Origin of the sequence: Faecalicatena sp. Marseille-Q4148 (assembly GCA_018228665.1) — a bacterium.
In the GTDB taxonomy this organism is placed as follows: domain Bacteria; phylum Bacillota; class Clostridia; order Lachnospirales; family Lachnospiraceae; genus UBA9414.
Genome location: CP073692.1, coordinates 1,602,402 through 2,525,147, shown reverse-complemented (window position 1 = coordinate 2,525,147; position 922,746 = coordinate 1,602,402). Strand labels below are relative to the sequence as shown.

The following is a 922,746-nucleotide window of genomic DNA, read 5'->3' as shown; positions in this document are numbered from 1 at the left end:
TGCTTCCGTATTTCGTATATAAAAAATCAGCCCCACAGTTTGTTTCTACTGCGGAGCTGACTTCTGGATTCCATTCTGCGCCAACAAAAGGCGTAAAACCTTTCAAGACGCTCAGGTATTTATTTAACTCTATATCATTGTATTTTACAGATAAGCCCATATTTTATTTATCGCCCTCCAACATCTTTTTAATTGTCTTGCCCTTTGCCAACTCGGCTTGCACCGGAATTGCCATTGTCCTAGCCATTTTTGTCTTATCTATCATTGTTGTTACTTCAATCGGACGCTGTGCAAGTTTGGCCAGTTTTAGGATTGCGGATTTCATTTCTGCATCATAAACTTTGTTGTTATTTCCTGTCGTTGCGGTATACATTCCGGCATAAACCGGCTTTGCAGAAGTAATTCCGGATACGCTAGATGCCATTCCAGAAACTAATTCTTCGATAGTTTTCCCTATTTGCTTTTTCGGCATATTTTTTTCAAAACCAACACCCACACCGAGAGCCATGTTCTTTCCAACTTCGTCACGCATTCTTCTGGAAGGGGATTTAATTCCGAGCCATCCTTTAACTGTAGAAACCGCATCTTTAGCGGCAGATACGGCGGCATCTACTAAATCAGAAGCTGCGCTTTTAATTCCAGATACGATCCCTTGTATAATATTCCAGCCAATACTTCCCCAGTCTTTATCCAAAAACGCCTCGCCCAAATCAGCAATAATTCCGGGGATCTGTCTAAGCAAATTCGGAACTTCTTTAATAATTCCGGCAATCAATTGTCCGATTATCTCAATTCCTTTTTGTAATATCTCCGGCAGATTGCTTCCGATTTCAGCCGCGAAATCAATCACAGCTTTCCCGGCCTGCGTAATCAATTCTGGCGTTTTCTGTATAATTCCATGTAGCAATTCCAAAATCATTTTTACGCCAGAGTCCAAAACAGTCGGGAGTGACGATAAGATTCCTCCTACAAAACTTGTTATAGCAGACGCTCCACGGGAAACTAACTGCGGTAAATTTTGTAAAATTCCAAGCGCAACCGCTGTCACTATTTCGAATCCTTTTGTCAGTAAAATTGGAATTCCAGTCGAAAGACCTTCCAAGAACCGATTCAGCATTTCCATGCCACTGGATATAAGCAATGGGGCGTTTTCTTCTATTCCAGCAAATAAACCATTCACAATGTTTCCTGCTGCTTGTAGCATGCCAGAAACACCGTTTTCTTCGAATCCTTTCGTCAATTGCTCGATAGCGCTAATAGCTGCCGGTAACAGAGATTCAGTCATTCCGTCAGATATTGGCTTAACAATTTCTCCAAGCAACTGCTGTGCATTATCTTTAAGCGTAGAAATTAGACCATTAAACGTCTGACTTTGCTTTTCCATACTTTGGAAATATTTCCCGCCCTCGGAAGTTGCGCGCTCCATCGATGCCGTAATTTCATCTACAGAAATTGTTCCCTTGCTGATTCTATCATACAAGGATGCCATTGACTCTCCGGTGCTTTCGGAAATTTCTTGCAGAGGGTTAAATCCAGCTTCGATCATCTGTTTGACATCCTGCAAAGATACTTTGCCTGCAGAAGACATCTGCCCGTAAGCTGTGGCGATTCTGGACATTTTTTCTGCTGATCCTTGCGAAATATCTCCAAGCATCATCATCTTGTCCATAGCTTCATCCGCGCTAAAGCCGTAATTCATCAAAAGCTGTGTTGTGTCTGCTAAATCCGGAAGTTCAAAAGGCGTTTCTGCTCCGACTTTCTTTAATTTTTCAATTACCTCTGCCGCTTTTTCGGCAGATCCTGTCATTACTTCAAAAGACGTCTGATAGGTTTCTATCGAGGCGTTATACTTTGTTCCGGCAACAATGCCGGCTCCTATTGCTGCCGTCACAGCGCCTACTGCCGCAATTGCCGCCGTAGAGCCGCCTTTGATTATTCCGCCAAGTTTCGATGTGCCTTTGTTAAAACCTGTTTCGTCTATTTCTGTGCTAAATTTTAATGAGCCATCATAGCCCATGCTACCACTCCTTTCGAGTAGCGCAGGCTCATAGGCTCATTTAAGCGCTTTATTTCTTAATCTCTATTTCTTTCTTACAAGTCCTGCATTTTACATAAATTCCATGACTTTCTGCCGTATTATCCGCGATCGCAAGTTTGCATCCGCAGAATGGGCATTTTATCCATTCTCTTCTCAATATTGGATTTTTACACTTCATTTCTTCTCCTTTTAAGCAAACGCATCACCTATTTCAAAATCAGAAAGCATCGCCTCAGGAAGCATAATTGATCGTTGTATTCTGCGTATTCTATCTCTTTCGCCTTTATCTTTTATACTACCAACGTCTATTGCACGATATTTTATGCGCTGCTTTATTTCGCTTTCTTCCGACAAATTGTCGAATAACATCCGAAAGCGCCACCAATGCATATGTGCTCTTTTTAGGTCGATTCCATATTCCCTTAAAAACGCTGCATAAATACATGGAAAGTCATAAGTAAATGAAAAAAGAGGTTTCTCGCGCGTGCTTTCCATTTCCTGCTCTGACTGTATTCCAACTTCTTCTATATCTTTCAGTAGCACAAACCCCTCCAAAGCTCTTATAGCTTCTAAGTCTAGATATACATTATCCAAAAAATACTTGGAAATAAACAGTGCTTTTTCTTGCAGTGTTACTTCCGTGTCTTTTAACATGTCAAAAAGCCTAATGTATTCAACAAAGTCTGTTATAATCTTTTTTTTCTCTCCGTGGACAAAAACAGCATCCGGAAAATCTTCGTAGAATAGATTCATTATCTACGACTCCTTCTTTGCTTTCTATTTGGACGATATTTATTTGCAATCGTGTTGTAACGATTTCTTTCTTTGTTATTCATTTCGTATAACAAATCGGCTGCCTGTATTCTTAAATCAAGACTTTTTTTCTCACCAAACATTTTTTTGCTTGTCCCGATTCCAAATACAGAATCAAAGAAGGTGTCTAGTATTTCGCATTGGCATCTTATAATCGCGCTTGTTTTACCTACTTTCGGCACTGTTTCGGAATCTTTCAGTAATTTCTGGTAACAATTCTCGAATTTCTCCAAAAAATCCGCATCAGTAAAATCTATTTCCGTCTCAAAGTCATTAAATTTCCATTGGCTCATCGGCTCATCTCCTTTTCCTTCTATTCTCCATCATAGGCGCCTTTTGTATAAGTTGCCTTTTTGAAATCCCCTTCTGCAAATGTTACATATCCAACCTCGATATCAGATACCGCTTTAAAAGACCCGCTATAGGTCAGCGCGTCCGTTCCGTCTCCGTCCGTGTCCGGAATTACTGCAAAAGTGCGTTTTTCTGCATGGTACTTTTCTCCGGTAGAAGACTTTTTGAACAAGTCAACTGTAACAATGTCCACATGCGTGTCATTTCCAAGCAGCTCTCCATCATGGATTTTCGCGATTTTCTCATGCACCGAATTGTTGGAATAACGGTCAAACGAATATTCCTTTGCTGGAGCATATCCAACTACGTCCGATGTTTCGGTATCCCTATCGACATACTGTCTGGAATACTCTTTCGGGTTCTTCGCATTTGTAATTGCTGTGAATCCTGTCATTCTTTCGAACGATGCCGGTCCTGCTGATGAAGCCGTGTCCATATATGCTACTCTCTGCGAACGTTTTACTAATACTTCTTTTGCTTCTGCCATATTATACCTCCTGTCTATAAATCAAGCGGCACTCAATACGATATCTGGCTTTTTCTTCGTCCACATCGTACAAGTAACCGCTGTTTAATGTTTCTACTTTAATCGGGATTTTATTTTCTCCCAAAATTGGCAGCACCCCTGCCATGTCCTGTGTTTCCAACCATTCCTCAAATTCTTGGTAAAATCCGCTGTTCTCAATGTTGATTCTGGCGTCCTGGTCATACTCTTCGCGGCTGGTAAACGCAAACTGGAATTGCTTCTTTGCCCCTCCGTCCGTATATCTTTGCAATACCGGATCACATGGAAGAGGGTCAATGGAATATTCCATTCCTGCGCCCAGATAATCTACATTCACTCGCCAATCCGATAGAAACGGGCAAGTAAGAATATAATCGCGGACACTGTTAATGAGATTTGACATATCTCGCAGCTCCTTTCAAAATAGAATCTTTATGTCGGTTTTTCATCCGCTCAAACCAATATGATTTTTCTCTGTGTTCATAATACTGTCGGCGGGCATAAGGCGCAATCTGATTGATTTCCCCGGACCCGATTACCGTTCCAAGTGTGGCAGATTTTACTAACACACCGGTTCTTCTCGGTGTCTCCGGCGCCATTCTCCGGATACATTCCGAATCAACAAATTCTTGAGCGTTTGCAAAGCCCCTTTCCATATCCGGCGCAAAAGAAGGATTCCATTCAAGTTTCGCACTCACTTTTCCACCTTTGGATGTTTGCGTATAAATAACGCCTCTGGGAGTCCCAATTTTAAATTGCTTCTTTCCTTTTCCCATTACACAGCCACCACCTTAATGTGCGGATTTCCGCCGTAAGCATTGTAATTTGCAGCCGTAACCTTAGCAAAGCAGTACCCGTCCAAGTCCTTCACGCTCTTGATTTCTGCAAGATGCTGTCCTCTTACAATGTAATCATCTTTCTTCACGGCAACGCTGATATCTGGTATACGGATTGTCGTCACATCCGCTTGCTTCAGTCCGTCCGTAGTAACATTGGATTTCTCAGCCGTATGCCACCATGCCGGAGTTATGCAAGGTCTTTCCCATGTATCGCATTTCCGGTCGGAGTCATATTTTCTGCCGTATATCGTAATATCGGTATTAACAATCATCGCACACCCCCGCATACATAAGTCCTGTGCCGGAAAGATACACGGACGCAATTTTATAGAGTATCGCATCCGTGGTCTCCGACTTGTCGTATGTGACCGAATAGCCGTCTGTATTCTCCGATACCTTACCGGCATTTTTTTCAAGAGAATACAGTGCTTCTGCCATTTCGCATAACGCAAACTGTGCATTTTCCGGCCATTCCGCATCCGAAAGACGATTGAATGTAAACTGCTGCAATCTGGCGGCTGCTTTTAGTCCCAGTGTTTTCCACTGCTCCTCCGCAATAATATTTCCGCCGTAGCGATTAAGATAAAACAGATACTCTACATTCAATGTAATCGCCTCCCGCTACTCTACTGTGTGGACATAGATACCGTCTTTCTTATTATCGTAAGCTTCTACGATACCAACAGTTCTGTATCCAAATTTCCAAGCATCTGCGTCCTGATTCTGGTCTGGCGTGATAATTTTGGAAACCGTATGCTTCTGATACTGGATAGCCGCCTGCTTATCTACAATCATAAAGTTGATTGCTTTTCCGGAAGAATTCTTTGCATATCCGCCTGCGCCGCCTGCTGTTAAATCAATTTTAGAATAAAATCTTCCTTCCGGAATTTTCTTAATTCCTGCAAAACCTTCAATAGCTTTCTTAGATGCTGTTGTATCCAAGTCCTCAATCATTCCGTAAAGAGTCGGGTTAATAAACAGATAACACGTTGCAAGGTTCGCCTCTGCGTTCTCGATCTTGCTTCTTGCTGTTCTAAGGGCTGCTAAAGCTGCTTTTCCGTTTTCAAGAGCTGCTGCCACTGTTGTCACACCGGGAATAGATGCATAACCCGCAAGTCTGTAAGCATCCAACTCAGGTACTACCTTTGTACGAAGGAATTCTCCAGATAAACGCCCAAACGCCACGCCTGCTGTTTCGATATTGTCCACAGCATCAATAGCGAACATACGTCCGCGGTCATAGCCGCATTTCTTTGTTTCGTATTCCAATGTTACATCTCCCGCGACATAGCCTGTCTGCTTATTGTAATTCGCAAGACCCTGCATAGTCATTTTCGGAATCAGAATCTCGTTTGCGTTCGCACCCTCTTTTACAAGTTCATTCGGTCCGTCCAAAACTGCTGTAAGGGATGCTAGTTTATAAACCTCATCAAGCATCGTAGAATATGCTTTTCTTAATGCAATCGTATTTGCCATATCTTTCTACCTCATTCTTTCAAAATTATTTATTAGTTGCTGCCGGAAGCCCCATAGCTGCTCTGATCGCGGAAAGATTGTCTCCTCCGATATCAGTTCCGCCTCCTGTCGCTCCGACTGCGTTTTTAAATGGCTCGTCAGAACCAAATAAATAAGCATCAGATTCCTTTACGGTTTCCAATGCTTTTTTAATGTCCTCAGACTGGTTTTTAGATTCTTTCAGGGCTTCCATATCAAGCATAGCCATCACTGCTTTTTCGTTTCTTCCGCCGGCTGTCTTGATTGCTTCTTTGATTGTGTCGGAAAAGATACGATCTGCTTCTTTTGCAGCATACTCAGCGTCTTTGTCCTTCAACTGCTGATTAAGCTTGTCAATTTCTCCCTGCATAGCTGCCGGGTCTACGTCTTTAAACTTTTCCAAAGATTCTGTTGCTGTCGCAAGCTGCCCTTTGTAATTGTCGCGTTCTCCCTCGGCTTTAGTGGTTTTCGCCTTTTCAGCGGCAATGTCCTTCCCATTTTCAGCCATGATTTTATCAATAACATCCTGTTCCAATCCAAGACCTTTTAAAAATTCTGTTTTCATGCTTCATTCTCCTTTCGCATTAGGTTATTTAAGGCGTGTAACCATCCGCCACGAATCGACTGTTTAAGGTCTAATCAACCGACCAAACTGCACAAAAATAAGACGCTTCACCCTGCGTCTCAATGGGAGATAATTGGATCACCGCCTTTCTACAGATAACCGCTTACCATCAAAGCAAATCGTGTCTCCGATTTTCGCTGTCTGGTCATTTATCCTCACCCCTTTCAATGTCTCTGCTCCGTCACGGATGACACGCAGAAATTTTACTGTCTTGTAGTTTATACGGTCTATCAGCCATTTTGGTGCCAACACATCCGCATCTTTTGTCACTATATATTTATCCATTATTTTCTAAACCTCGGCGCTATTCTTCCTCGCATATCGTAATAGATACGTTCTCTTTCTTGCACAAGTCCCATTCGCTTGCAGAATCTTGTGTACTCTCCAAGCTGCCCCTGATACTTTATTCTGGCAAGCATTACATCGTCTTTGTCAGCTCCTCCCTGCTTCAAAAGTACTACTTTTTCACGCTGCGCCCTCATAGCAGTTTCCATTTTTCTCTGTTGCTGTTTGGCTTCGTATAAGGTGTATTCCTTGCCATTAAAAGTCTTAGGCGTGTTTTCCTTGCGGTTCTGCTCTGCGAGCCATTCATCTGTCCAGTTGCGCTCGGAAATGCCTTTTACAAAGGGATAATATTCATGGTAGCAGTTCCAACCAAGCAATCCGGGACCGGTACCAAGCCCACACACCGTAACCAGTTCTTTCTTGCTCCAAACTTTTCCCTGCCATACCGCATGAGAAGGACGCGCCCCGGGATGCCACGCAACCTCAAAATGCTCCGTTCCAAGCTTCTCTGCGTTCATATCGGAGATTTTCCCGGTAAGCTGTGAAACGCCCGTCATAACTGCTCTTCTTGCTGCCACATCCACTCTGTTATGCCAACCAGACGCATAATCAATTGTACGGAGTCCGCTGTTCGTCAATTGCGTGACTACTTTTCGAATCATGGTATTGTAATCAAATGTACCGTAAACCACACCCATAATCGCTTGATCGAGATATTTTTGGTAGACATCTGCCAATGGCGTCATTACAAGCTTGCCGTTCCCGTAATCCACATAAAATCCCATCGACTGTGTAATATTACGGAGTTCTTCATTGCTCTGTTGGATAAGCCCGTCTGTAAGCTGCTGCAATTCCTTATTTTCTTCGTAGGGAATGAATTCAGCGTTTACTTGCTCGTAGATATCTTTGTTCCGGACATATTCCGATTCAATTACCTTATCGTATAGTTCAAATACTTCCGGATAAGACAGATTCAAGGTTTTCTTTATCATTTTTTCGATGTCTTCCGAAGAATACCCGATAATCTTAAGCCTGTTAATCTGCCAGTCTGCTGTGCTTGTAATCTTGCCGGCTTTTTTAATCCGCCGCACAATGTCTTCCAGAATCATCAGTTCTAAATCAAGGTAATGCTTCTCAATTTGGCTTGACAGTTGCTTTTTGTAATCCTCTCTCAATCAACCCACCTACTCCATCACTTGGTTTTGCTCCGGCAGCATCTTCTTTGCTGTTGCTTCATCCTCGTTGTACCATTTCATCCGGTATTCGAGATGCGACATCACGCCCATGCTCACATCCTGTCTGTCCTGCTGCCGTTCTGCCTCCTCATCCGTCAGAATGGAATCGTTAAACTTGCAGGAGAATTCATAACCCGAATTTAACATGCTGTTGTAAAACGCAAGTCCGGCAACAAAGTCTTCCAGGCAATCGTATAGATTATTCTGGATTGCTGTTACTCTGTTGTATTTCCGGTTCTTGGATGCTTTAATCTCTGTGGCTGTCTTCGCTACTTCCTGCACATCTGATAGGTCTCCGTAAGCAAGCCCGACAGAAAATTCAATTTCTCGTTTGTACTCTTCCAATCCGCGTTTAAAAGCTTCGTCCCGCATTTCCGGCGAATATTCCTTAAGAAGTTCTTGGTCTTTTCCAGCTTCCAAGTTCAATCCACGGTAAAGGCGATTTCTTAGTTTTGCCATTCCAGTTCTTCCGGTAGACTTATCCTGTTTCAGTGCCCTATTGTCCACATGGATAGCGCGCTCTCCTGATTCATATTCCCAATCAAGGCGCGCGCCCTGAACATCCGCTTTTCGAATCAAATCCACCGCGGAATCATACACCGACACGCCACAAGAAGAGCCGTCCACCTTGTTTTTAATCGGATTCCGATAATACCCGAAGTCCATTCGGCTCATACCGGGATAAGTAATCGGACCCGGCTCAATATTCGCCCATTCTTCCACAGCTTCTAAGCTGCACGGAAGACCAATGTCATTTGCTGTTTGCGAATGGAAACACCGATTTTCTATCGTCAGATTCCCATTTACAAAATAATGGCGCTCAAACCGGATGAAATAATCTGCATCCCCAACCCTTTTTACAGTCAGAAATGCGATATCATTCGGCTTTCCATCATCCCCAAAGCTAATAGGGATAATTTTATCCGCAGAAACAAATTCGGCAGCAGCTCCGCCAAGCGGTTTCAACACAAAAGAACCAAGTGCAAGTCCTTCCTGCAGATTTTCATTCAGACTTGCAATATTTTTCTGATATATCTTATCCAGACGCTCATTGCTTACACCGGTTTCCATTTCCACCAATGCGCAGTCTGCAAATTCTCTACAGATCCCTTCTTCAATGCCGAGAGAAACAATGCTATCCGTAATCCAGTCAGCCTGTCCATTCAACATTTGCTTCCATTGGTTTATCGCATTGATCATGTTGTCAGAAAGTGCAATGTCTTTGCCGACAATCTGCCTTAATGTTGTATGTCCAAACATCTGCATTAATCCTTTCCAAAATCTTTTAAATCCATCAAACATTTTCCACCTCTTCAATCAGGTATTTCATATCGCGTTCGATTGTATACTCAAACGCATCCAAACTGTCGATGTCTGTGCTGCCATCGTCCAGACGTTCATCTTTCCCGATAACTTCTTTGTTCCAAACCGCATCTGAAAGAGCTGTCCGTAAAGATTCGCAATCTTCCGTAATAAAAAACCGCCCTGCCCCCATGAGCTTGACGGTACATCTGATTCTGTCATTTATCGGTCTTTTCTTCGCCGGTCGAACGCTAATCCACGGAAACTCCTTTTCTACAGCATTCCGAATAGAATTTCCCAACACGGTTTCCGCATTATCCCAGAACACCGATTCCACGTTGCAGTATTCTACGTAATTTCCACGCTTCACGCAGACAGCATAATCTTCTATCACTTCGCGAATGAATTCACAGAACAGCTCATTTAACCGGTTGCTATCGATGTCCTCATTCTCATCCTTTGCCATGATTCTGCAGGATTTTAAGGCAATCACGTCAGCATAATTATCTGTGTATCCTCTCGCCACAAAGGAGTGCCCTGACTGATTTCCGCCAAAGTCCAAACCAATTTCGATGGATGTTATGTCTTCTTTCCGAAACTGCCTGCACTCCGAATCCGTCAACTCATCCACAACTTCGCAACAAAACTTCTCCGGTTTGTCTGCGAACCGTTTGTAGATTGACCCGTCCGCCCTCTTCCACAATCCAAGAATAAGGCGATCGTAGTAGATTGTGCCCTCGTATTCTTTGCATAGCTGTTTTACATACTCTTCCGGAAGAAACGGGTTATCGAATATCGTATAATGTTGCAAGTAAATATCCAAGTCTTTGTTATCTATAAACTCTTTTAGCCAGTGCGTTGGATGCTCCGGGTTGCAAGCTCCGTCAAAACAGGAATACGACTTGTCCAGACGGGATTTTAACATCTGGAAAACTTCTTTGTTCCATTTTGCTATTTCATCCCCATAACAATACTTTATGGAAGATCCCTGAATCTTAGCAACCTGACTGACTTTCTCTGCGCCCAGACAATAGACCTCTTCGCCAAACAGATACGCTGTGTTTCGATTGTTTATCGTCCCTACGCGTTTTTCTGTATATATTTCTCGGAGTGGTTGCAATACATTTCGCTCGATTGTGTCTCTTGATACCCCGAGAATAACAGTAAGACCAGGTTTCCCCAATCTCTCAATAATCCTAAGTGGAATAACAGCTGCAGTATCTACAAAGGACTTTCCGGAACGAACTGCACCGGACTTAATGTTCCATCTGTGAGTAGCTTTTTCGGTATATTCAATTTGTTTATCACTTAGTTTTATCACGTTGCTTCATTCCTTCGATATACTGTTTTACCATATCGTTATCCTCCATTGTATTATCCAGGTGTTCCTGTTTATCTCTCCAAGCATGCGGCTTTCTGTTTTTCAACCAGAAGATCTGTGCTGTTGTGTCCGGAGGGATTCTCTTCTTAGTTACCGTTTTCTCCGTAAGTTCTCCGAATTCATACTTTTCTTTCACTTCATCGTACTCATATCCAAGAGCCCTTTTAAGCAGAGCATTCTCCACTTGCCTGTCAACAACTTCTTTCCCCTTTTTTAAGGACTCCGAAACCTCCGGATACTTGTTTTTCCAATCATACAAAGTCGATGCGGCGATTCCAATATTATCAGCTATCTGCTCATCCGTTAGCCCATCTCTTGCCCACCCTTCTATCAATATCAATCCTTCTTGAGTGATCCATTTCTCATACTTAGCCATTTGCATCGCTCCATTGCTCAAAGCATTTTTTGTAAAATTCAAACAGCTCTGAATCCTTTTCGAAACTGAATTGTTCTATTTTGGGGTTGGTATTAAGATTGCTAGAGGTTTCCAGAACATATTTCCCTGCTTCTGTGTCAAACAGAATGATTTTCGAGTGATTGTTTACCGTACAATATTGGAATCCGTTGTCATTGCATACTTTTTCAAAATTCTCGTAATATCCGTATCTCTTCACTGAATCACTGTCGTTTTTCATAAGTGTTCCAACTGCAAAACAGCAATTCTCTATTGCTCCTTTTTTATGTAACGCGTCTATGATCTGCAATTCCTTTTTGCCTATCCGGAAAGAAGAGGCGTATAGATTATGAATTTTTGTCAGCTCCGCAATCAGCATGATAAAGCTTATCGTAGAGAAACCACCGTCAGATACAAATTTATACACGCAGTCTTCCGGTAGTTCCGGCATTACTTCTTTCAGTTCCATTTTGGCTCTGAGTATATTAAACTTTTTCCGCTTCTGCCTTAATTTCATTCCGCCTTTCTCCTTTCTGTTTTTTGCGTAATATCTAAACGTAAAAGAGCACCAAACAGTCTCACTGCCGGTGCTCCTTCGCAAATATTTACAAGGATGGGAAATAACTTGTACTGAGCTACTTATCTAGTTGCTCTAGAATAATTATAGCATATATAAAAGTTTAATGTGTTTAATCTTTTGCGATTCTGGAAATTATTTGTGATATCCGTCCTTTTGAATAATCAAGCTTCTCTGCAACTTCCGCTTGATTCATTCCTTCCAAATACACCATTTCCATAATCTGTTTTTCTATTCCATCCGGTAAGGCTTCTATAAATTCCCTTACCTCTGTAATTTCCTGTGTTAAGAGAGCCTGACGCTTTTCTTTCTTCCGAATCTTGTTCTTTATTGCATCGGATTCTTTAGGCTCTTTCATTCTTACCGTTACATGTTGTTCTATGTACGGAAAGTCTTTGCCGGATCCAGTGACTTTCCCCGATATTTCCGGAACATTTTCTAAACGCTCGTTTAAGTTATTTATCTGCTCCGCAACTAAATCCAGCTCTTTTACATTTGCTTTGTATCTATCGAGTTTCGCCTTGTCCAAGATTACCACCTCCATACTTCCCCTTGATATATCCTAATACATCGACAATCTCATACGGCTCCCTCTTAAATGCCTCTCTTGCCGCCTCAGTCGTTTCCAAATTTTCCAGTTCCCCTGTTCTTCTCTGGTCTCTTAGCTTTCTCTCCTTATGTGTCTCTCTCATGGCGTTCCCTCCATTTGCGCTTGTACTGGTAATCGTCTATCAGGACATGGATTGCATATCTTGTTGCCAGCACCATAAAAATCATTGTAATTTCTATCATTTTTTCTCCTTTTCTGTAAGGTTTTTCGGTTTCTGTTGTCTAATATATAGAGGAGCTTATTTTGAGGTTGGAGCGATGGCACTTAAGACCACGCTCCGCTGTCCTCTTTACTCTACCCTTGTAAATCTACTCATAATATGTTCTGCTACCGGTTCTTGTTTTGGATGATATGCTTCCGGAAGCGGCTGCCATGCTACAACATTACGCTTATTTGTATACCACTCTTCTCCCTCTTGTCTTCTCGTCCACCATGCATTTTCTTGATTATTATACACGCCTAAACACACTTCTCCGTCTTCGAGAGTCACTAATTGCATATCATAACGCAGCTTGTTATTTTCTTTCGGCAATCTCTCTTCTACCGGAATCCAACCGTCATTTAATCCAGCAATAACACCCTCTACCGTGGATAACGCACTAAAATAGCCTGTTCTATAATCTTGATTCTGATTATTTTGCTTTCGCTTTAGTTCCTTAATCTCTTGCAAAATCTTTTCTAACACATTCATCTTTTCTTTCCTCCATCAACTCTTTATACGGTACCTTTCTATAGTCATTCACTTTGATTCCAAGAGCCACATACCCTTTTGTTAAACCAATAAACTTATCATCCAAAATATATGTAATTTCTGCAAATATCGTTCTTCCAGAATATTTTATGTTGTCCCACTCTCTCAGGAAGATATTATCACCAACTTTAAAATCCCTATCATTCTTGCGAATTTCAAATGGCTTACTTCCATTCAAAACCGCATCAAAATACTTGGGATATATTTTAAGCTCATGCAAGCGTTTTTCTCTCATCACTCCGCCTCCAACAAATCTGGATTATCGAAAATGTTACCGATTACTTCCAGCCTATCTTTCCAGTGGTATGTCGGCGAATATTCCACCTTATCCGTCCAATGTATTAAGAATGATGTATTTTTCAAATCATATTCAATAAATCCGACAGATGGCTCGCTTACAACATGCAAATCGGTTCTTCTTACAATATCATTCTCCCAAATCTTCTCGCCGTTCTTATCAGTAAGTCCTGTGAACTGGCAGAGTGTACTTGAATCACATGGATAGGCTTTATAATCATCAACTACGATTAATATAATATTTTTAGATGTTGTGTGTTGCACATCTCCTTCCACCCACCATTGCTCTTTTGGTAAGTCTCTCCAATCTATTCTCTTTGCTTTAAAAATGATTTCTCTATTCATCTTTTACCTCCGCCTAATCCTTGAATAAATATTTAACCACAATATGCCCTAACCACATCACAGTCCCGAGCACCATAAGCTTCCCGCACTCAGCATAGCTACCAACTACCTCACAATAAGTTTTCACGCACATAGCGTATATTACAATCGTCATTCTTCTGTCCTCTTATTCTTCAAACATTTTCCGGGGAAGAATTTTATCGCACTCTATACATCTACGTCTTTCCCCTGAATAAACTGTAACATCCTCTGTTGAGCCTATTGGTGTATCGTCATAATCGAAACATAATCCCCTACGAACTGTTTCCATCATGTAGTATCCGCTAACAGAGCCACAAAACGGGCATTTCTTTAGTTCTTTCATCATTCTACCTCCGCAAAGTCAAACAAAAATTCTTTTACTGTTTGTCCTGTGTACTTATATGCTCTATCATCTACATAAATCTGTGCTGGCAACTTCGTTCTAGTGATTCCGACATAATCTAAATCATCGAAAAACAATGTATTTGGTTCAATAACTTCTGCCTTTAATGTGAATTCTTGTTCGTCCCACCATTCTTTTATCTGTTTTGGTTCTCTTGTTGATAAAATAAATACGGGTATCTTCATTGTATTTAAAAGTAATATCAAATCTAAGATTTCAGGGTTGTACTCATCATAAATACTCCCATCCTGCCAACCTTCAGAATATTTGTGTATTACTCCGTCAAAATCAAATGCCACTGCATGACCTTTTTTTATATTCAATTTCATTCTTCCACTCTCCTATTCTTCCGGCCAAACAAGTCTCTGTCCGCAATCTACATTTGGACATCTGGCAGGACTCCACTCTTTAACTTCCACTTTTTTTGGGCAGCTGTTTTTCCAGCGCTTCGATTGCCAGATCAAGCGCTTTATTTATGTCTCCGACACCTTCCGGTAAAATAACTTCTACTTCGATAATTCCATCAATAAGCTCAATCGCTTCTCTAACTTTCTTTTCGTCCATCTTCTATTTCAGCCCTTTCTGCACGTTCTTCAGATGCTCTACAATAACGCTTTCGCTTACTCTGCAATCATTCAGATATCTATATCCCTCTTCTAGCAAGTATAATCTTGTTTCTCTCGACTCCGGATTTCCCGTTTTATATCGACACATCCATTCTTTCCACACATTATATTCGCAAATTACAATGCTGCTGCCATCCGGAAGATTGTAACGATAGTATGTTTCATTCTTCTCCGGTACTTCAAACCAGATTGGCCATTCATGGAAGCCTTTCAGGAACTCTTTTCTCTTGTCATTGTTTGTAAGTACCGGAAAATCCGGTTTCGATTGTTCTGTCTGCGTTTTCCTATCTTCCCGGTTTTCATATTCTGCCAGTTTTTTCATTGCGTCTCTCAATAATGTTTTCTCTTTTATAACTGCTACTCCGCAGTGATATTCTGTGTATCTCATAAGTTCCTCCTACATTTTCTTTTCTAAAAACTTCGCTGCGTCTGCGAATCCATTTTCTTTCAACTCATCAAGAATCCTGTCAAAATTCGCCATCTTATATTTCTCATTTCCTTTGTCATGCGACTCTTGGCATACCGCGATTCTTTCCACGTCAAGCCCCAGTCCGTACTTAGCATTTAAGTGCACCGCATAATCTTCTAGCGTTACATAATGTTCCCCAATCCAATCAAGATCGAGTGTTTTTTGCGTTTTATTCAAAAACTCTTTCCGGAACTTTTGAAGTCTCTGCTTTCCAAAACCAAATTCATCCGCCAGAGTCATTCCAGTAACGCAAGTCATTGTTGCGTATAGATTCGCAGACAACTGCTTCCAGAATTCATCAATCTGCTTGTCTGTATAGGCTAACGGCGCTTTCAAGACACCGCGCCTTTTTATTTCTTTCTCCAGGTAAGCGAGATCATGCTCTTTCACAATATTCGCAGCATATAGCATCCCTTGTATTCTCGCTTCGTACTCTTTATCTCTTTTTGCCATCTTCTGTCCCCGGTTCTTTCACGATTTTCATGTTTTCCAGTTGGCTCTTGCTGCATTTACGCTTTACTGCATCGCATGCAGCCGTCCATTTCGTTTCAAATCCGGGCGGAGCAGATGCAATTTTCTTATCTGGACATTTAATTGCTCTAAATCCCATGTTTTTACCTCCCAAACGGCATTACCGCCGTATCTTCCGTTTCTTTTTCTTGCTACCGACAAAAATCGGCTTATTTTTCTTCTTCATCGTCATTCCCCCAGTAGTTGCCGCTCTAAATTGTCCATGTCATAGCTCCGGCTTGGGAAATTATTAAAACGATCACGTTTGGCGGTCACTTCCTGCCTTGTCTGATCACTTCTCCCAGATCTTTCCCATGTACGGACAGCGGCTTTCCAGTCCTTCATTCGATTTTTCCCAATCATCCAACCTTTCGAGTCGTAAAAATTAATAAATGTTTGTGGGGCTACGCAATTACCACGCTCTTCGCAGTAAGCGCGCACCTCTTCTTCTGTCGGCGGTGTAAACCGCCTTTTATTTTTAACATTAACATTATCATTTACATTTACATTTACATTATCATTAGGTTCGGCTTTGGTTATCTCTTGGTTATTACTTGGTTTCTGTTTGGTTATCGTTTGGTTATCGGATATAACACTTTCGGTTACGTCTTGGTTATCGTTTGGTTCTTGTTTGGTTTTAGGTCTACCACCTTTATTCCCATTCCGATACCTCTTGTTATTCGCATCAATCTGAGGTTTACATAATGTAAAAATTGCTTTCGTTATTCCGCTTACTTCCGGCTCTTCTTCATACAATCCGTATTTCATAATTGCCGATACCGTCTTTTTAAACTCTTCTTCCGGCAACTCCTCGATCGCTTCCCAAAAACTCCGATAGAACACCATACTGTCTCTCATTGTTCCACCTCTATTTCCACTTCGATTCTTGGATTTTCCGAATCCACGGCGAACCTGTCAGAAAATCCTGTAATTTCTTTCCACCCGTCATTTTTCAAGACTTTGGCTTCCACAAGCGCATCCTGAATGACTTTCCGGCCGAAAGAACTAATATTATCTAAATCTCTACGTCTGTTTTTCTCGAACCACGTATACCTCATATACACCGGCTTTTGAATTCTTAATCTGCCCAATTGCTCATATATAGCGCACAGCACCTTTTCTTCATTACGATGCTTCACGGTGCTGCCTTTGTATTGGTTCGTTCTGCACGCAGCTATGTAATCGTTTAAATTATCAAGTCTGCCATGTATTACCAGCTTGTACACCACAATACTCCTTTCTCCTCCCACCGGAGTGGGAGGTTGAAACAATGGCTCACGGTAACGTGTGATATATTAAAAATCCTTAGATCATAAGGCTATAAATAGTTTTTATGGAATTCGCAAATAAAATCTTCGCGAGTTCCGATATGTTCTTCGTAATAGAGCTGGCACATTTTTTTCAATTCCAGATCTATTTTCCCGTTCGGGTTCTGATGTACGCTATCTTTTCCGTTCTGGTGTAAGTCCCACCGCAGCGGTGCGATAAATCCATACTTTTCACATAACATTCGCTCTCCGTGCGTATTATGGAAAATATGATGGCGTTCTACTGCAAAGCTTCCGGTATACATACATCTATCCATATCATCGGTAAAAATGCTTTTTAGACGTTTAGCCAATATCAACACCATACTTTTCTCTCAGAATCCGCTTTTCGTCCGGAGATGCAATCTCTGCATCAGTCATGCCGGCGTCTTTACATTCTCCTACAAGACCGTCAATCAACCGCGCCATTTCTTCGCTGTTGTAAGTGTGGGAACCTCTCAAAAGCTTATATGTACGATACATAACGCCGTCTACTCCCTCACGCACCTGAGAAGTCGGCTGCAGATGATAATCCATTGCATTATTTACTTGCTTTTCCGCCTGTTCCGTATCTGGTATGGTAGCAAAAGCGCATTTCCCCTCGAAGATCACCGGCTGTCCATATAAACGCAGCATGTGATTGTGCATCTCCTGATTCGACGTATGCAGAAGTTTTGCGAGCTTTGTGCAGAGTACCCAGTAGTATGCATTTGCGTCCAAGCTTCTCTGGCGCCGGTATTTCTTTATTTCAAGGCTCAATTTCTCTGAGTCTTTCAACTCCTCATATGTCTCTTTAACGTCATCATTTGACTCAAACAGTAATAGCGGACGACCTGTCGAATAGTCAATAATCGGTTCCCTCAATTTGCCTGTTAACTTCATTAATCATCACCGTATTTCTTTTTGAAGCTGGACAAAATCTGCCCGGCCTGGATGGCTGTTAGCGTTTTATCATCAAGGTTGTTTGATGCATACAGCGCAAGAATGTCTATTTTGTGCTTCTCGCAGATTTCCCTGATTGTATTTTTCTGCGCCGCTGTCGCTGCCTCTTGCTTTTGCTCTTTCTGAAATTCATCCGTATCAGCATCTTTCGTATCATCAAGAAGCAGAAGTCCATTTAAAGCATATTTACGCGCATATGACGATGCCGTACCGGTAATCTGACTCTCATCCATGCCTTTTTTTGTTTCCGCCTCTCTTGCATAAGCTGTTGCAGCAATCGTATGATCCGTCTCTGTGTCTAAGATTGTTGCTGTTGCCTTGACATAATATCGTTCGCCCACAAGCATCATTTCGTCCTGAAGCAGGAAAGCAACCTTGTACTTTTCTTCATACGGCTTCACTGCTTCCAAGATTCCCTCTGCATTTCTGTACATGTAGCCGCCAAAAGAATTCTTCAAATTTTTCGGCGCCTTAATCTGCTGCTGAATGCAGGATAATTTTTCTATCAAACTACTCATCTTCCGATTCTCCCTCTTCGTACATATCTTTCAAACAGTTCTCGCACCAAGCATGTCCCATGAAGTCCTCTATGCATTCCTTCTCGTTAAAAATGGGTTCCCCGCATTTCCAACATATTCCAAGAACTTCGGATTCATCCGGTGGAGTGGTTTTCCATTCATCATAATATGGTATTGTTTCCATCGTTCTCTCCGATCTTGTCCACCGCTTTCTTTAACAGCTCTTCCAAAGCTTCAATTGCTTTATCGGCATCAGCATCACTTTCTACAAATATGTCGATGTCATACTTACCCTCCGGGGAGAAACCGTTATTCTTTGCAGTAACCCATATTGGATATCCATAATTGGAAATCCCGAGAGAAACATACGGATATCCATTTTCTCCTTGCCCTCGTTCGGCTATCTCTAAAACCAATGTTAAAATCTTATGTAGCTTTTCTCTATTTACCATCTGTTTCCTCCTCGGAAAATCTGATTTCCATTAAATCCGCAATCAGCAAATATTCTTTCGCCTTTTTACTGTCTCCGTGTGTTTCTTTTACTTTTTCTCTAAATTCCTTTAAGTTTCCGCAAAAGCATCCACATTTCACACCAACCTCACCATTTTCAGCTTTGTAAAATGTAGTAGTACGATATTCCGAACCAAAACCATGTACAGTAGCATAATCCGCATTGCCGGACACCCGAGCATTGCCGAACACCTGAGCATCGCCGGACACCTGAGCATCGCCGAACACCTGAGCATTGCCGAACACCTGAGCATCGCCGAACACCTGAGCATTGCCGAACACCTGAGCATAGCCGGACACCCAAGCATCGCCGAACACCTGAGCATCGCCGGACACCCAAGCATTGCCGGACACCCAAGCATTGCCGAACACCCAAGCATTGCCGGACACCCAAGCATTGCCGAACACCTGAGCATCGCCGGACACCCAAGCATTGCCGGACACCCAAGCATTGCCGAACACCTGAGCATCGCCGGACACCTGAGCATCGCCGGACACCCAAGCATTGCCGAACACCCAAGCATTGTCGGACTGGTTTAAATTTCCCTCTTTTTCTACATATCCGCCTAACTCTCCCTCTTTTACATCTCCAAAAGAGATCAGGGCTTTAATTCTAAATAGTTTTTTTCCAAACACTGTAATAAATTCACTTGTTAATTCAAATTTTCTCATTTGACTTTCTCTCCACTTTCTTTTAAAATAAAATTGACTTTTTTCTAGGGCGCTTAGGCTTGCCGGCCATTTTAAGCGCTCTTTCTTTTTGCCGGTCTGGCACGTGGCCGGATATCGATTAACTGGATCTCTTTCTTTTGCTTTTCCTCGACCTTAATTTCTCGCATCCCATTTACCTCCCGCATTATTACTTTCACTTCATCTGTTTCCACAACGGCAATAATCTCATCGCCGATTTTCGCTATTCCTTTTTTCATAAAGCTCTTCCCACCTCTCCTTAACCTCTTCCAATGGTATATGCAGCTCTTCTGCTGCCTTGTAGAGATTTACTGTGTAATGCAATCTGCTACAACCTTTGTTTTTAATTGCATCCCCAAACTTAAACCTTCCTCTTTGGATTCCTATCCGCAATTCCTGCGGAGGGATGTTTAAAATGCGGGAGGCCTCTTGTGCTCTAACTGTTGTTTTCACAATTATCAGCTCCTGTCTTTTCTGCTTTCTCTTTTTCAGAAACCATTCTTTCTGCAGAACCTAACAAATAACCTTTGTCGAATTCTGACATCTTCGGAAGAGCTTCTGAGATAGATTCAATAATTTTTTTCTCTTTTTCTGACATTAAATAACACCTCTTTGCTTTTCTTTTATATTCTTAACTTGGTTTAATTATATATTAACTCATTTAACTTGTCAACACTTTTAACTTAACTTAGTTAAATATTTTTCTTGATTTATTTGCTTCATTATGATATAGTTAAATTAGGAAAGAGGTGATTACATGGAAACCATTAGAGAACGTATTCTTTTTTTATTAGAAGAGAAAGAGATAACAAAAACTGAATTTGCCAGCAAACTAAACATTACGCAAGCATACGTCTCTAAAATTACAAATAAAGGTGCGATCCCAAGTGATAGACTTATAGAGGATATTTGCGAAAAATTTAATGTAAATGAAGAATGGCTTCGAACCGGCAAAGGAGAAAAGTTCGTTGCATTGAATAGAACACAACAGATTGCGAAACTCACGACTGACTTATTTAAGGGAGAAAAGGATTCTTTTAAAGAAAGGCTGCTCTTTGCATTATCCAAGTTGGATGAGAGCGACTGGAAAGTTCTTGAACGAATTGCGAATGATTTGATAAAGGAAAAGGACTAGGTTTCCCTAATCCTTAAGCCTTTTAATAATTTCAATGATGAGAAGAAGTATTTCTTCATCTTCTGTCTCATTAAGCAATTTAATAATGGTTTGTTTGTACTCTTCGCAGTTCATTGTGTACCCTCCTCTGTTTTGGAACGCACGTTCGAAATTCCTTGATTAAATCTTACAACATTCGTGTGAGAATTTCAATACGTTTCCCGAACATTTGTTCTGTTTTATTTTACCATTTCTGGTTATCTACTAATTAGACAGATGAGTTTTTGAAAACTTACACAAAACAGAGGAATCGTCCCAGATATGGGACACTTATAAAAAATCGGACTCTATCAGATCGGATATCCGGATTTTCAGACCTTTAGCTAACTGCTCAAGAGTGTCTGCGGTCGGAGATACATCTCCATTCGTAATCCGGCTGATTGTCGATTTGGATAGTCCGGTAAGTATAGACACTTGCCGGACAGATAGATTTTTATTGTACATGATTTTACCTAACAGAATACGCATGTACTTATTTTAAATAGCCACGGTACCGGAAATCTACCGGGAAAAACTGGAAATGAAATTAATATATCCGCTTCGGCGTTTATATATAGTATGGTTTTTGTTTAGAAAAGGAGAAAAAGAAATGAAAAAGAAAATTGTAACTTTATTATTAGCAGGAGTTCTTGCTGTATCAGCGGTTGCTTGTGGGGGTTCTGACACCGAGCCAAAAGCAGAGCAGAAAACAGAACAGAAAGAAGAAGTAAAAAAGGAAGAAGCAAAAGAAGACTCCGAAGAAGCTCCGGCAGAAGAAGCTGACGATGGAGTTATTAACTTTACAACAGATGCTTTTAATGTAACTTATACTCGTCACGAATTCGGAACGGATTTCGAAGGAAATAAAGCTCTTCTGTTTTATTACAACTTCACAAATACGGGCGAAGAAAACGCCACAGCAAGTGTAACCGCCAATGTGCAGTGCTTCCAGGATGGCTCCGAGTGCGAAATGGCTGTAATGGCAGAAATGAATGATGCTATGAATAATTACGCTCTGAATGAGGTGCAGCCTGGCGGAACTGTGGAAGTGTGTCAGACTTATAAGTTAAAGAGTGATTCGGAAATTACAATCGAAGCCTCTGATATGTTCTCTTTCGATAATAAAAAAGATGTCCAGAAAATTGCCGTGCAATAGCACTAACCTCTTAAAATATTTATAAGAGAGGATGAGAGAAAATGGGATTTCGTTTTAGAAAGAGCTTCAAAATCGCTCCTGGCGTGAAGTTCAATCTAAACAAAAACAGCCATAGTTTTACTTTTGGCGGAAAAGGAATGCACTACACAGTGAATTCCAAAGGAAAAAGAACAAAAAGTTTTGGAATTCCCGGAACTGGTCTGTATTACACAGAAACAGAAGGTGGAAATACCAAAGGGAAAGAGAAAGGTAATGAGCCAATGGGCAGAAAAGCATCGAAAGATAACAGTGGTGGATGTCTTGGATTCGTTGTCGCAATTGTATTACTCGCTCTTGCGTTAGTTGTGTACTCCCTTTTGTGGATACCAGCGATACCACTTTTAGTATACTTTTTTATGTCAAAGAAGTATAGGACAAACAGGATTAGAAATGTTTCGATATGTTCCGTAGTTTTAGCAACATCTCTATTAGTGTTTGCTTGGCTTGGAAATTCTCCGGAATTAGAGTCCATATCTGCGGAATGGGAAAAAGAAAAATTTAACATCGGCGATGTCGTGGAGGTAGAAATAGACGCTAACCCGTCGGACGCAGAAATAGAAAATTTGGAATTGTCTGAAAATGACATTGCAACGCTTGAATACAAAGACGGGAAAACCACTATCACATTCACGGATGCCGGAAAAGCATCGCTATACTTTACAGCAAATGAAGAAATCAAAAGTGATGCAGCAGACATAACTGTCGTAGATCCAGAGGAAGAAGCCCGTTTGAAGGCAGAGGAAGAAGAACGAATCAGACAAGAGGAAGAAGCAAAAGCCGCCGAAGAAGAACGCATTAGGCAAGAACGGGCTGCCGCAGAAGCTGCAGAGCAAGAACGCTTAGCACAGGAACAAGCAGCTCAAGAACAGGCTGCCCAAGAGCAAGCTGCAATAGCCCAGCAAAATGCCGAAGATCCTATTGTATATATAACAAATACAGGGTCAAAATATCATAATGCTGGTTGCCGAACATTAAAATCCAAAATTGAAAAACGCTTATCGGAAGTTCGGGGTATTTATGGACCATGCGGAATTTGCCATCCACCACAATAATTAATTAAATAAAAACCGCCCCTGCGCCAACAGGAACGGTTGCACGGTGCAAATGCACCACATATCCGAAGATATGCACATTGTCTTGACAAGCATATTGTATCATCTTCGGAACAGCCGCACAATACCAAACTGTTGTTTGTGTTTTGGCTGTTATTTTTATACCCAAAAATAGAAAGGAAGATGAATTATGGCTAAAAAACAGAAGCATCCAAACTTGCCAAATGGTTTTGGCAGCATCCGGCGCCTATCCGGGAACCGTACAAACCCTTACGCTGTACATCCTCCGGTTACGGAATATACAGACCTCGGAAAACCAATTACTCCAAAGGCGCTCTGCTATGTGAATGACTGGTATGTAGGATTCGCAGTATTGACCGCATATAAAGCAGGCACTTACAAACCAGGAATGGAAAAAGAACTTGCCGTTATGCGAGCTATGGACGGAACGGATATGAACAGCTTTACGCAGCGGATTCTGGCTGATCTGAACCGGATGAAGCCTGCGCCGGATGAGCACGAAAAGACATTCGCAGAATTGTATGAGGAATTTTATAAATGGAAATTTGAGGGGAAGAAGGAATATAGTGATTCATCTAAGTATTCTTCCGCTGCCTCTTTCAAAAATTGTAATGCCGTGCACAACAAAGCGCTTTCCAAAATTAAATATGAGGATCTGCAGAGAATAGTAGATGCAAGCACATTAAAACACTCAAGTTTGGAGCTGATTGTTACGTTATGCAAGCAAATGTTCCGTTATGCCCTTGCACAAGGATACATCGACAGGAATCCCACAGAGCTGCTGCGCATTAATGTCGCAGATGACGATATACATGGTGTCCCGTTTTCTCAAAAAGATTTAGAACGCCTTTGGGATCATCGAGAGGACGATATTGCACAAATATTACTGATTCTATGTTTTTCTGGATATCGTATCGGAGAGTTAAAGGTAATTACAACCAATTTAAAAAGCCGAAGCTTCCAGGGCGGTTTAAAGACAAGGACTAGCAAAGAGCGTGTTGTTCCGATACATTCTCTTATTCTTCCGATCGTAGAGGAGCGCATAGAAAAATACCAATGCCTAATGCCATACTCTTATGCGACATTCCAGAGATATCTACCGGATTATCTCTCTTCTATAAACGTTGGAGAGCATACTTCTCACGACTGCCGGCACACGTTCTCTACCCTGTGCGAAAAATACGGTGTAAGGGAGAATGACCGAAAGCGGATGCTCGGACACAAATTTGAAGACATTACAAACGGAGTGTATGGACATCGATCTCTGGAAGACCTCCGGAAAGAGATCGAAAAAATTTGTCTAAAACGTGTTGCAAATAAAGTGCAAAAAATATCGTAAATGCGACTAAAATTAATTACAATACGTCACTCAAAAAACCGTGTTTTATCGCATAAAATCAATGTTTTTCCGCATTTTACAATGTTTTCAAAGAAACCGCCATTTTAAGATTGATTTAAGATTCGATAGAATGTGTTTCTTTACTTAATTTTTGTAGGACAGTTGTCTTTATCTTTGCATTTCTTAAGTCTTTGTTAATAAATTTTCGTTTTCTTTTAGAAACTCAACATACTTTAGACATATTTTTAACGTATACTAAGAGTCAGATAGATGAGGAAGACTCAACTATCTCCCCCTCATAAAGTAATCACTTGGTGGAATAAACCATAACAAGTGACACTTTACTCTCATTCCTTTAGATAACTATAAAACCAACGAAACCCGTTAGCCGGAAGGTTAGCGGGTTTTCGCTGTTTCTGTATTTACAACCGTTTTCAGAAGTCTTTCTGTGTTATAATAGACAGTATATTGAATAAGATTTGAGAGGACACAGGAAATGAGAGATGTTCAAAATAAAAAGAATATTTATCGGATATGTTTTATTAGTTTTATCATCATCAACATTGGACTTATTTGGTTCTATATTAAATTCGAGACTCAGTACCAACCAAGAATGCGTGGGATTGAATTTCTGATCCCATATTTGTGGTTCAGCATGGCAATGTTGGGCGCAGTTGTGATATTTTACTATCATTTGAAATTTCAGAAAACACGATGTTGGACGGAAGAGGGATGTTGATAAGCTTTGTACAGAAACTAAAAGACATGGGCTTTTCCTGTTCGATGGATGATTTTGGAAGCGGATATTCTTCCCTCAATATGTTAAAAAGTATTCCGATTTCGACGATTAAGCTGGACGGAAAAACGTTTGCAGAGCAGGAAAAAGAACGGGGAAAAATCGTCAGCAAAGGAATTATCCGAATTGCCCGGGAATTAAATATTGAAGTTGTGGCAGAAGGTGTAGAAACAAGAGAATATGTAGATTTTCTGAAAGAGCAGAAGTGTGATATGATTTAAGGATATTATTTTGGAAAGCCAATGCCTGTAGAAGCATTTGAAAAACTAATGAGTTAATTTTTTTAAGTTTGCCAGAATAAAGATGTAAATAAGGCACTACTGATAGTTAGTTTATATGTTCTTATGAGGATTTGACCCGAATTTGACCGAGAACATCTTGGAATGTTTACGCATTTTACAAAGCTGTATATTTACAACGTGCTTAATGGGTGGTATATTATAGATATAAACAAGGCACTACTGATAGTTGGTTAGTCCAAATAGATTAATTACTCAAAAGAGTAACCGCAACCTTTTGGCTGAGGGGCGGTTACTTTTTTGATTGATTTATATACGCAATTAAAATCGTTACAACAATACTAAGTATCATTAGTACGATGGAGAGCATTTCAAAATCACTCATAAGTCAAGCCCTCCTTTCCCAGATTTCCCGCAAGCAGGATTTCTATGTAATCAGAGGGTTCAGGTCTACGCTGCCGCTTCGGTCGTTGCTAAACGAGTGCCGCTGGCACTCAGCAACCCCTGTTGAAGGACTAACCGCCTACCATTCTCATGTAGTGCCTTGTCTTATTTTATCAAAGGAACTGTCTTGTGGCAATATGTTTTTAGATAAGTATGTTCTTGTAAAATGCCATAAAGTATTATGAAAGTGAGAGTACAAAATTCGTAGGAAAAGTTGCAAAACTTAACAAATATTCCTTTAGAAAAATTTGACCGAAAAGCAATTCCGATAGACGTAGAAACAGCGAAAACCCGCTAACCTTCCGGCTAACGGGTTTCGTTGGTTTTATAGTTATCTAAAGGAATGAGAGTAAAGTGTCACTTGTTATGGTTTATTCCACCAAGTGATTACTTTATGAGGGGGGTGATAAATGAGTGTTCCTCATCTATCTGACTCTTAGTATACGTGAAAAATGTGTCCAAAGTATGTTAATATTCTAAAAGAAAACGAAAATTTATTAACAAAGACTTAAGAAATTACAAATCCATACAAAATATCTTTTTCCGCATCTATATGATATTCTGCTTCTACATCACTTCCCCAACTATCAATCCCTCCTACACCGCGAACAGCGCCGCAGATAGAAAGTACCGTTCTTCTTGCCGGAGGCAGTTCTTCTTGATGCGTTGCATTTTCCAACTCTTCTGCCGTATACGGAAGACAGGAAAAAGCAAATGGTTTTCCACTTGACCGGAATGTAAGTCCGGTTTTTTCCACATTTGTGGAAGAGTTATCCAAAACATTTGTGCGGTATACTGTGACAGATTCTGTTTGCATATGCATTCCGCAATCCTGCGGAACCAGATACGGTGTAACCGGAAGCCCTTTGACTTCGTAACTTCCCTGAACTCCTCCTGCCATTCTATCCGGGTACGTTTCTCCTGAAAGTCCTTCATACATATAACCGGATGCTTTTGTCGGCATAATAAAACGGATACCAAACACCGGAAGCTCCGGTAACCCTTTTTTTCCATGATAATGAACCTGAACAGCTATTCTTCCATCCGCTGTTACCGTATAAGATACTTCTACTGCTGTACTTGGAACTGTAATCGTCTTATAAGTAAAGATAATTTCTGCAGTGTCAGCAAAAGTTGGAACGTTATAGCAGTTGTTATCCGGCGCAAGCAGCTTTTCAATCTGCTGACCGTCTATCAGAACCTTAATATCAACACATTTCTGAAAAATGTCTGCACTCATCCACATCCCTGATTTTAACGGAAATCCATTCCCGCGGTCATTATCTGTCGTTGCTCTCCAAAATGTAGGCTGCGGAATACGATACAGCCACTCTTTTCCATATTTTCTCAGCGACTCCAGACCGCCCTTCTGATACGAAAAAATATAATGAAATGCTTCTCCATGGATTCCGAGTGTCACATCTCCAAATATAATTTTCATCTTATTTGTGTAATCCATAGTAATATTTTACCTCCTGCATTGCCGGTTTCTCTACGCGATTTGCAAATATCAGTCCATTTCCGGAAAATTCATAGTCAGATGGCCGGTCGTCAAAATCTCCGCCGTAGCGCAGCACTTCTTTTCCTGTTACTTCATCTTCTACATAAATCGCCTGGTCAATGTAGTCCCATATAAACCCGCCCTGATATTCTTTGTATTGATCAATCAAATCGATATAAGATTTCATTCCTCCGAGCGAATTTCCCATATCATGCATATATTCACACAGAATAAACGGTTTTGACGGGTTATCTTCCAGGTATTCCCGGATTGCGTCCGGTTTGGCGTACATCCGGCTCTCCATATCTGAAATACAGTCGCGATAAACAGGATTATGAACTACGCCTTCATAATGTACAAGACGATCCGGATCTGTTTTTTTGTAAAAGGCATTCATTTCCTTCAGTACGTCTCCTGCATATGACTCATTTCCAAGTGACCAAAATAAAATAGAAACATGGTTTTTCAATACTTCAAACTGTGTCTTGGCGCGGTCTAAAACGGCATTTTTCCAACAGGAAACACTTCCCGGCACATTCCAGGACGGCTCTATTGCATCCATTTTCTGCCAGGAACCGTGACTTTCAAGATTTGTTTCTGCCATTACATAGACTCCCGCCGCATCACATCTATAATACCAGCTCATCCGATCCGGATAGTGACAAGTCCTCACTGCATTGATATTATTATTTTTTATACACGCAATATCGAATATTTCGTCTTCATCAGAAATGCATCTTCCACTTTTCGCATTCCACTCATGGCGATTTACTCCATTTAAAATCAAACGTTCTCCATTTAGTTTCATGATCCCATCTTCAAGAACGATTTTACAAAATCCAATTGGATATGGCACTACTTCGATTGGTTCTCCGTCTTCAATATATAACCGGAGTTCCAATGTATATAAATCAGGATGCCGGTGATTCCAGAGTTTCACTTCCTCCGGTATCAAAAAGCGCTGATGCATTGAGAATGCTGCCGGTACATTATAAGATAACATAACTCGTTTTCCATCCAGAAGCCGAATATTTACATACGCCTGCGCTATCATCTTCTCTGCAGCCTGCTCTTCGTTCTCCGCACAGGAAAGTTTCAGGTCAATGTCCAATGAAGCTTCTTCGTTCTCTTTTCCACTGCTTTCCGGGCAGCGCGGATGTACCCACAGATCTTCTACATGTAATTTGGGCAGTCCATATAGATTCACATCGCGAAAAATCCCAAAAAATCTAAAGAAATCCTGATCTTCCAGAAAGGCAGCTGTACTGCGTTTATGTACTTCTGCTGCAAGTACGTTTCCTTCATCTTTTATGTAAGGTGTGATATCAAATTCTGATACAGTAAAACTGTCCTCCGCATATCCGACAAATTGTCCATTGACCCAAACATAGATTGCCTGTTCTGCACCTTCAAAGCTTAATATAATCCTTTTCCCGCGCAAAGACTGATTCAGATCAAACGTACGCACATAAGATCCGACAGGATTGTAAGACGCTTCGCTGAACATTCCTTCCCCTGTCTCGCCGCATGTTCCTGCCGGTCTGCGGTATTCATGTCCTTCCCACGGGTACATTGTGTTAATATAGTGAATCTTATCGTATCCGGCCATTTCAATATGCTGCGGAACCTGAATCTGTCCAAACTCTGACAAGTCATATCCTTGCTCATAAAATGCGCTTGGACGTTCTTTCGCATTTACGGAATAATGAAATTTCCAGATTCCATTTAAAGACTGTCGAAGTGTTTCTTCTTTCTTCTGATATGTTTGTTCATTTTCAAAAAATCGATGATCGCTGTGTGCATCAAGTCTATTTACCCGAAATACTTCCGGTTGATCCAGCCATCTGATATCTGCCTGCATAATAATCCTCCTGAATAGTTATTCTTTTACAGCACCTGCAGTCACACCTGCAAGAATATATCTTGGGAAAAATATATAGCTGCATTGTATGATACTCCACATCATACCCGGAGACAATATTTGTAAACAAAAAAATCGCTCAGCAACAAATATTCTGGGCGATTTTCTCACGGGCAATCTCTTTCGGCCCGTTAGAGGAAAGTTATGAAAAAGAAAGTTTATTTAATAATGTGCCTGTCTGTTCAGGCTTTTGTAAAGTTCTTTATCTTTTGTTCTTTACAATTAATACTATAATGAAAAAATGTGATATAACTGTGTTCACAAAGTAAAAAGATTATGAACAGATTTTTAACAGCCATTCCCCGATATCTTCATAGACCTGCTGCCGATCCGTCTCATTCAAAATCTCATGCCGGTCACCGGGATATAGCTTGAGCGAAACATCTTTTATCCCCACACGCTTGTACTGTCGATATACTTTATCCACACCTTTCCCAAAGTTACCAACAGGATCATCTGCTCCTGCCACAAAAAGAATTGGGAGCTTCTTCGGTATCTTTTCTACATTCTGTTTTTTGGTAAGCTGCAGCATTCCGGTAAACATATGGTAATAGGCATTCACAGTAAATAAAAAGGTACACCACGGATCTTTCCGATACCGGTCTACAATTTCTGTATCTTTCGTAAGCCAGTCTACTTCTGTTCTTGCCGGACGGAATTTTCTGTTATATCCTCCAAAAGCAAGATTATTCACAAGGCGGCTTCTGTAGCGATCTCCTTTTACCGCTGCAATCGCACGGCAGAGCAGCCGCCCCATCTGAAGTTCGAAAGCTCCGTGATACCCTGTTCCCATAATAATCACACCGGACAATCCGCTTCCGTGCATTTGAATGTACTGTCTTGTCAGGAACGATCCCATACTATGTCCAAGCAAAAAATACGGAATATCCGGGTAAATCTCTTTCGTCCTCTGGCGCAGTTTATGAATATCTCCAACTACATATTCATTTCCTTTTTCTTTATGAAAATATCCGTGTCCTCCTTCTCCTGACACAGACCTTCCATGTCCCAGATGATCCTGACCGACAACATAAAATCCTTTCTCACACAAATACTCTGCAAATTCATCATATCGTCCAATATATTCTACCATCCCATGACTGATCTGAAGCACCGCCTTTGGCTTCTGTGTAGGAATCCACTCAATGGCATGGATTGAAGTCACTCCATCACTGGATGGATAAAAAAATTCTGATTTCATATTACTATCTGTCTTCCATTCTTATATATTCTCGATGTGGTGCAAGTGATTTGTAAGCCGGACGAATAATCTTATCTACATTCTTCAGTTCTTCTAACCGGTGAGCACTCCACCCAACAATACGGGCTGCTGCAAAAATCGGTGTATACAATTCTTTCGGAAGGTTCAGCATACGATACACAAGCCCGCTGTAAAAATCAATATTGGCATTTACACCTTTATAAATCTTTCGTTTCTCTCCGATAATCTTCGGCGCAAGACGTTCTACTTTCTGGTAAAGAGCATATTCCTTTTCGTATCCTTTTTCTTTTGCAAGCTGTCCAACAAAGGATTTGAAAATATCTGCTCTCGGATCGGAAATAGAATAGACAGCGTGCCCCATTCCATAAATCAATCCCTTCCGGTCGAAAGCTTTTTTATCAAGTAACGCTTCCAGATACGCACAAATCTGTTCTTCATCTTCCCAATCTGTCAAATGTTCCTTCATATCTTCAAACATCGACGTAACCTTAATATTCGCACCTCCATGCTTCGGTCCTTTTAGAGATGCCATCGCTGCCGCAAAAGTCGAGTAGGTATCTGTACCTGACGAAGTTACTACATGCGTAGTAAAAGTTGAGTTATTACCGCCGCCATGATCCATATGAAGCACAAGCGCCATGTCGAGAATCTCTGCTTCTAATGTCGTATATTTCTTATCCTCTCTAAGCATCATCAAAATGTTCTCCGCCATAGAGAGCTTTTTCGATGGAGCGTAAATAAACAGATCGTTGCCCTGCCGGTAATTATATGCATGATAACTGTAAACCATCAGCATCGGAAACTGACTGATCAGATTCAGACATTGACGCAGTACATTCTCTGTATCGGTTTCATCTGCCTTCGGATCATAGGAATAAAGGTTCAAAATCGATCTGGAAATACTTACCATCATGTCTTTGCTTGGAGCCTTCATAATAATGTCCCGCACAAAGTTAGATGGAAGCGTTCTTCTGTCAACGAGAGTCTGCTGAAATTCTTTCAATTGTTCTCTGTTCGGCAGTTCGCCAAACAACAGTAAATATGCAATCTCTTCAAAGCCGGGGTGATTCTCTTTTCGAAATCCTGCCACGAGATCACGAATACTATAACCACGATAATAGAGATTTCCTTCACACGGAACTTCTTCTCCATCCACAATCTTCTTTGCCCGAACATCTGATACATTCGTAAGTCCTGCAAGAACACCTTTACCATTCAGGTCACGCAGTCCTCGCTTGACGTCGTACTTTGTGTAAAGCTCCCGTTCAATTGCATTGCTCGTATTGCACAATTCTGCATATTTCCGGATCTCCGGTGTTATATCAAATAAAATATCCTGTGTTTCTGGCATATGCTTCTCCCCTTTCTTCTAATCAAGTAAACCATCAAAGTCAGAAAATTCTGACTTCTCTGCTGCTAAGTTACTTTATTATACTAAATTGAAGTTCATAATACAAGAAAACACAGGATTAAATATTTGTTACAAATCTAAAAATTTTATTATTTTACACTATCTATGCGGTTTGTCTGTGACTCTGAGAACGCCTTCCAATTTCATTTTTTCACCCGGAATCGGTTCAAAACTGTCTGTTTTATGAATCCGGTTTCCGTACATGCAGATTTCTTCAATGTTCTGAGCGGAAACAAGACGATCATCAAAACAATAGAAATCATTGTCGCGGATCTCAAGATATTTATGATATCTCACACCATCCTCATATTTTTTGGCGCTTGGGGACACCTGGATCGGCGCCTCGCCCCAGTCAGGTACATAGGCGCAATCAATAAAGCGGTTTTTCTCAAGAAGAATTGATTTCGTTGCACCGGATTCAAACCAGTAATTTGAATCCCCCTCGATTAAAATTGCTGCCCCTGCCGAGCGGAACGTATTATCCCGCACAATTACTTCTCCTGCACTTGTGAGCAGCAATCCTCTTGCCCGGTTATTCTGGAATGTACATCCTTCCACAAGAACATCCGGAGCATAATCTTTGTTCTCCACAACAAAGCCTTCCTGCAAACCTTTTACCGGTTTTGCAAATCTCATGTACTGATAATCTCGGTTCAGCATTTTATGTTCTGCAAGCACTTCCGCTGATACATCCAGCATTGTTTCATTGTTGATCACACCAAACGTCTCACCGGATTTTCCAAGCGGCACTCCTTTTTGCATTCCTTCCACAAGTTCTACAAGAACTTCGCTATCGCTAAGCACCTTGTGGATACGTCCGTAAATACCGTGAATATTTACAGGATCATCCAGCTGATTTTCAAGGAAACAGTCTTTGATCAAAATCTGTCCTTTACAGTAAATACAATGGAATCCATCTGCTGTTATAGTGAAAACACGTTTTTTTACCGGATGAATCCTGATATCAAACCGTTCCATCGTAAGATTTTCATCAAATTGTGCAATCACAGCCATTCCGGTACAATGATAAAGCATAATATCTCTTAACACCGTATTTTTACTATATGTCACATAAAATGCCGGATGCGTCCGGGCGTGATGCCGCAGGATCAAATGATTTCCAACTTTTGAAGTTTTCAGAAATTCTCTGTCGCCCATCAGCGTAACTTCCACAAGTCCTTCTGAAAGTTCTTTAAATACCGCGCCGTAAGACCATGAATATGGACGATTAAAGCTAATGTCATGTCCCATGTACACCGGTGCCATGCGCTCTGCATCCATTTCCAGACATCCATGAGTCATCTCGCAGAAGAAATTCTCTCCCCGGAAAAATAACCTTCCGTGAAGAATCTCGTACGGATATTCTTCTTTATTGATTTCCATTACCATGCGCTTTGGTTCTAATTCCCGGATGACTGCCTCCGAATATCCCGGTCGCTGAAAATCAATCGTAATTCCTTCAACAGTCACATTTTCACATGAATGAATATAGAACGGAAGAATGTCTGTATGGAATCTAAATTCCGTCTTATTTCCACGCAATGTCAAATTGCGGCAGCCTGTCAAATCAAAGGCAATCTTCTTGATCGTATCTTCATCGTGATTTGAAATATATAATAGTTTCTCTTCTGCATAATCCGGATAAAAGTGATATACGCCTTCTTCAAAGAGAATTTCTGTCTCTTCTTCGCAGGCGCGGCATTCATCCAGAAGCTTTCTTAACTTCAATGTATTCTCCCGGAAATCTCCCGGGAGAATCTGAAATTCCTTTACCTGAATCTGTCTCATTTTAAATTATACTCCTGTCCGGAACTTCCACTAACCTTTTACACTTCCAAGCACAAGTCCCTTTGTAAAATATTTCTGCAGGAACGGATAGATCAGCATAACCGGAATCGCTCCGAGGAATAACTGCGCTGCACGTCCTGTTCTGGCATTCATCTGCACAAGAAGACGCTGAATATCTCCGCCTGCTCCTTCCTGCATAAGAATCTGCTCAAAATTCTGAAGTAATGTCTGCAAATATGTCTGCAATGGATAGTTATCCGGGTTGTTCATGTAGATCATTCCACTGAACCAGTCGTTCCAATGGGAAACGATGCAGAACAAACCAACTGTTGCCAGCGCCGGTTTTAATACCGGAAGGATTACTTTGATTAATATCTGGAACGGCGTCGCACCGTCGATTGCTGCTGCTTCTTCCATCTCTTCCGGAAGGCCTCTCATGAAATTCATAAGAATAATCATGTTATATACCGGAAGCGCTCCCGGTAAGATCAGTGACCAGATTGTATCCTTTAAACCAAGCTTTGTAACAACTAAGTAAGTTGGAATCATACCACCGCTGATTAACATTGTCAACACAAAAAATGCCATATAAATATTTCTTCCGGATACTTTTTTACTTGTTTTTGACAGCGGATATGCTGTAATGACCATTAATACAAGATTTAGTCCGACACCAAGCACAACTCGTTCTACAGAGATCAGTAATGATCTCACAAATTTGCCTCCCTGCAGCGCATATTCATAGGCTGACAGTGTGAAATCTACCGGCCACAGACCTACTTTTCCGGCATTTACCGCCGCGCTTCCACTGAAGGATACTGCAAGCAGGTGAACGAACGGAAGCACACATGTCAGGGAAACGAGAACTAAAAATGTAATATTAACTACATTAAAAATAATACTTCCTTTTGTCTTATACTCTTTCATGTCCTTCCCCTTCCTAGAAAATACGATATCCTGCAACTTTATCTGCAAGAACATAAGAAGTAACAACCATTACACAAGATACTGCTGATTTGAACAGACCGATTGCCGCACCTACCGAATACTGTGCCTGCTGAATACCAAGACGGTAAACATATGTATCAATAATATCTCCTGTCTCATATACGATCGGAGAATACAGGTTAAAGATCTGGTCGAAGCCTGCATTTAATACACTTCCAAGAGCAAGCACTGTCATCAGGATGATTGTCGGCATCAGCATCGGAAGCGTAATATATTTGATTCTCTGCCATCTCGTAGCGCCATCTAAGATCGCTGACTCGTAAAGTCCCGGGTCGATGCTTGTAAGCGCTGCCAGATAAACAACTGTTCCGAAACCGAAGCCCTTCCAGATATCCGTAATGATCATCGTCCACGGGAATACCTTCGGACTTCCAAGGAAATTAATAGCGGGCAGACCAATCGATACAAGAAGCTGATTGATCGCTCCGTCCTTTGCCAGAAGATCCATGAGCACACCTGCCATAATAACCCATGATAAGAAGTTCGGGATATAAACTAATGTCTGGAACGTTCTTCTTAATTTATTGGAAATCACTTCATTTAACAGAAGTGCAACGAATACCGGTACGATAATTCCACCAATCAATTTGAAGAACGCGATATAAAATGTATTCCATATCGTACGCAGAAATGCCGGCTGACTAAATAAATATTTAAAATTGTCCAGTCCTACCCATGGGGAAGAAAAGCCCATACCAGGGTTATATTTTTGAAATGCAATGATCAAACCATACAGCGGAATATAGCTGAAAATAAAAACCAAAATCACTCCCGGAAGAAGCATGAGATGATATTGCCATTGTTTTTTTAACTTTGAACGCATATTGTCGTCTCCTTCTCAAATAAAAGATGTCCCTTGCTAAGCTGCTCCTTAGTAGGGACATCCTCTCTCAAATATTATTTACACAATTCGTTTACTTCTTCTGTAGCTTTTTCTCCACCTGCAGTTTTCCAGTTTTCTACAAGTGTATCAAAGTATTCAATCGGTTCTTCACCTACAATAATCTTTGTAAATCCTTCTTTTAAGATATCATCTAGTGTACTTCCGGAATTCAGAAGCGTTTCTACCTGCTGTCCCCAGTAAGCATCTTTAATGTAGCGCTCCTCATCGATCACTTCTTTAGAAATACGGTATGCTGATTTCGGACTTCCCTGCTGCATATAATCACCTAGTGCTGCCGGATTTTTGTTTTCAATCCAGTCTACACAGTTGTTATATTTAACAGCATCTTTACCAAGCTCTGCCGGATCTACTTCTTCACCATTCTGGTATTTTTCCAGATAATCTGTTACTTTTTCAAACTGAATGTAGTCTGTCATCGGATTAACTACACGTAATGCATATGGAATAGTTAAATATGCATTATCAAAGAAGCTGTTAATAAATTCCGGATCTTCTTTTCCCTGAGATTCATCCATCATGTATGCATAGAAGTTTAACAGTTTTACTGCTGCTTCCGGATTCTGACAGTCTTTGCTTACTACAACATAACCATAGTTAGAATATGTAATGTTAGATTTTACTTCTTCACCCGTTGCTGTCGGGATTGCATATGCATCCATAACGGCTTCCGGTCCCTGATTAGAGACCACGTCCGGTCCCGGATTGTATCCAACCCACTGTGCGTAAGGCATAATGCCTACTTCACCGTTAATGACTCCCTGGAACATCTTGTCCATATCTGTTGTTGTGAATTCTGCATTCAGAAGTCCATCTTTATACCACTGTGCATATGTTGTCAGAACATCCTTCATCTGCGGCTGAACAGAACCATATTCCAGGTTTCCATCTTCGCCTTCTACCCAGATACCCGGATGTGCTCCCCATGCCGGCGCCATTACAAACATACAGTCAAGATTCTGGTCTTCTGTGAAAGCATATTTGCTTCCCTGTGCCATGAATTTCTTTCCGAGTTCTTCCATATCTTTTACTGTTTTGATATCTTTCAGTCCTGCCTGATTTCCCCAGTCCTGACGAACCCACACCTGGTTTGGCTGGTCGATAATTCCATAGGAAAGCTGTGGAATACCATATAATTTTCCGTCTCTTTTACCTGTCTCAAAAGTATCACTCTCAGATTCCATATATCCTTTTAATGCATCAGAAGCGTATTTGTCAAAGCTCTCTGTCATATCCCAGATTAAGTCTGCCTCGATCAACTGCTGAAACTGCTGATCATTTACACAAAATACATCCGGAAGATTTCCGTCCGCGATTGTCAGGTTCAATTTTGTTGAATAATCATTAGATACCCAGTCATTTGTTACTTCAATGTTCAGTCTTTCTTTGTAAGCACGGTACCACGGGTTGTCATCGTAGCTGTCGCCTTCCTGCCACTGAATACCGGCATTTTCCGGAAGTACAGTAGAGATTTTCACTGTCTCACTGTATTTTTCAAGCGGTCCTTCCGGAGCCTCTACCTTTTTCTGTGTTTCTCCTTTTTTGTTTGCGCTCTTATCTTCTCCTTTTGTCATACAGCCAGTCATACCGAATGCCATGCAGCCTGCCAGAAGAAATGCCAGCGCCTGTTTTCTCTTTTTCATACACTTTACTCCTTTCCCACGAGTCGCCTTTCTTTTTCTAATGCCTATTCTAAAAAAATATTTAGCAAATATATAGCAAATATTTTTACATTTTTTCAATTTTTTATCTTCTTTTTACAATCATGTCAATTTTTTATAAGTATTGCAAGATATTATAACTAAAGAACTTTGCGTTACATTTTCCGGCATGATATACTTTTTCCGTAGATTATACAAAACTCAGGAGACAGCTATGAAAAATCCAAATTCTTTATTAAAAAAAGTTATCATATTATTTATTATTGTCTTGATTCCTCTCACTTCTTTTAGTGCATGGTATCTTCATTCTCAGAATGTAAAGCAGAAAGAGCATCAGTTAAGTGGAATTAAAACAACAAATGACACTTATATCGGGCACCTTGACACAGATCTGAAACAAATTTACATTGCTAATCTGAACATTTTGGAACAGGATATTCTCCGCGATCTATCCGTAATGTATAATTTATTTTCTCCATATGAAAAATCTATGTGGATCAATCTGCTCCGGGATCAGCTCTCCAACATTGCTTCTACAAATCCACTATTGAAGTCAACGCACGCCTATTTATTTGATCATAATCTTGTATTAAATTCTGCCGGCTATAAATTCGGAAGCTATCAGACCCTTTCCGAAAAAGAAAACACGTTCTATCACAATATGACTTCTAACCAGGGACTAATCCAATACTATATTAACCCTGAAACCGGGAAATATGAGCTGTCTGTATTTCTGGCGCCTCCGACCTCTTCCCGCCCATATGCAGTCAGTATGGTTATTTCCCAACAGGAATTAAAAAAATATATGGATGATAATATCTCCTTTCCGGGAGAGCTGTATTTCTTCCGGCTGGAAAATGGATTTTCCCTTTCAAATATTCCGAATACGAATACGTTGGAAACACGCAATTTTGTATTCCGACATGAATTTACCAAAAAAGCTGCATACGAAGAAGTCACTTTGGACGGTACACCTTATGTTGCTTTTGCAAGTACCACCAGCTATTCAGGAGGAACCTACATTCGTTTAATTCCAACTGCAGCGCTTATGCCGACAATCCAATACAGCTACTTCCTGATGTTTGCGCTTTTTGTATTGATTATTACTGCATGTCTGATCTTTTTTGCCGGAATTTACCGCATGGTTCACCGCCCTCTCATTAAACTGACAGAAGCCTTTGATCAAGTGGAGCAGGGGAACTTTCATGTAAGGATCTCACCTGCCGAGAGCAACGATTTCGCTTATCTTTTTAATGCGTTTAATGATATGGCGGAAAAACTGGAACAGTTAATTGAAAAAGATTATAATCAGAAACTTCTTTTACAAAAAGCAGAAATGAAACAGCTTCAGGCTCAGATCAATCCTCATTTTCTTTATAACAGCTTCTTCATGCTCCAACGAATGATCCGATTTGATCCGGATGTTGCCCAGGAAGTCGCAAGCGCGCTGGCCTCCTGTTTCCGCTATATCACAAAAAACAGCATGGATAATGTAACCCTCCGGGAAGAATATGAAAATGTAACTAATTATTCTTATATTCAGGGACTTCGTTTTGAAGGGCGTATTCGTATTGAGCTGGAACCACTTCCGGAACAATTTCATAAGATTCCGGTACCAAAATTGGTTCTTCAGCCAATTCTTGAAAATGCTTTCAAATATGGTTTGACGAACAAACTGGCGGACGGATATATTCATATGAGTTTTCTGACAGATACAGAGCATCTCACAATCCGCATCGAAGATAATGGAGATGAACTTACTGATGAGACACTAAAATATCTGACACAACAGCTGACAGCTACAGCCATTTCCTCTTCCGGAATCGAAATGTCCGGTATTTTAAACATTCAGCGAAGACTAAATATCTTCTCAAATTATAAAGATTCCCTCAAAGTCCGCCGTTCAGATCTTGGAGGACTCTGTGTAGAAATCACATTGCGGACAAACATATAAATTACATCATCTTTAAAGGAGAAGTGACATGAATATACTCATTGTTGATGACGAACGCTATATTGTAAATTACTTATTATCTCTTGTAGAAGAAAATATCAAAGAGGAAGTTTATATCGAAAAAGCTTACTCTGCACCGGAGGCTCTGAATATACTTTCTGCAACAAAAATCGATCTCATTTTGCTGGATATTCACATGCCGGGATGCACCGGTCTTGAACTGGCAAAAAAAGTGAAATCCAGCTGGCCGCGCTGTCATATTATTTTTTTGACAGCCTATGATAATTTTGAATATGTATATCAGGCAAACCATTTTGCCTCGACCTCTTACCTTCTAAAAACAGAATCAGACGAGACGATCCTCACTGAGATTCAAAAACATATCGATCTCATCAACCAGGAATCACAGACCGCCGTCCTGATTAATGACGCCAGGAACAAAGACCGGCTGCTGACACATCTGCTCCAGCAAAACATCCTGATGGAGCTTGTATCCGGCCACGATCTGACTCACATGAAAAACGAACTCCAGCTGACCGGATCAGATTTCCAACTGGACCTTTCTAAGCCGGTCTATATGGGATATATGTCTGTTCATCTTCGAACAATTGACGAATATCAGTCAAATCTGTCTTCTCTGATCCTGGCTTATCTTGGCCCGATCGAAAAGCTGTTAAACGGTTCTTTCTGTTCTTCCGTACTGAATCTGAAACATGGACGTATGCTTCTTTTCTTTCAGCCTAATGACGATTTCCGCAATGCTGTTCAAAGTGAACTGGCATTTTTAAAAGGCTTTGCAGAAGACCTTATGAATTACAGCGTAACTGTACTTCACTGGAACCTAAATCTTGTTCTCTATCCGGATGCTGTAAAATGGAATCAAGTGTCTAATACCTATTATCAGCTGATCCAGCATCCGGAAATCCAAAACCTGAAAACCAACTGGCCTTCTTCTTCGGTCACAGTATACACAAAAAAAGAAGCCTCCAATCTTCTTCCAAAAACTTCTCCGGATGCAAAAGGACAAACAGAACGCCAGCTGCAGGCGCTTTCTTTCTCCTTATACCAGAACACTCCTGCAGAATACTATAAAGCACTTGACCAGCTTGCCAAAGAATGCTGCACCCTGAAAAGTATGCATTCTCTCGATGCAATACACATTTATCTATGCATTTCCACAGCGCTGATCTCGCATATCAGTCTATATCATCTGCAGGAAAAACTGGCAGCCCGGATTGCCGTATATCCGCTCTATCATCTTGCCGAATTTACAACATGGGAGGAAGCCTTTCGCTATCTCAAAGAATTTTCAAAACATATGTTTGATCTGCTTTCTGCAAATGCGAGCGATAAAAGCGAAACTGTCATTCGAAAGATTAAAGACTATATTAAAGAACATCTTTCCGAGTCCATTTCACTTTCATCTTTATCCGCTATTGTAAACTATAATGAAACATATATTTCCAGATTGTTTAAACAGAGTACCGGCGTAAAACTTTCGGAATATATTTACCAGGAACGGATTGCAAAAGCCAAATATCTGCTCTCCACAAGCAGCGATTCCATGCAGGCAATTGCCGCAGCGATCGGTTTCGACAGTCCACAGTATTTCTCCCTTGTCTTCAAGAAATCTGTTGGAATTACCCCTAGTGAATACCAGCGTATTCATTATCATGAATCTATGACAGAACTTCCTGCAAATGAATAAACATATCTGCATAAGACAGATTATATAATAAAAACAGCAGTATTCCTATCGACAGAACACTCTGTCCGGAAAACTGCTGTTTTTTCTCTCTTGTAATGCGATGTTTCTTTCGATTCTATCGCATTATATTATTTTCTCATTTCACTCATAAAATTACTTAATGCCGCAAATTCTTCCAGCGTCAGCGCCTCTCCGCGCACAGATGGCCCTTTCCCCAGCTTCTCAACTGCGGAGATGATCTCCTCTTTCCCAAAAGAAATCTCCGGGGAATTCACAAGTCCATTTACGAGAGTCTTTCTTCGCTGATTAAATGATGCGCGAATGATGCGGAACATCAAGTGTTCATCTTCTACCTGTACCGGCGGCTCCTCATAGCGCTCCAGTCTGATAACCGCAGATCCAACCTTCGGCCGCGGCATGAAACAATTCGGCGGAACATTTGCCACAATATATGGTCTCGCATAATACTGTACCGCCAGAGAAAGCGCTCCGTAATCCTTTGTTCCCGGTCCCACCTGCATACGGTCTGCCACCTCTTTCTGCACCATGACCGTAATACTCTTTACCGGCACATGACTCTCAAATAAGCCCATAATGATCGGTGTTGTAATATAGTATGGAAGATTCGCCACAACTTTAATCGGTCTGCCGTCATTCTCCTCCTGTGCAAGCTTTGCAATATCCACTTTCAGCACATCTTCATTAATAACAGAAACATTATCATATTCCTGCAATGTATCTGCAAGAATCGGAATCAGCGACTTGTCGATCTCAACAGCCGTTACCTTTCTGGCTGCATTGGCGAGATACTGCGTCATCGTACCGATTCCCGGTCCGATCTCCAACACATAATCATCTTTTGTAATCTCTGCCGCCCTTATGATCTTATCCAGCACATGCGTATCGATCAGAAAATTCTGACCAAACTTCTTTTGAAATGAAAAATTATATTTCTGCAGCACTGCAATTGTATTTTGTGGATTACCCAATGTTGGTTCTGGCATATATAAACTGAACTCCTTTTCTCTTTAAATTCCAAATAATTCCCGGGCATTTTTTTCTGTCTGGGCTACTACTTCATCATAACTGATTTCTTTGATTCTTGCAATCTCTTCCGCCACATATGTAAGGTTGATGGAAGAATTTCGTCTGCCCCGATTCGGCTCCGGTGCAAGATACGGACAGTCGGTTTCCAGAAGAATCCGCTCCAACGGAATTCGCCGAACTGTCTCTTTGAGCTTCCTGCCATTCTTAAACGTGACAACGCCCCCAACGCCAATATAATATCCCATCTTTACATATTCCTCCGCCTGTTCCGGAGAATAAGAAAAACAATGAATGACACCCCTAAGACCTGCTGCGTGTTCCTTCATAATCCGCATCGTATCTTCCGCGGCCTCCCGACTGTGAACAGAGAATGGAAGCTGAAGCTCTCTCGCAAGTTCAAGCTGTCGGATAAACCATTTCTCCTGTATCTCTTTCTCTTCTTTGTTCCAATAATAATCAAGTCCAATTTCTCCGACTGCTACAACTTTCTCGTTCCGGCACTGCTCTTTCAGCCAGGCAAATGTCTCTTCATTCAGATCACCGACCTCATCCGGATGTACTCCAAGCGCAGCATACATAAATGGATATTTTTGCGCCAATGCAAGTGTTGTCTCGCAGGAACGAAGTGTCGCCCCAATATTAACAATCGTTCCCACTCCATGTTCTTTCATTGTATTTAATAATTGTTCTCTATCTTCATCAAACTGCTCATCATCATAATGTGCATGACTGTCAAATATCATTCTTCTAATCCGCCTTTCCGCGAAAGACACCAATGCGTCATAAAACACTTTGGCAAGCTTTCGCTTTTTACAAAAACTACCTTGTATTATAGGAGAAAACATACTATAATTCAATATAGAATCATCTCGAAAAGAGACCACGCTACGGAATTTTACTGCAAGCGCGGAAAAGATAGTGGAGGAATAGAATATGAAAGTATATGACACAGTAAACAAAACAGAATTAGAACTGGATGAAAAAGGATTGATCGATATCATGGTTGCCGGACGCCAGGTTGACTTAATCTTAAATGAAAAGAAATCTGACGCTGACGGATATATGAGCTGGGATATTGAGCACTGGTCATCTATTGATCCGAAACGTTTCATCCGTTGCTACTCTTTAGAAGGACGTGTCCTCGGAGAATCTACAGGACATAACATCTATGATCTGTACAACGAATTCAAACCGGAAGAAGCAAAAGAAGTACAGTTAAGCTAGTTTATACAAAAATGTTGAAATGGATTTTAACCCGTAATCCATTTCAACATTTTTTTATTTCGGATAAAACCTCCTCTAAATATAGAAAAGCTGACAATATCTGCATGAGCATTTACCGCAGAAATCATCAGCCTTTATAAGTATTTATCATACAATTTGTGTAACGATTCTCTACCCCCGATATTTTGTTCTATATCCGTGATTTTCCTCCGGTCTCAAATCATTTGGAAACATTGTATCTGAATAAATATCCTCGGTTTGCCAAACAGATTATTTCGATTTTATTATAACGTAATTCTTTCGATTTCCCTGCGTTCCGGCATTGCCAGAAGCGCACCTTTTTTTGTTGTGACAAGCGCTGCCGCTGCGTTTGCAAATACTAAAAGTTCTCCCAATTGTTCTTCTGTCAGATTATAAAAATCATGCTCTAATATATAATTCAGCGCACTCCCGCCAAATGTATCTCCTGCGCCTGTTGTTTCGATCGTTTTCACAGAAAAACCACTGCGCTCTACTCGCATCCCTTTGTAATACGCACGACTTCCCTCTTTTCCCATTGTCAGCAAAATCAATGGAATCTGATATTTTTCTTGAAGGTATTTAATTCCTTCATCGTAATCTTCTTTTCCGGATACAAATTGTATCTCATTATCTGATATTTTTAAAATATCGCATTGAGAAAATCCATACTCCATCTGCTCTTTTGCCAGTTCTAATGAACTCCATAACGGCTCTCGTAAATTGGGATCAAATGAAATTAGTGCCCCACTCTGCTTTGCTGACTTCACAGCTTTCTTTGTTGCTGCTCTAACCTCATCCTGTGTCATAGACAATGTCCCAAAATGGAAGATTTTCGCCTGTGAAAGGAACTCCTCATCAATTTCGTCTTCTGTCAACATCATATCCGCTCCCGGATTACGGTAAAAAGAAAATTCCCGATCTCCATCTTCCAGTGTATGAACAAATGCAAGTGTTGTATTTACTTCATCGTCTGTAAAAAGATTTGATGTATCAATCCCGACTTCATTTAATGTCTTACGAAGCAGTGTACCAAATTGATCGTTTCCCACTTTGCCTATAAATGCTGTTTTCTTTCCCAACTTGTTTAACATTGCAAGCACATTGCATGGAGCTCCGCCTGGATTTGCTTCAAAAATCTGATTTCCCTGACTGCTAACCCCATTTTCTGTAAAATCAATCAGTAATTCTCCCAATGCTACTACATCCATTTGATTTCCTCCATTTTAAAGTATAATATCATATTTTTCTACATTAATCGTGGTAATACCATCACAGAAAAATTCAATCTCATCTGCTTCCTGTGGCGTACAAATTGCAGTTGTTACAACCTGTTCTCCCTCATTAATGAATAACTCTATCGACTGTCTGTCCATGATAAACCGGAGTTTTAGGTTTTCTCCTTCTTCCGGCAGCTTCCACGTTCTCTGACATACTACGTCTTTTGTCACACCACAATAAGTACGATCCACCTCCATAATTCCTTGTTTCCTATTATATGTATAGGTTGTCGTATATTCTTTATTGTGAGCCAATTCTATGCCAAAACAATCAAATTCGCCTGCTTTAATCTCTACGGTAAGGTCTAATATTCTTCCCTTTATCCCTTCAAGTTGAACTCTGCCGGAAATTTTTTGATTTTCAATATTGCACTCATTCTTACGATAATTTTTCAATTCAGCCACCGGAGATTGCAATAATATACCATTTCTATATCGTAATTCTCTCGGTAATGTCATCATTCCCTGCCATATTTGATCATCTGGTATCATATTTGCATCCCAGGATTTCATCCATGCGATTAAAACACGTCTCCCATCCGGAAGTTCTGTTGTCTGCGGTGCATAAAAATCTAATCCATAATCTAATAACTTTGCTTCTTCCTTTTGAAATTCATGTGTATTTTCATTATATTTACCTGAAAAATATACGGAATTATGACCATTGTGAAATTTATATTTTTCCGCTTTCATATTTTGTGGCGAACAAATCAAAAAATAGAAATCATCTAATTCGAAGAAATCAGGGCATTCCCACATTGTTCCTATTTTTCCGGTGGTGTTTTCTGCTAATACCGTTTCAAATTTCCAGTTTTCCAGATCATCACTTGAAAAAAGAACCACTTGTCCCTTTTCGTCTTTATTTTTATTTCCTACGACTAAATAATAAGTATCTCCCTTTTTCCACACTTTCGGATCGCGAAAATCAATGCGGTTACATCCATCTGGCAACATATTACCTGTAATTACCGGATTATGCTCACATTTATTATAAGTTATTCCATCTCCATAGGCAATACACTGATTCTGTCGTTCTTCCGTTGTACCATCCGGCATGTTCTGTCTACTTACTCCGGTATAAACAAGTACATGCTTTCCGTCTTTTTCAATTGCACTTCCCGAAAAGCAGCCCATTCTGTCATATTCTTGATCCGGCGCCATGGCTGCCGGCATCATTTCCCAAGATATCATATCTTCTGAAACGCTGTGTCCCCAATGCATAGGTCCCCAGTCTCGTGTATAAGGGTGATACTGATAAAACAGGTGTATCTTTCCCTGATAAAAAGAAAATCCATTCGGATCATTCATCCATCCAATCGGCGGTGTCACATGAAATAAAGGTTTTTCACCCTCTGGAATTCTTTTTTGCGCTTCTCTTTCATATTCCCGGGCTTTCTTTAATTCATCTTTCATAGTTTACTCCTTTTCTGTTAAATCTTCATTTGCTAAAGACGCTTGATACTGATCAAAATATTTTTGTTTTATTGCCAGATAATCAGACAGACCATACTGTTCCATTTTCTTTAAATAGCTATCCCATTCTTCTTCAATGTTTCCGTTCAAAATCCAGTCTGCTTTTTTCTGCTCCGCATATTTTTTTATATCTGTATCATACTGTGACACTTTATTTGTATCGTCAATGCTCATAAATACATTTGGATACACATATTTACTATGCATATCTTTTAGATATGTTTCATGCATATTATCTAAACGCCATTTTGCATCTGCCGGTTGTGTCACATATACATCATAATATTCATTTAATATTGCCAGCGGACCATTTACCGATTGAGCTTCTCTTACTTCTACCGGTGATTCTCCTCCAAGATCCATATGTTTCAACATTTTTTCTCCGGTTTCTGTTGTTGTCATTTCAAAAATGTTAAAAGAATCTTTTTCCCCATAGGTTCCCCAGTTATTCTGTGGAGATTGGAGCGGAGCATACATCTGGTCAATCCAGGCGGCTGCTAATGCCGTATTTTTACAACTTGTTGTCAAAACACATCTTCCTCGATCAAATCCACTCGTTTCACTATTGTTTTGCCGTGTTACATTGACTAGACCATCCGGTCCTGCCAATGCCGGAAGCATCACATAATCTTCATAATTATCAATGTTTGAAATATCCCATGTAAAACAAAGTCCATAGCGATGACTTTTTCCTTTCGCTACATAAGTAGACCACTCCTGTGTGAAAGCTTCTGGATCTACCAATTTTTGCTCCACAAGCCCATGCAGCCATTTAATCCCTTCTTTATATCCTTCCTGTACAGTCGTATATATTACTTTTCCTTCATCAGTCACAGCAAAATGGTCTCCCGTATCTCCATACCCTTCACCAAATCCGTTGATTAAAATTCCAGGATCCTGATCCCCATTATTAATGATAAAGGACATTGGGATTACCTTTCCCTCGATAGCAAATTCTTCCTCTAGCTCTTCTGCATGATCTCTGAATGAAATCAACACTTCTTCCAACTCTTCTGTTGATTTCGGTATTTCCAATCCTAAATAATCCAACCATTTTTTATTAATATACGGAATATTGCCAATTGCCTGAATGGCTTCCTTTCCTTCCCCTAACTGTTCAATCCATGGGAAAGAATAGATATGCCCGTCAGGAGCCGTACACATGGTTCGATACTCTGGATATTTTTCAAAAACCTTCTGCAAATTAGGCATGTATTTATCAATTAATTTCTCAACAGGTATAATAATTCCCTGTTTCGCATAACGTAATAAGTCATAGTCATTCATTCCCGCATTAAATAACCCATCCGGAAGATTTCCAAATTGTGCAAGCGCAAGATTCTTTTTATCTGCAAACTGATCTGCAACAAAACATGTCCAATCAATATGTACATTTGTCTGTTTTTCTAATCTTTTAAAAATAGCTCTTTCATTTGGTTCCTGCGTAGATGTTGCCGGTGCGTTTGTAATGAATGACAACTCTGCTTTTTCTTTCAAAGGAAATGAAACTTCTTCAATTGGAGTATCTGGATCAATTTCAGCTTCCATTCTTTCTCTTTTTCCACATCCTGCTGCTGAAATCATCAACATCAAAGAAAGACCTAGTGCAACTATTGACTTTATTCTTTTCTTCATTTTCAATTCCTCCTATTACCCTTTCACTGAACCAACCATAATTCCCTGATCAAAATATTTTTGGAAAAATGGGTACATAATCAATAGTGGAAGGCTGGATACTACAATCGTTGCATATTTCAGAAGTTCTGCAACTTTTGCCATTTCTGCTGTACTTTGAATATCAGCAATCATACCAGGCTGCGGTGTATTCTGAACTAAAATAGATCGCAATACTAACTGCAGCGGCTGCAAATCAGCATCATTCAAATAGATCATAGCGTCAAAATAACTATTCCACATTCCGACAAAAGACCATAATGCTAATACCGCAAGAATCGGCTTACATACCGGCAGCATAATTTTAAAGAAATGCTGTATTTCATTTGAACCGTCAATTGCTGAAGCTTCCCGTAATTCTTTTGGAATAGATTGATAGTACGTTCTTGCTAAAATCATATTCCATACATTAAATGCACCCGGAAGCAAAATTGCCCAAATTGTATTAACCATATGCAGCTGATTTACCAAAATAAATGTTGGAATCAATCCGCCTCCAAAGAACATTGTAATCAAAAAAAGTGCGTTGAAAAATTTTCTTCCTACAAATTCTTTTTTTGACATTGGATAAGCTGCCAGCATTGTCACAAAAACCGAAATCACTGTAAATGCTACTGAGTAAAAGAAAGAATTTAAAAATCCTCTCCATATCATTTCATTTTCCAACACTCTTTGATATGCATTCAATGTCCAGTTTTTAAAATTCAGACTGATTCCCTGACTATTCAATACGTTTGGATCCATAAAAGAAGCTACAACAACATATACAAGCGGAACGATTACTGCAAGGACAAAGATTCCAAGTATAAGATATCCAAATCCCAGAAGCAATTTATCAGATGTTCCAAGCTTCATTTTTCTTTTCGTTTCCATTCTGAGACCTCCTATAATCCTTCTCCATCATTCAATTTTTTTACAATCCAGTTTACCGCAATCAATAAAATTACATTGATAATAGAATTAAACAATCCAACTGCTGTTGAATATCCATAATCTCCATTTAAAAGTCCGATTCGATATACATATGTAGAAAGAATTTCTGATGCAGGCAAGTTCATATCTGTCTGTAAAGCAAACGCCTTTTCAAATCCGATGCTCATAATATTTCCTGCCTGCAAAATAAATTGAATTACAATAATATTTTTAATCGCCGGAAGTTCGACATAGCGAATCTGCTGAAAAATATTTGCACCATCTACAATTGCCGCTTCTTCTAAATCTTTGCTCGCATTCGATAATGCCGCGGTATACATAATAGATGACCAGCCAGCCGTCTGCCAGATGCTGCTCGCAATGTAGATTGTTCGAAAAGATTCCGGCATTGTCATCCAGTTAGCTTCAATTCCTAATATTCCATTGATCGGACCGACAGGGGAAAGAAACATACGGACCATTCCACATAAAACAATTACGGAGATAAAATTCGGAGCATAGATTAATAATTGAATTTTCTTTCTTATTCCGGCTCTGCGAATACGATTTAATAGCAGTGCAAGAATAATCGGTACCGGAAATCCCCACAACAATCCATAAACACTTAGTTTCAAAGTATTCAATAGATAATTCATAAAATCCGGAGATGATAAAAATCTTCTAAAGTACTCTAATCCTACCCACTTACTGCCGAAAACTCCATCTATGACATTATAATCTTCAAATGCAATCAATACCCCACTCATAGGAATGTATTTGAAAATAATTGTCAAAAGAAGTGCCGGCATCAAAAAAAACAGATATAGCTGCCAATTTTTCTTTACATAGCTTAATTTCTGTGCAAACGTTTGCTTTTTAGAAACAGCTTTCTTTTTTGTAACTGCTCTCATTTCAATTCTTCCTCCATTTTCTCATTTCTAAGCCGATTAAGTAACTGGTAAAGTAACCGGTTACTTTCTGACTTAATAGTACACAATAATATTAAGAATGTCAATATTAATTCCAATATTCCCACTAAAAAAATAACCGGTTACATAACCAGTTATTTTTACATTGCTTTTTCCTTTTCTTCTTGATATACTAAAAGGAGTTTATAGTACAGGAGTTTTAAATTATGGGTAAAAAGAATGTAACATTTGCAGATATTGCAAAATATACTAATTTTTCAAAAACCACAATATCACGATATTTTAATCAGCCTGACTCTCTAACCCTGGAGAATCAGGAAAAAATTGCAAAAGCATTAGAAGAACTGGGTTATCAAGAAAATAAACTTGCAAAAGTATTAGCAAATGGAAAAAGTGAATTTATTGGAATCATTATACCTAATCTGTATCTTCACTATTATTCTGAAATGTTAAATCAAATTTTATCCAGCTATTCAGATTATCATTATAAATTTCTTGTTTTTGTAAGCAGCGATAAAAAAGAATTAGAACAGCAATATTTAGATGAACTGATGGCATATAAAATCGAAGGGCTCATTATATTAAGCCATACCTTCTCTTCAAAAGAACTTGCTTCTTATCATATTCCAATAGTTGCAATTGAGCGGGAAGCAGAACACATCTGCAGTGTAAATACGGACAATTATATGGGGGCTGTGCAGGCAACTAATCTTTTGATACGAAATCAATGCGATATCCTCATCCATGTAAATGTTCCTGTCCCTGAGCAGATCCCCTCTTATAATCGTATCAGGGGCTTTGAAGATACTTGTAAAGAATACAATATTCCGTATCATTTAATGCTTCAAGATCTTGGTTATAATTATGAAACAACTTATAATGCAATCCAAAAAGTATTTGAACAGATTGATAGCTCTTATCCCGATAAGAAAAAAGGCGTATTCCTTGCGAATGACACTTATGCCAATATTTTTCTAAATCTAATTTTCCAAAAATACGGAAAACTGCCAGAAGATTATCAAATTGTTGGATTCGATAACTCTCCAATTGCCAACGAAGCAATCATCCCAATTACAACCATCGGTCAGCAAATTGATAAAATCGCAAAATCTGCTTTAGAACTTTTAGTTCTTCAAATGAATGAAATGAAAAAAAGAAAACCGACACCATTAAAAGAACCTATTCACAGACAAATTACGCCTGTCCTAATTCGTCGTGAAACAACTGATGACTAAATTCGACCGAGAGGTTCGTATTTTAATGAAGCAAGACCACCGACTTTGGTATCCTACTTGAGGATATCATATCACTTAGCCGGTGGTCTGTTTTGTGTGAATATACTTTTCCTTTATTTCGTTATTTCGATTTTATATCATTTGGTTTTCGTAGTCTTGAAGTTCATGAAATATATTATCTATGAACACCAAATTTTCTTCGATTCTATAAAGCATAAAATATCGATGTCTTAAAAAATTAATTCTATGATAACCTAAGGCTCTAAGTCTTTGGTTCTCACATAAAGACAAACTTCCTGCAACATTTTTCAAACAATTTAATGTATCTTGAAAATCGTCAAGAACATTTCTGGCTGCTTGTTCATTCTTCTTTTCAAACAGAAGATATTGAATAAATCTATCTAAGTCTTCTTCTGCATCTGATGTAACAACAACCTTATAATCCATATTTTCCCCTCAGTTCTGAAACAACTGCTTCCGCTGATTTGTAATTTCCCTTTGCCGCTGACTCTCTGGATTTCTCCAGTTTTTCTAAAATGTCCTTTTCCGTCATAGGACTATATGGACTTCGTACGATTCTTTTAATTTCAAATGGAAAACCATTATTTGCCACAGCTTGTGTTAAAAACATTCTAATCGCCGTAGTTGTATCTGTTCCAAGATCTTTAAAAAGCTGATCAGATTTCGTTTTTAGCTCATCATCGACGCGAATTTGTATTGTACTTGACATATTTCACACCTCCATTTTTCTTTATTATAATGCCTGATCATTTCTAATTCAATACATTTATAATGATTGATAGTGCAAATTCACTGTAAGCTAAAGCGCTCCGCCCTTGGCTTAATCGTTATTCACTTTTTAATTTACGTAGATAGAAGATTTTCCTGGATTATATTTTCTAATGTCTCCGCTGAATGTTGCAGCGCTTCTTCCTCCCAGCTGTTCAAACTGATCGGAACTGTTCCTTCTATACCATCTTTTCCGACAATTGCAGGCATACTGAGAGCAATACCTGAAATCTCGTGATTGTTGTGTTGTATGCTCGATACCGGCAAAATCGTTTTTTCATCACGCACGATTGCCTCACAGATTCTTCGCACAGACATGGCAATGCCATAATCCACCTCCCCAAAATAAAAAGCACCATCTGATCAGCTCATTCTGGCACAATCGTCCGGTGCTTCTTCTCCTATATTATCTGCATAAATCTATAAAATATATGTGTGTTCATTCACAAACATTTCGGATACTGCCGATGCTAACACCAGACTTGATATGAGCAGGCTTCCTGCTGTCAAACATGCAGCAACACTTCTCTTTCTATTGCATTTCCAAAGCCGCCTTATGATCTGCAAATCGTATCACACCATCATATCTAGCCTGCAGCTCTGGGAAGATTCGATGTGAGATTGCAATCACAGTCATATCTTCCAGTCCTAAAATATTTTCTTCAATCTGATGTGCCATCTCCGAATTAAGCGCAGATGTTGCCTCATCGAGAATAAGAAGGGACGGTCTGCGGATCAGCGCCCTGGCCAGACAGATTCTCTGGCGTTCTCCTCCGGAAATATTCTTTCCATTTTCTTCAATCATAAACTCCAATGCTTCTTCATGGCTCTTTACAAATTCTTCCAGACCACAGAGCTCTATTACCCGATCAATTTCTGCTCCAGTATATTCTTTGTATAAAGTAATGTTATTTAAAAGCGTATCGTGATAAACAAAACTATCCTGGCTGACAACTGACAGACACTGATACCAACTGTCTTTATCTATCTGCCGGAAATCATTGCCGTCCACACTCACTTTTCCATCATAATCCGCATACATATTCAAAAGTATTTTCAACAAAGAAGACTTCCCGCTTCCGCTCTCCCCGACAAGCAGATATTTTTGATTTTTTTGAAAACTTACACGAACCTGATCAAGAATCGTCCGCTCATTCTTCGCCAAAGATACCCCGTCCAGACAGATATCTGCTGTAAATTGTGAAAGTTCCTTTGCCTCAGAAATTTCTGTATGTGCCTGCAATTTTTCACTTACCTGCTGATAGAGCGCCTCTGCCGTTCTCATTTCTGCCAGACACGGTCCAATACGATGCAATGGATTTACAACATTGTTCATAAGCTGTGTTACGTATTGTACCTGTCCAAGTGTAATTAAATCTTTTAAAACAAGTAACACTCCAAGAAACATATTTCCAAAGAAAATAGCAATACTTGCTGTACCACTGCTGATGACTGCAGCGTCACCGCTGATCTCTGCATCAAACGTCTTTGCCCCAGTCTCCTCGTTCATCTTCTGGAATTTCTTCTCTTCTTTTTTGCGGATTCCAAATAAGGTGCTCACTTCAAATCCATTCATCAATTCCTTGATCAGTGCCACCATTTTACCATTGATCTCCGAAGCCTCCAACCTCGTCTTTTCTAACCGCTTTTTCCAAAGATTGCTGACAAATATCGGCAGATAGACACTTAAAACAATCGCTATGACAAACGTATAGTGGACTGTCAGAATCGCTCCTAACGAAGCAGCTCCTACGATTACATCCTGAATTACCGACAACAGCGAGCCGATATAATCTTCTTCAATTGTTTTGACATCTACTGTAAAATGAGAAATATAGGTAGACGCTTCCTGCATATCATAATCGCAGAGCTGTTTCTTCTGGATATCTGCAAACCACTGATTTTTGATAGAGATACTGCATTTTACTACAAACTTTTCCTTGCAAAAATATAAAAATGTATAAGTCAGAAGAAATGTTGGCAAATACAATACAAATGTAATAAATGCTTTCTGAAACAACTGCATAGACATCTGGGTTGCTGAATCCAGCACCAACTGCATCACATAGGCTTTCATCAGTTCGCTTGCCGTGTAAGCGCATGTGGCAATCACTACCAGTGCAAGCCACCCTTTATGTTTCCATACAATTTGTTTTACTTTTCTGTCTTGTTCCATATTCAGTCTGCCCCCTGTAGTATGATAATAAAAAACGGAAAAGAGCCGAGAATTTTAAAGATTCCTCAGCCTTTTCTTTTTAGTCTATGAACCACAATTATTTCCAATGCAAATAGTTGGGTGGTCTATTTTTCTTTAGGTACATTTTATTCGTCCCCTTCCTTTGTTCTTTTTTATGTTGTCCTTTGCTATGTCTTTATCCTAACAGACAGATTAAAAAAATACCATGACGTTTCAATAGAAATTTTTTCTATCAAAACGTCATGGTTTCCGTTGTACTATTTTGTTATAATCACTTTAGTAACTGTTTATTAATAGAAGCAAAAGCATACACTGTCAGGAGGATAAATCTCATGAAAAAGAAATCAATAATTACTTTATTAACATTAACACTGAGTTTACTGTTTTGCATCACGCCACTTTCTAGTTCTCTGTCTGCAATGCCTCCCGTAACTGATCCCGGCAATGCAGGGCTTGGAAAAATTCTTTTTTAGAAAGATAACTCAACACCTCTTCATATCTATTTTTCATTTTATATAATTTTAGCAAATCTAATCCACATAAATATAGCTCCAAGCATTTCTTTTGATTTATTTCTTCCATTGCGGATGCCATTGTAATGAGGGAACGTCCTAGCGGATTCCCTCTTCCCGCCTCTATTGATACTTGTTTTTTTTCTCTGCAAAATTCAATAGCAATTCTTTTTTCTCCTTGTTCTTCCATTCCCATCGCAAGATTCTCTGTAGCTAATTCCCATTCCAGTATATGAAATACAGCGTGTAATCTACTATTTTCAAGCCCTTTTTTCTGTAGTTCCCATATCCTATTTGCTTTTTCTCTTTCTCCATTTTCATAATAAATTACAGCTATCACATTCACAATACTATGTTCTTCAATCGTCAATTCGTGTTTAAATACATCCCCTTTTTCGATATCCAATGTCAGCCTTAATTGTTTTTCCAATTCCTCTAAACATTCTTTTGGTGTCCATTTCTTTTGTGCATATAGAATCTTCACTCTCTCCACACAAAGGAACTGATTATTTTGAAGTTTACTGCGATCCAACCGTGCTTCTATTTTATCTAATATTTTCCCTGCTGTTTCACATTCTGAATAATCCAGTGCAGAACAGAATTCTCTCATTAACCTCAACACTTCATAATCATTTGTCGTGATCAGCGGATTTACCTGCTTCCTTTCCCGCTTCATCTTCTCCAAAAGTGCCTTCACTTTCTTTTCTCTCGGGCGCCGTTTCCCACTCTCTATCCGCGCCAGCGTTTCCGGCGCACAGATTCCGTCGCTTAACTCTTCCTGCGATATTCCCATTGCCTTACGCTCTTTTCGTATCAGCTCTGATTCCAGCTGGAATCTTCTTGTTGTATGCTCAAACAAACGAAAGCCGGAAAAATCCATTCCATATTTTTCTTCCACTTTTAAAAGACTTTCCCGTTCCCTTAGAAGCGTCTGAATCATTTTTTCGTCTCCGTTTATTTCTTTTAGAAGCACGGCATACTGTTCCAATATCTCCGGCATATAAAGTAAATATCCTTCTGAACGGAGAAGTGATAATGCTTCTTTTGTCAACAATTCCAAAAAATTGTGTTCTTTTTCCCGGTCACATCCCATTCCAAATAGTAATGCTGCATATGGAAACCATTTTGCTTTTTCCGCATCATCTGTCTGTTCTAAATTTCTGTAGGACAAAATAGCCTTTAATTCGTTGATACTTCTCTTCTGACATGTACCCAAACATACTTCCCATCGGAACAGCAGCAGTTTTAATTCTTCCGCGCTCAGCAGCATCCTGCTCTCAACTGCTCCCTCCGGCGGCATTGTCTCGCAAATAGCAGCCTCCAAAAGTTCCAGTACCTTCTCTTCTTTTCCTTTACTCAGCCACACAATCTGTGCCCGCTCCTTTAGAACAAACTGTCGGTGCAGCGGACTTTCTGATGAGTGTTTTTCCTCAAATTGCTTTAACCTTTTCCACGCTTCTTTCCATCTGCCATAGCACAGTTCCCGCTGGATCAAAAAACGTTCTTCGTAGATTTCATATACCTCCAGCGGAAGCAGAAATTCAAAACGGTCGACTGATTTTCCTAATCTTCCAAACAGTCTGTCAAACAGAAAATGATCCGGCATTAACTGATCCGATTCTATTTTCCCTATTTCTGCCAACGAACAAAGTCCCTTCCCTAACTGTTCCAATGTCGCATCCGCCTCTTTTCTCAGGCGGTATAATAATTCTCCGCTTCCGTTTCCCATCTCGTCACCTGTATATCTATTCTCCCTATTCCTTTCTTAGATCTTAGTAAAATGATAACGCATTTTTCTGCTTCTGTACAGTCTGTTGATATCCGCAACTACATAATTGGTTTGACTTCACAAAAAGGGCACTCCTTGAAAGATTTTCTCTCTCAAAAAGTGCCCTCAATAGTTCGCTTTATTATCAACTATAAAACGCTTTTACTCTCTTAGTACAACTTCGCTCCTGCCGGAATCTTGTCATCCAGAATCAGAACATTCAGTCCTTCTCTTCCTTCTACAAGGTGTGTAGCGGAGATGATCATACCGCAGGAATCAATTCCCATCATCTTACGCGGTGGAGCTGCAATACATTAGAATACTTCATATTTGCAATCCGCTTATTTCCAAAGATATCATTCACACTTGCCTTGCCCACTTAATCGTTATTCACTTTTTAAGCAATATATAAATCTTCAATAATAGCCGCATGGATTTTGGATTCACTGAGTCCAAAATCTTTAAGAACACTTGTACTATATATTATCCTTCAACCCATAACACTGGTACAACATATCTGTCATTTTCTGCTTATCTGTTCCTCTTATACCCAAGGACTTTAAATCCACTGTTTCATCAGCTATTTCAGATAAGAACTTTTTCATATCCTCTGCTATTTCCGGACTGAGAACTTGCCTTGTATTGGCTGTGATTAACTGTGCTAATCGGAACACATCGTTTTTATGTTTCTTTATATTTTTTCTATCAACCTGCTCTCCATTCAGCTTGCGTTCCTTTAAATCCAACCATGCTTTCGCCTTAAATGGTATCAGACAAGTCGGACTTAATACCGGAATGCCATCAACTATCATTTGTCCGGTTTTTAGCAATTCATAATACGCTTCATTTAAAAGGATTGCCGACAAACTGGAGATTTCATCATCTATCGGAAGCGGTATGAGAACTGCATCATCTTCCAATATAATAAAATCCGGATTTCTGGAAAATATCTCTATCATATATGGATATTCTTTACTTTTCGGAGATGTGAAACGATAAAACTGTGCATTTCCTTAAATTTTGTAAATCCGCTGACCATTACTCCTGCAACCTTCTTTCCTGCAATTCATCTACTGCTTCTTCAATTCTTTCATCGTTTGTATCTCCAAAAGATAAAACAATGGAAATATCATCAGCACTGTTATCCTCTGAAAATTGTTTCGGGCTGTATGCCCATAATTCAAGTCTTACCTGCTTATCCGGGTCTATCAATTCATCGGTTAGCAAGGTTTTATCATAATCTTTCTCACTAATTGCATAGGTAGCAACTCGGCTTGGATTTAACATTGTTTTTTCAGAAAGTGCCGTTTCCCCTGCAAAGACCATATTTTCCGTAACTTGCGTCTTATCTATATATCCTGCTTTGCGGACAGGAGTCGTCAAATATACTTTTGCTTTTTCAAATAATTCATCTCGCTTATATTTTGACTCAATAAACTTGTTGACACCGTCTTTTGCTACCAAAAACAAATCCGTCGTTTCCAACTGCTTTACTGCTCTGGTCAAGGTCATTGCTGTAAATGGAAGCACTTTTCCGGCTTCTGAAATATACAATCGTTTTTTCTTACTATACAGATAAAACAAAAACAACTGCTGCGTGGAATAAACAAACTTACCCCTTAATTTTTGGGGGGCTTTCTCATCAGAAAGCATTGTTCCGATGAAAGGAAGAAAGACCTGCTTATCAGTAATAAACGGTATATTATTTTCTATAAGGCTTTTTCTTCGATAATTTGATACCGTTGCAAGTTCAAATACAACTGGTACATTATCAATCTGCTGTATTTTTGTAATTTGCTTTTTCAGTGCCGGAAGTGTTGCAAGCTCTTCTGTCGGAATAAGCATTATGCAACGTTTGTTTCCAATATATGCTGTTTGAAAATCATAACTTCCAGCGATATAAACAGGTAAAGAATCCTGATGTTTCCATGCTTCACATTTTATAGAAATCCCGAATACGCTTGTAAGCATATTTCTCATTCTCCTTTTAACTCAATTTATTTCATTTTAACTTAACCAATGTTAAAAGTCAATTTTTTGAGTTATTTTGAATTTATATTTTCCTTTTCCGTGACCGGATACCGATTCAATAATATCTGTCTGCACCAAATTGGAAGCACCTAAACCTTTCAGCTCAAGAAGTTCCATAACTGCACTTCTTCCAAATACTTCATCAAAACCAAACTTCTCTAAAAGTCTATGAATATGAACTGTCGTTTTTACTGAGAAATCGCTGCCCTTTTCGGAAAGTACACTTTCAATATCCACTTTTTTATCTTGAATGTCCACTTTTCCATTCTCAATATCCACTTTTGTATCCCCAATGTCCACTTTTTTTATTTAAACATTCAAAAACCAATAATTAACTCTTCATCCGAAATTGTTTTTAATTCTCTTTTTTCTCTTTTCTGTAATGTATCAGCAAAGTAATATAAATCAAATCAAACACACAGCAAAATAATCCACAAATAAGCACAACTGGATTAAAAGTAATAATTCCCATCAAAATAGTCGGTGCAAGTGTCCCGATCCACTTAGCAAATGCCAAGATCAATGATGTTCCTTCCATACTGTTTCGCTTCAAAAACAAACCGATAAACAAAACAGACATTAAAAGATTTTGTAGAAACGCAGAATATTGGGCTGCCATTACAAAACCAAATTCCTGAATAAACACGAACTGCAATGCCATGCTACATACAAGGACAAGTAAACTATACGGAACAAAAAAGCAACTTTTAACCTGTTTTGCCCATTCTTTTCTACCGTATTTAAAATATGTATAAAGTATTACACAATCAAAAATAACCCAAAAAATATTGACAATCGTCTGTGCTAATAGCATTCCTCCCATTTCTCCGTGTGCACCAAGAAAAATATCCGAATAAGTATAAGTTATTTCCCAGGTTATGTTCAATGCTAAAGCCCAAAATGGCATAGCATAAGTTTTCTCTTTAAGTCCCAGACGAATACACTCTTCATATACAATAATCCATCCTATACCAGACAATAACGTTAAAAATAATTCCATGATAAGCGCCTCCTTGACACGTGTCAGTATTATAGGTATAGTAAAGAAAAACAGACTACTCGTCAATACTATTTCAATAAGACATACAGATATCCATTTCTGTCAGTCTTTTATGGAGACTTATTATATGTATCACGGAACGAATCCATCTGCACTGAGATCTAGGGCTTGTATCACAGAAGCGTTGCTCACACTCCTCAAAAAGGAAAGATATACAGATATAACAATAAAAAATATCTGCCGGGAAGCAGATTTGTCGAGGCAAACTTTTTATCAGATTTTCGAGTCGAAAGATGAAGTAATAGAATATCTGTTTAGCGATTTATTTTCAGAATTTGAGGAACAATGTAATTATTTTCTCGATATGACTCTCTCGAAATTATGTTGCTCCTTTTTTGAATTTTTTCAAGAACATGAAAATTTTATTTCGATTCTGATAGATAACAATATGGCTTATTTATTAGAACAGGAATTTGAACACTATTTACCCAAAATCGAATTATTTAAAAAAATCAATGACACTGAAGCATATCCTGACTACTCTGTATGCTATATGGCAGGTGCACTATCACAAATATTAATTCATTGGTATAAAAACGGTATGAATATTCCTGTTGAAGTCATAGGTAATATGACTGAAAATATGGCTTCTGGGAAAATATTTACACTTACAACAAGAGAGGAGGACTCTGACAATGTTTAATTATGAAACAGTTCAATCATTCAATGATTTAGAATTAATCGTTTATAAATACATATTAAGCCATAAAAATGAAATCAAATACATGACAATTCGCGAATTAGCGGATGCTGTGCATGTATCTACTTCAACCATTGTTCGCTTTTGCAAAAAAAATGGCTGTGATGGATATTCAGAATTTAAGGCACAGCTTAAAATTTTTCTAAAAGAAGAAAAGGTTCATAGTAATGTAAAACTTAACGATGATGGCATTGATGAAATCATGCGTTTTTTCCATATGGTGACTTCCACCGAGTATGAACAGCTCATTCAAAAAACCGCTGAAGCAATTGCCAACGCAAAGCAGTTAATATTCATTGGAATCGGTACTTCCGGAATATTAGGCAAATATGGTGCCCGCTATTTTTCTAATCTCGGAAAATTCAGTCAATATATCGAAGACCCTTATTACCCAATTGGACATGACATGGAGTCCGCACTTGTAATTGCCCTGTCAGAATCCGGTGAAACTGAACAGATTATTAAGCAAGCAGAGCGATTTCGTCATCATAATTGCAAACTACTGAGTATTACGAATAAAGAATCTTGTACATTAGCTAAAATGTCCGATTTTCATTTAACATACTATATCAGCAGACGGCTTGTACAAAATGAATATAATATCACGACTCAGGTACCTGTAATATATTTATTGGAAACGCTTGGAAGACGAATCTACTAAGATACACCCTGTTTCTCTCATGAAACAAATTTCTATCGTGTGTACATATTCCAGAAAGCTCCAAATCTATGGTTTTTTTTTACATATACGATATAATCAGAATCAGATAGCAACCGGTGCTAAAAAGCGAAAGGAGCAATTATTATGGCGATAGATTATCGAATTACCGCAAAAGAACTTGTAAAAGAATTAGGCGGCGACGCAAACATTACTAAAGTTACTCATTGTGCAACAAGACTTCGTTTTATTTTAAAAGATGAATCAATAGTAGACTCTTCCAAAGTAACTAAAATTCCAGGGGTGATTACTACGGTACAGGCTGGTGGACAATATCAGGTTGTCATCGGAAATCATGTGAAAGATGCCTTCAATTTTGTTATGGAACTGATTACTGTAGATGAAACAAAAGCTGATACTCCACAGCCAAAAACAGGGCTGTTTAATCGCATCATTGATATTATTTCCAGCATTTTTGCACCATTTTTATATACTCTTGCTGCATGTGGTATTTTGCAAGGTATTCTTGGTATTTTTGTGGCACTTAATATGATCGATACTACTGGTGGTACTTATCAGGTTTTAAACTTTATTTCATGGACTGCCTTTACCTTTTTACCGGTACTGATTTCCATTACAGCATCAAAAAAATTTAATGTAAATACATTTGTTGCCGTAGTAATCGCATGTGCCTTAGTATGTCCCGATTACATGAATATGGTATCTGCCGGAGATCCTGTTTATTTTCTAGGAATGCGAATCCAATTGTTAAGTTATACCTCTTCTGTAATTCCAATTATTCTCGCAATTTGGATTGCTTCCTACGTACAGAAATTTTTTGATAAATATCTTCCAATCGTAGTGAGAAATCTGTTCTCTCCTATGCTCACAATCACAATCATGGTGCCTCTGACACTTCTTGCATTTGGTCCTGTCGGAAATACCATTGGCGGTGCAATTGGTGACATATACAATTATTTATATAATCTGAGCCCTATTATCGCTGGTCTGATTGTTGGAGGACTTTGGGAAGTACTTGTGATCTTCGGTGTTCATTGGGGAATCACTCCGGTAACAGTAGGAAATTACGCTTCTCTCGGATATGATACTTTTACCGGGCTTCAGGCATCCGCTGTCTTTTCACAGGCTGGTGCAGCTCTCGGTGTATTCTTAAAAACAAAAGACAAAGATATGAAAGGTGTTTCCCTTTCTGCCGCCATTACTGGATTATTCGGCATCACGGAACCGGCCATTTACGGTGTCAACCTTCGTTTAAAGAAACCGATGATTTGCGGTTGTATTGCAGGTGCTATCGGTGGTGCTGTTGGCGGTGCTTTCCATGCAGTATCCTGGGGATATAATATGCCCGGAATCGCAACAATACCAGCTTACTTTAAAACAGGACATATGTCACAGTTTATTGGTTTTCTTATTTCAATTGCTGTTTCTTTTGTACTTGGTATTCTTCTTACATGTTTGACTAAATTTGAAAATGCGGATACAAAAGAAGTAAAAAATGAATCAACTGAAAATCCGAAAGTAACAGAAGTATGTACACCTGACCTTAATCTCGAAATTGCATGTCCAGTAAAAGGAACTGTTATTCCTGTAACAGAAGTAAAGGATGAAGCTTTCGCATCCCGGGGAATGGGTGATGGAATCGGAATCATCCCTCAGGATGGAAATATTTATGCCCCATTTGACGGAACTATTGAAGCTGTCTTTCCTACTGGTCATGCCATAGGACTTTCCTCAAACGGTGTCTCTCTGCTAATCCATATCGGAATTGATACAGTCAAGTTAAATGGAGAAGGTTTTCATCTTATGGTAAATCAAGACGATTGTGTAAAAAAAGGAGATTTACTTGTTTCCTTCAATCAGAAATTACTTGAAGAAAAAGGCTATGATTCAACTGTCATCTGTATTGTTACAGAAATGGATGAACAAGCTCACTTGAATATTGAATCTCATTGTGAGAAAAATGCGATGGAACAGGTTATGGTTGTTAAAAACAGTCAGGAGGAATAATTATGGATTATCAATTACCAGATACATTTCTTTGGGGTGGAGCTGTAGCAGCTCATCAAGTAGAAGGCGGATGGAATGAAGGCGGAAAAGGAATCAGTATCGTAGATGTATTGACTGCAGGTTCTCATGGTGTAGACCGCATTATTACAGACGGAATTCAGGATGGATACTATTATCCAAATCATGATGCTGTTGATTTCTATCATACATATAAAGAAGACATCAAATTATTTGCAGAGATGGGCTTTAAATGTTTTCGTACCTCCATTGCCTGGACACGGATCTTTCCAAAAGGAGATGAGGAGACTCCGAATGAAGAGGGACTTCAATTTTACGATGACTTATTTGACGAGTTATTAAAATATGGAATCCAACCTGTTGTAACACTATCTCATTTTGAAATGCCTTATTATCTTGTCAAAAAGTACGGCGGCTGGAGAAATCGAAAACTCATTGATTTTTTTGTAAAATATGCACTTACAGTTATGGAGCGTTACAAACATAAAGTCAAATACTGGATGACATTTAATGAAATCAATAACCAGAAAAATTATAAATATCCTTTATTTGGTTATACTTGTTCCGGCGTAATTTTTACAGAAGATGAAAATCCAGAGGAATGTATGTATCAAGTTGTTCATCATGAACTAATTGCCAGTGCAATAATCGTAAAAGAAGGTCATAAAATAAATCCTGATTTCCAGATTGGCTGTATGATTGCTTGTGTACCTCTCTATCCTTATTCCTGTCATCCCGAAGATATGATGTATTCTGCATTAGCTATGCATGATCGTTATCTGTTTGGTGATGTACATGTAAGAGGCGAATATCCCTCTTATATTTTGAAAGAGTGGGAACGCAAAGGCTTTTCCATTAAACAGGAAAAAGATGACGCAGAAATATTACGTAAGGGAAAAGTCGATTTTGTTGGATTAAGCTATTATATGACGAATGCAGTAAAAGCAAACAATGTCGTAGAAGGAAACGGATTAGACGGATTCCCGGGCAGCGTTAGCAACCCTTATGTGCAGAAAAGCGACTGGGGATGGCAGATTGATCCAATTGGTCTGAGATATGCACTGAATCTTCTCTATGAAAGATATCAAAAACCTCTTTTTATCGTAGAAAACGGTTTCGGAGCTATTGATCATATAGATTCTGATGGAAATATCAACGATGACTATAGAATTGCCTATCTAAAAGCCCATATCGAAGAAATGAAAAAAGCAGTTGTTTTAGATGGCGTTGATCTTATGGGTTATACACCTTGGGGATGTATTGATTGTGTTTCTTTTACAACTGGTGAGATGGAAAAAAGATATGGTATGATTTACGTTGATCGAGATAATCAAGGAAATGGAACTTTAGAAAGGAAACGAAAAAAATCATTTTATTGGTATAAAAAAGTCATTGCCAGCAATGGAGAAGAACTTTGATCTCCATATTGGAAAATAGAAATCTAAACACGAAGGTTTGACCTTTTATCCTATTATTGCTTATTATTATATGAAAAAAAGCACTGTAATCTCACTTCTAAGTGAATCAGTGCTTTTTTTCATATTGTCATTAAGCTAGTAATTTGTAATAAAAAATCAACTAACTACAAGTTCTTCTTTAATCTTATTCATAGCTTCCATGAGTAAGTGCCCTCAACAATCCATATTGTTGGAGTAGTTTTACTTTCTTAATACAGTTTCGCTCCTGCCGGAATCTTGTCATCCAGAATCAGAACATTCAGTCCTTCTCTTCCTTCTACAAGGTGTGTAGCGGAGATGATCATACCGCAGGAATCAATTCCCATCATCTTACGTGGTGGAAGGTTTGTGATTGCAAGTAATGTCTTTCCAACTAACTCTTCCGGCTCATAGTAATCGTGAATACCGCTTAAAATCACACGGTCTGTGCCTGAACCATCGTCGAGAAGGAACTTCAGAAGTTTCTTACTCTTCGGAACTGCTTCACATTCTTTTACTTTTACAGCACGGAAATCTGATTTGCTGAATGTATCGAAATCAACCATATCTTCAAATAATGGTTCTACTTCTACATTAGAGAAATCAATCTCTACTTTCGCCGGAGCTGCCTCTTCTGCAGCTGCTGCTTTTGTTTCTTCTGCCTTTACAGCTGTCTCTGCTGAAGCTTTCTGTGCAGCGTTGTTTGCTTCGTTTTTCGCAGCGCCCTGTGACTTCATTGTTGGGAAGAGCAATACATCTCTGATTGCTGCGCTGTCTGTCAGAAGCATACACATTCTATCAATACCGAATCCGATACCTCCTGTTGGCGGCATACCGATCTCAAGCGCATTCATGAAATCTTCATCTGTTGTATTCGCTTCATCGTCTCCCTGAGCCAGTAATTCTTCCTGTGCTTTGAAACGTGCTCTCTGGTCGATTGGGTCATTTAACTCTGAATAAGCATTTGCCATTTCCCAACCATTCATAAAGAATTCGAAACGCTCTGTATATTCCGGATTCTCCGGTTTTTTCTTTGTAAGCGGAGAAATCTCAATCGGATGATCTGTTACAAATGTCGGCTGAATCAGATGTTCTTCTGCAAATTCTTCAAAGAACAGAGCAAGAATATCACCTTTTTTGTGACGCTCTTCATATTCAACATGATGTTCTTTTGCAAGTGCTCTTGCCTCTTTCAATGTGTGAACTTCATTCCAGTCAACACCTGCATATTTCTTAACCGCATCTACCATTGTGATTCTTTCAAATGGTTTGCCAAGATCCATCTCAATACCATTATATGTGATCTTTGTTGTGCCAAGAACTTCCTGTGCTACATAGCGGTACAGATTCTCTGTCAGATCCATCATACCGTTATAATCTGTATATGCCTGGTATAATTCCATCAATGTAAATTCCGGATTATGTCTTGTATCAAGGCCTTCATTACGGAATACACGTCCGATCTCGTAAACTCGTTCCATTCCGCCAACGATCAGTCTCTTTAAATAAAGTTCAAGAGAAATGCGAAGCTTCAGATCTTCATTCAGCGCATTGAAATGTGTCTCAAACGGTCTTGCCGCAGCGCCGCCTGCATTTGCCACAAGCATCGGTGTCTCAACTTCCATGAATCCCTGTCCGTCCAGATATTTTCTGATTGCGCTTAAAATCTTAGAACGTTTGATAAATGTCTCTTTTACATCCGGATTCATGATCAGATCCACATATCTCTGACGATAGCGAATATCTGTATTAGTCAGCCCGTGGAATTTCTCAGGAAGAATCTGAAGGCTCTTAGATAATAAAGTCACCTCTGTAGCATGAATGGAAATCTCTCCCATCTTTGTGCGGAACACTTCGCCTTTGATACCGATAATATCTCCGATATCCATCTTCTTGAAGTCTTTATAAACATCTTCTCCCACATTATCTCTTGCAACATAAGACTGAATATTACCCTGTAAGTCCTGTACATTACAGAAAGAAGCTTTTCCCATAACACGTTTAGACATCATACGTCCTGCAATAGATACAACCTTACCTTCCATCTCATCAAAATGATCTTTGATCTCTGTGCTGTGGTGTGTCACATCGTATTTTGTAATTACAAATGGATCTTTGCCGCTGTTCTGTAATTCTGTAAGTTTCTCACGGCGCACCTTTCTTAACTGGTTTAAATCCGGTTCCTGTACGTTCTTCTGTTCTCCCACGTTTTTCACTCCTTCGCTTGCTTTACGCTGTTCTTTCAATTCTTAACACTTTGTATTCCATTACGCCTGCCTGTGTCTCCACTGTTACAGTATCTCCGACAACATGGCCAAGAAGCGCTTTTCCTACCGGCGATTCATTGGAAATCTTTCCCTGAAGGCTGTTCGCCTCTGTAGATCCAACGATTTTAAATTCCAATTCTTCTTCAAATTCACAATCGTATACATGAACTGTGCATCCGATGTTAATCTTTTCAAGATCAACTTCATCTTCTACAACAACTTCTGCATTCTTTAAGATTTTTTCAAGTTCTTCGATACGGGCTTCGATATCTCTCTGTTCATCTTTCGCTGCATCATACTCTGCATTCTCAGATAAATCTCCCTGCTCTCTTGCTTCTTTAATCTTTCCTGCTACTTCTTTTCTCTTGACAACTTTTAAGTTCTCCAGTTCATCTTCCAATTTCTTTAATCCTGTGTAAGTAAGCAGTGTTTTCTTTTCTTCCATAATTGATTCTTCCTCCTACCATGCTACCTGTCTATCTTTGATTGCTTCTATAAATAAGCATGTTTATGATCATTTTTATACCGGAGTACATTTTATAAAAAAAGTTGGACTCCCGCAGTCTTGGTATTATACCGCATCACATTACTGTTGTCAAGCGATTCAAACAGTCTTTTCCGGCGGCTGTTCAAAATATATTTTTTTACACACCACTTTCCTGATTTCTCTCCGGATATCTGTCAGGAATCCTCTCTGTCAGCAGTCTTTCTAATTCTTCATAGCTTTCTGTCTGATTGATCTCATTTCGCAGTTTCGCTGCATTTGGAAGACCTGTCGTATACCACGCAACATGTTTTCTCATCTCCAGAATTCCGAGATGATCTCCCTTCTCTTCCATCTGCATACGCGCATGCCGAAGCATCATATTCCGTATCTCTCCTGCAGTCGGGCGTTTAGGAATCACTCCCGTTTCTTCATACTGCACAAGTTCACGGAAAATCCACGGATTCCCCTGCACTCCACGGCCAACCATGATGCCGTCACACCCCGTCTGACGCCGCATTTCTTCTGCTTTCTGAGGCGATGTAACATCTCCGTTCCCAATCACCGGAATACTCACTGCTTCTTTTACTTTGCGGATAATATCCCAATCAGCCTGACCGGAATAATACTGCTCTCTTGTTCTTCCGTGAACTGCCACAGCCGCTCCTCCGGATGCCTCAACAATCTTAGCAATTTCTACCGCATTAATATGCTCGTCATCAAATCCCTTCCGAATTTTAACCGTAACCGGTTTCCGAATTGCTTTTACTGTCTTTGTTACAATTTCTTCCACTAACTTTGGCTGAAGCATAAGCGCAGAGCCTTCTCCATTCTTAACAATCTTCGGCACCGGACATCCCATATTAATATCCAATATGGAAAATGGAAGTTCCTCCAAACGTTTTGCCACCTCACTGATCGTATCCGGCTCTGAACCAAATAACTGCAGTGATACCGGCATCTCATCCGGATGGATTTTCAAAAGTGCATATGTATTGCGGTTCTCATACTGTACCGCTTTGGCGCTGACCATTTCCATACAGAGCAGTCCTGCTCCCTGTTCTTTACAGAGCAAGCGGAATGGCAGGTCTGTTACCCCTGCCATTGGCGCCAGTATATATGAATTTTCCAGTGTTACATTTCCTATTGTTAGTTGTCTCATCAAATTCCTATTCCTTTACATTCTATTCATCCAGCTCCGGAATGTCCTCTCCCAAAAAGAAAATCCGATAATACATCTGCAGTCCTTCCAGAAGTTCACGTTTTGTCCGCTGCAATTCTTTAATCTTCAACCGACTTCCGATCTCATCAAACATTGGATCAAATTCTTCGCTTGTCACCTCAAAGCACAGTTCTCCATCCTCTTCAAATACAAGTGTCAGAATTCCTCCCACATCTTCTGTGTAAAGCACACACATAATTTTCAATTCATTCTGTATCTGCTCCGGAAGTCTGTCAAAATCCGGGTTCAGATAATATTTCTGCTCATAAGCATTCGCTCCGCAAAGCACCACTTTCTCATCATACATGGATCATATTCCCTTTCCGCTTTTTTAATTTATCTTCAACAGATTTTTATTTTCTACAATGTTGCCGCCATAACAGCTTTAATCGTATGCATACGGTTCTCTGCCTCATCAAATACAAGTGAATAATCCGCTTCAAACACTTCATCTGTCACTTCCATCTCTGTCAGGCCAAACTTTGCCCCGATTTCACGTCCGATTTGTGTGTCCAGATCGTGGAATGCCGGAAGGCAATGTAAGAAAACAGCTCCCTCTCCCGCATTTTTCATAATATCTGCTGTCACTTTATACGGTGTCAGATCATTGATTCGCTCTTTCCATACGCGATCCGGTTCTCCCATAGATACCCATACATCCGTGGCAATGACATTCGCTCCTTTTGTGCCTTCCCACACATCGTCTGTCAACGTAATACTTCCGCCACTTTCAGCCGCGTACGCTTCACATTCTTTTACAAGCTCTTCATTTGGAAAATATTTCTTCGGCGCACATGCTACAAAGTGCATTCCCATTTTACTGCATGCAATCATAAGCGAATTCCCCATATTATAGCGGGCGTCTCCAAGATATGCGAACTTAATTCCTTCCAATGTTCCAAAATGTTCCCGGATTGTCAGAAGATCTGCCAGCATCTGTGTCGGATGATATTCATTTGTCAGACCGTTCCACACTGGGATTCCTGCATATTTTGCAAGCTCTTCCACAATCTCCTGTCCATATCCCCGATATTCAATTCCGTCATACATCCTTCCAAGAACGCGGGCTGTATCCTTAATGCTCTCTTTCTTACCAATCTGAGAAACCGTCGGATCCAGATAAGTACTTCCCATTCCCAGATCACTGGCTGCAATCTCAAAAGAACATCTTGTTCTTGTACTTGTTTTTTCAAAGATTAATGCAACATTCTTTCCCCGGAAATAATCTACCGGAATACCATTATGTTTCTTCTCTTTCAAATCTGCTGCCAGATCCAGCAAATAAATAATCTCTTCTTTTGTAAAATCTTTCAGTGTCAGGAAATTTCTTCCTTTCAGACAGATATCATTCTGTCTGCCTGCAACCTGCTCTACAAATTCCGGAAACTCCTGCTTCTCTCTCTCCTGCATATATGCTTTTTTTACCAACTCTAACAACTCCTCTACTGTATACACTGCATACTTCGGAATCCGCAGAAGCTTTGCACTTGCTTCCAGCATTCCCATATACAATTCCTGATCTCCCCATCCGAACGGCAATTTTAAGATAAAAGCAATCTCCCGCTTCTTAGCTTCCGTCATATGATGGAGTTTTTCCTTATAATAACATTCATTTTCTGATTGTTCAATATAGTAAATCTTTCCCTGAAGTCCATACAACATCCTCAGTGTATCGTAATAACCGATTTTCAAATTCTGGCGGCTTCTTTGCTTCTCAAATTCAATGATGCTTCCAAGACGTACTCTCGGTGCGACTTCATGTACAAGAGCATCCTCCGGAAGTTTTATCTTCGGTTCCCTTCCCGGTCCGTAAATACGCACTTCAATAATATTATGGTATCCTCTGTCGATCAATGAGCCAAGAGGCACATTATTAATTACCCCTCCGTCAATGTATTTCTTACCGTGAAGCTTTTCATTCTTAAACCCAAGAAGATACGCACTTGCCAGAAGAAAATCTTCCAACTGCCCCTCCGGAATATCGCGAATACTCAGATCCAGCTCTTTCATATCTGTCAGTGAAAATGTCAGCAGACAAAATTCCATCCCGGATTCTCTAATTTTCTTTTCATCGACAATATCATGAATCAGATGCTTCAGCGGAGTAATATCTACTCCGCCTTCTTTCAGTGTCTTTTTCATTTCCGAAATAAATTCCGCAAAATTGATCTCTCCGTCAAACAATCTCTGCATCCATTCGTCATCCACGTCCATTACCTGAGAGAAACGGATTTCCTTCCAGACATTTTCTGCCAGTTCAAGGTCTCCCATACAGACCATAGCTCCATTCAGCGCTCCTACCGATGTTCCTGCGACAGCACAAATCTTTACTCCCGCTTCCCGCAGCGCTTTCCATGCACCAATCTGATACGCTCCTCTTGCACCGCCGCCGTCAAATACAAGCCCATATTCTTTCGTAAGATCAATCACTGGTTTCATATATAATCTCCTCCTCGAACTGCTTCGATATAATTACAGAAAGAAGAGCACACCTTCGGCATGTTCTTCCCTCTCATCTTCCTAATTAGTCTTCTTCTCTTGCAATCTCTGCGATGGACTGTACAAGTCCTGCAATGCCCTGAATCTCGGACGGAATGATAATCTTCGTTGCCTTTCCGTCTGCCGCCTTTGCAAATGCCTCCAGGCTCTTCATCGTCAATACAGCTTCATCTGCTCCTGCTTCTTTCAGGAAACGGATACCGTCTGCATTCGCCTGCTGCACTTTCAAGATTGCTTCCGCCTCACCTTCTGCTTCCTTAATCATCTTCTCTTTCTCAGCTTCAGCTCTTAAAATAGCAGCCTGTTTCTCAGCCTCAGCGTCCAGAATCGCAGATTCCTTATGTCCCTCTGCCACAAGGATGGTAGACTTCTTCTCACCTTCCGCACGGAGAATCGCTTCTCTTCGTTCACGCTCTGCTTTCATCTGTTTCTCCATCGCGTCACGGATTGCAGACGGCGGAATAATATTCTTCAGCTCAACACGGTTTACCTTAATGCCCCACGGATCTGTTGCAACATCCAGTGATGCCCGCATCTTCGTGTTGATCGTCTCTCTCGAAGTCAGTGTCTGATCCAGTTCCAGATCACCGATAATATTACGAAGTGTCGTTGCCGTCAGATTCTCAATCGCCATAATCGGATTCGCAACTCCATAGCAGAACAGCTTCGGATCTGTAATCTGATAAAATACAACCGTATCGATCTGCATTGTAACATTATCTTTCGTAATAACCGGCTGCGGTGGAAAATCAACGACCTGTTCCTTCAGGTCTACTTTTCGTGCCACTCGTTCCAGAATCGGAATTTTAAAATGAACTCCCACATTCCATGTCGCCTGATAAGCACCCAGTCTCTCTATAACCAGAGCCTGCGCCTGCTGAACGATCTTCACACAGGAAACAAGCAGCAGCACAATTAACACTAAAAACATAATTCCAATTATTTTCATAAAGATACCCATATACTACCTCACTTTCTCTTTGACAACCAATTTTACACCCTCTACTCTTAGAACTTCTACAGCAGCTCCCTCTGAAATGATCTTATCATCTGTCTCTGTTTTTGCAGACCATTCCATTCCGTTCAATTCTACTCTTCCCTTTGCATAGAGTGAATTAATGGCTTCTGTCACTATCCCTTCCTGACCAACAACGCTATCCACATTCGTCTTTGTCCTATCGCCGTTAAAGTGCTTCAACGCGATCGGTCTCGTCAGTACAAGAAGTATGATCGATACTGCAAAAAAGAGGATTACCTGACCGACCAGTCCCACTCCAAAAAATGATGCAAGACACGCCACAAGAGCTCCGCCGGCAAACCAGATCGTTGTAAGTCCGAGAGTCACAATCTCAATTATTAACAATACAATAATAAGCGCCAGCCAAATCATCGGATTCATATGCATCCTCCTCTCCCTTGAATCTTTTCTTCATCTTACTATATTCTCAATAAACTTACAACAGTGTTTAAAAATTTAAGAATTCTGTAAAATCATTTCTTTTTTATAATAATTTTTAATATTCTCTGCACATATGTCTTCGACAGAAAAGTCTTCGGCAATCCCGAATAACCATATATATCATCGAGAATATCAGAAAACCTGCAATACCGCCAAGCGCATTATTAAAAATGTCATCAAGCTCAAATAAGCCTCTCGTCGTATAATACTGCATCCCCTCAATAAACACTGTAAATGCAAGATCGCAGAGAAAAAACACTGCGAAATTCCTTGCCCACCTAAACAAGATTGGAACTAATATGCCAAACGGAACAAGCATCACAATATTACATACATCCTCTACAATCCTAATCTTACTTCCAGTCTCAAAATATGCACGGTAAGACCAGAAAAGATCCAGATTCGCCCGATGCACTCCGGTTGGTGTCCGATTATAGAGCGTTACTCCTGCTACACATCCCATATAAACACCAAGAAGCATACAGACACAGATTCCCTGAAAACTCAAATACTTCCATTGCGTAATTGTATATATCAATAAAAAGAAAATCGCGGATGCAATCATGATCAGACATACTTTCGTCCAGTCAAATTGAAACATCCGCGCCAGATAATTTTTATAATCTCCTGCTGTGATAAAATCCAAATCAGATACTCCCTTTCTGTTTATCAGCTCTGCTCTCCGGCAGACATTTCATTTCCCGAAGATAGTCTCCCCATTTCCCCAGAAATTAACCCTAATTATAAAGTAGGAGTATCGTTTTGACAAATTATTTTTTTCTTAAGTTTAATGGAACCAGTGTCCCCCGATCTGTATTCCGTAGTTACCGTATCCAAAATACAATGCATCGCCAACCGGGTTTATCCCCGCAAGCGCATCTGCCGCCGCCTGTCGGCAGCTCTCTGTTGTCTTTCCGCTTGCCAGTACCCGATCAAGTTTCCCGGTAATCGCCGGTCCAAACTGTCCGCTATCATAAATAACATCTGTAATAGAGTTTGGAAATGTTCCGCTGGCTACCCGGTTTAAAACGACTGCACCTACAGCAATCTGGCCTTCATACGGTTCTCCGCCTGCCTCACAATAGATCAGCGCTGCCAGAAGTTCTTTCTCACTTTCTGCCACTGCTGCCGCCTTTGCAGCCGCTGCCTCTTCTGCCGCTTTTCTAGCTGCTTCCTCTGCTTCCAGACGTGCCTTTTCTGCAGCAGCTTTTTCTGCCTCAAGCCTCGCCTTTTCTTTCGCTACTCTTTCTGCCTCCAGGCGTGCTTCCTCTGCCCGCTTTTCTTCCTGCAAATGTTCGCTCGTTTCCGTCGCCCACACCTCAAATGAAAGCGCTTCCAACGGACTCTCCTGCTGCAATACTCTTTTCTCCTGAGTTTCTGCCGCTGCTCCGGAGAATCCTGCCAGAACAAGACTAAATGCCACCGCTGCTCCACAGGAAATTATTTTTACTTTTTCAAATTTCATTTTGATATCCTCCAATATGTTCTGAAACAAATTTCGAATTATTAATAAGATTATACACACTTATTTTAATTTTATTACATTTATTACAAATTTGTTACATTTTATTGCCCGGATATCTTAACACTATTTTATTTCTTTGTCAAATCTCTTCTTCGCTGCCGGCAAGCCTCATACATTAGGACAGACGCCGCCACAGCGGCATTAAGAGACTCTACCTTTCCATACATTGGTATTTTTATTTTCTTTTCTGCGGCCTGTGCTACCTCTTCACGCAGTCCATTTCCTTCATTTCCGATAAGAAATGCCGCCGCCTCACAGAAATCTTCCTCATCATAAAAATGCTGTCCTTCCAAATGAGCCGCATAAGTTACAATTCCGCATTTTTTTAATTCCGCCAATACAGCCGGAAGATCTTCTACATATACGAAAGGCATCCGATAAATTGCTCCCATTGTTGAGCGGATTACTTTCGGGTTATACATATCCACACAATCTTTGCTGAGAATAATTCCTGTCGCACCGGCTCCCTCTGCAGTTCGCATAATCGTCCCAAGATTTCCCGGATCCTGAAGATTATCAAGCACCATCAAAAGCGGAGTCTTTTCCTGTTTCAAAATATCTTCCAATGTTGTCTCGCTTCTCTTCACAAGATAAAGAGCTCCCTGGGGCGTCTGCGTGTCTGAGACATGACGAAATACCTGGTCGGACAAGATTTCCACCGGAACTCCGGCAAGATCCAGTTCATCCTTTCTCTTCTCATAAAAACTTTCTGACAGATACAACTTCTCCAAACGCTCTTTTGGTGTTTCCTTGAGCATCCGTATCCCCTCTGCCAGAAATATCCCTCTCTCTTCTCTGGCTTTTGCCTTCTTCTGCAGCTGAATCAACTGTTTCACTTGTGCATTTCCTGTACTTGTTATCATATTTTCAAATCTCCCTAACTCTCACGGAATTTTTCTAATACCTCCTCCGCACCTACCATAATTAATTCACAATCTTTCGGCAGCGGCTTACAAGGATCAACCGTAATACTGACTGTACGCCCAATCCGGTAACCAATTACATTGACGCCGTATTTTTCCCGGATTTTTAATTCTACAAGACTCTTTCCAATCCACCCATCAGGAATAGCCAGCTCTACCATGCTGTATTCATCCGAAAGATTAATCCAGTCACGAACCTTCGTAGAAACAAGACGTCTCGCCACTCGGATTCCCATTTCCTTCTCCGGAAATATTACTGCATCCGCACCAACTTTTTTCAAAATATTTTCATGCAGACGGCTATTGACTTTTGCCAGTACATAAGGAACACCAATCTCCTTTAAAATGATTGTTGCAAGAATGCTCGCCTCAAGCTGCTCCGCTGCCGCAATCACAGCGCCATCCAGATTCCTTGCTCCGAGAGAGCGAAGCGTTTCTTCCTCCTCAATATCAGCACACATCGCATAGCTGACTTTATCTGCAATTGCCTCGACTTTCTCTTCTGATTTATCTACTACAATTACATTACATCCCATTTCCTCCAGTGTCAGCGCGACACTGACTCCAAAACTTCCAAGTCCTAATACAAGATATTCTCTCATAGCATAACTCCTCTCTGCTGTCTGTCCTCATTTACCGTTTCAAAAACATTTCTCTAGCCTACCATAATCCGCCGTTCCGGAAGCTTTCTCGCTTTCTTTCCGATATCCTGACGTGATACAAAGGCAAGCACTACTGTTACCGGTCCAAGTCTTCCAATATACATCAAAAACATAATAACGCATTTGCTAAAATCAGAAAGCATCGGCGTAATCCCTGTACTCAGTCCGACTGTACCAATCGCAGACGTTGTTTCATAAATCACATCTCCAAGAGCCATTGCCGGCTCTGCTGCTGCCACAAGAATAGTACCGCCCAGAAGCGCAAGCACCGCCACCATCACAATTGATGCTCCTGTACGGACATTTTCGGCAGCAATCTTTCGTCCGAAGCACTCCGTATCTTTTCCTCCCCGCAGTACGGCAACACAGGAAAAGAGAAGCATCCCGGCAGTTGTTGTTTTAATACCGCCCGCTGTTCCTCCCGGAGAGCCTCCGATGAACATCAAAATACAGGAAAATAAAATCGTTGCATCACGAAGCCCACCCTGTGCAACTGTCGCAAATCCGGCTGTTCTAGTAGACACCGCATGAAAAAAAGATGCCAGCAGCTTATCTCCGTTTGACATTGCGCCAATGGTATCCGCATTGGAATACTCAAGACAAAAAATTCCGATTCCTCCTGCTGCAATAAGAATTCCGGTAATCACGAGTGTCATTTTCGTCTGCAGAGACATTTGCCTGAAAATCCTTCCCGGCGTTCTCTGATATGTCTCCCGGATCTTCAGCACATGAAGGATATCACTCCAGACAGTAAATCCCAATCCTCCGCTGATAATCAGCGCCATTGTAACAAGATTGATAACGGGATCCGTCACATATCCAGCCAGGCTGCTGTCTCCAAGAATATCAATTCCCGCATTACAAAACGCCGAGATCGAATGAAAGATGGAATACCAGATTCCTTTCCCAATTCCATATAGCGGAACAAAGCGAATTGCATAGCCAATTGCTCCCATCGCCTCTACTACCAAAGTAACTTTCAATACCCAACGAATCAGACGCACCATTCCTGAAAGTGTATCCATATTATAAGTTTGCTGTATATAAATGCGCTGACGCAATGTAATCCGTTTCCCAAGCAGCATAAAAAACACCGTCATACATACAATAATTCCAAGACCGCCTACCTGAATTAAAATCAGCAGAATCACTTTTCCAAATAATGTAAACTGAGCTGCCGGAACAATCGTTACAAGCCCTGTCACACATACCGCTGATACGGATGTGAAAAAAGCATCAATAAATGCAATCGGTTGCTGATTGCTGACCGGAAGCCATAGCAAAACTGCCCCTGCCAGGATAATTCCTAAAAATCCAGATACAAGCAACTGCATCGTAGAAATATGAGATTGTCTTAATTTTTTATAATGAAATTTCATTGCATGTCCTCTATTCTGCACTTTTATTTACAATAATAATACCAACACTTACCATAATTAATGCAATTACTGTCTGCCAGGATAAAATATTTTCCCCAAGAAATAATGCTGAAAGCGCTACTCCAAATACCGGTATCGAAAATCCATAAATCGTTACTTTGCCGACAGAATTATATTTTAAAAGCAGACTCCATATACTGAATGCAACTGTAGATAACAACGCCATATATCCAAGCAACAATGACGATTTCCATGTAAATCCGGTTACACTTCCGCCGGATACCATACCGGAGATCACAAGAATCGCTCCCCCGATCAAAAGCTGATATGCTGTAATCGTTACCGGAGATTCTCTGTCAGAAATCATTTTCAACGTGACAGAACTGATTCCATAACATAACGCACTCATAAAAATCATTCCTTCTCCAAGAAGATGAAAACCATCTCCCCACGCTCCCGGTGACAGATTAATCACAATCACACCTGCAAATCCGATCGCACAGCCAACAGCCTTTTTCCATGTAATCTTTTCAGTCCGAATCAACACTGCTGCCGCAATAATGGAAATAAACGCATTTGACGCATTGATAACAGATCCCTTTGCTCCTGTTGTATTCGCCAATCCAACGTAAAAGAAAAAATATTGCAACGCAGTCTGAAGAACCCCCTGTGCCGCAACATATTTTACGGAAGTACGTTTTACCGTCAATAATTTTCTCTCCATTACACTTCCTATTACAAATGTAAATATCCCCGCCAGAAAAAATCTATATCCTGCAAATAGAATCTGACTTCCTACATCCTGAATATGCAGCAACTCATATCCGATTTTCACGCATGGGAATGCACTTCCCCACAGCGCACAACATAACAATGCCAAAAGGCATACCGTCATTGGTTTTTGTAATTTTTCTTCCATAATTTCTCTCCCTGTTCTTCCTTTGACTCATTAGTATAGCACTTTTCTATGTGTGAAGATAGTAGTAATTTGCACATAAAAAAACCAACAGTTTTACAGGCATTTTAGCCTATTTTACTGTTGGTTTTTCCTATCCTAATCTCATTTCAAAATTCTCTATTATATTTTTTCATAATGATAAATTGCTTTATTATACCTTGAATCGATATCCTACACCCCAGATTGTTTCAATATATTGCGGATTGGAGGTGTCAAATTCAATTTTCTCTCGAATCTTCTTGATATGAACTGTTACTGTCGCAATATCTCCGATAGATTCCATATCCCAGATTTCGCTGAACAGTTCGTCTTTCTTGTACACATGGTTTGGGTGACTTGCAAGAAATGCCAGCAGATCGAATTCTTTTGTGGTAAATGTCTTCTCTTCACCATTCACCCATACTCTTCTTGCTGTTGTATCAATCTTAAGCCCACGGATTTCAATGATTTTATTTTCCTGAGCATTACTTCCAATCAACCGTTCATAACGGGCTAAATGTGCTTTCACACGCGCTACAAGCTCACTCGGACTGAATGGTTTTGTCATATAGTCATCTGCTCCAAGCCCAAGTCCACGAATCTTATCAATATCATCTTTCTTGGCTGATACCATAATGATTGGAGTATTCTTCTTATTTCGAATCTCTTTACAGATTTCAAATCCATCCACACCCGGAAGCATCAAGTCAAGAATGAACAGATCATAGTCTTTATTTAACGCCTGATGTAATCCTGCGCTTCCGTCATTCATCACTTCAACTTCAAAACCGCTCAACTCCAGATAGTCTTTCTCCAGCTCTGCAATTGCTTCTTCATCTTCAATTATTAATATCCTACTCATTTGCAGGTACCTCCTGATATTTTCTTATTACGAAGTACATTGTCGTTCCGGTTCCTTCCTTACTTGTCGCCCAGATCTTTCCACCGTGCTCTTCCACGATCTTCTTCACAATCGACAGTCCGATTCCGCTGCCGCCTTTTGACGAATTCCGTGATGCATCCGTTCGGTAAAAACGATCAAAAATATTCGGAAGTTCCTTTGCTCCGATGCCTTTTCCATTATCTTCAAGCTCAACCTGAATAAAATCTCCCACGTCTTTGATCCTCAGATTGATAATTGCCTGTTCTTTATCCATATATTTCAATGAATTTGAAATAATGTTATTGATTACTCGCTTTAACTGCTCTGCATCTGCAATAATCTTAACACTGCTGTCCACATAATTAAAATAAGTAAAACCAACTCCCTTTGCACTCAGTTCTAATTGAAGATCCTCGGCACAGTCATCAAAATAATCTGCCACAAGGAGTGTTGCAAAATTATATGGGATTCGATTCGTATCAATCTTTGAATACAATGTCAGCTCATTAATCAGCCGTTCCATTTCTGTTGCTTTATTGTAGATTGTCCGAACATATTTATTCATCTTTTCAGGCGTATCAGCAACTCCGTCAATAATTCCTTCTGCATAACCTTTGATTGCTGTAATCGGAGTTTTCAGATCATGAGAAATATTACTGATCAGTTCTTTATTCTCCTGATCAAATTTCAGCTTCTCTTCCGCATTATCCTGAAGCCTTTTTCTCATTTCTTCAAAGTTCTGGCACAAACTTCCAAGCTCATCATCTGTCTCCGGTTCCAATTCAAAATCCAGATTACCTTCTTTGATATTATTTGCAGCATCCTGCATCTTTGCAATCGGCTGTGAAATTCCCCGGTAGATCCATATAATCATCAGTGACGCCGTCAGCACAAGTGTAAGAATCACTGCCAGCAGAACATCAATCAGGAATTCCTTTACTTCCGGCATAACTTCTCCCACATCCGTCACAATAAAGGCGCTGCCCTTAGATCCGTCACTGTATTTAAAGTCTACCTGCTTTAATAATACCGGAAGCTCCCCTCCAAGATAAACCCCATTTTCAGAACCTGATGTATCTGAATTGTACGCCGGAAGTTCTGCTATTACTCTTGTGGTTCCTTCCAGTTCTTCTCCAAGAAATACAATTGTATCTGCCTTTCTTACAAGAAGATATGAATTTTTCTTTAAAAGCTGTCTGTTAAATGTTTCCAGATATGTGGCGTCTTCAAGTTGTGTCGGTTTACACCTTGCTACGTCTGTCAGTTCATGATAAGAGGCTTCTGTCAGCCTGTTAAATATCTGAGTTGGATTAGAAAATGTCTCGTAGGTTGTCCCTGTAATTCCATATGTTTTCTCAATTGCTTTAATCTGATACTGTCCAAATCCTACAATTGCCAGTGATGTCAAAAAAACCGGAAGTGTGATGACTGTAATAAATGCTATGATCAGCCTCATTTTCAGCTTCATACATCTACATCCTTTCACTTTGTTTTTCTTTCTTATCATACCATAAGTCTGCCGGCAATTCACGAAAGCACACATAAACATTTATAAATTTTTTGTAAAAAAACGGAAATACTGCTGCTGCAATATCTCCGCTTAATTGTTCTGCTATTTTTCTTTTTATAAATAACTCTTCAGTGTTTCCACTTTATCTAATTTCTCCCACGGAAGATCCAGATCGTTGCGTCCGAAATGTCCATAAGCTGCTGTTTGTTTGTAGATCGGACGGCGCAGATCTAACATTTTGATAATTCCTGCCGGACGAAGGTCAAAGTTCTCTCTGACAATCTCAACTAATTTAGATTCTGCAATCTTACCTGTACCAAAGGTATCGATCATAATTGATGTCGGATGTGCAACACCAATCGCATAAGAAAGCTGAATCTCACATTTCTTTGCAATACCTGCTGCTACGATGTTTTTCGCAACATAACGTGCTGCGTAAGCTGCTGAACGGTCTACCTTTGTACAGTCTTTTCCTGAGAAAGCGCCGCCGCCGTGACGAGCTGTTCCACCGTAAGTATCAACAATAATCTTACGTCCTGTCAGTCCACTGTCTCCGTGAGGTCCGCCAATTACGAAACGTCCTGTCGGATTAATGAAGAATTTTGTCTTCTCATCAATCATCTCTGCCGGAAGGATCGGTTCAAATACATGTTTTTTAATATCGGCATGGATCTGTTCCTGTGTAATGTCCGGATCGTGCTGTGTAGAAAGTACAACAGCATCCAGACGGCACGGAACACCCTCTTCATCATATTCTACTGTGACCTGTGATTTTCCATCCGGTCTCAAATACGGAAGTGTACCGTTCTTTCTTACTTCTGTCAGTCTTCTTGATAACTTATGTGCAAGAGAGATCGGGTATGGCATATATTCCTCTGTCTCGTCACATGCATAACCAAACATCATTCCCTGATCTCCGGCTCCGATTGCATCCAGCTCTTCATCTGTCATTGTATGCTCTTTTGCTTCCAGAGCTTTATCTACGCCAAGCGCGATATCTTCTGACTGCTCATCGATCATTGTGATCACACCGCAGTTATCTGCATCAAATCCGAATTTTCCTCGTGTATATCCGATTTCACGCACTGTTTCACGCACGATTTTCTGGATATCTACGTAAGCATTTGTTGTAATCTCTCCCATGACCATAACCATACCTGTTGTTGTGGCTGTCTCACATGCAACACGGCTCATTGGATCCTGTTCCATTAACGCATCCAGGATCGCATCTGAGATTGCGTCACACATTTTATCCGGATGTCCTTCTGTTACTGATTCTGATGTAAATAATCTTCTTTCCATCTTAAAGTCCTTTCTTAACTATCATACATTGAAAAAACAGCCCGAATAATCGGACTGTTTCTCTATCTTAAACAATCCTCTTATTGTTCGATCACTCGCTCAGGCTGGCACCTTCCTCAATATTTGAGGGGTTGCCGTGGCTTCACAGATCCTTTGTATCTCCACCACTCTGAATAAAAGGCTATTTCTTCTCTTTTCATTTGCTGCACGATATACATTATACCGTTTTTCCGGAAATGTCAAGCAATTTTTTCGCTTTCCTCCGGTGTTATTCCAATACTTTTCTCTTAGCTGACTTTCAGCTTAAATTTCTTAATATCTTTCTCTGTCTCTACTTTCTCAATCAAACCGCCAAGACGTCTGAGCTTCTCTTCAAAGCACTCATATCCTCTCTGGATATAAACGATATCGTCCACGATCGTAATTCCATCTGCCACAAGTCCGGCAATACAAAGCGCTGCACCGGCTCTCAGGTCCGGAGCGCTCACTCTCGCACCAGAGAATCTCTCCACGCCTTCTATCGTTGCAGAATTCCCCTCTACTTTAGAAACGCCGCCCATACGAGCCAGCTCATCCAAATATTTGAAACGATTTTCAAAAATACTCTCTGTAATCGTACTTGTCCCTTCTGACAGAGATAACAGTACTCCCATCTGCGGCTGCATATCTGTCGGGAAGCCCGGATATGGAAGTGTCTTTACCTGTGTATGTCCCAGACGCTTCTTCGCCACAACTCTTACTGCATCATCAAATTCTTCTACTTCGCATCCAATCTCTACAAGCTTCGCTGTCGTTGCCTCAAGATGCTTTGGAATCACATTCATTACCGTTACATCTCCGCGGGTAGCTGCTGCTGCAAACATAAATGTGCCGGCTTCGATCTGATCCGGAATAATAGAGTAAGATGTTTTATTTAACTTGGAAACCCCTTTGATACGAATTACATCTGTTCCTGCTCCCTTAATGTTAGCGCCCATGCTGTTCAGGAAATTGGCAACATCTACAACATGTGGTTCTTTTGCAACATTCTCCAGAATGGTATTCCCCTCTGCCATCGCTGCTGCCATCATGACATTAATCGTCGCTCCAACACTGACAACATCAAAATACAGATGGGTTCCCTTCAGTCTCTCTGCCTCTGCAAGAATTGAACCATGCTCAATCTCAACCTCTGCCCCAAGAGCGCGAAATCCTTTCAGATGCTGATCGATCGGACGGCTTCCGATATTGCATCCGCCCGGCAATGCAACTTCTGCTCTTTTGTATTTTCCTAACAAAGCACCCAACAGATAGTAAGATGCACGAATCTTCTTGATATAGTCATATTCAATCGCAAGATCACTGATCGTGCTTCCATTAATCTTGACAGTATGTCTGTCAATTCTCTGTACAGTTGCTCCAATTCCACTGATTGCCTCAAGCAATACATTAATATCATTCACATCCGGAAGGTTATCGATTGTTACTGTCTCATCCGTCATGATCGCTGCCGCGAGAATTGCAAGCGCTGCATTCTTTGCACCGGCAATCTCAACTTCGCCAACGAGCGGATTACCACCTTTAATTATATACTGTTCCATATCGCACCTCGATTATCGATTTCTATTTACAGATCCAATTTATTTTTCTAAAAATCTTATTTCCAAAAATAAAAAAGAAAGCCTCTAAAAGCTTATAATCTTTACTATTATAGCATAAAATACGGATTTGTAAAATATTTTTTATTTTCCAACGTTTCGCAGACCGCTGAGCGTTCGATTCTATTTACTTATTGTGTCAAAAGACGCTTTCAAGTATACGATGATGTTTCTGTTTTTCATCTGTACTTCTCCCCGGTTTCGCACATGTTCTGCTTTTATTTTATCACAGCGTATTTCTTCCGTAAAGTTGATATTTTCTACAAAAACGCTATGTTTTCCTTTATTTTCCATTAATTATTTAATTTATTTCAAAAATTCAAACAATATCTAATAAAATTTTCTCCGGCAGTGTCTTTTATCGCACCGTCTTTTATATAATTCCTGAAAAAGAAGTACCTGAACCAGCTCCCGCACTAACTGTTCTCTCTCTCTTGCTCCCCCATAATACTGCATCTGAAGTTCTGCTTCTTCTTTTCTATCACTGGTTTGCATTACCTGATTATAAATCCTGCTGCACATCATGCGGAGCTGAAGCTGATCCGGATATTCATCATAGATCATACTTCCTTCATATTCCATCCGTTCACATTCCGCCTCCACATGAGGGAGGATCTTCTTTGCCAGATCCGGATACATACTTTTCATGTACTCAAAATCTCTTCGATCGATTTTTTCATCATCATATGCAAGGGGCATTGGATAAGTCATATAATATGGTAGACGATATTCCATGTTCTGCACTCCATTTCAGTTTAATATAGTTTACCATATGAAAAATTCTCTAAAATGTGAAAAAAGCTGCCGCTCACAATCTGTATTGCAAGCAACAGCTTTCTTTACTTCTATTTAATTGTTATTCAGATTCCAGGTCTCTATGCCTTTTCACTGTAATGATGAGCCTCTTCCAGCATCATATCTTTTACTTTCATCAACCGGATCTGAGAGCTTCGCTCATTCTCATCCAGTTTCATTGTAATGTATTTGATATTTTCCTGTGCCTCCGGAATGATTACATGCTCAAGCGCATTTACACGCCGTCTTGTTTTCTCAATCTCAGATGCCATGAGCTGGCAGGCTTTCTCTACCTCTGCAAGTCTTAACATATCCGGCAGAATATCCGCAAGTGACTTCACCGCTCCGTCAAGATCGCTGGATGTAAATGCAAAACCATATGAATAGATATCATTTGCATCTGCAGTTCTTGTGTGGTATTCCATAACCGGAATATCAACACTCATAACGTTTTTATCACTTACTTCCAGATTTACTTCCTGTTTCGGTATCATGAGCGCAGTATTCAGCGTTGCCGCTGACATACCTGCCTTAGCGATTACAAAGTTCTTATTGGCAGAAAGAATCCCGGCTTCTACTTTTTTGCGAAGCTCCATATTCTCACGAACGAGATCAAGGAACTGCCGCATCAGTTCGTCACGTTTATCCTTCAGAAGCTTATGACCTCTTGTAGCTGTGACTAATTTCTTTTTTAATCTTGTCAACTCCATTCGAGTTGGAGTTACCTGGGTAGATGCCAACGATCGTCACCTTCTTTCTAAGTTTCCTTACGGATTATTTTCCGTAATACATATCCAGGAACTTATCATCGATACGTTTCAGCTCACTTCTCGGCAGGATAGAAAGCAATTTCCATCCGATTTCTAGTGTTTCCTCAATCGGACGATCTGTGAAATAACCCTGAGATACATATTCTTTCTCGAATTCGTCTGCAAACTTAGCATAGATCAGGTCGATTTCTGTAAGAGCAGCTTCACCGAGGATTACCATTAATTCCTTCGCTTCTTTACCACGCGCATATGCTGCGAACAGCTGGTTCATTGTATTGGCATGATCCGCACGAGTTTTTCCTTCTCCGATACCTTTATCTTTCAGACGTGACAGAGACGGAAGAACGTCGATCGGCGGCTGAATACCTTTGCGGTAAAGATCACGGCTCAGGATTACCTGTCCCTCTGTAATATATCCTGTTAAGTCAGGGATTGGGTGTGTTTTATCATCTTCAGGCATTGTAAGAATCGGGATCATTGTGATACTTCCCTTCTTACCAACCTGACGGCCTGCACGTTCATACATTGTAGCAAGGTCTGTATACATATATCCCGGATATCCACGACGTCCCGGAACTTCTTTACGAGCTGCTGATACCTCACGGAGTGCATCTGCGTAGTTTGTGATATCTGTCAGGATAACAAGTACATGCATATCTTTTTCAAATGCAAGGTATTCTGCTGCTGTTAATGCCATCTTCGGTGTAGCGATACGCTCTACCGCAGGGTCATTTGCCAGGTTCATAAAGAGAACTGTTCTGTCAATCGCACCTGTTTCTTTAAAGCTTTCTACGAAGAAGTTAGATTCCTCGAATGTAATACCCATAGCAGCAAATACAACGGCGAACGGTTCGTCTGTTCCGCGTACTTTTGCCTGTCTTGCAATCTGAGCTGCCAGGTTAGCATGCGGAAGACCGGAAGCTGAGAAGATTGGAAGTTTCTGTCCACGAACAAGTGTGTTCAGACCATCAATTGCTGATACACCTGTCTGAATGAACTCTTCCGGATAGCTTCTTGCAGCCGGATTCATCGGAAGACCGTTTACGTCCATTCTTGCTTCCGGAAGAATCTCCGGACCATCATCGATCGGACGTCCCAGACCATCGAATACACGGCCAAGCATATCTGCTGATACACCAAGCTCCATGCTTCGTCCGAGGAAACGTACTTTACTGTCGGAAAGGTTGATACCTGTTGAGTTCTCAAATAACTGAACAAGTGCATCACTTCCGTTAATTTCAAGAACACGGCAACGACGTGTTTCGCCGTTGGACAGCTCAATCTCACCTAATTCATCAAATGCTACATCTTCTACGCCGCGTACCAGCATCAGAGGACCGGCAACTTCCTGTATGGTTCTATATTCTTTCGGCATTTAGAAGTCCTCCTTTCCAAGTGTGTTGGCGATTTCTTTGTGAAGCTCTTCGCTCACTTTCTTATATTCTTCTTCAATCTGATCTTCATGTGTATATTTGTAACGTCCGATACGTTCACGAACTGCCAGGTTGATCAGATCATTTAATGCTGCACCATTCTTCAATGCCTCTACTGCATTGTCATAGTATGCAAGCACAAGTTTCATCATCAGGTACTGTTTTCTCAGAGATGTATAAGTATCAATCTCATGGAAAGAGTTCTGGTGCAGGAAGTCCTCACGGATAGAGCGTGATGCTTCCATCTTCAGACGGTCTGTCGGTGAAAGTGCATCCATACCTACCATCTTAACGATTTCTTCCAGTTCTGCTTCTTCCTGAAGAAGACTCATCATTCTCTGACGGTCTGCCATCCAGTCATCTGCAACTTCCTTATCGAACCATTTACCCATATCATCTACATACAGAGAGTAACTTGTCAGCCAGTTGATTGCCGGGAAGTGACGTTTGTAAGCAAGTGCGGAATCCAGTCCCCAGAACACTTTTACAATACGAAGTGTTGCCTGAGATACCGGCTCAGAAATATCTCCACCAGGAGGAGATACTGCACCGATTACAGAAAGTGCACCTTCTCTTGCATCTTTACCGAGAGATACTACATGACCTGCTCTCTCGTAGAACTGTGCCAGACGAGAACCGAGGTAAGCCGGATAACCTTCTTCACCTGGCATCTCTTCCAGACGTCCTGACATCTCACGAAGCGCCTCTGCCCAACGTGATGTAGAGTCTGCCATAAGAGCTACTGAATATCCCATGTCACGGAAATATTCTGCAATTGTAATACCTGTATAGATAGATGCCTCACGGGCAGCAACAGGCATATCTGATGTGTTCGCGATCAGAACTGTTCTCTGCATCAGAGACTGACCTGTTTTCGGGTCTTTCAGTTCCGGGAACTCATTCAGAACGTCTGTCATTTCGTTTCCACGTTCTCCACATCCAATGTATACAACGATATCTGCTTCAGCCCATTTTGCAAGCTGATGCTGAATAACTGTTTTACCACTTCCGAATGGTCCAGGTACAGCTGCAACACCACCCTTAGCAATCGGGAAGAATGTATCAACAACTCGCTGTCCTGTTACAAGCGGCTGACGCGGCGGAAGCTTCTTCTGGTACGGACGTCCTTTACGAACCGGCCATTTCTGTACCATTGTAAGTTCTTTGTCTCCGTCTGCTGTCTCAAGTACTGCAATAACTTCATCTACAGTAAATGTACCCGCTTTGATTTCTTTTACTTTACCTTTCATAGAAGGAGGTACCATGATCTTCTGCTGTACAACGATTGTCTCCTGTACAGTACCAAGAACGTCTCCGCCTTCTACCTCATCGCCAACTTTTGCAACCGGAACGAATTCCCATTTTTTATCTCTTTTCAGAGAAGGAACTTCGACACCGCGCTTCAGGCTGTTTCCACCGGATACCTTCATGATATCATCAAGCGGACGCTGAATTCCGTCATAAATACTTGTGATCAGACCAGGTCCTAATTCTACTGACATAGGTTCGCCGATGGATTCTACCGGTTCTCCTGGTTTTAATCCTGATGTTTCCTCATAAACCTGTACTGAGGCCTCATCTCCATGAATTTCAATGATCTCACCGATCAGACGCTGATTACTTACACGCACAACGTCATACATATTAGCGTCACGCATTCCTTTGGCGATAACCAGCGGTCCTGCAACTTTTTTAATCGTTCCCTTACTCATTTGGACTAATCACCCACTTTCCTATTCATCACCAAATAGAATATCTGAACCAACTGCCTGCTCGACGAATTTCTTAACTGCGTCAACACCTGCACCTGTATTTCCTGATACACCCGGAATCTGAATAATTGCCGGAAGTTTCTCAAGACGATATTTATCTATTTCGTGTTCCAACACAGCTGCCAGAGCTTCTGTAATATAGATTACAGCGTATCCTCCTTTAGCAAGCTGCGTTAACTGTTCTGCTGCCTTCTCCGGGTCCGTAACCGGATATGTGTCAAGACCCAGTGTGGCAAAGCCGTAAATACTGTCATAATCGCCAATTACTGCAATCTTATACATACATTTCCCTTATCCTTTCCCGGATAGACTTCTCCGGAAGCCCATTGAGCTTACCGGAAAGAATAATTCTCACCGTTTTAATTTCATTTTCTCTTGCGATTACATATGCAACAAGAGGACCGATTGAAAATGGATTCCGAATCTGAGGCTTAATCGTCTCAATGATCCGGTTATCACACCAGCACTCAAATGCTGACGGAGATTCCTTCAGTGCTTCGGCTCCCTGTGCATACACAGTTCCGCCTAAATATTCCTGAATTGCTTCCATTCCATTCAGCGCCGCATGGGCAAGATGATCGACACTTAATGTGCCGCACTCTGCCATAGCCTTTTTCATAAATTCCAAAGATTTTGCGGTCTTCTGCGAACGAACTGCAATCTTAATATCTGCAACGGCCACTGTAGACTCTGCATATTCTCTGATCAGATCATCTTCGGCCTTCATACCGGCTGCATAAATAGCATCCAGTGCAGCTTTATCAATCATGATATCGCATAACTGTCCGTCTCTTGTATGCAGAAGTGTGTCATAAGCCTCTCTCGCTGCCTGTGCCATGAATTCCGGAAGTCTGTGAAATTCTTTGCTCTTTACAATATCCAGCATCTCTTCGCCGGAAATTGCTGTATCCTGTACAAAGATATCCAGATGTTCCAAACCGCTGACTGCTGCTTTTACTGCTGCCTTCAGGTTCTGGAACAGATCCGGATATGACAGTACGTCAAAGACTGACATATCGTCTGCCAACTCTTTCATCAGTTCCCATGTTTTTTCACGCTCGCGTGTCAGTATCGCCTCTGCCTCCATTGGAGTATCTGCATCTCCCCAGCCTTTCTCAGACAAAAACTGCAGACACTGCTGTTCTGTCTTACATGTGAGAAGCTGCTCAATCACAGACTTTGAAAATAATGACACTTCCTTCGCTCTGATTCGCGCAACCGCATAGGTGTATTCCTGTTTTGCCATAAGCCAAATCCTCCTTTCGCGGAATGCGCTTTATAAAAATAATATTTTCTGAACTTTGTCCTGTAATTCATCTTTCTGAGAATCAAACAGCGCTCTGAATGTGCAGTTTTCTTCGATGCCTCCATATACAAGTACAAAACCGCCTTCTATCTGTCTGCTCTCTTTTGAAAGGGCAAGTGTTCCGCCTTTTGCGGCGGCAATTTTCTGGATCTCTTCTGCGAATCCATCCGGCATTCTTTCAAGGTCTTTTGCTGAGAAAATAACCTCTCCGTTTTCTGCCAGCGCAAATTTATTCAGCATTGCTTTGATTGTTTCAAAATACTCTGCGTCAGATTTCTGACAGAAAGTTACATATGCCTTGTCGAGGACAGCAGCGATCATTTCCTGCTTCGTCTCCAGAATTTTTGTTCTTCTGGAAAGATCTGCGGAAGATTTTACTCTGTCTTCGTAATTCTTTACGTCAGCTGCAGCCTTTGCTGCAATCTTCTCAGTTTCCTTAGCTGATTCTTCTCTTGCTTTCTGCAGGATTTCTTCTGCTTCCTGCTTTGCATTCTGAATCTTTTCGCCTGCGGAGTTGTTCGCCTCTTCCAGAATCTGGTTTACAATTTTATCTAATCCAGCCATCCTTGAACTCTCCTTCTTTGATTTCTATATTTACATTCTTGATTCCGCTGCAAATTAAACCGGAATAGCACTTACTGCTAAGATAGAGATCAGAAGAGCAAGGATTGCGTATGTCTCAACCATTGCCGGGAACAGCATAGCTTTACCAAACTGTTCTGGTTTCTTTGCTACGATACCGATAGATGCTGCTGCTGTTTTTCCCTGATATTTTCCAGAGATAAGACCTACAATACCGATCGGAAGACATGCTGCAAGGATCAAAAGACCTGTTTTTGGATCGATTGATGCCGGTGTTCCGCCTAACAGACCAATCTTAGATAATGTGATGAATCCAACAAGCAGACCGTAGATACCCTGTGTACCAGGAAGCAGCTGCATGATAAGTACTTTTGCGAACTTACTTGGGTCTTCTGTTACAACTCCTGATGCAGCCTGACCTGCGATACCAACACCGATTGATGATCCTGCACCTGCTAAAAATACAGCTACTGCTGCTCCTAATAAAGCATAAACTAATCCTAATTCACTCATGATATTATTCCTCCTTAATATCAACATATTTTGTTTCTTGTTTAAATGGATTAAACGGGCGTCCGCCGCCTTCGTAAAATTTACCGAAGAACTCTACGAACTGTAAACGGTTCGTGTGCACATATGCACCTAATAAGTTGATTGCCATATTCAGTGTATGACCAACAACAAATACAACAAGGAATCCGATCATTCCGATGATTCCACTTCCAAACATACTTCCCATCTGGTTTACTACAGAAGCGATAACTCCTGTTGCAAGTCCTAATGCAAGTAAACGAGAATAAGAAAGCACATCACTCAGCCAACCTGTAATATTGTACAGATCATAAGCGCCAAGTGCGATACGAAGTCCAAAATTCTTATTGCTTCTTCCTGACATCAGTACGATACCGGCTGCACCAACAATAGCCAGTACTTTCGAGAGCATTGCGATTGCCGGCGGGAATACGATATTCATCTGAGTCATTGATACGAAAATCTGGCTTGGAAGCAGCATTAAGATCAGACCGATCAGCAGCATATACCAAAGAACAACATCACAGATAAAATCCATGTATTTTTTCTCTTTGATACACAGATAACCTTTGATTCCAAGTCCTGTAAAGAGGTGGATCACACCAAATGCCAGAGAGTAGATCAAAAGCTTCATTGGGTCTTTTAATGGTTCAAACCATAGGGGTGGTACGGTTACTTCATGACCGAAGAATACACGAGAGACAACAGATACTACGTCTCCGAATATACCTCCGAACATTAATCCCCAGAATAATGTGGAGAGTCCACAATATTTAAACATACGAATGGTTTTCTGCATTCCCTCACTCATTCTCGGGAATTTCTTTAATACAACTGCACATGCGATAAAAACAATAATTCCATATGCTGCATCAGAAAGCATAAGTCCAAAGAAGAAAATATAGAAGATCGACATAATTGCTGACGGATCTATCTCTCCCTTCTTCGGAAGTCCGTAAGATTCCAGAACGCCTTCTACAGATCCTGCAATCTTATTGTTCTCCAGGAGAACCGGCGCTTCCTCTTCATCCGGAATATCTTCGACATCAATTACAATATCATATTTCGATTCCAGTTTCTTACGAAGCGTATCCACTTTCTTTTGCGGAATATAACCGCTGATAAAGAATGTATCTCTTGACTGCGGAAGCTGTCCGAGTACTTCATATTTCTGAGCACGGACTCTGAAATAATCTGAGATTAATTTCAGATCATCTCTGGCAACTGCCATTTCTCTGATCTGATTTTCAATCTGTTCATTCTCTTCTGCGATTTTTGCTGCACTTTCTTGTAATTCCTGCTTAAATTCACGCGGAATTTTTCGGATATTCTGAGCTGGTCTTGAAAAACCGATGCTTCGAAGAGCTTTTTCAAACTCTTTCACATCTTTCTTCAGGCAAACTGCCGCAATACATGTCTGATCGCTGTCGGATGAAATTACCTGAATATCCATCGCTTCCAGTCCCGGCTGAGCCTCAGCTATCTTTGTGTAGATATCATCAAGCGTTACCTGACTGTTAATACTTCCAATCAATACTGCAGCATCTTTTGTTCCCTGAATATCCATCGGAACATCCAGGTCAAGCCACGGAGTCAGCGCTTCAATCTGGTTCTCCACCTTCACGATTGCTGCCTTGTTCTCTGCAAGCTTTTTCTTCAGACCAAGTATCTCATTGGCTGTATGGATAATCTCGTCTTTTCGTTCTGCCGTCTCATCATAAACTGATTTATCAATGAGAGCTTTGCCTTCCAGTGAAGAAAACATTGACGTCTTCTCCGGTGCAAATTCCTGCAGAACTTCAAGTGCATTGTCTGCCAATATCGCATTCTTATCAAATGTCTGACGGGATTCTACCGTATCCATCTTCCGAAGAGAATGTTCCTCTTCTTCCGGAAAAGATACATTTACTTCCAATGCCCCAAAAGCCTGAAGTTCTTCCAATATTGCTTTTCGCTTTTTCTTCAATGCACAGATACTAAATCTCTGCATTTGCAATACTGCCATTACCAACTCCTCCTTTCTCTATTTTTTTAGTTTGAAACTGCATTTTCAGGATTGTATTTATTTTAGTACAAAATTTGTAGCTAAAAAAATACAGCGGTTAATAAAGATTTGAAATCACCATCTCAATGGCTTTATTCTCTTTTTCCGCTGCCCTCTGCTTTAACGCTGCAATTTCTTTTTCTGTTTCGGAATCAAAAATCTTCATCTCACTCTCAGCTTTGGCTTTTGCTGCCTCAAGCGCTTCTGCTGCGTGTTCACGAGCTTTTTTTGCTTCCTCTTCCTTTAGAGTTTTTGCATCCTGATTTGCCTGCTCTCTTAAGGAAATCACTTTTTCATCGGCCTCTTTAAGAATAGTTTCGGCCTTATTCTCGGCATCTTTGACTGCCTTGATTGTTTCCTGTAACACACAATCACCACCCTTCGTATTAACTAATAGTATCATACCGTTTTAATTTTATCAATCAATTTTAGTAATTTTCCACAATTTTAATATTTGACTTTTTTATTTAACAAATCCTTTAGACTGGAATGTTCCTACCACTCCAGTCTATGCAAATGTCCCTCCAGATTCATTCCTGCAAAACCATTCTGACGAAGCGCCTCATAAAGAACGACAGCAACTGAGTTGCCAAGATTCAGCGAACGTATCTCTCCAAGCATTGGAATCCTAATACAGTTTTCTTTATGCTGTACAAGAATCTCTTCCGGTATACCTGCACTTTCTTTTCCGAACATAATATAACAGTCTGGCTCAAAATTCACTTCTGTATACACATGAACTGCTTTTGTTGTTGCCATATACATTTTTTCCTTTGCTGCCGGGTTCTTTTCCAGAAAATCTTCATAGTCAATGTAAGTTGTCACATCAAGATCATCCCAATAGTCCATTCCCGCACGCTTAATCGCTTTTTCATTTAATCGGAATCCTAACGGTTCGATCAAGTGAAGTCTTGTCCCGGTAGCCACACAAGTTCTTCCGATATTTCCCGTATTAGCCGGAATTTCCGGCTCAAATAAAACAATATTAATCATGATTTTTCTCCCTGCGTAATTTTATAATAAAACGTTCCAGTCTGGAAATTGCTTCCTTTAAGTCTTCCAGAGAATATGCGTAAGAAATTCTAAGGAACCCTTCTCCGCAATCGCCAAATGCTGTGCCCGGAACAACTGCGACTTTCTCTTCTTCCAAAAATTTCAGCGCAAATTCTTCTGATGTCATGCCAAATTCTTTGATACACGGAAATACATAAAATGCTCCGAACGGTTCAAAACACGGCAGCTCCATACGCTCAAATTCATACATCAGAAACCGTCTTCTCTGATTATAGGCTTCACGCATTTCTTCTACTTCCTTCTGACAGTGACGCAGTCCTTCGATTGCCGCATATTGACTATTCGTAGGCGCGCACATAATTGCAAATTGATGGATTTTGATCATCTGCTCAATAATCTCTTTTGGCCCGCAGGAATATCCAAGACGCCAGCCTGTCATGGCAAATCCTTTCGAAAATCCATTGATCAGAATGGTTCTCTCCTTCATTCCCGGAAGCGACGCAATAGATACATGTCTATTCCCATAAGTAAGTTCCGAATAGATTTCATCAGAAATGACATAAAGATCATATTTTTCCACGAGCGCTGCAATTGGGCGGAGATCTTCTTCCGTCATGACAGAACCTGTCGGATTATTCGGAAATGGAAGTACAAGGATCTTTGTCTTTGGCGTAATATATGCCTCCAGCTCTTTCGCAGTTAATTTAAACTGATTTTCATTTTTCAGCGGAATTGTTACCGGAACACCGCCTGCCAGTTCAGTACATGGCAGATAAGAAACATAACTTGGCTGAGGAATCAGCACTTCGTCTCCCGGATCTAACATTGCGCGGAGAGCAATATCAATTCCCTCGCTTCCTCCGACCGTTACAACAACTTCATTAGCCGGATTATATTCTACATTCACTGTGCGTTTGAGATATTTCACAATTTCTTCTTTCAGTTCTTTAAGTCCTGCGTTGGATGTGTAAAATGTGCGCCCTCTTTCCAGAGAGTAAATTCCTTCTTCCCGAATTCGCCACGGAGTATCAAAATCCGGCTCTCCAACGCCAAGGGAGATCGCATCTTCCATTTCACTTACAATATCGAAAAATTTACGAATACCGGACGGTTTTATTTCTGTTACAACTTTTGATAATGGATTTCTCATTACAGACTCACCGGTATCCTTTCTTCTTTCTCTTTTACATTCATAATTGTTCCGTGATCTTTGTATTTTTTCAAGATAAAATGTGTCGCTGTGGAAATCACTTCATCAATCGGAGAGAGCTTATCAGAAACAAACTGTGATATTTCCATTAAAGTTCTTCCCTCAATCGTAACAAGAAGGTCGTATGCCCCGGAAATCAGATACACAGAATTTACTTCCGGATAATTATAAATGCGCTCCGCAATCCGCTCAAATCCTCTGTTGCGCTGCGGCGTTACCCGCACCTCGATCAGCGCAGTAACAGAATCTGTTCCGGCTTTTTCCCAATTGATCAGTGTATGATAACCGCAAATAATATTTTCCTTCTCCATCTTAGCGATCTCATTTACAACTGTTACTTCGTTTGTTCCTAGCAGAACTGCCAGTTCACTTGGATCAACTTTACTGTTCTTCTCCATGTATTTTAAAATCTGTGTTCTCATATCCATTTCGCATTCCTCCTGTCTATGCTTCTTTCTCATCTGCAAACAGCTTCATAAGCTCATCTGCTGCCGGACGATCCAGATAGCTGACTTCTTCGCCTCGCATTAAAATTCTGTCATTGCCGTCTGTGAATCTTCCGATTACTGCTGCCGGAATATGCGCCCTGCGAAGTTCCTCCACAAGTCCCGCACCATCTTCTGCCGCAATCAGCAGACATCCCGCAGATGTTAGTTCATAAGGGTTCAAATGGCAGAATTCGCATATTTCTACAGTCTCCTGCCGGATCGGAAGTTCCCGCATCTCCACGCACATACCAAGTCCCGCAGAATCCGCCATCTCCCATAGTGCACCAAGTACCCCTTCTTCTGTGATTGTATGCATTGCTGATGCTTTGTACTTTCTTGCGATTTCAGCTTCTTTTTGTACAAACAGATGCTTCTTCCAAAGTTCTGTCTGTTTCAAAAATGCCGGAACAAATCGCTCTTCCAGTTCTTCTTTTCGTTCTTCTAACGCCCGCAGCGTTCCTTCCATCCCGATCCACTTTGTCAGCACCAGCTCCTGACCTGCTTTCGTGTCAAAAACCCGACACATTTCTTCCTCTTTCACAAGCCCTGCCGCTGTAACGCTTACAATCGTTGTAGAGATAACCGGACAGATTTCCACTTTCACATCCGCAATCTGGAATCCCTGCTCTTCTGCCGCCTGCTCCATCTCAGCTACCATTGCTTTTAGCCTTGATTCATATGCATAGGCTGTCAGCATGATCCTTGCACTCACTCCGACCACGGATGCCCCATGCGCTGCCAGATCATTTGCCACCGCCGCTATCGCATAGACTCCCAAATCTTTCTGGTTTCCATATCTTGCTGCCTCCGCGAGAAGTATTGATTCCCCTTCTTCCGGTTTCAGCCCCCAGCATGTCTCTTCCACCGTCATCTCCGGGAAAATTTCCCGACGTTTTGATTTCAACTGTTTTAACACAGATCTCTTTCTTACTGTCTGTGTCACTTTTCCTAGTTTCATCTTCGTCCCCCTTATATGGTCTGTCAATTACATCAAATACGGAATAATCATTGTCAATACCATTGCCACAATTACAATTAATGTAATAACAGCAATCATCTTACGCGTTTTTTTATTAAAAAAGTTCATGGATTTTTCACCTCCGATTACTTATTTGCCATTTTATACTGTTTGCCGTCATTTTGCAAGAAATAACATGCCGCCTGATGGTCGAGCGGATTGCGATCCTGATAATCAAAAAGTACATAAACCGGCTCTTCTTTTCCACAAATATTTTCAGAAGCTCTGGTAAATTTCTCCACATGAGTCATTTTTCTCATCTGACGCTTATCATACCCTGCATATCCTCTCAGACAAACCGGTTCTTTTGCCTCTCTGTCATAGAATTCTTGAAGCCATTCTTTCGTCACAAGTGATTCTCCTGCAAAATCCGGACGAGTCTTTGCATTTTCTCTCAAATATAGATCAAATGTCAGCAGTTCTTTGTAGAAGTCTTCCTTGTCAGGACAGATCTGTTTCACAAAGTCCAGTAGGATCTCATATCTTGTCACTCTTGAATGACTCATCTGATGAAGCCTATGTTGTTCATAAAATACTGCCAGTGATTCATACATCTGAAACGCAGAAGAAAATTCTTTCTCCAAAGCTTTCAATGTATATTGGAACTGTCCGCTGTTATAATAGACTTCCACCATCTCCTCTATCCCTTTTAGTTTAAGTACGTCTGCATACGGCAACCACTTTGTATACAGCACTTCATATGGCGGCTCATTTTTATACACAAGTCCATACTTGTCTTTTGCTTCTTCCATATGAGAGCCTTTCAGTACCTTCAAAAACCCAAGCTGCAGCTGCTCCGGTTGGAGTGCATACACATCATCAAAGGATTTTCCAAAACTTTCATAATCCTCAAACGGAAGTCCTGCAATCAGGTCAAGATGCTGGTGTACATTTTTGTTTTCATTTAACTCCCGCACAATTCTTGCAACTTCTTCAAACTTCATCGTCCGGCGGATTTCCCGGATCGTTTCCGGATTCGTAGACTGCACTCCTATCTCAAGCTGAATCAACCCCGGACGCATTGATCTGATCAATGCAATTTCTTCTTCATTCAGAAGATCTGCTGAAATTTCAAAATGAAAATTCGTCACACCATTATCATGTTCCTTAATATAAGACCACACTGCCATTGAATGTTCATGGCGGCAGTTAAACGTCCGATCTACGAATTTTACTTGCGGCACTTTCGCATCCAGAAAGAATTGCAGCTCTTTCCTAACAAGATCCAGATTCCGGAAACGAAGACATTTATCTACAGAAGACAGACAGTAGCTGCACCGAAACGGACAGCCCCGGCTCGATTCATAATAGATAATCTTATTTTCAAATAATGTCATATCTTCATATACAAAAGGCACTTCACTCAGATCCATGATCTCCCGCCATTCATTCTCTACGATCACACCGTCTGTCCGGCGAAATGTGATTCCGGTAATATCTCCCAGATCATCCTGTGTTTTTTCCTTGCAGTGATAGCAGTTCAGCAATTCAAGAAATGTTTTTTCTCCCTCACCTTTCATAACGCCCGTCAGCTCCGGCAGTCGTTCCAATACGTTCCGGCTGTCATAAGACACTTCCGGACCGCCTGCCCACAGAATCGTCTCCGGCAAAATTTTGTGAATTTCTTTTATAAGTTCTTCTACATACCGCAGATTCCATATATAACAGGAAAAACACAGCATATCCGGCTGTCGCTTATAAAGATCCATTAGGATATCGTCTGTCTGCTGGTTGATCGTATATTCCGCAATCTCTATTTCTGATGCAAATGTCTTCGCATATGCTTTCAGACTGTACACAGCAAGATTGGAATGTATATATTTGGCATTCACTGCTGCTAACACTATCTTCATATCATATCTCCTCCCGAAGTATTTTCTATATAGAAAAAAAGCACCCATACCGGATGCCGATTCAAAACTCTTTTCTCTTTACGTGCGTTACACTTCGAACAGTCTCCCCCGAACGTTACTCTGGCAGTAAACTCAGCCCAGGCACCCTCACAACACCCGAAAGCATCTGCTTAGTGCTGCTTCGTTCCCGACCTGACACGGTTCACAGAGTCTCGCCGCGTGAGACCCAGACATCAACGCCACTTACCAGAGGCAGCTTCGCAAAAGAAAGCCCTCCGTGTAACATCACCCCCACTATAGCGGATTGTAGGTACAAGGTACCGCTAACACCCCGGCTGCACGTTCTATTAGTATATCGTATTTCTGTAGATATATCAATCATTTTTCTCAATTTTCTCACATTTTTTCTCTTCATTTTTCGCCGCTTTTTTCTTTTCCCGCAGCTCTTTAAAAAAATCTTTCATCATCTGACTGCATTCCTCTTCCAACACCCCTGTCACAAGCTCTGCCTGATGATTAAACTGAGGTACGTCAAGAAGATTCAAAATAGAACCTGCACATCCCGCTTTCGGATTCATGCATCCAACTACTACTTTCGGAATCCGCGCCTGAATAATCGCTCCGGAACACATCTGACATGGCTCCAACGTCACATACATTGTACAGCCTTCCAGTCTCCAATCATCCAGCTTTCGGCTTGCTTTGCGTATTGCAAGCAGTTCTGCGTGTGCCAGTGTATTCTTATCAATCGTTCTGCGGTTATATCCTCTCGCAATCACTCTGCCTTCATATACGATTACGCAGCCAATCGGCACTTCTCCAATGGCATAAGCTTTTCTTGCCTGACGTATTGCTTCTTTCATAAATCGTTCATCATCTGTAAGTTTCTTCATCATCTATTCCCCTTCCAGTTCCCTGCACCAATATCCAAAATCATTTTCTCTGTCACATTCCTGCGGCGACAGTATAATACTATCCTCCGGAATGCGGCAAAACTTTGAAAACCCGAACGAACGAGCCGCTGCCTCTTCTCTTCGATGGTAGATGCCCGGCACGCCAAGATACCGTTTTCCCTCATCTGTAATCAGCAAAAGATGTCGATAATTATAATAACCATGAAGCAAAAAACTATTATTCGCAAGATACCAGTTCTTTTGAGGCAGTTTTTTCATATCCTCTCGCATAATTTTACAATATCTCTGCTCCTGTCTGTTCTCATTGCTTTCTTCCGACTGCTCTTCTGCAACGGCTTCCGGCTCTTCTTTTTCTTCCTCTTCGACACCAGTTCCCGGCTCTTCTTTTTCTTCCTCTTCGGCGCCAGTTCCCGGCTCTTCTTTTTCTTCCTCTTCGGCATCCATTCCCGGTTCTTTCTCTATAACTCCTTCTTCGGCACAGGCCTCTAATATTTCCGACACCTCTGCTTCCACCGATTCCTCCGAAGCCATATCTTTTCCCATACTGGGACGCTCCTCTCTCGGAACTGCAGGCTCCATCTGATCTAACGGAAGTACACCCTCATCCCACACCGCAGCATATGTACCCTGTCCGTTTGTCTCAAGCATGATTCCTCTCAGCTCTTCCAAATCTGCATATGGCTCAATTTCTTCCCTGTCATAGACAAGACGGCAGCTCAAGATTGACTGCACATGTTCCAACTGTCCCATCAAAATCCCGCGGCATCTCTTTCCTTCCATATAAACAAGATACACTCTGATATCTGCATTATTCAGAAATGTTCCTCTCCCATGTATTTGCAGCGTTCCTCCTTCTTCTCCCTGATCCACCTTTACAAATCCAACATTCCGAACCCTTTGCTCGTCCTTATATTCATAAAGATATCGAATAAAACTTTCCATACTCCTTACCTTCCCATCATTTCTTTTTATTAGTTTATTCCGGGAAATAAGGAAAAAGAACTAAGAGACCATTGCATTCATCTCCTGATACAGACGTTTCGCATAACTATCCGTCATTCCACAAATATAATCCGTCACAAGAAGCAGTCTAAGATACAGCCTCTCTTCCTCTGACTTGCCCTTTGCATGACAATGATAAGCATTTCTGTAATTCTCAGAAATAAAAGATACAAGCCGCTTCTCAATAGAGTTTAATTTCCAGTCAGTATCATAATAAATAATCGCTCCCACAAACTTATCCATCAGAAAATGTACTATCACCGATTCTGTCACTTCCATTCTATAGATTGTATTCGTGTCGAACACTTTTTTATATGCCAGATTTCCAAGAAGTTCCATAAGTTCTTCTCCGGCTGTTCCTTCAAAGAGATCTGTCTTTTTCTCTCCGGCCATAATCTTATTATAATTTTGTGTAAAGCCTTCCGTAGCACACTGTATCAGATAAGACTGTGCCCGTACAAGCCAGTTTTTGACCGCATACTCTGCCGGATCTTGCAAGTTCTTTTCTTCTGCTCTGCGGTAAAGCCGCTCTAATGTCCCTAACGCATCAAATCCGGTCTGCATCTGCATGTTCCCCAACTCCTGTTTCAATATTTCATAAGAAACAAAACCTTTTACAAATGCATCTTCAATATCAGCTGTCTTATATGCCAGATCATCTGCCGCTTCTAAAATATAGGTAAGTGGATGCCTGCACTTCCCGGCTCCGGTTTCCTTTGTAATCTCCTCAAACAGCTCTTTCTCTGCATAATAATATCCTATTTTCTTATCTTTCAGATGATCCGAAAGCGGATTAACCTCTAATGATGATACCGGATATTTAATAATCGTATTCAAAAGCCCATATGTCAGATTCATTCCATATTCATCGACAAGAAAATGAAGCTTACTCACAAGCCTCAGTGCCTGTGCATTCCCTTCAAAGTGATAAAAATCCTGCTGCATCTGCTCTGTCAGTACCTCTGTGATTGGTCGCCCATAGAATGTCATCTGCGGCAAATGCTCTTCAAACCATTCTCGGATCGTTATTTCTCCAAAATGTCCAAACGGAGGATTGCCTATATCATGGATCAGGCCGGCGCACTGCACAATATTACACAGGTCTTCTTTCATCTGCGCCGTAAATGTTTCATCACATTTTTGACTTAATATATATTCACCGATATTCTGCCCCAATGATTTGGCAAGAGAAGATACTTCTAACGAATGTGTCAGGCGCGTCCTTATAAAATCGCTTTTATCCAGCGGAAACACCTGCGTCTTATCCTGAAGCCGTCTAAAGGACGCACTCCCGATAATCCTGTGGTAATCTTTCTCAAATTCGCTCCGAAGATCAGAATGATTTCTCTGTCCGGCAGTCTCCCGGCATCGTTTTTCTGACAGTAACCTTTTCCATTCCATACAGTTCCTCCCATTGACTTTTATACAAATCCTCTATGTTAAGAAAGGATGTCTCAAACCTTCATTTGAGACATCCTTTATCGCTTCTTGTAAATACTCCGGATTAATCCAAATAGATCGGCGGCTCATAATCCTTTCCAAGCATTGCTTTCTTGCGTTCCTGATAGCCAAGAAATGCCCATTCTGTCATATCTGTCCATTTATGATCTGCACGGTCATACACTTGTACATAACCGATTCTCTTTGGATGCATACGAACACTGTTCGTCTCATACTCTCTTCCTGTATAAGGATTAATCTCGCCTTTTACTTCTTCTTTTGGTTCCGGTTTTCTTTCTTCTACTGCTTCTTGTGCCGGAATCTGCGCTTCTTCCTGAACATCTGACACCTGTTCTTCTTCACGCTCTTCTGTATGTGCTTTATTATATCCACGCAGCAGCGGCTTCTTAATATATTCCTTAAAGACATTCGTTACAGCCTTTTTCTTTGCATAAGATTCTTCCTCACTTACCTTATGCTCTGTCTCATCTGCCTCCGCCTTATCTTCCGTCACGTCTTCCTGCGCTGCTGTATCTGCTTCTTGTGTGATTTCCTCTAAAGCTTCTTCCCCTTCAGATGTTACTTCTTCTGTGTCACTATCTTCTACAGACGCTTCTTCCTCTTCTTCAGATACAGATTCTTCCAAAACTTCTTCCTGAACATCTTCGCTTTCCATCTGCTCTGCAGATTCTTCTGCAAAGTTTTCTTCTGTTTCTTCCAGATTCTCAGCTTCTGCCTCTTCCAGTTCATCCTGTTCTTCCTGTTCTTTCACCGCCTCGCCAAAATCCGCAAGCTCGCCGATTGTCACATCCCTGACCGGACTGTAGATTAGTTCCTCATGGTGATTTGCTCCTGCCACAATGAATCTCTGCACAGGTCCTTCCGGATGCTTCTTCTCTTCCGGATGTGTTGCCTCAACTGCATGCTCTGCCTCCTGCGCTGCCCTCTCTGCGTCATCATCATCCAGAATACTCAAATGAAACGGACACTCCAAAATCTCAGCAATCATACGCATATCCTGCTCCTGGAAGTTATCTCTTCCAAGCCGCTGTGTCAGGTTCTGTCTCGACATCTTCTTCCCGGTACGTTCTTCTATCGTCTCTGCCAATTCTTTAATCGTCATTCCCTTACGGCTCAAAACAATCTTTACCTGTTCACCAAATGTCAAATCCAACATGTTTCTTCCTCCTCCGTACTATCATATATCCATTATCCGAAACGTAATTATTTCTACATAAACCGATTATTTTCTTCTATTATTTTAGCAAATACAATATCATTCGTCAACGCAATCGCTGTCAAATTCCTGACCGATTTCTTCCGGATCTGACAATATTTTCCGCAGAATCTCTAATAGGTTTTTCCTAAATATTCCTCCAATGTAAGACCTGATTCTTTTATCTTCTGCGCCATCTCTCTCCCCACATATCGATAATGCCACGGTTCATAGATAATGCCTGTCAGAGATTGTTTCTCCGGTGGATATCGCAAAATGAACCCATATTCATAACAGTGTTCCTGAAGCCACTGTGCTTCCATAGTCTCTGCCTGCTTTGCATCAAGCTCCGCATACTGGTTTGAAACAATGTCAACTGCAAGTCCAATCCCATGTTCACTCGTACCCGGAAGCGCTACCTCCTGTGTCGTCCTCTGGTAAGCATCCCAGAAACTGCTGCCCTGACTTATCCAACTATTGACTGTATCATTAAAAACCTGAATCTGCTTTTCCACAGACCGATAGGCTGAACAGATCTGAGGCTGACATCCGTCTGCTCTTGCCGCCGCAAGCATGGCATTCAGATCCTCTGCAATCCTCGCATCAACGCTATAACCATTCTCCACCTCTGCAAGCTCCGGCACATATCCTTCCTGCATCGGATTCTCCGCATTCACAAGCGTCATATTCCACGGAATTCCATCCTCGAACTCTTTCATGCGCTCTGCAAGCGCTGCATCTTCTACCGCACCGCTTTCTTCCAACTGCTGATTCACTTCCTGAAGCTGTTCCTGAATTCGGTAAAGCTTCTTCTCTGCTGCTTTGATATCAGCATCCGCCTTTCGTTCTGCAAGTCCTTCTCCTAACAAATAGCCGGACAGTATTCCTGCCGCAATTCCTGCAATGACAATTGCAGTATTCAGTATCATTTTCCGTCTCTGTGCAGGCCGCATACGTTTGTAAGCACGATGCACACGTTTTCCAAGTACTCCTAACTTTATTTTTTGTTTTTCCATATTTTCCCGCTTTCTTTTGTCTACAATATCTCTATATGAAGTTCCGGCGCAAAATCATCTGCATCTGCACACACCGCAATCTTCGCTTCAACTCCCTCTACCTCATATTCCCGATAAAAAAATGGTTCCGGAAATTCATCCGGACGACCAAGCAGCCTTGCCCCTGTTTCCTCAAGGCCAATCTCAAACTCACTTGGAGAAAGCGCTGTCCCAAGTCTTGTTGCTTTCATAAAACTCTCTTTCAACACCCAGAACCGATAAAACAACTCTCTCTTCTCTTCTTCCCCTGCACAGTTTTCAATCAGATGAAATTCTGTTTCTGTATAGAAACGTGCTGCTACTTTTCTTCGATATTCCTTTACAACCTCAATGTCACAGCCCAATTTCGTTGCTCGTCTCTCATCATCTTCCATAGAACAGATTGCATACGCTCCCGAATGGGACAGATTATACAGCGCCTTTCCTGTCGGATCATATCGTCTGCGCATACGTTCCAAGAGAACCCCTGCTCCAACACTCTGCCAGCGCCCCTGTTCTCTGGCAAGTCTGTCCGCCTTTTTCTTTCGCTCCGGCGGCAGTTCTTGATAACATTCCTGATATTTTATCTCTGATTTCAGCACAGATACATCTGCCAGCCATGTTCTGATCATCGTTACCTTCCATCCTTTACCGCTTTGCATTGCGCCTTTATTGTATCATATCATCAAATCACTTGCAACGCACCGCATTTTCTATATAACAAAAGCACCGTCCCCGATGTACATTCATCAAAAACAGTGCTTCAAGTGCACCATCAGGGACTCGAACCCTGGACAAATAGATTAAGAGTCTACTGCTCTACCAACTGAGCTAATGGTGCAAATTGTATTCAGTTCTTAACACAAGTGATATTATATACCATAGAATTTGGAAAAGCAAGAACTTTTTTATTTTTTCTTAAATTTCTTCTCACTTTTTCATAGTTTTGTCATTTTTCTTTCACACGTTATCTTTCCTATCGAAATTCCTCTTCTTCCTACAGAAAATACTTGTCGAACAATCAAAAATCTTCTATTATAAAAGAGTTAAACACAAACTCTGAAACAACATTTATTAGAAAACCACAAGGAGTATAGTTATTATGAGACTTCGTAATATTCCGCGTGCGGATGAAGTAATTTTGAATCATCCAATCGCAATAAAAAATGAAACTGCCAACCGTGGAACATGGTCTTCTGTTTTCCAGAACAATCATCCGATCCACATCGAAATCGGCATGGGAAAAGGACAATTTATTCTTACACTCGCAAAACAGAATCCCGAAATCAACTACATCGGAATTGAGCGCTATTCCAGTGTGTTGCTGCGCGCACTCGAGAAATATGATTCTGAAGAATTCTGTCATCTGACCAACATTCGTTTCATTTGTATGGATGCCGGGGATATTCAGGATGTATTTTCCCCGGAAGAAATCGGACGCATTTATCTGAACTTTTCTGATCCATGGCCAAAAGCACGCCATGCCAAACGCCGTCTGACTTCCGTTAATTTTCTTACAAAATATGCCCCGGTTCTAAACAAAGATGGCATTCTGGAATTCAAAACAGATAATCGTCCACTCTTTGACTTCTCGCTTGAACAGATTCCCGAAGCAGGATGGACATTACTCGGCCACACCTTTGACCTTCATAACGATCCTACCATGAATGAAGGAAATGTCATGACAGAATACGAGGCCAAATTCTCTGCCCTTGGCAATCCAATTCACAAATTAATTGCAAAACCTTAAGAAATAAATCTGCCGCAGTCGCATATCTTATTATCAAGAACGACCACGGCAGATTTTTATGTATCATAATCATTTTCGTTTCCGCTTTTGCAGATTCCTATATGACAAACCAAAATGGAATCGTTGTCTCTGCCAGCTTCAGCGCTCTTTCAACGAGGCAGCCGATGCGCTGGCACACCTTTGCTGTCGAAACAAAAAATAACAGTAAAGCAAACTTATTAGCCCATACGCTTTCTAAAATTCAAATACGGCAACTCCATACGGCGGCAGAGAATACGCAAAAGAATATGGTCTTCCATCACATTCTTTCTTCTTTGCCTTATACACAAGCGGTCTCTCTGCTCCGCTTCCGCCGTACTTCTTATCATCACTGTTAAGAATCAATTTGTATTGTTTTCCTCGCGGAACACCTACGCGATAGTCTTCGCGTGCCATTGGAGTAAAATTGCATACGAACAAAAGATTTTTCTTATTATCCTTAGAATGTCTGATGAAACTGAAAATACTTCTGTCCTTATCATCTGCATTTACCCATTCAAATCCTTCCGGAACTGTATCAAGTTCATATAGTGCTTTGTTCTTATGATACAGACGGAACAGATCCTTCGTGAAATTCTGCAGATATTGATGGTTCTCCTCGCTCAGCAGATACCAGTCCAGTTCCCGCTCCTCACTCCATTCGCGAAGCTGAGCAAAATCCTGTCCCATAAACAAAAGCTTTTTGCCCGGATGTCCAATCATAAATGCATACCCTACTTTTAGGTTTGCAAACTTATCAAATCCAAGTCCCGGCATCTTATTCAGCATGGAGCATTTCAAATGCACTACTTCGTCATGGGATAACACAAGAATATATTTCTCACTGTATGCATAGCTTGAGGCAAACGTCATCTGATAATGACAGCCCTTCCTGAAATACGGGTCCAGCTTCATATATTCTGTAAAATCATGCATCCATCCCATATTCCACTTCATACTAAATCCTAATCCGTCATCTTCCGGTTTCCCGGTTACCTTCGGCCAGGCTGTTGATTCTTCCGCGATCATCATAGCTCCCGGATTACGTCCAAGTACGCAGGAATTTAGATGTTTGAAGAACTCAATCGCCTCTAAATTCTCATTACCGCCATACTTGTTCGGTACCCATTGCCCGCTCTGTTTTCCATAATCAAGATAAAGCATAGATGCAACGGCATCTACCCGCAAACCATCTACATGAAAATATTCAAGCCAAAACAATGCATTGGCAATCAAAAAGTTCTTTACTTCATTCTTACTGTAATCGAATATCTTTGTTCCCCAGTCCGGATGTTCTCCCTTCTTCGGATCTGCATATTCAAATGTCGGTGTTCCGTCAAAGTTTGCAAGTCCATGTGCATCTCTTGGGAAATGTGCCGGAACCCAGTCAAGAATCACTCCGATTTTGTTCTTATGAAGATAATTAATCATATATGCAAAATCTTCCGGTGTTCCGTAGCGCGCAGTCGGCGCATAATAGCCTGTTACCTGATATCCCCAGGAACCGTCAAACGGATGCTCTGCAATCCCAATCAGCTCAATGTGAGTATAGCCCATCTCTTTCACATACTCTGTAATCTCACGGGCAAACTGTCTGTAATTATAGAATCCCTCATCTTCCGCTCCCGGTCTTCTCCGCCAGGAACCGATATGTACTTCATAGATGGAAACTGGAGTCTCATCCTGGTTCCATGTCTTACGATTCTCCATCCATGTATTATCAGTCCATTTTAAATTGGAAATATCCGTTACACGAGATGCTGTTCCCGGACGCATCTCCGCATAATTGGCAAATGGATCTGCTTTAAACAACAAATCCCCATTCTGCGTCTCAATGCAATATTTATACAACATTCCCTCTTCTACTCCGGGAATAAAAAGCGTATAAATTCCAAGTGGTTCCTCCCTTGTCATAATGTCTGCTGTCGTATCCCAGTCATTAAAATCTCCCACAACAGAAACGCGTTTTGCATGCGGCGCCCATACTGCAAAATAAACACCAGTCTTTCTTCCGCTCTTTACCTTATGGGCTCCCATTTTCTTATAAATCTCATAATGTGTTCCCTGACCAAACAAATATTGATCAAGTTCCCCAATTTCAAATGCTTTTTTCTTTATCTGTTTTGCCATACTCTCCACTCTCCCTGGATTTCTCTAATATACATATTATACTTTACCCCAACATAAAAAGAAAGAGGTTTGACAAATGATTTTCTCATTTTACAAACCTCTCTTCTTTGCTTCAGCCGGATATTTTTTGATATTTTACAATTTAAAATCGTCTTCCTTCAAAATAATTCTATCAGATTCATCCGTTCCTTTTTTGAACACTCTCTTTACAAGATGTTTTACATTTGCTTTTTGAGAATGAGCAATCGCAGCATCCATTACCTCTTTTACTTCCGCAACTGTTACCGCATGGTCTTCTTTCTGCATCATATCGATCTTACTGTACAGCGCCAGAATACCCATCTCATCAATTCGGTATCCATTCTCTTTTGCGTATGTCTGTCCAAATGTTACAAGCTCATCATTAATAAATACCGGAAGTTCCAATCTTGATGTAAATTTCTTTTTAAATGCCGGATTTGCATTCATCAATTTATCAAGTGGTTTCCTCTGTTCCTCAAGAACAAAAAGAAGTTCACCCGTCTGTTCTTCCATCAGTTCATTTAATTCACGAACCGTTCTGGAATTCATTCTTCCCGCACGTTCAATAATCAGCGCGCCTCCATGCAACTTATCAACTACATCGGAAACATCTTTTTTATTCAATGCCTCTCCTGTTACAATAGCAACTTTGCCATGTTTAATTTTTCTTGCCTTCTGAATCGCTTTGACAACATCTACTGCAAGAACGGTCTTACCGGTTCCCTTACGGCCGACAATAACAATATTTCCTGTGCGTGATGTTCCGAATCTCTTCTTACATCTCTTATCAGCCTCAAGCACATCTACAATCTGCTCACTCATGCCGCGCACCGGAACGAAATAAGAGAATAACTTCTTCTGCTCTTCTGTCAGACCGGCTTTCAGCCCAATCTCACTCTGCGCTTCAAGGTCATAGCGTCCCTGCACAACAAATCCTGTATCAAGAACAACACCACCCGGAGAACGTTTGATCATACTTTGCGTATCTTCAATTTCTTCGATCTCCTCAATCGGCTCTTCCTCTTCTTCAATCTCTTCTTCTAACTCCTCATATTCCTCTTCTGGATACTCATCAAAGTCAGTTTCTTCTTCGTAATCTTCCTCCTCTTCGAAGTCCGATTCTTCTTCGTAATCTTCCTCCTCTTCGAAGTCCGATTCTTCTTCGTAATCTTCCTCCTCTTCAAAGTCCAGGTCTTCCTCGTCTTCATCAAAGTCTAACTCTTCTTCATACTCATCATCTTCGTCTTCAGAATCTTCTTCGTAATCTTCGAAATCATCCTCATCATCTTCATCTGGCTCTTCCATTGGAGTTGGATTCTCTATAAAATCATCCTCTTCATCTTCCGGGAAATCAGTTTCTGCTTCGTCCTCAAAAAAGTCATCTTCTACTTCATAATCCGCATCAAATTCATCTTCTTCAAGGTCTTCCTCGTCTTCTTCTAATTCAGACAGTTCAAAGTCTTCTTCGTCTTCTTCTAATTCTGACAACTCAAGCTCTTCCCCATTTTCTTCTAATTCAGACAGTTCAAGATCTTCCTCGCCTTCTTCCCATTCAGACAATTCAAGGTCTTCCTCGCCTTCTTCCCATTCTGACAATTCAAAGTCTTCTTCGTCTTCTTCCATCAGGTCAAGTTCTTCATCACTTTCAAGAAAATCTTCATCTATTTCATAAGGCTCATCTGCATCATCGAATTCTTCTTCATCAGCAATTTCATCGAGATCTTCCTCTTCATCTAACACAAAAAGTGTTTCAACAAGATCTGCCTTATTTTCGAGCTCAGGTTCTTCTTCCGGTTCCTCTAATAAATCATCAATTTCTTCCGATGTAAGTTCCTCTGTTGCCTCTTCCTCTGGCATCTCAAACATCAAATCATCTTTTTCTGATTCTTTTCCTTCCAACTCATCCAAAAGCTTTTGGATATCTGCGGAAAGAATCTGCACTGTGTCCTGACCTACTTTCTTTTGCTTTTCTTCTTTATATCTTTCCTTCTCAGCTTCAATTGTTCTTGCTGCTTCTCTCTGTTGTGCTTCCCAGTTCTGCAAAATCTCTTCAATCTTCATTGTTCCCGTTTTTTGAGATAGATTTGATTTTCTTCTATTTGGTTCTTCAATTCCTGCTTTTTTATTAGCAACTTCAACTCCTGATACAAATGCATTCGCAATCGTATCTCCCGTAACACCTTTTTTTTCAGGTTCCTCTGCAAATTTAGATCCTGCTGCTTTAATAAATGCTTCCTGTGTTCCCATACGTCTCACCTCTGAAGAAGAACGTTTTACATGATTTTCCTTCACATCTTCTTCATTACCTTCATTTACTGACTTCTTACCTGACTTGTGAACTTTTTCAGAAATCACTTCCCGTTGTTCTTCTGCCGGCTCTGTTTCTGCAACCTCACTGTCAATATCTTTTTCTGTCTTTTCTGACTGCAGCTTTGCTTCCGGAGGAAGTTCCCTGCGAATCGTTGCAATCTTTCCAAAACGAGAATTCTTTTCTTCACTTCTCTGACGATATTTTTCCTGCTGTGCCGGTGTCAGTGGTTTATAGCGCATCTTAAGTTCCATCGCCTGATAGACATACTTTCCTTCGCTAAACCACAGGATTAGATCATCACATTCCTCCAGACACTCCGCTGTCATTCCGGCTTCATGGTATAATTTAGCAAGTTCAAATGCCCATTTCTCAACATATTCTGATTTTTTGAAATTTACCAGAGCTTCTATCTGCTGCGACAGCGGCGCTTTCTGTGCTCTTAAAATTTTATATTTCAAGATAAACTGATTCGGATCCTTTGGCGCAAGCTGAACAAACTCTTCGTAGCAATCTGTTGCTTCATTAATATCATTCATCTTTAATGCAAGAATTCCTAAACGGTATATAATCTTTCTGCTTCCCGGAGATCTGTCATATGCAACAAACAGCACATCTCTGCTCTTTTGATATTCTCCATTATTTTCATATATTTCGCTGACAGAGCAAAGCATAGATGCATTCTTTACTCTTCGCCAGTCTATCGTATCAGCTATTTCCATTGCTTTCTTGTATGCTTTCTTATCCATATAAGACAGCATCTGTTCTGTTTTTACCCGATATTCGTATTTATCCACTGATTTCACCTCTACAAATCATCTGTTTTTATTCTTATAAAAATTCATCCAATATGAGAATATAATTATAGTAAGTTTACCACAGGGGAATATCAATGTCAAAAAATAACGGTTATAATTTTTAAAATTATAACCGTTATTGTAATATTCAATTAATATTTTTTTAATATTTATCGGAGGAATCGATCGATTCCTGTTCCTGCTACCTTTTATATTTTATTCGAATAATAAGTCAAAGTTATGATTTTCATATTCTTCACTATCACTTATATATTAGGCATCTTTCTCCGTTATTGTATCTATATCGTTTCTGATTGACATCCTACTTGGATATTATTTCTATAACCTCTTTAAAGATGCGAATATACTTATGCTAGTCTTAGTTAATGTTTCTTTACACATCGTCTAAGTTATTCTTTGATTTATTGTGGTATTGTCTTTTCAATATGTTTGTAAATACTTATCTGAGAATCTTTTTTAATCCAATAATTTCTCTCCGAATTAGCTGATTATTCTACTTTGATTTGGATTATAATCTATGGTAAAGGCTTTCACTACAGGAACTTGTATTTACCATACCACTCACATATTGAATTGTCTGCTCTACATCCAATGGTCAAAGCCTCCTTCCGTTATATTCCAATCAAATCTACTTTTCTTTTTCTTACTTGAAAACTATTCTATTTCCTTTTCAGATTTATCATTCTTCCTCTTTTTTAAATTCTTTCCTGTTACTTCCTTTCTCGTCAGAAATAACTTTGAATTTTGTTCCCGGAAGCGATTCTTCTTACTTGAAAATTGAATTGTTTCCGTTTCGGAAATTATTGAATTAGTTTTCTTTGATTAGGTTGACTTTATAATACCATCCGGTTTCTATTTTGTCAATACTATTTTGAAATATTTTTAATTTTATTTGTTATATTATTTATTTTATCTTTATTTTCTGTTAATTCACTATGGAAGAAGTATATCGTCAACCTTTTTATAAGTCGGTATCTGGTAAGATTCGATTACATTTCCCCCAACAATATACAAACGTTCTCCCGAATAGAGTCCCTTAGCATCCATCCACGATGTATTGTTGATCTCTTCCTCCATAGCTTTTTCAAATCCGGCTTCCGGATGATAGTTAAATACATAGTATTTTTCATTCTCACCATATGCCGGGAATCCAATCATGTTCTTCTCCTCATCAATGAGTACCGCTTTATAGTCATAAAGTGCAGCGCTTCCATGCACATTTTCCAGAACTGTCTTATGGACTTCTTTCACATCTGTCGGATCTGAAATATCGAACATAGAAATCTTCACTCCATTTGTTGTGACACCGGATTCATCCACATCCATTCCGATACCAAGTAATAATCCTTCTCCATACGGATGCAGATACTCTGAAAATCCAGGAATCTTTAGACTTCCAATCAGTTTCGGATTCATTGGATCGGATAAATCTGCCGAAAATAACGGATCTACTTCCTTAAACGTTACGAAATACGCCGTATCCTCCATAAATCTTGCTGAATAAATTCTCTCTCCCGGAGCAATTCCTTCAATACTTCCAACGATCTTCAAATTCTGATCCAACACATAAAGCGCATTACTTTCTTCTGCTTCTACCTCTTTCTCTTCTTCCAATTCACGAAGAAGCGGTTCTACACGACTTACCTGATCATCTTTCATTACAACCATGCGAAGATATCCGTTATATTCGTCAATTGAAAACGAATCTTCTAATCTTCCGTCCACATTAGCAGCTGCCTTACCGTCAAGCTTTCCATCTTCATAAGAAATCTTTCTAATACATGTGGAAATTGCTCCTTCTTCGTCCCGAGACGTCTCACAAAGATAAATATGATCTGAACTTACATATGTCATTCCTCCATTATGGAAAATCCCCTTGCTGTCTACAATATTATTCGGTTCTTCCAGATTAATTGAGGATGCAACATAATACATATTCCCGCTCTCTTCCAACGGCAGCAAGATTTTATTTGGTTCAATAAGTTTTTCCTCTACTTCCGGAACATATAACTCCGGCTCATTTTTCTTGCAATCCGCTGATGCATAGAAATTACTGAACACATATAAATATCCGTCAGAAATTCGCGAGCTGTCATAACTTCCGGACTGTGTGACGCGTCCGATCTCTTTTATATTTTCCCGATCCTGAATATCATAAGTCAAAACACATGTCTTTTCCTGATAAACAGAATCCTCTGCTTCTTCCTGTATGACTCCAAGCACGATCAGCTGTTTTCCCTGTACATAAAGTTCTGCTCCCTGCATCCCTTTCTCAAGATCAATCGTTGCTACTGATTTCATCTCTTCCTCACGAATATCAACAATATTGATCTGTGCCAGTGTATCTTTCAGAATATACAGAAATTCTCCGTCCGTCTTTACAATGTCGCCTTCAGCAATCCCTTCTGTCCTTACATTCGTATCAGAATATCCCTGACCTTTCGGTGCTGCGTCTGTATTCTCGGCAATTGCTATCCCATCCTCTCTCCGCGCACCAGAATAAAGGCTCGTATCATACGCAAAAGATTCATTTACTTTTTCCATTTGTTCTGCATTCGCCTGAATATAGTTATAGACTTTATCATAATTCTCCGCGCATAAAATAGACGTCTTGGATTCTCTTCTTCCACTGTCAAGCCCCGGAACATAATCTGACACAAGCCCCGCTGTCCGATCTACTTTCAGCGCCGATGCCGCTGCTCCGATCACTGCCAGAAATACAGCCGCTGCCGCTGCCCTTGTATATGCTTGTTTCCAATGAAATGCTTTCTTTGATTTCTTTTGTTCCAATTGATGATCCCGCAGCATCTTTTCAACATTCTCAGGCTTAAGAGATTCCGGTACTTCTGTATCCTGTGTCATATAATCCAAATTCTCTACAATCTTCTTCTCGTTATTATCCATACTTCAAACCTCCTTTAAAACTTCAGCTTCTTGGAAAGCTTGTCAAGCGCCCGACTTCTCTTAGAGCGTACTGTGTTAGAATTAATTCCAAGCATTTGTCCAAGTTCCAAACTCGTATATCCTCCAAATACAGTTAACCCCACAATCTCTCTCTCTTCCTCTGATAACTCCTGAAATGCATTCTTCACATCATATGCCTGTGCATAATCCGGATGCTCTGACTCTTCCGGCCGCTCTTCAATCGGTCTTTCTACCTTCTGACGCAATTTTTTATTACAAATATTCACAAGAATCTTAAAAATCCATGCATGAAATGCCTTCTCATTTCTTAATTGCGGAAGATTCTCATATGCCGCAATTACCGTTTCACTCACCGCATCTTCCGCATCCTGCTTATGTCCCATTGTATACAGCGCAAACCGGTATAAATCTATATAAATCTGCTCATATAATTCTGCAAAAGCCTCTGTACTGCCTTTCTTTGCTCGCTTAACAAGAAATAGATTCGTCTCTTGATCAGTTTCATACATAAAAATCCCCCTTTCATTACTCTGTCATACATATAGAGTAACAAAAAGGGGACAATGTTGCACAAAATATTAAAATTTTTATATTTTATTTATCCGCGGTAATAATTAATCAGGCATCCCTTTCGGATAATCTCTCGTTCATTATCTGTCAGATCTCCCAGTGCCAGCTGAATTTCTTTCAGTTCTGTACCAACCACATAAGCTTTTACCGATACTTCTTTTTCTTCAATAGCTCTGCGGATTTCCGGCACATAAATATAATCTCCGTTCCGGAATGATAGCGCAGTATCTTTTTCTTCTGTAAGGAATGGAAGCATTCCCCAGTTGATCAGATTGGACCGATAGCGCTTTGTTGCGTATTCATTTGCAATATTCGCCCATCCTCCAAGCACCTTCTGGCAGGAAGCCGCCTGCTCACGGGCTGATCCATCTCCCGGTTTTACCGCAAAAATTGTACTTCCAATTCCAAGATTTCCCTCTCCTGCCTCCGGAAATTTTTCCTTAACCTTAGCCATTACCGGCTTTAATTCTTCTAATACTTCCAACGGACAGCTTCCTGCTTCAATCGCTTTTTGCGCTGCCTGCACTGTTTTTGCGCGTCCAACATATTCCGGATCTTTTCTGGACAGAGCAAATTCTGCCAGTCCAAGCGGATTTGAACGATAAGAAGACGTCTCTCCGGATGGAATCAACTCATCTGTTGTTGTAACCGGATCATGTATCTCAGATACTACTTTTAACAGAAGATTCTCCGGAAGCTCCGACATTTCCGGCCAGTCTTTAATATTAGGTCCGAATTTAATCTCCACAGATGGATCTGCTTTTCCATGACTGTCAAATACTCTGTTTGCATAAATTGTTTTATCAAAATAGTATTTGCGCTGTCTGTATTCTATATCAAAATCTGTTGCCGGTGTCAAATAGCCCTGATTTGCGGCAGTTGCTGCAATAGATCTTGCATCCATAAGTGCAACTGAAGCTATCTGACCATTCTGAAGTTTAGATCCCTCCCGATTCGGGAAATTTCTTGTAGAATGACGAACACTGAATGCACCATTGGCAGGGGTATCTCCCGCTCCGAAACAAGGACCGCAAAATGCTGTTTTTAATACAGCTCCTGCTGCCATCAATTCTGCCGCCGCACCATTTTTAACTAATTCCATATAAATTGGCATGCTTGCAGGATACACACTAAATGTAAATTCATCACAGCCGATATTTCTGCCGCGGACAATATCTGCCGCTGCACAAATATTCTCAAAACCGCCTCCGGCACATCCCGCAATAATTCCCTGCTCCACATATAGTTTTCCATTGCGGATTTTATCCTGAAGCGAATACTCTACTGCCCCTTCAAGGCTCACAAGCGCATTTTTCTCTACTTCATGGAGAATATCGTCCAGATTTCGATTCAGCTCTTCAATCGTATATGTATTGCTTGGATGGAACGGCATTGCAATCATCGGTCGGATACTTCCAAGATCTACATAGACAGCTCCGTTATAGTAAGCAATTTTCCCAGGTTCCAACTGCCGATAGTCTTCCGTTCTTCCATGAATGTCATAAAATTCCCGGATAACATCATCTGTTTTCCAAATAGAAGACAGACAAGTTGTCTCCGTTGTCATAACATCTATTCCGATTCGGAAATCTGCGCTCAGCTTTTCCACCCCAGGGCCGACAAACTCCATTACTTTATTATTGACATAACCATTTTTAAATGTCGCTCCAATAATTGCTAACGCAACATCCTGTGGACCAACACCTTTGATCGGCTCACCATCCAGATATACAGCAATCACTTCCGGGCGTTTGATATCATATGTTTTATTTAAAAGCTGTTTTACAAGCTCCGGCCCGCCTTCTCCCATCGCCATCGTACCGAGTGCTCCGTATCTCGTATGGCTGTCCGAGCCGAGAATCATTTTCCCGCCTCCTGCGAGCATCTCTCTGGCAAACTGATGAATAACCGCCTGATGCGGCGGCACGTAGACACCACCGTATTTCTTCGCACATGTCAGTCCAAACATATGATCATCTTCGTTAATGGTACCGCCTACCGCACAGAGACTGTTATGACAATTTGTCAACACATACGGCATTGGAAAACGCTCAAGTCCGGATGCTCTCGCTGTCTGGATAATTCCGACAAAAGTAATATCATGAGATGTCAGTTTATCAAACCGAATCTGGAGACGTTCCATATTCCCGGACAGATTGTGTGCTTCCAAAATCTGATAAGCAATTGTTTCTTTTTCCGCCTCGCTCTGTGATACAGATTTTCCTGTTCGTTGTTTTAATACCGCTTCGATATCCGGTCTGTCTTCAAGTAACTCTGTTCCATTTACTAAATATACACCGTTTTTATATGAATTGACCATGCAAACAACCTCCTGTCTTATCTATTTTCTGATTCTTTTCATTTTAGCACAGCAAATTATCAAAGACAAGTCATTCTTGTTGTCGCACACAGCTTATTATTCTCTCTGTTTTAAGAATTTCAAATGCTCAGAAACCATCATCGCAATCTTAAATGTCAGCGCATCATCAAACGTCCTTACGTCAAGCCCTGTCATTTTCTGTATTTTTTCCAATCGATATACTAGAGTATTTCGGTGCAGATATAACTGTCTTGCTGTCTCTGAAATATTTAGATTATTTTCAAAAAACTTATTGACTGCTGCGATCGTTTCTTCATCAAACTGATCTACACATTTACCTTCAAATACTTCCTGAAGATACATTTCACAAAGCGATACCGGAAGCTGATAGATCAAGCGTCCAATTCCAAGCTCATTATAGGCAAGAACACTTCTCTCTGCATAGAAAATCCTTCCAACATCCAGCGCCATTCCTGCTTCTTTGTATGACTTAGAAACATCTTTCAATTCATTCACAATAGTACCATATGCAACACGCACATTTACCATCGCTTCTGTTTCCATCATATCTACAATCGTCTTTGCAATTTTCAAAAGAGCCTCATATCCTTCTGATTCTTCAAGCGCCTTAATCAAAATCATACTTCCTTCGCTGACTGCTGTCACGAAATCTTTCGTATCTCCGGCATAGATTCCCCGAAGCATTTCCATGACCATTGCATCATCTGATGTCTTTGGTTCAATTAAAAAGACCGCTCTTTTTGTATCACTCTCTACATGAAGCCGCTTTGCCTGATTGTAAATATCCGCAAGCAGAAGATTATCTAAAAGCAGATTTTGAATAAATCTGTTCTTATCCAAATGTTCCTTGTATGCCTGCTGCAGATTTTCAAGCTGACTTACCGCCATCTCTCCTACTAACTGACAATCTCCCGTATACTCTTTCAAAGCCAAAATCTGTACCGGAATCCCTTCGTCCGATACAACGAAATAAACGTTTTTATTTACTGACTTCATTGTCAGCCATGCAACATCTTCAATAACTTCCTGTACTTCCCGGTTCATTACAGCTGTTGTATTTTCAACCCCCGCAATGCATTTTCCCTCCATATTCCAGACAGAACACTGTGCACCTGAAATTCTTTCAATATCTTTAATAATTTTATGCAATACTTGATTTGATAACAATGATTTCCTTCCTCCGTACACGAAAGACGGAGCTTATCGCTCCGTCTCCCATTTTCTATTGTATATTAAAGTCTCTTTAATAACTCTTCGCGTTCTTTTTCAAATCCAGGTTTTCCAAGAAGCGCAAACATATTTTTCTTATAGCTCTCTACGCCCGGCTGATTAAATGGATTCACACCTGAAATATATCCGCTGACACCACATGCAAATTCAAAGAAATAGAAAAGCTGTCCAAGATAAAATTCATTTTGTTCCGGAACATTTACCATAAGATTTGGAACGGATCCGTCTGTATGCGCAAGAATTGTACCATTCATTGCACTCTTATTGACAAAATCAATGCTCTTTCCTGCCAGATAATTCAATCCGTCTAAATCTTCTTTTTCTTCCTGAATATACAACTCTTCCTGTGATTTCTCCACATTCACAACGGTCTCAAACATAATACGGGAACCATCCTGAATAAACTGTCCCATAGAATGAAGGTCTGTTGTCAGATCCACTGCTGCCGGGAAAATACCTTTCTGATCTTTTCCTTCGCTTTCTCCATAGAGCTGTTTCCACCATTCACTTACATAATGAAGACTCGGTTCATAATTCGCCAAAACTTCTACTGACTTTCCTTTGCGGTGTAAAATATTGCGGATTGCTGCATATTTCAGCGCATCATTTTCTTCAAATGGTTTTTCCAACGCAAGTTCTCTTCCTGATGCGGCTCCTTCCATTAATTTCTCAATATCAGCTCCACTAACCGCGATCGGAAGCAGCCCTACTGCTGTCAGCACAGAAAAACGTCCTCCGACATCATCCGGTACAACAAAGCTTTCGTATCCTTCCTCTGTTGCAAGCCCTTTCAATGCTCCACGCGCTTTATCCGTTGTCGCATAAATTCTTTTTGAAGCTTCTGCCTTTCCATACTTCTTCTCTAACATCTCTTTAAAAATACGGAATGCAATCGCCGGCTCTGTTGTTGTTCCTGATTTGGAAATAATATTCACAGAGAAATCACGATCTCCGATTACATCGATTAAATGTTTGATATATGTACTGCTAATACTATTACCTACAAAATAAATCTCCGGTGTCTTGCGAATCTCTTTTGAAACCATATTATAAAAATTGTGTCTCAAAAATTCAATAGCAGCTCGTGCACCAAGATAAGAACCGCCAATTCCAATGACAACCAGCACTTCTGAATCCTGTTTGATCTTCTCAGCTGCTGCCTGAATTCTTGCAAATTCCTCTTTATCATAATCAACCGGCAGGTCAATCCATCCAAGAAAATCATTGCCCGCTCCCTCTCTTGACAGAAGCAGTTTCTTTGCCTCCTCTGCTAATGCTTTCATACTATCTACTTCATGTTCGCCGATAAATGTATTCGCTTTTGCATAATCAAATGTTACTTTTGCCATAGATCTACACTCCTTTTTATCTCTGATCCGGATATCCTATCCTCTGAAGAAATACAATATCACAGTAAGAAGTTGTAAAAACCCTTACTGTGATATATTTTAGCAAACCCTTATTCGTTTCGCAAGGCAGACATCTGAATTTATGTACGCTGCGCTAAAAATTCTTCCAAAATCTCCCGAATCATTGCCTCTCTCGGTACTGCATCAGCCTCTGCTTCGATCCGCTCCTTCTCTTCTGTCAGAACTCTGTCCGATGTTTCCATCTGTAAATTCATTTCTGCAGTTGTTTTTGCAAGTGCTTCCTGTATCTGTACTGCCTCCGGAGATATCTCCTCTTTGCTGCTCTCTTCTTTTGTATCTGCCATGGGCTCGCAAAGAAAGATTTCTCCATTCTTCTGTATTTCTTCACTCACAAGTTGCTCCCGCTCACAAGAAGATCTCAGCGCTGTCTCTTTTTGATATAGCTTCTCATATCGATGTGCACAAACATTTTCCAGATAATCTATCATATATGTTTTAGAAGATTTTAACAGATATTTCTCATCAGTTGTAATATGCAAAAGAAACAAAAGCATCATCAGCACTGCACCGCTTCCTGCATATCGATAAATTGCTTCTCCCATGCCATACACATAATAATGCATCCACGCACCGAGCGCACCGAGCAATGCACTCATCCACATTGTCTGCTTTTGCATCTGCTGCCATGTATGCAGACGAAGCCCTAAAATTCGATATTCAAAAACGTACTTGTCTACAAACGCCCCAACATTCTGTACCTTGTCACTGACCATACAGGCATGTTCGTATTTTGCTCTCATTAGTTTCATCAGCTTATGTGTACTCTTATTCATGTTTCCAGATGCACGCACAAGTCTCTTCAGTGCAAATTGAGAAACCAGTTTACTGCAAACGCCTATTGCAGCCACAACTCCCATTACATAGAACATTACATTATAATCTACCATTGTTCTTAACATTGTAATTGTTCCCTCCTTCTTTTCTTCTCTGTGTTTCACTGTGCACACATTATATCGCAAAAAAGAAGGAAAGGGAGTCCAAATCGTTCGCCACATTTCTACATTCCGCCAACTGATTTCTGTCGCATCTTATCAAATGATACTCTTTATCCTAGCCGAGTTTTTTCAGAAGACATTTCACAAGCCTTACAGAATGGATAATTGCCTTCGCTTCAAACTCCGGATAATCTACTTCTGCACTATTGTCGGCTTTATCCGAAATTGCACGAATTATGACACACGAAACTTTATTCAAGTATGCCGCATGTCCAATCGCAGCTCCTTCCATCTCTGTACACTTCGCCCCAAAGAGTGACACAAGTCTTTCTTTGACTGCATTATCAGATATAAACTGATCTCCACTGACAATCCGTCCAGTATATGTATGGATATCCGGATTTGCCTCTGTATTCGCTTCGACTGCTTTTTCTATAAGCTCTTTATCTGCTGGAAAGGAAAATACATCCATGTTTGGCACCTGTCCTACCGGATCTCCAAAAGTTGATGCATCCACATCATGCTGAACCATATCCGTGGAAATAACAATATCGCCGATATCAATTGCTGCATCTAATGAACCTGCAATACCTGTATTAATCAGCTTATCCACATGAAATTTATCTACTAAAACCTGTGCACAAATTGCAGCATTTACTTTTCCAATGCCGCTCTTCACAATTACAACATTCTGACCACATAGATTTCCCTTATGGAAAATCATAGATGCATATTCTGTTTTTTCTTCTACATTCATATCAGAGATCAGAGTCTCTACTTCATCCTGCATTGCTCCAATAATTCCTATCATAACTTAGAATCTCCTTTTTATCTATCTCATAATTACTGCTATTATACAGACTCTCTAAGTCTTTTACAAGCAATAATATCCGTATAAAGACAATCTCAATTATTGCAGACATTTATAGAAATTTCACATAATTGTAGCAATCCTAAAATGTCTTTGATATAATATCCTAGCAAATAAATCAGTAAATAATGGAGGATTTTATCATGGAACATATTATGGAGTACACACCAAAAGGTGTCTGCTCACGGCAGATTCTTTTTGAAATCGAAGATGATATCATTAAGTCAGTTAAATTTGTTGGCGGATGCCCGGGAAATACAGTAGGCGTTGCATCTCTTATTCAGGGAATGAATGTACATGAAGCAATTTCCCGTTTAGAAGGAATTCGCTGCGGAACAAAATCAACTTCCTGTCCGGATCAGCTTGCTACAGCTTTAAAACTTGCATTAGAACAACAAGATAATAAGTAAACAAATTGACAAACAAGACATGTCTTATAGATGTGCATATATTTGTATATATTTTATGAAAAGATACCTGTCCGTTACAAATCTAATTGTTTCGGAGAGGTGTTTTTTATTATCAGACACGAAACCTTTTATATACTTTTACTGCATTTAAAAGTTCCGCAAAGTATGGAAACTGTTTCTTTATTTCTTGTGATTCTTTTACCGAAATGCTATACTAAAGCTGATCTATAGAAGAAAAGAAATGATTTTTTAGGGGCTTTGCCCGCCGCTTTCATCTTTGCTCATTAAGAGCTGTATGGTTTGTTGTTTACATATTATTGTTTTTTGGTATTTGGTATTGTATGTTATGAAAGCGGCGGGCAGAGCCCCTTGTTGCAAAAATCATATTGTTGACGGGTTACTTGAATAACTTAATTGATGTGTGATAAATAATCTTGTTGATAGTTACTGAATTAGCAATTAATTAAATGTACAGACCTTCCGTCCAGGAACTGCTACTGTCAGTATGTGCTGTATGGATGCTCTTTACTCTATAAAAATATCCGATTGGTACTGTTAATGTTTTACTAGCTGTTACTGTGTAGGTGTTCGTTTTTGACGCGGAAAAATAATCCTGCTGTACCCAGGCATTTCCTATTAAACGCTCTACTCGAACTCCGACAGAAATTTTCGGTACATTCATTTCCGCAATAGTAACACCTTTGGCATAAATTTTTCCAGTTCCTGTTTTGTTAATACTGGAAGTTCCCATCTGCAAATAGACACCATACGGAACTTGTTCCGTATATCCTTCAGAATACGTTTCTTTTTGTGTATTCTCATTCGCTGATGCTATCACTGGAATTGATCCCATGCTACTAACAGTTAACATCAAAGCCATAAATTGAAGTATTCTTTTTTTCATTTTGATTGCCTCCTTTATATATTAGACAATCCATTTACAAAAACCTTACACATTTTTATAAAAAAATTAAATTTTTTATTATTTTTTCCATTTCTTTTTTCTCAATCTGCCCTGCCACGCAGTACCATGTATCATTATACACAAATTCTGCCATATACTTTTTTTCTATCCCGCCTTTTATTACATACTCTGAAATCTTTATGTTAATTTCATTGGTTGGAATATAAAATTGAGATATCATCTCATCTTCAATATCTGCCGAAAGTTTACCTTCTGTATAATGTTTTTTTATAAAATAAGAAACTGTTTTATCTCCTGTTCTATAATATAAATAGGCATCTTGTGATGTTTCATCTAACACACTCTCCTCAAACACCATCCCCTCCGGCAGATATCCCAGTCTTACCGGATCAAATCCCAATTCATCTTTAATCTGCTGATATGCCTGCTCTTCTGCATCCATGCTATCCATTCCAGACTCTTTTTTTTCCTCTTCTGTTACACCATTAATTGTAATACGATTTCTCTCTCCAAACATCTCCCGCGCAATTTTCAACGCCTGTTTTGGTCCTCCGACACTGGCAATAGTAAAGCCAGAGGTCACTGCTATTACAATTCCGATTCCCGCAGCCGCTGATACAATATTTTTCTTCCAACTGCCAGATTTGGTACATCTGTTTTTCTTTCGCTGAGATTCTTTTGAGGAAGCCTCTATCTTTCGCTGCCTTTGGAGTTCTTTTCCAAGCTTCAACGCTTCTCTGTCTTCTTCGGATAACTGCGCATAAAGCTGTTCCTGAAGTTCTCTCTGTTTTTCATATTCCTCAATTCGCTTTTCCAGCCGTTCTTTCATTTCCGGTGTCGGGTTCAGCACAGAATGATTAGACATCCCTGTCTGTTCAGAATGTTCGGAAGGATTTTTTATTCTATTCTCACTTGATTTATTGCATAATTCTTTCTTTTCATCCATACATCAGCCTCTTTCTTTCTGATTATCTTGCACTTTTTTTTAAATCTGTTAAGATAATCGTAGAAAATATTAGGAGGGGAACTTTATGAAACGCATCATATTAACCGGCGGTGGTACTGCCGGACATGTTACACCGAATATTGCCCTGCTTCCTCGTTTGAAGGAACTCAATTACGATATCCATTACATCGGTTCCTACAATGGAATCGAAAAAGAACTAATCGAACAATTCGGAATACCTTATCACGGAATTTCTTCCGGAAAGCTTCGCCGCTACTTCAGCATGAAGAATTTTTCTGATCCATTCCGCGTATTAAAAGGATTCAGCGAAGCTAATAAATTAATTAAAACACTAAAACCAGATGTCATATTCTCTAAAGGAGGATTCGTATCTGTTCCTGTTGTTATGGCTGGAAAGCGAAGACACGTTCCTACAATTATTCATGAATCTGATATGACACCGGGTCTCGCTAACAAACTTTCTATTCCTTCCGCAACGAAAGTATGCTGCAATTTTCCGGAGACCCTTGAACACCTCCCGAAAGAAAAAGCAGTTCTGACCGGTTCCCCGATCCGTCAGGAACTTCTTCACGGAAATAAAATCGCAGCCCTTGATTTTTGTCATCTGACTGCGGATAAACCTGTGATTCTTATTATCGGAGGAAGCCTCGGCTCTGTTGCAGTCAACAATGCAGTCCGCGCCGTCCTTCCGGAACTTTTAAAAGATTTTCATGTTGTGCATCTTTGCGGAAAAGGAAAAATTGATGATTCTTTAAAAAATCTTCCTGGATATGTCCAGTTTGAATACATTAAGGAAGAACTCAAAGATTTGTTTGCGCTTGCAGATATTGTTATTTCCCGCGCCGGTGCCAATGCAATCTGTGAACTTCTGGCATTGCATAAACCTACCCTTTTAATTCCGCTTTCTGCAAATGCAAGCCGCGGAGACCAGATTTTGAATGCCCGTTCCTTCGAACGGCAAGGCTTCAGCCTTGTACTGGAAGAAGAGAATTTAACAAATACCTCTCTTCTGGATACTATTCACAAGCTATATGACAATCGGGAGTCCTATATCAGTGCAATGAGAAAATCTTCTCAGCAGGATTCCATTGATACAATCATTCATTTGATTGAACAGGCTGCAAAATAGTTCTTCAAAAAACTATTTCATTCTTTATGGGACTGTTGCAAAATAGAACTTATCTACAGACAATTTCTTCGGAGCTTTCCGACACTTGCCTTGTATTTAAAATCTTTTTGCAACAGTTCGTTTTATATCTTTGTGATCTCTGTGTATTTACTGCCATATTGCTTTTTTAGCTTTGCCTTGGTTCTTGACATCATTGTATAAAGCGCATTCTCTGACATATGAAGCCGATGTGCAGTTTCTTTTCGTGTTTCCTTCTTCTGATACAAAGCCTTAAGCGCTTCGTATGCGTTCTTATGTTCATGCTTTGCCTCTTCAAAAATCTGATTGCATAATTCTTCCGCTTCCCTTTGACAAAACTGACGGATATATGCATCTTCTGTACTTGAATATCCGTTTATCATTTCATCCTCCTCTATCTGGAGCTGATCAAAATCTATATAGTCCAATTCATGTTTCAGCTTCTTCACTAAGTTAAAGGAGACATTTTTTGTTACTTTAATCAACCAGCTTTTTTCAAATTCAACATCATTTTCACGAAGATAAACATAATATTTATACATGACTTCCTGCACGACATCTTGTGCCAGATGTTCATCTTTCAAAATATCAGCGGCTATATTTAAAATCACTTTAGCATAATCATCATAAATTTTATTCCAAAATTCATTTTGTAATTCTTGTTTATTCATACCCTCATCCCTATGGATCTCATTCTCAGGTTCTTATCCTTTGTATTGATTATGCTATATCGTCTCGTGAAATTTTGTTAATATCTCTTCTTTATCCTCATCTGTCAGTTTACCCATATTCCAACCCAGTCCTACCTGATCGTCTTTATAACGCGGGATCAGATGCAGATGGAAATGATGAACTGTCTGACCGGCTGCTTCTCCATTATTCTGGACAAGATTATAACCATCGCATCCAAGCGCCTTTGTCATTCTTGTAATCATCTTTTTTGCAAGTACAAGCACTTTTGATGCAGTCTCGTCATCCAGCTCATATAAATTATCATAATGTTCTTTTGGAAGAATCAGTGCATGTCCTTTTGATGCCGGTCCGAGATCAAGAATTACCCGGAAATCATTATCCTCATATAATGTTGCAGTCGGGATTTCACCATTCGCCAATTTACAAAAAATACAATCATCTTTTTTCATTTTTCAACACCTCATTTGCTATTATAACTTACTATTCTTGCGGAATTTGTCACAATTTGTTTCTTGATTTTATTTGTATAATTATTTACCCAGTGCTAGACTTGTCATATAGAAAGGTGGGATAAATATGATAACAAATACTTTTTTAAATACGATGGATGACAACTCATTTTCTTTAAGTCAGATGACTCACGAACTGCGAAATCCTCTGACAATCATCTACAGCACACTGCAGCTTATCGAACAGCAGCACCCGGAAGTGGCATCTTATACTCACTGGGACTCTTTATTCGATGATGTAGAATTTATGATAGAACTTCTTACGAGACTATCCGCTTACGGACACGGTGCCGCACCTTCATTTGAAACAATACATACAACACCATTCCTTCAGCACACTGCTCTTTCTTTTGCAGCATCAATCTCTTCTTCAGATATTGAATTCACATCTTATATTGCGCCGGAACTACCAGACCTGGTGGGTGATCCGACCTTACTGAAAGAAGTTTTGATTAATCTGCTAAAAAATGCTTCTGAGGCCATCGATCCGGAACATAAAGGCGATATCACCGGCTCTATTCACCTCAAAGCATTCATGCGCTGCGGAAAACTCCATATTACCATTTCCGATTCAGGATGTGGCATTGCCCCTGAACAGATTGACCGCATTTTTGATCCCTTTGTCAGTTTCAAAAAAGGCGGCTCCGGAATCGGACTTGCAATTGTAAAACGAATCGTCAATTCGCATATGGGTACACTAGATCTGACTTCCAATATCGGATACGGAACTACCTTTTCGGTAATTCTTCCGGTAAAAAAATATGGAACTGATAAATCCACATATAAGACCTCCGATATGAGCCATAACATCAATCCCGGCAGTTGTAAACCCATAATAAGATGTAACTAAAATCATGACAAGGATTCCTTTCCAGGTCAGACTTCCGATCCTGCCTCCATTGCGTATTGCAATATAAAGGAGAGCGCCTACCATACCGAAAATGGCTCCGGATGCACCGGCAGAAACTGCATAATCAGCGGTTTGTATCTCACTCAGCATAGAGAACAGATTGCCGCCGATTCCACTAAGCATGTAAATACACAAAAATCTTAGTTTTCCTGTTTCAAACTCAACTTGAGAACCAAGAACAAAAAGCATAAACATGTTATTTACCAGATGATGAAATCCAAAATGCAGAAACATACTTGTAATAATTCTATAGTACTGCCCGCTCTCAAAAAGAGGAACGTACATAGCCCCTGCTTTCAGCATCCATGCGCCGTTTTCGGTATTTCCAATACATTCCAGTACAAGAAATACAGCGATATTAATTGCTGCAATCCCTATCGTCATCCATGCCTTTTTCCCTGTTGTCATGCCGGCTTCCTTTCTAATGTTTACCAATTTTAGTACTTGAGTCTATTATAGTATAGTTTAAATTTCACTACAATCCTTATTTTCTCAATTTTTCCAGAGTTTTTAATAAGTTTCAGTATCTCGAAGCCGCTTTCTTCCAAATAGTCCCGTCAATTTACCAAAAGGTGTTTTTGCTTCTCTGAGTATTCCGATTCCCATTCCTTCTTCCTCAATAATATCTTCATATCTAAAAATTTCTTCTGCTTCACTTTCTTCCTTTTCCTGCTCCCCCATCATCCGATATGCCTGTTCTAACGCTCTATCCATACAATAGTTTTCCGCCGTTGTAATTCTATGTAATTCATAGGCGAGACAAATTCCTGTCTTGTCTTCACAATCTACCTGACGGATTAAGTACTCGGAAAACTCACGAAACGCCTGATGAAGATTCCCTGTATGAAGCGGATAATAGCAGAATAAAAATCTGTGCTTTTCATAAAAGATAAATTCCGGTTCCAATATGATTCTATCCGGATCAAGCATAAATGCCTCCAAACATTTTATCGTTTCTGTCAGCTGTATTATAAGACTGCAAATCTCATCAAACTGTATTCCTGTTTTCTCATAAAGAGCGCGAATAGATATCTTTCCACTGATATCATACTTATACTGTGTTTTTGTCCCTACTCCCTGTACTATGATCGGCAAAATTCCTTCCGGTCGATTTTCCTCAAGCATATAAACCTGATAATCTTTCTCTCTGATTCCTGCCACTTCCAAAATCAACTGTGTTCGATTTAATTCTCTTCTGTAAGATATATCCATAGTCTACTCCCCCACTTCTCTAAAATGTCTAACTCTGCGAACTTCCCGTTCCGGAATAGTGATATTCATAACCGCATCTGCCCGAATGCGCATTCGTCTTTTATATGCAGCTGCATTTACCGCTACCTTTTCCTCTTCACATACAATTTCTACCGTTGCTGCAGAAAAATAAATCATTTTCCCACGAATCCGCTCCTGCAAATGTCCAGCCAGCTCTTCTGTCTCCGGAGGCGTTAAAAGCCTCATTCTCTCACTGGCAATGCTTGCTGTTTCAATCACTGCACTTTGCAGAATGTGTTTATCGTGAAAGAAAAAAGAAAGGTACACCGCGCTGACAATTACCAGAAAAACTACAGGAAATATTGCTGCTGTTTCGACCGTAAAGCTTGCTCTCAAATTATATTTATCACACATTTCTATATCTGTTCTATATTTCAAATCAAGATCACCCCTAAACATCCCACTGCAAGAAACGGAACAAACGCAAGACGCTTTTTCTTATCCCAGTGCAGAAATGACATACCAAATATTGCTGCACATGCCATACCAAATAAAGCAATCATACAAATATATACTGTTTTCCACAAACCAAATACCACCCCAAGAATCAATACAATCCATCCATCTCCGTATCCAACACCTTCTCTCGTCATACAACTAAGAATGAGAAATAATACTCCAGGAATCGTTCCGGATATGAAAACCGGAAATGATATATTGCCACCGACTCTTGCAATCACTGCCAGAACGGTAAGCGCTCCCAAAAGTAATTTGGGAAGACGATGCTGTTTCCAATCAAGCATGCCAAGCCCGATCATTAATATTACAGCAATTGTTTCAACAGACCGCGCTCCTATCGTGAACATTTTGAGCACGCCCCCTTTCCTCTGACTTCACTTTTTTCTACCGCATATACTGTTCTCTGAAGTTTACTGCACGCTGCTGAAGTATGATAACGGTCTCCTGTGTCCGTAATATAATAATGGCCGGTATGAGCTGCATTTCCACAAGAATGACACGGATAGTATTTTCCCCCGCTGCTATTTCGAAGTTCTTCTACACTATTTGCCGAAACCTGCCGTACGGATGGTTCCAGATAAGTACAATGCGGATTCTTATGGTACACAATCCCTGTTTCTGCCACATAGACAATTTCCGTCGGCAGTATTCCTTCAAGTCCTCCGCCCTGATATCCTGTCCATGCTTTTACCCGTATTTTTTCTTCACAGCGAACAGGCGGAATCCTCATAACCGGAATCGGCAGACGTACTTCATACACTGCTTTTAGATAAACAATTCCATCTGCCATAGAATACCAGGAACCATGACAATCAATTCCTGACGCACCGCCGCTGATTAGACTATTGTCCAGCCGTTCCCTTCCTGCGCTTTCTCTTACCCCCTCTTCGACTTTTGAAGTAATAACTGCCGGTATCCCATAGACCTGCTCTGCTGCTTCTTTTCCTGCTGAACGCAAGCCTTCCTTTACCGATACCTGCAGCGTCATTATTTCAATAAGATACAGCAGACATACAAGCGCCAGAAAGAAAAATGGTACAATTAATGCCGTTTCAAGCGTGATGCTTCCCGGCAAAGAGGCAAATATAGATGCCTTTTTCACAGATTTGTGGGAAGATTTCCTCTTAGTCAGAGATATGTCGGCGTCTTTCTCCTTTCTTAATATTATTTTATTTTGTTTGCGTAAATATATGGATGAAAAAGGCATCCATATTCACCTCCTTACCGATACTCATAACATGTTTTAAACTGATAGCTGATCCCTCGCCGAAATGTACATGTTGTACGCATCTCTATTTTATTTACAGATTTGTCTGCCCGAAAATAATCCATTCCTTCCTGCTTCCTCAGATTTATTTCCAACATATCAATCGCGCGCATCCTCATTGTTTCTTTTGCTGTTACTGCGTAAAACATCCGCAAGTAATCTTCGTATCTGATTCCGCTCTCATCTTTCGTTTCTTCCTGTGTCTGCTCATCCGGAATCAGAATTTCTGAAAATTCTGTCCTCCAACTGCTGTCTGTCTTCCAGAAAACACACTTCTCTCCCGCCATTAATATCCGAAGATCTGCAACTGTTTCTCTGTAAGACCACACAAGCAGCAAGGCATGTTTTAATACCTCTGTCAACTCCGGCATGAGAATTACTGCACTAAGTGCTGCCGCCCATGTCTGTGCTTTCGCGCACCGCTGCGCATCTGACAGAAGAAAACCATAATTTAATGCAAGACGAATTCCCTGTATTTTCCTTAATACTCTGGTAAGATTTTCCCCATCCTCATCTGTTCCTTCCAGAATATACTCCATCTCATACGCCAATCCCTTTCCGCAGTCTTCTCTTTCTGTAACTCCATTATTATAATGACGAAGCATATATTCTCCGAATAAAATATCTGATACCGTTTCATTTCCCAGAACCTGATTTGAAAATTCTCCTCTTCCGCTTAACAGTCTCCGCCCAGTTGGCAGCTCAGACAGGTTTACTCGTTTTTCGGAGATTTGTTTTGACTTTGGAAGAATCTTCTTCAGAAAATCATCATTTCTCATTCGGATAACATCTGTAAACGGGTTTTCTTCAGACGGCAGTGCCTCTTCTACTTCTTCCAATGCCTGATCCAATTCTTCCTCTCTGTCGGTATACTGCTCTTCCTGTTCTTTCCACAACTCTTCCATCTTCGGAATCTGTTCCAAAATACCATGACCAATCTCTGTTTCCATCCAACGGACTGCCTGCTCATAAAACGCCTGTCCGTTATGATCCGTCATCATTTGAATCTTTTCAATTTCATGCTCTGCTTCCATTCCGGCATAATAATTAAGACGGTCACATATTTTTTTCTCTTCATAGGTATCGCTTTCATAACTTCCATCTAATGAGAAAATATGATACAACTCAAATAATTTACTGTGATATTCAGCAAATACCGAATCCATTGCAAGACTGACATCCGCTCTTTTCTCACTCTTCATCCCCTGCAGCGATGCACTCTCTAAAATTCCACCGATAAATGAAAGAAATATAACAAATAGTAAGCTGAGAAACACTGTCATTTCTGCATGTACACTGCCGGATAAACTTTTAAATTCCTGAGCTTTCATTAACGATTTTTTGAAAAATAGAATTCACAATACTTGTCAGCTGTGATTTAAAGATTAGCACAAGACCGATCAGTACCACCAAAATCAACAATACTTCTACAACACCAATCCCACTGTCTTCCTTCAAATTTTCAATGCTTTGTTTCCATCTGATCCATAACATATTCATACACATTCTCCCTTCATTTCAAAAATTTCCCCACATTCCTAGACGCTCATGGAGAAAAATGCCGGCACTACAACTATCAGCAGTACCACTCCAAGCATTAGAAACATTGGCATCAAAAGCTTCGTTCCTGCTTCCTCTCCCTGTTGTTTTGCCTGTCGTTTTCGATCTGCAAATGCAATCGCAGCCTCCGTTCTCAACAACATTCCCATCCCTTTCGCACCTTTTTTCAGATTCTGAGACAGCATTGCGCCAAATTTCATATAAGCTGCAGTTTTGCAGCGCATTCCAAATCTTTCGTAACACTCTTCTTCCGGAATCCCACTTTGCATTTCCCGAAGTGTACAACGCATTTGCCGTATTAATTCTCTATCACTTTGTTCCGAGCTTTCTACAATCATCTTCCACGCCGCTCTCACTGTCATTCCGGCGCCTGTCAGCAGCGTAAACTGATGTAACAACTCCGGATAATCAAGTATCAGCTGTTCTTCCCTCCCCTTTCTCTGTTTTTCTTCCTCCTGGCGTGTCAGCAGTAAAGAAATTGCTGCCGCAATTACTCCAATTCCCAGTACAGGAGCAGACCGCCCTTCTGCCTTCTTCACCCATCTAACCTTTCTTCCCTCTACTTCCTCGGGAAGTTCCAAATATCTTTCGCTTTTTTGATCTCTTCCCGCATCTTCAGCTGCTTTTTTTGCCTTTTTGGCAAATACACTCAGCTTTTCTTTCGGGTATACTGTAACTGTTTTTTCATAAACGGCTTCCTTCTCCTGGCATTTCATATAACCTGTAATCCATACTTGCGTTCCTGTTTCTTCCGGCGAAAGAATATTTCCCTGAAGATCAATTACATCATATCTGCTGAATTCCCAACGGACAGCAATTTCCATCCCCGGCACTTTTGTCGGCAGGACAAGCGGTTTTCTAATTTCTTTTTCGGAATGATTTTCACCAAGAATCACTTGATCCAACGCATCTCTTGCCTTCGGCCACAACTCTTCCAGCTCCTTTTCCGTATATGTCTGAGGTTGTATTTCTATGACAACCTTTTCCCGCTCTCCACCTGCCTCTACATATAACTCCTCTGTTTTCTTTGCACCGCCATAACCATTTCGTTCAATTTTTCCACCATTACTCAAATCTGCCGCTTTTTTATCCACAAAATATAGCCCGACTGCAAGTACTGCTGTGCATAAAAGAATCAATCCTGCCCGGAGGACCTCTTTCCTTCCGATCCAGCGTTCTTTCTGTTGTTCTCTCTGCTTTCGTATATATATTTTTTCTCCCTCCTTCAAAATTCTTTCTAAACTTCAATCTCAATAATCCGCTTTCCCCACAGAAATGCTGACACATATACTGCCAGACACACTGTCATGAATATCATTCCAAAGGCTGTCCCATACAACATTTCCATGAATTGCGGAAAGCACAGTTTCATGTACGCAATCATCCCCGCCGGAATCCCGGACATGACATAAAATTCCATTTTCTTCGCTGCATAAACTACTTCAATTTCTTTCTTCACCTCCATCCGCTCACATAGCTGGCGAATCGCATTCTGCAAAACCTCCACAAGATCTCCTCCATTTCTTCTTGCCAGTACCATTACTGTAGTAAATGCTCTTACATCTTCATGACCGGTCCTCTTCGCCAATCCTTCCAACACCTGCTCTGCCGGAACATTCATTTCTAACTGTCTTCTCATATATTGGAGTTCTCTGTTTATACGACATTGGGATGAATACAATTTATCCAGATCTTTCTGTGCCTGAAGCAGTGCATTTTCCACAGAATATCCAAGTTTTAATGCGTTTGCTACTGACTGCATCATATCTTTTAACTGTATTCCAAACTCTCTCTTTCGTTTTTTCTCTAATTCTTTGCGATAATATACCAAATAGATTACTGTCAACGGCAGGAACAAAAATGCTCCGATTCCGCTTCCGTAACAAAGATATCCGGCTGCTCCTGTAAGTGCTGTTCCCTGCACGATACCTTTTAACACTTCTCTTTTACGAATATCCTGCTGCCAGTAATTTTTCTCTCTGCGTAAGCGCACCGCATTTCACCAACTTTCCACAAATCTTGCCTGAGCTGACAGATTCTTCCACAAATTCATACAACTTATTCACACGAATCCCCTCCTCCGCACAATCAAGTACTTCAACAATCTCCGCCACTTTTCTGCTCTTATCCCTGAATCGGCTCAGATGCACTATGATATCCACGCCGGAGGCAATCTTTCTCTGGATTGCCAGAAGCGGAATGTTGAGTCCGGTCAAAATCATTGTCTCAAGCCGCATCAACATATCCTGTGGACTGTTGGCATGCCCGGTACTCATAGATCCCGGATGCCCTGATGACATTGCTTCAATCATAGAAAATGCTTCAAATTGGCGCACTTCCCCAACTAAGATCCTGTCTGGTCGCATCCGAAGGGCTGATTTAAACAAATCCTGAATCGTAATCTCTCCAATGCCTTCTACATTGGCGTTGCGCGCCTCCAGACGCACAAGATTTCGGATTCCCTGTATCTTAAGCTCTGCGTTATCTTCAATTGTAATAACTCGCTCATCTTCTGGAATAAACTCTGACAATGCATTTAGAAATGTGGTTTTCCCGCTTCCGGTTCCTCCACTAATAAAGATGTTATACTTTGATTTAACAAGAAGTTTTAAGAATTCTGCTGTTTCTTCATCAAGAGCGCCCCAACACACAAGCTGCTGCATGGTTACTGCCTCTTTTGGAAATTTTCTTATTGTAACAATCGGTCCATTCAAAGCGGTAGGACTTAATACGACATTTACTCTGGAGCCATCCGGCAGCCTGGCATCCACAATAGGCGATGCTTCATTGACAATCCGGTTCGCTCCGGCTACAATCTGCTGAATGACATCCTCCAATTTCTTTTTCGAATAGAAATGTCTCTCTGCCTCATAAAGCTGTCCGTGTTTTTCCACAAAAATCTTCTCTGTACCGTTAATCATAATCTCTGTTACTTCTTCATCTTCCAGAAACTCCTGGATGATATCCAATTTCCGAAAGGTATTAAACAATTCTTTTCCGATAGACGCCTTTTCTTTCAGTGGAATAAATTCCCGGCTGGAATGCAATTCTAATATCTCACGGATCATTTCTGCCAGCGTATCATCTTCCACTTCTTTCGACAGATCTATCTCACTCAAAATCTCTTCCTGGATTTCTTCTATCCATACATTTCTTTTCCTCTGTTCCACGCTTCTCCTTCCTTGCCGGTTTTATTCTTCCGCAAACCGGATTCGTTCCAACAGATGCGCTTTTCCCATCTGCCGCATATTCGTCTGAAACTGTAATATCCGTTCTTCTTCCTCTTCATCTGATGCATTTTGCATATAAATTTCCTCACAAAGTTCCAACATCGGAAGAAGCCCCTGCACACATTCCGCAAGATCAAGAAGAATTACTTCAAACTTACTTTCAGAGCAGATTTGTCCAAGCAGCATCTCCCACTCTTCCCAGGATACCATTTTCAAATCTTCTCCATTTTCCATTGGCAGTACCACTGACATTCCGTCTATATGACGACATATCGTCCCTGCCCGAATCCCTGTCCTTTGATCGCCTTGCCGAATGTAATAAATAAGTTCCGATAGCCCTCTGTAGTTTTCTCCTTCCTGATACCATCCTGAATAAGGCTGAAAATTAAGATAAAGCACTTCTTTTTTTCTGGCAATCTCTTTTCCAAGCGCCAAAGCCATTCTCGTCTGTGCCGTACTCTGCACCGGAGAATAGAAACCGATTATACGTCGTTCTTTACTGACAAGCCGAAATAATGATGCCTCCTGCCGTTCAAGACACTTTTCCAGAATTTCCTGCAAAATATCTTCCGCCGGCTGATACTTCCTGACGGCTGTTTCTCTGTCCGCAAGATTGCATCCCCCTTCCCCAACTAGAACAAAGCAGTGATCACAGGCAATCTTCTCTCGCTCTCTTACAGGAAATGTCTCGCCGATCAACAAGATATAGATTCTCCGTCTTTTCAAAAACTCCACTGCCTCTTCTACAGAAGAAAGCCACCGAACTTGCACATAGAATTCTGCATGTGCCTGCACCCGCTCCATAAAACGGATTCCATACTCCCGTTCGCTGTCGCAGATTACAAAATTTTTCTCCTCCAAGCATGTCCTCCTTTCTTTTTTGTATTCGCGTAATCTGGAAATTCTTACTGAAACATAAAGACTTAAAAATAGATAAATGAACTTAGATAAAATAGATAAATAAGAATTTTAGAAATTACTTGTAGGCATATTATAGCACAAGAAAATTTCTTGTCCATAATCTTTTCACAGTTTCTTCAACTTTGTGAAAGTCTCACAAAATTTGATAGAACAAAATCGCATAAAGGAGCGCAACCCCAGGAATTCCAAGGATTGCGGATGTCAAAAGCGACACCGGATTCATACCGACCGCAACCGGAATCTGCTGAGATTCCAAATATAAATTTAATCCATAAATCACTGCCATACCCACAATTGCCCGCACTATGAAATGTACTGCTATCGAAAACCCTCGTCTCTCTGACATAATTTTGCCACCTGTTTCTTTCTTGATTTATGTATATGTGAAGTATTGGTATTTTATACACATTTTGGCACATACTACAGTTACAAATACCTACAGAAAGGAGCTGTCATGGGAATTTTTCATAAAAAGCAGACAATTCCGCCAGATCAGAAGCTTCTCTTTGATGAAATCAATAAAGCAAAAACGCAAATGGAACTGGCACACATTAATTTTCAATCTGCCCTTGATCCCGATCTTATCGACTACTATATTTACGAGGGAAATGCCGCCTGGAAACGATATTGCTTTCTGCTGCGACAGGCCCGGCTGCAATAATGAAAATCTCCCGAAATGGAGAAAATGTCTTTCTAGTACAGACATTTCCCCACTTGGGAGATTTTTTAATAAACTTATACCTGAATCTTAATTTCTCTTCCGCTGCGTTCATAAGCACGAATCTTTACGCCTGCCGCACGCATCATTCGCTTGGAACCGATGACTGACGGTGTATCGGCATATTTATCACAGTCATAAATTACTTCTTTGATTCCGCTCTGAATAATCGCTTTCGCACATTCATTACACGGAAACAGCGATACATACAGCTTAGATCCTGCCAGACTTCCTCCGGTATAATTCAGAATTGCATTCAATTCGCTGTGTGTCGTGTACAGATATTTTGTTTGAAGCGGATCTTCCCCTTCTCTGTCCCACGGAAATTCATCATCCGAGCACCCCATAGGAAATCCGTTATAACCAACTGATAAAATACGATTCTCCTGACTTACAATACAGCATCCCACCTGAGTATTCGGATCTTTTGAACGCATACTGGACATCTTCGCAATTCCCATGAAATACTCGTCCCAGGAAATATAGTCGCTACGTTTTGGCATTTCTGCCACCTCCATTATTTTGTTCCGAAAATACGGTCTCCTGCATCTCCAAGTCCCGGCACAATATAGCCGTGATCATTTAATTTCTCATCCAGCGCTCCAATATAAATGTCCACGTCAGGATGACATTCCTGCATCTTTTTCACACCTTCCGGAGCGGCAATAATACACATAAAATGAATATTTCTCACACCTTTATCCTTCAGCATCTGAATGGCAGCAACGCTTGAGCCCCCTGTGGCAAGCATCGGATCTACTACAAATACTTCTCTCTCCTGACAATCTGCCGGAAGTTTACAATAATATTCCACCGGTTCTAATGTCTCCGGATCTCTGTAAAGTCCAATATGTCCAATTTTAGCTGCCGGAATCATAGAAAGCATCCCGTCCACCATTCCGAGTCCTGCTCTTAAAATCGGTACAACCGCCAGTTTCTTTCCGGATAATTCTTTTACAACCGTCTTGCAGATCGGCGTCTCAATCTCAACGTCCTGAAGCTTCAGATCTCTTGTTGCTTCATAGCACATAAGCATCGCAATTTCACTGATAATTGCACGAAATTCATTCGTTCCGACATTTTTTCTCCTGATCACTCCGATTTTATGCTGAATCAGCGGATGATCCATCACTTGTACTTTTGACATATGCTTCTCCTCTATTCTTTGACCGTTGTCCGGTCTTTCATATCGTTTCTAGTCTTCAATCTGTGAGATTCGTCTTACATGCCGTTCATCATTTGAAAACTCTGTATTTAAAAATGTATCAACGATCTTAACTGCAAGACCAGGTCCAATTACACGTCCGCCCATTGCCAGTACATTTGCATTATTATGCTCTCTCGTTGCCTGCGCTGAAAAGCAATCGGAACAAAGTGCGCAGCGCACTCCTTTGATCTTATTCGCTGCAATAGAAATACCGATTCCTGTTCCGCAGATCAGGATTCCTTTCTCGCATACGCCCTCTGCAACAGCATGTCCTACAAGCTTTCCGTATTCCGGATAATCTACAGATTCTCCATGACATCCAAAGTTCTTATACTCCAGATTATTTGCTTCCAGATATTTGATGACCTCCTGCATCAATTCATATCCACCGTGGTCACATCCAAGTGCTATCATTTTTCTTCTGCCTCCTTATTTAACTTTTCTGCAAGTTTTCCGATCAGATCTGCAAGTTCCTCAAAAGTCTCTCCATAACTTGCAAGGGGCTGTCCGTAAGGTGATATAACATCCCCTTCTCCGCCGGTAAATTCTTTTAATGTATAAATATTCTCACATTTTTCACATTCTGCAAGAATCTTATTTTTTAATTCTTCACTCATTGTCAAAACAAGTGTCTCATCTGTCAGTACCTCTGCATCAAATGCTTCTGCCTGATGATTCTCAAGCGTCAGCTGCTTGCTCTTCATAATCGCTTCCGCTTTCTGATTGGCAGGTTCCGGAAAAAGCACTACCAAGCCTCTGGAACTGATCTCATACTCCTGTTTCAGCGGCTGTGACCGCAAAAGTTCTGCAGCCATTGGTCCACGACTGTTATCGCTGTCACTGACAAAGATAATTTTCCGGAATTTCTGAAGCTTTACAATCTCTGAAGCGGGAATGATCTGATGCCCTGCTGCCTTCATCAGACGATTCATTACTGCTGTTCCTATTCCGTCTGCCTCAAATGCCTCACTGTAGATATACTCCACTTCTTCCTCATCAAATTCTCTGAGAATCCGATACAGGTTCTTTGCTACTGTTGCTTCATTTTCCCGTGTTCCTATCGATTTCACAATTCCATAAGTATAATCTTTCTGTGTCTCATTGGACGCAATAATCCCAACGCCTTTCCCCAGCCGGATCTTGTCGTAAGTAAGCTGCCGGATTGCTTTCACAACATCCGGAATCTCACCTTCCACAATCGTAAGCCTTGCTTTCGGCGCATAGTGGCGATACTTCATTCCCGGCGCCTTCGGTGCCTCCTTACTCTGATCTGAAAGAAGCGTCTGATCAACAGCAACTTCGCCAATCACTTCTTCCAGCATTTCCTTCGTCACAGCTCCCGGACGCAGAATCATCGGCGGAACAACCGTCATATCTACAATTGTAGATTCCACACCAATCTGTACGCTGCCGCCATCAAGAATCATATCAATCTTACCGCTCAGATCATCCGCTACATGAGATGCCTCTGTCGGGCTGGGCCGTCCTGATGTATTTGCACTTGGCGCTGACACATATCCTCCTGCTGCACGAATCAGAGCCCTCGCCGTATCGTTCGCCGGCATCCTCACTGCAACTGTATCGAGACCTCCTGTCGTTCCATACGGCACAATCTCACTCTTCTCAAAGATCATCGTCAGCGGTCCCGGCCAGAAACGCTTCGCCAGACTGTGAGCCGCCGGCGGGATTTCTTTTACGATCTCATCCAGCGCTTCAATATCTGCAATATGAATAATTAAAGGATTATCAGACGGGCGTCCTTTCGCCTCATATGTTTTCCTTGCGGCCTCCTCATCTAAGGCATTCGCTCCGAGACCATAAACAGTCTCTGTCGGAAACGCCACAAGCCCTCCATCCTCTAATATCTCCCCAGCCTGTCGGATTGCTTCTTTCTCTAATTCATTTGTACCTGTTTTCTTAATAATTGTTTCCATAGTCCCCATTATAGCGAATTTCTTAACGCTTGACAAGGGAAATACACTGCTCTATTCCCTCTGCAATCGCTTTCGCAGCCTCATTCTGGTACTCTTCTCCCGAGAGTTTTTCTGCCTCTTCACGATTGCTTAAAAACCCACACTCTACGATGATCGTTGGCACTTCCGTCTTCTTTAGGAGATAATACGTTTCGTTTGCTTTTGCCTCCCGATGGTTTGTTTCATCCAAAGCTTTGAGCGCCGCTTGCATCTGTTTTGCCAGTTCCTCCCCTTTTTTTGAGTGTTTATAATAGAATACCTGCGCCCCTTTTATAGATTCTTCTGTATAACTATTTTGATGAATACTGACCGCAAGTGTCGGTCGTATCTCATTAATCATTCTGACTCGCTCTTTCATATCTTCAATCTTCTTCTGTTTTGATCCTTCCGGAGCAAGCAATCTATCTTCTGTCCGCACCATTTTGCAGGAAATGTTTTTCTCTTTTAAGAGTTTTTCAAGTTTTTTCGCAATTTCAAGATTAATATCTTTCTCCAGCGCCTGATTGATCCCAACCTTACCCGGATCCGTTCCCCCGTGCCCTGCATCGATGATTACATCAACGGAGTCTATTTTTCCGGATGCCTCCTGAGCAATCATCCTGCTTAAACGTCTGCTGAAGATTAACGCTCCAATCATGAGAAGAAGTACGAATGTCAGTTCCAGTTTTCGCTTCATTTCTGCTTCCTTCACAGCTTTTGTTTACATATATATGATAAATAACACACGTTCATTCCCTCAATGCTATTCTGAAATAACAGCAAAGCTGCCAGACAAACACGTTTCTCTGACAGCTTTTATTTATAACCCGCTTTATTAATAATTTTCCACTCTATTATTTTCATTTTTATACTTTCATCATATATCCGCTTTCCACGGAATCCATTAATTTTTGCAGCGCCAATTCTAATTCGTCATGGAATACCTCCATGGCTTCCTGATAAATCTGTTTTTTAATCTCACATGTTACTGCGCTGCACTGATTTCTCTTTGTTGTCTTCTTATACTCCATCTGTAGCCGAAAATACAGACTTCTCAATAAATTCGAATTCTGCGTATTAGCTGTATCCAGGTATTTATCCAGCAGTTCCTGATTTCCTTTTGTCAGCGCGGTCTCAAAAGCATGACGAATCGCTCGTTCCACTCTGGAGGCAGTTGTATTATTCTTTTTAGCAATGTCCATATAAAGAGAGCATATCTTTCCGTCTGGATAATAAGGATCTGTATCAAACAGCTCCACCGCATCACAAATATAAGTCAGTCCTTTCACGCTTGCCGGAATCCCCATTCGCAATAGTATATCCATTGTCGTTTCTCTCATTACTCTACTTCCTTTCTCTTTTTCAAAACAACACTACCATACTGCACCCATTATATGTCCCTATGCAACTTTTGTCAATGTTTTTTGTTTACAACGTAGCACTTATTTGTTGACAACGTATAACTTTTAGATTACTATATACTAGAACTGTTACAGTCATTTTGAATTATATTGTATTTTTAAGTTGATATATCATTTTCTGTAAGAAAGGGTAATTTATCATGAATAAACGAATCAAAGAAATACGGCAAAATGCCGGTATGACACAGCGGGAATTTGCTGACAGAATCGGTGTCTCAAGAAATACAATCGCAGCATACGAAACTGACGCCCGTGTTCCTATTGACGCCATTATTGTTTCGATATGCCGCGAATTTAACGTAAACGAAGACTGGCTTCGCACCGGTCTCGGAAATATGTACGCAGAAGTCAACCCTGATATCCAACTTTCCAAAGCGCTTGGCTCCCTTTTGAGAGAAGAAGCCGGTTCTTTTAAAAAACAGCTTATCCTGTCCCTTCTTGAATTAAATCAAAAAGAATGGGACACTCTTGAAAAGCTTATCACTTCTGTTACTAAAAAATACAATTTATAAACTCTTATTACAGTCTACGGTATAACAGGGATATTGTCAACAATTTATAACAAACTTCTTGTAACTATAATTGATTTTACAAGTTTTTTATAGTATATTTATTTTATAGCATGTAGGTAAAAATGTATAAGGGAGGATTTCTTATGGGAATCGGTGAAAGAATCCGTCAGCGTCGGATGGAATTAAATATATCTCGCAATCAGCTCGCCAATATGGTTCATGTTACACCTTCTGCCATCGCAAATTATGAAAACAGTGTCAGCTATCCAAAACCAGATATTTTTATTGCATTAGCTATCGCACTTGATGTAGATGCCAATTATCTCTTTCGCGATCTGCTGCTTGGAAGCTTTGGTACAAACGGCCGCTGTCTCGAATTAACAAATGAGGAAAAGATTGCAATCACAAAATATCACGAGCTCCCTCCTGCCGGCAAGCATCTTGTCCAAATGGTAATCGACGAAGAACATACCCGCGCCCAGAAAGAAGGCTGGGTAGAATTTCCATGTATGTTTCCGGGCCTTCGCAAGAAAAATTCCGGATTTTTACTTTCAGATTTCCCCCGTGTGATTCGTATTAAACAAAAACATGTCGTGCCTGGTATGGATTTTTGTTTTCAGATACAATTGGATCGATATGCACCTGTATTTAAGAAATATGATATTCTTGCTCTCTCCCGCACACCGGCAGCACACAATGAGATGGGTATTTTTTGCCTGAATGGAATTTATTATATTCGTATGCTTTATCAAACGGAACATACTCGCATTTTATGTTCTCTTAATGTCATTGATTCGGACATTTATGTAACAGAAGAAGATTCCTTTGAATGCATTGGCAAGATTATCGATCATATTTACGGCGATTATGAAATACAGGGCGATACTCCGTCCTCATTCAACTAATTCGTTCTCCTTATCCGATTAAAAATTTTCTCTGCCATTGACTTAAACAAAAAATACTCCCTTCCAGACATTCTCTTTGCTAATCATACTGATCATCTCACAGTTTTGTCCGGAAAGGAGTATTTCCAATTTCTTGAATTTTAATTTACATATTTCAATATTAATTCCCAAATATCCGGAGTTTCATATCCGATTCTCCAGGCGCCGGTTCCCGCCAGTTGATATTCCTTCATCAATTTCAGCTTCTCTTCAAGCGATGCTGCATCTTCAAGCCATATCTTGTATTTCTTTCCATCTGCACCATCCCACTCGGCATAATTCTGTCTCGTAGCTTCATCCCACACAGCTGTAACTCCAGCCGCTGCTACTCTCGCCTGTGCATCTGACATTCCAAGCGTCTCACATTCGATTGCCATCGGATATTTCGCCGCCTCTGTGTCTTTCTGTTCCGCCAGTTCTTCTTCGGTTTTCGGACGTTCAGACCACAATCTTGTATAGAACGGAACGGCATTGATTACTTTCTCCGCCGGAACTTCTTTCAGCGTATTCTCAATTCCTTCCTTCACAAAATCATAGGAAGCTACCGAACCGCTTTCGTAAGAATTGCTTTGATGTTCGTCATATCCCATAATGACCACATAATCAGCAAAAATTCCCTGTTCTTTCCTGTGGTACTGGGCATTATATCCCTGAGGCACATAATTATCTACAGATAATACAAGATTATTCTTTCGGCACTTCACAGATAATTCCCTGATAAACTGAATAAAATGGAATCCGCTTTCTTCTGTATAAATATGCTCAAAATCCACATTAATTCCGTCTACACCGGTCTGAATTGCCGCAGCTATTAACTGATTTGTCAGGTTCTCACGTCTTGAAGTGTAGCTTAGCATCTCTTGAATCTCTTCTGCTGTCGTAAGACCGCCAAACCCATGGTCAAAATCATTAACCATCGCCCACACTTCAATTCCGGACTGATGTGCATAATTCACATATTCCGGACTCGCGATAGAAATCAGATTCCCCATCGTATCCTGCACAGAAAACCATGTCGGAACAAGCGTTGTAAGACCTTTTGTATTCGCGATTGTCTCAAGCACACCGGAATTAGCGCTCTGGTTCGTTACCATATTCCATGCCATATTAATCGTACGGTCTCTTTTGATACTCGTAAACTGCGGTTCTTCAAAAGCACGCGATAACTTCTTTACCTGCTCTTTCTTCAGGCAATTTCCTTTCACATAACCGATATATCCATCATTGGTACGGACTTTTTTCCAATCGCCTTCATTCTCAATAAATGTAACCTTATCCTTCTTACTGAGTTCCGTTAGTACCGGACTTTTCACACCGCCGCGTACGCGAACCTGCGTATCTTTCCGGACAACTGCTTCCTTAATTTCTCCAAATCCTGCTGTAATGACAACACGGTTCGGATTTTGAAACATCTCATAATCAAAATTCGTATACTTTTGTACAAAGTCAAGAGCAATATATGCAGTAGGTCCTTCTGTTTTCAAGATCACATATTCTTCAGCATTCACTGCTGTTCCTACTGTATACTCACTGCTTCCGACTCCCACAGAAACAACATCTGTCGGCAACGTATAAAGTAAAATATTCTCATTCGCATCCCAGTAGAATCGCTCATTCACATAATCTCTGACGGCAGTATACTCAATATACGGTCTGCCATCATAAAGCATTCCCTGCGCTTTCAGATTCTCTGTTCCAACAATGACAGCAAGCTGGTTTTCCTGATTGATTCCATAATATTCTTTCTTATCTGCTTTCTCCTTCGATGGGCCATATCTCAACCAAAATAAAGCTGTTCCAAGGGCTATCACAATCAGGAATAATAATACTCCTACTCGGATGATTGCATTTCGTCTGCGTCTTCTGCGTGAATTCTTTCTCTTTCTTCCTGTATTTGAAGCTCTGCCGGAATTCACTCTTCTCGCATGTTCATTATTCCTCACATCCATCTGCGTCCTGTCTTCCATCCGGCGTCGCGGTCTGACTTCCTGCGAATTTCTCTCGGATGATCGGCGTCTTTCAGGATGATTCTCTGTTCTTCTTTGTTCGTCCATTTAATCCCTCCTGTCAGACCTTATTATAACAATATTTTACTTATTCGTCATTAACTATTTCGACAATTTCTCCTCCTAAAAACAGACAAAGCATCCTCGGGGCATTGAGTTCGATTCTTCTACAATGTGTAAAAGCAAAGTTCACTGATATGTCCGTCGTTATCAAGGATATAATCTCTCATATAGCTCTTTTCTTCCTTTACCATATGGGCTGTTGTAATCTGCATCGGGCTTGCCGGTTTTCCATCCATCATAATCGGAATCCCATATTTCTCATACAGTGACAGTTCTTTAAACAGCTCCTGATATTTGTCCTGATCCACCCCCATAGTATGATCCTTTCTAAAATGATAACGGCTGCCGCTGTAACAGACATTCTCCATAAGGCTTGTGATATATTATTACATGATATGTCTGTTTGCTTATCCGAAGATAGTACTGAATCAAATTAATAAGTAACGTTCTGTTCTAATTACTTTAAGTATTTTCTCTTGATGATTAATTGCCGGAAATGGCATTGAAATAAAACAGATTAAAAATAATAGACAAAATTTCTTTCAGATTCGTTAATGATATGTGAGTTCTAAGTATATCCTCCTTTCTCTGTAGACACAGCCGTAGAATATACTATCTTCTTGTGGAAATTATACGAATTTCTTTCCTCTTTTGCAAGCCTTTTTATCTTTTTTTTCATTAAAATTCCATATATATAACTTTCTGCCGTTTTTCTTTACATTTTTTTATTTTTTGTTTATACTATTAAAAAGTAAGAATATCTTATTGATAGAAGGAAGTGATGCTATGAAAATTGAAAAAATAAACGACAACCAGATACGTTGTACGTTGACTCGAGCAGATCTCGATGACCGCCACCTGAAACTCAGTGAATTGGCATACGGATCTGAAAAAGCAAAATCACTTTTCCAGGATATGATGCAGCAGGCATCCTCTGAATTTGGATTCGAGGCAGATGACATGCCTCTGATGATCGAGGCAATTCCTTCGGCAGATTCCATTGTACTGATAATTACGAAAGTAGAGGACCCAGAAGAACTGGATACCCGGTTCTCTAAGTTTGCTCCTTCTCCGTCTGATACAACAGATGCCAAGAAGCAGGCTGTCCTTGAAAAACTCGAAGGTGCAGAACAGCTCCTTGATATACTAGATAAAGTAAAGAATGCAGTTGCCAAAGTTCCTGAGACACCACCGGCGCCAAAGCCGTCTGTAAGGCTGTTCTCCTTCGGCAATCTTGACAGTGTCATCGAAGCATCCCATTTACTTGCACCGATGTACTATGGAGCCAGTACTTTGTACAAAGATCATAAAAGTGAACTATATCTGCTTGCAGTCACCAAGTCAGATCTCTCTGACACTGATTTCAACCGGATCTGCAACATGCTGACAGAATACGGATCTTTAGAGAAAGCATCCTCTGCATCTCTTGCTTATCTGGAAGAACATTGTGAACTGATCGTATCTGGTATGGCTGTTCAGACATTAGCGGCCATTTAGCAAAAAAAAGAAGCTGTCCCAAAATCTGCGACAGCTTCTTTTTTATATTCTTATCCGACTAAGCATTTGCCTCTAAAAATGCATTGATCTTCTCTTCTAATAACACTGGATCAATACCATGAACCATAGCTGCTTCTTCCAGTGATTCCATCTGAGCAGATGGGCATCCAAGACAGTGCATTCCGATCTCCATAAGGATTGGAGCTACTTCCGGATTCATTCTCAGTAATTCACCGATTGTAATCTCTTTAGAAATTCTAGCTGCCATTTCAACTTCCTCCTTTTCTATTACATAATCCATATTATAATACGGCTTCTATAAATTATCAACTGCGACCAAAAAATTTATTCTTTTACCTTTTTAATTGTCTATACATTTTAATTGAAAATTTTGTCATATTTTGACATCTCAAATGTCAATATCTTTTTCCTTTTTTTTCGACAAAATTCTATTTTTATTATATCTAAACAAAACATCCGTTCTTTTTCTCCCCTAAATAATCCACAAAATCCACATCAAACAGTGTGGATAATGTGGATAAGTAATGTGGATTATAGCTTTTTCCACTATTTTCGGTTTTTTCTATGTGGATAATACGGAAAACCTGTTTTGACAATTTTCTTTCTTTTTTCCTAAAATTTATGCACTTTGTACATTGCTCCTTTACAGTTTTCGACATTTTCTTATTTCCACGCATCTGACAATTTCACAAAAAAAAGAACATCTTGTCGAAGATGCTCTTTCCTTTTCCCTATCATTCGACGTTGTCTACACCAGTCGCCGAATTGTGATAATGTTCGTGTAGGTTGCTGACGAAATTCCAATACCATGTGTTTCATCAATTGCATTAACAATTTGACCATCGCCTATATAAATTCCGACATGTCCTTCATAACAAAATACATCTCCCGGAATCGCCTGTTCAAAGGAAACTTCCACGCCGGCACTTCTCATCTGACTCGATGTTCTTGGCATACTAATTCCAAAATTCGCATACACCGCCTGTACAAAACCTGAACAGTCCGCTCCATTTGTCAAGCTTGTTCCACCCCACACATAAGGATTACCAATAAACTGACAGGCAAAATCAACAACTGCCTGACCTGCAGGTAACTGAGACTGTATCGCTGCTTCCCGGGCGGCTGCTTCTGCTGCCTGAGCTTCTGCAATGGCTGCTGCTTCCGCTTCCCGTGACTGTGCATAGGCAAATACAGTCTCTTCCGGTTTCGCAACCGCTTCTCCCCTTGCAGCCGCTTCACCTATCAGTTCCTCTGCCTTTGCCTGTGCATCATTTCCTGTTAGAAGGAATTCTGACTTCACATATCCTGTCACTCCGCCTGATTCTACCGGAATCCACTCTCCCACAGCTCCCTGGACATGGACAGCACAATCCGGATAAAGTTTACCAACCCATTCACTTTCTTTTGTGGCTTCACTTCTTATATAAAGAAAACTTCCTTCATCTACATTCGTAAAGCCCATATCTAAATACTCACCCTCTTCGGTTGGTGTGACATATTCTTCTGTTTCTATCACTTGACCGGAAGAATCACCGTCATTCAATATCATTGCTGATCCTGTTTTCGGCTCAGCAAGCTTCTCTTCTGTATCTGCCGCAAATGCCTGCTTACCGGTCCAGAATACCGTTCCTGTAAGCGCCGCTGCAAGCAGTCCATACTTCAGTGATTTTGAATACATAAATCTCCCTCCATTATGCATTTTAAAATTGTTACATAAATGTTACATTTGTTACGTTTTATATTCTAACATATAAACTCCGTTTGTCAACGTTTTTATAAGGATTTTCTATCGACATATTATGGATGATTTGTCATTTTTTATACATAAAACATATAAATTATTACAAATTGTTACATTTTGCATGATTGTATTGACTTCTGTACATGAATAAACTAAAATACAATAAAAGTAATCATTACTATTATTAAAGCTAGAAAGGAGGACATTGTATGGCTGCATTAAAATACAGCAGGCAGCGCGAATCGATCAAAGAATTTCTAAATTCTACGAAAGAACATCCAACTGCAGATATGGTATATACGCATGTTCGAAAAGATTTTCCGAACATCAGTCTTGGAACTGTCTATCGCAATCTGAATCTGCTTGCCGATATCGGTGAGGCTACAAAAATCACAACCTCCGATGGTGGTGACCGCTTTGACGGAAGGACTGAACCACATTACCACTTCTACTGTTCCGAATGTAACCGATTGTTTGATCTTGATATCGATACAATGGATCACATCAATGAACTTGCAGAGAAAAACTTTGACGGAAAAATCGAAAAGCATAATATTGTTTTCTATGGTAAATGCGGCGAATGCCTGAAGCATGCGGCTGAGCAGACAATCGAAAACCAAAACGAAAAATTATCCAAAAAGTCTTGACATTACAGTAAGAATATGGTAAATTAATATCAGTAACAATTACTATTATCAATTCAAAACAAAAATATTTTTTAATAAAGAAAAGGAGAATGATCACAATGAAAAAATGGGTTTGTACAGTATGCGGTTATGTTTATGAAGGAGAAAATGCACCAGCTGAATGTCCACAGTGCCACGTTCCGGCAGAGAAATTCCAGGAAATGGCTGGCGAAAGAACTTGGGCAGCAGAGCATGTTGTTGGAGTAGCTCAGGGCGTAAGCGAAGATATCATCGCTGATTTAAGAGCTAACTTCGAAGGTGAATGTTCAGAAGTTGGTATGTACCTTGCAATGGCTAGAGTAGCTCACAGAGAAGGATATCCGGAAATCGGACTTTACTGGGAAAAAGCTGCTTACGAAGAAGCAGAGCATGCTGCAAAATTCGCTGAATTATTAGGTGAAGTTGTAACAGACAGCACAAAGAAAAACCTTGAGATGAGAGTTGAAGCTGAGAATGGCGCTACAGCAGGTAAATTTGACCTTGCTAAACGTGCTAAAGCTGCTAACCTTGATGCAATCCATGATACAGTTCATGAGATGGCTAGAGACGAAGCTCGTCACGGAAAAGCATTCGAAGGTCTGTTAAAGAGATACTTCGGCTAATCAGAAGTCTTAATATCTAATAAGTAATTCAAAGGGATGCCAGATCAAATGATGATTGATTCGGCATCCCTCTTCTTTACTTCATTAAAAATAAAATTATTTCAAAGATTCACTATGCATTTCTGTGAACAGTTCCTCTTGTGACAAGAATTCCTGTTTTAATCAAAACCGGTCTAAGCGCATTGTACATAAATCCAACTAAAATTACAGAAACAACTGCATTGACAAATGTTGTTGCAGTACTCCATTTCGCCAGAACGCTTGCCATCTCCTGCGGCTGTCCCAGGATATATTGTTTATAGAGATATCCTACAAGCGGATCTGCCACAACATTGAATCCAAGTCCTGCGACTGACGCGATCACACTCCACTTAAATACATATTTTTTATCTGTACTCTCATTGATATGGGCAATTTGATGTGCCACAAATCCTGTAATCAATCCGATACATAATTTCAATACAAATGTCTTTGGCGCTCCTACGATATAGATTGGATCCATAAGATCGGCAATCGTCATACCGATGGCTCCTGCCATACCTCCATACCATCCGCCGAGGAAAAGCGCTCCTAATACGCAAAATGCATTTCCAATATGAAGAGACGTTGCATCTGCTCCGCCCGGCATCGGAATTTTAATCTGTAAAAATGTAAAAGATACATAACATAATGCTGCCATCAGTGCTGTCTGTGCCAGCTTCATAATTTTTCCATTTGTGTTTTTCATAGATGACTTCCTCCTTTTTCTGTACACCTATGCTAACACAATACTGGCTTTCTTAAAATATCCAATTTTTTCATTTTAAACCATGCCAGTTTTCCACTCCTGACAATAGCCAGACGCCTCCTGCAAATAATACTTTGAAATTCAAAAAAATAAGAATCCGGGGTTGATTTTTTCGAAAAAAGAGTATAATATATACCATATCGCATAACGTAGTTTTGAAAACTACTTGTTGTTTATTGGAGGTAATGTTATGACTTTAGATAAGATTAAAGATCCCGGAAGTGCTATTACTCATTTTATTGCTATGGTTGCCGCAATTATTGGCGCATTTCCATTATTATTTAAGGCGGCGCACAATCCTGACCATACAGCTGTTTTTGCACTTACCGTATATATTATCAGCCTGATTCTTCTCTATGCTGCAAGTACGACTTATCATACATTCAATATTTCTGAAAAAGTAAATACTGCTCTGAAAAAATGGGATCACATGATGATCTTTGTATTGATTGCCGGAAGCTACACACCAGTCTGTCTTCTTGTACTCGACAAGCACACCGGCGTTATCCTGCTGACGCTCGTCTGGGCCATTGCCACAGTCGGAATCATTCTCAAGGCGTTCTGGGTATTCTGTCCGAAATGGGTATCTTCTCTTCTCTATATCGGAATGGGATGGACCTGCATCCTCGCTTACAGTCAGATTGTCGATGCGCTCAGTCCTGCTGCATTTGGATGGCTTCTGGCAGGCGGTATCATTTACACAGTCGGCGGCATTATTTACGCATTGAAACTGCCAATCTTCAATAACCGTCACAAGAATTTCGGAAGTCACGAGATCTTTCATCTTTTTGTTATGGCTGGAAGTTTCTGCCACTTTATTTTAATGTATGTATATATTTTATAAGATACTCTCTCTGAGATGATTCACAAGCGTTCATAGCCCGGAATTTATCCTCCGGGCTATGCTTATGCTATCATCTATTATAATTAGCAGCTCTGACTATTATCTTAATTCATAAATCAGCTCTGTAATTCCATTGTAATGATTTACTTTCATCAAACGCAGTTTGTTCTCCTCATCCTTTTCTCCAAACAGCCGTATTCCTTTCCCGATTAATGTCGGCATAATTGAAATATGATAACGGTCAATTAACTCTGCCTCCCTCAGTTGTCGGACAAGCTCTGCTCCGCCGCAGATCCAGATATTTTTTCCTTCTTTCTCCTGTAACTCTTTTATAAGCTGTACCGGATCTTCTTCCGTAAAATAGATTTGTTCCGCAAATGGTAATGTTTCTGTATTCTTCCTGTGGGTAAAAACATAAGTATTCAGTCCCTCATACACCCACTCTTCCGGAGATAGCTCTGTTACGATCTGATGATAGGTATTCCACCCCATAAATACAGTGTCAATGTCTTTGATAAACTCAGAGTAAGTATCTACATTCTCTTCATCTGCTCCCTGTCCCTGCAGCCAGCTAACGCTGCCGTTCTTATCTGCAATATAGCCGTCCAGACTCATTGCAATAAATAAAATAACTTTTCTCATATCGTTCCATCCTTTCCTTTCTGTCTGCCTTTCTGAAACTACTTGACTATTTCCGTCAATCAATTTTTCTTTCTGTCTGCGGCTGTATTGTTTGATCTCATATTCCCGCCGCATCGCCTCTTCTTTTGTCTCAAACATCTCATAATAGACAAGTGTAACCGGTCTCCTTGTCTTTGTGTATTTGGCGCCTTTTCCGCTGTTGTGGGCGTCAATTCTTCTGTCCAGATCATTTGTCCAACCTGTATAAAATGTTCCGTCACTGCACTCTACAATATATGTGTAATTCATTCTCTTCCTCCTGAACAGATTTCCCCGCGTCAGTTATTAGTTACTGTCATAATGTAACTTCCACTTTTCACTATCTGTCACAGGATTTATTATATCACAACTGCATAAAGAAAAACCGGCCTCCTTCACCAGATTTGAAATCTGCTTTTTAGAGACCGGCTTTCTGCCGCTTTTTCCCTTATAGTTTCTATTATTTTTTCCTGTTATGCTTCCAGATAATCAAGCGGATCTACGGCTGCACCATCTTTCAGCACCTGAAAATACAGATTACATCCTTCTACTGTATAGTACCGGCTCGGCTGCTGCACATAACCGATCATCTCTCCCGCCTCTACAAGGCTGCCTTCCTGAAACTGCAAGTCTTTGAGCTGTCCGTACACAAGTTCATATCCGCTTCCAATATCCAGTGTCATCGTCAGCCCGGTATCGGCCTTTTCTTCAATGGATTTTACGATTCCGCGTGCCGATGCGACTACCTGACTTCCCGCATCCCCGGCAATGATCATTGCCGGATTATACTTATACTGATCCAGCGTTGCAAAATAAACCGTCTGATCCATACTGTAATTCATAATCACATTTCCATCTACCGGCCAGAGCATTTCTGTTGCTTCCGAATATGACAGCTGTGCAGCTGTTCCGGACGTACTTTTTGTATTCTCCGTCTGAACATCCGGCTCTTCCTTTACAGCATTATTTTCTGCCGCATGATCCTGTGCTGTCTCTTCTGTACTATCATTTTCCAACGAAGTATCTTCGGCACCTTTCTTTTCCCCTGCATTTTCCTGCTGCTGTTCCTGAATGACATTTGTTGTATTCGTTGTCTTTGATTCCTCTACTCTTGCAAGCTCCTGTTCAAGCTTCGCCTGAGATTTTGCCATTTCGTCTGCAACTGAATTCTTATAATTCTTAAATGTATATGTGCCGACCATTGCCACTGCCGCCACGAAACAGATTACAAGACCTACAGATGCGCCCTTTTTTCCTTTTGTAGGAGTTTCATTGCTGTTATTATTCATTATTCATCACCTCTAGCTATAGCTTTGCCAGAAAGTGATTTGCTTATTCTCTCCCGCTTCTCATTTCTTTTACAAAATTTCCGCCACTTCCCGAATCACTGTATCTGCAAAAAAATATGCCAATATCTCCTCATGCGTCTTTCCTTCTTTCGCCATTTCATTTGCCATATTCTGGCTTAATCCAATTCCGTGGCCATTGCCCTGCGTTGTTACCCGGATTTTATCCTCATATTCCTGAAGAGCGAAACATGCGGAAGCAAGTCCCTTTTCCTGGCGGAATTCTTCTCCGGTCATCGTCTTCTCTCCTTCTCTGATCTGCAATACATATCCGGCGCTGTCTGTAGAAAGCACTTCATAGTCTCCTTTTTCAATCAGCATCGTCTGCGTCTGATCTATTGCTTCCACATCTTTTGGACATTCCCGAATCTGCAGATATGGATATCCTTCGCCGCCAAACACTTCGTTTCCTGATCTTGTCCTTCCATTGCTGAGCTGATGAAACGGCGTTGTGATCAGAACATCTCTGTAAGTAAGCACCTGGCCCTCTGTTGCCTGCCACACATCCCTAAGCGCTGCCCGATATTCTTCATATTTTACTCTGCCCCACTGTTTCCTCATCTCTTTCTCTTCAAAATATTTGTCAGTAAAAATACTTGACTTTCCTTCCTCCGTAATCTGTTTATACATTCTGGTACGAAGCATGACCGCCTGAGCTTCCAGCGCCTCTTTCTCATATGTTACCGGAATTTCCCTGGCAAGAATCCCTATCGCATATTCTTCCACCGGAATTTCTCTTGATTTTCCATCTACTTCTACAAACAGATAGTCCTCTCCCACCTCTGCTCCGGTCAATACTGCCGGACCGTTGATAAATACTGTAACAATATACGGAAGGAGAATAATTGCCACTACCGTAGAAAAAAGTTGACCGTATCTATGATGTCTTCGCTGTCTCATAAAAAAATCCTCCATACAATACTATATGGAGGATTTCATTCATATATGCTGTTTACTCATATTTTCTACTGTAATAAAAGATGCAGACCGCTTCATAGCCAGGTACAAAAAGTCCTGCAACGGCATGGAATAACGCCATGCTGTCTTCTGTCGCTCCCTGATAAATTCTTCGGTTTACAAACACTTTCAGCGCATGCTGCGCTACCATAATTCCCAGAGAAACTGCTGTGCCTGCGATTCCAAAGACGATAACAAATACCGGCAGTATTGCTGACAGAATAAAACTGCCTGCAACAAAATTCTCCAGCATTGCAAATACTACAGCGACAATTACGAACAGTACAAGAGCTGCTGCAAGCAGATTTCCTGCAATCGGAAGAAGAAGCATCCAGATTCCCGGTCTTTTCAGTTTCTTTCTTCCTATTTCAATTTCTCCCGCAAGTTCTCCCTGATAGTATGTTCTCACAAATGGAATCCATGCAGCCCATGCATTTTCCATACCTTTTTTCTCTGCAATTTTATACAGTCCATAGCTTTTCAGGACATACGCTCCTACAGCAACAATCAGTACGCCCATGAGACATACAAGATAGATCATCACAAAGCTTTTAAGCATATGCTCTCCCAAATCACCGTATCCATAGCTGTAACTATACATTTTCTACCTCTTCTTCTGTAACAGTTACCTGGTCGAGATGCCAAATTTCATCTACATATTCCTGGATTGTTCTGTCAGATGTAAATTTACCGCAGCATGCTGTCTGCAGGATTGCCATTTTAGCCCATCTGTCTTTATCCCGGTATGCTTCCTCAACTTTTGTCTGTGCCTCTGCATAAGAACGGAAATCTTTTAAGATGAAATATCTGTCTGCAGGATCAAATCCCTGTCTGTTCAGAAGCGAATTGTAAAGCTCTCTGTACAGCTCTGGATTTCCGCAGGAGTAAGTTCCATCTACAAGCTGATCTACAACACGTTTGATTTCCCAGTCATTATTATAAATTGCTCTTGGATCATATCCGCCGTGATTTTCAAAATGAATCACTTCATCTGAACTTAATCCGAAAATAAATGCATTTTCTTTTCCGACTTCTTCTACAATCTCTACATTGGCTCCGTCCATTGTTCCAATCGTCGGCGCACCATTCAGCATAAACTTCATATTGCCTGTACCGGATGCCTCTTTTGATGCCGTAGAAATCTGCTCACTCACATCCGCTGCTGCAAAGATCCATTCTGCGTTAGATACACGATAATCTTCGATAAATACTACTTTCAGCTTTCCATTGATGCTTCTGTCATTGTTAATCACATCTCCTACAGAGTTGATCAGCTTAATAATCTGTTTTGCTCTTGTGTAGCCTGCTGATGCCTTTGCTCCAAAAATAAATGTTCTTGGATAGAAGGACAGCTCCGGATGCTCTTTAATCTTATTATACAGATACATCACATGCAAAATGTTCAGTAACTGACGTTTATATTCATGGAGACGTTTTACCTGCACATCAAAAATAGAATTTGGATCAATCTCTACACCATTATGTTCTTTAATATATTTTGCAAGACGCACTTTATTCTGGTATTTGATATCCATAAATTCTTTTCTTGCCTTTGCATCATCTGCAAGCGGTTTCAGCTTCTTCATCTGTGCAAGATCTGTAATCCATCCATCTCCGATCTGTTCTGTTACCCAGTCTGCCAGAAGCGGATTTCCGTGAAGAAGGAAACGTCTCTGTGTAATACCGTTTGTCTTATTATTGAACTTCTCCGGCATCATCTCATAGAAGTCTCTCAGTTCCTGATGTTTTAAAATTTCTGTATGAAGTCTTGCAACACCATTTACAGAGAATCCTGCAACAATTGCAAGATGAGCCATTCTTACCTGACCATCATAAAGAATTGCCATCTTTTTGACTTTCTCTTCATTTCCCGGATACATTGCCCGCACCTTCATAACGAATCTGCGGTCAATTTCCTGAACAATCTGGTATACACGCGGAAGAAGACGCTGGAAGAGATCGATTGGCCATTTTTCCAGTGCTTCTGCCATAATCGTATGGTTCGTATATGCACATGTCCGCGTTGTAATATCCCATGCTTCTTCCCAGAGCAGGTTTTCATCATCAAGAAGAATTCGCATTAACTCTGCTACTGCCACTGTCGGATGTGTGTCATTCATCTGGATCACAACCTTATTCGGCAGCTCGCTCAGATCACTGTGTGTCTGTTTGAAGCGTTCCACAATTGTCTGAAGACTGGCAGATACAAAGAAATACTGCTGTTTCAGACGAAGTTCTTTTCCTGCGTAATGATTATCGTTCGGATACAGTACCTCAGTAATCGTTTTTGCAAGGTTTTCCTGCTCGATTGCCTTATGATAATTTCCACGGTCAAATTCATCTAACTGGAAATCTGTGATCGCTTTCGCATCCCAGATCCGGAGTGTATTTACTACATGGTTGCCGTATCCAACAATCGGCATATCATAAGGAATCGCCATAACAGATGAATAGTTTGTCTGAATAAAATGATTTCGTCCGGTCTTTTCATCCCAGGTTACCTGAATATCTCCTCCAAAACGTACTTCCTTTGCATACTCATCCCGACGAATTTCAAATGGGTTTCCATTCTTCAACCAGTCATCCGGTTTCTCTACCTGGAAGCCGTCTTTGATCTTCTGTTTAAACATACCATAATGGTAACGGATTCCGCATCCATATGCCGGATAGCCAAGAGTTGTCAAGGAGTCGAGGAAACATGCTGCAAGACGTCCAAGACCTCCATTTCCAAGAGCTGCGTCCGGTTCCTGATCTTCAATGATATTCAGATCGATTCCCATTTCATCAAGCGCTTCCTTCACTTCTTTGTATGCACAAAGGTTGATCAGATTATTTCCAAGCGCACGTCCCATCAGGAACTCCATTGACATATAGTAGACAGTCTTTGGCTCTTCATTTTTATAAGTCTTCTGTGTTGCAAGCCAATCATCAATAATTACTTCTTTGACAGCATAGGAGACAGCCTGAAACAGCTGCTCCTGTGTTGCCTCCTCTACTTCTTTTCGAAATAATGTCTTGACATTGTGAGTTACTTCTTTCTGAAATGCTTTTTTGTCAAACCTTCCTCTTAATTCAGAACTATAATACATATTGCCTTACCCTCTTCTTTTCTGGATTCTATCGTTCAACTCCAAGTGTTACCTTCTCACCGTTGATACTCCATTCTTTGACATATCCTGCCGGAGTTTGTTTTTTCACCTCTGTTGCTAAAACTTCGCTGCCGATTTCTTCCTTATGGGCTTCAAAAACTGCTTCTGCTTTCTCACTTCCTTCGTATGTGACTTTAATCTTATCAGTCACTTCAAAGTCTGCCTCTTTTCTCATTGTCTGGATCTTGCTGATAATCTCTCTTACAAAACCTTCTTCCAAAAGTTCCGGTGTCAGATTTGTATCAAGTACAACGGTTACTCCATAATCACTTTCAGATACATAACCTTCTGTCTGAGCCATATCAATGAGCAGATCCTCACGAAGAAGCACTACCTCTTCTCCATTCACATTTAATTTTAACTGCTCTGTTGCATTTACTTCATCCATAGCTGCATTGCCATCTAAAGATGTGAGCGCAGCTTTGATACCGCCAAGCAGCTTACCGTATTTCGGTCCGACTGTCTTGAGCTGCGGTTTAAATGTATAGGAAGTAAAGTTTCTTACATCATCTGTAAATTCTACTTCTTTGACATTCAATTCTTCTGCAACAATTTCTTTATAGAATTCCGGAAGTTCTTTCTCTGCCTTCACAAACATCTTGCCGATCGGCTGACGGTTCTTGATATTTGCTGCATTTCTGCATGCACGTCCCATTACAACGATATCAAGCACTTCTTTCATATTCTCTTCCAGCTCTTTATCAATATATGCTTCATTTGCCACCGGATAATCACAAAGGTGAATACTTTCCGGAGCATTTGCATCGATTCCTCTTACGAGGTTCTGATAAATATCTTCTGTCATAAACGGAATCATCGGAGCAGCCACTTTCGATACTGTTACAAGCGCTGTATACAATGTCATGTATGCATTGATCTTATCCTGCTCCATTCCTTTTGCCCAGAAACGCTCGCGGCTTCTTCTGACATACCAGTTACTCATATCATCTACAAAATCCTGAAGTGCTCTTGCACTTTCCGGAATTCTGTAATTAGCCAGATTATCGTCAACTGTCTTGATGAGTGAGTTCAATTTGGACAGAAGCCATTTATCCATAACCGGAAGCTTATCATACTCTAATGTATATTTTGTTGCGTCAAATCCATCAATATTCGCATACAGTACAAAGAATGCGTAAGTATTCCAAAGTGTTCCCATAAACTTGCGCTGTCCTTCTACAACTGCCTTTCCGTGGAAACGGTTCGGAAGCCATGGCGCACTATTTACATAGAAATACCAACGAATTGCATCTGCTCCGTATGTCTCAAGTGCGTCAAACGGGTCAACTGCATTTCCTTTGGATTTACTCATCTTCTGTCCATTCTCATCCTGAACATGGCCAAGTACGATAACATTTTTATACGGCGCTTTATTGAAAATCAGTGTTGAGATTGCTAACAGTGAGTAGAACCATCCACGAGTCTGGTCTACCGCCTCAGAAATAAAGTTCGCCGGGAACTGCTGTTCAAATACTTCTTTATTCTCAAATGGGTAGTGATGCTGTGCAAATGGCATTGCTCCACTGTCAAACCAGCAGTCAATTACTTCCGGAACACGATGCATCTCTTTGCCACAGTGCGGACATTTGATTGTCACTTTATCAATAAATGGACGGTGCAGCTCGATATCATCCGGACAATTATCTGACATAGATTTTAACTCTTCAATACTTCCGATCGCATGCTGATGTCCACACTCACATTCCCAGATATTTAATGGAGTTCCCCAGTAACGGTTACGGCTGATACCCCAATCCTGAACATTCTCAAGCCAGTCGCCGAAACGTCCTTTACCGATACTCTCCGGAATCCAATTGATCGTATTGTTATTGCGGATCAGGTCATCTTTCACTTCTGTCATCTTAATGAACCATGACTCACGGGCATAGTAGATCAACGGTGTATCACATCTCCAGCAATGTGGGTAGCTATGCTCAAAATTCGGCGCTGAGAACAAAAGTCCTCTCTTTTCAAGGTCTTCTAATACCATTGGATCTGCTTTCTTACAGAATGTTCCTTCCCACGGTGTTTCTTTTGTCATCTCACCTTTCTCATCAACTAACTGTAAGAACGGAAGATCATATCTTCTTCCTACCTGAGAGTCATCTTCACCAAATGCCGGTGCAATGTGAACAACTCCGGTACCGTCTGTCAATGTAACATAATCTGCACATGTCACATAGTATGCTTTCTTCTTCAGTTCAACAAACGGGAATAACGGCTCATATTCTTTATATTCCAGATCTTTTCCTTTGTAAGTTTCAAGAATCTCTTTGTCTCCCTCTAAAACAGTTTCAACAAGAGCTTCTGCCATATAATATGTGTATCCATCATTCTTTACTTTTACATAAGTTTCTTCCGGATTCACACAGAGCGCCACGTTAGACGGCAATGTCCACGGTGTTGTTGTCCATGCAAGGAAATAAGCGTCTTCGCCAACAACTTTAAATCTTACGATAGCAGAACGTTCTTTCACATCCTTATATCCCTGTGCAACTTCGTGACTGGAAAGCGGTGTTCCGCAGCGCGGGCAATATGGAACAATCTTATAGCCTTTGTAGAGAAGTCCTTTCTCCCAGATCTGTTTTAATGCCCACCATTCAGATTCGATAAAATTATTATCATAAGTAACGTATGGATTCTCCATATCAGCCCAGTATCCGACTGTCTTTGAGAAATCTTCCCACATTCCTTTATACTTCCATACACTGTCTTTACAATGACCGATAAACGGTTCCAGACCGTATTCCTCAATCTGTTCTTTCCCGTCCAGTCCAAGAAGCTTCTCAACTTCCAGCTCAACCGGGAGTCCATGCGTATCCCATCCTGCCTTACGCGGAACCATATAGCCTTTCATAGTACGGTATCGCGGAATCATATCTTTGATAACTCGTGTCAGCACATGACCGATGTGCGGCTTTCCATTCGCTGTCGGAGGACCATCATAAAATGTATACGTCTCTCCTTCTTTGCGATGTTCCATACTCTTTTTGAAAATATCATTTTCTTCCCAAAACTTTTCTGTTTTCTTCTCACGCTCTACGAAATTCAAATTTGTAGATACTTTCTGATACATGATCTTTCTTCCTTTCCTGAATTTTCTTTCATGTCTTCTTTATTTAGGCACCTTCTGCAGTGCGCTTTTGCCTTGCGGAGGATATATCTCCGTAAAACAAAAAGCAGATTCCATCCCTGTAAAAGGACGAAATCTGCTGTTACTACATCATAAGCATATCGTTATACCACCTGTTACTGCATACTAACATATGCGCTCTTGTTAACGGTAGAATCCCGGCAGCGCTTAATCATTCCGAATCTTCTTCGTCCTTTTCAGCGTGCAGCTCAGAAGTGATCTTCGTATCTGCTTACTCGCACCGGTCTTGCACCCTCTCCGGCTCGCTTTGCCTTTCAAACAGATCTTACTGTCTTCTTCAATGCCTTTGTTATTTACACAATTCCTTTATATTATAGAAAAAAATCTGCGAATATGTCAAGAGTAAAGAGTGATTTTATTTAACCTTTACGATTTCTCGTATAATGATTTTGATTTGCAGAATGACTATGATCGTAGCGGCTGCGATACTGTTCATTTCTGTAATTCAAATCCGTTCTGCGTTTGATATCATTTCTTCCTGCTCTTCCTTCATAATTCGTTGGATAGCTCTGGCGGTTTCGCTGACGGTTTTGCTGATGCTTTTGTCTTTCTGCACTTCTTCGTCTTTCCTCAGCTTCCATTTCCCGCTGTTTCGCACGCTTTCTCTTCAGATTCCGGCGACGGCGTTTTTCCTTCTCACGACGAACATAAATATAAAGGATGATTCCGGCAATCAGAATGACTGCTCCGATTCCAATCAAAATCTTTGCCCAGAGCGGAAGTCCTTCTTCTTTTTTTTCTTCTTTGGATTTCTCTGCTTTTCCATCAGCTTCTTCTGTTTTCTTCTCCTGCTTCAGAAGATATCCTTCCGAAAAAGCCAGTGTCGCTTTTCCAATCGGAACATCTCCATAAGTGTAAGTAACTTCTGCTTCTTTTTTATTATCTTCTGCCGGAGAAACTGTCTTCTCTATCTTCTCCATCAGTTCATCTGTCGAAGCAGTTTTCGGAAGAATCACATATGCATCCTCCGGAATTTTGGAAAAATCTTTCGAAGTCTCTACATTTTTTAATAATACCTTTTGGAAATTATTAAATGCATATTCAAATAACGCCTGTGTATCCGTGTATGCAACGCCTCCTCTTGTGCGAAGCACCACACAGACAAGCTGCATCCCATTCTTCTCTGCATAAGATACAAGAGTTGTTCTGGCCTGATCTGTATATCCTGTCTTTCCACTTGTGCAGGCATCATAATAATACTGATTTCCTTCATAGATCATCTTATGATTCTGCTGAAATGTACGCTGTTCTCCCACTAAGTTTGTCGGCGGAATCGTATACTGCTGTGTCTTAATCACATTGCGAAACGCTTCATATTTATATGCCTCTGCACTAATCATTGCCATATCCTTTGCAGAAACATAGTGATTCGGATCATGAAGTCCATTTGCATTCATAAAATGAGTATTTTTACAACCAAGCTCCTGAGCTCTTGTTGTCATTTTCTCAATAAATCCAGTGTAACCGATCCCCAATTTATTTCCGATATTCTCAGCAATGGCATAAGAAACTTCATTGGCAGACGCCAGAAGCATTCCATACATCGCATCATTTAGCGAAATTTCTTCTCCTGCCTGCATCCCAATATGAGCATCTCCATATTCAAGAAAATTAATACAGTCTTCTGAAAATGTAACGCGATCTGCATTTAGATCTCCGTTCTCTAACGCCAGAAGCGCTGTCATAATTTTTGTGATACTTGCCGGATACTCTTTCTTATCCACCTGTTTCCCATAGAGAATCGCTCCGCTGTTTATATCCATCACAATAGCGCTGTCTGCCGTCACATCCGGTCCCTGCGGCCAATTTTCAAGACTATTTGTCTCCGGCTTAATTGAGAGCTGAACCGCCATTTGCTTCTCAATATCTTCTTCTGTCATCGGCATCGCTGACGATTCAATCGTTACCGGATCAATTTTATATCCTGCATTCGGATCTGCTGCCTGTCCCTCTGTATTTTGTGCTGTCGGATCTTCCGGCGGCTGCCCAGACTCATTCTGCGTATCCGTTGCCGATGCTGTGATTCCGCTGCCGGACAGAATCATAGCTCCTGCCAGAAATGCTGCAATTAATTTATTCCCCAATTTCATTATTTTCCTCCAAAGATATCCACATAAGCACGCAGTTATCCCCAAAAATATCTCGCACTTATCGGCATTTACAAAAAAGTTCCATTTGATATGATAGCTTATTGACAAGAAAAAAACAATATCAATTGCAAAAGCATTCGCAGAAAAATAAAAATTTTAATAGAAAAAGTTGATGCTCAATGACTACTCTGTCATTGAAGCATCAACTCACTACTGTTTATCTACTACAAATTTGTTTAAAAACTGTTTTGCTCGTTCTGTTTTAGGTCTTTCAAAAAAATCTTCTGGATAACCTTCCTCAATAATTTTTCCGTCCTCTAAAAAAATTACCCAATCTGCAATATTTTTTGCAAAATTCATCTCATGAGTAGCAATAATCATCGTTGTACGTTCTTTCGCCAATTTGTACAAAAGATTCAAAACCTCACCTACTAATTCCGGATCAAGCGATGAAGTTGGTTCATCAATCAACATTACTTTCGGATTGACAGCCATTGCTCGTCCTATTCCAATTCTCTGTTGCTGCCCACCTGATAATTGTGCCGGATAATATTCTGCTTTTTCTAAAAGTCCTATTGATTCCAAAATCTCTGTCGCTTTTTCTTTTGCTAATAATTTTGACATCCCCTGAACTGAAACCATTGGCTCCATAATATTTTCCAGAGCAGTCTTATTCTTAAACAAATTATAATTTTGGAATACCATTGCCGTTTGCTCTCTTAAACGGTAAATATCATCCTTTTTAGCACTTTTCACATCAAGCAAGACATCGTCGATTGTAATCATCCCCTCTGCTGGCTTTTCAAGATAATTAATACAGCGCAGCAATGTGGATTTTCCCGTTCCGGAAGGTCCTATAACAGCAAGAACTTTTCCTGTATCAAGCTGAAATGATATGCCATCCAATACTTGTAACTCGCCAAAATTCTTTTTTAAATTTTCTACTTTAATCATTAACTTCTTCCTTATGAATAAATGCGATTTAGTCTCTTTTCAAAATACTGCTGAAAAGCCGAAAGTACTGATATAATAATCCAATATATAAGCATTGCAGCCGCATAGCCTTCTAAAAATCGATAAGTTCTGGATGTTTCCATGCTAACAACTGCCATCATATCTTTATAACCTATCATAAATCCAATAGCTGTAGACTTAAAAAGATTTATAAAATTATTAGATAATCCTGGTACTGCAATTCTTACAGCTTGCGGCAAAATAATTTTTCTAATGACTGCCATTGGCCTTAAACCAATTGATAATCCGGCTTCATACTGTCCTTTATCAACAGAATTTAACGCAGCTCTTATATCTTCTGACATAAATGCACAATAGTTACAGCTAAGTGCTATTATAACTGCTGTAAATGGTGACATACTTCTGATTGTATCACTAAATTGTGCAAAACCATAATAAAACAAAAATAGCTGCCCAATAAATGGTGTTCCTCTAAAAAAGGAAACATATACTGAACTGATAAAGTATAACCCTTTTATCTTATATTGTCTTATAATTGCCAGTACTAGCCCAAAGACTAAGGATAGCAAAAGCGAAAACAATGCAACTTTTACTGTTTCGGGAAGTAAATGCAATATTTTAGGAATCATTTTCCAAAAATAATCTATTCTAAAAATGTCCATTTATACCCCTCTAACTTTTAAAACATTATTCCATTGGATCAAATCCAAACCATTTAACAGCTGTTTCTTTCATAAAGCCTTCGTCACTTAAGTCTTTTAATACTTTATTTACATCATCTCGAAGAGCTTTTCCTTCTTCTGTCTTAGCAAAAGGATAGCCTGCATTTTCTGTATAAACCGGTTCGCCTACTCCTTTAATTTTCAAACCAGATTCTTTTTTTACTGTTTCAATATGTAATGAAGACATTAAAGTTGCATCCAATCTTCCAACCGCCACATCTGCCGGAACTGTTGCACTGTCTTCATAATTTACATATTCGATCTTTCCTTCCGGATCCAGTTCATCAAAATACGAATAAGCAATATCATCACTCAGAAGACCTAATTTTTTTCCAAATAAATCTTCTACCTCATTAATAGAATTATTATCTTCCGCAACCACAATTCTATATGGAACATAGAAATACACATCACTAAAATAATATTTTTCTTCTCGTTCTTCTGTAATACCAATTTGATCTGCCACAGTATCTACTCGTCCAGATTCTAACAATTCAATAACGCCTGGAAATCCTGCTGTTTCCCACTTTATTTCTCTCCCGAGACGTTTTCCGATTTCTTCCCATACTTCAATTTCAAATCCTTGAAGTTCTCCGGTTTCTTCGTTTGTTTCAGAAAAGAATGCATGTTGCCCAGTTGTTGAAATCACAATCGGATCATTTTCCTTTGATTCTTCTGCTACAGTTTTTTGATTAACATCATTTTCTGTCTTGTTTTCAGCCTTTCCACACCCTGCAAACATTGATACTGTTAACATTGCTGCTAACATCATTGCTACTCTTTTTTTCATGTTTTCTTCCTCCATTTAACTTTCCTTTTCTAATTTCAAATTATATATATAGGCAAGTCAAATGTAAAATTAGAAATAACCATGTCATAATCAGTTTATCTTATGTATTTATATCTGTAATATAATAATTATGTATTCTTTATTTTTATCATATAATTATTATGTGTTTCTGTGCAATCTTTACATAACGTATAGAACAATATTCCTTCTTTTGTTGGAATTAATTGGTTTCTCCCCCTTATCAATAAGAGTACACCCAATTCTTTTTCAATAGCTTTTATTTGCTGGCTCATAGCACATTGCGTTATATTATTTTTTATTGCAGCTTTCGTAATACTTTCCTGCTGCATTACATCAATAAAATATTTCATCTTTTTTAAAGTCATAACAACTTACCTGATTCTTTTAATATTACTTTTATGAAATGATTTACAATTAGATCTGTATTATCTTTTAAGTGGAGAATTCCCAATGTACACACAAAATGTATATCGCTAATTAACACTTTTTTAAATTCTTCATGATTATAATCCTCAAATGATTCTGCTGCAAACGTAACTCCTTGATTACTTCGTACTTGCATTTTTATTGCTTCGAAAGAATTTGAAAACTTAATATCTATCTTATACTTTGACTTTGTTTTTAGCTGTTTCCCTTTTTTATGGCAACTAGGTACCATATCAATTAAAGGAACAATTAACGTCTGTTGTTCCAAATCTTCTAATTTAATTTTTTCCTTTACAGATAACGGATTCTCTTTAGACATTAATACCATCTGCTTTTCCCGAAATAAAATATTCCATTCTGTTCCCGGAATATTTTCAAGCTCACAAGCCGCGCCAAATACAACATCTATTTCTTGATTCAATAATTTATTGCATAGTGATGCATAATTTCCTTCAACAAATTCCAGATTCACATCTGAATTCTTTTTGCAATAACAACTTACTAAATTGGAAAATTTGTCTTCCATTGCTCCGGAAAATCCTATCACTATTTTTTTCTTTTGAGGTTCCGGCATAGAAATATCTTTTAATTCTTTCAAAAAATTCTTATATTTTTCCAAAATACATACGCATTCCTCATAAAAAATTTCCCCTTGTAAAGTCGATTCTATTTTGCCATGCTCGCGAATAAATAAGATTACCCCTATTTCTTTTTCAATGGAAGCAATTTGCTGTGTAATTGCACTTTGATGTACAAAATTAATGTTTGCAGCTTTTGTAAAACTTTTAAGCTCAAACACATCTTTAAAATACTTCATCTTTAATAAATCCATATTCCAATACTACCTTTACTTTTAGACTATAGTATAAAAATAGTATAACAAAACCTAGCACTTTTATATAATTGTTATTTTAAATATGTTTATTGATTTTCTCTATATACAAAAGCCTCTTTTTATAAAAAATTGCAAAGGCAGGTGAAACTCACATGAGTCTACCTGCCCTCTATTTGGAACTATCTTATTAACTCCCAGCTTCTCAAGCTTCTTTCATTCCTTCAGATTCCATCTCCAAACACTACTTTTTCAAGCTCTCCACAAGCTTCTGTGCTAATTCATCCAGCATTTCTTCCTGATTATCTTTCAGTGCAGATTTGATCGTTACTTTCTCCTCCAGCACTTCAACATTCTTAAGTCCTGCGATCAGTTCTGCCATCTGTTTTCCGGATGCAGGCGCCCAGGAACCATTTTCAATCAAAGCTACCGTACGATTCTGAACATTATGCGCTTTCAAATCGTGAAGCAATGTTTCCATTGGTGTAAAAATTCCATTATTATATGTTGCAGCTGCAAATACAATATGACTGTATTTAAATGTATCTGCAAGCACATAAGAAATATCTGTCTTAGAAATATCACATACTTTAATATGTTTGATTCCCTGATCTGCAAGCTTACCCGCAAGAACTTCTGCTGCATTTTCAGTATTGCCATAGACAGAACCATACACAATTAAAACTGAATTTTCTTCGGCTGTGTAAGTACTCCACATCTGATATTTCTCAACAAATTTTTCTATATTTTCTCTCCAGATCAGGCCATGCAGCGGACAGATCATCTTAATTTCCAGAGCGGATGCCTTCTTTAATAATGCCTGTACCTGCATACCATATTTGCCGACAATATTCGTATAATATCTTCTTGCCTCATCTATCTGTTCACAGCAAAATTCTGTCTCATCCGCAAATACATTACCGCTTAGAGCGCCAAAGGAGCCAAATGCATCTGCAGAGAAGAGGATTCCTTCTGTCACATCATATGTTACCATTACTTCCGGCCAGTGTACCATCGGCGCCATCACGAATTTCAGTTCGTGCTTTCCTGTAGAAAATGTATCGCCTTCTTTTACAATATATGCTCTGGAATCTACTTCGAAATCATAAAACTGTTTTACCATTCCGATTGTTTTGGCATTTCCGATAATCTGAAGTTTTGGATAGCGCAGGATTAATTCTTCAATAACTGCACAGTGATCCGGCTCCATATGATTAACTATTACATAATCAAGGGCGCGTTCTCCCAGTACACCTTTTATATTTTCCAGGAACTGTCTGCTGACAGAATGATCTACCGTATCAAGAAGTACTGTTTTTTCATCTACATAAAGATATGAATTATAAGAAACTCCATCTCTCAACGGATACACATTTTCAAATAATGCAAGTCTTCTGTCACTTGCCCCTACCCAGTATAAATCCTCTGCTATCTTTCTTACATTTTTCATTTTCTATGTTCCTTCCTATTTTTCTGTCTTAACACGTTGCCCCGCCTACAAGATGAAGTTTCGCTCCGATAATTTCATCTTTGCGTGCGAATATATCATCGCTCAAAAGCTGTGCTTCCACATTTTCAAATCCAAGTCTCTCAATCGTATCAGAAAATCTCTCTCCCGTCTCTCCCTGTTCACGGAAAAGCAGAATTGCTTTCTCAATCACATCAAGCGCCTGTTCTTTCTCTGTAAATACAACTGACAGCGGTTTTCCATGTGCAAATCTCTTGCCCCATCTTCCGCCGATATAGATTCTGTAACCGTATGTACCGTCCTCAATCGCTTTGAACGGACATTTTCCAACACAGAGACCACAGTTATTACACTCATTTTCATCAATACGAAGCACTCCGTCTACAACTTTTGCCGCTTTCACTTTACATGTATTTTCAATCTGGCATACTTTACAGCCACGGCACTTCTCTGCTTCAAACGCCGGAATTCTCTGACCGATAATTCCAATATCATTCAAATTCGGTTTTACACAGTTATTCGGGCATCCGCCTACTGCGATTTTGAACTTATGCGGAAGTTTTACATTTGCATAACCGTGGAAGAATCTCTCATGTATCTCTTCTGACAACGCAAATGTATCGATCAGTCCATATTGACATGTTGTTCCTTTACATGATACGACCGGGCGCACCTTTGATCCGGTTCCTCCGGTTTCCAGACCAGCCTCTGCCACAAATGCTCTGAGATCCTCAATCTTATCAAACGGAACGCCCTGAATCTCCACTGTCAGACGGGATGTCATCGCAATTTCTCCGCTTCCGAACTGCTCCGCTGCTTCCATAATACATCTTACTTCATCTGCTGTAATCTTTCCATTTCTTGTAATAATACGGGCATTAAATTTGTTCGTACCTTTATTATGCAGGAATCCCCACGCTTTTACTCTTGTAATATCTTCCTGACTTACTGTAACTTCTTCCTGCACTTTAACAGTATTGACAAATAAACCGCCCTCAAGCACTTTCGTATTCGTATATCCGTAATATTTCAAACGGTTCTGAAGCAGATATCCACGTTTTCCTTTTGCACAGACAAGAAGTAATTTCTCATCTTTCTCAAGACCGTCAATTGGTCCGTCCACGGCAGTTACATCCACATACGGCGCTCCTGAAATAGACGGCTGCAAAGACGCATCCACGATTTTATATTCTTTTGCAGCGCCTTTGGCAAACTCTGCCGGAGTCATACTCTCAAGTGCTCCATCCAGTTTATTTACCAGAATATTGACTGCTGTCACAAATGGATGGATCGCTGTGGAAAATGGCGGTGCATACGCCAGATCCATATTCTGAAGCTGTGAAAGCTCCGCTCCCATTGTAAGTGCAACCACTCCAATATCTGTAACTTTATCCACTGCGCCCTGGCCAAGTACCTGAACACCCAGAAGTCTGCGGCTTGTCCGATCTGCAATTAATTTAATAATAAAGGAACCTGCACCCGGATAGTAGTGCGCTTTATCATCTACAACACAAGTCACTGTCTCTGTATCATATCCCTCTGCCTTCGCAGCTTCCTCGCTTAACCCGGTTCTTCCTCCGTTCAATTCCGGAAGACGAATGACTGCTGTTCCAAGTACACCCGAATAAGAAACTGATTTTCCTGCAATGCCTTCTGCCAGTGTACGCCCTTCCATATTTGCAGAAGAACCCATTGGGGACCACGCTGTTTTGCCTGTCATACGATTCTTTACGCATGCACAGTCGCCTGCTGCATATACATCCGGAACATTCGTCCGCAGCATCTCATCTACCACAATGGTTCCATTTGGCATCAATTCTACACCGCTGTCTTTCAAGAAGGCGGTATTTGGCCGAATTCCGAGAGACATGACTACCATATCTGCTTTCAGCTCACCCTGATCTGTCTTCACACCTTCAGCCTTTGTCTGTCCAAGAATTGCTTCGAGTTTCGTATTCAGAAGTACTTTGATCCCTTTCTTCTCCAAATGGCGTTTCGCATAATCTGCCAGTTCACGGTCAAATCCCGGCATAATCTGATCAGCCATATCAATTACTGTCACAGACAATCCCTGTGCCATCAGATTCTCTGCAATCTCAAGTCCGATAAATCCGCCCCCTGCAACAACTGCACGTTTCGCTCCGGAAGAAATCATATATTCCTTTGTCTCAATAGCATCATCCGGTGTCCGCATTGTAAACACTCCCGGAAGATCTGCGCCTGATACTCTCGGAACAATCGCGGATGCTCCGGAAGCGATGATACATCTATCAAAAGAATAGCTTTCCTCTGCTCCTGTGCGCTGATTTTTCACAATAGCTTCTTTTGTATCCGGATGTAATGCAGTGACTTCTCGTTCCGTCAGCACTTTCACTCCTGTCAGCGCTGCAAATTTTGCCGGTGTATTTACAATAAGCTGTTCCTTGTCCGGAATCACATCCCCCACATAATAAGGCAGACCGCAGCCTGCATAAGAAATATCCCTGCCTTTTGTCACGATCGTTACTTCTGCAGAACGGTCTTCTCTTTTTAATTTTGCCGCAGCTTTTGTTCCTGCTGCAACACCGCCAATGACCAATACTTTCATAAATATACACCTGTTCCTTTCCGAAATTTTCACTATCACTCTACTTCTATTATACGCAATCCAGAGAAAATGCCAAGAAAAAACGAACAGCAGATTGTATTTTTCTACATACCGGCAAGAATCACACTTGCTGCAAGTCCGGCAAATGTGGCAGCAAGTCCTCCGGCAAGAGTATATCTCGTCTTTTTGACACCGGCTGTCATAAAATAAATAGACATTGTATAAAAAATCGTTTCTGTACACGCCATAGAAATGGATGCAATCATACCGATATAGGAATCTGTTCCATATTGTTTAAACACATCCAGCAGAAGCCCCGATGCTGCTGAAGAGGAGAACATCTTTACTACCGTAAGCGGAACAAGTTCTCCCGGAAACCCGACTTTGCTGCTGACACGTCCGATGCAGACTGCAATAAAATCAAGAAATCCGGATGCCCGCAAGATTCCAACAGCTACCATCAGACCAATCAAAGTTGGCATAATCTTCACAACTGTCAAAAATCCATTTCTTGCTCCTTTAATAAATTCCTGATACACATTGACCTGTTCCAGAAGTCCATACACCACAATAGACAGAATAATAAAAGGAACAATATAGTCTGAACAATACATTAACACGCTCATAAGAAAACTCCGCACCATTCTTTTTACAGAATATGCGGAGTTTTCTTTAATATGTTCCAAATATTATGCTTCACTTCTCGGTTTAATTTTTCTTGCCAGATACACAAATGGAGTATCAATAAGACTTGTTACAAGATAAATCACATAGCTTGAACCAAGTACAGACAGAAGCGTTTTTCCGTCATACACTCCCCAGAAGGCTCCGAGCGTAAATAACACGGTATTTAAAAGCTGTGAGATCATTGTAGATCCATTGTTGCGCAGCCACAGAAAACGGCTGTGATCGTGATATTTCCTATCTGTTAATTCCCACCATTTATGATACAGCCATACATCAAATTTCTGACAGATTGCATACACGGCAAAACTTACAAGCATCAGACGCGGTGTATTGGAAAAAATCGCCTGAATGCTCGGCATCGCCCAGTCCCCTTGTGCCGGTGTATATAGCAGCCATAACTGCGAGATCAAAATAAACATCATAGATGTCATAATCCCTATATTCACTGCGCGATTTGCTTTTTCTTTTCCTCCAATCTCGCTAATGATATCTGTTACGAGAAATGTAGATGCAAACATAACATTTCCCAACGTCTGTTCCATACCAAACGCTCTGATCAAAATCAATACTTCGATATTAGCAGCAATCGTTGCAAGTACCGTCCAGCAGTATAGCCCGGTAATTCCCATTAGATAGTAAAATAATAATGTTCCTCCAAACAAAAGTATTACAGAAATACATAACAGCATTTCATTAGACATGTTTTTCTCCTCCTACTCCAAAATCTGTATTTTCCATTAAAATATCTACCCGCTCATTTTCAATATAATCCGGATAGATCCGCTCCCGGAATACTTTGATTACATCCGGATCAGGTTTTATCGAAGTTGTATTCTCCACCATAATATTGAGACAGATCCGTTCAAAGTGTGCCAGTCCTGTTTCAATATCATATCGCATAGATGCCTCTGTCTGTCCGCTCAGTCCAAACAGAAAACATGCTTCATCAAAATATTGTGCAATCACTTCCGGATCATTTTCCGGAAGCCCCTTTTTCATCACGTCTTGACGCATATGCTGATCAAATGTTTCAATTCCCGTTTTGATCTTTACAATCATTCCCTGATCAGCAAATCTCTTCCGAAAATCTGCCGCTTCTCTTCGGTGAATCCAGTGACATTCAAAATGAATTTCTCCGATTTCTTTTTCTTTGCAGACAGCAATAATCTTTTCAATAGTTCTTTCATCCAGATCACAAAAGCTTCCGGAATTAATTACTTCCAGCTTATGGTACAGACCTGTTACTTTATTGAGCTCCTGCTCATTCATCCGGAAATTCGCTTCCTCATCCGGAGAAGCATCAAAATGATAGTCACAAAATGCACAGCGTTTCCACTTACAGCCGCTTCCACGCAGCATCACAATCTCCCGCTTATTTTTCTCCCGAATCACACTGTATCGTTCCGGTTCAAACTTCTCTTCCATGCGTTCTTCCTCCTTCTTTCGCTGATCTCCTGTATTTCTCTATAATTTTTCACTATCTTTCCATAGAAAAAATCCCTCAGACGTGATTCTCCGCGCGCGTGACACGGCTAACGGATAATTTTCTATGAAATAAAAAAGTGTCTCCGACACTTCAACTCCCCTTCCCCTCACTCTTGAGGGGTTAGGGGTTTCTTTTTTTCTCATTTTCCCTCATAATAGTCTTATGAATGTTTTACAAAAAATTTTTAAAGACCATTTTGAGGAAATGATTTATATTCAACATCCTCGTGACTCCGTCATCGAAAATGTAGAAAAAATGATTCATTGTGGCGATCCTTCTTTTGGCGGTGCCATGTATGCCTGCCCTTCCTGCGGAAATTTCAAATATGTTCCTTTCCGCTGTCATTCTAGGTTTTGTCCTACCTGCGGCAACATGTATTCCATCGACAGAACTACTTCTATGTCTTTTAAGATCATCAATGTCCAGCATCGCCACTGTGTGTTTACCATTGCTCGAGAACTACGTCCTCTATTTTTAAATGACCGTTCTCTTTTAAACTGCCTTTTCTCTGCTGTCAACAGTGTTGTCACTCGCATGTTCCATAAAGATAACAAAACCGAACTCTTTACTCCTGGCTTTATCTGTGTTCTTCATACCTTTGGCAGAGATTTAAAGTGGAATCCCCATATCCATTGTCTCATTTCCGAAGGCGGCGTTGGGAATTCTCTTCATTGGCGTCACAAAAAACACTTCAATTATAGGCTTTTGCGCGATTCATTCCAAACGGCTCTTTTGAACGAGTTACATTCTAAGCTCGGTGACTCCTTTAAAAAACTTAAGGCTTCTATCTACACCGAACATAAAAATGGTTTTTATGTTCGAGCTATGCCCAATAAATGCAACCCCTCTCATGTGATTAAGTACATTGGCCGTTATCTTGGCAGACCAGTCATTGCAACTTCTCGTATTGATTCTTACGACGGTGAATTTGTTACTTTTCACTATAATCGTCATGAAGACGAAAAACTGGTCACTGAAACTCTCCCTGTTCTTGATTTCATGGCACGACTTACTCAGCATATCCCTGAAAAACATTTCAAGATGATTCGTTATTACGGCATATATGCCAGACATCGTAAATCTGACCAATCTCTTCACAGAGCAATCTCCAGGGAAAAGCACAAAATATTTCTTTCCTTTAATCGGTGGCGAGATTCTATCCTTCATACTTTTGGTTATGATCCTCTAAAATGCCCTTCTTGTGGTACAACTATGCTTTTCCTTGAGTTATATTTCAACCATGAACCTGTTCCTTTGCATGAATTATATGAAAGAGTGATGCGTAAGCACCGATGCCGTTCTCCTGCCTCTCCTTCTTCTCTTCCACAGTCTCCTGTTACATGGTACAATCAACGTATCTAATATGGAAATGGAGGCTATCACTATGAAACGAATCACTGAGGCAGAACTTGCAAAGGAACTTCGGGAACAGTATATTAAAAATCCTCCAGAAGGCATGACTTCTGACGAAGTCCGCGACATGAGCGATGATGATCTTTTGGATATGGATTATTTCTTACACGAATTTGATGATCTGGATGATGACGATTTCGGCGAAGAAGGTTTTTATATCTTCTAAACTCAAACCGTCTATTTCCTTTGCCCGCCTTTGTGCGGGCTATTTTCATTCAAAAGTTCGACGAAAGTCGAACTTTCCTATAAAGTAAAAAAGACGCCTTTTTTCGAAAGCGCCATCATACCACAACAAAATAAAAGTACGCCCGGGCGTACTTCAATTTGCAATCCCTAGTTTTATTTATAGACAGGATGGTCACGAACTGTCTTATTGAATTATCCTTATCAAAAAAGCATGTGTTTTCCACAACACTCGTTTTATTATAACGTATTTTCCACAATATGCAAGTATTTTTTCCACATCTACTGATACTTATTTCTTCTTCCAATCCATCATTTTACAAAATAATATGCCTGTCGCCGTACTCACAGCCGTTGCCACAATTCCTGCTCCAATAATTCCTGCCGGATTCACACTGCCGTACTGGCTTCGATAAGCTATGACATTTACCGGAATCAGCTGCAGCGATGAAATATTAATAATCAGGAAATTGCACATCGCATTGCTTGCCACTGCTGCAGAACCTCCATATCTTTTGCAGGACTGTTTGTTCAATTCCCGAAGCTCCTCCATCGCTCTAAGCCCCGCCGGAGTTGCTGCCCATCCAAGTCCCAGAACATTTGCAATCATATTTACTGCCATATGTTTCTGTGCCGGATGATTATCCGGTACTTCCGGAAACAGAAACCGGAGTATCGGCTTCATCCTTGCTGACAATCCTTTTATGATTCCTGCACTTTCTGCAATCTTCATAAGTCCCACCCACAAAGACATAACTCCCATCATCGTAATGCATAAGCTTACCGCCTCTCTGGATGAGTCCAGCGCCGCATTTGTAATATCCGCCATCCTGCCATTAAATGCTCCATAAATCACACCAATAAAAATCATACCGCCCCAAAGCCAATTCAGCATAGAAAAAACCGCCCGCCATATTGTTTTCTCCAAACTATATGACGAACGGTTTTCATTTATAACTTAATTTTCTTTTGCTCCAACCGTGCATACACACTTCTGCGAAGCAGACTGTAAATAACAGAAGTAATCGGAATAAATACGAGCATTCCCACAATTCCCATTAAACTGCTTCCAAGTGTAACTGCTACAAGCACCCACATGGACGGAAGTCCGACTGAATTTCCAACTACATGCGGATAGATCAGATTCCCTTCAATCTGCTGCAGAACAAGGAATAATACGATAAATGCCAATGCCTTTACCGGACTGACCATCACGATCAGAAACACTCCGACTGCACAGCCGATAAATGCTCCAAAGATCGGAACAAGCGCTGTTACCGCAATCAGCATACCTACAAGCAGTGCATATGGAAACTTTAAAAGTCCCATTGTTACAAAAAACATCGTTCCAAGAATAACGGCTTCCATACACTGACCGGTTAAGAAGCTGGAAAATGTTTTGTAAGTCAATGAACAAACATCCAAAATCTTCTCTACCTGCTCTGTCTTTAGATATGCATACATTACTTTCCGAATCTGTACTGCTAATTTCTTTTTCTGAAGAAGAATATAACATGCAAATACAAACGCAATGAAGAATGTTGCCATACCGCTTACAATTCCCTTTGCTGCCTGATAAGTGCTTCCAAGCACACTTCCTGCACCATGACGGAAAAAGTCGATAATCGTTGTTAGAATATTATCCCAGTTCAGCTGCTTCCAATCTAACTGAAGTCCATTCAGCTCTCCCAGAATCTGCGGGTTATTTTCAAATAACGTTGCAATATCTGCCATAATCTTTGGGATAAATACTTCTATATTGCGCTTTAGTGTTACAAATGTCTTACCAAGCTGAGGCACAACGACAAAGATCACAACTGCTAAAATACTGATTACCAAAAAGATTGTAATGACAAGACTGACTGTATTTTCCAGTTTATCCCGCAGTTTCTTTCCTTTTTCAGTCTGAAAATATTTATTCTTTTCAAACAAATTCTTCTGAATAAAATTCATCGGTACATTCAGAATAAATGCAATCGCACCTCCGAGAATAAACGGCGATATAATTCCCCACACAAATCCAAGAATATCTAATACAACTTCATATTTCCACAATCCAATCAGCAATAACAGCGTAAAGACAATCAGACTTCGTATCTGCTTAATATTTTCCTTAGAAAAATTCATTCACTATTTCCTTCCTTTGATGATCCATTTCAGAAGCTGAACGATTGGAAGTACAAGCACTGCAAGACCGCATACCATACCGTATTCTGTCCAGCTAAGTGTTACTACATCAAATACATTCTTCAGCCCTGGAATTAATAATACACCTGAAATTAGGATAAGTCCAATTAAAAATGCACCGATTAAATAAATATTGTTCCAGAATGCTTTCTTAAAGATAACAGGTTTATCTGATTTACAGTTAAATCCATGTACAAGTCTTGCTGTACACAATGTACCGAATGCCATTGTTGCTCCAAGATCTGCACCTCCTCTTGATAAACCGATTAAGAATGCAATACTTGTCAGGAATCCTACAACAAATCCTTCTGTTCCAATCTTTGCAAGGAAATCTTTTGTTAAGATAGATTCATTATGCGGACGAGGTTTCTCTTCCATAACTGTCTCAACATGCGGCTCAAGTCCAAGTGCAATCGCCGGGAGACTGTCTGTCAGAAGGTTAATAAATAACAAATGGACTGCTTTAAATGGTACCGGAAGGTTTGCAACAGAAGCAAATAATACTGTCAGGATCGCACCAAAGTTACCTGATAACAGGAACTGAATAGCGCTCTTAATATTTTTGTAAATATTTCTTCCGTTTTCTACTGCTTTTACAATTGTCGCGAAGTTATCATCTGTCAGGATCATAGAAGATGCATCTTTTGCAACCTCACTTCCTGTAATACCCATAGCAACTCCGATATCTGCCTGCTTCAGAGCCGGCGCGTCATTTACACCGTCTCCTGTCATAGCAACAATATTTCCTTTTTCCTGCCATGCTTTTACGATACGGATCTTATGCTCCGGTGAAACTCTCGCATATACAGAAATACCTTCTACAAAATCTTTCAGTTCTTCATCTGACATCGGATCGATCACAGCGCCTTCGCATGCCTCAGATTCATTTTCCAGAATACCGATTCTCTTTGCAATCGCTGCTGCCGTAACTTTATGGTCACCTGTAATCATGATCGGGCGGATTCCTGCCTTCTTACATTCTGCAACAGCCGCCATAGATTCCACACGCGGCGGGTCCATCATTGCTGTCAGACCTACAAATGTATAATCATATTCATCATTAACAGAAACACCATTCTTCACAAGCTCTTCAGACACTTCTTTGTATGCAAAAGCAAGTACACGAAGTCCTGATCTTGAAAATGCCTGGTTCTGTTCTTCAATTGCTTTCTTATCTTCTTCTGTAATCTCACGAATACCGTCTTTCTCAATAATTCTGTTTGTTCTGTCAAGAAGTACGTCTACGGCTCCCTTCGTGATCATATAGAATGTATTGCCGCTTTCTGAGTTCGGATGAACTGTAGACATCAATTTTCTGTCACTGTCAAACGGAACTTCAGCAACTCTTGAATTTTCTCCTCTGAGAACAAGTGCATCCACACCGTATTTATTTCCAAGAGCAACAAGCGCTGTTTCTGTAGGATCTCCGATTTCTTCTCCATCAATTACTGTGGCATCATTACATAAAATACTGTAATTCATAAGGCGTTTTGTCAGATCATCTTTCATATCGATTGCATCTGCCTCAACAACACTTCCATTTACATAGTATTTCTCAACAGTCATCTTATTCTGTGTCAGAGTACCTGTTTTATCAGAACAGATAATAGACACACTTCCAAGTCCTTCCACTGCCTGCAGCTTACGAATAATCGCATGTTCCTTCGCCATCTTCTGTGTACCGAAAGAAAGTACGATTGTAACGATAGAACTGAGCGCTTCCGGAATTGCTGCTACTGCAAGTGCAACTGCAAATAAGAAAGAATCTCCGATTGGATTACCGCGAAGTACGTTCATTCCAAATAATAATCCGCAGAATACAAGAATCGCGATAGAAAGTTTCTTACCGAAATCATCAAGGCTTACCTGAAGCGGTGTTTTCTTCTCTGCCGCTGTCTCAAGAAGACCTGCGATCTTTCCTACCTCTGTATTCATACCTGTTTCTGTTACAATAAAAGATCCACGACCATATGTGACAAAACTTCCTGAAAATACCATATTCACTCTGTCACCTAACGGTACTTCGCTTGTAAGCACACTGTCATCTTTTTCTACCGGTAAACTTTCTCCAGTCAGCGCACTCTCGTCAATCTTTAAACTTGCATTTACAAGAATACGTCCATCTGCCGGTACATAATCTCCGGCTTCCAGCATTACTTCATCACCTACAGTAACTTCTGATGCCGGAACTTTAATTGCTGTGCCGTCTCTTACTACTTTTGCTTCAGGCGCTGACAGCTTCTTCAGGCTCTGCAGTGACTGTTCTGCTTTCACGGTCTGAACCGTACCAAGAATCGCATTCATTGTAATTACGATCAGAATTACAATTGCACTCTCAAAATCTCCTAAGAATCCGGAAACGATTGCTGCAATAATCAAAATAATAACGAGAAAATCTTTGTACTGTTCCAGGAAAATCTGGAAAACGCTTTTCTTCTTTCCTTCCTGAAGTTCGTTCTTGCCGTATTTTTCCTGATGCTGCTTCGCTTCCTGTGATGTCAGCGGATTACTGTGTCCATTTAATGTTTTCCGCACATCGTCGACATTTTTTTGATACCATTCCTGCATATCCATGTCCTCCATTTCTTTTTTAGTATTGACTGCCATTACAGTTTTTACGCTTTAGTGCAAGGTCTTTTTCCCGGCAGTTCAGAATCTGCATCACTTCTTCTGATCTTACCTTATAAAAAAAGACCTTTATTGCACTAAAACAGTACAATAAAAGTCTCACTATTTCATTACGATACGGATGATCTATTCATCGTATTGACGACATCGCAAACATTCCACAAATCTTCCGGAATGTTAGTTACTCCCTTTTATCTACACAGTAATATACCTTTTCTCTTTTCGTTTGTCAAGAACATTCTAACCAATTTTGTTTCATATCGAAACATTGTTTTCGCCATTTTATATAAAATCTATAAACAAAGCTGCTGCTTTACAATCTATTATTGCAAAACAACAGCTTCTGTATCTTTCTCACAAATCAGATTAGTTTGTGATTGTCATCTCTGTTTCTTTGTCAAATACATGGATCTTATCTGCGTCAAATGCAAACTTCACTGTATCGCCAGGTCTTGCTGGTGTTCTTGGCTCAACGCGAGCTGTCATGTTAGCTCCTTCGTAATCGAAGTATAAGTTTGCTTCTGCACCTAACATCTCGTATACACGGATTGTAGCTTCGATACATGTATCCGGAGATTTAGCAATGAAATCAGCCTCATCATGTACGTCTTCCGGACGAATACCAAGTACAACTGTCTTTCCTTCGTATCCACCTTCGATTAATTTCTTACCTTTTGCATCTGGAAGTGCAATGTTTGCAGCTCCAACCTGAAGACTTACTTTACCGCCATTTACTTTACATGTAGCATCTAAGAAGTTCATCTGTGGTGATCCGATGAATCCGGCTACGAATAAGTTACATGGTGTATCATATAATGCTTTAGGTGTATCTACCTGCTGAACAATACCAGCGCTCATAACTACGATTCTTGTACCAAGTGTCATAGCCTCTACCTGGTCATGTGTTACATAGATGATTGTTGTACCTAATCTCTGATGTAATTTAGAAATCTCGATACGCATCTGACCTCTTAACTTAGCATCAAGGTTAGAAAGCGGCTCATCCATAAGGAATACTTTCGGGCTACGAACGATAGCACGTCCCATAGCAACACGCTGTCTCTGTCCACCTGATAAAGCTTTTGGTTTACGATCTAATAATGGTTCCAGGTCAAGGATTCTTGCTGCTTCATGAACCATTTTATCAATCTCATCTTTCGGAACTTTTCTTAATTTAAGACCGAAAGCCATGTTGTCATATACTGTCATATGAGGATACAGAGCGTAGTTCTGGAATACCATCGCGATATCTCTGTCTTTTGGTTCTACATCGTTAACTACTTTATCTCCGATCTTTAATTCACCGGATGTAATTTCTTCCAGACCAGCGATCATACGAAGTGTAGTTGATTTACCACATCCTGATGGTCCTACGAAGATGATGAATTCTTTATCTTCAATCTCAAGGTTGAAGTCTTTAACAGCTTCAAATCCGTTCGGATATGTCTTGTTAATGTGTTTTAATGATAAACTTGCCATTTCAGTGTTTCCTCCTAAAAATCTTTTTCCATAATTATTAATACAATCATTCACGCATATCTTTTCTCGTTGTTCTTAGTATATAGAATATTGCAAAAATACGCTATACTCTACTTGCACAAACTTTTTTTTCAATTCTGTACAAGATGCCAAAGAACATTTTTTGTCTGATAAATTTACATTACTTGGCTTGTTGTTTTTTATTTGTATTTCTCACCACTTTATGATAGAATCCGTATATAGTTGTACAAGATTTATTTATTCTATCTATAAAGGAGGTTTTCTTCATGAAAAAAATCGTTTTATTTTCAAGTTCACATTGACCGGGATGTCCACCAGTGAAAGAGGCTCTTTCCGAAGCAGGCATTAACTTTGTTACTGTCGATATTTCTTCCGGTATGCTTCCATTGAAGCAATTTCTTGCATATCGTGATACAAGACCTGAGTTTGATGCTATCAAAGAAAACAATCGTGTCGGTCTTCCTTGTATCGTTGTCAATAAAGGCGAGCAGATTCTGTTCGGTCTTCCGGAAAATCTTGACGATTTAAGATAATTCAAAGAAAATGAAAAACGTCTGTAGAATCCAGGCATATAAACCTGATTTTACAGACGTTCTTTTTTGTATTTTCCTAATATGTTCCTGATACTTATTTAATATTTTTACATTCAAAACAGACATTTACTTCTTTTTATCCGCAAATGCCTCTTCATGTTTCTTAAAAAACTCATAATATGCCCGCACATTTTCAAGCTCACTCCACCGTTTTACATCAACGATTTCTTCATCCAGATCATAGATTTTTGCTCCCCGCATCGAAAGAAGAAACGGAGAATGTGTTGCAATTATGAATTGACATCCAAAGAATCTCACAGAATCTTCTAAAAAACGTAAAAGCTCCTGCTGTTTTGCCGGTGACAGACTATTTTCCGGCTCATCCAGCAAATAAAGTCCATTTTCTTTAATCTTTTCTGAAAAATAAAGAAACGCACTTTCCCCATTGGAGTGTTCTCTTACATTGTCTGACAACGTTTTTCTGATATATTTTGACTGTGTACTGCTTCTTGCCGCATTTACTTTCTTTAACTGCTCGTAATCATCCAAAGACTTCATCTGAAAATGGTTATATTTTGCCTGCAGATACTCTTCAAATAATTCTTCACGTTTTCTGTCTATGCCTTCGTTAATGCTGCGAAGATTCAGCATAAAGTCAAATACATCGTCACTTGTAATGATTGCACTGTCTTTTGGAACCCGCCGCTCTAACTTCATGCCGCACATCTGAATATAATCTTCAAAAAAACCAGAACGATTGTACAAAGAATCTCTATGCAGTCCCAGCTTTTCTCCGATCACATTAAGCGCCGTTGTCTTTCCGGAGCCATTTCCACCATACAGAATTGTCATCGGTTCGAAATCAATTCTGCGAAATTGATGTTTTGATAAAATCTGAAATGGATAATATGTGTCATAGCAAGTCTTCTTCTGGCGAAAAATAAAATCATACTCTTGCTCAATATCAGGAAATTCAAAGCATGACAAATACAACATGCCTTTTCCTCCTAAAAAAGCGTGCTATTAACCAATATGCTATAAATGATTAACACATTCCGCCTACCATAATATCGATAATCTCTTCGTTTGTCTCTTTCATACCTTCTTTTCCGAGACGTCCTACATTGCGGATTGTTTCATCAGCTCCTTTTGTTACAATTCCGTCGCCCGCATAGAACTGCTGTCCGCGGATGTACATATTATATCCAAGAATTCCGGCATCAACTGCAGATGCAATCTTTGCTGCGCAGGAAGCTTTCGCTCCGTCACATACAATTCCTGATGTAATCGCAAGTGCATTTACCACTGTATGAGTCACTTCTTCAAATCCGCCTCCGCACAGATAGGCAATTCCTGTTCCGGCTGCTGCCCCTGCACATACAGCGCCACAATACGCACTCAGACGGCCAATTCCTGTCTTCTGGTGAATTGCCACAAGATTAGACAGCACCAAAGCACGATAAAGCTGCTCTTCACTTGCTTTTAATTCTTTTGCATATTCAATGACCGGAAGAGAACATGTCATTCCCTGATTTCCACTGCCGGAGTTGATAATAACCGGAAGTTCGCATCCATTCATTCTCGCATCAGATCCTGCCGCTGCCTTTGCTTTCGCTCTTGTACGGATATTATTTCCTTCCATATCAAGAAGAACGCTTCCGATATTAGCTCCATAGTTACCCCGAAGTCCTTCTTCTGAAATTGCTGTATTATACTCAATCTGCCGTCCGATCACTTCTTTAATATCTTCAATTTCCACAGAATTTACAAAATCCCAGATTCCTTCCATATTAAGAAGTGAACGGTCTGCCAACCCTTCCTCATTCTCGCCTTTTACCGGAATTTCAAGCAGTTTTTCTCCGTCTTTCTCGATCAGAACAATATTTGTGTGATAGTTAGCGATTCTAACTTTCGCATAGGAATCCCCATTATATACTGTTACGATAATTTCAAATGTCAGCCCGTTATCAACATGTTTTACCTGAATCGGTACTTCTTCCAGAAACTGTTTCATTGTTGCAATCTCATCTGCTGTCACAACAGAAATGACTTCCAGCTCTTTTTCCGCTTTTCCTGCTACAATCCCCGCTGTCGCTGCTGCCGGAATTCCTTTTAAGCCGTCAGTATTCGGCACGATTACTGATTTGACATTCTTAATAATACTTCCGCTTACTTCAAGCAGTACTTTTTCCGGCATCGCACCAAGTACTTCCCGCGCTTTTGCTGACGCATACGCCAATGCGATCGGTTCTGTACATCCCATCGCCGGAATCAGTTCTTCTTTCAAAATCTGGACGTAGGTACCATATCTCTTATCTGTCTTTTCCATTCGTTCTTGTTCCTCCTCTGATATTATCACTGGTATTATCTACATTCTATTCTAAAGGATTTTTTCTCTTGAAGCAAACGATATTTACAAGCGCATTTATTTTTGGTAAAATTGACTGAAAACATATGTCTTTTTTAGACGAAGGAGACTTTAAATGAAAGCAAATCGTACAATAAAAGATACTGTCTACCAAAATATCATGAACAGTATCATTTCTTCTGAATATAAGCCAAATGATATCATTACAGAACGGGAGCTGATTGAAAAATACGGCTGCAGCAAGTCCCCGGTCCGGGATGCCCTAATTGCACTTTGCAATGAGAAAGTTCTCATCAGCCATCCTCGTTATGGATATGAAGTAGTCCGCCTTACCGGAGATGACATTCGCAATATTCTGGAATTTCGTTTCGCTCTGGAAGGCTTCTTATTAGAGAAGAGTTTTTCCTCTATTACCTCAGATGATCTGAATGAGCTTCGCCGGCTTGATGAACTCTGCGAACAGACATTGAAAGAAAGTATGTGGACACACTGGGAAGCAAATACCCAATTCCATTTGAAGCTTGCTTCTTTTTCACATAATACCTACGCACTGGAACAGCTTTCAGCTGCCATGACAAGATTAAAACGCGCCTACGCCCAATTCTACTGGGAGAATTGGACAACCGCTACTCCTCATAACGATGTCCGTTTCCACGAAAATATCATTCAGGAGCTGGAACACGGCAATATTCAAAAATGTATTTCTTATCTGAAAGATGATTTGAATGACTTTGGATTTTAGTTTTGAATCACTCTAACAAATTTTCTACAATTACTTACAAAAGCGGCAGTTTTGAAATTCCCTTCAAAACTGCCGCAATATTTTAACTCTAAATCCTTCTAAACTATTCTATAAAAGCTGCTGATACACGTCTCTTTTACTGATTCCCCGATCTTTCGCTACACACTTCATTGCTTCTTTTCTTGACATTCCCTGCTGTTCATAATGTGCCATATGTTCTTCCAGGGAAATTTCTTCCCACTTCATCTGCTGCTCTTTTTTAATTTCTTCTCTGCTGCGCCCTTCTATTACAAGAACACATTCCCCTTTCGGTTCATTTTCTTCGTAATAGTCGATTGCCTCTCCCAGCGTCGTGCGAAATGCCGTCTCATGTTTCTTCGTAAGTTCCCGGCACACGGCAATCTTTCGTTCTTCCCCTAATGTCTCTGACAGTTCATGCAGTGTTTTGACAAGTCTGTGTGGCGCTTCATAAAGAATCAGTGTCCGCGTGTCATTCACCAGTTCCTTCAGAACTTCCTGCCGCTCTTTCTTATCTGTTGGAAGAAATGCTTCAAAAGCAAATCTTCTTGTCGCAAGCCCTGAGATAGTAAGCGCCGTTATACATGCAGCGGCTCCCGGCAGAGAGGTTACCGTAACCCCTGCCTCACAGCACATTTTCACAAGTTCCTCTCCCGGATCGGAAATCCCCGGCGTTCCGGCATCAGTAATCAGTGCAATATTCTGTCCTTCCAGAAGCTTCTCAACGAGCTTTCTTCCTTTTTCTATCTTATTATATTCATGATAACTCGTCATAGGAGTTTTTATTTCGAAATGATTTAATAGCTTAATACTATTTCTTGTATCTTCTGCTGCAATTAAGTCAACTTCTTTCAGCGTGCGTATAACCCGAAAGGTCATATCTTCCAGATTTCCAATGGGCGTCGCACACAAGTACAAAGTTCCTGCCATACTATTTCCCCTTGTTCTTCTATCTGCTCTTCTATCTTTATTTCGGCTGATACAATTCCAGCACTTCCTGCGTATAACTTCCGTCTTTCTCATAGACAATCAGCGGCTTCTCCACCGTCATCCGGGAATTACCTCCGCGAACGCCTTCGATCAGCACCATATTCGGTTCCTTATCTACATACGGATATACAAGCCGCATACGCTTCGGTTCAATCTTATATGCCACCATTTTTGACAGAATTTCTGCCAGCCTAAATGGTCTGTGCACCATATAAAAACGTCCTTTAAACGGGAGCAACTTTGCACTTTCCCGCAAAATATCATCCAGCGTACATAATGTCTCATGGCGCGCGATCGTCATGGCATCCGTTTCATTTTTCAACCCATGCTGTCCAATCATATAGGGCGGATTTGTCACAACAACATCAAAAGAGACATGCCCGAATATGGCGGATGCCTCTTTGATATCTCCTGTTATAATCTCAATCTTTTCTTCCAGATGATTGTGCAGGACGCTCCTTCTCGCCATATCTGCACTCTCTTCCTGGATCTCAAGTCCGGTAAAATGTTTTCCTTTTGTCTTTGCTTCCAGAAGAATCGGAAGAATTCCTGTTCCTGTGCCGAGATCAAGCACCCGATCCTGGGACTTTACTCTCACAAAACTTGACAAAAGTGAACTGTCCATTCCAAAACAAAATTTCCCCGGATGCTGAATGATCTCATATCCTTTGATCTGAAGATCATCCAGACGTTCTCCTTGTTTCAGATTAGTTGTCATTTAATTTTGACGCTCCTTCATTCTTCTCTAAAGCAGCCAGCTCTTTCATCTCTTCTTTCGAAAGCTTCACTTCTTTCTTTCGATGTCTCGGACGGAATTTCAGCTCGCTTACTTTATATTCCCGAATCTCTTTCTCGTCATTTTCCAGTGTCACTACGACTTTCACAAGCTGACGAAGAACACTCAGAGACTGTACCTCGCCTTTCAGTCCTTCTACTGTTGTTACAGTATCTCCGATTGACGGCAGACGACTGTTCAGATATTCATATGTCTCTTCTTCGTTTGTCAGACAGCACATCAGACGTCCGCATACTCCTGAAATCTTTGTCGGATTCAGTGACAGATTCTGTTCTTTTGCCATCTTGATAGATACCGGCGCAAATTCTGACAAATATGTGTGGCAGCAAAGCGGTCGTCCGCAGATTCCGATTCCGCCCCGGATCTTCGTTTCATCTCTGACTCCGATCTGTCTCAGCTCAATTCTTGTGCGGAACACACTTGCCAGATCCTTTACCAGCTCACGGAAATCAATTCTTCCGTCTGCTGTAAAATAAAACAATACTTTATTATTATCAAATGTATACTCTGCATCGATCAGCTTCATCTCAAGCCCATGCTTGCGAATCTTCTCAAGGCAGATCTTAAAAGCTTCTTTTTCTTTCTCCCGGTTCTTTACTTCAATCCTCTTATCTTCTTCTGTCGCGATCCGGATCACTGATTTGAGAGGCTGTGTGATCATATCATCTTCCACATCTTTCGGACCTGTTACAACATTGCCGAATTCTACTCCTCTTGCTGTCTCTACAATGACCTGATCTCCCGTCTTTACCGGAAACTTTCCCGGTGCGAAGAAATATATTTTTCCCGCAGTCCGGAATCTGACTCCTATAATTGTGGTCATTCTTTAATTCTCCTTTATCGTCAATAATAACAATTCCATAACAAGATCAAAGTTTACATTGGCTTTCAATCTTGTCTTTGCAGTCTCAATTGCAGAAAGAATTGCTTCCAGCCCTTCATAAGAACTTCTCTTTACCTGTTCCTTAATTACGCCGAGCTGATCTGAGAAAATAACTCCATTCACATCTTTCGTTGCTTTATAAAGCAGTTCATCCCGATACCATACTGTAAACAGATCCAAAAGATCTGTGATCTCCAGCTTATATTCTCCGAGCTTCTTCACAGCCTGAACTACTTCATCAAGTTCCATATCTCTGATATACTTCAAAAGCTGAACCGTTTCTTCTTTGATCTCGTTAAAATGTTCAGAAGATGCCAGCATGATCGCTCTTCCCATATTGCCCTGCGCGAAAGATGCACAGATATTTGCCTGATAATCCGGAATCTCCAATTGTTCCATAAGATATTTCTTCACAAGCTTATCTTTGATATTTCTCAGTTTCAGCATAACGCAGCGTGACCGGATCGTTGGCAGAAGCGTCTCTGCATTCTCTGTCAGCAAAAAGATCACTGCATATGCCGGCGGCTCTTCAATTGTCTTCAGAAGTGCATTCTGCGCCTGTACTGTCATAAGATCCGCATTTGGGACAATGTAAATCTTATACGGATCACTGTATGGCTTGATCTGAATGTCTGCATTAATCTGTTCACGAATATCATCTACGCTGATCGTATTCGGCTTCTCATGTGTCACACGAATGACATCCGGATTGTTATCACTCATAATCTGCCGGCATGACTGACATTCGTAGCAAGGCTCCAGGCCTTCTTTGTTCTGACACTGAAGTGTTATTGCGAATAAATTCGCCAGCAGTTTCTTACCTGAACCGCGTTCTCCGTTCAAAATATATGCATGAGAAACTTTGTCTTCTTTTACTGCTGTCTGAATATAATCAATAATCTCTTTATGACCAACGATTTTTTTAAATCCATTATTTACCATATTGATTCCTCTTTTCCAAAACCGTATATAAAATCACATAGAACGCAATTTTCATATCAATTACATCATAACATATTTTTTTGTGAATATATAGAATTATTTCCTGATTTCCAGATCAACCGCTTCCCGGATCATTCCCTGGATTGTATCAATCGGCTGCAGTTTGCCGTCTTTCATACAGGAAATTACCTTCACCTGAGGATTTTCTTTCGCAATTTCCAGATAAATCTGTCTCGCATCTGTGAGAAGATTTTTAGAACTTTCATATACATCTGCCTGCTCGCCAACATAATCCCGATGCCCTTTTTCTTTTACATTGCTCTTGCTGGCATCCAGATTCACGTCAAGAAACAGATAAAGATCTACAGCCGGAAGTCCGAATTCTCCCTGCTCCAGCGCAAAAATCCAGTCAACAAACTCTTTCCGGTAGCTCCCAAATCCTCTCGCGCACTGATAAACCGCATTGGAAAGTGTATAGCGGTTGAAGATTACATAATCATACTGGCTAAGATCAACCTTCCTGAGACTATTCCAGCGATCCGCCGCATACCACAAGCTCATCGAATACACATCCACTTCTGCTGCATTTACCGCATCTTTTCCCGAAAGCATCCGTCCGATTTCTTTTCCAAAGAAACTGTCATATTGCGGAAAATCAATCAAAAATACACTTTTCCCGCTCTGTTTCAAATATTCTTCCAATAATGTTGTCTGAACCGTCTTTCCGGAACCGTCAAGCCCCTCAAGACAGATGATTTTTGTCTTCTTATTCATTGTTTCTCTCTCCTGTTACTTTTAACATTCCTTCTGTCATAGATCCTTCAACCGAGAAGCCCATTTCCCGATAATGCATAAGCCAGTCAATGATTGCCCGATTTATCCTCTCTCCCGGCGCAAGAAGCGGAATTCCCGGTGGATAAAGATATGCATATTCCGCCGAGATCCAACCCTCACAGTCTTCCCACGGTCTTATCTCAAAATCTATTTCCGGAAGGCGTTCTATCTCTGCGCTTGTCATACATACATCCGCTTCCGGGAACCGTTCTTCTGTAAACACTGTATCAAAGTTCTGTTCTTTCAGTTCTTCATCAATAGAAAACAGCGCTTCCACAAGACGTTTCATTCCCTCTTCGCTGTCACATACTGTCGTCATGGCAAGTACATAACTTTCTGCTTTCATTTCCATCTGAAGATGATATTTTTCCAGAAGAATGTGGTACAATTCTCCGCTTGTCATATTGCAGTTCAATGTCGAGATGATAATCTTTGACAGATCAAACTGCTCCGTTTTTATTACCTTCAAATGCTTTAAACCCGAAAGTCTCTCCCACGCCGCAAGAAGCATGCTTTCATATTCACAAAACCATTTTTCTCCTTCTGTCTGGAGAAAATCCATGCACGCATCTATGGATGCCATCAAAACATAGGACGGACTGCTGCTCTGCAGCATGTGCAGATATTTTCGTACCCGCCCCCGATTTATACGTTCTCCATTAATATGAAGAATTGCCGTCTGTGTCATAGACGGCAATGTTTTATGAAGACTATGAATTACAATATCCGCTCCACATATATTCGAATTCTCCGGGAATATTGTTCCAAATCCGAAATGAGCTCCATGTGCCTCATCAACGATCAGCGGGATTTCATATCTATGAACGATTTCCCCAATAGCACGCACATCTGAAACTACTCCGTCATAAGTTGGAGATACAATCATAACTGCCCGTATTCCCTCATGTTCCCGGAGCGCTCTTTCAATCTCTTCTGCTGAAATCTCTCCATTCAAATGCATCTCGGTAAGAAATTCCGGATAAATATACACCGGCTGCAGTTCATTCATTTCAATGGCATGGTAGACGGATTTATGACAATTGCGCGCCACAAGAATCTTATCTCCCCGCTTCGTTGTTCCGAGAATTGCACTTAATATTCCAACGGTACTTCCATTGACAAGAAAATGGCTCTCCTCTGCATGATAAATTTCTGCTGCTCTTTCCTGTGCCTCTTTTAAAATTCCTTCTGCATGATGTAAGTCATCAAATCCGTCAATTTCCGTAATATCTAGCCCATACGGCAATGGATATGGCAGCTTCCCGTTTCTCTTATGCCCCGGCATATGAAACGGATAACTGTCTCCGACAGAATATTCTGCCAGTTTTTCATCTAATCTCTTCATCATCTTTCTTCTCAATCTTCGTTACGCTACTTCTGGCTACTTCTCAATCTTACAATGATAAACGCTGTCTATAACTTCATTCAGCGCATTCTCATCCTCTGTCATCATTCTTGCACTGATAATATAGCAGTGGTCCTCAAATCCAACGCCGCCTGATACCGCATATTTGTATTCACTTTCTCCGGTATAGTGATAAACCGCATGAAAGGTATCCGCACCATTTTCAGATGCATTTTCAAAGCTTACCACTTCCCCCTCCATACTCGGAGAAGTTCCCTTCAAATAACTGACATACTCTTCCGGACTGTGATAAATACTTGACTGCACGGTTTCTACTCCGTCCATTCTGACAATTGAGATCAAACCTTCATCAGAAATAAACGTGGCGCTCCCCTCTGCATCGGACTCGCATTGCCATGATTCATTCGGCAGCGTAATGGAGATTCTTCCGTCTGCTGAAGTATAGGTAAGCCCCTCTATCGTTCCTGTAATCTCCACATTATCTTTGCCGTCTACGATATTCTGCTGTTCTTTTTCCGGCTCTTCCGCCTGGATCGGTTCCGGCGGCTTTGGTTCTTTCTCTTTCTGACAGCCGGTCAAAATACTTGCTGAAAAGAACAATGCGATTGCAATTCTCCGGAACTCTCTCCTGCTTTGCTTCATATCTTCATCCTCTTTCTGCTTTTACTTATGACCCTTTAGAATCTCTCCCAGCTTTCTGCTGAAAATGTCTGCCATGTCTGTATACATATGTCCTTCGTAATCATTAAAGCTATTTACAGACCTGTCAAATCCTTCTATTTCAATTTCATTAAAATTATAATATGAAATGTCTCTTTCTTCCATATACTTTGCAACAAAATCATAGGCATTTTCATATTCTTTTTCATATTTTGCTAAAGTCTCCTGCGGGATCGGTGTTGTCACAACAATCAGTTCCATCCCTTCTTCTTCGCAAAGCTTACGAATCTTTTCGAAATATTTGACGGACTCTTCATTTACCTTATCGTCATCCCACACTTCAAATTCATAGTCAAGCGGCGGTCTTCCTGTTCTCTGCAGATTTAACGCTCCATTCGGTCCATAAACAGATTCTGCATTACTGTAAAGAGTATCTTCATAATTTTTATAAGCATCGCTTGTCCTTAATTTCAGATTCGCTATAACATTTTTATAACCCTGACGGTATACATACCACGGAAAAAGTGTAGCACGGAAATCAATATCCAGCATTTTATCCCGGAAATATTCCAATTTTACAAGCGATGGTTCTATCTCTTCATAGACAGTCGCATAGTCCGGCCCCAGCGAACATTCTGTGATCCAGTAGCCCGGGTCCAACTCATAGATTACTTTCTCCGGCTTCTGGTAACGAAGCATTTCTTTTAAAATATAATACGAATCAATCGTCCATTGACCTCCAATGCACATATTCACATTTTTCTTTCCGGTCACTTCATCAAGTACTGCCGGATGAAATGCTGCCTTTCCATGAGACGTTCCCACATATACATTGTCATACTGTTTTGTCCGAAGATTGTGCATATCATTTCGGAACAGGTTTAATGGCCGCAGCGCCATCAAAAGACATTCATTTGCAATCAGAAACAGGAGCAAAAATATTACCGGCGGTATCCACTTTTTAAAATTGCGCATAAATAAATCCTCCTGTAGAATCCGGCGGCTGTCCGAGCATAGCCGATGACATAAGAAGCGCCATATAAGCAATCCATCGAATTACCCACGGACGTGCTGCCAATGCATTTCTGATCTGTATTCCTCTCTCCTGTAACAGACTGACAACAAACACTGCCAGACAGGAAATCACAAGAATTCCAAGCGCCAGAATCGTATATTTTACTCCCGCATTCCCGGTTCCTACCTGAATCTCAAGGAGCTGTTTCGGCGCAAAATTCGTCACAGCATTTTTCATCATCTGAAGCGCCTGCGGAATCGTATCTGCCCGGTCAAAAAACCAGCTAATATTCACAAGCAAAAAGGTTCTTACAATCTGAAATACTTTCCATCCATTGCTCTTATCATTGATATGCAGACGTTTCTTCCATGACCGGTAATTCTGAACCATCAGGCCGCTGAATCCAATGATCAGACCATTGTACAAACCATACACAATGAATTTCCATGCAGCGCCATGCCAGATTCCGACTACAAGGAAAACAACAATATTTGCCAGACAGATCGGCAGCGCTCTCCCGTATGTCTTTCCAAATATTTTCTTAGCGGATTTTCCAAGTTTTCCCATCCATTTTGACAGAGACAGCGGATAGAAAATATAATCTTTCATCCATGTTCCAAGCGTAATATGCCAACGATGCCAAAAGTCTGTAATCGATACTGCGAAATACGGACGTTTAAAGTTCTCATCCAGCTCGATTCCAAATAGCTGGGCAATTCCGATTACAATATCCATTCCTCCCGAAAAATCTCCATAAAGCTGTGCCGAATAGGCAAGCACGCCAAAGATTGCAATTCCGGTATAGGTCGTATATTCATCAAATGCAGCATTTACAAAAATCGCAGCTGTATCTGCCACTACGAGTTTCTTAAAATATCCCCACAGAATTCTCTGCACACCGCGCTCTATCCGCACACGGTCAAAGGAATGTGATTCATAAAGCTGATGTGCCAGACGGTCAAATCTTCCAATCGGTCCCTGAAGAATCTGCGGAAAAAATGATACAAAAAGTGCAAATCGCAGCGGATTGCGCTCCGGCTCACACCGTTTCCAATACACATCCATAAGATATCCCGCCGACTGAAATGTGTAGAAAGAAAGTCCGATCGGCAGAATCAGGTTCCGGAAGCTCAGTTCCAGATGAAATAGATAATCCAGATTCTCAATAAAGAAATTCGTATATTTTAAAATCGCCAGTAATCCAAAATCAAGAACAAGCGCCAGAATCAATACCTGTTTCTTGCGGCGCTTTTTCGTTTGCTTATCAAGCGAATCTCTTTCCTCCACTGCATGAAGCGCAAGTCCTGCTCCATATGTTACCATCGTCACATAGATGAGAAAGAGAGTCATTTTCCATCCGGAAGAAAGATAGTAGAGATAGCTGAATAACAACAGCCATCCCCACTGCCACTTCTTCGGAATCAAATAATATCCTGCTGCCGCAAAGAAAATGAACAGCAGGAATTTCATTGATATAAAAGACATTCCTTCCCCCTTTTATTCTTCCTGAAGTCTCTGCACCATTGCCCAAAGCGCCTCTGCGGAATTAAAATTCTCCGGAATAATCTCTGCCGGTGTCACTGAAATATCAAATGCATCTTCTAATTCCCCTACAATTGATAAAATCGCGAAAGAATCCAACAAACCATCATCAATCAATGTTGTACATTCGTTATAATCCACATCCGGCGCGATCTCTTCTAAAATTTCAATTAACTGTTCCATTTTCTTTTCTCCTGTCTTTTTCTTAATATTTTATACATAAACAATTTCATCATACATGAGTTTTTACCGCAATGCAACGGATTCAGAAATTCTTAAGGTTATGCTTCCGTCATTCAGCATATCTGATGCGATTTCCGGACGCAATACCTTCACTCCTTCTTTCTTCTCATAGGTAAGTATCTGCGGAAGATTCCTGCTTAAAAACAGATAGATTCCTTCTGTCACAGAATAAGCTCCTACCCGTTCAAATACAAGAAGATCTCCCACCCTTCCATTGATAAGCGGAAGCTGCTTCACAATCACATCATTGACGGTACAGAGAGAGCCGCAGATATTCCATTCTTCTGCTGCATCACTCTCTTTAATCTCATTTTCTGCCGGAATATGCTGATAATGCGGAAGCTTCATTGCCATCATCTGTCCAAAATAAGATAAATGATGAATTCCTCCATCCACAATTGCATAACGCTGTTCTTTATTGATCTTCTGATCCACGATCCGCGTCAGATAATAACCGCAATACGCTGCAATATAGCGCCCCATTTCCAGTGTAATATGTCCCCGGAAATGCAGTCCTTCCAAAAGTGCTGCAAATGCTTTCAGCAGTTCCTGATCATCCACTTCCGGATCTCCGGCGAAATACGGCACATAAAATCCCGGTCCGTATTCCAATTCTTTCGCCTGATAACCATACGCTTCTTCTAACCTCTGTATAAATTCGTCCAGATGAACAAGCTCTTTTTCTATTTTTGACAGTTTCTTCTTCTGCGTACCGGAATAATACTGCAGACCGCAAAACTCTATATGAGGATATTGGTTTCTGCTGTCAATTATTTTACAAATTTCTTCCTCATCTACCCCAAACTGGTTGCCGCTTGTTACCCGGATCAACGCCGGAAGAACAATTCCTTTCTCCTTTGCCAGACGCTCCAACAATTCCAAATGTGACCTTGATTCTATCGTATATGTTGCTTTATTCCCGCAACTTTCTATTGTGTGACGTACATCTTCCTCTGCTTTGTAGACTCCTGACAATACAATCTTCTCCGGTGAAACTCCGGCCCGCTCGCAGATATGAAATTCCCCCGGCGAACATACTTCATATTTGCTGATCCCAAGCTCCCTGCACTGCACCAAGAATGGATTCGCCTTCATGGCAAAGCAGATTTGCGCCCGCCCAAGGATTCCTTCCATCATCCGGATTCTTTCACGCAGCATGTCCAGATCAAACACATATGCCGGCGTCTCATAGCGCTCGCTGATCTGTTTCAGTACTTCTCTATCCATATTATTCCTCCAAACTGTTCTCATACTTCTCTCTTAACTGCTTCCGGTCAATCTTTCCATTCTTTGTAACCGGAAGTGTCTCAAGCTGCACAAATACATTCGGTATCATAAAGCCCGGAAGCGTCTTTCCCAGTGCACGGATAATCTGCTTCTTATCAATCTCCCCTTCATAGAACGCAATAATCTTATGCTCCTCTTCATCATAGATGCAGCAATTTCTCACAATCTCATCAATCTTCTCCAGACCAAGCTCAATCTCTCCAAGTTCAATCCGATGTCCCATATGTTTAATCTGAAAATCCTTCCGGGAGGCAAAGTACAGGTTCCCGTCCGCACCGTAATAAGCCAGATCTCCCGTCCGGTAAATCCGTTCCAGATAACATCTGTTCAGCGGATTCTGGACAAATGCCTTCGCCGTCTGCTCTGAATTATTATAATATCCAAGTGCCAGTGCTGTTCCGGCTACACAAAGCTCTCCCTTTACCCCTTCGTCAGTTACAAGATGATCCTCTTCATCAAGGAGAAATACTTTCTCATTCGGAAATGCCCGTCCGATCGGAAGCACCTCTCCCGGGGCAAATTCCCGGTCAACTACATAGTAGGTGCAGTTGCATGTAATCTCTGTCGGACCATAGACATTGACATACATTGCATCCGGCAGCGCCTCTCTCCAGAGATTCAGATGCTTCACCGGCATAACTTCACCGCTGAAAATCACTTTCTTTACCTTCGTCGGTATCTTATATTCAAAGCCTTTCAGCGTTGTAATGATGCAGAGGGCGGATACCGCCCAGATTAATGTAGTAACTTCCCGCTCTACAAGAAAATCAAGCAGCTTCACCGGGAAAGAAAAATATTGTTTCGGAATAATCTGCATCGTAGCGCCCGTTTTCAAAGTCGAATAAATATCCTTCACAGATACATCAAAGTCAAAAGGCGCCTGATTGCCAATCACATCTTCTGACGTAATCTGAAATAACTGTGTAAATTCCTCTATAAAATCAATTACTGAGCGGTGACATACTACAACACCTTTCGGAATACCGGTAGAACCGGATGTAAAATTAGCATACAGCGGATCAGTATCCATACTGCCTGATCGTATGCTGCGAAGTATCTCCTCCTGCGGCTCAACTTCCAATGCATCCTCCAGATCAACAACATCCCCGGTAAATGCAAGCTTCTCCAACTGTTTATGATAAGAAGCTGATGTTAGTATCAGATCCGCTTCCAGAGTAACCAGAATCTGCCTGAGTCTTTCTGCCGGAAGTTTCGGATCCAGCAGAACATAAAAACAGCCCGCATGTACAACTCCCATAAATGCTGTCACTGCGGCAACACCCTTCTCCATAAATACCGGAATCGGACTTCTTCTCTTCGTTTGCTGTGCCAGACAAGTTCCAACCACTCTTGCTCTCTCCAGCAGTTCCCGATATGTACATTTATCTTTATCATCTGCAAATGCTATTTTATCCGGATAACATTCTGCAGAATGTTCCAGATAATCCAATATATTTCGAATCATTATATACCTCCTGCGTTTTGTCTCATTATACCTTAACCGAATAAATATCTCAACGTGAATCCCATGACAAAACTCTTACATTTTAAAGACATTTTTTTCAATATATTTTCTTTCGGTACATATTCATTTCTTCTATAAATATATGTATTTTTTCTATCGCTCTTTCCACCCATATCGAGTATAATAGACTTATCATAAAAAAGTGAGGTATCATATCATGAGAAAATTAGAAGCACCTACTTTTGAACTTAAATTATTAAGTTCCCTTGCGAAAGTATTTGCAGATGAAGAACCAAAATATCAGACAGAATGTCTCGTAATGACTTCTTTAAAGAACGAGACGATTTCTTTCCAGGCAGCTATTAAAAATGTCGGATTTATGAAACAAAATCTAACATTAAAGGTCATTTCCCCGATTGAAAACATGATTCATGCAAGAAGTGTTGAATACGTTCCGGTCGGACGCTCTGACTGCGGAATCCTTGATGACAATTATCTGAAGACAGGTTCCGGAATGTATCCGGATCTTCTCCGTGAATTAAAAGATAATACAGTTGTTGCATATCCGAACAAATGGCGCAGCGTCTGGTTCGATGTGATTGTTTCTGAAGATGCCGCTGCCGGAACATATCCAATCGAACTTCAGTTTATCAATAGCGAAAATGAAGTCGTATGCAGCGCTTCTACAAAAGTAACAATCATTGACGCCGTTCTTCCGGAACAGGATCTGATCCATACAGAATGGTTCCACGCTGACTGTCTTGCTGACTACTATCATGTAGATGCATTTTCTGAAGAACACTGGCAGATCATCGAGAACTTCCTTGCGGAATACGTTTCCCGCGGATGCAACATGCTCCTGACACCAATGTTCACACCGCCTCTTGATATCGCAGTTGGAGGAGAACGTACAACAGTTCAGCTTGTTCAGATCACAGTAGAGAACGGCGAATATCATTTCAACTTTGATCGTCTGAAACGCTGGGTTGACCTCGGCCAGAAATACGGCATCAAATATTTTGAAATGTCTCATCTGTTCTCACAGTGGGGCGCAAACTACGCACCAAGAATCGTTGCCACAGTAGACGGCAAAGAAGAAAATATCTTCGGATGGCATACACCTGCAGTCGGCGAATACACGAATTTCCTTCATGTATATCTCCCGGCATTAAAAGAGAAATTAGTAGAATGGGGCATTGCAGATATTACATACTTCCATATTTCCGATGAACCTGGCGCACACTTTGAGACATTCAAAGCTGCCAAAGACTCTCTCGGAGATCTGCTTGAAGGCTATCATACATTTGATGCATTATCCACTTATGATTTCTATGAAAATGGACTTGTTGACCGTCCGATTCCTGGAAATAACGAAATCGAACCATTCATCGAACACAATGTACCTCACCTGTGGACATACTACTGCGTTGGACAGTTCTATGAAGTAAGTAACCGCTTCATGTCCATGCCATCAGCAAGAAACCGTATCTACGGCGCACAGTTATTCAAATTTGATATCGAAGGAATCCTTCACTGGGGCTATAATTTCTACAACACACAGTTCTCCAAAGAACATATCAATCCATACGAAATTACAGATGCAGGCTATGCATTCCCATCAGGAGACTCCTTCCTCGTATATCCGGGCGCTGACAGACATCCGGAAGAATCCATCCGTATGATGGTTCACGATGAAGCATTAAATGACGTAAGAGCATTCAAGCTTCTTGCATCTCTGACAAGCAAAGAACATGTCGTAGAATTAATGGAAGAAGATCTTGCCGATCCTCTGACATTTAAAGTATATCCAAAATCAGACATGTATCTCATCTCACTGAGAAATAAAGTCAATCGTGAGATTGCAAAATACAGCAAATAAATTCTTTTCAGAACTATAAAACCAGGGCAGTTTTCAGGCACATATCAAATGTGCAGCCTGAAAACTGCCCTGACTGGTTATTTACTATTCATTCTCTATCTCCACTGTCCAGATTAGTCCGTTATCATTCCTTCTGAAATCAAATACCGTCTCTTCTGCTGTGCCATCCACAAGAACGGTTGCCTTAACTCTTTCTGATTTTTCTGTCTTCTCCACAACCTCTAATTCTCGCAGTTCAATGTTCTGATTCCTGCTCAAATAGTAATATAAAACGCCGTTGTTCCGAGATGATTCAAGACCTTTCTCATCATAATATTCTCCAATATAACCTTTCCACTTTTCAAATGCTTCTTCTGCTGCCTGATTCGCCGCTTCCTTCTGCTCTTCTGTCACTTCTTCCGCTGTAAGACCAATTGGATACGTCATCGTTTCCTCATTATATAATTCCTCATTCGGGCAGACAGTCATAAGTTCAAGCGTTTTCTTGGCTCCCTCGCTGATTTCAAAATCTTCTGTCTCGGAATTCTCAGGCTCTTTCTTTGTGTCATCTGCCTCTTGTGCAGCTGAACCATTGTCGCCCTTCGGCGCTTCATTTTGCTTCTTTGAACCGCATCCGCTAAATACAAAAGCAGTCATTATAATACATACTAAAAATAAATATTGAATTTTCTTTCTTTTCTTCATATTAAGCACCTCTTTTCAGATAATTAGTGGTTATGTTCAGTATAGATAAGTTTATAAATTTATTCAATAGAATCTTTCTTACATTTACTTAACAATTATTACATTCAAAAAAAAGCATTTCGCATTGATCATCTACTGCAATTTCTTTTGAAAATGATGAATACGTTCTCACATCTGTAAAACCAATTTCCTTCAAGTATTGTTCCATTTCTCCAAACTTATAAAGATGTATCTGGAAATCCATTTCTTCCCTCGCTAATAATTTCGATCCATCATATAATTCATAAATTCCCGGCATAAACTGTGTCTGACTTTTCTCATCATAGAAATTTCTGCTTTTTAAGATTAAGTCATATCCTTCTTTTGTTTTCACTTCTGCCGATACTTCATAATCACTATCATCTTCGCATTTATTTTCTATCGTATCTACTGAAAAGACTAACTTACCGCCAGTTTTTAACATTCCCCTCAGCTTCGCTAAAATTTGTTTGCACAACTCTATATCTGTAAACAATGCAACAGAGCTGGCACAGATAAAAATATAATCAAATTTCTCTTCTATGTCACATTTCAATATATCCGCCTGAATTACCTTAGCATCGGGCGCCTTTTCTCTCAGTTTCCTTAACATTTCCTCTGATAAATCTATCCCGCTGATATCAAATCCTTTTTCATAAAATGGAAGGAAAAATCTGCCGCTGCCGCATAACGCCTCCAGAATTTTCATATCTTTTTCCGCATAAGAAAGATAAAACTCCAGTTCATCCTTTGGTGGTTCCTTATGTAAAATCTCATACATTTCTGTACACAGACTTCCATAGTAATTTTGTTTTAATTGCTCCATATGCATAACCTCGCTCTATATTATTTCTATCGGAATCATTTTTTTCTCCGGATATAAGCTAAGTGTCATCCAATATTCTTTTTCATACACTTTTTCCCACTCCGATTTTCTAAAATTCTGCTGCACCATTAAATATGGGTAACAAAATTCTTTTTCTTCTCCTGCTGATAACTGAATGCTCCATCCTTCATCATCTTCAGATAAATACGACAGAAATTCACGATCAGCAACATTAGACCAGCCTCGCGACTCTGCCGATAGCTGAAGCGGACTTACCTCTGTTGCTTCTGTTCCACTATTTCGAACAGAAAATCTGATCCACAACAGACGAATATCTGTTGTAAAGAAAGCTTCTTCCGGTACTTTTCCTGAATCCCTGATTTCCTGCTCTTCCATGAAATACCCATCCTGTACTTTCACTTCTATATTTTTACCTAACACCTCTGCGGTTACCCATTCATTATTGTTATATACAATTTCTTTTGTTTGCGGAAACTCTTTATTCGCTCTCTTTACCAGAATCCCCCATATTCCAAACAATACTATAATAACAATAATTCCGGTCATTATCCTCTTCTTCATAGAATTACCTCTTATATCAATTTTCCATTTTTTAGATTAAAAATTTCATCTGCAAGATATAATAATTCCTCTGAATCATGACAAGATAATATAATTAACTTACCCTCCTCTTTAAGCTCTAAAATCATATCTTTTAAAATCTCAATGCTTTCCTCATCTAAACCATTCATCGGCTCATCCAGAATAATTAATTCCGGCATTTCCATAATCGCCGCTATAATTCCCAATTTCTGCTTCATTCCAAGTGAATATTTTCTATAAGCTTTTTTATCTGCCGGATCTAAATGAAATCTTTCCATCAATTCTTTTATATATTCTTCTTTTACCTGTCTCTTGATTGACGCAATTAGTTTTAGATTCTGCAAACCTGAGTAGGACGATATAAATCCTGGATTTTCAATCAAAATTCCTGCGCTTTCCGGAAATGAAATATCTGTTCCCATTAGCTTTTCATCAATTTTTATACTTCCCTCCGTCGGATGAATCAAACCGCAGATTGCACGCATCAGCATTGATTTACCTGAACCATTTTTTCCCTGAAATCCATAGATTTTTCCTGATTCCATTTGAAGTGAAATATCATCCAACACTACAGTTCCATCAATCCTTTTTGTAAAATGCTGAATATCAATATGCATCTAAAAATCCCCCTTCTTCTTCAGAAAATCCTTTTTCTTTAAAACTGCATTTCCAATCAAAATTCCGACTACACTCATAAAAATACTAAAGGAAATTCCAATCATTGTGTTTACGCCCTTTATTGTAAAACTCTGATTCCTAAGTGCCATTAAATAATTCCCCGGTATCAATTCCTGCTGTAAATATACCGAAACAATTAATACGCTAATTCCTGCTAACATTCCTAACAGAGAATTACTTAAAAAAGATATTAAAACCTGCCAGATATTTATCATATATATTGTACAGATTGGAAGAACTCCAAATACTAATATTCCTGTCTTGATAGTTCCTTCATTTATTAACCCCATATCAATCGTTGTAAATACAGGTTTCAATGATCCCATTTTCCAGGAAAAAAGGAAAATCACAACATACAGTACACTAAAATACAGGCAAATATGCTCAAACATCCAAATACACTTTGACAGCCACCAGATTTTCGTGCTTCGCACTCTAACCATATTCTGTATGCCCATTCCGTTCACATATGATTTTGGATAAATCATCCCACTAAATAAAAGGAGCGTATAAAACAAAAACCATTCTCCCGGAATTTTAAAAATGGTATTTTCCGTAATTTCTAAAAATGGAACCCCTTCCATAAACCGATACAGATAATCCAAAAAAGTAAAACATACGTGCGTTTCCTGTCCGTAAGATTTATAATTATAAAATTGAGTACAGACGAATATTGCCAATATAAACGGTACTATATAATATTTTCTCACTTGAAGAAATCCGCACCGCACGTCAAATGCAACTGCCTGTCTCAATGCTTTTCCGATTTTACATGAATTCTTTCTTTTCAATAACTTTTTCTCCTGCCTTATAAAGAATCACTGTCAATATACATGCCGCTCCTGCCTCCGCTAATATGGATATCGTTCCTGCTGCAAAACGATACTGTACCGTGAATAAATTAAAAAATACCGGCAGTTTTGGGAATACCCATTCGATCACTAAAACGATCGCATATCCTATCCACATTGTCCATATCCCCATTTCTTTCCACGATAATATCCGAAATATTAATGAAATGAAAAACATTTTCCAAAGCATTAACAGGAAAAATGCAGCGCCGATAAATGCCGGAGAACTTTCGCATATTTGATTTACTTTACTGAAAAACAAACTATACATGGAATCCCAATTCCAAAGTTCCGGTGTGGATAGAATACACGCCGCCGCTGCCGTTATAAATTCAATGCAGACAAAGCCAACACTTCTGATGAACAATCTTCTGACTTGTCTTTTCCACAAATTTTTACGACTAATATGAACGATAATATAATTGCTGCTATATATCTTTTCTTCATCTGCAAATAATAAAAACCATGACAGCGGCACAGAGACTAAACCAAAAGTCCATGGAGAATTCAAAATAGCCATTCCATCCATTGCACAATACGCCAATCCAAATCGGTCAAAAACTCTTAATTGCAGATTCAGAAACAATAAATTAGATATGTACAATAAGATTGTCAAGATAATTATTTTCAAATGTCGAATTTCCATACCGTCTTTCCTCTTTTAATATAAATCTGTCTTTTTTCCTGTTTGAAAAAATATATAACCGCTTACTCCTCCCAATACGATCAAATATCCTATCAACAACATCCATGAAGGACACCCTATTGCCGGAAGCAGGAAATATACCGGAGAATATTTCACAGCATCCGGATGTCCCGTCATCATACATACCGAATAAATGAAAATATTCAAAAGAAACGGAAATAATAGCGCTACTATTTTTTTATCCGAGAACCATGTCAACATCAGAGAAAGACATGCCATCATTCCCCCGAAAACAAACTCCAGCACAAAGAAAATCAACAAATACATATACGGATGTGTTTCATAAATTCCATACCATAATACGGATGCATTTACCAATTTCCCGGCAATTTCCTGAGGCACTAAACTTTGCAGCATTGTCATACAAATCATCAAATTTAATATCAATGGAACAACTATCACAATACCGCCCATCAAAAAAGTTACAAGATATTTTGAAATTAAAAAATCACTCCGGCAGCATCGTGTAAATACCTGTTTAAAATAACCATCTTTTATTTCATCATAAAATCCTGCACTACATGGAAGAACAGCCAAAATCGGGAAAATCAAAAAATATAAAAAGCCTTCAATATTATAGGTATTGCCGCCAATCCAATGTGAAAAAACTGTTTCCGGATAAATAAAAGAATTTATCCATACTTCATCAGCCTGATTCCAATATCCTACAACTCCAACAAGATTATGTATAATATGAATAATAGAAATACTCAAACCAATTATCAGACTGATCCAAAAACCTCTGCTATGCACAGCTCTCTTTAACTCAATATTTACCAATCTTTGTATCATGCCACTATCTCCATTATTTTAAATCTGCTTTTATAAATCTTACACCTTCCGCATATCTTGGATCAAAACATCCATCCATGCTATATCTGATATATAAATCAAATCCTGTGAGAACATCATCCTTTTCTATAAAGACAAGATTATATTGCTTCTTTTCGCCAGATTGAAAAATCACTCTGGCATAACTTTTATTTCTTTCATAAGCATCTTTACTTGTTTTATAGCCAAGCAGCTCACCCAAACTTCTACTCTCATAATCAATATCATCTTTCTCATCCGTCAGCAAAATATATGTAAAGCTATTTATGTACAATTCCTGCTCTGTATCTGATATATTTGTAATTTCAACCGGACACACAAGATACGAATATTCATTCAAAATTTCATTATTTTCGCCAAATTCCACCGGCAGTACATGAGAAAAATCATTTTTTGCATAATATGCTGCATCTGAATCAATAGGACCTTTTGTCGCATAAATATCCTGTACTTGAACTTCAAATGGTTCAATTGTAAATGTCTCTCCTATCTCGGATATAATATCACTGTACGGCATAACTTCTCCATCTATAGTAACCGGAATATTAACATTTGTTTCATCTTTTTCTTTTGACACAACTTTATTTTCATTATTTTTACTTTCCGGCTGCCATAAAACTTTTTGCAGTACCATAATAAGAACGACTGAACACATCAGAACAGCTATTCCGATAATAATCCCATTCCATACTTTTTTCTTCAAATGATTTCCTCCTTAATAAGCATCAGGTAAGGCTATAAATTGTGACCTTACCTGATACTTGAACTTAATTCAATCTCTGTGTCGCTAGTTGTATTTGCATCACTTTCACTACCGATTCTTCATCAATTTTAGAGTATTCTTCTTCTTCAAATCCGAGAATAATTTCATCACCAACCTTTAAATCTTTGATTGAAATTGTTTCAACATCTCCTGTTTCATAATTACAATATAAAATTCTATATGCTTCTATAGCTTCTGTACAATCAATATATTTTTTACTCTTTTGAGCTTCGCCCATATACTCAATCTCGATCTGGCTGTTTTCTAAATCAATTTCAATAATTTCCGCATCAATTCCTAGATATACTATCTCTTCTTTTTTGCAACCGATCAGACTTCCTACAGTGAGCATAAACAATAAGCATATAATAAATTTTTTTAGGTATGTTTTATTCTCTAACATTTCGTTTCTTTTTAACATTATACATTACTATCTTCCGAATAAGACTGATATGTTGGTTCGAATCCCGTACAGTTATTATATTTAGTTTCTCTAATTACCCCGTCCCAATTCGAACGCAAGGTTTCTATAACCGTAATATTATGCTTATGATACCCTGTTTTATAATAAAATGTTCTTGTATTAAAAGCTGAACTGTCCGGACCACTAAGACGAATCGTAATACGAGTACTATAATTTCCTGTAGCTCCTAAAGAAAAACTACCTTGTAAGGCTCTATTAACAGTTGCCTGACTTCCAACTGGAATGTTTATTCCTGCTTTAGCACTAACAGACACAGATTTTTCAACAGAATATTCATGGGACTCTCCTCTTGCTACACTTCTAACAAAATATGGTCCTGACATATTTACAAATGATTGTGTAATTCCATAGTCAACAACCGACCACTCTTTCCATTCTCGATAATCATATGTTGAAACTGCATCTTCACTTTGTTTTTTCCTAATACTTCCTAACAAAGTATGTGTTTTTCCATCATATTCGTATTTAACCGGATTTGAATAATGAACATATTCATATTCTAATCCATCCTCTCCAATAAATTCTATAACTTTACTATTTTTATTATCAAAATTTGCTTCTGCTACTAAAACATTAGAACTCATAAAAATCATCATACAAATTACCAATAAATGGGATACTAATTTTTTCATATAATTACCTCCTTACGCTCTCATTTTAATTCCGGAATTGTTTGATTTACATTTATTGTAGCCTACAATTCTTATCACCAAAAGCAAATCCCCTGTCAAAAACCGCAATTTTTCTTTTCTCAACTACATCAACCCTGCTTTTTACGCAAATATCCTTTGACAAAACGCAATTTTCTATGTACTTTGTTGATTTTACGCTATTTTTCAAGCTACTATATCTTTATCAATTATTTTCTAGGAGGTTTTCTTTATGAAATCAAAAACAAAACTATTTCTTGCATCACTTTTAACTTTTGCTATCATGAATAGCAATCTCTCAGCAACAGCATTTGCATCTGACACAAATTTCCAGTCACAGTCAGAAACAAGTGCTCTTTCTACTGTAGCCGAATATGACTTAACCTGCAGCGAAACACAAACCTTTACTGTATTAGATGCCAATGGCGAAGTATATTCTGTTACCTTTGAACCACTGACACCTGTATCCCGCATTGCATCCGGATCTTATCGTATTACTAAGACAAAACCCAATGCATGGACTGCTTCTATGGTTATAACGATTTCCAACAATGCCATCACAAAAGCAGGTTCTCCATCTGTCTCTTATCCAGGTACTAAAATTATCTCACAGACTGCTACACGTAACTCAGGTACAACTGCCACACTACGATTTAGATATTCTTTAAACTCACAATCTTATTCTGATGGTTTCAAAGCCGTTCTTTCTGGTTCTAAAATCACTGCCTACTTTTTATAATTTTTCTATTGTCGTAGTACCTTCTGTACCAAATACTGCCAGAAAAGAAAATACGAAATAGATACTAACTCCCAAGCAGATTACTGCTGCAATCTTTAACAAAAACTGTATTTTCTTATTTTCACATTTGTAAAAGATCAGCACATATGCATCGAACAGAACGCCAAAATACATGAAATAACATGTCGTAACCATCATGATCAGATAGAGAATCATCTCTACAACTTCATGTTTGAGATCAAATAGCTTATCACAGAATCTGCTTGTCTGCGGAGCAGATTCTGTATTATCTTTTTTCGCTTCCAGACCACATAATTCTTCTATCGAAACATGGTACTCATTTGCCAGCATCATAATTGTGCTGACTGAAGGCATTGCTTTATTATTTTCCCAAGCCGATACAGTCTGACGTGTTACATTCATTTTTTTAGCTAATTCTTCCTGACTCATGGAATGATTTTTCCGATATTCCTTTAAACGATCTCCTAATTGCATAACTACATCCTCAAATAAAGTATTGGGACTACAATATTATTTATGGACAACCCCAGACCAATAAGAGCCATTCCTTTCAATAGCCAATACATCTTTCTCTCCAGATTTTTCTTCGGGTAAATAAATAACATTCCAAAGTTATAAATGCAGCCAAACCAACAGATGACAGGTGGAGTAACGGTAAGCATACTAAAGAACATTCCGACAAGAGCTATCTCTTTTTCATACTGTTCCCAAAAAGTCTGCTGCCTTTCATTAACCGTTTCTTTCTCTTTCCCGGTGCTTTTCCCGCAAAAATCACTTTCTAAAAGTTCATCCACTGTCATACCGTATAATTCTGCCATTCTTCTAACCATTTCCAGATCCGGTTCACTCCCGCCGTTTTCCCAGTTAGACAGTCTCTGACGGCTGATTCCAAGCTCTTCTGCCGCTTCCTCCAGTTTCATATTACATTTTATTCTGCTTTTTTTTAATAAGTCTCCCAGTCTCATGTTTAAATACCTCAAATGAAATTCTATGTCTATTATAGCTTAAGTTTTATGCATATTCAACAAAACCACTGTAACTACTTTCCGCTATACTAATAATATTCATAAATATAAAAAGGATGAGCATCCTCTCTCTGATACCCATCCACTCTTAAATTACTTATAATATTTCTCACATGTATCTCGAAACTGTTCAAATAAATCATAGTATGTATTTACAATATCATGAAATTTCTCTGCGGCAAATGTTCCATCATAATCATGCGCTAGTTGATTTCGATCTTTTAACATCTGCAGCCAGCAGTCATTATCAATAATACCATTCACAAATGCCTGCTGCATAACCTGTCTCGGAGAACCCATCGCAAAATCCAGTATTTCCATTTGTTTTACTAGAATATCTTTCATAACTTTCCAAGCTATATCAAAGGTAAAATTAAAATTTAATACAGTTGCTGCTAATACAAAATCTGCACTCGGATCGGCATTCTTACTCTTTTCCAAGTTTTTCATACTTTTGCAAAATGTATTATACCGATTAATATATTTGCTTTCCATATTTTTTAATATCCTCCAATAAAAATTCATTTCTCCTTCCACTGTCGGCAGACTTTAATATCTACAGTATAGGTCAATCTGTCTCGGATATCAATATCTATCGGAGCCATTTATTTAATTCCGCTTAGAGCCAGTCCTTTAATAAATTGTTTCTGGAAAATCAGGAAAATAATGATCATCGGCACCATAATCATTGTTCCTACTGCCATGATTGCTGCAAGATCTTCTCCTCGCTGACTTGAAAAATATACAAGTCCCAGCGGCAGTGTCATTTTTTCTTTATCATTCAGCATAATCAATGGATTCAAATAATCATTCCAGTGCGCCATCGCTGTAAAGATTCCGATTGAACCGATTGCCGGCCGGATCATCGGTAAAATCACATGCCAGTATATTTTCATCGGCCCCGCCCCGTCAATCTTGGCAGCTTCGCAAATACTATTTGGAATGTCTTCAATAAACTGCTTCGCCAGATAAATAGAAAACGCACTGACCATCGAAGGAATAATAAGCGCCCATTGACTGTTCAGAAGTCCTAATTTCATATTCATCAGATAACGTGGAATCATTGTTACCTGTGAAGGTACCATCATTGTTGCCAGTAGCAGCATAAATAACGGTTTTTTCAGCTTAAACTCATATTTTGCAAATACATAGCCAAGCAATGTACTTGTAATGATTACGATCATTGTTACAACAGCTGTAATCATAACACTGTTGAAAAACCATGTTCCGATCGGAGCTTTCTCAAGCGCTGTCTCGTATCCTTCTATCGTCCATTCTGTAGGAAAGAACTGCGTTTTGTTCATATGGATTTCTGCATTTGATTTAAAGGAAGTACAAAACATCCATACAATCGGATACATCATCACAGCAGAAAACGCGACCAGAAATAAAATAATTATCATATGATACGCTTTAAATTTCTTATGTTCCATTATTCATAACTCCAATCTGCCCGCATCATCCTGTTCTGGATCATAGCAACCACAAAGATCATCAAAAATAATGCCGTTGCAACTGCCGATGCATAGCCCATATCAAATTGCGTGAAACTGATTCGATAGATGTAATTTGTCAGTACCATTGCACTGTCCTTCTGCCCGCCATCCGGAACAAATACTTTGAACTGGGCAAACATTTGAAAATAGTTTGCCATCGTCATAATTGCCACGAAAGCAAATGTTCTTCCGATTAGTGGAAGCCGGATAGAAATAAAACGTCTTACAGGACCTGCTCCGTCAATTGCCGCTGCCTCATCGAATTCCTTTGGAACACTCTCAAGACCTGCCGTAAAAAGTACCACATTATATCCAATATCTGCCCATAGTGTAAATACAATCACGATCAGAAACATTTGCCATGTTGTCAACCCCCAGTTCTTTGGTGTTCCCCCCAGGTATTTAATAATTTCATTCAAAAGTCCGCCTCTTGTACCAACGATACCATATTTCCAGATGAGCGCAGTTCCTACCATCGGAGCAATACATGGAATAAATAAAATTGTCCGGAAAAATGTCTTAATTCCTTTTGACGGCAATACCGAAATAATCTGTGCAAGAAACAATGTAATCACAATATTTCCAAGAACTGCCACGATACAAAACACAAGTGTATTTATGACTGCCTTATAAAAGACTTCATCCTGAAACATACGCTTATAATTTTCCAAACCAAGAAACGGCTGGGTGCTGTTTACAGGATTATATTCAAAAAATGATATCCCAAGTCCATAAAATAATGGAAAGACTGAAAATATAAACAGCAGCAAAAATCCGGGAACGAGAATCGCTGCCACAAACTTATTATTTTTCATCTCTTCCTCCTTTCTATCAACCGCCTTTAAAACCTATTGATGATTTATTGATATTCCATAATATCATATCATCCTGCAGTTAATCAACCTTCTAAAAAAGGCAGGGAAGTTTATCCCCTGCCCTCTCATTTTTCAATTATTCCATAGAATATCCAATCTGACATTCTTCCGAAATAGATTTTGATACATCTGCCAGAGCTTTCTCAATATCTCTGTTTTCAGACTGACATAAGTCAATGAACATTTCATTAAATCTTGTTCTCATATCTGATGTGTTGTAAGGTCCCATCCACTGTCCGTCCGGTAAGATTTCCAGTAAAAATTCAACCTGTGGAAGTTCTTCTTTATATTTTTCATTTTCTAATAAAGATTTTCTTGGCGGAAGCTGTGCACATGCAATATTATGCTCTACAAGGTTTTCTGGTTCACTGAAGAATTTTACAAATTCCCATGCACCCTCCTTGTGTTCTCCTACTTCCGGTACGATGATTCCCCAACCTGTTTCAGATGCAAATCCCATCTTATCTCCGTACATTGGAACCTGTGCATATTCAAAATCTTCACCGTATGTCAGGTCATAGCTCTCTAATCCATCAGAAATCGCCCAGGAACCAACAGATGCCATATAACCGATTCCCTGGTACACATCGTTATAGCAGTAATCTCCATTTGTTAAATGTTCCAGATCACATTCTCCGTTATCGACCATGCTCAAGATCTCTTCCATTGCTTTAATACCTTCCGGTGTTGCAAAGTTTACAGAATTATCTTCATTCAAATACTGTCCGCCCTGCTGAAGGATCATTGCCAGATAGTTACAGAATAAAGAGTCTCCATCAAGCATTTCAAAGCCTTTTACTTCTACAAGATCGCCGTTAGAAACAGATACCTCCTGTGAAACTTTTCTTAATTCTTCCCATGTTGTCGGATAAGAAATTCCTTTTTCTTCAAACATTTTTTTATTTACGATCATTCCGCCGTACTCAAGGTTATATTCCATCGGAACGCCATAGTATTTTCCATCTTTCTTATAAATACCAAGAGTTGGATCCATGTAATCAGATTCTAATTCAGAAACAAGATCTTCCGGAACTTCAGAAAGAGCATCTGTCTTAATAAAATCAGGCGCCATTCCGCCCCATACAGCCAGGATGTCAGCTCCGTCTTTTGCAGAAGTCAGTGAAGTCTGAATCTTTTCGTTGTAAGCGCTGAACGGATAGTCTGTTACTTTTACCTCATACTTATCCTGGGATTTATTGAATTTTTCTGCCATTTTCTTATAGGAAACAGTCCAGGCGTCATTCTGATGACACCAGAAATTCAGAACAACCTTCTCTCCGGAAGCATTATCCTTTTTTGCATTACTGTCAGTATTTTTATCGCTGCTGCCGCATCCGGCTGCCATACCGGCTGTCATTGCCATTACGAGCATAACTGATAAAATTCTCTTTTTCATAATTATATCTCTCCTTTTCGTATACTTTCCTTCGTTAGATATTTTATCAATCATACATAGATGCGTCTAATTGAATTATTTTATAAATGCATTTATTTATTTGTTTTTTCTATAAATAAAGTTTTATATCGGTTTGTATTGAAATACTCCAACTCCCATTCCGATATCTTCCGGGTGTTCCATGAGCCATCCTTTAAATGATCTCTGCAAACTTGTTGTCTCTGGATAAGATTGTCTATCTTCTGATATGTCACCAAAGATCCTTTCCTCTGCCTGACGGAAAGGATATACAATATCATACACTTCAAAACGATTTTGAAAATCAATGATATTACTTTCTTCTCCAAGTAAATGTTTCAGTACCGGAGACAGCAGCCAGGATTCACAGACATATACATTTTCTCCTGTAAATCCTCGATCTTTAAAAAATACTTCTGCTTTTTCAAATGCTTCCTGGCATGCATCTTTTGATAACTTACCATCTTCGGGGATATGTACGTTCAATACCTTCATCCCCTGTGGATAAGTATTGTTTTCTATTTTGATTTCTTTTTCCAGTTCAATCGGTTCAAACTGAAGTCTTCCAAGCCGGAATAATTTACCGCGAAGTGAGAGACTGATCCAGCCAGCTTCCCGAAGTCCCGGACAGCCATTTTTCTTTTCATAAGCATTTGCCCAGATTGCAATGTCTCTCATGTTTAACATATACACTTCTTCAGAAATACCTTCCTCGCAAAACCATTTCCATGCCTCTGCCGCAAAATGAACATACAGATACAATACCGTCTGTTCAAAATTCTCTGTTTCTTTTCCTTTTTCGAAAAATGCCTTCAAGTCTGTATCAAATAATTCTTTCCATTCCTGATATACTTTTTCCGGCATTTTAAAATTTTTTACAAATTGTACTGCACATTCGCTTAATCCGATCTTCTCCATTAATCTATCAATTTCCATGATAAGCCCTCTCTTTCCTAATTTATCTCATCATATAATTTTTCTATGGAATCTGTCAATTCCAAACGAGTACAAAAAAAGAACCTCGAAACTGAGATTCTTTTCGTAAAGCCGATGATCGGACTCGAACCGATAACCTGCTGATTACAAATCAGCTGCTCTGCCAATTGAGCCACATCGGCATATCATAATAACTAATTATCATATTTAGATATTAAAAAAGAGGGCCAACTAAGACTCTCTTTTTTAATGAAGCATCGGGGATTCGAACCCCGGACAACTTGATTAAAAGTCAAGTGCTCTACCGACTGAGCTAATGCTCCATATGCCCAGAGCCGGAATCGAACCAGCGACACAAGGATTTTCAGTCCTTTGCTCTACCGACTGAGCTATCTGGGCGTAACTTATTAAAATAATAAGTTGAGTTGCGGGAGCAGGATTTGAACCTACGACCTTCGGGTTATGAGCCCGACGAGCTACCAGACTGCTCCATCCCGCGATAATTTTTAATGGATGGTGGTGGATTCGAACCACCGAAAGCGTTGCTAACAGATTTACAGTCTGCCCCCTTTGGCCACTCGGGAAACCATCCATAAAGCCGATGATCGGACTCGAACCGATAACCTGCTGATTACAAATCAGCTGCTCTGCCAATTGAGCCACATCGGCATGACTATGTTATAATAACACATCACACACAATTTTGCAAGTGTTTTTTTTACACTTTCGTGTAAATGACTCCTACGGGAATCGAACCCGTGTTACCGCCGTGAAAGGGCGATGTCTTAACCGCTTGACCAAGGAGCCTCATCTTTCTGGGGCTTTCCGCCCTTAACTCCCCCTGTTGGACTCGAACCAACGACAACTCGGTTAACAGCCGAGTGCTCTACCGACTGAGCTAAGGAGGAATATTAGATGGTATGTCCGCTCAACTAAACTCGCTTACGCTCATTAAGGTTCGCGAACCACCTCGCACTAAGCTCATGCTTCCTTACCGGTCGCATTCACTAAGTTGCTTTCGGTGTACCTTCAAAACCACATACAAGAAATCTCATCCTCCGTTCACTTTCCTATCCTTTACCTCACTTGGTTATGCCCTCGACCGATTAGTAACAGTCAGCTACATGTGTTACCACACTTCCACCTCTGTCCTATCTACCTCGTCGTCTTCAAGGGGTCTTACAACTTTACGTTGGGATATCTCATCTTGAGGGGGGCTTCACGCTTAGATGCCTTCAGCGTTTATCCCGTCCCGGCTTGGCTACTCTGCTATGCATTTGGTAATACAACAGATACACCAGCGGCCAGTCCACCCCGGTCCTCTCGTACTAAGGGCAGCTCCTCTCAAATATCCTACGCCCACGCCGGATAGGGACCGAACTGTCTCACGACGTTCTGAACCCAGCTCGCGTACCGCTTTAATGGGCGAACAGCCCAACCCTTGGGACCTACTTCAGCCCCAGGATGCGATGAGCCGACATCGAGGTGCCAAACCACTCCGTCGATGTGAACTCTTGGGAGTGATAAGCCTGTTATCCCCAGGGTAGCTTTTATCCGTTGAGCGATGGCAATCCCACTTTATACCACCGGATCACTAAGTCCTACTTTCGTACCTGCTCCACCCGTCGGTGTCACAGTCAAGCTCCCTTCTGCCTTTGCACTCTTCGAATGGTTTCCAACCATTCTGAGGGAACCTTTGAGCGCCTCCGATACCCTTTCGGAGGCGACCGCCCCAGTCAAACTCCCCACCTGACATTGTCCCCCAGCCGGGTCACGGCTGCTGGTTAGAAATCCAGTACTGCAAGGGTGGTATCCCAACAGCGACTCCATGGCAACTGGCGTTACCATTTCTCCGTCTCCCACCTATCCTGTACATGCAATACCGAATCCCAGTATCAAGCTGGAGTAAAGCTCCATGGGGTCTTTCCGTCCTGGCGCAGGTAACCAGCATCTTCACTGGTATTTCAATTTCACCGGGTGCATTGTTGAGACAGTGCCCAAATCATTACGCCTTTCGTGCGGGTCGGAACTTACCCGACAAGGAATTTCGCTACCTTAGGACCGTTATAGTTACGGCCGCCGTTTACTGGGGCTTAAGTTCAAAGCTTCGCTTGCGCTAACCTCTCCCCTTAACCTTCCAGCACCGGGCAGGCGTCAGCCCATATACTTCACCTTTCGGTTTCGCATAGACCTGTGTTTTTGCTAAACAGTTGCTTGGGCCAATTCTCTGCGGCCACTTTTACATGGCACTCCTTCTCCCGAAGTTACGGAGTCATTTTGCCGAGTTCCTTAACAATGCTTCTCCCGTCGGCCTTAGGATTCTCTCCTCATCCACCTGTGTCGGTTTACGGTACGGGTACAGTACAAACAATAGCGGCTTTTCTTGACGCATGGCTCACATACTTCGTTACTTATGTTTCACTCCGCATCACGTCTTCGGCTTATCACACGGATTTTCCTATGTGACACCTACCCCGCTTGCGCCGGTCTTTCCATTCCCGGCTTATGCTCTCCACACGTGTCCCCACAGTTCTGTCATACTGCAGTACAGGAATTTCAACCTGTTGTCCATCGACTACGGCTTTCGCCCTCGCCTTAGGTCCCGACTTACCCAGAGCAGATCAGCTTTACTCTGGAAACCTTAGATATTCGGCCTGGAGGATTCCCACCTCCATCTCGCTACTCATTCCGGCATTCTCTCTTCTTAACGCTCCACAGCTCCTTCCGGTACTGCTTCGCCGCCCTAAGAATGCTCCTCTACCAATCCTTACAGGATTCCTGAGCTTCGGTAGTGTGTTTCAGCCCCGGACATTTTCGGCGCAGGACCTCTCGACCAGTGAGCTATTACGCACTCTTTTAATGTATGGCTGCTTCTAAGCCAACATCCTGGTTGTCTTTGAAATCCCACATCCTTTTCCACTTAACACACATTTTGGGACCTTAGCTGCAGGTCTGGGCTCTTTCCCTTTCGACTACCCAACTTATCTCGTGTAGTCTGACTCCCGATAAGCATCACTACGGCATTCGGAGTTTGATATTCTTCGGTAAGCTTTGACGCCCCCTAGGAAATTCAGTGCTCTACCTCCGTGTGACTCTATCGAGGCTAGCCCTAAAGCTATTTCGAGGAGAACCAGCTATCTCCGGGTTCGATTGGAATTTCTCCCCTATCCACACCTCATCCCCACCCTTTTCAACGGATGTGGGTTCGGTCCTCCATTGCCTTTTACGGCAACTTCAACCTGGACATGGATAGATCACCCGGTTTCGGGTCTACTCCGGCTGACTTGGCGCCCTATTCAGACTTGGTTTCCCTTCGGCTCCGGACCTAAAGTCCTTAACCTCGCCAGCCGACGTAACTCGCCGGACCGTTCTACAAAAAGTACGCGGTTCCACTTTATTATGGTTCCACAGCTTGTAAACACAGGGTTTCAGGTTCTCTTTCACTCCCCTCCCGGGGTCCTTTTCACCTTTCCTTCACAGTACTATGCGCTATCGGTCACTAAGTAGTATTTAGCCTTACGGGGTGGTCCCCGCTCCTTCCCACAAGGTTTCTCGTGTCTCGTGGTACTCTGGATCCCGCTCGCTCTCTTCTATTTTCAGGTACGGGGCTTTCACCCTCTCTGGCTGGCTTTCCCAAAACCATTCTCCTAATATACGAGTCACTTGTTGCGGTCCTAACCCCCGGATGCACGCATCCGGGTTTGGGCTCTTTCCATTTCGCTCGCCGCTACTTTGGAAATCGATGTTTCTTTCTCTTCCTCCGGCTACTTAGATGTTTCAGTTCACCGGGTTCCCCTCCATACGTTATGGATTGGCGTATGGATACTTGAGGGCTTCTCAAGTAGGTTTCCCCATTCGGATATCTCCGGATCGTTGGATATTTGCTCCTCCCCGAAGCTTTTCGCAGCTTATCACGTCCTTCATCGGCTCTTAGTGCCAAGGCATCCACCCTGCGCTCTTTCTAGCATAACCAACTTGCCTTCATCCACGGGAATGGACGTTAGCTACACATGCATAGCGTTGCATGCGTTGGTAATTAGGTTTGATTCATTTGAATCAGTGTTTCGAATAATTATTATCTAATAACAATTACCTCGGATGTCTTGATATTTTCATCAATTTATTTCTTATATGCGGTTTTCAAGGTACATTGACTGTTTTATCAGTCATCAGAAATCTGAACTTTTTCAGAACCCTGATCACTGGTAAAACCAGCTATCCTAAACAACACTTCCCTGTTGGTTGGGTTAGCTCGAACCTCCCCAGGTTCTTGCCAGTATCTATATGAAAGCTTCCCCTCCGGAATTTTGTCATCCCTTCCTTTGGTTTATCTTTTTTTATAATCTGGCGGCCACCTACTCTCCCACACCGTCTCCAGTGCAGTACCATCGGCCGCTTAGGTCTTAACCATCGTGTTCGGGATGGGAACGGGTGTCTCCCCTAAGCGCATCGCCACCAGAAGCATTGAGTACTTAGCGAGGTCTTCTCGAGCTTAGTACGAAAGCTGTTCTTCGCACTCCGTGTGAAGAACTTCTTCTTTCACTCCTTCTCCGAAGACTCCCTTAATAACTCAACAATAGACAACAGCTCTTACTTCTTCTTCCTTAGAAAGGAGGTGATCCAGCCGCACCTTCCGATACGGCTACCTTGTTACGACTTCACCCCAGTTATCCGTCCCGCCTTCGGCAGCTCCTCCCCTAAGGTTAGGTCACTGACTTCGGGCGTTACTGACTCCCATGGTGTGACGGGCGGTGTGTACAAGACCCGGGAACGTATTCACCGCGACATGCTGATTCGCGATTACTAGCGATTCCAGCTTCATGTAGTCGAGTTGCAGACTACAATCCGAACTGAGACGTTATTTCTGAGATTTGCTCCAGGTCACCCTTTCGCTTCCCTTTGTTTACGCCATTGTAGCACGTGTGTAGCCCTGCTCATAAGGGGCATGATGATTTGACGTCATCCCCACCTTCCTCCAGGTTATCCCTGGCAGTCTCTCCAGAGTGCCCGGCCTTACCGCTGGCTACTGAAGATAGGGGTTGCGCTCGTTGCGGGACTTAACCCAACATCTCACGACACGAGCTGACGACAACCATGCACCACCTGTCTCCTCTGTCCCGTAGGAAAGGCAACATTACTTGCCGGTCAGAGGGATGTCAAGAGCAGGTAAGGTTCTTCGCGTTGCTTCGAATTAAACCACATGCTCCACCGCTTGTGCGGGTCCCCGTCAATTCCTTTGAGTTTCATTCTTGCGAACGTACTCCCCAGGTGGACTACTTATTGCGTTAGCTGCGGCACCGAACAGCTTTGCTGCCCGACACCTAGTAGTCATCGTTTACGGCGTGGACTACCAGGGTATCTAATCCTGTTTGCTCCCCACGCTTTCGAGCCTCAACGTCAGTTACCGTCCAGTAAGCCGCCTTCGCCACTGGTGTTCCTCCTAATATCTACGCATTTCACCGCTACACTAGGAATTCCGCTTACCTCTCCGGCACTCTAGAAGCACAGTTTCCAATGCAGTCCCGTGGTTGAGCCTCGGGTTTTCACATCAGACTTGCACTTCCGTCTACGCTCCCTTTACACCCAGTAAATCCGGATAACGCTTGCCCCCTACGTATTACCGCGGCTGCTGGCACGTAGTTAGCCGGGGCTTCTTACTCAGGTACCGTCATTTTCTTCCCTGCTGATAGAAGTTTACATACCGAAATACTTCATCCTTCACGCGGCGTCGCTGCATCAGGGTTTCCCCCATTGTGCAATATTCCCCACTGCTGCCTCCCGTAGGAGTTTGGGCCGTGTCTCAGTCCCAATGTGGCCGGTCGCCCTCTCAGGTCGGCTACTGATCGTTGGCTTGGTAGGCCGTTACCCCACCAACTACCTAATCAGACGCGGGTCCATCTCATACCACCGGAGTTTTTCACACCGTACCATGCGGTACTGTGCGCTTATGCGGTATTAGCAGTCATTTCTAACTGTTATCCCCCTGTATGAGGCAGGTTACCCACGCGTTACTCACCCGTCCGCCGCTCAGTCACAATCACTTCAATCCGAAGAAATCCATAAAAGCGCTTCGCTCGACTTGCATGTGTTAAGCACGCCGCCAGCGTTCATCCTGAGCCAGGATCAAACTCTCGTTAAAAGTGTTTGTTCTTGGCGAATCAACTGCTAGCTAATTCATCCATAATTACTGTTTTTAGGTCGTTAGACTTTTGTGTCCAACTCGTTCTGAAATCTCTTTAAAGAAATTTTCAGGGTTGTTGTCTATTGTTTAGTTATCAAGGTTCTCTGTCGTTTGACAACTTATCTAGTTTATCATAACTGATTTGCTTTGTCAAGAACTTTTTTATTTTATTTTTTCAAGTCCTTGTTGTCTTTGCGACAGCTCATTTAGATTATCACATCTGTTTTGCTTTGTCAAGAAGTTTTTTCAAGTTTTTTCAAACTTTTTTCATTCTTCTTTTTTGAAAAAAGAGCGGAGAAAGAGGGATTTGAACCCTCGCACGGCGCGAACCGTCTACACCCTTAGCAGGGGCGCCTCTTCAGCCACTTGAGTATTTCTCCTGAATTCTTATTTCCATATTTAACTGTGCATCACAGTGCAAAATGTATTATACTAAACACATATGAATATGTCAATGATTTTTTTATATTTTTTTGCTTTTTATCACAAAAAACAAGATATGGTGTTTACAGAATATCTTTCTACCATATCTTGCCTTATTATTTCTCTATTTATTTTATGTGAGCATTGATTGTATCTTGAATTTGATTTTTTACCATTTCTGCAATTTCCGGTGTTTTCATATTTTTATATTCATCATATTCTATTGCCGGAAGAAAATGTACCTGCACTGTTACAGGTGCAGTACTGTTTGTGTCAAATGGTTTGTAAGCATCTATCAGCGCCACCGGTATAATTGGGCATTTTGCTTTGGTTGCTGCCTTGAAACTTCCGCCTTTAAATTCATTTACCTTATTTCCTTCTTTTGAGCGTGTTCCTTCTGCGAAGATTAGATAGTTTCTTCCTCCCTGCACTTCTTTCGTTACATCCATAATTACCTGCATTGATTGTCTCAGATCGTCTCTGTCAATCAAAAATGCCCTCATACAGGCAAATACCTGTTTTAAAAATGGTACGTTTCCCACTTCTTTTTTTGCTACAACAGAAAATGGTTTCGGACAGGATGCAACAATGGCCAAAACATCATACATTCCCTGATGATTCGGAAAAAACATAAATCCTGATTGTTTCGGGATATTTTCTTCACCGTATGTTTCTATTGTTACATTTCCACCGATATTCGCTCGTTTTGTAATAAACCGCAGCATTTTATAATGCTGTTCTTCTGTATACTTCTGTACATGGGATGCATGATAGCATAGTTTTACCCACATAAACGGTACCAGTATAATATTGCGAAGTACCATGATTAAAATTCTTTTCATTGCCCGCTATATCCCTTCTGTTCTTTTATTTTTCTGTCTGATATTCTAAAATGGCTGTTTCATAAAGATTATTACCTTCACAATCTACTACAACAATTGCCGGAAGATTCTCTACTTCCAGACGACGGATTGCTTCTGTGCCAAGATCGTCATAGGCAACCACTTCTGCCTTTTTAATACATTTAGACAAAAGCGCTCCTGCTCCGCCCACTGCTGCAAAATATACGGAAGTATTGCGGACAACTGCATCAATCACTTCTTTTGTACGTTTTCCTTTTCCAATCATTCCTGCAAGTCCCATATCAAGAAGCTTCGGTGTATACTTGTCCATACGGCTCGCTGTTGTCGGTCCTGCAGAGCCAATTGGACGTCCTTCTCGCGCCGGAGATGGGCCCATGTAATAGATCATCTGTCCAGTCAGATCTACCGGAAGCTCTTCTCCTGCTTCGATCGTCTCAATCATTCTCTTATGAGCTGCATCTCTTGCCGAATAAATCGTACCGCTTAAATATACATAATCTCCTGCTTTCAGACTCTTTACATCTTCTTTTGTAATCGGAACTCGTATCTGTCTGTCCATCTTTCTTTCCTCCTATATCACTTCTACCACATGTCGGTTTACATGACAGCAGATATTTACTGCCACCGGAAGTCCTGCTATATGTGTCGGATAAGTATTGATATTCACTGCAAGCGCTGTCGTTCTTCCACCCAGACCTCCAGGTCCGATTCCCAATCCGTTAATTCTTCTCAAAAGTTCTTCTTCCATCTCTTTTACATATGGAATTTCTGAATGTGTTCCCGCTTCTCTCGTTAATGCCTGTTTTGCCATAAGAGCACATTTCTCAAATGTACCGCCGATTCCAACTCCGACTACCATAGGAGGACATGCATTTGGTCCTGCATCCCGCACAGCTGTTAGAATCGCATCCTTCACACCTTCTATTCCATCTGCTGGCTTCAGCATAAAAATACGGCTCATATTTTCGCTGCCGAATCCTTTCGGTGCAACTGTAATTTTTACCTGATCCCCTGCCACAATTCTGCAGTGAATAACTGCCGGCGTATTATCATTTGTATTTTCTCTGATGAGCGGATCTTTTACAACTGATTTTCTCAAATATCCTTCTGTATAGCCCCGGCGTACCCCTTCATTTACCGCATCTTCCAGAAGTCCACCCTCCAGATGTACTTCCTGTCCGATTTCAAGAAATACAACTGCCATTCCTGTATCCTGACAGATTGGAATCATATCTTCTGCTGCGATTTTCAGGTTCTCCTGAAGTTGTCCAAGAATCTTCTTTCCGAGTGGAGATTCTTCATTCGCCTCTGCCTGTTTCATAATTCTGTCCATATCTTCTGAAAGAAAATGATTGGCTCTGATACACATTTCTCTGACGCGCTCTGTGATTTCACTTACCTGTATGTTTCGCACCTCTCTATACCTTCCCTTCTGCAGCAATTGCTGCTCTCGTACTAGGTCTTATTATATTACAGAATGATTGTGGCGACAAGTAGTGCAGCAATGAACTTCTTTCTCTAAAAATGCTCTTTTCACATAGATTCCCTCAATCTCTTTCTAACCGTCACAATCATTGTCATAAAACATGCCGTTCCTCCTACAAAATTGGATATTGGTTCTGCCAGGAACACACCCATCACACCAAGTCCGCCAATATACGGAAGCAGCAATGTCAGCGGCACAACGATAATTACTTTTCTAAAAATAGAAAAAAATACTGCATGTCTGGAAAATCCAAGAGCGACAAAGGTTGACTGCCCTGCAAACTGCAGAGCCATCATAAAAATTCCAAAAAAATATACTTTCATCGCCGGGACTCCGGCTTCAAGCAAAGCCCGTTCACTGCTGAACATCTTTATAAAAAATTCCGGGAAAAAGTCCACCAGACCCCATGCTCCAAGTGTAATCACAATACATACGACTGACATAAAACGGATTGCTTCTTTTACACGATCATATTTTCCTGCACCGTAGTTGAATCCTATAACCGGCTGCGCTCCATTTGTAATTCCGGTTACCGGCAAATGTGTAATTTCTCTCACAGAGTTTAATACGGTCATAACACCAACATAAATATCTCCGCCGAACCCGGCCAGAACCGCATTACAAACAATCTGTACGATTCCATTTGTTACCGCCATCACAAAACCGGATGTTCCAAGTCCTACTATCTCTTTCAGAAGCTTTGGCTGTACTTTCATTCTTCGGCGTTCCAGTCGGATCAGTACCTTTGAGCCTGTAAGAAAATGAATTACCCATACTGCAGACATGGCCTGTGAGATCACTGTTGCCAGCGCAGCGCCTTTTACCCCCATATGAAATCCAAAGATAAAGATCGGATCTAAAACAATATTGGCAACTGCACCAATCAGAACAGAAAGCATCCCTGTCTTTCCAAATCCCTGTGCATTGATAAAGCTGTTCATACCAAGACTCAGCATCACAAAACCTGTTCCTAACAAGTAGATACTAATATAATCATTTGCATACGGAAATGTGGCGTCACTGGCTCCGAATAAATATAATAGCGGGCGTTTCAGAAGAAATCCGGATGCCATAAGCGCTGCTGCCGAAAGAATCAGCATGGAACAGGTTGTCCCCATAATATTTCCGGCACGTTCTTCCTCATTTCCTCCTCTTGCGATAGAAAATAACGGCGCGCCTCCCATTCCGAATAGATTGGCAAATGCAATCATAATGGTGATCATCGGCAGCGTCAGTCCGATTCCCGTAAGCGCCTGCGATGACGCATTCGGAATGTGTCCGATGTAGATTCGGTCTACAATGTTATACATAAGATTGATTAACTGGGCCAATGTCATTGGAATTGCAAGATTTAAAATATTTCTGGATACTTTTCCTGTTCCGAAATCATGTTTCTGTTCCATTCTATCACCTGATTCTCTGTTTTATTTTGCCTTTATTCTGAACAATCTTGAAAAGTAATCTCCCTGCTGTTCTCTTAAAATATCATGAAGCCCGGAAGAAAAATCTGATACGCTTAATCCCACATTCAATAATTCATCTCCGTAATGAAGGTGTTCTTCTGTCTTTTCTCCAAAACTTCCATATTCCGTAATTTCATATCTCTGATCCGGAAGAAGTCCTTCCAGCTGAATCCTCTGAAAATTTCCCTGCGGCGGCTGCAGTACACGGAAATATGCAACAAGCGCTTCTTTCCGGTCTTTTGAAACAACCATCCATGCAGAAGAACTGTCATTCGATGAAAGCTGTTCAAATGGGCTTTTTAGGCGGTAGAACCATCCTTTCTGAATCAGTTCCCGATATTCTTTCATAAATGCTACCTGGCGTTTCATTTCTTCCAGTTCTTCTTCCGGAAGTTTTGTAATATCAAGCTCATAACCAAATGTTCCAAAATATGCCACATTTGCTCTTGTATCCAACGGGGTGTCCCTAAAAACCTGATGATTTGGCGATGCAGATACATGGCTTCCGATACTGCTTAACGGATATACCATTGATGTTCCGTACTGAATCTTAATACGCTCTACTGCATCCGTATCATCTGATGCCCATGCCTGAGGTGCATAGTAAAGCATCCCCGGATCAAATCTGGCTCCTCCGCTGGAACAGGATTCAAATAAAATGTGCGGAAACTCCTGAATCAATCTTTCATACAGCTCGTATACACCGAGAATATATTTATGCCGCACCTTTCCCTGATAAATACTGTCATTGCCATTGGAAAATACTTCCGAAAAAGAACGGTTCATATCCCATTTTACATAAGATACCGGAGCTGATCCGAGAATTTCTCTCATCTGCTGATGAATATAATCTATGACTTCTTTTTTTGAAAAATCAAGTACATACTGATTTCTGCAATGACAATAATTTCTTCTCAGATCTACAAGGAGCCAGTCCGGATGTGCCCGGAACAAATCACTGTCCTTATTTGTCATCTCAGGCTCAAACCACAGACCAAATTTCATTCCCATTGCCTCAATCTTCTCTGCCAGTCCTTTAATTCCTCCCGGAAGCTTTTCTTTATTAACATACCAGTCGCCGAGAGAACAGGTATCTGTATTTCTTTTTCCAAACCATCCGTCATCTAACACAAACAGCTCAATCCCGATTTTCTTCGCCTGACTTGCCAGCTGCAAAATCTTTTCTTCATCAAACTGAAAATAAGTGGCTTCCCAGTTATTAATAAGAATCGGCCGCACCCGGTCTCTCCACTGACCTCTTGCCAGTCTTGTACGATACAGCTCATGAAATGTCTGACTCATCCCATTTAATCCACTTCCGGAATATACCATAACAAGCTCCGGTGTCTGGAAACATTCTCCTTCTTCTAATTTCCAGCGAAATTCATTCGGATGAATTCCAAGTACAACTCTTGTTACGTTAAAATTATCAACTTCTGCCTGTGCCAGAAAATCGCCGCTATATACAAGGCTAAATCCGATAGCTTCGCCTGCACGTTCCGTTGTCTCTCGTCGTTTCAATGCCAAAAACGGATTAAACTGATGACTGCTTCCGCCTCTCATGCTGTAGATGCCCTGTGTTCCATAATTCAGCTCTCTCGTCTGAACATGCCGTTCTCTTGACCATGCCCCGGCAAGTTCAATCATTTCATATTCTTTGTCCGGAAGATCAAGACAGCCGCTCATTGCATTTAAAATTGTAATTCCTTCCTGATTATCGCATACGAATTTTACATGTTTTGTGATAACCGGATATGCTTCAAAAATGGTATATGACAGAATGATTTTTGTTTTAAGCAGCTTATCTTCCAGTACCACTTCAAGTGTCGCTGCTTCTGAATCCGTTTCTGTATACACAGCCGGCAATCCTTCTAACTTCTTCTTGCCCGCAAAAATCACATGCTCTTTATACTGAAAATCAACAGTTCTGCTCCCATTTTTCTGTTCCAGCTCAAATGCCGGATATCTCATATCTCCTGAACCATACGCCGGATATTCCTGTTTTAAATGTTCCAGTGAAAATCTGTAATTTCCTTCAAAACAATTCGGAGTCATGTCTCTTCCTGCATATTCAATTAAATACCCAAAATCATCGCAATCTGTAATTTTCTTACCGTAATAAATATGACCTAGCTGTCCATTTTTCATTACTTTAAAAATATAACTGATACTCTGATTGTACAAATGAAATTCTTTTGACTGTTCATGAAAGATAATTGGCATAATATTTCCTCCTCAGGATATTTCTGTAATTATTATTTATTATAACAGATTTTTTCGAACTGAAAAAAGCCTTCTGAAAAATTCTGCATGAATTTTTCAGAAGACTTTTGATTACAGAAAATTATTTTATCTCTTATTCTTCTGTTTCTTGTTCCTCTTCAGACTGTTCTTCTGTTTCTCTTACTTTTGCGATACTTGCTACCTTGTCATCACCTGACAGATTGATCAGTTTGACACCGGATGTAATTCGTCCAAGAACAGATATGCCGCTGCATTCCATACGGATAATAATTCCCTCTGTATTAATGATCATGATCTCATTGTCCTGATCTACTGCTTTTACGCCTACGACATTTCCTGTCTTTTCAGTAATCTTATAGCATTTTACGCCTTTGCCGCCTCGATTTTGTTTTGTAAATTCTTCCAGTTTTGTGAGTTTACCCATACCTTTTTCAGATACGATTAAAAGATAATCTCCCTGTATATCAAGCTGCATTCCAACGATTTCATCCCGATCGCCGAGATTCATACCGCGAACCCCCATTGAAGTCCTTCCGGTCGGTCTTACGTCGCTTTCATTAAAGCGGATACACTGTCCGTATTTTGTCACAAGAATAATATCCCGCTCATTATCTGTTGCCTTTACTTCGATCAATTCATCATCTTCTCTGAGGGTAATTGCTGCCAGTCCGGTCTTTCTTACATTTGCATAATCCTGAATCGGAGTTTTCTTTACAAGACCTTTCTTTGTAGCCATAAACAGATAATGTCCTTCTTCGTATTCCTCAATCGGAATGACAGCAGTGATTTTCTCACCCGGCATCATCTGCAGCAGGTTAATGATTGCTGTTCCTCTTGCCGTTCTGCTTGCCTCCGGAATCTCATAACCTTTCATGCGGTACACCCGTCCTGTATTCGTAAAGAACATAAGATAATGATGTGTAGAAGTCATAAACAGTTCTTCTACATAATCTTCGTCCAGTGTCTGCATTCCTTTAATGCCCTTACCTCCCCGGTTCTGGCTCTTGAATGCATCTACAGACATTCTCTTAATATATCCTAATTTTGTCATTGTGATAACAACATTCTGTTCCGGAATCAGATCCTCCATGGAAATATCAAACTCATCAAAACCAATCGATGTTCTTCTGTCATCACCATATTTATCACGGATTACAATAATTTCTTCCTTGATTACTCCAAGAAGCAGTTTTCTGTCTGCAAGAATCGCTTTTAACTCGCCGATTCGTTTCATCAGTTCCGCATACTCTGCTTCCAGTTTTTCCCGCTCCAGACCTGTCAGCGTACGCAGACGCATTTCCACAATCGCCTGTGCCTGTGCCTCAGACAGTTCAAAACGTTTAATCAATTCTGCCTTTGCAATCTGTACTGTTTTGGAACCGCGGATAATTGTGATTACTTCATCAATATTATCAAGTGCGATCAACAAGCCCTGTAAAATATGAGCCCGCTCTTCTGCACGATTTAATTCATATTTCGTTCTTCTTGTGACAACCTCTTCCTGATGCTTCAGATAGAGATTCAGCATATCGAGAATATTAAGCACCTTTGGTTCATTTCCAACAAGCGCCAGCATAATTACACCAAAGGTATCCTGCATCTGCGTATGCTTATATAACTGATTCAGAATTACATTTGCATTGACATCTCTTCTAAGCTCAATACAGATACGCATACCTTCACGGTTCGACTGATCACTCAGATCTGTAATTCCATCGATTTTCTTGTCACGCACAAGCTCTGCTATTTTTTCAATCAGGCGTGCTTTATTTACCATATACGGCAATTCTGTGACAACAATACGGCTCTTGCCATTTTGCATCGGTTCAATGTCTGTTACTGCACGCACACGAATCTTACCTCTTCCGGTACGATAAGCTTCCTCGATTCCTCTTGTTCCAAGAATCGTTGCTCCTGTCGGAAAATCAGGTCCTTTAATAATCTTTAGTATATCTTCAATTGTCGTTGTTCCATTATCATCAATCTGATCATCAATAATCTTCACCACTGCATCGATCACTTCTCGAAGATTGTGCGGCGGAATATTCGTCGCCATACCAACTGCAATTCCGGATGTTCCATTGACAAGAAGATTTGGAAATCTTGCCGGAAGCACGGTTGGCTCTTTTTCTGTCTCATCAAAGTTTGGAGCAAAATCTACAGTATTTTTATTAATATCTGCTGTCAGCTCCATAGAAATCTTACTGAGTCTTGCCTCTGTATATCGCATGGCAGCAGCTCCGTCTCCATCGACAGAACCAAAGTTTCCGTGTCCGTCTACAAGGGGATATCTTGTAGACCACTCCTGAGCCATATTTACGAGTGCACCATAGATCGAGCTGTCTCCATGCGGATGATATTTACCCATTGTATCACCGACAATACGCGCACATTTACGATGCGGTTTGTCCGGACCGTTATTCAGTTCGATCATTGAATACAAAATTCTTCTCTGTACCGGTTTCAGACCGTCCCTTACATCCGGAAGCGCCCGGGATGCAATAACACTCATGGCGTAATCAATATACGATTTCTCCATTGTCTTTTGCAGGTCTACTTCGTGGACTTTATCAAAAATGTTGTCTTCCATGTCTTACTCTCCTTCTCATCCACAGATTAAATATCAAGATTTTCTACAAATCTTGCATTTTCTTCAATAAATTCACGTCTTGGCTCTACCTTATCTCCCATTAATGTGGTAAATGTCAGGTCAAGTTCAGAAGATGTTTCATCATCCATTACAACACGTTTCAAGATTCGATGCTGCGGATCCATCGTTGTATCCCAAAGCTGTTCTGCATCCATTTCTCCAAGACCTTTATAACGCTGAATCTTATTATTCTGATCACGTCCAACTTCTGAAAGAATCTTATCCAGTTCTGCATCACTGTATGCATACCAGACTTTTTTATTCTTCTCAAGCTTATATAACGGCGGCTGTGCAAGATATACATATCCCTGTCTGATCAGCTCCGGCATAAAACGATACAAAAATGTTAATAGCAATGTGCTAATATGTGCTCCATCGACATCGGCATCTGTCATAATGATAATCTTGTGATATCGAAGCTTTGAAATATCAAAATCATCATGAATTCCTGTACCAAACGCAGTAATCATTGCTTTAATTTCAGCATTGGCATATATTTTATCCAGTCTTGCTTTTTCTACATTCAGAATTTTTCCGCGAAGCGGCAGGATTGCCTGAGTCGCACGGTCGCGGGCTGTCTTTGCAGAACCGCCGGCAGAATCTCCCTCTACGATATAAATCTCACAATTTGCCGGATTCTTATCCGAACAGTCTGCAAGTTTTCCCGGAAGAGACATGCCTTCCAGTGCAGATTTTCTTCTTGTCAGATCTCTCGCTTTCCTTGCGGCTTCCCTTGCACGCTGTGCCATAACAGATTTTTCAACAATCATTTTTCCGACAGACGGATTCTGTTCAAGGAAAATTTCCAACTGTGATGCAACAACGCTCATAACAGCTCCGCGCGCTTCGCTGTTTCCAAGCTTTTGTTTCGTCTGCCCTTCAAACTGAGGATCTTCAATCTTAACACTGACAATCGCAGTTAAACCTTCTCTGATATCTTCTCCTGATAAATCCGGTTCATTATCTTTTAATAATTTATTTTTTCTTGCATAATCATTAAATGTCTTTGTCAGCGCAGTACGGAAGCCTGCAATATGAGTTCCGCCTTCCGGTGTTGTGATATTATTAACGAATCCATATGTATTTTCTGTAAAGGAATCATTATGCTGCAGAGCAACTTCCACCGCAACGCCGTCTTTCAGACCTTCGCAATAAATAATTGTCTCGTATAACGGTGTCTTGCTTTTATTCAGATATGCAACAAATTCCTTAATACCGCCTTCATAGTGGAATGTATGCTCTCTTACTTCTTCTCCTCTGTAATCGTGCAGAACAATTCTAAGGCCTTTCGTTAAAAATGCAGTTTCCCTGAGCCGCTGCTTCAAAATATCGTAATCATATACGGTTTCTTCAAAGATCTCTCCGTCCGGAAGAAATGTTACTTTTGTTCCGGTCTTTTCCATATCACATTCGCCGATCACTTCCAGTTTCTTGACTACTTTGCCACGTTCATAACGCTGCATATAAACTTTGCCGCCGCTGCAGATTTCTACTTCTAACCACACAGACAGCGCATTTACAACAGAGGCGCCTACACCATGCAGACCTCCGGATACTTTGTATCCTCCACCGCCGAATTTACCTCCTGCATGCAGAACAGTAAATACAACCTCTACTGCCGGAAGCCCTGTTTTGTGATTGATTCCAACCGGAATTCCACGCCCATTATCAATAACTGTAATAGAATTGTCCTGATTGATCGCCACATCTATCGTATCACAATAGCCTGCCAGCGCCTCATCAACTGCATTATCTACGATTTCGTACACGAGATGATGAAGTCCTCTCGATGACGTACTTCCTATGTACATTCCAGGTCTTTTTCTTACCGCTTCCAGTCCTTCTAATATCTGGATCTGGTCGGCGCCGTATTCTGTACTTACTGTACTACCCATTTTAATTCCTCCTAATTTTCTCCAGTGACTTCACCATCTTTTACGTGAAACACTTTATTCATTGAAAATCTGTGATTAACAAATTCATCCAGACCGGTACAAGTCACAAGTGTCTGCACCCCCTGAATACTATCCAACAGATAATTCTGCCTATGTTTGTCAAGCTCAGATAATACATCATCAAGCAAAAGAACAGGTGTATCATGAAGCACCTGTTTCACAAGTTCAATTTCTGATAATTTTAATGACAATGCTGCCGTTCTCTGCTGTCCCTGTGATCCAAACTTGCGTATATCAAGATCATCTGCAAGAAAACAGATGTCATCCCGATGCGGTCCTGTTGAAGTACTCCTCATCCGGATATCCCTTTCCCTGTTCTTTCTGACAGCTTCTTCCAGAGACAGACTGCCGCAGCCAGGTTCATAAGAAAGAACCAGATTTTCCCGTTCTCCGGTAAGTTTTTGATGAATTGTTCCGACAATCTCATTTACTTCCCGCACAAACTTCCGTCTCCGCTCCATAATCCGTTCGCCATAATCAATCAGCTGCATATCCCATACTTCCAGCGTATCATATAGATCTCTTCTGTCAGGAATCTCTTTCAGCAGCTTATTTCGCTGATTTACGATTCGATTATAACTGGACAGATCACTTAAATATATCTTATCGAGCAGAGACAGCTCCATATCCATGAATCTTCGCCGTTCTGCCGGTCCATTTTTAATAATATTCAGATCTTCCGGTGAAAAAAAGACAAGATGAATCATTCCGAACAGCTCACTTGCCTTGCGAATCGGAATTTTATCAATGGCAATTCCCTTTGGGCTGTTCTTCTTTAAATGTACATCTATCTGGTAAGGAACTCCGTCCTTTTCTACCAGAATTTCAATATGAGATTCCTCTTTTCCAAACTGAATCATATCTCTGTCTTTTGTACCTCTGTGGGATTTTGTTGTCCCACAGAGATAGACTGCTTCAAGAATATTGGTTTTTCCCTGGGCATTATCACCATAAAAGATATTTGTTGCATGATTAAAATCAAGTTTCAACAAATGATAATTTCGGAAATTTTTTAACTTTAATGATTTCAGAATCATATGTCTACCAACTATCTGATAATTTTTACTTCTTCATTCTCAAAGAAAATGATGTCTCCCTCATGCAGCTTTTTCCCGCGGCGGGTTTCTACTTCACCATTTACTTTTACTTCTCCGTTCTGGATCACGATTTTCGCATCTACTCCGGATTCTACAAGACCGGCCAGTTTCATTGCCTGACCAAGTTTAATAAACTCATCTCTAATTGTAATTTCCTGCATCTTTTTCCTCTCCGACTATACTCCGGCATTAAAGTTGACCGGTAAAATCAAATAAATATAAGTTTCATTTTCATCTTTGATGAAGCAAGGTGCTTTTGGATTCATCAAAAACAAATTCACTTCTTCATCATCAATCACACGAAGTGCATCGATCAAAAATTTAGGATTAAATCCAATCAGCAGATCTTTTCCTTCTTTTTCAATCATAATTTCTTCATCCATCGAACCAATTTGAGACTGAATCTTCAGCTGCATTGTTTCATCACCAATATTGATGATGATTGGTTTCTTATCTCCTTCTTTTACCAATAATGTTGCACGGTCAATACAGTTTAACAGTTCTTTTTTATTGATTTTTACTTTTGTTTCGTAATCATTAGACAACATTTGGTCGATGCGGAAATATTCTCCTTCGATGAGTCGGGAAACAACAACCGTATTATCAAATTCAAACACAATATGATTCTTTGTAAAATATAAGTTGACATCATTTTCCGTTTCACCGGATAAAATCTTACTCACTTCGATTAGAGTTTTGCCCGGAACAACAACTTTTGTATCCGGATAGCTTTCTTTCAATGCGATTTTGCGAATCGCAATACGATGTCCGTCCAGGGAAACAACTTTTAGCTGATTATCATGGATTTCAAATAATTCTCCAGTCATCAATTTATTACTATCATTGTCTGCAATAGAAAAAATTGTCTGGCGGATCACTTCTTTTAAAGTAAATTGAGATAAAGTGACTGCCTGTTCTTTCTCAATATAAGGTAAATAGGAAAATTCATCTCCCGGTTTGCCGGAAATGTTGAATTTAGCTTTTTCGCAAGTAATCAATGTCTGTAAATTAGAATTTGTTTCAATTGTAATAGTATTATCCGGTAATTTTCTTACAATATCAGAAAAAATTCGTGCATCAATTGCAATTAAACCTTTCTCGAAGATATCTCCTTCAATAATTGTTTCAATTCCAAGTTCCATATCATTAGCTGTTAATTTAATGATGTCTGTTGTTGCATCAATTAAGATACATTCGAGGATCGGCATTGTTGTTTTAGAAGGTACTGCTTTGGAAACAATGCTGACACCTTTTACCAGATTTGATTTGGTGCAAACGATTTTCATGTGAATAACTCCTTTCTGGGTGTGCGAATATATAAATATATAAAAGTTGTCCGCAGTAACCGCCGTAGGGGGTGTTGATATGTGGATAACCCTCGTGAGCCGTGTAAATACGCAACTTTTTCGGTCTAAAAACTCTGTGGAAAAGAAAATGATGACATGTGAACGCCCTTTGGATAAAAAAATCCGAAAAAAAGGCCTTCAAGGTGTATCAACAGTCTGTTCACAGCTTGTCCACAAGATATGCTCAAAGTTATCCCCATATGGTGTGAATAACTTTAGGATAACTTGAAGTATATTTAAACAGGATTAATTTTCTTTTTAATAATATTAACAGTGTTACTTAATGTTTCGTCTGTCTTTAAATCAGCCGCAATCTTGTCTACGCCGTGGCTGATTGTTGAGTGGTCGCGGCCGCCCAGGATAATCCCGATGGATTTTAGCGGCGTATCGGTAATTGTGCGGATCAGATACATGGCAATCTGTCTTGGAATTGCGATGTCAGCGCTTCTCTTGCCGCTCTTTAAGTCAGCGATTGAAATATCAAAGTGTTCAGAAATTACATCCAGGATAGATTCCGGTGTAATCTGACGGTTCTCATCCGGTGAAATAATGTCTTTTAAAGCTTCGGCAGCCAGATTAATGTCAATAATAATGCTGCGGCCACCGGTCTGATTCAGCTTATAAAGTGCGATCAGTTTATTTAAAGAGCCTTCCAGTTCACGGATGTTTGATTTCACGTTAGATGCAATGTATTGTAGTACGTCATTAGGAATATGATATTTCTCAAGACCGTCAATTTCGATTTTTTTCTGTAAAATCGCCATTCTTGTCTCATAATCCGGTGATGAAATGTCAGCGATCAGGCCCCACTCAAAGCGTGTACGGAGTCTGGCTTCTAATGTTTCAATATCTTTCGGTGGTTTATCACTGGAGATAATGATCTGTTTGCCGGATACATGAAGATGATTAAACGTATGGAAGAATTCCTCCTGTGTACTTTCTTTTCCTATAATAAACTGGACGTCGTCAATTAAGAGAACATCATTTGTACGATATTTTTCACGAAAAGCGGCCATGGCAGATTCATTGCCGGTACGTCCGCTCTTGATGGCGTCGATCAGCTCATTCGTAAATGTTTCACTTGTAACATAAAGCACTTTTTTAGACGGATCATGTTCCAGAATAAAGTGCGCAATGGAATGCATCAAGTGAGTTTTGCCAAGTCCAACACCTCCATATAAAAAGAGAGGGTTATATACAGCACCCGGAGATTCGGCCACAGCAAGGGAAGCCGCATGCGCAAAATTGTTGTTGCCTCCGACTACGAATGTGTCAAATGTGTACTTAGGGTTAAGGTTTGCCTTCTCACTAAGATATTTGGAACGTTTTTTCTGTTCCGTTGTTTCTTTGATTTCTTTTTTCATCTCATCAAGTTCCGAGTAATCATTTTCGGAAATAAATTTGATGTCAAACTCTGTACCGGTTACTTCTGCAATGCAGACTCGAAGCGGGAGCAGGTACTTATTCTTAATATGCTCGACGCTTGCCTTTAAATTGACTGACAAAAATACTGTATTATCGATAACGTCATACACTTTTAGTGGGAGAATCCACGTTTCATATGAAATATTTGATAAACAGTATTCAAAACGCAGCTTTTGTATTATTTCTGTCCATTTTTCTTCTACTATGTTCATCATCCAAACTCCTACATATACTTATACATACTTGATTATATTCTACATCAAAAAAGATGTTAAGGCAATCAAAAATAAATGTGGATAACTTTTTGAACATCTTAAAGTACCGATTTTAAGCCATTCTTTGTTAAAAAAAAGATAATATCCAAAGTCTTTCCATATACTTTCCACTAATTATCCCCCAAAAAAAGCAAAGTTATCAACATTTTGTGGATAACATGTGGATAAGGGGATAATATATGGATAACTCTGGGGAAAAGAAAAAAGTGATAGAAAACAAAAGAAAATGTAAGGATTATCTTGACTTTCAGCCGGTTTCAGACTATAATTATGAGCGATGTCTAAAAGAATATATTTATCTTAAATGACAATAATCGTATATAATTTGCAGCAAGTATATTATATAAAGTACTTGAATTCAGTAAGGAGGTGGATATCAATGAAAATGACATTCCAACCAAAAAAGAGATCCAGAGCTAAAGTTCATGGTTTCAGAGCAAGAATGAGCACAGCTGGCGGAAGAAAAGTATTAGCAGCCAGAAGAGCAAAAGGAAGAAAACAGTTATCAGCATAGGCCGCATATATGTGGCCTTTTCTTCTATATATAAAGAAGAAAAGGAGAACTTTGAATGAAATTTTCCGAATCACTGAAAAAAAATCACGATTTTCAGTATGTATATAAAAAAGGAAAGTCTTTTGCAAACAAATATTTGATTATGTATCAGATGGAGAATCACCTGGGAAAGAACCGGGTGGGAATCTCTGTCAGTAAAAAAGTAGGCAATAGTATTGTCAGACATCGTGTTACACGTCTGATCAGAGAAAGCTACAGACTACAAGAAGGCAGATTCCAATGTGGATTAGATATTATTATTATAGCAAGAGCAGGCGCGAAAGGCAGAACATATCAGGAAATAGAGAGCGCATTACTCCACTTGGGAAAACTTCATAATATTATAGATGATATAAATGGAGATATCAGCAGTGAAAAAAATATTAATCGGAATGATTAAATTTTATCAGAAATATTTATCGGGATTAAAAAGATCGGCCTGTTGCATCTACACACCGACATGTTCTCAGTATGGCATAGAAGCGATTGAGAAATATGGTGCATTCAAAGGCGGTCTTTTGACGTTATGGAGGATTTTGCGCTGTAATCCATTTTCAAAAGGAGGGTATGATCCTGTACCTTAAAAAAAGGTAAAGATGGAGGAGAAAAAATGTCAGGAGTTTTATTAACACAGTCAAATTCATTTATTATTGGACCGATCGCTTGGCTGCTCGGAAAATTAATGAATGGTATTTTTGTTGTGCTTGATACAATCGGTATTCAGAATATCGGTTTATGTATCATTCTTTTTACAATTGTTATTTACACATTGATGCTTCCGCTGACGATCAAACAGCAGAAATTCTCAAAAATGTCAGCAGTCATGAATCCGGAGCTTCAGAAGATTTCAAAGAAATATAAAGGAAAGAAAGATCAGGAATCTATGCTGAAGCAGCAGGAAGAGATGCAGGCGCTTTACATGAAATACGGTGTTTCACCGACAAGCGGTTGCTCCACAATGCTTATTCAGTTTCCGTTGATCATGGGACTTTTCGCAGTAATTCAGAACATTCCGGCGTACGTAAACGGAATTAAAGCAGCATATATGCCGCTTGTAAATAGTATTTTAAGTTCTGATTCTGCATTAAAAGCAATTGAGAAGATCGGAAGCAAAGCGCCGATCAATATCAGTCCGGAACGTTTTGATTATACAAAAGCGAATACGATCGTAGATGTTCTGTATAAATTCCAGAGTGAATCCTGGGCAGAACTTGCAGACAAGATTCCAAGTATGGCAGATTTAATTACAGATACACAGAGCAGTCTGATCCATTTGAACAGTTTCCTCGGCATCAATATTGCCGAGACACCAATGACTCTGTTCATGGATGCAATTAAGACAGGTGCGATTCTTTCTATCATTCTTGCAGTTGCAATTCCGTTAATTTCCGGATTTACACAGTGGCTGAACATGAAGCTGATGCCGCAGCAGGAGACAGATCCGGATAACCCGGTTGCTTCTTCTATGAAGATGATGAACCTGACAATGCCGATTTTCTCAATGGTAATGTGTTTCACATTCCCGTCAGGTATTGGTTTATACTGGATTGCCAGTGCAGTTGTAAGATCTGTGCAGCAGGTGGCTGTAAATAGATATATGGATAAGAAATCTATCGAGTCCATGATTGAAGAGAACCAGAAAAAAGCTGCGAAGAAACGTGAGAAACAGGGCGTTGCGGCTTCTACATTAAATGAGATGGCTCAGAAGAATGTTCGCAATATTGCAGAGCCGAAGACAGCGCAGATGTCAACAAAAGAGCGTGATGAGAAGCTTCAGCAGGCTGCAGAGAAAAATAAGAATGCAAAACAGGGAAGTCTTGCAGCGAAAGCAAATATGGTTAGAGAATTTAACGAGAGCAATAAAAATAAGTAAATGATAATAGTGACTGGATGGGGGCACGAATTATGAAAGAAATCACAGTATCAGCGAGAACGCTTAGTGATGCGATTACAGAAGCTTTGATTGAGCTGGAAATCACAAGCGATATGTTAGAATATGATGTTATTGAAAAGGGAAGTGAAGGTTTCTTTGGAATCGGCCGTAAGCAGGCTGTAATCAAAGCCCGCAAAAAGGTAGTGGAACCTCCGAAAGAAGAAATTAAAAAAGAAGAGCCGGCAAAGGAAAAACCGAAAAAAGAGTTCAAGAAAGAACCAAAAAAAGAATCTCGCAAAGAACATAAAGAGCATAAAGAACAAAAAGAGTTCAAAAAGGATGCTGCAAGAGAACTTCACCGGGAAGTAAAAGAAACAGTTGCTCCGGTTAAGGAAGAGGAAAAAGAACCTGTGAAGCTTGCTGAGATTTCAGAAGAAACAAAGACAGCCTGTGTGGATTTCTTAAAAGGTGTATTTGAGACAATGAACCTGGAAGTTGAGATTGGAACAGAGATTGATGAGGAAGGCGCTCTTGCAATCGAGCTGAAAGGAAAACACATGGGAATCCTGATCGGTAAGAGAGGACAGACACTGGACGCACTTCAGTATCTGACAAACCGTGTTGCTAACAAAAATCAGGAAGGATTTGTACGCGTTAAATTAGATACAGAAAATTACCGTAAGAGAAGAAAAGAAACATTAGAAAATCTTGCAAAAAATATTGCATCAAAAGTAAAACGTACAAGAAAACCGGTTTCTCTTGAACCAATGAATCCGTATGAGAGAAGAATCATTCACTCAGCGCTGCAGGCAGATCGCTATGTATCTACTCACAGCGAAGGAGAGGAACCATACAGAAGAGTTGTAGTAACTCCGAATCGTAAGTAATTTAAGGAAGAAGACAGTAGGGTATCATACTTTACTGTCTTTTTTATATGAAGGCAAGGTGTGGTTTGATGGTTGTTCTTGTACAGCCGATAAAAATATAATATAATAAATTTGCGTTCTTGAAGAAAAAAGGAAAGGGAAGGCTATGTTAAAAAAAGATACGATTGCTGCGATCGCAACAGCAATGTCAAATTCCGGCATTGGAATTGTGCGGATCAGCGGCGAAGATGCATTAGATATTATTACAAAAATATATAGAAGTAAATCCGGAAAATGTCTGGCTGATCAGAAAAGCCATACAATCCACTATGGATATATTGCAGACGGCGAAGAATTTATTGATGAAGTGCTTGTGATGCTGATGAAAGGGCCACACAGTTATACGGGTGAAGATACGGTAGAAATTGACTGTCATGGAGGAGTTTTTGTTGTTAAGAGAATCCTTGAAACTGTGATTAAGTATGGTGCAAGACCGGCAGAGCCGGGAGAGTTTACAAAAAGAGCATTCTTAAACGGACGAATTGATCTGTCTCAGGCAGAAGCAGTTATTGATGTCATTGAAGCTCAGAATGAGTACGCACTAAAGAGTTCTGTCAGTCAGCTGAAAGGTTCTGTTCATGAAAAGATTGGAGAAGTCCGCGCGGAAATCCTGTATCATACAGCATTCATTGAAACTGCGCTGGATGATCCGGAACATATTGATGTAGATGGCTATGGAGAAACACTTCGGGGAGTTGTGGAGAAGCTTCTTGAAGAGCTTCAGAAGCTGATAGATTCTGCGGATAACGGCCGTATTATGAAGGAAGGAATCCGTACGGTTATTGTCGGTAAGCCAAATGCAGGAAAATCCTCTCTGTTAAATGTACTTGTAGGAGAAGAACGGGCTATTGTAACAGATATTGAAGGAACAACAAGAGATATTCTTGAAGAACATATTAACCTTCACGGAGTAAGCCTGAATATTATCGATACAGCAGGGATTCGCGATACAAAAGATGTTGTGGAAAAGATCGGGGTTGACCGCGCTAAATCACAGATGAATGACGCGGATCTTATCATCTATGTAGTAGATGTTTCCCGGCCGCTTGATGAAAATGACAGTGAGATCATGCAGATGATCGCGGACAAGCAGGCAATTGTGTTGTTAAATAAAACAGATTTGGAATCAGTTGTAACGGAAGAAGAGCTGAAGAATCAGCTTCAAAAACCGATGATCCAAATCTCTGCAAAGGAAGAAACCGGAATCAGAGAGCTTGAACAGGTTCTGAAAGAGATGTTCTTCCAGGGAGATATTTCTTTTAATAATGAAGTTTATATTACAAATGTCCGGCATAAGACAGCGCTTCTGGATGCTCGGGAAAGTCTGAAAAAAGTACTTCAAAGTATAGAAAATCAGATGCCGGAAGATTTTTATTCCATTGATCTGATGGATGCTTATGAGGCGCTTGGAAGTATTACCGGAGAAACGATAGGAGAAGATTTGGTTAATGAAATATTCAGTAAATTCTGTATGGGAAAATAAAGATCCATATGATGTTGTAGTAATTGGCGCAGGACATGCAGGTTGTGAGGCGGCATTGGCATCTGCAAGGCTTGGTCTGCGCACGATTGTATTTACCGTCAGCGTAGAAAGTATTGCGTTAATGCCGTGTAATCCGAATATCGGCGGAAGTTCAAAAGGTCATCTTGTAAAGGAAGTAGATGCTCTGGGCGGTGAAATGGGAAAAGTCATCGACCGGACATTTATCCAGTCCAAAATGTTGAACAAATCCAAGGGCCCGGCGGTACATTCACTGCGCGCACAGGCAGATAAGGCAGAATATACAAAGGAGATGCGGCTTGTACTGGAAAATCAGGAAAACCTGGAAGTAAAACAGGCAGAAGTAGTAGATATTCTGACAGAAGATGGGAAAATAACAGGAGTACAGACATATTCCGGATGTATATACCGCTGTAAGGCTGTAATTCTCTGTACAGGGACATATTTGAAAGCAAGGTGTATTTATGGTGATGTCAGCAGTGAAACAGGTCCTAACGGGCTTCAGGCGGCTAATTACCTGACAGAGGCATTAAAGCGGCTTGGAATTACCATGTACCGCTTTAAAACAGGTACACCTGCAAGAATTGACCGAAGGTCAGTTGATTTTAGTAAGATGGAAGAACAGTTTGGAGATGAGCGGGTCGTTCCGTTTTCATTTACAACAAACCGGGAAGATGTACAGATTGACCAGGTATCATGCTGGCTTACTTATACAAATGAAAAGACACATGAAATCATTCGGAACAATCTGGATCGTTCGCCGTTATTCTCAGGTATGATCGAAGGAACCGGGCCACGGTATTGTCCGTCTATAGAGGACAAAGTGGTAAAATTTTCCGATAAAGACAGACATCAGGTATTTATTGAGCCGGAAGGACTGTATACAAATGAGATGTATGTGGGAGGAATGTCCAGTTCTCTTCCGGAAGATGTACAGTATGAGATGTACCGCAGCGTGGCAGGACTTGAACATGTGAAGATTGTGAGAAATGCCTATGCAATCGAATACGATTGTATCGATGCAAGACAGTTGGATGCCACATTGGAATTCAAAGATATCAGCGGACTTTACAGTGCCGGACAATTCAATGGAAGTTCCGGATATGAAGAAGCAGCGGCTCAGGGGATTGTTGCCGGAATTAACGCAGCTTTAAAGATTCTCGGCCGTGAACAGATTGTCATTGACCGTTCACAGGGATATATTGGCGTATTGATCGATGATCTTGTAACAAAAGAAAGCCATGAGCCATATCGAATGATGACATCCAGAGCAGAATACAGACTTCTTCTTCGACAGGATAATGCGGATCAGCGGCTGACGAAGATTGGTTATGAAGTCGGACTGATTTCTGAAGAGAGATATCAACATCTTTTGGAGAAAGAACAGCAGATTTGTGGAGAAGTAGAGCGTTTGGAGCATGCGCATGTGGGTAACTCTGAACCTGTGCAGAAACTTCTGGCGCAGTATGGAAGTACACCTCTTACGTCAGGAACTTCTCTGGCAGAATTGATTCGCCGCCCGGAATTGTCGTATGAAGCGATAGAACCAATCGATAGTACACGTCCGGGAAAATTCAGCGAAGAAGTAGAAGAACAGGTAAATATAAATATTAAGTATGACGGTTATATCCGGCGTCAGGCGAAACAGGTAGAACAGTTTAAAAAACTGGAGAAAAAGAAAATACCGGAAAATATTAATTATGATGATGTAAAAAGTTTGAGAATTGAAGCAGTACAGAAGTTAAAGGCATTCCGACCGCGATCTATCGGACAGGCATCCCGGATTTCCGGTGTTTCTCCGGCGGATATCTCAGTGCTTCTTGTTTATCTTGGAGGGAAATAAAATGAGTCAGTTATTTGATGAAAAGCTTCAGGAGCTTAATCTTGTATTGACAAAACAGCAGAAGCAGCAGTTTGATAAGTTTTATGAACTGTTGGTAGAATGGAATAAAGTGATGAATCTGACGGGAATTACAGAGTATGAAGAAGTAAATGAAAAGCATTTCATAGACAGTCTTGCTGTTGTAAAAGCCATAGATTTAAGTAAAGTAAATACAGTCATCGATATTGGAACAGGAGCCGGATTTCCTGGAATCCCGTTGAAAATTGCATTTCCTCACTTAAAGATTACATTACTTGATTCTTTGAATAAGCGAATCAAGTTTCTTGATGAAGTAATCCGGGAATTAGGGCTGCAGGATATTAAAACAATTCATGGCCGGGCAGAAGATTTTGCAAAACAGAAAGAATACCGTGAGCAATATGATCTTTGTGTATCCAGGGCAGTTGCGAATTTAGCAACACTCAGTGAATATTGCATTCCATACACAAAAGTTGGGGGACAGTTTATTTCTTATAAATCAGGTGAAATTCAGGAAGAAATTGATGCATCCAGAAAAGCCGTATCGATTCTTGGCGGAACGGTAGCAGATGTTGTAAAATTTCAGCTTCCGGGAAGTGATATTGGAAGATCATTTGTAGCTATAAAAAAAGAAAAGGCTACAGCAAAAAAATATCCTAGAAAAGCAGGGCTTCCGGCAAAAGAACCGCTAAAATAATTCATAAAGGAATTCATAAAGAAAAAGATAATCAGAAAGCGAAGTCAGCTGTTAGAGATGCAGCATGGCTTCGCTTTTTGATTTTATTCAGAATTTTGTTCAGAGAATCTATCATAGAATTTCTGACAGTGCTATTTTTCTGATAGTGTATACTCTTTGTAAATATCACCGGTTTCAAGAGATTTCCAGAGAAAATGTCCATCTTCCAATGTCATATAGCTTGGAATACTGTTCTCTTTTGGGAGAGAAGCAGAGCCTGGATTCATATAAATACAGTGCTCGGTAGCTTCCAAAGCAGGTACATGGGTATGACCGTGAAGGAGAATATCGTTTGGTCCGATTTTTGGCAAGTCTGTCAGGTTATAAAGATGACCATGTGTGATAAAAATCATAGTACCCTGCTCACATAAAAGTGCGTAATCTGCCAGTACCGGGAAATCTAAAACCATTTGATCTACCTCGGCTTCACAATTTCCGCGGACACAAAAAATATTATCTTTCATAGAATTCAGCATTTCTGTAACTGATTTCGGGTTATATTCCTTTGGAAGATCATTTCGCGGACCGTGATAAAGAATATCACCAAGTAAAATAATCTTATCGGCAGCTTCCTTTTCAAATTGTTCTAATATTTTGCGGCAATAATAAGCAGAACCGTGGATGTCTGATGCAATTAAATATTTCATGTTATAATCTCCTGTGATTTCAATAAATTAGTATGTGTGTTTTAATAAATTGTATTCGTTAAGAAAATCCATATTTATTCATATATAAGTTATATTACATTATGCGCTGTATCATTTGTATTAGAGCTATCATTTGTATTAGCTGCATTATCTGTGATATTAGAGGCACTGTCTGCAGCGCTGTTTGAAATATCGTCTGCGATACTATCGATAGCATCATCAAAAAAGATAGCAATTTGTTCTAAAACTTCCAGTGGAACTTCCAGATGTGGAAGACCTTTCGCTTTATCGATATCAACAGATTCAATAGAAGGTACAAGGTGTTTGTACTGTTCAGCAACAGTTTTATTATCTGGTGTACCGATACCGGATAAAATAAAGATACTATTATTAAGTTCTTTTAATGCGGTAGTAATATTAGCCTTAGTATAATTACCGCGTAAGCTTGCATACAAATATTTTCCATGACAGCTGTCAAGATGAGCAGTTTCATAGTACGTTTTTAAATAGGAATCTTCTGCTTTACTTGGACTATAGAAATAATCCATAAAGAAATCAGACTCAATTTCACGACGAGAAACAAGGATATTGTACAGTAATGTACCCAAAATAGGAACAGAAATAAGGAATTTCTGTATTTTTGCTTTTTTTGTCGGAACTTGCGATAACTCCTGAAGTGAAAGTGGATTGATCATTATAATTCGATCAATAATAGAATCATCATTTCTGCAAGCCATTGTCACAAAGGAAGAAGATTCTCCGGAAGAGATAATATCTGTTTTTTCTCCGATGACATTTTTAATAAAATCAGTAATTAATTGGACATATAAAAAATTAGTATAAGTTACATCGGGTTTATCAGAGCGTCCGCAGCCAAGTAGGTCAATTGTATAAACAGTATATTTCTTTGCAAGCTGATTTTCAATGCGATGCCACTCATATCCAGAGGAAGACGGATTTAAGTCATGAATAAGAAGAAGTGGTTTTCCGTTTCCTTTCTTTGTGTAAAAAATATTTCCAAATTTCCATTCATAGGTTCTGCCATCAGTAGTCTTCAAGAGATTGTCTACAGTGGCAAGAAAGTATGTAAGTTTGTTCATTGTATAGATGAAAAATGAAGCCGCAGCAGCGGCAGCAGCACAAGTAGTTAGTTTTTTCTTCCAGTTCATATATACACCTGCTTTCTTTATCGGTCAATTAAAGTATTTCATAGTTCTTATTATACTACAGTCCTTTGCTCAAGAAAAGTAAAAAGAAGGAAGAAAATATTTTGAGAATGTTTCACGTGAAACATTGGAAAAAGTGTGATAAAATCCCATCTTTGACAGTTAGAAAAAGAAAAAATCGCTGTATCCCTCATGTTTACTGGGGTATAGCGATTTTTGTCGTTGTTTCGAAATATAGTAATTTATTCCTTCCCTTTACTTTTTTTCTGAATATTTCTCATCTTACTTTTTGTTATGAACTGATAATCTGTTCGGAAACCGCAGACGTCATGAAGATCATCCGTAATTCTTTCTCGTTTGTATAAAGGAATAAATCCCTGTTCCTGTATTTCAGCGAAATTCATTTCTTTTAGAACATCTAATAATTCTTCACATGTATATTTAGTATCCAGTTTTTTCTCAAGGAAACGGTATATGGTCAATGCAAGAAAACAGATTAGAAAATGTGCTTTGATCCGGTTTTCATCCTGTAAATAGACAGGTCTTGCAGAAAAATCTGTTTTCATAATCCGGAAACATTCTTCTATCTGCCATCTTCCTTCACTTACTTTTAAAATATCACTAACTTCGTCATCTAAAAGATCTGTGCATACTGCGTAAAAGCCATCATACTGGGCTTCTTCAGAAATCTTGGTTTCATCTAGATAATGATTTACATCAGCAGCTTCCCCTTCTTCTGTTACAGCGATCGTTCCGATGAAACGTGCTGGGTCATTTGGATTTTTTCGGTTCTTTTTTGTGTTCCCTGAATCCAGCATCTTTTGTGCCCGTTCAATCTGTTTGTCTCGAATAGATTTTTGATAAAGGGCATATTTAGGAGAATAGGTAATGATCAGGCGTTGATGCAGCTTCTTTGTGGTGTAGGGCTCGTCTTTATAATAAAGTCCTTTATCATCTTCTGGTAGTTTTGTGATATCAACAGGGGTTCCATCTGATACTCTTTTAAACCCCTGTAAATTTAATGCCCATTCTTTTTCTTCTTTCTTCAGCTTTTTGATGGACTGGGTTACGATATAAGACCGTTCCCCCATGTGGTTGTATTCCCGGATTGATTCAGAGCCAAGCCCGGCATCGCTGCAATAAATAAATTTCTGACAACCAAAATTTCCAAGAACTTTCTTTTCTAACGGTTTGAGAGAGGTTTGCTCATTTGCATTTCCCGGAAAAAGAGAAAAAGCAAGGGGAATCCCATCTCCATCCATAAACAATCCCATTTGGATGATCGGGTTTGGCCTGTGTTCTTTACTTTTCCCGTATTTTTTATTTCCATCTTCTTGTTCAATTTCAAAGTAATAATTCGAGCAGTCATAATAAAGGATCTTATCATTTCTTTTTCCAAGGAAGTGGGAGTTTTTATAAACTTCAGACTGAATAAGATCACATTCCGCACCAAGTACATCCAATGCCCGGTAGACATCATGAAGTTCATAGGATGGTTTTTCTAAGAATTCAGATGCAACTTTGTAAGAAGAACGTTTGCTGCAAGGTTCTAAGATTCTTGCATAAATCAGATCCGAGAGGATCGCATTGATATCATACTTGAATTTATATTTCTGTTTCAGTTTCCGGCAGATTTTATTCATTTGTAGTTGATAATAAATGGATTGGAGAAACAGATAGCCACCACGGAAGAAGACCTGCTTGTCATAATCTAATTGTCTATCCGCATGGAATGGTATCAATACTGTCTGTGCTTCTTTTTCTTTTTTATATTTTTCAGTTTCTATTTTCACTTCATTTTTTGCCCATGCAACGACATCATCTCTTGTAGGACCATGTTCAGGCAAAAGTTGTTCTAAGGTTCCCAGCTTGCGGACGATAGCTGAAGTAGTGCTGCCATTTGCTTTTGTATAAGATTTACAGATATAAAAGGACTCTGCATTTTTTGATTTTGTTATATGAAGATTCATCTGTCATCCCTCCTATCCCTTATTATATCATACAATAACATAAAATAACAGCTATAAAAACAGAAAATTTGACATAAAAAAAGCAGGTTTTATGCGACCTGTGAGAACTTTTTTTAATATTCAACTGTCAAACTCCCGTTCATATATACACCTGCTTTCTTTATCGGTCAATTAAAGTATTTCATAGTTCTTATTATACTACAGTCCTTTGTTCAAGAAAAGTAAAAAGAAAGAAGAAAATATTTTGAAAATGTTTCACGTGAAACATTGGAAAAAGTGTGATAAAATATTTAGTAATTTCTAAAGAAAAAGAATTATGTGCCAAAAGTATGACATCGAAAGGAGAAACCGGTATGCAACATAAAGGAACAATTAGAATGGAAACAGAACGATTAGTTTTAAGGCCGCTGGAAATCGAAGATGCAGAAAATATGTTTCAAAACTGGTCAAATGATCCGGAAGTTACAAAATTTTTGACTTGGCCAGCAAATAAAGAAATAAAAATGGCGGAAGATATATTAAAAATATGGAAAAGTCAATATGAAAAATCTGATTTTTATCAATGGGGAATTGTGCCAAAATCCTTTGGAGAAGTTATAGGTACCATATCTGTAGTAGAATTAGATGAAAGAGTAGAAAAAGTACAAATAGGATATTGCATAGGAAGAAAATGGTGGGGTCAGGGATATACAACTGAAGCATTTGCAGCAATCATTTCATTCTTATTTGAAGAAGTAGGTGTAAATAGAATAGAAACCATGTATGATCTTAGAAATCCGGGCTCAGGTAAAGTAATGAAAAAGTGTGGTCTTCAATACGAAGGAACATTACGACAGGCCGGATGGAGTAATAGTGGAATTGGAGATATGGCAATGTATAGTATCCTCGCATCTGAATACTTTCAAAAACATAGCGATGCCAAAATATAACGATTTACATGTTTCACGTGAAACATATGAATCGTTTTATAAAAAGCAGTATTTATAAACGAAAGTCAAATAAAATCTTTATGAAACATAAAGAAAAAGTAAATAAAAAATGTTTCACGTGAAACATTTTATGGAATCTAAAGAAAAAAGATGCTATAATCATATAGTAACACACTTACAGCGAAAGTAGGTATGAAAGAAACAGGAGTATAGATATAGAAAGGTGACATCGTATGGGAAGAATAATAGCCGTTGCAAATCAGAAGGGCGGCGTAGGAAAAACAACTACATCCATCAATTTGTCTTCATGCCTTGCAGCAAAAGGAAAAAAGGTCTTAGCGATTGACATGGACCCGCAGGGTAACATGACAAGTGGACTCGGAATAGATAAAGATGGTGTAGAAAAGACAGTTTATGATCTGATCATTGGACAGGCAACAATCGAGGAAGTACTCTGCAAAGAAGCATTAGAAAATTTGGATGTTCTTCCAACTAATATAGATTTATCGGGAGCAGAAATTGAATTGATCGGAGTGGAGAATAAAGAGTTTATTATTCGCGATGAGGTAAATAAGATTAGAGATAATTATGATTTTGTAATTATTGACTGTCCACCGTCACTGAGTATGTTGACGATCAATGCGATGACAACCGCAGATACCGTTCTCGTACCTATTCAGTGTGAATATTATGCATTGGAAGGATTAAGCCAATTAATTCATACAATCGAACTTGTTAGAGAAAGATTGAATCCACTATTGGAAATGGAAGGCGTTGTATTTACTATGTATGATGCAAGAACAAATCTTTCACTACAAGTAGTGGAAAATGTGAAAGACAATCTTCAACAGAGGATTTACAAGACAATTATTCCTAGAAATATCCGTCTTGCAGAAGCACCAAGTCACGGACTTCCAATCAATATATATGATCCGAAATCTACAGGAGCAGAGAGCTATATGCTTTTGGCAGACGAAGTGATTGCAAGAGAGGAGGAAGAATAATCATGGCAGTAAAAAGAGGCGGTTTGGGAAAGGGATTAGATAGTTTGATTCCGGATCACAAACATGATAAACTTCCGGAAAAAGCTGTGCAATTGGAAAAAACTCCGGCAAAGAAGAAAGATTTTGAAATCCGCGAAAGCGGCGAACAGATGGTGAAGATTACGAAGGTTGAACCGAACCGTGAACAGCCGAGAAGAAATTTCGAAGAAGATTCACTTTTGGAACTTGCAGATTCTATTAAGCAAATTGGAGTTTTGCAGCCGCTTATTGTACAGAAGAAAAATGATTACTATGAAATCATTGCAGGAGAAAGAAGATGGAGAGCTGCAAAGATAGCTGGTCTGAAAGAAGTTCCGGTAATTGTAAAGGAATTTACCGATCAAGAAGTCGTAGAGATTGCATTGATTGAGAATATCCAAAGAGAAAATTTGAATCCCATTGAAGAAGCTATGGCTTTCAAAAAATTGCTTACAGAATTTCATTTAAAGCAGGATGAAGTAGCCGAAAGAGTTTCTAAGAGCAGAACAGCAGTAACAAACTCCATGCGTCTTCTGAAATTAAATGAAAAAGTTCAACAGATGATTGTCGATGACATGATTACAACCGGACATGCCAGAGCTTTGCTGGCAATTGAAGATCAGGAACAGCAATATGTACTTGCAAACAAGATTTTTGATGAGAAATTAAGTGTTCGTGAAACGGAAAAACTCATTAAATCTTTGAAAACTCCAAAAAAAGAGAAAGCAAAAAGAGAAGTTGAAAATGATTTCATTTATCGTGATTTAGAAGAAAAAATGAAATCTGTAATGGGAACGAAAGTACACGTTAATCAGAAACGTAACGGAAAAGGAAAAATTGAAATAGAATATTATTCACAAGACGATCTCGAACGTATATTCGAGATGGTAATGGGGATGAAATAGAGAACAATCAGGAAAGAACAGTTAGATAAAAGGGAGTATGGTATATGGAAAGCAGGATGTTAGAAAGCATCGGATTTGATCCGGGGTATCTGTTTCTTGCAATGTTCATTGTGATTGTTTTGTTGTTTTTCTTTACAGTCAGTGTGAATATGAAATATAACCGGTTAAAAAACAGCTATAACAGGTTTATGAAAGGAAAAGATGGAAAAACTTTGGAAGAAGAGATGAACCAGAAATTCCTCGAATTAGATCAGATGGCGGAAAAAACCGGGACTATCGAGAATGAATTAAAAGAAATTAGTCAACATTTGAAAGAACATTACCAGAAAGTAGGTATTGTGCGGTATAATGCATTTGAGGGGATGGAGCATAAATTAAGTTTTGCGCTGACATTGTTAGATGGAGATGACAATGGTTTCATTTTAAATGTCATGCACACCCAGGAAAGATGCTATACTTATATGAAAGAAGTAATTAAAGGCCAGAGTTATATAGAATTGTGTGAAGAAGAGGAAGAATCCCTGGACAGAGCAATTTTTCAGGAAGCCTATGGCCTAGATTTTAAAGAATGAGATATAAAGGAGAAAAAACATGTTAGACATTAAATTTTTAAGAAGTAATCCAGACGTAGTAAAACAGAACATTAAAAATAAATTTCAGGATGAGAAACTTCCGTTGGTAGATGAAGTAATCGAATTAGATGTAGAAAACAGAAATATTAAGCAGGAAGTAGAAGCTCTGCGGGCAAATAAGAACAAAATTTCTAAAATGATTGGTGCTTGCATGGCACAGGGAAAGAAAGAAGAAGCAGAAGGATATAAGAAACAGGTTGCTGAAGAGGCAGGAAGAATCGAAGAACTGTCTGCAAGAGAAAAAGAAGTAGAAGATCGTATTTTGCAGATTATGATGGTAATTCCGAACATTATTGATCCTTCTGTTCCGATTGGAAAAGATGATAGTGAAAATGTGGAAATTGAAAAATTCGGAGAACCGGTTGTTCCTGATTTTGAGATTCCATATCACGCAGATATTATGAAAAGCTTCGACGGAATTGACCTTGATGCTGCCGGACGTGTGGCAGGAAATGGATTTTATTATCTGAAAGGCGATATCGCAAGACTTCATTCTGCAGTAATCTCTTATGCAAGAGATTTCATGATTGACAGAGGATTTACTTACTATATTCCGCCATACATGATTCGCAGCAGCGTTGTAACAGGTGTTATGAGCTTTGCAGAGATGGATGCAATGATGTATAAAATTGAGGGTGAAGATCTGTATCTGATCGGAACAAGTGAACATTCTATGATTGGTAAATTTATCGATCAGATGTTGGATGAGAGCGAACTTCCACAGACATTAACAAGTTATTCTCCATGTTTCCGAAAAGAAAAAGGTGCACATGGAATTGAGGAACGTGGAGTATATCGTATTCATCAGTTTGAAAAACAGGAAATGGTAGTTGTATGTAAACCGGAAGAAAGTAAAAAATGGTATGACATTATGTGGAAGAACACGGTAGATTTCTTCCGTACATTGGATATTCCGGTTCGTACATTAGAATGCTGTTCAGGAGATCTGGCAGACTTAAAAGTAAAATCTTGTGACGTAGAAGCATGGTCTCCAAGACAGAAAAAATACTTTGAAGTAGGAAGCTGTTCAAACCTCGGAGATGCACAGGCAAGACGTCTGAAAATCCGTGTGAATGGTGAAAACGGTAAATACTTCGCACATACACTTAATAATACAGTAGTAGCACCGCCAAGAATGCTGATTGCATTTTTAGAGAACAATCTGCAGGCAGACGGCTCTGTGAAGATTCCGGAGGCATTACAGCCATACATGGGAGGAAAGACAGAACTTCAGCCTGTGACACGCTAGGAAGAGGATTTGATGCATCAATATTTAAAAGCAATTGGATTTTCAAATATTACAACCCGTCGGCAGGAGAGAGAGCTTCTGGAGGAAACAGAAGAAGATTTTTCAAGTCATACGTTGGCAGAGCTGACAAAAGATTGTGATTTTTGCGAGTTTGTAAGAGAGTACGGAATTGGAATCGGAGTGAAGTCCTGCGGAGAAATAAATGACTGGGATGAATTTGAACGAGAATACTACTTTCCGTATTTTGAAGGAAGTGGAATTACCTCCTACGCCGATGTAGTTGTAGAGAAAAAAATAGATCAAGAGGCTTATCTTGGCGTCTGTGAGGACGCCAGGGTAGGCGTCAGCATAATATTTCAGTTACAAAATAATGTGGAATATATGAAGGAATATCAGCTTCAGACACTGGGAACAAGGTCAACAAGTGTTACGCTTGCGGGACTCGCTAACCGGGGGAAAATACTGCTTCCGATCGTGAAGAATGAAGCAGTCCAACAGGCACAGCAGGAAGAGGCTCATAATCGTATGATGCTGCTCAGCGCTGCGAGACAGGGAGATTCTCAAGCATTGGAAAGTCTGACGCTTGATGATATCGATACATATTCAAAAGTATCACAGAGAATCGGAAAAGAAGACGTTTTAAGTATTGTTGCAACCTACTTTATGCCTTATGGACTGGAATGTACGTTGTATTCGATTCTTGGAGAAATACTGGATATGCAGATGGTTGTGAATGACAAAACAAATGAGACGCTGTATATTCTTACATTGAATGTCAATGACCTGCATTTTGATGTCTGTGTCCCGATGGCAGAGTTGTCAGGAGAACCGGAGATTGGAAGGCGGTTTAAAGGTGAAATATTGCTTCAGGGACGGATCAATTTTCAGTAAAAGTCCTTGTCTTTTGAAGCCAGGTATAGTATAATTTTCGGTGGAAACTTAGGTTTAGCCGGAAATTATAGTATGTCTCGTTAGTTAAATGGATATAACAGGGTCCTCCTAAGACTCAGTTATAGGTTCGATTCCTATACGGGACGGTAGCCAAAAGCGTTCGATAATTTGTAAAAATGCAAATTGTGGGGCGCTTTTTTGGGCTCTATGTCAAGTTTTGGGGTGGGATTCTTAGGAATCCCGCCCCGTTACTGCGTTTGGAGCCTTTTTTACATTTTTAAGTTCTATACTTATATTAGGGCATGAAAAATAAACCTTCGTGCCAGTCTTGTTTATAAGGTTCTATTTAGTTTGTACTATGTAAGATTCTGGTACGGAAACGTTCAAAGTTTCGAATTCCATAAGAGGTTCGCTTTAGTACCTTGATCTTATTATTAAAACCTTCTGTCGTCCCATTTGTGATTCCGTATTTAAAAGCATCTAATATTTCTTTTGACCAGCGGCGGTATGTGTCAGCACATTTTTCAAATTCCTTTAATCCGGAAGATTCTGCAATTTTTATCCAATCATAGAAGTCTTTTCGTTGCCGAGAATATTTAGTGTCCTGACAGAGATCATAAAACTTTTCCTTCAACCAATGTGCCAATCGCAGATCATCATTATACAGAAGCATCAGGTCACACGCTTTTTTGTTTTCTTCTTTTAGTTTCTGATACCTGGTCAGGAGAAGCTTATGGCTACGTTTATAATATTTGTGCATGGTAACGGTCATGGTTTTCTGCAGACGTTTGCGGACATTTTCCATAGCCCAAGTGACCTGTCGAATGAAATGATATTTATCAATACATACTTTTGCATTCGGGAAAAAAGTATGGGCAATATCAACGTAGGGCTGCCACATATCACAGATGAAATACTTTACTCTGAGCCGCTGAGCACGATCGATTTCCCGAAAATAGGAAGTAAGATGAGACTGTGTACGGTCAGGAAGAATATCCATAATGGAATGATCCTTTGGGTTTACAAGAATGCATTGATACTTACCTGTGGGGGCATTTTCTTTGAATTCATCGATAGAAACAGATTCTTTTAAAGACGGACAGGAATAGTGGATACTGTCGAGTATTCTGCAGACGGTTGTGACAGAAACATTGGATGTTTTGCTACAGATTTTAAACTAACAGTTTCATGCAGAAGCTCCGCTATTTTCCATGTAAGCCGTTTTGTCCGATGCAGATATCTGGGAAGGAATTCATAGGCCTCATAGAATTTCTTTCCGCAAGAACATACATAACGCCGTTTATGAAGGAAAAGATAGCAGTTCTTTAACTGAAAAGGTAAATCTTTGATAGTCTGCCAACGATAATCGTGAATTTTAGATGTAGAGTTCCCGCAGACCGGACAAATATGTAGTTTGGGTTTGGTGTCCAGAAAGAATTTCACATACTTATCTGCATGAACTATTTTTGTGATAATAATATCTTCTAAATCAAGTAAATCTTTGATATAATTAGGGAGCATTTATTTGCACCTCCGAGTGGTTTGTTTGCTAGACTGGCACTTGGAGGTTTTTTATTATCCTTATTATAAAATAAAAATGTATGAGCTTATTGCTGTGAGGATGATTTTCAGCTAATACAATGGAATAATTGTTAGCTGACAACTAATAAAAAACGAGATGCTCGTTTGGAACTGATTTGAAAGAGAATCGGATCCAAACGGGCTTTTTTATTGGATCCAGAAGGAGGAAAAGATTATTGAAATTGAGATTGAAAGACTCCGTTCTTTTAAAGATTATCCTTTTCAGGTGAAAGATGATAAGGAGATGCATCTACTAAAGGAAAGTATTGAGAAGTATGGAATATTAAAACCATTAATTGTAAGACCTGTTCCGGATGGTGTTTATGAAATTACAGCGGGATACAGGAGAAGACATGCAGCAGAACTTCTTGGTTATATACGGGTGATGAGTGAAGATGAATCCATTTTTAGTATGGTGGATTCCAATCTTCATAGAGAAAAAATCAGTTTCAGTGAAAAAGCGTTTGCTTACAAAATGAAGAATGATGTGCTGAAAAAAGATCAAAAAGGGAAAAAGGTTAAGTTGACCACAAAACGCAAAAAAGGAGAACTGTGGAGATTATCAGTGCGGAATGTGATGAGAGTGTAAAGCCGATATAACGCTATATTTCTCTAACGTGGCTGATATCAGAATTTTTACAAAGACTGGATGATGAATTGATTTCATTTAATCCGGCAGTAGAAATATCAGTTTTAGAGAAAGAGGAGCAAAAACAATTGTTGGAGGCTATGGATTATGCTCAGGCTATACCCTCATTATCTCAGGCACAAAGAATAAAAAAATTAAGTAAAGAAAAAACTAACATTGGAAAAGATGCAGGAAATCATGAGTGAGGTTAAAAAAGGTGAGATCACACGAGTTGCATTTACCAATGAACAGCTTTATAAATACTTTCCAAGCAGATACACGCCAGTCATGATGAAGCGGGAAATCATTGCCTTATTAAAAATTTGGTAAGAGGAAAATTGGATAAACTAAAGGAGGAAAGTGTGATCTATTCCTCATAGGTACTCTGAGACAGAAAACAGGATACTTTCCAGCATATCACATGAATAAAGAACAATGGATCAGTATTCTTTTAGATGGAAGTGTGGAAGAAGATGAGATAAAAATCTGATTTCTATGAGTTATAGATTAACAAAGAAGAAGTTTGTGTAGAGAAAAATAGTTAGTATCATCTTGAAGTGACTAATCAGATAGGAAAAGTAACCACATGCATATAATAATGGAAAATGGATATAATATCCTAATAATATCTAAATTAGAACATTTTTATTGTTTTAATATCTATAAAATGATATGATGTGGGTAGGAGGTGAGAAGTGATGAAATTATTGCATGTAAAAGCGAACCACTTCAAAAATTGTTCAGATGAATTTGAAATTGATCTTGTGGCAAGATCAAAAAAAACATTAGAAGATAAAGAGTACGAGCTGCAAGAAATTGCTGACGAATTGTATACGTATAACACGATGGCATTTGTTGGAAAGAATGCTTCTGGAAAAACCACAGCAGTTGAATTATTAGATGCGTGCTTCTCTATTCTTGGTGATTTCCGCCTGGAAGCAAAGCCATACAGTTTTGAAAACGTGGAACTTTTGATGGACTTTTATTATGATGGATATATTTACCGTTACGAGACAGTTCTTAGGAATAGCGATTCTATTGGAAGTAAGGCTATTTTTACGAATCAAAGAATCCGTAGAAAGAAATATTACAAGAGCAACATAAAAGGAATTTATACTGAGGAAGGATTTTCTGATGTAAATGCACCAGGTGAACTTCCAGAAGATACTTCCAGTATATTTTTTGTGTTGAAGAAGAAAGCAACAAGAGCAATTTATTTTGATAGTTTTGGAAATGGTGCAGATACGTATCGTTTGCTTTTTGCCACACTGAAAGATTATCATATTTCAACGGATATATTAAGCAAAGTAATTTCTATTTTTGATGAAAATATTTCAGATTTAAAAAAACTGGATGACCATAATTATAAAATGGTTTTCTGCGGACAGGAAAGAACTCTTTCAGACAAAGAGCTTTTGTATCAATTATCCAGTGGTACTACAAAGGGAATGCTTTTATATATCCTGGTTGTTGCATCTTTGCAGAATGGCTTTGATCTCATTGTAGATGAAGTGGAAAATCATTTTCATAAAACATTAGTGGAAAATATGATTAGCCTTTATAAAGATAAGTCTGTAAATAAGCACAAAGCGACATTGATCTTTACTACTCACTATTGCGAATTACTGGATTTGTTCAATCGTCAGGATAATATTTTTATTTCCAGAGCTAATGAAAAAGTATATCTTACCAATATGTATAGCGGATATGACATCAGGCCAGAATTATTAAAAAGCAGGCAGTTTTATAATAATGTTTTTCAAACAGCTGTCAACTATGAAGAATTGATGTGTTTGAAGAAAGAATTGAAGAAATGAAGCTGCTTATTATGTGTGAAGGACCGAATGAACGGGAAATCATAAATATCCTTTTGAAAAATGACTGCCTGAATTTTACAGAGGATGATTTACTTGGATTGACGCCTTATCATGCAAGACAAATTAAGTCTTCTGCCCAAGTGCGGACAGAATTAAATATTTATTCAGGTGAAGTAAAAATTTACCGCATTGGAGATAAACAAAGTGATGCAATGAAGATCCCACCGGAATATAAGCATAAAGTTGTTAGTGTAGAAAAATATTGTACAAAACCAGAATTAGAGATGCTCTTTATTATAGCCGAGCAACTGACAAGTGCTTATGAAAAAGTAAAATCAAGCATGAAACCCAAAGATTTTGCAAAGGCAAATATCAAATGTGGAAAGAAAAAATATGATAACAGTACATCGTTCTATACGGATTATTTTGGAAATAATCCAGAATTGCTGGTACGATGCATCAAAGAGTATAAAAAATATAATGGCTCCCATAACAAGGATGAACATTATCTGGCAGAATTATTAAAATAATAAACAACAGAAATAATTTACGAGAGATCTTTCGGACAGTGTCTGGAAAATAAAAATCGAGCCTGTCCATAAAGGAGAGGCTCGACAATACAAAACCAAACTGGAACTTAATGGTTTCTGAATTTATAACCAAATATAAAATAAATCACATATTCACACCAAAGAACTTTATGAAAAAATAGCCCCTAGTTATTTGATTTCCAATTCTCTTTAATTATTCTATAACAAGGTATCATGATCAGAAGGATCGGCATCAGCCAAAATAAAAACCAACCGCCATTGTCATATGATTCAGAAAGATATATTCCCAACATAACTTCCAATGTGGCAAAAGAAATATAAATGCTGTTTGAAATCTTATTTTCGTTCATATTTTGCACCCTCCTATTTATTGATATACTGGATTTATAATGGTTGTTTTATACTCAAATAATAAATTATATTTCATATATGGTCAATATATTTTGGGGTATTAAAATTAGATTTAGACGAGGAGGGTTGACGCTACTTTCTAAAGAATAATTATTATAGATTGAATTGCGATCAACAAAATTTTTTTTCGTCAACTTGCCCAGATTTGTAGATTTCTTTGCGGCATCCGGAATTGACACCACCTATTCGTTCTTATATATGTTATACTATTTGAGTTAATATATATGAGTTAATATTAGAGTATACAATGGAAGGGATAGATATATGGGAAGGATTTTAATATTAGAAGATGAATTAAGTATTAGAAGAAGTATAGAAATTTCTCTTCAAAAGGAAGGGTATGAAGTTAAGACGGCAGGAAGTATATCGGAGGCAGAGCGTATCATGGGAGCATTTACTCCGGAAATGCTGCTTTGTGATATTAATCTTCCGGACGGCAGCGGACTTGACTATATAAAGAGCATTAGAAATAAAACAAATGCACATTTCATAATGCTTACTGCACTGGATCAGGAAACGGATATGGTAATGGGATATGAAGCGGGCGCAGACGATTATATAGCAAAACCTTTTAGCTTATCAGTCCTTATTATGAAAATAAATGCATACTTTAGAAAAGAAAGTGCCAGTGAAAACAAGATTATAAAAGCAGGCAATGTAAAAGTTGAGAAAACTGCAATGAAGGTTTATGTAAATGACGTCGAAGTTTCATTATCAAAGAATGAATGGAAACTCCTTTTGATGTTTATTGAAAATCCAAACATTATTTTATCTAAGGAACAGATACTTGAAAAAATCTTTGATATCGATAGTGACTTTGTAGATGAAAACACGGTTGCTGTGAATATTACAAGATTAAGAAAGAAGCTTAGTTCAGGAGATGACGGGAAGAATCTGATTAAAAATGTAAGAGGACTTGGGTATGTCTGGAATGTCAAAAATTAGAAAGTTCAAATGGTACATGATCCCTTTGATAGCATTGATACTGTTGAATGCTGCAGTGATTACAAAAGAATATTTTTCATATAAAGACGAGACTTTGAGGCTTGGAAGTATACTTGCCGAAAAACAGCAAAGTGAAATGACTTTAGAAGAAGCAGAAACTGTTTTGGAAAAATACGGATACATAAAAGATAATGCAAGCAGTACATATAGAGAATTTATAAAATCAACGATATTTATGCTTGTTTCATCTTCTGTAGTATATCTTGTTATTGCAGTAAGTTTAAAAAGACAGGAAAAAGAAATTGAAAATAAATATAATTATGTCATTGAGGATATTGAGCGCACACTTAATGCTTTAAAAGACGGAAGCTATAATCCTTCTGAATCAGAGTTTAGAAATCTTGCCGGATCAGAGTGTCATTTAAGTATTGCACGACTTGAGACTTTAATCGATAGTTTATACAGCAGTATTTCTGTTGTGAAAGAAAAAGCTGAAAATGACAAAAGAGAAACGAAGGATGTGGTTACCGATATCTCACATCAGCTAAAGACTCCGCTTGCAGCAATAAAATCAACTTATGAATTAATGGAAAATGGAAAACTTTCATCAGATGAAAGAAAAGAATTGGAAACTCTTATGGGATTTCAAATTGCAGCATTGGAAAAACTAATTCTTTCTCTTGTCAATATTTCGAGACTTGAAAGCGGAATGATAGATATCAAGCTTACGGAAGGGAATTTGTTTGATTCGGTTTTAGAAGCAGTAAACAGTATCTGGTTAAAAGCAGATGAAAAGAATATTTCAATAGATTTTGATGACTGCGGAGAAGATAAGCTGCCAACTATAATGTGCGATAAAAAATGGCTTTCAGAAGCCTTTGTTAATATTCTTGATAATGCAATAAAATATTCTGACGAAAATATGAATATTTCAATTCACATTATGAAGCTAAATGCAATGGTAAGAATTGAATTTAAAGATCAGGGATCAGGAATTTCCGATGAAGAAAAGCACAGTATATTTAAGCGTTTTTATCGTGGGAATAACAGCAGCTCAGTCGAAGGCAGTGGTGTAGGGCTTTATCTTGCAAGGCGTATTATATCAGAGCATAATGGGACAATTATGGTAAAAGATAATGTGGTTGATGGAAAAAAGAAGGGCAGTATATTCGTTGTTCATCTCCCAATCATTCAGTGAAGTCTTACAAATCTGTAAGACTTTATTTTTATTCTGAAAGAAAACGGTAATGCTTTTGCTGTAATATGAACAGTAAAGAGGAGGTAATCAATATGGATACAATTTTAAGGACAGAAAACCTGTGTAAATATTATGGTGAAGGAGATAACCAGGTAAAGGCAGTTCAGAATACGGAAATAGAAATTAAAAGAGGCGAATTTGTTGCAATCATAGGAAAGTCAGGCTCCGGTAAGAGTACGCTGTTACATCTTTTAGGAGGTCTTGATTATCCTACATGCGGCAAAGTATTCATAAAGGGGCAAGATATTTTCAAGATGTCTGAAGATGAACTGGCAGTGTTTAGAAGACAGAAGATTGGTTTTGTTTTTCAGGCATTTAATCTGGTATCATCTATTAATGTGTATGAAAATGTGGTTTTGCCGCTTGGATTAGATGGAAAAGAACCAAATGAAAAGTATGTCAATGATATTTTAAAAACTTTGGGAATAGAAGAAAAGGTAAATAATCTTCCATCCACCTTATCAGGAGGACAGCAGCAAAGAGTTGCCATTGCAAGAGCTCTGGCTTCAAAGCCTGATATTGTGTTAGCTGATGAGCCGACGGGAAATCTGGATACTAAGACAGGAGAAGAAGTTATTTCGATGCTGAAGTTGTCTGCGGAAAAATATGGTCAGACGCTTGTGATTATTACGCATAATGAAGAAATTGCCCAGCTGGCAGACAGAATCCTTGTCATTGAGGACGGAAAGGTGGCTGAGCTAAAATGAAGATTTTGGGAAAGATAGCGATAAGCAATAACAAAGAAAATAAGACAAGAAGCCTTCTTATCATGGCGGCAATTGCACTTACAACGATGCTGATTACTGCTATAGGAACATTTGGCTATGGCGGTATAAAAGGCAATATTGAAAATGCAGAAAATCTATATGGAAACTATATTGGTGCATTTGCCGGCATGAATAATGATCAGATCAATGAAATGGGAAAAAGAGGGGAGTTTGATGAAATTGGTCTGATGGCATCTATCGGTGAATCTGACACAAAAGGACATTCTAAGTTAGTATGGGCAGATGAAAATGCGCTGCTTATGACAAACGCATACACGATGATTAGAGATGGAAAGATGCCGGAAGATGAAAATGAAATTGCAGCGTCAAAAGTATTTTTTGAACAACTGGGATATAACAATATAGAAGTTGGAGATAAAGTAACTGTTCCTGTAAGGCGAAATGGAACGGAAGCTTTTCAAAATCATGAATTTGTAATTTCCGGCATAATGAAAGATGGCGTCGGGAACGAAAGTCAGCAATCATCGACAGTTCTTGTTTCAAAGAAATGTTATGATAGTAGAGTTTCTGACGGAGAAGAAAGATATACAGCATATTTCACTTTTAATGAAAGCATAAAAGGCGATTATGATGAGATAAAGGCACTGATTAAAGATCTTGCAGATAAGCTTGGGGTAGATGAAAAAGCAATATCAGAGAATGGAAATCTCATTGTAACAAAATATTCACCAACTGCAGAAGTTTTGATTCCATGTGTTTTTATCTGTCTGATTGTAGTCATTTTTGCAGCAGTTGTTATTTACAACATATTCCAAATCGGAATTGCACGAAAAATACAGGAGTATGGAAAAATCAAAGCAATTGGTGCAACAAAGAAGCAGATGAAAAAAATAATTGTAACAGAAGGAATGCTTCTTTCAATATTTGCAATACCAATTGGTCTTGTAGTTGGGTATTTTGCAACATCACTTTTATTTAACACTGCAATGGATTTTGCCAGAGATAGTAATGAATATTTGGCGATTAAAGATGTTTCTTTATTTTCTCTGCCTGTTATTATAATTTCAGCGCTGATATCACTTATTACCGTAAGACTTGCGTTAATCAGAGCGGTCAAAACGGTTACAACAATTACGCCTGTCAGTGCGTTTTCATACGAAGAGTCTACAGTAAGCAAAAAAGGTTACAGAAAAGGTCATAAGGCATTAAGTATAATGGGACTGATTAAATCAGATCTTGCTACTAATAAAAAGAGAAATGTTATAACCATATTTGTTATGGGACTTTCATGTATCTTGTTTGTTATAATATCAAGTCTTACAAGCAGTATTGATCCGGGATATGATGCCAGAAACAATGTGGAGTATGGCGATTATCAGATAGAGCTAAACTATGATAATTCAGATCAGGTTTACACAGAAAACAATCTTGATGAGATTATAAAGCGCAATCCGATTACAGATAAAGTAATAGAAGCGTTTGAAGCAATCGACGGTGTAGAAAAAACACAGACAAGAAGATATCTTACTTTTACTGAAAATGGAGTAAAACGAGATGTTGCAATATTCGATCGAGAAAGCTTTGAAAATGAACTTGAAAAATCAGGAGTAGTCGGAGATTTTACTTATGATTCCGTCAGCAAAGCCAATGGATATGTATATACATTTTCTCATTTTATGAAAGAATCAGGACAAAAAATCGGAGATAAACTTGATGTAACATTAAATAGTGATGAATCAAGTGCTAAGTATAGTGGAGAAGCTATGGGTTCTTTCGGAAGTGTATCGGCAGATTATGTTATAACAGAAGATACTGCTAAAAAGCTTGGATTATACGATAAGAGCTATGCATATCTTTGGATTTGGTGTGATGATGACGCGAAAACAGCTGTTGAGGGTAAAATAGAGCAGCTTTATGAAAATGATGAACATGTTTACTGGGAGAGTTATGATGAAGTATACGAGCTTGCCGAAAAACAGACGCTTCTTGTTAAGGTGATGGCATACACGTTTCTTGGATTGATTGGAACAATATGTTTCCTTAATATGGCAAATACGATGATTATGAATGTAATCACACGAAAAAAAGAGTTCGGTATACTTCAGGCGGTTGGAATGAGTAACAGGCAGCTAGGGAAAATGCTTCAGCTTGAGGGTATCTTCTTCACCGTAGGTTCAATTTTAATCTCTTTGATTATAGGACTTCCGGCAGGATATGGGGCATTTTTATACTCAAAGGAAGAAGGATTCTTTGGGATCAGCACATATCACTTCCCGATAACTGAAGTTTTGATTATGATTTTAGTACTATTAATTATGCAGATGATATTGTCCTTTATATTAAGTAAAAATGTGAAGAAGGAATCAATTATTGACAGAATAAGATATTAAACAGTTGACAGCGCCTATTCGCTCTCCTAAGCGTGGGGACGGAAGTTCCAATCCTCTTGGCGATGAACCTTGCGGAATGATTAGCAGAAATTGCAAAAAGGATGAGAAAAATAAATCAGGATTTTATTAGAGCTTTTGAAGAGGTATAATTATGTTAGGAAAACCGAAATATAAAAGAAATGACAAAGTAAGTTTTGAAATCAATGGTATTGTTAAGCAAGGGTATGTATATGTTGTAGATGCCTATGGAACTTTTTTTCAGAAGGACGAACCATCCTATGATGTAATGGTGGAGGAAGACAATTGTTTATATAAGCATATTCCAGAGCCACAGGTTCAGGATAATGTTTAACGCATGTGAAGAAATTATAACGATTGGGCTGAGGCATCTCAGCTAGAAAAAAGAAAACAAATGTAATTCAGCAATTAGTCAGAACATGCACAATATGAAAGATATAGCAAACAAAAAGCCCAGTAAAGAGTGCAAAGTATCGCCAATGGCGGAAGGCTCTTGACAGGGCTTTTATGCGCCTTATTCGTAAAGCTTTGAATACATTTCATTTAGTTTTTTTACACCATTTGCTATCTCATCTTTCAATTGGTCATATATTTCATAATCAACTGTATCCATTTTTTCTTTATGCTTGATCTGACCATTTTTATCAAGGCTATATTCTCTGATCTGTGGAGAAGTATCATTTATCGTGTGATTTCCTTTGGAAAGATAAAGTGTTATAAAATCATTTGTTTTCCGAATGGTAACATCTAAATTGTCTTTCAAACCAGGATTCTTTTCAAGAAGTGTGGCTATTATAAATTTTTCGCTATCACTCATTTTTTGATTCAATTCCCATATATCCGGCCGGTCAAATATATAGACTTCATATTTAAAATCAGAATCTGTTAAGTAATAGTTATTTCCTTCCTTTTCAAATCCCATTTCTTCTAACGTATCTTCATATGTCCGGATGAGATGATTCTGTCGTCCTTTTTGAATTCCGATATAGGATGAAATTAAAAGGACTATCGCTAATACAATGGTTGTTCCAATTTTAAATATTTTTAGATGCCGCACTTTTTTATCAATTTCTTGTACTAGAGAAAAATTATCCTTGAGCATAGAATCTAGTGAAATTCCTGATTCGTTACTAATCTGGACTAATGTTTGCAAATCCGGATAATTTTTTTCTTTTTCCCAATTTGAAATAGTTTGCCTCGTCACATGATAATGTTGTGCAAACTCTTCTTGAGACATTTTTTTCGCTTCTCGTAATTTTAAAATCGTTTCTCCTATCTTCATTATATCGACCTCCTTTTGTTAATTCTATTTTACTGTTTCATGTTATAAAGTCTAGCAAACTTTATTTACAACCGCCTTTTTTAGATGCAAATTATTTTTACGTCGTACCAGATTATAGAATTACATAATTATAATAAGGTTTTACTTAGAAAGAGAATGAACTATAATATAGATAATATCAATAAATAAAAGGTTTACTTGCCTTTTTCTATAACACAGCAGAAATTTTTAGCACTATAATAGGTCATAGTATTTGAAATGAAAGGAAGTAAACATAATGAATGTAATCGGGTACATACAACAAGGAGATTTTTCTGGTGGTCAAAGACAGAGAATTGGAATTGCGAGAGCATTGGCGCTAGAACCAGAGTTTCTTTTGTGTGATGAACCAATTTCGGCACTAGATGTTTCTATACAGGTGCAGATTATGAATTTGCTGATAAGACTGCAAAAGGAGAATTGTTCGAAGGCTGCGCTTTTGCTCTAAGATGTCCTTATGTGAAGAAAGAATGTCAAGAGCAAAAGCCAAAACTTCAGGAAGTAGGATGTGGACATTGGTCTGCATGTCATCGAATAAAGAGCGTTCTTTAAAAGTTTTGTCCGTTTTTTATTATTATTTTTTGACACCATACAAATGATTTTTTCCATTTTTGCTAGTATATAATAGGATGAATATTCGTTGCTCACATTGCACCACGAAATAAGTAGTATAAAAATAAGGAACTGTGCACAAGCTGATTTAAAATTAGAGCACAGTTCCTTATTAAATTTTTTAAAGAATTTTAAAATCTGGCTGAAACAATAATATCATTCAAAAGTAATTTCGTATCGCCGTTAGGAATAATTGTCTGATCTTCTCGCTTAATCATTATGATAAGAAAATGTTTATCTTTTGGAATATCTTTAATCAGTTTTCCATTCCACTTATGACTTTTTGAAATAATAGATTCCTGTAAGGTCAGATTGCTTCTGTCCGTGAATTCCGGTGCAGCAAATACAACTAGATCACCGGCGCGCAGTAAGGTGTTTCCGGAGGGAAGAATGGTTGTTTGTTCTCTTAATAGTAGTACTGCCAACAGTTCTCTGGGAAGTGAAAGGTCTTTTATTGTTTTTCCGGAAAAAGGATGCGTATCTGTAACATGAATTTTGATAAAATTCACATCAGAGTCTTCCTGGTAATCATTAAAAGTTTTAAAAATATTTGTATTTGAATCAATCATATTTAACTTTTTTGCAACAAAAGGAAGGAGCGTGCCTTGGAATGACAAGGATAAAAGTACAATTACAAACACAAGATTAAATATGTTGAAAGGAAGAGGAATATCTGCCAATACAATGTAGATTGCAAATACAATGGAAGCAACTCCTCGGAGTCCGGCGAAAGATACGATGCCAATTTGTGCTAAAGATGATTTAAAAGGTGTAAGAATCATAAAAACAGAAAATGGTCTTCCGATAAATGTGAGAAAAAGTGTTATGGAAAACGCCGGAAAAAATACTAGAGGGAGTTGTGATGGAGTTACAAGAAGCCCTAGTAAAAAGAAGATTATCATTTGTGCAATTTCTGTTAAAACATCAAAAAAGTGAACGAGAGATCTTTTCTCTGGAAGATAATGATTGCCCAGTATAATACCGGAAAAATAAACACTTAAATATCCGTTTCCACCAAGAATTGTAGGCAGAGCGTAAGAAATAAGTGCAATTGAAAATAGAAAAATAGTCCGTCCAGCAGAAGAAAAAGCGGCATATTTGGCCAGTATGAAGGATGCTGTCCAACCAAGGAAAAGGCCGCCGATAATTCCAATAGAAATCTGTAGAAACAGAGTTGAGGGGATGGATATATTTTTCCCTGTCATAATGGCACACAAGAGAATTGTCAGCATATAGGAGACAGGGTCATTAGATCCTGACTCTAATTCAAGCAATGAGTCCGTATGATATTTTAGTGCAAGATTTTCAGAGCGCAGTACATTGAATACAGATGCCGCATCTGTGGAAGAAATCACAGCTCCGATTAAAAAACTTTCAATCCAATGTACACCGAATAGGAAATGAACAAATAGGCCGACTAATCCGGCTGTCATAAGTACGCCAAGCGAAGAAAGAAGAAAAGCGCGAGAGGCTACGGGCTTTGCAGCGTGCAGATTTGTTCCAAAACCGCCATAAAACATGATGAAAACAAGGCAGGAAGAACAAATATATTCGGATAGCTCATAATTATCAAAAGGAATCCGTATAATTCCGTCAATTCCAAAGAGCATGCCAAGAATAAGAAAAATAATTAGGGAAGGAACTGGTATTTTTTCAGAAAAGCGTTTCATAAAGAGACAAACGGCGATTACGATACCAGTAAATAGTAAATAGTGAGTCATAGAAATCTCCTTAAATATAGTAATAGCATTCTAAAATGAAAGAATAGATTTATGATAACATAGTGCTGCAAAACATTCAATCATTGTAAAAAATGACAAAAAAGTTATATAATATATAAATAACTTTGGAGCAGAACAATTTGAAAAGGATTGTATAGGTTATTGTGAATGAGTAATGTATAAAGCCCAATTTTTTGAGAGGTGGATTGAGATTATGATTTTATTTTTTACAGGAACTGGAAACAGTCGATATATTGCGGAAAAAATTGCGAAAAAAACTTGTGATGACATGATATGTATCAATGATCGAATAAAACAAAATGATGCCAGTTCCATTAGGGGTTCAGGAGATTTGATTATAGTGACACCTACCTATGCCTGGAGAATACCTAATTTGGTTAAAGAATGGCTTTTGCAAACGTCATTTATCGATGTAGAACGCGTATGGTTTGTAATGAATTGTGGAGATTCTATTGGAAAAGCAGGTCGATACAACAGGGAACTGTGCATGAAAAAAGATTGGAAGTATATGGGGACAGTGCAGATTATTATGCCTGAGAATTACATTGCCATGTTTCCGGTGCCGGATGAAAAAGAGGCAGAAAAGATCATAGCAGCGGCAGATGTTACAATCGAAGAAGCAATTAGCTGTATCCAGTTGGCGAAGATGTTTCCAGAGCGAAAGAATCATTTATGGGACGGGCTTTTAAGCGGATTAGTGAATCAATTATTTTATCCATTATTTGTAAAAGCCACACCGTTTTATGCGAAGGATTCCTGTATCGGATGCGGAAAATGTGCGTCCTTATGTCCGTTAAACAATATTCGGCTGGAAAAAGGTAAGCCTGTTTGGGGAAACGAATGTACACACTGTATGGCGTGTATTTGTTGCTGTCCAGAGGAGGCAATTGAATATGGGAAGAAGAGTGAAGGAAAAGTACGCTATCATTGCAAGTAAAGATGCTATAAAAGTCAATATATTCTTATAGAAAGAGCAAAAAGGAGAAAACGAAGATGGTAAAACCAATTATGAAAGATATAATACTGATTTAAGTAACATAGAAAATATAGGAGTGATGGATAATGGCATCTCGGATTACTAAGTGATAGAGATGCAATCGTACAGAAAAAAATTGGAGAATGCACAAGCTATCTATCGTTAATTAGTCTGTTTTCTTCTCCCCATACGCAAAGTTTATCCAGTACCTGCACGAGAGATTTGCCTCTTTCTGTAAGAGAATATTCAACTTTAGGAGGTATCTGAGGATATTCTTTGCGTATAATTAAATTATCTGCTTCCAACTCTTTTAGATTTACACTTAATGTCTTATCCGAAACAGTTTTCAAATAGCGTTTCAGCTCATTAAATCTTACTACTTCAAATTCCATTAAGCAGTACAGGATTACCGGTTTATGTTTTCCTGAAATGAGAGACAGGGTATAGTAAAATCCTGTTTCTTTAAAATTTGCATGTTCAATATAGTTTTTTATCATAACGCTTTCCTCCAAGATAGTATCTTACTTAAATATCAGTACTTGCTCTTTCTATGTTGTTGCTTATAATTATATTTAACGGAACTAAGTTGTCAATATTTTAGTAGAAAAGAGGTCTTGTTATGCGAAAAAAATTAGATATCACTGAGGGTATTTTCCCAATGCCGGTATTGATGGTTGCTACTTATAATGAAGATGGAAACGTAAATGTTATGAATGCCGCATGGGGAATGATGCAGGAGCGGGGAACGGTAGCGCTTAACTTAACTGAAACTCATAAGACAGTAAAAAACATTAAAAAAAGAGGCGCATTTACTGTAAGCATTGCGGATGCTGAGCATGTAGTTGAGGCAGACTATTTTGGTGTTGCATCTGGCAACAAAATTATGAACAAACTAGAGAAAGCAGGGCTTACTGCTAGCAAAGCAGAAACAGTAGACGCTCCGGTTATCAATGAGTTCCCACTTTGCCTGGAATGTGAATATATCGAATATCAGAATAATGAGTATGGCTGTGGTGTTATCGGAAAAGTGGTAAATGTTACTGCGGATGAAAGCGTTATGCCTAATGGGAAGCTTGATATGTCCTTAGTAAATGCGATTGCCTTTGATCCATATACGCACGGATATTATAAAGTAACTGAGCGTGTAGGCGAAGCCTTCAAAGATGGAATGAAGCTGAATTAGAAATAATATTGCATTTACCTTTTTTATAAAATCGCATATAATAAATCCTATGGAAGAAAATAAACAATTTTACTAAAAAGGAAGTGTGCGAGCAAATGAAATATTTTGGGAAATTTATTCGCGGAAAAATGTTTGAATATCTTTTTGGCATATTTTCTGTACTGTCGATTTTTTATGTATCAGATCGTATGGGAAAAATGCTAAAGAGCGTTTTTGCTTATGATTTTACTTTGGAAATTTTTCTTGTTTTGGCAGTACTTTTAGGATATATGTTTTTATATCTGAAGTGTGGAAAAGAGAAAAAAGTTACAAGAAATTTCTATGAAATATGCAGCATAATTGTTTGTTTTTTATTATATCTTGTATTAGCTCTGTGGGTTTATGATATTGCAGATGTGTTGTTCCGGATTCCGGAGGATAAATGGTATATAATTCCGATGATAAGTTCGATGATTCTTACTTGCTACGGATTTGTACATGCAAAAAAAATATATTTAAAAGAATACAAGCTTTCAATCGAGCACTGTACAGAAAAGGAAACGATAGTTCTTTTAAGTGATATTCATGTTGGAACCTTTGTGAATTTGAAGCAATTAGAGAAAATGGTATCTATGGTAAATCGTATACACGCAGATAAGATTATAATTGCAGGAGATATGTTTGATGTAGAAGCTTTTGAGTATTGTGATAAAGCTAAAATAGCGGAAGTTCTTAGAAAACTGAGACCGAAAGGAAAAATTTATGCTGTATTGGGAAATCATGATCCAGGTTCATGTTCTGCAGTAATGCAAAATTTTTATCAAAAGGCGGAGATTGATTTATTGATAGACGAAGTTGAAACGGCAGATTCCTGTATTATTATTGGAAGAGATGACGTGACAACAAATCCGGACAGAAAATCATTAAAAGATATTATTTCAGGAGTAGAAAAAGAGGAATTTGACAAGAAAAAACTGAAAATTGTTATTGATCATAATCCACTGGGAATAAAAGAAGCAGTAGAAAACCATATGGATTTGGTTTTATGTGGTCATACCCATAAAGGACAGTTTTTTCCGGCAAATATATTTACCAGACTTGCATATGGAAAACAAGGATATTATGGATATTTTAAAGAGAATGATACACAAAGTATAGTCTCTTCTGGAGTGGGATTTTTTCAAATGCCTATGCGGATTGGAAGTAATAGTGAAATTGTGATTCTTAATATAAACAAATAGTAGATAAGAATTGTTGTTGAAATATAAAAAATAGAGCTCGTATCAGAATTTATAATTTTTGATATGAGCTCTATTGAATTTGTTGCCACATTATGTAATGAAATTAATCTTAATCCTCTTTTAAAAACGCATCCATATTTTGAATTGTTTTCTCTGTTAATCGCTCAATTGCCTGATAAGATCCGCCAGAATATCCGCCGAAACAGCTTACATGTTCATAGTCTCTCAGACTTTGATCGCCTAATGCCATATTGCTGTCGCAATAATAATAATTGTCTCCATGAGATAACCATTGTTTTAGTGCATTCAGATCACTGGCTGGTGTGAGACCGGTATTAAAAAGAATTTTATGGTTTCCCAGTTTTTCAAATTCAGGTTCATTTAAGAGTGTGACAAATTTATTGAGACATGTGCAGATGCAGTAATTCTTTTCTAAAAGAGCGTCTAATGGCATATAAGAAATTCCCATTTCTTCTATCTCCGGCTTTCTGCTTCGACTGTAGTAGGTAAGATCTGCACCAAAAAAATGCAAGGCTTTTGCTACAGTTTTTCCGGTCGCACCCATGCCGATGATTCCAACAGGAAAACCGGTAAGTTCGAAGGAACGTTCATCCCAGCGTTTACCATGAAATCCGTGTAAAAGTGAGGATAATTCTGCCACAACATATTCGCCTACGCCGTTATCGCCATAATCATTTACACCCTTTACAATGATATTATGCTTTCTTGCACAACGGATATCGACACTTGCACTATTCTCATCATACAGACTGCAGCACATTCCGATATAACGCAGCTTCGGACAATGCTCGATGATATTTGCCGTAATCTGGGTTGTAAGATTTACTAAAATTGCATCTGCATCTTTTGCACGCCGGATAACTTCTTCTTCTGTTTCCGGTATATCTTCATAGTGAACATATTCAAGAGCTCGCTTTGCGATTTCTTCATTTGCATGAGGTACAAGGTTTAGCTGTTCAACAGCGACTAATTTTTGAAACATAATAACGCCTCCGTGATGATTTTAATTATTTGGGAAAGAAGTCAATTGTTTCTGCAATTCCCTGATTTTACGAAAGTCTTCCTGGATTAGGGGCAGCTTTGCCGGATCCCGAAGTACAGCGGATGGATGATAAACAGCAGTCAGCCAGGTGTTTTTTCGTTCAAGAAACATACCGTGTTCTTTTGTAATCCGATAATCCGGCCGTATGATTCGCTGTGCTGCAATTCTTCCAAGACATACAATAATCTTTGGGCGAAGAAGTGCAGTTTCATACTTTAGATATGGGATGCAGGCTTCCTGTTCTTCCGGATAAGGATCTCTGTTTCCGGGCGGATGGCATTTCACAATGTTTGTGAGGTAGATTTCTTCGCGTTTCATTCCAATTTCATCTAATAATCGATCAAATAATTCGCCTGATTTTCCGGTAAAGGGAACACCGTCCCGGTCTTCATTGTAGCCTGGGGCTTCTGCAATGAAAAGAATTTCTCCATGCAGGCTGCCTTTTCCCATGACAGAACGGGTACGAGTCTGACAAAGCGGGCATCTGTGACAATGATCCACGAACTCTTTTAATTCTTCATAGGTGTACATTTTGAGTCACTTCCATTTCTCATAGAAAATCCGTATTTTCTTTTATTGTATCAAAAAAAATCTTTCTGTAAAGATAATTTAAGGAGAAGATAAAACTTTTAAAAAACTAAAATTTGCAGACAAAAAACTGAAAATGTATGAAATACAGATGAAATCAGTGTTTTGTCTGTATTTTTTTAATCATTTTTCAGATATGGTGTTGGCATCGGATAAGAGAAGAGAAAGAAGGTGATCAGGTGAAAGTCTTGAAAAAGGTAAAGATCGTATATAGTATTGTATCTTTTATGCTGCTTCTGTATGGAATTTTTTTAATGATATATCCAAAGATTGGAATACAGTGGATATATAAGATTGGAGGAATATTATTTATCAGCATCGGTATCGCTAAAGTAATTGGATATTTTTCAAAAGATTTACTGCAGTTGGCGTTTCAGCATGATCTGGCGATGGGAATTGTATCGATTGTAATAGGGATTTTGATGCTTATGTGGACAAAAGATATGATACGGATTCTCACAATCTGTCTTGGATTATTTATGCTAATGGAAGCATTACTGAAGATTCAGACAGCAATTGATGCACGGCAAATAGGAATGAAGAGTTGGTGGCTTATACTTATCATTGGACTTATAACGGCAGTGATCGGCGGTTTACTGGCAGCAGCGCCGCTGCGTGGGACAAGATTAATTATCAGAGTAATCGGATTAACGATTTTGGCATATGGGGTTATGAATTTGTATGTAGTACAGAATACGGTTAACACATTTCGAAGAGATTATACAATTGAAATTTACGGAAAAGAAAATGAGCAGCACAGAAAAGAAAAATAAGAAGGAGACTTTGGTATGGGATTTACAAATGAGTTGAAAAGAGCAACATTGAAAAAAGCGTTTGATTATTTAGAAAAAGATCCAGAAAAAAATGTTCACAAATTAATGGATTTGGTAGATAAATTTGCGGGGGAGGGACCTAACAGCTTTCCGACGCAAAGAGCCGCATTTCGCAATGTATTAGCAGATCCTGAGAACAATATGTATCAATTAATTATGAGTATATTCAAAGATATTGATAAAGAAGTAATGAAAGCGACGTTGGAAAATTTCTTCTTTAACGCCAATATTGTCGGTTGGCCGAAACAGGAGGAAAGCAGAAAGAAATACGGATGTAATATACCGTGGGCGATTCTTCTTGATTCAACTTCTGCATGCAATCTTCACTGTACGGGATGCTGGGCTGTTGAATATGGAAATAAGCTGAATCTGACGATAGAAGATATTGATTCTGTTATCATGCAGGGAAAAGAGCTTGGCATTTATATGTATATTTACACAGGAGGAGAGCCGCTTGTAAGAAAAAAAGACCTAATTACCTTATGCAGAAAACACCATGACTGTCAGTTTTTGAGTTTTACAAATGCAACATTGATTGATGAGGAATTTGCAAATGAAATGCTTCGGGTTAAGAACTTTATTCCGGCTATCAGTGTTGAGGGATTCGAATCAGCGACGGATGGAAGAAGAGGAAATGGAACTTACCGGAAAGTGGTAAAAGCAATGGAGCTGTTAAAGGAAAAACGTCTTCCATTTGGAATTTCATGCTGTTATACAAGTCAGAATTTAGATTCTATCAGTTCATTCGAATTTGTGGATTAAATGATAAAATGGGGAGCAAAATTTGTATGGTATTTTCACTATATGCCGGTAGGAAACGATGCAGTACCGGAACTTCTGCCGAATCCGGAGCAGAGAGAATTTATGTATCACAGAATTCGTGAGATTAGAAGAACAAAACCGATTTTTGCGATGGATTTTCAGAATGATGGGGAATATGTTGGCGGTTGTATTGCCGGCGGAAGAAGGTATCTTCATATCAATGCCAATGGCGATGTAGACCCTTGTGTATTTGTACATTATTCCGATTCGAATATCCGGGAAAAGTCATTATTAGAATGTCTGCAGTCACCTGTTTTTATGGCGTATCATGATGGACAACCGTTTAATGAAAATCATTTGCGTCCATGTCCGATGTTGGAAAATCCGGAAAAACTAAGGGAAATGATTCATCGTACCGGAGCAGTTTCTACCGACCTTCAGTCGCCGGAAAGTGTAGATCATTTGTGTGATAAATGTGTTGAGTATGCAGACAACTGGGCGCCGACGGCAGAAAGATTGTGGAAATATAATTAGAAAAATTGTCTCTTTGCTTAAACTGATATGCTATAATCAAAATGGAAATAAAAAAGAATAAAAAATATGAATGGATATTAGTCTGTCAGTCGTATTATAAGTGAAGCAGGAAAAATACTACTTCTAACAAAAGAAAGGAGAGTTTATGAAAACTTTTTATATAAATGGAACCATTTTAACAATGGAAGAAAATAATTTGTATGCAGAAGCGGTCTGCACAGAAAATGGTATCATACAGGCGGTGGGAACGAAAGAAGAATTGCTGAAACTTCGGAGTGAAGGGGACCGTATCATTGATCTGGAAGGGAAAACAATGTTACCGGGACTAATTGACGGCCATTCTCATTTTGCCGGAACGGCAAACGCAATGACGCAGTGTGATCTGTCGCTTTGTAATAGTTTTGCAGATATTATCCGAGAGATGAAGAATTTTAAGGAAAAGCGAAAATTATCTGATGATGCGTGGATCGTTGGATGCAATTATGATCATAATTTTCTTGCAGAAGGAAAGCATCCGGATCGGTTTATTTTGGATCAGATCAGTGATACCAATCCGGTGCTGCTGATCCATGCATCTTCTCATATGGGGGTTACAAACAGCAAAGGTCTGGAACTTCAGGAAATCGATGAGACAGCAGAGGACCGGGCAGACGGGCGTTACGGAAGAGTGGAAGGAACAAGCACTCTGAATGGATATATGGAGGAGAAAGTATTTCTGGAATTTCAGTCAAAACTGCCGATGACATCAGTGGAAGAGCTGATGAATCTTTTCCGGGAGGCTCAGAAATTGTATGCCAGCTATGGAATTACAACAGTACAGGATGGAATGGTAGCCCGCCCGCTTTTTCAACTGTTGAAAACTGCATCGGATATGGGGATTCTTAAGCTGGATATCGTCGGTTATGTGGATATTATGACGGCAGCAGAGTTACCGGATGAAATGCCGGAGTACGATAGAAAATATCATAAACATTTGAAACTTGGCGGATATAAGATTTTTCTGGACGGTTCTCCACAGGGAAAAACAGCGTGGATGCTGGAACCGTACGTTGGCGAAGAATCTTACTGTGGTTATCCGATCCACAGTGATGAAGTGCTGGAATCTTACATTCGGACTGCACTTGAGAAAAAGCAGCAGCTTCTGGCACACTGTAACGGAGACGCCGCAGCAGAGCAGTATATTACCGGATTTGAAAAGGTGCTTGCGTCAGAGAAGAGTCAGGATACTTACCGGGCGGTAATGGTACATGCCCAGCTTGTGAGAAGAGAGCAGCTTCAGCGCATGGCGAAACTGGGAATGATGCCGAGTTTCTTTGTGGCACATACTTACTATTGGGGCGATATCCATTTAAAGAACTTTGGGATAGAGCGGGGCAGCAGGATTTCACCGGCAAAGGATGCTGTTGATTGCGGTATGAAATTTACTTTTCATCAGGATAGCCCGGTTGTTCCACCGGATATGATGAGAACGGTTTCCTGTGCAGTGAACCGGATTTCAAGAACCGGACAAGATATCGGGAAAGAACAGAGAATTTCGGTGCTGGAGGCGCTGAAGGCAGTTACAAGTTATGGCGCTTACCAATACCACGAAGAAGATAGAAAGGGAACAATCTCTGTCGGAAAACTTGCTGACTTTGCAGTGCTTGATAAAAATCCTCTGGAAGTAGATCCGGAAATGCTGGCGGAAGTTCAGGTAATGATGACAGTGAAAGAAGATCAGATGATTTATGAAAGAGGTAAATGCCATGAATAATCGCAGTAAAGGAATCACGCTCGCAGTGATTACTGCGGTAATGTGGGGGATTATGGGAGTATTTGTGCGCGATCTGTCACAGTATCATTTTTCAACGATTGAGATCTCTTTCTTTCGGTGCGTTCTTGCAGGGGCAGCGTATTTTTTGTTTTTGCTTGTTACAAAGCCGTCGGCGCTTAAAATTGATGTGAGAGGTCTTGTCATTTGTATTTTATATGGGGCAGTTGCCTATAGTATTAGTTTTGTCAGCTATAGTGTGGCAGTATCCCGAATTCCTGTTGGGGTGGCAACGGTACTGATGTTTATGAGTCCGATATGGGTGGCAATTCTTGGAAGAGTAATGTTTCGGGAGAAACTTGAGAAAAGTAAAATGGTTACGATCGGCATTTGCCTAATCGGGGCAGTGCTTGTAGCGAACCTGATCGGAGCAGGGAATCTGAAGCTGGACGCCATTGGTCTTTTGGCAGGCGTGATCAATGGGATCGGAGTAGCGCTTCAGATTCTGCTTCCAAAGTTTTTTGCGAAAAATTATGAGAGAGACACGCTTCTTGTGTATGGGTTTCTCGGAGGTGCATTTGTACTTGCATTTGGAATGAAACCACAGGCAGCCATTGCACACCTGACACAGACACCGGTGCTAAATCTCATTGTGGATTTGTTTGGCATCGGAATTCTTTGTACGATGGTGGCAAATGTTGCCTGTGTGAAATCAACTCAGTATGTAGAGGCTACCACGACAAGTATTTTGTCCGCACTGGAAGTTGTAGTAGGGACTTTGGTAGGATTTATTGTCTTTCGTGAGTATATGACAGGACTGCAGATATTAGGTGCAGTCATCATTGTCGCGGGAGCCATTGGATCTGAGATCTACCGGCCGAGAAAACGGCAGCAATATGAAATACCGGAGTCACTTTGAAATCCTTCTTTTCCGTTGCCGGCGCTGAAAACAGGAACCGGCTGCTGATCCTGACGGGATACATAGAGAGAATAGCCGTCTGGAACACGAAGCAGCACCGGACCTCCGTTATTAGAGAAGATAGTGGCTTCCTGTAATTGTCCCTCTTCCCAGCACATAGAAATGCGCAGATTACCACGGGCAGCGAGTCCGCTGACCTGACCGCATTTCCATGCATCCGGCAGTGCCGGAAGAAGATCGATACAGTCAAGGTGGCTTTGGAGAAGCATTTCTGCGACTCCCGCAGTTAGGGCAAAGTTGCCGTCAATCTGAAATGGAGGATGCGTATCCCAAAGATTCGTCATAATTCCCGTTTTCAGCAGATCAGTAATAAGTTTGTGGGCGCGGTTTCCGTCATGGAGCCGCGCCCATGTGTTAATGCGCTGTCCCATTCCCCAGCCGGTGCTTTCGTCTGTCCGGCAGTTCATGGAAATTGCTGCGGCCTCCAGAAATTCCGGGGTGTCTAAAGAAATCAGAGTTCCCGGATAAACGCCAAGCAAATGCGAAATATGCCGGTGTTCAAATCCTTGTCCAAGAGTATTTACAAGTGTTTCTTCATACCATTCTTTAATCTGTCCATCAGAACCAATCTCAATCGGACCTTTTAACCGTTTCATATGATCTTCCCAGACGGCTGTAAGTGTATCGTCAGTCTTGAGGATGCGGGCTGCCCGGATTACATTGTGGTAGAGCTGCCAGATCAGTGTATGTTCATAAGTATTTCCGGCAGTGCGAGGCCCATGTTCCGGAGAAAAAGATGGGGCAGAGATCAAGTGTCCGTCAGGATCTTTTACAAGAAGCTGGTCATAGAGAATGGCCTCTTCTTTCATCATTGGATAAATGTATTTTCGAAGATATTCGATATCGTTTGTGTATTCATAATATTCCCAACAATTCTGTAAGAGCCACGGCACAACAGCCGGAGACCAGCCCCAGTCAAAGATCCAGCCGGGACAAGTCCAGCCGTAAGGCGTATTTTGGGTATGAGCCATGAAACCATTTTCCGGGTGTGCTTCTGTACTTGCAATTCCGGAATAAATGGCGGCAGTTACCCTGCCCGGAGCCCGCAGAGAATCGGTGTATCGGATGAGCGGCTTTCCACACTCAGCCAGATTTGTATTATAAACAGGCCAGTAATTCATCTGCAGATTTACATTCAAGTGATAATCCGCATGCCAGATAGAATTATTTGCACCGGCCCAGATTCCCTGTAAGTTAGAAGGCAAGGTTTCACGGTAAGGATCATCAGGAGGCGTTTCTCTTGAGGAGGCAATCGTCAGATAGCGCCCGTATTGGAAAAGGAGTGTTTCCAGATAACGCTGTGCATCGTCAGAAGCCGTATGCTGACGGTAAGTTTCCAGTAATGTATCTGTTGAGAGTTCCCATGCTTTTTCCCCCTGCGCTGTGCATATTTCATTGCAGGATGTGGATTGTTTCTCTAAATTCAGCCGGACTCTGTGGAAAAGATTAGAGTAATCAGTAACATGTCTTAGTTTAAGCTCTTCATAGGAATCATGCTGTACAAAGGCAGCAGCGCGGCTCACATAAGAGAGAATACGCGCTTCAAGCCAGGCAGAAGTTTCTCCCGTACGGTAAACAGGATAGTCGTTCTTATAATCTGTTCCAATAGAAGTAATCAGAAATACAGACTTTGCCCGTTTGACTGATACATATTCCGGCAGTGACAGATATTCTCCTTCCTCGGTCAGGATCTGGGTGTGAGAACAGAATTTTAAGTCATTATCATCTAATGTTCCGTTAATGGAAATACATCCATTTTCTACAGAGGTTTTCCAGTGGCGCTGATAGGCAATCGGAGCAATCGGACAGCAGGAATCACCAGGAGTATTGTCAGGAATTACAGAAACGTTCACATCCAGTCCGTCAGGATGATCGGAGGATAGTTTTGTGACAAGTACGTTATCCGGGTAACTGATAAAGCTTTCTCTTGTATAGTGAACTCCGTCGCAGTCAAAGGATACGCTGCAAAGGGCAGTGTCCAGATCAAGAGATCGTGTATAATTCGTTACATGAGAAGGATCAGGCTGCGAAAAATCCAGATACATATTGGCATAGCTTAGAAAAAAACCATATCCGCAAGCCCCTTCTTCATCAAAAAGCCCAGTGAGTTCATCACAGAGTTTGCGGGCTTTATCAACCTTTCCGGAAAGAAAAAGGTTTTGAATTTCATGGAGTGTTTCGCCATTTCGCCCTTTTTCAGGAAGATTTCCGCCCTGATACTCCGGTCTTCGTCTGGATGGTCCGCCGGACCAGAGAGATTTTTCATTTAGCTGGATTCGTTCGCGCATAATGCCGCCGAAAATACTTGCGCCAATTCCGCCATTGCCAAGAGGAAGAGACCACTTTTCCCATCCTTCATAGCTGTCGGGAGCTTCTGTGTGATAGATTAGTTTTAAAGGTTTGCTATTGTAGTGTTCCATGGCAGTTCCTTTCGCGTAAAATAGATTTTTTTAGTAGTATATCAGATGCGCAGTCATTTTGGCAGTAAAAAAATCGGTGGATTGTGTAGTAAAAAAGCCGATAGATTGACAGCGGAAGTGTCAGCCGATATGATATATATTAGGTAAGAACGACGAGAGAAAAACGGGAGGAACCCCATGCTGACAAAAAGACAACAAATGATTGTAACGCTTATGAATAAGCAGAGAGACTGGATTGTAGGAAAAGATCTTGCAAGACTTTTGAATGTCTCGGACCGCACGATTCGAAATGATATTGCATCAATTAATGAATTTTACAGGGAAACGGTAATTGAATCGAATCTTCGAAAAGGATATCGAATTCAGGAAAGCAAAGTGAAAGGAACGATTGAGGACAGAAAAGAAACACTTCCGGAAACAGGAGAGGAGCGCAGGAGGTATCTTCTCAAAATGTTGTTGGAAAGCAGTCAGGTAAATTTCTATGAATTGTCAGAACAGATGTGTATTTCAGAATTTTCTCTTGAAAATGATGTGAACAAAATCCGCAGATTGCTGGAAAATTATCCGGAGTTAAAGATTGTTCGCCAAAATAATATGCTGCAGCTTGTTGGGGAAGAACGAGAGAAAAGACATCTTTATGAAGAATTGATTTTGTTTCATATGAGCGGCAATTTGCTGAATTTGAATAAGATAGCAGAAAATTTTAAAAAGTTTGATCTCTTAAAAGTAAAGGAAGTTCTGAAAGAGATTTTGGAAGAGGCTCACTATGAAATCAGTGATAGAAGAATACCCTCTTTATTGATTCATATCGGAATCATTTTGGAAAGAAATTTTTCGTATCATTTTTTAGAGAAGGAAGGCAGAGAGGAAGAAGTGAAAAACCTTCCGGAATATGAAATTTCCAGAAGATTTTTTGATAAACTCAGCCGGAGATTGACTCTGAATATTGTGGAAACGGAAGTTTCGGATTTTGCAGTGTATTTGAAGCAGGGAAATAAGAAAAATTATTTTGAAAAAGAACAGATGGAAGAATTTGTTTCTGATTTGGTAGAACATATCATCATTGAAATTAAGGAACATTTTGACATTGATTTTAGTGAAGATAAAGAATTCAGGCTTGGATTGGAGCTGCATATGGTATCACTTTTGAAGAGGCATTATGAACATGTGAAGATTGATAATACATGTCTGGAAGAAGTGAAGAGAAAATACCCATTGATATTTGAGATGGGTGTGTGGGTATGCAAGATTATGGAAGATTATCTGCAGATCACTATCAGCGAAAATGAGATTTCTTTCATTGCGCTTCATATTGGCTCTGCATATGAACGGGCGAATTTAAGGAGAAAGTACAGAGGTATTCTGATCTGTCCTCATAATAGGACAGTAAAAGAGCTTTGTGTACAGAAGATTATGAATCGGTTTGATGACCGGATTGAAATAATCGACTGTATGAGCTATTTTGAAGAATCTGCCATACTTGAAAAAAGACCGGATTTTATTCTTGCGACACAGTCGGTAGTACATTCGCTCGATATTATAACAGCCGAAATATCTATGTTTTTTGACTATAAGGATGAAGCTGTTGTATTCCAGACTTTAAATCGGATGGATCAGATCCGATATAAAAATAATTTTCAGTTTTTTATTTTAAATCTTATCAGAAAGGATTTCTTTACCGTCGATATGACGGAAGAACAGCCGGAAGAAATTATATCTGTTATGTGTGACCGTCTGTATGCCCGCGGATATGTAAAAAAAGATTTTAAAGAGGGAGTTTTAAAAAGAGAAAGTCTTTCTCCGACTTCGTTTTTTCATGGATTCGCCATTCCGCATAATATGTCTCATAAGGCGACAATACATTCGGCAATCAGTACCGCAATTTTAAAGCGCCCTGTCAAATGGGGGAACTATGAAGTGAGGTTTGTCTTTTTGCTTGCAATCACAGAAGAAAATCGAAATTTCTTAAAGATCTTTTTTGACTGGCTTGACGATGTCGTTTCTGATTCTGAAAAATTTGCCAGACTTGTGGAGGTGCAGGATTATCAGAGTTTTGTAGATACATTATTGTAAATATATCCTTTTCCTAAATTGCAGCGTATTTCCTAATACTAGGAAGAAGAAGTGGAAGATAATAAATGAATATGAGTTATACTTTAAGAAAGAGTTAAAAAGCGGAAGAGAGGAGGATGGAAAATGGAAGGACTGGAACTTATTTGTTTTCAGATTATTTCTTTTGCAGGAGAGGCAAAAAGCGCGTATATGGGAGCAATCCATACAGCAAAGGCAGGGAACTATGAAGAAGCAGAGAAGATGATCAAAGAAGGAAGCAATGTATTTCTGCAGGCACATAAAGCACATGCAGATCTAATCCAGAAGGAAGCTGCCGGAGATATGACAGAGACACCGAATTTACTGCTGATTCATGCAGAAGACCAGTTAATGGCAGCAGAGACATGTAAGATTCTGGCAGTAGAATTGATTGATACTTATAAACGCATTTCCATTTTAGAAGCAAAAGAAGCGTAAAAGAGAGGAAAATGATATGAAGAAAGTATATTTATTTTGTAGTGCAGGAATGTCAACAAGTATGTTAGCTGCTAAGATGCAGGAAGTTGCTGATTCACATGAATTGGATATGGAAGTTGCAGCATTTCCACATGAGCAGCTCGGAGAGATTATTGCATCAAAACATCCGGATTGCATTTTACTTGGACCGCAGGTGAAATATCTGTATGACCAGACAGTAAAAGAATATGAAAAGACAGGAATTCCGATTGCTGTAATTGATTCCGGAGATTACGGAATGATGAATGGTGAGAAGGTTCTGAAATCTGCAATTAAAATGATGCGGGCGGCAGGAAAGTAAGAGAGTAAACGAGAGGAAAAGGATATATACTTATGAAGAAATTCACGGAATTTTTGGAGAAATATTTATCTCCGCTGGGGGCGAAACTGGGGAATCAGAGACATCTGCAGGCGTTATCTAACGGTATGATGATGACATTACCGCTGCTTGTTATCGGTTCTATTTTTATGATTTTAAATAACCCGCCGATCAATCTGGAAACAGTGGATATGAACACGACAAATATGTTTATCCGCTTTTTGATCAATTGGAAAGAATGGGCAGTTGAAAACAGCGAATGGATTTTGGCACCATATAATATGACGTTTGGAATGTTGGGCTTAATGACTGCATTTTCTGTTGCATATTGTCTGGCAAAGAGCTATAAAATGAACGCAGCAGTAAATGGTATTATGTCAATGTCAGTATTCTTACTTGTGTGTTCAAAAGTTGTTCAGGTTCCGGTTGGAGACGATGCAACTATTTCAGCAATCACATCACAGTATCTGACAAGCGATGGATTATTTATTGCTTTAATCCTGAGTTTTGTATGTGTAGAAATTAACCGTATGGTAGATAAGCTTGGAATTAAAGTGAAGTTCCCGTCATCTGTGCCAAGTATGGTCGGAACATTTGTAAACTCATTACTTCCGCTTTTAGTAAATATTATTATTGTATATGGTGTAAACCTCATATTAATTGCTGTTATTGGAAAATCTATTCCGGAAGCAATTATGGGACTGCTGACACCGGCAATTGATGTAGGAAATAACATCTGGGTATACGCCGGAATTATTATGTTCTCAAATATTTTGTGGTTTTTCGGAATCAATGGAACATCAGTTGTATTCTCAATTGTATTCATGATCGGTATTGCCGGAACAGGTGCAAATGCTGCGCTTGTAGCAGACGGACTGGCACCGACAAACCCAATGAACCTTCAGTTATTCCGCTATGCAATGCTCGGAGGTGCAGGAGGAACTCTTGGATTGATCATACTGATGTGGAAATCCAAATCTGCGAAGTTAAAATCACTTGCAAGAATTTCTATCGTGCCGGGAATTTGTTCTATTAATGAGCCGATCACTTTTGGTGTGCCGATGACATATAATCCGGTTCTTGCAATTCCATATATCCTGACACCATCTATCTGTGTTGTATTGGGATATTATGCACAGGTACTTGGATTTATTACACCGGGATATATTGCAGATCCATCCTTTATTCCGTTCTTTATTCAGGGATGGATGTCAGGAATGGATTTCAGAAATGTTATCTTTATGTTCTTATGTATCGCATTAAGTGTACTGTTCTATTACCCATTCTTTAAGGTATATGAGAAACAGGCAATTGAAAAAGAATTAAAAGAAGCTGAAGAGGAGGAAGATTTCGAATGGTAAAAAAGACAATGTATGATCCATGGCAGTCAATCACAACACGCAATGGCTATTACTGCGATGAAGTAATTTCAGCGCTGCAGAAAAGCATCAGACGGGCAAATGAAGAAGATGCCTGCAAATTTGCGTACGAATTATATATTTCATCTCCGGAGTTGGAAGAAAAGATGTGGAGACGTCTTCTGACAATTTCTGTAGAAGATATTGGAATGGGAAATCCGATGGCAGCAGTTGTAGTAAACAGCTTGTTCCAGATGAGAAAAGAATTTGATTATGCTGACGGAGACCGCCCGATTTATTTCATCCACGCGATTCGCTATCTTGTTCAGTCACAGAAAGACAGATCCAGCGATCTGTTAAAGAACATTTGTATGAAAGGATTTGCAATGGGAGAACTTCCGGAAATCCCGGATGTAGCACTGGACAAACATACACGCCGCGGACAGGAAATGGGAAGAGATTCCTTCCACTTCCTCCACGAGGCAAGTAAAGTATTCCCGCAGGCAGAAATCGATAACGATTATAAAGAGCGGTATGAAGAAATGCTGAAACGTTATGATCCGGAAAATGTGTCACCGACAACATTTAAGTTCAACGGCTGGCAGTTCTAAACAAACAGGCGCCAATCCCGTATGGGATCGGCGCCTGTTTTCATACATTCATTGAGTTTATCCTTCAATGGCAATTTGTTTGTGCTCTTCAACTACTTTTTTATTTTTTTTCGGAACGGACAGCTTCAAAATACCATTCTCATATCTGGCTTTAATCTCTTCCTGACCAATGCCTTCACCGACATAAAAGCTTCTGCTCATAGCACCGGCATAGCGTTCCTGACGGATATAGTTGCCTTTCTTATCCTGCTCGTCTTTATTCAGTCCCTTCGAAGCAGAGACAGTTAAATAACCGTTATCAAGCTTGGCAGATATCTCATCCTTCTTAAATCCCGGAAGATCGATATCAAGTTCATAGGAATCTTCTGTCTCGCGGACATCTGTTTTCATCATGTTTTTTGCATGTTTGCCATAGAGAGGATCTTTCTTATCCCAGAAGTTATCAAATGGGAAATCCATCCAGTCATCAAATAAGTTTTCTCCAAAAATACTAGGCATCATCATCATAAGTCATATCTCCTTCCTTTGTTATAGTTGTAATATAACACATATTATTAGCAAAGTAAAGAGGTGAGTGCTAATTTTCTGTGAAAAAACTGTGAACATAGGGATTTATTATGAAAAACAGCATGCTTATATACATTATTAAGTGGAAATACTGTCTGTATCGCAGCCAAAGTGTTTCTGTTTTTTTCTCCAATATATGATGAACAGAACAGCAGTAATTCCCCAGGAAACAGGATAGCTGAGCGTGATTGTCTCAATTGTTGGAGAGAGCGGTACAAGTATAAATACCCAGAGTGAACGGAAAATACATACACCACAGCAAGTCATAATAGCCGGAATGATAACGTCACCGATACCACGAAGTGCGCCGGAATAAATTTCAATAAATACAAATAATGCGTATGCCGGAGCCATATAGGTTAAAATACGGATACCGATCTGGATGACAGCCGGATCACTTGTAAACAGATGGAAGAGGTATTTGCCGGCTGTGAGGAAAAAGACGCTCATGATAACTGCGGCAGCCAGTGTAATTTTGATACAGATGGAAACGCTCTTTTTGACGCGTGTATATTTGCCGGCGCCATAATTCTGACCAACAAAAGTAGTTGCGGCGATACCGAATGCAGAAATGACCATCCAGTAGAAAGCATCCATTTTACCAAATGCAGTCCAGGCTGCAACGGTATCGGTACCGAGTGCATTTAACGCAGTCTGGATAATAATATTTGAGACACTGTACATAACGGACTGCAGTCCGGCAGGAATACCGATATGTAAAATGTTTTCCAGTGATTGTTTATAAAATGTAATACGCCGGAGATGAAGCCGGTAAATGTCTGTTGTCCGCATTAGAGCCAATATTATGAGGATTGCACTGACAGCCTGTGAAAGTACCGTGGCGATAGCCGCTCCTGCAATTCCCATATGAAATACGAGGACAAACAGAAGATCAAGACCGATATTTAAAAAGCAGCAGACAATCAGATAGTAAAGCGGTCGCCTGGAATCTCCGACAGAGCGAAGGATGCTGGAACCGATATTGTAGATAAATACAAAAAGAATTCCGAGAAAGAAGATACGCAAATAAGTAACGGAATCCTGCATCATATCTTTTGGCGTATTCATCCAGCGCAGAAATACCGGAGCAGCGGCATATCCGATAACGGTAATGACAATGCTGCCGAAAATGCAAAATGCCATTGCGGTATGGAGTGCATGGGAAAGGGGTTCTTCCTTTCGTGCACCGTAGTGTTGGGCAATGATGACAGTTGCTCCCGAAGAGACTCCAACGAAAAATCCGATGATCAGGTTACTGATCTGGTTTGCGGAGCCGCCGACTGCGGCCAGAGCTTCTTTGCCGACAAAGCGTCCTACAATGATAGCATCTGCGGTATTGTAGAGCTGTTGAAAAAAGGTTCCCAACATGATCGGGAAGAAAAAAATGAGAAGCTGTTTCCAGATGACTCCTTCTGTAATTGCATTTGCAGGAGCTGATGTCGTTTGTTTTTGTTCTTCCATAAAAAACCTCCTGAGAATCTGAATAACGGTTATCGTTGTCTGCATTTTGAAAATTTTAAAAGAGATGTGCTGAGAAATTTCTTTAAGAAATTTGCAAAAACTTTAGAAAATTTTTAGTAGCAATTTTCAGGACATTAGTATATAATGAAAGCGTCTTGAGATACTGCTAGTTGTGCAGACATATAGCAGATATATCATAGCATAATTTGTATAAGGAAGGAATAGGTGACAACTATGAAAAAATATGTTTGTGAACCATGTGGATATGTATATGATCCGGAAATCGGCGATCCGGACGGCGGAATCGCTCCGGGAACAGCTTTTGAGGATATTCCGGAAGATTGGGTTTGCCCGATCTGTGGAATGGGAAAAGAAGTATTCGTTGTAGAAGAATAAGTATAACGGAAGAATCATAATGCAATAATCATAATGCAATAATAAAAAACAGCTCGGGCGGTGAGTCCGAGCTGTTTTTTTAATACGTCAAATGGTGCAGGACCGGTTTCCAGAATGGTTTTATGAAAATCTTTCTGGGAGAAGTTTTCCCCGTCTTTCTGGATACAGTCACGTTTGAGTTCAAGAAATTCGAGATAACCGATATAGTACCGCAAATAATTTCCTGGATCAGAAAGAATCAGTTCGTAAATATCCTGCACAACATTGTCATTGGAAATCCCGTAGTTTCGGAAGAAGTTACAGGCATCTTTCAGTGTCCAGCCGTCATAGTGGATACCCATATCTGCAAGGGCGTAAAGCCCGAGGACAGCGGATTTATTTTTTTGCAGCAGCGAAGCCTGTGTTTTGGAGATGGGAGCCATATAGAAGGACATCATTTCTGTGTACGTTGCCCATCCTTCGGTGTAGCCGCCGAAATTGATGATACTGCGCACCGGATCAGGATTGGATGCAGCAAAATACGTTGTCTGATACAAATGTCCCGGGTATCCTTCATGGGCGAGCGTCGTATATAGTTCCATTCCCTGCATTGTCTGTTTGCGGTTGATATAAATGACATTGTCATCGCTGTTGTCAATGGCCGGAATCAGATAAAAGGCAGGGCTTAAGTAGGATTCAAGAGATTCCGGAACATATTTGATCGTATGATGTACATCCGGACCTTCCGGGAAAGCGGTATTACATTGTGTCTGCAGATCATTCATAATGGCAGCGGGATCGGAAAGGGCTTCTTCAATCGCGGCGGAAGTGATATCAGAGGATGCTGCTGTTGTACTTTCTTTTGAAAATGATTCCGCAGTTTTCTGAAGATCGGAAATGTCCTGTGTAATCTGCTTTTTTGTAAGTGTCTGGAGTTCTTTAATGGATCTGGAGGAACCGGTGTTGTGGGCAACAAGCGCTTCATAGTAAGCTTTCCCTTCCGGGAAAAAGCAAAGACCTTTGTTATTTATTCCGGTTTCTTTTAACGCAGAGATGGCATCTGCAAAATTTTGAAATGCCGGAAGAACGTAAGTATCTACCTGGAGTTTATTTTTACTAAGATAGCTTTCTTTCTCCGCATTAGAAACGTCGGGCAGATGACTCAGCCGTTCCTGAAAGGTTGTATAGAGATAATTTTCGTCGCCCATCTCCAGAAAGGAGCGGCACTGGGCAATCACATCTTCTGCAACGGCATGAGACATGAAAAGTCCTGCATCGGATTTGGCCTTCTCGAATTCAGAGAGCGACTGCAAATATTCCGGCGTTTTAGAGAGAAGTTCCAGATAGATCTCCACATCTTTTGTATTACTAAATTGATATTCACAGAGAAGAACAGGAAGCTGTGCCTGAATCCCGGTAGTCGGGTTGACCGGTTCCTGGTAAAGGAGATATGGTGCGAGGGCATTATTGGTCTGAAAGTATTTTTGGAGAATATCATAAGTCAGCTGATTTTCTTTATCTAGCGCAGTGGGATGAAACTGTTCCAATGCGTGCAGAAGATTCTCAGAAGCGGCCATTGCCCCGGCGGTATTGGAAGAAAAGGAACCGTATGTAACAGGAGGATTTTTAATGCCGTAAATCTGAGGCTGCTGCAGTGTATAGTGAAGCGTAAGGGTATCTGATGAGACTTCCTGACAGAACAGCGTGTGTGTGAATTTGCGAAAGGCAGAATTTTCATCCTGAACGGTGGAAGTATTTTGACATCCGGCGGCAAAAAAGGATAAAAATGAGCAGAGAAGGAAGAGAGCAGCTCGTTTATACGAGAGAATTTTGTGCATAAGAACTCCAAGTGATTTTTTGTACAGTATATATAGAAAATGACAAAAATATGACAATATCTATTGGGGAAATTGACTAAAAAATAACGTACTAACAAAATGCGGCATTTTGCTTGCAATAAAGTTTTTATGTGATATAATCACAAATACATATGCGTGTACAGGAATAAATACAATCCATCAGGAGGGGTGTAATGAAGACAGGATATTTAATTCTCGCAGGTGGTAAGAGCAGTCGGATGGGCAGACAGAAATCCTCCCTGAAAATAAATGGAATGACATTTTTGGAGCATCTTGCAGAGGAGCTTAGCGGATACGGAGAAGTGCTTGTCTCTGTGGATCGATTCGACAGACATAAAGAGATTTTAATTCCGATGATTGAAGATCTGTATCCGGATCATGGTCCTATGGGAGGCATTTACAGTGCATTTGCAGCAGGGAATTTTGACCGGCTTTTGACGGTTCCATGTGATGTTCCGCTTTTTTCCGGAGAGCTGGCGGAAAAACTGTGCGAATTGTCCGATGAAGATGTGGATGCTGTTATTATACGGACGAAGGACGGACGCATTCATCCTCTTTGCGGGATGTATCAGAGCAGCTGTCTGCCGGTGTTTCGGGAATGTCTGGAGAAGAGAGAACTGCGGATGATGCAGGCGCTTGAGAAGCTGAATGTGATTTTTGCAGAAGCAGGCGAGGACTCGTGGCAGCTTCAGAACATTAATACACCGGAAGAATATAGGCTCCTTGTGGAAACGTATTCGAATACATAGAAATCTGAGTAGTAAATACCAGAGTATACAGACATCAATGAGAAAAGGCAGAGGAATGAGAGATGAAGATTGAGACAATTACAGAGGCTGCAGATTTACTTTGCAGTATGACAGAAGCTGTTTCTTCAGAAATGTGTGAGCTTTCGGAGGCTTACGGAAGGATACTTGCAGAAGATGTGGATGCTGTTTTGGCTGTACCGTATTTTCGAAGAAGTGCGTATGACGGATATGCGCTTCGTTCGGAAGATACGATAGGAGCATCAGAAGATGCACCGGTTGTTCTAAAAGTAACGGAAGCGCTTGCGGCAGGAGATATTCCACAGTATGAGATCGGGAGAGGACATGCGGCCCGCATTATGACAGGAGCGGCAGTGCCGGAGGGAGCAGACGCTGTTGTTATGCATGAACGTACAATATTTACAGAGGAAGAAGTGAGATTGACTGCTCCGGTAAAGCCTGGGAATATTGTGCAGATCGGAGAAGACGTGCATAGTGGCGTACGGCTTTTGAATCGGGGAAAATGTCTGGGATCATCGGACATTGCACTGTTGGCAGGCCAGGGAATCTGCAAAGTGAAAGTTTATCGGAAGCCGGTGGCAGCCATTGTGAGTACCGGAAGCGAACTTTTAAGTCCGCAGCAGTCACCGGAATATGGAAAGATTTATGATACAAATCCGTATCTGCTTGGAGGATATTTGAGAAAGTATGGAGTTATGCCGGTTCATTCCGGTATTGTTTCAGACGATCCAAAGAAGCTCAGCGAAGTGATTGAGAAAGCACTTTTACATAGTGACATAGTTATTACAACAGGAGGAGTATCTGCCGGGGATTATGACTATCTGCCGGAGGTGATCGAGAACATTGGCGGCGAGCTGCTGTTTCACAGAATCCGGCTGAAACCGGGAGGAGCGATGCTGGCAGCCAGAAAAGACGGAAAGCTGCTTCTCAGCCTGTCAGGGAATCCGGGAGCAGCGGCCACCGGCCTTCTATGTGTAGGACTTCCGTGTATAAAGAAATTATGCGGACGATCAAAGACTGATTTCCGAAGAGCAAAGGCGCGGCTCACAGAAACATTTGGGAAATCTTGTCCGGTTATGAGAGTGCTGAAAGGCAAATCATCCTATCAGGATGGAATGCTGTATTTTACTCCGCTTGAGAATCAGCGAAATGGTTCTGTTTCATCGATGGATGACTGCGATCTTCTGGCAATGGTGCCGGAGGGAGCAGGGCCGTTGGAGAAGGGAACAATGTTAGAAGTCTGTTTCATTTAAACATACAGCGGCGGCGAAAGCAAAGACAGCTGCTGGATATAGAGGAAATAGATGAAAGGAAGGAGAGGGTATTATGAATACACCAAAAGAAATCGCGAATAATTATATCGCAATAGGGAAAGGAAAAGTAAATATGCCGGTTGCCAGGATGTTTGTGCTTGGTATTCTTGCCGGAATGTTTATTGCAGTGGGAGGAATTGCCTCTGCAACTGCGGGAGCGGCTCTTCCGGGGGCAGCAGGAAAGATCATCGGAGCATGTCTTTTCCCGGGAGGTCTGACAATGGTATTGCTTGCAGGAAGTGAGCTCTTTACAGGGAATTGTCTTCTTGTAATTCCGCTATTGAAAAAAGAAATCACAATTGCAGGAATGTTAAAGAACTGGATTGTCGTATATCTTGGAAATTTTGCAGGAAGTATGCTGATTGCGGCGATATGTGTATTTGGTCATCAGACAGATACTTTTAATGTAGGTTCTGCCCTGATCAGTACAGCTGTGGCAAAGACATCCATTTCGTTCGGCGATGCGGTACTCAAAGGAATTGCATGTAATTTCCTTGTATGTATTGCAGTGTGGATCTCATTTGCGGCAAAACAGGTTTCTTCTAAGATTATCGGATTGTTTTTCCCGATTGCAATGTTTGTATTATGTGGATTTGAACATAGTGTTGCAAACATGTTCTATATTTCAGCAGGGCTTTTTGCAAAGGGAAATGAAAACTATATGCTCATGGCAGAAGCCGCACAGGTTGATGTATCCGGTCTGACATGGGGGTCAATGTTTACAGCCAATCTTTTACCGGTAACAATCGGAAATATTATCGGTGGAGCGATACTCGTAGGCGTGGCATATTGGTTTGTATATTTAAAAGATGATTAATGAAAAGGATCATAAATCAGTAACTAAAAATAATATTCTATCAAAGAATAAGAGAGAAGGGAATTTATGGGCAAATTATATCTTTCTGATCCGTCAGGTTATGACGCAAAAATGAATGAAATTGCACGGCATTTTTCTCATAAGGTTGAGGTATATCCTCCGGGAAGCTGTCCGATCACACTGCAGATTTCTATGCTGCGGACAGCTGCAAATGAGACTTGCGGAAAATGTGTACCGTGCAGGGATGGGCTCCCTCTTGTAGCACGTCTGATGCAGAAAGTATTGGATGGATGCGCTACAGAAAAGACGTTGGCAAATATTAAAATGATGGCGACAATGATCCGGGATTCAGCAGACTGTGCCATTGGTTGGAATGCTGCTGATGAAGTATTAAAAGGGCTTGAACTTTTTGCAGATGAGTACAAGAGCCATATCGAGAATCAGAGATGTCTTGATTGTGTTGGACAGAAAATTCCATGTGTGTCACTTTGTCCGGCACACGTAGATATTCCGGGTTACATAGCACTTGTAGGTAATGAAGATTATGCAGGAGCAATTAACCTGATCCGCCGGGACAATCCATTCCCAACGGCATGTGCAATGGTATGTGAGCATCCGTGTGAAGAGCGCTGCAGACGTAAGATGCTGGAATCTCCGATCAATATCCGTGCATTGAAAAAATATGCTGTTGATATGATGCCGGCAGATACAGTGAAGACACCGGCTCCGAATCCGTCAACAGGAAAGTCAATTGGTATTATCGGGGGAGGTCCAAGCGGATTAACAGCAGCCTATTTTCTGGCATTAATGGGACATAAGGCTGTTGTGTATGAGTCACATGATAAGCTTGGCGGAATGCTCCGCTATGGAATCCCGAATTACCGTTTCCCGAAAGACCGTCTTGATGAAGACATTCGTGCTATCCTTGGCGCAGGAGATATTGAAGTAGTATACAATACAACTGTCGGCAAAGATATTTCTATCGAAGAAGTACAGAAGAAGCATGATGCAATGTATGTTGCGATCGGTGCGCAGACCGGAAAGACACTGAATATTCCGGGAGCAGATGCGAAAAATGTTGTGTCTGCGGTAGAAATTCTCGATGAGATCGGCAATGGACATCTTCCGGATTACACTGGAAAGAAAGTTCTCGTCATCGGTGGAGGTAATGTTGCTATGGACTGTGCGAGAAGTGCAGTCAGATGTAATGCAGAAGAAGTTTCGATTGTATACAGAAGACGTCAGAAAGATATGACAGCTTTGGAATCAGAAGTAGAATCAGCTGTTATGGAAGGAATTGCTCTTGTAACATTGCAGTCACCGGTAGAGATTAAGAAAGATGCAGATGGAAATTGTGTATCACTTGTTACACAGCCTCAGATGATCAGTGCATATAGAGGAGATCGTCCGGCTCCGAAAGATGCAGATAAACCGCAGCAGGAATTCCCGGCAGATGTGATTATGATTGCAGTAGGACAGGATATTGTGTCTGCACCGTTTGAAGAATTCGGTATGCCGGCTAAGAGAAATGTATTTCAGGCAGGACTTGATACAGAAGTAAAAGAACTTCCGGGAGTATTTACAGGAGGAGACTGTGCAACAGGTCCGTCTACGGTTATCCGTGCAATCGCAGCAGGAAAAGTTGCAGCGCATAATATTGATGAATATCTTGGCTATCATCATACTTTACTGTGTGAAGCAGTTGTTCCGGAACCGAAGGAAAATATGAGGACATTTATGGGACGTACTGAGATTGGCGAGCGTCCGGCATTTATCCGAAAGAAAGACTTTGAGCATGTGGAAGAACTTCTGACACATGAAGAGGCAATGCAGGAGGCAAGCCGCTGTCTCAGATGTGACCATTATGGATGCGGAGCAATGGAAGGGGGCAGAGATTTATGATTAATGTAACGATAAACGGCATGGAGATTCAGGCAAAAGAAGGCCAGACAATCCTGAAGGCAGCCAGAGAAAATGGAATTCATATTCCGACACTCTGCTTTCTGGAAGGGATTAATGAGATTGGATCCTGCCGAATCTGTGTAGTAGAGATAGAAGGTCGTGCAGGTCTGGCAACAGCCTGTAATACAGTAGTCAGAGAGGGAATGAAGATTCAGACAGACAGTGAAGCAGTTATTGAAGCGCGCAAGAATACACTTCACCTTCTTATGGCAGAACATAAGACAAATTGTTTCAAATGTATCAAAAATGGTGCGTGCGAGCTTCAGGCTCTGGCGAGAGAGTACGGAATTGATGTTCCGAACTTTAAAGCATCCCACGGAGATGTGCAGCATGAACCGTGTGCAGAGAACCCGTTTCTTTCTTATGATCCGGGACTTTGTATCCAGTGTCAGCGCTGTATCAGCACTTGTGCAAAAGCAACCGGAAGACATGCGCTTTCACTTGAAAAAAATGGAGCCAGAGTATATGTAAAAGCTCCGTTTGGCGAAGGCTGGAAGGAATCGCTTTGCGAATCTTGCGGTAACTGTGCACAGGCATGTCCGACAGGTGCGCTTGTTATTAAGAGAAGAAAAGACTACCGCGACTGGGAAGTGAAGAAAGTCCGTACAACTTGCCCACATTGTGCAACCGGATGTCAGATGGATCTGATTGTTAAGAATGGCAAGATTGTTGATGTTCAGGGGGCAGATGGACCGTCCAATCACGGATTGCTCTGTGTGAAAGGAAGAAGCGGATCATTTGACTTTGTTGACTGTGAAGACAGAATCCGTTATCCATTAATTAAGAATAAAGAGACAGGCGAGTTTGAGAGAGCAACTTGGGATGAGGCACTTGATCTTGTTGCATCTAAATTTACTGAAATTAAAAAACAATACGGAGGTGAGGCACTGGCCGGATTTGCATGCTCACGTTCTACAAATGAAGATATTTATATGCTTCAGAAGATGGTAAGAACAGCATTTGAGAGCAACAATACCGATAACTGTGCCCGCGTTTGACATGCTCCGACTGTTGCCGGTTTGGCAACCACATTAGGCTCCGGAGCCATGACAAACACTATTTATGATATTACTCATGAATCGGATGCGATTATGCTTGTCGGATCTAATCCGGAACATGCGCATCCGGTACTTGGAATGCAGGTGCGCCAGGCAGTACAGCGCGGCGCGAAGCTGATCGTTGTAGATCCGCGTGATATTGATCTTTGTAAAGACGCAGATATTCATCTGAAATTAAAACCAGGTACAAATGTTGCATTTGCAAATGGTATGATGCACATTTTTATTGAAGAGGATCTTGTAGATCACAAATTCATTGAAGAGCGCACAGAGAATTTCGAAGCAATGAAAGAATTAGTGAAGGATTATACACCTGAAAAGGTAGCAGAAATCTGTGGAATCGATGCCGATGCACTTCGCGAAGCAGCGCGCATTTACGCTACTGCAAATCGCGCGCCGATCATGTACTGTCTTGGTGTAACAGAACATCATACAGGTACAGAAGGCGTTATGTCATTATCAAATATGGCTATGATGGTCGGTAAGATTGGAAAACCTGGATGCGGTGTAAATCCAATTCGAGGACAGAATAACGTGCAGGGAGCATGTGATATGGGAGCATCTCCGAATCAGTTCTCCGGATATCAGAATATTGATAAGCCTGGTGTTCTTGAGAAATTTGAAGAGGCATGGGGAACGAAGCTGAATCCGAATATCGGAACAAAAGCAACAGACTGTTTCCCGAAAATGCTGACAGGAGAAGTGAAAGGTTTGTTTATCTTTGGAGAAGATCCGGTCCGTACAGATCCAAATACGCACCATGTGATCAAAGCGCTGAGTTCGCTGGATTTCTTTGTTGTAGATGAATTATTTATGACTGAGACTGCAAAACTTGCAGATGTAATTCTTCCTGGACGTTCCTATGCTGAGAAAGAAGGAACATTTACGAATACAGAGCGCCGTGTACAGCGCGTCAGAAAAGCTGTTGAGATTGCCGGTGATACAAAACCGGATACATGGATCTTTACAGAAATTATGAGACGAATGGGGTATCCACAGCCACATCTGACACCGGCAGAGATTATGGATGAGATTTCTTCTGTGACACCGTCATTTGGCGGAATCAGTCATGCAAGACTGGACAGCGAAGAAGTAGCAGGACAGGGATTACAGTGGCCATGTCCATCGAAAGAACATCCTGGAACACCGATCATGCATGTCGGTAAGTTTGCGCGGGGACTTGGCTATTTCCGTCCGGCAGCATATACGCCTTCCATGGAACTTCCGGATGAAGAATATCCTCTGGTTATGATGACAGGACGTATCTTATATCATTATAATGCATGTGCAATGACGGATAAGACAGCAGGAATCAATGAAATTGCAGGTGAATCATTTATCGAGATTAATACAGAGGATGCTGAAAAACTTGGTATTGAGAATGGGGAAATGGTTCAGATTTCTTCTCGCCGCGGAACAATTCAGGCGAAAGCAGATGTATCAGATAAGACGAATCCGGGTGAATGCTGGATGCCGTTCCATTATATTGAGGGCGGTGCAAACTGGCTGACAAGTGATGCGCTTGATTCTATTTCAAGTACGCCGGAATATAAAGTTTGTACAGTAAAAGTGGAGAAGATTACAGAATAAACAGTAGATTTTTGCAAATAGCAGAGATTTCGTATGAAAAAATGCAGACGCGGCCGCGGTGGCTGTGTCTGCATTTTGGTGATGAAGAGAGAATATGGGATGGAGAAAAATTTAAAAAGGGAAAAAGAACATACAACAGAATATGTGCTGCAAAAGGCAGTATGCTTCCGGGCAGGAGAATTTTCTAAGGAAGAAAAATACATTGTTCCGGAAGAAAAATATGATCTATATCTGAATGGAGAAATGATACATACATTTTTCTGCTCACCATGGTATCTGGAAGATCTTGCGTATGGATTTTTGTATTTAGAAGGTTATATTCTGAAATCAGAACAAATAAAGGAAATCTGTGTTAAGCAGCAGGAACACAGAATCGAAGTTGTAGCAGATAAAGAGTGTGATATGCGCAGGCAGGATGCGAAAGAAACGGGGAAAAAAGCGGAAGAAAAGAAGATTTCTTCGAAAGAGATCATGTCGCTTGCAGCTGCGCTTGATGAGCGTTCACATCGGTTTCGTCTTACCGGCGGAGTCCACAGCGCGGCACTTGCGAAAGATGGGGAAATCCTTTTGATGCGTGAGGATGTCGGCCGTCACAATGCGGTGGAGAAGCTGCTTGGTGCATGTGTCAGGGAACAGATTGACACAGCAGATAAGACGATTGTTTTTAGTGGGCGTGTGGCAGCAGAGATCCTTGAAAAAGCAGCAGCCATTGGCGCACCAACACTGATTGCCGTGTCGGCTCCGACGAGCAGAGCTGTTGAGCTGGCAGAAGAGAAAGGAATCCTTCTTGTTGGATTTGCGAGAGGGGAATCGTTTAATGTATATACGTTTCCGGAGAGGCTTGCAGAAGTTATTCCTGTCTTTCGGAGTTAAGTTAAAAAAGTAGTGCTAAGCCACGGATTAAAACCTATGGCTTAGCATTTTATTTATGTCTTCGTTTCCAAGGAAATAAGAGGTAAGAGGCAATCCTGTCTTGGAAGATAACTCCTTAATGAAAGAGGAACTTCTGGCTAGGTTTATATATTTTCGGTCAGAGATTTTGGCAACTCTAAAATCATGTATAAAATCAAAAATCTCTTCCGTTCCATATTCGTCTTTTAATACATGTATCTGTAAAAGCCTTGTTAATAACACGGCAAGATAACAGATGAGGAAGTGCCCTGTGATGGTTTCTTGTTTCTGCATATAAGCTGGTCTGGCATCAAGCTGAGATTTCATGATACGGAAGGATTCCTCGATCCGCCAGAGGTTGTGGTATGAAGCGTAGATTTCAGAAGCGCTCATATGGATTTCAGAAGTTATAATCATGTTATATCCTGCCAGTTTCTTTGCGTTTTCTATTGCCTTTTCATTTATCTCGACCTTGACTTTTCCAGCCGTTTTTGTCCCTTTCTTATCAGTAGAAATAAAGGTAACATACTTGGAACTGTCTCCGTATTCCGATTTCTTTGCTTCACATGCCCTGAGATTTTTTGCTTTTTCTACCTGTCGGTTAATTTCATATTTTTGTTTTTCGGCAAGCTTCGGGTTAAATGTCACAATACGCTTTTCTGTAAGCTTCAGCGTTTTCCGGTGTCCGGCGTTATCCGTATAGGAATAAGAAAAATCATCCACACACTCTTTGATACGGTAAAGGACTTCGCCTTTTTTAGTTTTAACATCTACATAATCATTTTCAAGAAGTACCCATGTTTTTTCTGTTTCGGGAAGCGTTTTTACAGATTTTGAGAAAATATATCCGTCTCCTGCTTTCAGGGCATGAAGGATGTTGTTGAAGCAGTTCAGTCCTTTATCTGCCACTTGGATCGTCCTGCCGGATATGTGGCTTCGCTGCTTTAATTCATCTATGATTTCCCGTATTACAGGTTTTTCGCTTTCATTTCCCGGATACATCTTCATGCCGATTGGGATCTGGTTTGCATCAAGAAGAAGTCCCATACCAACAATCGGTTCCTTTTTATTTTCTTTTGAAGGACCTTTTAATCTGAAATGATCCTCTTTATCAATCTCGAAATAGAAGTTCGTGCAGTCGAAATAGGAGTGAGAAGTATCAAATGGATATTTCAAAGCTACTTGATGGTTGAAAATCTCAATCACCTTTTCGTATTCAGAACCAATGTATTCAAGGCCGGAATAAATCTGGTCGAGGGAGAAAGCATGTGTTCCAAACAGTTTGGGAATCACCTCCCAATACGTTTTCAGCTTTGAACAGGGATGCACCACTCTTGCATAAATAAGATCTGACATCATATCAAAAATATTGAATCGGAAATGTGTTGCTGTCTGCATAAGATCAATATATTTTTTACATCCCAGAGAATCGTTGAGATTCTTTAAAGGGAAGTAGCCAAGGAGTTTTTCCGGAGATTCTTCTGATATCTTCCGTTCTTTTTCAGTCTGTTTTTTCTTTTTATATTCCTGATTGAGTTTTTGTACCTCTTCACCGAAAACAGCAATCGGATCTTCAATGCCGTTTGCCTGAAGTTCGTGGACATAGCCAATCGGTTTATAAGAACGATGTGCGCCACCTTTACGCTCCGGATCGTAATAGCTTTCATAGATTTGAAGATAAATCCCTTTTTTGTTTTTTGTTTTCTTTAAAAAATACGCCATAAAATCACCCTCTTATATTATAACACTATAGCACTATATATTCAATTATCAAAAAAGTTTTTTGTCAAGTTTTTAAAAAACAAAAAAAGCCAGCATTTATGCTGACTGTGGCTGTTCCAAAACGGAATAAACTCCCAAATATTATAGTGCTAACTCCCAAAGACGGGAAGAGAAAGGAATCCTTCTTGTTGGATTTGCGAGAGGGGAATCGTTTAATGTATATACGTTTCCGGAGAGGCTTGCAGAAGTTATTTGAGTGTGTTATAGTAAAAATACAAAAATGGGAAACCTCAAGCGGCTTACCCGATTACTAAAAACTGTTATGTGAAACAGCCGTCATTAGTGTGAGTAATGGCGGCTACTTTCTTTTATCCTTGAAAATCTCATAACAAAGACCTACAAGAGCAACAATGAATACGAATAACTGAATTAAATCAGAATATGTAACATACACTTGCATCACCCTCCTTTCTTTCGTCTGGAGGGGTATCCCTCCGAAAAGAGGGGAAGCCGCCTGGCTTAGGTTTCCCTTGGCGGGATTATAGCATACTTTTAGGAGGCTATCAATTGACGATTATTACAATCAGGGCAACCGCATAAAAAATATCCATTTAGAGAAATATTTCCCTAGATGGATATTTTTAAATAGTTTCTACAATGTTCTCAAAAATTAATTCTTGCACATATTCTAAATGGCATGTATATAACATACTCATCTTCTTATAGGTCATTTTTTTCTTTTTATCAAATCGTTTATCCAACTTCATGAGGTTATAACAGATTTTTCTAATCAGAGATAGGTTTTGCATCGCTTTTTCTTCCTTAATTTTGCAGGCATCTTCACGGAAATGGACATCTAGAACCCAGTGAAGACTGTTTTCAATTTCCCAATGTCCCCTTACAATTTGTGACATCTCTTTCGATGTCATTTCTTGATCCAGAATATAGTACCTAGTTTCAAAACTTCTTTTTCCATCCATTTCTCGAATGCTTTCTACTTTACCAATTGTTTTCAGGTTCTTCCATTTTTCTTTTCCTGTAAGATAGTCAATATCTGAGGAAATCCAATATTTTCGCTTTTCAATTCGACCATGATTTTTTTCGATTGTCTCATAAGTATTGAGTTTTTCTGGTTCTTCTTTTTCTGCATAAGAAAAATAGTCTCTTATTTCTTCGTACAAGACTGCCTGATTCGTTTTTACCGCAAGACAATAATGCCCTTTTTGATCTATGATTTGTTTTGCAATCTGTTTTTGGCATCCTATCGCATCAATCGTTATCACACAATCGGTAATATCCAGTTCTTTCAACAGCTTTGGGATCTCCTTGATTTCATTGGTCTTTTCCCCTACTTTCAGCTGACCGATGGAAAGTCCATAATTTTTTAAATATGCCGAAATAATATACGGGATATGTCCGCCTTTTACCGCCGCTGCACGGACAGCTTTCCCATCAATGGCTATATGCTGTGGCTTCGCTTCTTTATTTTCTTGAATTGTTGCCAACACATCTCGGATCCATTGATAAAACATCTCCATAAACTTCTCTGGCTCTATAATGGCAAACACGCGAAGTAAAGTATCCGCAGAAGGAGCACCATATTTCAAGTCCAACATCTTAGAAAAATAGGATTCTTGAAGTTTCATAAAAAATGCCATATTTTCTGCATCCGTATAACCACATAAAATGGCATAAATACTCATAACTATAATATCTGCGAGATTGTGACGCAATCCCCGAGTATCTCTTCTGTCTACTAAATCTAAAAAATACTGTTTCATTTCTAACATAAAAATCACCACTTTTCTTTTAGTATACAAGAAAAGTGATGATTTTTGTACTAATTATTTTTATGCGGTTGCCCTGTTATTACAATATTTCCTCATTGACAATGAAGCTTTATATATGTTACGATTTACTATACATGAACAATGCAAACGCAATGACGAAGAGAGTAGATTGTGGGAAGTTTTACAGAGAGATTCCGGTAGCTGAGAGGAATGAATGGAACACAGTTGAAGATGGCTTCCAAGCGGCGCAGATGAACGACAGCAGTGTGGATAATCTGCGATGGGTACCGCCCTTTACAGCGGGAAGTGCTGGCAGGCACTTACAGAGGTCTTTGCCGTGAGGCAGGGATGAACAGAAGTGGTAACGCGAATCATCGCCTTCTGTCTGAGTATTTTGAAGATACTTGGACAGAAGGCTTTTTTATTACATAGGAATTTTTTTCGTAATCCAATGTAATAAAAATATTCAAAGAGAAGGAGTAATGAAAATGGCAGAGAAATTTTATATGACAACTGCAATCGCCTACACATCAGGCAAACCACATATCGGAAACACATATGAGTTTGTTCTTGCAGATGCAATTGCAAGATACAAAAGAAGCAAAGGATATGACGTGTTTTTCCAGACAGGAACAGATGAGCACGGTCAGAAGATCGAATTAAAGGCAGAAGAAGCCGGTGTGACACCGAAGGAATTTGTAGATGGAGTTGCTGCACAGGTAAAAGAGATTGCAGATCTTATGAATACTTCTTATGACAAATTTATCCGTACAACAGATGAGTACCATGAAAAACAGGTACAGAAGATTTTTAAGAAATTATACGATCAGGGAGATATTTATAAAGGACATTATGAAGGAATGTACTGTACACCGTGTGAATCTTTCTTCACAGAATCCCAGCTGGTAGACGGCAAATGTCCTGACTGCGGACGTCCGTGCGTTCCGGCGAAAGAAGAAGCATATTTCTTTAAAATGAGTAAGTATGCAGACAGACTGATCGAGCATATTAATACACATCCGGAATTTATTCAGCCGGAATCACGTAAGAACGAGATGATGAATAACTTCTTGCTTCCGGGGCTTCAGGATCTTTGTGTATCAAGAACATCTTTTAAATGGGGAATCCCGGTAGATTTTGATCCGAAGCATGTTGTATATGTATGGCTGGATGCGCTGACAAACTACATTACAGGAATCGGTTATGACTGCGATGGCGAAAGTACAGAACAGTTTAAGAAAGATTGGCCGGCAGATCTGCATTTGATCGGGAAAGACATTATCCGTTTCCATACAATTTACTGGCCGATTTTCCTGATGGCGCTCGACCTGCCGCTACCGAAACAGATTTTTGGACATCCGTGGCTGCTTCAGGGCGATGGAAAGATGAGTAAATCAAAAGGAAATGTAATCTATGCAGATGAGCTTGTGAAATTATTCGGCGTGGATGCAGTACGCTACTTTGTACTTCACGAAATGCCGTTTGATAATGACGGTGTGATTTCATGGGAACTGATGGTAGAACGTCTGAATTCAGATCTTGCCAATACACTTGGAAACCTTGTGAACCGTACAATTTCTATGACAAATAAATACTTTGGCGGAAGTGTTGCAGATAAAGGTGCAGCAGAAGCGGTAGATGCAGAATTGAAAGCAGTTGTAGAGGCGGCTTCCGGAAAAGTAGATGAGAAGATGGATAAGCTTCGTGTTGCAGATGCGATCACAGAGATTTTCAATGTATTTAAGCGCTGCAATAAATATATTGACGAAACAATGCCATGGGCGCTTGCAAAAGAAGAAGAGAAGAAAGACCGTCTTGAGACAGTACTTTATAATCTGATTGTAAGCATTTCCGAGGGAGCCAAACTTCTTTCATCATTTATGCCGGAAACAGCAGAGAAAATTCTTGCACAGTTAAACGGCGGAAATGTTGTTGAAAAACCGGAAATCTTATTTGCACGCCGTGATCTTGCAGAAGTCATGGAAGAAGTTGCAAAACTTCATCCGGCAGAAGAAAAAGAAGAAGAGAAAGCGGAAGATGAAAATGTAATCGACCTTGAGCCAAAGGCAGAGATTACCTTTGATGATTTTGAAAAACTTCAGTTCCAGGTAGGTGAGATCATTGCATGCGAGGAAGTAAAAAAGAGTAAAAAATTACTCTGCTCACAGGTAAAGATCGGAAGCCAGGTACGTCAGATTGTATCCGGAATTAAGGCACATTATTCAGCAGAAGAAATGGTTGGCAAAAAAGTTATGGTTGTTACAAACCTGAAACCTGCAAAACTGGCCGGAATCCTGTCAGAAGGTATGATTCTCTGTGCAGAAGATGCAGAAGGAAATCTGTCACTGATGGTTCCGGAGAAAGAAATGCCGGCAGGAGCTGAGATCTGCTAAATGACTTGATATTATATATTATGTCAAGACATGAACTAATTAAAAAATCCATGATGAAATAAATCAGGTAAAACAAAAGCAATAAGAGAGGCACATTTTCGGGAGAGCCGGAAATGTGCCTTTTGCAACTCAATATACATTTAACATTTGTGTTTCACATCTTTATACTTCACATGCATTTGAAGCACTTACAATGCGTTCCCACATATTGCAGGAAAGTAATGGGATGAGAGATAAAAGACACTATGAACGAGATTTAGGACAGAATAGAATAAGCTTCTTGTTAAACTGCTGATTTTGTTGTAAAAATAAAATAACTAATTGTAAAATTTATATAAAAGGAGATTGGATAAGATGGAAACGAAAAAGATGAAGAAGAGGGTAGTAGCTATTATTGCTACAGCAACTGCATGTATAATGATGGCGGGATGTACGCCGAAAGAAGAAAAAATTGAAGTGAATACCTCGACTTCTCCGTATGAAGATATGGTGGATTATTTTGAGCAGGAAGGATTCATTTCGGAGGACTGCGAACCGGTTGATATCAATGAAACAACAGGATATCTCACAGACAATACGAACGGGGAGTTTACTGAGACGAAAGTGGCGGATAAAGCATATGATTATGAGGGACTCTGGCTGTTCTGGTGGGATCAGGAAAACAAGACAGACTTATATGGAAACTATGAGTCTATGGCTGCTAACCAGGGAACGATAGTCCTTGCCGGAGGCGCCGCGGTTCTTGAGACGGAAGCGGCAAACGGAGCTTACGCGATTGCATTTTCAGAGGACTATGAAAAGAAACAGGACGCGGTCAAAGCGTTCGAAACGCTGAAAAACGAATAGCAGCTTCAATATAACTGTGGAAGTACAAAAGCAGATGCTCTGAAATTAAGAAAAGGCAGGGAAACAATATGGAACGGGTTTTTGGAAAAGACAGGGGCAGCATGGGAAGCTTTTTTCGCATGCTGCAGAAGGCAAGACTTCCTTATCTATGGATTCTTGCATATATTGCCATTACAGCTCTTCTTACCAACGTAGGAATCAGCGTAACGGAATACACGGCCGAACTGTTTGCCGGAAATGTGAATTTTGGCACCGTGGTTCTTCCGTTTTTGGCTTTTACATTACTATCCCAGCTGATCAGTTCGGTCAGTAAGATTATGAGTAACTTGTGTGTTGCGCGAATTGACCGTAATATCAGGAAAATGATCTGGAGTAAGACCGTCAGGCTGCCACTTCGATATTACGAAAAAAATAATCCCAAAGAAATGATTTCCCGTATTACAACGGATATCACGGCGATCAGTCAGTTAATCATGCAAGTATTTGTTGTGATTCTCACTTCCGCGTACACGCTGGTCATTACGCTTAGAAAAATCGGATCCTACGACCAGAAGCTGATGATTGCTCTGATCGTGGTACTTCCGCTGAATTTAGTCATTGCATTCGTCATGGGAAAGATGAAGTTCGGAGTGCTTGATCTGGTAAATCAAAAAAATGCAGAGCTAACACAGACAATTGCAGAAAAAACTAACAATCTTCTTCTAATCAAATCTTACGGAAAAGAAGAAAAGGAGTTTCAGACAGGGCAGGAGAAGATGAAAGGGCTCTATAAAAGTTCAATTCTGAATGCGTGGCTTGGATTCTCCACTCCGATGTATGCGTTGGTGGGCGCTATGCAGTTTATTGTGATTGTGATGGTAGGTCGAAACTTTTATTCATCTGGCGCATTGACGCTTACCCAATGGATTGCCTATTATGGATTTGCGGTAAACATCGTTAATCAGCTCAGCGCGTATTGTGTATATTGGACAACTTTTAAGGGGTCTCAGGGAGCAACTAGAAGAGTAGCCCAGATTATGGAAGAAATGGAAGAAGATGTAGAAGCCGGCGAGAATGTGGAACGGCTCAGCGGAGATATTGAATTAAAAGAGGTTGATTTTTCCTATGAGGAGAAACCGATATTCGATAAACTCAATCTGAAGATACCAGCAGGGCGTGTGACGGCGCTTATCGGACCGTCAGGAAGCGGAAAGACGACGCTTCTGAATCTGGTGGAGCGTATGTATCCGGTTTCGGGAGGTAAGATTTTATTTGGGGGCGAAGATACCGCACGGTATTCGCTCAAGAGCTTCCGAAGCGAAATCTCATATGTAACACAGGAAAGTACATTGTTTGCAGGAACGATACGCGACAATATCCTGTTCGGAATTAAGAGAGAAGTCACGGATGAAGAACTGGAAAAAGCATGTACGGACGCGGAAATCATGGATTTTATCAGGGAACAGCCGGAGGGATTCCTGGCGGATGTAGGCGAGCAGGGAGAGAAGCTTTCCGGCGGACAGAAACAGCGGATTGCTTTTGCGAGGGCGCTTCTAAAACAATCGGATTATCTGTTTATGGATGAGGCGACCGCGGCTATGGACATCCGGGGAAAAGATCAGGTATGGAAGAGTGTGAAACGGCATATGGAAGGTAAAACCGTGCTTATGGTTGCCCACGACAGACAGACCGTACAGAAAGCAGATTATATCATAGTAATGCATAACGGAAAGATTATCTGTCAGGGAGAACCGGCGGAAGTATATGCCGAGAATACATATTACCGAGAATTAATAGGAAGTGAGGGACAGGGCAGATGAAAAACAACAAACATGTGATATCATTTTTTCTGAGCTTTTACAGAAGGCTTTCAATTCCCTGGTGGCTCTACCTGATCGCATTCGGAAGCGGCGTGGTTTATGCCGAGGTCGGAATGAGAGTATCGAAGTATCTGGTCCGTGTGAACAAGGGGGAACTATATAATTCTGTTATTTTAGGCTATGTCTTTTTTACGCTCTTTAATGCATTGCTGGGATTTTTGAGACCGCTTGTGGAGGAGTATGCCAATCAAAAAGTGATCCTGCGGGTAAGGTTTTCGATGTGGAGGAAGATCCTGCATCTTCCGATGGATCAGTTCGAAAAGGGACAGCCGTCTTCGCTGGTGTCGGCCGTTACGAACGACGTAACTCAGGCGACTCTGGTGATCAGTGGAATATTCTCAGGAGCTGCGTCGCTGTTCGGATTTATCCGCGCCTGTATGATCTTGTATCAATACAATTCGCCTCTCGCAGCATACCTTTTGCTCTGCATACCGGTTGCGGTGGCAATGTTTATCATCGTCGGCAAGCTGCAGTTTACCATAATGAAAAAGCGCTATACAGCGTTGAATGAAATGACCACCTTTTTCTCCGAACACCTGTCGGCCGGGAAATATGTAAAAGCGCAGGTAATGGAAGAGAAAGAGCTGGAAAGCGGATATGCGGCAATTGATTCACGGTATAAGGCAGATATATACTATGCTTTCATGGAGCAGATTCAGGTTCTGACCAATTCCTTATACTCCCTTCTTACGACTGTCGTAATGGCAGTGGGCGGTTCCAGATTGATTAACGCCGGGAAAATGGAAGCGACAGGGATTAATATGTTCAGCACCTATATGACGCAGGTAAATCTCTATATGGCGGAGCTTTTGACGGTGTGGCAGAACGTGATGGGTTCGAAAGGCGCACTTGTCCATGTCGGGGATATTCTTGATATGGAAGAGGAGCATACGGAAAAAGGCAATTCCTGGACAGAATCCGAGAACAGAGATATTGTGTTCAAAAACGTGAACTTTGGATATGGGAGTGAAAAAGAAATCCTTCATGACTTTTCCGTTTGCATTCCGGGAGGAAAGACGACGACGGTGATCGGAGATAACGGTTCCGGAAAATCTACGGTCATGAAATTGCTACAGGGATTCTACCAGCCTGATTCGGGAGAAATATGGGTTGGAGGAAACAAGATATGCGAAACGAGTCCCCAGGAATGTCATAAAAAATTTGGCTATGTACTTCAGAACAATCCGCTGATGTCAGGTACGATCCGAGATAACATTCTGTATGGCACAGAAGGAGAAACGCCGGAGGAAGAGATGAAAAAAGCGGCAGGAGAAGCCAGAGCGGATTCTTTTATAGATGCGCTTCCCAACGGATATGATACGACTCTTGGAGAGGCGGGGAACCGTTTGTCAAGCGGTCAGAAACAGAGGATTGCCATTGCCAGGGCATTGATTGCGAAGCCGGATTATCTGATACTCGACGAGGCGGGGGCGAATCTGGACCATGACACATATATGAAGATCTATCATGGTATCAGGAAGAAGATGGAAGGCAATACAATTGTTTTCATCGCCCATGATATGCGCGAGATTGCAGAAGCAGACTATCTGGTCGTTATGCATCACGGACGTCTTGAAGCCTGCGGAACCCATGAAGAAGTATTTGCCGTAAGCAGGACTTATCAGGAATATCTGCAGTCCGCTGAGGCATCTTAAAAGAAAGAAGGAATGATTATGAAGAAATTTACGATTGTGTCTTCCCTGCTTTTCGTGTTACTTTTTTGTGGGATGGTGGGATATGTGGCGTCTTCCGAAGACTTTACGCCTCCAAAGGAGGAGGAAGAAGCAGTCGTGCCGGAAGAAGAAGACAGGGAAGCGCCTGTCTGGAATACGACAGTAGATGAACTCGTCTCATTTCTGGAGGAGAAGGGGCTGATCCATGCAGACAGTAAAGTGACGCTCAGTGCGGAAGGTCTGTGTACGCTTGCTCTAAAGTATGACGGAGCCGAAATATACTGGTGGGATCTGGAGAATCTGGCCCCGGAATCTGATGAGTATCAGGCATATGAGAGTCTCAGGACAAAAGGAGAGATTGATTTATATGGCTCCGGTATGATTATCATGCCGAAGAAAAACGGTCCTTATGCACTTTTATTAACCTATTATGAAGGCGATGTGCAGGCGTTAGAAAAAGCGTTTGGAGAATTTGGTCAGGAGAATTGATTGATGAAAATGAAGCTTGTTTTGGTAGAAAAAGACGAAACTTTGCGTACACAGCTGGAAGAATTGCTGGCATTTTATAATTTATTTGATATTGTGAAAACCTTTGACGGAATCAATGAAGCCAATAAATATATCTGTCTGAACGAGGTGGACGCGGTATTTATCAACATCAGAACAGGGAATCCAAGATACAGCGGGGACGGCTCCTTTCTGGCATACAATCTGTCCCAGATAAAGCCGGATGTTTTTGTGGCGCTGTATTCGGAAGAAAAGTTAGAGGCGGGGATGGTATTTGACTGCTGCTGCGATGAATACTTTCGGCTTCCGTTTGATAACCGTGTGCTTCAGCGGGTGGTTAAGCGGCTGCAGTATTTGTTTGAGCTGCTCCAATACAAACGGTTATCTGTGAACCGTTCTATGATGATCAAGACGCGAAACGGATATCAGCTTGTGGATATTGATAAGGTTCTCTTTATCGAACGGATGGACCGAAAGAACAAGATGGTGATGGTGGACGGAAAAGAGATGATTCTTTCCGGATATTCCATGAATGAATTGGAACAGATTCTGGAAGGGTATAATTTTTACCGGTGCTATCAGTCTTTTATCGTGAATCTTTCCAGAGTATCTTATGTCCGGGCAGATAACGAAGCGAAAAATTTTGCTCTGATTTTCGAAGGATATGCGGGGGAAGTTATGGTGAGCCGCGATAAATATACGGAAGTACTGCAGCTTCTGAAAAATAAATATGCGAAGCTTACGCTTTAGGAGGAGAAAGATGAAGTCAAAAGTTTTATCGTTTGCCGAATATGATCAGGTGGATATCAGTATGTACAAGAAAGTATTCAAGCTTGATGAGAAGGCGTACAAGAAAGAAATAGATTTTATAAAGAACAAGAACAGCACATGGGAAGAAGTGGAGGAAGTTACGGCCGGAGTGCTTATTGTATGCGATATGGAATCGGCAAATCCGTTTTTTAGCAGAAAGAATCTGGAAATTATGGTAGGACAGGGGTTCTTTCACAAGAATCTGGAAGAGATGTGCATCGGGCTGAAAAAAGGAACGGTCAGCGTGCTAGATGTTAGTGGGGAGAAAGTGATCGTAACAGTTCGTTCCATTCAGCAAAAAAAGATTCCTGTGATCACGGACGAGATGATAGAAGCTCTTGAAATTGAAGGAGTGAGCAATGTAAAACAATATGAGGATTATCTGATTTGTGAGCAGAAAAAAAAGATTGCGGAGAACGAGGCATACGAAGTCGTCCAATATGTGATGGACAAAGTATTTGAGGCAAGTACGTTCGATCTTAAGAAGGCTGACTGGAAAGAAATGACAGATCATGAAATTAAGAGATTGAAGGCAATCTCCAGAGAACAGGGGTTGAATCTGGAAACCATGACGCCAGAGGACTTTGAAGGGAAGATGCCGTTCTCAAGCTATTATGAATTATTCGCAAGCGTGCAGAACGATTCATGGAACAGGCTTTGCGGATATCTTTTGGGGAGAAAATACGCAGAAAAAGACGGCGTCGGATATACGATGGAGCAATACCGTGATGATATGGAAGAGTACGTGAAATTCTGGCATGAAACGAAAGAAAATGCAGAAAAAATCAATACTTATGAATATTCGGAAATTATGTTTTATGTAAATTATTATTCGAAGAAAGTAAAAGAATACGTAATAGAAAATTTTTTTAAGGAGAAAGAGTAGATGGCAATTCAATATGCAGATAATGAGAGTTTTAAAGAGCAGATTAAGGAAGGATTCGTGATCGTGGATTTCTTTTCCACAACATGCGTACCGTGTAAAGCTTTTTCACGTATTTTGGAAGAGTTAGACGCGGAGCTTCCGTTTATCAACATCGTAAAAGTGAACACTACAGATTATCCGAAGCTTGGCAAAGAGAATCGCATTTTTGCGGTTCCAACTGTTCGATTCTACAAAGACGGTGAAAAAAAGTTTGAGAACGTAGGCGTGATGGAAGTTGAGGAAATAAAAGAGAAGATCACAGAATTCATGTATTAAGAGGGAATGGATATGGAAACCGGGGAAAAAATCTATGGATTTGAAGTTAAAGAAAAGAAGTATGTGCGTGAGGTCGAAGGAGATATTATTCAGATGGAGCACCTGTCAACCGGAGCGCAGGTCGTCGTTATAGACAATCAGGACGTTAAAAAGAGCTTTCTGGTTGGATTTCGGACCATACCAAAGGACAGCACGGGAGTTTTCCATATTCTGGAGCATTCTGTGCTGAATGGTTCCCGCAGATATCCGGATAAAACTATGTTCGTCAATCTGATGAAACATTCCATGGCAGAATTCGTAAATGCAATTACATATCCGGATCATACGGTATATCCCTTTTGCACAGAGAATGAGAAGGATTTTATGAATCTGATGGACGTTTATCTAAACGCGGTATTTTGTCCGAATGTTCTTACGGATAAAGAGATCTTTGAACAGGAGGGCTGGCATTTTCAGTGTGAAGACGGAAAAGCTCCGGAGATTAACGGCGTTGTTTATAATGAGATGAAGGGTGTTTTCTCATCCCTGGACAGCATATTAGAGGATGAAATGTCTAAGGCAATGTTTCCGGAAACGGCCTATCGTTTTGTATCCGGAGGATTTCCGGATACGATTCCCGCGCTATCTTATGAGGAATTTCTGGAATATTACAGGACGTTTTATAATGCTTCCAACTGCTGTATTGTTCTATATGGGAGAATGAATACGGAACAAATATTGGAGTATATTGACAAAGTTTATCTGGGAAAAATGAAACGCTTAGAACCTGCGAAGCCGGTTATGCTGCAGAAACCCGTAAAGGGAATCCGAAATAAGCTGTATGATAAGGAGAAGTTCGGCAATCAGGGTGTGTTTGCGTCATGCACATATAGTCTGGGTGATTTTGACAACCGGGAACGTATGAATGCAGTCTATATCCTTATGCAGGCGATTATGGGGGAAGACGAGGCGCCGATGAAGAAAGGGCTTATTCAGAGCCTGGGAATCCCGGAGATTCAGTATTTTATCATGGATGGTATCAGACAGCCCTATCTTGCCGTTAAAATAAAGAATACAGACAAAGAAACTGCCGGCCGGTTGAAAACGGTTATCACAGAACAGGCGGACAGACTTTGCAGAGAAGGAATCGGAGAAGAGGTATTGGTTTCGGCGATCAACCGTCTGGAATTTTGGATGAGGGAAAAAGGCGGGAGCCAGCCGGAGGGAATTGAATATGTACTGGATATTGCCGGCGGATGGGCGCAGGGAACCAGACCTTGCGAGATGATAGAATTTGAAGAAACATATAGGAAGATGAGAACCCTTGTAAAGGAAGGATATTTTGAATCACTTCTGAGGGAAATCCTCCTGGAAAATGATTATGAGGCAGAGGTTTCCCTGGAACCTCTTGAAAGGGCCGAAGAGAAAGGGCAGGAAGAAGAGACAGAAGACCTGCCGGGTCTGTCTGCGGATGATCTGCTTCATAAAAAGGAGGAGCCGCTCACAAGGGCAGAGGAAGAATCCGGTATTACATATTTGAAACAAGAGATCCCTTCAAAAGGAGTGGTATATCAAAGTTACTATTTTGATATCAGTGATCTGGAGCCGGAGAAAGTTCCTTATGCAAAGCTGTTTTCCGAACTTCTGGGCAGTCTTCCTACGAGAACGCACAGCCTGGAAGAATTAGTGATTGAGAAGAATATGTGGCTTGGAAATATAAGGGCTTATCTGGAAGCGTACACCAATGCAGATGATATCCGGCATGTCAGGCTTAAATTTGCGATGGATATCAGCTGTCTGGAACAGAATCTTATGAGAGCGGTAAAACTGGGGGAAGAGCTGCTGTATGATACCATTCTGGAGCATCCGGAGATTATTCTGAAAAGGATCAGGCAGAGCCGGATGGAACTGGAAAGGGGATTTGTTACCAGTGGGAACAGCTATGCGTCCGGACGCGCGGCCGCACACTATATGCCGGAAGGAGCGGCAAGGGAACGCTATAACGGAATTTACTATTATCAGTTCTTAGGAAAGCTTCTGAAGAACTTTGACGCAGACCATGGGCAGATGATCCGGGAACTTAAGGAAATTCAGAAGAAGATTTGCCGTAAGTCCAATCTGGTGATAAGTTTTACAGGTACAGAGAAAGCTTACGCCGATTTCCGCCAGTTGATCGCGGATTCTGGGTTCTGCAGCAGTATAAGGGAAAGGGAACCTAGATGGTATCAGGACAAATTGCTTCCTGGAAAATCGGAGGCATTTATCATTCCGTCGGAGGTATCTTATGTTGCGCTTGGAGGAATCGGGGAATATACCGGTGAGGATTATCTTCTTGGCAGAATGGTAAGCTTTGATTACTTGTGGGCAAAGATCCGTGCTGAAGGAGGGGCTTACGGCTGTCAGATGTCTGTACTCCCAAATCAAAGCTGGACTATGAGTTCCTATCGAGATCCGAACGTAAAAAGGACGATAGAATCCTTCCGCAACACTGCAAGGTGGTTAAAAGATCTTGAACTAGGGGAACAGGAGCTTCTGAATTATAAGATTGGTGCTGTTGCCGGATATGACCGAACTCCCAAAACATATGTACAGACAAAACGAATGGATTCTTGGTATCTGCGGCAGGAAGAACCGCGGGTTAGGGAAAAAGTTAGAGAAAGGTTGCTAAAGGCGCAGAAAGAAGATCTGAAAAACAGGCATCAGGTAATGGAAAGCTTTACTGAAGAGGGAGTTGTTTGCGTACTTGGAAACCGAGTGAAGATCGAAGAGGCGGCCAGTCAATTCGACAATGTAATAGTACTGATGGAGTAAATGTAAGGAGTTGGAAGCAGGAATTGTCGGATATTATATATATCTAAATGAACAGTAGGGGGGAAGGAATTGTGGCAGAAGAAATAAAAGAAACAAATAAGAAGATTATAGAGATGATGACAAAATGAAAAAGAACACCAACGAAAAATTAATGAATTTATTGGGTGTTGTAACCGGGAATGCAATATTAGCGCTTGCTGTAGTTGCTTTTATTGTTCCGGCAGGGATTCCGATGGGAGGGGCAACCGGCTTAGGAATTGCAGGAAATCATTTTTGGGGAATTCGGACTTCAATTATTGTCCTTAGTCTGAACAGTATATTGCTTATCATAGCATGGTTTATTCTGGGAAAAGAATTCGTAAAGAAAACTTTATTGAGTACATTTATCTATCCATTATTTCTTGAAATGTTACAGAAAATTCCAGGAATCACAAAAATGACAGACAATATACTATTGTCTGCTGTTTTTGGAGGACTTCTTGTAGGCGTTAGTATGGGCCTTGTAGTAAGAGTAGGAGGATCAACGGGTGGAACAGATATTATTGCCATGATAGCAAACAAAAAAACGTCTCTTTCAGTCGGTGTTACGGTGTATATAGTAGATTTTTTAGTTTTGGGTTTACAGGCTTCTTTCTCGGATATGGAGCAAATACTTTATGGAATTATACTGACTCTTCTAGCAACGGTTGTGATTGATAAAGTTGTTCCAAATGGAAAGGTCTCTATGCAGGTAATGATTATTTCAAGAGAGTATAAAAAGATTCAGGAAAAAATATTGCAGGACATAGAAGCAGGAGTAACACTCTTTCACATACAGACGGGATATAGCGGTGAAGAACAGAAAGGGGTTATGTGTGTGATTCCAAGACAAAAATTATTTGATTTGAAAGAGATGATATGTGAAACAGATCCATTTGCATTTCTTACCATTAATCAGATTAATGAGGTAAATGGTCAAGGATTTACCAAAGAACGTATTACATATGAAGAATTCAAAAAGAAAATAATATAGGTTATTTTTTTTTGCACCTGTCAAGATTTCTATTTTAAACCAATTTTAGGACTCTTGTATCAAGATTTAATATTGGGATTTCATTGAAGTTGACGGTAAAGGAATGCGGGTAAAGGAATGCGGGTAAAGGAATGCGCAGCAATCCCTCTTGACAATCCCCCCTCTCTTCCTTTACAATAACCATTATCTAAATATATTTTGGACATGGAAGAGGATTAGTACATACCGGGAATGGCACAGAGAGAAGATGAGTGGTGAGACATCTTTCCAGGAAACGTATGGAACCTGCCTTGGAGTCTCTGCATGAAAATGCAGCGTAGCGGCCGGCGATAACGGCTGGAAAGAGAATTGTCAGATGATTGGAAGACAAAAGATCAGATGACAGTTAATCAGGGTGGTACCGCCGAAGTTTTCGGTCCCTTTTAGGGATTTGAGCTTCGGCGTTTTTGTTGCACATGAAAAAATCTTATTAAGAAATAGAAGTGAAAAGGAGAATGAGACAATGGCAAAGGAAAAGAAATTTGTTGAATCGATCACATCAAGAGATGTGGATTTTGCTCAGTGGTATACAGATGTTGTCCGCGAAGCAAAGCTTTGTAATTATTCAAGTGTAAAGGGGTGCCTGATCTATGAGCCAAACGGCTATGCAATCTGGGAGAATATCCAGAAAGATCTGGATGCCCGTTTTAAAGCAACAGGTGTGGAGAATGTTTACATGCCGCTTCTGATTCCGGAGAGCCTTCTTCAGAAAGAAAAAGATCATATTGAAGGATTTGCACCGGAAGTTGCATGGGTAACACATGGAGGAATGGAGCCGCTTCAGGAAAGAATGTGTATCCGTCCGACATCTGAGACATTATTCTGCGATTACTGGAGCAGAACCGTACAGTCTTACCGTGATCTTCCGAAGGTTTGGAATCAGTGGTGTTCTGTTCTTCGCTGGGAGAAGACAACAAGACCGTTCTTACGTTCCAGAGAGTTTTTATGGCAGGAAGGACATACGATCCACGCGACTTATGAAGAAGCAGAACAGAGAACGCTGACAATGCTTCAGGTATACAGAGATTTTGTAGAGCAGGATTTAGCAATTCCGCTTCTTGTCGGAAGAAAGACAGACAGTGAGAAATTTGCCGGAGCAGAAGATACTTATACGATCGAGGCAATGATGCATGACGGTAAGGCGCTTCAGTCAGGTACAAGCCATTTCTTCGGAAGCGGCTTTGCAGATGCATTTGAGATTCAGTATCTTGATAAAGATAATCAGTTAAAGAGTGTTTACGAGACATCCTGGGGTGTATCTACACGTATCATCGGTGCAATTATTATGGTGCACGGAGATGACAGCGGCCTTGTGCTTCCGCCAAGAATCGCTCCGACTCAGGTGCGCGTAATTCCGATCGCACAGCACAAAGAAGGTGTACTTGATAAAGCCAACGAGCTGCTTCAGGCGCTGAAAGCTTCCGGATATCGTGCAGAGATTGATGATTCTGAGAAGAGCCCGGGATGGAAGTTCAGTGAGCAGGAAATGCTTGGTATTCCGGCTCGTATTGAGATTGGACCGAAAGACATTGAGAATAATCAGGCAGTTGTTGTACGCCGTGACACAAGAGAGAAAATTGTTGTTTCTCTTGATGAACTCACAGTGAAACTCGGTGAGATTCTTGAGACAATGCAGAAAGATATGTATGACAGAGCGAAAGCATATCGTGATGAGCGTGTTTATACAGCTGCAAATATGGATGAGATGAAAGAAATTGCTGCAAATAAACCAGGATTTATTAAGGCAATGTGGTGCGGCTGTGAAGAATGTGAAAAACAGATTAAAGAACTGACCGGCGGAGTGACATCAAGATGTATTCCGGAAGAGCAGGAACAGATTTCTGACGTCTGCGTATGCTGTGGAAAACCGGCAAGAAGTATGGTTTACTGGGGCAAGGCATATTAGAAACGAGGGGGAAGTCGTTCATGAGAATGAATTTACCGCCGAACGTTAATCGAATTATTCATACACTTCAAGAGAATGGATTTGAGGCGTACGCAGTCGGGGGCTGCGTACGCGATTCTATTTTGGGAAGAGTTCCGGGAGACTGGGATATTACCACGTCTGCCTCTCCCCAGGAGATTAAAAGTCTGTTTTCACATACGGTAGATACGGGGATTGAGCATGGCACTGTTACCGTCCTGATGGACAGAGAAGGGTTTGAGGTGACAACCTACCGGGTAGACGGCGATTATGAAGACTGCCGCCACCCGAAGAGTGTGCAGTTTACAAGAAATCTGAGGGAAGATCTGCTGCGTCGGGATTTTACGATTAATGCAATGGCGTACAATGATGAAGATGGGCTGGTAGACATTTTTGGCGGAATGGAAGATCTTGAGAAGGGAATGATCCGCTGTGTCGGCTGTGCCAGAGAGCGGTTCGGAGAAGACGCACTGCGTATTATGCGGGCGGTGCGTTTTGCGGCGCAGCTTGGATTTGAAATCGAGAAAGAGACAAAAGAAGCAATCAGAGCACTTGCAGGCAATCTGCGTCAGATTAGTGCGGAGAGAATCCAGACAGAATTAGTGAAGCTAATGACATCGCCGCATCCGGAATTGATCCGGGAGGCATATGAGCTTGGGATTACGGCAGTGATCCTTCCGGAATTTGATCGTCTGATGGATACCACGCAGGAAACACCGCATCATTTTTGTAATGTGGGAGAGCATACAATCCATGTAATCTGTGCTGTGAGAAATGACAGGATACTCCGTCTGGCAGCGCTGTTTCACGATTTTGGAAAACCGGATATGAAAAGTATTGATGCAGAAGGTGTGGCGCATTTTACAGGACATGGGAAACGTAGCGAGGAAATGACGAGGGTTATTTTGAAACGGCTGAAATTCGACAACTATACGCTGCGAAATGTATGCAAGCTTGTTTTATATCACGATTATCATTATAAGACGAAGGCGACTCCGGAAAATGTGCGCAGGAGTATGGCAATCATCGGAGAAGAACTTTTTCCTTATTACATCGAACTGCGAAGAGCAGATATGATGGGGCAAAGTGAATACCGAAGGGCAGAGAAGATGGAAAATCTTGCTCTGGTAGAACAGTATTATCATGAGACGTTGGAGAAGGGAGACTGTGTGTCGCTGAAAACGCTTGCAGTGACTGGGAAAGATTTAATAGAAGCCGGAATCCAACAGGGAAAAGCCGTTGGAGAGACGTTAGAGAAGCTTCTTGATGCAGTCCTTTCGGATCCGGGGAAAAACACAAAGGACGAACTGCTGAAACTGATCTAAGAGGCAGGCGCGGACTGTTCTTGTGGTTGAGTCATACTTATCGGGACGAATTCATACATTAGAGGGAACGAAGTAAGAATTCTGGAGGTAAGTATGAAAGAGTATGAATTAGAAGTTTTGGAACAATATGATATAGAAGTGAAGAATATAAAGCGGGGGCGGAACAGCTTTCTGCTCGATACAGACCGTGGGCTCTGCATAGTGCAGAACACGGGAATGTCTGAGAGGCGGGCGGAGAGTATGGACCGCCTCTGTCTGCATTTGCGGGCGGGTGGATGCCGATTAGTGGATAATCCGATCGCCAATAAAGAAGGAGCATTTGTTTCGAAGCTGGAAGACGGAACGGTTTATCTTGTAAAGAAATGGTTTGCAGGCAGGGAATGCAATGTACAGAAAGAGTATGAGATTACAGAGGCAGTAAAAAATCTGGCATTTTTGCATAATGTGCTTGCAGAACCGACAGACAATCTTCAGGGCGACGTACCGGTTGGTACGAAACCGGAGGAGGAACTTCAAAGATACAACCAGAAACTTCGCAAGATCAGAGGTTTTATACGGAAACGCCCGGCAAAGAATGAATTTGAGTTATTGTTTTTGAGCTGCTTTGAAGAAATGTATGCATTTGCGAAAGAAGTCACAGGGAAGGCAGAGGAGTGCCGGAAGCTTTATGAGGAAAGTAAAAGGAAGCGGACGCTTGTGCACGGAGACTATAATTATCATAACCTGATTATGACTTCAGAGGGGATCGCTACTGTGAATTTTGATGATTTTAGAATTGATATTCAGGCGGGAGATCTTTACTATTTCATGCGTAAGATTATGGAAAAGAATCATTGGGACAGACATCTGGGAGAGCAGATCATCCGCTCTTATACGAGGATCCATCCGCTTTCCGGGGAAGAAATGGAATACCTGGCGCTGCGTCTTGCGTATCCGGAGAAATTTTTTAAAGCAGCCAATACATATTATCAGTCAAATAAAGCAAGGATTCCACAGAAAAGTGTCGAGAAACTGGTACTTTCTGTCCAGGAAACAAAGGAGAAAAAGCAGTTTTTAGGGGACATATTTTCTTTTCATTTATAGGTAAGTGGTGTATAATAAAACTATCTTTAGACATTTACCTAACGGTAAGAGAAAGCGAGAATTCGCATAAGAAAGGAATCCAGGAGGTTGATTACAATGGACTATCAGAAAAAATATCAGGAATGGCTTGAGAATCCATATTTTGATGCAGAGACAAAAGCGGAATTACAGGCGATTTCCGAAGATGATAAAGAGATTAAGGAGCGCTTCTATAAGGAGCTGGAATTCGGAACGGCAGGACTTCGGGGAATTATAGGGGCAGGAACAAACCGGATGAATATCTATACGGTCCGCAAGGCAACACAGGGATTGGCGAACTATATTATCAAGAAGGGCGCACAGGAACAGGGAGTAGCGATTGCTTACGATTCACGTCGGATGTCTCCTGAATTTGCAGATGAGGCAGCTCTCTGTCTTGCGGCAAATGGAATCAGAGCATATGTATTTGAATCACTTCGTCCGACACCGGAGTTATCTTATGCAGTGCGCAAACTTGGATGTATTGCCGGAATTAATATTACAGCGAGCCATAACCCGCCGGAATACAATGGATATAAAGTATACTGGGAAGATGGAGCACAGATTACACCGCCGCATGATAAAGGAATCATGGATGAGGTGAATGCAATCGAGCGCCATGATGAATGTAAGACAGTAAGCCTTGGAGAAGCAAAGGAAAAGAATCTGTATATTGTGATCGGCTCTGAAATTGACGATGCATATATCGCCGAGCTGAAGAAGCAGGTACTTCATCAGGATGCCATTGACAAGATGAAGAGCGAACTGAAGATTGTTTACAGTCCGCTTCACGGAACCGGTAATATTCCGGCAAGACGTGTTTTGAAAGAACTTGGTTTTGAGCATGTTTATGTAGTAAAAGAACAGGAACTTCCGGACGGTAATTTCCCGACAGTCTCTTATCCGAATCCAGAGGCAAAAGAAGCATTTGAACTCGGACTAAAACTTGCAAAAGAAGTAGATGCAGACCTTGTACTTGCAACAGATCCGGATGCAGATCGTCTTGGCGTTTATGTAAAAGATACAGTATCAGGAGAGTATAAAGTACTTACCGGTAATATGTCCGGTTGTCTGCTGGCAGATTATGAGATCACACAGAGAAAAGCATTAAAAGGACTTCCGGAAGACGGATATCTGATTAAGACAATTGTTACATCGAATATGGCTGATGCCATTGCAAAAGAAAATGGCATCGGATTGATTGAAGTTCTGACAGGATTCAAATATATCGGACAGCAGATTCTTGGCTTTGAGACAAGCGGAAAAGGCGAGTATGTATTTGGATTTGAAGAGAGCTATGGATGTCTGATCGGAACACATGCAAGAGATAAAGATGCGATTGTTGCAACAATGGCTCTCTGCGAGGCGGCTGCTTACTATAAGACACAGGGCAAGACGCTATGGGATGCTATGATCGATGCCTATGAGAAGTACGGATATTACAAAGACGATATCCAGTCTATCACTTTAAAAGGAATTGAAGGACTTGCCAAGATTCAGGAGATTCTTGAAACACTTAGAAAAGAACCGCCAAAAGCATTTGGTGCATATAAAGTAGAAAAAGTGAGAGACTATCAGGCAGATACAATTACGGATCTTGCAACAGGTAAGACAGCGCCGACGGGACTGCCGAACTCAAATGTGCTTTATTATGAGTTAAATGATGCGGCATGGGTATGTGTAAGACCATCCGGAACAGAGCCAAAAGTAAAATTCTACTATGGTGTGAAAGGCTCTTCTCTGGCAGATGCAGACAGCAAATCCGAAGAGTTAGGAAAGACGATTCTCGAAATGATTCAGGAAATGCTGTAAATCATCGAAAAAAGCCGGAAAATGTGCAGATACAGGCGAATTTTCTTGACAAAGTGAAAAACGCGTGGTTATACTGAGAGAGATATTAACACGCTGGTACTTCAGCCAATCGGGGCTGTTTATCATATCCAGAGTTCTATAACAAGAGGAGGAAGAATTTTCATGAATAAAACAGAACTTATTGCAGCAATCGCTGAGAATGCAGAATTATCAAAAAAAGATTCTGAAAAAGCTTTAAAAGCATTTGTAGATGTAATCGCAGAAGAATTAAAAAAAGGTGAAAAAGTACAGCTTGTAGGTTTTGGTACATTTGAAGTCAGCGAGAGAGCTGCAAGAGAAGGAAGAAATCCGCAGACAGGAAGCACAATGGTAATTCCGGCTTCTAAGTCACCGAAGTTTAAACCAGGTAAAGCATTCAAGGATGCAATCCAGTAAGATTCGAGAATAGATTGAATACAAATGGCATTATAAGGCAGCTTATAATGCCATTTTTTAGGAGAAAGAAAGATGAGATTAGACAAATTTTTAAAAGTATCCAGACTGATCAAGCGCCGGACAGTGGCAAATGAAGCGTGTGATGCCGGAAGAGTGCTTGTGAATGGAACGGTAGCGAAGGCTTCTGTAAAAGTGAAACCGGGCGATGTGATTGAGATCCAGTTTGGAACAAAGACGGTAAAGGCAGAGGTGCTGCAGATTCAGGAAACAACGAAGAAAGATGAGGCGAAAGACCTCTTCCGCTATCTGTAGAGAGTTTCTGGCATAAATGCGGACGACCTTTCATACAATTAGGAAAGAAGAACATGTTGTGTGGAGGGAGTGTATAATTTATGGAAGAAAGACAGATTCAGAAAGCACACAAACTAGTTGTCAATAATAGAAAAACAAGTACAGTAACAGGGGTGTTGGATGTGCTTTCCTTTGACTTGAATGAGATCCTTCTTGAAACAGAGCAGGGGATGCTGATGGTAAAAGGAAGTGATCTGCATGTGAACCGCCTGAGCCTGGAAAAAGGAGAAGTTGATCTGTCCGGGACGATTGACAGTATCGCGTATTCAGAAATTCATGCAGTGGGCAAGCAGGGTGAGAATTTGTTTGCCAAGCTGTTCCGATAGCCTATGATCTTAGGAATTGAACGAGAGGCAGCGATTTTTGCAGATGCGCTTCTTACCGGTTTTTTTATTTGGGGCGTTTATACATCTCTTCGCATTTTCCGAAGAATTGTGAAGCACAAAATGGCAGTTGTTGCGGCAGAAGATCTTATATATTGGTTTTGGACAGCATTATTTTTATTTCGGGAAATGTATCTTACCTGTGACGGCAGTATTCGGTGGTATTTTGTGCTTGGCGTATGTCTTGGAGGAGCAGCCGGGTATGGAATACTGACATGGATCGGGAAAATATGTCGGATTCTGAAGGGTTGTTTTTCCGGAAAAAGGGGAAAACCACTTGAACATTCCCGGAAAAGACGTTAATATAAACATGATAACGGATAACCTGATAGAGAAAGTAAGGGAGAATGCAATGGCAGGCATTAAGCAGAAGAGCCGCGCGAGAAAGCAGAGAAAGCGTATTTTGCATCATAAACAGAGTATATTGATGATTAGTGGAGTCATGCTCTTTCTCGTAGTTGTGGTAGTAGTTGGAAATATGTCCTTGAAAGCGAAGAACGCCGCATATCAGGAGCAGCAGGAAGAGCTGCAGAGTCAGATTGATGAAGCGAAAGAACGTGCGGATGAGATTGACGATCTGGAAGAATATGTAGGATCCGATTCATATACGGAAGAAGTTGCCCGTGAGAAATTGGGACTTGTGTATCCGGATGAGATTATATTAGAGCCAGAGAACTAAAATAAATATGATTAATAAATTTTACGAAAGATAACTTCCGGAGACAGAGGTCTCCGGAAGTTTCTTTTGTTTATGAGGAGGACTGAATATGAGAGACACGAAAGAGCAGATGACGGTGATGGAAAACCCATATGTAGAGCAGATTGAGAAATTTGCCGCATCACTTCAGAAGCTGTCCGGCATATTTCTGAGTCTGGAAGGGACGAAAGAAACATTTGCACCGGAAGAAGTGGAACAGATGCTCGACCAGGTACATAGAAAGGTGTGCGCATCCTGTGCAGAGTACGAGATTTGTATGAAAGAACGGCAGACAGAGATGCGGCAGTTTATTTACGATCTTCTTCTGACAATTGAGAATTACGGTGCAGATTTGAATATTGAAATGAAGCGGAAACTTGAGAAGCGGTGCTGTGCTTCAGAGCAGCTGCTGGAAGAATTGCTGGAAGCCTTTGGAAGTGCAAAACAGGAGCTACTTTGGAATAATCGGATTGTGCAGAACCGGCAGGGCTGTGCAAAGCAAATGAATTTGTTTACAGAAGTGGTAAGACAGGCGGCGAAGGAGATTGGAGCCAGTATCTTTCGGGATGAGCATCTTGAGAAAAAACTGCGGAATCGTTTCCGGAAAAGCGGTATACGTCTTCTTCAAAGCCTGTTTTTTGTAACGGAAAACGGGCGATACGAAATCCATGTTACGATCAAGGCGATGAAGCATCAGTGTATTACAACAAAAGAGGTAGCAAGGATTGTGTCTTCCTGTACAGGAAAACATCTGATTCTTCAGGCAGATGAACGTCCGATCCTGCCGGAAGAATATTGCACGGTTGTATGTATGGAAAGCGCTTCTTTTTATTCGCTGCGGGGTGTTGCCAAGATCGGAAAGGGATGCGATAAGATTTCCGGAGATAATTTTCTTATGATGGAACTGCCGGGAGGAAAGGAAGGAGCGGCAATCTCAGACGGAATGGGATCGGGAGAGAAGGCATTTCGGGAGAGCGCCCGTGTGGTAGAACTTCTGGAGGAACTTCTGGAAGCCGGATATCCGCATAAAATGGCGCTTCAGCTCATGAATACAGCGTTTGTAGCGGGGCGGGAGGAAATCTGTTTTTCTACAATTGATATGAGCATCTTTGATATGTATTCCGGTGTGTGTGAATTTGTAAAAGTCGGAGCTTCTACGACATTTGTAAAATGCGGAAGAGAAGTGGAACGGATTACCTCAACAAGTCTTCCGCTTGGTGTTGTGCAGAATCTGGAATTTGATACGGTAACAAGGCAGCTTGAGAGCGGGGATGTAGTAGTAATGGTAACAGACGGAGTTATGGATGCGCTTCCGGTAGGTGAGCAGGAACTTGTGCTGGAAACGATTATCAAAGGAACAGAGATTCAGAACCCAACGGAGATGGCAGAACATATTCTTGAACAGGTGTTGAATTTTACCGGAGAGAAACCGCTTGACGACATGACGGTACTCGTAATCGGAATCTGGAATGCTTAGAATTTGAAATGTGAGAATTCGGAATAGGAGAATGTGTAAGAAAATGTGCCAGAAAGCGGGAAGCTTGACTTTGAGCGGAAAATTCATTATATTTGTACTGGAATCTAATAATGATAATAGAGCAGGAATTACTGCATAGATGACAGGACCAAAGTTATGATAGAAAAAATCAGAGCATATGTGAAGAAATATCATATGCTGGAACAATCAGATATTGTAATTGCAGGCATATCAGGGGGAGCAGACTCGGTATGCCTTCTTTTCGTATTAATGGATCTGCAAAAAGAGATTGGGTTTCAAATCCGCACAGTGCATGTGCATCATGGGCTGCGTGGGGAAGCGGCAGATGCGGACGCAGCTTTTGTGAAGAAACTGACAGAACAATACAAAATCCCCTGTACAATTTATTACTATGATGTGGAATTAGAAGCGAAAAAACGGAAACAATCTACAGAAGAGGCTGGGAGAGAAGTACGCCGGGAAGCGTTTCAAAAAGAACGGGATCTATATGGCGGAACGAAAATTGCGCTGGCTCACCACAGTGATGACAATGCAGAAACATTTCTCATGAATCTTATCAGAGGGAGCCGGCTGCAGGGACTTGGCGGAATGCGTCCGGTGTCCGACAGCATGATCCGGCCGCTTTTGTGTGTCGGAAGAAAAGAAATTGAAATGTACCTGGAAGAGAGACAGATATCCTACTGTACAGATGCAACTAATTTTGAAAATATTTACACAAGAAATAAACTTCGCAATTGTGTGATACCGTATTTGGAAGAGGAAATAAATCCGGCAGCAGTAGCGCATATAAATCAGACAATGGAACAGCTTCGGCAAATCAGTGATTATATGAATACTCAGGTGGAGAAAGCCTTTGATGACTATGTGAAAATAGAGGGAGAGGAAGTAATGATCCGCATAGCGGCAAAGTCAGCGCTCGCGGAAGTCATTTTTCATATGCTCTGCCACCGTGTCATTGCGGAAGCGGCGGGGAGTGAGAAAAATATCGGTCAAAAGCATGTAGAGCTGTTGAGTTCTATGTGGGATCAGCAAAAGGGAAGTAAACTGTCTTTGCCGTATCGGCTGACAGCCGTGCATGAAGAAGCGTGCATTTGCATTAAGAAAATGGAAGAAAAGAATCAGCGGGAACGAAAAGGAGAAACAGACAGCAAAGAGGCTTCGTATCCGATTGTTCCGGGAATGCAGCTAAGAGTAGAAAATAGCGTTATTACTGCAAAATTAATAGAAAAATCTTCCTCAGATGCTATAAATGTGCCAGATAATATATATACGAAATGGTTTGATTATGATATAATAAAAGATACTGTAATAGTCAGAAAACGGCGTCCCGGAGATTATATTATGATTGATAAGTCCGGGAAAAAGCAGAAATTGAAATCTTATTTTATTAATGAAAAGATTCCAAAAGAAGAGAGAGACCGGATCTGGCTTGTTGCACAGGGAAGTCATGTGCTGTGGATAGCAGGGCATCGCAGGGGATGCGCGGCATATGTCTTAGAAGAAACAGAAAGAATTTTAGAAATCACGATACATGGAGGAGAAAAAGATGTCAGAAACAATTAGAGAACTTATTTCAGAAGCTGCACTTGATGCGAGAATCAGAGAGCTGGGCAAACAGATTAGTGAAGATTATGCAGGAAAGCAGGTACATCTGATCTGTGTTTTAAAAGGCGGAGTATTTTTTATGTGTGAACTTGCTAAGAGAATCACTGTTCCGGTTTCAATGGATTTTATGAGTGTGGGAAGCTACGGAGATGGAACAACATCAAGCGGTGTCGTAAAGATTGCAAAAGATCTTGACGAAAGTCTGGAGGGAAAGGATGTTCTTGTTGTGGAAGACATTATTGACTCCGGAAGAACATTATCTTATCTGCTTGAGATCCTTGCTAAGAGAGGACCAAAGAGCATGAAACTCTGCACATTGCTTGACAAACCGGATCGCCGTGTCAGAGAAGTGAAGGTAGACTATACAGGATTTGTGATTCCGGATGAGTTTATCGTAGGATATGGTCTGGATTATGCACAGAAGTACAGAAATCTGCCGTATATCGGTATTGTTGAAGGAATTGAATAGGAAGGAGCAGCAAATTGGACAGTAATAAGAACAGAGGATTTGGGGGTGCGACCTTTATTTTGTTCCTGGTGACGCTGTTTGCAGTGTTCTGGTTTACAAATCAGGCGCAGAACCGGGATCGGGAATTTACTTATCGTGAATATCAGGAGGCGCTTGAAAGTGGATCTATTCAGCGCGCAGTAATTAATCAGGACCGTTCTATCCCAACGGGACAGATCGTCTTTACGTTGGATGACGGAGAGACAAAGACATTGAACGTGTCTAATGTCAACGAAGTGCAGGAGCAGCTGGAAGAAGAAAAGATTGATTTTATCGTCACGAGTGTTCCGGAAGAAAGCTGGATTACGACAGTACTTCTTCCGATGGGAATCTCCATCGTAGCAGTGCTTGTTGTATTTCTGCTGATGAATCGGCAGGCAGGAGGCGGTGCGAACGCGAAGGCAATGAATTTCGGGAAGAGCCGCGCCAAGATGAGCACAGATAAAGATAAGAAAGTTAATTTTGATAAAGTTGCAGGGTTGAAAGAAGAGAAAGAAGAGCTGGAGGAGATTGTTGATTTCCTGAAGGATCCAACAAAGTACACACAGCTCGGAGCAAGAATTCCGAAAGGAGTACTTCTTGTAGGACCTCCGGGAACCGGTAAGACATTGCTTGCGAAAGCAGTTGCCGGAGAAGCGGGTGTTCCGTTCTTTAGTATTTCAGGATCTGACTTTGTAGAGATGTTTGTCGGTGTTGGAGCTTCCCGTGTCCGGGATTTGTTTGAAGATGCGAAGAAAAATGCTCCATGTATCGTGTTCATTGATGAGATTGACGCAGTTGCAAGACGGCGCGGCACCGGAATGGGCGGCGGCCATGACGAACGGGAACAGACATTGAACCAGATGCTTGTTGAGATGGACGGTTTCGGAGTCAATGAAGGCATTATCGTAATGGCGGCAACGAACCGTGTCGATATCCTCGATCCGGCGATTCTTCGTCCGGGAAGATTTGACAGAAAAGTTGTTGTAGGACGTCCGGATGTACTGGGACGTGAGGAGATTCTGAAAGTGCATGCGAAGGGGAAACCGCTTGGAGATGATGTGGATCTGAAGCAGATCGCACAGACAACAGCAGGATTTACCGGTGCAGATCTTGAGAACCTTCTCAATGAAGCGGCAATCTATGCGGCGAAGGACAGCCGTCCGTATATTACACAGGCAGACATTCGCCATTCTTTCGTGAAAGTAGGAATCGGAGCAGAGAAGAAGAGCCGTGTGATTTCTGACAAAGAAAAGAGAATTACAGCTTACCATGAGGCAGGCCACGCGATTCTGTTCCATGTGCTTCCGGATGTGGGACCGGTTTACAGTGTTTCCATTATTCCGACCGGAGCAGGGGCAGCGGGATATACGATGCCGCTTCCGGAGCAGGATGAAATGTTTCTGACGAAAGGCAAAATGCTGCAGGATATTACAGTATCATTAGGCGGCCGTATTGCCGAGGAGAAGATTTTCGGCGATATTACAACGGGAGCTTCACAGGACATTAAACAGGCAACAGCGACAGCGAGAGCAATGGTAACGAAATACGGTATGTCCGAGCGACTTGGAACGATCAACTACGATGATGACAGTGACGAGGTATTTATCGGTCGGGATCTGGCACATGCGGCACGCAGTTATGGAGAGCGGATCGCAGGGGAAATCGATGCGGAAGTGAAAAATATCATTGACGGATGCTACCGTCATGCAGAACAGCTTCTGGACGAGTATATGCCGGTACTTCACTCTTGTGCAGCGCTTTTGATGGAGAAAGAAAAGATTACGAGAGAAGAATTTGAGGCATTATTTGAAACTCCGGACAGAGCAGAGGGATAGCGTATGAATAAAGAGGCACTTTACAGCGACGGAACCGGCAATTATATAAACCCGGCAGAGCCACAGGCGGATGAGATAGTAACCATCCGCTTTCGTACTGCTAAGAATGATGCGGATGAAGTGTGGCTTGTGACAGAAAAGAGCAGATATCTGATGCATAAGGAAGTAAGCCGGGGGCTTTTTGATTACTATACCGTCAATTATCAGCTTGGAAAAGACCAATTCCGATACTGTTTCGAGATTAAAAGCGGCAGTGAGCATATCTACTATCAGCAATGCGGTCCGTCAGAAAAGGTGATTGATGATTATTATTTTATGATAGCGCCCGGATTTTCCACACCGGAATGGGCAAAGGGCGCTGTCATGTATCAGATCTATGTAGATCGTTTTTGTAATGGGAATCCGGATAATGATGTAGAAACCGGCGAATATATGTATCTGGGAGACAAGAGCATCCGGGTAACAGACTGGTATCAGTATCCTGCCAGCATGGATGTAAGAGAATTTTACGGAGGCGATCTGCAGGGAGTGATGAAGAAGCTGGACTATCTTCAGGAACTGGGTGTAGACGTTATTTATTTCAATCCGATTTTTGTGTCACCTTCCAACCATAAATATGATACACAGGATTATGACTATGTAGATCCGCATATTGCCGTTATTAAAAATGATGGCGGGAATCTGCTGCAGGGTTGGGAAGGAAATAATTGTTCTGCCGGGAAGTATCGTCTAAGGACAACGGATAAGGAAAATCTGGAAGCCAGCAACGAATATCTTGCAGAGCTGATCCGGGAAGTCCATAAAAGAGGAATGAAAATTATTCTGGATGGAGTCTTTAATCACTGTGGCTCTTTTAACAAATGGATGGATCGGGAATATATTTATCATAATGTAGAAGGTTATGAACCAGGTGCATACATTTCTTCCAAAAGTCCATACAGAAATTATTTTAATTTTTACAGCAGAGAATCTGAAAACTGGCCGGACAATGACAATTATGAAGGCTGGTGGGGCCACAACACACTTCCGAAATTAAACTATGAACAGTCGCAGGAACTGGAAGATTATATTATCAATGTCGGAAGAAAATGGGTGTCTGAACCGTTTTGTGCGGATGGCTGGCGCCTTGATGTGGCGGCAGATCTCGGCAAAACCAATGATTATAACCATGAATTTTGGAAAAAGTTCCGAAAAGCAGTGAAAGAGGCGAATCCGGAAGCGATTATTCTGGCGGAACATTACGGAGATCCACAGGAATGGCTTCAGGGAGATGAGTGGGACACTGTTATGAACTATGATGCGTTTATGGAACCGGTAACATGGTTCCTTACCGGAATGGAGAAACACAGTGATGAATTCCGTCAGGATCTTTTGAATAATTCAGATAACTTTGTCAATGTGATGAAACATCATATGAGCAGTATGATGATGCCGTCCCTGATGGTGGCGATGAATCAGCTTTCCAATCACGATCATTCAAGATTTCTGACAAGAACGAATCACTGGGTAGGACGTGTACAGAATCTCGGACCGGAGGCTGCAAATAAAAATATCAATCCGGCAGTTATGCGGGAAGCAGTTGTTATGCAGATGACCTGGATCGGAGCGCCGACACTTTATTATGGAGATGAAGCCGGGCTTTGCGGCTTTACAGATCCGGATAATCGAAGAACATATCCGTGGGGACGGGAAGATAAGCTCATGCTGGACTTCCACAGGGAAATGATCAGAATCCACAAGAATTATCCGGCCCTTACCAGCGGCTCTCTGCAAATATTGACATGGAATGAACATATTTTGTCATTTTCTAGATTTTTAGAGAACGAACAGATTATAATAGTTGTCAATAACAGCAAAAAACTTCAAGAAGTGACAATTCCTGTCTGGAGAGCAGAAGTTCCGGAAAAAGGGAAAATGTACCGCTTGATGTATACTTATGACAGAGGCTATACTACAGAGTATGAGGAATATCTTGTGGAAGACGGAGAAGTTGTACTGATTATGGGAAGATATTCGGCTGCTGTACTGAAGACGAAGCAGCAGATAGAAGAAACGTTTGCTATTGGAGAAGATTTATAGAGAATAAAATGAAAATGAATAAATACATTGATATGCATTGCCACATTTTACCGGGAGTTGATGACGGTGCAAAAAATCTAAAAGATACGGAACAAATGTTAAAAATCGCTTATCAAGAAGGAATACGCGCAATTGTTGCGACGCCCCATCACCATGACCGCCGTGGAAAAGCGTCAATACAGCAATTGAATTGCCAGCTTCAGAAAGTGAAAGAACTGATTCAAGAGATGAATATGAATATGAAGATTTACCCTGGCATGGAAGTATTTTTCGTTCAGGAGATTCTGGAAGAGCTTGATCAGGGTACAATTGCAACGATTGGAAAATCAAGTTATATTCTAATTGAATTTTCAACGGAGGCTCCGTTTTCTTATATTCAAAGAGCGGTCCAGGAAGTTCAGATGAAAGGTTACCGTGTGATTATAGCTCATGTGGAGCGCTATTTATGTCTTACAAAAAATATTGATAAGGTTCGTTCTCTTGTAGAAATGGGAGCTTATATTCAGGTAAATGCATCTAGTATTATTGGTGGATTTACGATAAAACATTTTATTAAATCTATAATGAAAGAACATCTTGTACATTTGGTAGGCACAGATGCACATGATCCGGAGTATCGACCTCCGGCCATAAAAAAAGCTGCAGTATATGTTGAAAGAAAGCATGGACATGATTATATGGAGCAGATTTTCTGGAGGAATGGTGTTGCAGTTCTTAGAAATAAAAAAATATAAACTCAGATGATAAAAGAAACAAATATACAGTTAAGAAAGAAGGGTATTTATGGGAAAACACATTGTAGGAAAGTTAATCTGTGTTATTCAGTTAATTTGCAGTTTGACATTGTTTGGTGTACTCTGGACAAGTGGAATGATTCCAATGAAATATCTTGCAGTGATGGGAGTGGTACTTTTTCTCCTGCTGGCAGTTTCATTTGGGCTGCAGTTTGTAAAAAATAAAGCATACATTGGTGGAATTGTTATTAGTATTATTGTGTGTATTTCAACAGTATTTGCACTTTTCTGGCTGCTAAAGACAGACAATGCTATGAGAAAAGTTGGCGGTGCAACATATAAGACAGATAATATGATTGTTGTTGTGAAAAAAGAAGATGCAGCAGTTGAATTGAAAGATGCTGGAAATTATCGTTTTGGAAAGCAGATAGTTTCAGATAGAGATAATACTGATTTGATGATTCAGAAAATCAATGATACTGTGGGAAGAGAGATTAATGTAACAGACTATGCAACTGTTCAGGAGTTAGGACAAGCACTTTTAAATGGTGAAGTGGAAGCAGCTATTTATAATCAGGCATTTGAAGGTATTTTGGATGAGCTGATCGAAGGATATTCGGATCAGGTAAAAATTCTCTATCAGTATGGAATTGATACTAAAATTGAAGGAGAGTCATCGGATCAGATAAAAAATCAGGATACATTCAGCTTGTATATCAGTGGTATTGATGTGTCTGGGCCAATCACTATGACAAGCCGAAGCGATGTTAATATTATTGTAACTGTAAATACAAAAACAAAACAGATATTATTAACAACAACTCCTCGTGATTATTATGTTCCGATTCCGGATATTTCAGGAGAACAAAGGGATAAATTGACACATGCCGGAATTTATGGTGTAGATGCATCCATGTCTACATTAGAGTCTATTTATGGAATTGATATCAGTTATTATGCAAAAGTAAACTTTACATCATTAATTAAGATTGTTGATATTCTCGGAGGAGTGGATGTCAATTCAGAGTATGCATTCAGTGCAGGAGGGTATACGTTTAATGAAGGATTAAATCATTTAAACGGAGCAGCAGCGCTGGCATTTTCAAGAGAGCGTCACAGCTTTGCAGCAGGGGATAATCAGAGAGGAAGAAATCAGGAGGCTGTTTTGACAGCGATGCTTAGAAAGGCAATGTCTCCGGCTATTTTAAAAAATGCAAATCAACTTCTGACAGAAGTCAGCGACAGCGTAGAGACCAATATGACATCAGAAGAAATGGCAGAGTTAATTCAAATGCAGTTAAATGACGGTGCAGAGTGGAATATTGTATCAGCGAATGCAATTGGACAGGGAGGCAAAGAAGCTTGTTTTTCATCAGGCTCACAGTTATTATATGTAATGTGGCCAGATGAGGCATCAGTGGCATCTATTAAGCAGAAAATGCAGCAAGTAATTAATGGAGAAGTTCTTACGGAATAGTTTAAAGGACTGGAAGAAAACAGAGGGAGATAAAGTGGAAAAAGCAGTAGATTACAAAAGCAAAAAAGCAAGAGTGTTTTTGCTGATGATATATGATGTGATAGCAATTCAAGCATCTTGCATTCTTGCATTGCTGGCAAGATTTGATTTTTCTTATAAAATGATCGATGTGCAATATATTGAAGGATATGAGCATTATGCATTAATTAATACAATAGCGGCAATTATCATTTTTTCATTTTTTAAGCTATATGACAGTTTGTGGAGCTTTGCGAGTGTAAATGAAGAAGTGAATATTGTGATGGCCTGTATTGTAGCTGGTGCGGTACAGATTATTGGAATGTATTTTATGAGAATTGAGATGCCGCGAAGCTACTATCCAATTAACACAGTTCTTCTGATGGTGTTTATTACAGCTGGCCGGTTTTTCTATCGATTTGTAAGAACATGGCAGCAGAGATTAAAGGTTGAGGATGTTGGAAAACCAGTTCGTACAATGGTTATTGGTGCTGGTGAAGCAGGAGCTGCACTTGTGCGAGAACTGAAAGGGAGTCGTTATCTGAATCGTGAGATTCCATGTATCATTGATGACACACCGCATAAGAAAGGGACATATCTTCTTGGAATTCCGATCATTGGAGGACGTGAATATATTCATGAAGCAGTGGGAAAATATGGTATTGAAGAGATTATTCTTGCAATTCCATCAATGACAAACAGACAGAAACGAGAAATTCTTGAAATATGCAAGGACTGCAAGTGCCGTGTATCTGTTCTTCCGGGAACATACGAACTTGTAAAAGGAGAAGTTACAGTTTCACAGTTAAGAAAAGTAGATATCAATGATCTTCTTGGAAGAGATCCGGTCAAAACAGACCTCGAGATTGTTATGAAATATGTCAAAGGAAAAGTTGTTCTTATAACCGGGGGCGGCGGATCTATCGGAAGTGAGCTTTGCCGTCAGGTCGCTGACTACGGTGCGAAACAGCTGATCATATTTGATATTTATGAGAATAATGCGTATGACATTCAGTTGGAACTGAGAAAAACACATCCGGAACTGGATCTGGTTGTGCTTATTGGCTCTGTGAGAAATACGCATCGTGTGGAAGAGATTTTCAGAGATTATCGTCCGCAGATTGTATATCATGCGGCAGCGCATAAACATGTGCCGCTTATGGAGGACAGTCCAAACGAAGCAATTAAGAATAATGTATTCGGTACATATAATGTGGCAAAATGTGCAGAAGAGTATCATACCGATAAGTTTATCCTGATCTCTACAGATAAAGCGGTAAATCCAACAAATATTATGGGAGCATCAAAACGTCTCTGTGAAATGGTAATCCAGAGTTTTGCGAGAGAGTCAAGACATACACAATTCGCAGCAGTACGCTTCGGGAACGTACTTGGAAGTAACGGAAGTGTGATTCCGATTTTCCGAAAACAGATTGAAGAAGGCGGTCCGGTAACGGTAACACATCCAAATATCATCCGCTTCTTTATGACAATCCCGGAGGCAGTATCGCTTGTACTTCAGGCGGGCGCTTATGCGAAAGACGGTGAGATCTTTGTTCTGGATATGGGTGAGCCAGTGAAGATTGCTGATCTTGCGGCAAATATGATCAAGCTTTCCGGTCTGCAGCCGGATGTGGATATTGAGATCAAATACACAGGTCTCCGTCCGGGAGAGAAACTGTATGAAGAACTTCTTATGAATGAAGAAGGACTGCAGAAGACAGAAAATGAACTCATCTATGTCGGTAAGCCGATTGATTTCGATGAAGAGAAATTCTTTGATGAATTGAAGGAACTGAAAGACCACGCTTATGAAGATAAAGGAGATATCCGTGAGCATGTGGCGAGACTGGTTCCGACATATCATTACGAAAAAACTGAAAAATAAATACAATATAATGAAAGATCAACCAGCCAAAGCGCGGGTTGGTCTTTTTTTCTCAAAAATTTATATATCTCTTGACATTTCTGTGTGTATCGGATATAGTAAAACCATAAAGATTAAACAATTACTTAATTGTTGAAGCGAAGAAGTATGGGAGAAAAAGGAGAAGATACCATGAAAAAAACTTACAAAATTGAAGTAGACTGTGCAAACTGTGCAAATCTGATGGAGGCAGCTACAAAGAAGACAGCCGGAGTTGCTGATGCGACAGTGAATTTTATGACACAGAAAATGATCGTTGAGTTCGAAGAAGGTGCAGAACCGAAAGCAGTTATGAAGGAAGTTCTGAAAGCCTGCAAAAAAGTTGAGTCTGATTGCGAAATTGAATTTTAAGAGAAAAGATAAGGATGCACCCCGAATGTAACTTGCAAACGGGGTGCAAAAATATGATAAAAATAAGAGGAATCCGATAAATAAATTTCAGAGGAATATGAGATAAAAGGAGGGTATGCCGTTATGAATAAGAAACAGAAAAAGATGCTGACCCGCATTATCATAGCGAGTGTTATGGTAATTCTGCTGAATATCGTTCCGGTAAGGGGGCTGCTTCAGCTGTTGTTGTATTTGGCAGCATATCTGGTAATTGGATATGATATTTTAAGAAAAGCCGGAAAGGGCATCGTAAACCGGAGAGTATTTGATGAGAATTTCCTTATGGCAATTGCTACTGTTGGTGCATTTGTACTGGCAATTTATTCAGGCAGCGGAGATTATAACGAGGCGATTGCTGTTATGCTGTTCTACCAGGTTGGGGAGTTATTCCAGAGTTATGCTGTAGGAAAGAGCCGCAAGAATATCAGTGCGCTAATGGATATCCGACCGGATTACGCTAATGTAGAGAGAGATGGGAAACTTGAGCAGGTAGATCCGGATGAAGTTATGGTGGACAGCGTAATTATTGTTCAGCCGGGTGAGAAAGTTCCGATTGACGGTATTGTATTAGAAGGCGCTTCCAGCTTAAATACGAGCGCGCTGACGGGAGAAAGTCTTCCAAGAGACGTGAAGTCAGGCGATGAAATTATTAGCGGATGCATTAATATGACAGGTGTGCTGAAAGTACGTACGACAAGAGAATTCGGGGAATCTACCGTTTCCAAGATTCTGGAGCTTGTTGAGAATTCCAGCTCCCGCAAGTCAAAATCCGAGAATTTTATTTCCAAATTTGCAAGAGTATATACACCGGCGGTCTGCTATGGAGCCCTTGCGCTGGCAGTCATCCCGCCTTTGGTACAGATGCTTTTCCTCGGCGGACCTGCTCATTGGAGCGATTGGATTTACCGTGCCCTTACGTTCCTTGTTATTAGCTGCCCTTGCGCCCTTGTCATCAGTATTCCGCTAAGCTTTTTCGCAGGAATCGGCGGTGCCAGCAAGGAAGGCGTTCTGATTAAAGGATCGAACTATATGGAGACATTGTCCCAGGCTGACTGCGTTGTATTTGATAAGACAGGAACACTAACACAGGGAGTATTTGAAGTAAGTGGTATCCACCACAATAAGCTGGAGGACGAGAAACTGTTGGAATATGCGGCACTGGCGGAATGTGCTTCCTCGCATCCGATCAGTAAGAGTATTCAGCGGGCTTACGGCAAAGAAATTGACAGAAATCGCGTAACAGACGTCAGCGAAGTAAGCGGACATGGCATTATTGCAAAGGTAGACGGCAATGAAGTAGCGGCAGGAAATGGTAAATTAATGGATCAGCTTGGCATTGCTTATAAAGACTGCCATAAGGTCGGAACAATTATCCATATGGCGATCAATGGAGAATATGCAGGCCACATTGTAATTTCGGATGTGATAAAACCACACGCCAAAGAAGCGCTGGCAGAATTGAAAAAAGCCGGTGTGAAGAAGACCATTATGCTGACCGGAGATGCAAAACGGGTGGCAGAAGAAGTCGCAGGAAGTCTTGGAATTGATGAAGTATACAGCGAACTGCTTCCGGGAGATAAAGTAACAAAGGTAGAAGAGCTTCTGGCTGCGAAATCCGGCAAGGAGAAACTGGCATTTGTCGGAGACGGCATCAATGATGCGCCGGTTTTGACACGGGCAGATATTGGAATTGCCATGGGAGCTATGGGATCGGATGCAGCCATTGAGGCGGCAGATGTTGTTTTAATGGACGATGATCCGATGAAGATCGCAAAAGCGATTAAAATTTCCCGCAAATGTCTTGGTATTGTATACCAGAACATTATATTTGCTCTTGTAATTAAATTTGGATGTCTTGGTCTTGGAGCTATCGGTATTGCAAATATGTGGTTTGCGATCTTTGCAGATGTCGGTGTTATGGTCATTGCAGTTTTAAATGCAATTCGCGCTTTAAGGGTGCATTCTCTGTAAAAGTATGTTATAATAATTGAGCAAAAAATCTGTTCGATGAAGATGTGGAGATTTGTCGACAGGAAGAGAAAGAAAAATGAACGTAAAATGAAGGTAATAGAAGACGCAGCGGTGTGAATGCCGTTGCTGTCTTTTAGTTCATAAGTTAGACAGAACTAATGAGGAGAGTGATATAATGAATTTAAGCGAATTGCAGATTGGCAGTACGGCAACGATACTGTCTGTTGGCGGCGAAGGGGCGTTACGCCAACACTTTCTTGATATGGGGTTGATCCAGGGAACGGAAGTTACGGTGATCAAGTATGCGCCTATGGGAGATCCGATTGAGCTGCGGATCCATGGCTATGAGCTGACAATCCGTCTGGACGATGCGAAGAACATTGAGATCAGTGCAGCACATGAACCAAAGAAAGGAAGTGTACAGCCGCGGCAGACAAAGGCAGCGCGGCAGGAAACGCACCATCCGGGATATGGAGAAGGAGGAAAATTCCACAACCGGAAGGAAGAACAGCCGCTTCCGGAGAATGAGACACTGACATTTGCACTTGTGGGCAATCAGAACTGCGGAAAGACAACGCTGTTCAACCAGCTGACAGGATCGAAACAGCATGTAGGAAATTTTCCGGGCGTTACCGTAGACAGAAAAGACGGAGTGATTAGAGGCTATGACAATACGTTAATTACCGATCTGCCGGGAATTTACTCCATGTCGCCATACAGCAGTGAAGAAATTGTGACGAGAGAATTCGTAATCCGGGAGAAGCCGAAAGGAATCATCAATATTGTAGATGCAACGAATATCGAGAGAAATCTTTATCTGACGATGCAGCTTCTGGAGCTTGGAATTCCGATGGTAGTGGCGCTGAATATGATGGATGAGCTTTTAATCAATGACGGATCTGTACTTGTCAATGAAATGGAAGAAGCTCTCGGAGTTCCGGTAATTCCTATTTCAGCGGCAAAAGGCGAAGGAATTGAGGAGTTGGTGCGCCATGCAGTCCATGTTGCCAAATATCAGGAGCGGCCGCAGGAAATTGATTTCTGTAAGAAAGATGAAGGACTTCACCGGGGAATCCATGCGGTCATGCATTTGATTGAAGATCATACACAACAGGCAGAGATTCCGATTCGGTTTGTGGCGAGCAAAATGATGGAGGGCGATGATCAGCTCGCAGAACAGTTAAAGCTTACAGAAAACGAAAAACGGCTTTTGGAAGATATTGCGAAGCAGACAGAAGAGGAGACCGGTATGGATCGCTCGGCGGCAGTGGCTCAGATGCGTTTTGACTATATCGAAATGGTATGCAGTAAGACGGTTATTAAACCAAAAGAAAGCAGAGAACGTATTCGAAGCCGCAGGATTGACCGGCTTCTTACAGGCAAATATACAGGAATTCCGGCATTTGTGGCAATTATGGGACTCGTATTCTGGCTGACCTTTAATGTTATTGGAGCATTTTTGCAGGGACTGCTTGAGAGCGGAATTGAATCTTTAACAGTGCTGGCAGATCAGGCAATGGCGGCTGCAAATGTCAGTTCAGTGATTCGTTCCCTTGTGATTGACGGTATTTTTAATGGGGTTGGCGGCGTGTTAAGCTTCCTGCCGATTATTGTGACACTGTTTTTCTTCCTGTCTCTGTTAGAAGACAGCGGGTATATGGCAAGAGTTGCCTTTATCATGGATAAGCTTCTTCGGAAACTCGGTCTTTCCGGACGAAGCATTGTGCCGATGCTCATTGGATTTGGATGTACGGTGCCGGGAGTTATGGCAAGCCGTACACTGCCTTCTGAGCGTGACCGCAAGATGACGATTCTTCTGACGCCATTTATGAGCTGTACGGCAAAGCTTCCGATCTATGCATTTTTCACGGCAGCATTTTTCCCGAAACACGGTGCGCTTGTGATGATCGGGCTGTATGTATTTGGAATTGTAATGGGAATTTTGATGGCATTGATCTTTAAGAAAACAGCATTTAAAGGAGAAGCAGTACCGTTTGTTATGGAGCTTCCGAACTATCGTATGCCGGGAGCGAAGAATGTGCTTCATCTGCTTTGGGATAAGGCGAAGGATTTCCTTCAGAGAGCTTTTACGGTAATCTTTCTTGCCACAATCGTAATCTGGTTCCTTCAGAACTTTGATACAGGACTTAATATGGTTTCCGATTCCCATGATAGTATGCTGGCTCTTGCAGCAGGCGTTCTTGCGCCGGTATTTATTCCGGTTGGCTTTGGAGACTGGAGAATTGTGACAGCGCTCATCTCAGGGGTCATGGCGAAAGAGAGTGTCGTATCTTCTCTTACCGTGTTATTCGGCAGCACAGCCGCTTTGCAGAGCTCTCTTACACTTGCGGGTGCAGGAGCGCTGCTTGTGTTCTGCCTGCTTTATACGCCTTGTGTGGCAGCAATTGCATCAGTGAAACGAGAACTCGGTGGGAAATGGGCTGTCGCTATGGCGGCAGGACAGTGTGTGATTGCATGGATTGCATCCTTTGTGATCTATCATATTGCATTGCTGTTCTAATGAGTTCCGATGCAGGAAATCTCCATCATCTGTTCAATCATCCGGTGAAGTGACTGCGCTTTCTCAGACTGGCTGGCGCGGTAGTAAGTTTCTTTGCCTTCGCGTCTGGATTCAATGAGGCCGCTCGTACGCAAGAGGCGCAGATGATGGGCGACTGCCGGACTGCTCATCTCCATCATGGCAGAAATGTTGATGACACATTCTTCGCAGTGGCATAAGATCCAGAAGATCCGCACGCGGGTTGGATCGCTTAGCTGCTTGAAGACGGAAGCGACCGTCTGGAAATCATTGATATCCGGGATATGTGTGAGAAGTTCGTCCATAGACTCTCCGTGATGATGAGGTAATGTATTGTGTTCCATAATAGTTCCTCCTTATTTTATCTAGTGTAACATAGATTGTTCATTTTAGAAATGAAAATATATAACAGAAAAGTAATTTAGACTTGTAGCGGAAATCGTTTTTGCTTATAATGTTATCCAACTGATGAATTGTATGCAGACAATTTGTGCAAAGATGAACGGAAAAGAAAGCGAGGATATACAATGCGGGAAAAAATGAAAGGCATGAGTTTAAAAGAAAAACTGGATTATCTTTGGACTTATTACAAAATATGGCTTCTTGTACCGGTATTTGCAGGCGTAATTCTGCATGTGGCTTATTCTGCTTATGCAGCCAGCCGTGAAAACGTGCTTGTTAATGCAGTAGTAGTCGGTGCCGGACAAAGTGATACGGCTTCGTTTGAAGCGGCACTGAAAAAATACATGGGGAAAAACGGCAAATACGATAAAGTCGTGATTCAGACTAATTTTTCGGCGGAAGAACAGTCGGCAGACACAATGCTGGCGCTCAGTACTCTGATTGGAGCAGGTGCTGTAGATATTTTTATTTGTCCGGAAAAAGTATATGAACATTTTAGCAAGCAGAATGCATTTGGAGACATGGAAAAGATGCTGCAGGATCTGGGTGCGACAAAAGTGAGGCTGAGTAAGAAAAAAGATGCCGTGATTGTCAGTGATTCTGTATTGTTACAGAAGGAGTTGGGGGCAGTGTATGAAGAGGCATATATTTCTGTGATGCAGCACACGAAACATGAAGAAGGGAAAAAAGCATTTCTGCAATATATTTTAAACAAGCAGTAACGATACTGCAGCGGCAATGTCTGTCAGAAGCAGAGATTGTCTAATATGTTATTTATCAGTCATAGTATCTGGAATGACGAAGTCCAGACGCTATGACTGATTTTTTTGTTTAAAATGCCGAAGGTTTGACATATTTGCATGTAAATTAGTCATTTTTCCATTTGATAATTATATCTGTTCAATATAATTTTAATTAAAGAATACAGATCAATTTTTCGAAGCCTCCGACTTATATTTGCGGTACTCAGAAGGGGAATATCCGGTAGCACTCCGGAAAATTTTGGAAAATGCCAGAGGATCTTCATAGCCAACCGTGCGAGAAATATCTTTAACGAAAATATCGGTAGAAGCAAGATAATACTTTGCTTTTTCAATACGATAATTTTGAAGATACTTTTTGGGTGACATTTTTAATTCTTTATTAAACAGATGAAATAAATAAGAACGGGTAATTCCGATATAGTCTGCAATATCCTGGATATGTATGTTTTGCTGATAATTCAGTTCAATGTATTTGAGGGCATGCTCAAAGTAAGTACTCGGAAGATAATCATGATGTGATTTGATCTCCTGAGAATATCGACTTGTGGAAGTTAAGAGTGCAAAAAAAGAAAAAAGATAACTGGCGCGGTAGAGTTCATTTGTAATAGTCAGCTGAGTTGTTTCCAACATTTTTTCAATTAGTGCAAGATACTCTTCCGGTTTGGCAATACAGTCACGAATGTAAGGCGAAGCAGTAAATCCAGCCTGTTTTGCAAAGAGAGAGGATTTATTTCCCTGAAAACTGATAAATGCATAAGTCCACGGATTCTTATTGTCAGAGTAATAACGGGATACAACATTCGGAGGAATCAGAAAGATCTGTCCGCGTTCCAAATGATAAATATTGTGGTCAATTTCAAAATAGCCTTTTCCATCAAGTACAATATGCAGATGGTACTGAGGACGTTTTTTCGGCCCCCATGAGTAGTTGGGAGGGCAGTGCTGGATTCCACATCGTGTCAGATAAAGATCATTTGTCTGATGGTCGATATTGTCAAGGCACTGGAAATCAGCAGTGTTGTAGAATTTATTTATTTTCATTTGGGAAACACTCCTATCGTATTCTGAAATAAAGAATTCATCATAGTTACTATTAGAATAAAAGGAAGCATGAGAAAAGTCAAGTATAGGGAGAATATAAGATTATGCCAATTATATTTCATGAACAAACAAAAGAATTTCACCTTTATAACGCTGAGATCAGTTACATTATCAAAATTATGAGAAATGGGCAGCCGGGACATGTTTACTACGGCAGACGCTTAAATGACAGAGAAGATTTTGGATATCTGATTGAATACGCCAGAAGAGATATGGCGCCGTATCCGTTTGATGGGGAAAGTAAATTTTCACTTGAGCATCTTCGCCAGGAATATCCAACATATGGTTCCGGCGATACAAGATATCCGGCGTTTGAGCTGGAGAGAGAAGATGGAAGCCGGGCTGTTGATTTTAAATATGTAAGCCACAATATTTTCAAAGGTAAGAAGAATTTGGAAGGGCTTCCGGCAACTTATGTAGAAAATGAGACAGAGGCAGATACGCTTGAACTTGTACTTGAAGATAAACTGCTTCACACACAGATTATTTTATCCTACACAATTTATAATGAGATGCCGGTTATCACAAGAAATGCAAAATTTGTCTGCAGACATCCGGAAGGGATTACACTTCTGAACTGTATGAGCGGCTGCCTTGATCTTCCGGATAAGGAGTATGAGATGACAGAGCTGGCAGGCTCCTGGATTCGTGAAAGACATGTACATACAAGAGAACTGGAGTATGGAATACAGGGGATTTATAGTATGCGGGGATGCAGCAGCCATCAGTTTAACCCGTTTATCATGTTAAAGAGAAAACATGCAGATGAATTTAGTGGAGAGGCAATGGGATTCAGCCTTGTGTACAGCGGTGATTTCCTTGCACAGGTAGAAGTAGATACATATGACGTAACAAGAGTCATTATGGGAATTCATCCAAATGAGTTCCGCTGGGAATTAAAAGACGGTGAAGCATTCCAGACACCTGAAATAGTTATGGTTTACTCTGATCAGGGAAGCAACAAGATGAGTCAGACATTCCATAAATTATACCGGACAAGACTTGCAAGAGGAATGTGGAGGGATAAAGAACGCCCAATCCTGATCAACAACTGGGAAGCAACTTATTTTGATTTCAATGAAGATAAGATTGTACGGCTTGCAAGTCAGGCAAAAGAACTTGGAATTGAACTCTTTGTTCTTGATGACGGATGGTTTGGAAAGAGAAATACAGATAACTGTTCCCTCGGAGACTGGTATCCGAACTTTGAGAAACTTCCGGATGGAATTACAGGACTTGCAAAGAAAGTTGAAGAAATGGGAATGAAATTCGGACTCTGGTTTGAACCGGAGATGACGAATAAAGACAGCGATTTATTCCGTGCGCATCCGGAATGGCTGCTCGCAGACCTCAGAAGAGATTACTGTCACAGCAGAAACCAGTATGTGCTTGATTTCTCAAAACAGGAAGTCGTTGACTATATTTATAAACAGATGCACAAGATTCTGAGAGAAGCTCCGGTTTCTTATGTGAAATGGGATATGAATCGTGCATTTTCAGAAGTATTTTCAAACGGAAATGATAGGGCTTATCAGGGAAAAGTAAGACATAAATATATTCTCGGCGTTTACAGCCTTTACGAGAGACTCACTCAGGAATTTCCGCATATTTTATTTGAATCCTGTGCCAGCGGCGGAGCGAGATTCGATCCTGGCATGATGTATTACGCACCGCAGGCATGGACATCAGACAATACAGATGCGGTAGATCGAATCAAGATTCAGTACGGAACATCACTCGCTTATCCGCTAAGCAGTATGGGAAGCCATGTTTCTGCATCTCCGAATCATCAGGTGCGAAGAGCGACATCACTTGATATGAGAGCAAATGTAGCATACTTCGGAACATTCGGATATGAGCTTGATATTACAAAGCTTCCGGAAGAAGAGCTGGAAGAGATGAAGAAGCAGATTGCATTTATGAAGGAGAACAGAGGGCTGATTCAGAAAGGCACATTCTACCGCCTGCAGAGTCCGTTTGAGAATAATTCTTCGGCATGGATGGTTGTTTCCGAAGACAAGTCAGAAGCGCTCGTTGCATATTTCAGAATCGCTCAGCCGGCAAATGGAAAGTTTGAGCGGATATATCTGAAAGGACTTGATATTTCAGGAGTATATGAAGTGAAAGAACATTCCGGAGCAAACATGAATTATGGAATGTTTGGCGGAGATGAGCTGATGTATGCCGGTATGAGTGTATCAGACAGCGCAGCAGGTCTTGCCGGAGTTGCCTGGGAGATTCAGGGAGACAACTTCTCGCGTCTGTTCCAACTAAAAAAATGTGACAGATAGAAGGAAGCTTTCGCAATATAAATGAGGATTATGCAGAAATCCTGCGTAAGAATAAAAAAGGAAACAAAAATAAGAGAAAAGGAGGAAGATGTCTGAACATACAGATATCGAAAGGGAAAGTGAAGAAAAAACAAGTTATGAACGCACTTGTAGCAACTGTCCTGGCAGCTTCTATGCTTGCGGGATGTGGCAGTGGAGCAGCCAAAGAAGAAGTGAAAAAAGAAAGCACATTCAAAGGCAGTGGAGAAGTAAACCGTTTCGGCTGGGAGAAACCGGAGGAGACACTGAAAATCAATGTGTTAGATGCCAGTGGTTACTACGCACCGCTGGAGGCCCAGAAAGTGGGAGAAGAAAATAGTATTAAATATCTGAAAGACGAATTCAATGTTGAGGTTAATGTAGAGCATGTGTCCGGCGATGGGAATGAAGCACTGAATCTTGCTCTCGCTTCAGGAGATTATCCGGATGTAATTACTTATGTTCCATTTTCTATGGTTGAGAAATTCACAAAAATGGGTAAAGCCGTTGAACTGACTCCATATATGGATACCGTAGGAAAAGATGTAAAAAAGAGTATGGGAGACCATTATAATCTGTTCCTGGATGAAAATAAAAAATTATTCTATGTGCCAACGCTTATGGGCGCCATTGAAGAACTTCCTGACCGCTGCGCACACATCCGTTACGATGAGTGGAAAGCAATCGGATCGCCGGAGATTAAGACACCGGAGGATTACTATAATGCACTAAACGCTATCCTTGAGAAATTCCCAAAAACTCCAAGCGGAGAAGACAGATATGCATTATCGTTCTATTCTGATTCCGGACATTATACAGATCCTGCCATGCTAAGTGGTTTCTGGGGATTAAAATCCGGTTACAAAATTGATGACAATGGCGAATTCACGCATTGGGCATTTACGGATGAAGGAAAAGAAATGACAAAATATTTCAACCAGTACCATTTGGACGGAACACTGGATCCGGACTCTTTTGCAAACAACTATGAGCAGTGGCAGACAAAATTCTCTAATGAGAGGGTTGTCGGATGTGTTGGCGAATGGTGGATTACCTATCAGTCAGGACATGAAATCTGGCAGGCAGACGATCCGAATACTCCGGAAGACAAACGTTTTGTTCAGATCGGTTTCAAAGATGAAGAGGCAGAAACAGCAAATTTAAGCGGTAAAAACTTCCTTGGATCTTACTGCACGATTATTACAGACAAAGCAAAAGATCCGGAAGCAATCATGCGGTTTATCAACTTCCAGGCAACCGATATGGGAAATGCTTTAACCGGATGGGGACTTCCAAACGGAACACCGATTGGCGATACAGGAAAAGAAATCAAATTCTGGAATATTGATGAAGAAGGAAACTGGGAAGTAGATCCAGAAGCAAAAGAACAAATCCTTGCAGAAAAATGGTCCTACGACAATGCATACTACGAAGAAGGAATGCCGTGGCTCTTTGTAAATCAGTCAAGATGGGAAGACGGAGAACATGATTTCTGGCCAAATCAGATGTGGTATGAAGACAACCAGTGGAAGAGTATGATGATTGAGAATTTGGACGGAACAATTTATGACTCTTCTGCATTGACACTTCGTGTAAAAACAGATGAACAAAAGATAGCGGAACAGGCTGTTGCAGATGCATGGAAGGCAAATTGGGGAAATGCGGTTATGGCAAATAATGAAAAAGAATTTGAGACAGCATGGAAACAGCTTCAAGATGCATTAACAACTGCCGGAATCGATACGCTGGAAACAGCATTAAGTGAGAACTATCAGAAAAATATGGAGAAAATGGAAGCTAAATAAGCTTCCTTTTCTTACAAATTTGAATTCAGGAGGCCTGATATGAAAGAGAAAATCAGACACGGAATAAAAGTGTTTAATAAACAAAGACAGCTTTGGCTCCTTTGCATTCCGATCATTATCTGGGTAATTATTTTTGCCTATGTACCAATGTATGGCTTGCTAATGGCCTTTGTAGATTATATACCGGGTATGTCAATTGCGGATTGTCAATTTGTTGGATTGAAGTATTTTAAAGACTTTGTTATGAGTCCTACCTTTCTTCAGCTGCTTCGAAATACATTGGCAATGAGTATACTGGGGCTGACGATTGGATTTGCAGCGCCGATTGTTTTTGCAATTTGTGTAAATGAGGTTAAAAACAAAAAATTTAAAACAGTAGTTCAGACAACATCTTACCTTCCGCACTTTATCTCATGGGTTGTTGCAGGAAGTATGATTTTTATGATGCTGTCTAATGAAGGGGTTATTAATGATATATTGATGCGGATCGGACTGATAGATTCGCCGATTCCATTTTTGACAGAAGGAAAATATTACTGGGTAATGTACACGCTTGTGAACATGTGGAAAGGAATAGGCTGGTCGGCAATCATCTATATTTCTGCAATGTCAGGAATTGATGAGTCTCTGATCGAGGCCGGTGCGGTTGATGGAATGACTCGGGCAGGAGTTATCAAACATGTTGTACTTCCGACAATTCTTCCAACAATCGTTGTACTTTGGATCATGGGTGTAGGAGGTATTTTAAATGCAGGATTTGAACAGCATCTTGTACTTGGAAATGCAGCTACACAGGCATATTGGGATGTTATCGATACATATTCCTATCGATATGGTATTCAGCTCGGATATTACTCGGTAGGTACAGCAGTCGGATTGATGAAATCAGTAATCGGTGTCATTCTTGTATGGGCATCCAACTGGTTCTGTCGAAAGAAACTGGACACATCAATTTTCTAGGAGGTAGCAATATGAGTCGTCCTTTTTATATAAAACAAACACGGGCCGGAAAGATTTTTGATGTTTTGAATGTCATTTTCCTTACTTTATTTGTTATTATTGTTGTATATCCATTCATTAATGTACTTGCAATTTCATTAAATGAAGGATCTGATGCCGTTAAAGGCGGAATTTATTTATGGCCAAGAGAATTTACTTTGGATAATTATAAATATGTTTTAAATAACTCTGATATTTACAGAAGTACATTTGTTTCGATTTTAAGAACAGTTATTGGAACTGTAACGGCAGTTCTTGGCAACGCACTGCTTGGGTATATTGTAAGCTGTCAGAACTTTGCAGGACGGAAGTTCATGCGAATCTTATTTCTGATTACAATGTATTTTGGCGGCGGACTGATTCCTTCGTACCTGTTAATGACAAAGTTGGGATTGATTGATACATTAACAGTGTACTGGCTTCCGAGCATTTTCAGTGCCTACTATATGCTGCTGTGTGCTTCTTACATCCAAAACATTCCGGAGGCGCTCTTTGAAGCAGCCAGAGTAGATGGCGCCAGCGAGTTAAGAATTTTCACACAGTTTGTATTACCGTTAAGTAAACCAATGCTTGCCTGCATTGCTATTTATACCGGTGTCAGTCATTGGAATTCATGGTTTGATGTTAATCTTTACAGTAAGAGCGGAACATGGGATACACTGCAGATTATTTTATACAGAATGTTAAATCAGGCAAGTGCACTGAAGGACATGACAGATTCCACGATGCTGGCAGAGGCGATGAGAGGAATTCAGCCGCTGACAGTCAGAGCCGCTATTACAATCGTTGTTGTATTGCCGATTATTGTTATTTATCCGTTCTTTTCAAAATACTTTACGAGTGGTATGACACTTGGGGCGGTAAAACAATAATAACTGCTGCGCTTATAAAGAGCTGTATCCGTATAGAATGACAGCCGCAAAAAGGACTTCTTAACAGAAGTCCTTTTCTTCTAAAATCAAAAGGATAGAGGAGGATTCGAAAGTGAAAGGAAAAATTACTTTCTATTCATCAAATGAAGAACTGAACAAAGGATTTGAATGGGCAAAAAAACAAGCGCTTTTATATAGTCATGAGGGTGACCTTGTGGGAGACTGGTATGAGGCAGCGCTCCCAGGAAGGATGTCTTTCTGCATCCGTGATGTTGCGCATCATGCGACAGGGGCGGAGATGCTGGGACTTAGATCTCATACAAAAAATATGCTAAGACGGTTTGTGCAGAACATTGCAGTAAGCAGACAGTACTGTACATTCTGGGAGATTGACAAGGATTATCGTCCATGTCCGGTAGATTATGCGAGCGATGAAGATTTCTGGTATAATCTTCCGGCGAACTTTGAACTGTTAGACGTCTGCTATAGAATGTATTGCCTGACAGGAGATACCGACTATATTAAAGATGAAGATTTTGTACGGTTCTATGACTGGACAATTTATAAATATGCTGAGTTTTGGGATAAAGACGGTGACTTCCTTCTGGAGCGTAAATACAAAAACTCCCGTCTTGGAATCCCGTCATACTGCGAAGATGACCGCTTTGAAAATGCAGAAGCCCTTGTAGATATGCTTGCGATTGAGATCCGCGGTTATCGTTCTGCAGCGGCGATCTATTGTCTCAGAGGAGAGCTTGGTTCTGTGCGGATTTGTGAAGAGAGAGCAGAAGCGCTTGAGAAAATGCTGGAAAATGAATGGTGGGATGAGGAGGAAGGTACATTCTATCTTATAAAAGAAGATGGCGGTTCACTCGCCCATAGCCCGGAAATGGGACACGGACTCTCACTTTTATATTATAATGTGATTGAAGATGCGAAAAAGAGAAAAGCACATACAGAACTTCTTCACAGATATAGCCTTGAGAACAGAAAAGCCGTGAATGTGGAGAGTATGTCACACTATCCAGAACTATTCTTCCGTCAGCACCAGAATGAGAAAGCATACTACTGGCTGAAAGAGCTTATCAATCCTTCTCTTGCAAGAAGAGAGTACCCGGAAGTGTCTTATGCAGTCATTGGTGCTTATGTGTGTGGTGTGGCAGGTGTTTATGTAGATGCGCCTGCAAAACAGGTTATGATTACACCTGCAAAGAATGAAGAACTTACATGGTTTGAAATCAAGAACTGCCCGATGCTTGACGCAGAGGTCGATATCTCTTTCAAAGAGGATCACATTATTTTTACAAATCGGACAAAGACGCTGCTTTGTGTAAATGGCAGGCAGATACTGCCGGATGAAACTATTACAGTTGAAATTTAGATGCAAATAATTTAAGTGAAAATCAGGAGGAAAATACTATGCCGAAAATGTGCGGAATCAAAAAGACAGAACAGGTGCAGTTGAATGTTGAGACAGTAGAAAAAGAAGCCGGAGTTGTGATTTACAAATGCAGCTTTGCTGTTGAAGAAAATGCAGTAAAAGAAGCTCAGGAAAATGGTTATACAGAACTTACATGGATTTTCCCATATCTGGACTGTGCAGGTGTATGGCATCCGAACTGTGGAGCAGATCGTTCAATTAATGCAGACTGGGATGCATATTTCAGAAGTATGACAGCAAGTTCTGCTCCAATCATGACGCTGTTTAGTGAGGACGGAAGAAACAGATACACAGTAGGATTGTCAGAAACAAAAGAAATTATTGAATTTCGAGCAGGAATCCATGAGGAAGATGGAACAGTACTCCTGCAGATAAAAGTTCCGAATGCTTACATTTCAAGAACAGGAACATATGAGCTTGAGATTCTGCTGGATCAAAGAGATATTCCGTTCTATGAGTCTATCGCAGCAGTATCAAAGTGGTGGGAGACAGATTGTGGTATCATACCGATTGATCCGGCGGAAGCGACAAGAGAACCGGTATATTCTACATGGTACTCTTATCATCAGAATTTGACAGACAAAGAGATTGAAAAAGAATGTCAGCTTGCTTCAGAAATCGGATTTAAGACAGTGATTCTGGATGATGGATGGCAAACGGATGACAATAATAGAGGTTATGCATTCTGCGGCGACTGGGAAGTTTCTAAAAACAGATTTCCGGATTTCAGGGAACATGTTGAGAAAGTACACAATATGGGTATGAAATATATGATCTGGTACAGTGTGCCATTTCTCGGATGCAAGGCAGAAAAGTGGGATGAATTCAAAGATAAAATTCTGTTCTATGCAGATTCTATGGAAGCAGGAGTACTCGATCCGAGATATCCGGAAGTAAGGCAGTACCTTGTTGATACCTATGTAAGAGGAATGAAAGAATGGGGACTTGATGGATTTAAGCTTGACTTTATCGATCAGATTATAGCAAGAAAAGATACACCGGAATACAATGATAAAATGGATATTTGCGGTGTCCAGGATGCGCTTGATCAGCTAATGCTTCAGATTTATGCTGCAATTTCTAAAGAATTGCCGGAGGTCATGGTAGAGTTCCGTCAGCGCTATATCGGGCCTAATATGAGAAGATATGGGAACATGTTTCGGGTAACAGACTGCCCGAATTCAGCGATTAGAAATAGAGTCGGTATTGTAGATCTTCGTATGCTTTCCGGTTCTACAACAGTTCACTCAGATCCGCTGATGTGGCATCCGCAAGAAACTCCGGAACTGGCAGCTCTGCAGATTATTTCCAGCATTTTTGCGACAGTACAGATTTCAGTCAAACTTGAAGAAACTACAGAGAAAATGAAGAAAATGCTGAAATTCTGGGTGGATTTTATGCGGGAACATAAAGATTTGCTTCAGAAGACGCAAATCCGTCCGGAGGAACCGCATAACCTTTATCCGGTTGTCTGGGTAATTGGCAATAAACAGGCGATTGGAGCCGTTTATACAATGAACCGTGTGATCGCGCTTCCGGAAGAAGCTAAGAGCTACATCGTTTTAAATGGTACTAAGGCAACAAGAATCCTTCTGGAATCAGAAGTGAATGGAACATATGAGATTGTTGTGAAAGATTATAAAGGAACAGTAACGGAGACGAAAATAGTTGAGGGAAGCCTTGATGTAATTGCAGTTTATGTTCCGGTTTCAGGACAGATTTACATTACAAGAAAATAAAAACCAGAAAAGGAAAGAACGGCAGCGGTCCTGGAACCGGCTGCCGTTTTGAGGAAATTAGGAATTTATTTCTGTAAAATATGGATGGCGAAACCACCATATTCTCCATTCAGATAGATATTTTTTAATTTGCCCGCTTCTGTGTAAGCTGCTGTATCCATCTGAAAAGAAAAGCCTTTCTCTTTCAGTTCTTCTACAGCTGCCTCCAGATCATCGGTTTGCATAGCAATGTGTCCATTGCTTCCGAGAAACGGAGCTTTCATACATTCGAAGTACGGTCCGCCGAATTCGGATTTCTGTCCGTGGCGAGGCTCAAGATTAAACATCATGCTGAGCAGTTCAGCAAGTTTCAGCGCTTCGTCAGCATTTGGTGTGTTAATGCCAACGTGCACAAGTTCAAAATTATTTTTCATAATGAATCAACTCCTATACATTCAATGCGATCCGATACTATACCGGGAAGATCAGCAGTGATCCGGCTGTTAAAGCAAGCAGACGAATGAAGTACTGCGGGATCGTAAACTTCCAGAATTCTTTGATATTGTAATCACCAACGCCCATTACCATCGCAGGCATACCGTCGATTGGAAGGAAGTGTCCGCACCATCCGGAAATAACGATTGCACAGGCAGCGGCTGTTGGATCAAATCCAAGATTTACACAAGTTGCGATTGCAAGCGGTGCAAATACATAGACAGTACCGATTGTAGAACCGGTCATTGTTGCAAGTACGCTTGTCAGGATGCAGAATGCGAAGATCATGATGAATGGATTGATGTTTCCACCAAGCATTTCAGCTACTTTTGATCCGACAAGGTCTGTAAGACCTGTACTTCCGAGCGCGTCTGCAACACCGATAACACCGGCAGACATCAGGATGATCGGAGCGCTGATCGCATCGCGGATCTCTTTGAAATCCATAACGCCTGCAACGAGGATAGCGCCTACGGAAAGACCGGCGATCGCATAACCTGCATCACCGATTTTGCTCTGAAGCAGCATACCGATAACAGCTACAACGAATGCAATGTAAGTAACATTTTCTTTCCATTTTGGAAGCTTTGTCTCAAGAACGCCCTGAGCTTTTGCTTCTTCTGTTGCTGCGGCGATCGGATGATCTGGCAGGTATTTGTACTGAATTACACAGTTTAATAAGAAGCCGAGAGAAAGAATCAGGTTCACGATAGCAAATTTTGCAACCGGGATATTTGCAGTGATACCGGCGCTTCCAAGTACTGCGATTACGATACCGTACTGTAAAGCAGTGTTAAATGGAATCAGCGGATGGTTAGCAGCAAATCCGGCAGTCATGATGATCTTTGACGGCGGAAGTTTCTGGCTGTATGGCAGAGTAGAGAGTAAGCCGATGGTCATTACATAGTATGCTGTGGATCCTGTACCGAATAAGCTGCATCCAAGCATAACAACGAGGATCATAAGCATGTAGGCTTTGAAGCCTCCCCGGTTCGCCATGTTAAACATGGTCTCTTTGAATTTTACAATAAAGCTTGTTTTCTGAAGCGCTGCAATGATTGCCATGAATTCAGCCAACATAATGATTGTTGAGTTAGAGAATCCGGCAAATGCAGACTTGATATCAGCAATACCGAAAATAACAAGCAGTAAACATGCCAGAAGTGGCGGTGCGCCGAATGGCAGCTTATCCTGCATGATCAAAATGATCATGAGAACGGTAATTGCGATAGCAATAATCATTTGTGTTGTCATATAGTTCTCCTCCATTCTTTAGATGATACCGTGTACAAAGTCTGCCACTTTGCACAAAACATATCTTCTTAACTTGGGTTTAGTATACAAGATGACAGAAATAGCAACAAGAAAATAAGCAGGCAGATGTGTTATAATTAGAAACACATAGAGGAAAATTATAAAATTTGCATAAAAATATGTTGAAAAATGAAACATTTACCGTCAAAAGGTTGATAAGTGTTTCGAAATAGAACATATGGTAAAAAATAATGCCGGCCTGTGGGAGTGAAGCCCCAGCAGGTCGGCATTTGTGCTGCATTTTCTTTTTATTTTTTCTGTCCGTTTGTCATGCGGATCGCATAATCGATGGCATTGACAAGACTTAATTCATTGCTTGTACCTTTGCCGGCAAGAGCGAAGCCGGTGCCGTGGTCAACGCTTGTACGGATGATCGGAAGGCCGAGTGTGACATTGACGCCTTCTACCGCTTTCCATGTCTGGAGTTCGCGGTCATAAACGAAGCCCACTGTCTTCAGCGGGATATGTCCCTGATCGTGGTACATGCAGACAACGATATCGTACCATCCGCCAAGTGCCTCTGAGAAGACGCTGTCCGGCGGAATCGGTCCGACGGCATTAATGCCCTGCGCTTTCGCTGCTTCGATGGCAGGCTTGATCTCTTCGATTTCTTCTGTGCCGAAGAGACCATTTTCACCGCAGTGCGGATTTAACCCGGCAACTGCTACTTTCGGATTCTGGATGCCCATATCTTTGCATGCCTTATCTGCGATCCGGATGACATCAAGCACACGGTCTTTCTTTACGCGGTCGCAAGCCTCACGGAGGGAAACATGTGTGGAGACATGGACAACGCGCAAATCATGATGAGCCAGCATCATTGTATATTTCTTTGTGCCGGTATAAGTTGCGTAGATTTCTGTATGGCCGTCAAAATGTGTGTGGCCGTCAGAGTTTTCGCCGTGATAAAACTCAAGGGCTTTATTCATTGCTTCTTTATTCAGGGCATTTGTACAGGTTGCGTCTACTTCGCCGTTCATTGCAAGCTCAATGACTTTGCGGACACACTGGAAAGCAGCATTTCCGCCTTCTACGCTTACCTGACCGATTGGAAATGCTTCCGCATCCGGAATTAATTCCATGTGAAGAACATCGATTGTGCCGGGAGTGAAGAGCGCGTCGCTTACTTTCTCGCAGCGATGGATTGTAATATCCGTCCGGTTGACAAATCGTGCGGCCTGCTCGATCATTTTCATATCTCCGACAACGATCGGGCGGCAGCGGTCATAAATATCTGTATGTGCAAGTGCCTTGACGGTGATCTCAGGGCCGTTTCCGGCCGGATCTCCCATAGTAATCCCAATGATTGGTTTAACACTCATTGTAGTGTGCTCCCTTCTTTATGCAATTAGTGCATTCCTTTTGCTTCGTTTTCTTTCAGAACTTTCTTGATTGCTTCAATACCTTCTTCCGGAACCTGGTTAAATGGCGCGCGGCATGGTCCTACATTGTAGCCGAGAAGGCGTGTTGCTGTCTTAACGATTGTGTTTGGATTGCCGTATTTGAAGCATGCGCGGAAGCTCTGGATGCTTTCGTTGGCAGCTTTTGCTTCTTCAATCTTACCTTCCATAAACAGGTTGTAGATAGAAGCCATTGTATGTGGGTAAACGTTAGCGCAGCCTGCAATACCGCCGGTACCGCCTGCCAGCAGTGTCCAGATGATGAGCTGGTCATTTCCGGATAATGTGTAGAACTTACCGTTTTCTTTTTTATTTCCGGCATCAATGTATCCGAGGATGTTTGTAAAGTTTCCGCTGGAATCTTTTGCGCCGATAATGTTTTCAATCTGAGCCAGACGGGCTACTGTTGCAGGGGCAAGCGCGTTTCCTGTACGGGCCGGGATGTTATAAAGAACGATCGGCATATCAACAGCCTCTGCGACTGTTTTGTAATGTACATAGAGCTCTTCCTGACTTGCAGCGGCAAAGCTTGGTGTAATAATAGAAAGGACGTCAGCTCCGGCAGCCTGTGCCATTTTGCTCTGTTCGATTGTTTCTTTTGTAGAAATGCATCCGGTACCGGCATAAACCGGAACACGTCCGTTACACTGCTCGATGACTGTTTCAAGTACGAGCTGTTTTTCCTTTGCATTTAAAATATAACCTTCGCCGTTTGTTCCGAATGGGAAGAGGGCGTGAACGCCGCCTTCGATCATACGGTCAACCTGGTTGCGGAGTTCTGCGACATTAATAGATTCGTCATCATTCATTGGAGTCAGGATTGGCGGGATAATTCCTTTTAATTCGATGTTTTTCATGGTAAAATGTCCTCCTTTGTGGAAAATATTTATGATTGCATTTATGTTTTTATAAAATCTGTTTGTAAAGCTCTCTTGCATCGTCTGCTGTTAAGGTGCGAGGATTATTTACGAGAAGTCTCTGTACCTGCATTCCGGATTCCACAAGTGTTTCCAGATCGCTTTCCGGTACGCCGAATTCTTTCAGACTTGTCGGAATGTCCAGATGTTTTACGATCTCTTCCAGACGATTGATGATCCATGCGGATTTTTCGGCTGCAGTTTTGCATATCTTTACTTCATCGTGGCAGCAGCGGTCATATGCAATTGCAAAACGTTCCTGACAGGCAGGTTCGTTGAAGCGCATGACCGGAGCCAGAAGGATGGCATTGGAAACGCCGTGGGCAATGTGATATTTGCCGCCAAGCGGATAGCTGAGTGCATGAACAGCAGTTGTACCGCTTGCGGTAATGGCAAGGCCGCCGTAGTAAGCTGCAATCTGCATCCGGTTTTTCTCCTGCATTGCCTCCGGATCATCGCAGGCTTTCTCAATATTGTTCAGGATCAGATCCAGTCCTTCCAGAGCGTACAGGTCGCTGAATGGATTTGCTTTATTGCTTGTGAAACATTCGATGCAGTGGGCAAGGGCGTCTACTCCTGTTGCAGCCGCGATGCTTCTTGGAAGATTCTTGATCATGCGTGCATCAAGGATGACATAATCCGGAATCATGTTCTCATTTACAATACCGACTTTCAGTTCCTTCTCCGGTACGGCAACAATGGCATTCGGAGTTACTTCCGCTCCGGTTCCGGCTGTTGTCGGGATCAGAATGGCAGGTACGCATTTCTTAGCGCGTCCCGGATCGTCCAGAAGCTCTTTGACGCCGTACTCATCTGTTACAAGTACGCTGGCAAGCTTTGCTGCGTCCATAACGCTTCCGCCGCCGCAGGCAATGATTATATCTGCGCCGCTTTCTTTGAACTGGTCAACAAGCTTTTGTACAGCCATGTAGCTTGGTTCTGCCGGAAGATCGTCAAGTACATAGTAATCGGCTCCGGAAGCTTTCACTGCTTCTTCCGGAAGTGTGAACAGTCCGGCTGCTTCGATCCCTTTGTCAGTAAAGATTGCCACATGTTTAGAGCCGCGGGATTTCAGGATCGCTGTAATATTGTCCATAGCATTTTCTCCGCCGTAAACAGCGTGCGGCATCTTCAGGTTATATGTTGTCAGCATAATTTCAAACACTCCTTTTTATGAAAAATGAATTTCTAATGGCTCTGCGCGGCTGTCGGGTTGTAAAGTCCTACACGTTCGCGTTTCTCGCCGAGTACGTCTTCCTCACGGAAGCACATATATTTTACACCGAGACGTGTGCGTGCGGCATAAGCAAGGTGGATCATGCCGTCGCGTGTCTGCATAATGTAAGGATATTCATACTGTTTATTGTTTGTTTTATTTTCTTCTCCGATAAATCCTTCTCCGCGCTCCATCCAGCGAATGATCGGGAAGGTAAGTCCGCCGTCTTCGGAAAGGGCTACGGCAACCGGGCAGCGAAGTCCCGGCCATGCAGCTTTGCCAGGCTGCGGATCCGGTGTACAGGTTGGATTATAGGCAATGGCAATCCGTCCGCTCTGAAGCTTGATGGCGCTGATGCTTGAGTTATTATTCGGAAGCGGTGTCGGCTTTGGAACGCTCCATGTATCGCCGTAATCAAAGGATTCGCTTCTGTGGATGCGGTATGCTTCACGGTTTCTCATAAATGCCACAAGATGTCCCGGTTCAAGTTCTACCACATTGGCGTGCACATGTCCGTTGCTCTCTGGCATCATGACCATGCGCCATGTTTTGCCGCCGTCATCGGAGATACGGAAGGCGCTTGGATCGCCGGAGAGTCCGTCTTCAGAATCGGTACAGATCCAGTTGGAGAAGATCCAGCGTCCATTAGAAAGAATCTGGATCGGCTGGCGGCAGAAAGTACCTTCTTCCGGGAACATTGTTTCATATTCGCCCCAGGTGCGTCCGCCGTCGGTACTTTTCTGACAGCGCACAACAGAAGTAAACTGCATATTGTCTTTGCCTTCCTGGCGGTCAAGCTGAGCAGTGTACATAGCCCACACAGCATCGTCAGGTCCGTAAAACAGTGACGGGTTCTGTTCGCTTCTTGTCGGATCACCGGAAATGTCAACCGGAGGAAGCCATTTATCAGTTCCGTTTGGCAGAAGAGAGCAGATGATATGAATGTCTGCGCTTCCTTCATAAGTACCTGCAAACCAGCAGCAGAGCAGATCGCCGTTTGGCAGTTCTGCCATTGCCGGCGCGTGGGCAGTCGGATATCCGCCTGTTGGAAGAAGCGCTTCGTATGTGCCCATTTCTTCATTTTCGTAAATTTGTCCGTCCCAGGTCAATCCTGGCAGTTTTTTGTATGTCATTAGTTTCCTCCTATTCTGTCGGCAAGTGTGATCAGAAGATCTTCCTGACCGAAACCGCCTGATTTTGTGATGACATGGCGTGTGCAGCCGTGGTAAGTAAACTGTGCGAGTACAACGCCTTTGGCAAGCTCGCAGATTGGTTCAAGTTCGCTGACGCCAATGCAGTTCATGCACTGCAGGAGCGTATCTCCGCCGGTCAGCAGCAGCGTGCCGAGAGACGGGCTTGTGAAAATCTCTCCGACAAGTGCTCCGAGACTTCCGGCAATCCGGACACGGACTGTTTCCAGATCCATATCGTGAGCAGCCGCGTAATCGGCAGTCAGCTGATTTCCGCCCGGATCGTTTGTTTCGATAATACAGTGAGGATTCTTCTTCAGCATAGATTCAATCTGTTTCAAATGTTCTGTGCCGTCAGAGCTTTTCCAGTAACCGGATGTGAGTTTTTGCTCCGGCGTCAGGCGAAGTCTGGAGAATCCGGCCTGTTCTGCTGTGTCTAGCTGTGCGAGTGTGATTGGATTGACGCTTCCGCATACGACAAGAAGGCGTTCGTCCAGCTTCGGAAAGGTGCGTTTCGTATCCGGAGTAATATTCAGAAGTTCCGGAAGAGATGCGCCGAAACCGGCACAGCCTGCCATAATCTGAAGTGTGTTTTGCCGGAACAGAGCTTTTCCCGTGGCAGTCAGTTCTTTGCTATGTTCCGCATCGAAGACGAGAATCCCATCTGTCTGGGGAACCGGATCAGTCTCATTTAACGCCGGGAAACTGTGTGCCGGACAGTCGGTCTGTTCTGCAATCAGCTCTGTGATAACGGAATGTCTTACCGGTTCAAATGGATCGATACCAAAAGGACTTTCTGTTACAGGAACACCGTCGATATAATGGACGCCGTTCTTTGTAATACGATTCAACTGTGGAAATGCCGGAAGGAACGGAAGCTGTCTGCATCCGCTTGCATCCAGAAGCGCGGCAAGCTCAGCTCCGATATTTCCGCGCAGTGCAGAATCTGTTTTCTTATAAATATAGTGGATATCTGTCTTCAGACAGCGTTTTGTCAGTTGATATACAATGTCATATGCTTTGTCAGCCGGCAAATGTCTTGTTTCTGTATCGATGACAAGCACTTCTGCGTTCTGAGAAGCAAAATCAATTTCCGTATCTACGACAACCTGGGTTCGGATTCCGCGGGCAGCGAACTGTACTCCGGTATCAAGTGCGCCGGTAAAATCGTCCGCGATAATCAAAAGAAGGCTCATGGTCTTCCCCCTCCTCTCTTTCGTTACTGTTATTATGACGAATTTTAGGAAACTTCGCACGGAAAAAACAGAAGAAAGATGTTCCAATTTAGAACGAATTTGAAAAAATACTGAAATAATGATGAAAATGTTTTAAAATGAAACGCATAAAACGTGCAATTTGTATAATCATCTGATATAATGGTAACAAAACGAAACGGAGGGATTGATTTTGGTCAACACACATACACGAATTCTTGGAATTGCACCTTATGAAGGAATGCGTACGGTTATGGAACGTACTGCAGAAGCGTATCCGAACGTACAGCTTGATGTTTATACAGGAGATCTTGAGGTAGGAGCAGCCATTGTGCAGCATGTTCCGATGAACTCTTATGACTGTATTATTTCCAGAGGAGGAACTGCAACGATGATACGGCAGATGACAGAGCTTCCGGTTGTAGAGATTCCGCTTTCCGTCTATGATGTGCTAAGTGCGATGAAGCTTGCTGAGAACTATTCCAGGCGTTATGCCATTGTCGGGTTCTCAAGCATTACAGAGCCGGCGCATACGCTCTGTGATCTTCTGGATTATCACTTGACGATCCTTACGGTAGAACATGCCGATGAAGTTCCGGAACTTCTGAAGCATCTGAAACAGGAAGGCTACCACATGGTTGTCTGCGATATGGTAACCCACAGAATTGCGCGTCAGATGGGGATGGATGCATTTCTCATTACATCGGGTGTGGAAAGTATGCATGCTGCCTTTGACCAGGCGATCAATATCAGTCAGTGGTTTGGGCGGGTACGGCAGGAAAATATGTTTCTTAGAAGTATCACAAAAGATCAGAATGGGCGTGTTGTCGTACTTCAGCAAGACGGAAGGATTTTTTACAGCAGTCCGACAGAACCGTCTGCCGGTCTGGTAGAGACTTTGAAATCCCATCTGCGGGAAGTGCCGTCAAACAGTTCACTGAAATTTTACTATACCGAGCGGGATCAGCTATACCGGATTACGGGACAGACATTGCTAATGGATGAGAAGCGTTACTGCCTGTTTTACTGTGTTCCTTCCAGGATTTCCATGCACTCCAGCTGGGGGAAGGGTATCCGGTCTATGAATAAAGGAGAATGTGAATACTTATTTACAACAAGCTTTTACAATACAAGCGGCGCCATGGGGACGATGGATGAAGAAATCTTAAAACTGGCGGAAGTGCGCCAGCCGGTTATGATCCGGGGCGAGGCGGGAACCGGCAAAGAACAGATTGCATGGTTTCTTTATCTGCACAGTTCACGAGTCAACAAACCATTTGTTCTTGTGAATTGTGAACTGGTCAATGAAAAGGGATGGGATTTTCTCTTATGGCACGATAATTCGCCGTTAAATGCTACAGGCAACACAATCTATTTTCAGAATTTCGAGATGCTGGAAGAGGAAACAGCAAAGGAGCTGCTTTCCGTGATCCATGAGACCGGGCTTGCCAGAAGGGTAAGACTGATCTTCTCTTATGTCTGTCCGGACGGCGAGCCGGAGCCGGAGCGTATGAGAAAATTTCAGTCAAAGCTTGGGTGTCTGATGCTGAATCTGCCGTCACTTCGCAGTCGGGCGGATGAGATTTCTTCCCTTGCCAGCGTCTATCTCAGCAGTCTGACAGTAGAGTTGGGAAAACAGATATCCGGATTTGAACCGCGGGCGATCGAAATGCTGCGCCGTTATGACTGGCCAAATAACTATACACAATTTAAGTACATTCTCCGCACCCTTGCAACAACAGCAACTTCCAGTTATATTAGAAGTAATGCGGTTGCAGAACTTCTTGCGAAAGAGCGTCCGGTAAAAAAGAATTTCATACCCAATAAGCCGTCTGCCAATACAGAAGTGACGTTGGAGGAAATCATTCATGACGTGGTAGAGCAGTCTGTAGCGGCGCACGGCGGAAACCGTGCAGCGGCAGCGCGCCAGCTTGGGATCAGCAGGACAACGCTGTGGCGCTATCTTAGTAAAAACGAAGATAAAGGAGAAGCGTAATGATAGAATACAGAGTCATAAAAGAAGAGGAACTTACAAAAGAATTATTTAAAGATTTTATCCGGCATCAGGTTGTAAATGACTGTTGGCGCCGGGAGGAAGGAAAGTGGGTAATAAAGCCGGATCCGTTTATTGATGACTGGACACCGCAAGAGTACGAATTTCTTGTTACCTGCTTAAAGAATACCATTCGAACAGGAGGATTTGTGTACGGAGCATTTTCAGATGGAAAGCTAAAAGGCTTCACATCTGTGGAGGCAGAAATCTTCGGCGGAGAACACAGATATGCAGATCTAACCTGCATCCATGTATCAGAAGATATGCGCGGAACGGGGATCGGCCGGGAGTTATTTCAGGCAGACCGGCAATGGGCAAAGGAGCATGGAGCAAAGAAGCTTTATGTTTCAGCTCATTCCGCTGTGGAAACCCAGGCATTTTATAAGAAAATGGGATGTGCAGAGGCAAAAGAATACCGTCAGGAACATGTGGAGCAGGAGCCATATGACTGCCAGCTGGAATGTGAAGTATAAAGAATAGCTGTAAAGAACGGCCACATTCAACATTGTAACCTTTCTCTGAGTATGGTACAATTTACATAATAGAATTTTAGCCGGAGAAGCGTCGGTTAGAAGAATACTGGGATAAGAGTAAGGCGGTATGAAAATGCAGGAAAGAAAAAGTAAGAAAACACAAAGAGTGATTGCAGTTGTTTTTTTTATAGTGCTGATACTTGTATTGATCAACATATATTTTGTGAATTTTGAGAGAAACGTTCAAAAGGAAGAGCAGAATAATGCCGTCGTTTCCCTGTCAGGATTAGCGAATCAGGGAGCGGAGATTGTTGAGACGAAAATCAATCTTTCCATGAGCTTTCTGAGAAATCTTGCAGAGACATTAAAAGATACGAAAGATATTCAGCAGGAAGAGAATTTTGAATATTTGCGGAAAGTTCTGAAAGACGAGAATCTGGATATCCTGCGGTTTGGAATTGCACTGCCGGACGGGAATGCGATCACTACAGCAGGAAAGACATTGAATGTAGGAGAGCGCGAATACTTCCGTGAGTGCATGAAAGGTCATGAGATCATTACCGGCTCTATGAAATCTAAAATTATAGATGAGGAGATTATTTTTCTTGCAGTTCCGATATATGGAGAGAAGGACACGGTAAGAGGTGTTCTTTACGGGGTGATCGAGTGCGATTCGTTCCAGGTATATGACAACGTGGAGATGGGCGGCATAAAAAGCGAGATGTACATCATCGACGGAGAGGGTAATTATGTGACCAACTACGGAAAGGCGTTAGCTGATAAGGAAGAAACGAATTTCTTTGAAGAGATTGAGGATTTGGAAACATCGGTAGACATAGAAAAGATACAGGACAAGCTTATGGCCAGGAGCCCAATGTATCTGGAACTTCAAAGAAAATCCGGAAGAGAGTACGTCTATATTACACCGATCAATATCAATGGATGGTCTGCTGTCACAGTGGTAAATGAAGAAACAATTGAGGGAAGGGTTCATTATCTGGCAGATTCCGTATCGCTTTTGACGTTCCAGGTAGTGCTTACACTGACGCTGTTTGTGATAGTGATCTACTATATGATCTGGTCGGAGAAGAAGAAAGTGGAACAGATGAATCAGGAACTTCAGATACGGGATAATATTTTCCAGGTGGCAGTATCTGAGTTGGAGAGTCAGGTATTTCTCTACGATGCTCAGAAGGATGAGATGAGATTTCTAAGTAATAACAGCTATGAGAAGCTTCAGCTTCCTCAGACGATTCAGAATGTTTCAAAAGAAATGCTGAAGTATTTCAGTGAGACAAATCAAAAGACCATGGCGCGGGCAATCGCGGAAATGTTTGATGACCTGGAAAACGGACGGGAAGAATCGAAGAAACGGATTATTCTGGTGCGGGGAGAACAGACGTATTATTATGGAATCAAGATTATTCATTTTTATAACGCCAGCGGCGAACCGGTTCGTTCTATCGGAATGATATATGATATTTCAGAGAATTATGAAAAAGAGCTGATGTTAAAGCGGGAAAAGAAGATGCGAAGCTTTTTCATGTCAGATGTGATCGGCGTATATGAGATCAATGTAACGCTTGACCGTGTACTCGGACAGACAGAGGAGGCGCATAATTCGAATATGACCTATACAAGAATTCTGAAAGAATTTGCCGAAAAGTGTGTTGCCGAAGAGTTCCGCGAGGAAATCTGTGAGAAATGTTCCGTAGACAGTCTCAGAATACGGTTTCTCTCAGGAGAGAATAATTTCATCCGGGAATACAAATATTTGCGGGATGACGGAACGACTTTCTGGGTGGCATGTGAGACGCATCTGGAGAGAGACGCTCAGAGCGGCAATCTGATTGCATTTGTTACGGTAAGGGATATTGATGATAAGAAGCGGAAAGAATTGTATCTGGAAGAGCGGGCGGTTGTAGATCCTCTGACGAAGGTCTATAATCGAAGCGCCGGAAGACAATATATTATGAAGGCATTAGCAGAAATGCGTCCGGGAGAGACAAGCGTGTTTATGCTGCTTGATCTGGATCATTTCAAACAGCTGAACGATACGCTTGGCCATATGTGCGGAGATGAAGCACTGAAAGATGTGGCAGAGATTTTGAAGAGTCATTTTCGAAGGTATGATATTGTATGCCGTCTGGGCGGCGATGAATTCGTTGTATTTATCCAGCGAATACCGTTGGAGGTTCTTGACAGAGTACTTACAAGCCTTCTCAAGAAAATGGAACTTGTCTATGAACGGGAAGGAGTCAAAGTCGCTATTACCATTTCAGCAGGCATAGCGCTCGTACCGGAGCACGGAAGTACTCTTGAGGAATTGTACGAGAAAGCAGACCGGGCGCTGTATCAGGTAAAGAATACGACAAGAAATGCATATAAGATATACGAAAAATAAAAATATGTATGGAAACAAGCTGTTGAGATAATTTGATAATTGCCGTCGGTAGAACGCAGAGGATGACTCTTCGTTTCGTCTGGCGCAATGGTCTGGATGCGGACTTTTGGAATATCATCTTGTAGAGTTATTAGCTTCATGGTAATCTATTATTCAGAAAGAAGATAAGAAGGAGAGGCCTGGATATATGCAAGCGGAATTTACAGTATCTACACTTAGAATCTGTGTTGATGCGATTAAAACATTAGACAGCGATATAAAGGGCAGTATCTGTGGAATTGCAGTGAAAGATGAGATGGCGTTTAATGGAAGTTCAGAGCTTTTTATCTTGATTGACAGAATACTTGATAGGATTGGAAGACCTCAGCCGTCCCGCCAGACAAGAAGTTTTCGGGAATCTGGAGAAAACGAGATCACAGCATATCACAGTATTTCGGAGATATATCATACACCGGAAGAAATCAGGAAGTATTTCGGCAGTGTGATGACGAGAGATGTGACATTTATTTCTAGGCTTAGAAGTTCCTGGCAGGGAATTATGTGGGATGAACTGGGAAATATGATTGGAGAATTTGAGAGTGATCTTGAATTTATTAGCCTTTTGTATGACCGTGGTGTGACCGGCGGAGAGTATAATGACCTATAAGCGTAAGGTCATGCTGTCGGAAAAAAGGTCAGAAGGAGGAAGCCAGATGTCAGTACCACATAAAAAGTGCAGTAACAAAGGCGAAACATTCGTTATTAGTGTCAAATGCAGGCAGAATCATACGTGGCAGGGGACTGTAAAGTGGATTGAAGGGCAGAAAGAAATTCCATTTCGGAGCGTCTTTGAATTAATCAAATTGATAGATTCCGCGATCGAACTGGAAGAAAAGGAAGCAGAATGGTAGACATTGCAGAGTCAGAAATGATCTGCAATGTTTTTCTATATTAATCGCAGATTTGATATACGGTGACAGGTTCACAGCAGACAAATATCTGTATAAAAAGTAGATTGTGTAAGTATACAGATTTTACTTGTGAAACATATAGAAAAGATATATGATATTAGTGTATTTACTACATATTTTAAGAGAATGCAGATAAAATTTGAGGGAAGAGCAGGTATTATGGAGAAAGCTAGCGTAAGAGAGTATCCGGAACTGAATGTTAGAATGTTCGGGAATTTTCAGATGATGAATAAAGATGGGGTACTGACTGCGGAGAATATACATTCCGAGATGCTGACCAGACTGCTGACTTATATGATATGCCATAGGGATAAGAGCCAGACAGTGCAGGAGCTTATTGATATGCTTTGGCCGGAGAATGAAAGTGATAATCCGATGGGGAAACTTAAGAATCTGATGTACAGACTTCGGAACCTTTTGAAGAAAACGTGGGGAGATTATGATTTTATTATAACCGGTCGGGGAATATATCAGTGGAATCCACAGATTAGAATGAAAGTAGATATAGAAGAATTCGAAGCGTGCTACAGCAGTCTTGCGGGTGAAAACAGTGTTGAAGAGCATCGTGAGAAGGGAGAAAAAGCAGTTGAGTTGTACAGCGGCGAATTTCTTCCGGAATTATCGGCAGAATATTGGGTGATATCGATGTCTACGTATTATAGTACATTGTATTTGGCAACAGTTAAGAAGTTGGCGGCGCTCATGGAACAGGAACAAAGATATGCTGATCTTGAGCATTTGTGCCGAAAAGAGCTTAGGGTTGAGCCGTTAGATGAGGACGTGCATTGCTATCTTCTCAGAGCGCTGATTGCGGAGAATAAGCACCAGGCAGCGGCTGAGCATTATGAGAAGACAGTTAAGTATTTCTATGATATGTTAGGGGTACGTCCATCGGGAGAGATGCAGGCGATTTATGAGGAGATGCAGAAGCGTCAGCATGAGCATGAGAGTAATATTGAAATTATCCATGAAGAACTAAAGGAAAAAGAGCATCCGACAGGTGCGTTTTTGTGTGAATATGGAGTCTTTCGGAAGATTTATGCACTTGAGTCAAGGTCAAGCAACCGAATGGGGATTTCTATTCATCTTGCATTAATGAGTATGTATCTTGATCTGAAGTACTTTAGAAATAAAGATGACTACCAGAGACAGTTAAGTGAAGGGATGGGCATTCTGGAGAAGACGTTACTCGGAGATCTTAGGAATAGTGATGTTATATGTCGTTACAGTGCGAATCAGTTTCTGCTCATGCTTCCGGCATGCCAGTATGAGGACGCCAAGATGGTGGTTAATCGGCTGAAGGATAGATTCTATCAATCAGGTAAGACAAAGAGAGTAGTTCTGCAGTACAGTATTGATGAGATCAGCGTAGGATAATTAGAAAAATAAATAATGAATAATGAAAGAGAGGCATCTTCCATAAATTCCACTGGAAATTTATGGAAGATGTTTTTTTGTTTCTGTTGAAAAAATAAAGAAATTTTTAAAGAATTCAAATTTGTGACTGGTGTGTGACTTGTTGAATTTATACTAAGAACATAATATGTGAGAATAGAGATTTTTTATGATTCCATAGATTAAAATGACTAAAAAGGTGGATGGAGGAGAGATACCATGAAAAGTGATAAAAAAAGAAATCGCTTAAGTATCTATTTTTATGGGTACAGTTTAGTATCTATTTTTACATTTATGTTGACAGTATCTGGTTGTGCCGGGAAAGGAAAAGAACAGGAGAAGGTATATCAGGAAACGGGGATGTTTGAGTGGGCAGAGGAAGCTGTTCGTGAACCAGAGGAAGCGCTTCACCTTGCCGAGAAGCTAGAAATTACCAGGTGGTATCAGGAAACAGATGGTACAACAGAAGCAGAGTCGACAAGAGAATTTGTAAAAGTCTTACATAACAACAATATAGAAGTGTATGCGCTCCTTGGTGCTGTAGAATGGGGATATGAAGAGAATGGAGCAACACTGCTGGCACATCTAGAGAAAATTGTTCAGTATAATATGCAGTCTTCAGAAAAAGAAAGGTTTGACGGAGTTATGTTGGATATAGAACCGTATATATCGGATTATTGGAAGGAAAATCCAGAAGAGTATATGGACAGATATATAAGTTGTATGAAAAAAGGATATAAATTCGCTCAAAAAAATCATCTCCGCACAGCGATTTGTATACCACGGCATTACGATGATCAAGGATTGACTGCAGGACTTGAAGAACTGATAAAAGAGACCTGTGATGAAGTGGCAGTTATGAATTATAGTTGCGGTAACGAAATTGAGGCAATTAAAACAGAGGCTGTGCTTTCTGAAAAATACGGAAAGGAGTTGCATTGCATACTGGAGTTTCAGGAGGTAGGAAAGCATGGTCTTACAGAAAAAGAAACTTATCGGAATAAAGGAATCGATAATGCAAAAGAGACTTGGGAGGAACTTCAAAAGGAATATGAAAATATAAATGTGATAAGAGATTATCACTGGAGCAGTCCCGTAAGAGAAATGTTGGAGGAAAAGGATGCAGATTAAAAAGGTATTTCGTCAGGAAAAAAAATTTCTGATAAGCGGTGAACAGTATTATCGCTTTAGTCATCAATTTGCCGAATTATTCAAAGAAGATTCTCATAACGGTATCGACGGATACATGGTACGTTCTCTGTATTTCGATACATTGGGAAATAAAGATTTTGAAGAAAAATTGGCGGGCGTTGAGTGCCGTAGGAAGATGCGGCTGCGGATTTACAATTTCCAAGATATGACAGCACTCTTGGAGATGAAGCAAAAACAGGGAAGCAATCAGTTGAAGCGTTCCTTGACTATTTCCAGAGAACATGCGGAAGAATTAATGAAGGAACATTATGAAGTACTCCTTGAATATGATGAGCCCTTTGCAAAAGAATGTTACGGAGTGCTTAAGATGAATTGTTATATGCCGAAAGTCATTGTTGAATATAAGAGACGGGCATTTGTTTTCAAGGAAAATGACACAAGGATTACTTTTGACAGCAATATATCAGCGTCAAAAGTAACCGGACGATTTTGGGAAGAACATGCGGGCTGTTTTCCGGTTATGCATCCGGGGTGTGTAGTAATGGAAGTGAAATATAACAATTTTCTGCTGTCTTATATAAAAAATATTTTGCGGATCAGTAATAAAAGTGAGATGGCAGTCAGTAAATACGCACTTGCCCGTCAGGCGGTTTTTAGATTTTAAGGAGGAGAGATTTAAATGAACAGTTTTTTGAATGAATTAATTCAACAGGTAGAAGTTTTAAGTATTACAGAAATTGTAACTCAAGTTCTTGTTGCGGCAGCGCTTGGGTTTGTGATTTATCTTTCATACTATATGTCACATACAGGTACAGTATACAGTCGGAAGTTTAATACAAGTCTCGTTGTACTTGCTGTTTTGACAACAGTGGTTATGACTGCGATCGGTAATAACGTGGCATTATCACTTGGTATGGTCGGTGCGTTGTCAATTGTCCGTTTTAGGACGGCTATCAAGGATTCGAGGGATACGGTATACATTTTTTGGACAGTAGTAGTCGGTCTTACATGTGGAGTTGGAGATTACATAACAGCGGGAATTGGAAGTGCAATTGTGTTTCTGATACTTCTCATTCTTGGCAGAATTAAGAATGAAAGTCGTATGCTTTTGATTGTGCGGGGAGCGAGAAGTACGGATAAAAGAATTATGTCTGTTGTCAGTGAATATTTTTCGCGGAGAATTGATTTGCGAGTTGAAAATACGACGGAACAGACGATAGAACTGATTTATGAGATTCCGCTGAAAATATTTGAGAAAGCAAGCAACCGTGCGGAGAGTATTGCGGACTGCCTGTATGAGATTGAACATGTGGAATATGTGAATGTGGTTGCTCAGGATGATGATATTAGCAATTAATGATTTTATTGTGTAATTCTTGAAATAGTCAAAGGAGGAATATTTTGAAAAACAAATATCGGGTACTGATTATAGCGGCGCTTACAGTAATCGGTACGTTTTTGGCTCAGACAGAACTGGGAGGAAAGGAATACAGGACACATCAGCATATCGAATATCCATCAGTAGAAGATACAATCCCGAATGCGCAGGAAGCGATAAATACGGAGCAAATATCAGAATCTCAGTATAACAGCGAGGCAGTAGACACAGAAAAATTGAAAACACATTTGCCCCTGGTGAAAATAGAAACTGGTGAGGAAATTCCCGGAGTACCATATTATGAAGAAGGATATTCACATAGAAAGTATACGACTACGTCAGAAGGAGAAAGTGAACTTATCGCAACAATGCAGATTATTGACAATCAGGACACATATAATACCGTCAATGACAATCCGGCAGTCAGTACAAATATAAGCATAAGAGTCCGGGGAAATACTTCGAGATGGTTTGATAAAAAATCTTATGCGATTACGACAGTGGATGGAAAGGGTACTGAACAGGATAGGAGGATAATGGGCATGGAGGCGGCGCATGACTGGGCGCTCCACGGCCCGTTTTTAGATAAGACTCTGATGCGTAATTATATGGCTATGAATTTTTCCGGTGAGCTTATGGATTTTGCACCGGATGTTAGGTTCTGTGAGGTGATTCTGAATGGGGCGTATCAGGGTGTTTATGTAATGATGGAAACTATCAGTAGAGGTGAGGGAAGAATAGATATAGAGCGCCCCAACTTAACGAAAAATGTTACAGGATACATTGTAGAAATTGATAATGCTACAAGCCTTCCGGTATCTGCATTGAATAATTTTACAAAATATGCATCTGTACTTAGAAAGGATTCATTTTTTGATCTTGTCTATCCGGGAGAAGAGCAGATTACACCTGCAATAAAGGACTACATTGAAAAAGATCTCAGTAAATTTGAAAAAGCGTTATATTCTTATGATTATGATACGCTTGCTTACGGATTTGATAATTATGTCGATATTGAAGAATTTGCTGATTATTTTATTATTGCAGAAGTATTTCTTCAGCATGATACGGGGAATCTGTCTACTTATTTTTATAAAGACGTAAATGGAAAAATCAAACCATGCCTGTGGGATTTTAACAATGATCTCAATAATATAAGTACGGACAATGAAGATGACTTTTATATACGACAGTTTGTTTCTGTACAGGCACCATGGTTCTGGATGATGATAAAAGATGAGAACTATATCAATCTGATCATCAACAGATATAGGGAATTCCGGCAGGGAATATTAAGCAATGAAAATGTTCTGCAGTATATAGAGGATGTAACAGAATATCTTGGAGAAGGTGTAGACCGGAATTATGCTGTATGGGGATATAGCTTTCATTCGGAGAATCTTGACAGCCGAAACAAGCTTCATCCAGATGAAAGAAATCCGGAAAGCTACGAAGAGGCTGTGGGTCAGATGACAGATAAACTGATCGGGCGGTTGGAGTGGCTGGATGAGAATATTGAAGTCTTAAAACAATACTGCCATGAATCTGCCGTTAAAAAATTCAACCACTGATCAGTTTTAAACGGAAAAAGACAGCGGCTCATGAAAGATTACAGGAGATACATATGAAAAAGTTTATTATAGCATGTACAGCAGTCATTATAACGGTGGCCTGCTGGATGTTTGTTTCTGACAGGATAGGGAGTTCCTTTAGTTTTAACATGAATAAAGAGGTGGAAACGTTTACAACAGTTTCAGAGAAGGAGATTCTTGTGGATACTGGGAATGGAATGGAGCCGTTTGAAATACGCGGTGTTAATATAGGAGTGGGAATTCCAGGTCATTTTGCCACAGATTATGCCATTGATAAGGAAACTTATCTTAGATGGTTTCAGATGATTAAGGATATGGGAGCTAACTGTGTAAGGGTGTACACCCTGTTGCAGGACGATTTTTATGATGCTGTCTGGGAATTTAACCATGATAATCCCGATCCACTTTATGTTATTCACGGAGTATGGATCGATGATTATATTCTTTATTCACACAGAGATGCCTACAGCAAGGATTTTCTTAATGAATTTCTGAAGGATTGCAGGATTCTGGTGGATATGATACATGGAAATAAGAGCTTTTCATTAGGAGAAGATCTTGGAAGCGGGAGTTACACAAAAGATATTTCTCCGTGGGTACTGGGATATATCCTCGGTGTAGAGTGGGAAGATACGACAGTTGCTTTTACGGATCATATGCAGGAGGAGAAGGATTCATACCAGGGAAAATATATGCGCACAACAGAAGAAGCAACGCCTTTTGAAGCAATGCTTGCGCAGGTGGGGGATAAACTTATAGAATATGAAACAGAAAAATATTCGAGTCAGCGTCTGATTGCTTTTTCTAACTGGCCAACAACAGATCCGCTTGAGTGGGATCAGCTTGTAGAATGGTATTTTAGAAAATTTGAACAGGTGGATGTAGAGCATATAAAAACGACAGATGAGTTCCTAGCCGGACAGTTTGCATCTTACCATATTTATCCGTATTTTCCGGATTATCTCGGATTCATGGATGTTTTGGGTATGGAGATTGAAAGCAGAGAAGAATTTACAGATGAAGATGGAACCTTTAACTCATACAGGGCATATCTGACTGAAATAAATGCACATCATACCATGCCGGTTATTATCTCGGAATATGGAGTTCCTTCTTCGAGAGGAAGAGCACAGTCGGATCGAAATACAGGGCGTTCACAAGGTGGGATGAGCGAGAAGGAACAAGGAGAAGCACTGTTACAGTGCTATCAGGATATCATGGCATCGGGGTGCGCTGGATCTGTAGTGTTTACCTGGCAGGATGAATGGTTCAAGCGAACGTGGAACACGATGGCTTATACAGATTTGACAAAGACGTGCTACTGGAGCGATTATCAGACGAATGAACAGTATTTTGGTATTCTATCTTTTGATCCGGGTGAAGTAGAAAGTGTCTGTTATGTTGACGGGGATGTTTCGGAATGGGAAGAAACAGATATAGTGATGGAGACGGATACAATGTCGCTTAGCTGTAAGTATGATGAAAAATATGTTTATTTCAAAGTTCACAAGGACGATTTTCACTTTGGAAATGAAACACTTTATATTCCGATTGACACGACACCGAAATCAGGCAGCAGAACATGTGACAGCATAGCACCGGTATTTGAACGGGAGGCAGATTTTGTACTGATTATTTCGGGGCGAGAGGACACCAAAATTCTTGTACAGGAAAGATATGAAGCGCTGAGAGCAATGTATTCTCAGAGGGTTTATGGTGAAGACGCATATTTAAATGTTCCTAAGAAAGACACTGGGAAATTTGTTCCGATACATCTGATGCTGCAGATTGCGAATGATCCAAGCTTCGAAATCACCCCGGAAGGATTCGAAAGTGCAGAGACTTTTGATACAGGAACACTTACGTATGGAAACGGAAATCCGGATTCAGCGGATTTCAACTCATTGTCTGATTTTATTGTAAATGGGGATGAAATTGAAATCAGATTACCTTGGTCTTTGTTGAACTTCTATAATCCTTCGGAGATGATGATTCATGATGATTACTATGAAAATTATGGAATAGAAGGAATGGAAATTTCAGAGATGTATGCCGGCATAGGAGCAGATGCAAATATCCATCTTCCTATTAAGATGGGAACGGTTGAATTGGAAGGATGGGGCACAAATCCCACGTGGCACGAACGGTTAAAACAAGGATATTATGATCTACAGGAATTGTGGAAGGATAAGGATTAAATCCTAAAGGGTGGTTAATATATGAAAGGGCGATAGTTTTCATGGTATTTCAGGTAAATTTATTAATTTATTTATATATGGCCATATGTATATGTCTTTTGTTGTTTAATATGGTTTATTTCGCCAGAGACTTTTTTAAGAGAAAAAGAGATCCTGAAATGGTGAGAAAGTATATGAACAAACTGTGTGAAGTGTTGGAAATATCAGGCGTCGAAAAGATATCCGAAAAAGAAGAAAAGTTCTGGATCAGAAAATTGGGCAGATGTTCTGAACTTATTTTATTCCAACAGGCAGTAGAAGAACTGGAAGCGAAGGGCGAACAGGAAAAAATAGAAAAATGGATCGGAAATAACAGAGATTTGTTCTATAAGCTCAGCAGCGTTTATATGAAAAAAAGAGGTATGGAGAAAGCGTTTATGGCATACATCATAGAGCAGCACCATCTGTGCAGTCCAGGAGCAAGAGATCCGTTTGCACTTCAGATGGAATGGCTTGTATTGGATCATTCTATTTACTGCCGAGAGAATGCACTCTATGCCTTATATGCTGGTGGACAGCCTGTACACGTGATAAAAGCATATCACATTTTGACAAGAATGCGGATAGAACACAGCTCAAAAATGGTAACAGACGGACTGCTTTCTTTTCAAGGGGACAGAGAATTGCTGGCTGAAGAATTATGGAAAAACTGGACTCATTTTGCAACCTATTACAAAATATGTTTTGTAAACTTTTTCCGGATGATATCAGGAAACTTTACCGAACGACTCCTTACTGTTCTTGAAGATGAGAAAAATGACAGAGAACTTCGGTTTGCAGCAATTCGTTATTTTCGAAAGTATAGGTATGACAAGGCGAGGGAATATCTGTGCTGTCTGGTTGAGGACTGGCGTGAATCAGATTGGGAATATGCTGCGCTCAGTGCACTGACCCTTGAATCATATCCCGGGGAGAGGACTATCGAGGCATTGAAAAAAGGATGCGAAAGCCGAAGTTGGTATATTCGTTATAATAGCGCTCAATCCCTCGGAAAATTAATTGATTACGAACGAAAAGAAGAATTCATACAGACAGAAAAGGATGTATATGCAAAAGAAATGATGGAATATAAATTTATAGGAATGGAGGAAAGTACAGATGATGGATGCGATTAAACTGTTTTTGTTTTTTGTTGATGTTTTCTTTGTTATCTATTTGATTGGTTACAGCACCTTCCTTTTTCTATCAGTTGTTGTAGGAGCATCGGAGCTTTATGAGAAACGAATGGACGAAAAGATGAAAGGGACGCTCCGTCATGATTTTTACATTCCCATCAGTATAATTGTTCCAGCACACAACGAAGAAATGACAGTTGTAGATACGGTTTTTTCACTTCTGGAGCAAGATTATAAACTTTATGAAATCATCGTTGTAGATGATGGATCGACAGATCGAACAGTAGACTATCTGGTGGATGCTTTCCACATGAAAAAAATAAAAAGGCCGATTAGAAGAAGAGTTCACTGCAAGAAGGAGCTGGCGATCTATGAAACAGTCTATAATGGGATTTCCATTACTTTGGTCCAAAAAGAAAATGGAGGTAAGGCGGACAGTCTGAATATGGGGATTAATATATCAAATTACCCTTATTTTATCTGTATGGATGCAGATTCGATGCTGCAGCGTAATTCTCTTTATGAAATAGCAAAACCAATACTGGAAGATGACAGAGTAGTAGCCAGTGGCGGTCAGATTGCGGTATCTAACGGTATCCGATTAGTAAAAGGTGAAGTAAGTGATTATAGTATGCCTAAAAAGCTGATTGTAGCAATGCAGGTGCTTGAATATGAGCGTTCTTTTCTTGCTTCCAGAATCTTTATGAACCGTTATAACGGAAACCTGATTATATCAGGGGCATTTGGAATATTTAAAAAGGAGACAGTTCTTCTTGCAGGTGGATATGACTCTACCACAATGGGAGAGGATATGGAACTTGTTGTGAAACTTCATGTTTTTTGCAGATCAAATCATATTGATTATTCTATACAGTATGCGCCAGATGCAATCTGCTGGAGTCAGGTACCGGGGAACCTCAAAGATTTGATGAAACAAAGAAGACGATGGCATATCGGACTTTTTGAAAGTCTGACAAAATACAAAAATGCGGTGGGGAAAAAAGAGTACGGACTTTTAGGGGCGGTTTCGTTTCTATATTTCTGGATTTATGAGCTGCTTTCGCCGTATATTGAAGTCTTTGGAATACTGACGATTATCCTTTCGTATGCAGTAAATCTAATTAATGAGCCTTTTATGATATTGTTCTTTCTAGTATATGCAGCATTTGGGTGCATTCTTACGCTTATATCATTTTTCACCCGTCTGTATATGAAAAAAATGCGCATATCATGGAAGGATGTGCTGAAAGCTATATTTTTAAGTGGATTTGAGCTGATAGGACTGCGATTTATTCTTATGATTGTGAGGATGAATGCACTGATCGGGTATCGGAAATATAGAGATACATGGGGAACTCTTAAAAGGAAGAAGCATGAGAGAGAATAGTACGATACCTGGCGGAGGAAGTTGTATGAAAAAGGGAAATGAAGGATGCGATATGAACAGGAAATACGAGAAATTTAAACTGGTAGGAGGAACTCTTCTCGCATTTTTTATTTTGGTGGCGGTAAGCGGGATTGCTTTCCTTCAGAACCGTTATGCTGATGAAAATATACTTGAAGATGAACTGCTAGAAATTCAGGGAGATGAAAAATTTCATTATGTAAAAACGGGGATAACATATTGGCAGTATAAGGATACAGAAGGAGAACCATCGATTGATAGCGGCGGAAAACGCTGGAACGAAGTCGGCTATCAGACTGAAGGCTGGAAAGAGGCCAAAGGAAGTTTCGGAAGCTATTATGGAGAACTAAACGATCGTGTGGGAAAATATCCCTCGAATCTGCTGAACTATTATTCTGCTAAAAAGAAAGCCTTACCGGTCTATTATTTTAGGACAGAATTTGAGGTGGAAGATGCCGGAGAGCTATTTCAACTTTTCGGGGAAATACAGTTTGATGATTCTGTAATCATATATCTAAATGGAACAGAAATATACAAAGATAATGAACCGACAGAAGGATATGAGCCAGGAACCGGGTATGGAGCAGAAAAGGGAGTGGAAACATCCTGGAACCGGGTTTTTACCGTAGAAAATACTGCTGTACTAAAAGACGGAACAAACTGCATTGCAGTTGAGGTTCATCAGATGCATGAGGACAGTTCCGATGTTTATTTTGATTTTAAGGAGTTTAAAGGAACGCCGGAGTGGAATGGGATAGAAACTCTCGAGGCCAACGGTCTTATCCTGCAGCCTGGTGATACAAACAGCCAAATGTTAGTTAATTGGTTTGCGCCTCAAAAGGGAGGCTATAATGTGCAATATTGTAGAAAAGCAGAGGATTTTCTCAATTATACAGAGTTGGAAATGGAACGAGTTGAGATAGAAGGGCAGTATTGCTATAAGGCAAGATTATCGAATCTTCGAGCCGGTGAGACTTACAGCTATAGATTATGTGACAGAAAAACCGGCGCACGTTCAGAAGTTTTTGAGTTTACGACTGCAAAACAGGGAGAAGGAGTAAATTTTTTATTTGCCGGAGATCCTCAGATTGGCGCCGGAGAAAGTGCACAGCAGGATGGAGAAGCGTGGAAGAGGACGCTGGAGGTAGGAAAGCAGATTTTGCCGAAAGCAGAATTTCTGATATCGGCAGGCGACCAATGTGACAGTTCGAAAACGGATATAGCAATAGAAGAATACTATGAATTCAGAAGTCCGGATGAACTGAAACATATTCCGGTAGCGGTGAACAAAGGGAATCATGACACCGTAAAAGAGATTTATGAAGAGCAGTTTATGCCGCCGGGTGTACAGAATGATGCGAATTACTATTTTGCTCGTGATGGAGTTCTGTTTTTCGCATTGAATTCAAACAGCAGAAGTTACGCAACTCAGATAGAATATTTAAAAAAGGCGATTCAAAATACAAATCCGGAATGGATTGTTGTCACGATGCATTATTCTATGTTCAGCGCAGGACCGCATTCAGATGAGGAAAAAATACTGAATCTTCGAAAAGCGTATAGCAAAGCATTTTCTGAATTGAATGTAGATCTTGTACTGTCCGGTCATGATCATCTGTATGCGAGAACATATTTAATGGAAGGAATGAAGTCTACCGGAAATGCGTCTGGACTAAAAAATCGAGGAGAAACACTATATCTGTCCGGGACATCTTCTACCGGAAGCAAGTTTTATGAGGAAGAGAGTGGGGAAAAAGATTATATTGCCTTTTATGACGGTGAAACAGAGAAAACACCTCTGATTTCGGCTGTTACAATACAGGACAAGACACTTACAATAAAAACAGTGCGTACCACGGATATGAGTGTTTTTGATGAAATTACTATTAGAAAATAATCTTCTAATCGAGAAGTTAAAAAAGTGATTTGAGCCAGTGCGGTCTTTTGCTTTTGGTATTTGTGTTTTACTTATGTAACTGCTAAAATAAAAGAAAAAATCTCGTTTATATGTTTGGTGTTCTCAGTATTATGGCAACGCTGGCAGTGTTTGGGCTGTTTATATTTTCTTCGAATAAAATTCATGAGATGGTACTGGATAAAGAGATGGAGCAGAATGAACTTGTGACTTCTTATATTACGAGTATATTGAATTCTGAGATGGAGGATTGCCTTGAGATTTTGCATACAAGTGAAGAATTTTTGAGTACATACAAGAAAGATCGGCAAGAGGAAGTAACAGATAGTCTCCGAAAGATAAAAGAAGGAACTGTATTTGAATATTATGACATTATGGATTTTGTTCTTGAAGGAGAGGATACCGGCAGTCAGCCGGGATGGGTGATGCTGGCAGTGCCGTTACATCATCAGGGAACGGTTTTCAGTGATCTGTACGAAAAGGCGGATCTGGCGTTGTATAAAGTGAAACGTCAAGGACGAAACGGTTATAAAATTTGGAATGAGTAAGAATAAGAAATCAGGCGTGGGGATACAAAGGAAGAAAGAAAAATGCAGAAGAAAAAACATAATTTATTTACAATTGGAATTATAACAGCTGCATGCATACTGCTTGGGTGTTTTGCAGGTAATATGATGATGTTTCACGAGATGGTTGAGCGCATGGCAGCCCAGTATATTTCAGAGAAGAACCAGCAGTTGGCACAGGAGATTTTTACGAATCAGATAAAGCCATATATACTGTTGGACATTGCTATTGTCGGTGGGGTAGTACTTCTGATCAGTGCTTTGATTTTCCGGTATATGAAGGAGAACAAAAAAAGAGAAAAGGCGCTTTATATAGATGGACTGACCGGATCTTATAATCGAGAAGGTTTCCAAAGAGAAAGCTTGAAGATTTTTGAGACATCAGATACGCAGTCTTATATGGTCGTTTATATGAATGTAGTAGATTTTCGATATATTAACGAAAGCTGGGGAGAAGAAGATGGAAACCGGACCCTTCGTTTTATTGCAAAAATGCTTTCAACAGAACTGCGTGAGGGCGAAGTGCTTTGCCGAAGCGGTATGGATCATTTCTTTTTGTTAATGAATGAGAAAGAAGAAGGAGAGATTGCATCTAGAATCAACGATACGATTAATCAGATGAACTGCGTGATTAACCAGAAATTTCAGGGATTTAATCTGGAATTTACAATTGGAGCATGTGAATTCAGAAAAGAGAAAAAAATCAGTGGTCTCATGAATAAGGCAATCTATGCAAGTGAAGCAACAGAAGAGAAAAATAAATGTACGGTGTATGAAGGAAAAATCGAAGAACAATTTAAGCGGGAACAGTGGCTGAACAATGTTTTTGAGGAAGCGCTTCGCAATAAAGAATTTCAAGTTTATCTACAGCCAAAAATCCATTTGAATTCCGAAAAATGTTGTGAAGCAGAAGCGCTTGTTCGATGGAAGAATCCTAAAGTAGGGTTTATTTATCCATCAGAATTTATTCCTTTGTTTGAACAGAATGGAAAGATTGCAGAGCTTGATCTTTATATGTTTGAAGAAGTATGCAGACTTCTTCATCACTGGCACAGCATAGGGAATGATATGGAAATTTCGGTAAATCTCTCGCGGTTTCATTTGCGCAATTCCGGAACAGATATTTGCAATGAATATCTGGAAATTAAAAATAAATATGAGATTCCGGATGGAATGATCGAAATTGAGCTGACAGAGACAATGCTTTTGGAAGATAATCAGTTTGCCTTTGTAAAGAAGATTTTAGATACGTTCCGGAAGAACGGGGTGAAAGTGGCATTGGATGATTTCGGGTTTGCCTATTCTTCTCTGATTGTTTTAAAAGACTTCGATGCGGATGATCTTAAGCTTGACCGTGCTTTCTTTGTGAATGAAAATGAAAAATCGCAGAAGATTGTTGAGAATATGATCTGCCTTGCGCATGATCTTGGCATGAATGTTGTGGCAGAGGGAATCGAGAGAGAGAATCAGGTTGAGAGTTTGCGTAAGGTTGGCTGTGACATGATCCAGGGATATGTATATTCGAAACCACTTCCGGTGGATGAGTTTGAAGTATGGAGGAACGCCTATGCAAAATAGCAGTATCAAAAAAACATTGCCTCGCCTGACAAGGCTGATGATGGTGATTTTGATCGTGCTAATCCTTCCGGCTAATATTTATCTGCAGCTATTGCTGCAGCATAGAAGCCAACAAGAAAGTTCAAGGGAAGTTTTTAGTCAGCTTGCGCAAGTAATCGAAACGAATGAAGAAACACTTGAAAAGACAAAAGAAGATTTTTCGACAAAATGTATTCGGTCGGCTGAGATGGCTGCGTATTTTGTAGAGCATTTTCCGGAGGCAATTACAGATCTTGCGCACGTGCAGGAGCTGGCAAAGAAGCTGGATGTGGATGAGATTCACTTCCTTACCGGTGATGGAAGAATTTATGCAGGTACGCATCCGGAATATTACAATTATACATTCGACTCCGGAAAACAGATGGAATTCTTCAAGCCAATGCTCTCTGACCATTCACTGAAGCTTTGTCAGGAAATTCAGCCGAACACCGCTGAGGGAAAAGAGATGCAGTATGCAGCTGTGTGGACAAATGACGGAAAAACCATTGTTCAGATTGGAATGGAACCGAGGAGAGTGCTGGAAGAAATCGAAGAAAAGAGTCTTGAGAACGTGTTATCCACATTTCCAACAGATTTCCGTGGATATCTTCACATTCTTGATAAAGAAACGGGGATTATTATTGCATCCACATCAGAGAAATTGCTTGGAACAGATATCAGCGCTATGATGGAAGATTTCAAAACAATCCGGGTGGGAAAAACAGAGCATTACAAATGGAATGGTCTAAAGTACTGTGTCTATTCAGAAACATATGAAGACTATCTTCTTGTCCGCTCCTATTTATCCCTGTATCCGTTTCAGCTTTCTATTACTTCGACAGTCATTGTACTTTTGTATATTGTTGTGGCAACAGTGGCTGTTATTGGTATTATTGGGTGGTATGTAAATAAGAAGCTGGCAGGAAACTTGAATTTTATTGTGAATGATCTAAAGAAGATAGAAGAAGGGAATCTGGAAAATATTACGATTCAGACAGGAGTTCAGGAATTCGATGAGCTGATCCGCTATTTGAATCAGATGCTGAAAAGCATTCGGCTGAATTGGAACAAGTTATCTTATGTCATCGATAAAGGTCGGATTCCGCTTGGGATTTTTGAAGAAAATGTATTTTATAAAAAGCAGTTTATAAATGAACGGATGCTGGAACTGCTCGGAATTGAAAAGGAGAGTCAGACGGAATCTTCACAGCTGGCTAAAACTGTTCGGGAACGTTTAGAGCAGAGTCAGCAGAATTGTCTGAATGCTGAAGAAAATATTTATGAATATAACCGGGGCGACAGGAGGCTGCAGCTTCGCATTGAAGTTGCAGAAGATGAGCAGAGTATCACGTACTATGTGACGGACGTATCCCAATGGTGGGAAGAATTGCATGAACTTCGAAAGAAGAGTAATTGTGACAGTCTCACCGGACTTTATAACCGGCGCGGGTTCCACGACTGTATGGAACAGCTTTTTAAAGAACCGGATAAAATCGGAGCAGCAGTTATGATTATGTTGGATGCAGATGGTCTGAAACAGATAAATGATTTCTATGGTCATCAGAGCGGAGATAAATACCTTCAGTGTATTGGAGCAATGTTGGGAGAGATTGACAATCGTCATGGAATCAGCGCAAGGTTTGGCGGAGATGAATTTGCAGCCTTTTTGTATGGCTTTCATTCTGAAGAAGAGATTCAGAAAAAGGTGGAAGAATTCAAGCAGCAAAGAGGAAAGAAGCTTGATCTGGAGAAGGACATACCAGATATTACGCTGGAATTTTCGATGGGATATGTCTATTGTCATAGAAATGACGTCAATTATCACGAATTAATGTACATTGCGGATGAACGGATGTATAAAGAAAAAAATGAAAGAAAGGGCAGAGCGTAACGGAGGAAGAACGATGGAAAATATGACAGAGTGGTTCAAAGAGGCAAAATATGGAATGATGATTCACTGGGGGTTATATTCTTTGCTGGCGGGAGAGTACCGGGGAGAATATTCAAGCAACTATGCAGAGTGGATTCAGTCGAGATTTCAGATTCCGAATAAAGAATATGAGAAACTGGCAGAGGTATTCCATCCGATATATTTTGACGCGGATCAGATCGTAACGCTTGCAAAAGAGTGCGGGATGACATATCTTGTTGTGACAACAAAACATCACGATGGATTTGCCATGTACCACTCGAAAGCGGATAAATACAATATATGTGATGCGACACCGTTTGGCCGCGATGTGATCCGGGAACTGGCAGATGCATGTCGGCGAGAAGGTCTGAAGTTTGGAATCTATTACTCTCAGGATCTGGACTGGCACGAAGAACATGGGGGTGGCTATCTGTCCAATGATGAAGAAACTGCCGGAACAACGTGGGATAACAGTTGGGATTTCCCGGATGTCATTGACGAAGAGACAAAGAACGTAAAGAAAGATTACAGTATCTGCTTTGAGAAGAAAATCCTTCCGCAGGTAAGAGAGATTATGAGTGAGTACGGAGAAATATGTACTGCGTGGTTTGATGTTCCGATGACATTGACATTGGAGCAGAGCCGTAAGCTCTACAATACGGTAAAAGAATTACAGCCGAACTGTCTCATCAATTCCCGGATTGGAAACGGAATGTATGACTACGTCTCTCTTGGAGATAACGAGATCCCGGAGAAGCTTCCGGAGGCAACAAAAGATCCGCAGGAGATAGCGAAACTGTCAGAAACAATCGACTACAACGCGGTGGATGGTTTCAAGCCTTCTCCGAACGGGCTTTATGAAACTGCGGCTACGATGAACCACTCCTGGGGATATTCGGCTCACGATCAGGACTGGAAATCAGCGGAGACAATCTATCAATATAAGAAACATCTGAATAATATGGGGATTAACTACTTATTGAATGTGGGACTAGACCCACTTGGACGGATTCCGGCAGCAGCAGAGAAAGTCCTGCGGGAAGTAAAGCGGATGGAAAGAGCGTAAGGCAAGTGAGAGTGGAAAGATTAGTTATAAGTAATATCTATAAACAAAAAGTAAAGATATAAGAAATCATTATAAAGCATTATAAAAATGCATAGCGAACTTTAAAAAAGATGAATGAAATTGAACGAATTTTGACAAATTATGACATTTTATAAAAAGCACTTGCGGAAAATGGCGAAAATTAATATACTAGAAGAGAAATTAGGAACATAGTACAAGTTATTTGTTAGAAATACCAAGAGAAGTGGAGTGAAGCGTATGAATGAAAAGAAGATCGTAATGAGTGGATTTGCAATTGGCCTGATGATGCTGGCAGCAGCGTTTACTCTGCTTTTTACGCATGTGGATGCGAGCTGGTGGGAATTACGGACATCTGCGATTAATCCGGTACATACTGTCATTGCAACGGCGATCATGGCAGTGCTGGGCGCAGCCGTATATATTGTACGAAATAAAAGAAAATGATTTGACTTAAGAAAAAGACTGACTAAAAAAAGAGACAGTCTTTTTTCGCGTGACGAGATATGAATGAGAGGAAGAAGGAAACTATGGAACAAATGACGAAAAAATGGAAATTAAAGTGGATCTACAAATCGTTATTACTATGTCTGGCAGATATATTAATTGTGATGGGATCTTATTTTATGGCGCTGTTTATGCGATTTGATTTTCAGATTGCGATGATACCGGAAGAGTATCTTGCAGGCTACTTCTGGTCAATGCCATTCTGGATTGTATCTACTATTGTGATCTATTATATTTATAAGCTATATCATAGTATATGGGCATTTGTCAGTATTGCAGAAGTGAAGCGTATAGTCATGGCTGATCTGGTATTGATTCCGGTTTATATCTTCGGGGCAGTCTTTATGGAGCTTCATATGCCAAAGTCCTATTATTTTATGGGATATATTATAAGCTGCGTATGCTGTGCAGGCGTACGTTTCTCTTATCGGTATATCCGGTTTTATCTCCGATCACTGCAAGGAGAAACAAAGGAAGAAGGAAAAGAACGAGATCGTATTATGGTTATCGGTGCAGGAACAGTGGGTCAGACTTTAATCCGGGAAATTCGGAAAGCAGATTCTGTTTATGCGAAGGTAGTCTGTGCCATTGATGATAATCCGGAGAAAAAGGGACGAATTCTGGAAGGAATTCCGATTGTGGGTAACCGATATGATATTGTAGATATGGTTAAGAAATATGATGTAAATCGTATCATCTACGCCATTCCGTCAACAACGGGACAGAATCGAAAAGATATCCTGAACCTGTGCAAAGAAGCGGGATGCCGGATGCAGACTGTTCCAAGCGTGAGTCAGATTGTCAACGAGGAAGTCAGCATGACGAAGCTCCGGGAAGTGGAAATCTCAGACTTATTAGGAAGAAAACAGATTCTTGTCAATATGGATGAGATTACAGAATATATTAGAGGAAAGGTTGTTCTCGTCACCGGAGGAGGCGGAAGTATCGGTTCCGAACTATGTCGTCAGGTAGCAGCAAGAGAGCCGAAACAACTTATTATTCTGGATATTTATGAAAATAATGCTTATGATATCCAGATGGAACTTCGGAAGAAATATCCACAGTTAAATCTGGAAGTGATCATTGCGTCTGTCAGAGATAGCCGTAAGATGTTCAAAGTATTCAAAACATATCATCCGGATATTGTATACCATGCAGCAGCACATAAGCATGTTCCGCTTATGGAAGACAGTCCGTGTGAGTCTATTAAAAATAATGCGATCGGAACGTATAAGACTGCATTTGCAGCCATTGCACATGGAACAAAGAAATTCGTATTAATCAGTACAGATAAAGCGGTTAATCCAACAAATATTATGGGGGCAAGCAAGCGTCTTTGCGAAATGATTATTCAGGCTTTTGACAGTAAGGTAAAAGAAGGAAAAGCAGATGAAATTCCGCAGATATTTACTCATGCCATTCAAAAAGAATTAAAAAACATGAATTTGGAAGCGAATTTAAGAAACGCAAGGACAGAGTTCGTGGCAGTGCGCTTCGGAAATGTACTCGGAAGTAATGGATCTGTCATTCCGTTATTCAAAAAGCAGATTGAAGCAGGAGGCCCTGTAACGGTAACTGATCCAGAGATTATCCGTTATTTTATGACAATTCCTGAGGCGGTCAGTCTTGTCATGCAGGCAGGAACATATGCACGTGGAGGAGAAATCTTCGTCCTGGATATGGGGGAACCGGTGAAGATTGATACACTGGCAAGAAACCTGATTCGTCTGTCAGGCTATCGCCCGGATGAAGATATTAAGATCGAATATACAGGTCTTCGCCCAGGAGAGAAGCTTTATGAAGAGAAGCTGATGGCAGAAGAAGGACTAAAACGAACAGAAAATGAATTGATTCATATCGGTATGCCGATTCCATTTGATATTAACGAGTTCTTAGCGGATCTGGATGAACTGACGGATAAAGCATATGCAAATGTAGGAGATATTAGAGAATTGGTAGAAAAGATGGTATCAACATATCATCCGGCAGAGGATTAAAAAAGAGGAAAAAGTTCTATGAAGATAGATAAAAGTAAACTCAAAAAAATAGTTGTGTGTGTCGCAACAGCGATTGGAACAGCTTTTGTGGGATTAATACTATTGGCAAAAATTAAAAGAAAATCATCTACTTATGAAACAGAGCAAAAAGAAAAAAATCCAATGGAAGGGAAACAGGTTGTTTTTGTTCAAAATGATGATGATAAAGAAAATGCAGATGGTGTAAGAGGTCACCTTGAAGCAGTTGGAGGTTCTCAACGTAAACAAGGAATTTATGATAAATATGTAAAACGCATGATTGACATTATGTTATCATTTGGCGGTTTGATTGTATTATCTCCGGTATTCGCAGTGATTGCTCTTGCGATTGTCATTGAAGATCCGGGTCCAGTGTTGTTCTCGCAAAAGAGAATAGGAAAAAACAAGCAGTTTTTTAAGCTACATAAATTCCGTTCTATGAAAGTATCAACACCGAGAGATGTCCCAACACATATGTTAGAGAATCCAGACCAGTACATTACAAAGGTTGGAAAGTTTATTCGTGCACATAGTTTGGACGAATTGCCACAGATTTGGGATATCTTTGTAGGAAATATGAGTGTGATTGGACCACGTCCAGCATTATGGAATCAAGATGTATTAATAGCGGAACGAGACAAATATGGTGCGAATGATGTGAAGCCAGGATTAACAGGATGGGCGCAGATTAATGGACGCGATGAACTGGAGATTCCGGTAAAAGCGAAATTAGATGGAGAATATGTAGAAAAGGAAAGCCTTTTATTTGATGTAAAGTGTTTCTTAGGGACTGTTGGAAAAGTTGCAAAAGATGATAGTGTAGTCGAAGGCGGAACTGGAGAGATGGCAAAAGTTGGCCGGCAGTATATGAACGGAAAAACAGATAAAGAAATAATAGGAAATATTGGATTTGGCGAGGCAGTAATTGTAAACAGAGATAAAAAAATAAGAGTTTTAATTACTGGAGCAAATTCATATATTGGAGATTCTTTTTGCTCATATGCATCAACAAAATATCCTAAGATTGAAATTGATACATTGGATATGATTGATGGTTCATGGAGAGAGAAAAAATTTTCTGAATATGATATTGTTTATCATGTGGCTGGTATCGCTCATGCAGATGTTGGAAATGTAGATGAGTCAACAAAAGCAAAATATTATGAAATAAATACCGATTTGGCAGTTGAAGTTTGTAAGAAGGCAAAAATAGATGGTGTGAAAGAATTCATTTTTATGTCTTCTATGATTGTTTATGGAGACTCTGTGCCTTATGGGAAACATAAAGTTGTAGGGGAACACACAGTTCCTGTTGCTGCTAATTTTTATGGTGATTCGAAACTCCAAGCTGATGTTGCGGTCAGAAATTTAGCAGATGACAAATTTAAGGTGATTGTCCTGCGTCCTCCAATGATTTATGGAAAAAATAGCAAAGGAAATTATCCGGTTTTGGCAAAATTAGCAAAAAAAATGCCAGTGTTTCCAGATGTGGACAATGAAAGATCGATGCTACATATTGATAATTTGTGCGAATTCTTATGCCAAATTATGTTGATTGAAAACGTAAATCAAAATGCAACAGTTTTGATTCCGCAAAATGCAGAGTGGACAAAGACAAGTGAAATGGTAAAAGAAATTGCTAGAACTAGTGGTAAAAAGATCAGACTAATTCGTGTAATGAAGATGATTGTTATTGTTGGAAGTAAAGTTCCAGGGAAAATAGGAGAGCTAGTGAACAAAGCATTTGGAAATTCTGTATATGAACATAATATGAGTAGATATGATGGAATAGAATATCAACAGGTGTCATTGGCAGAATCTATTGCTCGTACGGAAGGAAGCAGAGGGTTTTCAGATAAAGAGGAGCCCATAGAAAAGTGTCATGATAAACCAAGAGCACTGATGTTGGCATCAGTGGCATCGATGATAGACCAGTTTAATATGGAGAATATTCGTATTTTATTAAGACTTGGTTATGAGGTTGATGTTATTGCTAATTTTGAAAAACCTGGTAATATTAGTAGAAAAAAATCTATTGAGTTAAAAAAAATATTACAGAACAGTGGTATTGGTGTGTATAATGTTGAAATTCCTAGATCAATAAGCTGCATAAAAGATATTTTGATTTCTTATAAGAAAATTCAAAATATTTGTTTTGAAAAAAAATATGATATGATTCATTGTCATTCCCCTATAGGAGGCGTATTGGCGCGTTTGGCAGCCAAAAAGATTAGAGGGGATGGTTGTAAGGTTATATATACGGCTCATGGATTTCACTTTTATGAGGGTGGAAGTAAGAAAAGTTGGATGGTATTTTATCCAATTGAAAAGATATGTTCCCACTTTACAGATGTACTTATTACAATTAATGAAGAAGATTATAAAATAGCAGAAAGAAAATTTAAGGCAGGAAAAGTTGTGAAAATACCAGGGGTGGGAATTAATACAGAGAAATTTAAGAAGTTTATGGGTGTTAACGAGATTATTGAAAAACGAAAAGAGATTGGGGTTTCCAAAGATGCAATTATGATTCTTTCTGTTGGAGAATTGAATACTAATAAAAATCATCAGTTGATAATAAGAGCTATAGCAGGCTTAGATAATAAAAAAATTCATTACGTAATTGTAGGTGTTGGATCCAAGAGAGGTGAGTTAGAAAAATTGGCAGAGGAATTGGAGGTAAACAATAGAGTTCATTTTTTGGGGTATAGGAAAGATATAGTAGAACTTAATAATTGTGCAGATTTATTTGCATTTCCGTCTATTCGAGAGGGACTAGGAATGGCTTCATTAGAAGCATTATCTTGTGAAGTTCCAGTGGTTGGTATGAATACAAGAGGTATAAAAGAGTATGTTATAGAAGGCGTAACAGGTTATTTATTTGAAAATGATGTTAACGATTGTAAAAGAGCAATAGTTCTTGCGATAAAGATGTTGAAAAATAAAGACTTAGTTGGTAAAAAATGTAGAGAAATATCATTAAAATATTCGATAGATAAAACTAATGGAATTATGCTTGAGGTGTATCGAAAAATTATCAATAATAGTAAGTAGAAGAAAGATATAAGAGTTTTATGATAATTATTAATAGAAGCGCAAGAAAACGGTGGTACTTTAAATCAAAAAATAGAAGAGAGAAAGAGAAACTTGTTAGGAATATAAGAGAGGTTTTATGGAGAAAATAGCTGTAGTCAATAGAACAAATTTAAAAAATTATGGTTCCGTTTTACAATGCTATGCGTTATGCGAGGCTATTAAAAAAATGGGATATGAGTCAGAAATAATATGGGAACAAGGAAATGTAGCAAAAAATTATGACTTTCGACCGCAAAAGATTTTTCTGACAGCAATGAAAATGATATTTCATCCATCGCTGATTGCAGGTGTTGTGAAAAGTATGAAAGAAGTGAAAACAAAGTCGCTTACTGAAGTTACAGTTAAAAAATTTGATGCTTTTGTAGAAAATCATATTACACAAAAACTTTATTCGAATAAAGAGCTTTCTCAAATAGCAAAAAGGGATGAATATTCAAAATTTGTATGTGGAAGTGATCAAGTGTGGTGTTCTACAACAATGTATGTTGATCCTTTGATGTATCTAAGATTTGCGCCAAAGGACAAAAGAATTGCATATGCACCTAGTATTGGAAGGAACTATATTCCGAATTATAATCGTGCAAAAATGAAAAAATATATTTCTGAAATTCCGTACGTATCTATTAGAGAAGATGATGGACAGCGTTTAGTAAAAGAGTTGACGGGGAGAGAAGTTCCGGTAGTTTTAGATCCAACGCTTCTCTTGGGGAAAAAAGTATGGAAAGAGCTTGCATATTCTGACATAAAAACAAAAGGAAAATATGTGGTGCTGTATTTCCTTGATGAAGCTTCTGAAGGGAATCAAAAAAGAATTGTAGAATTTTTAAATCAACAAGGTTTAGATAGTTATTCTATAGGTGTGAAAATGTCGTATGTTGAGAAATATGCAAGTGTGAATAGCTCAGATTGTGGTCCTAATGACTTCCTTAATTTGATTCAAAATGCAGAGGTTGTTATTACGGATTCTTATCATGGAATGTTGTTTTCTATGATTTTTGAACGAGATTTTTGGGCAATAAAAAGAGAGTACCAACAGTATGATCAGTCTTCTAGGCAAATAACGATTTTAAAACGTTTAGGTTTAGAAGAAAGATATGTGAACGATTGTAGTAACATTACAAAAGAAAACATAAATTATGTTTGGGTAAACAAGATATTACAGAAAATGCGTGAAGCATCTATAGACTATTTGAGAACTGCATTGGAAGGTTAAATAAAAGAGGTAGGTATGTCACAAGAAGTAAGAGTGGAAGTTCTTATGTCCGTAATGCATCAAGACGGATTTGATATTGCATATAAAACAAGTATAGATAGTGATGTGTTAATTATTAATCAGTGCGATAAAGAGGATTATCAAGAGATAGTTGTAAATGGACATCTTTGGAGAATGATCTCTACAACTGAAAGAGGTCTTTCAAAAAGTAGAAATATGGCATTGAAAAATGCGAAAGGTGATATATGTTTATTTTGCGATGATGATGAACTAATGGCAAAAGAATACACAGATATTCTTATAAATGCATTTTCAGAGTTGACGGATGCGACAGGAATAGTTTTCAATTTAAATAGAATTAATAATAAGATTAAAAAATCCTATTATCAAATTACGGAGGTGAAAGAAGCTCCCTTGCATAGGGCATATGGCTCCCCAATGTTAGCTATAAAAACAAAGGCAATAAAAGATACTAATATTAATTTTAATGAAAAGTTTGGTTCTGGCACTCAGTGGGGAGGAGGCGAAGATTCGCTCTTTGAGCATGATGTCAGAAAAAAAGGAATGAAAATTTATGAATATCCTGCGGAAATTGCAACAGTAGATTATAGTAACGAATCTAAATGGTTTCATGGTTATACCGCACATTATTTCTACAATTTGGGTGGATATCAACAATATTTATATAAAAATAATTTTGTATTGAAATTTTTGTGGAGAATTTATAACTGTTATAAACTTAGAAAAGAAAAAGAATTAAGTTCGATGCAGAAATTGTATTGGATGTGTCAAGGTGGAAAGGGAATAAAAAAAGATGTCACGTATACAGAATTTTTGGCTAGACAAAAGAAATAGTAATGGTGATTGTGTTTCACAATGTTGTGGGTGTAGTGCTTGTGCTAATAAATGTCCGAAAAATGCAATTACTATGAGATATGATCAAGAAGGATTTCTTTATCCGACTATTGATGATAAATTATGTATAGAATGTGGTTTATGTGTTAAGATATGCCCAATTAAGAGTAGAGAAAATCTAGAAAATCCGTATATGAAAACATATGCAGGTTACTCTTTAGATGCGAAGATTATGTATAACAGTACATCGGGAGGGTTTATAACAGCCCTTTCATTAAAAATAATTGATAACGAAGGAATAATTGCTGGTGTTCGCTACAAAACAGATTATATAAAGACAGAGTATTTCCTAGCAGAAAATAAAGAAGATGTGTTTTCATGTTCTAGTTCAAAGTATGTGCAGAGTGAAAAAAATATAGTCTATCAAAAGGTAGAATCACAATTAAAAAGGGGAAAACAGGTACTATTTGTGGGATGTCCTTGTGATGTTTATGCAATGCAACAATATTTAGGAAAATCATATAGTACACTTTTGACGTGTGAGCTGGTATGTATGGGAGTATCTTCCTATAAAATTGCTGAGGCATATAAAGAGTATGTAGAAAAGAAATATAAAGCTAAATTATGTAAAATAAACGCACGTAGTAAAAGAAAAGGTTGGTTTGTACCTCATTTAGAAGAAGAATATGGTGATGGACGCATAGAGTGTAATACTTTATATGGAACTTTTTTAGGATATGGTATGCAAGTATATAATAGACCGTCCTGTTTTCAATGTAAGTTTAGAGGAACAAAAGGTGTAGCTGATATACGAGTTGGGGATTTTTGGGGAATTAAAGAAACAGACCCATATTGGAATGAAAAAGGTGTATCTTGTATTTTGGTACGTACAGAAAAAGGAAAAGAAGCATTAGCGTTTCTTGAAAAAAGCGAGTTTTTATTGTATGAAACAGATTATGAAACGGCTACATTAAGTAACATGAGTTCGCATAGTAATAAGTCTTACAAATATGTAAAGAAAAGAGAAAAGTTTAAAAGAGTTTTTGAAAGAAGAGGCTTGATAGATGCTTGTGTTGCAACTGGAACAATTAGTTTTTGGACAAAACACATTATTCCGGATCAATACCATAATGTGATAAAAAAATTTTATCATGCTTTCAAAGATAAAAGGTAAAAATTTTGGAGGCAAGTATATGAAAATACTGTTGTTGTTAAGTGAAAGCTGGAATGATGTAACAGCACCTAATAATAATATGACCAATTGGTTCAAAGGATTTTCAGATGTTGAAATATGGACAATTTCCGGATCTTCTCAAATGCCGAATAATCAATGTAGCAACCATTATTTTCTGATTGGTGAAAATGATATGATAAAAAGTTTGCTTACAAAAGAAAGAGCCGGAAAATATTATCAGTTGGTAAAAGGAAAGACTTTAGAAAAAGAAACTAAAAGATGCGATATAAGTGATAATAAAAAAATCAAGAAGAGATTTGCAGGAGAGCCAGCAAGACTCTTACGAGATTTTGTTTGGAGATATGGAAAGTATGATTTAGAAAATATGAAAAAATTTATTCAGGAATTTAATCCAGACATTATCTTTTCTCAACGCCGAGGTTCGGTTAAAATGTGTAGGTTAGAAAACACAGTTACGCAATTTACGAACGCACCTATTGTAGCCTACACAGGTGATGATGAATATTCTTTACATCAAATGTCATTTTCTCCGTTTTTTTGGATAAGAAGATTTTGGACTCGAAAATGGTTGAAGAAAATGATTCCACAGTATAAATTATTTTATAGTCAATCAGAAAGGCAGATGGAAGAATTCCAAAAAGAATTTGGTGTTAATACAAAGTTTTTGGTGAAATGTGGTGTATTTGATGTGGAGAAAATCCATAAATATGTTCATAATCCGATTCAAGTTGTATATGCTGGGAAATTATATTGCAACAGATGGAAAACGTTAAAACTATTAGCAGATGCAATAGGTAAAGTGAATGCAGAATACGATAAGACACAGATTCAGTTAAACATATATACTGCTGATGATGTAACAAGTATTCAAAACAAATATTTAAATGATGGTATCCATTCTATTATTCATGGAAGAGTTTCGCCAGAGCTTCTTCCCAAAATATATGAAAAATCTGATATCGTTTTACATATAGAAAGCTTTGATAAAAAAAATAGGTTACTAACGCAAGATTCTTTTTCCACAAAAGTTATGGATTGCCTGTCGAGCGGATGTGCTGTAATGGCAATCTGTTGGGAAGGTCATGCTGCTTTTCAGTATTTGAAAAAGGCGGATGCTGCGATAATAGCAAGTTCTGAAGAGGAAATATATTTAAACATAAAAAAGATAGTTTGTAACAATGAAATAATATGCGAATATGCAAACAAAGCATATATTTGTGGAAAGAATAATCATCAAAAAAAGGATGTTCAAAAAATGTTGTTTGATGATTTTAATAAGGTGATTGAAGAATGTTAATTTACTTACTTTTACTAGTAACGATTTTAGTGTTAAATGTGTTTAGAAAGAATGGAAACATAAGTAATAGATTTTATTGCATAGTTATATGTAGTTTATTTATTTGTATCACAGGTCTTCGTCATAATACAGTTGGTTCAGATACAACAGGTTATTATTTGGCATTTTATAGATTATCTGGAAGTTCTTTGGCTGAAATCATTTCACTTGAAAAGCGTGATTTTGGTTTTTATATTTTCGAGTGGTTAGTGGATAATATATTTCACAATTTTGTTGCAGTAACTTTAATTGCAGCATGTGTATTTTATATTCCAATCACAATTTTGATATATAAATATTCTGATGATTATGGAATGAGTTATTTAGTATTGATGGCATTTATGTTTTTTCAATTTTCAATGACGGGTATTAGACAGACGATGGCATTGGGATTTGCTGTAATGTTTGTGTTAGAACTATTGAAGAAAGAAAAAAAAATATGGAAGCTGTTAATATATGGAATAATAGGAATTACGTTGCATCGTTCATGTCTCATGATATTACCTATGCTTTTTATACCTTTCTTTAAGAAAAGTCGCTTTATTGCAAAGATTTGTTTTGTACTGTTACCAATCATTTTTGCTTTTCGAGGGAATTTGACTAGTAGAGCTACATCAGTATTTGAAGCGATAGGGTTTGAACTTGAAACGTATTCGGGGAGTTCTGGAGGGATTACTACATTAGTGGTATATTTTTTATTATTTGCTTGGGGATTATTTTTTACATACAAAAATGAAAAAGAAAATGAATTATTAACTGCAATGTTATCAATCATGGGAATGTCTACAATTTTGCAGATTTTTGTATCTGTAAATAGTGTTTTTTTCCGTATTGTATGGTACTATTCGATTTTCTTGACGATTTATATCCCTAGAATGCTAACATCGTCAAGAGTTGATAGAAAAAGCTATCTGTTGTTAAAATTAACAATATATGCGGGATTATTGTACATGTATTTGGGAATAACAATTGGTTCGGCATATGTTATACCATATAGTTTTTTTTGGCAAGGAGTATAAGAAATGAAGGTTGTACAAATAAATGCAATATATGGTGAGAAAAGTACGGGAATAATCGTACGTGATCTTGATTTATTGTTACAAAAGAATAAGGAAGAATCAATTGTTGTATATAAAGATGGAAATGATAATATAGAAAATGGAATTAAAGTAGGTAATATCATAGATTGGAAAATGCATGCTTTTCGAACTCGGATCGATGGCAAACAAAGTTATTCTTCTAAGGTTTCGACAAGAATTCTTATAGAAAAATTAGATAAGGCAAATCCAGATATTATACATTTGCATAATATACATAGTAATTTTTTGAACCTTTCATTATTGGTTGATTTTGCAAAGAAAAATGAAATTACAATCTTATTGACTTTACATGATTGCTGGTATTTTACAGGAAAATGTTATCACTTTGCGGATATCGGATGTGAAAAATGGAAACAAGTGTGTAAGCAATGTCCAAAGAGATATATGGACATTCCAAGTAGGTATAAAGATTCTTCGCAGCGGGTATTCCGAGATCGATGTGATCTTTTTGATTATGATCAACTATATGTTGTTGGATGTAGCTATTGGATAACAGATTTGGCACGACAATCGCCAATATTAAGAAAAGCTCAATTTAAGACAATTTATAATGGAGTGGATACAGAGATTTTCTGCCCTGCAGAACATAAAGAAATAAATAAAGATTTCTTTACGATTGTTACGATGGCAAACAAGTGGTTTGAGGTGGAAAATGCGGAAGTACGCAATAAAGTACTAGAATTTATAGGAAATTCAGGAAAATTATTGATAATTGGATGTACATTAGAGAATCAACAAAAATATATTGAGGACAGTAGAGTAAAGACGGTTGGCTATATTAAAGATAGGAAAACTTTAGCAAATTATTATGCTCAAGCTGATGTGTTTTTAAATCTTACTCATATAGATAATTTACCGACAGTAAATATGGAGGCACTTAGTTGTGGAACTCCGGTAGTTACATATGATTCTGGTGGTAGCGGAGAATTGGTCGAAGAAGGAGAGACTGGATATAGAGTAAAAGTGGATGATGTAGATCAAGTAATCAGATCATTGGACAAAGTGAAACAAGGTAATATTTTACGGAAAAACTGCAGAGATTATGCGGTAAAAAATTTTGATAAGAATAAAAATTATCAGAAATATATGAATTTATACTATGAAATAGTGAAGGATTTGGGGGAAAACACACATGAATCAAACATATAAATATACAATTAATTCTAAGCATAAGCTTTTAGATTTGCATATAAAGGAAACATTCCAATATAGAGATTTGATTATGCTATTTGTGAAAAGAGATTTTACGGCATTATATAAACAGACTATTTTAGGACCGTTATGGGCTATCATTCAACCATTGCTCACCACAGTAGTTTTTACGATTGTTTTTGGTAATTTGGCAGGACTTACTACGGCAGATATCGAAGGAGATTTTATTATTCCGGGATTTTTATTTTATATGGCAGGTAATATTTGTTGGAGTTATTTTTCAACAACTTTGACGGCAACATCAAATACTTTTTTGAGTAATCAGGCGACTATGGGAAAGGTGTATTATCCGAGGTTAGTGTCACCAATTGCAACATCAATTTCAAATCTAATTTCATTTGGAATTCAATTTGTAATGTTTTTAATTTTTTGGTGTTTTTATATTATTAAAGGCGGTACAAGTATTCAGATTACACCAATGATAGCGTTAGTTCCGTTGACAGTTGTTCAAATGTTAATACTTTCTGTAGGCGTTGGAATTATTATTTCCTCTGTTACTACAAAGTATCGAGATTTGGCGATGCTAGTTGGATTTGGACTTCAGTTGTGGCAGTATGGTTCGCCAATAGCATACGGTCTTGGTCTGATTCCAGAAAAAGTAATGTTTTTGTACATGTTAAACCCGGTAACTCCAATAGTTACAACATTCCGCTATGCAATGTTTGGATTTGGATATTTTAATCTTGTATATTATGTTATGAGTTGGATTATTAGTTTAGTACTATTCTTTATTGGTTTAATTTTATTTAGTAGAATTGAGCGTACATTTATGGATACAATTTAAAATGCATCTAAGAGAATTAGTAGGAAGGAGAATAATTTGTTATTTATACAAAAGATAATAAATTATAGATATTAAATATGGAAGAATTGATGTTGAAGATTAATAATGTCTCAAAGATATATAAATTGGGGCAGATAGGTGGAACAACATTCCGTGATGAGTTGCAACGTTTTGGGGCAAAATTATTGAAAAAGGATGATCCCACTAAAAAAATTGGTTCAAAAGAATATAATAAAGGTGATACATTTATGGCGTTAAATGGTGTTTCTTTTGAAGTTAAAAAGGGAGAAAGAGTTGGAATAATTGGTCATAATGGTGCGGGAAAATCTACGCTACTAAAGTTAATATCTCGTGTAACAGCTCCGAGTTCAGGTGAAATTTGCATGAATGGTAGAATTGCATCTATGTTGGAAGTAGGAACAGGGTTTCATCCGGAATTGACAGGGCGTGAAAATGTTTATATGAATGGCGCCATTTTAGGCATGACAAAAGCGGAAATAGATAAGAAGATGGAGGATATCATTGAATTTTCAGAGTGTAGAAAATTTATTGATACTCCTGTAAAAAGATATTCTTCAGGAATGTATGTAAAACTGGCGTTTTCTGTCGCTGCACACCTTGATTCAGAAATTTTGATTATGGATGAAGTATTGGCTGTTGGAGATATGGCTTTTCAGACAAAATGTTTGGATAAAATGAGTGATGTTTCTAAGAAGGATGGAAGAACAATCTTGTATGTTAGTCATAATATGAATACAATTCGTCAATTATGTGATCGATGTGTAGTTTTAGATCATGGAAAAGTTATATTTGATGGAGAGGTTGAAGAAGCAATTGCAATTTATTCTCATGTAGGGGATTTGGAAAAGTTTTCAGAGAAGAGTCTGATTGATACAGAGCGTTATTGTGAAGTACAAAACGATAGAATTGCAAGTTTTATGAAAGTTAATCTTTTGGGAGAAACTGGAAATGAATATCGCTATGGCGATAATATGAAGTTAAAGTTAACTATTAGTGCAAAAAAGGAAATTCAATCAGCAAGTGTTAGATTTACATTTTGGAGTAAAAGAGGCTATTCAGTAGCATCTAGTTTTTGCGTGGATTTTGATTGTATTCCAGAAGGAGAGAGTAGTTATATGTTCGATGTGCCGATAAGTCAACTAGTAAGCAATATTTATGATGTTGGTTTGGTATTGCTTGAAAAGAGCGAATTTGGTTCAAGTTCAGAGATAGATGTAATTTTGGCGGCTTTTACAATCAGGATTCTGGAAAATTATGATTTTTATTGGAATCCTAATGAATGGGGACATGTACGTATGCAAGATACTTTATATGAGGGAGAATATTAAATGGATAAGGTTAGTATTATTGTTCCAGTATATAATGCATCGAAAACTATAAAGAGATGCTTGAATAGTATAATTCATCAAACATATTCTAATATAGAAATCGTGTTAGTAAATGATGGATCTAGTGATGATAGTCTTTTTATATGTGAAAAAGTTTCTCAAAATGATAAGCGAGTAAAAATAATTAATCAGAAGAATTCAGGAGTTTCAACTGCAAGAAATAAAGGTATGGAAAATTCAACAGGTGAGTGGTTGATGTTTGTGGATTCTGATGATTGGATTGAGTCTAATACGGTATACAGCATGTTGGAATTAATGAAAAATCAAGAAGCTTCATACGGGGTGTATTCATTTTTAGCTAAGTATCCTACAATGACCCAAAAACTTTGCATTGATGATTCGTGCTATACACCGACTGATTTACTATCTAGATTTCAATCAGTAAAAAATATAGAAGCCATTGTATGTTCGGTTTGCAACAAAATATACCCGAGATCAATTATTATGGATAATAATATTAGATTTAGTAAGGAAATTAAATTTGGTGAAGATTTTATCTTTAATTCTCAAATACTTCCATATACAAAAAAAATAGTTACATCTTCAGAGTTATTCTATCATTATGATTGCACAATTGAGGATAGCGGCGTAAAAAAGCTATATCGAGAGTGGGAACTCTATATACTAGCAATAAATGCTGCGGTGAGAGAACTGCTGAACATACTTCAATTAGATCCTCGTTCGGCCGATAGATTTCAGCAATATTTTGTGTCGAATCAGTGGAAATATGCTTTGGAAGTTTGCATTAATAATTCATGTTTAATTAGTGAAAAAGCAGATATGTTGTATAATTGGTTAAAGGCAATGCCAGAAGATATGTGGCAATGGGAATCCCTTCAACACAGTGAATTAGGAGTTTTTATACAAGGAAAGAAAAATGAATTGTCACGTGCGGAAATTTATAAAAAGATGCGACGAGTGATTGGAAAGAAAAAGAAAGAAGATTTTATTATTCGATTGAAACAGTCAGTAAGGAGAATGTTAGTAAAATGAAAATTACAGTATTTACACCTACGTATAATAGGGGATATTGTTTGACAAGATTGTTTGAATCACTTGTAAAACAGACATATCAAAATTTTGAGTGGGTTATTGTGGATGATGGATCTACAGATAATACAAAAGATTTAGTAGAATCTTTTCAAGAAAAAAGTGTTTTTTTCCCGATTATTTATAAAAAAACAGAAAATGGTGGTAAGCATCGAGCAATTAATCGTGGGATGGAGTTGGTAAATGGTGAAATGATTTTGTTAATGGATTCAGATGACTGGTTGCGTAAGGATGCTTTGGAATGTGTTGTAAAGATTGATGAAAGTATTTCAGAAGATTCTAAGTATAAATATGCAGGAATACAAGGTTTATGTGTGCATCCAGATGGAGAAGTAGTTGGGAAAACTTTTGATGGCAGCTATGTAGATTGTACTGCAATAGAATGTAGAAACTATAACATATATGGAGATAAAGCTGAAATATACTATACAAATGTACTTAAGAAATATCCGTTTCCAGAAATAGAAGGAGAAAAATTTGTAACAGAGAGACTTGTGTGGAATAAAATTGCGAAAGATGGATATTTGATTCGATATTTTAATGAGGGAATATATTTTTGTGAATACTTGGAAGATGGATTGTCACATGGTGGGAATTTACTTTATGCTGAAAACCCGAAGCAATGGGCAATGGCAATTCGGCAGGATTATGATTTTGGTGTTATGAATGCATATAATACGTCAATTCAAGTCTATATTTATTATCTCTATGAAAAGGGAACTATAACTGTGCGGCATATGGCTGATAATTTGGGAATGTCGGTTTTTGTACTATATGGATCGATTGTATTGCAAAAAATAATGGATACAATGAGATATATTTTACATAAGAAGAATACGATATCTAGAACTACAAAAATAGATATGGGGAAGAATAGTTGAGAGGGAAGGAGAAAAATAGATGAGTATCCCTAAGAAGATTCATTACTGCTGGTTTGGAAATGCTGAAAAGCCAGAATCTGTAAATAAATGTATTGCTTCATGGAAAAAACATATGCCTGATTATGAAATAATAGAGTGGAATGAGAGTAATATAGATTTTTCTAGAAATCGATTTGCACGAGAAGCGTATGAGAGCAAAAAATGGGCGTTTGTCTCAGATTATGTGCGTTTGTTAGTGCTTGTAAAAGTTGGTGGAATATATTTTGATACAGATGTTGAAATTTTGAAAGCATTTGATGATTTACTAGGATATAAGGCTGTTGCAGGATTTGAGGAAGAAAAATATGTAATGACAGCAGTAATGGCATCAGAACCTGACCACCCACTTTTTAAACAATGGTTAAACCAATATGATGAAATGAATTTTATTTTAAATGAAAATCAGGTTAATATAACAACGAATGTTCATTATTTTTCGGAAATTCTTTTAAAAAATGGATTGAATCCAAATGGAATGCGACAAAATGTAGAAGGGATTGAAATTTTTCCGTGTGAGTATTTTTCGCCAAAGAATTATTATACAGAAAAAATTCATAAGACATCTAACACCTATGCGATTCATCATTTTCAAAGATCTTGGTGCGAAGCTGAATCATCGTTGAGAAAATTCTTAAGAATGCATCCGCGCATACAGTATTTATATTATTTACCGAATAGGTTAGGTAAAAAGATTTTAGGGAATCGGTATGATGATTTAAAAAGGAGATTGAAAAGATGAATTTTATCAAGAAGTTTGGACATAAAATTATAAGGATTATAAAAGGACCCACACCTACAGATGAGCAGATTGCAGAAAGAATAATCGAGAAAATTCGTAATGGAGGTGGAAGTGTAGGACATAATGTGCATATTATTGCTTCGAGCATAGATATGGGGGAACCATATTTATTAAAAATTGGTAATAATGTAACTATAACAGGGGTCAAAATATTAACTCATGATGCGAGTTTATATAAGACCGTGGGATATTCAAAGGCTGGAAAGGTACATATTGGTAATGATGTATTTGTTGGTTGGGGAAGTATTATTTTACCAAACACAACGATTGGAAATAAGGTAGTTATTGGTGCCGGTGCTGTTGTTGCCAAAGATATCCCAGACAATTCTGTTGTTGTAGGAAATCCGTGTCAAATTCTTTGCACATATGATGAATATGTAAATAAGACGAAAGATTTAATGAAAGAATATCCGGTGATAGACTTACTTCCAGATGAGTTAATGAATGATGAAGAAAGTAAAGCAAAGATTGTGAAAAAAGGATTTGGATATATATTATAGAAAGAAGTTAGTCGATGAAGAAAATAGCAATTATATTGGATGAAATGTCAATAGGAGGAATTCCAAAAGCTTGTGTAGATTTTGCTAATCAATTGAAAGAATATTGTGAAGTTGTAATATTGATGAAGAATACAGAGGGTGAGTTGATAAAGGAATTATCAGATGAGGTTTCCGTGAAAATTGTTCAAACACCAAGTTTTAAAAAGACGATTAAAAAATTAATACAGAATCATAAGTATTTTGTTTTGATAAGATATATTCTTCAGTACTTTTGCTGGACAAGATTGAGTAATCGCTGGGTAAAAGTAAATAATTTGACAGCAAAAAACTATGGAATCTATGAAGATGATGAATATGATTGTGCAATAGCTTATCACGGGATGAGTATATCTCAGCTATTGATGACTTTATATGGAGTAGAAGCAAAGAAAAAAATTGCTTGGATTCATGGAGAGCATCCATTTGAAGGAATAAACAAACAAGATATCAATGCTGTATATAATAAATTTGATAAGATTTATTGTGTATCGCCATCTGTTTGTAATAGGTTCTTGGAGGATTTTACAGGATTAGATGAAAAAGTAGACTCATACAAAAACTTGCTGAATGTAGAAAAAATAAGAAAATTATCTAGGGAAAAAATAGAAGAAGCAGTCAATGATACATATGTTAAGATTGTTACTGTTGGACGTGTAAGTCAAGAAAAAGGACAAGAAATGATACCAGAAATCGTTGCCAAATTAAAAGGTAAAGGTATAGAAGTACGCTGGTATATTGTCGGTAATGGAAGTGACTTAGAAAGAATAAGAAAGCTAAGCGAGGAATGGAATGTTTCTGAATCAGTAAAATTTTTGGGAGCAAAAACAAATCCATATCCATATATGAAGATGTGTGATATATATGTACAGCCATCTTATACAGAGGGGTACTGTTTAACTGTTTGTGAGGCTTCAATTTTAGGAAAACCAATTGTTTTAACGGAAATCGCTGCAGCAGAAATATTAGAAAATAATAAGACTGCAATTGTAGTTAAACCATGTGCAGATGATTTAGCAAATGGCATTGAAAAACTGATTAAAGAACCATTGTTAAAACGAAAAATAGAAGAAAATTTATCGAGGATAGATTTATCAAATAGTAAAGAAATAAATAAACTTCTGGAATTTATTTAATATAAAAACAGAAAAGGTGGTGTGTAGTAATTTGAAAAAAATATTGTTTTGCTTACAAACAATGGTATGTGGAGGAGTGGAAAAAGAATTAATTACTATATTGAATCGATTCAATCCGCAAGAATATGATTTGGCGGTACTGCTTTTTTATACACAAGACAAGGAAATGGAAAAAAAGCTCCCCAATTATGTCGAATTTATTAATTTACAGTTAGATAAAAAGTATTATTGTGGTAATTTAAAAAATGTAATTGCAGAGAGAATGAAAAAAGGCGAGATGATAGAAGCGGCTAAAATAATAACGAGTCGAATAGTAAAAGGAATATCCGTTCCTGTAAACATTTCTTTAGACAAAATTAATATACTAGGAGAAAAATATGATTATGCGGTTTGTTATCATATGCATTCTCCTCTTGTCTTGAAATATGTTGCGGAAAAAGTGCAGGCAAAAAGAAAATATGCATGGATCCACAACGACTTTATAACAACGGGTTTCCCGATTGCTCAATATGATGCTTGGTTACAAAATTATAATGCATTTTTTGGTGTTTCAGAACAAATTACATCTGAATTTCGCAATATATGTTCTAATTGCAGTAATAGGGCATTTACGCTTCCTAATATTGTAGATGAAAAGGAGATTCTGTTGAAAGCAGAGGATTTTTCATCATTGGATAGAGGATTTGAAACAGATAAAAATTTTAGAATTGTGACAGTAGGACGATTTGTTGAACAAAAAGGATTTGACCTTGCTATTAAGGCGACGTCAATATTAAAAAAACAAGGACTTAAATTTACTTGGTACGCTATTGGATATGGGAAAGATGAAACGTTGATGAAATCATTGATAGATGAGAATGATGTTAGTGATTGTTTTATTATTCTTGGAAGAAAAGAAAATCCTTATCCATACATAAAAATGTCAGATATTTATGTACAACCCTCTAGACATGAGGGATATGCTATTACGATTGAAGAAGCAAAGGTGCTTAAAAAAGTGATAGTGTGTACTAATTTTTCGGGAGCATCTGAGCAATTGATTAATAAGGAGACAGGAATAATAGTAGATGCATTTTCGGCAGAAAGAATTGCAGAAGCAATAAGTCCATTTATTTTAAACAGTAATTATAAAAATAATTTTCAATGTAAAATAAATAACACTGCGTATAAAGATAATTGGGATGCGATACAGGAGGTGTTTACTTAGTGTGTGGTGAAAAACCTTTGATTAGTATTATTGTTCCAGTATATAATGTTGAGCAATATTTACCTAAATGTATTGAAAGTTTATTACGTCAAACATATACTAATTTAGAAATTATATTGTCAGATGATGGGAGTACAGATAAATCGCCTGATATTTGTGATGAATATGCAGCGAAAGATTCTAGGATAAAAGTTATTCATAAAAAAAATGGTGGTCTCTCTGATGCTAGAAATGCTGGTTTAAACTGTTTGACGGGAACATATGTTGCATTTGTAGATAGTGATGACTATTTGGAGTTAGATGCTATTGAGACGTTAGTCATGGTTGCAATTGATTATTCCGCTTCGATTGTTCATATGAAAAGTTATATCGTTTCTTCTAACTATAAAATATTAGTGAATCAGTCTTCAGGAACGAGAAAAGTTTCTATTTGCACTTCCGAAGAATATATTCAAGGAATGTGTGAAAAAAGAAAGTCAGAATCTGTTTGTGACAAATTGTTTAAAGCTGAATTATTTAATGAAAGAAGATTTGAAAAAGGAAGACTTAACGAAGATTTCTTTTTTTTATCCAAGATATTTTTTCTTGATTTGAAAATAGCGGAAATAGATTATTCTGGATACAATTATTATCAAAGGACAGGGAGTATTACAAATTCTGGTTATGGACAATCATTAGTTGATTCGGTTAAAAATGCGTATGAATTAAAAGAATTGGCACACGTTAATGTTCCTAAGTTAGAAAAATATTTTGCTAGATTAACACTCTTTCAAGCGAGAACTCTTTTTATTGTAATTCCATGGAAAAATGTAAAAGAAAATATGAATGATTATATGGACTCTTTATATTATCTTAGAAAAAGTCTTCCATTTGTAAAAGAAGTACATTTAACAAAGAAAGATAAGCTAATTGTCTTGGCAATTGATAAGAGCCCTAAATTAGTGATATGGTTACTTGGAAAAATTTGGAAAAGAAAGAGAGGGTAATGTTAAGTTATGGGGAAGGAGATAACTTTTTCCAAAAAAGATACGCTAAGATTAAAGGGAATTGCTATATGTATGATGTTATTTCATCACTTATTTGGTTTTCCAGATCGTATCCCATATAAAATGATAGATATTTCATTCATAGGGGGGGATTTGTCCTATTTTTTGGCATCCTTTTCAAAATTGTGTGTGATGATTTATGTATTCTTAGGAGGTTATGGTAATTATTATACGTTTTACCATTGTACAAATATAAGTGAAACGAGTCGCTGCCTCGTAGATAAAATAAAAAAATTGTATTTGAATTATTGGAAAGTTTTTTTGATTTTTATTCCTTTACTTTACATATTAAAATATTATGTCGTTGATATTGGAGTATTTATAAAAGGATTTATAGGTATATCACATATGTATAACAATGAGTGGTGGTTCTTTTTTCCTTATGTCCTTGTTCTTTGTTTTTATGCAGTTGGTTTTAAAATTTTTTTTATTAGAAAAGGTTTTTGGATAGAATTTGTGATGCTGTTTGTTTTGGGAGGGTGTTGGGAAAAGGTAGGGTTAATATTGGAGAGTTCGGTAAGTTCTACTATTATTTTAGTAATAATTTCTGGATTGAATTTTCTGCCAGCTTTTTTATGTGGATCCTTTTTTGCAAAATATAATTTCCTTTCAAAAATAAAAAACATGTTAAGAAGGTGCAAGTTATTTTGTCTAAGCACAGTAATGGGAGTGTTTGTGTTAATGTGGATTAGATATAATTTCGGTGATGGATATGATTGGATTATGGCAGCAGTGTTTGTAATCTTAATATTACCGATTACACTAATGAAAGAAAGCAATTTAATAAATAAGATATTAGTAAAATTAGGTAGTCAGAGTATGTCGATGTGGCTGATACATACATTTTTTTGTTATCAATTCTTTCAAAATGAGATTTATTTCACGAGGATACCTATAGTGATATTTTTTGTGTTGCTTATTGTTTCTTATGCATCATCTGTAGTTATAGGAAAGCTGTGGAGAGAGTTAAATAAACCAGTAGAAAAAATTAGAATGAAAGTAAGGGAGATCAATTAAGTGTAGATATTGTATATTTGAAACGATTGGTAGTATATCTTATGAAATATTTTTGATGTATTGATGCTTTTGAAAGGAAATTCAAGAAGTATATAATAGTGTTAATTCTAAATATTGTAGGATTAGTTAGTTTAGGACAAGCTAATAGGGGTTGAAAATTTATTGTAAAAAATAAAGGAAGAAAAGTAAAATGAGTATATTTAAAGACAAAACACTTTTAATCACTGGTGGTACAGGTTCCTTCGGTAATGCAGTTTTAAATCGGTTTCTTGATACAGATATTAAGGAAATTCGTGTTTTCTCTAGAGACGAGAAGAAACAGGATGATATGCGCCATGAGTATCAGGCGAAATATCCTGAAGTAAGTAATAAAATTAAATTCTACATAGGTGATGTGCGTGATATTCAGTCTGTGAAGAATGCGATGCATGGAGTGGACTATATTTTCCATGCAGCAGCGCTGAAACAGGTTCCATCTTGTGAATTTTTCCCGATTGAAGCGGTGAAGACGAACATTCTTGGAACAGAAAATGTTTTAACAGCAGCAGTTGAAGCAGGAGTGAAGAAGATTATCTGCTTATCTACAGATAAGGCAGCTTATCCAGTTAATGCCATGGGTACAAGTAAGGCAATGATGGAAAAAGTCATTGTAGCAAAATCAAGAACAGTTTCACCAGAGCGGACAAGCATCTGCTGTACGAGATATGGTAACGTATTGTGTTCCAGAGGCTCTGTGATTCCGCTATGGATTGAACAGATAAAAGCAGGCAATCCGATTACAATTACCGAACCATCTATGACTCGATTTGTCATGAGTTTGGAAGAAGCGGTAGAACTTGTCGTATTTGCGTTTCAGAATGCAGAATCTGGAGATATTATGGTACAGAAAGCTCCAGCTTGTACCATTGAAGTATTGGCGCAAGCAGTGAAAGAGTTATTTCATTCAGAGAATGAGATTAAAGTAATTGGTATTCGCCATGGAGAGAAAATGTATGAAACACTTCTCACGAATGAAGAATGTGCCAATGCCATTGACATGGGGAACTTCTATCGCGTACCTTGTGATAAGAGAGATTTGAATTATGATAAGTACTTCAAAGCTGGGGATGTAGAGCGGAATAAATTGACAGAATTTAATTCTAGCAATACAGATTTATGGAATGTAGAGCAGGTGAAAGAAAAATTACTTTCTTTGCCTTATGTACGTAAAGAATTAGAATTATGGAGAAAAGAATGCGATTAATTATTTTAGGTGCTGGTGGGCATGGACAAGTAGTGGCAGATATTGCAAGGCAGACGAGAAGATATGACCAGATATATTTTCTGGATGATCACGCTGAGAAAGCTGATGTGATTGGAAAATGTGCTGATTATCTCCGATTCAAAGATACAGATACAGAGATGTATCCTGCCTTTGGAAATAATGAAGTACGGATAGAATGGGAAAATCGACTTTTGAAAGCAGGGATTCTTCTTGCAAAAATCATTCATCCTCTTGCTTATGTCAGCCCGCTTGCTGAGATTACAGATGGCTGTGTGGTTATGCCCTATGCAATTGTTAATACAGGAACGAGAGTAAAGAAAGCTTGTATTATAAATATAGGGGCAATGGTAGATCATGATTGTATTTTAGAGGAAGGATGTCATTTAGCTCCAGGTGCAATTGTAAAAGGAATAAATCATTTGCGGAAGGAACGAAGGTAGATTCTGGAGAAGTAATACCGTTACAGTTTTATAAAAAACAGAAGTAAAAAGAATTTAGATTTGTGAAACTATTGCATCAAGAATACTATCAAGTATAAATTTAGCGAAAGTGGAGGAGGTATGTGAAGTGCGAGATAATGGTATGGAAAAGAAATTTTGCATAGGAATCTCTTTAGAAATGGAGATTATTGAGTATGAAAAACTGATTGAACAATTTTTTCCATATATTAGTACATTCTATTTTTCGCCGCCTCTAGGCGATAGGTACCATACAAGAACTAAAATAGCAGAACAATTTCATGATTTGCAATTGACTAGCCGATTTTATAATATTATTAATTTGATAAGAAACAAAGGTTTTAAGTTGGATTGTGTTTTGAATAGACCGACAATGAGATTAGAAGAGGTGCAATCGGCATTAAAATATCTTAAATGCTATATGGAAGTTGACCAAATCACATGTTTACAGGAGCAAGCTGATTATGTACGCGAACAGTTTCCAGACAAAGAAATTATTTATAGTTATAATAATGATTTAAATATAGATAAAATAGGTAAAATATCAAAATTGTTTGATACAGTTGTTGTTGGAAAGTATTTTTTGCGCTCGCCCCAGTTGTTAAAAAAAATATATGAACAAGGATTTGAAATTAAGCTTTTAGTTAATAATGGTTGCTCTTATAATTGTGGCGGATGTAAAAGTGGATCCTTGCAATGTGATGAAACTGTAATCAGAAATTTAGAAAAAGAAAATATCAATTATTTATATGCGCTTCAAAGCTTCTATCCACATGAGCTACATAATTTGTTAGAATGTATTGATATTCCAATAAAAAGTATTAAAATTTCTAATAGAACAAGTGGATACCAATATTTAAAAAATTGCCTGCAAAGTTACGTGGAAAACAGAGATGTTGATGAATATGTGATTAATAATTATCGTAATTATAGATTATGGTGCAGATTAGGAGAATTGAGTCATCATTTCCAAGAACTTAATAATGAAGAAATTAACAAATACAAGAGGGAAATAAATGTATTTAATATGTGAAGAAGGGAAAGAACCATTAAGCAAAAAGAATCTATGGTACGATGGCGGAACAGCTAAACTATATTTGCAAGACAAATTATTATATAAAATATACGAAAAAGAAGAACCCCATAGAAGAGAAATTTTAGATATTTTGATTCAGAACGATACACTAAGGGAAATAGGAGTTTTACCGAAAAAGAAAATAAAAACGACATCCGGAAAATACGGGATGATTATGAATTATATTAACGAGTCTATGACTTTGAGAGAATTTTTGAAAGATAGAGAAGTTTCATTAGACGATTTAATGTCTATTCTTATTATTCTTAGTGATAATTTGAAATTGATTAATAAAGAAGGAATTCATTTTTCTGATCTTCATCATAATAACATATTGATAAAAAAAGATGGCTATCCGTTATTTATAGACTTTGATGATGCAGTGGTGGATCCTTATAACTCACATCACATATGCAGAATTTCTTATGAGTTGCATGATGTAAAAGAAAAAGGTTTTGAGTATGAAGGAGTTTTAATTCAGAAAGGCAATTTGGATAGGGAATGTTTGTTTATAATCTTTTTAGACTATTTAATGAATGATTATGTAGAAAGATATTCATATAAAAAATATAAAGATATGATGAATATACTTATGGAATATTTGCCGGGAGATTTTATTGACGCTATTAGACAATTGAAAACAAAGGGGATGGAAATTATTCCATTTCCATATTTTATAGGAGATTTTTTAAAAGATTCAGGAGTTAGAAAAAAGTGTAATATACTAAAAGGGGACTGGTTTTATGAAAACAATAATTTTAAGAGTGTCAAATGAATGTAATTTACGATGCAGTTATTGTTATGATTCTCAAAACCATAATAATAGTTTAAAACAGCTAAGAGAAAATGCTACTGCTTCTTTTAGAGAAAATATGGAACAATTGATTGCTGATATCAATTTATTGACAAAAAATATTGCGCATCCGACAATTATTTTTCATGGTGGGGAACCGCTGCTGGTTCACCCGAAGGTTCTGGACAAATTTTGTAAAGAACTTGAAAGGTTTCGTTTTCATATACAAACAAATGGTACTTTGATAGATGATGAAACAATACAATTATTTAAAAAATATTGTTTCCGCGTTGGCGTTAGCCTAGATGGCGCTAATGAATTTCAAAATAAAGAAAGGATATTTTTAAATGGAAAGCCTTCTTTTAATACAGTGCTTAGGAAAATTCATTTACTGCAAAATGAAAACATAAAGTTTGGAGTGATCATGTCAATTAATAGGAATCATATTAATACAGCAAAAGAGCTATATGATTTTTTGGCAAAGGAGAAGCTTCAATGTAATATAAGACCAGTTTTTGCGAAAGATTCCAAAACGGTAAATGTATTGTCTGCGAAAGAGTTTGTGCAGTTTTGGTGTGAATTATTTGATATATGGCTGAGCGATGAAGAAAAAAGGGTTGACTCGTGGCAGATTCAAGAGTTTGTTCAGGAAATATGTAAGCTAAAAATACCTGATTATAGAGTGAAAAGTTGCGAATGTTCGCCAAATTGTTTTGAAAATTTTGTTTCACTTGACGTAAGAGGGAATTTATACGCCTGTAATCGCTTATATGGTATACCACAATTTTATTATGGGAACATACGGACTACAGAGATAGGAAATATTAATAGAAAAATTAAAGACATAACAGATACGAGAAAGAAAGCAATTGAGAAAAAATGTGGTCAATGCAATTTTTATACGAACTGTTATGGAGGATGTCCGGCAGAAGCGTATGATATGTATGGAAGTCTTGAAGAAATTAGCCAGTTTTGTATGATTCGGCAGGCAATTTACGAACATGTAAAAAACAGGATACTATAATGTTAATTCAAATATAAGTTTTGTGGGAATAAAAAATGAACATGTACGAAGAGTATGAAAGAGAATTAAAAAGTCATATCGTTTTTGCATATAATCATTTAAATATGGGTGAAAAGTCTTTTCTGGGATATGAATTTGTGAATAAAATGGAAGATATTTTTTCAGAATTACATGAATATGATCATATGATATTAGCGCTCAACTCAAAAGGGGGGAATCTTGCAGCTGCCGCGAAATTGGTTCAACTATTAAGATTACATTATAAGTCATATGATATTATTGTATGTACTAGATGTAGTTCTGCGGCCACATTTGTGGCAATGGGAGCGAGAAGATTAATATGTACGCGAAATGCAATAGTGACTCCCGCAGAACCACAGCTAGAATGGAATGACAAGAGAATATCAATAACCGTTATAAGAAACTTGTTAGAGCAGAAAAACAGTGTAGAACATCTTATGAAAAATATTGACTGGGAGGTACTTGCAAATTATTTTGCCTCAAGGAACTATTTTAAAGAATTATGTTTGAAATATTTAGAGGGAGAAAGAGCGAGGCGAGTTATTGATTATATGTTAAATCATGTTAGTTCCCATCAGTATCCGATTACTAAAAATGAATTGGAGAGTATTGGTCTTGTTGTAGAAATTTTAGAAAAAGGAAAGCTTTTTAATTTTATAAAAGAGAAAGATAAATTTTTAAATAAAAAATTAAAAGGTGTTAATACTCCTTTAAAAAAAGAGCAGTGCATGCATGTCATTATGTCAAGTAAAAGAATAGAAGAATATGTAAAATTATATGAAGCTGAAAGAAATCAATATAAAAAAGTTTTTGAAGGATTTTTAGAAGAGGAAAAAAGTTAGCTTTATATTTATGCTGGGATCTTGGTGCGGTACAATTAAGATTATAAATCCGATTGTATAAAGCTATTATAAGTTTAAGATTATTGGAAAATCGGTAGTTTTGACTGACTCTCATTTTCAAAAGGCGTGATTTTTGCAAGTAGCACAAGAACTGTTATAAATTATTTAATATATGGAGGAAGTGGTTATATGGCAAAAGAAAATTCAAGAGTAAAAGAAATTATTGAACATATGAAGAAAAAGAGTTTAGATGAATACATTGATGCATATAACGATAGTCATTGGGATTCTTATAATGATTCATATTATCATGATGAATATCATGATACATATCAAGATTATGGAGATAATTCATATTACCATGATGAATATCATGACGGTTTTGCGCAGTAACATTGAGAAAAGATATTTATAATGGATTTAAATGATAGATTGTTCAATATCTTGGGAATGTTTAAACCGGCGCTATAGTAAGAGAGTCAGTCAAAAATATTAATTTGGCTTATAATACTATTTGACAAGATAATGCTTCTGAAGGTCGGAAGAGACTAAACAGAAAGACTAATAGAGAACTTTAAAAATGAAAAGAAAAAATAAATATCTGGAGTTAATTGGAGTACTATGGAAAATTAAAGATACATTAGCAAAAGGAGTGAACAAAAGATGAAAAGTTTATTAATTCTTGGTGCAGGCGGTTTCGGCCAGATGGTGAAGGAGACGGCCTTAGCACTTGGCTATGAGAACGTAGTATTTTTAGACGATGCAGCGAAAGCAGAGGATGTCATCGGAATGTGCTGTGACTATGTGTTAAAACATTCCGAATATCCGGCTGCGGTAGCTGCCTTTGGCAACAATAAGACTCGTTTGTTCTGGACAGAGAAGCTGTTGGAAGAAGGATATGAAGTGCCGGTGATCATACATCCGTCAGCTATCGTAAGTCTTAGTGCAGTGTTCGAACCGGGTTGTTTCATTATGCAGAGAGCCGTTGTGAATACGAATACAAGGATCGAGAAGGCTGTTTTGATCAACAGTGGAGCTGTTGTAGACCATGATTCCGTTGTCGAGAAAGGGGCTCATGTCGGGCTTGGAAGTGTGGTAAAGGCCCATTGCACCATTAAGGAAGGTCATAAGGTGGAAGCAGGAGAAGTGATTTTCTCTACGAGGAGGAAGATTGAGGGAGCAGATAGCAGAAGTCTGGAAGATGCGGTATATGCCTTTGGCTTTGGAACGAACTGCAGCTATGTGAAGCCGTTTGGCGAAGGACATATTAATGAGACATATGCAGTATATATGCCGGAGCAGGATGGTCAGGACGTACCGCGCTACGTGCTTCAGCGAATTAATACAAATGTGTTTAAGAACCCGGATCAGGTCATGGACAATATTTTTGGAGTAACGGAGTATTTGAGAAATGTCATCCGTCAGGACGGTGGAGACTTAGATCGGGAGACTTTATCCTATATTAAGACGAAAGACGGAGAAAGCTATTTTGAAGATGATAATGGACAGCCATGGCGCTGCCTTCATTATGTTCCGAATTCCGTATGCTATCAGCAGGTGGAACGGCCAGAACAGTTCTATCAGTCAGCTCTCAGTTTTGGGCATTTTCTGAAGCAGTTGGGTGATTATCCGGCAGAAAGTCTCTATGAGACCATTCCGCAGTTCCATGATACAGTGAAACGGTTCCGGGATTTTGACGATGCCCAGAGAAAAGATGTGAAGAATAGGGCACGTCATTGCCGTCCGGAAATTGAGTTTGTATTAAAACGTGAAAATGACTGCGGTGTGCTCATGCAGCAGCTGGGAGAAGGATTGCTTCCGCTTCGGGTAACTCACAATGATACGAAACTGAACAATATTCTTTTCGATGCGGATACAGGAAAAGGCTTGTGCATTATTGATCTGGATACAATCATGCCGGGACTTGCAGCCAATGATTTTGGAGATTCCATCCGGTTTGGTGCGTCAACTGCAGAGGAAGATGAGAAAGATCTGGAGAAAGTACATTTTGATATCAATCTTTATGAAATGTATGTTAAGGGGTATCTTGAGACAGCCAAGGACGTTCTGACTCCGGAAGAGATTGCAAGCCTTCCATGGGGAGCAAGACTGATGACATTAGAATGTGGTATGCGGTTCCTGGCAGACTTCCTTCAGGGAGATGTGTATTTTAAGACGGCATATCCGGAACACAATCTCGTTCGTGCCAGAACTCAGTTCCGCCTTGTGGAAGAGATGGAAGAGCAATTTGACGAGATGAACCGCATTTTGAAGACATATCTATAGGAGATAGTTACCAATTATTACATTTGCCTTGCGAACGGGGAAAAAGTATGATAGTTTAAATGATGTGAAAATAGGGGAACTATGTGATAAGAAAGAAGAAATCAGGAGGGTAATTGTGAATCGTATCGTTATTAATAATAAATTAGAGAGAAGCACGCGTATCCGTGAAGCATATCGTACTCTGCGAACGAATATCGAGTTTACAGGGATTGAGAACCGGGTTATTGCGGTGACAAGCTGTCTGCCTGGAGACGGGAAGACAACTGTATCCTTTCAGATGGCAAAGACGTTTGTTGATGCAGGGTATAAGACTTTACTTGTCGATGCAGATATGAGAAAGTCTGTCCTTGCTAATCGCTTGGATGCCACGGGGATGGAACAGGGATTAAGCCATTTCCTTTCCGGATATGCCGGAGTGCAGGAGATTGTCTATTCCACAGACATCCACAATCTATATATGATTCCGACAGGAGTATTTCCGGTGAATCCGACAGAACTGCTTGGGAATAATCGCTTCGAAACACTGATTGCGGCGGTACGAAACACGTTTGAGTACATCATTATTGATACACCGCCGATTGGCAGCGTTGTAGATGCAGCTGTCATTGCTAAGCACTGTGATGGCTCCATTCTTGTCCTTGCAGAAGATAAGGCATCCAGAATGGAAGCCCGCCGGGCCGTGGAGCAGATGCGGACAGCGAATCCGAACATTCTTGGGGTGGTGCTGAATAAAGTAGAGATTGGACGTGGTTCTTATTATGCAAAGAACTATAAGAACTATTATCAGAAGAACTACTATGAGGATGAAAAGAGGAAGAAATAGGTGGGTACAGGAAAGATGATGAATGAAGAGAATAGAAGAGAGATGGACGGCGGCGAGATCGATCTGCTTGCCTTAATGTACGCCCTGTTAAAGAAATGGTGGTTACTATTGATAGGATTTGTTGCTGGAGGAGCAGTGGCTTTTGTTGTAACCTGGCAGCTGATTACACCGACCTATCAGTCCAGCGCAACCCTCTATATGGTGTCTTCCACGGTAACAATTAGTTCTATGGCGGACTTACAGCTGGGAAGCGCGCTGGCAGAGGATTTTGGAAAGATTGTGACGAGTAAGACCGTTGTGGACAGAGCGGCGGAGCGATTAAAGCGAGAGAACGGAAAGAGCTTTACGAGAGGGCAGATTATGGGGATGCTGTCAGTTTCTAATACGGCGACACGTATGTTGACGCTGACAACCGTGGCAGAAGATCCGGAAGATGCCTGCGATGTGGCTAATGCGGTGGCAGAAGAATCGGTAACAAGAATTTCGGAGATTACAAAGACAGATCCGCCGTCTATCGTGGAAAAGGCAGAAGTGTCAACAGCGCCGAGTGGACCGAATACAAAGAAGAATACCATGCTTGGATGTCTTCTTGGTTTTGTGCTTGTAGCAGGGTTAATCACAGTGAAACATCTTATGAATGACAATATCCGTACAGAAGAGGATATTGAGCGCGCACTTGGATTGAAGACACTTGTTGTGATTCCGATGGAGAAGGCTTCACGCAGACAGCGGACAGAGAGTGGTTCGAATGAATAAAAGTAAAATACTTTTTTGGTTCTGCCTGCTTCTCGTTGTAGGCGGTTTTGCAGTAGGAGGCAGCTATCTCCTGAAGCAGAAGGACAATCAGAACATTTACGAGAAGGTTCGGGAAGAGAAGAAAGAGATTCCCAAAAAAGAGCCGACCGAGGAGCCGGAAGCAGTTCCGGAGCCGGTGGAGATTCCGGTGAACTTTCAGGAACTGCAGGCAATGAATCCCGATATTTATGCCTGGATTGAAATTCCGGGAACAGAAGTGAACTACCCAATTGTCCAGAGCGCCAATGACCGGGAATACTATCTGGATCATACCATTGAAGGAGCAGAGGGACTTCCGGGCTCCATTTACACAGAGAATCTGAATACGACGACATTTCAAGATAAGAATACCGTTGTGTATGGACATAATATGCGGGACAAGTCCATGTTTGGCGGCTTGAAGTATTATGCTGACAGCGCTTACATGGAAGAACATAAGCAGATTTATATTTATACACCGGAGCATATTTATACATATGAAGTGTTTGGTGCAGTGACTTACGATGACAGACATTTGCTGCTTTCCTATGATTTCAACAATACAGAGGATTATCAGACATTTCTTGATTCCCTCTCTCAAATGCGGAATATGAATACTTATATTAATAAAGAGCGCCCAGTGACGATCGAGGACAGAATCTTAACATTGTCTACTTGCACGGGCAATGAACAACAGAGGTTTCTTGTGGAGGCAGTACTGATCGATGAAAAATAATAAGATAGTTAAAATCATTTTTGCAGGGATCTGTGTGGCAGTATTGTTAATCGCAGGATATTGGCTGTGGACCACATTGGATCAGAAGAAGACAGAGGAAACTTCGGTTCCGGCACAGGATCTGAGCAATACAGTTTTGTATCAGGGCAAAGAATATGAATATAATTCTGATCTGAAAAATATTCTTTTCGTAGGAATTGATAAGACAGATATGCTGACAGAACAGGAGACGCCGGGAACGGCGGGACAGGCAGACTGTATTCTCTTGGTATCTATGGATCGTACTTCTAAAACTGCGAAAGTAATCCAAGTTTCCAGAGATACGATGACGGACGTAGATCTCTACGATGTGTCGGGGAATTATTCCAAAACAATCCGCAAGCAGATCGCAACCCAGTATGCCTACGCCAATGGCGGCAAGAGCAGTAACTGGGCTATGAAGAAAGCAGTATCAAGGCTGTTTTACGAGCTCCCGATTGATGGAACTGTTGCCATGAACATGGAAGGAATTCGGGCTGTTACGGATGCCGTAGGCGGTGTTACGCTGACGATTCCGGAAGATTATACTGTGATTGATCCGGCATTTACAGCGGGAGCAACGGTAACGCTGAATGGTGAGCAGGCGGAAAAATATATCAGATACCGCAACACAGATGAGACAGGCAGCAATAATGACCGCATGAAGCGTCAGACACAGTTCGTGCCGGAGCTTTTGAAAGCTGTAAGAGCCATAGCGGGAGAGAATGGAAACTATTACGAGACATTTTCCAGCATATTAGAGCCTTATATGGTTTTGGACATGTCGGCAAAAGACGTAAATGAACTGGCAGAATATGGACTGGCATCTGAGGACATCTACACAGTACCGGGAGAAGTTCAGGCCGGGGCAGAACACGATGAGTTTATTGTAAATGACGATGAACTGTATGAGATGGTAATAAATATGTTTTATCGGCCGGTGGAAACTGCTGACAGATAGACATGTATTTATTATATTTAAATGAGTAAGTAAGAAAGGAGGAACTTATCATGAGGAAAAAACTGATAGCTTTGGTAAGCGCAGTTGTGCTTGCAGCAGCAACAGTGACAACAGCATTTGCAGCGCCAAGCGTAACCGTATCAGGAGTTGTTTCAGGGATTCAGTCCGCAACAGACAAGAGTGGCAACGAAGTTGCTATTAAAGTTGAGAATGTTTCTGAGACAAACTTTACAGCTGAGGAAACAGCAGCCGTAGAGGAAATCAAGAATATCGACAAAGTAAAAGAAGTGATGGAAGTTGCAGGTGTGACATTTGAAGAAGGCATGCAGGTAGTTGACATTAAGAATGTTATCGCACCAGAAGGAACCGAGTTCCCTGTGACAATTACTTTTAAAGTTGCAGGCGTAACAGCAAATTCAAGAGTAGCAGTGCTCCACTTTGACACAGCAAAAGGAGCTTGGGAAGTAGTAGAGAGTAAAGCGGGAGAGGGAACGATCACAGCAACCTTTACTTCACTTTCTCCGGTAGCATTTGTTGTTGATAAAGATGCAGCAGCAAACGGCGCAACTTCTCCTCAGACAGGTGAGCCAATCACACTGGCGCTGGCAGGTCTTGCAATCTGCGCAGGAGCAGTAGGAATGGGCGTAACTGCTAAGAGAAGAAAATAAAACTAAATAATCAGAAGAAAAACTCCAGAGCCGATGGTTCTGGAGTTTTTTGTTGACTTATGGTAAGAGGTGGCATATAATGTCATAAAGAAGAATTTGAGATAACTGATTTTTGAAAATGAAGATCAAGGTATACGAGAATGATAATGAAGTCTTATAAAAGAATAGATCGATTAATTTCATAGAAGGGCAGCATATAGGATTTCCAGATTCGGGAGTCCTTTTTGTTGTTGGCAAAAACATTTGAGATGAGAGGGAAAGCGGAGAATGAAGGTATATGAGAGAGTTGTAAAGCCGTGTATTGATTTTGTTTTGGCGCTCTGCGGTTTAATTATATTAGCGCCGGTATTTCTAATAGTATCTATTTTAATCTATGTAACCGATCCGGGACCGGTATTTTTTTCACAGAAGCGTGTGGGAAAGAACAAGAAATTGTTTATGATACATAAGTTCCGTTCCATGAAGATGAGTACGCCGAAGGATATGCCGACACATCTTCTTGAGAATCCGGAACAGTATATTACAGCGGTCGGGAAAATCTTAAGGAAGACAAGTTTGGATGAACTTCCGCAAATATGGGATATTCTGCTTGGCAAGATGAGTATTGTAGGACCGCGTCCTGCTCTGTGGAATCAGTATGATTTAATCGAAGAGAGAGATAAATATGGCGCCAACGATGTGAGACCGGGCTTGACTGGATGGGCGCAGATTAATGGCCGTGATGAGTTGGAGATTGAAGAAAAGGCAAGACTGGATGGGGAATATGTGAGAAAGCTTTCTTTCTTGTTTGATCTGAAATGCTTTGTGCTTACATTTTTCTCAGTGTTGAAATCAGACGGTGTCATAGAGGGCGGAACCGGCAAACTAAATAAAAAGGAATAATTTGAAGAAGTATGAAGAAGAAAATATTGATTACTGGAAAAGGAAGCTACATCGGAAGTAATTTCCGTGCATACCTGGAACAAGATCAAGAACATTATATTATAGATGAACTAGATATGCAGAATGATGGTTGGCATGCGTATGATTTCTCTGGATACGATGTTGTATATCATGTTGCGGGATTGGCGCATTCTACGCCAAAGGAAAGTGAGCGTGAGTTGTATTATCGTGTCAATACAGATCTAACTCACGAAGTTGCGAAGAAGGCGAAGCAGTCTGGAGTAAAGCAATTTATTTTTATGAGTTCCATCATTGTATATGGCAGTGGAGAGATTGGACAGGACAGAATTATTACAAAGAATACGCCATTAACACCGGATAATTTTTATGGAGACAGTAAGAAGCAGGCTGAACAAAAGATTGCGCCATTGGCAGATGAACAGTTTAAAGTAGTGATCCTAAGACCGCCGATGGTGTACGGAAGAGATTCAAAGGGGAATTATCCAATGTTAGCAAAGTTTGCCAAAAAGACGCCGGTATTTCCCAATATTAAGAATGAGCGAAGTATGTTGTATTTGGGGAATCTGTTGGAGTTTGTCAAATTAATGATTGACAATGAAGAGTCGGGGATTTTTCTGCCGCAGAACAAAGAATACGTATGTACCAGTCAGTTAGTACATACAATTGCAAAGCTCTATCAACATAAGATTATGTTTACAAAGCTGTTCAACCCGTTGATTATGTTGTGCGGGAAAAATACTTATGTTAATAAAGTATTTGGCAATTTTACGATTGATAAGGAATTGTCCGCTTATAGAGAAGATTATAATAAGTATTCTTTTGAAGAATCCATTAGACTTACTGAAAGGATAAGGGAATGAAAAAAGCGTTAGTATTTGCTTCGGTCGCATCAATGATTCAGCAATTTAATATGAATAATATTAGATTGCTGCAAGAGTTGGGATATCAGGTAGACGTTGCATGTAACTTTAAGTTCGGAAGCTCCATATCTGATGAGAAGATTCGGGAGCTTAAGAAGACATTGGAGGAACTGCATGTTGGTTATTACCATATACCGGTTCCAAGAAAAATACAAGATGTAAAAGGAATTATGAAGTCATACCGTATGTCATTGAAGTTAATGAATGAGCAGAAGTATGACTTAATTCATTGTCATTCTCCGATTGGCGGAATCATTTGCCGGATGGCGAACAGACGGAGCTCCAATTATCAACATTGTAAAATGATCTACACAGCTCACGGATTCCATTTCTTTAAGGGGAATCATCCGCTGAAGAATCTGATATTTGGAACGGTAGAGCGATTGGGTGCACATTTTACAGATGTATTGCTCACAATTAATCTCGAAGATTATGAAGCAGCGAAGAAGTTTCGATTAAAGAAACAAGGATGCATAAAATATGTACCGGGGATTGGAATGGATTTAAAGAGTATCCAGGAGATCGAACCGAAACGAGAGCAGTTATGTAACGAATTAGGACTGAGCGCTGATACGAGACTGATAGTCTCTGTGGGTGAGTTAAATAAAAATAAAAATCACGCTGTTGTTGTAGAAGCTTTAAGTTGGCTCCCGGAGAACTTCCATTATCTTATTTGTGGGCAGGGCGATCTGCGGGAAGAATTGTCAGTATTGGCTGATAGTTTGCAATGTGGGGACAGGCTGCATCTGTTAAATTACCGGAGAGATGTGATCTCGATTGTAAAATCATGCGACTATTTCGTATTTCCTTCTAAAAGAGAAGGATTATCTGTTGCTCTGATGGAAGCATTGGTATGTAATGCAACTTGTCTTGCCTCTCGCATCAGAGGAAATACAGATTTAATCTATGATAGAGAAAATGGATTTTTGTTTGATGCAGATGAGCGTGCGGCACAGGAAATCTATGACCTCATTCAGGAAATTGAAAGAAAGGGAGTATGTTTTGATGAAGAGGTTCAGAACAAAGTACTCGATAAGATAGACAGAAGAAATATCGAAAAGGATATGAGAGAGATTTATACGTCTGAAGGCGAAGGGAAGATGTGAAGGTGAAAAAAAAGGTATCGATCTATTTGCGGAACTGTAAGATTCATCCTTCCGGATATTATAGGATTTACCAATATTTCCGGGAGATGGATTCTGTGGCCATGAAGTACAGAGAACTGGTTCCGGATTCTGTATACAGAAATTATTTTTTTAATTATAATCTATTAAACAAATTTATCTATAGTATTGTAATTGTTTTCAAAAGTATATTTGATCTATTATGTGACGTGTTTATTTATAAACCGGATATTGTGATTATAAATCGGGAGATTTGTCCGAAATTTCAAACGAAAATCCATTACCTCCTTGAGAAAAAATTACTGAAAAAGGCATATGTGATCTGGGATATCGATGACGCGATTTTACTCAATGGAGAAATTAGCAAAAGCGAGTGGGAATTATTGGAAAATGAGTCGAATAAAATATCACTTTTGAGTGAATATTTGAAGAACATGTTATCAGAGGATAACTGGTCAAAAGTAGATTATATTCCAACGACAGACGGAGATTACATAAAGAAAGAGTTTCGGAAGCCAGATATGCGAAAAGAGGTTTATGAGAAGGAAATACGAATCATATGGCTTGCTACGGTAACGAATATTCCATACTTGGAGAAGTGTATTCCGTATTTAGAAAAGGTGGCGCAAGTATTAGAAGAGCAGTATAACAAAAGGTTGGTACTCACCTGTGTCTGTAATAAAGAAGTGAACGTTCAGACAAAATATCTGGTGCTCAGAAATGTAACGTGGGAGCGGGAGAAAGCATTGGATATCATGCATGAAAGTCACATTGGAATTATGCCGCTGGAGGATAATGAGTTCACTCGCGGAAAAGGCGGTTTTAAGCTGATCCAGTATATGTCTGCATCCATTCCTGTCGTGGCATCGAATGTTGGGTTTAATAAAGAAGTTGTGAAAGATCACTTTGGTTTTTTAGTGACAGGTGAAGAAGAGTGGAGCCATGCAATCATAAAGTTGGCAACAGATTATAAGTATTGGGAATCCTGTTCTCAAAATGCAAAAAAGGAATGGGATCAGAAGTATTCTTATGATCAGATCAAAACATATTGGAGCAATAATGTAAAGTAGTAGTTCAGGACAGAAAGAAGTCATAAATGAAGTTGAAAGATAAGATGAAAAAAGTTGTTTGTTGGATAGGGAAGGCGATTGCTGCAGGCATTGGCGCGCTTATAGTACTGTCACTGTTTTGTCTCGTATATTCGTATGACGGAGTACACATCACAAATCAGACAGGTGCAACGGATTATACGTGGGAAAAGAATCAATTAAAATCAAATATGAAAGAAGGATTTGCCTGGTTTACAATGGATTCTTATGGATTTAATAATCAGGAAGAGAATGCTTATCATGAGCCGGATGTTTTGTTGATGGGAAGTTCAAATATGGAGGGTGCTCAGGTAAAGGCAAGCGAAAATGCAGGGGCTTTGTTGAACCAGATGCTGCCAGAATATAAGACTTATAATATCGGTATGTCTGGCCATACACTTTATCGCTGCGTGGATAATCTGGAGAAGGCATTAAAAACTCATTCTCCACAAAAGTGTGTTGTCCTTGTAACTGACAGTGTGGATTTATCCATAGAAGAGATGCAGAAAGTTATAGATAAAGAAGCAGAACCGATTCCATCTTATGACAGTGGACTGATGTATCATTTGCAAAAGATTCCAGCAGTGAAAGTCATTTATAAACAAATATCGGACTGGATTTATATGCAGGGAGGAAGTTCCTCTCAGGAGAGTTCTGATAATGATGACAGTGAAAAAGAGAATACAGATGCATACACTGCTGTGCTAAAAGAATTTTTGAATCAGGCGTCTAAGCTAGTAAAGGAGCAGGAAATTCCTCTAATCATCGTATATCAGCCGCCGCAGATGATAGAGGAAGACGGCAGCATTGCCTATACCCATTCAGAGGAAAAATTAGAACTATTTCAAAAGGAATGTGCTGCACAAGGGATTTCTTTTCATGATATGACAGATGATTTTACAAAACTTTACGAAGAAGAACACCTTGTTGCTCATGGATTTAGCAATACACAGGCTGCAGGTGGACATTTGAATAAGTATGGACACAAATTAATTTCTGAAGCAATTGTATCTGAAATTCAAAAGTTGGAGGCTGAATAATGGCATTTATAAGTATCCGATATCTTTTATTTTTTATAGCAATCTTTATTTTTAACTGGGGTTATGTAAGCAGTTGTCGCAAATTGAAGAAGTCATCTTACAAAACATATAGCGTAATCCTCTTAGTTGAGAGCTATATGTTTATTCTTGTATCCGATTGGAAAACGGCAATTGTATTATTTCTTCAGACGATCATTGTTTATTTTGCAGCAAAGGCAATGAAGAAATATAAAAATAACAAGCAAGTGTGCGTAAAGTTTTTTGCAGTGGGGATTATTTTCTCTGTAGGACAGCTGATTGTTTATAAGTACTGTGACTTTTTTGTGCATACGGTGTTTCCTTCTGACAGGCGCATCATTCCATTTATTCCGCTTGGCATATCTTTCTTTACGTTTTCAGCTGTTGGTTATCTGATTGACTTATACCGCAATAAATATGAACCCATGGAAAATTTTGCTGATCTGGCGTTGTATCTGGCTTTTTTCCCTAAGTTTGTATCAGGTCCGATTGTTAGGGCAAATAAGTTCCTCGAGCAGGTAAAACATGGATATACTTCTGTCAATTTGCAGAATCTTCAGATTGGAATTCAATATGTCGTGATGGGAATGTTCAAAAAAATGGTGCTGGCAGATCACTTGGCAGTGTTTGTGGATGAAGTGTTTCATGTTCCGACAGCATTTCATTCGGCAACCTGCGTGTGGGCAGTCATTAGCTATTCTTTGCAGATCTATTTTGATTTTTCCGGATACTCAGATATGGCGATCGGTTTTTCAAAAATGCTCGGAATTCATATCGATAAGAACTTTGATTTGCCGTATATTTCCCGTAATATAACAGAATTTTGGAAAAGATGGCATATAAGTTTATCTTCCTGGCTTCAGGATTATCTCTACATTTCTATGGGAGGAAGCCGCAGAGGGAAGGTCCGTAGATACTTAAACCTGATTACAACGATGCTGATAGGCGGATTATGGCATGGCGCTTCCTGGAATTTTATTATCTGGGGCGGTATTCATGGGGCAGCCCTGGTTGTTCACAAAGAATTTATGAATGTGAGAAGCCGGATTGCTTCTGAAAAAACAGAGCAAAAGAACCGGAAAGGATACTGGTCAATCGTGCTAACTTATATTTTTGTCTGTATTACATGGATATTTTTTAGAGCAAATACATTCTCACAGGCAATTGAAATATTGGTAAGAACAGTTACGTTCCAGGATGGAGTACAGCAAATATATTCTTGGACATTTTTGGCGATTGCATTTGCATGCTGGGAAATTATCTATTCGATAATCAAAAACAAACGCGATGTAAAGGGGCGCCTGGAATTGTCATATCCAATGTTTGATCTGAATAAGGTCACAGGATTATTTTTCTTTTTCTTATTTGTAGGAATCACGATGATACTCGGATATGTAGGTCAGGTTGCGTTTATTTATGGCAAGTTTTAATATTACGGTAGATTAAGAGAGAGGTTGAAATGTATACATATATATTGATTTTATGTTTTGCAATATTTTTATTTGTACAACAAAATAATAAAAAACATGAAGGTTTGAATTATGTGCTATTGCTTGTAGAGGCAATCTTTTTGATCTTTTCCGTAAATAATTCTGATTATTCTAACTATTTGTTGATTTACAATGGGGAAATGGGTTCAGAAATCGGGATTCGGTTTGTATCTTCTATCCTGCGTGGGATTGGATTAGAAAGTTACACATACTTTCTAGTTCTTGTTATGGCTCTGATTGCATTTGTCTTTTGGAAGTGGGGAAAACTAATCCCGTATATCAATCATGTATTGTTCCTCTATGCGCTCATGATTATGTATTATGACTGTATCCAGATTAGAAATACAATTGCCACCTTTCTGATTCTGTACGGACTTTATCTGAGTCTGTATGATAAAAAAGTGGAAATGATTATCGTATGTATGATTGCGGTGCTTTTTCATAGTTTTTCTGCACTTTTTGCCCTTATGCTCCTGTATGTTGTATTTGTGAGACAAAAGGACAATTATGAGATCTCAAAATTTGAAATCGGCTTGCATGCATTCGGTGGAATTTTTATTATTGTGTTCGGGAGGAAGATATTATTATTTCTGGCAGCCCAGGGACCGTTTTTTCACAGAATCTACGGATACTTATCAGCAGATAACGGGTATGATTCACTAATTATCTGGGCAGGTTCCACTGTGTTTCTTATGGTACTGCTTTGGTATTTCGGCGTAAGAAATGTTTTGTCTGTCGATAATCTCTCTGTTCCCGAGATAAATAAAAAAGCGGTAAATTATTTATACCGCTATACATTATTCAGTGTAAGCTGTTCAGGATTTTTATTGTTTTTAAACGAATTCAACAGAACCTATCGTTTGTTTAATATGATGCTGTTTATGGTATTTGCACTGGTAGAAGATGAGATGTCCTGGAAGAATAAGCGGATATTGTTTGTTCTGTTTACACTCATAAATATCGCTTTTATGATGGTTGCTTTGTCAAGAGGTGTTGATCTTGATACCTTTTTTGTTAAATGGTAGAGAAGTTTTAGAAAGGAAGGTGGATGGAAATGGGAAATGAGCCTTTAATCTCCGTAATCGTTCCAATATATAATGTGGAAAAATATTTGGAAACATGTATCGAAAGTATTCAAAAACAATCATATAAAAATCTGGAAATCATTTTAGTCAATGATGGTTCACCGGATGATTCGCCGGAAATTTGTGAAAAGTATAGAAAAATAGATTCAAGAATCATCGTAATACACAAAAAAAATGGTGGCTTGTCGTCTGCACGCAACGCAGGACTGAAAATAGCAAAAGGGGAAATCATCGTCTGTGTAGATTCGGATGACTGGATTCATGAAGATATGATCCAGACAATGTTTGATAATCTGGTAAAATATGATGCGGATATGTCTGTCTGCAATTTTGAGATCAAGGAAGAAAATGGACCGGAAAGTACGAAAAAGTTTTCAGGAAAAACAGAAGTCTTAAATAGAGAACAGGCGATGCAGTATGCAATCCTGCCGGAAAAATATTATGGATTTGCGTGGAATAAAATGTACCGCAAAACCATTTTGAAAGATATGCTGTATGATGAGACGATTCGAAAAGGAGAAGATTCTCCGTTTACATGTGAGTATATTTCAAAATGTGACAAAGTTGTTTATCAGGATATTCCGCTGTATTATTATCGACAGGATTCTGTCAGCATTACAAGGAGCAAATTTAATACGGGAAAAATGACGGTGCTGGATGCTTATTCAGGGATTGTCACATTGCTTGAGAAAAATCACTTCACTTCGGAAACGATTGATTTACAGAAAGTTCAATATGCAAATCAGATGCTCTCTGTTCTGATCAATATTATGAATACAGATCGGAGGCAGTATCACAATGAAGTTGTAAAGATCAGAAAAATGATGAAAGAATACAGGAGTCTGTATATAGCCTCAGATCACATTGACAGGCTGCATAAAATTGTTTTTGTGTGTGGTGTGTGGAGTGAGTGGCTCCTTGCACTGTTTACGAAAATGAGAAAAAATATGAAAGGTTAGAGGAAAAGTTATGATACCAAAGACAATTCATTATTGTTGGTTTGGCGAAAAGAAATTGCCGAAACTGGCAGAAAAGTGTATCAAAAGCTGGAAAAAATATTGTCCGGATTATGAAATAAAACTGTGGAATGAGAGTAATTTTGATTTAAACATGAATCAATATGTCCGTGAGGCGTATGAGGCAAAGAAATGGGCATTTATCACAGATTATGCCAGATTGTATATCGTCTATCACTATGGAGGCATTTATCTTGACACAGATGTGGAACTGATAAAACCTTTGGATGATTTGTTAGAGAATGAAGCATTCTTTGGTATTGAAGCAACACCAAATAAATGTATTGCAACGGGAATCGGTTTTGGAGCTGAAAAAGAGAATCCGATGGTAAAAGAAATCCTGGATCAGTATTCGGACCTTAAGTTTAAACTGGGGGATGGTCAGTATGATATGACACCATGTCCGGATAGAAATACGCTTGTATTCAAAAAATACGGTTACGATTCTCAGGATAGATGTCAGGTTATCAATGGAGCACAGATACTGTCAAGCGAATACCTTTGCCCGAAAGATTTTAAAACAGGGAAATTGCATATCACGGATCAGACAGTATCGATCCATCATTATGATGGGAGCTGGCAACCGCTCTCAACAAAAATAAAATGTTCAGTTGCAAGATTAATTGGTTGGCAAAAATAGAAAAAGGGGTGTTGTGTAGTGAATTTAAGAAGAGCTGCAAAAACTGCTTTCGTCTATTTTGCAGGGAATGTATTATCCAAATTAGTTATTTTTATTTTATTTCCACTATATACCGTTTATATCGATCCGGTGCAGTATGGAAACTATGATTTGGCATGTTCTATCATAAACTTAATTGCACCGATCGCATTTGTCCAGATATGGGATGCGGTCTTTCGCTTTTCCTTTGATTCTGAAAAAACAAAAGACAAATATGCTTTAATTTCGAATACATTCGTTGTGAGTATCATAGGAGTGGGGGTATACATTATATTAATGACGGCTGTAAATGCATTTATGAAATTTGACTATTATCCATATGTAGCAGTCTATGGATTAGCGTTTGCCTTCCAATATGTATATGCGTATTCTGCCCGTGTATTTTTAAACAATACGTTATATGTTTTTTCAGGGGTATTAAATACGATTGTATCGGTTGTATTAAATGTCATTTTAATCGTAAACTTCCATTGGGATGTAAAATCGCTGTATGTATCTGCGATTATAGGAATTCTGCTCCAGATACTTGTGATTGAATGGAAACTAAAGCTCATTAAAAACTTTAGTATAAAAGATATTAACTTTAAAGTGGTAGAGCGGATGGTAAAATTCTCGATTCCGTTATGTATTGCAACCGTATCCTACTGGCTTTTGAGTGGTTACTCCCGTATCATTCTCGACAAATATGTCGGAGGAGTTGAAGTGGGATTATACGCTGTCGCCAACAGACTGGCAAGTATCGTAACTGTTGTGATGTCTATTTTCCAGTTTGCATGGAACGAGGCGGCATACCTGATGGCCCAGGATGAGGAACGAAAAAAAGTATACAAGTCGTTTGTCGATATCCTGCTAAAAACAATGTGTTGGATTATTGCAATGCTGATTATTTTTATCAGAATTGTATTTCCGTTCTATATCGGACCGGAGTATCAGGATGCAGTCTGGATCATTCCGGCAACTATCATCGGAGTTTCAGCTAATGCGGTGGCCGCATTTATCAGTACACTTTTTATGACAGAAAAGCAGACATCGTTTATTATGACGAGTACAGTGATTGCATCCGTTTTTAACGTAGTGTTTGCCATTTTCAGTGCAAAAAGATTTGGAATTCAGGGCGTTGTAGTTACATTAATGATTTCTTTTGTCATATTACTTGTTTTAAGAATATGGTCTATGGTAAAACTACAGGGAATTAAACTAGGAATAGACTTTCTGTACGCACTGACTGCATTAATTATCAGTGTAATCTTATTTTATTTGATATCAAATACTGTATTCCTGATCGGTATTTTATTCGTCTTAATCGTACTTGCGCTATTTGATATCAGAGAGGTAATTAGTTTGTGCATAAATAAATGGAGAAAAGAAAAATAATGAATGAAATAAGAAAATTAAACATATCAGATTTGATGATAAGAATATTAAAGCAGTGGAAAAAGATCATTATGTTTGTTCTTGTGTTCGGACTTCTTATGGGAGCTGTTGCTACAGTCAGTTTCTTGAAAGCGCGCAATAATAACAGTGTGCCAGAGACTGATGCTGAAACAAAAAAGATAAGTTACTCAGCTCATGATCAAAAAATATATGACAGGCAAGAAGAAGCATTAGAGCGAAATAAAGAGTTCTACAATATGTATAAAGATTATCTGGAAAATTCTATTAAAATGCAGGTTAATCCGGATCATGTATTTGAGGGAAAAGTAGAATGTCTGTTGAGCGGAATTGACCAGAAAGAAGTTTTGCGTGTAAAAAATGCATGTGAAGAAATTGTAAAACAGACAGATTTTTGTGATAAAGTAAGAGAAAAGTTAAATACAGATATTGAAGACGATTATATTCGTGAAATAGTGTCATTATCCTTTAATATGTATGAAGAGGCATCAGGGCTATTAGAGTTCACGGTTATTCATTTTGATGAGGATTCATGTCAGTCAATCATTGACATCTTGAAAACTGAACTTCAAAATATTCAATTAGAAAACAGCCTGTGTGAGATCATGGGGGCTTCTGTTGTTGAAACAAATAAATTTGCACTTGCAACAGAGCAAGATACATATTATGGATTAAAATGGAATTACTATGATAAGCTAAAGCAAGTTGAAGCGGACAGAGAGAATTTAAAAATGTCTTACCAAACCGCACCTATAGAAATTAACACACAAAACAGCCAGTTTAATATACTCTATGTTGTATTTGGACTCATTGGTGGAGGCATATTAGGAATCATATATTTTGGAATAAAATATTTATTCAGCGATCGCATTCATGCAAAAGAAGACATTGGCGGGCTGCAGGAAGTACCTGTTGTAACAATCACAGATGAAAATAAAGCATTCAAATGTTTTGTTGACCGGTGGATTGATAAATTAGAGAAAAAGACGGGAAACATTCCGACAACCTCAGCAGAAATGGCGCTACTTCCAGTAATTATGTCAGCAATCAAAAAAAATATCACAGGTGTTTGTCTGACCGGAACATTATTCAGTGCAGAACATACTGGTGGAAACATCGAAATGATTCAGAAAGTGAAAGACCTATTTGCTAAATACAATCTGGAAGTTATCATGCTAAACAGTATCTTAGGTGATGCAGATTCCATGAAAAAATCAGCAGACATCGCTAATGTCATTTTGTATGAAGTATGTGAAAAATCCAGTCATAAAAAATTATGTGAAGAGGTTTCCAAGTTGCAGCAGTGCGGCATCGAAATTCAGGCAATTATTTTAGAAAAATAGAAGAATTTTCACTTTGCAAAAAAAACTTGACGTACCTCCATTCGCCATGCTATACTAGACAGGCGAATGGAAGTAGGTCTTTTTTTTATGCCTAAAAATGGGCAGTCTCGCAAGCTGCCATGTAACACGAAACATGAAATTAAACATGAAGCGAGGTGGAAGTTGTGCGCACAAGAATCACATTGGAATGTACAGAATGTAAACAGCGTAACTACAATATGATGAAGGATAAGAAAGCACATCCTGAACGTATGGAAACAAAGAAATATTGTAAGTTCTGTAAATCACACACAATGCACAAAGAAACAAAGTAGTTGTCTGAGGTGAATGTTATGGGCGAAAAAACAAAAAACAATGCTCCGAAGACAAGCTGGTTCAAGGGCTTGAAGGCAGAGTTTAAGAAAATTGTTTGGCCAGACAAGAAAACACTTGGAAAGCAGACGGCTGCAGTTGTTTTTGTTTCCGTAGTACTTGGAGCAGTTATCACAATAGTGGATATCATTGCACAGTACGGAATTGATTTATTAGTAAAATAAGAAACTGATAAACAAGGGCAATTATGAAAGGTGATTTTATGTCAGAGGCAAAATGGTATGTAGTTCATACTTATTCAGGGTATGAAAACAAAGTAAAAGCCAACATTGATAAGACAATTGAGAACCGTCATCTTGAGGATCAGATCCTTGAGGTACGAGTACCGATGCAGGACGTTGTCGAGATGCGCGGAGGCACTCAGAAAGCGGTTCAGAAGAAAATGTTTCCTGGATATGTCCTGATTCATATGATTATGAATGATGATACCTGGTATGTCGTAAGAAATACAAGAGGTGTGACAGGTTTCGTTGGACCTGGATCGAAACCGGTACCGCTTACAGATGCTGAGATGATGAATCTTGGAATCCAGAAAGAGGATATCGTAGTAGATTTCGCGGAAGGCGATGCAGTTACAGTAACAGGCGGTGCCTGGGAAGGTACAGTCGGAGTAATTCAGAGCATGAATGTTCCGAAACAGAGCCTGACAATCAATGTTGAGTTATTTGGTCGCGAAACACCGGTAGAAATCAGTTTCGCAGAAGTCAAGAAGATGTAACAGTAAGTGGGAGGGAACATCCCCGCAATTACCACAAGGAGGTACAATAAAATGGCAAAAAAAGTAACAGGTTATATTAAATTACAGATCCCTGCTGGAAAGGCAACTCCAGCTCCGCCGGTTGGTCCAGCTCTTGGACAGCACGGTGTAAACATCGTTGAATTTACAAAACAGTTCAACGCAAGAACAGCAGATCAGGGAGATTTAATTATCCCGGTTGTAATTACAGTATATAATGACAGAAGTTTCAGCTTCATAACAAAGACACCGCCGGCAGCAGTTCTTATTAAGAAAGCTTGTAACATCAAATCTGGTTCAGGCGTTCCGAACAAGAATAAAGTTGCTACAATTACAAAAGCTCAGTTACAGGAAATCGCTGAGTTAAAAATGCCAGACTTAAACGCTGCATCTGTAGAAGCTGCTATGAGCATGGTAGCAGGAACATGCAGAAGTATGGGTGTCAAAGTAGAAGAGTAATCGCAGACACTTTGTTTGAACAGTAGACGTGGGAGGGGCTCTCCCGATAATACCACTAGGAGGTTATTAAGATGAAACGAGGAAAAAAATATATCGAAGCTGCTAAATTAATCGAAAGAGGAAATCTTTACGATAAAGAAGAAGCAGTTGCATTAGTGAAAAAATCAGCAGTAGCTAAATTTGATGAAACAATCGAAGCTCATATCAGAACAGGTTGTGACGGACGTCACGCTGACCAGCAGATCCGTGGTGCTGTAGTTCTTCCACACGGAACAGGTAAAAAAGTTCGTATCTTAGTATTTGCTAAAGATGCTAAAGCTGAAGAAGCAAAAGCAGCAGGAGCAGATTACGTAGGAGCAGAAGACCTGATCCCGAGAATCCAGAACGAAGGATGGTTCGATTATGATGTAGTTGTAGCTACACCAGATATGATGGGTGTTGTTGGACGTCTTGGACGTGTACTTGGACCGAAAGGGTTAATGCCAAACCCGAAAGCTGGTACAGTAACAATGGACGTTACAAAAGCGATCAACGATATCAAAGCTGGTAAGATTGAGTACAGATTAGATAAAACAAACATTATCCATGTGCCGATTGGAAAAGCTTCCTTCACAGAAGAACAGTTAGCGGACAACTTCCAGACGCTTATCGATGCTCTTATGAAAGCTAAACCGGCAGCTGTAAAAGGTCAGTATTTAAGAAGTGTAACACTTACTTCTACAATGGGACCTGGTGTAAAAATCAACCCGGCTAAATTAGCTTAATAAAAGTATATAAAGAAATTACCGACCCTGCCCTAGACATAGTATATGTTTTTGGTGGGGTCAGAATATATTGGTTAATTTATTATCGAAAGGATTGATATGAGTAGATATGCCAATTGCCCAGTATGACTGCAGTAGGGAAAACTAAAATTACTTCTTGAAATGTGCAAAAATAGTACGAAAAGCGGCACAATATGTACTTGGGCAAGATTGACAAAGGATATATAGGGTGATAGTATTAAGGTACTAACAATGGGAGGGGAATGCCATCTATCCTTATAATTATTATAGTAAGTTACTAGTAATAAATGGACTTGTAAGGGTGAATGCATAAATAAAAAGGGTAGAGTACATTATCTGACTATTGCGAATATTATTAAAAATGTATTGTTTAGGAGGAAAGAACAATGTACAGGAAAAAGTTAATGCGTGCATGCCTGGCTGGAATTATGGCTGCTACAGTTGTCACACAGAGCGTTCCAGTGTATGCGGCAGAGCCAAATCAGGCAAAGCAGGAAGCAACAGACAAAGCAGCCAATGTAAAAGTTGGAGTTGAGTTTGTTAATGAAAATGGAATAGTTGTAAAAGGTCAGTGGCTGTATTTCACAGAAGGAACTCATAGTTATAGTGAATTAGAGAGCCACGTACCGGATGGATATGAGATCAGCCAGACAGGTGATTGGTATGCAGAAGAAGGTGGAAAAGTTTCTGTCAATATCGTGAAAAAAGAAGAAGAGCCAGAGAAACCAGCAGCTAATGTAAAAGTTGGAGTTGAGTTTGTTAATGAAAATGGAATAGTTGTTAAAGGTGAGTGGCTGTATTTCACAGAAGGAACTCACAGCTATAGCGAATTAGAGAGCCACGTGCCGGATGGATATAAGATTAGCCAGACAGGTGATTGGTATGCAGAAGAAGGTGGAAAAGTTTCTGTCAATATCGTGAAAAAAGAAGAAGAGCCAGAGAAACCAGCAGCTAATGTAAAAGTTGGAGTTGAGTTTGTTAATGAAAATGGAATAGTTGTTAAAGGTGAGTGGCTGTATTTCACAGAAGGAACTCACAGCTATAGCGAATTAGAGAGCCACGTGCCGGATGGATATAAGATTAGCCAGACAGGTGATTGGTATGCAGAAGAAGGTGGAAAAGTTTCTGTCAATATCGTGAAAAAAGAAGAAGAGCCAGAGAAACCAGCAGCTAATGTAAAAGTTGGAGTTGAGTTTGTTAATGAAAATGGAATAGTTGTTAAAGGCGAGTGGCTGTATTTCACAGAAGGAACTCACAGCTATAGCGAATTAGAGAGCCACGTGCCGGATGGATATAAGATTAGCCAGACAGGTGATTGGTATGCAGAAGAAGGTGGAAAAGTTTCTGTCAATATCGTAAAAAAAGAAGAGGTTATAAAAGAAACAGTTCTTAATGTTACTTTTGTGACAAAAGATGGAGAAGAAGTTGGATCTGAAGTTGTAAGATCTACAGTACAAGGTTCTTCTAATGATAACTGGACATTTATGCTCGGAACAGACTTTTATCTTCCAGATAGCTATAAATTAGCTGAAGGTGAGGCAACACAGTTTGAAGTTCCGTTCGGAGCTACTTCTGCAGCTACAATTGTTGTGGAAAAAATTGTTAATGTAAAAACAGTATATGTATCCTACATCGATGAAGAAACAAAAATGCCACTTGAAAATGGAATTGAAGAGATCAAATTAGCAGCAGATGCAAACTCATTCAACACAAGCATCTTAAAGAACGTACCGGCAGGATACGAAGTATGTGTAACAGGAGATGTTACATTTGAAGGCGACACAGTAAATGTAGAAGTACGTAAAGCTGAAAAAACAGTATATGTATCCTACATCGATGAAGAAACAAAAATGCCGCTTGAAAATGGAATTGAAGAGATCAAATTAGCAGCAGATGCAAACTCATTCAACACAAGCATCTTAAAGAACGTACCGGCAGGATACGAAGTATGTGTAACAGGGGATGTTACATTTGAAGGCGACACAGTAAATGTAGAAGTACGTAAAGCTGAAAAAACAGTATATGTATCCTACATCGATGAAGAAACAAAAATGCCGCTTGAGAATGGAATCGAAGAGATCAAATTAGCAGCAGATGCAAACTCATTCAACACAAGCATCTTAAAGAACGTACCGGCAGGATACGAAGTATGTGTAACAGGAGATGTTGCATTTGAAGGCGACACAGTAAATGTAGAAGTACGTAAAGCTGAAAAAACAGTATATGTATCCTACATCGATGAAGAAACAAAGATGCCGCTTGAAAATGGAATTGAAGAGATCAAATTAGCAGCAGATGCAAACTCATTCAACACAAGCATCTTAAAGAACGTACCGGCAGGATACGAAGTATGTGTAACAGGAGATGTTGCATTTGAAGGCGACACAATAAATGTAGAAGTACGTAAAGTTGCAAAAACAGTATATGTATCCTACATCGATGAAGAAACAAAGATGCCGCTTGAAAATGGAATTGAAGAGATCAAATTAGCAGCAGATGCAAACTCATTCAACACAAGCATCTTAAAGAACGTACCGGCAGGATACGAAGTATGTGTAACAGGGGATGTTACATTTGAAGGCGACACAGTAAATGTAGAAGTACGTAAAGCTGAAAAAACAGTATATGTATCTTACATCGATGAAGAAACAAAGATGCCGCTTGAGAATGGAATCGAAGAGATTAAATTAGCAGCAGATGCAAACTCATTCAACACAAGCATCTTAAAGAACGTACCGGCAGGATACGAAGTATGTGTAACAGGAGATGTTGCATTTGAAGGCGACACAATAAATGTAGAAGTACGTAAAGTTGCAAAAACAGTATATGTGTCATACATTGATGCAGATACAAAAATGCCGCTTGAGAATGCAATTGAAACATTGAAATTAGAGGCAGGAGCGACATATTTCAATGCAAGTGTATTAAAAGCAATTCCAGAAGGATATGAACTTGTAACAACAGGTGATGTATTTGTTGGAAATAATGATACAGTAAATGTAGAAGTACGCAAAGCTGAAAAGACAGTATATGTATCATACATTGATGCAGATACAAAAATGCCGCTTGAAAATGCAATTGAAACAATTAAATTAGCAGCAAATGTAACATATTTTAATACAAATATGTTAAAAGCAATTCCAGAAGGATATACACTTGCAGTAGCAGGTGATGTATTTGTTGGAAATAATGATACAGTAAATGTAGAAGTACGCAAAGCTGAAAAGACAGTATATGTATCATACATTGATGAAGAAACAAAGATGCCATTTGAAAATGGAATCGAAGAGATCAAAGTACCGGCAGATGCAAACTCATTCAACACAAGCATCTTAAAGAACGTACCGACAGGATACGAACTCTGTGTAGTAGGAGATGTTACATTTGAGGGAGATTCATTAAACGTAGAAGTACGTAAAGCTGAAAAAACAGTATACGTATCATACATTGATGAAGAAACAAAGATGCCATTTGAAAATGGAATCGAAGAGATCAAATTAGCAGCAGATGCAAACTCATTCAACACAAGCATCTTAAAGAACGTACCGGCAGGATACGAACTCTGTGTAGTAGGAGATGTTACATTTGAGGGAGATTCATTAAACGTAGAAGTACGTAAAGCTGAAAAGACAGTATACGTATCATACATTGATGAAGAAACAAAGATGCCATTTGAAAATGGAATTGAAGAGATCAAAGTACCGGCAGATGCAAATTCATTCAACACAAGCATCTTAAAGAACGTACCGGCAGGATACGAACTCTGTGTAGTAGGAGATATTGCATTTGAGGGAGATTCATTAAATGTAGAAGTACGTAAAGTAGTTAACTTCGAATATGTAAAAGTAACATATGTAGATGCAGACAACGGTGAATTCGTAGTAGGATATGGAACAGCTAAAGTTGAAAAAGGAGCAGCATACTTCAACACATCTACTTTGACAGATGTACCTTATGGATATGAAATTGCAGAAGCTGGAGATATGGTTATCGCTAATGGTGAAGCAACAGTTAAAGTTCGTAAGATTGATAATGTACAGGAAGTTACAATTACATATGTGCATAAAACAACAGGAGATGTAGTTGGATATGGCAAGCTGAATGCATACAAAGATGAAACATATTTCAATACATCAAGATTGACAGATATCCCAGAAGGATATGTACTTGCAGATGTTGGTGATATGCCGATTGAAAATGGAGCAGCAACAGTATATGTATATGCAGCAACAGATATGGAAGAACTTCAGCCATCTACACCAGTAGAGCCATCCAAACCGGTAGAACCATCTAAACCGGAAAATCCGGACAAGAATGAAGAAACTACAACTGATGATAACAAGAAAGATGATAAAAAAGATGACAAGAAAACATCTGCTAAGACAGGCGATGAGACGAATCCAATCGCAGCAGTTTTACCAGCAGGTATCAGTCTTGCAGCAATTCTTGCACTGTTAAAGAAACGTAAATAGTTTTTTGCAGGATTTGTAAAATAGTCTTTTGTAAAAAATCAGAATATTGCCAAAAATGCTTAGCGTTTTTGGCAATATTTTTTGGATAAAACTTCTTTTTATACGAGTGCGTTGGGTGAAAGGGAAAAATTATGAAAAAAATTATAGGTTATTTAATGTTGATGTGTTTAATAATGACCGTGCTGATAGGTTGCGGAAAGCAAAAAGAAGAACAAAAGAAAGAGACAGAAAAGTATATAGGTACAGTGGCAGGAAATTTAGAAGTATTAAAGGAACCCTTAGCAGAAGAAGATGTTAGTAATGTAGAAAAAGGAATTCGTGATTGGATTTCAGCTTTTTTGGCAGTAAACAGTGATACAGGAAATCGAGAATTAAAGGATGATGCTCTATATAACAGTATAGTTGATGAACATCAAAGGGAAAAATTAGAAGAAAAAAGAACAGAATTTTATAAAGATAGCACAGTAGTGATTGAAGAAATTAGGGTAGAAGTAGGAGACACTAAAAAAGCTATATATGATAAAAGAGAAGTGGGGATTGTGGAATGCATAGCCGAAGTGAACGGGAAAAAAAATGATAATAAATTTAATGAAAAATATGTAATAGAATTTGTTGTAGATTATATAGGCGATATAGTGTCTGTGTATGAAATAGAAAGTATTACCTGGTAAAATAGTTATGTTTGGAAAATTAGTTTTATATGAAATATTATAGAAAATGCCGTTCAATCATTCGATATAGTGGTTGTACGGTATTTTGTGTTAAAATAAAGGTTCTATGTCAATAGTTGGGGTGCTTGATGAGTATTCCAATGCAATAGGTTCTTCCGCAATTATCCGTTTTTACCTTTTTATATTATTGGAAATATAGTATAATTAACATATCAAAAGATATGAGGAGGCAGTCAGATGTCAGGTTCACACAATACATTATGTATAAATAGTTTTTATCCTGAAACTGAATTAAATATAACGGAGATCAGGGAATATGAAAAACAGATATTAATACGAATGAAATCAATTTCAAAGAATTGTAGGTGCCCGAAATGTGGCTGTATAACAGATAAATATCATGGAACGTATATTCGTAAAGTACAGGATCTCCCTATTTTAGGGAAGATGACTCAACTTGAAATTTGTTCTCATGAATATGAATGTATGAACGATGGCTGTGAAGCAACAACGTTTGCTGAAACATTTGATGGTTTTCTTAATGCTTATAGTCGTATGACAGAACGATGTGCTGATTTTATCTGTACATTAGCAATGGAATCCAGCTGTGAAGGCTGCGCCCGTATTTGTAAGGCACTTGGCATTAAAATTAGTGGGGATACTGTTATAAGACTGCTTTTAAGAAGGTATGAATCTCTTCCCGGACCAGAGGTGGGTGATGTAATTGGCGTGGATGATTTTGCATATAAAAAACGACATACATATGGAACTATTATTGTAAATGAAGAAAATCATGAACCAATTGCGCTGTTGGATGGAAGAAATGGAGATGCACTAAGAAATTGGCTTAAGAATAGTAAACATATAAAAGTAGTCACTCGTGACCGGGCGAGTGCATATGCAAAAGTAATATCGGAAGACTTACCCGATGTTATGCAGGTGGCAGACCGGTTTCATTTACATCAGAATTTATTGGAGACAATCAAAAAGGCGCTAAATCATGTACTTCCGGCAACAGTAAGTATTCCTCATGTTGAGCAGTCCACAGTTATAGAAGAACCGTGTAAAAAAAATCGAATCTATTGTGGATAACTCTTCTATTTTTTCAGAAAAACGGTATAAAATGGTCTGTCAAATACAGAAATTTTTAAGTGAAGGCTGTAGCTATCGTGAGATAGCAAAACGGATGGGGGTAGGACGAAATACGATTGCAAAATATCGTGAAGGAGATCCGAAAGAACTAAGTATGTACGGAATCCGGCAGAGTAAATTGGATATATTTTATGATTTCATTATTCAATGTTTGGATTCCGGGTGGAGTAAAAGTAAAACAATAAAAGAAATTTATGCAAAAGGATATACAGGTTCAAAGAGTAATGCCTTTGACTATTTGTGTAAGATAGAACAAAAAGAAAACAAATATTTTGAAGTGCAACCATATATCCGAACAATGACAGAAGGATTAAAATACAGAACAACTTGTTTATAGAAAAATATTGCAAAAGCGAGATTAAAGCAATAAAGAGTTTTGCTGAAGGATTAAAAAGAGACATAGATGCGGTTGAAAATGCGGTAGCCTATGACTATAGTAATGGTTTTGTAGAAGGGACAAATAGTCGGTTAAAAATGATAAAACGAACAATGTATGGACGCTGTAGAAAACGTTTACTAGAGGCAAAACTTAGATATGCGTGGAAATTCAGAAACGGATAATTACGGAAGAACCACGGAGCCCGGATTATTCACAGACAGAGGGAGATGGAAAATAGAAAATCAGACAACACCTACAGAAGATTTGATTGAGGAGTGATGAAACAATGTGGAAATTAGTTAAGGACTTACTGCTGGTATTCAATGCTGGCGGTGTGAAAGATGTGCTGTTAGAGCTGTTCAATAAGATTATCGGTGTGCAAAAATCTTGAGTTTCCGCAAACTGTAATTAAAACATGAATATGTCTGTCCAGAGTACCAATCTGCCAATCTTTTGAAAATTTCAGAATGGCAGTTATGTGATTAGAGGTACTTTAATAAGCCCCGCCGGAACCGGACTTTGGGAAGACCTATTCCTTTATATCCATATGGCACGATATCTATTCAAACAGCAAGCTCAAGGCAGAGTTGAAGGTATGCAGGACGCTTTGATCTGAACCATAGCCTGATGCCTTCTTTTGCATAGGACAGTATGCCAGAGATGCCTTTTGCCGGCCGGTAATAGAAGAAAGATATTTTTTCTTTTATTGGATTTGCTGTCGTTATAATAGCAACTTTAAGGGTATTTGTTTCAGGTTTCATGGAAATGTGAGCCAGAAAAGCCATGCATAAAGTGATATAAAAATTCAGGGCATTGATTGCTTTCAGCTTGCGTACCCGGAAATTTTCGAATCGAAACACCTGTTTTTTACAACGAAAATATTCCTCAATACGCCATCTGGAAAAATAAAGCTTTGCAACTTTTATCACATCATCTTTCGATTTGATCTCTTTGTTTGTTGCAAGCATCATAGGATGATCCGTGATCCCATAAACAAGGACTAAATAAATGTCTTTTCTGGATGCGGTTATCTGTACTTTCACATGGGAAAGATAAGCTTCATGTGCCTTTCCTTTATAGTACAGAGGAAGTTTTACTTTGCCCTTCCTGCGGTTACGCAGTTCAGTGGCAAATACCCACTTATTATGGTACAGGAGCTTGCGCTTTGCAGTCAGACGGATGACATAATCCTGATTCATGGAATCCAGTTTGAGAAACATCTTGTTATCATCATAGCCACGATTCATGACAAAGGTTGCTTTTCCAAAGAGTGCAGTTGCCCGTTCCATGGCTGAAAAAGTAATATTATTAATGGAAGTGAAATTTTTTTCAGTTGAAGAATGGAACTCGGAAAAAGACTGACCGGCTGATTGCTGTTAGTAAGAACCGTAGCTTCTGTTATATGATATCCTTTTTGATAAACCTTTTTTGTAGCTGTACTTTCAGAACCATCCCGTACCTAGCCAAGAGATTCAAATTTATGTCCATCCGGTTTTACAATGTTACTACCGTCGATATGAATGACAGGGTGAGCGGGACACCATTTTTTTAAGCAGGCTAAGTAGGTATTCAATGCGTCTTTTGGTGTGCCTTTTGACAAATGTCTGGAAAGACGGTCAACACTGTTGATCTTTTTAGATGGCTCATGTAGCTGGTCAACAATGTCTGTAAGCAGACAACCGTTGGAAGCAAGAATGCCATAATTCATGTCAGCTATAAATTTTCTATCGGGTTTGGGAAGCTTTCTGGAAATTTTATTGGAAAAATTTAGAATTTCCCGTTTCATTTGGTATGTTTTTGATGTAAAATTGACCATAAGGAATCCTCCTCTTTTTTGTTTAGTACGATTTTTTGTGGTGATTAAATTTTACATCAAAAAGGAATTTGACAACTTCCTCTATCTCTGATAGAATGAAAATAGAAAAAGGCACTACCGATAAGCGGTTAGTCCAAAGATGTATGTATACTTTTTAAAAAGTAACCGTTTCCTTGGCCGGGGCGGTTACTTTTTTGTATGATCTATGTATGCAATCAAAATCGATACTACGATACCAAGTATCATCAGTACGATAGAGAGCAGTTCAAAATCAGTCATAAAGTTTGCCCTCCTTTCCCAGATTTCCCATAAAGGATTTCTATGTAATCAGAGGATCCAGTCCCTCTGTTGAAGGACTAACCGCCTACCGTTTTCAAGTAGTGCCCACAATCATTTTACCAGAGTTGTTTTGTTTTGACAAGATATAGCCTTTCTTGACAGCGATGAGGAATAAAATATTTTATTTTTATCTTATTCTTCACCATTTACGCATTTTATTGTTTATTCACATTTCTCTAAAATTTTTAAAAGTTATCCACCTCACTTAGGTCTGCTTCTCCTATTTCAAAAAATGTAGAATATTATTTAGTTATTTTCTTGAGTTTCCGCAAAATGTAATTTCAAAATGAATAGAATCTCCTAAAGTGTCAATCTGCCGATTCTTGAAATTTTAAGAAAGGTAGTTCCGTGAATAGAGGCACTTTAATAAGCCCCGTTAGAACATACAGGATTTGCTGCCTTTATGAGGGAAACCTTAAGGGCATTGGTTACTGATTCCATTGAAGTCATTGCAAGAAATGCCATGCATAAGGTGATATAAAAATTAAGCGCGTTGATTGCCTTCAGCTTACGCACACGAAAGTTCTCGAACTGGAACATCTGCTTTTTACAGCGGAAATATTCTTCGATTTTACAGCGGGAAAAGTAAGTTCTTGCCACCCGGATTACATCGTCTTTCGATTTGATTTCTTTATTAGTAACAAGCATCATCGGATGTTCGATAATGCCGTAAACAAGCACAAGATAAATGTCCTTTCTGGATGCAGTAATCTGTACTTTGACATGTGAAAGGTAGGCTTCATGGTCTTTGCCCTTGTAAAAAACATTTGTTTTCACCTTGCCTTTCCTGCGATTACGAAGTTCTGTAGCCTCTGTCCATGATAAAAGTGGCTTTGTCAAAGAGAGATTTTCCCTGTTCAATTGCTTGGAAAGTAATTGTATTTGCAGATTTATAATCTTTTTCATGAGACGAATGTATTTTAGAAAAAATACTAACAGGATGATCGCCGGAAGTAAGAATGCAAGCCTCGGTTACATGATACCCTTTTTTATAAACGCTTTTAGAGGATGTACTTTCTGAACCATCGCGGACAATTCCAAGTGATTCAAATTTATAGCCATCTGGCTTAACAACATCACTATCATCAATGTAAATGATAGGTTCAGAAGAACTCCATTTTTTAACTTGTTGTAGGTAAGCGGAAGTAGCAGATGCAGACACACCTTTTTCAAGGTGTCTAGATAAACGATCAACAACGTTTTAGTCTAAAAAGTATAGTACTCAACTTTTTATACCAGAAAGAAGTTAGACTATGAATTCTCAAAAATCTTTTAGGAGCATTTAGTTGGCCACGCACAAAGGAAGAGACTATGGAGATTGCTCTAAAGCAGTTCCAAATGTTAATGCACAGGCTTTCCGTTGTTGCAAAACATCCAATAAAAGAACTGAAGGATCCACTCAAAATTATGTAGCATTGTGCAATTCGTAGAAAACAAATTTTCTTTTTTTATAAAGTGTAATTTTTAGATTATTTTAGTGCATTATATGTAATTGACAAACAATATTTAAAGTGATAGCATTAATAGTAGCAACAATAGAAGTGCGTTATCTGCTATTGAAAAATATTTCAAAATGTGGGAGGAAATAACGATGTATAGGAAAAAATTAATGCGTGCTTGTTTAGCAGGAATTATGGCTGCTACAGTAGTAGGGTCAAGTGTACCAGCATATGCGGCAGAACCAGAGGGAGCAGCACAGGAAGAAACTGTGCAGGAGGAAAGAACCGTATATGTAAGCTTTGCAACAGAAGATGGTGTTAAGGTAAGTGATGATGTATTACCGATTCAAGTAAGCGGAACAACATTCCATACAAGTAAGCTTACGAAACTGCCGGCAGGCTATGAACTGTGCAGCGTAGGCGATGTATACGTGGGAGAAGCAGATGCAGTAACGGTTACAGTAAGAAAGAAGGCAGCTGAGGAAAGAACGGTATATGTAAGCTTTGCAACAGAAGATGGTGTTAAGGTAAGTGATGATGTATTACCGATTCAAGTAAGCGGAACAACATTCCATACAGATAAGCTTACGAAATTGCCGGCAGGCTATGAACTGTGCAGCGTAGGCGATGTATATGTAGGCGAAGCAGATGCAGTAACAGTTACGGTAAGAGAGAAAGCTGTTGAAGAAAGAACAGTATACGTTAAATTTGAGACAGAAGATGGAAAGCTGCTTGATGATGTGCTGCCGATTAAAGTAAGCGGAACAACATTCCATACAAGTAAGCTTACGAAACTGCCGGCAGGCTATGAACTGTGCAGCGTAGGCGATGTATATGTAGGCGAAGCAGATGCAGTAACGGTTACGGTAAGAGAGAAAGCTGTTGAAGAAAGAACAGTATACGTTAAATTTGAGACAGAAGATGGAAAGCTGCTTGATGATGTGCTGCCGATTAAGGTAAGCGGAACAACATTCCATACAGATAAGCTTATGAAATTGCCGGCAGGCTATGAACTGTGCAGCGTAGGCGATGTATATGTGGGAGAAGCAGATGCAGTAACAGTTACTGTAAGAAAAGTCGAGACAGTTAAGGCAACTGTTTTAAGAGTTGTTTATCGAGATGAGGCAACACAGGAAGTTGTTGGTGAAGAAACTTTAACAGGTGGACGCCAGAATGAAGAAGGAAATTATATTTTTAATGCCGATATTGACTTTAATATTCCGGCAGGCTATGAAGTAGCTGTAAATTATGGTGATATTGAAGTTGCAGAAGGTACAGCATCATCAATGGAATGTCTTGTAAAGAAAGCATCTGAATTCGAATATGCAAAAGTAACATATGTAGATGCAGATGGTGGTTTTGTAGTAGGTTATGGAACAGCTAAAGTAGAAAAAGGAGCAACATACTTCAATACATCTATCTTAAATGATCTTCCATATGGTTATGAACTTGCAACACTCGGTGACGTATCAATTGTTGATGGAGTAGCAGAAGTAGGAGTAAGAAAAGTCAAAGAAGAAGCACCAGAATATGTAAAAGTAACATATGTAGATGCTGATAATGGTGAATATGTAGTAGGTTATGGAACAGCTAAGGTAGAAAAAGGAGCAACATACTTCAATACATCTATCTTAACAGATGTACCTTACGGATATGAGATTGCAGAAGTTGGTGATATGCCAATTGCTAATGGTGAAGCAATTGTTAAGGTTCGTAAGATTGATAATGTACAGGAAGTAACAATCACATATGTACATAAAACAACAGGTGCTGTAGTTGGTTATGGTAAACTGAATGCATATAAGAATGAAACATATTTCAATACATCTAGATTAACAGATATTCCAGAGGGATATGTACTTGCAGATGTTGGTGATATGCCGATTGAAAATGGGGCAGCAACAGTATATGTATATGCAGCAACAGATATGGAAGAAATTCAGCCATCTACACCGGTAGAACCATCTAAGCCAGTAGAGCCATCCAAACCGGCAAATCCGGACAAGAACGAAGGAACTACAACTGACGATAAGAAGAAAGACGATAAAAAAGATGACAAGAAAACATCTGCTAAGACAGGCGATGAGACGAATCCGATCGCAGCAGTTTTACCGGCAGGTATCAGTCTTGCAGCAATTCTTGCACTGTTAAAGAAACGTAAATAGTTTACCGTAGGATTTACAGTGTAGTCTTTTGTGAAAAATCAGAATATTGCCAAAAATGCTTAGCATTTTTGGCAATATTTTTTTGAAACAAGCGAAAGGATAAGAGATTGGAATGAAAAAAGGCAGAACACTATTGATCATAATGATTTGTTTGATAGGAATATTGATTGGTGGATGTGGTAAAGAGAAAAAGAAAGAAGAAAAGAAGCCATTAACAATTTATGAGCAGTTGACGATAAAAGATACACCTCTTTCTGATGATGACTCAAATGTAATTGAAAATGGTATAAACAACTGGGTAAAAGGTTTTCTTGCAGTTAATAGTACCGAAGAAGATAAAGAGTTAGCTGATAAGATACTCTATCAGAGCGTAACAAATGAAGCGCAGAAGGAAGCGCTAAAAAGCGATAGGGATGCTTTTTATAGTAGTGGAGTAATAGTTGTAGATGAGGCTACTACTGTATTAACAGATACAAAACAGGCAGAATATGAGAAAGAAAATGTGGGTGTTGTATCCTGTGAAACAACGATCAGAGGCACGGTAAGCGGTACAGCATTTGAAAAGAAATATACGATGCAGATGGTTGTAAAACGAGATGAAAATGAAACTGTAACCGTATATGAAATTAATGATATTGCCTGGGAGTAATTGTTGGAAGAATATTTCTTCTAAAAACTATTCGTTTTATTGACAAAACAAAAAAATAAGAGTAAACTAAAACAGTAATAATTACTGATTTGTTAAAAGTTTGTTAAAGCAGTATATTACTAATTTGGAATCTGCTTAAGGGGCAGAAGAAAGGAAGTTTACGATGTTAAAGAATAAAGTTGCAATTGTTACAGGGGGAACTCGTGGAATCGGTTTTGCTGTTGTGAAGAAATTTGTTGAGAATGGAGCTGCCGTTTCTGTATGGGGATCTCGTCAGGAGACAGTCGATAAAGCACTGGCACAGCTGAAGGAGTTATATCCGGATGCAAAGGTGAGCGGCAAATGTCCGAATCTGAAAGATGCTGCACAGGTTGCGGAGACGATGGCTCAGGTAAAGGAAGAATTTGGTGCAGTTGATATTCTTGTGAATAATGCGGGAATTTCTCAGAGCACACCGCTTTACAATTATACAGCGGAAGAGTTCCAGAAGATTGTTGATTTGAATATTACATCTGTATTTAACTGTGCACAGGCAGCAGCAAAGATTATGAAAGAGCAGGGCGGCGGTGTTATTTTAAATACAAGTTCCATGGTAAGTCTTTATGGTCAGCCTTCAGGATGCGGCTATCCGGCATCTAAGTTTGCGGTAAATGGTATGACAAAATCTCTTGCAAGAGAGCTGGGCCGTGATAATATCCGTGTCAATGCAGTTGCGCCGGGAGTTACAAAGACAGATATGGTTGCAGCGCTTCCGGATGAAATGATTAAGCCTCTGATTGCAACAATTCCTCTTGGAAGAGTTGGAGAACCGGAAGATGTTGCAAATGCATTCCTGTTCCTTGCAAGTGATATGGCAAGCTATGTAACAGGTGAGATCTTATCCGTAGACGGAGCTGCAAGAAGCTAATTGCCGGTATATATTTTCGGACACTGTTTCGAAAAATTATTTATAAGAGAGATTTTATAAGAAAGATTTTGAAAGTGTCGTCTGATCACTCATGTGGTGGTTGGACGGCACTTTTGGCAGTTATTGGGGCGAAAACTGCTTTTGCAACTGCCGGTTGACGCATTTCCATGTGAAAATGGTAGTCTGCAACTGTTAAATCTGCTATGCTAAAGATGCTTAAGCGAGAGAAAATGACTTAAGGAGGAATGAAGATGATTTTAGCGGATAAGATTATGGATTTGAGAAAGAGAAATGGATGGTCACAGGAAGAACTGGCAAATCAGCTTGGAGTGTCCCGACAGGCGGTGTCTAAATGGGAAAGCGCAGCATCGGTGCCGGATTTGAATAAGATTATTAAGATGAGTGAAGTGTTTGATGTCAGCACGGATTATTTATTGAAAGATGCCATTGAAAGGATAGAATTGAACGATGAGATAGGAGATCTGCCGGAGTCGAAAATCTATTCGTATGCAGAAGAACCGATAAGAAGTATTTCTATGGAAGAGGCGAACTGCTATTTGGAAATGGTGCAAATGACTGCCGGGAAAATTGCGTTTGGTGTTCTGCTTTGTATTTTGTCTCCGGTGCTTCTTATTTTGCTTGGAGGCTTGTCGGATGCAGAAGGCGGTTATATGATTTCAGAAGCGACTGCGGCGGGAGTTGGAATGACTGTTTTGTTGTTGCTTGTAGCATCAGCGGTAGCGATTTTTGTTTTCTACGGAAGACAGTTGGAAGCATATGAATTTCTTGAAAAAGAAGTGATTGAACTGGAGTACGGTGTAAGTGGAATGGTAGAAAAGCAGAAGTCAAAATATGAAGGAACACATGGACGCCGGCTTGTACTTGGTGTTGTGCTGTGTATTTTAAGCGCGATTCCCCTCATGGTACTTGGAGCGATTGATGAAGAGGGAATGGCTGCAGTTATAGGGTTTGATTTCTGTATTGTGCTAGTAGCTGTGGGAGTATTTATGATTGTACGGACTTGTATTTTGTATGGAAGTTTTCAGCGTCTGCTTGAAGAAGGAGATTATACGCGGGCAAAGAAGTTAGAAAATAAGAGAAATGATATTCTTAACACGATTTACTGGTGCACGGTGACAGCGATTTATCTCGGATGGAGTTTCTTGACGATGGACTGGGAACGGACATGGATTATCTGGCCGGTAGCAGGAGTATTTTACGGAGTTGTGATTGCTCTTGGAAGAATCTTTCGCGGGAAATAGAGTCGCAGAAAATAGAGGATTGTGATTTGTGGTAGCTAAAATCAAAGATTATATCTCTGAAATTGTATAGTAATTTGTTTTCAGATATGTTAAAAATAATATAGAACGAGTAATATGTTACTGTATCAGAAACAAAGACAAGGAGGAGAATCCTATGAGCAAGGTAGTTACCATGGCGATCGCGGGACTTGGAAACCGCGGGAATGATATTTATGCACACTATCAGCTTGTGGCTCCGGAGGAAGTGAAGGTTACTGCTGTTGCAGATCCTATTGCGGCGAAGAGAGAAGAGGCGCAGCGTACGTATGGCATAGCGCCGGAAAACTGTTTTGAGAGTGCAGAAGAAATGTTGGCGCAGCCGCAGCTTGCAGACATTTGCGTAATTGCGACGCAGGATAAACAGCATGTAGCTCAGGCGGTAAAAGCGATTGAGCAGGGCTATCATGTTATCTGTGAGAAGCCGATTTCGCCGTCACTTCAGGAGTGCCTGCATTTGCAGAAGACAGCTCATGAACATAAGAAGATGGTTGCAGTCGGACATGTGCTGCGCTATACGCCGTTTTACAGCAGAATAAAAGAACTGCTTGATTCTGGAGTGATTGGAAATGTTGTGACGATTCAGGCAATGGAAAATGTAACATACTGGCATCAGGCTCACAGCTATGTGCGTGGAAATTGGAGAAAAAGTGAGGAGACAAGCCCAATGATCATGGCGAAGAGCTGTCATGATCTTGATATGTTTGCATGGCTGCTGGGAAAAAAATGCAAACGTGTATCTTCTTATGGCGATCTGTATCTTTTTAAACCGGAGAATGCACCTGAGGGAGCGGCAAAACGCTGTATGGACGGCTGTAAGGTAAAAGAACAGTGCCCGTATGATGCGGAGAAGATTTATATTACAAATCCGGAAACGGGTATCCGAGGACTGCAGGCTGATCCGGAGCGTGATAAGTGGCCGGTCTGTATTTTGTCGCCAAATGATCTGAGTGAGGAAGCCATTTACCAGGCGATTCAAGAGGGACCATATGGAAGGTGTGTATATGCCTGCGACAATGATGTTGTGGATCATCAAGTCGTGAACATGGAATTTGAAGATCATGTGACAGTTTCATTTACAATGACTGCATTTACAAGCAAGGGTGGCCGTACAATTAAAATCTGCGGAACACTTGGGGATATTATCGGGGATTTGAGTACCAACGAGATTACGGTAACTCCTTATGGGAAAGAACCTCAAATGATCTGTGCGACAGAAGGAGACATGAGCGGACATGCAGGCGGGGATAACCGGTTGATTCATGATTTCGTCAGTGCAGTGCAGGAAGAAATGAGCGAGAGCAGTCTGAGAACAGGAATTGATGCTTCGATTGAGAGTCATGTGATAGCGATCGCAGCAGAATATTCCAGATGCCATGGCGGAGAAAGTGTGGATCTTGAGAATTTTGTTCAGAACTGTGAAGAGTAATATTTTATTATAATAATAAAGAGTCAGGAGAAATTAGAAATGAAGAATTTGAATGTAGGTATTGTTGGACTGGGAGTGAGAGGCTATTGGTTAATGAAGGATGTTATTCTGCTGATGCCGGGAGTAAAAGTAACTGCTGTCTGTGACGTTTATGAAGACAGAAATGAAAGAGCTGCCAAGCTGACAGAAGAAGTTTGCGGACATGTACCGGCAACTGAGACAGATTACAAAAAACTGATCGCAAGAGATGACGTGGATGTAGTAGTAGTTTCCTGCGCATGGGAAAGTCATATTAAAGTTGCCATTGATGCTATGAAAGCCGGAAAACCTGTCGGAATGGAAGTTGGTGGTTCTTACAGCGTAAAAGAATGCTGGGATCTTGTTGATACATATGAGGCAACACAGACACCGTTTATGTTCTTAGAAAATTGCTGCTATGGACGCCGTGAATTGATGGCTCTGAATATGGTAAAACAGGGATTATTCGGTGATATCGTTCATTGCCGCGGAGGATATATGCATGACCTGCGTGAAGAAGTCAGCGAAGGTGAGAAGAACCGTCACTACCGTCTGAGAAACTATATTCACCGTAACTGTGAAAACTATCCGACACATGAATTAGGACCGATTGCGAGAATTCTTAATATTAATCATGGAAACCGTATGCTTACTCTGACATCTATGGCGTCAAGATCTGCAGGTATCCAGGAATACATCAAAGATCGCATGAGTGATGATGAGAAATTAATGAATACAAGATTCGCACAGGGCGATGTTGTAAATACAATGATCAAATGTGCGGGCGGAGAAACAATCCTTCTTACACTGAATACATCTCTTCCGCGTTTCTACAGCAGAGATTTCACAGTTTGCGGAACAAAGGGAATGTATGAAGAAGAAAATGATACCGTATTTGTAGATAAGAAATATACTGCAGAAGAAGAATGGGATTTCAAAGCCAACTGGGGAAATGCAAAAGACTATGAAAAAGATTATGAGCATCCAATCTGGCAGAAGTTTTTGAACGATGGAGTTCAGGGCGGACATGGCGGAATGGACTGGCTTGTATTTGAAGCGTTTTTTGAAAGCATCCGCAATGGAGAACCGTGTCCAATTGATGTATATGATGCTGCATCATGGATGTGTATTTCTGCACTGTCAGAGGAATCTATTGCAATGGGCGGACATCCGGTAGCAATTCCGGATTTCACAAACGGAGAGTGGATTAGAAGATAAGAGGAAATTGACTTCTACTATCTGGAAGTTTATAATATTCTCAGTGATTTTATTTGAGCAAAGTGAGGTAATTGCAATGAATCAGGAGAGATTAGCGAAAGTATATGAATCGATGAAGGCAGAGGGCGTCGGACAGTTTCTTGTGACAGATCCAATGGCAGTATATTATCTGACAGGCGCGATGCTAAATTGCGGCGAACGAATGATGGTTCTTCTTTTAGCAGAGGGAAAAGAACCAAAGCTTATCATTGGTAAATTATTTCCGCAGGACGAAGAAACTCTTGGAACAAAAGTAATCTATTTTGAAGATACGGATGATTATGTAGGAATGCTGGCTAGTGAAATGTCAGAAGATGGAGTTATCGGTGTAGATAAAGTATGGCCGGCACGTTTCCTTCTGGCGCTTATGGATAAGATGCCATCTGCAAAGTTTGTGAATGCATCTTATATCATTGATCATATCCGTCAGATTAAGACTGCTGACGAGCAGGAGAAGATGCGGGCTGCGTCTGCGTGCAATGATAAGAGCATGGGTGAATTGATTCCTCTTGTTGTAAAAGGTATGACAGAGAAAGAAATGGGAGAAGAACTCCTGAAGATTTATCTGAAGAACGGCGCTCAGGGACATTCGTTTGATCCGATTGTAGCCTATGGAGATAATGCTGCTGATCCGCACCATGAGCCGAATGACTCAAAAGGGGTGTACGGGAACGCTGTTGTGTTGGATATTGGATGCATGAAAGATGGATATTGCGCGGATATGACAAGAACTGTGTTTATCGGAAAAGCTTCTGATAAGGCAAAAGAAATTTACGAAGTGGTAAAAGAAGCAAACCGCAGAGGGATTGAGGCGGCGAAACCGGGAGCGCGTTTCTGCGATGTAGACCGTGCAGCCAGAGACTATATTGAAGAGCAGGGTTACGGCGCATACTTTACACATCGCACAGGACATAATATCGGTATGGAAGTACATGAGTATGGGGATGTATCTTTTACGAATGAAAATGTACTGAAACCGGGTATGTGTTTCTCTGTAGAACCGGGAATTTATATTCCGGGAGTTGCAGGAGTTCGTATCGAAGACTTAGTATTGATTACCGAGGATGGATGCGAAGTATTGAATCATTATACAAAAGACTTGATTGAAGTAGAAGTATAGAAAAGTAATATAATGAATTTGAAAGATGAGAGCATTACGAAATGATCGGAAACGATTATAGAGGAATGCTCTTATTTTATACATTTTTCCAATTTGTTGGAAATCCCATTTTGGAAAATAGTACTTGCGGAGTAAGATGCGGGCAATTTTTGAAAGCAGAAAGGATTAATTGGTTAAGTTCTTTTTTGAATTGTTTAAAATCTTTGGTGTCAATTAGATAACGTAAGGCAATTACTACTGCAAATAAGTCTTTTTTACCAATTGAGTATTGTCCGTTTTTCTGTGGTAATTTTAATTCTTTGTGTAAGGGCATATCAGGGATTGCTTCATTTATCTGAAAAGAATAAAGACATTCATTATGAGCGCATATATTTCGACAGTTTGCGAGAATACGAATGAGCTGATGTAGTTGACTTTCTGATATATTAGAAAAATTAAGACTTATTTTACTGCGAATATCAGAAGTAGTATATTGATACATTTTAGAAATTTGACCGAATGTAAGTGCGTTGACAGTTATCCATAAAGGTACATTGTCATATGTTTTTGCATAATGGATAATATAGCGGTAGTGGCTGGGTAAAGAAATGGTTTTTACCAAAGTTGTGATTAGATGATTTATTTGGTTTAAATTTTTTGGGGTACAATTATAATTTTTAACAGATAAATATGCGGATTGTTGTGTGCCGTGTTTTTCACAAAAATAGTAGGCTAGCATAGATTTTAAATATTGTTCGACATGTAATATATATTTTAGAAAAAGGATTCTCAATTCTTCATCAAAGTAATAAAAAGCTGTAATCTCTTCAAAAGTGACACCGTGCAAATATTTTCCGGATGGTTTGTGTGTAAATATATCTTTATAATTATCAACTAATGAGAAATAACTCAATTTTTGCAGTATACTTTTTGTAGTTTCAAGGTCGGAAATAATAAGCTGTTTTTCGTTTATGAGTTTTTGAATTTGTTCATCATATGTGAAAAAAATTGTATTTTCTATGTTGGGAAACCTCCTTTGTTTATTAAAAAAGTGGAGCCCACGCATGGAACTCCACCGGCTGCGGGCATCGCAAGTTTCCGCAGCGCAACCACTAAAATCAATATATCATTAAAGTAAAAAGTTGTCAAACAAATTTTTGAGGCAGGTTATATATTGACCTGTCTATTTTTTTACACAGATTTTAAGTTTTCTACATTGGAATTTGATGTTCGTACGGTAGAATGCATTTTCGAAAGGAGAGTTAAGGATGAAGGAGAAAAGACTGCAGAAACTCAGATATACGGGAAATGTATTTCTGTTTGTAATGCCTGCATTGATTCCGCTGGTCGTATTTTGGATATATCCAATCTGTCGTTCGATTATGATCAGCTTTACGAACTGGGACTATATGAGCCCACAGTATGATTTTGTGTTTCTTGATAATTTTAAGATGTTGTTTCAGGACAGCCGGTTCTATGAGGCGGTAATCAATACGCTTGTATTTACGATCGGAACACTTGTACCAACACTTGTAGGAGGGCTTTTGTTAGCGCTCTTGTTGAGGAAGAATTTCCGTGGAAGTGGATTTTATAAGTTTATTTTATTTTCCCCGTGGATTACACCAACAGTAGCAGTATCTATTGTGTGGACGTGGATCTTTGAACCGGGAAGCGGTATGGCGAATGCGGTGTTAAATTTCTTCCACCTGCCGGGGCTTCCGTGGATTCAGAGTTCAGATACAGCGATGCTTGCGGTAATTCTTGTGACCGTATGGAAAAGTATTGGATATTCGATGATTTTTTATTTATCAGCATTAGAAAAGGTTCCGACAGAATTGTATGAGGCATGCGGTATGGACGGAGGACATCGGTGGCATCAGTTCCGGGATATTACAATTCCGTGCATTTCGCCGACAACATTTTTCTTAATGATTATTACGATGATTAATTCTCTGCAAGCTTATGATCAGATCCAGATTCTGACGCAGGGAGGACCATCGGGAAGTACAAGAACCCTTCTTTATATGTATTATCAGCTTGGATTTGAAGAATTTGATATGGGACAGGCAACAGCGGTAGCAGTTGTGATGATTTTGATTACAGCAGGATTGTCTGCGATACAGTTTGTTGCATCCAAGAAGTGGGTTCATTATTAGTTGTAAAAAGAGTTTATTTGGAAAGGAAAGAAAATTATGGAAAGTCAGAAAATTGCACTGACACCGAATCGTCTTCCGAAGGAAAAGTCAGGGCATCTGGCTGTGAAGACAAAAGTATTTCGAGGGATCAGCTTCGCAGGCAAAACGATTGTTCTAGCAGCAGTTAGTATTTTTACGGTATTCCCGTTTATATGGATGATACTCAGTGCATTAAAAACAAAAGCAGAGATTATGGATGTGACAGCATTTTTTCCGTCAGATCCCCAGTGGGAAAATTTTGTAAATGTGTTTACGGAATCTCCGCTTATCAGATATATCGGCAACAGTTTGTTTGTCTCAGCAGTAACGCTGCTGATCCAGATTGTAACAGGAGCAATGATTGCATATGCGATTGTATTTCTGGAATTTAAAGGGAAGCATCTTCTCTTTACGATTATTATGGGGACTTACATGCTGCCAAGCGCAGCCACATATGTTCCGTCGTATATTATTTTGGCAAATATGGGACTGCTGAATACATATACGGGGCTGATTATTTCTAATGCGGTCAGCATTTTCGGAATTTTTCTTCTAAGGCAGGCTTTTATGCAAGTGCCAAAAGGGCTTGTAGAAGCGGCGAGAATTGACGGCGCCTCTCACTGGCAGATTTTGTGGAGAATTATTACGCCGATGACAAAGTCTTCGTTTATTACCTTTGGGCTGATGAATTTTATCGCATGTTATAACAATTATATGTGGCCGTCATTAATTACCGATGATCCGGAAATGAGTCTGGTATCTCAGGGACTTCGTCGTTTCTTTATTGAAGGCGGCGCTTATGGAACAAACTGGCCGCTGGTAATGGCAGGAAGCGCATTGATTATTGTTCCGCTCCTTGTATTATTTGGATTTACGCAGAAATGGTTTATCAATGGAATCGGCGGCGATACGGGAATGAAAGGCTAATATCAAAAAAGTAATTAAGAAAGTAAATTTAATAGAAAATTTGGAGGAAATGAATCATGAAACAGAAAAGAGTGATTGCACTTTGTATGGCAGCTGTTCTGGCAGCAGGAGTATTTACGGGATGTGGAAAGAAAACGGCAAATGCAGAAGAAGTTCAGAAAACAGAGGACGGAAAAGTACAGATTGATTTCTGGTATTCTGGCGGAAAGACAGCAGTAAATGTACTTGGCGATATGATAGAAGAATTTAATGATTCACAAGATACTTATGAGATTGTTGGTACGACACAGGCGGATTACACAGAGACGTATGAGAAGCTTCAGGCAGGAATTGCAGGGAAAAATGCTCCGGATATGGCATTGCTTGATGTGGATAAATCACGGAATCTCTACAAGAAAGATTTGCTGGCTGATCTGAATGAGTTTATAGAAAAAGATGACAGCTTTGAAGAAGATGATTATATTCCGGTATTCTTTGATCAGGGAAAATATGATGATGATATGTTTGCAATGCCTGCATACGGAACAACACAGGTAATGTACTATAATAAAGCGGCATTTGAAGAGGCAGGAATTAAAGCAGAAGATATTAAGACATGGCAGGATCTTGAGAAGGCAGCGAAAACCATGTCAAAAGGTGAAGCATTTTATGGATGGGAGCCAATGTGGGGGTCAGGAAATCTTGTAGATGCGGCTTTAAGTAACGGAGCGAAAATCCTGAGTGATGACGGAAAGAAGGTTTTAATCAATTCTGATGAATGGGTTGAAGTCTGGGAAAGCTTCCGCAAATGGATTCATGAAGATAAAACAATGAGAATTCACTCCGGCGGTCAGGGATGGGAATACTGGTATAAGACAATTGATGATGTGCTTCAAAATAAAGCAGGCGGATACACAGGTTCTTCAGGAGACCAGGCTGATCTTGATTTTAACATTGTAGCAGCGATGGAACAGCCGGGATGGGGCGAAAATGAATCTGCACCAACAGCAGACGCGCTTCAGTATGTTATGCTTGACAGTGCTTCTGATGAAGCAAAACAGGGTGTATATGAATTTATGAAATTCTTTACCACTCCGGAAAATCAGGCGAAGTGGTCAATGAATACAGGTTATGTTGCAGTGCGTGAATCCACGCAGGAAGTTCCGGAGTTTGCAGATTATGCAGAAGGCAACCCACAGATCCTTGTGCCGCTGCAGCAGGCAATGCATGGATCTATTCTTCCGGAAGACCCAACAGGAGGTAAGATTTTTGATGCGCTGACGATTGCGGCTGATAAAGTGGAAATTGAAGGGATTTCAGCGAAAGAAGCTCTTGAAGAGGCGGCTGCTACAGCTCAGAAGGCACTGGATAGTGTTGCGAAATAGTGTTTGGATGTACGAGGAGATTGTAACATGAAGAAAGAATTCATATTTCAAATTAGTAAATCTACCGCAGTACGAAGCGAGGAATCCGTAAGGATTCCTTTTGCTACGAGTCAGATGTTACTGCGTGTCAGATTAGAAAAGGAATATTCCGGCATGGGATATCTTGTTGTGTATGATCCGGAAGGAAGGGTAAGACTTTGGCATCTTCTTGGGCATGGAGAGCGGGAATTACTGATTGGTTCGGGAGGAAAAGATACATCTGTAGGAGGAGTGCCGGGATCAATCGAAGCTGGAAACTGGAAAATAGAATTATTTTTGTTTACAGAGTACATTGCACAGTTTCTTGGAGAAGCGGTGGTAAATTTTGTGATTGAGCTAGAGACTTTTGATGATGAAACTGCTGAGGAAGACGGCAAAATGCCATTTCAGGTTTCAGATGTAATTGGAGAGCAGGAGTGGATTTCGAAGACATCAGGAAGAAAGCAAATGCTTCCGGTGCTGGATCATTATGATTGGAAGCGTGAAGTCTGTCGGGAAACGATGTGGTATAAAGGAGACTTTCATACACACACAACACTTTCTGATGGGAAAGAAACAACAGCATCTGCAATGGAGAAGGCGAAACTGACAGAACTGGATTTTTATGTTCCGACAGAACATAATGCGATTCATACCGGCTGGGTGGATACGTCACTCTTGATTTTGCCGGGAATTGAAATTACGACAGAACAGGGGCACTGTAATTTCTTTGGTATCGACCGGATGCCTAAAGTGCTTCCACAATTACTGGAACATGTGGGAGATGAAAGTTCTGAGCAATTCATGTATGAAGCAATTGCGGAGGCAAAAGAAAGAAATTGGATTGTCAGCGTGAATCATCCATTTCTTCATATCTGGAAATGGAAACACGGCGGTCTTGCGCTGCAGGATATGGACTGCCTTGAGGTGATCAATGATCCTACTTATCCGTATGCGAAAGAAGCAAATGAACAGGCGGTGGCATTTCTTGACCTGCTTTGGGAAGACGGATGGAACATATGGGGAGTGGGAGGAAGTGATTCCCACAATCTTTTAGAAGAGCGCTATGACGGTGCAGAACTTCCATCCATTGCCGGAGATCCGGGAACATTTGTGTTTTGTGAAGGATTGTCTGCCAAAGAACTGATGAAACGGGTGCGCTGTGGAAATATGTATGTAAGCCGTTTCTGTATGGGAGCGTTTGAGATTTTCTGCAATGGAAACTGTTATTTGCCGGGAGATGAGCTGCAGTTTGAAGAAGATACGGTTTCGGTTGAGTATCATATTCGTGTGTATGCCACAACGGAACGTATTTGTCTATATATGATTCGGGATGGAAGACGTGAACTGCTTAGACAGACAGAAGAAGCAGATGGCAACGTGACAGCGGAAGCAAAAGCAGAATTCAGGCAGGGAGAATGGTCTTATATGCGTGCGGAAGTAAGAAATGAGGCAGGAGAACTGCTGGCTTATGTAAATCCGGTGTATCATGGAAGGAAAACTCATGAATGTATGACTTTTGCTGAGGCAGTGAAAAAATTTGAGGGAAGATAAAGAATGAAGATTAAAGGGATTTTATTTGATAAAGATGGAACACTGATTGATTTCTTTTCGTTATGGCTGACGGCTGCAGAGCGTGCAATTCCAGAGTTTCTTGCGGAGCAGGAATTACCGCATGATGAGGAAACAATCAGCTATGTGATGGAGGCTATTGGTGTTTGTGATGGGAAAGTAGATCCATGTGGAGCATTAGCATATAAATCTTACAGAGAAATTGCAGCAGATATCCGTGCTGTGTTTGCGCGTATGGGAGTCTTGATTGAACACTCAGATTCAGAACTTGGAAAGCGTCTGGAAAAGATTTTTCAGAGAATTGTTACTGAGAAAAATCAGGAATATATACCTCTGGGAAACCTGAAAGAGTTATTTCAGGAACTGAAAGAGAAGAAGATTTACATCGGTCTTGCAACAGCGGATACCTATGAATCGGCGAAGACATGCATGAAGCGCCTTGGAGTATTAGAATATCTTGATTATCTCGGAGCAGATAATGGAATCGTAAGACCGAAACCGGCCCCGGATATGTTGGAACAATTTGCAGAGCGTTTTGCAATTACACCGAAAGAAGTTGCGATCGTCGGAGATACGGCAAATGATATCCGATTTGCTAAGCAATGCGAGGCAGTATCGATTGGTGTATTAAGCGGCGTAAGCGGAAAGAAGGAGCTGCGAGGTGCAGATTATGTGATTGATTCGGTTGAATACTTGCTGCCGCTGCTTGAGGAGGAGATGAAATGTCAGAAATTGTATTAGAACATGTAGGTAAAGTATATGATAATCATGTTCAGGTTGTAAAAGATTTTAATTTAACAATACCGGATAAAGAGTTCATTATTTTTGTAGGGCCTTCCGGATGCGGGAAATCGACCACGTTAAGAATGATTGCCGGTCTGGAAGAAATCACAGAAGGAAATCTTTATGTGGATGGCGAATTAATGAATGATGTGCCGTCTTATGAACGGAATATGGCCATGGTATTTCAAAACTATGCGCTGTATCCGCATATGACCGTCTATGATAATATTGGCTATAGTTTGAAATTAGCGGGCCTGCCGAAAAAAGAGATTGATGAGAAAGTACGCGAGGCGGCGCAGGTACTTGGACTGGAGAGTGTGTTGAAACGAAAACCGGGACAGTTGTCAGGTGGGCAGAAGCAAAGAGTTGCAATCGGAAGAACGATTGTGCGTCATCCAAAAGTATTTTTAATGGATGAACCGCTGTCAAATTTGGATGCTAAGCTTCGGGCGGAAATGAGAGTTGAGATTAAACGGCTTCATAAAGAATTGGATACGACATTTATTTATGTAACCCATGATCAGGTTGAAGCAATGACATTGGGGACAAAGATTGTTGTATTAAAAGACGGAGTGATTCAGCAGGTAGGTACACCATCAGAACTTTATGAGCATCCAGTGAATCGGTTTGTGGCAGGATTTATCGGGACACCGCAAATGAACTTTATAGAAGGAATCTGTATGGAAGAGGAAGATGGAGTGTGGTTATATTTTGACGCTCAGAAAATAAAAATGGATCCGCGGGACGCATTCCGCCTTCAGGCAGGTAATTATATAGGACGAAAAGTCATTATGGGAATACGTCCGGAAGATTTATATGTGGATCGTGAGCACGAAGAGTGTTTTGCCTCTTCTGTCATTGAAGAAACGGTAGAAGTGGTAGAATTGCTCGGTGCAGAGTCGCTTCTCTATTTCGAACATGGTGAATTCCATCTTACGGCAAAGATTTCCGCTTCTATTGAAGTGAAAAGAGGAGATGTGGTAAAGATCGCTATGGATCCTGAGAAAATGCATTTCTTCGATTCCCAAAATGAAGATACAATCATGTGATTTTATAGAAATTAGAGTAAATATAAAGCGATATTTTTGGTGAAAAATACAGAAAATTTGGCAAATAGAAAAAGTCAATAATTGGATTATAATATATTAAATATAGCAATTGGACGTTCTGACAAACATTTAATATAATATGAGCGTAACAAATACATGGGCATAAAGCCTATATTATAAGGAGGAACGTCATGAAAAAGAAACTGGTAAGTTTATTGCTTTGTACAGTGATGGCTGTATCAGCTTTGGCAGGATGCGGAAAAGCAGACCCAGAGGAAGAAGCGAAATCAAAAGCAGCAGCTCAGGGTGAGACAACTGCATCTTCAGAGGGAACAAAAGGAACAGATGGAATTTTTACTTATGCAATCGGTGGTGATACAGGAAATACATTGAATCCACTGACAGCAGATGACCGTTTTGGTCTGATGACATGTCATCTGTTATACTCACCGGCGTATTATATCTATCCGGATGGAAAGGTAGAATACATTTTAGCAGAAAGTATGGAGGCATCTGAGGATGGCCTGACATACACAATGAAGCTGAAACCGGATTTGAAATGGAGTGATGGCGAACCATTAACTGCGGATGATGTGAAATATACTTACGATACACAGAATGAAAACAGCCAGAATATGTATATTGAAGGAAAACCGATTGAAGTAACAAAAGTGGATGATCTCACATTGGAATTTAAACTTCCGGCAGTTTGTGCAAGTGCATTTGAAATTATGTCTTCTGAGGCAAGCATTCTTCCGAAACATATTTTTGAAGGAAAGAATACATTTGATATTAATATGCTTGAAGAAGAAGTTGTAGGAGCTGGTCCGTATGTATTAGAAGAATATAAGACAGGACAGTACTTAAAGTTTAAAAAGAATCCGAATTATGCAGGCGGAGAAGCTAATATTGATACAGTTGTTTACAGAGTTATTGAGAAAGATGATACAGCAACACTCGCTCTTCAGAATGGAGAAGTTGATGCATGGATCGCACTTCCGGATCTTCTGGACCCGTTTGCAGACAATGAGAATTTTAATATCACAAACTACAGTGAAGGTCGTGTAGCTTATATGCGTCTTAACCCGGTTGCGGAGAGCATGAAAGATAAGAGCTACAGAGAAGGTGTGTTAAGAGCATTGGATCGTGAAGAGATCATGCTTGCAGCATACAGCGATAAAGAGTTCTTTGAACTTGGATACTCTTTCCTTCCATATAACAACGCTTACTACACAGATGATGTTGAAAAATGGGATCAGGATGTGGAAAAAGCAAAAGAATTGACAGCCAATGGTGCAAAAGCTCTTAAACTCTGCTTCGTAGAGGAAGATTCCATCCAGCAGAGAATGGCGCTGACAGTTCAGGCACAGTTAAAAGAAGTAGGTATTCAGGTTGAACTTTGCGGAATGAACCAGGCTGCATATATGAAAGCTGCTTATGACCGTACAAATACAGATTACGATATCTTCTTTGGCGGATATGTTATGGGAGTTGATCCAGACATGTACTCTATGCTGTTTGTATCTACAAAAGATGATATGATCAACTATACAAGTCCTGAGATTGATGAGTTGTTTGCAAAAGGAAATGCCACATTAGATGAGGCAGAAAGAAAAGAAATCTACACAGAAGTACAGAAAAAGGTTTCTGAAGAAGCTATTTTCTATCCATTTGGAACAAACTTAAGAACACTTGTTACATCTGCTCGTGTAGAAGGTGTTGAAGATGCCGGACTTGTTCCGATCTATACATTCGGAGATATGGCGAAGCTGAAATTAAAATAGAGGCAGACAGTAGAAGGGAAGCACAAAGTGGCCTCCCTTCTATTTATGATTAAGAGTAGCTGACAGGAAAGCGCAGGCGCTTCTGTCAGGAAAAGGAGAAGAACATGTTAAAATACATTGGAAAACGAATTCTGCAGGCGATACCGTTATTGCTCCTGATTACCGTGATCTGTTTTACATTGATCAATCTGGCACCGTATGATGCGATTGATTCCATCACAACACCGGATATGACGCAGGCAGAAATAGAGGCAAAAAAGGAAGCCTATGGATTAAATGACCCGATGATCGTTCAGTATGGACGTTGGCTTGGGAACATTATGCAGGGAGATTTTGGTTATTCTCTGTTATCTCATACAAGTATTAAATATGACTTAAAAATCCGTATTCCGGCAACGATCCAGCTTGTGCTGCCGGCATATTTAACAGCATATTTTCTGGCAATTGTGCTTGGACTGGTTGCAGGAAGTCATAAAAATAAATGGCAGGATAAAGTGATTGACGGACTTTGTTCTGTGGGAATTTCTATGCCGACGTTTTGGTTTGCAATGATTCTTATGTATTTCCTGGGCTATAAATTTAAAATTTTCCCGATTATGGGGATGCATACCATTGGTTTGGAACATTCTATTGCAGACTATTTCAGACATTTTGCAATGCCATACATTGTGCTGACGATTGGTTTCCTTCCGGATCTGACAAGATATGTAAGGGGTTCTACAATTGGACAGCTGAAAGAAGATTATGTCATTGTACAGCAGGCATTTGGTGCTAAAAAAGCAGAGATCCTTTTGAAACATGTAGGAAAAAATGTACTGATTCCGCTAATTACGAAACTTGGAATGGCGCTTCCGATGCTTGTGACAGGGGCAGTAATCACAGAAACAATCTTTTCTTGGCCGGGAATCGGACCTTATTTCGTGAAGGCAATTCAGGCAATGGATTATCCGATTGTTATGAGTGTGCTTGTGCTTTCAGGAACATTGGTCATTCTTGGAAATTTACTGTCAGATATTTTATATTGTCTGGTAGATCCGAGAATTAAATCGATGAAATAGGTGGGAGAAGAGTATGAAGAAAAATAGAAGACTGGAAAATGTCAAATATGAATTTAAAAATAATAAACAGGCTATTTTCGCAGCGATATATCTTGTGGTGATCATTCTTGTTAGTATTTTTGTAGTGTTTATCAATATTGATCCGGACGCTATAGATGTAGTGCATAAACTTCAGCCGCCGTCATCAGAACATTGGTTTGGAACAGATGAAATGGGACGCGATTATCTGATGCGTGTACTGTACGGCGGAAGAGTTTCTCTTGTAGTAGGAGTACTTGCAATGCTGACATCCATTCTCATAGGGATTGCAGTTGGGATGTCAGCCGGATATTTTGGAGGCATAGTAGATAATATCCTTATGAGAATTGTTGATGTATTTTCATCTATTCCGTGGATCATTATGGTTACTGTAGTAGGACTGTTGTTTAAACGGGGAATTGTTTCTATCATTATTGTAATTGGTCTGTTCAGCTGGATGGAGATTGCGAGACTTGTGCGTTCAGAGGTACTTTCAGCGAAGGAGAGAGAGTATGTACAATATTCTAAATTTATTGGGGTAAATGCAGTTGAAATTATGGTCAAACATGTGCTTCCTTCTGTCTTTCCTACAATTATTACAGCAGCGACAGCAGCAATCGCAAGTGCGATCATGGTAGAAAGCTCATTGAGCTTCCTGGGACTTGGTGTTGCAGCTCCAATGTCAAGTTGGGGAAGTCTCCTGCAGAGTTCTCAGCAGTATCTTCAAAAGGCGCCATATATGGCGATTCTTCCAGGTGTGCTGATCATTTTGACAGTATATTCTTTCAATAAGCTTGGAGATGTGCTAAGAGTATTTGTAGAACCGAAGATAACGGCAGGTGAGAAAAATGAGTAAAAATGTATTAGAAATCAATAATTTAAAAACGGTTTTTAAGAGCAGAGGACAGGAAGTGCAGGCAGTCCGCGGCGTGAGTTTTTCTGTAGGAGAAGGAGAGATTGTCGGCTTAGTAGGAGAATCCGGAAGCGGGAAATCTGTTACAATGAAAGCAGTGCTTGGCATTCTGCCGGAGAATGCTGAAATTTCCAGTGACAGTCTGATGTTAAATGGAGTGGACCTCTCAAAGTTGAGTGAAGATGAATACCGTAAAATGAGAGGGAAGGATATGACAATGATCTTCCAGGATCCAATGACTGCGCTGAATCCGCTTGTGAAAGTTGGCAAACAGCTGGAAGAAGTCATTCTTAGACATAGTAATTGCAGTAAGGCTGAGGCAAAGAAAAAAGCAGTAGAAATGCTGGATAAGGTTGGAATCCCAACTCCGGAACAGCGCGTAAAACAGTATCCGCATGAGTTCTCAGGCGGTATGAGACAGAGGGTGCTGATCGCTATGGCGCTGGCATGTGAGCCGAAACTCCTGATTGCCGATGAGCCTACTACAGCGCTGGATGTAACGATTCAGGCACAGATTCTTGATCTGCTAAAAGAACTGGAAGGAGAGTATCATACCTCTATCGTTTTGATTACACATGATATGGGCGTTGTGGCAACGGTTTGCAGTAAGATTGCGATTATGTATGGAGGGCTGATTATGGAGGCAGGAACGGCAGAAGAGATATTCTATGATCCAAAACATCCATATACAAAAGCGCTGCTTCGTGCAATTCCGTCACTTGATCTGAAAGAGGGAGAGCGGCTGCAGTCAATTGATGGATTGCCTCCGTCACTTGTAAATCCGCCAAAGGGATGCCCGTTTGCGGAGCGATGTGAATTTGCAACCGAAAGATGCCGGACAGCCATGCCGGAATACAAACAATTCAGTGAAACACACCGTGCAATGTGTTTCCTGAACGGACAGGAATAGGAGGACGGACGATGAATCAGGAAATTTTGATATCAGCAGAAGATTTAAAAAAATACTTTCCTGTCAAAAAGCTGCTTGGAGGAAAGACGCAGTATGTAAAGGCGGTAGACGGTGTTAACCTTGATATTTATAAAGGAGAAACATTTGGTCTTGTTGGTGAATCCGGTTGTGGTAAATCTACGCTTGGACGAACATTGATCCGCATGTATGATGTTACCGGAGGAAAGCTTAGCTATAAAGGAAAAGATATTACAAATGCAAAACCGTCTGAAATGAAGGAATTTCAGAACAAGATGCAGATTATTTTTCAGGATCCGTATTCTGCACTGAATCCATTCTGGAATGTAGAAGAAATTTTAAATGAACCTTTGAAACAGATTGGAATGCCGGAAGCAGAACGAAAAGAACGAATGGAATATTTGTTGAATAAAGTAGGAATGAAGACAGATGATCTGATTAAATTTCCGTATGAATTTTCCGGCGGGCAACGCCAGAGGATTGGAATTGCGAGAGCATTGACCGTGAATCCGGAATTCATTATGTGTGATGAACCGATTGCAGCGCTTGATGTTTCTATTCAGGCACAGGTTGTAAATATGCTGGAAGATCTCCAAAACGAATTTGGGCTGACATATCTGTTTGCGGCACATGATTTGTCTATGGTACGCTATATTAGTACACGTATTGGTGTCATGTATCTTGGAAATCTTGTGGAAGTGACAACAAGTAATGAGCTTTATGACAATCCGCTTCATCCGTATACACAGGCATTGCTGTCAGCAATTCCGGTAGCAGATCCACGAAAAGCGAAGAAAAGAGAGCGGATTAAATTAAAAGGTGAGCTGCCAAGTCCGATGAATGTTCCGGAAGGTTGCCATTTTTCACCGCGCTGTCCGTATGCGACAGATCAATGCCGGGAAGTGTGTCCAAAACTGCGTGAAATTGAAAAAGGTCATTTTGTTGCCTGTCATCTGGCGGAGAAAATTTCATAGATAATAAATGGATGTTTAGCCATGTAGCGAATTGAGCTATATGGCTAAATTTATCCGAAAATATTGAGAAAAAAAGTGATTTTCCCCACTTGACAGTTTGGGAAAACCATACTACAATAAGAAAAGCGTGCACAGGAATGTTGCGTCATTTTTGTGTGCGAAGCAAAATTAGATTTTGCCAGGCAACCAACAGAAGAACCATAGGAGGTGAAAAGAATGCCAACATTTAACCAGTTAGTAAGAAAAGGACGTCAGACAGCAGTTAAGAAATCTACAGCTCCGGCACTTCAGAAAGGATACAACTCTCTGAAGAAGAAATCAACTGACACATCATCACCACAGAAGAGAGGTGTATGTACAGCAGTTAAGACAGCTACACCTAAGAAGCCTAACTCAGCTCTTAGAAAGATCGCCAGAGTTCGTCTGTCTAACGGAATCGAAGTAACAAGTTACATCCCGGGTGAAGGACACAACCTTCAGGAACATAGCGTTGTTCTTATCCGTGGTGGAAGGGTTAAAGACTTACCAGGTACAAGATACCACATCGTTCGTGGAACACTTGACACAGCAGGTGTTGCTAAGAGAAGACAGGCTCGTTCCAAATACGGTGCTAAGAGACCGAAAGACGCTAAGAAATAGAAAATCACTGATTTTCGGTAACAAATTAAGACAGAATCGTATCACAAACAGAACTATGATTCCTGTAGGTTGCGGGTTGACGCCTGCCGTAAGGCTGGCGGGATAGATAAAGTCCCGCACGAACACATTATCATTAGAAAGACACATGTGAGTACCGATGAATTAATCAGATCGCATTTCCGGATGGGAAATAGCGGAATAATGTTTAAGGAGGGAAGAACCGTGCCACGTAAAGGACATACTCAGAAAAGAGACGTATTAGCAGATCCGTTATACAACAACAAAGTGGTTACAAAGCTTATCAATAACATCATGTTAGACGGTAAGAAGGGCGTAGCTCAGAAAATCGTATACGGTGCATTTGAAAGAGTAGAAGCAAAAGCTGATAAGCCAGCTATCGAAGTATTTGAAGAGGCTATGAACAATATCATGCCAGTTCTTGAAGTAAAGGCAAGACGTATTGGTGGTGCTACTTATCAGGTACCGATCGAAGTACGCGCTGACAGAAGACAGGCTTTAGCTCTTCGTTGGATTACATTGTATTCTCGCAAAAGAGGCGAAAAGACAATGGAAGAAAGATTAGCAAACGAAATCCTGGATGCAGCTAACAACACAGGTGCATCTGTAAAGAAAAAAGAAGACATGCACAAAATGGCAGAAGCAAACAAAGCATTTGCTCATTACCGTTTCTAAATTTTGTGTTACAGAATTCCCGGCTGCGTGCAGCCGTGGAATTACTCTATATCAGAGGGAAATACTCATATAGAGACGTATCGATTATAGGAGGAAAAAACCTTGGCTGGAAGAGAATATCCATTAGAGAGAACCAGAAATATCGGTATTATGGCTCATATTGATGCTGGTAAAACAACAACAACAGAGCGTATTCTTTACTATACCGGTGTTAACCATAAAATCGGTGACACTCATGAAGGTACTGCAACTATGGACTGGATGGAGCAGGAGCAGGAAAGAGGTATCACAATTACTTCTGCCGCTACTACATGTCACTGGACACTTCAGGAAAACTGCAAGCCAAAAGCTGGTGCATTAGAACACCGTATCAATATCATTGATACTCCAGGTCACGTTGACTTCACAGTAGAAGTTGAGCGTTCCCTTCGTGTACTTGATGGTGCTGTAGGTGTATTCTGTGCTAAAGGTGGTGTAGAACCGCAGTCAGAAAACGTATGGCGTCAGGCTGACACATACAATGTACCTCGTATGGCATTCATTAACAAGATGGACATCCTGGGTGCTGACTTCTACAACGCAGTAGAACAGATCAAAACAAGATTAGGAAAGAATGCAATCTGCATTCAGCTTCCAATCGGTAAAGAAGATTCTTTCCAGGGAATTATCGACTTATTTGAAATGAAAGCTTACATCTACAATGATGATAAGGGCGATGACATTTCTATCGTTGATATTCCGGAAGATATGAAAGAAGATGCTGAATTATATCGTACAGAATTAGTAGAGAAAATCTGCGAATTAGACGACGATTTAATGATGGAATATCTGGAAGGTGAAGAACCTTCAGTAGATGCTCTGAAAGCAGCTTTAAGAAAAGGAACATGTACATGTGCATGTGTTCCGGTATGCTGTGGTACAGCTTACAGAAACAAAGGTGTTCAGAAACTTCTGGATGCTGTAATCGAATTTATGCCATCTCCGTTAGACATCCCGCCGATCACAGGTATTGATGAAGACGGAAATGAAGTTGAAAGAAAATCTTCTGATGAAGAGCCTTTCGCAGCTCTTGCATTCAAGATTATGACAGACCCATTCGTAGGTAAGCTGGCATACTTCAGAGTATACTCTGGTACATTGAACTCAGGTTCTTATGTATTAAATGCAACAAAAGGCAAAAAAGAGCGTGTTGGACGTATCCTTCAGATGCATGCTAACAAGAGACAGGAACTTGACAAAGTTTACTCAGGAGATATCGCTGCAGCGATCGGATTCAAATTCACTTCAACAGGTGATACAATCTGTGACGAGCAGCATCCGGTAATCTTAGAGTCTATGGAATTCCCGGAACCAGTTATTGAGCTGGCTATCGAGCCTAAGACAAAAGCTTCTCAGGGCAAACTTGGTGAATCTCTTGCAAAACTTGCAGAAGAAGACCCGACATTCCGTGCTCATACAGATCAGGAAACTGGTCAGACAATCATCGCTGGTATGGGTGAGCTTCACCTTGAAGTTATCGTTGACCGTCTGCTTCGTGAATTCAAAGTAGAGGCTAACGTAGGTGCTCCTCAGGTTGCTTACAAAGAAGCAATCACAAAACCAGTTGATATTGACAGCAAATACGCTAAACAGTCAGGTGGACGTGGACAGTACGGACACTGTAAAGTTAAATTCGAGCCAATGGATGCAAACGGTGAGGAAACTTACAAGTTTGAATCTACAGTTGTTGGTGGAGCTATTCCGAAAGAATACATCCCGGCAGTTGGAGAAGGTATCGAAGAAGCTATGAAAGCTGGTATCCTTGGCGGATTCCCGGTTGTTGGTGTACACGCTAACGTATATGATGGTTCTTACCATGAAGTCGACTCTTCTGAAATGGCATTCCACATTGCAGGTTCTCTTGCATTCAAAGATGCTATGAAGAAAGCAGATCCGGTACTTCTTGAGCCAATCATGAAAGTAGAAGTAACAATGCCTGAAGAATACATGGGAGATGTTATCGGTGATATCAACTCTCGTCGTGGACGTATCGAAGGTATGGATGATTTAGGCGGCGGAAAGATCGTTCGTGGTTTTGTACCGCTTTCTGAAATGTTCGGTTACTCAACAGACTTACGTTCCAGAACACAGGGACGTGGTAACTACTCAATGTTCTTCGAGAAATATGAGCCGGTTCCGAAGTCTGTTCAGGAAAAAGTGTTATCTAATAAGAACGCTTAATAAATTATAATCAACAGGGATTAGCATTTGCGCCGGTCAGCGTAGGCTGACCGAAATCCCTTGATCAGCCTCATTTGCAGGTCTGAATATACAAAATTCAAGAAAACTCTTGAAAAAGTGTATAAGATGAAATATAATCAGAATTAGCTGATTAAATTCAAAAATGTAATTATTATCTGCTCATAAGCAGGTATATTAAGGAGGATTATTCAAAATGGCAAAGGCTAAATTTGAAAGAAGCAAACCACATTGTAACATTGGTACAATCGGACACGTTGACCACGGTAAAACAACTTTAACAGCTGCTATCACAAAAACTCTTGCTGCAAGAGTAGAAGGTAACGCTGCTGTAGATTTCGAAAACATCGATAAAGCTCCGGAAGAAAGAGAACGTGGTATCACAATTTCTACTTCTCACGTTGAGTACGAGACAGAGAACCGTCACTACGCTCACGTTGACTGCCCAGGTCATGCTGACTACGTTAAAAACATGATCACAGGTGCTGCTCAGATGGATGGTGCTATCCTTGTTGTAGCTGCTACTGATGGTGTTATGGCTCAGACAAGAGAGCACATCCTGCTTTCTCGTCAGGTAGGTGTACCTTACATCGTTGTATTCATGAACAAATGTGACATGGTAGACGACGAAGAGTTACTTGAATTAGTAGAGATGGAAATCCGTGAATTATTAGACGAGTATGAATTCCCAGGAGATGATACTCCAATCATCCAGGGATCAGCTCTGAAAGCTCTTGAAGATCCTAACAGCGAATGGGGCGACAAGATCATGGAACTTATGGCAGCTGTTGACAGCTACATTCCAGATCCGGAACGTGCAACAGACAAACCATTCCTTATGCCAGTAGAGGACGTATTCTCTATCACAGGACGTGGTACAGTTGCTACAGGTAGAGTAGAGCGTGGTACACTTCATGTATCTGACGAAGTTGAAATCGTTGGTATCAAAGAAGATACTCGTAAAGTAGTTGTAACAGGTATCGAGATGTTCCGTAAACTTCTTGATGAAGCTCAGGCTGGTGACAACATTGGTGCACTTCTTCGTGGTGTTCAGAGAACAGAAATCGAAAGAGGACAGGTTCTTGTTAAACCAGGCAGTGTAACATGCCACCACAAATTTACAGCTCAGGTTTACGTTTTAACAAAAGATGAAGGTGGACGTCATACACCATTCTTCAACAACTACCGTCCACAGTTCTACTTCAGAACAACAGACGTTACAGGTGTTTGCGAATTACCAGAAGGTATCGAAATGTGCATGCCTGGTGATAACGTAGAAATGACAGTTGAACTGATCCACCCAGTAGCTATGGAGCAGGGTCTTCGTTTCGCTATCCGTGAAGGCGGACGTACAGTAGGATCAGGAAAAGTTGCTACAATCATCGAGTAATACAATCTGAATATAGATTTGTTATCGCAAGATAACGTTGTGTCCAAACGTAAGATACCCGTAGAACTTCGGTTCTACGGGTTTTTCTGTTGCTTAAAAAAGTTAAATAAGTCGGAAAAGAATAACGAATGATAAAGAAAAGCGGTTGCCGGGAGAGTATCCTGACAACCGTTTGTGATAACAGAATGATAACAAAATTTCTAATTTTTACTGATTTGATAACAGATTATGTGCCGTTATACACATGCAAAATAAAAGAATGTGGATTATTAAGTTAGATCATATGTTTTAATCTCATTTCCTTCGGTTCCCTTTTTGATTACAGTATGGCATCCTATCGTGGTTCCCATAGCACGCAATTTCCATTCTTCCTGGGTAGCGTTCAGTTTATCCAGTTCTTCCTGTCTTTTATTTTCATCTTCAATAGCTAATATTTCAGCTTTTTCCTTTTCATAGACATTTTTAAACTGGCACCATTTCTTAAAGAAATCCTGCATTGTAGGATTATCAAATGTCATTGCAATCTTCTGATTTGACGTCTCTGAGAGAGAAAGATTTACAGAGTCATCGATTGCAAACAGGATGGAGAGTACATCTCCAACTGTCTCAATATTGAAATCAAGAAAAACACTGACATTTAATCCCAGTGCAGTTGCAATCTTTTCTAACTGATCCGGCTTTGGATTCCTGATTCCCAGTTCATATTTTCTTATCGTACCAACATTAATGCCGGACAGCTCGGCTAATTGTATCTGACTGTATCCTCTGAATTCCCGGAATGCCCGGATTTTTTTACCTACCATTATGGCTGCCTCCTTAATTATATTTGTGCTTCTATTCTAGCACAAAAGTGAATGATGCGAAAGAGGTTGTTTTTTCAGAGCTGATTATAAAACACTTTGGAATATAAAAATTAAATTCGCAAAAGGTTATTGACAAAGCCACAAAAGTGAATTATGATAGAAAATACCAAAAGAGTCACAAAAGTGACTGGAAAGGAGGACGCTATGAGAACTAATTATATGATGACTGTTGATGATGTCATGGAAGAATTAGGCGTGAAACGCAGTAAGGCATATTCTATTCTGAAACAACTCAATGATGAATTGGAAAAGGAAGGATATGTAGCAGTTCGTGGAAAGATTCCACGTCCCTATTGGGAAACAAAATTTTATGGATGCTCTCAGAGAGCAATGTGAAGGAGGGGTTAGAATGTCAGCTTACAAGGACACAAAACAGGGAACCTGGTATGTGAGCTTCCGTTATATTGACTGGACAGGAAAGAAAACACAGAAGCTGAAAAGAGGGTTCAAGACAAAGAAAGAAGCATTGAATTATGAAAAGGAATTCATGAGAAAGACTGCAGCGGATATGAAAATGGAGATGGGAAGTTTCATCGAAGTTTATTTTGAAGACAAGAGAAAAGAACTGAAAGAAAATTCAATCCGGAATAAGCAGCACATGATGAACAAGCACATTGTTCCGTATTTTGGAACAAGAAAAATGAATGAGATCACACCGGCAGATGTTATCCAGTGGCAGAATACCATTCAGGAAAAAGGTTACAGCAAGACTTATGAACGCATGATTCAGAACCAGTTGAATGCATTATTCAATCATGCACAGAAAATTTACAATCTGAAGGAAAATCCATGTAAGAAAGTAAAGCGTATGGGAAAATCGGACGCAGACAAGCTGGAATTCTGGACGAAAGAAGAATATGAACGTTTTATTACGGTGATTGATCCGGAAAGTGAGGATTATCTGATATTTGAAATTTTGTTCTGGACCGGTATAAGAGAAGGGGAACTTCTGGCACTGAGTCTTTCGGACTTTGATATGAGTGGGAACAGGCTGCATATCAACAAGACTTATAACCGGATTCAGAAGCGAGATGTGATCGATACTCCCAAAACGGAAAATTCAGTCCGCACCATTGACATTCCTAATTTTCTGAAAGAAGAAGTTCAGGAATATGTGAAGAAACGCTATGGATTTCCAGAAAACCAGAGATTATTTCCAATCGTGGCAAGAACACTGCAGAAACGACTCAAGAGATATGAAAAGCAGAGCGGTGTGAAGCAAATCAGAGTGCATGATATCCGGCACCCGTATGTCAAGCCCACGACAAAAAAATTTATAACTTTTTTTGAAGTTTTTCGGGCAGCTTCATAGCTGCCCATAGCTGTTTCAAATGGGTGTTCACGGTTATACCTCCTTTTCGGATTCCTTAGTTTCTAAGAAATCCTGTGTTGCATATTCAATCTCAATCCGATCTCCTGGAAAGACGTAAACTTTGTTGATAAGCCGGTCAATCAGAGCTTTTGTTAGCATGTTGGCGTTTCCGACTTCCTGCACAATTTCCTGTTGTTTCAGCTTAATCTCATAATCACTTTTTATCTGCTTTGTCTGTGCAGTGATGATAGCATGAACATTTTTGGCTTGTACCAGTTCCGTGTCATAAACTGCTTTTCGTGTTCGATAGGTTTCCAAATCAATCTCTCCGAGTGCATACTGCTCATAAAGATGCCGCTTGCTGTCTTGAATAGAACGGAGTTTTTCTTCATGTTCGGCCTGCTGGACTGTCTGCAAATCCAATTTATCCTTATTGCTATCAATTCCCAATGTCGGACACATTTGAGCCCGAATTGTTTCAAATACAACCTGCTCTAGATCAGCCATCTTTATGCGCACACCATGACAAGGAAGCGTTTCAGCCACCTCGGAATGACGGCAATAAAACCACGCACCATTTCGTAGAGACATTGCATGATCGCAGCATCCACAGAACACCTTACCACGGAGCAGATAATCACGCGGCTTTTTATTTGACAGAGAGAAACGCTTAATTGAAGCATTGGCTTTCTCAAATAGATCCACACTTACAATAGCCGGATGATGGTTCGGTATTTTGAACCACTCACTTTCATCCTTTAACTGTGTATGTCGGCTGCCAATCTCTTTTACCTTTCTCTTGCCAATTACATAGGTACCGATATATCTTTGATCTTCTAAAATACGCAGGACCGTTGATGTACTCCAAACGCCGTTTGTTCGGGAAACATTGTAATAGTCCTTGCCTTTAAGTTTGCGATATTCCCCAGGGGTGGGGATATTCATGGCATACAGTTTTCTTGTGATCTCGGCTGCGGTGTTGCCTTCAGACGCCCATTGAAATATCATCTGCACATTCGGGGCAACATCCTCGTCCGGTTCCATACGTCCGTCTGCACTCTTGCGATAGCCGTAAGGACAGATGACACTCTGATATTCCCCACGACGCATCTTTGCGTATTTTGCACTTTTGGTTTTCATGGACATATCCCGGCTATAACACTCGCTAATAAGATACTTGAAAGCAATATCAATCCCTCCGGTATCACCTTTGAAATTAGCCGTGTCAAAATCATCACTGACGGAAATAAAACGGGTGTGGTAAAGAGGAAATACCCGCTCAATAAAATAGCCGGTTTCAATGCTGTTACGTCCAAATCGGGAAAGGTCTTTTACAATAATACAGTTGATCTTTCCGGCCTGAACCATTGTTAAAAGTTCCTGTACCGCCGGACGCTCAAAGTTTGTCCCTGTATGACCGTTGTCAATAAATTCCAAAATCTCACTGTTATCCCATTCCGGCAGAGACATAGCTTTTTCACGAAGAATCAGTTTTTGATTTGGTATACTCAAACTTTCGGTTTTGAAATCTTCCACAGAAAGACGGATATAAAGGGCAATCACATAGTTGCGCACGGTTCCACCGCCTTTCCCTGAAATTCATTTTTGAAACGGAAGGTTACATGAATATTCCGCTCGTGGTCGATCTCAATTCGTTCAATGAGCCGTTCGATCAGTTCTGCAGTCAGCACATGATCCTGTGCCAGTGTTTTTGCATCCTTTTCCATTGCACGGTATCGGGCAAGCTGGTTGTCCAGAGAGTCCATAGATTTTTCAAATACTTCAATCTCACCAGACAGAGCATTGATAGCATATTCATAATCCGCCTTCAATTCAAAGTATTCATCATTTGTCAAAATACCCTGCACAAAATTTTCATATAGACCACGGATCAGCCGGCGTGTTTTTTCAATTTCCTGCCGTTTGGCCGACATCTGAATTTTCAGCTTATCTTTTTCCTGTTTTTGTCTTGCCTCCAACTGAAAGAGTGGCAGCGACATTCCCAGCGCAACTGTCAGCTCTTTTTCAAGAATAGCCGTAACAGTAGAAATCAGTTCCTTTTCCTGCATCGTTGCGCCTTTGCAGCTATCTTTTTCTACCCGGCTGTTTGTAAGGCAGTGGAACCAATAAGTATCGGGGCCTTTCCGGCGCTCGGCACGTTGCCGGTGAAGGCTTCTGCCACAATCAGCACAGAACACTTTGCCTTTGAAAATGTTTGGCGTGTAGGGGCGTTTTGGAGTTGCTTTGCTTTCTTCACAGATCTGTTTTCTGTATTCCTGAACTGCATTAAACAATTCATAGCTAATGATCGGTTCATGGGTGCATTTGGCAATAATCAGATTATCTTCTCCAGCCTTGACCTGCTGATGATCTACAATCTTTGTTTTTCCTTGCACCAGATCGCCTGTATAGACTTCGCTTTCTAAAATTTTCATCACTGTACGGGTCTGCCATTTGCCGCTTCCGATCAGGCCCGGACTGGTAATCTCGCCAGTGGCCTTTTTATAATGGCTCGGTGCCGGAATCCCCATCTCATTTAGATTGCGGACAATCCGGTTCAGAGACACATGCTCATGTGCCCATTCAAAAATCTGTTTTACCACAGGGGCAGTATTTTCATCAATCAGAAGTTTATGGCAATTATCAGGGTCTTTCCTGTAACCGTAAGGTGCCCGTGCACCAATATAGTCGCCATCTTTCATAGCCTGCCGCGCTTGTGCTTTGATTTTTCGTCCAATGTCCAGAGCATAGGCTTCATTGATCATATTTTTCAAAGGCAGCATGATACCGCCATGAAGATTTCCGGAATCCGCTGTATCAAACTGATCCGTAACAGCAATGAAGCGAACATTATGTGCATGAAAATACTGTTCGATATAATAACCTGTGTCAATAGAATTTCGCCCTAATCGGGAAAGATCCTTAACAATCACACAGTTAATGTGGCCTGCTTCAATATCAGATAGCATTTGCTGAAATCCAGGGCGGTGAAAATTTGTCCCTGTCGCTCCGTTGTCAATATAGGTATCATACACAACGAAGTCCGGTTTATCTGAAAGAAAGTCATTCAGTACCAGCTTTTGATTTTCTACTGAGCAGCCCCGCTTTTTGTTATCCTCCACAGAAAGACGGATATACAGAGCCACATGTACATATAAAGATGGTGCCGGCATAGGCGCTGCCGTCTGTTTTCTGCTTTTTCTTGCCATTTAGCCCACCATCCTTTCTTCATTTTTTGTAGCAATCTGTTCCGCCAAAGAGATTGCTTTCTGATATTCATCCTGGTAATTAAATTCAATATGCAGTTCATCTTTACCCATTACCCGTATGCTTCGGATAAGCTGCATGACTGCCCGGCGGTCAATATCCTCCATAGTAGAAAATTTCATAAAATGGTTGATCCAACGGTTTCGTTCGCTTCGGTTTTCCAATACATCTGTAAGTTTATCGTTCCATTCAGCGATTGCCTTTTGGAACAGTTCAATATCTGCATTGTATTTTCGCTTATAAGAGAGAAATTCTTCCTTTGTCAGAATTCCACTCACCAGATTTTCATAGAGTTTTGCCTTAAAGCCCTCGGTCTGTGCCACACGCTTTTCATTTACTCTGATCTGTGCGGCATATTCCTGCGCCAATTCCCGGTTGATCCGTTCCTGACTGATACTGGACAGCAGGGCATCCAGAGAAGCAACATTTTCAATATGTCCTTTCAAACTGTCCTGCACACATTCAATCAGATCCGACTCTTTCAGCATGACCGACGATGTGCAGCCATTCTTTTTGCCGGTCGGGCAGTAATAATAGTGATACTCTTTATCTTTATAGCGGTTCGTCTTGCGGGTCATACGGCAGCCACAACAGCCGCAGATCAAAATACCGGAAAACAGGTAAACCTTATCCGATTTGGGAGAAGTCCTTGTGTCAATCCTGCGGAGCCGTTGCACCAGATCAAAATCGTGCTTTTGTATGATCGCTTCATGGGTTCCCTCCACACGAATCCATTCCGAAGAAGGTTTGTCCTCACGCTCTTTTAATTTGAAATGGGGCGTTGTCTGTTTGCCCTGGACCAGTGTTCCGGTGTAAGTTTCATCCTGCAAAATGCGGATGATTGTAGTTGCAGACCATTTGCAATCCTTTCGGTCTGTATAGCCACCTTTTGCATGAGGCATTCCGTGATTGCGCTTATACGCTAAAGGCGAAAGAATTCCTAATCGGTTCAGTTCATCCGCTATATGGGAAGCGCTGAATCCCTCCAGCCGTTTTCTGAAAATATCCCTCACAACATTAGCAGCATATTCGTCTACTTCCAGGCTCTTGTGTTTATCTCCGACTTTCACATAACCATAAATGGTAAAAGCACCTACAAAATCCCCGCTGCGCCGTTTTACTTCCAGGGCGCTCCGTGTCTTAACAGAAATATCCCGACAGTAAGCCTCATTCATAATGTTTTTGACAGAAACCGTGAGATCATCGGCAGCGTCATTTTCCGTGTCCACATTATCGTTAATTGCGATAAAACGCACTCCATAGGCTGGAAATACCCTGCGCATATAACGGCCTGTTTCTATGTACTCACGACCTAAGCGGGAGAGGTCTTTGACAATCACGCAGTTAGCTTCGCCTTGTTCGATCATCCGCATCATTTCCTGAAATGCCGGGCGATCAAACAAAACACCACTATAACCATCGTCAATTTTTTCTGCCACAACCTCAATTTCCGGGTGTCGGGCTATGTAGTCATCGATCAGGCGCCGCTGGTTAGCAACGCTGTCACTTTCTACTGTTTTATCATCCGTATAAGAAAGACGGATGTACTTAATCGCTTTGTAAACCTGCATAAAAAAACACTCCTTTCGTTGCACAGAAAAATCCCCGCAATTCAAGAAGTGTGGTTAGTCCATATTCAATTCCTTTTCCGATTCTTATTCTACCATGCTTTTACGGAAAAGTCAGCCCCTTTCTTAAAATTGCAGCTATCGCAAAATACCCTTGATACATTCTTCCAGGGTAGCACCTTCAGCAGAAAAACTGGCTTGTACAGTAAAACGTCCACACTTAAAATGGTATGGATTTTTGATTTGCTGAACAAATTCTGCAATCCGTTCATCACGGGAAAGTTCTTTGTTGACAGAGACATCCCGAATGTCTACCAGCGTACCCACTTCACTGACAATGGTGTTCAATTCCATAGTATCAACTCCCTTCTGAAAACTGTGTTATCAAAACCATATGAATAGGTCGGATCTATGGTTATTACACACATAAATCCGGCCCATTATATCTGATTTCGATTTTACTGCCGTATTTGCCACGCACCCCGGCAAGTCCTTCTGTTATAAGGACGGGGCTGTTACAGGCTGCGGGTAGCGTCACCGCATCATAGTCCCACATACGCCGCCGCTTTGCCAGAGCAAGCAAACGCTGCAGGAACTCTCCCCAAGTCTTTAGGAAGCTGTGAAGAAGTACCATTATGATCTGTGTCGTTATCGCGTCCGGCTTGCCATAGCCGGTTTCGTAGGTTGCGTTTATCGCTCGGACAGCCTGGATTCATCACCTCCTTAGGTCGCCTATCACCGCGCCGCCCCATCTGCCGCTCGGAACACAGAATGAAGTACCTGTAACAGCGTATATTCGGTTGTCAAGGAACAAGCAAGGGGCATGGCAGACAAATTGATATTACAGTTGGGGTGGGGGGACGTATATGCTTCCTTACCACACCCGTCCGGCTTGTCCCGCCGAATATGTCCCTCTATTATTCAGTACATTTTTCAGTCAAAAAAGGGCGGGGCAAGCTAAATTTTTTCAAAATATTTTTTTAACTGGTGCAAACCACGGTTAATGCTCTTGCGAACAGAAGAAGCATCTGTTCCTTCAGCTCTTGCAATGTCCGCTTTACTCATGCCAAGAAAAAAGTGTGCATAGATTCGTTGGCGCTGCTTTACCGGAAGTTTGGAAAGACCTTTATAAATCAACTCCGTCATTTGACGCTGTTCCCAAATTTCTGCCGGGTTAAGAGGTTTTTGCAATATCTCACGCTCAATACCTTCGTCTCGATCCAGAGAGTAAAATGCTTTATAGCGGTATGTACGAATCCGATAGGCTTCTTCCAGCAACATATATTCCCGAAGCAACAAAGCAACTTCATCCGGCACCTCAACGATCATGTCCTGTGTATAATACGGGTAATAATCCCGAAGATTGATTTTCTTCATAGTAATTTCCTCCAATTTCGATGTTTGAGTTGATGGCAAAAATCGAAATCAGAGGGTGGGCTGCGGCAGCGATAAGGTCTAAGTCTCTTTCTGATTAAAAAAAGGGTACAAAAAAGCGCGCCCGTACAAAGAACAGGCGCGCCAAAGCAACAGTATGAAATTTTTCCGGGAGGTTGACAGCGAAAATGCTCAAACTTTGTCGAAACCAAAAACGCCGCAATCCATACGAGCTGGACTACGACGTATAGGTGACTGAATGTAAAGCAGTTTATCTGCAGATCTGTGTTGCATAGACGCATAGGCATTTCCTCCCATCAAGGAGGAACCTGAATTGGCTGCTTGATACCTCCTTGGGAGAAAATTATATCGGTTATGTTTCCTTTATCAGTCCGCAGATATTCGCTTTTTACTCTTTATATTCGCAATTTTCTACATATTCTGCTCTTAGAATATATGCTGCAAAAAGCAAGCCCACAAGGGGAAACAACACCTTGTGGGCTCATGTTATAGATGTTCAAATTTATAGCCGATCCCGGCGACACTCTCAATGTAGTTTGGAAGATCCGGTTCAAAACGCAATTTCTTACGCAACTTACTTATATGATTATGAATCGCTTTTCTCGAATAGAAATCACAATCCTCTTTCCAAACCAAATCGGTAATCAGTTCGTAAGTAAAAACACGTTTGGGATTGGCAATGAGCAATGCCAGTATATCAAACTCCTTACTTGTCAAGTTGATAATCCGTTCCCTAACCCTGACAGTGCGGTGTTCCAGACATAGATAAAGCTCGCCTTCTTGTATTTCTGTAAGAGGATTCTTCTCTGCTGCGGAGAAAGTGTGACAGGAATTGAATACCGTTCCATGACAGACTCCTTGTTCCAAAATATATTGCATTAGAGCATTCTTTTGTTCCTCGTTAAGAAGCAGAAATAACTTTTCGCCAATCTGTTTGCCGGATTCTTCTATATCAAAAACAGCTAATGTCCCATCACATCACCTCCACAAAAGCATTTTACAAAAAATATATCATTTATCTCATTTCCGGCCGAAGAATAACCCGTTTGAATAAGAACATTGTTGCACCAAAATAAGTCAAGTAGATTGCACAGAATAGCAGGATCGTCACCAGACCATAAAGAGGTACAAGTCCCTGCTGCAAAATTGCCTCTCCGAAAAAGAACTGTGCCCCTGCTATCAGCAAAACCGTCAGCAAAAGAGGGAATAGTAGTGGGATCAAAAAGACTGTGGACAGTTCCCTGCGGATCAGGGAAGCCTGCCTGCGGCCCGGTACACCCAAACGGTCAATGACTGCATAATTCTTCTGGTTTTTGTCTATGGCAGAAAGCTGCTCAAATGCAAGAACCGAGCAGGATAGAATAATAAAAATAATGCTTAAATACAATCCACAGAATGAAATAGCTGTAAATCCAGTCAGCGAATTGGCAACGCCCCATGCCTTTACTGTAACACCCATCGTTACTTTTTCCGGGAGCTGTTGACCGGACTGCAATTCCGGCTGCCATTTCCCACTGTTCAGGAATTGCTTCAAGTCGCTTTTCAATTCCGGGTATCCGCCATCTTCCAGTTTCATCGCCAGACGGATTTTTTCTCCGACTAATTGTGAAGCTGCTTCATCCGGCAGAACAAGTACATATCCCTTCGTTCCGGCCATTTGATACTGCTCCATCGGCTCCGTCAGGATTGGTGTCTCTGCAATAGTCAAGGTTCGACCATTTAATGTGATCTCCGGCTGCTGCTTCAAGCCCTGCCGGATTCCGTCCATATAGTTCCATGTATCACAATGAACCAAAAATTCGTTGTTGCCCATGACAACAGGAGAAAGCCCCAGGATTTCACGCAGATGGTTATAGTCGGACAAGGACAAGGCTTCAATCGGTTTTTCAGGAACCGCATACAGATAATAGCTCACAGAATCCTCGACTCCACAATGCTCCTTTGTAAAGGAAACGATGGAATCCATGTTGGATTTTTCCAAAGGTGCATCAATCGCCACGCCTGCATCATAGGGATAATAGGCTTTCATGTTGGCTTTGTAGCCTGCTCCCATTGTAAGTCCCACAAACATGGTTGCCAGGGATATGGTTAAAAGAATCGCCACCACAGCCATTGTCCGGCCAGCAGAATGGATGCGCCGCCCAATCTGCCCCAGGAAGAACAGATTTTCTTCTTTGTACTTATGGCGCAGATTTTGTTTTGCAAATCGGTGCAGCAAAAGCGGAATCTGGCGATGCAGCTCGTAAACACCCACCAGAATGAGCAGGCAGGCTCCGCCAAGGTACAAAAATGCTTCATTGGTTTGTGTCTGAAGCATTCGCCCAAGCAAAATCACGCCTGCAACCATTGCGGCTATTGAAAGCAATACTACCAAAAGACTATGGCGGAATGATTTGAAACGGTATTCTTCATTCTTGCGGTTATCATACAGCAAATCGATTACTTTCTGATGCCGGATAATCTTTGCTGCTCGGAGCATCCCAAAACCATACATCAAGGCAAAAAACAAAAATGTTACTGCCCATGCCTGGAGAGAAAAGGAAACCTGATAGGTATGCGGCACCTCAAAGATATTTTTTACCACCTGATTCAGCAAACCGGAAAGTCCTGTACCAACCAAAGAACCAAGCAGAAAAGCTCCTGTGCCGATGATGCTGTTTTCAGCAAGGAACAAATTTCGTACTGTCTTTGCTTCCATGCCAATCAGTTCGTAGGTTGCAAATTCCTTTTTCCGTCGTCCCAGCATAAAACGGATCGCATAACCGATCACAAACGAGGACATAAAAGCAACCAGAGCTGACATAAGCAGAATTCCAGTAGTCAGCATCGACATATTTTCTGCCATAGCAAGAACATCTGATGAGAAGCCCAATGCCAAAAATGAGTACATCAATGCCGCAGTCAAGGTAAGTGTCACAAAGTAAATGATATAATCCCGCAGGCTTCTGCGGATATTACGGAGTGCCAATTTAGCGTACATCACTCACGCCCCCTCCCATCATGGTGAGGACATCCAGAATTTTTTCAAAGAAAGTCCTGCGTGAATCGCTGCCTTTGAAAATTTCTGTAAAGATTGCCCCATCCCTCAAAAAGAGAATACGATTGGCATAGCTTGCCGAGAAAGCGTCGTGTGTCACCATCAGAATCGTGGCTCCGAGATCTTCGTTGATACTCTGGATTGTCGAAAGCAGCATCTGGGACGAGTGACTATCTAACGCGCCAGTGGGTTCGTCCGCCAAAATCAGCTTAGGCTGGTTGATAATGGCTCTGGCACAGGCGCACCGCTGCTTCTGACCACCGGACACCTGATAGGGGTATTTGTCCAGAATATCCGTGATATTCAGCTTTCCGGTCATTTCCCGCACCCGCCCATCGATCTCGCCTGCTGGAACCTTGTTGATGGTCAGCGCCAGGGCGATGTTTTCCGAAATGGTCAGCGTGTCTAGCAGGTTAAAATCCTGGAACACAAAGCCAAGATTTTCCCGGCGAAACCGGGCAATCTGTTTTTCATTGATTTCCGTCACATCGGTTCCATCCAGATAGATATGTCCCGCACTGACGGTATCAATGGTAGAAATGCAGTTGAGCAGGGTGGTCTTGCCGGAGCCGGATGCGCCCATGATCCCTACAAATTCCCCCTCCCGAACGGAAAAGCTGATGTCCTGAATTGCTTTTGTAACATTCCCGCCATTTCCGTAATATTTTTGGATATGATCCAGTTTCAAAATTTCTTTCATTGTTATCACCTCTGATCTCTATTGTAGAATAAGAGCGGCTTCGTTTGTATCAAGTTTTCTTACAAAGTTCTAACAAAAATGTAAGAAGTGCAGAACAGTTCTCAGCTCTGCACTTCATGAATCAGACAGTTGATGTGAAAAGAAAGTGAAATAGCTGTGCCATGTTCCGACGACTCCGCCGTAATGCCAATGCCCAGCTTTTCACAGAGCCGTTTGCACAGATACAGACCAATTCCTGTGGATTGCTGAATCAGACGACCATTCTGACCGGTAAATCCCTTTTCAAAAATACGGGGCAGATCGGACGCAGCAATCCCGATTCCATTGTCCTCCACGACAAGAACAACCTGATCCTGCCGTCTATGAGTAGAAATGCGGAGAACCGGCTGTTCCGTACGATACTTGACCGCATTGGCAATCAGTTGGTTCAGAATAAAGCGCACCCACTTTTCATCTGAATAAACCGTGTCCTGCATTTCCTCCACTTCCAGGCGCATACCACTTTGGAGCAGCAGATATTTGTTATCTGCAATCGCCCCATGCACCACTTGGGACAGCGCCATTTCCCGTACAGAATAATCTTTCTCTGTATGTTCGCTGCGGGCGTAATAAAGAGCCTGTTCGGTAAAGCGGTTGGTCTTTTCCAGCTCCAGCAGAAGTTCTTTTGTCCAGTCCATCCGATGATTTTCACATAGGAGTTTCATGGCAGTAATGGGCGTTTTGATTTCGTGAATCCATTGTTCAATGTATTCCTTGTACTCCAGGCGTTCCCGCTCGATCTCTCCAATCTGCTCCAACATGGATTTTCCGGCCATTTTCAAAAGCTGATAGTAAACCTGATCCTCGGCCTGTTCCGGCAGCTCCATCACTTCGGAAATGAGGTATCTTTCGGAAAGCTGCTCCGCCATATCCAGAAGTTTTTTCATCTGCCGTTTCCGTTTCCAGTAAGCAAGGACAAGTCCAGCCAGCAAAATCAATGCCCATACAATCAGGATCAATACTACTGCGGAAACCGAATTGCCACACACCAGCAGAAATACAGTGAGTGCAGCCATACAAACAAGGTTCGTCAGCAGAAATGGCAGCCTGTTTTTCCAATATCGTCTGCTGTTCATATCGTGTACCCCTGTCGGTGCTTTGTCTTGATAAAATCCGTCAGACCAATGCCCGCCAGTTTTTCCCGGATGCGGTTGATATTGACGCTCAAAGCATTGTCATCCACATATAACTGATTGTCCCACAAATACTCAATCATATCTCCACGAGAACAGATTTTTCCTCCGTTCTTGAAAAGGTAATAGAGAATTTTCAATTCGTTCTTGGTAAGCTCTACGCTCTGTCCATGATAGTCCAGACTGCTGGATTCCAGACGCAGCACCGCATCTCCATAGACCATCTGTTCCCGTTGCTGTGTGGGATAGGCTTTTTTCAGCAGAGAAGCGATTTTCGCAAGCAGGATCGCTGTGTTATAGGGCTTCGTGATAAAAGCGTCTCCGCCCAGCATAATGCTATTCAGCTCGTCCATATCCGTGTTGCAGCTTGTCACAAAGATGATTGGCACTTCGGAAAATGTGCGAATCTCGGTGCAGAGAGAAAAGCCACTGGTCCCCGGTAGCTTGATGTCCAGTATAATCAAGTGTGGCTGCTCAGCTTTGATCTGATCGATCACATCGGAAAAATCCTCCGGAGCCACCGTTTTATAGCCGTTGCTTTGCAGCAGCGTTTTCAATTCATTCCGTATCAACGGATCATCTTCTATTATCAATATTTTTTCTTTCATATCAGCCTCCGTAAAAAAAATACGATATGCAGTTGCTCATTCTCCCATTGACATTCGAATAAGTCAAGTATATATGTTAAAGCAAACTACCCTTTAACCCTTTTTTGAAAACCAGTACAGCTCTTTCGGTTCCCCAAAAAGACATCGTAACAAGTCGATAGCTTTCCTTTTCCATTTCTTCTATTTTTGCATTGATTTTCTCTATTACATTTTCCACGGTAATTCCTTCTACTAATTCTGTCCGATACATCATGTTTTTACCTCCATAAGCACTCAATTCAAAACCAATTCGCTTTTTCTGCTTTGAATTGAGGGGTATCGCCTTCCTGGTATGGATTATAGGTATTGCGATTACACCCAAATTCTTTTAATGCCTTTATTTTATTGTCCTCTGTCCATTCAACCAAAGAAATGCCGTCAAATTCCTCTATACTTCCATTGTTCATTTCATTTTTGAAATACCACTCTACAATCGTTTGATCTCCCTTATGAAAAAATTGCTTGATTTCCCAAATAACTACCTTGCCACGGGTATTCCATTCCTGAAACCAATGCTTTACTGTTTTTCGGTTGTTATACTGGGGACTCCAGCTTTCTGTATAGATCACATCTTCTGTAAAAATATCATCAATGCCCATATCCTGCTGATTGAGCCACATATCAAACCATAATCGGATCGTTTTTTCTCGTTCATTCATGATATAAATACCTCACCATTCTTTTGTCTTACCTTCGCGTTTGTTCTGCATCACCTGGGTTTGATATACGAGAACAGGAATCAGAGAAACCAGGGCAAGCACACCAAAAACTACCGAGCGATTTACAACCGCAAATATTGCAAACATGAGCAGTATCAGCAACCACGGATTACGCAGATTTCTGTAATAGTTTTCCTTGTCCTCATAAGAAGTATGAAGTTCAAACGGCTTACCGTCATTATCTTTTTCTACGATCAACAGTTCCCGATTAAAGGTGGTGGCATTTGTTGCTATGCGTCCGCCTTTTTCAGCCCATGGCCGTAGGCGTACTTTACCAACAGAGTAGTTCAAGTTGATGTTTTTATAAAATACTTTGTAACCCATCCCCTCTAAAAACTCATGATAATCGGACGCGTTGGCTTTCGATTTTTGCGCGATAAACTCCACGCAGTATTTTACCTGATCCGGTTTACACGCCTCAAATTCATACAACATTTTTTCCGCCCGAATCAGACGATAGCCCTTTTCAGACATTTTATTCAGCCAATGTTCCTGGGCAGTCAACAAACCGCCAAAGAAACGATAACACTTTTTGCTCATACTGCACCTCCAATAATTCCATTGGCCACTCCTACAAGTTCATTGAGCCTTATCAGTTCCTTTTCTGCAATTTCTTTTCCTTGTGTTGTAATGAGATATTCTTTTTTCCGTCCCGCACTATCTCCAAAAGGCGCAATCCAGCCTTTTTCCTGCAACGAGTTCAACGCACCATATAAAGTACCTGCCCCCAGCGTGAGCCGCCCTTTTGTACTATCTTCAATAAATTGCATGACAGCATATCCATGTTTCGGGGTATAAAGGGAGAGCAAAATAAAGAATGTCACCTCTGTGAGCGCACCACCTTTCGCATTGTCCCGCATAACACCTGCCTCCTTATTACGGTTACTGTAATAAATATATCACTAACCGTAATAGAAGTCAATAACGATCCAAAACATAACAGAACTCCAAGCTTTATGATATAACGACTTGCTACCTCCAGTATAAAAAATGTTTCAGAATTGTCCTAAATGTAAAATCAGCACCGGAAAGGAAATACTAACTCCACTCTCCGGTGCTGCTATTTATAAATTACTCTGGCATATTTTTCTTTTCATCTTGCTTCTTATCCCGATATTTCCGTATGAGTTTATTACGGATAGGAACGCCAACACCAATCAAAAGCACAACTGCCAAAATTGTGAAATCCATACAATCACCTCACATTTCTTTCTTCTTCATAATCCGAATGGACAAGATGATAGAAACCGCATACATCGCGACAATAGAAAAAAACACAATCAAAACAGGAAGTATCGGAGAAGATTCAACGCTTGAAATAATTGAGTTCCCGATAGCTGGCATTTTCGAGAGAAGAAGTAAAGTCACCAAAAAACCGGCCACTGGAATATACATAAATACCCGTCCTTTGATTGAGCCGTACTTGTAATATCCTGGAATCTGGAACACGGTATAGAGTGCAAATAAGAATACTCCTGCAATAGCGGCAGTCACAATGTCAAATACGCCAACTGTTTCACCCAGCACTTTCAAGACAAGCGGCTGTGCAATCAAAGAAATAATCAGGGAAAGAAGTCCCATGGCAAGGACGAAAACATAGCGTCCGATCACAAGCTCGCTTTTACGAACAGGTAAAATACCAAACAGCCGATCCATGCTGTTTTTCTCTGTGATGGAAAAGGTATATCCTGTCGTCATGGCAATAAAGCACATGGCAAATGATACCCCTGTCAGTAAAGAACGATTGATTGCGGCAAACACAATCGGCAGAAGCAGGGTAAAGCAAATTGTCTTAAAATATGGTTTTACCAATGCAATATCTAATTTTGTGGATTTCAAAATATTACTCATAATCGTCACCTTTCTTGCTTGTAAACACTACAATTTCATCAATGGTGGCAGGCTCAATAGTCAGGTTGGAGAAACCGTTAATATCTTCGGTTTTCATCAGTGCCTCAAATCCCGTAGGGAATGTACGAATACCAGCCGCCTTATTTTTCAGATCATCGGACAGTTCCTCAATTCCACCTTTTACAATGCGGAACATATCCACAAAATCATCTTTGCTGCCAGTATAGAATAACTCGCCATAACTGATGTAGGTAATATAATCAGCCGCACGCTCCAAATCGCCTGTGATATGGGTGGAGAACAAAACGCTATGCTCGCCATCTTCAATATACTCTGAAAGAATTTTCAAAAGTTCGTCTCTGGAAACCGGATCAAGTCCGCTGGTCGGCTCGTCGAGGATCAGCAGTTTGGCATCGTATGAAAACGCACAGGCAAGCATTAACTTCATCTGCATACCTTTGGAAAGTTCTTTTACCTTTTTGGTTGGTACAATGTGAAATTTCCGTAACATATCCGCAAATTTCTGGCTGTCCCAATTTGGATAAAATACCGAAATGGATTTTTCAACCTGCGACACTTTCCAATCATCACTGAAATAATTTGTATCGAAAACAACGCCAAGCTCTGATTTTACTTTTTGTTCTTCTGCGATATTATCCAGCCCCATCACTTTGACTGTGCCGCCGGTGCGCTTGAGCATATTCAAAATCAGTTTGATTGTCGTGGTTTTGCCTGAACCATTCGGGCCGATCAAGCCCATAATATATCCCTTTGGCAAAGTAAAGCTGATATTGTGAAGCTGGAAAAAATCAAAAGATTTTGAAAGGTTCGTTACCTCTAAATAATTAGTCATCTGTTTTTACCTCCGTTAAAATGTCCAAAAGGCGATGTAATTCCTCTGTGGATAGATTTGCCATTCTTGCAGCTTTTATTGCTTCGGTGAGATTGTTTTCTACTTTGCAAATGAGCTGCTCCTTAATCAGTTCTGAACCAGAACCCATTACGAAACATCCGCGCCCCTGCACATTTTTAACAAAACCCTCTTGCTCTAATTCTGTGTATGCCTTTGTCACTGTTAAGACGCTGATCTTTAAATCTTTGGCAAGTGTTCTAAGGGAGGGCAAAGTTTCTTCGGCTTGAAGCTCGCCGGATAAAATAGCCGCCTTGATCTGCTGCTTAATCTGCTCGTATATGGGGACGCCAGATACATTTGAAATAATCAGTTTCATTGCTGCATCCTCCGTGTGTTTTAACTGTTATGCTGTTGTGTATAACAGTATAACACACAGAGTTTCAAAAAGCAATATAGTTTAAGAAAAGTTCATAATAGCAAAAATTGGTCGGGACAATAAATTTACTGTCCTGACCAATTTCTCATAAAAAAGCGTCTATCCTGTCCACTACAAAGACATAAAGACATATTTTTATATGTATAATGATTTCATTCCACAAAGAACAGAACCCGCCGGATCAGCTCCGGGATATTCACCGGGGCGGTGATATAGTCGTTCACGCCCTCATGCCGGTATTCATATTCCGTGGCAAGGTCGTTGCTCTCGGTGAGGATAAAGAACGGCAGAAGCCGGACAGGGGGATTCTTCATTTGGAACATCCCCGCCACCCGCCGCAGCGTATGAAACAGCTCCATTGCTGTGCCGTCCGGCAGTTCCAGATCGCACAGGACCAGTTCAATTTCCTTATCCTCAAAAATCCGGCGCTTGGCCTCCCCAATCGAGGAAACCAGAATCAGGTCAAAGCCCTTTTGCAGCATAGCCGCCCGCAGCACTCCGGCACTGGTATCTTCCGCATGGACAAAGAGCAGCTTGTGAAAAGTCGGGGCCTTTTCGCCGGACAACTGCCGGTAGGCGTATTCCACCAGCTTATCTTGCAGCAGCGGACCTTTCATTTTGTCCATGCACAGCGTCGCGCCCCGGCGCATGGCCTCCTGTTCGTAGTCGTCTTTGTCATGGCAGGACACCAGAATAAAAGGCAGCTTCTTATCTGTGATCCGCACCTCGTCCAGAAAGTCCATGCCGGAACCATCCGGCAGGTCGAGATCACAGCAGACCACCAGCGGCATTTCCTCTTGAATGGCAGCTCGCGCTTCTTTCAGCGTACAAGCCGTTTTCACCGGGTAGCCCCGGTGCTGTAAGTATTTTTGCAGACACCATGTATAGGTGTCGCTGTCGTCGATCAGCAGTATCTTTTTCATGTGTCCTCACCCCCAATATTGATTTACCACAAGCATAAACTACAAATGTTACACAAATGTCCGAGGTACCTTTGATTTCGACAAAAAAACAGGCTGAATTGTTACAACGCTCGGACATTTCAAAAATTTTTTGAGAAATGGCGGAAAAAGCGGGGCAGCACACGCCGCCCCGCCAATCCCATACGGTTATTCCATCGCCCGCATTTGTTCAATCAGAGATTGTTTTTTCTGTCTGCGGATTGTCCATACAGACAAGATCAGCTCCATTCCGAACAATACCAGAATGAACAGTCCCATTTCCAAAACCGGGAATTTGTAAGGCACTACATTTCCGGCAAAAGAACCTACACTCATTTTTCTGCAAGCAAAGATGGAAGCCGGAAGCCCAACGATCAGTGTCGCCAATGTTGCAAAGAGCGCATAGCACAGCCCCTCGCAGATGTTCATTTTGTATAGCTGCCTTTGGGTCAGACCAATGGAACGCAGAATACTGTTTTCCTGCTTTCGGGCCATCTGATTAGAGAGTGTCGTATTGATAAGGTTGATAACGCCAAAGAGGAATACCAGCCATGAAAGTATCTCCATACTGCCAAACGCAAAAGAGTTTATCATTTTTTCATACTCAATTATAGTATCAATATCATCTAATGCAATATCAGTATGAGCGACTACAATATTTTTCAATTCAGCCCCCACATAGTCCGTTTTTTTCGGGTCATTCACAATGCTCCATGAAAAATCAAAAGAAGTGATTTCTGGGCACAGTTCGTGGAACAATGCTTCTGGTGCAAAAAGGATCGCTCCATCGAGGTGCATTTTTCCATGTCCTGTATATACCTTGCTTGAATTATACACTCCCGATATGGTAACAGAAACAGGCGGTTGTCCATCTCCAAAATAAAAGTCAACTGTCGAACCAACCCCCATATCTTCATAGTGATTTAGTATAGTATATTCAAGTACAATGCTGTGGGAATCTTTTGGCATCGTTCCCTCCGTCAAAGCCGCTTCAACTGCCGCATAATTCTGGTCGTTCAGCATATCACACATACCAGAGGTTTGATTAATGTTGGTCTTAACGGTTGCATGGAGAGATTGCCTGCTTGGAATTATATCTGTAACGCCATCAATAGATAAGATTTCCTGCTTTAATTCCTTATTCAGCGGATTTCCCGCTGCCATAACTTCTTGTTCTGGCAATTTTGAATCCAAATAAATCTTATAGTCGCCATCCGGGAAAAATCGTCTTGCAAGTGCCTCTGGGGAGCGCAGCAAAACAATGGAGGATACCACAAGCAGGATAATTCCGCCCAAACTCAATGAGGCTACAATAGCAACGGTCTTTTTTCGGTCGCGCTTAAAATTTGCAATTCCCATTGAAACAGGATTGAGCTTGATGTTCTTTTTACGGCTGCGGATATTCTTTTGCGCTGGGGTAAAACGGACGGCTTCAATCGGGGAAATCCCTGCCGCAATTTTTACCGGCTTACGGATGGAAACAGATACCATGATCCAACTGCTTATGAGTGTCAAAATAACCATTGCCACATAGGAAACAGCGTTAAAACCCTTAGGAAACAGGAGAAAACCGCCACATACGCCCAACACTGTACCAATCAAAATTCCGATACTGCCGAGTTTGCGCCCCTCCCGCTTTACAATCCGCTTGATTTGCTTTGGCGTTGCACCAATCGTCCGAAGCTGCCCGTAGCTTTGGATTTTGTCATTGATGGAGATACGGAAGATACTCTGGATCACAATATAGCCGCCGTTCAGAACAATAACAATCACACCAACAATCGGTAAAAAATCAAAGGATTTAGAAGCATAAGCAAAATATTTGCTGTTCATTTTGGGCATAGAAAGCTGATATTCCTCCGCAATCTCCCTGCAATAAGAGGTCATCAGTTCTTCGTCCAACTGGACGCTGTTTTTGAAATGGGCATAGGCGCGATACCCAGCGGGGTTAAACCCTGCCCATCCCACCAAAGCAGCTTTAGAGATAATGATAGCGCAGGTATTCGCTTCTTTTTCATTTACGCTGTCCATAATGCCGGTAACGACATAATCACCATGAAAACTCTCTGTATCTAAGGTCACAGTGTCCCCGATCTTGGCATTGTTTCCATAGGTGGAGAGAAAGTATTCGCTTACGACAACTTCATTTGATTTTTGGGGCAGCTTCCCCTCCAATAGCTTCATTTGGTCGCGCCCAATCTCCATCATTTCTGCGTCATTATATACATAAGAGGCATGATAGCCCTGTTCTGAAAGCTCCTCACCCAGCATATAGTAGCCGCCTACGCGCTCAAACTCCGGCACTCCTTTCAGGGTTTCAATGTCGTTTTCCTCCACGCCCAGCCAGACCGCCTCATAAGTATCGAGAACCTGATTGCGTTGCATTTGTGTCAGGGAAGTAGACACAATTCCCGTAAAGCAGATCAGAAATGCCGCCAGCGCAACGGCAATCACTACCATCAGATTCCGGCGCTTCTCGCTTTTCAAACTTTTATTTGCCAGCTTCTTTGTAATGGCGCTGGTATCATTCTCAAAAGGCCATGTCATAGCCTGCCACCTCCTTACTCTACAATCTTTCCGTCCTCAATGCGGACAATCCGATCTGCAAGACGGGCTATGTCGTCATTGTGGGTAATCATCACAACAGTTTGCCGGAACTCTGCGCTGGTGCGCTTGATAAGACCCAGCACCTCGGCACTGGTCTTGCTGTCAAGATTGCCGGTCGGCTCGTCGGCCAGCACAATAGCCGGTTTGGTAATCAGGGCGCGGGCGATAGCCACACGCTGCTGCTGTCCGCCGGAAAGATTGTTCGGCATATTTTTCAGTTTATCTTCCAGCCCCAGCAGGTGAACGATCTCGTCCAAAAACTTCTGATCCACCGTGTCCCCGTCCAGCTCCACCGGCAGGACAATGTTCTCATACACATTCAAGATGGGAACAAGGTTATAGTTCTGGAAGATAAAGCCGATGTTGCGGCGGCGGAAGATGGTGAGCTGTTCGTCGTTCATTTTCGACAGCTCTTTGTCCCGGACAATGACATTGCCAGAAGTAGGGGTGTCCAGCCCGCCCATCATGTGAAGCAGGGTGGACTTGCCGCTGCCGGAGGTTCCCACAACGGCCACAAATTCACCGTCATTTACGGAGAAGTTCACACCGTCAAGGGCGCGGGTGATATTCGGCTCTGTGCCGTAATACTTTTTCAGGTCGATAGTCTGCAAAATGCTCATAAAATTCAATCCTTTCTTTGTTTGTTGTAAATGCGGAACGCTGCTGTGCCGGTGGCCGCCAACTGTACCAGAATCAGCACAGCGAACAGTCCGAAGCTCTCATAGTAAAACAGTTCATCCCAAAATAGGAGAACATCACAGAGGGCAGTCAAGGCAACCGTCCAGCGGATGTGCCGGGCCAGCCATTGCCGGAACACCAGCACAAGGGCAACGGGCGGGACGATCAGCAGCGCCAGATTCAAAATCAAGGTCGGGGTCAGTTCCATTGTGTCGCCTCCTCACTTTTGTTGATAAGGTCATTGTAAACCCCAAATGTCCGCGAAATGTTACAGCGGCCAAAAAATTTCATTGAAAATCAGGGTGAAATGTTACAATGCTCGGACATTTCAATTCTTTAGAAAATAGGGGAATGCTCACCCATACATCCCCCATAAAAAATTATCCTCGTGAATCTACAATGTCATATCCAACGGCTTTCCAAACTTCAAAGTCACCGATATGATCGTCGAGGACGGGATCATTCTCCCAAAGTTCTCCGGTATATACTTGGTATCTTGGATATGCAGTGATTTTTACCCGATATGCGTAGGTCTGTTCCCATGCTATCGTGCGTTCTATTGTACCTTCTACTTCAAACCCCAGTTGTCCTGTTAGAACTTGTGCATCCACTCCTGCGTTTGCTTCGACTTTGGAGCGTAGTGTGGTACTTTCAGAAATCATAACTTTTCCAGCAGGAAAGATGTTCTGATAAATTATATCTCCATAATCAGTTTTCGGAGACTTGTTCAACCCTTTTACAAAGTATTCATTTTTTCCAACTTCGTAAGGGGAAACCTCTTGTGTTGCTTCCTCGTCAAGAAAAGTGATCTGATGAATAGCGGTAATATTCTCATTATATTCTTGCCCCTGACTTTCCAGATAGGCTTTGATTTCTGCCGGATTTGTGATGTCGTTTACAGTGTAATCGGTAAATGTAACCTGATGAACAGCCATAATATCGGCAGTGTATTCACCGCCTTGCTGTTCAATGTAGCTTTGAACTTCAACGGGGTCGGTAATATCTGTAATGGTATATCCTCCGTTAATAGCGTTCTCCTTGTTTTCTTGTGTCAGTACTTCATTGTGGTTCTCTGCTGCTTGACAAGCCGTACATGGTATCAATAGCGTCACAGCAGCCATAAATAAAATTGCCATCGTTTTTTTCATGGTCTTTGCCTCCTGTTTTGGGTGATAGCATAATGGTAAACCATAAATGTCCGCGAAATGTTACAGCGGCCAAAAAATTTCATTGAAAATCGGGGTGAAATGTTACAACGCTCGGACATTTCAAAAAAATTTACGGCGGGCAGCCGGAAATGGCCGTCCGCCGCGTTTTATTTTGTAGGCAGCATAATAGAAAATTTCGAACCCTTGCCCGGCTCCGAAACCACTTTGATATAGCCGCCCTGCCGGGTTACGATCTCGCGGGCCAGATACAGGCCAATGCCCACGCCCTGCTGTTCGTGTACTTCTTCCTCACGATAGAAGCGCCGGAAGATGGCAGCCTGATTGCTTTCGGAAATGCCCTTGCCGGTGTCGGTCACTTTGATCTCCACATACATTTCCCACAGCACCACCGACACAGCGATTTTCCCGCCCGCCGAGGTGTACTTCACCGCATTGTCCAGCAGGTTAAAGAGGGCTTCGGATGTCCACTTGCTGTCATGGGAAACGGTCAAATCCTCCGGGCAGTCCACGGACACGGCAATTTCCTTTTTCTCCGCTGCATACACGATCCCACTCATGGCCTGCGCCACAGTATCAAATAGGCGGCCCAGCTTCTTATCCAACTGGATCACGCCTGTTTCCAGCCGGGAGGTTTTCACAAGGGCCTGAAAGAGAAAGTCCAGCTTATCCGTCTGGCTGCGGATTCCCCGGATAAAGTCGGTGCGCTCCGCCTCGGTCATAGACTTTTCCAGCAGGGTGTCCGTCGCCATTTTCAGATTGCTTACCGGCGTTTTCACCTGATGGGAAATATCCGATACAAGGGTCTGTAACTCCTGCCGTTCCTCGTCCACCCGGCGGCGGTTCTCCTGCATGATCTGATAAAGCCTTGCCAGCCGATGTCCAATTCTGGCAAGCTGGGTTTCGCTGTCCTCTGGGCGCTGGGGCGCTTCATTCCCGGCGATCATGTGGTCTAAGGTCTGGCACAGGTCAGCGGTAAACTGCGACAGCCGCTTTCCAAACGCCTGCGTCAGTACAAAAATCCCCACAAGGGCGCACAGCAACAGCGCCCCGCCAGTCAGCAGCACCGCCGTCTGTTTTGTCACAAGAAACAGGGCTATGGTGATCCCGGACATGGAGAGGACAAGCCCTATTGCCACCCGGCCAAACAGCCGCTTTACCGAGAGGTTCTTAACCTTCATTTTGCCTCGCCTCCCGTCCATTGATAGCCCATACCGTAAACGGTCTTGATGTAGGGCGCGCCGCCATCAGATTCGATCTTGCTGCGAATCCGGCTGATGGAGGTTGTCAGGGTGTGTTCGTCCACAAACCTCTCGTCTATATCCCACAGCTTTTCCAAAAGCTGCCCACGGGTCAGCACTTGCCGGGGATTTTTGCGGAACAGGTTCAGCATTTTATACTCCATCGGGGATAGGGTCAGTGGCTTGCCGTTTAAGGAGGCCGTCTGCTCCGAGAAGTCCAGAAACAGCCGCCCGTCGTCGTAAATGTCCTTGGCCGGTTTGTGGTGTTCCAGCATGGCGAACATGGCTTTGATTTTTCGCTGCAAGGCCCCGATCACAAAGGGCTTTGTGATGTAATCCACCGCCCCCACCTCATAGCCCCGTATCTGGTCGCTCTCCTGATTGTTGGCGGTCAGGAAAATTACAATAGTGTCCGGGTGCTGGGGCTTTATCCGCTTGCACAGCTCAAAACCGTTGCCGTCTGGCAGGTTGATGTCCAGCAGCACTAAATCAAATTCCCGCTGGCGGATGGCGTCGGCTGCGGTTCTGGCATTTAGGGCAGAAGTCACGCCGTAGCCGTCTGCGGTCAGGTTATAGTCTAACATCTTATTCAAAAAACTGTCGTCCTCGACAATTAAAATCTGCTTCATATCCTCACTTCCTTTGCTTTTTGCAGATAGTATAACAGGCAAATGTCCGCGAAATGTTACAGCGGACAAAAAATTTTATTTTTTTGCATTTCTCTGTTATAGCAGTTCAAAATAATAACTCTATTATAGGCAGTTATCAAAGGTTTATCAATGCGGCAACTGTAAACAGATCCTCTGCCAAAGACTCTTAAAACTACTGGCAAGCAATGCAATCTTACGTAAGATTGCGTATTTAGCAGAAATCCCGTTCCGGAATTCCTGCTAAATGCTTGTTGGTGACATATCCCCAAACCCCTGAGATCATTGCCGGTGGCAATGGCTGCGCGTTCCGTTGGAACGCTGAAAACGAAAAGCAGACAAACCTTATTGACGGGATTTTTCTGTGCTGCGCTGCGGTTGTGGCGGGGAAGAAATCTCCAATAGATATTCCACATTAGCCCGAACATTATGAAGTTCTTTCATATCATTTTTGGCCTGCTTATAGGCAGAATAGGCTTTCCGTTTTTGTTCCAGAAGATTGGTGTATTCCTCCCGGAGAGATTTGACAGAGGGGAGCTTTTTGATTCCCAACTCGTCAAAATGATTCTTTGCCGCCTGGTGCAGCAGAATTTCAGACTCATGTGCTGTTCGGTATTTTTTGCTGTACCCGGCTTTGCGATATTCTACATAGACAGCCCGCGTTTTTGCATAGTTTACGATCTGCTTTTGCAGCTCAGCATTGGCGTTCATTCTTGACTCTAAATCTTTAATTTGAACGGATAAGGTATTGAAATTAGTGGTAGCGGCGTTGGCTTTTTCCAGAAGATCCTCATAACCCATATCGCCATGTTCTTTTAAGTAGAGCACTGCCTGAGAAAGCTGTTTTAAGTTGAACACTTTTGCCCAACGCTCATAACCGGGACCTTTGCCGGAACGGATCGCAGCTTCAATATCAACCAGCAATCCAACTTTGGAAACCGGTTTTTTTGAAGAAGCATGGCGGGATTTTACTGCCCGTGTACCGGCAATCCGTTCTTTGATGGCCTGTTCTGTATAATCGCCTTTGAGCGTATCGCATCGGGTATAATTTTCCTGTCCCGGAACTCGGAACCGAAGATGTTTTCTTTCACGGTTAACTTCAATCCCGGCAGCCTCCAGCTTCTTTAGAAGTTCCTCAAAATCTTTTGGCTTTTCCTCTAATGCAGCATCAATAGCAATGCGTATCTGCTCCTGAAAGGAAGGCTGCTTTTTATTTCCCAGCCATGTGCCATAATGCTCCCGGCTGGGTTTTGGATTTTCAACAATCGAAAGTCCATGCTCCAAACACAGCTTGTCATTCATTCGCCGGATTGCCCAGGTAGAGCCCCAGAAGTTGCGAAATTTTTTCTGACAGTCCAGTGTAGTAGAGTTGATAATGATGTGATTATGGACATGGTGCTTATCTACATGGGTACAGACGACAAAGGCATGGTTTCCTTTTGTGAGTTTTAGCGCCAGCTCCCTGCCGATCTGATTGGCTTCTTCCGGCGTAACTTCGCCGGGCTTAAATGCCTGACGGAGATGGTAGGCGATCACATCATCCGCACCCTGATTTCTGCCGGTTAGATTTGCATACTGTCGTTTGGACAGAAGGAACTCTGCATCAGCAAGCCGGGTATCACACTCATAGCCATAAATGAATTTTCCAAAATCGGTTTTCTGCGGATTTTCTACATAATCAATAATATCTGCAATCGCAGTAGAGATGTCCCGACCTTTTCCTACATGCAGAGGCATCAGTCTTGTGGTCGCTATTTTCGTCACCCCCTTAACTTAATTTCAATCAGAGAAGTTATAATTGCAGAAAAAGAGCGGGGCTTCCTATGCGCCCCGCCAAATCTACTTAATCAAATATAAAATCCTTTAAGGCACTGTTTGCCCCGCCAATGATCCCTACCAGCCATGCAGCCGCCAGAGGCAGACCGTATGGACTGATAAGAAAGGCGATCATAAGCCATGCAAGACCCGGCAAAAATCCTGCGGCAAAGAACAGCACCAATGCTGCCAGAAAGATGATTCCGGAAAGAATCCCAAGTACCGCACCGGAAAGGACCACCAAAAATTTACATACCAGATAAAGAATCCCCGTAACCAGCATAAAGGGAAGTGCCAGTAATTTACCTATCAAACGCATACGCTTTGCCTCCTTTCAGAAGGGCATCTGCCCTTATAAAAATTTTACCGTGACGGAAAATAGAAAGCAACGGCTTTCCGGCTGTTTATGAAATGTTTGCAAATCCCCGGATCAGTTTGTCCATGCCATCCCAAAGGCTGTCCAGACGGGTGCGGATGTCCTCTATATCTGCGGCATAAATACTGCCGGTCTCATTGGCCCGTCTGGTATATTGGTTTAAGTTATTGGAACAAATGCGGAGAAGTCGGATCATTTCCTGAATGTCTCCCATATCAAGGTGAATGATGTAACCGTCTACGGCCATCTTTCGCAGATATGCCGACAGGTTGGTAATGCCAAGTTCCGCCATGCGTTCTTTTACCAGTTCGGCCTCCGCTTCGGACATGACAAATTCGACGCGAACAGATTTTTTGTTATGCCCGCCCTTCATCGTTCTAACCCTCTTTTATAAGATGAGACCTCCTGCGTCGAAACCGCCGTCTTTGCTTTTTTGAGTTTTTCCCGCAGGGTGGTCTTTTCCAGCTTATCAAGATATTCCTCCAGATTTCCGGCTGTCGCATGATAGCTGCGTTTGAGGCGTTCCCGTTTTAGGATCATCATCAGCTCCGGCTCATTTTCCGGCAGATAAGTCATTGTTTTAGGGACTCCATGCTCTGGCATAAGCCGGTTCATAAGCTGTCTCCGTTCCTGATAGGGAATCGTGATAACATTTCCATCCTCAAATGCAACGGCTACATTTCCGATTGGACAGGTCAGCTTTTTCATCCGTTCCACATGTTCTCTATAATTTAGCGGATAGAGATCGCCAAATATTTTTCCGTCCCTGACTTCTTTCAAAGAGATGGCATAAGCCAAAACGGGATCATTTGTCTGTTCCTGGTAAAACCGCCACACTTTATTTTCATGGCTTCCATCCAGATAAACTTCCCGTTCGCGCAGGGTATAGGTTCCGCAGGGGCGTGACATCCAAAGAAGCTGTTTATCCTCTGAACGGTCTGACACAGCCAGTTTTGAGATCAGTTCTTTATCCAGGTCAAAGTCATCTTTATAATGTTGGGTATGAAGATCTACGATACGGGAAAGAGCACCCAGAAGATCTACATCCTCAAATCTTACCCCGGCCATCAGAGTTCCCTTTCCGGCACAGGAGGGATCATCTGCCTTGCTTCATGCTCCGGTTTGTCTGCTTTCAAACGGTCCATCAAAGACGGCTTTGCTTCCGGCACCAACTCCCGGATTTCTTCATCCGTCTGTCCGTCTGTCAGATCCGGGCGCACAGGAGGTTCGTTGTTCAGCCTGCCATCCAGCATATTGTAGTTGCCGGTCTGGCCTTCCTCATAAAGTTCCGCATTGCGAAGATAACTTTCCGGCGCCTGAAACGGCTGTCCGGCAAACAGGATTTCTCTTTGGGTGGTAAACTGTGCAAGGATCCCATTTTGCAGTCTTGCAAATTCTTCATACTGGCGCAGGGTAAGCCCTCGTTCCAGCATTTCCGCCTGGGTATGCGCCCAGCCTTCTCCATAAAGAAAATAATACATGTCGGGTTGATCACAGACAAAGCACAGGGACCCGTCCTGATTGTCATAGTAAGATGGCTGCATATCCTGATAATGGCAGCGTTCCTCACGCCCCAAATATACACGGTTGTCTGCACCCAGCATAGCGACCATGCCTGCGTAATTACTATGAACCGCAGAGCGGATTTCTACCAGCGGATCTGTTTGAGAAGGAATCTGTCTGCCCGGAATCTCATTTTGTTTTTCCGCTGCATCATTTCTTGGTGTCACTTCTTCATGGCTGCGTGCATCCAGCTCCGGTTGAGATGTTCCTTTCCGAACAGCACCGGGTTCCGGTTCTTTTTCTTTCACATAGTATCGGACATTTGCCGTCGTATGCTCGTTGGCTTCCTTTGCATAGTTTTCAGCATCGGCTTTGCTATCAAATTCCAACGGTTTTCCATTTTCCTTGCACCAGCTTTGTGCTGGTCCGAAAATAGAAGTGCTGCTTCGTACCGCCCATACACCATAGGTCAGTTTCTTTTCCATTCCGCATCCCTCCTTATCGTTCCTGCTGTTTGGAAGTTTGTTGCTTTTTTACCGGGTCTACCAGTTTTGTTGCTTTTAGCTGCTGGCGGAGAGAATTCTTATGCTCCGGTTCGGAATCTGTGATGTTGACATATTCGCCAATGATACAGAGCGCTTCTCCATAACTGCCGGAAGCAAATACCCGATCAGACATTTCTTTTGCCTGTTCTTTCAGACCATGCTCCCGCAAAGTACGAGAAGCAATACCCAGCAGATTAAAAATGTTCCCATCTGCTCCGATCAGTGGACAATCCGGTTTATCTGCCAACGCTCCCGGTGTTTCTATAAATCCGCCTAAATAATTCGGCACAAAGTCCGACAGCCATGTGCCACCATAGACTTCATGGGTCTGTAAACGCCACAGGGCAAGTTTTCCTATATCCAGTTTCACATCATCAAACGGGTAAAGCAAACAGGTCAGTTCGCCGTGCTGAAAAGTGGCCACATTCTCAAACTGACTGCCATCTTTCAATATGCCTGCATTTGTCAGCATTTCATTGATCCCATCCACCCATTCTGTCAGATCCCCGCCACAGCCCTGTAAAATCAGTCCTTCCTTATCGGTCATACGACGAAGATCCTCTGCGGTAATCGTGTTGATATTCAAAAAATCGCCTCCTATCGTTTTTGTTAAAATATATGTTTTGTCCGCAACTTAACCTCATTTCAAAGCACCGGAGTATTCTTATATAGCTCCCTTAAAAACAGGTGCAAAAAACCCTTAAAAATCAAGGACTTTTAAGGCTAAATTGCGGACATATCATGGTTGGTTTTGCCGCTTCCTACGTTTGCGTTCCCGCTCGGATTTCCGTCTTGCATAGATCCGGCAGGCATCAGAACAATATGCCTGGCTAGTTGTAGGAAGATACGCCTTTCCACACACAGGGCATATTTTCTGTCTCATGGAGGTGTCCTCGCCGGTAATGGTTGATTCCAGTGCTGCATCCACCGGCAGCACCGCTTTTTCAAAGTACCTGCAATAAGCGCCGGTCCACCATTTATTCAGCATATAGCAAGAGCTGTCCAAAGGAAGGCAGATCTTATCCTGAGAGTCATAGTTGGCGCACAGCTCTGTAACCAGCTTTCGGATCGCAGCCCGTTCCGAGCGGTTCAATTCTCTCTCTGCCATAACGCCTACCTTTCCGGGGCACTGCTTTGCCGGCCACTGGAAATTCCAGTTGTGTCAGTAACATTCCTGGGCTGTGAAAGGGCATCGGCGATAGAGTTCCGCTTTTTCTGTTTCGGTTCATGGTAAATAAAAAGTTCGTTTTTTCCAGGCACATACAATAAGCCATTTTCTTCGCACCGGAAAACATCACATTCTTTGTCGGTTGAGATGGCATAAAACCCCTTGTAGTCATAGGGCACCTTTTGCCGCTCCTGATAGGTACACATCCCTAAGTTGGGGTCACTTGCCAACCGTTTCGATATGGCGAAAAAGTCGCCTTCTTTTTTGTGAAATTTTCGTATGGGCGTGAAGTGATAACCGCCATATTCAAAGGTTTTTCGATCACTCATTTACGCCTGCCTTTCTTTACGGGAAATTCCAACTTGAAATTCACATATTTACCGCCGGTATCATCCAGGATCACTTCCGCATCATAGGTCTTTCCTGTTTTTTCACTGTAAAGCCCGGACATAGAAATACGGCCCTCTTTCAAAAGAGCCGCTGCCACAGACTTTGTGATGGACTTTTTCTTGCTGGAAAAGAAACGGTTATCTTTCCAAAGAGCAAAAGAACATTCCCTGTTGTCGCAGAAAAAACCTTTCTTTCCTTCATATACCGGGGCTCCGCAGCGAGGACATACCCCCACGGCTTCATGTGTAGTTCCTCTGGAAGAAGGGAACAGATCCACAAAACGTTCCTCCGGGGCAGTATGTTCTTTTACCAGCGTCCGGCTCATATCTGCAATCTGATCCATAAAAGACGTTGCCGACAGTTCGCCATGTTCCACTTGTTTCAGCATGGATTCCCATTCTGCAGTTAAAATGGGAGATTTGATATTGTCCGGCAGGACTGCGATCAGGTTCCTTCCTTTTTCCGTCGGAATGAGCTGCTTTTTCTTTCTCTGTACAAATCCGGCGGAAACCAGCTTTTCCAGTGTTGCCGCACGGGTAGCCGGAGTACCCAATCCTTTACGCTCGGCATCTTCCGGCATATCTTCCGCACCGGCGGTCTCCATAGCGGATAGCAGGGTGTCCTCCGTATAGTGTTTCGGCGGTGAAGTTTTCCCTTCACGGAGACTTGCTGATACAGTTTCAAAAGTCTGTCCTTCCTTCAGCACAGGGAGAGCGGCATCTTCATTTTCTCTGTGTTCCGTTTCACTCTGCCTGATACTCATACGGTGAATCCGTTCCACCTCTTTCCAGCCGGACTGTAAGATGGTCTTTCCTTTTGCCGTAAAAGTATATCCCTGGCAGTCCAATATAGCGGTGACCGCTTCAAACCGGTTTGCCTGCGTTGTGGCACAAAGCAGTCTGACGGCAAGCAGGGTAAGCACATCCCGCTCCCCGGAAGGAAGCTCTGACAGGTCTGTCCGTGCAATCTCCACAGTTGGGATGATGGCATGGTGGTCGGTCACTTTGCTGTCGTCTGTTACCCGGTCAATGTCCGGCTCTCCGGCGCAGCCTTTTCCAAAGGGCATATTGTCACGTAGCCATAGGATCAGGGAAGCGGCGGTTGCCTGCATGTCCTTCGTCAAATACTGGCTGTCCGTTCTCGGATAGGTTGCCAGCTTCTTTTCATAGAGAGATTGCACATAATCAAGGGTCTGTTGAGCCGTATAGCCATAAATACGGTTACATTCCCTTTGCAGAGTTGTAAGGTCATAAAGGCGGGGAGGCTGTATGGTTTTTACCTGCTTTTCCACAGAACGCACAAAAGCGGAGTTGTGGTCACAGTCCATACGGATTTTTTCAGCCTCGGATCGTTCCGTCATTTTTTCGCCGGAAGCAGTAAAACCTCCGCAGGTGATTTCCGGCACATAAAAAGGCTTACTGATGAAGGATTCAATATCCGACTCACGCTGTACCAAAAGTGCCAGCGTCGGTGACATAACACGGCCGACATTTAGTGTGACACCATACAGGATAGAAAAAAGCCGGGTGGCATTGATCCCGATCAGCCAGTCGGCTCCTGCCCGGCATACTGCCGCATCATAGAGCTTATCGTAATCACTGCCGGGACGGAGATGGTCAAAACCCTCACGGATTGCCGCATCCTCCATACTGGAAATCCAAAGGCGTTCCATAGGCTTATTGCATCCGGCATATTCATAGACCAGACGGAAGATCAGCTCTCCTTCACGCCCGGCATCCGTAGCGCATACTACGGAATCAACCCGTTTGTCCTTCATCAGCCGGCACAAAAGAGCAAGCTGCGTTTTCTTATCCTTTGGAACTTCATATTTCCAGTTTTCCGGTAGGATCGGAAGGTCCTCATACCGCCATTTGGCATACTGTTCTTTGTAAGCCTCCGGCTGTGCCAGTTCCAAAAGATGTCCCACGCACCAGCTCACCAGATAGCCGGAACCTTCGAGATAACCGTCTTTTCTTTCCGTTGCGCCTAATACTGCTGCCAGTGACATAGCAACAGAGGGCTTTTCTGCAATCACAAGTTTCATATTTTTGTAACCTCCATTTCTTACAAACTTACTTCACTGCGGTTAGGCTGCTTCGGTATTGCGTGATCTGCCTGCTGAAGCTGTGCTTTTTTATCCGAGAGCCGTCCTAAAACGCTTTTTTCCTGTCCACGCTGCAGCAGCTTTGTCTCACGGTCATAATACTGGACCTTATCCGAAAGGCGGTCCTCCGGGGCTACCTGGGTAGCATTGACCTCCCGTACCATAGCTTCCAATTCGGAAAGCTGCATGGAACCATTATCCGGCAAAATCAGCAGCTCATGGATCGATGACGGAAGAACATAAAAATTGGTGCCGAGCAATTCAGCGACTTTTTCCAGAACGCCTTCCTGTGCTGACACAGACGCACCGTTTAATTTTTCCTGATTTGTCAGGATATAAATGGGTACAAAACCTATATCCAGCGGTTCTTCCCGGTTAAAGAGGTTTTCAGGTTTTACAGAGAAGATACTTTCTGCCATGACTTCTTCCATGTCATAAAGGCAGACAGGACTTCTGGCACTTGCTGCCTGCATGGCATCTTTATGAAGCTGTTCTTTTGTGATACCCCACATCTGCATCATGCTTTCGGTAACAGCAACAGAAGCAGTTCCTTCCTCATCTGCCGCAACCTGAATTCTGTAATAAGCCGCCAGCTCCCCGCAGGAAGTATAAGGCTTTCCTTTCAGATATTCCTGATTTGTTTCTGGATCGCACATCTGTACCGCCAACATAGGACGGACTGCCTCATAGTTTTCCAGTATAGAAATGTCCAACGGAACCCGGTTGTAATTTTCCAACTGGATCTGTGCAATCTGTTTCATGGCAGTATCTAAAGGCATCCCACGTTCCACCTGCTCGGCGAGTGCTTCCAAATAGATTGTTGGTGCAGCCCGTTCTCCGGGAGAAAGGATCGTCAGTCCGGTCAGCATCCGGTCGTTGCTTTTTGTTACTTCATTGACGGAAATTACTGCGTTCTGGTATTCCATAGGCAGGTATTCCTTGATATGGCTTTTTACATATTCTACAAAATTCTGATTCAATCGTTGTCCTCCTTTTTGTCCGTCAGATTTATTCGGACAGATTTGCGCTTTGTTTGGTTTTTGAATATTCCGTGTTCTTTTTTGCGACCTGCATAAGACACATCAGCATAACACCGGAAGCCATTCCTCCGGCAAAGGTAAGAAAATGTGAAATCAGGTTCCACATAAGCATTCCTCCTAAAAATGGGTAAAGAAAAACGCCCACTTCAAAGTGGGCGCATCAACAGGTAGCTATTTTATTTTTGGCTTCAAATGGTCCGGCAGGACGATCTCTCCAACCGGGATTTCCCGCAGTTCCTTTTTCATCCGGTGGGTGAAGCGGATCGTCTTTGCCGTACCGCCGGTTTCCCGTCCGTCATAGACAGCGATCACTCGGTCGGAGTGCTCCACCATATAGCGGTTTCTGTGGGAGTAGACGCTTGGGAGATATTTTTCCTGTATGACAACAACATCCGCACAAGCCTCCAGCAGTTCACGGGTTCTTGTTTTCTTATTCAGGCTGTCCAGACGTTTGCGGTAAGGGATCACTGCGATCAGCTCCAGCGCCGGATTAGTCTGCTTTCTTTCCAACACCAGCTCTGCAAAATACTGATCCACGCCATCTGCAAAGCCACTCATAAAACAGGTGAATCCATCTGTAACGGCAGCATCGATCTCATGTTCCAAAGCGGCTTTTATTTTGTTGATCTCATTCTGCGGTAGATCCCTGTATCCGGTAACACAGCAAGTCTTTCCTTTCATCGGTCATCCCTCCATCTGATAGGTAAAATTCTTCACTTTTCATATAGTAATAGATTTCATTTAGCAAGTCAACGATAATACCCCTTTTCCCTTTGCGGATAATAAGGAGGTGTAAGGTACAATCTATTACAGAATGGGAGGTGAAGGTGATGTATGAAGATTTTGTCCCGGAACGATTAGCGAGGCTGCGGACACAAAAAGGAGTTTCCGCACGCGATATGTCTTTATCGTTAGGTCAGGCAAACAACTACATCAATAATATTGAGAATAAAAAGTCACTTCCCGCTATGCAGTCTTTTTTCTACATCTGCGAATATCTGGGTGTGACTCCGCAGGAATTCTTTGATGAAGGAAATACCTACCCGGAAACCTTGAAGGAATTCATTGCAGAGGCAAGACAGCTTGATCCTCAATCCATGCAATATATCCTCGGTATTATGAAAGAACTCAATAGCAGAAAGTAAGCGGTCACGGTAATGGCCGCTTTTTTCGCGACTTTCTTTATTATATTTTATAATGTTCTCGAAATGTCCGCTCCCTATACCGATAAGTATTCAAAAACTGTTCCCCAAACAGCCTTTTTCTATTCGCCGGTACTGCCAAAGCTGCCGGTTCCTCGCTCTGTTCCCAGATCTGTTACAAAATCCGCAATAACGATTGGCGTGATCACAAGCTGCCCGATACGGGCTCCCTTAAAAAGAGACTGCGCCTGATTGCTTACATTGCTGATGATTGCATGGATCTCTCCACGGTAACCGGAATCCACAGGCGGCAGTTCACAGACCAGACCTTTTACCGCCATGCTGGTACGGGGAAAGATATATCCCGCATATCCATCCGGTATTTCCAGTCCAAAACCAAGAGGAATTTTGGCGATTTCTCCGGGCTGTAAGGTACAGTCATAGGGCAGATAAACATCCGCTCCGGCATCATTGCCATGCGGACGGTAAGGACGCTGGTGCTCCGATACGCCAAAGTCGATCAGTTTTATTTTCATCGGCAGCCTCCTTCCCAAAGAGCAGGATAATCTTTTTCTAAAATATCCTCTGGCGTCATATCTGCCTGCAGTTTTCGCCCGCAGGTCATTTTCCCTTCCAGACATCGATCCATCTGACAGAAAGATCCGGTCAGTGACGGGGCAAACAAGGCAGGGCTTAGGTCATAAAGTTCTTTCCAGACCTTTAACAGCACGATCCTTGTTTCATCTGTATTTCTCCGACATACCCGCTGGCTGATGATATGTTTCCACTGATAAGGGGTAGCGCTGATGAGCAGCACATTCCGCAATCCCTGGGGCGTGGCATATCCGGCCGCATCGTGCCCGCTTCCGGCAGTGCACAGGGCTTCATAACATTTCATGCTTTCATGACAGCTTTTTAAGTACAGCTCCTGTACCACAGCCGGAGCCGTCATAATAGAATACGGGACAGCGAAATCCGCTTGTCCCGTATAGTTGCTGTACTGCAGCGATGCACTCATAAATTTTACTTCGTTCTGGTGGCGGGTGATCTGCGCCAGAAAACGCCTGCTGGCGCCGACAATGGCTACCGTGATCACCGCAAATTTCTGAATGGTAGGATGGGGAAGCGCCCCCATAGCTGCTACTGTCTGAACGCTGAATGATTTTTCGTAGAGCTCCATCAGGTCGTTCATTGAGGCAATCTTATGTCCCTGCTGAGTAAGCCTTGCCGCAAAGACCATGTTTTTTTCTGCTTCCGCTACCGCCTGGCAGTTCAAAATTTTTACTTCAATCTGTTTAATTGGTATGTCCCTCCTTTACAATCGCTTTCAGTAAGAACAGATAGTTCAGACTGTCTGTAATCTTTTCATTCCATGTGTCCATCGGGTAAACCGCTTCCTCGTCAAAGCACATATCGTACAGAGAAACAATATGCTTTGCCAGCATACCGGCAAGGGCACGCTGGGGCGTTGTATGCTGTAAAGCTGCCGCTGCCTTAAATGCTCCCAGCCGGTCCGGGTCATCCCCGGTGTATTCTTTGGTTTTTCGCTTCAAGGTATCAGCACAGAGCCGTACCTGTTCGTCAAAAACGGCATTGACTTCATTTTGTGTGATAATGATCACCTCTTTCCTTAAAATGGCATAGAAAAAACGAGGGCTGTATCAAGTCCTCGTTTCTCTCAAATTCTGATTACTCCAAAATACGGTAATGGGTATTTTTTCCTTTGCCTTCCTGCACGATTTGTTTTCTTTCTATCATCCGCCTTAATAGTCGTCCACATGCTGTCTGGCTGATTTCCAGTTCCTTTTCTATATCTTTTCTTGTGAAAGTGCCTTGCCGCTTTGCCAGATTGATTACTGCTTCTTCCGCTAAGTGTTGTTCGGGTTTATTTGCAGTCTGCTTTTCCTGATCGGCATTAACATTCAGATTTGGAAGAATGATCTTAAAAGCATTGTCGGAAATCTCAATCTTAGGCTCCTTTCCGGTTCCCGAATAGGCTTCATTCATCTTCAGTATTCCGGTTCCGTATGCTTCAATCAATTCCAATCGGTAAAAGACATTTGCCAGTTTCATGTTTCGGCATACGGAAATGCCCATCAAAACATCGTTTAATGTCACACCGCTTACAAGTCCTCCAATCGAAGTAAATTCAAGCCGATCTTCGTATAGACTGATAAAAGTGCTTGCCCGGAAAGAATATTCACGATGCACAAGCAGATTCAGAAGTGCTTCTCTGACCGCAGTTTCCGGGTAATCTCTCTGATCGATCCGGTATAACTTTTGAAAAGTGGAATGTGTCTGATTTCGGAAATCAATATAATCATAAACTTCATCCATCTGCTGGAACAAAGAACCGGAAAATTCTTTTCGATCCTTAAACTGATTTTGTGTTGTTCCCTCAAAGGCAGCTACCCTAATTGTGTGCACACACTGATCGGACAACAAAAGTCCAAGATTTGTATAAACTCCGTCATGGGTCATAATTCCCAATGTTTTCATCTGGGCTTCCCCAAATAATACATTTCTTTTGGAAAATTCTTTCTTGGCTGCCTCAAAAGTTAAATTCTGTTCCAGAGACCGCATCTCCTCAAAATGGTCGCCGTCTGTCTCCTTGATCATACGGCGGATTGCAGTATTGGTAGCCGGTACAGACGAATATCCCTGACGAACAAACACACCTTCTGGACGCAATCCTTTTTTTGCAACATAATAAGGCCGTTCTGTTCCCTGCTGAATATTAACAGCAACAATCTGTTTCCCATCTTCATTCAATGTTTCATAATGCAGGAACATTGTAAGATCCGGTTTGATAGCATCCCGGACCATGTTGCTAATCTGCAAGGCAGTTCCATCCGGGTCCTCTACGCCAATTATGGTTCCATCATCCTGAACCCCGATATACAGTTTTCCGCCTTCACAATTTGCAAATGCAATTATTTCCTTCTTTATGTCGTCTACTACGATCGACTTCAATTCCACAGTTTCGCTTTCCTGAAAAATCATCTCATCGCCTCCTGTAAATATTCTAACCATTCTAACCATTCTTGTCAACCGTTGGTTAGAATGGTGGTTAGAAAAATGAAAAGTAGAATAGAAACTGAAAGAACGATGGATTGATACGATCTGTGTTAACTGTCTTTCAAGCTGATTCAAAGGACTTCGGGATATAATCTAACCAAATTTTCTGTTCAGTGGTTAGAAAGAAATAATTTTGTCCCGAATATTGTGTATTATTCGGGACATTTTAAGCACTCGGCAGGTAGATCCAGTCGTGCATCAGGCACACGCTGGGTTCGTCCTCCCTGGGAACCAGACGGTAAGTACATTCTCCATATACCGTGCGTTTGTCCTCGATCTCCATACCATAGGCTTTATAAAAGCGGTATTCCAGATTGGAGATGATACAGCGAAGGGTTTGCAGAGCCTCCCTCTGAGCTGATACGATTAGGTCACGGTCAATGCTGCGTTTCAAAAACAGAAGCGATTTGTAAAGCTGCACCTCTGTACGATAAGGGCGGCAGTCTTTCGTTTCCAGCCATCCGCAAAAAGCTACCGGTCCGCTCTGGATCACACTGCGGTCCGGGTGATAATACTCGTAACAGTCCAGGTTTGCCGTATTCAGAAGATACAGCATTTCCCTGACCTCATTTTCCGGCATATCGTAGAACCGCAAAAGCGAACGGTAAAGATGGACATAGCCGGGAATAGAAATAATGGTGTTTATCATAAAATCCTCCTTGTAAACAGCAGGTGCGAAAGATTCCTCCCGCACCTGCACCAAAAGATAATTTTCAAGGCAATCCTTACTTGCCGTCTTTATCGTCAAAATCGTCCTCGGAAAGATATTCTGGCTCTCCGTATGCTTCTTCCGGGTCAAAACCTTCCCCGTAACCATCATCTTCAAATTCCTCATCATCTTCGGCCTGCTGTTTTGGACGCACGATTTTCACATAATATCCGATACCACTGACTGCAAGCAGAGCTACAATGATAAAGATAATTGCACCGGTACTGCCGTTATCTTTCTTTGGTTTTTCTGGTTCTTCCGTTTTATCTGCTTCCACCGGTTTTTCCTTTCCAGTACATCCTGTCAGCTTGTTTTTGCAGACCGGACAGTTTGTATTGACATTCCCGGCCTCACATTTCTCCGTACAGACACAGGTTTCCTCTTTAGGAATCCCACTCATGCTGCCGTTGTCCTTTTCAGCCAACACCATCAGATCAGATTCCGTGACCCCATTTAGGAAATAGACATTGTTGCTGTCACGCTTTCCGTCAATCACCAGATAAAATATATTTCCTGCATCTGTCGTAATGGTATAAAACTGCTTTTCGCCATCCTTGCCATTGATATTGTCCTGCACCGTTCCGGTGCCTTCAGGGGTAAATGCTCCATCCTGGATTCCAGAGGTATTTTCATCAGAATTCGGTTCTTTGTAATACGGATTATCCAGTTTTACCGGTTCCGAACAATTTCCGGCAAAGTCTCTTGCATATATACTGACCTGCTTTTCCGGCCCCGCATAATCTTTCAGCGGAACAGACGCTTTTCCGTCAGACAGGGAAGCAATCGGTTTCTCATTGACAAATACCGCCTCTACGCCGGAAATATCATCGCTGCTTTCAATGTTTAAGGTGTCACCTTTAAGAGAAGCTGTAAGCGTTGGCGGCGTGGTATCTTCCGCACCTCCGGCATAGGCAGTTATGGGTAAAAAAATGGCACTTACCATCAGCGTAAGTGCCATAACCAAAGAAAGTTTTTTAAGCCTCATGCACATCCTCCTTCTCCTGCGGTAAAACAGTTTCCGAAGGGGCTGCCTGCTGTGATTTCAAAAAATCCGCAAGCTGCTGGGGTGTCAATTTGAAACTGCGCGCCACCGCCACATAATCGGTATTTTCCAGCTCCGTTTTTTGTTCCTCCAGCTTATGGAGCTTTGCCTGCATTTCCGCAATCTTTGTTTTGGTCTTTTCAATTTCCTTTTCCAGTTTTTCAATTTTAGGATTCAATTTATTACCTCCAATCTGTTAAGGCAGACGCCCAAATGTATAAAAGTGCTGCTGCCAGTAGCTTGTATTGATGTTGGCATAAGAGATCGGGTCTCCGCAGTGGATCATCATTCCATTTCCTACATAGATCCCTACATGGCTTGCGCCGCTGGTATTGTAGGTCCCCTGGAAGAAGATCAGGTCGCCCGGTTTTGCATCTGCGCTTGATACCGGCGTACATACACCTAAAAGACCGTCCGCAGTCAGCCTTCCGAAATTCCAGCCGACGCCGCAGTTGTTGATCACCCAGGACACATAGCCGGAACAGTCAAAGGAAGTGGAAGGGCTTGCGCCTCCCCATACATACGGATAGCCAAGATATTTTTCCGCCTCGGCCATCATTGCGGCAAACTGTTCATCCGCAAGGGCTTCCGGTGGAATGTCATAATCAAAGTAGTTTCCTGTGCCGCCTGAACCAACTTCCGGCAGGTGCCGTTCGCTGGTATCGCCGGTATCGGCAAAATACAGGGGATTCAAATACTGACCGTCAACCAGGACCTCTAAATGCAGGTGGGGACCGGTGGAATTTCCGGTATTTCCAACCTTTGCGATCACATCCCCGGCTTTGACCTCCTGCCCGGCAGAAACAAGGATCTGGGAACAGTGCCCGTATTTGGTCGTCAGGGTATGTCCTTCGTATGCCTCGCCTTCAATAGCGACACACAAGCCATAACCGCCGGCATTTCCCGCAAGGGTGACTGTTCCGTCATGCCCGGCAAGGATCTCTGTGCCCTCCGGCATCCCGATGTCCACACCGGTGTGATAGTTCTTTTCCCCGCTGATGGGATGTACCCGGTAGCCGTAGTAGCTGGTCACATAAGGAAGCCAGTTGGTGCCAAAGACATTTTTGACATACTGGCGGTTTCCTTTTGTCTGCAGCAGGATCTCGCAGATCTCTTTCTGGTCTGCGTTCATCCGGGAAACGACCAGGTTTTCCAGAGGTGTGACTGTGAGCTTGACATTTAAGATGCGCCATTCATAAGGCACTTCCTCCTGGGTTTCTTCCCCGGTTTCCGGGTCAACGGAAGTTTCTGTGCGGTAACGGATTTCAGTTTCTTCTGAAAAGGACAGGGTATATTGTTCCTGGAAAAGCTGCCGCAGCACGCTTTCCACTTCATCGTAAGTAAATCCCTGATAAGCAGAAGTCAGATACCCCATCAGCACATACGGGTCATGCTCGATCGCACCCAGGTTATACCGGTATTCGTCATAGCCGGGGCGGTCTGATTCCACCCGGTCTATTTCCATTTGCAGATCTGTTTCCCACTCGGTATAGGTAAGCTCCGCCTGATTGATGTCCTGATCGTCTGCAAGATAGGTAGAAGCAGCCAGACTTCCCAGACCACCGGTTCCGATATTGGAGAATGTAGAAAACAGGGACATGATCAGGAAAATTACCAAAAGGAGGAGCAGGAGGACAAGGCAGATTACAGGGTGCCGTTTGACCGTATGGACAATACCGGCGCTGACCCTCTCTGTTGCGACTGCGGCATTTTTTGCCTGTTTCCCGGCTTCACGGGCAGCCTTGGCATACTGCCTTTTCAGTTTTTGTTTCTGCCACATCCGGGCAATCGCATGTTTTTTTAGCTCCGGGTGGTCGCTAAGAGCCTGCCGGTAAGCAAGTCTTGCGTTTGCCTTTGCTGATTTTTGTTGTAATTTCGCTGCCTTTCGGTAGGGGGCAGTTTTATGCCGGTGATATGCCGTGCGAAGCCCCGCCTCGCCCACAAGTTCAAAGCGGTGGGCTGCCTTGATCCCCACATTTTCATCCTCTGCCTCATAAATCTTTTTATGAGCGTAACCAATAGCAGTATTGGCGCCCGCCTTGACCGGACGCAGGGGTACAGGTCCTTTTACATGGGCCTTTTGGGATTTAACCTCCTTTTCAAATTTTAAGTGTTTTTTGGCTTTTCCGGTCTCCGGGTCGGAAACCGTCTCCATGCGCAGTTTCTTCCGGGCCGGCAGACGATTTTGTGCCTGCTCTGCTTTTTGTGCAGTCCGTTCCGCCTTCCGTCTTGCATGGGTGAGCTTTTTATCCTTTGTCTCCGGCGGCAGTTCATCCGCAGTAAATTCCAGCTTGGATGTTTTCGGCGGTTCGCTATCCACACCCTTTTCCTTTTGTGCTGCCTGTTCCTCCGCCTGTGCCGCTTCCTGAAAACGCTGCTGATATTTGTTCCCATGCTGATGTGTCCGGTAACGATGTTCCTGACCGGATCTGTCTGTGCCGCTCGGTGGGGCTGATCCTTCGGAAGAAGGTGCATATTGTCCGGTATCATGGTCTGTCACATCCTCTGTTACAAGAGAACGCCTGGAAACCTCGTGCCGGAAATTGCTTAGTCCGTTGTCCTGTGTCGGGGACTCTGTTCCGGCAGCATCCGGTATCTCAAAGCGATCCGAAAAAACATCCCCAACGGCTGCATAAGCCTCGCCCTGTTCCAGCAAGGACACCGGTGTTTCCGGTGATAGCTGGGAAAATTCCGTCTGTACAGGGATGTCCTGCCTGTGTGTCTTGCCGTTGACAGAAGAAGGGGTGTCCCGTGCCCTGCGCAGGTCAAAATCCTGTTCGGTCTGCCTGGCTGCCGGTTGATCTTTCCCGTGGGAATCACGCACCGGCATCCGGGTATCTTTGCGCTTCCTTTGAAATTCCCTGTCGTGTGCCATTGTTCTCACCTCCGATCCATTTTAATTTTTGCCTCACGCTTTGGTCCCCGCTACTTCATCCGGTCTTGTGGTAAGCACGCTGTACAAAAGTGTGTCCTTCGGGAAATGGTCCACAAAGGGGATGATCACATTTCCAAAGAACAAAAGTCCCTCGCCGGGACCGGAATGGGTCACATAGGAAAGCTGGTGCGGGGAGATCCCCAACTGCTTTGCCAAAATCTGACGGTCTCCCTGGGCCTGGTTGAGCATATAGATAAAGTCCGAGTTCTATAGTGATAGGTAAGCCTCTGATATCATCTCGGGCTTTTCCCCCACTCCACACCGTGCATGCGACTTTCACCGCACACGGCGTTCCATCGGTTAGTATTTTTCATTGTCTAAACAATCAACCTTTGAATAGAATAAAAACTGTAGTAGTTGAAATAAGATTAAATAGGTTGCATGGAAGCCAACTCACGAAGGTGGTTAACCTTTATAAGCTGTTTGATATCTAGCTGTAGTAAATCCATATATTTGTAAATAGTTTCCGCTTTTGAAGCATGAATGAGTTTATGTACGGAATTCTTTATGAGAATAAGATTCTCATAGGCATCCGTACCGCCTAAATGTCGGGGTAACTTATGATGGCAATGAATTTCCCCAACAGAGGAGAATTCAACACCTGTTATAGCACATTTTCCCCATTGGGCTGAGAAGAGAGATATTCGATTGTCTGCGTATTCCGCACTATTGGAATAGGCTGGTTGACGCATGAGAGCCAACATCATAGGGATGTTGATTCTCAGACAGTTGTGAATACCTTCTCGTCCTTCGGGAGTGTAATAATTCCAGCTCTTCTTACGGAAAAGTGGGTTTTTGTGCTGTGTGTATCCTATTGGATACACGGGCTCATTCGTACCAGCGACATATCGCATCATTTTGGATTTACCAAAACGGGCTTTTTCAAACTCCGTAAGCTCTCGCCCTGTTTTCACAAGACGGTTGCCTGTGCGAGTGCTAAGCCTGTTTGTCAGCAAGGTCATGACTGTGCGGTTTAGGGAAGCACAATCATGATTAACATGTGTGGCGATACAGTAATAATTCTGCATGCCAGTAACCATACTGTTATAGAGTCTGATTTCCCCCTGTTCGCCATATATTTTGCGAGGGTGAACGATTCTCTTTGCCTGTTCTTTAAGCTTCTCCCTTTTGTGCTCGAGATTTTTATCTGCGATATGAGATATAACCACGAGTTTGTTGCCTTTTCTGTGAACTTTCATTTTGAATCCGAGAAAATCAGAGTAATGATTTCTTACATTGACAATCCTCGTTTTCTTTTCAGAAATTTCCAGTTTGAGCCTTTCTTTCAGCCACAGAGTGACTGCACATTTGGTGCGTTCAGCGGAGTCCTTTGTCCTACAAAAGATTCGAAAATCATCTGCATAGCGAACAATGAACATTTCCTTCAGGTTAGATTTCTTAGCCTGTCGAAAGCCGTTTTCAGGTCTAGCATTCCGTTTGCAAATCGGACACCATTGCCATTGACTTTCTACCCAGTGGTCTAATTCGTTAAGCACGATATTAGCCAGAAGTGGCGATATAATACCTCCCTGTGGGGTTCCTTTGTCGGGTGTGATAAAAGTCCCATCTTCCAGTTTGATTGGTGCTTTGAGAATTCGTCTTATGACAAATATCAGTTGCTTGTCATGAATACCCATAGCCCATATCTGTCGTATCAGCTTGGCATGATTCACGTTATCAAAGAACCCTTTTATATCGAATTCAATGACATAGTGAAGATTGGCATGTTGAAGTAGCTGATAACTTCTTGCTATAGCGTTCTCAACCGAATGGTTCGGTCTGAATCCATAGCTGTTTTTGCTGAACTTAGCCTCACAAACAGGTTCCAATACCTGTTTGATACATTGTTGAACAAGTCTATCCCATATACACGGAATCCCTAAGGGTCTCATTTTACTTGGGTCGTATGGTTTTGGTATCTCCTTACGCCTTACAGGTTTTGGGCGATACCCATGTTCACTTCCATTAATAATAAATCTAACTTTTTCAACAACCTCATCGGGGGAACATCTTCCAATGTCCTCGATTGTGAGATTGTCTGTGCCACTTGTTTTACTTCCCGTATTTTTCTTGATATTTCTGTACGCTAGAAGAATGTTTTCCCGTTGAAGAATGACAGACATTAAATCTGTAAAAACTTCTCCGTTCAAACTTGCCTGGTATAGATTATCAATCGTATTCTGCATTCCGTAATACTCATTGTGACGCAGATTATCCTCACAGAGCAGTTGCTTTTTCTTTTTCATGGTCATAAGGCATCACTCTCCTTTCTTGGGAAAGTGTCCCTTTTTGTCATACTCGTAATCCTTATAAGATTGAATGACAACAATTGTTTCTAACCGACTAAAGCCCATTCCTCGAGCCCGCCTTTTTCGTAGGGCTGTCGTAGGTTCGAGCTTCGCTTTTCAGCACAGATTAGGCGGCTTATATGATTCGTCCGCAGATTGCTTATGAGCAACTCTGTACCTTTCCACGTTCCGATAATTCTATCTGTGCATATATCCTTAGGTGTTCGCTATAGTCCTGTCAGCTTGATTGTGCCTGTAACACAATACGGAGTTTCATATTTTCGATTCTTACTACACCGCACTGACCCACAATTAAGTGTCCATACATTTCTATATGGTAAACATCTAGACCCGTACATTCGCGGTTTTCGTCAGTCCGTCGTGGACATTCTCACCATAGATATTTTATAGACTCCCGACGTGTCATCTGCATACAGTACCTCTACCGCACTTTCGACAGCTGTATTTCTACACTGTTTCGGCAGACTTCCGCCGACTTTATCGAGCTCCAGACCCCAACCATTACAGTCGGAGCCGGTCGAAGTATCAGAGAAGGCATTTCAAGGCGTTACCCCATCATTCTACCTTTCGAATTATCAGTTGTTACTTACCTCGTAAGAAGGTAAGTCCGACGATTTTAGCATCGCATGGCCATAAGTCCATGAAGTTTTACCCTCATAGAGCGATGTTTGTGCGTCAACGTGTCGCACCAAAGATGTTCTCAATCTCCGGGCTTGCCAGAAAATCCTTTACGTTCTGCGTTAAAGCACTCGGAACGCACCCTTTTTTTCGCAGCATTTTCCAGATCGCCACACAATAGCTTGCCGTCAGACGGTCACGGAGCAGCACATGAAATTCGTCGAAGTAACACCATGTGGCGATACCGCGGAGGAAATTCATGGACACCTGCGAGTTTACCAAGTCCTGCATAATGAGCATGGCAATCGTCCGAAGCCCGGCCCCCAGCTTTTTTAAGTCAAGGCATACCAGACGGCGGTTTAAGTCCACGTTGGTTTCATGGTTGAACACGTTAAGGGAGCCCGACACATAAATTTCAAGGGCAGTTGCCAGCCGCACCGCCTCGCCCTCCGGCTGGGAACAGAGCAGGTCATATAGCGTTTGGAGGGTCGGCATTTTGCTTGTTTCCGGGTTTTGCAAGTGTTCCCGGTACATCTGGCGTACACAGCGGTCAATGACGGTCCGCTCCACCGGCTGCAAGCCATCCTTGCCGCCGACGATCAGCTCCATCAGCGACAGGATAAAGTCGGCTTTCAGCGCCATCGGGTTTTCCTCGTCAAAGCTCAGGTCAATGTCCATCGGGTTGATGTGGTGGGGGCTGTCCGGGGCGATCTCGATGACCTGTCCGCCCAGCCGCTTGATAAGGGGCGAGTATTCGCCCATCGGGTCCACCACAATGATCCGGTCACGGGTGGCAAGGAACACGTTCACAAGCTCTCGCTTTGCGGCAAAGGATTTGCCGGAGCCCGGCACGCCGAGGAACAGGCCGTTGGGGTTTTTGAGCTTTTTCCGGTTTGCCATGATGACGTTATGGGAAAGTGCGTTGAGCCCGTAATAGACGGCTTCGCCATCCATGCGGAGCTCCTGCGTCATAAAGGGAACGAAAATGGCCGTGGAGCTGGTCGTCATGCCGCGCTTGATCTCAATGCCGTTATGGCCCAGCGGAAGGCTGGAAAGAAAACCGTCCTCCTGCTGGAAGTCCAGCCGCTTCAAGGTGCAGTTGTATTTCTGGACGATACCGGACACCGTGAACAGGTCGTTGTCCAGCTCCCGGCGGGTCGGGGCCATGTTTACCACAAGGAAGGTCAGAAGGAACATTCTTTCATTCCGGCTCTGTAAATCTTCCAGAAGGGTCTTTGCGTCGTTGCTGTACGTTACAAGGTCGGGCGGAAGTATGTCCATGTCGTACCCTGACCGGGCTGCCTTCTTTTGTTCCTCCACCTTCATCTTGTCAATGTCGGAGACTTTGGCCTTGATGGATTTTACGGCGGCAGCCTGATCGACAGTCTGGATATGGAGGGTGATGGTCATTTCCGCATCCATTTCCAAAAGCTCCGCCAGCAGCTTGTCCGAGAGCTCCGAGGCCAAAATCTGCAAGTAGGAGGCAGCGCCCCAAGTCGTCCCCATCCGGAACAGTCGGCTGAAACGAAAATCGAAACTGTCCGGGGCGATAAAGTCTTTGGTGGAAAGCCCGGTTTTGGGGATCATATCCCATGAAAACCGGAAGGGGGAGCCGCTGCCGGGGTGGAGCTGCCCGTGAAGAAGCTCCAGCCGTTCCAGCCCCGAAAGGGAGCGGCACTTGACGCCCAGCTTTTTGAAGTTCCCGCAAATGTCCGCCTCTACACGTTCCAGCCTTGCCCTGGCGGTGGGAAGGTCGTCCACGTTCACGCCGAAGGTCAGGAGCTTTGTGCGGACAATGCCGTTGTTGCTTTTGGCAATCTGGTTTTCCAGCATTTCCACATACTCATACCGGACGCTGTTATAATCATCATCCTGCATGGGGATGTTCACGCTGTACCGGCTGCCCGGGCGGCTTCGGTGGTTGAGGAAGGAAAGCTGGAACGGAAGGCTGCTGTCAAAGTAGTTGAGGCAGGCGCTCCACCCGTCAAAGATGGCCGCCTGATCTTCGGACTGTGCGAGCTGGTAGTTGATGTCCTCGTATTCAATGGTTTTGGTGTAATAGCGGTCCGCTACCCGGCACACCCCGTCCCGGTACATTTCCCGGTAAGGGAGGGTCTGCTGGGCGGTGGTGGGAATGTTCTTTCCTTTCGTGAACAGGCCGGTAAGGCCCTGCTTTTCAGGCTTTCTGCCTGCGGGCTTTCCGGCCCTTCTGCTGTTTCGCAATCGGCTGCGCCTCCTTTCTGGCGCTAAGCAGCGCATAGAAGTTTTCGGTTTTGTAAGGCCGCACACGGGGATAGAGGAACCGGGTGCGGATGATGTTTTTCAGCACTTTTTCCAGCGGCAGACCGTCTCGTTCATACATAGCCAGAAAGAAGAACGGGAGCATGAGGCCGATCATCAGGAACATGGCGGCACTGTTCCCGATACTGCCACGGGAAAACAGGTAAGCCGGGAGGCCCACCGCCGCCGCGCTGGAAAAACAAACAAGCTGGCGCTTCGTTAGGTTGAAGGCCAGCTTTGTCTTGATTTTGGAAAGGTCTTTTGGTACTGGCACATAGGCCATTTTGGTACACCTCCTTTACTGCTTCGGGCCAGCATGGCCCGAGGTTATCTTGCGGCCTCTTTGGCCGGGGCTGTGCTGCGGGCAGCTTCGGCGGCCTCTCGTCCGCTCTGCCTTGCCCGCCAGTATTCGGGGTGATACTGCCGGATGGACTGATTGAGTTTTTCTTCAAACTGTCCTTTGTCCTTAATGCGGTCAGGGATTTTCCACAGCTTTTTGTCCAGCAGCTCCCGGAGCACTACGCTTTCCTGTGCGTCCTCCTCATAGCAAATATAGCCCTTGTCCTTGAAGCCGCATTTTTTGGCCGCTGGGGAGAGGACGGCGGCTACCTCGTTTGCCACCATCGTTCCGCCGTGGCTGGCGGTAGATACCAGAAACACCCCTGGACAGAGGGTTTCACAGCTCTGCACCTCGCCCCACGGGGAACTTTTCGGCGCATGGAACATTCCGCCCGTCCGGTTCCGGTCCGCCTGCATGAGCGCCGCATTTTCCAATATGGCGCGAAGTTCCGGGGAAAAATAGGCATATTCCCGCAGGACCCGGGCGGCGTCCCCACCACAGGCGTTCATCAACAGGGTATAGGCATCGCTGTCCGCTTTGGTACAGCGGCCCAGCAGTTTTCCGTCGTAATAGCAGGCCGCGTCATAGCCCGTCCGTTTGCGTGGCATGGTTTCCGCCTCCTTTCTGCTTCGGGCCAGCATGGCCCGAGGTCAACGCTCTGCGCTGCGGCTGGGCTTTTCCTTCGGAGGCCGTTCTGCCTTTGCCTGTTCGGCAGCCGCTTTTCCGGCTTTGAGCTGGTCGCTGATGGATGCACGCCCCACAGAGCCACGCTCCGCCATCTGTTCCAGCTTTGCCTCATAGGCTTGCAGAACAGCGGTGTTGAGCTGTTCCCGGAACTCCTTTGTGACAGGGTAGGCCATATCCCGGTAGCCGCCTTTGCCGTCTGGCTGGCTGGGCATCCCAAGAAAGAGCCCCTTGCTGCCCTGTACGATTTTCAGATTTTCCACCACAAAGCAGTCATTGAATTTCACGCTGGCAAAGCCCATGAGGTTTTTCACAGGTTCGATGACCCGCACGCTTACATCCAGCTTTATAGGGGCGGCTGGTGTTCCGCCCGCTGTTTTTTCCTGCATGGATTTCTCCTTTCCGCTTCGGGTCGTCATGGCCCGAAGTCTCTTAATGGCAGCCGAAGATGGATTTTGCAAGACTGCCTGTTTTGAATAAGGTAAAACACAGCAGCACCGTATATCCCACGCAGCCCCAGATCGCCCCGATGGGGTCGCCGTCGGTGGCGATACTCTGGATCAGCACCGCATAGATGGCGACACAGACTAAGATCAACAGACCTTGAAAGCCCACCGCAAAGAGGGAGCGGAAATAGTTCTGCCCCATGTGTCCGGTTTCTCTGTTGGGGACTGTGGCAAACGGGATAGGCGCTAAACTTGTGAGTAGTAGGGTAAGAACCCGGCGCCTTGCCATATTGCTATGGCAGGTTTCCGAGAACTCCCCTCCGAACCGGACTTACACCTCTCGATGTATCCGGCTCTCCAGATGTCAGTCTAACTTCCCTGCGTGTAACTTATCGTGACAGTCAATGCAGAGTGCCATTGTCTTGCGCTTACGCCCAATCATGGCGATTTCCCATTGTTTTCTGCCACTTAAATCTTTGAGTTTTCGTATATGGTGTATTTCAAGCGGCACATTCTCTGCGCCACACCACTCACACCTGTTTGCTTGCAATCTTTTTATAAGGCTATTACGCCCGTAATTCTCAAAAATTCTTGCTACTATATCAGGATTTCCGCTTTCTACTTTAGTGTCCCGGCGGAACCCATTATTGTAAAACAGTACCTTTCCGACCTTGCCGTTTTTCTTCGGATATTCCACAACAAAATCTTTTCCTTGACGGTACTTGCGGATAATTCTGCTGATTCGTGTCCGATATTTTCCAGCAAAGGTTTTGAGCATACTGTATCTCATTACATAGTAGAAGTTGTTGAGTACAGACACGTTGTTTGCAAGTCGGTAGTAGTTATACAATCCACGGATTTCTGCGTTGTATTGGTTTAGGATTTCCAAATCGTCCAAGTGCAACAGGCGAGTGCGCCGGACAGGTTCCCAAACCTCTTTGTTTCCATTTTGTTTGTCGTATTTAATCTTGAGGGCATTGTAGGAGAACAGTCGTTTTACCCACTTATCATGGGGAACATAAAGTAAGACTTTTCCATTGTTTACCCGTCTGGTAGCCCCGGTTTTGGTCTTTTTGTTGTGTTCGCCTTTGGCGATTGTGACCTCATATCCCAAGAACTTCGCAGCGTCGTGTCCATGAGTAATCAATGTCTTTTCCTCGGACATTTCCAGATGGAGTTTGTCCCGGATAAAGCAGCCTACATCTTGTTTAATCTGTTCTGCGTCCTCTTTGCTGCCGATAACTCCGATTAAGAAATCATCGGCGTATCGGATATAGCAAAGCCGTTTATAGCTATCGTCCATCTGATCGCTATACGGTATAGATTTCAGACTACGCCGCAGTTCCCGGATTTCTGCAATTAAGCCCTCTTTTTCTTCCACGCTCATTTTAGAGATATTTCTTTTAAGCCTTTGTTCTTTCCCCCGGCAGACATCCAACTTCTTCTTGAACGTAGGATTGATTTTACGGCGGTTTCCGCAGTTGAATTTCTCTGCATACTCTGCCATATAACTATCCAGTTCGTTCATGTAGATGTTTGCAAGGATGGGGCTGATGATGGAGCCTTGCGGAGTGCCGGAATAAGTATTGTGATAATTCCAATCCTCCATATATCCGGCTTTCAAGAACTTCCAGAGCAGACCGATGAAATGTTCGTCTGCAATCCGCTTTCGCAAAATAGCAATCAACACATGATGGTCTACGTTGTCAAAACAGCCCTTTATATCTCCCTCAACGAACCACTTTGTCCCCGTAAAATATTTCTGCACATATTTGAGTGCCGTATGACAGCTTCTGTTTATACGGAAACCGTGGGAATAATCGCTAAAGGTTGGCTCATAAATACTCTCTAAGATGAGCCGCACCACCTCCTGTATCAGTTTATCGTCGAATGACGGTATCCCCAGAGGACGCATTTTCCCATTGGATTTCGGGATATACGTTCTCCTTGCCGGGTTAGGCTGATAACTAAAATCCCGCATCTTTTCAATGAGGGCGTTTATCCTTGCCATTCCCATTCCGTCAATGGTTTTGCCGTCTGTTCCGGCTGTCATGTTGCCTGGTTTCGCCTGTATCCGCTGATATGCCAGCAGATAGAATTGTGGATTGTACAGGTTGCGGTATAACCGCTCGTACTTGTAACTCTTGTTACACGCCTTGGATTTTAGGCTTTTCAACACATTTTCAGGACTTCTCATAATGCCTCACGCACCTTTCCTTTTTATGAATTGGTTGACATCCTGCCTCCCTTCGCCATGTAGACGGCTTTCCCGCCCTCGGACTACTACGGAGGCTCCGTTGCCATGCCGGATATTCAGCGTCATCTTTCTTGGGTTTTTACCCCTTGAAATTTATCGCCTTGCGGCATTACGCATAGCCGGATAGTTCCGGCGTTCCGGTCTAGGCAATCTCCAGTTAGACACTTTGGGAAAAGCGTATTGTGATGTCGGTAGTGGGTTTTCGTCCTTTTCCGCTTACTGCGGCTGGCTGTCATAAGTATCGTGCGGTCTGTGTTTACCTGTCACATTCCGCTATGACATACGGCGAATACAACCATCCTGCGCCGCCGGGTCGAGTATCCCGCCTCGGACTGCCCTTAAAGCAGTTTAGCCTTGCTCCTCATTCACAATGTTGCGTCTTGCCGCTCAGTCGTGGGTAGATGGTTTTCCCAACTTGCGATTTTTCCGATACGCTATTGTCCCCCTTGTGGTTTCCTTCCGGGGTAAATCGGATGACGCTAAAGTGACGCTTTTCACGTCTTTGATACTTTTCTTTACCGGCTTGCTAAAGCCGGGTTCCCAAAATGCCCGCACACCGCCTTTGGATGAAAAGCGGTGCTTCTGGACGCGCAATAAATTTCAATCATACGGCCATATACGATGACGAAAATCACGATGTTTAAGGCAATCATGGTAAGCTGGATCAGGAAGGACTGGAGCCAGAGTCCGAACAGAGGGCCTAACTCCATCGCCTCAAGCTCTGTCCGCAGACTGTCCAGCACATCCGGCGTGATTTCTGTCCCGTTCTGGATAATGCCCGCTGACTGCTGGATCACATGCTGGCTCACATCAAAGACCGCCAGCACGATATTGAAGGTATTCGTCAGGATCATCACAGCCACAAAGGTTTTGAACACCCACTTAAAAAACATCCATGTGTCAACTTCATGGAGGTTGTTGCGTTCTATGAGCATCTGTATCAGTTCATAGGTCATAACAAAAGTGAGGATGACCCCGGCGATTGGCAGAATGGCAGTTTCGGAGATCTGTCGTATCATGGAAAAGACCCCGGCGTTCCAGTCCGCCGGGGTCGTGCCTACCTGTGTGGCGATTTCGCCAACGCTCTGATTGACGTTATCGAAAAGGCCGTCCAGATTCCCCATGATACCATCGACGAGCAGACCTTTCAGCCATTCAACGATTGCGTCGATGATAAAGTCCATATATCAGCTCCTTTTCTGGAAAAAGGGACAACGGGTGACATTTAGCTGAACAGCCCGGACAGCAGAGGGATAAGCTGAAGGCCGATCAGAACGACACCGCCGCCCGCCATGAGCTGCTTAATGCCCTGGCTTTTTGCCGCAGGGTTATCCGACCCGTAACCTTCCAGAAGGTTGATGACGCCCCATACCGCCAGACCGGCGCCAAGAGCCATGACCAGAATTTTAAGAATGTCGATTGCCTGATTGAAAAATTCCATATACGTTCCTCCATTTTGTTTGTTTGATGGTTTTGGGTACAAAAAAAGCCGCCCACATCGGCGGCGCTTCGGGTCATCATGGCCCGAAGTTACACGAACTCGTCGCTGTCCAGATCATCGAAGTTCAACAGGTCAGCTTCTTCGTCTGTGTCGGAGCCGTCCACTTCGTACACCGTGTATTCGTCCTCCGGCTTTAGTCTCAATGGCCGGTGGCGGAACAGGCTTTCCAAGCGGAAGGCGTTTTTCTTTTTATCAAATTCGGCTGTGTACTTGTAATTCGGGTGCTTTTTCAAGTCATACTTCGGAGACAGGAAGGGCGGGAGTCCCCTAAGCTGCAAGATACATTTATCCCCGGGCATGGTGGTGATCTCGCTGGTGGTCATCAGCTCCCGGCCAAGCCGCTGCATATTCTGGCTGTAACTTTCAGACTGTCCACGGCTTCGGCCCTCGGTCTGCATAGAGATGGTGGCCTTGCCCAGCCAGTTTTCCGAAATATCCTTTAGGGTGGAAGCCTCCCGGCCTCCGAGGAATACGATACTGTCCATGTTGCCCATGATGGTTTCGGAATGGTCTTTGTACAATGCCTTGCACTGGCTCATAGCCTGATAAAAGAGCGTCAGGCTGATCTCACGGGAGCGGATGACGGCCACGATCTTTTCCAGCCCCGGCACCTGTCCGGTGTTGGCAGCCTCGTCCCACAGCACCCGCACATGGTAGGGCAGACGCCCGCCATAGGTGTTGTCAGCCCGTTCACACAGAAGGTTGAACATCTGCGAAAAAGCAAGGGCAACCAAAAAGTTGTAGGTGGTGTCCGTGTCGCTGATAAGGAAGAACAGCGCCGATTTTTCATCCCCCAGCTTATCAAGCTCCAGCTCGTCATAGGACATGATCTCCCGGAGTTGGGGAATATCAAAGGGAGCCAGTCTTGCACCGCAGGAAATCAAAATGCTTTTGGCTGTCTTGCCGCTGGCCAGCTTGTATTTCTTATACTGCCTCACGGCGAAGTGCTGGGGGCTGCGGCGTTCCAGCCCGTCAAACATATAGTCCACCGCATTTTTGAAGGTTTCGTCATCCTCCCGGACTTCCATGCTGTTTATCATTTCCACCAGCGTATTCATGTTGCGTTCTTCCTCCGGCCCCTCAAAGACGATGTAGGCCACAAGGGCGCAGTACAAGAGGGTTTCGGCTTTGGTCCAGAACTCGTCGCCCTCCTTGCCGTCGCCTTTGGTGTTGGCGATCAGAGCGGTAACGAATTTCAAAACATCGCTTTCCGTCTTGATATAGGCCAGCGGATTATAGTGCATGGATTTTGAAAAGTCGATACTGTTGAACACCCGCACCCTGTATTTCTCCCGTTGCAGAAACCGCCCGCACTGGTCGAGGGTGCCGCCCTTCGGGTCTACCACCACATACGAGGAATGGGCTTGAAGGAGCTGCGGAGTCAGCCAGAACCTTGTCTTGCCCGAACCGGACGAGCCGATGACGCAGGCGTTTAGGTTCCGGGCATTGGCGGGGATCTTCGGACGGGTGTTCATGGTAAGGAACTCCGTCCCGGTCAGAATGACATTGTTCTGAAATTTAGGGTCAACAAACGGCTTTATATCCTCCTTTGTTCCAAAGCGGGCGGTGCCGTACTCCGCATCCCGCCGGAATTTTTTCGCCTGCCTGATCTTTGACTGTATCAGCAGATACATCCCAGCCGCACCGGCAAGGCCCACCAGCAGGTCAATACCTCCCAGCCCCGGCCAGTAGGTTTCAAAGGCTTTGGGGAAGGTGTCGAGCATCCCCATGAGCTTTGTCCCGAAGTCTGTGCCGGGGGCGATCCGGTAGGCCGTCCCGATTTTGGAGAAGAACCAGAACACAAAGAGGTACGGCAGGTTTGGGAGCACATATTCTCTGATCTTGTCACTCAACGTCCGTCCTTCACCGCCTCTCTGGTCCGCTGCTTTTCCTTTGCCTGTGTCCTGATCTGCTCCGTGAATTTCCGAAGCTGACCGAGGATGGAAGCCTTGTCCTGCTCTTTGTTCAGCACCTTTGCGCTGTACTTCTGGAAGGCCGCCGTGATGGCGTCCGCCTGATTGGCTTTGAAGAACAGCAGGTAATGACCGGGGCTCACTTTATGGAAAGCGTAGTCCACATGGAACTCCTTCGCGATCCGGTCAAAATCCTTTGGAGCTCCCACATAGGGCATGGCACTTTTGCCGCCATAGTGGTTCATCAGCTTTTTCACGCTCTGGCGTCCCTGCGGGGTCAGCGCCTTCTGGTGGTGCTTTTGCAGCGCCCGAACCACCTTGCCAAGAGCGGCAGCCAGCACTTTTCCTGTGAGCTTCGTTGTCCTGATCGAAAGGGCAACCGTTTTTTGGTTTACTTCTTCCTGCATAAAACCTCCTTTCCGTCGGGGTTCCCGCTATCCGGGAGGCCCCCGTACAATCTCGGGGAACAGAAAACCTCGGGCCAATGTGGCCCGAGGCTTACCGCTCGGCATCTCTGCCGGACGGAGCTTTCTTTTCCGGCTCCGTCTGGACTTTTTTGCCCTGTTCCCGCATGGTCTGCAAGATAGAAGGCTTCTTTTGAAGCTGGGAGGGCTTTTCGCCGGACAGCGGCTTGATACATTCCAAACGGTCAGCCGCCCGGATGGCGTTGTCCGTGAGCTGCCTCTGCCATGCGCCCACGCTGGGAGCCCAGCGAAAGCCGCTGCTTTTCAGCTCGGCCCGGGTGTCAGCGTCAGGCTTTCCATCAAAGAACACCTGCAAGCGGTTGTCCTCCCGGTTCATTTCCACACGGCCCCCGTCGAACTCCCAGCCGGAAAATTCCTGCTGTGCCTGTTTGGAAAGCTGTTCGATACGGGCCTTTACCCGGCGGATCTCCGCATTGTTGTTGGTTAGCTGGTAACTTTCAAAGGGCCTCGGGTCGCTTCGCCAACTTGACGCCATGCTTGCTTTCAGCTTTTCGATCTGGTCCGGCGACAGCAGCGCACAGCCGTCCAGCTTGCCATGCTTGCGGTAATAGGCGTTGACCTCCTTCATAATGAGCTGGGAGCGTTCCAGCCCGTCCAGCTTCTTCTGGAGCTTTTCAATCGCTGCCGGGTCATCGGCGCTGATCCCGCCCATGCCGGTGCTGCGTATCTTATCCAGCAGCCCTTGAATATGCCGCCATTCCTCCATGTTGCTGTCCCGCGCCCGGTTCTGTTTTTCCTTCTTTCCCACCGGGAAATTGGAAGGCCCGGCGATCAGCACAGAGGGAACCCTCGCGTCAATGGCAAAGCCCTGGTTCATGTTTTCGGCCAGCTTGCGGGCGTAGGTGTCTAACAGATGGTCGATCTTCTCATGGTACATGGGGTCCACCCGGGATTTCTGCTTTTCCGCTATGGCGGCGGCCTTGTCCACCATTGCCCGGTATTCCGCCGTTGCGCTCCCTTCCTTGTAGTCGGAAAAGCTGTTCATTTCTTTTGCCCGGCGGGCGGCTCCTTCATTGATAGGGTAATAGTTGATGGTATGCACCTCCTTTATGCTTCGGGCCATGCTGGCCCGAAGTCTTACCGTTCTTCATGGGAAGGTCCCGCCTTGTCCTTTTTCGGAGCGGGTGGGGCTTCTTGAAACCGTTTGAGTGTAGCGAGAATGGAGTGGACAGGCTCGGCCTTTTCAGGATAGGCAAATATCCGGTGTTCCGGCGGAATGTCCTGCGGCCCGTGGTAATACTCCTTGAAGCCCTCCGGGACTGCCGACACATACCCACCGGGAGCGAATACGCCGCCCTCGTTGATACGCACATCCCGCCCGTATGCCTCATAATCGAAGTAGTTCTGAATGTGCTCCGGTATGTCGATAGTCCCAAGCTCGTCGGCGTAAAGACGGCCCAGCCCTTCATCATCGGAAATATCCGGGTAAAAGCGGTAAAGGTCAAGGTTCTGCGTCAGGTTTATCAAATCCTTCACGCTCCTTGTGTGGTTTCCCAAGACAAGAGCGGCTTCAAAGGTTTCCAGTCCGCCCTTATCCCGTACTTCCAGCAGGGCGTGGCCCAGCTCGTTCAGCTCGTCGATGTTCTCACATTCGTAGAGATAATCGTAGAGCCCCAGCACATCACTGTCAAAGCTGGTAAAGAACACTTCGCTGTACCGTTTCCCGTCTATCCCGATTTTGGCAAGGGCGGCCTGCAACTCCTGTGTCGTCATGGGGAAATGTACCGTTGTCCCTACCTCAATCCCCATTAAGGGGTATAGGGCTGTATTGGTTATATAGGCTTCAAACATGGGCTCATTCCTCCTTTCCGGCCCGGTCAGCCAGCACCTCATAAATCCCGGCCATAATGTAATCGGCGCAAGGGAGGGCAATCGCGTTTCCCAGTGCCTTGTAGCGTTGCAGAGGCCGGATCTCCACGCCGTCCGCCCCGTACTTTGTCCAGCCCTCTGGCAGCCCCATCAGCCGTTCGCTTTCCGTTTCCGTCAGAAAACGGATACAGCCGCCCTTCGGGTCGCCCTCATACCAGAAGGCAAAGGGCGTTACATCACTGGCTAAAAGAGTGGGAAAAGGGTCAGTTGGTAATCCGAAGCTGTTTCGGAAGGCCGTTTCTTCCTGCCTTTTTGCCGCTCCCCGCATACGGAAGCACTGAAAGGGGTGGATGACTGGTATCTGCCGCCCTGTTTCAAAAGAAGCTGTTCGATCTCCTTCGGCGGCGGCCCGCCCGCCCTCTCCGCAAGGCGGAGGAAGTGGGAGCATTGGACGGGGCTTAAATAGTATGTCTGCGGCACGTCTGCCTCCAAAATCCGCCACGACGAAAATCCGCTGCCTTCGTGCCAGCCTTCGGGAGCCTGCCCAATACTGGGCGTCCATGAGCCGCCAGCACACATCAGGCGTTCCCCCTCGCACCATTCCGGCGTTTCCCCATCTTCCCGAAGGAGGCATTGGAACTTCGGTGTCCGAGAAGGCGGATAGGACGGCTCTAAAGTCCATCCGGTCATTTGTAGAAAACGCTCCCATGACGTTTTCCCAAACAGCGATAGCTGGATATAGGTTATCAGTAGCATCCCTCATTTCCTGTATGATACGAAACGCCTGATAGAACAGGCTTGATTTTGCCCCGGCAAGGCCGGAGCGGTTGCCAATCAGAGAAAGGTTCTGACAGGGGGAACCGAAGGTAATTATATGGACAGGTGGGATTTTCCCGCCGTCCACCTTCGTAATATCCCCCAAATGCACCATGTCGGGAAAGTGCCTTTTGGTTATGGAGATGGGCGCTTTTTCAATCTCGCTGGCCCATACCGGACGGATACCACACCGGGAAGCAGCCAGAGGGAACACGCCGATCCCGTCGAAAAGGCTTCCCAGCTTAATGTCCGGCATGGCCCGGGGTGCCGTGTCCCTTCACGGCAAGCACCCCTTCCAGTGTGGTCGCCGCAATGCCCAGCCGCCCGGCAACCGCAATATCATTTTTTACATCCTCGTCCACAGCGCTGCCGCAGACGATCAGGGTGTGGGAGCGCCGCAGCATATCCCGGCGCATATCAATCCCGGCCTTATGTTCCTCGGGAACGCTGTCATTCAAAAACAGCGGCAGGTACAAGAGCGGGCAGATCGGGGAAAAGCCCGCCTCATAAGCAAGGCGGCAGTAGTGGGCCGCCAGCTCCATATCAACATCCGGCTCGCCGCTCCATGCGGCGGTCAGGTACGCTAAAGGTCGTTTCATTGGTTGAGCCTCCATTTCTGTTTTGGTTTAGGGAAAAGCAAGGTATCGCCCAACCCCTCCGCCCCTTCCCCCGGGAAGGGGAACGGCTCTGGAGAATTTATATCCCCGTCGCTTGACCGGGAAAAAGCATAACCGGGAGAAATCCGTCAAGGGTGCCTCTGGCACCGCCTACGGCGGCGCTGCCCTTGACTGATTTTCCCGGCTATGCTACGGAATAACTGGCGACGGGGAATAATTTATATCTCCAGAGCTTCGGGGCGCGGGGCAGAGCCCCGCAATCCTCGGGCCATGCTGACCCGAAGTTTGGGCTTACTTTTCCTGTTCGTTTTTCTTCTCCGGCTTTTCGTGTTCCTTCTGCTGTCCCTTCCAGTCGTCCAGCAGCTTGATGATCTGATCCTTCATTTCCCTCGGCGTAGTTTCCTTGCCGAAATACTTGCTCAGTTCCGCACCTGTCAAAATCACTTTGTCTACCTCCTTTTTGTCCTCCATCATAATGCCGTCAATCACATCCCCGTTGAGCAGCTTCTTTTCGTCCAGCTCCCGCATACGCTTTGCCTGTGCCTGTGAAGGCGAGGACTGCTGGCTGTCAATGGCGACGGCGATATAGTTCTGGTTCTTCTTGCCGATATAGGAAAGCTCCACCGCCGTAGTAAAGCCCAGCTTTTTTTCATCCATCAGCTTCATCAGGTCGGGAACCAGCTCATTGAGCCGGATATACCGCTGCACCTGCTTGACCGCCATCTTATTGCGCTCGGCTACAATTTCGTTGGAGCGTTTTCCTGCGTCCTTCGGGTCAATCTGGCCCGAAGTGCGGGAGCCCTGATGCTTGATGGCCTCAAGCTGCATTTTCAAGGCTTTGGCCCGCTCACTGGGGAGGATTTCTTCACGCTGGTTGAGATTGTCCTCGACCATCTGCGTGATGGCTTCATCGTCCGTCAGATTGCGAACAATACAGGGCATATCCGCATATCCGGCAAGCTCGCTGGCCTTCTGGCGGCGGTGGCCGGACACGATCTCATAGCCGCCATCCTCACGGGGACGGACGATAGCAGGCTGGGTAACGCCCTTGTCCTTGACGCTGGACACCATAGCCCGCATTTCTTCATCGTCCCGGACTTCAAAGGGATGGTTCTTGAAGGCGTGGAGCTCGTTCAGCTTGATATAGACGATCTGCTCCTTGCCCCGGCGTGGTGCATCCTTCGGCTTCTCGGGTTCCTTCGGAGCGGAAGCGGCCTGTACCGTTGGAGTTCCTTTTTTCTCCGGTTCCTTTTTGACCGCCTTTTCCGGTTTCTGTGCGGGGGCTTTAGGCTTTGGGGCTGCGGCCTTGTCCTTATCTGCTTTCGGGGGACGGCCCCGGCGCTTCGGCTGTTCCGGCTCTTTGGGTTTTTCCTCCGCTTTTTTCGGAGCCTCCGGCTGCTTTTCCGGTTTCTCCGCTTTTGCTGGGTCAGGCTTTTCCCCGCCGGGAGCTGCCGCCCGTGCCTCGGCTTTCTTTTCCTTCATAATTTCAGCGAAGTTATAGACAGAAACCTGTGGGTTCTTTACCTCTGGTTCCGTCTTTTTTTCCGGCTCCGGGGAAACGGAAACCTTCTCCGGCTCTTTTGGGGGAGTGGGCGGTGTTTCCTTGCCCGGCCCGCTATCCGTTACCGGCTGTTCCGGCGTTTTTGTGGTTTTATCATCTGCCATAAGCATTTACCTCCTGTTTTTTGGCATGAAAAAAGGGGCTCAACTTTTCAGTCAAGCCCCCGTGGGAAATTCCTCCTTTCTCCGCCATGATACAAAAATACCGCCCGTAGTCTCGTTTGGGCGGTACTTTGTGTAAGATTGGCAGTCCATTATTAAGTTTTTTATTATGTTCCCTTTGTACACCGTTGCAAACAATGTAAACGAGACTTTGTAAAAAGAATGGAAAAGTTAACTTTTAAAATCTTTTGAGCTGTGTTTACAAATTCCGTTTACAGACAGGAGAGGAGAAGAAACTGATGAAACAGGGAAGATTAGGATATAACAGCAGCAATGAAAGATATGGATTATTGTCATCGGACTTATGGATTGATACAGGATTTCACTGTGGAGAAGGTCTGGAAGTATTAGTGGATGACAAGTGGGTCAGACCAGAATGGAGATGAACCTGGCAAGGGAATGGTATCTGGTGGGGACACCGTATTGTGGAAATCTGGAATATGTGCAGGCAAGGATACCGGAGTAAATAGCCCCGCAGGGCGCAAGGGTACTTTTGATGGACGGTACGGCTGTCGAAAGTGCTTTTGCATTACTTTTGACAAAAGCAACAAAACCGCCGTATCCGGCGAAAGTTTCTTAAATATCGCCATGTCTGGCGTAAATAAAAATTATGTGCCATATCTGGCACTCAAACAGAGAAGAGGTGAGAAAGTTTATGATGAAACGAACAATCAGTGGCATGATCGGAGTCGGTTCATTGGCTCATAACAGACGGGATTTTGTAGCAGAAAATGTAGACCCGGACAGAGTACAACTGAATATTTGTTACCAGAATGAAAATCTGAAAGAAGTTTATAAAGAACTGTTTGATGATGCTGTGGAGAGATACAATGTTGGAAAAAGAAAAGACCGGCAGATCGCAAATTATTATGAAAAAATCCGACAGGGCAAACAGGAGAAGCTGTTCCATGAAGTGATATTCCTATTCCAGATTGGTAATCGTGAGGATATGGCAGTGGGAACGTCAGAAGGAAATCTGGCTGTAAAGGTACTGGACAAATATGTGAAAGACTTCCAGAAACGGAATCCGACACTTCGGGTATTTAGCTGCTATCTGCATCAGAACGAAGCTACTCCGCATCTGCATATTGACTTTGTTCCTTATGTGACCAACTGGAAGGGAAAAGGAATGGATACCAGAGTTTCACTGAAACAGGCATTGAAAAGTCTTGGATTTCAAGGTGGAAATAAGCATGATACAGAACTGAATCAGTGGATAAATCATGAAAAAGAAGTGCTGGCGGAAATCGCAAAGCAGCATGGAATTGAATGGGAACAGAAAGGCACACATGAAGAGCATCTGGATGTTTACAATTTCAAGAAAAAAGAACGTAAAAAGGAAGTGCAGAAACTGGAACAGGAAAAAGAAAATCTGACAGCGGAGAATGAAGGATTGACTTCTCAGATTGGAGAAGCAAGGGCAGATATTAAGCTACTGGAAGAAGAAAAAATTCAGTTCCAGAAAGATAAAGAGACAGCAGAAAAACGTGCGGAGAAAGCAGAAACGGAATTGAAAAAACTGGAGGACAGAAGAGCATTCCTGCAACCAGTGATGGATAATGTCAGTAAGGAAATAAAAGAATATGGAATGATCAAAACATTTTTGCCGGAAGCTACAGCATTGGAACGTGCGGTAACTTACCGGGATAAGAAAATAAAACCATTGTTCATCGAAATGAAAAATAAGATTGGTGCGATGGCTGCTCAGGTGAAAGAACTCACAAGAGAAAGAGATAGTTGGAAAAGTAAGTTTCAGAAGAAAAAGCAAGAGCATGAGAACACAAAAAAGGAACTGGCAGAAGTTCAGAAAGATTATCAGAAATTGTCCGGTGAGAAAGAAATACTGCAGGGACTCGCAGACAGATATAACCGACTTTTACGCATACTTGGAAAAGATATGGTAGAACGACTGGTGCAGGACGATATCCGAATGCAGGCGGAACTTGAAGCGAAAAAACAGAAAGAGCAAATGCCGAAAAAAATAAGTGATCGCATACCGTGGGCGAAAGAACGAAGTGAAGAACACAATGCACAAATTAAGAAGAATAAAACAAAGTACAGAGGAATGGAGTTGTAAGAATATGAAGAAACAAATTTATGATGAAAAGAACGGACTGAGCTACACATTGCATGGAGATTATTATCTGCCGGATTTGGAAATCAATGAAGAAAAACCTACATATGGAAAATATGGAATAATGCGAAAGCAGTTTCTGAAGGAACACAGGAGTGCCAGGTATCAGTATCTGGTATTGACTGGTAAACTGACGGAACATCTGAATCAGGTTGATAAGGAAGTGAGAGAAGAAGTTGAGATACTGATGGAACAGATGGCTGAACAGTGGGGTGTGACGGAGGGATTGAAGATGCAGGATCAGATGGAATGGGTGAGGAGGATGAATAACATCAAGAATGTTGCGGAAGAAATGGTGTTATTGGAAATGTTTTATGTATAAATAATACATGTAAGAGAAAATCAAATATGGTAAAGGCACGTTGATTAAAAAACGTGTCTTTTTTCTGTTTGTAGGGAATTGAATAGTGGCTGTTAGTTTGATACAATAAAATGGATTATACGGTATTGAAGGTGAGAAAATTATGCCGACGAAAGAACCACGTTTTCATGGTGAAGTTACAGAAAAAAGCCATAAGAATATGAGTAAGATACGTGGAAAAGATACAAGTATAGAGGTTGTGCTGAGAAAAGCACTATGGCATAGAGGATTTCGTTATCGGAAAAATTATAAGGAATTACCAGAAAGGCCGGATATTGTGCTGACGAAGTATCGTATTGCAATTTTTTGTGATAGTGAGTTTTTTCATGGAAAAGATTGGGAAATACTGAAGCCAAGATTAGAAAAAGGGAAAAATCCAGATTATTGGGTTAAAAAAATAGAGCGGAATATCCAAAGAGATGAAGAGAAGGATCAGCAATTAAATTTTATGGGGTGGACCGTGATACATTTCTGGGGAAAAGATATTCTGAAAGATACAGAACAGTGCGTTAGAATGATAGAAGAGACAATATTTGACCAGAAATTGGAAGAAGTAGACGATGAAGAGGAAATGTAATGATGAATTATTTGGAAGAATACGATGAAACGGATCCTATTTCAATTGAAACATATGCAAAAAGGTTGATTGGAAAAACATTTGCGGATGTGTGCAAGCAGGATGATATCACTAAAGCTATGGTTGTCAGGGAGGCAACAAATTATGAGGTAAAGCACGAGAATAAGAAGCGAAAAGGTGGTTTGGGAGAACTGATAGAAGAGAGATTCTTTCACTATCAGACGAATAATGACGCATGTCCGGATTTTGATAAAGCAGGTGTAGAATTAAAAGTAACACCGTATAAACAAAATAAGAATGGAACACTGGTAGCCAAGGAAAGGTTGATATTGACCATGATTGACTATTTTTCAGTTGTTGATGAAACGTTTGAAGATAGTCATATGTGGCAAAAGGCCCGATTGATTTTATTGGTGTATTATTTGTATCAACAAGAGATAAAGAACCGGTTAGATTATCGTATTGGATATGTGAAGCTGTTTGCACCACTGGAGCAAGATATAAAAATCATAGCACATGATTTTGAGGTTATTGTTGAGAAAATCAGAAATGGAAAAGCTCATGAATTATCTGAAGGGGATACTCTGTATCTGGGAGCGGCACCAAAGGCAGCAACGTCAAAGGATCGAAGAAAGCAGCCATTTAGTGATGAAGTAGCAAAACCACGGGCGTTTGCATTTAAAAATTCATACATGACATATGTTTTAAATAATTATATTATTCCAGGAAAGAATACATATGAGCCAATCATTAAAGAAAATGCAGAAGATTCTTTTGAAGATTATGTTGTGCGAAAAATAGATGCTTATTATGATTGGTCAGTTACTGATTTATGTGATACATTTCATATTGAGTATCAGAAAAAGCCGAAAAGCCTGGAAGCAATGTTGGCATATCGGATGTTAGGAATAAAGGGAAATCATGCGGAAGAATTTGAAAAAGCAAATGTTGTAGTTAAAACCATACGTATTGAGAAAAACAACAAAATAAAGGAAAATATGTCATTCCCAACTTTTAAATTTAAAGAGTTGGTTAAGGAAGATTGGGATGACTCCACATTTGGAAACTATTTGCGTGAAACAAGATTCCTTTTTGTTGTATATAAGTATGATCAACAGGGAGACCTTCGGCTGAAAGGATGTCAGTTTTGGAATATTCCTTATAATGATTTGGAAGGTAATGTAAAATCAGTGTGGGAAAAGACACAAAAAGTACTCCGTGATGGTCTTCAGATAGAAAAGAAAAACGGAAAGAATTATAATAATTTTCCAAAAGCATCAGAAAATCCGGTATGCCATGTAAGACCTCATGGAAAAGATGCTAAAGATACTGATGAACTTCCAGATGGAAGAATGTTCACGAAACAGTGTTTTTGGTTAAATAATAGTTATGTTTTGTCACAGTTAGATAAAAAATTGATAGAGGAGTAATTTATGGCAGGAAAAAAAACGATTGCATATCCAATAGAGTTGAAATTTGTCACTCGAACTCCATACTTTTTTAATGGGGCAAAAGACAAATATGATTTACATAAAGATGAGATAGATAATATCTTACATTTGCTTGAGGGAGAATATCAGGTAGGATATGTAAAAAGAAAACGTAAGTTTCCTCATGGTATAAATGCAAATTCGTTAAATGAAGCAATCAGAGCTAAATTAAAATTGATACCGGGAATTGAAGGGGAAACGAATGTTGTTTTTGGAAGCTTTTTACCGCCGGTATCTGGAAAAGGAGAATTTGATTTTTCACGATATGATAAATTAACAAATTTTTATCGTTTTTGGAATTACTGTTATGGTATAAATGCAGCTAGAAATGGACAAGAAATATTTGATCAATATATTAGGTCTCCAAAAACAAAACAAGATTGGGAAATGTTTATTGAGGTTCAACATCCGAAAAAATATGAAGAAGAATTAGAAATGCCATCAGATATATTTAATATTATTGGCGAAATCCAATTTGGAAATTGGGCAATGGTATATAAAGATATGTTTAGACTGGTTTCTGCAATAAATAAGCAAGCAGAAATCGGTTTGTACATTTATATTGTTGCGGCTGATAATTTGAAAAAATTAATGAGTGACGGTGTTGTTAGCTTAAATGATGCTTATAGGCGGTTTAAAGAAAATATTGAAAATCATAATATTACAAAGCCAGTTATGATAGTACCATTGGATTTAGATTTCAATGTAAATGAATATGATTTTTCAAGTGCTGAGGCAGGATACGAGCATGTATGTGAACAGATTCGAAAGTTAGAAGATAAAATCTCGAAGAATAAAATTAAATTAAAACAACTTAAAGGTATGCAAAAAGAAACGAAAAGTGAAGTGGAAAAAACAAAAAAGAATATTTTAAAAATTAAAAATGAAAACAAAAAATGTGAGGATGAATTATTAAAGTTGAAAAATTTATATCGGAATCAAGAAGAAATAGAGGAAGAATAAAAAAGGATCTTTACAATATGTTAAAAATGATATAATATATATAAGAACGATCGTTCGAATAAGAGAAGAAGAGGTAAGAAAAGTGAAGAAAACAGTTTGCGAATTGTTTGCCGGAGTAGGTGGCTTTAGATGTGGACTTAATAATATAAGAACAGCGGAAGATTATGGTAAAGAAGAAAAATGGGATACAGTTTGGTTTAGTCAGTGGGAGCCGGCAGAGAAAAGTACACAGTACGCACATGACTGTTATGTATATCGATTTGGAACAAGATTAGATAAAAATGGTGAAGATACTACGAACTACAATATTGAAGATGTGGATAAAACAACACTTCCAGACTTCAATTTGTTGGTCGGAGGATTTCCGTGTCAGGATTATTCAGTAGCATCGTCGTTGGCTACGTCTAAAGGACTTGAAGGGAAAAAAGGAATTCTGTGGTGGTCGATACGTGAAACATTGGAAGCAAAGAAACCACCATTTGTATTATTAGAAAATGTAGACAGATTATTGAAATCCCCAGCTAAACAAAGAGGTAGAGATTTTGGTGTGATTCTTGCATGTTTTAGAGATGAAGGTTATACCGTAGAATGGCGAGTGATTAACGCTGCGGAATATGGATATCAGCAGAGAAGACGCCGAACATTTATTTTTGCTTATAAAAATGATACAAAATATGCGGATAGAATTTTGAAAGAAATTCAGTATACTGAGAAATTGGAAGAAGATAAAAAAATAGAATGTATGGAAAAGGCAGTTCTGGAAGATGGATTTTTCGCAAAAACATTTTCTGTAAATAGAGCGGAAAATGCTAAGATGAAAGTTAAGGAATTTCCAGCAGAAGTGGGAGAAGTATCAGATACATTTCAATGTGTATTTGAAAATTCTGGAATAATGAAGGAAGGAGTAATCTATACAATAAAAACTGTACCGAATTATCATGGAAAACAAATAACATTAGGAGATGTTATGGAGACTGGAGAAGTCGAAGAGCAGTACTTCATTCCAGAAGAAAAATTATATTATACAGATTCGTCTGTGACACATAGTGATGAAACAGAGCAACGTCTTCCAAAAGAAGATAGGCAGACTTGGCAGTATCTGAAAGGTGCAAAAAAATTGTTGCGTACAAGTTCTACTGGTCATGAATATGTATTCTCTGAGGGTGCAATTTCTATGATTGATCAAGAGGACAAACCAGCACGTACAATGCTCACATCAGAAGGTGGATTTAGTAGAACTACGCATATTGTGAAAGACAAGATGACTGGAAGAGTAAGATTGCTTACAGCTACAGAAGCAGAACGTATTCAGGGATTCCCTACTGATCATACGAAATATTGCCTGGTTAATAATGAAACAGTGGAAATGCCACTAAGAAAACGTAGATTTATGATGGGAAATGCGTTGGTGGTTAATTTGGTTGAGGATATGGAGAAGACGTTGGATCAGATATTTGAGAATGAATAACATTGCTAGTGATAGGAGAAGGTTGAATTATGGCATTTGAGGCAAAAGATGAAACGGTTGGAGAATTATTAAATAAAGTTGTTTTTTCGGTTCCAAGAAATCAGAGAAGATATGTATGGGAGAAGGATAATTGGGATGAGCTGTTAGAGGATATACTTTTCTCATGCAGGTCTGGAAAAAAAGCACATTTTTTAGGGAGCATTGTTTTAAAGGATGAAGGCAAAAAAGAAGGTATAGCTAGATATACTATTATTGACGGACAACAAAGGATAACAACAATTACGTTAATATTGATAGCAATAATGAAATTATTTGTTGAGAGAAAAATGCAGGACGAATTTTTGGGAACCATTGATTATGTGATGACCACGAACAACAGAAACCAAAAAATGCCGATATTAACTTCGGATTATCATTTGTCTTTAGAAAAAATTACAAATAGAATAGTAGAGCTTAACAGCAATGAAAATATAACAATAGATGCATTAGTGAATTCATGCATATTATCACCAGCTAAAGATAAGAAAATTGGAGAAGCGATTAAATTTTTCTATAAATCAATTCATGATGAATTAGAAAAAGAAAAAGATAATGCGAATGAAAAACTTTTAGAAATAAGAGACGCAATTATTGAAATGGTTTTGGTTAGTATTATTTCGTCAACAGAAGAAGATTCTTACACTATTTTTGAAATATTGAATGCGAGAGGACAAGAACTGGAACAGTATGAGTTGTTAAAGAATTATATAATGAGATATATTGAACCAGTAGAAAATAGAGATTCCGCAAAAGAAAAATGGGAAGAGATGGAACGAGAGTTAGGCGCGTACATAAAGAAATTTATAAATCAGTATGTGTGGCATAAATATGGCATTATTGATGGAATGTCAACATATCGCATAATACAGAAAAAAACTAAGGGAACAAATGTCAATAATCTGTTGGATGACATATTAGTAAAGGCAAAGTATTATTGTAAGTTTATAAAACCAACAATAGGGGATGATGGGAATTGTCTAGATTATGAATTTAGAATATATTCTTTCTTTAAAAGCAAGAGACAAGAGCAATTCAGACCATTGTTATTAAGCTTGTTACATCAAAGGGAATTAGGAAAATTAAGTGAATCTTTGTATAAACAGACTTTGGAATATTTATATAATTTCTTTGTATGCTATACTATTATTGGAAAGGAAAAATCTAATAATTTGCGTGATACAATAATTGAATATGCTTGTACACTTGAAAGTGACTACTCAGATGAAAAGTTATTAGAGTTTGGTGGAATATTGAAGAAAAAAATACCAAGCTATGAATGGTTTGAAATGTCGTTTAACAATTTGGGCTGGTCCAATCATACAGAAATTTTTAGAAATTCCAAAGATAAGGAAAGAGTAAAGTTAACATTGGAAATCATAGAGAAATTTGTCTCGCAAAGATTTGGTATTACTGAATTTACAATAGAACATATTTTGCCGGATTCACAAGGAGAGGCTAACGCTCATATAGGTAATATGATACCACTAGAAAGCAGATTAAATGGATTATGTAAAGACAAAAAGTTGGAAGAAAAATATGATTTGTACGAGCAATCGAATTTTAGTACAGCAAGAGGGATAAAACAGCGTTATGCTGGAAAAGAATTTAATCCTTCGCAAAGAACAAAATATTTGGCGAAATTAGTTTATAATAATATATTGGAATTAGAACAAATAGGTAATCAGGGCAAAAAGAAAAAACAGTGATAACACCATGATAACAAAATCTTCAAAAACCACACGGACACAGCGAAAAATTCGCATTTTTTGGCACAAAATGAACGAAAAATAACCATTTAGCCTCTGCAACACGCCATTCTGATATCGTGAAGGCGGACGTACAGTAGGATCAGGAAAAGTTGCTACAATCATTGAGTAATTATAATCTGTAATCAGAATATTAACTCAAATATAAGGGGCTGTCGGTTAATACCGATTTTTAGGCTCTAAATCTCAAAATACGAATCTCCTTTAGAAATCAGTGTTTTTCGCACCTGATCTTCTATGAGAGATTCGTATTTTGTCTTTTTCGTATGTATTTTTGGGCACAAAAACCCCTCAACCTGCATATTTAAACGTACACATTTTCTAAGCAACTGTTTCTTCGATTTTTTTCTCAAATTTTTGGATTTTTTCATGAAGAAAACGATGGTATTTATTTATATTTCTTCCAATCGCATACAGCATGAATTCTTTATATACTTTTTCGGATGTCCGGTAATTGAATCGGCGGAAACTGTCATTTTCTTTAATGTCTCCAAAATGTCCCTCTGTCTGGATGGAACGAATCTGACGATTTAAGATCCCTTTCTCACTCTGGATGTTTTTATGGGATTCTTCTTTCAAAGATTCCCATTGTTCGTTGATCTTCATCACTTTATTTTTCTCTCTATCTTTTTCGGCATCATATTTATAGAGACATTTTGCTTTATGTTCACAACCACTGCAGTCTGCACATCCATACACTTCAAAGGTTTGTGTATAACCAGTCTGTGCTTTTGTTTCTGTTCGGATATGATGCAATTCTCTTCCGTCATGGCAAATATAATACAACTCATCTTCAAATATCTGCGTTTTCATGTTGTAATACTTTCCGATTTCTTCTGTATACGCACGTGTTTTCCGTTTTTCATGATCCTGCAGCTTGATATAGCTGGAGATTTTATGTTCTTTTAAGTACAGTAGGTTTCTTTCGCTGCAATACCCGCTATCTGCTGTCACTTCCTCAAGAATATCCCCAAATGCTTTTTGATGTTTTTCCAAAACCGGAATCAACGCATTATAATCTGTCCGATCATTGCTGACATAAGTCTGGACAATGAAATAATTCTCTACTGCAATCTGAACATTATATGCCGCTTTTAATTGCCCGTTCAGCATATGATCCTCTTTCATCCGCATAAAAGTAGCTTCCAGATCTGTTTTGGAATAACTGTTTCTGTCTGTTCCCATGATCTCAAAACACTCTTTATATCCCATAAGACGTTCACCACAGGCTTCCAATTCTTCGTAAAGCTGCTGGATTTCCGATTTTCTTTTTCCTTTTCCATAAACAAATGTAATCTGTTCCTGTTCTGCTATCTGTATCAGATTTTTTTGGAGCTTCAGTATCTCCAACGGAGAACAATTGTCAATCTCTATGATTGTATTATTGGATAACTTTTTATGTTTTGTCAGTTTTCTTTTTCGGTTCTTTTCAATGACATCCCGTACTTTCTCCATTCCTTCGATCACGAATATATGTGCATGGGGAATGTCATATTTGATGCCATACTCATTTTCATCAATCAAAACGTTATACTTTTGATACAATAAATCAATAGTATCCAGTAGTCCTGCAAGATGATAATTGATTGTTCCTCTCCAGACAAACGTATAACGGTTCGCATTGGCTTCTATTTTTGTACCGTCAATAAAAAGATTTTTTAGTGTGATGAATCCTTCTTTTTGCAGGCGACGAAGAAACTGATAATTCAGCTCATCCAGTACATCAGCGGTCAGTTTCTTATTCTTGAAGTCATAAAAAGCATCCCGTTTCGGCTTCTGACCTTTCGTAAGCCAGATAAAGGCGAGATCTCTTTCACATAATTCTACAATACGGTCAACAGCTCTTATCCCACGCATGTTTGCGTAAGTAACTACAGCATACATCATGATTGGGTTGTACCCGGTTCTTCCCTTATCAGAACAATTGGCTAATAAGCCAGAAAAATCTAACTCCTCCATCACTTTTTTCAGGGTATAGACTGGATCGTCGTCTGGTAAACACAATTCGAAGAAACTGAAGTTAATTTTCTGTTGCCCTAATTCAAAAAAATCGTTATAATAGTCTTTGTTTAGCATAGTTCCATTATAACATGGAACGGAGAAAATGATGGTTGTCGTTAGCCATCTTTTTCTCTTTTTATGGAAAAGTTTCAGGGGCAGGTTTGACTCATACAAGTCAAATCTGCCCCTGTTTGGAACTATCATTTCCCGACAGCCCCTTTATTCTTATTTTTGTTTTTGGTGATTTCTCCATTCTCTTGGGGAGACACCGTATATTGTTTTGAAGGCACGAGAAAAGTGCAGCTGATTCTCGTAGCCAACAGCAGAGCCGATTTCTGCGATAGAAAGTGATGTCAGCTTTAGCAATTCGGCAGCTTTTAACATTCTGTAATGCATCAAAAATTCCTGAGGAGAACGTCCGATGGATTTCTTAAATATTTTCCCAAAATAACTTCGATTAATTCCGCAGACAGAAGCGATCTCTTCGATGGAAATATCGTTTTGAAAATTCTGCTCAATATAGTGGATAGCTTCTTTAATGTAATAGTCGCTCATTTTGCTTGAAGAAATAGATTCGGTCCGTTTCGAGGACTGGATTAAATAATCAAGAAAGAGATATAAATGTCCGATCAAATGGAAAGGAGATTCCTCTGTATGATGTGTGATGTAGAGCATTTCTTTCATCATTTCTTCCCGCAGATCTTTTGAGTGAGAGCGATAAACAGGACTATCCGGGGAAAGAGCGGTTACTTGAAGCATTTCTTTTACTTTCAGACCATCAAATTCAATCCAGACATATTCCCAGGGAAGTTTTTCATCAGCATAGTAAGTTGTGATCTGTCCTGGAAAAATGAGAAAGCCCTGTCCGCTTTTGATGGAATACGTCTGGGTAATCCCTTTTGTATCATCGGCCATCAGTGTTCCGGTTCCGGAAATAATATAGTGGAAAAGATAGTGGTTTCTGGCCACGGGACCAAAGGAATGACCGGGGTCACACTGTTCATATCCATACTGATACATACCAAGATCAATAAAATTTTCATGGGGAAAAATATGAAAAAATATATTGCTCATAATGGCTCCTTTCAGCAAATATACCTTAATGCGTCTTTAATTGCTATTATAACATAAAAAGTTGTATTGTGGTATAAAACAAGAAAAATACTGCTATTTTCTGATAGCATAAAGGTATGTTACTATTAGTTTGATGAAAACGGAAGAAAAAACAATACGAAAGGAGCTTGTGATATGTCAAAAAGAAAGGTTGTCGGAAGGTTCTCTCTGATCATGGGAGCTGTGCTTGGAATGGCATGTCTTGTAGGATGTGAAGAGAAAACTTCAAGTGATCAGACAGAAGTCGAGATGGTGTGTTATAAACAGGAAGCGGTAGAAGCGTTTGAAAAAATTGAAGAACAATTTAATGAAACGCATGAAGATATCCATCTGACGATTTCTTCTCCGAATGAGGCAATGACGATTTTGAAAACAAGATTTATCCGGGAAGATTACCCGGACATTATCGGAATCGGAGGGGATATTAATTATTCCAATTTTTTGGATGCGGATCTATTTCTTGATATTTCAGAGTTGGAAGAACTAGACAAGGTAAAAGAGTCCTATCTTGAAATGGATAAAGAACTGGAGTTTGCTCCGAGGGAAGGCGTTTATGCACTTCCATATGCGGCAAATGCGGCTGGAATCCTCTATAACAAAGAGATGTTTCGGGAACATGGTTGGGAAATTCCGGAAACATGGGAAGAATTTACTGAGTTGTGTGATCAGATTCAAAGCAGTGGGATACAGCCGCTGTATTTCGGTTTTAAAGATGTGTGGACGTGTCTGGCACCGTGGAACGCTCTGGCGGTTGGTCTTGCCGATTCGGATACTTGCAGCCAGGTAAATCAAGGTGAGACAACATTTGCAATGGCTTATCGGGAAACAGCTGAGAAAATAAAAAAACTTCTCGCATATGCAGAACCGAATCCGTATGCCTATAGCTATAATGATGCCTGCACTGCATTTGCCAGGGGGGAATCTGCTATGTATCCGATCGGAAGCTATGCAATTCCTCAGATCCGGTCAGTGAATCCCGAGATGGAGATTGATTCATTTGTGTTTCCGGCAAATTCTTCAGTGGAGGAAAATGTATTGAATTCAGGAATCGACCTTCAGTTTTGTGTTATGAAAAATACAGAACAGAAGGAGGCAGTCTATGAAGTGCTTCGTTTTCTGTATGAAGATGAAGTGATTCAGATCTATTTGGAAGATCAGGGCGGTATTGCCTGTAAAGAAGGTGCATTTACGATTCCGAATGAACTGGAGGGAATGAGGGATTATATTGAGAATGATAAAATGGCAGATTTTCAAGACCATCACTATCCGAGTGAGATGAGTGTGGATGCGATGATCCAGACGTATCTGCTGGATGAAAGTGAGGATGCGACAGATAAATTTCTGGAACGGTTTGATACGGAATGGAAACGCTATAACAGAGATTTGATCCGCAAAGTACAGGAGTATCAAAAAGAGATGGAGGATGCGCAATGAAAAAGAAAATGAGTAACCGGGATAAGACATTTCTGGCAATTGTGATACCGGTAGTGCTATTGTTCTTTATGTTCAATACGCTGCCGATGCTAAAAGGAGTTGTTTATAGTTTTACGAATTATAAAGGCTATGGTTCCTATGAATATGTAGGACTGCGGAATTATATCGACTTGTTTACGGATGCAAGAGTAGGCAAAAGCTATTTGTTTACATTTAAATATGCGCTGGTGGGAACGGTTTTTGTAAATGCGCTGAGTTTGATTATGGCTCTGGGACTGAATAGTCAAATTCGTTTTAAAAGTGCGCTTCGCGGTATTTATTTTGTACCGAATATTCTTGGAGGACTTGTGATCGGATATATTTTCAGTTTTATTTTTACATATATCCTTCCGACAGTCGGAGATGCGTTTCAGATCGGATTTCTGCAGGATAGTATTCTTGCAAGTGAAAAGTATGCATGGATCGGTGTGCTGATCGTTGGAGTGTGGCAGGCAGTTGCGATGAATACGATTATTTATATTTCTGGTCTGCAAACAGTTCCGTCGGATGTTTATGAGGCAAGCATGTTGGATGGCGCTGGAAAATGGAAAGAATTCTGGAAGGTGACATTTCCTCTTGTAATGCCGTTTGTGACAATCAATCTTGTATTGAGTACGAAGAATTTTTTGATGGTATTTGATCAGATTATGTCTTTGACAAAGGGAGGACCGGCACAGAGCACCGAATCTATTTCTTATCTAATTTATAAAAATGGTATGGATGGAGGTCAGTTTGGATTCCAAAGTGCAAATGCGGTACTGTTTTTTGTTGTCATCGTGGCGATTTCTATTTTTCAGATGACGGTCATGGGGAAAAAGGAGGAACAGTTATAATGCAAAAAAAGAAAAAAACAAATTGGATGTTAACGATTGTATTGCTGCTTGGAACAGTAACGGTGTTCTTCCCTCTTTATATGGCAATTATGATTGCATTTAAACAGCCGAGCGAAATGACGAATGATGTGGCCGGGGCACTGGCGTTTCCGGAAAGATGGAGTTTAGAAAATTTTCGTCAGGCGATGGAAGTAACAGATTTTTGGCATTCTCTCGGAAATAGTTTACTGATTACGATTGCGACAATCGTGTTGGCAATTCTGATCCATTCGCTTGCCGGCTATGTGATTGGAAGAGGAATGGCAAAAAAGAAAAGTTTCCGGGTAATTTATTTGTATATTGTAAGTGGAATGTTTGTTCCGTTCTCTATTTTGATGATGCCGCTTGTGAAACAGACATCGCAGATGGGACTTGGAAATCGTGCAGGAGTAATTCTTTTGTATCTCGTATTTTATATGCCGATGAATGTATTGCTCTATACAGGGTATTTGAAAAATATACCGGAGGCTCTGGAAGAGGCGGCAGATATTGATGGAGCGAGCGCCTGGAAAACATACTGGCAGATTATTTTTCCGATGATGATGCCGATGCACGCAACAGTTGCAATCCTGACAGCTCTCGGTACATGGAATGATGTGATGACGCCGCTTGTTATTATGGCGGGAACGGGGCAGAATACACTTCCGCTGGCACAGTTGAATTTCCAGACACAGTTTGGAACAAATTATAATCTGGCATTTGCATCATATATTCTGGCGTTGATTCCGATTCTGATCTTTTATGTAATTTGCCAGAAACAGATTTTAAATGGTGTGGCAAACGGCGCAGTGAAAGGATAGAGATAAGATGAAGCTTGAAAATAAAATTATGTTAATTACATATGCGGACAGCATGGGAAAGAACTTGAAAGAACTGCATCAGGCGTTGAATACCTACTACAAAGATGCGGTGGGAGGAGTTCACATTCTGCCATTTTTTCCATCTTCGGCCGATCGGGGATTTGCACCGATGCGGTATGATGTGGTGGATGAATCGTTTGGAACTTATGAGGAGATTGAGGCAATCGGGAAAGCATATTATCTGATGTTTGATTTTATGGTAAATCATATCTCAGCGTCATCAGAGTATTTCAGGGATTTTGTGAAAAGAAAAGATGCATCTCCTTATCGGGATTTTTTTATCCGGTATGAAGATTTCTGGACAAACGGAGCTCCGACAAAAGAACAGTTGGATAAGATTTATAAAAGAAAACCGAGAGCGCCATATCTGGAGGTGGAATTTCAGGATGGGACAAGAGAGAAGATATGGTGTACGTTCTGCGAAGAACAGATTGATCTGGATGTGAGAAAAGAGGCTGTGAAGGCATTTATCAAAGAAACACTGGAAGATATGTGTCAGAAAGGAGCAGCGATGATTCGTCTGGATGCATTTGCCTATGCGGTCAAAAAAGAGGATACGAACTGCTTTTTTGTGGAACCTGATATCTGGGAACTGCTTCATGCAATTGAGAAAATTGTCCAAAAGCATGACGTGGAAATTCTGCCGGAAATTCACGAGCACTATACAATACCGATGAAAATTGCAAGGCAGGGGTTCTGGATCTATGATTTTGCGCTGCCGGTACTGACGCTTCATGGACTTTACAATCATACAGGAGTTTATTTGAAACGATGGTTGGAAATGTGTCCGATGAAACAGTTTACGACTTTGGATACCCATGATGGAATCGGAATTGTGGACGTGAAGGATCTGCTTCCGGATGAGGCGGTTGAGACGGTAAAAGAACAAATGTATCGTCAGGGGGCGAATGTAAAGAAAATCTATAGCTCGGAAGCGTACAATAATCTGGATGTGTATCAAGTGAATACAACATATTATTCGGCGCTTGGTAACAGGGATGATGCTTACCTGCTGGCGAGAGCAATTCAGTTTTTTGCACCGGGAATTCCACAAGTGTATTATGTGGGGCTTCTTGCCGGAGAAAATGATCTGGAATTGATGGAGAAGACAAAAAATGGACGGGACATTAACCGTCACTATTATACGCTTGAGGAGATTGGGAAAGAACAGAGCCGTCCGGTTGTGCAGAAATTGAAAGCGCTTATGGAACTTCGGAATACAGACCCGGCATTTCATCTGGAGGGGGAAATTCAGGTAGAAACGGCAGGAGAGCAGCTTGTGATTACGAGAACTTATAAGGAAAATCGGATCAGACTGTCGGCGGATCTAGGATCATATGGGTTTGTGATTACCAGATACGGAGAGTGTTATGAAAATGGAAAGGAAATGACAGTATGGCAATAACAGTAAATGAGCATGTGTTTTCTCTGGAAACAGAAAATACACTTTATCAAATGAAGGCGGATGTATTCGGGGTGCTGAAACACTTGTGGTATGGGAAAAAGACAGAAGAGTGTATGGAATATCTTCTGGATTATCCGGATGTGGGATTCGCAGGAAATATTTATGAAGCAGAACATGACAGAACGTACTCACTGAATACGATGCCTCTTGAGTATGCGGGGGGCGGAACGGGAGATTTTCGGGTACCGGCTGTGACAGTTGTACATAAGGATGGAAGCCAGGCGTTGGACTTGCGATTTCAGAGGTATTCTATCCGGAAAGGAAAATATAGTATTCCGGGACTTCCGGCGGTGTATGCAGAAGAGTCAGAATCAGAAACACTGGAAATTTATCTGAAGGATACAGCGTCCGAGACAGAAGTGGTGCTTCTCTATGGTGTGCTAGAAAAAGAAGATGTGATTACGAGAAGTGTGTTTGTCAGAAATAAGGGGAATACTCCGATAGTGCTTGAACGTGTGCACAGTCTTTGTATGGATATCCCATATGGAGATTGGGAGTGGATACATTTTCAGGGAAGACATACGATGGAGCGTCAGACAGAACGGCTTCCTGTGTTCTATGGTATTCAGGAGAGCAGCAGTACGAGAGGGACTTCAAGTCATCAACAGAATCCAGCAGTGCTGCTCTGTGAGAAAAACTGCACGGAAACAGTGGGTGAATGTATGGGGGCGCTGCTGATGTACAGCGGTGGATTCCAGACGCAGATTGAGAAAGATCAACTTGGACAGACAAGAATGGTAATGGGGATCCATCCGGATACATTTTCGTGGATGCTAGAACCAGGACAGGAATTTCGAGCGCCGGAAGTGATTCTGTCCTATTCAGAACATGGAATGGCAAAGTTATCGCAGCAGTTTCATCATGTAATCCGTCATCATGTATGCAGAGGAAGTTATCAGTTGTCAAAGCGCCCAGTGTTAATCAATAACTGGGAAGCGACGTATTTTGATTTTGATGAAAAAGCAATAGAGCAGATCGCAAAGCAGGCATCGGAGCTTGGTATTGATATGATGGTGCTGGACGACGGATGGTTTGGAAAACGGGATACTGATATATCCGGACTTGGGGATTGGAAGGTAAATGAGAAGAAGCTAAAAGGCGGCCTGGGAGCGCTTGTGAAGAAGATCAATGCAATGGGAATGAAATTCGGGCTATGGTTTGAACCGGAAATGATTTCGGAAGACAGCGATCTTTACCGCACTCACCCAGACTGGGCTATTCGCATTCCAGGAAGAAATCCGATGCGCAGCAGATACCAGCTTGTACTTGATATGGCAAACCCGGATGTGGTGGAATATCTGTATGAGTCTATTAGCAGTATTTTGAGAGAGAACCGGATTGAATATGTGAAATGGGATATGAACCGCAGTATTTCTGACTGGTATACGTCTGTCCTTCCGGCAGAACGTCAGAAAGAGATGCCGCACAGATATGTGCTTGGGGTTTATGAACTTCTGGAACGTCTGACAAGTGAATTTCCAAATGTACTGTTTGAGGGCTGCAGCGGAGGCGGAGGAAGATTTGATGCCGGAATGTTATATTATTGCCCTCAGATCTGGTGCAGTGACAATACAGATGCACATGACAGAACATTTATCCAGTATGGAACAAGTTTCTTTTATCCGGCATCTGCAGTCGGTTCTCACGTATCGGCAGTGCCGAATCATCAGACAGGGCGGATCACGTCTCTTGATACAAGGGGGACAGTGGCAATGGCGGGCAGTTTTGGTTATGAACTTGATCTGAATACGTTGAGTCAAGAGGAAAAGAAGAAGGTTGCAGAGCAGACAGCAAATTATAAGAAATACCAGGACTTGATTTATCAAGGGCGCTATTACCGGCTGAGCAATCCGTATCAGGACGAACTGGCGGCGTGGGCATTTGTCTCGGAAGATCAGTGTAAAGTTCTTGTGCAGGGGGTAGTATTTCGAGCAAAGTCCAATGTCCTTCGACATCGGATCACGCTTCAGGGACTGGATGAGAACGCAAGTTATCAGTTTGTGAAAGGCGGGACAAAGGAGAAAGCTATCAGTGGAAAAGCGCTTCTGGCAGGAGGTCTTCTTCTTCCTGCTGTGAAAGGCGATGATGCAGCGTTTGAATATTATCTGGAGAAAATATAATACTGAGTGGTGATGCAGAGACTGCGGTTGTTCTTTCTTTTTTGGCTGTTATGCGATATACTCGAAGAAAACAGAAATGTAATCGAGGCGGTGAAACGGAATTGAAAGAGATAGAAATGACGGAAACGTATACATTTCAAAGTCCGATAGGATATTTGACAATAGCGACAGAAAAAGACAGCGTAAGCAAAGTACATCTGGAGCAGAGAAACGGCGTGATAAGTGTCAATCAGAAGATCTCACACTTACAGCATTCGGATCTTTTGTATGAGATATACTGTCAGCTGCGAGAATATTTTGAAGGGCGTCGCCGGGAGTTTCAGCTTCCTATCCGGGAAGGAGGAACCGATTTTCAAAAGCAGGTTTGGGCTGCGCTTAGGGAAATTCCTTACGGAGAGACAAGAAGTTATCAGGAGATAGCAATGGCAATCGGAAATCCGAAGGCGGTGCGGGCAGTTGGACAGGCAAACAATCGGAATCCACTTCTGATAGTAACTCCATGTCATAGAGTGATCCATAAGAATGGAGATATTTCAGGTTTTGCCTGCGGAGTTGAGGTAAAGAAATATCTTTTGGAGCTGGAAAGAAGATATCAATGATAACGGACAGCATGGGGATGTGCTTATGTATATGAACAGTATGTGGATAGTATAGGGAGAGAGTGTGGATGAAGAAGACAATGAAAGGGTGCGTTGTGGATAAATGCATCCGACTTACATCCGTTTTCACAATTTTTGAGGCAATCTACCAGGAAGATTATTATTTTGGCGGGGAAACTCATGATTTTTGGGAGTTTGTCTGTGTGCTGGATGGTGTACTCGGTGTGACGGCAGGAGAAGATGTATTTCTGTTAGAACGAGGACAGGCGGTACTTCACAAGCCGATGGAATTTCACCGGTTATGGGCAGAGCGGAAAACACGCCCCCATATTGCTGTGATTTCCTTTGCAGCAGATGTGATGCCGGATATGAAAGAAAGACGTTTTGCGCTGAAGGAAGAAGAATTGGATACTCTGAGCAGATTAATGCAGGCGCGGGATGATGTTTTTGAAGTGGAACAGGGGTTGATGATTCATAAGATCAAAGCGGGAGCAGAGATAGAAGCGCATCGTTATGTGGCACAGTTTGAAATGCTTCTTCTGAAAGCGCTGCAGGAGAATACATCGACAGTGCTGCCTTATGTTTCCTCGGGAGCAGAAAATTACCGAAAGATTGTCCAGGTATTAGAAGAACATTTGGAAGAGCGGCTGACGCTGGGGAAAGTGGCGGAACTTTGTCAGATGAGTGAGGCTGCGGTAAAGAAGACATTTTCCAGATATGCAGGAATCGGTTTGATGACATACTTTAATCAAATTAAAATCCGGAGAGCGATCCGCTTGCTGGAAGAAGGGAAGAGTGTGAGCCAGACAGCTCAGATGCTTGGATTTGCAGATCAGAATTATTTCAGTACGGTGTTTAAGCGGGTAACCGGGAGTGCTCCGACGAAATATCTGAAATAGAGATGGATGACAGGAGGAGTTTTAAGCAGCCCCTGTCTGAGAGAAATTTTTCAGAGAAAATTTCGGGTAAATAAAAAAGATGTAAAGAAAAAAGAAAAAATTCCTTGACAAGCGAATAACATTATGTTAGTCTATTTTAGAAAGCTGCCGAAGACAGTAGGTGCCGTAAGGCATAAGGTGATGACGCCTACCGAGGAAGATTTGAATTCGATTTATGAGAATTTACAGAACTTCCAGGTCCGAGGGCGTGGAAGTTCTTTTTTTGGCAGTGCAAAATCTATAAGGAGGTGCACTAATCATGGCAAAAGTTGAGTTAAAACAGCCAGTAGTAGCAGCAATTGCAGAAGACATCAAAGATGCTGCATCTGTTGTGTTAGTTGACTACCGTGGACTTACTGTAACAGAAGATACAGCTCTTCGTAAACAGTTAAGAGAAGCTGGTGTGATCTACAAAGTTTGCAAAAACACAATGATGAGAAGAGCTTTTGAAGGAACAGAGTTCGCTGGATTAGACGAGTTCTTAAACGGACCGAGCGCTATTGCAATTTCTAAAGATGATGCAACAGCTCCGGCAAGAATCCTTTGCAAGTTCGCAAAAGATGCGAAAGCATTAGAGTTAAAAGCAGGTGTGGTTGAAGGAGAAGTTTACGATGTAAACGGTTTAACAGAGTTATCCAAGATTCCTTCAAGAGACGAGCTTATTTCCAAATTACTTGGAAGCTTACAGTCACCAGTTACAAATCTTGCTCGTGTTCTTAATCAGATCGCTGAAAAAGGCGGAGCAGAGAATTGTGAAGCAGCACCGGCAGAAGCTCCTGCAGCTGAATAATTACAAAATGTAATCAATTTAAAAAGAACCCTAAAATTAACGGAGGTAAATAAAATGGCAAAATTAACAACAGCTGAATTTATTGAAGCTATCAAAGAATTATCTGTATTAGAATTAAACGAATTAGTAAAAGCATGTGAAGAAGAATTTGGTGTATCTGCAGCAGCAGGTGTAGTAGTTGCAGCAGCAGGCGGAGAAGCTGCAGCAGCAGAAGAAAAAGATGAGTTCACAGTTGAATTAACAGCAGCTGGTGCTTCTAAAGTTAAAGTAATCAAAGTTGTTCGTGAAATCACAGGACTTGGATTAAAAGAAGCTAAAGAAGTAGTTGACGGAGCTCCAAAAGCAATCAAAGAAGGCGTTTCTAAAGCAGAAGCTGAAGAAATCAAAGCTAAATTAGAAGCAGAAGGTGCAGAAGTTACATTAAAATAATCTAACCTTTAGATTTATAAAGCAGGTTCCAAATGGGACCTGCTTTTCTTTTCAAAGTGGTGCAGGGGCTATAAGGAAGCCCGGCTCAAGAAATTTCTATTATTATTTTGGAAGAAAATGATGTCAGAATCCTATCATAAGCCATATAGAATCCTGTTGGATCATACATATCGGAATATCTCGGAATTTATTTCAAAAATATTTTAAAAATGTGAAAATATATATTGACAGTCTTGACAGATTTGTGCTATATTATAAGTTGCATTATTGTGGAAAATCATGCCATAAATTTGCGATTAAACAGGTAGTACAAATCCTTTTTTGATGGAAAAACCCGATAAACAGGGCGTTTACATCAAGGGAGAGGAAAAATATATAAGGAGTGAAACGTCAATGGAGAAAAACAGAATTCGTCCCATCAATAGTGGAAAAAGCATGCGAATGAGCTATTCCCGACAAAAAGAAGTATTACAGATGCCGAATTTAATTGAAGTCCAGAAAGATTCTTATAAATGGTTTCTGGATTATGGATTGAAAGAAGTATTTGAAGATATTTCACCAATTGCCGACTACAGCGGTCATTTAAGTTTGGAATTTGTAGATTTTACATTCTGTGAAGAAGATGCAAAGTACACGATCGAAGAATGTAAAGAGCGCGACGCTACTTACGCAGCACCTCTGAAGGTGAAAGTAAGACTCTATAATAAGGAAACAGACGAAATTAATGAACATGAGATTTTTATGGGAGACCTGCCGATCATGACAAAGACAGGTACATTCGTAATCAATGGAGCTGAGCGTGTTATCGTCAGCCAGCTGGTTCGTTCTCCTGGTATTTACTATGCGATTTCTCATGATAAGATTGGTAAAAAATTATATTCTTCCACAGTTATTCCGAACCGTGGTGCATGGCTTGAATATGAGACAGACTCTAATGACGTTTTCTATGTACGTGTTGACAGAACAAGAAAGGTGCCGGTTACAGTTCTGATCCGTGCACTTGGAATCGGCACTAATGCTGAGATTCTGGAATTATTCGGCGAAGAACCGAAGATTCTGGCAAGCTTTGGAAAGGATACTGCTGAGAATTACCAGGAAGGTCTTCTGGAATTATATAAGAAGATCCGTCCGGGCGAGCCGCTTGCAGTAGACAGTGCAGAAAGTCTGATCACAAGTATGTTCTTTGACGCAAGACGTTATGATCTTGCGAAAGTAGGACGTTATAAATTCAATAAAAAACTGCTTCTTAGAAACCGTATTACCGGACATGTTCTTGCAGATGATGTAGTGAGCCCTCTGACAGGAGAAGTAATTGCTGAAAAGGGTGAAGAAGTCACAAAGGAAAAGGCAGATGCGATTCAGAACGCAGCTGTTCCGTTTGTCTGGATTGAAGGCGAAGAGCGCAATATCAAAGTGCTGTCTAATATGGCGGTAGAGCTTGATAAGATTGTAGATATCGATCCGGCAGAAGTGGGAGTGGCAGAGCTTGTTTACTATCCGGTACTTGCACAGCTTCTTGAAGAGACAGCAGGCGATATCGACGAGTTAAAAGAAGCAATTCATAAGAATATGCATGAACTTGTTCCGAAGCACATTACAAAGGAAGATATTCTTGCTTCTATTAACTACAATATGCATCTGGAATATGGTTTGGGCAATGACGATGATATCGACCACTTAGGAAACAGACGTATCCGTGCGGTTGGAGAACTTCTTCAGAACCAGTACAGAATCGGTCTTTCAAGACTGGAAAGAGTTGTTCGTGAGCGAATGACAACACAGGATCTGGAAGGAATTTCTCCACAGTCTCTGATCAACATTAAACCGGTTACAGCAGCCGTGAAAGAATTCTTCGGTTCTTCTCAGCTGTCACAGTTCATGGATCAGAACAACCCGCTTGGTGAGCTGACACATAAGAGACGTCTTTCCGCACTTGGACCGGGAGGTCTTTCAAGAGATCGTGCCGGATTCGAGGTTCGAGACGTTCACTATTCTCACTATGGAAGAATGTGTCCGATTGAGACACCTGAAGGTCCGAACATCGGTCTTATCAACTCCCTTGCTACTTATGCGAGAATTAACGAGTATGGTTTTGTTGAAGCGCCATACAGAAAGATTGATAAAACAGATCCGAAGAATCCGCGTGTCACAGAAGAAGTTGTTTATATGACAGCAGATGAAGAGGATAATTACCATGTAGCACAGGCGAATGAGCCGCTGGACGAAGAAGGACATTTTATCCGTAAGAATGTTTCCGGTCGTTACAGAGAAGAGACACAGGAGTATGAACGTACAATGTTCGATTACATGGACGTGTCTCCGAAGATGGTATTCTCTGTTGCTACAGCCCTGATTCCATTCCTTGAAAATGATGATGCGAACCGTGCGCTCATGGGATCAAACATGCAGCGTCAGGCAGTGCCGCTTCTGACAACAGAAGCTCCGGTAGTCGGAACAGGTATGGAAGCAAAGGCAGCAGTTGACTCAGGCGTATGTGTTGTTGCGGAAGAGGCCGGAGTTGTAGAGCGTTCTTGCTCGAATGCGATCACGATTCGTCACGATGACGGAACAAAGAAAGTATACAAGCTGACAAAATTCATGCGAAGCAACCAGAGCAACTGCTACAATCAGAGACCGATCGTATTCAAAGGCGAACGGGTAGAGGCAGGACAGGTAATTGCCGACGGTCCTTCTACATCGAATGGAGAGCTTGCGCTTGGTAAGAACCCATTGATCGGTTTCATGACATGGGAAGGTTATAACTACGAGGATGCGGTTCTCTTGAGTGAGAGACTTGTTCAGGATGATGTTTATACATCTGTTCATATCGAAGAATATGAAGCAGAAGCCCGTGATACAAAGCTCGGACCGGAAGAAATCACAAGAGATATTCCGGGTGTGGGCGATGATGCGCTGAAAGATCTGGATGACAGAGGTATCATCCGTATCGGTGCAGAGGTGCGCGCAGGAGACATTCTTGTTGGTAAAGTAACTCCGAAGGGAGAGACAGAGCTGACAGCAGAAGAGAGACTGCTTCGTGCAATCTTCGGCGAGAAAGCCCGCGAAGTAAGAGATACTTCTCTGAAAGTACCGCATGGAGAATACGGAATTGTTGTGGATGCGAAAGTATTTACAAGAGAGAATGGAGATGAACTGTCTCCGGGAGTAAATCAGGCAGTCCGCATTTACATTGCACAGAAGAGAAAGATCTCTGTTGGAGATAAAATGGCCGGCCGTCACGGTAACAAGGGTGTTGTTTCCCGTGTACTTCCGGTAGAAGATATGCCGTTCCTTCCGAACGGACGTCCGCTGGACATCGTGTTGAACCCACTTGGTGTGCCTTCACGTATGAACATCGGACAGGTGCTTGAGATCCACTTAAGTCTTGCATCAAAAGCACTTGGATTTAATATTGCAACACCGGTATTCGATGGTGCAAACGAAATTGATATTATGGATACACTTGATCTGGCAAATGACTATGTAAACCTTGAATGGGATGAATTCAAGAACAAACATGGCGAAGAATTATTGCCGGAGGTACTTGATTATCTGTATGAGAACAGAGAACACAGAAAACTGTGGAAAGGCGTACCGCTGTCACGCGATGGTAAAGTTCGTTTAAGAGACGGACGTACCGGAGAATATTTTGACAGTCCGGTAACAATTGGACACATGCATTACCTGAAGCTTCATCACCTGGTAGATGATAAGATCCATGCACGTTCTACAGGTCCTTACTCATTAGTTACACAGCAGCCGCTCGGTGGTAAAGCACAGTTCGGTGGACAGCGTTTCGGTGAGATGGAGGTTTGGGCACTTGAGGCTTATGGTGCATCTTACACATTACAGGAAATCCTGACTGTAAAATCTGACGATGTTGTCGGACGTGTGAAGACTTATGAGGCGATCATCAAAGGTGATAATATCCCTGAGCCGGGTATTCCGGAATCCTTCAAGGTATTGCTGAAAGAGCTTCAGTCTCTCGGACTGGATGTTCGTGTTCTCAGAGAGGACAATACAGAGGTCGAGATCATGGAGGCGTCAGATTACGGCGAGACAGATCTGCGTTCAATCATTGAGGGAGATAAAGGCTTCCGCAAAGAAGAGCAGTACGGAGAACACGGATTCAGTCAGCAGGAATTCGATGGAGAAGAGCTTGTTGATGTAGAAGAAGATTTCCCGGAAGATTTTGACGAAGCTGACGATTTTGATGATATTCTCGACGAAGAATAGAAGGGAGTGCCAATATGACAGCAACAAATAATGAAACATATCAGCCAATGACATTTGATGCGATCAAAATCGGACTGGCATCACCTGAGAAGATTCTGGAATGGTCAAGAGGCGAGGTTACAAAACCTGAGACGATCAACTACAGAACACTGAAGCCAGAGCGTGACGGTCTGTTCTGCGAAAGAATTTTCGGGCCGAACAAAGACTGGGAATGTCACTGTGGTAAATATAAAAAAATCCGCTACAAAGGCGTTGTCTGCGACCGTTGTGGCGTTGAAGTAACAAAAGCAAGTGTACGTCGTGAGCGCATGGGCCATATCGCCCTTGCTGCTCCGGTGTCACACATCTGGTATTTCAAGGGAATTCCAAGCCGTATGGGACTGATTCTTGATCTGTCTCCAAGAACACTTGAAAAAGTGCTCTACTTTGCTTCTTATATTGTACTTGATAAGGGAGAAACAAGCCTTCAGTACAAACAGGTATTATCTGAACAGGAGTACCAGGAAGCAAGAGAGACATGGGGAAGCGCTTTCCGTGTCGGAATGGGTGCAGAGGCCATTCAGGAACTCTTACAGGCAATTGACCTTGAAAAAGAATATGAAGAATTACAGGCAGGACTGAAAGGCGCTACCGGACAGAAACGTGCAAGAATCGTAAAACGTCTGGAAGTAGTTGAGGCGTTCCGCGAATCAGGCAATAAGCCGGAGTGGATGATCATGAATGTGATTCCGGTTATCCCGCCGGATCTTCGTCCAATGGTTCAGTTAGACGGAGGACGTTTCGCAACATCTGACCTGAATGATTTATATAGAAGAATCATCAACCGTAACAACCGTCTGAGAAGACTTCTTGAACTCGGCGCTCCGGATATTATTGTCCGCAACGAGAAGAGAATGCTTCAGGAGGCTGTTGATGCGCTGATTGATAATGGCCGCCGCGGCCGTCCGGTAACAGGACCTGGAAACAGAGCTTTGAAATCACTTTCTGATATGCTGAAAGGTAAATCAGGACGTTTCCGTCAGAACCTTCTCGGTAAACGTGTTGACTATTCAGGACGTTCTGTTATCGTTGTAGGACCGGAACTGAAGATTTATCAGTGTGGTCTTCCGAAAGAAATGGCAATTGAGCTGTTTAAGCCGTTTGTTATGAAAGAACTTGTGGCAAATGGTACAGCACATAATATTAAGAATGCAAAGAAAATGGTAGAGCGTCTGCAGCCGGAAGTTTGGGATGTCTTAGAAGACGTTATTAAAGAGCATCCGGTTATGCTAAACCGTGCTCCTACACTGCACAGACTTGGTATTCAGGCATTTGAGCCGATCCTTGTAGAAGGTAAGGCAATCAAACTACATCCGCTTGTTTGTACAGCGTTCAACGCCGACTTCGACGGTGACCAGATGGCTGTTCATCTTCCGTTATCTGTAGAAGCACAGGCAGAGTGCCGTTTCCTTCTGCTCTCTCCGAACAACCTTTTGAAACCTTCTGATGGTGGTCCGGTAGCCGTTCCTTCACAGGATATGGTACTTGGTATTTACTATCTGACACAGGAAAGACCTGGTGCAGAAGGTGAAGGCAAGTTCTTTAAGAGCGTGAATGAAGCAATTCTTGCTTATGAAAACGGTATCATCAAATTGCATTCCAGAATTAAAGTTCGTATGACAAAGACACTTCCGGACGGAGAGACAAAGACAGGAACCATTGAGTCTACACTTGGACGTCTTCTGTTCAATGAGATCATTCCGCAGGATCTTGGATTTGTCGACAGAACAATCGAAGGAAACGAGCTTCTTCCGGAAATTGATTTCCTTGTTGGTAAGAAACAGTTGAAGAAGATTCTTGAGAAAGTTATCAATACGCATGGTGCAACAGCAACTGCAGAAGTATTGGATAATGTAAAGGCGATCGGATACAAATATTCTACGAGAGCTGCTATGACGGTATCTATTTCCGATATGACAGTGCCGCCGCAGAAACCGCAGATGATCCAGGAAGCACAGGATACCGTAGACCGTATCACAAAGAACTTCAAACGTGGTCTTATTACAGAAGAAGAACGTTATAAAGAAGTTGTTGAGACATGGAAGGCAACTGACGAGGCGCTGACAGAAGCCCTGCTCTCCGGTCTTGATAAATACAATAATATTTACATGATGGCTGACTCCGGAGCCCGTGGTTCTGACAAACAGATCAAACAGCTTGCAGGTATGCGTGGTTTGATGGCTGATACAACAGGACGTACGATCGAGCTCCCTATCAAGTCTAACTTCCGTGAAGGACTTGACGTATTGGAGTACTTCATGTCTGCCCACGGTGCTCGTAAAGGTCTTTCCGATACAGCGCTTCGTACAGCCGACTCTGGTTACCTGACAAGACGTCTTGTTGACGTATCTCAGGAATTGATCGTGCGTGAAGTGGACTGTGCAGGAGAAGGCGAAGAGATTCCGGGAATGTATGTACATGCATTTATGGACGGAAATGAAGAGATCGAAAGCCTTCAGGAACGTATTACAGGACGTTATTCCTGTGAGACAATTAAAGATAAAGATGGCAATGTCATCGTAAAAGCAAACCATATGATCACACCAAAACGTGCAGAAGCCGTTATGAAATATGGTGTAGATGAGAATGGCGAACACCTGACAAAAGTAAAGATCCGTACAATCTTAAGCTGTAAGAGCCGTGTCGGAATCTGTGCAAAATGTTATGGTGCCAACATGGCAACAGGTGAGCCGGTACAGGTAGGTGAGGCTGTCGGAATTATCGCGGCACAGTCTATCGGTGAGCCGGGTACACAGCTGACCATGCGTACATTCCATACAGGTGGTGTAGCCGGTGATGATATCACACAGGGTCTTCCTCGTGTCGAAGAGCTTTTCGAGGCAAGAAAACCGAAAGGTCTTGCAATCATCACAGAATTTGGCGGTGTAGCTACAATTAATGATACAAAGAAGAAACGTGAGATCATCGTTGAAAATAAAGAAACAGGCGAGACAAAGGCATACCTGATCCCATACGGTTCCCGTATTAAGATTCAGGACGGCGCTGTTCTGGAAGCCGGTGATGAGCTGACAGAAGGTAGTGTAAACCCACACGATATCTTAAGAATTAAAGGCTTAAGAGCGGCTCAGGATTACATGATCCAGGAAGTTCAGAGAGTATACCGTCTCCAGGGTGTAGAAATCAATGATAAGCATATCGAAGTCATTGTACGCCAGATGCTGAAGAAGATCCGTATCGAAGAAAACGGAGATTCTGAATTCCTTCCGGGAACAATGGTTGATATTCTTGATTTTGAAGCAGTGAACAAAGAGCTGGTTGCAGACGGAAAAGAACCGGCAACAGGCGAGCAGGTAATGCTTGGTATCACAAAAGCTTCTTTGGCAACAAATTCATTCTTATCAGCTGCTTCTTTCCAGGAGACAACAAAAGTTCTGACAGAAGCTGCTATCAAAGGAAAAGTCGATCCGCTGATCGGTCTGAAAGAAAACGTTCTGATCGGTAAGCTGATCCCAGCCGGAACAGGTATGAGAAAATACCGTGACGTTAAGCTTGATACAGGCATGGAAGAAGAAGCAGAAGCCTTCGAAGAAGGCGAGGAAGCTGCAGCAGCTGTAGAAGAAACAGTGGAATTTGGAGATGGATTTTCTGATGAGTTTGTACCGGTGGAAACAGTAGAAGAAACTGCTGTGGAAGCGGAAGCGATTGCTTCAGAAAATGAGGAATTATAAGATCACTGCAATGGTGATGAATTAATTGAATTAAGGAAATAAATGATGGGTGCAGTCCGAAAGGGCTGTGCCCATTTTGTATATAATTTTGAGAAAATTTCATGCAGTTTGTCTCAGGGAAATCCATGTACTTTTCCATTTCTATGTGATAAACTTGACAGTAGCGAAGTAAAGTTTTAGCAGATGATTCGAATGATTATCTCAAAAATCAGCCAGAAGGAGGCAGGGAAATGAGTATTTGTGTTCGGAAGTTTGAGGAAGAGGATTTAGATCAGATGATCAGAATCTGGAATGATATTGTGGAAGAAGGAATTGCATTTCCGCAGGAAGAAGAATTGACAAGAGAAACCGGACTGGAATTTTTTAAGAGTCAGACATATACCGGGGTGGCAGAAGAGAAAGAGACCGGAAGAATTTACGGATTATATATTCTGCATCCAAATAATGTTGGAAGATGCGGACATATCTGCAATGCGAGCTATGCGGTAGACAAGGAGAGCAGAGGAAAACACATCGGTGAAATGCTTGTCCGGGATTGTATGGCGCAGGGGAAGATTTATGGATACAGAGTATTGCAGTTTAATGCAGTTGTTCGTACGAACGGCGCTGCAAGACATTTATATGAGAAGATTGGATTTGAGCAGCTTGGCGTGATTAAAGGCGGTTTTCGAATGAAAGACGGTCACTATGAAGATATTTGTCCATATTATATTACATTATAGAAGATGACAGGGAGGAAAGAGCCATGGAAGAAAAGCAAGTGGAAATAAAGAAGCAGGAAGAGAGAGGGAGACTTGCATTTCATGTAATGCAGAAACTGAGTTTTGTCCGGGAAAGCTGTACACCGGCAGAGTTAGAAGCAGTTCAGCTAATCTGCAGTGAAATCCGTAAAATCGGAATCGTACCGGAAGTAGAAGAATTTATGATGGATCATGCAGTGATTCACCAGGCATCACTTAAATTTGGCGGTAAAACCTATGAGGCAGGAGGATACATGATGTCCGGTTCCACACCGGAATCCGGAATCTGGGCGCCGTTTCATTATGCTCAGGATGCAGAAGAAGCAGATCTGATGGATGCGAAAGGAAAGATTGTTCTCCTGAACCGGAGACTGACACCGGAAGTATATGAAAGATTGATTCGGGCAGAAGTAAAAGGCTTTATTACATTTACCGGGACAATTATTGATGACCGCAGCAAAACAGATCTTCCGGACTGCGAACTCTATGACTGGGCAAGGAAATTCGGAGTCATTCCGGGAATCAATCTTCGGGCAGAAGATGCGCTGGCGCTTGTGAAAGAAAATCCGAAAGAAGTTGTACTGAAGCTTACACAGGAAGAAGGACAGTGGCCGGCTCATAACATTATTGCAGAAGTGCCTGGAACAGAAGAAAACGGGGAAACAATCGTGCTTGGCGGACATTATGATTCGGCGCAGTTTAGTCCGGGAGTGTACGACAATGGAGCCGGCTCGGCAATCTTGATTGAACTTTTGAAATATTTTAAGGAACATCCGGCAAAACGAAATCTGAAATTTATCTGGTTTTCAGCTGAAGAGAGAGGACTTGTGGGAAGCAAGGCATTTGTGAAAGCTCATGAAGAGGAACTGAAACAGATTCGCTTTATGATCAATGTAGATCTGGCAGCGCCGCTTCTGGGAGCAGATAAGGCGTGTGTTATGGCAGACCAGAGCCTTTGCCATATGATTGATTATCTTGCAAAGGAAGTAGGTTTTCCAATCACAGTAAGACAGTCCATTTACTCAAGCGATTCGATTCCGTTTACGGATGCCGGAATCCCGGCAGTAAATTTCTTCCGCGTAGGAATCGAGGGAGGCGTTAAGATCCATCACCGAAATGATGATCTGAATCAGGTAGGATTTGATAATCTTTCCCGCACAACAGCATTTATTCTGCTGTTCTGCCAGCGGATGTTAAATTCAGCAGTATTTCCGGTACCTGAGAAGATTCCGGAGAAGATCGTCGAAGATATCGACGTTTATTTAAAACGAAAGACAAAAGAGGAAGCATAATGAAGTCATTAGTAATTGCGGAGAAACCATCTGTCGGCCGGGATATTGCCCGGGTACTTGGATGTAAAAAGCAGATTCAGGGAGCGATTGAAGGGGAGAAATATATTGTCACATGGGGACTTGGACATCTTGTGACGCTGGCAGATCCGGAGGAATATGAAACAGGCTGGAAAGAATGGAAGATGGATTATCTTCCGATGATGCCAAAAGAATGGAAATTAGTAGTGATTCGCCAGACAGGGAAGCAATACCAGTTTGTGAAGGCACAGCTTTTTCGAAAAGATGTGTCTCAGATCATTATTGCGACAGATGCAGGACGGGAAGGAGAGCTTGTGGCGCGGTGGATCCTTGAGAAAGCCCATGTGTCAAAACCGATCCGGCGATTATGGATTTCTTCTGTAACAGACAAAGCAATCCGGGACGGATTTGCTAATTTGAAGGATGGAAAAGATTACGAGAATCTTTATCATGCGGCATCTGCCCGGGCAAAAGCTGACTGGCTCGTGGGAATGAATGGAACGAGAGCACTGACTTGTAAGTATAATGCCCAACTCTCCTGTGGCCGCGTACAGACGCCGACACTTGCCATGATTGCAAAGAGAGAAGAGGAAATCAAGGATTTCAAACCGCAGAGTTATTATGGTATGAAGGCGGTATCAAAAGGAATTATGTTCCAGTGGCAGGATGAGCGGTCGGGAAGCGGACGCACGTTTGATAAAACACGGGTAGAACAGATGAAGAAAAGGCTGGAGGGAGAAAGTCTTGTCATAACAAAAGTGGAGCGGACAGCAAAAAAGACGTATGCGCCGGGGCTTTATGACTTGACAGAACTTCAGAGAGACGCTAACAAGCGTTTTGGGTTCTCGGCAAAGGAAACACTGAATATTATGCAGAGGCTGTATGAGAAACACAAAGTGTTGACTTATCCGAGAACGGACTCCAGATATTTAAGTTCCGATGTTGTCGGAACACTGAAAGAACGTTTAAAAGCGTGCAGTGTCGGACCATACCGGAAAGTGGCGGGACCGCTGATCAACCGGGAGATACGGGCGGACAAGCGTTTCGTGAATGATGCTAAAGTAAGCGACCATCATGCAATTATACCGACAGAACAGTTTGTACAGTTGGAGCATATGACGAGTGATGAGAGAAAAATCTATGATCTTGTTGTAAGGAGATTTGCGGCAGTGCTTCTGCCGGCAGCAGAATATGAGCAGACAGTGCTGAAAGCTGAAGCTGCCGGTGAAACATTTGTGGCAAAGGGTAAGACGATGAAGAAATCCGGCTGGCTGGCTGCGTATGAAGAGGAATGGGAGCAGGAAGAGGAAACAGATGATCTGAGAGATCAAATACTTCCGAATGTAGAAACCGGAGATCAGATTCCGGTACTGCGCTACGAAATTGCAGAAGGAAAGACGAAGCCGCCGGCGCCGTTTAATGAGGCAACCCTTCTTTCCGCTATGGAAAATCCGGTAAAATATATGACAACGAAAGACGCAAAGGCGGCAAAGACACTGGGAGAAACCGGAGGACTTGGAACGGTGGCAACCCGCGCGGATATTATTGAGAAGCTGTTTAACAGTTTTCTGATGGAGAAGCGGGGCAAAGATATTTTTATTACATCGAAGGCAAAACAGTTACTGGAACTCGTACCGGAGGGATTAAAACAGCCGGAGCTGACTGCAGACTGGGAGATGAAACTTTCTAAGATCGCGAAAGGTCAGATGAAAGCAAGTACATTTATGCGGGAAATTGATGCGTATACGCAGGAAATCGTAGAAGAGATCAAGCTGGGGAAAGGTACATTTCGCCATGATAATGTAACGAATAAGAAATGTCCGCAGTGTGGGAAACCGATGTTGGCTGTAAATGGAAAAAACAGCAGGATGTTAGTCTGTCAGGATAGAGAGTGCGGTTATCGGGAGACTGTGGCACGCACGACAAATGCAAGATGCCCGAAATGCCATAAACGAATGGAACTTTATGGAAAAGGCGATGCTCAGACATTTATTTGTGCATGCGGCTATAAGGAGAAACTGTCTGCATTTGAGGCGAGACGGGCGAAGGAAGGAAAAGGCGTCAGCAAGAGAGACGTACAGAAATATCTAAACCAACAGAAGAAAGAGGCGGCGGAGCCGATCAATAATGCATTTGCAGCAGCGCTTGCAAACTTAAATCTGCCGGAGAAATAAAAATACATGATACGGAGGCATAAAGAAATGAACCACAGATTTGAAGTAAAAGATAAATTGTATCTGGATGGAGAACCTTTTCAGATTATTTCAGGAGCAATCCATTATTATCGCGTTGTGCCGGAATATTGGCGTGACCGTCTGGAAAAATTAAAAGCGATGGGCTGTAATACTGTGGAAACGTATGTGGCCTGGAATGTACATGAACCAAGAGAGAACGAATTCTGCTTTGAGGGAATAGCAGATCTTGGAAGATTTATCAGGACAGCCGGGGAGCTTGGACTGTGGGTCATTGTGAGACCGTCACCGTATATTTGTGCAGAGTGGGAGTTTGGCGGTTTTCCATCCTGGCTTTTGACAAAGCCGGGAATTCGCCTGCGCACAGACAACCCGGTGTACATGGATTGTGTTGCAAGCTATTATAAAGAGCTGTTCAAAATATTGACGCCGCTTCAATGCACAAAGGGTGGCCCGATTATTCTTATGCAGGTTGAAAATGAATATGGCTCCTACGGAACAGATAAAGAATATCTGAAACATCTGGCATCTCTTATGCGGGAAAACGGTGCAGAAGTTCCATTTTTTACTGCGGATGGACCGCGAAAAGAGATGATGGATAAGGGAACGATGGAAGGCGTATGGGCAACAGCTAATTTTGGCTCGAATACAAAAGACAGATTTCAGTTTCTGAAAGAATATATCGGTGATCAGCCACTTATGTGTATGGAGTTTTGGGCAGGATGGTTTGATCACTGGGGCGGAGAAACACATATGACATCGGATCTGGAACAGAATGTAAAAGATCTGGATGAGATGCTGCAGCAGGGAAATGTTAATTTCTATATGTTCCACGGAGGCACAAATTTTGGATTTATGAATGGTTCCAATTATGCCTCATGTCTGACACCGGATACGACATCTTACGATTATGATGCGGTACTGTCAGAAGATGGACGCATGACAGAGAAATATTTCCGTTTCCGTGATGTGATCAGTAAATATACAGAGATTCCGGAAGTAGAGTTTACAACAAAGATTAAACGAAAAGCTTATGGAAACGTACAGGCAGATAAGAAAGTGAGTCTTTTTTCTGTCCTTGATGATCTTTCAACACCGGTACATAGTCAGTGGACACAGTCCATGGAAGAAGTGGGACAAGACTATGGATTTATCCTTTACCGGACAAAACTTGGCACACAGAAAGATTTCAGTGAATTTAAAATCATGGGCGGAGGTGACCGGGCAAATATCTTTGCAGATGAGAAGCAGGTAGAAATCCGATATGACAAAGAACTGGAGAAAAATGAAGAACTTCATCTGGAGCGGGAAGGCGCACAGTTTGATATTTTGATGGAGAATCTTGGCCGCGTCAATTACGGGCAGCAGATTGAAGATCAGAAGAAAGGGATTACGAAAGGCGTCTGGTTTAACTGGGCATTCCAGAATGGATGGGATATTTACCCGCTTCCTCTGAATAATATTGAGAAAGTGGATTTCTCAAAGGAATATAAAGAAGGTCCGGCATTTTATCATTTTGAATTAACAGTTGACGAGCCAGCGGATACGTTTCTGGAGCTTCCGGGATTTGGGCATGGTTGTGTATTTATCAATGGAAAAAATCTGGGACGTTTTTGGGAGATCGGACCACAGAAACGGCTGTATATTCCGGCGCCGCTTCTTCGAGAAGGAAAGAATGAGATCATCGTATTTGAAACAGATGGAAAAGCCGGTGACGGTATCCGGTTTGAGGAAGAACCGTTGCTGTCATGATTGACAGAACTGAAACAACGGAAGAAAGGGACTACTTATAAATATTCATAAAAAAGCTTTCGGCAGAACCATATGAGATTCTGCCGGAGGCTTTTTATTCGTATTCTTCTAAAAGTTCTTCAAGAACTTCTTCCACGGTGGCGGTAGTAGCTGTGGCAAAACGGTCAACGCCGGGAGCACAGGTCTTCATGGCATAGCTTGAGCCGGCAGTAAGAAGCATTTCCACATCGTTATATTCATCTCCGAATGCCATACATTCCCGTTTCTTCACATGAAGCTGATCCATTAGGCTCTGTAATGCCAGACCTTTGTTGGCGTTTGGTGCGATGAAATCAAACCAGAGATTACCGGAGGTAACTACATTAATCCGCTCTTTGAAGAGTTCACGAAAATGACTGTCATAGCGGGAACTGCCCTGAAAGTCACAGACAGCGATCTTTAGAAATGGATCTGTGACAGAAGAGAAGTCATCCACCGGAGTGATGTCATATTTTACTTCTTCGCGCAGATAGCGAAGAAATTCAGGATTTTTATGTTCTACATAAGTAGTTCTCTCGCAGGCGAGAGCGATTTCCAATTCAGGTATTTTTTTGATTTCTTTAATAATTTCAAGTCCGAGAGAATGATCGATTTCGCCTTGATAGAAAATTTTTCCTTCGTGAGTACAGAGAGAACCGTTTTCTGCAATGTAAGAAATCTCATTCTGGATCGGACCAAAGAGGCGGCGAAGATTCTGATACTGGCGTCCGCTGGCAGCAACGAAATGAACTCCGCAGTCTTTCAGACGCAAGATCAGATCAGTAAATCCTTCCGGGAGCTCCTGAGCTCCGTTTCTCAGAACAGTGCCGTCCATATCGCTGGCAATTAATTTTATCATGTTAAAGTATCCTCCATTTTAATATTCCATTATTCTGTATGAGCAAGATCGGTTAAAAATAGTATCAGCGGATATGCTGGGCAAGATTTTCGTCATCAAAATCAAAGACACAGCGTTCAAATGCATTGATGACGTGGGTTTCTTCAAATTTGTCATAGCGCATATGCTGACGGCCGTAGCTTAAATGAACATGTCCGTGCAAAAAGAAGCGCGGCTGGTATTTTTGCATCAGTTTATTAAAAATCCGGAATCCCTGATGCGGGAGATCCCGACCGTCATTGAGCTGATAGGCCGGAGCGTGAGTGAGAAGAATGTCAAAGCCCCGGCGCCGCTTGAGTTTCCACCAGAGTTTTCTTACCCGCGCGGACATTTCCCGGTCCGTATATTGGTATTTTCCAGGACAATAGCGCATAGAACCGCCAAGTCCGAGGATTCGAATTCCGTTGTGTACATAAATATCATCATCTATGCAGATACAGCCTTCCGGCGGAACCGTGTCGTAGATGGAATCATGGTTTCCGTGGACGTACAGAACAGGCGCATGAGTAAATGTGGCGAGAAATGACAAGTATCGCGGATCAAGATCCCCGGCTGAGAGTATCAGGTCAATTCCCTCCAGCTTGCTCTTATCGAAGAAATCCCAGAGATACCGGGATTCTTCGTCTGCAATAGCTAGTATTTTCATTTGCTGTGTTACTCCTTTGATGTTGTAGTGCCGATGCCCTGAGATAAGATGACAGGTTTGGCATGATCGACCAGCTCATCCGGTTTTGGAATATGTCCAATGACATTTTCTGCCAGCCAGTCCATTGTAATGATCTCCTCAGGAGAGAGAACAGCAGATTCATCCTTCTGCACAATTCCGGTCTGGGAGTATAGTACACCGCGGAATGGTGTGAATTCTCCCTTGCAGATTGTCTCTTTGAGAAGTTCAACAAGGCGGTTTGTGCCAAGTGGAAGATGCTGAGAGCAGATAATCTCAATTACATCCGAAGACATTCCCCACCAATAATTCACAGCCCCGGTAGCTGTTTTGCTTTCATCGTTTTTCCAGGAGCCGTTTAAAATGGTATCGATCATTTTCTCATAAAATTTTCCCCAATGCCATACCGGAATTGCCAGATTGGTAATGTGTTCCTCCTGCATTTTGAAGAGACCGAAATAGCGGGAAGCCTGACCCGGAATAATCATGTCCTGTCCGAGGATACAGGAGATTCCTTCTTCTTCAAACTCATCAATAGGATGCGAGTCTTTGAGGGTAGACCATTTCAAATGTACTTTAGCCCGTGGGTTAATCATCTTGGCTCCCAATGCAAAGGCATTAATATTTGCAACCATACCATAGATCGGGTAATCGGCGATATAGCCGAGGTCATTGGATTCTGAAACCGCACCGGCAATGGCGCCCATGAGGAATTTGGCCTCGTACATGCGGGCATAGTAGGTGCGGATGTACTGATGAGAGGCATTGAGCGAGCAGTTCAGGATCTTGACATTAGGATGATCGATGGCTGCTTTAATACTTGGAAGCAAAAGCGGAGGGGAAGTAGTGAAAATGATATCATTTCCCTGGGCGATCGCATCCTGAAGCAGTACGTCAATGTTGTCCGGAGTAGCATTATTGTAGGCGAACGTCTCAATCTGTTCTGCAAATGTATCATCCAGATGCATGCGGCCTAATTCATGGGAATAGGTCCAGGCAGAGGTTTCAGAAGATTTTTCATGGATAAATGCTACCCGCAATGTAGATTTTGTTCCCGGGAGAAGAAGTTTTAAAAGATTTGTTTTCTCCTCGGTCGGATTCATGCGAAGCTGAAGCGGCTGATTGCTGGCAAACGCTTCCAACTGTTCCTGACGATTCTTGATCAGACGCTTGAGAGAAGAAGTAGGCATATTGTATACCTCTTCATAGCCATAGAGTTCGATGAAAGATAAAAATGCATCGCCAATGGTCAATTCACCGAGGTCATCGGTATCGTAAAGCGCTGTAAAGCGGGACAAGATAGAGCTGAATTTCAAACGATCTTCAGTTGTCCAGCGTTCGTCCGGCATTTTTCCGACGAGACGCTGTAATTTTGCAAAACTTTTTTCTTTTGTAAACCAGATATAGTTAATTTCTGACAGTTCATAAAAATCAAGAAATTCAAAATAAATCTTGTTTTCTTTTTCTTCTGTTCGCTGCGGAATGAGACGGATTACTTGCCCTACAATGGAAACTGCACCGAAGTACTTCAAAACGCTGACACGCTTATTGCCTTCCTGGACATAGAATTTGTTCATATATTCGTAAGCCTTGATCGGGTCCCGAATCCCTTCCTGAATGTGGGATTCACAGAGGGAGATCCATTTAATAGCAAATTCAGATCTTTCTTCAAGTACCGGCATGAAATTTGCAGCAAATGCATTGCGGCGATCACTTGATTTCGTACCTACGATCCGGTCAGTAGGAATCTGTACGATACCGAGGGGAACTTCTGAGGCAATATCTCCGCGTTTGATGATATCGTCTAAAGATGGGAGGTAAGGATTCTCTCCCTTGAGTGTGCGGAGATTCATTTCCCGTTTGCCCATTTTGGCAGCCTTTTGGTAATCATTTAATGACATGCGATTCTCTCCTTTTTTATTGTGTAAATGCCGCCGGAAAAAGCAGGCATTCTGACTTCTTTCGCTTAAAATGTTTTCATAGAAATAGTTTCCTTCCATATTCATAATACTTGCAGAAGGAGCAAAGTGCAAGAGGAAAACTGACTGAATTATTTTAGGAAAACTGCACGGGTTCTGGCGTTTGGCATATAGTAAAATGAAGAAGCATATAAGGGGCCTGAAAGTATGGCTTATACGGTAATGATCGATGCCGGACATGGAGGTTGTAGATAACGCAAGTGATGAAAACAACGAAAATACAAGGAGAAAGGCAACTGTTGTACCTATTAAAATAGAATATTAGGTAATTGCGAAACTCACGAAGTTTGTTTGCAATCTTGAACAAGAAAAGGGATGAATTCATGCTCTGCACGAGTTCTGGAATAAAATGTGGGTAAGCGGACAGTTTAGGCGCACTTTAATAAGCCTTAGGCTTTATAGAGTTGGTAAGTCCTATGCTATGAGAGGTTTTAAACTTCGAATGTATTCGTGATGTTTGATTTTATCTGCAAGAACGACACTGATGAGTTGTGTAATACCTGCAAGAATTAAATCCACATACAAAGTCCTCTCATTCTGGGTTCGGCGTCCTGCAAGACAAAGATTATCCTTGATGTGATTGATGTTTCTTTCCACAACAGTCCTGATTTTGTAGGTATTATCCCATTCTTCGGTTCCGCGAATCGTTCCGGGATAAGCACGCAGATTCTTTTCAGGATAGATATAAACCATACGACCACCTCTTGATGTGGTACAGGGAGTTTTGCAACAGCATTGCCGATAGGATTTTCTGGTAGATTTATCGTAAGCCCACTTCATTTTGGGACAGACAAACTTGAATCTGGTAATACCGTTTCTTAGTTTAGAAGTGCATTCGTACTTCATAGAAAGCGAAGGGTCATGAGGACAGCAGGGGATACCATCTTCATTGATGGTATAGTCTGGATGTTCAAGTCCGGATCTTGCATTCAGTGGAATATAAGCTTTGGCGAAATGTTTGTCATTACCAAAAGTGTTACCAGTAAGAAGGCTCTTATAGAGCTGTGTGGTATCGAAAGCTGCATCTCCAAGGAAAGTTTTCGGATTAATCAGTGGATGTTTGGAAAAGAAGTCTTTGAGTGTCGGAATCAAAAGCTTTGAATCATGAACACTTTTATCCTCATCAGGGGAGTCGGATTTCTTTTCGATAATAATATCAGGATGTGCATACATAAAGTCTTTATTATAAAAAGAGATATGACGAATAATTCCCAGCCCATTGGTAACAATGCCAAATTTGAAAACATAGCAAAAATGGCCATTGATATAAAGTTGTTTGATTTCAGGGTTAGCAGAAGCATGGGAAGGCATGGAACCATAAGCAGCTTTGTAGGGGTCGTAAGATTTATCAAATCCCTGAGTTTTTGCATAAGCTTTAAGCTGTTTGATAATTCTGTTAGCATACTTTGGATTATTTTCTGTAACGAATGCTTCAATACCGGAAGAATCAAAGATAGTCATATCCGCTTTTGCAGAGTCAATTGCCTGACAGATAGGCTCAGTAACATCAACAAGTTTATCGAAAACAAGCTGCAGGTCACCTAAAAAGTCCTGTTTGAAGCGGGTTATTTTGGAAGCGTCTGGGACTTTGGTAAAACCACAAAATTCACGAAGAGGTTTTGAGTAAGTGAGAAAAGTCAAAAGAAGTTGATCCGTAGGGATGGAGAAAATACGTTGGATGATCAAAGCCCACAAAAAAGCTTGTAAAGGGTATTTACGGGTTCGTCCCGTTGATGCATAAAAATGATTTCTGAAAGAAATCGGAATAAACTCATCCAAATCGATATGAGTTTCCAATAGAGAAAGAAATGCAGGTTTGTCATTTTCAAATTTATCTTGGCAATCCGAAAAAATATCTGCCAAAGAAAGCTGTTTATATGGTATCATAGGTATTAGAATAACTCCTTTCTTGGATTGCGGATTTTAGTTTTTGGCAACTCTATTATACCATATCCAGTGAGGAGTTATTTGCTTTTGAGCAACAAAAAATGCCGTATTTATGCGGCTTGCGGCGTTTCGCAAACGCCTAAAAATAGAATATGTGTGAGAGGATAAGCCTTTCAATAATGTAGACGTTCAGAAATGAGCGTCTATTTTTATACCCAAAATGAAAGGAGCATTAGATTTATGAAAAAGATGTTAAAACGATTGTGTACGGGCTTTTTAGCTCTTGCAACTGTCGTTACTGCTTTACCGACTACACCCGTTCATGCAGAAAGCAAGCAATACTGGACGGAAAGTGCAGAGCGTGTCGGTATCATTGAAAAAGTAATGAATGACGGTTCTATCGGTTCGACATTCAATGAGGGCTATATGAAAGTCGAGGGCGAAACTGCCTATTGTATTGACATCAATACAGATTTTAAGAACGGCTACAAGACCAGAGCTGACGCAAGCTCACGCATGAGTGCCGACCAGATTTCAGATGTGGCGTTATCCTTAGAGTATGTCAAACAGTATGGCGAAGCTCACAAGGAACTGAACTACAAGCAAGTCTATCTGTTGGAACAATGTGTTGTCTGGCAGAGATTGAGCGTACATCTTGGCTGGCAATGTGATAACGTGCGAGCTTCTTATGATGAAATTCCAAAGGCAACGCAGGACGAAGTTTTTGCTGGTGCGAAAGCCTTTGTCAAAGAAAATAAAGGACGCTATGAATGTGGCGGTTATATCTACTCTGGCGAGGGGCAGGAATTGGGACAATTCTGGGCGAAACTGAATGTTGGAAATGCAAAACTGCAAAAGACTTCCAGTAATGCCAGCATTACAGACGGTAACGGGAATTACTCTGTCGCTGGTGCAACCTATGGTGTCTTTGCTGATAAGGACTGCACGAAACAGCTTGCCACCCTTACGACTGATGAAAACGGCAATACTGATATTGCAGAGGTAAAGGCTGGCACAGTTTATATCAAGGAATTATCCGCACCAGCAGGATATAAAGTAGATAAAACTGTATATTCCTTAAAGGTTGAAGCTGGAAAAACAGCGACTTTGAAAGTATCAGATGCACCGAAAGTAACGGACACTTTGATTGAGCTTTTCAAGATTGATATGGAAACACAGAAAGACAATCCGCAAGGGAACGCTTCTTTAGCAGGTGCGGAATTTACATGGAAGTATTATGCAGGCTTCTATACTAAAGACAATCTTCCTGCCGAAGCTACTCGTACATGGGTTACAAAGACAATCGCTGAAACTGACAGCGACGGGACACCTCATTACATCACAAAATTAGCGGACGCATACAAGGTATCTGGCGACAGCTTCTATATGCAGGACGGCAAAGCGGTTCTTCCACTTGGAACGCTAACCATTGAAGAAACAAAAGCTCCAAACGGCTACTTGTTAGACGGTGCATATATGCAGGCTGGCGATAAGACCGAACAGATTAAGGGCTTATATGTAACACAGATTACCGAGGACGGCGACCTTGCCGTATTATCTGGAAATAACCAGTTTTCCGTATCTGACAAAGTTATCCGTGGCGGTGTCAAAATTCAGAAACGAGATTTAGAAACGGGCGATACAAAGCCACAAGGAAGTGCAACCTTGAAAGATACTGCTTTTGACATCATTTCCTTAAATGATAATTCTGTTTTGGTTGAGGGCAAGTTATACAAGAAAAATGAAGTGGTAAAGACAATTCGTACAGATATTGAGGGTGTCGCTTCTACTTCTTCTGACCTCTTACCTTATGGAAAATTCCGTATCGTTGAGAGTGAAGCTCCCGACGGTTACTTAACTGACGGTGCAAAGCCGATTGATTTTGCAATCACAGAAAACGGAAAAATCGTGGACTTAACCGACGAAGCACATTCTATCTACAATCAGATTAAGCGTGGAGATATTGAGGGCGTAAAAATCGGAGCAGGCACACACAAGCGTCTTGCTGGTGTTCCCTTTAGGATCACAAGCAAGACGACGGGCGAAAATCATGTAGTGGTAACTGATGATAACGGGCAATTCTCCACTTCTTCTGACTGGGCTTCACATAAGCACAATACCAACGCAGGCAAGACCAGCGAGGACGGTGTATGGTTTGGAACTTCTGAACCAGACGACAGCAAGGGTGCGTTGCCTTATGATACCTACATCATTGAAGAAATGCGTTGTGATAGTAACAAAGGCTTTGAACTTATCCCACCTTTTGAAATCGTGGTATCAAGAAATAATCTTGTGGTCGATTTAGGGACTTTGACTGATGAATACGAAAAAGAAATCTCTATTCATACCACAGCGACCAGCAAAGACGGCGAAAAGACTATCCTTGCAGGAAAAGAGGTTACAATCGTTGATACGGTCAAATTAGACGGACTTACAAAAGGCACAAAGTATCAGCTCAAAGGCTGGCAGATGTTAAAGGAAGAAAATGCCGAGCTTATCATTGACGGGAAACGTGTAGAAAACGATTATACCTTTGTCGCTGATGATGAAGAAATGAAAGTGGAAATTTCCTATACATTCAATGCGTCTGCTTTAGGTGGCAAGAACCTTGTTACCTTTGAAGAATTGTATGATTTCAGCAATCCAGACGAACCTGTGAAAGTTGCGGAACATAAAGACATTGAGGACGACGGGCAGACGGTACTTATCACAGAGCGTATCATCAAGATACATACGACTGCTACGGATAAGGACGGCAACAAAGAGCTTGAAGCAGGAAAAGAGGTAACAATCATTGATACTGTAACCTTAGAGGGCTTAGAAGTCGGTACACAGTACAAACTTGTGGGCTGGCAGATGTTGAAAGAAGAAAATGCAGAGCTTCTTATCAATGGAAAACGTGTGGAAAGTGATTACACTTTTACTGCTGACAGCGAAACTATGAAAGTGGAAGTTGCCTTTACCTTTGATGCTACTTCTCTTGACGGCAAACAGCTTGTAACTTTTGAGGAATTATACGATTTAAGCAATCCAGACGAACCGAAGAAAGTTACCGAGCATAAGGATATTGAGGATAAGGGACAGACGATTACCTTTAAGGAAAAGCCAGAAGAACCAGAGAAACCCGAAACACCACCGACACCAGAAAAGCCTAACAGACCTAGCGACAGTCCCAAAACGGGCGACAGTACAAATGTAATGGCATTTGTCGTGATGTTGCTTGCGTCTGCTGGTGGAATGGCTGGAACATATCTTTACAAACGCCGTAAAATGAAGAAATCATAAGGCGGTAACGGTATGATGAAAGAAAAATCACGCTCTCCGCCGAAGCTGTCAAACGGCAGACTTTTGCTTATTCTGGCTTGTCTGCCAACAACCTGCAAGAACACAGATAGTCAAGGGTGCGTAAGCATTGATTTTACCCTTTACTATCTGGGGGATTGCTGGTACTTCCCAAACCGCCAGAATAAGAAATCACAATCAAAAAACTTATCAAAAATAGAAAGAAACGAGGTAAAACAATATGGAAATGAAATATGTCGTGCCAGATATGGCACAGTCTTTTGGAACTCTTGAATTTGCAGGCGAAAGCGAGCCAGTCTTTGAAAGAGATAAAAATAACCGTAGGGTCTTAGCCAGACGAAGCTATAACCTTTATTCTGACGTACAGAAAGGCGAAAATGTTGTCGTGGAAATTCCTGTGCAGGCTGGCGAAAAGCATTTCAAGTATGAACAGAAAGTAAAACTTGTCAATCCGAAGTTATACGGCAGAGGTTATGCAATCGGGGATATGGGACATACCGATTATGTGTTAGTTGCTGATGATATTGTAGCAGTTGAAGAAAAGTAAAGGAGTGAAGAATTTATGAGATTATCAAACGGTTTTGTTATTGACAAAGAGAAAACATTTGGAGAATTAAAATTTACAGCGGTGCGTGATGTGTTCTTGCAGAATGAGGACGGGACACCGAGTACCCAGCTTAAAAAGCGTATCTATGATTTGAAGTGCAGTCTGCATGGTGGAATTATCCCCGTGTCTGTACCGCCAGAAGTACCGTTAAGGGAATTTCCGTACAATGCAGTCGTGGAGCTTGTCAATCCAGTAGCTGATACGGTATCACGAAAAACCTATATGGGTGCAGATGTGGACTGGTATGTAAAGGCAGAGGATATTGTGTTGAAGAACAAAGGCAACCAAAACGCAGGCAGTCCACAGAACTCTACACCGCAAGGACAGTCGAAAAAATAAATCTAGGTCATAGATTTTATTCTGAAGTTACAGTATAATGAGCCAAAAGAGCCGTATTTAAGCTATGTAAAATAATTTTGACAAGGAAAAAAGGCTTTGTCGAAGATATTGGATAGACATTTGAGGGGTAATATATGACAATGACACCGAAAGGAGCAATCGGAATATGGAAATAGGTAAGAAACTTAAAAATGCACGAGTACAGTCTGGAATGACACAAGAAAATGTTGCAGAAAAAATCAATGTATCAAGGCAGACAATTTCAAACTGGGAAAATGAAAAATCTTACCCAGACATTATAAGTGTAATAGAGTTGAGCAATCTATATTCTATAAGTCTTGACGTATTGCTAAAGGGTGATGAAAAAATGATTGAACATTTAGAAGAAAGTACAAATGTTGTAAAAAGCAACAAAAAAATGATATGGGCGATTATTGTAAATATCATTGTCGTAGCATTGCTGATAACATTAAATATGTTTATACCCGATAACCGTTATTTCTTAGTTGGAATATTTTGTCTTATGGTTATCACTTCATCAGCATTACTTTACCAGATAATCAAAAAATTTTAAGGAGGATATTTTATTATGAGTTTGAACATAGTTTTAGCGGTAATTTGTGGAGCAGTAGCACTTGTAGGAACGTTTTGTGTTGTATTTCAGATTTATCACATGACTGTTATAGATGCAACAGCCAGAGGGTTAAAGCACCCTAAATTTTGGGGAGTATTTACGATGAGTGGGAATAATTCAAGTGGTTTGCTTATGTATTTAATTGGAAGAAGAAAATACCCTATTGTAAATATGAGTGAAAGCAACTCAAAAGAATTAGAAAAACGTAAAAAAACAGCAGGTGTTGGATTGTTATTTTTAGCTATTGGCGTAATTGGCATTATATGTGCAACCTTACTATAACTAAGAAATAACGATTTATGATTATATTTTTGCAACATTTACAAAGCAGTTAATCTTAGGATTGACTGCTTTTTTCATACCCAGAAAGGAGTGATTGATTTATGCAAAAGATTTGGAATAAAGGACACCGTATCAGAGCCAGCGACAAACACCTTGTCTACCACTTTTCCATAGGAACGCTTCTGTTTGTATTCGTGGCGGTTCTCCTGCTACTGAATATGAAACAGCTCATGCGTACCGATTGGGAAAATTTCAGCTTGTTAGAGAACGGCTTGACGCTCTCCCCTTACAACTTCATAACCATACTGATAGCGACTGGTGTTTGTGCATTAGTCGCTTTTCTGTATTACCGCTTCTGTTACGACAGTTTCAAGAAGCTCCTGCACCGTCAAAAGCTGGCACGAATGATACTGGAAAACAAGTGGTATGAAGCGGACACCGTACAAGACAGTGGTTTTTTTACTGACCTGCAAAGCAGATCAAGGGAAAAAATCGTCTGGTTTCCAAAGATTTATTATCAAATGGAAAAAGGACTGCTTCATATCCGTTGTGAAATCACGCTGGGGAAATATCAAGACCAGCTTTTACGGTTAGAGGATAAATTGGAAAGTGGCTTGTATTGTGAGCTGACCGACAAGACCCTGCATGACGGCTATATCGAATATACCCTGCTTTATGATATGATAGCGAACCGTATTACCATTGATGAAGTACGGGCAGAGAATGGCTGTCTTAGACTGATGAAAAATCTTGTCTGGGAATATGACGCACTCCCCCACGCTCTGATTGCTGGTGGGACTGGTGGCGGTAAAACCTATTTTCTGCTGACGCTCATTGAAGCCTTACTGCATACCAACGCTGTCCTTTACATCTTAGACCCGAAGAACGCTGACCTTGCGGACTTGGGAACAGTTATGGGAAATGTGTATCACACCAAAGAAGAAATGATAGACTGTGTCAATGCCTTTTATGAGGGCATGGTACAGCGAAGTGAGGAAATGAAGCAACACCCGAACTATAAGACGGGCGAAAACTATGCCTATCTGGGACTGCCACCCTGCTTTCTTATCTTTGATGAATATGTAGCATTTTTTGAAATGCTGGGGACGAAAGAAAGTGTGAGCTTACTTAGCCAGTTAAAGAAAATCGTTATGTTAGGGCGACAAGCAGGTTATTTCCTTATCGTAGCCTGCCAGCGTCCAGACGCAAAATATTTCTCGGACGGTATCAGAGATAACTTCAATTTCCGTGTGGGACTTGGGCGTATCAGCGAATTAGGTTACGGTATGCTGTTTGGTTCAGATGTAAAAAAGCAGTTTTTCCAGAAGCGTATCAAGGGGCGTGGCTATTGTGATGTGGGAACAAGCGTGATAAGCGAATTTTACACGCCTTTAGTCCCAAAAGGACATGATTTTCTACAAGAAATCGGCAGACTGGAAGAAAAAAGGACTGCAAGCAATGAAAGCTGACAATCCTACTTCAATTTCAATATGTCGTTTGGGGAACATTCCAGAAAATCACAGAGCTTTGCAAGGATTGTGAGGTCAATTCTGGAAACTTTGTTCTTGCAATAGTTATTAAGCTGTGTCCGCTGTAATTTACATGCTTCACAGACTTTGTTTTTACTGATATTCTTCTCTTTCAAAAGATTTTCTAAATCAATATATACCTGCATACGCTGTACCTCGTCTTTTCTTTGAATTATAAGATACAACTGTATTGATAAATAAGATGTATTACCGTAGACTGTATTATAATACACCCTATAAGAAAGGACAGTAACAGTATGTGCAAAAAGAGAAAAATAATAACAATCACGGTACTTTTTGTGCTGGCATTGGCGGTTTCCTATCTGCAATGGGGACGTGAGATTGATGTAGCAGGAAGTATGAGAACTTCATCAGAAAACTTCCATGAAGAACACGTTACCTTTACGCTCAACCGTCTTATCATAACAGACAAAGAAAAGTGTGCAGAGGAAATCATCAAAAAATGCAGGGAGAATGATTTTACTTCTATCCTGTTCAGCTATGATGTGGCAAAGCCAAACGCTTTATATGGTACGGTGTACCGTTCCCGTTTTTCCATGAAAGGACAAAAGCCTTTGTTTCACTTCCGATATACGCAGACAGCGGACACGCTCGGTTCATACAACATTGTTGATGATCCAGAAGCGTTCACGCTGGTAATCGAATAACGCAAGGCAGGACGGGACGGCGACGTGCGAAGCGAAAGGCGACGGCACGGACTAGCCGTTGCTGGTGTGGCGTAAGCCACGCCAGCAGGTAAAACCCCTCGGTATCTAACAGAGGGGTACGTTTGCAAATAGACAATAGACAAAAACATAGGAAACATAAGGCTTCTGGCATGATTTCCTAGCAAAATTCAGTTGTGAAGTCGTCTAAAAAAACTTCACACTTTACAGATTGGGGGTATGGTTCTGAATGAAGAACAATGGATAAAAGAATTACGGGAGAAACGGATTGCTTACGGTATCTCACAAGGCAGGCTGGCGGTGGCTTCTGGTATCACAAGGGAATATCTCAATAAGATAGAAAGCGGAAAAATGAAGCCGTCAAAGGAACTTCTGGAAACTCTGCATAAGGAACTGGCAAGGTTCAATCCAGAAGCACCGCTTACCATGCTGTTTGACTATGTGAAAATTCGTTTTCCCACGCTGGATATACAGCACATCATCAAAGACATATTAAAACTGAATATCAACTATATGCTCCATGAAGATTACGGACATTACAGTTATACGGAGCATTATTCTTTAGGGGACATCTTTATCTATACGTCGGCTGACGAAGAAAAAGGTGTCCTTTTAGAGTTAAAGGGGCGTGGTTGCCGACAGTTTGAAAGTTACCTGCTGGCACAACAAAGAAGCTGGTATGACTTTCTCATGGACGCACTTATAGACGGGGGCGTGATGAAGCGTATCGACCTTGCTATCAACGACCATACGGGTATTTTGGATATTCCAGAGCTTGCGGAAAAATGCAGGAAACGGGAATATATTGGAAAGTCCAGAAGCTACAAGTTTTATCAGTCGGGCGAGCTTATCAAGCACAGAGAGGACGACAGAGAATATATGGGACGTACCCTTTATCTTGGTTCGCTGAAATCAGATGTGTATTTCTGTATCTACGAAAAGGACTATGAGCAGTACGTCAAGTTAGGGACACCTCTGGAAGAAGCCGACATTATCAACCGTTTTGAGATACGGCTTCGCAATGAACGTGCTTATTATGCAGTACGAGATTTGCTAACCTATTATGACGCAGAGCAGACCGCCTTTTCTATCATCAACCAGTATGTGCGGTTTGTTGATGAAGAACCAGACAAGCGAAAAAATGACTGGAAACTCAATGACCGCTGGGCGTGGTTTATCGGCGATAACAGACAGAGCTTGAAGCTGACGACAAAGCCAGAACCTTATACCTTAGACCGTACATTGCGTTGGGTACAAAGGCAGGTAGCACCGACCTTGAAAATGCTGAAAAAGATTGATAAAGGAAACGGTACAGACTACATGGAAACTATCGAACAGCAGGCAAAGCTCACAGAAAAGCATGAAATGATAATCAAACAGCAGACGACCCCTGCAAAAGATTTGATAGAAAGTTAGGAGTGATAAAAAATGTGGGAATTAGTAAAAGACTTCCTGCTGGTATCTATGGGAATGGGTATCGGCGTAGTCTTGATGTGTATTTTGAATGTCGGCAAAGAAGCTGACTGTGAAATGAAACAATTAAAAGAAAGTGAGGACAATTAAATGAATTTCGGACAAAATTTATATCAATGGTTTTTATCAAACGCACAGAGCTTAGTGCTTATGGCGATCGTGGTTATCGGTATCTACTTAGGTTTCAAGCGTGAGTTTTCCAAACTTATCGGCTTCTTGGTAGTTGCCTTAATTGCTGTCGGCTTGGTATTCAATGCTGGTGGTGTGAAAGATGTACTGTTAGAGCTGTTCAATAAGATTATCGGTGCGTAAAATTTTATTGTGGTGCTGATATGAGAATGGTATAATGTGGATATATAAAATTCTGATTTATGGGGGCGTTATTTTGAAGAAAGCAATGATATATGTTCATGGTAAAGGTGGAAGTTATCTTGAAACTGAACAGTTCAAAAATATTTGTTTAGATTTTGATGTTTTTGGAGTAGATTATAATGACTATTTCCCGTGGATTGTAAAAAATAAAATTATGGAAGTCTACGATAAAATATCTGAAAAATATGACTACATATATGTACTTGCTAATAGTATCGGAGCTTATTTTACAATGCACACATTACAGAATTTCAAGATTGAAAAAGCATTATTCATATCGCCTATACTTGATATGGAACAACTTATAGTAGATATGATGAGCTGGGCGAATGTGTCTGAAAAGGAACTTTCTGAAAGAAAAGAAATACCAACTGATTTTGGAGAAACATTATCGTGGGAATATCTATGTTTTGTTCGGGCAAACCCGATAAATTGGAAAACGCCTACTGAAATTTTGTATGCTGAACATGATAATCTTACATCACGTCAAACGGTAAATAAATTTATTGATAGACATTGTGCAAATCTTACCGTTATGAATGACGGAGAACATTGGTTTCATACTGACGAACAGATTTTATTTAGAGATAATTGGCTAAGAAAAGTTATACAATAGAATTTAGATTTTATATCCACACACAAAGCAGTTAGTCTTAGGATTGACTGCTTTTTTCTTACCTAAATTTCAGATTGGAGTGATGAAATGAGCGATATTTTTAAGGATATGCAGGCAAAAGTCGGCTGTGAATACATTTCCGACCTGCCCTCTTACAAGCGTAAGGTGTGGCATGAAATGAAACGACTGAACCCTGCCGATTATGAAGAAAGACAGTTAGAAGATTTTTCTAAATATGTGTTTGGTATGTCGTACCAGACCATACAAGATGTGATGAAACAACAGAAAGGGCGTGAGGAACAATGCAGGAAACAAGGGTGCTGGTGGAAACGAAAGGAACAACTGGCGAAGAAACAATATCATACTGGTTTGACCTGCCGATAGATGTTGCAGAGTTTGAAGAAAAGTTAGGTATCGGTGCAGAAAGTGGGGATTACCGTATTATCGAAAAGGTACTGCCCTTTGCTGATGAAGTCCACGAACATACAAGCATGTACCAGCTCAACGAATTAGATTTTATGTATCGCCAGCTTTCAAGCGATATGCAGGAAGAATACGTATCACTACTTACGGTGTTTGAGAATTTAGAAGCACTTTATATTTGCAGGAACGTGATTACGGTTTATCCCGACTGCAAAAGCATGATAGATGTTGCAAGGCAAAAGCTGATGAATGACCCGACGTTCAAACATTTATCCGAGGACTGTCAAGCCTACTATTTTGACTTTGAAGCCTATGCTTCTCACTTGCAGGAACACGGGAAATTTTTAGTAACAGAACACGGTATCTTTGAATTGCCAGAGTAGGAAATGAGGTGGTGCTTATGATTGATGATATGGCGGTTTATATTGCTAATCTTGGCAAATACAACGAGGGCTATTTAGTCGGTGCTTGGTTCACATTTCCTATTGACGAGGAAGATGTAAAAGAAAAAATCGGCTTGAATGAACAGTACGAGGAATACGCAATCCATGATACCGACAACTTCCCGATTGCGATTGGCGAGTATGTTTCCATTGAAGAACTCAATGAGATGTATGAAATGATAGAGGAACTTCCCGACTATATCGTAGAATGTCTGGACGAATTTATCAGCCACTATGGGACGCTGGAAGAAGTCGTGGAACACAAGGACGATATTTATTATTATCCCGACTGTGAAACCATGACAGACGTTGCCTACTACTACATAGACGAATTGCAGGCACTTGGCGACATTCCACCCAGCTTACAGAACTACATTGACTATGAAGCCTACGGGCGAGATTTGGATATGGGCGGTTACTTTATTGAAACAAGCCGAGGTATGTGCGAGATACCATATTAACGCTGGAAGATCAGCGACAAGCATTGTTGCTACTGACAGCGTATTTCTCTTTTAAGGGACAGTCTGAAACATGGCTGTCCTTTTCTATTTTGAAAGGAGCTGAAAGAACTTGAAAAAGATTAAATCTTATACGGGTATCTGGAACGTGGAAAAAGTCTTGTATGCAATCAATGACTTTAACTTACCCTTTCCCGTTACTTTTACACAGATTACATGGTTTGTGATTACGGAATTTATCATCATTCTGTTTGGGGATATTCCCCCACTTTCCATGATTGAGGGAGCATTTCTCAAATACTTCGGTATTCCCGTTGCTCTCACTTGGTTCATGTCGCAGAAAACCTTTGACGGAAAGAAGCCGTACAGCTTTTTGAAATCACAGATAACCTATGCCCTGCGACCGAAAATCACTTATGCAGGAAAAGCCGTAAAACTGCATAAGCAGACCTTGAATGAAACAATCACGGCAGTAAGGAGTGTGAACTATGTTCCCGATAAAATATATTGACAATAACCTTGTCTGGAACAAGGACAATGAGGTGTTCGCTTACTATGAGCTGATACCGTACAACTATTCTTTTCTATCCGCAGAGCAGAAATTTATCGTGCATGACAGCTTTCGCCAGCTTATCGCACAGTCCCGTGAGGGTAAAATTCATGCGTTGCAGATTGCCACAGAAAGCTCAATCCGCAGTATGCAGGAGCAGTCAAAGAAACTGGTAACGGGAAAATTAAAGGAAGTTGCCTATCAGAAAATAGACGAACAGACCGAAGCGTTAGTATCTATGATTGGGGACAATCAAGTGGACTACCGCTTTTTTCTTGGCTTTAAGCTCATGGTTACGGAAGAACAGCTCAATCTGAAGAACATCAAAAAATCGGCGTGGCTGACGTTCACGGAATTTCTCCATGAAGTGAACCACACGCTGATGAATGACTTTGTTTCCATGCCGAATGATGAAATCAACCGTTACATGAAAATGGAAAAGTTACTGGAAAATAAAATCTCCCGTCGCTTTAAGGTGCGTCGCTTGGAAATCAATGATTTTGGGTATCTCATGGAACATCTTTACGGCAGGGACGGTATTGCTTATGAAGATTATGAGTACCAGCTACCAAAGAAGAAATTGCAGAAAGAAACGCTGATAAAATACTACGACCTTATCCGTCCGACAAGGTGTGTGATTGAGGAAAACCAGCGGTATTTACGCTTGGAGCATGAGGACAAGGAAAGTTATGTGTCCTATTTTACCGTCAATGCGATTGTCGGCGAGCTGGATTTTCCGTCGTCTGAAATCTTCTATTTCCAGCAACAGCAATTCACATTCCCCGTTGATACTTCTATGAATGTAGAAATCGTGGAAAATCGAAAAGCATTAACGACCGTCCGCAACAAGAAAAAGGAATTGAAAGACCTTGACAATCACGCCTATCAAGCTGGAAGTGAAACCAGCTCAAATGTGGTGGACGCTTTAGACAGCGTGGACGAGCTGGAAACAGACTTAGACCAGAGCAAAGAAAGTATGTATAAGTTAAGCTACGTGATACGGGTGTCTGCACCCGATCTTGACGAGCTGAAACGCCGTTGTGATGAAGTCAAGGACTTTTACGACGACCTCAATGTAAAGCTGGTGCGTCCTGCTGGGGATATGCTGGGGCTTCATTCTGAATTTCTTCCAGCCAGCAAGCGATATGTCAATGACTACGTGCAGTATGTAAAATCAGATTTTTTAGCTGGGCTTGGCTTTGGAGCGACACAGCAGTTAGGAGAAAGCACGGGTATCTATATGGGCTATTCCGTTGATACGGGAAGAAATGTGTACCTGCAACCGTCCCTTGCCAGTCAAGGTATAAAAGGTACAATTACCAACGCTTTAGCTTCTGCTTTTGTCGGTTCGCTTGGCGGTGGTAAATCGTTCTGCAACAATCTTCTTGTGTACTACTCTGTTCTCTTTGGGGGACAAGCGGTTATCTTAGACCCTAAAAGTGAGCGTGGCAACTGGAAAGAAACGCTTCCAGAGATAGCCCATGAAATCAATATCGTAAACCTTACCAGCGACAAGGACAATTCAGGACTTCTTGACCCATTCGTGATTATGAAAGACAAAGAGGACGGAGCGACGCTGGCAAAAGAAATTTTAACATTCTTAACGGGTATCTCTACCCGTGACGGAGATAAATTTCCTGTGCTTATTAGTGCAATCAGCAATGTATCTGAAAGCGAACACCGAGGGCTGTTAAATGTTATCACAGAATTACGGAAAGAAAATACGCCGATTGCGAACCATATTGCAAATCATATTGCCAGTTTTACGAACTATGATTTTGCACATTTATTGTTTTCAGACGGGACAGTAAAAAATACAATCAGCCTAGATAATCAGCTCAATATCATTCAAGTAGCGGACTTAGTATTGCCAGATAAAGACACCACTTTTAATGAATACACAACCATTGAATTATTATCGGTGTCTATGCTGATTGTGATTAGTACCTTTGCACTCGACTTCATTCACAGCGACAGAAGCATTTTTAAGATTGTAGACCTTGATGAAGCGTGGGCGTTCTTAAATGTGGCACAAGGCGAAACCTTATCAAATAAGCTGGTGCGTGCTGGGCGAGCTATGCAGGCAGGCGTTTATTTCGTTACACAATCCTCTGGCGACGTGTCAAAGGAAAGTCTGAAAAACAACATCGGCTTAAAATTCGCTTTCCGTTCTACTGACATCAACGAGATAAAACAGACCTTAGAATTTTTCGGTATCGACAAGGACGACGAGAACAACCAGAAACGCTTGCGTGATTTGGAGAACGGACAATGCTTATTGCAGGACTTATACGGACGTGTCGGTGTGGTGCAGATACACCCCGTCTTTGAAGAACTGCTACACGCCTTTGATACCAGACCGCCCGTACAGAGAAATGAGGTGGAGTGATGAAAGAAAGGATAAAAGGTGCGTTCACAAAAAAGAAGATTTTCCACTTTCTCAAAATGGCTCTGTTCGTGGTGGCACTCTCCCTTATCCTGCTTTCACTTCTGGGGACGGTGGCTCATGCGACGGGGCTTGTGGACGATACCATAAACGCAGAAAATCTATATTCAAAATATCCCCTTTCCAACTACCAGCTTGATTTTTATGTGGATAATAGCTGGTCGTGGCTTCCGTGGAACTGGCTGGACGGGATTGGAAAATCGGTGCAGTACGGGCTTTACTGCATTACCAACTTTGTCTGGACTATCAGTTTATATTTAAGCAATGCCACGGGGTATGTGGTGCAGGAAGCCTATAAGCTGGACTTCATCAACGATATGGCAGACAGTATCGGAAAGAGCATACAGACCCTTGCAGGCGTAACACAGAACGGTTTTTCCAGCTCTGGCTTCTATGTTGGTTTCCTGCTTCTCATTATCTTGGTGGTGGGACTTTATGTTGCCTATACGGGACTGATAAAACGGGAAACCAGCAAGGCACTTCACGCCGTTATCAACTTTGTAGTGGTGTTCGTACTGTCCGCTTCGTTTATCGCCTATGCTCCCGATTACATCAAGAAGATAAATGAATTTTCATCAGACATCAGTACCGCTTCACTTGATTTGGGAACAAAAATCATGCTCCCCAACTCTGATAGCGAGGGCAAGGACAGCGTAGACTTGATACGGGACAGCTTATTTTCTATTCAAGTGGAACAGCCGTGGCTACTTCTGCAATTTGGCAACAGCAACGCAGAGGAAATTGGGACAGACCGTGTGGACGCATTGGTATCTGCAAGCCCAGAGGACGAGGACGGGAAAACCAGAGAAGAAGTCGTGAAAACAGAAATCGAGGATAACGACAACAACAATCTGACGATACCGCAGGTCGTGAACCGTTTAGGCATGGTGTTCTTCCTCTTGTTCTTCAACTTAGGTATCACGATATTTGTATTCTTGCTTACGGGCATGATGTTGTTTAGCCAAATACTTTTTATTATCTTTGCAATGTTTTTACCTATCAGCTTTTTACTCTCCATGATACCGAGCTATGAAAGCATGGCAAAGCAGGCAATCGTAAGGGTATTTAATACCATAATGACACGGGCAGGAATAACGCTCATTGTAACGGTGGCGTTCAGCATTTCCAGTATGTTTTATAACATTTCCACGGACTATCCGTTTTTCATGGTGGCGTTCTTACAGATAGTATGTTTCGCAGGTATCTATATGAAGCTGGGCGATTTAATGAGTATGTTCTCTTTGAACGCTAATGACAGTCAAAGCATGGGACGAAGAATTTTCCGCAGACCGTATCTATTTATGCGACATAGGGCTAGGCGTATGGAACACCGTATTGCAAGGGCGGTAAGTGCTGGCGGTATTTCGGGCGGTGTGGCTGGTGCGGTGGCTGGAAGTGCCGTTGCTAATAAACGAGCGGAAAGAAAAAATACAGCTTCAAAAGAAAATCGAGGCAATACCACTTCCAGCATGGGACAACGTGCAGGTTCAAAGGTGGGTGCTGTCTTAGATACGAAAAATAAAGTGAAAGACAAGGCAAACGCTGTCAAAGAGAATATCAAGGATATGCCGACACAGACCGCTTATGCGGTGTATTCCGCAAAGGAAAAGGCAAAGTCCAGCGTGTCCGACTTTAAGCGTGGCATGGTGCAGGAACAGCAGTCCAGACAAACGGGACGCTTGGAAAGGCAAGAACAGCATAGGCAGAATATCGCTGACAAGCGTATGGAGCTTCAAAAGGCACAAGAAGCAAGGCAGGTACAGCGAAAGGCTGACGGATCAGCGACAACGGGAGCTACCCGTCCCCATGAGCGACCAGCCACAGCTTCAACCATTTCAAAGCCGAGTGCGGAAAAAATGCAGGAAGTCAAACGTCCTGCCACAGCGACCACTTCAAAAGCAAGTGAGCCAGTCAAGACGAATGTTGTAAAAGAGCGTCCGTTATCTTCTGGTGCTTCTGATAGAAAAGCAACCCAGCCTACACAGATAGTACATAGGCAGAATGTAGAAAAAGTGGTATCGCAGGAAACACGCCAGAATTACACAAAAGACCGCAGGACAAAGGTTCAGCAGACCCAGAGCGTCCAGAAGAACCAGCAGACCACAGAGAAAAGCCGTAACCTTGTAACGAAGAAAGGACAGAAGAAAAAATGAAACTGAAACATATCGCTATCATTGGCAGTCTGTTTCCTATCCTCTTTTCTCTGGTGCTTTTCTTTGGAGTGTTGATTAGTGCGGACAGCGACGACGAGAACAGCAACTTTTCTTCTGGTATTACGGGTATGAACTTATCCGCAGAAGTCTTGAAACATCAGCCTATGGTAGAAAAATACGCCAGAGAATACGGCATTTCCGAGTATGTCAATGTGCTACTTGCTATCATTCAAGTAGAAAGTGGCGGTACGGCAGAAGATGTTATGCAGAGTTCGGAAAGTCTTGGTTTACCGCCTAACTCTTTAGATACGGAAAGTTCAATCAAGCAGGGGTGTAAGTATTTTGCGTCCCTGCTTTCTTCCTGCAAAAATCAAGGTATCGACGATTTGAATATAGCGATACAGTCCTATAACTATGGCGGTGGCTATGTAGGATATGTGGCAGGAAAAGGAAAGAAACACACCTTTAACCTTGCAGAGAGCTTCGCTCGTGAGAAGTCGGGTGGAAAGAAAGTAACCTACACCAACCCGATAGCCGTTGCGAAGAACGGGGGCTGGCGGTATGGCTATGGAAATATGTTCTACGTCGAATTAGTCAATCAATATCTGACCGTGGCACACTTTGATAATGCGACGGCACAAGCGATTATGAATGAAGCGTTGAAATATCAAGGCTGGAAATATGTGTATGGTGGCAGTAACCCGAACACTTCCTTTGATTGTAGCGGACTTGTGCAATGGTGTTATGGAAAAGCTGGTATCTCTTTACCGAGAACGGCACAAGCACAGTATGACGCTACCCAACATCTTCCACTCTCGCAGGCAAAGGCTGGGGACTTGGTGTTTTTCCATTCTACCTATAACGCTGGTTCGTATGTAACCCACGTCGGAATTTATGTAGGAAATAACCAGATGTACCATGCAGGCGACCCGATAGGATATGCAGACCTAAGTAGTAGTTACTGGCAACAGCACTTAATCGGTGCAGGACGAGTAAAACAATAGAAAGGACTTGAAAAATATGTTTAAGAAAAATAAGAAACAGACAAAAACTATCAAAGAACCAAAAGAAAAAAAGGTGCGTACTGTCAAGGTAGGCACACATCAGAAAACCGTGATTGCGTTGTGGGTGGTGCTTATCGCAAGCGTGAGCTTTGGGGTGTATAAGAATTTTACCGCTATCGACCAGCACACGACCCATGAAAAAGAAATCATTGAGCTTCGCTTGCAGGACACTAACGGGATAGAAAATTTCGTGAAGAATTTTGCGAAGTCCTATTACACATGGAGTAACAGCAAAGAAGCTATCGAAGCAAGGACGCAGGCAATCAGCGGTTATCTGACAAAGGAATTACAGGACTTGAATGTTGATACAATCAGAACGGATATACCGACCAGCTCCACAGTTACAGATGTGATTGTATGGAGTATTGAACAGTCGGGAACGGACACTTTTTCTGCTACCTACGAAGTAGATCAGCAGATAAAAGAGGGAGAACAGACAAACAATGTGAAAGCAACCTATACCGTAAAAGTCCATGTGGACGCTGACGGGGATATGGTAATCGTTCAGAACCCTACCCTTGCACCAGCAATCGAAAAGTCCGACTATGAGCCAAAGACACCAGAAGCAGACGCAAGTGTAGACGCTGATACCGTAAACGACGCTACCGCATTTCTGGAAACATTCTTTAAGCTCTACCCAACAGCCACAGAAAAAGAGCTTGCCTACTATGTAGCTGGAAATGTGATTGAACCTATCGGCAGGGACTACCTTTATTCTGAATTGGTAAACCCTATCTTTACAAAGGACGGGGATAATGTGAAAGTCAAGGTTGCCGTGAAATTCCTTGATAATCAGACAAAGGCTACGCAGGTATCACAGTATGAGCTTGTGTTACATAAAGATGGTAACTGGAAGATTGTAGGATAATAAAATATATTGACAAAGAACTTCAAAATGTGGTATATTTCTCTTGCAAAGATAGAAATATACCACATAAGGAGTGAATGTTATGACAGTAAGAAAATTTTTGTATGGTGCAACTGGTTTCCTTTCGTTAATAGGTGTTATCGGTGTTATGAGTAATGAAAAGAATTTTTTGCCGTTTTTTGTATTTGCAATAAACTTTGAGTATTGGTTTATGAAACAAGATGAAATGCTAGATGAATATATGAATAAATCAGCGTCCCGTGGTTTCTATTGTGGAATGGTTACCACAGCCTGCATTACCTTATATTCTTTTTTGGTAAAACAAAGTTCTGGAAATGAAGCATTTACTAATGGATTGGCTCTAGGGTGGGCGATTTCGGTAATTGTTTATTCTATATCAACCGCATACTTTGGAATTAAAGAAAAATGGGGAATATGTAATGATTAAAAACCGTATTAAAGAATTTAGAGCAAGATATGATATGAAACAAGACGACTTAGCGAAAGCAGTCGGTGTTCGACGAGAAACCATTGGTAATCTTGAAAAAGGACGATACAATCCCTCTCTCGTATTAGCTTGGAATATTGCAAAGACATTCCATGTAACGATAGAAGAAGTTTTTACAGTAATAGACGATTAAATTTAGGAGTGATACCATGTTAGGACTAAAAAACGTGATATTAAAAAAGCATTGAAAGTTGGTTCAAAAGCTGGCGGTGTATCATTGGCGGATGTTCGAGCAAATATTGAAGCGACGATTGATGAAGCTATGAATAGTACAGACCCAGAGGTGCAAGCAAATTTTAAAAAGTATTTTGGGAATAAACGTCCTACACCAGAGGAATACATTTATATAATTACAAAGAAAACACGGGTTTAGAGAATGAATAAGAGGTGTTATTGTGGAAAATCAAATATGGGTATTATGTCCTATTTGCAATAACAAGACACGAACAAAAATATTGGAAGATACGGAACTGATAAATTTTCCTTTGTTCTGTCCGAAATGCAAAACGGAAACTTTAATCAATATAAAGAATGGGAAAGTGACTATTATCAAAGAGCCAGACGCTAAGACGCAGAGCCGATAATTTGTAGGTTATTATGACTTATAGATTGTCGGCTCTTATTTGTTACCTGCGGAGCAGATCAGCAAATAAGAGTGTTAAAGCTACATAAGAAGAAAACAAGAAGTTGATTACTTCTTGTTCTCTCTACTGTTTAAGATACCGTCAATCGTACCTTGAATGATTTTTAATTCGCTATCACTCAATAAATCAAGAGAGGTTTCTATTTGACGACGAGCTGTACTTTTTGCTACTTTCTCCGTTGGATAGAAATATTCATCAACTGATATATTGAACATGGTAACTAAATCATGGAATAATTGAAAACTTGGGTGTGAACCAACATTTTCAATATCTGCGATATGACGTTCTCCATAGAATACCTTATCGCCTAAATCATTACGAGAAAGTCCCGCTTTCTCACGGGCTTCTCTGATTGCCAGCCCTAGCGGTCTGAAATCAAAAGTATGTGTTTCTTTTGTTTTCCTCATTTTAAATCACCTAGCATGAGTTTATACTTCATGCTGTATATTTAGAATGTGTTAAAATTGCATATAGTATGCAGTAATAATTCAAAAGCTGTTATCGTGTGCGGTAAATAAAAAAAACCGTTCCTAGATAATATACTTTTGTGCGTCTTGAAAAATAACGGGACGGTTTTGGATATAACCAGAACTGTCCTTTTTTTCTTAGGGGTAAATAAGGTATAGCTCTGGTTAAAGGGGGCTATACCATGATTGCATACGGAAGAACGCTTTGCCGTTCTCAACTGGATAAATATTTCAGTCCACTATTACAATCATTATACCCTTTATATGAGTTAAAATTTCATATCAATAGAATTTATAAAACAGTCCGTTTGTGTAATTACACATTATCGGGCTGTTTTTGTTTTGTTAAAAAGTTTTTTCAACTTTTTTCGGTTTCAACTTAGCAAATCACACCTGCCGTTCCCTATATGGTGCGGAAAGAGGGATAACCACTTTTCACGTCGTAACGGAAAGGGGGTGAGATTGATGAAACCGTCTGACTTCCAGAAAACAGTTCAATGCCGTTTTGAAAGTTGTTTGAAGAAAGTTGTCCGACATGTTGTTAAGGACTATCAGAAGAAATTAAAGCGACGACAAAAGGAAGAAACACTTTTTTGTGAACTTCCAGAAATCGTTGTAGAAAATCTGGCTGTCTGGGACGACTACGATACGGACTATACGATTTTCAATGTATGTGGTAGTGATATTCGTATTTGTGATGATGAACTGGCAGAAGCCTTGAAGCATTTGTCTGAGCGTAATCGAGAAAATTTGCTGATGTATTATTTCTTGGAAATGAGCGATACCGAGATTGCAAAAAGACAAAATATTTCAAGAAGTGGTGTTTTTCAAAACCGACACAATTCACTAGAGCTTATGAAAAAAATACTAAAGGAGAAATGATAGCAAATGAAACACACAATGAAGAAGCCGTCCTACTACTTGCTTTCGCAGGCAATGGACGGGGACGAAAAAGCGATTGAAAAAATACTGGCATTTTATGACCCGTACATATCAAAGTGCTGTCTGCGTCCACTCTATGATGAATACGGCAATGTCTATATTGTTGTAGATATGGAGTTAAAAGGACTTATCCGAGAAGCACTTATCAAAATGATTTTAGGGTTTGATATTGCCTTAGAAATCGAAGAAGAATAACAAGCGGTAACCGCAGAGCATGATTTGTTCAATCCCCTCTTTCCTGCTCTGCACCTGCTTTTACATGAAAGCAACACGTTTTCGCCACAGCTCTTTGACAACTGAATAAAGCAGACAGATACGTTTGTGAGATAGCGAGCCACGGGGACTGTACGCCACGACCTTTTCAAAAGAAAGCGAGCGACCCACGCAGTGATCCGAGAGCGACTGTTGGAAAAGTCGTTTTGCCACGACCTATCCTTACAGGATAATGATACGTCCGCATGGTGCGGTTCTGCCCACAGGAATGGGAATAGTTGAGATACTAATGGAGCTTTCCAAAGCCGTCTGTCTGCTTCTGTAACATTGTGAAAAATACGCATATTGGATAAGCCTATGTGCGTATGTTGAGAATAGATAGCTGACTAAGGGGGCTGATAACTTGGCTAAAAAAGAACCTGCACAATATATCGTAGAACGGGAATTTTTAGGTAAATTTTCCGTAGAGGAATTGCTTGTCCGTATCGTGAAATCTCATGTAAAAAAAGGACTATCAAGAGGGTAAAACCCTTGAAAACAATGGAAAGAAGCCGTACTTTATGGTATAATATTATCATAGGTACGGCAGTTGAATAGGTGGAAAAATGATTTATCAAAAAGGTTCAAACTTATTTAACGTAGCTATTTATATCAGATTATCACGAGAGGACGGAGATAAGGAAGAAAGCGATAGTGTAGGAAATCAGAGAAAACTTTTAACAGAATATGTGAATAAGCATGATGACTTTATCTTATATGATGTTTATATTGATGACGGTTTTACGGGAACGAATTTTAATAGACCAGACTTTCATAGAATGATTGCTGACATTGAAGATAACAAGGTAAATTGTGTTGTTGTAAAAGACCTTTCCCGTTTTGGACGAGATTACATTGATACGGGGCGATATTTGGAAAGAATATTTCCAGAGCTTAATGTTCGTTTTATTTCTGTAACAGATAATATTGATAGTATGAAGCAGGCATACGATATGTTACTTCCTATTAAAAATATATTCAACGAACAGTATGCCAGAGATATTTCTAATAAAATTCAAGCGACTGTAAAATCAAAGCAGAAAGCAGGAGAATTTATCGGAGCTTTTACAAGTTATGGTTATAAGAAATCTCCTGCAAATAAAAATAAACTTGTGATTGATGAATATGCGTCCGAAGTTGTAAAAAGAGTATTTACTATGTATGCACAAGGAATAGGAAAACAAAGCATTGCCAAAATACTAAATGCAGAGGGTATCCTTTGTCCGTCGGAATATAAAAAGCTCAACGGCGAAAATTACAAAAATTGCAACCGTTTAGAGAAAACTTCTTATTGGACGTATTCCACGATTAAAGTGATGTTACAAAATGAGCTTTATATTGGAAATATGGTACAAGGAAAGAAACATCAACGTATGAGAAGCAAACAGCGTCCAGTTGAGAAAGAAAACTGGATAAGGGTTGAAAATACACATGAACCGATTATAGACCGTCAACTGTGGGATAAGGTACAAAAACTGCTGACGAAAAAACATAGGGATATTGATTTAGAAACAAATAAAAATATCTTTGCAGGTTTTATCAAGTGTGGCGATTGTGGTCGGGCAATGATGAAAAATTTCTGGCGACGTGCTGACGGAAGTAAGTCCTATTCATTCTATTGTGGAACTTACAAAAGAAGTGGAAAAGATTATTGCACTCCGCACACGCTCCCGTTTCAAGTATTGAATGATATTGTGCTGGGAGATTTAAAGCAGATTATCCGCAATGTAGAGAACTTGCAGGAACTTGTAAAATCACAATCTTTCACAGCAACAAAAATCAGAAAATCAACAGACATAGAACTGACAAAGTTAAAAGCAGAGCTTGAAAGAGTGAAGAAGTTGAAAAAGTCAATTTATGAAGATTACAAAGACGAACTGATTTCTAAAGAAGAATTTCTTTCTTATCGAGAGGACTATCAACAAAAAGAAACGCTTTACTCCAAACAGATTGAAACGCTGGAAGAAAAGAAAAAGGAAAGTGTAACAGAAGATGTTTTTGAAACACCGTGGTTAAGGCGGTTGTTGGAACTGAAAGACATTGAAGAATTAGACAGAGATATTATTGTGGAAATGATAGACCAGATAACAGTTTATGAAAACCGCAAACTTAAAATCTCATACAACTTCGGAAATGAGCTGGAACATTTATTTTCAAGCGTTTACTGTGAGGACTTGGAGAAAAAGGCTATCTAATCTCAATACATTTCTAACTCCCCATATATACTGGGGAATACATATCACAATTTGCGTAAACTACAATCAGCACACGGGGGAAAAGATCCGGGAGCTGTTTACCAGGAGAGAAGAGAAAAAGATGATACACTAAAGCTTGCTATGGCGGTGGGACAGATCCTGCAGGAGAATGGAATCCGCGTGGAGTACACAAGAACAACGGATGTGTATGAAACTCCATATGAAAAGGCGATGGAAGCCAATAATGCCGGAGTAGATTTCTTCGTATCGATCCATCGCAATTCTTATCCGCAGGCGAATGCAGTTTCCGGTGTGGAAGTGCTTGTTTATGATAAGAGCGGTTTAAAAAATGAGATGGCAGAGGAAATTGCAGACCAGTTGGAGACTGTCGGATATGTAAATCTGGGAGTGAAAGAACGCCCGAATCTCGTAGTTCTTCGCAGAACGAAGATGCCGGCAATTCTCGTGGAAGCAGGATTTATCAATTCAGATACAGATAATAAACTGTTTGACCAGAATTTTGACGCAACTGCAAGAGCGATTGCAGACGGAATTCTTGATGTACTTCAGGAAGATACCGGTGAAGGCGAAGAGAAAATTTATCGTGTACAGACAGGCGCCTTCCGAAATCCGGATAATGCTAACCGGATGCTGAATGAGTTATTGGAAGAAGGATATTCGGCAGCTATTTATGAGCGGGATGGACTTTTTCTCGTTCAGGCAGGGAATGAATCCAGCCTTGCAGATGCAGCGGCATTGGAGCGGCGTTTGAAACGGGATGGGTATGCGACTGTTCTTGTAACCAAATAAGATGAAAAAGAATGATTCAAAGGAGTATCTGGCAGGGATAGGTCTTGCATATCTTATGAAAGGTTACTATAATAAAGCGTAGGGAGAATGGAATTATAAAGTGTGTTTTAATTGCCACAGTTCTTGTGGCAATTTTTAAATTTGCCCAGAGGAACTGAGCGCCCAGAGAAAATGAAAACCTGAGGGGGAGGAAGCTATGGACAGAAGAAAAAGAGGTCCGGGCAGTACGGTAGTTTGGAAATATATTTTTGCCGGATGTATTATTATTTATACTGCATTTGTGTTTGTATACATGAGCGGCAGTGACAGACCGTTCAAAGAAGTAAAACAGGCGGTGGAGAAAAAAATCGATACAGAGCACATGAAGGATGTGAGCAGTCAGGGACTGAAAAGATATTACGGCTTGAATGGCGCGGATTACGATGGAGTAATGATGTATGTTTCCACATCAAGTATGTCAGCGGAAGAAGTGTTAGTTGTGAAAGCGAAAAACACAGAACAGGCAAGAGAACTTGAGGATGCGATTGAAAAACGAATCGAAGAACGGAAAAATGTCTTTGAGGGTTATGCGCCTGAACAGGTAAAGATGCTGAAAGAAGCGCAGAAAAGTGTCCGGGGAACTTATGTATTTCTTGCAATATCGCCGGACAGCAATAGTTATCGGGAAGCATTTACAAAAGCACTTTAGGAGGGAAGGAAAATGCTGTTTAGCAGTATTACATTTATTTTTATATTTCTTCCGGCTACAATTGCGCTGAATCTGATTGTTCCGGAACGTTTCCGCAATGTGATTCTTCTGTTTGCGAGTCTGTTCTTCTATGCATGGGGAGAACCGGTTTATGTTATTTTGATGATCTTATCGATCTTTCTGAATTATTTTTGCGGAAAAGAAATTTTTGAAAATCTTGGAGAAAAGGCAAGGGCGAAACGAAGCCTGATCTGGGCTTTGGCAGCGAATTTACTGCTGCTTGGATTTTTTAAATACTGCGGTTTCTTTGTTGAGATTGTAAACGCGGTGCTTCCGGTTCATATTTCTTACCGGGAATTAGGATTGCCGATTGGAATTTCCTTTTATACCTTTCAGGCAATCTCTTATCTGATTGATGTATATCGGGGAGAAGTAAAGCCGCAGAAAAATATTTTGAACTTTGCGCTTTATATCTCAATGTTTCCACAGCTGATCGCAGGTCCTATTGTTCGTTATATTGATATTGAAGAGCAGCTGCGGCATCGCAAGATGTCTCCGGCGAAATTCGGTGCAGGCGTCAGATTCTTTATTATCGGGTTGAGCAAAAAGGTGATTCTCGCGAATGGAATGGGAAAGATCTTTGAAGAAATCTACGGAGCATTTTCAGGAGGGACTTCCTTATATCTTCTGACAGCATGGATCGGAGCGGCAGCTTATGCGCTTCAGATTTATTTTGATTTCAGCGGTTATTCAGATATGGCGATCGGTCTTGGCAAAATGTTCGGTTTTGAATTGAAGAAGAATTTTGATTATCCTTATACAGCAAATTCTATTACGGATTTCTGGCGCAGATGGCATATCTCTCTCAGCACATGGTTCCGGGAATATGTATACATTCCGCTTGGAGGCAACCGGGTGCCGAAGGAAAGACATATTTTTAATCTGCTTGTTGTCTGGACACTGACCGGCTTCTGGCATGGAGCAGCGTGGAATTTTATGTTCTGGGGATTTTACTATGGAATCTTTTTGATTTTGGAAAAATATATTTGGGGAAAATGGATAGAGAAAATGCCGGGGACAATACGTCATCTGTATGCACTTGTGGTTGTACTTGTGGGCTGGGTATTTTTCTTTAGTACAGGACTTCAGGAAGCATTCCGTTATCTGGGAATGATGATCGGGATTGGAACGAAAGGATTTGCCGGGGCAGTAACTGTGTTTACGCTGACATCTCACTGGCTTTTGTGGATTGCAGGAATTCTTGGCTCAACGAAGATTCCAATCAGGCTGCTGAATCATTTTGGATATGAGACATCTTCCAAATGGATTACGGATGGGATCTATCTGTTTCTGTTTTTGGTATCGATATCATGTCTGATCACCGATTCATTTAATCCATTTTTGTATTTTAGATTTTAAGGAGGGACGGATGCTGTGGGAAGAGAAAAACGAAAGCAGCAGAGAAGGAAAGCAGATATCATGCTAGGTTGTCTGTTTCTTGCCTGCATCTTGCTATTCCTGGTTGTGAATGTATTTGTAAAGGATAAGGCAGTTTCTGAAGAAGAAAATCGATCGCTGACACAGAAACCAAAGCTGACAGCGGAAAGTGTTTTGAATGGAAGCTACATGAAACAATTTGAGTCATGGCAGTCTGACCAGTTTGCCGGAAGAAATCTGTGGCGAAAAATGAATGTGTCTCTGAAGCAGTTTGGCGGAAGCCGTCTGGAAAATGGAGTTTTCCATGGGAAAAAGGGACAGCTGATGGAGGAACTTGTCGTGCCGGATGCGAAGCTTTTGAAGGAAAATATTAAGGCAGTCAATGAATTTGTCAAGAGCAGAAGCGAGATACGAACTTCATTTCTTCTTGTACCGGATGCATCTGAAATCCTGCAGGATGCGTTGCCGGCATTTGCGGAAAAGAAAGATCAGACGAAAATGTTTGAAAAGGTGAAAACGCAATTGGCAGACGAGGTACAGTGGATTGATGGAGTTACTCCGCTGAACAAGGCAAAAGATAAGAAAATTTATTATCAGACAGATCACCATTGGACGAGCCTGGGGGCGTATAAGACATTTCTGGCAGCGGCAGAAACATTAGAGATTGACACAAAGGCAGCAGGCGGTTATGATAAATATCCGGTTACGACAAAGTTTAATGGAGTGCTGGCTAGTACAAGTGGTTTTGAACAAAAAGAAATGGAAGAAATAGAAATCTATATTCCGAAAGAAAATAATGTTGATGTAATTGTAAATTATGTGGAAGAACAGAAACGGCGCACATCTTTATATGATTCTTCTAAATTAAAGACGAAGGATAAGTATGGCGTATTCCTGGGAGGCAATGCGTCTCTGATTGATATTAAGACGACAGCAGCGAGTGATAAGACGCTATTATTGCTAAAAGATTCTTTCGCAAATAGTTTTGTTCCGTTTCTGGCGCCGTATTATAAGGAGATTGTTATGGTAGATCCGCGCTATTATGCAGGAACAATGAGCGAGATACTGGAAACTTATCCGATTACAGACGCTTTGTTTTTATATAGTGGAAATACATTTTTTCAGGATAATAATCTGCAAGGGTTTCTGAGAGAAGAATAGAAGATAGAAAGAAGAAAAGAGGTTATGGCATGGACGGTCGAATGGAATTTCGTGAAAAACTTTCCGGTGTTCTGGCAGCTGCTTTTGAGCAGGGGATGCGGATCACAATGGACGAAGTAGAGAAATATTTTGAAGAAGATCATTTATCAGAGGAGCAGATTGAATTGGTATGTGATTATCTGCTCTCCCAGAAAGTTGTTGTCAGTGGCTATGAGAAAAAAGGCGGAACAGTCACTGCGGCAGGAGAAGAAGCGGTATTTACAGAAGAAGAAAAAGAGTATCTGCGTGAATATGAGAGAGATCTTGCAGCATTGCGAAGGGCAGAGAAAGAAGAATTGCCGGAATTATTTGCCCGGGCGGCGAAGAAAGAGGAAGCAGCAAAACAGCGTTTGACGGAGAGTTATCTTCCGGTTGTTGTGGAGATTGCCAAGACACAGAGACACCCGGAAATTTTTCTGGGAGATATTATCCAGGAGGGAAATTTAAGTCTGATTACGGCAATTGAGATGTTAGATACTGCAGATCATGGAGATGAATTTCTGCGAAGAGAGATACTGCAGGGAATTCAGGCGCTTCAGGAAACATTGGAGGAAGAAAAGAAGCGTGATCACCGGATGGTGGAAAAGGTCAGCGAGTTGGACGAGTCTATTACGAAACTGACAGAAGAGATGGGGCGGAAGATTACGATCGATGAATTATCAATGTTTATGGATCTTCCGGTAGACGAAATCGTATCAGTTATGCAGCTGGCAGGAGAAGATGTAGAAGTCGGAGAGGTAGATCCGGATGAAATCTTCCATGTAGCGGGAAAAGACGAGATGAAAGAGACGGATCAGACAGTGGAAGAAGACAGCCGCAAGAATGCACAGAAGATGCTTGAAAATTATGCTGAGAAGCTGACGGATGGGTTTGACGATATGGAATATCGGCCGGGAGAGTAAAAAGGTTTGTAAAAGAGAAATAAGCAACAAAAAAGTAAAAGGGCAGCCGCAAATTAACTAAGGTTAATGGAAAGCGGTGCCCTTTTGTTTACTCATCTAAAAGATCAAGGTCAAGACTCTTTTTCTTCTTTTTCTCGTAGTAATCTTCCGGAAGATAGAGATGTACTTTCTCTACCCGGTTCTTGTCTAACTTTTCTACAACAAGACGGATGCCGTCTGCAGTCATAATCTCGTCATTGAGTTCCGGGAGGCGGTCAAGATGTTCAATGATGAAGCCGCCGAGAGAGTCATAATCTTCGGAAGAAAATTCCAGTTCAAGCTGATCATTAAGATCATCGAGGTTCATGGAACCTTCAATAATATATTCCTGTTTGTTGATTTCCTTGATGAATTCTTCTTCGTTCTCATCGTATTCATCGTGAATCTCGCCGACAATCTCCTCAAGAATATCCTCCAGGGTAATCAGACCGGCAGTCTCGCCATATTCATCAAGAACAATAGCGATATTGAAAGAAGCATCACGCATCTCAACAAGCAGTTCAGAAATATTTTTATATTCATAGGTGAAATATGCTTCACGTAAAATATCTTTCACATGGAAATCCTTCTTGTTGTCGTACAGCAAGAGGTCTTTCATATTGATCGTACCGATGACATTATCGGTCGTCTCTTCAAAAATAGGAAGACGTGTAAACTTGTCTTCACGGAAAATTTCGATCAGTTCTTCATAGGAACTGTTTACATCGGCAAATGTCATGTGTACACGAGGTACCATTACATCTTTAGCTTTTGCATCGCCAAGATCGAATACATTATAGATCATTTCCTTTTCTTCAGATTCAATGATTCCGTCTTCGTGGCTGACATCCACGATTGTACGCAGCTCGTTCTCTGTCATTGCGTCATTCTTAGCGCTTGTGTCAATGCGCAGAATAAACATCACGCATTTGGAAAGGCTATTGACAACAAAAATAACCGGAGTCGCAATCTTCATTAAGAAAAGAACGATTGGAGCATAAGCAAGAGCAAGCTTTTCCGGATGAACGGTTGCGGCAGTTTTCGGAGTAATCTCCCCGAACAGAAGAATCAGCAGCGTAATGATACCGGTCGCAATGGCAACGGCAGAGCCGCCGAAGTTATAAGCGATCATCGTGGAAATAGAGGATGCGGAAAGGTTCACGATGTTATTGCCAATTAAAATAGCGCTTAACATCTTTCCGGAATCTTCCGTAACTTTCAGCAGTGTGAGAGCACGCTTATTTCCCTCTTCAATCAACGTACGGATGCGAATCTTGTTAATAGTTACAAGGCAGGTCTCTGCAGATGAAAAAAATGCAGACAGACCAAGCAAGATGATTAGAACAATAATCTGTATGACGACACTCGAGTCCAATGATCTGTTCACTCCTTTTTTTATTATATTTTCGTATACCTATAAATATAGCGTATTTACTACTTTTTTGCAATAGAAATGCGAGAGAGAAACATTGAATTTGGAGGGAGATTGTTGTATGATAAAGACGATTCAATTTAAGAACAAAAAAGAAAATAGGAGACGAACTATGAATTTTGATATATATAAAGAGTTGAAAGAAGCAGCAGGGAAGTCGGACGTTCTGACACAGGAAATGCTTTCCGGGCATACAACCTTTCGTGTTGGCGGTCCGGCGGATTATTTTGTGACAGTAAAAGATGCACAGGCAGTCCAAAATGTGATTGCGTTATGCATATCGAAGCAGATTCCGTACTATATTCTAGGGAATGGAAGTAATATTCTTGCCGGAGATGGAGGGTATCGCGGAGTGATCATCCAGTTCGGGAAAGAAATGAGTGAAATTGAAGTATTGGAGGATGGAACAATCCGGGCGCAGGCAGGAGCACTGCTTTCTAAGATTGCGAATGCAGCATATGAGAGGGCTTTAGGCGGGTTTGAATTTGCAGCAGGAATTCCGGGCACGATTGGAGGCGCTATGGTTATGAATGCAGGAGCTTATGGCGGAGAGATGAAAGATGTTGTGACTTCCGTTAAAGTGCTGACAAAAGAGAATGAAATCCGTGTTCTTACAAATAAAGAGATGGAGTTTGGTTATCGAACAAGTGCTGTGGCAAAGAATGGATATATTGTTCTTGAGGTAGAACTCAAGCTTCAAGAGGCTTCTCAGGAAGAGATTAAAGAGAAGATGGATGATTTGAAGAATCGAAGAATAACGAAACAGCCATTGGAATTTCCGAGTGCAGGAAGTACATTTAAACGTCCTGAAGGAAATTTTGCAGGAAAACTGATCGAGGAGGCTGGGCTGAGAGGATTTGGAGTCGGTGGAGCTCAGGTGTCTGAGAAACATTGCGGTTTCGTAATCAATCGTGGAAAAGCTACTGCAAAAGATGTGACAGAGCTTATGAATGAAGTGATCAAAAGAGTAAAGGAGAACTCCGGTATTGAACTTGAACCGGAGGTAAAACGGTTAGGAGAATTCTAAAGATGGAAATTATGATTGTCACAGGAATGTCCGGGGCTGGTAAAAGTACAGCGCTGAAGATGTTGGAAGATGTGGGATACTTTTGTATTGATAATCTTCCGGTGGATCTGATGCCAAAGCTTCAGGAACTTTTGATGATTCCGGGAACAAAGGTAAATAAAGTAGCGCTGGGAGTTGATATTCGAAGCGGGGAGAAACTGGAGTCACTGGAAGAGATATTGGATCATTATAAGGAAGAAAATGTTTCTTACAAAATATTATTTCTGGATGCCGAAGATGAAATATTAATCAAACGCTATAAAGAAACGAGGAGAAGCCATCCACTGGCATCGGGAGAACGGATCGATAAGGGAATCTTCAGAGAAAGAGGACGCATTCGTTTTCTGAAAGAGCGGGCAGATTATATTGTGGATACAAGCCATATGCTCACAAAAGAGCTGCAGCAGGAATTGAAAAGAGTCATTGTGCTCGATAAAGATTATAAAAATCTTTACATGACAATTCTCTCTTTTGGGTTTAAATATGGTATTCCAAATGATGCAGATCTTGTATTTGATGTCAGGTTTCTTCCGAATCCATATTATGATCTTGAACTTAGACCAAAAACCGGGAATGAAAAAGAAATTCAGGATTATGTTATGCAGGGGGGACTGGCAGAAGAATTCCTTGACCGCTTGACGGATCTTATGAAGTTTTTGATTCCGAACTATATTAATGAAGGAAAACATAATCTCGTTATTGGAATTGGATGTACAGGAGGAAAACATCGTTCAGTTACGATTGTGAATGCCCTGTATGAGAGACTAAAACAGTTGGATGAATATGGGGTGAAAGCGGAACATCGCGACATTCGAAAGGATTCGGCGGTGAAATAAAAGGAGGACGCATGTCATTTTCAGGGAAAGTGAAAGAAGAGCTGTCGCAGCAGTTACCGACGGCAAGACATTGCCAGATTGCAGAACTGGCAGCGATTTTAAGCTTTTGCGGCAGTGTCATAATTGACAGCAGAGAGCAGTTTTCCATTAAAATTCATACGGAAAATATAGCTGTTGCAAGAAAGTGCTTTACATTAATCGAAAAAACCTTTAATATAGAGACTGAAAACGCGATTCGCAGAAACCAGGCAAGAGGGAGTACGATTTATTCCGTTGCTGTGAAAAGCCATACAGATGCAGTCAGAATTCTTCAGGCAGTGAAGCTTCTTGACAGAGAAGGGGAAGTGTTTGAGGAGATGTCAGTTGTAAAGAATATCGTTGTCCAGCAGATGTGCTGCAGACGGGCATTTCTTAGAGGGGCATTTCTGGCAGCAGGTTCCATGAGCGATCCTGAAAAATCATATCATTTTGAAATTGTATGTGCTTCGGAAGCGAGAGCAGTACAGCTTCAGACGATGATGGACAGCTTTGGGGTGGATGCGAAGATTGTTTTGCGTAAGAAGACATATGTTGTATATTTGAAAGAGGGTTCTCAAATTGTTGACATGCTGAATGTGATGGAAGCGCATGTAGCATTAATGGATCTTGAAAATGTTCGCATCTTGAAAGAGATGCGAAATTCAGTCAATCGGATCGTCAATTGTGAAACAGCAAATATTCATAAGACAGTTTCGGCAGCGGTAAAACAGCTCGAGGATATTAAGTATATCCAGGATACGATCGGATTAGATGTTCTGACAGAGGGGCTGAAAGAAATGGCTCTTGTCAGGCTGGAACATCCGGAAGCTACGTTGAAAGAGCTTGGACAGCTGCTTTCATCACCTGTTGGAAAATCAGGGGTGAATCATAGACTGAGGAAGCTGAGTGAGATTGCTGACAGAGCAAGAGAGAACAAGGAGGAAGTATTATGATTAAAAAACCAATCACTATTAAACTGGATGACGGTTTGGACGCAAGACCAATTGCTTTGCTTGTGCAGGAGGCAAGTCAGTATACAAGCCAGGTATATATAGAGATTGATAACAAAAAGATTAATGCAAAGAGCATTATGGGAATGATGAGTCTGAAACTTGCCGGAGGAGAAAAACTGATGGTTGTAACAGACGGTGTGGATGAAGGCGAGGCAGCTCAGGGAATTGAGGCGTTTTTCGCAAACAGATAAGAATTTCGCAGTGAAAGGCGTGTACAGATTCGTGTACATGCCTTTTTAGCCAATGTAATACGAGAAGGAGGCGGCATAAATGAAAAAAATGATTTTTATTTATAATCCGAATGCTGGGAAAGGTGCTTTGAAATCCGGACTTTCGGATATTCTTGACATTTTTGTGAAGGCAGATTACGAAATCGTAATTTATCCGACACAGAGATATAAAGATGCATATCAAAAGGTAAAGCATTTGCCGGATGGTTACGATCTCGTTGTGTGCAGTGGAGGAGACGGCACGCTTGACGAGGTTGTGACGGGAATGATGAAGCGGAAAGAGCGGATACCGATCGGCTATATTCCAACAGGAACGACAAATGATTTTGCAAACAGCCTCCATATTCCTAAGAACCGTCTGGAGGCAGCAGACACAGCAGTAAACGGCAAGCTATTTCAATGTGATGTGGGAAGATTTAATAAAGGAATTTTTGTATACATTGCAGCCTTTGGATTATTTACGGACGTAGCTTATCAGACAAAGCAGGAAGTGAAAAATGTGCTTGGACATCTGGCTTATGTGCTGGAGGGAGCAAAGAGAATTTTTAATATTCCTTCTTATAAAATAAAGGTAACATATGATGAGGGTGTAATCGAAGACAAATTTATTTTTGGAATGGTTACAAACTCTAAATCTGTCGGGGGCTTCCGGGGAATGGTCGGAAAAGAAGTGGTATTTGATGATGGGAAATTTGAAGTAACATTAATTAAGATGCCGAAAAACCCATTGGAATTGAATGAGATTATTGCCGCGCTTCTTGTCGAGCAGGTAAATACAAACCATATGTACACGTTCCGTACAGGCGCTATTCGATTTGAGTCAGAAGAGGAAATTCCGTGGACGCTTGACGGTGAATTTGGAGGAGAGCATGATCAAGTGGAAATTGAAAATCTTCAGCAGCAGCTTCAGATTATGGTTCCGGCAGAAGAATTGTCGGTGCTGACAGCCAATCCGGATCTGGTATGCATTTCAGACGAAGAGATTTAGGACAGTTTAAATAGTTCCAGAGAAGAAATAGTGGGAACCTGTATTTTTTTGTAAAAAAGGAATCTTGACAGCCACAATAAAAGCTGTATAATGATAGTAACAGAACCCACCACGCCTCTGATTTTTATGCGCAACCCGGTGGGACTTTTTCATTTATGGGGTGTCTTATGTATCAATATCCAAAACAAATATTAACAATAGCACAGCAGGTACAATCATATATTGATGCAGGAATGGCAATTACTTCTCGTGCGGATGTAGAAAAGGTATTAAAGTCAGTTGGGTTTTATCGTTTGCGTGGATACTCTTTCCACCTATATGATAATGCTACAAAGAAGTATGTTCCAGGAATCAAGTTTGAAGATATTTTAAAGTTGTATCAGTTTGATCAGGAATTATCTGCTTTGATTTTTTCAATGATTTCTAAGATTGAGGTGGCTTTAAGAGTACGATTAGTAGAATCGTTACTTATACACGGAGAACCACTTGTTTTGCAGGATTCATCGATTTTTAAAGAGAAAAAACTATATTGGCAGAATATGTCTACAGTAGCGTCAGAAATTGCTCGCTCTAATGATGTGTTTATCAAACACAATTTTGATAATCATGATGGAGAGGTGCCTGCATGGGCAGCTGTTGAAGTTATTTCATTTGGTACGTTATCGAAGATAATTAAGAATTTGAAAACGGGTACAGGGAGTTCGTATTCTATATTGGCGGCTAATTACCAATATAAATCGAAAAAAGGAAATTTAGTAAATCCATCGCAGAAAATGCTTGCTTCATGGATACAGGGTGTTTCAGTATTGCGTAATATGTGTGCTCATAATTCCAGAATTTACAATCGCACAATACATACGACACCAGAAATTCTGGATGCAGATAAAGTTACACCACCGCCGGCACATAACGGTTTGTATCAAATCCTACTGGCGATGAAGTATCTGCGTTCATCCGATGAAGAGTGGACAGTATTTGTAGATGCTTTCGATAAGCTGATTCAAAATAATATTGGTGTAGTCAGCCTTACAGCAATGAATCTTCCAACGGATTGGAAAGCACATTTAAGTGTATAAATGCAGCAGAACTGCATAAAATAGTAAAACAGACCTAACCAAGCATTTTGCTCAAACCGGTTAGGCTTTTGGCGGAGTGTTACGATAAGCACTTCGCCATTTTTACTGGTTTTGATGGAATTACGCTGAAAAGCTAAGCGGCAGTCAGTGAAGGATTTGCTGTGGGCTCCGCTTTTTTCGAAAGAGATGTGATGTTTCACTTCTTTGGAAATGGTTGTACAATCCTTATTTAAGAATCTGCCGATAGCTTTAAAGCTTTCTCCTTCGTTCAATTTCGTTTCAATAATAATTCGAGAATCAAGAGTTAAATATTTTTTAAATTTTTCAAAAAATATAAAAAAATGCTTGCATTTCATTCAAAAGTGTTATATACTAAGCAAGTAATCAATCAGGCCCCTTGGTCAAGCGGTCAAGACGCGACCCTCTCACGGTCGAATCAGGAGTTCGATTCTCCTAGGGGTCATTACGCAAAGAACAGTAGCAATTACTGTTCTTTTTTTGTGTTGTTTGACGAAAGCTGCCTGCTTGCATTTTCTACGTCAATGCGCTATAATGAAATGCATCAAAATGTTGAATTTTAGAAATCGGAGGGAAAGATTATGTTAGTTTCAGCAAAAGAAATGCTTGATAAAGCAAAAGCAGGTCATTATGCAGTTGGTCAGTTCAACATCAACAACCTGGAGTGGACAAAGGCAATCCTTTTGACAGCTCAGGAATGTAATTCTCCAGTCATTCTTGGTGTATCAGAGGGTGCAGGAAAATATATGACAGGCTTTAAGACAGTTGCAGATATGGTGAAAGCTATGATCGATGAGCTGAATATCACAGTACCTGTAGCACTTCATCTGGATCACGGTACATATGAAGGATGCTATAAATGTATTAAAGCAGGATTTTCATCTATCATGTTTGATGGTTCTCATTACCCGATTGAAGAGAACGTTGCAAAGACAAGAGAGCTTGTAGCAGTGTCTCATGCACTTGGACTTTCTATCGAAGCGGAAGTTGGTTCTATCGGTGGTGAAGAAGACGGAGTTGTGGGAGCAGGAGAATGTGCAGATCCGAACGAATGTAAGATGATCGCTGATCTCGGTGTAGACATGCTTGCAGCAGGAATTGGAAATATCCATGGAAAATATCCGGCAAACTGGCAGGGATTAAGTTTTGAGACTCTGGATGCAATCCAGCAGCTTACAGGAACTATGCCGCTTGTTCTTCACGGTGGAACAGGTATTCCGGCAGAGATGATCAAGAAAGCGATCGATCTTGGCGTTTCTAAAATCAACGTTAACACAGAGTGTCAGCTGGCTTTCGCAGAAGCTACACGTGAATATGTAGAAGCAGGTAAAGATCAGCAGGGCAAAGGCTATGATCCGCGTAAATTATTAGCACCTGGGTTCGAAGCAATTAAAGCAACTGTAAAAGAAAAAATGGAATTATTCGGTTCCATTGACAGAGCTTAGTTTCAACTAGAGAAGAATAATAAGGCATTCCAGTAATTGGAATGCCTTTGCAATTTCAAAAGCAACGATATAGTGAATAGCGAGAGGATGAAATGATGGGAGAATTCATGAATGTAGCGGCGATTTTTGGAGAGAATGTATTTAACGATACAGTGATGCAGGAACGTCTGCCTAAGAAAGTCTATAAAGATCTGAAAAAAACGATCGAAGAGGGAAAAGAACTTGACCTGGAAACTGCGGATGTAATCGCACATGAGATGAAAGAATGGGCGATTGAAAAAGGCGCAACACATTATACACATTGGTTTCAGCCGCTGACAGGAGTGACAGCGGAGAAACATGATTCATTTATTTCGGCGCCGATGGCTAACGGGAAAGTTCTAATGAGCTTTTCCGGAAAAGAACTGATCAAGGGAGAACCGGATGCATCTTCTTTTCCGTCAGGAGGACTGCGTGCCACATTTGAAGCGAGAGGCTACACGGCATGGGACTGCACGTCGCCGGCATTTGTGAAGAAAGATGAAGCGGGATGCATCCTCTATATTCCGACAGCATTTTGCTCTTATACAGGCGAGGCGCTTGATCAGAAGACGCCGCTTTTGAGATCAATGGAGGCGATTAATACACAGGGGCTCCGTTTCCTGCGTTTGTTCGGCAACACAACAGCTAAGAGAGTTAAGGCATCTGTCGGTGCCGAACAGGAATATTTTCTCGTAGATCGGGAGAAATATCTTCAGAGAAAAGATTTAATCTTTACAGGACGGACGCTGTTTGGAGCGATGCCGCCTAAAGGACAGGAGCTGGATGATCATTACTTTGGAAGTTTGAGAAACCGTATCGCTGCATTCATGAAGACGACGAATGAAGAGTTGTGGAAGCTTGGAGTAACTGCTAAGACGCAGCATAATGAGGCAGCACCTGCACAGCATGAACTTGCACCGATCTATATGGAATGCAATGTAGCAGTTGACCACAATCAGCTGATTATGGAAACACTCAAAAAAGTTGCTTCCAGACAGGGACTGCATTGTCTTCTCCATGAGAAACCATTTGCCGGAGTGAACGGTTCCGGAAAGCATGATAACTGGTCGCTAATCACAGATGACGGAAAGAATTTATTTGATCCGGGAAAGACACCGCATGAAAATATTCAGTTTCTTTTGCTGATGATGTGTATGCTGCGGGCAGTTGATAAACATGCGGCGCTTCTTCGGGAATCTGCGGCAGATCCGGGGAATGAAGAGCGTCTTGGGGCAGCAGAAGCTCCGCCGGCAATTATTTCTATTTTCCTCGGAGAACAGCTTGAGGATGTGCTGGAGCAGCTTGTAAGTACAGGAACAGCAACTCACAGTATTAAAGGAAGCGTTCTGGAGACAGGTGTACGCACACTTCCGGACTTTACAAAAGATGCGACAGACAGGAACCGTACGTCACCATTTGCTTTTACCGGAAATAAATGGGAGTTCCGTATGGTCGGTTCAAGAGATTCTGTCGGAGGACCGAATGTTGTACTGAATACAATTGTTGCGGATGCACTTTGTGATGCGTGCGATGAACTGGAGAAAGCAGAAGATTTTGAACAGGCAGTTCATGATCTGATTAAGCGCTATGCAACAGAACATCAGAGGATTGTATTTAGCGGCAACGGATATTCACAGGAATGGGTGGAGGAGGCGAAACGCCGCGGTCTTCCGAATCTTCCGTCTATGGTAGATGCAATCCCGGCACTTGTGTCAGAGGAATCCGTTCGTGTTTTTGAGAAATTTGGTGTATTTCGACGGGCAGAGTTGGAATCCCGCATGGAGATCAAGTACGAAGCTTATGCGAAAGTTATTAATATAGAAGCGAAAACGATGATCGATATTGCGAGAAAGCAGATTCTTCCGGCAGTAATGAACTATACGAAGACAGTAGCTGAGACCGTTGTTGCCGTTCGGGGTGCAGGAGCAGAACCACTTGTGCAGATGGAAGTTCTGACAGAGACGAATAATCTTCTCAAAGAGGTAAAAGATGCGCTTGTACATCTGGAAGAAGTGACGGAAGAGGCCGGAAAAAGAGCGGAAGGCTGTGAACAGGCACATTACTATCATGATGAGGTTGTTCCGGCTATGAAAGCATTGCGTGAGCCGGTGGATCATCTGGAAATGATTGTTTCCAAAGATATGTGGCCGATGCCGTCATACAGTGATCTTCTGTTTGAAGTGTAAGATGAAATAGAAAAAGAGACGTAAGGAATCTGTATTTTTCTTAAAGAAAAGTTCATAAATCTTATAAAAACTTAAGACTCCTCAGACTTGGAATTGCAGTGGAAATATGCTATTCTTTGTCTGAGGAGTTTTCATAAAAAGGATAAAGGAGAGGAATGAATGACGCGCAGTGAATTTTTAGAAAAGCTGAAAGAAGCATTGGCTGACGGAATGGATAGTTATACAATCCAGGGGCATTTGAATTATTATAGAGATTATATTCAGGAAGAAGTACAGAAGGGACGCAGTGAGGAAGAAGTTTTGAGTGAGCTTGGAGATCCGTGGGTTATTGCCAGGTCACTTTTGGAAGCGCCTGGACAGGGAAGTGCAGGAGAAAGTTATAGCGACGCACAGGTATATCATGATGATCGAAAGGAAGACAGCGGTTATTATGGGGGCAAACATAAGGTATATCGGTTGAATTCTTTCTGGGGAAAACTAGCGGTAATTCTTGTGGTGGTAGGAATTATTTTTCTCATATTCTCGATTGTATCAGGTATTATTACTTTGCTTGCACCGGTAGTAGTTCCGGTAATCATAATTGTATTACTGATTAATTTCTTTAAAAATAGGAGATGAAAGCAAGAATAATATTGCTAAAGAAAATATAGAGATATGTATAAAGTAAAAGACCGATGGGGGAGCCATCGGTCTTTTGAGGGGAGTATAAATAATTAATAAGGGGTTGTAGAAAGAATACTTCCTACAGTTAGTAGTATAATATAATGGGTTGAAAAAAGCAAGAAAAAAATTTAAAAATCTCAAAATCTTCCTTTTTGATTCTATGTATAAAAAATAGTTTCTTCTGAGATAATAAGGGTGTAATAAAAAAACAGGAGGAATTATATTATGGCAAAGAATAAAAACACAAACACATTTTCAGATGAGATGAACAAGAATAAAGCTGTTAGCAATACGGGCAGCAATGCGAAGAATCGAACAGAAGGCCGTGCAAAGAATCGCTCAGCCAGTTCAGCTTCCAGCAGCTGTCATAGAGGCGGAGAGAGCAATTATGCAGGAACAAATTCTTCAGGCAAAAATGCATCAGGAAAAAACAGATCTGAAAACGAGTATAACGGATATTAAAAAACGGAATAGGACAATTTGGGAATAAGAAAGGCTGTGTACCGATGGGAAAGCGAAAGCACCACCGGGGCACAGTCTTTTTTTGAATGTTATTTATGGTGTTGAGAACGACCGACGGAGATTTTTTGGCAGCATCATGTTGACAGTGTTTCTAAATCACATTAATATAGAAGTTATCAGATAACAGAGGAGAAAAACAGATGAATATGATAGAATTGATCGCACCGTGTCATTTTGGACTGGAATCAGTTTTGAAAAGAGAAGTTCTTGATCTTGGCTATGAAATTGCCAGCGTGGAAGATGGCAGGGTGACATTTTACGGAGATATGGAAGCGCTTGTGCGAGCGAATATTTTTCTGAGAACGGCAGAGAGAGTGCTTTTAAAAGCAGGCTCGTTTAAAGCAAGCAGTTTTGAAGAATTATTTGATAAGACGAAGGCACTTCCGTGGGAACAGTGGATTCCGGCAGACGGGAAGTTTTGGGTGGCAAAAGCATCTTCAATTAAAAGTAAGCTTTTCAGTCCATCAGATATCCAGTCTATTATGAAGAAGGCAATTGTGAAGCGTCTCCAAGAGAAATATCACATTGAATGGTTTCAGGAGACAGGAGCAGAATATCCGATCAGAGTATTTCTGATGAAAGACATTGTGACGATTGGAATTGATACATCGGGAAGTTCTCTGCATAAGAGAGGATATCGCGAAACTGCCGGAAAAGCACCTATTTCGGAGACGCTGGCAGCAGCGCTTATTATGCTGACTCCGTGGAAGAAAGACAGGATTCTTGTGGATCCATTTTGCGGAAGCGGAACATTTCCGATTGAGGCGGCAATGATGGCAGCGAATATTGCACCTGGTATGAATCGCTCTTTTACAGCAGAGAAGTGGAATAATCTGATTCCGAAGAAGCTCTGGTATGAAGCAATAAATGAAGCGAATGATCTTGTGGATGATTCTGTGGAAGTGGATATTCAGGGATATGATATTGATAGAGATATGGTTCGGATCGCGAGACATAATGCAAGAGAGGCAGGGGTAGATCATCTGATCCATTTCCAGGAGCGGGCGGTGAAAGATTTGAGCCACCCGAAAAAATATGGATTTCTTATTACGAATCCTCCGTATGGAGAACGACTGGAAGAAAAAGAAGCGCTTCCGGACATTTACCGTGCGTTGGGAGATGCCTACCGGCAATTAGACAGCTGGTCTGCATATCTGATTACGTCTTATGAAGATACAGAAAAATATATGGGAAGAAAAGCGGACAAGAATCGCAAAATATATAATGGAATGCTGAAGACTTATTACTATCAGTTCTTGGGACCAAAACCACCGAGACCGAAGAAATAAAGGAGTATACAGATGGAAAAACGAATCATTTTTGCAACAGGGAACCAAAATAAAATGAAAGAAATTAAGATGATTCTTTCAGATTTTGGAATGGAAATCTTATCTATGAAAGAAGCCGGAATCGATGTGGATGTAGAAGAAAATGGGACAACATTTGAAGAAAATGCATTGATTAAAGCGCGAGCGATTGCAGAGCACCTCCCTTCAGATATTATTCTGGCGGATGACTCTGGGTTGGAAATAGATTATTTGAATAAAGAGCCGGGAATCTATTCTGCGCGTTATGCAGGAAAAGATACTTCTTATGATATTAAGAATCAGATGCTGATCGATCGTTTGGAGGGAGTTCCGGATGAGAAAAGGACAGCCAGATTTGTGTGTGCGATTGCGGCAGTATTTCCGGACGGAACAGAAGAAGTAGTCTGTGAGGCTATGGAAGGCCGGATTGGATACAAGATTGCAGGAGCGAACGGATTTGGATATGATCCGATCTTTTATCTTCCGGAGTTCGGAATGACTTCTGCGGAGATTACACCGGAGCAGAAGAATGAAGTGAGTCATCGGGGAAAAGCGCTGCGGTCAATGCGAAAAGTAATGGAGAAGAAATATGAAAATACTTGTAATCAGTGATACGCATGGCAGACATGGGAATTTTGATAAAATGCTGAAAATAGAAGGTCAGCCGGATCTGTTAATTCATCTCGGAGATGTGGAAGAGGGCGAAGATTACATTCGGGCAGTGATGGAGTGTCCGGTCTATATGGTAGCCGGTAATAATGATTTCTGGACAGATTTGCCAAGAGAAGCAGAAGTACGCATTGCAGGTCAGAAAGTAATGCTGACACACGGTCATACTTATTATGTTTCGATGGGAACAGACCGACTGGCGCTTGCAGCATCGGCGGGAGGAGCGCAGGCAGTGTTTTATGGTCATACCCACCGACCGATCGTGGAATGGAACAGTGGGATTTTAGTGGTAAATCCAGGAAGTTTAAGTTATCCGCGTCAAAGTGACAGAAGACCGAGTTACATTGTGATTGAGGCGGAAATGGATGGAATGCTTCGACCGGAAATACGCTATCTGTAGAACGGACAGAATGGTCAAAGTAATGCTGGAATATGCACAGATAAGTTAGCATGAGAATCTGGCTTATCTGTGCTAAAAATGCAGGAAAAAATAAAAAACAAAAAAAATAAAAAAATTGAAAAAAAGTGTTGACTTTTGAATTTAGTTCATATATAATAACACTTGCGTCAGGGAGAGATGCAAAAACAATAAAACATCGGGGTGTGGCTCAGCTTGGCTAGAGCGCCTGGTTTGGGACCAGGAGGTCGCAGGTTCGAATCCTGTCACCCCGATTCATGCGGGTGTAGTTCAATGGTAGAACACTAGCCTTCCAAGCTAGATACGTGGGTTCGATTCCCATCACCCGCTTTCTTAAAGCCAAGTATAGCCTTTAAGATATGTGTTCGTAGCTCAGCTGGATAGAGCAACGGCCTTCTAAGCCGTGGGTCGGGGGTTCGAATCCCTTCGAGCACGTTATGGTGGGTATAGCGCAGTTGGTTAGCGCGCCAGATTGTGGCTCTGGAGGCCCAGGGTTCGAATCCCTGTATCCACCCTTTAGTGTAGACCTTGTTAGACGAACTGTTTCGTTGACAAGGTATTTCTATGTAATGGGCTATCGCCAAGCGGTAAGGCACAGGACTTTGACTCCTGCATTCGTTGGTTCGAATCCAACTAGCCCAGTTAGTCTGGGGAGAAGACAAAGGTGCCAGGCGAATTACAATATAGTTATGGAGCATTAGCTCAGTCGGTAGAGCACTTGACTTTTAATCAAGTTGTCCGGGGTTCGAATCCCCGATGCTTCATTGTGCGGATGTGGCGGAACTGGCAGACGCGCTAGACTTAGGATCTAGTGGGAGACCGTGCAGGTTCGATTCCTGTCATCCGCATGTTTCAAGGCTACAGCTTATGAGTAATCAAAAGTTGTAGCTTTTTTCTATGCAGAATTTTATTTTACGATATGATTATGGCAAATATAAGCCTTAGAATACCGGAAATTAAAATAGCTGAGAACAATCGTCTCAGCTAAGAAAGAAAAAGTAATGAAAAAGAAATGATATATGTTAAAAAGCATTTTGCTTTGTTTGATTATTACTATACTGTCGAAATGTGATGAAAATGTGACAGCCTTATAAAGAAAAAGTGAAAATGCTTATATCATTCTTAAAATTCTTTTCCTTTTATCACTTTTAAGGAACAAAGTCCGGAAATAATAAGTAGAACGATGGAAAAAATGCCTCCCGCAAGAACAATCTGCGAAGTACTGACAGCAGAAAAATTCTTTAGAAAATGCAATACTTTGTCTGCGATGGAGGAAGTTATCTTTGTAAGAAGGATGCATACGACAAAGATAACACCCATCACTCCGAAGAGAAAGAGACGCGCTTTTTCTGCTCCGTATTTCAAGTGCAGCGGAAGTGTAAGTGAAAGAAATAAAATAACCATATACAGAAAAATAAAAGTGGTAAGGAACCATTCAGCAGTATCCAATTCCGGAACACGGGATTTCTGATAGATGGTAATCAAAACTGAGGAGATCAGCCACGGAATTCCGCTTATTAATAAAGAAAACAAATATTTTTCCAATACATAACCTGCTCTGGTAAACGGCAGTGTGAATAAAAATGCGTTGCCGTTATCAAATTCATCATAAGAAATACTGCTGATAGAGAACATACCGAAAACTAATGTGATATAACTGATAACAAACATTGGGTTTTTGGATGTGACAGCAAGCATAATGGAAATAGCGGTAATCAGAAGAAAGAAATTTCTGCGATTCCAACATAATATAATATCTTTATAGAGTAATCCTTTCATTATTTTTCACCTCGAATCATTGTTGTAATAATATTATCAATGCTCCCACGCTCTATTGTGACTGCAGGATAATTTTCCGCATAAAATGCTTTTTCATTTGTAAGACAGCTGTAGCCGAAAGGCTCTTTCAACGTGCGCAGCAGATATTGTTTATCCAGTGTGCGGAATTGTTCCTCGCTGACTTTCAGAACGCCATACTGGTCAAAGAGACAATCTGTTTCTTCGTGAAGTACGATACTGCCGTTGTGGATCATATAAATTTCGTCACAAAGTGTTTCAAGATCAGTAGAAATATGAGAGCTGATTAAAATAGAGCGTCCATCTGTCTCCATATATTCCCGCAGAAGATCAAGAATTTCATCCCGGGCAATCGTATCCAGTCCGGAAGTTGGCTCATCGAGAATAAGAAATTGAGCATTGTGGGAAAGTGCCAGCAATACTTTCAGTTTGGCTTTCATTCCTGTAGAAAATTCTTTAATCATTTTGTTAAGCGGAAGATGAAAACGTTCACATTGTGACAGGAAATATTCTTTCTCGAAAGCCGGATACATGTGCTGATTGATTTTCATAATATTTTTTACAGTCAGATATCCACTAAATCCGGAATCAGAAAGAACAACGCCGAGCTTCTGCTTATCAAGAGAAGAAAGAGAGGCAATATCTTGATCAAAAAGCCGTATTTCTCCGCTGTCTATAGAAATTAAGTTCAGAATTGCTTTGAACATTGTACTTTTTCCGGCGCCATTTTGTCCGATCAGACCGGTAATACATCCGGCTGGAACAGTTAAAGAACAATTCAAATGAAATCCTCCGTAGTGTTTTTGTACATTTTTTAGTGTTAACATTGCTATGATTCCTCCAGAATAAGATGAAATAAATCAGTTAAATCTTGGTTACTCATTCCGCAGCTTCTGCCCTTTTGAATGGCCAGTTCCAGGTCAGCCTCTACATCTTTTTTTAACTCTTCCTGCATCAGTCCCTGATTTGTGCAGGCGACAAAGCTTCCTTTTCCGTGCACGGTAATGATAAAGCCTTCCTGCTCCAGCGCATCATATGCTTTCTTAACGGTTAGCGCGCTGATCTTCAAGTCTTTTGCGAGAGAGCGGACAGAGGGGAGAGTGTCATTTTCCTGTAATTCACCTTGCAGGATACGAGCTTTGATCTGATCGAGAATCTGTTCGTAAATAGGCTGCATAGATGAATTGTTGATAATAATTGCTAGTTTCATAAATGCTCCTCCTTTGTTTGTAAACAGTATATAACAGTATAAAACAGTTGTCAACTGTTATATACTGTTTGTTTTGAATTTTTGTAATTTTGCAGAATTGTTGCAGTAAGGGACATATGATATGATGAAAAAACAGTACAAACTGTTTCTGCTGCAGGCCTGTTTTCCCGGTCTGTCATATCGAATTGACTATTCCAAGTATCATGTATGGCATTTTTCCTTTTAAAATATTCCATAAAGTATTGAGCATATCCTGCATATTATGGTTAGTTCCCTTAGGTAAGAAATATATGTACTGGCAAACAGAAAGGGGGGAGCAGTTATTTTTCAAAATTTTGATATAAACTATATTAAAACAGTGCTGTCAGGATACGATAAAAAACTTCAGGAGATTGAGGAAAGACTTCTGGAGCTGAACCATATGCAGTGCGATACAGACGATATGATTCGTTCTTTGTCTGTGAAAGCAGATGATTTTACGGGAACATCGGTACGGATGCACGATGTATCATCGCTTTTGCTGCGCCGCAGACAGCTAATGGAAGAACAGAAAAAGGAAATCCAATGTGAAATGTGGCGGCTTATGGAAGAGGAGGAAACGATACGAAGAATATGGGCGTGTTATCGAGGTCTGGAAGGAGAAGAATTTCAGATTGTGCGTGCGTTGTATGCAGAGCGGCAGCTATATTCAGCAGTTGAGCAGGAGAGCGGAATGTCTCATGGAACATTTGAGAAAAAGCGTGCAGCAGCTATCAGAAAAATTCAATCACTGTATCACAGTGAGCTTGATAATCTGGCAATCATTACAAAGAAATATAAAACGGATCATCAAAATACTTACAAAAAAGTACAGGCAGTATAATTGAGAATGACGTAAGTTGACGTAATGTGACGTAGTATCTATGGCATGTCTGTGTTATGATAAACTTGTTAAAACATATCGAGAAGCCAATAAATAAAATGATCTGGAAGTGCAGGAGAAAAAGAGTTCACAGTTGTGGACTCTTTTTCATATCTCCGGATATTCGATAGCTGTTTTTTTAGGAGTTTTTTAGGAAAACTTGTGCAGGAGAAGAGGAAGGACTGATTGGAAGTATGGGGATACTGATTTCAGAGTTCGGAGCCGGATAGAAAGGAGGCGGGTTAGATATAAGCGTCAGATATGTTTGACAAGTAAGAGATGAGAAAGGAGATACGAATGAAAAGGTTTATATCTATGCTGCTGTTTTTTGCGTTGCTGTTCGGAGTAATTGTTATACCGGATCGCGCAGAAGCGATGGAGCAGGCAAAGGAAGAACGGGAAGCAGCTGCTGTAATTGAGAAGCCGCCGGAATCTGTAAAAAGTGAAGATAGAGTTGAAACAGAGCAGACGGATGTAGATGAAGAACAACAGAAGAAGGGCAAGGATGTGCAGGAAAACAAAGAGTGGTATAGGATTCTTCCTTCCGATGAAGTAGAAGTGCGCGAAGTGCCGGGAGAAGAACCGGATACAGATATAACAAGGGAAGCTTCGGTAGTGCTGGCGTTGAATTCAGGAAGTTCTGCTTCTGTAAAATCAGTTGAAGAAGTTGTGCTTCAAGTGGGTGAGCGGGTTTCTTATGGAAGCTGGAGTACAAATTATTTCTATATTAATGGTCAATTGGCATATTGTCTTGAGCCGCGTAAAGGGACTCCTTCCAGTGGTAATTATATTGCAGACGTACTGCAGAATGATCATCTTACAAAAGGAATGTATTATTTGATGGGAGGACCTGGCTTTACACCGGAGATTCGAGAGGCATTTTTTTCATCAGCGGCAGGTTTCAGTGAGAAGCAGATATATGCATTTTGCCATGCAATTTTATCATTTATTTACAGTGGATATAATCTGAATTCTGATGCATTTATTGGTTTGAATAAAGAAGAGAGGGATGGTATTTCGACAATCAGTTATCAGATCAGAGATATGCTTCCGGCTCCGCCGGAGGGAAAAGTCAGCATACAGCCGCCTCATCAGAATGCAAAATGGAATGAAGAAAGTAAAAGTCAATGGACGGATGTTTATCAAGTAGAGGGAGATGCAAGAAATCTTCTGAAGTTTACTTTGCCAGCAGGAGTGCGCCTGCATAATCTTATTACCGGAGCGGTAATGCAGTCTGCGGCGACTGTAAAAGGAGGAGATCAATTTCGTCTGGAAGCAGAACCGGGTGTCAGTGGACACTGGACGTCAGGAAAAATCAAGGGGAGTATTCAGGAAACATATATGTCATTTCTTATTCGGCCACCGGGAGACGATCAGGCAGTCGGAGGACTTGCTTATCACCGAGAACCGGAACTTACAACAGAATTCAGTGTGGAGTGGATGAGCCAGGGAAAGATTCGTATCCATAAGGTATCCGGGGAAGATGGAAGGGTGCTTGCCGGAGCAGAGTTTGGAATTTATGCAAGAGATCGTATAGAGAAGAACGGAGTTGTTCTTGCCGATGCCGGACAATTAGTGGCGAAGCTGACTACAGATGAGGCCGGAATGGGAGAGTCACCGTATCTTCCGTCAGAAGCATACTATCTTGTAAAGGAGCTAAAAGCACCGGATGGGTATGGAATCACAGAGGATCTGAAGAAAGGATGTGAAGTGTATCTTGGCAATCAATCAGAGATAATGGAGAACGGTGTACCGGTTGTGGTGTTAAATATTAAAAATGATTTGAAGCGCTGTGATCTGACGATAAAAAAGGTTATTCGATGTTCTGATATTGTGTGGGCGAATGGAAATCCGACTTTTTTATTTCGGGTATCGGGTGTTGATCTGGAAGGGAGAGAACATACTTATGTACGCTCTGTAGAATTTACAAAAGCTTATGTAGAACAAAATATAGAATGGACAGGAAATGTTTCTATGGAAGCCGTATTTGAAGATATTCCATGCGGAAGACAGTACTCTGTTTCAGAAGTGGAAACCAATCGTTATGTATTACAAAATGTGACATCTGCAGATAAAAATGTTGTCATTCAGAGGAATACAGAAAGTAGGTATGGAATTGTACCGGAACAGATATTTACAGTTACAGCAGATCTTTTGCAGAAGCCAAAGGGAAGCAGCGTGACTTTCTTCAATAAGAAAATACGTTGGGATGACTGGTCGCATAATAGCATCGTCATTAATCCTGTTAAGATTGAGAAATAAAGGAAGAATCTATGTTAAAAGTGTTGAAATCTATATTCGATATTATGGCAGCAGTATTGACAGGAATTTTAGTGATTCCGTTAGTGCCGGAGATATTTGGAATAAACACATACTGTATACAGTCAGGAAGTATGGAACCAATTCTGGAGACGGGGAGTCTGATTTTTACAATGAAGCCAAAAGACATAAAGATTGGAGATATCATTACATTTCAGAAGTGGGATATTCCGGTAACACATCGTGTTGTGGACATTCAAAATGGGATGTATGTTACAAAAGGAGATGCAAATGGTAAGGAAGATCAGGGAGGAATTTTGGAGAAAGAATTGTTGGGAAAGGTATTGAAACTGCCCGGAGACAGATATTGTATTCCATATATGGGATACATCCATACCCTGATATCCCAGTGGAAATGGGGAATTATGGGAATACTGGTAAGTTATATATTATTAAGAAAAAGTGATAGAAAGAAGGATATGATATGTTAGTTAAAAAACAGAAAAAGGTAAAAGGGATTGTGATTGGAATTGTTGCAGCAGCTACAATTTTGACAACCGGAAGTACGATTGGACAGGGATCTATGGCTTATCTTACAGATTATGGCAATCTGGTTAATCAGTTTACACAGGGAGGATTGGAGATTGTGCCGTCAGAGCCGAATTGGCCGGGAGATCAGAATCCGACAGTACCGGGAGATGTGATTGCAAAGAATCCGATGATTTCTGCGGGAAAAGGCTCTCAGACACCGGCTTATGTATATATGCAGGTAAAGATGCCTTATGGTAAAGTAACAAAAGTGAATGATGATGGGACATTGTACGATAAGGATGAATCAGGAAATCGTCTTGAAAAGCTGCACCAGTTTGTTACATTTGGAGTAGGTGAGCCGATTAAGAAAATCGTTAATGGAGAGGAAGTATTCCAGGTTGGAGAATCTTATCAGGCCGACTCGGCAAGCGTAGTTCTGGATACGGGAAAAGAAACCGGACACGGTTTATCTACTTCTATTAAAAATAGTGCAGATGGATGGACTTTGCTGAAAACAGAAACAACAGGACGTGCGAAAGGAGATCCGGAATGTGTGAAGGGGTATGTAGTTTATACATATGCATATAATAGTATGATTGCAGATACGGAAGATAAACTTGTTAAAGATACTTATGAGAAATATATTACAAACAAGGTGCTTGTTGCAAAGACAACTTCTCTCTTTGAGAAGGTAAGACTCATTAACTGTGTAGAAGGACAGCTTGATAAAGCAAAACTTCAGGTACCAATTAAAACTTTTGCAATTCAGGCTGCACATACAGGAAATGATGCAGATAAGGACAATAATAATATTCCGGGCAATACTGCGACAGTAATTCAGTATGCCAAAACAGCTTTCGAAAAATATGCAAATCAGAATGCAGATAATGGCACAGCGACTGTAAAAGCTGACAATTTTGTTGTTAATAATTAGAAGGAGATTGGAGTGAGAAAGTGTATATCAAGAAAAAACAGGGCTGGCAAAGTTTATATCGGATAACAGGAATTGTGGCTATGTTGCTGTTACTTTTTGTGGGAAAGATAGGATATAAATTTAGCCTGGCTTACCAGACAGATGCGAGTTCTCTGAAAAACCTTTTTACTCCGGGGCATAACACAACATATTTTGAGGAAAATTTTCCAGAACAGTCTATTGTTCCGGGGGAAAGTAGGACAATTGAGAAGAAAGTTCGAATCTGTAATGAAAAAGATGAGCAAAATGTGGCATGTTATATTCGAGCAAAGGTTTTGTACAGTACAGAAGATCTTGGAACTTACAAACTCTGCGGAACAGATTCGAAGTGGGTACTGGGAAAAGATGGTTACTACTATTATACGAAAGCGGTTGAGCCGGGAGAAATGACGGATTATCTTATGACAGAAGTTCAGATTGATGGAAAAACGGCAGATTTGAATAGTGGAAAGAAAGAAGACAGTTTGAAAGTATACATATATGAAGAAAGCTGTCAGACGAAAGATCCAGATACTCAGAAGGAGAGAAATTGGCAGGATGCGTGGGAGCATGCTCTTAGCAGAAAGATTCAATAGAGGAGGAATACATGAAAAAGAAAATAACAGGAATTTTGTTGCTTGCAGCGTCTATCCTCTATTCGGCTGTTGGAGTTACATTTGCTTATACAGGTAGTACTGCAGAAGTACATAATTATGTTCGTACAGGTGACATTGACATTGCTCTAAAACAGTATGATAAGGAAGGGAATCCTTTTTCGGACGGGGGAATATGGACGCCGGGAGACTGTATTGAAAATCAGGTTTTCATTGAAAACCAGGCGAAATCCTGTTGGATTCGGCTGCAGGTAAAGAATGATAAGGAAATTGATATCAGAGGCATTTCGGATCAGTGGGTTTATCGGGAACCTTATTGGTACTACACCGAGGTATTAGAAGAAAAAGAGAAGGCAATCTTTTCTAAGAGTCTTTTCTTTTCAGAAAAGGCAACTGAGGAAACCAGTGGAAAGGAAAGCTCATTGGATATGACAGCCGAAGCAATTCAGTCGGCAAATTTCAAACCAGATTTTCTTTCAAAGATGCCATGGGGAGATCAGACAGCCGAAGTTTGTATTCATGTGAAAGATGGTGCAGAACAGGAGAAAGAAAGACATTACCGGAATTTGTCATTAAAAATGGAGGGAAGAGCAGGAGAGCTTGTAGCTGTACCGGAAGATTTTTTTGTGAATCTTTCTGAATTGATGCCTGGAGACCGACAATCTGATAGTGTAGAAATACATAACCAATTCAAAGAAAGTGCAGAGTTATTTTTTCGAACAGCAGACAGTCCGGAGATGACAGAACAACAGAAAGATCTTTTAGAACAACTGCAGATTACTATTTACAAAAATGATGAAATAATATATGAGGGAGATTTAAGAAGTGTGAAACTTCAAGAAGAGATTTCTCTTGGAATTTGGAAAAGTAATGAGAAGGGAAGTATTCGTTATGAAATATTTATGCCGGAAGAATTAAAAAATGAATATGCAGTGAGGGATGCGGCGATACATTGGATTTTCCGAACAAATTTGGAGGAAGAGCGTCCGAAAACCGGAGATGACAGATGGATCACAGCGTATCTTGGATTAGCAGTTCTTTCAGGAGCTTTGGGATTCTGGAGATTATTCTGTGGGAGAGGAATACAGAATAAATAAAAGAATATGTTGAAGCTTTATCGCAATTCATATCTATATTCAAGTCTTTATGGGAATTTAATATTTTTTTCTTGTTAGTTCATTGATTTTTCACAGAAACAAGTTAATATAGTGTTTATAACAAATTGAGGTGAAAAATATATGAAAGAAAAATTTATGAGATTTATGTATGGCCGATACGGAGTGGACCAGTTTTCAAAATTTTTGGTAACAGTATCTCTGATTGGATTTGTATTATCGATGTTTACAGGGAATAATCTATTCTATGTACTGGCACTAGCAGCATTAATTTATGCATATTTTAGAATTTTCTCTAAGAATCATGCGAAAAGAATAGCGGAAAATCAAACATATTGGAGAATGACTGATAAGATAAGAACAAAGTGGCGTACATTTAAAAGAGATAGTGCACAGAGAAAAACACATCATATTTATAAGTGTCCGACTTGCGGTCAGAAGATCAGAATTCCAAGAGGGAAGGGTAAGATCGAGATTACCTGTCCGAAATGTAGTACAAAATTCATAAAGAAAAGTTAAAAGTATTATGTAAGAGAGCGCCATCATCCGGAAGAGTTTGAAAAAGGGATGATGGCGTTTTTTTAGACAAAAAAATAAAAATAAGCGCTTCCACATGAAACGCTTATTTTTATACTCAATATTTTGCAATGCGGATAACAGGACTTGAACCTGCATGAGGGAACCCTCACTAGAACCTGAATCTAGCGCGTCTGCCTATTCCGCCATATCCGCTCGACAAAAGTTATTATATCATAGAATAAAAAAAATGCAAATGTTTTTTTGAAAAAAATCAAACTTTTTGAAAAAACTTTTTGAAAAAATTCCTGGGGCTAGAATAGTGATATCTGATAAGTGGAAAGGAGAAAAAGATTTGAAAGTCAAAATATTCTATTGACAAATAAAAAAAGAGTGATATACTTTGAGTATCAAAATATTTGAGATAAAAGATATTAGAAACAAAATGTAATATGGGATTGAAAGTAGGAAGAATATTTTGAGAAGTTTGAAAAAGAGAACCGGAGAGAAAAAATGATAGGAAAAATATGTGGAACTGGCGCGTATATCCCAGAAAAAATAGTGACGAATTTTGATCTGGCTGAAATTGTAGAAACAAACGATGATTGGATAAGAGAGAGAACCGGTGTAGCCAGGCGCCATATTGCAGTTGAGGAAACAACTTCACAAATGGCAGCCGAGGCAGCAAGAAGAGCATTGAAAGATGCAGGAATCCATGCGGAAGAAGTTGATATGATTTTAGTAGCAACCTTGTCTCCGGATTTGATTTGTCCATCAATTGCATGTGAAGTACAGAGAATATTAGGAGCGGAGAAGGCTGTTTGTTATGATATGAATGCAGCATGTACCGGATTTGTATTTGCCTTTCAGGCAGCACAAGCCTATATTCAGGCAGGAATGTATTACAAAATTCTTGTAATAGGAGCGGAGAGCATTTCAAACTTGATTGACTGGAACGACAGGAGTACATGTATTTTATTCGGAGATGGTGCAGGGGCAATTGTGTTGTGCGCACAGAAAGAAGAAACAGAGGGAAATTTTATTCCGGTTTTTGCGGCTCATTCGGATGGAGAAAGAGGGACAGCGCTTCTGTGTAGAAGTCGCTATCACAAAGAAGGATCTGATCTTTACGAAATAAGTAAGAAGAAGGCTACGACAATATCGGAGGATAGCTATATTCGGATGGATGGTCAGGCAGTCTTTAAATTCGCAGTACGATGTGTACCGGAAGTGATACGGGAAGTTTTGGAAAAAACAAAAACGTCAATTTCGGATGTGAAGTATTTTGTGCTTCATCAGGCAAACAGGCGTATCGTAGAGGCAGCAGCGAAACGGTTAGGAGCAGACATTGAAAAGTTTCCGATGAATCTTGAAGAATATGGGAATACATCATCAGCGAGTATCCCGATTTTATTGGATGAAATGAATCGGAAGAAAATGCTGACAAGAGGCGATACAATTGTTTTGGCAGGATTTGGAGCAGGACTTTCCTGGGGCGCCGTTATTTTTGAATGGTAATTTATAGAGAAATTTGCAGCAGGAATATAGAAAAGAAAAAAGAAGCTTAATTAGAATCAGGTAATGACCGGGAAAACCGGATTACATATATAGAAGATATATAAGAATATGATATGAGAGTTGAAAAAAGGAGAACAGAATAATGGCAACAACATTTGAACAGGTAAAAGAAGTAATCGTAAACGAGTTAGGAGCAAATGAGGCAGAAGTAACAGAGGCAACATCTTTTAAAGAAGATCTGGATGCAGATTCTCTTGATCTGTTTGAGATGATCATGGCTTTGGAAGAACAGTACGAAATTGAAATCCCATCTGAAGAACTTGAGAATCTGACAACAGTGGGCGAGGTTGTACGCTATATTGATGAAAAACTGGCATAAAGAATAAATTGTTCTGAAGGGGAAAGAAGATGCGAACAGAAATTACAGAATTGCTTGGAATTCAATATCCGATTATTCAGGGCGGTATGGCATGGGTTGCAGAATATCACCTGGCAGCTGCAGTTTCGGAGGCAGGAGGGCTTGGAATTATCGGAGCCGCTGCTGCACCGGCTGAATGGGTACGGGAGCAGATCAGAGAAGTAAAGCAACGGACAGAGAAGCCATTTGGAGTGAATATTATGCTGATGAGTCCATATGCAGATGAAGTAGCCCGAATTGTTGTGGAAGAAGACGTAAAAGTTGTGACAACTGGAGCAGGGAGTCCTGAAAAGTATATGAAACTCTGGAAAGAAGCCGGAATTCGGGTAATTCCTGTTGTGGCTTCTGTGGCGCTTGCCAAGCGTATGGAAAGATGTGGTGCAGATGCACTTGTAGCAGAAGGGACAGAAGCAGGAGGGCATATTGGGGAAAATACTACGATGGTTTTAGTTCCTCAAATTGCAGATGCTGTAAAAATCCCGGTCATTGCGGCAGGCGGAATTGCAGACGGAAGAGGAGCGGCAGCCGCATTTATGCTTGGAGCAAAGGGAATTCAGATTGGCACAAGATTTGTTGTGACAGAGGAATCCCAGGTACATGAGAACTATAAAGAAGCAATTCTGAAAGCGAAAGATATTGATTCAAAAGTAACTGGCCGTTCCACAGGTCATCCGGTGCGTGGACTGCGCAATCAAATGACAAAAGAATATCTGAAGCGCGAAGCAGAAGGAGCATCTCTGGAAGAACTGGAATTATTAGCTGCCGGAGGATTACGCAGGGCAGTTGTAGAAGGAGATGTTACTACAGGAAGTGTGATGGCAGGTCAAAGTGCGGCTATGATACGAGAACAGCTGAGCTGCCGGGAAGTGATAGAGCGTATTCTACAGGAAATGACAGCGCTTCTAAAACAGGGAGCAGAGCAGGCGGTAATGTAGTTTGGAAGAATATTCTGTGAATCAAAGTATCAGGAATGAGAACAGAGTATGGGAAATGATTAAAGGAGATAGGATTTTATGGCAAAGGTTGCATTTATATTTCCGGGGCAGGGAGCCCAGAAAGTAGGAATGGGGAAGTCATTCTATGACAACAGTCCATTGGCGCGCGAGATTTTTGAACAGGCAGAGGCGGTATTGGGATTTGATGTGAAGGCGCTTTGTTTTGAAGAAAATGATCTGCTTGATCAGACAGAATATACGCAGGCGGCAATGGTAACGACTTGCCTCGCCATGGAGGCGTGTGTGAGAGAAGCCGGCATTTGTCCGGATGTCACTGCAGGATTGAGCCTCGGGGAATATTGTGCCATCGTTTCTGCGGGAGGCATGAGTGTAAAAGATGGAATGCGGACAGTCAGACAGCGTGGAATTCTTATGGAACATGCAGTGCCGAAGGGTAAGGGCGCGATGGCTGCGGTACTTGGCATGGCATCAGAAGAAATTGAAAAGATTCTGAACCATTATCCTGAAGTATCGATTGCCAATTATAATTGTCCCGGTCAGATTGTTATTACAGGGGAAACATCAGCTCTTCAACAAGCATCAGAAGAGCTTGGAAAGGCCGGAGCAAGAAGGATACTTCCTTTGAATGTGAGCGGACCATTCCATTCGCCGCTGCTTAAACCGGCAGGGGAAGAATTGGAGAAAGTTTTGGAAACAGTTGACTTCATGCCGCTTGAGATCCCATATGTGACAAATGTGACAGCAAACTATGTGACAGAAATTGAGGAAACAAAAGCATTGCTTTCGGAGCAGGTATCATCTCCTGTGCGATGGCAGCAGAGCATGGAGAAGCTTATTGCTGATGGGATCACTACCTTTGTGGAGATTGGTCCGGGAAATACTTTGACAGGATTTATGAAAAAGATTAACAAACAGATGACAGTTTACCGGATTTCTGAGTGGGAAGATCTGCAGGAACTGATCAGGAAAGGAATTGAATCATGTTAACAGGAAAGATTGCGGTAGTAACCGGAGCAGCGAGAGGGATTGGAAGAGCAATTGCGCTTGCGCTTGCAGAAGAGGGCGCAGAAGTTGTGATTAACTATCATCATTCGGAAGAAAGATCCATGGCTGTAAAAGAAGAAATTGAAGCCAGAGGCGGAAAAGCTGCCGTTATGCAGTGCGACGTGTCAGATTATGAATCCTGTGAAAAATTTGTATCAGCAGTGGCAGAAATGTACGGTCACATTGATATTTGGGTGAATAACGCAGGAATTACAAAGGATCAGCTATTGATGAGGATGTCTGAGGAGGCGTTTGATGAAGTCATTGAAACGAATCTGAAAGGAACTTTTCAGTGCATGAGATTTGTTTCCCGAATTATGGTAAAACAGCGCTGCGGGCGGATCATCAATCTGTCTTCGGTGGTAGGAATAGCCGGAAATGCAGGGCAGGTGAATTATGCAGCCTCAAAAGCAGGGGTGATCGGTATGACAAAATCCGCAGCAAAAGAGCTGGCAGGCCGGGGAATTACGGTAAATGCAGTAGCGCCGGGATTTATTGAAACGGAGATGACGAGTGTACTTTCTGAAAAGGTTCAGGAACAGGCAAAAAATCAGATTCCACTGGGACATTTTGGAACACCGGAAGATGTGGCAAGTGCAGTTGTATTTCTTGCATCTGAGCAGGCGAAATACATCACAGGTCAGGTGCTTCAAGTAGACGGCGGTATGGTAATGTAGGAGATAGATCATGAAAAGAAGAGTAGTTGTGACGGGACTTGGGGCAATTACGCCCATCGGGAATTCGGTTGATGAATTTTGGAGCAATATAAAAAAGGGATGTGTTGGAATTGATAACATTACAAGATTCGATACATCTGAATATAAAGTAAAACTGGCAGCAGAAGTGAAGAATTTTCAGGCAAAAGATTATATGGATTTTAAATCGGCAAAGAGAATGGCTAAATTTTCGCAGTATGCAGTTGCAGCGGCCAAAGAAGCTATGGAAGATGCAGGTTTGTGCATGGAGAAAGAAGATCCATTTCGCTGTGGAGTTATTATTGGTTCCGGAATCGGAAGCCTGGAGACAGTGGAGAGTGAGTATACGAAAATTCAGGAAAAAGGTCCCGGAAGAGTGAATCCATTGATGGTACCTATGATGATTTCCAATATGGCAGCAGGAAATGTGGCAATTCAATTTGGAATGAAAGGGAAATGTACCAATGTAGTAACAGCATGTGCAACCGGAACCCATTGTATTGGTGATGCATTCCGGGCAATTCAGTATGGAGATGGAGATGTGATGTTGGCAGGTGGGACGGAAAGTGCTATTTGCCCAAGCGCAGTAGCCGGTTTTATGAACTTAACAGCGCTTACAACAACAGAAGATCCACTTAGAGCTTCGATTCCATTTGATAAAGACAGAAGTGGTTTTGTTATTGGAGAGGGAGCAGGAATTGTGGTGTTGGAAGAACTGGAGCATGCGAAAAGCAGAGGAGCGAAAATCTATGCGGAAGTATGCGGCTATGGAGCAACATGCGATGCATATCATATTACATCTCCGGCAGAAGACGGAAGCGGAGCTGCAAAAGCGATGAAGCTTGCGATGGAGGAAGCCGGAGTCGCTCCGGAAGAAGTAGATTATATCAATGCGCACGGAACAAGTACTCATCACAATGATTTATTTGAAACGAAGGCGATTAAGACAGCGCTAAAAGAGGCGGCAAAAGAGGTATCGATTAATTCTACAAAATCCATGATCGGACATTTGCTTGGAGCAGCAGGCGGTGTGGAACTGGTAACGTGTGTGAAAGCGATGGAAGAGGGATATGTACATCAGACGATGGGAAGCCGTGAGTCCGATGAAGGGTGCGAGCTCAATTATACGTTTGGAAGTCCGGTACATCGCAAAATTCGCTGTGCGATGAGTAATTCTCTTGGATTCGGTGGGCACAATGCAACACTTCTAATAAAAGAGTATATAGAATAAGAGGTAAGAAGCAATGGAATTTGAGCAGCTGATCAGGCTTATTAATGTAGTTTCAGATTCAAAACTGAAGCAATTTAAATATGAAGAAAAAGGTGTAAAGATTTCTATGGGAAAAGAAATAAAAATATATTCCAACAAGGGCATGGAAGAATATAGTATTTCATCTGAAAGAAATGATGGACACACTTTAAAGCAGCCTGAAGATGTTTCTGATATGGAAGTACCGTGCAAGATAAAAGAGGAAAGTACGGTCTTAAAGGAAACGATTTTTGATAAAGAAAAGGAAATAGTATCTCCGCTTGTTGGAACATTTTACGAAGCTCCGCAGGAAGGTGCCAAACCATTTGTAACAGTGGGAAGCCAAGTGAAGAAAGGGCAGGTATTAGCCATTGTAGAAGCCATGAAGCTGATGAATGAGATTGAGAGCGAGCAGGATGGTGTGATTACAGAAATCTGTGTAAAAAACGGAGAAGCAGTGGAATACGGTCAGACTTTATTTAAAATTGCGGATGGAGTGTTATAAGAATGAAGAGACTTGGAATAAAGGAGATTCAGGAAATTATTCCCCACAGGCATCCATTTCTTTTGATAGATTACATCGAAGATTATGAGCCGGGAGAATATGCTGTAGGATATAAATGCGTTTCTTATCGGGAAGAGTTTTTTGCCGGACATTTTCCGCAGGAACCGGTTATGCCGGGAGTTCTTACAGTGGAAGCGCTTGCCCAGACAGGAGCAGTGGCGATTCTTAGTCAGGAAGAATATCGCGGTAAAATTGCATATTTTGGCGGAATTCAGAAATGTAAATTCAAAGGAAAGATTGTTCCGGGAGATAAGGTAAGACTTGAGACAAGGATTGTGAAGAAAAAAGGTCCGGTCGGAATCGGAGAAGCGATTGCCAGTGTGGATGGAAAAGTGGTTGTCAGTGCAGAACTGACATTTATGATCGGTTAGGTGAGAAGATGATTCAGAAAGTATTGATTGCAAACAGAGGAGAAATTGCAGTTCGGATTATCCGGGCATGCAGAGAGATGGGAATTGAGACGGTAGCAGTATATTCAGAAGCAGACAGAGATGCGCTGCACACCCAGCTTGCAGACGAAGCAATCTGTATCGGACCGGCAGCGTCCGGAGAGAGCTATTTGAATATGGCAAGTATTTTAAGCGCCACAATCGTGTCGGGAGCGGATGCTATTCATCCGGGATTCGGATTTCTTTCAGAAAACAGCAAATTTGCCAGCTTGTGTGAACAATGTCACATTACATTTATCGGACCTTCATCGGAAATGATTAAATGTCTCGGCAATAAATCTGCTGCAAGAAATACGATGATGAACGCCGGTGTACCGGTAATTCCGGGAAGCAAGGAACCGATCATTGATGCAAAAACCGGAGCCAGAGAAGCAAAGCGCATCGGATATCCGGTAATGATTAAGGCTGCCCTTGGAGGCGGAGGCAAGGGAATGCGCATGGCTAAGACTCCGGATGTGTTTGAAGCATGTTTTCAGACGGCGCAGAAAGAAGCAGAGATGGCATTCGGAGACGGAACAATGTATATAGAGCATTTTGTAAGTCATCCAAGACATATTGAATTTCAGATTCTTGCAGATAAATTTGGGAACGTGATCCATCTGGGAGAGCGTGACTGTTCTGTGCAGAGAAATCATCAGAAATTAATCGAAGAATCGCCGTCTGCAGCATTGTCGGAAGAACTGCGTCATAAGATGGGCGAGGCAGCTGTCCGGGCTGCAAAAGCTGCTAAATATGAAAATGCCGGTACAATTGAATTTCTTCTGGAACCGAGCGGGGCATTTTATTTTATGGAAATGAATACGCGGATTCAGGTAGAACATCCGGTAACAGAGTGGGTAACAGGAATTGATCTGATCAAAGAACAGATTCGCATTGCATCAGGACTTCCGCTTACTTATTGTCAGGAAGATGTTGTTCTGCGGGGACATGCGATTGAATGCCGTATCAATGCAGAATGTCCACAGAAGAATTTTCGGCCGTCACCTGGGAAAATTACTGAACTGTATTTGCCAGGCGGAAGAGGCGTCCGGATTGATACAGCCATCTACAGCGGTTATACTGTTCCGCCATATTATGATTCTATGTTAGCGAAGTTAATTGTGCATGGAGAGAACCGACAGGATGCAATCGTAAAAATGCGCTGTGCACTGGAAGAGACGATGATCGAAGGAATCGAAACGAATATTGATTATCAATATGAGATTATGAATCATCCGGACTATGAAGCGGGAAATATTGACATTGAATTTATTGAACATATGCAGTCTCAGAGAGAAGCACAGCTGTCACAATAAAAGGCTTTGATTGAAAAAACTTGAGACTGTCGGAAAGTGGTAGGAAAAGCAGATGAATTTGAAAGAAGTATTTCAGAAAAGAAAGAATCACCTTGTTGTGAAAAAACTTTCGAAAGAAATAAATGAATGTGGAAGAACAGATGGGAAACCGGAAGTTCCGGATGGTCTGTTGAAAAAATGTAATTTTTGTAAGGCAGCTATTCTGGCAGAGGAAGTGCGGCAGAATAACTATATTTGTCCGGAATGTCACGGATATTTCCGAATGCATGCCAATCGCAGAATTGAGATGATTGCAGATGAAGGAAGTTTTGAAGAATGGGATGAAAAACTTTCAACAGTAAATCCACTTGGGTATAAAGGATATGAGGAAAAGATTGATTCGCTTCAGGAAAAAACAGGGCTGAACGAAGCCGTTGTAATCGGAAAGGCACGGATCCATGGAGAAGAGACCGTTCTTGGAGTTTGTGACGGAAGATTTCTGATGGCGAGTATGGGACATATTGTAGGTGAAAAAATTACAAGAGCGGTGGAGAGAGCGACAAAAGAACGACTCCCTGTAATTTTATTTGCCTGCTCTGGCGGTGCCAGAATGCAGGAGGGCATGGTCTCATTGATGCAGATGTCTAAGACCGCAGCGGCATTGCGAAGACATAGTGATGAAGGAAATTTATATATTTCGGTGCTGACAGATCCGACAACAGGAGGAGTTACTGCAAGCTTTGCAATGCTTGGGGATATTATTCTGGCAGAACCAAATGCATTGATTGGTTTTGCGGGGCCGCGTGTCATTGAACAGACAATCGGTCAGAAACTGCCGAAAGGATTTCAGAGATCAGAATTCCTTCTGGAACATGGATTTATTGACGGTATCGCAGAGCGAGGAGAAATGAAAGAACTTCTTGGAAAACTTCTGAGACTGCATAAAGCCTGTCCGAAAGAAACAGAAGGAATAATTGCAATGCCGGAAGAGGAAAAAATAACGGTTTTGCGCTCCGGCAAAAAAACACCGTGGGATAAGGTGCTTGCTTCCAGGGCAAAGGATCGCCCATCAGGTTCTGTGTATATTCGCAGTCTATTCAATGATTTTGTCGAGATGCATGGGGATCGTTATTTTGGCGATGATAAGGCGATTTTAGCAGGAATTGCTTCTTTTGAAGGAAGACCGGTAACAGTAATTGCCCAGGAAAAGGGAAATTCAACAAAAGAAAATATTGCACATAATTTTGGCATGGCATCACCGGAAGGCTATCGGAAAGCGCTTCGAATGATGAAGCAGGCAGAAAAATTCGGCCGTCCGGTTATTTGTTTTGTAGATACGCCCGGAGCCTTTTGCGGCATTGAGGCAGAAGAGCGGGGACAGGGAGAAGCAATTGCCAGAAATCTGTTTGAAATGGCAGGATTGAGGGTGCCGGTTCTGACAATTGTGACCGGAGAAGGCGGAAGCGGAGGAGCGCTTGCGCTGGCGTCCGGCGATGAAGTATGGATGCTGGAAAATGCAGTATATTCGATCTTATCACCGGAAGGTTTTGCAGCAATTTTGTGGAAAGACAGTAAACGGGCAAAAGAGGCTGCTAAAGTGATGAAGCTTACGGCAGAAGAGCTAAAAGAGATGGGAATGATTGAACAGATCATTGATGAGCCGGAAGTATTGACGGGAGAAAATGTAGAACTGGTTTGCAAGACACTAAGAGAAGAAATGAATAAATTTCTTGTGAAATATAGCAATTTGAATATAGAGAAACTTTTGGAACAGAGATATGAGAGATTTCGAAAGTTTTAACAGCGGAGGTAAGTGTATGAACAGAGGACAACCGTGGAAACTTGGAGAGCGGTCAGTGAAATATCCCATTCTTCAAGGAGGAATGGGAATCGGAATCAGCCTCGGAGGACTTGCCGGAGCTGTTGCGAGAGAAGGCGGTGTGGGAATTATTTCTGCGGCGCAGATTGGATTTCGGGAACCGGATTTCGACAGCAATCCGTTGGAAGCAAATCTAAGAGCCATGGAAAAGGAGTATACGAAGGCAAGGAAGACAGCACCGGACGGGATTATTGGATTTAATATTATGATGGCGATGAATCACTGCGAAGCCTATGTGAAAAAGGCGGTTGAGATTGGAGCGGATCTGATTGTATCCGGAGCAGGTCTTCCGACAGAGCTTCCGGCATGGGCGAAGGATTCAGGGAACAAAACGATGCTTGCCCCGATTGTATCAACGGAGAAAGCGGCAAAGGTCATTTTGAAGTACTGGTGGAAAAAACATCATGTTGTTCCGGAACTTCTGATCATAGAAGGTCCGCAGGCAGGAGGGCATCTTGGATTTTCTGAAGCACAGCTTAGAGAGCTGGAGCAGGTAGATTATAGAAATGAGATCCGAAAAATCCTGGATGTGGTAAAAAGCTATGAAGAAGTGTCGGGATGCCGGATTATGACAGCGGTGGGCGGTGGAATTGATACGAAAGAAAAAGCAGATAGTGTTTTCGAACTCGGTGCAGATGCGATTCAAGTAGCAACCCGCTTTGTAACAACAGAGGAATGCGATGCAGATCAACGATATAAGGAGGCTTATCTGAAAGCAGGAAAAGAAGATATTGCGATTGTAAAAAGTCCGGTGGGGATGCCGGGAAGGGCAATTCTAAATCCATTTATGAAAAGAGTCATTGCCGGCGAAAAAATTTCCCACAGTTGTCACGGATGTCTTCACGGGTGTCAGCCACAGCAGATTCCGTACTGTATCACAGATGCATTAATCCATGCTGTGAAAGGAGAGACAGATGAGGGACTGCTCTTTTGCGGTGCCAAAGCCTGGAAAGCCACACGAATAGAAACCGTAAAAGAAGTCATTGAATCTTTTTTCTAAATCCGTATAATAGAAATAAGAGAAGGGTTTACAGAAACGATAAGACAATGCGGGAGATGGCGAAATGAGTGCATATGAGACGATTAATGATATACTGGTACATTTGTTTAATGAGATATGGGAATTAGAAGAGAAAGCAATCATTACAAAGGAATTCGAGGATATTACGAATAATGATATGCATGTCATTGAGGCCATTGGACTAGGTGAAGGCAATAATATGTCAACGATTGCGAGAAAGCTGAATGTAACGGTCGGGACATTGACAACAGCGATGAACAGTCTTGTAAATAAGAAATATGTTGTCAGGAGACGAAGCGAGAAAGACCGACGCGTTGTGTATGTCAGTCTGACTGAGAAGGGAGAGAAGGCTTACCGTCATCACGAGGAGTTTCATCACCAGATGACTCAGGCGGTGCTTGATAAACTTGGGGAAGAGGAACTTCCGGTGCTGATGAAGACGCTGGAAGGGCTGTCAGAATTTTTCAGAAGTTATAAGGCATAGTGTATTAGGAATCAGATCTTATGCAGTAATGTAAAGCCCGGAATACGGAAAAGGAGAAAAAAGATGACGGCAGAGAACGAGAGATTACAAAAGCAGATTGCATTTATAAAAGAGATTGATAAAGTAAAGAGTATTTTCCGTCAGACATATCTGGCAGACGGCACACGCAAGGAGAATGATGCAGAACATTCCTGGCACATTGCATTGATGGCAGTGCTTTTGAAAGAATACGTATCAGAGGATGTGGATGTGGCGAAAGTTATGACAATGGTGCTGCTCCATGATCTGGTAGAAATTGATGCCGGAGATACGTATGCTTATGACAGTGAAGGCGCTAAGTCCAAGCGAGAGAGAGAAGTGAAGGCTGCAGACAGGATATTTGGAATCCTGCCGGAAGATCAGGGTATGTACTTCCGGGAACTATGGGAGGAATTTGAAGCTTACGAGACGCCGGATGCCAAGTATGCGCATCTGCTTGATAATTTTCAGCCGCTGCTGTTAAATGATGCGTCAGGAGGAAGAAGCTGGAACGAGCATGGAGTTCATAAGAGCCAGATTTATAAAAGAAACGAAAAAGTTCAGGAGACATCGGAGGAAATCTGGAATACGATTCAAGAGGTTGTAGAATCTCATATTGCTAAAGGAAATATCATTGAGAAATAAAATACTCCCCGAAAAGAGGCGCAGATAAAATGCTAAGAACTGCGGAAGCTCTTTTCGGGGAGTATTTTGTAAAAGGGTAAATTGAGAGGGAAGATTACTTTGTTCCAATCGTTCCGTCATAAAGCTGCTGAAGCTGTTCCTCTGTCAGATCTACATGGTAGAAAAGACTGAAGAATTCTTTCACAGCATCGTCTGCATCAAAGTTGAGATATTCCGGATAGAGGAGACCGGATAACCAGCGGATGCCGATGATGCGGTTAGGACCGGCCGGGCGGTCAACCCAGTTAAATGGTGCATTTGGAATTCCATACACTTTCCCTTCCTGAACTGCTTTTAAAGATGCAAAATCCGGGTTATTTAAAATTGCATCGGCGGCGGAGTGTCCGCTCAAGCTGGCTTTTGGTTCTCCGACTACTGCGATGACATCCGGATTCCAGGCAAGAAGCTGCTCGGCAGAAATCTGGACACGGGAACCGTCCCCGAGTTCTAAGTCGGCAACATTTTCAGCTTTTACAAGGTCAATCAGCTGTGCATGATCAGATCCTTTTGGAGCTGTTTCGAGAGAGTCTTCTCCGTTTCCATAATAGAGGCGGACTTTTTTATCTGCCGGGATTTCCATAGCGTCAATATCCGCGAATGTTTTTTCGGCATATGCGGCAAGCTTTTCAGCCTGATCGCTTACGTCAAATAATTCTCCCATAAAACGATATGCATCGGCAGCTGCTTCTAAATCACCGTCTACTGCGATGACTGGGATACCGAGCTGTTCGGAAAGACTGTCACAGTCAGAAATCATGGCATCATTGATCGCTCCGACATTGAGCGCAATATCAGGACCGGCAGCAATCACAGCTTCATAGTTGACAGAATCTCCCATACCGAAATTCGGAAGCGTGTGATATTTTTCAAGGATGACACTTTTTTCTATTTCATTTAGATCATAGTTCCATCCAAGCAGCAGATCCGGCACAAGCGTGTATAAATAAATTGCGGCAGCAGGGCCGGTGGAAAATACAGATGTTACTTTGGCAGGAACAGTTACGTTACGTCCGGCCATATCGGTAATTTCTCTTGAAGTATCCTGTGAAGCTTCCTGTTGTTTTGAAGTGTCGGTTTTTGGCTTAGATGTGCCTTTTGCAGGCTTTCCGGAACAGCCCGCAAGTGTACTGAATGTCAGGACAAGCGCGAGAAGTGCTGCCAGAATCTGTTTCGTATGTTTCATATGATGTCTCTCCTTCCTTATACCGTTCTTGCATTTTCAGCATGCTATTCTTACAATAAATTGACATAAAAATAGCGGTATGCTATACTTTGAAAAGCGAATTGTTTTTAAAAATATAACGGTTTGACTGCATTATAGTATGAGGAAAAGTGCTTGTCAAGTGTAACTTAAGAGGAGTGTGCAGCGATGCTGGAACTACAAGTAGAAATGAAAAATGAAAGACAGAGACGAAGACGCTATCGTGTAATGCTGACGGCGATGTTTCTAAGTCTTGGGATTGTGACAATACTGTCTTTTGGTATTGGATATTATCCGCTGTCGCCGTCACAGGTAGCGGGGGCATTTCTTTCGGGAATAGGATATGAGCAGGAAATTCTGCCACAGGCAGTTACCATTTTCTGGAAGATCAGGTTACCGAGGATTTTGTCAGCTGTGTTTATCGGAGCGTCGCTTTCAGTTGCGGGGGCGGCATATCAGGGAATGTTTCGAAACCCATTAGTTTCGCCTGATATTCTTGGCGTTTCTTCCGGTGCCAGTTTGGGAGCGGCATTTGCTATTTTGAGCGGAATGACGAACTGGGGGGTTCAAGTGTCTGCATTTACCGGAGGGATTCTTGCAGTAGCGGCATCTTACTTAATCAGCAGGCGTTCTGCTCACGCCCAGACGTTGAGCCTTGTGCTTACCGGTTCTATGATCATGTCACTTTGTAATGCCGGAGTAACGATGATTAAATATGTGGCTGATCCAAATGATGTTCTGCAGCAAATTACATTCTGGCTCATGGGAAGTCTGACGAAGACAGATCTGAATGCCTTTGGGTGGAGCGCAGTTCCGATGATGATTGGACTTGTACTTATCTTTCTTCTGCGATGGAGGATTAATTTACTTACACTGGATGAAGAAGAAGCGAAAAGTCTTGGGATTAATATTCGATATTACCGGATTATCTTTATCTTTGCTTCGACACTGCTAAGTGCAGCGGCGGTTTGTCTCGGAGGATTGATTGGCTGGGTTGGGCTTATGATTCCGCATATGGCACGAGCACTTGTAGGAGTGGACTATGGACGACTGATTCCGGCGAGCGCTATGCTTGGGGGAATTTATCTTGTGCTGATGGACGATATTGCAAGGTCACTAATGTCAATGGAGCTTCCGCTTGGCGTAGTGACGAGTATTATGGGAGCGCCGTTTTTTATTTATCTCATCATTAAGCGAAAGGAGCAATAAGATAAATGTTGCTGGAAATCGAGAATGTATACGGAGGATATGGGCGAAAAGATGTGGTAAGAGGTGTAAGCTGCAGCGCTTCGTGCGGAGAAATCTTATGTCTCCTCGGACCGAATGGATGTGGAAAGACAACGCTGTTCAGAATGATGTTAGGTTCTCTGCCGGTGCGGGCAGGACAAATCAGAATTGATGGGCAGGATATCCGCTACCTTTCTCAGAGGCAGCTCGCCAGTCTGATTGCCTACATACCGCAGTACCACACACCGGTATTTGCTTATACCGTGTTGGATGTGGTAGTTATGGGAAAAGCAGCACATATTTCAGCCTTTGACACGCCGGGAGCGAAAGAGCGTGAAGCTGCTTTTGATGCGCTTGAAAAGGTCAATGCAGTTGATCTTGCCAATAAGAAATATACAGATTTGAGTGGAGGCCAGCGTCAGCTTGTATTGATTGCGAGGGCAATCTGTCAGTCGGCGAAAGTCTTTGTTATGGATGAGCCCGCGGCGAATCTGGATTATGCCAACCATAAACTTTTAATGGAGGTTGTGGAAGAACTGGCTGGGAAAGGATATTGTGTCATTATGTCAACGCACAGTCCGGAATATCCTGCATCTGTCGGAAGCAAAGTGCTTATGATGAAAGAAGGAAAAGTAGCAGCGTTTGGAGCGCCGAATCAGGTGATTACACCAGAAAATCTGGAGGCTGTATATGGCATTGAGATGGATGTGATGACAGTAACAGACCGTTATGGAACCGTGCGAAAAGTCTGTCTTCCGGTCAAAGCACCGAAATATTTATAGATACAGAAGGGAAAGAATTGTGGAACGATCAAACGACTATGAGGAAGAAAAAAGAAAAGAAAAAATGCTGTCTTATTTTATGTCTTTACAAGAAACGAAAATACTAGGCAGGCAGACGCCTTCTGTTGGAAAATGGAACGAGCGGGCGAATGTATGGAAAAAGGAACAGAAACGCAATCCGAAAGGAGATGCACGGGCAGCAAGCGCGGTAAGATTTTTAGAGGAGAGGGGAATTCTCGGAGCGAATAGTCATATTGTAGATATTGGCTGCGGACCCGGAAGATTTGCAGCAGCATTTGCACGAAAAGCGGAGCGAGTAGTAGGGTTAGACATTTCTGAAAATATGGTTCAAAATGGCAGAGAATATCTTCAAAGTGAAGGGATTACGAATGCAGAACTTCGGATCTGTGATTTTCAGGAGTTAGATATTGACCGGGAAGATTATCGAGAAGCGTTTGACCTTGTATTTATGTCTATGACACCGGCAGTCCGGGGACTGGAAGGACTTCGGAAAGCCATAGCAATGAGCAGGGCATGGTGCTGTAATATTTCTCATATTAGCTGGGAGAACCACTTGCAGGAACAAATGATGGAAGAACTTTTTGGAAGAAAAATGGAGCGAAAGTGGATAGGAGCTTCATTTTATTCACTGTTTAATGTACTGTTTTTGATGGGATATCATCCGGAGACAAGCTATGAAAAACGGCATCAGGAGAACTTTGTTCTGGCAGATGAAGAATATGCCAGGTCTGCTATGGAACACATGCTCCCGAAACAAGAGGCATCGGAAGAACAGCTTGAAAGAATTCACACATGGCTTCTGAGTCATGCAAATGAAAAGGGAGAGATCAAAGAAGTGATCGACTATTGCTATGGAAGGATTGTATGGGATGTAAGAGAGAAAACAATTCGTCCAAACTACCTGGAGCCTGAGGGAGTGAAAAGCATATGATGAGACATATATTCTTAACAGGAGAGAAGCGGATCGGCAAATCCACAATTTTGCAGAAGGCATTAAGAACGTATGAAAAAAGTGTGGGAGGATTTTATACCGTTCGCACAAATGAACTTTTGGGAAATCACTACTCCGTGCATTTGCTCAGAGCAGGAGAAACACCGCATATAACGGAAGAAAATTTTTTGTTTCTTTGTGGAGAGAAAGATGAGATGGTGGAGAAACGATTTGACCGGATTGGGTGCCAGGCTTTGGAAGATGCCCAAAATTGTTCGCTTATTGTGATGGATGAACTTGGACCGCATGAAGAAAAGGCAGAAAAGTTTGTTGCAGCGGTTGACGAACTTCTGAATGGAGAGGTGCCGATATTAGGAGTGCTGCAAAAAACTGCAGGATGCTGCTGGCCGCAGATCGCAGCCCATCCTGCAGTGAAAATACTGGAAATTACAAAAGAGAATCGGAATGATCCTCAGATTCTGGATGAAATTCGGACGATCATGGGAAAGCATTAGCTTTCCTTTTTTTGATATATTTTCTGAGAAGAGAACCCACGTCCTTTTACTTCATTCACTTTGCTGATGATCATGAACGCAGATGGATCAATTCCCATTACAATCTGATTCAGTCGTGTCAGTTCCCGATTAGAAACAACAGAAAGCACTAAAGGCTGTTCCTGATGAAGATAACCGGTTTCGCCATAAATTAAAGTAGAGCCGCGATCCAGTTCAGAAATAATCGCCTGATTAATTTCGGCATATTTTTTGCTTACGACTTTGACCTGAGTCTGGGTAGTGCCAAGGAGCAGAACCTTATCAAGAACAATTGTGTAGATCATAACAAGCAAAATGCCGTAAAGAATCTGGTCCTTATTCGAAAAGAGCATCTGCATAAGGAGGATTGAGGAATCAAAGATGTACAAAAGTACGGACACCGGAATACCGAATTTTTTATTCAGTACAAGCGGCGGAATGTCCATGCCTCCTGTGGAAGCGCCTGCACGAATAACGATACCGATGGCAGAACCGATCATCAGACCACCAAAGATTGTAGAAAGAGCTACGTCATTTGTAAAGTTTCCAAGAGCGGGTACGTTTTCTAAAACACCTAAAATAAATGGATAGTAAAAGGTACTGATTAATGTGGTCAGGGCAAATTTTTTGCCGAGGACAACTGCGCCGATAATAAACATAATTAAGTTGAAGCAGAAAACAAATACAGAGATTGGCACATGGAAATAGTGGTTTACGGTAAGAGCGATACCGGTTGTTCCACCGGTAATCATACCGCCCGGAAGAATGAACATGACAACGCCGAGAGCATAGAGTGTGTTTCCGGCAAAAATGAGTACCAGATTTTTCAGCTGATCAAAAGGATGTTGTTTCATTGTGATACCTTCTTTCTTATAGTTTTTGGTTAGTGGATTAGCAGAGTAAAGCGTGAAAAAAGACTGTCGTTAGACAGTCTTTGTAAATTTATAAATCGCTTAGGAAATGTTTTCGTTATTAATTTGTGCATACTCTCATCTCCAGTGTTTACCGCATTGACAAAATTTTGTTTTATCATCAAAACAGATTTATTTTATCACAGAAATGTATTGATGTAAACAGAGATCTGCTATAGAATCAGAAATAAAAGGAGGCGCGTTTTATGGGACAGATAGAAGAACTTCAGCGCATGATTGATGAGAGTGAGCGAATTGTATTTTTTGGAGGCGCGGGAGTTTCAACCGAGAGTCAGATTCCGGACTTTAGAAGCAGTGACGGTTTATATCAATTGGAGTATCATTATCCGCCGGAGCAGGTTGTCAGTCATTCATTTTTTGTACGTCATACAGAGGAGTTCTACCAATTTTATAAAGAACGTATGATGTTTCTTGATGCAAAACCAAATGCGGCTCACAGGAAACTTGCTGAACTGGAGCAGGCGGGAAAACTAAAAGCAGTTATTACACAGAACATTGACGGGCTTCATCAGGCGGCAGGAAGCAAGCACGTGCTGGAGCTTCACGGAAGTATTCACCGAAATTATTGTGAGCGTTGTCATGCATTTTACGATGGAGCGTATGTGAAACAGTCTCAGGGGATTCCTCGCTGTGAGAAATGCGGCGGTCTGATCAAACCGGATGTGGTGCTCTATGAAGAAAGTCTTGATGATCAGGTAATGCGAAAGAGTGTGGAAATGATTTCATCAGCGGACATGCTGATGATTGGAGGAACGTCTCTTGTAGTATATCCGGCGGCAGGGTTTGTAGATTATTTTCATGGGAAATATCTTGTAGTGCTAAATAAAGATGCGACTCCGAGAGATGCACAGGCAGATCTGTGCATCAAGGAGCCGATTGGGAAGGTACTGAACCAGATTGTCTTACGTTAAGGATAATTCCTGGATAATGTTTTGCTTTTTTAATTTGCCGGCAGTATAGAACATCGAGAGAAATACGATGAAGAAAATACCGGCAGTGGAAATCAGAACTGCTTTCCAGGGAAAGAGATAGCTGATATCAGCTCCGGTTCGAAGGATCCGGTAAAGTATAAAACTAATGAATAATGAGACAGGAACTCCGTAAAAGATAGAGCGAAGACCATAGATCAGACACTCGTAATTCAGCATCTTCTGAAAAGATGACGGAGTCATGCCAATGGAGCGGAGCATAGCGAATTCCCGACGGCGAAGCATGAGATTCGTCGAAACCGTGTGGAATACATTCACGATGGAAATGAGCGAAATCAATATAAGGAATCCATAAGTGAGAACACGGATCGCGGTCAAAAGATTGCGGTCCGTTTCATACTCTTTGGCCAGATTCGCAATGTCTGCCTGCGTGTTTAAAGCGGTATCCTGCAGCGCTTTTTTCAAATTCCAGTAAGTTGTTTTGAATTCAGGACATTTTAATAAGAAAGTATAGCTTGGGAAAAACGGCTCTAGTATATCTATATATTTGCGATACAAACTTTCCGGAAGAATGAGAGAAAGAGGTTCTTCATATCCGGAAAGTGCATCCGGGAGCTGCCCTACCTGATCCGTTAGCTTCAGGGAAGCGATATCTGTCAGATGAGGCAGTGAATCAGCTTCGGATTCGGAAGGAATTGTCAAGGTACCAAGCGTTAGTTCACTGTTTTTCGGAAAGCGAATTGGTTCACAGTCCTCATAGCGATCTGTTTCGGAATTAAAAAGTCGTATGTTGCTTGTATAAATACACTGGAAACTGTCGGCTTCCAGATAGGTGTCCGGGGTAATCCCGTGTTCTTTCGCATAGTCAGAAAATACATTGTCCGGAAACACATAGAGACTTGCACTTAAATAATAAAACTGTTGATCTGCGGAAGAATGAAGTCCAAAGTAATTGGCTGCTTCTTTTGAAATCAGATCAGCAGGGATCGGAACACATGGACGCAGAGAGCGAAATTCTTTTATTTCTTTGATAGTATTGTCTTCATTCAGTATCTGTTTAAATTGCCGGATCGTATCGTCAGTCGGAGAATGAAACAGGTTGCATTCCAATTCCCATTCCGGGGCAGTCAGTACGAATGTGCCGGTATTTATAAGGTAGTCGGTAAATAGAGTCGCGGACACGAAAAGAACCATACTCATAGAGAGCGACAGAATCGTTGTGCGGTATTTGCGCCGGTCACGCCGATAATATTTTTGAGCCAGCATGCCTTCTGTATGAAACAGATGCAGAGTTAGCCGAGAGACTCGTACATCAGCAGGACGTAGAACAATATCTGATCTTGATTGCACTGCATCCATTGGTGAAAGGGATCGAATCCGTCTGGAAGGAATCCATGCAGAAATAAAAACAGTCATAAGTGAAGTCACAATAGAAACAATTATTGGGGCAGTTGAAATCTTTAATGGGATTCCGTAAGCTGTTCCGTGAATCCACATCGTAATACTTTCCCCGATAAAATGAAGTGTGACTCCAATTCCACCGATTCCGAAAATAAGCCCAAGAGGAATCCCGATTCCACTAACGATAAACGCTTCGAAAAAAACAGAATGACGGAGCTGGCTTTTCGTAGCGCCGATGGAAGAAAGAAGGCCAAACTGGGCGGTGCGTTCCCGCAAAGAAATGGAAAAGGCATTGTAGATTAAAAGAATGGAACCGCCCATGATGAGCAGAACCAATACAACACAAAGTCCAATCAAGATTGGGAGCAAATGGCTGTGATCGCTAACACCATACCAACGCAGCAGGCTTGCGTGATAGCTCCAGGACACTGCTTCAAACTCAGAAATCAGTTTTTCTGTCAACGGATAAGTGTCTTTTGGATGTTGAAAACGAATATAGGCAGAAAAAGCATTTTCCGCATCGGAAACGCGGGCATCTGAAAGTATTTTAGAAAATGATTTCGAAAGAGAACCACAGAATACTTCATGTCCGCCGCTGCCAAAGCTGCTGTTGGGAAAGTGAGAATAAGTTCCAACAATCGTAAAATCTTTTTTTATTTCAGCAGTAAGAGGAGTTGTGTTGTCATTTCCGATATCAATGTCCAGTGTCAAAGAATTTCCGGTAGAGAATCCCAAAAGCTCACTGTTGTAATGGGATAAATAGTCAGGAACAATAAGTTCCGAATCATTTTGAGGAAGCCGGCCGGAGGACAGAGAAACAGGAAGTTCTTCCAATGCTGTGTCGGGCATACTTTGAATATAAAAATAAGGATTCGAAGGAAAACTATCTGCTAAATCTTCTGACGGAGCAGTACCAATGGAAGTTAGCACGGTTGTATGGGCAACAGAATCATTGTCTGTAATATGCTTTAAGTCATTTTCTGTCAAATTAGAGATGGAAACGTGCCAGTTGCCATCTTGCTGAATCGTGTAATCAATAAGAAATTGCCGGAAACTTGCCCCGAAGGTAGTCACAGCAGTAATCATTGCAGTAGATAAAAGAACGCCAATGATTGTGAGCCATGTTCTTGTACGGTTTTGCTTAAGAGTTTTCTTCGTAATATGGTAGAAAATATTTTTCATTTTCGAATCACCTCATCTCGAATGATGCGTCCGTCTTCTAATGCAATGATCCGGTCTGCCTGCAGTGCAATCTGCTCATCATGAGTAATGACAAGGAGCGTCTGGTGATATTTTTTATTGGAGAAGCGAAGCAGTTCCATAATTTCGCGGCTGTTTTCAGAGTCAAGATTGCCTGTAGGTTCGTCGGCGAGAATGATAGACGGTGCATTTAAGAGTGCGCGGCCAATGGAGACGCGCTGCTGCTGTCCGCCGGAAAGCTGGTTCGGAAGATGGTTTCTTCGTTCGGTCAGACCAAGGAGAGAGAGAAGTTCCTCCAGGCGATCGTGATTTACTTCCTGTTGATCCATAAGGACCGGAAGCGTAATATTTTCTTCCACAGTAAGAACCGGAATCAGATTATAAAATTGATAGATCAGGCCAACCTGCCGTCTGCGGAAAATAGCAAGCGCCTCTTCGTCTTGTGAATAAAGGTCGGCGCCATTGATATAGACACTGCCGGAGGAAGGCTGATCGACACCGCCAATGAGGTGCAGGAGAGTGGATTTGCCTGATCCGGAAGCGCCAATAATAGCGATGAACTCGCCTTTTTCAACGGAAAAGGATACATGATCGAGTGCCAGTACCTTGTTTGCACCACTGCCATATTGTTTTGTCAGTTGTTCTACTCGTAAAAGTTCCATAAAATATTCCTTTCTGAAATTATTTTGTTCATAAGAAAAAGATACCAGAGAGAAGTGACAGGTACATGACTCTTAAGTGACAAAATCGTCATTTGGCTAGATTGTTTTTGCAGTGTAAAAACGGATAGTAAATTTGCCGCCTCCACTAGAATCATTTCCGGCAGTGATGATTGCATTTTCTCTGGAGAGTATTAGCCTTGCAAGGGAAAGTCCAATGCCAAAGCTATTGCGCCCTGCATTTTGACCGCGGTAAAACCGTTCAAACAGATGCGGAAGATCTTCTTTTGGAATACCGGTTCCGGAGTCGATGATACAAAGTTCCGTGTAGAGCGCTGTTTGAGAAACTGTCAGAGATAGTGTTCCGCCATCGGGAGTGTATTCCAGACTGTTTTTCAATACATTTGAAATTGCTTCTAAAGTCCAGGTACGGTCACAGGAAAAGGAAATGGCGTCATCACAGCAGATTTTGCAAGTTTGCCCCCGTAAATCCATAGAAATCTCCATTGGATTAAGCGCTTCTTGCAGGAAATCTTTCATTTTTACATTTGTAAATTGATATGTGATGGAACCGGCTTCCAGTTTGGACATTTTCAGAAGAGCAGTAATCAGCCAGTTAATCCGGTCAAGCATTTGATTCATCTGATGCAGGAGAAGAAGCTGTGCTTTATCTAATGGCTGCTGTTTGAGCCGCTCTGTCATTAAATAAAGAGAGGTAAGCGGAGTGCGGATCTGATGAGAGATATCTTCTAAGGCATTGGAAAGTTTCGTGCGATCCTGAGATAGCTGCTCACTCTGTTCGTGCAGGCGTACAGCCATTTTGTAAATTTCGTCCTGGAGAATAGCCAGATCTCCTTCCTGAAATTCTTCCGGTGTGAGAAAAGTATCATTGTGGAGAATGGAATCAATCCGTGAACTAAGGAGACGAATATTCCGGTGTTCTCCGGAAAGGCAGCGAAAGAAGAACAGACTAAAACAAAAGCTGATAGCAAGAAGAAGAACAGCAGCGGCAGGCGCGATAAAAAATCCGATCACACATCCGAGGAGTGTGAAAAAGACGATTTGAAAGACAAACTTTTTTATTTCTTTGTTGCGTAATAAATACATATTATCCTCCTGATTACGTTTCAGATGGAATCTCAAGACGATAGCCGATTCCCCGAATGGTTTTGATTATCGCTGGTTCTTGTGGATTATCTTCGATTTTCTCCCGAAGCCGTTTGATATATACCGTAAGCGTATTGTCATTTACATAATCTCCGGCAAGATCCCAGATTTCTTCCAACAGAACATTTCGAGTCAGTGTTTTTCCCCGATTATTTAGAAACAAAAGAAGAAGACGGTATTCTAATGCAGAAAGAAAGAGTTCCTGTGAATTCTTTGTGACAGTACCGCGAACCGTATCGACAGAAAGGTTTCCAAGTACTGTGACAGAAGAAACTGCTCCAGTTCTGCGAAGGACGGTGCGGATTCGGGAAACAAGTTCGCGAGGTCGAAAGGGTTTGCAGATATAGTCGTCAGCCCCCATATCAAGACCGGTCACAACGGAAAATTCGTCTGTCAGGGCAGTAAGAAAAATGACCGGAATTTGTGAAGTCTTTTTTATGGCGGTGCAAGTGCTGTATCCATTTCCCTGAGCAAGTGTAATATCAAGGAGAACGAGATCCGGGTGAAACGTCTCAAGAAGAGAGAGCGCCTGATTCTGTCCGGAAGCCGAGACAACAGAAAAACCTTCGGCAGTTAAATAGGCAGTAAGATTTTCTACGATGGAAAGATCATCTTCGATTAATAAAATGTGATAAGTCTGCATGACAGTACCTCCGTTACATTTGTTTTCGTATTCCGGCGGAATTTATTTCGGATGCGATTTTGTATCACAAGTATAGCATAAAATGAAAAGAGAAGACATGCTAAGTTTAGGTTAAGTTTTTGAGGGAGATATTGACAGAAGCATCAGAAGTGAGATAGGATAAACAACAGTGAAAAAGAAGGGAAGACAAAGACGTGATCAGGAAGAAATTTTTTATGAATGTGCTTCCGGCAATGCTTGCATTTGCATTTACCGGTATCTATGCAATTGTAGATGGTTGGTTTGTAGGTCAGAATATTGGAGACAATGGATTGGCCGCAATTAATATAGCATATCCAATCTCAGCGCTGATTCAGGCGATGGCAAGTGGGATTGGAATGAGTGGTGCGATTCATATTGGGATCAGTATGGGAGAAAATGAGAAAGAGAAAGAAAAAAGATATTTAGAAAATACTTTAATGTTACTTGTCGCGACCTGCATTTTACTGACAGCTATTTTGCTTTTGACTTATCCAATCATTCTTCGTGCATTTGGAGCAAAAGGTGAATTGATGGAGATGGCAAAAATTTATATCCGTATTATTATTATCGGAGGCGTATTCCAAATGTTCAGTACCGGACTTGTTCCGATCATTCGAAACTATGAAGGGGCCGTGTATGCGATGAGTTCCATGATGGCAGGCTTTGTAACGAATGTAGTGCTGGACTGGTTATTTGTAAGTGTCTGGAAATGGGGGAGTGGCGGCGACAGCCTGTTATGCAGTGATCAGTTATGTTGTCTGTGTCGCGCAGCTTTTACTGCAGGGAGTGGGCGACGGTGCACAGCCGCTTATCAGTTTTTATGAAGGATTAAAGAAAAGAAGAGAGCTGAAACAGATCCGGTTTATGACATATGCATTTTCAATAGTTCTGGCAGTATTCTGCATCGCATGGATGTATCTGTGCAGAAATGTATTTCCGGTATTTTTTGGTGTATCAGCTTCCGTTGGGGCTGAGGTCGGGGGTGTACTTCCGATTTTTCTGGCAGGACTGTTATTTTTTGCCTACACAAGAGTAACAACTGCATATTTTTATGCGATTAAGAAGAATAAATACGCTTATCTTTTAATTTACGGCGAACCGGTTTTGATGACACTTTTGATTTTGTGTATTCTCGGTCCGGTATTCGGACTCTATGGTGTCTGGTATTCTGTGCCGGTAACACAGAGTATCATGGCTGTGATTAGTTTTGTGCTGATTCAGATTGAAAAGCGGGAACAGGAAAATACATGGTTTTTAGACGTGGAATCATAAAAATACGCTGTCTCCAAAAAAATTCTTTCCGGAGGCAGCGTGTTTTTTATTTAATGATTTTGTAAAGGTGATCTGTCTGGAAATGAATTTATTTTCCGCAGATCTGACAGCCAAGCTGACAGCCCGTTGGTGTTCCGGCGCATCCGCCCATAGCTGTTTCGCGCAGTTCAAATGGGAGACTTTTGCCGACACGATACATAGCTTCCGCCATCTCATCAAATGGGATTGGCTGTGTAACACCTGCAAGTGCAAGTTCAGCACAAGTAAGAGCATTGGCAACACCAATCGCATTGCGTCCCTGACAAGGAGATTCCACAAGTCCGGCAATTGGATCGCAGACAAGTCCTAGTAAATTAGACAGCGCAAAGCAGGCTGCCTGCATACACATATCCGGAGTTCCGCCGAGAATTTCAACGGCAGCAGAAGCCGCCATTGCGGAAGCGGCACCGACTTCAGCCTGACATCCGGCCTCCGCACCGGATACAGAGGCGTTTCTCATTAAAATATATCCGAGAGCGCTGGCGTTGAGAAGCCCATTGTGGATTGCTTCGTCAGACAACTCATGAGTTTCTTTTAATGCTAAAAGCACACCCGGAAGTACGCCGGAAGAACCGGCAGTCGGAGCTGCAACAATCAGACCCATTGTGGCATTTACTTCAAGAACAGCCATACTGTAGGCGATTGCTCTGGAAAGTGTAGGACCGCAAATGTTTTTGTCGGCTTCTCTTTGTTCATTTACTTTTTTGGCTTCACCGCCAAGAAGTCCTCCGATAGATTTGCGAGGATGCTTGATTGGTTCAGTAGCTGAGTTTTGCATAATCTTCAGTACCGTGTCTAATTTTTCTGTGATTTCTTCATCTGTAAGAGAACCGCATGTCATCTCACGGCGCCGCATTGCATAAGAAATCGGAATTTGCTCTTTGCGGCACATTTCCAGTAATTCCTGTCCTGATAAAAAGTCCATAATCTATTCCTCCTACATCTGCACGAGCATAAGCTCTGTTACATGCTGATTTGTTTTAATTCGGTCAAGAACAGCGGCAGGAATCTGCTCGTCAGACTCCACAACTGTGTAGGCTTTCGCGCCCTTATCTTCGCGGAAGAGACGCATAAATGCAATATTTACATTCTCCTCTGCAAGACATTGAGTAATATGTGCGACAACACCAGGTTTGTCAATCTGCTGAACAATGAGAGTACTGTATTCGCCGGTAAATTCCACATCAATATTATTGATACGGGCAATCCGGATCTTACCGCCTCCAATAGATTCTCCGCGGATAGAAAGGGTATGACCTTCTGTACCGATAAGGTCGATATCCGCTGTATTCGGATGGTTCATAACCGTTTCCTCATCGATGATAAATTCGTATTCAACGCCCCATTCTTTTGCAAGTTCAAACGCATCACGGATTCGTTCATCATCTGTAGAGAAGCCAAGAATACCGCCAAGAAGTGCGCGGTCTGTTCCATGTCCATGGTATGTTTTAGAAAAAGAACCATAAAGTGTAAAGGTTACTTTTTTCACTTCCTGAGCAAGCATTTTTCTTGCTAGAAGACCAATGGCACAGGCTCCGGCTGTATGTGAGCTGGATGGACCGATCATATTCGGGCCAATGACATCAAAAATACTTAGAAAGTTCATTATATTATCCTCCATGAAATTATTCATAAGATTAATATAGCATACTTCTTTTACTTGAAAAAGAAGTTTTAGAAAGTTAATATAGAAGAAACAGAGTTTTTTATTTCTTGCATAAATAGGGGGAAATAATCCGGTATTGAGAAGCCAGAAAAGAAAGGAGACCTTATATGAAGTATAGACAATTAAAAGGATATCATGGCATCATCGTACTTGTGCTCAGTGCGGCGGTTATTTTTGGAATTGCGCCGATATTCGGCGCGGGACTTGGGATTTACGGTTCACTCCTGGGAGAATTGATGATACTGGCAGTCGCAGTGGTAACGGTACTGGCAGCCAGAGCTGATTTAAAAGAAGTATTCCCGATACATCGGCCGAAAGCTCTTGGGCTTCTGGGGACATTATTAATTTGGGGAGCAACGTATGTATGTGTAATGGCGCTGACAATGCTTCTTGCCTATTTCTTTCCGGAAGAAGTAACGGGAGCAGGCGCGGGGCTTAGTGAGGCAATTTTGAATACACCAATGCTGATTGCAGCTGCAATCGTTGCAGTATCACCGGCAATCTGTGAGGAAGCAGTTTTTCGAGGTGTATTCCTGCACAGCCTGCAGGGAATCCGGCAGAAATGGCTTGTGATCCTTCTTGTTGGTGTGATTTTCGGAGCATTTCACGGAAGTATCTGGAAGTTACTACCAACGTCAGTGCTTGGAATGGTCATGACGTATATCGTGTTGGAGACGGATAATCTTGTCTATTCCGGATTTCTTCATTTTGTTAATAACCTTCTCCCGGTACTTATGATGGGAGCGCTTAGCAGTACATACGAGGCAATGGGCGGCATTGATGCAGTCATGGAAGAGAGTATGCAGATTCCAATGGCATCAGTCGGAATCTATTTTCTAATGGCGGCAGGAGCCCCTCTTGTATTTTATATTGGAAGATATTGCCTGAAACGAAGTGTGCATGGGTATACAGAAGGTCTTTTCACAAAGAATCAGGTAAAACCGGTATTGCTCCTTATATTTATCGGCATTCTGATCGGAATCGCAGGTGTATTTCTCATTGCTTGTTCATTCATCTTTGAAATGCCGGGAAATCTGAGTGGATTTCGTGAGATACAGAGTTTGTACTAGATGACAGCCGGGGGTATAGTTGTGGCTTTGGAATTTTTGACAAAGAAGATAAATTATACGGATAAATAAGTGTAAATTTTATAAAAATTGTGCTATAATACGAATAAATATCAATGCGAAATGCATTTACTCGCTGCCGTTATTATATGGCAGGAGAACCGGAAGGAGTGACAGCTATGAAACTGATTTTTGCAGTAATTAGGGATGAAGATGCCGGAAAGGCAGTCAAGAAATTGAACGAGAATAGATTCAGTGTAACAAAGCTTATGAGTACGGGAGGATTCTTGAGAAGCGGAAATACAACACTGATGATCGGTATTGATGATGAGAAAGTGGAAGCAGTTATGGATATCCTGAAAGAAGAGTGTGCAAAACGCTCTGAAATTGAAATTGCGATGCCATATATGCCGGGCGGCGTTCCGATGATGAACTATTCTTACGTTCCGATCAAGGCAGAAGTTGGCGGAGCAACTGTGTTTGTTGTGGATGTATGCGATTTCCGTAAAGTATAAATGGCAGTAAGAGTATAAGTAAGAAAAGATAGAAGAATACTTGAGTTTCCGCAAAATGTAATTTAAACATACATGACTTCTCCTAAAGCACCAATCTGCCCAATTTTAATGAATCAAGAACGGCAGTATTCAGGATTAAAAGCACTTTAATAAGCCCCGCCGGAACCGGACTTTGGGAGAGTTATGCTTTTATCTATTTAAGCGACTAGCTTAAGGCAGAGTTGACGGTATGCTGGACGTTTTGTCCGGAACCAGAGTCTGACACCTTCCTTTGCATACGATAGTATGCCAAGGATGCCTTTCGCCAGCCGATAATAGCAGAAGAACACTTTTTTCTTTACAGGATCTGCTGATTTTATGATGGAAACCTTTAATGCATTTATTTCGGATGACATTGAAATCATTGCCAGAAATGCCATGCATAAGGTGATATAAAAGTTAAGTGCGTTGATTGCGCAAAGCTTTCGTACACGGAAGTTTTCAAATTGGAACATCTGCTTTTTGCAACGGAAATATTCCTCGATCTTCCATCTTGAAAAATAGGTTCTTGCCACTTTGATTACATCTTCTTTGGATTTAATTTCTTTGTTCGTGGCAAGCATCATAGGATGTTCTGTAATACCATAAACCAGTACCAGATAAATATCTTTTCTGGAAGCTGTGATTTGGACTTTGACATGGGAAATATAAGCCTCATGATTTTTTCCCTTATAGAATACGCTGGTTTTGATTTTCCCTTTACGGCGGTTACGCAGTTCGGTGGCAAATGTCCATTTATTATGATAAAGAAGCTTGCGGTTTGATTTTAACCGAATCACATAATTCTGCTTTAAAGCATCTAGCTTTAGGAATATCTTGTTATCATCGTAACCACGATCCATACAAAAAGTTGCTTTTTCAAAGAGAGCCGCGCCTTGTTCCATGGCCTCAAAAGTAATGGTATTGGCAGATTTGTAATTCTTTTCAGCTGAAGAGTGTATTTTTGAAAAGATACTAACAGAATCATTACTGGTAGTCAGGACACAGGCCTCTGTTACATGGTACCCTTTTTTATAAACATTTTTAGTCGATGTACTTTCTGAACCATCACGAACGATGCCAAGGGATTCAAATTTATAACCATCCGGTTTTACAACATCACTGTCATCAATGTGAATGACTGGTTCTGCTGGAACCCATTTCTTGATTTGCTGAAGATAAGAAACAGCAGCTTCAGCAGGAGTACCTTTATCAAGATGTCTGGAAAGGCGATCCACAATATTTATCTTTTTGGAATCTTCATGAAGCTGGTCAACAACATCTGTCAGAAGACAGCTACCAGAGGCAAGTATGCCATAAGTAATATCAGCAGTAAATTTACGTTCGGGCTTAGAAAGATGTTTTGAAATTTTATTTGTAAAAGTTAAAATTTTTCGTTTCAAAATGTAAGTATTTGATGTAAAATAAGTCATAAGGAATCCTCCTTCTTTTTGTTTAGTAAGGTTTTGATTTGACACTTAAATTTTACATCAAAAAGGAAGAAGATTCCTTATATTTTGGGCATTTTTTTTAAGTTGTTTATAACAAAGCATGTAAAATAGGAGGGCTGTGGATAAAACTACGGAAACTCAAGAGAAGAATATCAGTGTAATGAAAGAAAGGGGCTGTCGGGAAATGATAGTTCCAAACAGGGGCAGATTTGACTTGTATGAGTCAAACCTGCCCCTGAAACTTTTCCATAAAAAGAGAAAAAGATGGCTAACGACAACCATCATTTTCTCCGTTCCATGTTATAATGGAACTATGCTAAACAAAGACTATTATAACGATTTTTTTGAATTAGGGCAACAGAAAATTAACTTCAGTTTCTTCGAATTGTGTTTACCAGACGACGATCCAGTCTATACCCTGAAAAAAGTGATGGAGGAGTTAGATTTTTCTGGCTTATTAGCCAATTGTTCTGATAAGGGAAGAACCGGGTACAACCCAATCATGATGTATGCTGTAGTTACTTACGCAAACATGCGTGGGATAAGAGCTGTTGACCGTATTGTAGAATTATGTGAAAGAGATCTCGCCTTTATCTGGCTTACGAAAGGTCAGAAGCCGAAACGGGATGCTTTTTATGACTTCAAGAATAAGAAACTGACCGCTGATGTACTGGATGAGCTGAATTATCAGTTTCTTCGTCGCCTGCAAAAAGAAGGATTCATCACACTAAAAAATCTTTTTATTGACGGTACAAAAATAGAAGCCAATGCGAACCGTTATACGTTTGTCTGGAGAGGAACAATCAATTATCATCTTGCAGGACTACTGGATACTATTGATTTATTGTATCAAAAGTATAACGTTTTGATTGATGAAAATGAGTATGGCATCAAATATGACATTCCCCATGCACATATGTTCGTGATCGAAGGAATGGAGAAAGTACGGGATGTCATTGAAAAGAACCGAAAAAGAAAACTGACAAAACATAAAAAGTTATCCAATAATACAATCATAGAGATTGACAATTGTTCTCCGTTGGAGATACTGAAGCTCCAAAAAAATCTGATACAGATAGCAGAACAGGAACAGATTACATTTGTTTATGGAAAAGGAAAAAGAAAATCGGAAATCCAGCAGCTTTACGAAGAATTGGAAGCCTGTGGTGAACGTCTTATGGGATATAAAGAGTGTTTTGAGATCATGGGAACAGACAGAAACAGTTATTCCAAAACAGATCTGGAAGCTACTTTTATGCGGATGAAAGAGGATCATATGCTGAACGGGCAATTAAAAGCGGCATATAATGTTCAGATTGCAGTAGAGAATTATTTCATTGTCCAGACTTATGTCAGCAATGATCGGACAGATTATAATACGTTGATTCCGGTTTTGGAAAAACATCAAAAAGCATTTGGGGATATTCTTGAGGAAGTGACAGCAGATAGCGGGTATTGCAGCGAAAGAAACCTACTGTACTTAAAAGAACATAAAATCTCCAGCTATATCAAGCTGCAGGATCATGAAAAACGGAAAACACGTGCGTATACAGAAGAAATCGGAAAGTATTACAACATGAAAACGCAGATATTTGAAGATGAGTTGTATTATATTTGCCATGACGGAAGAGAATTGCATCATATCCGAACAGAAACAAAAGCACAGACTGGTTATACACAAACCTTTGAAGTGTATGGATGTGCAGACTGCAGTGGTTGTGAACATAAAGCAAAATGTCTCTATAAATATGATGCCGAAAAAGATAGAGAGAAAAATAAAGTGATGAAGATCAACGAACAATGGGAAGCTTTGAAAGAAGAATCCCATAAAAACATCCAGAGTGAGAAAGGGATCTTAAATCGTCAGATTCGTTCCATCCAGACAGAGGGACATTTTGGAGACATTAAAGAAAATGACAGTTTCCGCCGATTCAATTACCGGACATCCGAAAAAGTATATAAAGAATTCATGCTGTATGCGATTGGAAGAAATATAAATAAATACCATCGTTTTCTTCATGAAAAAATCCAAAAATTTGAGAAAAAAATCGAAGAAACAGTTGCTTAGAAAATGTGTACGTTTAAATATGCAGGTTGAGGGGTTTTTGTGCCCAAAAATACATACGAAAAAGACAAAATACGAATCTCTCATAGAAGATCAGGTGCGAAAAACACTGATTTCTAAAGGAGATTCGTATTTTGAGATTTAGAGCCTAAAAATCGGTATTAACCGACAGCCCCTTAAATTTTATAGACTTATGATTCTATTTTTATAACTGTGGTCCTGCAGAAACTAATGCTTTACCGGCTTCGTTTCCTTCGTATTTTGCGAAGTTCTTCACAAATCTCTGTGCAAGGTCTTTTGCTTTTTCATCCCACTCAGCTGCATTTGCATAAGTATCGCGTGGATCTAAGATTGCAGGGTCAACGCCCGGAAGCTCTGTCGGAACTTCAAAGTTGAAGTAAGGGATTGTCTTTGTCGGTGCGTTTTTAATATCTCCGTTTAAGATTGCATCGATGATTCCACGAGTATCTTTGATAGAGATACGTTTTCCTGTTCCATTCCATCCTGTATTTACAAGATAAGCTTTTGCACCATTTGCTTCCATTCTCTTAACAAGTTCTTCAGCATATTTTGTTGGGTGCAGTTCCAGGAATGCCTGACCAAAGCAAGCAGAGAATGTAGGAGTCGGCTCTGTGATTCCACGCTCTGTACCTGCAAGTTTTGCTGTAAATCCAGACAGGAAGTAGTATTCTGTCTGTTCTGGTGTCAGCACAGATACCGGAGGAAGTACTCCGAATGCATCTGCAGACAGGAAGATTACATTTTTCGCTGCCGGAGCTGCGGAAACCGGACGAACGATTTTTTCAATATGGTCGATCGGATAAGATACACGGGTATTTTCAGTTACGCTCTTATCATCAAAGTCAATCTTACCATTTTCGTCTAATGTTACATTTTCAAGAAGAGCATTTCTCTTAATTGCGTTATAAATATCCGGCTCAGATTCTTTATCAAGGTTAATAACTTTTGCGTAGCATCCGCCTTCAAAGTTAAAGATTCCGTTGTCGTCCCAACCGTGCTCATCATCACCGATCAGAAGACGTTTCGGGTCTGTAGATAATGTTGTCTTACCTGTTCCTGACAGACCAAAGAAGATTGCTGTGTTTTCGCCGTTCAGGTCTGTGTTTGCAGAGCAGTGCATAGAAGCAATTCCTTTTAATGGGAGGTAATAGTTCATCATAGAGAACATACCTTTTTTCATTTCTCCGCCGTACCATGTATTTACGATAACCTGCTCGCGGCTTGTGATGTTGAACATTGCTGCTGTTTCAGAGTTCAGTCCAAGTTCTTTGTAATTCTCTACTTTTGCTTTAGAAGCATTGTATACGATAAAGTCTGGCTCAAAGTTCTCAAGTTCTTCTGCAGTTGGTTCGATAAACATATTTTTAACAAAGTGTGCCTGCCAAGCAACTTCCATAATAAAACGGATAGCCATGCGAGTATCTTTGTTAGCGCCGCAGAATGCATCTACTACAAAAAGTCTCTTGTCAGAGAGTTCTTTTAAAGCGATTTCTTTTACAGCTTTCCATGTTTCTTCAGAAGCCGGGTGGTTATCATTCTTGTACTCGTCAGAAGTCCACCATACAGTATCTTTAGAATTCTCATCCATAACGATGAATTTATCTTTTGGAGAACGTCCTGTGTAAACACCAGTCATAACATTGACTGCGCCAAGCTCACTCTCCTGACCTTTTTCAAATCCTGTCAGATCTGCCTTTGTTTCTTCTTCGAATAACATTTCGTAAGAAGGATTGTGTACGATTTCCGGGGTTCCTGTGATCCCGTATTTACTTAAATTGATTTCTGCCATCGTATGTTACCTCTTTTCTAAAAAATATAAATATAATAAATAGGATAACCACCTGCCAATGCAGGCATTATTTGGAATAAAGAAAGTGAATTATTTCACAATCTCAAGTTCATTATACATGATTATGGGATAAAATCAATAAAATTTCTCTGAAATGTTTGAAACCTTCGAAAATAGATGACGATTAGTGTTATAATTAATCGCAAAGAATTAACGAATCTTACAGAGGAAATGAGAATGATAACTATGGAAGAATTAAAAACAAACAAAAAAAGAGCACAGCAGGAAGCGCTTGCAAAGAAATATGAATTTCGTTATATCCGTCCGGAGGAGGCAGACCAGACAGCAGTGATAGAAAAAATCTGCTTTCCTCCTAATGAAGCATGTTCTGATCAGGATATGATTTGCCGAATGGAAGCGGAGCCAAATATGTGCCTTGTGGCGGTTGACCGTGAGACAGGAAAGATTGCAGGATTTTTGAGTGGTCTTGCAACAAATGAGACAGAATTCCGGGATGAGTTTTTCAAAAATCCAAAACTTCATAACCAAGCTGGAACAACAGTAATGCTGCTCGGACTTGATGTGCTTCCAAAGCATCGAGGACAGGGGCTGGCGCGTGAACTTATGGAACGCTATATTGAATCTGAAAGAGAGCGCGGCAGAAAACGATTGGTTTTGACTTGCCTGGAAGGGAAGATCGGGATGTATGAACGGATGGGATTTGCGTATCGCAAAATCTCGGCATCGGTACTTGGAAATGTGACTTGGCATGAAATGGATTATCTGATGGAGTAGGAAAGAAAGGAAACGAATTTATGACTTATGATATTCAAAAAATTCCTTTTAGCGCATATGGTTCTTATTTTGTAATTTCCGTTCATCCAAAAGACGGCGCGCTTTATATTAGAGATATTCATGGGGGCGATGAAGCGCCTTCTTATCTCTATCGGCTTGAACTGGAAGGCTGTGATGAAATTGAAATCTTGCATGAGAAAACTGAATTGAGGATGCGCAGTAAAAAGGAACCGCACAACTATGCTTCTTTTGTTGTGGGAACAAACGGAAAAACAGATACGCTCCATGTTTGTGCGAAGGGAGTCGATCTCCGATTTTATGCGGTGGGAGGTTCTTATGACACACTTGTTCCACTTTCACAAATGAGATATGAGCATCACCTGGCAACAAAACAGCTGAAAATTATGTTTACATGCCAACAGGGGACTTTGATGCAAAAACAAGATTGGACGGTGCGAGGCAGCAGTGATGTTGTACTTACGGCAAAGGCAGGGAGCCGGATCGTACTGGAAAGTTACCGGACAGTTCCGTCAGAACAGCCGTATCGCACATATGAAGAGATGAAAGAAGAGCAGAGAAAATCACTTCAGAAGTGGGAAAACAGCTTTCCAAATCCAACGGGAAGATTCGAAGACAGCAGACAGCTGGCAGCTTATATTACCTGGATGAATTTTGTACATGCAGAAGGAACATTAACGAGAGATGCGATGTATATGTCTAAAAACTGGATGTACAATATATGGAGTTGGGACAATTGTTTTGCAGGGATTGCTCTTAGCCACACACATCCTCAAAAAGCATATGATCAGATGAAACTATTTATCGACGTACAGGATGAGAGCGGATGCTATCCGGATTATGTGAATGAAACATTTGCGTCCTATAGTTTTGTCAAACCTCCAATACATGGCTGGGCATTTTGCAAAATGATGAAGCAACATGCAGCGCTGAGAGCACCTGTCCTCATGCAGGAAATGTATGAAAGTCTTGTGAAAATGACAGAATATTGGATGAAATACCGCAGACATAATGAGGCGGTGTATCCGGTATATTATCATGGAAATGATTCCGGTTGGGATAATGCATCTGTATTTTACCGGGGAATGCCGGTGGAATCTCCGGATCTGGCAGCATTCCTCATACGGCAGATGGACTGTCTTTCGGAAATTGCATCCGGACTTGAACGCCACCAGGAGGCAAAGAAATGGAAACAGACAGCGGATGAGTGGTATGAAAGATTTCTGGAACGCTTCTTTGAAAACGGAAGATTGTATGCGATTGAAACGATTTCACAAGAAAAGATCAGAGAAGGGAACAGCCTTCTTATGTATTTGCCGCTTGTAATTGGGTATCGTTTTCCGAAAGCGTTGCGGGAGCAGCTTGTCAAACAGCTGTTGGAAACATTTGAGACACCGTATGGACTTGCGACAGAGGCGCCGGACAGCCCTTACTACAAAAAAGGCGGTTACTGGCTTGGACCTGTGTGGGCGCCGACAACCTATCTTATGATTGATGCACTTCGGGAAAATGGATATGTTACAGAAGCAAAACGGCTTGCAGAGAAATTCTGCCGTCTGACAGAAATCGGACTGATGTCAGAAAATTACGATCCATTCACAGGAGAAGGATATGATGATCCGGCATTTTCATGGCCATCCTGTGTATTACTCCAACTTCTTGAAGAAATGGATGAGGAGAATGTGTATAAAAACTGAATTTGTGTGGATAATAAAGATAAATTCTTGAAAAACGGAGGAAAACAGAATGAATCTAAACGATACAATTCAGTTGCTGAAAGAGTGCAATGCAGGAAGCAAAATGGCAGTTTCTTCCATTGATGAAATGTTGGATAAAATAAAAAGTGAAAAGTTCCGGGCAATTCTGATTGCCTGCAAAGAAAAACATACCAAATTAGGAAATGAGCTGCATGGGCTGCTGAACGAATACAGAGAAGAAGAAAAAGATCCAAGCATGGTTGCAAAAGGAATGTCATGGGCAAAAACAAATATGAAAATGGCGATGAATGACAGCGATGAAACGGCAGCAGACTTGCTGACAGATGGGTGCAACATGGGAGTAAAAAATTTGCGGAGATATTTGAACGACTATCCGGAAGCAGACCACCGGGCAAAAAAAATCTGTGAAAATCTCATTACTCTGGAAGAAAATCTTTCCGAGGAATTAAAAGAATTTTTATAAATAAAATTGATTAAAGAGGGAGAAATGTCTCCCTTTTTTGCTGCAGAGAAACATACGGGAAGTAATCCAAATGGAAGCAATGGAATGCGCGAAATATGGATGAACTATTTTAGAAAATAGTGTATGATAGAAAACAGAGGATTCACAAATCATACTAAGAAAAAGAAAAGAGGATGTTTTCATGTATTTAATTAAAAATGCAGAGGTTTATGCGCCGGAATATCTCGGAAAGAAGGACATTTTGTTAGGCGGAGAAAAAATATTGAAAATAGGAACAGATCTTCCGGCAGAAATATCTTATGGTGTGGAAGTGATCGACGGAGCGGGAAAGGTTCTGATGCCGGGGCTCATTGACAGTCATGTACATATCCTCGGCGGAGGAGGAGAAGGCGGCGCTAAGACAAGGACACCTGAAATTATGCTTTCCAATATCATCGAGGGCGGTGTAACAACGGTGGTAGGCTGCCTCGGAACAGATGGCTGTACGAGAACTATGGAAAATCTTTTGGCGAAAGCGAAAGGTCTTGAGGAGGAAGGAATTACAACCTTTGTTTATACAGGTTCTTATCAGGTACCGGTGCGAACCATTACCGGAAGTATCATGAATGACATTATTTTGTTTGATCGGATTATTGGAACAGGAGAGATTGCCGTTTCGGACCATCGTTCATCACAGCCGACAAAGGAAGAATTTGAAAAAATTGTTTCAGAGACAAGAGTAGGGGGAATTCTTTCGGCAAAAGCCGGTGTAGTAGATATCCACATGGGAAGCGGAAAGAGAAAAATGGAATTACTCCGCCATATTCTTGAGAATACAGAAATTCCGGTATCTAATATGCTTCCAACTCATGTGAATCGCAGTCGTGAAATGATGACAGAAGGAATCGATTATGCCAAAACATATGGTGGTTATATTGATCTTACCACAAGTTTCGATGTAGAACATACAACGACAGATGAAGTGAAAGCAAGTAAGGGACTGAAAGAAGCGTTAGAGGCAGGCGTTTCTTGTGATAAAATCACATTTTCTTCAGATGCACAGGGAAGTCTTCCGGTTTTTGCACCGGACGGTTCTTTTGCAGGATTGGGTGTAGGATCGATTACTTCTCTTTACCGTGAAATGAAAGATGCTGTATTACAGGAAGGAATTAATCTGGAAAAGGCTTTAAAGGTTGTAACTTCAAATCCGGCAAGAATTTTGTGTCTTTCTCAAAAAGGAAGCATTGCAGAGGGAATGGATGCAGATCTTGTTTTGGCAGATCAGGACACACTGGAGATTGATACGGTATTTGCAAGAGGACAGCAAATGATGTCAGGAAAAGAAATCCTTGTAAAAGGTACATTTGAATAGCGTGTGAGAAACTTTTCTATTGCAATCGTTGGAACTGATGACGAAGCATCTATAAAAGGCGCTACTGAATTGTACCGAACTTCCAATCGTTAGAAATTTTTTGTCTAACTTTTGGGAATCGGTACAGAGTTTTGTTCAGCAGCGCCTTTACATTTCTAATGTATCAAAGCGGATATTATTTTGTGTTTCTCTGCGGTAATAGGAAAATAAAAATCAGTGAACTGATCAATAAGAATCCAGGGTAGAAGAGATTTGGGATAATGTCAAAAGCTGATATTTCATATCCTAATTCAGCAGCGGCAGAAATTGCAACGAGCATTTGGGCGCCGTAAGGGATGATACCTTGTGAAATGCAGGAAAATGTATCTAAAAGAGAGGCAGCCTTACGCGGAGTGATATCATACTCTTTGGACATTTCTTTGGCAATCGGGTTGGCCATAACGATTGCAACCGTATTGTTTGCAGTTGCAACATCCATTGCACCGACTAAAAGCCCCATACCGAGCTGGCCGCCGCGTTTTCCTTTAAAGATACTGCGAATGGCAGATAATAATGCTTCAAATCCACCATATTCACGAATAAGGGCACACATTGCTGCCACAAGGATTGCTACCATGGATGTTTCAAACATTCCCGCTGCCCCGGAACCCATATTTGCAAGAAGATCTGTTGCAGCTGTCTGACCTGTACCAAGCATAATGGCTGCTCCGGAAATAATACCGACCAAAAGAACAACGAATACGTTAATGCCGGCAATGCCGCCAATTAGTACAAGAATATATGGAATAATCTGGATCAAATGATAAGATTCGATAACCGCTCCGTTTAGTTCCGTTTTAAAAGATAAAACAAGAATCAGCGCTAAGGTGGCTAAAGCTGCAGGAAAGGCAATTCCAAAGTTTTCACGGAACTTGTCCTTCATTGCACAGCCCTGACCGTTGCAGGCCGCAATCGTTGTATCAGAAATAAAGGAAAGATTATCCCCGAACATTGCGCCGCCCATGACAGAACCAATACAGAGTGGCATATCAAATCCGGAAGCAGTTGAAACCGCAACTGCAATCGGTGTTAGTAATGTAATCGTTCCGACGGAGGTTCCCATTGCAGTTGATACGAAGCAGGCTACAACAAAAAGAACTGCCACAGCATATCGTGCCGGAATTAATCCAAGCATAAAATATGCAACACTTTCAGCGCTGCTTCTTCCAACAACACCAACGAAAGTACCCGCTGTTAAAAAGATCAAAAGCATAGTAATAATATTTTTGTCAGCAAGCCCCTGTGCCATCAGACTTAATTTTTCATCAAATGATACACTGCGGTTCTGCAAACATGCAACTAAAATTGCTGCCAAAAAGGCAATGATAATCGGAATGTTATAAAACCCCATCGGGATTTTCATGACATACTCAAACAGAATTCCCAGACCAAGATATAAGACCAGAAATACTCCGATTGGCAGCAAAGCAATTGGATTACTTTTTTTCATTTGTATATTCCTCTTTCTTATTTTCATTTGCGTAAAACACATTAACCACTACTATACATTATTTTATCGGTAGAAACAACTATGAGATATAATAAACATATAGTGAAAATATATAATGCCGGACAGAAAAAGATTAGAATGGAAGTAATGTAAACAGAGGCAGATGTTGTAACTTTTTGAGAAAAGTAATTGATTTGCGTAGGAAGTGAGGACTTTTTCAAATGGGTCAAAATAAAAAGTCAGAAAGAATTGGAATGGAAAAAACTTCAAGAGATGGGAAAAAAGCAAAAGTAATCGAGTATTATTCTTGTGAAAACTTTATGATTGAATTCGAAAATGGATTACAGCGCAAACTAACAAACTGGCACTATTTTGAACATGAAAAATTTAATTACCAATATATGTTTCATAAAGTGCGAACCTCCGGGCGTGTTGGAACAAAACTGCGAATGAACAATGGAATGACAGCGGTTGTAGATCTTTACAGAAATTGTCATGATATGGATATCCGATTTGAGGATGGAGAAATTGCGAGTCATGTTTCAGGGCGTGATTTTAAAAACGGAAATGTTGCACACCCAATATTAAAAGGGACGCAAATCTCTATCAATGAGCTGACGCTGGCATTTTATCTGGAACCTTTTGGATTTCATAAAATTCCGCAAAAATCCACAGAGTCTTTTGAAATGGGATTGAACGGAAAAGAACTGGATTTATATGATCCGGAACACAAAATAGCAGTAGAATATGACGGGGAATATGTACATAAAACCAGTGAAAATGATTTGGAAAAAAATATGTTATTGATGAATTTAGGAATTACATTATATCGTTTCCGGGAACCGAAATGCTCTGATATTACTGGAAATTGCTGTATTCTTGAAGAGACGAAAGCATTTTCAAAATCACTGGAACGAGCCTTACAACAATTTGTATGCCATATACTAAACGAAGATGAAAAGAAAATTGATTTTCAAAAAGATATAGAAGAAATTAAAAAATTTATACGAAAGAGGAAAAGAAGCAATCTTCATCTGTTTGAGCAAAATGTGATGTCAAATGGAATGGTTGGAACCATCATTGCGATGAGATCATGTCAGGATATTGATGTGAAATTTGAAGACGGTGCCATTGCTTATAACAAATGCTATGGAAGTTTTAAAGAGGGGAGTATAGCCCATCCAAATGCAACTAGCGCAGCAAAAAAAGAGCAGAGGCTTTACCAAAGTAAAATCATGAACAACGGACATATAGCTACAGTAATTGAATATCGGGGATGGAAGAATAATACAGTAGAATTTGATAACGGAGAAAAAGTGTACCATGTGAAATGGGAAAATTTTGAATGTGGCAAGGTCGGTCTTCCGTCTTCTTATATTAAAAATCATATAGGAGAACGGCAACTTCAAAAAAGAGGCGCTGTTGCAGAAATTATTTCCTGCAGAGATGCCAATCATATTGACGTTCGTTTTGAAGATGGTATCATTATTAGAAATCGAAACTATAACGATTTCAAAAAAGGCGTCATTGGACATCCGAAATTAGCACCGGTACGCAATAGAAAAGAGAAAGAACGACTCGGTGAAATAAGGAAAATGAACGATGGAACTGTAGGAAAGATTATTTCATATAAGAATGCCGGCGATATTGATGTGGATTTTGGAGAAAATCGTATCGCAAGACATAAAGCATATGCCAATTTTGTGAGTGGGAAAATTAGATGTCCCCATATAGTTTCAAGGAGGTGTGACATTTAAGAAATGAAAAATAATATGAATGTGATCAGAAGCAATCGAAAGTCGATTTCCATTGAAATCAGACAAGATGCCACCATCCTTGTTCGTGCACCATATCAGATGCAAAATACAGAGATAAATAGATTTATAAAAGAAAAGGAAGATTGGATCGTAAAGCATCTGAAAAAAGCGGAAGATAGACAACGGGAAATGAAAGACATTCAAAAACTTTCTGTAGAGGAGATTCAAAAGCTGACAAATCTGGCTTTGAAGATCATTCCAGTGAAGGTAAAATATTTTGCGGGAGTAATGAATGTAAACTACGGTCGTATTACAATTCGGAATCAAAAGACGAGGTGGGGAAGCTGCAGTGCAAAAAAGAATTTGAATTTTAACTGTCTGCTTATGCTTGCACCGGATGAAGTAGTGGATTATGTTGTTGTTCATGAACTTTGTCATTTGATAGAGATGAATCATTCTAAAAAGTTTTGGGCACAAGTCGAACAGGTAATGCCGGATTATAAGAAGCATAAACAATGGCTGAAAGATCATGGAAACGAAATTATAGGGAGAATATACTGATATTTCGATATTCAGATATTATGCAGAAGGAAAATAGTACTTGACAAAATGAGTAAAATAATGTTAGTCTAGTGATCTAAGAGCGAAAGCGCATTATATTTATGTATAATGCGCTTTCGCTCTTTTTTTGATGAAATGGAGGTATAACAGTTATGAAAACGCAGTTTTCTATGCAATTTTCTATGCAAAAAGTAAAAACATTTGCAACGCAATTAACTTGGGAATTTATAGGAAGTGTATTCATTGCAGCCGGAATTTACAATTTTGCTGTACAGGCTAAATTTCCAATGACAGGATTTTCAGGGATTTCAATTATCTTATATCGGCTGCTGAATGTTCCGATTGGACTTTCCACGATTGCACTAAATATCCCGTTGGCGATTATTTGTTACCGACTTCTCGGAAAAAAATTCTTTGTCAGTTCTCTGCGATGTATGTTGATTTCTTCGTTGATGATTGACTATGTGGCACCACTATTTCCGGTATATGAGGGGGACAGATTATTAGCAGCTCTTTGTACAGGTGTATTTGGCGGTATCGGATATGCATTGATTTATTCGAAAAACTCTTCTACCGGTGGATCAGACTTTATTATTATGGCAGTGAAAGCAATCAAACCACATTTATCTCTTGGAAAAATTGCATTTTGGTCTGATGTCGGAATCATTTTAGTCGGTGGAATTCTATTCCGGGATATTGACGGTATCATTTATGGAATGGTTGTAAATTTCATTTTTGCTGTTGCGGTAGACAAGTTAATGTATGGAATTAACTCGGGAAAGCTCGCATTGATTGTCACAGAACATGGCCACAAGATTTGCGAAGTGATAGATGAATGTTGTCAACGAGGAGCTACCATTTTAAATGCGCAGGGCGGATATCATAGAAAAGAAAAGCAGGTAGTGATGTGTGCCTGCAGCAACAAAGAAATGTTCCATGTACAGCAAGTTGTAAAGAAAGCAGATCCGGATTCCTTTTTAATTGTACTCGAATCCAATGAAGTTCATGGCGAAGGGTTTAAAATGGTACAGATTGGAGAAGAAGCGAATTAGCAGGGAGGAAGGGGAAAAGGTTATGTATGAGATGGACGGTGGAGATGTAGCGTTTGAAGAAATGAGGTAAAGGGATAGCTTTTGGATGTGCAGTTCAAGAGCTATCATTTTTTTATAACGAATCATAGAGTATGCCAATTTGGAGTAACTGTTTTGGGTTTGGAAAGATAAAACATATTTTGTGGAGTTGTACCTTTTAAAATCTATAATATTGAAATTGAATATTGCAATTTTCAAAATTCAATTGAGCATATCTTAGTAAAGTGCTAAGATATGTGTAATGATTTTATTGATTCCGCAGAAAATAGGAGAGAGCAGTTTGAACTTGAAAAATATATCAGGCAGGGAGAGACAGAAGAGTCAATCAAACATTTGGCTTGAAAGAAGAGATGCTTCTAAGATGAAATTGATAAGGACAATACTGTTCTTTGTCGATAAATATAAATTACACTTATGGAGTGTATGTGGATTATGAGGGATGAAAGAATTATTCAATTAAAACAAGGCTTAACAACAGCTTTTATAAATCAAAATACTTTATCAAATCTGGCCTATAAGCCACAGTTTGTATCGAACAACTACAAAGAAGGGCGAAAGGTTATCTCATCTATTGAAGATGAGCTTTTGTTATGCGAAGAATTTGCCATTAGTGTTGCATTTATTACTATGGGAGGGATTACACCTCTTCTTCAAACGCTAAGCGAGTTAGAGCAGCGAAATATTCCAGGGAAAATACTTACAACAGATTATTTGACTTTCAGTGATCCAAAGGCTCTTCGGATTCTTGCTAATTTTAAGAATATTGAATTGAAAATGTATGTAACAGAGAATGCGAAAGAAGGATTTCATACGAAAGGATACATTTTCAAAAAAGAGGAAATGTATCGCATTATTGTTGGAAGTTCTAACATGACTCTTAGTGCGCTTACAACAAATCGTGAATGGAATACAAAGATTGTTTCTACAGAACAAGGTGAATATACACAGAATGTTGTAGCAGAATTCGAACAGTTATGGAATGCGCAGCAATCCTTATCGTTCGAGCAGTTCATTGAAGCTTACACGAATGTTTATACAAAGAATAAGATTATCCAGAGACAGAAAGAAATTGCGAAACAAGCGGAAGTTCCAGCTTTTGATGTATATCGTCTGCAACCAAATTCTATGCAAGTGGGATTTATAAATAATCTTCGAAGGATTTACGAATCTGGCGAAGATAGAGCGTTGTTGATTTCTGCGACAGGTACTGGTAAAACCTATGCTTCTGCATTTGCAGCAAGAGAACTGGAATTTAAGAAAGTGTTATTTTTAGTTCATCGTAACCAGATTGCAAAACAAGCATTGAAGTCTTATCGAAAAGTATTTGATGGTAAAGTTTCTATGGGTATGGTTACTGGTAAATATCAGGACTATGATGCCGACTTTGTGTTTGCAACAGTACAGACATTAAACAAAGAAGATACTCTGAGAAGATATAAAAAAGAACATTGGGATCTAATTATTATTGATGAAGCGCATCATAGTTCTGCGGATAGTTATAAGAAAATTATGGATTATTTTACGCCCAAATTATGGTTGGGTATGACAGCAACGCCGGACAAACGTGATGATAATATAGAAGGCAGGAATATTTATGAGATCTTTAATCATCAGATTGCATATGAGATTCGTTTGCAAAATGCAATGGAGGAGGATTTGTTGTGTCCGTTCCATTATTTTGGAATTACTGATTTGGAAGTTATTGCTGATGCTGGTAAATCATCTGAAGAAAAGGTTGAGAATTTCAGGTATTTAACATCGGATGAACGTGTATTAAATGTAATGAAACAGGCAGAATTCTTTGGTCATAGTGGAGACAGAGTAAAAGGCTTGATTTTCTGCAGTCGAATTGATGAGGCAAGAGAGTTATCTAATAAATTTAACGAAAAGGGTTGGAGAACACTTGTATTATGTGGAAGTGATTCGGAAACTGTGAGAGCAGCCGCCATTGAACGACTTGCTAGTGATGAAGCTGAAGATGCATTGGATTATATCATTTCTGTTGATATTTTTTCAGAAGGCGTTGATGTCCCTGAAATTAATCAAGTCATTATGCTTCGTCCGACAGAATCTCCGATTATTTTTATTCAGCAGTTAGGTCGTGGCCTTAGAAAAGCTGACGGCAAAGAATATGTAGTTGTCATTGATTTTATTGGAAATTATCGTAACAACTTTATGATTCCAATCGCTCTTTCTGGAGATAGAAGTTACAACAAGGATAATATTCGGCGTTATGTAACGGAAGGTGGTCGTGTGATTCCAGGTGCCAGCACAATTCATTTTGATGAAATTTCTCGAAAGAGAATTTTCCAGGCGATTGATAATGCGAATTTCAGTGATATTAAATTAATCCGTGAGAATTATGCGAACCTAAAAAATAAATTAGGACACATTCCAGCGCTTGCAGATTTTGATAAATATGGAGAGATGGATGTACTTAGAATTTTCGACAATAACAGTTTGGGATCCTATTATAAGTTCCTTGTGAAATATGAAAAAGAATATACAATCCGACTATCGAAAGATGAAGAAACAGTAATTGAGTTTGTTTCTAAAAAACTAGCTAGCGGAAAACGTATTCATGAACTGGAAATTTTGAAACGATTACTTAAGTATCAGCATGGAATCATGGCGTTTTTAAAGAAATCGTTGCATGAAAATTATAATTGTTCTATGGATGATAATTGTGCAGAGAATGTTATAAATATGATGACAAATGAATTTCCTACAAATGCAGCTAAGAAAACATATTCTCAGTGTGTATTCTTGGAGAAAGAAGGTTCAGACTATGGTGTGTCTAAGTCATTTGCAGAAATGTTACAGAATGAAGATTTCTATAATATTCTAGAGGAACTCATTGACTTTGGCATTTCTCGTTATAAAGAAAATTTCAGTATGCGTTATCAAGATACGGATTTAGTTTTATATCAGAAGTATACTTATGAAGATGCTTGTCGTTTGTTAAAGTGGGAAAGAAACGAAGTTCCATTGAATATCGGTGGTTATAAATATGACAAGAAAACAAAGACATTTCCAGTATTTATAAACTATGATAAGCAGGAAGATATTAGTGATACAACAAAATACGAAGATCATTTTACAAGTTGCAATCGCCTAATTGCGATTTCTAAGAGTGGACGTAGTATTCAATCAGAAGATGTACAGAATTTCTTAAATGCAAAAGAACGTGGGATTGACGTACAACTTTTTGTGAGAAAAAATAAAGATGATAAAATTTCAAAAGAATTCTATTATCTTGGAAGAATGACGTCAACTGGAGCAGTAAAAGAAATTATAATGCCCAATACTGATAAAACAGCAGTAGAAATAGAATGGGAATTAGATACTCCGGTGAGAGAAGACATTTACGAATATATTATAAACGGATAGGATAATAGAAACAATGGGAGATAACATGAAAACAATTAGAGTAGTGGCAGCAATTATTATTGATAATAAAAAAGTATTCGCAACACAACGTGGATATGGTGAGTTTAAAGATGGTTGGGAATTCCCGGGGGGAAAAATTGATATTGGAGAGACTCCAGAAGAAGCATTGATAAGAGAAATCAAAGAAGAACTCGACACAGAAGTAGAAGTGCTTGAATTACTGGATACCGTAGAATATGATTATCCTAATTTCCATTTATCAATGGATTGTTTTATATGTAAGATTAAAACTGGTGATTTGGTTCTAAAAGAACATGAAGCAGCTACATGGCTGACTAAAGATAATTTGTACAGTGTAGAGTGGCTACCAGCAGATCAGGAGTTAATTGAAAAAATTGAAAAGTATTTGAAGGAAGAGCAGGATGTTTAAGATTACAAACGGTGATTTTAAAAAGCAGATATATGGAAATGAAAACTATCTGACCAATTGACCGATGCTTGATCTTACAAAAGCATTCGGCCTAAGTCATAATGTAGATTTTAGCAAAGTGGTTAAAGATGGTAATACCTTTAAGAATTTGTCTTTTTTCGAGGATTAGCCAATATTGTTGTCGGCAATGATGATGTGAAGAATGAGTTTTTTGTGATGACTAATACCGTCGATGACTTGTATGAGTCGCTTAGACCAGATATTTTCAAAAGGGATTTCGAGCCAGATTACAAAGATACTATTCTTTATCTGAAGGGATTCATTGATGGTAAAATCTGTCTTTGGTGCTAGAACCAGTACCGCGATTTGGGACGGAAACAGAAGCATGAAGTATCACTTGACTATCTGATGTCGGAAAGGTCTTTTGAACCGTTTGCAACCGACAACTATTTTGAGCAGTATGTTTATGAAAAGCCGACTGTTTTTGTTGTGCAAGGGAAAGAAGTTGTCGTTACAAGTAAACGGTTAGCCGACGCATTAGCTAATCTGCCAGAACAAAGGCGCACTGTTCTGCTGATGAATTTCTTCCTAGGTTACAGCGAAAGAAAAATCGGGAATGAGTACGGAAGAAGCAGAAGTACAGTCAACTACTGGAAACTGGCGGCATTGAAGCAGTTAAGAAAAGAACTGGAGGAAACTGAACATGAGGAATAAGAAACTGATACCCTTTGAAACCATTGAGAAAGCTGTTGCCGGCGAGCCGGAAGCCATAGACGCGGTACTGCGGCATTACACAGCGCGGATTAAATATCTGTCTACCTATCGCGGGCATATTAACGACGATATTCAAGACCGTCTGAAAGCACAGCTTATCAAGGCTATCCTACAATTCCGTTTTGACAGGTAGTAGCAAAGTTAGAAAAAGCCGTCAAGGATAAAATGCACACTTGCGTGTCCTTGACGGCTTTCCCTGTCTTTGCTGTTGAGCAGCCAAGAGAGCGCAATCGGATAAACTGCTTACGCTCTCTATCCAGTATGGAATGTTACGCGATAGAGTGTGCTTCTTGCTTGATTTAAGCGCATTACAGAGAAGATAAGGGCAGGGGTAAGGGTTTTATACTCCAACCCTTAAAAATGAGGTTCTACTGCGTAACATAACAAACGATATTTTTATATTGCCGTTTCCGTTCCATTCTTTTTCATTCCGGCGGCTTTGCCGCTTTGTCTTGCCCCCAAGGAGAGGGATTAGGGAAAGGATAGGAAGGGAATGGGTATTTGATTAAATTCGTATTTGGTATTTCTTTAGTTATTTATATCTTTATTTAATTGCGTTGGATTTTCCAACGTAGGTTTTTCCAATGTTGGATAATCCAACGTAGGCTTTTCCAACACAGGAAAATCCAAGATAGGCGGTCTATGCCCCCTCGGACAATTACTACAGGTTTGTTACGCAGTAGAGGGGGAAAAACGCTTGATTTATGTGGCTTGCAGAACGTAAAAAATGCTCAGATGATAGTTTTATACTTCTACCCTCAAAAATGACGTTCTATTGCGTAACAAAGTGAAGATAGAAAAACAGAGAGCCGCCCACTATTGAAAGTGATTAACTCTCTGTTTGCACCCTGTCTGTCAGCGTTAGTGATAAGTTGTTGTGAATACTTCCTTATCAGCGTAAAACTAACGTTTTTCGGTACTCAAACACCCTCAAGTACGCCATTTTGTACGCCAAATTTTTTAAAAGCCCCGATATGAAAAATACATGTTTTGAACTGATTTTCGCCGTAAGAATATAAAGATTTACGGAGGAAAATACAATGATGAATCAGAAAAACTGTATGCCTGTGGGAGACTGCTTTATCCCAACAATCGAATTAAAACCAGTGGAAAACAAGATTTTAAACAAGTACGGCAGGATGCGCAGAGTGTTTTTGCAGGAGCAGAAGCCTATATTTTTCGATGATCTGGTGCTGACTGAGCAGCTGTTCCCGCATCTGTATGAGGTGCAGGAGATTGCAGAGAAACGAGTGGAAGTCATTATGGCTGGATTGCTGGAAAAGAATCCGGCTCCGGATAAGGAAACGGATGCTATGGCTTGGGTAAGGCACATGAATTTGCTGAAAGAAATGGCGGAGGAAATAGTGGTCAGGGAAGTAATTTATACATAATGTGAAATGGAACCAGCTCGGAAACGGGCTGGTTTCTTTATCGGCAAAATTGCCGATAAAACTTATAACAGGGTTTTGCTTAAAAAATGAGCAAAAAAGGGAAAGTATGCCTTGTAAAACAGATTTTTGATTTGCAAGGATAGTTTGGGATTTAATTAAAGATAAATGATGCCGAAAACGGCAAAAATATAGGATGTAAGCAAAAATAAATATTTGATAATTTGCCGATAATGTGATATACTATATCATAATAAAGTGTAAATTTTGATTTGAATTATAACGGAGGAGAGCAGATGCGATACCTTTCAGTTACTGAAATAGCAAAAAAGTGGAATGTTTCAGAGCGCAGCGTCAGAAATTATTGTGCACAGGGACGTGTACCAGGTGCATTTCTTACCGGCAAGACTTGGAATATTCCTGAAAATGCAGAAAAACCGGAGCGCTCAAACAAAAAGAAAGAGCAGCCAGTTACTTTGTTGGATATTCTGCAGGAGCAGAAAGCAAGTAAGTATTCCGGCGGCATTTACCATAAGACACAGATTGATTTAACATACAACTCCAATCATATTGAGGGCAGCCGTCTGACCCATGACCAGACCAGATACATCTTTGAAACCAACACCATAGGCGTAGAAAACGAAGTGCTAAATGTAGATGATGTGATTGAAGCAGCAAATCACTTCCGTTGCGTTGATATGATTATTGATAATGCAAAAGCGGCTTTAACAGAAAAGTTTATTAAAGAACTACATCTGATTCTGAAGAATGGAACCAGTGATTCCAGAAAAGATTGGTTTGTTGTTGGTGATTACAAGAAATTGCCGAACGAAGTTGGCGGAATGGAAACAGCACTTCCGGAAGAAGTTTCTGATAAAATGAAAGTTCTGTTGACAGAGTACAATGGAAAAGAAGAAAAGACTTTTGAAGATATTTTGGATTTCCATGTGAAGTTTGAACGAATCCATCCGTTCCAGGATGGAAAGGTAACATTGAGATACCAGCAAAATGTGGCATAACAGCGGCAAACTTGCTTTGTATATAAAATTTAATAGTGTATAAGCCAAAGGGCGTTTCACTTTTATAGGTGGGCGCCCTTTTTTCATACCTATTTTCAAGAGAAAGGAGATCCCCATGGAATTAAACGAAATGGAAAAAAAGCTGCTCTTTCAGGTGGAGAGCGATTATCAGACAAAGATCCTGAATGAACTTTATATGACCGTGAGGTATTCAAATAATTCCGAGCAGCGGGAGGCGGCAGAAGGTCTTATGGCAAAACTTCGTGTTCTGTCAAATGCAGAGTGCATGGACTTGGTAAAAGATATTCAGAAGAATTACCGTCTGCCCTATCCAGCCCGGACGATTGGAGAAAAGATCGCCGAGGCCAGACAGCAATCAGGTGCAGAAAAATTGAAGGGGCATGACATCATGGCGCTTGAACGCTTTGACCCGGAGGTAAGGCACATGATCGTTTTTGATGTATTGTCTTACGATTCCCCTGTTGGCGACAAAGGCGATAAGATGCGCTTGTTCCTTACAGATACCGGCTATCAGAAATTTTTAGAGAGTCAGGAACGGGGCGAAGTGAAACTGAAAAACCATGCGAAGGTCTCTGGCGGCCATCTCCATTATGACCACAGGGATCATGTCTTGTAACGGAATAGTCGAAGAAAGGAGGCGATACAATGGCAGTATTCCGTGTAGAGAAAACAAAGGACTTTACGATAATGAGCAATCACCATCTGCGCAATACGGAGTTGTCCTTAAAGGCAAAGGGGCTTTTATCACTTATGTTGTCGCTGCCGGAAGATTGGGATTATACCACAAAGGGACTCGCCCATATCTGCAAGGATGGTGTGGATTCTATCACTACTGCCCTGAAGGAACTGGAGCGGCATGGTTATCTCACCAGACAGCGCCTCCGCTATGATAACGGGCAGTTGGGAGACATTGAATATACGATCCATGAGCAGCCTGTAAGTACCGAAAACACAGGGCTTTCACCTAAACGGGAAAATCCAAGACAGGTAAAACCTGAACAGGCAAAACCTAAACAGGCGGAACCTGAACAGGAAAATCCGGCACAATTAAATACTAATCCATTAAAAACAAAAAAATCAAAAAAAGATAAATCAATAACTTATCCATCAATCTATCCAGCAGAGCCGGAAGCGGCAAGCCGCACGGATGGGATGGATCGGATAGAGCTGATAGAAGCCTATCGTGAAATCATCAAAGAAAATATCGAATATGACTTACTGGTCTTACGGTATGGCAGGGAACGTCTGGACGAAGCCCTTGAACTTATGCTTGAAGTGATTTTGTCTAAACGCCCTTACATTCGCATTGCCGGAGATGATTTTCCGAGGGAGATCGTCAAGAGCCGGTTCCTGAAGATCAATTCCGGTCACTTAGAGTATGTCTTTGACTGTATCGACAAGAACACGACGAAGGTTGGAAACATCAAAGCCTACCTGTTGGCGGCGCTGTATAATGCCCCGGCTACAATGGACAGCTATTACCGTGCCGAGGTCAATCACGACCTGTACGGCTGTTAGACACCTTTGGGTGTCTTTTTTCATTTCATCACAGGAAGGAGGCAAAGCACAATGAAAAGAAACACTGTGCCGGTACTATGCCCGGCGTAACCAAAGAACAGATTCAGGCAGCGCGGGAAGCTGACTTGTTTACTTACCTGCAATTCCATGAACCCGGCGTGCTGAAACGGGATGGACCTAATTTCCGGCATAAGGAGCATGACAGTCTGGTATATGTGACCGGGAAAAGGTACTGGTACTGGAACAGCCGTGGACGGAGTATCAATGCGCTGGACTACCTGATCCAGATTCGGGGATATGGTCTTGTGGATGCGGTTCATGCTCTGGTAGGTGGAGAAATCCGGCAGGAACCGGCCTACCGAAGTACGGCAGAAATACAGGTATCAAAGGAGCCGGAAAAGAAAGCATTCTCTCTCCCCTGGGCCAGACGTTGCGCGACCGCTGCGGTCTCCTATTTGCAGAAACGGGGGATCAGCTCAGAAGTCATTCGCCAGTGTTTACAAGCCGGGATTTTTTACGAAGCCCGGTATCATGGAGAACCGGTTTGTGTGTTTGTAGGGAAAGATGATTCCGGGAAAGCGAAGTTCGCCTGTATGCGCAGTATCGGCGGCAATCTCAAAAAGGATGTCTATGGCAGCGACAAAGGATATAACTTTTGTTATCCCCCGCAAAGTCCGGGCAGCCGGCATGTGGCAGTTTTTGAAGCTCCTATTGATGCGCTTTCCCATGCAACACTTCAAGAGTTGGAGGGATGGAAATGGAATGGTTATCGCTTGTCTTTGGGAGGTACTTCCCATGTGGCGCTGACTTCTTTCCTGGAACGCCACCCGGAGATCCGGCGTGTTACCCTTTATATGGACCGCGACCTTGCCGGATTTGTCAATGCTCGGAAAATCAAGACCATGCTCCACGAGGATAAACGTTTCCGTCATATCCGGGTAAGTGTCAACCCTCCCCGGATGGGAAAAGATTACAATGAGAAATTGCTGCAGGTTCGGGAACAACTGCAAACCAGCCAGCACCAACGCCGCCCAAAAGAGGCGGCTGTTTCAATTTAGGGAGGATTTCAACATGAATGGATCTCAACAGATCTGCTTTACAGACAGTGCCGGAAAAGCGCTGTTTTCCATTCCTGACAATGGTTTACTTTGTCTGTTCTATGGAAACGGGGACAGACACTTTGCTGTTTGCCATCGTCTGGATGATACCCATGCAGAAATTGACGGGGTAAATTATTCGCTGCCGGACTTTGCCAAAAGGATGAAACACAACCAGATCAGCTTTGCCCCGGCATAAGGCTGGAAAACAAATAACAGGAGGATTTGAAAATGAAAAAAATTGAAAATACCGCTTTGCAGATGATTGCCGAGGCTTCCCGGTGTCCAGACTACAGCCCCGATATGGTTAAATCGCTGATGAAAAAGCTGGACATGAACGAAAAGGGCTTTGCGCTTTTGATGAATGTTGCCCCATCCACAGTGCGTCTTTGGACCAGCGGAGCTGCACAGCCCTGCGGCACAGCAAAACGCCTCATGCAGATTTATGAAACCGGTCCGGAGATTGTCGGCAAGATTGCCGGCGGGCCGCTACCGGCAGATGGGAGGGATTGATGAATGACGGAGACAGATAGCCAGCCGATTGCGGAAAATGAGCAGGTCAAAGAACTGCTTGCTCTCCTAAAAGACAACAACACACCGGGATATGAAGAATTTTCCAAGCTGATCGAGCATGTGACCGGGATGGAGCAGCGTCTTTTGGAGGCAACCGAGGAATTAAAGGCAGTGCGTCAGGAAATGCAGGGATTACAGAACCATTCTCTGAAAGATGCTCTCCAAAAGAGCTATACAGCTATGGAGGCGAATATTTCCGTTATGCGTCACCGTCTTTCCGAACTCAAAGGCCAGATCATAAACGGGTGCAGGAATATCCTTGCCGATTTCAGGGAACGCGGTACTGTCGCTTTGAATGGGATCACACAGTTTTTACATGTCAGACCGGTGTTGGAGTCCATTCAAAGTGCAGCAGAAAAAAGTATGCAGGCCAGCAACAGGGCTGTTGCCAGAATTGATGCTTTCAGTACGGAATACCACGAAATGGGGCGGCATTTCAAAAATATGGGCCGTACCCTTCAAGGAAAACCTGCGGAGACAGACGCAAAAGAAAATGGGAAGATTGCCAGAGTGTTCAAAGGTGCTTTCAAAGTGGAGGGCGCCCTTATATCCTCCATTAACCGTAATGCGGAGTGGGCACTTAATACCCTTGCCCGGTTGGAACAGACTACGGAAAGGCGCCCTTCTGTTTTGGAAGCAATGCGGGAACAGGTAGCAAAAACGGAACCGGCAAAAAAGCAGCCGGCACCTTCCCATGATAAGGAAAGCCGGTAATTGTCAGGTTCACATGAAAGGAGGAATTTGATTGAATCAGGAACCACTACCGCAGATTCATTTGATCCGTGATACAGACTTATCCGTCTTTGCGTATGAGCTCCATATTTTTGCCGGAGATTTTCTTAGGGAATGCGAATTTAATATGCGTTCTCTGGTGACAAATACCGGGGCTGATTCCATTGCTATCATGGGGAAAAATCACATGTGGCTTTCCGACACCTTGTTTGCTTATTGTTCTACGGCGGACCTTCATCAAATGATCTCAACAACGGAGTTCATCGGAGCGAGGGCTTTCCTGTTTCATACGGATCGCAGCGAGGGCGGTCACTTGTACGGGGATGTCCTGATGATGGATTTAGACACGCTACGGCAGGATATAAAAAGAAATATCCTCTATCCTTGCGGCGTCAATATCGAACGCAAAGATGGTTCAGCGGCCACGGTCAGCCTGAAAGAATGGACTGAAATGGAGCTTTACGAAAAAGATGCTCTGAAAAGCTGGGGATTTTCTTATGCCACGAATCAAGTTACGGAATGGCAGTACCACTATTCCACGATGTTCAGACAGTGGATGGATCAGGCATTTCGTTATATGCCCCAGGATTTAGAAGAACGCCTGAATATGCAATATATGGAGGCAGCCCAGAACCCGGATATGGATAAGTACCGCATACCACAGGGAACGGCAAAACAGATGCTTCTTTATGACGAAGCCCCTGTGTATCGGCTTCTTCCAGCCGGTTCGGAGAAAATTGCGCCCATCGCAGCAGTCTCTACGGGCTTGTGGTATGAAAATTACCGGGAGTTTGCCATTGCACCGAAGGATTTAGGCGCTTTGGACAAACTGATCCGCAGGGAAACCGACCGGCTCACAGGAAACCTCCCACAACTTCACAAAGACGAAGAACGCCGCCCTGCCCCGGAACGATAAGAATTTTACACTGACTGGAGGTGATGAAGATTGGCAGGAGTGCATGAAGATTTCGGTGAAAAGATCGGCGGTGCGAAAAAAGACCTGTGGAAAGACCGCGGGCTGTATGCGGATGATCTGGAAGCCATGAATGAGCGCGAAGCCGAAAAATTTGTGAAAAAGGATAATGTCTGGAAAAAGCCGGACTATGCAGTCATGCTGGAGGAAGGGATTCCTCTTGGCGTGGTCTATTTTATCAAAAAAGCGAGGGACGGCTTAAACGCTTCCCCTCAGTATTACCGCACGGATGACACCCCGGAAAAACGGACCGCGAGACAAAAGGAATATATAAAAACAGTCCGGGAATTGCAGACAGTGCTTTCAGATGTCCGTACTGTGGAGGATGCTGCGAAAGCCTATGACCGCTTTTTCGTTGACAATGGATATTTAGAAAAAGTACAGGGCTGGGGCTGGGGAAGCGGAATCCACTACCGGGCAACGAAAAAGGGTCAGGACAATCCCGTGATCACAAACAAATTGTCCAATACCATGCTGATTCGCTCGGCTGAATATTTTGAGCGCAACTTTACTCAGAAAGCAAAAAAGGAACAGTTTTGTGTTTACAAAGAGCAGAAAATACCGAAAGGTTATGCGATCCACTTCAACGACGGGAAACATACCTATTCTAAAAATGAGGACTGGAACCCCGGTACCTACTATGTGACAAAAGGCTATTCGATCCTGCGGACCAATTTTGAGACCAAAGAAGCTGCCCTGAAATGGGTGCAGGAACTTGCCAAAGGCAGGAACAAAAACGGAAAGATCCGGTTTGTCCCTCCCCAGCTCGCCCATGTCAAACGTACTGGGCCGGATTACCGGAATGGTGTGGAGATCACCGGACAGCATTATCTTGATACATTTGGGTTCCGCGGCGGCGAGTTTGGAAACTGGATGAACCAGAACGACCGTCAGACCTCCCTTAACATGGGATTTGAAGCACTAAAGGATCTGGCGTCAGCCCTTAAGATCAGCGATAAAGATATTGCTTATCAGGGTACGCTTGCTATCGCTTTTGGTGCAAGAGGCAGCGGCAATGCTGCGGCTCATTATGAACCTTTGCGTACAGTCATCAATCTTACGAAAATGCACGGGGCCGGTTCCCTGGCACATGAATGGTGGCATGGACTTGACGATTATCTTGGTACAAAGATGGGCACAAAAGGGATGCTGTCAGAACAGCCCCGCCTCTATGCGCCGTTCCAAAAACTCATTGACACCATGAAGTATAAACCGGAAACACCGGAACAGGCAGCAAAGCGCACGGAAGCACAAACAGAACGCACCCGGAAAAATGCGGCAAGCTGGCTGGATTCCTCGGTTCTTGCCTCTCTGAAACGGTATGGCAATAAGGAACAGATGGAAACCTACGCAGTCTTGCGGGAAGCATTTTTGTCCGGCGAACCCGGCTCTGTGGAACAGATCAGCGCATTTAAGAAGAATGTTACCGGCCGGGTAATTCCCAAAAGTGAACGGGAACGGCTGGAAATTTTTGAGCGTATGCTTTCCGGGATGCAGGCGCAGGAAGCTCCGCAGATTGGACGGACGGAAACTGATTTTTACCGTAATTCGGTACGCATGGGAAAAGAATGTGAAAAAGACGGCGGTTATTGGGACAGCAATGTGGAAATGACAGCCAGAGCCTTTGCCTGTTATATCAAGGACAAACTGCCCTACACATCGGATTATCTGGCAGGCCATGCCGACTGTGCCCTTACCCTGGTTTCCGGTAAAGACGGAGAAATGGAGGTATTGAAAGCCTTCCCTGTGGGGGAAGAACGCCGTGCGATCAACGCTGTTTTTGACGAGATCATTCAGGATTTGAAACGGGAACAGCTATTGACCCATGCCGATGTAACGTTTCCCCTCTCTGTTTCTGAACTTCGTGAGGCAGCGGACGGTCAGCTATCCATGTTCGGCGTCGGCCGTCCTTCCGTGATGGATCAGCTTGCGGCAAACAGACCGGCAGATAAAAAATCACCGGCACAGACGGTTTCCAGAAAAAACCATGAGCCGGAAATATAGCAGGAGGTGAACAGCATTTTGGAAGAAAACAGGGATTACCATGCCTACCGGTATGGCGACCACTTGACGCCGGGATCAGAGCTTAAAATTGAGCACAGCGTAGTTTGTGAAAATGTGGATATTTCTACACTGATCACAATGGGAACAGATAGCCTGGAAGCCATGCGCCAGGGAAGTATCGACGGGGAGCAGAAAGCCTATGAAATCGTGGTGGCTGCCGCAAAACAGTGGGAACAGCAGGCAGCGGCAACACAGACGATCAACCGGGCTTTGGAATATCTTCGTACACCGGAGATCGAACATACAGGCAACCAGTGGAAAGACACCGATAACTGGAGGGCAGATCAGAAAATCAGCAACCGGGTCTATCAGATGACCTGCAGTATTTGGGAAGATACGAAATATGACCGGGAAACCAAACAGAGTGTTCCGATTGCCTGGTATGTGACATGGGAAGTCCGTATTCATTCCCCGAAGCAGGGATATGGAGCAAAGATTGCCGGACAAAACCAGAAACGATATACAGATAAGAACGCAGCCATAAAATATCTGGACGGGCGAAAGAAAGCCTATTCCCATTTATTCACGGAAATTTCCCCGCCGATCCCGAAAGAATATGAGCACCATTTTATGGTTCACGGCACTCTTTTACCTGGCTATACGGTTGAAGGACTGGAACAGGCCAAAACGGAACATGCCGCCGCCGAGGTTTCGGAGGGCGGTATTTTTACACCCAAAAACCGGGAGAAGCCTTCCGTCCTGGGGAAGCTCTCTGTGGCAAAAACTCAGGAAAAAACGCCAACCGCTCCCGGTACGGCAATGAAAAAGAAGGAGGATATACAATTATGAAAGTGTTAATGGTAGAGCCGGGCAAGTCCCCTTATGCTGCGGAGATCGAAAGTGGTCTGAAATCCTTGCAGGCGGCAGTGGGCGGAGATATTCAAGCGGTCTATCCGTATGAGGACCCGGTGGCTCTGATCTGTAATGAAGAAGGCAAGCTGATGGGGCTGCCTCTGAACCGAGCTCTCTTTGACGATGACGGCCACATCTATGATATTGTGTCCGGGAATTTTCTGATCGTTGGTCTTGGTGAGGAAGATTTTACAGACCTTTCCCCGGACTTGATGGAGAAATACGGGGAGCAGTTCAAGTACCCTGAAAAATTTGCAAGGATTGCCGGCGAGATCATTGCAGTCAAGCAGCCTGCAACCAATGAACACCGGGAAAAACCGATGATGCACCATTCCGGCCCGGATTTGTAGAAAGAAAGGAGCCAATTATGTTAATGGCAGTAAATGAACCTTATGCCCTTATGGTGCAGCCGGACGATATTCTGATCTCTCCCCGTGAGGTAGATGAACATTTTGGGACGATGGTATGCTTCCATCCCCGCTATGCGCTGGGCGACCATCACAACTATATGGACAAAGACGACTTCCTGCGGGAAATGTATTTAGATACCGTAGGACATGATGAAGCTGGCATGAAACGCTATGAACGGATGGTAAACATTGTAAGCAGCCGTTTCCGGCATGGACCAAAGACAGAGGAACGGGCGATCGATGAAGCAATGCAGAAAGTAATTTCGGAAAAGTATCTGATGCTCCCCCTCTATCTCTACGACCACTCCGGTCTTGCCATGAGTACAGAAAGTTTCTCAGGCAGGGCTCCTCATGCAGAATGTGACAGCGGACAGGTCGGCTGGATCTATGTTTCCAAAGAATATGCCCTAAAGGAATTTGACGCTGACAAGATGACCGGTGCTATCCGTCAGAAAGCAGACGCACTGATGCGCAGCGAAGTCGCTGCTTACGATTCCTATCTGCGCGGCGAATGTTATGGGTTTGAGCTTTATAAAAACGGGGAGCTGTCGGATAGCTGCTGGGGCTTTATGGGTAACTTTTCCGATGTGTTGAAAGATATGGCTGAATACCTCCCGGATGAGTGCAAAGGGATGGTCGATCATCTGGAGGAACAGGAACGCCCGGCTACGATCATCAAGACGCTTTTGAAACACGCTAAAATTCAGGTCGATCAGGCAGCAAAAGCCTTTGAACACGCTTCCCGACAGCAGGTTCTTGGGGAAAGCCGGTAAAAAGTTATTTCCATATTATAAATACCGATTTTATCAGAAAGGAGGATGCTCTTGCAGGAAGATCTCGAACAACGAACGGTTTCTGTTTCTATACAGGCAGCAAAACTGTCAGGGCGGGTACTGCGTGCGGCTATTGCTGCGGTACTCCAAAAGATGGAACAGGAACGTACAATGCCAAGAGTCGGACGCAACAGTATGAAGCGGCTGACTTATAAAGACCCCGGAGCTAATACCATTGAAGTTTCAGGACGAATCCGCTCTTTTGAACGGTATGTCAGGAAACATCAGGTACGCTACCATATAGAAAAGGAACTTGGGACCGATCCCCCAAAATGGACGGTATATTTCAAGGCAAACCAGGCGGATGCACTGACGGCAGCATTTAAGGAATATACAAAGAAAGACCTTACACGCAGCACCAGACCGTCGCTGCTTACACAGCTTCATAAGTTCAAAGAACTGGCGCAGTCGCTTGGCCGTGACCGTGTAAAGAACAAAGAACACGGAGGACCGGAACGATGAAGATCGATGCAGAAACAATGAAAAAACAGGTCATTCTCCATCTGCCTTATGTTCTGTTCCTTCTGGTATTTGCCAAGCTGGGCGAGGCGGTGCGTCTGGCTCCCGGAGCGGACGCTTCCCAAAAGCTGTTAGGACTGTCCGAAGGCTTTGCCCTTGCGTTTCAGAGTATGTGGCCGGGGGCGGCAATGGACTGGCTGATCGGTTTATGCGGTGCAGCCATTATGCGGCTGGCAGTCTATCTTAGAGGGAAAGACGCTAAGAAATACCGCAAAAATGTGGAATACGGTTCAGCTCGTTGGGGAAATAAAGCCGATATTGCCCCGTTTATGGACCCAAAGCCGGAAAACAATATCATTCTTACCCAAAGTGAAGGACTGATGTTAAACGGAAGGCCCAAAAATCCGGCCAATGCAAGAAATAAAAATGTACTGGTAGTCGGAGGATCAGGTTCTGGAAAAACGCGCTTTTTCATCAAGCCCAATCTGATGCAAATGCACAGTTCCTACGTCGTCACCGATCCGAAAGGTACAGTCCTTGTGGAATGCGGAAAGATGTTACAGCGAGGCACGCCAAAGCTGGACAAGGACGGAAAGCCTGTGCGGAATGAAAAAGGAAAGATCATCTATGAGCCCTATAAAATACGGGTATTCAATACGATCAATTTTCAGAAAAGTATGCACTTTAACCCATTCGCCTACATTCATTCCGAGAAAGATATTTTGAAAATCGTCACGACTCTGATCTCCAATACCAAAGGCGAAGGAAAAGCCGGAGACGATTTCTGGGTCAAAGCAGAAACCCTGCTCTATACGGCACTGATCGGATATATCTACTATGAAGCCCCGGCAAACGAACAGAATTTTGCCACACTGGTAGAAATGCTGAACGCAATGGAGGTCCGTGAGGATGATGAATCGTTCAAAAATGCCGTTGACCTTCTCTTTGACGCGCTGGAACAAAAAGACCCGGATCATTTTGCCCTGCGTCAATATAAGAAATATAAGCTCGCTGCCGGAAAAACAGCAAAGTCGATCCTTATTTCCTGTGCTTCCAGACTGGCTCCTTTTGACATTAAAGAAGTCAGGGAAATTACCATGTATGACGAACTGGATCTGGATATGCTGGGGGATGAACGGACTGCTCTTTTCCTTATTATGAGTGATACGGACGGGACCTTTGCATTTTTGATCAGTCTGATCTATTCCATTTTGTTTAACCGCTTGTGCGAACGGGCAGATGATATATATGGCGGAAGGCTTCCCATCCATGTACGCTGCCTGATCGACGAGGCGGCAAATATCGGGCAGATCCCGAACCTGGAGCGTCTTATGGCGACCATCCGAAGCCGTGAGATCTCTGCCTGCCTGGTGCTGCAGGCGCAAAGCCAGCTCAAAGCCCTGTATAAAGACAACATGGACACCGTCATCGGTAACTGTGACGCCTCTCTTTTCTTAGGAGGCAAAGAAGAAACCACCTTAAAAAGCTGGAACTCCCTATTGGGGAAAGAGACCATCGACCTGTATAACACCAGTGTCACAAAGGGCAATCAGGAATCCCACGGACAAAATTTTCAAAAGCTGGGAAAGGATCTGATGTCGGTGGATGAACTGGCAGTTATGGACGGGGGCAAATGTCTGCTGCAGATCAGGGGTGTGCGGCCGTTCCTCTCCCGGAAATACGATATAACCAAACACCCAAATTACAAACTGCTTTCCGATTTTAATGAGAAGAACGCTTTTAATATCGAAAAGTTTCTTTCTACCCGGATGCCGATGCGTCCCGGTGAACGATACCGCAATTATGAAGTCACAGCCGAAGATCTGGCTTCCCAGACTTTATAGAGTTGTTCCTGCCTGTCAAAGCATGATGCCCCGGCAGGCTTTGTTTTTGTCACGATGAAAGGAGGATTTTTTGAGGATTCGTGATTCTCCCTGAAAAGTAAATAACCGCAGGATTCTTCCTGCCCCATGCCGCCGTGCTGTTTGAAACAGATTTTTTTCTAAAAACAGTGCGGCGACTTTTTTTGTTTCCGGCCTGATACGGCCATATCACAAATTAAAATTTCTGAAATTAAAGGAGGAACATTATGGCATTTTTTGCAAGCGCGATTGATACTTTGAAGATCCTTGTGATCGCCCTGGGCGCAGGTCTGGGCGCATGGGGTGTTGTAAACCTTCTCGAAGGTTACGGAAATGATAACCCAGGTGCAAAATCCCAGGGGATCAAGCAGCTTATGGCAGGCGGAGGTATCGCTCTGGTTGGTGCAACGCTGATTCCGCTGCTTTCCGGCCTGTTCGGTTAAGGGCTGATTTATGGGCAGTCTGTTTGAACGGATAACAGACTGGATTAAAGAGGGCTTGATCGATGCGATCACCGGACAGTACACCAGCATTTTCAACTCCGTCAACAATCAGGTTGCGGATGTGGCAAATCAAGTAGGACAGACCCCGCAGGGCTGGAATGGCGGCGTATTTTCCATGATCCAAAATCTTTCGGAAACTGTCGTCATTCCCATTGCGGGCATGATCCTGACCTTTGTTCTGGTGTATGAACTGATCCAGATGATTCTCGAAAAGAACAACATGCACGAATTCGATACATTCAACATCTTCAAGTGGATTTTCAAGACTTTTGTTGCCACTTACCTGCTCACCAACTGTTTTACGATTGTGATGGCGGTCTTTGATGTGGCCCAAAATGTGGTGTCGCAAAGTGCCGGTGTCATAAACGGGAACCTGGATGTGCAGGCGGCGTTGTCTGATCTGGAAACCCAGCTTGAAGCAATGGGAATGTGGGAACTGATTGGACTGTGGCTGGAAACCAACATCATCAATCTGTGTATGTGGGTACTGTCCATCGTGATCTTTGTCATTGTATATGGCCGTATGATCGAGATTTATTTAACCGTGAGCCTTGCACCGATCCCGTTTTCCACAATGGCAAACCGGGAATGGGGACAAATGGGAACCGGGTATCTGCGTTCCCTTTTTGCCCTGGGTTTTCAGGGTTTTTTGATTCTGATCTGTGTTGCCATTTATGCAGTGCTGGTCCAGTCTATCCCATCGTCCGGCGACGTGCACGGCGCGATCTGGGGAACGGCGGGTTATACGGTACTGCTGGCTTTTGCCCTGTTTAAGACAGGTTCGTTATCCAAATCCATATTTAATGCAAGATAGCATGAACAAAACCAATTCTAAAAAGGAGGATTTTATATATGAGTAAAACCAATACAGAAAAAATGGCGCCGGAGACACAGACGCCGGAAATGGCAAACGGCATGAAGCTGGATGTCCGCGTGCGTCCGATCGCCCCAATGGGAAACCTGCTGGCGTTTGCCAATGTTACGATTGGCGGATGCTTTAAGATTGACGGCTTCCGTATCTGTTCCAGTGAAAAGGGGCTGTATGTCAATATGCCCGCAACCCAGGATAAGGGAGGCAACTGGAAAGATGTCTGCTGGCCGGTTACGGCAGAGTTCCGCAAGCAGCTCAACGATGCCTTAATCGATGGGTACGGGCAGGCTATTGAAAATTTGCAGGCAACTCTTGAAGCGACAAAGGGAGCAGCGGAAAAACCTTCCCTGACCGGTGCATTGAAAGAAAATGCCGGTAAGGTCAAAGAACAGCCGGCCAAACCGGCCACATCTAAGAATGAGCAGGCTCGCTAATGCCGGAAACGAAACAGTACGGCATTATCTATGCCGATCCGCCATGGCGCTATGACAGGAAACATGGAAGCGGCGTTGCGGAAAACCATTACCCCACAATGAGCATTGAAGAAATCTGTGCCCTGCCGGTATCGGAACTTGCCGCAAAAGACAGTGCCCTTTTTCTGTGGGCGACCTTCCCGCAGCTCAATGAAGCCTTCCGGGTGATCGATGCCTGGGGATTCAAATATAAAACGCTGGCTTTTCTATGGCTCAAACAGAACCGGAAAGCGGATAGCTGGTTTTATGGCATGGGCTTTTGGACCCGCTCAAACGCGGAGGTCTGCCTGCTGGCAACCAGAGGCCGTCCGAAACGCCAATGTGCGGGAATCCATCAGTTTGTGATCTCCCATATTGAGCAGCACAGCAAGAAACCGGACGAGGTGCGGGATAAGATCGTAAAACTCATGGGCGATCAGCCCAGAGTGGAACTGTTTGCAAGACAAAAGACACCCGGCTGGGATGTATGGGGCAATGAAGTGAACTGTACGCTGACTATGCCGGAGCGAAAGGGGTGATTTTGATAGAACAAGATGCAAAGCGGCTGCTTATGGAACGGCTGGACGAGTGTTTGAAGGTTCATGCGGATATGCTGGATGCACAGAACATCGGCAGTATTTACGAGTTACAGGGACTTTCGGAACTCCACTATTATCTGAAGGTTGAGCATGTATTTACTCCGGCGGAAGTAGAGGCGCTTCTTTCTTTTCAGGACCCGTTGGATGTAGCCCGATGGTGTTGGGAAGAAAATAACCATGAACACAGTTTCCCGATCTGCGATCTTCTCAAAGAAATTGATGCAGCGCAAAAATTTGAACATTTCACAAGCGAACCTTCCGCACAGGACAAATATACGCTCCTGATGAAACGGCTGGGACAGAATTACTTTGCTTACCGGGAAAGCCTTATGTCAAGAGATAAGGAATCCTTAATTGAAAAAGCTGCTGAAATTACAGCCATGCAGGAGGCGTATTCCTATCTGACAACAAAGTTTGAGTTCGGGGATGAAATGCTGGATGATGTGCTGGCGCTTGAGAATCCTTTGAAATACTTTGCAGACCGTTGGCTTATGCCGGTTTCAGATGTGTTCGACGTGGATATGGATATTCGGGAAAATATTGCCGGAATCCGAGACAGCCAGGAATACCTGTGTCAGAGAGAGCCGGCTGTTTCTGTCCTGGCACGGCTGCAAAATGCGGCTCAGGAAGTGCGGGAATGTCCGGCTGTGGAGAAACCGGTACGCGATTTCGGTGCACGGTAATGGGCCGGAAATTATATTACGATGGGAGGTGTATAGATGCCTTATGTACCTGTACCAAAGGATTTAACCAAAGTTAAGACTAAGCTGGCCTTCAATCTGACGAAGCGCCAGCTTATTTGTTTCAGCCTTGCCGGGCTTGTCGGCCTTCCGGTGTATTTCTTTACCCGCGGGGCGATCGGCAATTCGGCGGCTGTACTTTTGATGATCGGGCTGATGATGCCCTTTTTCTTCTTCGCCATGTATGAGCGTGACGGGCAGCCGGCAGAAAAGATCTTGAAGAACCGGCTCCGTTATAAGCTCTGGCCGAAGGACCGTCCATACAGGACGGATAACCTGTATAAATCTATGTCAAAGAAGGAGGTTACAAAGATTGCCAAAAAACAAGCAGCAGGAAGCTCAGGAAAAGCGTCTGCAAAAAAACATCAGGCAGGCCAAAAAGACCAGAGCCGATGCAAAGCAGGGCAAAACTAAGTCTGCCCGTTCCAAGCCGTCTAAAAAAGGCGGTTTTTTTGCCGGGCTGAAAGCAGATGCCCCGCAGACGGTCCAGCAGAGCATTCCCTACCGTGAAATGTACCGGGATGGGATCTGCCGGCTGACCGATACCCTTTACACCAAAACGGTGCAATTTTTTGATATTAACTATCAGCTTGCACAGGCAGATGATAAAGCACAGATCTTCGAGGGTTACTGCGATTTCTTAAATTACTTCGACGCCTCGATCCATGTGCAGCTTACCTTTATCAACCAGCGGGCCAATATGCAGGATTTTACCAGAAGCATTGACATCCCTCCCCGCGGCGACGAGTATGACGGAATCCGCAAGGAATACGGGGATATGTTAAAAAACCAGTTGCAGAAAGGAAATAACGGTCTCACCAAACGCAAATACATTACCTTTGGGATCGAGGCAGATGACCTGCGTACTGCGAAAATGCGTCTGGAACGCATTGAAACGGATGTACTGGCAAATTTCAAAACCCTTGGAGTCCAGGCAAGATCCTTAAACGGACTGGAACGTCTGGAACTTCTTCACAGCCAGCTTCACCCGGACGGTCAGGAAAAATTTCATTTCCAGTGGTCGGATCTGCCTAAGACCGGTCTTTCTACCAAAGACTTCATTTCCCCATCCGGGCTGTCTTTTTCAAAGGATGGAAAGACATTCCGGGTAGGCGACCATTCCGGTGCTGTCTCCTTTTTGCAGATTTTGGCGCCGGAGCTTACTGATCGGCTTTTAGCGGATCTTCTTGACTTAAACGACGCCGTGACCGTCAACCTGCATATCCAGTCTATCGACCAGGCACAGGCAATCCGAAACATCAAACGCAAAATGTCGGACCTGCAGAAAATGACCATTGAGGAACAAAAGAAAGCGGTCCGATCCGGGTATGATATGGACATCATTCCCACCGACCTTGCCACCTATGGAGAGGAAGCCAAAAATCTTTTGCAGGATTTACAGAGCCGCAATGAGCGCATGTTCCTTGTGACGGTACTGGTGGAAAATATCGCAGCCAAACGCCAAAAGCTGTTCAATGATATTTTTGCCGCTTCGGGTGTGGCACAGAAATACAACTGTGCCTTAAAACGGCTGGATTACCAGCAGGAACAGGGGCTTATGTCCTCGCTTGCTCTTGGTACGAACCAGATTGAAATTGAGCGCGGGCTTACGACCAGCAGCACAGCGATCTTTGTACCGTTTACCACCTGTGAATTGTTCCAGGAGGGCGAGGCGTTGTATTACGGCCTGAACGCCCTTTCCAATAACCTGATCATGGCGAACAGAAAAACGCTGAAAAATCCCAATGGGCTGTTTCTCGGTACCCCAGGAAGCGGTAAATCTTTCTCTGCCAAGCGTGAGATCGTCAATGTGTTCCTTCTGACGGAGGACGACATCATTATCGCTGACCCGGAAAATGAATATGGGCCGCTGGTACAGCAGTTCGGTTCCCAGGGGCAGGTCATTGATATTTCCCCTACTTCCACGAACTACATCAACCCGATGGACATCAACTTGGACTATTCCGATGATGAAAACCCGATCACTTTGAAAAGTGATTTTATCCTGTCGCTGTGTGACCTTATCATCGGCGGCAAAGAAGGGCTTTCCCCTATTGAAAGGACGATCATCGACCGTTGTACCAGACTGGTGTACCGGGAATACCTGCAGAACCCATGCCCGGAAAATATGCCGATCTTAGGCGATCTTTACGAGCTGCTTTTGAAACAGTCTGAACCGGAGGCACAGAATATCGCAACGGCGCTGGAAATCTATGTCAATGGTTCCCTTAACGTGTTCAACCACCGTTCCAATATCCAGATGGATCAACACCGTGTACTGTGTTTCCAGCTTAAATCACTGGGAAAAGCCTTAAAGGAAATCGGGCTTTTGATCATGCAGGATGCGGTGTGGAATCGTGTCACGGCCAACCGTTCCAAACATAAAACAACCTGGTTCTATATCGACGAATTCCACCTTCTTTTGAAAGGGCAGACAGGAAGTTTCAGCGTGGAGATCTGGAAACGCTTCCGTAAATGGGGCGGAATCCCATCAGGTTTAACGCAGAACGTCAAGGACCTTCTGGCTTCCCGTGAGATCGAGAACATTTTTGGTGCGACACGTTGACGCACAAACATCGCTCTATGAGGGTAAAACTTCATGGACTTATGGCCATGCGATGCTAAAATCGTCGGACTTACCTTCTTACGAGGTAAGTAACAACTGATAATTCGAAAGGTAGAATGATGGGGTAACGCCTTGAAATGCCTTCTCTGATACTTCGACCGGCTCCGACTGTAATGGTTGGGGTCTGGAGCTCGATAAAGTCGGCGGAAGTCTGCCGAAACAGTGTAGAAATACAGCTGTCGAAAGTGCGGTAGAGGTACTGTATGCAGATGACACGTCGGGAGTCTATAAAATATCTATGGTGAGAATGTCCACGACGGACTGACGAAAACCGCGAATGTACGGGTCTAGATGTTTACCATATAGAAATGTATGGACACTTAATTGTGGGTCAGTGCGGTGTAGTAAGAATCGAAAATATGAAACTCCGTATTGTGTTACAGGCACAATCAAGCTGACAGGACTATAGCGAACACCTAAGGATATATGCACAGATAGAATTATCGGAACGTGGAAAGGTACAGAGTTGCTCATAAGCAATCTGCGGACGAATCATATAAGCCGCCTAATCTGTGCTGAAAAGCGAAGCTCGAACCTACGACAGCCCTACGAAAAAGGCGGGCTCGAGGAATGGGCTTTAGTCGGTTAGAAACAATTGTTGTCATTCAATCTTATAAGGATTATGAGTATGACAAAAAGGGACACTTTCCCAAGAAAGGAGAGTGATGCCTTATGACCATGAAAAAGAAAAAGCAACTGCTCTGTGAGGATAATCTGCGTCACAATGAGTATTACGGAATGCAGAATACGATTGATAATCTATACCAGGCAAGTTTGAACTGAGAAGTTTTTACAGATTTAATGTCTGTCATTCTTCAACGGGAAAACATTCTTCTAGCGTACAGAAATATCAAGAAAAATACGGGAAGTAAAACAAGTGGCACAGACAATCTCACAATCGAGGACATTGGAAGATGTTCCCCCGATGAGGTTGTTGAAAAAGTTAGATTTATTATTAATGGAAGTGAACATGGGTATCGCCCAAAACCTGTAAGGCGTAAGGAGATACCAAAACCATACGACCCAAGTAAAATGAGACCCTTAGGGATTCCGTGTATATGGGATAGACTTGTTCAACAATGTATCAAACAGGTATTGGAACCTGTTTGTGAGGCTAAGTTCAGCAAAAACAGCTATGGATTCAGACCGAACCATTCGGTTGAGAACGCTATAGCAAGAAGTTATCAGCTACTTCAACATGCCAATCTTCACTATGTCATTGAATTCGATATAAAAGGGTTCTTTGATAACGTGAATCATGCCAAGCTGATACGACAGATATGGGCTATGGGTATTCATGACAAGCAACTGATATTTGTCATAAGACGAATTCTCAAAGCACCAATCAAACTGGAAGATGGGACTTTTATCACACCCGACAAAGGAACCCCACAGGGAGGTATTATATCGCCACTTCTGGCTAATATCGTGCTTAACGAATTAGACCACTGGGTAGAAAGTCAATGGCAATGGTGTCCGATTTGCAAACGGAATGCTAGACCTGAAAACGGCTTTCGACAGGCTAAGAAATCTAACCTGAAGGAAATGTTCATTGTTCGCTATGCAGATGATTTTCGAATCTTTTGTAGGACAAAGGACTCCGCTGAACGCACCAAATGTGCAGTCACTCTGTGGCTGAAAGAAAGGCTCAAACTGGAAATTTCTGAAAAGAAAACGAGGATTGTCAATGTAAGAAATCATTACTCTGATTTTCTCGGATTCAAAATGAAAGTTCACAGAAAAGGCAACAAACTCGTGGTTATATCTCATATCGCAGATAAAAATCTCGAGCACAAAAGGGAGAAGCTTAAAGAACAGGCAAAGAGAATCGTTCACCCTCGCAAAATATATGGCGAACAGGGGGAAATCAGACTCTATAACAGTATGGTTACTGGCATGCAGAATTATTACTGTATCGCCACACATGTTAATCATGATTGTGCTTCCCTAAACCGCACAGTCATGACCTTGCTGACAAACAGGCTTAGCACTCGCACAGGCAACCGTCTTGTGAAAACAGGGCGAGAGCTTACGGAGTTTGAAAAAGCCCGTTTTGGTAAATCCAAAATGATGCGATATGTCGCTGGTACGAATGAGCCCGTGTATCCAATAGGATACACACAGCACAAAAACCCACTTTTCCGTAAGAAGAGCTGGAATTATTACACTCCCGAAGGACGAGAAGGTATTCACAACTGTCTGAGAATCAACATCCCTATGATGTTGGCTCTCATGCGTCAACCAGCCTATTCCAATAGTGCGGAATACGCAGACAATCGAATATCTCTCTTCTCAGCCCAATGGGGAAAATGTGCTATAACAGGTGTTGAATTCTCCTCTGTTGGGGAAATTCATTGCCATCATAAGTTACCCCGACATTTAGGCGGTACGGATGCCTATGAGAATCTTATTCTCATAAAGAATTCCGTACATAAACTCATTCATGCTTCAAAAGCGGAAACTATTTACAAATATATGGATTTACTACAGCTAGATATCAAACAGCTTATAAAGGTTAACCACCTTCGTGAGTTGGCTTCCATGCAACCTATTTAATCTTATTTCAACTACTACAGTTTTTATTCTATTCAAAGGTTGATTGTTTAGACAATGAAAAATACTAACCGATGGAACGCCGTGTGCGGTGAAAGTCGCATGCACGGTGTGGAGTGGGGGAAAAGCCCGAGATGATATCAGAGGCTTACCTATCACTATAGAACTCAGACTTTATCTATATGCTCAACCAGGCCCAGGGAGACCGTCAGATTTTGGCAAAGCAGTTGGGGATCTCCCCGCACCAGCTTTCCTATGTGACCCATTCTGGTCCCGGCGAGGGGCTTTTGTTCTTTGGAAATGTGATCATCCCCTTTGTGGACCACTTCCCGAAGGACACACTGTTGTACAGCGTGCTTACCACAAGACCGGATGAAGTAGCGGGGACCAAAGCGTGAGACAAAAATTAAAATGGATCGGAGGTGAGAACAATGGCACACGACAGGGAATTTCAAAGGAAGCGCAAAGATACCCGGATGCCGGTGCGTGATTCCCACGGGGAAGATCAACCGGCAGCCAGGCAGACCGAACAGGATTTTGACCTGCGCAGGGCACGGGACACCCCTTCTTCTGTCAACGGCAAGACACACAGGCAGGACATCCCTGTACAGACGGAATTTTCCCATCTGTCACCGGAAACACCGGTGTCCTTGCTGGAACAGGGCGAGGCTTATGCAGCCGCTTTGGATGTTTTTTCGGATCGCTTTGAGATACCGGATGTTGCCGGAACAGAGTCCCCGACACAGGAAAACGGGCGAAGCAATTTCCGGCAGGAGGCTTCCAGGCGTTCTTTTGTAACAGAGGATGTGACAGACCATGATACCGGAAAATATGCTCCTTCTTCCGAAGGCTCAGCCACACCGGACAGCACAGACAGATCCGGTCAGGAACACCGTTACCGGACACATCAGCATGGGAACAAATATCAGCAGCGTTTTCAGGAAGCGGCACAGGCGGAGGAACAGGCAGCGCAGAAGGAAAAGTGTGTGGATAGCGAACCGCCAAAAACATCCAAGCTGGAATTTACTGCGGATGAACTACCGCCGGAGACAGAGGATAAAAAGCTCACCCATGCAAGACGGAAGGCGGAACGGACTGCACAAAAAGCAGAGCAGGCACAAAACCGACTGCCGGCCCGGAAGAAACTGCGCATGGGGACGGTTTCCGACCCGGAGACCGGAAAAGCCAAAAAACACTTAAAATTTGAAAAGGAGGTTAAATCCCAAAAGGCCCATGTAAAAGGACCTGTACCCCTGCGTCCGGTCAAGGCGGGCGCCAATACTGCCATTGGTTACGCCCATAAAAAGATTTATGAGGCAGAGGATGAAAATGTGGGGATCAAAGCAGCCCACCGCTCTGAACTTGTGGGCGAGGCAGGGCTTCGCACGGCATATCACCGGCATAAAACCGCTCCCTACCGAAAGGCAGCAAAATTACAGCAAAAATCAGCAAAGGCGAACGCAAGACTTGCCTACCGGCAGGCTCTTAACGAACACCCGGATCTGAAGAAACATGTGCTTGCCCGGATGTGGCAGAAACAAAAACTGAAAAGGCAGTATGCCAAGGCTGCCCGTGAAGCCGGGAAACAGGCCAAAAATGCCGCAGTCGCAACAGAGAGGGTCAGCGTCGGTATTGTCCATGCGGTCAAACGGCACCCTGTGATCTGCCTTGTCCTCCTGCTTCTCCTTTTGGTAATTTTCCTGATCACGTCCCTGTTTTCCACGTTCTCCAATATCGGGACCGGCGGTTTGGGAAGTCTGGCTGCTTCTACCTATCTTGCAGATGATCAGGACATCAACCAGGCGGAGCTTACCTATACCGAGTGGGAAACGGATCTGCAAATGGAAATAGACCGGGTGGAATCAGACCGCCCCGGCTATGACGAATACCGGTATAACCTGGGCGCAATCGAGCATGACCCGTATGTGCTGATGGGGTATCTGACTTCTGCTTATCAGGGATTTACTTACGATGAAGTGGAAAGTGTGCTGCAGCAGCTTTTCCAGGAACAATATACCCTGTCCTTTTCAGAAGAAACCGAGATCCGTTATCGCACAGAAACTTCCGTTGACCCGGAAACCGGAGAAGAAACCCAGGAGGAAGTGCCTTATGAATGGCGCATCTTAAATGTCAAACTCACGGTTATACCTCTGGAAAACCTGGTCGTTTCCCGGATGAACGCAGACCAGAAAGAGATCTGCGAGATCCTGCTGCAGACAAAAGGAAACCGCCAGTATGTCAAAAATGTCTTTGGCACCAACTGGCTCCCTTATGTGACCAGCTATTACGGCTACCGGGTACATCCCATCAGTGGGGAAAAGAACTATCACACCGGTGTGGACATCGGAATGCCGGAGGGCACAGAGATCCTTGCCGGGCATGACGGAACGGTCACCCTTGCGGGAAATGCCGGCGGTTATGGCTTATGTGTTGCCATTGAAGGCGAGGCATACGAAGGACATACCCTGACGACCAAATACGGGCACTGTTCCCAGATCCTTGTTTCTGTCGGGCAGGAAGTCAAAGCCGGGGATGTGATCGCAAAGGTCGGAAATACCGGAAATTCTACCGGTCCCCACCTGCATTTAGAAGTCCTGGTTGACGGCCAGTATTTGAATCCCCTGTATTTTGCCGATACCGGCGATACCAGCGAACGGCACCTGCCGGAAGTTGGTTCAGGCGGCACAGGAAACTACTTCGATTATGACATTCCACCGGAAGCCCTTGCAGATGAACAGTTTGCCGCAATGATGGCCGAGGCGGAAAAATATCTTGGCTATCCGTATGTATGGGGAGGCGCAAGCCCTTCCACTTCCTTTGACTGTTCCGGCTATGTGTCCTGGGTGATCAACAACTGCGGCGTTGGCTGGAATTTTGGAAGGCTGACCGCGGATGGTCTTTTAGGTGTATGTACGCCGGTATCAAGTGCGGATGCAAAACCGGGCGACCTGATCTTCTTCCAGGGAACCTACAACACCAGCGGCGCAAGCCATGTAGGAATCTATGTGGGAAATGGAATGATGATCCACTGTGGAGACCCGATTTCTTATGCAAACATCAATACAAGCTACTGGCAGCAGCATTTTTATACATTTGGGCGTCTGCCTTAACAGATTGGAGGTAATAAATTGAATCCTAAAATTGAAAAACTGGAAAAGGAAATTGAAAAGACCAAAACAAAGATTGCGGAAATGCAGGCAAAGCTCCATAAGCTGGAGGAACAGAAAACAGAACTGGAAAATACCGATTATGTGGCGGTGGCGCGCAGTTTCAAACTGACGCCCCAGCAGCTTGCGGATTTTTTGAAATCACAGCAGGCAGCCCCTTCGGAAACTGTTTTACCGCAGGAGAAGGAGGATGTGCATGAGGCTTAAAAAACTTTCCCTGCTGCTGGCGCTTACGCTTCTTGTAAGTGTCAGCGCATTACCTGTAACGGCTCATGCCGGCGGTTCCAAAGACACCACACCGCCAACGCTGACTGCTTCCCTGGAGGGCGATGCCCTGAAAATAGAAAGCAGTGACGATCTATCCGGCGTGGAGGCGGTCTTTGTTGATGAAAACCGTATCAACTCCCTCACCGATGGGAAAGCGTCGGTTGCACTAAAAGATTATGCAGGAACAGAAAAACAGGTAAGCATATACGCAAAAGATTATGCCGGCAACCGTTCTGATGTGGTAAAGCTGGATAATCCGTATTACAAAGAACCGGCTCCTGAAAAGAAACCTGCTGCGGCAGCACCCCAGAGTCCGTCCGGTACACAGACAAAACCGCCTAAGGAAGAAAAACCTTCCGGCTCAAACGCTGCAACCCCTTCCGGCGGCGGAAATTCTTCCGGTTCAGATAACAGTACCGGACAGCAGGAAAATACTTCTGCGATCCCGGAAGGTGCATTTACCCCGGAAGGCACCGGAACGGTACAGGACAATATCAGCGGTACGGATGGGGAAAAACAGTTTTACACCATCACTACGGACGCGGGCAATGTCTTTTATCTGGTGATCGACGGGAAACGGGAAGATAACAATGTCTACTTCTTAAACGGCGTCACAGAGTCCGACCTGATGGCGCTTGCAGAAAAGAACAATGGCAGCATGAGCATGATTCCCCAGGAAGAAAGCTGCAGCTGCACCGAAAAATGTGAGGCAGGAAAAGTCAATACCGGCTGTCCGGTCTGCAAAAATGACTTGAGTGGCTGCAAAGGAAAAGAAAAGCCGACGGAAACCGAAAAACCGGCTGAACCGGAAAAGCCGAAGAAAGAGACCGGCAGTGTCGGCACGATCCTGTTTATCCTTGCTGCCTTACTTGCGGTCGGCGGGATCGGTTACTATGTAAAAATCGTGCGTCCGAAACAGCAGGCCGAGGACGATGCGGAATTTGAGGATGACGGTTATGGAGAAGGCTTTGACCCGGATGAGGCATACGGGGAACCGGAATATCTTTCCGAGGATGATTTTGACGACAAGGACAGCAAATAAGGCTGTCCTTTTAGATTTTATGAAAGTGAGGATTTTTTCATGGAACATATCATAACCAGGCGCCGCGGCTTTCGCAAGCTGTTGGCGTTTTTGCTTTGTATGGCAAGCATTTTGGGGCTTCTTCCGGCTCAGGCTTTTGCCATGTCTGTCGGACAAACGGCAAGCTCCTGGCTGGGCGACCAGTATGTGGGCTCTGATGGAAACCACTACCGCGCCCCGGCACCTTACACCTATCTTGCCTACCATGCAGACGGAACCATCGACGTACACACCAGTTCCGGGGGCAATGCTTACCGGCACTATATGCTGACGGATTCTGACGGGATCAGCCATCAGGTTTACTGTGTGGAGAGCGGGATTCCTTACCATACTTCGGAAAACACCTATGTTTCAGAAAGCGGGACCAACAGCCAATACCTGAACCTGCTTCCTGCCGAGGCAAGGAGGGGGATCACCCTGACTGCGATCTATGGCTGGAAACCCGGTGCGGCGCTCCCTGTTTCCGGGATCAACGAGGATGACTATAAGATGGCAACCCAGATCATCCTTTGGGAATACCAGCAGCAGCTTAGAAGCGATCCGTACAACCGCCACGGAAACGGCCACGCAGATGGTGACCAGTATTTCAGCGTGATCGCCGGACGACCGGCTGAAAAAGCCTATGACTGGATTCTGGCACAGGTCGCTTCCCATTCCACAGTCCCTTCCTTTACTTCTTCTAAGAAAAGCGAAGCACCGGAACTGGAACTGAAATGGGATGTAGAAAAAAAGGTCTATACCCTGACGGTCACAGATACCAACAACTTGAAGATCGACCTGGAGGCTTTGAAAGGCAGCGGCGTTTCTGTGACAAGAAACGGAAATGAATACACCTTTACCAGCAGGCAGATGATGATGGACCCGGTGCTGTTTGAATTCCGAAAGAATATCCCGGTGGCAAATGACATGCTGATCTGGGGCAGACCAGGCTACCAGACCATGATGACCGGCGCCAGCGATCCGGTTTCCTTCTTTGTAAAGATCAAAACGGAAACTTACGGTACTGCAAAACTTGTCAAGACCAGTGAGGACGGCATTGTTTCCGGTATCACCTTCCATATTTCCGGTACGGACATTTTGGGAAATGAAGTCAATGAGGAAGTCACGACCGGAGAAAACGGCCAGATTGAAAAGAAGCTCCTGCCGGGAACCTATCTGGTAAAAGAGCTGCCGGTGGACCGCTATGTGACCCCTTCCGCACAGTACGTGACCATTGAAAGCGGACAAACTTCTTCGGTACATTTCAGCAATATTCTGAAGAAATTTCGCGTCCATGTGGTAAAGAGTGATGCTGACACCGGAAATGCTCAGGGGGATGCCACGCTTGCAGGGGCGGCCTATGGGATCTTCCGTGATGGCGAACTGATCGACACTTATACTACCGGACCGGATGGCAGCTTTATGACCCGCTATTATGTATGCGGGGATGGCTGGACGATCCGGGAAATCGAACCGAGCACCGGGTATCTTCTGAATGAAACCATTTATGAAGTGGGTGCATCCCCTTCCCTGTATGAAGTGGAACTCAATGCCACAGAAAATCAGGTGACGGAAACGGTTATTTACGGAAGTATCCAGCTTGTCAAGCACACCGATGACCTGGACCCGGATGTGCCTGAGGGCGAAAATACCGACGATCCCAATGCTGGTATCATCGAACGCCCGGAAGCAGGCGCAGTCTTTGAAGTTTACTTAAAGGCAGCCGGGAGCTATGACGCGGCAAAGGAAAGTGAACGTGACCTTCTTACCACGGATGCGGATGGTTTTGCTTCCAGTAAACCGCTTCCTTATGGACATTATACGGTCCATCAGATCGCAGGCGAGGAAGGCAAAGCCTTTGTCCCGGACTTTACGGTATTCATTTCCTCTGACGGAAAGACTTACAGCTATATCCTGAACAACCGCACCATCACAGCCCGTCTGAAAGTTGAAAAATGTGACGCAGAGACCGGAAAGATTATCCCTGTGACCGGAACCGGTTTTCAGATCAAGGATCTTTCCACCGGGGAATTTATCACCCAGACCGTCTACTATCCGAACCCGGAAACACTGAATACCTTCTATGTTTCTGACGAGGGCTGGCTGATGCTGCCGGAGCCTTTGGCCGCCGGGGATTATGAACTTTATGAGGTAGCTGCTCCTTACGGCTATGTGCTTTCCGACCAGCCGGTACCGTTTACCATTGACGGCAGCGAGGCGGTTGTGACGGTCACGCAGTACAATATGCCGCAGAAAGGCCAGCTTACCATCACAAAGACCGGAGAAGTATTTGCTTCTGTCCAGGAAAACGACGGACTGTACCAACCGGTATATGAGGTTGCCGGACTTCCTGGAGCGGTCTATGATGTGATCGCAGATGAAGATATTTATACCGGTGACGGTACCTTGCGGGCAGAAAAAGATATGGTTGTGGAAACACTTACGACCGGCGAGGACGGCACAGCGAAAAGCGGGTCTCTCTATCTTGGCCGTTATCGTCTGGAGGAACGTCAGGCGCCTTCCGGCTGTGTGTTGAATCCTCAACCGGAATATGTGGAACTGACCTATGCGGGTGAGACCATAGAGGTTACACAGACAGCGGCCGGTCTTTATGACGAACGCCAGAAAGTGGATGTCACACTTTTCAAGGCAATGGAGACCGATGACCTGTTCGGTCTTGGCATGAACGAGGAATATAAGGATATTTCCTTTGGACTTTATGCTTCCGCAGACCTGACGGCGGCAGATGGCAGCGTAATCCCGGCAGGTGGACTTCTGGAAGTGGTCTCTGTTTCGTCTGAGGAATCCGGCGGTTACAGCGCTTCCTTCGCTTCCGACCTGCCTTTTGGCAGCTATTATGTCAAGGAACGCACAACCAACGGCGCCTATATCCTTTCGGATCAAGAATATCCGGTTGTCTTTGAGTATGCTGGTCAGGAAACCGCCCTGGTACAGATCCTTGTCAATGAAGGCGAGGCTGTTTCCAATGAACTTCTCCGTGGGCGTGTAGACGGTGTAAAAGTCGGGGAAAACCCGGAAGGCGGCGAGGATGTCACGCTTGCCGGTGCGCTCATGGGTCTGTTTAGACCTGATACCGAAGAATTTACTGAAGAAAATGCGCTGCTTACTGCTATTACCGGAAAAGACGGCAGTTTTTCCTTTGAGAACATTCCTTACGGACACTGGATCGTCAAGGAGATCTCTGCCCCTGACCTTTATACGGTAAGCCCGCAGCAGCACCATGTATATATCGGTGCAGACGGACAGCATATCGAGATCCGTGTGGAAAACACCCTGATCCGCGGCAGTGTGCAGGTAACTAAAACCGAAGCTGTGGAGGAACCGTCCCCTGTGGAAAAGGAGGATAAGAAAGACAAGAATTCTTTCCTGCGCTTCCTGCCCGGTGCAGTGTTCGACCTGTATGCGGATTCCAACGCCAACCAGGAATATGATCCTGACGATCAAAAGATCGGTACGCTGAAAGAAACCGATGCAGGCTATCATACGGCGGAAAACCTTCTGGCTGGCGGCTACTTTATCAAAGAAAGCAAAGCGCCGGAGGGCTATCAGCCTGACTCAAACGCTTACTATTTTTCCATCACAGAAGATGGACAGGTCGCAGTTGTGGAAAATGGAGAAGCCGGGCACGGGTTTACCAATGAGGCTTACCGCGGCAACTTAAAGATCACAAAGGATTCCAGCGACGGGCGCAAAGATGGTTTTGCCATCGAGGTTAAGAGTGCGGACGGCTCCTACTGCGAGACATTCACCACTCCAAAATCCGGCGTGATTGAAGTTAAGGGCCTTCGTGTCGGTATTTATACCGTAACAGAAGTTGCAAACCGGGCAAGCAAGGATTACATCATTCCTGATGCCGCTACGGTGGAGATCAAGGCAGATCAGACATCTACAGTCCAGTTCTTTAATGAAAAACCGGAAAAGCCGGATAACCCAAAGAACCCGGAAAAGCCTTCTGTTCCCTCCAATCCTTCCACCCCTCAAAAGCCGGTACCGCAGACCGGGGATGATCCGTATATTTTCCTGTATGGCGGACTGCTGGCAGCCGTACTGATCGGTGGCAGCGTATTTGCTGTGTATTATTTCAAAAAGGGAAAATACAGCAGGACTTCCCCGAAAAGAACGGCTGTCGGGGTTTCTGTCCTTTCACTCTGCGTTCTGGTGGCTCTTGGCAGCGGTTTTTTGGTGTTCCGTGACTTGAACCAGTATGCTGAGAGTAAAGATGCCTATCGAGATCTTGCCGGATATGTGGAAGTACCGGAGCAGACAGCTTCCCCGGAGTCGGCACCCGATCCGACAGAACCAAAACGGGACGATGCCGATATTGTCCTGCCTTCGGTAGACTTTGAAACGCTCCGTGAAAATGGACCGGACATCATCGGATGGCTTTCTCTTCCTGATACGGTGCTCAATTATCCGGTGACGCATACCGACAACAACGAGTATTACCTGAACCATCTTTATGACGGGACCTATAACAAGGTTGGCTGCCTGTTTGCCGACTATGAAAACCGGGCAGATTTTTCAGACCGCAATACGATCATTTACGGTCATAATATGCGGGATGGTTCCATGTTTGCCTTGCTGAACCGGTACGATGAACAAAGTTACTTTGATACTCACAGGCAGATGTATCTCGTTACTCCGAAGGGGGGTTATGTCATGGAGATCTTTACGGCATTTGCAGCAAAACCGGAAGAATCCGGCAGTAAAACTTCTCCCTGGCAGCTTTCCTGGAAGGATGACGGTGCTTATACTACCTGGCTTACAGCTATGAAGGAACGTTCTGCGGTGGAAAGTGATGTGACTGTGACCTGCAGCGATAAGGTACTGACCCTTTCTACCTGTACGCCGGGCGGCACAGGACGCTTTCTTGTCATGGGAAAACTCGTGAAAGTAGATAACGAAATATAGATTTTAGACGGTGCGGGGGCAAAAGCTCCCGCACCTGCTGTTTACAAGGAGGATTTTATTTTATGGTAAATACCATGATTTCCATTCCCGGCTATGTCCATCTTTACCGCTCGCTTTTGCGGTTTTACGACATGCCGGAAAATGAAGTCCGGGAAATGCTCTATCTTCTGAATACGGCAAACCTGGACTGCTATGAGTATTATCACCCGGACCGCAGTGTGATCCAGAGCGGACCGGTCGCTTTTTGCGGATGGCTGGAAACGAAAGACTGCCGCCCTTACCGCACAGAGGTACAGCTTTACAAATCGCTGCTGTTTTTGAAGCGCAGCATTGACCGTGACCTGATCGTATCAGCTCAAAGGGAGGCTCTGCAAACCCTGCGCTGTATTATCTCCAATCTGGAATACCGCTTTTATAAAGCCTATGGCATGGAGATCGAGGACAAACGCACGGTCTATGGGGAATGTACCTACCGTCTGGTTCCCAGGGAGGATGAACCCAGCGTGTGCCTGATGCACGACTGGATCTACCTGCCAACTGCCTGATGTCACGAATAATATATAAAATATGTGACATATATGAAAACTGTACTGCCTTGCAAAATTTTTGATTTTTGATGTATAAATCAGATTTTTAATGGGAACACTCAAAATAAGAGGAATAGGACCTATTGCAATCATGTCACGAATAATATATAATATTCGTGACATGAAGGGAGGCGGTATTGTGGACAACGGATATACAAAACGAATACGAGAGCGTGTTCTTTCTCTTGAAGATGGAACTGTTTTTGTGATGTCTGATTTTGCGGATATTGCAGATACATCCACTATTCGTCAAAGTTTAAGCCGTTTAGTGCAATCAGGAACATTGCGCCGTATTTTGAAAGGAGTTTATGAAAAACCAAAATATAGCAAACTTCTGGATGAATATGTGGCGGCAGACCCGGAAGCGGTGGCGAACGCATTGGCACGAAGTTATCACTGGACGATTGCCCCATGTGGGAATACAGCATTGAACCTGTTAGGTCTTTCAACACAGGTAACAGCAGTATGGTCCTATATCAGCGATGGTCCATATAAGACCTACGAGTGGAACTCTACAAAGCTGGAATTTAAGCACCGGACCAATAAGGAGATTACCGGATTGTCCTATATGACAAGTTTGGTTATACAGGCATTAAAAACGCTTGGCAGATCGAATGTTACGCCAGAAGTCATACAGATGCTTTCCGAAAAACTGACAGACAAGGATAAACAGGCTTGTTTGAAGGAAGCAACCGAGTCTACGGATTGGGTTTACGATACGATACGGCAGATTTGTGGAGGTGAAAAGGTACAATGAGAAATATAGCAAGACTTTCAGATAACGACCGCAGGGAGCTGTTCAGAAATACAGCAGATAAAATGGGGCTGAATGATGCCATCGTGGAAAAAGACTTTTGGGTATGTTTTACGCTGGATTATTTATTTCACCGCTCACCATGGAAAGAGTCCATCACCTTTAAGGGTGGTACCAGCCTTTCAAAAGCCTTTCACCTGATCAGCCGGTTTTCAGAAGATATTGATTTGATTCTGGACTGGCGTGTATTGGGATATGGCAAAGATGAACCATGGGAGAAACGTTCCAATACAAAACAGGATGCTTTTAACAAAGAAGCCAATGTGCGTGCAGAGGTATTTCTGTCCGAAACATTCTGCCCGGCAGTCAAAGCCGGCTTATCCCAGGAAATCGGTTGTGAAGCAAATGTCTACATAGATGAAAAGGATAAACAGACGGTCATTTTCGCCTATCCGCACCTTTTTACGAATACGGCGACTTTACAGGTGATCCGTTTAGAGATTGGTGCGCTGGCAGCGTGGACTCCTGCAAAAACAGCGCTGATCGAACCATACGCGGCAAAATATTATCCGAAGATTTTTGAGCAAAAAGAAACCGCAATCCTTACCGTTGCCCCGGAACGGACCTTCTGGGAAAAAGCCACAATCCTGCACCATGAAGCGAACAGACCGGAACATTTGGAAATGCCGCAGCGGTATTCCAGACATTATTATGATCTCTACCGCATGGCTGCAACACCGGTTAAAGAAGCTGCTTTTTCCAGGCTTGACCTCCTGAAGAAAGTTGTAGATTTCAAAATGAAATTCTATCCCAGATCATGGGCGAAGTACCCGGAGGCTGTGCCGGGCACATTAAAATTACTCCCGCCGGAATATCGGTTTGCAGCATTGGAAGCGGACTATAACTCTATGCAGGATATGTTGTATGGGGATGTTCCGACATTTGAGACAGTCATAGCAGCGGTCCAGGAACTGGAAAAAGAGATCAATACACTATAAACAATTACATATCCATTTATTTGCCGGCTATTCTAAGATGCTTTAGAATAGCCGGTTTCTTGTTTTCAAAGGAGGGATGCTATATTACGCAAAATGAAGTCAATGCCGTTTTTGACGAACAGGTGCGGCTCTGTGCTGATACCTTGAAACGGAAAACCAAAGAATACACCGGGGATGACCCGGACCGGCTGGGTGCATTTAAGGCAGCGGCAGCTTTACAGCACACAACGCCCCAGCGTGCCCTTGCCGGTATGCTGGCAAAGCATATTGTTTCTCTGTACGATATGTGCTTTGCCGAGGAAACGGTTTACCCGATGGACACATGGGACGAAAAGATCACAGACAGTCTGAACTATCTGTTCTTACTGAAAGCGATTGTAAAGGAGGGACATACCAATTAAACGAATCGAAGTAAAAATTTTGAACTGCCAGGCGGTAGCGGAAGCAGAAAAAAACATGGTCTTTGCGGCAAGGCTTACCCAACAGGGACATAAGATTGCCTCAATGGACGACCTGATGGAGCTCTACGAAAAATCATTCAGCGTTCAGACAGTAGCAGCTATGGGGGCGCTTCCCCATCCTACCATCCAGAAATTTGCGGTGATCACGGTAGCCATTGTCGGCGCCAGCAGGCGTTTTCTGGCGCAGATCACCCGCCACCAGAACGAAGTAAAATTTATGAGTGCATCGCTGCAGTACAGCAACTATACGGGACAGGCGGATTTCGCTGTCCCGTATTCTATTATGACGGCTCCGGCAGTGGTACGGGAATTGTACTTAAAAAGCTGTCATGAAAGCATGAAATGTTATGAAGCCCTGTGCACTGCCGGAAGCGGGCACGATGCGGCCGGCTATGCCACGCCCCAGGGATTACGGAATGTACTGCTCATCAGCGCCACCCCTTATCAGTGGAAACATATCATCAGCCAGCGGGTATGCCGGAGAAATACTGATGAAACAAGGATTGTGCTGCTAAAGGTCTGGAAAGAACTTTATGAACTAAGCCCTGCTTTGTTTGCCCCATCACTGACCGGGCCTTTTTGTCAGATGGATCGATGTCTGGAAGGTAAAATGACCTGCGGGCGAAAATTGGAGGCAGATATGACGCCGGAGGATATTTTAGAAAAAGACTATCCTGCTCTTTGGGAAGGAGGCTGCCGATGAAAATAAAACTGATTGACTTTGGCGTACCGGAGCACCAGCGTCCTTACCGTCCGCATGGCAATGATGCCGGAGCAGATGTTTATCTGCCCTATGACTGCACCTTACAGCCCGGAGAAATCGCCAAAATTCCTCTTGGTTTTGGACTGGAAATACCGGATGGGTATGCGGGATATATCTTTCCCCGTACCAGTATGGCGGTAAAAGGTCTGGTCTGTGAACTGCCACCTGTGGATTCCGGCTACCGTGGAGAGATCCATGCGATCATCAGCAATGTAAGCAATCAGGCGCAGTCTCTTTTTAAGGGAGCCCGTATCGGGCAGCTTGTGATCACGCCGATCGTCATTGCGGATTTTGTAACCGATCTGGGAACAGAACGAGGAACCGGCAGCTTTGGCAGTACCGGCGAATAGAAAAAGGCTGTTTGGAGAACAGTTTTTGAATACTTATCGGTATAGGGAGCGGACATTTCGAGAACATTATAAAATATAATAAAGAAAGTCACGAAAAAAGCGGCCATTACCGTGACCGCTTACTTTCTGCTATTGAGTTCTTTCATAATACCGAGGATATATTGCATGGATTGAGGATCAAGCTGTCTTGCCTCTGCAATGAATTCCTTTAAGGTTTCCGGGTAGGTATTTCCTTCATCAAAGAATTCCTGCGGTGTCACACCCAGATATTCGCAGATGTAGAAAAAAGACTGCATAGCGGGAAGTGACTTTTTATTCTCAATATTATTGATGTAGTTGTTTGCCTGACCTAACGATAAAGACATATCGCGTGCGGAAACTCCTTTTTGTGTCCGCAGCTTCGCTAATCGTTCCGGGACAAAATCTTCATACATCGCCTTCACCTCCCATTCTGTAATAGATTGTACCTCACGCCCCTTTATTATCCGCAAAAGGAAAAAGGGTATTATCGTTGACTTGCTAAATTAAATCTATTACTATATGAAAAGTGAAGAATTTTACCTATCAGATGGAGGGATGACCGATGAAAGGAAAGACTTGCTGTGTTACCGGACACAGGGATTTGCCGCAGAATGAGATCAACAAAATAAAAGCCGCTTTGGAACATGAGATCGATGCTGCCGTTACAGATGGATTTACCTGTTTTATGAGTGGCTTTGCAGATGGCGTGGATCAGTATTTTGCAGAGCTGGTGTTGGAAAGAAAGCAGACTAATCCGGCGCTGGAGCTGATCGCAGTGATCCCTTACCGCAAACGTCTGGACAGCCTGAATAAGAAAACAAGAACCCGTGAACTGCTGGAGGCTTGTGCGGATGTTGTTGTCATACAGGAAAAATATCTCCCAAGCGTCTACTCCCACAGAAACCGCTATATGGTGGAGCACTCCGACCGAGTGATCGCTGTATATGACGGACGGGAAACCGGCGGTACGGCAAAGACGATCCGCTTCACCCATCGGATGAAAAAGGAACTGCGGGAAATCCCGGTTGGAGAGATCGTCCTGCCGGATCACTTGAAACCAAAAACAAAATAGATACCTGTTGATGCGCTCACTTTGAAGTGGGCGTTTTTCTTTACCCATTTTTAGGAGGAATGCTTATGTGGAACCTGATTTCACATTTCCTTACCTTTGCCGGAGGAATGGCTTCCGGCGTTATGTTGATGTGTCTTATGCAAACCGGAAAACTTGCGGATAAAGAATTTGAAACTATGAAGGAGGAATAAAAATTGAAACTTGTGATTGCAGAAAAGCCCTCTGTTGCTATGTCACTGGCAGCAGTATTAGGCGCAACGGAAAGAAAAGACGGTTATCTCGAAGGTTCCGGTTATCTGGTGAGCTGGTGCGTGGGACATCTTTTGGAACTGGCACAGCCGGAGGCTTACAAAGAACAGTACGCCAAATGGCGGTATGAGGACCTTCCGATCCTACCGGAAAACTGGAAATATGAAGTTCCAAAGGATAAGAAAAAGCAGCTTGCCCTTTTGTGCCGGCTGATGAAGGACAAACGGGTTGATTCTGTGGTATGCGCTACGGATGCCGGGCGTGAAGGAGAACTGATCTTCCGTCTGGTCTATGAATATGCCGGATGTAATAAGCCTATGGAACGCCTTTGGATTTCCAGTATGGAGGATGCGGCGATCCGTGAGGGTTTTGACCATCTCCGTCCCGGCAGTGATTACGATAAACTCTATGATGCGGCAGTATGCCGGGCAGGAGCCGACTGGCTGATCGGGATCAATGCCACCCGGCTTTTTTCTGTCCTGTATGGTGTCACACTAAATGTCGGCCGTGTTATGTCACCGACGCTGGCACTTTTGGTACAGCGTGAGTCGGATATTGAATCCTTCATCAGCAGGCCTTTTTATGTGCCGGAAATCACCTGCGGAGGTTTTACTGCTTCCGGCGAAAAAATGACGGAACGATCCGAGGCTGAAAAAATCCGTATGGACTGTGACCACAACTCCGCTTTTGTGCGTTCTGCGGAAAAGCAGGTAAAAACTATACAGCCTCCCCGCCTTTATGACCTTACAACTCTGCAAAGGGAATGTAACCGTATTTATGGCTATACGGCTCAACAGACCCTTGATTATGTGCAATCTCTCTATGAAAAGAAGCTAGCAACCTATCCGAGAACGGACAGCCAGTATTTGACGAAGGACATGCAGGCAACCGCCGCTTCCCTGATCCTATGGCTGCGTGACAATATGCCCTTTGGAAAAGGCTGCGCCGGAGAGCCGGACATTGACCGGGTAACAGACGACAGCAAAGTGACCGACCACCATGCCATCATCCCAACTGTGGAGATTGCACGGACAGACCTGTCGGAGCTTCCTTCCGGGGAGCGGGATGTGCTTACCCTGCTTGCCGTCAGACTGCTTTGTGCCACAACGCAGGCAAACCGGTTTGAAGCGGTCACCGCTATGTTAGACTGCCAGGGATATACTTTTACGGCAAAAGGAAAGACCATCTTACAGTCCGGCTGGAAAGAGGTGGAACGGATTCACCGTATGAGTATCAGGCAGAGTGAAACGGAACACAGAGAAAATGAAGATGCCGCTCTCCCTGTGCTGAAGGAAGGACAGACTTTTGAAGCTGTATCAGCAAGTCTCCGTGAAGGGAAAACTTCACCGCCGAAACACTATACGGAGGACACACTGCTGTCCGCTATGGAGACTGCCGGTGCGGAAGATATGCCGGAAGATGCCGAGCGTAAAGGATTGGGTACTCCGGCTACCCGTGCGGCAACACTGGAAAAGCTGGTTTCTGCCGGATTTGTACAGCGAAAGAAAAAGCAGCTCATTCCTACGGAAAAAGGAAAGAACCTGATCGCAGTCCTGCCGGACAATATCAAATCTCCCATCTTAACTGCAGAATGGGAATCCATGCTGAAACAAGTGGAACATGGCGAACTGTCGGCAACATCTTTTATGGATCAGATTGCAGATATGAGCCGGACGCTGGTAAAAGAACATACTACCCCGGAAGAACGTTTTGCGGATCTGTTTCCTTCTTCCAAAGGAACTGCACACGAAGCCGTGGGGGTATGTCCCCGCTGCGGTGCCCCGGTATTTGAAGGAAAGAAAGGTTTTTTCTGCGGCAACAGGGAATGTTCTTTTGCTCTTTGGAAAGATAACCGTTTCTTTTCCAGCAAGAAAAAATCTATCACAAAGTCTGTGGCAGCGGCTCTTTTGAAAGAGGGCCGCATTTCTATGTCCGGGCTTTACAGTGAAAAAACAGGAAGGACCTATGATGCGGAAGTGATTCTGGATGATACCGGCGGTAAATATGTGAATTTCAAGCTGGAATTTCCAGTAAAGAAAGGCAGGCGTAAATGAGCGATCGAAAAACCTTTGAATATGGCGGTTATCACTTCACGCCCATACGAAAATTTCACAAAAAAGAAGTCGACTTTTTCGCCATATCGAAACGGCTGGCAAGTGACCCCAACTTAGGGCTGTGTACCTATCAGGATCGGCAAAAAGCACCTTATGATTACAAAGACTTTTATACCGTTTCAACAGACAAAGAATGTGATATTTTCCGCTGCGAAGAAAATGGATTGTTGTATGTACCAGGAAAAAATGAACTTTTTATTTACCATGAACCAAAACAGAAAAAGCGGAACTCTATCGCCGATGCCCTTTCACAGCCTAGGAATGTTACTGATACAACCGAAATTTCCAGCGGTCGGCAAAGCAGAGCCCCGGAAAGGTAGGCGTTATGGCGGAGAGAGAATTGAACCGCTCGGAGCGGGCTACGATCCGAAAGCTGGTTACGGAGCTTTGCGCCAACTATGACTCTCAGGATAAGATCTGCCTTCCTTTGAACAGTCCTTGCTATATGCTGAATAAATGGTGGACCGGTGCTTATTGCAGGTACTTTGAAAAAGCGGTGCTGCCGGTGGATGCAGCACTGGAATCAGCCATTACCGGCGAGGACACCTCCATGAGACAGAAAATATGCCCTGTGTGTGGAAAGGCGTATCTTCCTACAACTAGCCAGGCATATTGTTCTGATGCCTGCCGGATCTATGCAAGACGGAAATCCGAGCGGGAACGCAAACGTAGGAAGCGGCAAAACCAACCATGATATGTCCGCAATTTAGCCTTAAAAGTCCTTGATTTTTAAGGGTTTTTTGCACCTGTTTTTAAGGGAGCTATATAAGAATACTCCGGTGCTTTGAAATGAGGTTAAGTTGCGGACAAAACATATATTTTAACAAAAACGATAGGAGGCGATTTTTTGAATATCAACACGATTACCGCAGAGGATCTTCGTCGTATGACCGATAAGGAAGGACTGATTTTACAGGGCTGTGGCGGGGATCTGACAGAATGGGTGGATGGGATCAATGAAATGCTGACAAATGCAGGCATATTGAAAGATGGCAGTCAGTTTGAGAATGTGGCCACTTTTCAGCACGGCGAACTGACCTGTTTGCTTTACCCGTTTGATGATGTGAAACTGGATATAGGAAAACTTGCCCTGTGGCGTTTACAGACCCATGAAGTCTATGGTGGCACATGGCTGTCGGGCTTTGGGCCGAATTATTTAGGCGGATTTATAGAAACACCGGGAGCGTTGGCAGATAAACCGGATTGTCCACTGATCGGAGCAGATGGGAACATTTTTAATCTGCTGGGTATTGCTTCTCGTACTTTGCGGGAGCATGGTCTGAAAGAACAGGCAAAAGAAATGTCTGATCGGGTATTTGCTTCCGGCAGTTATGGAGAAGCGCTCTGTATCATTGGCGAATATGTCAACATCACAGATTCCGAACCGGAGCATAAGAATTCTCTCCGCCAGCAGCTAAAAGCAACAAAACTGGTAGACCCGGTAAAAAAGCAACAAACTTCCAAACAGCAGGAACGATAAGGAGGGATGCGGAATGGAAAAGAAACTGACCTATGGTGTATGGGCGGTACGAAGCAGCACTTCTATTTTCGGACCAGCACAAAGCTGGTGCAAGGAAAATGGAAAACCGTTGGAATTTGATAGCAAAGCCGATGCTGAAAACTATGCAAAGGAAGCCAACGAGCATACGACGGCAAATGTCCGATACTATGTGAAAGAAAAAGAACCGGAACCCGGTGCTGTTCGGAAAGGAACATCTCAACCGGAGCTGGATGCACGCAGCCATGAAGAAGTGACACCAAGAAATGATGCAGCGGAAAAACAAAATGAGATTCCGGGCAGACAGATTCCTTCTCAAACAGATCCGCTGGTAGAAATCCGCTCTGCGGTTCATAGTAATTACGCAGGCATGGTCGCTATGCTGGGTGCAGACAACCGTGTATATTTGGGGCGTGAGGAACGCTGCCATTATCAGGATATGCAGCCATCTTACTATGACAATCAGGACGGTTCCCTGTGTTTTGTCTGTGATCAGCCCGATATGTATTATTTTCTTTATGGAGAAGGCTGGGCGCATACCCAGACGGAAATGTTGGAACGAGGGCTTACCTTGCGCCAGTATGAAGAATTTGCGAGACTGCAAAATGGGGTCCTTGCACAGTTTACCACCCAAAGAGAAATCCTGTTTGCCGGACAGCCGTTTCAGGCGCCGGAAAGTTATCTTCGCAATGCGGAACTTTATGAGGAAGGACAAACCGGGAACTACAATATGCTGGATGGCAGGCTGAACAACGAACCTCCTGTGCGCCCGGATCTGACAGACGGACAGACGGATGAAGAAATCCGGGAGCTGGTGCCGGAAGCAAAGCCGTCTTTGATGGACCGTTTGAAAGCAGACAAACCGGAGCATGAAGCAAGGCAGATGATCCCTCCTGTGCCGGAAAGGGAACGCTGATGGCCGGGGTAAGATTTGAGGATGTAGATCTTTTGGGTGCTCTTTCCCGTATCGTAGATCTTCATACCCAACATTATAAAGAGGACTTTGACCTGGATAAGGAACTGATTTCAAAACTGGCTGTGTCAGACCGTTCAGAGGATAAACAGCTTCTTTGGATGTCACGCCCTTGCGGAACCTATACCCTGCGCGAACGGGAAGTTTATCTGGATGGAAGCCATGAAAATAAAGTGTGGCGGTTTTACCAGGAACAGACAAATGATCCCGTTTTGGCTTATGCCATCTCTTTGAAAGAAGTCAGGGACGGAAAAATATTTGGCAATCTCTATCCGCTAAATTATAGAGAACATGTGGAACGGATGAAAAAGCTGACCTGTCCAATCGGAAATGTAGCCGTTGCATTTGCGGATGGAAATGTTATCACGATTCCCTATCAGGAACGGAGACAGCTTATGAACCGGTTTATGCCAGAGCATGGAGCCCCTAAAACAATGACTTATCTGCCGGAAAATGAGCCGGAGCTGATGATGATTCTAAAACGGGAACGCTTCAAACGCAGCTATCATGCGACAGCCGGAAATCTGGAGGAATATCTTGATAAGCTGGAAAAGACCACCTTGCGGGAAAAACTCAAAAGAGCAAAGACGGTGGTTTCAACACAGGAGGTCTCATCTCATAAAAGAGGGTTGGAACGATGAAGGGCGGGCATAACAAAAAATCCGTCCGCGTCGAATTTGTCATGTCCGAACCGGAGGCCGAACTGGTAAAAGAACGCATGGCGGAACTTGGCATTACCAACCTGTCGGCATATCTGCGAAAGATGGCCGTAGACGGTTACATCATTCACCTTGATATGGGAGATATTCAGGAAATGATCCGGCTTCTCCGCATTTGTTCCAATAACTTAAACCAATATACCAGACGGGCCAATGAGACCGGCAATATTTATGCCGCAGATATAGATGACATCCGCACCCGTCTGGACAGCCTTTGGGATGGCATGGACAAACTGATCCGGGGATTTGCAAACATTTCATAAACAGCCGGAAAGCCGTTGCTTTCTTTTTGCCGTCACGGTAAAATTTTTATAAGGGCAGATGCCCTTCTGAAAGGAGGCAAAGCGTATGCGTTTGATAGGTAAATTACTGGCACTTCCCTTTATGCTGGTTACGGGGATTCTTTATCTGGTATGTAAATTTTTGGTGGTCCTTTCCGGTGCGGTACTTGGGATTCTTTCCGGGATCATCTTTTTGGCAGCATTGGTGCTGTTCTTTGTCGCAGGATTTTTGCCGGGTCTTGCCTGGCTTATGATCGCCTTTCTTATCAGTCCATACGGTCTGCCTCTGGCGGCTGCATGGCTGGTAGGGATCATTGGTGGGACAAACAGTGCCTTAAAGGATTTTATATTTGGTTAAGCAGATTTGGCGGGGCGCATAGGCAGCCCCGCTCTTTTTCTGCAATTATAACTTCTCTGATTGAAATTAAGTTAAGGAGGTGACGAAAATGGCGACCACAAGACTGATGCCTCTGCATGTAGGAAAAGGTCGGAATATCTCTACTGCGATCTCAGATATTATTGATTATGTAGAAAATCCGCAGAAAACCGATTTTGGAAAATTCATTTATGGCTATGAGTGTGATACCCGGCTTGCTGATGCAGAGTTTCTTCTGTCCAAACGACAGTATGCAAATCTGACCGGCAGAAATCAGGGTGCAGATGATGTGATCGCCTACCATCTCCGTCAGGCATTTAAGCCCGGCGAAGTTACGCCAGAAGAAGCTAATCAGATCGGCAGGGAGCTGGCACTGAAGCTCACAAAAGGAAACCATGCCTTTGTTGTCTGCACCCATGTGGATAAGCACCATGTCCATAATCACATCATTATCAACTCTACTACACTGGACTGTCAGAAAAAATTTCGCAACTTCTGGGGTTCTACCTGGGCAATCCGGCGAATGAATGACAAGCTGTGTTTGGAACATGGACTTTCGATTGTAGAAAATCCGAAACCCAGCCGGGAGCATTATGGCACATGGCTGGGGAATAAAAAGCAGCCTTCCTTTCAGGAGCAGATACGCATTGCTATTGATGCTGCATTAGAGGAAAAGCCAAAAGATTTTGAGGAACTTCTACAGAAGCTGGAAACTGCTGGGCTGGAAGTCAACCGTGAAAGAAAACATCTTCGGTTCCGAGTTCCGGGACAAGAAAATTATACCCGATGCGATACGCTCAAAGGCGATTATACAGAACAAGCCATCAAAGAACGGATTGCCGGTACACGGACAGTAAAACCCCGCCATGCCTTTTCTAAAAAAACGGTTTCCAAAGTTGGATTGCTGGTTGATATTGAAGTTGCAATCCGTTCCGGCAAGGGCCCTGGTTATGAGCGCTGGGCAAAAGTGTTCAACCTAAAGCAGCTTTCTCAGGCAGTGCTCTACTTAAAAGAACATGGCGATATGGGTTATGAGGATCTTCTGGAAAAAGCCAACGCCACTACCACTAATTTCAATACCTTATCCGTTCAGATCAAAGATCTGGAGTCAAAAATGAACGCCAATGCCGAGCTGCAAAAACAGATCGTAAACTATGCGAAAACGCGGGCTGTCTATGTAGAATATCGCAAAGCCGGGTACAGCAAAAAATTCCGAACAGAACATGAAGCTGAAATTCTGCTGCACCAGGCGGCAAAGAATCATTTTGACGAGCTGGGAATCAAAAAGCTCCCCTCTGTCAAATCTCTCCGGGAGGAATACACCGATCTTCTGGAACAAAAACGGAAAGCCTATTCTGCCTATAAGCAGGCCAAAAATGATATGAAAGAACTTCATAATGTTCGGGCCAATGTGGAATACCTATTAGAGATTTCTTCCCCACCACAACCGCAGCGCAGCACAGAAAAATCCCGTCAATAAGGTTTGCTAACTTGAATTCTATAGACCTTGACTTTCCGGGACTTCTTAACTATAATAATACTCAAGCAGGGGGACTACCTTGTAGTTGAGAAGGTTAAAACCTGACCCTTTGAACCTGTTGGCTAATACCAACGCAGGGAGCTAAAGAATACAGATTCGTATTTTTTGGACATTCTCTGTTTTGGGAATGTCCTTTTTAATTGAATAAGATATGATATGTGTTTGCGAGGGAACTGAACAAGTTGAAAAAGGTAAGACCTGACCTCTGGACCTGTCGGCTAATACCGGCGTAGGGAAGCAATTTCTTACGCTCGTATTGCGTCTGAAAGAGCTTCTAATTGTTTTAGAGGCTCTATTTTTTTATTTTAGGAGGAACAAACATGGCATTTATGAAAGACATTTTAACCCGCAACATCCCCATTTGGGAAGAATGTGCAGCTACCCCATTTGTGCAGGAAGTGCAAACTGGAAAGCTACCTCTTGAAAAGTTCAAGAGATATATGATTCAGGATAGTATCTATCTGAAAAACTATGCCCGTATATACGGCAAGGCAATTTTTCATGCTGATACATTAAGAGAAATTCAGCTTTACTATTCCATGCTGAATTTTGTAAATGATACGGAATCAGAAGTGCGTCTGGATTATCTAAAGCAATTTTGCATGACGGATAATGATATTGAACTGATCGCTCCTCTGCCTGAAAATCAAAATTACATTGATTTCATGTTTGAGATTGCGTCACATGGAAAGAATGAAGAAATTTTAATGGCGGTTCTTCCCTGTATGCTAAGTTACAGCTATATATTCCGCAAATTGGCGGCTGTTCCTACAAGCAGACAGTCAAGATATTGGGACTTTATCAAAGATTATGCGGATGAACAATATGCAGAAAGCTGCAAAGAATGGTCTGCTTTTGCAGAGCATAAATGTGCCGGGTTATCAGTAGCAAATAAAAAGTATCTGGCTGATATTTTTGAAAAAGCAAGTTTGTTAGAGCTTGCTTTTTGGAAGATGGCCTATCGGAACGAGAGAATGGAGGAAAATGCAAAATGAAAAAAGTATTGTCCATTGCCGGATCAGATTGCAGCGGAGGTGCAGGTATTCAGGCTGATTTGAAAACTTTTTCTGCTCACGGTGTATTTGGAATGAGTGTTATTGTTTCTGTTGTTGCAGAGAACACCAGCCGTGTTATCGACATCCAAGATATTACCCCGGATATGATTGAAAAACAGATTGACGCCGTATTTGAAGATATTGAAGTGGACGCAGTAAAAATCGGTATGCTTTCTACACCAGAATGTATGAAAGCGGTGGCAAAGAAACTATTACAATATAAGCCCCAAAATGTCGTAATCGACCCGGTTATGTATGCCAAAAATGGCTGCCCATTGATGAATCCTACGGCGGTTTCCACCTTGATAGACACAGTAATTCCACTGGCCGATGTACTTACTCCGAATATTCCAGAGGCAGAGAAAATAGCAGATATGCAGATTTCCACAGTTTCAGATATGGAGGCTGCCGCAAGAAAAATATATGCCATGGGTTGTAAGGCGATTGTTGTCAAGGGTGGACATCATATAGGAAATGCTGTTGATGTCCTATTTAATGGAGAAAATTTCTACCATTTTGAAACATCCCGCATTGATACGAAAAATACTCATGGGACAGGCTGTACCTTTTCTTCTGCAATCGCTTCCCAGCTTGCAAAGGGAAAAAGTGTTCCGCTTGCAGTCGAATCTGCAAAGGCTTATGTCACAATGGCAATCGAACACTCTCTTGCGATTGGAAAAGGCTGTGGCCCAACGCACCATTTCTACGAATTGTATCAGCATGGTTTATCTAAAGAATAGGCAGGTGCAAAATGAACTTTGATTATACACTTTATCTTGTTACTGATCGTCAACTAATGAGCTGCGATAGCCTGACAGAAGCGGTAGAACAGGCAATTTTAGGAGGCTGCACAATGATACAACTCCGAGAAAAAGAATTGTCCTCATTAGAATTTTACAATCAGGCTGTTGCCGTGAAACAGGTTACGGATAAATACCATATTCCCCTTATCATAAACGACCGGATAGATATTGCAATGGCTGTGCAGGCTACGGGGGTACATATTGGACAGCATGATTTACCTGCGGCTGCCGTCCGCAAAGTAATTGGGGAAAATATGCTGTTGGGAGTATCTGCATCTTCCATTGCAGAAGCAATACAGGCACAACAGGATGGTGCAGATTATTTGGGAGTTGGCGCAATGTTCCCTACTGGAACTAAAACCGACGCTGATTCTGTATCAATGGAGGAATTACAGAAAATCCGCACAGCCGTTTCTTTGCCGATCGTTGTTATTGGCGGTATCAATAAAGGAAATACAGGGCGTTTCAAGCCCATGGGAATTGACGGGCTGGCTGTTGTATCTGCCATCATAGCGCAGTCCGATATAAAAGCTGCTGCTGCGGAACTGAAAGATTTATTTTGCGGAAAGGAAAAGAAACATGGATTTTAATGCGGCAATCTTTGATTTAGATGGAACAATTCTGGATTCAATGGATGTATGGGAGCATATAGATATTCAGTTTTTGAAAAAGAGAAATCTTCCTGTCCCGGAAAATTATGTAACTGAAATATGTGCAAGGAGTTTTGAGGAAGCCGCACAATATACCATTGATCTTTTTGGATTGCAGGAAACGGTAGAGGGAATTATTGAGGAATGGAATAATATGGCGGTCGAGGAATACAGTAACCATGTCGGTCTGCTGCCCCATGCCCTTGATTATCTTCTGCGCTTAAAAGAACATGGAATAAAACTTGCAGTTGCTACGGGGTTGCCGGAAAAGCTCTATATTCCATGCTTAAAGAACAATTCTATTTTAGAATTATTTGACGCTCTATGTTCAACAGATGAGGTTCAGCGGGGAAAAGAATATTCGGATGTCTTTGAATTGGCCGCAAGAAAATTAGGGGTTGCACCTGAACACTGTATTGTGTTTGATGATGTGCTTCCAGCAATTAAAAGCGCAAAGGCAGCCCGTATGTTAGCAGGCGGGATTTATGATAAGTATTCCGCAGATCAGCGTACAGAAATAGAAAGGATTGCGGATATTTACTTACTTGATTTTCGGCAAGCACCGATCCCACACAAAGAGGTATGAAAATGGAAAAATGGGATTTATATAATGCAAAACGGGAAAAGTCTGGAATAACAGTGTGCCGTGGAGAAATCATACCCAAAGGGCTGTATCATTTATCTGTGAGTGTATGGATCGTCAACCAGCAGGGGCAGTATCTTTTATCACAGCGGCATCCGAAAAAGCAATACCCTCTTTATTGGGAATGTACGGGTGGTTCTGTACTTTCCGGGGAAACCAGTTTACAAGGAGCAATCCGAGAGGTAAAAGAAGAATTAGGAATACTGCTTACTCCCGGAAGTGAAAAATTGATTTATCAGAGCAGACGGGAAAATGTGCAGGATTTTTACGATGTTTGGCTATTTCATAAGGATATAAAGATTGAAGAAATGCGTTTACAGGAAACAGAAGTTGTGGATGTTCAATGGGTAAATCCAGATAAGTTATTTGAGATGTTTCGCCTGAAACATCTGCACCCTCTAATTACCTATGTAGATCAGCTAATAGGCTGAAAAAGCGCCGGGCGCAGAGGTATCAAAGCCTCTGCATCTGGCGCTTCTTTTTTGTCCTTTTTCCCGCATTTAGAACCCCGTTTTGCGGGGAACAGGATAACTTTATCCACCTGCCTGCCGGCCATGCGGAAAAACCCTTGATTTCCGTGGACTTTTAACGCCCTAAATGCGTAGACAGGAGGTATCTTTTCCGCTGGCGCTCAGCCTTTTAATTCCGTGTTGCACATGAGGCGGAAATCTTACTGCACCAGACAGCGAAGAATCATTTTGACGAACTGGGAATCAAAAAGCTCCCCTCTGTCAAATCTCTCCGAGAGGAATACACCGATCTTCTGGAACAAAAACGGAAAGCCTATTCTGCCTATAAGCAGGCCAAAAATGATATGAAAGAACTTCATAATGTTCGGGCCAATGTGGAATATCTATTAGAGATTTCTTCCCCACCACATGGAGGTTGTAGATAACGCAAGTGATGAAAACAACGAAAATACAAGGAGAAAGGCAACTGTTGTACCTATTAAAATAGAATATGTGTGAGAGGACAAGCCTTTCAATAATGTAGACGTTCAGAAATGAGCGTCTATTTTTATACCCAAAATGAAAGGAGCATTAGATTTTATGAAAAAGATGTTAAAACGATTGTGTACGGGCTTCTTAGCTCTTGCAACTGTCGTTACTGCTTTACCGACTACACCCGTCCATGCAGAAAGTAAGCAATACTGGACGGAAAGTGCAGAGCGTGTCGGTATCATTGAAAAAGTAATGAATGACGGTTCTATCGGTTCGACATTCAATGAGGGCTATATGAAAGTCGAGGGCGAAACTGCCTATTGTATCGACATCAATACAGATTTTAAGAATGGTTACAAGACCAGAGCTGACGCAAGCTCACGTATGAGTGCCAACCAGATTTCAGATGTGGCGTTATCCTTAGAGTATGTCAAACAGTATGGCGAAACTCACAAGGAATTGAACTACAAGCAAGTCTATCTGTTGGAACAATGTGTGGTCTGGCAGAGATTGAGCGTACATCTTGGCTGGCAGTGCGACAACGTGCGAGCTTCTTATGATGAAATTCCAAAAGCTACGCAGGACGAAGTTTTCTCTGGTGCAAGAGCCTTTGTCAAAGAGAATAAAGGACGCTATGAATGTGGCGGTTATATCTACTCTGGCGAGGGGCAGGAATTGGGACAATTCTGGGCGAAACTCAATGTTGGAAATGCGAAACTTCAAAAGACTTCCAGTAATACCAGCATTACAGACGGTAACGGGAATTACTCTATCGCTGGTGCGACATACGGTGTCTTTGCTGATAAGGACTGCACGAAACAGCTTGCCACCCTTACGACTGATGAAAACGGAAATACAGATGTCGTAGAGGTAAAGGCTGACACAGTCTATATCAAGGAATTATCCGCACCAGCAGGATATAAGGTTGATACAAATATATATTCCTTAAAGGTTGAAGCTGGAAAGACAGCGACCTTGAACGTATCAGATACACCAAAGGTAACAGACACTTTGATTGAACTCTTCAAGATTGATATGGAAACACAGAAAGACAATCCGCAGGGGAACGCTTCTTTAGCAGGTGCGGAATTTACATGGAAGTATTATACTGGCTTCTACAATAAAGACAATCTCCCTGCCGAAGCTACAAGAACATGGGTTACAAAGACAATCGCCGAAACAGACAGCGACGGTACAATCCATTATGTTACAAAATTAGCGGACACATACAAAGTATCTGGCGACAGTTTCTATATGCAGGACGGCAAGGCAGTTCTTCCACTTGGAACACTAACCGTAGAAGAAACAAAAGCTCCAAACGGTTACTTGCTGGACGGTGCATATATGCAGGCTGGCGATAAGTCCGAACAGATTAAGGGCTTATACCTTACACAAATTACAGAGGACGGCGACCTTGCCGTACTTACTGGAAGTAACCAGTTTTCCGTATCAGACAAGGTTATCCGTGGCGGTGTCAAAATTCAGAAACGAGATTTAGAAACGGGCGATACAAAGCCACAAGGAAGTGCTACTTTGAAAGATACTGCCTTTGACATCATTTCCTTAAATGATAATGCGGTATTGGTTGAGGGCAAGTTATACAAGAAAAATGAAGTGGTAAAGATAATTCGTACCGATATTGAGGGTATCGCTTCTACTTCTGCTGACCTCTTACCTTATGGAAAATTCCGTATGAACAATGAAAAAAGCAGAAACGCAGGAACAGGAATTTTTAGAAGTTTGTTCTTCTTACGACCATGACCTTTTAACTGGAAAAAAAGAAATGACATTGAAAGACTATGAACGAATTACTTATTTAGTTAGTTCTCTTGGGTATAGTCAATATCTTCAATTCCTTATTGGAAAATATATGGACTTAGCACAAGCTGACGAAGAACGAGAAGAAAGAGAACATGAAATATATTTGGAATATCCAGAGTATTATGAGGACGAGGGAATTTTAGAAGAAGAAGAAAAATGGCTGGAAGAATTTTTAAATCAACTTCCAGAGAAGAAAAGAGAATATTTTGAAAAACTTATAAAAGAGAGTTAAAGCTACTAAAAAAGTTACTGTATTCAGATGTTCTGATCACAGTAACTTTTTATCATTATACAAGGGAAAACAAATGCTAATAGACAAAATATTTTTTTCGTAACTTACATTTTCAATTTTACCGTCAATCTTTTTCAGCAATTCCTTTACAATATACAAGCCCAGACCAGAACTTCCTTTGGTGCGTGATTTATCAACAGTATAAAACTTGTTAAATAATAAGTTTACATCAATATCATCAAGGGATTTTGTTGAATTTTTAATTGTGAACACTCCTTTTTGATTGATAGAAACTTCAATGTAATTATCTGAATAACGAAGTGCATTTACAATTAAATTTTCAATAATTCGTTTACAGATAAGGTTATTTCCGTATATCCATACAGGAGTATTTTCTGTTTGAATGGTTGGTTGGATTTCTCCAAATTCATAATACTTTTCAATTAAGCAATCTGTAACAATTCTATTTATGTCAACACGCTCACATTCAACATCAACTTGCTCATTTTCTATCACAGATAAATCATAAAACTCTTGTACTAAATCCGTGAGATAATCTGTTTTTGCCTTAATGATTTTTAGGGATATTGATTTAGAAACAAATAAAAATATCTTTGCAGGTTTTATCAAGTGTGGCGATTGTGGTCGGGCAATGATGAAAAATTTCTGGCGACGTGCTGACGGAAGTAAGTCCTATTCATTCTATTGTGGAACTTACAAAAGAAGTGGAAAAGATTATTGCACTCCGCACACGCTCCCGTTTCAAGTATTGAATGATATTGTGCTGGGAGATTTAAAGCAGATTATCCGCAATGTAGAGAACTTGCAGGAACTTGTAAAATCACAATCTTTCACAGCAACAAAAATCAGAAAATCAACAGACATAGAACTGACAAAGTTAAAAGCAGAGCTTGAAAGAGTGAAGAAGTTGAAAAAGTCAATTTATGAAGATTACAAAGACGAACTGATTTCTAAAGAAGAATTTCTTTCTTATCGAGAGGACTATCAACAAAAAGAAACGCTTTACTCCAAACAGATTGAAACGCTGGAAGAAAAGAAAAAGGAAAGTGTAACAGAAGATGTTTTTGAAACACCGTGGTTAAGGCGGTTGTTGGAACTGAAAGACATTGAAGAATTAGACAGAGATATTATTGTGGAAATGATAGACCAGATAACAGTTTATGAAAACCGCAAACTTAAAATCTCATACAACTTTGGAAATGAGCTGGAACATTTATTTTCAAGCGTTTACTGTGAGGACTTGGAGAAAAAGGCTATCTAATCTCAATACATTTCTAACTCCCCATATATACTGGGGAATACATATCACAATTTGCGTAAACTACAATCAGCACAACCGCAGCGCAGCACAGAAAAATCCCGTCAATAAGATTTGTCTGCTTTTGGTTTTCAGCGTTCCAACGGAACGCGCAGCCATTGCCACCGGCAATGATCTCAGGGGTTTGGGGATATGTCACCAACAAGCATTAGCAGGAATTCCGGAAACGGGATTCCTGCTAAATACGCAATCTTACGTAAGATTGCATTGCTTGCCAGTAGTTTTAAGAGTCTTTGGCAGAGGATCTGTTTACAGTTGCCGCATTGATAAACCTTTGATAACTGCCTATAATAGAGTTATTATTTTGAACTGCTATAGCAGAGAAATGCGAAAAAATAAAATTTTTTGTCCGTTGTAACATTTCGCGGACATTTGCCTATTCTGCCGTTCTTTATCCTCACCGAGAACAACGACCTTGCCACGGAATATGAATACCGGTATGAGGGCATGAACGACTATATTACCGCCCCGGTCAATATCCCGGAGCTGATCCGGCGGGTTTTGTTCTTTGTGGAGTAATTGAAAAATTTTACGGAGGTGATGATGTAATGGGACATTAGCTGTTTTTGATATAGAAGAATCCGGCAAACAGATTGGCGAAAAGTTATTTCTGCATCTTAACGAGGAACAAAAGAATGCTCTAATGCAATATATTTTGGAACAAGGAGTCTGTCATGGAACGGTATTCAATTCTTGTCACACCTTACCAAACAGGAAAAGACCGCTGATATATGATTTGACGAGAAAGATCCCCTTATCCATATCCGCACCCACAACACCAACCTCAAAAGGTGACTTTCCGCTTATGCCGAGCAGTACCCCGACGAGTGCTACCAGACCGACACAGACCACGAAACGGGCTGCATGGAGTTTGATATTGCAAAGGGGCGTTTCTCTTTCCGTCTGACCGCCCCATACAGCGAGGAACGCCGGGAAGCAGCGCGACGATATGCCAAAGAGAACAACGCCACCGACAGACTGAAATGATGTAGGTGCAAGCACAAGTATTCAGATAAATTGAAGAAAAACTTAATAATATGTGACTTTATTTTTGGTTCACTAGCATGTATAATATACTCAAAAACAATTTTGATAGCAAGTAAAGGAGTGAAAAATATGTTATCAATTTCTGACATTCTTATCCGTTCAATTAGTGGGTATGTGTTTATAGTTCCAGTTCTCTTATTGTATTTTTTATATCTTAAAAAATCGGGAAGAAAACAAAGTTTTCTTCATATTACCGCTGTATTTGTGTTTTGCTATTATCTATTTGGAATTTTAACCGTAGCAGGTATTGGCTATACAAGCACAATGTCATTTAGTCCAAAGATTTCCCTGATTCCGTTTCTTGGTATGATAACCGGACCAATAGATACCATACTTAATTTAATTTTATTTGTACCGTTAGGAGTTTTCCTGCCATTTCTGTATAAAAGGTATCATCACATAAAGACCGTTGCATTAACTGGCTTTCTATTCTCTTTATCTGTTGAAATTGTTCAGATGTTTGGCTGGGGTTCATCGGATATAAATGACCTTATTATAAATACGGCTGGAGCCTGTTTGGGATATTGGATTTATTATCTGCTATCAAAAGCTTTGCCGAATAATTTTAGAAAAAAACTTCAATCTGAGAATGTTAATGGTACGGTCGAAGTACTTTTGTTTGTAATTTATATATTTATGGTTATGGTTACAGTTCAACCTTGGGTAATCCATGATGTACTGAACATCGGATAAAGTATTCAGAAAAACATTTTATCTAGCAGTACACAGCAAAAATTAGTACCCTACCCACAAGGGCATCCGAGAAAATCGACTGTCCTTTTTCTATGTCTATGAGCAAAAAGGAGCGACCAACTACCGACATGAGGGCGTGAACGACTATATTACCGCCCCGGTCAATATCCCGGATCTGATCCGGCGGGTTTTATTCTTTGTGGAATGAAATCATTATACATATAAAAATATGTCTTTGTAGTGGACAGGATAGACGCTTTTTTATGAGAAATTGGTCAGGACAGTAAATTTATTGTCCCGACCAATTTTTGCTATTATGAACAAGTTGCTATATCATAAAGCTTAGCGTTCTGTTATATTTTGGATCGTTATTGACTTCTATTACGGTTAGTGATATATTTATTACAGTAACCGTAATAAGGAGGCAGATGTTATGCGAGACAATGCGAAAGGCGGTGCGCTCACAGAGGTGACATTCTTTATTTTGCTTTCCCTTTATACCCCGAAACATGGATATGCTGTCATGCAATTTATTGAAGATAATACAAAAGGGCGGCTTACGCTGGGGGCAGGTACTTTATATGGTGCGTTGAACTCGTTGCAGGAAAAAGGCTGGATTGCACCTTTTGGAGATAGTGCGGGACGGAAAAAAGAATATCTCATTACAACGCAAGGAAAAGAAATTGCAGAAAAGGAACTGATAAGGCTCAATGAACTTGTAGGCGTAGCTAATGAAATTATTGGAGGTGCAGTATGAGCAAAAAGTATTATCGTTTCTTTGGCGGTTTGTTTACTGCCCAGGAACATTGGCTGAATAAAATGTCTGAAAAGGGCTATCGTTTGATTCGGGCGGAAAAAATGTTGTATGAATTTGAGGCGTGTAAACCGGATCAGGTAAAATACTGTGTAGAGTTTATCGGGCAAAAATCGAAGGCCGACGCGTCCGATTATCATGAGTTTTTAGAGGGGATGGGTTACAAAGTATTTTATAAAAACATCAACCTGAACTACTCTGTTGGTAAAGTACGCCTACGGCCATGGGCTGAAAAAGGCGGACGCATAGCAACAAATGCCACCACCTTTAATCGGGAATTGTTGATTGTAGAAAAAGATAATGACGGTAAGCCATTTGAACTTCATACTTCTTATGAGGACAAGGAAAACTATTACAGAAATCTGCGTAATCCGTGGCTGCTGATACTGCTCATGTTCGCAATATTTGCGGTTGCAAAATGTTCGGTAGTTTTTGGTGTGCTTGCCCTGGTTTCTCTGATTCCTGTTCTCGTATATCAAACCCAGGTTATGCAGAACAAACGCGAAGGTAAGACAAAAGAATGGTGAGGTGTTTATATCATGAATGAACGAGAAAAAACAATCCGATTATGGTTTGATATGTGGCTCAATCAGCAGGATATGGGGATTGATGATATTTTTACAGAAGATGTGATCTATACAGAAAGCTGGAGTCCCCAGTATAACAACCGAAAAACAGTAAAGCATTGGTTTCAGGAATGGAATACCCGTGGCAAGGTGGTTATTTGGGAAATCAAGCAATTTTTTCATAAGGGAGATCAAACGATTGTAGAGTGGTATTTCAAAAATGAAATGAACAATGGAAGTATAGAGGAATTTGATGGAATCTCGCTGGTTGAATGGATAGAGGATAATAGAATAAAGTCGTTGAAAGAATTTGGGTGTAATCGCAATACCTATAATCCATACCAGGAAGGCGATACCCCTCAATTCAGAGCAGAAAAAGCGAATTGGTTTTGATTGAGTGCTTATGGAGGTAAAAATATGATGTATCGGACAGAATTAGTAGAAGGAATTACCGTGGAAAATGTAACTGAGAAAATCAATGCAAAAATAGAAGAAATGGAAAAGGAAAGCTATCGACTTGTTACGATGTCTTTTTGGGGAACCGAAAGAGCTGTACTGGTTTTCAAAAAAGGGTTAAAGGGTAGTTTGCTTTAACATATATACTTGACTTATTTGAATGTCAATGGGAGAATGAGCAACTGCATATCGTATTTTTTTCACGGAGGCTGATATGAAAGAAAAAATATTGATAATAGAAGATGATCCGTTAATACGGAATGAATTGAAAACGCTGCTGCAAAGCAACAGCTATAAAACGGTGGCTCCGGAGGATTTTTCCGATGTGATCGATCAGATCAAAGCTGAGCAGCCACACTTGATTATACTGGACATCAAGCTACCGGGGACCAGTGGCTTTTCTCTCTGCACCGAGATTCGCACATTTTCCGAAGTGCCAATCATCTTTGTGACAAGCTGCAACACAGATATGGACGAGCTGAATAGCATTATGCTGGGCGGAGACGCTTTTATCACGAAGCCCTATAACACAGCGATCCTGCTTGCGAAAATTGCTTCTCTGCTGAAAAAAGTCTATCCCACACAGCAAAGGGAACAGATCGTCTATGGAGATGCGGTGCTGCATCTGGAATCCAGCAGTCTGGACTATCATGGACAGAGCGTAGAACTTACCAAGAACGAATTGAAAATTCTCTATTACCTGTTCAAGAACGGAGGAAAAATCTGTTCTCGTGGAGATATGATTGAATATTTATGGGATAATCAGCTATATGTGGATGACAATGCTTTGAGCGTCAATATCAACCGCATCCGGGAGAAACTGGCGGGCATCGGCCTGACGGATTTTATCAAGACAAAGCACCGACAGGGGTACACGATATGAACAGCAGACGATATTGGAAAAACAGGCTTCCATTTCTGCTGACGAACCTTGTTTGTATGGCTGCACTCACTGTATTTTTGCTGGTGTGCGGCAATTCGGTTTCCGCAGTAGTATTGATCCTGATTGTATGGGCATTGATTTTGCTGACGGGACTTGTCCTCACTTACTGGAAACGGAAGCGGCAGATGAAAAAACTTCTGGATATGGCGGAGCAGCTTTCCGAAAGATACCTTATTTCCGAAGTGATGGAGCTGCCGGAACAGGCCGAGGATCAGGTTTACTATCAGCTTTTGAAAATGGCTGGAAAATCCATGTTGGAACAGATTGGAGAAGTCGAGCGGGAACGCCTGGAGTACAAAGAATACATTGAGCAATGGATTCACGAAATCAAAACGCCCATTACTGCCATGAAACTCCTATGTGAAAACCACCGGACGGACTGGACAAAGGAACTTCTGCTGGAACTGGAAAAGACCAACCGCTTTACCGAACAAGCTCTTTATTACGCCCGCAGTGAGCATACAGAGAAAGATTATTCTGTCCGGGAAATGGCACTGTCCCAAGTGGTGCATCAGGCGATTGCAGATAATAAATATCTGCTGCTCCAAGGTGGTATGCGTCTGGAAGTGGAGGAAATGCAGGACACGGTTTATTCAGATGAAAAGTGGGTGCGCTTTATTCTGAACCAACTGATTGCCAATGCGGTCAAGTATCGTACGGAACAACCGGTTCTCCGCATTTCTACTCATAAACGGCAAGATCAGGTTATTCTTGTCGTGGAGGACAATGGAATCGGGATTGCTGCGTCCGATCTGCCCCGTATCTTTGAAAAGGGATTTACCGGTCAGAATGGTCGTATGATCCAGCAGTCCACAGGCATTGGCCTGTACCTATGCAAACGGCTCTGTGAAAAGCTGGGCATTGGCATTGCGGCAGAATCATCGGAACAAGGAACCGCCATTTCCCTGGCGTTTCACATCAACTGTCTGATCCATGAAGTGCAGGGCTGATTGCGGTCCTGCACTTCTTACATTTTTGTTAGAACTTTGTAAGAAAACTTGATACAAACGAAGCCACTCTTATTCTACAATAGAGATCAGAGGTGATAACAATGAAAGAAATTTTGAAACTGGATCATATCCAAAAATATTACGGAAATGGCGGGAATGTTACAAAAGCAATTCAGGACATTAGCTTTTCCGTTCAGGAGGGAGAATTTGTAGGAATCATGGGAGCATCCGGTTCCGGCAAGACTACCCTGCTCAACTGTATTTCCACCATTGATACCGTCAGTGCGGGACATATCTATCTGGACGGAACCGATGTGACGGAAATCAACGAAAAACAGATTGCCCGGTTTCGTCGGGAGAATCTTGGATTTGTATTTCAGGATTTTAACCTGCTGGACACTCTGACAATCTCGGAAAACATTGCCTTGGCACTGACTATCAACAAGGTTCCCGCAGGCGAGATTGATGGGCGGGTGCGGGAAATGGCCGGAAAGCTGAATATCACGGATATTCTGGATAAATACCCCTATCAGGTGTCCGGCGGCCAGAAACAGCGGTGTGCCTGTGCCAGAGCTATTATCAACCAGCCTAAGCTGATCTTGGCGGACGAACCTACCGGCGCGTTAGACAGTCACTCGTCACAGGCCTTGCTCTCCACAATCCAGAGTATTAACGAAAGCCTTGACGCCACAATCCTGATGGTAACACACGACGCTTTTTCGGCAAGCTATGCCAATCGTATTCTCTTTTTAAGAGATGGTGCGATCTTCACGGAAATTCTCAAAGGCAGTGATTCTCGTAGGGTTTTCTTTGAAAAAATCTTGGATGTCCTTACCATGATGGGAGGGGGCGTGAATGATGTACGCTAAATTAGCACTTGAAAATGTAAAGAAATCTACAAAAGACTATTTGATATATATTGTCACTCTGACGGCGTGTATATCTATGTTTTATGCTTTTCTTTCCATTTCCAGCAATTATTATGATCCGAATATAGGAGCAGAATTTAATTTAGATATATTAGGTGATGGAATAAAATATGCGATTCTATTGATTACCGTATTGCTGATGTTCCTTATGCAGTATGTAAACCACTTTATGATACAACGGCGAAAAAGAGAATTTGCAATTCAGAGTATTATTGGAATGGAGCAATCAACGATAGCTCGACTTTTCTTTGTAGAATCACTAATAATGGGAATTTTTTCGCTTATTGTGGGGATAGGATTAGGTGGTGTGTTTTCTCAATTCATTACTGCTATGCTGCTTCAAATGTATCATAAACCATTTGAATTTTCATTTATGCTTTTTCCAGATACAATCATTTTGACGATTCTATTTTTCTGCATATGTTTTGCGACAGTTGGTTTATCTCAAGTTCGCACGATACGAAAAATAAAGATAATTGATATGCTAAATGCAGATCGAAAAAATGATATATTGGGAACCCCCCACAAATGGATATACAAACTCTTTCCAGTAAATTTTGTCCTTTATCTGCTGATTACCTTTTATAATATTAGAACCCTGTCTTACTACTTTAACGGAGAATTTGAACTGGTAATCAAAATATGGTCTGCAATCAGCATTATTGTACCAATTCTGATGTTGATTACGCATATAAGGGAAAGATTCAGAAGAAAAGAACAAAACACAGTAAAGCAGCTCTTTTTGATTGAATGTATTGGCCTGTTGGAACTGATTATTCTTTCCATATTGCCAGTTTTCAAAGTGTACCTTGCAATGCCGATGGATAAAGGTGCTTTTAATGTTTATATGGGATTTCTGTTTTGGTGTGTTGTATTTGGAGTGAGTGTATTTTTCGTTTTGTTTAGTAATTACTTGTTGGTTATCAAAGAACGCCAGAAGTATAAAGAAGAAAATCTGTTCTTTTTTGGACAACTGTTATCTAAATTAAAATCGAAAACACTTTCAATGACTTTGATTTGCCTCACACTTACATTGTCCATGGCATTATTTTTTGTAACACCACTCCTTGTTGGATGGGCACAAGGTTTTTTGGAAAAAAGAGTTCCTTTTGATATACAGATTTCTTCGGACTACATTGGTATGCAGTCTGGTTATATCGGCATACAGTCCGAAAAAGAGCTGCCTGTAACGGATTATAGTTTTCTTGATTCTTTCATTGAAAAGAATATTTCTGTTCGTGATGATTGCTCTTTTAAGACATACTTTGTAAACAAAACTGACTTTTATAACCAACTGGAGAATAGCAGGAAAAATGCCTCACCCATCACAGCGATTTCTTTGTCCGACTATAACCATCTATTAAAGATGGCAGGTTATGATGAAATTTCTTTACGGGATCATGAATTTACAACCCAGTGGCTTTCCATAACGCCCCAAGATTCAATTTCGGCGTATCTTGAAGCTCACAAATCTATTAAAACTGATGGAGGCGATTTACAGCTTGCTGATATTTCTGCACATACAGTAGACTTAGGCGAAGATTTTTATAATTTTCAAAGTGTGATATATATTGTACCGGATCACATTTGCAATAAACTGACATCAGCTAATACATTCCGGTATATGATGGCAGATAAAACAATTTCTTATGATATTGCTCAAGAATTAAAATCATACTTTGAAAATTCAAGTCTTACTGATTCGCTTGTAACTTATAACATTACCATGCGGACAATCGAGGTTAATGATAATTCTGCTATTATTTTCATTATGCAAACTGGATTGACATATAGCGCAATCATCTTGTTTGTAACCTGTTTTACTATCTTGGCTTTGCAGCAATTATCAGATTCCGGGAAATACAAATATCGTTTTCGGGTTCTAAGAAATATGGGCGTTGAAGAACCCCATATACGAAAGTTGATTTTGAAACAATTAGCTGTATGGTTTGGTGTTCCGGTTATACTGGCCCTTATCTTGTCTGGCGCATTTCTTGTATTTTTGTTTGTAGGATTTCATATGCAGATTGCAGTGTATATCGGAGTACAGCGATTGGTACAGCAACTTTTGATCGTGTTGGCTATTTTGGGTGTCCTTTTAATTAGTTACTTTATTAGTACATGGGTCTTGTTTAATAAGTCTGCATCTGCCTGACCTTTTTGCGTTTTACAATGACCTTGTTAACAAGAAAGGAGGTGAATTCTATGAATGAGCAGAAACAGTATGTTTGCCCGTGGTGTGGTGGCAAAGATGTTGTTGAGGGGATTCAATCCACTTATGCAAAAGTTCAACCAAATAAAGCTTTGACACTTAAAGGCGAAAATTTGATTCATGTAATTTGCAAAAATTGTGGTACAGCAGTTCGTTCTTATGTAGAAAACCCTCAAGTCCTCGAATAAGGCTGAACACTTCCAAACAGGAGGACAGTTGTTTCTGTCCTCCCTCAAATATTACGCTGATTATGTTAATCGGCTTTCGGGTATATATAATTCCTATTTATAAATCAACAAAAGCGAGGAGGCGACGCAATGGAACTGACCCCGACCTTGATTTTGAATCTGGCGTTGCTGATCGTCCCGCCCGTTGCCCTTGTGCTGGTGTTCCGGCAATGGCTGGCCCGGCACATCCGCTGGACGGTTGCCTTGACTGCTCTCTGTGATGTTCTCCTGTTTTGGGATGAACTGTTCTACTATGAGAGTTTCGGTCTGTTTGCTGTGCTGCTTCTGGTACAGTTGGCAGCCACTGGCGCAGCAGCGTTCCGCATTTACTGCAAACAAAGAAAGTAAAATACAGCCTCATTACTACTCTGGTAAATATCCCGGAACTGATTAGGCGGGGTGTTTTTTGTGGAATAAAGTTGGATGGAATATTAGCGGATGAAATAGGCACTTCCTGTTAAAAGAAATTGGTCAGGATAGTAATTTTATTATCCCGACCAATTTTTGCTATTATGAACTTTTCTTAAACTATATTGCTTTTTGGAGCCTTGCATGTTATACTGTTATACATAACAGCATAACAGTTAAAACACACGGAGGATGCAGCAATGAAACTGATTATTTCAAATGTATCTGGCGTCCCCATATACGAGCAGATTAAACAGCAGATCAAGGCGGCTATTTTATCTGGCGAGCTTCAAGCCGAAGAAACTTTGCCCTCCCTTAGAACACTTGCCAAAGACTTAAAGATCAGCGTCTTAACAGTGACAAAGGCATACACAGAATTAGAGCAAGAGGGCTTTGTTAAAAATGTGCAGGGGCGTGGATGTTTCGTAATGGGGTCTGGTTCAGAACTGATTAAGGAGCAGCTTATTTGCAAAGTAGAAAACAATCTCACCGAAGCAATAAAAGCTGCAAGAATGGCAAATCTATCCACAGAGGAATTACATCGCCTTTTGGACATTTTAACGGAGGTAAAAACAGATGACTAATTATTTAGAGGTAACGAATCTTTCAAAATCTTTTGATTCTTTTCAACTTCACAATATCAGCTTTACTTTGCCAAAGGGATATATTATGGGCTTGATCGGCCCGAATGGTTCTGGCAAAACAACGACAATCAAACTGATTTTGAATATGCTCAAGCGCACCGGCGGCACAGTCAAAGTGATGGGGCTGGATAATATCGCAGAAGAACAAAAAGTAAAATCAGAGCTGGGCGTTGTTTTCGATACAAATTATTTCAGTGATGATTGGAAAGTGTCGCAGGTTGAAAAATCCATTTCGGTATTTTATCCAAATTGGGACAGCCAGAAATTTGCGGATATGTTACGGAAATTTCACATTGCACCAACCAAAAAGGTAAAAGAACTTTCCAAAGGTATGCAGATGAAGTTAATGCTTGCCTGTGCGTTTTCATACGACGCCAAATTGCTGATCCTTGACGAACCGACCAGTGGACTTGACCCGGTTTCCAGAGATGAACTTTTGAAAATTCTTTCAGAGTATATTGAAGATGGCGAGCATAGTGTTTTGTTCTCCACCCATATCACAGGCGATTTGGAGCGTGCAGCCGATTATATTACCTACATCAGTTATGGCGAGCTGTTTTTTACTGGCAGCAAAGATGATTTTGTAGATATGTTCCGCATTGTAAAAGGTGGAATTGAGGAACTGTCCGATGATCTGAAAAATAAGGCGGCTGGTATTCGTACATTCCCTACGGGATTTGAGGCTCTGATGAAAACCGAAGATATTAGCGGTTTCCCTAACCTGACCGTTGATCCTGCCACCATTGATGAAATTGTAGTGTTTACAAGCAAGAAAGGTGACGATTATGAGTAATATTTTGAAATCCACAAAATTAGATATTGCATTGGTAAAACCATATTTTAAGACGATTTGCTTTACCCTGCTCCTGCCGATTGTGTTTGCCGCAATCAATCGTTCTTTGCTGACAGGGGTATCATTTGCTATGTGCTTTATTGCCATGACGACGGGATATACCTTTTCCATCACAGAAAAAAACAGCATGGATCGTCTGTTTGGTATTTTACCTGTTCGTAAAAGCGAGCTTGTGATCGGACGCTATGTTTTTGTCCTTGCAATGGGGCTTCTTTCCTTGATTATTTCTTTGATTGCACAGCCGCTTGTCTTGAAAGTACTGGGTGAAACAGTTGGCGTATTTGATATTGTAACTGCCGCTATTGCAGGAGTATTCTTATTTGCACTCTATACCGTGTTCCAGATTCCGGGATATTACAAGTACGGCTCAATCAAAGGACGGGTATTTATGTATATTCCAGTGGCCGGTTTTTTGGTGACTTTACTTCTTCTCTCTAAAATGCCAGCTATCGGGAACTCAATTATTTCAGTCGTTGAATCTTCTCCGATACTTCTCGTTTTCCTTGCGGTTTTTGCTATTGTCGTGATGTATGCGGTTTCAATCTTCTTGTCCATTCGGGTTATGAAGAATAAGGAAATGTGAGGTGATTGTATGGATTTCACAATTTTGGCAGTTGTGCTTTTGATTGGTGTTGGCGTTCCTATCCGTAATAAACTCATACGGAAATATCGGGATAAGAAAAAGAATGATCGCAATTCGGAGTGAACAATATGGAGAAAACAGAGTTCATCCGCTGCCCAGTCTGCGGGAATAAAACACGCGACAAAATCCGGGAAGATACCATTCTAAAAAATTTTCCTCTCTTTTGTCCAAAATGCAAAAGTGAATGTCTAATCGACATTGAGCAATTCCATATAACCGTTATCAAAGCGCCAGACGCACAGCCGCAGAGCCGATAACATAAAAGGAGAACACTCTTTCTATGATTGGCTCTGCTTTTTTATTAGCAACAGGAAGCCTTGAAAGGAGTTTTGAATATGAGTGTTTTACAGACCATCGACCTGAAAAAATATTACGGCACAGAGCCGAACATCACCCGCGCCCTTGACGGCGTGAACTTCTCTGTGGAGGACGGCGAGTTTGTGGCCGTTGTGGGAACCTCCGGCAGCGGCAAGTCTACCCTGCTTCACATGATGGGCGGGCTGGACACCCCTACTTCCGGCAATGTGATTGTCCGGGACAAAGAGCTGTCGAAAATGAACGACGAACAGCTTACCATCTTCCGCCGCCGCAACATCGGCTTTATCTTCCAGAACTATAACCTTGTTCCCATCCTGAATGTGTATGAGAACATCGTCCTGCCGGTGGAGCTAGGCGGGGACACGGTGGATCAGAAGTTTTTGGACGAGATCGTTCACCTGCTGGGGCTGAAAGATAAACTGAAAAATATGCCGAACAATCTTTCCGGCGGACAGCAGCAGCGTGTGGCGATTGCCCGCGCCTTGATTACCAAACCGGCTATTGTGCTGGCCGACGAGCCGACCGGCAACCTTGACAGCAAGACCAGTGCCGAGGTGCTGGGGCTTATCAAGCGTACCAGTGCGGAGTTCCGGCAAACTGTTGTGATGATTACCCACAATGACGACATAGCCCGCCTTGCAGATCGGATTGTCCGCATTGAGGACGGCAAGATTGTGGAATAAGGAGGTGGTAGGCTATGACATGGCCTTTTGAGAATGATACCAGTGCTATCACGAAAAAAATTGCTAAAAACGATATAGATAAAAACCGAGTTAAAAAGGTTTTCTCGCTTACTACGATAGTCTTTGCAACAGCACTACTCATGATGTTGATTATGTTTGAAAGCGGATATGAAACTACAAAAGATAGAATGGCAGAAGGGCAGCCACAAGTTGTTTTTTATGATCTTTCCCAGCAGCAAATTGAGTTGTTGTATTCAGAGGAAAATATCGAATCCATCAAAGTAACTGAAACAGAAAACGGGTATGATGCTTCAATTACCATTGTTGATGCCACAAAAATGACGCAATATGGTTTTTCTTCTGCGGTCGATAATATATCTTCAAAATATGACATTCATCATGTAACAAGAAACGACTTATTCATAGATAGTTTGCCTAACGGAGGACTATTAAATCAGAAAAACATGGTTCTTATGGGGGTGGCAATCTTCATTATAATTGTGAGTGCTTTAGTAATTTACAATGTTTTCTATTTATCTGTTGTAAATCAAGTGCGGCAATTTGGGCAGCTTCGTACTGTCGGAATGACACAGCAGCAAACAAAGAAAATCATCCGCTACGAAAGAAAAATTTTATGTAGAATTGGGGTTCCGATTGGTCTACTGATTGGCGGCCTTGCTGGATATTTGTTGCAACCTGATGGTTGGGATTGGATCGCTGCGGTATTCTGGGGGATAATCATTAGTCTTATCATCAATTTCGTTGTAAAAGTATCGTTAAATAGACCTACAAAAATAGCCCTCAGCATTTCCCCGATCCTTTCCAGCAAATATATGATGGAACGCTTTGATTGTAAGGTTACTAACAAAGAAAAACGAAAATTATCTTCTTTGGGGCTAGCAATCATAAGCATAACATCACACTGGAAAAGCATTTTAGTTTCTGTGCTTTCTTTGGGTCTAAGCGGGCTTTTATTCGTCTTAGCTGCGACATACACCGCTTCCATTGATCCAGAGTCTATTGTAAAGAAAGATGTCTACCAGTATGGACAATTTGCGATTGAAACTACTGGTAAATACAGCGAGAAAGTTTCAGAGATTGAAAACTTCAAACAAAAGATAATGGAGTTTCCAAGCATTAGCAATATAAAGCAAGTTGTTGAAACAGATATTAGTTGGGCAGGGAAAAATAGCACAGGCAAAGATCAACTTTCTATTATTACCGCTAATGACTTTGCTTCTATTCAGCAATTCAGCGAATCAGGCGATTTGGATTACCAACAGCTTGTTCAATCTAACCAGATCGTTGCTGTAAATGGTGTAGAAGGTATTTCTAAAGGCGATACAGTAGAATTTACATTTGGGGATGGCACCCAAAAAATTTATACAGTGGGAGGCATATTAGATGGTGATCTGTATTCAAATACAGCAATTTATGGCGGCTGGTTTTTAATGCCCACTGAATTGATAGCAGAAAATTCGGTTTCTTTTAATGTTTCTATTAGGTTGATTGTAAAGGCAAATGATACCGGATTGGAACACACCACAATATCTTTAGAGAAATTAGTGGATATGTCAGATGGATTAACACTGACGACTATGCAAGAAGCGATTGCTTCAAAAGAAGCTACTATAAGGCAGGTAGGAATATCTATCATAGGCGTAACACTATTCTTGCTGCTTTTTAGTATCATTACTTTCGCAAGTACAATCATTACAAATATCGCAACAAAAAAGCGGGAATACGCTATGTTTCAATCCATCGGTATGACTAGGAAACAAACAGAAAAAATGGCACTATGCGAAAGTTGTGTATTGGCGATAGGGAGCTTGATACTTACTCTGATATTGGGAATTATTTTAGGGCAGATATTGATAAAAGGCTTGATAAGTGCAGGGATTTTCTATTTGTCATATACATTTCCATTAGCATTGTTTACTGTATATTGCATTGTGGTGGTTCTGATTATTTTGATGATTACTATTTCCGCTTTTTACAGTTTACAAAAAACTCCGTTGGTTGAGAGATTACGGATTGTAGACTAAGGAAGTAGACCCAACTAATATAAAAGTGTCCGAGCGTTGTAACATTTCACCCCGATTTTCATTGAAATTTCTTAGCCGCTGTAACACTTCGCGGACATTGGGGTTTTACAATACCCTTATCAACAAAAGTGAGGAGGCGACGCAATGGAACTGACCCCGACATTGATTTTGAATCTGGCGCTGCTGATCGTCCCGCCCGTTGCCCTTGTGCTGGTGTTCCGGCAATGGCTGGCCCGGCACATCCGCTGGTCGGTTGCCTTGACTGCTCTCTGTGATGTTCTCCTGTTTTGGGATGAACTGTTCTACTATGAGAGCTTCGGTCTGTTTGCCGTGCTGATTCTGGTACAGTTGGCGGCCACCGGCGCAGCAGCGTTCCGCTTTTACTACAAACAAAGAAAAGGCTGAGTAGAAAATAGGTATCATCAATCAAAAATATCATTGGAGGTATAACTTATGGAAAAAGAAACAATGGGAACTGTAATTTCAGTTACAAAACAATGGTGGTTAAAAGTGAATCGTAAACCTGCCCGCGTTCATGCGATGGATGGCGCAGCCTTTCCGCATACTATCAAGGTCAAATATACGATAGACGGTAAAGATTACATCTGCCGAAAATGGATTGGCGCAGGAAACAAAGTCCCTGACAAGGGAACAACGATTAAAGTTATCTATTGTGAAGATAAGCCATCGAAAGCAAGAATTGAACTCTAATCAATAAATTTATTAAAATACGGAGGTGATGATGTGATGGGACATTAGCTGTTTTTGATATAGAAGAATCCGGCAAGCAGATCGGAGAAAAGTTATTTCTGCTTCTTAACGAGGAACAAAAGAATGCTCTAATGCAATATATTTTGGAACAAGGAGCCTGTCATGGAACGGTATTCAATTCCTGTCACACTTCCTTCGCAGCAAAGAAAAATCCTCTAACAGAAATACAGGAAGGCGAGCTTTATCTATGCCTGGAACACCGCACTGTCAGGGTTAGGGAACGGATGATCAACCTGACAAGTAAGGAGTTTGATATACTGGCATTGCTCATTGCCAATCCCAAACGTGTTTTTACTTACGAACTGATTACCGATTTGGTTTGGAAAGAGGATTGTGATTTCTATTCGAGAAAAGCGATTCATAATCATATAAGTAAGCTGCGTAAGAAGTTGCGCTTTGAACCGGATCTTCCAAACTATATTGAGAGTGTCGCCGGGATCGGCTATAAATTTGAACATCTATAACATGAGCCCACAAGGTATTGTTTTTCTCTTTCCGCACTACACGCTCTTGGTGTTTCCTAATAGTTAACTTTTTTGAAAAAAGTGAAACACGTCTCCATTGTATTTGCTCTTTTCCTTCATTATAATAATGATATATGAGGTGAGTAATTATGAAAGAGATAAATATTGGCCGTGTCCTAATTAAAAATCGTCACAAAAGAGGCATTACACAGGATGAACTGGCTAACCATTTGGGTGTTTCTAAAGGGGCTGTTTCAAAATGGGAAACGGGAGTTTCCCATAGTTAAAGATACCACACCAAATATGATGAACCCACGCTTATACACTACCAGCTATAATAAACCGCAAGGACAGCAATTTGATACTGCTGTCCTTTCTTTTATAAAATTGCAGTACACAGAAAAAAGCTGTAAAATGATAAATATATTTGTCCTTGTAACAATTCTCGGACATTTGCCTGTTATACTATTTGCAAAAAGAAAAGGAAGTGAGGATATGAAGCAGATTTTAATTGTCGAGGACGACAGTTTTTTGAATAAGATGTTGGCCTATAACCTGACCGCAGACGGCTACGGCGTGACTTCTGCCCTAAACGCCAGAACCGCAGCCGAAGCCATACGCCAGCGGGAATTTGACTTAGTGCTGCTGGACATCAACCTGCCGGACGGCAACGGTTTTGAGCTGTGCAAACTGATAAAGCCCCAGCACCCGGACACCATTGTGATTTTCCTGACCGCTAACGATCAGGAGAGCGACCAGATACGGGGCTATGAGGTGGGCGCGGTGGACTACATCACAAAGCCCTTTGTGATCGGGGCCTTGCAGCGAAAAATCAAAGCCATGTTCGCCATGCTGGAACACCACAAACCGGCCAAGGACATTTACGACGACGGGCGGCTGTTTCTGGACTTCTCGGAGCAGACGGCTTCCTTAAACGGCAAGCCCCTGACCCTATCCCCGATGGAGTACAAAATGCTGAACCTGTTCCGTAAAAATCCCCGGCAAGTGCTGACCCGTGGGCAGCTTTTGGAAAAGCTGTGGGATATAGACGAGAAGTTTGTGGACGAACACACCCTGACAACCTCCATCAGCCGGATTCGGAGTAAGATCGAATCCGACGGCGGCGCGCCCTACATCAAAACTGTTTACGGCATGGGCTATCAATGGACGGGAGGCGAGGCAAAATGAAGTTGCAAAACCTCTCGGTAAAGCGGCTGTTTGGCCGGGTAGCAATGGGGCTTGTCCTTTCCATGTCCGGGATCACCATAGCCCTGTTTCTTGTGACAAAACAGACGGCGGTGCTGCTGACGGGCGGGGCGCTGCTGCTGTGCGCCCTTGTGGGGATTTTTGTACTGACGCAGGCGTTTGGAAAGCGGCTGTCGCAGTTTACCGCTGACCTATGCCAGACTTTAGACCACATGATCGCCGGAAATGAAGCGCCCCAGCGGCCAGAGGACAGCGAAACCCAGCTTGCCAGAATTGGACACCGGCTGGCAAGGCTCTATCAGATCATGCAGGAGAACCGCCGCCGGGTGGACGAGGAACGGCAGGAGTTACAGACCCTTGTATCGGATATTTCCCATCAAGTGAAAACGCCGGTAAGCAATCTGAAAATGGCGACGGACACGCTGCTGGAAAAGCCTATGACCAAGGCGGAGCGCACCGACTTTATCCGGGGAATCCGCAGCCAGACGGATAAGCTGGACTTTCTCTTTCAGGCCCTTGTGAAAACTTCCCGGCTGGAAACGGGCGTGATCCAGTTGGATAAGAAACCGGGCCGCCTCTTTGATACCGTGGCACAGGCCATGAGTGGAATTGTGTATGCAGCAGAGAAAAAGGAAATCGTCGTGTCCGTGGACTGCCCGGAGGATTTGACCGTTTTCCATGACAGCAAGTGGACATCCGAAGCCCTTTTTAACCTGCTGGACAATGCGGTGAAGTACACCCCGGCAGGCGGGAAAATCGCTGTGTCGGTGGTGCTGTGGGAAATGTATGTGGAAATCAAAGTAGCCGACACCGGCAAGGGCATTTCCGAAAGCAATCAGGCCGCCATCTTCCGGCGCTTCTATCGTGAGGAAGAAGTACACGAACAGCAGGGCGTGGGCATTGGCCTGTATCTGGCCCGCGAGATCGTAACACGGCAGGGCGGCTATATCAAAGTGGTTTCGGAGCCGGGCAAGGGTTCGGAATTTTCCATTATGTTGCCGACTAAATAAAGCACACTTATAACAGGAGAAAACACCATGAAAAAAATCAATTTTTGCAAAGCAACAACAATCATCTTAATAATCAATGTTATTTTATCTATTGTTTTATTTTTCGTTGTTCCTGATAAAATAGCAATTCAATGGGTAGGTACATCCCCCAGCAATGCAGTAGATTCTTACTATGTATTTTTGGTGCCGGTATTGTCAGTGCTTTTTGCTTTTACGGGAAAACCTATTTTTACAATGTTCCTGTTTAGATTGTGGAATAGAACTAACGAGCATTTAGTGACATACTTAAATTTGTGTCTGCAAGTTGTATTTCTTACTTGTGAAATCTATATCGGATTATATAACCTATGTAATTTTAATGTTGCCATTAGTATAATTCTCATTGTGGAACTTATGATAGATGTGGTGATTGGATTGAAATTATTTCACAATCAATCTATCTAAAAGATTGTGTAGTATGATTCGGCGGACGACCATTTCCGGCTGTCCGCCGTGAATTTTTTTGAAATGTCCGAGCGTTGTAACATTTCACCCCGATTTTCAATGAAATTTTTTGGCCGCTGTAACATTTCGCGGACATTTGGGTTTTACAATACCCTTATCAACAAAAGTGAGGAGGCGACGCAATGGAACTGACCCCGACATTGATTTTGAATCTGGCGCTGCTGATCGTCCCGCCCGTTGCCCTTGTGCTGGTGTTCCGGCAATGGCTGGCCCGGCACATCCGCTGGACGGTTGCCTTGACTGCTCTCTGTGATGTTCTCCTATTTTGGGATGAACTGTTCTACTATGAGAGCTTCGGCCTGTTCGCTGTGCTGATTTTGGTGCAGTTGGCGGCCACCGGCGCAGCAGCGTTCCGCATTTACAACAAACAAAAAAAGGATTGAATTTTATGAGCATTTTACAGACTATCGACCTGAAAAAGTATTACGGCACAGAGCCGAACATCACCCGCGCCCTTGACGGTGTGAACTTCTCCGTGGAGGACGGCGAATTTGTGGCCGTTGTGGGAACCTCCGGCAGCGGCAAGTCTACCCTGCTTCACATGATGGGCGGGCTGGACACCCCTACTTCTGGCAATGTGATTGTCCGGGACAAAGAACTGTCGAAGATGAACGACGAACAGCTTACCATCTTTCGCCGCCGCAACATCGGCTTTATCTTCCAGAACTATAACCTTGTTCCGATCCTGAATGTGTATGAGAACATCGTCCTGCCGGTGGAACTGGACGGGGACACGGTGGATCAGAAGTTTTTGGACGAGATCGTTCACCTGCTGGGACTGGAAGATAAACTGAAAAATATGCCGAACAATCTTTCTGGCGGACAGCAGCAGCGTGTGGCTATCGCCCGGGCCTTGATCACCAAACCGGCTATTGTGCTGGCCGACGAGCCCACCGGCAACCTTGACAGCAAGACCAGCGCCGAGGTGCTGGGGCTGATCAAGCGTACCAGTGCGGAGTTCCGACAAACCGTTGTGATGATCACCCACAACAACGACATTGCCCGCCTTGCAGATCGGATTGTCCGCATTGAGGACGGAAAGATTGTGGAGTAAGGAGGTGGCAGGCTATGACATGGCCTTTTGAAAATGATACCAGCGGCATAGTAAAGCGCATATCAAACCGCAGTATATCGGCAAATCGAAAAAGAAATATCTTTATTATTTTGACGATTGCACTTGCCAGCGCATTGCTATCTGCTATTGTCCTCTATGGCTTTGGGGTTATGCAGGAAACGCAGAACCGCAACCAAAAAACAGCGCAGATTATGTATCATGCGATTTCTGAACAACAGGGACAGGAACTATACAAGCAAGAAGAAATTGCGTGGGTTGGAGAATTTTTCAACGCATTTTCTGAACAGGTAAACCATTCAACCGTGAATTTTACTTATGCAAATGCAGATATGCTAAAATCCCAAAGTATGCCCTATTCGGGAGATTTACCAGCTTCGGAGAATGAAATTGTAGTGCAAGAATCCTTTTTGGATAGTTTGGGCTATTCAAATGAATTGGGACAGACAATTCAAATCCCCTTTTCTGACGGCACTACCCATGATTTCAAATTGACGGGAATCTTAGATGTGAAAACCGGCGATATTGGGCGCTATACAGCCATTATATCGAAAGAATTAGTAAGACAGCAGTATGGCGACGAGGGCATGATTGATTATTACATTGGGCTGAAAGGCGCTCAAAATATGAGCGAGGAAGAAGCCACCAACTATGCAAACACTCTGGCGCAGCAATTAAAAATTTCCGATGATAATGTGATTGTCCGTTCCACATATTTTAACTTAAAGGACGAAAATCACGGAAGCGATATGCTGTTCTATTTCTTGATTGGTTTTGTAACTTTCATTGGTTCCGGCATTGTGATCTATTCGATTTTTTATATTTCAGTAGCAAGCAGTATCCGTAACTATGGACAGCTTCGCACAATCGGAACTACAAAACGACAGATCAAAAAGATGGTTTACCGCGAGGGGAAATTACTTGCTGCCATTGCTATCCCGATTGGTTTGGTTATTGGAAATGTGATTGGGTACTTCCTGATTCCTGCCGGTTGGTACTGGCTGACTACTTTATGTGTGACGGTCGGGGTTGGCCTTTTTGCATTTATTATTGTGATGATTGCCATTCATACTCCTGTAAAAAGAGCTGCGGCAGTATCTCCGCTGGAAGCATTGCGATATTCCGATTATCAGGGGAAAATGAAAGAAAGTTCCGTGTTGCACCGTAAAATAACGCCTGCTTCACTTGCTAAAATGAATCTGTCCAGACAAAAGGCAAAGTCCACTTTAACAATACTTTCTCTTTCACTCGGCGGAGTATTGGTTGTATTGATTTCGACAATGTTAGTTTCCTATGATGGCGTTGCAGAGGCAAGAGGCAGGGCTTTCCCTGTCGGTGAATTTAACATTCAGCTCAACGCAAATCAATCGTGGGACACTGCTGGTATTTCTTTGTCTGGATTGCAGCAAAAGAATTTTCTAAATGCCGATTTTATAAATGCAGTAGAATCTATTGATGGCGTTACAGGAATCAAGCACTGGTATTACACGGACGCAGAATATCGTGTAAATGGTAATTCTGGAAAATGGATTCAGGGCTTTTGCCGAGATGAACAGCAGAATTTGGAGAAAGAGCGAATTGCGGGAACGACTGATTATGATGAACTGGTGGCAGGCAATGGAATTGTCTTGCTTCAAGAGCGTGCCGATCTCTATGATATTGAGGCTGCGTTGGGTGATACCGTCGAAGTGGACTATAAAACCGAATCCGGCCAAATTCGCACAAAGGCCTATACCGTCATGGGCATTGTAAACGAATATTCTTACTCCGGCTTCTCAAAATGCTTTGCGCTTCCGGAGCAGTTTATGAATGAAGCGACCGGGATAGATTGCACAGGTACGATTTCCGTAATTACCGATATGAAAAAATATGATACGGTAGAAGCTGCATTAAATCAACTGATAGACGGAAATAGCGATTTGGTTATGGAAACCATAAAAGAAAGTATCACTTATTATAGCGGACTTCAACAACTTTCTTTCGGGGTATTGTTGATCGTGGCTGTTATTGTTGTGTGCTTTTCTTTAATCAACCTTGTCAATACGACAATCACAAACTTCTTATCCCGTAGGCAGGAAATTGGAATGTTACAGGCGATTGGTTTGAGTAAAAAGCAGCTTATCAAAATGCTGTGCTATGAGGGGTTAATGTATTCAGTTTTTGCTACGCTGGTAACATTGGTTTTGGGGACTGGACTGGGCTTCCTATCCGTACAGGTCGTTGTGAAAACGATGAATCCATACTTTTACTATTCATTTCCGTGGCTGATCGTATTGATATATTTAGCAATCCTGCTGATTGTGCAATTCACCTTGATTTCTTACACAACTGGAAATCTGAAAAAGCAATCTCTTGTTGAGCAAATCAGGACGATGGAATAGCCGTATGGGATCGGCGGGGCGGCGTGTGCTGCCCCGCTTTTTTCGCCATTTCTCAAAGAAATTTTTGAAATGTCCGAGCGTTGTAACAATTCAGCCTGTTTTTCTGTCGAAATCAAAGGCACCTCGGACATTTGTGTAACATTTGTAGTTTATGCTTGTGGTAAATCAATATTGGGGGTGAGGACACATGAAAAAGATACTGCTGATCGACGACAGCGACACCTATACATGGTGCCTGCAAAAATACTTACAGCACCGGGGCTACCCGGTAAAAACGGCTTGTACGCTGAAAGAAGCGCGGACCGCCATCCAAGAGGAAATGCCGCTGGTGGTCTGCTGTGATCTCGACCTGCCGGACGGTTCCGGCATGGACTTTCTGGACGAGGTGCGGGCCGCAGACAAGGAGCTGCCTTTTATTCTGGCGTCCTGTCATGACAAGGACGACTACGAACAGGAAGCTATGCGCCGGGGCGCGACGCTGTGCATGGACAAAATGAAAGGACTGCTACTACAAGATAAGCTGGTGGAATACGCCTACCGGCAGTTATCCGGCGAAAAGGCCCCGACTTTTCACAAGCTGCTCTTTGTCTATGCAGAAGATACCAGCGCCGAAGTGCTGCGGGCTGCTATGCTACAAAAGGGCTTTGACCTGATTCTGGTTTCCTCGATTTGGGAAGCCAAGCGCCGGATTTTTGAGGATAAGGAAATAGAACTGATCTTGTGCGATCTGGAACTGCCGGACGGCACAGCAATGGAGCTGTTTCATACGCTACGGCGGGTGGCGGGGATGTTCCAAATGAAGAATCCCCCTGTCCGGCTTCTGCCGTTCTTTATCCTCACCGAGAACAACGACCCTGCCACGGAATATGAATACCGGCATGAGGGCGTGAACGACTATATCACCGCCCCGGTCAATATCCCGGAGCTGATCCGGCAGGTTTTGTTCTTTGTGGAGTAATTGAAAAATTTTATGGAGGTGATGATGTGATGGGACATTAGCTGTTTTTGATATAGAAGAATCCGGCAAACAGATTGGCGAAAAGTTATTTCTGCTTCTTAACGAGGAACAAAAGAATGCTCTAATGCAATATATTTTGGAGCAAGGAGTCTGTCATGGAACAGTATTCAATTCCTGTCACACTTCTTCCACAGCAGAGAAAAATCCTCTGACAGAAATACAAGAAGGCGAGCTTTATCTATGCCTGGAACACCGCACTGTCAGGGTTCGTGAACGGATTATCAACCTGACAAGTAAGGAGTTTGATATACTGGCATTACTCATTGCCAATCCCAAACGTGTTTTTACTTACGAACTGATTACCGATTTGGTTTGGAAAGAGGATTGTGATTTCTATTCGAGAAAAGCGATTCATAATCATATAAGTAAGCTGCGTAAGAAGTTGCGCTTTGAACCGGATCTTCCAAACTATATTGAGAGTGTCGCCGGGATCGGCTATAAATTTGAACATCTATAACATGAGCCCACAAGGTGTTGTTTCCCCTTGTGGGCTTGCTTTTTGCAGCATATATTCTAAGAGCGGAATATGTAGAAAATTGCGAATATAAAGAGTAAAAAGCGAATATCTGCGGACTGATAAAGGAAACATAACCGATATAATTTTCTCCCAAGGAGGTATCAAGCAGCCGATTCAGGTTCCTCCTTGATGGGAGGAAATGTCTATGCGTCTATGCAACACAGATCTGCAGATAAACTGCTTTACATTCAGTCACCTATACGTCGTAGTCCAGCTCGTATGGATTGCGGCGTTTTTGGTTTCGACAAAGTTTGAGCATTTTCGCTGTCAACCTCCCGGAAAAATTTTATACTGCTGCTTTGGCGCGCCTGTTCTTTGTACGGGCGCGCTTTTTTGTACCCTTTTTTTAATCAGAAAGAGACTTAGACCTTATCGCTGCCGCAGCCCACCCTCTGATTTCGATTTTTGCCATCAACTCAAACATCGAAATTGGAGGAAATTACTATGAAGAAAATCAATCTTCGGGATTATTACCCGTATTATACACAGGACATGATCGTTGAGGTGCCGGATGAAGTTGCTTTGTTGCTTCGGGAATATATGTTGTTGGAAGAAGCCTATCGGATTCGTACATACCGCTATAAAGCATTTTACTCTCTGGATCGAGACGAAGGTATTGAGCGTGAGATATTGCAAAAGCCTCTTAACCCGGCAGAAATTTGGGAACAGCGCCAAATGACGGAGTTGATTTATAAAGGTCTTTCCAAACTTCCGGTAAAGCAGCGCCAACGAATCTATGCACACTTTTTTCTTGGCATGAGCAAAGCAGATATTGCCAAAGCGGAAGGAACACACAAAAGCCGGATCACCCGTTCTATCGAAGCCGGATTGCGTAGTCTGGAAAAATATTTCAAAGAAATTTTATAACAGACGGCAACTTTGCCCCTAAAAATGTACTGAATAGTAGAGGGACATATTCGGCGGGACAAGCTGGACGGGTGTGGTAAGGAAGCATATACATCCTCCCACCCCAACTGCAATATCAATTTGTCTGCCATGCCCCTTGCTTGTTCCTTGACAACCGAATATACGCTGTTACAGGTACTTCATTCTGTGTTCCGAGCGGCAGATGGGGCGGCGCGGTGACAGGCGGCCTAAGGAGGTGATGGATCCAGGCTGTCCGAGCGATAAACGCAACCTACGAAACCGGCTGTGGCAGGCCGGACGCGATAACGACGCAGATCATAATGGTACTTCTTCACAGCTTCCTAAAGACTTGGGGAGAGTTCCTGCGGCGTTTGCTTGCTCTGGCAAAGCGGCGGCGTATGTGGGACTATGATGCGGTGACGCTATCCGCAGCCTGTAACAGCCCCGTCCTTATAACAGAAGGACTTGCCGGGGTGCGTGGCAAATACGGCAGTAAAATCGAAATCAGATATAATGGGCCGGATTTATGTGTGCAATAACCATAGATCCGACCTATTCATGTGGTTTTGATGATAAGATATAAAAATGTGGGAAGAAAGTGATCTATACTACAGGTGGAAAACATAGCGGCGGAAACTGCTGAAAGTATTGTTGCTGTGTGTTATAATCAATCAAGATGCAAATGCTTAAAGGATATAAGGAGTGAGATACAGCATGAAAATACTTTATGTTACAGACCTGCATGGAGATAAAAATAAATACAGAAAATCATTAGAAATAGCTATGAAACAAGAGATCAGAGTTATTGTGAATGGTGGAGATATGCTTCCAAAATTGGGAGAAAGACATACAGAACAACCGTTATTTATCAAAGGATTTCTAAGTAATTACTTTTCCATATTGCAAGAACATAACATTACATACCTTAATATGCTGGGGAATGACGATTTGCTATCTGTGGATAATCTTTTTGAACAGACTTGTGGGGGATTCGCAAATGTTCATAATATAGCAGGTAAAAAAATCCGCATTGACGAATATGAATTTATTGGAATGAATCAGATTTTGGATCATCCCTTTGGATGTAAGGATCGAGTTGTTACAGAGACAGATTATATTCCCCAAAGACAACTTAGCTTTTTTGCCGGTATATCGAATGAATATGGTTATGACAGAATTTTTGACTGGTTGGAGTATTCCAAAACAGAACTTCCATTGATGTGTGGAATTTTGAAAGAACTGCCTGAACCGGAGAGTCCGAAGAAAACGGTATATGTTATGCACATGCCTCCTGCCGGATTGCGTTTGGGACAGCTTCTATATCAGGATTTGGATATAGGATCAGTAGATATTTATGAGTTCCTTAAAGCCAAACAGCCGTTACTTTCTCTGCACGGGCATATTCACGAAAGTCCTGATACAGAAAAAGGATCATGGATGAATCAGATAGGTACTACAACCTGTATTCAGCCAGGGCAGACAGAGTTTGGCGATAGTAGTATGGTTTATGCAGAGATAGATTTAAAAAGCGGAGTATATGCACGAAGAATTGTAAATATATAGGAGCAAAAAAACACCAGTGATGGTGTTTTTTTGTTGCCTGGAAATGAGGTGAGCACATGGAAAATCCTAAACAGGAGAATGCAGTCCAAATTGGGAATACAACGTTTTATGTAACTTCCGTTTTTTCCGGTACGGTTCAGTTGGAGTATTTAATTAAACGACTGATCCAGAAAGAAATTGAGCAGGAAAACAATACCCGTTGATTGAAAAAAACAGTAGAGCAAATTGCTGAAAAGAGTGCTTAAACGTGTTATAATTATAAAGTACAAAGCAGTTTGTTTGCTGTTGGAAAGGAGCAGAAATGTTAAAACAGCAGACAAAACTAAGAGTTAGATTATATGCACGTTTATCGAAAGACGATGGGGATGCGGATAAGGAAAGCAACAGCATTACCAATCAGTTGCAGATGTTAAGGTACAATGCTAAGGAAAAAGGATTTGAAGTGATAGGCGAATATGTGGACGATGGTTATTCTGGAACCACCTTCAACCGGCCGGATCTGAACCGTATGATTAAAGATGCTATGGACGATCCGGAACCGAGCGGTATCATGGTAAAGGATATGTCACGTTTTGGACGTAACAATGCCATGTTCATGTATTATGTGGAAGAAATCTTTCCTAATAATGATATTTTGTTTATTGCTTTGAATGATGATGTCGATACAAGATTTGATGAAAACGAGATGATGCCGTTTAAATCTATTATGAATGAGTATTATGCTCGTGATACATCAAAGAAAATCCGAAGCGTAAAAAAGACAACAGCATTGAGTGGTGGGTTCTGCGGTTCATTTGCACCTTATGGTTATGTGGTGGACCCAGAGAACAAAAGAAAGCTATTGGTTGATCCTGATACAGCACCTATTGTCAAACGAATTTTTGAATTATCGAAACAGGGCAACAGCGTTCATCAGATTGCGAGAACCTTGTGCGAGGATGGTGTTCTGATTCCGAGAGCATACAGGGCAATGAAGAACGGCACTCTGGAAACAAGTACAGGATTTAAGTTTCCAACGGATTGGGTAGCAAAGAATGTGAAGATGATTTTGGAGAATCAAGTGTACCTGGGACATATGGTTTCTCATAAGACACAGACCAAATCATTTAAGAATAAGAAGCCGGTTGCAGTTCCGAAAGAAGAATGGATCATAGTACGGAACACCCACGAAGCGATCATTGATGAAGAAACCTTTGAACTGGTGCAGAAATTCATCAGTGTAAAAAAACAGCCGAATAAAACAGGACGTCCTAATATATTTGTGGGTCTTGTGAAATGCCCGGATTGTGGTCGCAACATGGCGTTTTCTAATCCAAATGGAAGGGAGCCTCGCTTTCGCTGCAGAACTTATGTAAGGAATAGCAATCTTTGTACAACCCATGCCATTTCTTATGAGGCGTTGCAACAGATTGTTATGAGTGATATTCAAAAGCATATTAAGAATATGGAAGCCTTAGGAGATCAGTTTATACAGGAAATGCACGAATTGAGCGAAAAAGGCGGCAGTAAGAAAATCAAACAGTTCGAGAAAGACTTGGAAGTAGCAGAAAAACGGATTGCAGAAATTGATAGTGTGATTATGAAGCTCTTTGAGCAGAATGCACTCGGTAAGATTTCTGATGAACGCTTTGAAAAGATGTCCTCAGCTTATGAAAGTGAGCAGAAAGAACTTGCTCAAAAAAGAGACGAATTAAGAACTAAAATCAGAGCGGAAGAAAAGAAAACACAGAGTACCAATCAATTTTTGGAAACAATTCGTAAGTATGAAACAGTAACAGAACTGAACCGTTCTATGCTGGTGGAGCTGATTGATAGTATTTATGTATATCAGGCAGAGGGAACCGGCAAAGATCGTAAGCAAAGAGTGGAAATTAACTATCGTTTTCTTGCGGGGTCTCAATGTGGTATCGCCTGACGGCAATGGCCGTGTGGGCCGTCTGATTATGTTTAAAGAATGTTTGAAATACAATATTGTGCCGTTTATTATCGAAGATAATCTGAAGATGTTCTACTACCGAGGATTAAAAGAATGGAATAATGAAAGAGGTTATCTGACAGATACCTGTCTGACCGCACAGGATAAATATAAAGCGTATTTGGATTATTTCAGAATTGCGTATTAAAAGAGATTCAAAATGCAAAGCTAAAGGGCAAGATTTGCAGTTTAAGAAAAAATAGATGAGATACATTTTAAAGACAGGAGTAAATACATGTTCTATAAAATGATAGAAAATAAGTGCACTCAATGGTATGAATCAGAGCAGTGCACTGTTAAAAATTTAATTGAATATATAGACAAAACAGGACAGATGCGTGATGCTCAGATTGAGGCTATCAAAGTGTATCTTTTCCTAAAAATTGCTTGTGAATGTAAGCCATTGACACAGCTGTTTCGACAAGGGTTCTTTAATTCCATTGATCTAAATGAGATAGAATTGTCTAAATCCACTCGTGAATACTTGTTTCGAAATCTAGCTGCTGCGGCTTTATTTGAATATGCATGTTTGACAAACGATAAAGGTGAGCAAGTATCTGAAAAGCTTGAAAAACAGATAAAGAAAGATCCGACGGGAATTGATTATAATGAATTCTTCTGTGCAGTATCGAGGCACAACATCAAACAAAAGAAATCTATGCAGATCTTTGGTCAAGAGACAATAACAAAAAATATGTTTGGACTATTGAACATATCTTCCCAGAAGGAGAAAATGTTCCCGCACCTTGGGTTCAGATGATTGCTGGCGGAGATACAGCATTAGCAAAGCAGCATCGTGCAAATTATGTACATACAATCGGCAACTTAACTATTACTGGATACAATCAGAATCTATCGAATATGTCATTTGAACAGAAAAAGATAGAACATCCAAAGATAAAACAAAAGAAATTGGTTATAAGAATGGTTTGTATTTAAACAAGGGTGTTGTAAATCAAACCGAATGGACTGTCGATAAAATTAAAAGTAGGACTGATGAACTTGTAAACATTCTGTTGGATATGTATAGCTGGTAAGTGTGCGAGGTGCCTGCGGTTTAAGCGTGGAACCTCCATTTGTAATTTGCAAGAAGACAGAGAATCAGAAATGGAGAAATTTCTATGAAACATGAAATATTTGATACTGTTCTAAACGTAACAGATTCTAATGTTACATTTGAAAAGATTTATAAAAAAGAATATGTTCCAATGGAATATTTGGATGAAATAAAAAAGGCGAATCTTCTTATCATTCCAAATGAAAATTTTCGTGATGAAGGGGATGTGCTTTTTCCTGAAACAACAAGAGAATTTTTGGACTTTATCAGAGAATTTCCGAATGATGAAGTTATTGTTGATATTGCAATATCGGATGAGGATTTTAAACGCATTGAGTTACACTCTGCGGTGATTGAAGTTGCACCTATAATTGTTCAAATGGTAGTCCTTCCGATTGCAGTAAATATAATATCTTCATTTTTATACGATTTAGTTAAGAAGTATCATAGAAAATCAGAGGATACTTCTGCAAAAGTTCAAATCATTGCTGAAGAAACAGCAACTAAAAAGAGCAAGAAAATTATATATGAAGGTCCCGTTTCTGGTATAAAAGAAGCATTAGATCAAGCTGCAAAGGATTTATTTTCAAATGAGTAAAGATTTAAAAATTGTCGATGTGGAAAAGTATTTATCAATTAAAAACATTGCTTTTGATAATGTTTTAGGCGAAGAAATAGAAAAATTACGTCAAAATGCAATTTTAAATCAGGATGAAGAAAGCGCTAATTATTGTTGGTGTTTGCGGCAAATATTTAAAATTCAAAAAGGGTTTGTTTCTGCAGTATACGATCTTAAGAACCAGAAATATGAGGATGCATGGCTTACATTTGATAGTATTGATATCGCATTAGGAAGCTTGGAAGAGAACTTTGATGTAACATTAGATGATGACAAGTATCACATGGTTTTTATCGGTCGAATGATTAAGGAATATCAGAAGTTATTTCCGTATTGCCATTTTTTCAGTAGAGAGTGTGTTATTAAATCAGAAGTATGTTCAATTTGTGGACAACCGATTTCTTTACGTCATCCGTGTGGACATAAGGTTGGTAAACTTTATATGGGAGAAGTATGCCTGCGAAAAGTAGTCGATATGGAGTTTAAAGCATTTAGTATTGTTACAGACCCATTTGATAAGTATTCCTATGTGAAATTACCAGATCAAGAATATGATTATGGTATGTTGGAAACGCTTATGAAAGAAATTGAAAGTCCGTATGATGAGTTTTATATTGAAACAGTCAAAGTAATGAAGCCGGAATATAAGGATGTAGGTCGCAATGAAAAATGTCCATGTGGTTCGGGGAAAAAGTATAAAAAGTGTCATTTAGGAACCAAAGATGAGTTGATGGATCATCATAAAATATTTTTTACGAAGCAGTCTTTGAAAAATAGAAATAAGAATAGATTTGTTGGATATTTTGGGACATGGAAATAAAATATAGCGTGTATGGTTACAGCTTTTATTTCGTAATATTAGAGTGGAATCGTCCAAGGGATGTGCGGCTCACCAATCATACAACAGCACTCTACAGTGCACAAAGATGTCATACAGCGCCTTGCAAGGAAACAACGGCCTGCTTCTAATTGCATGGTTCTGAGTTCGTGCTTATTCGATTAAGTCAAAACATACCGCTTTCAAAAATGAAAATTTTTGAAAGTTTCGAAAGTGGCCTCTTTAGAACGGAAAACTGTTACAGGTTGCAAAAATCCTTTCCAGAAAAGCGTATAATCCAAATCCCATTCCCTAAAAGTGTGCATCTGCATAAAAATAGGGAATGGATATGGTGTGACGGATGGACGACCTTGGAAGTATTGTAGAGACAAATGCGCCCATTTTTACGACTGAAATTCGAGCAATCGTAAAAATTTACGACCGAATTTGTGCGTGTATTCACATATCAATTCCACCAAAATAATTATAAAAGTCTTAACTCAAAATATTTCGTTTTAACTTTTCAAAAGTTAAAATGAAATATAAAGGTTAAATAGAGTATAGATTTGCTGTTATCAGGGTCTGCTTAATAGTCGAAACGGACGAAAAAGAAAAAATGATTAAAAATAAATTGAAAAATCAATCGTGAATTTTTACGATTGATTTTTTGCGCATTTATGCATATAATATAATCAATAAAGTTGGAAAGGATGCGGTTATTATGCGTGAAACGAGAATATTAGAGTTCAAGGAAACGATTACGAACACTTTTTTAAAAACAGTCAGTGCCTTTTCAAATTACGATGGTGGAACTATTCTTTTCGGAGTAGATGATGATGGAAATGTGAAAGGTTTGCCAGATGTAAAGCAGGCATGTTTGGATATTGAAAATAAAATCAATGACAGTATTTCGCCTCAACCGAACTATACACTTGAAATACAGAATAATGAGCAGACGATAAAACTTACTGTAACCAGTGGTCTTCAGAAGCCGTATTTGTATAAATCAAAAGCATACAAACGAAATGATACAGCGACGATAGAGGTAGATACTCTGGAATTTTCAAGGCTTGTATTAGACGGGAAAAATATTAGATTTGAAGAATTGCCTTGTAAAGATCAGGATCTGTCTTTCGAAGTTTTACAGCGTAAATTGAAAGAAAGTATTCAGATTGAAACGTTTAATCAGGATACATTGAGAACATTGAACTTGTATGACAATGTAAATGGTTTTAATAATGCAGCGGGACTGTTGGCGGACAAAAATCATTTTCCTGAAATTGATATTGTTAAGTTCGGAGAAAACATCAGTATTATTCAAAAGAGAACAACTGTTGAAAATATATCCATTTTAGATGCGTATGAAAAGGCACTTACTGTATACAGGGACTATTATCAGTATGAAGTGATACATGGCGCTGACAGAAAGAAGATGGAGAAGATACCTGAAGCAGCCTTCAGAGAAGCAATTGCAAATGCTCTGATTCATAGGGTATGGGATGTAGATTCGCACATCAGAGTTTCCATGTTTGATGACAGGATAGAAGTTGTGTCTCCTGGTGGATTGCCGTCCGGAATAACAGCAGAAGAATATTTGTCGGGTAAACTTTCTGTTTTAAGAAATAGAAATCTTGCCAATGTGTTTTATAGATTAGGATTTGTCGAGATATTTGGAACAGGAATCACAAGAATAAAACAACTGTATGCGGAAGGTCTGATGAAGCCCGACTTTGAAGTCTCAGAGAATGCTATAAAAATTGTGCTTCCTTTATTTGAAAAGGATGCTAATTTAACCGAAGACGAAAAAGTGATTTATAAACTTTTAAGCAAAACTATGTTAAAACCAATAAGTGAAATTGCACCATATATACCTTTTGGAAAATCAAAGACAACAAAGTTGCTGAAGGATATGGGAGAAAAAGGTGTGATAGCAATTGAAGGTAAAGGCAGAGGCACGAAATATATAATTAAGTAATAATTTGATAAATTTTGCTCTAATTTGCCGTATTCGTATTTTCAGAGTATTCCATAAAATATTCGGCAACCTTTGCAAACGGGGCATTTCAAGGCAATTTAAGGAGGAAATATATAATGATTAAAATATTATTCATTTGCCACGGCAATATCTGCCGTTCGACTATGGCAGAGTATGTTTTTAAAGATATGATTAAAAGGGAAAATATTGACGATAAGTTTTATGTTGATTCAGCTGCCACCAGCCGCGAAGAAATTGGGAATCCGGTTCACTACGGAACAAGGAGAAAACTGGAGGAACAGGGGATTTATTGTGGAGATCACCGGGCAAGGCAGATAACCAAAGCAGACTATGAGGAATATGATTACCTTATAGGAATGGATGAAGCGAATATTCGCAATATGCACAGAATGCTTGGCGCGGATCCAGATAAGAAGATGTATAAACTTCTTGATTTTACAGCACGCAAAGGAAATATTGCAGATCCGTGGTACACAGGTAATTTTGACGAGACTTATAAAGATGTTGTGGATGGATGCGAAGGATTGCTGTGTTTTCTGCAGGAGAAATACGGAGATTTTTCATTATAAGTTTTGAAACAGAGGGATGCTTATGAATAAAGGAACTAAGAAAGTCGTGACAAATTGTGAGTGCTGCAGCAATTATGTGTACGATGAAGATTATGAGTATTATATTTGTGAAGTGAATTTGGATGAGGATGAAATGATGCGTTTTATGACAAATTCTGTGCGGGAATGTCATTATTTCCAACTGGATGATGAATATAAGATTGTGAGAAAACAAATGTAATTTTGACTATCTGTCATTCAGGGATGCAAGAGAGTGAGAGTTTATTTTTTGCAAGAAATGTGCCCGGTCAATGCGCAGGTAAGCTGCAATTTATAAATAGATTGTTTGGCGGGGATAGATAATATATAGATGGGGCTGATGCGAGATCATTAGAAATGATTTGAACCGAAAAAGGTTTTTGCATCAGCCTCATTTTAAATAGAATATATTTAAAGTATTGTGTTTAAAGTTAATGATTAGTTTGTGGTAGAGCCTTTGACAAGAAAACGATAAACAACAGTTCCATATTCCCAAGTACCTTCCGCTTCATATATTATATCGTCTGATGAGTCTGCTGCGGTAATTATGAATCCCTGGTCATTGCTTTCTACAGGAATATCCTCAGAAGAAGACAGGTCAGAACTGAGTTTCTTTACAGAAAGAGTATCCGGGCGGGAAGAGAATAATAATGTCAAATGCTTATCCTCGGTATCGTTGATGATTTCCGGCAGTACAGCATCTGGAGAAGGATCCAGAATCTGGTTGGATGTATCGTCAGCGCTATTACCTCCGGTCCAGCGATAGGAAAATGGGTCTACGGAAGTAGAAACATATCCGAGAGACTGTGTATTTTCGATAGTGAGATACGGAATCTCGGAAGGATCTGATTCTGGATAGAGTTCATCAACAAGCGCCTGATATTTTTCAGCAAGAGCAGCATCGCCATCTTTGACAACGACAGCCTTAGATACGCCAATATACTGAGGAGGAATGCTCATGGTCATTGCACCTTTTCCGTACAATTCAAGTGTAGAACCGGCTTCCAGATCAGAGCGTGAAATTTTGTTGCCTTCCTGATCATACAGTTTATCTTCTGGGAGTTCAGCCAGAAACAGTGTGTTTTGGTCAGGATCAGCAAAAATGTAATTGGAATTATTTTCTCCATAAGTGAGGTAGATACCGGTTACTTTTTCAGTATCATTAGAATCTTTGGTATCTTCTTTTTTGTCAGTGTTGGTAGTGGAGCATCCAACTGTTAGGATAAGCAATGTTGCTGCGAGTATAGCACTCCATAAATGTTTTTTGTTCATATACAAGAACCTCCTATATTTTTTGAATTTTAGTATATATATATTATGAGTATTATTTTATCCGATTTGTTGCATTTCATTTTAAATTTTTTTATAGAAATTTTTATGGATTTTCAAAATGGGCAAAATTTTTACCAATATGATGTAAAATGCCAGAAAAATTTTGGGATTTCTTATTTTTATCGTAGAAATCTTTAGACAAATCGATTATAATAACAAATATGAAAGTAACTCCGGAAGAAATACCGGAGTATTATTGTTTTAAGATTCATAAAACATTGAAGGAGAGACGAAAAGATGGCTTTATTGCATGTGAATTGTTTTTCAGATGTTCTTGGCAAATGTGTGAATCTGGACGTAATCTTACCACAGCGGACGAAAGAGCAGATTGGGCTTTCAGGGGCAAAGAACGGAGGAAAATATCCGACGTTATATTTGCTTCACGGGATGTCGGATGATCATACTTGTTGGAATCGGCGAACATCAATCGAGCGCTATGTCAGCAGCCTTGGAATTGCAGTAGTAATGCCAAATGCGGATTTGAGTTGGTATACGGATACGGCTTATGAGCAGAAATACTGGAAGTATATGGCGGAAGAGCTTCCGGCTCTTTGCAGGGAGTTTTTCCCGAATATGTCGGATAAGCGAGAAGAGACGTTTGTTGCAGGAAATTCGATGGGAGGCTATGGGGCATTCAAGCTTGCACTTACTAAGCCGGAGACATTTGGATATGTGGCAGGTCTTTCGGCTGCATTAGATGTTCAAGATGTGTTGGAGAGAAATATTAATGCTTCTATTGATGAAAGCTTTTGGACAGGCATTTTTGGACCGCTTTCGCAAGTGAAAGGTTCTGAAAATGATTTGCTGAAGCTGGCAGAGGAGCTTAAGAAATCCGGCAGACCACTCCCGAAGTTATACGAGTGCTGTGGCACAGAAGATTTTTTGTATGCGTCTCAGAAGAAGGCGGCAGAGCAGTTCAAGAAAATGGGATTTGATATAACTTATCGTGAATCAGCCGGAACCCATTGCTGGGATTTCTGGGATGTGGAAATCCAAAAGATTTTACGGTGGCTTCCGCTGTCGTAGAAGAAAAGATGCATTAATGTATTGCAGTCTGTTAAGTGAGCAGATAGTAAAAAGCAACTGGATAAAAAATAATAAACAGGAAGGAATTAAAAAAATGAAACAGGACATGATTGTTATCCTTGATTTGGGAAGTACAGAAAATACAGTATTGGCACGCCAGATTCGTGCGCTTGGTGTGTACAGTGAGATTTATCCTCATGATATTACAGCAGAAGAATTGAAAAAACTGCCGAATGTGAAAGGAATTATTATTTATGGCGGTCCAAACCATATCGTTGATGGGGAGGAAATTGATGTTAATGCTGAGCTTTATGAAGCTGGATATCCGGTTATGGCAGTAGCTCATGAGAAAGCGCTCTGTGAGACAAAGTTAGAGGCATTCCCAACCTGTGAAGAAGAGACGATGGAACTTTTGAAGAAGTTTGTATTTGATACATGCCATGCGGAAGCAAACTGGAATATGAAGAATTTTATTGCAGACCAGATTGAACTGGTTCGCCGGCAAGTAGGAGATAAGAAAGTTCTTTTAGCATTATCCGGCGGTGTGGATAGTTCTGTTGTGGCAGCTCTTTTGATTAAGGCAATTGGCAAGCAGCTGACTTGCGTACATGTAAATCATGGTCTGATGAGAAAGGGAGAATCCGAGAGTGTTGTGGAACAGTTCCGCGATAAAATGGATGCAAATTTAGTTTATGTCGATGCAACAGAGCGCTTTTTAGGAAAACTGGAAAATGTTGCAGATCCGGAAGAAAAACGTAAGATCATCGGAGCAGAATTTATCCGTGTATTTGAAGAAGAAGCCCGTAAGTTAGAAGGCATTGATTTCCTTGGACAGGGAACAATTTATCCGGATATTGTAGAGAGCGGAACAAAGACAGCGAAGATGGTAAAATCCCACCACAATGTAGGCGGTCTTCCGGAAGACCTGCAGTTTGCACTGGTAGAGCCTTTGAAACAGTTATTCAAAGATGAAGTGCGTGCATGTGGAATTGAGCTTGGACTTCCTGCTGATATGGTATATAGACAGCCGTTCCCGGGACCGGGGCTTGGCGTTAGATGTCTCGGAGCGATTACAAGGGAGAGACTCGAAGCAGTGCGGGAATCAGATGCGATTCTTCGTGAAGAATTTGCAAAAGCAGGTTTGGATAAAACTGTATGGCAGTATTTTACAGTTGTTCCGGATTTTAAATCAGTTGGTGTGCGTGACAATGCAAGAAGCTTTGAGTATCCGGTTATTATCCGTGCAGTAAATACAGTGGATGCTATGACAGCAACAATCGAGAAAATTGACTGGGATATTTTATTGAAGATTACAGACCGAATTATGAAAGAAGTTAAGAATGTAAATCGCGTCTGCTATGATATGAGTCCGAAACCGAATGCGACAATCGAGTGGGAATAAAAAATGGAGCTCGGAAATCTAGCGTTTATGCGGGTTCCCGGGCTCTTGCTATGTGGTTTGAGTACAAAATTACAAAAGATAACCGATTCTAACTGTGGAGGAAAGGGTATGGATAACTATAACAATGAATTTTGGAATGCCTTAGATGAACTGGTAAATAATTCGGAAATTGTAATAGATAGCCCCAAGGGGACTGCTCATCCTAAATATTCAGATTTTATATATCATGTCGATTATGGATATTTGAAAGATACTGAGTCTATGGATGGAGCAGGGATAGATGTATGGTTAGGAACTGGCGAAAAGAAGATAGATGCAATCATATGTATTGTTGATTTGATGAAAAAGGATTCAGAAATAAAAATATTGATAGGATGTACTGAAGAGGAGAAGGCTATTATATATAAAACACATAATGAAACAAAATATATGAAAGGTATTTTAATATGTCGGTAAATAATTTGTGTCAGCATTGATGATACAAATTAGAAATGATAATGATACTGCTATTTGAACTAAGGAAGAATAGATTTATAGAGTATATTAATAAAAGCAATGTGTTTTAAATTTATTTATTAGGAGAAGACATATGAAAAAATTAAAGTTATGTTTAAAAGATAATATCAAAGGATATTTTGAAGCGCCGATACAAAACAATACATTATATTTAAATAAATCATTCACGGTAGATGAAATTTGGATAGATAATAATAAAACACCTTGTGAAATAACCCACGCGGATAAATGGCAGATCATCAAATTACCAACTAATGCACAAAGGATTCAGATGACGTATTATGGATCTTTAGATGGTAAAAGTGGATTATATCCATATATTATCGAAAATACTCAAGATGAATTTTATATATTAAGGCATGAAACGCTTTATTATCCTTCGTTTTATGAAATTGATAGTGAAGAGTTTTTGGATCATTATTTATATCCTCAAGCATGTGATGAATTTGTTATAAATGCAGAAATTGATGATACACGTTCAATCATAAGTAATTTATCTGAAATTGATAACAATTTGTTTCAAGGATACAATCCAGTGCTTGTTATTGGTAATTATCAATGTGAAGAGGAATACTTTGGCAAGATATATTATTTAATTATGAATAAAGATATTAAATCTAAGAGTGGACTAATACATAAAGTTAATGATATTTTAAATAAATACAAATTAGTTTATTTCTCAGATTTAAAGATGGTAATAATACCATCAGGTTATGGTAGTTTTGTGATGCCAGATCATAAAACATTGTTTATTACGGAAGATAGTTTTGATGACCCACAATACTTGATTCATGAATTGATTCATTTGCATTGGAATCCAAAATGTAAACTTGATGTACAAAAATCGCGCTTTTTTGATGAGGCAATAACTCAATATCTTACTTTAAGAGTACTGGATGAATTGAAAATTAAAGATTCAAAAAATATAGAAAATTTATTTATAACAGATTTTAAAACAACTATACAACAGTATAATATCGAACTTCAACCTATTTGCAATTATGCGGAAAGTAATAATGGATTTCTTTCGTATTCTTATGGTCCTTTGGCTATATTACAAATTGAAAAAAAGATAGGAAAAGAGAAAATAGACAAGGCATTCGAAAAGATGCTTAATGATGAGAAGCCATATGATTTTATACGTTTTAAAGAACTATTTGATGATATTGAAGATGTATGGAAAAATTGTTTTGTAACTTGTAATTATCAAAATAGGTTGATAATAGAGACTTAGATGATAAAACTTATTGCTGATAAGGGGAGTATTAATTCAAGCAAGGTTAATGGCTTCTTGAAAACTCTATTGTATTATAAACCTTGAGGAGATTTTGCTTGTTATGTGGGCTTTATATATGCAATAAATAGTCGGTAAAAAAGTGTACCGAAGAAAAGAACGGACGGGACTTTAGCTATTATCTGCAGTCACAGAGCGAATACTATCTAAATAACAATATTTAAAGTTCCTGCAATGCGTGGGAACAATCCAAAAAAAATCCCGCAATTTGTGGATAATGAAATGGAGAGGGATGCCCGGAGGGTAAATAATCATAAGGGAGTGTCAAAGATATGCCGATAATTCTTGATCATCAATTAAGAGAATATATACCGCACAATGCTATAGAATTTCCGATTACCTATTTTCATGATGAACTTGCTGATTTGCCTGACTGGGCAGGACCTTTACATTGGCATCCTGATTTTGAGATTGCAACAGCAGAATACGGAATTTTAGATTATCAAGTTGGGAAACAGCACATCACATTGGAAGCGGGCGATAGTATATTTGTCAACGGAAATATGCTGCATGGGATAAGACAGTTAGCCGGTACTGTAGCAGATCCGATGCCAAATATCGTATTTTCAGGAACACTTCTGGCTACGGAAGCAAGTACTATTTATCAAAAATACATACGTCCGATTATTCAATGCGATTCGTTGTCGTTTGTTGTATTTCGGCATCACGACCGTTCCCACAGCGAGATCAACTGTTTAATCAAAGACACTTACAGGAAAATGAATGAGAAAGCCCCATGCTATGAATTAGCTGTACAGCGTAATATTAGCGGTATATTTGAATTTATATCCAGTAATTTCACAGAACTTTCGAAGGCGAAGGCAACACGGATACAGATTAATAATCAAATTCGTCTTCAAAAGATGCTGACGTATATCTATGAAAATTATGCTGAACCGGTAACGCTTGAGGACATTGCCAAAGCTGCAGATATTAGCCGCAGCGAAGCCGGGCGATGTTTTCAGACATATATGGGGTGTTCTCCGGTGGCTATGCTGATTCAATATAGGCTTCAAATAGCTCGTCAGTTATTGCGTGAACAAACACAAACACTTCAACAGATCAGCTATGCCTGCGGTTTTAACTCGGTAAATTATTTTAGCCGTCAATTCAAAAAAAGATATGGATATGCTCCAAGTCAAAAGAGTGATATGGGTAAATAGTGCTTAATATTGGTGCTTTTGTGACTTTTTTAACAAGTGTTATGATGTTATGATTAGAATTAAGAAATTATTGCTTAAAAATGAAGGGAATCATCATGACAAAAGAAAAGAATTACAAAAAAACACTTATAGCCTGTTATCTTGGTTTTGTGACACAAGCTATATCTGCCAACTTTGCTCCACTATTATTTTTAACATTCAAAAACACTTACGGAATCACTCTTGAAAAGATTGCAATGATTCCTTTGGTATTCTATTTGACGCAATTGCTCGTTGATCTTGCGGCTACCAAATTTGCCGACAAAGTAGGCTACCGTATGTGCGTCGTTGCATCTCAGGTATTGTCATCGGTAGGTCTTGTGTTTATGGCAATTTTGCCGGAAGTGCTTCCTTTACCGTTTATGGGAATTTTGATTTCAGTAGTACTTTATGCTATAGGAAGCGGTCTTATTGAGGTTTTGGTAAGTCCTATCGTTGAAGCTTGTCCTTTTGAGAATAAAGATGGAATGATGAGTCTATTACATTCCTTCTATTGCTGGGGAGCGATGGGAGTTATTTTGGGTTCTACGCTCTTCTTTGTTGTATTTGGCGTAGAAAACTGGAAGATACTTACTTTTATCTGGGCATTGGTGCCGCTCTATAACACATTTAACTTTATTCGCTGCCCGATCGAACGATTGATTGAAGACGGCAAGAGTATGGGCATTCGCAAACTGCTGAAAACACCGGTTTTCTGGTTGATGATAATACTTATGGTTTGTTCGGGGGCATCAGAAGCAACTATGGCGCAATGGGCGTCTGCATTTACCGAATCTGCTATCGGTGTATCTAAAACAGTCGGCGATTTAGCAGGACCGTGTTTGTTTGCAATGTTTATGGGGATATCCCGTATGCTGTACGGAAAGTTCAGTGAAAAACTTGATCTGATCAAGGTGATGCTGGGTTGTGGAATTATGTGTGCCGGATGTTATTTGGTCGCATCCCTTTCCACGCTGCCGATTCTCGGACTTGCCGGCTGTGCTTTTTGTGGCTTGGCAGTTGGTATTATGTGGCCGGGATCTATCAGCATATCCTCGCAGAAGTGTCCAAGAGGCGGTACTGCAATGTTCGCATTTCTGGCGTTAGCAGGAGATTTGGGCGCTATGGTAAGTCCTGCTATGGTAGGAAGTCTTTCTGAAATGGCAGGCGGTAATCTGAAAACAGGATTGCTTACAGCTACAATTTTCCCGGTTTTCCTGGTGTTTGGATTGCTGATTTTAAAGAAAAAAGTCGGGAAAGCAAGAAGCAGACAACAATAGATGAATTTGGAGGTGTCAAGTTATGATATTACATACAGAAAGGCTGATATTACGTCCCTGGGACGTGTCTGATGCACAAAGCTTATATGAATACGCAAAAGATCCTGAGGTAGGACCGATTGCCGGATGGCCTCCCCATAAAAATATAGAAGAAAGCCTGAGGGTTATTCAAAATGTTCTTAATAGTGCAGAATGTTATGCAATTTGTGAAAAATCTAATAACATCGCGATAGGATCTATCGAACTGAAATTAAACGGACATACTGATATGACAGATCGAGATGATGAATGTGAGCTGGGATATTGGCTTGGAAAACCGTTTTGGGGAAGAGGATATATGCCTGAAGCGGCAAAGGAACTGATACGATACGGTTTTGAAACTCTTAATATGTCTGCAATCTGGTGTGGATATTATGATGGCAATTATAAATCAAAGCGGGTGCAGGAGAAACTGGGATTTGTTTACCATCATACGTGTAATGATGTGCCGGTTCCTTTGATGAATGAGACAAGGATTGGCCATACAAATTTGATGACAAAAGAACAGTGGATAGCAAAATGGCAGGGAATCGTTTAGGATTTCCTGCCGTTTTTCAGTTTAAATCCCTTTTTTAAACAACACAAAGGAATATAGCATTGGTATGATGGCTGCTATGAGGATGAATGGCAATGTAAGAAAAGCGGCACTTGGAATAAATGCAGCGATTGCCATAACAATTCCAGCCAGAATGAACAGGTATCCGGACAGATGGTGGGTGCGATTCCAGTTTTCTTCGCTGTTGAGTGTCCAGGGAAGTTTAATTCCCACGGTGTAATTTTGTTTGCATTTTGGAAGGTAGTTGCCAAGCGCGATCAGCAGCACACCGACCATTGCAGGTGTGATCCGGCTAATGGAAACTTTGTAGCCAAGTGCAAAAGCAAGCGTCAGAGTAGATGCAACAAGTGAAACAACCGGAATACACCATTTGGAAACCATTAAAATACGGTTGTTGACATTTTTGCGTTTTGGATCATTATCCAAAAGAATATTAACGAAAATATTCAGTCCAGCCATGATTGCCGGTAATCCGAAGCAGGCAAAAGCTTTGGATGAGTAGCCGTTAGGTGTTCCATCTGCACCCCAGTGAGTAGCGATCTGCGCCGGAAGGTCCTGATAGACGAATGCGGCAATGAGCATTGGCAGCAGACATACAAGTGTTGTAATAATCAGTAAGGTTTTCTTTGTTTTCATTATGAGTCCTCCTTAAATTGTGAAAACCATAGCATAATCTCTTCGAATACAGAGACGTTGATTTCATAATAGACATAATTTTTATATTTGGTTTCAGTTACTAATCCGGCTTTTTTTAATTGTGATAAATGATAGGAGATTGTTGCGTGTGTCATATCAAATTGTTCGGCAATCTCTCCGGCCGGAAGTTTTTTTCCGTCTTTTAGCATGAGAAGGATCTCACGCCGGACAGGATCGGAAAGTGCTTTAAAAGTATCGGCAAATGACAAGTTCTCACCTCGTTTCGAACATAAATAAAACTATTTAGAAATATTTCTAAATATAATATATATCAGTAAAACGGAAAATGCAATAGCTATTTAGAAAATTTTCTAAATAATAGACAATTTCCGCAGGTATGATATACTGAAAAGAGAAAATTTTGTTCAGAATTAAGGAGGTGTCTGTATGCAGTATGAAGGTCAAATATGCAGACCGCCAATGGAACGTTCTTCCTATATGCTTCCGGTTGCGGTGGGCTGTTCTTATAATTTGTGTACATTTTGTACCCTGTTTAAACATTTGAAATATCGGGAACTTCCGATGGAGCAGATAGAAAAGGAAATCCTGCGGGTAAAGGAAGCAGGAGGTAATCCGAAACAGATTTTTCTCGGAGACGGCAATGCATTTGGTATGTCGATGGAACGTCTGCTGCGGATTCTGGAACTGATTCATATACATTTTCCGGCATGTATGGAGATCAATATGGACGCAACGGTAACGAACCTTCGTGAAAAGAGCGATGCAGATCTGAATCGCCTGTTTGAAGAAGGGGTTCGCAATCTTTATCTCGGAATAGAAAGCGGTTGTGATGATGTGCTTCGATTTATGAAGAAGGATCATACGCTTGCGGAAGCTTACCGGGAGATTGAAAGGGCTAAGACAGCAGGGCTGATCTATAACGCACATATGATGACCGGAATTGCCGGGGCAGGACGGGGACTGGAGAATGCGGAGAAGACAGCAGAGTTTTTTAATAGAACAAAACCGGGAAAAGTAATTAATTTTTCAATGTTTTTACACGACAAAGCGCCTCTTTATAAGGAGATTCAGGCGGGAAGATTTGTTCCGGCAGATGAGGTGGAGAATCTAAAAGAGGAGCGAAGACTTCTGGAACGATTAGAGGCAGACGGTCTTAGTTATGACGGATTCCATGATTTTGTGGAAGTGCGTGTCAGAGGTATTTTGCCGCAAGATAAGGAAAAAATGTTGGCGAAGGTAGACGAGGCAATCGCTGTCTGGAGTGAGAAAGAGCCTGTTTATGCATGGGCATAAAAGAGTTTAAAACAAGAAATTTGGAAGGATAAAGCATCATGGGACTTAGCAAACGATGGAAACTTAACATTGGAGAAATGAAACCGGGAAGGAGAAACTTAATCACGGATGTAGAAGGCGTGAGAGTTGGCCATGTAACGATTGATAATGGAAATACACACACTGGTGTAACGGCAGTTCTGCCCCATCCGGGGAATCTGTTTCAGGATAAAGTAATGGCAGCCAGTCAGGTGCTGAATGGATTTGGAAAAACAATCGGGCTTGTGGAAGTGGATGAAATGGGCTTTCTTGAGACGCCGATTTTGTTGACAAATACTTTTGGCGTGGGCGCTGCAGCCAATGGTCTGATTGACTATATGTTGGATGAGAATACAGAAATCGGACGCACAACAGGGACTGTGAATCCGGTCGTATGCGAGTGCAATGATGGAAGGATTAATGATATCCGCAAAAGAGCAGTAACAGAAGCGCATGCCAGGGAAGCAATTGCGCGGGCAGCAGAGGAATTTGCAGAAGGTGATGTCGGCGCCGGACGCGGGATGGTATGTCATCAGCTAAAAGGAGGAATTGGATCTGCCTCCCGCATATTTGAGATTGGAGAACAGGAATATACTCTCGGCGCGCTTGTTTTAAGTAATCATGGTCTGTATCGGGATCTTCTTGTAGCGGGACGAAGAATCAGTGAAGAGATATCAAAGGAAGGTCTGACAGAAGTTTCGCAAGAAGAGCAGCAGGAAAGCTTTGAGGAGCGGGATAAAGGATCGATCATTATGATTCTTGCCACAGATGCTCCGCTGAATGAGCGTCAATTGAAGCGGATCTGCCGCCGTTGTGCGATTGGACTTGGGAGAGAAGGTTCTTATATGATGAATGGAAGCGGTGACATTGCGCTTGCATTCACGACTGCGAACAGAATTCCCCATACATGCAGTGAGGGCATCCTGCCTGTGCAGATGCTTCACGATGATCAGATGGATATCCTGTTCCGGGCATCCGCCGAAGTGATTGAAGAGTCTGTTTTAAGCTCCATGTTCCATGCGAAGGAATGTATGGAGCGAAGTGGTAAGACGGTACGCTCGCTGGCAGATCTGTGGGAGTTGCTTGTGTAGAATTCTCTATGCAGAATAATAAATTTATATAGAAAGAGGAAGAAAAATATGACAGTACAGGAAAGAAAAGAATTTATTAAGAAAATGCAGGAGAAGCAGCATTTATATGTGCCGTTTTGTCAGGCGACACATTTGCCGTTTGTAATCTGTGATCCGGAAAGTTTTAATGATCAGGTACATATGTTTACAGAGACAGGAACTCTTGCAGAGTTTACAAAGCCGTATGAAGAGGAAAAATACAGTTTTAATATGGCTGAAATTGCAGTGCCGCATCGGCTGCAGTTTCTTATCAGTTTGCTGACGATCGGGGTGAATTCGATTGTCCTGCACGAAGGAGAAGTGTGCAGTGAAGCTGAGATCAGAGAAATCGTAAATGTGGTGGACTACTCCAAAGTTCCGGAAGAAAAGCGTCCGCTGTTAAATCCGCAGCTGCACTTATCTACAGTATATTTTGTTCAGGAATTGCGAAGACCGATTCAGGACAGAAATTTGGAAAAACTGGCAGAGCTTGAGGAGGAAATGTGCGTGAATCTTGTGCGTTCCTCTTACCTCTTCCCGATTGATGTGGTAGAAGAGGAGGGAGATCCTGAGAAGAAGACAATTCGTTTCCCATATTTGAAAGATGGAAGCGACCAGATGCTGCAGCCGATTTTCACAGACGGACCGGAGCTTCAACGATTTCTGAAAGGGAAAAAACTCCAGATCCGCAAGGTGAAATTTGAAGATTTGGATAAATATCTTTCAAAAGACAGCATAGGTTATACATTGAATCCATTTGGAGTAAATCTCGTGCTGAAGCGGGAACAGATTCCGGAATTACTCGAAAGATTTCAAAAAGTTGAGGAATAATACATTATGATACAAAGATTTCAAAAAGAATACGAAAACTTCTGGAAGAACGGGGATGATATCCAGGACGCGGAACATCGTCTGAATCATCTCTATACGATGCGGGATCGCCGGCTTGGGAAAGAGGAAATGGATGTAACAGAACAGGTTACGGGAAATGACTTCCGGGAAGAAAAAGCGGAAGATATGTCTATTTTCACAGGAAATGAGAAAATAGAAAAGAGAATTGTTCGATTTGGACATACATTATATAAGAGAACAGAACAGGTAAGAAGCAGTTACATTGTGAAAGATGGGATTGTAAATACATACTGCCGTCTTGATAACTTTGACGGGATGCCGAACCGGTATGTAAGAATTGCATCGGAAGCAGCCGTGATTGCGGCAGCGATTGTTTTTGGGTCACTATTTGGAATGGGCGGATCACTTCCGGTTCGAATAAAATATTTTATCATTTCACTGTTGCTTGTGTCTGTTCCGGTTGGGATTATTACCTATCTGCTCTTATTAAGAGCGAAAAAGCTTCATGAGAAGCGGGCGGAATCGGAGAAGGCTTTGGCAGAAAAGATGAGAAAACGTTTTCAAGAGCTAGATATTCCGGTGGAATATGAAGAAGTTCTCGGTGAGCTTTCTGTTCAGATTGGAATGATACAATATGCAAAAGACGAGAAAGAGGTTCAGACATTTCATGTTGCAGATGTGAAAAAAGTTCTGAAAAACTGTGAGAAAGTAGTAGATTATTCGATTGGTGAGGTACAATTTTCAGAGTATCAGAAAGAGGGACAGATAGAATATCTTCCGGCGGAACTGACCGTTTACCAGCTGAAGAGCAATGGAAAAACGCTGGTGCCAAAGAAAGAACGGGTGCAGGTAATGCTGGAACGGAAAGTACTGGACTGGAAGCTTGTGGAATATCGGGTAGTAGGATAATTTTGAATAAGCGTAGAAATACCGGAAATAAAGACAGGAGGAAAGCGCTGTGACAGAAATAGGATTTGCCTCTGATTTCGGGGGACAAGGGACAAGACTTTGTGATGTGAAAGCAACACTGGAGAAGATTGCAAAAGCAGGATTTACGCATATACACTGGTGTCATGAGTGGGATGGAGATTATTATTATTCCCACGCAGAGATGGAATTGATTAAGAGCTGGTTTGATGAATACGGATTGAAGGCAAAATCCCTTCATGCATCCAAGGGAAGCCGCATTCGTTCTGCGATTCGTAAAGATGCAGAGAGTCGAAAGGATTTTACATCTGCCAATGAATACAGCAGAAGAGCAGGTGTGGAACTTATTAAGAATCGTCTGGATCTGGCGCAGGTGCTTGGAGCGACAGAAATTGTGATTCATATGTATGTTCCTTATATGACTTTTCAGGAGCAACCCGGAAGTGAAGAAACATTTTATCAGCAGGCGTTTCGGTCCCTGGACGAATTGGAACCGTATGCAAGGGAGCGGGGGATTCGGATCTGTCTGGAAACGATGCTGGAAGCGCCGGCAGAACTGCAGTATGAGGAGTTTGACCGGCTGTTTGAACGATATGACAAAGAGTATCTTGGCATTTGCTGGGATACGGGACATACTCATATCATTTTAAATGAGCGGCAGGCAGAGTTTGGCAGACGCTATCAGGACAGGATTTTCAGCGTTCATTTGAATGATAATCTGGGAGGTCCCCGCATTGATCTTACAGATCATGAAGATATGGCAGGAAGCTGTGATCTGCACTGGATTCCGGGAGAAGGAACCATTGACTGGGAGGAAGCAGCAGAAGTGCTTGCGGCATCTTCATATGAACTTCCAATTGTGATGGAATTAAATGGCTATGATGATCAGGATGAATTTCTGCGAAGAAGTTATGAAGCGGGAGTTCGTCTGACGGAAATGATTACAGAGAAACGTCAGCAGAGAAGAAAGAAATAAAAAGGAAAACGATAGCTATGAAGGAAAAATTATATACGATACCGGTACACGATGCATTTCAGGAGGATTGTGAATGTCCGGTCTGTTCCATGTATCGGTCAATTGAGCAGGATGCGCTTCGATTTACCATGTCAGGTTATATGGTAGAAGAAAGGCGGATGGAAAGTAACCGGGTTGGTTTTTGCGAGCGGCATATGAAAATGCTTTATGAAGGAGAAGACCGGCTTGGACTGGCATGGATGATCAAAACCCATATGGAACATATCATTGGTGAGATTGAGAAGCGTCAGGAAGCGCCGGTAAAGCAGGCATCTTTCTTTAAGAAGAAAGCAGAACCGTCCGAATTAACATCCTATCTTGAGTTTTTGGATCACTCCTGTTTTGTGTGCGATAAGATTAATGCGATGTTTGAGCGTTATCTTGTGACTATTTTTTATCTCTATAAGAAAGAGGAGGCATTTCGGGAATTATTTCGGAAATCAAAAGGCTTCTGTACGGAGCACTACCGGATGCTGGCAGAAATGGCTCCGGCACAGCTTGGAGGAGAGATGCTTCAGCAGTTTATGAAAGATCTAAATGCGCTGTATCTTGAGAATATGAAGCGGGTAAAAGAGGATGTGAGCTGGTTTATTGATAAATTTGACTATCGCTTTAAAGATGAACCGTGGAAAAATGCGAAGGATTCTATTCCGCGTGCAATGACAAAATTAAATGGAATTCTTTGATGATTTGTATAAATTATCTGACAGTTTGCGTTGAAAAACGGCAGAGAATCTGCTAAAATATAAAAAAGCAATCCAAGTTTTGACAGGAGGCGATCATATGAATGAGAAGTTGATCAGAGAATTAAAACATGTAAAGAATTGTCTTGTGGCAAGAGATATGCGGGGCGATGAGTGGGAAGAACGCCAGGCAGTCCTGGAGAAACTGGAAGACGCGGTAACATATTTGAATGATTGTACCGGAAGAGGGATTGATTTTGAAGCAGAGCAGAAAGATTAGAAGATAGAAGAGGCGGAAGCAGAGGCTTCCGTCTTTTTGGTCATAGTTATTTATTTGTGGGAGGAAAAAATGGAGCAAGGACTTGTATTTGATATGGATGGTTTGATTTTTGATACAGAACGTATTGTGAAACAATCCTGGGATGATGTAGGAAAGGATTTGGGAATTCCGGATATGGGCGAGCATATTTTCCGTACGATTGGTTTTAATAGAGAACGGCGGGCAGTATATTTTCGGGAGAACATCCGTGAGGACTTTCCGGTAGAAGAATTCTCTGAACGAACACGAAGAAGATTTTACGAAATTGCAGAGACCGAAGGAGTAGAAATCAAACCGGGCGCCAGAGAATTGCTGGAATACGGAAAGCAAAACGGATTTAAGATTGCCCTTGCAACATCTTCGAGACGCGCTTATGCGGAACAGCTTTTAAAAGATGCAGGGCTTTATGAATATTTTGACGGATTTGTATTTGGAGATATGGTGACGCACAGCAAACCGGATCCGGAGGTGTATGTGCGTGCCTGTGAACAGATTGGACTTTTGCCAAAGCAGTGTACTGCATTCGAAGACGCACCGGCAGGAGTCTGTTCTGCTCATGCAGCAGGACTTTGTACCTGTATGGTTCCGGATCTTGTAGAGCCGGAGGAACCGGTGCGTCAGCTTGCAGATTATGTGTTTCGGTCACTTCACGAAGCAATCGGAATGTTGAAACGGCGAATTAACCGTTGATAATGACTTTCTTTAAATTCAGATCTTTGTCAAGAAGCACAAGATTACCGATCTTACCTGGTGCAATACTTCCATAGCGGTCATCTAATTTCAGCGCTTTGGCAGGATTGATCGTTACGCAGCCAACTACATCTTCCAGTGGGATATGCATATCTTTCACAGCAACACGCATGCAGTCAGCGAGGTTTGTTGCGGAACCGGCAAGAGCGCCGTTAGAAGTAAGCGTTGCACGGTTTCCGACAACGTCTACATCTAATCCGCCAAGAGTATAGCGGCCGTCCGGCATTCCTGTTGCTCTCATACTGTCGCTGATCATGCAGATGCGGTCAGCGCCGAACATATCGAATGTAGCGCGGACAACAGAAGGATGGATGTGTACACCGTCACAGATCAGTTCTACCATACATTCTTTGCAGTCGTGGGCAGCGCCGATTACGCCAGGTGCACGGTGGGAAAATGCAGGCATTGCATTGTAGAGATGAACGGCATGTCTTGCGCCGGCATCATAGGCTGCTTTTGCAGCATCGTAATCTGCGTTTGTATGTGCGAGAGATACTGTGACTTCATCTTTTACTTCCCGGATGAATTTTACAGCGCCTTCCACATCACGTTCCGGAGCAATTCCGACGAATTTCACAAGTCCGTTTGCAGCATTTTGGAATCGTCTGTAGATATTAGCATCACAGGATACAATGTAGTGCTCGTCCTGTGCGCCTTTCTTTTCCGGACTGATGAATGGTCCTTCCATATTCAGACCAACCAGTCTTGCGCCGGATTCATTTTTATAATCAGCAGCATTTTTCAGGATTTCTTCCAGAGTATCTACCGGAAGTGTCATTGTTGCAGGGCAGATGGTCGTTACGCCGACAGAAGCTTCGTATTCTGCGATTTTTTCCAGGGCTTCCTGAGTTCCGTCACAGGAATCGTATCCCATACATCCGTGGAAATGAATGTCAATGAGTCCCGGAATGGCATAGCAGCCTTCGCCGTCGATGATTTCACTCTCATCGGAAGCAGAAGCGGCAAAGAGACCGTCTTCGATAATTACTTCTCCCGGAGCGAATGTTCTGTCTTCTCCGTATACATTTACATTTTTAATAATCATGATTGTCTTCTCCTTTTGATGAAAATCTGGTGTTCAGATGAACTCCTATGCTGATAAAACACAGGACGTACACCTGAGAAGGCCTACGTCCCATTGAAATTGTGTATAAATTATCTTGGAAGTTTAGAAGCGGCAGCCTCGTCAACAACGATTGTCACATTTGGATGGAACTGCAGGATAGAAGCCGGAACTTCTGGTGTTACTGGTCCGAAAAATGCTTTTGCAACGATATCAGCTTTGCCTTCACCATTTGCAACAACGAGGATTTTCTTTGCTTTCATGATTGTGCCGATTCCCATTGTATATGCCTGTTTCGGAACATCATCTGCAGAGGCGAAGAAACGCTTGTTAGCTTCGATTGTGCTTTCCTGAAGGTCTACACAGTGTGTTGTCTTATCGAATTCCTGAGCCGGTTCATTGAATCCGATATGACCATTATGTCCAAGTCCAAGAAGCTGAAGATCCTGTCCGCCGTAAGAAGCGATCAGTGCTTCATAGCGTGCACATTCTGCGTCAGCATCTGGATTTGTACCATCCGGTACGTTTGTGTTAGCTTCATCAATATTGACATGGTTGAATAAATTGTCATGCATGAAGTAATAGTAGCTCTGGTCGTTGTCGCGTGGAAGACCTCTGTATTCGTCCAGGTTGACTGTTCTTACCTGAGAGAAGTCAAGACTTCCGTTCTCATACCATTCTACCAGATTTTTATATGTTCCGATCGGAGTGGAACCAGTTGCAAGTCCAAGAACACAGTCCGGTTTCTCAGCAACTTGTGCAGCGATGATCGCAGCAGCTTTTTTACTCATGTCTTCATAGTCTTTTGTTACAATAATGCGCATAATAAAATGCCCCTTTCTTGAAAAATATTTTATACCAGAATTGCTTCAGCAAAAAATTCCGGTAAATGAAAATCAGGTTTCGGAACCGGAAGCGGTGCGTAAGCAGCATAATGCTCAATAGCCGGTGTCTCAGAAATCTTATAAAAATTACACCGGAAACGGCTTCCCTGTTCAAATGTGATTCCTGGATAAAGCTTCTCAAGAAGTGAAAGTGGAAGAAATACTTCTTCGCTCCAGCTGTCATCTTCTTTGTGGCTTGCCCAGACAAGTGCGTCCTCGCCTTCCAACGGAAGAGGTGTGCGGCCTGAACGGCTGCTGCCGTACTTGGCGTGCATGATTCCCGCAGAGTTAAATTCGATGTTCAGATAAATGTCAGGATTTTCTTTCGCCTCAAAACACTGAAGGAAGAATTCCATAGCGCTGTCTTTGCAGACAGAACCCTGCTGAACGTGACATGCGGTGTAAGGATCTTTCTCGAGACAGGTCATTGAGAGATAAAATCCCTCGCCCGGAACAAATCCAAGATATCCGTATGTCTGGGGAAATGTATCTGTTCCCCACAGTCCATGGCTGACTTCGAAACGGGAACAGGTATGCAATTCTTGTTTTGATGATATAATTTTAACTTTGTACTGCATATGTTACCTCATTATAGTATAATAATTGATACAAGATAAGAGTATCAAACTTGTACTATAAAAGCAAGGCAGGATGAAAAGAAAAAATAAATCGTGCAAAAAAACGGCCGGATTCTTCAAATCCTCTTTTGAGAAGCATTGACAAATGCTTTCCGGGGTGCTACATTTTGTACTATAGTACAAAAACTTTCAGTCAGGAGGAAAGAAAATGAAATTAGGATTTATTGGATGTGGAAATATGGCCGGCGCGATTATGGGTGGTATCGTGAAAAATGGAATGATCAAAGCTTCAGAGATCATCGGTTCAGATTTATCACCTGTCGGAAGACAGAAAGTGGAAGCGGCATACGGCATTGTCACAACAGAGAATAACAAAGAAGTGGTAGAAAAAGCAGATGTTGTAGTGCTTGCGGTAAAACCACAGTTTTATGAAGCAGTAATTACAGAGGTAAAAGATCTGGTGCGGGAAGATCAACTGATGATTACCATTGCTCCGGGCAAGACACTTGCATGGCTGGAAGAAAAATTTGGCAAGAAAGTAAAGCTTGTCCGTACAATGCCAAACACACCTGCAATGGTGCTGGAAGGTATGACAGCTGCGTGTGTGAATGAGGCTGTTACGAAAGAAGAACAGGAATATGCATATGAGATTTTAAACTGTTTTGGAAAGACAGAATTTGTTCCGGAACGTCTGATTGATGCAGTTGTGGCAGTCAGCGGAAGCGCACCGGCTTATGTGTTTATGATGATTGAGGCAATGGCAGATGCAGCAGTGAGTGAAGGAATGCCGAGACCACAGGCATACAAATTCGCAGCACAGGCAGTTCTTGGAAGTGCCAAGATGGTTCTGGAACTTGGCAAGCATCCGGGAGAATTAAAAGATATGGTATGTTCACCGGCAGGAACGACAATCGAGGCTGTTCGCGTATTGGAAGAAAGAGGATTTAGAAGCGCGCTGATCGAAGCAATGAAGGCATGCGCTGATGTTTCCAGAAACCTGTAGAGTTTGTGAATAGGAAAGGAGAAAAAGATGGCCGGAAGAGTAAAAGCAAAGATTGTTGAGGCGGCGTGGGAGCTGTTTCATGAAAAAGGATATGACAACACAACGATAGATGATATTATAAAGCGTTCCGGTACATCGAAAGGTTCCTTTTATTATCATTTTGACAGTAAGGATGCATTTCTCGGAACTCTGTCTGAGATTCTTGATGAGAAATATCTGGAACTCTCTCAGGAGATTGAGGACGACATGAATAACTTTGACAAGCTTATTTATCTCGATGCAAAGATGCATGAGGCGCTGGAGAATATGGTCAACGCCGATTTACTGGCATCGCTTTATTCAACTCAGCTTGTATCCAAGACTGGACAGAACCTTTTGGATCAGAATCGAATCTATTACCGTTTAATCGGGCGGATTGTAGAAGAAGGACAAAAACGGGGAGAGATTGTGGAGAACAAGTCGGTCAGTGAGATTGTCAAATACTATGCGATGTGCGAGCGGGCGCTTGTAACGGAATGGTGCCTGAGTAAAGGCAGTTATTCACTTGCAGAGTACAGTAAGAAATACTTCCCGATTATGATGGAAGAGTTTCGCAGGAAGGAGTAGACGTTTGACGTCATTTCGTGATAAAATATATTGCAGAGACAGAAAGAGTCTCTGCAATTATTTTTTTGCAATGGTATTTGCAGGAAAAAATAAAGAGAAATCATAAAGAAAGGAATATAGAAAAATGACAAATCCGATCGTTACAATTACAATGGAAAATGGCGACAGCATTAAAGTAGAATTATATCCGGAGATTGCTCCGAACACGGTGAGAAATTTTATTTCACTGGCAAATAAAGGATTTTATGACGGACTGATCTTCCACCGGGTGATCAGAGGCTTTATGATCCAGGGCGGATGCCCGCAGGGAACAGGTACAGGCGGACCTGGATACAATATTAAAGGAGAATTTGCACAGAACGGATTCCAGAATAATCTTTCCCATGATCCGGGCGTGATTTCAATGGCAAGGGCAATGCATCCGGATTCAGCAGGAAGCCAGTTCTTTATTATGCATGAGAAATCTCCGCATCTCGATGGAGCTTATGCGGCATTTGGAAAAGTGACAGAAGGTATGGACATTGTGAATAAGATTGCTGAGACTGCAACAGACTTCCGTGACCGTCCACTGGAACCACAGAAGATGAAATCCGTAACAGTAGAGACCTTTGGCGAGACATATGAGGAGCCGGAACAGGCATAACAGCTGGAAAGAGGCTGAGAGAGGAAGGTATCGGGATGAACGATAAGTATGTGACATTTACGATTGGGCGGAGAAAGAACATTGCGCTGATCGCCCATGATAATGAAAAACCGAAACTGATTGAATGGTGTCAGGAGCATTATGATATTTTGAAGGAACACAAACTCTATGGTACCGGAACAACGGCACGAATGATCGCTGACAAAACCGGTCTCATCGTGAAAGGGTATAATAGCGGCCCGTTGGGCGGAGATCAGCAGATCGGCGCGAAGATCGTAGAAGGTGTGATAGACTTTGTTGTGTTTTTTTCCGATCCACTGACAGCTCAGCCACATGATCCGGATGTAAAGGCGCTGATGAGGATTGCACAGGTGTATGATATTCCTATGGCAATCAATAAAGCGACAGCAGACTTCCTGATCAGATCGGTCTATATGGATACCGAATATGACCATGAAGTGATGAATTTTCAAAAGAATATTGAAGAGCGCGCAGAGACATTATAAAAACATGCCGAAATTACTTGATTCCTCTTTAGGTTAACGGTATAATAGGCATGAACAAATAATAGGAAATTCTTCGGGGTAGGGTGCAAGTCCCAACCGGCGGTATAGTCCGCGACCTGTTCAGGCAAGTCCTGAATGGCTGATTTGGTGTAATTCCAAAACCGACAGTAAAGTCTGGATGAGAGAAGAACATGCAGTGCAGACGTATGTCCCCGGGTAGATTCTATCCGGGGATTTTTATTGGCATAATCTGAAGGAAGCGAAGTTCACAGGGTGCTGCTTGTGAGAATCCGGAAAGTGTCATGGCACGATTCTTTCTTTGGAAGTATTTCCGCAAACAAAAAGGAGAGATATTATGAGTACAGAGACAAAAACAGGTATGGACACAAAGCCGGAAGCAAACCAGAGGCAAAAGCAGGCAGAGACAGCATGCAAAATGAGCAGAAGCAAGGTGCGTACGATTACCCAGATTGCCATGATGGGGGCAGCAGCAGTCATTTTGATGCTGTTTGAGATTCCGCTTCCATTTGCACCTTCATTTTATGAGATTGATTTCAGTGAAGTTCCGGTATTGATCGGATGCTTTACAATGGGACCAATGGCGGGCGTATTGATTGAGCTTGTGAAGGTATTGTTGAATATTTTAATCAGCGGAACGCAAACAGTAGGAATTGGTGAAGCAGCGAATTTCCTGATCGGCTGTGCGTTTTGTGTTCCGGCAGGACTTATTTATCAGAGACTCCATTCCCGAAAAGGCGCTGTCATTGGAATGACCGCAGGCACAGTAGTTATGACTGTTGTTGGAAGTCTGATCAATGCATTTGTACTGCTTCCGGCTTATACGATGTTAATGGGACTTTCGCTTGAAACGATTATTGGGATGGGAACAGCAGTAAATCCGGCAATCACAAATATTACAACACTTGTATTGTTTGCAGTAGTGCCATTTAATTTATTGAAAGGTGTTCTTGTTTCGATTATTGTACTTCTGATCTATAAGAAAATCAGTCCAATTTTAAAAATGAGCAGGTCTTAACAGGCCTGCTTCTCTTATGAACAGAGGAAAGTTTTCCGGAAATAGCTCTTGTAAAAAACAGGCGATAGGATTAGAATAAAAAAATCAGTGAAGAAAGAGAGAGATGAGACTGGTGATTCGCACAAAAAAACTTGTATATGAGTATGAAAAACGAGATGAAGAGGGCAATGTCATTGGAACCCACCGGGCTATCGATGAAGTGGATCTGGATGTTTGCCCGGGGCAGTTTATTGCAATCTTAGGGCATAATGGTTCTGGTAAATCTACGTTGGCAAAGCATATGAATGCGATCCTGATTCCGACAGAAGGAACGATGTGGGTAGATGGAAAGAATACGTCTGATCCGGAGGAACTCTGGAATGTGAGACAAACAGCCGGAATGGTGTTCCAAAATCCGGACAACCAGATTATCGGAACCGTGGTGGAAGAAGATGTGGGGTTTGGACCGGAGAACCTTGGAGTTCCAGCGGAAGAAATCTGGCAGCGTGTAGAAAAAAGTCTTTCTGCCGTTGGTATGATTGAATACCGTCACCATTCACCGAATAAATTATCCGGCGGACAAAAGCAAAGAGTAGCCATTGCCGGAGTCGTTGCAATGAAACCAAAATGTATTGTGCTCGATGAACCGACGGCCATGCTTGATCCGAATGGGCGTAAAGAAGTGCTGCGAACGGTGAAGGAGCTGAGAAAGCAGGAGCATATTACAGTTATTTTGATTACTCATTATATGGAAGAAGTAATCGATGCAGATCAGGTAATCGTTATGGATCAGGGACATGTCGTTATGCAGGGAACGCCGCGGGAAATATTTTCTCAGATAGATCTTCTGAAGAAATACCGGCTGGATGTTCCGCAGGTAACGATGCTGGCCCATGAATTAAGAAAAAGAGGTCTTCCGGTACCGGAAGGAGTTTTGAGAAAAGAAGAGTTGGTGGAGATACTATGTCAATTACGTTAGAACATGTGAATTATGTATACAGTCCGGGAACAGCTTATGAAAAGCAGGCGCTGAAAGATGTGAATCTGACGATTCCGCAGGGACAGTTTGTCGGTATCATTGGGCATACCGGATCCGGGAAGTCTACTTTGATACAGCATCTGAATGGTTTAGTAAAGGCAACAGACGGAAAAGTATGCTTTCAAGGCGAGAATATTTACGAAGAGGGCTATAATCTGAAGCAGCTGCGTACGAGGGTAGGGCTTGTGTTTCAGTATCCGGAACATCAGCTTTTCGAGGTGGATGTGCTGACAGATGTGTGCTTTGGTCCGAAGAATCAGGGATTGGAGAAAGAAGAATGTCAGAAACGGGCCGAAGAAGCTCTCAAAATGGTAGGAATCTCAGAGAAGCACTATAAGGATTCTCCGTTTGATCTGTCAGGAGGACAGAAGCGGCGTGTAGCCATTGCCGGTGTCCTGGCGATGCATCCGGACGTCCTTGTACTTGATGAGCCGACGGCAGGGCTTGATCCGAAAGGGCGGGATGAGATATTAGACCAGATTAAGAAGCTTCACGATGAATTGGGATTGACGGTCATTCTTGTGTCCCACAGTATGGAAGATGTTGCCAAATATGTGGAGCGGATTATTGTGATGGATAAGGGAAGCGTCATGCTTGACGGTGCGCCGAAAGAAGTGTTTTCACATTATAAAGAACTGGAGCAGGTAGGACTCGCAGCCCCGCAGGTTACTTATATTATGCATGAACTTGCTAAGAGCGGGCTTGCAGTAAATACAGCGGCAACAACGATAGAAGAGGCGGCGGATGAGATTATGAAGCTGTTTCAAGACAGGCAAGAGGTGTAAGAGATGATTCGAGATATTACAATAGGACAGTATTATCCGGCGAATAGCCGGGTACACCGCCTTGATCCGCGGACAAAGATTGTGTGTACACTTTTGTACTTGATTTCTTTATTTTTATTTAAAAACATGTTGGGGTATGTGATTGCCACTATTTTCCTGTTTGCAGTTGTACGGATCTCTAAAGTGCCGGTAAAGTTTATCGTAAAAGGGTTAAAACCTATTATTTTACTGTTGATGATTACCGTTGTTTTCAATCTGTTTTTAACGGGAACAGGGACGATTCTCTGGAAAGTCGGCTTTCTGAAGATTACGGATGAAGGGCTTCGAACGGCAGTTTTTATGGCAATTCGTCTGATTTATTTGATTATTGGGGCTTCTGTGATGACGCTGACAACGACGCCGAATGCATTGACAGACGGGATTGAGCGTCTGCTGAATCCGCTTCGCCATCTTCATGTGCCGGTGCATGAGATTGCGATGATTATGTCCATTGCCCTGCGTTTTATTCCGATATTGCTGGAAGAGACAGATAAGATTATGAAAGCTCAGATGGCAAGAGGTGCAGATCTTGAGAGCGGCAATCTGATCCAGAGAGCAAAGAATATGGTTCCGATTTTGGTTCCGCTTTTTGTTTCTGCCTTTCGCCGGGCAAATGATCTTGCAATGGCTATGGAAGCAAGATGTTATCAGGGCGGTGACGGAAGAACAAAGATGAAACCGCTCATTTATCATAAAAATGATGTAGCTGCATATGCGATTACCATTCTGTATGTGGCAGCGGCTTGTGTGGTCGGACGGTTTGTACCGTTCCGCATTTGGATTTTTTAAAACAGGAGGAAAAGCCGGATGAGACGGATTAGACTTGTCATTGCTTATGACGGGACAAACTACTGTGGCTGGCAGATCCAGCCGAATGGAATTACGGTTGAGGAAGTGCTTAATCGTACGCTCTGCAAAATGACAGGAGAAGCCATTGCGGTAATCGGGGCAAGCCGCACAGATTCCGGTGTACATGCGATGGGAAATGTGGCGGTATTTGATACAGAATCTACGATTCCGCCGGAGCGTTTTTCTTATGCATTGAACCAGCGGCTTCCGGATGATATTGTGATTGTGTCTTCCGATGAAGTTCCGGCAGACTGGCATCCGCGTTATCGGAATTGCGAAAAGACATATGAATATCATATTTTAAATACTCGGATCCCAGTGCCAACGAAGCGGCTGACAAATTATTTTGTTTCCTTTCCGCTGGACGAGAAGAAGATGCAGCAGGCAGCAGAGTATCTAAAAGGCGAGCATGACTTTGTGAGTTTTTGTAATGTACGGACAGATGTGGAAGATACGGTGCGGACGATTACCGCGTTGGATGTTCTGAGAGACGGAGAAGAGATTACCGTACGCATTACGGGAAATGGCTTTCTCTATAATATGGTTCGGATTATTGTGGGAACATTGATCCGGGTAGGACGCGGATTTTACGAGCCGGAGCAGGTAAGAGAGATTCTGGAAGCGAAAAGCCGGAAAGCAGCCGGAGTAACCGCGCCGCCTCAGGGATTGATGCTGATGCGGATTGACTATGGAGAAGGACGGGAAGCTTCCGAAGGAACGGATTAAGAGAAAAGAATCAAACAGAATAGTTATTATGCTATTGAAAATATAAAAGATACAGTGAAGAAGCAGCTCATTGTATCTTTTTTTGTGGAAAATTTTCGTGGAGCGCTCGGAGCTTTTGAAGTTATTTTTGATGAAATGGGAGAGAGAAAATGGAGTTCTCGGAAACTTCGTGCATTTTATTGTGAAATCTGTATAAAAATAAAATAAAAAATATGTGAAAAAGAAAGAAAGAAGGCGAAAACTCTGAAAGAACTTTCAGTAATGAAAAGATATATTGATAATAATTGCAGAAATGTTATACTGGGCACTAACAAAGGAGGAACGGATATGAACAACATAGAAAGTATTAAAGGAAAATTAATCGTATCCTGTCAGGCGCTTCCGCATGAGCCGCTTCACTCTTCTTTTATCATGGGAAGAATGGCGCTTGCAGCGAAAGAAGGCGGTGCACATGGAATTCGTGCCAACACAAAAGAAGATATTCAGGAAATCCATTCCCAGGTAGATCTTCCGGTCATTGGAATTGTGAAACGAGATTATGAAGACAGTAAAGTATATATCACACCGACCATGAAAGAGATTGATGAGCTGATGGAAGTCGGCGTGGAGATTATTGCATTGGATGCAACGATCAATACACGGCCGGGCGGAAAGACGCTGACAGAGTTTTATAAGGAAATTCGGGAGAAATATCCGGATCAGCTTCTGATGGCAGACTGTTCTACCGTAGAAGAAATGCTTTATGCAGATGAGCTTGGCTTTGATTTTATCGGAACAACATTAGTTGGCTATACAGAGCAGAGCAAAGGGCTTAAAATCGAACATAATGACTTCGAAATTATTCGCGAAGTATTGGCAAAGGCAAAACATCCTGTTATTGCAGAGGGAAATATTAATACGCCTGAAAAAGTAAAAAGAGTTATTGAACTGGGCGCATACAGCGTAGTGGTCGGCTCCATTATTACAAGACCACAGCTAATTACAAAGAGCTTTGCGGACGTATTAGAATAGACGTACCGCAGCATCTCCGTGAACGGAGAATAGAGAACACATCCACACATTTATTTTATGAAAGGGGTATTTCATTATGGCAAACTTAGAAAAGTACAAAGGCGTGATTCCGGCATTTTATGCATGTTACGATGAAGAAGGAAACATTAGCCCGGAGAGAGTCAGAGCGCTGACAGAGTATCACATCAAAAAAGGTGTAAAAGGTGTTTATGTAAATGGTTCTTCAGGTGAATGTATTTACCAGAGCGTAGAAGACCGCAAGATTACTCTGGAAAATGTTATGGCAGTTGCGAAAGGAAAACTGACGGTGATCGCACACGTTGCATGTAACAATACAAAAGACAGCGTTGAGCTTGCAAAACATGCTGAGAGTTTAGGCGTTGATGCGATTGCAGCGATTCCACCAATTTATTTCAGACTTCCGGAATATGCAATTGCAAAATACTGGAATGATATGAGCGCGGCTGCACCGAACACAGATTTTGTCATTTACAATATTCCGCAGCTTGCAGGTGTGGCTTTAACACAGAATCTGTTTGCAGAAATGCGTAAAAATCCAAGAGTCATTGGCGTAAAGAATTCTTCTATGCCGGTTCAGGATATTCAGATGTTTAAGGCGGCAGCCGGAAACGATTATATCATTTTCAATGGTCCGGACGAGCAGTTTATCAGCGGACGTGTCATTGGAGCAGAAGGCGGAATTGGCGGAACATACGGTGTAATGCCGGAACTCTTCCTGAAAATGGACGAACTTGTGAAAGCAAACAAACTGGAAGAAGCCCGCGAAGTACAGTATGCAGCAAATGAAGTGATTTACAAAATGTGTTCTGCTCACGGAAATATGTATGGAGTAATCAAAGAGATTCTTCGTATCAATGAAAATCTGGATCTTGGGGGAGTTCGTGAACCGCTTCCACAGTTGATCGAGTCAGATTTCGAGATTGCAAAAGAAGCAGCAAAAATGGTGAAAGAAGCAGTTGCAAAGTACTGCTAAGAGGATAGTAAAGTGCAGGGATTTACAACAATTGATTTAATTATTTTAGTCGTTTATCTGGCGGCAGTTCTGTTTGCCGGATTACATTTCTCAAAGAAAGAAATGCAGGGAAAGGAATTCTTTAAAGGTGACGGAACAATTCCGTGGTGGGTGACTTCGGTATCTATTTTTGCTACATTATTAAGTCCGATTTCCTTCTTGTCGTTAGCAGGAAACTCTTATGCAGGTACATGGATCATGTGGTTTGCACAGCTTGGTATGCTTGTGGCAATCCCGATTACCATTAAGTTCTTCCTTCCGATTTACAGTAAATTAGATATTGATACGGCATATCATTATCTTGAGATCCGCTTTAACAGCAAAGGACTTCGCGTGCTTGGCGCAGTCATGTTTATCGTATATCAGATTGGACGTATGTCAATTATTATGTACCTTCCGTCTATGGTATTGGCACAGCTCACAGGAATTAATGTCAATATTTTAATTATTGTTATGGGTGTGATCGCAATCATCTATTCCTATACCGGCGGTCTGAAATCCGTACTTTGGACAGACTTCATCCAGGGGTCCGTACTTCTTGTCGGTGTTACGTTCGCACTGTTCTATCTGGCAGGAGGAATTGACGGAGGTTTTGGTGCGATTTTCCGTTCTATGGGAGAAGGGAAGTTCCTTGCTCCGAATGAACCGATTTTTGATATTAATATTTTAAAAACAAGTGTATTTCTTCTGATTGTTGGTGCAGGATTCAACACATTATCTTCTTACATTTCCAGTCAGGATATCGTACAGAGATTTACAACAACAACAGATACGAAAAAGCTGAATAAAATGATGCTGACAAACGGTGCGCTTTCTATTTTTATCGCAACAGCATTCTACCTGATTGGAACAGGACTTCATGTGTTCTATCAGACACAGGGGAATCCGCTTCCGCCGGCAGCACAGCAGGATCAGATTTTTGCATCTTACATTGCGTTTGAACTTCCGGTAGGAATTACAGGACTGCTTCTGGCAGCAATCTATGCTGCAGCACAGTCTACACTTTCCACAGGTCTGAACTCAGTTGCAACAAGCTGGACACTGGATATTCAGGAGCGTCTTTCTAAGAAAGAGTTAAGCTTTAAGACACAGACAAGAATCGCCCAGTTCGTATCGCTTGGCGTTGGTATTTTTGCAATCGCGGTATCAATTATTCTTGCAAACGGAAACATTAAATCTGCATATGAATGGTTTAACGGTTTTATGGGACTGGTACTTGGTATTTTAGGAGGAACCTTCATCCTCGGAGCATTTACGAAAGTAGCGAATGCATTTGGCGCTTATGTGGCATTTATCGTAGCATCTGCAGCAATGATCTACATCAAATATATGGTACCGGCAGAAAATGTGTCTATCTGGTCTTATTCTATTATCTCAATTGCAATTTCACTTGTAGTAGGAGTACCTGCAAGTATTCTCTACAGAAAAGTGAAGGGAGATAATGAAAAACCGAAAGCAAATACAACGATTTATCATTCATAGGATTATAAGAGGTGACAAAAATGATTTTCGGAAATATTAAAAATCTGGAAGAATTTGCTTATCTGGAAAAAGGAATTCAGGAATGTTTCGCATACGCAGCAGAGAATGATCTGAAAAACTTTGAAAAAGGAAGTCATCCGATCGATGGAGAGCGTTTGTTTGTAAATATTGTAGAATATGAGACAACAACACCGGAAAATCGGTTTTGGGAAGCGCACAGAGAATATCTGGACGTTCATTTCATGCTTGACGGGGAAGAACAGATTAATCTGAATTTTATTGAAAATATGGAGCAAAAAGAATTTGTTCCGAAAGATGACTTCCTGCCGTTGGAAGGCGCTGCAAATAGTCATGTAATATTAAAAAAGGGTGATTTCCTTGTATGTTATCCGCATGACGGTCATATGACAGCGATTCAGGTGGAAGAACCAAAAAAAGTGAAAAAAGCAATTTTTAAAGTGAGAATTCAATAGGAAATCAAAGGAGAGGCAAACCACAGGTCAGAGGTTTGCCTTTTCGGGCAAAGAAACGGAGGAATCAATGAAGAAATATATTTGTATTGACATTGGTGGAACAGCGATCAAATATGGTATGGTAAATGAAAAGGGAAACATTCTTGAGAGAAAGCAGATGGCGACAGAGGCGTCCAAAGGAGGTCCTGCGATCCTTGCAAAGGCTGTCTCGATTGTCGAGACATTTGTGAAACAAGAAGAAATCTCAGGAATATGTATTTCCACAGCCGGTATGGTAGATGTGGATCAGGGGAGTATTTTTTATTCAGCGCCGCTGATTCCAGACTATATCGGAACAAATTTTAAAAAGACAATGGAAGAGAGATTCCATATCCCTTGCGAAGTGGAAAATGATGTAAACTGTGCCGGCCTGGCGGAAACAAAATCAGGAGCGGCAAAAGGATGTTCTTCTGCTCTTTGTCTTACAATTGGGACAGGAATCGGAGGATGTATTATTATAGATGGAAAAGTTCATCACGGATTTTCCGGAAGCGCCTGTGAAGTTGGTTATATGCACATGTTTGGCAGTGATTTTCAGACGTTGGGAGCCAGCAGTATTCTGACGAAAAAGGTGTGTGAGCGCCATTCGGACAAACGGAAATGGAATGGTGTAGAGATTTTTGAGGCTGCAAAGAACGGAGATGAAATTTGTATTCGCGCGATCGATGAAATGTGTGATATACTGGGATATGGGATAGCAAATATCTGTTATGTATTGAATCCGGAGCTCGTTGTACTGGGAGGCGGGATTATGGCACAGGAAGAATTTCTGCGTCCGCGCATCCAGAAATCACTGGAGCAGTATCTTCTGCCTAGTATTGCAAAGAAGACAAAGCTTGCTTTTGCAAGTCATCAGAACAACGCCGGAATGCTTGGCGCATTTTATCATTTTCAGGAACGTCATGGAGAAAGTATGAGGTAATCTATGGAATATTTAAAGTCCGTTGTGCCGGTAATCGAGGCAAATTACAAGAAGTTCACAAATGTGGAAAAAACGATTGCAGATTATTTTATTCATAATCAGGAGCGGGGAGATTTTTCTGCCCGTGCTGTGGCAGAACGGCTTTATATTTCAGAGGCATCGCTTTCCAGATTTGCCCAGAAATGCGGCTACAGAGGATATCGGGAATTTATTTATCAATATGAAGAAACATTTGAAGTCCGTAAGGATACGATGGAAGGAAATACGAGAACAATTCTGAATGTGTATCAGGAACTTCTCAATAAGAGCTATAGTCTTGTAGATGAGAAACAGATTGAACATATCAGCAGGATGATTACGAGAGCAAATCGGGTATACATTTGCGGAAAAGGAAGTTCAGGACTGGCAGCCAGGGAAGTGGAAAGCCGTTTTATGAGAATCGGTGTGGATATAGATTCGATTACGGACGGAGACATGATGAAGATGCAGACGGTGTTTCAGGATAAAGGCTGTCTTGCGATCGGAATTTCGATTAGCGGAGAGACGGAAGATATTCTGTATTTTCTTCAGGGGGCCAGAAAAAGAGGGGCGAGAACGATTTTGATCACAGCACAGAAAAGAGAGTCTTTTGAGGAATTCTGTGATGAGGTGGCGGTTGTGCCGTCGCTTAAGTATCTGAATTACGGGAATGTTATTTCGCCGCAGTTTCCGATTCTTGTACTTATCGATATTATTTACAGTAAATATGTTGCCCAGAATAAGAACCGGACAGAAGGACTTCACGGAAGTACGCTGGAGGCGCTTCACGCAAAGAAGCCCTTGACAAACACGGGCAGATAGTCTACTATGTCAATCAGATAATATAATCAGAACAGGCAATGAAAAGAAGAAGTAGCAGTCTGAAAAAGCATACAGAAAGTAACCGGATGATGAGAGGTGCATGGAAAACAGATTGTGAATACATCTTGGAGCTTTACACCGAACCGCTGCAGTCAGTGTCGGCAGACAGAAAACCAGCCAATGACACGGGGCAGTCAGAAGTAGGATGTGACGGAGTTGATACACGTTATCGTATCAGAGTATTGGCAGATACTTATGGAGACAGGCTGTGTGAGCAGTCTGTGAAAGAAAAGGTGGTACCGCGGGAATGTTCCCGCCCTTTCCGAAATGGAGAGGGCGGGTTTTTTGTTATACATTTTGTGGTACGGATAGATCAATTGGCGATTTCTTTTACACAATAAAAATGAGTTGAAGTAGGAGAAATAAAATGGAATTATGGGATTTGTTTGATGAAAACAGAAGGCCCCTGAACCGCAGGCAGAGTCGCCTTGCGCCGAAGGTACATGGAGAGTATCATCTTGTTGCTGTCATCTGTGTAGTAAACAGCAAACATGAAATTCTTCTGACACTGAGACATCCGGAGAAGGAGAAATATCCGAATCTCTGGGAAAATACCGGAGGCTGTATCCAGGCAGGGGAGACGAGCCGCGCAGGAGCCGTAAGGGAATTATTTGAAGAGACAGGAATCCGTGCAGAGGAAGAAGAACTTCAATTTCTGGAAACACAGAAGGAAGAGTATTCTATTATCGATTTTTATTTCCTGAGACGTGATGTGGCGATTTCAGAAATCGTGCTTCAGGATATGGAAACAGTAGATGCGAAATGGGTAACGCTTGAAGAGCTGCATCGCATGGGGAAAGACGGTCTGATCGCAGGACCGATCTACAGGAGAATCCAGTCTCTCGGAAAACGATTTGAAACATGGGTCCTCGGTGAGCAGAAAGAACAAGCGGATAGAATTTCCCTTGCTGCCGGAGGAGGTGCCTGTTGTGAAGCCTGAAAAGATTATTATTATCGGAGCAAGCGGAAGCGGTAAATCTACCGTCGCAAGGCAGCTGAGTGCCTGGTGGGATATTCCCGTCGTACATTTGGATAAACTTTCCTGGAAAGAAGGGTGGATCAGGGCTTCCAATGAAGAGTTTGACAGCCTTGTAGAGCAGGAACTTGCAAAAGACAAGTGGATCATGGACGGGAATTTTCCGCGTACGTTAAAGCGCAGGATGGATGCCTGTGATACGGTAATCTATCTTGATTATCCGCTGTGGTTTTGTATTTTTCGCGTATTGAAGCGAGTAATAAAAAATTATGGAAAGCCGCGTCCGGATATGAATCCCGGATGTCCGGAGAAGTTTGATCCGGGATTTCTAAAACGCATCTGGAATTTTAACAGAGAGAGGCGTGACAATTATTACCGCTATATTGCAGAACAGAAAGATACGAACATCATTATTTTAAGAAATCAGAAAGAATGCGATCGTTTTCTTACATCGGTGCGTTCTGAAATGAAATAAGAATAAGGAAGGAAAAGAAAAATGAAGATTTATGAAGAACTTCAGGCCCGCGGTCTGATCGCGCAGGTAACAGATGAAGAAGAAATCAGAGAACTGATCAATAATGGAAAGGCAACATTTTACATTGGATTTGACCCGACGGCAGATAGCCTTCATGTAGGACATTTTATGGCGCTTTGTCTTATGAAACGTCTGCAGATGGCCGGAAATAAGCCGATCGCTCTTATCGGTGGAGGAACAGGATACATCGGAGATCCATCCGGAAGAACAGATATGCGTTCTATGATGACACCGGAACAAATTCAGCATAACTGTGATTGCTTCAAAGAACAGATGAGCAAATTTATTGATTTTTCTGAAGGAAAAGCATTGATGGTGAATAACGCGGACTGGCTTTTGGATCTGAATTATATTGATCTGCTCCGTGAAGTTGGACCGCATTTCTCAGTAAATCGTATGCTGACAGCAGAGTGCTACAAACAGCGTATGGAAAGAGGATTAAGCTTCCTGGAATTCAACTACATGATCATGCAGAGCTATGATTTCTACGCATTATTCCAGAAATACGGATGTAATCTGCAGTTCGGAGGAGATGATCAGTGGAGCAATATGCTTGGCGGAACAGAACTCATTCGTCGTAAACTTGGTAAAAATGCATGTGCAATGACAATTACACTGCTTCTGAATTCAGAAGGAAAGAAAATGGGTAAAACACAGTCTGGTGCAGTTTGGCTTGATCCGAACAAAACATCTCCGTTTGAATTCTACCAGTACTGGAGAAATGTGGCAGATGCAGACGTTCTGAAATGTATCCGTATGCTAACATTCCTTCCGCTTGAAGAAATCGATGAGATGGATAAATGGGAAGGAAGCCAGTTAAATAAAGCGAAAGAAATTCTTGCATTTGAGCTTACAAAACTGGTTCACGGCGAAGAAGAGGCAACAAAAGCACAGGAAAGCGCAAGAGCATTATTTAGCGCCGGAAATGCAGCTAACATGCCGACAGCTGAACTTAGCGAGGAAGATTTTACAGACGGCTCTATCGATATTATCACATTGCTCCAGAAGAGCGGACTTGTTCCGAGTAAATCAGAAGGAAGACGTGCAGTAGAACAGGGCGGCGCATCTGTAAATGGCGAGAAAGTAACAGATATTCGCGCTGCATTTGGAAAAGATGCCTTTGCAGAAGATTTTATCTTAAAGCGCGGTAAGAAAAATTTCCGAAAGATTGTGTTGAAATAATAGATTTATGAAATCTGAAAAAAGACTGTTAGAGAACAAATGTATAATCAGTATCTGAAACAGTTTTTGGTTTGCAGAATGAGAAAGGGCGTGATGATATGCTGCCGACAAGAGAAGAAGCAGAGCAGTTTGTCCGTGAATCCGAGGAAATCCACCCGGGACCGTGGGGAGACCATTGCCGGGTTGCAGCGTGGTGTGCGGAACGGATTGCAGAACACTGTGAAGGAATGGATGCGGAAAAAGCTTATATTGTAGGATTATTTCACGATATTGGCCGGAGAATTACTGTTGGAACACATTTTAAGCATATCATTGACGGTTATCGATGCATGATGGAGCATGGATGGGATGAGGCGGCAAGAATTTGCATGACACATTCCTTTCAGATTAAGGGGATTCACACATACATTGGAAATATAGATGTTCCTCCGGAAGATGCAGAAGAAGTAGAAGCATATCTAACATCCGTTGAATATGATGATTACGATCTGCTCATCCAGCTCTGTGACGCGCTGGCGCTGCCGGAGGGGCCTGTGGCGATGGAGAAGCGGATCGCAGATATTACAAAGCGATATGGAAGTTATCCGGAAGAGAAACGAAAACGATGCTATGAGCTTCGCGACTATTTTGAAAAGAAGATGGGAAAGAACCTGTATGAGGTTCTCGGGATTATGAAAGGAGAAAAAACAATGTCATTTCAGGAAGTATCAATTGAAGAGTTACAGATGAATCCATTTACAAAGATCGGAAAAGAATGGATGTTAATCACAGCAGGAAATGAAGAAAAACACAACACAATGACAGCGAGCTGGGGCGGTGTTGGAGTTCTCTGGGGCAAAAATGTTGTGACAGCGTATATTCGTCCACAGCGTTACACGAAAGAGTTTGTAGATGCACAGGATGTGTTTACATTAAGCTTTTTTGGGGATAACTGTCGGGAAGCGCTTACTCTCTGTGGAAAAGTTTCCGGAAAAGACAGGGATAAGATCAAAGAAGCAGGATTAACACCATATTATGTGGATGGAACAACTGCATTTGAAGAGGCGGAGTTAGTGTTTGTCTGCCGCAAACTGTATGCAGATGAGATTCGTTCTGAGAAATTCATCGACAAAGATGCAGATGAGAATTGCTATCCGCAGAAAGATTACCATACAATGTATATTGCGGAGATCACAAAGGTACTTGTGAAGAAATAAGAGGAAGATGCGATAAAAGAGCTTCACGCAAAGGATGTGGTTCAAGTGAAACTAAATAAATTGATGCTGATAAATTGTATTTTAGCAGTTTTATTGTTATTTATCGGACTGTGGATTCAGTTTTATGGACAGACATTTCCGGATGAGAATCATTTGATTATGGAGATGATAAGGATACTGTTTCGCTGTCAGCTACTTTTGATGCTTGCCAATATTGTTTATGATATTTATCAGGTAAAAAGAAAACATGTTCCATTTCCAACGATACATATCGTACTGTATCCGGCATGTGGAGTTGCTGTGTTATATGCATATTTTATATTTGCGTGGACATATAGTATTGTGATGGGCGGATTTCATCAAAATTAAGAATACATAGAAAAGACCATAAAGGCTGCTGCAAAATGAGAACTTGAAAAAACATTTTGCAGCAGCTTTTTTCTAAAATTTTAAATACTGCACGGAATATCCAGGAAGTTCCAGACTTCCATTCATTGCTATTTCTTTATCTGTAATCAGATCTACTACAGTGCCGTTTAGCTCCTGATGGTATGCCGTAAAAGGAGTTTCAGAAGCATTCAAAGCTACGAAAATGCGTTCGTGATCTGTCGTTCGCTCGAAGATGAGCTGATGATTCTGGATGATAATATTTCGATAGGAACCGTTGCAGAGAGCATCACTGTCTTGACGAATATGAATCAGATTCTTCAGAAATTCTGTCAGTGAATTTGGCTTTGGTGCTTCAAAACAAGGGCGGAGGGCGAAATCATTGTCAGGCGCTTTTGTGCCTTCTTCACCCCATTCGCTTCCATAATAAATACATGGAATTCCCGGCATTCCGAAGAGTATGCCATAGACAAGCGGCAAATGTGCCGGATTCTTCAAAATGCTGGCAAGTCTTGTTACATCATGGTTATCTGCAAAAGTCATTAAATGTTTGCCGCGGTAAATACACCATTGCTCCGGGCCGAACTGGCGGTTTAAAGAATGGGCGATTTCGAAGAGATTCATATCATTAAAGCTAGAGTACAGTCCTTTATAACATTCATAATTGGTACAGCTATGGAGCATTTCATCATTGACAATCAGATTATAATCTCCAAATAAAACTTCACCGATAAGAGCAAAATCTGGTTTTAATTCTTTTGTAAAAGAACAGAGACGTTTCATAAAATTTCGATCAAGGCTATAAGCGACATCCAGGCGCAGACCATCAATGTCGAACATTTCTACCCAGTTTTTAACACAGTCTAATAGATAATCTGTAACGGCAGGGTTCTGTAGATTAAGCTTGATCAGTTCAAAATGTCCTTCCCAGCCCTCGTACCAGAAACCATCATTGTAACAGCTGTTACCGTCAAAATGGATATAAAACCAGTCTTTGTACGGAGAGTCCCATTTCTTTTCCAGTACGTCCTGAAATGCCCAGAAGCCTCGTCCCACGTGGTTAAAAACGCCATCCAGAACGATTCGGATTCCATGTGCGTGAAGTGTTTCACAGACATTTCGGAAATCATCGTTTGTACCGAGACGACAGTCTATTTTCAGGAAATCTCTTGTGTCGTATCCGTGATGATCCGATTCAAATACGGGATTCAAAAGGACGGCATTGACGCCGAGAGATTCAAGGTAATCGGTCCAGTCGCCAAGTTTTTTTATGCGCGGTACAGTAATCCCGTCGTTGGAAGTTGGTGCGCCGCAAAATCCGATTGGATAAATTTGATAAAAGATACTATGATAAGCCCACATAATTGGTTCTCCTTTAAAGATAGTATTTTGATGTTGTTTCCAAAATCATGGGAAATATGCGGTCGTTTATGCCGCATATCAGTATTATAACATGAGAAGGGAGAGAAAAGGCGGGAAATTTTGGAAGATACCACCATAAAACCTGATACCCTGCGCCATACGATAGTAGATGAAGCTGTGGAGCTTTTAACATCTATGTCAGATACCGAAATAAAAAGAACGAGAGGTGGGATTTATTGCCTAGTTTTCAGGAGTTTTCAGAGAAAAATTTAGTAGAATTTTAGTGGGTAAAAATCAAGAAAATGGTTGACATAAATAGAGAAAGATAATATACTAAGGAAGTATGACATGAGAAGAAACGGTTTACACCAAAGCCCCGGAGTAAGCTGCTTTCATAATAAATCACATTTATAATAGTAAAAGTAGATAATTAATATCAGGAGGTCAACCAATGAAAACTTACATGGCTAATCCAGACAAAATTGAAAGAAAATGGTATGTAGTTGATGCAGAAGGCCAGACATTAGGACGTCTTGCTTCTGAAGTAGCAAAAGTTTTAAGAGGAAAAAATAAACCAGAATATACACCACACGTTGATACAGGTGATTATATAATCGTTGTTAACGCTGAAAAAATCGCTGTAACAGGTAAGAAATTAGATCAGAAGATTTACTACAATCACTCTGAGTATGTAGGCGGAATGAAAGAGACTACATTAAAAGAGATGATGGCTAAGAAACCAGAGAAAGTTATCGAACTTGCTGTAAAAGGAATGCTCCCAAAAGGACCTTTAGGAAGAGCAATGATCAAAAAACTTCATGTTTACGCTGGAGCAGAGCATGCTCATCAGGCACAGAAACCAGAAGTTTTAACATTTTAATCAGGTAAGTTTGAGAGGAGGAAATTACAGTGGCTAACGCAAAATTCTACGGAACAGGAAGAAGAAAAAAATCAATCGCAAGAGTATATTTAGTACCTGGAACAGGAAATATCACAATTAATAAAAGAAGCATTGACGAATATTTAGGATTAGAGACATTAAAACTTATCGTTCGTCAGCCATTAGTTGCTACAGAAACAGCAGATAAATTTGACGTAATCGTTAACGTACGCGGTGGTGGATACACAGGACAGGCTGGTGCTATCCGTCATGGTATTTCAAGAGCATTACTTCAGGCAGACGCTGAATACAGACCAGTTCTGAAGAAAGCTGGATTCTTAACTCGTGACCCACGTATGAAAGAACGTAAAAAATACGGTCTCAAAGCAGCTCGTAGAGCACCACAGTTCTCTAAACGTTAATCATACGTTTTGGAACGTACAATTTCAAAAAGATTTTTCAACTCCTCAGAACTTCGGTTCTGGGGAGTTTTTGTGTGTATTTTATTATATAGCAATGGTATAATCCATATATACAGTTACCTATAAACATTATATCAAGGATAAGGTTTGCATATGGATTTACAGAGATTGACGATTGGACAAATGGCACAACTGAACCACATTTCAGAGCAGACACTCAGGCTCTATGACAGAGAAGGGATTTTGAAGGCACAGGAAGTTGATCCCGAGACAGGTTATCGGTATTATCACATTTTGCAATCGGCCCGCATCGATTTGATTCAAAATATGAAGATGTATGGTCTTACATTGAAAGAGATCCGCAGTCTGCTTGATTGTGGAGGTACAGAACCGGTAAAAGAGAAATTAGAAGTGCAGTATGCAGATATTTGCAGCAGACTGCAGGAACTGGAGCAGATTCGGGGAACGCTTCGAAGGGTTTTAGAAAACTATAAAAAATACGAAGCACTTCCTAAAAATGGAGAGATTTTTCTGGAGTATCAGCCTGAAAGAAGAATTTACAGCTGTTTTTGTCAACAAGATTTTTTTCAGGAAGATGAATCTGGGTATGAATACATGTTAAGACAGATGAAAAACCAGTTGATACATAATGATGTTCCGCTGTCATTATTTTGCAATATCGGGACGCTGATTCGAAAACAGTGTATTGCACAAGGGAATCTTTCTTCGCATGAAGTGTTTTTATTTGCAGATGACCGATTAGAACATTGCGAGATTCTCCCTGCCGGGATGTATGTATGCATATGTGAGGATGATTTTTCAAAGGAGGCAGTCTGCGCCAGAAAACTGTTAGATCATATTAAGAAAAGCGGCTATACAATTGCGGGAGATTATATTTGTGAAGTAGTAATTGATTTTCCTGTGATGGAAGAAGAGAAGCGGAAGATGTTCAGCAAGATGCAGATTCCGGTAACTTTATCTTGACTCTATACATACAATAGGCTTTATGATAAGAATATAACAAAAGTGCACTGAAAGTAATTCTAAGCAGAAGATGCAGGAGGTATTGTATGGATCGAAAAGTTAAGTATGTACAATATGGATGTGGAAGAATGAGCCGTTGGTTAATGAGGTATGCAATCGCAAAAGGATGTGATCTTCTTGCAGCGTTTGATGTGAATCCGGCTATTGTTGGAAAAGATGTTAGTGAGATTATTGGAAATGGTTACCCGGAAGTTGGTGTGAAAGTATCTGCCGTAGAAGAAGCGGACAGAATGATCGGAGAATTGAAGCCGGATGTGTGTATCATTGCGACAAGAAGTACAGTTGCCGAGCTGGAGGATATTTTTACAATCTGTGCAAAACATGGGGTAAATGCAATTACTACCTGTGAAGAGGCATTGTATCCATGGAATTCTTCTCCTGCACTGACAGCTAAACTGGATGCATTGGCAAAAGAAGGCGGATGTACACTGACTGGCGTAGGTTATTGTGATCTGTTCTGGGGTACTATGGTAACCAACTTAATGGGTTCTTCTTTTGAAGTGAAAAAAATTGTCGGCAGCAGCTGGTATAATGTGGAAGATTATGGAATCGCACTTGCAGAGGGACATGGAGCAGGCCTTCCACTAGATAGATTTGAGACAGAGATTGGGACATGTAATCACTGGACTTCCGATGAGATTAAGCAGAAAGTGGAAAGCGGAGAATATGTTCCGTCTTATATGTGGAATCAGAATGGCTGGCTCGCAAGCAAGCTTGGATTGACAGTGGTTTCTCAAACACAGAAATGTGTTCCTTGCACATGGGAGACTGATTTATATTCAGAAACGCTCGGAATGACTATTAAGGCTGGCAATGCAACGGGTATGAGAGCAATTGTTACAACTGAGACAACAGAAGGAATTATTTTAGAAACTGAGTGCGTAGGAAAAGTATTTGCTCCGGAAGAATTTGATAAAAATGAGTGGACACTGTATGGAGAACCGGAAACAACAAGTATTGTAAATAGACCGGCCACGGTAGAGCTTACATGTGCAACTCTGGTTAATCGTATTGCACAGCTAATTGATGCTCCGGCAGGATATGTAACGACAGATAAGTTCCCGTATAATGAGTATATGCTCCGGCCAATCAATGAATATGTAAAAACGAAATAGAACCAAAAATAAAACGAGCCTCTGTTGCCAGCGGATGATGCCGCGGCAGCAGAGGCTCATACTTTTATGAGAAGATTTCCATACTTCTTTTTAAGATTCCTTTCATATGCGCGATTGCCATACCATAGTTGGTGATAGGTATGTTCTGGTCTTTGGCACAGAGAAGGCGGTATTTCATTTCGCGTTCATTTAGCATACAGCCGCCGCAGTGGATGATGAGACGGTATTTTTGCAGTTCTTCAGGAAATTCCGTTCCGCTTGTAAATTCAAACTGCAGTTGTTTTCCGGTATGCTTTTGAAGCCAGGCAGGAAGTTTTTCTGTACCAATGTCGCCGCACTGGCGGTGATGAGTACAGCCTTCCGAGATGAGAACAGTATCCCCGTCTTCTAGCTGGTCGATCGTAAGAGCCCCTTCTGAGAGGAGACTCAGGCTGCCCTTATATCTGGCAAACAAGATAGAGAAAGAAGTTAATGGGAGTTCTTTCGGAGTAAGCCGGGCAACTTCTTCAAATACCTGACTGTCAGTAATGACAAGCGCAGGTTTCTTGCCAAGTGATGCAATTGTACCGGGCAGTTCTTCCGGAGATACAACAATGGAAATACCGTGACCGTCAAGGATATCCCGGATTGTTTGCTGCTGTGGAAGGATGAGGCGGCCTTTGGGAGCTGCTTTGTCAATCGGAACAACAAGAATAACAAAATCAGAAGGAGCGATCAAATCCCTCACAAGGCAGCTGTCGGATGCATTATCAGGAATCTGTGCGGCAATCATTTCTTTTAACTCCTGAATATGGTAGCCGGTAATGGTGCTGACACAGATTGTATTGGAAGACTCCTGGATTTCTGGAAGTGTTTCACACCAGTCAATTTTATTTAAAACAGTAACGTAAGGAATTTTTTTATCGCGGATCCGTTTTAAAATTGCTTCATCTTCTTTTGTAAATCCGACAGAGGCATCCACTACAAGGATGGCAATATCGGTTTTATTTAGAACCTGATATGCTTTTTGGATTCTTTGAGCGCCCAGATCTCCGATATCATCAAGCCCCGGAGTATCGATGATGACAACCGGGCCGAGCGGGAGCAGTTCCATTGCTTTCGAGACAGGATCGGTTGTTGTTCCCTTTATGTCTGAAACGATAGCAAGAGACTGTCCGGTAATGGCATTGATCACACTTGATTTACCGGCATTGCGTCGCCCAAAGATTCCGATATGGATGCGGTCGGCGGCAGGTGTATTGTTCAAACTCATAAGTCTCAGTCCTTTCAAAGTATCAATCATAGAAATTATTGTGAAAAATTAGAACCGAAAATCACGTTTTCCGCCCTGTTCCATTTCTTTCAGATACTGAACAACTCTTTCTTTTACTTTTTCATTCGGAATGTTTTCCAGTTCTTTTTGAATGAGTGCTTCTCCGACTTTCTTTGTCTCAGGAGCGGCATAGTCTTCCAGATATTCTTTTAATGTCATCAGAGCATTTGGATGACAGCAGTTCTGAATCTGACCGCTCTTGCAAAGAGACATGAAACGATCTCCGGTGCGGCCTGCGCGGTAGCATGCAGTACAGAAACTTGGAAGATAGCCCATATCCATAAGCCATTTCACAATCTCGTCCAGTGTACGGGTATCGCTTACATCAAACTGTGCTGAATTTTCTACCTCCGGCTCCGGTTCGGCATAGCCGCCAACGCTTGTCTTAGAACCGCCGCTGATCTGGGAAATACCAAGATGAAGGACGCGTTCACGGCTCTTCTGGCTTTCTCTTGTGGAAATGATCATACCTGTATAAGGAACCGCAATACGGATGCAGGCAACAATTTTTTCGAAAATGTCATCGCTGATACTGTTATCAAAGTCATTAACATCAATATCATCAGCAGGACAAAGACGCGGCACACTGATTGTATGAGGACCAACGCCCCATACAGCTTCCAGATGTTCTGCATGCATCAGAAGTCCGGCAAATTCATAGCGGTATTTATCAAGACCAAAGAGAACGCCGCAGCCGACATCGTCGATACCGCCTTCCATTGCACGGTCCATAGCCTCCGTATGGTAATTATAGTCATGTTTCGGTCCGGTTGGATGGAGCTCCAGGTAGCTTTCTTTATGGTATGTCTCCTGGAATAAAATATAAGTTCCGATACCGGCTTCTTTTAACTTGCGATAGTTTTCCACAGTAGTTGCAGCAATATTCACATTGACACGGCGGATCGCGCCGTTTTTATGCTTAATGCTGTAAATTGTTTTAATGGATTCCAGTACATATTCAATTGGGCTGTTGACAGGATCTTCGCCTGTTTCCAGAGCAAGTCGTTTATGTCCCATATCCTGAAGTGCAATAACTTCCCGGCGTATTTCGTCCTGTGTCAGTTTTTTGCGGGCGATATGTTTATTTTTTAAATGATACGGGCAATAAGTACAGCCGTTGACACAATAGTTTGAAAGATAAAGCGGTGCAAACATAACAATGCGGTTTCCGTAGAAATCTTTCTTGATCTGTTCTGCAAGTGCGAAGATTTCCTGTGTCTTTTCCGGAAGATCACATGCCAGAAGGACAGATGCTTCCCGGTGGGAGAGGCCTTTGCGCTCTTTTGCTTTTTCGATAATTTCTGAAATGAGTTGTTCGTTGTGCTTGTTCTGTTCAGCATAGTCAAGTGTCTGAAGAATCTCTTCGTGATTAATAAATTCGTCTGCAATTCTTGATTTTGGATCATAGATAGCCATAATATTGTTCTCCTTTTCTTATCTTGTAAACGTGATGCCGTTTATGATATTACTTTTGAGTCGCCGCGGGCAGTGACGACAGTATAGCCCATTTCTTTCATGCGTATTCGAAGTTCTGCAAGATGCTCTGCTGCTTCTAATCCACTGAAAGGTTTATTATCATACAAATGATAGTGTTTTCTTGTGTTGGACGGTGACAGGTTAGGCATAATTACATTCGCTCCGGCGAGAATGCCGAGTTCTCTTCCGTCCGGGCGGATGGCGCTGAGTGCTGTAGTAGCCGGAAGAAGCACTTCCGGGATCATAAGCCGTACAAGACCGAGTATGAATAATGTCTGTTCGATCGTACCGGAAGCTTCTTTGGCAAACGGGGTATCGTGATGAGGGATAAATGGGCCAATGCCGATCATGTGCGGCATTAGATCTTTTAAAAAGAGCATATCTTCTGCCAGATGTTCTGCTGTCTGGTATGGAGAGCCGATCATCATGCCTGCACCGGTCTGATAACCGATCTCTTTCAGATCATACAGACATTTCTGACGGTGTGAAGCTGAAAGAGAAGCGGGGTGAAGCTTCTGATAATGTGAGATGCTGGCAGTTTCATGGCGCAGCAGATATCTGTCAGCGCCTGCCTCAAAGAGCGCCTGATAACTGTCATGGGATTTCTCGCCGGCAGACAGAGTAACAGCACAAGCCGGAAAATCCTTTTTTATCTGGCGAATGAGCGCGATCAGACGTTCATCGGTAAAGTAACCGTCCTCTCCGCCCTGCAGCACAAAGGTACGAAAACCGAGGTCGTATCCGACCTGACAGCAGGAAAGGATTTCGTCCGGTGTGAGCCGAAAACGATTTGTGTTTTGATTGCTTTTGCGGATTCCGCAATAATAGCAGTCATTTCGGCAGTAATTTGTAAATTCAATCAGACCTCGGATGTAGATTTCATGTCCATAGACTGCATCGCGGACTTCTCTTGCCTGCGCAAAGACATATTCAGACAGTTCCGGCGTCTGACTGCTAATGAGTTCGATCCATTCTGATTTTGTAAGGCTGTGTTCAAAACGCAGCTTATCAACCAATGTTTTCATATATGATCTCCTGTTATCTTTTATCCTTTATTTCAGCGGGCGTCTTTGCATAAATTGTTTTAGTGCTGATGCCGGAAAGCATACCAATCTTTCCGGACAGAGCGCTGATAATATCGCCCGGTGCATCTACCGCTATGCTGATAATGGAAATATTCCGCTCCCGGTAAGGGATGCCCATGCGTCCGATGATATATTTGCCGTAAGAACTGAGAAGCCGGTTCAGATCATCAATGTGTTCTGTGCTCTCCACGATAATTCCGATCAGAGCGATTCGGTTGTCCATAAGGTATCCTCCTCGTAAATATAAAAATACTAGGCGTTTGCGAAACGCCGCAAGCCGCATAAATACGGCATTTTTTGTTGCTCAAAAGCAAATAACTCCTCACTGGATATGGTATAATAGAGTTGCCAAAAACTAAAATCCGCAATCCAAGAAAGGAGTTATTCTAATACCTATGATACCATATAAACAGCTTTCTTTGGCAGATATTTTTTCGGATTGCCAAGATAAATTTGAAAATGACAAACCTGCATTTCTTTCTCTATTGGAAACTCATATCGATTTGGATGAGTTTATTCCGATTTCTTTCAGAAATCATTTTTATGCATCAACGGGACGAACCCGTAAATACCCTTTACAAGCTTTTTTGTGGGCTTTGATCATCCAACGTATTTTCTCCATCCCTACGGATCAACTTCTTTTGACTTTTCTCACTTACTCAAAACCTCTTCGTGAATTTTGTGGTTTTACCAAAGTCCCAGACGCTTCCAAAATAACCCGCTTCAAACAGGACTTTTTAGGTGACCTGCAGCTTGTTTTCGATAAACTTGTTGATGTTACTGAGCCTATCTGTCAGGCAATTGACTCTGCAAAAGCGGATATGACTATCTTTGATTCTTCCGGTATTGAAGCATTCGTTACAGAAAATAATCCAAAGTATGCTAACAGAATTATCAAACAGCTTAAAGCTTATGCAAAAACTCAGGGATTTGATAAATCTTACGACCCCTACAAAGCTGCTTATGGTTCCATGCCTTCCCATGCTTCTGCTAACCCTGAAATCAAACAACTTTATATCAATGGCCATTTTTGCTATGTTTTCAAATTTGGCATTGTTACCAATGGGCTGGGAATTATTCGTCATATCTCTTTTTATAATAAAGACTTTATGTATGCACATCCTGATATTATTATCGAAAAGAAATCCGACTCCCCTGATGAGGATAAAAGTGTTCATGATTCAAAGCTTTTGATTCCGACACTCAAAGACTTCTTTTCCAAACATCCACTGATTAATCCGAAAACTTTCCTTGGAGATGCAGCTTTCGATACCACACAGCTCTATAAGAGCCTTCTTACTGGTAACACTTTTGGTAATGACAAACATTTCGCCAAAGCTTATATTCCACTGAATGCAAGATCCGGACTTGAACATCCAGACTATACCATCAATGAAGATGGTATCCCCTGCTGTCCTCATGACCCTTCGCTTTCTATGAAGTACGAATGCACTTCTAAACTAAGAAACGGTATTACCAGATTCAAGTTTGTCTGTCCCAAAATGAAGTGGGCTTACGATAAATCTACCAGAAAATCCTATCGGCAATGCTGTTGCAAAACTCCCTGTACCACATCAAGAGGTGGTCGTATGGTTTATATCTATCCTGAAAAGAATCTGCGTGCTTATCCCGGAACGATTCGCGGAACCGAAGAATGGGATAATACCTACAAAATCAGGACTGTTGTGGAAAGAAACATCAATCACATCAAGGATAATCTTTGTCTTGCAGGACGCCGAACCCAGAATGAGAGGACTTTGTATGTGGATTTAATTCTTGCAGGTATTACACAACTCATCAGTGTCGTTCTTGCAGATAAAATCAAACATCACGAATACATTCGAAGTTTAAAACCTCTCATAGCATAGGACTTACCAACTCTATAAAGCCTAAGGCTTATTAAAGTGCGCCTAAACTGTCCGCTTACCCACATTTTATTCCAGAACTCGTGCAGAGCATGAATTCATCCCTTTTCTTGTTCAAGATTGCAAACAAACTTCGTGAGTTTCGCAATTACCTAATAAAAATACCCATACTTGGCGTATGGGTATAAGAAATAGGCACACAGTTATGTGTACATATTATCAAATCTTAAATCTCACGCCTTTTTGCTTAGGAAAAACCTTTGCAATCAGTACTGTTTTAGTATATCACAGGTAAAAAAGAGACTGCAATAATAGATATTTTATTATCATGTATGATAAAATATTGACATTGAATTCTGGGATTGATATAATTTGACTGAAGTTTAAACCATAGTCCAAAAGGAAGAGATAGAGATGACGCTAATTACGAATATACAAAAATATTCCATTCACGACGGAGATGGGATCCGGACAAGTGTATTTTTTAAAGGATGCCCGTTAAATTGTGTGTGGTGCCATAATCCGGAGACACAGGCATTTCAGAAGGAAGTCATGTACGATGAAGAGAAATGTGTCGGATGCTATCGATGTGCAGAAGCCTGTCCGGAACATGCGATTAAGAAGATTGATGGGAAAGTATGGACGGATAAGGAAATCTGTGAGCAATGCGGAAAATGTCTTGATTATTGTGTGAGAAATCTCCGGGAAATTGCAGGAACGGAATGGGAGATTGAAGACCTCGTGAAAGAACTGAAAAAAGATGAGATGTTTTACGAGGAATCAGGAGGCGGTGTGACTTTATCCGGCGGAGAAGTCATGTCTCAGAATATGAATTATATAGAAAAACTTGTGAAAAGGCTGAATCAGGAAGGGATTTCTGTTACAATAGATACATGTGGATTTGCACCGTATGAGAACTTTGCGAGAATCCTTCCGTATATTGATACATTTTTATATGATATAAAAGTTATGGACCATGAGAAACACAAAAAATATATCGGAGTGGATAATACATTGATTCTGGACAATGTCACCAGGCTCAGTCAGGCAGGAGCAAGAATTTATATCCGGATTCCTACGATCAAAGAAGTAAACGGTGATTTGGAGAGCATGGGTGCAATCATTGCGTTTTTAAAAGAAAATGGAATTCATCCGGCACAGGTCAATCTCCTTCCGTATCATAATACAGGTTCCGGAAAGTATGGTAAGCTTGGGGAGCACTATGAAGGCTCAGATCTTCATACACCATCGAAAGAAGAGATGAAAGAGTTTCAGCAGTTGTTTATCCGTGAAGGATTTCAGAATACAAAAATAGGAGGTTAAGTTCATGGAAGAGAGAGGAATGAACGCAAGAATCAAAAATCTGCGCAGACGCAGTCTTGACACAGCGGCACATATTGATATGGAGCGTGCCAGAATTGAAACAGAGACATATAAGCAGTATGAGGGAGCTGTTTCTATTCCGGAATTAAGAGCGCTTGTGTTAAAAGAGTATTTTTCAAAGAAAACACTGTATATCGGAGAGGGAGAATTGATCGTCGGAGAGAAAGGAAATTCTCCACAGGCCGCACCGACATTTCCGGAACTTTGCTGTCACACGGTAGAAGATATGCACATTATGAATGATCGTGAATTGATCAGTTTTAAAGTGCGTGAAGAAGATTATAAATTCCAGGAAGAGACGATTATCCCATTTTGGGAGAAACGTTCTATCCGCAAAAAAATCATCGACAATATGACACCGGAATGGAAATCAGCTTATGAGGCAGGAATCTTTACAGAGTTCATGGAACAGCGCGGTCCTGGACATACGGTAGGTTCTTTTAAGATTTATGAAAAAGGCTTCCTGGATTACAAGGCTGAAATCGAAGCTGCAATCGCAAAACTTGACTTTGCAAATGATAAAGAAGCCTTTGAAAAACGGAATCAGTTAAGAGGTATGGCAATTGCCTGTGACGCGATCATGATTCTCGGAGAACGCTATGCGGCATATGCAAGAGAGCTTGCAGAGAAAGAAACAGATGAAATCAGAAAGCAAGAGCTGCTTCAGATTGCAGCAAACTGTGATGTCGTTCCGGCACATGCACCTCAGACATTCTGGCAGGCAATCCAGACATACTGGTTTGTACATTTGAGCGTAACGACAGAATTGAATCCGTGGGATGCTTACAGTCCGGGAAGATTGGATCAGCATTTGAATCCATTCTATGAGCATGATGTGGCAGAAGGTACTTTAGATGATGAGAAGGCATTGGAATTATTAGAGTGTCTCTGGGTAAAATTCAACAATCAGCCGGCTCCGCCGAAAGTAGGAATTACTCTGAAAGAGAGCAGTACCTACACAGATTTTGCAAACTTAAATACAGGAGGAATCACACCGGATGGAGAAAATGGTGTCAACCGCGTTAGCTATCTGATTCTTGACTGTATGGATGAAATGAAGCTGCTTCAGCCGAGTTCTAACGTGCAGATCAGCCGTAAGACGCCACAGAAATTCCTGAAACGTGCCTGTGAGATTTCCAGAAAAGGTTGGGGACAGCCTGCTTTCTACAATACAGAAGCAATCGTACAGGAGCTTTTGAATGCAGGTAAGACTTTGGAAGATGCCAGACGAGGCGGTACAAGCGGATGTGTTGAAACAGGTGCATTCGGAAATGAAGCATACATTCTGACAGGATATTTTAACTTGCCGAAGATTTTTGAGCTGACATTGAATAATGGTTATGATAAAGTTGCTAAGAAACAGCTTGGACTTCAGCTTGGTTATGCAACAGAATTCAAGACATTTGATGAACTTTTTGATGCCTATAAGAAACAGATTGAGTATTTCCTTGATATTAAGATTCAGGGAAGCAATGTCATCGAGAAGATTTATGCAGACTATATGCCGGTACCGTTCCTGTCAATTATTACAAACGATTGTATTTCTAAAGGAAAAGATTACAATGCAGGCGGCGCCCGCTACAATACAAATTATCTTCAGGGTGTTGGAATCGGAACAATTACAGACTGTGTTGCAGCTGTGAAATATAATGTTTATGACGAGAAGAAATTTACAATGGAAGAGCTGATGCAGGCGCTGGATGATAATTTTGAAGGCCATGAAGTGATCTGGAATCTCGTAAGCAATAAGACGCCGAAGTATGGAAATGATGATCCGTATGCAGATGAGCTTATGAAAGAGATCTTTACATTCTATCAGAAGAGTGTAACAGGACGTCCGAATATGAAGGGCGGTACATACCGCATTAACATGCTTCCGACAACCTGTCATGTATATTTTGGTGAAGTCATGATGGCAAGTCCAAATGGACGTCTGGCGCATAAGCCTGTTTCAGAAGGAATTTCTCCGGAGAAGGGCGCTGATGTGAATGGACCTACAGCGGTTGTAAAATCTGCTTCCAAGATGGATCACCTTCAGACAGGAGGAACGCTTCTGAATCAGAAGTTTACACCGAGTGTTGTTGCAGGAGAAGAAGGGCTTGACCAGATGGCAAATCTGATCCGTTCTTACTTCAATATGGATGGACATCACATTCAGTTTAATGTAATTGACCGTCAGACTTTAATCAATGCACAGAAACATCCGGAAGATTACAAAGATCTGATTGTTCGTGTAGCCGGATACAGCGATCATTTCCGTAACTTGAGCAAAGCACTTCAGGATGAGATTATTGAGCGTACAGAACAAAGCTTCGAATAATCTGTATATGAAAATCTCAATACGATAAAGGCACCATTGATTATTTTTGAAATTTCATGTAACATAAAGAAGAAATACGAATATGTCGGTCAGAAATGGCCGGCATATTTTATATCTCAATGCAGAGATAGGAGACGAAGAAAGAAGGAATATAATGAAAATCAGTGGACTTCAGAAACTGACACTGTTAGATTATCCGGAAAAGGCAGCATGTACGATCTTTACATGCGGATGTAATTTCCGATGTCCGTTCTGTCATAACGCATCACTTGTAACACATACGGAAGATGCGGGTAAGCTTGCGGAAGAAAAGTTAATGGCATTTTTGGAGAAGAGAAGGGGAATTTTGGACGGTGTTTGTATTACCGGAGGAGAACCGCTTCTCTGGGATGACTTAGATTGTTTGTTGGCGAAGATAAAAGAACTCGGATACCTTATTAAACTGGATACAAACGGAAGTTCCCCAAAGCGACTGAAAGAACTGGCGCAAAAGGGACTGATTGATTATGTCGCTATGGATATTAAAAATGCAAGGGAGCGTTATGGAGAGACAATAGGAATTCCGGGATATGATACCTCTGCGGTAGAGCAATCAGCAAAATGGCTCTTGGAGGGACATCTTCCCTATGAATTTAGAACAACTATTGTCAGAGAATTTCATAAAAAAGAAGATATTTCCAGAATCGGAGAATGGCTTTTTGGGGCAGAAAAATACTATCTTCAGAAGTTTGAAGACTCGGAAGACGTGATAGAACAAGGGCTTCACAGTCATACAGATCAATGGATGAAAGAGGCGGGAGAGCTTGCGGCGAAGTACATGAAGAATGTATATTTGCGCGGAATTGTATAAATTATCAGATAACAAGATATGGTTATACACAATTCATGTATACACTATATCTTGTTCTTCTTTTATTGACACCCCGATTTGACAGTGCTAAAATGAACATCACACGGGGAGAACGAAATGAGAACAAGAAAGGAAGATAGCAATGTATCAGGTAATCAAACGTGATGGTAAGATCGCAGAATTTGATTTGAATAAAATATCAGTAGCAATTGCAAAAGCATTTGATGCACAGGATAAACAATCTCATCCAAGCATCATTGACATGCTCACGCTGAAAGTGACAGCAGACTTTGAACCGAAGATTAAAGATGGGTTAATCCAGGTAGAAGAGATTCAGGACAGTGTAGAAAATGTCCTTGTACAGTCAGGATATTCCGATGTGGCAAAGGGATATATTTTGTACCGCAAGCAGCGTGAGAAGATTCGCAATATGAAATCTACATTGCTTGACTATAAAGATATCGTGGACAGCTATGTGAAAGTAACAGACTGGAGAGTGAAGGAGAATTCCACAGTGACGTACTCTGTTGGAGGATTGATCCTCAGCAACTCCGGCGCGATTACTGCGAATTACTGGCTTTCAGAAATTTACGATGAGGAAATTGCCAATGCACACCGCAGCGGCGATATTCATATCCACGATCTTTCGATGCTGACAGGGTATTGTGCGGGATGGTCATTGAAACAGCTGATCCAAGAGGGATTAGGCGGTATTCCGGGAAAGATTACATCTGCTCCGGCGAAGCACTTGTCTACACTCTGCAATCAGATGGTAAACTTTCTTGGAATTATGCAGAATGAATGGGCGGGTGCGCAGGCATTCTCTTCCTTTGATACCTACCTTGCACCGTTCGTCAAGACAGATCATCTCACTTATGAACAGGTAAAGAAATGTATTGAATCCTTTATTTACGGGGTAAACACACCGAGCCGCTGGGGAACACAGGCGCCGTTTTCCAATATTACACTGGATTGGACAGTACCGAATGACCTGGCGAATCTTCCGGCGATCGTTGGCGGCAAGGAGATGGAGTTTACTTACGGAGACTGTAAGAAAGAAATGGATATGGTCAATAAGGCATTTATTGAGATTATGATTGAGGGAGATGCCAATGGAAGAGGATTCCAGTACCCGATTCCGACCTATTCGATCACAAGTGATTTTGACTGGTCCGATACAGAGAATAATCGTCTTTTGTTTGAAATGACAGCAAAATACGGCACACCGTATTTTTCTAATTATATTAACAGTGATATGGAACCGAGTGATGTGCGGAGTATGTGTTGCCGTCTGCGGCTGGATCTGAGAGAGCTCCGTAAGAAATCCGGAGGCTTTTTTGGAAGCGGCGAGAGTACAGGATCTGTCGGTGTTGTAACGATTAATATGCCAAGAATCGCATATTTGTCAAAGAGTGAGGAAGAGTTTTATCATCGTCTTGACCGGATGATGGATATTGCAGCAAGATCTTTAAAGATTAAGCGGACAATTATTTCCAGACTGTTGGAGGAAGGATTGTATCCATACACGAAGCGTTATCTCGGAACATTTGATAATCATTTCTCAACCATCGGTCTGATCGGTATGAATGAGGCAGGGCTGAATGCAGACTGGCTTCGTGCAGATATGACTCATGAATGTACACAGGAATTTTCAAAAGCGGTGTTAAATCATATGAGAGAGCGCCTTTCTTCTTATCAGGAGGAGTACGGAGATCTCTATAATCTGGAAGCAACACCGGCGGAATCAACAACTTATCGGTTTGCAAAACATGATGTGGAGCAGTATCCGGATATCATTACGGCAGCTGAACCGGGCGGAACACCGTACTATACGAACAGTTCACATTTACCGGTTGGTTTTACAGAGGATATTTTTGATGCGCTCGATATCCAGGATGAGCTGCAGACGCTTTACACATCCGGAACGGTATTCCATGCATTCCTCGGAGAAAAGCTTCCGGATTGGAAGGCGGCAGCAACGCTTGTCCGCAAAATTGCAGAGAATTATAAATTGCCGTACTATACGATTTCACCGACATATTCTGTATGTAAGGATCATGGCTATTTGAGTGGAGAACAGTATTCATGTCCGATTTGTGGAAACAAAACAGAAGTATATAGTCGTATTACCGGATATTATCGTCCGGTGCAGAACTGGAATGACGGAAAAACGCAGGAATTTAAAGAGCGTAAAGTCTATAATGTGTTAAAATCCGGCATGAAAGGGCACACAAATGCTGCGCAAGAAGAGACGGCAGAGCAGTGTGTAAAGCAGATTTGTACAGAGCAGATGTGTCCGAAAAGTACAGAGAAGGTGAAAACACTTCTTTTTACAACAAAGAAATGTCCGAATTGCAGTATTGCCAGAAATACGCTGGAAGATGCAAAGATCTATTATGAGTTAGTCGATGCGGAAGAACATAAAGATCTTGCAAAGAAGTATAAAGTGATGCAGGCGCCGACACTTGTTGTAATCCGTGATGGAGAGGTCGAAAAAGTGGCCAATGCATCCAATATCAGAGCGTACGCAGAGCAGATTTAATTGGATGCTAAAGTTTATGCCGCCAGCTTTGGAAGCTGGTGGCATAAATTAATATAATGTATTGAGTAAGCCCTTAAGGGCTTATTTTTTTTGGTACATTTTACTAATCGGCCTATGGATAAAAGTATTTTTTGTAGAGTTTTTTAGAGCTGATGAGTAATTTTTATTGCCAATACAATATTTTGTGAAATAAACAAAAATATAAAATATAAACAATATGTACAATTGATACAAATTAAATAGAAATAAATAACATTTATATGTAGCTAAGCACAAAAAATATTGACAGTTGATAATAGTAGTGATAATATTAGTGCATAATCAACAGATGACATAATAATCAAGAAAAAAATGTCATCTTATATTTTAATCCGGCAGTTTAACACAGCAATTGGTAAAAGTGCCGGTGTTACAGCAAATACCAGAAAATGAGTGGTATTTGTGAACGATAGAAAAAGAGATGGGAGGATGCAAGATTATGAAATTGAAGAAAATTGTGACATTAGCGCTTGCGGGTACAATGACATTGTCTATGTTAGCAGGTTGCGGCAGTGGTTCTTCTGATTCAAAGAAAACGGAAGTGAGCACGGCAGGGAACACAAGTGGTACATCAACAGGAGAAGATACCCAAGTATTAAACATTAGAACGACGGCATTTGGAAACAACTATGATGTGCAAGACATGGGATGGCGTTGGATGATGGCGGCATGCTATTCTGGCTTGTATCGAAATGTGGCAGATGAATCAGGAGAGCATTTTGTGCTTGATGGGGCAGAAAAAGTAGATGTTTCAGAAGATGGAACAGTTTACACATTCCATTTAAGAAAAGATGCTAAATGGTCAGATGGAAAACCTGTAACAGCACATGACTATGAGTATGGCTGGAAGAGATTGTTGAATCCACAATATGCGTATGACTATGCTGTATTTATTTTTAATGTTGTGGGAGCAGAAGAGTATTACAATGGAAAGGGTAGTGCGGACGATGTAAAAGCAGTAGCATTAGATGACTATACTTTTGAAGTTACTTTAAAAGCTGCAGATCCTACGTTTACTTCTAAGCTAGTAGCTACACCATTATATCCAACAAGACAAGATGTTGCAGAAGCAGCAGGCGATCAGTGGGGAAAAGATTGGTCTCTCTGCGTTTATAATGGACCATTTTGTATGACTGAACTTGTAGAAGATAATAAAATGGTATGGACTAAAAATGATAATTACTGGGATAAAGATAATACAAAGTTGAATACTATTAATTGGTTTTTGGTAGCAGAAGATTCTACAGCAGCAACAATGTTTGACAATGGAGAACTGGATGTGTTGCAAACATCAGGTGACTACTCTACAAAATATAAGAAGAAAGCTGATGCAGGAGAAGTTCAATTAATTACTGCTGATTATCCGGGAACAGTTTCTCTGGCATTTGATTTTAAGAATGGCGGAAAATCCAAATTAATGGGAAATAAGAAGATTAGAGAAGCATTAGCATATAGTATCAATAGAGAAGAAATGATTGAAGCTGTATACGGAAGATATGTTCCAGCATATGGATTTATATCTCCTGCGATTACTCTTGATGGAGAATCATATCGTGAACAGGTAGAAGAACCAATGTCTGCTTCTTATAAAGAATATGAAGGTGATACAGATAAATTGCAGTCATTATTTAAAGAAGGCTTGAAAGAATTAGGTATGAATACGGATTTATCTGCAGTGACAATTACATATCTTTCTTACGGTTCAACGGTTGAAGAGAGTGCATTAAGAGAATATCTTCAGCAAACATGGCAGCAGGCACTCGGAATTAAAGTGGAATTGAATACAGTAGGTGATTATTCATTATTTACTTCTGAACGCGATGCAGGAAATTTTGATTTGTATCAAAGTGGTTGGTTTAGTGATTATAACGATCCACTGGATTATCTGAGTACATTTTATGCAGGACAATACGAGAGTGTTTCAGGCGGATACAATAATTCAGAGTATGATGCATTAGTTGACAGCTTAACTGGAGAAAATGATAATGCAAAACGTCTTGAAATTTATTCACAGGCAGAACAAATTTTATTTGACGATTGTGCAATGATTCCATTGTATTATTCTACAAAAGAATATTTTCTTCAGCCATGGGTAAAAGATTTCCGTTGGTCTTCATTCGGGGCGAGTCAGGAATTTTACATTACTTATATCGAAGGACGGGGAAAATAAACAGATAAATACAAAATAAGAAAAATAAAGACAAGGCTGCCGTTTAACGGTAGCCTTGTCGACTAAATGCGGAGGCATTCATATGATAAAATATATTTTGCGTCGTTTTGTAGAAATGCTTTTAACACTTTTTATTATTGCTACAGCGACATTTTTTTTACTTGAAGCAGTACCTGGAGATCCATTGACACAGCGGGCAGATAAGCTTCCAGAACAGTCAAGAGAGGCCTTATATGCCAGGTATGGATTAGATAAACCAGTAATGGAGAGATATATAACCCAGATGTCTAATATGATAAAAGGAGATTTTGGTGAATCATTTGTGTATGCTGGACAGACAGTAAGTGGACTTTTACGGGATAGACTTCCTGTATCAGCAAGACTTGGAATTCAGCAAATGCTTTTAGGGGTAAGTGTTGGATTGTTATTGGGAGTTCTGGCAGCGATGAGAAGAGGTACTATTGCAGATTACATTGTAGTAGGACTTTCTGTATTACTTATTTCGATACCGCACTTAGTATTCGGTCTTCTTCTTCAAAAAGTGTTTGCAGGAACATTGGGATGGTTTCCTACGATTGGATGGCCGGCAGGAAAAGATTTGTGGACAGGTGGCTGGCAATATACCGTGTTGCCAACTTTGACAGGATGCTTTAGTTATGTGGCTACCTATGCAAGACTATTGAAAACATCAATGTTGGATGTAGTAAATCAAGATTATATTTTAACAGCTGAGTCTAAAGGATTAAGTAAAGGAAAGATTATCAGAAAGCATATTTTAAGAAACTCATTTATTCCGGTAATGACACAGTTACCAATGTCTGTAGCTATGTGTATTACAGGATCCTTCTTTATTGAAAGTATCTTTTCTATTCCGGGAATTGGACAATATTATGTAACAGCTGTTAATAATCAAGACCTTTCTATTGTTCTGGGAGAGACAGTACTCTTAGCACTTCTATATATCATTGTGTTGTTTATTACAGATATATTATATGTTGTTGTGGATCCGCGTATTGCTATGCCAGGAAGCAGCAAACGATAGAAAGGAGGAAGAAATGATGGCAAACGAAAATAATACTATTCAAAAAGAAAGTATGGAAATAACTCCTGATAAATTTAAAGTAATTGGATTTACACAGGAAGAAGCCAATAAAATTGATCGTCCTACTATTTCTTATTGGCAGGATGCGTGGAGAAGACTCCGCAAAAATCCGGTAGCAATGGCTTCGCTTATTGTACTGGGACTTTTGGTAATTATGGTTATTATAGGACCATATATACGAGGATATGATTTTATAAATATGAATGTTTTAGAAAAAAATCAAGGAAGCAGCTCAAAGTACTGGTTTGGTACAGATAGTTTAGGCCGAGATTTATTTTCTAGAGTGTGGGTAGGCGCAAGAGCATCTATTATTATTGCATTAGTAGCTACAGCATTAAAATTAGTAGTCGGGACTCTCTACGGTGCTGCAATGGCACATTTTGGGGGATGGGTAGATGATCTGCTTATGCGTATTATTGAAGTCATTAATTCTCTGCCTAGCCTATTAATTACGATTCTTATTATGATGGTGTTAGGAAATAATTTATTTGCGTTATTAATTGCTTTGAGCATTACTGCTTGGTGCAATACTGCCAGACAGACAAGGGGAATGATTAAGCAGTTAAAAGAATCAGAATATGTATATGCAGCAGAAGTGCTGGGAGCCAGTCCGCTGAGAATTATTATTAAGCATTATGTTCCGAATATGCTTAGTATCTTACTCTTGGATGCGTCTACAGCGATTCCTTCATTTATTTTTACCGAAGCAGGATTAAGTTTCCTGGGAATTGGTTTGACATCTCCAGAGATAAGTCTTGGAGTTTTAATTTCACAAGGACAGCAAACTATGGACTTTTATCCTACTCAGTTGTTATACCCATGTGTAGTGCTGTGTGTGATTGTTATGGCTTTTAATCTTCTGGGAGATGGTCTCAGAGATGCTTTAGATCCAAGACTTCGTAAATAGGGAAAGTGTTTTAACAAGAAAGGGAACTTATTATGGCTGATAATAATAATATTCTTGAGGTAAAAAATCTTAGGGTATCCTATCATACTTATGCAGGAGAGGTAAAAGCTGTACGAGGAGTATCCTTTGAAATGAAAAAAGGAGAAGCACTTGCAATTGTGGGTGAGTCGGGCTGTGGAAAATCAGTAACAGCTAAAACCATTATGGGATTGATTAAAGGACCTCAAGGCGAAATAAAAGAAAACAGTGAAATATTGTATAATGGCGAGAATATTTTAAATTATAATAAAAAGCAGTGGCAAGAATATAAAGGCGGAGAATGCGCAATTATTTTTCAGGATGCTCTGGCTTCATTAAATCCTACTATGAGAGTAGGAAAGCAGATTATGGAAAATCTGATGGTACATAAAAATATGGATCGTCAAACAGCTCAGAAAGAAGCTATAGAAATGCTTCGAAAAGTAGGAATTCCAGAACCGGAAAAACGAGTAAAACAATATCCGCATCAATTTTCTGGAGGTATGCGGCAACGGGTTATGATTGCAATTGCCTTTGCCTGTGATCCTAAAATTCTGATTTGCGATGAACCTACAACTGCTCTGGACGTAACGATTCAAAGTCAGATTCTTGATATTATTAAAGATCTTCAAAAGACACATGAAACTACGGTTATTATGATTACGCATGATTTAGGAGTAGTTGCAAATATTGCTCAGGAAATCGCCGTGATGTATTCAGGGATGATAGTAGAAAAGGGAAATAGCAGAGATATTTTTTATCATTCTCGTCATCCGTATACGTGGGCATTAATTGAGTCGGTACCGCGCCTGGATTTAGATAATAAACAAGTACTGGCATCCATTCCAGGAATGCCACCGGATCTTTTAAATCCACCAGTAGGGTGTCCATTCTCTACAAGATGTAAATATTGTATGCAAATTTGTAAGGAAAAAATGCCTGAGCGTACAGATTTTGGAAATGGTCATTTTGCTTCTTGTTGGTTGTATCATCCTATGGCACCAAAAGTTGATATTCCATATGTGGAAGGAGATTTATAATGAGTGAGGAAAAACAAATACTTCTTTCTGTAAAACATTTGAAAAAATATTTTACAGTAGGTGAAAATGCAATTCTTAAAGCAGTAGATGATGTTTCTTTTGATATTTATGCAGGTGAAACATTAGGAATGGTTGGGGAATCTGGCTGTGGAAAAACAACTTGTGGAAGAACATGTATAGGACTTTACAGTAAAACAGATGGACAAGTACTCTATAAAGGACAAGATGTTCATGCATTAAGCGGAAAAAATAGACAGAACTTTAAGAAAGAAGTACAAATGGTATTTCAAGATCCATACGGTTCTCTTGATCCACGTATGACAGTTGCAGAAATCGTGGGAGAAGGAATTGATATTCATCATATTGCCAAAGATAAAAAAGAACGATTAGAAATTATTTATAATTGTCTCAATCTGGTAGGATTAAATAGAGAACATGCGAACCGTTTTGTACATGAATTTTCAGGTGGACAAAGACAAAGAATAGGAATTGCCAGAGCATTAGCAGTAAATCCTAAATTTATCGTATTGGATGAACCTATTTCGGCTTTGGATGTTTCGATTCAAGCGCAGATTGTTAATTTACTAATAGAACTTCAGAAGAAAATCGGTTTAACTTATCTGTTTGTAGCACATGATCTTTCCATGGTAAAACATATTTCAGACAGAATTGCTGTACTGTATTTAGGTAATTTAGTTGAATTAGCAACATCGGAAGAACTGTTTGCAAATCCGCAACATCCATATACGCAAGCATTGCTTTCAGCAATTCCGATTCCGGATCCAGATGTAGAACAAGAGCGAGATGCAAAAAAAATAAGATTGGAAGGAGATGTACCTAGTCCGATCAATACTCCACCAGGCTGCAAATTTAAAGGAAGATGTAAATATCGAACAGAACAGTGTGAACAGGCAGTACCACCATTACGTGATATCGGTAACGGTCATTTTGTTGCCTGCAATAGATGCGCAGAGATGGAAGGAAAATAAACGTATGCGTTGTAAAAAAGGAGAAACATCATATAAAACGTTAAAAGCTTTAGAAGATATAGCAAAAATATTCTTTGTTGGATTGGCGGGGAGTTTGGCTTTTTTTCTCGTACTATTTGCAGGAGGATATTTGTGGAACGAAAGAAGTGCTATGGCTGGATTAGAACTGGCAAAGAATGGACTATTTTTGATAGCAGCTTTGCTGCTGTTTATTTTGGCAGGGATGTTAATCATAAAAGGGAAAAAGCCAGAAAAAGTTTTGGAAGATAATGGTTGGAGAAAACATTTTCAAGTGATAGGTTCAAAAATTGCTATTTTTATACTAAGTGTTTCGTTTGTGCTGTGTGCTTCTTTAGTAGACTATATAATGCTTCGACAATAACAAATAATTATTTAATTCCAAATCTTTGAAACCTAATAGATATTATAGTAAAAATCAGGAGAACATCATATGTTATATGAAGTTTTCCTGATTTTTGAGTTAGATTTATGGTATTCTTAAATATAGAACGAAAATAAAACTATCAAATGGGAAAGGAAGGAATATGAAAATAATATTGTTGGAAAATGAATTTTGGTACGGAACCTGTGTAAAGTATGGCATGCAAATGCCGATCGGACCGGAAACAGAGTTGGAATTGGATTTCAGGCAGAATCCAACTCCGAATCAGGCAATGCCGCTGTTAGTTTCCACAAAGGGCAGGTATCTCTGGAATGAAGCAGGATTTTGTTTAAAGGCGGCGAAGGGAATACTGGAAGCAGAGGATACATGTGAGCTAGGAGAGACCGGAGGACATCTGAGGGAAGCATATCTGGCGACAATGAAAAAGCATTTCCCATTTCATAAAATGCCTGCAAAAGAGTTATTTCAAATGCCTATCTATAACTCCTGGATTGAATTAACATTTAATCAAAATGAGAAAGATATTATGAATTACGCAGAGAATATTCTGAAGCATGGGATGCCGGCCGGTGTGCTTATGATTGATGATGGCTGGTCTGAATGTTATGGAGACTGGAGATTTCACAGCGGAAAGTTTCCGGAACCGGAGAAGATGCTGGAAAGACTGCATGAGATGGGCTTTAAAGTAATGGTATGGGTTTGCCCGTATATTACCGCTGATTCGGTTGCTTATCGAGAAGCAGAGAGAGAAGGGATTCTCATTTGTACAGAAGACGGAGATCCATATATTGCAAAGTGGTGGAATGGATATTCCGCAGTACTGGATCTGTCGAATCCAAAGGCGGAGGAGTGGCTTCACAGGCAATTAGAAAATCTGTGTGCAATTGGTGTGGATGGATTTAAGTTTGACGCAGGAGACAGCATTTACTATCGTGAAGATAATGTGACCTACAGGAAGATAACTCCGGATGAGCAGTCTCAAAAATGGGCGGAATTCGGAGAGAAGTATCCGTTTAATGAATTTCGTGTGACATTTCGTGCAGGAGGGAAGGCGCTTTTACAGCGTTTGTGCGATAAGGAACATTCCTGGGGAGAAACGGGGATTGCTTCTCTTATCCCGGATACACTGCTTCAGGGAATTACAGGGCATCCGTTTGGCTGCCCGGACATGGTTGGCGGCGGAGAGTATCTAAATTTTCAAAATATGGAACATTCCGGATTAGATGAAGAATTATTTGTCAGACATTGCGAGATTGCATGCCTGATGCCGGCAATACAATTTTCGGCAGCCCCATTTCGTGTGCTTACAAAAGAGAACTTTGGAGCGATTCAAAAAAGTATTTCGGTGCGGGAGAAATATCTTCCTTACATCATGGAACAACTGGAAGAAAGCAGATGTTCAGGAGAACCGGTCATACGCTATATGCCATACGAGTTTCCGGAAGAAGGTCTGGAAGAAGTAACAGATCAATTTATGCTTGGCAGCAGATATCTTGTAGCACCTGTGTATGAGAAAGGGAAAACAGGCCGTGAAGTATGGATTCCGAAAGGAAAATGGTTTTATCAGGGCGAGGAACTTATCTCCGAAGGAGAGAAAAAATATTACGAATCAGAACCTGGGGTACCGCTGATCTTTGAACGGATAAAAAAATAGATTTTGGTGATTTTGTCACAGAACAGAATTATTTTTTGGAATATAATGTGCTCATAAAGAAAAGAAAATTTAAGGAGGACAATATTATGTCAGCTATCAATATTAATACAAATAATTTTCAGAGTGAAGTTATGGATTCTGAGAAACCTGTTCTGTTAGACTTTTGGGCATCCTGGTGTGGACCTTGCCGCATGGTTGTTCCAATCATCGAAGAGATTGGAGAAGAACGTTCTGATATTGTTGTAGGAAAAGTGAATGTGGAAGAACAGCAGGATCTGGCAAGACAGTTCCGGGTAATGAGTATTCCGACACTTGTTGTGATCAAAGACGGAAAGGTTGTGAATCGTTCTGTCGGTGCGAAAAGTAAAGATGAGATTCTTGCAATGCTGTAAGAACCAGAATATGAGGAGCAGTGGGGACTGCTCCTTATTTTTTTTCGGGAATCAGCTTTCCGCCAGTTTCCGGAGCCTTTTTTCATCCAGAATGGAAATCGTTCCGCGGGAAAGTTTTACCATGCCTTCGCTCTGGAAATAGCGAAGCATACGCGTGATGACTTCGCGCTGGGAGCCAAGGTGGTTACCGATTATTTCATGGGTTATTTTTAGCTCCAATGTGTTTTCGATAGAAGATTCTTCCAAAAGAAAAGACGAAACACGCTTATCAAGGCTCTTCCACATAATTTGTTCAACCAACCACATGACATCAGAAAAACGGGCAGCCATCAGTTCATTTGTGTAATTCGCTACCGGGGCGGATTCTTCCATAAGATGTTTGTACACCTCAACAGGGATGATCCAGAAATCAGTATCCTTTTCAGCTTCGATGATTATTTCAAACTGAATTGAGCGCATCATACAGGAAGCAGAGAAGAGGCACATATCCATGTCAAATAGCCGATAGAGTGTAATCTCCCGACCTTCCTCAGATAGAATGTAGGCGCGAAGCTGTCCGGAGCTAATTAAGAGCAGGCCGGTACAGTCGAGACTTCCATTGTGAACAACAGTTCCTTTGACAACATGTTTTTGCGTCAAACTTCCGAGAATCTGTGCTTGTTGGGAGGGAGTTAGTTTCTTCCAGACAGGAAATGCATTTTGAAACTCCATAGATTACCTTCCTTTTTCATTTTTTGTATGGGTTTAGTATAAGGGATTGCATTGGATATGTCAAATGAGTTATTGACATATGCCAATAATGAGCCTATACTAATATTGAAATTATTAAAATAGCTTTCGGAGGTGAACGCAGTGGCAAGACCTAGAAAATGCAGAAAAGTATGTCAAATGCCCCGGACAAAAGAATTCCGTCCGGTCAGCGAGACGTTGGCAAAAACAGAAGTGATTCTGACGGTAGATGAATATGAAACCATTCGTCTGATTGACCGGGAAGGATTTTCGCAGGAAGAGTGCAGTACTTATATGCAGGTGGGGAGAACTACCGTTCAGCTCATTTATAATTCCGCCAGAAAGAAACTGGCGACGGCGCTGGTAGATGGTCTGCCGCTTCGAATTGAAGGCGGCGATTATCAGCTTTGCGACGGGAAAGAAGAATTCTGTGGCTGTGGTGGCTGCAAAAGGCATCGACACAGCTGCATATAGAAAAAGGAGGATGGAGCTATGAGAATTGCAATTCCACTGGATGAGAACCAGCAGGATGTCTGTATTGTGCTGGCGCGGGCGCCTTATTTTCTCTTCCGGGAAGATGGCGTTGATACGATTGTAGAGAATCCGGCAGCACAAGCCCAGGGAGGAGCCGGACTTCAGGCAGCTCAATTTCTTGTGGATCACGAAGTAGATGCGCTGATTACTGTGCGTTGCGGGCAGAATGCAGCAGAGGTATTTCAGGCAGCAGGCATGAAGATTTATCAGTCCGTGAATAAAGCCGCAACGGACGATCTGAAAGCAATGGAAGAAGGACAGCTTGAGGAACTGACAAAATTCCATGCCGGATATCATGGTGTACAATGAAAATAGCCTGTTTAAGTGGTAAGGGAGGCGCAGGAAAAACACTGGTAGCAGTCAATCTGGCGGCGACGGCGGGGAATGCCACATATATTGATTGTGATGTGGAAGAACCAAACGGAAGATTGTTTCTAAAGCCGGAGCATATCAGGGAAGCGGTTGTTCATACAAAGCTGCCGGAATTTGATGCTGAGAAATGCACCGGCTGTAAACAGTGCGTACAATTCTGTCGCTTTCATGCTTTGATCTATGTAAAAGAGAAACCAATGGTATTTTCCGAAGTTTGTCACAGCTGCGGCGGCTGTCAGATTGTCTGTCCGGAAGGTGCTATTACAGAGAAAGAAAAACCGATAGGTACGTTGGAGATTGGAACGCGGGGAACATTAAAGACAGTTACAGGGATTCTGAATCCGGGAGAAGCATCGGGAGTTCCGGTAATTCGCAGTGCATTGAAGGAAGCAGGAGAAACAACGATTATTGACTGTCCGCCGGGAAGCGCCTGTTCTGTCATGGAAAGTATTATGGATGCAGATTACTGTGTGATCGTAGCAGAACCAACAATGTTTGGATTCCATAATTTCCAAATGGTGTATGAGCTCACAGCGCTATTAGGGAAACGATGCGGAGTCGTGATCAATAAAGAAGAGGAAAGATTCGAAGCACTGGAAATATTTTGCCAGGAGCACGAAATCCCTGTTCTTTTGCATATTCCGTATGAGAAAGAATTTGCAGTGTTGTCTGCAGACGGTCAGCTAATCTGCGAGAAAAGTGAAGAAGCACGGGAACTTTTTACCGGACTGCTTCGAGAGATTGGAGGCGCAATATGAAAAAGCTTTTGATTTTGAGTGGGAAAGGCGGTACCGGAAAGACAACAACAGCGGCAGCGCTGATCCGGTTTTCGAAGGCGAAAGCAATTGCAGACTGTGACGTAGATGCACCGAATCTTCATCTCGTAACCGCACAGACAGGGAATCCGGAAGTGACCAAATTTCTTGGAGGAGAGAAAGCAGAGATTGATCCGTGCAAATGTACAGGCTGTGGTTTGTGCCAATCACACTGCCGTTTTGACGCAATTCGGGAGAAAGACGGAACCTATGCGGTAAATGAATATGCATGTGAGGGCTGCGGCATCTGTGAATATGTTTGCTCACAGGGAGCAGTAAAGCTTGTGAAAGATGCAGCGGGACGCAAAGAACTTTATCGGTCAGACAGTGTTTTTTCTACAGCGACATTGAAAATGGGGCGGGGAAATTCCGGAAAGCTTGTGACAGAAGTGAAAATGGCAATGCAAAAATATGCTCCGGAGACAGAACTCGCAATTATAGACGGTTCTCCCGGAATCGGATGCCCGGTCATTGCATCGGTAAGCGGGGCGGATCTTGTGCTTGTTGTGGCAGAGCCAAGTCTGTCGGGATTCAGCGATCTGGAACGACTTGTGAAAACAGCAGAGATGCTTAGGACAAAGCTTGCGGTCTGTGTTAATAAATGGGACGTGAGTCCGGAGCATACAGAGAAAATACAACTGTTCTGTGCAGAAAGAAAAATCCCGTTTGCAGGAAAAATACCTTATGATAAGAAAGCTTCTGAAGCAATCAATGCGGGAATGAGCATTGCTGATCTGGATTGCCCTGCCCGCAATGCGCTAGAGTCTATCTATGAAACCATTATGAAATTATTTTAATGAAAAAGGAGAAAAAAATTATGAAAATTGCAGTAGCAGCTATGGGAAATACAATTGCAGGTCATTTTGGACATTGTGAAAACTTTATATTTTTTGATACAGCAGATGGAAAAATTACAGAAGTGAATTCTGTGCCGAATCCGGGGCATCGTCCGGGATTTCTTCCGAACTTTCTGGCAGACAATGGGGCAGAAGTGATTATTTCCGGAGGTATGGGCGGCGGAGCCGTTGATATTTTCAATGAGCGGGGCGTAGAAGTCATCATTGGTATCCAGGGAGATGCGAAAGAAGCGGTAGAGACTTATCTGAGAGGTGAGTTAGAATCTGTTGGTTCTATTTGCCATAACCACGAACATGCTCATGAATGCGGCGAACACGAATAAGAAAAACAATCAAAGAGATGTCAGCTTTACTTTTTTAGATCGGGTAAGAGAAGTAGAGCTGAATCTGGAAGACGGAAGATGGCAGTCGGCGCTGGCATTGGCGTTGACAATCCCGGATATTTGTGGCGGGATAGGCTTTCCGGATCTGGTAAAGCGTTATCGGGACGGCAGAGTTATGCCGGGCAGCCAGAAGCTATTATGAGACGGTCCATTTGGAGAAGGACTTTAGTTTGTATAACACTCCGGTACTTGATTTTATTCAGAGGAAGAAAGACTCTGCTTTGGATGCGTTGATTGTTGTCTTGTGCAGTAATCAAATGTATGCAGAAGGGATTTGCACGGCACTAAAATCAGTGGCAGATCAGGTTCGTTATTTCACAACAGCGGAAGCGGCGAAGCAGAATCTCCGTACACAAAAACCGGCTTTGTGGATTGTGACGGACACCTTTCTTTGTGAAAAGGAACAGCTGTGGCGCAAAAACAAAGCAACACCGGTTATTCTCTTGTCCGATTCCGAAGGAAGCGGCTGCCGGGATGACAGTGACAGTAAAACGATAAGACTGGAAATGCCTGTTGCTCCGAAAGTGCTTCGGGAAACAGTGATCGCATTGGTGAAGTAGGAGGATAATACATGGCATATATGATTTCGGGTGGCTTCATCATAGCAGCGATTGGGCTTCTGATGCTTCTCCGGGAAAAGAGCAGAGCAGTACAGAAACAGGAGAGGCAGATTAGAGAGCTGAAGCAGGAGCTGAAATCCTCTCATGGAGCAGACGCAGAACAGAGAAAGGGTGAGATAAGGGAATTGGCAAATATCATCCATCTCTATGCATCGCTTTCAGAAGAAGAGACACAGTCGCCTTCTCTGAAAGAAAAACAGTGCATCATACAGAAAACAGCAGAAGAATTGCTTCAAATAGCAGAGAAATAGCAGTTATGGCGATACAGAATAGGTGTATCGCCATTTTTATAAAAAACAAATGTTAACTAAATAGAATCAAAAGGTTGACAATGGAAATTTTATATGTTACTTTAGGAAAAGTTGGAGGAAGAGAAAATGGATACGAAAGAACGTATGTTGGAACTATTTGAGCATCATCGGGGAATATATTTTTCAGGAGAGATGATTGCAGAAAAGCTAAATGTGTCGCGGACTGCGGTGTGGAAAGCGGTAAAAAATCTGCAAAAGGAAGGATATAGAATCGATGCTGTCCGCAATAAAGGGTATTGTCTCTCGGAGGAGACAGATATTTTATCAGAACAGGGAATCGGGAAATACTTAAAACCAGTGTGCGAAGAAATACAGATTCATGTAGAAGAATCTGTCGATTCCACGAATACGCTTGTGAGAAAGCAGGCGGAGCTTGGCGCAGCAGAAGGATACACTCTGATCGCAAATCGACAGACATCCGGGCGTGGACGTCGGGGAAGAACATTCTATTCACCGGCAGATACCGGAATTTATTTAAGCATTTTGTTGAGACCAAAACAATTTACAGCTCAGCAGGCAGTTCGGTTAACGACAATTGCAGCTGTAGCAGCATGTGAGGCGCTGGAGCGTGTATCCGGAAAAAAAGCAGAAATCAAATGGGTAAATGATGTATTTATGAATGGGAAAAAAGTTTGTGGAATTCTTACAGAAGCGTCCTTTGGGCTGGAAGATGGATTTCTGGAATATGCTGTGCTTGGGATTGGTATGAACGTCTGTCCTCCGAAAGATGGATTTCCGGAAACATTGACTGAGATTGCAGGAACAGTTTTTGCGGAAGCGCAAAATGACGGGAAGAATAAGCTTGCTGCAGAATTTTTAAATCGCTTCATGGAATACTATCGGGCGCCAAAGCATGGGGACTATCAGACAGAATACCGAAAGAGAAGTTTTGTGATCGGAAAGGAAATAGAAGTAATCTCCGGTGGAAAAAGTGAATGGGCAAGAGCGCTGGATGTGGATGATCAGTGTCAGCTTTTAGTGGAGGATTCTGAAGGAAGGCAAAAACTATTGTCTTCAGGAGAAATCAGTGTGAGACTATCAAAGTAGAAAGGGGTTATTTATGAAAGAATCTGTCATAGAAGAAAAAACAGGAAAGAGATTGCAGAAAATGACGATGACAGCGCTTATGACGGCAGTCATCTGTATTTTAGCGCCGCTGTCAATTCCAATTGGACCGGTTCCAATCTCGTTTACTGCGCTGGCGATTTATTTGTCATTATACTTGCTGGGATGGAAATTAGGAACGGTCAGCTGCCTGATTTATATTTTGCTTGGAGCAGTTGGCTTACCTGTATTTTCAGGATTTTCCGGAGGAATAGGGAAATTGCTCGGTCCAACGGGAGGATACATCATCGGATTCCTTCCAATGGCGGTTCTGGCAGGGGCTATAATAGAACGATACCATAACCGTTTTATTCAGTTCAGTGCTATGACAGCAGGTATGGCATTGTGCTATGTATTTGGAACAATCTGGTTTTGCATCGTAATGAAAACTACCGTGGCAGCAGCTCTGAGTGCGTGTGTATTTCCGTTTATTCCGGGAGATATGATCAAAATTATGATTGCTCTGACAGGGGGATCGATATTGAAAAAAAGATTACAGCAGGCAGGAATATTGGAAAAATAAAAGGAAACAGCGGCAATAAGCGATAAAGCAACCAGCCGGGAAATCTGAGAATGGATTTTCCGGCTGTTTTTTATACGGCAGAATTTTTCGGGAATTTTATTGAAAAGTATACTATTATGTAATACAATGTAGTTAGGAAATATACTATGCAATACAAGGTAGGTAAGATATGATTTCATCACAAATGTTAAAAGGAATGTTAGAGGGATGTGTTCTAAAGATTATCGCGGAACATGAGACATATGGATATGAGATTTCACAGAAACTTATCACATATGGCTTTGGAGATATATCAGAAGGAACCATTTATCCGATGCTGCTTCGGATGTCAAACAAAGGTTTTATACAGGCTGAATACCGGGAATCTTCCACTGGTCCGAGACGAAAATATTTCTCTCTAACGAATCAGGGAGAAGAGGAACTGAAAGAGTTTGAACGGCAGTGGAAGGAGTTATCCCAAGCTGTGACAAATCTGTTTGATGGAACGATATCAGAATAGGCAGATCTTCTTAGAGATGTACAGAGAATGAGAAGCAAAAGGAGGTGTCAATCTATGAAAGAGAATGATAAATTAGCAGAGCTTCGCAAAGAAAATAGACAGCGAGAGAAAAAACTTACGAAGGAAAGTCGCAGCATCATCGAGAAATCAGTTAATTATCTTTACAGGAAAAAAGCAGATGATGATGCAGTGGAATATGTGAAGAAAGATCTGATAGAGATGCTTTTAGACGGAGAAGCAAGGGGAATGGGAGCGGAACAGATACTTGGAGATTATAAAGAAGTTTGCAGCGAGATTTTAAAGGCAGTACCGCAGTTGTCAGATGATAGGCGTTGGAGAAAAAATGCGGGAACATATTTCGTGATTTTGCCTTTTATCGGAATGATTGATATGATTATGCGTCTGTTTTTTCTGATACAAAAAGGAGCGGCATGGTCTTTGGAAAATGCACTTATATCCTGTACGGCATTTGTTATATACACAATAATTGCAGTAGTTATCTATCGTGTTACAAGGCAGAGTCTGGACTTCTATGTTACATGGCTGTGGGGAAAGAAAAGATATGCGGCAGCGGCGGTTGTCGTGCTTGCAGCAGCAATGCAGATTGCATATTATGTAGTGGGAAGGTAGAAATGATTTAAAATAATGAAAAAATATTTTAGAAGATATGCTCTTTTGGGAAGCAAGTAAGCCATGAAAACTTGTTTTTTCAAAGGGGTATATTTTTTTGAGCGATTTTTCATATAAAAATGAGTATGTTATTATCTCGTGAAGAGTTTTTGGAGGCGGAGTAAAATTTTAGTATTTACTTGAAAATAAAAAATATCATTGATATGAAAACTTAAATTAGTGCAAAGAGTATAAAAAAATAAAGTGAAAAATAAGGTGTGAGAGCAAGGAGTTGTATAATTCGACGAAAATTGTTGGTATAAAAATAAAATTATGAGTATATATTGACTAAGAAAGTATATGAATATATAATAACTAACATAATATTAATTTCACAGAAAAAGGAGGAATAAGCTTGAAAAAGTACGTGATTAGGAGGGTTTTTACGGGGATTATTACAGTTATTATAGTGTTTGCACTAAATTTCATGCTAATAAAAACCGCACCAGGTGATCCAATTACAACATTAATGGGAAAAGACAACGATAGTCCGGAAATGAGACAGGCGCTGGAAGAAAAGTATGGGCTAGACAAACCTTTGCCGGTACAGTTTGTAAGTTATTTGAAGACAGCTGTAAAAGGTGATTTAGGAACATCTATCATTTATAACAGACCTGTTACGAAAATGATTTCGGAAAAAGTAGGAGCAACCGTGTTACTAGGTCTAACGGCGGCGCTTTTAGCTGCTTTAATAGGAACTTTTATGGGGATTTATGCTGCTAGAAATGAAGGTGGCGCTTTTGATATTGTTTCATCTGGAACATCATATGCCTTTAACTCTATGCCGAATTTCTGGCTTGGATTGATGCTGATTATCATATTTTCTTCAAATCTTGGAATTCTTCCTTCTTATGGAATGACGGATACAAGAGCGGGATATACGGGAATTCAACATGTTTTAGACATAGCAAAGCATATGATTCTTCCAGTAGCAACCTTGACATTGGTACTAATTCCGCAATATTTTCGAATTGCAAAGTCTTCCGTGTTGCAAGTAACGAATGAAGATTTTATTACAACTTTTAGAGCGACTGGAATGAGTGAAAAGAAGATTTTTAATAAGTATATTTTCAGAAATGCTATCTTACCTACAGTTACAATTTTTGGTATTTCGATGGCATATCTAATTACGGGAGTAACATTGATTGAAATTGTTTTTGCTTGGCCTGGAATGGGACGCCTTGTGATGACAGCGATTAATCAGCGAGATTATCCGACATTAATGGGGATTTATTTGATTATGTCTATTTCTGTGGCAGTTGTAATGCTAATTGTAGACATTGTTTATGCAATGCTTGATCCTAGAATTAGATATGAATAGAGGTGAGTTGGATGGAAAAAGTAAAACATGGCTTTCAAAAAGGAGTCAAAAATATTTTAAATGATAAACAGCTTTTGGCTGGGGTAATTGGAATTATTATTCTGCTTTTTGTTGTTATATTTGCACCAATCCTGGCATCAGAAAATCCTTATCGATATGGGAAAGATATTTTAAGTGGTTTAGGTCAGAATGGACATCTGCTTGGAACGAATCATATGGGGCAGGACATCTACAGTATGATTATTTATGGAGTGAGAACTTCGTTAAAAGTAGCAGTTATTTCAGCATTAATTTCGGGAGTGCTGGGAGTATTGATTGGAGGTGCAGCAGGATTTTTTGGAGGAAAAGTAGATACGTTTGTGTCAGAAGTAATTAATGTATTTATGATGCTTCCAAGTTTCTTTTTAATCTTATTGATCATTGCTTTATTTGGAAACAGTATTTATAACGTTATGATTGTTATTGGTATTACTACCTGGCCAAGTAATGCAAAGTTAATGAGAGCGCAGGCACTTTCGCTTCGGCAACGCACATTTGTAAAGAGTGCTGAGGCAATGGGGGAAACAAAGCTTCAAATTTTATTTAAGTATATTATTCCAAACGGGATTTTTCCGGTTATTGCCAATACAACGATGGGAATGTCGAATGCTATTTTGACAGAAGCGGGCTTATCGTTTCTGGGGCTGGGAGATCCATCGATTATTAGTTGGGGACAAATGATTTATACTGGAAAACAGTATATTACAAGTGCATGGTGGATTTCTACTTTTGCCGGAGTTGCTATTATGATTACCGTATTAATTTTTTATTTACTCGGGGATGGACTGAACCATGTATTGAATCCGAAGCATATGAATAAGGGGGGAAAATAAATGGAAAAGATCCTGAATCTGAATCATGTGAATGTTACATATGTTAATAAAGAAAAAAAGGTATATGCGGTTAGAAATGCAACCTTTTCCATTGAAAAAGGTGACTCTTTAGGAATTGTTGGAGAATCTGGTTCTGGAAAATCAACATTAGCAATGGCACTTTTAAGACTACATAATGAAAAAAGCACAGAAATTACTGGTGAAGCTGAATTCATGGGAAAGAATCTTATTGGAATGTCTCAGAATGAAATGAATGAAATCAGATGGAGTGGCATTTCAGTTGTGTTCCAAAAAGCGATGAATGCATTAAGCCCGGTTCATCGGATTAGCCAACAGGTAGAGGATATTTATCATGTACATGAACCACAGGCAAGTAAAAAGGAAATTGAAGATAGAATGATATATCTATTGAAATTAGTTAATTTACCGGAGCGAGTATATCATCTGTATCCACATGAAATGTCTGGAGGGATGTTACAAAGAGTAGCAATTGCGATTAGTTTGTTACATAATCCGAAATTAATTATTTTTGATGAAGCAACAACAGCGTTAGATGTGGTAACACAAGGACAGATTTTACAAGAAGTTGTCCAAATGGAAAAAGAGTTAGATATGACAAGAATTATGATTACACATGATATGTCTGTTGTGGCAGCATCTTGTAATAAGGTTGCAGTTATGTATGCAGGTGAGTTTATGGAAATTGGAAAGGTACAGGATATTTTCAAAAATCCACTACATCCATATACAAAAGGGCTTTTAAATTCTTTTCCATCGTTAAAAGGTGAAAATGAAAAGTTGCATGCAATTCCAGGTTTTTTACCAAATTTATCTGAAATTGGAGAGGGATGTATTTTTGCACCGAGATGTCCATATGCGACTGATAAATGCTTCCGTGAAAAACCGGCTCAAGTTCAATTGGAAGATGAGAGAATGATATCTTGCTGGCTTTATGAAGGAGGGACAGGAGATGGAAAATAAAGCTTTTATTTCAGTAGAAGATGTAGCAATGTGGTATCCATATAAGGGAAATGACAAGGCAGCTATTAAAAGCAAAAAAGAAAAAAATTGGATTAAAGCAGTTGATGGGATAAATTTATCGATTAATCGTGGAGAAATCTTGGGAGTCATCGGCGAGTCTGGTTGTGGAAAATCTACATTGGGAAAGATTCTTACAAGATTAGAAAAACCAACAAGAGGCGACTGTTATATTGATGGTGTTTCCACAAGTGAAATGGAAAAAAAAGATCAAAAGAAATTTAGGCGGACAGTTCAAATTGTATTTCAGAATCCTTTTGATACATTTACTCCCAGAGATACCATTGAAAAAATCTTGTTACGTCCACTGAAAAATCACAATATTGGAAAAGATGATGCAGAAAGAAGACAGATGTGCATCCGTGGACTTGAATCAGGAGGATTAAGACCGGCAGAAGATATTTTAAAAAGGTATCCGCATGAATTATCCGGAGGACAATTACAGAGAATTTCGATTATCCGTTCTATGTTTTTGAATCCAAGCTTTATTATTGCAGACGAGCCTGTTTCAATGTTAGATGTTTCAGTGCGGGCAGATATTATTAATATGTTAATGGAATTAAGTCACAGTAAGAATGCCGCGGTAATGTTTATTAGTCATGATATTGCATTGACGAGATATATTTCAGATTATATTGCAGTTATGTATTTGGGAAGAATTGTGGAATATGGAAAGGCCGATGACGTGATCAAAAATCCCAAACATCCATATACAAGAGCATTGATTTCTAATTGTGCATCTATTGATCCAGATGAAAAAGTGCAGAATATCTCTATTGAAGGAGAGCCACCCACTCCATTAAATCCAGGACCGGGATGCTATTTTGCACCAAGATGCTATTGCTCTTGTGAAAATTGTTATAAAAAATATCCTGAAAGAGTTGATTTTGGGAATGGACACTGGGCAATGTGTTCCAGAGTAAAATAAATATTCAAAGGAGGAAAAGAATATGAAAACAAATATGAAAAAAAGGATTGCACTTTTAACAGCAATGGCAATCAGTATGACAGCCGTATTGGCAGGATGTTCCGGAGATGCAAAAGAAAAAGGAACATCTGACAATGGCGGTAAAGATACGTCAGCAGAAGGCGGAACTTTTATTGTACGTTCTGTAGGAGATCCTATGTCTTTTAATCCTAATATTCAAGGTGATGATAATGGGTATCCAATTGCACAAAATACATATCGAAGATTATGTGCATTAGATTCCAGTAAACAGAATATTGTTCCAGAAGCGGCGACTAAGTGGGAATATAGTGATGATGCAAAACAGTTAACATTCACATTGAGAGAAGATCTGAAATGGTCAGATGGTAAACCACTCACGAGTAAAGATGTAAAGTATACGTTTGATACAATTAAAGAAAGTCCAACATACTATTTCAGTGCAAATATGGCAAATGTAGAATCTATAGAAGCGCCAGATGATTATACTGTTATATTTCATTTGATTGAACCGGATGCATCTTTTGTAAATATACTTGGCTGGTATGCTACATTTATTATGCCGGAACATATTTACAATAATGGAGAAAAATGGGAGGACAATAAAGAAATATCTGATCCTACTGTGACATGCGGACCATTCACTGTGGAAGAATATGTGCAGGGAGAAAGTGTAACACTTGTGCGTGATGAAAATTATCCTGAGCCAGCAAAATTAGATAAATTAATTTTCTCAATTATCCCTGATGAAGCAACTGCAATTCAAGCGTTAAAAAATGGAGAAATTGATTTCTTCGAAAACCTTCCTGCTTCTTATGTAAAAGAGTTGGAGGCTGATCCGAATTTAAGAGTAGAAGTTAATGAATATCCATCGCCAATTCGTATGGTATTTAATATGGAAAATGAAACAGTAGCTGATCAAGCGGTAAGGAAGGCAATTGCAATGGCAATTGACCGCGAGGAGATTTCCGAAAAAGTATTTGATGGAATTCAGAAACCGGAATACAGTCTTTATCCATCTATCGTAGAATGGGCGGCTAATACAGAAGATACAGCACCGGAATTTGATGTTGCAGGTGCTCAGAAAGTTTTAGAGGATGCAGGATATACAAAAAATAGTGATGGAATGTACATTACAGGACTTACACTAGATGTATTTGAAGGATCTGGATATCCAGATACAGCAAAGCTTATCAAAGCGACATTAGAAGAGGTAGGAATCGGTGTTGAGGTACAAGTATCTGAATATAATGCATGGAGTCAAAAAGTATCTGTAGATCGTGATTTTTCTATTTTACTTATGGGTGGATTTATGGGACCGGATCCATCAGCATTGACAAACCGAATTGGTACAGGGAAAGGTGCAAACTATGGAAGTTATAGCAACCCAGAAGTTGATAATCTTCTGAAGCAGGGGGCAGCTACAATAGATCAAAATGAACGTGCAGAATATTATAAAGAAGCGCAGAAAATCCTTGCGGAGGATCTTCCATATTTGAATATTGTAAGTTTTGCAGGACCAGAAGGAAGTAGTGCAAACTTTAAGAATCTACCATTTGATGGAGCAGGAAAATGGGGATGGGCAGATTATTCTCATGTAGAAAAAGTTAAATAAGTTTTAGGAATATTAAGGAGGATACTTTGAAAATGGAGAAAAGAAATTTCATAGTATCCTCCAGACAATATGCAAGGAGGTTTGAAAAATGAAGGCCGTGTATAGGAAATTGTTAGAAGAAATTCCGGATTATAAAGAATTTTTGACTGTAGAAGAAATGGATGAATCATCTAAAAAATTAGCTGAACAATATCCGGAATGTGTATCGGTATTTGAAATTGGAAAAACAAGAGAAGGACGCAGCTTAAATTGTTTGAAAATTGGAGAAGGGCAGCATACGGCACTTATGTTTGGATGTCCGCATCCAAATGAACCTATTGGAACAATGATGCTGGAATATTTTACAAAAAGTCTTGCAGAGCAGCCTGAACTTCGGAAAGAACTTGATTATACATGGTATGTTGTCAAAGCTTGGGATGCAGATGGGTTGAAACTGAATGAAAAATGGTTGAAAGGTCCATATACACTTTATAATTATTCAAGGAATTTCTTCAGACCGGCAGGTTTTAAACAAGTTGATTGGACTTTTCCAATAGACTATAAAGAATTACATTTTCATGATACTATTCCAGAAACAAAAGCAATGATGAAATTAATTGATCAAATTCATCCGGAATTCATCTATTCATTGCATAATGCAGGATTTGGTGGTGTGTACTGGTATTTATCAAAACCAACACCAGAAATTTATGATGAAATGCGAGAAGCTGCGAATAAAGTAGATGTACCATTAAATCTAGGTGAACCTGAAGCTCCATATTGCATTGAGTGGTCTCCGGCAGTTTATCAGAGTCTTGGAATCAGACAAGATTATGATTATATGGAACAATATGGTAATGTTGACATGGCAAATGCAATCAAGTGTGGTACTTGCAGTGCGGATTATGGAAAGGAAGTCTGTGATGCATTTACTTTATTGACAGAACTTCCATATTTCTATGATAAGCGGATAAAGGATATGTCGGAATCAGATATATTGAGAAAAGATGTTGTATTAGAAAAATTAGAATGGAATGAAAAAAGTAACCAGTACATTACGGATACGCTGAAGATTTCGCAGAAGTATATGGATTCGGAAAATCCATTTTTGTTGGCATTACTGGCATTTTCAGAAAATGATTCAGGAGAAGCAACGAAACGAATGATTGAAGAAAATCCAGAATACCATAAAATGGCCACGGTAGCAGAAAAGTTTGATAATCAATTAATTTCTAAATTTTATAAATTGCTCAGTTATGGAATGCTTGTCCGGGCAAATGAATCTGAACTGGATAAAATGAGAAAATTGGGAGAGTGCGATAAAGAAAAAGAAAGTGCTCTTTTGAAAGCCTTTGCTATTGCTGAGGAAGAGCATAAAAAACTGGCAGAACAGTTAGAAAAAGAGATTACATATGAAGTAGTTCCGATTCGTAAATTAGTATCGATTCAATTAGAATGTGGCATTTTAATGGCAGAGTACCTAAAGAGTCATTAAAAAGGATGAAAGAATGGATATTATTGAAACGATTCAAAGCAGGTATGTAGGATTAACAAAAAAGCAGAAGCAGATTGCAGATTATATGGTTAATCATATTGATAAAATGTCGTTTATTACATTAAAAGAAATGAGTGCGGCAACAGCAATTACAGAGACGACTATCTTAAATGCTTGTTCTGCAATGGGGTTTTCGAGTTTTAATGAAGTAAAATATGAGGCGAGAAAATATCTGGGATTAAGAGAAAAACTACAACTTCATGAAGAAGGTGCATATTTCCAGTTAGAAATTCCCAAATATGATCTCAAAGATCAAAGAGCGCTTTTAAAACAGATATGGGAAGAAGAAGGAGCACTATGGGAAATCTACTCTGCAACATTTAATTTAGATGATATTATGCGAATTGCTTGGGAATTTTTGGATAAGAGAAATATTGTATTGTGTGGACGGGGAATTTCCAAAATATTGGCAGAGTTTTTATCCATTCGTCTTGCTGGATGTGGGATTGCATCTGTTGTCATGGATACGGAGTTGAATGACAGTATTCATGTGGCGCTTCCACTCTTTCAAAAAGGTGTACTGGTTGTTGTGATTTCTTTTCCAGACTATTATTTTATGACAGATAAGATAGCAGAATATGCAAAGGAGCAAAAATGCAGAGTGATTTGTATCACAGACTCTAAGACGGCGAATATTGCAAAATTTAGTTATGAAGTATTGGCGGTTCCGAGTAATACACGGTTATTTCTAAATACACTGTCTATTCCTATGGCGTTGGTAAATATTTTAACTTCGGCAATTGACATTGTAAAGAATTATAGTGGCGATGAAGAAGAGGTAACAGATAAATTTCGAAGACTGTTTCATGCAAAGCAAATTATTGAAAAGGGAACAATGACGTAATTAGTTACAAGAAATTTTTTGAGAAGATATATCCATCTGGAATTCAAAATATAGCCCTCAAGAGTTTTTCAGATGGATGTGCTTCAGAATTATCTTATAAACTGGCGCCAAAGAATTGAACATATTCCGGTCAGAAATTATGATAGATTTCTGACCGGAATATTTTTTAAAAATTATCCAAGATATGCTTTTAATAAATTCAATGTGTTATCTACACCGTCTGTATGGCTTCTTTCATAACCGTGAGAAGCATATACGCCAGGTCCGATCAGACCGTGTCTGATATCATATCCGGCGCGCAGTGTACATTCTACGTCAGAACCATAATATGGGTAAACGTCAATTGCATAGTCAACGCCAGCTTCTTTACCAGCTTTTACGAGATCTGTAACAACGTCGTAATGGTATGGACCGCCGCTGTCTTTTGCACAGATAGATACCTGGTGTTCTGTACAGGTAAGACCATCACCAACACATCCCATATCTACAGAGATTGCTTCCGTTACACCAGCTGGAACAGAAGCAGAACCGCCATGTCCGACTTCTTCAAAAACAGTGAAATGTTCGTAAATGCGTCTCTGCGGAGTAACATTTTCATCTTTCAGGTATTTGGCATAGCCAAGTAAAATAGCAGCGCTTAATTTGTCGTCAAGGAAGCGGCTCTTGATATAGCCTTTCTCTGTGACTCTTGTTCTTGGATCGAAGCAAACAAAGTCTCCAACCTGGATGCCGAGCTTCTCAGTTTCTTCTTTGGAAGATGTCTTTTCATCCAGAACAACTTCTACAGAGTCAAAGGTACGTTTTGTTTCGCTGTATTCTCCGTTTACATGAACGGAAGCGTTGATGAGCTGGCAGGTACCTTCGTAAGAACCGTCAAATTTAGTCACGACACGGCAGTTTTCTGCTTCGGCATTGTTAGCATTCATTCCGCCGATGTTTGTGATGCGAAGACGTCCGTTGCCTTTGATCTCAGCAACCATTCCGCCGAGTGTATCCACATGAGCTTCCAGAAATACAGCATCCTCTGTATTTGTACCACCGATGTCAACTAATACTCCGCCTTTTACAGTGATCTCAGGATGATATCCGAGACGTGTGAATTCATCAGCGAGATAGCGAGCGACTTCTTTTGTGTAGCCGGATGGACTGTCGATGGATAATAATTTTTTTGCCTGTTCCACAATGTAATCTGTGTACTGTGTCATAATAATAATCCTCCTGTTGTTCAGTATATAATCTGCTAATATTATAGCATATACTTTACTAAAGAACTAGAGTCTGTTTAGAAATGTTGTGAGATAATTGAAAGCAATTTGGGGGTGTGTTATAATCCCTGCAAGATTAAAAATAACGTATGATTAAGAAAAGGAGGCGGGTACTTTGGTGGAAGTCAGATATATGGAGAAGAGTGACAGGGAATTTTGGTATACATTAGATAAGCATTTGCCGGAACAGGAGTTTGAGAATAAAGTGAATACAAAGAGGGGATATGTTCTTTTGGAGAATCAGTGTCCGGTAGGACTTCTGAGATATAATCTCTTTTGGGATAATACACCGTTTTGTACCATGCTGATACTAAAAGAAGCATATCGCGGCAAAGGATATGGCAGCGTGCTGATGGAGTATTGGGAGAAAGAGATGAAAGATCTGGGGTATGGAATGCTTTTGACATCCACGCAGGTGGATGAAGAAGCGCAGCATTTCTATCGGAAACTGGGGTATAAAGACTGTGGAGGATTTGTGATAGACATTCCGGCTTATGCACAGCCGATGGAACTTTTTTTGATAAAAGAATTGTCCTGACAGAAAAATATAAAAGATATAAATCATTAAGATACCGGCGTGCACAAAATGTACAGCCGGTATCTTAGGTTAGGGGAAATATGATAAATAGTAGTTGGCAAATTAATAAGCGGTAAACGCCTGCATTGTCTGCTCGTTGAGGTGTTTTGCGTCATCACTATAATAGGAAGAAATGACAATAAAACGATCATCTTTCAGAGCTACATAAAAATCTTCGTGGAACGGAATACCGCCTTCATCTACAGCAGAAATAGAAAGCTTAGAATAAGATAGATTTCCAATCTGCACAGTATCGTAAGTATCGTTAGACTGATAATTAAATGTATCAGAAGAATAAGTCGAAACGATGAACTGCAGATATTCATTTACTGTCATGCCTTCATAGAAGACATTCTCCACAGACAGGGAAAGATAAAAGGAATTTTCCGGATCATAGACACCAAGCTCGTTAATGATTCCGGTATTATCAAGAAGCTCGCCATTTTCATCGGTAATTCCGATATCCAGTTCTTCTCTTGATTCCATGTATAAGCCGGCTGGACAGAGAAAACGCAGACCAGCCCATTCACTCTCGTAAGTAGTTTCCGTGAGAATACCTCGTTCGAAACTGTCACAAGCGTCTTCGCTTTGCTCCGGTTCAGGAAGAATTCTCTGAAGTTCTTCGCTGGCAGCGTCAGGCGTTGCGGCAATTGAGAGAGCTTTATGTACCTGACGGGTAACAGCAGAAGAATATGCTGTCAGAAAAAGCACCGGCTGTATTAGAAGTCCGGCAATAATTCCGAAAATAAGCATTATTTTTTTCCACCCTTTGTACATAAACATCTCACCATCTTTCAAAAGACTATTTTATAATACAATTGTAATATAATAGTACGAATTTCGCAATGGAAATTCACAATGTTTCACAAAAAATTGTACGCTATTCTAAAAGGAATTGACTTCTTAAGAGTTTATAAACTTTTAGCAATTTTCTTGACAAAAATGGCGGGGAAAGATATGATTAGAATCGATAGTTTACATTAGTTATTAGAAAAGGCTGAGAGAAAGAGGAGTACACAGAGAGGGCGCTGAAAGAGAAGATCATTCACTGGCTGAGAGGTGATCGCAGAGAGCGGCTGTGGAAGGTAGCTTTGGAGCCGGATATCTGAACCGCAGATGTGATTAGGGTATCACGGGAGTTCCCGTTACAGAACAGAGAGATATCTGTAAGCAATTACAGATAACAAAGGTGGTACCGCGATAGATTCGCCCTTTACAGTTGTAAAGGGCTTTTTTACTTTATAGGAAAGTTCGACTTTCGTCGAACTTTTGAATGAAAATAGCCCGCACAAAGGCGGGCAAAGGAAATAGACGGTTTGAGTTTAGAAGATATAAAAACCTTCTTCGCCGAAATCGTCATCATCCAGATCATCAAATTCGTGTAAGAAATAATCCATATCCAAAAGATCATCATCGCTCATGTCGCGGACTTCGTCAGAAGTCATGCCTTCTGGAGGATTTTTAATATACTGTTCCCGAAGTTCCTTTGCAAGTTCTGCCTCAGTGATTCGTTTCATAGTGATCGCCTCCATTTCCATATTAGATACGTTGATTGTACCATGTAACAGGAGACTGTGGAAGAGAAGAAGGAGAGGCAGGAGAACGGCATCGGTGCTTACGCATCACTCTTTCATATAATTCATGCAAAGGAACAGGTTCATGGTTGAAATATAACTCAAGGAAAAGCATAGTTGTACCACAAGAAGGGCATTTTAGAGGATCATAACCAAAAGTATGAAGGATAGAATCTCGCCACCGATTAAAGGAAAGGAATATTTTGTGCTTTTCCCTGGAGATTGCTCTGTGAAGAGACTGGTCAGATTTACATTGTCTGACATATATGCCGTAATAACGAACCATCTTGAAATGTTTTTCAGGGATATGCTGAGTAAGTCGTGCCATGAAATCAAGAACAGGGAGAGTTTCAGTGACCAGTTTTTCGTCTTCATGACGATTATAGTGAAAAGTAACAAATTCACCGTCGTAAGAATCAATACGAGAGGTTGCAATGACTGGTCTGCCAAGATAACGGCCAATGTAGTTAATCACATGAGAGGGGTTGCATTTATTGGGCATAGCTCGAACATAAAAACCATTTTTATGTTCGGTGTAGATAGAAGCCTTAAGTTTTTTAAAGGAGTCACCGAGCTTAGAATGTAACTCGTTCAAAAGAGCCGTTTGGAATGAATCGCGCAAAAACCTATAATTGAAATGTTTTTTGTGACGCCAATGAAGAGAATTCCCAACGCCACCTTCGGAAATGAGACAATGGATATGGGGATTCCACTTTAAATCTCTGCCAAAGGTATGAAGAACACAGATAAAGCCAGGAGTAAAGAGTTCGGTTTTGTTATCTTTATGGAACATGCGAGTGACAACACTGTTGACAGCAGAGAAAAGGCAGTTTAAAAGAGAACGGTCGTTTAAAAATAGAGGACGTAGTTCTCGAGCAATGGTAAACACACAGTGGCGATGCTGGACATTGATGATCTTAAAAGACATAGAAGTAGTTCTGTCGATGGAATACATGTTGCCGCAGGTAGGACAAAACCTAGAATGACAGCGGAAAGGAACATATTTGAAATTTCCGCAGGAAGGGCAGGCATACATGGCACCGCCAAAAGAAGGATCGCCACAATGAATCATTTTTTCTACATTTTCGATGACGGAGTCACGAGGATGTTGAATATAAATCATTTCCTCAAAATGGTCTTTAAAAATTTTTTGTAAAACATTCATAAGACTATTATGAGGGAAAATGAGAAAAAAAGAAACCCCTAATCCCTCAAGAGTGAGGGGAAGGGGAGTTGAAGTGTCGGAGACACTTTTTTATTACGTAGGAAATTCAAAATGAGGAGGATATTTATGAGTAAAGTACTTGAAAAAACTTATAATCCGAAAGAGATTGAACCAAAATTATATGAAAAATGGTGTGAAAACAAATATTTTCATGCAGAAGTAGACCGCAGCAAAAAGCCGTTCACAACGGTAATGCCGCCGCCGAATATTACCGGAAAACTGCACATGGGACATGCATTTGATAATACACTGCAGGATATTTTGATCCGTTATAAGAGAATGCAGGGCTACAATGCATTATGGGTTCCGGGAACAGATCATGCAGCCATTGCTACAGAAGTAAAGGTTACAAACCAGTTAAAGGATCAGGGAATTGATAAACACGAGATCGGCCGTGAAGCATTCCTTCAGAAAACATGGGAGTGGAAAGAAGAATATGCGGGAACGATTGAGAATCAGTTGAAAAAGCTTGGTGTTTCCTGCGACTGGGACAGAGAGCGTTTCACAATGGATGAAGGATGCTCGAAAGCCGTAGAAGATGTATTTATCAAGCTTTATGAAAAAGGATATATTTATAAAGGTTCCAGAATTGTAAACTGGTGTCCGGTATGTCAGACTGCATTGTCAGATGCTGAAGTAGAACATGAGGAACAGGCTGGACATTTCTGGCACATTAAATATCCGATCGTAGGAACAGACCGCTTCCTTGAGATCGCAACAACACGTCCGGAGACTATGCTTGGAGATACTGCTATTGCAGTTCATCCGGATGACGAGCGCTACAAAGATATTGTAGGAAAGATGGTATTGCTTCCGCTTGTAAATAAGGAAATTCCGATTGTTGCAGATGCTTACGTTGATAAAGAGTTTGGAACAGGTGCAGTTAAGATTACACCGGCACATGATCCGAATGACTTTGAAGTAGGAAAACGTCACAATCTTCCGGAAATTAATATTATGAATGATGATGCTACGATCAACGAACTTGGCGGAAAGTATGCAGGTATGGAACGCTATGAAGCTCGTAAAGCAATTGTGAAAGATCTGGAAGAACAGGGATATCTTGTTAAGATCGAAGAGCATACTCATAATGTAGGAACACATGAGAGATGCCATGCGACAGTAGAGCCGTTGATTAAACAGCAGTGGTATGTAAAGATGGAAGATCTGGCAAAACACTGTATTCATGCAGTTGAATCAGGAGAAATCCGTCTGATTCCGGAAAGTATGAATAAAACATATATGAACTGGCTGAACGGTATCCGCGACTGGTGTATTTCCAGACAGATCTGGTGGGGACACAGAATTCCGGCATATTACTGTGACGAATGCGGCGAAGTTGTTGTAGCACATGAGATGCCTGAGAAATGTCCACATTGTGGATGCACACATTTCACACAGGATGAGGATACGCTTGATACATGGTTCAGTTCTGCACTGTGGCCATTCTCTACACTTGGATGGCCGGAGAAAACAGAAGATCTTGATTATTTCTATCCGACAGATGTTCTTGTAACAGGGTACGATATCATTTTCTTCTGGGTAATCCGTATGATTTTCTCAGGTTATGAATATACAGGTAAAGCTCCGTTCCATACAGTATTGTTCCACGGACTGATCCGCGACTCTCAGGGACGCAAGATGAGCAAATCTCTTGGAAATGGAATTGATCCGCTTGATGTGATCGACAAATATGGAGCAGATGCGCTTCGTCTGACAATCGTAACAGGAAACTCAGCAGGGAACGATATGCGTTTCTATGAAGAACGTGTGGAAAACAGCCGTAACTTTGCCAACAAAGTATGGAATGCGTCAAGATTTATCATGATGAATATGGAAGGCAAAGAAATTACAGAACCGTCAAGAGAAGAACTTGAGGCAGCAGATCGTTGGATCTTATCAAAAGTGAATACACTTGCAAAAGATGTAACAGAGAATATGGACAAGTTTGAACTTGGTATTGCAGTTCAGAAAGTATATGATTTTATCTGGGATGAATTCTGTGACTGGTATATTGAGCTTGTAAAATATCGTATGTACCACGCAGAAGAGAATCCGGTATCTGCAAACAGTGCGCTTTGGACATTGAAGAAAGTATTGGGAGATGCACTGAAGCTGCTTCATCCATATATGCCGTTTGTAACAGAAGAAATCTACAGTGCACTTGTACCGGAAGAGGAATCTCTGATGATGTCCTCCTGGCCGGTATGTGATGAAGCACTGTGTGATACAGAAGCAGAAAATATTGTGGATCATATGAAAGAAATTATCCGCAGTGTTCGAAATACAAGAGCTGAGATGAATGTTCCGGCAAGCCGCAAAGCAAAAGTATATGTAGTTTGTGCGGATGAGGAACTCAGAAACGGTTTTGAACATATGAATCATTCTGTACTGCCGCTTATGAGTGCAAGTGAGATGATTGTAACTGCAGTGAAAGAAGGAATTGCCGAAGATGCTGTATCGATTGTAGTTCCGGATGCCAGCGTTTACATGCCGCTTGAGGATCTCATTGACTTTGAACAGGAGATTGCCCGCCTTGAGAAAGAAGAAGAGAAGCTGAAAAAGGAGCTGGCTCGTGTCAATGGAATGCTGAACAATGAGAAGTTTATGAGTAAGGCGCCGCAGGCAAAAGTAGACGAAGAGAAAGCGAAACTTGCAAAATATGCACAGATGATGGAGCAGGTTCAGGAAAGACTTGGACAGCTTCGCAAATAATGTGTTTTACTGATGATTTGATGAGAGGTTTCATACATGAAAAAATTTCATAAACCAGATATCAAAGGAATGTGGAGCAAGGTAAGAAATCTGAAAAAAGAAGATGTGAAAGAATATCTTCATCAAAGAAAAGTCAGACGGGAAATGATTTTAGAAAAGCGCAGAAACAGTGCGTTTGCAAAAAAAATGCAGCCGGTATACCGGTTTATGAATCGGATTTCGATTCTTATGCACGCACTGTTAGCCTGTGTGATCAACTTTTTTATCGAAGTAATCTCAAGACATTCCTTCATGGAAGCATGGGATTATATGACAGGATCACCGTGGGTATTTTTATATAATGCGTTTTTAATCTTTATTACATTCTCGATTGTATATCTCGTAAGAAGACGAGTGTTTGCCAGAATTATCCTGACGGTGTTCTGGATGGCTTTAGGTGTGACAAATGGCTATATGCTGATCAAGCGTGTCACGCCGTTTAATGCTCAGGATTTGAAGGTTATGGCAGAAGCAATGGCGATCATGAATAATTATTTTGATCCGCTGGAGCTTGTGATGCTGATTGTAGGGATCGGAGCCGTAATCGTCTGGGTTGTTGCAATGTGGAGACGAGGGGGACAGTTCACAGGAAAACTGCACCGTTGGATGGCGCTGATCGGAATTGGATGCTGCGCTCTTGGCTACAGTGTAGTGACAAAGTATGCAATTGATAACCGAGTGATTTCTACTTATTTTGGAAATATTGCATTTGCATATGAGGACTATGGTTTTCCATATTGTTTTAGCGCCAGCCTGTTTAATACAGGAATTCATCAGCCAAACGGATATTCTGAGGCGAAGATGGATAAGATCAGCAAAAAGGGTGAAATGACGATGGCAAGTGCGGACACGAAAGAACGTCCGAATATTATTGTAGTACAGCTGGAATCTTATTTTGACCCGTTGGAGGTAGAATTTTTTGAGACTTCAGAAGACCCGATTCCAAATCTTAGAGAAATGTCTAAAAACTATTCTTCCGGATACTTTAAAGTACCGTCTGTAGGAGCCGGAACCGCGAATACAGAATTTGAGGTACTGACGGGGATGAATATGCGTTATTTTGGACCGGGAGAATACCCGTATAAAACCTATGTCAAAGAGAAACAGTGTGAAAGTGCGGCATCAGCGCTGAAAATGCTTGGCTATGGAACGCATGCGCTTCACAATAATGGCGGTAATTTCTATAGTCGCGCAAAAGTTTATAACAACATGGGATTTGACAGTTTTACAAGCAAAGAATTTATGAATATTCTTCAGTTTACAGAAAATGGCTGGGCGAAGGATGATATCCTTGTAGATCAGATTACAGAGGCGATGGATTCTGACGAAGAGAGAGACTTTGTATTTTGTGTCAGTGTACAGGGGCATGGAGATTATCCGGAAGAACCGGTATTGGAAGATCCGCATATCAAACTGAGTGGAATTGAAGATGAGGCGACAAAAAATAAGTGGGAATATTATGTGAATCAGGTGTATGAGATGGATGCATTTGCAGGACATTTGATTGAAGAAGTAAAGAAGCGTGATGAGCCTACCGTTGTTGTCTTTTATGGAGACCATCTGCCGACATTAGGTCTGGAAGTAAAAGATTTAAAGAGCCGTTATCTCTATAATACGAACTATGTTATCTGGGATAATATGGGACTTAAAAAGTCAGACCGGAATATCCCGGCATATCAGATCATGGCAGATGTATTTGACAGAGTCGGTTTCCATACAGGTTCTGTGTTTAACTATCATCAGCAGAGAAGACAGACGAAAAACTATCTGTCAGACCTGGAACTTCTGCAGTATGATATGCTTTACGGAGAAGGATACATTTACCAGGGAGAGACTCCGAAGATCGGAGGCTACATGGAAATGGGTGTGAAAGACGTTTATATCACTGATCTTGTTTCGCATTTAGATGGTGCTTACAGTATTTACGGAGATCATTTTACAAAATACAGTAAGGTTTATATCAATGGTGAAAAACAAAAATCCACATTTTTAAATAATACAAGGATTGATTTGAAAGAAAGTACTCTGAAAGAAGGAGATGTTGTTGAAATCAGTCAGGTAGGTTCCAGCAATACAATCTTTCGAACGTCTGCGGCTTATGTATATTACGACGGAAAACTTGTGGAACAGACAGAAGAGACAGCAGAGAATGCCGAGGAGGAAATTTCCGATAAGGAGGCTGCTGAAGGAGAGGCCGGTAAAGATCAGGCAGCAGATCAGAAACAGGAGAAGACAGAATAAGTGGTTTGTTGGGAGAACGACATGAATTATCAGGAAGCAGAAGATTATATTTACAGTCTTCCAAAGTTTACAACAAAAAACTCTCTTGAGCATACGCGGCAGTTTTTGAAACGCCTGAATGCAGAAGGAAGAGAGCAGAAGATACTTCACATTGCAGGCACAAATGGAAAAGGTTCCGTTTGTGCCTATCTGCAGGCGCTTCTATTGTCAGAAGGAAAGACAGTTGGAATGTTTACTTCGCCTCATCTTGTAAAGATGAATGAGAGAATCTGTGTGAATGGACAGGCGGTTGCAGATGAAGTCTTTTTGGAAAGTTTTGAGAGGGTGCGAAACGCAGTAAAGAAAATGCAGGAAGAAGGAATCGCACATCCGACTTTTTTTGAATTTCTTTTTGGAATGGGAATGGATATTTTTGCAGAAAGCGGTGTAGAATATATTATTCTTGAAACAGGACTTGGCGGAAGGCTGGACGCTACCAATGCGATCGGCAATCCTGTTATTTCTATTATTACGTCTATCAGTTTGGATCACACAGAGATTCTTGGAGAGACAATGACTGAAATAGCAGCAGAGAAAGCAGGAATCATAAAACCGGGAGTTCCGGTAATTTTTGACGGGAACTGTGAAGAAGGCGCCAAAGTAATAAGAGACAGAGTTAGAGAACTCGGAGCACCTTGTAGAGAAATCACGAAAAATGCGTACGAAATTCAAAAAACTGCAGGAAAAGATATTGCATTTTCAAGTGTGAGTGCGTATTATGAAACTACCGTATGGCACTTGTCCACAACAGCGTTGTACCAGCCAATGAATGCCATGCTGGCATTAGAGGCGATGCGAAGTTTGTGGAAAGAAGAAAAGCATCTTGACAGATGGCAGAAAGCCCTTGCCGGAGTACACTGGGCAGGAAGAATGGAAGAAGTGAAACCGGAAATTTTTCTGGATGGGGCGCATAATCTTGGTGCAGTCAAGGCCTTTGCAGAGTCTGTTTCGGCAAAAGAAAAGCGGGGAAAACGAGTAATCCTTTTTTCGGCAGTACAGGATAAGGACTATGAACATATGATTCGGCTTCTTGCAGGAGCGGGCTGTGCAGATGTATTTGTTATTACGGAGATTAAAGATCAACGGGCGGCAAGTCCGGAAGAACTTTGCCGGATATTCAAGGAAGAGACCGATTGTCCGGTAAAAGTAATCGAAGATTATCAGCAGGCTTTTTCATATGCCTGTAAAGAAAAAGGGGAGAACGGGGAGCTCTACTGTCTGGGCTCACTGTATCTGATTGGTATGCTCAAAGAGCTGTTAGGAGGAAAATAACATGCTTGACTTTGAAGAAGAATTAAAGAAATTTAAACCGAGTTTAGAAGTAGAAGAGATCGAAGAGGCCGTATATGAGGAAGACCTCACGGATATGTCTGATCTTCTGCGGGAAATGATGCACCAGACGAAATAGTGAATCAGAAAGATTGTGGGGAATACAAGTGGAATATCAAAAGAGACTTATCCGTCAGTCGAATTACTGGTATAATGATGGACTGAAAAAGGCACAGATCAGAGATCTGTCCGGAGCGATCGCGTCTCTGCGAAGAAGTTTACAATATAACAGGGCGAATACGCAGGCGAGAAATCTTCTTGGGCTTGTGTACTATGGCCGGGGAGAAGTGTCAGAGGCACTGGTGGAATGGATCATCAGCAAAAGTTTTCAGGCACATGAGAATATCGCTGAATATTATATCCGTAAAGTACAGGATTCGGCAGGGCAGTTAGAGACAATCAATGATGCTGTGAAGAAATACAATCAGAGTATTACGCATTGCTTTCAGGGGAATGAAGATGTGGCAGTCATTGAGCTTCGCAAGGCTGTAACGGAACATCCATCTTTTGTAAAGGCATTTCAGCTTCTTGGGTTAATCTATCTTCATACCGGACAGCCGGCAAAGGCGAAACAGATGCTGAGAAGAGCGCAGCGCCTTGATACAACAGATCCGCTCACGCTTCGATACTTGCATGAGCTAAAGCTGTTTGGCAATGGGAAGCAGGCCGGCCAAAGAGAAGAAAAGGAGAAGACGGTTACATACCAGGTAGGAAATGAAACGATTATCCAGCCGGCTGCCTCTGTAATGAAAGATATGCCGCCATCAATGATGATTATGAATATTTTCGTGGGAATCTTGATTGGAGCAGCCTTTGTATGGTTTCTGGTTGTTCCGACTGTAAATGCGGCGAAGGCGTCAAATGTGACAAGAACAGCAGCAGCCTATAGTCAGGAGATTGCGGCACAGAAAGCGCAGGTAAGTGCGTTAAAGACACAGCTTGAAGAATACAGGGCAGATCAGGACGAAACGGAAGCAGCGAAAGCAGCGGCAGCTTCTGCTCAGGAAAGTTATGAGGCATTACTGAAAGTATCAGATCAATATGCATCAGGAGACTATAGTTATGCAGATATGGCTGAGGTCCTGAGAACGGTAAATGCATCCGTACTGGGAGAGACCGGAAGCGCTGATTATACAAGACTTGCCGGCAAGATCTATCCGAGTGTGTGCAGTAAGCTTTACAGTGAAGCAGCTAATTATCACGCTGATGAGAATTCGGAAGGAGAAATTGCAGCTCTGGAAGAAATTATTGCTATGACAGAAGACTATAAAGACGGAGACGCGCTTCTTGCATTGGCAGATGCATATCTTGCCTCCGGCAATACAGAAAAGGCGAAAGAAAAATACAACCGTGTAATAGAACTTTATCCGGATACGGAACAGGCAGACCTTGCAGCGGGCGGTCTTTCCGGGACACCGGCAGGAATCTTTTCATCAGGAGATTCATCATCTGATTCAGAAGATTCCTACGATTCATATGATTACGAAGAAGAATAAAAAAGTTACGTCAGAGAAGGAAAGTGTAAGAAATTGCATTTTCCTTTTTCATTTGCCGGAAAAGCAAAGGAACAGGAAGCAGATTCCGGCAAAGAACACAGGGGGTATTAAGTTTATGGAGTATTTAATTGAAGAAAACTGTCTGACAATTTTTCTGCCGCCGGAGGTAGATCATTTTAGTGCAGAGACCATCCGTAAAGAAGCGGACGAACTGATCAGGAGAAAGCATATCCGGTATGTCATTTTTGATTTTAGGGATACAGATTTTATGGATAGTTCAGGAATCGGAGTAATTATGGGGAGATATCGGACACTCTGTTTGTTAGGAGGCGAAGTGTGGGCAGTACATACAAATGAGCGAATGCGGAAAATACTGAAGATGTCAGGTGCAGCGAAAATAATCCGGGTATGTGAGGAGGAAATTTAAAATGAGAGACACCAATGAAATGGAGATCAGGTTTGACAGCTGTTCAGAAAATGAAGGATTTGCAAGAGTAGCCGTGGCGGCGTTTTTAACCCAGCTAAATCCTACGGTGGAGGAAGTTTCCGATGTGAAAACAGCAGTTTCCGAGGCGGTAACAAATGCGGTAATCCACGGATATGAAGGAAAGACTTATCGGGAAGACGGGACGTGCCGTCAGATACAGATTCACTGTCAGATTCGGAAGAAGACGATACAGATCCAGGTTTCAGATGAAGGAGTAGGAATCGAAGACGTGCAAAAAGCAATGGAGCCGATGTATACAACGAAGCCGGAACTGGACCGATCCGGCATGGGATTTGCGTTTATGGAGGCGTTTATGGATGAAGTCAAAGTTGAGTCAGATCCGGGCAGGGGAACAAAGGTTACGATGGCAAAAACAATCGGAAAAGGAAGGAACATATGGACCGCACAATCTCACTGATCAAACAATCTCACGATGGGGATGAGACAGCGAGAGCACAGCTAGTGGAAGAAAATATGGGACTTGTCTGGTGTATTGTAAAACGTTTCTGCGGACGCGGGACAGAGCCGGAAGATTTGTTTCAGATTGGAAGTATCGGACTTTTGAAAGCGATTGATAAGTTCAACCTGGATTTTGAGGTGAAATTTTCTACCTATGCAGTTCCGATGATTGCAGGAGAAATCAGGAGGTTTTTGAGAGATGACGGGATGATCAAGGTAAGCAGGTCATTGAAAGAACTTTCTTACAAGGCACATTTGATACGGGAGAGACTTCAGGAAGAACTGGGAAGAGACGCAACGGTACAGGAGTTGGCGCAAGAGCTTGGTGTGCCGGAAGAGGAGCTTACGATGGCGCTTGAGTCTTCGGGAGAAGTGGAATCCATCTATAAGCCGGTGTATCAAAAAGATGGAAATGAAATCCAGCTTGTAGACAGGCTTATGGAAAAAGAAGGCCATGAAGAACAGATTTTAAATAAGATTGTATTGGGAGGCCTTTTGGAAACGCTGAAGAAGGAAGAACGGCGGCTGATTTATCTGCGGTATTTCAAAAATCAGACGCAAACACAGGTTGGAAAAGAGCTTGGGATCTCCCAGGTGCAGGTATCGCGGATGGAAAAGAAAATCCTGCTCTATCTGCGAAGTCAGATGTAGAAAAAGGCATATCTGAATATTTTTTTCGAGAATGTACATACTACTTCTAAAAGAAAGGATGGTGGAAGGAAATGGAACAGGCAAGAAGAAAACTTCGGATATGCCTAATTTGTGTTGTGTTTGCGGCAGTGTTGGCAGGCATTGCTTATTATTATTACGAAGACGGAAAAATAGAAGTGATAAATAGAGGAACTCTTGTGCGTCAGACGGACACAAAAATAACAGGTGCAGAAGAAGCAAATTGGAAAGAAAAGGGAGCGGCAGAAGAAAAAGAACTCTGCCAGGTAAGATAATGGCGGGGAAGACGACAGTTTATCTGAAGGCGGAACAATGTATTGAAGTGAAGAAGCCGGATGTGACGGTAGGAGATCTTATGGCGGTAGAATGTACAGATCCCATTATGCTGTCAAAGATTAAAACAATAAAAGTACTGAAAATCAATGCGAAAGAACAGAGAAGATATGTGATGAGTATTCTTAGGGTAATTGAGTTGATTCACCGGCAGTATCCGGAAGTAGATATCCAGAATCTTGGAGCACAGGATATGATTATTGTCTATGAGAAACAACAAACACCAAACAAGCTGTTCCATCTGTGTAAAACAGCGGCGGTAGTGCTGATTTCCTTTGTGGGAGCAGCATTTTCGATTATGGCTTTCCAAAATGATGTGGCTATGGCGAAGTTATTTGGACAGGTTTATGAGCTGCTGACAGGCAGTCCTTCGGATGGATTTACTATTTTGGAACTTACTTACAGTGTTGGTCTTACGATTGGGATCTTAATCTTTTTCAATCATTTTGGCGGACGCAAGTTTGCAGTAGATCCAACACCGATGGAAGTGGAAATGCGTCTCTATGAAAACGACATCCAGACAACTTTGATTCAAAACTATTCAAGGGAACAGGTAGAGATCGATGCAGGAGAACCGCATCCGAAGGGAAGAGGAGGAAGCGTATGATGCCGAATTGGGCGGCGCAGATTCTGCTTGGAATGATTGGTTTTTCAGGCGGAGTTGCAATTGCCGGAGGGCTGTTTTCATTTATTATCGGACTTGGCATGATTTCCGAATTTGCAGATCGGACCCGTACCGGTGATAAGGTATTATTATATGAAGAATGTGTTGCACTCGGAGGGATTTTAGGAAATATTTTTTTCCTGTATCGTTTGAACATTCCGGGAGGTATGGTTCTTTTGCCGATATTCGGATTATGTGCAGGGATCTTTGTAGGATGCTGGTCTATGGCGCTGGCGGAAATCCTGAATATTTTTCCAATTTTTGTCAGGAGAGTAAAAATTCTCAAAGGGATTCCCTGGCTTATTGCCGGGATTGCCTTTGGAAAAGGAATTGGAGCAGTGATATTTTATGCGAATCGCTGGTAGAAAGGAGAGATAAGAAATGGGAAACGCATCCGGGAGAAGACAGAGACAGGAAGTAAAAGACGGACTTGCTAATGCCAGAAGGATGGAGACAAAAGAAGAGGAAAAAAAGGCACAGAAGCAAAAGAGAGCGGAAGCATATGAAGCTTATGTAAAAGAAAAAACACCGGTGCATAACGTATATACCAATATGATAAAAGCATTTATTACAGGAGGAAGTATCTGCGTAATCGGACAGGGGATTTCTAATTATTGTCAGTCACTCGGAATGAACCAGGAGATTTGTGGAGCGTGGACATCGCTTCTTCTTATTTTGCTTAGCGTATTACTGACAGGGGTGGGGCTTTATCCCAGAATCGGGAAATGGGGCGGTGCAGGAGCTCTTGTTCCGATTACCGGATTTGCTAATTCGGTAGCGGCGCCGGCAATTGAATATAAGAAGGAAGGACAGGTCTTCGGTGTGGGCTGTAAAATATTTACGATTGCAGGTCCGGTTATCTTGTATGGAATACTGACATCGTGGATGCTTGGCCTGCTCTATTATCTTCTGGGAAGAATGGGGGTAAATTTCTGATGATCAAAGGAAGCCAGAGTATTTCATTTGAACAGGCGCCGTATCTTATTACGGCGGCTTCAGTTGTAGGAGAAAAAGAAGGAGCGGGACCTTTAGGATCGCTATTTGATTTTGTAGATAATGAAAACCTTTTCGGGGAAGATACATGGGAGGCGGCAGAAAGCCGGATGCAGAATAAGGCGTGTGCGATTGCTCTTGGGAAAGCCGGACTTGGTCCGGAGCAGATTCGCTATCTGTTTGGCGGGGACTTGCTCCGACAGGGAATTGCCACATCTCTTGGGGTGGAAGCATTTCAAATTCCAATGTTCGGACTCTATGGGGCCTGCTCCACTTCCGGAGAAGCATTGGCGCTGGCATCTATGAGTGTAGCTGCCGGTTACGGAGACTATATGCTTGCAGTTACTTCAAGCCATTTCGGAAGCGCAGAAAAGGAGTTTCGTTTTCCCCTTGGGTATGCGAATCAAAGACCGCTCTCAGCTTCCTGGACTGTGACCGGGAGCGGGGCTTTTATTGTGGGAACCGCGCCGAGCAACGTAAGGATTGCCGGAGTGACCATTGGAAAAATTGTTGATTATGGTTTGAAAGATTCTCAAAATATGGGAGCGTGCATGGCGCCGGCAGCCTGTGATACGATCTTGAAACATTTCGAAGACTTTGGACGCCGGGCAGAAGATTATGACAGGATTATTACCGGAGATCTGGGCTATGTGGGACAAAGTATTCTGTTTGACCTTATGCGAAAGCGGGGAAATGATATTAAGAGTAATCATAACGACTGCGGAATGATGATTTTCGATCAACAACTGCAGGATACCCATTCCGGAGGAAGCGGATGCGGATGTGCGGCAGCAACACTGGCGGCATGTATTTTGCCAAAGCTTGTAAGCGGGGAGTGGAAGCGGGTACTCTTTGTGCCGACAGGAGCACTCATGTCCACTGTCAGCTATAATGAAGGAGAGAGTGTTCCGGGAATTGCACACGGGATTGTACTGGAACATGCAGAAATCTAAAAATAGCAGGAGGAACTTATGGATTATATAAATGCATTCTGGGTAGGCGGTCTGATCTGTGCAATCGTACAGATTCTTCTGGACCGGACAAAGCTGATGCCGGGAAGAGTCATGGTGCTGCTTGTATGCAGCGGTGCAGTGCTTGGCTGCTTTCAGATTTACGAACCATTTCTGAAGTATGCGGGAGCGGGAGCGAGCGTTCCGTTGCTTGGATTTGGGAATGTACTCTGGAAAGGAGTCAAAGAAGGAATAGACAATAATGGATTTATCGGACTCTTTATGGGAGGATTTCAGGCAAGTGCGGTAGGAATTTCGGCAGCTTTGATTTTCGGATATCTGGCGTCATTAATTTTTGAGCCGAAAATGAAAAAATAAGATGAGAAATATTTGAAAACGGAGCAGTTAATCCCGCGGGGAGGGGAATGCCCTCCCACGCATCGGAATCATATGCTAATTTTGTGTTAAATGTGAGACATCCATCGGGTAATTTCCGTCAAAGCATGCCTTGCAGATCTGAAGATCACCAACCATGGACTGCAGATCTTCGATTTTCATATAACCGAGAGAATCAGCGCCGATCAGCTGACAGATTTCTTCAGTTGTATGCTGATGTGCGATCAACTGTTTGTTGGACGGAACATCAGTTCCGAAATAGCATGGATAGAGAAACGGCGGCGAACTGATGCGTACATGGACTTCAAGGGCGCCAGCCTGTTTCAGCATCCGAATCAGGTTGGCAATCGTAGTTCCGCGCACGATGGAGTCATCTACAAGGATGAGTCGTTTCCCTTTGACAACAGATGCCAGAACATTTAGTTTAATTTTCACGCTGTCTTCTCGTTCCTGCTGACTTGGTTTAATGAAAGTTCTGCCTACATAGCTGTTTTTATAAAAGGCAATTCCAAATGGAATTCCGGATTCCTCTGAATAGCCTTTTGCAGCGGTAATGCCGGATTCAGGAACACCAACAACAAGATCGGCGTCCACAGGATAAGATCTGGCGAGGGCACGTCCTCCCTGAATTCTGGCATCATAGACATTGATTCCGTCGATACAACTGTCTAGCCGCGCAAAATAAATGTATTCAAAAATGCAGCGAGCCTGCTTCTTTTGACACAGTGTTGTGTCGGTTGTAATACCTTCGGAGGTGATAGTAATCATTTCGCCAGGGGCGATATCGCGGATCAGCTCTGCCCCGACAGAAGCGAGAGCGCAGCTTTCAGAAGTAAGAATATAAGTATCCTCCCGTTTGCCAAGACATAGAGGTTTCAGTCCGAGAGGATCGCGGATCCCAATCAGTTTTTTGGGACTCATAATAATCAGTGCAAATCCGCCTTGGATTTTCTGGGCGGTCTGAAGAACTGCTTCTTCCAAAGAAGCAGTATGAATACGCTCTCTGGCAATGGAATATGCAATCACTTCGGAATCGATTGTTGTCTGAAAGATAGCTCCGGTTCTTTCTTGTTGGCGGCGCATTTCTTCCGCATTTGTCAAATTGCCGTTGTGGACAAGCGAGAGAGCGCCTTTTATATAATTCAGAACAAGGGGCTGTGCATTTTCTACAGTGGTTGCCCCGGCAGTAGAGTAGCGCACATGTCCTACACCAATATTCCCCGGAAGCGCGTGGAGTATATCCGGATGAAACACTTCATTGACAAGTCCGAGTCCTTTGTGGGAAAGGATATTTCGTTTTGGTCCATCCGTATGAGTAACTGCGATACCGCAGGATTCCTGTCCGCGGTGCTGAAGTGTAGATAATCCGTAATAGATAGAAGATGCAACATTGTGTCCGGAAGGATCGTAGATGCCGAAAACTCCGCACTCTTCGTGAAGCCCACTGTCATAACAGTTCTTTTGATTCATAAGTATCAGTCCTTTTCCTGAAATTTATTTGAATTTTTTACGATAGAATTATCCCAGACATGTCTGGAAAAGTCAATGTATAATAAGACTAAAATAATGTCTGCGTCAAGGTAAATAATGTTAAATCTATGTAAAATTAAAGTTAATTCTTGTCATTCAGGAAAGATAATGCTATTTTAAATAAGGAAAAATAAAATAACAAAAAGAAAAAGGGAATTTACAGGAGGAAGAAATGAACTATGTAAATATCATTGTGCCATTTGTAGGCGGACTTGGTATGTTCATCTACGGAATGCAGATTATGGCACAGGGGCTTGAAAATGCAGCAGGAAACAAAATGAAGACGCTGCTTGAGATTTTAACGAAAAATAAGCTCCTCGGAGTACTTTTAGGTGCATCTATTACCGCTGTGATTCAGAGTTCTTCGGCAACAACGGTCATGGTAGTTGGTTTTGTAAATGCAGGAATTATGAATCTGACACAGGCGATGGGCGTGATCATGGGTGCCAACATTGGTACAACTGTAACCGGATGGCTTGTCTCCAGTGTGGAGTGGGCGAAGTTTTTAAGCCCGTCAACGCTGGCGCCGATTGCGATTATGATCGGTGTAATTGTCATGCTGACAGGAAAACGCTATGCGACAAAAGAGATTTCCAATATTATCATTGGATTTGGTCTGTTATTTGTCGGTATTTCCACAATGTCTTCAGCAGTAGAGCCGCTTCAGGATTCCGCAGTATTCAGAAGTGTGTTTACAACGCTTGGAGCAAATCCGCTCCTCGGAATTCTTGCAGGTACAGGTGTGACAGCAATTATCCAGAGTTCTTCAGCATCTGTTGGTATTCTGCAGAGTCTTGCAGCAGCAGGTCTTGTACCGTTTAACGCAGCCATTTATATTATCATGGGACAGAACATCGGTACTTGTGTAACAGCGCTTCTGTCATCCATCGGAGCAAAGAGAAATGCAAAGACAGCAGCATTTATGCATTTACTGTTTAATGTTATTGGTACGGTAATTTTCAGCGTGGGAGCAATCATATTCTTCCAGGTAATTAATCCGGCGGCAGGATTAGGACAGATTACGCAGACAGAGATTTCTCTTGTTCATACCGTGTTTAATATTGCAACAACAGTGCTTCTCTTCCCGGTTTCCGGTCTGATTATTAAGCTTGCAAAGAAAATCAGCAGAGTGGAAGAAAGCGAAAATACAGAAGAACAGGTACTTCTGGATGATCGTATGCTTGAGACACCGGGAATCGCGCTTCAGTCTGCAGAAAAAGAACTGATCCGTATGGGCCAGATTGTTGCAGATTCTCTGAGAAAAGCGAAAACCGTTATGTTTACACTTGATCGGGATGCGATCCGTGAAATTTGTGAAGAAGAAGACGTGGTTGATAAGATGAGCGCCCAGATTACATCTTATGCAGTGAAACTCAGTTCCCTGGCGGTCAGCGAGAAGGAACATCAGGAAGTAACACATATGCTTCAGGTGCTGTCTGATATCGAGCGTATCAGTGACTACTGTGAAAATATCTCTGAATTTGCAGAATCACTGATCGGGGGCAAAGCCCAGTTTACGGATGACGGCAAAGAAGAGCTGACAGAGATGATTGAAGTTTGTACAAACAGTTACTTCTATGCGTTGGAGGCTTATGAGACAAGAAGCCGTGAGAAAGCGCTTCTTGTTATAGAAGAAGAGACAAAGGCAGATGCTTTGGAAATTTCTATGAGAGCATCTCATATCAAGCGTCTGACAAAAAATCAGTGCACGACAGAAGCAGGTATCGTATACTTGGATGCGCTTGTATGTCTGGAACGTATTTCCGACCATGCAAGAAATATTGCAGAAGAAGTGCTTGAAAAAGCAGAATAAAGAATCATCAAATCAATCTAAAGAGAACAGCGTTCTGAAAAAAGGACTGCTGTTCTTTTTTTGTGCGGTAAAGACAGTGAAAAACAGGGAATATTCAAAGTTAATAAAAACTTAAAGATTTTGTAGTATCTTTTTTGGCAGTTTTCTAGTATGATAAATTCAAGTGTACTATTGCTTGTAGTACGGTGTTGAAGGAAGGAGTAACGCATGTGAAGAAAGTAATAGAAGTAAAGCAGCTGTATAAGCTGTACCGTGTTGGCGACAGTATTGTCAGAGCGCTGAACGGTGTTGACTTTGAGATATATGAAGGCGAATTCTGTGCGATCGTAGGAACATCCGGTTCCGGTAAATCTACGCTTCTGAATATGCTTGCAGGCCTGGAGCGGCCAACGAAAGGTGAGGTCATCATCAGTGATCAGCATATCGAAAAGCTGAATGAAGATCAGCTTGTAAAATTCAGACGAGATCATGTAGGATTCATTTTCCAGTCGTTTCATTTGCTGGGAACAATGAATGCCACAGAGAACGTAGCCCTTCCGCTGAGCTTTCAGGGTGTTCCGAAAGCGGTGCGGATGAAGAAGGCAGATCAGATGCTGGATCTTGTAAATCTAAAAAAGCATAAGAAGCATTATCCGTCGCAGATGTCAGGAGGACAGCAGCAGCGCGTAGGTGTGGCGAGGGCTCTTGTTGTAAATCCGAAGATCATATTTGCAGACGAGCCTACCGGGAATCTGGATTCTCATACTTCAGAAGAAGTTATGACGCTGATGCAGCAGGTTGTGCGCAGACAGAAGAAGACGCTTGTCATGGTTACCCATGATAACCATCTGGCTTCTTATGCAGACAGGATTTTTCATATTATTGACGGTAAAATCGTTAAAATAGAAGACAACAGGAAAGAGAGTGAGGAAGATCATCATGAAGAGAAGTAAGAAATTTTTAGCAATGCTGCTGTGTCTGGGAATGGTAGGCACAGCGTTTCAGCCGGGAGAGGCACTGGCAGCAGACACAGTATCACAGAAGACGGAAGAGACAAAGTCATCTGTAAGCGCCAAGATACCAACATTAAAGCTGTCCTTTGGAGAAGGGCAGGAGATGCCGGTGTATGAAGCAGGAACAGAAGGGACACTGGAGATTAAGGTTAAGAACAATTCGGATAAAAATATTAAAAATGTTGTTGCAGTGCCGAAGAATGAGAAGAAATGGCCGTTTGATACCGGCAACATGAACAGTACAGTACAGCTTGAAGATATTGCGGCAGGAGAGGAAAAACCGCTTACATATGCAGTGAAAGTTCCGGACGATACACAGGCAGGAAAGTATGAGCTGAAATTTACGATTACTTATGAAGATGAGGAAGGAACGGCTTATACAGCTTCTCCGAATGTGTTTATCCGAATCAATGCAAAGGCACAGCCGGAACCACAGCCGCAGCCGGAACCGCAGCCACAGCCGGAACCGCCGACAGACTCAGGACAGGGCGATATGGGAGGAATCGATATCGGAGGCGGTATCAGCAACGGTGATGTATCCGGAGGAGAAGGTTCAGCTTCCGTGCCGCGTGTCATTGTGACAGGATTTTCTACAGAACCGGCAGTTGTAAAAGCCGGAACAGACTTTAAGCTGATCATTCATTTGAAGAATACCTCAAAGGAAACAGGAGTACAGAACCTGCTGTTTGATCTGCAGGCGCCGACAGAAGGACAGGATGCAAATACAGCATCACCGGCATTTCTTCCGGCATCAGGCTCCAACTCAATCTACCTGGATAAGATAAAAGCGAATGGAGAAAGCGATATTTCTATCGTACTGAATGCAAAGTCAGATCTGGTGCAGAAACCATACAGCATCAATATCGGTATGAAGTATGAGAATAGCGATGCAGCGCAGTTTGAATCAACAGCCAGCGTATCGATTCCGATTAAGCAGGATGCGAGATTTGAATTCAGTGAGTTTGAGATGACATCTGATTCCATTGAGGTTGGATCGGAAGCCAATGTGATGTGCAATCTGTACAATCTTGGACGTACAAAATTATATAATGTGAAAGTTAATTTTGCCGGAGAGGGCATCGAAGCACAGGAACAGTTCCTCGGCAATGTGGAATCGGGTGCGACTGCCTCTGTAGATGCGATGCTGACAGGTGTTCAGGCTACAACAGGAGACGGAACTGTTAAAATGATTATGTCATATGAAGACGAAGAGGGAACACCTGCAACATTTGAAAAGAACCTGACGATGTTCGTTACAGAGCCGATGATAGAGGATGTAGGGATGATGGAGATGCCGGAAGAACCGGAGGAAAAAGGATTCCCGGTAATCCCGTTTGTGATTGGCGGAGGAATTGTAATTGCAGTAGTAGCTGCGGTCATTATTGTAAAAAAGAAGAAAAAACGCAGAATGGAAGATGAGGAGGCCGGATTAGTAGATGAGTTTGATAGACTTACTGAGGATGAGCAGTAGTAATTTAAAGCGAAGAAAGCTGAGAACTTTTCTGACTGTTCTGGGGGTAGTCATAGGAACAGCATCTATTGTTGTAATGGTATCACTTGGACTTGGAATGCAGGAAGCCATGTATAAACAGATTGAGGAGTACGGCGGTCTGACAACAATTACTGTATACAGTATGGATGGCGGCATGGGCATGTATTATAGTGATAGCAACAACGGGCAGCAAAATGATGATGAGAAGAAATATCTAAACGATGATGCAAGAAAAGAATTTGAGATGCTTGAGCATGTGAATGGGGTAGAACCGGTGCTGACTGCAGAGGCCATGCTGCTGAAAGGAAAATATCAGGGATGGATTACTCTGACCGGAATGACACCGTCTGCACTTCGGAATGCAAAGATCAAGATGACGCCGGAAAGTCGTTTTCCGGACAGTGGAACAGGGGAGCTTCAGCTTCTGTTTGGAAATGGAATTCTTACCAATATGTATACCAAGAATGGCGGCGGTGGCTACTACGAGACGGGAGAATTGCCGAACATTGATCTTCTGAAAGATTCTATGTTTTTGATTTTGGACACAGAGGCTTATTATTCTTCGATGGGAAGTACGAACATTCCGGGAGGAGACGGCAGTCAGCAGGAGATCAAACCGCCTAAGAAACATGTAATAAAGGGATGCGGTCTTGTGGAAGGTGGACCGGAAGAGTACAATCAGCATTTTTATAATGTATACTGCGATCTGGATACATTAAAAACAGTCCTTCAGAAAGAGTTCCGGGGGCGGGCGATTCCGGGACAGCCGTTGAATCAGGCAGGAAAGCCATTTAAAGAATTAATGTATTCTGAAATTCGTGTAGAAGTAGATGACATGGAACATGTCAAAGAAGTTTCAGACATTATCCGCAGTATGGGATATAATGCCAACAGCAATGTGGAGGCTTTAGAAAGCACGAAACAGCAGTTTGCAATTGTGCAGGCAGTTCTCGGAGGAATCGGGGCAGTATCGCTCCTCGTAGCGGCAATTGGAATTGCCAATACAATGATGATGTCCATTTATGAACGTACAAAAGAAATCGGAATCATTAAAGTACTTGGCTGCAGTCTGAAGAATATCCGGCAGATGTTCTTGATGGAAGCGGCATTTATCGGGCTGCTTGGAGGAACTATTGGAAATATTTTAAGCTTTTTGATGTCGTTCGCAATCAATAAAGTGGTAAGTGGCGAGATGATCATGGGAGTGGAAGCAAATATTTCCTATATTCCACTGTGGCTTGTGTTGGCATCACTTGGATTTGCTGCGATGGTTGGGATTCTGGCAGGATATTTCCCGGCACGAAGAGCGATGAAGCTCAGTGCGTTGGAAGCAATCCGGAATAATTAATCAGATAGAAATCAGATTTGTAGGAAAAGCAGGGAGATACCTGCTTTTCTTTTTGGACTGATTGTTATATAATGCAGTAAATGACGAGAAAGCAGGAGGAAAAAAGATGTTCCGTTTGTGGGGAAAAGAAATAAAAGATAACCGAATGGTACGGGATACAACAGTTTGCATTGCGTCTGATGATACACGCACACATAAAGTCTTTCAGGCCTTAGAAGAAATTTGTTATGAATTTGATCTGAGTAAGCCAATCTGGCTGGATGCGACCATTGAAGAATTCAGGCGTCATGATAAGGCCAGATTCTATCAGGATAATTTTATTGATACGATTGAATTTGATTATCTGGAAATCCATGTGATTGAAGAGTAGAAACGAGGACAGGAATGAAGAAAAAAATTACAGACAAGCCGGGATTGATTCATATTTATTGCGGAGACGGAAAAGGGAAGACAACAGCAGCAGTAGGGCAGGCGGTGCGCGCGGCAGGTTATGGATATCGAGTGCTGGTGTATCAGTTTATGAAAAATAATATGTCCAGTGAGCGAAAGATTCTGGAACAGCTTGAGCAAGTAACATGTGTTTCCGGACCGGAACAGGTAAAATTCAGTTTTCAGATGACAGAAGAGGAAAAACTAATTTGTCTGAAAGAAAATGAAGAAAAACTTTGCGAGATTGAAAAGATGATAAAGGAAGTACATTACGACCTGGTATTTCTGGATGAAGCGATTTATGCAGTTCGGGCAGGAATTCTGGGAGAAGAAAAACTGCTTTCTTTTATGAGCGAAAAGCCGGAAGAGACAGAACTTGTGCTAACCGGAAATGCGCCGACAGAGCAGATGGTTGCATTGGCAGATTATGTAACAGAACTGAAGAAGATCAAACATCCGTTTGACCGTGGACAAACGGCAAGAGACGGAATTGAGCGTTAAGGTAATTTAAAGATTTCTTAAAAAAGTGTGAAGTATATGACAGTATCTGCCGGATGTGCTATAATGAAAATACTAATCAGAGAATACATTTTGGGAGGAGATACCAATGGAAGCAGCACTTAAAAACTATGACGATGTAGATAGTTGGAAAACAGTGATCTTCCTCTATAATGCAGCTTTAAAAGAAGTTGGAACGAAGCTTGAGATTCTTAACGACGAATTTCAGCATGTACACCGATACAATCCGATTGAACATATTAAGACGAGAATTAAGACGGCAGAAAGTATTGTTAAGAAGCTGAAGAGAAACGGACACGAGACATCCATTGAGAATATGGTTCGTTATGTGAACGATATTGCAGGAGTGCGTTTGATCTGCTCCTTTACATCAGACATATACCGCCTGGCAGAGATGATCGGAAACCAGAGTGATTTGAAAGTGTTGTCGGTAAAGGACTATATTAAGAATCCAAAAGAGAGCGGCTATAAGAGTTATCATATGCTTGTTGCGGTTCCGATCTATTTATCAGATAGTGTAGTAGATACGAAGGTAGAGATACAGATTCGTACCATTGCAATGGATTTCTGGGCAAGTCTGGAACATAAGATTTATTATAAGTTTGAAGGAAATGCACCGGAATATATCAGCAGAGATTTAAAGGAATGTGCGGAGATGGTTTCTACGTTGGATGAGAGGATGCTTTCTCTGAATGAAGCGATTCAGGAATGTCTGGACCAACAGAAGGATTTTGATGAACCGGATGATCCGGAAGAGGCAGAAGAGCGTATGCTGCTCAGGAAAGAAGTTTCTCTGGAATAATGAAGCATAGCGATTGTGTCAGAATAAGATGCAGAATACTGTTATAGAAGAAAGATTGCAGAATCGTAGACAGACTGGTGTAGAAAGCACTGGTCTGTTTTTGCATATCATAAAAGAAAAATGAAGCAGGTTGATGCTGCCGGTAAAATCTCTCAAAAACAGTATTAGATTCTTGAAAAATGAGTTGTCAACAATATACAAAGGTGCTAGAATGTAGTCTATGAGTACATTAGGAGGAAGTTAGGAATGGAGAAACTAAAAAACAAAAAAATGGCCATTCGTGTCGCATGGGCAACGCTTGGAAGCCTTCTTTTTGCAGCCGGTGTTAATATTATTATTTTACCGCTGCATCTGTACAATGGTACATTTCTTGGTATCGCGCAGTTGATCAGAACCTTTCTGGTAGATTATCTGAAAATTGCAGCGCTTGGAGGAATCAACCTGGATGGTATTATTTTCTGGCTGTTGAACGTACCGTTGTTTTATATGGCATGGAAGGTGCTTGGCAGAAGCTTTTTTTATCTGTCTATCTACACAACAACAATTGAAACATTGTTTATGACATTTATCCCGATTCCGAATACACCGATTATCGAAGATTATCTGACAGCATGTATTATCGGAGGTCTTGTTGCCGGAGTCGGTACCGGACTGATTCTGCGGGGCGGAAGTTCAGGCGGCGGACAGGATACACTTGGAATGGTATGTGCAAAGAAATACCCGTCTTTCAGTGTAGGAAAAGTCAGCATTATTATGAACATTTTTGTTTATGGAATCTGTCTTATGGTATTTGACATTGAAATTACAGTTTACTCCCTTATCTATGCAACAGTTATGGCAATGACTTGTGACCGGGTGCATGTTCAGAATATCAGCTTGAGTGTTATGATCTTCACAAAGAAAGATGGAGTGGAGCAGGCTGTTATGCAGGAAATGCGAAGAGGCGTAACAGAGTGGGAAGGAAAAGGTTCTTATACAAAAGAAGAATCGAAAGTATTTGTTGTGATGATTTCAAAATATGAACAGAATGAAATCACAAGAATTGTACATGATATTGATCCGAATGCATTCATGATCTTTACAGAAGGGGCGAAGGCAGTCGGAAACTTTGAAAAGAGACTATCATAGTGCTTTGATAGTATATGATCTCTCCAACTGTAGATATATGGTTGGGGAGATTTTTATAGTTAGAAAAGTTATGAAAATTAATATAAGAGTGTGGCGCCAGACTAAAAATAAAGTTATTAGATAGTCTGACGCCATGATTAAAATAATCATTTGAGCAAGAGTTCGTTTCTAACTCTTTTACTGCTTCTGATATTGAATATGTTTTACTCGTGATCCATCCATTGTAAGTGTATTATTTTCTGGTTTTACATACATAACTAAATTAGCATCCACTTTATATGCAATTTCGCCAGATAAAGTGGTATAAAGAATTGCTTTTCCATAACGAAGCATATGAATCTCACAAGTAGTATTTGTTTTTACCAGTGTTATATGCGAGTCGGTTTCAGCGTTATAGTAACTTCCTTCTTGGAAAAGGGATGGATTTGCCGGAGTAGCAGAAAATAGCTTCATTACACGGCTTGGAAGTCTGTATAAAATTCCGTCTTCTGTAAAATAGATTTTTTCATCTAACGTTCCTACTCGATAGCCGCCATCTTCTTCTTTGACCAGTTCTGTGTAACACCATTCTCTTTTCATAAAAAATTTATCGTCTTGTACAGAAATATCAACAAAAACAGGATCATCAGGTAAAGAGGTCAGGAATAAGCCGCCATAAGCAGGAATTGTGGAATGCTCAGGAATAAGAGGTTCCGTACAATCAGGCAGTCCGAGAACAATGCAGGCAGCTTTGTCAGCCAACTTAGCCATGGGATAAGTGGTCGTATTGCTGATAAGGATAATTTCCAATTCTTCTTGCGGAATACAGATAATTTGTCCACGATATGCAGCATCTGCACCTCCATGTCCAAATACATCCATTCCGTGAAGCTTATGTGTCATCAATCCGCCACAGTATTCAGCAGGATTGCCATTGTTTAGGATTGCTGGTTTTTTCATCAATTCGATGATTTCCGGGGCGATTATATTCGGGTGAATATATTCATCTAATACTTTACAAAGATCGGAAGCACATGTATTAACGGATGTAGGTCCATATAGTGCATAATTTAATGGGTTATAGTAGAAGTTACCATCTCCATCGTCTTGATAAGAATATACAAGATTTGGAACAATCTGTGTAAAGCTTTCACGAACGAAAGAATGTGTCATTCCGAGAGGAATGAAAATGCGTTCTTTTACAAATTGCGGAAAGCTCATGCCGGATAACTTTTCAACAATTAAAGCAAGCAAATGAAACCCTGTGTTGCTGTACAAATATTGTGACTGCGGATCAAAGTTCAGGTTTTTCTGAAGACGTACAGTAGTATTGATATCGTTCATTGTAATCTGATCATTGATTGTAATGCCACGTAAAAATAGGAGTTCCCACTGGTCACGCAATCCACTGACATTGTTCATCATCTGACGTACTGTAATCGGTGTTTCAATATTAATATATTCATCAAGGTATTTTCTAATATCATCGTCTAAATCAAGTTTACTATCTTTCCAGAGAAGAAGAATAGCCATAACAGTAAATTCTTTTGAAATAGATGCAACGTGAAAAATACTATTTGTATGTATTTTTAGTTCATTTTCGATATTTCCGTATCCGAAGCATTTTTCATAAAGTGTTTCGCCATGTTGACGAATTAGTACCTGAGCACCAGGACATAAACCACGATTCCACATGCAAAAAAGTTGATCTAATTGTTTTGTCATATCTGAATTCATTGTAAAAGTACTCCTTCCCGTGAATTAATTTTTTAGTATTTTTTCAAATGCCTGAAGCCAGTTTTTGCCTGCGAGCAAAGAAATACGCTCGTCGGAATAATTATGATTTTTTAAATCCTGCAGAAAGCCAGGAATATCTTTGTGTCCGCCGGAAAGAATATCAAATGGATATTCAGGCATTTTTGAAAGATCTCCGGCAGAACTGCTTTTAAGGAAAATGTCGCAGAAATCAAAGCCGAGTCCTACATGCTGTTCCCCCATGACGCTAAACATATGATCTAAGTGTGAAATCATCTGTTTTCGGTCAGGGGTACTGCCAGGATCAGCATTGATGATGCTGCACCCATTTAAGCCGACAACTCCGCCGCGTTTGGCAATTTCTTTTAAGTGAGAATCTTTCAGATTTCTATTATTATGAGCAATTGCACGTGCATTTGAATGAGATGCAATTACAGGGCATGATGTAATTGATAATATATCATCTACGCCTTCATCGCTTAAATGGCTGAGATCAATGATCATATTTAAAGCTTCTGCTTCCTTTACAAGATCTATTCCGAAACTGGTCAATCCGCCTTTTTTTAGAGTGCCTGTGAAATCACAACCGTCAGCTGCCATATTTCGTCTGCTCCATGTGAGTCCGAGACCTCTTACACCTGCGGCATAAAATGTGTGCAGCATCAGGCAGGAAGAAATCGGTTCTGAGCCTTCAAAAGAGAGAAGGATTCCAACTTTATTAGTGGAAGCAGCTTTTCTAAAATCTTCTGCACTTGTACAGAGCATGAGAAGATCTGGGCTTTCATTAATTTCACAATGAAGAGCAGCAATCTGTTCCATTGCTATGGAAAGACCGCCATAAGGGAGATACTGACTATCCACAAAAAGAGAAGCAACAACTCCAGTGACATTCCCTTTCTTGAAAGAAGGATAATATAATCTTTCAATGACATTATGTTCTCCGTTTTTTCGGCGTACAGCTACATCACTTAGCAAATCAAAATGTCCATCTATAATATATTTCATAATTGTAGGTTCCTTAATAAATTAATTGAGAGAAGTAAACGATCATGATCGCTTCTTCATCTGACGTATTTAAGTAGTTATGCAAACTGTTTTTAGGGATATAAAAACTATCCCCTTCATGAATAGTATAAGTGCTGTCATCCATACGAAGTTCCAGTTCCCCTTTTAGGAGCAGGATACTCTCATCATAATTACCATGTGAAATCATACGCTCAGTAACCCAGGTATCAGGTTTTAGCTTTACAATTAATCCGGTCATTTGTGCTTCCTGTTCATTTGGAAGTGCAGACGGTGTAAAGATAGAATAGGAAACATCGATTTCCGGTATTCGCATTGGTATTCTATTTTCTTTTCGAACTAAGTAAGTTCCTTTTGAAGAATTCTCATTATTAGATGATTGGAAGTTGGCTTCGGTATCCCCCATGATAAGCCATACTTCCGAGCAGTTCAGGCAGGCAGCAATTTTTCTAAGCGCTGTTAACGAAGGCGATTTTAAATCACGTTCAATTTGTGAGATATGTCCTATCGTATATCCAGTTGCCTCAGCTACTTCCTTAAGCGTTAGACCTCTTTTTTTCCGCATTTCTCGAATTCGGTTTCCATACATATTCCCACTCCCCTTTCGAGATTCGAGAATTAAAATTAGCGGTTTTTAATTGCTTTTTCAATACGGGCAAGTGCTTCCTGCAACTGCGCGCGTGGACAACCAATGTTTAATCTCATATATGTACTGCACTGAGCACCAAAACGATAACCAGGATTCATTTTTACCTTTGCTTTTTCTAAGAAAAACTGATTTAAGTCATCATTTTCCAAATTTAGTTTTGCACAATCGAGCCACAATAAATAAGTTCCTTCCGGTGACCAGATGTTGATTTCCGGAATATTTTCTTCGATATATTTCACTGTAAAATCCCTGTTGGCTTCAAGATACTGAAGCATTTCTTCAAGCCATTCTTCGCCTTTTGTATATGCAGCAGTAAGAGCGGTCATTCCGAAAATGTTATCGCCCAAATCAAATGCATTGTAAGTTGCATTATAAGCGTTGAATAATTTCTTATTAGGAATGACAACATAAGATTGGCATAAACCGGCAACATTAAAAGTTTTGCTTGGTGCAAAAGCAGTAATTGTATGGTTCATTGCATATTCGGACACAGAGGCCATAGGTGTGTGGTGTTTTCCGCCGTACACAAAATCTGCATGAATTTCATCTGAGATGATATAAAGTTCATGACGTTCAGCGATTTCTGAAACTTTCAGAAGCTCTTCTTTTGTCCATACGCGACCGGCAGGATTGTGAGGGTTGCACATCATAATTGCTTTGCAGCGATTATCAATCTGCGCTTCTAAACGGTCGAAGTTGATAGAATAGCGTCCGTTTTCGTCACAGTCTAACTGATGATTAATGATGACACGTCCATTTTCTTCAATAGAAGAATAGAATGGATGGTAAACAGGGGTCATAATTACTACACGATCGCCAGGTGTTGTAAGAGATAAAAGACTCATAACGAGGGCAGGAACAACACCAGGGCTAAAACCTAACCATTCACTCTGGATATCCCAGTGATAGCGTCTGCTTACCCAGGATACGATAGCATCTTTTAATTCTTTACTGTGATGTGTATATCCATAAACCGGGTGATCTAAACGTTTCTGCATTGCTTCGCGAATCTCAGGAGCTGCCGCGAAATCCATGTCTGCAACCCACATTGGTAAAACGCCTTCAGGAATATTATATTCCCATTTATTACATGCTGTACCATGCCTATCGATTACTTCATCAAAATTATATTTTCCCATTTTTGTTATCCTCCTAATAGTATTATGATAAAAATTAAAATTAGTTCGATGTTCCGGCGAGACCGGTAATAGCGGAAATACCGCATTCTAATTCGTGCATATCGCTGCAAGTGATTTCCACTTCCGTACCGCTTAAACGTTTCATGTGCGGTATCTGTGCAACGGTGTCTGTCATTCCGGTTGATTTAAATTCAAATCCAAGAGTGATAGGAGTTGTTACTTCATATAAAGGAATAGATTTTAAATCAGAAGCAAGAACTTCTTTTACTGCTGAAATGGTTTCTTCTCTCAGGACTTTTTGTGGCGGAAATTTTGCCGCATAGCGGGATAAAGCTTCTTTTGTAGTGACAAATTTAACCCATGGCATCATTTCTTTTTCAATAAGTTGTTTGTAAAGACCGGAATCTCCGATGACAAGACCAACAGGAACTTTGTAGGAAGCAGCTAATGCTGCGTTTGTTGTGCTTTCGTTCATATATATTCCGTTGATTTTAAGACTGGAGACAACTTTTCCATAGAAACTGTGATCCATATTAGCAAAACCTTCCCCAGGACCTGCATGGTAACCTGCGAGAAAAACAACATCATAAGTTTCATCCAGACATGACATCATAAACTGTCTTCTTGGAGAACCACTAACTAAGCTGATACGTTCGTCCATTTGGCAAAGTTCATCATAAGAAAGATTTGTTCCATTTCCGTGAGAATCGGAAATAGTAATTTCTTCTACTTCATCATTTCTGGAAGAAGCCTGAATTCCCTCGATAATCCAACGCACCTGATTATGCAGAGCACGTCGAAAAGAAGGAACTTCTTCGCGTTCCTGAGAAGGAGAGGTAATACCTGCCATTCCTTCCATGTCGATAGAAATATAGATTTTCAGGGCTTTCTTCATAGAATAATCCTCCTTGCAATTGTGTTGAGTTACTTATAGATAAAACAAAACAATAGTTGTAAAAATATTATAAAACAATAAAAAAAATATGTCAAGATATTGACATAATGTACAAAATAAATTATACTACGAGTAACAATTATACTGTGAGTAAAAAACACAGGTGAATTTCTTTTTCGGAAAAGAAACCAAAAGAATGAATGAGAAGGAGGAAAGTGTATGAAAAAGAAAACATTAGCATTGTTTTTGGCGGCAACATTGATTGCTGGTAGTCTTGCGGGGTGCGGTGGTAAGAAAACAAATGAACCACAAAATGAACCTGCTAAGCAAGAAGAGGTTCAGAAAGAAGAACCGGAAGAAAGCGAAGAAAGATATTTGATTTGGAGACTATCTTCTGAGCCGAAACAGTGGGATCCAACAAATAACTCAGAATCTGTTTCGGATGGAATTGTAAAACAGTTATTTGAAGGACTTACAGTATCTACAGCTGATGGATTTAGACCGGGTATTGCAGAAAAATGGGATGTATCAGAAGACGGAAAGACATATACATTTCATTTGAGAAAAGATGCAAAGTGGTCTGACGGAAGTGGTGTTACAGCAAAAGATTTCGAATATTCATGGAGAAGAATGTGTGATCCGAATTTCGCTTCAGAAGCACTTCAGGCTATCACGGACTATGTTGTAGGTGGACAGGAATACTTTGATGGAACAGGAAAATATGAAGATATTAAAGCAACAGCTATTGATGATTATACATTTGAAGTTGTTCTTAAAAATGCAACGCCATTCTTCCCGCAGTTAGTTGCTAATGATGTTTATCTTCCGGTTAAGCAAGAAGTAGTCGAAAAAGCAGGTGAAGGTTGGGAGAAAAAACCAGAAACTGCTGTAAGCAATGGACCTTTCTTCTTAGAAGAATATCAGGTTGGTTCACATATGTTATTTAAGAAAAATCCACATTACTATGCCGCAGATGAAGTAAAACTTCCAGGTATCAAAGCAGTTATTATTGCTGATGATAATACTGCATATCAGGCATATCAGGCGGGAGAAGTAGATGTTATGGATCATCTTCCGGCAGAACAGATTCCTCAGATTGTAGCAGAGGATCCATATGTAATCGTTGGTGCAGATACTGGTGCACAGTTCTTGAACTTTAATGTTGATAAAGCGCCATTCGATAACCTTCATGTAAGAAAAGCAGTTGCAATGGCTATTGATAGAAAACAGATTACAGAACAGGTATTAAAAGACGGTTCTGTACCGGCAAGCGGATTTATTGCTCCAACTTGTCAGAAGACAGATGGTTCTTCTTTCCGTGTAATGGAAGAAGATGGTTATCCGGCAGAGGAATATGGTATTAACCCACGTCAGGCTAATGTGGAAGCAGCTCAGAAAGAACTTGCAGAAGCTGGTTATCCAAATGGAGAAGGCTTCCCGGAAGTAGAACTTGCATATTCTAACAGTGAAAAGAATAAGAGACTCTGTGAAGCGATTCAGCAGATGTTGGAAACAAATTTAAATATTAAAGTAAAACTTCGTGCAGAAGAGTCCAGTGTATTCCAATCTACAAAGAGCAAAGGTGATTACCAGATGGCTCCTGGTGGATGGACAAATAATCCGTATGATGCTAGTGGACTGATTAAACTGTTCCATTCTCAGAACGGAAATAATACATGCCAGTGGAGATGGAAAGAGTACAGAGGTGCTTCTCATGATACAACATTAAATCCAGGAAATAAAGCATTTGACGAAGCATTTGATAAAGCAACGGCATCATTGGGTGAGGAAAGAGATAATGCATGGGTGGAAGCAGAGAAAGCTCTTATGGAAGATGTACCTGTAACTGCGCTTTATTATCCATCTTTCGTAGCTCTTGTAAACGAAGATAACGTAGAAAATGTTGAACGTACATTAGGCAATTCATTTATGTTCAGCCACGCAGAAATCGTTGAGTAGTTTTTTATTTTTAGGAAGACCGGAAAGTGCTTTACTTTTCGGTCTCCCTATTATTAGAGGAGAAGTAATATGCTGAGATATGTGATAAAAAGAGTAATTTCTGCAATTATTACAATTTGGTTCATTATGACGCTGACATTTATTTTGATGAATGCGATTCCTGGTGATCCATTTGCCAGTGAGAAGATGAATGATCCGGTGATTATTGCAAATATGAAAGCAAAATACGGACTTGACAGACCACCAATTGAACAGTACGGAACATATTTATGGAATTATCTGCATGGTGATTTTGGTATTTCATTTATGAAAAAAGGACTTACAACGAATGATATTATTTCAGCAGGATTTCCGTATTCGTTAACAATAGGTATTTGGGCGTCTGGAGTCATTTTGATATTTGGAGTGTTTTTTGGAATTATTGCAGCTTTGCGACAGAATAAGTTTATAGACAGGATATTGATGATACTATCGACATTGGGAGCTACCATCCCGAGTTTTGTATTTGCGACAGGATTTCTGTTTTTATTCAGTAAAATATTAAATTTGGTGCCATCTTATGGAGTAAATAGCTGGAAAGGATATATTGGACCGGTTATAGTCAGCGCCCTTTTCTCGCTGGCCTATATTGTTCGTCTTACTAGAACATCAACACTAGATGTTCTGAATCAGGATTATATTCGAACAGCGAGAGCCAAAGGACTTCCGGAGTGGAAGGTGCTTGGAAAACATGCATTAAGAAATGCACTTCTTCCGGTGGTAACTTATATAGGACCGATGTTTGCAGCGTTGATTACAGGATCCTTTGTTGTTGAGAAAGTATTTGGTATTCCGGGAATCGGAAACTTATTTACTAATAGTATTCTTAACAGAGACTACACATTAATTATGGGAATTACAGTATTTTTCTCAATTATACTTGTAATATGTATTTTGGTAGTCGATATTCTGTATGTATTAATTGATCCACGTATTAAATATCAGTAAAATAGGTGATTAAAGTATGAGTGAAAAAAACAGCAATATTTCTCCGGAATTATGGGCTCCATTAGAACAGGATGAAAAAAATGCAGAAAAGATGGAGCGTCCAAGTCTCACATTTTTGCAAGATGGATGGAGAAGATTAAAATCTAACAAAATAGCGATTTTATCTTTAGTTGTAATTATAGTTCTTACAATTGGAGCTATTTTTATTCCAATGTTCTGGAAATATGATTATAAAACGCAGGACTTGGAATTAGCCAATATTCCGGTTGTGATGAAAGTATATCCTTTAGAAAATGGAAAAAATATATATGTAACACCGCAATATACGGTTATTGTAGTGGATGAAAAAGGAAATCTTGAGGGACTTGCAGAAACAAAGAATAAGGACATGGCAGCAAAGAAAAACTATTTCGATGTTGAAGGAAGTGAAATTTGTGTCGATTACAGTACCTATTCAGAAGCAAGTAAAGAATTCAAAAAAATAGAAAAGAAAGCAGCAAAAAAAGGTTTAGATAAAATCGATATCAAAGGAATTACATATTTAGAAGAATATTTTGCAGGAACTGACACAACAGAAGTTACTGTAGAAGAAGCGAAAAATATTCTGGAAAATAAAATTCAGCGTACAGTAGTTTCCTGTGATGGAGAGGAACTTACAAACCAGGAGAAACTTAGAAATAAAACATATTTACTTGGAACAGATGGTCTTGGGCGTGATTTATTTATTCGTATCGTATATGGAGCACGTATTTCACTTCTTGTTGGATTCTTTGCAGCATTCATCAACTTTGTTGTAGGAGTTTTTTATGGTGCAATTGCCGGTTATTTTGGCGGAGCAGTTGATAATATTATGATGCGCGTGATCGATGTATTAGACTCTATTCCAATGACGCTTTATGTTATTTTAATTATGGTTGTAGTTGGTCCTGGTATTACATCTATTATCCTGGCATTAGGATTGACATTCTGGGTAAAAATGGCTCGTATTGTCAGAGGGCAGGTTTTAACTTTGAAACAACAGGAGTTTGTTAAAGCAGCCATTGTGACAGGAGCCGATACAAAACGAATTATTATTAAACATTTGATTCCAAATATGATGGGACCAATTATGGTAAATATCGCAATGCAGATTCCAAGTGCTATTTTTAATGAAGCATTCTTGAGTTTTGTAGGTTTGGGAATTTCAGCGCCAATGGCTTCCTGGGGAACACTTTGTAATGATGCGTTAGCCGGAATTTATGTTTATCCATATCAGATGGTATTCCCGGCGATTGCGATTTCAGTAACTATTTTGACATTTAACTTATTCAGTGATGGTCTGAGAGATGCATTTGATCCAAAACAGCGTAAGTAAGGAGGAAATCCAGATGAGTGAAAAATTATTAGATGTTAAAAATTTACATACCTCTTTCTTTACGCATTTGGGAGAGGTAAAGGCAATTCGCGATGTTAGTTTTGATTTGAATAAGGGTGAAATCATTGGTATTGTCGGTGAATCCGGAAGTGGAAAAAGTGTAACATCACTTTCTATCATGGGACTTTTAGCATATCCGGGCAAAGTTACCGGAGGTGAAATTCTTTTTAATGGAGAAGATCTTTTGAAAAAGAAAAAAAGTGAGATGCGTAAGATTCAGGGGGATCATATCGCAATGATCTTTCAAGATCCAATGACATCTTTAAATCCTTTATTTAAAATTGGTGATCAGATTACAGAAGCTATTTTAACACATCATAAAATCAGCAAAGAAGATGCCAAGAAGCGTGCTCTTGAAATGCTGCGTTTAGTTGGGATTCCTTCACCGGAAAAGAGATTTCATTCCTATCCTCATGAATTTTCAGGTGGTATGAGACAGAGAGCTATGATTGCTATGGCACTTTCGTGTGAGCCGGAATTATTGATTGCAGATGAACCGACAACGGCCTTAGATGTTACTATTCAGGCACAGGTGTTAGCTTTGATGAAGGAATTGAATGAAAGACTCGGCACAGCTACTATTTTAATTACACATAACTTGGGATGTGCTTCTAGTATTTGTGATAGAATCATTGTTATGTACGGTGGGAAAATCATGGAAGAAGGAACAACAGAAGAAATTTTTTACGAACCGCATCACCCATATACAATGGGGCTCTTGAACTCTGTTCCAAAGGTAACCGGTGAGGAATCTAAGCAAAGACTCGTTCCGATTCTTGGAACACCGCCGGATATGCTTCATCCGCCAACAGGATGTCCATTTTATCCTCGGTGCAAATATGCTATGAAAGTTTGTGCATCTATGCCGGTTCCAGAAGAATATATTAGCGATACACATCGTGTAAGCTGTTTCATGTGTCATCCGGATGCACCAAAGAATGAAGATTATGAAAGTCAGAAGGGAGGAATCCGTAATGGCAAATAATACGCTTCTGGAAGTAAAAGACCTAAAAATGTATTTTGAAAATAAAAAAGGGCTTTTAGGTAAGAAAGTAGAATATGTAAAAGCGGTAGACGGCGTTTCCTTCAAAGTACAAAAAGGGGAAACAATCGGACTTGTAGGGGAATCCGGATGTGGTAAATCAACCACAGGATATTCAATTATGCGTCTCTATAAGCCAACATCCGGACAAATTATATTTGACGGAAAGGATATTGCGCAATTGAGCGCCTCTGAGGTATGGCCGTATAGAAAAAGAATGCAGATGATTTTCCAAGATCCATATGCATCATTAAATCCTAGAATGACAGTATCTGATATTATTGGTGAACCACTGGATATTTATCATCTGTTTGAAGGAAAAGAAAGACAGGAGCGTATTTACGAACTGCTAAATACAGTCGGTCTTGGAAAAGATCATGCAAGTCGTTATCCACATGAGTTTTCAGGAGGGCAAAGACAGAGAGTCGGAATTGCAAGAGCATTGGCGGTAAATCCGGATTTTGTTGTTTGTGATGAACCTATTTCAGCGTTGGATGTTAGTATTCAGGCGCAAGTAGTAAATATGCTGGAAGATCTCCAAGAAAGTTTAGGACTTACATATTTATTTATTGCACATGACCTTTCTATGGTAAGACATATATCTAAGAAAGTAGGGGTTATGTACTTAGGATCTCTTGTGGAATTTGCAGAGACAGAAGAACTATATGAGCATACGCTTCATCCGTATACAAAAGCCCTTATGTCAGCAGTTCCTGAACTTGATCCGGCTATCAGTAAAAAGAAGAAACCAGAAATGCTTCAAGGAGATGTTCCAAGTCCGATAGATACGCCGATTGGCTGTAAATTTGCATCAAGATGCCCTTATGCTACACAGCGTTGTAAAGAAGAAAGACCAATATTTAAAAATGTAGGAAATGAACATTATGTAGCATGTCATTTAGTTGAATAATGAGTCATAGAGAAAGGGGAAAGCTATGAAATATAATTTTGATGAGCCTGTAGACAGAAGTAAAAACCGTTCTGCAAAGTATGACGAAAGAGTGAAAAATTTCGGAACAGATCAGGTAATTCCACTTTGGATTGCCGATATGGATTTCCAAACAGCACAGCCGATTATTGATGCCTGCAAAAAGAAAGCAGAAGAAGGTATATGGGGATATACATCTCGTCCGGACAGTTATTTTAAGGCTTATGCTGATTGGCAGAAGAGGCGAAATGGATGGACATTAGATACAGACTTATGCAGCTGGTGTTTGGGGGTAGTTCCAGCCCTTGCAGTTATTATTAAACTATTTACGGATAAGGAAGATAAAGTTTTGATTCAGCCACCTGTTTTTCCGGAATTTTTTGAAATTACAGAAAACACAGGAAGAACGCTCGTACAGAATAATTTCTTAGAGCATGATGGTGTATGGGAAGTGGATTTTGAAGAATTTGAAAGACTGGTAAAAGATCCTAAAGTGAAACTTTTTATCTTATGTAATCCGCATAATCCGTTGGGACGTGTTTGGACGCAGGAAGAACTGGCTAAAATGCTTAGACTCTGCTTTGAAAATGATGTATTGGTAGTTTCAGATGAAATTCATTCAGATATCATATTTCATGGGAAAAAGCACATACCGGCAGCTATTGCAGTACCGGAAGCTGATCAAAAAATCATCACATGTATTTCAGTAACAAAAACATTTAATCTTGCAGGGCTTCAGGCGTCTACGACAGTGTTCCCTAATATGGAGATGAAAAAAGCATTTGACGCTTACTGGAGTGGAATGGATGTACATAGAAATAATGCCTTTAGTTCAGTGGCAATGGAAACAGCGCTGAATGAGGGTGAAGAATGGCTGGAACAGCTTTTGGAATATATTTCTGGTAATCTGGACTTTATTCGTGACTATTTTGAGGAGCACATTCCGAGCATTAAGGCTAATATTCCAGATGCAACTTATCTTGTTTGGTTAGATTGCAGAGCATTAAATATGAGTAATGCAGAATTGAAAAAGTTTATGGTTGAAAAAGCAGGCTTAGGTTTAAGCCCTGGCTCAGACTTTACAAGAGAATTAAGTGGATTTATGAGATTAAATGCAGCATGTCCACGAGTTGTATTACAAAAAGCACTAAAACAATTAGAGGAAGCGGTAAACAATTTATCTTGCTAAACGGAGGTAAAGAGAATGCATGAACTGACACAATTAATTAAGGAAGATATGCGCCCGGCACTTGGTGTGACAGAGCCGGGAGCAATAGCATATGCAGTTTCAAAAGCAAAGTCATTTGTTCCGGGGGCGATTGAAAATGTGACGCTTCTATTAAATAGCGGTATGTATAAAAATGCTTATACTTGTGGAATCCCCAATAGTCATTTTTACGGAAATGAATATGCGGCAGCTTTGGGTGCAATTGCAGGAAACCCTGAAAAAGAACTGGAGAGTCTTGCAGATGTGACAAAAGAAGATAATGATGCCGCTGGGCAGCTTGTAGCAGAAGGCAAAATTACAGTAAAAATGAGTGAGATCACAAGCCGCATTTTTGTTGAGGCACAGGTAAAAACAACGGGCGGAGAAGCGATGGTAAGAATTCGTGACGCACATACCAATATTGTTCGGATTGAAGTAAATGGTCAGGTTGTTCTGGAAAAGGAGGAAATCACTGAATCCAATACGCAGGAAGAACCGCCTCTGATTCACAACTATACGTTGAGTCAGATCGTTGCATATGTGAAAACAGTTCCGGCAGAGGAGATTGAATTTATCAAAGCAGCGTATGAGATGAATTACGTACTGTTCGAAGAAGGAATCCGAAACCCAAGAACAACATATGCACGTTATCTGCTTGAGAAAAACGATGGGAAGATCATCTCACAGAACGAATTGAATACAGCTTCACTGCTCTGCAATGCGGCAATTGAAGCGCGTGTTATTGGTCTGGATAAGCCGGCTATGAGTATTACGGGTTCGGGAGCTCATGGAATCATTGCGACAATGCCGTTATATGGTGTATGTAAGATACGAGGACTGAGTGATGAGATGTTATATCGTGCGACAGCTTTGAGTTATCTTGTTTGTATGTATATTAAAGAATACTCCGGCAAACTTTCTGCATTTTGTGGCTGCGGTATTGCGGCAGGAACCGGAATGGCATGTGCATTAGTGTATTTGAATGGCGGAGATGAACATGCGATGGCAAGAACAATTAATAATATGTCCAGCAGCATTACCGGTATGATCTGCCATGGTGGAAATAAAGGATGCACCATGAAAGGAATTGTAGCTGTGAATGCGGCATTTCAGTCAGCGGATTTTGCAATGCATGAGATTTATATTGATGAAATTCATGGAATTAATGGAGCTTCACCGGAAGAGACGATGCGGCATATGGGTGAAATTGCATCTCCGGGAATGATTGGAACGGAAAAAACGATAGTAGATATTTTACAGGAAAAAAGTCAGTCATAAAAAAGTATGCATTTTAAACTATGCTGCTAAATAAACAATTGAAAAATAGAAATATTTTCTGCTAGTAGACTATGAGCTGCTAGCAGTTTTTTTATTTGTAGTGTTTCTGCTTTTTTACACAGATTTAACAGAAGAAGGTATTTGGATTTAACAATGGGACATTATAGTAATAGATGTCAACAGAAATGAATTAAAAGAGGAGATCACATATTATGAAAAAGTTAACAGTATTATTATTAGCAGGAGTTTTAGCAGGAAGTGTACTTACAGGATGTGGAAGTAAAGACAGCGATGCAGCTGATGGGGGAAACAAGGAAGGAGCTTCCGGCTGGGATGAAGCAGGAAAAATTTCCGTTGTATCAAGAGAAGATGGTTCCGGAACAAGAGGAGCATTCGTAGAACTTTTCGGAGTTGAAGAAGAAAAAGACGGCGAGAAAGTGGATATGACAACAGCAGATGCCAATATTACAAACAGCACATCAGTTATGATGACACAGGTTGCCGGAAATGAATACGCGATTGGATATACATCTCTTGGTGCATTAAATGATACGGTCAAAGCAGTAAAAATTGGCGGTGTAGATGCATCGGCAGAGAATGTAAAGAATGGCAGTTATGAAATTTCAAGACCATTTAATATTGCAGTAAAAGAAGGCGTAAGTGATGCAGCCAAAGATTTCATGGGATTTATTATAAGTGAAGAAGGACAGGCAATCATTGAAGAAGAAGGTTATATTCCGGTAGAAGTAGAAGGAGCTTATGCATCTACAGGAGCATCAGGAAAAGTAACAGTAGGCGGTTCTTCTTCTGTAGCGCCGGTTATGGAAAAACTTGCAGAAGCATATAAAAAAGTGAATACAAATGTAAATGTGGAAGTGCAGCAGAGCGACTCTACAACAGGAATGACATCAGCAATGGATGGATCTTACGATATTGGAATGGCATCAAGAGAGTTGAAGGATTCTGAACTAGAAGGCGGACTGACACCAACGGTCATTGCACTTGACGGAATCGCAGTCATTGTTAATAACGATAATACCACAGAAGATTTAACAAAAGATCAGGTAAAAGCAATTTTTACAGGTGAAGTTTCTACATGGAAAGAAGCTCTTGAAAAATAATCGGGAGAGAGAATAAGAGGTATAGCAGATGAAACAGTGGAAAGAGCGGGCAATGCACATTGTATTTCTTGCAGCAGCGTGCATGTCGATTATGGCAGTCATTTTAATCTGTGTATTTCTCTTCGGAAATGGAATTCCAGCTATTCAGAAGATCGGGTGGCTGGAATTCCTTTTCGGGGAAATATGGCGGCCGTCCAACAATCTTTACGGAATTCTTCCGATGATTCTTGGAAGTATTTATGTAACGGCAGGAGCGATTGTGATCGGTGTGCCGATTGGAATTCTGACAGCGATTTTTATGGCGTTTTACTGTCCGAAGAAAATTTATCCGGGACTCAAGGCAGCGACAGAACTGCTGGCAGGAATTCCGTCAGTTGTATATGGATTTTTCGGTCTTGTAGTACTGGTGCCGGTTATTCGGGAATTTCTTCCGCCGGGGTATGACGGAAACTCAATGCTGACAGCTTCTATTTTGCTTGGTATCATGATTCTTCCGACGATTATCGGTGTGACAGAATCTGCGCTTAGAGCAGTGCCGATATCTTACTATGAAGGAACATTGGCACTTGGGGCTACTCATGAGAGAAGTATTTTTAAAGTTGTGCTTCCGGCAGCAAAATCCGGTGTGACAGCAGGTGTTATTCTTGGAATCGGAAGAGCTATTGGGGAAACAATGGCGGTAATTCTTGTCGCAGGTAACCAGCCGCGTATGCCCAAAGGGCTGATTGAAGGTGTCCGCACGTTAACATCTAACATTGTAATTGAAATGGGATATGCGACAGATCTTCATCGTGAAGCTTTGATTGCGACGGCAGTTGTACTGTTTGTTTTTATCTTATTGATCAATTTATGTGCGTCTGCCTTACAGCAGAAGAAATCTTAGAAACGGAGGAAAGAAATGATGACAACACAGCATGAAAGTTTAAAAAAGAAAACGCATCTTCCGTCTTTGATTATGAAGATATTTGTGTATTTATCCGCGGCAATTACATTTACGGTACTCATTCTTTTAATCGCATATATTATGATCAAAGGAATTCCGCATCTGAAACCGGAATTTTTCTCGCTGCACTATACATCGGATAATGTCTCCTTTGTTCCGGCGCTGATTACAACAGTGATTATGACGGCGCTGGCATTGATTGTGGCAGTTCCTCTCGGATTATTTGCGGCAATCTATCTTGTAGAATATACGGGAAAACGAAAAAAATTAGTAGGGATGATTCGTCTGACAACAGAAACATTGTCAGGAATTCCATCAATTGTATACGGTTTGTTTGGTATGCTGTTTTTTGTAAATACACTGGAAATGGGATTCTCGATCCTTGCAGGTGCGGCAACGCTTTCTATTATGATTCTGCCGCTGATTATGCGTACTGCAGAGGAAGCGTTGAAATCAGTTCCGGATTCTTTTCGAGAAGGCAGTTTCGGACTCGGTGCAGGAAAACTTCGTACGATTTTTCATGTAGTTCTTCCGGCAGCAGTGCCTGGAATTATGGCAGGTATCATTCTTGCTATCGGACGTATTGTTGGAGAGACGGCGGCGCTAATGTACACGGCAGGAACGGTTGCGAAGATTCCGAAATCACTTTTTGATTCCGCCAGAACACTTTCCGTCCATATGTACAGCCTGTCAAATGAGGGGTTATACATGAATCAGGCCTATGCGACAGCGGTCATTCTGCTTGTATTGGTAATTGTGATGAACGCGGCATCGGGGGCACTTGCAAAGAAATTTATGAAAGGTAGAGACAATGGATAAAATTACAATTAAAAATGTGGATCTGTTTTATCAGGATTTTCAGGCATTGAAAAATATTAATCTGTCAATTGAAGAAAAGAAAATTACAGCGTTTATCGGGCCGAGCGGCTGTGGAAAATCAACTTTGCTGAAGTCGCTAAACCGTATGAATGACTTAGTTGACGGTTGTAAAGTGACCGGAGAAATCTGCTTGGACGGAGAAGATATTTACAATAATATTGATGTGAACTTATTAAGAAAGCGTGTTGGAATGGTATTCCAGAAACCAAATCCATTTCCGATGAGTATTTATGATAATATTGCATATGGACCTCGCACACATGGTATCCGCTCGAAACAAAAATTAGATGATATTGTGGAAAAATCACTGCGTGGTGCAGCAATTTGGGAAGAAACAAAGGATTGTCTGAAGAAAAGCGCGCTGCAGATGTCAGGAGGACAGCAGCAGAGGTTATGCATTGCAAGAGCCCTTGCGGTACAACCGGAAGTACTTTTGATGGACGAACCGACATCGGCGCTTGATCCGGTATCTACCTCTAAGATCGAAGACCTTGCAATGGAGCTGAAAAAAGATTATACTATCGTTATCGTAACACATAATATGCAGCAGGCAGTCAGAATTTCTGATAATACAGCATTTTTCCTGCTTGGAGAGATGGTAGAATATAATGAAACAGAGAAATTATTTTCCATTCCGTCAGACAAACGAACGGAAGATTATATTACAGGGAGGTTTGGCTAGGCTATGCGGAGCAGATTTGATAAAGAACTGGACACTCTTAATTTACGTCTGATTCAGATGGGAAAGAGCTGTGAAGAAGCGATTGAGAAAGTAACACAGGCGCTGCACAAGCGTTCAGAAGAGATGGCGCGGGAGATTATCCGGGAAGATGAGAGTATTGACCGGATGGAGAAAGAGATAGAGCAGATGTGTCTTCGGCTTCTTCTAATGCAGCAGCCGGTAGCAAAGGATTTGCGGCAGATTTCTGCAGCGCTGAAGATGATTACGGATATGGAGCGCATCGGCGATCAGACGGCAGATATTGCAGATATTATTCTTCACAATGACTTTAAAGGCGAGTATCACCTTTCGCAAGTGGATAAGATGTCAGAGGCAGTCGCGAAAATGGTACAGGAGAGCATCCGGGCATACGTTAATCGGGATCTCGCCCTTGCAAGACAGGTAATGGAGGAAGACGATAAAGTAGATGAGCTTTTCCTGCAGGCCAAAAATTCCCTTGTGAAAGTGATCAGAGAAGAGCAGGGCAGTCATGGAGATGAGATTGTGAATCTTGTTATGGTAATGAAATATCTGGAACGTATTGGCGATCACGCGACAAATATAGCGGAGTGGGTGGAATTTTCTATTACGGGCGTACACAAGGATGGCAACCACGCCGAATATGAAGTGTAGAAGGAGAAGAACATGATCTATTGTGTTGAGGATGATAAAAATATCAGAGATCTGGTAATCTATACGCTGGAATCCACAGGAATGAAAGCGGAAGGCTTTGGAGACGGAAAAGCGTTTAAAGAAGCGCTGAAGGAAAAAAAGCCAACGCTGATTTTGATGGATATTATGCTTCCGGGAGAGGATGGGCTTTCTCTCCTGAAAGAATTAAAGACATCGGCAGCAACGAAAGAAATCCCGGTAATTATGGTAACGGCGAAAGGTTCTGAATATGACAAAGTTGTAGGGCTTGATGGCGGGGCAGATGATTATATTACAAAGCCTTTCGGGATGATGGAGCTTGTTTCAAGAATTAAGGCAGTCTTGCGCAGAACGATGCCGGAAGAAAAAGAAATTCTCCAGTCGGGGATCCTAAGGCTGAATGTGAAGAAGCATGAAGTGACGGTAGAGAATAAAGAAGTTATCCTAACACTGAAAGAGTTCGAACTTCTGGAGAAACTCCTCAAGAACAGCGGTATCGTACTGAAAAGAGATCGCCTTCTTGAAGAAATCTGGGGGTATGATTATGCGGGAGAAACCCGTACGGTGGATGTGCATATTCGTACCCTGCGTCAGAAACTTGGAAAAGCCGGCGACCTGATCGAGACAGTAAGAGGCGTCGGGTATCGGATAGGAGCAGAGAATGAGCAGTAAAATACAAAGAAGCATGGTGCTTGTGCTTAGCATAACCCTGCTTCTTTCTTTCGCGTTTACAACGCTGGTATTGTATCAGCAGACGTTGGAAGATATGAAGCGGGAAGTGCGGCAGGAAGTGAAATATATTGAGAAGGCGTTGGAGATTTCTGAGAAGGATTACCTTTCTGATTTAGACGAATTTATTGGTGGAAATCGTCTGATGCTGATAGAGAAAGACGGAACGGTAGTTTATGATTCCAGCACAGAAAAAGTAGAAAACGTGCCAAATCACGGAAGCCGCGAGGAAGTTCTGGAAGCATTGGAACACGGTGAAGGCGAGGCGCTTAGAAGGTCAGACACATTTAAAAAACAAACATATTATTATGCCAAATACCTCAGCAGCGGAAAAGTTCTGAGAATTTCTAAAACGACAGATACTGTATTTAGTACGATGGCAGATCTGCTTCCGAGTCTCGGGATTATGGCTGTTGTCATGATCGCGATGGCATTGATTATGGCAAAATGGCAGACAAATCGTCTGATTAAGCCGATTAATGAGATTGATTTGGAACATCCGACAAGTCATATTGCTTATGAGGAGCTACTGCCGCTTCTTCAAAGTATTGAAAACCAAAATCAGGAAAAGGCGAAAGTAGAGCAGATGAGGAAAGAGTTTTCGGCAAATGTATCTCATGAGCTAAAGACACCGCTTACATCGATTTCCGGCTATGCGGAATTGATGATGAATGGTCTTGTGCGTCCGGAAGATATACAGACGTTTGCAGGAATTATTTATAAGGAAGGCAATCGGATGCTGACGCTTGTGGATGATATTATCCGTCTTTCGCGTCTGGATGAAGAGAGTATTGAACTGGAAAAAGAAAAAGTGGATTTCTTTGATATGGCAATGCAGATCTGTCAGAGGTTATCGCTAAAGGCTAAGAAACAGGATGTACATATGGAAGTGACAGGAGAACATGTAACGTATGTGGGAATCCGTCAGATTCTTGAAGAGATGATCTATAATATAGCGGATAATGCTATTAAATACAATCAGCCGGGAGGGTATGTGAAAATCTGGACCGGAGCAGTTATGGGAGTGCCGAAAGTGATTATTGAAGACAATGGAATTGGAATTCCGGAAGAATCACTGGAGCGTATTTTTGAGCGGTTTTACCGAGTGGATAAAAGTCATTCAAAAGAGACCGGAGGTACCGGACTTGGGCTTTCCATTGTGAAGCATGGAGCAATTCTCCATAATGCAAGAGTGAATGTAGAAAGTACGCTCGGAAAAGGAACGAAGATGGAATTGGTGTTTGAACCAAAACGGAGACAGAAGGAAAGCCGGGAATAAATTCCCGGCTCATTTCATATTCTAATATAAGATTATTTATTTACGTTTACTTTATGATTTTTGAAAATCATAGCGCCAACCAAACCGGCGATGGATCCGCCAATTGCACCTAAAACAAGTGCGGCAACAACCTTCAGCGGTGGGTTGAATGCGAATGGAGCGAGCAGTCCAGGAATTGGAGATGCTGTTCCAGGCGCGTTGTTGATAATTCCAAGTGCGGCAGCGGCGATACCGGCAAGACCTCCTCCGAAGAAGTTGGAACCATAAATCGGAATCGGATTGGCAGTGATGATAGGCGCCTGTGTCAGAGGTTCTAACATAACAGCCATAACGTTGCTCTTGTCACCAAGTTTTAATTTGTGGAAAATAAGTCCATTTGTAAAGGAACCACCGAAGCAAGCGATTGCTGCGATACCCATTGCAAGGCCTTTCAGTCCGAGCATAGCAGTCAATGCCATAGAGCTAAGCGGAGAGGTACAGATCATCTTCATGATTCCACCGAGTAAGAATCCCATTACAAGAGGAGACTGTTCAGCTGCAGCAGTAATTGTTCCGCCGATTTTAACAAGTGTAGCGTTAACAACCGGGTTAACAGCGAATGCTACGAAATGTGCAAGCGGTGCGACAACGAGCGCTCCTACGATTACGTTCAGACCTTCTGGCAGTTTCTTCTCAAGAAGCGGAGAAATAAGTCCTACTACATATCCGGCAACGAAGCCCGGAAGAATGCCGTATGAACCGATTGCAACACCGGCAGAAATCGCAAGAACCGGATTCGCACCCATACTGAGCGGTACAGCGATTGCAGCAGCAACGCCGCCAAGACTTCCGGAAGTTGTACCAACTGTCTTAAAGAATTCCAGATTTAAAAGATCGCCCGTAATATAGCTGTGAATCGCTTCTACGAGGAATGTTGCGATAGCGGCGTTAGCCATACCGCTCATAGCCTGTGAGCCTTTTGGTGCTTTCATACTGAATAAGGAGAAAGCAGCCAGAGTTAACAGGAGTAAACCTACTCCACTAAGAATAGTCATCATAATTTGTTACCCTTCCCTTCAAATTCTATTTCCAAATCTCTTTGATGACGTTACTATAATAATCAGGTTTCAAAAAACTACAAATGGTGTCAAAGAAAATTGAAAAAAGTGAAGAAAATGGACAAGTTTGTGCAAAATGCACAAAAATTAGTTCTGGCTATACAGCATTAATGCATTTAAAAAGTTCTTGATTTTTACGTTCCCATGCTTGTCGGATTTGCCGCGTATAAAATCCATTTCTTTTCGAACCTGTTCAAAGTTATAAAGCGTTGTAGAATACTCCATAAAAATATCATTTGAATAATCTTCCAGTCCAAGATGAGCAAGGTTGACCATGCCGGCATTCGCAGCCCGGCGGATGCGCTGTTCTACAGATTTTGGATTATCGCTGAACTGTCCGCAGAGTTCATTTAAAGTAGAGTCATCTACCGTTTGTCCATGCTCTACAAGAAAGTCTATAAGAGCAATAATATCTTTGCTTCCGATCTCTCCTATGATGCCAAGCTTTTGAAGAACATTTTTTAGCTTCGTGATATATTTCTTCTCTGTTTGTTTTACATTGGCGGCAGTATGATTGGAAAGTTGTTTTAGGTCGTGGCTGAGAAGAGACTGCATCTTTTCCAATGTCTGGCGCATGGTAACAGTCTGGCAGACTGTTCGGATGACGCTTTCCACCTCGACACTGTTGATTGGTTTGTGAATATAAAATTCAATGCCGCTCTCATAGGCATCGGAAATCATATCTTTGGAGGAAACCTGAGAAAGCATGATAAAAGCAATATCAGGATTCGTCTGCTTTAGCTTGCTTACAAAGCTGATTCCGTCCATTTCCGGCATTAAAAGATCGACAATTACAATATCCGGATGGGCAAATGAAATGTCTTCAAGAGCTTCCACGGGATCACCGCAGGAACCGCAGACATTTCCGAGTTTTCGATCCCGGATGATTAATTTTAAAATATTTCTAATATTGGAATCATCATCTACTAAATAAAAATTCATGAATTAGCCTCCAGTTCATTCTTTGGAATTTGAATTGTGAAAGTAGTATTGCCGGGTCTGGATGCAACACAGATAGATCCGTGAAGCTGGCTTGTAATCAGATCTTGTACCAGATTCAGTCCGAGCCCGCGGCTGATCTCGCCGGTGGAATAGTTGATCTTTGTAGAAAATCCCGGATGGAAGATTTCCGGCAGATCTTCTTTGGCAATACCCGGTCCGTTGTCACATATTTCTATCAAATAATTACCGTCCTGTTCGTGAATCTTTAGCTGGATTACTACGTTAGAATCTTCTTCTGCAGCCTCGAGCGCATTTGTAAAAAGATTACGAAAAATGGACATAAAGAAATAGTGCTTGTCAGTATAAAGTTTTGGCGGGAAGTCCGTTAAAAGCTCAAAGCTGCGGTGTTTGAGAAGCGGGCTTCCGTGGAAAGAAGATTCTACAATATGAAGAATCTCCCGCATATACATGCCTTCATCCTGTACATTCATGTCCAGAGCGTCGGAAATGCCGCGCAGGATTAAGTTGTATTCTTTTTTGATTTCATGAATGTCTTTCGCAACGCTAAGCGCGGTCTTTGTTAGTTCCTCATCTGCTTCCACCCGTTTTAGTTCGTGGAAAAGGCGGTAAGATGTATTCATTGTATTTTCGATGAGTTCCGTGTTCTTTTTCATCCAGATGACTTCTCCATTCAGTTTGGAAATGAGGAGCATAAGCTTCTGATAACGCTCGGCATGTTCCTGCTTTAAGAGAACAAGATGATATCTCTGCAGCAGTGAGAGGAAAAGCCAGATGATGCAGGAGCGGATCACGGCGATTAGAAGAATACTTGCCTGGGTAGAAATGTGGAATGAGGAAACATTAGAACGCAAAAGCAATTCTACAAAGTTAGCGGCGTAATCCATCAATATAAAATAGAAAAAATCGGAAAACCGTTTGAAAAAGGTACGTCTGCGCCGGGCAAACAATGTAAGAAGCAGACCGTATGTGATGTAGAAAAACATTTCCGGAAAGCAACTGACCAATGCGCCGTCAAAGGTATTCTGTTCTATTAGATATTGAAGAACTCTTGATAAAAATACAGCTCCGCCGGAGAAAAAGGTAATTGCCGGAAGAGAAATATCATCGAAGAGAAATAAAAACACCGGAATACATATGATTCCAACGGAAATACGAAAACTGGCATCAAACAGACTGATCTGAAACTGAGCTGCGATGGCAATGAGAAGACTGAGCAAAAAAGATGTTTTCCATGTTGCGTTTGAAAAGGAATGATGCTGTATCATAAAATCCCCCTGTATGCTATAATATCTTTATTTCATTATTCTAACACAGGGGAAAGCTCTTTGAAAGAAAAGAATCGGAAAAACCTAATGTATTGTCGTGAAGGATGAAAAAACTTGTGTTAAAATTAGGAACAGAATACAATTATGAGGGAAGAAGTCAGGAGGAAACAGCAGATGAAGATTATTTTTATTAGACATGGTGAGCCGGATTATTCGATTGATTCACTGACGGAAAAAGGCTGGCGTGAGGCATATGCATTGGCAGAGCGGATTCAGAAGTGGGAAGTGAAGGAGTTTTATGTTTCACCGCTTGGCAGAGCCCAGGATACAGCAAAGGCGGGAATGAGTAAACTTGACCGGCAGGCAGTAACGCTGGACTGGCTTGAAGAATTTCGCGCCAGAGTAGATGAGCCGATCAGCGGCAGAAGAAAAGTACCGTGGGATTTCTTTCCGGAACACTGGACAAAGGATGACCGTTATTATGAGCGGGATCATTGGACAGAAGGAGATATTATGACAGCGGAAGTAAAAGCTGTATATGAAGAAACATGTCAGGGGCTGGATGCGCTCCTGGAGTCTTATGGATATGTAAGAGAGGGAAGATATTATCGGGCAGAAAAACATAATGACGATACGATTGTACTCTTCTGTCATATGGGAATTATCGCGGCTATGATGTGCCATCTGACGGGAATCCCAATGCCGCTTCTAATGCATGGATTTTTCCTGGCGCCAACGTCTGTCAGTGTCGTTCAGACAGAGGAGAGAAAAGATGATATTGCATATTTTCGCTGTCAGGTGTTTGGAGATACCCGGCATCTTCATGATGCGAACGAACCGATTTCGTCTTCAGGATATTATGCAGAAGCATTTCAGGGGTAAGAGATGGCGGAAGTAATCTGTTTGTGATACAATAGCTGCAGAATGAATTTGCAGATAGGGGATAGTCTATAAACTAGGAGGTATTCGTATGACAATATTAACAACAATAAAAGAAACAGTAAGCACACTCTTCAAGAGAGAATGGACAGTGACAGAAAAAGTACTTGTGGCAGCCAATTGTCTGCTGCTTGGTACGATGATCGGAATGCTGTTAGCGCCACGAAAAGGCAATTTTGCGCTTGGTTCCTATAATAAAAACTATTCTTGCCCGGATATTGATGAAGAAGGCTGGATTGATGAGGAAGACTAGGAAACATTTGAAAGAAAATCCAGAAGGAGGAAAGAAAGATGACATATATCGCAGATGAGAAGCGTTATGAGAAAATGCAGTATCGGCGCAGCGGAAAAAGCGGATTAAAACTTCCGGAAGTATCCCTTGGGTTATGGCATAACTTCGGAACGAATGACGATTTTGAAAATATGAGAGAAATGTGCAAGGCAGCATTTGATGCAGGAATTACACATTTTGATCTGGCGAATAATTATGGGCCGGTTCCGGGAAGTGCGGAAGAAAATTTCGGCCGGATAATTAATGGAGATTTGAAACCATATCGGGATGAGCTTGTGATCAGTACGAAAGCAGGATATGAAATGTGGCCGGGACCATACGGAGACGGCGGAAGCAGGAAATATCTGCTGTCAAGTCTGGATCAGAGCCTAAAGCGGATGAAACTTGAGTATGTGGATATTTTTTATCATCATCGGATGGATAAAGAGACACCTCTGGAGGAAAGCATGGAAGCGCTCAATACTGCTGTGAAGAGCGGAAAAGCGCTTTATGCGGGAATTTCCAACTATGATGCCAAAACAACAAAAAAAGCAATGAAGATGTTGAAGAAGCTGAACTGTCCCTTTGTGATCAATCAGGTTAGATATTCTATATTTGATCGTTGGATTGAGGAGGATGGTCTGAAAACATTTGCAGAAGAAAATGGATGTGGTCTGATCGCATTTAGTCCGTTGGCACAGGGACTTCTGACGGACAAATACCTGCACGGAATCCCGGAGGACAGCAGGATACGCCGCGATGGAAGGTTTTTGAAAGAAAGTGCGCTTACAGAAGAACGGCTGGAAATGATTCGGGAACTGAATGAGTTGGCGAAAAATCGGGAACAGACGCTGGCGCAGATGTCGTTGTCATGGATTCTAAAAGATCGGGCATTGACAAGTGTTTTGATTGGCGCATCAAAGCCGGAGCAGATTGTGGAAAATGTAAAAATTGTTGGAAAAAAAGACTTTACTCAGGAGGAGTTGAAGAGAATCGACTGCATCTGTAAAGGAAAGAAACTGCACAACAGAAGAGAAAAAGAATAATGGACTGGAAGAAAAGGAGAGCAGGAAAATGAAATTTACGAAGATGCAGGGATTGGGAAATGATTATGTTTATGTGAATTGTTTCAAAGAAACGATTCCGAATCCACCGGAGACAGCACGTTTTGTCAGCGACCGGCATTTTGGAATTGGTTCAGATGGACTGATTATGATTCATCCGTCTGAGAAGGCTGATTTTGAAATGGAAATGTATAATGCAGATGGAAGCCGGGGAGAGATGTGCGGTAATGGAATCCGCTGTGTTGGGAAATTTGTCTATGATTATGGCCTGACAGATCAGACCGAAATTGCTGTTGAGACACTGGCAGGAATCAAATATTTGCATCTGACTGTGGAAGATGGAAAAGCAGTTGAGATTCGGGTAGATATGGGGAGTCCGGTGCTGGATGCAGATGAAATTCCGGTTGTATCCAGGAATGAACAGGTGGTGGATGAGCCAATTGTTGTAGATGGAAGAGAATACCGAATGACAGCAGTTTCCATGGGAAATCCGCACACCGTTGTATTTGTAGAAGATGTGAAAGGCTTGAACCTTGAAAAGATCGGACCGAAATTTGAACAGCATGAGCGTTTCCCGCAGCGTGTAAATACAGAATTTGCGCGGGTGCTGGATCGCAGAACAGTAGAAATGCGCGTTTGGGAAAGAGGCTCCGGTGAGACGCTGGCTTGTGGAACAGGAGCCTGTGCAGTTGCCGTAGCGTGTATTTTGAATGAATTGACAGAGGATGAGGTAACTGTGAAACTTCTTGGAGGAGATCTTAAAATTCAGTGGGATCGAGAAGAAAATAAGGTATATATGACCGGTCCGGCGGAGATTGTATTTGAGGGAGAAATCTCTATTTAATTAAAAGGAAAAAGCCGCTCTTGCAGATGATATATGTCTCTAAAGCAGAGAATGAATATCATGAACTGCAGGAGCGGTTTTTTGTACATAGGATTTTGAAGGGATTTCTTATATAACAAAAAAACGCCCAAAGGACGTTTTTAGAAGCTACGGATAGAGGACTCGAACCTCTACTAACAGAGTCAGAGTCTGCTGTGCTGCCATTACACCAATCCGCATTAGTAGATAATTAATGATAGGTTTTCAAGAAAAAAGGACGTATAACGTCCCGCCCCTGCCAAGGAGTCGAAGTGACAGGATTTGAACCTGCGACCTCTGCGTCCCGAACGCAGCGCTCTACCAAACTGAGCCACACTTCGAAAAACTACGGATAGAGGACTCGAACCTCTACTAACAGAGTCAGAGTCTGCTGTGCTGCCATTACACCAATCCGCATTAGTAGTTGTTTCGTTTGTCTTTCGCAACGAACAAATTTATTATATCAAACTTTCGTGAAAAATCAATCTTTTTTTTTGGAAAAATGATGAATTGTGAAAAATGCATAATATATATGAAAATAAATGAGGATATAAAGGCAATAGACACAAAAAAACAGCTGCCTTTTTTTTGGAATCAAAAAGAAGCAGCTGCAGTGGATAATATAAGATTAGTCAGTAAGAGCATATTCCAGGATGTAATCATCAGTAGAAAAACCGCCTCCGATGTCAGTCAGTTGTTCCTCGACAACAGAAAATCCAAGATGTTTGAAGACTTCAAGCGCTTTGCTATTCTTCTTACTGCATGTAAGCCGGATACAGTTCAGATTGCGTTTACGGCAGATACCGAGCAGAAACTGAAAAACATTTGTGGCAATATGATTGCCCTGACATTCTTCATGGATGTAAAGTCCGCTTAGGAAGAGGGTACGGTCTTCTTCTTTCATGCCAACATATCCTGCCATTAAGTATTCGTAGATTAAAACAAAATATTCATAGCCGTTCATGATCTGGCTGTTGATCGCATCGACAGACTGAAAGTTCTCAAGCATGTAATCTACTTGCGGCTGACCGAGGACCGGAGTGAGGTATTCGTGCCAGATATCATCTGCTAATGCTTCAATATTGTAGAGAAGTTCTGCTGTGTCAGCAGGAACAATGCGTAAATCTTCCATAAATTAAGTCTCCTTTGAAAATATGTTTATAAAAATATAACTTTTTAATCAGTCACATTAATGCTATTATTATAGTAGAAAACACTGCAGGAAACAATAGACTTGCAGGATATCTTTAAAGAAAGATCAGGGATAATTATGAAAGAATATGTAAAACTGACGGATGTCAGGAAAGTATATCGTATGGGAGAAGTTGAGATTGCAGCGGCAGACGGAATTGATTTCACGATTGAAAAAGGAGAATTTGCTGTTGTGGTAGGACCAAGCGGTGCGGGAAAGACGACAGTGCTGAATATTCTTGGAGGAATGGATACAGCTACAAGTGGTGAAGTGCTTGTGGATGGTGTTGATATCGCAAAATTTAATCACAGACAATTAACTGCCTACCGGAGAGATGATATTGGTTTTGTATTCCAGTTTTACAATCTGATACCGAACTTGACAGCGCTTGAAAATGTGGAGCTGGCGCTTCAGATCTGTAAAGATCCTCTGGATGCAGCAGAGGTATTGACGGAAGTCGGACTTGGAGAACGACTGAAGAACTTTCCGGCACAGCTGTCGGGAGGAGAACAGCAGAGAGTTTCCATTGCCAGAGCTTTGGCGAAGAATCCGAAGCTTCTTCTTTGCGATGAGCCGACAGGAGCGCTTGATTACAACACAGGAAAAGCTATTTTAAAACTTTTGCAGGATACATGCAGGAAAAAGGGGATGACGGTTATCCTGATTACACATAATCTTGCCATTGCACCGATGGCAGACCGGGTAATTAAGATTAAGAATGGTAAGGTGTCAGAGATGAATGTGAATCCGAATCCGGTTCCGGTGGAAACAATCGAGTGGTAAATATACGATAAGCGAATAAGAGATAGAATGGCGGGAGATACCAATGAAGAAAAGAGCAATGGAAAAAGATTTCTGGATGGAAATTAAAAAAAGCCGGGGACGTTTTTTATCTATCTTTCTGATTGTGGCTCTGGGTGTATCATTTTTTTCTGGAATCCGTGCGGCAGAGCCGGATATGCGGCTGTCCGGGGATGCGTATTTTGACGAACAGAATTTGATGGATTTGAAAGTGCTTGGCACACTTGGCATTACTGAAGAAGACTTAGAAGAAATAGAAGCGCTTTCCACTGTAGAAAAGGTGGAAGGCGGATACAGTATCGATGTACTCTGTAATGTGGGAGAGCGGCAGAAAGTACTCCATGTGATGTCAATGCTTCCGACAATGAACAGCATTGTTGTGGAAGAAGGACGTCTGCCAAAGACGAAAGAAGAATGTCTGGTAGATGTGGATTTTCTTACTGCAAATGGATACGAAATCGGAGATCAAATCCATTTGGAGTCCGGGCGTGTGGAAGAAGATCTGTCAGAATCTTTGAAGACAGATACATATACGATTGTCGGTTCCGGAAGCAGTCCATGTTATATTTCCTTTGGAAGGGGAAGCACACAGATCGGCACCGGAGAGATCAGCGGTTTTCTTGCAGTGATGCCGGAAGCCTTTGCTATGGATGTTTACACAGAGGCATATGCAGCTGTAAAAGGGGCGGAAGAAGAAACTGCATTTACAGATGGCTATGAAAAGAAGGTAGACTGTGCAGAGAAAGACATTGAGAAGATTCAGGATCTGCGATGCGAAGCGCGGTATGAGGAAGTGACCGGCGAGGCAAGGGAGAAGCTGGCAGAGGCGAAAGAAGAGCTGGCAGACGGAAAGGCTGAGACGGCAGGAGAGCTTGCAAAAGCGGCGCAGAAGATTGCGGACGGAGAGAAAGAGCTTCAGGATGGAAGCCGGCAGCTGGCAGATGGACAGAAAGCTTTAAAGGCAGCAAGAGAACTTCTGATTACGAAGCAGAAAGAACTGGATAAAGGGCGGGAAACCTATGAGACCGGACTGGCGCAATATGAGGCCGGACGCAGGGAATATGAGGCGAAGAAAGCTGAATTTTATGAACAACTGCCGGGACTTGAGCAGGAGATTGCAGCAGGGGAGGCAGAACTTGAGGCGAAACTTGCCGAAGCAAGAGCGCAGCTGGATGAACAGTGGGCAAACTATGAGAAGCTTGATAACGTGATCAAAGATACGAAAGCAGCGCTTGAGGAACTTCAGAAAAAGTTGGAGGAGGCAAAGGAAGAAGAGGCGGCAGCATGGCTTCTGGAACAGATGAAGAAACTGCTTCCGCAGATGAAAGAAAGCCTTGCAAAACTGCAGGAACAGATTGTTATAAAACAACAGGAACTTCAGCAGATAGAAAGAGAGTTGGAAGACATTTCCCAGGCAAAGAGCAGCATTTCCGATGAAATAGCCGGATTGGAGAAGGAACTTGCAGCGCTGTATGAGGAACGAAATGCGCTAGAGCAGGCGGGAGAAATGATTCCGGAAGAATTGCTTTCAGAAATTGCTTCACAGGAGGCAGCATTGGCTCAGAAGCAATCAGAACTTCAAATGTGGGAAGCAAAATTTGTTGAGGGGAAAGCAAGAGAAGAAGCGGTGAAAAAAGAGCTGGACAGCCTGGAAACGTCCGCTGTATTTCTAAAAGAACAAATAGACCTTGTGACGAATGCAAAACCAGAAGATCTTGAAGAAATCGGTAAGGTAATTGCCGGGCTTCAGGAAGAGATCAAAAAACTGCAGGAATTTCTGGAAGAAAAAGGAGATTTAAGTGCATTTCGGGAACAGTTAGAAGCAGGAGAGGCAGAACTTGCTGCCCAGGCAGAAGCCGGGAGAGCGCAGCTGGCCAGTGCAAGACAGCAGCTGGAAGAGGGGAAAGCCGCTATTATTGCAGCGGGAAATAAACTGGATACTTCTAAGAAAGAGTTGGATACAGCTTACCGGACGATTGTAAGCGGTCAACAGCAGATCAATGCCGGCTGGAAAGCGCTTCGGGAGAACGAACAGACATTAAAAGATGCGAAGGCAAGTCTGACGGCGGGAGAAGAAGAGCTGGCACTTGGTAAGAGTGAGTATGAAGACGGAAAGCAAAAGGCCGAAGAAAAGTTCCGGGAAGCTGAAGCGGAGATTGCGAAGGCGGAGAAAGAGATTGAAGAAATCGCTGAACCGGAATGGTATCTTATGACAAGAGACTCTTTGACGGAGTATGGCGGTTATGGAGATAATGCGGAACGTATGAGGGCGATCGGAAAGGTATTCCCGGTGTTGTTCTTCCTTGTAGCAGCGCTGATCAGTCTGACGACAATGACAAGAATGGTAGAAGAGCAGAGAACCCAGATCGGTACATTAAAAGCGCTCGGCTACAGCAAGTTGGAAATCGCAGGCAAATACTTGAATTATGCGCTTCTGGCATCGGTTGGAGGCAGCATTGTGGGAGTGCTCTTTGGTGAGAAAGTCTTTCCATTTATTATTGTATATGCATATAAGATTATGTATAAACACATTCCGCATATCGTAATTCCGTATCATCTTTCTTACGGGGTTATGGCAACACTGGCAGCAGTGGCATGTACATTTTTAGCAACACTGATTTCCTGTTATCGGGAGTTGGCATCAACGCCGGCTGTACTGATGCGTCCGCCTGCACCGAAAGAGGGAAAACGTATTCTCTTAGAGCGGATTACATTTTTATGGAAGCATTTCAGCTTTATCTGGAAATCAACTTTCCGAAATCTCATCCGCTATAAGAAACGGTTTTTTATGACGATTTTTGGAATCGGGGGCTGTATGGCGCTGATGCTTGTGGGATTTGGACTGAAAGATTCTATTTATTGTATACTGGATCTGCAATATCAGGAAGTGCAGGAATATGACGGAGCAGTATATTTGAAGGAGAATGCTTCTCCAAGCGGGAAAGAGGCGCTTGTGGATTATCTGGATCACAATGACGAGATCGGACAGACAGCAGAGCTTTATATGAAAATGATTACCGTAGAACATGGGAAGGAAACACAGGAACCCTATCTTACTGTTGTAAAGAATAAAGAAGAGTTTGAAAAACTGGTGCATTTCCGGGATCGACTGACAGGGGAAACTTATGAAATCCGGGATGATGGTGTGATGTTAAGTGAAAAACTGGCATCGATGCTGGAAGTAAAGCGCGGTGATACCATTACGATTGTAAATGAAGAGCGTGGAAACCGGGAAGTTAAAGTCACAGATATTTGTGAAAACTATCTGGGACATTACATTTACATGAGCGGTGCGTATTACAAGGAGCTGTACGGAGAAGAGGCAGTGTACAATTGTTTCTATTTTGACCAGAAAGAATATAACGAGGCAAAGCTTCAGAAGATTGGAGAAGATGTACTTGCTTATCCGGATGTGCTGAATATCAGCTATGCAGATACAATGCGTGCACAGATGGACGATATGCTTCGGAGTCTGAATCTTGTTATTGTAGTATTGATCATTTCCGCAGGTGCGCTGGCATTTATCGTGCTGTACAATCTGAATAATATCAACATTACTGAACGGCAAAGAGAACTGGCTACCTTGAAGGTACTCGGATTTTATGACAAAGAAGTAGGAGCCTACGTCTACAGAGAAAATATACTTTTAACAATCATCGGAGCCTTTGTCGGATGCGGACTTGGATGGCTTCTTCACAGATATGTGATTGTCACTGTGGAAGTAGAAGAAGTAATGTTTGGCCGTCAGATTGATTTTTCAAGTTTTGTGTACAGCTTTTTGTTTACCGTGGGCTTTTCTCTTATTGTCAATTTTGTGATGTATTTTAAACTGAAGAAGATTGACATGGTAGAATCTTTAAAGAGCGTAGAATAAAGTTTATAGAATTTTTATAAAGTTTAAAATATTATTAGCACTCTTTTGAAAAGAGTGCTAATTTTCTGTTGACATTTAATTTTGAACGTATTAGACTAGGATTTAGGCAAAAAGATGCCTTGAATTTGTAAAAATATAGTTTGATATAAAGAAAAGGAGTGTTAACATGGCAGCAAAGCATGGTAATCTTTCAATTCACAGCGAAAATATTTTCCCAATCATTAAGAAATGGATGTATTCCGATCACGACATTTTTATTCGTGAGCTTGTTTCAAATGGATGCGATGCCATTACAAAGTTAAAAAAGCTTGAAATTATGGGAGAATACAGTTTCCCGGAAGATTATAAGGCGAATATTCAGGTAATTGTAAACCCGGAAGAAAAGACATTAAAATTTATTGATAATGGTATCGGTATGACGGCAGATGAAGTGGAGGAGTATATTACTCAGATCGCTTTCTCCGGCGCAACACAGTTCCTTGAGAAATACAAGGATAAGACAAATGAAGATCAGATCATTGGTCACTTTGGTCTTGGATTCTATTCTGCATTTATGGTTGCAGATGAAGTGCATATTGATACATTGTCTTATAAAGAAGGCGCTGTACCGGTTCACTGGACATGTGATGGCGGAACCGAATATGATATGACAGATGGGGATAAGACAACTGTCGGAACAGAGATTACACTGTATCTGAATGAGAGCAGCGTAGAATTTTCAAATGAATACCGCGTGCGGGAAGTTCTTGAGAAATACTGTTCTTTCATGCCAACAGAGATTTTCTTATCCAATGCAAATGCAGAACAGGAATATGAGACCATTCCGGAAGAAGAGTTAAAAGATGATGACGTTGTTGTAGAACATATCCATGAAGATGCTAAGATGGAAGAGCAGGAAAATGAGAATGGCGAGAAGGAAATGGTAGAAGTTTCCCCGGCTTGTGAAAAAGTAAAAATCAACAAGCGTCCGGTACCGCTCAACGATACAACACCGCTCTGGGCAAAACATCCGAATGAATGTACAAAAGAAGATTATATCGCATTTTACAGAAAAGTATTTCTGGATTATAAAGAACCGCTGTTCTGGATTCACTTAAATATGGATTATCCGTTCAATCTGAAAGGAATTTTATATTTCCCGAAGATTAATATGGAGTATGAATCTATTGAAGGTACGATTAAACTGTATAACAATCAGGTATTTATTGCAGACAACATTAAAGAAGTGATTCCGGAGTTCTTAATGCTCTTAAAAGGTGTAATCGACTGCCCGGATCTGCCATTGAACGTATCAAGAAGTGCGCTTCAGAATGATGGATTTGTCAATAAGATTTCCGAATACATTTCCAAGAAAGTAGCAGATAAGCTTGTGGGAATGTGCAAGACAGATAAAGAGAATTATGAGAAATACTGGGATGATATCAGTCCATTTATTAAATTCGGCTGCTTAAAGGACGAAAAATTCTGTGATAAGATGAGCGATTACATTTTATTTAAGAATATCGACCACAAATATCTTACATTAAAAGAATGTGTAGAAGAAAATGGCGGCTCTCTTGAAGCAGCAAAGGATGCAAAAGAGGAAGTGAAGGAAGAGGACAAGACAGTTATCTACTATGTGACAGATGAACAGCAGCAGAGCCAGTACATCAATATGTTCCGGGAAGAGAAGCTGGATGCGGTACTTCTGACACATAATATTGATTCCGCATTCATTTCTCAGTTAGAGCAGAGAAATCAGGGAATTAAATTCCAGAGAATTGATGCGGATCTGACGAATACATTTAAAGAAGAAATCGCAAAAGAAGATGAGGAAGCAATCCAGAAACAGGCTGAAGAGATTAAGTCTGTATTCCAGAAAGCATTAAACAATGATAAATTAAATGTAAAACTTGAAAAGTTGAAAAATGATGCAGTTGCTTCTATGGTTACAGTATCGGAAGAATCACGCCGTATGCAGGAAATGATGAAAATGTATAATATGTATGGTATGGATGCAAATATGTTTGCGCCGGAATTAACATTAACATTGAATGCGAACCATCCGCTTGTGAAATATGTTCTGGAACATCAAGATGGGGAACACACAAATCTTTTCTGTGAGCAGCTCTACGATCTGGCGGTATTAAGTAATCAGCCGCTGTCACCGGAAGCAATGACAAAATTTGTTGCAAGAAGCAACGAGATTATGATGCTTCTCGCAAAATAATATAAAAAAATCATCCTCCGGGGAGTTCCTGTTATTAGGAATCCCGGGGGATGTTTTTGGTTAAAAAAAAGAAAGTGCTTAGTTTGAATCGGAATGCTGTTTTTTCTGAAGCATTACAATCCCTATGGCAATCAGTACGCCGCCTGTTACAAATGCAGACAGAAGACCGGTTGTGTGGTAAACGGTATCATACAGAAAATCCGGGATGATATACCAGAATAAATCTATCAGTTCCTGTGCGAGAACACAGATTCCGGCAACGATCAAAGCGCCTGCAATCCACATACGGTATTTCTGGAACAGTTCTTTGTGGTTGTCGATCAGATAATCGAAGCGGAACAGCCATCTGTCTTCTTCCTGAGCAAATTGTTCTTCAGACATATTTTTCAGATTATGTGTGTGGAAGAAGCTGTAACACCAGATAACAGGAAGTGCAAGAATCATCCACTCCATATGAAGAAGCACTCCAATGGCAATTACACCCCAAAATAAGGTCATAATACTAAGTCCCTGTTTCTCAAATCCCATATTCATTGGTCCGGCTCCCGGGATAAGGGAGCAGATAAAATTAATAAATCCGTTTTTTTGTTTTTTCATCTCTATATTCCTCCAGTTCTTTTCGTTTCTGAGATTAGTATAGCAGTGAAAGATTAGGAATTTCTGGTGTAATATTAAAGAATTTCTTAATATTTTTCAGACGAGAGAAATCGCATTTAGAAAGAATTCTCAAAAACTTATGAAAACACAGTATAATATCCCAAACCCTTTAAATATACTTGCTAACATGGGCGCAAAATGCTATAATCGTGATGTATTTTAGGCATCCCTCTCTTGACAAGTGCATATGACACTGTGCCTTTGTCAAGAGAGTGGAAGTAAAGGCAAAGAAGAAAGAAAAGAAGGAAGTGATTTTTGTGGTTCAGTCAAGAACACATACATGTAATGAATTAAGAAGTTCTGATATCGGGAAGAAAGTTGTTCTCGCAGGATGGTTTGAAAATATTCGTAAAGTCAGCAAAAATCTGGGATTTTTAGTGCTGAGAGATTTTTATGGAACAACACAGATTGTCATTGAGACAGAAGAGATGATGCAGATAATTGACAGTGTTAATAAGGAAACAACACTGTCTATAGAAGGTGTGGTAAGGGAGCGTTCCAGTAAGAATGCAAACCTTCCGACCGGAGATATTGAAGTTGTTCCGGAGAAGATCAGTATTCTTGGCAGATGTTCTTATAACGCACTGCCGTTTGAAATCAACCAGTCAAGAGAAGCTGATGAAAATGCAAGATTAAAATATCGTTATCTGGACCTGAGAAATCCATCTGTAAAAGAAAAAATTGTGATGAGAAGTAAGATTGTGGCAGAACTTCGTCAGAGAATGAGCGAGCTGGACTTCCTTGAGATTACCACTCCGATTCTGACATGTTCTTCTCCGGAGGGAGCACGCGATTACCTTGTTCCGGCAAGAAACCATCCGGGTAAATTCTACGCGCTTCCGCAGGCGCCGCAGCAGTTCAAACAGATTTTGATGGCGTCCGGATTTGACAGATATTTCCAGATTGCGCCTTGCTTCCGTGATGAAGATGCAAGAGCAGACCGTTCACCGGGAGAGTTCTACCAGTTAGATATGGAGATGGCATTTGCTTCCCAGGAAGATGTGTTCCAGGTAATCGAGCAGGTACTTCCTCCTGTATTTGAGAAATACGGCGTATATAAGAGTGCATCGACATTGCCGTTTGCAAGAATTCCGTATCTGGAAGCAATGGACAAGTATGGAACAGATAAGCCGGATTTGAGAATCGATCTTGTTCTTCAGGATGCAACAGAGGTAATGGCAGATTGTGGATTTGGACCATTTGAAAACCAGATTGTGAAAGCGATTGTTGTAGATGGTTTCAGCGCATCAAGAAAAGTGATCGATAAGATTTGTGCAGAAGTGGAAGTGCAGACAGCGAATAAAGCGTTCTGGTTTAAAGTAGATGAGAATGGAAATCTTGTTGGCGGTATTTCTAAATTCTTAGAGCCAAGAAAAGAAGAAGTAATTCAGACACTTGGATTAAAAGCAGGAGATTTTGTCGGACTGACTGCAGGAAAGAAATTGACAGCACAGAAGACAGCAGGTGTTCTTCGTAAATTGCTTGGTGCAGCCAGTGAGAAACATATGAAGCAGGATTGCTATGAATTCTGTTGGATTGTTGATTTCCCGATGTATGAGATTGGTGAAGAATCCGGAGAGCTGGAATTCTGCCACAATCCATTCTCTATGCCGCAGGGCGGAATGGAAGCATTAAAGACACAGGAACCATTAGAGATTCTTGCATATCAGTATGACCTTGTATGTAACGGCGTAGAACTTTCTTCAGGAGCTGTCCGTAACCATGATCCTGAGATTATGATTAAGGCATTTGAACTTGTTGGACTTGGAGAAGATGATGTGAAAGCAAAGTTCCCGGCGATGTACAATGCATTCTGTTATGGAGCGCCGCCGCATGCAGGAATTGCACCTGGAGTTGACCGTATGATTATGCTGATCTGCGGCGAAGAGAGCATTCGAGAAGTTATTCCGTTCCCGATGAACAAAAATGCAATGGACATTATGATGGGTGCGCCGGCAGAGGTAGAGCAGAAGCAGCTTGATGATGTACATATCATGATTCATCTGCCACAGGAAGAAGAGCAATAGTTAAGGGTAAGGAAGATATTAGGGAGTATACTGGTATCTTCCTTTTTATATAAAGGATGGAAATATATGGGCAGGAAAAAAGACTGGAAAAAACGAAGAAAGCGGATTCTGAGAAGAAAGCTTTTGCGTGCGGCAGTATTACTTGTTATGCTTTTCATGGTCGTCGGTATGATCGCACTTGCTGTGGTCGGCGTGAAGAAGCTTGCAGGTCTGTTTGAAAAAGAAAAACCGGCTGCTTCTGATAAAGTTGAGCAGATTGAAAAAGAAGATAAAACAAAAGAGCCGGAGAAAAAAGAGTCTGAAGAGCAGAAAGACGAGTCAACACCACAGTTAGTAAGCAATACACCGCAGAAATTGACAAGAGAGCAGAGCATTGCACAGATTACCAAGATGGCGGAAACGTATTCAGAAATGCAGGAAATATTAGAACATCAGGCAGAATATCCGGATGAACTGCTGCTGATGCTGGCAAATAACCCGGAGACACTGGAATTTGTGAAAAACTATCCAAAGCTGCAGGGAACTGTGAATAACGCAGATCAGCTGAAGAAAATCCGTGAAGGAAGTATTCCGCTTCTGATCCAGTGGGATGAGAGATGGGGATATGGTGCGTACGGTGACAGCAATATTGCAATCAGCGGCTGTGGACCTACCTGTCTTTCCATGGTAGCGGCAGGACTTAGACAGGACACTTCTGTTACACCGCTTGCAGTTGCTAACTATGCACAGGAGCAGGGATATTACAGTGAAGCCGGAACAAGCTGGGATTTGATGACAACGGGATGCGAGCAGTTTGGGATTCATGGCGAGGAGCTGGCTCTTGGAGAGAGTTCTGTGAAAGCGCAGTTAGAGAGCGGTCATCCGATTATCTGCAGCATGGGCCCGGGAACATTTACAACAGAGGGGCACTATATCGTTCTGAGCGGATGGAAAAATGGAATGATAGAGATCCATGATCCGAACAGTGTTTCCAGAAGCAAAAAGTTGTGGGCTTACGGAGAACTGGAGCCTCAGATTAAAAATATGTGGGTATATTCAGTAAAATAAGTTGCGGCAGACTTTCGAAAATACATTTGCCGGAAGAAATATGATTTTGCGGGGCGAATGTTCAGGAAGCCAAGCGCGTTTAAAAGGAGGAAAAATGATGAGTGAAGAAAAGCAGACTGAAGCAGCGAACGAAAGGGGCGAACTGCAGACAGAGGCAGGCTGCGGGCAGCTTGACAAAATTACAGAAGTAATGGGCGGAACCGCTTCCAATATTGTGGAACTGGTATTTGGGAATCAGGTAAGAGGAAAGATTACATTTCTGGAAGAAACGATTTTTCGCTATGACGTAGATCCGACAGGAATATTTGCAAGTTATGCGGTACCGAGAGAAGAGGCGCATACAGCGAAGATCCAGCAGTGTCCGGATGAGTCAGAATGGTATACAAAACCGGAAGCGGTTATCGTGGACGGGGCTCAGGAAGCGGTAATTCAGTGTGGCGCAACAGAAGTTGTATTTGAGAAAGCCACAGCCAAAATGAGTATTCGAAGAAATGGCGCTGTTGTCATGGAAGAAGCAGAAGCGCTGACGCTGACTGACGTTGAGGCAGTTCAGAAGCTGGTAAAGCATGAAAAAGAGCAATTCTATGGAGGCGGCACACAGAATGGCCGTTTTGTACATACAGGAAAGACAATCCAGATTGTTAATGAGAGTGCGTGGATGGACGGAGGTGTTGCATCTCCGAATCCGTTTTATTTTACAACTGCGGGTTACGGCGTTTTAAGAAATACATTTTCAGATGGATGTTATGACTTTGGAGAAACGAAAGAAGATATCGTAAGTACAGTTCATAAAGAATCCAAACTGAGTGCATATTATTTTATTACGGATGCTGAGAATGAACGCCGCAAAGTGCAGGATTTATTGCGTGGATATTATCACGTTACAGGAAATCCGCTGCTGCTTCCGGAATATGGATTTTATGAAGGGCATTTGAACTGTTATAACCGTGACGGCTGGTCCGAGGAAGCCGGAGATAAGGCTTGGAATGTTAAGGGAACACAGCCTTTCGACAGTGAGGGGATCACAAAATATGAAAGCGGTATGGCAACTGGATATCGTTTATCAGAAGGACAGCATTCAGAATCATTGAATGGGGAGCGTCCGACTGTTGCAACAGAGAATTATCCGGCAGATGTGGATGCGCCGTATGAGTATTCTGCGCGGGCTGTGCTGGATGATTATATAAAATATGACATGCCGCTGGGATATTTTCTGCCAAATGACGGATACGGCGGAGGATATGGACAAAATGGTTATTACGTTCAAGGCGGTGTCAACGAAGACGGCTCCAGTTCGGAAGAACGTATCGCAGCAGTCGATGCAAATGTAGCGAACCTTGCAAGATTTACAGAGTATGCCAACAGCAAAGGTGTGGCAGCAGGACTCTGGACTGAAAGCAATCTGGCGCCGGATTCCGACAGTCAGACATACTGGCATTTGCTTAGAGACTTTAAGAAAGAAGTTTCAATCGGAGGTGCCACAACATTAAAGACAGATGTTGCATGGGTAGGACCGGGATACTCTTTCCAGCTTAATGGTGTAAAAACAGCCTATGATATCATTACAACAAGAGAGCAGTTCCGGCCAAACATCATCTCCCTCGATGGCTGGGCAGGTTCACAGCGGTTCAACAGTGTGTGGAGTGGAGATCAGACCGGAGGAAACTGGGAATATATCCGATTCCATATTCCGACTTATATTGGAAGTTCTCTAAGCGGCAATCCGAATATCGGAAGTGATATGGATGGTATTTTCGGTGGAAAAGCGCTGATCGCAGCCCGGGATTTCCAGTGGAAATCTTTCACACCGCAGATGCTTAATATGGATGGCTGGGGAAGTTATATGAAAGCGCCGTTTACTTTCGGAGATCCATATACAGGAATCAACCGGATGTATATGAAAATGAAAGCAGAGCTTATGCCATATATTTACACAAGTGCGGTATCCGCTTCTAATATTGAAACAGGAAATGACGATACAGGACTCCCGATGATCCGCGCGATGTTCTTAGAATATCCAAATGATGAATATGCGTACAGCAGAACGATGCAGTATCAGTTTATGTTTGGTTCTGACATTCTTGTTGCGCCGGTTTACAAAAATACGATGGCAGATGAGATGGGAAATGATGTGCGAAACCACATTTATCTGCCGGATAAAGAAGAGATCTGGATTGATTATCTCACCGGAGAAAAATATGCAGGCGGTCAGGTACTCAATAATTTTGATGCTCCTCTTTGGAAGCTTCCGGTATTTGTGAAAAACGGGGCAATTCTTCCGAAATATGAAGAAAATAATACACCGGACGAGATTGATAAGTCAAATCGGATTGTAGAGTTCTGGCCGGCAGGGGAAAGAAGCTATACTGTGTATGAGGATAACGGAACCTATATTCAGAATGATACGACAGAAGAGGAAACATACGGAACGATCGATCATATTTCTTATGGAGATCATGTCTCCACAACATATACTTCCAAAGTGGAAGGAACAACAGCGATTCTGACAGCGGAAACTTCCAGAGGAAATTATGAAGGATATGAGAAACTTCGCAGCACTACTTTTGTAGTACATTTAACCGAAAAGCCGGAGAGCATTACGGCAGTCAACGGAGCTTGCGAACTGAAAATGAAAGAAATGAAGTGTCTGGCAGAGTTTGAAGCGTGTGAAGCAAAGGCCGGAGAAGCTGTATGGTTCTACGAAGCAGAGCCTGTGATCCGTACATATGCGTCAGAAGAAGAAAAAATATTGAAAGATCTTGTGGCAAAGGTAAAATGCGCTCCGAAACTGCATGTAAAACTGGCAAAGGCAGATACGCAGACAGAGATGCAGACGGTAGAAATCAAAGGATTTGTCAGTGAATTTAACCGTATGGCAGAAAAAGAACATGATGGACTGCAGGCGCCGATACTAAGTGCACCGGAGGAAATGAAAACATCCGTATCCATTGGACTTACATGGACTGAAATTCCGGGAGCAGCTGCATATGAGATGCTTGTAGACGGACGTTTGTATACAATGGGGAATGCGCTGTCTTATGTGCATGATGATTTGGAATACCATTCCGAACATACATATCAGATACGCTCAAGAAATGCAGAAGGTTACTCTGCATGGAGCGAAGTGCTTGTGACAAGTTCACTGTCAGATCCGTGGAGAAATGAAATCGGTGCGCTTGGAACAGTGACATGGACCGGCGGAGATGAAGCAGGTGCACTGAAATATGCTACAGACCATAGTTTCCGTGGATTATTCTTCGCAGTAGGCGATGTCGCCGGGGACCGCACTCCATTTATCTATGATTTCGGAGCGGCATATGAGCTTGACCGTTTCGAATACTATCCGCGCGATAACTATGGAAGCGGCTGTGTGCAGAAAATGAATGTATATTCCAGTCTCGACGGAAAACACTGGAAACTTGAGTGGGACGGCGCTTCTCAGGATGACTGGACATATAATGCCGATCTGGAAGTAGAAGAAAATGCGAAAGTCGTTCCTCTTAGCGGCGTCAGTGCACGTTATCTGAAGCTTGAAGTTGTGAAATCGATCCGTAACTACTTCGCATCCCATGAACTTCCAGTATTTAAGAAAGACGGAAGCAAGCCGTTTGCCGTTGGAAGTACCAATAAGAATGAAATCGTTTCCGAAGGCGATTATATAAATATGAAGAATTATCTGGGAACTTGTGTGAAAGATGGTTCCAATTTTGTTGATCAGATCCAGAAACGAAGCGGAGATGTGAACATGAACGGCATCTATGATGTATATGACTATGCATTTACGATGTTTAAACTGGACGGTGGTACGAAACAGACCGGAAAGGCTTCCGGAGAGGCGCATCTTGCAGCGGATCGGGAGGAAGTGAAAGCAGGAGAAACATTTAATATGATAGTTTCTGCTGAATGTGCTGAAAATATTAATGCCTTCGGTCAGGTAATCAATTACAATCCGTCCCATATGGAGTTTGTTTCTGCAGCAGGAAATGACAGCGTAGCAGAGATGGAGAATCTAACGATAGCCAAGACGTACAGTGACGGTACCGCTTATGTGAATCTGGCATTTGCGAACAGGGGCGATAAGCCGCTTTACAGTGGAAGCGGTGAGCTTGCGGTGATTACGATGAAAGCCCTTGCAGATATCCGTCCGGCAGAAGAACTTGTATGTGACAGTGTACAGCTGATCGGACCGGAATATGATATCGCCGGAGAAAATGAAGTGGCTGAGGAAACGAAAGAAGCAGAAGAAAAAAAGATTGACAAATAAAAAATGTCATGCTATATTTAAAGGGAGTTAGAAAGAACTAACTTTTAAAAAGCAGCGGTGCGGCTGCTTTTTAAAACCCTATAAGTTAGTAAAGACTAACATTGTGATTCATTTTTCTTTGAAAGGAGTTTTGGGAATGTTTGAAAAATATCTTATTACCTATTGTTCTCCGACACTTGCCTCGCTGAAAAGTGCAAATCTGTTTACTGTGAAGTATGTAAGTGAGTCCGAGCTCTGCCTGCAGTTAGATGTATGGAACGCCCATTTCAGAAGCAAAGGATTATGTTTGATGGTGCTTCGCAGACAGGAGCATACAGCGTTGATCTATATCTATCGACATTCCCTCCTTTCAAAAGAACTGAAAAAACCGGGAGTCGCTGCTTTTCTGGCCGGATATGGTTATGAAAGTACAGAATTTCCTTATGTACTTGAGCATTTGAAAGCACGTATTGAACAAAGTGGTTCTTTTCCGCATGAAATAGGAGTTTTTCTAGGCTATCCCCTTGCAGATGTGATTGGATTTATTGAAAATGCAGGGCAGAACAGTAAATGCAGCGGATGCTGGAAAGTATACTGTAATGAATGCGAGGCGATTCGGACATTTGCCCGGTTTAAAAAGTGCAAAGAAGTTTATGAACGGCTGTGGCGGCAGGGGAGGAGCGTCATGAAACTGACAGTGGCAGCGTAAAAAAGATAAATTTATATGTATTTCGTTAATTTTTACATATTGTTAACAAATTAACTATTGCGTTAAAAAATTAACAGTGCTATAATAGCACTTGGAAATAAGAAAAGCGATCCGGAAGTGCCAATGACGGAGCGCGCGGATGTGTAATAAGGAGGAATACATATCATGATGAGATTTACATTACCAAGAGACTTATACTATGGAAAAGGAGCACTGGAGCAGTTAAAGAATCTAGATGGAAAAAAAGCAATGCTTGTTCTTGGCGGCGGTTCCATGAAGAAATTTGGTTTTGTTGATAAAGTTGTTGCATATTTAAAGGAAGCAGGAATTGAAACACAGTTATTTGAAAATGTAGAGCCGGATCCGTCTGTAGAGACAGTTATGAAAGGTGCGGCTGCCATGAGAGAATTCGAACCGGACTGGATTATTTCTATGGGAGGCGGTTCTCCGATTGATGCGGCAAAGGCAATGTGGGTATTCTATGAGTATCCGGAGACAACCTTTGAAGAAATCATTCAGCCATTTTCTTTCCCGACATTAAGAAAGAAAGCCAAATTCCTTGCAATTCCTTCTACATCAGGAACAGCAACAGAAGTAACAGCATTTTCTGTTATTACTGACTATGAAAAAGGAATTAAATATCCTCTGGCAGATTTTAATATCACACCGGATGTTGCAATTGTTGATCCGGAGCTTGCAGAAACAATGCCTCAGAAGCTGACGGCACATACAGGTATGGATGCGTTGACACATGCGATTGAAGCTTATGTATCTACACTGAATTCACCATTTACAGATCCGCTTGCATTAAAAGCAATTCATATGGTATTTGATTATCTTCCGGCATCTTACAATAAAGATATGGAAGCAAGAGAACAGATGCATTATGCACAGTGTCTTGCAGGAATGGCATTTTCTAATGCATTGCTCGGTATCGTTCATTCTATGGCTCATAAGACAGGAGCAGCATTCTCAACAGGACATATTCCGCATGGATGTGCGAATGCGATTTATCTGCCATATGTAATCAAATATAATGCAAAAGATGAGACGGCATTAAAACGCTATGCAGAGATTGCCCGCTCAGTAGGTTTGGAAGGAAATAGCGATGAAGAACTGATGCAGGCGCTCTGTGCAAAGATTGATGCATATAATGTGGAATTAAATATTCCTAAGACACTAAAAGAATTTGGTATCAAGGAAGAAGAATTTAAAGAAAAAGTTGCAGAAATTGCAAAGAATGCAGTAGGTGATGCATGTACAGGATCTAATCCGAGAAGTATTACACCGGAACAGATGGAGAAGCTTCTTACATGCACATATTATGGAACAGAAGTAGATTTCTAAGATAACCTTATAGTTCATTTCATTCAATAAAGAAACGGCACGGAGGGAGTTAACCTTTCGTGCCGTTTCGATTTTTCTTAAAAAGGCTGTCCGGAATCTTTGGAAGCAGCAATCATCTTCAGAAAATCCGGAAGAATTTTATCACTGTAAGCCATAATAGAATAGCTGCCCTTATTTAGACACCAGTCATAGATGAGGGCGCGTTCATACATGACATAGAGTTTTTCCAGTTCTTCAAGAGAGCGGTCGCTCCTCAGTTCTCCTTTCTCCATTCCCTCAGAAATAATCTGAATGATGAGCTGGAAATAAAACCGGTCTTCATCGAGAAGATGCTGAGAAGCTTTCGTAATAAGCTGAGAGGAATAAAGACGGGCGAGAAGATCTACGTTGATGCTCTCGTCGATCATCTTAAACAGTTCGTGATTTAGATAGGAAAGTTTCTCGCAGCATGTCATATCCGGCAGCAGTTTTGCAGAGAGTTCTTCATATTTCTCGTCAAATAAATCTGAAAGGGAGCTAAGAAGTGCATCTTTACTTTCAAAATAATGATAGAAAGAACCTTTGGAGGTATCCGAAGCGGTAATTATCTCATCCACAGTTGTATCATCATAACCGTATTTATAGAACAGATTCCAGGCTGCCCGGATGATTTTCATTTTTGTTTTTTGTTTGCGTTTTTTTGGCATGTGGTACCTCCTTGTGAAATTAAAATATATAGTACAAAATAAAAAATACACCAGCCAGAGGAATGCTCTGGCTGGAAAAAGGCATTTATACGCCGGCAATAAAGCCGTATTTTAATGGATCGGTCGGATCGATCACATAGGTTGCCTCGCCTGTGATATAAGCGCTTCCTGTAATCTGCGGGATTACGGCAACATGTCCGTCTACTTCCGTTACATCTTTGATAACACCTCTGAAACGTGATCCAATGAAACTTTCATAAACGAAAGGTTCTCCGACACCAATCTTACCATGACTGTACAGTGCGGCAAGTTTTGCGCTTGTACCGGTTCCGCATGGAGAACGATCTGCCTGGGCATCTCCAAAGATAACAACATTTCTCATAGAGCATCCAATTGTTGGAGTCGGTCCATAAAATTCTACCAGATCTACTGTTGTAATGTCAAGATAAGGATGCTTTACTGTAACAGTAGCATTGATTTCTTCCAGAAGCTTCATACCCAGCTTTGTCAGGAACGGTACATTGTGAGCTTCGATCTCTTCCTGAATCGAAGGCTGTGTCACATCTACAAGAGCGAAGAAACTTCCGCCAAAAGAAATATCATAAGCAATCTTGCGGCCTTCAACAGTTGCGACAAGATTCTCTTTATATAAGAAAGCAGGTACATTGGTCAGTGTAACTTCTGTTGCGCGTCCATTCTCTACCTTGACTTTTGTCCGGATGATTCCGGCAGGCGCTTCCAGTACAACATTCGTGTAAGGCTCTGTAACAGGAACAAGACCTGTCTCTACAGCAACTGTTGCAGATCCAATTGTCCCATGACCGCACATATTCAGATATCCGCCAGTGTCCATAAAGATGACTCCAAGATCTGCTTCACGGTTTACCGGTTCTGTGAGAAGAGCTCCGAACATATCCCGGTGTCCTCGCGGTTCATTCATGAGCGCTTTGCGGTATTGATCATATTTTTTTTCAAGAATGTGTTTTTTCTCCATAATGCTGTCCGCCTTGATATCCGGGAAACCGGATGTTACGACACGGGTAAATTCACCGACAGTATGTGTGTCAATGGCATGAAAGGCAGCTTCAAAAGAGTCTAAATTTAATTTTGGATTTAGTCCCATAATGTACCTCCGATAAAATGTTTGACATAGTATTGACAAATGATTTATAATAGACTATAGTCTAAACTGTACTTCAGTTTATTCTTATTATGATAGATTATGATTGAAAAGTCAATGAATATTTATTAAAATATAAATTAGGGCTTGAAGCTTTTCCAAAAATGTGGTAAAGTAAACTACGCATGAAAAATAAGGGTGTAGATAGGTAACTGGTGTGCCTCCTGGTCTTCAAAACCAGTGTAGGGCGTTAGTAGCGTCCTGGGTGGGTTCGATTCCCACATATACCCGCCAGAAAGAATCGTATATTTTGTACGTAGTAATAGAATGGAAGGTAAAGCAAAAGTCAGTTTGCTTTGCCTTTTTTGTTTTTTAGGCAGTTCCAAATGTTCCGGACATCAGTAATGGAGTCTGGGAAGGAAAGATAAAAGCAGGAAAGCATAAAAAAGGAGAAGAAGGAAATGGGCAATTTGCAGATGCTTCTCAGACAGCACATCGGCGCACCGTGTAAACCGGTTGTTGCAGTCGGAGATAAGGTGGCAAAAGGAACGCTGATCGCAGAACCTGCCGGACTGGGAGCAAATATTTTTGCCAGTGTGTATGGTACGGTTACAGAGATTACAGAGGAAGCGATCATCATTGAACCGGATGCAGAACAGAAGGAAGAATTTGTAAAGATTCCGGAAGGCAGTAAGCTTGATATGGTAAAGGCTGCCGGAATCGTCGGTATGGGCGGCGCAGGCTTCCCAACAGGAGTAAAACTCGGAACAGATCTGAATGGCGGATATATTCTGATCAATGCGGCAGAGTGCGAGCCGGGATTGAAACATAATATTGCACAGATTGAAGCTGAGACAGAGAAAGTACTTCGCGGTGTGAAATACTGTATGGAAATTTCCAATGCAGCGAAGGCAATTTTTGCGATTAAGAAGAAAAATGAAAAAGCAGTTGAGCTGCTCCGTGAGGCAGTAAAGAATGAAGAACATATTTCCATTCATTTGCTTCCGGATATTTATCCGATGGGAGAAGAGCGCGCTGTTGTCAGAGAATGTCTTGGTATCGAACTTGCACCGGATCAGCTTCCGTCAGCTGCACAGTCAGTTGTTATTAATGTTGAGACAGTTGCAAGAGTAGCGGAGGCAATTGATGAGCGCAAACCTTGCTTTGAGAAAAACCTGACAGTAGTCGGAAAGCTGAATGGAGGAGCAGAACCACATGTGTTCATGAATGTTCCGGTAGGAACAAGCGTGGGAGAACTGATCGAGCGCGCAGGAGGCATTGACGGACTCTATGGTGAGATCATTATGGGCGGACCGTTTACGGGAAAAGCGACAACCGAAGAAGCTCCGATCACAAAGACGACAGGCGGAATCATTGTAACAATTGATTTCCCGAATCTTCACGGTGCAAAAGTAGGTTTACTTGTATGTGCCTGCGGCGGAGATGAGGCGCGTATGCGTGACATTTGCCAGAAGATGAATGGCGTTGTGGCATCTGTTGCAAGATGTAAACAGGCAGCAGAGATGAAAAACGGAGCATTAAAGTGTGAACGTCCGGGAAATTGTCCGGGACAGGCTAAGAACAATATCCAGTTCAAGAAAGACGGATGTGAATATATTATTATCGGAAACTGCTCAGACTGCTCCAATACAGTCATGGGTTCCGCGCCAAAGATGGGATTAAAGGTATTTCATCAGACGGACCATGTGATGAGAACGATCGGACATCCGTTGTATCGTTATCTGAGAGTTTCAAAACAGGTAGAACAGTTACCGGAATATAAATAAGAATACTACCGTCAGATGACGGACAGTAGATAGAAGTGAAGTGGAAAAGGATAAGGAGGAAATTAGTATGTCAATTACAGCAGAAACAGCGAAAGCGCATGCAAATGATCCTGCGGTATTATGCTGCAGAGCAGAAGCTGGGATTACAATTGAGGCAGCTAATCTTGAAGATCCGGCAATTTTTGATGATTTAGTAGATTCAGGTTTATTAAACCTGGACGGGGTACTGACAATCGGACAGATTCTTGGATCAAAATTAACAAAAACATGTGATTCTCTTACACCAATCACAGCAGACGTAGTTGATGGCTACAAAGAAGCTGCTGCAGAGGAAGCAAAGGAAGAATCTGTAGAAGAAGCAGAGGAAGTATCAGAAGTACCTGCAGTACCTGCAGCAGCACCTATGGCACCTGTGGCAAATGCAGGAGGCGTTCTGAAAATTCATATCGATGAAGGAAAAGGGATTGATATTGAACTTCCGATGATGACAGGAGCAGTAGGAACAGCAGCGCCTGTGGCTCCGGCAGCAGTACCGGTTGCAGTACCTGCAGAAACAAAAGAGCAGGAACCAAAGTTAATCAGAAGCTTAACAAGAAAGCATTACAATATTACAGAAGTAAAAAGAGGACCGGAGACGAAGATTGAAGGAACAGTTCTTTACATCCGTGAAGGAATCGAAGAAGAAGCAGCAGCTTCACAGGAGCTTGTACATAGCTTAAAAATCGATATCATTACTCCGGACAAATACAATGAATACTCTGAGACAATCATGGATGTTCAGCCGATTGCTACAAAAGAAGGCGAAGATGAGATCGGAAGCGGTACAACAAGAGTACTGGATGGCGTAATCATGATGGTAACAGGTACAGATGCAAACGGCGTACAGATTGGGGAGTTCGGTTCTTCAGAAGGTATTCTGGAAGAAAACATTATGTGGAACCGTCCGGGTGCTCCTGACAAGGGAGAAATCTTCATTAAAACAGAAGTCGTAATTGCAGCAGGAACAAATATGGAACGTCCGGGACCGCTTGCAGCACATACTGCAACAGATGTCATTACACAGGAAATCCGTGAGGCTTTAAAAGCTGTAGAAGATGAAGCGCTTGTTGTAAATGAAGAAACATTCAACCAGTACAGAAGACCTGGCAAGAAAAAAGTTGTTATCGTAAAAGAAATCATGGGACAGGGCGCTATGCATGATAACCTGATCCTTCCGGTTGAGCCTGTTGGTGTACTTGGTGCAAAACCAAATGTTGATCTTGGCAATGTTCCGGTTATGGTTTCTCCGCTGGAAGTTCTTGACGGATGTATTCATGCATTAACATGTATCGGACCTGCATCTAAAGAAATGTCCAGACATTACTGGAGAGAACCGCTCGTATTAGAGACTTTGATGGACGAAGAAGTTGACCTTTGCGGAATCATTTTCGTAGGAAGTCCACAGATCAATGCTGAGAAATTCTATGTTTCCAAACGTGTTGGTATGATGGTAGAAGCCCTTGATGTTGATGGTGCATTTATTACAACAGAAGGTTTCGGAAACAATCATATTGACTTCGCAAGTCACCACGAACAGATTGGTATGAGAGGCGTTCCGGTTGTTGGACTTTCTTTCTGCGCTGTTCAGGGAGCTCTTGTTGTTGGAAATAAATACATGACTCATATGGTTGATAACAATAAATCAGAAGCAGGTATTGAAAATGAAGTACTTGCATGCAATACACTTTGCCATGAGGATGCGATCCGTGCATTAAATATGCTCAAAGCCGCTATGGCAGGAGAAGAAGTGAAAGCGCCTGAGAAAAAATGGAATCCGAACGTAAAAGCAAACAATGTGGAACTGATTTCTAATGTAACAGGAAAACCAATCGAATTAGTGAAAAATGAGCAGTCACTTCCGATGAGCCAGAAGAGAAGAGAAAAATACAGCTAGGCTGTAGGAGCGATAGTGCTATGAAGTATGGCGATAAAATGATATATATGGAAGGGGTTATTGTAGAAATCCATGACGGATGTGTCGGAGTTGATCTGAAAGGCCGGCTTGGTTTTCTCAAAATCCCGATGCGGATGCTGATCACTGACTATGAGATTAAGATCGGTCAGGAAGTTGGATGGAATATGAGTTTTATTGAACAGCTTGGACCGGAAGTCAATGAGAAATATATCAGCAATCTGGAAACATATCAGAAGCGGCAGCAGGCAATGCGCGCCGCACAGGAAGAAAAGAAGGAGGAATCATAATGAGTTTAACAGCTGTGAAAGGATTACAGTCTGAAATTTTCGTTCCGATCACACCTCCGCCAGTATGGGCACCGGTGACAAAGGAATTAAAAGATATGACAATCGCACTTGCTACAGCAGCAGGTGTACACCATAAAGAAGACAAGAGATTTAATCTTGCCGGAGACTGGACATGGAGAAAGATCACAGATCAGATGAAATCAGAAGATCTGATGGTTTCTCACGGTGGATATGACAACAGTGATGTAAATAAAGACATCAACTGTATGTTCCCGATCGACCGCATCCATGAGCTGGCGAAAGAAGGAGTTATCAAAGCATGTGCTCCTGTTCATGCAGGCTTCATGGGCGGCGGCGGAGACCAGGAGAAATTCAAAAATCAGACCGGTCCGGAAATCGCTCAGATGTTCAAAGAAGAAGGCGTAGACGCAGTAATCTTAACTGCCGGCTGAGGTACTTGCCACCGCTCTGCAGTACTGGTGCAGAGAGCAATTGAAGCTGCAGGTATCCCTACGATCATCATCGCAGCATTACCGCCTGTTGTAAAACAGACAGGAACACCTCGTGGCGTGGCGCCGCTTGTACCGATGGGTGCAAACGCAGGTGAACCAAATAACCCGACGATGCAGAAAGAGATTGTAAAAGCAACTCTTGAGCAGTTAGTCAAACTCGAAAGTCCGGGCAAAGTTGTTCCGTTGCCATTTGAGTATATTGCAAAAGTATAAGATAGGATGCCGGAGAAATCATAGGTTTCTCCGGTTTTCTTTTTCAGAAGAAAGAACCAATTCGCAGAAACAATTCGAAAAGCAAAGGTGAAGCTCTTTGTTTCATATTTAGTGGAGCTATTCCATATCAGATCCGATTCAGGATAAAATAACCAGAAAATGATTTCAGCAGAGGAATTTTATAGAATTATATAATAATAACTGGGAATATACACAAATTTTAGTAACGAATACGATAGGAGGAGTATTTTTCTATAGAAATCTATTTTATGAAATGATAAAATAAAATATCAAATATGATGTGAAAATGAAGCAGAGTAGAAATGAGATAGTGGTGTTCAAGTGGATGCTGACAGAAAGGACGGCCATATGTCAATTAAGCGAATTGAAATTACAGGGTATCGGTCTATTGCATATTTGAATATGGAAATGAATCAGATTACAACTTTGATTGGTCGGAATGGGAGCGGCAAATCGAATATTTTGTCTGCGCTGAATTATTTTTATAAGAATTTGTTGACAGTGCAGGATGAGCAAAATAGTTTTGATACCAATAATAGATTGCGTAATGAAATATGTATTCGAATTACTTATGATTTGAAGCAGATTCTGAAAATTATTAAAAGAAATTTGAATGATGAAAAGAAAGAGTATGAGAATTATTATAAAAAGGTATTAGCAATTTCTAATCATGATGAGATTATTGTTGAGCTGGTTAAGAGAAAAGGGAAGGAAATCCGTTGGAATGTAAGTTACAATACGCGTCAGATTATAGCCTCACTATTTCCGGTATATTTTATAGATTCAAGACAGATTGAACTGACAGATTGGACCAATTTGTGGAATCTGATAGGAGATTTATTTAAATTCAGAAATGAAGATTCTGAAAGGATTCAAAGTACAATAAGAACTATTGTGGAAAGTAACGATAGTTCGGTAAAGAAAAAATTAAATCATCTGCAAGATATATTTGAACAGGAACATATTAATGTGAAGCGTCTGACATCAAGGCAGATTGGTCAGATGTTAGCAGAAATGCTGGTAGGCGGTCAGAGGTTTCAATATGATGAGAAGAATCTTAGGGAATATTCTAATGGAACAAATGCATTTAATTATACAACGATTCTTATTGATATTCTGGCTATTATGAAGAAATACAAATTGAAAGAGCCGATCATTGTCTTGGATGAACCGGAAATTAGTCTGCACCATACGATGATCGATCAATTGATGGAGAAAATTTTTGGGGCGGCAGATCAGGTTCAGTTTCTCTTATCGACACATTCTGCGCGGTGTGTAAAAATGCTGCTTGAAAATGAAGAAGATATTTCTGCGATTTACCATGTTGCATTAAAAGAGAACTATTCCAAACTAAGGCGTGTGCGCAATTTGTCAGAGCAGGAAGAGCGGGAACGTATTGTAGTGACAGAGTCTTATACGGGAAGCTGTTTTGCAAAAATGATTTTGAACGTAGAAGGAGAGACAGAGCTTGAGCTTTTTAAAAATAAATATTTGCGAATGCTTTTTCCGGTTTTGAAAGAAGTTGAGATTGTAATAGGAATGAGCAATAAAGTGGTTCATAATCTAACTGCGCCCAGTAAGAGAAATTATCAGATCCCAGGTCTGGCTGTAATGGATATGGATAAAGTCCTGGCAAAAAAGGATGGAGAAAATGCATTTTTATTTACAGAACTGAAGGATTATCAGATTGATAGAGAAATTTATCATTATGGTGCCAAAAGGCAGAAGACATTAGCGCTTAGGCGCAGGATCAAACGTATGTGCAGTCAGTGTAAATTTTCTTATCGATATCCATTGTTTAGTTGTGATGATCCGAATTTTGAGTGTCTGTTAGATCTGATTGTGGAATATTATCGCAATTATGATGTGTTTTTGTGGAGAAATACGGTGGAAGGTGCGCTGATTACTGCTGAAAATCAGCAAGTATTTAAAAAATATGTGAATGCCGGAGGGCTAAGTCTTGAAGAACGCAAAAATACGGTAGAATACTGGAAATTGTTTCAGGATAAGAAGAATCTGCAGTTAAATTATTTGAGGATGCTTTTTTCCGGAAAACCGGATTATCTGCTGACGAAGAAACAGATCAAAAAACAGAATCCACAAATTGATGAGAATTTATGGAATGTGCTGTGTACGGTAAAGAAGACAAGCGGCTGGGTAAGTAAGTGGCTGGAATTTTATTTTCTTGATCTGGCCGAGATACAGCATCCGGAAAGACAGGGATTCCGGGAATTTGGAAGATGGATTGAAGCAGATGCCAATTATCAACAGGCAGTGGAAGCAGTTCAGAAAGATTTTCCGCAGTTATATGCATTGGTTCACAAAATAGAAGTGACTTTACGTTAAAACAATGGTAGAATAGACCTTGAGCAAGCAGTAATTTTACGAAGACAGACTCGTAAATCCGCGAGACGGTATGGGAATACTGGTGAAACCGCGGAAAAATCAGAACTGATGACTTAAATCTCCCGTAGAAATACGGGGCAGTGTATCTCTCCTGGATAATACCCTGAAAGGAATTATTCAGTAAGTGCTTGCTCTTCTAAAGAGGAAGATAAATGCAAATATATAATTATAAATTTCTTTTAGAAAAAATACTAAAGACAAGCGATGAGAAACTGCATGCAGTTTTGGAAGGAATTGAATATGCATATGAGGAGACTGAAATTCCGAAAAAGAATGGAATTCGGGTAATTCATATGCTTCGGAAAACGCCTGAAGGGAGAAATCTGACTAATTTTCAGAGGAATCTTGTCAGGCGATTTTTGCAGAAAATACCGATTGCCATACCGGCAAAAGGATTTGTGACCGGTGAGAGTTATCAGAACTTTCTGATGCCACATGCCGGAAATCATTATTTTCTAAGAATTGATATAAAAGATTTTTTTGACTCGTTTTCAGAGAAATTGATGATGAGTAACCTGAAAGAATTTATTCAGGATCGGGAAGCATTGGAAACGGTATTTGAGCTTTGTACGTTAAATGCAAAGCTTCCGCAGGGAGCTGTGACTTCACCTATATTATCTAATATATTTTTCAGAAGAATTGATCAGAGAATTTTGAAATACTGTCAATCTATTGAAGAACGCTACCGGAAAGAAAATACAAGATCAGAGAAACAGGGAATCCGTCGGATTTCTTATACAAGGTATGCCGATGATATGCTTTTTAGCTCGGATTTTTTTGATTTTGGGGAGCATATTTATTTTCTGAGAATGCTTTCGAAGATTTTGAAAGAAAATGGTTTCGAGATAAATCGAAGTAAGACAATGATGTGCAAAGGAGAGATCGGGCTCAATGGTTATGTAGTTGGTGACGGGCTTCGGCTGTCGCGCAGAAAACTGCAAAGTGTTAAGGAGACGTTATATTTTTTTCGGAAACAGGATTAGGAACTGTATGAAGTTGATATGAGAAAGGCTGAGGATCTGAAGGAAAGTTTGAAGAAGCTAAATGAAATGCGCAGAGAAAATAATAAAGAAGCGAGAGAATTTCGCAGCCGTCAGGACTTTATCCATTATTTGGCAGGATGCAGAGCGTGGATGATTTCTGTTTTGCAGACAGAGCAACTATTAAAAAAAGATTCTAAGAGATTAGAAAAAACGATTCAGAGGCTGGAAGAATTATTGAAAGCAGTGGAGAAAGAAGAAGGATAGTATGGGCGGAACGAGGATTGAAAGTTATTGGGCAGATGAAATGAAATCAGTTTTATACAAATATCATCAGTTTGAAAAGCTGATTCCCTCTTTGAATCATGAAGGCGCCGGTCACAGAGGAGAAGACGGGCGATATGTAGAAAGTATTTTGCGGGAGACGCTGAAAAAGTTTCTGCCGACAGGGATAGAGATTTTTGATGGATTTATTTTGCGGGCAGGTGTTAAAGGGGGAAACTCAGGGAGAGCGAGAAGAAAGGATGCAGATGTACATTCTTCTCAGTTGGATCTGATTATCTATGATGCGGCAGAATATCCGGTTTATCAGAGATTTGGAGATACGGCAGTCGTTTTGCCGGAGGGAGTTCTTGCTGTTATTTCTGTCAAAAAGAACCTGTATCTGAATGAGGTAAATCATGAACTTCAGATGTTGAAACAGGCAGGACAGATTTGCGCGTTTCATGGAAAGAAGGGCCCATTTCTGGCATTAGTAGGAATGGGAGATAAAATTTCAGATGAGGCAGAGAAATCTTTCAAAAAAGTGGCAGAGAAATTACAAGCAGCAGAATTACATGCATATGAAGAAATGCCTGGATTTATTGGAGCGTTAGAGGGCTGGACGATACACCGACGCCATCGAAAAGATCAAAAAGAGGCGGAATATCAGCTCTTTGTCCATGAAGAAGGAGAGGAGCATTTAGGATTACAATATTTACTGAAGGGAATCTTGGATGTTTATTATAGTGAAGACAGGAAACATGGGTGTCAGCCGGGATTCATTTCTTTTCCAAAGGGAAAGCAGTATTGTGGAGAAACATGCAGGCTGCCTTACCGCACGATTACAGCGCGATAGAAGGAAGAATGATAAATAAGATGGTAATAAGGAGGAAGCATTATGGCAAAATTTGAAGAGTTTCAAAAGATTATTGCAAAACTGCGTTCGCCAAAAGGATGCCCCTGGGATCGGGAGCAGACCCATGAAAGTCTGAAACCGGCCTGCATCGAGGAGGCGGCTGAGGTGATCTGCGGTATTAATATATTGAAAGAGACCGGGAATCCGGACAATCTGAAGGAAGAACTCGGAGATCTTCTTTTACAGGTTGTGATGCATGCACAGATTGCAGAAGAGGAAGGATTTTTTACATTGGATGATGTGATTCAAACGGTATCTGATAAAATGATCCGGCGGCATCCGCATGTATTTGGGACAGCAAATGTTTCAGGAAGCGGGGATGTAATAGCAGCGTGGGAAGATATTAAGAAGCAGGAGAAAGCAGGAAAAGAGTGGATGGAAGATTATCTGCCGGAGGCATTTTTGCAGTCGCGCCGATATCTTGAGCAGGCAGAAGAGCAAAAGAAGAATAAGAAGAAACAAAACAGAGCAAGTGATGAAAAAAGAAACGGAGCTGAGTAAATGGCAAATATGACGAAGCAGGCTTTGGAAGTGTCTCTGAAGAAACTGCTGCTTCAAAAGCCGCTTGATAAAATTACGATTAACGATCTGACAGCAGACTGCGGCATTAGCCGGATGGCATTTTATTATCACTTTGAGGATATTTATGATCTGGTAGAGTGGAGCTGTATCGAAGATGCTTCGCGGGCGCTTCAGGGGAAAAAAACATATGACAGCTGGCAGGAAGGTCTTCTGCAGATTTTTGAGGCAGTGATGGAGAATAAACCGTTTATCTTGAATGTATATCATTCGGTAAGCCGGGAACAGATCGAAACGTATCTTTTTCGTTTAACATATGATTTGTTGGAAGGAGTTGTGGAAGAAAAGGCTGCCGGGCAGAAGATCAGTGAGGAAGAAAAAGGATTTATTGCAGATTTTTATAAATATGGATTTGTGGGAATTATGCTTGACTGGATCAAACAGGGAATGAAATCGGATTATGAAGAGATTGTGGAACGGATGTGCCTGACACTTCATGGGACGATTTTGCGTTCTATTGAGAATTTTTCGGAAAAACATTTGACAGACAATTAATCAAAGTGTGAGAGATGATAAGTTTTTTATCATCTCTTTTGTTTTGTAAATTGAAAATCGTACATAATAACAGTATGCTGAGGGTACATTGAGAAAAAGAAAGAACGATAGTTCGGAAAGGTGGATTCAAGATGAATAAAAAAGCAGGAAAAATCGGTATGGCGGTATTGGCAGCAGGAGCAGGGACAGCAGCTGTTATGGCAAAACGTGCGAGAGATGCAAAACAGAGCAGCGAGATGAAGATAGCGGAGAGAAAGACAGAGTATCGCAACACAGAACGGGGAAAATATGAGAAAAACAGTAAGGGAATTTATTATAGTAACGGAAATTATGAAGCATTTGCACGGCCGGAAAAACCGGATGGAATTGAGGAGAAACATGCTTATATTGTAGGCAGCGGTCTTGCATCACTGGCAGCGGCATGTTTTCTTGTGAGAGATGCACAGATGCCGGGTTCTCACATTCATATTTTGGAAGCAATGGATATTGCGGGCGGTGCCTGTGATGGAATTCATGATCCGATGAGAGGATATGTGATGCGCGGCGGTCGTGAGATGGAAAATCATTTTGAATGTCTGTGGGATCTCTTCCGCAGTATTCCATCGATTGAGACCCCCGGAGTATCTGTTTTGGATGAATATTACTGGCTGAACAAACATGATCCGAATTATTCGCTCTGCCGGGCAACGGTTCATAGAGGAGAAGATGCCCATACAGATGGCAAATTTAATCTGAGTCAGAAAGGCTGTATGGAAATTATGAAATTGTTTATGACGAAAGACGAGGATCTGTACGATAAAAAGATTGAAGATGTCTTTGATGAGGAAGTGTTTGACTCTACATTCTGGCTCTATTGGCGTACGATGTTTGCTTTTGAAAACTGGCATAGTGCATTGGAGATGAAATTGTATTTTCAGCGTTTTATTCATCACATTGCAGGTCTTCCGGATTTTAGCGCTCTGAAATTTACAAAATATAACCAGTACGAATCTTTGATTCTTCCGATACAAAGGTATCTGGAGGAGGCAGGAGTTGATTTCCAGTTTGGCACAGAAGTAACGAATGTGGTCTTTGAATTCCGCGGTGATAAGAAAATCGCTACAGCGATTGAATGTCGTGTAGATGGTGTGGAGAAGGGAATTCTTCTGACAGAAAATGATTATGTATTTGTGACAAATGGAAGCTGCACAGAGGGAACGATTTACGGGGATCAGAATCACGCCCCGAACGGAGATGCGGAAATTCGGACAAGCGGATGCTGGAATTTGTGGAAAAATATTGCAAAACAGGATGCTTCTTTTGGACATCCGGAGAAATTCTGTTCAGATATTTCTAAAACAAACTGGGAATCAGCAACCATTACGACATTAGACGATAAGATTATTCCGTATATTATGAATATCTGTAAACGTGATCCAAGAAGCGGAAAAGTAGTTACCGGAGGGATTGTGAGCTGTCAGGATTCTAAGTGGCTTATGAGCTGGACAATCAATCGTCAGGGACAGTTTAAAGGACAGAATCCGGAACAGGTATGTGTATGGGTATATGGTCTTTTTACAGATGTGCCGGGGGACTATATTAAGAAACCAATGAAGGAATGTACCGGAAAGGAAATTACAGAGGAATGGCTGTATCATATTGGTGTTCCGACAGATCAGATTGCAGACCTTGCAGAGCACAGCGCCGTATGCGTTCCGACGATGATGCCGTATATTACTGCATTTTTCATGCCGCGGGCAAAAGGAGACAGACCGGATGTCATTCCGGATGGATGTGTAAACTTTGCATTTCTTGGTCAGTTTGCAGATACTCCGCGTGATACTGTGTTTACAACAGAGTACTCTGTGCGAACAGCAATGGAAGCGGTTTATGGTCTGCTCGGTGTTGACAGGGGAGTTCCGGAAGTATGGGGAAGTGTATATGATATCAGAGAACTTCTTGACAGTTCGGTAAAATTAATGGATGGACGTTCTCCGCTTGAGATTCCGCTGCCGGGCCCGCTAAATGCTTTGAAGAAGCCTTTGCTTCGTGTGATCAGGGGAACTGTGATAGAAAAACTGCTCCGGGATCATGATATTTTGCGGGAAGAAATGTTATAAAAAAATTGGAATACGGTATAAAAAGTGACTCAAGACCTTTTTCTTCAATAAAAAACACAATAAAAATAGAAAAAATGCACAAAAGCTAGTGGCAAAAACTGAAAGAATATTACAAACTGCTTTTTTATTTAGAAAAAAAGGACTTGTGTCCTATCTGAATTAAGACAAATGTGCTATACTCTCAGTAGAGTCGGCAGTAAGCCGAAGGAACTTGTGCAGTAAGCCATTATCTGGAATAAAAACAAAGAAGTATGATTATTCTACGACTATGAAAGTGCACAGAAGGAAAGCAGACAAATAGCAGGAGGTAATTATGAAAAAAAGAGTTGTTGCAATGTTACTTGCAGGAATGATGACAGTTTCACTGGCAGCATGCGGAGGCGGTTCAGACAGCGGAAGCGATGATAAGAAAAAAGAAGGTAAAAAGTCTGATATGAAAGTTGCGATGGTAACAGATTCAGGTGATATTACAGACCAGAGCTTTAACCAGACAACTTATGAAGCAAGCAAAGCCTGGGCAGAAGAAAATGATGTGGAGTTCAACTACTACAAACCGGAAAGCGACAATGATGAAGCAAGAAATGCAAGTGTAGATCAGGCAATCGCTGATGGAGCAAATGTCGTTGTACTGCCGGGATATATGTTTGCGGCAGCAGTTGTATCCCAGTCAGAGATGTATCCGGATGTAAAATTTGTTGCATTGGATGTTGGAGCCGGAGATATCTGTGAAAAAGGTGTTGGAGAAGGTTATTCTTTTAACCCGGATGACTATGATGTGACAGAATACTACAATGAAGAGAATGTTTACTGCTGTACTTATCAGGAAGAACTTTCAGGATATATGGCAGGATATGCAGCTGTGAAATTAGGATATAAACATCTTGGTTTCCTCGGAGGTATGTCAGTTCCGGCTGTTACACGTTTTGGTTATGGATATCTTCAGGGAGCTGATGCAGCAGCAGAAGAACTTGGTATTTCTGATCAGGTAGAAGTGGAATACGTATGCGGCGGACAGTTCTATGGAGACGCTGATATTACAGCATACATGGATACATGGTATGGCTCTAAAGGCGTAGAAGTTGTATTTGCATGCGGCGGTGGTATTTATACATCTGCAGCAGAAGCAGCAGTTAAGACGGGCGGTAAAGTGATCGGTGTTGATACAGACCAGTCAGCAATTATTAACAAGACAGCAGCAGATCTTACTGTGACATCTGCTATGAAAGGTCTTGCAGCAACAGTTAAGACAGTTCTTACAGATATCAAAGCTGATAAGTGGGATAACTACGCTGGAAAGATCGATACACTTGGACTTGTTTCAGAGAATCCGGAAGAAAACTATGTTCAGCTTCCAATTGAGACAACACAGTGGGGCGATGGATTTACAGAAGACGATTACAAAGTACTTGTAAAAGATATGTTCGACGGTAAGATCAAAGTTTCAAATGACATTACAGCATTACCTAAGACAAAAATTAAAGTAACAGATTACGGCAGCATTAAGTAAACAGCATAATTTAACTGCAAAGGGAGTAGGGTGATCTTGCTTCCTTTTTTGATAAAAGCACAGGTGTAATAAGATGAGAGGAGGCGTGTAGAGAATGGAACAGTATGCAATTGAGATGTTGAATATCACGAAAAGATTTCCGGGCATCATCGCAAACGATAATATTACTTTACAGCTGAAAAAAGGCGAGATCCACGCACTTCTGGGTGAAAATGGTGCAGGAAAATCTACGCTTATGAGTGTTCTTTTCGGGTTATATCAGCCGGAGGAAGGCGAGATCCGCAAAGATGGGAAAAAGGTAGCAATCAATGATCCGAATGATGCCAATGCACTTGGGATCGGAATGGTACACCAGCATTTTAAACTGGTGGAATGTTTTAGCGTTTTAGATAATATCATTCTCGGCGCAGAGACAACGAAGGGCGGATTTCTTAAAAAGGATGAAGCAAGAAAGAAAGTCATGGAGCTTTCGGAAAAATATGGGCTTGCAGTAGATCCGGATGCAATTATTGAGGATATTACCGTTGGTATGCAGCAGAGAACAGAGATTCTCAAGATGCTTTATCGCGATAATGAGATTCTGATTTTTGACGAACCGACAGCGGTTCTGACTCCGCAGGAGATTCAGGAATTGATGACAATTATGAAGAACCTTGCAGCAGAAGGAAAGAGTATTTTATTTATTACTCATAAACTTGCAGAAATTATGCAGGTATCTGACCGTTGTACTGTTCTTCGCAAAGGTAAATATATCGGTACCGTAGAGACGAAGGATACGACACCGGAGAAACTTTCTGCCATGATGGTAGGCCGTGACGTAAATTTTGTTGTTGAGAAGAAGCCGGCAAAACCACAGGAGGTTGTTCTTGATGTTCAGGGGATGACAGTTGCTTCAAAACATCATAAAAACAATGCCGTTAATAATGTATCTCTTCAGGTAAGACGGGGAGAGATTGTTTGTATCGCCGGAATTGACGGAAATGGTCAGACAGAATTTGTATATGGACTTTCTGGGCTGGAACCGTTAAAGAGCGGAAAGATTATCATGAATGGGCAGGACATTACACATATGCCGATCCGCAAGCGTTTGACATCAGGGATGAGCCACATTCCGGAAGACAGACATAAACATGGACTTGTTCTTGATTATTCTCTTGAAGATAATATTGTACTTCAAAGATATTTTGAACCGCAGTTTACGAATAAAGGTGGATTTTTAAAGCGCAAGGCAATCCGCGAATATGCAAATAAACTGATTGAGCAGTATGATATCCGGTCAGGACAGGGAGCTGTTACGAAAGCCCGCTCTATGTCAGGAGGTAATCAGCAGAAAGCGATCATTGCCCGCGAGATTGATAAAAATCCGGAACTTTTGATCGCAGTTCAGCCGACAAGAGGGCTTGACGTCGGCGCGATTGAATACATCCATAAGCAGCTGGTGGCACAGAGGGATGCAGGAAAAGGAGTGCTGCTTGTGAGTCTGGAGCTGGATGAGGTTATGAATGTTTCTGACAGAATCCTCGTTATGTACGAAGGTGAAATTGTTGGAGAATTTGATCCGAAGAAGGTTACAGTGGAAGAGCTTGGTCTTTACATGGCAGGTTCTAAGAGAAAGGAGGCAGGAACAAATGAATAAAGAAACAACGAAGAAACAAAGCCTCTTGAGAAACAGCGGCGTTCAGACCATACTCGGATCAGTGCTTTGTATCATACTCGGTCTTTTGATCGGATATGTGGTACTTTTGATCATTAATCCGAGCGGCGCCGGTAAAGCAATCACTGCAATTTTGAAAAACTATTTATATTATCCGAGTTCTGTTGCAGTTATGAAATATTTGGGAACGACGCTTGTAAAAGCCTCAGCGCTTCTGATGTGTTCCCTGTCAGTGCTTTTTGCGTGGAAGGTTGGTCTTTTTAATATCGGTGCAGCAGGACAGTATGTCATTGGAGTTGGTACATGTCTTTTCCTGGCGCTGAAGTTTGATATGCCGTGGTATATCTGTCTTCCGGCAGCAATGCTGGCAGCAGCAATTGTAGGTGGTATTTCAGGCGCCTTGAAGGCTTACTTTAATGTAAATGAAGTTATTTCCTGTATCATGTTGAACTGGATTGGGCTGTACTGCGTAAATATGCTTCTGACAAAAGTAAAAGAACAGTCTACACCGTACACAAAGACATTAGAGAGTACAAATTCATCTGCACTTCTTCCGAATGCAGGATTGGATAAAATGTTTTCTAATAATGAATTCGTGACGATCGGAGTGATACTTTCGGTTGTCATGGCAGTTCTTGTATGGATCGTACTGGATAAAACAAAATTTGGTTATGAATTAAAAGCAACAGGTATGAATAAAAATGCTGCAAAATATTGCGGTATGCGGGAAAAGAGAAACATCATTTTAACAATGATGATCGCAGGAGCTCTTGCAGGAATGGGAGCAGGCATTTTCTATTTAAGCGGTATTGAGCAGTGGATGGTACAGCAGACAAGCGTTCCGGCGATGGGATTCAATGGAATCGCGGCGGCATTCCTCGGTGGAACGAACCCGATCGGAGCTATCTTTTCTTCTTATTTTATCCAGCATATTACAAGTGGTGGAACTTATGTAGATAAGACAATGTACTGTACGCAGATTTCAGATTTGATTTCAGCGTTTATCATTTATTTATGCGGTTTTGTATTGTTCTTCAAGATGTGGCTGAACAGATATCTGGATAAGCGAGATGAGAAAATGGCTGCAAAAGAACAGAAAGGAGGCGAAGCATAATGTTATTATTAGTTCAGTATACATTAATATTTGCTTCTGTTCTGCTGCTGGTAGCACTTGGCGGCTGCTTCTCAGAACATAGTGGTGTTATTAATATCGGACTGGAAGGCATCATGGTTATGGGAGCGCTCGGAGGTGCTCTGACAATGAAATATCTTCCGGCAGGCATGGCTGCTCCGCTTGTGATTCTGCTTGTGATTCTTGCAAGTGTTCTCATCGGTATGATCTTCTCGCTTCTTCTCGGTGTGGCGGCGATTCGGTTTAATGCGGATCAGACGCTTGTCGGAACGGCGCTGAATTTACTTGGACCGGCAGCGGCAGTTGTTATTGTAAGAGCAATCAATACAGCAGAAAGTGTGGATAATGTTTCTTCGACAGTGGCTTATGGTCATGCAAAGAAAGCGTTTATCATGAACATCGGCAGATTTGAATTTAACTGGTTCATGCTGATTGCATTTATCATGTTGATTGTTTCTTATGTAGTGCTTTATAAGACGAAATTTGGTTTAAGACTCTGTGCATGTGGTGAACATCCGCAGGCAGCAGACTCTGTCGGAATTAATGTTTATAAAATGCGTTATGCAGGCGTATTGATTTCAGGAGCACTGGGCGGACTTGGAGGACTTGTCTATATTACTGCCGGAGTAAGCGAATGGAAATTTGAAAATGGTGTGGCAGGATTTGGCTTCCTGGCATTGGCGGTTATGATCTTTGGACAGTGGAGACCAATCAGTATAGGAATGGCAGCGCTTCTGTTTGGATTTTTCCGTGCTCTTTCTAATGTATATACAGGATTTGATGCACTTGTGGCGCTGAAGCTTCCGAGTACTTTATACAATATGCTTCCGTATATTATCTCCCTTGTTGTTCTTGTATTTGTATCTAAGAAATCAAGAGCGCCGAAGGCAGAGGGTATCCCGTATGATAAAGGACAGCGCTAGAAGGAGGAAAAGCTAGATATGAAAAATTATTCAGAAGATGCAAGCAGACAGTATCATATTCAGGTGGCACAAGGAGAGATTGGCCGTTATGTGATCATGCCTGGAGATCCAAAAAGATGTGTGAAGATTGCTCAATATTTTGATAATCCGGTTCTGATTGCAGATAACAGAGAATATGTCACTTATACAGGAACGCTTGATGGGGTAAAGGTTAGTGTTACCTCTACAGGAATCGGTGGACCGTCAGCGTCTATCGCTATGGAAGAGCTGTACCGCTGCGGTGCGGATACATTTATCCGGATCGGGACATGTGGAGGTATGCAAACAGAAGTAAAGAGTGGAGACGTTGTGATCGCAACGGGAGCAATCCGCATGGAGGGAACTTCAAGAGAATATGCACCGATGGAATTTCCTGCGGTAGCAGATCTGACAGTAACGAATGCGCTTGTGGAAGCAGCACAGAAGAAAGCGTGCAAATTCCATACAGGTGTTGTCCAGTGTAAGGATGCGTTCTACGGGCAGCATGAGCCGGAGACAAAGCCGGTAAGCTATGAACTGATGAATAAATGGGAGGCATGGAAACGTCTTGGATGTCTGGCATCTGAGATGGAATCAGCAGCACTTTTTATTGTGGCAAGTTATCTTGGCGTGCGTGCGGGTTCCTGTTTCCTTGTTGTTGCTAATCAGGAAAGAGAGAAGTTGGGACTGGAAAATCCGGTTGTACATGATACAGATAAAGCAATTCAGGTTGCAGTTGATGCAATCCGCGAGCTAATCAAAAAGGATCAGGCAAAGGAAAAATAAAGAGGAGATGGAAACGATGAATCATTCAGAAATTTTAAAACATGTTGACCATACATTATTGACACAGGCTGCTACCTGGGAAGAAATTAAGCAGATCTGTGATGAGGCAATGGAATATAAGACTGCGTCCGTATGTATTCCGCCAAGTTATGTAAAAGAGGCAGCCGAATACATGGGAGGCAAGATTCCGGTATGCACAGTAATCGGATTTCCTAACGGATATATGACAACAAAAACAAAAGAATTTGAGACAAGAGATGCAATTGCAAATGGTGCAGAAGAGATCGATATGGTAATCAATATCGGATGGCTGAAAGATAAAAAATATGATCTTGTAGAAGAGGAAATCCGTACATTAAAAGCAGCATGCGGAGAAAAGATCTTAAAAGTGATTATTGAGACATGTCTTTTGACAGAAGAAGAGAAAGTAAAAATGTGCGAACTTGTAACAAATGCAGGGGCAGATTATATTAAGACTTCCACAGGCTTTTCGAAAGCGGGAGCTACATTTGAAGATATTGAATTGTTTGCAAAACATATCGGTCCAAATGTAAAAATGAAGGCTGCCGGAGGAATTTCAGCATTGGAAGATGCAGAGAAATTTCTTGCACTTGGAGCAGACCGCTTAGGAACAAGCAGAATGATTAAGCTTGTGAAAAATGAAGAGGCAACAGGATATTAAGATTTCGGAGGGATCTGCAGATGGACAAACAACTCATAGAGAAATTGATTGAAACTGCGGTTGAACAGCTGAATTTTTCTTACGCACCGTATTCCGGGTATAAAGTCGGTGCAGCTTTGCTTGCAAAGAATGGAACGCTTTATACGGGATGCAATATTGAAAATGCTTCGTACACACCGACAAACTGTGCAGAGCGAACTGCATTTTTTAAGGCAGTAAGTGAAGGCGTCAGAGAATTTGAAGCAATCTGTATCGTAGGTGGAAGAGAAGGAATCCTGACGGATTATGCGGCGCCTTGCGGGGTGTGCCGTCAGGTTATGATGGAATTCTGCAATCCAAAAGAGTTTCAGATTATTTTGGCAACGAGTAAAGAACATTATGATATTTTTACGCTGGAGCAGTTGCTTCCGCTTGGATTCGGGCCGGGAAATCTGGTGTAAATAAACTGATAAACAGGGAGAATGTGAGCATGCGAGCAGAAGAATTGAAACGTCTGCCCAAAATAGAGCTGCATTGTCATCTGGATGGTTCACTCAGCAAAGAGTTCATTCAGACACATCTTGGAAGAGATGTGTCTGAAGAAGAACTTTCCGTATCTGCAGATTGTAAAAGTCTTGTAGAATATCTGGAAAAATTTGAACTGCCGTGTGCGTGCCTGAAAGATGAAGAAGGGCTTGAAGGGGCAGGTTATGATGTATTAAAGACGATGAGCGCAGAAGAAGTATGTTATACAGAAATACGATTTGCACCGCTTTTTTCTGTGACAGAGAAAATGGGAACAAAACAGGTACTCGAAGCGTTGCTGCGGGGACTTGAACGGGGAAAGAAAGCATTTGGAATCGAGTACAATGTTATCACCTGTGCGATGCGTCATCACAGCGAGGAAGAGAATTTTAAAATGATCCGTGATGCAAGAGAGTTTCTTGGCGCAGGTGTATGTGCAGCCGATCTGGCTGGAGCAGAGGCACAGTATCCAATGACAGAGTTTATGGATCTGTTCCAAAAAACAAAAGCACTCGGTATGCCATTTACGATACATGCCGGTGAATGTGGAAGTGCGCAGAATATTGCAGATGCGGTAAAAGCAGGCGCCGGAAGAATTGGACATGGAATTGCGATGCGGGGACATCCGGGACTGCAAAAACTTGTTCGTGCAGAGGGGATCGGAATTGAAATGTGTCCGATCAGCAATCTTCAGACAAAAGCAGTAAGCTGTCCGGAAGAATACCCGCTGCGGGAATTTTTAAAGGCAGGACTTTCTGTAAGTATTAATACAGATAATCGTACTGTCAGCAACACTTCCATGACAAAAGAATTAGAATTTATTCAAAACACATATGGAATGAATGATACAGACTTGATCCGTCTGATGAAAAATGCAGCAGACACTGCCTTTGCATCAGATGATACGAAACAGAGATTATACCGTAAGATTACAGAATTTGAGCAGAATAACAGATAGTATGAGGAGAGACAGGATGAATAAATATAAGAGAGTTTTTGTGATTGTATTAGATTCTCTTGGAATTGGAGCCATGCCGGATTCTGGGAGATTTGGAGATACAGGCGTAGATACCTTTGGACATATTTTGGAACAGATGGAAACGCTTGAGATTCCGAATCTTCAGAAGCTGGGAATGCTGAATCTGCATAAAGGTGGAAAAATGGAAGGTGTAGAACATCCGCTTGGACGCTATATGCGGATGGCAGAAGCAAGTAATGGCAAAGATACGATGACAGGACATTGGGAAATGATGGGGATTCATACAGAAAAACCATTTAAAACTTTTACAGAAACAGGCTTCCCAAAAGAATTGATCGAAGAGCTGGAGAAGCAATGCGGGAAACGAGTCATTGGAAATAAGAGTGCAAGCGGAACTGAGATCATCGAGGAATTGGGAGAAGAAGAAATCAAGACAGGCGCTATGATCGTGTATACATCTGCAGATTCTGTGCTTCAGATCTGTGGAAATGAGGAAACATTTGATCTTCAGAATCTGTACCGGTGCTGTGAGATTGCAAGAGAGATTACAATGAAGGATGAATGGCGTGTTGGACGTGTAATCGCAAGACCTTATATTGGTAAGAAAAAAGGCGAGTTTAAACGTACAAGCAACCGCCATGATTATGCGTTAAAACCGACAGGTAAGACAGTGCTGAATGCGCTGAAAGACGACGGATTTGACGTGATCAGTGTTGGCAAGATCAATGATATTTTCTGCGGTGAAGGTGTGACAGAGGCACACCACTCTAACAGTTCTGTACATGGAATGGAACAGACGATCGAGATTAGTAAAAAAGATTTTAATGGTTTGTGTTTTGTAAATCTTGTTGATTTTGACGCTCTTTGGGGACATCGAAGAGACGTGAAAGGATACGCAGAGGAGATTGAGAAATTTGACAGGAATCTCGGAGTACTTCTGGAAACACTTCGGGAAGATGACCTTCTGATTCTGACGGCAGATCATGGAAATGATCCGACATATACAGGAACTGATCATACAAGAGAGTATGTACCGTTTATTGCCTATGCAAAACAAATGGAAGAAGGCGGTGCATTGGAAGAGGCAGATACATTTGCTGTAATCGGGGCATCTTTAGCAGAAAATTTTGGTGTGAAAATGCCGGAAGGAACGATTGGTACATCTATTTTGGAACAGCTGATATAGAGCTTTGGAGAAAGGTATGCGATGGAATAAAGATAAGGCAGCGAAAATGCTTCTGGGGATTGCA

Annotated in this window: 867 protein-coding genes, 24 tRNA genes, 3 rRNA genes, 1 other RNA gene, 30 pseudogenes, 4 riboswitches and 5 other annotated features (2 of these 934 running past the window's edge); of the genes and pseudogenes, 557 read left to right on the top strand and 368 right to left on the bottom strand. The window is 41.2% G+C overall.

Features of this window, described 5'->3' with window-relative positions; translation table 11 throughout:
- The 39 genes and pseudogenes from KFE17_12140 to KFE17_11950 form a co-directional block, all read right to left on the bottom strand.
- Positions 1-160, bottom strand: the 5' portion of a protein-coding gene (locus KFE17_12140) for a phage tail family protein (protein ID QUO31590.1). 1,289 nt of this gene lie to the left of the window's left edge; 160 of the gene's 1,449 nt are visible here — the first part of the coding sequence; it begins with the start codon at positions 158-160; its stop codon lies beyond the left edge, outside the window.
- Between the two features lie 3 nt (positions 161-163).
- The gene (locus KFE17_12135) at positions 164-2,017 is read right to left on the bottom strand and encodes a tape measure protein (protein QUO31589.1); all 1,854 of its coding nucleotides are present in this window, start codon (positions 2,015-2,017) and stop codon (positions 164-166) included.
- A gap of 49 nt (positions 2,018-2,066) precedes the next feature.
- A complete protein-coding gene (locus KFE17_12130; protein ID QUO31588.1) occupies positions 2,067-2,216 on the bottom strand; it encodes a hypothetical protein in 150 nt (49 codons plus the stop codon).
- 11 nt (positions 2,217-2,227) lie between these two features.
- Complete coding sequence (locus KFE17_12125; protein ID QUO31587.1) at positions 2,228-2,791, bottom strand: hypothetical protein; 564 nt, start codon at positions 2,789-2,791, stop codon at positions 2,228-2,230.
- The gene (locus KFE17_12120) at positions 2,791-3,144 is read right to left on the bottom strand and encodes a hypothetical protein (GenBank protein ID QUO31586.1); all 354 of its coding nucleotides are present in this window, start codon (positions 3,142-3,144) and stop codon (positions 2,791-2,793) included. The genes KFE17_12125 and KFE17_12120 overlap by 1 nt, the downstream gene beginning before the upstream one ends.
- 20 nt (positions 3,145-3,164) lie before the next feature.
- Positions 3,165-3,689 carry a hypothetical protein gene (locus KFE17_12115; GenBank protein QUO31585.1) on the bottom strand — a complete coding sequence of 175 codons (525 nt, stop codon included), beginning with the start codon at positions 3,687-3,689 and terminating at the stop codon, positions 3,165-3,167.
- Position 3,690: 1 nt separating this feature from the next.
- Positions 3,691-4,110, bottom strand: a complete 420-nt coding sequence (locus KFE17_12110; GenBank protein ID QUO31584.1) for a hypothetical protein — start codon at positions 4,108-4,110, stop codon at positions 3,691-3,693.
- Positions 4,094-4,483 carry a hypothetical protein gene (locus KFE17_12105; GenBank protein ID QUO31583.1) on the bottom strand — a complete coding sequence of 130 codons (390 nt, stop codon included), beginning with the start codon at positions 4,481-4,483 and terminating at the stop codon, positions 4,094-4,096. Before KFE17_12105 ends, KFE17_12110 begins: the two co-directional genes overlap by 17 nt.
- Positions 4,483-4,818, bottom strand: a complete 336-nt coding sequence (locus KFE17_12100) for a hypothetical protein (GenBank protein ID QUO31582.1) — start codon at positions 4,816-4,818, stop codon at positions 4,483-4,485. The genes KFE17_12105 and KFE17_12100 overlap by 1 nt, the downstream gene beginning before the upstream one ends.
- The gene (locus KFE17_12095; GenBank protein ID QUO31581.1) at positions 4,808-5,152 is read right to left on the bottom strand and encodes a hypothetical protein; all 345 of its coding nucleotides are present in this window, start codon (positions 5,150-5,152) and stop codon (positions 4,808-4,810) included. The genes KFE17_12100 and KFE17_12095 overlap by 11 nt, the downstream gene beginning before the upstream one ends.
- Before the next feature lie 15 nt (positions 5,153-5,167).
- Complete coding sequence (locus KFE17_12090) at positions 5,168-6,022, bottom strand: hypothetical protein (GenBank protein QUO31580.1); 855 nt, start codon at positions 6,020-6,022, stop codon at positions 5,168-5,170.
- 25 nt (positions 6,023-6,047) lie between these two features.
- Positions 6,048-6,605 (bottom strand): phage scaffolding protein, encoded by a 558-nt coding sequence (locus KFE17_12085; GenBank protein ID QUO31579.1) that lies wholly within the window; start codon positions 6,603-6,605, stop codon positions 6,048-6,050.
- 138 nt (positions 6,606-6,743) lie between these two features.
- The gene (locus tag KFE17_12080; protein QUO33709.1) at positions 6,744-6,953 is read right to left on the bottom strand and encodes a hypothetical protein; all 210 of its coding nucleotides are present in this window, start codon (positions 6,951-6,953) and stop codon (positions 6,744-6,746) included.
- Positions 6,950-8,125, bottom strand: coding sequence for a phage minor capsid protein (locus KFE17_12075; GenBank protein ID QUO31578.1), 1,176 nt, complete (start codon positions 8,123-8,125; stop codon positions 6,950-6,952). Before KFE17_12075 ends, KFE17_12080 begins: the two co-directional genes overlap by 4 nt.
- 9 nt (positions 8,126-8,134) lie before the next feature.
- Positions 8,135-9,487, bottom strand: a complete 1,353-nt coding sequence (locus tag KFE17_12070; GenBank protein ID QUO31577.1) for a phage capsid protein — start codon at positions 9,485-9,487, stop codon at positions 8,135-8,137.
- Positions 9,480-10,805 (bottom strand): phage terminase large subunit, encoded by a 1,326-nt coding sequence (locus tag KFE17_12065; GenBank protein QUO33708.1) that lies wholly within the window; start codon positions 10,803-10,805, stop codon positions 9,480-9,482. Before KFE17_12065 ends, KFE17_12070 begins: the two co-directional genes overlap by 8 nt.
- A gap of 64 nt (positions 10,806-10,869) precedes the next feature.
- Positions 10,870-11,244, bottom strand: a pseudogene (locus KFE17_12060) (helix-turn-helix domain-containing protein).
- Positions 11,237-11,779: a hypothetical protein gene (locus tag KFE17_12055; GenBank protein ID QUO31576.1), complete on the bottom strand. Its 543-nt coding sequence runs from the start codon at positions 11,777-11,779 to the stop codon at positions 11,237-11,239. Before KFE17_12055 ends, KFE17_12060 begins: the two are co-directional and overlap by 8 nt.
- 172 nt (positions 11,780-11,951) lie before the next feature.
- Positions 11,952-12,368 (bottom strand): sigma-70 family RNA polymerase sigma factor, encoded by a 417-nt coding sequence (locus KFE17_12050; GenBank protein ID QUO31575.1) that lies wholly within the window; start codon positions 12,366-12,368, stop codon positions 11,952-11,954.
- On the bottom strand, positions 12,346-12,531 hold the full coding sequence (locus KFE17_12045; GenBank protein ID QUO31574.1) for a hypothetical protein: 186 nt from the start codon (positions 12,529-12,531) through the stop codon (positions 12,346-12,348). The genes KFE17_12050 and KFE17_12045 overlap by 23 nt, the downstream gene beginning before the upstream one ends.
- Positions 12,532-12,738: 207 nt before the next feature.
- Positions 12,739-13,140: a DUF551 domain-containing protein gene (locus KFE17_12040; protein ID QUO31573.1), complete on the bottom strand. Its 402-nt coding sequence runs from the start codon at positions 13,138-13,140 to the stop codon at positions 12,739-12,741.
- The gene (locus KFE17_12035; protein QUO31572.1) at positions 13,106-13,435 is read right to left on the bottom strand and encodes a DUF3850 domain-containing protein; all 330 of its coding nucleotides are present in this window, start codon (positions 13,433-13,435) and stop codon (positions 13,106-13,108) included. The genes KFE17_12040 and KFE17_12035 overlap by 35 nt, the downstream gene beginning before the upstream one ends.
- A complete protein-coding gene (locus tag KFE17_12030) occupies positions 13,435-13,842 on the bottom strand; it encodes a hypothetical protein (protein QUO31571.1) in 408 nt (135 codons plus the stop codon). The genes KFE17_12035 and KFE17_12030 overlap by 1 nt, the downstream gene beginning before the upstream one ends.
- Positions 13,843-14,008: 166 nt before the next feature.
- Positions 14,009-14,206 (bottom strand): hypothetical protein, encoded by a 198-nt coding sequence (locus tag KFE17_12025; GenBank protein ID QUO33707.1) that lies wholly within the window; start codon positions 14,204-14,206, stop codon positions 14,009-14,011.
- Positions 14,206-14,595: a hypothetical protein gene (locus KFE17_12020; protein ID QUO31570.1), complete on the bottom strand. Its 390-nt coding sequence runs from the start codon at positions 14,593-14,595 to the stop codon at positions 14,206-14,208. The genes KFE17_12025 and KFE17_12020 overlap by 1 nt, the downstream gene beginning before the upstream one ends.
- Positions 14,596-14,674: 79 nt before the next feature.
- Positions 14,675-14,830: a hypothetical protein gene (locus KFE17_12015; protein ID QUO31569.1), complete on the bottom strand. Its 156-nt coding sequence runs from the start codon at positions 14,828-14,830 to the stop codon at positions 14,675-14,677.
- 3 nt (positions 14,831-14,833) lie between these two features.
- The gene (locus KFE17_12010) at positions 14,834-15,280 is read right to left on the bottom strand and encodes a hypothetical protein (protein ID QUO31568.1); all 447 of its coding nucleotides are present in this window, start codon (positions 15,278-15,280) and stop codon (positions 14,834-14,836) included.
- A 9-nt stretch (positions 15,281-15,289) separates the two neighbouring features.
- Positions 15,290-15,814 carry a hypothetical protein gene (locus KFE17_12005; protein QUO31567.1) on the bottom strand — a complete coding sequence of 175 codons (525 nt, stop codon included), beginning with the start codon at positions 15,812-15,814 and terminating at the stop codon, positions 15,290-15,292.
- A complete protein-coding gene (locus KFE17_12000) occupies positions 15,798-15,971 on the bottom strand; it encodes a hypothetical protein (GenBank protein ID QUO31566.1) in 174 nt (57 codons plus the stop codon). Before KFE17_12000 ends, KFE17_12005 begins: the two co-directional genes overlap by 17 nt.
- An 89-nt stretch (positions 15,972-16,060) precedes the next feature.
- Positions 16,061-16,729: a hypothetical protein gene (locus KFE17_11995; protein ID QUO31565.1), complete on the bottom strand. Its 669-nt coding sequence runs from the start codon at positions 16,727-16,729 to the stop codon at positions 16,061-16,063.
- Complete coding sequence (locus KFE17_11990; protein ID QUO33706.1) at positions 16,726-17,103, bottom strand: RusA family crossover junction endodeoxyribonuclease; 378 nt, start codon at positions 17,101-17,103, stop codon at positions 16,726-16,728. Before KFE17_11990 ends, KFE17_11995 begins: the two co-directional genes overlap by 4 nt.
- A gap of 86 nt (positions 17,104-17,189) precedes the next feature.
- Positions 17,190-17,492 carry a phosphoenolpyruvate carboxykinase gene (locus tag KFE17_11985; GenBank protein ID QUO33705.1) on the bottom strand — a complete coding sequence of 101 codons (303 nt, stop codon included), beginning with the start codon at positions 17,490-17,492 and terminating at the stop codon, positions 17,190-17,192.
- Positions 17,485-18,060, bottom strand: coding sequence for a hypothetical protein (locus KFE17_11980; GenBank protein ID QUO31564.1), 576 nt, complete (start codon positions 18,058-18,060; stop codon positions 17,485-17,487). The genes KFE17_11985 and KFE17_11980 overlap by 8 nt, the downstream gene beginning before the upstream one ends.
- Positions 18,060-18,638: an ERF family protein gene (locus tag KFE17_11975; GenBank protein QUO31563.1), complete on the bottom strand. Its 579-nt coding sequence runs from the start codon at positions 18,636-18,638 to the stop codon at positions 18,060-18,062. The genes KFE17_11980 and KFE17_11975 overlap by 1 nt, the downstream gene beginning before the upstream one ends.
- Entirely contained in the window at positions 18,631-18,822 is a 192-nt protein-coding gene (locus KFE17_11970; protein ID QUO31562.1) for a hypothetical protein, read from the bottom strand. Before KFE17_11970 ends, KFE17_11975 begins: the two co-directional genes overlap by 8 nt.
- Entirely contained in the window at positions 18,800-19,090 is a 291-nt protein-coding gene (locus KFE17_11965; protein ID QUO31561.1) for a hypothetical protein, read from the bottom strand. Before KFE17_11965 ends, KFE17_11970 begins: the two co-directional genes overlap by 23 nt.
- Entirely contained in the window at positions 19,080-19,820 is a 741-nt protein-coding gene (locus KFE17_11960; protein QUO31560.1) for a hypothetical protein, read from the bottom strand. The genes KFE17_11965 and KFE17_11960 overlap by 11 nt, the downstream gene beginning before the upstream one ends.
- Before the next feature lie 71 nt (positions 19,821-19,891).
- Positions 19,892-20,077 (bottom strand): hypothetical protein, encoded by a 186-nt coding sequence (locus tag KFE17_11955; protein QUO31559.1) that lies wholly within the window; start codon positions 20,075-20,077, stop codon positions 19,892-19,894.
- Between the two features lie 197 nt (positions 20,078-20,274).
- Positions 20,275-20,436 carry a hypothetical protein gene (locus tag KFE17_11950; GenBank protein QUO31558.1) on the bottom strand — a complete coding sequence of 54 codons (162 nt, stop codon included), beginning with the start codon at positions 20,434-20,436 and terminating at the stop codon, positions 20,275-20,277.
- Positions 20,437-20,595: 159 nt separating this feature from the next.
- Here KFE17_11950 and KFE17_11945 point away from each other — a divergent pair, with 159 nt between their 5' ends.
- Positions 20,596-20,973: a helix-turn-helix transcriptional regulator gene (locus tag KFE17_11945; protein ID QUO31557.1), complete on the top strand. Its 378-nt coding sequence runs from the start codon at positions 20,596-20,598 to the stop codon at positions 20,971-20,973.
- 309 nt (positions 20,974-21,282) lie between these two features.
- Here KFE17_11945 and KFE17_11940 read toward each other — a convergent pair whose 3' ends face one another.
- Complete coding sequence (locus tag KFE17_11940; GenBank protein ID QUO31556.1) at positions 21,283-21,480, bottom strand: helix-turn-helix transcriptional regulator; 198 nt, start codon at positions 21,478-21,480, stop codon at positions 21,283-21,285.
- 121 nt (positions 21,481-21,601) lie between these two features.
- Here KFE17_11940 and KFE17_11935 point away from each other — a divergent pair, with 121 nt between their 5' ends.
- The 5 genes from KFE17_11935 (at position 21,602) to KFE17_11915 (ending at position 25,615) form a co-directional block, all read left to right on the top strand.
- On the top strand, positions 21,602-22,147 hold the full coding sequence (locus KFE17_11935; protein QUO31555.1) for a DUF5067 domain-containing protein: 546 nt from the start codon (positions 21,602-21,604) through the stop codon (positions 22,145-22,147).
- 41 nt (positions 22,148-22,188) lie between these two features.
- The gene (locus tag KFE17_11930) at positions 22,189-23,238 is read left to right on the top strand and encodes a DUF4236 domain-containing protein (protein ID QUO31554.1); all 1,050 of its coding nucleotides are present in this window, start codon (positions 22,189-22,191) and stop codon (positions 23,236-23,238) included.
- Positions 23,239-23,428: 190 nt separating this feature from the next.
- Entirely contained in the window at positions 23,429-24,598 is a 1,170-nt protein-coding gene (locus KFE17_11925; GenBank protein QUO31553.1) for an integrase, read from the top strand.
- A gap of 496 nt (positions 24,599-25,094) precedes the next feature.
- Positions 25,095-25,337, top strand: a complete 243-nt coding sequence (locus KFE17_11920) for a hypothetical protein (GenBank protein ID QUO31552.1) — start codon at positions 25,095-25,097, stop codon at positions 25,335-25,337.
- Positions 25,313-25,615 (top strand): EAL domain-containing protein, encoded by a 303-nt coding sequence (locus KFE17_11915; protein ID QUO31551.1) that lies wholly within the window; start codon positions 25,313-25,315, stop codon positions 25,613-25,615. The genes KFE17_11920 and KFE17_11915 overlap by 25 nt, the downstream gene beginning before the upstream one ends.
- A 970-nt stretch (positions 25,616-26,585) precedes the next feature.
- Here the strand turns inward: KFE17_11915 and KFE17_11910 are convergent.
- From KFE17_11910 to KFE17_11875, 8 genes are all read right to left on the bottom strand, one after another.
- Positions 26,586-27,536 (bottom strand): beta-galactosidase small subunit, encoded by a 951-nt coding sequence (locus KFE17_11910; GenBank protein QUO31550.1) that lies wholly within the window; start codon positions 27,534-27,536, stop codon positions 26,586-26,588.
- Positions 27,520-29,439, bottom strand: a complete 1,920-nt coding sequence (locus KFE17_11905) for a beta-galactosidase (protein QUO31549.1) — start codon at positions 29,437-29,439, stop codon at positions 27,520-27,522. Before KFE17_11905 ends, KFE17_11910 begins: the two co-directional genes overlap by 17 nt.
- 334 nt (positions 29,440-29,773) lie before the next feature.
- Positions 29,774-30,700 carry a lysophospholipase gene (locus KFE17_11900; protein QUO31548.1) on the bottom strand — a complete coding sequence of 309 codons (927 nt, stop codon included), beginning with the start codon at positions 30,698-30,700 and terminating at the stop codon, positions 29,774-29,776.
- A gap of 4 nt (positions 30,701-30,704) precedes the next feature.
- A complete protein-coding gene (locus KFE17_11895; GenBank protein QUO31547.1) occupies positions 30,705-32,072 on the bottom strand; it encodes a citrate/2-methylcitrate synthase in 1,368 nt (455 codons plus the stop codon).
- Positions 32,073-32,231: 159 nt separating this feature from the next.
- Positions 32,232-33,920: a right-handed parallel beta-helix repeat-containing protein gene (locus tag KFE17_11890; GenBank protein ID QUO31546.1), complete on the bottom strand. Its 1,689-nt coding sequence runs from the start codon at positions 33,918-33,920 to the stop codon at positions 32,232-32,234.
- Between the two features lie 30 nt (positions 33,921-33,950).
- A complete protein-coding gene (locus KFE17_11885; GenBank protein QUO31545.1) occupies positions 33,951-34,847 on the bottom strand; it encodes a carbohydrate ABC transporter permease in 897 nt (298 codons plus the stop codon).
- Positions 34,848-34,860: 13 nt separating this feature from the next.
- Entirely contained in the window at positions 34,861-35,751 is an 891-nt protein-coding gene (locus tag KFE17_11880; protein ID QUO31544.1) for a sugar ABC transporter permease, read from the bottom strand.
- A gap of 74 nt (positions 35,752-35,825) precedes the next feature.
- Complete coding sequence (locus tag KFE17_11875) at positions 35,826-37,472, bottom strand: extracellular solute-binding protein (GenBank protein QUO31543.1); 1,647 nt, start codon at positions 37,470-37,472, stop codon at positions 35,826-35,828.
- A 232-nt stretch (positions 37,473-37,704) separates the two neighbouring features.
- On the opposite strand from KFE17_11875, the gene KFE17_11870 reads away from it, so the two are divergent.
- On the top strand, positions 37,705-39,444 hold the full coding sequence (locus tag KFE17_11870) for a histidine kinase (protein QUO31542.1): 1,740 nt from the start codon (positions 37,705-37,707) through the stop codon (positions 39,442-39,444).
- A 28-nt stretch (positions 39,445-39,472) separates the two neighbouring features.
- Positions 39,473-41,152, top strand: coding sequence for a response regulator (locus KFE17_11865; GenBank protein QUO31541.1), 1,680 nt, complete (start codon positions 39,473-39,475; stop codon positions 41,150-41,152).
- Between the two features lie 128 nt (positions 41,153-41,280).
- Here KFE17_11865 and rsmA read toward each other — a convergent pair whose 3' ends face one another.
- A complete protein-coding gene (gene rsmA / locus KFE17_11860; GenBank protein ID QUO31540.1) occupies positions 41,281-42,156 on the bottom strand; it encodes a 16S rRNA (adenine(1518)-N(6)/adenine(1519)-N(6))-dimethyltransferase RsmA in 876 nt (291 codons plus the stop codon).
- Positions 42,157-42,180: 24 nt separating this feature from the next.
- A complete protein-coding gene (locus KFE17_11855) occupies positions 42,181-42,942 on the bottom strand; it encodes a TatD family hydrolase (protein QUO31539.1) in 762 nt (253 codons plus the stop codon).
- A gap of 190 nt (positions 42,943-43,132) precedes the next feature.
- Here KFE17_11855 and KFE17_11850 point away from each other — a divergent pair, with 190 nt between their 5' ends.
- Complete coding sequence (locus KFE17_11850; protein ID QUO31538.1) at positions 43,133-43,423, top strand: hypothetical protein; 291 nt, start codon at positions 43,133-43,135, stop codon at positions 43,421-43,423.
- A gap of 284 nt (positions 43,424-43,707) precedes the next feature.
- On the opposite strand, the gene KFE17_11845 is transcribed toward KFE17_11850, so the two are convergent.
- The 5 genes from KFE17_11845 to KFE17_11825 are packed head-to-tail and all read right to left on the bottom strand — an operon-like array spanning position 43,708 to position 49,691.
- A complete protein-coding gene (locus KFE17_11845) occupies positions 43,708-44,652 on the bottom strand; it encodes a carbohydrate kinase (GenBank protein ID QUO31537.1) in 945 nt (314 codons plus the stop codon).
- A gap of 15 nt (positions 44,653-44,667) precedes the next feature.
- Positions 44,668-46,134 (bottom strand): glycoside hydrolase family 32 protein, encoded by a 1,467-nt coding sequence (locus tag KFE17_11840; GenBank protein QUO31536.1) that lies wholly within the window; start codon positions 46,132-46,134, stop codon positions 44,668-44,670.
- 3 nt (positions 46,135-46,137) lie between these two features.
- Entirely contained in the window at positions 46,138-47,829 is a 1,692-nt protein-coding gene (locus tag KFE17_11835) for an ABC transporter substrate-binding protein (GenBank protein ID QUO31535.1), read from the bottom strand.
- Between the two features lie 15 nt (positions 47,830-47,844).
- Positions 47,845-48,741 carry a carbohydrate ABC transporter permease gene (locus KFE17_11830; protein QUO31534.1) on the bottom strand — a complete coding sequence of 299 codons (897 nt, stop codon included), beginning with the start codon at positions 48,739-48,741 and terminating at the stop codon, positions 47,845-47,847.
- Positions 48,742-48,752: 11 nt separating this feature from the next.
- The gene (locus tag KFE17_11825; GenBank protein QUO31533.1) at positions 48,753-49,691 is read right to left on the bottom strand and encodes a sugar ABC transporter permease; all 939 of its coding nucleotides are present in this window, start codon (positions 49,689-49,691) and stop codon (positions 48,753-48,755) included.
- Positions 49,692-49,915: 224 nt separating this feature from the next.
- On the opposite strand from KFE17_11825, the gene KFE17_11820 reads away from it, so the two are divergent.
- Positions 49,916-50,944, top strand: a complete 1,029-nt coding sequence (locus KFE17_11820; GenBank protein ID QUO31532.1) for a substrate-binding domain-containing protein — start codon at positions 49,916-49,918, stop codon at positions 50,942-50,944.
- Between the two features lie 132 nt (positions 50,945-51,076).
- On the opposite strand, the gene KFE17_11815 is transcribed toward KFE17_11820, so the two are convergent.
- From KFE17_11815 to KFE17_11770, 10 genes and pseudogenes are all read right to left on the bottom strand, one after another.
- The gene (locus tag KFE17_11815) at positions 51,077-51,391 is read right to left on the bottom strand and encodes a type II toxin-antitoxin system RelE/ParE family toxin (GenBank protein QUO31531.1); all 315 of its coding nucleotides are present in this window, start codon (positions 51,389-51,391) and stop codon (positions 51,077-51,079) included.
- The gene (locus KFE17_11810; GenBank protein QUO31530.1) at positions 51,381-51,674 is read right to left on the bottom strand and encodes a type II toxin-antitoxin system RelB/DinJ family antitoxin; all 294 of its coding nucleotides are present in this window, start codon (positions 51,672-51,674) and stop codon (positions 51,381-51,383) included. The genes KFE17_11815 and KFE17_11810 overlap by 11 nt, the downstream gene beginning before the upstream one ends.
- Positions 51,675-51,808: 134 nt before the next feature.
- Positions 51,809-52,051, bottom strand: coding sequence for a hypothetical protein (locus KFE17_11805; protein ID QUO33704.1), 243 nt, complete (start codon positions 52,049-52,051; stop codon positions 51,809-51,811).
- Positions 52,052-52,265: 214 nt separating this feature from the next.
- Positions 52,266-53,909 carry an ABC transporter ATP-binding protein gene (locus tag KFE17_11800; protein ID QUO31529.1) on the bottom strand — a complete coding sequence of 548 codons (1,644 nt, stop codon included), beginning with the start codon at positions 53,907-53,909 and terminating at the stop codon, positions 52,266-52,268.
- A 423-nt stretch (positions 53,910-54,332) separates the two neighbouring features.
- Positions 54,333-56,171, bottom strand: a complete 1,839-nt coding sequence (locus tag KFE17_11795; GenBank protein ID QUO31528.1) for a helix-turn-helix transcriptional regulator — start codon at positions 56,169-56,171, stop codon at positions 54,333-54,335.
- Between the two features lie 209 nt (positions 56,172-56,380).
- Positions 56,381-56,512 (bottom strand): annotated as a pseudogene (locus tag KFE17_11790) (methionine--tRNA ligase subunit beta).
- A 174-nt stretch (positions 56,513-56,686) separates the two neighbouring features.
- Positions 56,687-57,223, bottom strand: a pseudogene (locus tag KFE17_11785) (hypothetical protein).
- 25 nt (positions 57,224-57,248) lie between these two features.
- Positions 57,249-58,181 carry a MarR family transcriptional regulator gene (locus tag KFE17_11780; protein ID QUO31527.1) on the bottom strand — a complete coding sequence of 311 codons (933 nt, stop codon included), beginning with the start codon at positions 58,179-58,181 and terminating at the stop codon, positions 57,249-57,251.
- 51 nt (positions 58,182-58,232) lie between these two features.
- On the bottom strand, positions 58,233-58,550 hold the full coding sequence (locus tag KFE17_11775) for a hypothetical protein (protein QUO33703.1): 318 nt from the start codon (positions 58,548-58,550) through the stop codon (positions 58,233-58,235).
- A gap of 46 nt (positions 58,551-58,596) precedes the next feature.
- The gene (locus KFE17_11770; protein QUO31526.1) at positions 58,597-59,241 is read right to left on the bottom strand and encodes a hypothetical protein; all 645 of its coding nucleotides are present in this window, start codon (positions 59,239-59,241) and stop codon (positions 58,597-58,599) included.
- 127 nt (positions 59,242-59,368) lie between these two features.
- Between KFE17_11770 and KFE17_11765 the strand changes: the two genes are divergently transcribed.
- The 4 genes from KFE17_11765 (at position 59,369) to KFE17_11750 (ending at position 64,123) form a co-directional block, all read left to right on the top strand.
- The gene (locus KFE17_11765) at positions 59,369-59,944 is read left to right on the top strand and encodes a TetR/AcrR family transcriptional regulator (GenBank protein ID QUO31525.1); all 576 of its coding nucleotides are present in this window, start codon (positions 59,369-59,371) and stop codon (positions 59,942-59,944) included.
- A complete protein-coding gene (locus tag KFE17_11760) occupies positions 59,937-60,662 on the top strand; it encodes a MurR/RpiR family transcriptional regulator (GenBank protein ID QUO31524.1) in 726 nt (241 codons plus the stop codon). Before KFE17_11765 ends, KFE17_11760 begins: the two co-directional genes overlap by 8 nt.
- Before the next feature lie 144 nt (positions 60,663-60,806).
- Complete coding sequence (locus KFE17_11755) at positions 60,807-62,687, top strand: beta-glucoside-specific PTS transporter subunit IIABC (protein QUO31523.1); 1,881 nt, start codon at positions 60,807-60,809, stop codon at positions 62,685-62,687.
- A 2-nt stretch (positions 62,688-62,689) separates the two neighbouring features.
- Positions 62,690-64,123 (top strand): 6-phospho-beta-glucosidase, encoded by a 1,434-nt coding sequence (locus KFE17_11750; GenBank protein ID QUO31522.1) that lies wholly within the window; start codon positions 62,690-62,692, stop codon positions 64,121-64,123.
- A 248-nt stretch (positions 64,124-64,371) separates the two neighbouring features.
- On the opposite strand, the gene lysS is transcribed toward KFE17_11750, so the two are convergent.
- From lysS to KFE17_11550, 40 genes are all read right to left on the bottom strand, one after another.
- Positions 64,372-66,348, bottom strand: a complete 1,977-nt coding sequence (gene lysS / locus KFE17_11745) for a lysine--tRNA ligase (protein ID QUO31521.1) — start codon at positions 66,346-66,348, stop codon at positions 64,372-64,374.
- 22 nt (positions 66,349-66,370) lie between these two features.
- Entirely contained in the window at positions 66,371-66,853 is a 483-nt protein-coding gene (gene greA / locus KFE17_11740) for a transcription elongation factor GreA (protein ID QUO31520.1), read from the bottom strand.
- Between the two features lie 199 nt (positions 66,854-67,052).
- A complete protein-coding gene (gene dusB, locus KFE17_11735; protein QUO31519.1) occupies positions 67,053-68,054 on the bottom strand; it encodes a tRNA dihydrouridine synthase DusB in 1,002 nt (333 codons plus the stop codon).
- 22 nt (positions 68,055-68,076) lie between these two features.
- Positions 68,077-68,421 (bottom strand): hypothetical protein, encoded by a 345-nt coding sequence (locus KFE17_11730; protein ID QUO31518.1) that lies wholly within the window; start codon positions 68,419-68,421, stop codon positions 68,077-68,079.
- A 53-nt stretch (positions 68,422-68,474) separates the two neighbouring features.
- A complete protein-coding gene (gene argF, locus KFE17_11725; protein QUO31517.1) occupies positions 68,475-70,553 on the bottom strand; it encodes an ornithine carbamoyltransferase in 2,079 nt (692 codons plus the stop codon).
- A gap of 85 nt (positions 70,554-70,638) precedes the next feature.
- Positions 70,639-71,574: a paraslipin gene (locus KFE17_11720; protein QUO31516.1), complete on the bottom strand. Its 936-nt coding sequence runs from the start codon at positions 71,572-71,574 to the stop codon at positions 70,639-70,641.
- Between the two features lie 3 nt (positions 71,575-71,577).
- Positions 71,578-72,012, bottom strand: coding sequence for an NfeD family protein (locus tag KFE17_11715; protein QUO31515.1), 435 nt, complete (start codon positions 72,010-72,012; stop codon positions 71,578-71,580).
- Positions 72,013-72,127: 115 nt separating this feature from the next.
- The gene (locus tag KFE17_11710) at positions 72,128-72,718 is read right to left on the bottom strand and encodes a VanZ family protein (GenBank protein QUO31514.1); all 591 of its coding nucleotides are present in this window, start codon (positions 72,716-72,718) and stop codon (positions 72,128-72,130) included.
- Between the two features lie 141 nt (positions 72,719-72,859).
- Entirely contained in the window at positions 72,860-73,537 is a 678-nt protein-coding gene (locus KFE17_11705; GenBank protein ID QUO31513.1) for a cell wall hydrolase, read from the bottom strand.
- 128 nt (positions 73,538-73,665) lie between these two features.
- On the bottom strand, positions 73,666-74,460 hold the full coding sequence (gene rlmB, locus KFE17_11700; protein ID QUO31512.1) for a 23S rRNA (guanosine(2251)-2'-O)-methyltransferase RlmB: 795 nt from the start codon (positions 74,458-74,460) through the stop codon (positions 73,666-73,668).
- Positions 74,461-74,474: 14 nt separating this feature from the next.
- Entirely contained in the window at positions 74,475-75,122 is a 648-nt protein-coding gene (locus tag KFE17_11695; protein QUO31511.1) for a TrkA family potassium uptake protein, read from the bottom strand.
- 53 nt (positions 75,123-75,175) lie between these two features.
- Positions 75,176-76,516, bottom strand: a complete 1,341-nt coding sequence (locus KFE17_11690) for a potassium transporter KtrB (protein QUO33702.1) — start codon at positions 76,514-76,516, stop codon at positions 75,176-75,178.
- Between the two features lie 55 nt (positions 76,517-76,571).
- Positions 76,572-77,480 (bottom strand): DMT family transporter, encoded by a 909-nt coding sequence (locus tag KFE17_11685; GenBank protein QUO31510.1) that lies wholly within the window; start codon positions 77,478-77,480, stop codon positions 76,572-76,574.
- Positions 77,481-77,670: 190 nt separating this feature from the next.
- Positions 77,671-78,360, bottom strand: a complete 690-nt coding sequence (locus KFE17_11680; protein ID QUO31509.1) for a response regulator transcription factor — start codon at positions 78,358-78,360, stop codon at positions 77,671-77,673.
- Positions 78,353-79,849: a HAMP domain-containing histidine kinase gene (locus KFE17_11675; protein QUO31508.1), complete on the bottom strand. Its 1,497-nt coding sequence runs from the start codon at positions 79,847-79,849 to the stop codon at positions 78,353-78,355. Before KFE17_11675 ends, KFE17_11680 begins: the two co-directional genes overlap by 8 nt.
- Before the next feature lie 156 nt (positions 79,850-80,005).
- The gene (gene metK, locus KFE17_11670; protein QUO31507.1) at positions 80,006-81,193 is read right to left on the bottom strand and encodes a methionine adenosyltransferase; all 1,188 of its coding nucleotides are present in this window, start codon (positions 81,191-81,193) and stop codon (positions 80,006-80,008) included.
- Positions 81,194-81,270: 77 nt separating this feature from the next.
- Positions 81,271-81,373, bottom strand: a riboswitch (SAM riboswitch).
- Positions 81,374-81,480: 107 nt separating this feature from the next.
- Positions 81,481-82,773, bottom strand: coding sequence for a UDP-N-acetylglucosamine 1-carboxyvinyltransferase (locus tag KFE17_11665; protein ID QUO31506.1), 1,293 nt, complete (start codon positions 82,771-82,773; stop codon positions 81,481-81,483).
- 387 nt (positions 82,774-83,160) lie between these two features.
- Positions 83,161-83,565 carry a hypothetical protein gene (locus KFE17_11660; protein ID QUO31505.1) on the bottom strand — a complete coding sequence of 135 codons (405 nt, stop codon included), beginning with the start codon at positions 83,563-83,565 and terminating at the stop codon, positions 83,161-83,163.
- 140 nt (positions 83,566-83,705) lie between these two features.
- Entirely contained in the window at positions 83,706-84,365 is a 660-nt protein-coding gene (locus KFE17_11655; protein QUO31504.1) for a V-type ATP synthase subunit D, read from the bottom strand.
- A gap of 34 nt (positions 84,366-84,399) precedes the next feature.
- Positions 84,400-85,770, bottom strand: coding sequence for a V-type ATP synthase subunit B (locus tag KFE17_11650; GenBank protein ID QUO31503.1), 1,371 nt, complete (start codon positions 85,768-85,770; stop codon positions 84,400-84,402).
- Complete coding sequence (locus KFE17_11645) at positions 85,771-87,540, bottom strand: V-type ATP synthase subunit A (protein QUO31502.1); 1,770 nt, start codon at positions 87,538-87,540, stop codon at positions 85,771-85,773.
- Between the two features lie 21 nt (positions 87,541-87,561).
- Positions 87,562-87,882 (bottom strand): V-type ATP synthase subunit F, encoded by a 321-nt coding sequence (locus KFE17_11640; GenBank protein ID QUO31501.1) that lies wholly within the window; start codon positions 87,880-87,882, stop codon positions 87,562-87,564.
- Positions 87,875-88,846 (bottom strand): V-type ATPase subunit, encoded by a 972-nt coding sequence (locus KFE17_11635; GenBank protein QUO31500.1) that lies wholly within the window; start codon positions 88,844-88,846, stop codon positions 87,875-87,877. The genes KFE17_11640 and KFE17_11635 overlap by 8 nt, the downstream gene beginning before the upstream one ends.
- 30 nt (positions 88,847-88,876) lie before the next feature.
- Positions 88,877-89,470 (bottom strand): hypothetical protein, encoded by a 594-nt coding sequence (locus KFE17_11630; protein QUO31499.1) that lies wholly within the window; start codon positions 89,468-89,470, stop codon positions 88,877-88,879.
- A 54-nt stretch (positions 89,471-89,524) separates the two neighbouring features.
- Positions 89,525-90,001, bottom strand: coding sequence for a V-type ATP synthase subunit K (locus tag KFE17_11625; GenBank protein QUO31498.1), 477 nt, complete (start codon positions 89,999-90,001; stop codon positions 89,525-89,527).
- 4 nt (positions 90,002-90,005) lie between these two features.
- On the bottom strand, positions 90,006-92,024 hold the full coding sequence (locus tag KFE17_11620; GenBank protein ID QUO31497.1) for a V-type ATP synthase subunit I: 2,019 nt from the start codon (positions 92,022-92,024) through the stop codon (positions 90,006-90,008).
- A 97-nt stretch (positions 92,025-92,121) separates the two neighbouring features.
- Complete coding sequence (locus tag KFE17_11615) at positions 92,122-92,430, bottom strand: hypothetical protein (GenBank protein QUO31496.1); 309 nt, start codon at positions 92,428-92,430, stop codon at positions 92,122-92,124.
- Positions 92,431-92,558: 128 nt separating this feature from the next.
- On the bottom strand, positions 92,559-93,056 hold the full coding sequence (locus KFE17_11610) for a tRNA (cytidine(34)-2'-O)-methyltransferase (GenBank protein ID QUO31495.1): 498 nt from the start codon (positions 93,054-93,056) through the stop codon (positions 92,559-92,561).
- A complete protein-coding gene (locus KFE17_11605) occupies positions 93,049-94,227 on the bottom strand; it encodes an aminotransferase class I/II-fold pyridoxal phosphate-dependent enzyme (GenBank protein ID QUO31494.1) in 1,179 nt (392 codons plus the stop codon). Before KFE17_11605 ends, KFE17_11610 begins: the two co-directional genes overlap by 8 nt.
- Positions 94,227-94,709, bottom strand: a complete 483-nt coding sequence (locus tag KFE17_11600) for an Lrp/AsnC family transcriptional regulator (GenBank protein ID QUO33701.1) — start codon at positions 94,707-94,709, stop codon at positions 94,227-94,229. The genes KFE17_11605 and KFE17_11600 overlap by 1 nt, the downstream gene beginning before the upstream one ends.
- A gap of 22 nt (positions 94,710-94,731) precedes the next feature.
- Positions 94,732-95,733 (bottom strand): hypothetical protein, encoded by a 1,002-nt coding sequence (locus KFE17_11595; protein QUO31493.1) that lies wholly within the window; start codon positions 95,731-95,733, stop codon positions 94,732-94,734.
- 146 nt (positions 95,734-95,879) lie between these two features.
- Positions 95,880-97,646, bottom strand: a complete 1,767-nt coding sequence (locus KFE17_11590; protein QUO31492.1) for a B12-binding domain-containing radical SAM protein — start codon at positions 97,644-97,646, stop codon at positions 95,880-95,882.
- Positions 97,647-97,726: 80 nt separating this feature from the next.
- Positions 97,727-97,989: signal recognition particle sRNA large type (gene ffs / locus KFE17_11585), an RNA gene on the bottom strand.
- A 31-nt stretch (positions 97,990-98,020) separates the two neighbouring features.
- Positions 98,021-98,542, bottom strand: a complete 522-nt coding sequence (gene tadA, locus KFE17_11580) for a tRNA adenosine(34) deaminase TadA (protein ID QUO31491.1) — start codon at positions 98,540-98,542, stop codon at positions 98,021-98,023.
- Positions 98,543-99,502, bottom strand: a complete 960-nt coding sequence (locus KFE17_11575) for a hypothetical protein (GenBank protein QUO31490.1) — start codon at positions 99,500-99,502, stop codon at positions 98,543-98,545.
- Positions 99,503-99,562: 60 nt separating this feature from the next.
- On the bottom strand, positions 99,563-100,963 hold the full coding sequence (locus KFE17_11570) for a deoxyguanosinetriphosphate triphosphohydrolase (protein ID QUO31489.1): 1,401 nt from the start codon (positions 100,961-100,963) through the stop codon (positions 99,563-99,565).
- 103 nt (positions 100,964-101,066) lie between these two features.
- Positions 101,067-102,179, bottom strand: coding sequence for a hypothetical protein (locus KFE17_11565; GenBank protein QUO31488.1), 1,113 nt, complete (start codon positions 102,177-102,179; stop codon positions 101,067-101,069).
- A 173-nt stretch (positions 102,180-102,352) separates the two neighbouring features.
- Positions 102,353-103,234, bottom strand: coding sequence for a M15 family metallopeptidase (locus KFE17_11560; GenBank protein QUO31487.1), 882 nt, complete (start codon positions 103,232-103,234; stop codon positions 102,353-102,355).
- Positions 103,235-103,254: 20 nt separating this feature from the next.
- Positions 103,255-103,884, bottom strand: a complete 630-nt coding sequence (locus KFE17_11555; protein QUO31486.1) for a 4'-phosphopantetheinyl transferase superfamily protein — start codon at positions 103,882-103,884, stop codon at positions 103,255-103,257.
- A gap of 136 nt (positions 103,885-104,020) precedes the next feature.
- Positions 104,021-104,093, bottom strand: a tRNA-Lys gene (locus tag KFE17_11550).
- Positions 104,094-104,354: 261 nt separating this feature from the next.
- Here KFE17_11550 and trmB point away from each other — a divergent pair.
- Complete coding sequence (trmB, locus tag KFE17_11545; protein QUO31485.1) at positions 104,355-105,002, top strand: tRNA (guanosine(46)-N7)-methyltransferase TrmB; 648 nt, start codon at positions 104,355-104,357, stop codon at positions 105,000-105,002.
- A gap of 234 nt (positions 105,003-105,236) precedes the next feature.
- Here trmB and glgB read toward each other — a convergent pair whose 3' ends face one another.
- From glgB to KFE17_11500, 9 genes are all read right to left on the bottom strand, one after another.
- Positions 105,237-107,150 carry a 1,4-alpha-glucan branching protein GlgB gene (gene glgB / locus KFE17_11540; GenBank protein QUO31484.1) on the bottom strand — a complete coding sequence of 638 codons (1,914 nt, stop codon included), beginning with the start codon at positions 107,148-107,150 and terminating at the stop codon, positions 105,237-105,239.
- 135 nt (positions 107,151-107,285) lie between these two features.
- Positions 107,286-110,285 (bottom strand): hypothetical protein, encoded by a 3,000-nt coding sequence (locus KFE17_11535; GenBank protein ID QUO31483.1) that lies wholly within the window; start codon positions 110,283-110,285, stop codon positions 107,286-107,288.
- A 945-nt stretch (positions 110,286-111,230) separates the two neighbouring features.
- Complete coding sequence (locus KFE17_11530) at positions 111,231-113,201, bottom strand: beta-propeller domain-containing protein (GenBank protein ID QUO31482.1); 1,971 nt, start codon at positions 113,199-113,201, stop codon at positions 111,231-111,233.
- 14 nt (positions 113,202-113,215) lie between these two features.
- Entirely contained in the window at positions 113,216-113,731 is a 516-nt protein-coding gene (locus tag KFE17_11525; protein QUO31481.1) for an RNA polymerase sigma factor, read from the bottom strand.
- A gap of 89 nt (positions 113,732-113,820) precedes the next feature.
- Positions 113,821-116,112, bottom strand: a complete 2,292-nt coding sequence (locus KFE17_11520; GenBank protein QUO31480.1) for a hydratase — start codon at positions 116,110-116,112, stop codon at positions 113,821-113,823.
- Positions 116,113-116,208: 96 nt separating this feature from the next.
- Positions 116,209-117,300: a helix-turn-helix domain-containing protein gene (locus KFE17_11515; GenBank protein QUO31479.1), complete on the bottom strand. Its 1,092-nt coding sequence runs from the start codon at positions 117,298-117,300 to the stop codon at positions 116,209-116,211.
- Positions 117,301-117,365: 65 nt separating this feature from the next.
- Positions 117,366-118,712, bottom strand: a complete 1,347-nt coding sequence (locus tag KFE17_11510; protein QUO31478.1) for a glucose-6-phosphate isomerase — start codon at positions 118,710-118,712, stop codon at positions 117,366-117,368.
- A 140-nt stretch (positions 118,713-118,852) separates the two neighbouring features.
- Complete coding sequence (locus KFE17_11505) at positions 118,853-119,692, bottom strand: hypothetical protein (GenBank protein ID QUO31477.1); 840 nt, start codon at positions 119,690-119,692, stop codon at positions 118,853-118,855.
- A gap of 151 nt (positions 119,693-119,843) precedes the next feature.
- Positions 119,844-120,539, bottom strand: a complete 696-nt coding sequence (locus tag KFE17_11500) for a 5'-methylthioadenosine/adenosylhomocysteine nucleosidase (protein QUO31476.1) — start codon at positions 120,537-120,539, stop codon at positions 119,844-119,846.
- Positions 120,540-120,754: 215 nt separating this feature from the next.
- Between KFE17_11500 and KFE17_11495 the strand changes: the two genes are divergently transcribed.
- Entirely contained in the window at positions 120,755-121,009 is a 255-nt protein-coding gene (locus KFE17_11495) for a TIGR03905 family TSCPD domain-containing protein (GenBank protein ID QUO33700.1), read from the top strand.
- A 463-nt stretch (positions 121,010-121,472) separates the two neighbouring features.
- On the opposite strand, the gene KFE17_11490 is transcribed toward KFE17_11495, so the two are convergent.
- Entirely contained in the window at positions 121,473-121,913 is a 441-nt protein-coding gene (locus KFE17_11490; protein QUO31475.1) for a hypothetical protein, read from the bottom strand.
- 55 nt (positions 121,914-121,968) lie between these two features.
- The gene (locus tag KFE17_11485; protein ID QUO31474.1) at positions 121,969-122,880 is read right to left on the bottom strand and encodes a DUF4367 domain-containing protein; all 912 of its coding nucleotides are present in this window, start codon (positions 122,878-122,880) and stop codon (positions 121,969-121,971) included.
- An 85-nt stretch (positions 122,881-122,965) separates the two neighbouring features.
- On the opposite strand from KFE17_11485, the gene KFE17_11480 reads away from it, so the two are divergent.
- Entirely contained in the window at positions 122,966-124,030 is a 1,065-nt protein-coding gene (locus KFE17_11480; GenBank protein ID QUO31473.1) for an undecaprenyldiphospho-muramoylpentapeptide beta-N-acetylglucosaminyltransferase, read from the top strand.
- A gap of 122 nt (positions 124,031-124,152) precedes the next feature.
- On the opposite strand, the gene KFE17_11475 is transcribed toward KFE17_11480, so the two are convergent.
- Both KFE17_11475 and KFE17_11470 read right to left on the bottom strand, forming a co-directional pair.
- The gene (locus KFE17_11475; GenBank protein QUO31472.1) at positions 124,153-124,719 is read right to left on the bottom strand and encodes a sigma-70 family RNA polymerase sigma factor; all 567 of its coding nucleotides are present in this window, start codon (positions 124,717-124,719) and stop codon (positions 124,153-124,155) included.
- Positions 124,720-124,773: 54 nt separating this feature from the next.
- On the bottom strand, positions 124,774-125,190 hold the full coding sequence (locus tag KFE17_11470) for an HIT family protein (protein QUO31471.1): 417 nt from the start codon (positions 125,188-125,190) through the stop codon (positions 124,774-124,776).
- Positions 125,191-125,317: 127 nt separating this feature from the next.
- On the opposite strand from KFE17_11470, the gene KFE17_11465 reads away from it, so the two are divergent.
- Positions 125,318-126,100: a GHKL domain-containing protein gene (locus KFE17_11465; protein ID QUO31470.1), complete on the top strand. Its 783-nt coding sequence runs from the start codon at positions 125,318-125,320 to the stop codon at positions 126,098-126,100.
- Here the strand turns inward: KFE17_11465 and KFE17_11460 are convergent.
- The 12 genes and pseudogenes from KFE17_11460 to KFE17_11405 form a co-directional block, all read right to left on the bottom strand.
- Positions 125,993-126,568 (bottom strand): annotated as a pseudogene (locus tag KFE17_11460) (rhomboid family intramembrane serine protease). The gene KFE17_11465 and the pseudogene KFE17_11460 sit on opposite strands and share 108 nt — an antisense overlap.
- Positions 126,569-126,670: 102 nt before the next feature.
- Entirely contained in the window at positions 126,671-127,372 is a 702-nt protein-coding gene (locus KFE17_11455; GenBank protein ID QUO31469.1) for a hypothetical protein, read from the bottom strand.
- A 3-nt stretch (positions 127,373-127,375) separates the two neighbouring features.
- A complete protein-coding gene (locus KFE17_11450) occupies positions 127,376-127,810 on the bottom strand; it encodes a pilus assembly protein (protein QUO31468.1) in 435 nt (144 codons plus the stop codon).
- Positions 127,807-128,238, bottom strand: coding sequence for a prepilin peptidase (locus KFE17_11445; GenBank protein ID QUO31467.1), 432 nt, complete (start codon positions 128,236-128,238; stop codon positions 127,807-127,809). The genes KFE17_11450 and KFE17_11445 overlap by 4 nt, the downstream gene beginning before the upstream one ends.
- Positions 128,226-129,029: a pilus assembly protein gene (locus tag KFE17_11440; GenBank protein QUO33699.1), complete on the bottom strand. Its 804-nt coding sequence runs from the start codon at positions 129,027-129,029 to the stop codon at positions 128,226-128,228. The genes KFE17_11445 and KFE17_11440 overlap by 13 nt, the downstream gene beginning before the upstream one ends.
- A gap of 83 nt (positions 129,030-129,112) precedes the next feature.
- On the bottom strand, positions 129,113-130,489 hold the full coding sequence (locus KFE17_11435) for a hypothetical protein (GenBank protein QUO31466.1): 1,377 nt from the start codon (positions 130,487-130,489) through the stop codon (positions 129,113-129,115).
- On the bottom strand, positions 130,470-130,652 hold the full coding sequence (locus KFE17_11430) for a hypothetical protein (GenBank protein QUO33698.1): 183 nt from the start codon (positions 130,650-130,652) through the stop codon (positions 130,470-130,472). Before KFE17_11430 ends, KFE17_11435 begins: the two co-directional genes overlap by 20 nt.
- A 44-nt stretch (positions 130,653-130,696) precedes the next feature.
- Positions 130,697-131,947, bottom strand: coding sequence for a type II secretion system F family protein (locus KFE17_11425; GenBank protein ID QUO31465.1), 1,251 nt, complete (start codon positions 131,945-131,947; stop codon positions 130,697-130,699).
- An 8-nt stretch (positions 131,948-131,955) separates the two neighbouring features.
- Positions 131,956-132,711, bottom strand: coding sequence for a type II secretion system F family protein (locus tag KFE17_11420; protein ID QUO31464.1), 756 nt, complete (start codon positions 132,709-132,711; stop codon positions 131,956-131,958).
- Positions 132,665-133,786 carry a CpaF family protein gene (locus tag KFE17_11415; protein ID QUO33697.1) on the bottom strand — a complete coding sequence of 374 codons (1,122 nt, stop codon included), beginning with the start codon at positions 133,784-133,786 and terminating at the stop codon, positions 132,665-132,667. The genes KFE17_11420 and KFE17_11415 overlap by 47 nt, the downstream gene beginning before the upstream one ends.
- A 123-nt stretch (positions 133,787-133,909) precedes the next feature.
- Positions 133,910-134,809 carry a hypothetical protein gene (locus tag KFE17_11410; protein ID QUO31463.1) on the bottom strand — a complete coding sequence of 300 codons (900 nt, stop codon included), beginning with the start codon at positions 134,807-134,809 and terminating at the stop codon, positions 133,910-133,912.
- A gap of 193 nt (positions 134,810-135,002) precedes the next feature.
- Complete coding sequence (locus KFE17_11405; GenBank protein QUO31462.1) at positions 135,003-135,215, bottom strand: pro-sigmaK processing inhibitor BofA family protein; 213 nt, start codon at positions 135,213-135,215, stop codon at positions 135,003-135,005.
- Between the two features lie 108 nt (positions 135,216-135,323).
- Here KFE17_11405 and KFE17_11400 point away from each other — a divergent pair, with 108 nt between their 5' ends.
- Complete coding sequence (locus KFE17_11400) at positions 135,324-135,530, top strand: YaaL family protein (GenBank protein QUO31461.1); 207 nt, start codon at positions 135,324-135,326, stop codon at positions 135,528-135,530.
- A 74-nt stretch (positions 135,531-135,604) separates the two neighbouring features.
- Here the strand turns inward: KFE17_11400 and KFE17_11395 are convergent, their stop codons facing one another.
- The 6 genes from KFE17_11395 to KFE17_11370 form a co-directional block, all read right to left on the bottom strand.
- The gene (locus KFE17_11395; GenBank protein QUO31460.1) at positions 135,605-136,090 is read right to left on the bottom strand and encodes a dCMP deaminase family protein; all 486 of its coding nucleotides are present in this window, start codon (positions 136,088-136,090) and stop codon (positions 135,605-135,607) included.
- Between the two features lie 14 nt (positions 136,091-136,104).
- Positions 136,105-136,734, bottom strand: coding sequence for a uracil phosphoribosyltransferase (gene upp / locus KFE17_11390; GenBank protein ID QUO31459.1), 630 nt, complete (start codon positions 136,732-136,734; stop codon positions 136,105-136,107).
- Between the two features lie 48 nt (positions 136,735-136,782).
- On the bottom strand, positions 136,783-137,208 hold the full coding sequence (gene rpiB, locus KFE17_11385) for a ribose 5-phosphate isomerase B (protein ID QUO31458.1): 426 nt from the start codon (positions 137,206-137,208) through the stop codon (positions 136,783-136,785).
- Positions 137,205-138,728, bottom strand: coding sequence for a threonylcarbamoyl-AMP synthase (locus KFE17_11380; GenBank protein QUO31457.1), 1,524 nt, complete (start codon positions 138,726-138,728; stop codon positions 137,205-137,207). Before KFE17_11380 ends, rpiB begins: the two co-directional genes overlap by 4 nt.
- 22 nt (positions 138,729-138,750) lie before the next feature.
- A complete protein-coding gene (locus KFE17_11375; GenBank protein QUO31456.1) occupies positions 138,751-139,443 on the bottom strand; it encodes an N-acetylmuramoyl-L-alanine amidase in 693 nt (230 codons plus the stop codon).
- A 169-nt stretch (positions 139,444-139,612) separates the two neighbouring features.
- The gene (locus KFE17_11370) at positions 139,613-140,086 is read right to left on the bottom strand and encodes a sporulation initiation factor Spo0A C-terminal domain-containing protein (GenBank protein ID QUO31455.1); all 474 of its coding nucleotides are present in this window, start codon (positions 140,084-140,086) and stop codon (positions 139,613-139,615) included.
- A 221-nt stretch (positions 140,087-140,307) separates the two neighbouring features.
- On the opposite strand from KFE17_11370, the gene KFE17_11365 reads away from it, so the two are divergent.
- Positions 140,308-140,679 (top strand): helix-turn-helix domain-containing protein, encoded by a 372-nt coding sequence (locus tag KFE17_11365; GenBank protein QUO31454.1) that lies wholly within the window; start codon positions 140,308-140,310, stop codon positions 140,677-140,679.
- Between the two features lie 143 nt (positions 140,680-140,822).
- Positions 140,823-141,584, top strand: a complete 762-nt coding sequence (locus KFE17_11360) for a helix-turn-helix transcriptional regulator (GenBank protein ID QUO31453.1) — start codon at positions 140,823-140,825, stop codon at positions 141,582-141,584.
- A gap of 140 nt (positions 141,585-141,724) precedes the next feature.
- On the opposite strand, the gene KFE17_11355 is transcribed toward KFE17_11360, so the two are convergent.
- Positions 141,725-143,677, bottom strand: coding sequence for an SH3 domain-containing protein (locus KFE17_11355; protein QUO31452.1), 1,953 nt, complete (start codon positions 143,675-143,677; stop codon positions 141,725-141,727).
- A gap of 119 nt (positions 143,678-143,796) precedes the next feature.
- Entirely contained in the window at positions 143,797-144,006 is a 210-nt protein-coding gene (locus KFE17_11350; GenBank protein QUO31451.1) for a hypothetical protein, read from the bottom strand.
- Positions 144,007-144,478: 472 nt separating this feature from the next.
- Between KFE17_11350 and KFE17_11345 the strand changes: the two genes are divergently transcribed.
- A complete protein-coding gene (locus tag KFE17_11345; protein QUO31450.1) occupies positions 144,479-145,189 on the top strand; it encodes an adaptor protein MecA in 711 nt (236 codons plus the stop codon).
- A 58-nt stretch (positions 145,190-145,247) separates the two neighbouring features.
- Here KFE17_11345 and KFE17_11340 read toward each other — a convergent pair whose 3' ends face one another.
- The gene (locus KFE17_11340) at positions 145,248-145,457 is read right to left on the bottom strand and encodes a DUF1858 domain-containing protein (protein ID QUO31449.1); all 210 of its coding nucleotides are present in this window, start codon (positions 145,455-145,457) and stop codon (positions 145,248-145,250) included.
- Positions 145,458-145,958: 501 nt separating this feature from the next.
- Positions 145,959-146,759, bottom strand: a complete 801-nt coding sequence (locus tag KFE17_11335) for a C40 family peptidase (protein ID QUO33696.1) — start codon at positions 146,757-146,759, stop codon at positions 145,959-145,961.
- A gap of 401 nt (positions 146,760-147,160) precedes the next feature.
- On the opposite strand from KFE17_11335, the gene KFE17_11330 reads away from it, so the two are divergent.
- The gene (locus KFE17_11330) at positions 147,161-147,598 is read left to right on the top strand and encodes a transcriptional repressor (GenBank protein ID QUO31448.1); all 438 of its coding nucleotides are present in this window, start codon (positions 147,161-147,163) and stop codon (positions 147,596-147,598) included.
- A 98-nt stretch (positions 147,599-147,696) separates the two neighbouring features.
- The gene (locus tag KFE17_11325; GenBank protein ID QUO31447.1) at positions 147,697-148,239 is read left to right on the top strand and encodes an NADH peroxidase; all 543 of its coding nucleotides are present in this window, start codon (positions 147,697-147,699) and stop codon (positions 148,237-148,239) included.
- Positions 148,240-148,351: 112 nt separating this feature from the next.
- On the opposite strand, the gene KFE17_11320 is transcribed toward KFE17_11325, so the two are convergent.
- Positions 148,352-148,966, bottom strand: coding sequence for an ECF transporter S component (locus KFE17_11320; protein QUO31446.1), 615 nt, complete (start codon positions 148,964-148,966; stop codon positions 148,352-148,354).
- A 250-nt stretch (positions 148,967-149,216) separates the two neighbouring features.
- Between KFE17_11320 and KFE17_11315 the strand changes: the two genes are divergently transcribed.
- Positions 149,217-149,870: a hemolysin III family protein gene (locus KFE17_11315; protein QUO31445.1), complete on the top strand. Its 654-nt coding sequence runs from the start codon at positions 149,217-149,219 to the stop codon at positions 149,868-149,870.
- A gap of 99 nt (positions 149,871-149,969) precedes the next feature.
- Here the strand turns inward: KFE17_11315 and KFE17_11310 are convergent, their stop codons facing one another.
- The 18 genes and pseudogenes from KFE17_11310 to KFE17_11225 all read right to left on the bottom strand — a co-directional run bounded on the left by KFE17_11310 (position 149,970) and on the right by KFE17_11225 (position 171,159).
- On the bottom strand, positions 149,970-150,512 hold the full coding sequence (locus tag KFE17_11310) for a dihydrofolate reductase (protein QUO33695.1): 543 nt from the start codon (positions 150,510-150,512) through the stop codon (positions 149,970-149,972).
- Positions 150,513-150,569: 57 nt separating this feature from the next.
- Positions 150,570-150,800, bottom strand: a pseudogene (locus KFE17_11305) (GIY-YIG nuclease family protein).
- Between the two features lie 203 nt (positions 150,801-151,003).
- The gene (locus KFE17_11300) at positions 151,004-151,819 is read right to left on the bottom strand and encodes a M23 family metallopeptidase (GenBank protein QUO31444.1); all 816 of its coding nucleotides are present in this window, start codon (positions 151,817-151,819) and stop codon (positions 151,004-151,006) included.
- A 69-nt stretch (positions 151,820-151,888) separates the two neighbouring features.
- Positions 151,889-152,776: a hypothetical protein gene (locus KFE17_11295; protein ID QUO31443.1), complete on the bottom strand. Its 888-nt coding sequence runs from the start codon at positions 152,774-152,776 to the stop codon at positions 151,889-151,891.
- 52 nt (positions 152,777-152,828) lie between these two features.
- Positions 152,829-153,434 carry a hypothetical protein gene (locus tag KFE17_11290; protein QUO31442.1) on the bottom strand — a complete coding sequence of 202 codons (606 nt, stop codon included), beginning with the start codon at positions 153,432-153,434 and terminating at the stop codon, positions 152,829-152,831.
- The gene (locus KFE17_11285) at positions 153,427-155,922 is read right to left on the bottom strand and encodes a glycogen/starch/alpha-glucan phosphorylase (protein ID QUO31441.1); all 2,496 of its coding nucleotides are present in this window, start codon (positions 155,920-155,922) and stop codon (positions 153,427-153,429) included. Before KFE17_11285 ends, KFE17_11290 begins: the two co-directional genes overlap by 8 nt.
- A 28-nt stretch (positions 155,923-155,950) precedes the next feature.
- Positions 155,951-159,058: an isoleucine--tRNA ligase gene (locus KFE17_11280; protein ID QUO31440.1), complete on the bottom strand. Its 3,108-nt coding sequence runs from the start codon at positions 159,056-159,058 to the stop codon at positions 155,951-155,953.
- A gap of 437 nt (positions 159,059-159,495) precedes the next feature.
- The gene (locus KFE17_11275; protein ID QUO31439.1) at positions 159,496-161,226 is read right to left on the bottom strand and encodes a D-alanyl-D-alanine carboxypeptidase; all 1,731 of its coding nucleotides are present in this window, start codon (positions 161,224-161,226) and stop codon (positions 159,496-159,498) included.
- Positions 161,227-161,436: 210 nt separating this feature from the next.
- Positions 161,437-162,180, bottom strand: a complete 744-nt coding sequence (locus KFE17_11270) for an amino acid ABC transporter ATP-binding protein (GenBank protein ID QUO31438.1) — start codon at positions 162,178-162,180, stop codon at positions 161,437-161,439.
- 11 nt (positions 162,181-162,191) lie between these two features.
- A complete protein-coding gene (locus KFE17_11265) occupies positions 162,192-162,863 on the bottom strand; it encodes an amino acid ABC transporter permease (GenBank protein QUO31437.1) in 672 nt (223 codons plus the stop codon).
- A gap of 25 nt (positions 162,864-162,888) precedes the next feature.
- Positions 162,889-163,713 carry a transporter substrate-binding domain-containing protein gene (locus KFE17_11260; GenBank protein QUO31436.1) on the bottom strand — a complete coding sequence of 275 codons (825 nt, stop codon included), beginning with the start codon at positions 163,711-163,713 and terminating at the stop codon, positions 162,889-162,891.
- Positions 163,714-163,841: 128 nt separating this feature from the next.
- Positions 163,842-164,099, bottom strand: coding sequence for a LysR family transcriptional regulator (locus KFE17_11255; GenBank protein ID QUO31435.1), 258 nt, complete (start codon positions 164,097-164,099; stop codon positions 163,842-163,844).
- The gene (locus tag KFE17_11250) at positions 164,096-164,992 is read right to left on the bottom strand and encodes a LysR family transcriptional regulator (protein QUO31434.1); all 897 of its coding nucleotides are present in this window, start codon (positions 164,990-164,992) and stop codon (positions 164,096-164,098) included. The genes KFE17_11255 and KFE17_11250 overlap by 4 nt, the downstream gene beginning before the upstream one ends.
- A 244-nt stretch (positions 164,993-165,236) precedes the next feature.
- The gene (locus tag KFE17_11245) at positions 165,237-166,442 is read right to left on the bottom strand and encodes an FprA family A-type flavoprotein (GenBank protein QUO31433.1); all 1,206 of its coding nucleotides are present in this window, start codon (positions 166,440-166,442) and stop codon (positions 165,237-165,239) included.
- 28 nt (positions 166,443-166,470) lie between these two features.
- Complete coding sequence (locus tag KFE17_11240; GenBank protein QUO31432.1) at positions 166,471-169,047, bottom strand: FAD-dependent oxidoreductase; 2,577 nt, start codon at positions 169,045-169,047, stop codon at positions 166,471-166,473.
- 104 nt (positions 169,048-169,151) lie between these two features.
- Entirely contained in the window at positions 169,152-169,673 is a 522-nt protein-coding gene (locus KFE17_11235) for a spore maturation protein (protein QUO31431.1), read from the bottom strand.
- Positions 169,674-169,736: 63 nt separating this feature from the next.
- The gene (locus tag KFE17_11230; protein QUO31430.1) at positions 169,737-170,435 is read right to left on the bottom strand and encodes a queuosine precursor transporter; all 699 of its coding nucleotides are present in this window, start codon (positions 170,433-170,435) and stop codon (positions 169,737-169,739) included.
- Complete coding sequence (locus KFE17_11225; GenBank protein ID QUO31429.1) at positions 170,428-171,159, bottom strand: radical SAM protein; 732 nt, start codon at positions 171,157-171,159, stop codon at positions 170,428-170,430. The genes KFE17_11230 and KFE17_11225 overlap by 8 nt, the downstream gene beginning before the upstream one ends.
- A 223-nt stretch (positions 171,160-171,382) precedes the next feature.
- Here KFE17_11225 and KFE17_11220 point away from each other — a divergent pair, with 223 nt between their 5' ends.
- Both KFE17_11220 and KFE17_11215 read left to right on the top strand, forming a co-directional pair.
- A complete protein-coding gene (locus KFE17_11220; GenBank protein QUO31428.1) occupies positions 171,383-172,582 on the top strand; it encodes a transposase in 1,200 nt (399 codons plus the stop codon).
- Positions 172,583-172,604: 22 nt separating this feature from the next.
- Complete coding sequence (locus KFE17_11215; GenBank protein QUO31427.1) at positions 172,605-172,799, top strand: hypothetical protein; 195 nt, start codon at positions 172,605-172,607, stop codon at positions 172,797-172,799.
- A gap of 309 nt (positions 172,800-173,108) precedes the next feature.
- On the opposite strand, the gene KFE17_11210 is transcribed toward KFE17_11215, so the two are convergent.
- The 4 genes from KFE17_11210 to ugpC (KFE17_11195) all read right to left on the bottom strand — a co-directional run bounded on the left by KFE17_11210 (position 173,109) and on the right by ugpC (KFE17_11195) (position 179,110).
- Positions 173,109-173,711, bottom strand: a complete 603-nt coding sequence (locus tag KFE17_11210) for a nucleoside recognition protein (GenBank protein ID QUO31426.1) — start codon at positions 173,709-173,711, stop codon at positions 173,109-173,111.
- Positions 173,712-173,767: 56 nt separating this feature from the next.
- Positions 173,768-174,943, bottom strand: a complete 1,176-nt coding sequence (locus KFE17_11205) for an AI-2E family transporter (GenBank protein ID QUO31425.1) — start codon at positions 174,941-174,943, stop codon at positions 173,768-173,770.
- A 3-nt stretch (positions 174,944-174,946) separates the two neighbouring features.
- Positions 174,947-177,571, bottom strand: a complete 2,625-nt coding sequence (locus KFE17_11200; protein ID QUO31424.1) for a cation-translocating P-type ATPase — start codon at positions 177,569-177,571, stop codon at positions 174,947-174,949.
- Positions 177,572-177,997: 426 nt separating this feature from the next.
- Positions 177,998-179,110: a sn-glycerol-3-phosphate ABC transporter ATP-binding protein UgpC gene (gene ugpC / locus KFE17_11195; protein QUO31423.1), complete on the bottom strand. Its 1,113-nt coding sequence runs from the start codon at positions 179,108-179,110 to the stop codon at positions 177,998-178,000.
- 338 nt (positions 179,111-179,448) lie between these two features.
- Between ugpC (KFE17_11195) and KFE17_11190 the strand changes: the two genes are divergently transcribed.
- Positions 179,449-179,664 (top strand): hypothetical protein, encoded by a 216-nt coding sequence (locus tag KFE17_11190; GenBank protein ID QUO31422.1) that lies wholly within the window; start codon positions 179,449-179,451, stop codon positions 179,662-179,664.
- Positions 179,665-179,790: 126 nt separating this feature from the next.
- Here KFE17_11190 and KFE17_11185 read toward each other — a convergent pair whose 3' ends face one another.
- Entirely contained in the window at positions 179,791-180,660 is an 870-nt protein-coding gene (locus KFE17_11185) for an AAA family ATPase (GenBank protein QUO31421.1), read from the bottom strand.
- Between the two features lie 49 nt (positions 180,661-180,709).
- Positions 180,710-181,993: a serine dehydratase subunit alpha family protein gene (locus tag KFE17_11180; GenBank protein ID QUO31420.1), complete on the bottom strand. Its 1,284-nt coding sequence runs from the start codon at positions 181,991-181,993 to the stop codon at positions 180,710-180,712.
- 154 nt (positions 181,994-182,147) lie between these two features.
- Between KFE17_11180 and KFE17_11175 the strand changes: the two genes are divergently transcribed.
- Entirely contained in the window at positions 182,148-182,774 is a 627-nt protein-coding gene (locus KFE17_11175) for a GntR family transcriptional regulator (protein ID QUO31419.1), read from the top strand.
- Positions 182,775-182,882: 108 nt separating this feature from the next.
- Here KFE17_11175 and rsmI read toward each other — a convergent pair whose 3' ends face one another.
- The 12 genes from rsmI to KFE17_11115 form a co-directional block, all read right to left on the bottom strand.
- On the bottom strand, positions 182,883-183,722 hold the full coding sequence (rsmI, locus tag KFE17_11170) for a 16S rRNA (cytidine(1402)-2'-O)-methyltransferase (protein QUO31418.1): 840 nt from the start codon (positions 183,720-183,722) through the stop codon (positions 182,883-182,885).
- A 37-nt stretch (positions 183,723-183,759) separates the two neighbouring features.
- Positions 183,760-184,500 (bottom strand): tRNA1(Val) (adenine(37)-N6)-methyltransferase, encoded by a 741-nt coding sequence (locus KFE17_11165; GenBank protein QUO31417.1) that lies wholly within the window; start codon positions 184,498-184,500, stop codon positions 183,760-183,762.
- Entirely contained in the window at positions 184,490-185,401 is a 912-nt protein-coding gene (locus KFE17_11160; GenBank protein ID QUO31416.1) for a stage 0 sporulation family protein, read from the bottom strand. The genes KFE17_11165 and KFE17_11160 overlap by 11 nt, the downstream gene beginning before the upstream one ends.
- Before the next feature lie 3 nt (positions 185,402-185,404).
- Complete coding sequence (gene holB, locus KFE17_11155; protein QUO31415.1) at positions 185,405-186,403, bottom strand: DNA polymerase III subunit delta'; 999 nt, start codon at positions 186,401-186,403, stop codon at positions 185,405-185,407.
- Positions 186,404-186,499: 96 nt separating this feature from the next.
- Entirely contained in the window at positions 186,500-187,177 is a 678-nt protein-coding gene (locus KFE17_11150) for a hypothetical protein (protein ID QUO31414.1), read from the bottom strand.
- A complete protein-coding gene (locus KFE17_11145; GenBank protein ID QUO33694.1) occupies positions 187,170-188,582 on the bottom strand; it encodes an aminotransferase class V-fold PLP-dependent enzyme in 1,413 nt (470 codons plus the stop codon). Before KFE17_11145 ends, KFE17_11150 begins: the two co-directional genes overlap by 8 nt.
- 36 nt (positions 188,583-188,618) lie before the next feature.
- Entirely contained in the window at positions 188,619-189,245 is a 627-nt protein-coding gene (locus KFE17_11140) for a hypothetical protein (GenBank protein QUO31413.1), read from the bottom strand.
- A gap of 21 nt (positions 189,246-189,266) precedes the next feature.
- Entirely contained in the window at positions 189,267-190,238 is a 972-nt protein-coding gene (locus KFE17_11135; protein ID QUO31412.1) for a hypothetical protein, read from the bottom strand.
- Positions 190,225-191,763 carry an MBOAT family protein gene (locus KFE17_11130; GenBank protein ID QUO31411.1) on the bottom strand — a complete coding sequence of 513 codons (1,539 nt, stop codon included), beginning with the start codon at positions 191,761-191,763 and terminating at the stop codon, positions 190,225-190,227. Before KFE17_11130 ends, KFE17_11135 begins: the two co-directional genes overlap by 14 nt.
- Before the next feature lie 12 nt (positions 191,764-191,775).
- Positions 191,776-192,003: an acyl carrier protein gene (locus tag KFE17_11125; GenBank protein QUO31410.1), complete on the bottom strand. Its 228-nt coding sequence runs from the start codon at positions 192,001-192,003 to the stop codon at positions 191,776-191,778.
- Between the two features lie 63 nt (positions 192,004-192,066).
- The gene (locus tag KFE17_11120) at positions 192,067-193,290 is read right to left on the bottom strand and encodes an alanine racemase (GenBank protein QUO31409.1); all 1,224 of its coding nucleotides are present in this window, start codon (positions 193,288-193,290) and stop codon (positions 192,067-192,069) included.
- 1 nt (position 193,291) lies between these two features.
- Entirely contained in the window at positions 193,292-194,815 is a 1,524-nt protein-coding gene (locus KFE17_11115; GenBank protein ID QUO31408.1) for an amino acid adenylation domain-containing protein, read from the bottom strand.
- Positions 194,816-195,032: 217 nt separating this feature from the next.
- On the opposite strand from KFE17_11115, the gene KFE17_11110 reads away from it, so the two are divergent.
- Complete coding sequence (locus tag KFE17_11110) at positions 195,033-196,694, top strand: DUF4091 domain-containing protein (protein QUO31407.1); 1,662 nt, start codon at positions 195,033-195,035, stop codon at positions 196,692-196,694.
- Between the two features lie 84 nt (positions 196,695-196,778).
- On the opposite strand, the gene KFE17_11105 is transcribed toward KFE17_11110, so the two are convergent.
- The 10 genes from KFE17_11105 to KFE17_11060 all read right to left on the bottom strand — a co-directional run bounded on the left by KFE17_11105 (position 196,779) and on the right by KFE17_11060 (position 203,770).
- Complete coding sequence (locus KFE17_11105) at positions 196,779-197,378, bottom strand: hypothetical protein (protein QUO31406.1); 600 nt, start codon at positions 197,376-197,378, stop codon at positions 196,779-196,781.
- Positions 197,379-197,466: 88 nt separating this feature from the next.
- Positions 197,467-198,222: a class I SAM-dependent methyltransferase gene (locus KFE17_11100; GenBank protein ID QUO31405.1), complete on the bottom strand. Its 756-nt coding sequence runs from the start codon at positions 198,220-198,222 to the stop codon at positions 197,467-197,469.
- A 15-nt stretch (positions 198,223-198,237) separates the two neighbouring features.
- Positions 198,238-198,804, bottom strand: a complete 567-nt coding sequence (locus KFE17_11095) for a hypothetical protein (GenBank protein ID QUO31404.1) — start codon at positions 198,802-198,804, stop codon at positions 198,238-198,240.
- Between the two features lie 11 nt (positions 198,805-198,815).
- Positions 198,816-199,442: an ABC transporter ATP-binding protein gene (locus KFE17_11090; GenBank protein ID QUO31403.1), complete on the bottom strand. Its 627-nt coding sequence runs from the start codon at positions 199,440-199,442 to the stop codon at positions 198,816-198,818.
- A complete protein-coding gene (locus KFE17_11085) occupies positions 199,443-200,294 on the bottom strand; it encodes a hypothetical protein (GenBank protein ID QUO31402.1) in 852 nt (283 codons plus the stop codon).
- Entirely contained in the window at positions 200,272-201,000 is a 729-nt protein-coding gene (locus KFE17_11080) for a hypothetical protein (protein QUO31401.1), read from the bottom strand. The genes KFE17_11085 and KFE17_11080 overlap by 23 nt, the downstream gene beginning before the upstream one ends.
- A 15-nt stretch (positions 201,001-201,015) precedes the next feature.
- Positions 201,016-201,852 (bottom strand): hypothetical protein, encoded by an 837-nt coding sequence (locus KFE17_11075; protein ID QUO31400.1) that lies wholly within the window; start codon positions 201,850-201,852, stop codon positions 201,016-201,018.
- A gap of 13 nt (positions 201,853-201,865) precedes the next feature.
- Positions 201,866-202,594, bottom strand: coding sequence for a hypothetical protein (locus tag KFE17_11070; protein ID QUO31399.1), 729 nt, complete (start codon positions 202,592-202,594; stop codon positions 201,866-201,868).
- A gap of 64 nt (positions 202,595-202,658) precedes the next feature.
- A complete protein-coding gene (locus KFE17_11065; protein ID QUO31398.1) occupies positions 202,659-203,057 on the bottom strand; it encodes a hypothetical protein in 399 nt (132 codons plus the stop codon).
- A gap of 17 nt (positions 203,058-203,074) precedes the next feature.
- A complete protein-coding gene (locus KFE17_11060) occupies positions 203,075-203,770 on the bottom strand; it encodes a hypothetical protein (GenBank protein QUO31397.1) in 696 nt (231 codons plus the stop codon).
- Positions 203,771-204,020: 250 nt separating this feature from the next.
- On the opposite strand from KFE17_11060, the gene KFE17_11055 reads away from it, so the two are divergent.
- A complete protein-coding gene (locus KFE17_11055; GenBank protein QUO31396.1) occupies positions 204,021-204,527 on the top strand; it encodes a DUF5626 family protein in 507 nt (168 codons plus the stop codon).
- Here the strand turns inward: KFE17_11055 and KFE17_11050 are convergent.
- The 30 genes from KFE17_11050 to dnaA all read right to left on the bottom strand — a co-directional run bounded on the left by KFE17_11050 (position 204,522) and on the right by dnaA (position 231,642).
- Entirely contained in the window at positions 204,522-205,022 is a 501-nt protein-coding gene (locus KFE17_11050) for a helix-turn-helix transcriptional regulator (GenBank protein ID QUO31395.1), read from the bottom strand. The two genes, KFE17_11055 and KFE17_11050, sit on opposite strands and share 6 nt — an antisense overlap.
- A 2-nt stretch (positions 205,023-205,024) precedes the next feature.
- Positions 205,025-205,513: a helix-turn-helix transcriptional regulator gene (locus KFE17_11045; protein QUO31394.1), complete on the bottom strand. Its 489-nt coding sequence runs from the start codon at positions 205,511-205,513 to the stop codon at positions 205,025-205,027.
- Positions 205,514-205,666: 153 nt separating this feature from the next.
- A complete protein-coding gene (locus KFE17_11040) occupies positions 205,667-206,068 on the bottom strand; it encodes an HI0074 family nucleotidyltransferase substrate-binding subunit (protein QUO31393.1) in 402 nt (133 codons plus the stop codon).
- 110 nt (positions 206,069-206,178) lie between these two features.
- Positions 206,179-207,006, bottom strand: coding sequence for a carbohydrate ABC transporter permease (locus KFE17_11035; protein ID QUO31392.1), 828 nt, complete (start codon positions 207,004-207,006; stop codon positions 206,179-206,181).
- Complete coding sequence (locus tag KFE17_11030; GenBank protein QUO31391.1) at positions 207,006-207,884, bottom strand: sugar ABC transporter permease; 879 nt, start codon at positions 207,882-207,884, stop codon at positions 207,006-207,008. Before KFE17_11030 ends, KFE17_11035 begins: the two co-directional genes overlap by 1 nt.
- A gap of 136 nt (positions 207,885-208,020) precedes the next feature.
- Positions 208,021-209,340 (bottom strand): ABC transporter substrate-binding protein, encoded by a 1,320-nt coding sequence (locus KFE17_11025; protein QUO31390.1) that lies wholly within the window; start codon positions 209,338-209,340, stop codon positions 208,021-208,023.
- A 123-nt stretch (positions 209,341-209,463) separates the two neighbouring features.
- Positions 209,464-210,294 (bottom strand): DUF5596 domain-containing protein, encoded by an 831-nt coding sequence (locus KFE17_11020; protein QUO31389.1) that lies wholly within the window; start codon positions 210,292-210,294, stop codon positions 209,464-209,466.
- Between the two features lie 109 nt (positions 210,295-210,403).
- Positions 210,404-210,476 (bottom strand) — tRNA-Thr (locus KFE17_11015).
- A 68-nt stretch (positions 210,477-210,544) separates the two neighbouring features.
- A tRNA-Lys gene (locus tag KFE17_11010) sits at positions 210,545-210,617 on the bottom strand.
- 3 nt (positions 210,618-210,620) lie between these two features.
- Positions 210,621-210,693, bottom strand: a tRNA-Phe gene (locus tag KFE17_11005).
- Between the two features lie 26 nt (positions 210,694-210,719).
- Positions 210,720-210,793: transfer RNA gene (locus tag KFE17_11000), tRNA-Met, on the bottom strand.
- An 11-nt stretch (positions 210,794-210,804) separates the two neighbouring features.
- Positions 210,805-210,886, bottom strand: a tRNA-Tyr gene (locus tag KFE17_10995).
- A 4-nt stretch (positions 210,887-210,890) separates the two neighbouring features.
- Positions 210,891-210,963: transfer RNA gene (locus KFE17_10990), tRNA-Thr, on the bottom strand.
- 66 nt (positions 210,964-211,029) lie between these two features.
- Positions 211,030-211,101, bottom strand: a tRNA-Glu gene (locus KFE17_10985).
- A 28-nt stretch (positions 211,102-211,129) separates the two neighbouring features.
- Positions 211,130-211,202: transfer RNA gene (locus KFE17_10980), tRNA-Asn, on the bottom strand.
- A gap of 178 nt (positions 211,203-211,380) precedes the next feature.
- A 23S ribosomal RNA gene (locus KFE17_10975) occupies positions 211,381-214,266 on the bottom strand.
- 370 nt (positions 214,267-214,636) lie between these two features.
- Positions 214,637-214,754: ribosomal RNA gene (gene rrf / locus KFE17_10970) — 5S ribosomal RNA — on the bottom strand.
- 148 nt (positions 214,755-214,902) lie between these two features.
- Positions 214,903-216,433: ribosomal RNA gene (locus KFE17_10965) — 16S ribosomal RNA — on the bottom strand.
- The 16S, 23S and 5S rRNA genes sit together here with 9 tRNA genes alongside, the layout of an rRNA operon.
- Before the next feature lie 334 nt (positions 216,434-216,767).
- Positions 216,768-216,855, bottom strand: a tRNA-Ser gene (locus KFE17_10960).
- Positions 216,856-217,026: 171 nt separating this feature from the next.
- Positions 217,027-217,740, bottom strand: a complete 714-nt coding sequence (locus KFE17_10955; GenBank protein ID QUO31388.1) for a 1-acyl-sn-glycerol-3-phosphate acyltransferase — start codon at positions 217,738-217,740, stop codon at positions 217,027-217,029.
- A gap of 25 nt (positions 217,741-217,765) precedes the next feature.
- Positions 217,766-218,320: a Fe-S-containing hydro-lyase gene (locus KFE17_10950; protein QUO31387.1), complete on the bottom strand. Its 555-nt coding sequence runs from the start codon at positions 218,318-218,320 to the stop codon at positions 217,766-217,768.
- Between the two features lie 12 nt (positions 218,321-218,332).
- Positions 218,333-219,175, bottom strand: a complete 843-nt coding sequence (locus tag KFE17_10945; protein ID QUO31386.1) for a fumarate hydratase — start codon at positions 219,173-219,175, stop codon at positions 218,333-218,335.
- Between the two features lie 119 nt (positions 219,176-219,294).
- Entirely contained in the window at positions 219,295-220,650 is a 1,356-nt protein-coding gene (locus KFE17_10940) for an MATE family efflux transporter (protein QUO31385.1), read from the bottom strand.
- A 21-nt stretch (positions 220,651-220,671) separates the two neighbouring features.
- Positions 220,672-222,933: an alpha-galactosidase gene (locus tag KFE17_10935; GenBank protein ID QUO31384.1), complete on the bottom strand. Its 2,262-nt coding sequence runs from the start codon at positions 222,931-222,933 to the stop codon at positions 220,672-220,674.
- A gap of 133 nt (positions 222,934-223,066) precedes the next feature.
- A complete protein-coding gene (gene gyrA / locus KFE17_10930) occupies positions 223,067-225,544 on the bottom strand; it encodes a DNA gyrase subunit A (GenBank protein QUO31383.1) in 2,478 nt (825 codons plus the stop codon).
- Positions 225,545-225,570: 26 nt separating this feature from the next.
- Complete coding sequence (gene gyrB, locus KFE17_10925; protein ID QUO31382.1) at positions 225,571-227,499, bottom strand: DNA topoisomerase (ATP-hydrolyzing) subunit B; 1,929 nt, start codon at positions 227,497-227,499, stop codon at positions 225,571-225,573.
- 11 nt (positions 227,500-227,510) lie between these two features.
- A complete protein-coding gene (gene recF / locus KFE17_10920; GenBank protein QUO31381.1) occupies positions 227,511-228,596 on the bottom strand; it encodes a DNA replication/repair protein RecF in 1,086 nt (361 codons plus the stop codon).
- Positions 228,597-228,607: 11 nt separating this feature from the next.
- On the bottom strand, positions 228,608-228,817 hold the full coding sequence (locus tag KFE17_10915; GenBank protein QUO31380.1) for an RNA-binding S4 domain-containing protein: 210 nt from the start codon (positions 228,815-228,817) through the stop codon (positions 228,608-228,610).
- Between the two features lie 15 nt (positions 228,818-228,832).
- Positions 228,833-229,942: a DNA polymerase III subunit beta gene (locus KFE17_10910; protein ID QUO31379.1), complete on the bottom strand. Its 1,110-nt coding sequence runs from the start codon at positions 229,940-229,942 to the stop codon at positions 228,833-228,835.
- A 296-nt stretch (positions 229,943-230,238) separates the two neighbouring features.
- Positions 230,239-231,642 (bottom strand): chromosomal replication initiator protein DnaA, encoded by a 1,404-nt coding sequence (gene dnaA / locus KFE17_10905; protein QUO31378.1) that lies wholly within the window; start codon positions 231,640-231,642, stop codon positions 230,239-230,241.
- Positions 231,643-232,081: 439 nt separating this feature from the next.
- Here dnaA and rpmH point away from each other — a divergent pair, with 439 nt between their 5' ends.
- From rpmH to rsmG, 8 genes are all read left to right on the top strand, one after another.
- A complete protein-coding gene (gene rpmH / locus KFE17_10900; protein QUO31377.1) occupies positions 232,082-232,216 on the top strand; it encodes a 50S ribosomal protein L34 in 135 nt (44 codons plus the stop codon).
- Between the two features lie 55 nt (positions 232,217-232,271).
- Complete coding sequence (rnpA, locus tag KFE17_10895) at positions 232,272-232,655, top strand: ribonuclease P protein component (protein ID QUO31376.1); 384 nt, start codon at positions 232,272-232,274, stop codon at positions 232,653-232,655.
- Positions 232,627-232,839: a membrane protein insertion efficiency factor YidD gene (yidD, locus tag KFE17_10890; GenBank protein QUO31375.1), complete on the top strand. Its 213-nt coding sequence runs from the start codon at positions 232,627-232,629 to the stop codon at positions 232,837-232,839. The genes rnpA and yidD overlap by 29 nt, the downstream gene beginning before the upstream one ends.
- 26 nt (positions 232,840-232,865) lie before the next feature.
- Positions 232,866-234,128, top strand: a complete 1,263-nt coding sequence (locus KFE17_10885; protein QUO31374.1) for a YidC/Oxa1 family membrane protein insertase — start codon at positions 232,866-232,868, stop codon at positions 234,126-234,128.
- A gap of 32 nt (positions 234,129-234,160) precedes the next feature.
- Positions 234,161-235,015, top strand: coding sequence for a protein jag (locus tag KFE17_10880; protein ID QUO31373.1), 855 nt, complete (start codon positions 234,161-234,163; stop codon positions 235,013-235,015).
- 145 nt (positions 235,016-235,160) lie between these two features.
- Positions 235,161-236,537, top strand: a complete 1,377-nt coding sequence (gene mnmE / locus KFE17_10875; protein ID QUO31372.1) for a tRNA uridine-5-carboxymethylaminomethyl(34) synthesis GTPase MnmE — start codon at positions 235,161-235,163, stop codon at positions 236,535-236,537.
- Positions 236,503-238,398 carry a tRNA uridine-5-carboxymethylaminomethyl(34) synthesis enzyme MnmG gene (gene mnmG / locus KFE17_10870; protein QUO31371.1) on the top strand — a complete coding sequence of 632 codons (1,896 nt, stop codon included), beginning with the start codon at positions 236,503-236,505 and terminating at the stop codon, positions 238,396-238,398. Before mnmE ends, mnmG begins: the two co-directional genes overlap by 35 nt.
- 1 nt (position 238,399) lies before the next feature.
- On the top strand, positions 238,400-239,113 hold the full coding sequence (gene rsmG / locus KFE17_10865) for a 16S rRNA (guanine(527)-N(7))-methyltransferase RsmG (protein QUO31370.1): 714 nt from the start codon (positions 238,400-238,402) through the stop codon (positions 239,111-239,113).
- A gap of 131 nt (positions 239,114-239,244) precedes the next feature.
- On the opposite strand, the gene yfcE is transcribed toward rsmG, so the two are convergent.
- From yfcE to KFE17_10850, 3 genes are all read right to left on the bottom strand, one after another.
- Complete coding sequence (gene yfcE, locus KFE17_10860) at positions 239,245-239,799, bottom strand: phosphodiesterase (protein ID QUO31369.1); 555 nt, start codon at positions 239,797-239,799, stop codon at positions 239,245-239,247.
- Positions 239,800-239,888: 89 nt separating this feature from the next.
- The gene (locus KFE17_10855; protein ID QUO31368.1) at positions 239,889-240,968 is read right to left on the bottom strand and encodes an alpha/beta fold hydrolase; all 1,080 of its coding nucleotides are present in this window, start codon (positions 240,966-240,968) and stop codon (positions 239,889-239,891) included.
- A gap of 239 nt (positions 240,969-241,207) precedes the next feature.
- The gene (locus tag KFE17_10850; protein QUO31367.1) at positions 241,208-242,935 is read right to left on the bottom strand and encodes an IS1634 family transposase; all 1,728 of its coding nucleotides are present in this window, start codon (positions 242,933-242,935) and stop codon (positions 241,208-241,210) included.
- Between the two features lie 353 nt (positions 242,936-243,288).
- Here KFE17_10850 and KFE17_10845 point away from each other — a divergent pair, with 353 nt between their 5' ends.
- The 7 genes from KFE17_10845 (at position 243,289) to KFE17_10815 (ending at position 248,709) form a co-directional block, all read left to right on the top strand.
- On the top strand, positions 243,289-243,864 hold the full coding sequence (locus KFE17_10845; GenBank protein QUO31366.1) for a GNAT family N-acetyltransferase: 576 nt from the start codon (positions 243,289-243,291) through the stop codon (positions 243,862-243,864).
- 233 nt (positions 243,865-244,097) lie between these two features.
- Positions 244,098-244,868: a ParA family protein gene (locus KFE17_10840; GenBank protein QUO31365.1), complete on the top strand. Its 771-nt coding sequence runs from the start codon at positions 244,098-244,100 to the stop codon at positions 244,866-244,868.
- A 2-nt stretch (positions 244,869-244,870) separates the two neighbouring features.
- Positions 244,871-245,791 carry a ParB/RepB/Spo0J family partition protein gene (locus KFE17_10835; GenBank protein ID QUO31364.1) on the top strand — a complete coding sequence of 307 codons (921 nt, stop codon included), beginning with the start codon at positions 244,871-244,873 and terminating at the stop codon, positions 245,789-245,791.
- Positions 245,792-245,835: 44 nt separating this feature from the next.
- Complete coding sequence (locus KFE17_10830; GenBank protein ID QUO31363.1) at positions 245,836-246,363, top strand: DUF4446 family protein; 528 nt, start codon at positions 245,836-245,838, stop codon at positions 246,361-246,363.
- A gap of 19 nt (positions 246,364-246,382) precedes the next feature.
- Positions 246,383-247,672: a serine--tRNA ligase gene (gene serS / locus KFE17_10825; GenBank protein QUO31362.1), complete on the top strand. Its 1,290-nt coding sequence runs from the start codon at positions 246,383-246,385 to the stop codon at positions 247,670-247,672.
- Between the two features lie 12 nt (positions 247,673-247,684).
- Positions 247,685-248,563, top strand: a complete 879-nt coding sequence (locus tag KFE17_10820; protein ID QUO31361.1) for a DUF3881 family protein — start codon at positions 247,685-247,687, stop codon at positions 248,561-248,563.
- A 74-nt stretch (positions 248,564-248,637) separates the two neighbouring features.
- Positions 248,638-248,709, top strand: a tRNA-Arg gene (locus tag KFE17_10815).
- Positions 248,710-248,909: 200 nt separating this feature from the next.
- On the opposite strand, the pseudogene KFE17_10810 reads toward KFE17_10815, so the two are convergent.
- Positions 248,910-250,084: pseudogene (locus KFE17_10810) on the bottom strand (ISL3 family transposase).
- A gap of 214 nt (positions 250,085-250,298) precedes the next feature.
- On the opposite strand from KFE17_10810, the pseudogene KFE17_10805 reads away from it, so the two are divergent.
- From KFE17_10805 to KFE17_10795, 3 genes and pseudogenes are all read left to right on the top strand, one after another.
- Positions 250,299-251,102: pseudogene (locus KFE17_10805) on the top strand (ParB/RepB/Spo0J family partition protein).
- 368 nt (positions 251,103-251,470) lie between these two features.
- Positions 251,471-252,589: an ATP-binding protein gene (locus KFE17_10800; protein ID QUO31360.1), complete on the top strand. Its 1,119-nt coding sequence runs from the start codon at positions 251,471-251,473 to the stop codon at positions 252,587-252,589.
- Positions 252,586-253,119: a GNAT family acetyltransferase gene (locus tag KFE17_10795; protein ID QUO33693.1), complete on the top strand. Its 534-nt coding sequence runs from the start codon at positions 252,586-252,588 to the stop codon at positions 253,117-253,119. Before KFE17_10800 ends, KFE17_10795 begins: the two co-directional genes overlap by 4 nt.
- A 185-nt stretch (positions 253,120-253,304) precedes the next feature.
- Here KFE17_10795 and KFE17_10790 read toward each other — a convergent pair whose 3' ends face one another.
- Positions 253,305-253,490 carry a hypothetical protein gene (locus KFE17_10790; protein QUO31359.1) on the bottom strand — a complete coding sequence of 62 codons (186 nt, stop codon included), beginning with the start codon at positions 253,488-253,490 and terminating at the stop codon, positions 253,305-253,307.
- Between the two features lie 325 nt (positions 253,491-253,815).
- Between KFE17_10790 and KFE17_10785 the strand changes: the two genes are divergently transcribed.
- The 5 genes from KFE17_10785 to KFE17_10765 all read left to right on the top strand — a co-directional run bounded on the left by KFE17_10785 (position 253,816) and on the right by KFE17_10765 (position 259,224).
- Positions 253,816-254,496 (top strand): response regulator transcription factor, encoded by a 681-nt coding sequence (locus KFE17_10785; protein ID QUO31358.1) that lies wholly within the window; start codon positions 253,816-253,818, stop codon positions 254,494-254,496.
- A complete protein-coding gene (locus tag KFE17_10780; protein QUO31357.1) occupies positions 254,474-255,694 on the top strand; it encodes a HAMP domain-containing histidine kinase in 1,221 nt (406 codons plus the stop codon). The genes KFE17_10785 and KFE17_10780 overlap by 23 nt, the downstream gene beginning before the upstream one ends.
- Before the next feature lie 92 nt (positions 255,695-255,786).
- A complete protein-coding gene (locus tag KFE17_10775; protein QUO31356.1) occupies positions 255,787-256,461 on the top strand; it encodes an ABC transporter ATP-binding protein in 675 nt (224 codons plus the stop codon).
- Entirely contained in the window at positions 256,458-258,872 is a 2,415-nt protein-coding gene (locus KFE17_10770; GenBank protein QUO31355.1) for an ABC transporter permease, read from the top strand. The genes KFE17_10775 and KFE17_10770 overlap by 4 nt, the downstream gene beginning before the upstream one ends.
- Positions 258,873-259,023: 151 nt before the next feature.
- Positions 259,024-259,224, top strand: coding sequence for a hypothetical protein (locus tag KFE17_10765; GenBank protein ID QUO31354.1), 201 nt, complete (start codon positions 259,024-259,026; stop codon positions 259,222-259,224).
- 180 nt (positions 259,225-259,404) lie between these two features.
- On the opposite strand, the gene KFE17_10760 is transcribed toward KFE17_10765, so the two are convergent.
- Positions 259,405-260,172 (bottom strand): helix-turn-helix transcriptional regulator, encoded by a 768-nt coding sequence (locus KFE17_10760; GenBank protein ID QUO31353.1) that lies wholly within the window; start codon positions 260,170-260,172, stop codon positions 259,405-259,407.
- A 307-nt stretch (positions 260,173-260,479) separates the two neighbouring features.
- Here KFE17_10760 and KFE17_10755 point away from each other — a divergent pair.
- Positions 260,480-260,629: pseudogene (locus KFE17_10755) on the top strand (ATP-binding cassette domain-containing protein).
- Positions 260,630-260,954: 325 nt separating this feature from the next.
- On the opposite strand, the gene KFE17_10750 reads toward KFE17_10755, so the two are convergent.
- Positions 260,955-262,544, bottom strand: coding sequence for a potassium/proton antiporter (locus KFE17_10750; GenBank protein ID QUO31352.1), 1,590 nt, complete (start codon positions 262,542-262,544; stop codon positions 260,955-260,957).
- Positions 262,545-262,758: 214 nt separating this feature from the next.
- Between KFE17_10750 and KFE17_10745 the strand changes: the two genes are divergently transcribed.
- Positions 262,759-263,502, top strand: coding sequence for an EFR1 family ferrodoxin (locus KFE17_10745; GenBank protein QUO31351.1), 744 nt, complete (start codon positions 262,759-262,761; stop codon positions 263,500-263,502).
- 191 nt (positions 263,503-263,693) lie between these two features.
- On the opposite strand, the gene KFE17_10740 is transcribed toward KFE17_10745, so the two are convergent.
- A complete protein-coding gene (locus tag KFE17_10740) occupies positions 263,694-264,038 on the bottom strand; it encodes a helix-turn-helix transcriptional regulator (GenBank protein QUO31350.1) in 345 nt (114 codons plus the stop codon).
- Between the two features lie 122 nt (positions 264,039-264,160).
- Here KFE17_10740 and KFE17_10735 point away from each other — a divergent pair, with 122 nt between their 5' ends.
- Complete coding sequence (locus KFE17_10735) at positions 264,161-264,724, top strand: flavin reductase (protein ID QUO31349.1); 564 nt, start codon at positions 264,161-264,163, stop codon at positions 264,722-264,724.
- 95 nt (positions 264,725-264,819) lie between these two features.
- Positions 264,820-265,944 (top strand): metallophosphoesterase, encoded by a 1,125-nt coding sequence (locus KFE17_10730; protein QUO31348.1) that lies wholly within the window; start codon positions 264,820-264,822, stop codon positions 265,942-265,944.
- Positions 265,945-266,053: 109 nt separating this feature from the next.
- On the opposite strand, the gene KFE17_10725 is transcribed toward KFE17_10730, so the two are convergent.
- Both KFE17_10725 and KFE17_10720 read right to left on the bottom strand, forming a co-directional pair.
- Entirely contained in the window at positions 266,054-266,947 is an 894-nt protein-coding gene (locus KFE17_10725) for a dihydrofolate reductase (protein QUO31347.1), read from the bottom strand.
- A 21-nt stretch (positions 266,948-266,968) separates the two neighbouring features.
- Entirely contained in the window at positions 266,969-267,538 is a 570-nt protein-coding gene (locus tag KFE17_10720; protein ID QUO31346.1) for a uracil-DNA glycosylase, read from the bottom strand.
- A 236-nt stretch (positions 267,539-267,774) separates the two neighbouring features.
- Here KFE17_10720 and KFE17_10715 point away from each other — a divergent pair, with 236 nt between their 5' ends.
- The 4 genes and pseudogenes from KFE17_10715 to KFE17_10700 all read left to right on the top strand — a co-directional run bounded on the left by KFE17_10715 (position 267,775) and on the right by KFE17_10700 (position 272,393).
- Positions 267,775-268,368, top strand: coding sequence for a DUF308 domain-containing protein (locus KFE17_10715; GenBank protein ID QUO31345.1), 594 nt, complete (start codon positions 267,775-267,777; stop codon positions 268,366-268,368).
- A 15-nt stretch (positions 268,369-268,383) separates the two neighbouring features.
- Positions 268,384-269,724, top strand: a pseudogene (locus tag KFE17_10710) (radical SAM protein).
- Between the two features lie 145 nt (positions 269,725-269,869).
- Entirely contained in the window at positions 269,870-271,477 is a 1,608-nt protein-coding gene (locus KFE17_10705; protein QUO31344.1) for an amidohydrolase, read from the top strand.
- Positions 271,470-272,393 (top strand): EamA family transporter, encoded by a 924-nt coding sequence (locus KFE17_10700; protein ID QUO31343.1) that lies wholly within the window; start codon positions 271,470-271,472, stop codon positions 272,391-272,393. The genes KFE17_10705 and KFE17_10700 overlap by 8 nt, the downstream gene beginning before the upstream one ends.
- On the opposite strand, the gene KFE17_10695 is transcribed toward KFE17_10700, so the two are convergent.
- The gene (locus tag KFE17_10695; GenBank protein QUO31342.1) at positions 272,345-274,873 is read right to left on the bottom strand and encodes a glycoside hydrolase N-terminal domain-containing protein; all 2,529 of its coding nucleotides are present in this window, start codon (positions 274,871-274,873) and stop codon (positions 272,345-272,347) included. The two genes, KFE17_10700 and KFE17_10695, sit on opposite strands and share 49 nt — an antisense overlap.
- Positions 274,874-275,050: 177 nt before the next feature.
- On the opposite strand from KFE17_10695, the gene KFE17_10690 reads away from it, so the two are divergent.
- The 5 genes from KFE17_10690 (at position 275,051) to KFE17_10670 (ending at position 279,729) form a co-directional block, all read left to right on the top strand.
- Entirely contained in the window at positions 275,051-276,946 is a 1,896-nt protein-coding gene (locus KFE17_10690; protein ID QUO31341.1) for a PRD domain-containing protein, read from the top strand.
- A gap of 123 nt (positions 276,947-277,069) precedes the next feature.
- The gene (locus tag KFE17_10685; GenBank protein ID QUO31340.1) at positions 277,070-277,402 is read left to right on the top strand and encodes a PTS lactose/cellobiose transporter subunit IIA; all 333 of its coding nucleotides are present in this window, start codon (positions 277,070-277,072) and stop codon (positions 277,400-277,402) included.
- 16 nt (positions 277,403-277,418) lie between these two features.
- On the top strand, positions 277,419-277,742 hold the full coding sequence (locus KFE17_10680; GenBank protein ID QUO31339.1) for a PTS sugar transporter subunit IIB: 324 nt from the start codon (positions 277,419-277,421) through the stop codon (positions 277,740-277,742).
- 32 nt (positions 277,743-277,774) lie between these two features.
- Entirely contained in the window at positions 277,775-279,121 is a 1,347-nt protein-coding gene (locus KFE17_10675; GenBank protein ID QUO31338.1) for a PTS sugar transporter subunit IIC, read from the top strand.
- Positions 279,115-279,729, top strand: a complete 615-nt coding sequence (locus tag KFE17_10670) for a hypothetical protein (GenBank protein QUO31337.1) — start codon at positions 279,115-279,117, stop codon at positions 279,727-279,729. The genes KFE17_10675 and KFE17_10670 overlap by 7 nt, the downstream gene beginning before the upstream one ends.
- Positions 279,730-279,786: 57 nt before the next feature.
- Here KFE17_10670 and KFE17_10665 read toward each other — a convergent pair whose 3' ends face one another.
- Together KFE17_10665 and KFE17_10660 are read right to left on the bottom strand one after the other, a co-directional pair.
- Positions 279,787-280,233 (bottom strand): Hsp20/alpha crystallin family protein, encoded by a 447-nt coding sequence (locus tag KFE17_10665; protein QUO33692.1) that lies wholly within the window; start codon positions 280,231-280,233, stop codon positions 279,787-279,789.
- 141 nt (positions 280,234-280,374) lie between these two features.
- Positions 280,375-281,802, bottom strand: coding sequence for an MATE family efflux transporter (locus KFE17_10660; protein ID QUO31336.1), 1,428 nt, complete (start codon positions 281,800-281,802; stop codon positions 280,375-280,377).
- A 189-nt stretch (positions 281,803-281,991) separates the two neighbouring features.
- Here KFE17_10660 and KFE17_10655 point away from each other — a divergent pair, with 189 nt between their 5' ends.
- Positions 281,992-282,153: a rubredoxin gene (locus KFE17_10655; GenBank protein QUO31335.1), complete on the top strand. Its 162-nt coding sequence runs from the start codon at positions 281,992-281,994 to the stop codon at positions 282,151-282,153.
- 14 nt (positions 282,154-282,167) lie between these two features.
- Here the strand turns inward: KFE17_10655 and KFE17_10650 are convergent, their stop codons facing one another.
- Positions 282,168-283,970: a DUF885 domain-containing protein gene (locus KFE17_10650; GenBank protein ID QUO31334.1), complete on the bottom strand. Its 1,803-nt coding sequence runs from the start codon at positions 283,968-283,970 to the stop codon at positions 282,168-282,170.
- Positions 283,971-284,164: 194 nt separating this feature from the next.
- Between KFE17_10650 and KFE17_10645 the strand changes: the two genes are divergently transcribed.
- The 6 genes from KFE17_10645 to fdhD all read left to right on the top strand — a co-directional run bounded on the left by KFE17_10645 (position 284,165) and on the right by fdhD (position 292,371).
- Positions 284,165-284,740, top strand: a complete 576-nt coding sequence (locus tag KFE17_10645; GenBank protein QUO31333.1) for a molybdenum cofactor guanylyltransferase — start codon at positions 284,165-284,167, stop codon at positions 284,738-284,740.
- A 62-nt stretch (positions 284,741-284,802) separates the two neighbouring features.
- Entirely contained in the window at positions 284,803-286,011 is a 1,209-nt protein-coding gene (locus tag KFE17_10640) for a molybdopterin molybdotransferase MoeA (GenBank protein ID QUO31332.1), read from the top strand.
- Positions 286,012-286,084: 73 nt separating this feature from the next.
- Entirely contained in the window at positions 286,085-286,888 is an 804-nt protein-coding gene (locus tag KFE17_10635; GenBank protein ID QUO31331.1) for a formate/nitrite transporter family protein, read from the top strand.
- A 66-nt stretch (positions 286,889-286,954) separates the two neighbouring features.
- Positions 286,955-288,790: an FAD-dependent oxidoreductase gene (locus KFE17_10630; protein QUO31330.1), complete on the top strand. Its 1,836-nt coding sequence runs from the start codon at positions 286,955-286,957 to the stop codon at positions 288,788-288,790.
- The gene (fdhF, locus tag KFE17_10625) at positions 288,787-291,498 is read left to right on the top strand and encodes a formate dehydrogenase subunit alpha (protein QUO31329.1); all 2,712 of its coding nucleotides are present in this window, start codon (positions 288,787-288,789) and stop codon (positions 291,496-291,498) included. The genes KFE17_10630 and fdhF overlap by 4 nt, the downstream gene beginning before the upstream one ends.
- 33 nt (positions 291,499-291,531) lie before the next feature.
- Complete coding sequence (fdhD, locus tag KFE17_10620; protein ID QUO31328.1) at positions 291,532-292,371, top strand: formate dehydrogenase accessory sulfurtransferase FdhD; 840 nt, start codon at positions 291,532-291,534, stop codon at positions 292,369-292,371.
- A 27-nt stretch (positions 292,372-292,398) separates the two neighbouring features.
- Here fdhD and KFE17_10615 read toward each other — a convergent pair whose 3' ends face one another.
- Together KFE17_10615 and KFE17_10610 are read right to left on the bottom strand one after the other, a co-directional pair.
- Positions 292,399-294,111: an IS1634 family transposase gene (locus KFE17_10615; protein ID QUO31327.1), complete on the bottom strand. Its 1,713-nt coding sequence runs from the start codon at positions 294,109-294,111 to the stop codon at positions 292,399-292,401.
- 641 nt (positions 294,112-294,752) lie between these two features.
- Positions 294,753-295,901: an ISAs1 family transposase gene (locus KFE17_10610; GenBank protein ID QUO31326.1), complete on the bottom strand. Its 1,149-nt coding sequence runs from the start codon at positions 295,899-295,901 to the stop codon at positions 294,753-294,755.
- Positions 295,902-296,044: 143 nt separating this feature from the next.
- Positions 296,045-296,286 (top strand) — a binding site (T-box leader).
- Positions 296,287-296,389: 103 nt separating this feature from the next.
- Here KFE17_10610 and metG point away from each other — a divergent pair.
- The 30 genes from metG (at position 296,390) to feoB (ending at position 333,604) form a co-directional block, all read left to right on the top strand.
- Entirely contained in the window at positions 296,390-298,294 is a 1,905-nt protein-coding gene (gene metG / locus KFE17_10605) for a methionine--tRNA ligase (GenBank protein QUO31325.1), read from the top strand.
- Positions 298,295-298,648: 354 nt separating this feature from the next.
- Positions 298,649-299,140 carry a hypothetical protein gene (locus KFE17_10600; GenBank protein QUO31324.1) on the top strand — a complete coding sequence of 164 codons (492 nt, stop codon included), beginning with the start codon at positions 298,649-298,651 and terminating at the stop codon, positions 299,138-299,140.
- 68 nt (positions 299,141-299,208) lie between these two features.
- Complete coding sequence (locus tag KFE17_10595) at positions 299,209-300,939, top strand: ABC transporter ATP-binding protein (protein ID QUO31323.1); 1,731 nt, start codon at positions 299,209-299,211, stop codon at positions 300,937-300,939.
- Positions 300,936-302,654: an ABC transporter ATP-binding protein gene (locus KFE17_10590; protein ID QUO31322.1), complete on the top strand. Its 1,719-nt coding sequence runs from the start codon at positions 300,936-300,938 to the stop codon at positions 302,652-302,654. Before KFE17_10595 ends, KFE17_10590 begins: the two co-directional genes overlap by 4 nt.
- Before the next feature lie 18 nt (positions 302,655-302,672).
- Positions 302,673-303,161: a hypothetical protein gene (locus KFE17_10585; protein QUO31321.1), complete on the top strand. Its 489-nt coding sequence runs from the start codon at positions 302,673-302,675 to the stop codon at positions 303,159-303,161.
- 3 nt (positions 303,162-303,164) lie between these two features.
- Positions 303,165-303,929, top strand: a complete 765-nt coding sequence (locus KFE17_10580) for a response regulator transcription factor (protein ID QUO31320.1) — start codon at positions 303,165-303,167, stop codon at positions 303,927-303,929.
- Between the two features lie 10 nt (positions 303,930-303,939).
- Positions 303,940-304,875 (top strand): hypothetical protein, encoded by a 936-nt coding sequence (locus tag KFE17_10575; protein QUO31319.1) that lies wholly within the window; start codon positions 303,940-303,942, stop codon positions 304,873-304,875.
- Complete coding sequence (locus KFE17_10570) at positions 304,876-305,190, top strand: thioredoxin family protein (GenBank protein QUO31318.1); 315 nt, start codon at positions 304,876-304,878, stop codon at positions 305,188-305,190.
- A gap of 12 nt (positions 305,191-305,202) precedes the next feature.
- Positions 305,203-307,980 carry an insulinase family protein gene (locus tag KFE17_10565; protein QUO31317.1) on the top strand — a complete coding sequence of 926 codons (2,778 nt, stop codon included), beginning with the start codon at positions 305,203-305,205 and terminating at the stop codon, positions 307,978-307,980.
- A 124-nt stretch (positions 307,981-308,104) separates the two neighbouring features.
- Positions 308,105-308,992 (top strand): YitT family protein, encoded by an 888-nt coding sequence (locus tag KFE17_10560; protein ID QUO31316.1) that lies wholly within the window; start codon positions 308,105-308,107, stop codon positions 308,990-308,992.
- A 196-nt stretch (positions 308,993-309,188) separates the two neighbouring features.
- Positions 309,189-309,416 (top strand) — a binding site (T-box leader).
- 78 nt (positions 309,417-309,494) lie between these two features.
- Positions 309,495-310,937 (top strand): proline--tRNA ligase, encoded by a 1,443-nt coding sequence (gene proS, locus KFE17_10555; protein ID QUO31315.1) that lies wholly within the window; start codon positions 309,495-309,497, stop codon positions 310,935-310,937.
- A gap of 20 nt (positions 310,938-310,957) precedes the next feature.
- Entirely contained in the window at positions 310,958-312,280 is a 1,323-nt protein-coding gene (locus KFE17_10550) for a CCA tRNA nucleotidyltransferase (protein ID QUO31314.1), read from the top strand.
- Between the two features lie 93 nt (positions 312,281-312,373).
- Positions 312,374-313,363, top strand: coding sequence for a CotS family spore coat protein (locus tag KFE17_10545; GenBank protein QUO31313.1), 990 nt, complete (start codon positions 312,374-312,376; stop codon positions 313,361-313,363).
- Positions 313,364-313,459: 96 nt separating this feature from the next.
- Positions 313,460-315,193: a phospho-sugar mutase gene (locus KFE17_10540; GenBank protein QUO31312.1), complete on the top strand. Its 1,734-nt coding sequence runs from the start codon at positions 313,460-313,462 to the stop codon at positions 315,191-315,193.
- A 162-nt stretch (positions 315,194-315,355) separates the two neighbouring features.
- Positions 315,356-315,628, top strand: coding sequence for an HU family DNA-binding protein (locus KFE17_10535; protein ID QUO31311.1), 273 nt, complete (start codon positions 315,356-315,358; stop codon positions 315,626-315,628).
- A gap of 72 nt (positions 315,629-315,700) precedes the next feature.
- Entirely contained in the window at positions 315,701-315,940 is a 240-nt protein-coding gene (locus KFE17_10530) for an RNA-binding S4 domain-containing protein (protein ID QUO31310.1), read from the top strand.
- A gap of 80 nt (positions 315,941-316,020) precedes the next feature.
- Entirely contained in the window at positions 316,021-316,305 is a 285-nt protein-coding gene (yabP, locus tag KFE17_10525; protein ID QUO31309.1) for a sporulation protein YabP, read from the top strand.
- Between the two features lie 3 nt (positions 316,306-316,308).
- Positions 316,309-316,665 carry a spore cortex biosynthesis protein YabQ gene (locus tag KFE17_10520; protein QUO31308.1) on the top strand — a complete coding sequence of 119 codons (357 nt, stop codon included), beginning with the start codon at positions 316,309-316,311 and terminating at the stop codon, positions 316,663-316,665.
- A gap of 49 nt (positions 316,666-316,714) precedes the next feature.
- Complete coding sequence (locus tag KFE17_10515) at positions 316,715-317,041, top strand: septum formation initiator family protein (protein ID QUO31307.1); 327 nt, start codon at positions 316,715-316,717, stop codon at positions 317,039-317,041.
- 88 nt (positions 317,042-317,129) lie between these two features.
- Complete coding sequence (locus KFE17_10510; GenBank protein QUO31306.1) at positions 317,130-318,536, top strand: SpoIIE family protein phosphatase; 1,407 nt, start codon at positions 317,130-317,132, stop codon at positions 318,534-318,536.
- A gap of 156 nt (positions 318,537-318,692) precedes the next feature.
- The gene (tilS, locus tag KFE17_10505; GenBank protein QUO31305.1) at positions 318,693-320,120 is read left to right on the top strand and encodes a tRNA lysidine(34) synthetase TilS; all 1,428 of its coding nucleotides are present in this window, start codon (positions 318,693-318,695) and stop codon (positions 320,118-320,120) included.
- Positions 320,104-320,631, top strand: a complete 528-nt coding sequence (hpt, locus tag KFE17_10500; GenBank protein ID QUO31304.1) for a hypoxanthine phosphoribosyltransferase — start codon at positions 320,104-320,106, stop codon at positions 320,629-320,631. Before tilS ends, hpt begins: the two co-directional genes overlap by 17 nt.
- Positions 320,632-320,645: 14 nt before the next feature.
- Positions 320,646-322,487 carry an ATP-dependent zinc metalloprotease FtsH gene (gene ftsH / locus KFE17_10495; GenBank protein ID QUO31303.1) on the top strand — a complete coding sequence of 614 codons (1,842 nt, stop codon included), beginning with the start codon at positions 320,646-320,648 and terminating at the stop codon, positions 322,485-322,487.
- A gap of 3 nt (positions 322,488-322,490) precedes the next feature.
- Positions 322,491-324,566, top strand: coding sequence for a glycoside hydrolase family 13 protein (locus KFE17_10490; protein QUO31302.1), 2,076 nt, complete (start codon positions 322,491-322,493; stop codon positions 324,564-324,566).
- Between the two features lie 14 nt (positions 324,567-324,580).
- On the top strand, positions 324,581-325,300 hold the full coding sequence (locus KFE17_10485) for a protein tyrosine phosphatase (protein ID QUO33691.1): 720 nt from the start codon (positions 324,581-324,583) through the stop codon (positions 325,298-325,300).
- Positions 325,301-325,349: 49 nt separating this feature from the next.
- Complete coding sequence (locus KFE17_10480; GenBank protein QUO31301.1) at positions 325,350-326,777, top strand: LCP family protein; 1,428 nt, start codon at positions 325,350-325,352, stop codon at positions 326,775-326,777.
- Positions 326,755-328,683 (top strand): polysaccharide biosynthesis protein, encoded by a 1,929-nt coding sequence (locus tag KFE17_10475; protein QUO31300.1) that lies wholly within the window; start codon positions 326,755-326,757, stop codon positions 328,681-328,683. The genes KFE17_10480 and KFE17_10475 overlap by 23 nt, the downstream gene beginning before the upstream one ends.
- A gap of 171 nt (positions 328,684-328,854) precedes the next feature.
- The gene (locus tag KFE17_10470) at positions 328,855-329,073 is read left to right on the top strand and encodes a cation transporter (protein QUO31299.1); all 219 of its coding nucleotides are present in this window, start codon (positions 328,855-328,857) and stop codon (positions 329,071-329,073) included.
- Positions 329,074-329,196: 123 nt separating this feature from the next.
- Positions 329,197-331,083 (top strand): cadmium-translocating P-type ATPase, encoded by a 1,887-nt coding sequence (gene cadA / locus KFE17_10465; protein ID QUO31298.1) that lies wholly within the window; start codon positions 329,197-329,199, stop codon positions 331,081-331,083.
- Positions 331,084-331,258: 175 nt separating this feature from the next.
- Positions 331,259-333,604: a ferrous iron transport protein B gene (gene feoB, locus KFE17_10460; GenBank protein QUO31297.1), complete on the top strand. Its 2,346-nt coding sequence runs from the start codon at positions 331,259-331,261 to the stop codon at positions 333,602-333,604.
- On the opposite strand, the gene KFE17_10455 is transcribed toward feoB, so the two are convergent.
- Positions 333,601-333,966 carry a winged helix-turn-helix transcriptional regulator gene (locus tag KFE17_10455; protein QUO31296.1) on the bottom strand — a complete coding sequence of 122 codons (366 nt, stop codon included), beginning with the start codon at positions 333,964-333,966 and terminating at the stop codon, positions 333,601-333,603. The genes feoB and KFE17_10455 overlap by 4 nt on opposite strands.
- A gap of 183 nt (positions 333,967-334,149) precedes the next feature.
- On the opposite strand from KFE17_10455, the gene KFE17_10450 reads away from it, so the two are divergent.
- Positions 334,150-334,746, top strand: coding sequence for a hypothetical protein (locus KFE17_10450; GenBank protein ID QUO31295.1), 597 nt, complete (start codon positions 334,150-334,152; stop codon positions 334,744-334,746).
- A 207-nt stretch (positions 334,747-334,953) separates the two neighbouring features.
- Here KFE17_10450 and KFE17_10445 read toward each other — a convergent pair whose 3' ends face one another.
- Positions 334,954-335,829, bottom strand: a complete 876-nt coding sequence (locus KFE17_10445) for an AraC family transcriptional regulator (GenBank protein QUO31294.1) — start codon at positions 335,827-335,829, stop codon at positions 334,954-334,956.
- Between the two features lie 104 nt (positions 335,830-335,933).
- Here KFE17_10445 and KFE17_10440 point away from each other — a divergent pair, with 104 nt between their 5' ends.
- The 6 genes from KFE17_10440 to KFE17_10415 all read left to right on the top strand — a co-directional run bounded on the left by KFE17_10440 (position 335,934) and on the right by KFE17_10415 (position 345,054).
- Positions 335,934-338,180, top strand: a complete 2,247-nt coding sequence (locus KFE17_10440) for an alpha-galactosidase (protein QUO31293.1) — start codon at positions 335,934-335,936, stop codon at positions 338,178-338,180.
- A gap of 137 nt (positions 338,181-338,317) precedes the next feature.
- Positions 338,318-340,003, top strand: a complete 1,686-nt coding sequence (locus KFE17_10435; protein ID QUO31292.1) for a hypothetical protein — start codon at positions 338,318-338,320, stop codon at positions 340,001-340,003.
- A gap of 39 nt (positions 340,004-340,042) precedes the next feature.
- Positions 340,043-340,963, top strand: coding sequence for a sugar ABC transporter permease (locus KFE17_10430; protein ID QUO31291.1), 921 nt, complete (start codon positions 340,043-340,045; stop codon positions 340,961-340,963).
- 11 nt (positions 340,964-340,974) lie between these two features.
- A complete protein-coding gene (locus KFE17_10425; protein QUO31290.1) occupies positions 340,975-341,874 on the top strand; it encodes a carbohydrate ABC transporter permease in 900 nt (299 codons plus the stop codon).
- Positions 341,875-341,986: 112 nt separating this feature from the next.
- Positions 341,987-343,255, top strand: a complete 1,269-nt coding sequence (locus tag KFE17_10420) for a hypothetical protein (protein QUO31289.1) — start codon at positions 341,987-341,989, stop codon at positions 343,253-343,255.
- 38 nt (positions 343,256-343,293) lie between these two features.
- The gene (locus KFE17_10415) at positions 343,294-345,054 is read left to right on the top strand and encodes an alpha-galactosidase (protein QUO31288.1); all 1,761 of its coding nucleotides are present in this window, start codon (positions 343,294-343,296) and stop codon (positions 345,052-345,054) included.
- A 65-nt stretch (positions 345,055-345,119) separates the two neighbouring features.
- On the opposite strand, the gene KFE17_10410 is transcribed toward KFE17_10415, so the two are convergent.
- The 7 genes from KFE17_10410 to KFE17_10380 form a co-directional block, all read right to left on the bottom strand.
- Positions 345,120-345,467, bottom strand: coding sequence for a 2-dehydro-3-deoxyphosphogluconate aldolase (locus KFE17_10410; protein QUO31287.1), 348 nt, complete (start codon positions 345,465-345,467; stop codon positions 345,120-345,122).
- Between the two features lie 37 nt (positions 345,468-345,504).
- On the bottom strand, positions 345,505-346,782 hold the full coding sequence (locus tag KFE17_10405) for a membrane transport protein (GenBank protein QUO31286.1): 1,278 nt from the start codon (positions 346,780-346,782) through the stop codon (positions 345,505-345,507).
- Positions 346,783-347,090: 308 nt separating this feature from the next.
- Positions 347,091-348,164, bottom strand: a complete 1,074-nt coding sequence (gene pdxA / locus KFE17_10400; protein QUO31285.1) for a 4-hydroxythreonine-4-phosphate dehydrogenase PdxA — start codon at positions 348,162-348,164, stop codon at positions 347,091-347,093.
- A 26-nt stretch (positions 348,165-348,190) separates the two neighbouring features.
- A complete protein-coding gene (gene dapA / locus KFE17_10395; protein ID QUO31284.1) occupies positions 348,191-349,099 on the bottom strand; it encodes a 4-hydroxy-tetrahydrodipicolinate synthase in 909 nt (302 codons plus the stop codon).
- A 49-nt stretch (positions 349,100-349,148) separates the two neighbouring features.
- On the bottom strand, positions 349,149-350,312 hold the full coding sequence (locus tag KFE17_10390; protein QUO31283.1) for an iron-containing alcohol dehydrogenase: 1,164 nt from the start codon (positions 350,310-350,312) through the stop codon (positions 349,149-349,151).
- 35 nt (positions 350,313-350,347) lie between these two features.
- Positions 350,348-351,508: an exo-alpha-sialidase gene (locus KFE17_10385; protein ID QUO31282.1), complete on the bottom strand. Its 1,161-nt coding sequence runs from the start codon at positions 351,506-351,508 to the stop codon at positions 350,348-350,350.
- Entirely contained in the window at positions 351,508-352,761 is a 1,254-nt protein-coding gene (locus KFE17_10380) for a four-carbon acid sugar kinase family protein (GenBank protein ID QUO31281.1), read from the bottom strand. Before KFE17_10380 ends, KFE17_10385 begins: the two co-directional genes overlap by 1 nt.
- A 211-nt stretch (positions 352,762-352,972) precedes the next feature.
- On the opposite strand from KFE17_10380, the gene KFE17_10375 reads away from it, so the two are divergent.
- From KFE17_10375 to KFE17_10025, 71 genes and pseudogenes are all read left to right on the top strand, one after another.
- Entirely contained in the window at positions 352,973-354,775 is a 1,803-nt protein-coding gene (locus tag KFE17_10375; GenBank protein QUO31280.1) for a PrpR N-terminal domain-containing protein, read from the top strand.
- Positions 354,775-355,305 (top strand): GNAT family N-acetyltransferase, encoded by a 531-nt coding sequence (locus KFE17_10370; protein QUO31279.1) that lies wholly within the window; start codon positions 354,775-354,777, stop codon positions 355,303-355,305. The genes KFE17_10375 and KFE17_10370 overlap by 1 nt, the downstream gene beginning before the upstream one ends.
- Positions 355,306-355,438: 133 nt before the next feature.
- Positions 355,439-357,709, top strand: coding sequence for a diguanylate cyclase (locus KFE17_10365; protein ID QUO31278.1), 2,271 nt, complete (start codon positions 355,439-355,441; stop codon positions 357,707-357,709).
- A gap of 187 nt (positions 357,710-357,896) precedes the next feature.
- On the top strand, positions 357,897-358,355 hold the full coding sequence (locus KFE17_10360; GenBank protein ID QUO31277.1) for a hypothetical protein: 459 nt from the start codon (positions 357,897-357,899) through the stop codon (positions 358,353-358,355).
- Positions 358,356-358,401: 46 nt separating this feature from the next.
- Positions 358,402-358,599, top strand: coding sequence for a hypothetical protein (locus KFE17_10355; GenBank protein QUO31276.1), 198 nt, complete (start codon positions 358,402-358,404; stop codon positions 358,597-358,599).
- Between the two features lie 219 nt (positions 358,600-358,818).
- A complete protein-coding gene (locus KFE17_10350) occupies positions 358,819-360,036 on the top strand; it encodes a winged helix-turn-helix domain-containing protein (protein QUO31275.1) in 1,218 nt (405 codons plus the stop codon).
- Between the two features lie 237 nt (positions 360,037-360,273).
- Entirely contained in the window at positions 360,274-361,185 is a 912-nt protein-coding gene (locus tag KFE17_10345; protein QUO31274.1) for a hypothetical protein, read from the top strand.
- Positions 361,181-361,870: a polyphosphate polymerase domain-containing protein gene (locus KFE17_10340; GenBank protein ID QUO33690.1), complete on the top strand. Its 690-nt coding sequence runs from the start codon at positions 361,181-361,183 to the stop codon at positions 361,868-361,870. The genes KFE17_10345 and KFE17_10340 overlap by 5 nt, the downstream gene beginning before the upstream one ends.
- Positions 361,871-361,885: 15 nt before the next feature.
- On the top strand, positions 361,886-362,563 hold the full coding sequence (locus KFE17_10335; GenBank protein ID QUO31273.1) for a DUF4956 domain-containing protein: 678 nt from the start codon (positions 361,886-361,888) through the stop codon (positions 362,561-362,563).
- Between the two features lie 44 nt (positions 362,564-362,607).
- On the top strand, positions 362,608-364,155 hold the full coding sequence (locus KFE17_10330; GenBank protein QUO31272.1) for a CotH kinase family protein: 1,548 nt from the start codon (positions 362,608-362,610) through the stop codon (positions 364,153-364,155).
- Positions 364,156-364,208: 53 nt separating this feature from the next.
- On the top strand, positions 364,209-366,374 hold the full coding sequence (locus tag KFE17_10325; GenBank protein QUO31271.1) for a hypothetical protein: 2,166 nt from the start codon (positions 364,209-364,211) through the stop codon (positions 366,372-366,374).
- 158 nt (positions 366,375-366,532) lie between these two features.
- On the top strand, positions 366,533-367,528 hold the full coding sequence (locus tag KFE17_10320; protein ID QUO31270.1) for a HEAT repeat domain-containing protein: 996 nt from the start codon (positions 366,533-366,535) through the stop codon (positions 367,526-367,528).
- On the top strand, positions 367,512-368,915 hold the full coding sequence (locus KFE17_10315; GenBank protein QUO31269.1) for a glycosyltransferase: 1,404 nt from the start codon (positions 367,512-367,514) through the stop codon (positions 368,913-368,915). Before KFE17_10320 ends, KFE17_10315 begins: the two co-directional genes overlap by 17 nt.
- Positions 368,916-368,940: 25 nt before the next feature.
- Positions 368,941-370,830 carry a metallophosphoesterase family protein gene (locus KFE17_10310; protein ID QUO31268.1) on the top strand — a complete coding sequence of 630 codons (1,890 nt, stop codon included), beginning with the start codon at positions 368,941-368,943 and terminating at the stop codon, positions 370,828-370,830.
- A 131-nt stretch (positions 370,831-370,961) separates the two neighbouring features.
- Positions 370,962-371,396 carry a hypothetical protein gene (locus tag KFE17_10305; protein ID QUO33750.1) on the top strand — a complete coding sequence of 145 codons (435 nt, stop codon included), beginning with the start codon at positions 370,962-370,964 and terminating at the stop codon, positions 371,394-371,396.
- Positions 371,397-371,438: 42 nt separating this feature from the next.
- Entirely contained in the window at positions 371,439-372,992 is a 1,554-nt protein-coding gene (locus KFE17_10300) for an EAL domain-containing protein (protein QUO31267.1), read from the top strand.
- Positions 372,982-374,901, top strand: coding sequence for a diguanylate cyclase (locus KFE17_10295; protein ID QUO31266.1), 1,920 nt, complete (start codon positions 372,982-372,984; stop codon positions 374,899-374,901). Before KFE17_10300 ends, KFE17_10295 begins: the two co-directional genes overlap by 11 nt.
- Before the next feature lie 13 nt (positions 374,902-374,914).
- On the top strand, positions 374,915-375,988 hold the full coding sequence (locus KFE17_10290) for an alpha-L-fucosidase (protein QUO31265.1): 1,074 nt from the start codon (positions 374,915-374,917) through the stop codon (positions 375,986-375,988).
- Positions 375,989-376,246: 258 nt separating this feature from the next.
- Positions 376,247-376,453, top strand: coding sequence for a hypothetical protein (locus tag KFE17_10285; protein ID QUO31264.1), 207 nt, complete (start codon positions 376,247-376,249; stop codon positions 376,451-376,453).
- Positions 376,454-376,536: 83 nt separating this feature from the next.
- The gene (locus KFE17_10280) at positions 376,537-378,510 is read left to right on the top strand and encodes a polysaccharide biosynthesis protein (protein QUO31263.1); all 1,974 of its coding nucleotides are present in this window, start codon (positions 376,537-376,539) and stop codon (positions 378,508-378,510) included.
- A gap of 18 nt (positions 378,511-378,528) precedes the next feature.
- Positions 378,529-381,582, top strand: a complete 3,054-nt coding sequence (locus KFE17_10275) for a sugar transferase (protein QUO31262.1) — start codon at positions 378,529-378,531, stop codon at positions 381,580-381,582.
- Between the two features lie 118 nt (positions 381,583-381,700).
- On the top strand, positions 381,701-382,837 hold the full coding sequence (locus KFE17_10270; protein QUO31261.1) for a polysaccharide pyruvyl transferase family protein: 1,137 nt from the start codon (positions 381,701-381,703) through the stop codon (positions 382,835-382,837).
- Positions 382,838-382,852: 15 nt separating this feature from the next.
- Entirely contained in the window at positions 382,853-383,692 is an 840-nt protein-coding gene (locus KFE17_10265; protein QUO31260.1) for a glycosyltransferase family 2 protein, read from the top strand.
- Positions 383,652-384,866: a Coenzyme F420 hydrogenase/dehydrogenase, beta subunit C-terminal domain gene (locus tag KFE17_10260; protein ID QUO31259.1), complete on the top strand. Its 1,215-nt coding sequence runs from the start codon at positions 383,652-383,654 to the stop codon at positions 384,864-384,866. Before KFE17_10265 ends, KFE17_10260 begins: the two co-directional genes overlap by 41 nt.
- A 19-nt stretch (positions 384,867-384,885) precedes the next feature.
- The gene (locus KFE17_10255; GenBank protein QUO31258.1) at positions 384,886-386,184 is read left to right on the top strand and encodes a glycosyltransferase; all 1,299 of its coding nucleotides are present in this window, start codon (positions 384,886-384,888) and stop codon (positions 386,182-386,184) included.
- A complete protein-coding gene (locus tag KFE17_10250) occupies positions 386,178-387,242 on the top strand; it encodes an EpsG family protein (GenBank protein QUO31257.1) in 1,065 nt (354 codons plus the stop codon). Before KFE17_10255 ends, KFE17_10250 begins: the two co-directional genes overlap by 7 nt.
- Positions 387,243-387,245: 3 nt before the next feature.
- Positions 387,246-388,472: a glycosyltransferase gene (locus KFE17_10245; GenBank protein QUO31256.1), complete on the top strand. Its 1,227-nt coding sequence runs from the start codon at positions 387,246-387,248 to the stop codon at positions 388,470-388,472.
- The gene (locus KFE17_10240) at positions 388,456-389,319 is read left to right on the top strand and encodes an ABC transporter permease (protein ID QUO31255.1); all 864 of its coding nucleotides are present in this window, start codon (positions 388,456-388,458) and stop codon (positions 389,317-389,319) included. Before KFE17_10245 ends, KFE17_10240 begins: the two co-directional genes overlap by 17 nt.
- A 77-nt stretch (positions 389,320-389,396) precedes the next feature.
- Complete coding sequence (locus KFE17_10235; GenBank protein QUO31254.1) at positions 389,397-390,668, top strand: ABC transporter ATP-binding protein; 1,272 nt, start codon at positions 389,397-389,399, stop codon at positions 390,666-390,668.
- Positions 390,669-391,721, top strand: a complete 1,053-nt coding sequence (locus KFE17_10230) for a glycosyltransferase family 2 protein (protein ID QUO31253.1) — start codon at positions 390,669-390,671, stop codon at positions 391,719-391,721.
- Positions 391,718-392,659 (top strand): glycosyltransferase family 2 protein, encoded by a 942-nt coding sequence (locus KFE17_10225; GenBank protein ID QUO31252.1) that lies wholly within the window; start codon positions 391,718-391,720, stop codon positions 392,657-392,659. Before KFE17_10230 ends, KFE17_10225 begins: the two co-directional genes overlap by 4 nt.
- A gap of 19 nt (positions 392,660-392,678) precedes the next feature.
- Entirely contained in the window at positions 392,679-393,437 is a 759-nt protein-coding gene (locus KFE17_10220) for a glycosyl transferase (GenBank protein QUO31251.1), read from the top strand.
- Positions 393,434-393,997: an acyltransferase gene (locus KFE17_10215; GenBank protein ID QUO31250.1), complete on the top strand. Its 564-nt coding sequence runs from the start codon at positions 393,434-393,436 to the stop codon at positions 393,995-393,997. Before KFE17_10220 ends, KFE17_10215 begins: the two co-directional genes overlap by 4 nt.
- A gap of 14 nt (positions 393,998-394,011) precedes the next feature.
- Positions 394,012-395,169 carry a glycosyltransferase gene (locus KFE17_10210; protein ID QUO31249.1) on the top strand — a complete coding sequence of 386 codons (1,158 nt, stop codon included), beginning with the start codon at positions 394,012-394,014 and terminating at the stop codon, positions 395,167-395,169.
- Positions 395,170-395,200: 31 nt separating this feature from the next.
- Positions 395,201-396,376, top strand: a complete 1,176-nt coding sequence (locus KFE17_10205; protein ID QUO31248.1) for a glycosyltransferase — start codon at positions 395,201-395,203, stop codon at positions 396,374-396,376.
- On the top strand, positions 396,376-397,362 hold the full coding sequence (locus tag KFE17_10200) for a glycosyltransferase (protein ID QUO31247.1): 987 nt from the start codon (positions 396,376-396,378) through the stop codon (positions 397,360-397,362). Before KFE17_10205 ends, KFE17_10200 begins: the two co-directional genes overlap by 1 nt.
- A 9-nt stretch (positions 397,363-397,371) precedes the next feature.
- Positions 397,372-398,439 (top strand): acyltransferase family protein, encoded by a 1,068-nt coding sequence (locus KFE17_10195; GenBank protein ID QUO31246.1) that lies wholly within the window; start codon positions 397,372-397,374, stop codon positions 398,437-398,439.
- 190 nt (positions 398,440-398,629) lie between these two features.
- A complete protein-coding gene (locus KFE17_10190; GenBank protein ID QUO31245.1) occupies positions 398,630-399,682 on the top strand; it encodes a polysaccharide biosynthesis protein in 1,053 nt (350 codons plus the stop codon).
- Positions 399,673-400,190: pseudogene (locus tag KFE17_10185) on the top strand (hypothetical protein). Before KFE17_10190 ends, KFE17_10185 begins: the two are co-directional and overlap by 10 nt.
- Before the next feature lie 80 nt (positions 400,191-400,270).
- Positions 400,271-401,194, top strand: coding sequence for a hypothetical protein (locus tag KFE17_10180; GenBank protein ID QUO31244.1), 924 nt, complete (start codon positions 400,271-400,273; stop codon positions 401,192-401,194).
- Positions 401,178-402,011, top strand: a complete 834-nt coding sequence (locus KFE17_10175) for a hypothetical protein (GenBank protein ID QUO31243.1) — start codon at positions 401,178-401,180, stop codon at positions 402,009-402,011. Before KFE17_10180 ends, KFE17_10175 begins: the two co-directional genes overlap by 17 nt.
- Positions 401,980-403,053, top strand: a complete 1,074-nt coding sequence (locus KFE17_10170; GenBank protein ID QUO31242.1) for a radical SAM protein — start codon at positions 401,980-401,982, stop codon at positions 403,051-403,053. The genes KFE17_10175 and KFE17_10170 overlap by 32 nt, the downstream gene beginning before the upstream one ends.
- Before the next feature lie 41 nt (positions 403,054-403,094).
- Positions 403,095-403,916, top strand: coding sequence for a hypothetical protein (locus KFE17_10165; GenBank protein QUO31241.1), 822 nt, complete (start codon positions 403,095-403,097; stop codon positions 403,914-403,916).
- Positions 403,917-404,105: 189 nt separating this feature from the next.
- Positions 404,106-404,309 carry a hypothetical protein gene (locus tag KFE17_10160; GenBank protein QUO31240.1) on the top strand — a complete coding sequence of 68 codons (204 nt, stop codon included), beginning with the start codon at positions 404,106-404,108 and terminating at the stop codon, positions 404,307-404,309.
- Between the two features lie 270 nt (positions 404,310-404,579).
- Positions 404,580-406,202, top strand: coding sequence for a phosphotransferase (locus KFE17_10155; protein ID QUO31239.1), 1,623 nt, complete (start codon positions 404,580-404,582; stop codon positions 406,200-406,202).
- 115 nt (positions 406,203-406,317) lie between these two features.
- Positions 406,318-407,025 carry a CpsD/CapB family tyrosine-protein kinase gene (locus KFE17_10150; protein ID QUO31238.1) on the top strand — a complete coding sequence of 236 codons (708 nt, stop codon included), beginning with the start codon at positions 406,318-406,320 and terminating at the stop codon, positions 407,023-407,025.
- On the top strand, positions 407,026-407,781 hold the full coding sequence (locus KFE17_10145) for a polysaccharide export protein (GenBank protein ID QUO31237.1): 756 nt from the start codon (positions 407,026-407,028) through the stop codon (positions 407,779-407,781).
- A complete protein-coding gene (gene srtB / locus KFE17_10140; GenBank protein QUO31236.1) occupies positions 407,765-408,535 on the top strand; it encodes a class B sortase in 771 nt (256 codons plus the stop codon). The genes KFE17_10145 and srtB (KFE17_10140) overlap by 17 nt, the downstream gene beginning before the upstream one ends.
- On the top strand, positions 408,525-409,514 hold the full coding sequence (locus KFE17_10135; protein QUO31235.1) for an LCP family protein: 990 nt from the start codon (positions 408,525-408,527) through the stop codon (positions 409,512-409,514). Before srtB (KFE17_10140) ends, KFE17_10135 begins: the two co-directional genes overlap by 11 nt.
- 50 nt (positions 409,515-409,564) lie before the next feature.
- Positions 409,565-410,182 (top strand): hypothetical protein, encoded by a 618-nt coding sequence (locus KFE17_10130; protein QUO31234.1) that lies wholly within the window; start codon positions 409,565-409,567, stop codon positions 410,180-410,182.
- A 267-nt stretch (positions 410,183-410,449) separates the two neighbouring features.
- Positions 410,450-411,064, top strand: a complete 615-nt coding sequence (locus KFE17_10125) for a sugar transferase (GenBank protein QUO31233.1) — start codon at positions 410,450-410,452, stop codon at positions 411,062-411,064.
- Between the two features lie 11 nt (positions 411,065-411,075).
- Entirely contained in the window at positions 411,076-411,945 is an 870-nt protein-coding gene (locus KFE17_10120; protein ID QUO31232.1) for an NAD-dependent epimerase/dehydratase family protein, read from the top strand.
- Positions 411,942-413,111, top strand: a complete 1,170-nt coding sequence (locus tag KFE17_10115) for a glycosyltransferase (GenBank protein QUO31231.1) — start codon at positions 411,942-411,944, stop codon at positions 413,109-413,111. The genes KFE17_10120 and KFE17_10115 overlap by 4 nt, the downstream gene beginning before the upstream one ends.
- Positions 413,112-413,113: 2 nt before the next feature.
- Positions 413,114-414,199: a glycosyltransferase gene (locus KFE17_10110; protein ID QUO31230.1), complete on the top strand. Its 1,086-nt coding sequence runs from the start codon at positions 413,114-413,116 to the stop codon at positions 414,197-414,199.
- A 26-nt stretch (positions 414,200-414,225) separates the two neighbouring features.
- Positions 414,226-415,257, top strand: a complete 1,032-nt coding sequence (locus KFE17_10105; protein ID QUO31229.1) for a hypothetical protein — start codon at positions 414,226-414,228, stop codon at positions 415,255-415,257.
- Positions 415,257-416,705, top strand: a complete 1,449-nt coding sequence (locus tag KFE17_10100) for an MBOAT family protein (protein ID QUO31228.1) — start codon at positions 415,257-415,259, stop codon at positions 416,703-416,705. Before KFE17_10105 ends, KFE17_10100 begins: the two co-directional genes overlap by 1 nt.
- 29 nt (positions 416,706-416,734) lie before the next feature.
- Positions 416,735-417,790 carry an EpsG family protein gene (locus tag KFE17_10095; GenBank protein ID QUO31227.1) on the top strand — a complete coding sequence of 352 codons (1,056 nt, stop codon included), beginning with the start codon at positions 416,735-416,737 and terminating at the stop codon, positions 417,788-417,790.
- A gap of 29 nt (positions 417,791-417,819) precedes the next feature.
- Complete coding sequence (locus KFE17_10090; protein ID QUO31226.1) at positions 417,820-418,809, top strand: glycosyltransferase; 990 nt, start codon at positions 417,820-417,822, stop codon at positions 418,807-418,809.
- Positions 418,810-418,819: 10 nt separating this feature from the next.
- Positions 418,820-419,506: a glycosyl transferase gene (locus tag KFE17_10085; protein QUO31225.1), complete on the top strand. Its 687-nt coding sequence runs from the start codon at positions 418,820-418,822 to the stop codon at positions 419,504-419,506.
- 18 nt (positions 419,507-419,524) lie between these two features.
- Positions 419,525-420,919, top strand: coding sequence for an oligosaccharide flippase family protein (locus KFE17_10080; protein ID QUO31224.1), 1,395 nt, complete (start codon positions 419,525-419,527; stop codon positions 420,917-420,919).
- Positions 420,919-422,280, top strand: a complete 1,362-nt coding sequence (locus tag KFE17_10075; protein ID QUO31223.1) for a hypothetical protein — start codon at positions 420,919-420,921, stop codon at positions 422,278-422,280. Before KFE17_10080 ends, KFE17_10075 begins: the two co-directional genes overlap by 1 nt.
- 164 nt (positions 422,281-422,444) lie before the next feature.
- Entirely contained in the window at positions 422,445-422,594 is a 150-nt protein-coding gene (gene rpmG, locus KFE17_10070) for a 50S ribosomal protein L33 (protein ID QUO31222.1), read from the top strand.
- An 18-nt stretch (positions 422,595-422,612) separates the two neighbouring features.
- Positions 422,613-422,816 carry a preprotein translocase subunit SecE gene (secE, locus tag KFE17_10065; GenBank protein ID QUO31221.1) on the top strand — a complete coding sequence of 68 codons (204 nt, stop codon included), beginning with the start codon at positions 422,613-422,615 and terminating at the stop codon, positions 422,814-422,816.
- Positions 422,817-422,854: 38 nt separating this feature from the next.
- Positions 422,855-423,370, top strand: coding sequence for a transcription termination/antitermination factor NusG (gene nusG, locus KFE17_10060; protein ID QUO31220.1), 516 nt, complete (start codon positions 422,855-422,857; stop codon positions 423,368-423,370).
- 51 nt (positions 423,371-423,421) lie between these two features.
- Positions 423,422-423,847, top strand: coding sequence for a 50S ribosomal protein L11 (rplK, locus tag KFE17_10055; protein QUO31219.1), 426 nt, complete (start codon positions 423,422-423,424; stop codon positions 423,845-423,847).
- 71 nt (positions 423,848-423,918) lie between these two features.
- Positions 423,919-424,611, top strand: coding sequence for a 50S ribosomal protein L1 (gene rplA, locus KFE17_10050; protein ID QUO31218.1), 693 nt, complete (start codon positions 423,919-423,921; stop codon positions 424,609-424,611).
- Positions 424,612-425,018: 407 nt separating this feature from the next.
- Positions 425,019-429,104 (top strand): hypothetical protein, encoded by a 4,086-nt coding sequence (locus KFE17_10045; GenBank protein QUO31217.1) that lies wholly within the window; start codon positions 425,019-425,021, stop codon positions 429,102-429,104.
- Positions 429,105-429,235: 131 nt separating this feature from the next.
- Entirely contained in the window at positions 429,236-429,775 is a 540-nt protein-coding gene (locus KFE17_10040; GenBank protein QUO31216.1) for a hypothetical protein, read from the top strand.
- Between the two features lie 237 nt (positions 429,776-430,012).
- Positions 430,013-430,867 (top strand): transposase, encoded by an 855-nt coding sequence (locus tag KFE17_10035; protein ID QUO31215.1) that lies wholly within the window; start codon positions 430,013-430,015, stop codon positions 430,865-430,867.
- 31 nt (positions 430,868-430,898) lie between these two features.
- Positions 430,899-431,264, top strand: a complete 366-nt coding sequence (locus tag KFE17_10030; protein QUO31214.1) for a helix-turn-helix domain-containing protein — start codon at positions 430,899-430,901, stop codon at positions 431,262-431,264.
- Complete coding sequence (locus tag KFE17_10025) at positions 431,255-431,488, top strand: transposase (protein ID QUO31213.1); 234 nt, start codon at positions 431,255-431,257, stop codon at positions 431,486-431,488. The genes KFE17_10030 and KFE17_10025 overlap by 10 nt, the downstream gene beginning before the upstream one ends.
- Before the next feature lie 381 nt (positions 431,489-431,869).
- On the opposite strand, the pseudogene KFE17_10020 reads toward KFE17_10025, so the two are convergent.
- The 3 genes and pseudogenes from KFE17_10020 to KFE17_10010 all read right to left on the bottom strand — a co-directional run bounded on the left by KFE17_10020 (position 431,870) and on the right by KFE17_10010 (position 434,623).
- Positions 431,870-433,122 (bottom strand): annotated as a pseudogene (locus KFE17_10020) (transposase).
- Positions 433,123-433,845: 723 nt separating this feature from the next.
- A pseudogene (locus KFE17_10015) lies at positions 433,846-434,112 on the bottom strand (transposase).
- 142 nt (positions 434,113-434,254) lie between these two features.
- Entirely contained in the window at positions 434,255-434,623 is a 369-nt protein-coding gene (locus KFE17_10010) for a hypothetical protein (protein QUO31212.1), read from the bottom strand.
- A gap of 429 nt (positions 434,624-435,052) precedes the next feature.
- Here KFE17_10010 and KFE17_10005 point away from each other — a divergent pair, with 429 nt between their 5' ends.
- The 7 genes from KFE17_10005 to KFE17_09975 all read left to right on the top strand — a co-directional run bounded on the left by KFE17_10005 (position 435,053) and on the right by KFE17_09975 (position 443,743).
- The gene (locus KFE17_10005) at positions 435,053-437,065 is read left to right on the top strand and encodes a hypothetical protein (GenBank protein QUO31211.1); all 2,013 of its coding nucleotides are present in this window, start codon (positions 435,053-435,055) and stop codon (positions 437,063-437,065) included.
- A gap of 112 nt (positions 437,066-437,177) precedes the next feature.
- Positions 437,178-437,714 carry a hypothetical protein gene (locus KFE17_10000; GenBank protein QUO31210.1) on the top strand — a complete coding sequence of 179 codons (537 nt, stop codon included), beginning with the start codon at positions 437,178-437,180 and terminating at the stop codon, positions 437,712-437,714.
- Positions 437,715-437,877: 163 nt separating this feature from the next.
- Positions 437,878-438,621, top strand: a complete 744-nt coding sequence (locus tag KFE17_09995; GenBank protein ID QUO31209.1) for a 3-oxoacyl-ACP reductase FabG — start codon at positions 437,878-437,880, stop codon at positions 438,619-438,621.
- Positions 438,622-438,872: 251 nt separating this feature from the next.
- Positions 438,873-439,883, top strand: coding sequence for a helix-turn-helix transcriptional regulator (locus KFE17_09990; protein QUO33689.1), 1,011 nt, complete (start codon positions 438,873-438,875; stop codon positions 439,881-439,883).
- 154 nt (positions 439,884-440,037) lie between these two features.
- The gene (locus KFE17_09985; protein ID QUO31208.1) at positions 440,038-441,348 is read left to right on the top strand and encodes a Gfo/Idh/MocA family oxidoreductase; all 1,311 of its coding nucleotides are present in this window, start codon (positions 440,038-440,040) and stop codon (positions 441,346-441,348) included.
- A gap of 39 nt (positions 441,349-441,387) precedes the next feature.
- Positions 441,388-442,584, top strand: coding sequence for a Gfo/Idh/MocA family oxidoreductase (locus KFE17_09980; protein QUO31207.1), 1,197 nt, complete (start codon positions 441,388-441,390; stop codon positions 442,582-442,584).
- Positions 442,585-442,660: 76 nt separating this feature from the next.
- Entirely contained in the window at positions 442,661-443,743 is a 1,083-nt protein-coding gene (locus KFE17_09975) for an aminopeptidase P family protein (GenBank protein ID QUO31206.1), read from the top strand.
- Between the two features lie 76 nt (positions 443,744-443,819).
- Here the strand turns inward: KFE17_09975 and KFE17_09970 are convergent, their stop codons facing one another.
- Positions 443,820-444,743: an Abi family protein gene (locus KFE17_09970; GenBank protein QUO33688.1), complete on the bottom strand. Its 924-nt coding sequence runs from the start codon at positions 444,741-444,743 to the stop codon at positions 443,820-443,822.
- 247 nt (positions 444,744-444,990) lie between these two features.
- On the opposite strand from KFE17_09970, the gene KFE17_09965 reads away from it, so the two are divergent.
- The 15 genes from KFE17_09965 (at position 444,991) to tuf (ending at position 462,244) form a co-directional block, all read left to right on the top strand.
- A complete protein-coding gene (locus KFE17_09965; protein ID QUO31205.1) occupies positions 444,991-445,878 on the top strand; it encodes a sugar ABC transporter permease in 888 nt (295 codons plus the stop codon).
- A gap of 36 nt (positions 445,879-445,914) precedes the next feature.
- A complete protein-coding gene (locus tag KFE17_09960) occupies positions 445,915-446,823 on the top strand; it encodes a carbohydrate ABC transporter permease (GenBank protein QUO31204.1) in 909 nt (302 codons plus the stop codon).
- Between the two features lie 56 nt (positions 446,824-446,879).
- Positions 446,880-448,187 carry an ABC transporter substrate-binding protein gene (locus KFE17_09955; protein QUO31203.1) on the top strand — a complete coding sequence of 436 codons (1,308 nt, stop codon included), beginning with the start codon at positions 446,880-446,882 and terminating at the stop codon, positions 448,185-448,187.
- Positions 448,188-448,214: 27 nt separating this feature from the next.
- Positions 448,215-449,759: a PHP domain-containing protein gene (locus KFE17_09950; protein ID QUO31202.1), complete on the top strand. Its 1,545-nt coding sequence runs from the start codon at positions 448,215-448,217 to the stop codon at positions 449,757-449,759.
- A 3-nt stretch (positions 449,760-449,762) separates the two neighbouring features.
- Entirely contained in the window at positions 449,763-450,518 is a 756-nt protein-coding gene (locus KFE17_09945; protein QUO31201.1) for an HAD family hydrolase, read from the top strand.
- Positions 450,500-451,609, top strand: coding sequence for a sn-glycerol-3-phosphate ABC transporter ATP-binding protein UgpC (gene ugpC, locus KFE17_09940; GenBank protein QUO31200.1), 1,110 nt, complete (start codon positions 450,500-450,502; stop codon positions 451,607-451,609). The genes KFE17_09945 and ugpC (KFE17_09940) overlap by 19 nt, the downstream gene beginning before the upstream one ends.
- A gap of 191 nt (positions 451,610-451,800) precedes the next feature.
- The gene (locus tag KFE17_09935) at positions 451,801-453,393 is read left to right on the top strand and encodes an ABC transporter substrate-binding protein (protein QUO31199.1); all 1,593 of its coding nucleotides are present in this window, start codon (positions 451,801-451,803) and stop codon (positions 453,391-453,393) included.
- Between the two features lie 104 nt (positions 453,394-453,497).
- On the top strand, positions 453,498-454,451 hold the full coding sequence (locus KFE17_09930) for an ABC transporter permease (GenBank protein ID QUO31198.1): 954 nt from the start codon (positions 453,498-453,500) through the stop codon (positions 454,449-454,451).
- 13 nt (positions 454,452-454,464) lie between these two features.
- Positions 454,465-455,325 (top strand): ABC transporter permease, encoded by an 861-nt coding sequence (locus KFE17_09925; GenBank protein ID QUO31197.1) that lies wholly within the window; start codon positions 454,465-454,467, stop codon positions 455,323-455,325.
- Entirely contained in the window at positions 455,318-456,292 is a 975-nt protein-coding gene (locus tag KFE17_09920) for an ABC transporter ATP-binding protein (protein QUO31196.1), read from the top strand. Before KFE17_09925 ends, KFE17_09920 begins: the two co-directional genes overlap by 8 nt.
- A gap of 11 nt (positions 456,293-456,303) precedes the next feature.
- Complete coding sequence (locus KFE17_09915) at positions 456,304-457,284, top strand: ATP-binding cassette domain-containing protein (protein ID QUO31195.1); 981 nt, start codon at positions 456,304-456,306, stop codon at positions 457,282-457,284.
- A gap of 216 nt (positions 457,285-457,500) precedes the next feature.
- The gene (gene rpsL, locus KFE17_09910; protein QUO31194.1) at positions 457,501-457,923 is read left to right on the top strand and encodes a 30S ribosomal protein S12; all 423 of its coding nucleotides are present in this window, start codon (positions 457,501-457,503) and stop codon (positions 457,921-457,923) included.
- A gap of 222 nt (positions 457,924-458,145) precedes the next feature.
- Positions 458,146-458,616, top strand: coding sequence for a 30S ribosomal protein S7 (rpsG, locus tag KFE17_09905; protein QUO31193.1), 471 nt, complete (start codon positions 458,146-458,148; stop codon positions 458,614-458,616).
- A 102-nt stretch (positions 458,617-458,718) separates the two neighbouring features.
- Positions 458,719-460,836: an elongation factor G gene (gene fusA, locus KFE17_09900; protein QUO31192.1), complete on the top strand. Its 2,118-nt coding sequence runs from the start codon at positions 458,719-458,721 to the stop codon at positions 460,834-460,836.
- Between the two features lie 214 nt (positions 460,837-461,050).
- Positions 461,051-462,244 (top strand): elongation factor Tu, encoded by a 1,194-nt coding sequence (gene tuf / locus KFE17_09895; protein ID QUO31191.1) that lies wholly within the window; start codon positions 461,051-461,053, stop codon positions 462,242-462,244.
- A 269-nt stretch (positions 462,245-462,513) separates the two neighbouring features.
- On the opposite strand, the gene KFE17_09890 is transcribed toward tuf, so the two are convergent.
- Positions 462,514-463,047 carry a helix-turn-helix transcriptional regulator gene (locus KFE17_09890; GenBank protein QUO31190.1) on the bottom strand — a complete coding sequence of 178 codons (534 nt, stop codon included), beginning with the start codon at positions 463,045-463,047 and terminating at the stop codon, positions 462,514-462,516.
- 204 nt (positions 463,048-463,251) lie between these two features.
- Here KFE17_09890 and KFE17_09885 point away from each other — a divergent pair, with 204 nt between their 5' ends.
- Positions 463,252-463,443 carry a DNA-binding protein gene (locus KFE17_09885; protein ID QUO31189.1) on the top strand — a complete coding sequence of 64 codons (192 nt, stop codon included), beginning with the start codon at positions 463,252-463,254 and terminating at the stop codon, positions 463,441-463,443.
- 13 nt (positions 463,444-463,456) lie between these two features.
- Positions 463,457-464,419 (top strand): site-specific integrase, encoded by a 963-nt coding sequence (locus tag KFE17_09880; GenBank protein ID QUO31188.1) that lies wholly within the window; start codon positions 463,457-463,459, stop codon positions 464,417-464,419.
- 33 nt (positions 464,420-464,452) lie between these two features.
- Here KFE17_09880 and KFE17_09875 read toward each other — a convergent pair whose 3' ends face one another.
- The 36 genes from KFE17_09875 to KFE17_09700 form a co-directional block, all read right to left on the bottom strand.
- Entirely contained in the window at positions 464,453-465,994 is a 1,542-nt protein-coding gene (locus tag KFE17_09875) for a recombinase family protein (protein QUO31187.1), read from the bottom strand.
- Positions 465,979-467,628 (bottom strand): recombinase family protein, encoded by a 1,650-nt coding sequence (locus KFE17_09870; protein QUO31186.1) that lies wholly within the window; start codon positions 467,626-467,628, stop codon positions 465,979-465,981. Before KFE17_09870 ends, KFE17_09875 begins: the two co-directional genes overlap by 16 nt.
- A complete protein-coding gene (locus tag KFE17_09865) occupies positions 467,629-469,257 on the bottom strand; it encodes a recombinase family protein (protein QUO31185.1) in 1,629 nt (542 codons plus the stop codon).
- Positions 469,258-469,392: 135 nt separating this feature from the next.
- Positions 469,393-469,608, bottom strand: coding sequence for a hypothetical protein (locus KFE17_09860; GenBank protein QUO31184.1), 216 nt, complete (start codon positions 469,606-469,608; stop codon positions 469,393-469,395).
- Positions 469,609-470,211: 603 nt separating this feature from the next.
- Positions 470,212-470,631, bottom strand: a complete 420-nt coding sequence (locus KFE17_09855) for a sigma-70 family RNA polymerase sigma factor (GenBank protein QUO31183.1) — start codon at positions 470,629-470,631, stop codon at positions 470,212-470,214.
- Positions 470,632-471,135: 504 nt separating this feature from the next.
- Positions 471,136-471,528: a winged helix-turn-helix transcriptional regulator gene (locus tag KFE17_09850; GenBank protein ID QUO31182.1), complete on the bottom strand. Its 393-nt coding sequence runs from the start codon at positions 471,526-471,528 to the stop codon at positions 471,136-471,138.
- A gap of 136 nt (positions 471,529-471,664) precedes the next feature.
- A complete protein-coding gene (locus KFE17_09845) occupies positions 471,665-473,632 on the bottom strand; it encodes an ABC transporter permease (GenBank protein ID QUO31181.1) in 1,968 nt (655 codons plus the stop codon).
- Positions 473,619-474,386 (bottom strand): ABC transporter ATP-binding protein, encoded by a 768-nt coding sequence (locus KFE17_09840; GenBank protein QUO31180.1) that lies wholly within the window; start codon positions 474,384-474,386, stop codon positions 473,619-473,621. The genes KFE17_09845 and KFE17_09840 overlap by 14 nt, the downstream gene beginning before the upstream one ends.
- A 101-nt stretch (positions 474,387-474,487) precedes the next feature.
- Positions 474,488-475,501, bottom strand: coding sequence for a sensor histidine kinase (locus tag KFE17_09835; protein ID QUO31179.1), 1,014 nt, complete (start codon positions 475,499-475,501; stop codon positions 474,488-474,490).
- Positions 475,498-476,166 (bottom strand): response regulator transcription factor, encoded by a 669-nt coding sequence (locus KFE17_09830; protein QUO31178.1) that lies wholly within the window; start codon positions 476,164-476,166, stop codon positions 475,498-475,500. Before KFE17_09830 ends, KFE17_09835 begins: the two co-directional genes overlap by 4 nt.
- A 76-nt stretch (positions 476,167-476,242) precedes the next feature.
- Positions 476,243-476,419: a hypothetical protein gene (locus KFE17_09825; protein QUO31177.1), complete on the bottom strand. Its 177-nt coding sequence runs from the start codon at positions 476,417-476,419 to the stop codon at positions 476,243-476,245.
- 25 nt (positions 476,420-476,444) lie between these two features.
- The gene (locus KFE17_09820; protein QUO31176.1) at positions 476,445-476,864 is read right to left on the bottom strand and encodes a nuclear transport factor 2 family protein; all 420 of its coding nucleotides are present in this window, start codon (positions 476,862-476,864) and stop codon (positions 476,445-476,447) included.
- Positions 476,865-476,876: 12 nt separating this feature from the next.
- The gene (locus tag KFE17_09815; protein ID QUO31175.1) at positions 476,877-477,464 is read right to left on the bottom strand and encodes a DUF2812 domain-containing protein; all 588 of its coding nucleotides are present in this window, start codon (positions 477,462-477,464) and stop codon (positions 476,877-476,879) included.
- Complete coding sequence (locus KFE17_09810) at positions 477,461-477,784, bottom strand: PadR family transcriptional regulator (protein QUO31174.1); 324 nt, start codon at positions 477,782-477,784, stop codon at positions 477,461-477,463. The genes KFE17_09815 and KFE17_09810 overlap by 4 nt, the downstream gene beginning before the upstream one ends.
- Before the next feature lie 340 nt (positions 477,785-478,124).
- Positions 478,125-478,775: an ABC-2 transporter permease gene (locus KFE17_09805; protein QUO31173.1), complete on the bottom strand. Its 651-nt coding sequence runs from the start codon at positions 478,773-478,775 to the stop codon at positions 478,125-478,127.
- Complete coding sequence (locus KFE17_09800) at positions 478,768-479,628, bottom strand: ABC transporter ATP-binding protein (GenBank protein QUO31172.1); 861 nt, start codon at positions 479,626-479,628, stop codon at positions 478,768-478,770. The genes KFE17_09805 and KFE17_09800 overlap by 8 nt, the downstream gene beginning before the upstream one ends.
- Entirely contained in the window at positions 479,621-480,004 is a 384-nt protein-coding gene (locus KFE17_09795) for a GntR family transcriptional regulator (protein QUO31171.1), read from the bottom strand. The genes KFE17_09800 and KFE17_09795 overlap by 8 nt, the downstream gene beginning before the upstream one ends.
- A 212-nt stretch (positions 480,005-480,216) precedes the next feature.
- Positions 480,217-480,987: a response regulator gene (locus KFE17_09790; protein QUO31170.1), complete on the bottom strand. Its 771-nt coding sequence runs from the start codon at positions 480,985-480,987 to the stop codon at positions 480,217-480,219.
- 186 nt (positions 480,988-481,173) lie between these two features.
- Positions 481,174-483,552 carry an FtsX-like permease family protein gene (locus KFE17_09785; GenBank protein QUO31169.1) on the bottom strand — a complete coding sequence of 793 codons (2,379 nt, stop codon included), beginning with the start codon at positions 483,550-483,552 and terminating at the stop codon, positions 481,174-481,176.
- Between the two features lie 14 nt (positions 483,553-483,566).
- A complete protein-coding gene (locus KFE17_09780; GenBank protein QUO31168.1) occupies positions 483,567-484,232 on the bottom strand; it encodes an ABC transporter ATP-binding protein in 666 nt (221 codons plus the stop codon).
- A 5-nt stretch (positions 484,233-484,237) separates the two neighbouring features.
- Positions 484,238-484,498: a hypothetical protein gene (locus tag KFE17_09775; GenBank protein QUO31167.1), complete on the bottom strand. Its 261-nt coding sequence runs from the start codon at positions 484,496-484,498 to the stop codon at positions 484,238-484,240.
- 172 nt (positions 484,499-484,670) lie between these two features.
- Positions 484,671-485,438 carry a hypothetical protein gene (locus KFE17_09770; GenBank protein QUO31166.1) on the bottom strand — a complete coding sequence of 256 codons (768 nt, stop codon included), beginning with the start codon at positions 485,436-485,438 and terminating at the stop codon, positions 484,671-484,673.
- A gap of 167 nt (positions 485,439-485,605) precedes the next feature.
- Positions 485,606-486,637 (bottom strand): HAMP domain-containing histidine kinase, encoded by a 1,032-nt coding sequence (locus KFE17_09765; GenBank protein QUO31165.1) that lies wholly within the window; start codon positions 486,635-486,637, stop codon positions 485,606-485,608.
- A complete protein-coding gene (locus KFE17_09760) occupies positions 486,634-487,326 on the bottom strand; it encodes a response regulator transcription factor (protein ID QUO31164.1) in 693 nt (230 codons plus the stop codon). Before KFE17_09760 ends, KFE17_09765 begins: the two co-directional genes overlap by 4 nt.
- A 363-nt stretch (positions 487,327-487,689) precedes the next feature.
- The gene (locus KFE17_09755; GenBank protein ID QUO33687.1) at positions 487,690-489,099 is read right to left on the bottom strand and encodes a relaxase/mobilization nuclease domain-containing protein; all 1,410 of its coding nucleotides are present in this window, start codon (positions 489,097-489,099) and stop codon (positions 487,690-487,692) included.
- An 88-nt stretch (positions 489,100-489,187) separates the two neighbouring features.
- Positions 489,188-489,478, bottom strand: a complete 291-nt coding sequence (locus KFE17_09750) for a hypothetical protein (GenBank protein QUO31163.1) — start codon at positions 489,476-489,478, stop codon at positions 489,188-489,190.
- A gap of 85 nt (positions 489,479-489,563) precedes the next feature.
- Positions 489,564-489,908 carry a plasmid mobilization relaxosome protein MobC gene (gene mobC / locus KFE17_09745; GenBank protein ID QUO31162.1) on the bottom strand — a complete coding sequence of 115 codons (345 nt, stop codon included), beginning with the start codon at positions 489,906-489,908 and terminating at the stop codon, positions 489,564-489,566.
- Positions 489,905-490,603: a hypothetical protein gene (locus KFE17_09740; GenBank protein ID QUO31161.1), complete on the bottom strand. Its 699-nt coding sequence runs from the start codon at positions 490,601-490,603 to the stop codon at positions 489,905-489,907. Before KFE17_09740 ends, mobC (KFE17_09745) begins: the two co-directional genes overlap by 4 nt.
- A complete protein-coding gene (locus tag KFE17_09735) occupies positions 490,603-491,523 on the bottom strand; it encodes a DUF4316 domain-containing protein (GenBank protein QUO31160.1) in 921 nt (306 codons plus the stop codon). The genes KFE17_09740 and KFE17_09735 overlap by 1 nt, the downstream gene beginning before the upstream one ends.
- Before the next feature lie 13 nt (positions 491,524-491,536).
- On the bottom strand, positions 491,537-492,169 hold the full coding sequence (locus KFE17_09730; GenBank protein ID QUO31159.1) for a hypothetical protein: 633 nt from the start codon (positions 492,167-492,169) through the stop codon (positions 491,537-491,539).
- A gap of 153 nt (positions 492,170-492,322) precedes the next feature.
- Complete coding sequence (locus KFE17_09725; GenBank protein ID QUO31158.1) at positions 492,323-492,691, bottom strand: cysteine-rich VLP domain-containing protein; 369 nt, start codon at positions 492,689-492,691, stop codon at positions 492,323-492,325.
- 5 nt (positions 492,692-492,696) lie between these two features.
- Positions 492,697-493,080 carry a hypothetical protein gene (locus tag KFE17_09720; protein ID QUO31157.1) on the bottom strand — a complete coding sequence of 128 codons (384 nt, stop codon included), beginning with the start codon at positions 493,078-493,080 and terminating at the stop codon, positions 492,697-492,699.
- A complete protein-coding gene (locus KFE17_09715; GenBank protein QUO31156.1) occupies positions 493,077-495,185 on the bottom strand; it encodes a DNA topoisomerase 3 in 2,109 nt (702 codons plus the stop codon). Before KFE17_09715 ends, KFE17_09720 begins: the two co-directional genes overlap by 4 nt.
- Before the next feature lie 20 nt (positions 495,186-495,205).
- Complete coding sequence (locus tag KFE17_09710) at positions 495,206-496,225, bottom strand: hypothetical protein (GenBank protein ID QUO31155.1); 1,020 nt, start codon at positions 496,223-496,225, stop codon at positions 495,206-495,208.
- 28 nt (positions 496,226-496,253) lie between these two features.
- Entirely contained in the window at positions 496,254-496,391 is a 138-nt protein-coding gene (locus KFE17_09705) for a DUF3789 domain-containing protein (protein ID QUO31154.1), read from the bottom strand.
- Between the two features lie 65 nt (positions 496,392-496,456).
- Positions 496,457-496,966, bottom strand: coding sequence for a DUF1273 family protein (locus KFE17_09700; GenBank protein QUO31153.1), 510 nt, complete (start codon positions 496,964-496,966; stop codon positions 496,457-496,459).
- Between the two features lie 149 nt (positions 496,967-497,115).
- Between KFE17_09700 and KFE17_09695 the strand changes: the two genes are divergently transcribed.
- On the top strand, positions 497,116-497,430 hold the full coding sequence (locus KFE17_09695) for a helix-turn-helix transcriptional regulator (GenBank protein ID QUO31152.1): 315 nt from the start codon (positions 497,116-497,118) through the stop codon (positions 497,428-497,430).
- Positions 497,431-497,549: 119 nt separating this feature from the next.
- Here KFE17_09695 and KFE17_09690 read toward each other — a convergent pair whose 3' ends face one another.
- The 25 genes and pseudogenes from KFE17_09690 to KFE17_09570 all read right to left on the bottom strand — a co-directional run bounded on the left by KFE17_09690 (position 497,550) and on the right by KFE17_09570 (position 522,937).
- On the bottom strand, positions 497,550-497,963 hold the full coding sequence (locus tag KFE17_09690) for a deoxyuridine 5'-triphosphate nucleotidohydrolase (protein QUO31151.1): 414 nt from the start codon (positions 497,961-497,963) through the stop codon (positions 497,550-497,552).
- Positions 497,960-498,667 (bottom strand): FAD-dependent thymidylate synthase, encoded by a 708-nt coding sequence (locus tag KFE17_09685; protein ID QUO33685.1) that lies wholly within the window; start codon positions 498,665-498,667, stop codon positions 497,960-497,962. The genes KFE17_09690 and KFE17_09685 overlap by 4 nt, the downstream gene beginning before the upstream one ends.
- Before the next feature lie 55 nt (positions 498,668-498,722).
- Positions 498,723-499,040, bottom strand: coding sequence for a hypothetical protein (locus KFE17_09680; GenBank protein ID QUO33686.1), 318 nt, complete (start codon positions 499,038-499,040; stop codon positions 498,723-498,725).
- Between the two features lie 76 nt (positions 499,041-499,116).
- Entirely contained in the window at positions 499,117-500,430 is a 1,314-nt protein-coding gene (locus KFE17_09675; GenBank protein ID QUO31150.1) for a putative DNA binding domain-containing protein, read from the bottom strand.
- Between the two features lie 241 nt (positions 500,431-500,671).
- Entirely contained in the window at positions 500,672-501,154 is a 483-nt protein-coding gene (locus KFE17_09670) for a hypothetical protein (GenBank protein QUO31149.1), read from the bottom strand.
- 76 nt (positions 501,155-501,230) lie between these two features.
- Positions 501,231-502,199 carry a DUF4366 domain-containing protein gene (locus KFE17_09665; GenBank protein QUO31148.1) on the bottom strand — a complete coding sequence of 323 codons (969 nt, stop codon included), beginning with the start codon at positions 502,197-502,199 and terminating at the stop codon, positions 501,231-501,233.
- On the bottom strand, positions 502,189-502,434 hold the full coding sequence (locus KFE17_09660) for a DUF4315 family protein (protein ID QUO31147.1): 246 nt from the start codon (positions 502,432-502,434) through the stop codon (positions 502,189-502,191). The genes KFE17_09665 and KFE17_09660 overlap by 11 nt, the downstream gene beginning before the upstream one ends.
- An 18-nt stretch (positions 502,435-502,452) precedes the next feature.
- Positions 502,453-505,131: a peptidoglycan DD-metalloendopeptidase family protein gene (locus KFE17_09655; protein ID QUO31146.1), complete on the bottom strand. Its 2,679-nt coding sequence runs from the start codon at positions 505,129-505,131 to the stop codon at positions 502,453-502,455.
- Positions 505,132-505,164: 33 nt separating this feature from the next.
- A pseudogene (locus KFE17_09650) lies at positions 505,165-505,398 on the bottom strand (conjugal transfer protein TraE).
- Between the two features lie 161 nt (positions 505,399-505,559).
- On the bottom strand, positions 505,560-507,443 hold the full coding sequence (gene ltrA / locus KFE17_09645) for a group II intron reverse transcriptase/maturase (protein QUO31145.1): 1,884 nt from the start codon (positions 507,441-507,443) through the stop codon (positions 505,560-505,562).
- Between the two features lie 732 nt (positions 507,444-508,175).
- Positions 508,176-510,341, bottom strand: coding sequence for a DUF87 domain-containing protein (locus tag KFE17_09640; protein ID QUO31144.1), 2,166 nt, complete (start codon positions 510,339-510,341; stop codon positions 508,176-508,178).
- A complete protein-coding gene (locus KFE17_09635) occupies positions 510,295-510,681 on the bottom strand; it encodes a PrgI family protein (GenBank protein ID QUO31143.1) in 387 nt (128 codons plus the stop codon). Before KFE17_09635 ends, KFE17_09640 begins: the two co-directional genes overlap by 47 nt.
- A gap of 44 nt (positions 510,682-510,725) precedes the next feature.
- On the bottom strand, positions 510,726-511,379 hold the full coding sequence (locus tag KFE17_09630) for a hypothetical protein (GenBank protein QUO31142.1): 654 nt from the start codon (positions 511,377-511,379) through the stop codon (positions 510,726-510,728).
- 9 nt (positions 511,380-511,388) lie between these two features.
- Complete coding sequence (locus KFE17_09625; protein QUO31141.1) at positions 511,389-511,841, bottom strand: SpoVG family protein; 453 nt, start codon at positions 511,839-511,841, stop codon at positions 511,389-511,391.
- 13 nt (positions 511,842-511,854) lie between these two features.
- Positions 511,855-512,157: a hypothetical protein gene (locus tag KFE17_09620; protein QUO31140.1), complete on the bottom strand. Its 303-nt coding sequence runs from the start codon at positions 512,155-512,157 to the stop codon at positions 511,855-511,857.
- Positions 512,158-512,232: 75 nt separating this feature from the next.
- Positions 512,233-514,065, bottom strand: coding sequence for a group II intron reverse transcriptase/maturase (locus KFE17_09615; GenBank protein ID QUO31139.1), 1,833 nt, complete (start codon positions 514,063-514,065; stop codon positions 512,233-512,235).
- Positions 514,066-514,640: 575 nt separating this feature from the next.
- Positions 514,641-515,309, bottom strand: coding sequence for a hypothetical protein (locus KFE17_09610; GenBank protein QUO31138.1), 669 nt, complete (start codon positions 515,307-515,309; stop codon positions 514,641-514,643).
- Between the two features lie 41 nt (positions 515,310-515,350).
- Positions 515,351-515,566 carry a Maff2 family protein gene (locus KFE17_09605; GenBank protein ID QUO31137.1) on the bottom strand — a complete coding sequence of 72 codons (216 nt, stop codon included), beginning with the start codon at positions 515,564-515,566 and terminating at the stop codon, positions 515,351-515,353.
- An 89-nt stretch (positions 515,567-515,655) separates the two neighbouring features.
- Positions 515,656-517,479: a type IV secretory system conjugative DNA transfer family protein gene (locus KFE17_09600; GenBank protein QUO31136.1), complete on the bottom strand. Its 1,824-nt coding sequence runs from the start codon at positions 517,477-517,479 to the stop codon at positions 515,656-515,658.
- Positions 517,476-517,946, bottom strand: a complete 471-nt coding sequence (locus KFE17_09595) for a PcfB family protein (GenBank protein QUO31135.1) — start codon at positions 517,944-517,946, stop codon at positions 517,476-517,478. The genes KFE17_09600 and KFE17_09595 overlap by 4 nt, the downstream gene beginning before the upstream one ends.
- A gap of 91 nt (positions 517,947-518,037) precedes the next feature.
- On the bottom strand, positions 518,038-519,087 hold the full coding sequence (locus KFE17_09590) for a hypothetical protein (protein QUO31134.1): 1,050 nt from the start codon (positions 519,085-519,087) through the stop codon (positions 518,038-518,040).
- A gap of 14 nt (positions 519,088-519,101) precedes the next feature.
- Entirely contained in the window at positions 519,102-519,815 is a 714-nt protein-coding gene (locus KFE17_09585) for an antirestriction protein ArdA (protein QUO31133.1), read from the bottom strand.
- Between the two features lie 4 nt (positions 519,816-519,819).
- Entirely contained in the window at positions 519,820-520,905 is a 1,086-nt protein-coding gene (locus tag KFE17_09580) for a DNA cytosine methyltransferase (GenBank protein QUO31132.1), read from the bottom strand.
- Positions 520,892-521,248 (bottom strand): hypothetical protein, encoded by a 357-nt coding sequence (locus KFE17_09575; GenBank protein QUO31131.1) that lies wholly within the window; start codon positions 521,246-521,248, stop codon positions 520,892-520,894. Before KFE17_09575 ends, KFE17_09580 begins: the two co-directional genes overlap by 14 nt.
- A 309-nt stretch (positions 521,249-521,557) precedes the next feature.
- The gene (locus KFE17_09570) at positions 521,558-522,937 is read right to left on the bottom strand and encodes a ParB/RepB/Spo0J family partition protein (GenBank protein QUO31130.1); all 1,380 of its coding nucleotides are present in this window, start codon (positions 522,935-522,937) and stop codon (positions 521,558-521,560) included.
- A gap of 290 nt (positions 522,938-523,227) precedes the next feature.
- Between KFE17_09570 and KFE17_09565 the strand changes: the two are divergent.
- The 8 genes and pseudogenes from KFE17_09565 (at position 523,228) to KFE17_09530 (ending at position 531,726) form a co-directional block, all read left to right on the top strand.
- A pseudogene (locus KFE17_09565) lies at positions 523,228-523,454 on the top strand (DUF5348 domain-containing protein).
- 144 nt (positions 523,455-523,598) lie between these two features.
- Complete coding sequence (locus KFE17_09560) at positions 523,599-525,065, top strand: plasmid recombination protein (GenBank protein ID QUO31129.1); 1,467 nt, start codon at positions 523,599-523,601, stop codon at positions 525,063-525,065.
- Between the two features lie 4 nt (positions 525,066-525,069).
- A complete protein-coding gene (locus tag KFE17_09555) occupies positions 525,070-525,444 on the top strand; it encodes a TnpV protein (protein ID QUO31128.1) in 375 nt (124 codons plus the stop codon).
- Between the two features lie 142 nt (positions 525,445-525,586).
- Positions 525,587-526,060: a very short patch repair endonuclease gene (locus KFE17_09550; GenBank protein QUO31127.1), complete on the top strand. Its 474-nt coding sequence runs from the start codon at positions 525,587-525,589 to the stop codon at positions 526,058-526,060.
- Between the two features lie 2 nt (positions 526,061-526,062).
- Positions 526,063-527,490, top strand: coding sequence for a restriction endonuclease (locus KFE17_09545; GenBank protein QUO33684.1), 1,428 nt, complete (start codon positions 526,063-526,065; stop codon positions 527,488-527,490).
- A 3-nt stretch (positions 527,491-527,493) separates the two neighbouring features.
- Positions 527,494-528,513, top strand: a complete 1,020-nt coding sequence (locus KFE17_09540; GenBank protein ID QUO31126.1) for a hypothetical protein — start codon at positions 527,494-527,496, stop codon at positions 528,511-528,513.
- 82 nt (positions 528,514-528,595) lie between these two features.
- The gene (gene dcm, locus KFE17_09535) at positions 528,596-529,981 is read left to right on the top strand and encodes a DNA (cytosine-5-)-methyltransferase (protein ID QUO31125.1); all 1,386 of its coding nucleotides are present in this window, start codon (positions 528,596-528,598) and stop codon (positions 529,979-529,981) included.
- Between the two features lie 29 nt (positions 529,982-530,010).
- Complete coding sequence (locus KFE17_09530; GenBank protein ID QUO31124.1) at positions 530,011-531,726, top strand: DUF262 domain-containing protein; 1,716 nt, start codon at positions 530,011-530,013, stop codon at positions 531,724-531,726.
- 381 nt (positions 531,727-532,107) lie between these two features.
- Here KFE17_09530 and KFE17_09525 read toward each other — a convergent pair whose 3' ends face one another.
- The gene (locus KFE17_09525) at positions 532,108-533,862 is read right to left on the bottom strand and encodes an IS1182 family transposase (protein QUO33683.1); all 1,755 of its coding nucleotides are present in this window, start codon (positions 533,860-533,862) and stop codon (positions 532,108-532,110) included.
- A gap of 150 nt (positions 533,863-534,012) precedes the next feature.
- Positions 534,013-534,861 (bottom strand): AraC family transcriptional regulator, encoded by an 849-nt coding sequence (locus tag KFE17_09520; protein ID QUO31123.1) that lies wholly within the window; start codon positions 534,859-534,861, stop codon positions 534,013-534,015.
- 174 nt (positions 534,862-535,035) lie between these two features.
- Between KFE17_09520 and KFE17_09515 the strand changes: the two genes are divergently transcribed.
- The 15 genes from KFE17_09515 (at position 535,036) to KFE17_09445 (ending at position 558,404) form a co-directional block, all read left to right on the top strand.
- Positions 535,036-536,334 carry an extracellular solute-binding protein gene (locus KFE17_09515; GenBank protein QUO31122.1) on the top strand — a complete coding sequence of 433 codons (1,299 nt, stop codon included), beginning with the start codon at positions 535,036-535,038 and terminating at the stop codon, positions 536,332-536,334.
- Entirely contained in the window at positions 536,331-537,206 is an 876-nt protein-coding gene (locus KFE17_09510) for a sugar ABC transporter permease (GenBank protein ID QUO31121.1), read from the top strand. The genes KFE17_09515 and KFE17_09510 overlap by 4 nt, the downstream gene beginning before the upstream one ends.
- Positions 537,206-538,045 (top strand): carbohydrate ABC transporter permease, encoded by an 840-nt coding sequence (locus KFE17_09505; protein ID QUO31120.1) that lies wholly within the window; start codon positions 537,206-537,208, stop codon positions 538,043-538,045. Before KFE17_09510 ends, KFE17_09505 begins: the two co-directional genes overlap by 1 nt.
- A gap of 7 nt (positions 538,046-538,052) precedes the next feature.
- The gene (gtfA, locus tag KFE17_09500; GenBank protein ID QUO31119.1) at positions 538,053-539,510 is read left to right on the top strand and encodes a sucrose phosphorylase; all 1,458 of its coding nucleotides are present in this window, start codon (positions 538,053-538,055) and stop codon (positions 539,508-539,510) included.
- Positions 539,501-541,690: an alpha-galactosidase gene (locus KFE17_09495; GenBank protein ID QUO31118.1), complete on the top strand. Its 2,190-nt coding sequence runs from the start codon at positions 539,501-539,503 to the stop codon at positions 541,688-541,690. Before gtfA ends, KFE17_09495 begins: the two co-directional genes overlap by 10 nt.
- A 116-nt stretch (positions 541,691-541,806) precedes the next feature.
- Positions 541,807-542,289: a methylated-DNA--[protein]-cysteine S-methyltransferase gene (locus KFE17_09490; protein ID QUO33682.1), complete on the top strand. Its 483-nt coding sequence runs from the start codon at positions 541,807-541,809 to the stop codon at positions 542,287-542,289.
- Between the two features lie 68 nt (positions 542,290-542,357).
- The gene (locus KFE17_09485; GenBank protein QUO31117.1) at positions 542,358-543,188 is read left to right on the top strand and encodes a helix-turn-helix transcriptional regulator; all 831 of its coding nucleotides are present in this window, start codon (positions 542,358-542,360) and stop codon (positions 543,186-543,188) included.
- Positions 543,189-543,317: 129 nt separating this feature from the next.
- Positions 543,318-543,458 (top strand) — a sequence feature (ribosomal protein L10 leader region).
- Between the two features lie 28 nt (positions 543,459-543,486).
- The gene (locus KFE17_09480; GenBank protein ID QUO31116.1) at positions 543,487-544,017 is read left to right on the top strand and encodes a 50S ribosomal protein L10; all 531 of its coding nucleotides are present in this window, start codon (positions 543,487-543,489) and stop codon (positions 544,015-544,017) included.
- Positions 544,018-544,071: 54 nt separating this feature from the next.
- On the top strand, positions 544,072-544,446 hold the full coding sequence (gene rplL / locus KFE17_09475; protein ID QUO31115.1) for a 50S ribosomal protein L7/L12: 375 nt from the start codon (positions 544,072-544,074) through the stop codon (positions 544,444-544,446).
- A gap of 393 nt (positions 544,447-544,839) precedes the next feature.
- Positions 544,840-548,682 (top strand): DNA-directed RNA polymerase subunit beta, encoded by a 3,843-nt coding sequence (locus KFE17_09470; GenBank protein ID QUO31114.1) that lies wholly within the window; start codon positions 544,840-544,842, stop codon positions 548,680-548,682.
- 14 nt (positions 548,683-548,696) lie between these two features.
- Complete coding sequence (rpoC, locus tag KFE17_09465) at positions 548,697-552,410, top strand: DNA-directed RNA polymerase subunit beta' (protein ID QUO31113.1); 3,714 nt, start codon at positions 548,697-548,699, stop codon at positions 552,408-552,410.
- A 230-nt stretch (positions 552,411-552,640) separates the two neighbouring features.
- The gene (locus KFE17_09460) at positions 552,641-553,132 is read left to right on the top strand and encodes a GNAT family N-acetyltransferase (GenBank protein QUO31112.1); all 492 of its coding nucleotides are present in this window, start codon (positions 552,641-552,643) and stop codon (positions 553,130-553,132) included.
- A 23-nt stretch (positions 553,133-553,155) separates the two neighbouring features.
- Positions 553,156-554,442: a Zn-dependent exopeptidase M28 gene (locus tag KFE17_09455; protein QUO31111.1), complete on the top strand. Its 1,287-nt coding sequence runs from the start codon at positions 553,156-553,158 to the stop codon at positions 554,440-554,442.
- Positions 554,439-556,634, top strand: a complete 2,196-nt coding sequence (locus tag KFE17_09450) for a DNA topoisomerase III (protein ID QUO33681.1) — start codon at positions 554,439-554,441, stop codon at positions 556,632-556,634. Before KFE17_09455 ends, KFE17_09450 begins: the two co-directional genes overlap by 4 nt.
- Positions 556,635-556,661: 27 nt before the next feature.
- Positions 556,662-558,404 carry a beta-galactosidase gene (locus KFE17_09445; protein ID QUO31110.1) on the top strand — a complete coding sequence of 581 codons (1,743 nt, stop codon included), beginning with the start codon at positions 556,662-556,664 and terminating at the stop codon, positions 558,402-558,404.
- 94 nt (positions 558,405-558,498) lie between these two features.
- Here KFE17_09445 and KFE17_09440 read toward each other — a convergent pair whose 3' ends face one another.
- The 4 genes from KFE17_09440 to KFE17_09425 form a co-directional block, all read right to left on the bottom strand.
- A complete protein-coding gene (locus tag KFE17_09440; GenBank protein ID QUO31109.1) occupies positions 558,499-559,281 on the bottom strand; it encodes an HAD family hydrolase in 783 nt (260 codons plus the stop codon).
- 64 nt (positions 559,282-559,345) lie between these two features.
- Positions 559,346-559,966, bottom strand: a complete 621-nt coding sequence (locus KFE17_09435; GenBank protein ID QUO31108.1) for a metallophosphoesterase — start codon at positions 559,964-559,966, stop codon at positions 559,346-559,348.
- Positions 559,967-559,974: 8 nt separating this feature from the next.
- Positions 559,975-561,885 (bottom strand): BMP family ABC transporter substrate-binding protein, encoded by a 1,911-nt coding sequence (locus tag KFE17_09430; protein ID QUO31107.1) that lies wholly within the window; start codon positions 561,883-561,885, stop codon positions 559,975-559,977.
- Positions 561,886-562,377: 492 nt separating this feature from the next.
- Entirely contained in the window at positions 562,378-563,850 is a 1,473-nt protein-coding gene (locus KFE17_09425; protein ID QUO31106.1) for a transposase, read from the bottom strand.
- A gap of 240 nt (positions 563,851-564,090) precedes the next feature.
- On the opposite strand from KFE17_09425, the gene KFE17_09420 reads away from it, so the two are divergent.
- From KFE17_09420 to KFE17_09395, 6 genes are all read left to right on the top strand, one after another.
- Positions 564,091-567,135 carry an SrtB-anchored collagen-binding adhesin gene (locus tag KFE17_09420; GenBank protein ID QUO31105.1) on the top strand — a complete coding sequence of 1,015 codons (3,045 nt, stop codon included), beginning with the start codon at positions 564,091-564,093 and terminating at the stop codon, positions 567,133-567,135.
- A 238-nt stretch (positions 567,136-567,373) separates the two neighbouring features.
- Positions 567,374-567,700, top strand: a complete 327-nt coding sequence (locus KFE17_09415) for a YdcP family protein (protein ID QUO31104.1) — start codon at positions 567,374-567,376, stop codon at positions 567,698-567,700.
- A 15-nt stretch (positions 567,701-567,715) separates the two neighbouring features.
- On the top strand, positions 567,716-568,099 hold the full coding sequence (locus KFE17_09410) for a YdcP family protein (GenBank protein QUO31103.1): 384 nt from the start codon (positions 567,716-567,718) through the stop codon (positions 568,097-568,099).
- A gap of 166 nt (positions 568,100-568,265) precedes the next feature.
- Entirely contained in the window at positions 568,266-568,673 is a 408-nt protein-coding gene (locus tag KFE17_09405) for a helix-turn-helix domain-containing protein (GenBank protein QUO31102.1), read from the top strand.
- 15 nt (positions 568,674-568,688) lie between these two features.
- The gene (locus KFE17_09400) at positions 568,689-569,015 is read left to right on the top strand and encodes a hypothetical protein (protein QUO31101.1); all 327 of its coding nucleotides are present in this window, start codon (positions 568,689-568,691) and stop codon (positions 569,013-569,015) included.
- A gap of 101 nt (positions 569,016-569,116) precedes the next feature.
- Entirely contained in the window at positions 569,117-570,484 is a 1,368-nt protein-coding gene (locus KFE17_09395) for an ATP-binding protein (protein QUO31100.1), read from the top strand.
- A 5-nt stretch (positions 570,485-570,489) separates the two neighbouring features.
- Here KFE17_09395 and KFE17_09390 read toward each other — a convergent pair whose 3' ends face one another.
- Positions 570,490-570,690, bottom strand: a complete 201-nt coding sequence (locus KFE17_09390; protein QUO31099.1) for a helix-turn-helix transcriptional regulator — start codon at positions 570,688-570,690, stop codon at positions 570,490-570,492.
- 111 nt (positions 570,691-570,801) lie between these two features.
- On the opposite strand from KFE17_09390, the gene KFE17_09385 reads away from it, so the two are divergent.
- The 16 genes from KFE17_09385 (at position 570,802) to KFE17_09310 (ending at position 583,188) form a co-directional block, all read left to right on the top strand.
- Entirely contained in the window at positions 570,802-571,212 is a 411-nt protein-coding gene (locus KFE17_09385; protein ID QUO31098.1) for a hypothetical protein, read from the top strand.
- Positions 571,213-571,449: 237 nt separating this feature from the next.
- Positions 571,450-572,646 carry an XRE family transcriptional regulator gene (locus KFE17_09380; protein ID QUO31097.1) on the top strand — a complete coding sequence of 399 codons (1,197 nt, stop codon included), beginning with the start codon at positions 571,450-571,452 and terminating at the stop codon, positions 572,644-572,646.
- A 12-nt stretch (positions 572,647-572,658) separates the two neighbouring features.
- Positions 572,659-572,793, top strand: a complete 135-nt coding sequence (locus KFE17_09375) for a DUF3789 domain-containing protein (protein QUO31096.1) — start codon at positions 572,659-572,661, stop codon at positions 572,791-572,793.
- Complete coding sequence (locus tag KFE17_09370) at positions 572,794-573,015, top strand: hypothetical protein (protein ID QUO31095.1); 222 nt, start codon at positions 572,794-572,796, stop codon at positions 573,013-573,015.
- A gap of 34 nt (positions 573,016-573,049) precedes the next feature.
- Complete coding sequence (locus KFE17_09365; GenBank protein ID QUO31094.1) at positions 573,050-573,691, top strand: alpha/beta hydrolase; 642 nt, start codon at positions 573,050-573,052, stop codon at positions 573,689-573,691.
- Positions 573,692-573,778: 87 nt separating this feature from the next.
- On the top strand, positions 573,779-574,075 hold the full coding sequence (locus tag KFE17_09360) for a conjugal transfer protein (GenBank protein QUO31093.1): 297 nt from the start codon (positions 573,779-573,781) through the stop codon (positions 574,073-574,075).
- Positions 573,994-574,497: an antirestriction protein ArdA gene (locus tag KFE17_09355; protein ID QUO31092.1), complete on the top strand. Its 504-nt coding sequence runs from the start codon at positions 573,994-573,996 to the stop codon at positions 574,495-574,497. Before KFE17_09360 ends, KFE17_09355 begins: the two co-directional genes overlap by 82 nt.
- A gap of 17 nt (positions 574,498-574,514) precedes the next feature.
- Positions 574,515-575,018 carry an antirestriction protein ArdA gene (locus KFE17_09350; protein QUO31091.1) on the top strand — a complete coding sequence of 168 codons (504 nt, stop codon included), beginning with the start codon at positions 574,515-574,517 and terminating at the stop codon, positions 575,016-575,018.
- A gap of 109 nt (positions 575,019-575,127) precedes the next feature.
- The gene (locus KFE17_09345; GenBank protein ID QUO31090.1) at positions 575,128-575,526 is read left to right on the top strand and encodes a conjugal transfer protein; all 399 of its coding nucleotides are present in this window, start codon (positions 575,128-575,130) and stop codon (positions 575,524-575,526) included.
- The gene (locus KFE17_09340) at positions 575,504-577,954 is read left to right on the top strand and encodes an ATP-binding protein (protein ID QUO31089.1); all 2,451 of its coding nucleotides are present in this window, start codon (positions 575,504-575,506) and stop codon (positions 577,952-577,954) included. Before KFE17_09345 ends, KFE17_09340 begins: the two co-directional genes overlap by 23 nt.
- Complete coding sequence (locus KFE17_09335; GenBank protein QUO31088.1) at positions 577,954-580,164, top strand: type IV secretion system protein; 2,211 nt, start codon at positions 577,954-577,956, stop codon at positions 580,162-580,164. The genes KFE17_09340 and KFE17_09335 overlap by 1 nt, the downstream gene beginning before the upstream one ends.
- Complete coding sequence (locus KFE17_09330) at positions 580,161-581,168, top strand: bifunctional lysozyme/C40 family peptidase (GenBank protein QUO31087.1); 1,008 nt, start codon at positions 580,161-580,163, stop codon at positions 581,166-581,168. The genes KFE17_09335 and KFE17_09330 overlap by 4 nt, the downstream gene beginning before the upstream one ends.
- A 16-nt stretch (positions 581,169-581,184) precedes the next feature.
- Positions 581,185-582,096, top strand: coding sequence for a conjugal transfer protein (locus KFE17_09325; protein QUO31086.1), 912 nt, complete (start codon positions 581,185-581,187; stop codon positions 582,094-582,096).
- A gap of 82 nt (positions 582,097-582,178) precedes the next feature.
- On the top strand, positions 582,179-582,544 hold the full coding sequence (locus KFE17_09320) for a DUF3796 domain-containing protein (protein ID QUO31085.1): 366 nt from the start codon (positions 582,179-582,181) through the stop codon (positions 582,542-582,544).
- Entirely contained in the window at positions 582,537-582,737 is a 201-nt protein-coding gene (locus KFE17_09315; protein ID QUO31084.1) for a helix-turn-helix transcriptional regulator, read from the top strand. The genes KFE17_09320 and KFE17_09315 overlap by 8 nt, the downstream gene beginning before the upstream one ends.
- A gap of 262 nt (positions 582,738-582,999) precedes the next feature.
- The gene (locus tag KFE17_09310) at positions 583,000-583,188 is read left to right on the top strand and encodes a cysteine-rich KTR domain-containing protein (protein ID QUO31083.1); all 189 of its coding nucleotides are present in this window, start codon (positions 583,000-583,002) and stop codon (positions 583,186-583,188) included.
- 107 nt (positions 583,189-583,295) lie between these two features.
- On the opposite strand, the gene KFE17_09305 is transcribed toward KFE17_09310, so the two are convergent.
- Complete coding sequence (locus KFE17_09305; GenBank protein ID QUO31082.1) at positions 583,296-583,655, bottom strand: helix-turn-helix transcriptional regulator; 360 nt, start codon at positions 583,653-583,655, stop codon at positions 583,296-583,298.
- A 525-nt stretch (positions 583,656-584,180) separates the two neighbouring features.
- Here KFE17_09305 and KFE17_09300 point away from each other — a divergent pair.
- From KFE17_09300 to KFE17_09265, 8 genes are all read left to right on the top strand, one after another.
- Complete coding sequence (locus KFE17_09300) at positions 584,181-584,597, top strand: sigma-70 family RNA polymerase sigma factor (GenBank protein ID QUO31081.1); 417 nt, start codon at positions 584,181-584,183, stop codon at positions 584,595-584,597.
- Between the two features lie 6 nt (positions 584,598-584,603).
- Complete coding sequence (locus tag KFE17_09295) at positions 584,604-584,852, top strand: helix-turn-helix domain-containing protein (GenBank protein ID QUO31080.1); 249 nt, start codon at positions 584,604-584,606, stop codon at positions 584,850-584,852.
- A 623-nt stretch (positions 584,853-585,475) separates the two neighbouring features.
- Complete coding sequence (locus tag KFE17_09290) at positions 585,476-587,104, top strand: recombinase family protein (GenBank protein ID QUO31079.1); 1,629 nt, start codon at positions 585,476-585,478, stop codon at positions 587,102-587,104.
- 51 nt (positions 587,105-587,155) lie between these two features.
- Complete coding sequence (locus KFE17_09285; protein ID QUO31078.1) at positions 587,156-587,914, top strand: N-acetylmuramoyl-L-alanine amidase; 759 nt, start codon at positions 587,156-587,158, stop codon at positions 587,912-587,914.
- Positions 587,915-588,110: 196 nt separating this feature from the next.
- On the top strand, positions 588,111-588,602 hold the full coding sequence (locus KFE17_09280) for a DUF4358 domain-containing protein (protein ID QUO31077.1): 492 nt from the start codon (positions 588,111-588,113) through the stop codon (positions 588,600-588,602).
- A gap of 12 nt (positions 588,603-588,614) precedes the next feature.
- Positions 588,615-590,021: an MBOAT family protein gene (locus KFE17_09275; protein ID QUO31076.1), complete on the top strand. Its 1,407-nt coding sequence runs from the start codon at positions 588,615-588,617 to the stop codon at positions 590,019-590,021.
- Between the two features lie 60 nt (positions 590,022-590,081).
- The gene (locus tag KFE17_09270; protein QUO33680.1) at positions 590,082-591,200 is read left to right on the top strand and encodes a hypothetical protein; all 1,119 of its coding nucleotides are present in this window, start codon (positions 590,082-590,084) and stop codon (positions 591,198-591,200) included.
- Between the two features lie 29 nt (positions 591,201-591,229).
- Positions 591,230-592,141, top strand: a complete 912-nt coding sequence (locus KFE17_09265; GenBank protein ID QUO31075.1) for a hypothetical protein — start codon at positions 591,230-591,232, stop codon at positions 592,139-592,141.
- A gap of 88 nt (positions 592,142-592,229) precedes the next feature.
- On the opposite strand, the gene KFE17_09260 is transcribed toward KFE17_09265, so the two are convergent.
- Positions 592,230-593,534: an HlyC/CorC family transporter gene (locus tag KFE17_09260; protein QUO31074.1), complete on the bottom strand. Its 1,305-nt coding sequence runs from the start codon at positions 593,532-593,534 to the stop codon at positions 592,230-592,232.
- A 169-nt stretch (positions 593,535-593,703) separates the two neighbouring features.
- Between KFE17_09260 and murB the strand changes: the two genes are divergently transcribed.
- The 6 genes from murB to KFE17_09230 all read left to right on the top strand — a co-directional run bounded on the left by murB (position 593,704) and on the right by KFE17_09230 (position 598,818).
- Positions 593,704-594,618: a UDP-N-acetylmuramate dehydrogenase gene (murB, locus tag KFE17_09255; GenBank protein ID QUO31073.1), complete on the top strand. Its 915-nt coding sequence runs from the start codon at positions 593,704-593,706 to the stop codon at positions 594,616-594,618.
- Positions 594,619-594,620: 2 nt separating this feature from the next.
- On the top strand, positions 594,621-595,493 hold the full coding sequence (gene rapZ / locus KFE17_09250; GenBank protein ID QUO31072.1) for an RNase adapter RapZ: 873 nt from the start codon (positions 594,621-594,623) through the stop codon (positions 595,491-595,493).
- An 11-nt stretch (positions 595,494-595,504) separates the two neighbouring features.
- The gene (gene whiA / locus KFE17_09245) at positions 595,505-596,464 is read left to right on the top strand and encodes a DNA-binding protein WhiA (protein ID QUO31071.1); all 960 of its coding nucleotides are present in this window, start codon (positions 595,505-595,507) and stop codon (positions 596,462-596,464) included.
- Positions 596,461-596,715 carry an HPr family phosphocarrier protein gene (locus KFE17_09240; GenBank protein QUO31070.1) on the top strand — a complete coding sequence of 85 codons (255 nt, stop codon included), beginning with the start codon at positions 596,461-596,463 and terminating at the stop codon, positions 596,713-596,715. Before whiA ends, KFE17_09240 begins: the two co-directional genes overlap by 4 nt.
- Positions 596,716-596,794: 79 nt before the next feature.
- Positions 596,795-597,742, top strand: coding sequence for a YegS/Rv2252/BmrU family lipid kinase (locus KFE17_09235; GenBank protein QUO31069.1), 948 nt, complete (start codon positions 596,795-596,797; stop codon positions 597,740-597,742).
- Between the two features lie 167 nt (positions 597,743-597,909).
- The gene (locus KFE17_09230) at positions 597,910-598,818 is read left to right on the top strand and encodes an Abi family protein (protein QUO31068.1); all 909 of its coding nucleotides are present in this window, start codon (positions 597,910-597,912) and stop codon (positions 598,816-598,818) included.
- Here KFE17_09230 and KFE17_09225 read toward each other — a convergent pair.
- Positions 598,743-599,174 carry a helix-turn-helix domain-containing protein gene (locus KFE17_09225; protein ID QUO31067.1) on the bottom strand — a complete coding sequence of 144 codons (432 nt, stop codon included), beginning with the start codon at positions 599,172-599,174 and terminating at the stop codon, positions 598,743-598,745. The genes KFE17_09230 and KFE17_09225 overlap by 76 nt on opposite strands.
- A 35-nt stretch (positions 599,175-599,209) precedes the next feature.
- Here KFE17_09225 and KFE17_09220 point away from each other — a divergent pair.
- The 15 genes from KFE17_09220 (at position 599,210) to KFE17_09150 (ending at position 606,915) form a co-directional block, all read left to right on the top strand.
- Positions 599,210-599,281: transfer RNA gene (locus tag KFE17_09220), tRNA-Glu, on the top strand.
- Positions 599,282-599,417: 136 nt separating this feature from the next.
- A complete protein-coding gene (fba, locus tag KFE17_09215; GenBank protein ID QUO31066.1) occupies positions 599,418-600,281 on the top strand; it encodes a class II fructose-1,6-bisphosphate aldolase in 864 nt (287 codons plus the stop codon).
- Between the two features lie 92 nt (positions 600,282-600,373).
- Positions 600,374-602,488 carry a glutamine synthetase III gene (locus KFE17_09210; protein QUO31065.1) on the top strand — a complete coding sequence of 705 codons (2,115 nt, stop codon included), beginning with the start codon at positions 600,374-600,376 and terminating at the stop codon, positions 602,486-602,488.
- 159 nt (positions 602,489-602,647) lie between these two features.
- On the top strand, positions 602,648-603,106 hold the full coding sequence (locus tag KFE17_09205; GenBank protein ID QUO31064.1) for a DUF1700 domain-containing protein: 459 nt from the start codon (positions 602,648-602,650) through the stop codon (positions 603,104-603,106).
- A gap of 270 nt (positions 603,107-603,376) precedes the next feature.
- The gene (locus tag KFE17_09200) at positions 603,377-603,613 is read left to right on the top strand and encodes a hypothetical protein (GenBank protein ID QUO31063.1); all 237 of its coding nucleotides are present in this window, start codon (positions 603,377-603,379) and stop codon (positions 603,611-603,613) included.
- Positions 603,614-603,813: 200 nt separating this feature from the next.
- Positions 603,814-604,962, top strand: coding sequence for a class I SAM-dependent RNA methyltransferase (locus KFE17_09195; protein ID QUO31062.1), 1,149 nt, complete (start codon positions 603,814-603,816; stop codon positions 604,960-604,962).
- Positions 604,963-604,974: 12 nt separating this feature from the next.
- Positions 604,975-605,592: an XTP/dITP diphosphatase gene (locus KFE17_09190; protein ID QUO31061.1), complete on the top strand. Its 618-nt coding sequence runs from the start codon at positions 604,975-604,977 to the stop codon at positions 605,590-605,592.
- Positions 605,570-606,049: a metallophosphoesterase gene (locus KFE17_09185; protein QUO31060.1), complete on the top strand. Its 480-nt coding sequence runs from the start codon at positions 605,570-605,572 to the stop codon at positions 606,047-606,049. Before KFE17_09190 ends, KFE17_09185 begins: the two co-directional genes overlap by 23 nt.
- Positions 606,050-606,246: 197 nt before the next feature.
- Positions 606,247-606,321 (top strand) — tRNA-Pro (locus KFE17_09180).
- 5 nt (positions 606,322-606,326) lie between these two features.
- Positions 606,327-606,397, top strand: a tRNA-Gly gene (locus KFE17_09175).
- A gap of 31 nt (positions 606,398-606,428) precedes the next feature.
- Positions 606,429-606,502: transfer RNA gene (locus KFE17_09170), tRNA-Arg, on the top strand.
- 5 nt (positions 606,503-606,507) lie between these two features.
- A tRNA-His gene (locus KFE17_09165) sits at positions 606,508-606,581 on the top strand.
- A gap of 56 nt (positions 606,582-606,637) precedes the next feature.
- Positions 606,638-606,709 (top strand) — tRNA-Gln (locus tag KFE17_09160).
- 49 nt (positions 606,710-606,758) lie between these two features.
- Positions 606,759-606,831: transfer RNA gene (locus KFE17_09155), tRNA-Lys, on the top strand.
- A gap of 4 nt (positions 606,832-606,835) precedes the next feature.
- Positions 606,836-606,915: transfer RNA gene (locus KFE17_09150), tRNA-Leu, on the top strand.
- Positions 606,916-607,189: 274 nt separating this feature from the next.
- Here the strand turns inward: KFE17_09150 and KFE17_09145 are convergent.
- Genes KFE17_09145 through KFE17_09135 form a run of 3 tightly spaced genes read right to left on the bottom strand, consistent with a single transcriptional unit; the run spans position 607,190 to position 609,041 of the window.
- Positions 607,190-607,846 carry an ABC-2 transporter permease gene (locus KFE17_09145; protein QUO31059.1) on the bottom strand — a complete coding sequence of 219 codons (657 nt, stop codon included), beginning with the start codon at positions 607,844-607,846 and terminating at the stop codon, positions 607,190-607,192.
- Positions 607,846-608,691, bottom strand: coding sequence for an ABC transporter ATP-binding protein (locus KFE17_09140; protein QUO31058.1), 846 nt, complete (start codon positions 608,689-608,691; stop codon positions 607,846-607,848). The genes KFE17_09145 and KFE17_09140 overlap by 1 nt, the downstream gene beginning before the upstream one ends.
- 2 nt (positions 608,692-608,693) lie before the next feature.
- Complete coding sequence (locus KFE17_09135) at positions 608,694-609,041, bottom strand: GntR family transcriptional regulator (GenBank protein ID QUO33679.1); 348 nt, start codon at positions 609,039-609,041, stop codon at positions 608,694-608,696.
- A 454-nt stretch (positions 609,042-609,495) separates the two neighbouring features.
- Between KFE17_09135 and KFE17_09130 the strand changes: the two genes are divergently transcribed.
- The 7 genes from KFE17_09130 (at position 609,496) to KFE17_09100 (ending at position 615,965) form a co-directional block, all read left to right on the top strand.
- Positions 609,496-609,936, top strand: a complete 441-nt coding sequence (locus KFE17_09130; protein QUO31057.1) for a hypothetical protein — start codon at positions 609,496-609,498, stop codon at positions 609,934-609,936.
- 336 nt (positions 609,937-610,272) lie between these two features.
- On the top strand, positions 610,273-612,237 hold the full coding sequence (locus KFE17_09125) for a hypothetical protein (GenBank protein ID QUO31056.1): 1,965 nt from the start codon (positions 610,273-610,275) through the stop codon (positions 612,235-612,237).
- Positions 612,238-612,293: 56 nt separating this feature from the next.
- Complete coding sequence (locus KFE17_09120) at positions 612,294-612,725, top strand: signal peptidase I (protein ID QUO31055.1); 432 nt, start codon at positions 612,294-612,296, stop codon at positions 612,723-612,725.
- Complete coding sequence (locus KFE17_09115) at positions 612,719-613,699, top strand: hypothetical protein (protein ID QUO31054.1); 981 nt, start codon at positions 612,719-612,721, stop codon at positions 613,697-613,699. The genes KFE17_09120 and KFE17_09115 overlap by 7 nt, the downstream gene beginning before the upstream one ends.
- Before the next feature lie 20 nt (positions 613,700-613,719).
- Positions 613,720-614,313 (top strand): hypothetical protein, encoded by a 594-nt coding sequence (locus KFE17_09110; GenBank protein QUO31053.1) that lies wholly within the window; start codon positions 613,720-613,722, stop codon positions 614,311-614,313.
- Positions 614,314-614,324: 11 nt separating this feature from the next.
- The gene (locus KFE17_09105) at positions 614,325-615,428 is read left to right on the top strand and encodes a hypothetical protein (GenBank protein QUO31052.1); all 1,104 of its coding nucleotides are present in this window, start codon (positions 614,325-614,327) and stop codon (positions 615,426-615,428) included.
- Positions 615,429-615,569: 141 nt separating this feature from the next.
- Entirely contained in the window at positions 615,570-615,965 is a 396-nt protein-coding gene (locus KFE17_09100; protein QUO31051.1) for a hypothetical protein, read from the top strand.
- Between the two features lie 129 nt (positions 615,966-616,094).
- Here KFE17_09100 and KFE17_09095 read toward each other — a convergent pair.
- Positions 616,095-616,178 (bottom strand) — tRNA-Leu (locus KFE17_09095).
- A gap of 297 nt (positions 616,179-616,475) precedes the next feature.
- On the opposite strand from KFE17_09095, the gene KFE17_09090 reads away from it, so the two are divergent.
- From KFE17_09090 to KFE17_09030, 13 genes are all read left to right on the top strand, one after another.
- Positions 616,476-617,480: a ketoacyl-ACP synthase III gene (locus KFE17_09090; protein QUO31050.1), complete on the top strand. Its 1,005-nt coding sequence runs from the start codon at positions 616,476-616,478 to the stop codon at positions 617,478-617,480.
- Positions 617,481-617,622: 142 nt separating this feature from the next.
- Complete coding sequence (acpP, locus tag KFE17_09085) at positions 617,623-617,859, top strand: acyl carrier protein (protein QUO31049.1); 237 nt, start codon at positions 617,623-617,625, stop codon at positions 617,857-617,859.
- 29 nt (positions 617,860-617,888) lie between these two features.
- Entirely contained in the window at positions 617,889-618,833 is a 945-nt protein-coding gene (fabK, locus tag KFE17_09080; protein QUO31048.1) for an enoyl-[acyl-carrier-protein] reductase FabK, read from the top strand.
- 78 nt (positions 618,834-618,911) lie between these two features.
- Complete coding sequence (gene fabD, locus KFE17_09075) at positions 618,912-619,841, top strand: ACP S-malonyltransferase (protein ID QUO31047.1); 930 nt, start codon at positions 618,912-618,914, stop codon at positions 619,839-619,841.
- A complete protein-coding gene (gene fabG / locus KFE17_09070; protein ID QUO31046.1) occupies positions 619,835-620,575 on the top strand; it encodes a 3-oxoacyl-[acyl-carrier-protein] reductase in 741 nt (246 codons plus the stop codon). The genes fabD and fabG overlap by 7 nt, the downstream gene beginning before the upstream one ends.
- 10 nt (positions 620,576-620,585) lie before the next feature.
- Positions 620,586-621,824 carry a beta-ketoacyl-ACP synthase II gene (fabF, locus tag KFE17_09065; GenBank protein ID QUO31045.1) on the top strand — a complete coding sequence of 413 codons (1,239 nt, stop codon included), beginning with the start codon at positions 620,586-620,588 and terminating at the stop codon, positions 621,822-621,824.
- A gap of 13 nt (positions 621,825-621,837) precedes the next feature.
- The gene (accB, locus tag KFE17_09060; GenBank protein QUO31044.1) at positions 621,838-622,347 is read left to right on the top strand and encodes an acetyl-CoA carboxylase biotin carboxyl carrier protein; all 510 of its coding nucleotides are present in this window, start codon (positions 621,838-621,840) and stop codon (positions 622,345-622,347) included.
- Between the two features lie 2 nt (positions 622,348-622,349).
- Positions 622,350-622,778 carry a 3-hydroxyacyl-ACP dehydratase FabZ gene (gene fabZ, locus KFE17_09055; protein QUO31043.1) on the top strand — a complete coding sequence of 143 codons (429 nt, stop codon included), beginning with the start codon at positions 622,350-622,352 and terminating at the stop codon, positions 622,776-622,778.
- Between the two features lie 8 nt (positions 622,779-622,786).
- Complete coding sequence (locus KFE17_09050) at positions 622,787-624,151, top strand: acetyl-CoA carboxylase biotin carboxylase subunit (GenBank protein ID QUO31042.1); 1,365 nt, start codon at positions 622,787-622,789, stop codon at positions 624,149-624,151.
- 52 nt (positions 624,152-624,203) lie between these two features.
- On the top strand, positions 624,204-625,931 hold the full coding sequence (locus tag KFE17_09045) for an acetyl-CoA carboxylase carboxyltransferase subunit beta (protein QUO31041.1): 1,728 nt from the start codon (positions 624,204-624,206) through the stop codon (positions 625,929-625,931).
- Between the two features lie 16 nt (positions 625,932-625,947).
- On the top strand, positions 625,948-627,009 hold the full coding sequence (locus tag KFE17_09040) for a nitronate monooxygenase (protein ID QUO31040.1): 1,062 nt from the start codon (positions 625,948-625,950) through the stop codon (positions 627,007-627,009).
- A 64-nt stretch (positions 627,010-627,073) separates the two neighbouring features.
- The gene (locus KFE17_09035; GenBank protein QUO31039.1) at positions 627,074-627,514 is read left to right on the top strand and encodes a MarR family transcriptional regulator; all 441 of its coding nucleotides are present in this window, start codon (positions 627,074-627,076) and stop codon (positions 627,512-627,514) included.
- A gap of 63 nt (positions 627,515-627,577) precedes the next feature.
- Positions 627,578-628,177: an HD domain-containing protein gene (locus KFE17_09030; GenBank protein ID QUO31038.1), complete on the top strand. Its 600-nt coding sequence runs from the start codon at positions 627,578-627,580 to the stop codon at positions 628,175-628,177.
- A gap of 94 nt (positions 628,178-628,271) precedes the next feature.
- On the opposite strand, the gene KFE17_09025 is transcribed toward KFE17_09030, so the two are convergent.
- On the bottom strand, positions 628,272-629,399 hold the full coding sequence (locus KFE17_09025) for an ABC transporter substrate-binding protein (GenBank protein QUO31037.1): 1,128 nt from the start codon (positions 629,397-629,399) through the stop codon (positions 628,272-628,274).
- Positions 629,400-629,585: 186 nt separating this feature from the next.
- On the opposite strand from KFE17_09025, the gene KFE17_09020 reads away from it, so the two are divergent.
- The 4 genes from KFE17_09020 to KFE17_09005 all read left to right on the top strand — a co-directional run bounded on the left by KFE17_09020 (position 629,586) and on the right by KFE17_09005 (position 632,893).
- Positions 629,586-630,626 carry an iron ABC transporter permease gene (locus KFE17_09020; protein QUO31036.1) on the top strand — a complete coding sequence of 347 codons (1,041 nt, stop codon included), beginning with the start codon at positions 629,586-629,588 and terminating at the stop codon, positions 630,624-630,626.
- Between the two features lie 5 nt (positions 630,627-630,631).
- Complete coding sequence (locus KFE17_09015; protein QUO31035.1) at positions 630,632-631,426, top strand: ABC transporter ATP-binding protein; 795 nt, start codon at positions 630,632-630,634, stop codon at positions 631,424-631,426.
- Between the two features lie 64 nt (positions 631,427-631,490).
- On the top strand, positions 631,491-632,378 hold the full coding sequence (locus KFE17_09010; GenBank protein QUO33678.1) for a class I SAM-dependent methyltransferase: 888 nt from the start codon (positions 631,491-631,493) through the stop codon (positions 632,376-632,378).
- Positions 632,375-632,893: a nucleotide kinase gene (locus KFE17_09005; protein QUO31034.1), complete on the top strand. Its 519-nt coding sequence runs from the start codon at positions 632,375-632,377 to the stop codon at positions 632,891-632,893. The genes KFE17_09010 and KFE17_09005 overlap by 4 nt, the downstream gene beginning before the upstream one ends.
- Here KFE17_09005 and KFE17_09000 read toward each other — a convergent pair.
- Positions 632,890-633,765 (bottom strand): YitT family protein, encoded by an 876-nt coding sequence (locus KFE17_09000; GenBank protein ID QUO31033.1) that lies wholly within the window; start codon positions 633,763-633,765, stop codon positions 632,890-632,892. The genes KFE17_09005 and KFE17_09000 overlap by 4 nt on opposite strands.
- 263 nt (positions 633,766-634,028) lie before the next feature.
- On the opposite strand from KFE17_09000, the gene KFE17_08995 reads away from it, so the two are divergent.
- Entirely contained in the window at positions 634,029-634,754 is a 726-nt protein-coding gene (locus tag KFE17_08995; protein QUO31032.1) for an NAD-dependent protein deacylase, read from the top strand.
- On the opposite strand, the gene KFE17_08990 is transcribed toward KFE17_08995, so the two are convergent.
- From KFE17_08990 to KFE17_08975, 4 genes are all read right to left on the bottom strand, one after another.
- A complete protein-coding gene (locus tag KFE17_08990) occupies positions 634,746-637,355 on the bottom strand; it encodes an ABC transporter permease (GenBank protein QUO31031.1) in 2,610 nt (869 codons plus the stop codon). The two genes, KFE17_08995 and KFE17_08990, sit on opposite strands and share 9 nt — an antisense overlap.
- Positions 637,352-638,035 carry an ABC transporter ATP-binding protein gene (locus KFE17_08985; protein ID QUO31030.1) on the bottom strand — a complete coding sequence of 228 codons (684 nt, stop codon included), beginning with the start codon at positions 638,033-638,035 and terminating at the stop codon, positions 637,352-637,354. Before KFE17_08985 ends, KFE17_08990 begins: the two co-directional genes overlap by 4 nt.
- A 96-nt stretch (positions 638,036-638,131) precedes the next feature.
- On the bottom strand, positions 638,132-639,139 hold the full coding sequence (locus KFE17_08980; GenBank protein QUO31029.1) for a HAMP domain-containing histidine kinase: 1,008 nt from the start codon (positions 639,137-639,139) through the stop codon (positions 638,132-638,134).
- 13 nt (positions 639,140-639,152) lie between these two features.
- The gene (locus KFE17_08975; protein ID QUO31028.1) at positions 639,153-639,842 is read right to left on the bottom strand and encodes a response regulator transcription factor; all 690 of its coding nucleotides are present in this window, start codon (positions 639,840-639,842) and stop codon (positions 639,153-639,155) included.
- 197 nt (positions 639,843-640,039) lie between these two features.
- Between KFE17_08975 and KFE17_08970 the strand changes: the two are divergent.
- Positions 640,040-641,135: pseudogene (locus KFE17_08970) on the top strand (hypothetical protein).
- Between the two features lie 88 nt (positions 641,136-641,223).
- Here KFE17_08970 and sdaAA read toward each other — a convergent pair.
- Together sdaAA and sdaAB are read right to left on the bottom strand one after the other, a co-directional pair.
- Positions 641,224-642,099 carry an L-serine ammonia-lyase, iron-sulfur-dependent, subunit alpha gene (gene sdaAA, locus KFE17_08965; GenBank protein ID QUO31027.1) on the bottom strand — a complete coding sequence of 292 codons (876 nt, stop codon included), beginning with the start codon at positions 642,097-642,099 and terminating at the stop codon, positions 641,224-641,226.
- 12 nt (positions 642,100-642,111) lie between these two features.
- Positions 642,112-642,780, bottom strand: coding sequence for an L-serine ammonia-lyase, iron-sulfur-dependent subunit beta (gene sdaAB, locus KFE17_08960; protein ID QUO31026.1), 669 nt, complete (start codon positions 642,778-642,780; stop codon positions 642,112-642,114).
- A gap of 167 nt (positions 642,781-642,947) precedes the next feature.
- On the opposite strand from sdaAB, the gene KFE17_08955 reads away from it, so the two are divergent.
- Together KFE17_08955 and KFE17_08950 are read left to right on the top strand one after the other, a co-directional pair.
- Complete coding sequence (locus KFE17_08955) at positions 642,948-643,910, top strand: CPBP family intramembrane metalloprotease (GenBank protein ID QUO31025.1); 963 nt, start codon at positions 642,948-642,950, stop codon at positions 643,908-643,910.
- Between the two features lie 176 nt (positions 643,911-644,086).
- On the top strand, positions 644,087-644,422 hold the full coding sequence (locus tag KFE17_08950; protein QUO31024.1) for a cyclic-di-AMP receptor: 336 nt from the start codon (positions 644,087-644,089) through the stop codon (positions 644,420-644,422).
- A gap of 197 nt (positions 644,423-644,619) precedes the next feature.
- Here the strand turns inward: KFE17_08950 and KFE17_08945 are convergent, their stop codons facing one another.
- A complete protein-coding gene (locus tag KFE17_08945; GenBank protein ID QUO31023.1) occupies positions 644,620-645,873 on the bottom strand; it encodes a transposase in 1,254 nt (417 codons plus the stop codon).
- A 331-nt stretch (positions 645,874-646,204) separates the two neighbouring features.
- On the opposite strand from KFE17_08945, the gene KFE17_08940 reads away from it, so the two are divergent.
- Positions 646,205-647,959, top strand: a complete 1,755-nt coding sequence (locus KFE17_08940) for an IS1182 family transposase (GenBank protein QUO33677.1) — start codon at positions 646,205-646,207, stop codon at positions 647,957-647,959.
- A gap of 202 nt (positions 647,960-648,161) precedes the next feature.
- Here KFE17_08940 and pckA read toward each other — a convergent pair whose 3' ends face one another.
- Positions 648,162-649,766 carry a phosphoenolpyruvate carboxykinase (ATP) gene (gene pckA, locus KFE17_08935; GenBank protein QUO31022.1) on the bottom strand — a complete coding sequence of 535 codons (1,605 nt, stop codon included), beginning with the start codon at positions 649,764-649,766 and terminating at the stop codon, positions 648,162-648,164.
- A 246-nt stretch (positions 649,767-650,012) separates the two neighbouring features.
- On the opposite strand from pckA, the gene KFE17_08930 reads away from it, so the two are divergent.
- The 4 genes from KFE17_08930 (at position 650,013) to iadA (ending at position 654,111) form a co-directional block, all read left to right on the top strand.
- A complete protein-coding gene (locus KFE17_08930) occupies positions 650,013-650,561 on the top strand; it encodes a GNAT family N-acetyltransferase (GenBank protein ID QUO31021.1) in 549 nt (182 codons plus the stop codon).
- A 20-nt stretch (positions 650,562-650,581) separates the two neighbouring features.
- Positions 650,582-652,276 (top strand): hypothetical protein, encoded by a 1,695-nt coding sequence (locus KFE17_08925; GenBank protein QUO31020.1) that lies wholly within the window; start codon positions 650,582-650,584, stop codon positions 652,274-652,276.
- A 49-nt stretch (positions 652,277-652,325) separates the two neighbouring features.
- Positions 652,326-652,760: a hypothetical protein gene (locus tag KFE17_08920; protein ID QUO31019.1), complete on the top strand. Its 435-nt coding sequence runs from the start codon at positions 652,326-652,328 to the stop codon at positions 652,758-652,760.
- A gap of 181 nt (positions 652,761-652,941) precedes the next feature.
- Positions 652,942-654,111 carry a beta-aspartyl-peptidase gene (iadA, locus tag KFE17_08915; protein ID QUO31018.1) on the top strand — a complete coding sequence of 390 codons (1,170 nt, stop codon included), beginning with the start codon at positions 652,942-652,944 and terminating at the stop codon, positions 654,109-654,111.
- A gap of 175 nt (positions 654,112-654,286) precedes the next feature.
- Here the strand turns inward: iadA and KFE17_08910 are convergent, their stop codons facing one another.
- A complete protein-coding gene (locus KFE17_08910) occupies positions 654,287-655,600 on the bottom strand; it encodes a Na+/H+ antiporter NhaC family protein (GenBank protein ID QUO31017.1) in 1,314 nt (437 codons plus the stop codon).
- A gap of 221 nt (positions 655,601-655,821) precedes the next feature.
- Here KFE17_08910 and KFE17_08905 point away from each other — a divergent pair, with 221 nt between their 5' ends.
- The 7 genes from KFE17_08905 to KFE17_08875 all read left to right on the top strand — a co-directional run bounded on the left by KFE17_08905 (position 655,822) and on the right by KFE17_08875 (position 663,736).
- A complete protein-coding gene (locus KFE17_08905) occupies positions 655,822-657,357 on the top strand; it encodes a hypothetical protein (protein ID QUO31016.1) in 1,536 nt (511 codons plus the stop codon).
- Positions 657,358-657,360: 3 nt separating this feature from the next.
- Entirely contained in the window at positions 657,361-657,918 is a 558-nt protein-coding gene (locus KFE17_08900; protein ID QUO31015.1) for a M48 family metallopeptidase, read from the top strand.
- Positions 657,919-658,100: 182 nt separating this feature from the next.
- Positions 658,101-658,970, top strand: a complete 870-nt coding sequence (locus KFE17_08895) for a YitT family protein (protein ID QUO33676.1) — start codon at positions 658,101-658,103, stop codon at positions 658,968-658,970.
- Between the two features lie 471 nt (positions 658,971-659,441).
- Positions 659,442-662,399, top strand: coding sequence for a DEAD/DEAH box helicase (locus KFE17_08890; protein ID QUO31014.1), 2,958 nt, complete (start codon positions 659,442-659,444; stop codon positions 662,397-662,399).
- A 25-nt stretch (positions 662,400-662,424) separates the two neighbouring features.
- The gene (mutT, locus tag KFE17_08885; protein QUO31013.1) at positions 662,425-662,829 is read left to right on the top strand and encodes an 8-oxo-dGTP diphosphatase MutT; all 405 of its coding nucleotides are present in this window, start codon (positions 662,425-662,427) and stop codon (positions 662,827-662,829) included.
- Positions 662,830-663,237: 408 nt separating this feature from the next.
- Positions 663,238-663,543, top strand: a complete 306-nt coding sequence (locus KFE17_08880) for a sigma-70 family RNA polymerase sigma factor (GenBank protein QUO33675.1) — start codon at positions 663,238-663,240, stop codon at positions 663,541-663,543.
- Positions 663,533-663,736, top strand: a complete 204-nt coding sequence (locus KFE17_08875; protein ID QUO31012.1) for a helix-turn-helix domain-containing protein — start codon at positions 663,533-663,535, stop codon at positions 663,734-663,736. The genes KFE17_08880 and KFE17_08875 overlap by 11 nt, the downstream gene beginning before the upstream one ends.
- A 395-nt stretch (positions 663,737-664,131) precedes the next feature.
- On the opposite strand, the pseudogene KFE17_08870 reads toward KFE17_08875, so the two are convergent.
- A pseudogene (locus KFE17_08870) lies at positions 664,132-664,245 on the bottom strand (helix-turn-helix domain-containing protein).
- A gap of 419 nt (positions 664,246-664,664) precedes the next feature.
- On the opposite strand from KFE17_08870, the gene KFE17_08865 reads away from it, so the two are divergent.
- The 34 genes and pseudogenes from KFE17_08865 to KFE17_08700 all read left to right on the top strand — a co-directional run bounded on the left by KFE17_08865 (position 664,665) and on the right by KFE17_08700 (position 699,087).
- The gene (locus KFE17_08865; GenBank protein ID QUO33674.1) at positions 664,665-664,994 is read left to right on the top strand and encodes a TnpV protein; all 330 of its coding nucleotides are present in this window, start codon (positions 664,665-664,667) and stop codon (positions 664,992-664,994) included.
- A 293-nt stretch (positions 664,995-665,287) separates the two neighbouring features.
- A pseudogene (locus tag KFE17_08860) lies at positions 665,288-665,974 on the top strand (Fic family protein).
- A 151-nt stretch (positions 665,975-666,125) separates the two neighbouring features.
- Complete coding sequence (locus tag KFE17_08855) at positions 666,126-666,647, top strand: addiction module toxin RelE (GenBank protein QUO31011.1); 522 nt, start codon at positions 666,126-666,128, stop codon at positions 666,645-666,647.
- Between the two features lie 29 nt (positions 666,648-666,676).
- Positions 666,677-667,549: a helix-turn-helix domain-containing protein gene (locus tag KFE17_08850; protein ID QUO31010.1), complete on the top strand. Its 873-nt coding sequence runs from the start codon at positions 666,677-666,679 to the stop codon at positions 667,547-667,549.
- A 77-nt stretch (positions 667,550-667,626) separates the two neighbouring features.
- Positions 667,627-668,607: a toprim domain-containing protein gene (locus KFE17_08845; GenBank protein QUO31009.1), complete on the top strand. Its 981-nt coding sequence runs from the start codon at positions 667,627-667,629 to the stop codon at positions 668,605-668,607.
- Positions 668,608-668,620: 13 nt separating this feature from the next.
- Complete coding sequence (locus KFE17_08840) at positions 668,621-668,845, top strand: hypothetical protein (protein QUO31008.1); 225 nt, start codon at positions 668,621-668,623, stop codon at positions 668,843-668,845.
- A 32-nt stretch (positions 668,846-668,877) separates the two neighbouring features.
- Positions 668,878-669,159 (top strand): XRE family transcriptional regulator, encoded by a 282-nt coding sequence (locus KFE17_08835; GenBank protein QUO31007.1) that lies wholly within the window; start codon positions 668,878-668,880, stop codon positions 669,157-669,159.
- Between the two features lie 3 nt (positions 669,160-669,162).
- Positions 669,163-669,933, top strand: coding sequence for a hypothetical protein (locus KFE17_08830; protein ID QUO31006.1), 771 nt, complete (start codon positions 669,163-669,165; stop codon positions 669,931-669,933).
- Between the two features lie 31 nt (positions 669,934-669,964).
- Positions 669,965-670,867: a hypothetical protein gene (locus KFE17_08825; protein ID QUO31005.1), complete on the top strand. Its 903-nt coding sequence runs from the start codon at positions 669,965-669,967 to the stop codon at positions 670,865-670,867.
- Positions 670,868-670,897: 30 nt separating this feature from the next.
- Complete coding sequence (locus tag KFE17_08820; protein ID QUO31004.1) at positions 670,898-672,928, top strand: hypothetical protein; 2,031 nt, start codon at positions 670,898-670,900, stop codon at positions 672,926-672,928.
- Between the two features lie 18 nt (positions 672,929-672,946).
- Positions 672,947-673,777 carry a hypothetical protein gene (locus tag KFE17_08815; protein ID QUO31003.1) on the top strand — a complete coding sequence of 277 codons (831 nt, stop codon included), beginning with the start codon at positions 672,947-672,949 and terminating at the stop codon, positions 673,775-673,777.
- Positions 673,774-674,190: a DUF3846 domain-containing protein gene (locus tag KFE17_08810; protein QUO31002.1), complete on the top strand. Its 417-nt coding sequence runs from the start codon at positions 673,774-673,776 to the stop codon at positions 674,188-674,190. The genes KFE17_08815 and KFE17_08810 overlap by 4 nt, the downstream gene beginning before the upstream one ends.
- Positions 674,191-674,207: 17 nt before the next feature.
- The gene (locus KFE17_08805) at positions 674,208-675,023 is read left to right on the top strand and encodes a hypothetical protein (protein QUO31001.1); all 816 of its coding nucleotides are present in this window, start codon (positions 674,208-674,210) and stop codon (positions 675,021-675,023) included.
- Between the two features lie 51 nt (positions 675,024-675,074).
- On the top strand, positions 675,075-675,545 hold the full coding sequence (locus KFE17_08800) for a PcfB family protein (protein QUO31000.1): 471 nt from the start codon (positions 675,075-675,077) through the stop codon (positions 675,543-675,545).
- Complete coding sequence (locus tag KFE17_08795; protein QUO30999.1) at positions 675,542-677,386, top strand: type IV secretory system conjugative DNA transfer family protein; 1,845 nt, start codon at positions 675,542-675,544, stop codon at positions 677,384-677,386. Before KFE17_08800 ends, KFE17_08795 begins: the two co-directional genes overlap by 4 nt.
- 245 nt (positions 677,387-677,631) lie before the next feature.
- On the top strand, positions 677,632-677,847 hold the full coding sequence (locus tag KFE17_08790; GenBank protein ID QUO30998.1) for a Maff2 family protein: 216 nt from the start codon (positions 677,632-677,634) through the stop codon (positions 677,845-677,847).
- 10 nt (positions 677,848-677,857) lie between these two features.
- Complete coding sequence (locus KFE17_08785) at positions 677,858-678,721, top strand: hypothetical protein (GenBank protein QUO30997.1); 864 nt, start codon at positions 677,858-677,860, stop codon at positions 678,719-678,721.
- A gap of 38 nt (positions 678,722-678,759) precedes the next feature.
- Positions 678,760-679,212 (top strand): SpoVG family protein, encoded by a 453-nt coding sequence (locus KFE17_08780; GenBank protein ID QUO30996.1) that lies wholly within the window; start codon positions 678,760-678,762, stop codon positions 679,210-679,212.
- Entirely contained in the window at positions 679,212-679,769 is a 558-nt protein-coding gene (locus tag KFE17_08775; GenBank protein QUO30995.1) for a DNA methyltransferase, read from the top strand. Before KFE17_08780 ends, KFE17_08775 begins: the two co-directional genes overlap by 1 nt.
- A gap of 32 nt (positions 679,770-679,801) precedes the next feature.
- Positions 679,802-680,512: a hypothetical protein gene (locus KFE17_08770; GenBank protein ID QUO33673.1), complete on the top strand. Its 711-nt coding sequence runs from the start codon at positions 679,802-679,804 to the stop codon at positions 680,510-680,512.
- 36 nt (positions 680,513-680,548) lie between these two features.
- Entirely contained in the window at positions 680,549-680,983 is a 435-nt protein-coding gene (locus KFE17_08765; GenBank protein QUO30994.1) for a PrgI family protein, read from the top strand.
- On the top strand, positions 680,883-683,135 hold the full coding sequence (locus tag KFE17_08760; protein ID QUO30993.1) for a conjugal transfer protein TraE: 2,253 nt from the start codon (positions 680,883-680,885) through the stop codon (positions 683,133-683,135). Before KFE17_08765 ends, KFE17_08760 begins: the two co-directional genes overlap by 101 nt.
- A gap of 732 nt (positions 683,136-683,867) precedes the next feature.
- Positions 683,868-685,751, top strand: a pseudogene (ltrA, locus tag KFE17_08755) (group II intron reverse transcriptase/maturase).
- A 161-nt stretch (positions 685,752-685,912) separates the two neighbouring features.
- Positions 685,913-686,146: pseudogene (locus KFE17_08750) on the top strand (conjugal transfer protein TraE).
- Positions 686,147-686,179: 33 nt separating this feature from the next.
- Positions 686,180-688,858 (top strand): peptidoglycan DD-metalloendopeptidase family protein, encoded by a 2,679-nt coding sequence (locus KFE17_08745; GenBank protein QUO30992.1) that lies wholly within the window; start codon positions 686,180-686,182, stop codon positions 688,856-688,858.
- 18 nt (positions 688,859-688,876) lie between these two features.
- Complete coding sequence (locus KFE17_08740; GenBank protein QUO30991.1) at positions 688,877-689,122, top strand: DUF4315 family protein; 246 nt, start codon at positions 688,877-688,879, stop codon at positions 689,120-689,122.
- A complete protein-coding gene (locus tag KFE17_08735) occupies positions 689,112-690,224 on the top strand; it encodes a DUF4366 domain-containing protein (protein ID QUO30990.1) in 1,113 nt (370 codons plus the stop codon). Before KFE17_08740 ends, KFE17_08735 begins: the two co-directional genes overlap by 11 nt.
- 39 nt (positions 690,225-690,263) lie before the next feature.
- On the top strand, positions 690,264-695,174 hold the full coding sequence (gene srtB / locus KFE17_08730; protein ID QUO30989.1) for a class B sortase: 4,911 nt from the start codon (positions 690,264-690,266) through the stop codon (positions 695,172-695,174).
- A 62-nt stretch (positions 695,175-695,236) separates the two neighbouring features.
- Positions 695,237-695,719 carry a hypothetical protein gene (locus KFE17_08725; GenBank protein ID QUO30988.1) on the top strand — a complete coding sequence of 161 codons (483 nt, stop codon included), beginning with the start codon at positions 695,237-695,239 and terminating at the stop codon, positions 695,717-695,719.
- A 181-nt stretch (positions 695,720-695,900) separates the two neighbouring features.
- Entirely contained in the window at positions 695,901-696,518 is a 618-nt protein-coding gene (locus KFE17_08720; GenBank protein ID QUO33672.1) for a hypothetical protein, read from the top strand.
- Positions 696,515-697,513, top strand: coding sequence for a nucleotidyl transferase AbiEii/AbiGii toxin family protein (locus KFE17_08715; protein QUO30987.1), 999 nt, complete (start codon positions 696,515-696,517; stop codon positions 697,511-697,513). The genes KFE17_08720 and KFE17_08715 overlap by 4 nt, the downstream gene beginning before the upstream one ends.
- A gap of 83 nt (positions 697,514-697,596) precedes the next feature.
- Positions 697,597-697,914, top strand: coding sequence for a hypothetical protein (locus KFE17_08710; protein QUO33671.1), 318 nt, complete (start codon positions 697,597-697,599; stop codon positions 697,912-697,914).
- Between the two features lie 55 nt (positions 697,915-697,969).
- Positions 697,970-698,677 (top strand): FAD-dependent thymidylate synthase, encoded by a 708-nt coding sequence (locus tag KFE17_08705; protein QUO33670.1) that lies wholly within the window; start codon positions 697,970-697,972, stop codon positions 698,675-698,677.
- On the top strand, positions 698,674-699,087 hold the full coding sequence (locus KFE17_08700; protein QUO30986.1) for a deoxyuridine 5'-triphosphate nucleotidohydrolase: 414 nt from the start codon (positions 698,674-698,676) through the stop codon (positions 699,085-699,087). The genes KFE17_08705 and KFE17_08700 overlap by 4 nt, the downstream gene beginning before the upstream one ends.
- Positions 699,088-699,206: 119 nt before the next feature.
- Here KFE17_08700 and KFE17_08695 read toward each other — a convergent pair whose 3' ends face one another.
- Positions 699,207-699,521, bottom strand: coding sequence for a helix-turn-helix transcriptional regulator (locus KFE17_08695; protein QUO30985.1), 315 nt, complete (start codon positions 699,519-699,521; stop codon positions 699,207-699,209).
- 149 nt (positions 699,522-699,670) lie between these two features.
- On the opposite strand from KFE17_08695, the gene KFE17_08690 reads away from it, so the two are divergent.
- From KFE17_08690 to KFE17_08605, 18 genes and pseudogenes are all read left to right on the top strand, one after another.
- Positions 699,671-700,180 (top strand): DUF1273 family protein, encoded by a 510-nt coding sequence (locus tag KFE17_08690; GenBank protein ID QUO30984.1) that lies wholly within the window; start codon positions 699,671-699,673, stop codon positions 700,178-700,180.
- Positions 700,181-700,245: 65 nt separating this feature from the next.
- A complete protein-coding gene (locus KFE17_08685) occupies positions 700,246-700,371 on the top strand; it encodes a DUF3789 domain-containing protein (protein QUO30983.1) in 126 nt (41 codons plus the stop codon).
- 3 nt (positions 700,372-700,374) lie between these two features.
- Positions 700,375-702,483, top strand: a complete 2,109-nt coding sequence (locus tag KFE17_08680; protein QUO30982.1) for a DNA topoisomerase 3 — start codon at positions 700,375-700,377, stop codon at positions 702,481-702,483.
- Entirely contained in the window at positions 702,480-702,863 is a 384-nt protein-coding gene (locus KFE17_08675) for a hypothetical protein (GenBank protein QUO30981.1), read from the top strand. The genes KFE17_08680 and KFE17_08675 overlap by 4 nt, the downstream gene beginning before the upstream one ends.
- Positions 702,864-702,868: 5 nt before the next feature.
- Positions 702,869-703,237 (top strand): cysteine-rich VLP protein, encoded by a 369-nt coding sequence (locus KFE17_08670; GenBank protein ID QUO30980.1) that lies wholly within the window; start codon positions 702,869-702,871, stop codon positions 703,235-703,237.
- A 192-nt stretch (positions 703,238-703,429) separates the two neighbouring features.
- Positions 703,430-704,023 carry a hypothetical protein gene (locus KFE17_08665; protein QUO33669.1) on the top strand — a complete coding sequence of 198 codons (594 nt, stop codon included), beginning with the start codon at positions 703,430-703,432 and terminating at the stop codon, positions 704,021-704,023.
- A 13-nt stretch (positions 704,024-704,036) separates the two neighbouring features.
- Entirely contained in the window at positions 704,037-704,957 is a 921-nt protein-coding gene (locus tag KFE17_08660) for a DUF4316 domain-containing protein (GenBank protein QUO30979.1), read from the top strand.
- A complete protein-coding gene (locus KFE17_08655) occupies positions 704,957-705,655 on the top strand; it encodes a hypothetical protein (GenBank protein QUO30978.1) in 699 nt (232 codons plus the stop codon). Before KFE17_08660 ends, KFE17_08655 begins: the two co-directional genes overlap by 1 nt.
- Positions 705,652-705,996, top strand: a complete 345-nt coding sequence (gene mobC, locus KFE17_08650; GenBank protein QUO30977.1) for a plasmid mobilization relaxosome protein MobC — start codon at positions 705,652-705,654, stop codon at positions 705,994-705,996. Before KFE17_08655 ends, mobC (KFE17_08650) begins: the two co-directional genes overlap by 4 nt.
- An 85-nt stretch (positions 705,997-706,081) precedes the next feature.
- Positions 706,082-706,372, top strand: coding sequence for a hypothetical protein (locus tag KFE17_08645; protein ID QUO30976.1), 291 nt, complete (start codon positions 706,082-706,084; stop codon positions 706,370-706,372).
- Between the two features lie 88 nt (positions 706,373-706,460).
- Entirely contained in the window at positions 706,461-707,870 is a 1,410-nt protein-coding gene (locus KFE17_08640) for a relaxase/mobilization nuclease domain-containing protein (protein ID QUO30975.1), read from the top strand.
- 57 nt (positions 707,871-707,927) lie between these two features.
- A riboswitch (TPP riboswitch) is annotated at positions 707,928-708,027 on the top strand.
- A 59-nt stretch (positions 708,028-708,086) separates the two neighbouring features.
- Positions 708,087-708,184: riboswitch (TPP riboswitch) on the top strand.
- 66 nt (positions 708,185-708,250) lie between these two features.
- Positions 708,251-708,925 carry a TenA family protein gene (locus KFE17_08635; protein ID QUO30974.1) on the top strand — a complete coding sequence of 225 codons (675 nt, stop codon included), beginning with the start codon at positions 708,251-708,253 and terminating at the stop codon, positions 708,923-708,925.
- Positions 708,922-709,725 (top strand): bifunctional hydroxymethylpyrimidine kinase/phosphomethylpyrimidine kinase, encoded by an 804-nt coding sequence (gene thiD, locus KFE17_08630; GenBank protein QUO30973.1) that lies wholly within the window; start codon positions 708,922-708,924, stop codon positions 709,723-709,725. The genes KFE17_08635 and thiD overlap by 4 nt, the downstream gene beginning before the upstream one ends.
- Positions 709,726-709,736: 11 nt before the next feature.
- On the top strand, positions 709,737-710,378 hold the full coding sequence (locus KFE17_08625; GenBank protein QUO30972.1) for a thiamine phosphate synthase: 642 nt from the start codon (positions 709,737-709,739) through the stop codon (positions 710,376-710,378).
- Entirely contained in the window at positions 710,368-711,024 is a 657-nt protein-coding gene (locus KFE17_08620) for an HAD family phosphatase (GenBank protein ID QUO30971.1), read from the top strand. Before KFE17_08625 ends, KFE17_08620 begins: the two co-directional genes overlap by 11 nt.
- Entirely contained in the window at positions 711,021-711,512 is a 492-nt protein-coding gene (locus KFE17_08615; protein ID QUO30970.1) for an NUDIX domain-containing protein, read from the top strand. The genes KFE17_08620 and KFE17_08615 overlap by 4 nt, the downstream gene beginning before the upstream one ends.
- A 618-nt stretch (positions 711,513-712,130) precedes the next feature.
- Positions 712,131-713,717: pseudogene (locus KFE17_08610) on the top strand (SrtB-anchored collagen-binding adhesin).
- A 4-nt stretch (positions 713,718-713,721) separates the two neighbouring features.
- Positions 713,722-714,075, top strand: coding sequence for a stathmin-1-A (locus KFE17_08605; GenBank protein QUO30969.1), 354 nt, complete (start codon positions 713,722-713,724; stop codon positions 714,073-714,075).
- A 36-nt stretch (positions 714,076-714,111) separates the two neighbouring features.
- Here the strand turns inward: KFE17_08605 and KFE17_08600 are convergent.
- Positions 714,112-714,657, bottom strand: a pseudogene (locus tag KFE17_08600) (HAMP domain-containing histidine kinase).
- Here KFE17_08600 and KFE17_08595 point away from each other — a divergent pair.
- From KFE17_08595 to KFE17_08385, 43 genes and pseudogenes are all read left to right on the top strand, one after another.
- Positions 714,656-715,357: pseudogene (locus KFE17_08595) on the top strand (recombinase zinc beta ribbon domain-containing protein). The pseudogenes KFE17_08600 and KFE17_08595 overlap by 2 nt on opposite strands.
- 750 nt (positions 715,358-716,107) lie before the next feature.
- Positions 716,108-716,401: pseudogene (locus KFE17_08590) on the top strand (hypothetical protein).
- Positions 716,402-716,530: 129 nt separating this feature from the next.
- Positions 716,531-717,154, top strand: a complete 624-nt coding sequence (locus KFE17_08585; protein QUO30968.1) for a VanZ family protein — start codon at positions 716,531-716,533, stop codon at positions 717,152-717,154.
- A gap of 433 nt (positions 717,155-717,587) precedes the next feature.
- Positions 717,588-717,911 (top strand): PadR family transcriptional regulator, encoded by a 324-nt coding sequence (locus KFE17_08580; GenBank protein QUO30967.1) that lies wholly within the window; start codon positions 717,588-717,590, stop codon positions 717,909-717,911.
- A complete protein-coding gene (locus KFE17_08575) occupies positions 717,908-718,495 on the top strand; it encodes a DUF2812 domain-containing protein (protein QUO30966.1) in 588 nt (195 codons plus the stop codon). The genes KFE17_08580 and KFE17_08575 overlap by 4 nt, the downstream gene beginning before the upstream one ends.
- 12 nt (positions 718,496-718,507) lie before the next feature.
- A complete protein-coding gene (locus tag KFE17_08570; GenBank protein QUO30965.1) occupies positions 718,508-718,927 on the top strand; it encodes a nuclear transport factor 2 family protein in 420 nt (139 codons plus the stop codon).
- Positions 718,928-718,951: 24 nt separating this feature from the next.
- Positions 718,952-719,128, top strand: a complete 177-nt coding sequence (locus tag KFE17_08565) for a hypothetical protein (protein QUO30964.1) — start codon at positions 718,952-718,954, stop codon at positions 719,126-719,128.
- A gap of 76 nt (positions 719,129-719,204) precedes the next feature.
- A complete protein-coding gene (locus KFE17_08560) occupies positions 719,205-719,873 on the top strand; it encodes a response regulator transcription factor (protein QUO30963.1) in 669 nt (222 codons plus the stop codon).
- Positions 719,870-720,883, top strand: a complete 1,014-nt coding sequence (locus tag KFE17_08555) for a sensor histidine kinase (GenBank protein ID QUO30962.1) — start codon at positions 719,870-719,872, stop codon at positions 720,881-720,883. Before KFE17_08560 ends, KFE17_08555 begins: the two co-directional genes overlap by 4 nt.
- Before the next feature lie 101 nt (positions 720,884-720,984).
- Positions 720,985-721,752, top strand: a complete 768-nt coding sequence (locus KFE17_08550) for an ABC transporter ATP-binding protein (protein ID QUO30961.1) — start codon at positions 720,985-720,987, stop codon at positions 721,750-721,752.
- Positions 721,739-723,967, top strand: coding sequence for an ABC transporter permease (locus KFE17_08545; GenBank protein ID QUO30960.1), 2,229 nt, complete (start codon positions 721,739-721,741; stop codon positions 723,965-723,967). Before KFE17_08550 ends, KFE17_08545 begins: the two co-directional genes overlap by 14 nt.
- Before the next feature lie 50 nt (positions 723,968-724,017).
- Positions 724,018-724,212, top strand: coding sequence for a Lar family restriction alleviation protein (locus tag KFE17_08540; protein QUO30959.1), 195 nt, complete (start codon positions 724,018-724,020; stop codon positions 724,210-724,212).
- A gap of 129 nt (positions 724,213-724,341) precedes the next feature.
- Positions 724,342-724,599, top strand: a complete 258-nt coding sequence (locus tag KFE17_08535) for a hypothetical protein (GenBank protein QUO30958.1) — start codon at positions 724,342-724,344, stop codon at positions 724,597-724,599.
- 260 nt (positions 724,600-724,859) lie between these two features.
- Positions 724,860-725,243, top strand: coding sequence for a GntR family transcriptional regulator (locus tag KFE17_08530; protein ID QUO30957.1), 384 nt, complete (start codon positions 724,860-724,862; stop codon positions 725,241-725,243).
- Entirely contained in the window at positions 725,236-726,096 is an 861-nt protein-coding gene (locus tag KFE17_08525; protein QUO30956.1) for an ABC transporter ATP-binding protein, read from the top strand. The genes KFE17_08530 and KFE17_08525 overlap by 8 nt, the downstream gene beginning before the upstream one ends.
- Positions 726,089-726,739: an ABC-2 transporter permease gene (locus KFE17_08520; protein ID QUO30955.1), complete on the top strand. Its 651-nt coding sequence runs from the start codon at positions 726,089-726,091 to the stop codon at positions 726,737-726,739. Before KFE17_08525 ends, KFE17_08520 begins: the two co-directional genes overlap by 8 nt.
- Positions 726,740-726,867: 128 nt before the next feature.
- Positions 726,868-727,056, top strand: coding sequence for a cysteine-rich KTR domain-containing protein (locus KFE17_08515; GenBank protein QUO30954.1), 189 nt, complete (start codon positions 726,868-726,870; stop codon positions 727,054-727,056).
- Positions 727,057-727,134: 78 nt separating this feature from the next.
- Positions 727,135-727,800: an ABC transporter ATP-binding protein gene (locus tag KFE17_08510; protein QUO30953.1), complete on the top strand. Its 666-nt coding sequence runs from the start codon at positions 727,135-727,137 to the stop codon at positions 727,798-727,800.
- Positions 727,801-727,814: 14 nt separating this feature from the next.
- Entirely contained in the window at positions 727,815-729,845 is a 2,031-nt protein-coding gene (locus KFE17_08505; GenBank protein ID QUO30952.1) for an ABC transporter permease, read from the top strand.
- Positions 729,846-729,989: 144 nt separating this feature from the next.
- Positions 729,990-730,250, top strand: a complete 261-nt coding sequence (locus KFE17_08500; protein ID QUO30951.1) for a hypothetical protein — start codon at positions 729,990-729,992, stop codon at positions 730,248-730,250.
- A 48-nt stretch (positions 730,251-730,298) separates the two neighbouring features.
- Positions 730,299-730,556 (top strand): sugar ABC transporter permease, encoded by a 258-nt coding sequence (locus KFE17_08495; protein ID QUO30950.1) that lies wholly within the window; start codon positions 730,299-730,301, stop codon positions 730,554-730,556.
- A 131-nt stretch (positions 730,557-730,687) separates the two neighbouring features.
- On the top strand, positions 730,688-731,080 hold the full coding sequence (locus KFE17_08490; protein QUO30949.1) for a winged helix-turn-helix transcriptional regulator: 393 nt from the start codon (positions 730,688-730,690) through the stop codon (positions 731,078-731,080).
- 149 nt (positions 731,081-731,229) lie between these two features.
- Positions 731,230-731,358, top strand: a pseudogene (locus KFE17_08485) (helix-turn-helix transcriptional regulator).
- 217 nt (positions 731,359-731,575) lie between these two features.
- Positions 731,576-732,268, top strand: a complete 693-nt coding sequence (locus KFE17_08480; GenBank protein QUO30948.1) for a response regulator transcription factor — start codon at positions 731,576-731,578, stop codon at positions 732,266-732,268.
- Positions 732,265-733,296 carry a HAMP domain-containing histidine kinase gene (locus KFE17_08475; protein QUO30947.1) on the top strand — a complete coding sequence of 344 codons (1,032 nt, stop codon included), beginning with the start codon at positions 732,265-732,267 and terminating at the stop codon, positions 733,294-733,296. Before KFE17_08480 ends, KFE17_08475 begins: the two co-directional genes overlap by 4 nt.
- A 27-nt stretch (positions 733,297-733,323) precedes the next feature.
- A complete protein-coding gene (locus tag KFE17_08470) occupies positions 733,324-733,740 on the top strand; it encodes a hypothetical protein (protein QUO30946.1) in 417 nt (138 codons plus the stop codon).
- Positions 733,741-733,922: 182 nt separating this feature from the next.
- A complete protein-coding gene (locus KFE17_08465; protein QUO30945.1) occupies positions 733,923-734,183 on the top strand; it encodes a hypothetical protein in 261 nt (86 codons plus the stop codon).
- A 5-nt stretch (positions 734,184-734,188) separates the two neighbouring features.
- The gene (locus KFE17_08460; GenBank protein QUO30944.1) at positions 734,189-734,854 is read left to right on the top strand and encodes an ABC transporter ATP-binding protein; all 666 of its coding nucleotides are present in this window, start codon (positions 734,189-734,191) and stop codon (positions 734,852-734,854) included.
- 14 nt (positions 734,855-734,868) lie between these two features.
- A complete protein-coding gene (locus tag KFE17_08455; GenBank protein QUO30943.1) occupies positions 734,869-737,253 on the top strand; it encodes an FtsX-like permease family protein in 2,385 nt (794 codons plus the stop codon).
- Between the two features lie 187 nt (positions 737,254-737,440).
- Positions 737,441-738,211 (top strand): response regulator, encoded by a 771-nt coding sequence (locus KFE17_08450; GenBank protein ID QUO30942.1) that lies wholly within the window; start codon positions 737,441-737,443, stop codon positions 738,209-738,211.
- Positions 738,212-738,335: 124 nt separating this feature from the next.
- Complete coding sequence (locus KFE17_08445) at positions 738,336-738,728, top strand: winged helix-turn-helix transcriptional regulator (protein ID QUO30941.1); 393 nt, start codon at positions 738,336-738,338, stop codon at positions 738,726-738,728.
- Positions 738,729-739,232: 504 nt separating this feature from the next.
- Entirely contained in the window at positions 739,233-739,655 is a 423-nt protein-coding gene (locus tag KFE17_08440; GenBank protein QUO30940.1) for a sigma-70 family RNA polymerase sigma factor, read from the top strand.
- A gap of 714 nt (positions 739,656-740,369) precedes the next feature.
- Complete coding sequence (locus KFE17_08435) at positions 740,370-741,218, top strand: metallophosphoesterase (protein QUO30939.1); 849 nt, start codon at positions 740,370-740,372, stop codon at positions 741,216-741,218.
- A gap of 56 nt (positions 741,219-741,274) precedes the next feature.
- A complete protein-coding gene (locus KFE17_08430) occupies positions 741,275-741,421 on the top strand; it encodes a hypothetical protein (protein ID QUO30938.1) in 147 nt (48 codons plus the stop codon).
- A gap of 98 nt (positions 741,422-741,519) precedes the next feature.
- Complete coding sequence (locus tag KFE17_08425) at positions 741,520-743,133, top strand: recombinase family protein (GenBank protein QUO30937.1); 1,614 nt, start codon at positions 741,520-741,522, stop codon at positions 743,131-743,133.
- Positions 743,132-743,341, top strand: a pseudogene (locus KFE17_08420) (cell filamentation protein Fic). The gene KFE17_08425 and the pseudogene KFE17_08420 overlap by 2 nt, the downstream one beginning before the upstream one ends.
- An 87-nt stretch (positions 743,342-743,428) precedes the next feature.
- Positions 743,429-743,812, top strand: a pseudogene (locus KFE17_08415) (type III restriction endonuclease subunit R).
- A pseudogene (locus KFE17_08410) lies at positions 743,806-744,230 on the top strand (HNH endonuclease). Before KFE17_08415 ends, KFE17_08410 begins: the two co-directional pseudogenes overlap by 7 nt.
- Positions 744,231-744,314: 84 nt before the next feature.
- Positions 744,315-744,848 carry a hypothetical protein gene (locus tag KFE17_08405; GenBank protein QUO30936.1) on the top strand — a complete coding sequence of 178 codons (534 nt, stop codon included), beginning with the start codon at positions 744,315-744,317 and terminating at the stop codon, positions 744,846-744,848.
- On the top strand, positions 744,841-745,689 hold the full coding sequence (locus KFE17_08400) for an SEC-C domain-containing protein (GenBank protein QUO30935.1): 849 nt from the start codon (positions 744,841-744,843) through the stop codon (positions 745,687-745,689). Before KFE17_08405 ends, KFE17_08400 begins: the two co-directional genes overlap by 8 nt.
- Positions 745,690-746,407: 718 nt before the next feature.
- Positions 746,408-747,661: a putative DNA binding domain-containing protein gene (locus tag KFE17_08395; GenBank protein QUO30934.1), complete on the top strand. Its 1,254-nt coding sequence runs from the start codon at positions 746,408-746,410 to the stop codon at positions 747,659-747,661.
- 116 nt (positions 747,662-747,777) lie between these two features.
- Positions 747,778-748,251, top strand: coding sequence for a low molecular weight phosphotyrosine protein phosphatase (locus KFE17_08390; GenBank protein ID QUO30933.1), 474 nt, complete (start codon positions 747,778-747,780; stop codon positions 748,249-748,251).
- Positions 748,252-748,273: 22 nt separating this feature from the next.
- Complete coding sequence (locus tag KFE17_08385) at positions 748,274-748,471, top strand: hypothetical protein (GenBank protein QUO30932.1); 198 nt, start codon at positions 748,274-748,276, stop codon at positions 748,469-748,471.
- Between the two features lie 236 nt (positions 748,472-748,707).
- Here KFE17_08385 and KFE17_08380 read toward each other — a convergent pair whose 3' ends face one another.
- Entirely contained in the window at positions 748,708-749,541 is an 834-nt protein-coding gene (locus KFE17_08380) for a hypothetical protein (protein QUO30931.1), read from the bottom strand.
- 297 nt (positions 749,542-749,838) lie between these two features.
- Here KFE17_08380 and KFE17_08375 point away from each other — a divergent pair, with 297 nt between their 5' ends.
- The 7 genes from KFE17_08375 (at position 749,839) to KFE17_08345 (ending at position 756,877) form a co-directional block, all read left to right on the top strand.
- Positions 749,839-750,627 carry an esterase family protein gene (locus KFE17_08375; GenBank protein QUO30930.1) on the top strand — a complete coding sequence of 263 codons (789 nt, stop codon included), beginning with the start codon at positions 749,839-749,841 and terminating at the stop codon, positions 750,625-750,627.
- Between the two features lie 94 nt (positions 750,628-750,721).
- Positions 750,722-752,029 (top strand): glutamine-hydrolyzing GMP synthase, encoded by a 1,308-nt coding sequence (guaA, locus tag KFE17_08370; protein QUO30929.1) that lies wholly within the window; start codon positions 750,722-750,724, stop codon positions 752,027-752,029.
- 108 nt (positions 752,030-752,137) lie between these two features.
- On the top strand, positions 752,138-752,485 hold the full coding sequence (locus KFE17_08365) for an inorganic pyrophosphatase (protein ID QUO30928.1): 348 nt from the start codon (positions 752,138-752,140) through the stop codon (positions 752,483-752,485).
- A 133-nt stretch (positions 752,486-752,618) separates the two neighbouring features.
- The gene (locus KFE17_08360; protein QUO30927.1) at positions 752,619-753,779 is read left to right on the top strand and encodes a hypothetical protein; all 1,161 of its coding nucleotides are present in this window, start codon (positions 752,619-752,621) and stop codon (positions 753,777-753,779) included.
- 332 nt (positions 753,780-754,111) lie between these two features.
- Entirely contained in the window at positions 754,112-755,002 is an 891-nt protein-coding gene (locus tag KFE17_08355) for an AraC family transcriptional regulator (GenBank protein QUO30926.1), read from the top strand.
- A gap of 95 nt (positions 755,003-755,097) precedes the next feature.
- The gene (locus tag KFE17_08350; GenBank protein ID QUO30925.1) at positions 755,098-756,300 is read left to right on the top strand and encodes an MFS transporter; all 1,203 of its coding nucleotides are present in this window, start codon (positions 755,098-755,100) and stop codon (positions 756,298-756,300) included.
- Positions 756,301-756,322: 22 nt separating this feature from the next.
- Positions 756,323-756,877: a GNAT family N-acetyltransferase gene (locus KFE17_08345; protein QUO30924.1), complete on the top strand. Its 555-nt coding sequence runs from the start codon at positions 756,323-756,325 to the stop codon at positions 756,875-756,877.
- Between the two features lie 21 nt (positions 756,878-756,898).
- Here the strand turns inward: KFE17_08345 and KFE17_08340 are convergent, their stop codons facing one another.
- Both KFE17_08340 and KFE17_08335 read right to left on the bottom strand, forming a co-directional pair.
- The gene (locus tag KFE17_08340) at positions 756,899-757,531 is read right to left on the bottom strand and encodes an SdpI family protein (GenBank protein ID QUO30923.1); all 633 of its coding nucleotides are present in this window, start codon (positions 757,529-757,531) and stop codon (positions 756,899-756,901) included.
- A complete protein-coding gene (locus KFE17_08335) occupies positions 757,531-757,800 on the bottom strand; it encodes a winged helix-turn-helix transcriptional regulator (GenBank protein ID QUO30922.1) in 270 nt (89 codons plus the stop codon). The genes KFE17_08340 and KFE17_08335 overlap by 1 nt, the downstream gene beginning before the upstream one ends.
- A gap of 178 nt (positions 757,801-757,978) precedes the next feature.
- Here KFE17_08335 and KFE17_08330 point away from each other — a divergent pair, with 178 nt between their 5' ends.
- The 8 genes from KFE17_08330 to KFE17_08295 all read left to right on the top strand — a co-directional run bounded on the left by KFE17_08330 (position 757,979) and on the right by KFE17_08295 (position 764,458).
- Positions 757,979-758,845 (top strand): radical SAM protein, encoded by an 867-nt coding sequence (locus tag KFE17_08330; protein ID QUO30921.1) that lies wholly within the window; start codon positions 757,979-757,981, stop codon positions 758,843-758,845.
- Between the two features lie 38 nt (positions 758,846-758,883).
- On the top strand, positions 758,884-759,954 hold the full coding sequence (locus KFE17_08325) for a P1 family peptidase (protein QUO30920.1): 1,071 nt from the start codon (positions 758,884-758,886) through the stop codon (positions 759,952-759,954).
- Positions 759,955-760,002: 48 nt separating this feature from the next.
- Positions 760,003-760,803, top strand: coding sequence for an SseB family protein (locus KFE17_08320; protein QUO30919.1), 801 nt, complete (start codon positions 760,003-760,005; stop codon positions 760,801-760,803).
- Positions 760,804-760,809: 6 nt separating this feature from the next.
- Positions 760,810-761,733 (top strand): hypothetical protein, encoded by a 924-nt coding sequence (locus KFE17_08315; protein QUO30918.1) that lies wholly within the window; start codon positions 760,810-760,812, stop codon positions 761,731-761,733.
- 49 nt (positions 761,734-761,782) lie between these two features.
- Positions 761,783-762,727, top strand: a complete 945-nt coding sequence (locus tag KFE17_08310) for a sugar phosphate isomerase/epimerase (GenBank protein ID QUO30917.1) — start codon at positions 761,783-761,785, stop codon at positions 762,725-762,727.
- 17 nt (positions 762,728-762,744) lie between these two features.
- On the top strand, positions 762,745-763,452 hold the full coding sequence (locus tag KFE17_08305) for a hypothetical protein (GenBank protein ID QUO30916.1): 708 nt from the start codon (positions 762,745-762,747) through the stop codon (positions 763,450-763,452).
- A 97-nt stretch (positions 763,453-763,549) separates the two neighbouring features.
- The gene (locus KFE17_08300) at positions 763,550-763,729 is read left to right on the top strand and encodes a hypothetical protein (GenBank protein ID QUO30915.1); all 180 of its coding nucleotides are present in this window, start codon (positions 763,550-763,552) and stop codon (positions 763,727-763,729) included.
- Positions 763,730-763,798: 69 nt separating this feature from the next.
- The gene (locus tag KFE17_08295; protein QUO30914.1) at positions 763,799-764,458 is read left to right on the top strand and encodes an HAD family phosphatase; all 660 of its coding nucleotides are present in this window, start codon (positions 763,799-763,801) and stop codon (positions 764,456-764,458) included.
- Here the strand turns inward: KFE17_08295 and nagA are convergent.
- From nagA to KFE17_08280, 3 genes are all read right to left on the bottom strand, one after another.
- Positions 764,448-765,563, bottom strand: a complete 1,116-nt coding sequence (gene nagA, locus KFE17_08290; protein ID QUO30913.1) for an N-acetylglucosamine-6-phosphate deacetylase — start codon at positions 765,561-765,563, stop codon at positions 764,448-764,450. The genes KFE17_08295 and nagA overlap by 11 nt on opposite strands.
- Before the next feature lie 110 nt (positions 765,564-765,673).
- The gene (gene nagB, locus KFE17_08285) at positions 765,674-766,405 is read right to left on the bottom strand and encodes a glucosamine-6-phosphate deaminase (protein QUO30912.1); all 732 of its coding nucleotides are present in this window, start codon (positions 766,403-766,405) and stop codon (positions 765,674-765,676) included.
- A 29-nt stretch (positions 766,406-766,434) separates the two neighbouring features.
- Positions 766,435-767,043: a carbohydrate-binding family 9-like protein gene (locus tag KFE17_08280; protein QUO30911.1), complete on the bottom strand. Its 609-nt coding sequence runs from the start codon at positions 767,041-767,043 to the stop codon at positions 766,435-766,437.
- Positions 767,044-767,251: 208 nt separating this feature from the next.
- Here KFE17_08280 and proC point away from each other — a divergent pair, with 208 nt between their 5' ends.
- The 21 genes and pseudogenes from proC (at position 767,252) to KFE17_08175 (ending at position 784,372) form a co-directional block, all read left to right on the top strand.
- A complete protein-coding gene (gene proC / locus KFE17_08275) occupies positions 767,252-768,046 on the top strand; it encodes a pyrroline-5-carboxylate reductase (protein ID QUO30910.1) in 795 nt (264 codons plus the stop codon).
- Between the two features lie 27 nt (positions 768,047-768,073).
- Positions 768,074-768,652, top strand: coding sequence for a TetR/AcrR family transcriptional regulator (locus KFE17_08270; protein QUO30909.1), 579 nt, complete (start codon positions 768,074-768,076; stop codon positions 768,650-768,652).
- A gap of 124 nt (positions 768,653-768,776) precedes the next feature.
- Positions 768,777-769,295: a peptidylprolyl isomerase gene (locus KFE17_08265; GenBank protein ID QUO30908.1), complete on the top strand. Its 519-nt coding sequence runs from the start codon at positions 768,777-768,779 to the stop codon at positions 769,293-769,295.
- 35 nt (positions 769,296-769,330) lie between these two features.
- Positions 769,331-769,801 (top strand): methylglyoxal synthase, encoded by a 471-nt coding sequence (locus tag KFE17_08260; GenBank protein ID QUO30907.1) that lies wholly within the window; start codon positions 769,331-769,333, stop codon positions 769,799-769,801.
- Positions 769,802-769,866: 65 nt separating this feature from the next.
- Positions 769,867-769,995: riboswitch (FMN riboswitch) on the top strand.
- A 185-nt stretch (positions 769,996-770,180) separates the two neighbouring features.
- Positions 770,181-770,837: an ECF transporter S component gene (locus tag KFE17_08255; protein QUO33668.1), complete on the top strand. Its 657-nt coding sequence runs from the start codon at positions 770,181-770,183 to the stop codon at positions 770,835-770,837.
- 103 nt (positions 770,838-770,940) lie between these two features.
- Positions 770,941-771,795 carry an energy-coupling factor transporter ATPase gene (locus KFE17_08250; GenBank protein QUO30906.1) on the top strand — a complete coding sequence of 285 codons (855 nt, stop codon included), beginning with the start codon at positions 770,941-770,943 and terminating at the stop codon, positions 771,793-771,795.
- Positions 771,780-772,640, top strand: a complete 861-nt coding sequence (locus tag KFE17_08245; protein QUO30905.1) for an energy-coupling factor transporter ATPase — start codon at positions 771,780-771,782, stop codon at positions 772,638-772,640. Before KFE17_08250 ends, KFE17_08245 begins: the two co-directional genes overlap by 16 nt.
- Positions 772,641-772,643: 3 nt before the next feature.
- On the top strand, positions 772,644-773,468 hold the full coding sequence (locus tag KFE17_08240) for an energy-coupling factor transporter transmembrane protein EcfT (protein QUO30904.1): 825 nt from the start codon (positions 772,644-772,646) through the stop codon (positions 773,466-773,468).
- Positions 773,469-773,486: 18 nt separating this feature from the next.
- On the top strand, positions 773,487-774,254 hold the full coding sequence (gene truA, locus KFE17_08235) for a tRNA pseudouridine(38-40) synthase TruA (protein ID QUO30903.1): 768 nt from the start codon (positions 773,487-773,489) through the stop codon (positions 774,252-774,254).
- A 327-nt stretch (positions 774,255-774,581) separates the two neighbouring features.
- Complete coding sequence (locus KFE17_08230) at positions 774,582-775,265, top strand: N-acetylmannosamine-6-phosphate 2-epimerase (GenBank protein ID QUO30902.1); 684 nt, start codon at positions 774,582-774,584, stop codon at positions 775,263-775,265.
- A gap of 76 nt (positions 775,266-775,341) precedes the next feature.
- On the top strand, positions 775,342-776,259 hold the full coding sequence (locus KFE17_08225; protein QUO30901.1) for a dihydrodipicolinate synthase family protein: 918 nt from the start codon (positions 775,342-775,344) through the stop codon (positions 776,257-776,259).
- Between the two features lie 12 nt (positions 776,260-776,271).
- A complete protein-coding gene (locus tag KFE17_08220) occupies positions 776,272-777,780 on the top strand; it encodes a sodium:solute symporter (GenBank protein ID QUO30900.1) in 1,509 nt (502 codons plus the stop codon).
- 20 nt (positions 777,781-777,800) lie between these two features.
- A complete protein-coding gene (locus KFE17_08215) occupies positions 777,801-778,253 on the top strand; it encodes a YhcH/YjgK/YiaL family protein (protein QUO30899.1) in 453 nt (150 codons plus the stop codon).
- 67 nt (positions 778,254-778,320) lie between these two features.
- Positions 778,321-779,214: an ROK family protein gene (locus KFE17_08210; GenBank protein ID QUO30898.1), complete on the top strand. Its 894-nt coding sequence runs from the start codon at positions 778,321-778,323 to the stop codon at positions 779,212-779,214.
- A 3-nt stretch (positions 779,215-779,217) separates the two neighbouring features.
- Entirely contained in the window at positions 779,218-780,054 is an 837-nt protein-coding gene (locus tag KFE17_08205) for a MurR/RpiR family transcriptional regulator (protein QUO30897.1), read from the top strand.
- Between the two features lie 29 nt (positions 780,055-780,083).
- Positions 780,084-780,378: a binding site (T-box leader), on the top strand.
- Positions 780,379-780,481: 103 nt separating this feature from the next.
- Positions 780,482-781,054, top strand: a complete 573-nt coding sequence (locus KFE17_08200; GenBank protein QUO30896.1) for an NUDIX domain-containing protein — start codon at positions 780,482-780,484, stop codon at positions 781,052-781,054.
- Positions 781,044-781,565 (top strand): topology modulation protein, encoded by a 522-nt coding sequence (locus tag KFE17_08195; GenBank protein ID QUO30895.1) that lies wholly within the window; start codon positions 781,044-781,046, stop codon positions 781,563-781,565. The genes KFE17_08200 and KFE17_08195 overlap by 11 nt, the downstream gene beginning before the upstream one ends.
- Positions 781,566-781,586: 21 nt before the next feature.
- Positions 781,587-782,807 carry a tyrosine--tRNA ligase gene (locus KFE17_08190; GenBank protein ID QUO30894.1) on the top strand — a complete coding sequence of 407 codons (1,221 nt, stop codon included), beginning with the start codon at positions 781,587-781,589 and terminating at the stop codon, positions 782,805-782,807.
- A gap of 98 nt (positions 782,808-782,905) precedes the next feature.
- Positions 782,906-783,478: pseudogene (locus KFE17_08185) on the top strand (HDOD domain-containing protein).
- A gap of 18 nt (positions 783,479-783,496) precedes the next feature.
- The gene (locus tag KFE17_08180) at positions 783,497-784,003 is read left to right on the top strand and encodes a flavin reductase (protein QUO33667.1); all 507 of its coding nucleotides are present in this window, start codon (positions 783,497-783,499) and stop codon (positions 784,001-784,003) included.
- Positions 784,004-784,048: 45 nt separating this feature from the next.
- Entirely contained in the window at positions 784,049-784,372 is a 324-nt protein-coding gene (locus KFE17_08175; GenBank protein ID QUO30893.1) for a hypothetical protein, read from the top strand.
- 72 nt (positions 784,373-784,444) lie between these two features.
- Here KFE17_08175 and KFE17_08170 read toward each other — a convergent pair whose 3' ends face one another.
- On the bottom strand, positions 784,445-785,752 hold the full coding sequence (locus tag KFE17_08170) for a maltodextrin glucosidase (protein QUO30892.1): 1,308 nt from the start codon (positions 785,750-785,752) through the stop codon (positions 784,445-784,447).
- 451 nt (positions 785,753-786,203) lie between these two features.
- On the opposite strand from KFE17_08170, the gene rplM reads away from it, so the two are divergent.
- The 4 genes from rplM (at position 786,204) to KFE17_08150 (ending at position 789,213) form a co-directional block, all read left to right on the top strand.
- Entirely contained in the window at positions 786,204-786,632 is a 429-nt protein-coding gene (rplM, locus tag KFE17_08165) for a 50S ribosomal protein L13 (protein ID QUO30891.1), read from the top strand.
- Positions 786,633-786,661: 29 nt separating this feature from the next.
- Positions 786,662-787,054, top strand: a complete 393-nt coding sequence (gene rpsI, locus KFE17_08160) for a 30S ribosomal protein S9 (GenBank protein QUO30890.1) — start codon at positions 786,662-786,664, stop codon at positions 787,052-787,054.
- Between the two features lie 153 nt (positions 787,055-787,207).
- Positions 787,208-788,038, top strand: a complete 831-nt coding sequence (locus KFE17_08155) for a MerR family transcriptional regulator (GenBank protein ID QUO30889.1) — start codon at positions 787,208-787,210, stop codon at positions 788,036-788,038.
- Positions 788,039-788,124: 86 nt separating this feature from the next.
- Positions 788,125-789,213, top strand: coding sequence for a dihydrodipicolinate reductase (locus KFE17_08150; protein ID QUO30888.1), 1,089 nt, complete (start codon positions 788,125-788,127; stop codon positions 789,211-789,213).
- Between the two features lie 64 nt (positions 789,214-789,277).
- Here KFE17_08150 and hydF read toward each other — a convergent pair whose 3' ends face one another.
- The 4 genes from hydF to KFE17_08130 are packed head-to-tail and all read right to left on the bottom strand — an operon-like array spanning position 789,278 to position 793,309.
- Positions 789,278-790,465 (bottom strand): [FeFe] hydrogenase H-cluster maturation GTPase HydF, encoded by a 1,188-nt coding sequence (gene hydF, locus KFE17_08145; GenBank protein ID QUO30887.1) that lies wholly within the window; start codon positions 790,463-790,465, stop codon positions 789,278-789,280.
- Between the two features lie 48 nt (positions 790,466-790,513).
- The gene (gene hydG, locus KFE17_08140; protein QUO33666.1) at positions 790,514-791,935 is read right to left on the bottom strand and encodes a [FeFe] hydrogenase H-cluster radical SAM maturase HydG; all 1,422 of its coding nucleotides are present in this window, start codon (positions 791,933-791,935) and stop codon (positions 790,514-790,516) included.
- A gap of 47 nt (positions 791,936-791,982) precedes the next feature.
- Complete coding sequence (gene hydE, locus KFE17_08135) at positions 791,983-793,026, bottom strand: [FeFe] hydrogenase H-cluster radical SAM maturase HydE (protein QUO30886.1); 1,044 nt, start codon at positions 793,024-793,026, stop codon at positions 791,983-791,985.
- A 13-nt stretch (positions 793,027-793,039) separates the two neighbouring features.
- Positions 793,040-793,309 (bottom strand): iron-only hydrogenase system regulator, encoded by a 270-nt coding sequence (locus KFE17_08130; GenBank protein QUO30885.1) that lies wholly within the window; start codon positions 793,307-793,309, stop codon positions 793,040-793,042.
- 172 nt (positions 793,310-793,481) lie between these two features.
- Here KFE17_08130 and KFE17_08125 point away from each other — a divergent pair, with 172 nt between their 5' ends.
- The 13 genes from KFE17_08125 (at position 793,482) to trxA (ending at position 810,760) form a co-directional block, all read left to right on the top strand.
- Positions 793,482-794,954, top strand: a complete 1,473-nt coding sequence (locus tag KFE17_08125) for a transposase (protein QUO30884.1) — start codon at positions 793,482-793,484, stop codon at positions 794,952-794,954.
- Between the two features lie 411 nt (positions 794,955-795,365).
- Entirely contained in the window at positions 795,366-796,274 is a 909-nt protein-coding gene (locus KFE17_08120; GenBank protein QUO30883.1) for a glycyl-radical enzyme activating protein, read from the top strand.
- A gap of 4 nt (positions 796,275-796,278) precedes the next feature.
- On the top strand, positions 796,279-798,654 hold the full coding sequence (locus KFE17_08115; GenBank protein QUO30882.1) for a glycyl radical protein: 2,376 nt from the start codon (positions 796,279-796,281) through the stop codon (positions 798,652-798,654).
- A 154-nt stretch (positions 798,655-798,808) separates the two neighbouring features.
- Positions 798,809-799,504 (top strand): anaerobic ribonucleoside-triphosphate reductase activating protein, encoded by a 696-nt coding sequence (locus tag KFE17_08110; GenBank protein QUO30881.1) that lies wholly within the window; start codon positions 798,809-798,811, stop codon positions 799,502-799,504.
- Positions 799,505-799,646: 142 nt separating this feature from the next.
- Complete coding sequence (locus tag KFE17_08105; protein ID QUO30880.1) at positions 799,647-802,046, top strand: ribonucleoside triphosphate reductase; 2,400 nt, start codon at positions 799,647-799,649, stop codon at positions 802,044-802,046.
- 478 nt (positions 802,047-802,524) lie between these two features.
- A complete protein-coding gene (locus tag KFE17_08100; protein ID QUO30879.1) occupies positions 802,525-804,255 on the top strand; it encodes a peptide ABC transporter substrate-binding protein in 1,731 nt (576 codons plus the stop codon).
- Positions 804,256-804,337: 82 nt separating this feature from the next.
- Positions 804,338-805,297 carry an ABC transporter permease gene (locus KFE17_08095; protein ID QUO30878.1) on the top strand — a complete coding sequence of 320 codons (960 nt, stop codon included), beginning with the start codon at positions 804,338-804,340 and terminating at the stop codon, positions 805,295-805,297.
- Positions 805,298-805,349: 52 nt separating this feature from the next.
- Positions 805,350-806,264: an ABC transporter permease gene (locus tag KFE17_08090; protein QUO33665.1), complete on the top strand. Its 915-nt coding sequence runs from the start codon at positions 805,350-805,352 to the stop codon at positions 806,262-806,264.
- 32 nt (positions 806,265-806,296) lie between these two features.
- Positions 806,297-807,322 carry an ABC transporter ATP-binding protein gene (locus tag KFE17_08085; GenBank protein QUO30877.1) on the top strand — a complete coding sequence of 342 codons (1,026 nt, stop codon included), beginning with the start codon at positions 806,297-806,299 and terminating at the stop codon, positions 807,320-807,322.
- Positions 807,322-808,311 (top strand): ATP-binding cassette domain-containing protein, encoded by a 990-nt coding sequence (locus KFE17_08080; GenBank protein QUO30876.1) that lies wholly within the window; start codon positions 807,322-807,324, stop codon positions 808,309-808,311. The genes KFE17_08085 and KFE17_08080 overlap by 1 nt, the downstream gene beginning before the upstream one ends.
- A 4-nt stretch (positions 808,312-808,315) precedes the next feature.
- Positions 808,316-808,693, top strand: coding sequence for a hypothetical protein (locus KFE17_08075; protein QUO30875.1), 378 nt, complete (start codon positions 808,316-808,318; stop codon positions 808,691-808,693).
- 163 nt (positions 808,694-808,856) lie between these two features.
- Positions 808,857-810,368: an alpha-galactosidase gene (locus KFE17_08070; GenBank protein ID QUO30874.1), complete on the top strand. Its 1,512-nt coding sequence runs from the start codon at positions 808,857-808,859 to the stop codon at positions 810,366-810,368.
- Between the two features lie 86 nt (positions 810,369-810,454).
- Positions 810,455-810,760, top strand: a complete 306-nt coding sequence (gene trxA / locus KFE17_08065) for a thioredoxin (protein ID QUO30873.1) — start codon at positions 810,455-810,457, stop codon at positions 810,758-810,760.
- Between the two features lie 51 nt (positions 810,761-810,811).
- On the opposite strand, the gene KFE17_08060 is transcribed toward trxA, so the two are convergent.
- Positions 810,812-811,471 (bottom strand): Crp/Fnr family transcriptional regulator, encoded by a 660-nt coding sequence (locus KFE17_08060; protein ID QUO30872.1) that lies wholly within the window; start codon positions 811,469-811,471, stop codon positions 810,812-810,814.
- A gap of 141 nt (positions 811,472-811,612) precedes the next feature.
- Here KFE17_08060 and KFE17_08055 point away from each other — a divergent pair, with 141 nt between their 5' ends.
- The 18 genes and pseudogenes from KFE17_08055 (at position 811,613) to KFE17_07970 (ending at position 826,346) form a co-directional block, all read left to right on the top strand.
- A complete protein-coding gene (locus KFE17_08055) occupies positions 811,613-811,963 on the top strand; it encodes a DUF134 domain-containing protein (protein ID QUO30871.1) in 351 nt (116 codons plus the stop codon).
- Between the two features lie 18 nt (positions 811,964-811,981).
- Positions 811,982-812,332, top strand: coding sequence for a NifB/NifX family molybdenum-iron cluster-binding protein (locus tag KFE17_08050; GenBank protein ID QUO30870.1), 351 nt, complete (start codon positions 811,982-811,984; stop codon positions 812,330-812,332).
- Complete coding sequence (locus KFE17_08045) at positions 812,329-813,153, top strand: ATP-binding protein (protein QUO30869.1); 825 nt, start codon at positions 812,329-812,331, stop codon at positions 813,151-813,153. Before KFE17_08050 ends, KFE17_08045 begins: the two co-directional genes overlap by 4 nt.
- A complete protein-coding gene (locus tag KFE17_08040) occupies positions 813,150-814,007 on the top strand; it encodes a 4Fe-4S binding protein (protein ID QUO30868.1) in 858 nt (285 codons plus the stop codon). Before KFE17_08045 ends, KFE17_08040 begins: the two co-directional genes overlap by 4 nt.
- Before the next feature lie 17 nt (positions 814,008-814,024).
- Entirely contained in the window at positions 814,025-814,390 is a 366-nt protein-coding gene (locus KFE17_08035; protein QUO33664.1) for a NifB/NifX family molybdenum-iron cluster-binding protein, read from the top strand.
- Positions 814,368-815,010: pseudogene (locus tag KFE17_08030) on the top strand (hypothetical protein). The gene KFE17_08035 and the pseudogene KFE17_08030 overlap by 23 nt, the downstream one beginning before the upstream one ends.
- 11 nt (positions 815,011-815,021) lie before the next feature.
- Positions 815,022-815,321, top strand: a complete 300-nt coding sequence (locus KFE17_08025; protein QUO30867.1) for a hypothetical protein — start codon at positions 815,022-815,024, stop codon at positions 815,319-815,321.
- A 126-nt stretch (positions 815,322-815,447) separates the two neighbouring features.
- A complete protein-coding gene (locus KFE17_08020; GenBank protein QUO30866.1) occupies positions 815,448-816,428 on the top strand; it encodes a biotin--[acetyl-CoA-carboxylase] ligase in 981 nt (326 codons plus the stop codon).
- A gap of 13 nt (positions 816,429-816,441) precedes the next feature.
- Positions 816,442-817,008: a biotin transporter BioY gene (locus KFE17_08015; protein QUO30865.1), complete on the top strand. Its 567-nt coding sequence runs from the start codon at positions 816,442-816,444 to the stop codon at positions 817,006-817,008.
- Positions 817,009-817,177: 169 nt separating this feature from the next.
- Positions 817,178-817,507, top strand: coding sequence for a PadR family transcriptional regulator (locus tag KFE17_08010; protein QUO30864.1), 330 nt, complete (start codon positions 817,178-817,180; stop codon positions 817,505-817,507).
- 54 nt (positions 817,508-817,561) lie between these two features.
- Positions 817,562-818,137, top strand: coding sequence for a hypothetical protein (locus KFE17_08005; protein ID QUO30863.1), 576 nt, complete (start codon positions 817,562-817,564; stop codon positions 818,135-818,137).
- A 394-nt stretch (positions 818,138-818,531) separates the two neighbouring features.
- Positions 818,532-819,497 (top strand): ABC transporter permease, encoded by a 966-nt coding sequence (locus KFE17_08000; GenBank protein QUO30862.1) that lies wholly within the window; start codon positions 818,532-818,534, stop codon positions 819,495-819,497.
- Positions 819,498-819,508: 11 nt separating this feature from the next.
- Positions 819,509-820,369 (top strand): ABC transporter permease, encoded by an 861-nt coding sequence (locus KFE17_07995; GenBank protein ID QUO30861.1) that lies wholly within the window; start codon positions 819,509-819,511, stop codon positions 820,367-820,369.
- The gene (locus tag KFE17_07990; protein QUO30860.1) at positions 820,370-821,350 is read left to right on the top strand and encodes an ABC transporter ATP-binding protein; all 981 of its coding nucleotides are present in this window, start codon (positions 820,370-820,372) and stop codon (positions 821,348-821,350) included.
- Complete coding sequence (locus tag KFE17_07985; GenBank protein ID QUO30859.1) at positions 821,340-822,335, top strand: ABC transporter ATP-binding protein; 996 nt, start codon at positions 821,340-821,342, stop codon at positions 822,333-822,335. The genes KFE17_07990 and KFE17_07985 overlap by 11 nt, the downstream gene beginning before the upstream one ends.
- 22 nt (positions 822,336-822,357) lie before the next feature.
- Positions 822,358-823,968, top strand: a complete 1,611-nt coding sequence (locus KFE17_07980; GenBank protein ID QUO30858.1) for a hypothetical protein — start codon at positions 822,358-822,360, stop codon at positions 823,966-823,968.
- Between the two features lie 88 nt (positions 823,969-824,056).
- On the top strand, positions 824,057-825,442 hold the full coding sequence (locus KFE17_07975) for a hypothetical protein (protein ID QUO30857.1): 1,386 nt from the start codon (positions 824,057-824,059) through the stop codon (positions 825,440-825,442).
- A gap of 13 nt (positions 825,443-825,455) precedes the next feature.
- On the top strand, positions 825,456-826,346 hold the full coding sequence (locus KFE17_07970; GenBank protein ID QUO30856.1) for a MurR/RpiR family transcriptional regulator: 891 nt from the start codon (positions 825,456-825,458) through the stop codon (positions 826,344-826,346).
- Positions 826,347-826,519: 173 nt separating this feature from the next.
- Here the strand turns inward: KFE17_07970 and KFE17_07965 are convergent, their stop codons facing one another.
- On the bottom strand, positions 826,520-827,551 hold the full coding sequence (locus KFE17_07965) for a M42 family metallopeptidase (GenBank protein QUO30855.1): 1,032 nt from the start codon (positions 827,549-827,551) through the stop codon (positions 826,520-826,522).
- 175 nt (positions 827,552-827,726) lie between these two features.
- Here KFE17_07965 and KFE17_07960 point away from each other — a divergent pair, with 175 nt between their 5' ends.
- Complete coding sequence (locus KFE17_07960) at positions 827,727-828,149, top strand: GNAT family N-acetyltransferase (protein QUO30854.1); 423 nt, start codon at positions 827,727-827,729, stop codon at positions 828,147-828,149.
- Between the two features lie 102 nt (positions 828,150-828,251).
- Here KFE17_07960 and KFE17_07955 read toward each other — a convergent pair whose 3' ends face one another.
- The 3 genes from KFE17_07955 to KFE17_07945 form a co-directional block, all read right to left on the bottom strand.
- Positions 828,252-828,941: a hypothetical protein gene (locus KFE17_07955; protein QUO30853.1), complete on the bottom strand. Its 690-nt coding sequence runs from the start codon at positions 828,939-828,941 to the stop codon at positions 828,252-828,254.
- 237 nt (positions 828,942-829,178) lie between these two features.
- Positions 829,179-829,405: a binding site (T-box leader), on the top strand.
- 105 nt (positions 829,406-829,510) lie between these two features.
- On the bottom strand, positions 829,511-829,705 hold the full coding sequence (locus KFE17_07950) for a hypothetical protein (protein QUO30852.1): 195 nt from the start codon (positions 829,703-829,705) through the stop codon (positions 829,511-829,513).
- A 22-nt stretch (positions 829,706-829,727) separates the two neighbouring features.
- Positions 829,728-830,927, bottom strand: a complete 1,200-nt coding sequence (locus tag KFE17_07945) for a transposase (GenBank protein QUO30851.1) — start codon at positions 830,925-830,927, stop codon at positions 829,728-829,730.
- A 126-nt stretch (positions 830,928-831,053) separates the two neighbouring features.
- Between KFE17_07945 and KFE17_07940 the strand changes: the two genes are divergently transcribed.
- The 13 genes from KFE17_07940 to spoVAE all read left to right on the top strand — a co-directional run bounded on the left by KFE17_07940 (position 831,054) and on the right by spoVAE (position 843,779).
- Positions 831,054-833,702 carry a valine--tRNA ligase gene (locus tag KFE17_07940; GenBank protein ID QUO30850.1) on the top strand — a complete coding sequence of 883 codons (2,649 nt, stop codon included), beginning with the start codon at positions 831,054-831,056 and terminating at the stop codon, positions 833,700-833,702.
- Positions 833,703-833,738: 36 nt separating this feature from the next.
- The gene (locus tag KFE17_07935) at positions 833,739-835,982 is read left to right on the top strand and encodes an LTA synthase family protein (protein ID QUO30849.1); all 2,244 of its coding nucleotides are present in this window, start codon (positions 833,739-833,741) and stop codon (positions 835,980-835,982) included.
- A 21-nt stretch (positions 835,983-836,003) separates the two neighbouring features.
- Positions 836,004-837,293 carry a bifunctional folylpolyglutamate synthase/dihydrofolate synthase gene (locus tag KFE17_07930; GenBank protein QUO30848.1) on the top strand — a complete coding sequence of 430 codons (1,290 nt, stop codon included), beginning with the start codon at positions 836,004-836,006 and terminating at the stop codon, positions 837,291-837,293.
- Positions 837,294-837,457: 164 nt separating this feature from the next.
- Positions 837,458-838,846: a tetratricopeptide repeat protein gene (locus KFE17_07925; GenBank protein QUO30847.1), complete on the top strand. Its 1,389-nt coding sequence runs from the start codon at positions 837,458-837,460 to the stop codon at positions 838,844-838,846.
- Positions 838,847-838,961: 115 nt separating this feature from the next.
- A complete protein-coding gene (locus KFE17_07920) occupies positions 838,962-839,273 on the top strand; it encodes an anti-sigma factor antagonist (GenBank protein ID QUO30846.1) in 312 nt (103 codons plus the stop codon).
- 1 nt (position 839,274) lies between these two features.
- On the top strand, positions 839,275-839,751 hold the full coding sequence (gene spoIIAB / locus KFE17_07915) for an anti-sigma F factor (GenBank protein ID QUO30845.1): 477 nt from the start codon (positions 839,275-839,277) through the stop codon (positions 839,749-839,751).
- A complete protein-coding gene (locus KFE17_07910; GenBank protein QUO30844.1) occupies positions 839,730-840,443 on the top strand; it encodes a SigF/SigG family RNA polymerase sporulation sigma factor in 714 nt (237 codons plus the stop codon). Before spoIIAB ends, KFE17_07910 begins: the two co-directional genes overlap by 22 nt.
- Before the next feature lie 71 nt (positions 840,444-840,514).
- Positions 840,515-840,736 (top strand): hypothetical protein, encoded by a 222-nt coding sequence (locus KFE17_07905; protein ID QUO30843.1) that lies wholly within the window; start codon positions 840,515-840,517, stop codon positions 840,734-840,736.
- Positions 840,736-841,401, top strand: a complete 666-nt coding sequence (locus KFE17_07900; GenBank protein ID QUO30842.1) for a stage V sporulation protein AA — start codon at positions 840,736-840,738, stop codon at positions 841,399-841,401. The genes KFE17_07905 and KFE17_07900 overlap by 1 nt, the downstream gene beginning before the upstream one ends.
- Positions 841,398-841,823, top strand: a complete 426-nt coding sequence (locus KFE17_07895) for a stage V sporulation protein AB (protein ID QUO30841.1) — start codon at positions 841,398-841,400, stop codon at positions 841,821-841,823. Before KFE17_07900 ends, KFE17_07895 begins: the two co-directional genes overlap by 4 nt.
- 82 nt (positions 841,824-841,905) lie before the next feature.
- Complete coding sequence (locus KFE17_07890; protein QUO33663.1) at positions 841,906-842,394, top strand: SpoVA/SpoVAEb family sporulation membrane protein; 489 nt, start codon at positions 841,906-841,908, stop codon at positions 842,392-842,394.
- Positions 842,394-843,404 (top strand): stage V sporulation protein AD, encoded by a 1,011-nt coding sequence (locus tag KFE17_07885; protein QUO30840.1) that lies wholly within the window; start codon positions 842,394-842,396, stop codon positions 843,402-843,404. The genes KFE17_07890 and KFE17_07885 overlap by 1 nt, the downstream gene beginning before the upstream one ends.
- Positions 843,405-843,422: 18 nt before the next feature.
- The gene (gene spoVAE / locus KFE17_07880) at positions 843,423-843,779 is read left to right on the top strand and encodes a stage V sporulation protein AE (GenBank protein ID QUO30839.1); all 357 of its coding nucleotides are present in this window, start codon (positions 843,423-843,425) and stop codon (positions 843,777-843,779) included.
- Positions 843,780-843,854: 75 nt separating this feature from the next.
- On the opposite strand, the gene KFE17_07875 is transcribed toward spoVAE, so the two are convergent.
- Positions 843,855-845,267, bottom strand: coding sequence for an amidophosphoribosyltransferase (locus tag KFE17_07875; GenBank protein QUO30838.1), 1,413 nt, complete (start codon positions 845,265-845,267; stop codon positions 843,855-843,857).
- 232 nt (positions 845,268-845,499) lie between these two features.
- Here KFE17_07875 and KFE17_07870 point away from each other — a divergent pair, with 232 nt between their 5' ends.
- From KFE17_07870 to KFE17_07835, 8 genes and pseudogenes are all read left to right on the top strand, one after another.
- Positions 845,500-847,140: a Na/Pi cotransporter family protein gene (locus tag KFE17_07870; protein ID QUO30837.1), complete on the top strand. Its 1,641-nt coding sequence runs from the start codon at positions 845,500-845,502 to the stop codon at positions 847,138-847,140.
- Between the two features lie 209 nt (positions 847,141-847,349).
- Positions 847,350-848,072, top strand: a complete 723-nt coding sequence (locus KFE17_07865) for an ABC transporter ATP-binding protein (protein QUO30836.1) — start codon at positions 847,350-847,352, stop codon at positions 848,070-848,072.
- A complete protein-coding gene (locus tag KFE17_07860; GenBank protein ID QUO30835.1) occupies positions 848,059-849,603 on the top strand; it encodes a hypothetical protein in 1,545 nt (514 codons plus the stop codon). The genes KFE17_07865 and KFE17_07860 overlap by 14 nt, the downstream gene beginning before the upstream one ends.
- Positions 849,569-850,972 (top strand): ABC transporter permease, encoded by a 1,404-nt coding sequence (locus KFE17_07855; GenBank protein ID QUO30834.1) that lies wholly within the window; start codon positions 849,569-849,571, stop codon positions 850,970-850,972. Before KFE17_07860 ends, KFE17_07855 begins: the two co-directional genes overlap by 35 nt.
- A 106-nt stretch (positions 850,973-851,078) precedes the next feature.
- On the top strand, positions 851,079-851,342 hold the full coding sequence (locus tag KFE17_07850) for a hypothetical protein (GenBank protein ID QUO30833.1): 264 nt from the start codon (positions 851,079-851,081) through the stop codon (positions 851,340-851,342).
- A 14-nt stretch (positions 851,343-851,356) separates the two neighbouring features.
- The gene (locus KFE17_07845) at positions 851,357-851,902 is read left to right on the top strand and encodes a cob(I)yrinic acid a,c-diamide adenosyltransferase (GenBank protein ID QUO30832.1); all 546 of its coding nucleotides are present in this window, start codon (positions 851,357-851,359) and stop codon (positions 851,900-851,902) included.
- 106 nt (positions 851,903-852,008) lie between these two features.
- Positions 852,009-852,650, top strand: a pseudogene (locus KFE17_07840) (GTP pyrophosphokinase family protein).
- Positions 852,651-852,968: 318 nt separating this feature from the next.
- Positions 852,969-853,850, top strand: a complete 882-nt coding sequence (locus KFE17_07835; GenBank protein ID QUO30831.1) for a YitT family protein — start codon at positions 852,969-852,971, stop codon at positions 853,848-853,850.
- 177 nt (positions 853,851-854,027) lie between these two features.
- Here the strand turns inward: KFE17_07835 and KFE17_07830 are convergent, their stop codons facing one another.
- The 5 genes from KFE17_07830 to KFE17_07810 are packed head-to-tail and all read right to left on the bottom strand — an operon-like array spanning position 854,028 to position 859,278.
- Positions 854,028-855,566 (bottom strand): beta-lactamase family protein, encoded by a 1,539-nt coding sequence (locus KFE17_07830; protein ID QUO30830.1) that lies wholly within the window; start codon positions 855,564-855,566, stop codon positions 854,028-854,030.
- A 24-nt stretch (positions 855,567-855,590) separates the two neighbouring features.
- Positions 855,591-856,589 (bottom strand): membrane dipeptidase, encoded by a 999-nt coding sequence (locus KFE17_07825; protein ID QUO30829.1) that lies wholly within the window; start codon positions 856,587-856,589, stop codon positions 855,591-855,593.
- A 13-nt stretch (positions 856,590-856,602) separates the two neighbouring features.
- Positions 856,603-857,196, bottom strand: coding sequence for a helix-turn-helix domain-containing protein (locus tag KFE17_07820; protein ID QUO30828.1), 594 nt, complete (start codon positions 857,194-857,196; stop codon positions 856,603-856,605).
- Between the two features lie 35 nt (positions 857,197-857,231).
- Positions 857,232-858,395 (bottom strand): pyridoxal phosphate-dependent aminotransferase, encoded by a 1,164-nt coding sequence (locus KFE17_07815; protein ID QUO30827.1) that lies wholly within the window; start codon positions 858,393-858,395, stop codon positions 857,232-857,234.
- A 40-nt stretch (positions 858,396-858,435) separates the two neighbouring features.
- Entirely contained in the window at positions 858,436-859,278 is an 843-nt protein-coding gene (locus tag KFE17_07810) for a M55 family metallopeptidase (protein ID QUO33662.1), read from the bottom strand.
- Between the two features lie 231 nt (positions 859,279-859,509).
- Between KFE17_07810 and KFE17_07805 the strand changes: the two genes are divergently transcribed.
- The 14 genes from KFE17_07805 to KFE17_07740 all read left to right on the top strand — a co-directional run bounded on the left by KFE17_07805 (position 859,510) and on the right by KFE17_07740 (position 874,428).
- Entirely contained in the window at positions 859,510-861,249 is a 1,740-nt protein-coding gene (locus KFE17_07805; protein QUO30826.1) for a peptide ABC transporter substrate-binding protein, read from the top strand.
- Positions 861,250-861,318: 69 nt separating this feature from the next.
- Entirely contained in the window at positions 861,319-862,236 is a 918-nt protein-coding gene (locus KFE17_07800) for an ABC transporter permease (GenBank protein QUO30825.1), read from the top strand.
- Between the two features lie 16 nt (positions 862,237-862,252).
- Positions 862,253-863,590 (top strand): ABC transporter permease, encoded by a 1,338-nt coding sequence (locus tag KFE17_07795; GenBank protein QUO30824.1) that lies wholly within the window; start codon positions 862,253-862,255, stop codon positions 863,588-863,590.
- Positions 863,591-863,603: 13 nt separating this feature from the next.
- On the top strand, positions 863,604-864,635 hold the full coding sequence (locus KFE17_07790; protein QUO30823.1) for an ABC transporter ATP-binding protein: 1,032 nt from the start codon (positions 863,604-863,606) through the stop codon (positions 864,633-864,635).
- A complete protein-coding gene (locus tag KFE17_07785) occupies positions 864,625-865,602 on the top strand; it encodes an ATP-binding cassette domain-containing protein (GenBank protein ID QUO30822.1) in 978 nt (325 codons plus the stop codon). The genes KFE17_07790 and KFE17_07785 overlap by 11 nt, the downstream gene beginning before the upstream one ends.
- A 25-nt stretch (positions 865,603-865,627) precedes the next feature.
- On the top strand, positions 865,628-866,809 hold the full coding sequence (locus KFE17_07780) for a pyridoxal phosphate-dependent aminotransferase (protein QUO30821.1): 1,182 nt from the start codon (positions 865,628-865,630) through the stop codon (positions 866,807-866,809).
- 15 nt (positions 866,810-866,824) lie between these two features.
- Positions 866,825-868,105, top strand: coding sequence for a serine dehydratase subunit alpha family protein (locus KFE17_07775; protein ID QUO30820.1), 1,281 nt, complete (start codon positions 866,825-866,827; stop codon positions 868,103-868,105).
- Positions 868,106-868,317: 212 nt separating this feature from the next.
- Positions 868,318-869,226: an extracellular solute-binding protein gene (locus KFE17_07770; GenBank protein QUO30819.1), complete on the top strand. Its 909-nt coding sequence runs from the start codon at positions 868,318-868,320 to the stop codon at positions 869,224-869,226.
- Between the two features lie 28 nt (positions 869,227-869,254).
- Positions 869,255-870,109: a phosphate ABC transporter permease subunit PstC gene (gene pstC, locus KFE17_07765; GenBank protein QUO30818.1), complete on the top strand. Its 855-nt coding sequence runs from the start codon at positions 869,255-869,257 to the stop codon at positions 870,107-870,109.
- A 15-nt stretch (positions 870,110-870,124) separates the two neighbouring features.
- The gene (gene pstA, locus KFE17_07760) at positions 870,125-870,988 is read left to right on the top strand and encodes a phosphate ABC transporter permease PstA (protein ID QUO30817.1); all 864 of its coding nucleotides are present in this window, start codon (positions 870,125-870,127) and stop codon (positions 870,986-870,988) included.
- Positions 870,981-871,730, top strand: a complete 750-nt coding sequence (pstB, locus tag KFE17_07755) for a phosphate ABC transporter ATP-binding protein (GenBank protein ID QUO30816.1) — start codon at positions 870,981-870,983, stop codon at positions 871,728-871,730. The genes pstA and pstB overlap by 8 nt, the downstream gene beginning before the upstream one ends.
- 3 nt (positions 871,731-871,733) lie before the next feature.
- The gene (gene phoU / locus KFE17_07750; GenBank protein QUO30815.1) at positions 871,734-872,402 is read left to right on the top strand and encodes a phosphate signaling complex protein PhoU; all 669 of its coding nucleotides are present in this window, start codon (positions 871,734-871,736) and stop codon (positions 872,400-872,402) included.
- Between the two features lie 12 nt (positions 872,403-872,414).
- Positions 872,415-873,092 (top strand): response regulator transcription factor, encoded by a 678-nt coding sequence (locus KFE17_07745; GenBank protein QUO30814.1) that lies wholly within the window; start codon positions 872,415-872,417, stop codon positions 873,090-873,092.
- The gene (locus tag KFE17_07740; protein ID QUO30813.1) at positions 873,082-874,428 is read left to right on the top strand and encodes a two-component sensor histidine kinase; all 1,347 of its coding nucleotides are present in this window, start codon (positions 873,082-873,084) and stop codon (positions 874,426-874,428) included. The genes KFE17_07745 and KFE17_07740 overlap by 11 nt, the downstream gene beginning before the upstream one ends.
- Positions 874,429-874,460: 32 nt before the next feature.
- Here KFE17_07740 and KFE17_07735 read toward each other — a convergent pair whose 3' ends face one another.
- From KFE17_07735 to KFE17_07725, 3 genes are all read right to left on the bottom strand, one after another.
- The gene (locus tag KFE17_07735) at positions 874,461-875,465 is read right to left on the bottom strand and encodes a PTS sugar transporter subunit IIC (GenBank protein QUO30812.1); all 1,005 of its coding nucleotides are present in this window, start codon (positions 875,463-875,465) and stop codon (positions 874,461-874,463) included.
- Positions 875,466-875,612: 147 nt separating this feature from the next.
- On the bottom strand, positions 875,613-876,467 hold the full coding sequence (locus tag KFE17_07730; protein ID QUO30811.1) for a response regulator: 855 nt from the start codon (positions 876,465-876,467) through the stop codon (positions 875,613-875,615).
- Complete coding sequence (locus KFE17_07725; GenBank protein QUO30810.1) at positions 876,464-877,753, bottom strand: sensor histidine kinase; 1,290 nt, start codon at positions 877,751-877,753, stop codon at positions 876,464-876,466. The genes KFE17_07730 and KFE17_07725 overlap by 4 nt, the downstream gene beginning before the upstream one ends.
- A 174-nt stretch (positions 877,754-877,927) precedes the next feature.
- Here KFE17_07725 and KFE17_07720 point away from each other — a divergent pair, with 174 nt between their 5' ends.
- The 4 genes from KFE17_07720 (at position 877,928) to KFE17_07705 (ending at position 880,871) form a co-directional block, all read left to right on the top strand.
- Complete coding sequence (locus KFE17_07720) at positions 877,928-878,635, top strand: histidine phosphatase family protein (GenBank protein ID QUO30809.1); 708 nt, start codon at positions 877,928-877,930, stop codon at positions 878,633-878,635.
- 88 nt (positions 878,636-878,723) lie between these two features.
- Positions 878,724-878,945: a hypothetical protein gene (locus tag KFE17_07715; GenBank protein ID QUO30808.1), complete on the top strand. Its 222-nt coding sequence runs from the start codon at positions 878,724-878,726 to the stop codon at positions 878,943-878,945.
- Between the two features lie 38 nt (positions 878,946-878,983).
- The gene (mgrA, locus tag KFE17_07710) at positions 878,984-880,009 is read left to right on the top strand and encodes an L-glyceraldehyde 3-phosphate reductase (protein ID QUO30807.1); all 1,026 of its coding nucleotides are present in this window, start codon (positions 878,984-878,986) and stop codon (positions 880,007-880,009) included.
- A gap of 28 nt (positions 880,010-880,037) precedes the next feature.
- Positions 880,038-880,871: a diaminopimelate epimerase gene (locus KFE17_07705; GenBank protein QUO30806.1), complete on the top strand. Its 834-nt coding sequence runs from the start codon at positions 880,038-880,040 to the stop codon at positions 880,869-880,871.
- Positions 880,872-881,018: 147 nt separating this feature from the next.
- On the opposite strand, the gene KFE17_07700 is transcribed toward KFE17_07705, so the two are convergent.
- The 4 genes from KFE17_07700 to KFE17_07685 all read right to left on the bottom strand — a co-directional run bounded on the left by KFE17_07700 (position 881,019) and on the right by KFE17_07685 (position 882,021).
- Positions 881,019-881,089: transfer RNA gene (locus KFE17_07700), tRNA-Gln, on the bottom strand.
- A 67-nt stretch (positions 881,090-881,156) separates the two neighbouring features.
- Positions 881,157-881,230, bottom strand: a tRNA-Pro gene (locus tag KFE17_07695).
- A gap of 5 nt (positions 881,231-881,235) precedes the next feature.
- Positions 881,236-881,306, bottom strand: a tRNA-Gln gene (locus tag KFE17_07690).
- A gap of 211 nt (positions 881,307-881,517) precedes the next feature.
- Positions 881,518-882,021 (bottom strand): GNAT family N-acetyltransferase, encoded by a 504-nt coding sequence (locus KFE17_07685; GenBank protein QUO30805.1) that lies wholly within the window; start codon positions 882,019-882,021, stop codon positions 881,518-881,520.
- A 138-nt stretch (positions 882,022-882,159) separates the two neighbouring features.
- Between KFE17_07685 and KFE17_07680 the strand changes: the two genes are divergently transcribed.
- The 3 genes from KFE17_07680 to htpG all read left to right on the top strand — a co-directional run bounded on the left by KFE17_07680 (position 882,160) and on the right by htpG (position 888,965).
- Entirely contained in the window at positions 882,160-882,864 is a 705-nt protein-coding gene (locus KFE17_07680) for an ABC transporter ATP-binding protein (protein ID QUO30804.1), read from the top strand.
- 43 nt (positions 882,865-882,907) lie between these two features.
- Complete coding sequence (locus tag KFE17_07675; GenBank protein QUO30803.1) at positions 882,908-886,756, top strand: FtsX-like permease family protein; 3,849 nt, start codon at positions 882,908-882,910, stop codon at positions 886,754-886,756.
- 166 nt (positions 886,757-886,922) lie between these two features.
- Positions 886,923-888,965: a molecular chaperone HtpG gene (gene htpG / locus KFE17_07670; protein QUO30802.1), complete on the top strand. Its 2,043-nt coding sequence runs from the start codon at positions 886,923-886,925 to the stop codon at positions 888,963-888,965.
- Positions 888,966-889,043: 78 nt separating this feature from the next.
- On the opposite strand, the gene KFE17_07665 is transcribed toward htpG, so the two are convergent.
- Positions 889,044-889,562, bottom strand: a complete 519-nt coding sequence (locus tag KFE17_07665) for a hypothetical protein (GenBank protein QUO30801.1) — start codon at positions 889,560-889,562, stop codon at positions 889,044-889,046.
- A gap of 317 nt (positions 889,563-889,879) precedes the next feature.
- Here KFE17_07665 and aspS point away from each other — a divergent pair, with 317 nt between their 5' ends.
- The 5 genes from aspS (at position 889,880) to KFE17_07640 (ending at position 898,995) form a co-directional block, all read left to right on the top strand.
- Positions 889,880-891,649 (top strand): aspartate--tRNA ligase, encoded by a 1,770-nt coding sequence (aspS, locus tag KFE17_07660; GenBank protein QUO30800.1) that lies wholly within the window; start codon positions 889,880-889,882, stop codon positions 891,647-891,649.
- Between the two features lie 390 nt (positions 891,650-892,039).
- A complete protein-coding gene (locus KFE17_07655) occupies positions 892,040-892,696 on the top strand; it encodes a C39 family peptidase (protein ID QUO33661.1) in 657 nt (218 codons plus the stop codon).
- A gap of 97 nt (positions 892,697-892,793) precedes the next feature.
- Positions 892,794-896,960 (top strand): discoidin domain-containing protein, encoded by a 4,167-nt coding sequence (locus KFE17_07650; protein ID QUO30799.1) that lies wholly within the window; start codon positions 892,794-892,796, stop codon positions 896,958-896,960.
- Between the two features lie 136 nt (positions 896,961-897,096).
- Positions 897,097-897,648 (top strand): DUF3793 family protein, encoded by a 552-nt coding sequence (locus tag KFE17_07645; protein ID QUO30798.1) that lies wholly within the window; start codon positions 897,097-897,099, stop codon positions 897,646-897,648.
- Positions 897,649-897,813: 165 nt separating this feature from the next.
- On the top strand, positions 897,814-898,995 hold the full coding sequence (locus KFE17_07640; GenBank protein QUO30797.1) for an iron-containing alcohol dehydrogenase: 1,182 nt from the start codon (positions 897,814-897,816) through the stop codon (positions 898,993-898,995).
- Positions 898,996-899,072: 77 nt separating this feature from the next.
- Here KFE17_07640 and KFE17_07635 read toward each other — a convergent pair whose 3' ends face one another.
- Both KFE17_07635 and KFE17_07630 read right to left on the bottom strand, forming a co-directional pair.
- Complete coding sequence (locus KFE17_07635; GenBank protein QUO30796.1) at positions 899,073-899,681, bottom strand: TetR/AcrR family transcriptional regulator; 609 nt, start codon at positions 899,679-899,681, stop codon at positions 899,073-899,075.
- 85 nt (positions 899,682-899,766) lie between these two features.
- Positions 899,767-900,804, bottom strand: coding sequence for a proline racemase family protein (locus KFE17_07630; protein QUO30795.1), 1,038 nt, complete (start codon positions 900,802-900,804; stop codon positions 899,767-899,769).
- A 193-nt stretch (positions 900,805-900,997) separates the two neighbouring features.
- On the opposite strand from KFE17_07630, the gene KFE17_07625 reads away from it, so the two are divergent.
- From KFE17_07625 to KFE17_07520, 22 genes are all read left to right on the top strand, one after another.
- A tRNA-Sec gene (locus tag KFE17_07625) sits at positions 900,998-901,095 on the top strand.
- Positions 901,096-901,262: 167 nt separating this feature from the next.
- The gene (gene prdC / locus KFE17_07620) at positions 901,263-902,588 is read left to right on the top strand and encodes a proline reductase-associated electron transfer protein PrdC (protein ID QUO30794.1); all 1,326 of its coding nucleotides are present in this window, start codon (positions 901,263-901,265) and stop codon (positions 902,586-902,588) included.
- A 67-nt stretch (positions 902,589-902,655) separates the two neighbouring features.
- Complete coding sequence (prdA, locus tag KFE17_07615; GenBank protein QUO30793.1) at positions 902,656-904,521, top strand: D-proline reductase (dithiol) proprotein PrdA; 1,866 nt, start codon at positions 902,656-902,658, stop codon at positions 904,519-904,521.
- Between the two features lie 20 nt (positions 904,522-904,541).
- Entirely contained in the window at positions 904,542-904,829 is a 288-nt protein-coding gene (locus KFE17_07610) for a hypothetical protein (protein QUO30792.1), read from the top strand.
- On the top strand, positions 904,829-905,554 hold the full coding sequence (gene prdB / locus KFE17_07605; protein ID QUO30791.1) for a D-proline reductase (dithiol) protein PrdB: 726 nt from the start codon (positions 904,829-904,831) through the stop codon (positions 905,552-905,554). Before KFE17_07610 ends, prdB begins: the two co-directional genes overlap by 1 nt.
- 369 nt (positions 905,555-905,923) lie before the next feature.
- Positions 905,924-907,921 (top strand): retron Eco8 family effector endonuclease, encoded by a 1,998-nt coding sequence (locus KFE17_07600; protein ID QUO30790.1) that lies wholly within the window; start codon positions 905,924-905,926, stop codon positions 907,919-907,921.
- A gap of 212 nt (positions 907,922-908,133) precedes the next feature.
- Positions 908,134-908,964, top strand: a complete 831-nt coding sequence (locus KFE17_07595; GenBank protein ID QUO30789.1) for an RNA-directed DNA polymerase — start codon at positions 908,134-908,136, stop codon at positions 908,962-908,964.
- 18 nt (positions 908,965-908,982) lie between these two features.
- The gene (locus KFE17_07590) at positions 908,983-909,228 is read left to right on the top strand and encodes a hypothetical protein (protein QUO30788.1); all 246 of its coding nucleotides are present in this window, start codon (positions 908,983-908,985) and stop codon (positions 909,226-909,228) included.
- A gap of 1 nt (position 909,229) precedes the next feature.
- Entirely contained in the window at positions 909,230-910,078 is an 849-nt protein-coding gene (locus KFE17_07585; GenBank protein ID QUO30787.1) for a hypothetical protein, read from the top strand.
- A gap of 42 nt (positions 910,079-910,120) precedes the next feature.
- Positions 910,121-910,639 (top strand): MazG family protein, encoded by a 519-nt coding sequence (locus KFE17_07580; GenBank protein ID QUO30786.1) that lies wholly within the window; start codon positions 910,121-910,123, stop codon positions 910,637-910,639.
- Positions 910,640-911,212 carry a TetR family transcriptional regulator C-terminal domain-containing protein gene (locus tag KFE17_07575; protein ID QUO30785.1) on the top strand — a complete coding sequence of 191 codons (573 nt, stop codon included), beginning with the start codon at positions 910,640-910,642 and terminating at the stop codon, positions 911,210-911,212.
- A 131-nt stretch (positions 911,213-911,343) separates the two neighbouring features.
- Positions 911,344-913,311, top strand: a complete 1,968-nt coding sequence (locus KFE17_07570) for an oleate hydratase (protein ID QUO30784.1) — start codon at positions 911,344-911,346, stop codon at positions 913,309-913,311.
- 313 nt (positions 913,312-913,624) lie between these two features.
- Positions 913,625-914,818 (top strand): BMP family ABC transporter substrate-binding protein, encoded by a 1,194-nt coding sequence (locus KFE17_07565; GenBank protein ID QUO33566.1) that lies wholly within the window; start codon positions 913,625-913,627, stop codon positions 914,816-914,818.
- Positions 914,819-914,912: 94 nt separating this feature from the next.
- Complete coding sequence (locus tag KFE17_07560) at positions 914,913-916,454, top strand: ABC transporter ATP-binding protein (protein ID QUO33565.1); 1,542 nt, start codon at positions 914,913-914,915, stop codon at positions 916,452-916,454.
- Positions 916,447-917,586 (top strand): ABC transporter permease, encoded by a 1,140-nt coding sequence (locus tag KFE17_07555; GenBank protein QUO33564.1) that lies wholly within the window; start codon positions 916,447-916,449, stop codon positions 917,584-917,586. Before KFE17_07560 ends, KFE17_07555 begins: the two co-directional genes overlap by 8 nt.
- Entirely contained in the window at positions 917,586-918,527 is a 942-nt protein-coding gene (locus tag KFE17_07550) for an ABC transporter permease (protein ID QUO33563.1), read from the top strand. The genes KFE17_07555 and KFE17_07550 overlap by 1 nt, the downstream gene beginning before the upstream one ends.
- A gap of 18 nt (positions 918,528-918,545) precedes the next feature.
- Positions 918,546-919,331 carry a uridine phosphorylase gene (gene udp, locus KFE17_07545; GenBank protein ID QUO33562.1) on the top strand — a complete coding sequence of 262 codons (786 nt, stop codon included), beginning with the start codon at positions 918,546-918,548 and terminating at the stop codon, positions 919,329-919,331.
- A 16-nt stretch (positions 919,332-919,347) separates the two neighbouring features.
- A complete protein-coding gene (deoC, locus tag KFE17_07540) occupies positions 919,348-920,013 on the top strand; it encodes a deoxyribose-phosphate aldolase (GenBank protein ID QUO33561.1) in 666 nt (221 codons plus the stop codon).
- Positions 920,014-920,033: 20 nt separating this feature from the next.
- Positions 920,034-920,453 (top strand): cytidine deaminase, encoded by a 420-nt coding sequence (gene cdd / locus KFE17_07535; protein QUO33560.1) that lies wholly within the window; start codon positions 920,034-920,036, stop codon positions 920,451-920,453.
- Between the two features lie 29 nt (positions 920,454-920,482).
- A complete protein-coding gene (gene add / locus KFE17_07530; protein QUO33559.1) occupies positions 920,483-921,475 on the top strand; it encodes an adenosine deaminase in 993 nt (330 codons plus the stop codon).
- Positions 921,476-921,491: 16 nt separating this feature from the next.
- Positions 921,492-922,682, top strand: a complete 1,191-nt coding sequence (locus tag KFE17_07525) for a phosphopentomutase (protein ID QUO33558.1) — start codon at positions 921,492-921,494, stop codon at positions 922,680-922,682.
- Positions 922,683-922,698: 16 nt separating this feature from the next.
- A protein-coding gene (locus tag KFE17_07520; protein ID QUO33557.1) for a hypothetical protein crosses the window boundary here: on the top strand, positions 922,699-922,746 show its beginning. It continues 591 nt past the right edge of the window; only the first 48 of its 639 coding nucleotides appear in the window; its start codon is at positions 922,699-922,701; the stop codon falls past the right edge of the window.

What these genes read in the sequence shown, in the direction of transcription:
- hydE (QUO30886.1), bottom strand. Translation starts at nt 793,026, where the DNA reads ATGAAAACATTGGTTGATAAGCTGCGTTTTGAACACAGCCTTACAAAA.
- KFE17_08515 (QUO30954.1), top strand. Translation starts at nt 726,868, where the DNA reads ATGGAGAAAACAGAGTTCATCCGCTGCCCAGTCTGCGGGAATAAAACA.
- KFE17_08845 (QUO31009.1), top strand. Translation starts at nt 667,627, where the DNA reads ATGCCCGGCGTAACCAAAGAACAGATTCAGGCAGCGCGGGAAGCTGAC.
- KFE17_07990 (QUO30860.1), top strand. Translation starts at nt 820,370, where the DNA reads ATGGAAAAGATCCTGAATCTGAATCATGTGAATGTTACATATGTTAAT.
- KFE17_08445 (QUO30941.1), top strand. Translation starts at nt 738,336, where the DNA reads ATGCAATATATTTTGGAGCAAGGAGTCTGTCATGGAACAGTATTCAAT.
- KFE17_07965 (QUO30855.1), bottom strand. Translation starts at nt 827,551, where the DNA reads ATGACACAGTACACAGATTACATTGTGGAACAGGCAAAAAAATTATTA.
- prdA (QUO30793.1), top strand. Translation starts at nt 902,656, where the DNA reads ATGTCAATTACAGCAGAAACAGCGAAAGCGCATGCAAATGATCCTGCG.
- KFE17_09925 (QUO31197.1), top strand. Translation starts at nt 454,465, where the DNA reads ATGAAGAAAAATAGAAGACTGGAAAATGTCAAATATGAATTTAAAAAT.
- KFE17_11280 (QUO31440.1), bottom strand. Translation starts at nt 159,058, where the DNA reads ATGTATCAGAAAGTATCTACAAATTTGAATTTCGTAGAGCGTGAGAAG.
- KFE17_09340 (QUO31089.1), top strand. Translation starts at nt 575,504, where the DNA reads ATGTTCCCGATAAAATATATTGACAATAACCTTGTCTGGAACAAGGAC.
- KFE17_08735 (QUO30990.1), top strand. Translation starts at nt 689,112, where the DNA reads ATGAGGCTTAAAAAACTTTCCCTGCTGCTGGCGCTTACGCTTCTTGTA.
- KFE17_09195 (QUO31062.1), top strand. Translation starts at nt 603,814, where the DNA reads ATGAATATGATAGAATTGATCGCACCGTGTCATTTTGGACTGGAATCA.
- srtB (QUO30989.1), top strand. Translation starts at nt 690,264, where the DNA reads ATGGAACATATCATAACCAGGCGCCGCGGCTTTCGCAAGCTGTTGGCG.
- KFE17_09415 (QUO31104.1), top strand. Translation starts at nt 567,374, where the DNA reads ATGGAAATGAAATATGTCGTGCCAGATATGGCACAGTCTTTTGGAACT.
- KFE17_11080 (QUO31401.1), bottom strand. Translation starts at nt 201,000, where the DNA reads ATGGAAATTCGACATTTGAAAATAATTATCTTGACAATCTTATTGTAC.
- KFE17_11800 (QUO31529.1), bottom strand. Translation starts at nt 53,909, where the DNA reads ATGGAACAAGACAGAAAAGTAAAACAAATTGTATGGAAACATAAAGGG.
- KFE17_08940 (QUO33677.1), top strand. Translation starts at nt 646,205, where the DNA reads ATGCTAAACAAAGACTATTATAACGATTTTTTTGAATTAGGGCAACAG.
- KFE17_11830 (QUO31534.1), bottom strand. Translation starts at nt 48,741, where the DNA reads ATGGAAACGAAAAGAAAAATGAAGCTTGGAACATCTGATAAATTGCTT.
- KFE17_11635 (QUO31500.1), bottom strand. Translation starts at nt 88,846, where the DNA reads ATGGCAAAACAGGAATACACCTATGCGGTTGCGCGAATCAGAGCGAAG.
- KFE17_11765 (QUO31525.1), top strand. Translation starts at nt 59,369, where the DNA reads ATGTATCACGGAACGAATCCATCTGCACTGAGATCTAGGGCTTGTATC.
- KFE17_10565 (QUO31317.1), top strand. Translation starts at nt 305,203, where the DNA reads ATGGAAACCGGGGAAAAAATCTATGGATTTGAAGTTAAAGAAAAGAAG.
- KFE17_08265 (QUO30908.1), top strand. Translation starts at nt 768,777, where the DNA reads ATGACAAATCCGATCGTTACAATTACAATGGAAAATGGCGACAGCATT.
- KFE17_11335 (QUO33696.1), bottom strand. Translation starts at nt 146,759, where the DNA reads ATGATATTGAATGACGGTGATTCTTCCGGTCAAGTGATAGAAACAGAA.
- KFE17_11590 (QUO31492.1), bottom strand. Translation starts at nt 97,646, where the DNA reads ATGAAGATAGTGTTAGCAGCAGTGAATGCCAAATATATACATTCCAAT.
- KFE17_09010 (QUO33678.1), top strand. Translation starts at nt 631,491, where the DNA reads ATGCTGTCTTATTTTATGTCTTTACAAGAAACGAAAATACTAGGCAGG.
- KFE17_08490 (QUO30949.1), top strand. Translation starts at nt 730,688, where the DNA reads ATGCAATATATTTTGGAACAAGGAGCCTGTCATGGAACGGTATTCAAT.
- KFE17_11970 (QUO31562.1), bottom strand. Translation starts at nt 18,822, where the DNA reads ATGGAAACAATACCATATTATGATGAATGGAAAACCACTCCACCGGAT.
- KFE17_09670 (QUO31149.1), bottom strand. Translation starts at nt 501,154, where the DNA reads ATGATAAACACCATTATTTCTATTCCCGGCTATGTCCATCTTTACCGT.
- KFE17_09740 (QUO31161.1), bottom strand. Translation starts at nt 490,603, where the DNA reads ATGGCCGGGGTAAGATTTGAGGATGTAGATCTTCTGGGTGCTCTTTCC.
- KFE17_11455 (QUO31469.1), bottom strand. Translation starts at nt 127,372, where the DNA reads ATGGATATATCTTACAGAAGAGAATTAAATCGAACACAGTTGATTTTG.
- KFE17_09045 (QUO31041.1), top strand. Translation starts at nt 624,204, where the DNA reads ATGAATTTGAAAGAAGTATTTCAGAAAAGAAAGAATCACCTTGTTGTG.
- KFE17_09145 (QUO31059.1), bottom strand. Translation starts at nt 607,846, where the DNA reads ATGAAAGGATTACTCTATAAAGATATTATATTATGTTGGAATCGCAGA.
- secE (QUO31221.1), top strand. Translation starts at nt 422,613, where the DNA reads ATGGGCGAAAAAACAAAAAACAATGCTCCGAAGACAAGCTGGTTCAAG.
- KFE17_10410 (QUO31287.1), bottom strand. Translation starts at nt 345,467, where the DNA reads ATGAAAAATAATTTTGAACTTGTGCACGTTGGCATTAACACACCAAAT.
- KFE17_07815 (QUO30827.1), bottom strand. Translation starts at nt 858,395, where the DNA reads ATGGGAAAATATAATTTTGATGAAGTAATCGATAGGCATGGTACAGCA.
- KFE17_11625 (QUO31498.1), bottom strand. Translation starts at nt 90,001, where the DNA reads ATGAGTGAATTAGGATTAGTTTATGCTTTATTAGGAGCAGCAGTAGCT.
- KFE17_10790 (QUO31359.1), bottom strand. Translation starts at nt 253,490, where the DNA reads ATGAACGAAAATAAGATTTCAAACAGCATTTATATTTCTTTTGCCACA.
- KFE17_07785 (QUO30822.1), top strand. Translation starts at nt 864,625, where the DNA reads ATGGCAAATAATACGCTTCTGGAAGTAAAAGACCTAAAAATGTATTTT.
- KFE17_09870 (QUO31186.1), bottom strand. Translation starts at nt 467,628, where the DNA reads ATGGCAAGAAAAAGCAGAAAACAGACGGCAGCGCCTATGCCGGCACCA.
- KFE17_08805 (QUO31001.1), top strand. Translation starts at nt 674,208, where the DNA reads ATGTTAATGGCAGTAAATGAACCTTATGCCCTTATGGTGCAGCCGGAC.
- KFE17_11575 (QUO31490.1), bottom strand. Translation starts at nt 99,502, where the DNA reads ATGGAAAGTTTTATTCGATATCTTTATGAATATAAGGACGAGCAAAGG.
- KFE17_11825 (QUO31533.1), bottom strand. Translation starts at nt 49,691, where the DNA reads ATGAGAGCAGTTACAAAAAAGAAAGCTGTTTCTAAAAAGCAAACGTTT.
- KFE17_11435 (QUO31466.1), bottom strand. Translation starts at nt 130,489, where the DNA reads ATGAAAGCTCAGGAATTTAAAAGTTTATCCGGCAGTGTACATGCAGAA.
- KFE17_10135 (QUO31235.1), top strand. Translation starts at nt 408,525, where the DNA reads ATGAAAAATAATAAGATAGTTAAAATCATTTTTGCAGGGATCTGTGTG.
- KFE17_07930 (QUO30848.1), top strand. Translation starts at nt 836,004, where the DNA reads ATGAATTATCAGGAAGCAGAAGATTATATTTACAGTCTTCCAAAGTTT.
- KFE17_11250 (QUO31434.1), bottom strand. Translation starts at nt 164,992, where the DNA reads ATGGATTTATTAAAGATGAAGTATTTTAAAGATGTGTTTGAGCTTAAA.
- KFE17_08090 (QUO33665.1), top strand. Translation starts at nt 805,350, where the DNA reads ATGGAAATAACTCCTGATAAATTTAAAGTAATTGGATTTACACAGGAA.
- KFE17_08975 (QUO31028.1), bottom strand. Translation starts at nt 639,842, where the DNA reads ATGCAGACTTATCACATTTTATTAATCGAAGATGATCTTTCCATCGTA.
- KFE17_07885 (QUO30840.1), top strand. Translation starts at nt 842,394, where the DNA reads ATGATCAAAGGAAGCCAGAGTATTTCATTTGAACAGGCGCCGTATCTT.
- KFE17_12005 (QUO31567.1), bottom strand. Translation starts at nt 15,814, where the DNA reads ATGGCAAAAAGAGATAAAGAGTACGAAGCGAGAATACAAGGGATGCTA.
- KFE17_11220 (QUO31428.1), top strand. Translation starts at nt 171,383, where the DNA reads ATGAATGTTTTACAAAAAATTTTTAAAGACCATTTTGAGGAAATGATT.
- KFE17_11135 (QUO31412.1), bottom strand. Translation starts at nt 190,238, where the DNA reads ATGCGCAATTTTAAAAAGTGGATACCGCCGGTAATATTTTTGCTCCTG.
- KFE17_08905 (QUO31016.1), top strand. Translation starts at nt 655,822, where the DNA reads ATGGGTCAAAATAAAAAGTCAGAAAGAATTGGAATGGAAAAAACTTCA.
- KFE17_08985 (QUO31030.1), bottom strand. Translation starts at nt 638,035, where the DNA reads ATGGAACTTTTACGAGTAGAACAACTGACAAAACAATATGGCAGTGGT.
- mobC (QUO31162.1), bottom strand. Translation starts at nt 489,908, where the DNA reads ATGAAGGGCGGGCATAACAAAAAATCTGTTCGCGTCGAATTTGTCATG.
- KFE17_09915 (QUO31195.1), top strand. Translation starts at nt 456,304, where the DNA reads ATGAATCAGGAAATTTTGATATCAGCAGAAGATTTAAAAAAATACTTT.
- KFE17_07995 (QUO30861.1), top strand. Translation starts at nt 819,509, where the DNA reads ATGGAAAAAGTAAAACATGGCTTTCAAAAAGGAGTCAAAAATATTTTA.
- KFE17_07855 (QUO30834.1), top strand. Translation starts at nt 849,569, where the DNA reads ATGAGTTTGATAGACTTACTGAGGATGAGCAGTAGTAATTTAAAGCGA.
- KFE17_11075 (QUO31400.1), bottom strand. Translation starts at nt 201,852, where the DNA reads ATGATACAAAGATTGGTAAATATTGAGTTAAAGAGAGCTGTGCATAGC.
- KFE17_09480 (QUO31116.1), top strand. Translation starts at nt 543,487, where the DNA reads ATGGCAAAAGTTGAGTTAAAACAGCCAGTAGTAGCAGCAATTGCAGAA.
- rpoC (QUO31113.1), top strand. Translation starts at nt 548,697, where the DNA reads ATGACAGCAACAAATAATGAAACATATCAGCCAATGACATTTGATGCG.
- KFE17_10445 (QUO31294.1), bottom strand. Translation starts at nt 335,829, where the DNA reads ATGAAAATAAATAAATTCTACAACACTGCTGATTTCCAGTGCCTTGAC.
- rplK (QUO31219.1), top strand. Translation starts at nt 423,422, where the DNA reads ATGGCAAAAAAAGTAACAGGTTATATTAAATTACAGATCCCTGCTGGA.
- KFE17_09995 (QUO31209.1), top strand. Translation starts at nt 437,878, where the DNA reads ATGTTAAAGAATAAAGTTGCAATTGTTACAGGGGGAACTCGTGGAATC.
- KFE17_08765 (QUO30994.1), top strand. Translation starts at nt 680,549, where the DNA reads ATGCCTTATGTACCTGTACCAAAGGATTTAACCAAAGTTAAGACTAAG.
- argF (QUO31517.1), bottom strand. Translation starts at nt 70,553, where the DNA reads ATGAAACCAGTGATTGATCTTACGAAAGAATATGGGCTTGTATTTGAC.
- dnaA (QUO31378.1), bottom strand. Translation starts at nt 231,642, where the DNA reads ATGATGAACATAGTAGAAGAAAAATGGACAGAAATAATACAAAAGCTG.
- accB (QUO31044.1), top strand. Translation starts at nt 621,838, where the DNA reads ATGGAATTTGAGCAGCTGATCAGGCTTATTAATGTAGTTTCAGATTCA.
- KFE17_11770 (QUO31526.1), bottom strand. Translation starts at nt 59,241, where the DNA reads ATGGAATTATTTTTAACGTTATTGTCTGGTATAGGATGGATTATTGTA.
- KFE17_08920 (QUO31019.1), top strand. Translation starts at nt 652,326, where the DNA reads ATGAATCTAAACGATACAATTCAGTTGCTGAAAGAGTGCAATGCAGGA.
- KFE17_09975 (QUO31206.1), top strand. Translation starts at nt 442,661, where the DNA reads ATGAATCAGGAGAGATTAGCGAAAGTATATGAATCGATGAAGGCAGAG.
- KFE17_11945 (QUO31557.1), top strand. Translation starts at nt 20,596, where the DNA reads ATGGAAACCATTAGAGAACGTATTCTTTTTTTATTAGAAGAGAAAGAG.
- KFE17_09760 (QUO31164.1), bottom strand. Translation starts at nt 487,326, where the DNA reads ATGAAGCAGATTTTAATTGTCGAGGACGACAGTTTTTTGAATAAGATG.
- acpP (QUO31049.1), top strand. Translation starts at nt 617,623, where the DNA reads ATGGCAACAACATTTGAACAGGTAAAAGAAGTAATCGTAAACGAGTTA.
- KFE17_10720 (QUO31346.1), bottom strand. Translation starts at nt 267,538, where the DNA reads ATGTACACCTATGAAGAATTAAAAGAGTTCGTGGATCATTGTCACAGA.
- KFE17_09575 (QUO31131.1), bottom strand. Translation starts at nt 521,248, where the DNA reads ATGAAACGACCTTTAGCGTACCTGACCGCCGCATGGAGCGGCGAGCCG.
- KFE17_09735 (QUO31160.1), bottom strand. Translation starts at nt 491,523, where the DNA reads ATGGAAAAGAAACTGACCTATGGTGTATGGGCGGTACGAAGCAGCACT.
- KFE17_11665 (QUO31506.1), bottom strand. Translation starts at nt 82,773, where the DNA reads ATGGAACAGTATATAATTAAAGGTGGTAATCCGCTCGTTGGCGAAGTT.
- KFE17_11480 (QUO31473.1), top strand. Translation starts at nt 122,966, where the DNA reads ATGAAACGCATCATATTAACCGGCGGTGGTACTGCCGGACATGTTACA.
- KFE17_12030 (QUO31571.1), bottom strand. Translation starts at nt 13,842, where the DNA reads ATGAATAGAGAAATCATTTTTAAAGCAAAGAGAATAGATTGGAGAGAC.
- KFE17_11040 (QUO31393.1), bottom strand. Translation starts at nt 206,068, where the DNA reads ATGGAAAGCAAATATATTAATCGGTATAATACATTTTGCAAAAGTATG.
- KFE17_09625 (QUO31141.1), bottom strand. Translation starts at nt 511,841, where the DNA reads ATGACGACCCGAAGCGGAAAGGAGAAATCCATGCAGGAAAAAACAGCG.
- KFE17_11100 (QUO31405.1), bottom strand. Translation starts at nt 198,222, where the DNA reads ATGGAGCAATTAAAACAAAATTACTATGGAAGTCTGTGTACAGAAATG.
- KFE17_11240 (QUO31432.1), bottom strand. Translation starts at nt 169,047, where the DNA reads ATGAAAGTATTGGTCATTGGCGGTGTTGCAGCAGGAACAAAAGCTGCG.
- KFE17_10545 (QUO31313.1), top strand. Translation starts at nt 312,374, where the DNA reads ATGAAAGAGTATGAATTAGAAGTTTTGGAACAATATGATATAGAAGTG.
- KFE17_08360 (QUO30927.1), top strand. Translation starts at nt 752,619, where the DNA reads ATGAAAAAATTAAAGTTATGTTTAAAAGATAATATCAAAGGATATTTT.
- rpiB (QUO31458.1), bottom strand. Translation starts at nt 137,208, where the DNA reads ATGATAGCACTTGGATGTGACCACGGTGGATATGAATTGATGCAGGAG.
- deoC (QUO33561.1), top strand. Translation starts at nt 919,348, where the DNA reads ATGAATCATTCAGAAATTTTAAAACATGTTGACCATACATTATTGACA.
- KFE17_11265 (QUO31437.1), bottom strand. Translation starts at nt 162,863, where the DNA reads ATGGACATTTTTAGAATAGATTATTTTTGGAAAATGATTCCTAAAATA.
- KFE17_10095 (QUO31227.1), top strand. Translation starts at nt 416,735, where the DNA reads ATGTATACATATATATTGATTTTATGTTTTGCAATATTTTTATTTGTA.
- KFE17_08470 (QUO30946.1), top strand. Translation starts at nt 733,324, where the DNA reads ATGAAAAAAATCAATTTTTGCAAAGCAACAACAATCATCTTAATAATC.
- KFE17_10940 (QUO31385.1), bottom strand. Translation starts at nt 220,650, where the DNA reads ATGGAACAGAAACATGATTTCGGAACAGGAAAAGTATCCAGAAATATT.
- nagA (QUO30913.1), bottom strand. Translation starts at nt 765,563, where the DNA reads ATGATTATTAAAAATGTAAATGTATACGGAGAAGACAGAACATTCGCT.
- KFE17_11755 (QUO31523.1), top strand. Translation starts at nt 60,807, where the DNA reads ATGGCGATAGATTATCGAATTACCGCAAAAGAACTTGTAAAAGAATTA.
- KFE17_07590 (QUO30788.1), top strand. Translation starts at nt 908,983, where the DNA reads ATGAGAAAGGCTGAGGATCTGAAGGAAAGTTTGAAGAAGCTAAATGAA.
- KFE17_08785 (QUO30997.1), top strand. Translation starts at nt 677,858, where the DNA reads ATGGGCAGTCTGTTTGAACGGATAACAGACTGGATTAAAGAGGGCTTG.
- proS (QUO31315.1), top strand. Translation starts at nt 309,495, where the DNA reads ATGGCAAAGGAAAAGAAATTTGTTGAATCGATCACATCAAGAGATGTG.
- KFE17_11900 (QUO31548.1), bottom strand. Translation starts at nt 30,700, where the DNA reads ATGAAATCAGAATTTTTTTATCCATCCAGTGATGGAGTGACTTCAATC.
- KFE17_10745 (QUO31351.1), top strand. Translation starts at nt 262,759, where the DNA reads ATGATTTTATTTTTTACAGGAACTGGAAACAGTCGATATATTGCGGAA.
- KFE17_09715 (QUO31156.1), bottom strand. Translation starts at nt 495,185, where the DNA reads ATGAAACTTGTGATTGCAGAAAAGCCCTCTGTTGCTATGTCACTGGCA.
- KFE17_12070 (QUO31577.1), bottom strand. Translation starts at nt 9,487, where the DNA reads ATGTTTGATGGATTTAAAAGATTTTGGAAAGGATTAATGCAGATGTTT.
- KFE17_08380 (QUO30931.1), bottom strand. Translation starts at nt 749,541, where the DNA reads ATGAACAAAAAACATTTATGGAGTGCTATACTCGCAGCAACATTGCTT.
- KFE17_10295 (QUO31266.1), top strand. Translation starts at nt 372,982, where the DNA reads ATGCAAAATAGCAGTATCAAAAAAACATTGCCTCGCCTGACAAGGCTG.
- KFE17_10675 (QUO31338.1), top strand. Translation starts at nt 277,775, where the DNA reads ATGAAGAAATTCACGGAATTTTTGGAGAAATATTTATCTCCGCTGGGG.
- KFE17_07805 (QUO30826.1), top strand. Translation starts at nt 859,510, where the DNA reads ATGAAAAAGAAAACATTAGCATTGTTTTTGGCGGCAACATTGATTGCT.
- KFE17_09950 (QUO31202.1), top strand. Translation starts at nt 448,215, where the DNA reads ATGAAGAAAGAATTCATATTTCAAATTAGTAAATCTACCGCAGTACGA.
- hpt (QUO31304.1), top strand. Translation starts at nt 320,104, where the DNA reads ATGTCAGAAACAATTAGAGAACTTATTTCAGAAGCTGCACTTGATGCG.
- KFE17_09355 (QUO31092.1), top strand. Translation starts at nt 573,994, where the DNA reads ATGCAGGAAACAAGGGTGCTGGTGGAAACGAAAGGAACAACTGGCGAA.
- KFE17_07745 (QUO30814.1), top strand. Translation starts at nt 872,415, where the DNA reads ATGATCTATTGTGTTGAGGATGATAAAAATATCAGAGATCTGGTAATC.
- KFE17_09655 (QUO31146.1), bottom strand. Translation starts at nt 505,131, where the DNA reads ATGGCACACGACAGGGAATTTCAAAGGAAGCGCAAAGATACCCGGATG.
- KFE17_12020 (QUO31570.1), bottom strand. Translation starts at nt 14,595, where the DNA reads ATGAAATTGAATATAAAAAAAGGTCATGCAGTGGCATTTGATTTTGAC.
- KFE17_08895 (QUO33676.1), top strand. Translation starts at nt 658,101, where the DNA reads ATGCAAAAAGTAAAAACATTTGCAACGCAATTAACTTGGGAATTTATA.
- KFE17_09440 (QUO31109.1), bottom strand. Translation starts at nt 559,281, where the DNA reads ATGATAAAATTAATTGCCAGCGATATGGACGGCACTGTTCTGAGAAAC.
- KFE17_11925 (QUO31553.1), top strand. Translation starts at nt 23,429, where the DNA reads ATGGCTAAAAAACAGAAGCATCCAAACTTGCCAAATGGTTTTGGCAGC.
- KFE17_07685 (QUO30805.1), bottom strand. Translation starts at nt 882,021, where the DNA reads ATGGAAGATTTACGCATTGTTCCTGCTGACACAGCAGAACTTCTCTAC.
- tilS (QUO31305.1), top strand. Translation starts at nt 318,693, where the DNA reads ATGATAGAAAAAATCAGAGCATATGTGAAGAAATATCATATGCTGGAA.
- KFE17_11525 (QUO31481.1), bottom strand. Translation starts at nt 113,731, where the DNA reads ATGTATGAAACTGATCAAGAGACGAATCTATTTCTTGTTAAGCGAGCA.
- KFE17_09990 (QUO33689.1), top strand. Translation starts at nt 438,873, where the DNA reads ATGATTTTAGCGGATAAGATTATGGATTTGAGAAAGAGAAATGGATGG.
- KFE17_11245 (QUO31433.1), bottom strand. Translation starts at nt 166,442, where the DNA reads ATGAAAAATGTAAGAAAGATAGCAGAGGATTTATACTGGGTAGGGGCA.
- KFE17_10595 (QUO31323.1), top strand. Translation starts at nt 299,209, where the DNA reads ATGGAACGGGTTTTTGGAAAAGACAGGGGCAGCATGGGAAGCTTTTTT.
- KFE17_10770 (QUO31355.1), top strand. Translation starts at nt 256,458, where the DNA reads ATGAAGATTTTGGGAAAGATAGCGATAAGCAATAACAAAGAAAATAAG.
- KFE17_11840 (QUO31536.1), bottom strand. Translation starts at nt 46,134, where the DNA reads ATGAAAGATGAATTAAAGAAAGCCCGGGAATATGAAAGAGAAGCGCAA.
- KFE17_07705 (QUO30806.1), top strand. Translation starts at nt 880,038, where the DNA reads ATGAAATTTACGAAGATGCAGGGATTGGGAAATGATTATGTTTATGTG.
- KFE17_11175 (QUO31419.1), top strand. Translation starts at nt 182,148, where the DNA reads ATGAAAGCAAATCGTACAATAAAAGATACTGTCTACCAAAATATCATG.
- KFE17_11955 (QUO31559.1), bottom strand. Translation starts at nt 20,077, where the DNA reads ATGAAAAAAGGAATAGCGAAAATCGGCGATGAGATTATTGCCGTTGTG.
- KFE17_08770 (QUO33673.1), top strand. Translation starts at nt 679,802, where the DNA reads ATGGAACGGCTGGACGAGTGTTTGAAGGTTCATGCGGATATGCTGGAT.
- KFE17_10695 (QUO31342.1), bottom strand. Translation starts at nt 274,873, where the DNA reads ATGGAACACTACAATAGCAAACCTTTAAAACTAATCTATCACACAGAA.
- KFE17_07635 (QUO30796.1), bottom strand. Translation starts at nt 899,681, where the DNA reads ATGCCAAAAAAACGCAAACAAAAAACAAAAATGAAAATCATCCGGGCA.
- KFE17_09295 (QUO31080.1), top strand. Translation starts at nt 584,604, where the DNA reads ATGAAACACACAATGAAGAAGCCGTCCTACTACTTGCTTTCGCAGGCA.
- KFE17_09515 (QUO31122.1), top strand. Translation starts at nt 535,036, where the DNA reads ATGTCAAAAAGAAAGGTTGTCGGAAGGTTCTCTCTGATCATGGGAGCT.
- KFE17_08015 (QUO30865.1), top strand. Translation starts at nt 816,442, where the DNA reads ATGAAAGAATCTGTCATAGAAGAAAAAACAGGAAAGAGATTGCAGAAA.
- KFE17_10775 (QUO31356.1), top strand. Translation starts at nt 255,787, where the DNA reads ATGGATACAATTTTAAGGACAGAAAACCTGTGTAAATATTATGGTGAA.
- KFE17_11045 (QUO31394.1), bottom strand. Translation starts at nt 205,513, where the DNA reads ATGAGACTGGGAGACTTATTAAAAAAAAGCAGAATAAAATGTAATATG.
- KFE17_07740 (QUO30813.1), top strand. Translation starts at nt 873,082, where the DNA reads ATGAGCAGTAAAATACAAAGAAGCATGGTGCTTGTGCTTAGCATAACC.
- fabG (QUO31046.1), top strand. Translation starts at nt 619,835, where the DNA reads ATGTTAACAGGAAAGATTGCGGTAGTAACCGGAGCAGCGAGAGGGATT.
- KFE17_08520 (QUO30955.1), top strand. Translation starts at nt 726,089, where the DNA reads ATGAGTAATATTTTGAAATCCACAAAATTAGATATTGCATTGGTAAAA.
- pstB (QUO30816.1), top strand. Translation starts at nt 870,981, where the DNA reads ATGGATAAAATTACAATTAAAAATGTGGATCTGTTTTATCAGGATTTT.
- KFE17_11820 (QUO31532.1), top strand. Translation starts at nt 49,916, where the DNA reads ATGGGTAAAAAGAATGTAACATTTGCAGATATTGCAAAATATACTAAT.
- KFE17_11555 (QUO31486.1), bottom strand. Translation starts at nt 103,884, where the DNA reads ATGATCAGAACATGGCTGGCAGATGTATCTGTGCTGAAATCAGAGATA.
- KFE17_10355 (QUO31276.1), top strand. Translation starts at nt 358,402, where the DNA reads ATGTCAGTACCACATAAAAAGTGCAGTAACAAAGGCGAAACATTCGTT.
- KFE17_07955 (QUO30853.1), bottom strand. Translation starts at nt 828,941, where the DNA reads ATGCTTATTTTCGGAATTATTGCCGGACTTCTAATACAGCCGGTGCTT.
- rplM (QUO30891.1), top strand. Translation starts at nt 786,204, where the DNA reads ATGAAAACTTACATGGCTAATCCAGACAAAATTGAAAGAAAATGGTAT.
- KFE17_07645 (QUO30798.1), top strand. Translation starts at nt 897,097, where the DNA reads ATGTTTGAAAAATATCTTATTACCTATTGTTCTCCGACACTTGCCTCG.
- yabP (QUO31309.1), top strand. Translation starts at nt 316,021, where the DNA reads ATGGAAGAAAGACAGATTCAGAAAGCACACAAACTAGTTGTCAATAAT.
- KFE17_07845 (QUO30832.1), top strand. Translation starts at nt 851,357, where the DNA reads ATGAAGAAAAAAATTACAGACAAGCCGGGATTGATTCATATTTATTGC.
- KFE17_08685 (QUO30983.1), top strand. Translation starts at nt 700,246, where the DNA reads ATGTGGAACCTGATTTCACATTTCCTTACCTTTGCCGGAGGAATGGCT.
- KFE17_09835 (QUO31179.1), bottom strand. Translation starts at nt 475,501, where the DNA reads ATGAACAGCAGACGATATTGGAAAAACAGGCTGCCATTTCTGCTGACG.
- KFE17_09545 (QUO33684.1), top strand. Translation starts at nt 526,063, where the DNA reads ATGAATTATTTGGAAGAATACGATGAAACGGATCCTATTTCAATTGAA.
- KFE17_10115 (QUO31231.1), top strand. Translation starts at nt 411,942, where the DNA reads ATGAAAAAAGCGTTAGTATTTGCTTCGGTCGCATCAATGATTCAGCAA.
- gyrA (QUO31383.1), bottom strand. Translation starts at nt 225,544, where the DNA reads ATGGAAGACAACATTTTTGATAAAGTCCACGAAGTAGACCTGCAAAAG.
- KFE17_10040 (QUO31216.1), top strand. Translation starts at nt 429,236, where the DNA reads ATGAAAAAAATTATAGGTTATTTAATGTTGATGTGTTTAATAATGACC.
- KFE17_10660 (QUO31336.1), bottom strand. Translation starts at nt 281,802, where the DNA reads ATGCAGACAACGATAACCGTTATTCAGATTCTCAGGAGGTTTTTTATG.
- yfcE (QUO31369.1), bottom strand. Translation starts at nt 239,799, where the DNA reads ATGAAATATTTAATTGCATCAGACATCCACGGTTCTGCTTATTATTGC.
- KFE17_07945 (QUO30851.1), bottom strand. Translation starts at nt 830,927, where the DNA reads ATGAATGTTTTACAAAAAATTTTTAAAGACCATTTTGAGGAAATGATT.
- KFE17_10610 (QUO31326.1), bottom strand. Translation starts at nt 295,901, where the DNA reads ATGTTAGAAATGAAACAGTATTTTTTAGATTTAGTAGACAGAAGAGAT.
- KFE17_09620 (QUO31140.1), bottom strand. Translation starts at nt 512,157, where the DNA reads ATGGCAAGGCGCCGGGTTCTTACCCTACTACTCACAAGTTTAGCGCCT.
- KFE17_11260 (QUO31436.1), bottom strand. Translation starts at nt 163,713, where the DNA reads ATGAAAAAAAGAGTAGCAATGATGTTAGCAGCAATGTTAACAGTATCA.
- KFE17_11915 (QUO31551.1), top strand. Translation starts at nt 25,313, where the DNA reads ATGTTGGACGGAAGAGGGATGTTGATAAGCTTTGTACAGAAACTAAAA.
- KFE17_09460 (QUO31112.1), top strand. Translation starts at nt 552,641, where the DNA reads ATGAGTATTTGTGTTCGGAAGTTTGAGGAAGAGGATTTAGATCAGATG.
- KFE17_09300 (QUO31081.1), top strand. Translation starts at nt 584,181, where the DNA reads ATGAAACCGTCTGACTTCCAGAAAACAGTTCAATGCCGTTTTGAAAGT.
- KFE17_08270 (QUO30909.1), top strand. Translation starts at nt 768,074, where the DNA reads ATGGCCGGAAGAGTAAAAGCAAAGATTGTTGAGGCGGCGTGGGAGCTG.
- KFE17_09885 (QUO31189.1), top strand. Translation starts at nt 463,252, where the DNA reads ATGAGAACTAATTATATGATGACTGTTGATGATGTCATGGAAGAATTA.
- KFE17_08790 (QUO30998.1), top strand. Translation starts at nt 677,632, where the DNA reads ATGGCATTTTTTGCAAGCGCGATTGATACTTTGAAGATCCTTGTGATC.
- KFE17_07580 (QUO30786.1), top strand. Translation starts at nt 910,121, where the DNA reads ATGGCAAAATTTGAAGAGTTTCAAAAGATTATTGCAAAACTGCGTTCG.
- KFE17_11595 (QUO31493.1), bottom strand. Translation starts at nt 95,733, where the DNA reads ATGAAACTAGGAAAAGTGACACAGACAGTAAGAAAGAGATCTGTGTTA.
- KFE17_10250 (QUO31257.1), top strand. Translation starts at nt 386,178, where the DNA reads ATGTTAATTTACTTACTTTTACTAGTAACGATTTTAGTGTTAAATGTG.
- KFE17_07780 (QUO30821.1), top strand. Translation starts at nt 865,628, where the DNA reads ATGAAATATAATTTTGATGAGCCTGTAGACAGAAGTAAAAACCGTTCT.
- rsmI (QUO31418.1), bottom strand. Translation starts at nt 183,722, where the DNA reads ATGGCAGGAACTTTGTACTTGTGTGCGACGCCCATTGGAAATCTGGAA.
- KFE17_09130 (QUO31057.1), top strand. Translation starts at nt 609,496, where the DNA reads ATGCAGTGCGATACAGACGATATGATTCGTTCTTTGTCTGTGAAAGCA.
- KFE17_09435 (QUO31108.1), bottom strand. Translation starts at nt 559,966, where the DNA reads ATGAAAATACTAGCTATTGCAGACGAAGAATCCCGGTATCTCTGGGAT.
- KFE17_10560 (QUO31316.1), top strand. Translation starts at nt 308,105, where the DNA reads ATGAAAAAGAACACCAACGAAAAATTAATGAATTTATTGGGTGTTGTA.
- KFE17_09115 (QUO31054.1), top strand. Translation starts at nt 612,719, where the DNA reads ATGTTAGTTAAAAAACAGAAAAAGGTAAAAGGGATTGTGATTGGAATT.
- KFE17_08745 (QUO30992.1), top strand. Translation starts at nt 686,180, where the DNA reads ATGGCACACGACAGGGAATTTCAAAGGAAGCGCAAAGATACCCGGATG.
- mobC (QUO30977.1), top strand. Translation starts at nt 705,652, where the DNA reads ATGAAGGGCGGGCATAACAAAAAATCCGTCCGCGTCGAATTTGTCATG.
- KFE17_11130 (QUO31411.1), bottom strand. Translation starts at nt 191,763, where the DNA reads ATGTCTTTTATATCAATGAAATTCCTGCTGTTCATTTTCTTTGCGGCA.
- udp (QUO33562.1), top strand. Translation starts at nt 918,546, where the DNA reads ATGAAAAATTATTCAGAAGATGCAAGCAGACAGTATCATATTCAGGTG.
- KFE17_11105 (QUO31406.1), bottom strand. Translation starts at nt 197,378, where the DNA reads ATGAAGAAAAGAAAGAAAATTCAATATTTATTTTTAGTATGTATTATA.
- KFE17_11600 (QUO33701.1), bottom strand. Translation starts at nt 94,709, where the DNA reads ATGAGAACACAGATTTTAAAATACATGGAGAAGAACAGTAAAGTTGAT.
- KFE17_11810 (QUO31530.1), bottom strand. Translation starts at nt 51,674, where the DNA reads ATGTCAAGTACAATACAAATTCGCGTCGATGATGAGCTAAAAACGAAA.
- KFE17_11065 (QUO31398.1), bottom strand. Translation starts at nt 203,057, where the DNA reads ATGTTAGAGAATAAAACATACCTAAAAAAATTTATTATATGCTTATTG.
- KFE17_11140 (QUO31413.1), bottom strand. Translation starts at nt 189,245, where the DNA reads ATGAAGCAAAGCAGGAGAGAGTTCCGGAGAATTGCAATCGCATTGTTC.
- KFE17_09050 (QUO31042.1), top strand. Translation starts at nt 622,787, where the DNA reads ATGATTCAGAAAGTATTGATTGCAAACAGAGGAGAAATTGCAGTTCGG.
- KFE17_08400 (QUO30935.1), top strand. Translation starts at nt 744,841, where the DNA reads ATGAGTAAAGATTTAAAAATTGTCGATGTGGAAAAGTATTTATCAATT.
- KFE17_08365 (QUO30928.1), top strand. Translation starts at nt 752,138, where the DNA reads ATGGATAACTATAACAATGAATTTTGGAATGCCTTAGATGAACTGGTA.
- KFE17_11630 (QUO31499.1), bottom strand. Translation starts at nt 89,470, where the DNA reads ATGGCTGGATTAGATAAAATTGTAAACCAGATTCTGGAAGAGGCGAAC.
- KFE17_11395 (QUO31460.1), bottom strand. Translation starts at nt 136,090, where the DNA reads ATGCCAAAACGTAGCGACTATATTTCCTGGGACGAGTATTTCATGGGA.
- KFE17_08555 (QUO30962.1), top strand. Translation starts at nt 719,870, where the DNA reads ATGAACAGCAGACGATATTGGAAAAACAGGCTTCCATTTCTGCTGACG.
- KFE17_11295 (QUO31443.1), bottom strand. Translation starts at nt 152,776, where the DNA reads ATGAGACAGCGAAGACATCATAGATACGGTCAACTTTTTTCTACGGTA.
- KFE17_11835 (QUO31535.1), bottom strand. Translation starts at nt 47,829, where the DNA reads ATGAAGAAAAGAATAAAGTCAATAGTTGCACTAGGTCTTTCTTTGATG.
- KFE17_08475 (QUO30947.1), top strand. Translation starts at nt 732,265, where the DNA reads ATGAAGTTGCAAAACCTCTCGGTAAAGCGGCTGTTTGGCCGGGTAGCA.
- KFE17_11705 (QUO31513.1), bottom strand. Translation starts at nt 73,537, where the DNA reads ATGAAATTTGAAAAAGTAAAAATAATTTCCTGTGGAGCAGCGGTGGCA.
- KFE17_08355 (QUO30926.1), top strand. Translation starts at nt 754,112, where the DNA reads ATGCCGATAATTCTTGATCATCAATTAAGAGAATATATACCGCACAAT.
- KFE17_10125 (QUO31233.1), top strand. Translation starts at nt 410,450, where the DNA reads ATGAAGGTATATGAGAGAGTTGTAAAGCCGTGTATTGATTTTGTTTTG.
- trmB (QUO31485.1), top strand. Translation starts at nt 104,355, where the DNA reads ATGAGACTTCGTAATATTCCGCGTGCGGATGAAGTAATTTTGAATCAT.
- rplL (QUO31115.1), top strand. Translation starts at nt 544,072, where the DNA reads ATGGCAAAATTAACAACAGCTGAATTTATTGAAGCTATCAAAGAATTA.
- KFE17_08230 (QUO30902.1), top strand. Translation starts at nt 774,582, where the DNA reads ATGAACAACATAGAAAGTATTAAAGGAAAATTAATCGTATCCTGTCAG.
- KFE17_11730 (QUO31518.1), bottom strand. Translation starts at nt 68,421, where the DNA reads ATGTATGATGAGAAAGTGGTGCTTTGCGGAGCGAATGCTTATGAGCAG.
- KFE17_08670 (QUO30980.1), top strand. Translation starts at nt 702,869, where the DNA reads ATGGCGGAGAGAGAATTGAACCGCTCGGAGCGGGCTACGATCCGAAAG.
- KFE17_08330 (QUO30921.1), top strand. Translation starts at nt 757,979, where the DNA reads ATGCAGTATGAAGGTCAAATATGCAGACCGCCAATGGAACGTTCTTCC.
- KFE17_10005 (QUO31211.1), top strand. Translation starts at nt 435,053, where the DNA reads ATGTATAGGAAAAAATTAATGCGTGCTTGTTTAGCAGGAATTATGGCT.
- KFE17_08215 (QUO30899.1), top strand. Translation starts at nt 777,801, where the DNA reads ATGATTTTCGGAAATATTAAAAATCTGGAAGAATTTGCTTATCTGGAA.
- KFE17_09025 (QUO31037.1), bottom strand. Translation starts at nt 629,399, where the DNA reads ATGAAACATACGAAACAGATTCTGGCAGCACTTCTCGCGCTTGTCCTG.
- KFE17_07720 (QUO30809.1), top strand. Translation starts at nt 877,928, where the DNA reads ATGAAGATTATTTTTATTAGACATGGTGAGCCGGATTATTCGATTGAT.
- KFE17_11315 (QUO31445.1), top strand. Translation starts at nt 149,217, where the DNA reads ATGACTTTAGATAAGATTAAAGATCCCGGAAGTGCTATTACTCATTTT.
- KFE17_09365 (QUO31094.1), top strand. Translation starts at nt 573,050, where the DNA reads ATGTGGATATATAAAATTCTGATTTATGGGGGCGTTATTTTGAAGAAA.
- KFE17_11850 (QUO31538.1), top strand. Translation starts at nt 43,133, where the DNA reads ATGAAAGTATATGACACAGTAAACAAAACAGAATTAGAACTGGATGAA.
- KFE17_08080 (QUO30876.1), top strand. Translation starts at nt 807,322, where the DNA reads ATGAGTGAGGAAAAACAAATACTTCTTTCTGTAAAACATTTGAAAAAA.
- KFE17_08245 (QUO30905.1), top strand. Translation starts at nt 771,780, where the DNA reads ATGTCAATTACGTTAGAACATGTGAATTATGTATACAGTCCGGGAACA.
- KFE17_10090 (QUO31226.1), top strand. Translation starts at nt 417,820, where the DNA reads ATGGGAAATGAGCCTTTAATCTCCGTAATCGTTCCAATATATAATGTG.
- KFE17_10915 (QUO31380.1), bottom strand. Translation starts at nt 228,817, where the DNA reads ATGCAGGAAATTACAATTAGAGATGAGTTTATTAAACTTGGTCAGGCA.
- KFE17_11965 (QUO31561.1), bottom strand. Translation starts at nt 19,090, where the DNA reads ATGGTAAATAGAGAAAAGCTACATAAGATTTTAACATTGGTTTTAGAG.
- KFE17_09400 (QUO31101.1), top strand. Translation starts at nt 568,689, where the DNA reads ATGAGTTTGAACATAGTTTTAGCGGTAATTTGTGGAGCAGTAGCACTT.
- KFE17_07795 (QUO30824.1), top strand. Translation starts at nt 862,253, where the DNA reads ATGAGTGAAAAAAACAGCAATATTTCTCCGGAATTATGGGCTCCATTA.
- KFE17_10280 (QUO31263.1), top strand. Translation starts at nt 376,537, where the DNA reads ATGGAACAAATGACGAAAAAATGGAAATTAAAGTGGATCTACAAATCG.
- KFE17_08565 (QUO30964.1), top strand. Translation starts at nt 718,952, where the DNA reads ATGATGTATCGGACAGAATTAGTAGAAGGAATTACCGTGGAAAATGTA.
- KFE17_09325 (QUO31086.1), top strand. Translation starts at nt 581,185, where the DNA reads ATGTTTAAGAAAAATAAGAAACAGACAAAAACTATCAAAGAACCAAAA.
- KFE17_09695 (QUO31152.1), top strand. Translation starts at nt 497,116, where the DNA reads ATGTATGAAGATTTTGTCCCGGAACGATTAGCGAGGCTGCGGACACAA.
- KFE17_08535 (QUO30958.1), top strand. Translation starts at nt 724,342, where the DNA reads ATGGAACTGACCCCGACCTTGATTTTGAATCTGGCGTTGCTGATCGTC.
- KFE17_07825 (QUO30829.1), bottom strand. Translation starts at nt 856,589, where the DNA reads ATGAAATATATTATAGATGGACATTTTGATTTGCTAAGTGATGTAGCT.
- KFE17_09320 (QUO31085.1), top strand. Translation starts at nt 582,179, where the DNA reads ATGACAGTAAGAAAATTTTTGTATGGTGCAACTGGTTTCCTTTCGTTA.
- feoB (QUO31297.1), top strand. Translation starts at nt 331,259, where the DNA reads ATGAATTTAAGCGAATTGCAGATTGGCAGTACGGCAACGATACTGTCT.
- KFE17_09470 (QUO31114.1), top strand. Translation starts at nt 544,840, where the DNA reads ATGGAGAAAAACAGAATTCGTCCCATCAATAGTGGAAAAAGCATGCGA.
- KFE17_09335 (QUO31088.1), top strand. Translation starts at nt 577,954, where the DNA reads ATGAAAGAAAGGATAAAAGGTGCGTTCACAAAAAAGAAGATTTTCCAC.
- KFE17_08575 (QUO30966.1), top strand. Translation starts at nt 717,908, where the DNA reads ATGAGCAAAAAGTATTATCGTTTCTTTGGCGGTTTGTTTACTGCCCAG.
- KFE17_08840 (QUO31008.1), top strand. Translation starts at nt 668,621, where the DNA reads ATGAATGGATCTCAACAGATCTGCTTTACAGACAGTGCCGGAAAAGCG.
- KFE17_11505 (QUO31477.1), bottom strand. Translation starts at nt 119,692, where the DNA reads ATGTTAAGAACAATGGTAGATTATAATGTAATGTTCTATGTAATGGGA.
- pstC (QUO30818.1), top strand. Translation starts at nt 869,255, where the DNA reads ATGAAACAGTGGAAAGAGCGGGCAATGCACATTGTATTTCTTGCAGCA.
- KFE17_07560 (QUO33565.1), top strand. Translation starts at nt 914,913, where the DNA reads ATGGAACAGTATGCAATTGAGATGTTGAATATCACGAAAAGATTTCCG.
- KFE17_08875 (QUO31012.1), top strand. Translation starts at nt 663,533, where the DNA reads ATGAGGAATAAGAAACTGATACCCTTTGAAACCATTGAGAAAGCTGTT.
- tadA (QUO31491.1), bottom strand. Translation starts at nt 98,542, where the DNA reads ATGATGAAGAAACTTACAGATGATGAACGATTTATGAAAGAAGCAATA.
- KFE17_11500 (QUO31476.1), bottom strand. Translation starts at nt 120,539, where the DNA reads ATGATAGGAATTATTGGAGCAATGCAGGATGAAGTAGAGACTCTGATC.
- KFE17_07910 (QUO30844.1), top strand. Translation starts at nt 839,730, where the DNA reads ATGGACCGCACAATCTCACTGATCAAACAATCTCACGATGGGGATGAG.
- KFE17_10835 (QUO31364.1), top strand. Translation starts at nt 244,871, where the DNA reads ATGGCAGTAAAAAGAGGCGGTTTGGGAAAGGGATTAGATAGTTTGATT.
- KFE17_12035 (QUO31572.1), bottom strand. Translation starts at nt 13,435, where the DNA reads ATGAGAGAAAAACGCTTGCATGAGCTTAAAATATATCCCAAGTATTTT.
- KFE17_11880 (QUO31544.1), bottom strand. Translation starts at nt 35,751, where the DNA reads ATGCGTTCAAAGTTAAAAAAACAATGGCAATATCATCTCATGCTTCTT.
- KFE17_09270 (QUO33680.1), top strand. Translation starts at nt 590,082, where the DNA reads ATGCTAGGTTGTCTGTTTCTTGCCTGCATCTTGCTATTCCTGGTTGTG.
- KFE17_11285 (QUO31441.1), bottom strand. Translation starts at nt 155,922, where the DNA reads ATGTATTATAGTTCTGAATTAAGAGGAAGGTTTGACAAAAAAGCATTT.
- KFE17_07775 (QUO30820.1), top strand. Translation starts at nt 866,825, where the DNA reads ATGCATGAACTGACACAATTAATTAAGGAAGATATGCGCCCGGCACTT.
- KFE17_08910 (QUO31017.1), bottom strand. Translation starts at nt 655,600, where the DNA reads ATGAAAAAAAGTAATCCAATTGCTTTGCTGCCAATCGGAGTATTTCTG.
- KFE17_11290 (QUO31442.1), bottom strand. Translation starts at nt 153,434, where the DNA reads ATGTATAGTTACAGCTATGGATACGGTGATTTGGGAGAGCATATGCTT.
- KFE17_09350 (QUO31091.1), top strand. Translation starts at nt 574,515, where the DNA reads ATGATTGATGATATGGCGGTTTATATTGCTAATCTTGGCAAATACAAC.
- KFE17_11330 (QUO31448.1), top strand. Translation starts at nt 147,161, where the DNA reads ATGGCTGCATTAAAATACAGCAGGCAGCGCGAATCGATCAAAGAATTT.
- KFE17_11360 (QUO31453.1), top strand. Translation starts at nt 140,823, where the DNA reads ATGGGAATCGGTGAAAGAATCCGTCAGCGTCGGATGGAATTAAATATA.
- KFE17_12025 (QUO33707.1), bottom strand. Translation starts at nt 14,206, where the DNA reads ATGAAAGAACTAAAGAAATGCCCGTTTTGTGGCTCTGTTAGCGGATAC.
- KFE17_09570 (QUO31130.1), bottom strand. Translation starts at nt 522,937, where the DNA reads ATGCTTATGGCAGATGATAAAACCACAAAAACGCCGGAACAGCCGGTA.
- KFE17_10405 (QUO31286.1), bottom strand. Translation starts at nt 346,782, where the DNA reads ATGACAACACAAATGATTATTGCTATCGCAATTACCGTTCTCATGATC.
- KFE17_09125 (QUO31056.1), top strand. Translation starts at nt 610,273, where the DNA reads ATGAAAAGGTTTATATCTATGCTGCTGTTTTTTGCGTTGCTGTTCGGA.
- KFE17_11370 (QUO31455.1), bottom strand. Translation starts at nt 140,086, where the DNA reads ATGAGAGAAACGACAATGGATATACTATTGCGAATGGGGATTCCGGCA.
- KFE17_07735 (QUO30812.1), bottom strand. Translation starts at nt 875,465, where the DNA reads ATGATGACTATTCTTAGTGGAGTAGGTTTACTCCTGTTAACTCTGGCT.
- KFE17_07570 (QUO30784.1), top strand. Translation starts at nt 911,344, where the DNA reads ATGAATAAAAAAGCAGGAAAAATCGGTATGGCGGTATTGGCAGCAGGA.
- KFE17_08945 (QUO31023.1), bottom strand. Translation starts at nt 645,873, where the DNA reads ATGACTTATTTTACATCAAATACTTACATTTTGAAACGAAAAATTTTA.
- guaA (QUO30929.1), top strand. Translation starts at nt 750,722, where the DNA reads ATGAAACAGGACATGATTGTTATCCTTGATTTGGGAAGTACAGAAAAT.
- KFE17_11380 (QUO31457.1), bottom strand. Translation starts at nt 138,728, where the DNA reads ATGGAAACAATTATTAAGAAAACAGGTACAAATGAATTAGAGAAAGAA.
- KFE17_10520 (QUO31308.1), top strand. Translation starts at nt 316,309, where the DNA reads ATGATCTTAGGAATTGAACGAGAGGCAGCGATTTTTGCAGATGCGCTT.
- KFE17_11565 (QUO31488.1), bottom strand. Translation starts at nt 102,179, where the DNA reads ATGTTGGATTTGACATTTGGTGAACAGGTAAAGATTGTTTTGAGCCGT.
- KFE17_11950 (QUO31558.1), bottom strand. Translation starts at nt 20,436, where the DNA reads ATGTCAGAAAAAGAGAAAAAAATTATTGAATCTATCTCAGAAGCTCTT.
- KFE17_12110 (QUO31584.1), bottom strand. Translation starts at nt 4,110, where the DNA reads ATGTCAAATCTCATTAACAGTGTCCGCGATTATATTCTTACTTGCCCG.
- KFE17_09280 (QUO31077.1), top strand. Translation starts at nt 588,111, where the DNA reads ATGGACAGAAGAAAAAGAGGTCCGGGCAGTACGGTAGTTTGGAAATAT.
- KFE17_07575 (QUO30785.1), top strand. Translation starts at nt 910,640, where the DNA reads ATGGCAAATATGACGAAGCAGGCTTTGGAAGTGTCTCTGAAGAAACTG.
- KFE17_11650 (QUO31503.1), bottom strand. Translation starts at nt 85,770, where the DNA reads ATGCCGAAAGAATATAGAACCATACAGGAAGTTGCCGGTCCTCTGATG.
- KFE17_11365 (QUO31454.1), top strand. Translation starts at nt 140,308, where the DNA reads ATGAATAAACGAATCAAAGAAATACGGCAAAATGCCGGTATGACACAG.
- KFE17_09595 (QUO31135.1), bottom strand. Translation starts at nt 517,946, where the DNA reads ATGCAGGAAGAAGTAAACCAAAAAACGGTTGCCCTTTCGATCAGGACA.
- KFE17_10130 (QUO31234.1), top strand. Translation starts at nt 409,565, where the DNA reads ATGAGGAAAAAACTGATAGCTTTGGTAAGCGCAGTTGTGCTTGCAGCA.
- KFE17_10190 (QUO31245.1), top strand. Translation starts at nt 398,630, where the DNA reads ATGAGTATATTTAAAGACAAAACACTTTTAATCACTGGTGGTACAGGT.
- ugpC (QUO31423.1), bottom strand. Translation starts at nt 179,110, where the DNA reads ATGGCAAGTTTATCATTAAAACACATTAACAAGACATATCCGAACGGA.
- KFE17_10210 (QUO31249.1), top strand. Translation starts at nt 394,012, where the DNA reads ATGAAGAAAATAGCAATTATATTGGATGAAATGTCAATAGGAGGAATT.
- KFE17_08315 (QUO30918.1), top strand. Translation starts at nt 760,810, where the DNA reads ATGATACAAAGATTTCAAAAAGAATACGAAAACTTCTGGAAGAACGGG.
- ltrA (QUO31145.1), bottom strand. Translation starts at nt 507,443, where the DNA reads ATGACCATGAAAAAGAAAAAGCAACTGCTCTGTGAGGATAATCTGCGT.
- KFE17_09780 (QUO31168.1), bottom strand. Translation starts at nt 484,232, where the DNA reads ATGAGCATTTTGCAGACTATCGACCTGAAAAAGTATTACGGCACAGAG.
- KFE17_10450 (QUO31295.1), top strand. Translation starts at nt 334,150, where the DNA reads ATGCGGGAAAAAATGAAAGGCATGAGTTTAAAAGAAAAACTGGATTAT.
- KFE17_08635 (QUO30974.1), top strand. Translation starts at nt 708,251, where the DNA reads ATGGCATTTATGAAAGACATTTTAACCCGCAACATCCCCATTTGGGAA.
- mgrA (QUO30807.1), top strand. Translation starts at nt 878,984, where the DNA reads ATGACATATATCGCAGATGAGAAGCGTTATGAGAAAATGCAGTATCGG.
- KFE17_10685 (QUO31340.1), top strand. Translation starts at nt 277,070, where the DNA reads ATGGAAGGACTGGAACTTATTTGTTTTCAGATTATTTCTTTTGCAGGA.
- phoU (QUO30815.1), top strand. Translation starts at nt 871,734, where the DNA reads ATGCGGAGCAGATTTGATAAAGAACTGGACACTCTTAATTTACGTCTG.
- KFE17_08675 (QUO30981.1), top strand. Translation starts at nt 702,480, where the DNA reads ATGAGCGATCGAAAAACCTTTGAATATGGCGGTTATCACTTCACGCCC.
- KFE17_10670 (QUO31337.1), top strand. Translation starts at nt 279,115, where the DNA reads ATGGTAAAAAAGACAATGTATGATCCATGGCAGTCAATCACAACACGC.
- KFE17_08810 (QUO31002.1), top strand. Translation starts at nt 673,774, where the DNA reads ATGAAAGTGTTAATGGTAGAGCCGGGCAAGTCCCCTTATGCTGCGGAG.
- KFE17_08155 (QUO30889.1), top strand. Translation starts at nt 787,208, where the DNA reads ATGGATTTACAGAGATTGACGATTGGACAAATGGCACAACTGAACCAC.
- KFE17_09485 (QUO31117.1), top strand. Translation starts at nt 542,358, where the DNA reads ATGAAGAAGACAATGAAAGGGTGCGTTGTGGATAAATGCATCCGACTT.
- KFE17_08040 (QUO30868.1), top strand. Translation starts at nt 813,150, where the DNA reads ATGAAAAAGCTTTTGATTTTGAGTGGGAAAGGCGGTACCGGAAAGACA.
- serS (QUO31362.1), top strand. Translation starts at nt 246,383, where the DNA reads ATGTTAGACATTAAATTTTTAAGAAGTAATCCAGACGTAGTAAAACAG.
- KFE17_08100 (QUO30879.1), top strand. Translation starts at nt 802,525, where the DNA reads ATGAAATTGAAGAAAATTGTGACATTAGCGCTTGCGGGTACAATGACA.
- KFE17_09560 (QUO31129.1), top strand. Translation starts at nt 523,599, where the DNA reads ATGTGCCATATCTGGCACTCAAACAGAGAAGAGGTGAGAAAGTTTATG.
- KFE17_08925 (QUO31020.1), top strand. Translation starts at nt 650,582, where the DNA reads ATGACTTATGATATTCAAAAAATTCCTTTTAGCGCATATGGTTCTTAT.
- KFE17_08300 (QUO30915.1), top strand. Translation starts at nt 763,550, where the DNA reads ATGAATGAGAAGTTGATCAGAGAATTAAAACATGTAAAGAATTGTCTT.
- KFE17_07640 (QUO30797.1), top strand. Translation starts at nt 897,814, where the DNA reads ATGATGAGATTTACATTACCAAGAGACTTATACTATGGAAAAGGAGCA.
- KFE17_11560 (QUO31487.1), bottom strand. Translation starts at nt 103,234, where the DNA reads ATGGAAAAACAAAAAATAAAGTTAGGAGTACTTGGAAAACGTGTGCAT.
- KFE17_09965 (QUO31205.1), top strand. Translation starts at nt 444,991, where the DNA reads ATGAAGGAGAAAAGACTGCAGAAACTCAGATATACGGGAAATGTATTT.
- KFE17_09920 (QUO31196.1), top strand. Translation starts at nt 455,318, where the DNA reads ATGAGTAAAAATGTATTAGAAATCAATAATTTAAAAACGGTTTTTAAG.
- KFE17_11715 (QUO31515.1), bottom strand. Translation starts at nt 72,012, where the DNA reads ATGAATCCGATGATTTGGCTGGCGCTTATTATTGTATTGTTAATAATT.
- KFE17_09935 (QUO31199.1), top strand. Translation starts at nt 451,801, where the DNA reads ATGAAAAAGAAACTGGTAAGTTTATTGCTTTGTACAGTGATGGCTGTA.
- nusG (QUO31220.1), top strand. Translation starts at nt 422,855, where the DNA reads ATGTCAGAGGCAAAATGGTATGTAGTTCATACTTATTCAGGGTATGAA.
- thiD (QUO30973.1), top strand. Translation starts at nt 708,922, where the DNA reads ATGAAAAAAGTATTGTCCATTGCCGGATCAGATTGCAGCGGAGGTGCA.
- KFE17_09720 (QUO31157.1), bottom strand. Translation starts at nt 493,080, where the DNA reads ATGAGTGATCGAAAAACCTTTGAATATGGCGGTTATCACTTCACGCCC.
- KFE17_09775 (QUO31167.1), bottom strand. Translation starts at nt 484,498, where the DNA reads ATGGAACTGACCCCGACCTTGATTTTGAATCTGGCGCTGCTGATCGTC.
- KFE17_08615 (QUO30970.1), top strand. Translation starts at nt 711,021, where the DNA reads ATGAAAATGGAAAAATGGGATTTATATAATGCAAAACGGGAAAAGTCT.
- KFE17_10155 (QUO31239.1), top strand. Translation starts at nt 404,580, where the DNA reads ATGAAAAGTTTATTAATTCTTGGTGCAGGCGGTTTCGGCCAGATGGTG.
- KFE17_09980 (QUO31207.1), top strand. Translation starts at nt 441,388, where the DNA reads ATGAAGAATTTGAATGTAGGTATTGTTGGACTGGGAGTGAGAGGCTAT.
- KFE17_09225 (QUO31067.1), bottom strand. Translation starts at nt 599,174, where the DNA reads ATGAAATGCAAGCATTTTTTTATATTTTTTGAAAAATTTAAAAAATAT.
- KFE17_08525 (QUO30956.1), top strand. Translation starts at nt 725,236, where the DNA reads ATGACTAATTATTTAGAGGTAACGAATCTTTCAAAATCTTTTGATTCT.
- KFE17_10390 (QUO31283.1), bottom strand. Translation starts at nt 350,312, where the DNA reads ATGCTGACAACATATAACCTGAAGATGCCGCACGCTGTTTACGGCGGA.
- KFE17_08105 (QUO30880.1), top strand. Translation starts at nt 799,647, where the DNA reads ATGTATCAGGTAATCAAACGTGATGGTAAGATCGCAGAATTTGATTTG.
- KFE17_09395 (QUO31100.1), top strand. Translation starts at nt 569,117, where the DNA reads ATGCAAAAGATTTGGAATAAAGGACACCGTATCAGAGCCAGCGACAAA.
- KFE17_10785 (QUO31358.1), top strand. Translation starts at nt 253,816, where the DNA reads ATGGGAAGGATTTTAATATTAGAAGATGAATTAAGTATTAGAAGAAGT.
- KFE17_09795 (QUO31171.1), bottom strand. Translation starts at nt 480,004, where the DNA reads ATGAAACTGATTATTTCAAATGTATCTGGCGTCCCCATATACGAGCAG.
- KFE17_08655 (QUO30978.1), top strand. Translation starts at nt 704,957, where the DNA reads ATGGCCGGGGTAAGATTTGAGGATGTAGATCTTTTGGGTGCTCTTTCC.
- KFE17_12010 (QUO31568.1), bottom strand. Translation starts at nt 15,280, where the DNA reads ATGAGATACACAGAATATCACTGCGGAGTAGCAGTTATAAAAGAGAAA.
- KFE17_11340 (QUO31449.1), bottom strand. Translation starts at nt 145,457, where the DNA reads ATGGCAGCTAGAATTTCTAAAGAGATTACAATCGGTGAATTACTGAGA.
- KFE17_10830 (QUO31363.1), top strand. Translation starts at nt 245,836, where the DNA reads ATGGAAAGCAGGATGTTAGAAAGCATCGGATTTGATCCGGGGTATCTG.
- KFE17_10370 (QUO31279.1), top strand. Translation starts at nt 354,775, where the DNA reads ATGATAGAATACAGAGTCATAAAAGAAGAGGAACTTACAAAAGAATTA.
- dapA (QUO31284.1), bottom strand. Translation starts at nt 349,099, where the DNA reads ATGAAAAACATCGAATTAAAAGGAATTATCCCGCCAATCCTGACTCCA.
- KFE17_10475 (QUO31300.1), top strand. Translation starts at nt 326,755, where the DNA reads ATGGAGAAGTTCTTACGGAATAGTTTAAAGGACTGGAAGAAAACAGAG.
- KFE17_09880 (QUO31188.1), top strand. Translation starts at nt 463,457, where the DNA reads ATGTCAGCTTACAAGGACACAAAACAGGGAACCTGGTATGTGAGCTTC.
- KFE17_09930 (QUO31198.1), top strand. Translation starts at nt 453,498, where the DNA reads ATGTTAAAATACATTGGAAAACGAATTCTGCAGGCGATACCGTTATTG.
- KFE17_08075 (QUO30875.1), top strand. Translation starts at nt 808,316, where the DNA reads ATGCGTTGTAAAAAAGGAGAAACATCATATAAAACGTTAAAAGCTTTA.
- KFE17_08110 (QUO30881.1), top strand. Translation starts at nt 798,809, where the DNA reads ATGAAAATCAGTGGACTTCAGAAACTGACACTGTTAGATTATCCGGAA.
- pstA (QUO30817.1), top strand. Translation starts at nt 870,125, where the DNA reads ATGATGACAACACAGCATGAAAGTTTAAAAAAGAAAACGCATCTTCCG.
- KFE17_09805 (QUO31173.1), bottom strand. Translation starts at nt 478,775, where the DNA reads ATGAGTAATATTTTGAAATCCACAAAATTAGATATTGCATTGGTAAAA.
- pckA (QUO31022.1), bottom strand. Translation starts at nt 649,766, where the DNA reads ATGGCAGAAATCAATTTAAGTAAATACGGGATCACAGGAACCCCGGAA.
- KFE17_10700 (QUO31343.1), top strand. Translation starts at nt 271,470, where the DNA reads ATGAATAATCGCAGTAAAGGAATCACGCTCGCAGTGATTACTGCGGTA.
- KFE17_10535 (QUO31311.1), top strand. Translation starts at nt 315,356, where the DNA reads ATGAATAAAACAGAACTTATTGCAGCAATCGCTGAGAATGCAGAATTA.
- KFE17_11355 (QUO31452.1), bottom strand. Translation starts at nt 143,677, where the DNA reads ATGGACGAACAAAGAAGAACAGAGAATCATCCTGAAAGACGCCGATCA.
- KFE17_08995 (QUO31032.1), top strand. Translation starts at nt 634,029, where the DNA reads ATGGGACAGATAGAAGAACTTCAGCGCATGATTGATGAGAGTGAGCGA.
- KFE17_08250 (QUO30906.1), top strand. Translation starts at nt 770,941, where the DNA reads ATGAGACTGGTGATTCGCACAAAAAAACTTGTATATGAGTATGAAAAA.
- KFE17_11110 (QUO31407.1), top strand. Translation starts at nt 195,033, where the DNA reads ATGAGAAAATTAGAAGCACCTACTTTTGAACTTAAATTATTAAGTTCC.
- KFE17_08545 (QUO30960.1), top strand. Translation starts at nt 721,739, where the DNA reads ATGATGTACGCTAAATTAGCACTTGAAAATGTAAAGAAATCTACAAAA.
- KFE17_11870 (QUO31542.1), top strand. Translation starts at nt 37,705, where the DNA reads ATGAAAAATCCAAATTCTTTATTAAAAAAAGTTATCATATTATTTATT.
- KFE17_10530 (QUO31310.1), top strand. Translation starts at nt 315,701, where the DNA reads ATGAGATTAGACAAATTTTTAAAAGTATCCAGACTGATCAAGCGCCGG.
- KFE17_08045 (QUO30869.1), top strand. Translation starts at nt 812,329, where the DNA reads ATGAAAATAGCCTGTTTAAGTGGTAAGGGAGGCGCAGGAAAAACACTG.
- KFE17_08625 (QUO30972.1), top strand. Translation starts at nt 709,737, where the DNA reads ATGAACTTTGATTATACACTTTATCTTGTTACTGATCGTCAACTAATG.
- recF (QUO31381.1), bottom strand. Translation starts at nt 228,596, where the DNA reads ATGATTCTGAAATCATTAAAGTTAAAAAATTTCCGAAATTATCATTTG.
- KFE17_08510 (QUO30953.1), top strand. Translation starts at nt 727,135, where the DNA reads ATGAGTGTTTTACAGACCATCGACCTGAAAAAATATTACGGCACAGAG.
- KFE17_10635 (QUO31331.1), top strand. Translation starts at nt 286,085, where the DNA reads ATGAATACACCAAAAGAAATCGCGAATAATTATATCGCAATAGGGAAA.
- KFE17_09550 (QUO31127.1), top strand. Translation starts at nt 525,587, where the DNA reads ATGCCGACGAAAGAACCACGTTTTCATGGTGAAGTTACAGAAAAAAGC.
- KFE17_11255 (QUO31435.1), bottom strand. Translation starts at nt 164,099, where the DNA reads ATGACTTTAAAAAAGATGAAATATTTTATTGATGTAATGCAGCAGGAA.
- KFE17_11200 (QUO31424.1), bottom strand. Translation starts at nt 177,571, where the DNA reads ATGCAGGAATGGTATCAAAAAAATGTCGACGATGTGCGGAAAACATTA.
- KFE17_08435 (QUO30939.1), top strand. Translation starts at nt 740,370, where the DNA reads ATGAAAATACTTTATGTTACAGACCTGCATGGAGATAAAAATAAATAC.
- KFE17_08020 (QUO30866.1), top strand. Translation starts at nt 815,448, where the DNA reads ATGGATACGAAAGAACGTATGTTGGAACTATTTGAGCATCATCGGGGA.
- dusB (QUO31519.1), bottom strand. Translation starts at nt 68,054, where the DNA reads ATGAGACAACTAACAATAGGAAATGTAACACTGGAAAATTCATATATA.
- KFE17_09240 (QUO31070.1), top strand. Translation starts at nt 596,461, where the DNA reads ATGATTAAAAAACCAATCACTATTAAACTGGATGACGGTTTGGACGCA.
- KFE17_11115 (QUO31408.1), bottom strand. Translation starts at nt 194,815, where the DNA reads ATGATTCGAAATATATTGGATTATCTGGAACATTCTGCAGAATGTTAT.
- KFE17_09275 (QUO31076.1), top strand. Translation starts at nt 588,615, where the DNA reads ATGCTGTTTAGCAGTATTACATTTATTTTTATATTTCTTCCGGCTACA.
- KFE17_09665 (QUO31148.1), bottom strand. Translation starts at nt 502,199, where the DNA reads ATGAGGCTTAAAAAACTTTCTTTGGTTATGGCACTTACGCTGATGGTA.
- KFE17_09690 (QUO31151.1), bottom strand. Translation starts at nt 497,963, where the DNA reads ATGAAAATAAAACTGATCGACTTTGGCGTATCGGAGCACCAGCGTCCT.
- KFE17_10880 (QUO31373.1), top strand. Translation starts at nt 234,161, where the DNA reads ATGAAAGAAATCACAGTATCAGCGAGAACGCTTAGTGATGCGATTACA.
- KFE17_09555 (QUO31128.1), top strand. Translation starts at nt 525,070, where the DNA reads ATGAAGAAACAAATTTATGATGAAAAGAACGGACTGAGCTACACATTG.
- KFE17_11405 (QUO31462.1), bottom strand. Translation starts at nt 135,215, where the DNA reads ATGTCAGAGAGACGAGGGTTTTCGATAGCAGTACATTTCATAGTGCGG.
- KFE17_10935 (QUO31384.1), bottom strand. Translation starts at nt 222,933, where the DNA reads ATGCCAATTATCTTTCATGAACAGTCAAAAGAATTTCATTTGTACAAT.
- KFE17_08530 (QUO30957.1), top strand. Translation starts at nt 724,860, where the DNA reads ATGAAACTGATTATTTCAAATGTATCTGGCGTCCCCATATACGAGCAG.
- KFE17_10650 (QUO31334.1), bottom strand. Translation starts at nt 283,970, where the DNA reads ATGCACAAAATTCTCTCGTATAAACGAGCTGCTCTCTTCCTTCTCTGC.
- KFE17_08295 (QUO30914.1), top strand. Translation starts at nt 763,799, where the DNA reads ATGGAGCAAGGACTTGTATTTGATATGGATGGTTTGATTTTTGATACA.
- KFE17_08190 (QUO30894.1), top strand. Translation starts at nt 781,587, where the DNA reads ATGAAGATTTATGAAGAACTTCAGGCCCGCGGTCTGATCGCGCAGGTA.
- KFE17_11695 (QUO31511.1), bottom strand. Translation starts at nt 75,122, where the DNA reads ATGAGAGAATATCTTGTATTAGGACTTGGAAGTTTTGGAGTCAGTGTC.
- whiA (QUO31071.1), top strand. Translation starts at nt 595,505, where the DNA reads ATGTCATTTTCAGGGAAAGTGAAAGAAGAGCTGTCGCAGCAGTTACCG.
- KFE17_07920 (QUO30846.1), top strand. Translation starts at nt 838,962, where the DNA reads ATGGAGTATTTAATTGAAGAAAACTGTCTGACAATTTTTCTGCCGCCG.
- KFE17_10800 (QUO31360.1), top strand. Translation starts at nt 251,471, where the DNA reads ATGAAATTATTGCATGTAAAAGCGAACCACTTCAAAAATTGTTCAGAT.
- KFE17_07900 (QUO30842.1), top strand. Translation starts at nt 840,736, where the DNA reads ATGGCGGGGAAGACGACAGTTTATCTGAAGGCGGAACAATGTATTGAA.
- KFE17_09750 (QUO31163.1), bottom strand. Translation starts at nt 489,478, where the DNA reads ATGCGTTTGATAGGTAAATTACTGGCACTTCCCTTTATGCTGGTTACG.
- KFE17_10365 (QUO31278.1), top strand. Translation starts at nt 355,439, where the DNA reads ATGCAGGAAAGAAAAAGTAAGAAAACACAAAGAGTGATTGCAGTTGTT.
- KFE17_07725 (QUO30810.1), bottom strand. Translation starts at nt 877,753, where the DNA reads ATGATACAGCATCATTCCTTTTCAAACGCAACATGGAAAACATCTTTT.
- KFE17_09380 (QUO31097.1), top strand. Translation starts at nt 571,450, where the DNA reads ATGGTTCTGAATGAAGAACAATGGATAAAAGAATTACGGGAGAAACGG.
- KFE17_08855 (QUO31011.1), top strand. Translation starts at nt 666,126, where the DNA reads ATGGAATTAAACGAAATGGAAAAAAAGCTGCTCTTTCAGGTGGAGAGC.
- KFE17_12085 (QUO31579.1), bottom strand. Translation starts at nt 6,605, where the DNA reads ATGAAAACAGAATTTTTAAAAGGTCTTGGATTGGAACAGGATGTTATT.
- KFE17_09955 (QUO31203.1), top strand. Translation starts at nt 446,880, where the DNA reads ATGAAACAGAAAAGAGTGATTGCACTTTGTATGGCAGCTGTTCTGGCA.
- KFE17_07800 (QUO30825.1), top strand. Translation starts at nt 861,319, where the DNA reads ATGCTGAGATATGTGATAAAAAGAGTAATTTCTGCAATTATTACAATT.
- spoVAE (QUO30839.1), top strand. Translation starts at nt 843,423, where the DNA reads ATGGATTATATAAATGCATTCTGGGTAGGCGGTCTGATCTGTGCAATC.
- KFE17_12135 (QUO31589.1), bottom strand. Translation starts at nt 2,017, where the DNA reads ATGGGCTATGATGGCTCATTAAAATTTAGCACAGAAATAGACGAAACA.
- KFE17_11050 (QUO31395.1), bottom strand. Translation starts at nt 205,022, where the DNA reads ATGCAATTAGGAGATCGTTTAAAGGAATATCGGAAAAATCATTCCATG.
- KFE17_10265 (QUO31260.1), top strand. Translation starts at nt 382,853, where the DNA reads ATGTCACAAGAAGTAAGAGTGGAAGTTCTTATGTCCGTAATGCATCAA.
- KFE17_08715 (QUO30987.1), top strand. Translation starts at nt 696,515, where the DNA reads ATGAGAAATATAGCAAGACTTTCAGATAACGACCGCAGGGAGCTGTTC.
- KFE17_09815 (QUO31175.1), bottom strand. Translation starts at nt 477,464, where the DNA reads ATGAGCAAAAAGTGTTATCGTTTCTTTGGCGGTTTGTTGACTGCCCAG.
- tuf (QUO31191.1), top strand. Translation starts at nt 461,051, where the DNA reads ATGGCAAAGGCTAAATTTGAAAGAAGCAAACCACATTGTAACATTGGT.
- KFE17_10120 (QUO31232.1), top strand. Translation starts at nt 411,076, where the DNA reads ATGAAGAAGAAAATATTGATTACTGGAAAAGGAAGCTACATCGGAAGT.
- KFE17_10680 (QUO31339.1), top strand. Translation starts at nt 277,419, where the DNA reads ATGAAGAAAGTATATTTATTTTGTAGTGCAGGAATGTCAACAAGTATG.
- KFE17_09030 (QUO31038.1), top strand. Translation starts at nt 627,578, where the DNA reads ATGACGGCAGAGAACGAGAGATTACAAAAGCAGATTGCATTTATAAAA.
- KFE17_09810 (QUO31174.1), bottom strand. Translation starts at nt 477,784, where the DNA reads ATGCGGGACAATGCGAAAGGTGGTGCGCTCACAGAGGTGACATTCTTT.
- fabD (QUO31047.1), top strand. Translation starts at nt 618,912, where the DNA reads ATGGCAAAGGTTGCATTTATATTTCCGGGGCAGGGAGCCCAGAAAGTA.
- KFE17_11815 (QUO31531.1), bottom strand. Translation starts at nt 51,391, where the DNA reads ATGGATTATAAGGTTGTTGTTACATCAGATGCAGAAGAAGACTTAGAT.
- KFE17_11090 (QUO31403.1), bottom strand. Translation starts at nt 199,442, where the DNA reads ATGCATATTGATATTCAGCATTTTACAAAAAGGATTGATGGAACTGTA.
- KFE17_09700 (QUO31153.1), bottom strand. Translation starts at nt 496,966, where the DNA reads ATGAAAGGAAAGACTTGCTGTGTTACCGGATACAGGGATCTACCGCAG.
- KFE17_09015 (QUO31035.1), top strand. Translation starts at nt 630,632, where the DNA reads ATGTTGCTGGAAATCGAGAATGTATACGGAGGATATGGGCGAAAAGAT.
- KFE17_09605 (QUO31137.1), bottom strand. Translation starts at nt 515,566, where the DNA reads ATGGAATTTTTCAATCAGGCAATCGACATTCTTAAAATTCTGGTCATG.
- KFE17_10175 (QUO31243.1), top strand. Translation starts at nt 401,178, where the DNA reads ATGTATTTAATATGTGAAGAAGGGAAAGAACCATTAAGCAAAAAGAAT.
- KFE17_08060 (QUO30872.1), bottom strand. Translation starts at nt 811,471, where the DNA reads ATGGAGTTTCAAAATGCATTTCCTGTCTGGAAGAAACTAACTCCCTCC.
- KFE17_11035 (QUO31392.1), bottom strand. Translation starts at nt 207,006, where the DNA reads ATGGAACATAAGAAATTTAAAGCGTATCATATGATAATTATTTTATTT.
- murB (QUO31073.1), top strand. Translation starts at nt 593,704, where the DNA reads ATGAATTTTGATATATATAAAGAGTTGAAAGAAGCAGCAGGGAAGTCG.
- KFE17_08320 (QUO30919.1), top strand. Translation starts at nt 760,003, where the DNA reads ATGACAGTACAGGAAAGAAAAGAATTTATTAAGAAAATGCAGGAGAAG.
- KFE17_08150 (QUO30888.1), top strand. Translation starts at nt 788,125, where the DNA reads ATGGATCGAAAAGTTAAGTATGTACAATATGGATGTGGAAGAATGAGC.
- KFE17_10215 (QUO31250.1), top strand. Translation starts at nt 393,434, where the DNA reads ATGAATTTTATCAAGAAGTTTGGACATAAAATTATAAGGATTATAAAA.
- KFE17_09675 (QUO31150.1), bottom strand. Translation starts at nt 500,430, where the DNA reads ATGATTTTTCAGGAAAGCGAAACTGTGGAATTGAAGTCGATCGTAGTA.
- KFE17_08440 (QUO30940.1), top strand. Translation starts at nt 739,233, where the DNA reads ATGAAGAAAATCAATCTTCGGGATTATTACCCGTATTATACACAGGAC.
- KFE17_11495 (QUO33700.1), top strand. Translation starts at nt 120,755, where the DNA reads ATGGAGTACACACCAAAAGGTGTCTGCTCACGGCAGATTCTTTTTGAA.
- KFE17_08950 (QUO31024.1), top strand. Translation starts at nt 644,087, where the DNA reads ATGAAACTGATTTTTGCAGTAATTAGGGATGAAGATGCCGGAAAGGCA.
- KFE17_10225 (QUO31252.1), top strand. Translation starts at nt 391,718, where the DNA reads ATGAAAATTACAGTATTTACACCTACGTATAATAGGGGATATTGTTTG.
- KFE17_11760 (QUO31524.1), top strand. Translation starts at nt 59,937, where the DNA reads ATGTTTAATTATGAAACAGTTCAATCATTCAATGATTTAGAATTAATC.
- KFE17_10480 (QUO31301.1), top strand. Translation starts at nt 325,350, where the DNA reads ATGGGAAAACACATTGTAGGAAAGTTAATCTGTGTTATTCAGTTAATT.
- KFE17_08640 (QUO30975.1), top strand. Translation starts at nt 706,461, where the DNA reads ATGGCGACCACAAGACTGATGCCTCTGCATGTAGGAAAAGGTCGGAAT.
- KFE17_07820 (QUO30828.1), bottom strand. Translation starts at nt 857,196, where the DNA reads ATGTATGGAAACCGAATTCGAGAAATGCGGAAAAAAAGAGGTCTAACG.
- KFE17_08830 (QUO31006.1), top strand. Translation starts at nt 669,163, where the DNA reads ATGACGGAGACAGATAGCCAGCCGATTGCGGAAAATGAGCAGGTCAAA.
- KFE17_11885 (QUO31545.1), bottom strand. Translation starts at nt 34,847, where the DNA reads ATGAAAGAGTATAAGACAAAAGGAAGTATTATTTTTAATGTAGTTAAT.
- KFE17_11060 (QUO31397.1), bottom strand. Translation starts at nt 203,770, where the DNA reads ATGAAAAAATTAGTATCCCATTTATTGGTAATTTGTATGATGATTTTT.
- KFE17_07975 (QUO30857.1), top strand. Translation starts at nt 824,057, where the DNA reads ATGAAGGCCGTGTATAGGAAATTGTTAGAAGAAATTCCGGATTATAAA.
- KFE17_08930 (QUO31021.1), top strand. Translation starts at nt 650,013, where the DNA reads ATGGAAGAATTAAAAACAAACAAAAAAAGAGCACAGCAGGAAGCGCTT.
- KFE17_09330 (QUO31087.1), top strand. Translation starts at nt 580,161, where the DNA reads ATGAAACTGAAACATATCGCTATCATTGGCAGTCTGTTTCCTATCCTC.
- KFE17_11125 (QUO31410.1), bottom strand. Translation starts at nt 192,003, where the DNA reads ATGGAACAGTTAATTGAAATTTTAGAAGAGATCGCGCCGGATGTGGAT.
- KFE17_08695 (QUO30985.1), bottom strand. Translation starts at nt 699,521, where the DNA reads ATGTATGAAGATTTTGTCCCGGAACGATTAGCGAAGCTGCGGACACAA.
- KFE17_09140 (QUO31058.1), bottom strand. Translation starts at nt 608,691, where the DNA reads ATGTTAACACTAAAAAATGTACAAAAACACTACGGAGGATTTCATTTG.
- sdaAA (QUO31027.1), bottom strand. Translation starts at nt 642,099, where the DNA reads ATGGACTTTTTATCAGGACAGGAATTACTGGAAATGTGCCGCAAAGAG.
- KFE17_10310 (QUO31268.1), top strand. Translation starts at nt 368,941, where the DNA reads ATGAAAAAGGGAAATGAAGGATGCGATATGAACAGGAAATACGAGAAA.
- KFE17_09785 (QUO31169.1), bottom strand. Translation starts at nt 483,552, where the DNA reads ATGACATGGCCTTTTGAGAATGATACCAGCGCCATTACAAAGAAGCTG.
- KFE17_10570 (QUO31318.1), top strand. Translation starts at nt 304,876, where the DNA reads ATGGCAATTCAATATGCAGATAATGAGAGTTTTAAAGAGCAGATTAAG.
- KFE17_11530 (QUO31482.1), bottom strand. Translation starts at nt 113,201, where the DNA reads ATGGATAATAACGAGAAGAAGATTGTAGAGAATTTGGATTATATGACA.
- metK (QUO31507.1), bottom strand. Translation starts at nt 81,193, where the DNA reads ATGGAAAGAAGATTATTTACATCAGAATCAGTAACAGAAGGACATCCG.
- KFE17_11510 (QUO31478.1), bottom strand. Translation starts at nt 118,712, where the DNA reads ATGGCAAAAGTAACATTTGATTATGCAAAAGCGAATACATTTATCGGC.
- add (QUO33559.1), top strand. Translation starts at nt 920,483, where the DNA reads ATGCGAGCAGAAGAATTGAAACGTCTGCCCAAAATAGAGCTGCATTGT.
- KFE17_10845 (QUO31366.1), top strand. Translation starts at nt 243,289, where the DNA reads ATGCAACATAAAGGAACAATTAGAATGGAAACAGAACGATTAGTTTTA.
- mutT (QUO31013.1), top strand. Translation starts at nt 662,425, where the DNA reads ATGAAAACAATTAGAGTAGTGGCAGCAATTATTATTGATAATAAAAAA.
- KFE17_10345 (QUO31274.1), top strand. Translation starts at nt 360,274, where the DNA reads ATGAAAAGTGATAAAAAAAGAAATCGCTTAAGTATCTATTTTTATGGG.
- KFE17_09770 (QUO31166.1), bottom strand. Translation starts at nt 485,438, where the DNA reads ATGAAAAAAACGATGGCAATTTTATTTATGGCTGCTGTGACGCTATTG.
- gtfA (QUO31119.1), top strand. Translation starts at nt 538,053, where the DNA reads ATGAAGCTTGAAAATAAAATTATGTTAATTACATATGCGGACAGCATG.
- KFE17_10290 (QUO31265.1), top strand. Translation starts at nt 374,915, where the DNA reads ATGGAAAATATGACAGAGTGGTTCAAAGAGGCAAAATATGGAATGATG.
- KFE17_10425 (QUO31290.1), top strand. Translation starts at nt 340,975, where the DNA reads ATGAGTCGTCCTTTTTATATAAAACAAACACGGGCCGGAAAGATTTTT.
- KFE17_10160 (QUO31240.1), top strand. Translation starts at nt 404,106, where the DNA reads ATGGCAAAAGAAAATTCAAGAGTAAAAGAAATTATTGAACATATGAAG.
- KFE17_11960 (QUO31560.1), bottom strand. Translation starts at nt 19,820, where the DNA reads ATGAGAAAATTTGAATTAACAAGTGAATTTATTACAGTGTTTGGAAAA.
- greA (QUO31520.1), bottom strand. Translation starts at nt 66,853, where the DNA reads ATGGAAGAAAAGAAAACACTGCTTACTTACACAGGATTAAAGAAATTG.
- KFE17_11750 (QUO31522.1), top strand. Translation starts at nt 62,690, where the DNA reads ATGGATTATCAATTACCAGATACATTTCTTTGGGGTGGAGCTGTAGCA.
- KFE17_11210 (QUO31426.1), bottom strand. Translation starts at nt 173,711, where the DNA reads ATGCTGAATTGGCTTTGGGGCGGTATGATTTTTATTGGTGTGATTTAT.
- KFE17_08425 (QUO30937.1), top strand. Translation starts at nt 741,520, where the DNA reads ATGTTAAAACAGCAGACAAAACTAAGAGTTAGATTATATGCACGTTTA.
- KFE17_11720 (QUO31516.1), bottom strand. Translation starts at nt 71,574, where the DNA reads ATGGGTATCTTTATGAAAATAATTGGAATTATGTTTTTAGTGTTAATT.
- KFE17_11345 (QUO31450.1), top strand. Translation starts at nt 144,479, where the DNA reads ATGAAAATTGAAAAAATAAACGACAACCAGATACGTTGTACGTTGACT.
- KFE17_10470 (QUO31299.1), top strand. Translation starts at nt 328,855, where the DNA reads ATGAAAAAAACTTACAAAATTGAAGTAGACTGTGCAAACTGTGCAAAT.
- KFE17_07870 (QUO30837.1), top strand. Translation starts at nt 845,500, where the DNA reads ATGAACTATGTAAATATCATTGTGCCATTTGTAGGCGGACTTGGTATG.
- KFE17_09105 (QUO31052.1), top strand. Translation starts at nt 614,325, where the DNA reads ATGAAAAAGAAAATAACAGGAATTTTGTTGCTTGCAGCGTCTATCCTC.
- KFE17_10485 (QUO33691.1), top strand. Translation starts at nt 324,581, where the DNA reads ATGAATAAATACATTGATATGCATTGCCACATTTTACCGGGAGTTGAT.
- KFE17_08455 (QUO30943.1), top strand. Translation starts at nt 734,869, where the DNA reads ATGACATGGCCTTTTGAAAATGATACCAGCGGCATAGTAAAGCGCATA.
- truA (QUO30903.1), top strand. Translation starts at nt 773,487, where the DNA reads ATGAGACGGATTAGACTTGTCATTGCTTATGACGGGACAAACTACTGT.
- KFE17_09005 (QUO31034.1), top strand. Translation starts at nt 632,375, where the DNA reads ATGATGAGACATATATTCTTAACAGGAGAGAAGCGGATCGGCAAATCC.
- KFE17_11180 (QUO31420.1), bottom strand. Translation starts at nt 181,993, where the DNA reads ATGGAAAAGACAGATAAGAGATATGGTACCTACGTCCAGATTTTGAAA.
- fabK (QUO31048.1), top strand. Translation starts at nt 617,889, where the DNA reads ATGCGAACAGAAATTACAGAATTGCTTGGAATTCAATATCCGATTATT.
- KFE17_09305 (QUO31082.1), bottom strand. Translation starts at nt 583,655, where the DNA reads ATGAGGAAAACAAAAGAAACACATACTTTTGATTTCAGACCGCTAGGG.
- KFE17_08095 (QUO30878.1), top strand. Translation starts at nt 804,338, where the DNA reads ATGATAAAATATATTTTGCGTCGTTTTGTAGAAATGCTTTTAACACTT.
- KFE17_11475 (QUO31472.1), bottom strand. Translation starts at nt 124,719, where the DNA reads ATGAATAAACAAGAATTACAAAATGAATTTTGGAATAAAATTTATGAT.
- KFE17_09530 (QUO31124.1), top strand. Translation starts at nt 530,011, where the DNA reads ATGGCATTTGAGGCAAAAGATGAAACGGTTGGAGAATTATTAAATAAA.
- KFE17_10235 (QUO31254.1), top strand. Translation starts at nt 389,397, where the DNA reads ATGGAAGAATTGATGTTGAAGATTAATAATGTCTCAAAGATATATAAA.
- KFE17_11020 (QUO31389.1), bottom strand. Translation starts at nt 210,294, where the DNA reads ATGGAAATTGATAGATTAATGGAGAAGATCGGATTAAGCGAATGTGCA.
- KFE17_08130 (QUO30885.1), bottom strand. Translation starts at nt 793,309, where the DNA reads ATGGACAACCGAATCGCTCTGATCGGAATTATCGTGGAGAGCACAGAA.
- KFE17_10780 (QUO31357.1), top strand. Translation starts at nt 254,474, where the DNA reads ATGTCTGGAATGTCAAAAATTAGAAAGTTCAAATGGTACATGATCCCT.
- KFE17_08225 (QUO30901.1), top strand. Translation starts at nt 775,342, where the DNA reads ATGGCAAACTTAGAAAAGTACAAAGGCGTGATTCCGGCATTTTATGCA.
- KFE17_10850 (QUO31367.1), bottom strand. Translation starts at nt 242,935, where the DNA reads ATGAATCTTCATATAACAAAATCAAAAAATGCAGAGTCCTTTTATATC.
- KFE17_10615 (QUO31327.1), bottom strand. Translation starts at nt 294,111, where the DNA reads ATGGCGTATTTTTTAAAGAAAACAAAAAACAAAAAAGGGATTTATCTT.
- KFE17_09525 (QUO33683.1), bottom strand. Translation starts at nt 533,862, where the DNA reads ATGCTAAACAAAGACTATTATAACGATTTTTTTGAATTAGGGCAACAG.
- KFE17_10760 (QUO31353.1), bottom strand. Translation starts at nt 260,172, where the DNA reads ATGAAGATAGGAGAAACGATTTTAAAATTACGAGAAGCGAAAAAAATG.
- KFE17_08705 (QUO33670.1), top strand. Translation starts at nt 697,970, where the DNA reads ATGGTCTTTGCGGCAAGGCTTACCCAACAGGGACATAAGATTGCCTCA.
- KFE17_09410 (QUO31103.1), top strand. Translation starts at nt 567,716, where the DNA reads ATGAGATTATCAAACGGTTTTGTTATTGACAAAGAGAAAACATTTGGA.
- KFE17_11875 (QUO31543.1), bottom strand. Translation starts at nt 37,472, where the DNA reads ATGAAAAAGAGAAAACAGGCGCTGGCATTTCTTCTGGCAGGCTGCATG.
- KFE17_10885 (QUO31374.1), top strand. Translation starts at nt 232,866, where the DNA reads ATGTCAGGAGTTTTATTAACACAGTCAAATTCATTTATTATTGGACCG.
- KFE17_10735 (QUO31349.1), top strand. Translation starts at nt 264,161, where the DNA reads ATGCGAAAAAAATTAGATATCACTGAGGGTATTTTCCCAATGCCGGTA.
- nagB (QUO30912.1), bottom strand. Translation starts at nt 766,405, where the DNA reads ATGCGCATTATTGTAACAAAAGACTATGAAGACATGAGTAAAAAAGCT.
- KFE17_07950 (QUO30852.1), bottom strand. Translation starts at nt 829,705, where the DNA reads ATGAAACGAATCACTGAGGCAGAACTTGCAAAGGAACTTCGGGAACAG.
- KFE17_09090 (QUO31050.1), top strand. Translation starts at nt 616,476, where the DNA reads ATGATAGGAAAAATATGTGGAACTGGCGCGTATATCCCAGAAAAAATA.
- KFE17_09855 (QUO31183.1), bottom strand. Translation starts at nt 470,631, where the DNA reads ATGAAGAAAATCAATCTTCGGGATTATTACCCGTATTATACACAGGAC.
- KFE17_07980 (QUO30858.1), top strand. Translation starts at nt 822,358, where the DNA reads ATGAAAACAAATATGAAAAAAAGGATTGCACTTTTAACAGCAATGGCA.
- KFE17_10320 (QUO31270.1), top strand. Translation starts at nt 366,533, where the DNA reads ATGGTGAGAAAGTATATGAACAAACTGTGTGAAGTGTTGGAAATATCA.
- KFE17_11640 (QUO31501.1), bottom strand. Translation starts at nt 87,882, where the DNA reads ATGTATAAGATTGCAGTAATTGGCGATTATGACAGTATTTACGGCTTT.
- KFE17_08210 (QUO30898.1), top strand. Translation starts at nt 778,321, where the DNA reads ATGAAGAAATATATTTGTATTGACATTGGTGGAACAGCGATCAAATAT.
- KFE17_11605 (QUO31494.1), bottom strand. Translation starts at nt 94,227, where the DNA reads ATGAGAAATCCATTATCAAAAGTTGTAACAGAAATAAAACCGTCCGGT.
- KFE17_09820 (QUO31176.1), bottom strand. Translation starts at nt 476,864, where the DNA reads ATGAATGAACGAGAAAAAACGATCCGATTATGGTTTGATATGTGGCTC.
- KFE17_08200 (QUO30896.1), top strand. Translation starts at nt 780,482, where the DNA reads ATGGAATTATGGGATTTGTTTGATGAAAACAGAAGGCCCCTGAACCGC.
- KFE17_07860 (QUO30835.1), top strand. Translation starts at nt 848,059, where the DNA reads ATGAAGAGAAGTAAGAAATTTTTAGCAATGCTGCTGTGTCTGGGAATG.
- KFE17_09615 (QUO31139.1), bottom strand. Translation starts at nt 514,065, where the DNA reads ATGAGAAGTCCTGAAAATGTGTTGAAAAGCCTAAAATCCAAGGCGTGT.
- KFE17_07940 (QUO30850.1), top strand. Translation starts at nt 831,054, where the DNA reads ATGAGTAAAGTACTTGAAAAAACTTATAATCCGAAAGAGATTGAACCA.
- KFE17_10170 (QUO31242.1), top strand. Translation starts at nt 401,980, where the DNA reads ATGAAAACAATAATTTTAAGAGTGTCAAATGAATGTAATTTACGATGC.
- KFE17_08375 (QUO30930.1), top strand. Translation starts at nt 749,839, where the DNA reads ATGGCTTTATTGCATGTGAATTGTTTTTCAGATGTTCTTGGCAAATGT.
- KFE17_12040 (QUO31573.1), bottom strand. Translation starts at nt 13,140, where the DNA reads ATGAATGTGTTAGAAAAGATTTTGCAAGAGATTAAGGAACTAAAGCGA.
- KFE17_08070 (QUO30874.1), top strand. Translation starts at nt 808,857, where the DNA reads ATGAAAATAATATTGTTGGAAAATGAATTTTGGTACGGAACCTGTGTA.
- KFE17_08665 (QUO33669.1), top strand. Translation starts at nt 703,430, where the DNA reads ATGACCGATAAGGAAGGACTGATTTTACAGGGCTGTGGCGGGGATCTG.
- KFE17_08205 (QUO30897.1), top strand. Translation starts at nt 779,218, where the DNA reads ATGGAATATTTAAAGTCCGTTGTGCCGGTAATCGAGGCAAATTACAAG.
- KFE17_11485 (QUO31474.1), bottom strand. Translation starts at nt 122,880, where the DNA reads ATGGATGAAAAGAAAGAATTATGCAATAAATCAAGTGAGAATAGAATA.
- KFE17_08465 (QUO30945.1), top strand. Translation starts at nt 733,923, where the DNA reads ATGGAACTGACCCCGACATTGATTTTGAATCTGGCGCTGCTGATCGTC.
- rpsL (QUO31194.1), top strand. Translation starts at nt 457,501, where the DNA reads ATGCCAACATTTAACCAGTTAGTAAGAAAAGGACGTCAGACAGCAGTT.
- KFE17_09630 (QUO31142.1), bottom strand. Translation starts at nt 511,379, where the DNA reads ATGCTGGCCCGAAGCAGAAAGGAGGCGGAAACCATGCCACGCAAACGG.
- KFE17_07550 (QUO33563.1), top strand. Translation starts at nt 917,586, where the DNA reads ATGTTATTATTAGTTCAGTATACATTAATATTTGCTTCTGTTCTGCTG.
- KFE17_08395 (QUO30934.1), top strand. Translation starts at nt 746,408, where the DNA reads ATGCGTGAAACGAGAATATTAGAGTTCAAGGAAACGATTACGAACACT.
- iadA (QUO31018.1), top strand. Translation starts at nt 652,942, where the DNA reads ATGTATTTAATTAAAAATGCAGAGGTTTATGCGCCGGAATATCTCGGA.
- KFE17_08990 (QUO31031.1), bottom strand. Translation starts at nt 637,355, where the DNA reads ATGAAAAATATTTTCTACCATATTACGAAGAAAACTCTTAAGCAAAAC.
- KFE17_08405 (QUO30936.1), top strand. Translation starts at nt 744,315, where the DNA reads ATGAAACATGAAATATTTGATACTGTTCTAAACGTAACAGATTCTAAT.
- rsmA (QUO31540.1), bottom strand. Translation starts at nt 42,156, where the DNA reads ATGCCAGAACCAACATTGGGTAATCCACAAAATACAATTGCAGTGCTG.
- KFE17_08345 (QUO30924.1), top strand. Translation starts at nt 756,323, where the DNA reads ATGATATTACATACAGAAAGGCTGATATTACGTCCCTGGGACGTGTCT.
- KFE17_09370 (QUO31095.1), top strand. Translation starts at nt 572,794, where the DNA reads ATGAATTTCGGACAAAATTTATATCAATGGTTTTTATCAAACGCACAG.
- KFE17_11690 (QUO33702.1), bottom strand. Translation starts at nt 76,516, where the DNA reads ATGCAGTTGCTTGTATCTGGATTTTTAGGAATTATCCTGGCAGGGGCA.
- KFE17_08850 (QUO31010.1), top strand. Translation starts at nt 666,677, where the DNA reads ATGGCAGTATTCCGTGTAGAGAAAACAAAGGACTTTACGATAATGAGC.
- KFE17_08050 (QUO30870.1), top strand. Translation starts at nt 811,982, where the DNA reads ATGAGAATTGCAATTCCACTGGATGAGAACCAGCAGGATGTCTGTATT.
- KFE17_09705 (QUO31154.1), bottom strand. Translation starts at nt 496,391, where the DNA reads ATGTGGAACCTGATTTCACATTTTCTTACCTTTGCCGGAGGAATGGCT.
- KFE17_08350 (QUO30925.1), top strand. Translation starts at nt 755,098, where the DNA reads ATGACAAAAGAAAAGAATTACAAAAAAACACTTATAGCCTGTTATCTT.
- KFE17_10255 (QUO31258.1), top strand. Translation starts at nt 384,886, where the DNA reads ATGAAAATACTGTTGTTGTTAAGTGAAAGCTGGAATGATGTAACAGCA.
- KFE17_08690 (QUO30984.1), top strand. Translation starts at nt 699,671, where the DNA reads ATGAAAGGAAAGACTTGCTGTGTTACCGGACACAGGGATTTGCCGCAG.
- KFE17_10705 (QUO31344.1), top strand. Translation starts at nt 269,870, where the DNA reads ATGAAAACTTTTTATATAAATGGAACCATTTTAACAATGGAAGAAAAT.
- KFE17_10950 (QUO31387.1), bottom strand. Translation starts at nt 218,320, where the DNA reads ATGGACAGACAGATACGAGTTCCGATTACAAAAGAAGATGTAAAGAGT.
- KFE17_09635 (QUO31143.1), bottom strand. Translation starts at nt 510,681, where the DNA reads ATGGCCTATGTGCCAGTACCAAAAGACCTTTCCAAAATCAAGACAAAG.
- KFE17_10515 (QUO31307.1), top strand. Translation starts at nt 316,715, where the DNA reads ATGGCAGGCATTAAGCAGAAGAGCCGCGCGAGAAAGCAGAGAAAGCGT.
- KFE17_11890 (QUO31546.1), bottom strand. Translation starts at nt 33,920, where the DNA reads ATGAGACAGATTCAGGTAAAGGAATTTCAGATTCTCCCGGGAGATTTC.
- KFE17_07850 (QUO30833.1), top strand. Translation starts at nt 851,079, where the DNA reads ATGTTCCGTTTGTGGGGAAAAGAAATAAAAGATAACCGAATGGTACGG.
- KFE17_09040 (QUO31040.1), top strand. Translation starts at nt 625,948, where the DNA reads ATGAACAGAGGACAACCGTGGAAACTTGGAGAGCGGTCAGTGAAATAT.
- KFE17_09385 (QUO31098.1), top strand. Translation starts at nt 570,802, where the DNA reads ATGTGCAAAAAGAGAAAAATAATAACAATCACGGTACTTTTTGTGCTG.
- KFE17_09425 (QUO31106.1), bottom strand. Translation starts at nt 563,850, where the DNA reads ATGATACCATATAAACAGCTTTCTTTGGCAGATATTTTTTCGGATTGC.
- KFE17_07585 (QUO30787.1), top strand. Translation starts at nt 909,230, where the DNA reads ATGGGCGGAACGAGGATTGAAAGTTATTGGGCAGATGAAATGAAATCA.
- KFE17_07715 (QUO30808.1), top strand. Translation starts at nt 878,724, where the DNA reads ATGACAATATTAACAACAATAAAAGAAACAGTAAGCACACTCTTCAAG.
- KFE17_09445 (QUO31110.1), top strand. Translation starts at nt 556,662, where the DNA reads ATGAACCACAGATTTGAAGTAAAAGATAAATTGTATCTGGATGGAGAA.
- KFE17_11845 (QUO31537.1), bottom strand. Translation starts at nt 44,652, where the DNA reads ATGGATGTAGTAGCATTGGGAGAATTACTGATTGATTTTACAGAAAAT.
- KFE17_10665 (QUO33692.1), bottom strand. Translation starts at nt 280,233, where the DNA reads ATGATGATGCCTAGTATTTTTGGAGAAAACTTATTTGATGACTGGATG.
- KFE17_10165 (QUO31241.1), top strand. Translation starts at nt 403,095, where the DNA reads ATGTACGAAGAGTATGAAAGAGAATTAAAAAGTCATATCGTTTTTGCA.
- cdd (QUO33560.1), top strand. Translation starts at nt 920,034, where the DNA reads ATGGACAAACAACTCATAGAGAAATTGATTGAAACTGCGGTTGAACAG.
- KFE17_10325 (QUO31271.1), top strand. Translation starts at nt 364,209, where the DNA reads ATGAAAAAGTTTATTATAGCATGTACAGCAGTCATTATAACGGTGGCC.
- mnmG (QUO31371.1), top strand. Translation starts at nt 236,503, where the DNA reads ATGAAATATTCAGTAAATTCTGTATGGGAAAATAAAGATCCATATGAT.
- KFE17_08325 (QUO30920.1), top strand. Translation starts at nt 758,884, where the DNA reads ATGGGACTTAGCAAACGATGGAAACTTAACATTGGAGAAATGAAACCG.
- KFE17_09865 (QUO31185.1), bottom strand. Translation starts at nt 469,257, where the DNA reads ATGCAGGTTTACAAAGCGATTAAGTACATCCGTCTTTCTTATACGGAT.
- KFE17_09135 (QUO33679.1), bottom strand. Translation starts at nt 609,041, where the DNA reads ATGCAGCCTATTTACGAACAGATTCTCGATCAGATCAAAGCTCGTATC.
- KFE17_09235 (QUO31069.1), top strand. Translation starts at nt 596,795, where the DNA reads ATGAAAAAAATGATTTTTATTTATAATCCGAATGCTGGGAAAGGTGCT.
- KFE17_08240 (QUO30904.1), top strand. Translation starts at nt 772,644, where the DNA reads ATGATTCGAGATATTACAATAGGACAGTATTATCCGGCGAATAGCCGG.
- KFE17_10440 (QUO31293.1), top strand. Translation starts at nt 335,934, where the DNA reads ATGCCAATTATATTTCATGAACAAACAAAAGAATTTCACCTTTATAAC.
- KFE17_09725 (QUO31158.1), bottom strand. Translation starts at nt 492,691, where the DNA reads ATGGCAGAGAGAGAATTGAACCGCTCGGAACGGGCTGCGATCCGAAAG.
- KFE17_10245 (QUO31256.1), top strand. Translation starts at nt 387,246, where the DNA reads ATGAAGGTTGTACAAATAAATGCAATATATGGTGAGAAAAGTACGGGA.
- KFE17_11995 (QUO31565.1), bottom strand. Translation starts at nt 16,729, where the DNA reads ATGAGAGACAGTATGGTGTTCTATCGGAGTTTTTGGGAAGCGATCGAG.
- KFE17_11095 (QUO31404.1), bottom strand. Translation starts at nt 198,804, where the DNA reads ATGAAGAAGAGGATAATGACCGGAATTATTGTTATTATAGTATTGTTT.
- KFE17_08340 (QUO30923.1), bottom strand. Translation starts at nt 757,531, where the DNA reads ATGAAAACAAAGAAAACCTTACTGATTATTACAACACTTGTATGTCTG.
- rplA (QUO31218.1), top strand. Translation starts at nt 423,919, where the DNA reads ATGAAACGAGGAAAAAAATATATCGAAGCTGCTAAATTAATCGAAAGA.
- holB (QUO31415.1), bottom strand. Translation starts at nt 186,403, where the DNA reads ATGGTAAATAATGGATTTAAAAAAATCGTTGGTCATAAAGAGATTATT.
- KFE17_08700 (QUO30986.1), top strand. Translation starts at nt 698,674, where the DNA reads ATGAAAATAAAACTGATTGACTTTGGCGTACCGGAGCACCAGCGTCCT.
- KFE17_11805 (QUO33704.1), bottom strand. Translation starts at nt 52,051, where the DNA reads ATGTCTGTGCGAAGAATCTGTGAGGCAATCGTGCGTGATGAAAAAACG.
- KFE17_08550 (QUO30961.1), top strand. Translation starts at nt 720,985, where the DNA reads ATGAAAGAAATTTTGAAACTGGATCATATCCAAAAATATTACGGAAAT.
- KFE17_11225 (QUO31429.1), bottom strand. Translation starts at nt 171,159, where the DNA reads ATGGAAGAGAAGTTTGAACCGGAACGATACAGTGTGATTCGGGAGAAA.
- KFE17_11325 (QUO31447.1), top strand. Translation starts at nt 147,697, where the DNA reads ATGAAAAAATGGGTTTGTACAGTATGCGGTTATGTTTATGAAGGAGAA.
- KFE17_09490 (QUO33682.1), top strand. Translation starts at nt 541,807, where the DNA reads ATGACGGAAACGTATACATTTCAAAGTCCGATAGGATATTTGACAATA.
- KFE17_11570 (QUO31489.1), bottom strand. Translation starts at nt 100,963, where the DNA reads ATGGAATGGAAAAGGTTACTGTCAGAAAAACGATGCCGGGAGACTGCC.
- KFE17_10195 (QUO31246.1), top strand. Translation starts at nt 397,372, where the DNA reads ATGGGGAAGGAGATAACTTTTTCCAAAAAAGATACGCTAAGATTAAAG.
- KFE17_12115 (QUO31585.1), bottom strand. Translation starts at nt 3,689, where the DNA reads ATGGCAGAAGCAAAAGAAGTATTAGTAAAACGTTCGCAGAGAGTAGCA.
- KFE17_11490 (QUO31475.1), bottom strand. Translation starts at nt 121,913, where the DNA reads ATGAAAAAAAGAATACTTCAATTTATGGCTTTGATGTTAACTGTTAGT.
- KFE17_08115 (QUO30882.1), top strand. Translation starts at nt 796,279, where the DNA reads ATGGAAGAGAGAGGAATGAACGCAAGAATCAAAAATCTGCGCAGACGC.
- KFE17_11855 (QUO31539.1), bottom strand. Translation starts at nt 42,942, where the DNA reads ATGATATTTGACAGTCATGCACATTATGATGATGAGCAGTTTGATGAA.
- KFE17_08280 (QUO30911.1), bottom strand. Translation starts at nt 767,043, where the DNA reads ATGCAGTACAAAGTTAAAATTATATCATCAAAACAAGAATTGCATACC.
- fba (QUO31066.1), top strand. Translation starts at nt 599,418, where the DNA reads ATGTTAGTTTCAGCAAAAGAAATGCTTGATAAAGCAAAAGCAGGTCAT.
- KFE17_10350 (QUO31275.1), top strand. Translation starts at nt 358,819, where the DNA reads ATGGAGAAAGCTAGCGTAAGAGAGTATCCGGAACTGAATGTTAGAATG.
- KFE17_11610 (QUO31495.1), bottom strand. Translation starts at nt 93,056, where the DNA reads ATGATTAATATTGTTTTATTTGAGCCGGAAATTCCGGCTAATACGGGA.
- KFE17_09520 (QUO31123.1), bottom strand. Translation starts at nt 534,861, where the DNA reads ATGAGCAATATATTTTTTCATATTTTTCCCCATGAAAATTTTATTGAT.
- KFE17_10725 (QUO31347.1), bottom strand. Translation starts at nt 266,947, where the DNA reads ATGTTTCAAAAATTAGTCGCTGTTGAACAGCTAAACCTTGTACCTCAT.
- KFE17_10840 (QUO31365.1), top strand. Translation starts at nt 244,098, where the DNA reads ATGGGAAGAATAATAGCCGTTGCAAATCAGAAGGGCGGCGTAGGAAAA.
- KFE17_07770 (QUO30819.1), top strand. Translation starts at nt 868,318, where the DNA reads ATGAAAAAGTTAACAGTATTATTATTAGCAGGAGTTTTAGCAGGAAGT.
- KFE17_08890 (QUO31014.1), top strand. Translation starts at nt 659,442, where the DNA reads ATGAGGGATGAAAGAATTATTCAATTAAAACAAGGCTTAACAACAGCT.
- KFE17_12015 (QUO31569.1), bottom strand. Translation starts at nt 14,830, where the DNA reads ATGGACGAAAAGAAAGTTAGAGAAGCGATTGAGCTTATTGATGGAATT.
- KFE17_09825 (QUO31177.1), bottom strand. Translation starts at nt 476,419, where the DNA reads ATGATGTATCGGACAGAATTAGTAGAAGGAATTACCGTGGAAAATGTA.
- KFE17_07905 (QUO30843.1), top strand. Translation starts at nt 840,515, where the DNA reads ATGGAACAGGCAAGAAGAAAACTTCGGATATGCCTAATTTGTGTTGTG.
- KFE17_09035 (QUO31039.1), top strand. Translation starts at nt 627,074, where the DNA reads ATGAGTGCATATGAGACGATTAATGATATACTGGTACATTTGTTTAAT.
- KFE17_08500 (QUO30951.1), top strand. Translation starts at nt 729,990, where the DNA reads ATGGAACTGACCCCGACATTGATTTTGAATCTGGCGCTGCTGATCGTC.
- KFE17_10455 (QUO31296.1), bottom strand. Translation starts at nt 333,966, where the DNA reads ATGGAACACAATACATTACCTCATCATCACGGAGAGTCTATGGACGAA.
- KFE17_08645 (QUO30976.1), top strand. Translation starts at nt 706,082, where the DNA reads ATGCGTTTGATAGGTAAATTACTGGCACTTCCCTTTATGCTGGTTACG.
- KFE17_11400 (QUO31461.1), top strand. Translation starts at nt 135,324, where the DNA reads ATGGGAATTTTTCATAAAAAGCAGACAATTCCGCCAGATCAGAAGCTT.
- KFE17_09890 (QUO31190.1), bottom strand. Translation starts at nt 463,047, where the DNA reads ATGGTAGGTAAAAAAATCCGGGCATTCCGGGAATTCAGAGGATACAGT.
- KFE17_10550 (QUO31314.1), top strand. Translation starts at nt 310,958, where the DNA reads ATGAGAATGAATTTACCGCCGAACGTTAATCGAATTATTCATACACTT.
- KFE17_11235 (QUO31431.1), bottom strand. Translation starts at nt 169,673, where the DNA reads ATGAGCGTGTTAATGTATTGTTCAGACTATATTGTTCCTTTTATTATT.
- KFE17_08120 (QUO30883.1), top strand. Translation starts at nt 795,366, where the DNA reads ATGACGCTAATTACGAATATACAAAAATATTCCATTCACGACGGAGAT.
- KFE17_08025 (QUO30867.1), top strand. Translation starts at nt 815,022, where the DNA reads ATGGCATATATGATTTCGGGTGGCTTCATCATAGCAGCGATTGGGCTT.
- upp (QUO31459.1), bottom strand. Translation starts at nt 136,734, where the DNA reads ATGTCAAAAGTACAAGTGATGGATCATCCGCTGATTCAGCATAAAATC.
- KFE17_07650 (QUO30799.1), top strand. Translation starts at nt 892,794, where the DNA reads ATGAGTGAAGAAAAGCAGACTGAAGCAGCGAACGAAAGGGGCGAACTG.
- KFE17_11205 (QUO31425.1), bottom strand. Translation starts at nt 174,943, where the DNA reads ATGAATTTTTCTAAGGAAAATATTAAGCAGATACGAAGTCTGATTGTC.
- KFE17_09315 (QUO31084.1), top strand. Translation starts at nt 582,537, where the DNA reads ATGATTAAAAACCGTATTAAAGAATTTAGAGCAAGATATGATATGAAA.
- KFE17_11930 (QUO31554.1), top strand. Translation starts at nt 22,189, where the DNA reads ATGGGATTTCGTTTTAGAAAGAGCTTCAAAATCGCTCCTGGCGTGAAG.
- htpG (QUO30802.1), top strand. Translation starts at nt 886,923, where the DNA reads ATGGCAGCAAAGCATGGTAATCTTTCAATTCACAGCGAAAATATTTTC.
- KFE17_07525 (QUO33558.1), top strand. Translation starts at nt 921,492, where the DNA reads ATGAATAAATATAAGAGAGTTTTTGTGATTGTATTAGATTCTCTTGGA.
- KFE17_09765 (QUO31165.1), bottom strand. Translation starts at nt 486,637, where the DNA reads ATGAAGGTTAAGAACCTCTCGGTAAAGCGGCTGTTTGGCCGGGTGGCA.
- KFE17_09840 (QUO31180.1), bottom strand. Translation starts at nt 474,386, where the DNA reads ATGAAAGAAATTTTGAAACTGGATCATATCCAAAAATATTACGGAAAT.
- KFE17_08450 (QUO30942.1), top strand. Translation starts at nt 737,441, where the DNA reads ATGAAAAAGATACTGCTGATCGACGACAGCGACACCTATACATGGTGC.
- KFE17_09590 (QUO31134.1), bottom strand. Translation starts at nt 519,087, where the DNA reads ATGGCCCGAAGCATAAAGGAGGTGCATACCATCAACTATTACCCTATC.
- KFE17_07680 (QUO30804.1), top strand. Translation starts at nt 882,160, where the DNA reads ATGAAAGAATATGTAAAACTGACGGATGTCAGGAAAGTATATCGTATG.
- KFE17_10085 (QUO31225.1), top strand. Translation starts at nt 418,820, where the DNA reads ATGATACCAAAGACAATTCATTATTGTTGGTTTGGCGAAAAGAAATTG.
- KFE17_07875 (QUO30838.1), bottom strand. Translation starts at nt 845,267, where the DNA reads ATGAATCAAAAGAACTGTTATGACAGTGGGCTTCACGAAGAGTGCGGA.
- KFE17_10795 (QUO33693.1), top strand. Translation starts at nt 252,586, where the DNA reads ATGAAGCTGCTTATTATGTGTGAAGGACCGAATGAACGGGAAATCATA.
- KFE17_11920 (QUO31552.1), top strand. Translation starts at nt 25,095, where the DNA reads ATGAGAGATGTTCAAAATAAAAAGAATATTTATCGGATATGTTTTATT.
- KFE17_09960 (QUO31204.1), top strand. Translation starts at nt 445,915, where the DNA reads ATGGAAAGTCAGAAAATTGCACTGACACCGAATCGTCTTCCGAAGGAA.
- KFE17_08005 (QUO30863.1), top strand. Translation starts at nt 817,562, where the DNA reads ATGAAAGAGAATGATAAATTAGCAGAGCTTCGCAAAGAAAATAGACAG.
- KFE17_08255 (QUO33668.1), top strand. Translation starts at nt 770,181, where the DNA reads ATGGACACAAAGCCGGAAGCAAACCAGAGGCAAAAGCAGGCAGAGACA.
- KFE17_09860 (QUO31184.1), bottom strand. Translation starts at nt 469,608, where the DNA reads ATGGAATTGAACACCATTGTCAGTGAAGTGGGTACGCTGGTAGACATT.
- KFE17_08460 (QUO30944.1), top strand. Translation starts at nt 734,189, where the DNA reads ATGAGCATTTTACAGACTATCGACCTGAAAAAGTATTACGGCACAGAG.
- KFE17_09790 (QUO31170.1), bottom strand. Translation starts at nt 480,987, where the DNA reads ATGAAAAAGATACTGCTGATCGACGACAGCGACACCTATACATGGTGT.
- KFE17_10855 (QUO31368.1), bottom strand. Translation starts at nt 240,968, where the DNA reads ATGAACTGGAAGAAAAAACTAACTACTTGTGCTGCTGCCGCTGCTGCG.
- rapZ (QUO31072.1), top strand. Translation starts at nt 594,621, where the DNA reads ATGGAAATTATGATTGTCACAGGAATGTCCGGGGCTGGTAAAAGTACA.
- KFE17_10430 (QUO31291.1), top strand. Translation starts at nt 340,043, where the DNA reads ATGAAAGAGAAAATCAGACACGGAATAAAAGTGTTTAATAAACAAAGA.
- KFE17_09265 (QUO31075.1), top strand. Translation starts at nt 591,230, where the DNA reads ATGGACGGTCGAATGGAATTTCGTGAAAAACTTTCCGGTGTTCTGGCA.
- KFE17_10380 (QUO31281.1), bottom strand. Translation starts at nt 352,761, where the DNA reads ATGAGCCTTCTTTTGATTATCGCGGACGATTTTACCGGCGCACTTGAT.
- KFE17_10820 (QUO31361.1), top strand. Translation starts at nt 247,685, where the DNA reads ATGCATCAATATTTAAAAGCAATTGGATTTTCAAATATTACAACCCGT.
- KFE17_08585 (QUO30968.1), top strand. Translation starts at nt 716,531, where the DNA reads ATGTTATCAATTTCTGACATTCTTATCCGTTCAATTAGTGGGTATGTG.
- KFE17_10035 (QUO31215.1), top strand. Translation starts at nt 430,013, where the DNA reads ATGTCAGGTTCACACAATACATTATGTATAAATAGTTTTTATCCTGAA.
- KFE17_10335 (QUO31273.1), top strand. Translation starts at nt 361,886, where the DNA reads ATGAACAGTTTTTTGAATGAATTAATTCAACAGGTAGAAGTTTTAAGT.
- KFE17_09020 (QUO31036.1), top strand. Translation starts at nt 629,586, where the DNA reads ATGCTGGAACTACAAGTAGAAATGAAAAATGAAAGACAGAGACGAAGA.
- KFE17_11145 (QUO33694.1), bottom strand. Translation starts at nt 188,582, where the DNA reads ATGAAGAGATTAGATGAAAAACTGGCAGAATATTCTGTCGGAGACAGT.
- KFE17_10105 (QUO31229.1), top strand. Translation starts at nt 414,226, where the DNA reads ATGAAGTTGAAAGATAAGATGAAAAAAGTTGTTTGTTGGATAGGGAAG.
- KFE17_10955 (QUO31388.1), bottom strand. Translation starts at nt 217,740, where the DNA reads ATGAAAAGAATTTTAATCATGGTACTTCGCAATATTATACTGGTACCG.
- KFE17_10580 (QUO31320.1), top strand. Translation starts at nt 303,165, where the DNA reads ATGAAAATGAAGCTTGTTTTGGTAGAAAAAGACGAAACTTTGCGTACA.
- KFE17_09430 (QUO31107.1), bottom strand. Translation starts at nt 561,885, where the DNA reads ATGTCATTAAATGATTACCAAAAGGCTGCCAAAATGGGCAAACGGGAA.
- KFE17_10230 (QUO31253.1), top strand. Translation starts at nt 390,669, where the DNA reads ATGGATAAGGTTAGTATTATTGTTCCAGTATATAATGCATCGAAAACT.
- KFE17_11215 (QUO31427.1), top strand. Translation starts at nt 172,605, where the DNA reads ATGAAACGAATCACTGAGGCAGAACTTGCAAAGGAACTTCGGGAACAG.
- KFE17_07655 (QUO33661.1), top strand. Translation starts at nt 892,040, where the DNA reads ATGGCGGAAACGTATTCAGAAATGCAGGAAATATTAGAACATCAGGCA.
- KFE17_10075 (QUO31223.1), top strand. Translation starts at nt 420,919, where the DNA reads ATGAATGAAATAAGAAAATTAAACATATCAGATTTGATGATAAGAATA.
- KFE17_09420 (QUO31105.1), top strand. Translation starts at nt 564,091, where the DNA reads ATGAAAAAGATGTTAAAACGATTGTGTACGGGCTTTTTAGCTCTTGCA.
- KFE17_12055 (QUO31576.1), bottom strand. Translation starts at nt 11,779, where the DNA reads ATGAAATTAAGGCAGAAGCGGAAAAAGTTTAATATACTCAGAGCCAAA.
- KFE17_10740 (QUO31350.1), bottom strand. Translation starts at nt 264,038, where the DNA reads ATGATAAAAAACTATATTGAACATGCAAATTTTAAAGAAACAGGATTT.
- KFE17_10690 (QUO31341.1), top strand. Translation starts at nt 275,051, where the DNA reads ATGCTGACAAAAAGACAACAAATGATTGTAACGCTTATGAATAAGCAG.
- KFE17_10630 (QUO31330.1), top strand. Translation starts at nt 286,955, where the DNA reads ATGGGCAAATTATATCTTTCTGATCCGTCAGGTTATGACGCAAAAATG.
- KFE17_09375 (QUO31096.1), top strand. Translation starts at nt 572,659, where the DNA reads ATGTGGGAATTAGTAAAAGACTTCCTGCTGGTATCTATGGGAATGGGT.
- KFE17_07610 (QUO30792.1), top strand. Translation starts at nt 904,542, where the DNA reads ATGAAGTATGGCGATAAAATGATATATATGGAAGGGGTTATTGTAGAA.
- KFE17_12130 (QUO31588.1), bottom strand. Translation starts at nt 2,216, where the DNA reads ATGAAGTGTAAAAATCCAATATTGAGAAGAGAATGGATAAAATGCCCA.
- rlmB (QUO31512.1), bottom strand. Translation starts at nt 74,460, where the DNA reads ATGATAACAAGTACAGGAAATGCACAAGTGAAACAGTTGATTCAGCTG.
- KFE17_12120 (QUO31586.1), bottom strand. Translation starts at nt 3,144, where the DNA reads ATGAGCCAATGGAAATTTAATGACTTTGAGACGGAAATAGATTTTACT.
- KFE17_07595 (QUO30789.1), top strand. Translation starts at nt 908,134, where the DNA reads ATGCAAATATATAATTATAAATTTCTTTTAGAAAAAATACTAAAGACA.
- KFE17_11185 (QUO31421.1), bottom strand. Translation starts at nt 180,660, where the DNA reads ATGTTGTATTTGTCATGCTTTGAATTTCCTGATATTGAGCAAGAGTAT.
- KFE17_11430 (QUO33698.1), bottom strand. Translation starts at nt 130,652, where the DNA reads ATGTTATGGATCAGATGGAAACAAAGCATTGAAAATTTGAAGGAAGAC.
- KFE17_07935 (QUO30849.1), top strand. Translation starts at nt 833,739, where the DNA reads ATGAAAAAATTTCATAAACCAGATATCAAAGGAATGTGGAGCAAGGTA.
- KFE17_10030 (QUO31214.1), top strand. Translation starts at nt 430,899, where the DNA reads ATGGTCTGTCAAATACAGAAATTTTTAAGTGAAGGCTGTAGCTATCGT.
- KFE17_11150 (QUO31414.1), bottom strand. Translation starts at nt 187,177, where the DNA reads ATGAATAAGAAGACAAAAATCATCTGTCTTGAGGGGCTTGACGGTTCC.
- KFE17_07630 (QUO30795.1), bottom strand. Translation starts at nt 900,804, where the DNA reads ATGGGACTAAATCCAAAATTAAATTTAGACTCTTTTGAAGCTGCCTTT.
- rpmH (QUO31377.1), top strand. Translation starts at nt 232,082, where the DNA reads ATGAAAATGACATTCCAACCAAAAAAGAGATCCAGAGCTAAAGTTCAT.
- KFE17_08725 (QUO30988.1), top strand. Translation starts at nt 695,237, where the DNA reads ATGGTAAATACCATGATTTCCATTCCCGGCTATGTCCATCTTTACCGC.
- KFE17_08795 (QUO30999.1), top strand. Translation starts at nt 675,542, where the DNA reads ATGAAGATCGATGCAGAAACAATGAAAAAACAGGTCATTCTCCATCTG.
- sdaAB (QUO31026.1), bottom strand. Translation starts at nt 642,780, where the DNA reads ATGAACTTTCTAAGTATTTTTGATGTCATTGGCCCGAATATGATCGGT.
- KFE17_09510 (QUO31121.1), top strand. Translation starts at nt 536,331, where the DNA reads ATGAAAAAGAAAATGAGTAACCGGGATAAGACATTTCTGGCAATTGTG.
- KFE17_09540 (QUO31126.1), top strand. Translation starts at nt 527,494, where the DNA reads ATGGCAGGAAAAAAAACGATTGCATATCCAATAGAGTTGAAATTTGTC.
- KFE17_11120 (QUO31409.1), bottom strand. Translation starts at nt 193,290, where the DNA reads ATGGATAGAGAAGTACTGAAACAGATCAGCGAGCGCTATGAGACGCCG.
- KFE17_11780 (QUO31527.1), bottom strand. Translation starts at nt 58,181, where the DNA reads ATGCTTACAAGCGTATTCGGGATTTCTATAAAATGTGAAGCATGGAAA.
- KFE17_11445 (QUO31467.1), bottom strand. Translation starts at nt 128,238, where the DNA reads ATGTTCACGATAGGAGCGCGGTCTGTTGAAACAATTGCTGTAATATTA.
- KFE17_09945 (QUO31201.1), top strand. Translation starts at nt 449,763, where the DNA reads ATGAAGATTAAAGGGATTTTATTTGATAAAGATGGAACACTGATTGAT.
- KFE17_12090 (QUO31580.1), bottom strand. Translation starts at nt 6,022, where the DNA reads ATGGCAAATACGATTGCATTAAGAAAAGCATATTCTACGATGCTTGAT.
- KFE17_09000 (QUO31033.1), bottom strand. Translation starts at nt 633,765, where the DNA reads ATGAAACAACATCCTTTTGATCAGCTGAAAAATCTGGTACTCATTTTT.
- KFE17_10910 (QUO31379.1), bottom strand. Translation starts at nt 229,942, where the DNA reads ATGAAAATCGTTTGCACCAAATCAAATCTGGTAAAAGGTGTCAGCATT.
- metG (QUO31325.1), top strand. Translation starts at nt 296,390, where the DNA reads ATGGCAGAGAAATTTTATATGACAACTGCAATCGCCTACACATCAGGC.
- cadA (QUO31298.1), top strand. Translation starts at nt 329,197, where the DNA reads ATGAATAAGAAACAGAAAAAGATGCTGACCCGCATTATCATAGCGAGT.
- KFE17_08010 (QUO30864.1), top strand. Translation starts at nt 817,178, where the DNA reads ATGATTTCATCACAAATGTTAAAAGGAATGTTAGAGGGATGTGTTCTA.
- KFE17_11905 (QUO31549.1), bottom strand. Translation starts at nt 29,439, where the DNA reads ATGCAGGCAGATATCAGATGGCTGGATCAACCGGAAGTATTTCGGGTA.
- KFE17_07790 (QUO30823.1), top strand. Translation starts at nt 863,604, where the DNA reads ATGAGTGAAAAATTATTAGATGTTAAAAATTTACATACCTCTTTCTTT.
- fdhD (QUO31328.1), top strand. Translation starts at nt 291,532, where the DNA reads ATGAAAAAATGCAGACGCGGCCGCGGTGGCTGTGTCTGCATTTTGGTG.
- KFE17_07600 (QUO30790.1), top strand. Translation starts at nt 905,924, where the DNA reads ATGTCAATTAAGCGAATTGAAATTACAGGGTATCGGTCTATTGCATAT.
- trxA (QUO30873.1), top strand. Translation starts at nt 810,455, where the DNA reads ATGTCAGCTATCAATATTAATACAAATAATTTTCAGAGTGAAGTTATG.
- KFE17_12045 (QUO31574.1), bottom strand. Translation starts at nt 12,531, where the DNA reads ATGAGAGAGACACATAAGGAGAGAAAGCTAAGAGACCAGAGAAGAACA.
- proC (QUO30910.1), top strand. Translation starts at nt 767,252, where the DNA reads ATGAAATTAGGATTTATTGGATGTGGAAATATGGCCGGCGCGATTATG.
- KFE17_09505 (QUO31120.1), top strand. Translation starts at nt 537,206, where the DNA reads ATGCAAAAAAAGAAAAAAACAAATTGGATGTTAACGATTGTATTGCTG.
- spoIIAB (QUO30845.1), top strand. Translation starts at nt 839,275, where the DNA reads ATGAGAGACACCAATGAAATGGAGATCAGGTTTGACAGCTGTTCAGAA.
- KFE17_08900 (QUO31015.1), top strand. Translation starts at nt 657,361, where the DNA reads ATGAAAAATAATATGAATGTGATCAGAAGCAATCGAAAGTCGATTTCC.
- KFE17_10585 (QUO31321.1), top strand. Translation starts at nt 302,673, where the DNA reads ATGAAGAAATTTACGATTGTGTCTTCCCTGCTTTTCGTGTTACTTTTT.
- KFE17_08980 (QUO31029.1), bottom strand. Translation starts at nt 639,139, where the DNA reads ATGTATTTATTACGCAACAAAGAAATAAAAAAGTTTGTCTTTCAAATC.
- KFE17_09100 (QUO31051.1), top strand. Translation starts at nt 615,570, where the DNA reads ATGAAAGAAAAATTTATGAGATTTATGTATGGCCGATACGGAGTGGAC.
- KFE17_10315 (QUO31269.1), top strand. Translation starts at nt 367,512, where the DNA reads ATGATGGATGCGATTAAACTGTTTTTGTTTTTTGTTGATGTTTTCTTT.
- KFE17_12105 (QUO31583.1), bottom strand. Translation starts at nt 4,483, where the DNA reads ATGGGAAAAGGAAAGAAGCAATTTAAAATTGGGACTCCCAGAGGCGTT.
- KFE17_09205 (QUO31064.1), top strand. Translation starts at nt 602,648, where the DNA reads ATGACGCGCAGTGAATTTTTAGAAAAGCTGAAAGAAGCATTGGCTGAC.
- KFE17_10360 (QUO31277.1), top strand. Translation starts at nt 357,897, where the DNA reads ATGCAAGCGGAATTTACAGTATCTACACTTAGAATCTGTGTTGATGCG.
- KFE17_11895 (QUO31547.1), bottom strand. Translation starts at nt 32,072, where the DNA reads ATGCCAGAAACACAGGATATTTTATTTGATATAACACCGGAGATCCGG.
- KFE17_11910 (QUO31550.1), bottom strand. Translation starts at nt 27,536, where the DNA reads ATGGATTACACAAATAAGATGAAAATTATATTTGGAGATGTGACACTC.
- KFE17_08660 (QUO30979.1), top strand. Translation starts at nt 704,037, where the DNA reads ATGGAAAAGAAACTGACCTATGGTGTATGGGCGGTACGAAGCAGCACT.
- KFE17_09360 (QUO31093.1), top strand. Translation starts at nt 573,779, where the DNA reads ATGAGCGATATTTTTAAGGATATGCAGGCAAAAGTCGGCTGTGAATAC.
- KFE17_07890 (QUO33663.1), top strand. Translation starts at nt 841,906, where the DNA reads ATGGAGACAAAAGAAGAGGAAAAAAAGGCACAGAAGCAAAAGAGAGCG.
- KFE17_10600 (QUO31324.1), top strand. Translation starts at nt 298,649, where the DNA reads ATGGAAACGAAAAAGATGAAGAAGAGGGTAGTAGCTATTATTGCTACA.
- KFE17_10305 (QUO33750.1), top strand. Translation starts at nt 370,962, where the DNA reads ATGGCAACGCTGGCAGTGTTTGGGCTGTTTATATTTTCTTCGAATAAA.
- KFE17_07970 (QUO30856.1), top strand. Translation starts at nt 825,456, where the DNA reads ATGGATATTATTGAAACGATTCAAAGCAGGTATGTAGGATTAACAAAA.
- KFE17_11375 (QUO31456.1), bottom strand. Translation starts at nt 139,443, where the DNA reads ATGAAGCGAAAACTGGAACTGACATTCGTACTTCTTCTCATGATTGGA.
- KFE17_09390 (QUO31099.1), bottom strand. Translation starts at nt 570,690, where the DNA reads ATGCAGGTATATATTGATTTAGAAAATCTTTTGAAAGAGAAGAATATC.
- KFE17_07835 (QUO30831.1), top strand. Translation starts at nt 852,969, where the DNA reads ATGGAGAAACTAAAAAACAAAAAAATGGCCATTCGTGTCGCATGGGCA.
- KFE17_11620 (QUO31497.1), bottom strand. Translation starts at nt 92,024, where the DNA reads ATGGCAGTATTGCAAATGCAGAGATTTAGTATCTGTGCATTGAAGAAA.
- KFE17_10435 (QUO31292.1), top strand. Translation starts at nt 338,318, where the DNA reads ATGAACGCACTTGTAGCAACTGTCCTGGCAGCTTCTATGCTTGCGGGA.
- KFE17_08180 (QUO33667.1), top strand. Translation starts at nt 783,497, where the DNA reads ATGTCATTTCAGGAAGTATCAATTGAAGAGTTACAGATGAATCCATTT.
- KFE17_07895 (QUO30841.1), top strand. Translation starts at nt 841,398, where the DNA reads ATGATGCCGAATTGGGCGGCGCAGATTCTGCTTGGAATGATTGGTTTT.
- KFE17_10765 (QUO31354.1), top strand. Translation starts at nt 259,024, where the DNA reads ATGTTAGGAAAACCGAAATATAAAAGAAATGACAAAGTAAGTTTTGAA.
- KFE17_11275 (QUO31439.1), bottom strand. Translation starts at nt 161,226, where the DNA reads ATGAAATTGGGGAATAAATTAATTGCAGCATTTCTGGCAGGAGCTATG.
- KFE17_10285 (QUO31264.1), top strand. Translation starts at nt 376,247, where the DNA reads ATGAATGAAAAGAAGATCGTAATGAGTGGATTTGCAATTGGCCTGATG.
- KFE17_08260 (QUO30907.1), top strand. Translation starts at nt 769,331, where the DNA reads ATGAACGATAAGTATGTGACATTTACGATTGGGCGGAGAAAGAACATT.
- KFE17_10750 (QUO31352.1), bottom strand. Translation starts at nt 262,544, where the DNA reads ATGACTCACTATTTACTATTTACTGGTATCGTAATCGCCGTTTGTCTC.
- KFE17_11415 (QUO33697.1), bottom strand. Translation starts at nt 133,786, where the DNA reads ATGATCCGTGAGATATTAGAATTGCATTCCAGCCGGGAATTTATTCCA.
- KFE17_11160 (QUO31416.1), bottom strand. Translation starts at nt 185,401, where the DNA reads ATGACCACAATTATAGGAGTCAGATTCCGGACTGCGGGAAAAATATAT.
- KFE17_10415 (QUO31288.1), top strand. Translation starts at nt 343,294, where the DNA reads ATGCCGAAAATGTGCGGAATCAAAAAGACAGAACAGGTGCAGTTGAAT.
- KFE17_11350 (QUO31451.1), bottom strand. Translation starts at nt 144,006, where the DNA reads ATGGGGGTGGATCAGGACAAATATCAGGAGCTGTTTAAAGAACTGTCA.
- mnmE (QUO31372.1), top strand. Translation starts at nt 235,161, where the DNA reads ATGTTAAAAAAAGATACGATTGCTGCGATCGCAACAGCAATGTCAAAT.
- KFE17_09200 (QUO31063.1), top strand. Translation starts at nt 603,377, where the DNA reads ATGGCAAAGAATAAAAACACAAACACATTTTCAGATGAGATGAACAAG.
- KFE17_09585 (QUO31133.1), bottom strand. Translation starts at nt 519,815, where the DNA reads ATGTTTGAAGCCTATATAACCAATACAGCCCTATACCCCTTAATGGGG.
- KFE17_10510 (QUO31306.1), top strand. Translation starts at nt 317,130, where the DNA reads ATGAGAGACACGAAAGAGCAGATGACGGTGATGGAAAACCCATATGTA.
- KFE17_07730 (QUO30811.1), bottom strand. Translation starts at nt 876,467, where the DNA reads ATGAATTTTTATTTAGTAGATGATGATTCCAATATTAGAAATATTTTA.
- KFE17_10730 (QUO31348.1), top strand. Translation starts at nt 264,820, where the DNA reads ATGAAATATTTTGGGAAATTTATTCGCGGAAAAATGTTTGAATATCTT.
- KFE17_09495 (QUO31118.1), top strand. Translation starts at nt 539,501, where the DNA reads ATGGCAATAACAGTAAATGAGCATGTGTTTTCTCTGGAAACAGAAAAT.
- KFE17_07565 (QUO33566.1), top strand. Translation starts at nt 913,625, where the DNA reads ATGAAAAAAAGAGTTGTTGCAATGTTACTTGCAGGAATGATGACAGTT.
- KFE17_11025 (QUO31390.1), bottom strand. Translation starts at nt 209,340, where the DNA reads ATGAAAAAGAGAATTTTATCAGTTATGCTCGTAATGGCAATGACAGCC.
- KFE17_09185 (QUO31060.1), top strand. Translation starts at nt 605,570, where the DNA reads ATGAAAATACTTGTAATCAGTGATACGCATGGCAGACATGGGAATTTT.
- KFE17_11940 (QUO31556.1), bottom strand. Translation starts at nt 21,480, where the DNA reads ATGCGTATTCTGTTAGGTAAAATCATGTACAATAAAAATCTATCTGTC.
- KFE17_09850 (QUO31182.1), bottom strand. Translation starts at nt 471,528, where the DNA reads ATGCAATATATTTTGGAACAAGGAGTCTGTCATGGAACGGTATTCAAT.
- prdC (QUO30794.1), top strand. Translation starts at nt 901,263, where the DNA reads ATGGGCAATTTGCAGATGCTTCTCAGACAGCACATCGGCGCACCGTGT.
- KFE17_09685 (QUO33685.1), bottom strand. Translation starts at nt 498,667, where the DNA reads ATGGTCTTTGCGGCAAGGCTTACTCAGCAGGGACATAAGATTGCCTCA.
- KFE17_08385 (QUO30932.1), top strand. Translation starts at nt 748,274, where the DNA reads ATGAATAAAGGAACTAAGAAAGTCGTGACAAATTGTGAGTGCTGCAGC.
- pdxA (QUO31285.1), bottom strand. Translation starts at nt 348,164, where the DNA reads ATGAGTGTTAAACCAATCATTGGGATTACTATGGGAGATCCGGCCGGA.
- KFE17_11795 (QUO31528.1), bottom strand. Translation starts at nt 56,171, where the DNA reads ATGGGAAACGGAAGCGGAGAATTATTATACCGCCTGAGAAAAGAGGCG.
- KFE17_08580 (QUO30967.1), top strand. Translation starts at nt 717,588, where the DNA reads ATGCGAGACAATGCGAAAGGCGGTGCGCTCACAGAGGTGACATTCTTT.
- KFE17_10645 (QUO31333.1), top strand. Translation starts at nt 284,165, where the DNA reads ATGAAGACAGGATATTTAATTCTCGCAGGTGGTAAGAGCAGTCGGATG.
- KFE17_08880 (QUO33675.1), top strand. Translation starts at nt 663,238, where the DNA reads ATGTCGGAAAGGTCTTTTGAACCGTTTGCAACCGACAACTATTTTGAG.
- KFE17_10260 (QUO31259.1), top strand. Translation starts at nt 383,652, where the DNA reads ATGTCACGTATACAGAATTTTTGGCTAGACAAAAGAAATAGTAATGGT.
- KFE17_07555 (QUO33564.1), top strand. Translation starts at nt 916,447, where the DNA reads ATGAATAAAGAAACAACGAAGAAACAAAGCCTCTTGAGAAACAGCGGC.
- KFE17_08780 (QUO30996.1), top strand. Translation starts at nt 678,760, where the DNA reads ATGAGTAAAACCAATACAGAAAAAATGGCGCCGGAGACACAGACGCCG.
- KFE17_09580 (QUO31132.1), bottom strand. Translation starts at nt 520,905, where the DNA reads ATGCCGGACATTAAGCTGGGAAGCCTTTTCGACGGGATCGGCGTGTTC.
- KFE17_11865 (QUO31541.1), top strand. Translation starts at nt 39,473, where the DNA reads ATGAATATACTCATTGTTGATGACGAACGCTATATTGTAAATTACTTA.
- KFE17_07675 (QUO30803.1), top strand. Translation starts at nt 882,908, where the DNA reads ATGAAGAAAAGAGCAATGGAAAAAGATTTCTGGATGGAAATTAAAAAA.
- KFE17_08835 (QUO31007.1), top strand. Translation starts at nt 668,878, where the DNA reads ATGAAAAAAATTGAAAATACCGCTTTGCAGATGATTGCCGAGGCTTCC.
- KFE17_08775 (QUO30995.1), top strand. Translation starts at nt 679,212, where the DNA reads ATGCCGGAAACGAAACAGTACGGCATTATCTATGCCGATCCGCCATGG.
- KFE17_08495 (QUO30950.1), top strand. Translation starts at nt 730,299, where the DNA reads ATGGAAAAAGAAACAATGGGAACTGTAATTTCAGTTACAAAACAATGG.
- gyrB (QUO31382.1), bottom strand. Translation starts at nt 227,499, where the DNA reads ATGGGTAGTACAGTAAGTACAGAATACGGCGCCGACCAGATCCAGATA.
- KFE17_10590 (QUO31322.1), top strand. Translation starts at nt 300,936, where the DNA reads ATGAAAAACAACAAACATGTGATATCATTTTTTCTGAGCTTTTACAGA.
- KFE17_10540 (QUO31312.1), top strand. Translation starts at nt 313,460, where the DNA reads ATGGACTATCAGAAAAAATATCAGGAATGGCTTGAGAATCCATATTTT.
- KFE17_08865 (QUO33674.1), top strand. Translation starts at nt 664,665, where the DNA reads ATGCCTGTGGGAGACTGCTTTATCCCAACAATCGAATTAAAACCAGTG.
- KFE17_07830 (QUO30830.1), bottom strand. Translation starts at nt 855,566, where the DNA reads ATGAATTCAGATATGACAAAACAATTAGATCAACTTTTTTGCATGTGG.
- KFE17_10275 (QUO31262.1), top strand. Translation starts at nt 378,529, where the DNA reads ATGAAGATAGATAAAAGTAAACTCAAAAAAATAGTTGTGTGTGTCGCA.
- KFE17_08560 (QUO30963.1), top strand. Translation starts at nt 719,205, where the DNA reads ATGAAAGAAAAAATATTGATAATAGAAGATGATCCGTTAATACGGAAT.
- KFE17_10385 (QUO31282.1), bottom strand. Translation starts at nt 351,508, where the DNA reads ATGACATACAAAAAACTGCCAGGATTGACCTGGGACGGACAAATTTAC.
- KFE17_12125 (QUO31587.1), bottom strand. Translation starts at nt 2,791, where the DNA reads ATGAATCTATTCTACGAAGATTTTCCGGATGCTGTTTTTGTCCACGGA.
- KFE17_09290 (QUO31079.1), top strand. Translation starts at nt 585,476, where the DNA reads ATGATTTATCAAAAAGGTTCAAACTTATTTAACGTAGCTATTTATATC.
- KFE17_11465 (QUO31470.1), top strand. Translation starts at nt 125,318, where the DNA reads ATGATAACAAATACTTTTTTAAATACGATGGATGACAACTCATTTTCT.
- KFE17_11055 (QUO31396.1), top strand. Translation starts at nt 204,021, where the DNA reads ATGAAATCAAAAACAAAACTATTTCTTGCATCACTTTTAACTTTTGCT.
- KFE17_11230 (QUO31430.1), bottom strand. Translation starts at nt 170,435, where the DNA reads ATGTCTAATGAAATGCTGTTATGTATTTCTGTAATACTTTTGTTTGGA.
- KFE17_12000 (QUO31566.1), bottom strand. Translation starts at nt 15,971, where the DNA reads ATGGGATTTAGAGCAATTAAATGTCCAGATAAGAAAATTGCATCTGCT.
- KFE17_08085 (QUO30877.1), top strand. Translation starts at nt 806,297, where the DNA reads ATGGCTGATAATAATAATATTCTTGAGGTAAAAAATCTTAGGGTATCC.
- fabF (QUO31045.1), top strand. Translation starts at nt 620,586, where the DNA reads ATGAAAAGAAGAGTAGTTGTGACGGGACTTGGGGCAATTACGCCCATC.
- KFE17_11685 (QUO31510.1), bottom strand. Translation starts at nt 77,480, where the DNA reads ATGGAAGAAAAATTACAAAAACCAATGACGGTATGCCTTTTGGCATTG.
- KFE17_08570 (QUO30965.1), top strand. Translation starts at nt 718,508, where the DNA reads ATGAATGAACGAGAAAAAACAATCCGATTATGGTTTGATATGTGGCTC.
- KFE17_11270 (QUO31438.1), bottom strand. Translation starts at nt 162,180, where the DNA reads ATGATTAAAGTAGAAAATTTAAAAAAGAATTTTGGCGAGTTACAAGTA.
- KFE17_08125 (QUO30884.1), top strand. Translation starts at nt 793,482, where the DNA reads ATGATACCATATAAACAGCTTTCTTTGGCAGATATTTTTTCGGATTGC.
- rsmG (QUO31370.1), top strand. Translation starts at nt 238,400, where the DNA reads ATGAGTCAGTTATTTGATGAAAAGCTTCAGGAGCTTAATCTTGTATTG.
- rnpA (QUO31376.1), top strand. Translation starts at nt 232,272, where the DNA reads ATGAAATTTTCCGAATCACTGAAAAAAAATCACGATTTTCAGTATGTA.
- KFE17_10640 (QUO31332.1), top strand. Translation starts at nt 284,803, where the DNA reads ATGAAGATTGAGACAATTACAGAGGCTGCAGATTTACTTTGCAGTATG.
- KFE17_10270 (QUO31261.1), top strand. Translation starts at nt 381,701, where the DNA reads ATGGAGAAAATAGCTGTAGTCAATAGAACAAATTTAAAAAATTATGGT.
- KFE17_10000 (QUO31210.1), top strand. Translation starts at nt 437,178, where the DNA reads ATGAAAAAAGGCAGAACACTATTGATCATAATGATTTGTTTGATAGGA.
- KFE17_09455 (QUO31111.1), top strand. Translation starts at nt 553,156, where the DNA reads ATGGAAGAAAAGCAAGTGGAAATAAAGAAGCAGGAAGAGAGAGGGAGA.
- KFE17_11320 (QUO31446.1), bottom strand. Translation starts at nt 148,966, where the DNA reads ATGAAAAACACAAATGGAAAAATTATGAAGCTGGCACAGACAGCACTG.
- KFE17_11310 (QUO33695.1), bottom strand. Translation starts at nt 150,512, where the DNA reads ATGAGAAAAGTTATTTTATTTATTGCAATGAGTCTGGACGGCTATATT.
- KFE17_11975 (QUO31563.1), bottom strand. Translation starts at nt 18,638, where the DNA reads ATGAGTAGTTTGATAGAAAAATTATCCTGCATTCAGCAGCAGATTAAG.
- KFE17_08390 (QUO30933.1), top strand. Translation starts at nt 747,778, where the DNA reads ATGATTAAAATATTATTCATTTGCCACGGCAATATCTGCCGTTCGACT.
- KFE17_07985 (QUO30859.1), top strand. Translation starts at nt 821,340, where the DNA reads ATGGAAAATAAAGCTTTTATTTCAGTAGAAGATGTAGCAATGTGGTAT.
- KFE17_11935 (QUO31555.1), top strand. Translation starts at nt 21,602, where the DNA reads ATGAAAAAGAAAATTGTAACTTTATTATTAGCAGGAGTTCTTGCTGTA.
- KFE17_08480 (QUO30948.1), top strand. Translation starts at nt 731,576, where the DNA reads ATGAAGCAGATTTTAATTGTCGAGGACGACAGTTTTTTGAATAAGATG.
- KFE17_09230 (QUO31068.1), top strand. Translation starts at nt 597,910, where the DNA reads ATGTATCAATATCCAAAACAAATATTAACAATAGCACAGCAGGTACAA.
- KFE17_09610 (QUO31138.1), bottom strand. Translation starts at nt 515,309, where the DNA reads ATGGACTTTATCATCGACGCAATCGTTGAATGGCTGAAAGGTCTGCTC.
- KFE17_08170 (QUO30892.1), bottom strand. Translation starts at nt 785,752, where the DNA reads ATGTGGGCTTATCATAGTATCTTTTATCAAATTTATCCAATCGGATTT.
- KFE17_09800 (QUO31172.1), bottom strand. Translation starts at nt 479,628, where the DNA reads ATGACTAATTATTTAGAGGTAACGAACCTTTCAAAATCTTTTGATTTT.
- KFE17_08955 (QUO31025.1), top strand. Translation starts at nt 642,948, where the DNA reads ATGAAGTATAGACAATTAAAAGGATATCATGGCATCATCGTACTTGTG.
- KFE17_11660 (QUO31505.1), bottom strand. Translation starts at nt 83,565, where the DNA reads ATGGAATATCGTCTACCATATTATATGACTTATCCAATGCCCCTTGCA.
- KFE17_10655 (QUO31335.1), top strand. Translation starts at nt 281,992, where the DNA reads ATGAAAAAATATGTTTGTGAACCATGTGGATATGTATATGATCCGGAA.
- KFE17_07665 (QUO30801.1), bottom strand. Translation starts at nt 889,562, where the DNA reads ATGAAAAAACAAAAAAACGGATTTATTAATTTTATCTGCTCCCTTATC.
- KFE17_11165 (QUO31417.1), bottom strand. Translation starts at nt 184,500, where the DNA reads ATGACAACTAATCTGAAACAAGGAGAACGTCTGGATGATCTTCAGATC.
- KFE17_11645 (QUO31502.1), bottom strand. Translation starts at nt 87,540, where the DNA reads ATGAGTAAGGGAACGATTAAAAAAGTTGCAGGACCGCTGGTTATCGCC.
- KFE17_10220 (QUO31251.1), top strand. Translation starts at nt 392,679, where the DNA reads ATGAGTATCCCTAAGAAGATTCATTACTGCTGGTTTGGAAATGCTGAA.
- KFE17_12100 (QUO31582.1), bottom strand. Translation starts at nt 4,818, where the DNA reads ATGATTGTTAATACCGATATTACGATATACGGCAGAAAATATGACTCC.
- KFE17_11470 (QUO31471.1), bottom strand. Translation starts at nt 125,190, where the DNA reads ATGAAAAAAGATGATTGTATTTTTTGTAAATTGGCGAATGGTGAAATC.
- KFE17_11300 (QUO31444.1), bottom strand. Translation starts at nt 151,819, where the DNA reads ATGAATAATAACAGCAATGAAACTCCTACAAAAGGAAAAAAGGGCGCA.
- KFE17_11675 (QUO31508.1), bottom strand. Translation starts at nt 79,849, where the DNA reads ATGAAGCTGAAAATGAGGCTGATCATAGCATTTATTACAGTCATCACA.
- KFE17_09985 (QUO31208.1), top strand. Translation starts at nt 440,038, where the DNA reads ATGAGCAAGGTAGTTACCATGGCGATCGCGGGACTTGGAAACCGCGGG.
- KFE17_09830 (QUO31178.1), bottom strand. Translation starts at nt 476,166, where the DNA reads ATGAAAGAAAAAATATTGATAATAGAAGATGATCCGTTGATACGGAAT.
- KFE17_11030 (QUO31391.1), bottom strand. Translation starts at nt 207,884, where the DNA reads ATGAAAAATAATAAGTTTGTGGCAGCGATTCTCGTTCCCGGATTTTTG.
- glgB (QUO31484.1), bottom strand. Translation starts at nt 107,150, where the DNA reads ATGGCAAAACAGATAAAGAAAAAAGCATTTGAAATTGGGGAACTTGAT.
- KFE17_08605 (QUO30969.1), top strand. Translation starts at nt 713,722, where the DNA reads ATGAAAAAAGCAGAAACGCAGGAACAGGAATTTTTAGAAGTTTGTTCT.
- fabZ (QUO31043.1), top strand. Translation starts at nt 622,350, where the DNA reads ATGAAGAGACTTGGAATAAAGGAGATTCAGGAAATTATTCCCCACAGG.
- KFE17_10100 (QUO31228.1), top strand. Translation starts at nt 415,257, where the DNA reads ATGGCATTTATAAGTATCCGATATCTTTTATTTTTTATAGCAATCTTT.
- KFE17_10300 (QUO31267.1), top strand. Translation starts at nt 371,439, where the DNA reads ATGCAGAAGAAAAAACATAATTTATTTACAATTGGAATTATAACAGCT.
- KFE17_10490 (QUO31302.1), top strand. Translation starts at nt 322,491, where the DNA reads ATGAATAAAGAGGCACTTTACAGCGACGGAACCGGCAATTATATAAAC.
- KFE17_10575 (QUO31319.1), top strand. Translation starts at nt 303,940, where the DNA reads ATGAAGTCAAAAGTTTTATCGTTTGCCGAATATGATCAGGTGGATATC.
- KFE17_09210 (QUO31065.1), top strand. Translation starts at nt 600,374, where the DNA reads ATGATGGGAGAATTCATGAATGTAGCGGCGATTTTTGGAGAGAATGTA.
- KFE17_08505 (QUO30952.1), top strand. Translation starts at nt 727,815, where the DNA reads ATGACATGGCCTTTTGAGAATGATACCAGTGCTATCACGAAAAAAATT.
- ugpC (QUO31200.1), top strand. Translation starts at nt 450,500, where the DNA reads ATGTCAGAAATTGTATTAGAACATGTAGGTAAAGTATATGATAATCAT.
- KFE17_08430 (QUO30938.1), top strand. Translation starts at nt 741,275, where the DNA reads ATGGAAAATCCTAAACAGGAGAATGCAGTCCAAATTGGGAATACAACG.
- hydF (QUO30887.1), bottom strand. Translation starts at nt 790,465, where the DNA reads ATGAGTTTGAACAATACACCTGCCGCCGACCGCATCCATATCGGAATC.
- KFE17_08540 (QUO30959.1), top strand. Translation starts at nt 724,018, where the DNA reads ATGAATGAGCAGAAACAGTATGTTTGCCCGTGGTGTGGTGGCAAAGAT.
- KFE17_08620 (QUO30971.1), top strand. Translation starts at nt 710,368, where the DNA reads ATGGATTTTAATGCGGCAATCTTTGATTTAGATGGAACAATTCTGGAT.
- KFE17_11980 (QUO31564.1), bottom strand. Translation starts at nt 18,060, where the DNA reads ATGAAGTTAACAGGCAAATTGAGGGAACCGATTATTGACTATTCGACA.
- KFE17_09405 (QUO31102.1), top strand. Translation starts at nt 568,266, where the DNA reads ATGGAAATAGGTAAGAAACTTAAAAATGCACGAGTACAGTCTGGAATG.
- KFE17_10045 (QUO31217.1), top strand. Translation starts at nt 425,019, where the DNA reads ATGTACAGGAAAAAGTTAATGCGTGCATGCCTGGCTGGAATTATGGCT.
- KFE17_09190 (QUO31061.1), top strand. Translation starts at nt 604,975, where the DNA reads ATGGAAAAACGAATCATTTTTGCAACAGGGAACCAAAATAAAATGAAA.
- KFE17_10240 (QUO31255.1), top strand. Translation starts at nt 388,456, where the DNA reads ATGAATCAAACATATAAATATACAATTAATTCTAAGCATAAGCTTTTA.
- KFE17_11520 (QUO31480.1), bottom strand. Translation starts at nt 116,112, where the DNA reads ATGGTCAATTCATATAAAAACGGTGTATATTTAGTAAATGGAACAGAG.
- KFE17_08305 (QUO30916.1), top strand. Translation starts at nt 762,745, where the DNA reads ATGAAGGAAAAATTATATACGATACCGGTACACGATGCATTTCAGGAG.
- KFE17_11680 (QUO31509.1), bottom strand. Translation starts at nt 78,360, where the DNA reads ATGAGTAGGATATTAATAATTGAAGATGAAGAAGCAATTGCAGAGCTG.